Source organism: Enterococcus sp. AZ020 (assembly GCF_050499205.1).
GTDB classification, from domain to species: Bacteria; Bacillota; Bacilli; order Lactobacillales; family Enterococcaceae; genus Enterococcus_L; species Enterococcus_L dunnyi.
Map to the genome: position 1 here is coordinate 692058 of NZ_JBIPAT010000001.1, position 922746 is coordinate 1614803.

878 protein-coding genes, 27 tRNA genes, 3 rRNA genes, 12 pseudogenes, 4 riboswitches and 9 other annotated features (2 of these 933 running past the window's edge) are annotated in these 922746 nt (G+C 37.7%); of the genes and pseudogenes, 207 read left to right on the forward strand and 713 right to left on the reverse strand.

The genetic code is table 11. From position 1 onward, the window contains the following. From IGI58_RS03260 to IGI58_RS03285, 6 genes are all read right to left on the reverse strand, one after another. On the reverse strand, positions 1–23 hold the 5' portion of the coding sequence (locus tag IGI58_RS03260) for a DUF3284 domain-containing protein (protein WP_429954476.1). 391 nt of this gene lie to the left of the window's left edge; 23 of the gene's 414 nt are visible here — the first part of the coding sequence; the start codon lies at positions 21–23; its stop codon lies beyond the left edge, outside the window. After that, complete coding sequence (locus IGI58_RS03265; protein ID WP_087641073.1) at positions 23–220, reverse strand: DUF3188 domain-containing protein; 198 nt, start codon at positions 218–220, stop codon at positions 23–25. Before IGI58_RS03265 ends, IGI58_RS03260 begins: the two co-directional genes overlap by 1 nt. Before the next feature lie 21 nt (positions 221–241). Continuing rightward, the gene (locus IGI58_RS03270; protein WP_087641072.1) at positions 242–460 is read right to left on the reverse strand and encodes a hypothetical protein; all 219 of its coding nucleotides are present in this window, start codon (positions 458–460) and stop codon (positions 242–244) included. A gap of 81 nt (positions 461–541) precedes the next feature. Then, positions 542–1993 (reverse strand): PTS sugar transporter subunit IIC, encoded by a 1452-nt coding sequence (locus tag IGI58_RS03275; protein ID WP_087641071.1) that lies wholly within the window; start codon positions 1991–1993, stop codon positions 542–544. A gap of 127 nt (positions 1994–2120) precedes the next feature. Then, positions 2121–2441: a PTS lactose/cellobiose transporter subunit IIA gene (locus IGI58_RS03280; protein WP_087641070.1), complete on the reverse strand. Its 321-nt coding sequence runs from the start codon at positions 2439–2441 to the stop codon at positions 2121–2123. Positions 2442–2478: 37 nt separating this feature from the next. Next, on the reverse strand, positions 2479–2799 hold the full coding sequence (locus tag IGI58_RS03285; protein WP_069661642.1) for a PTS sugar transporter subunit IIB: 321 nt from the start codon (positions 2797–2799) through the stop codon (positions 2479–2481). 1062 nt (positions 2800–3861) lie between these two features. Between IGI58_RS03285 and IGI58_RS03290 the strand changes: the two genes are divergently transcribed. Then, entirely contained in the window at positions 3862–4506 is a 645-nt protein-coding gene (locus IGI58_RS03290) for a histidine phosphatase family protein (RefSeq protein WP_429954475.1), read from the forward strand. Between the two features lie 449 nt (positions 4507–4955). On the opposite strand, the gene IGI58_RS03295 is transcribed toward IGI58_RS03290, so the two are convergent. The 13 genes and pseudogenes from IGI58_RS03295 to sfsA form a co-directional block, all read right to left on the reverse strand. Then, a complete protein-coding gene (locus tag IGI58_RS03295) occupies positions 4956–5438 on the reverse strand; it encodes a tetratricopeptide repeat protein (protein ID WP_087641068.1) in 483 nt (160 codons plus the stop codon). A gap of 34 nt (positions 5439–5472) precedes the next feature. Then, positions 5473–5760, reverse strand: coding sequence for a YciI family protein (locus tag IGI58_RS03300; RefSeq protein WP_429955380.1), 288 nt, complete (start codon positions 5758–5760; stop codon positions 5473–5475). A 108-nt stretch (positions 5761–5868) separates the two neighbouring features. Next, positions 5869–6039, reverse strand: a pseudogene (locus IGI58_RS03305) (site-specific integrase); the annotation flags it as partial. Positions 6040–6379: 340 nt separating this feature from the next. Further along, on the reverse strand, positions 6380–7066 hold the full coding sequence (locus IGI58_RS03310; RefSeq protein ID WP_429954474.1) for a lysozyme: 687 nt from the start codon (positions 7064–7066) through the stop codon (positions 6380–6382). 21 nt (positions 7067–7087) lie between these two features. Then, positions 7088–7294 carry a hypothetical protein gene (locus IGI58_RS03315; RefSeq protein WP_087641066.1) on the reverse strand — a complete coding sequence of 69 codons (207 nt, stop codon included), beginning with the start codon at positions 7292–7294 and terminating at the stop codon, positions 7088–7090. Positions 7295–7443: 149 nt separating this feature from the next. Then, positions 7444–8070, reverse strand: a complete 627-nt coding sequence (locus tag IGI58_RS03320) for a hypothetical protein (RefSeq protein ID WP_429954473.1) — start codon at positions 8068–8070, stop codon at positions 7444–7446. Between the two features lie 590 nt (positions 8071–8660). Next, complete coding sequence (locus IGI58_RS03325) at positions 8661–9938, reverse strand: PTS sugar transporter subunit IIC (RefSeq protein ID WP_429954472.1); 1278 nt, start codon at positions 9936–9938, stop codon at positions 8661–8663. Positions 9939–10028: 90 nt separating this feature from the next. Then, on the reverse strand, positions 10029–10346 hold the full coding sequence (locus tag IGI58_RS03330) for a PTS lactose/cellobiose transporter subunit IIA (RefSeq protein WP_087641064.1): 318 nt from the start codon (positions 10344–10346) through the stop codon (positions 10029–10031). Between the two features lie 41 nt (positions 10347–10387). Then, positions 10388–10708 carry a PTS sugar transporter subunit IIB gene (locus tag IGI58_RS03335; protein WP_087641063.1) on the reverse strand — a complete coding sequence of 107 codons (321 nt, stop codon included), beginning with the start codon at positions 10706–10708 and terminating at the stop codon, positions 10388–10390. A gap of 151 nt (positions 10709–10859) precedes the next feature. Beyond that, complete coding sequence (locus IGI58_RS03340; RefSeq protein WP_429954471.1) at positions 10860–13574, reverse strand: sigma-54-dependent transcriptional regulator; 2715 nt, start codon at positions 13572–13574, stop codon at positions 10860–10862. A 33-nt stretch (positions 13575–13607) separates the two neighbouring features. Then, positions 13608–14876 carry a DEAD/DEAH box helicase gene (locus IGI58_RS03345; protein ID WP_429954470.1) on the reverse strand — a complete coding sequence of 423 codons (1269 nt, stop codon included), beginning with the start codon at positions 14874–14876 and terminating at the stop codon, positions 13608–13610. 26 nt (positions 14877–14902) lie between these two features. Continuing rightward, positions 14903–15904: a Gfo/Idh/MocA family protein gene (locus tag IGI58_RS03350; RefSeq protein ID WP_429954469.1), complete on the reverse strand. Its 1002-nt coding sequence runs from the start codon at positions 15902–15904 to the stop codon at positions 14903–14905. A gap of 8 nt (positions 15905–15912) precedes the next feature. Then, entirely contained in the window at positions 15913–16650 is a 738-nt protein-coding gene (gene sfsA / locus IGI58_RS03355) for a DNA/RNA nuclease SfsA (RefSeq protein ID WP_429955378.1), read from the reverse strand. Between the two features lie 173 nt (positions 16651–16823). On the opposite strand from sfsA, the gene IGI58_RS03360 reads away from it, so the two are divergent. Further along, a complete protein-coding gene (locus tag IGI58_RS03360; protein WP_429954468.1) occupies positions 16824–17213 on the forward strand; it encodes a DUF4828 domain-containing protein in 390 nt (129 codons plus the stop codon). A gap of 90 nt (positions 17214–17303) precedes the next feature. Here the strand turns inward: IGI58_RS03360 and IGI58_RS03365 are convergent, their stop codons facing one another. The 13 genes from IGI58_RS03365 to IGI58_RS03425 all read right to left on the reverse strand — a co-directional run bounded on the left by IGI58_RS03365 (position 17304) and on the right by IGI58_RS03425 (position 27722). Beyond that, complete coding sequence (locus tag IGI58_RS03365) at positions 17304–18176, reverse strand: hypothetical protein (protein WP_429954467.1); 873 nt, start codon at positions 18174–18176, stop codon at positions 17304–17306. Positions 18177–18347: 171 nt separating this feature from the next. Then, positions 18348–18659 (reverse strand): phosphoribosyl-ATP diphosphatase, encoded by a 312-nt coding sequence (gene hisE / locus IGI58_RS03370; RefSeq protein ID WP_429954466.1) that lies wholly within the window; start codon positions 18657–18659, stop codon positions 18348–18350. Between the two features lie 13 nt (positions 18660–18672). Continuing rightward, a complete protein-coding gene (hisI, locus tag IGI58_RS03375) occupies positions 18673–18978 on the reverse strand; it encodes a phosphoribosyl-AMP cyclohydrolase (protein WP_225533694.1) in 306 nt (101 codons plus the stop codon). Then, positions 18975–19730, reverse strand: coding sequence for an imidazole glycerol phosphate synthase subunit HisF (hisF, locus tag IGI58_RS03380; protein WP_429954465.1), 756 nt, complete (start codon positions 19728–19730; stop codon positions 18975–18977). Before hisF ends, hisI begins: the two co-directional genes overlap by 4 nt. Then, the gene (gene hisA / locus IGI58_RS03385) at positions 19720–20445 is read right to left on the reverse strand and encodes a 1-(5-phosphoribosyl)-5-[(5-phosphoribosylamino)methylideneamino]imidazole-4-carboxamide isomerase (RefSeq protein ID WP_429954464.1); all 726 of its coding nucleotides are present in this window, start codon (positions 20443–20445) and stop codon (positions 19720–19722) included. Before hisA ends, hisF begins: the two co-directional genes overlap by 11 nt. Then, entirely contained in the window at positions 20423–21049 is a 627-nt protein-coding gene (hisH, locus tag IGI58_RS03390; protein WP_429954463.1) for an imidazole glycerol phosphate synthase subunit HisH, read from the reverse strand. Before hisH ends, hisA begins: the two co-directional genes overlap by 23 nt. Then, a complete protein-coding gene (hisB, locus tag IGI58_RS03395; protein ID WP_429954462.1) occupies positions 21050–21634 on the reverse strand; it encodes an imidazoleglycerol-phosphate dehydratase HisB in 585 nt (194 codons plus the stop codon). 18 nt (positions 21635–21652) lie between these two features. Beyond that, on the reverse strand, positions 21653–22933 hold the full coding sequence (gene hisD, locus IGI58_RS03400; RefSeq protein WP_429954461.1) for a histidinol dehydrogenase: 1281 nt from the start codon (positions 22931–22933) through the stop codon (positions 21653–21655). 2 nt (positions 22934–22935) lie between these two features. Continuing rightward, entirely contained in the window at positions 22936–23574 is a 639-nt protein-coding gene (gene hisG, locus IGI58_RS03405; protein ID WP_429954460.1) for an ATP phosphoribosyltransferase, read from the reverse strand. Beyond that, the gene (gene hisZ, locus IGI58_RS03410) at positions 23567–24760 is read right to left on the reverse strand and encodes an ATP phosphoribosyltransferase regulatory subunit (protein ID WP_429954459.1); all 1194 of its coding nucleotides are present in this window, start codon (positions 24758–24760) and stop codon (positions 23567–23569) included. Before hisZ ends, hisG begins: the two co-directional genes overlap by 8 nt. A gap of 60 nt (positions 24761–24820) precedes the next feature. Then, positions 24821–25076, reverse strand: a binding site (T-box leader). A gap of 523 nt (positions 25077–25599) precedes the next feature. Continuing rightward, positions 25600–26400: a MerR family transcriptional regulator gene (locus tag IGI58_RS03415; RefSeq protein WP_429954458.1), complete on the reverse strand. Its 801-nt coding sequence runs from the start codon at positions 26398–26400 to the stop codon at positions 25600–25602. 91 nt (positions 26401–26491) lie between these two features. Further along, positions 26492–26959, reverse strand: a complete 468-nt coding sequence (locus tag IGI58_RS03420; RefSeq protein WP_429954457.1) for a hypothetical protein — start codon at positions 26957–26959, stop codon at positions 26492–26494. 112 nt (positions 26960–27071) lie between these two features. Continuing rightward, complete coding sequence (locus IGI58_RS03425; RefSeq protein ID WP_088269690.1) at positions 27072–27722, reverse strand: DUF4947 domain-containing protein; 651 nt, start codon at positions 27720–27722, stop codon at positions 27072–27074. Between the two features lie 222 nt (positions 27723–27944). Here IGI58_RS03425 and IGI58_RS03430 point away from each other — a divergent pair, with 222 nt between their 5' ends. Beyond that, the gene (locus IGI58_RS03430; RefSeq protein WP_087641045.1) at positions 27945–28682 is read left to right on the forward strand and encodes a TraX family protein; all 738 of its coding nucleotides are present in this window, start codon (positions 27945–27947) and stop codon (positions 28680–28682) included. Positions 28683–28763: 81 nt separating this feature from the next. Here the strand turns inward: IGI58_RS03430 and IGI58_RS03435 are convergent. From IGI58_RS03435 to IGI58_RS03450, 4 genes and pseudogenes are all read right to left on the reverse strand, one after another. Further along, positions 28764–30166, reverse strand: a pseudogene (locus IGI58_RS03435) (IS3 family transposase). A 79-nt stretch (positions 30167–30245) separates the two neighbouring features. Further along, entirely contained in the window at positions 30246–30608 is a 363-nt protein-coding gene (locus IGI58_RS03440; protein WP_087641044.1) for an MmcQ/YjbR family DNA-binding protein, read from the reverse strand. A 12-nt stretch (positions 30609–30620) separates the two neighbouring features. After that, a complete protein-coding gene (locus tag IGI58_RS03445; RefSeq protein ID WP_429954456.1) occupies positions 30621–30995 on the reverse strand; it encodes a VOC family protein in 375 nt (124 codons plus the stop codon). Beyond that, positions 30992–31840, reverse strand: a complete 849-nt coding sequence (locus tag IGI58_RS03450) for an AraC family transcriptional regulator (protein ID WP_429954455.1) — start codon at positions 31838–31840, stop codon at positions 30992–30994. Before IGI58_RS03450 ends, IGI58_RS03445 begins: the two co-directional genes overlap by 4 nt. 339 nt (positions 31841–32179) lie before the next feature. Between IGI58_RS03450 and IGI58_RS03455 the strand changes: the two genes are divergently transcribed. From IGI58_RS03455 to IGI58_RS03470, 4 genes are all read left to right on the forward strand, one after another. Beyond that, complete coding sequence (locus IGI58_RS03455) at positions 32180–32848, forward strand: metal-dependent transcriptional regulator (protein ID WP_087641041.1); 669 nt, start codon at positions 32180–32182, stop codon at positions 32846–32848. After that, entirely contained in the window at positions 32845–34362 is a 1518-nt protein-coding gene (gene zwf, locus IGI58_RS03460) for a glucose-6-phosphate dehydrogenase (RefSeq protein ID WP_429954454.1), read from the forward strand. The genes IGI58_RS03455 and zwf overlap by 4 nt, the downstream gene beginning before the upstream one ends. Before the next feature lie 17 nt (positions 34363–34379). After that, positions 34380–36584: a GH25 family lysozyme gene (locus IGI58_RS03465; RefSeq protein WP_429954453.1), complete on the forward strand. Its 2205-nt coding sequence runs from the start codon at positions 34380–34382 to the stop codon at positions 36582–36584. Positions 36585–36721: 137 nt separating this feature from the next. Then, complete coding sequence (locus tag IGI58_RS03470) at positions 36722–38026, forward strand: ISL3 family transposase (protein ID WP_429952441.1); 1305 nt, start codon at positions 36722–36724, stop codon at positions 38024–38026. 180 nt (positions 38027–38206) lie between these two features. Here IGI58_RS03470 and ileS read toward each other — a convergent pair whose 3' ends face one another. From ileS to IGI58_RS03555, 17 genes are all read right to left on the reverse strand, one after another. Next, positions 38207–40996 carry an isoleucine--tRNA ligase gene (gene ileS / locus IGI58_RS03475; protein WP_429954452.1) on the reverse strand — a complete coding sequence of 930 codons (2790 nt, stop codon included), beginning with the start codon at positions 40994–40996 and terminating at the stop codon, positions 38207–38209. A 248-nt stretch (positions 40997–41244) separates the two neighbouring features. Next, positions 41245–41467, reverse strand: a binding site (T-box leader). Continuing rightward, positions 41467–42183 carry a DivIVA domain-containing protein gene (locus IGI58_RS03480; protein WP_087641037.1) on the reverse strand — a complete coding sequence of 239 codons (717 nt, stop codon included), beginning with the start codon at positions 42181–42183 and terminating at the stop codon, positions 41467–41469. (Overlaps the previous feature by 1 nt.) Before the next feature lie 19 nt (positions 42184–42202). Beyond that, positions 42203–42985: an RNA-binding protein gene (locus IGI58_RS03485; RefSeq protein WP_429954451.1), complete on the reverse strand. Its 783-nt coding sequence runs from the start codon at positions 42983–42985 to the stop codon at positions 42203–42205. 22 nt (positions 42986–43007) lie between these two features. After that, positions 43008–43280: a YggT family protein gene (locus tag IGI58_RS03490; protein ID WP_176372861.1), complete on the reverse strand. Its 273-nt coding sequence runs from the start codon at positions 43278–43280 to the stop codon at positions 43008–43010. A 10-nt stretch (positions 43281–43290) separates the two neighbouring features. Beyond that, positions 43291–43899, reverse strand: coding sequence for a cell division protein SepF (locus IGI58_RS03495; RefSeq protein ID WP_087641034.1), 609 nt, complete (start codon positions 43897–43899; stop codon positions 43291–43293). A 13-nt stretch (positions 43900–43912) separates the two neighbouring features. Then, positions 43913–44590 carry a YggS family pyridoxal phosphate-dependent enzyme gene (locus tag IGI58_RS03500; protein WP_225533675.1) on the reverse strand — a complete coding sequence of 226 codons (678 nt, stop codon included), beginning with the start codon at positions 44588–44590 and terminating at the stop codon, positions 43913–43915. A 15-nt stretch (positions 44591–44605) separates the two neighbouring features. Beyond that, entirely contained in the window at positions 44606–45856 is a 1251-nt protein-coding gene (gene ftsZ, locus IGI58_RS03505; RefSeq protein ID WP_087641032.1) for a cell division protein FtsZ, read from the reverse strand. A 26-nt stretch (positions 45857–45882) separates the two neighbouring features. Beyond that, the gene (gene ftsA / locus IGI58_RS03510; RefSeq protein WP_429954450.1) at positions 45883–47205 is read right to left on the reverse strand and encodes a cell division protein FtsA; all 1323 of its coding nucleotides are present in this window, start codon (positions 47203–47205) and stop codon (positions 45883–45885) included. Positions 47206–47365: 160 nt separating this feature from the next. Beyond that, positions 47366–48322 carry a cell division protein FtsQ/DivIB gene (locus tag IGI58_RS03515; RefSeq protein ID WP_429954449.1) on the reverse strand — a complete coding sequence of 319 codons (957 nt, stop codon included), beginning with the start codon at positions 48320–48322 and terminating at the stop codon, positions 47366–47368. Positions 48323–48415: 93 nt separating this feature from the next. Beyond that, entirely contained in the window at positions 48416–49507 is a 1092-nt protein-coding gene (murG, locus tag IGI58_RS03520) for an undecaprenyldiphospho-muramoylpentapeptide beta-N-acetylglucosaminyltransferase (protein ID WP_429954448.1), read from the reverse strand. A gap of 7 nt (positions 49508–49514) precedes the next feature. Next, complete coding sequence (gene murD / locus IGI58_RS03525) at positions 49515–50885, reverse strand: UDP-N-acetylmuramoyl-L-alanine--D-glutamate ligase (RefSeq protein WP_429954447.1); 1371 nt, start codon at positions 50883–50885, stop codon at positions 49515–49517. A gap of 263 nt (positions 50886–51148) precedes the next feature. Continuing rightward, the gene (gene mraY, locus IGI58_RS03530) at positions 51149–52114 is read right to left on the reverse strand and encodes a phospho-N-acetylmuramoyl-pentapeptide-transferase (RefSeq protein ID WP_225533671.1); all 966 of its coding nucleotides are present in this window, start codon (positions 52112–52114) and stop codon (positions 51149–51151) included. Positions 52115–52168: 54 nt separating this feature from the next. Next, a complete protein-coding gene (locus IGI58_RS03535; RefSeq protein WP_087641026.1) occupies positions 52169–54043 on the reverse strand; it encodes a peptidoglycan D,D-transpeptidase FtsI family protein in 1875 nt (624 codons plus the stop codon). Continuing rightward, complete coding sequence (gene ftsL, locus IGI58_RS03540; RefSeq protein ID WP_087641025.1) at positions 54043–54444, reverse strand: cell division protein FtsL; 402 nt, start codon at positions 54442–54444, stop codon at positions 54043–54045. Before ftsL ends, IGI58_RS03535 begins: the two co-directional genes overlap by 1 nt. A gap of 16 nt (positions 54445–54460) precedes the next feature. Further along, positions 54461–55420: a 16S rRNA (cytosine(1402)-N(4))-methyltransferase RsmH gene (gene rsmH / locus IGI58_RS03545; protein ID WP_176372835.1), complete on the reverse strand. Its 960-nt coding sequence runs from the start codon at positions 55418–55420 to the stop codon at positions 54461–54463. A 13-nt stretch (positions 55421–55433) separates the two neighbouring features. Further along, entirely contained in the window at positions 55434–55865 is a 432-nt protein-coding gene (gene mraZ / locus IGI58_RS03550; RefSeq protein ID WP_010762855.1) for a division/cell wall cluster transcriptional repressor MraZ, read from the reverse strand. Between the two features lie 310 nt (positions 55866–56175). Further along, positions 56176–56547: a DUF3397 domain-containing protein gene (locus IGI58_RS03555; RefSeq protein WP_087641024.1), complete on the reverse strand. Its 372-nt coding sequence runs from the start codon at positions 56545–56547 to the stop codon at positions 56176–56178. A 184-nt stretch (positions 56548–56731) separates the two neighbouring features. Between IGI58_RS03555 and IGI58_RS03560 the strand changes: the two genes are divergently transcribed. Together IGI58_RS03560 and IGI58_RS03565 are read left to right on the forward strand one after the other, a co-directional pair. Next, on the forward strand, positions 56732–57688 hold the full coding sequence (locus IGI58_RS03560) for a magnesium transporter CorA family protein (RefSeq protein WP_429954446.1): 957 nt from the start codon (positions 56732–56734) through the stop codon (positions 57686–57688). A 71-nt stretch (positions 57689–57759) separates the two neighbouring features. Further along, positions 57760–57873 carry a DUF4044 domain-containing protein gene (locus IGI58_RS03565; RefSeq protein ID WP_087641022.1) on the forward strand — a complete coding sequence of 38 codons (114 nt, stop codon included), beginning with the start codon at positions 57760–57762 and terminating at the stop codon, positions 57871–57873. A 133-nt stretch (positions 57874–58006) separates the two neighbouring features. Here IGI58_RS03565 and recN read toward each other — a convergent pair whose 3' ends face one another. From recN to IGI58_RS03640, 15 genes are all read right to left on the reverse strand, one after another. Continuing rightward, the gene (recN, locus tag IGI58_RS03570) at positions 58007–59698 is read right to left on the reverse strand and encodes a DNA repair protein RecN (RefSeq protein WP_429954445.1); all 1692 of its coding nucleotides are present in this window, start codon (positions 59696–59698) and stop codon (positions 58007–58009) included. Positions 59699–59715: 17 nt separating this feature from the next. Then, entirely contained in the window at positions 59716–60165 is a 450-nt protein-coding gene (locus IGI58_RS03575) for an arginine repressor (protein ID WP_429954444.1), read from the reverse strand. Positions 60166–60374: 209 nt separating this feature from the next. Next, on the reverse strand, positions 60375–61190 hold the full coding sequence (locus IGI58_RS03580) for a TlyA family RNA methyltransferase (protein WP_429954443.1): 816 nt from the start codon (positions 61188–61190) through the stop codon (positions 60375–60377). Between the two features lie 13 nt (positions 61191–61203). Beyond that, on the reverse strand, positions 61204–62094 hold the full coding sequence (locus tag IGI58_RS03585; protein WP_429954442.1) for a polyprenyl synthetase family protein: 891 nt from the start codon (positions 62092–62094) through the stop codon (positions 61204–61206). After that, on the reverse strand, positions 62094–62333 hold the full coding sequence (locus IGI58_RS03590) for an exodeoxyribonuclease VII small subunit (protein ID WP_087641017.1): 240 nt from the start codon (positions 62331–62333) through the stop codon (positions 62094–62096). Before IGI58_RS03590 ends, IGI58_RS03585 begins: the two co-directional genes overlap by 1 nt. A 4-nt stretch (positions 62334–62337) precedes the next feature. Continuing rightward, complete coding sequence (gene xseA / locus IGI58_RS03595; protein WP_429954441.1) at positions 62338–63681, reverse strand: exodeoxyribonuclease VII large subunit; 1344 nt, start codon at positions 63679–63681, stop codon at positions 62338–62340. A 9-nt stretch (positions 63682–63690) separates the two neighbouring features. Then, entirely contained in the window at positions 63691–64536 is an 846-nt protein-coding gene (locus IGI58_RS03600) for a bifunctional methylenetetrahydrofolate dehydrogenase/methenyltetrahydrofolate cyclohydrolase (protein WP_429954440.1), read from the reverse strand. 271 nt (positions 64537–64807) lie between these two features. Continuing rightward, positions 64808–65302, reverse strand: a complete 495-nt coding sequence (locus IGI58_RS03605; protein WP_429954439.1) for a hypothetical protein — start codon at positions 65300–65302, stop codon at positions 64808–64810. Between the two features lie 178 nt (positions 65303–65480). Next, complete coding sequence (locus tag IGI58_RS03610) at positions 65481–65882, reverse strand: hypothetical protein (protein ID WP_429954438.1); 402 nt, start codon at positions 65880–65882, stop codon at positions 65481–65483. A gap of 284 nt (positions 65883–66166) precedes the next feature. Beyond that, positions 66167–66664 (reverse strand): hypothetical protein, encoded by a 498-nt coding sequence (locus tag IGI58_RS03615; protein WP_429954437.1) that lies wholly within the window; start codon positions 66662–66664, stop codon positions 66167–66169. A 1-nt stretch (position 66665) separates the two neighbouring features. Beyond that, positions 66666–73331: a hypothetical protein gene (locus IGI58_RS03620; protein ID WP_429954436.1), complete on the reverse strand. Its 6666-nt coding sequence runs from the start codon at positions 73329–73331 to the stop codon at positions 66666–66668. A 271-nt stretch (positions 73332–73602) separates the two neighbouring features. After that, positions 73603–74049, reverse strand: coding sequence for a transcription antitermination factor NusB (gene nusB, locus IGI58_RS03625; protein WP_087641014.1), 447 nt, complete (start codon positions 74047–74049; stop codon positions 73603–73605). After that, positions 74042–74467 carry an Asp23/Gls24 family envelope stress response protein gene (locus IGI58_RS03630; RefSeq protein WP_087641013.1) on the reverse strand — a complete coding sequence of 142 codons (426 nt, stop codon included), beginning with the start codon at positions 74465–74467 and terminating at the stop codon, positions 74042–74044. The genes nusB and IGI58_RS03630 overlap by 8 nt, the downstream gene beginning before the upstream one ends. A gap of 153 nt (positions 74468–74620) precedes the next feature. Next, on the reverse strand, positions 74621–75685 hold the full coding sequence (locus IGI58_RS03635; protein ID WP_429954435.1) for a M24 family metallopeptidase: 1065 nt from the start codon (positions 75683–75685) through the stop codon (positions 74621–74623). A 141-nt stretch (positions 75686–75826) separates the two neighbouring features. Then, the gene (locus tag IGI58_RS03640; RefSeq protein ID WP_429954434.1) at positions 75827–76885 is read right to left on the reverse strand and encodes an acyltransferase; all 1059 of its coding nucleotides are present in this window, start codon (positions 76883–76885) and stop codon (positions 75827–75829) included. Positions 76886–77102: 217 nt separating this feature from the next. Here IGI58_RS03640 and IGI58_RS03645 point away from each other — a divergent pair, with 217 nt between their 5' ends. Beyond that, complete coding sequence (locus IGI58_RS03645) at positions 77103–77915, forward strand: metallophosphoesterase (protein WP_429954433.1); 813 nt, start codon at positions 77103–77105, stop codon at positions 77913–77915. A 52-nt stretch (positions 77916–77967) separates the two neighbouring features. Here IGI58_RS03645 and IGI58_RS03650 read toward each other — a convergent pair whose 3' ends face one another. From IGI58_RS03650 to IGI58_RS03660, 3 genes are all read right to left on the reverse strand, one after another. Continuing rightward, positions 77968–78117 carry a hypothetical protein gene (locus IGI58_RS03650; protein ID WP_225533659.1) on the reverse strand — a complete coding sequence of 50 codons (150 nt, stop codon included), beginning with the start codon at positions 78115–78117 and terminating at the stop codon, positions 77968–77970. A gap of 163 nt (positions 78118–78280) precedes the next feature. Beyond that, a complete protein-coding gene (locus IGI58_RS03655; RefSeq protein ID WP_225533658.1) occupies positions 78281–78685 on the reverse strand; it encodes a pyridoxamine 5'-phosphate oxidase family protein in 405 nt (134 codons plus the stop codon). A gap of 121 nt (positions 78686–78806) precedes the next feature. Beyond that, on the reverse strand, positions 78807–79277 hold the full coding sequence (locus IGI58_RS03660) for a DUF2798 domain-containing protein (protein ID WP_429954432.1): 471 nt from the start codon (positions 79275–79277) through the stop codon (positions 78807–78809). Between the two features lie 182 nt (positions 79278–79459). Here IGI58_RS03660 and IGI58_RS03665 point away from each other — a divergent pair, with 182 nt between their 5' ends. After that, positions 79460–79825, forward strand: a complete 366-nt coding sequence (locus IGI58_RS03665) for a hypothetical protein (RefSeq protein WP_225533656.1) — start codon at positions 79460–79462, stop codon at positions 79823–79825. 465 nt (positions 79826–80290) lie between these two features. Further along, a complete protein-coding gene (locus IGI58_RS03670) occupies positions 80291–80938 on the forward strand; it encodes a TetR/AcrR family transcriptional regulator (RefSeq protein ID WP_429954431.1) in 648 nt (215 codons plus the stop codon). A 225-nt stretch (positions 80939–81163) separates the two neighbouring features. Here the strand turns inward: IGI58_RS03670 and IGI58_RS03675 are convergent, their stop codons facing one another. From IGI58_RS03675 to rplU, 11 genes are all read right to left on the reverse strand, one after another. Further along, a complete protein-coding gene (locus IGI58_RS03675; protein WP_429954430.1) occupies positions 81164–83638 on the reverse strand; it encodes a WxL domain-containing protein in 2475 nt (824 codons plus the stop codon). A 25-nt stretch (positions 83639–83663) separates the two neighbouring features. Continuing rightward, positions 83664–84668, reverse strand: a complete 1005-nt coding sequence (locus IGI58_RS03680; protein WP_429954429.1) for a WxL protein peptidoglycan domain-containing protein — start codon at positions 84666–84668, stop codon at positions 83664–83666. A 657-nt stretch (positions 84669–85325) separates the two neighbouring features. Beyond that, on the reverse strand, positions 85326–86147 hold the full coding sequence (locus IGI58_RS03685) for a hypothetical protein (protein ID WP_429954428.1): 822 nt from the start codon (positions 86145–86147) through the stop codon (positions 85326–85328). 386 nt (positions 86148–86533) lie between these two features. Continuing rightward, positions 86534–87307 (reverse strand): hypothetical protein, encoded by a 774-nt coding sequence (locus tag IGI58_RS03690; protein WP_429954427.1) that lies wholly within the window; start codon positions 87305–87307, stop codon positions 86534–86536. Between the two features lie 57 nt (positions 87308–87364). After that, positions 87365–87649 carry a hypothetical protein gene (locus IGI58_RS03695; RefSeq protein ID WP_429954426.1) on the reverse strand — a complete coding sequence of 95 codons (285 nt, stop codon included), beginning with the start codon at positions 87647–87649 and terminating at the stop codon, positions 87365–87367. Further along, on the reverse strand, positions 87650–89119 hold the full coding sequence (locus IGI58_RS03700) for a hypothetical protein (protein WP_429954425.1): 1470 nt from the start codon (positions 89117–89119) through the stop codon (positions 87650–87652). After that, complete coding sequence (locus IGI58_RS03705; protein WP_429954424.1) at positions 89109–89318, reverse strand: hypothetical protein; 210 nt, start codon at positions 89316–89318, stop codon at positions 89109–89111. Before IGI58_RS03705 ends, IGI58_RS03700 begins: the two co-directional genes overlap by 11 nt. A 172-nt stretch (positions 89319–89490) precedes the next feature. Further along, positions 89491–89781, reverse strand: a complete 291-nt coding sequence (locus IGI58_RS03710) for a TIGR04197 family type VII secretion effector (RefSeq protein WP_429954423.1) — start codon at positions 89779–89781, stop codon at positions 89491–89493. A 544-nt stretch (positions 89782–90325) separates the two neighbouring features. Continuing rightward, a complete protein-coding gene (rpmA, locus tag IGI58_RS03715; protein ID WP_010762831.1) occupies positions 90326–90613 on the reverse strand; it encodes a 50S ribosomal protein L27 in 288 nt (95 codons plus the stop codon). Between the two features lie 12 nt (positions 90614–90625). After that, positions 90626–90970 carry a ribosomal-processing cysteine protease Prp gene (locus IGI58_RS03720; protein WP_429954422.1) on the reverse strand — a complete coding sequence of 115 codons (345 nt, stop codon included), beginning with the start codon at positions 90968–90970 and terminating at the stop codon, positions 90626–90628. 34 nt (positions 90971–91004) lie between these two features. After that, the gene (rplU, locus tag IGI58_RS03725; RefSeq protein WP_069661579.1) at positions 91005–91313 is read right to left on the reverse strand and encodes a 50S ribosomal protein L21; all 309 of its coding nucleotides are present in this window, start codon (positions 91311–91313) and stop codon (positions 91005–91007) included. 19 nt (positions 91314–91332) lie between these two features. Then, positions 91333–91408: a sequence feature (ribosomal protein L21 leader region), on the reverse strand. A 169-nt stretch (positions 91409–91577) separates the two neighbouring features. Here rplU and IGI58_RS03730 point away from each other — a divergent pair. Continuing rightward, positions 91578–91651: transfer RNA gene (locus IGI58_RS03730), tRNA-Arg, on the forward strand. Positions 91652–91716: 65 nt separating this feature from the next. Here IGI58_RS03730 and IGI58_RS03735 read toward each other — a convergent pair. From IGI58_RS03735 to IGI58_RS03785, 11 genes are all read right to left on the reverse strand, one after another. Beyond that, positions 91717–92244 (reverse strand): hypothetical protein, encoded by a 528-nt coding sequence (locus IGI58_RS03735; RefSeq protein WP_429954421.1) that lies wholly within the window; start codon positions 92242–92244, stop codon positions 91717–91719. Continuing rightward, positions 92244–92564: a collagen-like protein gene (locus IGI58_RS03740; protein ID WP_429954420.1), complete on the reverse strand. Its 321-nt coding sequence runs from the start codon at positions 92562–92564 to the stop codon at positions 92244–92246. The genes IGI58_RS03735 and IGI58_RS03740 overlap by 1 nt, the downstream gene beginning before the upstream one ends. Next, entirely contained in the window at positions 92561–92791 is a 231-nt protein-coding gene (locus IGI58_RS03745; RefSeq protein ID WP_225533649.1) for a hypothetical protein, read from the reverse strand. The genes IGI58_RS03740 and IGI58_RS03745 overlap by 4 nt, the downstream gene beginning before the upstream one ends. Beyond that, a complete protein-coding gene (locus tag IGI58_RS03750; RefSeq protein WP_429954419.1) occupies positions 92791–93666 on the reverse strand; it encodes a phage baseplate upper protein in 876 nt (291 codons plus the stop codon). The genes IGI58_RS03745 and IGI58_RS03750 overlap by 1 nt, the downstream gene beginning before the upstream one ends. A gap of 25 nt (positions 93667–93691) precedes the next feature. Beyond that, positions 93692–96484 (reverse strand): phage tail tip lysozyme, encoded by a 2793-nt coding sequence (locus tag IGI58_RS03755; protein WP_429954418.1) that lies wholly within the window; start codon positions 96482–96484, stop codon positions 93692–93694. Continuing rightward, positions 96481–97248 (reverse strand): distal tail protein Dit, encoded by a 768-nt coding sequence (locus IGI58_RS03760; protein ID WP_429954417.1) that lies wholly within the window; start codon positions 97246–97248, stop codon positions 96481–96483. Before IGI58_RS03760 ends, IGI58_RS03755 begins: the two co-directional genes overlap by 4 nt. Positions 97249–97261: 13 nt before the next feature. Continuing rightward, the gene (locus IGI58_RS03765; RefSeq protein WP_429956313.1) at positions 97262–99634 is read right to left on the reverse strand and encodes a phage tail protein; all 2373 of its coding nucleotides are present in this window, start codon (positions 99632–99634) and stop codon (positions 97262–97264) included. A gap of 13 nt (positions 99635–99647) precedes the next feature. Next, entirely contained in the window at positions 99648–99947 is a 300-nt protein-coding gene (locus IGI58_RS03770; protein WP_225533645.1) for a hypothetical protein, read from the reverse strand. Positions 99948–100000: 53 nt separating this feature from the next. Next, positions 100001–100342, reverse strand: a complete 342-nt coding sequence (locus IGI58_RS03775; protein WP_088269735.1) for a tail assembly chaperone — start codon at positions 100340–100342, stop codon at positions 100001–100003. A 199-nt stretch (positions 100343–100541) separates the two neighbouring features. After that, positions 100542–101051 (reverse strand): phage major tail protein, TP901-1 family, encoded by a 510-nt coding sequence (locus tag IGI58_RS03780; RefSeq protein WP_087640993.1) that lies wholly within the window; start codon positions 101049–101051, stop codon positions 100542–100544. Between the two features lie 20 nt (positions 101052–101071). After that, on the reverse strand, positions 101072–101242 hold the full coding sequence (locus IGI58_RS03785) for a hypothetical protein (RefSeq protein WP_176372832.1): 171 nt from the start codon (positions 101240–101242) through the stop codon (positions 101072–101074). A gap of 223 nt (positions 101243–101465) precedes the next feature. Here IGI58_RS03785 and IGI58_RS03790 point away from each other — a divergent pair, with 223 nt between their 5' ends. The 3 genes from IGI58_RS03790 to IGI58_RS03800 are packed head-to-tail and all read left to right on the forward strand — an operon-like array spanning position 101466 to position 103261. Beyond that, positions 101466–101942 (forward strand): GNAT family N-acetyltransferase, encoded by a 477-nt coding sequence (locus IGI58_RS03790; protein ID WP_242585528.1) that lies wholly within the window; start codon positions 101466–101468, stop codon positions 101940–101942. An 18-nt stretch (positions 101943–101960) separates the two neighbouring features. After that, positions 101961–102482: a GNAT family N-acetyltransferase gene (locus tag IGI58_RS03795; RefSeq protein WP_429954415.1), complete on the forward strand. Its 522-nt coding sequence runs from the start codon at positions 101961–101963 to the stop codon at positions 102480–102482. 26 nt (positions 102483–102508) lie between these two features. Continuing rightward, positions 102509–103261, forward strand: a complete 753-nt coding sequence (locus IGI58_RS03800; RefSeq protein ID WP_087640991.1) for a MurR/RpiR family transcriptional regulator — start codon at positions 102509–102511, stop codon at positions 103259–103261. Between the two features lie 23 nt (positions 103262–103284). On the opposite strand, the gene IGI58_RS03805 is transcribed toward IGI58_RS03800, so the two are convergent. From IGI58_RS03805 to IGI58_RS03825, 5 genes are all read right to left on the reverse strand, one after another. Then, positions 103285–104604 carry a 6-phospho-beta-glucosidase gene (locus IGI58_RS03805; protein ID WP_225533641.1) on the reverse strand — a complete coding sequence of 440 codons (1320 nt, stop codon included), beginning with the start codon at positions 104602–104604 and terminating at the stop codon, positions 103285–103287. A 184-nt stretch (positions 104605–104788) separates the two neighbouring features. Beyond that, complete coding sequence (locus IGI58_RS03810; RefSeq protein ID WP_087640989.1) at positions 104789–105310, reverse strand: GNAT family N-acetyltransferase; 522 nt, start codon at positions 105308–105310, stop codon at positions 104789–104791. Next, the gene (gene tsaE, locus IGI58_RS03815; protein ID WP_429954414.1) at positions 105307–105780 is read right to left on the reverse strand and encodes a tRNA (adenosine(37)-N6)-threonylcarbamoyltransferase complex ATPase subunit type 1 TsaE; all 474 of its coding nucleotides are present in this window, start codon (positions 105778–105780) and stop codon (positions 105307–105309) included. The genes IGI58_RS03810 and tsaE overlap by 4 nt, the downstream gene beginning before the upstream one ends. Before the next feature lie 129 nt (positions 105781–105909). Then, complete coding sequence (pta, locus tag IGI58_RS03820; RefSeq protein WP_087640987.1) at positions 105910–106890, reverse strand: phosphate acetyltransferase; 981 nt, start codon at positions 106888–106890, stop codon at positions 105910–105912. A gap of 153 nt (positions 106891–107043) precedes the next feature. Continuing rightward, a complete protein-coding gene (locus IGI58_RS03825; RefSeq protein ID WP_429954413.1) occupies positions 107044–107727 on the reverse strand; it encodes a uracil-DNA glycosylase in 684 nt (227 codons plus the stop codon). 195 nt (positions 107728–107922) lie between these two features. Between IGI58_RS03825 and IGI58_RS03830 the strand changes: the two genes are divergently transcribed. Both IGI58_RS03830 and IGI58_RS03835 read left to right on the forward strand, forming a co-directional pair. Beyond that, positions 107923–108792 carry a Cof-type HAD-IIB family hydrolase gene (locus IGI58_RS03830; protein ID WP_429954412.1) on the forward strand — a complete coding sequence of 290 codons (870 nt, stop codon included), beginning with the start codon at positions 107923–107925 and terminating at the stop codon, positions 108790–108792. Positions 108793–108834: 42 nt separating this feature from the next. Beyond that, on the forward strand, positions 108835–109353 hold the full coding sequence (locus IGI58_RS03835) for an LURP-one-related/scramblase family protein (protein ID WP_429955375.1): 519 nt from the start codon (positions 108835–108837) through the stop codon (positions 109351–109353). A 29-nt stretch (positions 109354–109382) separates the two neighbouring features. Here IGI58_RS03835 and IGI58_RS03840 read toward each other — a convergent pair whose 3' ends face one another. The 3 genes from IGI58_RS03840 to IGI58_RS03850 all read right to left on the reverse strand — a co-directional run bounded on the left by IGI58_RS03840 (position 109383) and on the right by IGI58_RS03850 (position 112341). Further along, the gene (locus tag IGI58_RS03840; protein ID WP_087640983.1) at positions 109383–109952 is read right to left on the reverse strand and encodes a GNAT family N-acetyltransferase; all 570 of its coding nucleotides are present in this window, start codon (positions 109950–109952) and stop codon (positions 109383–109385) included. A 150-nt stretch (positions 109953–110102) separates the two neighbouring features. Next, positions 110103–111269: a 3D domain-containing protein gene (locus IGI58_RS03845; protein WP_429954411.1), complete on the reverse strand. Its 1167-nt coding sequence runs from the start codon at positions 111267–111269 to the stop codon at positions 110103–110105. A 226-nt stretch (positions 111270–111495) separates the two neighbouring features. Beyond that, positions 111496–112341: a putative ABC transporter permease gene (locus tag IGI58_RS03850; RefSeq protein WP_429954410.1), complete on the reverse strand. Its 846-nt coding sequence runs from the start codon at positions 112339–112341 to the stop codon at positions 111496–111498. 389 nt (positions 112342–112730) lie between these two features. Between IGI58_RS03850 and IGI58_RS03855 the strand changes: the two genes are divergently transcribed. Together IGI58_RS03855 and IGI58_RS03860 are read left to right on the forward strand one after the other, a co-directional pair. Continuing rightward, on the forward strand, positions 112731–114461 hold the full coding sequence (locus IGI58_RS03855; RefSeq protein ID WP_429954409.1) for an ABC transporter ATP-binding protein: 1731 nt from the start codon (positions 112731–112733) through the stop codon (positions 114459–114461). Next, a complete protein-coding gene (locus IGI58_RS03860) occupies positions 114451–116214 on the forward strand; it encodes an ABC transporter ATP-binding protein (RefSeq protein WP_429954408.1) in 1764 nt (587 codons plus the stop codon). Before IGI58_RS03855 ends, IGI58_RS03860 begins: the two co-directional genes overlap by 11 nt. 52 nt (positions 116215–116266) lie before the next feature. On the opposite strand, the gene IGI58_RS03865 is transcribed toward IGI58_RS03860, so the two are convergent. Together IGI58_RS03865 and mgsA are read right to left on the reverse strand one after the other, a co-directional pair. Beyond that, positions 116267–116812 (reverse strand): folate family ECF transporter S component, encoded by a 546-nt coding sequence (locus IGI58_RS03865; RefSeq protein ID WP_176372831.1) that lies wholly within the window; start codon positions 116810–116812, stop codon positions 116267–116269. Positions 116813–116839: 27 nt separating this feature from the next. After that, positions 116840–116967, reverse strand: a riboswitch (THF riboswitch). 63 nt (positions 116968–117030) lie between these two features. Next, the gene (mgsA, locus tag IGI58_RS03870) at positions 117031–117453 is read right to left on the reverse strand and encodes a methylglyoxal synthase (RefSeq protein ID WP_087640977.1); all 423 of its coding nucleotides are present in this window, start codon (positions 117451–117453) and stop codon (positions 117031–117033) included. Between the two features lie 186 nt (positions 117454–117639). On the opposite strand from mgsA, the gene IGI58_RS03875 reads away from it, so the two are divergent. Then, entirely contained in the window at positions 117640–118749 is a 1110-nt protein-coding gene (locus tag IGI58_RS03875; protein ID WP_429954407.1) for an ABC transporter ATP-binding protein, read from the forward strand. 75 nt (positions 118750–118824) lie between these two features. Here IGI58_RS03875 and IGI58_RS03880 read toward each other — a convergent pair whose 3' ends face one another. The 13 genes from IGI58_RS03880 to IGI58_RS03940 form a co-directional block, all read right to left on the reverse strand. Next, the gene (locus IGI58_RS03880) at positions 118825–119460 is read right to left on the reverse strand and encodes a hypothetical protein (RefSeq protein WP_429954406.1); all 636 of its coding nucleotides are present in this window, start codon (positions 119458–119460) and stop codon (positions 118825–118827) included. Positions 119461–119626: 166 nt separating this feature from the next. After that, the gene (locus IGI58_RS03885) at positions 119627–121291 is read right to left on the reverse strand and encodes a formate--tetrahydrofolate ligase (RefSeq protein WP_429954405.1); all 1665 of its coding nucleotides are present in this window, start codon (positions 121289–121291) and stop codon (positions 119627–119629) included. A gap of 31 nt (positions 121292–121322) precedes the next feature. After that, the gene (locus IGI58_RS03890; RefSeq protein WP_429954404.1) at positions 121323–122507 is read right to left on the reverse strand and encodes a M20 metallopeptidase family protein; all 1185 of its coding nucleotides are present in this window, start codon (positions 122505–122507) and stop codon (positions 121323–121325) included. Between the two features lie 149 nt (positions 122508–122656). Next, positions 122657–124039: a dihydrolipoyl dehydrogenase gene (lpdA, locus tag IGI58_RS03895; protein ID WP_429954403.1), complete on the reverse strand. Its 1383-nt coding sequence runs from the start codon at positions 124037–124039 to the stop codon at positions 122657–122659. 17 nt (positions 124040–124056) lie between these two features. Next, on the reverse strand, positions 124057–125496 hold the full coding sequence (gene gcvPB / locus IGI58_RS03900) for an aminomethyl-transferring glycine dehydrogenase subunit GcvPB (protein WP_429954402.1): 1440 nt from the start codon (positions 125494–125496) through the stop codon (positions 124057–124059). Continuing rightward, on the reverse strand, positions 125493–126809 hold the full coding sequence (gene gcvPA, locus IGI58_RS03905; protein ID WP_429954401.1) for an aminomethyl-transferring glycine dehydrogenase subunit GcvPA: 1317 nt from the start codon (positions 126807–126809) through the stop codon (positions 125493–125495). Before gcvPA ends, gcvPB begins: the two co-directional genes overlap by 4 nt. A 3-nt stretch (positions 126810–126812) precedes the next feature. Then, positions 126813–127196 carry a glycine cleavage system protein GcvH gene (gene gcvH / locus IGI58_RS03910; RefSeq protein WP_087640969.1) on the reverse strand — a complete coding sequence of 128 codons (384 nt, stop codon included), beginning with the start codon at positions 127194–127196 and terminating at the stop codon, positions 126813–126815. Positions 127197–127219: 23 nt separating this feature from the next. Next, on the reverse strand, positions 127220–128305 hold the full coding sequence (gcvT, locus tag IGI58_RS03915) for a glycine cleavage system aminomethyltransferase GcvT (RefSeq protein WP_429954400.1): 1086 nt from the start codon (positions 128303–128305) through the stop codon (positions 127220–127222). Between the two features lie 195 nt (positions 128306–128500). Next, positions 128501–128603, reverse strand: a riboswitch (glycine riboswitch). 112 nt (positions 128604–128715) lie between these two features. Next, positions 128716–129708, reverse strand: coding sequence for a linear amide C-N hydrolase (locus IGI58_RS03920; protein ID WP_429954399.1), 993 nt, complete (start codon positions 129706–129708; stop codon positions 128716–128718). 28 nt (positions 129709–129736) lie between these two features. Then, complete coding sequence (locus IGI58_RS03925) at positions 129737–130930, reverse strand: MFS transporter (RefSeq protein ID WP_087640966.1); 1194 nt, start codon at positions 130928–130930, stop codon at positions 129737–129739. Positions 130931–131121: 191 nt separating this feature from the next. Further along, positions 131122–132009 (reverse strand): 16S rRNA (adenine(1518)-N(6)/adenine(1519)-N(6))-dimethyltransferase RsmA, encoded by an 888-nt coding sequence (gene rsmA, locus IGI58_RS03930; protein ID WP_429954398.1) that lies wholly within the window; start codon positions 132007–132009, stop codon positions 131122–131124. A 30-nt stretch (positions 132010–132039) separates the two neighbouring features. After that, a complete protein-coding gene (gene rnmV / locus IGI58_RS03935) occupies positions 132040–132603 on the reverse strand; it encodes a ribonuclease M5 (RefSeq protein WP_429954397.1) in 564 nt (187 codons plus the stop codon). Continuing rightward, positions 132603–133370, reverse strand: a complete 768-nt coding sequence (locus IGI58_RS03940; RefSeq protein WP_429954396.1) for a TatD family hydrolase — start codon at positions 133368–133370, stop codon at positions 132603–132605. The genes rnmV and IGI58_RS03940 overlap by 1 nt, the downstream gene beginning before the upstream one ends. A 151-nt stretch (positions 133371–133521) precedes the next feature. On the opposite strand from IGI58_RS03940, the gene helD reads away from it, so the two are divergent. From helD to IGI58_RS03955, 3 genes are all read left to right on the forward strand, one after another. Next, on the forward strand, positions 133522–135690 hold the full coding sequence (helD, locus tag IGI58_RS03945) for an RNA polymerase recycling motor HelD (protein WP_429954395.1): 2169 nt from the start codon (positions 133522–133524) through the stop codon (positions 135688–135690). Positions 135691–135888: 198 nt separating this feature from the next. Next, positions 135889–136365, forward strand: a complete 477-nt coding sequence (locus IGI58_RS03950; RefSeq protein ID WP_429954394.1) for a DUF1203 domain-containing protein — start codon at positions 135889–135891, stop codon at positions 136363–136365. Between the two features lie 114 nt (positions 136366–136479). Beyond that, complete coding sequence (locus tag IGI58_RS03955) at positions 136480–137073, forward strand: hypothetical protein (RefSeq protein ID WP_225533620.1); 594 nt, start codon at positions 136480–136482, stop codon at positions 137071–137073. A gap of 55 nt (positions 137074–137128) precedes the next feature. On the opposite strand, the gene IGI58_RS03960 is transcribed toward IGI58_RS03955, so the two are convergent. The 9 genes from IGI58_RS03960 to sapR all read right to left on the reverse strand — a co-directional run bounded on the left by IGI58_RS03960 (position 137129) and on the right by sapR (position 147279). Then, positions 137129–137638 carry a GNAT family N-acetyltransferase gene (locus IGI58_RS03960; RefSeq protein ID WP_429954393.1) on the reverse strand — a complete coding sequence of 170 codons (510 nt, stop codon included), beginning with the start codon at positions 137636–137638 and terminating at the stop codon, positions 137129–137131. 17 nt (positions 137639–137655) lie between these two features. Then, entirely contained in the window at positions 137656–138015 is a 360-nt protein-coding gene (locus tag IGI58_RS03965) for an HIT family protein (RefSeq protein WP_225533618.1), read from the reverse strand. Between the two features lie 120 nt (positions 138016–138135). After that, on the reverse strand, positions 138136–140145 hold the full coding sequence (metG, locus tag IGI58_RS03970) for a methionine--tRNA ligase (RefSeq protein WP_087640957.1): 2010 nt from the start codon (positions 140143–140145) through the stop codon (positions 138136–138138). Positions 140146–140304: 159 nt separating this feature from the next. Next, positions 140305–141483 (reverse strand): NAD(P)-dependent malic enzyme, encoded by a 1179-nt coding sequence (locus IGI58_RS03975; RefSeq protein ID WP_429954392.1) that lies wholly within the window; start codon positions 141481–141483, stop codon positions 140305–140307. Positions 141484–141519: 36 nt separating this feature from the next. Beyond that, positions 141520–142890, reverse strand: coding sequence for a class II fumarate hydratase (gene fumC / locus IGI58_RS03980; protein WP_429954391.1), 1371 nt, complete (start codon positions 142888–142890; stop codon positions 141520–141522). Positions 142891–143073: 183 nt separating this feature from the next. Next, positions 143074–144462: an amino acid permease gene (locus IGI58_RS03985; RefSeq protein ID WP_225533614.1), complete on the reverse strand. Its 1389-nt coding sequence runs from the start codon at positions 144460–144462 to the stop codon at positions 143074–143076. A gap of 86 nt (positions 144463–144548) precedes the next feature. Continuing rightward, positions 144549–145412, reverse strand: a complete 864-nt coding sequence (locus tag IGI58_RS03990; protein ID WP_225533613.1) for a GRP family sugar transporter — start codon at positions 145410–145412, stop codon at positions 144549–144551. Positions 145413–145565: 153 nt separating this feature from the next. Continuing rightward, positions 145566–146591, reverse strand: coding sequence for a two-component system sensor histidine kinase SapS (sapS, locus tag IGI58_RS03995; RefSeq protein ID WP_087640952.1), 1026 nt, complete (start codon positions 146589–146591; stop codon positions 145566–145568). A 13-nt stretch (positions 146592–146604) separates the two neighbouring features. Further along, positions 146605–147279: a two-component system response regulator SapR gene (gene sapR, locus IGI58_RS04000; RefSeq protein ID WP_087640951.1), complete on the reverse strand. Its 675-nt coding sequence runs from the start codon at positions 147277–147279 to the stop codon at positions 146605–146607. A 233-nt stretch (positions 147280–147512) separates the two neighbouring features. Between sapR and IGI58_RS04005 the strand changes: the two genes are divergently transcribed. Then, positions 147513–148085 (forward strand): DUF1307 domain-containing protein, encoded by a 573-nt coding sequence (locus tag IGI58_RS04005; protein ID WP_429954390.1) that lies wholly within the window; start codon positions 147513–147515, stop codon positions 148083–148085. 353 nt (positions 148086–148438) lie between these two features. Here the strand turns inward: IGI58_RS04005 and IGI58_RS04010 are convergent, their stop codons facing one another. From IGI58_RS04010 to IGI58_RS04075, 14 genes are all read right to left on the reverse strand, one after another. Then, positions 148439–149233, reverse strand: coding sequence for a CPBP family intramembrane glutamic endopeptidase (locus IGI58_RS04010; RefSeq protein ID WP_429954388.1), 795 nt, complete (start codon positions 149231–149233; stop codon positions 148439–148441). A gap of 176 nt (positions 149234–149409) precedes the next feature. Further along, on the reverse strand, positions 149410–150243 hold the full coding sequence (locus IGI58_RS04015; protein ID WP_429954387.1) for a dihydrodipicolinate synthase family protein: 834 nt from the start codon (positions 150241–150243) through the stop codon (positions 149410–149412). A gap of 38 nt (positions 150244–150281) precedes the next feature. Continuing rightward, on the reverse strand, positions 150282–150440 hold the full coding sequence (locus tag IGI58_RS04020; protein WP_225533610.1) for a hypothetical protein: 159 nt from the start codon (positions 150438–150440) through the stop codon (positions 150282–150284). A 256-nt stretch (positions 150441–150696) separates the two neighbouring features. Further along, a complete protein-coding gene (locus IGI58_RS04025) occupies positions 150697–151095 on the reverse strand; it encodes a RidA family protein (protein WP_429954386.1) in 399 nt (132 codons plus the stop codon). A 96-nt stretch (positions 151096–151191) separates the two neighbouring features. Further along, complete coding sequence (locus IGI58_RS04030) at positions 151192–152040, reverse strand: DUF1266 domain-containing protein (RefSeq protein WP_429954385.1); 849 nt, start codon at positions 152038–152040, stop codon at positions 151192–151194. Positions 152041–152655: 615 nt separating this feature from the next. After that, complete coding sequence (locus tag IGI58_RS04035) at positions 152656–152853, reverse strand: hypothetical protein (RefSeq protein WP_429954384.1); 198 nt, start codon at positions 152851–152853, stop codon at positions 152656–152658. A 145-nt stretch (positions 152854–152998) separates the two neighbouring features. After that, positions 152999–154426: a sensor histidine kinase gene (locus tag IGI58_RS04040; RefSeq protein ID WP_429954383.1), complete on the reverse strand. Its 1428-nt coding sequence runs from the start codon at positions 154424–154426 to the stop codon at positions 152999–153001. Beyond that, complete coding sequence (locus tag IGI58_RS04045; protein WP_225533607.1) at positions 154423–155079, reverse strand: response regulator transcription factor; 657 nt, start codon at positions 155077–155079, stop codon at positions 154423–154425. Before IGI58_RS04045 ends, IGI58_RS04040 begins: the two co-directional genes overlap by 4 nt. 12 nt (positions 155080–155091) lie before the next feature. Continuing rightward, the gene (locus tag IGI58_RS04050) at positions 155092–156312 is read right to left on the reverse strand and encodes an ABC transporter permease (protein WP_429954382.1); all 1221 of its coding nucleotides are present in this window, start codon (positions 156310–156312) and stop codon (positions 155092–155094) included. Beyond that, positions 156312–157004 (reverse strand): ABC transporter ATP-binding protein, encoded by a 693-nt coding sequence (locus IGI58_RS04055; protein ID WP_429954381.1) that lies wholly within the window; start codon positions 157002–157004, stop codon positions 156312–156314. The genes IGI58_RS04050 and IGI58_RS04055 overlap by 1 nt, the downstream gene beginning before the upstream one ends. Next, the gene (locus IGI58_RS04060; protein WP_429954380.1) at positions 156991–158256 is read right to left on the reverse strand and encodes an efflux RND transporter periplasmic adaptor subunit; all 1266 of its coding nucleotides are present in this window, start codon (positions 158254–158256) and stop codon (positions 156991–156993) included. The genes IGI58_RS04055 and IGI58_RS04060 overlap by 14 nt, the downstream gene beginning before the upstream one ends. Positions 158257–158336: 80 nt before the next feature. After that, on the reverse strand, positions 158337–158591 hold the full coding sequence (locus IGI58_RS04065) for a hypothetical protein (RefSeq protein ID WP_429954379.1): 255 nt from the start codon (positions 158589–158591) through the stop codon (positions 158337–158339). Between the two features lie 781 nt (positions 158592–159372). After that, the gene (locus IGI58_RS04070; protein WP_429954378.1) at positions 159373–159504 is read right to left on the reverse strand and encodes a hypothetical protein; all 132 of its coding nucleotides are present in this window, start codon (positions 159502–159504) and stop codon (positions 159373–159375) included. Between the two features lie 239 nt (positions 159505–159743). Continuing rightward, positions 159744–160574 carry a LysR family transcriptional regulator gene (locus IGI58_RS04075; RefSeq protein ID WP_429954377.1) on the reverse strand — a complete coding sequence of 277 codons (831 nt, stop codon included), beginning with the start codon at positions 160572–160574 and terminating at the stop codon, positions 159744–159746. A gap of 106 nt (positions 160575–160680) precedes the next feature. On the opposite strand from IGI58_RS04075, the gene IGI58_RS04080 reads away from it, so the two are divergent. Then, entirely contained in the window at positions 160681–161721 is a 1041-nt protein-coding gene (locus IGI58_RS04080) for a YeiH family protein (protein WP_429954376.1), read from the forward strand. Positions 161722–161764: 43 nt separating this feature from the next. Here IGI58_RS04080 and psiE read toward each other — a convergent pair whose 3' ends face one another. Then, positions 161765–162208, reverse strand: coding sequence for a phosphate-starvation-inducible protein PsiE (gene psiE / locus IGI58_RS04085; RefSeq protein ID WP_087640935.1), 444 nt, complete (start codon positions 162206–162208; stop codon positions 161765–161767). 231 nt (positions 162209–162439) lie between these two features. On the opposite strand from psiE, the gene IGI58_RS04090 reads away from it, so the two are divergent. Next, the gene (locus IGI58_RS04090; protein WP_429954375.1) at positions 162440–163168 is read left to right on the forward strand and encodes a TraX family protein; all 729 of its coding nucleotides are present in this window, start codon (positions 162440–162442) and stop codon (positions 163166–163168) included. A 58-nt stretch (positions 163169–163226) separates the two neighbouring features. Here the strand turns inward: IGI58_RS04090 and IGI58_RS04095 are convergent, their stop codons facing one another. The 10 genes from IGI58_RS04095 to opp1B form a co-directional block, all read right to left on the reverse strand. Further along, on the reverse strand, positions 163227–163916 hold the full coding sequence (locus IGI58_RS04095; RefSeq protein WP_429954374.1) for a CPBP family intramembrane glutamic endopeptidase: 690 nt from the start codon (positions 163914–163916) through the stop codon (positions 163227–163229). Positions 163917–164240: 324 nt separating this feature from the next. Continuing rightward, positions 164241–164600, reverse strand: a complete 360-nt coding sequence (gene rplT / locus IGI58_RS04100; protein WP_087640932.1) for a 50S ribosomal protein L20 — start codon at positions 164598–164600, stop codon at positions 164241–164243. Positions 164601–164732: 132 nt separating this feature from the next. After that, positions 164733–164933 (reverse strand): 50S ribosomal protein L35, encoded by a 201-nt coding sequence (rpmI, locus tag IGI58_RS04105; RefSeq protein ID WP_069662903.1) that lies wholly within the window; start codon positions 164931–164933, stop codon positions 164733–164735. Positions 164934–165030: 97 nt separating this feature from the next. Next, the gene (gene infC / locus IGI58_RS04110; RefSeq protein WP_087640931.1) at positions 165031–165552 is read right to left on the reverse strand and encodes a translation initiation factor IF-3; all 522 of its coding nucleotides are present in this window, start codon (positions 165550–165552) and stop codon (positions 165031–165033) included. A 313-nt stretch (positions 165553–165865) separates the two neighbouring features. Next, complete coding sequence (locus IGI58_RS04115) at positions 165866–166666, reverse strand: Cof-type HAD-IIB family hydrolase (RefSeq protein WP_225533597.1); 801 nt, start codon at positions 166664–166666, stop codon at positions 165866–165868. Between the two features lie 353 nt (positions 166667–167019). Beyond that, complete coding sequence (locus IGI58_RS04120) at positions 167020–168132, reverse strand: RNA-guided endonuclease TnpB family protein (RefSeq protein WP_429954373.1); 1113 nt, start codon at positions 168130–168132, stop codon at positions 167020–167022. 426 nt (positions 168133–168558) lie between these two features. After that, positions 168559–169518: an ABC transporter ATP-binding protein gene (locus IGI58_RS04125; protein ID WP_087640928.1), complete on the reverse strand. Its 960-nt coding sequence runs from the start codon at positions 169516–169518 to the stop codon at positions 168559–168561. Continuing rightward, positions 169518–170579: an oligopeptide ABC transporter ATP-binding protein Opp1D gene (gene opp1D / locus IGI58_RS04130; RefSeq protein ID WP_429954372.1), complete on the reverse strand. Its 1062-nt coding sequence runs from the start codon at positions 170577–170579 to the stop codon at positions 169518–169520. Before opp1D ends, IGI58_RS04125 begins: the two co-directional genes overlap by 1 nt. A gap of 5 nt (positions 170580–170584) precedes the next feature. After that, positions 170585–171637: an oligopeptide ABC transporter permease gene (gene opp3C / locus IGI58_RS04135; RefSeq protein WP_087640926.1), complete on the reverse strand. Its 1053-nt coding sequence runs from the start codon at positions 171635–171637 to the stop codon at positions 170585–170587. Then, positions 171637–172578, reverse strand: coding sequence for an oligopeptide ABC transporter permease Opp1B (gene opp1B, locus IGI58_RS04140; RefSeq protein WP_087640925.1), 942 nt, complete (start codon positions 172576–172578; stop codon positions 171637–171639). Before opp1B ends, opp3C begins: the two co-directional genes overlap by 1 nt. 82 nt (positions 172579–172660) lie before the next feature. On the opposite strand from opp1B, the gene IGI58_RS04145 reads away from it, so the two are divergent. After that, complete coding sequence (locus IGI58_RS04145; protein ID WP_087640924.1) at positions 172661–173008, forward strand: DUF3899 domain-containing protein; 348 nt, start codon at positions 172661–172663, stop codon at positions 173006–173008. A gap of 306 nt (positions 173009–173314) precedes the next feature. Here IGI58_RS04145 and IGI58_RS04150 read toward each other — a convergent pair whose 3' ends face one another. Continuing rightward, on the reverse strand, positions 173315–174988 hold the full coding sequence (locus IGI58_RS04150) for a peptide ABC transporter substrate-binding protein (protein ID WP_429954371.1): 1674 nt from the start codon (positions 174986–174988) through the stop codon (positions 173315–173317). Between the two features lie 298 nt (positions 174989–175286). On the opposite strand from IGI58_RS04150, the gene IGI58_RS04155 reads away from it, so the two are divergent. Both IGI58_RS04155 and IGI58_RS04160 read left to right on the forward strand, forming a co-directional pair. Further along, the gene (locus tag IGI58_RS04155; RefSeq protein WP_087640922.1) at positions 175287–176351 is read left to right on the forward strand and encodes an FUSC family protein; all 1065 of its coding nucleotides are present in this window, start codon (positions 175287–175289) and stop codon (positions 176349–176351) included. A gap of 35 nt (positions 176352–176386) precedes the next feature. Next, positions 176387–177019 carry a pentapeptide repeat-containing protein gene (locus tag IGI58_RS04160; RefSeq protein WP_225533594.1) on the forward strand — a complete coding sequence of 211 codons (633 nt, stop codon included), beginning with the start codon at positions 176387–176389 and terminating at the stop codon, positions 177017–177019. 43 nt (positions 177020–177062) lie between these two features. Here the strand turns inward: IGI58_RS04160 and IGI58_RS04165 are convergent, their stop codons facing one another. Continuing rightward, positions 177063–177995, reverse strand: a complete 933-nt coding sequence (locus IGI58_RS04165; RefSeq protein ID WP_429954370.1) for an N-acetylmuramoyl-L-alanine amidase — start codon at positions 177993–177995, stop codon at positions 177063–177065. 638 nt (positions 177996–178633) lie between these two features. On the opposite strand from IGI58_RS04165, the gene IGI58_RS04170 reads away from it, so the two are divergent. The 6 genes from IGI58_RS04170 to fni are packed head-to-tail and all read left to right on the forward strand — an operon-like array spanning position 178634 to position 184306. Continuing rightward, positions 178634–178861, forward strand: coding sequence for a hypothetical protein (locus tag IGI58_RS04170; protein WP_087640919.1), 228 nt, complete (start codon positions 178634–178636; stop codon positions 178859–178861). Then, on the forward strand, positions 178861–180219 hold the full coding sequence (locus IGI58_RS04175) for a tripartite tricarboxylate transporter permease (RefSeq protein WP_429954369.1): 1359 nt from the start codon (positions 178861–178863) through the stop codon (positions 180217–180219). The genes IGI58_RS04170 and IGI58_RS04175 overlap by 1 nt, the downstream gene beginning before the upstream one ends. Before the next feature lie 17 nt (positions 180220–180236). Beyond that, the gene (mvk, locus tag IGI58_RS04180) at positions 180237–181181 is read left to right on the forward strand and encodes a mevalonate kinase (RefSeq protein WP_429954368.1); all 945 of its coding nucleotides are present in this window, start codon (positions 180237–180239) and stop codon (positions 181179–181181) included. Further along, entirely contained in the window at positions 181181–182179 is a 999-nt protein-coding gene (gene mvaD, locus IGI58_RS04185) for a diphosphomevalonate decarboxylase (RefSeq protein WP_429955373.1), read from the forward strand. The genes mvk and mvaD overlap by 1 nt, the downstream gene beginning before the upstream one ends. Then, complete coding sequence (locus IGI58_RS04190; RefSeq protein ID WP_429954367.1) at positions 182176–183273, forward strand: phosphomevalonate kinase; 1098 nt, start codon at positions 182176–182178, stop codon at positions 183271–183273. Before mvaD ends, IGI58_RS04190 begins: the two co-directional genes overlap by 4 nt. Further along, a complete protein-coding gene (gene fni, locus IGI58_RS04195) occupies positions 183257–184306 on the forward strand; it encodes a type 2 isopentenyl-diphosphate Delta-isomerase (protein ID WP_429954366.1) in 1050 nt (349 codons plus the stop codon). Before IGI58_RS04190 ends, fni begins: the two co-directional genes overlap by 17 nt. A 158-nt stretch (positions 184307–184464) precedes the next feature. Here fni and IGI58_RS04200 read toward each other — a convergent pair whose 3' ends face one another. Further along, positions 184465–185571 carry a YhgE/Pip domain-containing protein gene (locus tag IGI58_RS04200; protein WP_429954365.1) on the reverse strand — a complete coding sequence of 369 codons (1107 nt, stop codon included), beginning with the start codon at positions 185569–185571 and terminating at the stop codon, positions 184465–184467. A 100-nt stretch (positions 185572–185671) separates the two neighbouring features. Here IGI58_RS04200 and IGI58_RS04205 point away from each other — a divergent pair, with 100 nt between their 5' ends. After that, on the forward strand, positions 185672–186151 hold the full coding sequence (locus tag IGI58_RS04205; RefSeq protein ID WP_225533585.1) for an RrF2 family transcriptional regulator: 480 nt from the start codon (positions 185672–185674) through the stop codon (positions 186149–186151). An 81-nt stretch (positions 186152–186232) separates the two neighbouring features. Here the strand turns inward: IGI58_RS04205 and IGI58_RS04210 are convergent, their stop codons facing one another. The 5 genes from IGI58_RS04210 to adhE all read right to left on the reverse strand — a co-directional run bounded on the left by IGI58_RS04210 (position 186233) and on the right by adhE (position 192375). Beyond that, positions 186233–187102 (reverse strand): VOC family protein, encoded by an 870-nt coding sequence (locus IGI58_RS04210; protein ID WP_429954364.1) that lies wholly within the window; start codon positions 187100–187102, stop codon positions 186233–186235. 68 nt (positions 187103–187170) lie between these two features. Further along, complete coding sequence (locus IGI58_RS04215; protein ID WP_429956314.1) at positions 187171–187701, reverse strand: GNAT family N-acetyltransferase; 531 nt, start codon at positions 187699–187701, stop codon at positions 187171–187173. 24 nt (positions 187702–187725) lie between these two features. Further along, positions 187726–188901, reverse strand: a complete 1176-nt coding sequence (locus IGI58_RS04220) for an RtcB family protein (RefSeq protein WP_429954362.1) — start codon at positions 188899–188901, stop codon at positions 187726–187728. Positions 188902–189261: 360 nt separating this feature from the next. Beyond that, positions 189262–189690 (reverse strand): GNAT family N-acetyltransferase, encoded by a 429-nt coding sequence (locus tag IGI58_RS04225; RefSeq protein WP_429954361.1) that lies wholly within the window; start codon positions 189688–189690, stop codon positions 189262–189264. An 87-nt stretch (positions 189691–189777) separates the two neighbouring features. Further along, complete coding sequence (adhE, locus tag IGI58_RS04230) at positions 189778–192375, reverse strand: bifunctional acetaldehyde-CoA/alcohol dehydrogenase (RefSeq protein WP_429954360.1); 2598 nt, start codon at positions 192373–192375, stop codon at positions 189778–189780. Positions 192376–192671: 296 nt separating this feature from the next. Between adhE and IGI58_RS04235 the strand changes: the two genes are divergently transcribed. After that, positions 192672–194003 carry an IS1182 family transposase gene (locus IGI58_RS04235; protein ID WP_429952958.1) on the forward strand — a complete coding sequence of 444 codons (1332 nt, stop codon included), beginning with the start codon at positions 192672–192674 and terminating at the stop codon, positions 194001–194003. A 122-nt stretch (positions 194004–194125) separates the two neighbouring features. On the opposite strand, the gene IGI58_RS04240 is transcribed toward IGI58_RS04235, so the two are convergent. The 4 genes from IGI58_RS04240 to IGI58_RS04255 all read right to left on the reverse strand — a co-directional run bounded on the left by IGI58_RS04240 (position 194126) and on the right by IGI58_RS04255 (position 197379). Then, a complete protein-coding gene (locus IGI58_RS04240; protein ID WP_225550114.1) occupies positions 194126–194407 on the reverse strand; it encodes a post-transcriptional regulator in 282 nt (93 codons plus the stop codon). A gap of 95 nt (positions 194408–194502) precedes the next feature. Continuing rightward, positions 194503–194874, reverse strand: a complete 372-nt coding sequence (yajC, locus tag IGI58_RS04245) for a preprotein translocase subunit YajC (protein WP_429954359.1) — start codon at positions 194872–194874, stop codon at positions 194503–194505. A gap of 81 nt (positions 194875–194955) precedes the next feature. Continuing rightward, positions 194956–196101, reverse strand: a complete 1146-nt coding sequence (gene tgt / locus IGI58_RS04250) for a tRNA guanosine(34) transglycosylase Tgt (RefSeq protein WP_225533579.1) — start codon at positions 196099–196101, stop codon at positions 194956–194958. Positions 196102–196290: 189 nt separating this feature from the next. Then, a complete protein-coding gene (locus IGI58_RS04255; protein ID WP_429954358.1) occupies positions 196291–197379 on the reverse strand; it encodes an iron-containing alcohol dehydrogenase family protein in 1089 nt (362 codons plus the stop codon). Between the two features lie 220 nt (positions 197380–197599). On the opposite strand from IGI58_RS04255, the gene IGI58_RS04260 reads away from it, so the two are divergent. The 3 genes from IGI58_RS04260 (at position 197600) to IGI58_RS04270 (ending at position 201039) form a co-directional block, all read left to right on the forward strand. After that, the gene (locus IGI58_RS04260; protein ID WP_429954357.1) at positions 197600–199063 is read left to right on the forward strand and encodes an ABC transporter substrate-binding protein/permease; all 1464 of its coding nucleotides are present in this window, start codon (positions 197600–197602) and stop codon (positions 199061–199063) included. After that, positions 199056–199778 (forward strand): amino acid ABC transporter ATP-binding protein, encoded by a 723-nt coding sequence (locus IGI58_RS04265; protein WP_429954356.1) that lies wholly within the window; start codon positions 199056–199058, stop codon positions 199776–199778. The genes IGI58_RS04260 and IGI58_RS04265 overlap by 8 nt, the downstream gene beginning before the upstream one ends. A gap of 109 nt (positions 199779–199887) precedes the next feature. Next, positions 199888–201039: a pyridoxal phosphate-dependent aminotransferase gene (locus IGI58_RS04270; protein ID WP_429954355.1), complete on the forward strand. Its 1152-nt coding sequence runs from the start codon at positions 199888–199890 to the stop codon at positions 201037–201039. 57 nt (positions 201040–201096) lie between these two features. Here IGI58_RS04270 and IGI58_RS04275 read toward each other — a convergent pair whose 3' ends face one another. The 10 genes from IGI58_RS04275 to IGI58_RS04320 form a co-directional block, all read right to left on the reverse strand. Then, positions 201097–201798: a recombinase family protein gene (locus IGI58_RS04275; RefSeq protein ID WP_429954354.1), complete on the reverse strand. Its 702-nt coding sequence runs from the start codon at positions 201796–201798 to the stop codon at positions 201097–201099. Between the two features lie 307 nt (positions 201799–202105). Beyond that, positions 202106–204325 carry a MucBP domain-containing protein gene (locus tag IGI58_RS04280; protein WP_429954353.1) on the reverse strand — a complete coding sequence of 740 codons (2220 nt, stop codon included), beginning with the start codon at positions 204323–204325 and terminating at the stop codon, positions 202106–202108. A gap of 115 nt (positions 204326–204440) precedes the next feature. Continuing rightward, positions 204441–205061: a hypothetical protein gene (locus IGI58_RS04285; protein ID WP_429954352.1), complete on the reverse strand. Its 621-nt coding sequence runs from the start codon at positions 205059–205061 to the stop codon at positions 204441–204443. 11 nt (positions 205062–205072) lie between these two features. Continuing rightward, positions 205073–205915, reverse strand: a complete 843-nt coding sequence (locus IGI58_RS04290; RefSeq protein WP_429954351.1) for a BsaA family SipW-dependent biofilm matrix protein — start codon at positions 205913–205915, stop codon at positions 205073–205075. Positions 205916–205928: 13 nt separating this feature from the next. Beyond that, entirely contained in the window at positions 205929–206666 is a 738-nt protein-coding gene (locus IGI58_RS04295) for a cell wall protein (RefSeq protein ID WP_429954350.1), read from the reverse strand. A gap of 36 nt (positions 206667–206702) precedes the next feature. Next, positions 206703–207950: a hypothetical protein gene (locus IGI58_RS04300; protein WP_429954349.1), complete on the reverse strand. Its 1248-nt coding sequence runs from the start codon at positions 207948–207950 to the stop codon at positions 206703–206705. A gap of 68 nt (positions 207951–208018) precedes the next feature. Continuing rightward, positions 208019–208924: a signal peptidase I gene (locus tag IGI58_RS04305; protein WP_429954348.1), complete on the reverse strand. Its 906-nt coding sequence runs from the start codon at positions 208922–208924 to the stop codon at positions 208019–208021. Positions 208925–209339: 415 nt separating this feature from the next. Further along, positions 209340–210203: a methylenetetrahydrofolate reductase [NAD(P)H] gene (gene metF, locus IGI58_RS04310; RefSeq protein WP_087640894.1), complete on the reverse strand. Its 864-nt coding sequence runs from the start codon at positions 210201–210203 to the stop codon at positions 209340–209342. Continuing rightward, positions 210204–212468, reverse strand: coding sequence for a 5-methyltetrahydropteroyltriglutamate--homocysteine S-methyltransferase (gene metE / locus IGI58_RS04315; protein WP_225533569.1), 2265 nt, complete (start codon positions 212466–212468; stop codon positions 210204–210206). It lies immediately after the preceding gene. A 168-nt stretch (positions 212469–212636) separates the two neighbouring features. Next, the gene (locus tag IGI58_RS04320) at positions 212637–213362 is read right to left on the reverse strand and encodes an epoxyqueuosine reductase QueH (protein ID WP_429954347.1); all 726 of its coding nucleotides are present in this window, start codon (positions 213360–213362) and stop codon (positions 212637–212639) included. Between the two features lie 195 nt (positions 213363–213557). Between IGI58_RS04320 and IGI58_RS04325 the strand changes: the two genes are divergently transcribed. Beyond that, a complete protein-coding gene (locus IGI58_RS04325; protein ID WP_429954346.1) occupies positions 213558–214160 on the forward strand; it encodes a hypothetical protein in 603 nt (200 codons plus the stop codon). Between the two features lie 56 nt (positions 214161–214216). On the opposite strand, the gene IGI58_RS04330 is transcribed toward IGI58_RS04325, so the two are convergent. The 3 genes from IGI58_RS04330 to IGI58_RS04340 all read right to left on the reverse strand — a co-directional run bounded on the left by IGI58_RS04330 (position 214217) and on the right by IGI58_RS04340 (position 221289). After that, positions 214217–215506 (reverse strand): hemolysin family protein, encoded by a 1290-nt coding sequence (locus IGI58_RS04330; protein ID WP_429954345.1) that lies wholly within the window; start codon positions 215504–215506, stop codon positions 214217–214219. 114 nt (positions 215507–215620) lie between these two features. Then, entirely contained in the window at positions 215621–217567 is a 1947-nt protein-coding gene (locus IGI58_RS04335; protein ID WP_429955371.1) for a KUP/HAK/KT family potassium transporter, read from the reverse strand. 1085 nt (positions 217568–218652) lie between these two features. Continuing rightward, positions 218653–221289 carry a cation-translocating P-type ATPase gene (locus IGI58_RS04340; RefSeq protein WP_429954344.1) on the reverse strand — a complete coding sequence of 879 codons (2637 nt, stop codon included), beginning with the start codon at positions 221287–221289 and terminating at the stop codon, positions 218653–218655. Between the two features lie 680 nt (positions 221290–221969). Between IGI58_RS04340 and IGI58_RS04345 the strand changes: the two genes are divergently transcribed. Together IGI58_RS04345 and IGI58_RS04350 are read left to right on the forward strand one after the other, a co-directional pair. Further along, positions 221970–222224, forward strand: a complete 255-nt coding sequence (locus IGI58_RS04345) for a helix-turn-helix transcriptional regulator (RefSeq protein WP_086329112.1) — start codon at positions 221970–221972, stop codon at positions 222222–222224. Between the two features lie 19 nt (positions 222225–222243). After that, a complete protein-coding gene (locus IGI58_RS04350) occupies positions 222244–222576 on the forward strand; it encodes a hypothetical protein (RefSeq protein ID WP_429954343.1) in 333 nt (110 codons plus the stop codon). 40 nt (positions 222577–222616) lie between these two features. On the opposite strand, the gene IGI58_RS04355 is transcribed toward IGI58_RS04350, so the two are convergent. Together IGI58_RS04355 and lanM are read right to left on the reverse strand one after the other, a co-directional pair. Continuing rightward, positions 222617–222790 carry a hypothetical protein gene (locus IGI58_RS04355; protein WP_188634503.1) on the reverse strand — a complete coding sequence of 58 codons (174 nt, stop codon included), beginning with the start codon at positions 222788–222790 and terminating at the stop codon, positions 222617–222619. An 80-nt stretch (positions 222791–222870) separates the two neighbouring features. Then, on the reverse strand, positions 222871–225762 hold the full coding sequence (lanM, locus tag IGI58_RS04360; protein ID WP_429954342.1) for a type 2 lanthipeptide synthetase LanM: 2892 nt from the start codon (positions 225760–225762) through the stop codon (positions 222871–222873). A gap of 360 nt (positions 225763–226122) precedes the next feature. Between lanM and spxA the strand changes: the two genes are divergently transcribed. Beyond that, on the forward strand, positions 226123–226521 hold the full coding sequence (spxA, locus tag IGI58_RS04365) for a transcriptional regulator SpxA (RefSeq protein ID WP_087641539.1): 399 nt from the start codon (positions 226123–226125) through the stop codon (positions 226519–226521). Positions 226522–226597: 76 nt separating this feature from the next. On the opposite strand, the gene queA is transcribed toward spxA, so the two are convergent. The 7 genes from queA to IGI58_RS04400 form a co-directional block, all read right to left on the reverse strand. Continuing rightward, positions 226598–227629 (reverse strand): tRNA preQ1(34) S-adenosylmethionine ribosyltransferase-isomerase QueA, encoded by a 1032-nt coding sequence (gene queA / locus IGI58_RS04370; protein ID WP_087640886.1) that lies wholly within the window; start codon positions 227627–227629, stop codon positions 226598–226600. A gap of 776 nt (positions 227630–228405) precedes the next feature. After that, entirely contained in the window at positions 228406–228918 is a 513-nt protein-coding gene (locus IGI58_RS04375; RefSeq protein WP_429954341.1) for a hypothetical protein, read from the reverse strand. A 115-nt stretch (positions 228919–229033) separates the two neighbouring features. Then, on the reverse strand, positions 229034–230578 hold the full coding sequence (locus IGI58_RS04380) for a DUF4097 family beta strand repeat-containing protein (RefSeq protein ID WP_242585552.1): 1545 nt from the start codon (positions 230576–230578) through the stop codon (positions 229034–229036). A gap of 8 nt (positions 230579–230586) precedes the next feature. After that, positions 230587–230904 (reverse strand): PadR family transcriptional regulator, encoded by a 318-nt coding sequence (locus IGI58_RS04385; protein WP_429954340.1) that lies wholly within the window; start codon positions 230902–230904, stop codon positions 230587–230589. Between the two features lie 210 nt (positions 230905–231114). Continuing rightward, positions 231115–231672 (reverse strand): hypothetical protein, encoded by a 558-nt coding sequence (locus tag IGI58_RS04390; RefSeq protein ID WP_429954339.1) that lies wholly within the window; start codon positions 231670–231672, stop codon positions 231115–231117. Positions 231673–231709: 37 nt separating this feature from the next. Then, a complete protein-coding gene (locus IGI58_RS04395) occupies positions 231710–232399 on the reverse strand; it encodes a hypothetical protein (RefSeq protein ID WP_429954338.1) in 690 nt (229 codons plus the stop codon). Between the two features lie 18 nt (positions 232400–232417). Continuing rightward, the gene (locus IGI58_RS04400) at positions 232418–234403 is read right to left on the reverse strand and encodes a glycosyltransferase (protein WP_429954337.1); all 1986 of its coding nucleotides are present in this window, start codon (positions 234401–234403) and stop codon (positions 232418–232420) included. Between the two features lie 287 nt (positions 234404–234690). Between IGI58_RS04400 and IGI58_RS04405 the strand changes: the two genes are divergently transcribed. The 4 genes from IGI58_RS04405 to IGI58_RS04420 are packed head-to-tail and all read left to right on the forward strand — an operon-like array spanning position 234691 to position 238105. Next, a complete protein-coding gene (locus IGI58_RS04405; RefSeq protein ID WP_429954336.1) occupies positions 234691–235866 on the forward strand; it encodes a betaine/proline/choline family ABC transporter ATP-binding protein in 1176 nt (391 codons plus the stop codon). A 3-nt stretch (positions 235867–235869) separates the two neighbouring features. Continuing rightward, on the forward strand, positions 235870–236508 hold the full coding sequence (locus tag IGI58_RS04410; RefSeq protein WP_225533558.1) for an ABC transporter permease: 639 nt from the start codon (positions 235870–235872) through the stop codon (positions 236506–236508). After that, complete coding sequence (locus IGI58_RS04415) at positions 236505–237437, forward strand: osmoprotectant ABC transporter substrate-binding protein (RefSeq protein WP_225533557.1); 933 nt, start codon at positions 236505–236507, stop codon at positions 237435–237437. Before IGI58_RS04410 ends, IGI58_RS04415 begins: the two co-directional genes overlap by 4 nt. Beyond that, complete coding sequence (locus IGI58_RS04420) at positions 237437–238105, forward strand: ABC transporter permease (protein ID WP_069664689.1); 669 nt, start codon at positions 237437–237439, stop codon at positions 238103–238105. The genes IGI58_RS04415 and IGI58_RS04420 overlap by 1 nt, the downstream gene beginning before the upstream one ends. Before the next feature lie 50 nt (positions 238106–238155). Here IGI58_RS04420 and IGI58_RS04425 read toward each other — a convergent pair whose 3' ends face one another. The 7 genes from IGI58_RS04425 to IGI58_RS04455 all read right to left on the reverse strand — a co-directional run bounded on the left by IGI58_RS04425 (position 238156) and on the right by IGI58_RS04455 (position 248697). After that, positions 238156–239979, reverse strand: a complete 1824-nt coding sequence (locus tag IGI58_RS04425; RefSeq protein ID WP_429954335.1) for an APC family permease — start codon at positions 239977–239979, stop codon at positions 238156–238158. Between the two features lie 394 nt (positions 239980–240373). Next, entirely contained in the window at positions 240374–242038 is a 1665-nt protein-coding gene (locus IGI58_RS04430) for a MutS-related protein (protein ID WP_429954334.1), read from the reverse strand. Positions 242039–242169: 131 nt separating this feature from the next. Beyond that, positions 242170–242508 (reverse strand): hypothetical protein, encoded by a 339-nt coding sequence (locus tag IGI58_RS04435; protein WP_225533554.1) that lies wholly within the window; start codon positions 242506–242508, stop codon positions 242170–242172. A 144-nt stretch (positions 242509–242652) separates the two neighbouring features. Continuing rightward, positions 242653–243816 carry a cation diffusion facilitator family transporter gene (locus tag IGI58_RS04440; protein ID WP_429954333.1) on the reverse strand — a complete coding sequence of 388 codons (1164 nt, stop codon included), beginning with the start codon at positions 243814–243816 and terminating at the stop codon, positions 242653–242655. A gap of 233 nt (positions 243817–244049) precedes the next feature. Continuing rightward, positions 244050–246749, reverse strand: a complete 2700-nt coding sequence (locus tag IGI58_RS04445) for a YhgE/Pip family protein (RefSeq protein ID WP_429954332.1) — start codon at positions 246747–246749, stop codon at positions 244050–244052. A gap of 228 nt (positions 246750–246977) precedes the next feature. After that, positions 246978–247205 carry a hypothetical protein gene (locus IGI58_RS04450; protein WP_225533551.1) on the reverse strand — a complete coding sequence of 76 codons (228 nt, stop codon included), beginning with the start codon at positions 247203–247205 and terminating at the stop codon, positions 246978–246980. Between the two features lie 148 nt (positions 247206–247353). After that, positions 247354–248697, reverse strand: a complete 1344-nt coding sequence (locus IGI58_RS04455) for an FAD-dependent oxidoreductase (RefSeq protein WP_429954331.1) — start codon at positions 248695–248697, stop codon at positions 247354–247356. A gap of 189 nt (positions 248698–248886) precedes the next feature. On the opposite strand from IGI58_RS04455, the gene IGI58_RS04460 reads away from it, so the two are divergent. Next, positions 248887–250368: a helix-turn-helix domain-containing protein gene (locus tag IGI58_RS04460; protein ID WP_225533549.1), complete on the forward strand. Its 1482-nt coding sequence runs from the start codon at positions 248887–248889 to the stop codon at positions 250366–250368. A 219-nt stretch (positions 250369–250587) separates the two neighbouring features. Here the strand turns inward: IGI58_RS04460 and lepB (IGI58_RS04465) are convergent, their stop codons facing one another. The 35 genes from lepB (IGI58_RS04465) to udk form a co-directional block, all read right to left on the reverse strand. Further along, on the reverse strand, positions 250588–251445 hold the full coding sequence (gene lepB, locus IGI58_RS04465) for a signal peptidase I (RefSeq protein ID WP_429954330.1): 858 nt from the start codon (positions 251443–251445) through the stop codon (positions 250588–250590). A 168-nt stretch (positions 251446–251613) separates the two neighbouring features. Beyond that, positions 251614–252024, reverse strand: a complete 411-nt coding sequence (locus IGI58_RS04470) for a LysM peptidoglycan-binding domain-containing protein (protein WP_429954329.1) — start codon at positions 252022–252024, stop codon at positions 251614–251616. Positions 252025–252055: 31 nt separating this feature from the next. Continuing rightward, a complete protein-coding gene (locus IGI58_RS04475; RefSeq protein ID WP_225533546.1) occupies positions 252056–253411 on the reverse strand; it encodes a hypothetical protein in 1356 nt (451 codons plus the stop codon). 33 nt (positions 253412–253444) lie between these two features. After that, on the reverse strand, positions 253445–254146 hold the full coding sequence (locus IGI58_RS04480) for a hypothetical protein (protein WP_225533545.1): 702 nt from the start codon (positions 254144–254146) through the stop codon (positions 253445–253447). Between the two features lie 405 nt (positions 254147–254551). After that, positions 254552–254929 (reverse strand): type II toxin-antitoxin system PemK/MazF family toxin, encoded by a 378-nt coding sequence (locus tag IGI58_RS04485; protein WP_087640866.1) that lies wholly within the window; start codon positions 254927–254929, stop codon positions 254552–254554. A gap of 15 nt (positions 254930–254944) precedes the next feature. Next, positions 254945–256063, reverse strand: a complete 1119-nt coding sequence (gene alr, locus IGI58_RS04490; RefSeq protein ID WP_429954328.1) for an alanine racemase — start codon at positions 256061–256063, stop codon at positions 254945–254947. Between the two features lie 100 nt (positions 256064–256163). After that, positions 256164–256517 (reverse strand): holo-ACP synthase, encoded by a 354-nt coding sequence (acpS, locus tag IGI58_RS04495; RefSeq protein WP_087640864.1) that lies wholly within the window; start codon positions 256515–256517, stop codon positions 256164–256166. 192 nt (positions 256518–256709) lie between these two features. Then, positions 256710–258245, reverse strand: a complete 1536-nt coding sequence (gene cshA, locus IGI58_RS04500; protein ID WP_429954327.1) for a degradosome RNA helicase CshA — start codon at positions 258243–258245, stop codon at positions 256710–256712. A 331-nt stretch (positions 258246–258576) separates the two neighbouring features. Next, positions 258577–259944, reverse strand: coding sequence for a UDP-N-acetylmuramoyl-tripeptide--D-alanyl-D-alanine ligase (locus IGI58_RS04505; protein WP_429954326.1), 1368 nt, complete (start codon positions 259942–259944; stop codon positions 258577–258579). Positions 259945–260032: 88 nt separating this feature from the next. Then, positions 260033–261109, reverse strand: coding sequence for a D-alanine--D-alanine ligase (locus IGI58_RS04510; RefSeq protein WP_087640861.1), 1077 nt, complete (start codon positions 261107–261109; stop codon positions 260033–260035). Between the two features lie 156 nt (positions 261110–261265). Further along, a complete protein-coding gene (locus tag IGI58_RS04515; RefSeq protein WP_087640860.1) occupies positions 261266–261712 on the reverse strand; it encodes a YaiI/YqxD family protein in 447 nt (148 codons plus the stop codon). 18 nt (positions 261713–261730) lie between these two features. Continuing rightward, positions 261731–262741 (reverse strand): hypothetical protein, encoded by a 1011-nt coding sequence (locus IGI58_RS04520; RefSeq protein WP_087640859.1) that lies wholly within the window; start codon positions 262739–262741, stop codon positions 261731–261733. A 278-nt stretch (positions 262742–263019) separates the two neighbouring features. Beyond that, on the reverse strand, positions 263020–264030 hold the full coding sequence (locus tag IGI58_RS04525) for a sugar kinase (protein ID WP_429954325.1): 1011 nt from the start codon (positions 264028–264030) through the stop codon (positions 263020–263022). 242 nt (positions 264031–264272) lie between these two features. Continuing rightward, positions 264273–265016 (reverse strand): 2-dehydro-3-deoxy-phosphogluconate aldolase, encoded by a 744-nt coding sequence (dagF, locus tag IGI58_RS04530; protein WP_429954324.1) that lies wholly within the window; start codon positions 265014–265016, stop codon positions 264273–264275. Positions 265017–265045: 29 nt separating this feature from the next. After that, a complete protein-coding gene (locus tag IGI58_RS04535) occupies positions 265046–266140 on the reverse strand; it encodes a DgaE family pyridoxal phosphate-dependent ammonia lyase (RefSeq protein ID WP_429954323.1) in 1095 nt (364 codons plus the stop codon). Further along, a complete protein-coding gene (locus tag IGI58_RS04540) occupies positions 266130–267239 on the reverse strand; it encodes an amidohydrolase/deacetylase family metallohydrolase (protein WP_429954322.1) in 1110 nt (369 codons plus the stop codon). The genes IGI58_RS04535 and IGI58_RS04540 overlap by 11 nt, the downstream gene beginning before the upstream one ends. An 8-nt stretch (positions 267240–267247) precedes the next feature. Next, positions 267248–268336 carry a DUF871 domain-containing protein gene (locus IGI58_RS04545; RefSeq protein ID WP_087640854.1) on the reverse strand — a complete coding sequence of 363 codons (1089 nt, stop codon included), beginning with the start codon at positions 268334–268336 and terminating at the stop codon, positions 267248–267250. A gap of 34 nt (positions 268337–268370) precedes the next feature. Next, positions 268371–268643 carry a hypothetical protein gene (locus tag IGI58_RS04550; protein ID WP_225533537.1) on the reverse strand — a complete coding sequence of 91 codons (273 nt, stop codon included), beginning with the start codon at positions 268641–268643 and terminating at the stop codon, positions 268371–268373. Positions 268644–268697: 54 nt separating this feature from the next. Beyond that, the gene (locus IGI58_RS04555; protein WP_087640852.1) at positions 268698–270017 is read right to left on the reverse strand and encodes a PTS sugar transporter subunit IIC; all 1320 of its coding nucleotides are present in this window, start codon (positions 270015–270017) and stop codon (positions 268698–268700) included. A gap of 122 nt (positions 270018–270139) precedes the next feature. Next, the gene (locus IGI58_RS04560; RefSeq protein WP_087640851.1) at positions 270140–270811 is read right to left on the reverse strand and encodes a DUF4310 family protein; all 672 of its coding nucleotides are present in this window, start codon (positions 270809–270811) and stop codon (positions 270140–270142) included. Positions 270812–270838: 27 nt separating this feature from the next. Beyond that, positions 270839–271621, reverse strand: a complete 783-nt coding sequence (locus IGI58_RS04565; RefSeq protein WP_225533536.1) for a DUF4311 domain-containing protein — start codon at positions 271619–271621, stop codon at positions 270839–270841. Then, positions 271622–271996 carry a DUF4312 family protein gene (locus IGI58_RS04570; protein WP_225533535.1) on the reverse strand — a complete coding sequence of 125 codons (375 nt, stop codon included), beginning with the start codon at positions 271994–271996 and terminating at the stop codon, positions 271622–271624. It abuts the gene before it with no gap. Positions 271997–272040: 44 nt separating this feature from the next. Further along, positions 272041–272394 carry a glycine-rich SFCGS family protein gene (locus IGI58_RS04575; RefSeq protein WP_069664660.1) on the reverse strand — a complete coding sequence of 118 codons (354 nt, stop codon included), beginning with the start codon at positions 272392–272394 and terminating at the stop codon, positions 272041–272043. Between the two features lie 90 nt (positions 272395–272484). Further along, positions 272485–272823, reverse strand: coding sequence for a PRD domain-containing protein (locus IGI58_RS04580; RefSeq protein WP_087640848.1), 339 nt, complete (start codon positions 272821–272823; stop codon positions 272485–272487). A gap of 5 nt (positions 272824–272828) precedes the next feature. Continuing rightward, entirely contained in the window at positions 272829–274697 is a 1869-nt protein-coding gene (locus IGI58_RS04585) for a BglG family transcription antiterminator (protein ID WP_429955369.1), read from the reverse strand. A 527-nt stretch (positions 274698–275224) separates the two neighbouring features. Continuing rightward, positions 275225–276199 (reverse strand): Gfo/Idh/MocA family protein, encoded by a 975-nt coding sequence (locus tag IGI58_RS04590; RefSeq protein WP_429954321.1) that lies wholly within the window; start codon positions 276197–276199, stop codon positions 275225–275227. 226 nt (positions 276200–276425) lie between these two features. Beyond that, positions 276426–276767: a type II toxin-antitoxin system PemK/MazF family toxin gene (locus tag IGI58_RS04595; RefSeq protein ID WP_087640846.1), complete on the reverse strand. Its 342-nt coding sequence runs from the start codon at positions 276765–276767 to the stop codon at positions 276426–276428. 634 nt (positions 276768–277401) lie between these two features. Further along, positions 277402–278853, reverse strand: coding sequence for a PASTA domain-containing protein (locus IGI58_RS04600; RefSeq protein WP_429954320.1), 1452 nt, complete (start codon positions 278851–278853; stop codon positions 277402–277404). Next, complete coding sequence (locus tag IGI58_RS04605) at positions 278846–279520, reverse strand: ABC transporter ATP-binding protein (protein ID WP_225533531.1); 675 nt, start codon at positions 279518–279520, stop codon at positions 278846–278848. Before IGI58_RS04605 ends, IGI58_RS04600 begins: the two co-directional genes overlap by 8 nt. Before the next feature lie 12 nt (positions 279521–279532). Continuing rightward, a complete protein-coding gene (locus IGI58_RS04610) occupies positions 279533–281011 on the reverse strand; it encodes an FtsX-like permease family protein (protein WP_429954319.1) in 1479 nt (492 codons plus the stop codon). Positions 281012–281068: 57 nt separating this feature from the next. After that, positions 281069–281689 carry an ATP-binding cassette domain-containing protein gene (locus IGI58_RS04615; protein ID WP_429954318.1) on the reverse strand — a complete coding sequence of 207 codons (621 nt, stop codon included), beginning with the start codon at positions 281687–281689 and terminating at the stop codon, positions 281069–281071. A 53-nt stretch (positions 281690–281742) separates the two neighbouring features. Then, entirely contained in the window at positions 281743–283083 is a 1341-nt protein-coding gene (locus IGI58_RS04620; protein WP_429954316.1) for an ABC transporter permease, read from the reverse strand. Between the two features lie 57 nt (positions 283084–283140). Next, positions 283141–284232: a sensor histidine kinase gene (locus IGI58_RS04625; protein WP_429954315.1), complete on the reverse strand. Its 1092-nt coding sequence runs from the start codon at positions 284230–284232 to the stop codon at positions 283141–283143. Further along, entirely contained in the window at positions 284223–284891 is a 669-nt protein-coding gene (locus IGI58_RS04630; protein WP_225533526.1) for a response regulator transcription factor, read from the reverse strand. Before IGI58_RS04630 ends, IGI58_RS04625 begins: the two co-directional genes overlap by 10 nt. Positions 284892–285066: 175 nt before the next feature. Then, entirely contained in the window at positions 285067–285696 is a 630-nt protein-coding gene (gene udk, locus IGI58_RS04635; RefSeq protein ID WP_088269912.1) for a uridine kinase, read from the reverse strand. 146 nt (positions 285697–285842) lie between these two features. Here udk and IGI58_RS04640 point away from each other — a divergent pair, with 146 nt between their 5' ends. Beyond that, the gene (locus IGI58_RS04640) at positions 285843–286295 is read left to right on the forward strand and encodes a GNAT family N-acetyltransferase (RefSeq protein ID WP_429954314.1); all 453 of its coding nucleotides are present in this window, start codon (positions 285843–285845) and stop codon (positions 286293–286295) included. Between the two features lie 118 nt (positions 286296–286413). On the opposite strand, the gene IGI58_RS04645 is transcribed toward IGI58_RS04640, so the two are convergent. Continuing rightward, positions 286414–287100 carry a YjjG family noncanonical pyrimidine nucleotidase gene (locus tag IGI58_RS04645; RefSeq protein ID WP_429954313.1) on the reverse strand — a complete coding sequence of 229 codons (687 nt, stop codon included), beginning with the start codon at positions 287098–287100 and terminating at the stop codon, positions 286414–286416. Continuing rightward, the gene (locus IGI58_RS04650) at positions 287097–287846 is read right to left on the reverse strand and encodes a 16S rRNA pseudouridine(516) synthase (RefSeq protein ID WP_429954312.1); all 750 of its coding nucleotides are present in this window, start codon (positions 287844–287846) and stop codon (positions 287097–287099) included. Before IGI58_RS04650 ends, IGI58_RS04645 begins: the two co-directional genes overlap by 4 nt. 434 nt (positions 287847–288280) lie before the next feature. Here IGI58_RS04650 and IGI58_RS04655 point away from each other — a divergent pair, with 434 nt between their 5' ends. Next, positions 288281–288892, forward strand: a complete 612-nt coding sequence (locus tag IGI58_RS04655; protein ID WP_225533522.1) for a 50S ribosomal protein L25/general stress protein Ctc — start codon at positions 288281–288283, stop codon at positions 288890–288892. A gap of 289 nt (positions 288893–289181) precedes the next feature. Beyond that, a complete protein-coding gene (locus tag IGI58_RS04660) occupies positions 289182–289502 on the forward strand; it encodes a DUF960 domain-containing protein (protein ID WP_087640834.1) in 321 nt (106 codons plus the stop codon). Between the two features lie 57 nt (positions 289503–289559). Here IGI58_RS04660 and IGI58_RS04665 read toward each other — a convergent pair whose 3' ends face one another. The 6 genes from IGI58_RS04665 to IGI58_RS04690 all read right to left on the reverse strand — a co-directional run bounded on the left by IGI58_RS04665 (position 289560) and on the right by IGI58_RS04690 (position 293714). Further along, complete coding sequence (locus IGI58_RS04665; protein WP_087640833.1) at positions 289560–289808, reverse strand: GlsB/YeaQ/YmgE family stress response membrane protein; 249 nt, start codon at positions 289806–289808, stop codon at positions 289560–289562. 24 nt (positions 289809–289832) lie between these two features. After that, entirely contained in the window at positions 289833–290303 is a 471-nt protein-coding gene (locus IGI58_RS04670) for an Asp23/Gls24 family envelope stress response protein (protein WP_087640832.1), read from the reverse strand. Between the two features lie 31 nt (positions 290304–290334). Beyond that, complete coding sequence (locus IGI58_RS04675) at positions 290335–290487, reverse strand: DUF2273 domain-containing protein (RefSeq protein WP_429955366.1); 153 nt, start codon at positions 290485–290487, stop codon at positions 290335–290337. A gap of 76 nt (positions 290488–290563) precedes the next feature. Further along, positions 290564–291124, reverse strand: a complete 561-nt coding sequence (gene amaP, locus IGI58_RS04680) for an alkaline shock response membrane anchor protein AmaP (protein WP_429954311.1) — start codon at positions 291122–291124, stop codon at positions 290564–290566. Positions 291125–291329: 205 nt separating this feature from the next. Continuing rightward, entirely contained in the window at positions 291330–292970 is a 1641-nt protein-coding gene (locus tag IGI58_RS04685; RefSeq protein ID WP_429954310.1) for a peptide ABC transporter substrate-binding protein, read from the reverse strand. A 21-nt stretch (positions 292971–292991) separates the two neighbouring features. Further along, on the reverse strand, positions 292992–293714 hold the full coding sequence (locus IGI58_RS04690) for a gamma-glutamyl-gamma-aminobutyrate hydrolase family protein (protein ID WP_225533520.1): 723 nt from the start codon (positions 293712–293714) through the stop codon (positions 292992–292994). 252 nt (positions 293715–293966) lie between these two features. Further along, positions 293967–294194 (forward strand) — a binding site (T-box leader). 68 nt (positions 294195–294262) lie between these two features. After that, positions 294263–294505: a binding site (T-box leader), on the forward strand. A gap of 65 nt (positions 294506–294570) precedes the next feature. Here IGI58_RS04690 and IGI58_RS04695 point away from each other — a divergent pair. The 3 genes from IGI58_RS04695 to IGI58_RS04705 all read left to right on the forward strand — a co-directional run bounded on the left by IGI58_RS04695 (position 294571) and on the right by IGI58_RS04705 (position 297064). Continuing rightward, on the forward strand, positions 294571–295212 hold the full coding sequence (locus IGI58_RS04695) for an amino acid ABC transporter permease (protein ID WP_087640827.1): 642 nt from the start codon (positions 294571–294573) through the stop codon (positions 295210–295212). Between the two features lie 383 nt (positions 295213–295595). Then, positions 295596–296231, forward strand: a complete 636-nt coding sequence (locus IGI58_RS04700) for an amino acid ABC transporter ATP-binding protein (protein ID WP_087640826.1) — start codon at positions 295596–295598, stop codon at positions 296229–296231. Between the two features lie 14 nt (positions 296232–296245). Next, on the forward strand, positions 296246–297064 hold the full coding sequence (locus IGI58_RS04705; RefSeq protein WP_087640825.1) for an amino acid ABC transporter substrate-binding protein: 819 nt from the start codon (positions 296246–296248) through the stop codon (positions 297062–297064). A 143-nt stretch (positions 297065–297207) separates the two neighbouring features. Here IGI58_RS04705 and IGI58_RS04710 read toward each other — a convergent pair whose 3' ends face one another. The 11 genes from IGI58_RS04710 to IGI58_RS04760 all read right to left on the reverse strand — a co-directional run bounded on the left by IGI58_RS04710 (position 297208) and on the right by IGI58_RS04760 (position 312448). Continuing rightward, positions 297208–297513, reverse strand: a complete 306-nt coding sequence (locus IGI58_RS04710) for a rhodanese-like domain-containing protein (protein WP_429954309.1) — start codon at positions 297511–297513, stop codon at positions 297208–297210. Continuing rightward, a complete protein-coding gene (locus IGI58_RS04715; RefSeq protein ID WP_429954308.1) occupies positions 297497–297997 on the reverse strand; it encodes a GNAT family N-acetyltransferase in 501 nt (166 codons plus the stop codon). The genes IGI58_RS04710 and IGI58_RS04715 overlap by 17 nt, the downstream gene beginning before the upstream one ends. Before the next feature lie 240 nt (positions 297998–298237). Beyond that, positions 298238–299701, reverse strand: coding sequence for a glycoside hydrolase family 1 protein (locus tag IGI58_RS04720; protein WP_087642117.1), 1464 nt, complete (start codon positions 299699–299701; stop codon positions 298238–298240). A 294-nt stretch (positions 299702–299995) separates the two neighbouring features. Beyond that, positions 299996–300319, reverse strand: coding sequence for an LPXTG cell wall anchor domain-containing protein (locus IGI58_RS04725; RefSeq protein ID WP_429954307.1), 324 nt, complete (start codon positions 300317–300319; stop codon positions 299996–299998). A gap of 20 nt (positions 300320–300339) precedes the next feature. Then, complete coding sequence (locus IGI58_RS04730) at positions 300340–300996, reverse strand: hypothetical protein (protein WP_429954306.1); 657 nt, start codon at positions 300994–300996, stop codon at positions 300340–300342. A gap of 64 nt (positions 300997–301060) precedes the next feature. Further along, a complete protein-coding gene (locus tag IGI58_RS04735; protein WP_225534777.1) occupies positions 301061–301597 on the reverse strand; it encodes a hypothetical protein in 537 nt (178 codons plus the stop codon). A gap of 10 nt (positions 301598–301607) precedes the next feature. Further along, positions 301608–304262: a fibronectin type III domain-containing protein gene (locus IGI58_RS04740; RefSeq protein ID WP_429954305.1), complete on the reverse strand. Its 2655-nt coding sequence runs from the start codon at positions 304260–304262 to the stop codon at positions 301608–301610. 293 nt (positions 304263–304555) lie between these two features. Continuing rightward, a complete protein-coding gene (abc-f, locus tag IGI58_RS04745) occupies positions 304556–306151 on the reverse strand; it encodes a ribosomal protection-like ABC-F family protein (protein ID WP_429954304.1) in 1596 nt (531 codons plus the stop codon). 471 nt (positions 306152–306622) lie between these two features. Then, entirely contained in the window at positions 306623–307024 is a 402-nt protein-coding gene (gene fosX / locus IGI58_RS04750) for a FosX/FosE/FosI family fosfomycin resistance hydrolase (protein WP_429954303.1), read from the reverse strand. A gap of 78 nt (positions 307025–307102) precedes the next feature. Then, positions 307103–309616 (reverse strand): leucine--tRNA ligase, encoded by a 2514-nt coding sequence (gene leuS / locus IGI58_RS04755; protein WP_429954302.1) that lies wholly within the window; start codon positions 309614–309616, stop codon positions 307103–307105. 475 nt (positions 309617–310091) lie between these two features. Then, positions 310092–310342 (reverse strand) — a binding site (T-box leader). 51 nt (positions 310343–310393) lie between these two features. Further along, positions 310394–312448 (reverse strand): LysM peptidoglycan-binding domain-containing protein, encoded by a 2055-nt coding sequence (locus tag IGI58_RS04760; protein WP_429954301.1) that lies wholly within the window; start codon positions 312446–312448, stop codon positions 310394–310396. Between the two features lie 311 nt (positions 312449–312759). Here IGI58_RS04760 and IGI58_RS04765 point away from each other — a divergent pair, with 311 nt between their 5' ends. The 6 genes from IGI58_RS04765 to IGI58_RS04790 all read left to right on the forward strand — a co-directional run bounded on the left by IGI58_RS04765 (position 312760) and on the right by IGI58_RS04790 (position 317163). Next, entirely contained in the window at positions 312760–313413 is a 654-nt protein-coding gene (locus IGI58_RS04765; protein ID WP_429954300.1) for a DUF1700 domain-containing protein, read from the forward strand. A gap of 1 nt (position 313414) precedes the next feature. Beyond that, complete coding sequence (locus IGI58_RS04770; protein ID WP_225534770.1) at positions 313415–314446, forward strand: DUF4097 family beta strand repeat-containing protein; 1032 nt, start codon at positions 313415–313417, stop codon at positions 314444–314446. Between the two features lie 131 nt (positions 314447–314577). After that, the gene (locus IGI58_RS04775; RefSeq protein ID WP_429954299.1) at positions 314578–315228 is read left to right on the forward strand and encodes a phosphatase PAP2 family protein; all 651 of its coding nucleotides are present in this window, start codon (positions 314578–314580) and stop codon (positions 315226–315228) included. Positions 315229–315242: 14 nt separating this feature from the next. Next, complete coding sequence (locus tag IGI58_RS04780; RefSeq protein ID WP_429954298.1) at positions 315243–316211, forward strand: TIGR01212 family radical SAM protein; 969 nt, start codon at positions 315243–315245, stop codon at positions 316209–316211. Next, positions 316211–316774 (forward strand): class I SAM-dependent methyltransferase, encoded by a 564-nt coding sequence (locus tag IGI58_RS04785; RefSeq protein ID WP_429954297.1) that lies wholly within the window; start codon positions 316211–316213, stop codon positions 316772–316774. The genes IGI58_RS04780 and IGI58_RS04785 overlap by 1 nt, the downstream gene beginning before the upstream one ends. A 134-nt stretch (positions 316775–316908) precedes the next feature. Continuing rightward, positions 316909–317163 carry a YiaA/YiaB family inner membrane protein gene (locus IGI58_RS04790; RefSeq protein ID WP_087642309.1) on the forward strand — a complete coding sequence of 85 codons (255 nt, stop codon included), beginning with the start codon at positions 316909–316911 and terminating at the stop codon, positions 317161–317163. Between the two features lie 126 nt (positions 317164–317289). Here IGI58_RS04790 and IGI58_RS04795 read toward each other — a convergent pair whose 3' ends face one another. Both IGI58_RS04795 and IGI58_RS04800 read right to left on the reverse strand, forming a co-directional pair. Beyond that, complete coding sequence (locus IGI58_RS04795) at positions 317290–319059, reverse strand: ABC transporter ATP-binding protein (protein WP_429954296.1); 1770 nt, start codon at positions 319057–319059, stop codon at positions 317290–317292. Positions 319060–319061: 2 nt separating this feature from the next. Next, positions 319062–320762, reverse strand: coding sequence for an ABC transporter ATP-binding protein (locus tag IGI58_RS04800; RefSeq protein WP_429954295.1), 1701 nt, complete (start codon positions 320760–320762; stop codon positions 319062–319064). Positions 320763–320997: 235 nt separating this feature from the next. On the opposite strand from IGI58_RS04800, the gene IGI58_RS04805 reads away from it, so the two are divergent. Continuing rightward, entirely contained in the window at positions 320998–321645 is a 648-nt protein-coding gene (locus IGI58_RS04805) for a TetR family transcriptional regulator (RefSeq protein ID WP_225534765.1), read from the forward strand. A 46-nt stretch (positions 321646–321691) separates the two neighbouring features. Here the strand turns inward: IGI58_RS04805 and IGI58_RS04810 are convergent. The 14 genes and pseudogenes from IGI58_RS04810 to IGI58_RS04875 form a co-directional block, all read right to left on the reverse strand. Beyond that, a pseudogene (locus IGI58_RS04810) lies at positions 321692–323108 on the reverse strand (IS1182 family transposase). Positions 323109–323217: 109 nt separating this feature from the next. Further along, on the reverse strand, positions 323218–324018 hold the full coding sequence (locus tag IGI58_RS04815; RefSeq protein ID WP_429954294.1) for an alpha/beta hydrolase: 801 nt from the start codon (positions 324016–324018) through the stop codon (positions 323218–323220). 235 nt (positions 324019–324253) lie between these two features. After that, positions 324254–324886, reverse strand: a complete 633-nt coding sequence (locus IGI58_RS04820; protein ID WP_429954293.1) for a LysE family translocator — start codon at positions 324884–324886, stop codon at positions 324254–324256. A 126-nt stretch (positions 324887–325012) separates the two neighbouring features. Beyond that, on the reverse strand, positions 325013–326467 hold the full coding sequence (locus IGI58_RS04825) for an MDR family MFS transporter (protein ID WP_429954292.1): 1455 nt from the start codon (positions 326465–326467) through the stop codon (positions 325013–325015). 495 nt (positions 326468–326962) lie between these two features. Beyond that, positions 326963–327106 (reverse strand): hypothetical protein, encoded by a 144-nt coding sequence (locus tag IGI58_RS04830; protein ID WP_429954291.1) that lies wholly within the window; start codon positions 327104–327106, stop codon positions 326963–326965. A 38-nt stretch (positions 327107–327144) separates the two neighbouring features. Then, positions 327145–328332, reverse strand: a complete 1188-nt coding sequence (metK, locus tag IGI58_RS04835) for a methionine adenosyltransferase (RefSeq protein ID WP_429954290.1) — start codon at positions 328330–328332, stop codon at positions 327145–327147. Then, positions 328330–328446: riboswitch (SMK box riboswitch) on the reverse strand. Its footprint overlaps the gene before it by 3 nt. Positions 328447–328590: 144 nt before the next feature. Then, positions 328591–329352 carry a signal peptidase I gene (gene lepB / locus IGI58_RS04840; protein WP_429954289.1) on the reverse strand — a complete coding sequence of 254 codons (762 nt, stop codon included), beginning with the start codon at positions 329350–329352 and terminating at the stop codon, positions 328591–328593. Positions 329353–329371: 19 nt separating this feature from the next. After that, positions 329372–330040, reverse strand: a complete 669-nt coding sequence (locus tag IGI58_RS04845; RefSeq protein ID WP_429954288.1) for a hypothetical protein — start codon at positions 330038–330040, stop codon at positions 329372–329374. Between the two features lie 43 nt (positions 330041–330083). After that, positions 330084–331175: a DUF916 and DUF3324 domain-containing protein gene (locus IGI58_RS04850; RefSeq protein WP_429954287.1), complete on the reverse strand. Its 1092-nt coding sequence runs from the start codon at positions 331173–331175 to the stop codon at positions 330084–330086. Between the two features lie 94 nt (positions 331176–331269). After that, positions 331270–332067 carry a WxL domain-containing protein gene (locus IGI58_RS04855; RefSeq protein WP_429954286.1) on the reverse strand — a complete coding sequence of 266 codons (798 nt, stop codon included), beginning with the start codon at positions 332065–332067 and terminating at the stop codon, positions 331270–331272. 34 nt (positions 332068–332101) lie between these two features. After that, a complete protein-coding gene (locus IGI58_RS04860; RefSeq protein WP_429954285.1) occupies positions 332102–332908 on the reverse strand; it encodes a WxL domain-containing protein in 807 nt (268 codons plus the stop codon). After that, positions 332905–333249 (reverse strand): LPXTG cell wall anchor domain-containing protein, encoded by a 345-nt coding sequence (locus IGI58_RS04865; RefSeq protein ID WP_429954284.1) that lies wholly within the window; start codon positions 333247–333249, stop codon positions 332905–332907. Before IGI58_RS04865 ends, IGI58_RS04860 begins: the two co-directional genes overlap by 4 nt. A gap of 17 nt (positions 333250–333266) precedes the next feature. Beyond that, positions 333267–336692: an isopeptide-forming domain-containing fimbrial protein gene (locus IGI58_RS04870; RefSeq protein ID WP_429954283.1), complete on the reverse strand. Its 3426-nt coding sequence runs from the start codon at positions 336690–336692 to the stop codon at positions 333267–333269. Positions 336693–337020: 328 nt separating this feature from the next. Further along, positions 337021–337722, reverse strand: a complete 702-nt coding sequence (locus IGI58_RS04875) for a winged helix-turn-helix domain-containing protein (protein WP_242585598.1) — start codon at positions 337720–337722, stop codon at positions 337021–337023. A 352-nt stretch (positions 337723–338074) separates the two neighbouring features. Here IGI58_RS04875 and IGI58_RS04880 point away from each other — a divergent pair, with 352 nt between their 5' ends. Then, complete coding sequence (locus IGI58_RS04880; RefSeq protein ID WP_429954282.1) at positions 338075–338413, forward strand: hypothetical protein; 339 nt, start codon at positions 338075–338077, stop codon at positions 338411–338413. A gap of 136 nt (positions 338414–338549) precedes the next feature. Here the strand turns inward: IGI58_RS04880 and IGI58_RS04885 are convergent, their stop codons facing one another. Further along, positions 338550–338981 carry a hypothetical protein gene (locus IGI58_RS04885; protein WP_087642088.1) on the reverse strand — a complete coding sequence of 144 codons (432 nt, stop codon included), beginning with the start codon at positions 338979–338981 and terminating at the stop codon, positions 338550–338552. A gap of 279 nt (positions 338982–339260) precedes the next feature. Next, positions 339261–339959, reverse strand: coding sequence for a DUF1003 domain-containing protein (locus tag IGI58_RS04890; RefSeq protein WP_429955364.1), 699 nt, complete (start codon positions 339957–339959; stop codon positions 339261–339263). Between the two features lie 334 nt (positions 339960–340293). On the opposite strand from IGI58_RS04890, the gene IGI58_RS04895 reads away from it, so the two are divergent. After that, entirely contained in the window at positions 340294–341508 is a 1215-nt protein-coding gene (locus tag IGI58_RS04895) for an IS110 family transposase (protein ID WP_429952452.1), read from the forward strand. Between the two features lie 345 nt (positions 341509–341853). Here the strand turns inward: IGI58_RS04895 and IGI58_RS04900 are convergent, their stop codons facing one another. From IGI58_RS04900 to hslO, 40 genes are all read right to left on the reverse strand, one after another. Next, positions 341854–343488, reverse strand: coding sequence for a peptide ABC transporter substrate-binding protein (locus tag IGI58_RS04900; RefSeq protein ID WP_429954281.1), 1635 nt, complete (start codon positions 343486–343488; stop codon positions 341854–341856). A gap of 22 nt (positions 343489–343510) precedes the next feature. Then, the gene (locus IGI58_RS04905) at positions 343511–343828 is read right to left on the reverse strand and encodes a cupin domain-containing protein (RefSeq protein WP_162288339.1); all 318 of its coding nucleotides are present in this window, start codon (positions 343826–343828) and stop codon (positions 343511–343513) included. Between the two features lie 261 nt (positions 343829–344089). Next, positions 344090–344572 (reverse strand): nucleoside deaminase, encoded by a 483-nt coding sequence (locus IGI58_RS04910; RefSeq protein WP_087642085.1) that lies wholly within the window; start codon positions 344570–344572, stop codon positions 344090–344092. A 21-nt stretch (positions 344573–344593) separates the two neighbouring features. After that, positions 344594–345355 carry a tyrosine-protein phosphatase gene (locus tag IGI58_RS04915; protein ID WP_429954280.1) on the reverse strand — a complete coding sequence of 254 codons (762 nt, stop codon included), beginning with the start codon at positions 345353–345355 and terminating at the stop codon, positions 344594–344596. 130 nt (positions 345356–345485) lie between these two features. Next, the gene (locus IGI58_RS04920; RefSeq protein WP_087642083.1) at positions 345486–346301 is read right to left on the reverse strand and encodes a histidine phosphatase family protein; all 816 of its coding nucleotides are present in this window, start codon (positions 346299–346301) and stop codon (positions 345486–345488) included. 17 nt (positions 346302–346318) lie between these two features. Next, positions 346319–347752, reverse strand: coding sequence for a 6-phospho-beta-glucosidase (locus IGI58_RS04925; protein ID WP_429954279.1), 1434 nt, complete (start codon positions 347750–347752; stop codon positions 346319–346321). A 77-nt stretch (positions 347753–347829) separates the two neighbouring features. Beyond that, positions 347830–349731 (reverse strand): beta-glucoside-specific PTS transporter subunit IIABC, encoded by a 1902-nt coding sequence (locus tag IGI58_RS04930; RefSeq protein ID WP_087642081.1) that lies wholly within the window; start codon positions 349729–349731, stop codon positions 347830–347832. 131 nt (positions 349732–349862) lie between these two features. Beyond that, complete coding sequence (gene licT, locus IGI58_RS04935) at positions 349863–350705, reverse strand: BglG family transcription antiterminator LicT (RefSeq protein ID WP_429954278.1); 843 nt, start codon at positions 350703–350705, stop codon at positions 349863–349865. A gap of 257 nt (positions 350706–350962) precedes the next feature. Next, a tRNA-Glu gene (locus IGI58_RS04940) sits at positions 350963–351034 on the reverse strand. Between the two features lie 14 nt (positions 351035–351048). Next, positions 351049–351122 (reverse strand) — tRNA-Ile (locus IGI58_RS04945). A gap of 12 nt (positions 351123–351134) precedes the next feature. After that, positions 351135–351205: transfer RNA gene (locus IGI58_RS04950), tRNA-Gly, on the reverse strand. A gap of 17 nt (positions 351206–351222) precedes the next feature. Continuing rightward, positions 351223–351295, reverse strand: a tRNA-Phe gene (locus tag IGI58_RS04955). 20 nt (positions 351296–351315) lie between these two features. Then, positions 351316–351389 (reverse strand) — tRNA-Asp (locus IGI58_RS04960). A gap of 48 nt (positions 351390–351437) precedes the next feature. Then, positions 351438–351511, reverse strand: a tRNA-Met gene (locus tag IGI58_RS04965). 87 nt (positions 351512–351598) lie between these two features. Next, positions 351599–351688: transfer RNA gene (locus IGI58_RS04970), tRNA-Ser, on the reverse strand. 18 nt (positions 351689–351706) lie between these two features. Beyond that, positions 351707–351778, reverse strand: a tRNA-Glu gene (locus tag IGI58_RS04975). Positions 351779–351787: 9 nt separating this feature from the next. Continuing rightward, positions 351788–351875, reverse strand: a tRNA-Ser gene (locus IGI58_RS04980). An 18-nt stretch (positions 351876–351893) separates the two neighbouring features. Continuing rightward, positions 351894–351967: transfer RNA gene (locus IGI58_RS04985), tRNA-Ile, on the reverse strand. A 4-nt stretch (positions 351968–351971) separates the two neighbouring features. Further along, positions 351972–352042 (reverse strand) — tRNA-Gly (locus IGI58_RS04990). Between the two features lie 12 nt (positions 352043–352054). Continuing rightward, positions 352055–352128 (reverse strand) — tRNA-Asp (locus tag IGI58_RS04995). 48 nt (positions 352129–352176) lie between these two features. After that, positions 352177–352250: transfer RNA gene (locus IGI58_RS05000), tRNA-Met, on the reverse strand. A gap of 87 nt (positions 352251–352337) precedes the next feature. After that, positions 352338–352427 (reverse strand) — tRNA-Ser (locus tag IGI58_RS05005). Between the two features lie 24 nt (positions 352428–352451). Further along, positions 352452–352525, reverse strand: a tRNA-Ile gene (locus IGI58_RS05010). Between the two features lie 17 nt (positions 352526–352542). After that, a tRNA-Met gene (locus tag IGI58_RS05015) sits at positions 352543–352616 on the reverse strand. A 19-nt stretch (positions 352617–352635) separates the two neighbouring features. Beyond that, positions 352636–352708, reverse strand: a tRNA-Ala gene (locus tag IGI58_RS05020). A gap of 12 nt (positions 352709–352720) precedes the next feature. Beyond that, positions 352721–352794: transfer RNA gene (locus IGI58_RS05025), tRNA-Pro, on the reverse strand. 9 nt (positions 352795–352803) lie between these two features. Continuing rightward, positions 352804–352877 (reverse strand) — tRNA-Arg (locus IGI58_RS05030). A 30-nt stretch (positions 352878–352907) separates the two neighbouring features. Next, positions 352908–352993 (reverse strand) — tRNA-Leu (locus IGI58_RS05035). A gap of 14 nt (positions 352994–353007) precedes the next feature. After that, positions 353008–353079, reverse strand: a tRNA-Gly gene (locus IGI58_RS05040). 7 nt (positions 353080–353086) lie between these two features. After that, positions 353087–353159, reverse strand: a tRNA-Thr gene (locus IGI58_RS05045). A 35-nt stretch (positions 353160–353194) separates the two neighbouring features. Then, positions 353195–353276, reverse strand: a tRNA-Leu gene (locus tag IGI58_RS05050). A 12-nt stretch (positions 353277–353288) separates the two neighbouring features. Then, positions 353289–353361, reverse strand: a tRNA-Lys gene (locus IGI58_RS05055). Between the two features lie 6 nt (positions 353362–353367). Further along, positions 353368–353440: transfer RNA gene (locus IGI58_RS05060), tRNA-Val, on the reverse strand. A 15-nt stretch (positions 353441–353455) separates the two neighbouring features. Next, positions 353456–353571 (reverse strand): 5S ribosomal RNA (gene rrf / locus IGI58_RS05065). A gap of 94 nt (positions 353572–353665) precedes the next feature. Then, positions 353666–356577, reverse strand: a 23S ribosomal RNA gene (locus IGI58_RS05070). Positions 356578–356758: 181 nt separating this feature from the next. Then, positions 356759–356831 (reverse strand) — tRNA-Ala (locus IGI58_RS05075). Between the two features lie 82 nt (positions 356832–356913). Continuing rightward, positions 356914–358473, reverse strand: a 16S ribosomal RNA gene (locus tag IGI58_RS05080). Together the 16S, 23S and 5S rRNA genes with 26 tRNA genes alongside form the textbook arrangement of a ribosomal RNA operon. A gap of 596 nt (positions 358474–359069) precedes the next feature. Further along, complete coding sequence (gene lysS / locus IGI58_RS05085) at positions 359070–360566, reverse strand: lysine--tRNA ligase (RefSeq protein ID WP_225534738.1); 1497 nt, start codon at positions 360564–360566, stop codon at positions 359070–359072. Positions 360567–360660: 94 nt separating this feature from the next. Continuing rightward, positions 360661–361665: a tRNA dihydrouridine synthase DusB gene (dusB, locus tag IGI58_RS05090; RefSeq protein ID WP_429954277.1), complete on the reverse strand. Its 1005-nt coding sequence runs from the start codon at positions 361663–361665 to the stop codon at positions 360661–360663. Between the two features lie 12 nt (positions 361666–361677). Continuing rightward, positions 361678–362574, reverse strand: a complete 897-nt coding sequence (gene hslO, locus IGI58_RS05095; RefSeq protein WP_225534736.1) for an Hsp33 family molecular chaperone HslO — start codon at positions 362572–362574, stop codon at positions 361678–361680. A gap of 193 nt (positions 362575–362767) precedes the next feature. Here hslO and IGI58_RS05100 point away from each other — a divergent pair, with 193 nt between their 5' ends. The 3 genes from IGI58_RS05100 to IGI58_RS05110 all read left to right on the forward strand — a co-directional run bounded on the left by IGI58_RS05100 (position 362768) and on the right by IGI58_RS05110 (position 365156). Then, positions 362768–363115, forward strand: a complete 348-nt coding sequence (locus IGI58_RS05100; RefSeq protein WP_087642079.1) for a PadR family transcriptional regulator — start codon at positions 362768–362770, stop codon at positions 363113–363115. After that, positions 363099–363674 (forward strand): hypothetical protein, encoded by a 576-nt coding sequence (locus tag IGI58_RS05105; RefSeq protein ID WP_429954276.1) that lies wholly within the window; start codon positions 363099–363101, stop codon positions 363672–363674. The genes IGI58_RS05100 and IGI58_RS05105 overlap by 17 nt, the downstream gene beginning before the upstream one ends. Before the next feature lie 150 nt (positions 363675–363824). Continuing rightward, positions 363825–365156 (forward strand): IS1182 family transposase, encoded by a 1332-nt coding sequence (locus tag IGI58_RS05110; protein WP_429952958.1) that lies wholly within the window; start codon positions 363825–363827, stop codon positions 365154–365156. A gap of 144 nt (positions 365157–365300) precedes the next feature. Here IGI58_RS05110 and ftsH read toward each other — a convergent pair whose 3' ends face one another. The 9 genes from ftsH to pth all read right to left on the reverse strand — a co-directional run bounded on the left by ftsH (position 365301) and on the right by pth (position 376965). Further along, positions 365301–367460, reverse strand: a complete 2160-nt coding sequence (gene ftsH, locus IGI58_RS05115; protein WP_225534734.1) for an ATP-dependent zinc metalloprotease FtsH — start codon at positions 367458–367460, stop codon at positions 365301–365303. Between the two features lie 103 nt (positions 367461–367563). Continuing rightward, positions 367564–368109 (reverse strand): hypoxanthine phosphoribosyltransferase, encoded by a 546-nt coding sequence (hpt, locus tag IGI58_RS05120; RefSeq protein ID WP_087642042.1) that lies wholly within the window; start codon positions 368107–368109, stop codon positions 367564–367566. A gap of 61 nt (positions 368110–368170) precedes the next feature. Continuing rightward, positions 368171–369553, reverse strand: a complete 1383-nt coding sequence (tilS, locus tag IGI58_RS05125; RefSeq protein WP_429954275.1) for a tRNA lysidine(34) synthetase TilS — start codon at positions 369551–369553, stop codon at positions 368171–368173. 76 nt (positions 369554–369629) lie between these two features. Beyond that, positions 369630–370103 carry a S1 domain-containing RNA-binding protein gene (locus IGI58_RS05130; protein WP_429954274.1) on the reverse strand — a complete coding sequence of 158 codons (474 nt, stop codon included), beginning with the start codon at positions 370101–370103 and terminating at the stop codon, positions 369630–369632. 43 nt (positions 370104–370146) lie between these two features. After that, positions 370147–370614, reverse strand: coding sequence for an FtsB family cell division protein (locus IGI58_RS05135; RefSeq protein WP_088270004.1), 468 nt, complete (start codon positions 370612–370614; stop codon positions 370147–370149). 63 nt (positions 370615–370677) lie between these two features. Beyond that, complete coding sequence (locus IGI58_RS05140) at positions 370678–370953, reverse strand: RNA-binding S4 domain-containing protein (protein ID WP_087642038.1); 276 nt, start codon at positions 370951–370953, stop codon at positions 370678–370680. A 2-nt stretch (positions 370954–370955) separates the two neighbouring features. Beyond that, positions 370956–372542: a putative polysaccharide biosynthesis protein gene (locus IGI58_RS05145; protein WP_429954273.1), complete on the reverse strand. Its 1587-nt coding sequence runs from the start codon at positions 372540–372542 to the stop codon at positions 370956–370958. 296 nt (positions 372543–372838) lie between these two features. Continuing rightward, positions 372839–376372, reverse strand: a complete 3534-nt coding sequence (mfd, locus tag IGI58_RS05150) for a transcription-repair coupling factor (protein ID WP_429954272.1) — start codon at positions 376370–376372, stop codon at positions 372839–372841. 26 nt (positions 376373–376398) lie between these two features. Next, the gene (gene pth / locus IGI58_RS05155) at positions 376399–376965 is read right to left on the reverse strand and encodes an aminoacyl-tRNA hydrolase (protein ID WP_087642035.1); all 567 of its coding nucleotides are present in this window, start codon (positions 376963–376965) and stop codon (positions 376399–376401) included. A 374-nt stretch (positions 376966–377339) separates the two neighbouring features. Between pth and IGI58_RS05160 the strand changes: the two genes are divergently transcribed. Further along, entirely contained in the window at positions 377340–378320 is a 981-nt protein-coding gene (locus tag IGI58_RS05160; protein ID WP_087642034.1) for an L-lactate dehydrogenase, read from the forward strand. Positions 378321–378363: 43 nt separating this feature from the next. On the opposite strand, the gene IGI58_RS05165 is transcribed toward IGI58_RS05160, so the two are convergent. From IGI58_RS05165 to IGI58_RS05180, 4 genes are all read right to left on the reverse strand, one after another. Next, positions 378364–379860: an aldehyde dehydrogenase family protein gene (locus IGI58_RS05165; protein ID WP_429954271.1), complete on the reverse strand. Its 1497-nt coding sequence runs from the start codon at positions 379858–379860 to the stop codon at positions 378364–378366. A gap of 160 nt (positions 379861–380020) precedes the next feature. Then, entirely contained in the window at positions 380021–380539 is a 519-nt protein-coding gene (locus tag IGI58_RS05170; protein ID WP_429954270.1) for a transcription repressor NadR, read from the reverse strand. A 19-nt stretch (positions 380540–380558) separates the two neighbouring features. After that, positions 380559–381398, reverse strand: coding sequence for a chorismate mutase (locus IGI58_RS05175; RefSeq protein ID WP_429954269.1), 840 nt, complete (start codon positions 381396–381398; stop codon positions 380559–380561). Between the two features lie 17 nt (positions 381399–381415). Next, complete coding sequence (locus IGI58_RS05180) at positions 381416–382117, reverse strand: NAD-dependent protein deacylase (protein ID WP_429954268.1); 702 nt, start codon at positions 382115–382117, stop codon at positions 381416–381418. A 207-nt stretch (positions 382118–382324) separates the two neighbouring features. Between IGI58_RS05180 and IGI58_RS05185 the strand changes: the two genes are divergently transcribed. The 4 genes from IGI58_RS05185 (at position 382325) to IGI58_RS05200 (ending at position 388579) form a co-directional block, all read left to right on the forward strand. Beyond that, positions 382325–382624, forward strand: a complete 300-nt coding sequence (locus IGI58_RS05185) for a hypothetical protein (protein WP_087642030.1) — start codon at positions 382325–382327, stop codon at positions 382622–382624. Positions 382625–382872: 248 nt separating this feature from the next. Beyond that, a riboswitch (Lysine riboswitch) is annotated at positions 382873–383044 on the forward strand. Positions 383045–383214: 170 nt separating this feature from the next. Next, positions 383215–384804 (forward strand): ABC transporter permease subunit, encoded by a 1590-nt coding sequence (locus IGI58_RS05190; RefSeq protein WP_429954267.1) that lies wholly within the window; start codon positions 383215–383217, stop codon positions 384802–384804. A 129-nt stretch (positions 384805–384933) separates the two neighbouring features. Next, a complete protein-coding gene (locus IGI58_RS05195; RefSeq protein ID WP_429954266.1) occupies positions 384934–385677 on the forward strand; it encodes an amino acid ABC transporter ATP-binding protein in 744 nt (247 codons plus the stop codon). Positions 385678–385879: 202 nt separating this feature from the next. Then, complete coding sequence (locus IGI58_RS05200) at positions 385880–388579, forward strand: SpaA isopeptide-forming pilin-related protein (protein ID WP_429954265.1); 2700 nt, start codon at positions 385880–385882, stop codon at positions 388577–388579. A 57-nt stretch (positions 388580–388636) separates the two neighbouring features. On the opposite strand, the gene IGI58_RS05205 is transcribed toward IGI58_RS05200, so the two are convergent. The 4 genes from IGI58_RS05205 to IGI58_RS05220 form a co-directional block, all read right to left on the reverse strand. After that, positions 388637–389203, reverse strand: coding sequence for a TIGR00730 family Rossman fold protein (locus IGI58_RS05205; RefSeq protein WP_429954264.1), 567 nt, complete (start codon positions 389201–389203; stop codon positions 388637–388639). 57 nt (positions 389204–389260) lie between these two features. Continuing rightward, positions 389261–389890, reverse strand: coding sequence for a histidine phosphatase family protein (locus tag IGI58_RS05210; protein ID WP_429954263.1), 630 nt, complete (start codon positions 389888–389890; stop codon positions 389261–389263). An 84-nt stretch (positions 389891–389974) separates the two neighbouring features. Further along, positions 389975–391009, reverse strand: coding sequence for an ATP-binding protein (locus tag IGI58_RS05215; RefSeq protein ID WP_429954262.1), 1035 nt, complete (start codon positions 391007–391009; stop codon positions 389975–389977). Beyond that, entirely contained in the window at positions 390996–391676 is a 681-nt protein-coding gene (locus IGI58_RS05220) for a response regulator transcription factor (protein ID WP_429954261.1), read from the reverse strand. The genes IGI58_RS05215 and IGI58_RS05220 overlap by 14 nt, the downstream gene beginning before the upstream one ends. A 132-nt stretch (positions 391677–391808) precedes the next feature. On the opposite strand from IGI58_RS05220, the gene IGI58_RS05225 reads away from it, so the two are divergent. The 5 genes from IGI58_RS05225 (at position 391809) to IGI58_RS05245 (ending at position 398545) form a co-directional block, all read left to right on the forward strand. Further along, complete coding sequence (locus IGI58_RS05225; protein WP_429954260.1) at positions 391809–394172, forward strand: ATP-binding cassette domain-containing protein; 2364 nt, start codon at positions 391809–391811, stop codon at positions 394170–394172. A 175-nt stretch (positions 394173–394347) separates the two neighbouring features. Then, positions 394348–394674: a MazG-like family protein gene (locus tag IGI58_RS05230; protein WP_225534720.1), complete on the forward strand. Its 327-nt coding sequence runs from the start codon at positions 394348–394350 to the stop codon at positions 394672–394674. Between the two features lie 13 nt (positions 394675–394687). Beyond that, entirely contained in the window at positions 394688–395176 is a 489-nt protein-coding gene (locus tag IGI58_RS05235) for a GNAT family N-acetyltransferase (RefSeq protein WP_225534719.1), read from the forward strand. 116 nt (positions 395177–395292) lie between these two features. Beyond that, positions 395293–396645 (forward strand): branched-chain amino acid transport system II carrier protein, encoded by a 1353-nt coding sequence (gene brnQ / locus IGI58_RS05240; RefSeq protein WP_225534718.1) that lies wholly within the window; start codon positions 395293–395295, stop codon positions 396643–396645. A 391-nt stretch (positions 396646–397036) separates the two neighbouring features. Next, positions 397037–398545 carry a helix-turn-helix domain-containing protein gene (locus tag IGI58_RS05245; protein WP_429954259.1) on the forward strand — a complete coding sequence of 503 codons (1509 nt, stop codon included), beginning with the start codon at positions 397037–397039 and terminating at the stop codon, positions 398543–398545. A gap of 101 nt (positions 398546–398646) precedes the next feature. On the opposite strand, the gene truA is transcribed toward IGI58_RS05245, so the two are convergent. From truA to rpsL, 41 genes are all read right to left on the reverse strand, one after another. Then, on the reverse strand, positions 398647–399393 hold the full coding sequence (truA, locus tag IGI58_RS05250) for a tRNA pseudouridine(38-40) synthase TruA (RefSeq protein ID WP_429954258.1): 747 nt from the start codon (positions 399391–399393) through the stop codon (positions 398647–398649). Positions 399394–399412: 19 nt separating this feature from the next. Then, positions 399413–400210 (reverse strand): energy-coupling factor transporter transmembrane component T family protein, encoded by a 798-nt coding sequence (locus IGI58_RS05255; protein WP_429954257.1) that lies wholly within the window; start codon positions 400208–400210, stop codon positions 399413–399415. Continuing rightward, complete coding sequence (locus tag IGI58_RS05260; protein ID WP_429954256.1) at positions 400207–401073, reverse strand: energy-coupling factor ABC transporter ATP-binding protein; 867 nt, start codon at positions 401071–401073, stop codon at positions 400207–400209. The genes IGI58_RS05255 and IGI58_RS05260 overlap by 4 nt, the downstream gene beginning before the upstream one ends. Next, on the reverse strand, positions 401049–401888 hold the full coding sequence (locus tag IGI58_RS05265) for an energy-coupling factor ABC transporter ATP-binding protein (RefSeq protein WP_429954255.1): 840 nt from the start codon (positions 401886–401888) through the stop codon (positions 401049–401051). The genes IGI58_RS05260 and IGI58_RS05265 overlap by 25 nt, the downstream gene beginning before the upstream one ends. Positions 401889–402114: 226 nt before the next feature. Continuing rightward, complete coding sequence (locus tag IGI58_RS05270) at positions 402115–403290, reverse strand: M20 family metallopeptidase (protein ID WP_429954254.1); 1176 nt, start codon at positions 403288–403290, stop codon at positions 402115–402117. A 14-nt stretch (positions 403291–403304) separates the two neighbouring features. Beyond that, positions 403305–404516, reverse strand: a complete 1212-nt coding sequence (locus IGI58_RS05275; protein ID WP_429954253.1) for a hypothetical protein — start codon at positions 404514–404516, stop codon at positions 403305–403307. 283 nt (positions 404517–404799) lie between these two features. Then, entirely contained in the window at positions 404800–405183 is a 384-nt protein-coding gene (gene rplQ / locus IGI58_RS05280; protein WP_069662435.1) for a 50S ribosomal protein L17, read from the reverse strand. A 27-nt stretch (positions 405184–405210) separates the two neighbouring features. Beyond that, positions 405211–406149 (reverse strand): DNA-directed RNA polymerase subunit alpha, encoded by a 939-nt coding sequence (locus IGI58_RS05285; RefSeq protein WP_069662434.1) that lies wholly within the window; start codon positions 406147–406149, stop codon positions 405211–405213. An 80-nt stretch (positions 406150–406229) separates the two neighbouring features. After that, positions 406230–406619, reverse strand: a complete 390-nt coding sequence (rpsK, locus tag IGI58_RS05290; RefSeq protein ID WP_087642012.1) for a 30S ribosomal protein S11 — start codon at positions 406617–406619, stop codon at positions 406230–406232. 27 nt (positions 406620–406646) lie between these two features. Continuing rightward, a complete protein-coding gene (rpsM, locus tag IGI58_RS05295) occupies positions 406647–407012 on the reverse strand; it encodes a 30S ribosomal protein S13 (protein WP_069662432.1) in 366 nt (121 codons plus the stop codon). Between the two features lie 18 nt (positions 407013–407030). Next, the gene (rpmJ, locus tag IGI58_RS05300) at positions 407031–407147 is read right to left on the reverse strand and encodes a 50S ribosomal protein L36 (RefSeq protein WP_002288710.1); all 117 of its coding nucleotides are present in this window, start codon (positions 407145–407147) and stop codon (positions 407031–407033) included. A gap of 32 nt (positions 407148–407179) precedes the next feature. Continuing rightward, positions 407180–407398 (reverse strand): translation initiation factor IF-1, encoded by a 219-nt coding sequence (gene infA, locus IGI58_RS05305; protein ID WP_002356224.1) that lies wholly within the window; start codon positions 407396–407398, stop codon positions 407180–407182. Positions 407399–407591: 193 nt separating this feature from the next. Then, entirely contained in the window at positions 407592–408242 is a 651-nt protein-coding gene (locus IGI58_RS05310; RefSeq protein ID WP_087642011.1) for an adenylate kinase, read from the reverse strand. Positions 408243–408414: 172 nt separating this feature from the next. Then, the gene (gene secY, locus IGI58_RS05315) at positions 408415–409713 is read right to left on the reverse strand and encodes a preprotein translocase subunit SecY (RefSeq protein ID WP_087642010.1); all 1299 of its coding nucleotides are present in this window, start codon (positions 409711–409713) and stop codon (positions 408415–408417) included. Beyond that, positions 409713–410153 (reverse strand): 50S ribosomal protein L15, encoded by a 441-nt coding sequence (gene rplO / locus IGI58_RS05320; protein WP_069662429.1) that lies wholly within the window; start codon positions 410151–410153, stop codon positions 409713–409715. Before rplO ends, secY begins: the two co-directional genes overlap by 1 nt. 37 nt (positions 410154–410190) lie before the next feature. Further along, positions 410191–410370, reverse strand: coding sequence for a 50S ribosomal protein L30 (gene rpmD, locus IGI58_RS05325; protein ID WP_069635453.1), 180 nt, complete (start codon positions 410368–410370; stop codon positions 410191–410193). 13 nt (positions 410371–410383) lie between these two features. Next, positions 410384–410884, reverse strand: a complete 501-nt coding sequence (rpsE, locus tag IGI58_RS05330) for a 30S ribosomal protein S5 (protein ID WP_069635454.1) — start codon at positions 410882–410884, stop codon at positions 410384–410386. A gap of 20 nt (positions 410885–410904) precedes the next feature. Then, a complete protein-coding gene (gene rplR, locus IGI58_RS05335) occupies positions 410905–411261 on the reverse strand; it encodes a 50S ribosomal protein L18 (RefSeq protein ID WP_087642009.1) in 357 nt (118 codons plus the stop codon). A 165-nt stretch (positions 411262–411426) separates the two neighbouring features. After that, positions 411427–411963, reverse strand: a complete 537-nt coding sequence (gene rplF / locus IGI58_RS05340) for a 50S ribosomal protein L6 (protein ID WP_087642008.1) — start codon at positions 411961–411963, stop codon at positions 411427–411429. Between the two features lie 31 nt (positions 411964–411994). Further along, positions 411995–412393: a 30S ribosomal protein S8 gene (gene rpsH / locus IGI58_RS05345; protein ID WP_010770626.1), complete on the reverse strand. Its 399-nt coding sequence runs from the start codon at positions 412391–412393 to the stop codon at positions 411995–411997. 35 nt (positions 412394–412428) lie between these two features. Then, positions 412429–412614: a type Z 30S ribosomal protein S14 gene (locus tag IGI58_RS05350; protein WP_002356214.1), complete on the reverse strand. Its 186-nt coding sequence runs from the start codon at positions 412612–412614 to the stop codon at positions 412429–412431. Positions 412615–412632: 18 nt separating this feature from the next. Continuing rightward, complete coding sequence (rplE, locus tag IGI58_RS05355; protein WP_069635456.1) at positions 412633–413172, reverse strand: 50S ribosomal protein L5; 540 nt, start codon at positions 413170–413172, stop codon at positions 412633–412635. A 26-nt stretch (positions 413173–413198) separates the two neighbouring features. Beyond that, on the reverse strand, positions 413199–413507 hold the full coding sequence (gene rplX, locus IGI58_RS05360) for a 50S ribosomal protein L24 (protein ID WP_069635457.1): 309 nt from the start codon (positions 413505–413507) through the stop codon (positions 413199–413201). Between the two features lie 34 nt (positions 413508–413541). After that, positions 413542–413910: a 50S ribosomal protein L14 gene (rplN, locus tag IGI58_RS05365; protein WP_010766218.1), complete on the reverse strand. Its 369-nt coding sequence runs from the start codon at positions 413908–413910 to the stop codon at positions 413542–413544. Between the two features lie 58 nt (positions 413911–413968). After that, complete coding sequence (gene rpsQ, locus IGI58_RS05370; RefSeq protein ID WP_010761681.1) at positions 413969–414235, reverse strand: 30S ribosomal protein S17; 267 nt, start codon at positions 414233–414235, stop codon at positions 413969–413971. A 23-nt stretch (positions 414236–414258) separates the two neighbouring features. Continuing rightward, positions 414259–414447 (reverse strand): 50S ribosomal protein L29, encoded by a 189-nt coding sequence (gene rpmC, locus IGI58_RS05375; protein WP_010766220.1) that lies wholly within the window; start codon positions 414445–414447, stop codon positions 414259–414261. Further along, positions 414437–414871: a 50S ribosomal protein L16 gene (rplP, locus tag IGI58_RS05380; protein WP_002356208.1), complete on the reverse strand. Its 435-nt coding sequence runs from the start codon at positions 414869–414871 to the stop codon at positions 414437–414439. The genes rpmC and rplP overlap by 11 nt, the downstream gene beginning before the upstream one ends. Before the next feature lie 2 nt (positions 414872–414873). Further along, positions 414874–415530 (reverse strand): 30S ribosomal protein S3, encoded by a 657-nt coding sequence (rpsC, locus tag IGI58_RS05385; protein ID WP_087642007.1) that lies wholly within the window; start codon positions 415528–415530, stop codon positions 414874–414876. A gap of 209 nt (positions 415531–415739) precedes the next feature. Beyond that, positions 415740–416087 (reverse strand): 50S ribosomal protein L22, encoded by a 348-nt coding sequence (rplV, locus tag IGI58_RS05390; protein WP_069662425.1) that lies wholly within the window; start codon positions 416085–416087, stop codon positions 415740–415742. Positions 416088–416107: 20 nt separating this feature from the next. Next, positions 416108–416386, reverse strand: a complete 279-nt coding sequence (gene rpsS / locus IGI58_RS05395) for a 30S ribosomal protein S19 (protein WP_087642006.1) — start codon at positions 416384–416386, stop codon at positions 416108–416110. Between the two features lie 42 nt (positions 416387–416428). Then, the gene (rplB, locus tag IGI58_RS05400) at positions 416429–417259 is read right to left on the reverse strand and encodes a 50S ribosomal protein L2 (RefSeq protein WP_087642005.1); all 831 of its coding nucleotides are present in this window, start codon (positions 417257–417259) and stop codon (positions 416429–416431) included. 39 nt (positions 417260–417298) lie between these two features. Then, a complete protein-coding gene (locus IGI58_RS05405; protein ID WP_087642004.1) occupies positions 417299–417592 on the reverse strand; it encodes a 50S ribosomal protein L23 in 294 nt (97 codons plus the stop codon). Continuing rightward, entirely contained in the window at positions 417592–418215 is a 624-nt protein-coding gene (rplD, locus tag IGI58_RS05410) for a 50S ribosomal protein L4 (RefSeq protein WP_069662421.1), read from the reverse strand. The genes IGI58_RS05405 and rplD overlap by 1 nt, the downstream gene beginning before the upstream one ends. A 25-nt stretch (positions 418216–418240) precedes the next feature. Further along, positions 418241–418870 (reverse strand): 50S ribosomal protein L3, encoded by a 630-nt coding sequence (gene rplC / locus IGI58_RS05415; RefSeq protein ID WP_069662420.1) that lies wholly within the window; start codon positions 418868–418870, stop codon positions 418241–418243. A gap of 24 nt (positions 418871–418894) precedes the next feature. Next, the gene (gene rpsJ / locus IGI58_RS05420; RefSeq protein WP_002389727.1) at positions 418895–419203 is read right to left on the reverse strand and encodes a 30S ribosomal protein S10; all 309 of its coding nucleotides are present in this window, start codon (positions 419201–419203) and stop codon (positions 418895–418897) included. Positions 419204–419519: 316 nt separating this feature from the next. Further along, complete coding sequence (locus tag IGI58_RS05425) at positions 419520–420074, reverse strand: DUF2812 domain-containing protein (protein WP_429954252.1); 555 nt, start codon at positions 420072–420074, stop codon at positions 419520–419522. Then, entirely contained in the window at positions 420064–420390 is a 327-nt protein-coding gene (locus IGI58_RS05430) for a PadR family transcriptional regulator (RefSeq protein ID WP_225534709.1), read from the reverse strand. Before IGI58_RS05430 ends, IGI58_RS05425 begins: the two co-directional genes overlap by 11 nt. Before the next feature lie 171 nt (positions 420391–420561). After that, complete coding sequence (gene tuf, locus IGI58_RS05435; RefSeq protein WP_087642001.1) at positions 420562–421749, reverse strand: elongation factor Tu; 1188 nt, start codon at positions 421747–421749, stop codon at positions 420562–420564. Positions 421750–421887: 138 nt separating this feature from the next. Next, on the reverse strand, positions 421888–423972 hold the full coding sequence (gene fusA, locus IGI58_RS05440) for an elongation factor G (RefSeq protein WP_429954251.1): 2085 nt from the start codon (positions 423970–423972) through the stop codon (positions 421888–421890). An 81-nt stretch (positions 423973–424053) separates the two neighbouring features. After that, positions 424054–424524, reverse strand: coding sequence for a 30S ribosomal protein S7 (gene rpsG / locus IGI58_RS05445; protein WP_069662405.1), 471 nt, complete (start codon positions 424522–424524; stop codon positions 424054–424056). A 59-nt stretch (positions 424525–424583) separates the two neighbouring features. Continuing rightward, the gene (rpsL, locus tag IGI58_RS05450) at positions 424584–425003 is read right to left on the reverse strand and encodes a 30S ribosomal protein S12 (RefSeq protein WP_010761696.1); all 420 of its coding nucleotides are present in this window, start codon (positions 425001–425003) and stop codon (positions 424584–424586) included. A 343-nt stretch (positions 425004–425346) separates the two neighbouring features. Here rpsL and rpiA point away from each other — a divergent pair, with 343 nt between their 5' ends. The 3 genes from rpiA to IGI58_RS05465 all read left to right on the forward strand — a co-directional run bounded on the left by rpiA (position 425347) and on the right by IGI58_RS05465 (position 427620). Then, entirely contained in the window at positions 425347–426024 is a 678-nt protein-coding gene (gene rpiA, locus IGI58_RS05455) for a ribose-5-phosphate isomerase RpiA (protein ID WP_429954250.1), read from the forward strand. A gap of 133 nt (positions 426025–426157) precedes the next feature. Next, positions 426158–426742 (forward strand): recombinase family protein, encoded by a 585-nt coding sequence (locus tag IGI58_RS05460; protein ID WP_225534706.1) that lies wholly within the window; start codon positions 426158–426160, stop codon positions 426740–426742. Between the two features lie 191 nt (positions 426743–426933). Beyond that, positions 426934–427620, forward strand: a complete 687-nt coding sequence (locus tag IGI58_RS05465; RefSeq protein ID WP_429954249.1) for a 2,3-diphosphoglycerate-dependent phosphoglycerate mutase — start codon at positions 426934–426936, stop codon at positions 427618–427620. A 278-nt stretch (positions 427621–427898) separates the two neighbouring features. On the opposite strand, the gene IGI58_RS05470 is transcribed toward IGI58_RS05465, so the two are convergent. From IGI58_RS05470 to IGI58_RS05535, 14 genes are all read right to left on the reverse strand, one after another. Then, entirely contained in the window at positions 427899–429113 is a 1215-nt protein-coding gene (locus tag IGI58_RS05470; protein ID WP_429952452.1) for an IS110 family transposase, read from the reverse strand. Between the two features lie 270 nt (positions 429114–429383). Further along, positions 429384–429716, reverse strand: a complete 333-nt coding sequence (locus IGI58_RS05475; RefSeq protein WP_429954248.1) for a hypothetical protein — start codon at positions 429714–429716, stop codon at positions 429384–429386. Positions 429717–429741: 25 nt separating this feature from the next. Next, positions 429742–430932, reverse strand: a complete 1191-nt coding sequence (locus IGI58_RS05480) for an iron-containing alcohol dehydrogenase (protein WP_429954247.1) — start codon at positions 430930–430932, stop codon at positions 429742–429744. A gap of 86 nt (positions 430933–431018) precedes the next feature. Beyond that, positions 431019–431726 (reverse strand): purine-nucleoside phosphorylase, encoded by a 708-nt coding sequence (gene deoD / locus IGI58_RS05485; protein WP_429954246.1) that lies wholly within the window; start codon positions 431724–431726, stop codon positions 431019–431021. Positions 431727–431747: 21 nt separating this feature from the next. Beyond that, positions 431748–432566 carry a purine-nucleoside phosphorylase gene (locus IGI58_RS05490; RefSeq protein WP_429954245.1) on the reverse strand — a complete coding sequence of 273 codons (819 nt, stop codon included), beginning with the start codon at positions 432564–432566 and terminating at the stop codon, positions 431748–431750. Positions 432567–432576: 10 nt separating this feature from the next. Then, positions 432577–433743, reverse strand: coding sequence for a phosphopentomutase (deoB, locus tag IGI58_RS05495; protein ID WP_429954244.1), 1167 nt, complete (start codon positions 433741–433743; stop codon positions 432577–432579). A 234-nt stretch (positions 433744–433977) separates the two neighbouring features. Further along, positions 433978–434940 (reverse strand): ABC transporter permease, encoded by a 963-nt coding sequence (locus tag IGI58_RS05500; RefSeq protein ID WP_429954243.1) that lies wholly within the window; start codon positions 434938–434940, stop codon positions 433978–433980. Next, on the reverse strand, positions 434940–436073 hold the full coding sequence (locus IGI58_RS05505) for an ABC transporter permease (protein ID WP_429954242.1): 1134 nt from the start codon (positions 436071–436073) through the stop codon (positions 434940–434942). Before IGI58_RS05505 ends, IGI58_RS05500 begins: the two co-directional genes overlap by 1 nt. Continuing rightward, positions 436066–437631 (reverse strand): ABC transporter ATP-binding protein, encoded by a 1566-nt coding sequence (locus IGI58_RS05510; RefSeq protein ID WP_087641990.1) that lies wholly within the window; start codon positions 437629–437631, stop codon positions 436066–436068. Before IGI58_RS05510 ends, IGI58_RS05505 begins: the two co-directional genes overlap by 8 nt. Positions 437632–437816: 185 nt before the next feature. After that, a complete protein-coding gene (locus IGI58_RS05515; protein ID WP_087642076.1) occupies positions 437817–438923 on the reverse strand; it encodes a BMP family lipoprotein in 1107 nt (368 codons plus the stop codon). A 362-nt stretch (positions 438924–439285) separates the two neighbouring features. Further along, positions 439286–439681: a cytidine deaminase gene (locus IGI58_RS05520; RefSeq protein ID WP_429954241.1), complete on the reverse strand. Its 396-nt coding sequence runs from the start codon at positions 439679–439681 to the stop codon at positions 439286–439288. A gap of 24 nt (positions 439682–439705) precedes the next feature. Further along, entirely contained in the window at positions 439706–440368 is a 663-nt protein-coding gene (deoC, locus tag IGI58_RS05525; protein WP_087641988.1) for a deoxyribose-phosphate aldolase, read from the reverse strand. Between the two features lie 18 nt (positions 440369–440386). Further along, the gene (locus tag IGI58_RS05530) at positions 440387–441688 is read right to left on the reverse strand and encodes a pyrimidine-nucleoside phosphorylase (protein WP_429954240.1); all 1302 of its coding nucleotides are present in this window, start codon (positions 441686–441688) and stop codon (positions 440387–440389) included. Between the two features lie 123 nt (positions 441689–441811). Next, a complete protein-coding gene (locus tag IGI58_RS05535) occupies positions 441812–442840 on the reverse strand; it encodes a LacI family DNA-binding transcriptional regulator (RefSeq protein WP_087641986.1) in 1029 nt (342 codons plus the stop codon). Between the two features lie 331 nt (positions 442841–443171). On the opposite strand from IGI58_RS05535, the gene add reads away from it, so the two are divergent. Continuing rightward, entirely contained in the window at positions 443172–444194 is a 1023-nt protein-coding gene (gene add, locus IGI58_RS05540) for an adenosine deaminase (protein WP_429954239.1), read from the forward strand. 44 nt (positions 444195–444238) lie between these two features. On the opposite strand, the gene IGI58_RS05545 is transcribed toward add, so the two are convergent. From IGI58_RS05545 to IGI58_RS05565, 5 genes are all read right to left on the reverse strand, one after another. Beyond that, positions 444239–446974 carry an endo-beta-N-acetylglucosaminidase gene (locus tag IGI58_RS05545; RefSeq protein ID WP_429954238.1) on the reverse strand — a complete coding sequence of 912 codons (2736 nt, stop codon included), beginning with the start codon at positions 446972–446974 and terminating at the stop codon, positions 444239–444241. 253 nt (positions 446975–447227) lie between these two features. Next, positions 447228–448487: a family 20 glycosylhydrolase gene (locus IGI58_RS05550; protein WP_429954237.1), complete on the reverse strand. Its 1260-nt coding sequence runs from the start codon at positions 448485–448487 to the stop codon at positions 447228–447230. A gap of 2 nt (positions 448488–448489) precedes the next feature. Further along, positions 448490–449344: an ROK family protein gene (locus tag IGI58_RS05555; RefSeq protein WP_429954236.1), complete on the reverse strand. Its 855-nt coding sequence runs from the start codon at positions 449342–449344 to the stop codon at positions 448490–448492. A gap of 17 nt (positions 449345–449361) precedes the next feature. Continuing rightward, on the reverse strand, positions 449362–452049 hold the full coding sequence (locus tag IGI58_RS05560; protein ID WP_429954235.1) for an alpha-mannosidase: 2688 nt from the start codon (positions 452047–452049) through the stop codon (positions 449362–449364). A gap of 27 nt (positions 452050–452076) precedes the next feature. Then, on the reverse strand, positions 452077–453366 hold the full coding sequence (locus IGI58_RS05565) for a glycoside hydrolase family 125 protein (protein ID WP_429955360.1): 1290 nt from the start codon (positions 453364–453366) through the stop codon (positions 452077–452079). 159 nt (positions 453367–453525) lie between these two features. On the opposite strand from IGI58_RS05565, the gene IGI58_RS05570 reads away from it, so the two are divergent. Both IGI58_RS05570 and IGI58_RS05575 read left to right on the forward strand, forming a co-directional pair. Continuing rightward, the gene (locus tag IGI58_RS05570; protein ID WP_429954234.1) at positions 453526–454560 is read left to right on the forward strand and encodes a GntR family transcriptional regulator; all 1035 of its coding nucleotides are present in this window, start codon (positions 453526–453528) and stop codon (positions 454558–454560) included. A 3-nt stretch (positions 454561–454563) separates the two neighbouring features. Then, entirely contained in the window at positions 454564–456705 is a 2142-nt protein-coding gene (locus IGI58_RS05575) for a GH92 family glycosyl hydrolase (RefSeq protein ID WP_429954233.1), read from the forward strand. A 49-nt stretch (positions 456706–456754) separates the two neighbouring features. On the opposite strand, the gene IGI58_RS05580 is transcribed toward IGI58_RS05575, so the two are convergent. The 6 genes from IGI58_RS05580 to IGI58_RS05605 all read right to left on the reverse strand — a co-directional run bounded on the left by IGI58_RS05580 (position 456755) and on the right by IGI58_RS05605 (position 464264). After that, entirely contained in the window at positions 456755–458251 is a 1497-nt protein-coding gene (locus tag IGI58_RS05580; protein ID WP_087641978.1) for a response regulator transcription factor, read from the reverse strand. Continuing rightward, a complete protein-coding gene (locus IGI58_RS05585) occupies positions 458241–459974 on the reverse strand; it encodes a sensor histidine kinase (RefSeq protein ID WP_429954232.1) in 1734 nt (577 codons plus the stop codon). Before IGI58_RS05585 ends, IGI58_RS05580 begins: the two co-directional genes overlap by 11 nt. Beyond that, positions 459967–460581 (reverse strand): YesL family protein, encoded by a 615-nt coding sequence (locus tag IGI58_RS05590; RefSeq protein ID WP_087641976.1) that lies wholly within the window; start codon positions 460579–460581, stop codon positions 459967–459969. Before IGI58_RS05590 ends, IGI58_RS05585 begins: the two co-directional genes overlap by 8 nt. 167 nt (positions 460582–460748) lie before the next feature. After that, the gene (locus IGI58_RS05595) at positions 460749–462215 is read right to left on the reverse strand and encodes an ABC transporter substrate-binding protein (RefSeq protein WP_429954231.1); all 1467 of its coding nucleotides are present in this window, start codon (positions 462213–462215) and stop codon (positions 460749–460751) included. 165 nt (positions 462216–462380) lie between these two features. Next, positions 462381–463301: a carbohydrate ABC transporter permease gene (locus IGI58_RS05600; RefSeq protein WP_087641974.1), complete on the reverse strand. Its 921-nt coding sequence runs from the start codon at positions 463299–463301 to the stop codon at positions 462381–462383. A 15-nt stretch (positions 463302–463316) separates the two neighbouring features. After that, a complete protein-coding gene (locus IGI58_RS05605) occupies positions 463317–464264 on the reverse strand; it encodes an ABC transporter permease (RefSeq protein ID WP_087641973.1) in 948 nt (315 codons plus the stop codon). 171 nt (positions 464265–464435) lie between these two features. Between IGI58_RS05605 and IGI58_RS05610 the strand changes: the two genes are divergently transcribed. Next, positions 464436–464771 carry a RidA family protein gene (locus IGI58_RS05610; protein WP_429954230.1) on the forward strand — a complete coding sequence of 112 codons (336 nt, stop codon included), beginning with the start codon at positions 464436–464438 and terminating at the stop codon, positions 464769–464771. A 186-nt stretch (positions 464772–464957) separates the two neighbouring features. Here IGI58_RS05610 and IGI58_RS05615 read toward each other — a convergent pair whose 3' ends face one another. From IGI58_RS05615 to IGI58_RS05650, 8 genes are all read right to left on the reverse strand, one after another. Continuing rightward, a complete protein-coding gene (locus IGI58_RS05615; RefSeq protein ID WP_225534686.1) occupies positions 464958–465890 on the reverse strand; it encodes a D-ribose ABC transporter substrate-binding protein in 933 nt (310 codons plus the stop codon). 22 nt (positions 465891–465912) lie between these two features. Continuing rightward, positions 465913–466857 (reverse strand): ABC transporter permease, encoded by a 945-nt coding sequence (locus tag IGI58_RS05620; RefSeq protein WP_087641970.1) that lies wholly within the window; start codon positions 466855–466857, stop codon positions 465913–465915. A 2-nt stretch (positions 466858–466859) separates the two neighbouring features. Then, a complete protein-coding gene (locus IGI58_RS05625) occupies positions 466860–468341 on the reverse strand; it encodes a sugar ABC transporter ATP-binding protein (RefSeq protein ID WP_429954229.1) in 1482 nt (493 codons plus the stop codon). 20 nt (positions 468342–468361) lie between these two features. Then, positions 468362–468751: a D-ribose pyranase gene (gene rbsD, locus IGI58_RS05630; RefSeq protein WP_429954228.1), complete on the reverse strand. Its 390-nt coding sequence runs from the start codon at positions 468749–468751 to the stop codon at positions 468362–468364. Continuing rightward, a complete protein-coding gene (gene rbsK, locus IGI58_RS05635; RefSeq protein WP_429954226.1) occupies positions 468748–469629 on the reverse strand; it encodes a ribokinase in 882 nt (293 codons plus the stop codon). Before rbsK ends, rbsD begins: the two co-directional genes overlap by 4 nt. 79 nt (positions 469630–469708) lie before the next feature. Further along, positions 469709–470668, reverse strand: coding sequence for a LacI family DNA-binding transcriptional regulator (locus IGI58_RS05640; protein ID WP_429954225.1), 960 nt, complete (start codon positions 470666–470668; stop codon positions 469709–469711). Between the two features lie 138 nt (positions 470669–470806). Further along, positions 470807–471409, reverse strand: coding sequence for a class I SAM-dependent methyltransferase (locus IGI58_RS05645; RefSeq protein ID WP_429954224.1), 603 nt, complete (start codon positions 471407–471409; stop codon positions 470807–470809). A gap of 10 nt (positions 471410–471419) precedes the next feature. Continuing rightward, positions 471420–472010, reverse strand: coding sequence for an SGNH/GDSL hydrolase family protein (locus IGI58_RS05650; protein WP_429954223.1), 591 nt, complete (start codon positions 472008–472010; stop codon positions 471420–471422). Between the two features lie 250 nt (positions 472011–472260). Between IGI58_RS05650 and IGI58_RS05655 the strand changes: the two genes are divergently transcribed. From IGI58_RS05655 to IGI58_RS05675, 5 genes are all read left to right on the forward strand, one after another. After that, a complete protein-coding gene (locus IGI58_RS05655) occupies positions 472261–472929 on the forward strand; it encodes a YiiX/YebB-like N1pC/P60 family cysteine hydrolase (RefSeq protein ID WP_429954221.1) in 669 nt (222 codons plus the stop codon). 2 nt (positions 472930–472931) lie between these two features. After that, on the forward strand, positions 472932–474023 hold the full coding sequence (locus IGI58_RS05660) for a hypothetical protein (RefSeq protein ID WP_429954219.1): 1092 nt from the start codon (positions 472932–472934) through the stop codon (positions 474021–474023). Positions 474024–474128: 105 nt separating this feature from the next. Then, positions 474129–475052, forward strand: coding sequence for a type I pantothenate kinase (coaA, locus tag IGI58_RS05665; RefSeq protein WP_087641963.1), 924 nt, complete (start codon positions 474129–474131; stop codon positions 475050–475052). 401 nt (positions 475053–475453) lie between these two features. Continuing rightward, positions 475454–477010, forward strand: a complete 1557-nt coding sequence (gene guaA, locus IGI58_RS05670; RefSeq protein ID WP_429954217.1) for a glutamine-hydrolyzing GMP synthase — start codon at positions 475454–475456, stop codon at positions 477008–477010. A gap of 261 nt (positions 477011–477271) precedes the next feature. Continuing rightward, a complete protein-coding gene (locus tag IGI58_RS05675; protein ID WP_429954216.1) occupies positions 477272–477949 on the forward strand; it encodes a hypothetical protein in 678 nt (225 codons plus the stop codon). A 71-nt stretch (positions 477950–478020) separates the two neighbouring features. Here IGI58_RS05675 and IGI58_RS05680 read toward each other — a convergent pair whose 3' ends face one another. Beyond that, positions 478021–478917, reverse strand: a complete 897-nt coding sequence (locus IGI58_RS05680; RefSeq protein ID WP_429954215.1) for a protein kinase domain-containing protein — start codon at positions 478915–478917, stop codon at positions 478021–478023. A gap of 556 nt (positions 478918–479473) precedes the next feature. Continuing rightward, entirely contained in the window at positions 479474–479695 is a 222-nt protein-coding gene (locus IGI58_RS05685; RefSeq protein WP_429954214.1) for a helix-turn-helix domain-containing protein, read from the reverse strand. Between the two features lie 134 nt (positions 479696–479829). Between IGI58_RS05685 and IGI58_RS05690 the strand changes: the two genes are divergently transcribed. Next, positions 479830–480057 carry a hypothetical protein gene (locus IGI58_RS05690; RefSeq protein WP_429954213.1) on the forward strand — a complete coding sequence of 76 codons (228 nt, stop codon included), beginning with the start codon at positions 479830–479832 and terminating at the stop codon, positions 480055–480057. 235 nt (positions 480058–480292) lie between these two features. Here the strand turns inward: IGI58_RS05690 and IGI58_RS05695 are convergent, their stop codons facing one another. The 11 genes from IGI58_RS05695 to IGI58_RS05745 form a co-directional block, all read right to left on the reverse strand. Then, positions 480293–480598 (reverse strand): hypothetical protein, encoded by a 306-nt coding sequence (locus IGI58_RS05695; RefSeq protein WP_429954212.1) that lies wholly within the window; start codon positions 480596–480598, stop codon positions 480293–480295. 81 nt (positions 480599–480679) lie between these two features. After that, a complete protein-coding gene (locus tag IGI58_RS05700; RefSeq protein WP_429954211.1) occupies positions 480680–480961 on the reverse strand; it encodes a hypothetical protein in 282 nt (93 codons plus the stop codon). A 184-nt stretch (positions 480962–481145) separates the two neighbouring features. Next, the gene (locus tag IGI58_RS05705) at positions 481146–481652 is read right to left on the reverse strand and encodes a hypothetical protein (protein WP_429954210.1); all 507 of its coding nucleotides are present in this window, start codon (positions 481650–481652) and stop codon (positions 481146–481148) included. Positions 481653–481911: 259 nt separating this feature from the next. Next, a complete protein-coding gene (locus IGI58_RS05710; protein WP_429954209.1) occupies positions 481912–482328 on the reverse strand; it encodes a hypothetical protein in 417 nt (138 codons plus the stop codon). A gap of 91 nt (positions 482329–482419) precedes the next feature. Continuing rightward, positions 482420–482920, reverse strand: coding sequence for a hypothetical protein (locus IGI58_RS05715; RefSeq protein WP_429954208.1), 501 nt, complete (start codon positions 482918–482920; stop codon positions 482420–482422). A 354-nt stretch (positions 482921–483274) separates the two neighbouring features. Continuing rightward, complete coding sequence (locus IGI58_RS05720; protein ID WP_429954207.1) at positions 483275–483637, reverse strand: hypothetical protein; 363 nt, start codon at positions 483635–483637, stop codon at positions 483275–483277. Positions 483638–483650: 13 nt separating this feature from the next. Continuing rightward, entirely contained in the window at positions 483651–485033 is a 1383-nt protein-coding gene (locus tag IGI58_RS05725; protein ID WP_429954206.1) for a T7SS effector LXG polymorphic toxin, read from the reverse strand. Beyond that, positions 485020–485385 (reverse strand): hypothetical protein, encoded by a 366-nt coding sequence (locus tag IGI58_RS05730; RefSeq protein WP_429954205.1) that lies wholly within the window; start codon positions 485383–485385, stop codon positions 485020–485022. The genes IGI58_RS05725 and IGI58_RS05730 overlap by 14 nt, the downstream gene beginning before the upstream one ends. Positions 485386–485392: 7 nt before the next feature. After that, a complete protein-coding gene (locus tag IGI58_RS05735; RefSeq protein WP_429954204.1) occupies positions 485393–485659 on the reverse strand; it encodes a DUF3130 family protein in 267 nt (88 codons plus the stop codon). 486 nt (positions 485660–486145) lie between these two features. After that, positions 486146–486454 (reverse strand): hypothetical protein, encoded by a 309-nt coding sequence (locus IGI58_RS05740; protein WP_429954203.1) that lies wholly within the window; start codon positions 486452–486454, stop codon positions 486146–486148. 111 nt (positions 486455–486565) lie between these two features. Next, positions 486566–486889: a hypothetical protein gene (locus IGI58_RS05745; protein ID WP_429954202.1), complete on the reverse strand. Its 324-nt coding sequence runs from the start codon at positions 486887–486889 to the stop codon at positions 486566–486568. Positions 486890–487205: 316 nt separating this feature from the next. On the opposite strand from IGI58_RS05745, the gene IGI58_RS05750 reads away from it, so the two are divergent. The 6 genes from IGI58_RS05750 to IGI58_RS05775 all read left to right on the forward strand — a co-directional run bounded on the left by IGI58_RS05750 (position 487206) and on the right by IGI58_RS05775 (position 490961). Continuing rightward, positions 487206–487508: a WXG100 family type VII secretion target gene (locus IGI58_RS05750; protein ID WP_088270133.1), complete on the forward strand. Its 303-nt coding sequence runs from the start codon at positions 487206–487208 to the stop codon at positions 487506–487508. Between the two features lie 130 nt (positions 487509–487638). Then, positions 487639–488169 (forward strand): hypothetical protein, encoded by a 531-nt coding sequence (locus tag IGI58_RS05755; RefSeq protein ID WP_429954201.1) that lies wholly within the window; start codon positions 487639–487641, stop codon positions 488167–488169. Between the two features lie 325 nt (positions 488170–488494). After that, positions 488495–489031: a hypothetical protein gene (locus IGI58_RS05760; protein ID WP_429954200.1), complete on the forward strand. Its 537-nt coding sequence runs from the start codon at positions 488495–488497 to the stop codon at positions 489029–489031. A 15-nt stretch (positions 489032–489046) separates the two neighbouring features. Then, positions 489047–490348, forward strand: coding sequence for a hypothetical protein (locus tag IGI58_RS05765; RefSeq protein WP_429954199.1), 1302 nt, complete (start codon positions 489047–489049; stop codon positions 490346–490348). Between the two features lie 14 nt (positions 490349–490362). After that, complete coding sequence (locus IGI58_RS05770) at positions 490363–490701, forward strand: hypothetical protein (RefSeq protein ID WP_225534655.1); 339 nt, start codon at positions 490363–490365, stop codon at positions 490699–490701. Then, on the forward strand, positions 490701–490961 hold the full coding sequence (locus IGI58_RS05775; RefSeq protein WP_429954198.1) for a hypothetical protein: 261 nt from the start codon (positions 490701–490703) through the stop codon (positions 490959–490961). The genes IGI58_RS05770 and IGI58_RS05775 overlap by 1 nt, the downstream gene beginning before the upstream one ends. 110 nt (positions 490962–491071) lie before the next feature. On the opposite strand, the gene nfsA is transcribed toward IGI58_RS05775, so the two are convergent. From nfsA to IGI58_RS05820, 9 genes are all read right to left on the reverse strand, one after another. After that, positions 491072–491809 carry an oxygen-insensitive NADPH nitroreductase gene (gene nfsA / locus IGI58_RS05780; protein ID WP_429954196.1) on the reverse strand — a complete coding sequence of 246 codons (738 nt, stop codon included), beginning with the start codon at positions 491807–491809 and terminating at the stop codon, positions 491072–491074. 301 nt (positions 491810–492110) lie between these two features. Beyond that, entirely contained in the window at positions 492111–493619 is a 1509-nt protein-coding gene (locus tag IGI58_RS05785; RefSeq protein WP_225534644.1) for a DUF1846 domain-containing protein, read from the reverse strand. 348 nt (positions 493620–493967) lie between these two features. Next, on the reverse strand, positions 493968–494726 hold the full coding sequence (locus IGI58_RS05790; RefSeq protein WP_429954194.1) for a LytR/AlgR family response regulator transcription factor: 759 nt from the start codon (positions 494724–494726) through the stop codon (positions 493968–493970). Beyond that, positions 494723–496024: a sensor histidine kinase gene (locus tag IGI58_RS05795; protein WP_429954192.1), complete on the reverse strand. Its 1302-nt coding sequence runs from the start codon at positions 496022–496024 to the stop codon at positions 494723–494725. Before IGI58_RS05795 ends, IGI58_RS05790 begins: the two co-directional genes overlap by 4 nt. 114 nt (positions 496025–496138) lie before the next feature. Then, the gene (locus IGI58_RS05800; RefSeq protein ID WP_429954191.1) at positions 496139–496729 is read right to left on the reverse strand and encodes an accessory gene regulator AgrB; all 591 of its coding nucleotides are present in this window, start codon (positions 496727–496729) and stop codon (positions 496139–496141) included. A gap of 299 nt (positions 496730–497028) precedes the next feature. After that, positions 497029–497361: a LytTR family DNA-binding domain-containing protein gene (locus IGI58_RS05805; protein ID WP_429954190.1), complete on the reverse strand. Its 333-nt coding sequence runs from the start codon at positions 497359–497361 to the stop codon at positions 497029–497031. 20 nt (positions 497362–497381) lie between these two features. Continuing rightward, positions 497382–499289, reverse strand: a complete 1908-nt coding sequence (locus tag IGI58_RS05810; protein ID WP_429954188.1) for an ATP-binding cassette domain-containing protein — start codon at positions 499287–499289, stop codon at positions 497382–497384. A 10-nt stretch (positions 499290–499299) separates the two neighbouring features. Further along, positions 499300–501213, reverse strand: coding sequence for an ATP-binding cassette domain-containing protein (locus IGI58_RS05815; RefSeq protein WP_429954187.1), 1914 nt, complete (start codon positions 501211–501213; stop codon positions 499300–499302). 25 nt (positions 501214–501238) lie between these two features. Beyond that, the gene (locus IGI58_RS05820; protein WP_429954185.1) at positions 501239–502333 is read right to left on the reverse strand and encodes a hypothetical protein; all 1095 of its coding nucleotides are present in this window, start codon (positions 502331–502333) and stop codon (positions 501239–501241) included. A 247-nt stretch (positions 502334–502580) separates the two neighbouring features. Between IGI58_RS05820 and IGI58_RS05825 the strand changes: the two genes are divergently transcribed. Further along, positions 502581–503039: a hypothetical protein gene (locus tag IGI58_RS05825; RefSeq protein WP_429954183.1), complete on the forward strand. Its 459-nt coding sequence runs from the start codon at positions 502581–502583 to the stop codon at positions 503037–503039. Positions 503040–503598: 559 nt separating this feature from the next. Here the strand turns inward: IGI58_RS05825 and IGI58_RS05830 are convergent. From IGI58_RS05830 to IGI58_RS05850, 5 genes are all read right to left on the reverse strand, one after another. Continuing rightward, positions 503599–503934, reverse strand: coding sequence for a winged helix-turn-helix transcriptional regulator (locus IGI58_RS05830; protein ID WP_225534635.1), 336 nt, complete (start codon positions 503932–503934; stop codon positions 503599–503601). A 29-nt stretch (positions 503935–503963) separates the two neighbouring features. After that, positions 503964–504473, reverse strand: coding sequence for a YbhB/YbcL family Raf kinase inhibitor-like protein (locus tag IGI58_RS05835; protein ID WP_429954182.1), 510 nt, complete (start codon positions 504471–504473; stop codon positions 503964–503966). 231 nt (positions 504474–504704) lie between these two features. Beyond that, positions 504705–505973, reverse strand: a complete 1269-nt coding sequence (locus IGI58_RS05840; RefSeq protein ID WP_429954181.1) for a RidA family protein — start codon at positions 505971–505973, stop codon at positions 504705–504707. 345 nt (positions 505974–506318) lie between these two features. Beyond that, positions 506319–506633 carry a hypothetical protein gene (locus IGI58_RS05845; protein ID WP_429954179.1) on the reverse strand — a complete coding sequence of 105 codons (315 nt, stop codon included), beginning with the start codon at positions 506631–506633 and terminating at the stop codon, positions 506319–506321. Further along, on the reverse strand, positions 506590–506862 hold the full coding sequence (locus IGI58_RS05850; RefSeq protein WP_429954178.1) for a helix-turn-helix domain-containing protein: 273 nt from the start codon (positions 506860–506862) through the stop codon (positions 506590–506592). The genes IGI58_RS05845 and IGI58_RS05850 overlap by 44 nt, the downstream gene beginning before the upstream one ends. Positions 506863–507210: 348 nt before the next feature. Here IGI58_RS05850 and licT (IGI58_RS05855) point away from each other — a divergent pair, with 348 nt between their 5' ends. The 4 genes from licT (IGI58_RS05855) to IGI58_RS05870 all read left to right on the forward strand — a co-directional run bounded on the left by licT (IGI58_RS05855) (position 507211) and on the right by IGI58_RS05870 (position 512785). Then, complete coding sequence (gene licT / locus IGI58_RS05855) at positions 507211–508062, forward strand: BglG family transcription antiterminator LicT (RefSeq protein WP_429954177.1); 852 nt, start codon at positions 507211–507213, stop codon at positions 508060–508062. Positions 508063–508196: 134 nt separating this feature from the next. Beyond that, positions 508197–510095 carry a beta-glucoside-specific PTS transporter subunit IIABC gene (locus tag IGI58_RS05860; RefSeq protein WP_429954175.1) on the forward strand — a complete coding sequence of 633 codons (1899 nt, stop codon included), beginning with the start codon at positions 508197–508199 and terminating at the stop codon, positions 510093–510095. A gap of 99 nt (positions 510096–510194) precedes the next feature. Beyond that, complete coding sequence (locus tag IGI58_RS05865; RefSeq protein ID WP_429954174.1) at positions 510195–511622, forward strand: glycoside hydrolase family 1 protein; 1428 nt, start codon at positions 510195–510197, stop codon at positions 511620–511622. A gap of 170 nt (positions 511623–511792) precedes the next feature. Next, the gene (locus IGI58_RS05870; RefSeq protein ID WP_087641931.1) at positions 511793–512785 is read left to right on the forward strand and encodes a linear amide C-N hydrolase; all 993 of its coding nucleotides are present in this window, start codon (positions 511793–511795) and stop codon (positions 512783–512785) included. A gap of 246 nt (positions 512786–513031) precedes the next feature. Here the strand turns inward: IGI58_RS05870 and IGI58_RS05875 are convergent, their stop codons facing one another. Then, entirely contained in the window at positions 513032–513820 is a 789-nt protein-coding gene (locus IGI58_RS05875) for a LysR family transcriptional regulator (RefSeq protein ID WP_429954172.1), read from the reverse strand. A 117-nt stretch (positions 513821–513937) separates the two neighbouring features. On the opposite strand from IGI58_RS05875, the gene IGI58_RS05880 reads away from it, so the two are divergent. Further along, positions 513938–514453, forward strand: coding sequence for a DUF4865 family protein (locus IGI58_RS05880; protein WP_429954171.1), 516 nt, complete (start codon positions 513938–513940; stop codon positions 514451–514453). 85 nt (positions 514454–514538) lie between these two features. Here IGI58_RS05880 and IGI58_RS05885 read toward each other — a convergent pair whose 3' ends face one another. The 5 genes from IGI58_RS05885 to IGI58_RS05905 all read right to left on the reverse strand — a co-directional run bounded on the left by IGI58_RS05885 (position 514539) and on the right by IGI58_RS05905 (position 517485). Beyond that, entirely contained in the window at positions 514539–515108 is a 570-nt protein-coding gene (locus tag IGI58_RS05885) for a YdeI/OmpD-associated family protein (RefSeq protein ID WP_429954170.1), read from the reverse strand. Positions 515109–515128: 20 nt separating this feature from the next. Further along, positions 515129–516049, reverse strand: coding sequence for a helix-turn-helix transcriptional regulator (locus IGI58_RS05890; RefSeq protein ID WP_429954168.1), 921 nt, complete (start codon positions 516047–516049; stop codon positions 515129–515131). A 79-nt stretch (positions 516050–516128) separates the two neighbouring features. Next, a complete protein-coding gene (locus IGI58_RS05895; RefSeq protein ID WP_429954167.1) occupies positions 516129–516626 on the reverse strand; it encodes a DUF1456 family protein in 498 nt (165 codons plus the stop codon). 116 nt (positions 516627–516742) lie between these two features. Continuing rightward, the gene (locus tag IGI58_RS05900; RefSeq protein ID WP_429954165.1) at positions 516743–517021 is read right to left on the reverse strand and encodes a VOC family protein; all 279 of its coding nucleotides are present in this window, start codon (positions 517019–517021) and stop codon (positions 516743–516745) included. Positions 517022–517143: 122 nt separating this feature from the next. After that, positions 517144–517485: a hypothetical protein gene (locus tag IGI58_RS05905; protein WP_429954164.1), complete on the reverse strand. Its 342-nt coding sequence runs from the start codon at positions 517483–517485 to the stop codon at positions 517144–517146. A 131-nt stretch (positions 517486–517616) separates the two neighbouring features. On the opposite strand from IGI58_RS05905, the pseudogene IGI58_RS05910 reads away from it, so the two are divergent. Both IGI58_RS05910 and IGI58_RS05915 read left to right on the forward strand, forming a co-directional pair. Then, a pseudogene (locus IGI58_RS05910) lies at positions 517617–517925 on the forward strand (transposase); the annotation flags it as partial. Positions 517926–518056: 131 nt separating this feature from the next. Next, positions 518057–518569 carry a DUF6933 domain-containing protein gene (locus IGI58_RS05915; protein ID WP_429954162.1) on the forward strand — a complete coding sequence of 171 codons (513 nt, stop codon included), beginning with the start codon at positions 518057–518059 and terminating at the stop codon, positions 518567–518569. Between the two features lie 139 nt (positions 518570–518708). On the opposite strand, the gene IGI58_RS05920 is transcribed toward IGI58_RS05915, so the two are convergent. From IGI58_RS05920 to tnpA, 6 genes are all read right to left on the reverse strand, one after another. Continuing rightward, positions 518709–519047: a hypothetical protein gene (locus IGI58_RS05920; protein WP_429954161.1), complete on the reverse strand. Its 339-nt coding sequence runs from the start codon at positions 519045–519047 to the stop codon at positions 518709–518711. 4 nt (positions 519048–519051) lie between these two features. Continuing rightward, the gene (locus tag IGI58_RS05925) at positions 519052–520332 is read right to left on the reverse strand and encodes a hypothetical protein (RefSeq protein ID WP_429954159.1); all 1281 of its coding nucleotides are present in this window, start codon (positions 520330–520332) and stop codon (positions 519052–519054) included. 206 nt (positions 520333–520538) lie between these two features. Next, the gene (locus tag IGI58_RS05930; RefSeq protein ID WP_429954158.1) at positions 520539–520709 is read right to left on the reverse strand and encodes a hypothetical protein; all 171 of its coding nucleotides are present in this window, start codon (positions 520707–520709) and stop codon (positions 520539–520541) included. Then, a complete protein-coding gene (locus IGI58_RS05935) occupies positions 520706–520996 on the reverse strand; it encodes a TIGR04197 family type VII secretion effector (RefSeq protein ID WP_429954157.1) in 291 nt (96 codons plus the stop codon). The genes IGI58_RS05930 and IGI58_RS05935 overlap by 4 nt, the downstream gene beginning before the upstream one ends. A 59-nt stretch (positions 520997–521055) precedes the next feature. Next, the gene (locus IGI58_RS05940; protein WP_088271859.1) at positions 521056–521358 is read right to left on the reverse strand and encodes a WXG100 family type VII secretion target; all 303 of its coding nucleotides are present in this window, start codon (positions 521356–521358) and stop codon (positions 521056–521058) included. Positions 521359–521629: 271 nt separating this feature from the next. Then, on the reverse strand, positions 521630–522085 hold the full coding sequence (tnpA, locus tag IGI58_RS05945) for an IS200/IS605 family transposase (protein WP_429954156.1): 456 nt from the start codon (positions 522083–522085) through the stop codon (positions 521630–521632). 598 nt (positions 522086–522683) lie between these two features. Between tnpA and IGI58_RS05950 the strand changes: the two genes are divergently transcribed. Then, a protein-coding gene (locus IGI58_RS05950) for an IS3 family transposase (RefSeq protein WP_429954154.1) occupies positions 522684–523825 on the forward strand; the annotation gives its coding sequence in 2 pieces (ribosomal slippage) (positions 522684–522912 and positions 522912–523825; 1143 coding nt in all). A gap of 209 nt (positions 523826–524034) precedes the next feature. Here the strand turns inward: IGI58_RS05950 and IGI58_RS05955 are convergent. The 6 genes and pseudogenes from IGI58_RS05955 to lacD form a co-directional block, all read right to left on the reverse strand. After that, a pseudogene (locus IGI58_RS05955) lies at positions 524035–524272 on the reverse strand (helix-turn-helix domain-containing protein); the annotation flags it as partial. Positions 524273–524515: 243 nt separating this feature from the next. Further along, positions 524516–524974: a GNAT family N-acetyltransferase gene (locus IGI58_RS05960; RefSeq protein ID WP_429954152.1), complete on the reverse strand. Its 459-nt coding sequence runs from the start codon at positions 524972–524974 to the stop codon at positions 524516–524518. Positions 524975–525102: 128 nt separating this feature from the next. Further along, complete coding sequence (locus IGI58_RS05965) at positions 525103–526734, reverse strand: peptide ABC transporter substrate-binding protein (protein WP_429955358.1); 1632 nt, start codon at positions 526732–526734, stop codon at positions 525103–525105. A 30-nt stretch (positions 526735–526764) separates the two neighbouring features. After that, entirely contained in the window at positions 526765–527841 is a 1077-nt protein-coding gene (locus tag IGI58_RS05970) for a M42 family metallopeptidase (protein ID WP_429954150.1), read from the reverse strand. A gap of 33 nt (positions 527842–527874) precedes the next feature. Continuing rightward, a complete protein-coding gene (gene ald / locus IGI58_RS05975) occupies positions 527875–528987 on the reverse strand; it encodes an alanine dehydrogenase (RefSeq protein ID WP_225534612.1) in 1113 nt (370 codons plus the stop codon). 182 nt (positions 528988–529169) lie between these two features. Next, on the reverse strand, positions 529170–530159 hold the full coding sequence (lacD, locus tag IGI58_RS05980) for a tagatose-bisphosphate aldolase (RefSeq protein ID WP_429954148.1): 990 nt from the start codon (positions 530157–530159) through the stop codon (positions 529170–529172). Positions 530160–530349: 190 nt separating this feature from the next. Between lacD and IGI58_RS05985 the strand changes: the two genes are divergently transcribed. Both IGI58_RS05985 and IGI58_RS05990 read left to right on the forward strand, forming a co-directional pair. Beyond that, positions 530350–530640, forward strand: coding sequence for a hypothetical protein (locus IGI58_RS05985; protein ID WP_429954147.1), 291 nt, complete (start codon positions 530350–530352; stop codon positions 530638–530640). 18 nt (positions 530641–530658) lie between these two features. Then, positions 530659–531585, forward strand: coding sequence for a LacI family DNA-binding transcriptional regulator (locus tag IGI58_RS05990; protein WP_429954146.1), 927 nt, complete (start codon positions 530659–530661; stop codon positions 531583–531585). Positions 531586–531669: 84 nt separating this feature from the next. On the opposite strand, the gene IGI58_RS05995 is transcribed toward IGI58_RS05990, so the two are convergent. The 16 genes from IGI58_RS05995 to IGI58_RS06070 form a co-directional block, all read right to left on the reverse strand. Further along, on the reverse strand, positions 531670–532098 hold the full coding sequence (locus IGI58_RS05995; protein WP_429954145.1) for a GtrA family protein: 429 nt from the start codon (positions 532096–532098) through the stop codon (positions 531670–531672). A gap of 23 nt (positions 532099–532121) precedes the next feature. Beyond that, the gene (locus IGI58_RS06000; protein WP_429954143.1) at positions 532122–533600 is read right to left on the reverse strand and encodes an ArnT family glycosyltransferase; all 1479 of its coding nucleotides are present in this window, start codon (positions 533598–533600) and stop codon (positions 532122–532124) included. A 15-nt stretch (positions 533601–533615) separates the two neighbouring features. Beyond that, positions 533616–535172 carry an NAD(P)/FAD-dependent oxidoreductase gene (locus IGI58_RS06005; RefSeq protein ID WP_429954141.1) on the reverse strand — a complete coding sequence of 519 codons (1557 nt, stop codon included), beginning with the start codon at positions 535170–535172 and terminating at the stop codon, positions 533616–533618. 36 nt (positions 535173–535208) lie between these two features. Beyond that, positions 535209–535949, reverse strand: a complete 741-nt coding sequence (locus tag IGI58_RS06010; protein ID WP_429954140.1) for a hypothetical protein — start codon at positions 535947–535949, stop codon at positions 535209–535211. 10 nt (positions 535950–535959) lie between these two features. Continuing rightward, positions 535960–536910, reverse strand: coding sequence for a DUF5067 domain-containing protein (locus IGI58_RS06015; RefSeq protein WP_429954139.1), 951 nt, complete (start codon positions 536908–536910; stop codon positions 535960–535962). After that, entirely contained in the window at positions 536907–539537 is a 2631-nt protein-coding gene (locus IGI58_RS06020) for a YfhO family protein (RefSeq protein ID WP_429954138.1), read from the reverse strand. Before IGI58_RS06020 ends, IGI58_RS06015 begins: the two co-directional genes overlap by 4 nt. A gap of 27 nt (positions 539538–539564) precedes the next feature. Beyond that, entirely contained in the window at positions 539565–540284 is a 720-nt protein-coding gene (gene lepB / locus IGI58_RS06025; protein WP_429954137.1) for a signal peptidase I, read from the reverse strand. A 13-nt stretch (positions 540285–540297) separates the two neighbouring features. Continuing rightward, positions 540298–541056: a signal peptidase I gene (lepB, locus tag IGI58_RS06030; protein WP_429954136.1), complete on the reverse strand. Its 759-nt coding sequence runs from the start codon at positions 541054–541056 to the stop codon at positions 540298–540300. Between the two features lie 22 nt (positions 541057–541078). After that, positions 541079–541747: a hypothetical protein gene (locus IGI58_RS06035; RefSeq protein WP_429954135.1), complete on the reverse strand. Its 669-nt coding sequence runs from the start codon at positions 541745–541747 to the stop codon at positions 541079–541081. A 27-nt stretch (positions 541748–541774) separates the two neighbouring features. Then, positions 541775–542827: a DUF916 and DUF3324 domain-containing protein gene (locus IGI58_RS06040; protein ID WP_429954134.1), complete on the reverse strand. Its 1053-nt coding sequence runs from the start codon at positions 542825–542827 to the stop codon at positions 541775–541777. Between the two features lie 81 nt (positions 542828–542908). Beyond that, positions 542909–543685: a WxL domain-containing protein gene (locus IGI58_RS06045; protein ID WP_429954132.1), complete on the reverse strand. Its 777-nt coding sequence runs from the start codon at positions 543683–543685 to the stop codon at positions 542909–542911. Positions 543686–543717: 32 nt separating this feature from the next. Beyond that, the gene (locus tag IGI58_RS06050; protein WP_429954131.1) at positions 543718–544530 is read right to left on the reverse strand and encodes a WxL domain-containing protein; all 813 of its coding nucleotides are present in this window, start codon (positions 544528–544530) and stop codon (positions 543718–543720) included. Next, the gene (locus IGI58_RS06055) at positions 544530–544910 is read right to left on the reverse strand and encodes an LPXTG cell wall anchor domain-containing protein (RefSeq protein ID WP_429954129.1); all 381 of its coding nucleotides are present in this window, start codon (positions 544908–544910) and stop codon (positions 544530–544532) included. The genes IGI58_RS06050 and IGI58_RS06055 overlap by 1 nt, the downstream gene beginning before the upstream one ends. A gap of 17 nt (positions 544911–544927) precedes the next feature. After that, positions 544928–548395, reverse strand: coding sequence for a MucBP domain-containing protein (locus IGI58_RS06060; RefSeq protein ID WP_429956315.1), 3468 nt, complete (start codon positions 548393–548395; stop codon positions 544928–544930). Positions 548396–548439: 44 nt separating this feature from the next. Further along, positions 548440–549141: a DNA-binding response regulator gene (locus IGI58_RS06065; RefSeq protein WP_429954126.1), complete on the reverse strand. Its 702-nt coding sequence runs from the start codon at positions 549139–549141 to the stop codon at positions 548440–548442. Between the two features lie 274 nt (positions 549142–549415). Then, complete coding sequence (locus IGI58_RS06070; protein ID WP_429954125.1) at positions 549416–550534, reverse strand: tyrosine-type recombinase/integrase; 1119 nt, start codon at positions 550532–550534, stop codon at positions 549416–549418. Positions 550535–551034: 500 nt separating this feature from the next. On the opposite strand from IGI58_RS06070, the gene IGI58_RS06075 reads away from it, so the two are divergent. Next, the gene (locus tag IGI58_RS06075; RefSeq protein ID WP_429954124.1) at positions 551035–552555 is read left to right on the forward strand and encodes a helix-turn-helix domain-containing protein; all 1521 of its coding nucleotides are present in this window, start codon (positions 551035–551037) and stop codon (positions 552553–552555) included. A 613-nt stretch (positions 552556–553168) separates the two neighbouring features. On the opposite strand, the gene IGI58_RS06080 is transcribed toward IGI58_RS06075, so the two are convergent. After that, positions 553169–553894 (reverse strand): YebC/PmpR family DNA-binding transcriptional regulator, encoded by a 726-nt coding sequence (locus tag IGI58_RS06080; protein WP_429954123.1) that lies wholly within the window; start codon positions 553892–553894, stop codon positions 553169–553171. A 151-nt stretch (positions 553895–554045) separates the two neighbouring features. On the opposite strand from IGI58_RS06080, the gene IGI58_RS06085 reads away from it, so the two are divergent. The 3 genes from IGI58_RS06085 (at position 554046) to IGI58_RS06095 (ending at position 557701) form a co-directional block, all read left to right on the forward strand. Beyond that, positions 554046–554816 carry a MurR/RpiR family transcriptional regulator gene (locus IGI58_RS06085; protein ID WP_087641903.1) on the forward strand — a complete coding sequence of 257 codons (771 nt, stop codon included), beginning with the start codon at positions 554046–554048 and terminating at the stop codon, positions 554814–554816. A 129-nt stretch (positions 554817–554945) separates the two neighbouring features. Continuing rightward, positions 554946–556499: a maltose/glucose-specific PTS transporter subunit IIBC gene (gene malX / locus IGI58_RS06090; protein ID WP_087641902.1), complete on the forward strand. Its 1554-nt coding sequence runs from the start codon at positions 554946–554948 to the stop codon at positions 556497–556499. 11 nt (positions 556500–556510) lie between these two features. After that, a complete protein-coding gene (locus IGI58_RS06095; RefSeq protein WP_429954122.1) occupies positions 556511–557701 on the forward strand; it encodes a MalY/PatB family protein in 1191 nt (396 codons plus the stop codon). 198 nt (positions 557702–557899) lie between these two features. On the opposite strand, the gene IGI58_RS06100 is transcribed toward IGI58_RS06095, so the two are convergent. The 3 genes from IGI58_RS06100 to IGI58_RS06110 all read right to left on the reverse strand — a co-directional run bounded on the left by IGI58_RS06100 (position 557900) and on the right by IGI58_RS06110 (position 559386). Then, positions 557900–558109, reverse strand: coding sequence for a hypothetical protein (locus tag IGI58_RS06100; protein ID WP_429954120.1), 210 nt, complete (start codon positions 558107–558109; stop codon positions 557900–557902). Between the two features lie 29 nt (positions 558110–558138). Then, the gene (locus tag IGI58_RS06105) at positions 558139–558534 is read right to left on the reverse strand and encodes a YxeA family protein (protein WP_429954119.1); all 396 of its coding nucleotides are present in this window, start codon (positions 558532–558534) and stop codon (positions 558139–558141) included. Positions 558535–558879: 345 nt separating this feature from the next. After that, positions 558880–559386, reverse strand: coding sequence for a VanZ family protein (locus tag IGI58_RS06110; protein WP_429954118.1), 507 nt, complete (start codon positions 559384–559386; stop codon positions 558880–558882). A gap of 112 nt (positions 559387–559498) precedes the next feature. On the opposite strand from IGI58_RS06110, the gene IGI58_RS06115 reads away from it, so the two are divergent. Beyond that, entirely contained in the window at positions 559499–561295 is a 1797-nt protein-coding gene (locus tag IGI58_RS06115) for a M3 family oligoendopeptidase (protein ID WP_429954116.1), read from the forward strand. A gap of 259 nt (positions 561296–561554) precedes the next feature. Here the strand turns inward: IGI58_RS06115 and IGI58_RS06120 are convergent, their stop codons facing one another. The 6 genes from IGI58_RS06120 to rpsO all read right to left on the reverse strand — a co-directional run bounded on the left by IGI58_RS06120 (position 561555) and on the right by rpsO (position 568972). Then, positions 561555–562844, reverse strand: a complete 1290-nt coding sequence (locus tag IGI58_RS06120; protein WP_429954114.1) for a coiled-coil domain-containing protein — start codon at positions 562842–562844, stop codon at positions 561555–561557. Positions 562845–563242: 398 nt separating this feature from the next. Next, complete coding sequence (locus tag IGI58_RS06125) at positions 563243–564553, reverse strand: coiled-coil domain-containing protein (protein WP_225534584.1); 1311 nt, start codon at positions 564551–564553, stop codon at positions 563243–563245. Between the two features lie 177 nt (positions 564554–564730). Then, positions 564731–565240 carry a rod shape-determining protein MreD gene (mreD, locus tag IGI58_RS06130; RefSeq protein WP_088271702.1) on the reverse strand — a complete coding sequence of 170 codons (510 nt, stop codon included), beginning with the start codon at positions 565238–565240 and terminating at the stop codon, positions 564731–564733. 7 nt (positions 565241–565247) lie between these two features. Further along, positions 565248–566108, reverse strand: coding sequence for a rod shape-determining protein MreC (mreC, locus tag IGI58_RS06135; protein ID WP_225534583.1), 861 nt, complete (start codon positions 566106–566108; stop codon positions 565248–565250). Positions 566109–566291: 183 nt separating this feature from the next. Next, positions 566292–568406 (reverse strand): polyribonucleotide nucleotidyltransferase, encoded by a 2115-nt coding sequence (gene pnp, locus IGI58_RS06140; RefSeq protein WP_429954112.1) that lies wholly within the window; start codon positions 568404–568406, stop codon positions 566292–566294. Between the two features lie 296 nt (positions 568407–568702). After that, positions 568703–568972, reverse strand: a complete 270-nt coding sequence (rpsO, locus tag IGI58_RS06145; RefSeq protein ID WP_069663025.1) for a 30S ribosomal protein S15 — start codon at positions 568970–568972, stop codon at positions 568703–568705. 296 nt (positions 568973–569268) lie between these two features. Between rpsO and def (IGI58_RS06150) the strand changes: the two genes are divergently transcribed. Next, positions 569269–569832 carry a peptide deformylase gene (def, locus tag IGI58_RS06150; protein ID WP_087641889.1) on the forward strand — a complete coding sequence of 188 codons (564 nt, stop codon included), beginning with the start codon at positions 569269–569271 and terminating at the stop codon, positions 569830–569832. A 484-nt stretch (positions 569833–570316) separates the two neighbouring features. On the opposite strand, the gene IGI58_RS06155 is transcribed toward def (IGI58_RS06150), so the two are convergent. Both IGI58_RS06155 and IGI58_RS06160 read right to left on the reverse strand, forming a co-directional pair. Further along, on the reverse strand, positions 570317–570913 hold the full coding sequence (locus IGI58_RS06155; protein WP_429954110.1) for a CPBP family intramembrane glutamic endopeptidase: 597 nt from the start codon (positions 570911–570913) through the stop codon (positions 570317–570319). Between the two features lie 29 nt (positions 570914–570942). Then, on the reverse strand, positions 570943–571371 hold the full coding sequence (locus IGI58_RS06160; protein ID WP_429954108.1) for an LMxysn_1693 family intestinal colonization protein: 429 nt from the start codon (positions 571369–571371) through the stop codon (positions 570943–570945). Positions 571372–571577: 206 nt separating this feature from the next. On the opposite strand from IGI58_RS06160, the gene IGI58_RS06165 reads away from it, so the two are divergent. Continuing rightward, positions 571578–572105: a helix-turn-helix domain-containing protein gene (locus IGI58_RS06165; protein WP_429954107.1), complete on the forward strand. Its 528-nt coding sequence runs from the start codon at positions 571578–571580 to the stop codon at positions 572103–572105. On the opposite strand, the gene IGI58_RS06170 is transcribed toward IGI58_RS06165, so the two are convergent. The 4 genes from IGI58_RS06170 to IGI58_RS06185 form a co-directional block, all read right to left on the reverse strand. Further along, positions 572102–572569: a DUF5626 family protein gene (locus tag IGI58_RS06170; protein ID WP_429954105.1), complete on the reverse strand. Its 468-nt coding sequence runs from the start codon at positions 572567–572569 to the stop codon at positions 572102–572104. The two genes, IGI58_RS06165 and IGI58_RS06170, sit on opposite strands and share 4 nt — an antisense overlap. Positions 572570–572793: 224 nt before the next feature. Continuing rightward, positions 572794–573570: a Cof-type HAD-IIB family hydrolase gene (locus tag IGI58_RS06175; protein WP_087641884.1), complete on the reverse strand. Its 777-nt coding sequence runs from the start codon at positions 573568–573570 to the stop codon at positions 572794–572796. Positions 573571–573593: 23 nt separating this feature from the next. Continuing rightward, positions 573594–574241 carry a DNA alkylation repair protein gene (locus IGI58_RS06180; RefSeq protein WP_429954103.1) on the reverse strand — a complete coding sequence of 216 codons (648 nt, stop codon included), beginning with the start codon at positions 574239–574241 and terminating at the stop codon, positions 573594–573596. Between the two features lie 89 nt (positions 574242–574330). Beyond that, positions 574331–575128: a formate/nitrite transporter family protein gene (locus IGI58_RS06185; protein WP_429954102.1), complete on the reverse strand. Its 798-nt coding sequence runs from the start codon at positions 575126–575128 to the stop codon at positions 574331–574333. Positions 575129–575492: 364 nt separating this feature from the next. Between IGI58_RS06185 and IGI58_RS06190 the strand changes: the two genes are divergently transcribed. From IGI58_RS06190 to IGI58_RS06240, 11 genes are all read left to right on the forward strand, one after another. Further along, positions 575493–576818: a TPM domain-containing protein gene (locus tag IGI58_RS06190; protein ID WP_429955355.1), complete on the forward strand. Its 1326-nt coding sequence runs from the start codon at positions 575493–575495 to the stop codon at positions 576816–576818. A 273-nt stretch (positions 576819–577091) separates the two neighbouring features. Next, positions 577092–577703, forward strand: coding sequence for a 30S ribosomal protein S4 (gene rpsD / locus IGI58_RS06195; protein ID WP_225534576.1), 612 nt, complete (start codon positions 577092–577094; stop codon positions 577701–577703). An 834-nt stretch (positions 577704–578537) separates the two neighbouring features. Continuing rightward, positions 578538–578810 carry a TIGR04197 family type VII secretion effector gene (locus IGI58_RS06200; RefSeq protein WP_225534575.1) on the forward strand — a complete coding sequence of 91 codons (273 nt, stop codon included), beginning with the start codon at positions 578538–578540 and terminating at the stop codon, positions 578808–578810. A gap of 15 nt (positions 578811–578825) precedes the next feature. Continuing rightward, positions 578826–579191, forward strand: a complete 366-nt coding sequence (locus tag IGI58_RS06205; RefSeq protein ID WP_429954101.1) for a hypothetical protein — start codon at positions 578826–578828, stop codon at positions 579189–579191. Then, positions 579169–580659 carry a hypothetical protein gene (locus IGI58_RS06210; RefSeq protein ID WP_429954100.1) on the forward strand — a complete coding sequence of 497 codons (1491 nt, stop codon included), beginning with the start codon at positions 579169–579171 and terminating at the stop codon, positions 580657–580659. The genes IGI58_RS06205 and IGI58_RS06210 overlap by 23 nt, the downstream gene beginning before the upstream one ends. Before the next feature lie 19 nt (positions 580660–580678). Further along, the gene (locus tag IGI58_RS06215; RefSeq protein WP_429954098.1) at positions 580679–581038 is read left to right on the forward strand and encodes a hypothetical protein; all 360 of its coding nucleotides are present in this window, start codon (positions 580679–580681) and stop codon (positions 581036–581038) included. Further along, positions 581031–581591: an RNA 2'-phosphotransferase gene (locus tag IGI58_RS06220; protein ID WP_429954097.1), complete on the forward strand. Its 561-nt coding sequence runs from the start codon at positions 581031–581033 to the stop codon at positions 581589–581591. The genes IGI58_RS06215 and IGI58_RS06220 overlap by 8 nt, the downstream gene beginning before the upstream one ends. A gap of 177 nt (positions 581592–581768) precedes the next feature. Further along, on the forward strand, positions 581769–581954 hold the full coding sequence (locus IGI58_RS06225; protein WP_429954096.1) for a hypothetical protein: 186 nt from the start codon (positions 581769–581771) through the stop codon (positions 581952–581954). Positions 581955–582175: 221 nt separating this feature from the next. Beyond that, the gene (locus IGI58_RS06230) at positions 582176–582697 is read left to right on the forward strand and encodes a hypothetical protein (protein WP_429956316.1); all 522 of its coding nucleotides are present in this window, start codon (positions 582176–582178) and stop codon (positions 582695–582697) included. 19 nt (positions 582698–582716) lie between these two features. Further along, on the forward strand, positions 582717–583106 hold the full coding sequence (locus IGI58_RS06235; RefSeq protein WP_429954094.1) for a hypothetical protein: 390 nt from the start codon (positions 582717–582719) through the stop codon (positions 583104–583106). A 126-nt stretch (positions 583107–583232) separates the two neighbouring features. After that, the gene (locus IGI58_RS06240; protein ID WP_429954093.1) at positions 583233–583478 is read left to right on the forward strand and encodes a hypothetical protein; all 246 of its coding nucleotides are present in this window, start codon (positions 583233–583235) and stop codon (positions 583476–583478) included. Between the two features lie 307 nt (positions 583479–583785). Here IGI58_RS06240 and IGI58_RS06245 read toward each other — a convergent pair whose 3' ends face one another. Together IGI58_RS06245 and IGI58_RS06250 are read right to left on the reverse strand one after the other, a co-directional pair. Next, on the reverse strand, positions 583786–584454 hold the full coding sequence (locus IGI58_RS06245) for an ABC transporter ATP-binding protein (RefSeq protein ID WP_087641873.1): 669 nt from the start codon (positions 584452–584454) through the stop codon (positions 583786–583788). Between the two features lie 26 nt (positions 584455–584480). Beyond that, a complete protein-coding gene (locus IGI58_RS06250) occupies positions 584481–585566 on the reverse strand; it encodes an ABC transporter permease (protein ID WP_429954092.1) in 1086 nt (361 codons plus the stop codon). 192 nt (positions 585567–585758) lie between these two features. Between IGI58_RS06250 and lepB (IGI58_RS06255) the strand changes: the two genes are divergently transcribed. Continuing rightward, positions 585759–586304: a signal peptidase I gene (gene lepB / locus IGI58_RS06255; RefSeq protein ID WP_225534568.1), complete on the forward strand. Its 546-nt coding sequence runs from the start codon at positions 585759–585761 to the stop codon at positions 586302–586304. A gap of 60 nt (positions 586305–586364) precedes the next feature. On the opposite strand, the gene IGI58_RS06260 is transcribed toward lepB (IGI58_RS06255), so the two are convergent. The 12 genes from IGI58_RS06260 to IGI58_RS06315 form a co-directional block, all read right to left on the reverse strand. Further along, entirely contained in the window at positions 586365–586979 is a 615-nt protein-coding gene (locus IGI58_RS06260; RefSeq protein ID WP_429955353.1) for a YktB family protein, read from the reverse strand. Between the two features lie 17 nt (positions 586980–586996). Next, a complete protein-coding gene (locus IGI58_RS06265) occupies positions 586997–587581 on the reverse strand; it encodes a GNAT family N-acetyltransferase (protein ID WP_429954091.1) in 585 nt (194 codons plus the stop codon). Between the two features lie 91 nt (positions 587582–587672). After that, positions 587673–588185: an isoprenylcysteine carboxyl methyltransferase family protein gene (locus IGI58_RS06270; RefSeq protein ID WP_429954090.1), complete on the reverse strand. Its 513-nt coding sequence runs from the start codon at positions 588183–588185 to the stop codon at positions 587673–587675. Between the two features lie 90 nt (positions 588186–588275). Next, complete coding sequence (trpA, locus tag IGI58_RS06275) at positions 588276–589037, reverse strand: tryptophan synthase subunit alpha (protein ID WP_429954089.1); 762 nt, start codon at positions 589035–589037, stop codon at positions 588276–588278. Beyond that, positions 589034–590227 (reverse strand): tryptophan synthase subunit beta, encoded by a 1194-nt coding sequence (gene trpB, locus IGI58_RS06280; protein ID WP_429954088.1) that lies wholly within the window; start codon positions 590225–590227, stop codon positions 589034–589036. Before trpB ends, trpA begins: the two co-directional genes overlap by 4 nt. Continuing rightward, complete coding sequence (locus IGI58_RS06285) at positions 590220–590825, reverse strand: phosphoribosylanthranilate isomerase (RefSeq protein WP_429954086.1); 606 nt, start codon at positions 590823–590825, stop codon at positions 590220–590222. The genes trpB and IGI58_RS06285 overlap by 8 nt, the downstream gene beginning before the upstream one ends. Further along, positions 590822–591580, reverse strand: a complete 759-nt coding sequence (gene trpC / locus IGI58_RS06290; protein WP_429954085.1) for an indole-3-glycerol phosphate synthase TrpC — start codon at positions 591578–591580, stop codon at positions 590822–590824. The genes IGI58_RS06285 and trpC overlap by 4 nt, the downstream gene beginning before the upstream one ends. After that, positions 591581–592594, reverse strand: coding sequence for an anthranilate phosphoribosyltransferase (gene trpD / locus IGI58_RS06295; protein ID WP_429954084.1), 1014 nt, complete (start codon positions 592592–592594; stop codon positions 591581–591583). Next, a complete protein-coding gene (locus IGI58_RS06300) occupies positions 592591–593172 on the reverse strand; it encodes an anthranilate synthase component II (RefSeq protein WP_429954083.1) in 582 nt (193 codons plus the stop codon). Before IGI58_RS06300 ends, trpD begins: the two co-directional genes overlap by 4 nt. Then, complete coding sequence (gene trpE, locus IGI58_RS06305; RefSeq protein WP_429954082.1) at positions 593169–594533, reverse strand: anthranilate synthase component I; 1365 nt, start codon at positions 594531–594533, stop codon at positions 593169–593171. The genes IGI58_RS06300 and trpE overlap by 4 nt, the downstream gene beginning before the upstream one ends. A gap of 642 nt (positions 594534–595175) precedes the next feature. After that, positions 595176–595403, reverse strand: a binding site (T-box leader). 51 nt (positions 595404–595454) lie between these two features. Further along, entirely contained in the window at positions 595455–596696 is a 1242-nt protein-coding gene (gene pepT, locus IGI58_RS06310; protein WP_429954081.1) for a peptidase T, read from the reverse strand. Between the two features lie 10 nt (positions 596697–596706). Next, positions 596707–598353 carry a peptide ABC transporter substrate-binding protein gene (locus tag IGI58_RS06315; protein WP_429954079.1) on the reverse strand — a complete coding sequence of 549 codons (1647 nt, stop codon included), beginning with the start codon at positions 598351–598353 and terminating at the stop codon, positions 596707–596709. Between the two features lie 532 nt (positions 598354–598885). Then, positions 598886–599120, reverse strand: a binding site (T-box leader). Between the two features lie 246 nt (positions 599121–599366). On the opposite strand from IGI58_RS06315, the gene IGI58_RS06320 reads away from it, so the two are divergent. Further along, complete coding sequence (locus IGI58_RS06320) at positions 599367–600668, forward strand: MucBP domain-containing protein (protein WP_429954078.1); 1302 nt, start codon at positions 599367–599369, stop codon at positions 600666–600668. A 47-nt stretch (positions 600669–600715) separates the two neighbouring features. On the opposite strand, the gene IGI58_RS06325 is transcribed toward IGI58_RS06320, so the two are convergent. From IGI58_RS06325 to IGI58_RS06340, 4 genes are all read right to left on the reverse strand, one after another. Beyond that, positions 600716–601678 (reverse strand): siderophore ABC transporter substrate-binding protein, encoded by a 963-nt coding sequence (locus IGI58_RS06325; protein ID WP_429954077.1) that lies wholly within the window; start codon positions 601676–601678, stop codon positions 600716–600718. A gap of 200 nt (positions 601679–601878) precedes the next feature. Beyond that, positions 601879–602637 carry an ABC transporter ATP-binding protein gene (locus tag IGI58_RS06330; protein WP_087641855.1) on the reverse strand — a complete coding sequence of 253 codons (759 nt, stop codon included), beginning with the start codon at positions 602635–602637 and terminating at the stop codon, positions 601879–601881. Beyond that, entirely contained in the window at positions 602634–603602 is a 969-nt protein-coding gene (locus IGI58_RS06335) for an iron chelate uptake ABC transporter family permease subunit (protein WP_087641854.1), read from the reverse strand. The genes IGI58_RS06330 and IGI58_RS06335 overlap by 4 nt, the downstream gene beginning before the upstream one ends. Beyond that, complete coding sequence (locus IGI58_RS06340) at positions 603599–604546, reverse strand: ABC transporter permease (protein WP_087641853.1); 948 nt, start codon at positions 604544–604546, stop codon at positions 603599–603601. The genes IGI58_RS06335 and IGI58_RS06340 overlap by 4 nt, the downstream gene beginning before the upstream one ends. Positions 604547–604892: 346 nt before the next feature. Here IGI58_RS06340 and IGI58_RS06345 point away from each other — a divergent pair, with 346 nt between their 5' ends. After that, the gene (locus tag IGI58_RS06345; protein WP_087641852.1) at positions 604893–605339 is read left to right on the forward strand and encodes a YueI family protein; all 447 of its coding nucleotides are present in this window, start codon (positions 604893–604895) and stop codon (positions 605337–605339) included. Between the two features lie 18 nt (positions 605340–605357). Then, positions 605358–605765: a hypothetical protein gene (locus IGI58_RS06350; RefSeq protein WP_087641851.1), complete on the forward strand. Its 408-nt coding sequence runs from the start codon at positions 605358–605360 to the stop codon at positions 605763–605765. A gap of 152 nt (positions 605766–605917) precedes the next feature. Here IGI58_RS06350 and gshAB read toward each other — a convergent pair whose 3' ends face one another. Beyond that, a complete protein-coding gene (gene gshAB, locus IGI58_RS06355; RefSeq protein ID WP_429954076.1) occupies positions 605918–608185 on the reverse strand; it encodes a bifunctional glutamate--cysteine ligase GshA/glutathione synthetase GshB in 2268 nt (755 codons plus the stop codon). Positions 608186–608375: 190 nt separating this feature from the next. Here gshAB and IGI58_RS06360 point away from each other — a divergent pair, with 190 nt between their 5' ends. Both IGI58_RS06360 and IGI58_RS06365 read left to right on the forward strand, forming a co-directional pair. After that, positions 608376–608870, forward strand: a complete 495-nt coding sequence (locus IGI58_RS06360) for a cysteine hydrolase family protein (protein WP_225534552.1) — start codon at positions 608376–608378, stop codon at positions 608868–608870. A 186-nt stretch (positions 608871–609056) separates the two neighbouring features. Continuing rightward, positions 609057–609935, forward strand: a complete 879-nt coding sequence (locus IGI58_RS06365) for a YitT family protein (protein WP_087641848.1) — start codon at positions 609057–609059, stop codon at positions 609933–609935. Positions 609936–609977: 42 nt separating this feature from the next. Here IGI58_RS06365 and IGI58_RS06370 read toward each other — a convergent pair whose 3' ends face one another. Further along, positions 609978–610358: a winged helix-turn-helix transcriptional regulator gene (locus IGI58_RS06370; protein ID WP_087641847.1), complete on the reverse strand. Its 381-nt coding sequence runs from the start codon at positions 610356–610358 to the stop codon at positions 609978–609980. Positions 610359–610513: 155 nt separating this feature from the next. On the opposite strand from IGI58_RS06370, the gene IGI58_RS06375 reads away from it, so the two are divergent. Together IGI58_RS06375 and IGI58_RS06380 are read left to right on the forward strand one after the other, a co-directional pair. Then, complete coding sequence (locus tag IGI58_RS06375) at positions 610514–611356, forward strand: aldo/keto reductase (RefSeq protein ID WP_429954075.1); 843 nt, start codon at positions 610514–610516, stop codon at positions 611354–611356. 29 nt (positions 611357–611385) lie between these two features. Further along, entirely contained in the window at positions 611386–612180 is a 795-nt protein-coding gene (locus tag IGI58_RS06380) for an SDR family NAD(P)-dependent oxidoreductase (protein ID WP_225534548.1), read from the forward strand. A 56-nt stretch (positions 612181–612236) separates the two neighbouring features. Here the strand turns inward: IGI58_RS06380 and ftsY are convergent, their stop codons facing one another. Further along, positions 612237–613481: a signal recognition particle-docking protein FtsY gene (ftsY, locus tag IGI58_RS06385; RefSeq protein WP_429954074.1), complete on the reverse strand. Its 1245-nt coding sequence runs from the start codon at positions 613479–613481 to the stop codon at positions 612237–612239. Next, positions 613482–614309 carry a Cof-type HAD-IIB family hydrolase gene (locus IGI58_RS06390; protein WP_429954073.1) on the reverse strand — a complete coding sequence of 276 codons (828 nt, stop codon included), beginning with the start codon at positions 614307–614309 and terminating at the stop codon, positions 613482–613484. It abuts the gene before it with no gap. 271 nt (positions 614310–614580) lie between these two features. On the opposite strand from IGI58_RS06390, the gene IGI58_RS06395 reads away from it, so the two are divergent. Continuing rightward, positions 614581–615786 (forward strand): IS110 family transposase, encoded by a 1206-nt coding sequence (locus IGI58_RS06395; protein WP_429952432.1) that lies wholly within the window; start codon positions 614581–614583, stop codon positions 615784–615786. 575 nt (positions 615787–616361) lie between these two features. On the opposite strand, the gene smc is transcribed toward IGI58_RS06395, so the two are convergent. The 25 genes and pseudogenes from smc to IGI58_RS06520 form a co-directional block, all read right to left on the reverse strand. Next, entirely contained in the window at positions 616362–619940 is a 3579-nt protein-coding gene (smc, locus tag IGI58_RS06400) for a chromosome segregation protein SMC (RefSeq protein WP_429954072.1), read from the reverse strand. 23 nt (positions 619941–619963) lie between these two features. Further along, positions 619964–620656, reverse strand: coding sequence for a ribonuclease III (gene rnc, locus IGI58_RS06405; protein WP_087641841.1), 693 nt, complete (start codon positions 620654–620656; stop codon positions 619964–619966). Between the two features lie 248 nt (positions 620657–620904). Next, positions 620905–621306, reverse strand: coding sequence for a nucleoside-diphosphate kinase (gene ndk, locus IGI58_RS06410; RefSeq protein WP_225534544.1), 402 nt, complete (start codon positions 621304–621306; stop codon positions 620905–620907). 200 nt (positions 621307–621506) lie between these two features. Continuing rightward, positions 621507–623273, reverse strand: coding sequence for an oligopeptide ABC transporter substrate-binding protein (locus IGI58_RS06415; RefSeq protein WP_429954071.1), 1767 nt, complete (start codon positions 623271–623273; stop codon positions 621507–621509). Between the two features lie 27 nt (positions 623274–623300). Further along, entirely contained in the window at positions 623301–624203 is a 903-nt protein-coding gene (locus tag IGI58_RS06420) for an ABC transporter permease (RefSeq protein WP_429955351.1), read from the reverse strand. 43 nt (positions 624204–624246) lie between these two features. Continuing rightward, positions 624247–625209 carry an oligopeptide ABC transporter permease gene (gene opp4B, locus IGI58_RS06425; RefSeq protein ID WP_429954070.1) on the reverse strand — a complete coding sequence of 321 codons (963 nt, stop codon included), beginning with the start codon at positions 625207–625209 and terminating at the stop codon, positions 624247–624249. Next, positions 625209–626153, reverse strand: coding sequence for an ATP-binding cassette domain-containing protein (locus tag IGI58_RS06430; RefSeq protein WP_429954069.1), 945 nt, complete (start codon positions 626151–626153; stop codon positions 625209–625211). Before IGI58_RS06430 ends, opp4B begins: the two co-directional genes overlap by 1 nt. After that, positions 626153–627160 (reverse strand): ABC transporter ATP-binding protein, encoded by a 1008-nt coding sequence (locus tag IGI58_RS06435; RefSeq protein WP_429954068.1) that lies wholly within the window; start codon positions 627158–627160, stop codon positions 626153–626155. Before IGI58_RS06435 ends, IGI58_RS06430 begins: the two co-directional genes overlap by 1 nt. A gap of 203 nt (positions 627161–627363) precedes the next feature. Beyond that, the gene (acpP, locus tag IGI58_RS06440; protein WP_087641834.1) at positions 627364–627603 is read right to left on the reverse strand and encodes an acyl carrier protein; all 240 of its coding nucleotides are present in this window, start codon (positions 627601–627603) and stop codon (positions 627364–627366) included. A 142-nt stretch (positions 627604–627745) separates the two neighbouring features. Then, on the reverse strand, positions 627746–628744 hold the full coding sequence (gene plsX, locus IGI58_RS06445) for a phosphate acyltransferase PlsX (protein WP_429954067.1): 999 nt from the start codon (positions 628742–628744) through the stop codon (positions 627746–627748). A gap of 536 nt (positions 628745–629280) precedes the next feature. After that, positions 629281–631317, reverse strand: a complete 2037-nt coding sequence (gene recG, locus IGI58_RS06450) for an ATP-dependent DNA helicase RecG (protein WP_429954066.1) — start codon at positions 631315–631317, stop codon at positions 629281–629283. A 294-nt stretch (positions 631318–631611) separates the two neighbouring features. Continuing rightward, a complete protein-coding gene (locus IGI58_RS06455; protein ID WP_429954065.1) occupies positions 631612–633285 on the reverse strand; it encodes a DAK2 domain-containing protein in 1674 nt (557 codons plus the stop codon). A 67-nt stretch (positions 633286–633352) separates the two neighbouring features. Next, positions 633353–633715 (reverse strand): Asp23/Gls24 family envelope stress response protein, encoded by a 363-nt coding sequence (locus IGI58_RS06460; RefSeq protein WP_087641830.1) that lies wholly within the window; start codon positions 633713–633715, stop codon positions 633353–633355. A gap of 215 nt (positions 633716–633930) precedes the next feature. Further along, on the reverse strand, positions 633931–634659 hold the full coding sequence (locus tag IGI58_RS06465; protein ID WP_429954064.1) for a LytR/AlgR family response regulator transcription factor: 729 nt from the start codon (positions 634657–634659) through the stop codon (positions 633931–633933). Then, on the reverse strand, positions 634656–635978 hold the full coding sequence (locus tag IGI58_RS06470; protein WP_429956317.1) for a GHKL domain-containing protein: 1323 nt from the start codon (positions 635976–635978) through the stop codon (positions 634656–634658). The genes IGI58_RS06465 and IGI58_RS06470 overlap by 4 nt, the downstream gene beginning before the upstream one ends. A gap of 158 nt (positions 635979–636136) precedes the next feature. Continuing rightward, entirely contained in the window at positions 636137–636262 is a 126-nt protein-coding gene (locus tag IGI58_RS06475; RefSeq protein ID WP_207114598.1) for an AgrD family cyclic lactone autoinducer peptide, read from the reverse strand. After that, positions 636259–636855: pseudogene (locus IGI58_RS06480) on the reverse strand (accessory gene regulator B family protein). Before IGI58_RS06480 ends, IGI58_RS06475 begins: the two are co-directional and overlap by 4 nt. Positions 636856–637220: 365 nt before the next feature. Next, positions 637221–637661 carry a hypothetical protein gene (locus tag IGI58_RS06485; RefSeq protein WP_429956318.1) on the reverse strand — a complete coding sequence of 147 codons (441 nt, stop codon included), beginning with the start codon at positions 637659–637661 and terminating at the stop codon, positions 637221–637223. Beyond that, complete coding sequence (locus IGI58_RS06490; protein ID WP_429954060.1) at positions 637651–638883, reverse strand: ABC transporter permease; 1233 nt, start codon at positions 638881–638883, stop codon at positions 637651–637653. Before IGI58_RS06490 ends, IGI58_RS06485 begins: the two co-directional genes overlap by 11 nt. A 2-nt stretch (positions 638884–638885) precedes the next feature. Beyond that, positions 638886–639776, reverse strand: coding sequence for an ABC transporter ATP-binding protein (locus tag IGI58_RS06495; protein ID WP_087641824.1), 891 nt, complete (start codon positions 639774–639776; stop codon positions 638886–638888). Positions 639777–639794: 18 nt separating this feature from the next. Then, complete coding sequence (locus IGI58_RS06500) at positions 639795–640508, reverse strand: SDR family NAD(P)-dependent oxidoreductase (RefSeq protein WP_087641823.1); 714 nt, start codon at positions 640506–640508, stop codon at positions 639795–639797. A gap of 24 nt (positions 640509–640532) precedes the next feature. Beyond that, on the reverse strand, positions 640533–641456 hold the full coding sequence (locus tag IGI58_RS06505; RefSeq protein ID WP_429954059.1) for a hypothetical protein: 924 nt from the start codon (positions 641454–641456) through the stop codon (positions 640533–640535). Next, positions 641449–642684 (reverse strand): aminotransferase class III-fold pyridoxal phosphate-dependent enzyme, encoded by a 1236-nt coding sequence (locus IGI58_RS06510; RefSeq protein WP_429954058.1) that lies wholly within the window; start codon positions 642682–642684, stop codon positions 641449–641451. The genes IGI58_RS06505 and IGI58_RS06510 overlap by 8 nt, the downstream gene beginning before the upstream one ends. Beyond that, positions 642674–643435 carry a class I SAM-dependent methyltransferase gene (locus tag IGI58_RS06515; protein WP_429954057.1) on the reverse strand — a complete coding sequence of 254 codons (762 nt, stop codon included), beginning with the start codon at positions 643433–643435 and terminating at the stop codon, positions 642674–642676. The genes IGI58_RS06510 and IGI58_RS06515 overlap by 11 nt, the downstream gene beginning before the upstream one ends. Further along, entirely contained in the window at positions 643428–644627 is a 1200-nt protein-coding gene (locus tag IGI58_RS06520; protein ID WP_242585401.1) for a hypothetical protein, read from the reverse strand. Before IGI58_RS06520 ends, IGI58_RS06515 begins: the two co-directional genes overlap by 8 nt. Positions 644628–645266: 639 nt before the next feature. Between IGI58_RS06520 and IGI58_RS06525 the strand changes: the two genes are divergently transcribed. The 4 genes from IGI58_RS06525 (at position 645267) to rpmB (ending at position 646703) form a co-directional block, all read left to right on the forward strand. Beyond that, complete coding sequence (locus IGI58_RS06525) at positions 645267–645395, forward strand: hypothetical protein (protein ID WP_254909571.1); 129 nt, start codon at positions 645267–645269, stop codon at positions 645393–645395. A 166-nt stretch (positions 645396–645561) separates the two neighbouring features. Continuing rightward, positions 645562–645723 (forward strand): hypothetical protein, encoded by a 162-nt coding sequence (locus IGI58_RS06530; protein ID WP_176372882.1) that lies wholly within the window; start codon positions 645562–645564, stop codon positions 645721–645723. A gap of 141 nt (positions 645724–645864) precedes the next feature. After that, positions 645865–645996 (forward strand): hypothetical protein, encoded by a 132-nt coding sequence (locus IGI58_RS06535; protein WP_254909570.1) that lies wholly within the window; start codon positions 645865–645867, stop codon positions 645994–645996. A gap of 518 nt (positions 645997–646514) precedes the next feature. After that, entirely contained in the window at positions 646515–646703 is a 189-nt protein-coding gene (gene rpmB / locus IGI58_RS06540) for a 50S ribosomal protein L28 (protein WP_010761898.1), read from the forward strand. Positions 646704–646736: 33 nt separating this feature from the next. On the opposite strand, the gene IGI58_RS06545 is transcribed toward rpmB, so the two are convergent. Genes IGI58_RS06545 through rsgA form a run of 3 tightly spaced genes read right to left on the reverse strand, consistent with a single transcriptional unit; the run spans position 646737 to position 648975 of the window. Further along, positions 646737–647390, reverse strand: a complete 654-nt coding sequence (locus IGI58_RS06545) for a thiamine diphosphokinase (RefSeq protein WP_429954056.1) — start codon at positions 647388–647390, stop codon at positions 646737–646739. Next, positions 647390–648040 carry a ribulose-phosphate 3-epimerase gene (gene rpe, locus IGI58_RS06550; protein WP_429954055.1) on the reverse strand — a complete coding sequence of 217 codons (651 nt, stop codon included), beginning with the start codon at positions 648038–648040 and terminating at the stop codon, positions 647390–647392. The genes IGI58_RS06545 and rpe overlap by 1 nt, the downstream gene beginning before the upstream one ends. 38 nt (positions 648041–648078) lie before the next feature. After that, positions 648079–648975 (reverse strand): ribosome small subunit-dependent GTPase A, encoded by an 897-nt coding sequence (gene rsgA, locus IGI58_RS06555; protein ID WP_225534739.1) that lies wholly within the window; start codon positions 648973–648975, stop codon positions 648079–648081. A 181-nt stretch (positions 648976–649156) separates the two neighbouring features. Between rsgA and IGI58_RS06560 the strand changes: the two genes are divergently transcribed. Then, a complete protein-coding gene (locus tag IGI58_RS06560) occupies positions 649157–650140 on the forward strand; it encodes a choloylglycine hydrolase family protein (protein WP_429954054.1) in 984 nt (327 codons plus the stop codon). Between the two features lie 44 nt (positions 650141–650184). On the opposite strand, the gene pknB is transcribed toward IGI58_RS06560, so the two are convergent. From pknB to priA, 6 genes are all read right to left on the reverse strand, one after another. Beyond that, positions 650185–652362 carry a Stk1 family PASTA domain-containing Ser/Thr kinase gene (pknB, locus tag IGI58_RS06565; protein WP_429954053.1) on the reverse strand — a complete coding sequence of 726 codons (2178 nt, stop codon included), beginning with the start codon at positions 652360–652362 and terminating at the stop codon, positions 650185–650187. Then, positions 652359–653108, reverse strand: a complete 750-nt coding sequence (locus IGI58_RS06570) for a Stp1/IreP family PP2C-type Ser/Thr phosphatase (RefSeq protein WP_429954052.1) — start codon at positions 653106–653108, stop codon at positions 652359–652361. Before IGI58_RS06570 ends, pknB begins: the two co-directional genes overlap by 4 nt. Before the next feature lie 15 nt (positions 653109–653123). Beyond that, positions 653124–654488, reverse strand: a complete 1365-nt coding sequence (gene rsmB, locus IGI58_RS06575; RefSeq protein WP_429954051.1) for a 16S rRNA (cytosine(967)-C(5))-methyltransferase RsmB — start codon at positions 654486–654488, stop codon at positions 653124–653126. 5 nt (positions 654489–654493) lie between these two features. Beyond that, a complete protein-coding gene (fmt, locus tag IGI58_RS06580; protein WP_429954050.1) occupies positions 654494–655435 on the reverse strand; it encodes a methionyl-tRNA formyltransferase in 942 nt (313 codons plus the stop codon). After that, on the reverse strand, positions 655428–655922 hold the full coding sequence (def, locus tag IGI58_RS06585) for a peptide deformylase (RefSeq protein ID WP_087641813.1): 495 nt from the start codon (positions 655920–655922) through the stop codon (positions 655428–655430). Before def (IGI58_RS06585) ends, fmt begins: the two co-directional genes overlap by 8 nt. A gap of 88 nt (positions 655923–656010) precedes the next feature. Then, positions 656011–658443 (reverse strand): primosomal protein N', encoded by a 2433-nt coding sequence (gene priA / locus IGI58_RS06590; RefSeq protein WP_429954049.1) that lies wholly within the window; start codon positions 658441–658443, stop codon positions 656011–656013. Positions 658444–658778: 335 nt separating this feature from the next. Here priA and IGI58_RS06595 point away from each other — a divergent pair, with 335 nt between their 5' ends. Continuing rightward, complete coding sequence (locus IGI58_RS06595) at positions 658779–660110, forward strand: IS1182 family transposase (RefSeq protein WP_429952958.1); 1332 nt, start codon at positions 658779–658781, stop codon at positions 660108–660110. 144 nt (positions 660111–660254) lie between these two features. Here the strand turns inward: IGI58_RS06595 and IGI58_RS06600 are convergent, their stop codons facing one another. The 13 genes from IGI58_RS06600 to gmk form a co-directional block, all read right to left on the reverse strand. Then, complete coding sequence (locus IGI58_RS06600; protein ID WP_429954048.1) at positions 660255–661373, reverse strand: hypothetical protein; 1119 nt, start codon at positions 661371–661373, stop codon at positions 660255–660257. Continuing rightward, entirely contained in the window at positions 661366–661884 is a 519-nt protein-coding gene (locus tag IGI58_RS06605; protein WP_429954047.1) for an RNA polymerase sigma factor, read from the reverse strand. Before IGI58_RS06605 ends, IGI58_RS06600 begins: the two co-directional genes overlap by 8 nt. A gap of 200 nt (positions 661885–662084) precedes the next feature. Then, on the reverse strand, positions 662085–662777 hold the full coding sequence (locus IGI58_RS06610; RefSeq protein WP_429954046.1) for a winged helix-turn-helix domain-containing protein: 693 nt from the start codon (positions 662775–662777) through the stop codon (positions 662085–662087). Positions 662778–662820: 43 nt separating this feature from the next. Beyond that, positions 662821–663414, reverse strand: coding sequence for a signal peptidase I (lepB, locus tag IGI58_RS06615; RefSeq protein ID WP_429954045.1), 594 nt, complete (start codon positions 663412–663414; stop codon positions 662821–662823). 26 nt (positions 663415–663440) lie between these two features. Then, on the reverse strand, positions 663441–664106 hold the full coding sequence (locus IGI58_RS06620) for a hypothetical protein (protein ID WP_225534528.1): 666 nt from the start codon (positions 664104–664106) through the stop codon (positions 663441–663443). Positions 664107–664150: 44 nt separating this feature from the next. Next, positions 664151–665227, reverse strand: a complete 1077-nt coding sequence (locus tag IGI58_RS06625; protein ID WP_429954044.1) for a DUF916 and DUF3324 domain-containing protein — start codon at positions 665225–665227, stop codon at positions 664151–664153. Positions 665228–665371: 144 nt separating this feature from the next. After that, positions 665372–666145: a WxL domain-containing protein gene (locus tag IGI58_RS06630; protein WP_429954043.1), complete on the reverse strand. Its 774-nt coding sequence runs from the start codon at positions 666143–666145 to the stop codon at positions 665372–665374. 27 nt (positions 666146–666172) lie between these two features. Then, positions 666173–666964 (reverse strand): WxL domain-containing protein, encoded by a 792-nt coding sequence (locus IGI58_RS06635; protein WP_429954042.1) that lies wholly within the window; start codon positions 666962–666964, stop codon positions 666173–666175. A gap of 1 nt (position 666965) precedes the next feature. Continuing rightward, positions 666966–667295, reverse strand: coding sequence for an LPXTG cell wall anchor domain-containing protein (locus tag IGI58_RS06640; protein ID WP_225534525.1), 330 nt, complete (start codon positions 667293–667295; stop codon positions 666966–666968). Positions 667296–667311: 16 nt separating this feature from the next. Next, a complete protein-coding gene (locus IGI58_RS06645) occupies positions 667312–669771 on the reverse strand; it encodes a lectin-like domain-containing protein (RefSeq protein ID WP_429954041.1) in 2460 nt (819 codons plus the stop codon). A 319-nt stretch (positions 669772–670090) separates the two neighbouring features. Continuing rightward, positions 670091–671191, reverse strand: a complete 1101-nt coding sequence (locus IGI58_RS06650; protein WP_429954040.1) for a tyrosine-type recombinase/integrase — start codon at positions 671189–671191, stop codon at positions 670091–670093. A 519-nt stretch (positions 671192–671710) separates the two neighbouring features. After that, complete coding sequence (gene rpoZ, locus IGI58_RS06655) at positions 671711–672016, reverse strand: DNA-directed RNA polymerase subunit omega (RefSeq protein ID WP_176372880.1); 306 nt, start codon at positions 672014–672016, stop codon at positions 671711–671713. A gap of 4 nt (positions 672017–672020) precedes the next feature. Next, positions 672021–672635, reverse strand: a complete 615-nt coding sequence (gene gmk, locus IGI58_RS06660) for a guanylate kinase (protein WP_087641801.1) — start codon at positions 672633–672635, stop codon at positions 672021–672023. A gap of 359 nt (positions 672636–672994) precedes the next feature. On the opposite strand from gmk, the gene IGI58_RS06665 reads away from it, so the two are divergent. Further along, positions 672995–674440: a DUF1958 domain-containing protein gene (locus IGI58_RS06665; protein ID WP_429954039.1), complete on the forward strand. Its 1446-nt coding sequence runs from the start codon at positions 672995–672997 to the stop codon at positions 674438–674440. Between the two features lie 150 nt (positions 674441–674590). Here the strand turns inward: IGI58_RS06665 and IGI58_RS06670 are convergent, their stop codons facing one another. The 4 genes from IGI58_RS06670 to IGI58_RS06685 are packed head-to-tail and all read right to left on the reverse strand — an operon-like array spanning position 674591 to position 677752. Further along, a complete protein-coding gene (locus tag IGI58_RS06670; protein ID WP_225534521.1) occupies positions 674591–674878 on the reverse strand; it encodes a hypothetical protein in 288 nt (95 codons plus the stop codon). A gap of 57 nt (positions 674879–674935) precedes the next feature. After that, positions 674936–675820: a YicC/YloC family endoribonuclease gene (locus IGI58_RS06675; protein WP_429954038.1), complete on the reverse strand. Its 885-nt coding sequence runs from the start codon at positions 675818–675820 to the stop codon at positions 674936–674938. 16 nt (positions 675821–675836) lie between these two features. Further along, positions 675837–676055, reverse strand: coding sequence for a YdbC family protein (locus tag IGI58_RS06680; protein WP_087641797.1), 219 nt, complete (start codon positions 676053–676055; stop codon positions 675837–675839). After that, positions 676055–677752 carry a patatin-like phospholipase family protein gene (locus IGI58_RS06685; RefSeq protein ID WP_429954037.1) on the reverse strand — a complete coding sequence of 566 codons (1698 nt, stop codon included), beginning with the start codon at positions 677750–677752 and terminating at the stop codon, positions 676055–676057. Before IGI58_RS06685 ends, IGI58_RS06680 begins: the two co-directional genes overlap by 1 nt. A 502-nt stretch (positions 677753–678254) precedes the next feature. On the opposite strand from IGI58_RS06685, the gene IGI58_RS06690 reads away from it, so the two are divergent. Continuing rightward, on the forward strand, positions 678255–679685 hold the full coding sequence (locus tag IGI58_RS06690; RefSeq protein ID WP_429954036.1) for a DUF1958 domain-containing protein: 1431 nt from the start codon (positions 678255–678257) through the stop codon (positions 679683–679685). 557 nt (positions 679686–680242) lie between these two features. Here the strand turns inward: IGI58_RS06690 and IGI58_RS06695 are convergent. The 7 genes from IGI58_RS06695 to yfmF all read right to left on the reverse strand — a co-directional run bounded on the left by IGI58_RS06695 (position 680243) and on the right by yfmF (position 687222). Next, positions 680243–680857 carry a CPBP family intramembrane glutamic endopeptidase gene (locus tag IGI58_RS06695; protein WP_429954035.1) on the reverse strand — a complete coding sequence of 205 codons (615 nt, stop codon included), beginning with the start codon at positions 680855–680857 and terminating at the stop codon, positions 680243–680245. A 9-nt stretch (positions 680858–680866) separates the two neighbouring features. After that, positions 680867–681334, reverse strand: coding sequence for an LMxysn_1693 family intestinal colonization protein (locus IGI58_RS06700; RefSeq protein ID WP_429954034.1), 468 nt, complete (start codon positions 681332–681334; stop codon positions 680867–680869). Positions 681335–681696: 362 nt separating this feature from the next. Next, positions 681697–682362 (reverse strand): hypothetical protein, encoded by a 666-nt coding sequence (locus IGI58_RS06705; RefSeq protein WP_087641793.1) that lies wholly within the window; start codon positions 682360–682362, stop codon positions 681697–681699. A 264-nt stretch (positions 682363–682626) separates the two neighbouring features. After that, positions 682627–683205, reverse strand: a complete 579-nt coding sequence (pgsA, locus tag IGI58_RS06710) for a CDP-diacylglycerol--glycerol-3-phosphate 3-phosphatidyltransferase (RefSeq protein WP_429954033.1) — start codon at positions 683203–683205, stop codon at positions 682627–682629. A gap of 194 nt (positions 683206–683399) precedes the next feature. Then, positions 683400–684359: a helix-turn-helix domain-containing protein gene (locus IGI58_RS06715; RefSeq protein ID WP_429954032.1), complete on the reverse strand. Its 960-nt coding sequence runs from the start codon at positions 684357–684359 to the stop codon at positions 683400–683402. A gap of 309 nt (positions 684360–684668) precedes the next feature. Then, positions 684669–685961 (reverse strand): EF-P 5-aminopentanol modification-associated protein YfmH, encoded by a 1293-nt coding sequence (gene yfmH, locus IGI58_RS06720; RefSeq protein ID WP_429954031.1) that lies wholly within the window; start codon positions 685959–685961, stop codon positions 684669–684671. Beyond that, complete coding sequence (yfmF, locus tag IGI58_RS06725) at positions 685954–687222, reverse strand: EF-P 5-aminopentanol modification-associated protein YfmF (RefSeq protein ID WP_429955349.1); 1269 nt, start codon at positions 687220–687222, stop codon at positions 685954–685956. Before yfmF ends, yfmH begins: the two co-directional genes overlap by 8 nt. Before the next feature lie 205 nt (positions 687223–687427). Here yfmF and mscL point away from each other — a divergent pair, with 205 nt between their 5' ends. Next, positions 687428–687892, forward strand: a complete 465-nt coding sequence (mscL, locus tag IGI58_RS06730; protein WP_087641787.1) for a large conductance mechanosensitive channel protein MscL — start codon at positions 687428–687430, stop codon at positions 687890–687892. Between the two features lie 100 nt (positions 687893–687992). On the opposite strand, the gene IGI58_RS06735 is transcribed toward mscL, so the two are convergent. From IGI58_RS06735 to treR, 7 genes are all read right to left on the reverse strand, one after another. Continuing rightward, positions 687993–688307 (reverse strand): hypothetical protein, encoded by a 315-nt coding sequence (locus tag IGI58_RS06735; protein ID WP_429954030.1) that lies wholly within the window; start codon positions 688305–688307, stop codon positions 687993–687995. Positions 688308–688591: 284 nt separating this feature from the next. Next, the gene (locus tag IGI58_RS06740; RefSeq protein WP_429954029.1) at positions 688592–689359 is read right to left on the reverse strand and encodes a hypothetical protein; all 768 of its coding nucleotides are present in this window, start codon (positions 689357–689359) and stop codon (positions 688592–688594) included. Further along, positions 689349–689879: a sigma-70 family RNA polymerase sigma factor gene (locus IGI58_RS06745; protein WP_429955347.1), complete on the reverse strand. Its 531-nt coding sequence runs from the start codon at positions 689877–689879 to the stop codon at positions 689349–689351. Before IGI58_RS06745 ends, IGI58_RS06740 begins: the two co-directional genes overlap by 11 nt. A gap of 227 nt (positions 689880–690106) precedes the next feature. After that, positions 690107–690535, reverse strand: a complete 429-nt coding sequence (locus tag IGI58_RS06750; protein ID WP_429954028.1) for a GNAT family N-acetyltransferase — start codon at positions 690533–690535, stop codon at positions 690107–690109. A gap of 16 nt (positions 690536–690551) precedes the next feature. After that, the gene (locus IGI58_RS06755) at positions 690552–690989 is read right to left on the reverse strand and encodes a hypothetical protein (protein WP_429954027.1); all 438 of its coding nucleotides are present in this window, start codon (positions 690987–690989) and stop codon (positions 690552–690554) included. Positions 690990–691082: 93 nt separating this feature from the next. After that, positions 691083–691868, reverse strand: coding sequence for a sulfite exporter TauE/SafE family protein (locus IGI58_RS06760; RefSeq protein ID WP_429954026.1), 786 nt, complete (start codon positions 691866–691868; stop codon positions 691083–691085). A gap of 31 nt (positions 691869–691899) precedes the next feature. Continuing rightward, entirely contained in the window at positions 691900–692613 is a 714-nt protein-coding gene (gene treR, locus IGI58_RS06765) for a trehalose operon repressor (RefSeq protein WP_087641780.1), read from the reverse strand. A gap of 202 nt (positions 692614–692815) precedes the next feature. Here treR and IGI58_RS06770 point away from each other — a divergent pair, with 202 nt between their 5' ends. Both IGI58_RS06770 and pgmB read left to right on the forward strand, forming a co-directional pair. Beyond that, entirely contained in the window at positions 692816–695524 is a 2709-nt protein-coding gene (locus IGI58_RS06770; protein WP_429954025.1) for a glycoside hydrolase family 65 protein, read from the forward strand. A gap of 22 nt (positions 695525–695546) precedes the next feature. Continuing rightward, entirely contained in the window at positions 695547–696197 is a 651-nt protein-coding gene (gene pgmB, locus IGI58_RS06775) for a beta-phosphoglucomutase (RefSeq protein WP_429954024.1), read from the forward strand. A 108-nt stretch (positions 696198–696305) separates the two neighbouring features. Here the strand turns inward: pgmB and IGI58_RS06780 are convergent, their stop codons facing one another. The 10 genes from IGI58_RS06780 to IGI58_RS06825 form a co-directional block, all read right to left on the reverse strand. Then, positions 696306–696818: a GNAT family N-acetyltransferase gene (locus IGI58_RS06780; protein WP_087641777.1), complete on the reverse strand. Its 513-nt coding sequence runs from the start codon at positions 696816–696818 to the stop codon at positions 696306–696308. A 113-nt stretch (positions 696819–696931) separates the two neighbouring features. Next, on the reverse strand, positions 696932–697537 hold the full coding sequence (lepB, locus tag IGI58_RS06785; protein WP_429956319.1) for a signal peptidase I: 606 nt from the start codon (positions 697535–697537) through the stop codon (positions 696932–696934). A gap of 131 nt (positions 697538–697668) precedes the next feature. Further along, positions 697669–698340, reverse strand: a complete 672-nt coding sequence (locus IGI58_RS06790; protein ID WP_429954022.1) for a hypothetical protein — start codon at positions 698338–698340, stop codon at positions 697669–697671. A gap of 44 nt (positions 698341–698384) precedes the next feature. Beyond that, complete coding sequence (locus tag IGI58_RS06795) at positions 698385–699461, reverse strand: DUF916 and DUF3324 domain-containing protein (protein ID WP_225534984.1); 1077 nt, start codon at positions 699459–699461, stop codon at positions 698385–698387. Positions 699462–699604: 143 nt separating this feature from the next. After that, on the reverse strand, positions 699605–700447 hold the full coding sequence (locus IGI58_RS06800) for a WxL domain-containing protein (protein WP_429954021.1): 843 nt from the start codon (positions 700445–700447) through the stop codon (positions 699605–699607). Between the two features lie 38 nt (positions 700448–700485). Then, positions 700486–701289, reverse strand: coding sequence for a WxL domain-containing protein (locus IGI58_RS06805; protein WP_429954020.1), 804 nt, complete (start codon positions 701287–701289; stop codon positions 700486–700488). Continuing rightward, the gene (locus tag IGI58_RS06810) at positions 701289–701627 is read right to left on the reverse strand and encodes an LPXTG cell wall anchor domain-containing protein (RefSeq protein ID WP_429954019.1); all 339 of its coding nucleotides are present in this window, start codon (positions 701625–701627) and stop codon (positions 701289–701291) included. Before IGI58_RS06810 ends, IGI58_RS06805 begins: the two co-directional genes overlap by 1 nt. Positions 701628–701651: 24 nt before the next feature. Beyond that, entirely contained in the window at positions 701652–704048 is a 2397-nt protein-coding gene (locus IGI58_RS06815) for a hypothetical protein (protein ID WP_429954018.1), read from the reverse strand. Positions 704049–704102: 54 nt separating this feature from the next. Then, positions 704103–704813 carry a winged helix-turn-helix domain-containing protein gene (locus tag IGI58_RS06820; RefSeq protein ID WP_429954017.1) on the reverse strand — a complete coding sequence of 237 codons (711 nt, stop codon included), beginning with the start codon at positions 704811–704813 and terminating at the stop codon, positions 704103–704105. 392 nt (positions 704814–705205) lie between these two features. Next, a complete protein-coding gene (locus IGI58_RS06825) occupies positions 705206–706339 on the reverse strand; it encodes a tyrosine-type recombinase/integrase (protein WP_429954016.1) in 1134 nt (377 codons plus the stop codon). A 529-nt stretch (positions 706340–706868) separates the two neighbouring features. Here IGI58_RS06825 and IGI58_RS06830 point away from each other — a divergent pair. Then, the gene (locus IGI58_RS06830; protein WP_429954015.1) at positions 706869–708401 is read left to right on the forward strand and encodes a helix-turn-helix domain-containing protein; all 1533 of its coding nucleotides are present in this window, start codon (positions 706869–706871) and stop codon (positions 708399–708401) included. Between the two features lie 258 nt (positions 708402–708659). Beyond that, positions 708660–709484 (forward strand): VanW family protein, encoded by an 825-nt coding sequence (locus IGI58_RS06835; protein ID WP_429954014.1) that lies wholly within the window; start codon positions 708660–708662, stop codon positions 709482–709484. Positions 709485–709609: 125 nt separating this feature from the next. On the opposite strand, the pseudogene IGI58_RS06840 reads toward IGI58_RS06835, so the two are convergent. The 8 genes and pseudogenes from IGI58_RS06840 to IGI58_RS06875 form a co-directional block, all read right to left on the reverse strand. Next, positions 709610–709797, reverse strand: a pseudogene (locus IGI58_RS06840) (ClbS/DfsB family four-helix bundle protein); the annotation flags it as partial. A 241-nt stretch (positions 709798–710038) separates the two neighbouring features. Continuing rightward, positions 710039–710611, reverse strand: coding sequence for a hypothetical protein (locus IGI58_RS06845; RefSeq protein ID WP_087641766.1), 573 nt, complete (start codon positions 710609–710611; stop codon positions 710039–710041). 178 nt (positions 710612–710789) lie between these two features. Next, positions 710790–712064 carry an LPXTG cell wall anchor domain-containing protein gene (locus IGI58_RS06850; protein WP_429954013.1) on the reverse strand — a complete coding sequence of 425 codons (1275 nt, stop codon included), beginning with the start codon at positions 712062–712064 and terminating at the stop codon, positions 710790–710792. Positions 712065–712219: 155 nt separating this feature from the next. Beyond that, entirely contained in the window at positions 712220–713650 is a 1431-nt protein-coding gene (locus IGI58_RS06855) for an amidohydrolase (protein WP_429954012.1), read from the reverse strand. Positions 713651–713707: 57 nt separating this feature from the next. Beyond that, entirely contained in the window at positions 713708–714583 is an 876-nt protein-coding gene (gene sdaAA / locus IGI58_RS06860) for an L-serine ammonia-lyase, iron-sulfur-dependent, subunit alpha (RefSeq protein ID WP_429954011.1), read from the reverse strand. 19 nt (positions 714584–714602) lie between these two features. After that, complete coding sequence (gene sdaAB / locus IGI58_RS06865) at positions 714603–715265, reverse strand: L-serine ammonia-lyase, iron-sulfur-dependent subunit beta (RefSeq protein ID WP_225534996.1); 663 nt, start codon at positions 715263–715265, stop codon at positions 714603–714605. Next, entirely contained in the window at positions 715265–716464 is a 1200-nt protein-coding gene (locus tag IGI58_RS06870; protein WP_429954010.1) for an MFS transporter, read from the reverse strand. Before IGI58_RS06870 ends, sdaAB begins: the two co-directional genes overlap by 1 nt. Positions 716465–716641: 177 nt before the next feature. Further along, the gene (locus IGI58_RS06875) at positions 716642–718990 is read right to left on the reverse strand and encodes a helix-turn-helix domain-containing protein (RefSeq protein WP_429954009.1); all 2349 of its coding nucleotides are present in this window, start codon (positions 718988–718990) and stop codon (positions 716642–716644) included. 140 nt (positions 718991–719130) lie between these two features. Between IGI58_RS06875 and IGI58_RS06880 the strand changes: the two genes are divergently transcribed. From IGI58_RS06880 to celB, 3 genes are all read left to right on the forward strand, one after another. Further along, entirely contained in the window at positions 719131–719904 is a 774-nt protein-coding gene (locus IGI58_RS06880) for a DeoR family transcriptional regulator (protein ID WP_429954008.1), read from the forward strand. A gap of 178 nt (positions 719905–720082) precedes the next feature. Beyond that, the gene (locus tag IGI58_RS06885) at positions 720083–721471 is read left to right on the forward strand and encodes a glycoside hydrolase family 1 protein (protein ID WP_429954007.1); all 1389 of its coding nucleotides are present in this window, start codon (positions 720083–720085) and stop codon (positions 721469–721471) included. A 15-nt stretch (positions 721472–721486) separates the two neighbouring features. After that, a complete protein-coding gene (celB, locus tag IGI58_RS06890) occupies positions 721487–722833 on the forward strand; it encodes a PTS cellobiose transporter subunit IIC (protein ID WP_429954006.1) in 1347 nt (448 codons plus the stop codon). Positions 722834–723114: 281 nt separating this feature from the next. Here the strand turns inward: celB and IGI58_RS06895 are convergent, their stop codons facing one another. Further along, the gene (locus tag IGI58_RS06895) at positions 723115–724086 is read right to left on the reverse strand and encodes a ribose-phosphate diphosphokinase (RefSeq protein WP_087641755.1); all 972 of its coding nucleotides are present in this window, start codon (positions 724084–724086) and stop codon (positions 723115–723117) included. A 512-nt stretch (positions 724087–724598) separates the two neighbouring features. On the opposite strand from IGI58_RS06895, the gene IGI58_RS06900 reads away from it, so the two are divergent. Then, on the forward strand, positions 724599–728414 hold the full coding sequence (locus IGI58_RS06900; RefSeq protein WP_429954005.1) for a 5'-nucleotidase C-terminal domain-containing protein: 3816 nt from the start codon (positions 724599–724601) through the stop codon (positions 728412–728414). Positions 728415–728454: 40 nt separating this feature from the next. On the opposite strand, the gene glmU is transcribed toward IGI58_RS06900, so the two are convergent. Then, positions 728455–729831 (reverse strand): bifunctional UDP-N-acetylglucosamine diphosphorylase/glucosamine-1-phosphate N-acetyltransferase GlmU, encoded by a 1377-nt coding sequence (gene glmU, locus IGI58_RS06905; RefSeq protein ID WP_429954004.1) that lies wholly within the window; start codon positions 729829–729831, stop codon positions 728455–728457. A 491-nt stretch (positions 729832–730322) separates the two neighbouring features. Here glmU and IGI58_RS06910 point away from each other — a divergent pair, with 491 nt between their 5' ends. Together IGI58_RS06910 and IGI58_RS06915 are read left to right on the forward strand one after the other, a co-directional pair. Continuing rightward, complete coding sequence (locus IGI58_RS06910) at positions 730323–730970, forward strand: FusB/FusC family EF-G-binding protein (RefSeq protein WP_429954003.1); 648 nt, start codon at positions 730323–730325, stop codon at positions 730968–730970. Between the two features lie 290 nt (positions 730971–731260). Then, positions 731261–732736, forward strand: coding sequence for a glucosyltransferase domain-containing protein (locus tag IGI58_RS06915; RefSeq protein ID WP_429954002.1), 1476 nt, complete (start codon positions 731261–731263; stop codon positions 732734–732736). A gap of 123 nt (positions 732737–732859) precedes the next feature. On the opposite strand, the gene IGI58_RS06920 is transcribed toward IGI58_RS06915, so the two are convergent. The 10 genes from IGI58_RS06920 to IGI58_RS06965 all read right to left on the reverse strand — a co-directional run bounded on the left by IGI58_RS06920 (position 732860) and on the right by IGI58_RS06965 (position 744395). Further along, entirely contained in the window at positions 732860–733435 is a 576-nt protein-coding gene (locus tag IGI58_RS06920) for a PepSY domain-containing protein (RefSeq protein WP_429954001.1), read from the reverse strand. 169 nt (positions 733436–733604) lie between these two features. After that, on the reverse strand, positions 733605–734711 hold the full coding sequence (locus tag IGI58_RS06925) for an AI-2E family transporter (RefSeq protein ID WP_429954000.1): 1107 nt from the start codon (positions 734709–734711) through the stop codon (positions 733605–733607). A gap of 74 nt (positions 734712–734785) precedes the next feature. After that, on the reverse strand, positions 734786–735466 hold the full coding sequence (gene lepB, locus IGI58_RS06930; RefSeq protein WP_429953999.1) for a signal peptidase I: 681 nt from the start codon (positions 735464–735466) through the stop codon (positions 734786–734788). A gap of 15 nt (positions 735467–735481) precedes the next feature. Continuing rightward, positions 735482–736150 (reverse strand): hypothetical protein, encoded by a 669-nt coding sequence (locus IGI58_RS06935; RefSeq protein WP_429953998.1) that lies wholly within the window; start codon positions 736148–736150, stop codon positions 735482–735484. A 12-nt stretch (positions 736151–736162) separates the two neighbouring features. After that, positions 736163–737308 (reverse strand): DUF916 and DUF3324 domain-containing protein, encoded by a 1146-nt coding sequence (locus IGI58_RS06940; RefSeq protein WP_429953997.1) that lies wholly within the window; start codon positions 737306–737308, stop codon positions 736163–736165. A 202-nt stretch (positions 737309–737510) separates the two neighbouring features. Continuing rightward, positions 737511–738269, reverse strand: a complete 759-nt coding sequence (locus IGI58_RS06945; protein ID WP_087641744.1) for a WxL domain-containing protein — start codon at positions 738267–738269, stop codon at positions 737511–737513. Positions 738270–738339: 70 nt separating this feature from the next. Continuing rightward, positions 738340–739146 (reverse strand): WxL domain-containing protein, encoded by an 807-nt coding sequence (locus tag IGI58_RS06950; RefSeq protein ID WP_429953996.1) that lies wholly within the window; start codon positions 739144–739146, stop codon positions 738340–738342. Beyond that, positions 739147–739476 carry an LPXTG cell wall anchor domain-containing protein gene (locus IGI58_RS06955; RefSeq protein ID WP_429953995.1) on the reverse strand — a complete coding sequence of 110 codons (330 nt, stop codon included), beginning with the start codon at positions 739474–739476 and terminating at the stop codon, positions 739147–739149. A 17-nt stretch (positions 739477–739493) separates the two neighbouring features. Further along, positions 739494–743648, reverse strand: coding sequence for a pectate lyase-like adhesive domain-containing protein (locus tag IGI58_RS06960; protein WP_429953994.1), 4155 nt, complete (start codon positions 743646–743648; stop codon positions 739494–739496). Positions 743649–743672: 24 nt separating this feature from the next. Next, a complete protein-coding gene (locus IGI58_RS06965) occupies positions 743673–744395 on the reverse strand; it encodes a DNA-binding response regulator (protein WP_225535015.1) in 723 nt (240 codons plus the stop codon). A 287-nt stretch (positions 744396–744682) separates the two neighbouring features. Between IGI58_RS06965 and IGI58_RS06970 the strand changes: the two genes are divergently transcribed. Continuing rightward, on the forward strand, positions 744683–746110 hold the full coding sequence (locus IGI58_RS06970) for a helix-turn-helix domain-containing protein (RefSeq protein ID WP_429953993.1): 1428 nt from the start codon (positions 744683–744685) through the stop codon (positions 746108–746110). Between the two features lie 66 nt (positions 746111–746176). Here the strand turns inward: IGI58_RS06970 and IGI58_RS06975 are convergent. The 9 genes and pseudogenes from IGI58_RS06975 to IGI58_RS07015 all read right to left on the reverse strand — a co-directional run. Then, positions 746177–746296 (reverse strand): annotated as a pseudogene (locus tag IGI58_RS06975) (DUF3788 family protein); the annotation flags it as partial. Between the two features lie 17 nt (positions 746297–746313). Beyond that, positions 746314–746946, reverse strand: a complete 633-nt coding sequence (locus tag IGI58_RS06980) for a sugar O-acetyltransferase (RefSeq protein ID WP_429953992.1) — start codon at positions 746944–746946, stop codon at positions 746314–746316. Between the two features lie 124 nt (positions 746947–747070). Further along, positions 747071–747442, reverse strand: a complete 372-nt coding sequence (locus IGI58_RS06985; protein ID WP_225535017.1) for a pyridoxamine 5'-phosphate oxidase family protein — start codon at positions 747440–747442, stop codon at positions 747071–747073. A gap of 149 nt (positions 747443–747591) precedes the next feature. After that, a complete protein-coding gene (locus IGI58_RS06990; RefSeq protein WP_429953991.1) occupies positions 747592–748044 on the reverse strand; it encodes a nucleoside deaminase in 453 nt (150 codons plus the stop codon). A gap of 23 nt (positions 748045–748067) precedes the next feature. Next, on the reverse strand, positions 748068–748295 hold the full coding sequence (locus tag IGI58_RS06995) for a hypothetical protein (protein WP_429953990.1): 228 nt from the start codon (positions 748293–748295) through the stop codon (positions 748068–748070). A 260-nt stretch (positions 748296–748555) separates the two neighbouring features. Then, entirely contained in the window at positions 748556–748780 is a 225-nt protein-coding gene (locus IGI58_RS07000) for a hypothetical protein (RefSeq protein ID WP_429953989.1), read from the reverse strand. Positions 748781–748900: 120 nt separating this feature from the next. Next, on the reverse strand, positions 748901–749503 hold the full coding sequence (locus IGI58_RS07005; protein WP_429953988.1) for a hypothetical protein: 603 nt from the start codon (positions 749501–749503) through the stop codon (positions 748901–748903). 1397 nt (positions 749504–750900) lie between these two features. Beyond that, a complete protein-coding gene (locus IGI58_RS07010; RefSeq protein ID WP_429953987.1) occupies positions 750901–751428 on the reverse strand; it encodes a YcxB family protein in 528 nt (175 codons plus the stop codon). Positions 751429–751766: 338 nt separating this feature from the next. After that, positions 751767–752282, reverse strand: a complete 516-nt coding sequence (locus tag IGI58_RS07015) for a hypothetical protein (RefSeq protein ID WP_429953986.1) — start codon at positions 752280–752282, stop codon at positions 751767–751769. Between the two features lie 390 nt (positions 752283–752672). Here IGI58_RS07015 and IGI58_RS07020 point away from each other — a divergent pair, with 390 nt between their 5' ends. Together IGI58_RS07020 and IGI58_RS07025 are read left to right on the forward strand one after the other, a co-directional pair. Then, positions 752673–753488, forward strand: a complete 816-nt coding sequence (locus IGI58_RS07020; protein WP_429953985.1) for an AraC family ligand binding domain-containing protein — start codon at positions 752673–752675, stop codon at positions 753486–753488. A 16-nt stretch (positions 753489–753504) separates the two neighbouring features. Next, positions 753505–753924 carry a DUF2000 domain-containing protein gene (locus tag IGI58_RS07025; protein ID WP_429953984.1) on the forward strand — a complete coding sequence of 140 codons (420 nt, stop codon included), beginning with the start codon at positions 753505–753507 and terminating at the stop codon, positions 753922–753924. A 137-nt stretch (positions 753925–754061) separates the two neighbouring features. On the opposite strand, the gene IGI58_RS07030 is transcribed toward IGI58_RS07025, so the two are convergent. From IGI58_RS07030 to epsC, 15 genes are all read right to left on the reverse strand, one after another. Continuing rightward, positions 754062–755012, reverse strand: coding sequence for an alpha/beta hydrolase (locus IGI58_RS07030; protein WP_429953983.1), 951 nt, complete (start codon positions 755010–755012; stop codon positions 754062–754064). Between the two features lie 124 nt (positions 755013–755136). Beyond that, entirely contained in the window at positions 755137–756282 is a 1146-nt protein-coding gene (locus IGI58_RS07035; RefSeq protein ID WP_429953982.1) for an ArgE/DapE family deacylase, read from the reverse strand. 166 nt (positions 756283–756448) lie between these two features. Beyond that, positions 756449–757273, reverse strand: coding sequence for a pur operon repressor (gene purR / locus IGI58_RS07040; RefSeq protein WP_087641713.1), 825 nt, complete (start codon positions 757271–757273; stop codon positions 756449–756451). 237 nt (positions 757274–757510) lie between these two features. Further along, positions 757511–758341 (reverse strand): metal ABC transporter permease, encoded by an 831-nt coding sequence (locus IGI58_RS07045; protein WP_087642055.1) that lies wholly within the window; start codon positions 758339–758341, stop codon positions 757511–757513. Then, positions 758320–759000, reverse strand: a complete 681-nt coding sequence (locus tag IGI58_RS07050) for a metal ABC transporter ATP-binding protein (protein WP_087641712.1) — start codon at positions 758998–759000, stop codon at positions 758320–758322. The genes IGI58_RS07045 and IGI58_RS07050 overlap by 22 nt, the downstream gene beginning before the upstream one ends. 102 nt (positions 759001–759102) lie before the next feature. Next, complete coding sequence (locus IGI58_RS07055) at positions 759103–760065, reverse strand: metal ABC transporter solute-binding protein, Zn/Mn family (RefSeq protein ID WP_429953981.1); 963 nt, start codon at positions 760063–760065, stop codon at positions 759103–759105. Between the two features lie 149 nt (positions 760066–760214). Beyond that, positions 760215–761066 (reverse strand): 4-(cytidine 5'-diphospho)-2-C-methyl-D-erythritol kinase, encoded by an 852-nt coding sequence (gene ispE / locus IGI58_RS07060; protein WP_225535029.1) that lies wholly within the window; start codon positions 761064–761066, stop codon positions 760215–760217. A gap of 216 nt (positions 761067–761282) precedes the next feature. Next, a complete protein-coding gene (locus tag IGI58_RS07065; RefSeq protein WP_087641709.1) occupies positions 761283–761864 on the reverse strand; it encodes an ATP-dependent Clp protease proteolytic subunit in 582 nt (193 codons plus the stop codon). A gap of 191 nt (positions 761865–762055) precedes the next feature. Beyond that, the gene (locus IGI58_RS07070) at positions 762056–762301 is read right to left on the reverse strand and encodes a Veg family protein (RefSeq protein ID WP_069663217.1); all 246 of its coding nucleotides are present in this window, start codon (positions 762299–762301) and stop codon (positions 762056–762058) included. A 134-nt stretch (positions 762302–762435) separates the two neighbouring features. Next, positions 762436–762996, reverse strand: coding sequence for a sigma-70 family RNA polymerase sigma factor (locus IGI58_RS07075; protein ID WP_087641708.1), 561 nt, complete (start codon positions 762994–762996; stop codon positions 762436–762438). 90 nt (positions 762997–763086) lie between these two features. Further along, positions 763087–763617, reverse strand: a complete 531-nt coding sequence (locus tag IGI58_RS07080) for an NYN domain-containing protein (protein ID WP_087641707.1) — start codon at positions 763615–763617, stop codon at positions 763087–763089. A gap of 69 nt (positions 763618–763686) precedes the next feature. Then, on the reverse strand, positions 763687–764535 hold the full coding sequence (rlmB, locus tag IGI58_RS07085; RefSeq protein WP_429953980.1) for a 23S rRNA (guanosine(2251)-2'-O)-methyltransferase RlmB: 849 nt from the start codon (positions 764533–764535) through the stop codon (positions 763687–763689). Beyond that, complete coding sequence (locus IGI58_RS07090; protein ID WP_429953979.1) at positions 764519–764914, reverse strand: Mini-ribonuclease 3; 396 nt, start codon at positions 764912–764914, stop codon at positions 764519–764521. The genes rlmB and IGI58_RS07090 overlap by 17 nt, the downstream gene beginning before the upstream one ends. After that, the gene (cysS, locus tag IGI58_RS07095; protein ID WP_429953978.1) at positions 764911–766323 is read right to left on the reverse strand and encodes a cysteine--tRNA ligase; all 1413 of its coding nucleotides are present in this window, start codon (positions 766321–766323) and stop codon (positions 764911–764913) included. Before cysS ends, IGI58_RS07090 begins: the two co-directional genes overlap by 4 nt. Next, positions 766307–766855 carry a serine O-acetyltransferase EpsC gene (gene epsC, locus IGI58_RS07100; RefSeq protein ID WP_087641703.1) on the reverse strand — a complete coding sequence of 183 codons (549 nt, stop codon included), beginning with the start codon at positions 766853–766855 and terminating at the stop codon, positions 766307–766309. Before epsC ends, cysS begins: the two co-directional genes overlap by 17 nt. Positions 766856–766980: 125 nt before the next feature. Between epsC and IGI58_RS07105 the strand changes: the two genes are divergently transcribed. Beyond that, complete coding sequence (locus IGI58_RS07105) at positions 766981–767427, forward strand: hypothetical protein (protein ID WP_429953977.1); 447 nt, start codon at positions 766981–766983, stop codon at positions 767425–767427. Then, positions 767424–767624 (reverse strand) — a binding site (T-box leader). It overlaps the preceding gene by 4 nt. Before the next feature lies 1 nt (position 767625). On the opposite strand, the gene gltX is transcribed toward IGI58_RS07105, so the two are convergent. From gltX to IGI58_RS07140, 7 genes are all read right to left on the reverse strand, one after another. Next, on the reverse strand, positions 767626–769083 hold the full coding sequence (gltX, locus tag IGI58_RS07110; protein WP_225535032.1) for a glutamate--tRNA ligase: 1458 nt from the start codon (positions 769081–769083) through the stop codon (positions 767626–767628). 15 nt (positions 769084–769098) lie between these two features. Continuing rightward, complete coding sequence (gene ispF, locus IGI58_RS07115; protein WP_429953976.1) at positions 769099–769572, reverse strand: 2-C-methyl-D-erythritol 2,4-cyclodiphosphate synthase; 474 nt, start codon at positions 769570–769572, stop codon at positions 769099–769101. A gap of 9 nt (positions 769573–769581) precedes the next feature. Continuing rightward, the gene (gene ispD, locus IGI58_RS07120) at positions 769582–770307 is read right to left on the reverse strand and encodes a 2-C-methyl-D-erythritol 4-phosphate cytidylyltransferase (protein ID WP_429953975.1); all 726 of its coding nucleotides are present in this window, start codon (positions 770305–770307) and stop codon (positions 769582–769584) included. Continuing rightward, on the reverse strand, positions 770294–771436 hold the full coding sequence (locus tag IGI58_RS07125; protein ID WP_087641700.1) for a PIN/TRAM domain-containing protein: 1143 nt from the start codon (positions 771434–771436) through the stop codon (positions 770294–770296). Before IGI58_RS07125 ends, ispD begins: the two co-directional genes overlap by 14 nt. An 82-nt stretch (positions 771437–771518) precedes the next feature. Then, positions 771519–772889, reverse strand: a complete 1371-nt coding sequence (gene radA / locus IGI58_RS07130; protein ID WP_087641699.1) for a DNA repair protein RadA — start codon at positions 772887–772889, stop codon at positions 771519–771521. A gap of 123 nt (positions 772890–773012) precedes the next feature. Then, positions 773013–773492, reverse strand: coding sequence for a dUTP diphosphatase (locus tag IGI58_RS07135; RefSeq protein ID WP_087641698.1), 480 nt, complete (start codon positions 773490–773492; stop codon positions 773013–773015). Positions 773493–773603: 111 nt separating this feature from the next. Then, positions 773604–774989: a hypothetical protein gene (locus IGI58_RS07140; protein WP_429953974.1), complete on the reverse strand. Its 1386-nt coding sequence runs from the start codon at positions 774987–774989 to the stop codon at positions 773604–773606. Positions 774990–775285: 296 nt separating this feature from the next. Here IGI58_RS07140 and serC point away from each other — a divergent pair, with 296 nt between their 5' ends. From serC to hisJ, 6 genes are all read left to right on the forward strand, one after another. After that, positions 775286–776377: a 3-phosphoserine/phosphohydroxythreonine transaminase gene (serC, locus tag IGI58_RS07145; RefSeq protein WP_429953973.1), complete on the forward strand. Its 1092-nt coding sequence runs from the start codon at positions 775286–775288 to the stop codon at positions 776375–776377. Next, positions 776378–777565: a phosphoglycerate dehydrogenase gene (locus IGI58_RS07150; RefSeq protein WP_429953972.1), complete on the forward strand. Its 1188-nt coding sequence runs from the start codon at positions 776378–776380 to the stop codon at positions 777563–777565. Further along, complete coding sequence (locus tag IGI58_RS07155) at positions 777565–778803, forward strand: DUF1015 domain-containing protein (RefSeq protein ID WP_429953971.1); 1239 nt, start codon at positions 777565–777567, stop codon at positions 778801–778803. Before IGI58_RS07150 ends, IGI58_RS07155 begins: the two co-directional genes overlap by 1 nt. Positions 778804–778890: 87 nt before the next feature. After that, on the forward strand, positions 778891–779685 hold the full coding sequence (gene proB, locus IGI58_RS07160) for a glutamate 5-kinase (RefSeq protein WP_225535039.1): 795 nt from the start codon (positions 778891–778893) through the stop codon (positions 779683–779685). Positions 779686–779704: 19 nt separating this feature from the next. Next, positions 779705–780952 (forward strand): glutamate-5-semialdehyde dehydrogenase, encoded by a 1248-nt coding sequence (locus tag IGI58_RS07165; RefSeq protein ID WP_429953970.1) that lies wholly within the window; start codon positions 779705–779707, stop codon positions 780950–780952. A gap of 237 nt (positions 780953–781189) precedes the next feature. Beyond that, positions 781190–782017, forward strand: coding sequence for a histidinol-phosphatase HisJ (hisJ, locus tag IGI58_RS07170; protein WP_429953969.1), 828 nt, complete (start codon positions 781190–781192; stop codon positions 782015–782017). A 52-nt stretch (positions 782018–782069) separates the two neighbouring features. Here the strand turns inward: hisJ and IGI58_RS07175 are convergent, their stop codons facing one another. After that, positions 782070–782510 (reverse strand): MerR family transcriptional regulator, encoded by a 441-nt coding sequence (locus tag IGI58_RS07175; RefSeq protein ID WP_225535042.1) that lies wholly within the window; start codon positions 782508–782510, stop codon positions 782070–782072. A gap of 109 nt (positions 782511–782619) precedes the next feature. On the opposite strand from IGI58_RS07175, the gene IGI58_RS07180 reads away from it, so the two are divergent. Next, the gene (locus IGI58_RS07180) at positions 782620–783591 is read left to right on the forward strand and encodes an alpha/beta hydrolase (RefSeq protein ID WP_429953968.1); all 972 of its coding nucleotides are present in this window, start codon (positions 782620–782622) and stop codon (positions 783589–783591) included. A 111-nt stretch (positions 783592–783702) separates the two neighbouring features. On the opposite strand, the gene IGI58_RS07185 is transcribed toward IGI58_RS07180, so the two are convergent. Continuing rightward, entirely contained in the window at positions 783703–784179 is a 477-nt protein-coding gene (locus IGI58_RS07185) for a hypothetical protein (protein WP_429953967.1), read from the reverse strand. A 294-nt stretch (positions 784180–784473) separates the two neighbouring features. On the opposite strand from IGI58_RS07185, the gene IGI58_RS07190 reads away from it, so the two are divergent. Continuing rightward, positions 784474–787110 (forward strand): YfhO family protein, encoded by a 2637-nt coding sequence (locus IGI58_RS07190; RefSeq protein ID WP_429953966.1) that lies wholly within the window; start codon positions 784474–784476, stop codon positions 787108–787110. 513 nt (positions 787111–787623) lie between these two features. Here IGI58_RS07190 and IGI58_RS07195 read toward each other — a convergent pair. The 9 genes from IGI58_RS07195 to IGI58_RS07235 form a co-directional block, all read right to left on the reverse strand. Beyond that, positions 787624–787944, reverse strand: a complete 321-nt coding sequence (locus tag IGI58_RS07195) for a DUF4176 domain-containing protein (RefSeq protein ID WP_088270513.1) — start codon at positions 787942–787944, stop codon at positions 787624–787626. 1 nt (position 787945) lies between these two features. Further along, complete coding sequence (locus tag IGI58_RS07200) at positions 787946–788668, reverse strand: hypothetical protein (RefSeq protein ID WP_429953965.1); 723 nt, start codon at positions 788666–788668, stop codon at positions 787946–787948. Between the two features lie 72 nt (positions 788669–788740). After that, a complete protein-coding gene (locus IGI58_RS07205; protein ID WP_429953964.1) occupies positions 788741–788953 on the reverse strand; it encodes a hypothetical protein in 213 nt (70 codons plus the stop codon). A 6-nt stretch (positions 788954–788959) separates the two neighbouring features. Continuing rightward, the gene (locus IGI58_RS07210; RefSeq protein ID WP_429953963.1) at positions 788960–789493 is read right to left on the reverse strand and encodes a hypothetical protein; all 534 of its coding nucleotides are present in this window, start codon (positions 789491–789493) and stop codon (positions 788960–788962) included. Continuing rightward, entirely contained in the window at positions 789490–790734 is a 1245-nt protein-coding gene (locus IGI58_RS07215) for a T7SS effector LXG polymorphic toxin (RefSeq protein WP_429953962.1), read from the reverse strand. Before IGI58_RS07215 ends, IGI58_RS07210 begins: the two co-directional genes overlap by 4 nt. Then, positions 790725–791087, reverse strand: a complete 363-nt coding sequence (locus IGI58_RS07220; protein WP_429953961.1) for a hypothetical protein — start codon at positions 791085–791087, stop codon at positions 790725–790727. Before IGI58_RS07220 ends, IGI58_RS07215 begins: the two co-directional genes overlap by 10 nt. Before the next feature lie 11 nt (positions 791088–791098). Next, entirely contained in the window at positions 791099–791350 is a 252-nt protein-coding gene (locus IGI58_RS07225; RefSeq protein WP_429953960.1) for a hypothetical protein, read from the reverse strand. Positions 791351–791424: 74 nt separating this feature from the next. Continuing rightward, complete coding sequence (locus IGI58_RS07230; protein WP_088270508.1) at positions 791425–791727, reverse strand: WXG100 family type VII secretion target; 303 nt, start codon at positions 791725–791727, stop codon at positions 791425–791427. 252 nt (positions 791728–791979) lie between these two features. Further along, on the reverse strand, positions 791980–793503 hold the full coding sequence (locus IGI58_RS07235; protein ID WP_429953959.1) for a flavocytochrome c: 1524 nt from the start codon (positions 793501–793503) through the stop codon (positions 791980–791982). 469 nt (positions 793504–793972) lie between these two features. Here IGI58_RS07235 and IGI58_RS07240 point away from each other — a divergent pair, with 469 nt between their 5' ends. Then, positions 793973–794380, forward strand: a complete 408-nt coding sequence (locus IGI58_RS07240; RefSeq protein WP_429953958.1) for a MerR family transcriptional regulator — start codon at positions 793973–793975, stop codon at positions 794378–794380. Positions 794381–794482: 102 nt separating this feature from the next. Further along, positions 794483–794719 (forward strand): annotated as a pseudogene (locus tag IGI58_RS07245) (DUF4260 family protein); the annotation flags it as partial. 96 nt (positions 794720–794815) lie between these two features. Here IGI58_RS07245 and rihC read toward each other — a convergent pair. From rihC to dhaK, 7 genes are all read right to left on the reverse strand, one after another. Beyond that, positions 794816–795739, reverse strand: a complete 924-nt coding sequence (rihC, locus tag IGI58_RS07250) for a ribonucleoside hydrolase RihC (RefSeq protein ID WP_429953957.1) — start codon at positions 795737–795739, stop codon at positions 794816–794818. 133 nt (positions 795740–795872) lie between these two features. Then, entirely contained in the window at positions 795873–796208 is a 336-nt protein-coding gene (locus tag IGI58_RS07255) for a hypothetical protein (protein WP_242585487.1), read from the reverse strand. A gap of 156 nt (positions 796209–796364) precedes the next feature. Then, positions 796365–798956: a bifunctional lysylphosphatidylglycerol flippase/synthetase MprF gene (gene mprF, locus IGI58_RS07260; RefSeq protein ID WP_429953956.1), complete on the reverse strand. Its 2592-nt coding sequence runs from the start codon at positions 798954–798956 to the stop codon at positions 796365–796367. 205 nt (positions 798957–799161) lie between these two features. Then, a complete protein-coding gene (locus IGI58_RS07265) occupies positions 799162–800292 on the reverse strand; it encodes a glycerol dehydrogenase (protein ID WP_429953955.1) in 1131 nt (376 codons plus the stop codon). Positions 800293–800316: 24 nt separating this feature from the next. After that, entirely contained in the window at positions 800317–800685 is a 369-nt protein-coding gene (gene dhaM, locus IGI58_RS07270) for a dihydroxyacetone kinase phosphoryl donor subunit DhaM (RefSeq protein ID WP_087641670.1), read from the reverse strand. Continuing rightward, entirely contained in the window at positions 800678–801265 is a 588-nt protein-coding gene (gene dhaL / locus IGI58_RS07275; protein ID WP_429953954.1) for a dihydroxyacetone kinase subunit DhaL, read from the reverse strand. The genes dhaM and dhaL overlap by 8 nt, the downstream gene beginning before the upstream one ends. A 64-nt stretch (positions 801266–801329) precedes the next feature. Beyond that, entirely contained in the window at positions 801330–802313 is a 984-nt protein-coding gene (gene dhaK, locus IGI58_RS07280) for a dihydroxyacetone kinase subunit DhaK (protein ID WP_087641668.1), read from the reverse strand. Positions 802314–802525: 212 nt separating this feature from the next. On the opposite strand from dhaK, the gene IGI58_RS07285 reads away from it, so the two are divergent. After that, positions 802526–803518, forward strand: a complete 993-nt coding sequence (locus IGI58_RS07285; protein ID WP_429953953.1) for a dihydroxyacetone kinase subunit DhaK — start codon at positions 802526–802528, stop codon at positions 803516–803518. Positions 803519–803720: 202 nt separating this feature from the next. On the opposite strand, the gene dhaS is transcribed toward IGI58_RS07285, so the two are convergent. The 7 genes from dhaS to IGI58_RS07320 all read right to left on the reverse strand — a co-directional run bounded on the left by dhaS (position 803721) and on the right by IGI58_RS07320 (position 812901). After that, complete coding sequence (gene dhaS / locus IGI58_RS07290; protein ID WP_429953952.1) at positions 803721–804269, reverse strand: dihydroxyacetone kinase transcriptional activator DhaS; 549 nt, start codon at positions 804267–804269, stop codon at positions 803721–803723. Positions 804270–804375: 106 nt separating this feature from the next. Beyond that, positions 804376–805137: a hypothetical protein gene (locus IGI58_RS07295; RefSeq protein WP_429953951.1), complete on the reverse strand. Its 762-nt coding sequence runs from the start codon at positions 805135–805137 to the stop codon at positions 804376–804378. Positions 805138–805148: 11 nt separating this feature from the next. After that, positions 805149–806015, reverse strand: a complete 867-nt coding sequence (locus tag IGI58_RS07300) for an ATP-binding cassette domain-containing protein (RefSeq protein WP_429953950.1) — start codon at positions 806013–806015, stop codon at positions 805149–805151. Between the two features lie 144 nt (positions 806016–806159). Then, entirely contained in the window at positions 806160–807938 is a 1779-nt protein-coding gene (locus IGI58_RS07305; RefSeq protein ID WP_087641663.1) for an ABC1 kinase family protein, read from the reverse strand. Positions 807939–808264: 326 nt separating this feature from the next. Then, positions 808265–809479, reverse strand: coding sequence for an IS110 family transposase (locus tag IGI58_RS07310; RefSeq protein ID WP_429952452.1), 1215 nt, complete (start codon positions 809477–809479; stop codon positions 808265–808267). Between the two features lie 266 nt (positions 809480–809745). Next, positions 809746–811857 carry a hypothetical protein gene (locus IGI58_RS07315; RefSeq protein ID WP_429953949.1) on the reverse strand — a complete coding sequence of 704 codons (2112 nt, stop codon included), beginning with the start codon at positions 811855–811857 and terminating at the stop codon, positions 809746–809748. A gap of 465 nt (positions 811858–812322) precedes the next feature. Next, positions 812323–812901 (reverse strand): TMEM175 family protein, encoded by a 579-nt coding sequence (locus IGI58_RS07320; RefSeq protein WP_087641661.1) that lies wholly within the window; start codon positions 812899–812901, stop codon positions 812323–812325. A 159-nt stretch (positions 812902–813060) separates the two neighbouring features. On the opposite strand from IGI58_RS07320, the gene IGI58_RS07325 reads away from it, so the two are divergent. Continuing rightward, entirely contained in the window at positions 813061–813261 is a 201-nt protein-coding gene (locus IGI58_RS07325; protein WP_429953948.1) for a hypothetical protein, read from the forward strand. Positions 813262–813387: 126 nt separating this feature from the next. Here the strand turns inward: IGI58_RS07325 and IGI58_RS07330 are convergent, their stop codons facing one another. Both IGI58_RS07330 and IGI58_RS07335 read right to left on the reverse strand, forming a co-directional pair. Then, positions 813388–814167: an HNH endonuclease gene (locus IGI58_RS07330; protein ID WP_225535066.1), complete on the reverse strand. Its 780-nt coding sequence runs from the start codon at positions 814165–814167 to the stop codon at positions 813388–813390. A 201-nt stretch (positions 814168–814368) separates the two neighbouring features. Further along, on the reverse strand, positions 814369–814896 hold the full coding sequence (locus IGI58_RS07335) for an HdeD family acid-resistance protein (protein ID WP_087641658.1): 528 nt from the start codon (positions 814894–814896) through the stop codon (positions 814369–814371). A 335-nt stretch (positions 814897–815231) separates the two neighbouring features. Here IGI58_RS07335 and IGI58_RS07340 point away from each other — a divergent pair, with 335 nt between their 5' ends. After that, positions 815232–815561 carry a PadR family transcriptional regulator gene (locus IGI58_RS07340; RefSeq protein ID WP_225535067.1) on the forward strand — a complete coding sequence of 110 codons (330 nt, stop codon included), beginning with the start codon at positions 815232–815234 and terminating at the stop codon, positions 815559–815561. 3 nt (positions 815562–815564) lie between these two features. After that, positions 815565–816362 (forward strand): hypothetical protein, encoded by a 798-nt coding sequence (locus IGI58_RS07345; protein WP_429953947.1) that lies wholly within the window; start codon positions 815565–815567, stop codon positions 816360–816362. 178 nt (positions 816363–816540) lie between these two features. On the opposite strand, the gene IGI58_RS07350 is transcribed toward IGI58_RS07345, so the two are convergent. The 6 genes from IGI58_RS07350 to IGI58_RS07375 form a co-directional block, all read right to left on the reverse strand. Further along, entirely contained in the window at positions 816541–816927 is a 387-nt protein-coding gene (locus tag IGI58_RS07350) for a DUF956 family protein (protein WP_429953946.1), read from the reverse strand. A 137-nt stretch (positions 816928–817064) separates the two neighbouring features. After that, positions 817065–817976 (reverse strand): PTS system mannose/fructose/sorbose family transporter subunit IID, encoded by a 912-nt coding sequence (locus IGI58_RS07355; RefSeq protein WP_087641654.1) that lies wholly within the window; start codon positions 817974–817976, stop codon positions 817065–817067. Between the two features lie 21 nt (positions 817977–817997). Then, positions 817998–818816, reverse strand: a complete 819-nt coding sequence (locus tag IGI58_RS07360) for a PTS mannose/fructose/sorbose transporter subunit IIC (RefSeq protein ID WP_225535069.1) — start codon at positions 818814–818816, stop codon at positions 817998–818000. A gap of 33 nt (positions 818817–818849) precedes the next feature. Next, the gene (locus tag IGI58_RS07365) at positions 818850–819848 is read right to left on the reverse strand and encodes a mannose/fructose/sorbose PTS transporter subunit IIA (protein WP_087641652.1); all 999 of its coding nucleotides are present in this window, start codon (positions 819846–819848) and stop codon (positions 818850–818852) included. A gap of 263 nt (positions 819849–820111) precedes the next feature. Further along, the gene (locus IGI58_RS07370; protein WP_087641651.1) at positions 820112–820606 is read right to left on the reverse strand and encodes a mannose/fructose/sorbose PTS transporter subunit IIB; all 495 of its coding nucleotides are present in this window, start codon (positions 820604–820606) and stop codon (positions 820112–820114) included. Positions 820607–820866: 260 nt separating this feature from the next. Beyond that, on the reverse strand, positions 820867–823758 hold the full coding sequence (locus tag IGI58_RS07375; RefSeq protein ID WP_429953945.1) for a sigma 54-interacting transcriptional regulator: 2892 nt from the start codon (positions 823756–823758) through the stop codon (positions 820867–820869). 261 nt (positions 823759–824019) lie between these two features. Here IGI58_RS07375 and IGI58_RS07380 point away from each other — a divergent pair, with 261 nt between their 5' ends. Beyond that, entirely contained in the window at positions 824020–825651 is a 1632-nt protein-coding gene (locus IGI58_RS07380; protein WP_087642051.1) for an ABC-F family ATP-binding cassette domain-containing protein, read from the forward strand. A gap of 46 nt (positions 825652–825697) precedes the next feature. Here IGI58_RS07380 and IGI58_RS07385 read toward each other — a convergent pair whose 3' ends face one another. From IGI58_RS07385 to rpsF, 9 genes are all read right to left on the reverse strand, one after another. Beyond that, a complete protein-coding gene (locus tag IGI58_RS07385) occupies positions 825698–826540 on the reverse strand; it encodes a TPM domain-containing protein (RefSeq protein ID WP_429953944.1) in 843 nt (280 codons plus the stop codon). A gap of 215 nt (positions 826541–826755) precedes the next feature. Further along, positions 826756–827625 carry a DegV family protein gene (locus tag IGI58_RS07390; protein WP_225535072.1) on the reverse strand — a complete coding sequence of 290 codons (870 nt, stop codon included), beginning with the start codon at positions 827623–827625 and terminating at the stop codon, positions 826756–826758. 191 nt (positions 827626–827816) lie between these two features. Next, a complete protein-coding gene (locus IGI58_RS07395) occupies positions 827817–829109 on the reverse strand; it encodes an adenylosuccinate synthase (protein WP_087641647.1) in 1293 nt (430 codons plus the stop codon). A gap of 238 nt (positions 829110–829347) precedes the next feature. Further along, complete coding sequence (gene dnaB / locus IGI58_RS07400; RefSeq protein WP_069663267.1) at positions 829348–830718, reverse strand: replicative DNA helicase; 1371 nt, start codon at positions 830716–830718, stop codon at positions 829348–829350. A gap of 284 nt (positions 830719–831002) precedes the next feature. Next, positions 831003–831455: a 50S ribosomal protein L9 gene (rplI, locus tag IGI58_RS07405; RefSeq protein ID WP_087641646.1), complete on the reverse strand. Its 453-nt coding sequence runs from the start codon at positions 831453–831455 to the stop codon at positions 831003–831005. 36 nt (positions 831456–831491) lie between these two features. Further along, positions 831492–833468 (reverse strand): DHH family phosphoesterase, encoded by a 1977-nt coding sequence (locus IGI58_RS07410; RefSeq protein ID WP_429953943.1) that lies wholly within the window; start codon positions 833466–833468, stop codon positions 831492–831494. Positions 833469–833709: 241 nt separating this feature from the next. Continuing rightward, the gene (gene rpsR / locus IGI58_RS07415; protein ID WP_087641644.1) at positions 833710–833949 is read right to left on the reverse strand and encodes a 30S ribosomal protein S18; all 240 of its coding nucleotides are present in this window, start codon (positions 833947–833949) and stop codon (positions 833710–833712) included. A gap of 25 nt (positions 833950–833974) precedes the next feature. Next, positions 833975–834520 (reverse strand): single-stranded DNA-binding protein, encoded by a 546-nt coding sequence (ssb, locus tag IGI58_RS07420; protein ID WP_087641643.1) that lies wholly within the window; start codon positions 834518–834520, stop codon positions 833975–833977. A gap of 48 nt (positions 834521–834568) precedes the next feature. Next, positions 834569–834871 (reverse strand): 30S ribosomal protein S6, encoded by a 303-nt coding sequence (rpsF, locus tag IGI58_RS07425; protein ID WP_069663270.1) that lies wholly within the window; start codon positions 834869–834871, stop codon positions 834569–834571. Positions 834872–835185: 314 nt separating this feature from the next. On the opposite strand from rpsF, the gene IGI58_RS07430 reads away from it, so the two are divergent. Then, positions 835186–836712 carry an AMP-binding protein gene (locus tag IGI58_RS07430; protein ID WP_429953942.1) on the forward strand — a complete coding sequence of 509 codons (1527 nt, stop codon included), beginning with the start codon at positions 835186–835188 and terminating at the stop codon, positions 836710–836712. Between the two features lie 47 nt (positions 836713–836759). On the opposite strand, the gene menC is transcribed toward IGI58_RS07430, so the two are convergent. The 7 genes from menC to IGI58_RS07465 all read right to left on the reverse strand — a co-directional run bounded on the left by menC (position 836760) and on the right by IGI58_RS07465 (position 844737). Continuing rightward, a complete protein-coding gene (gene menC, locus IGI58_RS07435; protein WP_429953941.1) occupies positions 836760–837869 on the reverse strand; it encodes an o-succinylbenzoate synthase in 1110 nt (369 codons plus the stop codon). Next, on the reverse strand, positions 837859–838689 hold the full coding sequence (menH, locus tag IGI58_RS07440; protein ID WP_429953940.1) for a 2-succinyl-6-hydroxy-2,4-cyclohexadiene-1-carboxylate synthase: 831 nt from the start codon (positions 838687–838689) through the stop codon (positions 837859–837861). Before menH ends, menC begins: the two co-directional genes overlap by 11 nt. Then, positions 838686–840413: a 2-succinyl-5-enolpyruvyl-6-hydroxy-3-cyclohexene-1-carboxylic-acid synthase gene (gene menD / locus IGI58_RS07445; RefSeq protein WP_429953939.1), complete on the reverse strand. Its 1728-nt coding sequence runs from the start codon at positions 840411–840413 to the stop codon at positions 838686–838688. The genes menH and menD overlap by 4 nt, the downstream gene beginning before the upstream one ends. After that, positions 840397–841779 (reverse strand): isochorismate synthase, encoded by a 1383-nt coding sequence (locus IGI58_RS07450; RefSeq protein WP_429953938.1) that lies wholly within the window; start codon positions 841777–841779, stop codon positions 840397–840399. The genes menD and IGI58_RS07450 overlap by 17 nt, the downstream gene beginning before the upstream one ends. Further along, entirely contained in the window at positions 841776–843245 is a 1470-nt protein-coding gene (locus IGI58_RS07455) for an o-succinylbenzoate--CoA ligase (protein WP_429953937.1), read from the reverse strand. The genes IGI58_RS07450 and IGI58_RS07455 overlap by 4 nt, the downstream gene beginning before the upstream one ends. Before the next feature lie 12 nt (positions 843246–843257). After that, a complete protein-coding gene (gene menB / locus IGI58_RS07460; RefSeq protein WP_087641636.1) occupies positions 843258–844073 on the reverse strand; it encodes a 1,4-dihydroxy-2-naphthoyl-CoA synthase in 816 nt (271 codons plus the stop codon). Between the two features lie 295 nt (positions 844074–844368). After that, positions 844369–844737 carry a YccF domain-containing protein gene (locus tag IGI58_RS07465; RefSeq protein ID WP_225535080.1) on the reverse strand — a complete coding sequence of 123 codons (369 nt, stop codon included), beginning with the start codon at positions 844735–844737 and terminating at the stop codon, positions 844369–844371. 198 nt (positions 844738–844935) lie between these two features. On the opposite strand from IGI58_RS07465, the gene IGI58_RS07470 reads away from it, so the two are divergent. Together IGI58_RS07470 and IGI58_RS07475 are read left to right on the forward strand one after the other, a co-directional pair. Beyond that, complete coding sequence (locus tag IGI58_RS07470) at positions 844936–845280, forward strand: hypothetical protein (RefSeq protein ID WP_429953936.1); 345 nt, start codon at positions 844936–844938, stop codon at positions 845278–845280. Positions 845281–845314: 34 nt separating this feature from the next. Continuing rightward, positions 845315–845689 carry a PaaI family thioesterase gene (locus IGI58_RS07475; RefSeq protein ID WP_429953935.1) on the forward strand — a complete coding sequence of 125 codons (375 nt, stop codon included), beginning with the start codon at positions 845315–845317 and terminating at the stop codon, positions 845687–845689. Positions 845690–845714: 25 nt separating this feature from the next. Here IGI58_RS07475 and IGI58_RS07480 read toward each other — a convergent pair whose 3' ends face one another. From IGI58_RS07480 to dnaA, 7 genes are all read right to left on the reverse strand, one after another. Beyond that, positions 845715–846146 (reverse strand): hypothetical protein, encoded by a 432-nt coding sequence (locus tag IGI58_RS07480; RefSeq protein ID WP_087641632.1) that lies wholly within the window; start codon positions 846144–846146, stop codon positions 845715–845717. Positions 846147–846317: 171 nt separating this feature from the next. Next, on the reverse strand, positions 846318–848837 hold the full coding sequence (gene gyrA / locus IGI58_RS07485; RefSeq protein ID WP_429953934.1) for a DNA gyrase subunit A: 2520 nt from the start codon (positions 848835–848837) through the stop codon (positions 846318–846320). Between the two features lie 21 nt (positions 848838–848858). Further along, entirely contained in the window at positions 848859–850808 is a 1950-nt protein-coding gene (gene gyrB, locus IGI58_RS07490; RefSeq protein WP_087641630.1) for a DNA topoisomerase (ATP-hydrolyzing) subunit B, read from the reverse strand. Continuing rightward, positions 850805–851932, reverse strand: coding sequence for a DNA replication/repair protein RecF (gene recF, locus IGI58_RS07495; protein ID WP_429953933.1), 1128 nt, complete (start codon positions 851930–851932; stop codon positions 850805–850807). The genes gyrB and recF overlap by 4 nt, the downstream gene beginning before the upstream one ends. After that, positions 851919–852161 carry a S4 domain-containing protein YaaA gene (gene yaaA / locus IGI58_RS07500; protein ID WP_087642050.1) on the reverse strand — a complete coding sequence of 81 codons (243 nt, stop codon included), beginning with the start codon at positions 852159–852161 and terminating at the stop codon, positions 851919–851921. The genes recF and yaaA overlap by 14 nt, the downstream gene beginning before the upstream one ends. Before the next feature lie 468 nt (positions 852162–852629). Continuing rightward, on the reverse strand, positions 852630–853760 hold the full coding sequence (gene dnaN / locus IGI58_RS07505) for a DNA polymerase III subunit beta (RefSeq protein WP_087641628.1): 1131 nt from the start codon (positions 853758–853760) through the stop codon (positions 852630–852632). 200 nt (positions 853761–853960) lie between these two features. Then, positions 853961–855304 carry a chromosomal replication initiator protein DnaA gene (dnaA, locus tag IGI58_RS07510; protein ID WP_087641627.1) on the reverse strand — a complete coding sequence of 448 codons (1344 nt, stop codon included), beginning with the start codon at positions 855302–855304 and terminating at the stop codon, positions 853961–853963. A gap of 609 nt (positions 855305–855913) precedes the next feature. On the opposite strand from dnaA, the gene rpmH reads away from it, so the two are divergent. From rpmH to jag, 4 genes are all read left to right on the forward strand, one after another. Beyond that, the gene (gene rpmH / locus IGI58_RS07515; RefSeq protein WP_010762140.1) at positions 855914–856048 is read left to right on the forward strand and encodes a 50S ribosomal protein L34; all 135 of its coding nucleotides are present in this window, start codon (positions 855914–855916) and stop codon (positions 856046–856048) included. An 814-nt stretch (positions 856049–856862) separates the two neighbouring features. Then, on the forward strand, positions 856863–857201 hold the full coding sequence (rnpA, locus tag IGI58_RS07520) for a ribonuclease P protein component (protein ID WP_087642049.1): 339 nt from the start codon (positions 856863–856865) through the stop codon (positions 857199–857201). 15 nt (positions 857202–857216) lie between these two features. Continuing rightward, positions 857217–858044, forward strand: coding sequence for a YidC/Oxa1 family membrane protein insertase (locus IGI58_RS07525; protein ID WP_087641626.1), 828 nt, complete (start codon positions 857217–857219; stop codon positions 858042–858044). 15 nt (positions 858045–858059) lie between these two features. Next, on the forward strand, positions 858060–858833 hold the full coding sequence (gene jag, locus IGI58_RS07530; protein ID WP_225535085.1) for an RNA-binding cell elongation regulator Jag/EloR: 774 nt from the start codon (positions 858060–858062) through the stop codon (positions 858831–858833). A 223-nt stretch (positions 858834–859056) separates the two neighbouring features. On the opposite strand, the gene IGI58_RS07535 is transcribed toward jag, so the two are convergent. After that, the gene (locus tag IGI58_RS07535) at positions 859057–859398 is read right to left on the reverse strand and encodes a hypothetical protein (protein WP_087641624.1); all 342 of its coding nucleotides are present in this window, start codon (positions 859396–859398) and stop codon (positions 859057–859059) included. Positions 859399–859657: 259 nt separating this feature from the next. Between IGI58_RS07535 and mnmE the strand changes: the two genes are divergently transcribed. Together mnmE and mnmG are read left to right on the forward strand one after the other, a co-directional pair. After that, positions 859658–861055 carry a tRNA uridine-5-carboxymethylaminomethyl(34) synthesis GTPase MnmE gene (gene mnmE / locus IGI58_RS07540; RefSeq protein WP_429953932.1) on the forward strand — a complete coding sequence of 466 codons (1398 nt, stop codon included), beginning with the start codon at positions 859658–859660 and terminating at the stop codon, positions 861053–861055. A gap of 13 nt (positions 861056–861068) precedes the next feature. Beyond that, positions 861069–862967: a tRNA uridine-5-carboxymethylaminomethyl(34) synthesis enzyme MnmG gene (mnmG, locus tag IGI58_RS07545; RefSeq protein ID WP_429953931.1), complete on the forward strand. Its 1899-nt coding sequence runs from the start codon at positions 861069–861071 to the stop codon at positions 862965–862967. Between the two features lie 115 nt (positions 862968–863082). Here mnmG and IGI58_RS07550 read toward each other — a convergent pair whose 3' ends face one another. Continuing rightward, positions 863083–867384 carry an LPXTG cell wall anchor domain-containing protein gene (locus tag IGI58_RS07550; RefSeq protein ID WP_429953930.1) on the reverse strand — a complete coding sequence of 1434 codons (4302 nt, stop codon included), beginning with the start codon at positions 867382–867384 and terminating at the stop codon, positions 863083–863085. A gap of 695 nt (positions 867385–868079) precedes the next feature. Between IGI58_RS07550 and IGI58_RS07555 the strand changes: the two genes are divergently transcribed. From IGI58_RS07555 to IGI58_RS07565, 3 genes are all read left to right on the forward strand, one after another. Further along, entirely contained in the window at positions 868080–868838 is a 759-nt protein-coding gene (locus IGI58_RS07555) for a peptidoglycan amidohydrolase family protein (protein WP_429953929.1), read from the forward strand. A 396-nt stretch (positions 868839–869234) separates the two neighbouring features. Continuing rightward, positions 869235–870059 carry an isocitrate lyase/PEP mutase family protein gene (locus tag IGI58_RS07560; protein WP_429953928.1) on the forward strand — a complete coding sequence of 275 codons (825 nt, stop codon included), beginning with the start codon at positions 869235–869237 and terminating at the stop codon, positions 870057–870059. Positions 870060–870074: 15 nt separating this feature from the next. Next, a complete protein-coding gene (locus tag IGI58_RS07565; RefSeq protein ID WP_429953927.1) occupies positions 870075–871124 on the forward strand; it encodes a bifunctional transcriptional activator/DNA repair enzyme AdaA in 1050 nt (349 codons plus the stop codon). A gap of 49 nt (positions 871125–871173) precedes the next feature. On the opposite strand, the gene IGI58_RS07570 is transcribed toward IGI58_RS07565, so the two are convergent. After that, complete coding sequence (locus IGI58_RS07570; protein ID WP_429953926.1) at positions 871174–872793, reverse strand: TPM domain-containing protein; 1620 nt, start codon at positions 872791–872793, stop codon at positions 871174–871176. A 268-nt stretch (positions 872794–873061) separates the two neighbouring features. On the opposite strand from IGI58_RS07570, the gene IGI58_RS07575 reads away from it, so the two are divergent. The 3 genes from IGI58_RS07575 to IGI58_RS07585 are packed head-to-tail and all read left to right on the forward strand — an operon-like array spanning position 873062 to position 875425. After that, positions 873062–873646, forward strand: coding sequence for a Crp/Fnr family transcriptional regulator (locus IGI58_RS07575; protein WP_429953925.1), 585 nt, complete (start codon positions 873062–873064; stop codon positions 873644–873646). 60 nt (positions 873647–873706) lie between these two features. After that, entirely contained in the window at positions 873707–875236 is a 1530-nt protein-coding gene (gene hcp, locus IGI58_RS07580) for a hydroxylamine reductase (RefSeq protein WP_429953924.1), read from the forward strand. A 42-nt stretch (positions 875237–875278) separates the two neighbouring features. Next, positions 875279–875425 carry a helix-turn-helix domain-containing protein gene (locus IGI58_RS07585; protein WP_429955344.1) on the forward strand — a complete coding sequence of 49 codons (147 nt, stop codon included), beginning with the start codon at positions 875279–875281 and terminating at the stop codon, positions 875423–875425. Between the two features lie 163 nt (positions 875426–875588). Here IGI58_RS07585 and IGI58_RS07590 read toward each other — a convergent pair whose 3' ends face one another. From IGI58_RS07590 to IGI58_RS07635, 10 genes and pseudogenes are all read right to left on the reverse strand, one after another. Beyond that, complete coding sequence (locus tag IGI58_RS07590; protein ID WP_429953923.1) at positions 875589–876128, reverse strand: hypothetical protein; 540 nt, start codon at positions 876126–876128, stop codon at positions 875589–875591. A 202-nt stretch (positions 876129–876330) separates the two neighbouring features. Then, on the reverse strand, positions 876331–876684 hold the full coding sequence (locus IGI58_RS07595; protein ID WP_429953922.1) for a hypothetical protein: 354 nt from the start codon (positions 876682–876684) through the stop codon (positions 876331–876333). A 489-nt stretch (positions 876685–877173) separates the two neighbouring features. Further along, the gene (locus IGI58_RS07600) at positions 877174–877476 is read right to left on the reverse strand and encodes a hypothetical protein (RefSeq protein ID WP_429953921.1); all 303 of its coding nucleotides are present in this window, start codon (positions 877474–877476) and stop codon (positions 877174–877176) included. A 15-nt stretch (positions 877477–877491) separates the two neighbouring features. Further along, complete coding sequence (locus IGI58_RS07605) at positions 877492–878853, reverse strand: hypothetical protein (protein ID WP_429953920.1); 1362 nt, start codon at positions 878851–878853, stop codon at positions 877492–877494. Then, positions 878853–879191, reverse strand: a complete 339-nt coding sequence (locus IGI58_RS07610) for a hypothetical protein (RefSeq protein WP_429953919.1) — start codon at positions 879189–879191, stop codon at positions 878853–878855. The genes IGI58_RS07605 and IGI58_RS07610 overlap by 1 nt, the downstream gene beginning before the upstream one ends. Continuing rightward, complete coding sequence (locus IGI58_RS07615; RefSeq protein WP_429953918.1) at positions 879184–879864, reverse strand: DUF5081 family protein; 681 nt, start codon at positions 879862–879864, stop codon at positions 879184–879186. The genes IGI58_RS07610 and IGI58_RS07615 overlap by 8 nt, the downstream gene beginning before the upstream one ends. Before the next feature lie 2 nt (positions 879865–879866). Beyond that, positions 879867–880169 (reverse strand): WXG100 family type VII secretion target, encoded by a 303-nt coding sequence (locus tag IGI58_RS07620; RefSeq protein WP_429953917.1) that lies wholly within the window; start codon positions 880167–880169, stop codon positions 879867–879869. Beyond that, positions 880147–880554 carry a hypothetical protein gene (locus tag IGI58_RS07625; RefSeq protein ID WP_429953916.1) on the reverse strand — a complete coding sequence of 136 codons (408 nt, stop codon included), beginning with the start codon at positions 880552–880554 and terminating at the stop codon, positions 880147–880149. Before IGI58_RS07625 ends, IGI58_RS07620 begins: the two co-directional genes overlap by 23 nt. 71 nt (positions 880555–880625) lie before the next feature. After that, positions 880626–883109, reverse strand: a pseudogene (gene essC, locus IGI58_RS07630) (type VII secretion protein EssC); the annotation flags it as partial. 120 nt (positions 883110–883229) lie between these two features. Next, positions 883230–883529: a hypothetical protein gene (locus IGI58_RS07635; protein ID WP_429953915.1), complete on the reverse strand. Its 300-nt coding sequence runs from the start codon at positions 883527–883529 to the stop codon at positions 883230–883232. Positions 883530–883852: 323 nt separating this feature from the next. On the opposite strand from IGI58_RS07635, the gene IGI58_RS07640 reads away from it, so the two are divergent. Next, positions 883853–884062, forward strand: coding sequence for a helix-turn-helix domain-containing protein (locus IGI58_RS07640; RefSeq protein WP_429953914.1), 210 nt, complete (start codon positions 883853–883855; stop codon positions 884060–884062). A 446-nt stretch (positions 884063–884508) separates the two neighbouring features. Here the strand turns inward: IGI58_RS07640 and IGI58_RS07645 are convergent, their stop codons facing one another. The 22 genes and pseudogenes from IGI58_RS07645 to IGI58_RS07750 all read right to left on the reverse strand — a co-directional run bounded on the left by IGI58_RS07645 (position 884509) and on the right by IGI58_RS07750 (position 903171). Then, positions 884509–885120, reverse strand: a complete 612-nt coding sequence (locus IGI58_RS07645; RefSeq protein ID WP_429953913.1) for a membrane lipoprotein lipid attachment site-containing protein — start codon at positions 885118–885120, stop codon at positions 884509–884511. A 17-nt stretch (positions 885121–885137) separates the two neighbouring features. After that, positions 885138–885425, reverse strand: a complete 288-nt coding sequence (locus tag IGI58_RS07650) for an enhanced serine sensitivity protein SseB C-terminal domain-containing protein (protein ID WP_429953912.1) — start codon at positions 885423–885425, stop codon at positions 885138–885140. Between the two features lie 3 nt (positions 885426–885428). After that, positions 885429–885668, reverse strand: a pseudogene (locus IGI58_RS07655) (SseB family protein); the annotation flags it as partial. Between the two features lie 126 nt (positions 885669–885794). After that, positions 885795–886100, reverse strand: coding sequence for a hypothetical protein (locus IGI58_RS07660; RefSeq protein ID WP_087641610.1), 306 nt, complete (start codon positions 886098–886100; stop codon positions 885795–885797). Then, positions 886058–886432 carry a hypothetical protein gene (locus tag IGI58_RS07665; protein WP_429953910.1) on the reverse strand — a complete coding sequence of 125 codons (375 nt, stop codon included), beginning with the start codon at positions 886430–886432 and terminating at the stop codon, positions 886058–886060. The genes IGI58_RS07660 and IGI58_RS07665 overlap by 43 nt, the downstream gene beginning before the upstream one ends. A gap of 39 nt (positions 886433–886471) precedes the next feature. Beyond that, on the reverse strand, positions 886472–886783 hold the full coding sequence (locus tag IGI58_RS07670) for a hypothetical protein (protein WP_429953909.1): 312 nt from the start codon (positions 886781–886783) through the stop codon (positions 886472–886474). A gap of 247 nt (positions 886784–887030) precedes the next feature. After that, complete coding sequence (locus IGI58_RS07675; protein ID WP_429953908.1) at positions 887031–887504, reverse strand: hypothetical protein; 474 nt, start codon at positions 887502–887504, stop codon at positions 887031–887033. Positions 887505–887515: 11 nt separating this feature from the next. After that, entirely contained in the window at positions 887516–887767 is a 252-nt protein-coding gene (locus IGI58_RS07680) for a zincin-like metallopeptidase toxin domain-containing protein (protein ID WP_429953907.1), read from the reverse strand. 138 nt (positions 887768–887905) lie between these two features. Then, complete coding sequence (locus IGI58_RS07685) at positions 887906–888436, reverse strand: hypothetical protein (RefSeq protein WP_429953906.1); 531 nt, start codon at positions 888434–888436, stop codon at positions 887906–887908. Between the two features lie 4 nt (positions 888437–888440). Next, a complete protein-coding gene (locus IGI58_RS07690) occupies positions 888441–888755 on the reverse strand; it encodes a hypothetical protein (protein WP_429953905.1) in 315 nt (104 codons plus the stop codon). A gap of 9 nt (positions 888756–888764) precedes the next feature. Beyond that, positions 888765–890249, reverse strand: a complete 1485-nt coding sequence (locus IGI58_RS07695) for a hypothetical protein (protein WP_429953904.1) — start codon at positions 890247–890249, stop codon at positions 888765–888767. Between the two features lie 19 nt (positions 890250–890268). Continuing rightward, positions 890269–890565 carry a hypothetical protein gene (locus IGI58_RS07700; RefSeq protein WP_087641609.1) on the reverse strand — a complete coding sequence of 99 codons (297 nt, stop codon included), beginning with the start codon at positions 890563–890565 and terminating at the stop codon, positions 890269–890271. Positions 890566–890578: 13 nt separating this feature from the next. Continuing rightward, positions 890579–891289 (reverse strand): DUF5081 family protein, encoded by a 711-nt coding sequence (locus tag IGI58_RS07705; protein ID WP_429953903.1) that lies wholly within the window; start codon positions 891287–891289, stop codon positions 890579–890581. Further along, positions 891286–891591, reverse strand: a complete 306-nt coding sequence (locus tag IGI58_RS07710; RefSeq protein WP_087641607.1) for a hypothetical protein — start codon at positions 891589–891591, stop codon at positions 891286–891288. Before IGI58_RS07710 ends, IGI58_RS07705 begins: the two co-directional genes overlap by 4 nt. A gap of 3 nt (positions 891592–891594) precedes the next feature. Then, positions 891595–892005 (reverse strand): hypothetical protein, encoded by a 411-nt coding sequence (locus tag IGI58_RS07715; RefSeq protein WP_087641606.1) that lies wholly within the window; start codon positions 892003–892005, stop codon positions 891595–891597. Positions 892006–892026: 21 nt separating this feature from the next. Then, positions 892027–896547 (reverse strand): type VII secretion protein EssC, encoded by a 4521-nt coding sequence (essC, locus tag IGI58_RS07720; RefSeq protein ID WP_429953902.1) that lies wholly within the window; start codon positions 896545–896547, stop codon positions 892027–892029. Then, complete coding sequence (gene essB, locus IGI58_RS07725; protein ID WP_429953901.1) at positions 896548–897771, reverse strand: type VII secretion protein EssB; 1224 nt, start codon at positions 897769–897771, stop codon at positions 896548–896550. It lies immediately after the preceding gene. 3 nt (positions 897772–897774) lie between these two features. Next, a complete protein-coding gene (locus IGI58_RS07730) occupies positions 897775–898032 on the reverse strand; it encodes an EsaB/YukD family protein (protein ID WP_225535115.1) in 258 nt (85 codons plus the stop codon). Continuing rightward, positions 898022–898492: a type VII secretion protein EssA gene (gene essA, locus IGI58_RS07735; protein WP_087641602.1), complete on the reverse strand. Its 471-nt coding sequence runs from the start codon at positions 898490–898492 to the stop codon at positions 898022–898024. The genes IGI58_RS07730 and essA overlap by 11 nt, the downstream gene beginning before the upstream one ends. Next, positions 898489–901848, reverse strand: a complete 3360-nt coding sequence (esaA, locus tag IGI58_RS07740) for a type VII secretion protein EsaA (RefSeq protein WP_429953900.1) — start codon at positions 901846–901848, stop codon at positions 898489–898491. The genes essA and esaA overlap by 4 nt, the downstream gene beginning before the upstream one ends. Positions 901849–901918: 70 nt before the next feature. Continuing rightward, positions 901919–902221, reverse strand: coding sequence for a WXG100 family type VII secretion target (locus tag IGI58_RS07745; RefSeq protein ID WP_087641600.1), 303 nt, complete (start codon positions 902219–902221; stop codon positions 901919–901921). Positions 902222–902442: 221 nt separating this feature from the next. Next, positions 902443–903171, reverse strand: coding sequence for a LytR/AlgR family response regulator transcription factor (locus tag IGI58_RS07750; RefSeq protein WP_429953899.1), 729 nt, complete (start codon positions 903169–903171; stop codon positions 902443–902445). Positions 903172–903428: 257 nt separating this feature from the next. On the opposite strand from IGI58_RS07750, the gene IGI58_RS07755 reads away from it, so the two are divergent. Continuing rightward, positions 903429–904121: a GNAT family N-acetyltransferase gene (locus IGI58_RS07755; protein ID WP_429953898.1), complete on the forward strand. Its 693-nt coding sequence runs from the start codon at positions 903429–903431 to the stop codon at positions 904119–904121. 40 nt (positions 904122–904161) lie between these two features. Further along, a pseudogene (locus IGI58_RS07760) lies at positions 904162–904284 on the forward strand (DUF3788 family protein); the annotation flags it as partial. Positions 904285–904343: 59 nt separating this feature from the next. Here IGI58_RS07760 and IGI58_RS07765 read toward each other — a convergent pair. Beyond that, a complete protein-coding gene (locus IGI58_RS07765; protein WP_429953897.1) occupies positions 904344–905291 on the reverse strand; it encodes a 1-phosphofructokinase family hexose kinase in 948 nt (315 codons plus the stop codon). Between the two features lie 62 nt (positions 905292–905353). After that, positions 905354–906112 (reverse strand): DeoR/GlpR family DNA-binding transcription regulator, encoded by a 759-nt coding sequence (locus IGI58_RS07770; protein WP_429953896.1) that lies wholly within the window; start codon positions 906110–906112, stop codon positions 905354–905356. A 208-nt stretch (positions 906113–906320) separates the two neighbouring features. Between IGI58_RS07770 and IGI58_RS07775 the strand changes: the two genes are divergently transcribed. The 14 genes from IGI58_RS07775 to IGI58_RS07840 all read left to right on the forward strand — a co-directional run bounded on the left by IGI58_RS07775 (position 906321) and on the right by IGI58_RS07840 (position 920015). Beyond that, entirely contained in the window at positions 906321–906797 is a 477-nt protein-coding gene (locus tag IGI58_RS07775; RefSeq protein WP_429953895.1) for a PTS sugar transporter subunit IIA, read from the forward strand. Beyond that, positions 906790–907092 (forward strand): PTS sugar transporter subunit IIB, encoded by a 303-nt coding sequence (locus IGI58_RS07780; RefSeq protein ID WP_225535122.1) that lies wholly within the window; start codon positions 906790–906792, stop codon positions 907090–907092. The genes IGI58_RS07775 and IGI58_RS07780 overlap by 8 nt, the downstream gene beginning before the upstream one ends. A 135-nt stretch (positions 907093–907227) precedes the next feature. Beyond that, the gene (locus tag IGI58_RS07785; RefSeq protein WP_087641593.1) at positions 907228–908580 is read left to right on the forward strand and encodes a PTS galactitol transporter subunit IIC; all 1353 of its coding nucleotides are present in this window, start codon (positions 907228–907230) and stop codon (positions 908578–908580) included. 25 nt (positions 908581–908605) lie between these two features. Continuing rightward, entirely contained in the window at positions 908606–908866 is a 261-nt protein-coding gene (locus IGI58_RS07790; protein ID WP_225535124.1) for a hypothetical protein, read from the forward strand. A gap of 6 nt (positions 908867–908872) precedes the next feature. After that, positions 908873–909631, forward strand: coding sequence for a class II aldolase/adducin family protein (locus IGI58_RS07795; RefSeq protein WP_087641591.1), 759 nt, complete (start codon positions 908873–908875; stop codon positions 909629–909631). Positions 909632–909848: 217 nt separating this feature from the next. After that, on the forward strand, positions 909849–910565 hold the full coding sequence (gene rsmG / locus IGI58_RS07800) for a 16S rRNA (guanine(527)-N(7))-methyltransferase RsmG (RefSeq protein ID WP_429953894.1): 717 nt from the start codon (positions 909849–909851) through the stop codon (positions 910563–910565). Between the two features lie 15 nt (positions 910566–910580). Continuing rightward, positions 910581–911342 carry a ParA family protein gene (locus IGI58_RS07805; RefSeq protein ID WP_087641589.1) on the forward strand — a complete coding sequence of 254 codons (762 nt, stop codon included), beginning with the start codon at positions 910581–910583 and terminating at the stop codon, positions 911340–911342. Beyond that, positions 911335–912228: a ParB/RepB/Spo0J family partition protein gene (locus IGI58_RS07810; RefSeq protein ID WP_087641588.1), complete on the forward strand. Its 894-nt coding sequence runs from the start codon at positions 911335–911337 to the stop codon at positions 912226–912228. The genes IGI58_RS07805 and IGI58_RS07810 overlap by 8 nt, the downstream gene beginning before the upstream one ends. 860 nt (positions 912229–913088) lie before the next feature. Beyond that, positions 913089–913916 carry a helix-turn-helix domain-containing protein gene (locus tag IGI58_RS07815; RefSeq protein ID WP_087641587.1) on the forward strand — a complete coding sequence of 276 codons (828 nt, stop codon included), beginning with the start codon at positions 913089–913091 and terminating at the stop codon, positions 913914–913916. Positions 913917–913953: 37 nt separating this feature from the next. After that, entirely contained in the window at positions 913954–914727 is a 774-nt protein-coding gene (locus IGI58_RS07820; RefSeq protein ID WP_225535137.1) for a hypothetical protein, read from the forward strand. Between the two features lie 17 nt (positions 914728–914744). Beyond that, entirely contained in the window at positions 914745–915896 is a 1152-nt protein-coding gene (locus IGI58_RS07825; protein WP_429953893.1) for a hypothetical protein, read from the forward strand. A 196-nt stretch (positions 915897–916092) separates the two neighbouring features. Further along, positions 916093–917220, forward strand: a complete 1128-nt coding sequence (locus IGI58_RS07830; RefSeq protein WP_429953892.1) for a DUF916 and DUF3324 domain-containing protein — start codon at positions 916093–916095, stop codon at positions 917218–917220. Positions 917221–917344: 124 nt separating this feature from the next. After that, on the forward strand, positions 917345–918598 hold the full coding sequence (locus IGI58_RS07835; protein WP_429953891.1) for a hypothetical protein: 1254 nt from the start codon (positions 917345–917347) through the stop codon (positions 918596–918598). Between the two features lie 310 nt (positions 918599–918908). Further along, positions 918909–920015: a tyrosine-type recombinase/integrase gene (locus IGI58_RS07840; protein WP_429953890.1), complete on the forward strand. Its 1107-nt coding sequence runs from the start codon at positions 918909–918911 to the stop codon at positions 920013–920015. Positions 920016–920176: 161 nt separating this feature from the next. Here the strand turns inward: IGI58_RS07840 and IGI58_RS07845 are convergent, their stop codons facing one another. Continuing rightward, positions 920177–921688: a helix-turn-helix domain-containing protein gene (locus tag IGI58_RS07845; protein WP_429953889.1), complete on the reverse strand. Its 1512-nt coding sequence runs from the start codon at positions 921686–921688 to the stop codon at positions 920177–920179. A 381-nt stretch (positions 921689–922069) separates the two neighbouring features. Here IGI58_RS07845 and IGI58_RS07850 point away from each other — a divergent pair, with 381 nt between their 5' ends. Next, positions 922070–922258: a DUF951 domain-containing protein gene (locus IGI58_RS07850; RefSeq protein WP_087641580.1), complete on the forward strand. Its 189-nt coding sequence runs from the start codon at positions 922070–922072 to the stop codon at positions 922256–922258. Positions 922259–922268: 10 nt separating this feature from the next. Then, on the forward strand, positions 922269–922746 hold the 5' end (the start) of the coding sequence (ychF, locus tag IGI58_RS07855; protein ID WP_429953888.1) for a redox-regulated ATPase YchF. The gene runs 623 nt beyond the window's last position; only the first 478 of its 1101 coding nucleotides appear in the window; its start codon is at positions 922269–922271; its stop codon lies off the right edge, out of view.

Genomic DNA, 922746 nt, shown 5'->3' on the forward strand with positions numbered 1-922746 from the left:
TTTAATGTTTTTACGATTTCCATTATCGTTTCACCTCGTTGTTCTCTTTCTTATTTTGCTCTTCTTTCTTTTTTCCTTTAAAGAAAAAATATCCTCCGACTGCGACTAAGAAAATTCCTGTCGTCATACTTAACAAATCATACTTCATTGATGCAGGATTTAGCGCATATAAGATGATCAATGATCCAATACTGCATACAAATAAGCCATTTCTTACCATTTTACATCCATCCAATCTTTTTTAAACTGCTGCTGCTTGGAAGTATAAGACACTGCCCCAAGGCTGAGCTTTGATCAATTCTTTTGCTTTCTTGGCTGCTTCTTCTTTATCTCCAGTTACTTCAAATACTAGCTTGATCCCTTGCTTTTGACTAAATTTATAGGTGAAATCACCACCGTCATAGCTTTCTAATAATGCTTTGATTTCTTCTTGCTGCATTGCACTTGCGATTGTAATCATTTTAACCTCTCCCTTTTAAACAATGAAGCAGCTGCTTTCACTTTTATTAAGTGAAAGCAACATGCTATTTAATTTTTCTTCTTACAGATCTGTTGGTTCCATCTTATTCGCTGCAATAACGAATGGTGTCCAGATCAAGAATGTTACGACCATACACACAAGGGTAACTACTGGTGCACGCCAGTCTGCTCCTGTTGCTAAGAATGAAAGCAATAGCGGCGGTACAACCCATGTTACTTGTTGTGATACTGGTGCTACTAAACCAAAGTATGTTGCTAACCAGCCGATTGTAGTGGCTACTACTGGTGCAACCAAGAATGGTACAAACATGATCGCATTCAATACGATCGGTAAACCAAACATAATCGGTTCGTTGATATTGAAGATACCAGGTCCTAATGACAATTTACCTACAGTTAAGTAGTCCGCACGTTTAGAGAATAACAAGATCGCAATGATCAGAACGATCGTACCACCTGAACCTCCAAACCATGCAAATGCGTCAAATGAACCACGTACCCACATATATGCTTTTCCATCATCAATGGCTTTCAAGACCGCTGGTGTACCAGTTAAGCCTTTGTAGCCCTTTTGGAAAATATCGATATTGATCAATTGTGCTTGTCCCCAGATACCTTCTAATACTGGTGCCAATACGTTTGGCCCATGGATACCGAAGAACCAGAAAATTTGTACAAAGATCGTAACGATCAATACTGCACCGATCCCTTGAGATAAGCCCAAGAACGGTTCTGCAATATATTTTTGAACTAGATCGATGATCAATTGTCCATCTGTTAATTTACCTACGACAAAGTTAATAATTGCGATAACATATAATGCGATCGTTGCTGGTAAAATCGCAGCAAACGCTTTTGATACTGCCGGCGGTACTGAATCAGGCATTTTGATCGTGATATTCGCCAACATTAGTTTACAGAAAATGATAACAGAGATTGCACCCATGATCATTACTGTGAAGTATGCATTTCCATTTAAGTGATCAAGTTTCAACCAACCCCAGCCGCCTGCTGTTAAGCCTTCTGCTGTTGCTGACCAACCTGTATCGGCTGTTCCAGCATTGATCGTGTTCATCAATTCTTTAGGAACCGCTGTTTCTAATGTATTAGAATAAGCAAAGGCAATCCCTTGAATCAATGTAGCTAAACCAACGATACCTCCAGCTAAGTCATTTACTTTGTATGCTCTAGCTAAATTATAGCCCCAAGAAAAGGCAAAAATCAAACCAGCAATCGCCAAAGTCCCATTCCAAACAAATCCATTGATCCCAATAATGACGTTAATAACTGCGAAGAATCCTTTATCTGCAGCAAGATTCGCTGCATAGTCTGAGAAGAATTGCTGCGGCAGGTCACGAATGATCGCGTTGATCATTACGGCGATCGAGCCGGCCATTGTTGCTGGCATTGTACCGATAAAAGCATCACGTAACGCAACTAAGTGTTTTTGTGCACCGATTTTACCAGCTACCGGCAGAATGTACTTCTCCATCCAGGCTGTTAATCCATCCATTTTTTGTTCCTCCTATAAATAATATTTATTTAAAGAGTAAGCTACTCTTCAAACCCGTTTGACTGAAGTCCCGTTCAAAAAACTTCGTTGTCTACTTTCTCCCGTTCAAAAAAGAAAATAAAACAGTTTATTCGTTGTCCATACGACGATACAAATCGATGATCTCTTTCGCTAAATCTGTAAACGCAATCGATGTCATCAAGTGATCTTGACTATGAACCGTTAATAATGTGACTTGAATATGATTTCCTTGGGCTTCCTGCGTCAGCATTCCTGTTTGAGAATGATGGGCTTGCACCAATGATTCCTCTGCATCCGCAATTTTTTGATCTGCCAACTCAAAATTTCCAGCTTTCGCTGCGGCAATCGCTTCCATTGCATCGCTCTTAGCATTACCGCCATACATGATCAAGCCCATTACTGCTTCTAAATTTTGTTGATCTTCCACTTTTTGTTAACTCCGTTCATCGATTATTTTTTCTTGCTTATTTATCCATCAAAGCGATTGCTTGATCCAATACTTTTTCACCGTTCATCATACCGTAGTCTGACATATTGATCACATCTAATGGAATTCCTTTTGGTTCTAATTTTTGTTCAAATTGTGATTTCATGAAGCGTACTTGCGGGCCTAAAAGTAATACGTTTACATCCTTTGCTTCTAAGTTATTGTCTGCATCTGATGCTGATACAGCGAAGATATCTGCTTCCATCCCGCGATCTTCTGCCGCTTTTTGCATTTTTGTTACTAATAAGCTTGTGCTCATTCCTGCTGAACATACTAACATGATTGTTTTTTTAGCCATTTTCTGACACTCCTTCTAAGTTGTTTGTTGTACTTACACTTTTATATAAAGCAAAAAGCGTGCCAAAAATTGTATAGACCAAAACCAGTATTAGCAAGGTTTTGGTCTATACGTTTTGTGTACACACTAATATTTCTTGATTACACTGTATAAAATGTGTGCGTTTTCTTTGTTGATTCTATAGTGTTTAAAGCGATTTCTATATTTCTCATTCTTAGCAATTATTTATACTCTTTATTTACCTTTTTATTTGTTCTTCTGCTGCAGGAACCCAGCTGATATCATCTATCTCTATTATATAGGGACTGCAAAACACCTTTCCTAACGCTTCTTTTTTATAAAATTTACTTTTTTCTTTTTGCTAAGAAATGCTAAAATGAGAGAATCATAAAAATTTACAATTGCTTCAACTAAACTTTCCACGTAAATTACTCCTTCTCATCATTTTAGAGAAGATCTAAAACGATCTTCAGCTATTTTCTTTTTGCTTCCCTATAAACATTGTTTATTTTTATTTACTTAAACACATTGTCCTCTTTAATAATCGACATAGATACTGCATTATGTAATTTTTTCGTTTGCTTATTATAAGATAATTCAACATTGAATCTCTATACAAAGCCTTCGCATTTTTCATTATTAAGTCAAAACTATCCAGTATTGTTTTTATATCATAATTTTTAAAGTGATGATCAATTTTTTTAATTTACTGTCATACTTACAGTGTTAAGATTTGTAAATAAAAGTACTTTTTCTTCAGGAACATTTGATAATTATTCTATTATTAAGTCTTCGATTTTTAGAATAGGTATGCTACAAAATTTCTCTTCATGAACTGTGCTGCAATTGGTTCTAGCAAAAGAAATTTTTCCATCCAGTCTCATTGCCAAATCGAAAAACAAAAGGTCTATATTCTCTTTCTAACTATCTGCATCTCGCCGTTACGCTTTTACTTTAGCATTGTTTTGGGCGGGTGGGTTTGATACAATGTTAGTAATTTCTTGGTTCGACTATTGCCGATAAGGTGAAGCGATTACATAGGATTATTTTGGAGGATAAAACATGAATTCAACAGTTACTTTCTATATTACTCGACATGGTGAAACATTACTTAACCATTTACATAAAGCACAAGGCTGGGTAGATTCCCCATTGACTGAAAAAGGGATCCAAACAGCTTCACAATTAGGACAGCAACTGAAAAATGTCAAATTTTCGGCTGCATTTTCCAGTGATGCATCCAGAGCTTTAAATACTGGAAAAACCATATTAACTGCGCAGGGGCAAAATGAACTGCAAGTTATTACTGATAAAAGGCTCCGTGAGTGGTGTTTGGGCTGCTGGGAAGCAGAACATAATGATAAGTTTATTTCCAGTATGATGAATGAATTACAGATACAAAATGATTTTGCAGAACTTAATTTCCGTCTGCCGGAAGTTCATGAGATTATTTATAAATCCGACACAACAGGTATGGTTGAACCGTTTCATATGATTACGGATAGATTGGAAAGTTTTCTCAAAGATACAGGTGATCATTTTATTCACTTGAATAATCCGAGCATCCTGATCGTTACTCATGCTTTTACTATTAAAACATTGTTATATTTGTTTTCAAAAGAAATGTTGCGAAAAAAACCTAAAATCAAAAATGTCGATATTATTTCTATTAAATGGGATGGTAAAAGTTTTTCTCTCCTTACATGATAAGCATCATTCGCCTTTGCGGCTCAGGGCGATAATGCGAGTAACAAGTTCCTCAGGCAGGCACTTGTTACTGATGCTTTTTTAGATGCCCACATATTCTGCGCTGCTTCAGTCTAATTTTCAAAATCGATCACAATTACAGAAAAGTCTTCCATATACAAATACTTTCTAAAATCTTTATCCTTTAATTCAAAGGTTATGACGAAAGCAGCTGCGCCATTGCACTGCAATAACCAATAATTTCATAATATTTATCATTCTCTTCTATTTGTTTTCTTCCTAATGATAGTTTTTGGATCTCATTCATGTTGCTACCGATTCTTTTTAAGATTCTTAGTGATCTTTCTACATAAGTTACCATTTATTTCTTTAAGAAATCCAGTCATTTCAATACTAATCCTTTTTGTTAAAGCACTAACTTCTCTATACATATCTCAATAGAACTCTTCTCACCAAATTTTATCCAATTTATCTGAATAATACATTATTGCTTTTTGATAAACTCTAATCTCTTTATCTTCAGAGGTTGTGGCAATTAAGCGTAACAAAATTTCCATACCTTCTGAAAACTGATTCAAGTTGTATAACACCATTGAATAGAAAACTTTGAGCGCATTATTATTTGGAAACTTTTCTATCCCGCTCTTTAATGTTTTTGCAGCTAGATCATACTTGCCCAACGTTCTATATGTACTGCCTAGACCAAGAAATGCCCCTTCTAAATCGACACCATCTAAACCGTCCTTGATCGATTTTTCGTAATAATATACTGCCTCAGACTCTCTTTCTAAGATATCAAAACTCCAAGCAACCTGATAGTTTAAATAAGGATCATCATTTTCATTTTTTAATAGTTCCAACAACAACTGGTTAGATTTTTCTAGTTTACCTTCTTCCCTTAGCTGTAGAGCATCATTTATATTATTTTTCATTAGTTGTCATCCTTACTATCGTTTTTGACAATTTTTAATTTTTTAGGGTTAAATAATTAGTGTTCATTTTTGTAGGTATGAATTCTGTAATATCATATTTTGCAATCTTGTTTTGATAAAATGGATCTTCTTCAATTGCCTTATTAGCTTCCTCAATACTTTTAAACGTACCAATTATCATTCCGCCCGTTCTAGGATTTTTTCTACCTGAACAAATAAAATTTCCAGCAGAATAAAATTTTTCCAAATACTCATTATGAGCTTCTAAATACTTTTCTACCTCAGTTATTGCTTTTTGATAACTTAGATTCATAACATACATTTTAGTCATTTTCTTTTCTCTCCTTTAGTAACCCTTTTTGATACAAATTAAACTTTTAACAGCCCTGTCTCTCAAAGCAGATTGTTTCATCATTCTTTTTTATCCTTTTATTGTTAAAACGTCCGATAATTTTAATCGGCGCAGATCTGAAATTCGATAAGCAGTATTTATTCCAATCGAAAATAGCAGCACGTTTCGTTGGCCCATTTTTCCGGAGGATAAAATAGCTTTCATGGCATCGATCTGTTTTTTGTCTCGGAATGGTTCAACAATTTTCAAAAAAATCCCTCTTTTTCTAAATCTGACTTAACATCACTATAGCATTACTTAAGTCAGATATAAAGAAGTTATAAATGAAAGGCTTCTCTCGAACGTGAGTTGAGCCTTAGAGCTGTCTAGTTTTGTTGATTTTTGTAAATCTGACACAATCAGTTTCGTCAGATTTATTGTGGGTCAAATTTTTAAAAATTACTTCTTTCTTATGATCGTAATTTTTGATTGCCATAATAATTTGACCAATTTTGAACGATCCTTTTGAGTTTTGAGCAAAATTGTACATCAATATAAAGACCTTACCATATTTATGAATGATAAGGTCTTTATATTAATGATTAATTACTTATTTTACTAAAGGTCTAGTCGACACACTTCGTAATCTTGAAAACCACCCCACTGCTCGACGTACTGTGGGCATATCTTTTCCATAATTTGCCTTATAGATCGTATTAAGGATTCCCTTTTCGTCTGGGTGAGCAATACCTGTAATTCCTTTACCATCAAAATAGTAAACGGTTGGATCTCCTTCTACTTCAAAAAAGCATGGCGTATCGAAAAGCACATCTTTGCTTGGTTCAACAACTCCGCCTTCTTTCAAAAATAAAGCAACTTCATCGTTCCTACGATTGACCAACCCTTGTAAGATTTGTCCACCTGCATAAACATATTTTTTCATTTCATTTGCTGCCGCTTGCCACTGTCTACTGTTCAGATAAACTAGCAATTGTGACCCCACAAGAATCGCAGGTCCCAGATTAAAGTGAAAGCTTACTAGTGCATCAAATTGTCCTTGAGTTAATTGGACTGTCACATAATTAAAGATTCCAGCCGCATGTGACTTGATATCCTCATCCAAGAAAGTATTCGCCTGATTTTCAGTAATCGTCATTCCAGCATAAACCCCTTTAGTGTGACCATATCCAATAGTCCAGACTCCTATAGAATCTTGATAGGCTGTTAACTGGAGACCTTCCCATTTCTTGATTAAATTTCTACCATCTTGAGAAATCTTCATATTCTCATTTGCCATCATTTCACCTCCCGAATACGATTATTTTACAAGAGGGCGCGTTGACACGCTACGCAATCTTGAGAACCAACCGACAGCTCGACGTACTGTTGGCATATCTTTTCCATAATTCGCCTTATAGATTGTATTCAAAATTCCTTTTTCATCTGGATGAGCAATTCCTGTAATTCCTTTACCGTCAAAATAATAAAGAGTTGGATCTCCTTCTACTTCAAAAAAACATTTCATAATCATTTTCCTCCTATTTTTAATCAATTCTATAATAGAAATATCAGCGCTGTCATTTCTATAAACCTATTCTACTTGTAAATTACTGTCAAAACCTTTCGAAAAACTCCCACATTTCTTCTATTTAATTACTCAACCAAACTAACCTCTCATTTTACAATTGGACGTGTAGAAACGCTACGCAATCTTGAGAACCAACCTACAGCTCTTCGCACTGTAGGCATATCTTTCCCGTAATTTGCTTTATAAATTGTATTGAGAATTCCTTTTTCATCTGGGTGAGCAATCCCTGTAATTCCTTTGCCATCAAAATAATAAAGAGTTGGATCTCCTTCTACTTCAAAAAAGCATGGCATATCGAAAAGTTCTCCTGATGTTGAAATATTGCCATTTGAAATCCATTGGTCTAAATTTAAAATGTCTGTGATAGGATCTTCCCCCACATTTTTTTTAACAGGAAAACCTGCCCAGTTCGCTTGCCAACTATCAGAACCAATTTTTACCCAAACATGTCCATAGCCTCCGCCACCATTTCTATTGACTGCTATGTTTAGCGTACCAGAACCCACTTTTGCAATTCCTTGAGTAGTATACGTGCTAGGAATGTCTTTAGCATTACCTCGCGCCGCATAGGGATTCGGTGCTCCAACAAATTCAAGTACGTTTTTAATCAAACTTACACATTGACCATTTAATGCAGAATTGGACTTATCAACAGTTACTTTCCCAATAAGACTATCGAGAAAACTTCGTACCTCTCCAAGTGTTTTCGCCATATTTTACTACCTCCTAACATTTGTTTTTGTAAGATCTTACAGCGTTAGTATAGTAAATTTTTTTATGTTAAGACTATCCATTCTCTGTTAATACTCTCCCAAGTTGTGCTATAAAATTTTTGTAAAGGAAAAAAGTACGCGTCTTAATATGAAGAAAAAAGTATGAAATCATTACACATGGACTAAATGAAAAAGAAATAACTTTTAGACAACTCTTATTCAATGTCAAAAACCAATGTTTTTGGCATAGACATTTTTACACTTAGTCCTCACTTAAAGAAAACGATCCTTCCACATCTGCTTAAAAAACTGATTTCTCCTTATACTCATAACATTTTAGTCATGTTTTTTTCAAATAATAGTTTTATCCTATATTTACTAGTCCATTATTCAACATAAATAAAATATACACCCAATGTGTCTACAAAGCCACTGTATATAACGATACAGCAGCATTCAATAATCTAACCACACATCGATTTTCATTTTCAAAGTTCATTTTTTTATGAAATCAACATACATCCTATCGAATAGCTTTTACATCATACAAAAAACGCTCGATCATTTCTCAATGATCGAGCGTTTTTTACTTATTGCTTCGCTGCTTCTTCTTGTTCTTGTTTCAAGAATTGATCTGTTGCCACTTTAACAAATGGGATGTAGATCAAGACTGAGATCAATAAGTTGACTGCGGCTAAAACACCGCCGGCAATACTCTTCGTTGCCAAGAACCCGCCGATGATCGGTGGTGTTACCCAAGGTGGCATAAATGTCGCACCTGGCACTAGCCCGCTAGCTGTAGCAACATAAGCTGTTGTTACAAGAACCATTGGTGTGATGATAAATGGAATAAACATGATCGGATTTAATACGATCGGAAGTCCGAACATCACTGGCTCATTGATATTGAAAAGTCCTGGCGCTAAACTTAAGTTTGTGATGACTTTGTACGGTTTGTTTTTGCGCCCTACGATAAAGATTGCGATCAACAGACCTAATGTTGCGCCTGTTCCTCCTAAGTTTACAAATGAATCGAAGAAAGGTTTGTTAACGATATACGGAATTTTTTCGCCCGCTTCAAGTGCTTTGATGTTTGCATCGATCGCTGGTACATTGATCGTTTGCATCAGTGGATCGACCATGTTTGCACCATGTAAACCGAAGAACCATAAGAATGGTGTAATAAATGCCAACAATAATGCTGAAGGATAGCTATTTGCTAAGCCCATAAATGGTTTTTGAACTGCTTCGTAGAATGATACAACGATATTTTCAACGCCGAATCCGAAGAAAATAGATGTGATCAAGCTGAATAAACTGATCGTGATCATCGCTGGCAGTAATGCAGCAAATGATTTAGCCACTGCTGGTGGTACACCATCCGGCATTTTGATCACTAATTTTTCGTTTCCAACTAATCTTTGGAAGATTTCTCCTGAAATAAGTGCAATAACTAAAGCAATAAATAATCCTGTTGCATCCATACCGCTAAGTCCGCCAACTGCGAAGAACGAAGCAACAGATACAGTTCCGGCTGCGATGCCGTCTTTACCATAAGATTTTACTAAATTATAAGCAACTAAAAAGGCAATCAAAACTGAGAAAATAGCAAAGGTACCATTCCAGATATTTCCACCGAAGCTCTTCCAGATCGGTGCATCATTGACAAGCATTGGAAATAGCTTATCCATTAAGTCTGAAAATCCTGGAATCGGTAGGTTATTGATCAGCACTGCAAGTGCTCCTAAAATCATTAACGGCATCGTTACGACAAATGCGTCACGAATAGCCACTAGATGGCGTTGTGCCGCAATCACAGATGCTTTTGGCATGAAGTATTTTTCCATCCATTGAACAAATTTGTTCATTTTGTGTTTCCCCCTAAACAATATTTATCTAAAAAGCAAAATGCTTTTCAAATCGTGTTGACAACGTCCCGTTCAAAAACGTTGTTTTTCTTATTTGTTATCCATACGACGATATAAGTCGATGATTTCTTTTGCCAAGTCAGTGAAGGCAATCGATGTCATCAAGTGATCTTGGCTGTGAACTGTTAATAATGTAACTTCCATGTGGTTTCCTTGTGCTTCTTGTGTTAGCATGCCTGTTTGCGCGTGATGTGCTTGTACTAGAGATTCTTCTGCGTCCTTCACTTTTTGATCTGCTAATTCGAAGTCCCCAGCTTTGGCTGCTGCGATCGCTTCCATTGCATCGCTTTTAGCATTTCCACCGAACATGATCAAACCCATTACTGCTTCTAAATTTTGTTGTTCCATTTGTAAAACTCCTATCCACTTTTTATTTTTTGATTGACTGTTTATTTATCCATTAAAGAGATTGCTTGATCCAATACTTTTTCGCCGTTCATCATACCGTAGTCTGACATATTGATCACATCTAATGGAATTCCTTTTGGTTCTAATTTTTGTTCAAATTGTGATTTCATGAAACGAACTTGTGGACCTAATAATAAGACGTTTACATCTTTTGCTTCTAAGTTATTGTCTGCATCTGATGCTGATACAGCGAAGATATCTGCTTCCATTCCACGCTCTTCTGCTGCTTTTTGCATTTTTGTTACTAGTAAGCTCGTGCTCATTCCTGCTGAACATACTAACATGATTGTTTTTTTGGCCATTTCCTGACACTCCTTCATTTTTTTGTTTGGTGATACTTTTATATAAGCAAGAAGCGTGCCAAAATAAATAAGCAATCAAAACCCATTACTACAAAGGGATTTGACTGCTTATTTTTGTGTACACACTGTTATTTTTCATCATACACACTGCTTAATTGTGTGTGTATTCTGTTGTTGTTTTTATTTTATTTTCTAAAAACATTCTCGTTACATGAGCGACATCCGATTCCGTGAAAGAAACCCGATAGGCCTTTTCGATCACCATTAAATTTGTTCTGGTAACGTCTGCTTCCAAACGGTTCTTCTTCAAGAATGCCGCTAAGCCATCAAATTCTTTGGTCGGTTCTCCTTTTAAACTAGCATCCACTAGAAATGCTAAGTGGATCACGATTCCCGCGTCAACGCCCGGTTCTACAATAATATGCATATCCGTTTGGATTTGATGGACCGTTTTTTGCAGCATGACGATCAGCTTTTGTAGTGAGTCGACGGCTGTAATTGTTCCACTCAATGATTTCACGATTTTTTCTGTTGGAACCTCATCACCGGCAATACGTTTTAGCACGTTCAGCTTCTCATCGTCGAAAATATCGAAGGCTGAGAAAAAGGGAATATTTTGATATTCAACATCCACCGTTCCAGCAATTGCTTTGATCTCATATTCTTCCATCAAACCGTCAATATGTTTTTTAAAAGCTTCGCGTTCCAAAAACTGCATTTGAATGATCTCAACTTTATTTTCATCGATCACAGGTAAGATCCGTTGATATAATTTGGCTGCAACGCCCTCCCCAGTGAAGCACGTGACAACCACCGCTTTTTTGATTTCCTTTTGATTCTGCGGGCTTGTTCGGAATTGTTCTCTAATGATACTTTCAAAGGACATTTGGATATTTTGATAAATATCTTCCAAGCTTCTACCTACACTTGCCATTCGGATCGCTTCTAAAACGATCATCGTACTCGTCATCGTAATGGCTTTTGTACGAATCCCCGTTTCTTCGAAAATCAGATTTCCAAATGAATTCAGTGAACCCATGTCTGTCAAAAGCAGCATGCCATTCGCTAATTCTTCTCGATGCGATAAAACAAAGCTTTTGAGCTGTTCATACATCGTCTGAACTTCCATCGTCAATGGCATGTTCATCGCTACGCCCGTTTCCGTACCCAAAAGTTCCTGCGCTGTTTTCAGCATACTGGAAGCTGTTGAATCTCCATGCATCAATACGACTACACCCACATTATTGACATGGACTTTTTCTTTGTTGCCTAAATTGATCGATAAAAACATACTGATAAAACCGATTTCGTCAAAGGGAATCTCAATATTGTTATCTTCTTCAATAATTGCAGAAAGATCCATTGCGACTTGGAATTCCTTTTTCATGTTTTTGCGTACATTATTTAAATTGGGATGTACAATCACATGTCCTTCCCGCACACGCTCGATCGTGCTTTGTAAATGCAGTGCAAAGGCAAAACGTGCTTTTTCGTTATATGTACGCTCTAATCTTTTTTCAGCAATATCATACAAGCGGTCTGTCAATTTCCAAATATGCTCCGGCAATAATTCTTTGTGCACAGGATTTTGGGTCAATTCATCCACATAGGTTTGGAAATAGGCATCCATATCACTGGATATCAATTGCTCTAAGTCAACGTTTTCTAGTTCATTGGCTGACAGCTTTGCAACTTTTTCTTCGATTTCATTATAAACCTGCATATCACGTGCCGGATCTTGAGACCATACAACTTCGTTTGTACCAGGCTCAAATGAAAGATAATTACTTTTACTGTCTACAAATCGATCCAAGCGATCAGAAACTTCTTTGATTTTCAATAGTCCTTTTTGCACTTGCAGCGGCAAGTCACTTTTTCTAATTACTAAACTTTCTTCATTATGTGTTCGATAATGGAGAAAGGATTTGGCACAAACTAATTTCAAATCACGTTTTACCTGACCGATATTGCCTTCTGCATCATACAGCATGAATGCAAGGATCGCATCACGTTTGATATCGATTCGTTGATTTAAACGGTTAGCCTCCTGCTTGATAAACAAGGAAATGATTTCATACCGCTCATCAAGTGAACGAGCATCCAATGAAGGCAATGTGATCGCCATTGGAATTCGCCGATTGAACGTTGTTAGGAAGCTTTCGGAAGATTCTGTTGTCGCACCAATGATTTGTACCGACGCTTCATAAGTCTGCCCGCTTTCACCTAAAGGACGGTAAATTCCTTTATCGATAAAAGTAAATAGCATTTCCTGACCTTCAGGCGGCAAACGATGAATTTCATCAAGAAACAAAATACCGCCATCCGCTTCAGACATCAAGCCGGGACTATCTTCATTGGCGCCTGTATACGCACCTTTTTTCACTCCAAAAATATGTCCGAAAAGCAATTGAGGATTCTGTGCATAATCTGCACAGTTAAAGGACACAAATGGTGCATCCGGTGCTAAGGTTTTAGAATCGACTGCAAAATGATACATACATTCAGCAAATAGGGATTTCCCTGTCCCTGTTTCTCCAAAAATAATGGTGTGCAACCCGCGAGGCGGATATAAAATAGCGGCTTTGGCTTGCTGGATACTGACTTTCAATGAGTCGTTGGCTCCAACTAAATTGTCAAAGGTCACTTCACTGGAACTATCAACATGAACTTTTTCTTCTTCTGCGGCAATGGAATAGACAACCGGACGCCCGTCACTTTTGATGATCTTGCGTTCTTTGTACAACTCACTTAAATAACGACTAGCATTACTACGGTCGATCATCAATTCTTCAGCAACATCCGCTGCTGTCATCCCTTGTTTTTTCGACTCTAATACTGAAAGAATCTCATCTTTTCTAGATTTCATGGATATCCTCCTTAAATCAGGACCTTTACATCGTTACTCTTTTTGGCCTTGGGACGTTTTTCGTCTAGCCCCTTTATTTTTAGAATTTTTAGGTCTCTTTTTTACTTTCTCTTTTCGTTGTTCAGTTGGGACCTTTTTTATTTTTTCACTTGAAACAGCTCGTTCTTCAGTTAAACTTTTTTCTTTTCTTGTCAAATGCAGCGCACCTTCATAAAGAAAAATTTCTTGAGTGGTCAAGCCTATCTTCTTCAATATACGTTGGTAGTCTCTTTTCGTCGCGTCATTGACAAATGTGATCACAGTTCCAGAAGCCCCCATTCTACCTACTCGGCCAGCTCTGTGAATATAGCTTTCCTCAGATAATGGAACCTCTGTATTGATCACATAAGGCACTGCTTCAAAATCTAATCCTCTAGCAGCAATATCCGTCGTTAAAAGCATGACCGCTTTTTTACTGCTAAACTGGTCGATCGCCAATTTGCGCAATGCTTTATTTTGATCTGAAGCTAAACTGACGACTGAAAGTCCTTCGTAAACTAATTTTTCTTCTACAGCACCTAGATCAGCTACTTGATTAAAGAAAACCATGCCGCGAAAATCTGATGTATAAGACAAGCTTCTTAAATATGCGCTTTTCTTTCGCGGAGATAGGTTCATATAATAATGATTGACCGTTCCAGCAGAATGATCTTCATCCGTCACATCGATGATCGTCAGCTGCTCTGCTAGTTTCTGTGCTTCTTCATTTACTCGATCCGCTGTCGCAGAATAAAAGACAAGCTGAAAGTCGGTCGGAGCGCTAGTCAAAATCTGTTTCGTCAAATTCATTTCTTTTTCATGGAACAATTGATCGACTTCATCCATCACGATCGTTTTCAGTAGGTGGCTTTTGATTTTTTTAGCTTTGATCAACTCCAGCACACGTCCCGGTGTCCCTACTAAAATTTCTGGTTTCTTTTTTAGCTTTTCTACTTGGCGGCTAACGTTAGCACCGCCGATCAACAATTGTGTTTTTAGCTCAAGTAGTGATGCCCAGTCACGAACAACCTGACTGATTTGCATAGCCAGCTCTTGTGATGGTGCTAGAATCAGTAACTGACTCCCTTGTGCTTTTTCTACATTTAGAAGAAGAGGCAGTACATAGGCTAAGGTCTTTCCTGAGCCTGTGGGTGAAATCCCTAAAACGTTTTGCTTTTCTTTAAGCGGCTGAAAGCTTTTTGCCTGGATGATCGACGGCTCGCTAAAACCAGAAGCTTGCCAATGTTCTTGCCAAGCTTCTGGTGTATTCTTGATAAATGTCATAGTAATCCTTTCTTATTTAAAACGATTTATTCTTTATCCGCATCAAAAACAATGCCGGCACTTTTTCTTAAGGTTGTTAATACTTTATTGACATTGCGTGATAACTCCACCCATTCTTCGTAACGGGCACCCTGAACTGGATCATTAGGATTTTCGAGAACATCCGCAAAATCGTGTGCTTCTTCGATCATTGGATTTTCTTCTGTCGTAATCGAAATGATGTCACGTTCTTGGTGATTGCGGTCATGAAATTCTGCTTTACTGATTGCATTTACACTATCTAAAATCAACGTGCCGCCTTCAAAATAAATTTCAGAATCTAAAAAGGCATCTGCATTTTTACCCGTTTGCAGTGTTACATCAAATAGGTCATAGCGTAATATTGCCGTGCCCATACCATCGACGCCTGTCGGCAGCTTACGGGCAAAATAATGACTTTCATTTGGCATACCGAACCAACCGACTGCTGCATACACTAGGTAAACACCTAAATCAGCGATTGCTCCGCCAGAAAAATGTGGAGAAAAAATATTTGGTTCTTGTCCAGCTAACACTTGGTCGTAGCGGGAAGAATATTTCATATAGGTAAAGTTTGCACCCATGATTTGGTTTTTAAGTGGTAATAAGTCTGCGATTTTCTTAAAGCTTTTTTCATGAACATTTCGAGCAGCTTCAAAGAAAAATACCTTTTGTTGATTCGCTAATTCAATGATTTCAGCCATTTCTTCTGGTGTAGAAAAAGCTGGTTTTTCAACGATGACATTTTTCCCTGCCAAAATCCCTTGTTTCGCTTGTTCAAAATGTAGGGAATTAGGTGAAGCAATATATACAGTATCCATGTGTGCAATGCCAAAGAACGTTTTTAAATCAGTTGCATACTCTACATCGCCATATTCTGCACCAAATTTTTGTGCCGTTTCTAATTTGCGTGAATAAACCGCTGTTAAATCATAACGATTTGTTTCTAATGCTGCTTTGACAAATTGATGGCTTATCCAGTTTGTTCCAATAATACCTAAGTGAATCATCTTTACCCTCACCTTTCTGAATTTGGATCTTCAAACTTCTTCATTACATCAAATGGGACTTGATGTGCTACTGCTATTGTATCAGGTGTAACAAGACAATTGTAAGCAATGACGCTTAACCCTTGTTTTTGTCCTGATAAAATCATTTCCGCTAATGCTGGCTGCATCATTGTATGGATCGTTGCTTCCTGAATATTTTGAAACTGAACAACAAACAAAACATAACTTTGATACCCTTCTTTAAGTGCTTCGATCAGCTCTGTCACATGCTTTAGGCCACGGAGCGTCGGTGCATCAGGAAATGCACCGATTTTTTGATTTTCTAGCGTCATTCCTTTGACCTCAACAAACGCTTGATTGCCTGTATCTGTCTCTACTAGTATATCAAACTGTGAATGAGCGAAGCGTTTTTCTCTCTTGACAGAAGTGATCTTTCCTTTAAGTTCAGGCAAAACAATCGTACCGTCTAAAATTGCTTGACTTGCTAAAGCATTAGGAACCTGACTATCGATATTGAACCAAGCATCCTGTTTTTTTACTGCGATCAGATCGTACGCTGTTTTTCTTTTTGGCGACGGTTGATAAGATAAGGCAACTTCCACCTCTGGATAGAACAATTCCTTACATCGACCAGTGTTTTTCACATGAACGGTCACGATTTCACCAGTTGCCTGAATCCTGCAGGTGGCAATGAAACGATTTGGTCTATCTATAAAATGTGCTAAATGCACGTTTGGATATGTGATCATTGTAACACCCTCTCATCAAAACAATACCATATTTCGACTGAAAAATCATTGTCAAACTTTTCATTCAATTTTATGTGCCATGCGTTCATTAAGTTTTTTTATAGGAAAAGATTTTCCAATAGTCGGTTCTTGTGTTTCATGCTATGATTGAGCTAGAGGGGATTGATAGTATGAAAAAACACTGGTCATTATTTTTAGGCGCATCACTTATTACTGGAATCGCTGGCTCGTTGTTTTTGAAAAAGCAACAAGAAAAACAACAAACAGGTACTAGTATTCCTAATTTATATAAAAGTTATATCGGTAAATGGTGGTTCGTCAATAAACAAAAAGCAACACAGCATACGTTAAGTATCGAAGAGGACTTACAAATCAGCATCGATGGGAAAAATCTCGATCATAGCTTGATCGAATTAACAAGTAAGCGCTTAGTTGTGCAAGATGAATATGGGTATCATTTGATCGTCCAATGTATCAATGATGAACCTGTATCTTTGTATGATGAAGCGGATGATGCGACGTACGTTTTAGAGAAAATCACTACTTTAAATCAAGAATAACAAAAAAATTCTGATCTTATTCAGAATTTTTTTGTTAAAGATCGCTATTTACCTCTAAATTATTAACTAGAACATAAAAGAAGCCTGTACTCAAATCTCTTTTCTTATCATTTTTTGTACTTTCAAAAAAATACCAATCATTATAAAAAACACACCTATCAAGAGCCAAGGTGCAATAGAAAAAGATTTCTTTTTTTGTGCTGCTTTATTAGTATTTTTTTCATTTGAGACTTTGGAAACAATGTCAAACTCCACTTTCCCTGTCTTTAAAATATCACATGCATTCGCATAATTTCCTAAGCCGTCACTAGCTCTTAGATACATCTTTCCAAGCTCACCTTCTCGTTTTAAGTCAATGCTAAAGTTCCCTTCACTATCAACTACTGTTTCCTGATAATGGTAATCTTCCTGATCCGTATAGAATAATTCAATTCGACAAATATTCTCAAGCTTAGGCATTTCAACTTTTCCAAACAGTTTATTATTCTCTTTATCATGATTTACTTCTTTAAAAAAAATGGTTGGTACATCACTTTCAACTAAGTACGGAACATTTTTATAATGATAAATGATCCCTTCTTCGGAGGTAAAACACAGGTCAGCAAAGTATATTCCTGTTTTATTTGTATGAACTGGATTTTTTTCATAATACATGTCCCTTATTTTAATAGAATCACGATAATAAATCGTTTCCATAAAACCGCCATACTGATTTGTAGGACCGTCTACTACAAACTTTGAAAAATACATATAAGGTTCTTTTTCATAAGGATATTCTAAATAAATCTCGCCTTTGTTCTTTTTACTACGCGTTGTTTGCCCGTTTAATAATTGCTTTAAGGCATAATGGCTAGTTAGTTCAACCGATGGATCAAACGCAGAAAAAGAAATTGTTTCTGCATAACCTAAAGTTGGTATCATAATCGCAAACAACAGTACAACTACTATAATTATTTTTTTCATAAAAAAACTCCTTTTGTGTTACACCATCCGTAACGAAAATGTAACACAAAAGAAATATTATCGAAATCAAAAACAACGATTTTGTCATGTTCTTAATTCTTTTTTAATAAAGTAACAGGTTTAACTTTATTTATTTTGAATTGATGTATGTTTTCAAAAAAACTAAATGTATTAAAGATCCTCAATTACTTTACGTTCCGTTGTTTTGCTTAATTTGCCTTCTCTTTGCCTCAATTCTGCTTCAATAGCATCTAGAGAAATTTCCTTCTCCGCCAGTAAGACTAACATGTGATAAATCAAGTCTGAGGTTTCTGCAACTAATTCTGCTTGATCATTTTTTGCTGCAATGACTACCTCAGTTGCTTCTTCTCCAACTTTTTTAAGAATCTTATCTAGACCTTGATCAAATAAATAATTTGTATATGAGCCGGTTTTTGGTTCTTTTTTCCGTAATAGAATTTCTTCATATAATTGTTCGATCATCATTATGCTCCTTTCAAATAATTACATTATAAAAACAGCTATGAGCACCTGTATGACAAGCAGGTCCCGTCTGTTCTACAGTGATCAGTAATGTATCTTGATCGCAATCCAGTACAATTTCTTTGACCTTTTGCTGATTTCCGCTTGTTTCGCCTTTGTTCCAGAGCTTTTGCCGTGAACGAGAATAAAACCAAGTCTTTTTTGTCTCCAGCGTTTTTTGATAGCTCTCTTCATTCATATATGCCAGCATCAACACATCTTTGCTGCTTTCTTCTACAATGATCGCTGGTACTAATCCTTTAGAAAAATCTGGCTTCATCGGCGCACCTCCACTCCGTTGTCTCTTAGTGTTTCTTTCAAGGTTGGTATTTTGACCTCTCCATAATGAAAAATACTTGCAGCTAACGCTGCTGAAACCGTCGTCTCTTTAAAGACTTCTACAATATCTTCAGCATTTCCACAGCCGCCAGAAGCGATGACAGGAACATTGACCGCTGCACAAATCGCTTGATTTAAAGCAAGATCATATCCTTTTTTAGTACCATCGGCGTCCATACTTGTCAATAAAATTTCCCCTGCACCTAAAGCAACTGCCTTTTTAGCCCATTCTACTGCATCCAGCCCAGTATCTTCACGGCCGCCCTTTACAAAAACATGCCAGGAATCACCTGTTTTTTTCGCATCGATCGCCACTACGATACATTGGGAACCGAATTTTTCAGCACCTTCTTGAATCAAAGCAGGTCGACTGATAGCTGCCGAATTAAGAGATATTTTATCTGCACCTGCTTGTAGCAGCTGTTTCATCTCTGAAACAGAGCGAATACCTCCACCTACTGTCAAAGGAATAAATACTTCCGCTGCTGTTCTTTCAACAACCTCGACCATTGTTTTTCGTTCATCACTGGTCGCTGTAATATCCAAAAAAACAAGTTCATCTGCCCCTTGTTCGTTGTATGCTCTCGCAATATCAACGGGATCGCCCACATCCTTAAGATCTACAAAATTGATCCCTTTTACGACACGCCCTTCAGTCACATCCAAGCAAGGTATGATTCGTTTAGTCAGCACTATTTTCCACCTCCAGCATATCTGCTAATGTGATCGCCCCATTATAGAAAGCCTTCCCTACGATCGCCCCATAAAGGTCCAACTCTGCTAAATCAGTCAAATCTTTTTTACAACTAACACCGCCGGAAGCAATAAGCTTCATTTGCGGCACTACTTTTTTTAGTTCTTGGTAGTGTTCGATCGTTGGTCCTGTCAAGGTGCCATCTTTTGCGATGTCGGTGTAAATGATCGTCTGGACACCGATTGCAGCCATTTCTTTCGCTAATTGTAAGTAGTCTGTTTCACTGACATCCAGCCAGCCGCTGACTGCAACTCGCCCTTCTTTCGCATCGATCCCTACTGCAATTTTATCGCCATACTTTTCAACCGCTGATTTAACTAAGTCTGGATCAGTCAATGCAGCAGATCCGATGATCATTCGATCGATCCCTAGTGCTGCATACTCATCGATTTGCTTTAATGTCCGAATACCTCCGCCAACTTCAATTTTGATCCCTGTGCTTTCTTTCATCTGCTGAATCAATGAAGCATTTGCTGCCTGTCCCAATAATGCCCCGTCCAAATCCACGACGTGGATCATCTGGATACCAGCCTTGTGAAATTCATTGACTTGAGCTAATGGGTCTTCATTTACGATCGTTTTCTTTGAAAAATCTCCCTGGACTAACCGAACTGCTTTTCCTTCACGAATATCAATCGCTGGTAATACGTGCATCAATAATAACCTCCTTAAACCCTTGTAAAATGGTCAATCCTTCATCACTACTTTTTTCTGGATGAAACTGTGTGCCAAAAATATTTCCTTTTGAAATCATCGCAGGTACTTTGATCGAGTATTGTACAAACGCATCGATGACATCCGGTTCACAATCAGCATAATAAGAGTGAACAAAATAAACATATTTTCCATGTACTTCTTTTGTGAGTGGTGTGTCATTTGTCACGACCAATTCATTCCATCCCATATGCGGAACTGGCATTGCAGGATCTTCCGGCAGTCGCTCACAGATGCCTTCGATCAATCCCAAGCCTTCTGTAAACCCATTTTCCATACTGCCCTCCAATAATAGCTGCATCCCTAAGCATACGCCTAATATTGGTGTTCCTCGCTGAGCTGCTTCTTTGATCACTTCTACTAATCCGCGTTGTTTTAATTCTTTCATCGCTAAAGAAAAAGCACCCACACCAGGTAAAATCAGTCCTTCTGCAGCTAAAATTTCTTGTGGATCTGCAGAAATTTTATTTTCAAGTCCTACGTGATTTAAGGCTTTTTGAACATTTCGTGTATTTCCTGTATCGTAATCAATGATAATGATCATCTACAAAATTCCTTTCGTGGAGTTGACTCCCTGAATCTCCGGATTTTCTGTTATCGCTTCTCGTAATGCGCGACCCGTTGCTTTGAACAATGCTTCGATCTTATGGTGTGTATTTTTTCCATGTAGAATTTTTAAATGTAGATTCATTTGTGTATTGAAAGCCAGCGCTTGGAAAAATTCTTCAGTCAATTCTGTATCGAATGCGCCTAATTTAGGATTATCAAAGTCTGCATCAAATACTAAGAATGAACGGCCGCTCAAATCCAGTGAAGCCATTCCCAATGTTTCGTCCATCGGTACAAAGCTTGTTCCATAACGATTTATTCCTTTTTTATCTCCTAACGCATCCTTTATACACTGACCCAAAACAATTCCTACATCTTCTACCGTATGATGGCTGTCCACCTCCAAATCGCCATTCACGTTAACTTCTAAAGAGATCCTACTGTGACGAGCAAACAATGTCAGCATATGATCGAAAAAGCCAACACCAGTTTGAATAGTTACAGGTTCTTGCTGATCTAAATTCAACCTTAATTCGATCTTCGTTTCTGCAGTGCTTCTGTTTAATGCTGCTGTTCTCATATTCTTTCCTCCTTACCTTTATTCAAAACGATAATCAACGGCGCGAGCATGAGCTTCCAGGCCTTCTTTTCTAGCTAAAATAGTCACCGCATCTTTCGCATTTGCTAATGCCTCTTTTGTATAGTATGTCACCTGACTATATTTTACGAAATCGTAGACCCCTAAAGGCGAATAAAATTTTGCTGTACCGCTTGTTGGCAACACATGATTTGTACCAGAAAAATAGTCGCCCACAGGTTCACAGGCATAGGCACCTAAAAAGATGGAGCCGGCATTTTTTATTTCATGTAAGAAGCTCATCGGATCAGGAAGCTGAACTTCCAAATGCTCTGGAGCGATCTCGTTCATGACGGTAAACATTGCTTCGATTGTAGGAACGATAATAATTTGACCCTTATTTTCAATAGATTGCTCGGCAATTTTTCTACGTGGTAGTGTTTGTAATTGTTTATAAACTTCTTTTTCTACCTGATCTGCCAGTCGTTCAGAAGTCGTCACCAAGATCGCTCTCGCTAAGACATCGTGTTCTGCTTGAGAAAGTAGATCTGCTGCTATATACACTGGATTCGCTGTTTCATCTGCCAAAATTCCGATTTCTGAAGGCCCCGCGATCATATCGATACCGACTAAGCCAAATACTTGCTTTTTAGCAGTGGCTACGTAAATATTTCCAGGTCCAACGATTTTATCCACTTTAGAAATACTTTCCGTGCCATAAGCTAGTGCAGCTACGGCTTGTGCGCCGCCCACTTGAAACACTCGGTCAACTCCTGCAATTTTTGCTGCTGCTAAGATCACATCTGGAATACCCGAGCTTGTCGGCGGCGTGACCATGATGATTTCCTTTACTCCTGCGATCTTTGCCGGCAAGACATTCATCAATACAGAAGAAGGATATGCTGCTGTCCCGCCAGGCACATACACCCCTACCCGTTCTAAAGGTAAAACCAATTGTCCGCGTATCACACCTGACTTTTCACTGTCCATAAAATTAGACTGCTTTTGCTTTTCATGGTAACTGATGATATTTTCTTTAGCCTTTTTTAAGCTGTCGATCACTTCTTTTTCTACACGAATATAGCCTTGTTCGATCGTATCCTTACTAACCTCCAGCTCTGTTAGTTCGACGTGGTCGAATTGGTTGGAATAGCGTCTAAGTGCCTGATCCCCATATTGTGCAACTTCTTTAATGATTGTTTCAACTTGTGCTTCTACTTCCAGTGTATCATTTTGTACTTGCGTATGTTCACGTTGCAATGCTGTTAAAATTTCAGATGCTTCTCCTTTTAATCTTTTCATCCTCATCGCTCCTCTCTTTCAATAACCGCTTCCAGCTCTGTAAATAATTGAAAAATTGCTTGACGTTTTCGTTTTAACTTTGCTTTATTGACGATTACACGTGCAGAAACAGGGCAAATATCTTCAAAAATTTCCAACCCATTTTCCTTTAGTGTTGTCCCTGTTTCAACGATATCAACGATTGCATCTGCTAATCCTAAAACAGGCGCGATTTCGACAGAGCCTTCGATCTTGATGATTTCTACATCTTCGCCCTTCGCTCGAAAATGTTCAGAAGCAACAGTGGGATATTTTGTAGCGATCCGTTTTCTTTTATAATCATTCGGCTGATAGTCTGGTATCGAAGCGACTGAAAATTTGCACTTTCCGATCCCAAGATCCAGCATTTCATAATAACCAAAGGGATTTTCCAGCAAAACGTCTTTCCCGACGATCCCAATATCTGCCACACCATGACGAACATAGGTCGTCACGTCCGCTGCCTTCACTAATAAAAAAGTAAAGCGTCGATCAGGACTGTCGAAAATCAATTTCCGTTGTTTGTCCATCATAAATGAAATATCGATCCCCGCTTTTTCAAAAAGTGCCAGCGTTTGCTTCTCTAATCGTCCTTTGGTCAAGGCAATCGTTAGTTTAGTCATATTCATTCACCGCCTTTTTCGTCTGGATTCCCTGTTCATCGATTTCAATGATTTGCTTATAGTGCCATTTTTTCCCGTAGTTCAGTGCTTCTTCCAACGAGTCAAATAGAGATAATTGATACCCCGTATTTTCTTTGACTAAAGCCTCTGCCCACGGCAAGGAAGCTAGTGAACTATGAACTAATGTTGTTGGTTGATTCAAAGCAGCCAGTTCTCCGCATTGATACTGGATCGCTACTAAAGTATCTAAATTGATGCCCAAACCAACAGCCGGAATCATCTTCGAGCCAAATTGTTCAGCTAAATGATCATAACGACCGCCCCGCAAAAAGATATCTGCTGCAAGGTCTGCATAGCCACTGAATAAAACACCTGTATAATAATCCATCAATGCCACATGACCTAAATCAAGCGTCAATGACAAGTCTGGATATTGTCTGTTCATCACTGTTGTCAATTCTTCCAATTCCCCGATCACCTGCATGATCTCTGATTGCTTTGGCAATATCGTTCTTGCTTTCTCTATAACTTCTGTTGCTTCACCGAACAATTCTGGGATAGCACAGATAAACGCATCTAGTTTACTTGGATGTTTTGCCGTGAATCGTGATAGATCAGTCAAATTTTTATTTTCAAAACAGCTTTGTAAGTCACTTTTTTCTTTTGCGTTTAAATTTAATGACGAAACGATCAAACGAAAAATTTTGGCATGCCCTAACTCGATGTGAAAGTTGGGAATAGCCAATGTATTTAAGATGTCTACTGCACAAACCAAACACTCCACTTCTGCTTTCAACGAAGAATAACCGATCAATTCGATGCCTGCTTGTGTCAGCTCATTTTGTTCTCCTAACATTTCATCATTCGCTCTAAAAATTTTCCCGCTGTACGATAATTTCAATGGCGGCTGGATCCCGGCTGTAGCAATTACCCGACCGATCGGCTTAGTCATGTCAGGACGTAAAACTAACAATCGTCCATTTTTATCAAAAAAGCGGTAGCAGTCCTGCAGATTGCTGTCTTTATTCAAAAAAACTTCCTCAAACTCGATGATCGGTGTATCTACCCGTTGATAACCTCTATGTGTCACAACATCATTGACTTTTTTTTCTAATTGATAAGCACCATTAGCTTCTCGAAATAATTTATCTCTCGTTCCTGATGGTAAACTGCGGTTCCATTTCATTTTTTTCCCTCCTCAAAAGCTGTTTGTTAAATAAAAAAATCGTCCCCTTGGCAAATAAGCCAAGAGGACGAGAAATTTTCACGTGGTCCCACCTCAGATTCGTCTTTATCTCACGACAAAAACCTCTGTTAGTTCAATAACTAAAAAGCGATAACGGGCTCTCCGATTTTTCCTACTGATTCATAATAAATATCCGAATGATTTTTCAGAAAAACAACTGACAGGCGTGTTCAATGAGGAATCGCTATTTCCTTGCAGCATCCGGAAACTCTCTGAAACGAATCGATTCATTTACTATTCTGATCACCGTTTTTTCATTTGATTCTCATATATTTCTAAACAATTTATCACGAATTTCGAATTTAGTCAATAGTTATTTTGGGAAAATACAACTTCGCACTACAGGAAATCTTTTTAGCAAACATATCAGGTATACTAAACTTATTCGTAATAAAGGAGTTTTTTTATGACACCAGATATGTTGAATCACTTACTGAACGAGATCGAGGAACATCTGACAGCAGAAGAACTAGCAAAAAAGAGCGGTTACTCTGTTTACTATTGATTTGTGTCGCCTATTTTGAAGATCAAGAAAACAAAGATGAGACGTTTAAACGCTTGGCAGCAGCTAATCGGAACATGCTGACATTTATCATCCATCAGCAAAAGCTGATACAATCAATTTTTAAAGAAATCAGTCACTAAACAAACAAGGAGACCGAGACAAAACGAAGCATCAGTTTTGTTTCGGTCTTCAAAGCCGAATAGATAGTCAGAAAAAAGGCGCCCTTTCGAAATAACCACTTTTTCTTATCTTCTTTGCTTATTCATTATTTTTGTTAAAGCATCACCGGAAAATAAACATCCACAACATTTTTATCTGCCTCTGTCGTATTCGGATCTGTTTGATAAATCTCAAAAGGGGCTCCACCCATTTTATAGCCTTTTTCTTCAATCCATTTTACTAACTTACTGTAAACTGAATCTAATTCAGCATACGGACCGACATACGTAGAAAATGCGCATAAAGAAGAAGAAAGGATTTGAGTCTCTTTTGTCTGTTCAGCAACCGGAACTGCCAGTTCCATATCAGCATTTTCCGGATCAAAGTCCGGGCTATGATAGATCGTCATTGGCGGAGCTGTGGGTGTTAGTTTTTCTATCGTTATTTTCTCAAATAACTCAGCTAAGCATTGACCATATCCATTCACATTCATAGTCTTTCTGATCGAACGAATATTTCTCTCTGGTACCTCAGTTAATTTCACTTCGATTTTCTGTAAATAAGTCATTATTTTTTTCCCCTTTTCTAGTGTGTGCAGATCATTATCTAAACGATCAAGCAACAAGGAGTAATCCTGCATCTTACGGGTGATTTCTAGTTTCTTTTGATTGATCGTTTGCTGCAGCAACACTTGATCTTGTCCGCTATTCAATACTTGTTTGATTTCTTCTAAAGAAAACGTATATTCCTTTAGCCGTTTGATCAGCAGAATCGTCTCCAGCTGATCGACATCATAATAACGATAGCCACTGGCTACGTCTGTATAACTTGGTTTTAATAGATTGATTTCATCGTAATAACGCAATGCTTTTTTTGACACTTGGGAAACCTTTGAAAAATCACCAATCGATAGCATGGTTACCTCCTGATTTTTTATTTTTGCCTCGAGACATTCTTAGCATATAGCTTCCAGTAAGGGGAAGGTCAACTGTAAATCGTAAACTTTTTTACGTTGTCTTTTTGATCGTCACTACAGCATAATTCAATAATTCAAGCACACGTGAAAAAAACAATGCTTCAGCAAAAGGTTGGTCCTTTTTGAATACACTAGCAGCCTCTTTGAATCGGTGATCGATCGCTTTATATCTGGGAGAAGCAACTTGAAAGCTGCCTCGTTCTTCGAAAATCTGCTTATATTCTGATTCAAAATCAAGCAATTTCGCTACTTTTTTTAAATGTTCAGCTGAAATTTCTATCGTACTTTGAATAAGCTCTTCATTGGTCTCAGTGATTGAGTAGCTCTGTTTTTCAGCGATAAAATAAAGATCTCCATAGACGATCGGATAGCTCTTTTCACCGATATTGATTTGACCGTTTTCGATAAATAATTGCATGATTTTAAGGGTTGTTTGACTTTTTCTTTCTGCTGCAGCTGCTCCTATTGTTTGATACGTACACTGGATTTCGGGTCTCATCTTGCTTCCTTCTTTCCTCTTGATTTTTATTTATTCTAAAAAAGTTCTAAAAAACTGCAGGCAATTCAGTGCAATTTTTCAGAACAGGTAGTGTTGGATTATTCTTATATTTTTAAAGTGTCTCGATCTTTCCATTAAAGTGGATATAGTCTGTCATTGGTGTGATAAATTGAACACTGTCTTCCGACAGGTAAACATTTGGCTTATTTTGATCTTCATATACAAGTAATTCAAGTTCCATACTGAACGATGCGGCCAAAGATAAGTCTTTCGTTTGAAACATAAACGCTTTAGCTTGATTTTCAGTTAGCTTGCCTTCGTCAAATTGAGCTTTGATCAACTCCCACTCTCCGCCCTCAAGTCGCTCACTGATCACCGCTGTATCTGTAATGATTTGACTTGGCTCACCTAGTTTACTGATAACTTCAGCTTTCGTATATTGTGAATAATCCGGCACAAACGCGGAAATATTTCCATCACCTGACGATTCATAACTTACCTCTTCATCATCATCTTCCGGATTCGGAACAAATAGCGAGTCATTTAGCGCTTCATTGCCTTTTGTATTCTCTTTGCTGCTTTCCTTTGTACTTGAAGATTCTTTTTCTTTCGTACTGTACTTTGTTTCTTTGGTCGTGCTTCCAACCGTACTGCTTGAAATCGTTACTTCTTTTGTTGTATTCTCTGTTTCTATTTCTTTTTTGGGTCCGCAGCCGCTGATAAATAACAGCATCAACCCACAAACGACGATCGTCTTTTTCATTGTATATTCTCCTTTAATCCAATCAACCAACCTATATCAAGCTTATCATACCCTGCAATGAAAATAAACATCATTGAATGGCTGACATAGCTACTTACATTGCATTTACTTGCTCGTCTACGCACATTTTTGTAAGATAACTGTTCGTTAAATCCCACGCTAAAATGGATTATTTTTTTTATACTGGTAAACGTAATGAATAATTGATTTAGGAGAATAAAAATGAACGCAAACCAATTAAAACTATTTATGATGGGCTTGATGGTACTGGATCATCTAGCTCCATTACTACCTCCACAGTTTGTTGTCCCCTTCAATATATTGACGCGCTGTGTCGGTGTATTTTTCGGATTTATGGCTGTTGAAGGCTTCCATTACACTCGCAATCGAAAAAACTATCTGCTCCGCTTATACAGCTGGTCCTTTATCATGTTCGCAGGTAACACGCTACTGAACATGACGGTTTTGAAACAATCGATTTGGCAGCTCCATAACAATATTTTTCTGACCTTAGCGGTCGGTGTCAGCCTTTTATGGGCGATCGATTTTGCTATCCGCATCAAAGAACCGTTTTTTAGAATCTCTGCAAGTATACTGGCATTCATCTTACTCGCTATTTCTATAACTGGAATGGTTGAAGGCGGATTTGTTATTATTCCGTTTATGCTGATCAGTTATTTTTTCAGAACTCGTTCAAAGAAAAGAGATTTGGGGTATTTGATTTTTTCTGTCTGTCTATTGCTCATGGTGATCGTTGGTTTACCTGACTACTCGCTAGAAACAATCAAAATGACTTTAGAAACAAATCCGGAATTTCTATTTATCACTGTAATTCCGTTCATTCATTTGTATAATGGACAAAAAGGCAGCAATAGTCCATTCTTTAAATATCTTTTTTATGTTTTTTATCCAGCCCATTTATGGCTGATTGCCTTGATTGCTACAACAGTTCACCGTTAAAAAAGCAACACTACTGACGACTGATCTGTAGTGACCCCAAAAAGTTAGACTTTTTATAGAGTGGATTTTTCCACTCTATTTTTATGCAGTTTTTTGATTGTAGTGTCGAAATTCTACTGGGCTTTTCCAGTTAAGTTTTTCTTTGATTCGGTGATGGTTATAATAATAAATGTAGTTCTCAATTGCTTCTCTTAATTCATTTTGACTTTGATAGATTTTTCCATAGTACACTTCTTGTTTTAGGATGCTGAAGAAATTCTCCATAGGAGAATTATCTAAACAGGTTCCTTTTCGAGACATACTTTGAAAGATGTTGTTGTCCTTTAATGTTTGTATATAGGCATTCATTTGATAAGCCCATCCTTGATCAGAGTGGAAGGTGCGACGATAGGGACAATCATTTGTTTGAGAAATTGCTTCTTCTAGCCCTGCTATAACGGTTTTACCATTTGGTTGATTAGAAAGGCTGTAGCTTAGAATTTCACTGTTATACATATCCATGAACGGATCTAAATATAGTTTTTTCTGTCGAAGAATGCCCGAGCCATCTGTTTCATAGTATTTAAATTCAGTTGTATCCGTCGTGATTTTTTGATGAGGGACAGAGGTGTTGAATCGGCGATGAATCAAATTTTTAGCTACTTTCCCAACGGTTCCTTTATAAGAATTGTACTTCCTAGATTTCTTGGTAAATGCTTTGACTTGTAACTTTAACTTTTGAATCAATCGCTGCACTTTCTTTTTATTTACTTGATAGCCACGTCGTTTCAATTCCTGTGTCATTCTTCTATAGCCATAATGTTGATGTTCCTTACGAATCGCTTGAATTTCTTCTTCGATTGTTTGTGTTGATGTTGTTCTGTCGAGGCGTTTTTGCCAGTACATATAAGTGGCTTTTGGAAACCTTAGGGTTTCCAGAATGTCTTTTAATCGAAAGTATCCTCGGAGGCTGTGAATGATTCGCGCGATTCGTTCATTTTTTGTTCGTCCTCTAAACGCAGTCTCCTCAATTCTTTTAAATAGGCGTTCTCAATTTTTAACATTCTATTTTCTTTTTCTAGTTTCTCTACTTGAGATTGTTCACTTGATAATGGTTGGGGTTCATTTCGTTTCTTCTTAGACATGGTAGGTGGACGTCCTTTCTGTTTAGAGAGTCCATCTATACCAAGCTTCCGATACGTGTTAAGCCAATTCGCAATCAATGATGGATTGTTCATTTTTAGAAGATTGGCTACTTCTTGATAGGACAACTCTGTCGTTAAATACAACTCTAACGCATCTAGCTTAAATTGAACAGAGTAATTCTTACTTTTCCGACTACGAAGTAGTCCTTCTTCACCAAGTTCTTTATAGGCATTAATCCATTTGCTTATTTGAGAACTATTTTTAAACCCATACTTCTTTGCGAGAACCCGTATACCTCCTTGACCGGATAAGTAGTCATGAACAAGTTTAAGTTTAAATTCAAAACTGTATTTTGCCATACAAAAAAACCTCCAAAAGTTAGATTTCTAGGTCTAACTTTTGGGGGTCGGCTCAATCGGTCGAAAGCAGTGTTGCTTTTTACTTATATTTTTCCTGAACTTTTTTTGGTAATTTGCTTAAAACTAACGCATAAGATTGTTTTAAAAAGGATACCAGTTGCTCCTCTGTAAAGGAGGAATTTTCCAACTTAAACGAATTCCAATGAGTTTTATTCGCATAATAACCTGGAACGACATCTGAATATTGTTCCCGCAAAAGCTCATTTTCTTCAGGTAAGCCTTTAACTGTCATAACTAGCTCACCCTGATTATTTTGACCAAGCATGCAAAATCCTTTCTTCTCGATTTCAAAATAGTCACAATCCCAATCTTCACGATAATAAACGGAAGCTCCTGGCCATTTCTTAGCAGCTTCTTTTAAATAATCGATTCTTTCATCCATCCTAACTTCCTCCTACTCATTACAAAAAAGACTCAACAGGTTGCCGTCCACATCTTTGATGATCGCATAATATTGTCCCCAAAAAGCGTGCCAGGGTTCTTTAAATAATTCGTAGCCAAATCCTTTCATCTTATCACAGACTTGATCTACCTCTTTAGTAGATTCACATAGAAATGCCAACTCGATTTTATCTCCCACGTCTTTTGGCGGATAACCGTAAATTCCTGCGATCATCTTTTTTGTATTCAATGAAATTCTGATTCCTGCATGATCTAATTCAACATAGTCCGCCTGTTTATCTCCCACCGCTTGGAAACCTAGTCGTTCGTAAAATAGAATCGCATCCTCCATCGATTCTACGATGATTCCTACCATATCAAGTTTCATTTGACTTCACCTTCTCTTGTTTTTTCTTTAGTATAATCAAGTGTCATACTTTTGTCTTGTATTATTCCGACATGCTTGTTGATCTTCTGTGGTGTTAAACCGGTCATTTTTTTCATTTTCTTACTATAATGAGACTGATCGAAAAAAGCATATTTTTCTACCAAGTCCAGCTGTTTTATCTGAGGATTCATTAAGATCTCTTGATAAACCTTCTGAAAACGCAATACATCAAATACTTCATACGGAGTCAACCCAATTTTTTCTTTGAACAAACGTTGTAAGCTCCGTTCTGAAATCAGTGTATTAGCAAGAAGCATGTCATAGGATCTATAAGCAGAATAATCATGAATGAAGAGTGGGATCGGTGCAGAAATCTGTCTATCCACACGATTTAGCAACTTTAGGAAATGCTGATTCAATCCCAAGATCAGCTCAGCAACAGTTGTCTTTCCTGAAAGCTGAACTGCCAGTTCCTTAGCTAAAGCTTTTTCCACTTCTGCCAATGGTCTAAGCTGATTTTTCATTTCTTTGAATGAATGATTTATAAACGGATACATCCCTCCTAAATGAAAACGAATACCCAAATGAAGGAGTTCTTTTTCAGCATAGGAATAAAAAAAAGCAGTACTCGGACCGCAAAGTTCAATGGATAAAATCTCTAATGCCGGACTCAGTTGAATGATCAAGTCTGAACATAAATCTGGAATAATGCGAGCCGGTTCCTGATTTGCTCGAGTGTAGCTGTACCAGTAGGATTGAATATATGTACGCAAACGCAGATCAGGTTGAATCTCTTGATAATGGTTTGTCAACTCCTGCCAAACTTTAGGAACATATTCTGTCATACAACTGTCCTCCTTTGATCAAAACACTCGTGATCCCTTCTCACTATCGTTTGTTTCTATCATTATAACATCAATCTGATGAAGCTTAAATTTCTCTATTGCATTTATCTTAATCAAATTTTAATATTTCTCTACTGCATGGACTTCTTTCATTTTTGAGTAAGAAGAGATCATGTAGTAAAAAACATAGAAAACGTTACCATTTCTATGTTTTTTCTACTCATCTCTATTTTATAAACGAAACAGTCGTTTTTTTAAAGATTAACATATTATTAAATGGTCAAAAAAAGTTTTTTCTGATAAACTTATCGTGATGGCTTTTTTGAAAGGATGAAATATATGACCCCGAATCGTGAAGACTACCTAAAACTAATTTTTGAATTAGGCGGCGATGAAACGAAGATCAACAACAAACAAATTGTTTCAGGTCTGGATGTTTCCGCAGCATCTGTCAGCGAGATGATTTCAAAATTAGTAAAAGAACAGCTGGTCGAACATTCACCTTATCAAGGTGTTCAGCTCACAGAATCAGGACTGAAAAAAGCTAGTACACTGATTCGCAAGCATCGATTGTGGGAAGTGTTTTTAGTTGAACACTTAAATTATTCCTGGAATGAAGTTCACGATGATGCGGAAGTACTGGAGCACGTTACTTCTCAAACTTTGGCTAATCGCTTATCAGAGTATTTAAACCAGCCAAAATTTTGTCCCCATGGCGGAGTGATCCCGGAAGATGATCAGCCGGTCCATGAAGAAAAGCGTCAAACCTTGATCGACTATCCTGTTGGGACGACGATCCGAATCGCTCGTGTATTGGATGAAAAAGACCTATTAGACTACCTAGTCTCTATTGATCTGAATATCCACGAGGAATATCAGATAGATGAGATTGCTGCATATGAAGGACCTATCAGCATCAGTAATAAGCAAAAACAATTGGCGGTCAGCTACAAAGCTGCAAGTACGATTTTTGTTGATCCAATAAATGAAAGCGGGGAATTGAAATGACTGAAAAAATAGCATTATTCACAATTTTTGGCGGTACTGGAGATTTAGCGAAACGAAAACTATATCCTTCGTTATTCAGACTATACCGTAAAGGAAATCTAGCTGAGCACTTTGCTGTTATCGGTACGGCAAGAAGAGAATGGACAGATGATCACTATCGTGAGATCGTACGTGAAACAATCAAAGATCTAAATCCGACTGCAGAAGAAGCAGAAGCCTTTTCAAGCCACTTTTACTACCAATCTCACAATGTGAACGACTCAGAACATTATGACACATTAAAGAAATTGTCAGACAAGCTAAATGAGAAATACGAGCTAGGCGGAAACCATATCTACTACTTAGCAATGGCTCCTCAATTCTTCGGTACGATCGTTCAGCACCTGAAATCCCAAGAGATTTTAACGGAAACAGGCTTTGATCGTTTGATCATTGAAAAACCTTTTGGCTCTGATTATGAGTCTGCTTATCAGCTAAACGAAGAAATCCGTGCTGTTTTCCCTGAGAAAGATATTTTTAGAATCGATCACTATTTAGGAAAAGAAATGATCCAAAACATTTCTGCGATTCGTTTTGCCAATAATATTTTTGAATCTCAATGGAATAATCGCTACATCGATAATGTTCAGATCACTTTTGCTGAAGGGCTTGGTGTTGAAGATCGCGGCGGCTATTACGATCATAGCGGCGCACTGAAAGACATGGTGCAAAACCATATTTTACAAGTCGTTGCTTTGTTAGCGATGGAACCGCCTGTTGCCTTTTCAGAAGCTGAAATCAGATCAGAAAAAGTTAAAGCGCTGCAAGCGATTCGTCTGTATTCTGAAAAAGAAGCTTTGGAAAACTTTGTTCGCGGTCAATATGGTGCCGGCAAATTGGAAGATCAACACTTTGTTAGCTACCGTGAGGAACCAAACGTCGACGAAAATTCTCAAACAGAAACATTTGTTGCAGGTAAATTTTTGATCGACAACTTCCGTTGGTCAGGCGTTCCATTTTATATCCGCACAGGAAAACGTCTAACTGAAAAAGGGACACGCATCAATATCGTCTTTAAACAAGTTCCGATCAATGTCTTTAAAGATGACGTCGATCATTGCGGAGAGAAAACAGATCTACCGCCAAATGTTTTAACGATTTATATTCAACCGACAGAAGGGTTCTCCCTAACCTTGAACGGAAAAGAAATCGGTCAAGGATTCTCTACGACTCCTGTCAAGTTAGACTACCGTCATAGCGCAGAAACAACAGGAAATAGTCCTGAAGCTTACGAAAAACTATTATTGGATAGTTTAAATGGTGACGGCACAAACTTCTCTCATTGGGATGAAGTAGCTCAATCTTGGCGGATCGTTGATATCATACGTCAAGCTTGGGATAAAACATCGGTTGATTTCCCTAATTACGCAGCAGGTTCAATGGGGCCTGATGCTGCCTTTGACTTACTTGCTCGTGACAATTTTTCTTGGGAATGGCAACCGGACAACTGGTACCGCGAACGTGGCAAACTTTAATATTTATGGAGGAATAAATGAATAAACTAACGATCAAAATCCCGCTTTTTTGTACTGCTGCCCTTCTGACGCTCGGATTGAATACTCTTTCCTATGCTGAAGAAAGCACAACTGTCAGCAGCTCAGATATTGAAACAACAACAAGCAGCGTCCTTTCACCAACTCAAAATTCAACGGGTGAAAGCACAATGAATACAACTGAAGAGGAAACACAGTCAAGTACTACTACGTCTGAAGCAACCGAAGAAAGTACTGAAACACAAGCAGTAAATAGCTCTCTTTACTTCGATGACTATTTTTTACCATCGAATCGATCAGATTTAAATCCGACGATCCAAAGTCGCAGTATCACTCCAGCTCTTTCGATGGATGTCGTCAATGCAGGAGAGGCCAATCGACCAAGTTCACACTTTATCGATATTTCTTCTCATAACGGTTCGATCTCTGTAGCTAACTTTCAAAAGATGAAAAACTATGGAATCAAGGGCGTCGTCGTTAAGCTTACTGAAAGTACAAGCTATGTCAATCCCTATGCGCAAGAGCAGATCAATAACGCAACAGCGGCTGGTCTGAAAGTTTCTGCCTATCATTACGCCCATTATACATCCAGCGCGATTGCTTCTAGTGAAGCAAATTACTTTGCTTCGTTAGCGAATACCTTTAAATTACCTAAGTCGACTGTCATGGTCATCGACATCGAGGAAGGAAAAATGCTAAATGGCTCTCTAACGCCAAATACAACTAGTTTTGTAAATGTTTTAAAAGCCAATGGTTTTTCAAATATCATGTATTACATGAACCGAACTTATGCAACGAGCGGACATTTTTCTGTAAGTACCTTTGGTGCAAAAAATATGTGGGTTGCGCAATATCCTTATACGCCTACTGCTGGAATGAACTGGAATAATGAATTTTCTTCATGGCAGTGGTCTTCTCAATATTATATTCCTGGTATTGCCCATCCTTTTGATATTTCAATGGATTATACTGGGTATCTGGAGAATGGTGCTCAAGGAAAGTGGTTGAGTGCTAATCAATACGTGACGATCACTAAAAAGAATTACTCTATTTGGTCAAACTTCAACTTTAATTCAGCTTTGACAAACACAACGAATGTTTTCAATAAAACCTATAAGGTTACTGGAAAATACCAGCATATGAATGGTAGCACCTATTACTCTCTTTATGATAACAATGGAAACTGGAAAGGCTATGTCAATGCTGAAGCAACGACAAAAGCGAATGGTGCTCAAGGTCTGTGGTTAAGCGAAAACAAATACGTAACACTTACGAAAAAGTCACAAACGATTTGGGGCGATATCAACACTTTCTCTAGTAAAAAAGGTAGTACAAGCGATCACTATCAGAAAACCTTTAAAGTTTCTGGGAAGTACAACCATGCTAATGGGGCCGTTTACTACTCTCTCTATGATAATAATGGAAAATGGATCGGTTATATCAACTCAGATTTTGCAAGTTCTGCATCAGGACCTCAAGGAACTTGGTTAAGTGAAAATAAATATGTAACGTTTACTAAAAAGGGCCAAACAATCTGGGGCGACATCAACACCTTCTCCAGTAAAAAAGGGAACACAACGGATCTTTATCAAAAAACATACAAAGTCACTGGAAAATACAATCATATTGCAGGTGCCGTTTACTACTCCTTATATGATAATAACAACAAATGGGTCGGTTATATCAATGCCAATGGACCTACTGTCGCTCCTGGACCTCAAGGGACTTGGCTAAGCAATAATGACTATGTAACGATCACAAAGAAAAATACGACTCTTTGGGGGGATATCAATAATTTCTCTAGTAAAAAGGGAAACACAACTGATATCTACCAGCAAACTTTCCACGCTAAAGGAAAATACAATCATATCGCTAACGTTACCTACTACTCTCTTTATGATAATGATGGAAAGTGGATCGGTTATCTAAATTCAAGTGCAGCAACTGTTGCACCTGGTTCACAGGGCATTTGGATCAAGAATGACGAACAAGTAAAAATCAATAAGAAAGACTATACGATTTGGTCTGAAATTGATACATTTTCTGCTAAAAAAGGAAATACTACCGAGATATACGGTGAAACTTATCATGCCAAAGGAATCTACCATCACTTCTCTGGTGCTTCTTATTATTCTCTTTATGATAATACCAGCGGAAAATGGATTGGCTATTTAAATACAAATGCAACGATCGTTACTAAATAAACTAAAAAAGGGCTCTATACTTTCTGATGTTGGTGAGAAATCACTGGCATCTTTTTTAATGCAAAATAATAGAAAAGACACCCTGATATCCTTTAGAATGAAGTCGTCTAAAACCATTCAAAAAGGAGGAAATCAAGATGTCCTATACAAATCTTATCAAAAATACCTTAGATATTCTAGACTTAAATATCACTTTTAACGAAAACTGCTTAAAAAAAGAACGGGTCAAAGGAAGAATCTGTCAGGTCTTTTCTGGTACGCTCGATTATACTGCGCATATTTGTCCTCACTGTGATCAAGAAGAAAAGGAAGCAATTATCCGTTGGGGCTTTACAAGCTGTTTGATTTTACTCAACGATGTTTCGGAGTATCAAACGTATTTACGCTTGAAGAAACGTCGTTTCTTCTGTCATTCTTGTGACAGAACATTTGTTGCAGAAACGAGTCTTGTTGAAAAAGGGTGTTCGATTTCATCGAAGGTGAAGCTGTCCATTGCTGACCGCCTCCGAAACGTCACTTCTATGAGTCAAATTGCACGTCAAAAGAAGGTCTCTGTTTCCTCTGTTTACCGTGTCTTGAAACGATTTTATGAGCCAAAAAAAATCAATCGACTCACCTTACCGGAAGTTCTTTGTTTTGATGAATTCAAATCAGTGAAACAAGTCACGGCTTCGATGAGTTTCATCATGATGGATGGGCAAACCAAGCAGTTAATTGATGTTGTTGAAAATCGTCAGCTCCCTTTTCTAGAGCGTTATTTTTCACGATTTCCTTTGACTGTTCGTAAAACGGTTAAGTATATTGTTTGCGATATGTATGCTCCTTATTTTTCTCTCGTCAAAAAGTTATTCCCGATGGCTCAGATTATTCTTGATCGCTTTCATATTGTCCAACTCATCGGTCGAACCTTTTTAAAGCACCGCATTCAGAGAATGAACACCTTTCTTCATCAGGGAAATACAGAAGCGAAAAAATATCGACACTTGAAGAACTACTGGAAGCTTCTTCAAAAAAATCAATCGAAGCTTGATTTTGAAAAACGCCTTTGGCGTCCTTCTTTCCGCACCTATTTAACTGAAACAGAGATCGTTGATCGATTACTTGCGTATGATGACGAGTTGAAAAGTGGCCACACCTGTTATCAGGACTTTCTTTATGCTATACAGACAAGAGACTTTGATCGGTTTCATGCACTATTAGACGAAGATTTCCGCCGTCTTCCTCCCTACTATCAAAAGACTATTGGTACGTTTAAGAAGTACCAAAATGAAATTAAACATGCGCTAGAATTGTCTTATTCTAATGGACCATTAGAAGGTTTAAATAACCATATTAAAGTGTTGAAGAGAAATGCTTACGGGTTCCGTAACTTTTACAATTTCAAATTGAGAATTTCTTTGTGTTTTGGCACCATTCTTTTTCAAGAAAACAAAAAAACCTAGAGGAAATTTCCTCTAGGTTTCATATTCATCGATTTCATTCTTTGGATTTTCTTTACCAACATTAGTTGACAAAGAGCCTAAAAAAGGAACTAAAACGAAATGTCGTCGTTTTAGTTCCTTTTTTAAGGATCACCTATTGAAAATAGCTGGCTATTTTCAATAGGTGATTTAATTCTTTTCTTACTCTTCAAATCCTTCTGCTACTGCTTCAGGATAGTTTTCTTCCACAATGGTTGCACAACGGCCGCATAAATGAGGTAATTTTTCATCTACTCCTACATCCGTACGAACTGCACGACAACGATCACAAGTTTCACCTTCTGCTTTTTCCACAAGGATCGACATGTCTTCAAATTTCTCGACACCATCCGGCACCGTTGCAGCCTTATCAGCTACCTCAAAATCTGATACGATCAATAATTGAGCAATATCAGCATCTACAGCTGTTAATAACTCGCGGATTTGTTCATTAGGATAAACGGTTACCTTAGCCTCTAATGACTTACCGATCAATTTAGAATTCCGTGCTTCTTCTAACGCTTTTAAGATGTTATCTCTAAAGTCCATAAATGCTGCCCATAGATCCAAGAGCTCTTGCTGATTTGCAAATGTTTCATAACCAGGGAACTCAGCCAACTGAACATAGTCCTCTTCTTCTTTCAGGAAGCTCCAAATTTCTTCTGACGTATGCGGAATGATCGGTGTTAACAACTTAGTCAATGCCACAGCAGTTTGATAGAATACCGTCTGCATACAGCGACGTTGGTAATCATTTTCTGCTTCGATATAAACGACATCCTTCGCAAAATCTAAATAGAAGGCAGATAGATCCACTGTTAAGAAATTCATCACAGAACGATAGATTTGCATGAAGTTATACTTCTCATATCCTTTTTCACGAATTTCTTCAATTACTTGGTTTAAACGAACAACCATATATTTATCCACAGAACGTAATTCTTCATAAGGAACGGTATGTTCATTAGGTTGGAAATCACTCGTATTTGCCAATAAGAAGCGCATCGTGTTACGAATCTTACGATAAACCTCTGATACTTGATTCAAGATATCCATCGATACACGAACATCTGCTTCGTAATCCACACTACTTACCCACAGACGTAGAATATCTGCACCCATTTGCTTGATAACTTTATCTGGTAAGATCGTATTCCCTAATGATTTACTCATTTTACGTCCTTCACCATCTAGAGTGAAGCCTTGTGATAAAACAGCTTTATATGGTGCCACACCGTTGATAGCAACACTTGTCGTGATACTTGAGTTAAACCAGCCACGGTATTGATCAGAACCTTCTAAATACATATCTGCTGGGAATGACAATTCTGGACGTTGACGTAAAACAGCTTCATGAGAAGAGCCAGAATCAAACCAAACATCCATGATATCATTTTCTTTAGTAAACGTACCATTTGGTGAACCTGGATGCGTAAAGCCTTCCGGCAATAATTCTTTTGCTTCACGCTTGAACCAAATATTTGATCCATGCTCTGCAAATAAGTTTGCCACATGATCGATCGTTTCTGGTGTGATGATCGCTTCGCCATTTTCTGCATAAAAAATCGGTAACGGAACGCCCCATGCGCGTTGACGAGAAATCACCCAGTCCCCACGGTCACGGATCATATTGTATAAACGAGTTTTGCCCCATGGTAAGATCCAGTCGACTTTTTCAACTTCATCTAAAATGTTTTCACGGAACTTATCGATCGACGCAAACCACTGCGGCGTTGCACGATAGATAACTGGTTTTTTCGTACGCCAGTCATGTGGATAACTGTGTGTAAAGAAATCTAACTTTAATAACGCATCTTTTTCATCTAATAGTGCTGTGATCATTGGATTTGCTTTATCGTAGAAAATCCCTTCAAATCCAGGCGCTTCATCAGTAAACACCCCACGATTATCTACTGGTGAAAGAATATCTAAGTTGTATTTTTTGCTGACGATATAATCGTCTTCACCATGACCAGGTGCAGTATGAACTAAACCTGTACCTGCATCTAAGGTAACGTGATCCCCTAACATAACTAACGATGTACGGTCATAGAAAGGATGTTGAGCAGTCATATATTCCATGTCTTGTCCTGAAATAGTATCAAGGATTTCGACATCTTCCCAACCAATTGCTTCTTTGACTGTCTCTAAAAGATCTTTTGCTACTACATATTTTTTCCCGTAAGCTTTTACTACCACGTATTTATATGCTGGATTCACGGAGATTCCAAGATTCGCTGGAAGGGTCCATGGAGTCGTTGTCCAAATAACAAATGATGTATCTGTATCCAGCAATCCTTTACCATCAACGACTTTAAACGCAACATAGATCGATGGTGATTTGACATCTTTATATTCGATTTCTGCTTCTGCTAATGATGATTCACTTGAAGGTGACCAGTAAATCGGTTTTAGCCCTTTATAAATATACCCTTTTTCGGCCATTTTACCAAAAACACGAATTTCAGCAGCTTCATAAGATGGATCTAAAGTGATATAAGGATGATCCCAATCACCAGCTACACCTAAACGCTTGAAATCATTACGTTGTGTATCGACTTGCGAACGAGCATACTCTTCACATTTTTCACGATATTCGGCCAATGACATTTCTTTTCTTTTGATGCCTTTATTTGTCAATACCTGCTCGATCGGTAACCCATGAGTATCCCAGCCTGGAACATATGGTGAACGGAAGCCTGACATTGATTTCGAACGTACGATGATATCTTTACTGATTTTATTTAAAGAATGACCTAAATGGATATTCCCATTCGCATATGGAGGTCCATCATGAAGAATAAATGTCGGTTTGCCTTCATTTAATTTTTGACGCTTTTCATAAATTTTTTGTTCTTCCCAATCTTTTTGCCATTCGACTTCCCGATTTGGTAAATTTCCTCGCATTGGAAAAGCTGTTTTTCCCAATTGCAATGTTTCTTTCATTTTCATTTTTATTCCTCACTTTCTTTTGTTGCAGTTTGGTATATAGATTAAAGAGATGCAAGTTTACGCTTTCAGCTCTTTTTGTCAGTTGTATTTGTGCTTGAACAACCTTTTTTGGATTTTTGGCTTTTCACCTGGGCAGTTTGGTGATTCAGTACGAAGGACACTTCGCTCACTCTGCTCGCCAAGTACTTTTCAACATCTGCTCTGTCATAGCCAGTCGCAGTGTTGAAAAGCAAAAAAGTACCTTCATCCCTAGGGACGAAAGTACTCGTGTTACCACCCAAATTCAAAATAATCAATAGTCATGATTATCTCCTCTGTGATTGGTAACGAAATCACTCGTCAAGTTTTACTATATTCAAACTTGAGTAAAATAGAGGATCTTTTCAACACCAGGGTCTGTCAATCTTTCACTATCATTGACTCGCTAAAAGAATGGCTGTTGACTTTTCTGTTCTATTTCTTTACTAAAATTATTTAGGTTCTTTGTTTAAAAGGTCAAGCATTGCTTTTGGATCGATCGCTGCTTGCTCCAATGTAGGCTGTTCATCTACTACAGGTTCTGTAACAGTTCCTGATGCTGAAGCCTCATCCTCTTTATCTAGCTCTTCAGCAAGTACTTCCTTGATCACTGTGTGAGAGTCACTAACATAGCTTGAGAATGGTTTCAATAATTCATTCCATTCTTCACTCTTCACTTGTTCTAACTGTGTTTCAAGCATCAAGCTTAAACGTTGATGGAATACACGTGTTTTTTTCTTCAAGTCATCTGTCTCAGCAGCTAATTGACGCGCACGGTCAGTTGCATCTGTTAAAATTTCTTTGGCTTTTTCTTCTGCTGAAGCGACGAGATTTGTTGAACGTTTTTCTGCAGATGAAATCATTTCATTCGCTGTGTTTTCGGCAGAAGTAACAATAACTTCTGATTCTTTGTTTGCACTAGTTTTCACTTTATCTGCAGTATCTTGCGCTACAATAATCGATTGATTCAATGCATCTTTCAATTCATTGAAGTATTGCAATTTTTCTTCTGCATGTTTCAAAGATTTTTCAAGTTCACGGTTCTTTTGAAGCGCATCCTCATAGTCTTTCGTTACTTGATCTAAAAAATCATCGACGTCGTCTTGATTGTATCCTCTCATTTTTGTAGAGAAGTTTTTGTTTTGAATATCTAATGGAGTTAATGCCATATTCCTTCACCTCTTTGGATTATTTTCGTAAAACTCCCAATAACAAACGAAACTTGTCCTTTTTCGTCTTACCTTCTAGTTCTTGAATTTGAATCCGACCAAACCCTCTAATAGAGACGATATCCAATAAGTCTACTAAAAAATCCGGTCTAGTATTTTCCGTCCAATTCACTTTTACTTTACCAGACTCGATCAACTGTTTCGATCTCTGTCTAGATATATTATATACGCTGGAGATCAAATTATCCAGACGTAATGAGCTGATAGTTGTTCGTTCATGAGTCCAATCATCTTTTGGAAGAATCAATTCAGTGTATTTACGCGGCTCTACACGGACAGATATTTTTCCGATTTTTTCTACCTGAACAGACACAAAATTGGCGATTTCCTTAGCAAGAAAGACTTGCCAACGCTCTCCATCAGAAATGATATCCCCAAAATATTCACGCTTGATCCCGGTGTTTACAAGTGTACCCAATACTTTACCATGAGAAAGCGTTGAAAATTTTACTGGATAAACGATTTCAACTAATTCGATTTCAAAATCTTCTTGTTTCGGCTGATAATAATCAGGATAGATCAAACATCTTGTTCGTTCTGCTTGTTCATAGCCTCCATAAAACTGAAATTCAAGTTCACTATCTTGTCTAATCAGTGTTTCTAGAATATACGCTTGTCTAGGATCCAAAAAATCCGTTAGATAAGGAGCATACTGGCTTTCGACTTGTTCTAACCAATCACCCACAGAATCAATAAAAGGATGCTCATCTTTGCGGAAATGTTGGTATACATTTGCGTTCATAGATAGATCATCCTTTCTTATATTAATACAACAATGATTGTAAAATCTTGCCTAATCCGCCTGCAGCTAAATTCAGTACAATAATTGCTATCATTACATTAAAACCGATCATACCGATTCTTAAATTTAAACGATCGAATAAACTTAAATACGGCTCACAGATCCTTGCGATCAGGCGACCAAATGTAGATTCATATGCGCCCGGAAACCAAGATAATAATGCATAAATGATTAAAAGTCCTGAATAAATTTGAACAGCTTTATATAGTAAGTATATAAATAGAACGATACTAATGACCTCCTAACTAAAAATCAAACATTTGTTTCTTAGCTAAAGACTGTGCTGTTGCACTATCGATTTCAATGTTTGATGGTGTACATAGAAAAATTTCATCACCGACACGTTGAATGTCTCCATCCAATGCATAGACAGTTCCAGTTAAAAAATCAACGATCCGTCTAGCCTGATGCTCTTCTACTAAATGAAAATTAATCAACACAGCGTCACTAGCAATAATATGTTTAGCAATATTCATTGCTTCAGAATAAACACGCGGCTCAATAATTGTAATTTTGCCGGCTCTGCTTGAGCTATGTGCCTCTTGCGAACGTTTAGTATTTGAATTATTTGAACTACGCATGGAGACAACCTTTTTCTCATTAAATGCTGTTTCCTGACGGCTTTCCTTTTTATCTTGATGTGTCTCTGTTGAACGATAACGAGCAGATGGCTTCTCAGTTAAAGGCTCAGTTGGTCCAGCTGGTCTTTGTACCTGTGCTGATGTTTGTCGAACCGTCTGTCTAGGTCTTTCATTGACAACCTTTTGCTCTTCGTATTCATCATAATTATCATAATCATCTTCACCAGATAATCCAAAAAAGCTCGATAACGCATTTTTACTAAAAATTGACATAGATTCCCCTCCTTTACGCACCTCTAAATATTGCTGTTCCGATTCGTACAAAAGTTGCACCTTCTTCGATAGCAATTGGGAAGTCGTTACTCATTCCCATACTGAGCTCTGTACATGGTGCATGTGACAGATGCTGATTATTTATTGTTGACTGCACTCTTTTTAACTTAGAAAAAACATCATGAAGCTCTTGTTCAGAAGCATCCAACGGCGCCATAGTCATTAGCCCTATAACCTTTATCTTATCAAATGAAGCTAGTTGATGAATAAAATCAAGTACTTCATCTGATCGAAAACCGTGTTTACTTTCTTCACCAGTAATATTCACTTCAACAAAACAAGCAATTGGCTTCTCCGCTCGTTTTTGTATTTCTTCTGCTAATTTTAAGCTGTCTAACGCATGAAAATAATCTATCTCGTTGATTATTAATTTTACCTTCCTACGCTGTAAATTACCAATCAAATGCCACTTAATTGTTGAAAAATCGCTAAGTGCCATTTTTTTTTCGAGTAATTTATCTACTCGGTTCTCAGCCATATTCTCAATACCAAGTTCAGCAAGTTCCTTGGCACGATCACTTTCCACTGATTTAGTCACAGCGATCATGGTTACATCATCGACTGCTCGTGATGACTTTTGGCATGCCAGCTGAATTTTTTGATTTATTTGTTCTAAGTTTTCAGCCAGCATGATCAAAAATCGCTCCTATCTCTTTCTGCGGAAAAATGGTGGTGTGTTTAATTCATCGTCGTTATTTTGAGTTGGTTCATCGCGATGAAATGTTTCAAAGTCTTTCTTTTCAGCATTATCAAAAGCTGAATCATCAACTTTAGGTCTTACGTTTTGTTCACGACGGATATCCCAGTCACCAAATGCACTTGTCTCTTCTTGCGGTTGAGGTTGTGATGGTTTTGACTGTTCCATATCAAGCACAGGTGCTTGTTGAACGGTTTGGATTTGTGTTGGTCTATTTTGACGTGGTGATTTACGATCTTTTTTTGAAGGATCGATTCCAGTTGCAATAACTGTTACACGGATTTCATCACCTAGATCTTCATTAATCGATGTACCAAGAATGATATTGACATCCCCAGTTGCTGCACTTGTAACGATGTCAGAAGCATCTTGTGCTTCGAATAAAGTCATATCAAGGCCACCTGTAATATTTAATAGCACTTGCTCAGCACCATCAATAGATGTTTCTAATAACGGTGATGAGATAGCTTTTTTAGTTGCTTCAATGACACGGTCTTCACCGTTGGCAACACCGATTCCCATCAAGGCTGTTCCTTGATTTTCCATCACTGTTTTCACGTCAGCAAAGTCCAAGTTGACATAGCCTGGGGCTGTGATCAAATCAGAGATCCCTTGAACACCTTGGCGTAATACGTTATCTGCTTCACGGAATGCTTCAAGCATCGGTGTCTTTTTATCAACAACTTCTAATAGACGGTTGTTTGAGATGATCAATAAGGTATCGACGTTTTCTTTTAGAAGAGCGATCCCTTCTGCTGCAAAACGTCCACGTTTTGGTCCTTCAAAGCTAAATGGTCGTGTGACAACACCGACTGTTAAAGCTCCTAATTCTTTGGCGATCTTAGCAACAACAGGAGCAGCGCCTGTTCCTGTTCCGCCACCCATACCAGCAGTGATAAAAATCATGTCTGCTCCTTGTAGAGCATCTGAGATCACTTGTTCACTTTCTTCTGCAGCTTTTTGGCCAACTTCCGGTTGAGAACCTGCACCTAAACCGCGTGTATATTTAGGTCCAAGTTGAATCACTGTCTCGGCTTTTGAGTTTTTAAGAGCTTGTACATCTGTATTAGCAGCGATGAATTCTACGCCTTTGACGTTTTCTTCAATCATGCGGTTAACAGCATTGCCGCCGCCGCCGCCCACACCGATAACTTTGATGACAGCGCCATTGTTAATGTTATTATCTAAAGAAAATTCCATAGTATCGTTTCCTCCTGTTTTAGTTGTTAGTCAAAAATGTTTGAGAAGAAGTCTTTGATTTTACCAGTAACTTTTTCACCAGATTCATGGATTTCTGAATCATCGTAATCTTCCTGTACACTATCAGCGTATGTATCATATTGAACCTCTTGCTGAACGGAGACTGATGGTGAAGATTTTACTTTTTCACCAGGGATCGCGCCTTTAGCAATATGGTAAATATCGCTAAGCTGAGCTGAATATTCTACAATACTGATCACATTTGTAAACACTGGGTTACGTAAGCCCATATGATTAGGGACATACAATTTCACACTGGCATCGAAAATTTCTTGTGCTAGATCAACCACGCCTGGAAGACTTGCGCCGCCGCCAGTCAAAATGACACCGCCTGGTAATTCAAGTGCATCGATCTCATCTAATACTTCTTTTGATTTCTTGAAGATTTGTTCTACCCGAGCTTCGATGACTTCTGAAAGGTAACGTTCATCAACCTTGATAGGTTCTGACTTACCGATCACATCAACAGGAAATTCTTCACTGACAGACGTTCTTTCAGGATAAGCATCACCATAGTTGATCTTCAATGCTTCTGCATTGTTGAATGATGTGTTCAACACGATCGAAACATCTTTTGTGACGAATTCGCCGCCTTCTTGATTGACATGTGTGAATTTCAGTTGTTTATCATGCATTACAGAAGTCGTTGTTTGACCTCCGCCCATATCGATAACGATCGTACCGAAATCTTTTTCTCCATCTGAGAGAACTGTTTCAGTCAATGCTAACGGCATGATTACTAGTTCATTTACTGTTAAGCCAGCTTTTTCGACACATTTTCTTGTATTGTGGATAATTGTTTTTGGTCCAGTAAAGACCACGCCAAACATTTCTAAACGAACGCCGATCATTCCTCTAGGATCTTTGATCCCTTCAAATCCATCTACTGTGAATTCTTGAGGCAAGATTGCAACGATTTGACGTTCAGGAGGAGTTGAACGAACCAGAGCTGCCGATGCTACATTCCGTACATCTTCATCAGTGATTTCTTTTGACTCACTACTTACAGCGATCATTCCTTGGCAATTTTCCACTTCAAGTAAGTTTGCTGGTAACCCCACATTCACACTTTTAATTTGAATTCCCGCTTTTTCTTCTGCTTGTCTTACTGCTCTTTGAATTGCATTTACTGTTTTATCAATATCGACAATGATGCCTCGATTTAATCCATCAGATTTTGCATTACCTACGCCAATAATATTCATTTGACCTTCAATAAATTCAGCCACTACAACTTTTACTGATGTTGTACCAATATCAAGGCCTACATACATTCCTGTCTTTGCCATGAATGGGGTTCCTCCTCCTATTAATTCCAATATGCAACAGGATTAAAAAGTCCTGCTGACATATATATTTTTTATGAATACTCACTTCTTTCAATTTTACCATAAACAAGGGCTTTTTAGAAAGCAGATTCTACTATTTTTTCTTTTTATTTTCTTAATTTTATTCCAGCACCTCAGATGTTTCTTCCGTACTGTCTTCGGTCTCCCCATTATTAAAAGGATATGAGAAAATCCCGACCTCCATATCGATAATCCCAGGGTCCTCCATTTGGCTGGCTACCTTCCCGTAATACGCCATTTTCTGCTCTAATTGAGAAATATTTACGATCACTTCATTCGCATCTTTCATATGAAGATTGATCAATTCCTTATTTGCATTAGAAGGTGCGTAACGAATTTCAGAGATATTTTGCTTAGTCTCTTCTGGCAGCTTATTATAAGAATTTATTAAGTTTCGGATGATTTCCTGATCTTTAAAATTCTGAAAAACCGGCATTCCGCTGGCTGGCGCCTTCATTTCTTCTGGTAAAATCTTTCCATTTTCCAAAATAGGATGATATATCCCACCAACTGACTCCAACGCAACTACTTTATATTCTTCAATTTTGATGTTAAAAGAGTTGATACCACTCAATGAGATCGTTGCTTTTTTCACGCGCGGCAGTTGGCGTTTGATTTTTTCTTCGTAAATTTTTCTATCACCAAACTGTTCCCAAAGACTTGTGCCTTTTTCAAGCTTGGACTGTGTGATCACGCTTTGACTATCTACAGACTTATTTCCAGTGACACCGATATTGCCCAATTTACTCAACGGTGAAACAAAATAAAGTACAATCAGAATTGCAATCAGAAAAACAGACACGATCAATGTCAATCGACGATACAATCTCGTATTACGTACTTTTTTTATATTTGGTAAGCGGTCTGCAAAAGATTCGTAAGTTTTTTGCTGTTTTTCCTCAGGTTCAGAATCTTCTGATGGTATCTCCTCTATTGATTCTGCTTCTTTTTCATCCTCGCTCTCTTCCGTATCATCAGAAACTACAGAAGGACTCCAGCTTGGTTGATCTCCTTGTGTTTTTAAATATTCCAAGTTTTCTTTTTGCCATGGGGTCAACGATTGTTCATCGATCGACTCGACTGTTTCTTCCGATGAGTCTTTTGTTCCCCCTGGATCTTCTTTCTTCTTACTAATCTTTTACACCCCCCATCAAGTTATTTCTTTCACCACTGCGTATAAACGATCACTAGCATCCGGGATACCTTCTTTTTTAGAAGCCTGAGCCATTGCTTGATGGCGTTCATCATTCAACAAAATGGCATCGATCTCTGCAACTAATTTTTCACCAGTCAGCTCTTGATCAGTGATCATTTCAACTGCTCCTGATTTAACCAAACTTTGTGCATTTTTTGTTTGATGATCATTTGTTACATATGGACTTGGTACCAAGATCGCAGGTAAACCTAGAGCCGTAAATTCAGCTATGGACGTTGCTCCAGCTCTACCGACCATTAGATCGACCGCTGCCAGCACTTGAGTCATTTTATTAATATACGGCTGAATGCTTATGTTCGTCAATTTCTTTTCTGAAAGCTTTAATGTTTCTTTTAATTCTTTGTAATATCGCTCTCCGGAAGCATACAAAACCTGATATTCCTTTTCTTCGAATAAAGGAAACGCCTCAATAAATGCTTGATTGATTTTCAAAGCACCACGACTGCCGCCAAAAATGACCACTGTTCTTTTATCAGGACGCAGTCCAAACTCTTTTAAAACATCTGTTTTTTCAGTCATCACAACTTCTTGCGCACGAGGATTTCCGGTTAAAACAATTTTTTCTTTAGGAAAATATTCAGCCACATCTGGGAAACAGATAGCCACTTTTGTCGCATATCTACTTAAAAATTTATTTGTTATCCCCGGTATGCTGTTTTGCTCATGAATAATCGTAGGGATTTTCAATTGTTTCGCTGCATAAACGACAGAGCCTGAAACATACCCCCCAGTTCCGATTACGACATCCGGCTGAAACTCTTTAATGATTTTTTTAGCTTTTCCAATACTATTGAGGAAAAGATAAATCGTTTTAAAATTTTGCGGACTCAATGAGCGTCGAAATCCTTGTATCTCAATTGTTTTAAATGGAATATCATAGTTCGGAACGATTTGACTTTCTAATCCATTTTCTGTTCCTACATACATAAACTCTGTATTAGGTTCTAATGCTCTAACGTGATCAACAAAAGCCAATGCTGGATAAATATGTCCGCCTGTTCCGCCTCCGGTTATCAATATCTTCATAATTCTCTCACTTTTCTTTGTCTTTTAGCTGCTGCATCGCTTGAATAAACGCTTCTCCGCGTAATTCAAAGTTAGGATATTGATCCCAGCTAGCACATGCAGGCGATAATAGAATAGTATCATTTTTTTCGGAAAAATCATAGGCATCTTGTACAGCTGTCTGGACATTTTCAGTCAAGTGAATCTCTTTCACACCAGCTGCAAGAGCAGCTTGTTCCAATTTTCCTTTTGTTTCTCCGAATAAATAAATCGCTTTGACACCTTTTAATGAAGGAATCAGCTCATCAAACTCATTTCCTCGATCCAATCCGCCTGCTAACAAAATAAGTGTAGAGTGATCGAATCCACTTAAAGCCATTTCTGTCGCTAAAATATTGGTAGCTTTTGAATCATTGTAGAACTTGCGACTGGCTATTTCTCCGACATATTGCGTACGATGCGGAACTCCAGTAAATACCATCAGGGTCTGCTTAATCGCAGCTGTCGAAACATTTTTTAATTTTGCAACTGTAACTGCAGCAAGGGCATTCTCAATATTATGACTACCGGGAACGCCTAATTCTGCAGCATCCATGATATATTCATCTTTGTAGTAAATTTTCTCTTCTGAAAGATAGGCACCAGCAACTTTTTCTTTTGTTGAAAATGGAATGATCGTTGCTTTTGTTGTTTTACTCAATTCTTGTAATTCTTCCTGATTCCAATTTAACACAAGAAAATCTGTTTCTTGCATATTTTCCTGTAGTGCCCATTTCGCTTTGACATATTCTTCTCTTGATCCGTGATAATCGATGTGCGCTTCATAAATGTTCGTTATGACCGCAATGTGCGGACGAAATGTTTGAATCCCCATCAATTGAAAGCTTGATAATTCCATGACGATATCATCTACTTCTTTTGCCTCCTCAGCTACTTCGCTTGCAGGATACCCGATATTTCCAGCTAATCTAGCTGTACCATTAGTGCGTTCAGCATTTAAGAGTAATCCGATCATCGTTGTCGTTGTCGTTTTACCGTTCGTTCCGGTAATACCAATGATTGGACATTCAGCAATTTGATAAGCCAGTTCAACTTCTGTAATGATCGGCAACTTCATTTCCAACGCTTTTTCTACCAATGGGTTCGTGTACGGAATCCCTGGATTTTTGACGATCAAAGAAAAATCTTCATCTAATAATTCAATTGGATGTCCACCCGTAACAACACGAATACCCAAGGTTAATAAATCTTGGGCTTCCGGGTTTTGATCAAATTGTTTAAAATCATTCACTGTTACAAATGCACCTAGCTCATGAAGCAATTTCGCTGCACTAACACCGCTTTTTGCCAGCCCAAGAACAAGGACTTTTTTGTTTTCATAATCAGTAATTTTTTTCATAATCTATTCTCCTTATCTTAGAAAAGCTGAAAGAAGCGAGTAACTCTGTAGAAAATTAGCAATCTGAGATTGGAACGCTCTTCGTTCCAGTCGAAGATTATCTATTTTCCTAAGAGTTGCTTCTTGAAGCTAGACATTTAAAAGCTGAAAAAAGTGGGTAACTCTGTAGAAAATTAGCAATCTTTGATCGGAACACTCTTCGTTCCAGTCAAAGATCGTCTATTTTCTTAAAAGTTGCTTCTAGATACATCAATGAATAATCGTTAGAAAATGATCCACAGAGTAACTCCTGAACAAACTAACGCTGTAAGCCAAAAGACAATATCGATCTTCCATTCCGACCAACCGCACATTTCAAAGTGATGGTGGATCGGTGACATTTTAAAAATTCTTTTGCCAAATAATTTAAATGAAGTTACTTGTAAAATCACGCTTGCCGTCTCACAGACATAGACTAAACCAATCAATAACAATGTCCATTCTTGTCGTAAAATAATTGAAATTGCAGCAAGTAAACCGCCCAGTGCCAGTGAACCAACATCACCCATAAATATTTTAGCCGGCTTCTTATTATAAGGGAAGAAACCAAGCAAACCACCGATCACACTTAAACAGATGATCACTACATCAAACTGTTGTTGTTTCCAAGCAATGATAGCGTAAGTTCCAAATGAAATCGTTCCTAATCCAGCAACTAACCCATCGATTCCATCAGTTAGATTCACTGCATTCGAAAAACCAACCAGCCAAAAAATCACAAATACACCATAAAAAATGCCTAACGGCAACGTAGTGATTCCAAAAAGATCTAATGAATCCGGCAAGCCTTCTGAACGATAAACTGCATAAAAAACAACTCCACCGATAATTTGTCCAACTAATTTTTGACGTGAGTTCAAGCCCATATTTCTTTTTTTGAACACTTTGATGAAATCATCAAGAAAACCTAATAATCCATAAAGAACTAAAATAAACAAAATAATAAGTAAAGAAGGAGTGAACTCTTGTTTCCACAATCCCACTAATAGCGATGTGATAAAGCTAGCAACTAAGAAAACCAAACCGCCCATAGTCGGCGTGCCTGTTTTCACATTATGCCAAGTCGGTCCATCTTCTCGTGTTGTCTGACCTTGTTTTTTCATTTGAAAATATCCGATAAACACCGGCATCACTGCTACTGTAATAGCAAAGCTAAAGGCGATCGGGATAAAAATTTGCGTCCACTCCATGATATCTCTCCTAATTATTCCACTCTTTTTATGTTACCCAGCATTTTTAACTAATTATTTTGCAGTTTCAACTGTTCCCGTTGACTGACTATCTGCAGAATCCATCACAACTTTCATCAATGGATTGGCAATTTTTGCAAGTGCTTCTCTTGTGTATGTTTGAGGTTTTTTCATCGTTAGATATAAAATGTATTCCGGATTGTCTGCTGGAACCATTTCGACAACAGAATAGGTGTAATCTGTCAAACCAGCCATATAGCCATTATCACCAGTGATTTGAGCCGTTCCTGTTTTAGCAGCAACATGATAGCCCGGTACAGTATACACATCATAGGCAATTCCATACGTTGGATCTTCCACTGTATCTATCATATATGTCCGAATATCACTTGCCGCTTGAGGTGTAACAACTTGCTGTCCAACTTGTTGCGGCTGAGTGACCTTCTCATCACCTGTATTTTTATCTACGATTTTACTGATATATTGAGGCTTCAGCATCGAGCCATCGTTAGCAATAGCAGTAAAGGCCTGCATCATTTGAAAATTGGTCACATCGATTGCTTGTCCAAATGAAGACATCGCCTGATCGACCCAGTTATCTCCTGGAAGGCTTCCAGCAGATTCACCCGCTAAACCTGAATTTGTTGATTTACCAAACCCAAATTTTTCTAAGTAGGATTTCCACTTTTCGCCGCCCATACTTTGTTCTAACGTCAGCATCCCAACATTACTTGACCAAGAGATGGCCTGACGGAAAGTCAACGTACCGATCGCACCAAAATCATGATCGTTTACCGTACGGTCATCCAGCTTATAGCCGCCAGCCGGATAAGCAAACGTTGCATTTGGATTAAATTTTCCATCTTGAATCGCTGCTGCTGCAGTAAATAGTTTCATCGTAGAACCAGGTTCAAATTTATCCTCAACTAAAAGATTACGCCAAATAGCATCTTTGCCTAACCCTTCTTTAGTTTCAGGATTGAATGACGGCCGTTGTGACATAGCGATGATCTCACCAGTTTTAGCTTTCATCAGCATCGCAGTCATTTCTTCTGGTTTATATTCTTCTAAAACAGGATCCATGAGTGTTTCCAATTGACTTTGGATCCGCATATCTAATGTTGTGTAGATATCTTTTCCGTCAACTGCCTTTTTCTCACTAGCGATCGTTCCAGGGAGCGGATTACCATAGACATCTTTTTTATAATCGATTTTCCCGTCTGTTCCGCTTAAAATATCATTGTAAGATTCTTCCAAGCCCATTTTCCCAACTAGACCTTTAGCATCGTCGTCTGCATCTGCTGCATCTGTGTATCCAATAAAATGAGAGGCAAATACGCCATTAGGATAAATCCGAGCTGGATGTCCTTCAAAATAAAGACCAGCCAATTTTTTCTCTTTTAATTCATCTTCAATTTTTTGACGTGTCTCTAACGTGATATTTTTTCCTTTAGAACCGAATTCGACTTGGAATTTCACCGTACCGTCTTCGTTCACTCCCGCATTCAAATATTTTAATGCTTCCTCTTTGCTAAGCTCTGTGTTTCTATCTAAAATCTCAGCTAACGCATCAAAATCTTTCTTTTGTGCATAAAGTTTCTTGTTTTCTTCACCTAAATAAGTTTCAGACAAAATCGCGTAAACAGAATAGGATGTTGCATCTTCTGCGATCACTTCGCCATTACGATCTAAAATAGCTCCTCTTTTCGCTTTCACTACACGACTGCCTTGGTAAAGAGCAGCTGTTTTCTCAGGTAGCGAAACACCCGCTACTTTTCCTACAGCGACGATATACGTCAATCTAAAGGCAAATAAAAAGAACAATCCAATACTCGTAGCAAATAAAATAATGCCTACTTTTTTACGATTGTTCATTGGATTTAAGTTCTTCTTTTTGACAAAATTCTTTATTTTATTTTTCATACTCATTATTTCACGTTCCTTATGTTATCAAGGTTATCTGAAAGTCCTTTGCTCTTTGCAACATCCTTGATTCGATCTGCTTTTGATAATTCATTTTTTTGTTGTTCTAATTTCAAAGCAGACTCTTCTTTTTCTTGGATCGTCGCTTGCGTTTCAGTGATTTCATTCGTCATTTGTGTAATAGATGTACGTACTTGAATGGTGAGAACCGCTATACCAATAATCGCTACTAACAACAAAAAGCCGATGGTCTTTTCTAAGAGTGAGATATTTCTCAGCTTCCTTTTCGGAGATTGGGGTAGGTTTGGATTTTTTTGAATTTTTGGTTCATGTTCAACCTCTACGATTGGCTCATCCATTACTGGAACATCGTATTGAAAATCATCCAGTCTTTTTAACTCAGCCATCTCGGTACCCCTTCCTCTAATTGATTGATTTTGCCTTTTCGGCAATTCTTAGTTTTGCACTTCTTGAGCGATTATTTTCCGCCAATTCAGTCTCACCTGGTAAAATTGGCTTTCTTGTGATTACTTTTAGTTCTGGTTGAAACTCTTCCGGCACGACTGGGATTCCCGGAGGTAGATCTTGTATCGTGCTGTATTCTTTAAACATTGTTTTAACGATTCGGTCTTCTAAAGAGTGAAACGTGATCACACTGATTCGACCATTTTTATTTAATAAAGCAATTGCTTGCTCCAATGACTCTTCTACAACACTTAATTCATCATTCACAGCGATTCGGATCGCTTGAAAAATCCGTTTTGCAGGATGACCGCCTTTTCTTCTGGCTGGTGCCGGAATGGCTGTCTTGATGATTTCTACCAACTCACCAGTTGTCTTGATCGGTTCTTTTGCACGAACACGCTCAATTTCTCTGGCTACTTGTTTTGAAAATTTTTCTTCACCGTAACGGAAGAAAATTTTCACTAATTCATTATAACTATATTCATTAACTACATTATATGCAGATAATTCCGCTTCTTGATCCATCCTCATATCGAGAGGTGCATCTTGGTGATAGCTGAATCCTCGTTCGGCTTCATCCAACTGTGGTGAAGAAACACCTAAGTCGTATAAAATACCATCAACCTGATCGATTCCTTGTTCAGCCAATTTTTCTTTAAGATGTCGAAAATTCGACTTGATAAAAGTCACCATGCCTTTATCAACATATTGTTTTAATCGTTGTGCTGCAAAATCCAACGCATTTTGGTCTTGATCGAATGCGTACAAGTGACCTTGCTCACTCAATTTAGAAAGTAAATATTCGCTATGACCTGCGCCACCTAATGTACAATCGACATAGATGCCGTCTTCTTTCACTTGTAACCCGTCTACCGTCTCTTTTAATAAAACAGTATAATGCTGAAAGTCCTTCGTCATAATGCTCCTCTTCCTAAAAACCAAAATCAATCATTGTTTCTGCAATTTCATCAAAATTCTCTTCAGCTTCTGTAGAAAACTCTTGCCAGCGGGCTTCATCCCAAATCTCGATTCGATTTGAAACACCGATGATGACACAAGCTTTTTCTAAACTACCATGTGTTCTGAGCGCAGCAGGGATATTGATCCTACCTTGCTTATCGATCTCACATTCTGTTGCAGCCGAATAAAAAAAGCGGACAAATGTACGGGCATCCTTCTTAGCTAAAGGCATTTCTTTCAACTTTTCCTCTAGTTGTTCCCATTCGGACATTGGATAACCAAATAAACAGCCATCCATCCCTCTTGTGACTACAAATTTCTCGCCGAGTTGGTCGCGAAATTTAGCAGGTACGATGAGTCGGCCTTTGGCATCTATATTATGTTGAAATTCACCCATAAACATAGCCAATATTCCCCACTTTTCCACTTGATAGAAACAGTCTACCACATCCTACCACTTTCTACCACCAAAAACGTAGAATCTTCTTCCTTTTAATTGTTATTTAAAAGTTTTGTAATATTACAAAATGAAGGGAAGTTTTTCAAAAAACGCTCTCATTGTCTATAAAACAGTATTTAAAAGATCAAACCATACATTTCAGCCACTCTTCATTCTCATAAAATTATTACAAAAAATGTTAGTGGTGGAAAGTGGAGGGAAATGTTCATTTCCCCCACGCAAAGTCATACTGTTCATTTTCATCAAAAAAGATTTAAGCAAGATAATGAACAATATTCAACAGAATCAATAATGCATACAAAATCAAGCTTAAAAGAAAAACTAAACGCCAAAACATTTTGAAATATCTGCCGTATAAAATCTCTCCATAATAGTACGCTTGGAAAACAGCGACACAAATCCCCAAAAGTAGAACTGAAATGATCATATACGGAACGATGGATTGCCCATAACTATCTTTTGACAGCTCATTTAATCCTATGAATAAAAATGGAATTGAAATATCTGGTGCTTTTACTTTATAACGCTCCGTCAATGAGAACGTTGAGATAATAAAATTACACGCAAATAAAACAATTACTGGAAATACATACCAAAAAAGCATAATGACTGAAAACGACACCATTTCCTACACAATTCCTTTCGTAACACACTTAGTTAACTATACTTCATCTTCTTTACATTGATGTTTCATTTCGTTTAAAAATTCATGCCTAAATAATACTAAATTACAAGGGTTTTATTCCCCAAAAATAGGCGAACTCGATTATAATGGAGCTAACGAACTCTTGAAAGAATGAGGTGAGCTTTTGATCAACTATTTAACTTTGAAAGATGGACATTTTACCCCATCACATACGGACACGGAAGACACCATTTGGTTAGCCGTTGAACAACCGACCGAAGAGGAAGTCAATTATTTAACAACGACCTACGAGCTTCCTAAAGATTATATCACAGGAGTGCTGGATGATGATGAAAATTCTCGTTTTGAAGGTCTTCATCAAAACAAATTAGAAGAACCTGCGCTTATGCTGCTCCAATATCCACATGCAACGATCAGTCCCAGCGGCTATACACAGCTGGACACATTTCCTTTTGCTGTGATTTTGACAACGAGCGGAAAAGTGATCACTGTTATCAATAAATCAGCTGATTTTCTTCAAAAAGCACTATCTACAGCTCTACCTGATAGTACATTGCCGATTCAAGAATCACTGATTTTGTATTTATCCTGGCATATTTCAACCTATTATAATCGTTGTTTAAAAGATTTGATCCAAGAGACAAACAAATTAGAAGGAGAATTGAAGGTTTCTACTGAGAATAGCCAGCTTTATCAAATCATGGATATACAAAAAAGCCTAGTTTATTTTGAATCTGCGATCGATTCTAATTTGGAAGTACTGAATAAACTCTATACAGCTAGAATTTTCAGTGATCCCAGAGCACATCTGCCTCATCTTCATGATATTCTTGTAGAAACAAAACAAGCAGCTACAACGACGAAAATCCAGTTGAAACTTGTTGATAAAATCAGCGATACATTTTCAGCGATCGTTTCAAACAACCTGAATAATGTGATGAAAATACTTACTTCTCTTACGATCGTCTTGACGATCCCGACGATCATTGGCGGTGTATTTGGGATGAACGTTAAATTGCCCTTCGCCAATCGGGAGGATGCTTTTTTCTGGATTACTGTTGCAACTACCGCTACTTGTATTTTTGTCATTTACAGGCTAAAGAAACGGAACCTTTTGTAAAATTTCTTGTTGCTGATTTTATAAAAAGGTTGTACACTATAGAAAGCAAAGTATAAGGATGTGTATAATCAGTGAACAATAAAAAAACCAGTACCTTTTCTAAAGTCACTAAAATCGTTGTTTGGTTGATGCTGATTGCCATTGCCGGATCAACTATTTTGACGGCTATCATGAGCTTAGGATAATCGACAATATAAACAATTACGGAGACAAGTGACTAGAACCATTCGTGCTTGTCTCCCTTTTTTGATTTTGATAAAAAAACGCTTTGCTTGTCTATGAAAAAAAGACAAGCAAAGCGTTTTTACTTTCTCAGTTCTAATTGTTCCGTTCTTTTTCAGCCATGTTCAGTAGTTCTTTCGCATGTTCCATAGTAAGCTTCGTGATTTCACTACCTGAAAGCATGCGCGCTATTTCGTTCACACGCTCTTTTGGCTCTAAACGACGAACCTTCGTCTCTGTACGCTCGCCAATGATTTCTTTTTCGATAAAGTATTGATAATCAGCAACTGCGGCAACCTGAGGTAAATGCGTGATACACAAAACTTGAGAATCTTCAGAGATTTGATGGATTTTATCTGCGATCGCTTGAGCTACACGTCCACTAACTCCCGTATCGACTTCATCAAAAACAATGCTTGTGATTCCTTGTGATTTTGAAAAAATCGTTTTTAAAGCAAGCATCACACGAGATAGCTCACCTCCAGAAGCAACTCTGACCAATGGTTTTAGCGGTTCACCTGGATTTGTCGTAATATAAAATTCAACTTGATCCAGTCCTTCTTCTGTAAACTGCTCATCTGGGACCTCGGAAAAACGAATATCAAATTCTGTCCGCTCCATATATAATTCTTTTAATTCTTTTAAGATATTTTTTTCTAGTTTCTTCGCAACTTTTTTTCTTATCTCACGAAGCTTCAAGCCATTTTCGATCACTTGAGCCTTTTTTTCAACTAACAGACTTTCTAATTCACCTGTCCGTCCTTCAAGAAAATCTGCATCTGCCAGCTCGCGAGTGATCTCATGGTAATAGTCAAGGATCGATTCAATCGATTCTCCATATTTCCTTTTCATTTGACGAATCAATTCAAGGCGAGTCTCTACTTCATTCAACCGATTTTCATCTAGCTCTAAGCTATCAATATGTCGTGCCAAATCACCACTAGCTTCCTGCAATAGGTAATAACTATTTTGAACTGTTTCTGAGAGTGCTTTGTATTCAGAATCAAGGTTCTCAATAGAAGAAAGTTCATTCATCGCATACCCAATTTTATCTAGACTGCTGTCCCCTTCACCATTGATTGCTTCATGACTAGCTGCTAAAGCATCTGCAATTTTTTGAAAATTCCCAAGCTTGTTTCGTTCTTCCATCAGTTGCTCTTCTTCGCCTGCTACAAATTGAGCGGCTTCGATCTCATCACTTTGAAACTGCAGCATATCCATGCGTTGAGCAAATTCTTTTTCATTTTTCTGACGGCTTCGTACTTTCTTTTCGATCATACGATACTCAGAATAAATTTCCTCATACTGCTCTTTCATTTTCAATAATTCTTTATCACCGAAATCATCCAGCATCCCTAAATGCTTCTCACTTTGCATCAATTCCTGATGCTCATTTTGCCCATGGATATCTACTAAAAACTCACCCACTTTGCGTAAATTAGCTATATTGACGATACGTCCATTGACACGACAGACATTTTTTCCAGAAGTCGAAATATCACGTTGGATCACCAGCGAATCTTCATCTGTTTCAATGCCTAATTCTTCTAGTAAATTGATAAGCTCTTGGTTTTTCGGCATTGTAAAGAGACCTTCCAGCACACATTTCGATGCCCCTTGCCGAATGTAGTCACTTGATCCGCGACCACCAGTCAATAAGCCCATTGCATCAATAATAATCGACTTACCGGCACCTGTTTCACCTGTTAAAACGGTCATCCCCATTTGAAATTCCAGTTGTAAAGAAGAAATGATCGCAAAATTCTGTACAGAAAGCTCCTGTAGCATGTTCGTTCACCTCACGTTTAAATGTATTGGAAAAATTCAGCTTTTAAATACTCGGCATTTTTTTCAGTCCGCGCAATGATCAAAATGCTATCATCATCATTGATGGCAGCAAAAACGATTTCTTTGTACTGCTTTTCAATCAAATTTGACACTGCCGCAGCATTCCCTGGTATAGTACGCAAAATAACTTGCTTATCCATCTGATCGACAGAAATAAACGCATCTTTCAATAGTTTTTCTAATTTTACAGCAGTATCTTCGTGCGTTTGAACAGGAACACTGTAACGATATCCACCTTCTGTGGAAGGTACTTTGATCAGCTTCATTTCTTTAATATCACGAGAAATCGTTGCCTGAGTGACTTCGACCCCTTTTTCTTGTAGATAGGCTACAAAGTCTTCTTGCTTTTGAATATTTTTATCTGCTAATAAACGAGTAATCAGACGATGCCGATCTTTTTTCCTCATAATAATTGGCTCCTTTATAAATCCATTTCCATTTTATCATAGCGTATTTTCAGGCATTTTGAAAGTCTAAAAGCTACCTTCCTATTAGGAAAGACAACTGTTTTATACACTCTTCATACTATTCGGAAAAATAAACTAGCTCGTATAATAAAAATTACGGCTTAACTATTTAAGTTAAACCGTAATCGATCATAAAACGATATTTCCCATTATTTTTTTAATTCATGATGAGCTGCAGCAACTGTTTCACCTATATCGACTGAGCTATCAACGATACCTTCTCCTTCAACAGAAGTCAAATAGGCTAAAAATTCAATATTACCCTCACCGCCTGTAATTGGTGAATAATCTAATCCGCTGATCGTATACCCATGTTTTTGAGCGAAGGTCAGAATATCATTGAGAACAAGTTTGTGCGTCTCTGGTTCCCGTACGATTCCTTTTTTACCAACAAGCTCTTTCCCTGCCTCAAACTGTGGTTTGATCAACGCAACTACTTGACCGCCAGACTTTAGGATCGCATGTAGCGGCGGTAGAATCAGTTTAAGAGAAATAAATGAAACATCGATCGTCGCGATATCTGGTACCCCTTCATGAAAATCTTCTGGTGTACTGTAACGAAAATTTGTCCGTTCCATTACAACGACTCTTTCATCCTGTCGAATCTTCCAAGCAAGCTGATTATATCCTACATCTAAAGCATAACTTAAGCGAGCACCATTTTGTAAAGCAACATCGGTAAAGCCGCCTGTCGATGCACCGATATCCAGCATAGTCTGCTCCTTTACATCTATACCGAAAACGTTCAATGCTTTTTCTAATTTTAGCCCACCACGTGAAACATAAGGTAACGTTTGGCCTTTGACTTGAAGCGGAGTTTCCGCTGAAATTTTTTCGCCAGGTTTATCCAGTCGTTCATTTTTATCGTTATAAACTAAACCAGCCATCACCGCACGTTTGGCTTTTTCTCTTGTTTCAAATAATCCTTGATTAAACGCTAAACTATCTACGCGCTCTTTTTTCATAAGTGCCTTCTTTCTATGATAAATGCAGTTGATTTAAAAATTCTTGTAAGAATGCTGGTTGAAATTCACTGCTGATTTCTTTGACAGATCCTAAAGTTTTCGTTCCTAATGTTAGCTGTTCTGCTAGTGCAGCTTTTGCGCCTTCCAACCCAAGCAGACTTGGGTAAGTGCTTTTATTTAAGGCTTCATCACGTCCAACTTGCTTGCCTAACTCAGCTTCTGAGCTTGTCGCATCAAGTAGATCATCTTTGATCTGAAACGCTAACCCTAAATGCTTTGCAAAAATGCCTAATAAGTCAACGACTTCTTCTGGTTGTTCAGCTAGAATCCCGCCGGCTAAAAGAGCAAATTCGATCAACGCTCCTGTTTTCTTTTCGTGAACATTCGCTAGTTCAGCCAAAGTCAAAGAACGTTTTTCTCCTTGAAGATCCCCAGCCTGACCAGCAACCATTCCTTGTGTTCCGGCAGCCTTACTCAAAAGCTGGATCAAAAGTACCTTTTGATCTGACTGAATTCGACTAAGTGCCGCCAGTTGAAATGCGGCTGTCAATAAGCCATCCCCAGCCAAAATAGCATGAGCTTCGCCAAATACTTTATGATTCGTCGGCTTTCCACGACGTAGATCATCATCATCCATTGCAGGCAAATCATCATGAATCAACGAATACGTATGGATCATTTCCAAGGCCGCAGCAATTTGATAATCGTGTGTTTGTGGGTGACGATCGAATGAATGAAGTACAGCTAAAACTAAAAGTGGACGAAACCGTTTCCCTCCAGCACGAATCGAATATAGCATCGCTTCTTTCAATTGTTCGTTTGCTGTGTACTGATTGATAAAATCTTCCATTTCCTTTTCGATAAGCGGTAAACTTTGCTTGCGGAAACTGGTGAAATCTTCCATCAAGCTTCCCCGCTTTCTTCGAATGGAACTTCTTCATTATTTTCTGTCATCACTTTTGTTAAGGTCTTTTCAGCCTTTTGCAAGGTATCCTGACACTGTTTGCTCAATGCCATCCCTTCTTGAAAAGCCGCTAAAGCTTCTTCTAAAGGAACATCACCGCGTTCTAAACGCTGAACGATCTCTTCTAGTTCAGTCAATGATTCTTCAAATGTTTTTTCGATTGCTTTTTCTTTTGCCATACTACTACTCCTCTTCCGCTGGTAAAACTTTTTCTATCATGGTCTCTACGATACCATCGACATAATGGATCTGGATTTTTTCTTTTGGTTTTAGTTCAGTGACTGATTTGACCACTTGCTGCTCTTTTGTTGTATAACTATAGCCGCGTCCCATGATTTTTAATGGACTAAGCAGGTCTAGCTGTTGAATTGCAGAGCTGAACTGCTTTTGTTTATCTTTCATGTATTGTTCCATACGATTATGCAGGGATTCGTCTAAAAATTTTAACCGCTGCTGACCTTCTCTGATCTGGCTTTGAGGGCTTTGCTGTCTGAATTGCCCAATGATTTCTTGTGCTGTCCGTTGTTTTTGATGATACACAGTTTCCATCGATTGGATCAATCGCTGCGTAACTCGATCCAGCTTGATCGTTTGTCCTTCATATAACCGGTCAGGTTGTTTAAATACGTAAGAATTTTTCAAGCGTTGATATCGGTCTGTTTTTTGTTTCAATTGATATAAGAAGCTTTGTTCCAAACGTGTTTGGCGGTCTTTGATTTTCAACAATTCTTCATTTAAAACGGGAACCGCTAATTCTGCTGCAGCAGTCGGTGTAGCAGCACGAACATCCGCAACCATATCAGCGATCGTTACATCTGTTTCATGCCCGACGGAAGAAATGATCGGTGTTTTTGCCTCATAAATTGCTCTAGCCACACGTTCTTCATTAAACGGCCATAGATCCTCAATCGAACCACCACCACGACCAATGATCATTGTATCAAAAGTGCCCGATTCTTCCACTTTTTGAATGTTACGAACAATATCGTCTGCTGCTTGATCCCCTTGAACTAAGGTTGGAAACAGAACCAGCTGAGCAATCGGATATCTTCTTTTCACCGTTGTAATAATGTCTCGAATGACTGCTCCGCTAGGACTAGTGATCACAGCAATTCGTTTAGGATAGCGAGGCAGCATTTTTTTAGGCCCTTCAAACAAGCCTTCTTTTCCTAGTTTTTCACGTAATTCAGCAAGTGCCTGATACAGCGCACCAACGCCATCCGGCTCCATATGTTCAACATAAATTTGATAAGAGCCGCCATTTTCATATAAAGATATACGGCCAACAACTAGGACTTTCATTCCTTCTTTAGGCTGAAACTTCAGTTTCTGAAAGGCTGATTTAAACATAATTGCAGAAATTTTTGCACCATCATCTTTTAAGCTAAAATATTGATGGGCATTTGGCCGTAAGCGAAAGTTAGAAATTTCTCCTGTTAAATATACACGTTCCAAGTATGGATCAGCATCGAATTTGCGTTTTAAATATTTGGTTAAAGCTGTGACTGTTAAATATTGCTGTTCCATCTTCTCACCTTACTTTTGTTTTTTAGCGGCCTCGACTGTTTGATACATCAGCATCGTGATCGTCATTGGGCCAACACCTTTTGGTACAGGCGTGATATAGCTGGCGATCTCTGAGACTTCATCAAATTTCACATCACCGATCAGCTTCCCGTTTTCATCGCGGTTCATACCCACATCAATGACGACTGCACCAGGCTTCACGAACTCTTTTGTCACGAAATGGCCGCGGCCGATCGCAACAACAAGAATATCCGCTTCTCTAGCAACAGCTGGTAAATCTACTGTTCTAGAATGAGCGATCGTCACTGTCGCATTTTTCATCATCATCAATTGGGCCATCGGTTTACCAACGATATTACTCCGTCCGATCACCACAGCTCGCTTACCTTCAAGATCGATGTTATAGGCTTCAAACATTTTCATGATGCCGTATGGCGTACATGGAATCATTGTCGGCTCACCGATAAATAAGTGTCCCATGTTCATAGGATGAAAGCCATCAACATCTTTGTTTGGATCAACAGCAAGTAAGACTTTTTCTTCATCGATATGTTTCGGTAGCGGTAACTGAACTAAAATACCATGAAATTCGGGATCTTGATTGTAGCGTTCGATCACATCAAGTAACTCAGTTTCTGAAATCGTCTCTGGCAAACGTTCGATCTTTGAACGAATCCCGATTTTCGCTGCTGCTAAATCTTTGTTCTTCACATACGTTTGACTCGCTGGATTTTCACCGACCAACAACACGACTAAACCTGGTTTAATCCCTTTTTTTTCAAGTTCTGTCACTTCTTCTTTGATTTGCGCCTGCATCTTGTCCGCTAATTCACGACCGTTGATTAACTCTCCCATGAGATCACTCCTCTTTTTTTGTCTGTATTGTTTCATTTTAGCACAGATTGGAGACTCTTTACACTGTATAGTTGTTCTAATATTGGGTAGGACCCTTTGATAGGATGATACTTTATTTTCTATGTATTTTGAGGCTGAGACAAAAATGTCTAGCTCTGAGAAATAAGAAGGTGTTGCTTTTTTCTCACCGTTTATTCGAATTTAGAGAGCGAAACAAAACTGTTTTTTAGTTTTGTCCCACTCTCCTTCTGTTTTAGCACTCTATATTATTTTAAAGTAAATCCAATTCTTCTTTTTCCGTATAGGGCACGCCCATTTGATCCAATACTTCTTTTTTGTATAATTTTTTTTGATATTTATCATAGTGCGGGCTTATAAATGCTTCACCTTTTAATCGTTCAAAGACTGGAAACTCACCATTCTCCAGTAAGATCATATCACCTTCGAATTCTTTTAATAATTCTCCGATTACTTGGAAGAAGATCGGCATTCCCGCTTTAGCTCCACCCATATATTGAATATAGCTATTGTAATTAATTTTCACGCCTTCCTCTTCTTTTAAAAATTGATAATATTCTTCGTTAAATCGTTCGTTTGGATACATGCAAAAAAATATGAAGTATTCCGTACAAATTTCCAATGTTTCTTCATTCATACTCGGTAGTCCCAATTTATTCTTTTCAAAAATAAAACATAGAACATTATAGATTTTTTGCCATGTTTTTTTAGGTAATAATGTTGTATATAGATATAAGTTTGATTCCATACTTACCACGTCCATTTCCATATTATTTGTTTATCCTTTATCACTAGTATTTCAGTTAAACGTTCTAAATCTCCATTTGAATTCACTTTTCGTTGAATTATTTTTAAAATTTCACTTATATGTACTTGGTTCATCAGCTTGGCTTTATCTAAGCTGATAAACCTTTTGTTTTAGTATGTTAAAGTAAATCTAAGTCTTCTTTTTCTGTATAGGGAACGCCCAAATAGCTTAATGTTTCTGCTGAATAGAGTTCTTTTTGGTATTCTTTATAATGACCACTGATAAATATTTCACCATTTAACCGTTCAAAAACTGGAAATTCAAAATTTTCTAATAAAATCATATCTCCTTCAAATTCCTTTAACAGTTCTCCAATTACTTCGAAGAAAATTGGCATTCCATGTTCTATTTTTCTATTTATGAATTGAACATAGACATTATAATTGACTTTTATATCTTCCTCTTCTTCCAAAAACTGATAATATTCTTCATCTACTTTTTCATTTGGATCTTGACAAAGTAACGAAAAATAATAGGTTCCTATATTTAATGATTCTTCATCCATATTCGGTTCTTTCAATTTATTCCTTTTATATACTAAATATAGTACTTCATAAATTTTTAACCAAGTTATCCTAGGTTGCATAGTTGTATATAGATAGAAACTATATTCCATTTCACCACGTCCATTTCCAGATTATTTGTTTATCTTTTGTCACCAATATCTCAGTTAATCGTTTTAAGTCTCCATTTGGATTTGCTTTTCGCTGAATCATCCCTAGAATTTCATCTTTATGTATTCGGTTCATCAACTCAGATAGAGTTAAGCTGATGAACCTTAAGTTTTACTACTTTATGCCTTCTTTAAAGCAAATCCAACTCTTCTTTTTCTGTGTACGAAACACCTAAATAGCTTAATGTTTCTGCTGAATACAACTCTTTTTGGTATTCTTTGTAATGACCACTGATAAATACTTCACCATTTAACCGTTCAAAAACGGGGAATTCACCATTTTCCAATAAAATCATATCTCCTTCAAATTCTTTTAATAATTCTCCGATGACTTGAAAGAAAATTGGCATCCCTTTTTCAATCTTACGATTAAAAAAGGTAATATAAATATTATAATTGGTTTTTACTTTTTCTTCTTCTTCCAAAAACTGATAGTATTCTTCATCCACTAGTTCGTTCGGACCCATGAAAAAAAAGTTAAAATAAAAAGCTCCAATATTCAATGATTTTTCACCCATGGATGGCCTTGTTAAGTTATTTTCGTTGTACACTGTACACAATATTTCGTACACTTTCAACCAAGTTTCTCTGGATTGTATTGTTGTATATAAATATAGTCTACAATTCATCTCACCACGTCCATTTCCAAATTATTTTTTTATCCTTTGTCACTAATATCTCAGTTAAGCGTTTTAAATCTCCATTTGGGTTGGCTTTTCGCTGAATCATTCCTAAAATCTCATTGACTTTGTTTGTCGAATAGCCGTCTAAATTCAAGACAATTTTATCTGCTTGTCCTTTGGTTTTCCCCACAATCTCATTGACTAAATTTTTTGTATTATTCGTCGTCGGTGCGTAACAGTCAAACACTTTCCCTTCAATTTTAAAGTCTGGACTGCTTTCTGGTTTTATTCCATGTCCATTTCCTTCTGGATTATATTCTAGCATTTCAAGATCATATCCTTCATCAGCCAGATGATTTGCAGTGTCATTCTGCCTCTTTATTCCTTCTCCTGAACCTTCTTCATATTCCCCTCTAGGCTTTCCTCCTTTTTCTTTCGACGGTTTGATTCCTTTATCCTGCCAATTACTATAGTCTTGTCTAATTTGCGGCTTTTCAATTTCACCTGAAGAATTAGCGATCATCAGTCCAACTAAACCAGTCGCTCCAATCACTAATAAGACCGTTCCACCACTTACAGCTGTTGCTCCTGCTACAACGCCTACCTCTGCTAGTACTAGACCACTATAACTCCCTTGGATCGTCATGACTCCGACCGCTGCTGTTCCCGTTCCAATCGTAGGTCCTGCTAGTTGAACGACTTGATTTAATAAATTGCCTAGTCCATCAATTGTTTTTGATAAGTTTGACTTTATATCTTCCCAATTTTTTCTTTGAATAAGCGTTGTATAGATATTCGTCAGTTTTTGATCTAATTCGTCTTTTACATACACATAATACATCGTATATGCTCCAGTCAATCTATACGGAACAATGTCAATATCATCGCTTGACAAATCACCGATTCGTGTTTGATAGGCATAGTTTCCAAAGTCCTGAATCGTTTTCCCTTCGATTTTCAGATAATAGATATCTGGAACAAGTAATTTTGATAACTTCTCCGCTCCATCACTACTAACATATTCTTTCTTATTTCCATCATAAAGTGTGTACTTTATATTGGTTTCACTTGAAAAATTCATCTCACAATAGGTGGCTAACTCATCTTTTTTCAAATCTAGTTTATAAAAATCAACATCTCCAGGATGGTCAAGTCTTTGATTGTATAATTGATTCAATTTTATACTTTTGGCTGTATCAAAATTATCACCTACATCGTCAACACCTGATCTAAGTATATATTTTCCTTTCTCGTCTGCCAGTGTTCTTAATTTAAGATAATAGGTGCCTGGAATTAGTTTGCGTTTAAATACAAAATGACTATTCGATTGATCACTGATCTTGCGAATACCAGAATCATCATACAAGGTCGCTTGTAAACTGGTAATTTTACTATCACCAGATAGATAATACGTTCCAGCTTTAGAAATAGTCAATTTATAAAAATCAATATCACCAATATAGTCAAACTGTCCTGAAAAATCCTTATTCAAAACAAGAGCAGCGGCCGTTTTTGGCGTATCTCCAGCCTCATCTTTTGTATAGTCTATAGTAGTAGTTATATCAACTGTGTACTCTGCTTGTTTTACAGCAGAATCGGTGTTTTTTACCGCTAAATAGTAGGTGCCTGGATAAAATTTCCGCTTGATTTTATTTGAAGTTCCACTCACTATACTGCGGACACCTGAGTCATCATAAAGATAGTTATACATACTTGTCGTTTCACTTTTAACACTGATTTCGTATTCACCTAAATTAGTGATCGTGAATTTTAAATAATCGATGTCATTTTCATAATCTATCTTTCCTTTAAACGGCGTATTTATTTTTATCAGTCTAGCTTCTTTTGGTCCATTACCGGCATCATCTTTTGTATAATCATTGAGTATTTTTATTTGAATTTCATAATCCGCTTCTTTTATGGCAGAATCGGTGTTTTTCACTGCTAAATAATAGGTGCCTGGATAGAGTTTGCATTTGATTTTACCATAAGTGCCATTTACTAGATTTCTGACACCCGAGTCATCATACAGATAGCTGTACATTTTCGTTGTCCGGCTTTCCGTACTGATCTCGTATTCGCCTAAATTCGTAACCGTGAATTTGAGATAATCGATATCATCTGTGTAATTGATTTTTCCTTTAAATGGCGTTTTTATCTCGATTTGTTTCGCTGTATCTGGCGTATTTCCTATATCATCTTTGGTATAATCTTTGAGCGTTTTTATTTCAACCGTATAATCCGCTTCTTTTGTGCCAGAATCGGTGTTTTTCACTGCTAAATAGTAGGTGCCTGGATAGAGCTTGCGCTTGATTTTATCATAAGTGCCATTTACTAGATTTCTGACACCCGAGTCATCATACAGATAGCTGTACATTTTCGTTGTCCGGCTTTCCGTACTGATCTCGTATTCGCCTAAATTTGTGATCGTGAATTTTAAATAATCGATATCATCTGTGTAATTGATTTTTCCTTTAAATGGTGTTTTTATCTCGATTTGTTTCGCTGTATCTGGTGTATTCCCTACATCATCTTTGGTATAATCTTTGAGCGTTTTTATTTCAATCGTATAATCCGCTTCCTTTGTGCCAGAATCGGTGTTTTTCACTGCTAAATAATAGGCGCCTGGATAGAGCTTGCGCTTGATTTTATCATAAGTGCCATTTACTAGATTTCTGACACCAGAGTCATCATACAGATAGCTGTACATTTTCGTTGTCCGGCTTTCCGTACTGATCTCGTATTCGCCTAAATTTGTGACCGTGAATTTGACATAATCGATATCATCTGTGTAATCGATCTTTCCTTTAAATGGCGTTTTTATCTCGATTTGTTTCGCTGTATCCGGCGTATTCCCTACATCATCCTTAGTGTAGTCTTTGATTGTTGTTACTGCAATCGTATAATCCGCTTCTTTTGTGCTAGAATCGGTGTTTTTCACTGCTAAATAATAGGTGCCTGGATAGAGCTTGCGCTTGATTTTATCATAAGTGCCATTTACTAGATTTCTGACACCCGAGTCATCATACAGATAGCTGTACATTTTCGTTGTCCGGCTTTCCGTACTGATCTCGTATTCGCCTAAATTTGTGATCGTGAATTTTAAATAATCGATATCATCTGTGTAATTGATTTTTCCTTTAAATGGTGTTTTTATCTCGATTTGTTTCGCTGTATCTGGTGTATTCCCTACATCATCTTTAGTGTAGTCTATCAGCGTTTCTACGCTTAATGAATAAATTGGTGGTGCTTCTAGATATCTAACATAATGTGTGGAAACAAAATACGTCCCTGGCATACATTTTAGTTTCCCCACGCCAAGACTACTACTCGATAAAACTCGTTTTCCTGAATCATCATAAATCGTCAAATACGCCCCTTGAGAACCAGTAAATGTATATTCTCCAGCATTCTTTATTAGTATCTTCCAATAAAGTGGTGTGTCTTGTTCACCTATTATCGATTTCGTTTGATTTGGTTCAATTTGAGTAGCAGCATTTAATTTCAATTGAAACAAATCGTCTTCTTGTGAATCTATTTGTTTAATAGACACTGCATAGTTTCCTTTATCTGCTGAATTATATCCTCGCAAATAATGGTAATACGTCCCTTTGTTCAAGGTCGTTTTTTTGATGACTTCTTTTGTACCGTTCTGATATACTATTTCGTTCGTTCCTGAACTTCCATACAGACTATAATACAAAGGTATTTCACCTATTATCTTCACTTCATAGGTACCTGATGATGCAATGGTAAATTTCAGCCAATCCTTATCTTGCTCATAATCGATGGCACCTGTGTAGTTTAATCCTATAGGTGTTGCTCGTTCTATGAGATTTGCTTCTTTGTCATCATCTTGTCTATCTAATTGGGTAATATTTATTTCATATTTTCCCTTATCTTTTGAATTATATCCTCGCAAATAATGATAATACGTCCCTTTGTTCAAGGTCGTTTTTTTGATGATTTCTTTTGTACCGTTCTGATATACTATTTCGTTCGTTCCTGAACTTCCATACAGACTATAGTACAAAGGTATTTCGCCTGTAATCTTCACTTCATAGGTACCTGATGATGCAACAGTAAATTTCAACCAGTCTTTATCTTGCTCATAATCGATGGCACCTGTGTAGTTTAAATCTACAAGTGTTGCTCGTTCTATGAGATTTGCTTCTTTGTCATCATCTTGTCTATCTAATTGGGTAATATTTATTTCATATTTTCCCTTATCTTTTGAATTATAGCCTTGCAAATAATGATAATAGGTCCCTTTGTTCAAAGTCATTTTCTTAATGACTTCTTTTGTGCCATTCTGATATACTATTTCGTTCGTTCCTGAACTTCCATACAGCCTATAATACAACGGGATTTCACTTGTTACCTTCACTTCGTAGGTACCGGATGATACGATAGTAACTTTCAACCAATCCTTATCTTGCTCATAATCGATAGCACCAGTGTAGTTTAAATCTACAAGTGTTGCTCGTTCCAAAAAGTTCGCCTCTTTGTCATCATCGTGTTTATCTAATTGGGTGACACTTATTTCATATTTTCCTTTATCTTTTGAATTATAGCCTCCAAAATAATGATAATAGGTCCCTTTGTTCAAAGTCATTTTCTTAATGACTTCTTTTGTGCCATTCTGATATATTATTTCGTTCGTTCCTGAACTTCCATACAGCCTATAATAAAGCGGAATTTCACTTATTACCTTCACTTCGTAGGTACCGGATGATACGATAGTAACTTTCAACCAATCCTTATCTTGCTCATAATCGATAGCACCAGTGTAGTTTAAATCTACAAGTGTTGCTCGTTCCAAAAAGTTCGCCTCTTTGTCATCATCGTGTTTATCTAATTGGGTAACACTTATTTCATATTTTCCTTTATCTTTTGAATTATAGCCTCCCAAATAATGATAATAGGTTCCTTTGTTCAAAGTCATTTTCTTGATAACTTCTTTTGTGCCATTCTGATATATTATTTCGTTCGTTCCCGAGCTTCCATATAGTCTGTAATACAACGGGATTTCACTTATTACCTTCACTTCATAGGTACCTGATGATGTAATATTAAATTTCACCCAGTCTTTATCTTGCTCATAATCAATGCCGCCAGCATAGGTTAATCCTATAGATGTTGCCTTTTCTAGTTTATCACCTTCTTTATCATCTTCATGACTATCTAACTGAGTGACTTTTATCTCATATTTTCCTTTATTATTTAGATAGTATCGACCAAGACTATGATAATAGGTCCCTTTAGTTAATATTAATTTTTGCGTAAATTCCTTTGTAGCTTGTTTATTGATCAAAGAAAGTTCCCCTGAACTCCCGTACAGATTATAATATAAAGGACTCTCACTATTTACCTTAAGTTCATAAGTACCTGAAGAAGTGATGACAAATTTCAACCAATCCCTGTCACTGTCATAGTCAATCGCTCCAGTATAGTTTAAATCAACCAGAGTCGCTTCACTATAAGTGTTCCCCTCTTTATCTCCTTCTTGGCTTTCTAATTGAACTAGTTTCACATTGTAGATTCCCATAAATTTGAAATTTGGAGCTTTTAGTTTAAAGTAATAGGTACCTTTAGTTAGATCCTTTACAATCTTTTGATTTTTTATACTGGTGTCCCAAGCAATAGTAGTATCACCCGAGCTGCCGTAAAAACTAAAGTTTATCTCAATCGTGCTGCTTATATTGATTTCATATTTTCCAGTTTCTGGAACTTCAACTTTCAACCAATCTGTATCATCAGCAAAATCAATAGATCCTGAGTATTCCATATCAAATAATTTCGCGTCTTCGATCGTGTCCCCTTCATAATCTTTAATGATTGCTCTTTGGCTGCGTGAAGGGAGTGTTTCTTTTTCTGAACTATCAGTTTTTCCACTTTGCGGCTCTTGGTTTTCTATTGCTTTTGACTCTACTATGACCTCATCTTTTTTACCACTTTCCGTAGTACTCGACTCGAGAATCTGGCTACTAGTAGAACTTTCAGTGCTAATCTCAAGCTCAGCGGCTTCACTCATTGATTCTTGCAGATCTTCTGTTGTAAATTCAGTTTCAGTTGTTTTTCCCATCATATTTGCCTCATCAGATTGGAAAATATTGATTGTTTCAGTTGTTGGAAATTGGAAACTCAAATATTCATTTTTTACCGCTTCAAGCTGCTCTAATTTTATATATGGATCTGATAAACTATAGACATTCGTTCGGTGACGGACAAAAACAATTCCAGCTTTTTCAAATAATACTAATGGAGCCTCTGTTGTGGCTATATTCATAAAAGAATTTAGCCCTTGCGCAGTATTGCTTGTCTCTAATGAATATTCTTTAGAAACTGAATTCCAACGAACAAGCTGAAATACTTGATTACGAAAAAGAACTGGAAACAAAACATCTTCCCTTGATTCTTCTCCTTGAACGAATAATGTCACTGGCTCTGCAATCATCAATTCTTTTTCTATCAAGGTTTCATCTTGAAGCTCTGATAATAGCCATTCCTTTGACGGTTTCCCTACACTCGTTTCTCCCTTAGAAATCATTACTGTCTGTAATTTTAGCTGTTCATTGATAACCTCGACCGCCTGAACAACCGATGAAAGCTGTCCAGTTATCACAACCATTACCACTAACAATAGAATAACCTTAAATCCTCTTTTTTCCATTTATTCTCCTCCACTACTGAATTGATTAAAACACATCTTTTGTAATTAAAAACAAACAAAAGAGAATGCATTTAGTTCTTATAATAACATCAAATTATATAATGAACAAATCAATCCAGATCGTTGGAGCACTTATAAAATAACTAAAAAATCATTTCATGTTTTTAATAAAAAAAGACTAAGATTATTTCAATCTTAGTCCAAAAATCCATTTATATATTATTTAATTACTTTTTTAGCTTTAGAACATATGAATAGAAGGAAACTACCCTTACTCTTCAAGATCCTTCATCACATTTGACAGTACACCATTGACAAATTTTCTTGAGCGGTCATCACTGAATTTTTTGGTCAACTCAATTGCTTCATTCAACGCCACTGTATTAGGTACATCTCCGGCATAGATCATCTCAAAAATAGCCATGCGCAAAATGATCAAATCCATTTTGGCGATCCTATTGATCGTCCAATTCGTGCCTAAATGTTTCTTGATGACCTCATCTAATTCTGATTTACGGTCACAGACACCACCAACTAATAGATCTAGATAGGTCGGAACAAATTCTTCCCCATCTTCGCTGATGATATCACGGTTATCTAATTCTAAAGCATAATAAATCGCATCTTGTTTCGTCAAATCGATATTAAAATCCAAAGGAAATAAAGCTTGCAGTGCTTTTTCACGAATCTCATGACGAGTAAAGCTCGGCTTACTCATTTTCTCCCTCTTCCTCTGGGAATAATTCATCAAAATCCGGCTCAGGAAGCTTTTCAGGAACGACTGCCACCACATGGATATTTACTTCAACTAAATCGATATCAGTCATAAACAATACTTGCTGTTTCACACGATCCTGCATATCTAAAGCAACTTTCGGTACAGAGATCCCGTAATTCAAGTAGCAATAAATATCGACTTTCAAGCCTTCTTCTTCGGCTCTTAAATAAACACCTTTGCCGTGAGCAGCACGACCAAGGAATTCTGTTACATTATTAGCAAATGTTCCGCGCATGCCATATACGCCATCAACTTTAGAAGCTGCAATACCAATAATGACTTCGATCACTTCTGGTGCGATCACGATTTCACCTAAAGCATCTTTTGTATTAATCACTAGATTTTTTTCGTCAGTCATTTTTATCCTCCTCAATAGTCATGTTCGAGAAACTTTCTCTACGTTTTCAAGCTTTCGTCCATATACCTATCTAAGTTTACATTCACATCTAGTTTATCATTAAATGATCGTTTTCGCTACCAAAAAAAGAGGCAGGAAAACGTGTTCTACAAATTATAAAATAATCAATTCTTTCGGTGAATGTGTCAATACACGATTGCCATCTTTCGTGATCAGTAGATCATCTTCGATTCTGACACCGCCAAGTCCTGGTAAATAAATCCCAGGCTCATCTGTGATCACATTGCCTGCCACGAATTGTTTCTCTGCTCTAAAGGAAACATTGGGTCCTTCGTGGATCTCTAAACCAATTCCATGTCCTGTACTATGACCAAAAGCTTCTCCATAACCATAAGAAGCGATATGGTCACGAGCGATCGCATCTAGCTGAATACCAGTCAAGCCCGGTTTAGCTTCTTCTAGAACTTTCAATTGTGCTTCTAAAACGATTTGATAAATCTCTTTCAGCTTGCTATCAGGTTCCCCAATCGCAAAAGTCCGTGTCATATCAGAAACATAGCCTTGGTAATAGCAGCCAAAATCTAACGTGATCAAATCACCTTTTTCAATGATTTTTTCACTGGCAACACCATGTGGCATAGCCGAACGTACACCACTGGCAACGATCGTTTCAAACGAAACACCCGTCGCACCCAATGAACGCATATAAAAATCCAATTGATTGGCGATCTCAATTTCTGTCATCCCTGGTTTGATGACTGTCAAAATATGTTTAAAGCCAAGATCAGCAATGCTACATGCTTTCTCAATGATCGCAATCTCTTCTTCATCCTTCACTTCACGCAGTTCTTCGATCAAACCAGCTACTGGAACTAATTCACACGGTATGATTTCTTCCAGCACACTGTATTCAGCAAAGCTGACAAATAACTCTTCAAAAGCGATATTTTTCAATTGTTCTTTTTCGGCAATCGCAACAACCTCATCAAAGATCGGTCCTGCATTTTGAACGATTTCATAGCCTTGTGCTTGTGCTGCCGCTTGCTCTGTATAACGAAAATCCGTGACAAAAAACGCTTTGTCTAATGTGATCACTGCTAATCCTGTAGTTCCTGTGAAGTTTGTTAAATACCGTAGATTATACGAGCTGGTGATTAAAAATGCGTCTAGATTGTTTCCCTTCATCAATGCTCTTAATTTATTTACTCTGATCATCATTGCATTTCCTTCTTTCTTCATAACGTTCTCTTTAATTGTAGCAAATTTTCCTGTTATTTGTTACCTATTCGGATTAAATCATGAAGAACTTTTTTCTTTTAGTTTTATTTACGAAATCGTTCCCGTTTATTTTATTTTTTACTAAGCGATTTGCTCTTTATCTTTAATACTTTTAATCAATTGTTTGCATCCATCTACTAGTGCATTTGCTATTAGAGAAAATACTAGACAGACAACTGCTATACAAATTGAAATAACAGTAAACCGCACTAAAACATTACTCAATGAATTGAATTTTTGTAATAATGGAACATACAGATTATGAATAACAAAATCTGAAATCAAATAAGCAAAATAGATTTTTGAGCCTAAAAATAGACTGCTTTTTTCAATTAATTTAGAAGACACCCTCATTCGAGCCAACATAATAAATAAGGCTACTGACATCACACCATATTGAAAAGAGTCTGCTTTATTGTTCCACAATTCAAAGTCCATCATGTTATATCTTGACGTAATGATCATCAGAGCGGAAAGAACAACTGATCCCACATATATCAACGGAAGAAGGTAACTGCGATTTTTAAGTAGATCAAGGGTTCCTTTTTTGACATTGATAAAATAATGACCAAAAACAAAGTACAATAGATATGGACTAAACACAAATTTGAAAAAATCTGTTTCTGAAATATCAGCTCCTAAAAATCTCAGTAGATAAGGAAAAAACATGGACAAAAGAAACAGTACTAGAAAAAAGCTTCTATAATCTTTTTCATTAAAGGAATCCACCATTTTTTTTATAAATGGTAGAAATAGTAAGAAGCCCAAATATACATACATGTACCAGAGTGCATTACTGACCCGTCCATTTAAAAATAAAAGAATGAAGGTTTGATCTGTTCCTTTCAATTCAGGATCAAAATAAAAATACACTAGAGAAAACAACAGCAACGTCACCACAACACTGATAATCTTATTACGAAGTTCTTTTGAAGAATACTCTCTTCTTAACAATAAAGCACCTGACATCATCATAAAAAGTGGTACCGCCGGTTTAACGATCACCATTAATACAGCTGTCACATTCCACTCATACGAAAGATCTAATCCGTAGAATAAATAATGAAATACGTGATTAAAAACAACCATTAGAAAAGCAACGATTCTCATACATTCAAACGAAACATTTTTTTGTCTCAACCAACAACAACCCCTAACTCGAGTCGATCTCATAAATAAAACTAAAAGAAAAAAACACGAAATAAATCTTATTATATCATATTTTTTTACCCATTATGATTTTTCGGTTATAAAAAAATTAAAATTCTAATTTATTCTAAAGTTTTTAATCTAGCAGCTAGCTTTACTCTTTTTTAAGCTATTTTTGATAGAATTGTGTTAGAAAGTGAGGTTACGGATGAAGAAGCAAGCAATTTTTTTCATATTATTCTTTTTTTCGATCATCAGCATGGTCCTCTATGCTTTTTTTATAGAACCCAAACGAATCGTCACTCACAACTATACTCTTGGCGATAATCAAGGACAAAAACCACTGAAAGTTGTTCAACTTTCAGACATCCATATTCAAGAAAACTATCCAGTAGCCCAGCTTGAAAAAATTGTTACAAAGGTGAATCAGGAAAAGCCGGATATTATCTTATTTACTGGTGATCTATTTGATAACTATGCAAAGTACGGACCTGCAGAGGATGTCACAGCTGCCTTAAGTCGATTAACTGCACCTTTAGGAAAATTCGCCGTTTGGGGCAATCATGATTATGGTGGCGGCGCTGCTCGTGTTTATCCAGAGATATTAGCTGGAGCTGGTTTTCAATTACTGGAAAATTCAGGGATGAATATTGCTCTTGCAGATGGAAAGAGTGTTTTTATCAGTGGTTTAGATGATTCTTTATTAGGTAACTCGTCGATCGAAGAAGCTTTGAGCGAGCGTCAAAGTGAATACACGATTCTACTTAGTCATGAACCAGATGTAGCTGATCAACTAGTGAACCAAAATATACAGCTGATCCTATCCGGTCACAGTCATGGTGGACAAATCAACCTTCCATTCATAACCATCAAAAATATCATGGCAGAAAAATATTTTAGCGGATTCTACAATTTAACAAATGACACAACACTTTATGTCAATACAGGATTAGGGACAACAAAAATTCCCGCTCGGTTTAGAGTGCCACCAGAAATCGCTGTATTTGATCTGTATATTTAAAAAAAGATAGGACGAAATTCTAAGAATTTCGTCCTATCTTTTTCCTGTTTATTTATCTAGAAAATTCTTTGACTCGTCCACCAATTTTATCAGCAAATTTTTCTGCGAAGCGTTTATCAACAAAGACTCGTGCTTGATTTTTATCTCTTGTACGTTGTCCGTCTTTACTGATATATCCATGTAATACTTTTACAGCGTACATTGCCTTCCCTCCTCTGTGTTGCTTTTTTGATCATAGAATAACTATAGCTGAGAAACCTTAACGAAAGCATAAATTGGTTCGAATATTTTATGAAGAGTTATTAAGAAAAAAGAAAAAAGCCTTAAGCAAAAAATGCCTAGGCTTATTCCTTTTCATTGATTTGTTAAACAATGATATCTTTTGTTTTTTTATCCATATGGATTCTTGCTGTCCAAGTTTCAAATGTTACCAAGACAGGTGCTTGATGATTTAATTCTTTTTGATAATCAGACAACCTAGATGTGATCTCATCTTTAGAACCCACTTCTTCAACAGAAAATTTCCCTTTTAGCAGCAAACTTTCATGAGCAATTTCTTCATAGCAACAAACAGACCCATTGGGGTTACAACGAATATTTTTGACCGTTTCCCCTTCCCCATCCAAATAAAATTGTAATTTCAACAGTCCCTCTCTCCATAAGGGTGCGGATACGGTAATCACTGTTGGAAATTCCCTTTTATCGATGGTTGCAAGTAAAAATACCTTACTGGAATTTAGTAATCTCACAATTCGCTCATGTATCTCCATTTCTAAAGGCCTCCTTTTTTATCGCTATTCACTCAATTATAGCAACTATCTGCTATTTTTGAAAAGCTAAACCCTTTTGAAATGCGGTTGAGAGATTGATCGACTGTTTTTTTCGTGCTGATTACTTGACTGCTTCTTGTCGTAACCAATTAGCTTGTCGACTTTTCTTCAAAATCAAGCGGCATATAGGTCCAACGATCAGTAGTTGCAAAGGTAAAGCCATCACTAAATTTTGACTGAAAGCTCCTATATAGTTCCTAAAAAATTCTTCTGTAAAACCAGTTTGAATCACGACACCGTAAATGGACATGAAAAAGACCATTCCGAGCACCATACAGCTAGAAACAGCAACAACCATATGAAGCTGCTTTTCTCTATTGATTGGCAATGAAAAAGCGATTTTCTTTGCAGTATTTGCTACAACGAACACATCAACTAAAAAAGCCACTAGAAAACCGGGAATTAACCCACCCAATAGATGGCTCCATGACAATTGATCGTGCAACAGCAAATTATAAAGACTCATTGAAAAGACCATGGAAAAACAGACAATCGTTGTAAAAAATAAACTTTCTTTTTTTGTTTTCGGCATACATACACTCCTCTTTTTTTCATAACAGAGATTATGCTACCATAAAAAAATTTTTCTCGTAAGTTTTTTTATGAATATTTCATTTTTCAAACACTGAAATATAACTGCATAAGAATGTTCCTCATTTTTACAGATAGTTCTAGTTCCTCCCTTAGTGTTATAATGGTACACAGGAGAAAGGGTTGGAAATAATGAAAAAATATTTTAATAAAAAAAGAGTAATGATATTCTTATTTTTGGTCGTACTTGCTACACTATTAAGTGCTTATCTAAATGCAATCGGTTATAAAGGGATGCTTTACTTTCAAACTGTTTATGATCGAAATGGTCATAAAACTTACGGAAATTTTAGCCCTCGTACTGGCAGTTTTTTAGTAACAGGAAGTGTAATAGTATACCTATCAATAGTTTGGAGATCCTTTAATCGATATACAGAAAATTTATTCATTCGCCGTGTAATTGGAAGTTTATTAATCATTGGTATCACTATTTTTACAATTGGTGTAATCGATTTGGTGAATGCCTTTATATTCATTGTTAATCGTTAATTTATTTGATTACTTTTGTACCCTTAATCGGCAAGCTCTCTTCTCACGAGCTGATGAGAAAATGCATGGCATCTCAGTCGATTATCGTATTTTTTAGTAACTATAAAAAAATCCTATTTTTGTATAGATAGAGAATCATCTAAAATTTACACCAAGATCTCATTGTTGATCAGAAGATGTTTTACTCTATACGCTATCTTATTGTATTTTTTAGCTCATGGAGTAATTCCTTTTGGAAAAATTTTATACGTTCGTCGGAGCTTGTGTCTTCGATTTTGTTGATATAGTCATATTTTATCTTGTCTTCTAAAAACATAAAAAAAAATGGTCTAACAAGCAACACTGTATTAACAGCACTACTTTTTTCACTTCAATTGAGACAAAGTGACTAAACAAGAAAATATTTATTTCCTTAAGGTCACTTTGTTGTATAATAAAATAAATATACGCAAAGTGGAGGTTCATATGTCAAGTATCGATAAAACCAGAGAGTTGATTCTTAACAGTGCATTGGAACTGTTTATAGAAAAAGGCTATCATGAAACATCAACCAATGATATACGTATACGAGCTAATAACTTATCTCGTGGCGGTTTATATCATTATTTTCCAAGAAAAGAAGATATCTTAAATGCATTGCCAGAATATCTACTACCCTACAAAGCTAGTCTCGATAATTTAATGGAAAACACAGATTTAACTGCTATGGAAAAAATCCGCCTTTTACTGAAGGAAAACTACAAAGGCGTCATGAGTACTTCAAAAGGAGTGATGTTTTTAAAACTATTATCCGGTTCGGAATCTTTAAACTTCCTCTTTGATAATTTGAAAAGTAGTATCGTTCCTTTATATGAACAGTTGATCCGTATGGGAAATGAAGATGGCTCCATGAGTATCACAGAACCAGAGTACACAGCTGAATTTTTGGCCATCCTTTTAAATATCTGGTTTAACCCTTTATTTCTAAAAACAGTTGGTACTGAAGAGGAAATTGATGGACGTATCACCTTTTTGGAAAATACTACAAACTTTTTGGGATTATCACTTTTTGATGAAGAAATTCGTGAACTATGTAAGTCGCTCTGGCTGACATTATCTGAAATTGAAAGCTGATGTTTTTCGTAAATAAAATATCTATACCTATTTTATAGTGAGATAAACAAGTTTTTTTAATAGATATAGTCTATCTCCTTTTCATAGAATATCGATTTTTCTTACATACTTCGTAACTCACTTTGTAACTAGATCACTTTTGTTTAAAAAGCCACCTATTATAGGCGGCTTTTCTTTTACATTCTCCATCCAAATGATTTTTTAACCTATGCATTTAATGAATTATTATGGTCCGGCTGTTAAAGACCAATTTAGTTTTGCTTGGTATACTGAATTAAGCTCAGCATTCATTGTCTCTGGAAGGTTCAACTCGATATCAGAAAAATCATAATCAATTTGATAGACACCAGCTTCTTTAAATGTACCAAGAGAAACACTGGTATCGTTAGAAAAAATAGTTTGATCATCAATCTTACCTATTACTGCCAAGGATTCATTCTCTTGATTAAAATCGGTCACTTTTTTTACTATGCCATTTTTCAACGAAATACTGGTATTTGTTGACAAAGCGTTTAAACCAGATGTAAATTGACTCAAATTCAAACCTATCGTCCAGTTTCCTTGTACACTAGAATCTAATTTATAACGGATATAAGGCTTATAATCCGTCCGAGTATAAGATTCCGCATCTAATGTTTTCATTTGCGGATAAGGCGAAACTGTCACCGTACCAAATAAGAAATCCGGAATGTTGATTAAGGTATCATCTCCACTTTGATTGAGATTAGGTTCATCAGGATCATCGATTCGAACAAACTCTTCTGCTTTTAGTGTTTGATCCATATTTCCCGTCATTTCAATTTTAGCCTGTAAAACTTGATTAGCAACTCCTCTAGCGGTTGTTTTAAACTGAATTTCTATAAATTTGTTATCACCTGATGCAAGTGTTACTCCGTCTAACTGGATCCCATTTTGCCACTGTTCAGGTGTAACTATCAATGATTTGGTAGAACCATCAACCAACTTCACAACTAGTTGATCCGGCACTGATAAACCGTTAGACCACTGATTAACCTTTAGTTTTAAATCCGTCAGTACATTTTCTCCCGTATTTGTCAAACGACTGTTCCATTGAACTTGGCCATCATTGTCAACGATTTTAGGAGTCGCCACTAAACTAAGATCTGCTGAAGAAAGTCCTCTTTTATAGTAATATACAAGTTCTATATCTCTTGTCACATTTGCAACCGAAACAGATTCATTTGGAAGTTTTATTGTTCCAGGAGCATTTGAATAATTTTCCCAGCCGACATAGTGCCATGTATTACCATTATTATCCAAGACCTTATCTTGAGGTACAAAATTATATTCTTCACCAGAAACTACTTTATTTGTTGTACTAGGGTTGGACGTTATATCAAGTAGTTCCGAATGATCTTCATCATTCACCCATCGTTCGGTTATTTTATGTTCTGCTTTTTTATAGATATAGTGAACTTCAGTAGCACCCTTCATCGGCAATGAAACAGGTGTTGTTCTTTTCGTATTTGTTGCATCAGAACTCAATCTCCAGCCTTCATAAATCCAAGACACACCATTAGAATCTTTTTTAGGACTTTCAGGCGTAAAAAGGTATTCAGCATCTTTTTCTACAGATATCGTCTGATTCCAACTGCTGTCGATCGTGGCACCTTTTTCATCTACATATTTTTCAGTCAAATCAACAGCATTGATTTTCTTATAAACGATATGCACTTCATCTTTTTGCTCTTCAAATTCTGCACTGAAGGTGATTTTTGGTGGATAAGTCGTATCTATTTTAGCCTTATTATTTGCTCCTTTATACCACCCTTGGTACTTATAAACTTGCTTATCGATTGTATATGTTTCAGGAAGCTTGTCTCCATTTTCCATTGTATAAATGAACGGACTAGACGTTAATTCAGTTCTTTTACCATTAGTATAACCAGTAGGTGCGGTAATCGATGCACCAGTTTCATCTTCAAACATTTCTTTGATCCCTTTGTTATACGCGTATAACGTCATTCCTTCCCCATCAGTCCCATAATAATCGCCAGATGCTTTTACGCCTGCTGCATTTTCATTCACTGATATACGAGAATATCCTAAATAGGAAACTATTCTATTATTTGGGTCAATAGCTGTTCCCTTTGTCTGAATAAAAGTTCCATCTGCCTGCTCTTCCCACAAAGAGTCTATTAACATATAATTTGACCGCCTCCAGACAGAAAAATCATCACTGGTCGATCGCCAAGCACTAGACATGTCTTGAACGGTGCTATTGGAAAAAAATCCGTGTAAATCAGGAACGGGAGTTACTCCTGGAGGAACTTCTGTTGAAAAATATTTGACATAAGGAACAGGCGTTGTTATTTTCCAATCTGCCACTCCCTTTTGGTACCCTATTTGACGCATTGTCCTATACTCATTACCACTGCGGTCAAAGTAGAATATATTTGATTGTCCCTCTGTCCTGAAAGAAATCGGCTCATCATCTAGCAACTTCCTTGAGTTATTCGGTCCTTCCGGAATATAGCTGACGCGAATTTCTCTTCCTTCTAAAGCCAACTGCACGGGGAATGTTTCCCCTTTATGATCTAAAAATCGAACGTACGTATCTTTGACTGCTGGCAAATCTTTATCCTCATAGGGAAGCGTATAAGCCTGGCTTTTCATTGGTAAACAAAATAAACTTAACAGTAAAAACAACAATCCGATTATTTCCTTTGTTCTTTTCATCTTTCTCCCACTTTCTACAAATATCCTAATCAGTATTTCTTATTCTATAGATTTTTATAGCCAACAATCCTACACCAATGATCGGCATGATCAAATACCACCACTTAAAAGGAGAATCCTCCTTTTTATCAGCCATTGTTCCATTTTCTGTAATTGTTAATTTTTCAGACAAATCCCAAGTTTTATCACTTCCAAAAATAGTTCCTTCAAACAAATATGTACCATTTTTAATGTCTTTTTCTTCAAGCTCCATTTCAAATAAAAGGGTGCTATTTGGCGCAAATTTTACTTGATCCAGTTTTCTTTCAGAAATCAATTTTTTATGCCCTTCGGTATATAAATTCCCCTCTATACTCAAATCTCTAACAATTTCCGGATAAGGGTTTTGAATTTCTATTTGTAAAGCTCTTTTATTTTCAGAAGATACGATTCGAATTTGTCTTAAAATAATATCTGTTTCTCCATAGAAATCTACCTTTTCATCTTCAGTCAAAAGTAACGCAATAGTGTAGCTCAAAGCATTTTTGATTGCAACCCCCCCGCTAGTTTTCTCTGCATTATTTTTCTTTGAGATCGTTATTCCTCCCAAAAGAATCCCTTTAAATGATTTTTCAGGGATAGATAACTCAATTTCTGCATACTTTTCTGAATTTCCAGCAACGGTAATTTCATTTTTTTTAATCTTTGCAATATGAGAAAACTGAATATCTCCATTCTGATCAACTTCTTGTTTTTTTTCATCATAAACAAGAAGACCATTTTTGTTCGTTGTAGCTTGATTGATCATTATTAAAAAAGTCTGCTTAGTATCAGTATGATTACTTACTTTAACTTTTATTACCTGTCTTTTTTTCGGCTCGACCAATAATTGAAAGTAATTGGCTTGATCATCAATTTGGTTTTCCGGCAAAATTGCCTCTACATCAAAAGAGCCATATTCTTCATTTTCAACTGCAAATATTGTGCATTGAAAAAAAGATAAATATATAACAAAATATATCGCATAACGAATTATTCTTTTTACGGTCAATAAATCACATCCTTTCGATGATTTAAAAGCCTATTTTAAATAGAAAAATGCTTCCCTAACCAAAAACAGGCAGCCTGTCTGTTTGTGAAAATAGTACTATAAAAGAGAAGAAAAAACAATAGGAAATCGCATTTTTTTATTTAATTTCTATCTCAAATTGAAAATATTAACACGATTTTCACTCCTTAAATACAAAAAATCATAAATATATCTCATTTCAACATTGTAAATCTTACGATCAATCCCTTTTCTTAGAAGATAAGGACTTTTACGAGCAAGTATTTTTATCAATCATTTTGTTAATATTTAACACGTCTTTTATAAAAGTGAAAAAAATCACATTTGTTACTACTGTTTTTTGTCATAGCTAGCCCACCTAGAAACAAAAAAAAGCTCTACTCTTTGTTTGACAAAGAGTAGAGCGAATTAGTTCAAAAATTATTGAGCGACTGGATATAGAATTTCTAATATTTCAAAGCATATTAAACAATGTAATTACAATATTTATTAAGTGTTCTTTCACTTAATTAAATCACTAAGTATCATTAAACATTTTACTAATGGTATTCATTTTGGCATTCACTAAAATTCTCATTAGCGTGGGATGCTATACATAGAAATGCATTAAATCAGATTCAAAAATTGAATGATTGAACGTCACATTAAATTCTGTTTGATATATGTTTTTACTTGATTAACATTTTTTAATAAGTCATCATGTGGCATAAAATCAAAGCTAGCATAACTATCCACTATTGTTGCGTAATCTTTTTTACTAACTAATTCATATTGATTTATTGTATTAGGTTCCAATTTGACTAGTTGTAACCCTGTAGCACTATTATTTATCTCATTACCTTCAATATCTTTAATATATTGCGATGCATGATGCTCTGTATATTTCGGAATAAAAAATACATAATCATAATAGATATTATTCTTATAATCTATATATAGAATAAACATATCAAGGACGCTATTTTTAAATTCTCTAGCATTTCCTTTTATTGAATAATTAGCTTTAACTTCATTTACACTAGACACATTTAAATGCGTTAAAGTTTCTAACTCGTTATTATAAATATAAGCATAAACAGATTTTATGTTACCCTGACTTTTTGTTGGTTTTACTTTAAAATCAAACTTTATTTCTGTTGTGTTTTCTTTAACTTTAATGCTACTAGATTTAGATAAATCACCTATCTCTATCTGTGTATTGTAAACCAAATTTTGATTATTTTCAGTTAAGATTTTATTAGATTTAGAAATTTCTAACTGAGTATCACTAATTTGTTTTTGTGCTTTAGAAAGTTCCAACTGTTGTGAAGAAATTACTGTTGCAACCATTATATTAACCAATAATGAACTAACTGACGTACCAATAGCTATAAGTTCTTTATTTCTTAATAAAAAATTTCTAATTCCTCGTTTCTTCTCAATCTGCCATTTTATTTTTACGGCCATTTTGTTTTCGCTCACTAAATTCACCTCAATGTATAGGATCGCAACAAATCAGGGGAAATGTAATTCTAATTTAAAACACCTTATTTTAAACATTTTTTTGTGCAATCGATCTCTTAATAACTACTTTTATTCTGTCTTTTCATCTTGTCCTCTCTGAATATCTTTCATATGTTCATTTTCCCCAAAACTAAGAAATGTCACAAAGACAAGATAGGCTACCTCTAGAGCTGTAGACATTCTTTCTTATCTCTCCTTTTAGCTTATCGATAGATAGTTTTCTCTGTAAACCACACTTCATTAAATAAACTCCGCTATTTATTACACACCTTAAAAATTCTATTCGTCTTGTAGTCTAGCAATATGTTTTGCTAAACAAGGAATATATTGTCTTTTAGAAAATTTTATTTATTAATTCCGTTAGAAGAATACGGAATAATTTTTTCATTTTTTTCTAGATATTCAGAATAAGTTTTCTCAATGTCTGATCCAGGAGCTTTTTTGTTGTCCTCTATGCCTTCTTTTATTTGTAATAAAATACCTCTAGAATCTATTAAATATTGAACAAAATTTTGTAAAATAAGACTACCGTCTTCAATAATAAGCCAATCAACTTTATATTCACTGTTCAATATTTCTTCTTTCGTTACATTTTCTGTTAGCTTCTCAAGTTCAGCACTGCTTATTCGATCCTCTTTTCCTAAAGCGATATCTTGTTTTAGAATATCACTTCGGTTTTTCAGCCTATCTAGGCTTTCATCTACAGCCGATAGATATTTTGTATAGTAATAAATAAAACCTTGAGTATTATTCAAATTGACAGAATCTAACAGCGACAAATCAATGTTTTTTATAGCTGAAAAATTTGCACTTGCAGTATCATGCTCAATAGAATACTGTTCTAAAGTTTTAATCGGATCATTGTAATGCATAAGCTGATTGATCAATACCTCGTTTATAGCTAATGAATAATTCGTAGTCGTTAACAGTAATTGTTCAGCTTGCTTATTGTAATTTTCTTCAGATTTTAAAGATTTCTCGGCTACTTTTATTGAATAAGCTGAATTCCTCTTGCTACTTTCAAAAGTAGCAAGAGAAATTCCAATAGCTGTCATTGGTATTACATATTTTACGATTACTTTAATACTGTCTATGCTCCATATTTTCCATTGTCGCAATACGTCTCAATCCTCCTTACCTTGTTTTCTCTAAATGAATAGAAAAATTATACGATTTTATTCATCCGGCGTTATAGGTTTAAAGTTAGGAACGATTGTATTGATTTTCTTCGTCTCTTCAAAACTCATCACTTTTACATTTTCAGGTATCATCACCCTGCTTACATGGATCCCTCTGAGGCAATGATTACACCAAACTTGTTCATATCCTATTCTGTCGCTCAAATCACCAACATAGATATAGTCTATTTCACAATGTCCACAAGTTGGACATTTTAATTCATTAATTTTATCTGTATTGTCTTGAATACTAGCAGCTAATTTTATCCATTCTTTAAACATTTATTTCCCTCCATTTACGGATTTGTAATAATTCCACCAATCTTTTTCAGATCCCCACGCACCATTTTCAAACAATCTCAATGTTTCTGCATCATTCGCTGTACCAAAAGTTTTTACCTGATAGACATGTGTTCTTTCATGTCCAATTGTTTTAATTAGTGATTCTTTATTAGTGAAAGCATCCGGATACAATGTGATTGTCTTGCCGTCTGGTGAGGCATAACCACATATCCCACGACCTATTAAATCTGGATCACGTTCTATACGTATCTTAACCCCTTGTAAACCAATTCCTGACTCTTTCGCTACCTTTTTAACATTTTTTAAATCCATCACTTCGCCAAGACCTTTAAAAGCTCCCATATTTTGATTTTTTCTATATAAATTTAATGAATCATTACTGTTAATTTTTTTTGGTGCAGTATGAACTTTATTGACTTGAGAAAGTCCGGCCATCATCGCTAAATCATACAATCCTGATTTTTGCGCAAAGACATAGCCAGAAGAAATATAACCATTTAACTGCATCATTCCTTTAGACATCCCTGTGTATTTTTGTCCAGTGATATACGTTTCACCTCGACGTAATGCAGCATTTTCTAGATCCTGAATAGTTCGCCAATCTACAATACGATAATAGCTTGGGTCTAACTCCGCACCATGCTCTTCTAAAAAACGTTGTAATTCACTATTATCTAGTCTCTTTCCGTCTTTATCAATAAACCAACTGATTGTTACTTCTTTAGTGATTGGGTCTTCATAAGGCATTGCATAAATAGTGTAGCCTTTTAATTGTTTTAGATTATTGTTAAACGCTTCTTCTTTTTGTTTCTTACGTTTAATTTCTCTCGCCTTCCAGCGATCATTGATCGTTTTTGCCCAAGTCATGTTTAAACGGCTAATATCAAAGGTACCCGTTGCTGGATTCCATGCCTTACAGTCTTTCATTTGTGCTAGTCCATTATCAAATTCTTGCTGACATGCTTCACACTCTGAAAAAATACTAGCAGAAAGAGCATTATATGCATGAAACTTTTCTAATTTCTCTCGTCGTTTTTCGATCACATCGCACGCATTCATATAACGTCGTTCTAAATCCGGTCGAGGTGTTTTCGCTGTACTCATTTGTTGATCTAAGCTTTGTTTTAATCGTTCAAGTTGATTGATCTCTTCTAGTATCAGGTCTTCATCCGTATCGATTCCACTGACTGATCCTTGATACTCACTAAGAAAACGTTTATGAGCAGCTTCCATTGCTTCTCCTGTCATTATAGCAGATTGACATAATGGCGTGTATACCGTCAGAAAATAGCTTTTGGCACTGTCATAGGCTTTACTAGATAACGGCGCAGATAAAAAAGAATGAATGCTTTGTTGTAAGGAAGCGATTGCTTGACCTGCTTGGCTATTTAGTTGAGAAGCTTGTGAAGAGCGTGTTTGTGCTTCATGTACATAAAATTTAAGTCCCATGTTCGTCCTCCTTACTTTCTTTTAAGAAGGACTGTTGCTCTTGTAGAATGGCTTCTTCTTGATCCAATAATAGGCGTTCTTCTTTCTTTAATTGAAGGAGTTCTTCGTCCAATTCTAGTTGCGCATTTTTCGCAAGCCGTAAGCTATCCTCCCCACGTTCTTCGATAAAGGCTCGTTCCTCTGGTTCACAATTGGACAAAACAAAATGGTATATCGCTTGTTCTAGTTGCTGGAGCTCAAAAAAGGCTTCTTGCTGTTCCTCTACGCGCCGTTGCTCCTTTTTACTTGCGAGTTGATCGTCTTGTAACTGTTCAATCTTATCCGAAATTGCTGATTTTTCTGTTCAAAGGTTAGCTGCTTTTCTTGTTCCATTAAGAAAATCCTCCTGGAAGATTGAATTTTGTTAGTTGAACAATGTGCTGATCAATTCGATCAAACTCTTTTGCAACAGAATGAATACTATCTCCAGCAGAAACTACACTGGTAGAAAGGTCTTTTAGCCCTCGCTGAAACTCATTCATTGTTTTTACCGCGGAAGCATTACCTGCAACATTGGTATTTGAAGAGGATGCAGAAACACTAATACTATTTAAGATACTTGCAGATTGACTAAAAGATGCTGAAACACTCCCAGCTATGCTGGAATTACTGTTAATTGACATTGAAATCCTCCTTTAGATACTTTTTTTGAACATACAAATCGTCTATTTTTGCAGCTCTATAATTAAATATATCATACTTATAAACACAAAAAAATAAGCTTATGACACCAAATAATTATAAGCTTACTTTTTATTTTTACTCAATTTCTATTTTTTCGTTATATTTCACTAAACTCTCATTGGTATGTGGTGCATGTATTACATGGTTCTAAATATCATTATCTTCTTTATCAAAATTCAACAAAAAATGATATCTCACATCATAAACTACTCCTAGAACTTGTTTTCGTATAAATGATACCGTTGAGAATAGTAAGTATCCTATCGCTATAATGAAAGAAGCACAAGAACGGCTAGGACACGCAAGCCTAGAAATGACTAACTCAATTAAGCGAAAAACAAAATAATGCTGCTGCTGAAAAGCTGTCTCAATTTGCTAATTTTTAGTAGATAGCATTCAAAATGGCATTCAAGTGTTTGTTTATCCAAACAAAAAAAGCCCTACCCCTTACTACACAAGGGATAGAGCCGATTAGTTCAAAAATTATTGAGCCACTGGATAAACAGACACTTGTTTTTTGTCACGGCCTTTACGTTCGAAACGTACTACGCCATCAACTTTAGCAAATAAAGTGTCATCGCCACCAATACCTACGTTAGCTCCTGGATAAATTTTAGTTCCGCGTTGACGGTATAAAATTGATCCACCAGTAACAGTTTGGCCATCAGCACTCTTAGCGCCTAAGCGTTTAGATTCTGAATCACGTCCGTTGGAAGTAGAACCTCCACCTTTTTTATGGGCGAATAATTGTAAATTCATATTTAGTAACATCGTCTGCACCTCCTATTTTTTGTTTATGGTTTTGACTTGAATAAATTCAAGGTTTTCTTGCTCGACTGCTTGTAAACCTAACAAAAGGTTTTCCAAGAGAATTTGGGCAATATTGGTTTGTTCCTGATTCGCTTTTGAAATCATTTCAACATAAAGGTAGCCACCTTCAGCTTCATTGGTTTCAACGATCGGTTCAAAACCAGCTAAAGCATCGATACCATTGACCGTACTGATCGTTAATGCAGAAACTGCTGCACAAACGATGTCACTACCATAGGGTCCTGATTCAGCATGCCCGGTTACTTCAAAAGAAATGATCTGACCTGCATCATTTCGTTTAAAAGAACTTTTAATCATTGATAGGCCTTCTTTCCTATGCAACTTAAAAGAATTATGCGTTGATTGCTTCGATCACGACTTTTGTATATGGTTGACGGTGACCTTGTTTACGGTGAGTGTGTTTTTTAGGTTTGTATTTGAAAGTAACGACTTTCTTTTGTTTGCCGTGTTTTTCAACAGTTCCTTCGACAGTTGCACCTGCAACAGTTGGAGCTCCTACTTTCGTAGATTCGCCACCTACTAAGATAACTTCGTCAAAAACAACTTTTTCACCAGCTTCTACGTCTAATTTTTCAACGTAAATTGCTTGACCTACCTCAACTTTTACTTGTTTACCACCAGTTTTGATAATTGCGTACATGCTATACAGCACCTCCTTCTTCTAGACTTAGACTCGCCATCCCAAGTGATGAGGATCTCATGCTTAAGACTTGTTCTGTGCGGTTGTAGCTGTGGAGACCACAATTACAACAGTAATACTATATCAAAATAAGGTAAGAGAGTCAATGAAAACTTGAGTTTTCCGTTACTTTCTCTGCTTCTAAAAAAACTTTAGCGTTATTTCTAATTAATGATTGACTTTGTTTTACATGTTCATTATAATAAATTTTGTCGTGTTATTCATGCGCCAATAGCTCAGCTGGATAGAGCACTCGCCTTCTAAGCGAGCGGTCGGGAGTTCGAATCTCTCTTGGCGTATATAGTAAAAGCATAAAATGAACGTTTGATCGTTCCTTTTATGCTTTTTTTATATAAAAAACTAATTAGCTAGGAAATGCTTTTTCTGTATAATAAATGCCACACCCTTGAAAAGGATACCCAGTCGTCGGAATAGAGCCAGTTGTTAATAATCTAAAATTCCCTCCGGCAATATACAGGCTAGCAGGAAGCTGTTCACCACCTGTAGACGCAAAGGACATACCAAAACTCCCTGCACTGTGAGGTTCAAACCCCGTAGGTACTTTAGCAATATCCACCCACCTTACAGGTCCTGTTACTGTTAAATAGGATCCGACTATAACCATGTTTCCCATACGCCAAAGTCGTATATACCCACTTTTAATATTGGCATTAACAGTTGGGTCTAAAGTAATTTCCTCGTAAACCGTACCCTGATCAACCGCAACAGGAACATTGTTGATTTGAGGAACACTCGTAAAATTCTTCACCCCAGCAATATCTTCATCACCCGTTTTTTTCACCAATGTTTCATCTAGTCCATCAATCGCGCTTGTATGTGTCTTCGGATAAAGTAAATTCCCTTTTTCTTCTAATTGTACGATATCTGCCATTATACTGATCCCACCTTATTAAATGTTATTGTTGGTAATGTATCTAATTTTTTCTTATCTGCCGCACTCATCAACCCGTTTACTGTTTGAGTTGCAGCAGCAGTCGTTGTTGCATTTGTTCCAGCTGGTCCTTGAGGGCCAGTTGCTCCTTGTGCTCCTTTTTCGCCTTGAGGACCTTGTGCTCCTGTTAGTCCTTGCGGGCCTGCTGGACCCGTGTCTCCTTTTTCCCCTTTGATCGTTGTGATCCCTTCAACTGCACTTACATGCGTTTTTGGATAGACAACGACGCCATCGCTTTTTAATTCAACGATATCTGTCATACTGATCCCACCTTATCTATTGTGATTCCTGTTCCTTCAACGCCTAAATCTTTTGCTGTCAGTGTGATATCTCCTGTTTTACCATTGATAGAGGTCACACCTGTTCCTACATTTTCGATACTTTCAAATCCTAGAATCGCACTTACATGCGTTTCCGGAAACACTTGGCGTTTCACACCTGCTGTATCTGTTTCCATAACTTTTTTGATTTCCACTTCATTTGCCATTAAACGGAGCCCACCTTTCGTAAAAAGAATGTATCTTGTTTTTGACTGTCGATTTCAGCAATGACCAACGCTGAAGCTTCTTTTTTATGCGGCACTGTCCCTACTTTTGTCATACCATGGTTCAAGCTGAATTTATCATCACGAATCGTTCGTAAAATACCTGTTTCTCCGCTTTTCAACGTGAAATGAGATTGTTTTAGCTCTTCGATCAAATTCAGCAGATTCCCCGCTGCGTTCTCATCTAGAATGGTTTTAATAGAAGCAAACCACTCATCGAAGGCTGCTCTTTGAACAGCAGTCCACTGATCGAAACGCTCCTGATTTGACGTGATCCATCCTTGAAATTCCTTGATGATCCGCTGTAATTCTGCTTGTGCAACGAGATACCAGTCATCATAAATTTCCTGGCAGGTTTTCACCCATTCTGTAAAATAGCGTAAGATTTCTTCAAAGGTCCAAATATAATTACTGTCTTTGATTCCATCTTCGTAAATACTCTCTTTTACTTGATAAGCAAAATCTCTCGTTGAAAATTGCTGACGCCAGCTTAGATCCTTTTGGAGTTCTCTAAAGCTGAAGTAGGCTGTATTTTCTCCCACTGACTGCATATCATAATTGGTTAATGTATATTGAATTTTCCCTTTTTTTGCATCAATGATCTTAGTCACTTTCTGTTCAGATAGTCCTAAGCCGGCATGATGTCCTTGTTTCACGCAGAAAAAGGGAATTAAATTTGAAATGTCTTTTGGTTTGCCGTGTTCTGTGATCGTAACATCCAACACTTGAGTGCCCTCGTCGAACTGACGAATGACCATCGTTGGAATGTTGTCATTCGGTTGTGTGATGGATAAAAAAATTGGATAAACGATAGACATTCACTCACTCCTTTCTAAAAATCGATTATTTGGGCGGGATCACGATTGAGCTGATCTCACTCGATCCTACCCATGTACGTTCGTATTTCCCTACGACTTGTCCTAAGCCGATATTTTGTTCATAAGTTTGAAAACCACCATTACTGATTCCTCTAATCACGCCAGTATGTCCATAACTATAATCAACATTGAAGCCGCCAATGTTCCCACCACGTTTCCAGTTGATTATTGCTCCTACAACTAAGTCTTTATATTCTGGATTTTCAATCACATTCCAGCCTACAGCAGCCCAATTATATGCTCTACCGATATCTGCTGCTGCTTCTGTATTACCAATCACATGGCTTAAACCATATTGTGTACCAGCACCTAAGCCGCAACCTCCTAAAAAGCCTGAATATTCGGCGGAAACAGCGTAACACTGTCCATTACCTAAACGCTGCATAGATAGAGATTCTAAATGCGCTAAACCTGCTTCACCTGTAGATGCACCGGGTTTCAAATTTTTTAATTTATCATACCAGTATTGAGCCTGTTGGCCTCGAATCGGCTGATATGGATCTGCTGGATGTTCATATAGTGCGATAAAATAGTCTGCCGCTAATGTAACATTTGTCAGTTGAGTAAATTCTTTAAAAGAAATATAACCAATATCTGGACGTTGAGGGTTATAAAACCATTGGATATTATTCTCCATCTCCCATTGGATTCTTTGACATTGTGCATCCATTGTTCGATGGTCAAGTCCTCGTTCTGCACACCAGTCAACTAGTTTAGATTTAGGCGTCCACTGTGTAAGTCCATAGCCGCCTCCACCGCTTAATTCATCAATATCCGGCACAATTCCAGATTCACTTTGAATATTGCCTAACATCCCTGCAATAGATTGTTCTGTCCAGCCTTTTGATTTAAAGAATTGCCAAATTGTCCATGCATTTTTTTCTTGTTCTGTTGTAAGTTCTGGAGGTGTCCCGCCATTATTACCACCGCTACCATTACCGTTTCCAGTGATTTCTTTCCCATTCAAGAAGAGTTTTCCTTTTATGTGTAAATCACCTTCTAAAGTCAGTTTACCTGTAACGTGTAAATCGCCTTTATGCTTCCATTCTGCTCTAGAATTCAACTTAGGATCTTCCATTGTACTTTCTTTTGGAATTTGGATGACATAATTTGATATTCCATCCTTATCCTTACTTCCAGAGTTTAAAGAAAAAATAAATCCTGGTTGTTGAGTGACAGCAAAGCCATTTACAACGCCTTCACTCAAGGTTGCATTTATAGATCCAAGCCGCTTATTCGCTTTTTTATCACTAAAAATAATCGTTCCATTAAGAATTTTTATTTGGAAAGCATCGTCTAATGTTCGAAATTCACAACCTTCTATCAAACGTCCCCTGATTGTTCCTGCTTGAATAAAATCTGCATTGAATTTACCATCGATCGTCCACGCTGTTTTGAAATTATCTAAATTGAATTTGCCATCGATAAAACCGATACCTTCACTATTAGCTACTAAAAAATGATCACTTGCTTCAAGGGAATCTTTATTCATCCAAACCATCTGATACGGTTCTCGACTATCAGACTTTCCTGTTTCGATCCCGTTCATCAATTTGATCGATCCGCCTTTTGCTCCGCGAATAATATCATCTTGCCATTTAGAGATTTCTTCTGAATCATAAAATGTCATCTTTTTTTCTTCTAAGGAAGCAACATTTCCTTTTAAATCTGATGCGGCTTTTGACATACTTTTTGTGATATTATCTCCTAATCCAGCTTCCACTTTTCCTGTCAAACGATCGATTTTGACTTTAAAAATCCGTGTTTGATAATGGTAGTTGCGTTCATGATGATGGATCGTCACTGTGTTTCCGATCGCATCGCCGCCTAAGACTTCTGTTTTAAACTGTGTGAGCGGGCGAGAATAGTTCACAAGTGCCTCATAGGTTTGTTTTAGTAATTCTTTTGGCTCTTCAACTTCATCAAAAGTGATGACCTTTTCTCGTTTTCGCATTCCGCCATTTTTTAAAGGAATGCCGTATTGCTTCGTCATCTCAGGAAATTCTAGCCAGTTTTGGCCTTTTGGTTTGTCTAACGGATCGCCATTTGATTTTTTCCATTCGATCGTTGTAAATTCAGCACGTTTCCCTTTCCCATCACCGACATCTTCTCCGCGTCCACGGCCGATCAAGCTCGTATATACTTCGTTGCGATCTTGCTCTTTAACAATACTTAGTGCTTTATCACCATACGTAAAACGCTGATTGCTCTGTATACCGATTTCACGATAGACTTCTACCCATTTTTCAGTGATCCCAATACCGTCGATCTTATATTTAAACAGGATCTCACAGCCTTTAGTCTGTAGCTCTTTCAAAGAATCACGAATCGATAAATAGCTAAAGTCTACAGTTACTGAAGGGAGTCCACTATCTACGTGACCGATCTGCCATTCTGTCTCTTGTAATAACTTTTGAAGCGTTGATTTAATAGAAACATTTTTTACCGAAATATTTTTTATGACATATGAATCCAACTCATCCGGTGCAAAAGCGATACCTACAAATGAAAGAATATTTTCAGCTTCACTATCGACAACAATGCGGTACAAGCTGTAAAAGTCTTTACTTTCCTTTACAGCCATATAAGAGGCCCCTTTTAGTTCCTCATCATAAATTGTGGAAACATTCAAGGTATCATGGAGCAATTCTTCTTTATTGCTTGTGATCTCTTTTTCCTGAACAACCTCTACTAATTCCTTTTCATTTACGATCCGAAGAAGGTGTTGCTGTTCATCAAAAAAATAGACACTTGTCATAATTGCACCTCCCGATAAGCGATCGTCATTTGACCATTACTACATGTGATCGTTTGCCCTTCCTGAATAGTGAAATTTTCAAAATCACTTTCTAAGTCCAATAAAAAGGTTTGGTCGATTCCGTTCACAAATACTTTGCCTTTTAAGAAATCAAATACGACCTGATCATCAGCACTTAAGTTATAGCTGGTAATTTTTATTGTCTTATCTTCATTTTGAATCAACAGTGTGCCAAATTTGGCAATCGTCACAGTGATTTTTTCAGGTGTCACTGGATATGGTAAATAAGTTGTGATTTGGCTGTCAGTTGATAGCAAAAGCGAATACTTTTTGGGATCATTACAAAGTAGTTCAAAGCTTGCGATGATATTATTCGTATCGCCACGTACCTCATCTGTTGTGACATATTGACCGTAATAGTGGTAATCAAGCTCATCTTTAAAGCGCAGCTCGACATCCTTTTCCCGATAAAGCAGCTGCATCAAACGATGGTATTTTTTTTGCACATCCTGAGCATTTTTGCCCATCAACTGATAGGTGACTTTGATCGTTCTAGCAGGTAATTTTTGATTTAATTTGATACTTCCAACTTGTGTGTTCTGTGTTTCGATGTCCAGTGATAGCATTTCTCGGCCGGTAACAGCTAAGGTTCGATATCCTTCGATCATTTTTTCGATATAAACACCGTCATACATCATTGCAGAAGAAGGAAGGATCAACTCATCTTTATGACCTTTTTCTAGTGTGTCTTCAAAATAATACATCTCTTTCCTCCTTCTAAAATGCTAAATTGATTGCAGCATCTTGTCCCATTGCTTCAGAAATATCTGAGACAAAAGCTTTAAACTGCTGGTTGCCAAAGTTGATATTGAATGTTGCAGGTTGCTTTTCTTTTTGCTGTGTTTGTGTGCTGCTGGAATGAACAGATAATTGTTGAACCGTGTCGACTTGTTGATCTAAGCTGTCTAAACTTGGTAATATCACTTTAGAGGCTAAGTCATCCATCGGCTGATCGATCACATGAGCATTTCGTTCGATTCCGATAGCAAGACCAGCTGGGAGCATGGCTCCGATTTCATCACGCATCCAACGGGAAGGTGAGTGGATGTTGAAAATAGATTTAAATGTATCACCTATACTTTTACCAATTTTTTTAACTGCCTCCAATGCTGCTTTGGCCATACCACCAATCCCATCAATTAAACCTTGAATTAAATTTCCACCTGCGTCTCTTAAATCTGGTATAGCTTTTACAAATGTTTCAAGAAGCTTCAGCATGATTTGAGCCCCTGCAGTAATGATTTTCGGAATGCTTTTACCAATTCCTTGCACAAGTGCTAATATTAGACCAACAGCTGCTGATAGAATTTGAGGTAGATTTGCAAGTAGTCCTTCACAAAGCTTTCCAACAATTTCAACTGCTGCATCTAATAATTTCGGTAAATTTTCTGAGAGAGTTCGTACTAGGGTAGTCATTGCCTCTAAAGCAACTGGAATCAACTGAGGTAAAACTGAGGCAATCCCTTCTGCCAATTTCACAAGAATTTCAATTCCCTTATCGATGATTTTCGGAAGACTAGTCGTAATCTCACCAGTCAACGTATCAATAATCGATGTAATTGTATCAATTAGTTTAGCGGGATCTTGAAATAGACCATCGACCAGTGCCGATAGCAGCTCTAAGCCCATCAGAAGTAATTGAGGTGCAGCAGTTAACAAACTTGTCGCTAACGTTTCTATAATCAAAAGTGCTGAATTAATTAATGAAGGTAAATTAGCAATTACACCGTCAATCAATGTTTGTAAGAGCGACATCCCACTTTCAATAATCACTGGTAAATTTACCGAAATTGCTTCAGCTAAACCAGCAACTAGTTGTGTTCCAGAAGTAATTAGATCAGGAAGCTTATCAATGATTCCTTGAACAAAACCTGTGATAATTTCTGGACCTTTAGTTATAGCAGTTTGAATCATGCTGGAAATTTGTCCATTCATTTGTTCGTCCATCAGTGCAAAACCTGCAAGAAAGACTCCTAAAAGCGCTGTTGGCGCAATAGATTTCAATGCTAAGCCCATAACAGATGTTAGACCTTGAACCATTGAATTCATTGCCGTTATTCCAACAGTCGCCGAATTTTTGATTCCATTACCAATACCACCTAATGTACCGCCAATTACTTTAGCTGAGGTAGTAGAGTGCTTGCCAACAGCTAGCATTGATGAACCAAAATTTGAAATGTTTTCAACAATACCTTTTGAATTCCCAGCAACACTTTGAGAGAAATTAGAAAAGAATCCTGTTCCTTTACTAATTTGTTCATTCATCTTGCCAAATCCTTTATATACGCTTTTTATGCTCTCCAAATCAAAAGAAGTAAATAACTCTGTTACACGATCTTTTAAACTTTGGAAAACACTTTTTGATTTTTCCACTTCTATCGCTGGCTCTTTTATCGCGTTGGTCAATACATTCCCTAAATTCTCACTTATGGAAACTAGATTATTAATAGATGAATCAATTGAACTCAATGTGCTATTTATCGTACCACCAAATGAAGCAATCACAGACTGACTACTTGTAAAAGTTCCAGTGAATGCAGCCATATTCTGATTCATCAGTGAAAATTCTGTCGTCAAATTTTTTCCAGAATCGATCAATGTAGCAATACTAGTAGTATCAATAATCAATTCACTTTTTAAATTAGAAATAGTCGCTTGAACGGAACTAAAACTTTGTATTAAACTTTTGGTTTGAACGTCTAAAGAAACTAAACTGGTATCATCAATTGTTAAACTTCCTTGAAATGCTTGACTTAATAATCCATAATTTTTACTTATCAAACCTAATGATCGAATCATTTGTTGACTCTGTACAGATAGTTCTGAAAAGGTCGTACTAATAGCTGCTAATCCACTTTCGAAGCTAGCTAGATCATTTGCCACAATTGCTTGATTTAGTGCAGTTATCTGTTTTTTCATATCAGCAAAAGGTTTCGATAGCTTGTTACTTTTAGAAAGTGGTTTAATAAAATTATTAAGACGTTTTGTTGTTTTACTTAATTGTTTATCTAAACTTTTAGTCACTTTCGTCGATTTTTTAATCGACTGTATAAATTTTTTATTCGTTGTAGGTAGTATTTCTTTTGCCATTTTTTCCTCCTTTCTACGAATTAAAGTTTGCGATCCAATTCTGGAGTTTTTCTTTTTCTTGATTTTTCGGCAAGCTAGGGTCTTTTCCGAGGATTCGTTCCTCGGCTTTTTGATAATTGAAGAATTTCTCAAAGGTTCGATAGACAGGTCTTCCTTTTTTTGTTTGTCCAGCCATGACTGTTGCCCAGGCTTGTAAATGAATATTGTATTGCTGATCTAAGCTTTTTAATTGATAGGCCTTGATCCGCAACTCGTATTCAGGAATCGTCAATCGATCGATCTCATTGAGGTCTTCGATATTCAAATAACGCAAACAGTTGAGCTGCACTTGAGCGTAGCTTGCATCAAAATCATTTTCTTCCGAGTTTACAGTTCGGCTTCCTCCAGCATTTTGTTCACCATCATCGCTGTATATTCGGACTTTTTTAGTTCTTCAATGACCGCTTCAAATAAAGTTTGCGTACCATGTTCTTCCACATATGCTTCTAAATCCTTGATCTGGACTCTTGGTTTTTCTGTTAAATTGGCGATCAATAACGTTTCAAAAAGTGTGTCGACATCTGATAATAATAAATTCGAGATGATCGCCCCTACACCTAATTTCAATTTCATTCCGCCGCGTTCAACAGAATAACGTTGATTGACTTCTTTTAAAAAACCATATCCAAATTTAAAATTTACTAATTTATCGTTAATTGTAAGCTCCATGATTGTCCTCCTGTTTTTAAGAGTCCGGGACAAAACGAGAAAACAGTTTTGTTCTGGACTCTACTTCTTAATAAACGGTAGCCAAAAGTCAGGTTCTTCAGCAATTTCACAAAAAACGAGCAATACAAAAAGCGTATTGTCCTTTTTTACTCCAATTGTTCAAACCTAAACGACTTTTGTCTCATCCTCTTATCTATTGTTACTCAGCCGCTTCTACTTTGACTGTATCTTTAAATTCATAATCGCCGCCTTCAGTCGTATCAACGACTAATGAAGCGAATCCGTTTTTACCAGCGCCTTCGATGGCCCATTCTAATGAATATTCCACTTTGTTTTCAGCAGAATCTGTTTCTTCAAATGAGGTGAAAAAGCCTTCAAAATATTTAGCTTTGTATTTGCCTTCATTTGCACCTGTACCGATTTCTTTTGTATTGATGCGCCAAATTTGAACACGTTTGTTTTCATCCATTGCGCTTTCTAATTTGTCGATTTGTGTTGAACCGATTTTATAAAGTGTTGTTGCTGAAACCGTTGTTTCGGTCGCTCCTGGTGTGACTACGCTACCGTCTTTCGTTACAGTTGATTCACTTTCTTTTGATTTTGAATAGCCATTTTCTGTGCTATAAGCTAAGCCCCACGCTTGTTCATTTCCTTCGTCTTCGGCTAAACGAAAACGCCATACTACATCTACTCCACTTAATGCTGTCATTTATTCATTTCCTCCTTCAACTATTGCTGGTTTTCCAGCTCTTTTATACGGTGTTGCGATCGCTTTAATTGAGATGCAAGCTGATTCTTTTTACGCTGTTCTGCGTTTACCCTTTTTTGCAGCTTCTTGATAACTTTCAATTGTTTTTTTATCGCCTTATCCTGCTGCATCAAAGAAACATCTAGTTTCATCCTGCATCTCCTCTCATTTAACGTCTCGGGCGACTTGTGTTACTTGATGAACCTAGTATATAAAGAAATCACCAGTCTAAACTTCCGATTTTCTTTTAAAACAGTCCCAATTCTCTGTCACTTTTCTTTCAACAGTTGAATCCTTCCCTGATCATTTACGTTAAAAAGTGGGTTGAGTATGTTAAAATAGAAAAGAAATTAACAATAAAAGAGGAAGGGAAGAATGAACATGTTATTGAGCGAGTATAATGAAGAATTTTCAGCATTGATCCACCAATACCAATTAACTGAGGAACAACTTCGTTTTACAGGCACACCTGAAATGCCCTTAAAGATCGCTTTGACAAATCCTTTCATTCATCCGATCGTAGGAATCGAAAATGGACGCTTAACTAATTTTTTTGTATTAGACGAAAAGAAGGATGTCTCTTTATATACTGAAAATGAGCATGCGATTTTACTACGAACTTTTTCGACAGACTCCCGCTATCAAGGGCAAGGCTATGCAAAAAAAGTCTTGCAGCAATTACCAAAATTTACTCAAGAACTCTTTCCAGCAGCTGATGAGATCGTTCTTGCTGTAAATAAAGAAAATAGTGCAGCGCAAGCTCTTTATAAAAAATCTGGTTTTTTACCTATGGATAAGATTGTCGAAGGGATAGCAGGTCCGCAATATGTAATGACCTTGGGATTGCTTTAAAAGGAGGCTGAATCAACGATGAAAAAAATAATAGAAAATGAGCGGTTGTATTTAAGAGAACTTTCAGAAGATGACCTTGAAGATTTATGTGCCATTTTACAAGATGAAGAAACGATGTATGCGTATGAAGCCCCATTTACTGATGAAAAAGTGAGCGATTGGCTCAACTGGAACTTAGCCAGTTATCAAAAAAATCAATTTGGTTTATGGGCGATCGTTGATAAAAATGAAGAGAACTTTGTTGGTCAATGCGGCATTGTTTATTCAGAAGTGGAAGGAAAAAACTTACTAGAAATTGGTTATTTGTTAAACAAACGATATTGGCACAAAGGATATGCCAGTGAAGCTAGCGCCTTATGTTTAAACTATGCAAAAAATATCCTGCAGGCACAAAAAATTTGTTCGATCATTCGAGATACAAATAGTGCTTCTCAAAAGGTGGCTGAAAACAATGGTATGACCATTGTTCAGGAGTTTTATAAAGATTATTCTGGTCTGCCAGTGAAACATTATGTTTATAGCATTGATTTAGTGAAGTAAACTGTAAAAAGAAAGTGGTGAATTCTGTGCTTTTTTTAGATCACACGCCTGATTTAAGCCCAATCGATTTAGAAATTTACAAATATGTTGCTGCTCATATCGATGAGGTCGTCTATATGAGGATTCGGGAACTAGCGAAAGAGACCCACAGCAGTACAGCCAGTATTCTTCGTTTTTGTCGAAAATTTGGCTGTGATGGATTTTCTGAATTTAAAATCAAATTGAATCTTTATCGAAAAACCTTAGCCGAACCCATAACAACACATGCTGTTGATGAAACCTCGTTCACTAATTTTATACAGCGATCAACTGAAACGTTTTATCAAGAACGAATGCAGGCTGCTGTAAAATTACTTGCTGAAAAAGATCTGGTTCTATTTATTGGAACGGGTTCTTCAAAAATCATTGCTGAATATGGTGCATTGTACTTTTCTTCTATTTTTAGTATGGCTTTTCATATTGAAGACCCTATCAATCACCCAGTAAATTTTTTCAACAAAAGCATTGCAAAAAACGTCTGTGTTATTGCTCTTTCTGTCAGTGGTGAAAATGAAGCAATCATCAATTACTTAAATCATTTTCTTTCTAATGATTGTGCGATCATTTCGATCACAAATAGTGAAAAATCAACGATTGCCTCTTTATCTGATGTCAATATCCCATACTATATTTCGACAGAAAGAATCGGTGACAGTGATATCACCTCCCAAGTCCCTGCACTTTATACTGTAGAATACTTGGCTAAAGAAGTGCAAAAAAATAAACAAGCGAGCACCTAAGAGGCTGCTGCTTGTTTATTTTTTTATTTAAAGAAATTTGGTAAATAGGCTTTATGTGCTTCTAATAATTCATCCATTACTTCTTTGGCAACGTCTCCGCTTGTGATCAAGGGATTCATCGTGAATGCTTGTAATAACGTTCCATAATCTCCCGTTACTGCCGCTTCGATCGTTAATTCTTCCATAGATTTCATGACTTGCAGCAATCCTCGTTGCTTTGGTTCAAAGCTGCCAAAGTTATATGGAACAGGACCTTTTCCTGTGATCGTACATGTTACTTCAACTGCGCTTTCAGCTGGTAAATCCGTGATCGTTCCGTTATTTCTTGTGCTGACAGTCATTGTTGTACGTTTATCATTGTGGATCGAATTGATGATTTCACAAGCTGCATCACTATAGCGGGCACCACCGCGCTCTGCAAGTTGTTTTGGTTTGTAGTCTAAGTTTGGATCTTTGTATAATTCAAACAATTCATGCTCGATTTCTTTGACTTTTTCGGCACGCGTTCCATTGTTTTTAAAGTCTTCTAATTCTTCTGCTAACATTTTATCTGTATAGTAGTAATAGTTGTGGTACGGACAAGGAACCATGTGTAGATTTTCTACTTGTTCCCAAATCAAATTATTGTCTTTAATATTTGCTACGATCGATTTTGCATCGTCTTGACCATACATGATTTTGATCAGCTCATCTGTGCGGTCTTTTCCATTTTTATCTGTGATCGTATGCCAATGCAAATGATTGATTCCAGCAAATTGGAAGAATAGATCACGGTTTTCTTCTCCTAACAATGCTGCTTCTTCAAAAACGGCATTGACTGGAATATTACATAAACCAACGACTTTATCCCAATTACCATAACGTAAAACAGCTTCTGTGACCATTCCCGCTGGATTTGTAAAGTTGATCAACCAAGCATTCGGGCATAATTCTTTCATATCTTCAACGATATCTAAAATCACAGGGACGGTTCTCAACGCTTTAAAAATCCCGCCTGCACCATTCGTTTCTTGACCGATCATGCCATGACTTAAAGGAATTCGTTCATCTAAAATACGTGCATCCAATAGTCCTACGCGTAATTGTGTTGTAACAAAATCAGCATCTTTCAATGCTTCACGACGATCTAACGTTAAATGAACTTCGCAGTCGACACCGGCTGCTTTGACCATTCGTTTAGCCATTTCTCCGACGATTTCTAATTTTTCTTTTCCTGCTTCGATATCTACAAGCCATAATTCACGGACTGGTAATTCGTCGTAACGTTTAATAAATCCTTCAACTAATTCTGGTGTATAACTTGAACCTCCACCGATCGTTACAATTTTGATTCCTTTTGACATGACCTTCAGCTCCTTAGTAATTTATCTGCTTTCAGTATAGCGTTTCCATGAAAGACCGTATATAGAAATACAAGAATTCGTTACAGGAATACAAATAGGTAACTTGTGACATTGTAGTTACGCTGCGTAACAAAAAAAGCATCGAACAGCTGGATCACTCCTGTCCAATACTTTTTCTTCTTTTTTAATCGATCATCATACTCATCAAATGAACATCCAAAAATTCGCCCTCATCTGTTTTAGCTCCCCGCGGCATGATGGCTTCGGTAACAAAACCAATTTTTTCATAAACATGAACAGCGCGTTGATTCCGATGCTGTACGGTTAATTCCAGCCTTCGGATCACATCACTTTCCTTTGCCCAATCGATCAACTCTTCCATCATCAAACTGCCTAAACCAAAGCCCCAGTAATCTTTTAAGATACTGATACCGATTTCTCCGATGTGTTCCATGCGTTTTTTTGCTGATGCTTTCACTGAAGCTGTTCCGATTACTTTGTTATCAGCTAATGCGACCATCAAAACATTATTCTGAGAATCATAGAGATTCCCTAGATTTTCACTCATTTCTTCTATCGTCATCTCCAGTCCTTTTTCATCCATCACTAAAAAAGGCGTTTGGCTGCCAATAATTTTGAGAGCTCGTAAAATCTCTGCAGCATCAGTTGGAATTGCTTCTCGAATCGTAAATTCAACCTCTGTCATTCTTTTTCCTCCATTTTTTGCTGTATTCGTACTAAAAATAGTTCAGACCGTCGTCCGAACGCTTGAATCACAAGTTTTCTTTTTTCCAGATTTTCTGAATCTTTTTCAATTGTGATATCCAGATAATCGTCAGGCATAAATTCACCTAAGAGTTTTCCCCATTCAACAACAGATAAACCATCTCCTTCAAAATACTCCTCCAACCCTAAATCATCCGCGCCATCCTCAATACGGTAAACATCCATATGATATAACGGCAATCGTCCTTCACGATATTCACGAATGATCGTATAGGTAGGACTTTTGATCATCTGCTCTATCCCTAGCCCTAAAGCGATCCCTTTGGTCATCGTTGTTTTCCCTGCACCGAGATCTCCAGAAAGAATGATCGTGTCTCCTGCTCTTGCACTCAAACCAATGAGCTTAGCGATCTCTTCTGTTTCTTTAGGATCATTGATTAAAATCTCCACTTTTTTCACCTGCTTTTCTAACTCGTTGTTCTATCTTTCTATGTAGTGTAGTATACCGAATTATCCTAAAAAAAACTAGAGAGCTAAACAAAAACATCCCTCGTTTTGTTTAGCTCTCTAGTCATATAATTAATTCATCAATGATTGTGCTGCAGTGATGATCGATAGCTTGTAGATATCTTCTTCATTTGCACCACGAGATAAATCTGAAACAGGTTTGTTCAATCCTTGTAAGATTGGTCCGATCGCTTCAAAGTTACCTAAGCGCTGTGCAATTTTGTAGCCGATGTTTCCTGATTGTAATTCTGGGAAAACAAAGACTGTAGCTTGACCAGCAACTGGTGAATTTGGCGCTTTAAGTTGTGCTACAGAAGCAACATAAGAAGCATCAAATTGTAATTCTCCATCGATTTCCAATTCTGGTGCTAAGCTTTTGGCGATTTTAGTCGCTTCAACAACTTTATCAACCTCAGGTGCTTTTGCAGAACCTTTTGTAGAGAAGCTCATCATTGCAACTTTTGGATCGATATCGAATAATTCAGCAGTTTTTGCACTATCAACAGCGATCTCAGCAAGTTCTTGAGCTGTTGGATTTACATTGATCGCACAATCTGCAAAGATATATTTCTCTTGATCGCGTCCGCGAACCATGATCATTGCACCACTTGTACGGCTGATACCTGGTTTTGTTTTGATGATTTGTAATGCAGGGCGAACAGTATCACCTGTTGAGTGGACCGCTCCACTGACCATACCATCTGCAAGACCCATGTAAGTCAGCATTGTGCCGAAATAATTCACGTCTTTAAGAATCTTACGTGCATCTTCTTCTGTTACTTTACCGTTACGACGTTCAACAAACGATGCAACCATTTCTTCCCAGCCTTCATAATTATCAGGATCGATAATAGTGAAGTTTGATGTTTTGATTCCACGAGCATGTGCTGCTTCAACAATGTCTTCTTGCTTTCCGATCAAGATCGGTTCCATTAATTCTTCTGCTTTCAAACGTGCGGCAGCTCCCAAAATACGAGGATCTGTTGCCTCTGGGAAAACAATTTTGATATTGCGGCGAATGACTTTAAATTTTAAGCTATCGAATAATTCCACGATATACCCTCCAATGATTATTTATACAAACTTATCATACACCATTCTTAAAGAAAATAACAGTTATTTCTTGCTGTATTAGTGGAAAAAACACTGATTCTGATATCCTTTTCACAAACTAAGCCATCTGCACTATAACAGATGAGCCCTGTTTTATGACACTGTATCAGGCAACTGCCAGTTGATTGGCGTTTCTCCTAACTGTTCTAATGCTTGATTTGTTTTTGAAAATGGCTTTGAACCAAAGAAGCCACGATGAGCTGCTAAGGGACTTGGATGAGGCGATTTGATAATAATATGTTTATTGGTGTCGATCATCTTGATTTTTTCCTGTGCCGGTTTGCCCCATAAAATAAAGACAATTGGTTTTTCCCGCTCATTCAGCTTCTGGATGATTGCATCCGTCAAGTTTTCCCACCCTTGTCCACGATGAGAATAAGCTTGTCCATTTCGAACAGTCAATACAGTGTTTAATAGTAGAACTCCTTGCTTTGCCCAGCTTTCCAAAAAACCATGTGAGACTGGCGGATAGCCCAGATCATCTTGAAGTTCTTTGTAAATATTCATCAATGATGGCGGTGTTCTTACTCCAGGCTGTACTGAAAAACTTAGTCCATGTGCTTGATTTGGTCCATGATACGGATCCTGTCCTAATATCACAACTTTGACCTCTTCATACGGCGTGAGCTCAAGGGCTGAATAAATATGGTACATATCAGGATAAATGGTTTGGTGACTGTATTCTTGTTTCAAAAATTCACGCAGCTTTAGATAATAGTCTTTACTGAATTCATCCTTTAAAACATCTTGCCAGCTATTATGAATGATTTCTTTCATTAATACTTCTCCTTTAATATAATTCTTTTTTTGCTGTGATTATTCACTAAGTAAAACGTCTATTCTGCCAACTTTCTTTTACATGATTAGCATAGCGGATTTTATGGGATGTGACAAGAAAATTTTTTCTGCACTGAAATCATAAAAACATGGTAAACTATAGGTAAGTTAAATAAACGAGGTGTAGAAAAATTTATGATTAAATTGATTGCTTCAGACATGGACGGAACATTACTAGACTCAAAAATGGGCATTTCAAAGGACAATGCTTCAGCGATACGTGAGGCAGAACGTCTTGGGATCGAATTTATGGTCGCTACAGGCCGAGCCTATACAGAAGCCAAACCAGCACTGGACGAAGCTGGGATCGAATGTGCGATGATCACTTTGAATGGTGCAAAAGTCTTTGATAAAGCTGGAAACTCACTTTTTACAGCAGGAATCGAAAAGGGAACGACAGCTGAAATCATGGATATCCTAGATGCAAATAATGTATATTTTGAAGTTTCCACCAATAAAGGTATTTTTTCAGCACATCAAGAAAAAAGAATCGAAAATTTTGCCGCCCATATTGCAACGACCATGCCTCATTTGACCTATAAAGTGGCTATTGCGATGGCAGCAGCTCATCTATCTTTACTAGATGTCAATTATATCGAAGACATTCGTTCTCTGCTGGAGCAAGAGGATATAGAGATTTTAAAAATCATCGGTTTCAGTATGGAAGGACCAACCGTTTTAGGACCAACAAGTACTCAAATTAGACAGTTACCTGATCTGGTTGTTACCTCTTCTGCCCAAAACAATATCGAGGTCAATCATAAAAACGCACAAAAGGGCATTGCTGTTGCTCATGTAGCAAAAGACCGCGGTATCTCTGAAAAGGAAGTTATGACGATCGGTGATAATTTTAACGATGTCAGTATGCTTCAATGGGCCGATGTTAGTTTTGCCATGGGAAATGCAGAACTTGAAGTGAAAGATCACGCCAAATATGTCACATCGACCAACTTGGAAAATGGCGTTGGCGAAGCTATTTTAAGAGCAATCAGAGAAGACTTATAACGTTTCTCTCAGTCAGACAACAATGAAAAGAGGTGAGAGATGGTGTCTGAGTTTTTTATACAAGAACAACAACTAAGCAATATCACGAGAACACTTGTCAAAGATGAAGATGGTAAATCTCTTTACCTACTTGTCGGACGCTGGGGAACTCGAGGCGATGCCCTTTCATTATATGCAATGAGCGGGGAGCTTGTCGCAAGTATCAAACAAACCTCTTTTATGTTCGGTTCACGCTTTGAACTGTATAAAGGCTTTAAAAAAGTCGGTGTTTTACGAAAAATCCTAAACTTAAACGCTGACTTCTACTACATCCAGCACTTACATTGGACTGTCTCAGGTGATATAAAAAATCATCATTACTCCATCTATCAAATGAATCATAAAATCATGGAAATGAGTAAAGCAACTCTTTTTACTGGAGATTACTTCAGCTTGAACGTAGTTGATGATGACGATGCCCCTCTTTGTATTTGTATTGCTGCTGTTCTCGATTACTGGCTATATAATAAAAAAAAGAATAATGGGCGTAAACCAATTATGGGTCTGGGTACCTGTCAGTAGTTTGACACAACTAAAAAAATCAGCGATTTTTACTCGCTGATTTTTTTTTGCATATGATCATATACATGTCCGCTGATCATCATTTCTGCCACATCTTTAAATCCTTTACGGCTATATAATTTTTTCGCATTAGGATTTGCTTTATCTACACTCAATCCAATGATTTCTTTTCCATCTCGTTTAGCGATCTGCGGCAATGCATCTAATAATTTCGAGCCGATACCTAATCCACGATATTTTTCATTTACTGAAATTGAATCAAGGTACCATTCATTCGGTAATGTTTCAGGATCAACAAAAATCCTAATTTCTTCATCTAAATTATGTTTACGCAAAACCTTCTTCAAAGGTTCATCGATCACTGGTTCATCTTCATTCGGATAACCAAAGGCGATTCCCGCGACTTGTCCCTCATGCTCATACACTAAGCCTCGTTGATACCCATACCGATACGTTGGATCAGCTGAAGCTTCAGCTAAAACAGATAAAATGGTTTCCTCAGGAACAATGTCCAATAATGGCAATTCCATGTCTTTCAAAATAACTAAGATCAACGGAGCAATAGCTTTTCCGTCTTCTTTTGTTGCAAAACGAATCATTGTTATTCCTCTCTTTCTATAAAGCAGTGTACCATTTATGAAAAATTAATGCATTACATTCTATTGCTTTCTAATTTCTTTTAAATAATTACTTGTTTATTTAGTTTCATCTTAACAAAAAAAGACACTTCGAAAAGTGTCTTTACGTTCTTATTGAATCGTAACCTTTACATTGTTTCTACGTCCCCAGTTGATACATTGATCGACTGTTGGGAAATGGACATCAATGATATGACCGTTGATTGCACCACCAGTATCTCCGGCAACTGCAAAGCCATAACCTTCCACCTCAACAAATGATCCCAATGGAATCACACTTGGATCAACAGCAATTACATTACTATTTGAACGTAAGTCGATCCCAGTAGCCGTGATATAACCAGATCCAGCTTCTCTCCAAGAGTAAGCAGTTGACTGTACATAAAGTACATTGCCGCCTCCTGTATCGCCGCCTCCAGGGTTTGGATGTTCTTCCGATGGCTCAGATGGCGGTGTTACGACTGGCTGTTCTTCACTACTAGAGCTTGAACTGCTGCTTGTTGAATCAGAGGAGCTTGAAGATTCGCTGCTCGTACTTGACGACGCTGCTTCATTTGCTTTTCTCTGTGCTTCTTGAGCTGCTGCTTGCTTTTGGGCTGCTGCTGCTTTTTTCTCATCAGAAATACGTTTTTCTTCTGTTTGCTTTTGACTGGCGATCAACTGTAAAGCTGATTCATTATCCGCTAATTGCTCTTTTAAAGAAGCGACTTGCGCATCCATTGAAGAAGCTTCTTCCTGTAATTTCGCTTCGTTGGTTTGTAACTCTTCTTGCTTGCTCTTTACAGTTTCTTGAAGATCTTTCAATTTTTCTTTGTCTTTAGACAAACTCTCTATCTTATCTTGTTCAGCATTTTGTAAAGTAGTCATTGCAAATGCCTTATTGAAGAAATCTGAGATATTTTCGGCATCTAGCAATACTTGCCAAGTCCGATGCTCCCCGCTCAATTGGATATCTTTCATACGATTTCCAACGACTTCTTTCCGGCGTTCAATGCTTTGCTCTGTTATTGTGATTTCTGCTTCAGAATTTTTGATTGTTTCTTCAGCTTTTGAAATATCTACTTTAAGTTTTTCAATTTCAGCGTATTTTTTATTAACATCATTTAAAGCTGTATTGATATCTTTGCTAAGGGATTCTCCCACTTGTTCAGTCTGTGCTTCTTTTTCGTTCAGATCATCTAATGATTCTGCCAAAGCGCCGACTGGAAATCCCACATTCATAACTAAGATAGCAGCTAAAAACGGCATCAATTTTTTTACTTTCACTGAATCCAACACCTTTCCTAACTAAATCCAACTCTATTCATTATACTAATCAATCACGCCTTTATTATTTCAATACTGTTACAATTTGTTACATTTTAACGAAAATGTCGTTTTCACTGTAATATAACTACTGTAAATCCGTACTAATCTATCCATAAAATATAGACTGAAACCCACTTCTATCTAGCTTTTAGCATTAATTGAAACACAACTCTCTACTGTTATATTTAAACTAGCATTATTTCTTATTTTTTCTATTCTTATTGATAATTTCTTTTACTTCAAATGGATTTTTAATATTTTTCAATGTTAAATTAGGGTAATTTTTAATCCAACGCTTTTGATTGAAGCCAATATGTGAAACTAGCTCGTTGATTGACGGTGTATTTTTCAACTCTTCGATCAAAGAAATACGTTCATTTGACTTCGCTTTTTTTCGTTCAGTCAATTCTTCTGAAATAGATTCTTTCAGCTCAGAAAGATTTGAAGAAAACTCTGTTCTTTTTTCATTTAATTTAGCTGCCAATTCTTCTTTTCTTTCATCCACTGCTGTACTGAGTTGAGTAGTAACTTTTTTGAAAGCTTGCAAGTTGATAAGTGTATAGATCAAATCACTAGTGATCATTATCAATAAAATGATCGGCAGTACCAAACCAAAGTGTTTAGCCAAAAAGCCTTCAAATAGTAGTACTTTCGGGTGAATCACTCGCACGATCAAAACACAGCCGATCCCCCAAAACAGCGATACAGGCAAGGCTACACGACCATTTAGGTTCATTGGTACATCCTTATAGTCCCACCAAGACGCATGGAAAAGCTTTTCCAATCCATAACTCGTTAGATACTCTAAAATGGTTACTAGAATGGTTGATAAGATGTATAAAAGCACGATATTTTGTTTGAATGGATCTAAAAAATACAGCACACCTAAAATACCAAAACCATAAATAGGGCAATACGGACCGATCAAAAATCCTCGATAAACAAATTTTCCTGCTTTTAATGAGCAATAAACTGTTTCCCATAACCAACCAATAAATGCGTAAATAAAAAATAGTAAAACGACTTTAATAAATTCATCCATAGATGTTCTCCTTCTAATAGTTAGTACTTTCACAATCATTGTAACAAATAAGTACTGATTAAGGCGAGCAACTTTATTTGCTTTCCAGATTGATATAGAATAGAAGAGAAAATCTTTGTTTAGAAAGATGATAAGAAATACAGTAAAATTATGAGATATACTGATCCGTATGAGAAATACTACTTTTGCTGTGAAACACAGTGAATAAAGTGAACTGATGTTGAACAGTACAAGACTTTCGTAAGAAAGTGTTGATCATTTTTTACTCAGAGCTGAACGAACCTGTTCCGCTTTTGCTGTGAAACACAGTGAATGGAATGAACTGATGTTAAACAGTACAAGGTGTAGCGAAGCGGAATGTTGTTACTTATAACTTAAGGAGGAGTTCTATGTTAGGTTTACTTAGATTTGCTAAAAAATATCGAAAACAGGTCATCCTTGGGCCTTTTTTCAAATTTTTAGAAGCTTGTTTTGAACTGGTCTTGCCTTTGTTTATGGCTCGCTTGGTCGATCAGGGGATTCGAAATAATGATCAGGGTTATGTCTTGCAAATGGCCGGCTGGATGCTTTTGATGTCTATCATTGGTTTGATCTGTGTCATGATTTGTCAATATTATTCTTCGATTGCCTCGCAAGGCTTTGGCACAGAGTTGAGAAATGCGCTTATGAAAAAAATCAATCAGCTCTCTCACGCCGAACTGAATAGTTTCGGTACTGATACCTTGATTACACGCATGACTAACGATATCAATCAACTGCAGCTAGCATTAGCAATGTTGATACGTTTAGTTATTCGAGCTCCTTTTTTAAGTATCGGTTCTGTCATCATGGCTTTTTATATCAATGTTCAGATGGGGTTGATCTTTTTATTGATGCTCCCACTTTTTTGCATTATTCTTTATTTTATTATCAAAACAACTGTTCCATTATATAAGAAAGTTCAAGAAAAACTTGATTTATTAAATCGGCAAATCAGCCAAAACTTAAGCGGTGTTCGTGTAATTCGAGCTTTTTCTAGAAAGCAGACAGAAGAAAAACAGGTCAATAAAGTAACAGATGATCTTGCTTCCATCTATGTACGTGTTTCAAATATTTCCGCCTTATTGACGCCTGCGACCACTCTTGTCATGAATCTTGGTATATTAGCATTGCTTTATCTTGGCGGAATAAAGGTCGAGGTTGGCGGACTGCAGCAAGGAGAAGTACTGGCTTTGATCAACTATATGAATCAGATGCTGCTGGCATTGATCGTTGTCTCAAATTTAGTCATTATCTTTACACGAGCTTCTGCTTCTGCTTCAAGAGTCAATGAAGTATTAGCGATCACTCCCAGCATTCAAGAAAAAGTATCCAATGAAACTGACGGCCTTTCTTCACAAGGAATCGTCTTCGATCAGGTTTCATTCCGTTATCACCCTGATGCCGGCTTAGCTTTACAGAATATTAATCTGACGATCCCAAAAAATTCAATTTTGGGGATCACTGGACCAACAGGCGGCGGTAAAAGTACACTTACTCAACTGATTCCGCGATTCTATGATACAAGCGAAGGAAATGTCTATGTCGATAATCTAAATGTGCGCGACTGGTCTATAGAAAAACTACGCAAAAAAATTGCTCTTACACCTCAAACGGCAGTCTTATTTACTGGAACGATCCGTGAAAATCTCCAGTGGGGCAAGGAAAAGGCAACCGATGAAGAATGTTGGCAAGCTCTTGCTACGGCTCAATGTAAAGATTTTGTTGAAAATTTAAGCGAGGGTTTAGACACCCTAGTCTATGAAGGCGGAAAGAATTTTTCTGGTGGGCAAAAACAACGGCTGACGATTGCTCGGGCTTTGATTCGTAAACCAGATATTTTGATTCTAGATGACTCATTGAGTGCCTTAGATTACCAAACTGACCTAGATTTAAGAACTGCGTTAAAGAAAGACCTGCAAGAAACGACTCTGATCCTGATTTCTCAAAGAATCAGCTCTATTCAACAAGCAGATCAAATCCTAGTCTTAAATAGCGGTAAGCAAGTCGGATTAGGGACACACGAAGAGCTCCTGAATTCTTCTAAAGATTATCAAGAAATTGTCGCTTCACAAGAGGAGGAAAACGGCCATGATGACTAAAAAAAATTCAACTCGTTCTTTTAATCGTTTTCTCCCTTATTTACTAAACTATCCAAAAGAAATAACTGCTGCTACGATTTTAGGTATTTTAAGCGGACTAACGACTGTGTTGATGACTTATTATATGGGAAAATCGATCGACACTATGATAGGTTTAGGCAATGTGGATTTTCACAGATTGTTTTATTTACTTAGCTTGCTTGGCGGCATCTTGATCGTGACAGTCATCAGTCAATGGTTGATCCAGCGTTTAGGTAATCGCGTCGCTTATCTTTCTGTAGCTGAGCTTAGAAAAGATGCCTTTGCTCATCTGAATCGCCTGCCGCTCAACTACTATGATCAAAATTCACATGGCAATATCGTCAGCCGTTTTACGAATGACATGGATAATATTTCTGTTGCTTGCTCAGCTGTTTTTAACCAGCTATTCTCAGGAATTTCTGTTGTGATCATTGCCTTCTTTTTCATGTTGAAGCTTAGTCTCCTACTCACGATCGTTGTCCTTGTATCAACACCGATCATTTTTCTTGTTAATTGGCTAGTCGCAACCTCTTCACAAAAAAACTTTGCTGAGCAACAAAAAATAGTCGGAGAAATATCCGGATTTGTTTCTGAAATGGTTGGAAATCAAAAAATCGTCAAAGCCTTTCAACAAGAAAATGTTTCTCAGCAACGCTTTGAACAGCTCAATCAACATTTATATGTTCGAGGACAAAAAGCACAGTTTTCTTCTTCGTTAACAAACCCGCTTTCACGTTTTGTCGATCATTTGACTTACTTATCGATCGGTCTTGTTGGTGGATTGTTACTTTTGAATGGCAACCATACTGTAACCGTGGGTGTGATTTCAAGTTTTACGATCTATTCTAGTCAATTTTCAAAACCTTTTATTGAATTATCTGGTATTACCACTCAAATTCAAACGGCTCTAGCTGGACTGGATCGAACATTTGATATTATCAGCCAGCCTGAAGAAAAGCCCGATGGCGAACATGCTATTATTTTGACTAGCGCAGTAGGAAAAGTTGTTTTTGATCATGTTGATTTCTCCTATACTCCATCTAAACCACTGATCAAAAATTTTAATTTGGTCGCTAACCCAGGTGAAACGATTGCTATCGTAGGTAAAACCGGAGCAGGAAAATCCACCTTGGTAAATCTATTGATGCGGTTTTATGATGTAAATAGTGGATCGATTTTAATTGATGGACATCCAATCACACAAATAACGAGAGATAGTTTGCGGAAAAGTTTCGGTATGGTCTTGCAGGATACATGGCTATTTGACAGTACGATCCGTGATAATCTGACTTACGGCAATGCAGGCGCAACCGATGAAGAAATCGAGGAAGCCATGAAAAAAGCGTACATCTTTGATTTTGTCACACGTTTGCCACAAGGATTGGATACACTGATCGGTGCAAGCGGCATCAAGATTTCAGAAGGTCAAAGACAATTGATGACAATTGCGAGAACGATGATCAGCAACCCGCCTATGTTGATTCTTGATGAAGCCACTAGTTCAGTCGATACTTTGACAGAGAAAAAGATCCAGGACGCATTTTTGCAAATGATGACTGGTCGTACGAGCTTTGTTATCGCTCATAGATTATCAACAATCAAAAATGCAGATAAAATTTTAGTCATGGATCAAGGAGCAGTTGTTGAGATCGGTAGTCACGACGAACTGATCGAAAAAGAAGATGGTTATTATCATGCATTATACGAAGCTCAATTTAAGAATCAATTGTAATGAATAAAAACCCTTGATCTTTTCTGGGATGTAGAAAAGATCAAGGGTTTTTTTATTTAAAATTTGCTAATGATTTATTCAAAAGTTGTTTATATGGTACTTTATTGCCTAAATAGTAAGTAGCAACTACTTGAATCGGGAAGAAAATAATGTTCTTCAAAATTCTAGGAATCCACCAGGCAATATTTGATAGATTCACCCCATACATCAGTCCCAGCCACAATGGTGTTAAAAATAGATGAATGAGTACTGTTACAAGCAATGTTGCTGTAAAGACACGTTTCCAAGTCAGCTCCTTTTTATAATAGAAGAAACCGTAAATTGCTCCTGAAATAAACGCATTCAGTGTAAATCCAGGGAAATAAGGTCCCTTTGGAAACAGCATCATGCCAACTGTGTCAGCAACTGCACTGCCGATCCCTGTCCAAAATGGTCCAAACAAAATTCCCATCAATGATTCTGGAATAAATGTCAGACTGATCCGTAAAAATTGGGTCTCAAACGAAATAAACCGTGTGAAAACCACCATCAACGCGATCAATAAACTCATCAACGTAATGGTTCGTGCATCAATTCTTTTTTTCTTCAATACTAGCATCTCCTCTAAGAGCTGCTACACAAAATATGCAGCGAATGCGAAAACAAAACCGCGTATGATTAGAAAAGCCAGCTCGTGCTTCTTTTACCTCATACTTCGTCCGAAAGGCAACATCCCATCCTTTCAGCACTTGACGCTTTATTTCCTACTCTGTTTTTATTAGGCCGAAGCCTACTTGAAATATAGCATATTCCTTACATTACTGCAATCAATTTTGACTAAAAAGAAAGCGGTTTATTATCTGTTTCATGAACAACATTTCTAAAATCAGCAAAACCGGCTTGAAGTCCTCTTAATAAAATCTCTGCCGTACCGATATTTGTTGCTAAAGGAATCTCATACACATCACTTAATCTGATCAATGCTGTCACATCTGGTTCGTGCGGCTGAGCAGCCAAAGGATCTCTAAGAAAAATAACCATATCGAGCTTGTCCTCTGAAATCATTGCACCGATTTGCTGATCGCCGCCTAGAGGACCAGACTTGAATCGATGAACAGGCAGCCCAGTTGCTTCTGAGATTTTCAAACCCGTAGTTCCTGTAGCAAATAATTCATGTTCTTTCAATATAGGCTGATACGCCAAGGTCAATTTGACCATCAAATCTTTTTTACGGTCATGAGCAATCAATGCTATTTTCATTTTTATCCCCCGATTCTCTTCTTTTTACTATTATAGCAAAGTCTTTTACTAAAAAGTTAGAGGAATGATCACACGTTTTGTCATAATGACGAAAAAAAGCTTTTTTTCTTGTGCAACCTTCCGTTGAGTATGTACAGCGCTTTCATTTATACTACATTTATACTAAAAGAGAAAAGAGTGACGACGATGGTGGAAATGGCGTTAAAAAATGTCTATAAAAAATATGATAATGCAGAGAATTATTCTGTAACAGATTTTAACTTAGAGATAGCAGACCGTGAATTTATCGTTTTTGTTGGCCCATCCGGCTGTGGAAAATCAACAACCTTGCGTATGATCGCCGGTTTAGAAGATATCACAGAGGGCGAGCTTTCGATCGGAGATAGAGTCGTGAATGATGTTGCACCAAAAGACCGTGACATCGCGATGGTTTTCCAAAACTATGCACTATACCCTCATATGACTGTTTTTGACAATATGGCTTTCGGATTGAAGCTTCGTAAATACGACAAAGCAGAAATCAAAACACGGGTAGAAAATGCTGCCGAAATATTAGGTCTGACAGAATACTTAAAACGCAAACCCGCTGCCTTATCTGGTGGACAACGTCAACGTGTGGCATTAGGTCGTGCCATTGTACGTGATGCAAAAGTCTTCTTGATGGATGAACCTTTATCCAACTTGGATGCAAAACTGCGTGTTGCCATGCGTGCTGAGATCGCTAAACTACACCGCCGTCTGGAAACAACGACGATTTATGTTACACATGACCAAACAGAGGCAATGACGATGGCAGACCGAATCGTTATCATGAAAGATGGTTTTATTCAACAAATCGGAACGCCAAAAGAAGTTTATAATACACCTAGCAACATATTTGTTGCTGGCTTCATCGGTTCACCTGCAATGAATTTCTTTAAAGTTACATTGAACAATGGCGTGATCCGAGATGGCCATGGACTTGAATTAAAGATTCCAGAAGGAAAAAACAAATTACTCGTTGAAAAAGGCTATGAAGGAAAAGAAGTCATTTTCGGCATTCGACCTGAAGATATCCACAGTGAACAAGTTGCTTTAGACGCAATGACTGATGCAGTCGTTCGTTCCGAAGTCGTGGTTTCTGAACTTCTAGGTGCTGAAACAATGCTTTATACCAGACTGGGCGATACAGAATTTATTTCTAAAGTTGATGCGCGTGATTTCCACAAACCAGAAGAAATGGTTGATTTAGCCTTCAATATCAGTAAAGCACATTTCTTCGATCCTGAATCAGAACAAGTCATTAAGTTACCTTGATTTTGTGATCGTTAAAATAAGAGGATGAGGTAAAACTATTTTCTAGTTTTACCTCATCCTCTTATTTTTGTCTCCTCAACGCACTTGTACTTCTACTTCTTGGGGAAGAATTTGTTGTTTTTCTTTCTCCATTTTTCTAGCCTGACTAAAAATTGGAAGATCAAATTGTTTGCTTAAAGCATTCGCTACAAAATAAGCAATGTTGTAATCGATCAAGCTATGGATCAACCCGCCCAAACCCATCAATAAAAAGATGGAATACATGTACCCTTGTGTATAATAGGTTTCCGGCATATTGCCCATCGTATAAAAAACACTTACTACAGCTAATTCCGCTGCAGAATGTATTAAGCCGATCACTAAGTTGAATAATTGAAAACGTCCATTAAAGAAAACAACCTTTTGCTTTGATAAAACGATCGTTGGATGCTTCTGTAGATATAATGCACCTACTGTTGCAAATAACAAATGCGAAAGTGCCCGTAAAGCAATGATCGGCGTCGCAGAAAGGAAAAATCCAAAGCCTGTCCCCAAACTAACTGCGATTGCTACACCAGGTGAAAAAAACATTGCTAAGAAAAGCGGGACATGACTTGCTAAGGTAAATGAAGCGGGACCAATCGTGATTCTTGGCATAACCATCGGGATAATGATACCCATTGCTACTAGTAAGGCTGCGATCGTTAACTGTCTAACTGATTTTTTTTTCATTGTTCTAAGCTCCTTAAAGGTGTCTTGACACATAGAATGAGTTTATTTTACGTGAAAAAGCCCGAAGTGTCAAGACACATATGCTGAACAAAAAAACATTCATGATTTCATTAGATCGATCATGAATGTTTTTTTAAGTTTATGCACTTGATTATTTTTTCTTATTTTAGAAAAGCCCTACAATTTTCCCATCAGAATCAACATCGATTTTCTCATAAGCTGGTTTTTTCGGCAACCCGGGCATAGTCATGATAGTTCCCGTATAGGCAACGATAAATCCAGCTCCTGCGGATATTTTGATGTTACTGATAGTAACAGTAAAGTCTGTCGGCCGTCCTAATTTCGTTTGATCATCAGACAGCGAATACTGGGTTTTTGCCATACAAATCGGTAAATGACCGAATCCCAGTTTTTCTAATTTCGCAATTTCACGTTCGGCAAGTGGTTCATACTGCACACCTTTACCACCGTAAACTTTCTCTACAATCGCACTGATTTTCTCTTTGATCGAATACTCATCTGGATAGGTAAAAGAAAAATGATTTTCTTGGTCTGCTAAACGAACGACTTCGCGAGCTAGCTCTTCACCGCCTGCACCACCATTAGCCCAAACATCAGAAAGAACTACGTTTACCTCTCGTTTTTTACATTCTGCTTCAACTAAAGCTAATTCAGCATCTGTATCCGTCGGAAACTTATTGATCGCAACCACTGTTGGTAAGCCAAAAACAGTGGTTGTATTTTCGATATGCTTAAGTAAATTCGGCAAACCTTTTTCCAACGCATCGATGTCTTCTGTTCCCAGTTGATCTTTTGGCACGCCACCATGCATTTTCAATGCGCGAACTGTTGCGACTACAACGACTGCTGAAGGACGAATTCCTGATTTACGGCACTTGATGTCAATGAACTTTTCCGCACCTAGATCTGCACCGAATCCTCCTTCTGTCACAACATAATCTGCCAATTTTCTAGCTGTATTTGTTGCGATCACGCTATTACAGCCATGAGCAATATTGGCAAACGGACCGCCGTGGATCAACGCTGGATTGTTTTCTAACGTCTGAACCAGATTCGGTTTGATGGCATCTTTCAGTAAAGCGGTCATTGCTCCTTGTGCATTCAATTCTCTTACGGTGACTGGTTGATTATCATACGTATAACCAATGATAATATTTGCAAGATTTGTTTTTAGATCTTCAATATCATTCGATAAACATAGTACCGCCATGATTTCTGAAGCAACCGTGATCTCAAAACCATCTTCTCTAGGAACCCCATTCACACGTGCACCCAGCCCGTCAACAATATGTCTCAATTGACGATCATTCATATCTACTGCTCTTTTCCAAGTGATTCTGCGGTTGTCTATGCCCAGCTCATTGCCTTGAAAAATATGATTATCGATGATTGCCGCCAGTAAGTTATTTGCCGCTCCGATCGCATGGAAATCACCTGTAAAATGTAGATTGATGTCTTCCATCGGGATCACCTGAGCATAGCCGCCACCTGCAGCACCACCTTTGATCCCAAAAACAGGACCTAAAGAAGGTTCTCTCAATGCAATGATCGTCTCTTTGCCAATTCGATTCAACCCATCTCCTAAGCCAACGACAGTCGTTGTTTTTCCTTCGCCTGCTGGTGTTGGTGTGATTGCTGTAACTAAAATGACTTTTCCTTCTTTATTTTGGGAGATCTGATCAACATCGATCTTTGCCTTGTATTTTCCATATAATTCAAACTGATTTTCATTTAATCCAATCTTTTCAGCGATTTCTGTCACTGGTCGCATCGTTGCTTCTTGTGCGATTTCGATATCTGTTTTGACCATTTTGCCCCTCCATTTTTTGATTTGATTTCGTCTATTTTTTCAACCAGCTCACTGCTGTATCAAAATAGACTTTTGCTCCTTCTTTTAAAATCGACTCATCAAAAACGATGGCAGGATTATGCAAATTGATATTTTCTTCTGATGCGACTAAAAGAACCGTTGCTGTTGGAATCAATTGACTGATTTCGCCAAAATCCTCGCTTCCCATCAATGGTGTTGAGATAGGAATATCTACGATTCGTTCTGCGCCAAATGTTTCTGTCAGTGAGTCTTTGGTAAAGGCTGAAAGTTCAGGATCATTGACATTGGTGGTACATCCATTCGTAAAGACGACCTCTGCTTCTGCACGAAATGCTTTGGCAATATTTTCTGCGATCGCTACCATTCGTTCTTTGACCTGCACACGTACATCTTCTTTCAATGTTCTTAATGTGCCCTTCATCACAGTCGTTTCAGGAATGATATTCGAAGCTCCTGGTGTTCCTCCTGTAAATTCACCGATCGTCAATACAAATCGTTCTTCTGAGCCGATCTCTCTTGCAGAAAGCTCCTGTAAAGCAGTATAGATATGCACTGCTACATTGATTGGATCGATCGATGTTTCCGGTTGAGAACCATGACCGCCCCGTCCTTTGATATTGATCTCAAACCAGTCAGCACTTGCCATGAAGGTTCCCCCTGGCGTCGGCATGATTTGTCCGACTTTTAGCGTGCTGAAAGGAAAGACATGCATCATCATTCCTGCATCCACTTTAGGGTTTTCTAACACACCATTTTCGATACAAACTTTTGATCCTGAAAGAATCTCTTCTCCAGGCTGGAACAATAGTTTTACTTGCCCTTCAAGCTCATCTTCAAACTCTTTTAGGATTTTTGCGGCACCTAAGAGCATTGTTGTGTGCATATCATGCCCACAAGCATGCATATAGCCATTTTCAGATTTAAAAGACAAATCGGTCAGTTCCCTAATTGGCAAAGCATCCATATCTCCACGTAGTAAAAATGTTTTTCCCGGCTTTTTCCCAGCAACAACCGTAATTCCTGATTCCCCACACGATTGGGGATCATATCCATACTCTGTCAGTTTTTCTTTCACGAACGCAACGGTTTTAGGTAATTCCAGCCCAATCTCTGGGTTTTGATGCAAATGTCTTCTGATTTCGACCAGTTCTTCTTGTAATCCATCAGCAAATAATGTTTGTTTTTCTGTTAGCATTTATTTTTCTCCTTTTCTTTTGATCCGATGTGACTTTAACTGATATACATAGATCAATCGAGCGACGCATTGATCTTATCGTAAACAACCAAAAACAACAGATAAAACGTTAAACCTATCATACCAAACCGCTGCGTCATTTTTCCAGTCTATTTTTTTGGCATGGTGTGGATACTGTGCCCTGTTAAAAGCTCATAGGCTTCACCAACGCCTTCATTGTACGTTGGATGAGGATGAATGATCGTCGTCACTTGATCGATGGTCAAGCCATTTGCGATAGCTGTCGCAAACTCACTGATCATATCTGTCGCACGCTCACACATTAGATGAGCACCGATGATTTTATCACTTTGGGCTTCTGCGATGACTTTGATAAAACCTAAAGAAGAACCTGCAATGATCGTTTTTCCGTTGCCGGCCATCGGATATTTACCGAGTTTGATCGAAATTCCCTGTTCTTTTGCCTGTGCCTCTGTTATTCCGACTGAAGCGATCTCTGGCGTTGTATACACACAAGATGGAACTAAGTCCAAATCATAGACACCTGCCTTTTGATTCATTGCCATCACAGCATTCACTCCTTGAGCAGAAGCTAGATGTGCTAATTGCATACCGCGGCTGGCAACATCACCGATCGCATAAATGCCTTTAACAGATGTTTCAAAGGTTTCATTGACCCAAATCGCCTGTTTATCAAGCTCAACAGCAAAACCTTCGGCAAACAGTCCATCAAATGCAGCTTTACGACCTGTTGCGATCAGTACGGCGTCCCCTTCTGCACTCATTTCTTTGCCTTTTGAAGTGAATGTACAGGTCAATAGCTCATCTTTAGTGAGCGATGCAACACTGGATTTAGTAAAGATCTTGATTCCTTGCTTTTTCAGGATCAATGCTAATTTCTTGGAAATCTCACTATCAAAATTTGGTAAAAGCGTGTCAGCAGCCTCAATGATCGTCACATCACAGCCTAGATCATTAAAAATCGAAGCAAACTCGACACCGATCACACCTCCACCGATAATGACCAACTGCTTATATTGATTTGACTGAGCCAAAAGTTCATTACTCGTCAAAACACCAGGTAAATCACTTCCAGGTATAGGCGGAATCGCTGGTTTTGAGCCAGTTGCAATCAAGATCTTATCTGTTTCATAAGTTTCTCCTGAAACTCTGACTTTATCTTTTGCAATGATTTCGCCGCGTCCCATGATCAAGTCCACTTTGTTTGCCTTGACTAGTGCTTCGACTCCTTGAACCAATTGATCGACTACTTGCTCTTTTTTTTGATAGATACTATCCATGTCAAGAGTGATATTGTCGATGTGAATACCGATTTCCTCTGACTGCTTGATCGTTCTAACTGTCTCAGCAGAATGCAGCAAAGATTTCGTCGGGATACAGCCTCGATTCAAGCATGTCCCGCCAACTCTTTGCTCTTCAACAAGTGCTACTTTCATGTCCAACTGAGCAGCCTTGATTGCTGCTACATAGCCTCCAGGTCCTGCTCCAACAACAATTAAATCATACCTCACCCTTTTCACTCCCTTCCTTATTCTTTAGAAAAATCATAACGAACGATTGGATGCCGCGCCGCTCTCACTTCATCTACACGATGAATTTGAGCATGGAGCGGATAATTATGGAAGTCCTCTGGATTTTCATGCGCCGCTTCATACAATTGGCGGTAAACAGAGATGGCGTCATCGATCCGTTCTTTTGATTCTGTTTCAGGCGGCTCTACCATCAATGCTTCTGGTACCGTCAATGGGAAATACATGGTCGGCGGATACATTTTATGATCCAATATTCCTTTAGCAACATCTAAAGCTGTAACACCCGTTTCTTTTTTCAATCGATCTAAACTGATCACAAACTCATGCATACATGTATCGCCATATGGTACTTCAAATATATCTTTCAGTTCATGAAGCATGTAATTTGCATTTAAAACTGCTCCTTTAGATGCTGAGGAGATCCCTTCAGAGCCTAAGAATAGAATGTAAGTCAACGCACGTAAAAAGACAGAAAATTGACCATAAAAGCCTTTGACTTGTCCAATAGAATCTGCCGGTTCAGTAAAGACGATTTGTTCTCCTTGTTGAACTGGATAAAAATTGGGTAAAAATGATTTCAAAATATCTTTACAGCCTACCGCACCAGAGCCTGGTCCGCCACCGCCATGCGGTGTTGAGAATGTTTTATGCAAGTTTAAATGAATGATATCAAAGCCCATATCGCCCGGTCTGGCAACGCCCATGATCGCATTTAAATTTGCGCCGTCATAGTAATTTAAGCCGCCGGCATCATGAACGATTTCCGTGATTTGTAAAATATTTTTATCAAAAATACCAGCAGTATTCGGATTCGTCAGCATCAATCCAGCCGTATCTTCACCGACCGCTTCTTTCAATGCCTCTATATCCACACATCCATATTCATCTGACGGAATATTGACTGTGATCATACCAGTCATTGCCACACTAGCAGGATTTGTACCATGAGCAGAGTCAGGAACGATGATTTTATTTCGTTGGGGCTGACCATTTTTTTCATGGTAAGCTTTGATCATCAACAAGCTGGTAAATTCTCCGTGAGCTCCTGCAGCTGGTTGGAAAGTGATCGCATTCATCCCTGTGATTTCTTTCAACAGTCTTTCTGTCATAGTGAATACTTCTAAAGAGCCTTGCACTGTTCGTTCCGGCTGTAGCGGGTGGATATTGGCGAAAGCTGGGAATGCCGCCATTTCATCGTTGATTTTTGGATTGTATTTCATCGTACAAGAACCTAGCGGATAAAATCCATCGTTGATCCCAAAAGTCGCATTCGCCAGCTCAGTATAGTGACGGCTGATTTCAGGCTGCGGCAAAGATGGTAAATGTAATTCTTTTTCTCTTTTCATCGTTTCTGGCAATTCAACAACAGGCACATCACAAGAGGAAATCATTTCGTTATAATAGCCTTCAACACTTCGTTCAAAAATCAATTTCATGACTGGCATACCTCCTTCACTAGTGCTGCTACTTCATCCATCTGCTCTTTTGTATTCATTTCTGTCACACACCATAGCAACCCTTTTTCAGTAGGATAGCCACCCAAAATATCGTGTTCTTCTAATTTAGCAAGAACGAGGTCTTCTGAAACTGGTAGTGTAGTGACAAACTCATGGAAAAATGGCGCATTATTTGCCAGCTGAACGCCTGCTATTTTACTTAATCGATCTGCTAAATAATGCGCTTTACTGTAACATTGTGTAGCAACTTCCTGAATACCCTTGGCACCCATCGTGCTCATATAGGCTGCATTCGTCAATGCACACAAGGCTTGGTTGGAACAAATATTAGAAGCTGCTTTTTCTCTGCGGATATGCTGTTCTCTCGCTTGTAAAGTCAAAACAAAGGCGCGATCTCCAGCTTCATCTACTGTTTCACCCGCGATTCGACCAGGAAGTTTTCTGATCATTTTTTCTTTCGTCGCAATAAATCCGATATAAGGTCCGCCAAAAGCTAACGGCAAGCCAAACGGCTGTGAGTCGCCTACGGCAATATCTGCATTGACTTCTCCAGCTGATTTTAAAACTGTACTGGCAACAGGATTTACACTCATGATGAATTTTGCTTTTGCTTCATGAACTAACCCTTCGATTTCTTCCACTGCTTCGATACCGCCGTAATAATTCGGCTGTTGAACGATAAAACAGGCTGTTGTTTCATCTAAGGCTTCTTTTAAAGCGGCCAAATCTGTTAATCCATCCTTCTCGGGGATCATCACAAACTCGATATCTCTAGAGCTAAAATAAGTGATCGCTGTTTGAACGGTCATCGGATTGGTCGTCTCGGAGATCAAGACCTTCAGTCTTTTTTTCTCTAAGCACATATTGATTCCTTCTGCCGTCGCCGTTGCACCATCATAAACTGAAGCGTTTGTGGCATCCATCCCTGTGATTTCACAAATCATTGTTTGGTATTCAAAAATGGATTGCAGCAACCCCTGACTGATTTCCGGCTGATAGGGTGTATAAGATGTGACAAACTCTTCTTTAGCTGCGATTTGTTTGACGACAGCAGGGATATAATGGTTATAAGCGCCTGCTCCACGAAAGACTTTAGAGAATACTTTATTTTTCCGTCCCATATTCTCTATGATACTGCGTACTTCAAATTCTGATTTCCCAACAGGAATATCAAGTTTTTCTACCAGCATTTCCTTTGGGATCGATTGGTACAGTTCGTTCATTGAGTTGAGCCCGATTTTTTCCAGCATGTCTTTTTGCTGTTGCTCTGTTGATCCAAGATAATTTCCCATGAATTAAGCCTCCTCAGATTCTTCGCAGAATTTCTTATACTCCTCAGCTGTTAATAAATCTTCGACTTCCTTGATTTCTTCGACTTCGATCAGCCAAGAATCTAATGGCGCTGAATTGATCAATTCAGGGCTGTCTAAAAGTTCTTCGTTCACAGCAGACACAGTACCTGTCAATGGAGAATATGCTTCTGAAACAGCTTTAACTGACTCGATATCAGCAAAAGATTCTTCTTTAGTGACTTCGTCTCCTTCATCTGGAAGATCGATAAAGACGATGTCTCCTAATTGATCCTGTGCATAATCAGATAAACCGATTTTTACTTTGTCTCCTTCAAAAAGGACCCATTCATGTGATTTCGAAAACTTCAATTCTTCTACTTTTGCCATTCTAACCGTCTCCTCTAGTCAAATTATTTTTTTATAAATGGAATCTCTACAACTTCTGCAGCAATTTTCTTACCTCTAACTTCAACTTCGATCGATGAACCGATTTCTACAAGACCTTTATCCACAAGCGCCATGGCACAGGCTTTATTCACATAAGGACACATCGTTCCTGAGGTAGTTGTGCCGATTTCCTGTCCATTGAAATACACAGGTGCTCCTTCACGCACGATTCCCCGTTCAGTCAATATTAAACCAATTCGAGTGATTTTAGGCTCACCTTTTTCCTCTAAAGCTTTTTTTCCGATGAACGCTTCTTTTTTCATCTTCACCGCAAAGCTTAGATCTGTTTCAAATGGAGTGATTTCATCATTCATTTCATGTCCATAAAGCGGCATCCCTGCTTCTAAACGCAAGGTATCACGTGCACCTAGACCACAAGGAACAAGTCCAAATTTTTCGCCTGTCTCCAATAATAGATCCCATAATTTAACTCCATCTTCAGCAGAGCAATATAATTCATAGCCGAATTCTCCTGTGTAGCCCGTTCTGGATAAGAGGCAAGTGATTCCGCCAACATCGGCATGTTCAGTAAAGCTATAGTATTTTTTAGGGATATCCTTTTCAGTAGTCAGCTTTTCAATGATTTCTTTTGAATTAGGGCCCTGTAAAGCGATTTGAACGAATGAATCCGACTGATCTGAAAAATCAACTTCACCAAACAAATGCTGCTTCATCCAAGCAACATCTTTTTCTCTGTTCGCTGCATTGACTACAAGTAGATATTTATCCTCACTGCATTTATATACCAAAAGGTCATCGATGACTCCGCCATTTTCGTTACACATCAAGGTATAGCGGACCCGACCTATTTCTAAATTAGTAAAATCATTGGTTAAAACATATTGCAAATTCGCTAAAGCATCTTTTCCTTCATACACGACTTCTCCCATATGGGAAACATCAAATAGACCAACTTGGTTACGAACCGCCAAGTGCTCTTTGATCACGCCTGTTTTTGCATATTGTACAGGTAACATGTAGCCTGCGAAAGAAACCATCTTTCCGCCAGCTTTTACATGCACATCATATAAGGGTGTTTTTAGATCCATCTTCATACTCCTTTACTTTTTATTTTTTCCATCTGTTTTTCACACTGATTTTATTGACACCTCCATGCTGAAATAAGTATATAAAAACAGAGGAACAGGCACCTTAAAAAAGTGCCTGTTCCTCTGTACAAAACCTGAGAGATTCGTCTTCTCATCGAAGAGTTGCTCCTTCGGTGCCTATGCTTTCCAGAGTGATGTCCAATTACGGTCCGTTTACCTGAGATCTTCATAATAAAGGGTGCCCCAATTATTATTTATTCCTTCGGTGCTGTCAGTCAGTCTCTCCCGTAATTTTCTTCCATCAAATCTATTTTAACTTCTATGTTTTTAACGTTGAGATAAATAAACGAACGCCTATACTTAAAATTTACCATAGATCCATTTTTTATCCCAATCATTCTCCTTTTAGCTTAAAACTTTTTTGCCATTGTCTGATACGCATGTTTCATATTCAAAGTAAAATATTGCGGAATCGTTGCCTTCTCTAAATGTTCGTCTAAAGATAATGTTTGAATCATACGATTTTCATACAAATGAATATACATAACTTTTTTCTCGCAATCATAAGCGCTTGTATACTGTGTATACTGAACGTCTTTCTCCGAAGTCACTTTCACCACTCCTTTTGGAATATCAAAGCTGTTCAAAAGATGAAAGATTTGTTCGATCACCAGATCATCGCTTACTGGTGCTGTAAAATGCTTTAAATACGCTGCTCGGATAAAACGTGATTGCGGGGTATAATCTCCTGGCAAGCCACGCATGCCGGAACCTTTACCGTTAGAAAAAATGTGCAGATCTCCCATTTGAATATCACTTGCTATCTGATCACTAAGTCCAACATAATTTTGAAGATTGATTAAATGCCAGTCAAATTTAGGGCTATTTGTAAATACCCCAACTGGATTATCATACACTTCATAACCACCTTCGACGGAAGGTTCAACAACAACAGATGCACCCGTTCCATCTTGGAATACATAATGTTGAGGAATACCCAACTGATTGTCCACGATCGCGATTGCCGTATCTTGATTCACCCGCTCTTTGATTTCCTGAACAGAGGCATAATTCGTCAACGCATATGTCACAAATTCCGCGCCGGCTAGAGGAAGCTTGCCAGCTGAGCGAATCTTTTCTTCTTCAATATAACGATTATAATTGCCAAAATAAAAGGAACCGCCCATCAATCCTTTTTCGTTCACCCCATCTATCAACAACGGATTTTCAGCAAGTGCTACACCCATTGCAGCATAACGGGTCCTAAAACGATCAAGTGATACTTTTATTTCATAATCTTTGGGAATGATCGCTCCTTCATAATCCAACAAAAGATTGAATTCTTGCGTACGTCCCCAATAATGATTTCCTTCTTTTGATTCTACTGAAATTCCTGTACACATACCTTCACATCCTTTTATTTTTTCAAACTCACACTTTTCGTTGAACCATCAATGTGATGATTCCTGATACAACAAACGATACTGCAATAAAAATAAATGAACTAAAGAAATTGCCTTGAGACAATTGAATCAGAGCACCAATGATCGTTGGCGCAACGAATCCTCCTGAGACGCCTACTGCATTGATCGTTGCATATTTTGCAGATACTTCTTCCGACGGGAAAATCTTTAGGGGAATACTCATCAATGTCGCAAATGCCAAGCTGGCTGCTGCTACTGCCAAAGCCAAAAATAGCATACTTGCTATAAAGCTGCTAACAAGCGAAACAAAAATAGAAAAGACCCCACCGCTTATTGTAGCAACTAAAATCACATATTTTTCTTTTCCCATAAAGTACTTATTGACCATTACACCGCCCGCCATCGCCGCAACCATTGTGAACAATCCAATAACTGCTGACACGTAAGCTGTTTGAGTCAAAGCAAGTCCATGCGCTTCTACTAAATAAGTCGCCATCCAACCATTTAATCCATAGACAGCTGCATTGATGAAAAAAGCCGCAAAAATCATGACCCATACATTTCGGTCCTTCAATACTTCTTTAAAAGAAATCGATTGTTTATTCTGCAGCTGCTCTTTGACTCCGCCAAATTCTTTTGGAATCACAAAATACATCATGACCGCAATCAGCATCACTGCTACACCTAATAAGTAATAGGTTTTATGCCAGCCGACCATTACCAATAGCGGTGCGATCAACAACGGCCCAATGATCGAAGCAAAACCTGATGAAGCAATCATTGTCGATTGAGCCGGCCCACGTTTTTCTAAAGGTAGTTCTTGTGAAATAAATGTACTTACGGAAGACGGGTACCCAGAATGAGCGACCGCTCCAGTCATAAATCGAACCATAATTAGATATAATAATGAAAAACCAAAGCCGAATAAACAAAGAAAAATACCTACTAAAAATACAGAAGTGATCATCATTTTCCTAGTACCGATTTTATTCGATAAATACCCAAATGGAATTTGAAAAATCGTGTATCCTAGAAAGAAAGCACTTAAAATCAACCCTTTTTGCTGCGGATCAAAGCCTAAATCCGTTGCGATCGTTACCAGCGACATACCAATCGTCATCTTATCCACATAGATACAACTATAGCCTAAAAAAATAGCTGTAAGCATCCAAACAACATTTCTCGGTTCCTTTTTATCCACAAAATTCCTCCTTACTCAAAGAAAGCGCTTTCTTATATTATGCTCGTTATTTGTGAAATGTCAATAACTCAAAGCGAATTATTTTGCACAAAGTCACAATTAATTGGTTTTTATAACGCCCTTTATTGTTCAAAAAAGAGAGCCAAAAATAAAACAGAATCGCTTTATTTTTGATTCTCTTTAGTTATCGTCTAGAGTGCCCGATTTTTTTCTAACTGATTACTTAAGCGAGCAAATTCCTCTAAAGAAAGGGTTTCACCGCGACGTGACGGATCGATTTCCGCTTCGGTCAAACTTTTTGTCAGCCATTCTTTTGTCGTTTCATCTTTGCCGTACGAATGCGTCAAATTGTTCCATAATGTTTTACGACGTAGTTGGAATGACGCTTTAGTCAATTTAAAAAATTCTCTTTCGTTCGTGACATCTACAGCTGGTTTGTCACGTTTCGTTAATTTAATGATCGCTGAATCAACATTTGGCTGTGGGATAAAGACTGTTTTAGGTACAATAAACGCAATACTCGCTTCCATAAAATACTGCACAGCAATCGATAGAGAGCCATACGCCTTCGTACTAGGCTTAGCTGAAATTCGATCAGCTACCTCTTTTTGCATCATGACGATCATCTCACTAACCTCTAAATCAGATTCTAAAAAATGCATCATGATAGGTGTTGTAATGTAATAGGGCAGATTCGCTACGACTTTGATCGGCAGCTCTTCTTTAAACACATCTTTTGTCGTTGTGATCAAATCTGCTTTGAGCACATCTTTGTGAACAACAGTTACATTGCTATAAGGACTAAGTGTATCTTCTAATACTGGAATCAGGCGATCATCGATTTCAAAAGCTAAAACCTGAGCAGCGTTTTTTGCCAGTTGTTCTGTTAAAGCGCCAATTCCAGGGCCAACTTCTATTACATTTGTCTGTGTATCGATTCCAGCAGTTTCAACGATTTTACGTAAGATATTCGGTTCTGTTAAAAAATTTTGCCCTAAACTTTTTTTAAATGAAAAGCCGTGCTGCTTCAAGATTTCTTTCGTTCTTGAAGGAGTGGCGATTTCTTTATATTCTGTCACATTGATTCCTCCGATTTTTTACTTGCTGCTTTATATGATAGCATTCATGGCATCAGTAAGCTCTTTTTCTGTGATTCGAAACATTTTGAGACGCTTCGTTAGCTGTTTGCTATTCGTATAACCGATTCGTAGAGCATCCCCTAATTTTTCTCTACGTTCTTTTGCATGAGCTCCCGCTATTAAACCATATTCTATCAACATTTGTCGAGGGATCTCCTGATAATCATCTTCTTCATGAACAGGTGTCACGATCTTTTCTAAAGCTTCTACTATTGCTTCATCACTAGCATGTTCCACGCCTAAACTTGACCCGCGTTTTTTAGGTGCCGCCAAGCGTCTGGATAAAAAAGCATGTTTGGCATCTGGTACAACATCCATGATCGTTTTACGTATTTTTTCTCCTGAATAATCTGGATCTGTAAAAATGATCACACCTCTGGTTTCTTGTGCATGCTCGATTTGCTCCAAAATCTCTTCATTGATTGCTGAACCGATCGTTTCGATCGTATCTGCATCAACGACCTCCTGAATCCGTCTTGTGTCGTCTTTTCCTTCGACCACTATGATTTCTTCGATCCTGAGTTTTTCTGTCATTAGACTAACCTAAACAAGCGATGGGCATTATCGGTCGTATTTTTAGCAATTTCATCAAAAGACAACTCACGCAGTTCAGCTATTTTTTCGACGACAAAATGCGTATAACCTGGTTCATTTCTCTTGCCTCTATAAGGTACAGGTGCTAGATAAGGGGCATCAGTTTCGACTAATAAACGCTCAAGTGGAACCTCTTTTGCTACTTCTTGAACCTCTAAGGCTTTTTTGAACGTCACCACGCCGCTTAGCGAGATATGCATGCCCATATCTAAAAATTTCTTCATCCATTCAGGATCGCCGCTAAAACTATGCATGATTCCGCCGATATCGCGGATATCTTCTTCTTTCAAAATTTTATAGGTATCTTCCATTGCATCTCTTGTATGAATACTGATCGGCAAATTCATTTCTTTAGCTATCGCAATTTGACGTCTAAATACTCGATCCTGAACCTCTTTAGGATCTTCCATCCAATAATAATCTAAGCCGATTTCTCCAAGTGCCACTACTTTAGGTGTGGTCAAGCGTTCTTGTAGTTGTCTTTCAACTTCCGGCGTATAGCTCCCCGCTTCAGTCGGATGCCAACCAATGATACTTTGAATCTCTGGATATGTTTGACTTAGTTCTAGCGATTTCTTGATCGTTGCTGTATCAAAACCAACAACTGCCATCTCAGTAACTCCAAGTTCCTTGGCACGGGCAATCGTTTCAGGAATATCTTCATTAAATTGTTCTGCATTTAAATGGGTATGTGAATCAAATATCAAATAAATTCCTCCTCTGTCTTCTATACTTTATCATACTTTTTACAAAAGCTGAACGGACAGTATTTATTCTTTTCTAATTTTTATTATTGATTTGTTTCTCTAAATAGATTATACTATTCGGTTACACCATTTGATGTCAGGGGGAGTCGTTATGTCCAACGAAAAAACACAAGAAAACCAGCAGCTTCAGTCGATCTATACTGAATTACTGCAAGCAGAAAAAACGTATCAAAAAGCCATCCAAGAAGTCAACGCTGATGGGAAAAGTATCTTAGAACAATTTGGTGGTGATACGAAGCTAAATTTCGACAGCTATCTTGATAACCTTGATACCTTCTCCATGTTGGAAATGAAAAACAGAGAAATCGACCAACTCAATATCAAGAATGAAACGACCGCTAAGCAACTAGAAAAAGTCGAACGTTTACTCAAAGTGCCTTATTTTGGGAAAATCGATGTTACTTTTTTAGATGCTAGTGATGATCAGGACACCTTTTACATCGGGATGAATGATTTCACTAATTTAGAGGGCGAAACTCGTATTTATGATTGGCGTTCGCCGATTGCTTCACTTTTTTATAAGAACATTTTAGGAAAAAGCAGCTATACTGCTAATGGATCAGAAATCCCAGTTCATTTAAATCTGAAAAGGCAATTTATCATCGATAAAGATCAGCTGATCAACTTTTTTGATACAACACTTGCGATTCAAGATGATGTGCTGCTGCATTCTTTAGAGGCAGATTCTTCTCAATATATGAAAGATATCACAACAACGATCCAGCAAGAACAAAATGAGATCATTCGGGATGAACGCTCTCCTCTATTGGTAGTCGACGGTATCGCCGGTAGCGGGAAAACTTCTGCCATTATGCAGCGGATCGCTTATTTGCTTTATAATCATCGTTCTGAGATCACTGCAGATGATATTTTACTCTTATCGCCAAATTCAACTTTTATTGACTACATTTCACAAGTATTGCCTAATCTAGGTGAACGTAATCCAATGAATTTGACCTTACTGCAATTTCTCAAATTTACGTTTCAAGAGGAACAAACGATCGAAAATGAGATAGACTATTTCACGCGTATTACAGCTAGAGAAGTATCAAAACAACAGCAAATCATTCAAAAAAAGGAATTTGTTACCTTTATTCAGGACTATCATGATACAAATGCTATTCAGCCTTCATTATTCAAACCGATCATGTTTAAAAGTAAACCTTTGTTTTCCGCTAAAACGATTTTTGATTTGTATCAGCAAACCCCTGGCACTTTAACGATCAGAGATCGTATTTCTGCGACAAAGGAGAAACTAGCTAGCCAATGGAACCGTTACTTGATCAAGCAATCAAAATCGAAACAAATGATCGATCAAATGCAGGATTTGACTGAAGAAGAACAACTACGTTATTTCCATACCACCTTTTCTGATCAAGAAGAGCATCAATTGAGTGAATTTGCTTTGAAACGACTGCAGCAAAAGTACCGCACTGTTCAAAAAGCCATTGCTAACTTTTCCTGGTTCGATCAATGGCAGCTTTTTGAAACACTTTATAAAAGCTATACAACAACTGATTATGTTCGGGGAACTACAGCTTATACTGCTGATGAAATCGTGATTTTACTCTTGATCAAAGATACGTTCATCGAAGACATCACAAACCGTCAGATGGCTTTTATTCTTGTTGATGAGGTACAAGATTATACAGAAGCACAGCTACTTTTATTATTAAAGCTATTTCCTCAAGCCAGCTTTACTTTCGCAGGAGATGAGAACCAAGCGATTTTCAATACCTCGATCAGTTTTTCAGATTTGGAGCGTTTATTAAGCGGCTCTCGATCAGTATCAACACATCAGCTGCTGAATAGCTATCGTTCCAGCAAGGAAATCACGCGACTTTTTCAACGATTGGTCACAAACCATGAGTCACTGAATATTATACCTATCAGAAAAGATGGTGAAAAACCTGTCTTTATCCAATGCACGGATCATAAAGACTATCTAAAAGCACTGACTAAACTGTTAAGCACCTTAACAACAGATGAAACAATAGCGATCATCACAAAAACAGCTGCTGAAGCACAGCAATTAACAACCGAACTTTTGCTGGACCCAGAAGAAAAACAAGTGCAAATTCTCTCGATCGATATGGCTAAAGGGCTGGAATTCGATCATGTGATCATCCATGATCCATCCACACAACACTACGGAACTACGGATAGAGAGAAGAAGATTTTGTACACAGCTATTTCTCGTGGGATGAAACAAGTATTCCTTCCTTATATTGGAGAATTGGCAGAGTTACTGACAGATTAAACAATCAGCTTACTAAAATAACACAAGAATCATTAGAATCAATGCTAAAATCTAGAATAGTCTATATCCAATTTCATAATAAGACTATCTCTTTCTATGGTGGAGCAGGATAAGCAAATTTATTGTTCATTTTTCGAAAGAAGGAAGTATTTTTTTCATATATACTGCTACTATTCACTAGAAAGGACGGCAATAAATATGGAAAACAATTTTTTAATATCAGGATTGAAAAGAAAAGATTTTCTGGTATTAGATTCTTTGACAGCAGAAGAGTTAGAAGAACAACATATCAAAAAACAAATCGTTGATCGTTCTCCAGGATTCCCTTGTAGAATTACATTAAGAGAAGGTGCTGTCGGTGAAACCATTTATTTGTTGAATTATCAGCATCTAAAAAAACAATCGCCTTATGATGCAACTGGACCTATTTTTGTTATTGCAGGAACGGATGAGGCTGCCCTGGAGATCAACGAGATCCCTGCTATCATTTACAATCGATTCACATCTCTTCGTTGTTATGATTCGTCAGGCATGATGCTCGAGGCTTACCTCTATCAGCCAAAAACTTTGACAGCAAAAGACATCTGCCACATTTTAACAAACAAGAACATCTCATTTATCCATGTTCACTATGCTGCCAGAGGTTGTTACAGCGCTCGAATCGATCGGGTCTGATCGAAACATATTTACTAGTAAATTGAAAACAAGACTTTAGTCCGATGCATCTCTATTCCCTCCGCAGTAAACTGTAAATCAACCTGATTTTCAATTTTGATAGGAGGGAATCGATTGAATAATTTCTTTGAGCGTTCTGATTTTTTAAAATCAACGATTCAAAAAAATGTGACGATCCAAAGAAAACCACAAGGGAATACCGTTTGGCACTGGCTGCTTTTGATTCTGTTTGGTTTATTAGCATATGGCACGATGACACAGCAAATCTTTTTGATTGCTCTTTTTATGGCGATCGCAGCAATTGTTAAAGGACCTTTGATGATCTTATGGGGGACTATTTATTCTTTATTGGTCGCTTTTTTCCCACCATTGGGAATTGCTTTATCCGTGTTGTTTTTTCTGTTGAACTTAGGAACAGTTGTAAAAAGCTGGCGCATATCGTTGACTAGTGCATATTTCTATCTTGTTCCATTGATCGGTAGTATCGGTCGTACCATCCTTAAAAACGAACCGGACTATGCTGTCATGCTTTTCGTTATTATCAGTGTTTTAGGATTACATTTTCTGCTACACTGGCTTTACAAAAATAATAGTCTGAGCCGCACTCTCGCATGGTCGATCGTGAGTGTTCCCTATGCATTATTAGTAATGCTTTTACCTACAAGGTTTAAACGGATCAAGACAGCAAAGAAAACAATACGTCGATAAAAAATAGACATGAATAAAAACTTGAGCAATCATTTTTATTCATGTCTATTCATTTTTAAGAATTTATGTTGATTTGATATTTTTGAATCTTTTTATTTTCAACGGAATACTCCGCTAGTAAACAACCACCGTTTTTTTGTATCGTCTTTTGTGAAGCAAGGTTTGTTTTATCGCAAGTCAAAAGAACAGAAGAAAATCCTCTATCATCAAAACGTAGTAAAGCTTTCTGCAAGATCACAGAAGCATATCCTTTTCCTCTTTCAGATGGTGCTATGCCATAGCCTATATTCCCACCTATTTTCTGAAGCCCTTCTGTCAATTCATATCTTAATTGAACCGCTCCAACGAGCTTATCATCTACCTCTAAAAATAACGTATCGGCAGGCACAAAAGAATTATTTTTCTTCTGTCTATCTTTCGTTAATTTCTCTAACCAACGTTCAAACGTTAGACCATTCAGATTAGCTGACATTGGCGTGATCTTTATTTCTCCTGCATCTGACCATTCCTGAACAAAAGCCTGATATTTCAACTGATCTTCTATACCTAATTCTCTTAATTTCATATACCAACTACTCCTAACTAATAGGCTTGTTTTGAAGGAATCACTCCTCGTACTCCGCCCTTTGGCTCAAGCATATCTCCATGATAGCGAGGGATCAGATGGATATGACAATGTAATATACTTTGGCCCGCATCAACACCGCAATTGGCCCCGATGTTATAAGCGTCCGGCTGATATTTTTCGTCAAGCAACTGTTTGCCTTCTTGGAGAAGCTCGTCCATTGCTATTTTTTCTTCTATGGATAAATCAAAATAATCTACTTTATGTTTTTTAGGTATGATCAGCATATGACCTTTGTTTACCGGTGATGTATCATAAAAAGCGCCAGCCAGTTCATTTTCCAAAATAAAATTTATTTTGTTACAGAATACACACATGTCTGTCCCACCGTTCTAATTGTTTTTACTATTCAAAAAAACGACCTCAGCGTCCCCTTATTCAGTCATTTGACTGGATAAGGGTTCTGAGAATCATTCATTTTCGTTACATAACTATATTTATGCGATTCCTGCCCCATTCGGCATATCTTTTGGTGCATCGATGATTTGCAGCTTACCATCTGGCGATTCTGCTGAAAGAATCATTCCTTGACTGATTTGTCCCCGCATTTTTCTTGGTTTCAAGTTTGCAACGATCACAACCTTTTTACCGATCAAAGCACTTGGATCTGGATAAAATTCTGCCACACCAGAAAGGATTTGACGATCTTGTTCATCGCCGGCATCTAAGCGGAATTGTAAAAGCTTATCTGCACCCTTGACTTTTTTACAGTCGATCACTTCTGCTACTTTTAGTTCGACTTTATCAAAATCTTCATATTTGATTTGCTTTTCTTTGGTAGAAACCAGTTCTGTTTCTTCTGGATCCCATTTGATTTCTTCTGTCGTTGTTTGGGCATTTTGAGACATTTTCTTTTGAATGTAGATCACTTCTGTTTCGATCTCCAAACGAGGGAAGATCGGTGTTCCTTTAGCCACAACCTTGATCCCAGTCGGAAACTCTCCAAAGTGGATGTTTTCCATATTCATCGTCTCAGGATCTAAGCCTAACTGTTCGAAGATTTTCGCTGGCGTTTCCGTCATCACAGGCTGTAAAAGAATCGCAGCGATGCGTAGGCTTTCTGCTAAATGTACCATGACACTGTCCAGTTCATTTTTCTTTTCTTCATCTTTGGCTAAAACCCAAGGTTGTGTTTCATCGATATATTTGTTCGCTCTGGAAATCAATGTCCACACTTCGGAAATCGCTGTGTTGAACTCCATTTTTTCCATCGCTTCATGGTATTTTCCAATCACATTAGCTGCAGTTGTGGATAATTCGCTGTCAAATGGTGTCACTTTAGACGCATAAGTCGGTACTTGGCCTTCGCAGTATTTATTGATCATCGCAATCGTTCGATTTAACAAATTACCTAAGTCATTGGCTAAATCATAATTCAAACGAGAAACAAAGTCTTCCGGCGTAAAGACACCATCACTGCCAAATGGAATGGCACGTAATAAATAATAACGTAACGCATCCAAACCATAGCGCTCCACAAGCATTTCAGGATAAACCACATTGCCTTTTGATTTAGACATTTTACCGTCTTTCATCAATAACCAGCCATGACCAAAAATTTTCTTCGGTAACGGTAGATCAAGTGCCATCAACATGATCGGCCAGTAAATCGTATGGAAACGAACGATTTCTTTTCCGACCATATGAACATCTGCCGGCCAATATTTTTGGAATAAGCTATCATCTTCTGAACCATAGCCCAATGCTGTAATGTAGTTTGATAATGCATCGATCCAAACATAAACAACGTGCTTAGGATCTTTCGTTAGCGGTATTCCCCATGAAAATGTCGTACGTGAGACAGCCAAGTCTTCCAGACCTGGTTTGATAAAGTTATTGATCATTTCATTTTTACGGGATTCCGGCTGAATAAATTCCGGATGCTCATTATAGTACTCAAGTAAACGATCAGCATATTTACTCATACGGAAGAAATAAGATTCTTCTTTGACTAGTTCAACTTCGTGACCACTTGGCGCTTTACCGCCAATGACTTTGCCTTCTTCATCACGATATACTTCTGCTAACTGGGTTTCAGTAAAATACTCTTCATCAGAAACCGAATACCAGCCTTCGTATTCACCAAGATAAATATCTCCTTGTTCTAATAAACGATCAAAAATTTGCTGTACGGCTTTTTTATGGTAATCATCTGTGGTTCTAATAAATTTATCGTAGCTGATATCAAGGGTTTTCCATAATTTTTGAACATCTGCTGCCATTTTATCGACATATTCTTTCGGGGTAACACCTAACTCTGATGCTTTATTTTCAATTTTTTGTCCATGCTCATCCACACCTGTTAAGTAAAATACGTCAAAGCCCATCAGGCGTTTGTAACGGGCCATCGCATCACAGGCAATTGTTGTATATGAATTACCGATATGTAATTGTCCGCTTGGATAATAGATCGGGGTGGTGATATAAAATGTTTCTTTTTCTGACATACAGAAACATCCTCCTTTAGCATTCTCTTGAATTTACTCCTAAACAGTATACCATACTTGGCTTTATTGAACTAGAAATCCTTGTGTTTTCTCCATATAAAAAGCATCAGATCATTCTCTTTGGACAAAAATGACCTGATGCTTTTTACAAGAATTTTTTTATGAACGGATCACACCGTCTTTTACAGCTGCTTCAGCAACTTTTTTTATGATGATATCGACTAAATCCGGATTAAATGGTGATGGAATGATATAATCACTCGTCAGCTCCGATTCAGGAATAATTTCTGCAATCGCTTGAGCTGCTGCCAATTTCATATTCTCAGTTATCTTAGTTGCCTCTGCTATAAAAGCACCTTTGAACAATCCTGGAAAAGCCAGAACATTATTGATTTGGTTTGGATGATCAGAACGCCCCGTACCTACTACCGCAGCACCTGCTTCGATCGCATCCTGGTAATCGATCTCTGATTCCGGGTTTGCCATTGGAAACACGATCGCTCCTTTGTTCATTGATGCGACCATTTCTTTAGATACCAGTTTTGGTGCAGATACACCGATGAATACATCTGCCCCTACCATTGCCTCAGCCATCGTTCCTTGAAAATTTTCGGTATTTGTAATTTCAGCGATCTCTTTTTCCAGGAAGTCCAGCGATCGTTCTGAGTTTTTGCTTAAGGCCCCATCAATATTGAAAGCAATCATGTTCTTCACGCCAAAATGGTGAAGCATCTTGATGATCGCACTGCCGGCAGCACCTGTCCCGGAAATAACGACTTTGATCTCATCTACTTTTTTATGAACGATTTTCAGTGCATTGATTAGAGCCGCAATCGTTACGATCGCCGTGCCATGCTGGTCATCATGAAAGACCGGGATATCTAATTCTTCAATTAAAGCTCGTTCAATCTCAACACAGCGTGGAGCAGAAATATCTTCCAGATTGATCCCGCCAAACGTTGGCGCCATCGCTTTAATGATTTGAGTGATTTCTTTAGGATCTTTCGTGTCCAAACAAATCGGGATCGCATCGATATCTGCAAACTCTTTGAACAATAATGCTTTACCTTCCATAACAGGCAACGCAGCTTTTGGACCAATATCCCCTAACCCCAGCACCGCTGTTCCATCTGTCACTACTGCAACGGTATTCCCTTTCCAAGTGTAGTCGTAGATTTTGTCAGGCGTTTCATGAATTTGTTTGCAAGGCTCTGCTACGCCTGGTGTATAAGCTAGAGATAAGTCTTCCTTCGTTCTTACTTTTGCTTTCGAATGAATATCGATTTTTCCACGCCATTCTTCATGTGCTTTCAATGCTTTTTCATAAATCGTTGTCATTTATTTTTTCTCCTTTCAAATTCATACAAGTAAAAATTAAATATTGTTTCCTAACATTTGTTCTGGTCTCACCCATTGATCATATTCCATTTCTGTCAATAAACCTGTTGATAAAGCTGCTTGCTTTAATGTCATATTTTCTGTAAAAGCCTTTTTAGCAATTTTAGCACCATTATCATAACCAATATGTGGGTTCAAAGCAGTGACCAACATCAGTGACTGTTCGACATACTGATTCATTTTTTCCTGATTTGCCTGAATCCCGTTTAAACAATGCTCATTGAACGAACGTAAACCATCTGTTAGCAACTCAATACTTTGAATCAAATTATATGCTAATACCGGCATGTATACATTCAATTCAAAATTTCCCTGTGATGCACCGATACCGATCGTTGTATCATTCCCCATTACCTGAATGGCGATCATAGTCAACGCTTCGGCTTGTGTTGGATTGACTTTTCCCGGCATGATCGAACTTCCAGGCTCATTTGCAGGAATCGTGATTTCTCCCAGTCCACTTCTCGGACCGCTAGCCATCCAGCGGATATCATTTGCCATCTTCATGGCATTTGCCGCTAATGCCTTTAATGCACCAGAGGTAAATACTACAGCGTCCTTGTTTGCAAGCGCATGAAATTTATTTGAGTCAGCCGAAAACTGACTCTGTGTCTCTTCATTTAGGCTTGCAATAAAAAAATCGACATATTCTTTTGAAGCGTTCAACCCAGTACCAACTGCTGTTCCGCCAATCGCTAATTGTTTCAACTCAGTCAAACTTAGCTCGATCATTTGTTTAGTATGCTCAAAACCAGAACGCCACCCGCTGATCTCCTGTGCAAATGTGACTGGCGTTGCATCCTGTAAATGAGTACGACCGATCTTAATGACCTCTTCATTGGCATGCTCAAGTTTATTTAGCGTATCGATCGATCGATTCAACACAGGAAACAGTGTTCGTTCAATCAATAATACTGCAGTAATGTGCATAGCTGTCGGAAATACATCGTTTGAACTTTGAGACATATTCACATGATCATTGGGATGAACTTGGATGCCTTCTTTCTCACACAGATGGGCGATCACTTCGTTCACATTCATGTTTGTCTGCGTTCCGCTTCCTGTCTGCCAAAGCGACAATGGAAAGTGTTCATCAACTATTCCATCGATGATATGATCTGCTGCCTGCTGGATGGCCTGACCGATTGCTGTATCAAGCTTACCGGTGGCTTCGTTGGCTTTCGCGGCGTGCTTTTTAACTATAGCTAACGCTTGAATCAGAGACAGCGGCATTTTTTCAGCCCCGATACTAAAATTTTGACGGCTGCGTTGCGTTTGCGCTCCCCAAAGTGCCTTCTCCGGCACTCGAATTTCTCCCATAGAATCATTTTCGATCCGATAGCTCATGATACCTGATCCTCTCCTTTATCTATTCAGTTACTACAACTATACTGTAGTTCAGCCTTTTTTTACAATGAAATTTGTAACTTTTCATGCCTAAATGTTTCTATCGTTCGCCCTTTGACCACCTTTCGAAACAAAAATAGAGTAAAGCCAACTACTGTCATTTGCTTTACCCTATTTCTTTATCTATTTTTCTGTTTTATGTTCATTACTATGCGTATAGCCATACGTAAAGTAAATCGCTACGCCTAACACTAACGCAATAGCAAATGCTTTCCAAGTAGCCGCTTGTAGCTGCAACATCAGACCAATACTTACGATCACCAATAAAATAGGTAAAAACGGTACAAAAGGAATTTTAAATTCCCCCGGTTTAGGAGCACCGTCTGTTTTTCTTAAACGAATGATCCCGATCGCCATCACGATCAAATACATCAATGTCACGATATTCGTCAGCTCAGCCAACAATTCCATCGGCACCAATCCAGCAAATAGCATCGTACAAACACCAGCAACATATGTCGCATTTTTCGGCGTACGATTCTTTTCATCGATCTTGCTCATAAATTTCGGTAAAAGACCATCTTTACTGATCGCATAAATGATTCGAGCCAAACTGTACATCATCGAAATCGTCACAGTCAAAAGTGTTAAAATCGCACCAACCGAAATCACACCTGCAACACCATCCTGCTGTACAAAACGCATCGCAAATGCCACTGGATCTTTCACACCAAGGGCATCAAATGGCACGATCCCAGTTAAGATCAATGTGACGATCACATATAAAACTGCTGTGATCAAAATCGAGCCGATGATTCCTCTAGGGATATCCTTTTGCGGATTTTTAACCTCTTCTGCAGTCATACTCACCGCGTCAAAGCCTAAGAAAGCAAAGAAAACGACTGCGGCGCCGCTTATCACACCTGAAAAACCAAATGGCATGAACGGCTGCCAATTATCTGGTTTTACATAAAAAATTCCAACAACTAAAAATAAAGCAATAATACCAAATTTCACAAAAACCATGACATTATTTAAGCGTAAAGCGGTTTTAGCTTCTAAAGACACCCAGAACATCACTGCTAAAAGAACAAGCATCGCAACCAGATCGACATAAGTGCCGTTCGCTGGGTTGTATGCACCACTCAAAGCCTTAGGCAGATGAATCCCTAAACTGTTCAAAAATCCATGAACATAGCCTGACCAGCCGGAAGCAACAGACGAAACGGCCAAGAAAAATTCACAGATCACAAGCCAGCCTGTCATCCAGGCAATAAATTCGCCGAACACCACATACATATACGCATACGGCCCGCCAATCACCGGGATACGGGAAGCAAATTCAGCATAACATAACCCTGCTAAAATAATTGCACCTGCCGCTACTAAAAAAGATAAAGATAACGCCGGCCCAGCATCTCTTTGCGCTGCTACTCCTGTCACCACAAAAATTCCAGTTCCAACGATCGCACCGATTCCTAACATGATCAGATCCATCGTTTTTAAGTCTTTTTTCATTCCGCTAGGCTCAGTAGATAAATCCTTCAGTGCTTTTTTCCTAAATATCGACATTTCATTTCCTCCAATAAATTCAAGCAACCGCTTCACTTTGATAAATAATTGCATTTATTTCATAAAAATAAGCGTAAATCATTCATTTACGCTTTCATATACCCTAAAAGAATACCACCGACAATCACCAATAAGCAACCAAAAATCACATATCTCATTTCCTTCTTAGTTTTGCTTTCACCAAGAATGAAAATACCGCCTAATGTTGAAATGATAATGCCCATTTGAGAAAGAGAGAAACTGATAGCTAACCCGATTTGACGCATCGTCAAAAGCATGCAAATATTCCCTAGCCCCCATAAAAGTCCGCAGCTCATATTAAACCAAACATAGCGATCCACCTTGATTTTCTTGAATGCAAAGAAACTAGCACCAATCAACATACCAATACTTTGCGGCAAAATGATGCCCATTGGATCGAGCCCAAACGCATTGATAATGATCGTATAGGCACCATACCCTACTGTTGAAGCAATCAATGCACGAAAACCTTTGTTAAAATCAAGCATAGAATTTGTAGTCTTGACCGTGCTTTCATCGTCCTGACGAGCAGTCAAATACGCACCTAACACTAATAATCCTAACGCAAGAAAACCTAAAAGATAATCCCTGCTGCCATGCCACTCATGAAAAAATACTGCTCCGGCAATCGTATTGACGATCAGCTGCATTCCAGTAGAAACAGGCAATCCAACAGATACACCTAAATATTTCATTCCATGAAATTGCTGATTTTGTCCAACGCTCCAAAACAGACCAGACAAAATACCAATGAGGATCATTTGGGCTGTAATAGCCGGCTGAACAACAAAATAGATACCTAGTGAAAAGATCAATGCACCGATCGTCATTCCAAGTGTTTGCTGATTCGCACTGCCGCCGATCTTTCCACTGACTAAACCAATGCTGCCCCAGGCAAACATTGGAATCAACGCAATCAAAATATTCATAATAAACTCCTATTCAATAAAGTAGATATCTCAGTCTAACAATAAAAACGTTTCCGATACAACCATAATAGAGAAAAAAGTTCAAAAGAATTTCTCTCATTTTCCCAAAATCACAACAAAGAAGCCGAACGAATTCATCCGTTGGCTTCTTCTTTATCGTCTCTCTTTAAAATAACTCAAAAATGGAAAGAGCAATTTCATCGTTGTTCCTTCACCTTCTACAGATTCCACCGATAGTTGATGACCTAATTTATCCGCTAAACTCTTTGCCAAATATAAGCCTAAACCCGTGGAATGCTGCTCACTCGTTCGACCATTTTCACCCGTAAAGCCTTTGTCAAAAATCCGTCCCTGGTCTTCTTTAGGAATCCCAACACCCGTATCTTTTAGCTGTAACCAAGCGCCTTCTTTTGTACGTGAAAAAGTAACAGTGATATCTCCCCCAGCTGGCGTATATTTGATTGCATTGCTCACCAACTGCTTGAAGATAAACGCCACCCATTTTGCATCCGTCAACACGAGTTGATCTGTTCCTTCAATTGAAAAATGTAGATTCTTTTGAATGAAATAGCTTCCCTGTGTCCGAATGACAGATTGAACGATCTCCTTCAACGAATATTCCTGAATAAGATAATCTCTGGAAAAACTATCCAAACGGGCATAATAAAGTACCTGCTCCACATATTCATCGATCTTTGTCAGCTCATTTTCGACCAAGTAATATTTCTTCTCTGGAATGTCATCTTCCAGAGACTGTAAAATCAAGTTCACTGCAGCCAATGGTACTTTGATTTCATGTACCCATGAATCGATATAATCTTTTTGATCCTGCTGGTTATTGATCGCCTGCTGCATCACTTGTTGATGCTCGACCAATAACCCATTGATGTATTCTTGAACGAGCTTTTCTTCTGCCCTTGATGCCTCACTTAGATAATGCTGTAAAGAAGGCGGATGCTCTGTTGTATCCAGTGAGCGCCACCAACGTTTTTTTAATGAATAGTCGATCGTTAAAAAGAGCAGTAAAAATAAACCTTCTAATAAGACTAAATAACCAATGATCGAAAAATTCACCGCAGTATCTGGAGATAACCAAAGAATAAAACAGGTCAGTGCAATAAACGTCAGCCAGCCAACGAGTAAAAGCCAGTGATCCTTTAAATAATTACGAATCGTCATGCGTTTCTCCTATCTACGGTACAATGTATCCTTGGCCAACTTTGGTTTCGATGTAGCCTTCCAATCCAGCCTGTTCGATTTTCTTCCGTAAGCGATTGATATTGACTGTTAAAGTGTTGTCATCAACAAAACGTTCATCTTCCCATAACGCGCGCAGCAGCTTTTCTCTAGTCAATATTTTTCCATGCTTCTTCATCAAAATATAAAGCAAACGATACTCATTTTTACTTAGATCAATGATTTCACCATTGATCTCCATACTGCCATTATCCACATTCAAGGTGATGCCGTTATGAGACATGATCTCGCTGCCGACCTCAGAATAATTATACGATCTCCGTAACAAAGCATTGATCTTAGCAACCAAAACATCTAATTGAAATGGTTTTGTCACAAAATCATCAGCACCCATATTCATCGCCATGATCATATCCATATTCGTATTACGACTCGAAATAAAAATAATAGGTACTTTAGAAATTTCACGAATCTTTTGACACCAATAATAACCATCAAATACAGGTAAGTTGATATCCAGTAAAACCAACTGCGGATCTTCCTGCTGAAAGTCCTCTAAAACAGTATTAAAATTAGTCACTCCGAATGTATCAAACTGCCATTTTTGCAGCTCTTCACGAATCAAGTCGCGAATCGTCGTTTCATCTTCCACAATCATGATCTTTGCCATCCATTTTCCCTCCACTTGTTTCTTCTATTGTACCTTATCAGAAAATGTCCGTCATTTATATAGGACTTTTAGCCGAGATAAAAAAGATAAAATTAACAAATTCGTTTTTCTTTTATAAAATGCCTTAATGTAATTTTTGTCTATTTTTTTCGTACCGTTTTTCTACATCACATTATTAGCCCAGCTTTTTATGATAACCTGACTTACAGATACAGTGGAAAGGAGTATTTTATATGAAAAAGAAATTACACTATTCTCGTGTGCTATTTTTGACAGTAGTGACTGCAACGGTCACATTATCAGCCTGCACAGCAAATGAAGAATCAACGAAAGACAAGACAAAAAATTCGGAAGCATCATTAAAAATCAACTCTACGAGCAGTACATCAAAGGGTAAATCGTCACCCAGCTCAACAAAAAGTGAAGGAAAAACAGGAACCGTCACTTATACAGCCGAGCTGGGCAGTAAAGAAGATAAAATGGAAAAAAAAGTAACCTATGAAAATGGAAAAATAATTGCCGAAGAAACGACCGAAGCTATTCCTTACGCTGGGTTTGGTATCAAAGATAAAACAGAAGCCGAATCCTTGATTTCTCAGAAACAAAAAGAGCTGGAAAATGTTGAGGGGGTCAACTATTCCGTAGAGTATCAAGAAGAACGAGCCATCGAATCTTACAAAATAGATTTCACTAAGGTCGATCGGGAAAAAATAGGTTTTTTATCTGCACTCGCTGATCTTTCTACGATAGATGAAGTGGAAAAACTGTTGCTTGAGATGGGGTATAAAAAAATTGAAGAGCAATAATTGACCCCTTGAATCGGCAATATCGATCAACTTCTATAGCGTTCAACTTTTTTATCAAAGATAAAGGTTCCTCATACTTTAAACGTATGGGGAACCTTTGATTTTTAGAACAACTAGAATCTATAACATAAGTGTAATACTAAAAAGTGTAGGTGATCGTCATGAACGATTTACCAAAACGAACAGATAAAGCCAATTTCAAAAAAATATGTTGAAACTGTGATTCGTAAGTTGAATAATCATCCTAGAAATACTTAGGCTATAAAATGTCTTATGAGATATTTTATAACAAGCTATTATTTTAACAAAGTGAGATTACTAAATGGCTGCTGAAATTTTCCCAATATAAACTCCTATATCTGCGAATTAGTCATTTGAATTTCTTTACTTGGTCGCAAGCACCATAACGTATAAAGAAGAGGAACTAGACCATATATAATAAGTACATTAGACCACGAACTAACAGAGGCTAAATCTGATGTAGGTGTCCAAGGGGACAGGTTGTTCATAGAATGGAATAGAATAGAATAGAATAGAATAGCATAAAATATCGTACCTGTTCTCATTGACAGAACAGAAAAAACCAAGCCCATGAAGAATGTATAAACCACTTGTTGATTTACAGCCTCCAAAGAAGGAGCTATTGGCATCAATAAGTTTAAATAGTGTGTCGTACAAAATAGAAAAGAAGTACACAAGGCAATTATTAAAGGTTTCCATTTTGAATTAGGGAAAGAGCTATTAAACCCAATAGTACCAAATCCCCTATCCCTTATTTCTTCAAATAAACCAGCCCCTAATGCACTAGCAAAAGAAACGATGATAAGATAGACCGGTTGTCTAAAAACATCAGCAATTCCACCAATAAAATCAATTCCAAAAAGAATGAAAGGAACCACGAAAATCAAGATATTCTTCTTAGGCTTTGTGATTACTGGAGAGAAATTTATTTCGACACCAAATAAATTTTTAGTCAATCTAACAATAAAGATAGAAATTGCAGTTACGATCAAGAAATAAATTAATTCATAATAGGGTTTACTTTGTAAATTTGGTAGAGTATACAAGAGACTTAATGTAACTATTTTATAGAGTAAGAAAGTTCCCCACATTACAACAATAGTCCTAAAAAAATTTTTCCAATTCATAATCAAATCTCCTAATTCAGTAATTTTTTTATTATTTTTTCGTTCACCCACTGGCATTTTATCATAATAAGACTTAAAAAATGTGGGATATAAGAATGAATTCTTCAACAGGTTATAATCTACAAATCGAATATTGCACTTAATTAGACAATTCTAGAAGCATATTCGTATTTCTTTTAAAAACTTTGATTTCCTAGTGGACTTCTTGGCATCCCCATCTGTATGTGTTCTTTTTTTGATAGTTGAGCTTTCAAATAAGTTAATGGGCTATATTCGAATATTTTATTTATTTCACTTTCTAAATAGAAAGCTTCATCATTTCCGCTACACAGCGACTCAAACCATTGTTTAACTTCTAATGGATATAAATTACCCGAGATAGAAGAAAGTCTATTAAAACCTAAGGCGACTTTTTCTTTTAGTTTATTTTCGCCGCCTGCATAGAAATAAAAGTCTTCCGGCAATACTGATTTTAACTCAAGGATGCGATTTTCATCTCCTGCTTCCTTCAAGCCTATAACACGACATGTTTCCACTATGTTTAAAAAAGAAGCTGTTTCCAAATTGAAGCCAGTTCGCTTAGGGTTATTGTACAGAATCATTGGTTTTTCACAAGCAAACGAGATCGCTTCTACATACTTTACCGCTTCTGACTGTGTTGGTAAAATATACGGAGAAAATCCAACAAGGATACTCGAAATTTTTTCTTTGCTATCAACAGCTTTAGCTAAAGCCACTGCTTCCTTTTGGCGTATACTAGATAAGCCAAAAATAATTTCAACATCGCTCTCTATCCTATCCTCATTTTCAATCTCATTTAATAACGAGATTTTTTCTGCAAGAGTTAGGCTATGTTGTTCTCCTGTGGAGCCGCATACTAAAAATGACCGCACACCAATCGTTTGCAGATAAAGGATATGATCCAACGTTGCTCGTACATTCAGCGCTTCATCCTCATAAAAAGCAGTAGGCACCGCTACATGATAGCTATTTTTCAGTTCATCTGACATCTGTATCTCTCCTTTTCACCTAGAACTGGCTGATTCGTTCAATTCTTATTTTCTTCCTTTTTATACACAACTACTCCATATTTAGACATGATCAATAAAAATACAAAAGCTATTCCAACACCAATTATCCCATACAGGGCATCTTGTAAATCTGCAGTATTCATGAACCCCATGACTGTCTCACATAATACATTCAAAATACCAATAATTCCTAAAAATATAGCTATAAATCGAAAATACACACCCATCAATAACCATATATACCCTACACTCAAACTGATTATCAGACTAATAGAAAAATTCGATATATGCGAATAAAAATCAGTTGATAGGACACTAAAAAAAGAAATCGCCCAATTTTTCGACGTATATATTAATAAAGAAAATATGATCAATAAAAAGTAAAGAGTAGTTATCCAGAGCCTAGGCGTGTATTTCAAAACTGTCTCCTTTTTAGTCATTACGTTCATTAGAATTTTTATAAACAATGACCTCTATTTCAATATCCGCACCTAATGGTAATTCCAGAACAGCTACACATGTTCTGGCCGGAAAAGGTTCTTTAAACATCGTTTTATAAACCTCATTCATCGCCTCAAAATTTTTCATTTGTGTTAGATAGACATTGACTTTTACAACATCGTCTAAACTAACATTGGCCGTTTTCATCACTTCTTGTAAATTGACAAAACACTGTTTTGTTTGTTCTTCTATACTCCCGGTTTCTTCGATATAATTAGTACTATTTTTAGCAACTTGACCTGAGAAAAACAGATAATTACCAGCATCGATTGCATGCGAATACGGTCCTGAAACAGATACGTTGTTTCCTGTATAGCTTTTTCTTTTCATATAAATATTGCTCCCTCCAATTATTTTTGAGTACAAACTTTCTTTAAGTCTAACATAGCAATATAAAGTTGCTACACCGTTTGCATTTCTTCTAATTTACAGTGAACTTACAGGAAATTTTTGCCACATATTGATTTCTTTTTTAGATTTTTGCGGCATTGGATAATGCGTAAATTGGTTCGTAATTATCCTAACATATGTTTCTTGCGTTGAATCTCCAGACCACAAATACCGTCCTAATAAAAAAGAAAAAGCAACCTCTTCCCAATTATCGTAATTTTCTTTAAGCTGATGAGAGAACTTTTCTAAATAGTGCCAAGTTTCTTCTTCTGACAAATAACCCAAATTATAGCAAACTCGCGCCACATTAGCACCGCGAAGGGCGTCCCAAGCAAAGATTCCTTTGCAATTATAAATAGCATTTTCATCTATTGTTCGTAGCTCACCACTATCATTATATACCTGGATACCATTTGCAGCAGTAATCAACTGAGTAAGATGACTATCGACCACATACCTTGAATCTAATTGACGCAAAATACTGCTTAAATCTATTTCCTTTCGATGTCCAGAATCAAACAACCAGTCAAGTGTATCTATCGTTGTTTGATGATTAGTGATCGACCAGTCTCTTTTAAATACTTGTCTTCGAATCAATTTAAGAAATGGTTTTTCCAAATCAAAGCTTTTTAAACATATCATTGTCGGATATGGATCATGACTATAGATCGATGCTGCAGCTAAATATTTTTGCTTATCAGCTGGAGCCTCATAAGCTTTCACAAAAGAAGCTATTTTCTTATCCGTAACAAATTTATAATATAGCCAGTAAATGAAGACAATTCCAACCAATAATAAAAGGATCACTCCAACATAGCCTGCTAGACTTTCTCCATCAGTACGTGAAAACAATCTACTCAACAATCTACTTAATACCCTACTCATTCTATTAACTCCTATCTTTTTTCATTTTACTTCATTATCGCAATCAATTTCATCTATTTAATAACTAAAAAATCTTCTTTCTCCTCTCTCTTTTTTATTAACTATACAGAACCACATCATTAATTGGAAGAGTATTTTTTCATTTTTTTGTATAAACAGTTGGTTGTATAAAATCCTATAAAATCTCATTTCAAAGCTTTATCTATTCTTTTTTCACCAAAAATATTTCATCATATTTTTTCGTTTTTTATCAATCATCATTATTTATTTTGATAACTAAAACAAAAATATAGGAAATGAAATATAACACTACGAATTAAGAATTGATGCCTTTAAAAACGAAAAACATTAGAATTGATTTAATCATCGTCCTTTCTTATTTTGCGAATCGATTATTTCAAATCTTCCTATCGCTAAAAAAAAGACAAATGTATGATTCAACAGCAATAAATAGATGATCACTTTCTACAATATAATTTCTTTAATTTTTCTCATCACTATACCTTGTTTTCATTAGTATAAAAATATTATCGCCTGATATTTGGATAAACTGAACACAAAAAAAGAGCGAAACAAAACTAAAAATCAGTTTTGTTTTGCTCTCAAAATTTGATGCTATTGTTTGATTTTGTTTTTTGGCAATAAAAGACAGCCCAACAAACCACCGATTATTGCTGTAATGATGATACAAATGATTCGATCGATCCAAATATTAGTTGGAAACTTCTGAAAAAAGGCTAATACCCGATTCCCAACACTGATCGATAGATAGATGATAACTAGATAAGATATAACTTCTCTTGCACGACTCATTGCTGCCCCTTCTTTCTCTCAGTACATTTATACTAGCATACGGAAGGTGAGTAAACTACTTACAAAAGATCCCATAACCTTACATCTATGAAAGCTACATTTGAATCGTCATTGGACTTTCATAACAAACCTAAAAATATTTTTATTAGATGATGACTCTTTCTGTATCAAAATAAATCGAAAAGCACATTCGTGTACCTTCTAATTCTTTGAATGAAAAATTCCATCCTTGTTTATCCAAAATCTGCTTCACAATAAATAACCCTAAGCCTGATCCTCCAGTTTCTCGATTTCGACTAAAATCAGGACGATAAAACGGCTCGAAAATTTGGCTTAATTCAGCTTTAGACAAAACTTTCACTGCCTGATTTTCGATCACTAACGTATGCTGATCCAAAAATAAATCGATTTGACCGTTCACTTTCGTATAGCGAAAAGCATTACTCAAAAGATTATTGATCACCTTACCGATCTCATCTTTATTTCCTTCGATCAGACATTCTTCTAAATGCACAACTAACTCCACCTGATTGACTTCTGCAAGCAATCGATAAGTTTTAAGCTTATCCTCAATGACCTCTTTTAGGGAAAAAACTTCCTGATTCGTTTCCTCCAAAGAAAACATATCCAACTTTGAAACTGTCAAAACATTTTGGATCATGTCTGCTTGCTGCTGCAAAATCTCTTTACATACTGCTAGGTAATGCTCGCGATCCTTAAATTTTCCAACATTATAAATCATGCCGTCAATGATTCCCATCAATGAGGCGACCGGTGTTTTTAATTCATGTGAAGTCACGCGCATAAATTCAGCTTTAGAACGTTCGATTCCTTCTACTTTAGCAACTTCAGCTTTTAGGGCATCGATCGTCGTCAGCAGTGTTTGATCCAGCTGATTAATATCTTGAGCAAGTAAAGCCAGTTCATCTTTTCCTTTGATCTCACATTTGATCGTATGATCCAAACTTAACATTTGATTGGTCGCCATAGATATCTGCTTGATTCGCTTCGTTGAAAAACGACTATAAAAAAACGCCGCAATTCCGCCAATCAAAAAATCGATCACTAAAAGAAATGGATAAATCTGCAGCAATACTGCGCTAGCATCAGAGATCGGCTGCAGTGAGAATAGTCCTGTCAACAAATATTCCGTTCCATGTTCATCTTTGATTGTACTTATCAATTCTTTTCCTCTATCCAATTCTGATAATTCCACATTCATCACGTCTGAGGAATCTAAGATCTTCGTTTCTCCTTGATCGCCTAATCCAATACTAAGTGAATTACTTCCCTCTCCTAAATATGGATGAACGATCTTTCCATCTAGATCAGATAAAATCAGTGTGATTGCTTCTTGACCTTCAAATAATTGTTTATCTATCTTTCCTTTTATATCCTCTAAAGACTTCTGATTCAATTCGTCCGTGATCTTATTAAATTCTTTCTCTACTGCATTCAGTTTCGTGTACTCATAGTAAATCGGCATCACAAAATACAAAATCACTAATGAAACCGTCGTTACTGTAAAAATCACAGAAATCGAAAACAAGAAATTCTTCCACATGATTTTCATTTCAAGACCTCGATTTTATAGCCCATCCCTTTGATCGTTTGGATGGACAATAAAGGTAATTTCTTTCGCAAATTCTTCATATGGTTGTCTAATATTCTGCTATCTAAATAATCATCATAGCCCCATACTTGGTAAACTAATTGTTCACGGGTCACTAGATTACCTGCTCTTTTTGCTAAAACAGCTAAAATTTCATACTCTTTTTTCGTCAAGGAAATTTCTTTTTCTTCATAGGTCACTAGACAATCGTCAAGATCAATCAAATAGCCGTTGATCTCGATTTGTGTACTTGGTCTGCTCATTCTTAATACATTTTCTACACGTTTCATCAAAATGACTGGTGAAAAAGGCTTCACGATATAATCACTGATCAAATGATTGAAACTGACTAACTGAGTATATTCATCATCGATCGCTGTCAGCATGATGACTGGAACGTCTGATGTCTCACGAACTTTTTTTAAAATATCGACTCCGCTAATCGAAGGCAGCATGATATCCAGCAAAAGTAAATCAAAATGCTGCAATTCAAATTCCTCTAACGCCTCTTCCCCATCTTTTACAGAGACAACCTCATAGTTTTTTTCCATCAAAAATTCTGTAACAACTTGATTGATCATTTCATCATCTTCAACGACTAGAATTTTTACCATGTTTACAACTCCTTATTCAAAGCGTAATGCTTCGATTGGATCCAGCTTCGATGCTTTCATCGCCGGTAATAATCCAAAGATAATTCCAATTATACAACAAAACGCAAGACTGGCAACGACTGAAATAATTGAAACGATATACGGATATTCCAACACACGTGTTATTATAAAGCCACCTAATAAACCGATCAATACACCCAAAATTCCTCCAAGTAATGTAATGACCACTGCTTCTACAAGAAATTGTTTTAGAATGACTTTCCTTCTTGCTCCTAAAGCTTTTTTTACACCGATTTCTCGTGTTCGCTCCGTCACTGACACCAGCATGATATTCATTACTCCGATTCCGCCAACCAAAAGTGAAATGCTAGCGATCCCTGCTAAAAGAATAAAGTTGGATTGATTGAATTGTTCAAGGCTTTTCTGAAGTTCTTCCATATTCCTCACACCATAAACATAATCGGATTTGGGGATTTCTTTATTTAAGACTCCCGCAACTTTGCTCGCTGCAATTTGTAGTTTATCCGTATCTGTTGATTGAATGATTACTTTCGGTGCGATATCGATCTCTGAAAAAATCTTATAAGCCTGTTTTAATGGGATATATGCTTCTTTTTCAACAAAGCTATATGGACTATCACCCTCTTCTTCAGCTTTAAAAACACCTTTGACTTCAAATGGCACTCCTTTGACCTCTACATATTGCCCGATTCCATCTTGACCTTTAAATAGTTCCTCATACAAGGTTTGATCCAAATAAATAATTTGCTTATTTTCTTTAAAATCCTTTGAATCAAAACCTTCTCCTTTTAAGATTTTCAACCTTTTCAATTTATCGATATTTGGTGTTACAGCTGATACTTTGCTTTGAGCCTTGCTTGCCTGACGGTAAACATTCGCTTCCGTTTGATACGCTAATCCCGCATCGATCACGTCTGGAACCTGTCTCACTTTTTTTAGCTGTTCCTCACCGATTTCCGGTAAATAGCTTGGTTTTTGTTCTTCCTTTCCCGAACGAAGAGATGGATCGAATGAGCTTTTTTTATCATATTCTACTTCCATCGTGTTGTTACTGCCACCAATCATTTCCTTTTTCATATTTGCTGTATTGCCCTCGATGATACTAAAAATAGAGATGATCGCTGCAATACCGATGATCACACCAAGCATTGTCAAAATCGAACGCATTTTATGTGCCAATATGGATTGGATAGCAACGCCAATTTCCTCCATTACACCATCACCTCTTTTTGTTGTGAGGTGTCACTTGTGATATTGCCATCACGCAAAACGACCGTTCTTTCACATAGCTCGGCGATTTCTGGCTCATGAGTGATCAAGACGATCGTTTTTCCTTCCAAGTGAAACTTTTTAAATAGCTCCATAATCTGAACACTCGTTTTTGTATCTAATGCTCCGGTAGGTTCATCCCCTAAGATAAAACTTGGATCTGTCACTAATGCTCTGGCTATCGCTACACGTTGTTTCTGTCCACCGGATAGTTCCATTGGTTTGAACTCGCTTCTCTCCTTTAGACCAACCAAATCAAGCATTTTCAATGCACGTTCGCGCCGTTCCTGTTTGCTGACTTTACTGTAAGTCAACGGCAGCTCTACATTTTGACAGGCGGTCAATTTAGGCATTAAATTAAAATTTTGAAAAACAAAGCCGATTTTCTGATTTCTTAAATCGGCTAGCTCATTATCAGATAAAGTACTCACCTCTACATTTTCGATTTCATACTCGCCGCTTGTTGCTTTGTCTAAACAACCAATGATGTTCATCAACGTTGATTTGCCAGAACCAGATGGTCCCATAATAGCAACAAATTCTCCTTCATCTACTTCCAAGTCGATTCCTTTCAATACTGGAATTTCTGTTTGCCCTTGCCAGTAGGATTTTTTGATTTGTTTAAGGCTTAACATCTTCACCTACCTCCATTCCATCTTTCATGCCTGCTTTTGGTATTGCGATCTTATCCGTTTGCGCAAGCCCTTCATTGACTGACACTAAATTTTCACCGACTGGTGTTCCTTTGATTTCATGGCGTTTGATTTTATCGTTGTCTATTTTCCACACGTATTGCTTATCATCCTGTGAAAGGATATATTGTTTATTTAAAATAATTTTGCCGCTTTCAAATTCTTTCGGTAACACTTTTACATAGACATGAGAGCCAATAATCGGCATTTGATCCGTTTTGTCGATTAGGACTTTGTAAGGAAATTTAGATAAGTTGGGATCTTCGTCTTGTTTCTTGTCTTTTCCTGCTTCATCTGAGCTTAAATTAGCAACTTGAACGATTTTCCCCTGCCACTTCTTATCTTTATTTTTTCTATCGATCAATTCTACTGGTTGATTTAGTGACACTTTTTCTCTATCAAATTCATTGATATCGCCGTTGACAAACAAACTCGAGTCGTCAATGATTTCCATAAAGCTCTCTTCCCGTTGTTTTTCTTTCGATTGATTGATCAAATCCATATTCAATGATTTGATCGTACCAGCATTATCGGCAACGATCGTATCTGCTCCTAATCTTTCCTGTTCGTTGGTTTGCATAAATTGCGCTTTTTCCAATTCACTTTCTGCATTTTTCACTTCATTATCTCCCGTTAAGCCTTCTGTATATGCTTGATCGACTTCACCTTCCAGCGTTTTGATTTCACCTTTTAGTTCTTCTGTATTCTCTTTATTATAATCCGCCTTCGCTTTGTTCAATTGCGCTACCTTTTTATTATAGGTTTCCCATTTGATGCCCGCACTGCTTCTTGCTACTTCAACAGCTCTAGCTTTAGCTTCCGTATCCAGTTCAGCTTCTTTTGTTTTCATTTGCTGATCTGTTTGATAGGTAAATAGTGCTTGACCTTTTTCTACGCGATCCCCTTCTTTTACTAAAACTTCTTTGACTGTCCCTTTATCAGGGTCGATTTTTATTTTATTCGTATTATTCGCTGTCACTTTACCAGCTAAAGTCAAATCGCTCGCTTTACTTTCTTCAACTAAAGATTTGATGCTCTTCTCTTCCACTTTGTTTTCTGGATTAGAAGCATTTATATTTTTCTCCTCGGACGAGCTAAATGCATTTATCGCTATAAAAATAATTAATGCCGCTATCACGATTGCAAAACCTATCAGCAAAAGCTTTTTTCTATTTGTTTTTCCTGTTGCTCTCATATTTATTGTCTCCTTATTAAAAATGGTTTCAAGAGAAGCTGATTTTTCCCCTTGAAACCTTCTCATTTTTCTATTTCAGTTTATTCTGAATCTTCGTCTCCTTCGACAGCGTCTTCAAGGCCAACACCTTGTACTTTCATCCCATCTTTCATAGTGTATTCATCTCTCTCTTCACCATCAACAGTTACTTTTCTCTTACTTTGAACATTATCTTTGAAGTCCTGTTTTGATTGGTAGCCATCCTCTTCTTTCGTTTCTTTTTTGTTACAACCTGTCATTGCGCTCAAAGATAATGCAATAACCATCGCCAAAATTATTTTCGTTATTTTTTTCATATTAAATCTTTCCTTTCGATCCATTCATTTAGTTTGTATCTATTTGATAAAACTTATTATAGACAAGCCATCTGTAGTTCTTCTAAAGCCAATCTGTTTTTTATCTACTTTTTCTCTGAACAAAAAATAAGGATGAGACTAAATTGTTTATATCTGAAAGAGCTGCTTTTGCTTCGCTATTTACTCAGAATAAAAGCCCAAAACAAAACTAATTTTTAGTTTTGTTTTAGGCTTACCATAAATTCAAGTAAAAGGGTTAAATAGAAGCTATTCTTTCTTATTTTTCAGTAGCAAATACTTTTTAGGTTATAATTGGTCAAGAAATGTAGCTTCAAATAAATACTTCTAAACTACTTTTAATCAATGAAACACGCATAAAGGTATTTATTTTATTTTAATAGGTTGAGATAAATTACAGAAAAATCCGACAAATGTCTGATTTTTTTCCAACCCTTTATTGACCCTAAAAGGGTTTTCCTATAAAATGGAAAGTAGATAGAAACGAATAGAATAAAAAAAAAGCACTTCATAATTTAGCTACCAACTAAATCATGAAGCCCTGAACAGTCAGTGAACACCTGACCAATCAAGTTGCTTAAGCCAATAGTTATACATTGACATCTTCCATTTTACTCAATTTTGACAGAAATTTCTAGAGGTTTATACTAGTTTTTTCTGACTTAAAGATGTTTATGCTTATTTATTGACCTTACAACGATGTTGGATTTGTGTCCAACGTCGTTTTTTTTACGTATTCGTTTCTATCTCAGAGGACGTTGACTTACTTTTTGAGATCATCACATACATTCGTCAACCAATCATTGACAAATAAAAGCTGTTCCCAACCGGCTTTTTCCCATTCTCCTGGATGATTTGATTGAGTAAGTACCGTTCTTTTAAAGCTAATAGTCAAGTACTACTCCCAAGTATTCAATAAGAAAATACAACAAAATTAACTTCGTAACCTTTTTCAATACTTCCTTTTATATACGACACTCATTGTGTGTATTTTCTTTATTGGTGACTATTAGGGTTGGAAATAAGCCTGATCCGCTTATTTCCAACCTATTTTTTTAATGCTCATTAAATAAATATTTCGTCCTCTCCCTGTTCTATTTTATCATGTTGCTTGTCTAGAAAAAATAGTTTACATCAACTTAGATTTCTTTCGTCTTCAAAATAAGTGCTGATGAAGTGAATGATTTTTTGTAATTGGACAGATTCAATGCGATCGCGCTTGATCAAGTAAAATTTTCTTTGATATGCAGGGCCTAAGGAACGCCAATTGACAGTTTTAGTTATAGCTTTCTTTGATAAAATGGATTGTCCTATTCCTTTTTCTAAACATCGAACAATGATTTCATTATTTTTAACAATCATTTTTTGTGGATTCAGATCATTTTCTAAAAAATAACGCTCTGTATAATGATAAACACCAGAGCTCTCTTCCCGAATCAACCATAAGTCGCTTGATAGATCGCCAGCATGAACCAATTCATCACTCAAAATTTCCTGACGAATAGCAGTTTCCATGACTAACGGCTTCTCAATAAAACCAAAATGTGCCTGATGTTTTTCAATTTTGTCCAAAACAACTTCTGAATTATCCATCTCTAAAATAAATGAAACATCTGGAAAATGCTGTACTAGCTCTTTCATCACTTCTGGTAAATAGTAGACAGCAAATGTGTTTGAAGCAGTGATTTTACAAGTCTCTCTAGGGATCGATCGTGTTTTTAAGGCTTGTAAAAGATCTTCCCAATCATCCGTTAGATTCAGTAGATGATGGTATAAAATGTCAGCCTGTTTTGTCGCAGTCATTTCTTGCCGTCCACTTCGTATAAACAACACGACATCCAACTCTTCTTCTAGCTGCTTTACTTGATTAGAAACAGCTGGTTGAGAAATAAATAAGGTCTCTGCTGCTTTTGAAAAATTTTTTGTTTCGTAGACTGTGCGGAATGTCTTCAGTAATTTAAACATAGAATCCCCTTCCATTCATTTCTCTTATAGATATTATTCTAACTATTTATTTCTCAAATGCAACTTATTTCGCTATACTGAATACATAGATAAATGAAGAAAGAAGATGAATACCTTAGTGAAAACTACTAACTCTTATTTAACTCAAGCATTCACGATCCTGCCTGGACTGATCACCGCTTTTATTGTTGCTGTGATCAGTAAAGGAATCGCGATTTGGCTGCCAACTTTAGGTGCAGCGACGATTGCGATTTTACTAGGCATAGTGTTAGGGAATACGTGTTTAAAACATCCTATACTGGAGAAAGGAACAAAAATAGCAGAAGGAAAATTATTAGAATTTTCAGTTGTCCTGTTAGGTGCAACAGTGACTTTTCAGACAATTGCTCATATCGGGATAAAAGGCGGGATCTTTGTAGTGTTACAAATGGGACTAACGATCCTTGCTACTTATATTCTTGGAAAAAAATTATTGTTCTCGGATAACATGTCTTTATTGATGGCTGGGGGTAATGCAGTCTGCGGATCTTCTGCGATTGCATCGATTGCTCCTTCGATCCATGCAAAAGAAGAAGAAAAAGGACAAATCATCACATTAGTCAACTTGCTAGGTACTATCTTGATGCTGCTCTTACCTTTGATCGCTTCTATTCTATATGGTACTGATCTATTAGCAAAAAGCGCTCTAATCGGAGGAATTCTACAATCGGTTGGACAAGTAGTGGCTAGTGCAAGTATGATCAACGGAGAAGTGGTTGAATTTGCTATGTTGTTTAAGATCATGCGAATCATGTTGTTAGTGGTTGTTGTTTATCTTTTCGGAAAGTTTAAAGAACGGAAAGCGCCAATTGCAACAGCTGCCGAAACAACAGCTGTTGCTAAAAAAAAGGCTGGTCTGCCTTGGTATGTCGTTGGATTCGTCTTATTTTGTATTATTAATAGCTTGATCCAACTCCCTGCACAACTAAGCCAAACAGCTCATTTTTTTAGCGGCTGGTTTGAAATCACTGCTTTAGCCGCGATCGGATTACGTCTAGATTTTCAAAAATTCTTTAAAGAAGGCAAACGTTTCTTGATCTACGGACTTTCCGTTGGTGTCATTCAAGTTCTTTTAGCTATTGGACTGATTCGGTTATTCATCGCATAATCAAAGAAAAAGGCTGCTCAAATCAGTTATGAGCAACCTTTTTTTAGTCTTTTTCGTCTATTTTATTTGATTTGAATCCAGAATACGATTTATTTCCACTCAGATTAAGGACAAACAAAACGATCACTAATGCTAAAATCGAAATAGACAATAGTAATGTTTGAACTGCATCTCCGTGGATCACCATCAACTGGCGCAAAATTGCTGTGATACAAATCAAAATCAAATAACGGATCGGGATATGATGTCCTTCTTGAATATAACGAATCACCATCATGATAAACTCAAATAACATGAAAAATGCTACGACTTCCTGCATGACGACCGATAGATTTTTTGGTGTCATCGGTTTATTGATAAATGTACCAATATCGATCAGCTGACGGATCATAAATATCAAAATAAGAATGGCCAGCATTCCTAAAACAATATCCAGAACCACGTTAACGTATTTTTTCATTATTCCAAACCTTTGATCTTCTTTCATATTTTCCCCCTTTTAATTGATGCAGTAGATTCATTCGTAAAAATTTTTCACTACATTTCATTATAAAACTAATATATCATTTTTTTTACACGATGTAAAAATCTAAATCTGAAAAATGAGTACATTCCTTGATCGATAGTTACTTAGTCCTAGAAGAAAATGCAACTTAAGCCCCCGTTTTTTTTTTTATATCTATGATAAGGTTGATTATAGATATAGGAGGTAATTATTATGGAAAAAAGACTTACATCATTTCATCTAAAAGTGATTGCAATCATTGCTATGCTACTCAATCATATTGGGAGCGGTTTTAAATTGTACCAATATTCAAATGAACTCTTCTTTTTCACAGAATTGATTGGAAAACTCACATTTCCGATCATGGCTTATTTGTTAGTAGAGGGATTCCATTACACAAGGAACCTTAAAAAATATGCTCTACGATTGGCCGCTTTTTGGATTCTATCTATTTATCCATTCCATCTCTTATTTTATCCAACCCATCCTTTTGATACTTCTGAACTCGTGAATAATATTTTCTTCACACTTTTGATGGGTTTACTACTGATCATGTTCTATGATAAAACTAAAAATCTTTACCTGCATGTACTGCTGGTCATTGTATTTTCATTCGCCACTGTCATGTCCGACTGGAATTTGATTGGCGTATTGATCATTTTTGGTTTTTACCGTATAAAAAATGACAGCTTGAAGAAAATCATCCCACCCGTTTACGCAACCTTTTTCTTATTTTTATTGCTATTAGTTGCTCGAATGATGGCTCCGGACTCTGTTCCGTTATATGAGCTTGTGTCAACCTTAGGGATTCTTGGTACGATTCCGTTACTGATGAATTATAATGGGCAACGCGGATACTCTCCGAATTGGGTCAAGTGGGGATTTTATTTGTTCTATCCTCTTCATATGATCGTCTTGGTCTTAATAAGAATGATACTGTAAAAAAACTGGCACCTAATTTGGGAAATCGGGTGCCAGTTTTTTTTAGTCTCAATAATGATCAAACTAATCCAAATGCAATCATTATTGCGCCTAAAATATTATTTAAAAAGTGTATTGCTATACTAAGCTCCAAGCGTTTTGTTTTATGATAAACAACGGATAAAATCAACCCGATCAATCCATATATCAAGAAACTTACCAAATTAGTTGGACCATGTACCAACCCAAAAACAACAGAGCTTATTGCAATCCCAACTATTGGGTAGTCTTTCAGCCAGAAACCAATGATCCCTCCTCTGAAAACAATTTCTTCCATGATCGGCGCAGAGATACCGATCAATAGGATGATCAACAATGGATTTTCTCCCGTAAACATTGTTTGGATCGCCGCATCGTTGGCAGTAGAATTCGTTCCTTGAGCATTTAACAATAGTGTACCAACAATGGCAACGATTCGAGCCAAAACATAACCGCCAATGATGATGCCTATGTTTCTTCCCGTGAGAAAATCGAATTTAATTGTAAAAAAGCCTAATTTCTTTGCTAAAAAGACCAATAGCCAAATATTTCCGATTACCATCAAAATCAAGATGATCGATACCACTAATGATAAATTCGCTTCACCAGAAGCTTGAGAAACTCCTTTAGCAACACCAAAAACAGTCATACTGATTTGACTTAATAAAAATAACCCAATCACGATAAAGAATTTTTTCGTGTACATAAAAATTTTTTTCACAACATCCATATTTCCACTCTCCTTTTGAATAATAAAAACTATACCTTTTTATCATATCAAATAATAAGAGCAGAGTAAAATCAATAATGAAAACAATCTTATCCTTTAACATGGATTTTTACATAAATAGACCAATTATTTTGCAGAAACTCGTTTTACAAGCTTAACTAGCTGTAATCTTGTTCATGAATACAATAATACATTTTCACTTTTAAACCAACTTTCTCTTTATTTTTTTAATAATTCGATATTATTATGCCACCAAGGCACATCATTTAAAAAAATAATAAAAAAGTTCCCTTTCAATTAAGAAATGGGAACTTAAAAATAGTCTTATTTAGCTAAAGCGTCTTTTGCTTGGTCAGCTAATGCTGTAAATGCTGATGCATCGTTAACAGCCAAGTCAGCTAACATTTTGCGGTTAATATCAATCTCTGCCAATTTTAAACCGTGCATTAATTTAGAATAGCTCAAGCCATTCATACGAGCTGCTGCGTTGATACGCGCAATCCATAATTTACGGAAATCACGTTTTTTCTGACGACGATCTCTGTATGCATAACTATAAGATTTCATCACTTGTTCTTTTGCTGTTCTAAATAAAGTATGTTTTGATCCGTAATAGCCTTTCGCTAACTTAAGGATCTTTTTACGACGTTTACGGCTTACTACGCCACCTTTAACACGTGCCATGGTTAATTCCTCCTAATAAATATCTATTATCTCTATGAGTGTTTTCATTGCTAAGTTGTTACAAGAATTTCTTCAGCTTTCCTACATTCAGCAAGCTTTTTCAGTCCATGCTAATCGAGCTCTTTCAGCTTTTTATTTCATTCTTGCTAATTGTTGGCGAATACGTTTGAAATCGCCAGCTGATACCATTCCTGCTTTACGCAATTGACGGCGTTGTTTCTTTGTTTTACCGTGGAAACGGTGACTTGTAAACGCACGGAATCTCTTCAAACCGCCTTTACCAGTACGTTTGAAACGTTTTGCTGATCCGCGGTGAGTTTTTTGTTTTGGCATGACTAATTTTCCTCCTACATTTTCATTTTCGTCTACCGTTCAACTATTGAACGAGTATCCTCAAAATCTTTTGTTAACTAGTTATCAGCTTTTCAGCTTACTTGTCGTTTTTCGGTGCCAGCGTTAAGAACATGCTGCGTCCGTCCATTTTCGCTTTTTGTTCAACTGTAGCGATATCTGCAGTTTCTTCCGCTAAGCGATCAAGAACTTTCTGACCAATCTCTTTATGGGTAATGGCACGGCCTTTGAAACGGATCGAAGCTTTCACTTTGTCTCCTTTTTCCAAGAACTTGCGTGCATTACGAAGTTTTGTATTAAAGTCATTGACATCGATTGTCGGACTTAAACGAACTTCTTTTACGTTGATCACTTTTTGTTTCTTACGAGCTTCACGCTCTTTCTTTTGCGTTTCGAAACGGAATTTTCCATAATCCATAATTCGCGCAACAGGAGGTTTCGCAGTAGGTGCTACTAGAACTAAATCCAAATTGGCTGTTTCAGCGATTTTTAATGCTTCCACTTTTGTTTTAACACCTAATTGTTCACCGTCTTGTCCGATCAAACGTAACTCGCGTGCACGAATGCCGTCGTTCACCATCATATCCTTTGCTATGGTCATTCACCTCCAAGTTTTTTAAGAGAAAATCAGCGCTGAAACGTTGTTATTCCTTGACGTCCCTGTCATAAAAATGACAATAAAAAACAGGCTCTGTAAACAGATCCCGCGATTTTTCGGACTCATATCTTCTGATATAAGGAATCCTCTTATCAAGCCCAGTGACAATGTCAACTAAGGCGAGAAGCGGGTGCTTCTGCTTTCATTTCTCAACTTTAACAGTATAAACTATCCTACAGTATTTGTCAAACATCTATAAAAAAATTTTAAGGCAGTGTACAAATGTTTCTCTGTTTATACACTGCCTTAAAGACAACTACTTACTTAATAGTTCTTCAATCTTAACTAAAACACCACTTTCGTCATTCGATAGAATAATTTCATTAGCTGCAACCTTAATTTCAGGCTGAGCATTGCTCATTGCAAAACCATGTCCTACATGTTTTAGCATTTCCAAATCATTTCCACTATCACCGAAAGCGGCAATTTCATGATTTTTGATATCCCATAATTGCTGCAGCTGCATTAAACCATGCGCCTTATGGATCCCTGGAATAATCAAATCAACATCCTCATGCCCACTGGAAACAGGCGTCACTTTGTCTCCTAATACTTCATTCAGCTGTTTTAACACTCCCTTAACTTTCTCAGACGGAAAACTCAAGGCAAATTTAAACAGCGTATCCTCTTTTATATCGAATAAATTCGGTACCCTTTTTAAGCGATGATAATATTTACTGCCATATGCGACAAATTCATCCGGCTCCTGCTCACTGACATATGCACTATTTTTCCCACAAAGAATCGTATGTGCGCCCTCTACCTCAGATAAAATAGTAAGAACATCTTTTACACTATCCGGATGAAGCTCTCCGCAGAAAATTTCGTTTCCTTCGCTAATGACATAAGCACCATTTTCTGAAACAAAGGATAACTCATCTGCTATCGTTGGAAAAAAAGATTTTAGCTGATAATATTGATTTCCACTTGCGACTACAAAACGGACATTCTGCTGTTTCATTTTTTGATAGAGATAATCAAATTTTTCTCTATCATATTCTTTCTTGCTGTTCAAAAATGTCCCATCCATATCTACTGCAATCATTTTAATTGTCATTTATTATCTCCCTTTCTTGGATCGCCTGATATCCTCTCAAATCAAGTAGCATCGAACCCCAAAATACAAGCGCTTTCTATTTATTTATGCTGTGTCCGTCTAACTATTTCCTTCCACTATGATTGTACTACACTTTTACCTGCAAATTAAAAAAACTTCGCCAGACTTATTCAAAAGTTAAAAGAATAGGTCTAACAAAGTTCTACTTTTTATTTTTCATCAACTAATAATTAGTGAACTATTTCTATTGAATAGAAATTTCCTAGAAAAAGATAAATGATCGAATCATCGCTGTATCTACCTTATATTCCCTAGGCTAACCCTGTAGTCCCTACAGTTTTTGATAAATGTTTTTAATAGCTTAATCCTTTGTTCAAAACATGGATACTCGCTGCTGTTTCTGGATCAGAAGCTCCTTTTTGTTTGTCGATATCTTCAAGAAATATCTTACTTTGTTTTTTATTTTCTGAATGTTCAGAACATTCATTGCAAGCAGAAACCTTGATCAATCTTTTATTATACCAAGAAGCTTTATATTCTAATTTTGAAACAAACAATGCCCAAGATACATCTGAAATTCCTCGATGAAGTTTTCTATTTCTATAAACTTCTGTTTGATGAATATCTTCAATGCATATGACATCATATTTACGAACGATTTCCGTTGTAATTTTATTCAAAAAATCTGTTCGCTGATTCATTAATTTTTCCCGCATTTTAGCTACCTTCAATTTTTGTTTCTGATAGTTTTTTTGCTGGGATAGTTCTGTACCTTTTATTTTAGCAATTTCTTTACGCCTGACTAGTTTTCTTTCTTCCCGTGCAAGCCGCTGCTCGAATTCTCTGGTGTACTTATCATTATCGATACGTCTACCGTTTGATAGCACCGCAAATTCAGAGGTACCTAATGTGATCCCTATAGCAGAATAGGTTTTCTCTACTTCCGGAACTTCCTCTTCACAAAGGATCGAAATGAAATACTTATGACTAGGTGTTAAAGAAATCGTTGCTGACTTTATTTTTCCTTTTATCGGACGATGCATTTTCACTTTCATCGGCGTTTTTAATTTAGGAACCTTTATACATTTATCATCGATAATTTTGATCGTTCCATTTTGATTGTTGGTCGTATAAGATGAAACAGAATCTTTCTTTTGTTTCAACTTGGGGAAACCCACGCCTTTTTCTCTATGAAATTTTTTAAACGCTCGATCCAGATAAACTTGTGCATTCGCTAAGGCCAAACTATCTACTTCTTTTAAACAAGGATGCTCTTTTTTATATTGAGCAGGTGTCGGTAGTTTGACAGTAAGATCGGGATTTTCTTTCAATGCTTTATAAAGAGTGATCCGATCCTGCAGCAAAAGATTATACACAAGACGAACACAAGAAAAAGTTTTTTTTATAAACTCCTCTTGAGCTGAGGTAGGATAAAGCCGATACTTATAAGCCTTTAAAACCCTCATGAACATACCACCCTACCAATAAAAAGCTGATTGAGCCGGTTAGCTCTGACCGAAAATAGGAAAATACGACTGAGGCGCTCTTTGCCTCATTCTTATTTTATCTTTTTTCTGAAGAGCTGGCTCAAGAAGCTGGATTAGATAAAAAGCTGATTGAGGCGTTCAGCTTTTGAGTAAGTTAGGAAATGACTAAAAAGATGCTCTTTATCTTTTCAGGCATTTATCTACTTACCGAAAAAGTTACCTCAAAAAGCTGGATTAAATAAAAGCTGATCAAGCCGATTAGCTCTGACTGAAAAATAGAAAATATGACTGCTACTTTTTTGCCTCATTTTTATTTTATCTTTTTCAGAACAACTCACCACTTGTTAAAAATCCTAGCTAAGAAAAAAGTATTTTTTCTTAGCTAGTCTTTTCTTTACCAAATGCTTATCCTAGATTCGCTCTGGCTTTTTTCTCTTCAATTTTTTTACGATAGACATCCACTTCGTCTTCCGAGCAATATACGTAATGTTCAGGAGTGATTTCTCTCAATTTACGTTCTTTATTGTCTTCTGGCTGTGGTTTGTAAACGATACGTTTACGTGTGCGTTCATAATCTGGATCTGGTAATGGGATCGCTGATAATAAACTTTCTGTATACGGATGAACGCCAAAGTTATATACATCATCACTTGAGCCCATTTCCAATAATCTACCACTGTGCATCACACCGATTCTATCACTGATATGTTTTACCATTGATAGATCATGAGCGATAAACAGATACGTCAATCCAGCATCTTTTTGCAGATCCTGCAGCAAGTTAACGACCTGTGCCTGAATCGATACATCCAATGCCGAAATCGGCTCATCACAAATGATGAAACGAGGATTCACAGCTAATGCACGGGCAATTCCGATCCGTTGACGCTGACCACCTGAAAACTCATGCGGATAACGTGTGCCGTGACTTGGATCAAGTCCTACGACTTTTAAAAGCTCATTGACCTTCTCTTCACGCTCAGCAGGTGTACTGGCTAAATGATTAATGTCGATTCCTTCAGCAATGATGTCATTGACTTTCATTCTTGGATTCAGTGAAGCATAAGGATCCTGAAAGATCATTTGAACCTCGCGACGGAATTCCTGCATTGCTGATTTTGAATGAATTTTACTGATATCTTCCCCATCAAAAATGATTTCACCATCTGTTGGGTTATATAAGCGAATCACGCTACGACCAGTCGTTGATTTTCCACTACCGGATTCTCCAACTAAACCAAATGTTTCGCCTTCATAGATATGAAAACTAATATCGTCAACCGCTCTGACTTCATCAGGACGGCCCACGTTAAAGTATTGTTTCAAGCCTTTAACATCTAAAAGTACTTTTCTTTTTTCACTCATTACTTAACGCCTCCTGTTGCTGTCTTATGACGTTCAGCATAAATTGCCCAACGTCTAACGATTTCTGCTGGAGGTGTGATTTTTGGTGCTTGTGGCGCCAATAACCATGTCGCAGCTTTATGAGTTGGTGAAACTTCAAAATAAGGCGGCGCTTCTTCTGCATCGATTTTCATTGCGAACTCATTACGCGGATAAAAAGCATCTCCTTTTGGCGGATCCAATAAGTCAGGAGGTGAACCTGGAATCGCATATAGCTTATCTTCTGTTCCTTCCATCGTCGGCATTGAGCCAAGTAAGCCCCACGTATAAGGATGTTGAGGATTATAGAAAATTTCTTCTGATGTCCCAACTTCTACTAAACGTCCGCCATACATTACGGCTACACGATCAGCAACATTGGCAACGACCCCTAGATCATGGGTGATAAAAATGATTGATGTGCTGATTTTTTGTTGTAAGTCTTTTAATAATTCTAAAATTTGTGCTTGGATCGTTACATCCAATGCAGTTGTTGGTTCATCGGCAATCAGAACTTCTGGGTAACAAATCAAAGCGATCGCAATAACGATCCGTTGACGTTGTCCGCCTGAAAATTGGTGAGGATAGTTTTTCAAACGTTTTTCGGCATTTGGAATCCCTACTAATTTCAACAGTTCCAGTGCTTGCTCTAATCCTTCTTTTTTCGATACTTTATTATGCTTGATCAACGATTCAGCTACTTGTTTGCCAATCGGCATCGTCGGATCCAATGACGTCATCGGATCTTGGAAAATCATTGCGATTTCTTTTCCGCGAATCGCTTGCATTTGTTTTTCTGTTTTCTTAACGATATCTTCGCCTTTGAACAGGATTTCTCCATTATCAATGTTTGCATTACTACTCAACAAACGCATGATACTTCTAGTCGTTACTGATTTACCACTACCAGATTCTCCTACGATCGCAAGTGTTTCACCTTTGAACAATTCAAAGCTGACACCGCGAATAGCATTTACTTTTCCAGCAAACGTATCAAAAGAAATCTGTAGGTCTTTTACTTCTAATACTTTTTCCATAGTCATTCACTCTACTCTTTCATCTTAGGATCGAAGGCATCACGTAGACCATCAGCTAGTAAGTTGAAACAAATCATTACTATCGATAGTGTTACGGCAGGAATCCACATTAAATATGGAAGGAAACGGAACGTTTTATATCCTTCATTCAACAAGGTTCCAAGAGAAGCGGTCGGCGGTCTTAATCCTAAACCGATGAAACTTAGAAACGCTTCGAAGAAAATTGCCGACGGGATACTGAACATCATTTGGACGATGATCACGCTAGAAATATTCGGCAAAATATGTTTTACGGCAATCTTCAAACGAGATTCACCTAATGTTTGAGCGGCTAGTACAAATTCTTGGTCTTTCAGCTTCAAGGTCTGTGCCCGAACAATTCTGGCCATTGAAATCCAGTTAGTGATAACCATCGCCAAAACGATCGATAAGATACCTGGATCAAACACTGTCAGCATCAAGATCATTACAACTAAGTTAGGGATTCCTGAAAGAACTTCAAGAATACGCTGCATCACTGTATCGACACGTCCGCCTAATAATCCTGAAATCAAACCATACGTAACACCGATCGTGATATCAAGTAAAGCAGCAATAAAAGCGATCAATAACGAGATACGTGTTCCCATAAACAAACGGCTTAACACATCACGTCCTAATCCATCTGTTCCTAAATAGAAGTTCACATTATCTGGAACATTAGCTTGTGCATACTTATCAACCACTTGTCCAGCTACTGTAGCTGTCCCATTGAAGCCGTTGATGCTATCTAAAAATGGAATGCGTGGCGGTAAATTGATATATGCAACGTTTTGTTGAGTTGGATCATGTGGTGAAACCCAAATCGTAATAATTGAGATAAAGATAATGATCCCTAAAAAGATCAAGGAAACAACAGCAGCTTTATTCTTTTTCAAACGACGCCAAGAATCTTGCAAAAAGCTTAGTGACGGTGTTGCGATTCGTTCCCGCTCTTTTGTTGTTGAAGTATCTAAAGGCTGGAATTCACCAGCAGGAATATTTTTGATTTTATCTGGTACATTGTTTAAATCAACTGTTTGCATTAGCCACGGTCACCTCCTGAAACACGAATTCTTGGATCGATCAATCCATAAAGTAAGTCTACGACTAAAATAACAAATACTAGTAAAGCAGAATATAAAATCGTTACTGCCATGATCGTTGGATAATCATTTGTCATGATCGATTTTACAAACTGTTCCCCGATACCAGGGATCGCGAAGATATTTTCAACAACTAGAGACCCTGTCATCAAACCGACAGCTAAAGGTCCTAATAATGTGATCAATGGAATCAAACTATTTCTAAGTCCATGTCTAACAGCAACTTGCCAACGGCTCAAGCCTTTAGCACGTGCTAATTCTACATAATCACTATGTAATACCTCGACCATTTCCGTTCGAATAAACCTGGCGGAATCTGCCATTGGACTCATAGCTAGTGCAATAGTTGGAAGAATCGTGTAAGCAAAGCCATTCCACATTGCAATTGGCAACACTTTTAATTTCATTGCAAATACATACTGTAACAATACGGCAAAGACGAAGTTAGGAATCGAACGTCCTAAAATAGCCATTAACGTTGCCAATGTATCCACCCAAGTATTTTGGCGCATCGCAGCAATGATCCCTAAAAGAATCCCTACTAATGTACCGAAAATAATCGCTTGTCCACCTAATTGGACGGATGGTCCGATACGGCCTGCTAAAAGTTTTGCTACTGGTTGGTTTTTGAATTGGAATGAGATCCCAAAATCACCGACTAGCAGATTTTTTAAATAAATTCCATATTGAACGATGACTGGTTTATCTAAGCCAGATTGTTTATTCAACATAGCAATTGTTTCTGGACTAAGTTTTTCTTGGTTGGTATAAGGAGTACCTGGTAATAATTGCATCAAGAAAAATGTAATAGTCGCGATCAACCACAATGTGATGATCATAAAAAAGACCCGTTTAAGAAAATATTTTCCAAAACTGTTCAAGAATGACACCTCCGAGATTATTTTGACTTCATCAGCTTTTTTCGATAAAGTAAGGATAGAAAATTTAGATAAGGATGAGCACATGAATAAACTAAAATGGCCTCTCATAACTTCAGCGGTCTCAAGCATCGGTATTTTTACTTACCTATTAATAAAACAGTCATTGACTATCCGTTCCATATCAGATACCTTTTTCATCGTTTCTTTATTCTTTTTAATTATCGGATTGGCCCTTTGGGTCATGTCCTCAGAATTTTTTGATAATTTCCAACGTTTTATGAAAATGCATTTTCGTTTTAAAAAGAAAAATGAACCGAAAGAATTTATCCCACTTTCAGAAATCGGTAAAGCACATCAGCTTTACTGGCTTGAAACAGGCGGTATCTTACTGATCGTCTCTATTGTTTCTTTATTATTTTACTTTTTATAGACAAAGATAGCAAGAGTGAGGAAAATAATTTTCATTGATTCTTGCTCCTTGCTTTTAAATCAAGCTTCTATCGTAACAGGAACTCGATTTCATTAAAAACAAGCCGAGATTCACGAAAATTACAAGAACAGCTGCTAAAGGAACAGTCATGCTCGCGCAAAGAGTATTCGCACGAGCAATCACATCTGTTACTTTCAGCCTCAATGTTTCTTGTCAATTTTCGTGAATCTCTTCTTATTACAATTGGAGGCAGGCATTCAGTCCTGCCTCCATTTTTTGATAAACTCAGCTCAAATGTTTTCAGACTTATTCTGAAATGTATGTCCATTTGAAATCATATTGCGCACCAGCTGGGTGGAAGCCAACATCTTTGACTTTTTCAGCACGTAGATGTGCTTCTGCTTTTTGATAAAGCGGAATGACACCCATGTCGCCCATGATTGTTTTCTCTGCATTGACCATGTCATCCCAACGTTTTTCAGGATCGTTTGCATTGGTTGTAGCAGCAGATTTCACTAATTTATCATATTCAGGGTTGCTATAACGTCCACGGTTATATGGTACGCCTGTTTGGAATAGATCTAAGAAACTACTTGGATCTACATAGTCAGCTCCCCATCCACCGATAACAGCTTTAAAGTCTCCTTTGTTTGAACGATCCAAACGTACAGAGAATGGCACCGGACTAACAGTGACTTTCACGCCATCAAGTGCTTCTTCGATCGCACCTTGTACATATTCAACTGTTTTCTTAGATGAGTCAGCATCAGAAGATAAGATGTCCATTTCCAATGAATCGATCTTCAATTCTTTCTTCGCTTTTTCCCAATATTCTTTGGCTTTCTCTTTATCATATTCTAACTTGTCACCAGCGGCGGCTGTAAAATCTTCTTTTCCATCTGGATCTTTAGCCATATCAGCAGGTACAAGTCCTTTAGGTTCAACTGAGCCATCACCTAAGATATTATCTACTAATGATTTACGGTCGATTGAATAAGAAATTGCTTTTCTTAAGTTTTCGTTTCTATATGGTGAATTTTCATCGATTTGATTCAATTCCATATATTGTGTTGTCGCTTCTTTTTGAATAACTAATGCTGGATCATTAGCTGCTTGTTGTGCAAGCTCACCAGTCAAGATAACATCGTCTGCTTGACCGTCTTGGAATAAGTTATAAGAAGTTGGTGCTTCTTTTACAACATTTGTTTTCACTTCGTCTAACTTCACAGTGTCAGCATCCCAGTAATCTTTGTTTTTCTTGTAAGACCATTCAGTATCAGTACCTGGTCCGTCAAAGTCAGCTAAAACAAATGGTCCGTTATAAACAGCATTGTCGCTATTTGCAGCGTATTCTTTACCATATTTTTCCACAATATCTTTTCTTTGCGGGAAGAATGAAGGGAATGCTAATAGATAATCAAAGTATGGTGTTGCTTTTTCTAAAGTAACTTCTAATTCGTAGTCACCTACTGCTTTGATTCCTAGCTCACCTTTGTCTTTTTTACCTGCTGCGATATCTGCTCCGTTTTTAACAGACTCGAACAAGTAAGCATATTCTGAAGCCGTCGCTGGATCAACTGTACGTTGCCATCCATAAACATAGTCTTCTGCTTTTACAGGTTGACCGTCAGACCATTTCGCATCTTCGTTCAACTTGATTTTGTAAGTAATCCCATCTTCACTGACTTCAGCTTTTTCAGCCGCACCAGCTGGTTGTGGATTATTATCTAAATCCAAGCGATAAATTCCTTCATACACATTATTTAATGCTGTAAAACTGATCGTATCTGTTGCTAGTGATAAATCAGCACTTGGCATTTCTTGTAAAACGTTCACTCGGAATACTTGCTCTCCACTTGGTTTTCCACCAGTTGATGCAGCACTGCCTGAGTCGTCTGTTTTTCCACCATTGCCGCACGCAGCAAGTGATAAACTAAATAAAGTGATGAATCCAAAAGCAAATGACTTCTTTAACTTCATTCTTATTTCCTCCCTAGAAACCCTAAAGTATTTTCTGAAAAATCAGAATTTAATAATTATTTATTGTATCTGAGGTATAGTTTACAATTTTTAAATTAAAAAATCAAGAAAAATCTTATCTTCTCCTCATATTCGCATCATCAAATTATATTTACATTAGAAGAATAATCTTAGAAATAAAGTGAAAAAGCAATTGTCTTCTACTTAAATAGTGTGTTAGATTAATAGAGAGGATATATTTTTTTCAGAACTTCAGAGGTCTGAAAAATGATTATCTGAAGAGTATAGGAGGAATTAGATGGAGAGTTCATCTTTTTTTAAGGAGTTATTAGTAATTCACAAACCACAAAAAGCGCCCTTCCGCCTAGTTGGGGCTGGAATTTGTATGGCGATCCCATTATTTATTGGTTATTTCTCAAATAATTTATTGATTGGCAGTTTTGGTTCTCTAGGTATCTTTACTTTTCTTTATTATCAAACATTGCCTCTTAAGGATTTAATGATTCGTTTAAGTTCTGTAGGTAGTTTTTTACTTTTAGGAAATCTACTAGGAATGCTCAGTACACATATTCCATGGGTCATTCCAATCACGATTGCATCGATTGCTTTTTTAGCTAGGATCATTTTTAGATTGTATGCTATTGCCAAGCCAGGGGCTTTTTTTATTGTCATGGTTACTGCAATGGGCAGCGGAACAAAAATTCCGCTTGATAGGATACCGATCATGATGAGTTACGTGTTCTTGGGCGTGATGACTTCTTTGATAATCGCAGTTATCCTTTATTTTGTTGAAGGTCCTGTTGAAGCGGAGCCTGTAGAGAAGAAGATTTCTTTACAAGAACGGTTGTACACTGATCCTGCTGCGCTTTTAGATGCCTTGCATTATGCTGCAATTTTATTTTTAGCTACTTATATCAGTCAGTCCTTACAGCTGACCAATGCATACTGGATGATCGTTTCCTGTGCAGCTGTTTTACAGGGAGATAATCTACGCGCAATCATGCATCGAAATGTTCAGCGGATTTTCGGCACGATGGTCGGTCTGTTGATCGCAGCTTTACTGTTGAGTATTGCTTTTACAACGCTACAATCGATTTTATTGATCTGCTTTTTCTTTTTGACTGTCGAATTTTTTATTAAACGAAATTATGCGATCGCAAACTTTTTTACAACACCGATGTCGTTACTTTTAGCTAACTTGGCTCGGCATCAATATTTGGTCAGTCTTTTGAATTATCGTTTGATCGGAATTGTTTTAGGCAGTTTACTTGGGCTTTTAGGCGCTTACGTCTTGACGACCTGCTTACGATTTTATAACCGCGCTTATCAGTTAGATGAAAATTTAGATAAAGAAACAGAATAAGTCGATTCTGAATCCTATTTCCGGAGGTTAATCTCATGAAAATAAAAAAACCAACAGCTCCGATCTTACCACAGTTAACGCAAACAGAGTTTATTTCTTTAGATGATGAAATCATTATCGAAGGTTTGGCACTAAAAGAACAAGACCTTAGTTATCAGGATCTTCGTAATTTGGTTTTTAGAGAGTGTCATTTTGATAAATTGACAATGAATCGAAATCATCTAGAACGCTTTGAATGTAGTAATGTTATTTTTGAGCATTGTGATTTTTCGAATACGGAATGGCTCGGGGCAAGTTTCCATCAAGTTCATTTCCGCCGCTGTAAATTGACTGGGACTAACTTCGCAGAGAGTTATCTCCGCGATTGTACATTTGAAGATTGCTTAGCGGACTACGCCTCATTTAGTGCAACAAATCAAAAAGTCGTTCACTTCAATCAAACCAGCTTGAATGATACGGAGTTTGTCGAAGTTGTGTGGAACAATCTTTTATTTGAGGAATGTTCATTGACTGGCAGCAATTGGTTTCATACAAAATTGAAGGAACTCGATTTAAGAAAAAGTACATTTGAAAAAATTGCATTTTCTCAAGAGTTGATCAAGGGATTAAAGGTCACAACAGAGCAGGCAGTGATCATTGCTGCTGGATTAGGATTGAGCATAGAATAAAAAATAAGTAGGCTTCTCAAGATTGAGAAGCCTACTTATTTTTTCAGGCATTTTGCACCATTTGAAAATATTCAGTCAGCCCTTCGATCAATGCCTTTGCCACTTGCATTTGATAGTCATCCGTATTGAATATTTCTAAATCATAATCTGAATTCATATAGCCTAATTCTAGTAATAAGGCTGGTTGAGTATTTTCCCGTAAGACTTGATAATTCCCATAATCGATTCCACGATTTTGTAGTGGCAGAGTTTCAGATAATGACTGATTAACGGCTTCGGCCAAATCAGCATATGCTTCATAATAATAATACGTGGTCGTCCCAGTTGCTTCATTCATGTTTTCTGAAGAATCATAATGCAAACTGATAAAGATATCCGCTTCATTTTGTTGACTGACAGTACAAATATCAGCCAAATCCTCTGCTACGTCATCCTCTCGAGTCAAAATCACTGTACTGCCTTTTTCTTCCAGTGCCGTTTTGATCACCTCTGCCGTTTCTAACGTCACTTCTTTTTCGTAGATCAAACCATTATTACTGATCGCCCCCGTATCATCGCCGCCATGTCCCGGGTTTAAAACGATTGTCGCTCCTTCTAATGAACTAGGGATCTCTTGTTTTGTTCGGGTGATTATCTGACTAGCATTTTTAGAAACATAACCTTCATCACCAGCATTTGTAATTACTTGATACCATTGATTTTCTGTTGCTACTAGTTTTAACAATTCTCCACGATTGATCTCAGCAAGTTCAGTACTTTTTGTTGAAGCTTTGCTGTATAAAATTGCCTCTTTTGAGCCTACTTTCACTATCTCTTCCAAGCTTTCCTCCCCTTCTTCAAGTGACATCGCCAGAGTCTCCACTGATGTGTCTTCTACTGCTGACGGATAGCTTTTCAGTTCTTTTATCCTTTTTAAATAGCCTATTCCTAGTAATACGATGACTATTGATATGACACAGATCATTCGTTTCTTCATTTTTACTCTCCTGTCTTATATGTATGGGTTCCTTAATAAAAAGAGTAAAACTAAAAGCTTAAACCATCCTTAAATTGAAATGGGATGGTGTCGTTTCTAATTTTTTGTTTAAGATGGGTTCAAAAATTTTACTTCATAGGCTTTTTTGGTAAACTAATATAGGTTGAGAATAATTCTCAATTACTTAAAAGTATGGAAAAGCAAGGATGCATATTGATCGGACAAATTTTTGCTGGAAATCATATCGAAAATGTTTGAGCTGATGATGAACATACTAGGGGCCGAATAAAGTGTTGGTCATTTGCTGAGAATCACAACGAAAAGATTTGAGTTGAGGATGAACAGTACAAGACTTTCGCTAGAAAGTGTTGATCATTTATTTTATCTAGCTGCACAGGCTAGCTCTTCGGAAAAAAGATAAATAATGTGTGAGGCAAAAAGCACCTCAATCGATTTTTCCTATTTTCCTGTCAAGGCTGAGCGAGCCTGTTCCGCTTTTATCGTTATCTAGCTGCACAAATCAATCCTTAGGAAAATAGATAAATTGCCAGTGAGACAAAAAGCGTCTCAAAGTCAATTTCCTAATTTTCTACAGGATTAGACGATTTGTTCCGCTTTTATATCAAGGAGGAGATATCATGAAAAAGAATCTTATTGAACTCTGGGGCGACCTGGTCGATTTGAAAGATTTGATTTTGGCAATTGTAATTTGCAGTGTGACAACAATGGGGAGTTTCTTTTTAGCACCTGCAGGAGATACAACGAAGCAATTATTTTTTGGTTTAGGGGGAGCTGTTTTAGGGTTTGTTATCAGTACTGTTTTGATCAAACCGAAGCGAACCGTTATTGAGGAGGAAGAAAATTAATGGATGCAGGATTACTTTTTCAGATGCTTCTAGCCGTTTTAGGAGCAATTGTTTTATATACATTTATTGGGTTCGTTCCGGGAACGGACGAAACTTCTGTTTTGATGCCAGTTACTTTGGCTGTTGTTTTAGCAGGCGTAGAGCCGATAGTCGTACTGACCTTTTTCATTTCTGCGATCATCACATTGAATTTGATGAATGCGATCCCTACAGCTCTTGTCGGATTGCCTGGCGGTGTGATGTCGACACCAATGATCGAGCATGCCTTATATTTGAAAGAACGCGGGATGGCGGCAACTAGTATTAAAAAGATGGCTACAGGTTCGATCATCGGAACAGCTATCGCTATTCCAGTCAGCCTGCTTTTAGCAAATATTTTGGCGCCTTTTTCAGATTCGGTGAAAGAATATGCACCCTTATTATTTGTATTTGGTGCGATCTTTCTATCATTGATAGGAAAAAATAAATTATTGGCTTTGATCAGCATCATCCCTTTAGGACTTTTATTTCAAGGCTTGCGTTATCTTTATTGGGGAATTGGTGCCGTACCCCAAGAGAAAAATGTCACTGTTTCTTTCTTCTTAGGGATCACGATCGGACCATTGCTCGTTTCTTTATTAGGATTATTAAACAGACAGAGCCGAGAAGCATTACCGAGACATGATAAAAATGAGATTCGTTTGAATAAAGTCGATGAGCGGCAAACACTAGCCCATCCGCTTCAAACGATCACAAAAAAAGAAGCAGGAACAAGTGCTGTGGTTTCTTTACTTTCAAATTTTCTATTCTTTTTAAGTCCTGTCGGATTAACGATTCTATTTGGTGAAGCTGTAGCAAATAAGGAAAAAGACCCCGTAAAAAAAGCTAGCATGGCTATCACTTCTATGAGTGCATTGTCTCATGCAACCTATCTATCAGGGGTGATCATTCCCTTGATCGCTTTAGGGATTCCATTGTCTCCAGTCGCTGTAGGCCCCGCCAATGCTCTATTCAATGCGCCGCCCGTTTTTACTTTAGAGCATAATATTCATCATTTACTAAGCAAAGGTGAGTTTGTTTTTGCAATTGTATTTGCCGGTGTTTTAGCTTCGATCATCACGTACTTTATTGCAATGAGATATGCTCGTCAAATGACCGCATTCGTTTTGAAAAAGATCCCTCATGAAGCAATTCTTGGCCTATTTATAGGTTTTATTTTATTGCTGGCTTACATGGATGCTGGTTTGATCAATATTTTCGGTGTTTTACTGGTAGGGATCGTTTGTGGTACTCTTAATAAGATGGGCGTCAATTATGGCGTTCAATTCATGATCTTGTATGCCGCACCTTGGATCACTACACATTTAATTTTTAAATAGAAGGATAGTTGATTGGAATGAATAGAAAGAATTTAGGTCGCGGTCAAGCGACAGGCAAAATCATTTTGATGGGTGAACACGCTGTTGTATACGGTGAGCCTGCAATTGCTTTTCCTTTTGAGGAAACAGCTATTATGACTACAGTAGAGGCTGAAAAGGCGATGATATTGGATTGTCAATACTTTTACGGCAATCTAGCAGAAGTGCCTGCTCGCTTAAAAAGCGTTCAGAAAGTCATCTACCAAACATTAGCCGAATTAGGTCAAGAGGATACGACCTTAAAAGTAACCATCAACAGTACCATTCCTGCTGAACGAGGAATGGGCTCAAGCGCTGCAGTAGCTGTAGCGATCGTTAGAGGGTTATTCGATTATTTTAAAACCTCCTGTTCAAAGGAAACTCTGCTAAAACTAGTCGATGAAGCAGAAAAAATCGCACATGGCAATCCTAGTGGTATCGATGCAGCAGCTACTAGCGGAAGTGAACCGATCTTTTTCGTCAAAGGACAGCCGCTTGAGTTATTTCCGATGAATGTTTCTGATGCTTATTTGATCGTTGCAGATACTGGTATCAAAGGACAAACTAGAGAAGCTGTCAGTGATGTTGCTCATCTTTTTGAAGAAGATAAACAAACAACAGCAAAACACATTACTGAGCTAGGACGTTTGACTGTTCAAGCGAAACAAGCGATTTTAATGAACGATGTCCCACTTTTAGGGACCAGTATGAATCAGGCGCATGAACACTTAAAAGCATTGACCGTAAGCAACAAACAGCTAGATCATCTAGTCGATACAGCATTAAAAAATGACGCACTTGGTGCAAAATTAACTGGCGGCGGCCGCGGCGGCTGTTTGATTGCTTTAAGTGGATCGAAGGAACAAGCTAAAAAAATTGCAAATGCCCTGAAAAGTGCTGGGGCAAGTGCAGCATGGATTCAATCATTAGAGGTGAAAAAATAATGTATACGGGAAAAGCACGTGCCTATACTAATATTGCTCTGATCAAGTATTGGGGCAAAAAAGATGAGCAATTGATTTTACCAATGAATAATAGTTTATCACTGACCTTAGATGCCTTTTATACAGAAACCAGGGTGGCGTTCAACGAAAACCTAACGGAAGATCAGTTCTTTCTGGATGGAATGATACAAGAATCAAAACAGACAAAAAAAGTCACAGCTTTTTTAGATTTGATTCGTCAGACATATCAGGTAGAGTTATTTGCTAAAGTCGACAGTCAAAATTTTGTCCCCACCGCTGCTGGATTAGCTTCTTCTGCAAGTGGTTTAGCTGCTTTAGCAGGCGCATGTGCCCAAGCCCTGAATTTAAATCTTACTGATACAGACCTATCACGTCTAGCTCGGCGCGGCTCAGGATCGGCCTGCCGCAGTATTTTTGGCGGATTTTCAGAATGGCAAAAAGGCTCATCTGATCAAACATCCTTTGCAAGATCGATCGATGCAAACGGCTGGGAAGATGAACTTGCGATGCTTTTTGTCTTAGTGGATGATGGGGTTAAGGATATTTCCAGCCGTGACGGCATGAGACGTACCGTAGAAACCTCCAGCTTTTATTCTGGTTGGTTAGATTCGATCGAGGCGGATTTAAGGACTGCTAAGCAGGCTATTGCAGAAAAGGATTTTATAAAACTGGGGGAAGTCACCGAAGCAAACGGACTACGAATGCATGGTACGACCTTAGGAGCTGTTCCTCCGTTTACTTACTGGTCTCCTGAAAGTCTTAAAGTCATGCAGTTAGTTAGGGACATTCGAAAAAACGGTTTGCCTTGCTATTTTACAATGGATGCAGGTCCAAACGTCAAAATTTTAGTTGAAAAGAAACATCTCACAACATTAAAACATTTTTTAGCAGAACACTTTTCTAGTGAACAATTGATTTCAGCGTACGCTGGTCCTGGAATCACGCTGCTGTCTACGGAAGGATCTGAAAACTCATGATAGAAGTGTCTGCTCCCGGCAAGTTATTTATCGCTGGCGAATACGCGGTTGTTGAACCTGGACATCCGTCGATCATTGTTGCCGTCGATCAATTCGTGACTGTTACAGTACAAAAAGCAGAAAAAAACGGCAGTATTCAGTCAGCACAATACAGCTCTTTACCTGTACGTTGGACGAGGAGAAATGAAGAGCTTGTTCTAGATATTCGGGAAAATCCCTTTCATTATGTCCTGGCTGCTATTCGCTTAACAGAAAAATATGCACAAGAACAACAAAAGAAGCTTTCCTTTTATCATTTAAAAGTTACAAGTGAACTGGATAATTCTAACGGACGGAAATATGGCTTAGGCTCCAGCGGCGCGGTCACGGTCGCGACAGTGAAGGCGTTAGGACTTTTTTATGATTTGTCTTTGTCAGAAGAAGATATCTTCAAGCTTTCTGCTCTTGCTCATTTAGCCGTTCAGGGAAATGGCTCCTGCGGTGATATTGCTGCAAGCTGTTATGGCGGCTGGATCGCTTTTTCTACTTTTGATCACCAATGGGTCAATGAAGCTCTTCAACACAAAACAATAACAGAGCTTCTTGAAACAACTTGGCCAAAACTAAGGATTCAGCCTTTGACTGTTCCTAAAAAGCTACGCTTATTGATTGGCTGGACAGGTTCACCTGCTTCTACTTCTGATTTAGTAGATCAGGTTCATCAATCAAAAGACATGCAAGAAGCAGCATATAAGGACTTCTTAGTAAAAAGTAAGGATTGTGTAGAAACGATGATCACGGGATTTGAATCGGAGGATATTTCACTGATCCAAACACAAATCCGAGAAAACCGTGCCCTACTACAAAAGTTGACATCAATCACGGGAGTGACGATCGAAACCCCTGCGCTAAAAAAATTATGTGATCTCTCTGATGCTTATGGCGGTGCAGCTAAATCTTCTGGTGCTGGCGGTGGTGACTGCGGAATCGTCGTTTTCAAACAAAAAACAGGGATCTTGCCACTGATGAGTTCTTGGGAAAAAGAAGGGATCACTCCTTTACCGCTACATGTCTATTTTTACAGAAAGAAGGGAAAAGATGAATCGAAAAGATGAACATATGTCCTTAGCTAAGGCTTTTCATAAAGAAAAAAGCAATGATTTTGACCAGCTGCGTTTCGTCCACCATTCTTTTTCTGAAATTGCTTTGGATGAGGTCGACATCTCGACCTCATTTCTTGATTTTTCTTTTAAACAGCCATTTTATATCAATGCAATGACGGGCGGAAGTGATCGTGCAAAAGAAATCAATCAACAAATCGGGATCATTGCAAAGGAAACAGGATTGATGACCGCTACAGGCTCTGTCAATGCTGCTCTAAAAGATCCTGATCTAGCTGATACGTATAAAATCATGCGCAAAGAAAATCCAACTGGGATCATATTTGCGAACATCGGTGCAGGATTATCTTTAGAAGAAGCCAAAAAAGCAGTCGAGCTTTTTCATGCAGATGGTTTACAAATCCATGTCAATCTTCCGCAAGAGCTAGTTATGCCGGAAGGAGACCGTGATTTTCACGGTTGGTTAGATAATATTGAAGAAATCGTTGCTCATTTATCACTACCGGTGATTGTAAAAGAAGTTGGTTTTGGAATGAGCAGTGAAACGATCGAACAATTACTAAAACGCGGCGTGCAAGCAGTCGATATCAGTGGTCAAGGCGGAACCAGCTTTACTCAGATCGAAAACGCTCGTCGAAAAAAGAGAGAATTAGGCTTTCTAGAGGATTGGGGACAATCTACAGTGCTTTCTTTACTAGAATCCCAATCATTCCAGCAAGAGATAACGGTTCTAGCTTCTGGCGGTATCCGCCAATCGTTAGATATCATCAAGGCACTCAGTTTAGGCGCCAAAAGTGTTGGTGTCGCTGGAACGATCTTGGACCACTTGATGACACATGGTTTAGATAAAACCATCGAGTTAGTCAAACAGTGGGAAAGCGAACTTCGTATGCTTTATACTCTGCTTGGAAAAGCAACGACAGCCGAACTCGCCACAACAGATCTCATTTTTTCTAACGAAATCAGTCATTGGTGTGAAAGTCGTGGTATTCCTTACCAAACATTTGCCAAGAGAAGTCGTGATTAGATTTAACTTTAAGCTTTTAAAAAAATAAAATAGCAGATCGAACGTCCTCAAAGGAATTTCGATCTGCTATTTTTTTCGATCACTAGTTTCTTAAGTTGACCGTTTTTGCCTAAGACCTATTTCACGGGAAACTTTTTAAAGACCTTAAACAGATACGATCAACTATTGCTTTCTCCTGCTTTAGCTAGTCTTTTTTCATGATACCAATATGAAAAATAGATGATCATTTGACTCAATCCAAAGAACAAGATCAAAGCTAATGTTTCTGTTCCGATATTCGTGTTATTCAAACTAAGTAACTTTCTAAAGCCATCGACACTATATGTCATAGGAATATAGCGATGGATCGTTTGAAATACAGGTGAAGCTAAATAAATCGAATAGCTTCCGCCAGATGAGGAAGTTTGGAGCATCGTAATAACCAATACTAGTAAACTCCCGATCCCTGGAAACAGCTTATTAAATGACACGATAACACTGTAAAACGTTCCTGACGCAAGGAAAATGAATAACATAAATTCCTTCCAATAATTCGTATGAAGGTTTAAAATATTGAAGATAGCAAACGCTAAGAGTAAGCTTTGTCCAAATACGATCAGTAATGGATAGAGATATTGCTTACGCCAGTAACCAAAATAGCTCGTTGATTTTTTCTTAAAGATTCGCATAACGAATTGATTCAAAAAGATACTTCCAACAAAAAGCGTCAAAGATAAAATATACGGTGCCATGGCTTCTCCATTATTTTTGACCGGATAATATTCCTTATGGTTTAGTTGAATGATCTCACTGATTTGAGCTGGAACAGGTATTTTTTCTTGATTCAATTTTTGAATCATTGAACTAGATGTTTTATTATTTGCTTGTAACACAAATTTATCGATCGCACTTGAGATGATCTTCGCAGAAGAATAATTAAGTCCTTCTCCTGTCGTCAGGATGACTTCAGCAGAAGTTTGTTTCGCTGGAAATTCTGATATCTTATTCATAAACTCTTTCTCAAATTCAATCGTTGCATATACCTCTCCTTTTTTTAACTTTTCAACAGCCTTTTTATGGTCTGTTATTGTAAAATCAAAGAGTTCACTCTCTTTAAGAGCTGTATAAATGTCATTATTTTCTTGGTTATCTACTAAAGCAACTGGAAGTTTATCGATATTTCCATAAGGATCCATCATAGATTTGATAAATATAGTAGAATAGAGCATAGGAATCAATAAAATCAAAGTTAATGCTATTCCTGCAATCGTCAATTTTTTTTTCATATAATCACCTTTTCTAAAGATTCTGAATATCCGCGGATATTCAGAATCTAAAGATATCTTTTATTTGCCTATTTGTCAATCACCTGAAAGGAGTTTTTTTGTGAAACTTAACAATTCATTTATTCAATCCCTCGCTATTTTAGTCATGCTGGCAGAACTACCTGAAGGGAGTGCCTTAAAATCTCAAGAGATCAGTAAACGAATGGAAGTCTCTCCAACTTATCTATTAAAGATTGCTAAAAAGCTAAAAGATGCAGGCTTGATCAATTCAAGTGCTTCTAAAAATGGCGGATACACGATAAAAAAAGACATTCGTGAAATTAGTTTCTTAGAGGTATTTGAAGCTGTTGATGAAAATACGACATTTTTGGATAAACTGGATCTAAATCCGATCCATAATATGTTTCTGTCTGAAGCATTAGTGAAAGAAAAAGAACTAGTCGTAAAACAAATTTTGTTAGCTGCAGAAGCTGAATACAAACAAACATTAGCCAAACACTTTGTTGACGAAATCGCTCCTAAAGATCACACTGGGAAAACACTGGAAATCGATTGGAAACAAATAATCTCAGCAAACTAATCTAAAACTGCTCCTTTTACTGAAAATCATTCATCAGTAAAAGAAGCAGTTTCACTTTTTTAACACACCTGAGTACTAATACTAGTCTTTTTTTTCATAAGCTGCTCGTAACGCAGCTATATCGATTTTTTTCATTTTATACAATTCCTGCATAACCCGGTACGCACGATCCGGATCAGAATTATCAAATAATTTTTCCATATCACTCGTTACAGTCTGCCAACAGACACCATATTCATCTTCCATCCAGCCACAGGGCCACTCTTTTCCCTTAGCCGTTACTGCATCCCATAAACGATCGATTTCTTCTTGGTCCTTACAATAAACATAAAAAGATGTCGCCATAGTAAATGTAAAATCGTGATCGACTGCTCCACCATCCATTACTCGGAACGGCTGTCCATGCATCGTAAATAACGCTTGCGAAATCGTACCATCAGGATTTTTCTGAACGTATTCAACATTTCCATCTCCAAAGATACTGATCCATTGATTCATTGCCTCTTCCGCTTTTCCTGACCGCTCTTTCGTAAATAGAAAAGCTGGTGCAATCGATTGAGGCCTCCCAGCTAAAACCAACTGCCATGACACGCCGTATCTGTCAGCAACCCAGCCGAATTTAGGACTGAAAGGATATTCCCCATATTCCATCAATACGTTGCCTTCTTGACTTAACTTTTTCCACAACTGATCGATTTGTTCCTCTGTCTCACATTCTACATAAAAAGAAATCGCTGGCGTAAATTTAAATTCGGGCCCACCGTTCAACAAAATAAATTCTTGTCCTGCAAGAGATAACGAAATCGTTAAAATAGAGCCTTTCGGCTGATGTTCGCTGTCTACATAGTAATCTGTTTGCTTGATCATTCCTTGCTCAAACGCATCCACATAAAAATCTGCTGCTTCCTCCACTTTTCCATCGAACCATAAACACGGTGAAAATTTTGACATAGCCAATCTTCCTTTCATGAATCATCAGTGCTTTTATTCCTTTAGCTTGATTATATATGTCTCATTCATTAATTGGAAAAGGATTGCTTTTGCAAAATCATATCCCAATCCGTTCCTGCGTATTCAAAACCAAGACGGTCATACACCCTTTTGGCAGATATGTTGCCTGATGTTACCACAAGAAAAATATGTTTATACGTCGTATCTGTGAACGATGACAACACTTGCTCCATTAATTCATACGATAGCCCCGATCCTCTACTAGCAGGATCGACTGCTAGATAAATGATCAAAGGAATCTTCCTAAATAATGAAACAATGACACTACCCGTAATTTTTCCCAAAGACAAATGATAATAAGAATGTTCTTTTAAAATCGGTCCGTATTTTCCTTGAAAAAATTGATTTACCTCATTTTGCCATTGTTTTAAGTCTTCACCTTGATCATCGATCGTTCCTTTAAATGCGTTTAATAAATGGTCGGCCAATTTTCCTTTATCTGGTTCTCTACCTTTGACATCGTCCATTGCAATCAACTGTTTATTTTCACCTTGTGCTTCTCTACCAATTTTTTTCACCATGATTATTCTTCCATCCATGAGTACGCACCTACGCTTTCATATCTATCCTTTAAAATTATATAACGGTCGGATCACTTCTTGAACGTCCATCGTACTTGTAACATCTGCAAGTAATTGTTTCATTGGCTTGTATGCTTTTGGTGCTTCATCGATAGTTTTCTTCGATACAGAGGTCGTCCATACATTTTTCATTGCATGCTGATAACTTTCTAAGCTGATTTTAGCTTTTGCTTGTGAGCGGCTCAGCAGTCTGCCGGCACCATGCGGCCCTGATTGATTCCATTCTGGATTCCCCTTACCAATAGCTAAAATACTACCGTCTTTCATATTTAGAGGTACGATCATTTTCTCTCCTAATGTTGCTGAAGCTGCCCCTTTTCTTAACATTTTTGTGTCTAAATCAATATAATTATGAGGACAGTCAAACGATTCAATGACTGATTTTTTCCACTTCATTCCTTTGAGAATTATTTCAGCCATAAGCTTACGATTTAGCGCAGCGTATGCTTGAGCAATTTCCATATCATTCAAGTAGTTCGTTAAATCATTTCCTGTGACGTAAGATAATTCATATGGAATTTTTATTGCTTCACGCATAGCGATCAATTCGTCAGCTTTTTCAAGTTCACCCAGCTTTGTTGCCTGTGATGCGCTAATTTTCAATTCTTTTCGCTGTTGTGATAATTTTTGATAGCCAACTTCCTGATGATATTCAGCGATTTCTTTTCCTAGCACGCGACTGCCGCTATGGATGACTAAGTATAAGCCATCTTTTCCCTCATTGACTTCGATAAAATGGTTTCCGCTGCCTAATGTTCCCAAGCTTCTTAACGCCCAACCTTTATGGATCGGCGCATGGATGTCACCTAATTCAAATTCATAATAGCTTTTATCATGAGAATTCGACCCGCTTGGAATTCTTGTACGGATGATTCGATCTAATTTGTCAAAATTGGTTTTGATCGATTTCTTTAGTTTTACAACATAGAGTCCACAGCCGATATCAACTCCTACTAAATTTGGCACTACTTTATCTTGGATCGTCATTGTTGTGCCGATCACACAGCCTGAACCACTATGTGTATCCGGCATGATTCTGATCTGACTTTCTTTGGCAAACTCCTGATTACATAAAGATATGATCTGTCCAATCGTAGCATCGTCCAACATTTCTGTGTAGACCTGCGCTTCATTATATTTCCCTTTAATTGTTAACATTCTGATTCCTCGTTCTTTTATTTATTGGAATGCAAAATGCGGCCGCATTCCTTAGCCTGCTTGATTACTCTTTCCTTTTCCACTCATTGGATTCACCTCCAAAAAAATAAAAAAGACGAAGCTGTACGATCATCTACGATCTACAGCTCCGTCTATAAACTTCTATACAGAAATTTTATCTACTTAAAAGAGAACACCACAAAAGGCGTGCCCAGCTTTTTTTGACTGATACTTGTCGTTTTTGATCATTCGATGATTGATTGCTGTTTTTACAAATGCTTTCATGATGTTCTCTCCTTTCTTCACTTGATTGTTTAAATCGTATCATTTTAACCTTTGACTTGTCAATCTGATTTTTTGTCAAAATAACTTTCTGAAATTGATTTGCTTTTTGATTTCCTTGTATCCAACATGTCGGTAAAATCGATGTGCTTCCGTTCGTTCTATTCCTGAATTCAAACGCAGCCCTTGTGCTCCTTGCTCTTTTGCCCACTGTTCACTATGCTTCAATAATTCCTTACCGATTCCTTGATGTTGAAATGCTTCATCGACGGCTAACCCTAAAACATTCATCAAAACCGGTCCATATGTGCAGATATACTCACTTAGTTGAATATAGCCAACCACCTGATCATGGCTTTCTTTTACAAACAATTGATTGGTTGGTGATGAAAGTATATATGCCAATCGCTCTTTTGCTTCTTTTAAAGGATATTCATGCTGTAATGTCTGTGTATTCAATCGATTGATTGCCTGTATATCCGTTCTTTTTGCTACTCTGATCGTCATCGTTTTATCCTCCTCACTTTTTATTATTAGTATAACTGAATAAAAAAAAGAAGGATAACTTTTTCAAGTCATCCTTCCATTTTTTAATTATCCATTATATGCATCAATGATGATTTGTTTTAATTCACTGATCAATGGTTCTTTTGGATTAGCAGTCGTACATTGATCTTCGTATGCTAATTCAGCCATGTGGTCGACAGTAGAATCAAGGATTTCTTGTGTTACACCTTGTGCTTTAAGGTTCATGTCGATTCCAACTGCTATACCTAAATCGTACACTGCTTTAGCTAATGCATCAACTAATTCAGCAGTATTTTTACCTTTAAGACCTAAGAACTTCGCGATATCAGCGTAGTCTGTGTCTGCGCGGAAGTAGTCATATTTAGGGAACATTGCATGTTTTGAAGGATCTTTGGCATTGTAACGGATGATATGCGGTAATAAAATCGCATTTGTACGTCCGTGAGGAATACCATATTCTCCACCAATTTTATGTGCTACAGAGTGACAAATTCCTAAGAATGCATTGGCAAATGCCATACCAGCCATTGTAGAAGCGTTATGCATTTTTTCACGAGATTCCGCATCTGGGCGTTTCACAGAATTTTCTAAGTGATCGAAAACTAATTTGATCGCTTGTAAGCTTAATCCGCGAGTATAATCAGAAGCCATAACAGAAACATAAGATTCGATCGCATGTGTCAATACATCCATACCAGTATCCGCTGTAACAGAAGCTGGAACTGACATAACAAATTGAGGATCGACGATCGCTACATCTGGTGTCAATGCATAATCAGCTAATGGGTATTTTACATGTGTTTCGCTATCTGTGATAACCGCAAATGGTGTTACTTCTGAACCTGTACCTGATGTTGTTGGAATACATACAAACTGTGTTTTAACTGGTTTGTCGATTTTGTACGTACGTTTACGGATATCCAAGAATTTTTGTTTTGCTCCAAAGAATTCTGTATCTGGGTGCTCATAGAACATCCACATTCCTTTAGCTGCGTCCATTGCAGATCCGCCACCCAAAGCAATAATCGTATCAGGCTCAAAATCAACCATCACTTTTGTTCCAGCGTAAACTGTATTTGTTGATGGGTTTGGTTCTACAGCTGAGAAAACTTCGATTTGAACATCATTTTTACGTTTTTGTAATTCTTTACGAACTGTATCAGCATAACCGAATTGAACCATACCTGGATCACAAACGATCATAACACGTTCAACATTTTCCATTTTTTGTAGGTATTGTAATGAATTTTTTTCAAAGAAAATTTTTGGTGGTAATTTAAACCATTGCATATTATTTCTCCGTTTCGCTACAGTTTTGACGTTGATCAAGTTGACAGCAGATACGTTTTTAGAGACAGAATTTTTACCATATGATCCGCAACCTAATGTCAATGAAGGAATCATTTCGTTGTAGATATTTCCGATTCCGCCTTCAGCAGATGGAGAGTTTACCAAGATACGGCAAGCCTTCATGCGTAAACCGAATTTCACTTGTAAGTCTTCGTCTTCTGTATGGATCACAGCAGTATGTCCTAGGCCGCCTAATTCAAGCATTGCTTCACATAAGTCAAAGGCATGGTCTGTATTTTTCGCTTTCATCATTGCAAGAACTGGTGATAATTTTTCACGAGAAAGTGGGTACTCAGCACCTGCTCCTTCGATTTCTGCAACTAAGATTTTTGTTCCCTTTGGTACTTTGATCCCCGCTAGGTCAGCGATATGCTCAGCAGAGTAACCAACGATTGCAGGATTAACTGCATATTTTCCTTCGTTCATTACTGCATCTTCAAGTTTTTGTAATTCATTTGGTTTTACGAAGTACACTTGATGTGCTTCAAATTCAGCTTTAACAGCTGCATAAATCTCTTTATCTACGATCACAGCCTGTTCAGAAGCACAAATCATCCCATTATCGAATGATTTTGAAACGATCAAATCGTTTACTGCACGTTTGATTTTAGCTGATTTTTCAATATAAGAAGGAACATTACCAGGACCTACTCCTAATGCTGGTTTACCAGTTGAGTAAGCTGATTTCACCATACCTGCACCACCAGTGGCTAAAACGATGGCGATTCCCGGATGGTTCATCAAACCAGAAGTTGCTTCTAGTGATGGTTGTTCGATCCATTGTACACAGTTTTCAGGAGCACCTGCTTTGATTGCCGCATCACGAACGATGCGTGCTGCTTCAGCAGAACATTTTTGAGCGCTAGGGTGGAATGCAAAAACGATAGGATTACGTGTCTTAAGTGCGATCAAGGCTTTAAAAATTGTTGTTGATGTTGGATTTGTTGTTGGTGTTACCCCGCAAACCACACCGACAGGCTCAGCAATTTCGATCAAACCAGTTTGGTCATCTTTATTGATCACACCAACTGTTTTATCATGCTTGATGCTGTTCCAGATATATTCAGAGGCATACATGTTTTTGATTGCTTTGTCTTCATAAATTCCGCGGCCAGTTTCTTCAACAGCCATTTTTGCTAAAGGCATGTGTTGATCTAAAGCAGCCATTGCCATTTGATGCACAATATGGTCAACTTTTGCTTGATCAAAATCTTCCATTTCTTTTAAAGCAATATTTGCTTTTTTCGCTAGCTCATCGATCATCGCTGCTACATCAGTTGTTTGAGTCTCTTCTTTCTTGGTTGTTTTAGCCATTTTAAAATCCTCCTGAAAATTGAATCATGTATTTTTGTTTGTTAATCATTTCACATACACATCATACAACAATATTTTTTTCTTGTAAATAGTTTTTTGTGATTTTTTTCACATTTGTGCAAGTTTTTATCCACTCGATTTCAAGTAAGCGTTCTCTTTTAAAAGAAAATAAAAAGACCTATTCTATTTCTAGAATAAGTCTCAGACTGTAGACAAAGTCCTAAAAAAGGGATGACGTCTACAGTTTTTTCTTTTATACTTAACGTATGAAAACGTTTTAAAGGAGAGTGGGAAAAATGATGACAAAACACCCAATGAATGGCAGAGATCAGTACATGATGATTTCCTTGGAAGAACTTGTCCCAACAGATCACTTGATTCGAAAAGTAGATAAAGCAATCGATTTTACCTTCATTTATCCAATTGTTGAATCAACTTATTCGACCTTAGGTCGACCAAGTATTGATCCTGTGGTTTTAGTCAAAATCGTCTTCATTCAATATCTCTTTGGTATCCGTTCCATGCGTCAAACCATAAAAGAAATAGACACGAATGTCGCTTATCGTTGGTTTTTAGGCTACGATTTCAATGAAACCATTCCACATTTCTCTACCTTTGGAAAAAACTATGTTCGCCGCTTTCGAGAGACCACACTCTTTGAAGATATCTTTGCCTACATACTGGAACAAGCTGTCAAAGCTCGGATGGTTACGGAAGATGTTCTCTATATGGATTCTACTCATATCAAAGCCAATGCAAACAAGCACCATTTTACTAGAGAAATGACCCATATTGAAGCTAAGGCCTATCAATCAGAATTAGAGAAAGAAATTAACGAGGAACGCATCAAGGCAGGAAAGCGTCCTTTTATTTTCCCAACAGAAAGTGAGTTGAAAGAACGGAAAATAAGTAAAGTTGATCCTGAAAGTGGTTATTATGTAAAAGGGGAACGAGAGAAACAATTTGCTTATTCTGCTCATACAGCTTGTGATGAACACGGCTTTATTCTAGATGTTATTGTTACCCCCGGAAACCTTCATGACAGTCAAGTGGCTCCGAATTTAGTGAAAACCGTTTGTCACAAATTTCCCAAAGTACGTGCTGTTGCGGCAGATGCTGGGTATAAAACAGCTACTTTTGTAGAATTTCTCCGACGGAGAAATCTTCGCCCTGTTCTCCCTTATACAAGACCTCGTGGCGATCGAACGCTACTCCCTAAAAAACAATTTGTTTATGATGAATACTACGACTGTTACTTATGCCCAGAAAATAGAGTATTGTCTTTTTCCACCATTACTCGAGAAGGATATCGTGAGTATAAATCCAAAAGTTATATTTGCCAAAACTGTCCTCAATTAACGCAATGCACACGGAGTGAAAGCCACCAAAAGGTCATCACACGTCATGTTTGGAAAAAGGGCTTAGAAGAAGCGGAACATCTTCGACATACCGCGTTTAATCGAGAAACTTATGGCAAACGAAAAGAAACAATTGAGCGAGTTTTTGCGGATGCCAAAGAAAAACACGGAATGCGCTGGACAAAGTATCGAACCTTAGAAAAAGTCGCTGTCCATACGCGGCTGATTTTTGCTGCCATGAATTTGAAAAAGTTAGCCCTATGGGGCTAAAGAAAAGGGCGAGAACCTTTCTTTTTTTGCTCTTTTTTCAGAAATAAATAAAAAATACGTTCAGAATTTCTATTTCTAGAAACCTAAACGTATTTGTCTACAGTCTGAGACCTATTCTATTTCTAGAATAAGTCTTTTAAATCCTGCCAATCATTGATCGTCATTTTGCTTGTTTGTGCAATCAGTTGTTGATAATCAAAAAATTCATTTGGCTTAATATGTAAAATATCTTCTCGACACGCTTGAATCGATGCTGGTGCATTCTTTTTCCAACGATAAGAAACAAGATAGTGCATCAATTCTTTTTCGTCAACGGAAGAATAGCCAAGCTCTCGAAAAGACTGACACGTTGTTTTCAATTCTTTTTTCACCAAAAAACGCTGGCGCCAAGATAACTTTTCGATGACGCATCCCTTCTTTCTAAAGAATCAACTATGTAATATACCGAACAACACGATGGTCATTCTAGTTAGAAAGAAAAAATTCCAGCAAGCTGGAATTATTCTTTCGTGTCATCGTTGTCAGAAGTTTCTGTTGTTGTTGGTTCTTCAACAACTGTTTCTTCTTTTGCTTCGACTGCTGTAACATCACTATCGTTGACTACAGTCGTACCCGGTTTTACAGTTTTGATCGCCGCGCGATCAAATTCTAGTACGATTCCTTCGCAATCGATCAATACTGTTCTTTTTTCACTGTCAAATTCAGAAATCACACCGTGTAAGCCACCGATCGTAACCACTTCATCGCCCACTTTCATTGCATCTAAAAGTGTTTGACGCTCATTTTGTTGTTTCTTCTGGGAACGTGTCATGAAAAACATCATTCCTCCTAAAAGAATTAATGGTAAAATAAACGAAAGTCCTCCGCCCATTCTTATTCACCTCTCTATCATATAATCACTAGTTTACTGTAACAAAACTTCCTTTACAACACCAGTCTTTTGATCAAATTATTAGAAACTTTTCGCATTCTCTTTGTTGAATCCATATTCCTCAAAAAAGGCTTCACGAAATTCTAGTAAATTATCATCCATGATCGCTTGACGCACTTGTTTCATCACATTCAATAAGAAGTATAGATTGTGATACGATGTCAAACGAATACCGAAGGTTTCATCTGCTTTGATCAAATGACGAATATATGCACGCGTATAATTTTTACATGTATAGCAATCGCATTTTTCATCCAACGGACGGAAATCTCTGGCATACTGCGCATTTTTAACGACTAAACGGCCTTTCGAAGTCATACATGTACCATTTCTAGCAATCCGAGTCGGTAAAACACAGTCAAACATATCGATCCCGCGAATCACGCCATCGATCAATGAATCTGCTGTTCCTACACCCATCAAATATCTTGGCTTATTATCAGGGATCAAAGGAGTGGTGAAATCAAGCACTCGGTTCATTTCTGCTTTCGGTTCACCAACAGATAATCCGCCGATCGAATATCCTGGAAAGTCCATACTGATCAGGTCCTTCGCACTTTGACGACGTAAATCTTCAAAACCGGCCCCTTGAATGATCCCAAATAAACCTTGACGGTCTGGATGTGCATGAGCTTTCAAGCCGCGTTCTGCCCAGCGTGATGTCCGTTCGATCGATTTTTTCACATAATCATAGCTTTCATCAAACGGTGGACATTCATCAAAGCTCATCATGATATCTGAGCCTAAGTTGTTTTGAATGTTGATTGCTTTTTCTGGTGAAAGGAACAATTTTGAACCATTTAAATGGTGTCTAAAATGAACCCCTTCTTCAGTGATTTTACGCATATCACTCAACGAGAATACTTGAAAACCACCTGAATCGGTCAAAATCGGTTGATCCCAATTCATAAATTTATGTAAGCCGCCAGCTTCTGCGATCAAGTCATCACCTGGACGAAGCCATAAATGATAGGTGTTGCTTAAGATCACACCTGCACCCATTTCTTTTAAATCTTCTGGTGACATTGTTTTTACTGTCGCTAACGTTCCTACTGGCATAAACATCGGTGTTGGGAACGTTCCATGCGGCGTAATCAATTCGCCTAAACGAGCACCTGTATGTTTTTCTTTTTTTATTAAACGATAACGAATGGCTGGTTCCGTCATTCATTTCCCTACTTTCTTTTGTGGATTCACACTTTCTTCATCATACTTTTTTTTTAATGGCTTTGCAAGGTTTTACAGGCTTTCTTTAGCATATCCTTAGATAATCAAAAAGAGCTTTCGTCATCTCTTAACCTGTGATGACGAAAGCTCTTTTTTAATGAACGACGGAGACAAAAACAGCATACATTTCTATTTAGTACTCATTGCTGCTTCCAACTTGATCATAGCATCTTTCACTACCTCCGGAGTAATTGTTTCCTTCATATAATGAATCGTTTCATGCGGCTCAGCAGCACGTTCAGCTACACGTTGGTATTCTTCCTCTGTTAAAACCATATTCATCTCTTTTAATGAAATCGGCAATTGTAACTCACGGTAAAATGGAATCAACGTTTCGATCTCAGTCCATTTATCCTCGATCACTAGCTGAACAAACACGCCATAAGCAACCTTGTTCCCGTGTAATTGTTGGTGGCTTTCTGGTAAAATCGTCAACGCATCATGAATCGAATGTGCACCTGCCGTTCGACCATAATCATCACCAAAGCCGCCAACCATTCCGCCTAATAAAATATTGGTTTCCACAACGTTTAAAAAGGCTTGATTGATTTCTTGCTTTTGCATCGCCTCAAGAGCAGCCTGACTATCTGTCAACAACACTTCCCGACATTTTTGAGCGGCAAAAGCTGCCACCTGTATCTCTATCGATTGGACAGATAGCTGCGAGATCATCGCATCTGCTTCATACCATTTAGCCACTGTATCACCAATTCCTGCGATCATCAATTCGACCGGCGAATTCAGAATGACTTTCGGTTCGATCAAAACCAGCGCATTACTTTTAGCAAATACATCATAGCGAACCATTGAACCTTCTTTATCATAGATAACACTTAAGGGGGTATACGCTGCGCAAGTCGCAGCTAGCGTTGGTAAAATCAACACAGGAACTTCACATTGGTTCGCTACTGCTTTAGCCAAATCTGCAATTTTCCCGCCCCCGACAGCAATAATCCCTTCTAAATCATGTTGCTCAAACTGTTTTTTTAAGTCATTTGTTTTTTCATCTGTGCATTCACCACCATAATATACAAAAAATGCATCTATATTCATTAGTTCTGGAAAATACACTTTGGCAGCTTCCCATGAATTCTTGCCATGCAACACCATCACACGTTTAATATTTCTTCTATTTAAATGCGCCTCTAAGTCATCCCACGCACCGATCCGACATTCATATTCTTGTGGTGCTCCTCTTACTATCAACGATTGATTCATTCTTTCCGACCTTCCATTTTTCTTGATTTTTTATGCAAAAGTGAATTTTTATAAATTCTTTGGTTAAATCCACTTTTCCTTTCCCTTAATCTATGATATGATAAATCACATCCGAAAACAATAAATTTTTATACATTTATTTGATTTTTTCAGTATATTTATCAGAAATCAATCGAAGTATTGCTTACTTCCACTAATCTACTATAAAGGAGACAAAAAAATGAAACTACCAAAAAAAGTTTTAGCACTCATTATGCCAGTATTACTGGTACTCTTAACCTTTCTTCCTGCAACTACTAGTTTTGCTCAAGAGGAAGATCCTGTCTACGACAGCATTATGAAACGAGGCGAACTGATTGTCGGGCTATCTGCTGACTATGCACCGTATGAATTCCATGCAGACGTTGATGGCAAAGACCAGATCGTAGGGTTCGATATTTCTATCGCTCAAAAAATCGCTGATGATCTGGGGGTAAAATTAAAAATCGAAGAATTAGGTTTTGATGCCTTATTAGGTGCCTTGAAAACTGGAAAAATCGATTTGATCATTTCAGGTATGGCGCCAACACCCGAACGTCTAAAAGAAGTTAACTTCTCTCATCCTTACATGACTGTCCAGCAAAAAGTGGTTGTCAGAAAAGATGATAAAGATAGATTTCAATCGACAAATGATTTTGATGGTGTGAAAGTCGGCGTTCAAAAGCAAACGACGCAAGAAGAACTAGCAAAAACCGAATTAATTGGTTCTGTGCCGACTTCTTTGCAAAAGGTTCCTGATATCATCATGAACTTAAAGAATAAAAAAGTAGAGGCCGCTGTGTTAGAAGGCCCTGTAGCAGAAGCCTATGTGGATCGAGATACTAATTTAACTTTTGCAGATGTCACATTCGAACAAGGAAAAAAAGACGCAGCTGTCGCTATTCCAAAAAATGCACCAGTTTTAGAACAAAAAGTCAACGCTTCGATCCAAACAATCAATGACAATAACTTATTGGAAGGCTATAAAAAAGAAGCCGGAAAATTGATGTTTACAGATGATGAGAGTTTCCTTGGAAAATATGGCAAATTTTACATTAGCGGCGCTGGCTACACGATTTTCCTAGCCTTTATGGGTGTGTTATTCGGTGCGATCTTGGGTGGCTTGCTAGCACTAATGAAATTGTCTAAATCAAAAATTCTGCGCGGTATTGCAATTGCATATATCGAATATGTCCGTGGTACTCCTTTATTAGTACAAATTTTTATCGTTTACTTTGGTACTGGTGTATTAGGACTGGACTTATCGAAAATCGCAGCTGGTTGTATAGCCTTGGCCCTAAATAGTGGTGCCTATGTCGCTGAAATCGTTCGTGCAGGAATCAATGCTGTAAACAAAGGACAGTTAGAAGCCGCTCGTTCTCTTGGTATGAATCAGCCACAGGCCATGCGTTATATCATATTACCTCAAGCAATCAAAAATATCTTACCAGCACTTGGAAATGAATTTGTAACAGTTATCAAAGAATCTTCCGTTGTTTCAGTTATCGGTGTTTCTGAATTGATCTTCCAAGCCGGAAATGTACAAGGAGCCAGCTTCAAACCATTCTTGCCATATCTTGTTGTATCATTGATTTACTTTGTGTTGACCTTTACTATTTCCCGCCTATTAGGTGTTGCTGAAAGGAGAATGAGTACTAGTGATTAATATTAAAAATTTACACAAAACCTTTGGAAAAAATGAAGTCTTAAAGGGCATAGACTTAGATGTCAAAGCTGGAGAAGTGGTCGTGATCATCGGCCCATCTGGTAGCGGAAAAAGTACATTTCTTCGCTGTTTGAATTTACTGGAACAACCAACAGCCGGTGTGATCGAATTTGAAGGAAAAAACTTACTGGATAAAGATACGGATATTGATGCTTTGCGTCAAAAAATGGGCATGGTTTTTCAAAACTTCAATCTTTTCCCGCATAAAACTGTATTGGACAATCTAACGATCAGTCCGATCAAAGTCAAAAAAGAATCACCTACAGCGGCAAAAGAAAAAGCCCTAGCCCTATTAGAGCAGGTCGGCTTAAAAGATAAAAGCAGCAGTTATCCATCAAGTCTATCTGGTGGCCAACAACAGCGTGTAGCGATCGCCCGAGCTTTAGCGATGAACCCGGATGTAATGTTGTTCGATGAGCCTACATCTGCACTTGATCCAGAAATGGTTGGCGAAGTTTTATCTGTAATGAAAGCCTTAGCCGTCGAAGGAATGACTATGGTCGTTGTGACACATGAAATGGGCTTTGCCCGGGAAGTAGCAGATCGCGTGATTTTTATGGATGCTGGGATCGTTCAAGAAGAAGGAACTCCAGAAGAAATATTCGGACAACCAAAAAATCCAAGAACACAAGACTTTTTAAGAAAAGTACTATAATAGCGCAGAGGGCTGAGTAAATGATCATTCATTTACTTTGCCCTCTTTAACAATTAGCAAATTAGGAATAAAATAAATAAAGTAAGCATAACGTAACAGGAGGAAAAACATGGACATTTCAAACATTGCTCAACGTCACCAAACGCCAGCAGAAAATATTCTAATGGATATTGCTACTTTAGCAAAACAAGTACCAGATTTACTGGATCTATCAATTGGAGATCCCGATTTGATCACCGATGAAACGATCATCAACGCAGCATTCAACGATGCGAAAAAGGGCCATACAAAATATACTGCTTCAGGCGGTAGTCAAGAATTTCTCGAAGCTGTTTCAGCTTTCTATCAAAAACAGTACGGGTTATCCTTTGATACTTCACAAATTCGTGCTACAGTTGGTGCTTTACATGGGATGTATTTGACTTTACAAGTTCTGTTAGACCCTGATGATGAAGTAATTATTCACGAACCTTATTTCTCACCTTATAAAGATCAAGTGATCTTCGCAGGTGGAAAACCAGTGTTCATTCCTACTTATGAAGAAGATGGATTTCAAATCAACATCGAGGTCTTAAAAGCAGCGATCACTGACAAGACAAAAGCAATCATTATCAATTCGCCTAACAATCCAACGGGTGCTGTTTTTTCACCTGAAACCTTTAAAGCAATCGCAGAACTTGCGATCGAACATAATTTTTATATTCTTTCAGATGAAGTCTATGAAGCTTTTTGTTTTTATGATGAGTTTGTACCCATGGCTTCTTTTGCACCAGAACATACGATTACTTTCAGCAGCTTTTCAAAAGCTTTTGCTATGACAGGTTGGCGAATCGGCTATATGATCGCACCAGATTATATTAATGAAGCTGCTAAACTAATAAATGAAAGTATCACGTACTCAGCTCCAAGCCCATCGCAGCAAGCTGGGATTTATGCTCTTACTCATGCTGAGCAGTTGGTTCCTAAGGTAGTCTCTGTGTTTAAAGAACGTTTAGAGTATCTAGAGCAACGAATCGCTCAAATTCCTTTTCTATCTTTGCATCCAGTGAAAGGCAGCATGTACGCCTTCATCAATATTTCTAAAACAAATCTTACTTCTGTTCCTTTTGTTGAAAAAGTATTGAAAGAAACCAACGTCCTGATGATACCAGGGAAAGCATTTGGTGAAACTACTGGCGATGAGTATGTACGTTTGGCTGCTACTCAGGATATCAGCGTTTTAAAAGAGGCCTTTGACCGAATAGAAAAGATGTCCTTTTAACTTAAAAAGAGTTATCCCTTTCCAAAAAACACTGAAAAGGACAACTCTTTTTTATTTCTATTCACTATCTGACAAAGCATTATAAAGTATGATCATTGTCGTAATAATACAGACTACGATCTGGATCAATAGATTATCTGAAAAATTTTCAGTGAGTTTGATCGTGGTGATCGCCAAAAGGAAACAGATACTGAAAATTAGCGCTAGCTTCATTCGCTTGAGCCCTTGCTGAATTCGAAAAACAGTTTCAACAGGAATTCCCTTTTCTTTTGCAATTGCTCTTATTTTTCGCTTATTGACAAGTTTCCAAAAAATTTCTCGATAGAGCTTTTTAGCTTCTGACTTTCTGCTAAATACAGTATAACTTTCCCTGTTTTTTTCATTTTCTCGATTCATTTTGACACTAATTACTCTTGGATGCAATAAGCGATCATTTCCGGCAACCCAACTGAGTACTTGCTGCCACTCACGTAATGTCAGTTTTGGTGAGCTCAAAACAATTAGCTCCACCTGTAATTTCTCCAATTCGCTGAATAGTTTAAGTAGTACTTGATAGTCTCTCGATATTACCTCTAAAGAGAATATAACCAAACTATCTCCTGATTCTGAGTAATCCAATAATCGTTGCAGCTCGCTGTCAGCTTTCCATATCCACTCATAGCCTTGATCCATATCCAAAAAAATTTCGTCTACTTCATATGATTCCAAAATATCATATTGTTGATCTACTTTATGCCCATGAACATAACCTAATTTCATCTTCTTTACTTCCTCTGCTCACTTCTTTTTCGTAACGCAGATCGTCCCTTCTTTTTTGACACAAACTTGTGTGATATCTGCTCGACCTTATCCGTCAAGGCTGTAGTTTTTTGGATAATATACACAAGCAGTAAGCTGTGAATAAAAATGATGATTGACGATACAATCAATAGTATATACATGCCTATCCTCCCAAAATTGAGATTAAAAGTGATAGTTCAAGTTTTTTCTCCAGCAGCATTATTAGCTAGTGTGGATATCAATATCTTCTTTTAAACTACACCGAAACATACTGCACTAAATCTACCTACTTCATTTGGATCTCTCCTAATTTATTTCGTTGATAATCCCAATTATAAGGGACTGGCGAACGCCCTTTCTCAATAGAAGGTTCTACATAAATAGTTAACCAATAGCCAGTAGTTTCAGTAATATCTAAACGAATTTCACCATTTACCCGTATCCCACTATCATGAATACTGTTGTCTTTAGTGACTGTATAACCACTGTATGAATAATATTCAGGAGGAAATACCTTTACAGAAACTTGATGATGGGTTGCCTGCTTTGCAATGACCACACTTGTGTATGACACTTGTTCCTGCACTACTCCGGAATCAACGGCTACATTAAACAAATTACTTTTTTTATCTATGTATCCGTTATCTAGCTGTAAATATCCTTTTTTTGGTACAACAATTTCCTCCTGACTTGCTAGTACAACTTGTCTAAGATTCAATTGAATCAATTTATTGTAATAATAAGTGACTGTCATATTTTGAGTGACGCTATCAATCGAAACAGTTGTCTCATCTGTACTTGGTACAGCTTCTGCACGGTCGATCTGATAGCTATCTACAGCATAACCGTTCAGATTTTTGATCCGTTGAGTATAATGGTCTCCCTTGACTATATCTTTATACGTTTCCGGTTGAAGCTCTTTTCCTTCTGTATCTAGGTATCTTTCAGTGACTCTAGCCAATGGTATTAGATCTTTGAGCGGGATCGTCTTCACTCCACTAACATTATTTGCACGGTCAACAGTAACCACATGTAGATATTTATTATAATCAGCTAAACCATTGATACCGCTAATTATTCCTTTTGTATTGTATGTAACTAAATTTGCATCTTTTAAGGGATCATAGTCTACTGCACTTTTATCTGTTGTTCCTTGAGGTGCTACATAAATATCATAACGATCAGAAGCGATTCGACCAAATTCATCTTTGTATCCTATTACAGTAGTGTTTAAATTGGATGCTGCAGAATTATCGATCTTATAAAAATAACCAGCAATATTACTAGTGATGGTTTCTTTCACTACATCAGATTTTTTCAAGCCATCATCTCTTGTATCCGCTTCTACATACCACTGATACTCTTTTCCTACATCAGTACTATCGATTTCTATACTAAAATTCTCTATACTAGTATTTGGCATCGGAGCAGCAGTTGCTAGCTTAGGGGCCCGATCATCCTTTACTGTGTAATCTTGTGCTGTTGTTTCTAAAGATACTTGAGCTAAATTATATAAGGTATTCGCAATGATCTTGCGCTCATCCATCGTTGATTGACCATTACTATGTCCTGTTTGAATCATTCCTAAATTGTTGTTTGTAGCTAAATAAAAGGTGGCATCAGCGCTACCATCTCCAGGCTTATTCCAGTTATATGGTTCTTGAAATTCCAGCCATTTGATCGTACTGGAGCCAGGTAAAATCCCCTGTCCCCAAGTATGGGTCAAAGGTATCGTTAAGGTTAAATCATTTTGTAGTTCAAATGGATATTTCATCAAATAGCCATTGTTATTGATTTTTACAGATGTACTACCAAGTTGAAAAGATGATGCTTGTAGTTTGAACCCTAATTGACTGGCAAAACTATTAAAATTAGTATGCCCTCGATCATTCGGAGTGATCGTATCGTGTCCGAATAATACACCTCTACCGCTATCGATGTATGCTTGTGTTGCATTTTTTGCCGCGACTGAAATATCTACATGATTGTTATAATCCCATGAACCAAACATAATAACATCATATAAATACTCCCCTTTAGCATTTTTTAGATGGCTATCAGGATCCAACCCAAAAACCATTTGAGCAACATAACTTACCTGTATCAATCTATCTCCTTTTGAATTTTTTAGCCCTAAACTATCCATCCAGGTTTTTAGATTTCGTGCATCTACTGTATCTGGATAAATATTTAAAACTTTGATCGTTTTTCCGTAATTCATAGAACGAGCATTCCAAGTTACACCATCTTCTGATTGAAACAATTGATAACCCGACTGTTTTAATCCATTAACAGCGCCCCACTCTAAAAAAGAATAACTTTTTTTCTCAGTTCCATCCCAACGATTTTCAGCTTTTAAAGAAAATTCACCTTTATTGATGATCGTAAAAGCCCTTAAATTGCCTTGACTCACAAACAAATAACCTCCAACAACCAAAGCAAGCAACAATAAAAACAACCATTTTACTTTTATTTTCTGGTTCAAATTTTGCTCTCTTTTTTTCATATTCTCTCCTTTTGATCACTACTTATCAAATCAATGATTTCTCCATTAAAAACACTCATTTCATAAGTGCTGAGTATAAAGGCAATCATGGAATATACATCCCATGTGCCTATTTTTATTCAGCTTTAATAGCCAGCTGTTTGTCGATGTCCAGCAATTCCTTCTGAACAGGTACCGCTCCTTGCCACCAAGCATCACGATAGGAATATTTATTACAATCGATTGCTTCCACTTTTACCAATAAACTAACCTTCGCTCCATGGTATTCTGCTCCTAGACTACTTTTCAAAGTTACTTGCGTAAATAAATTCTTCGCCGCATGACTCACTCCAGGTTTTAAAATATCCATATAATAATAGTATCCATCTTCACCCAATCGCCACTGGCTAGTATTCACATCCAGCAATACCTCATCCCCGATTTTTGATGGTAAAAGTCTTCTCACACCTTCTTTTTCTATACTAATTTCCGGCTGCAGCAAAACACGTACAAATTGATCGAGTGTTCCTGTATTGGTGATATCGACTTTCTTTGCCACTGCTTTATTTGGTAAAATCGTTGTCGGTTCAGTAAACACTTCATCGATTTTTGTTTGCTGATTTCCGATCTGAAAACGATTCACTTTTTCTTCCTGCATCGTCATCGCAGCATAAACCGTGATTCCCCCCATTATTAAACACAGAACAAAAAACGGTAATAACCAGACAAAATAAATCGTTTGTTTTTGCTCTTTCATCTTAAGTCCTCCTAATGTACTTTATCACGGTACATAGCTTCCACATGCGAACCAGCAGGAATCTCCCAGTCCTCCAACAAAGATTTCGTACTGTCATGGCTGTCCATAATAGGGACCAGCTGATACAATGAGCCTTTATATTTATTCGGCAAATTCTTGTCCAAGCTCACATTCTGAATCAATTCTTTTGTTTTTTCCTTTGGTTTTAGCATTTCTGAATAATAGAAATACCCTTCTGAATAGTACCAATAATGTTTTCTCTCATTATTTGGCTGATTGTCCTTATCAAAAATATCCGGATTATTGAAATTGATCATCAAATATTTTAGACCATCGGCTGGTCGGTTTCCGTTGTAGATATATGCTGTGTTTGGTTTTGATTTATCCCCTTTGTAAACTTCGGCTACAGTATAATACTGACCAGCCTTAAGCTTATACGTACGGCCTTTTTCCCATGTCTCTGCATCATCTCCAGACATGTCTGTTCCACTCGATACAGCACTGATTTTTAATCCGCCATTTCCTGTACCATCAACCATATCTAGTTCAAAATGAGCAAGAAATTCATAAAGAGAGACTCGGACAAATGCAGGAAGCTGTCCGTCATTTTTGATAAGTAATCTTTTTTCTGTTACTGTACCTGGGCTCCACTGCAAATTTGGGGTAAATGATTCATCGATCACAACAGAAAATTGTTTACTATTAGGCTTATTTCGATTGATCCGGTCATCACTATATGTAATCCAAGAGTATGTAGTCCCTACGACAAGCAATAAGCTTAAAACAATAGAAAATAAGCCCCACAACAATTTATGTGTGTGAATAATTTTTAATAGACGTTTTCCTTTTTTCATTTGCAGCCCCCTTTCACGATCCTTTTTTACTTGGTTCTTCTTTATGCTTCTTCCATAGCAGAATGCTGATCAACACCAATAGTAATCCTGTTAAAATCTTATAAATCAAATTTCTGATTTCTTCCCCTGTCAGAGGAAACATCCCCTTAGACTGTTCTTTTTCCTTAGACACTGGCTCCTTACTTGTGGAAGTCAGTGTTTCGGGTTGATTTTTTGTGGCGACAAATGTCCAATGATAAAGTAATTGGCTTTCTTCTTTAAAATCAGCTGCTGTAAAATTTTTATCGACATCAAAACGAGCAGTTAAAATTTGATCTGTTCCATACTCACATGTTCCGATGATCAATGGCTGAACTGTCCAATCAAATTCTCCATTGCCTAATAAAGGTCCCTGATATAAAACCTTATCATCCAAGGTCAAAGTCAAAGTAATCAGCTGATTAAAATCGATAAGCCCTTTCGATGAGTCTGGCGTAACTAAAATTCCCAATTCAAATGGTTCTTTGATATCTAAACCGCGAATCGTAATTATTTTTTCATAACTTTCTCCCGGCAGAACATTTGGCAAATCGACATAATATTCTCCTTCCGAAGAAGCAGATATCCCCGTCTCATCGCCAATGATCAATCCTGGAGGAAGGGTTTGACTTGCAACAGCTAAAAGCGTTCCGCTATTAAAAGTGATCATAATGCTTACTAAGCTATATAAAACTAGACTCGGCAGACGTTTTTGTACCAGTAATTGCAGCATGATTTTTCCCCTTCCTAATTTATCCTTCTAAAAAAATTAACTTGCTGCTTGGCCTGCTAGATATTCAGTGATCGTTTTTGTCTCTGAACCATCTGCGCCTTGTAAACTCCAACCAGTCGTATCTGTCAAGGCTTCTTTTGTCGCTTGAATAGCCTCCATTTTTACGATCAAGTCATATGTTGCATTTGTATATTCCGTTCCTATTGCATTTGTAAATACTAATTTTTTCAACAAGTGCGGAGTTGTAGCACCTGAATTGATCGGGCTTGTGAAATAGAAATAGCCATCTTCTTTATTGTATGCCCACTTATTATTTGCTAAAGCTGTCGTTACAGTCATATCCGTCCCATATTCTATATGAATTCCGCTGATGCCCAAAGCTGCTTTATCTGCTTGAACACCTTTTTTATCTGATGAAGCTGTTGGAATTTGTTCAGCTGCTGTTGCAGGTGCCGCTGCTGGAATGCTCGTAAGACCCAAAGTTGTTGCTTTATAGTCATAATCTACATCGTATTTCTTTCCTGCACTCCCCAGTAGAGAGGCTTTTGCAGCAGTTGCTTCAGCTGATGCACCTTCTAGTGTAGATGCCGCCCAGTTGGCTACGTTATTACTGTAACCACCTTTATAAACAGAATACTCAGCTTTATTCATGACAAATTCCCAGTCTTCTGCTGATGAGCCGACCGTATTGCCGCTTTTCACAGAAATGTCTGTCGTCATTGCCTGAAATTTCCCAGAACTATACTCGAAAAATGCAGAATAGCTAAACGTAGTATTTTCATCGCCAGTCACAGGATCTTTTGTGACAGACCCTTTTGCATAGACTTTAACTCCAGTTGGTAAAGCCGCTCCTTGACTGTCTTTTACTTTTCCTGTCACATCTGTATAACCACTGCCGGCTGCTGTATACTTTTCACCGTCAAATTCTACAGGTACATCATCTGACATTGCTGGTGTAGCACTCTTTTTCCAACCTTCAGTCCGATTTGTCACTGCACCTTTTTCTGTTAGATAATTTAATACTTCTTCATAAGACACGCGCACAAAAACAGGCGTATTCCCAGAATTTGTCACTGCTACTTCTTTCGTTGCATCAGTTCCTGGTACGATCGGCTTTGGATTCCACAACTCTTCAACGCTGACACTACCGTCTTTGATTGCTGCAGTCTTCACACGGTTGATTCGTTGATCTTGAGAATTGATCCACGCAAAAGTACCTGCTCCTGCTGCCAATAATGCTAAAAGTGCAGCAGCTACCAACTTTTTCTTTTTGTTCTTTTTCATTTTTCTTTATCCTCCTAAAGATAATAATTTATATTCTCACGCCGCCATCAAAAGACGACGTGCTAATATCACTGTCCATATGCTGGATGTTTTGTTGTCTTTTTTCTTCTGATATATTCTTCTTTGGGTGAAAACAAATAGGCTTTCAATACTAAGAAAAATCCGTATAAAGAAAGAACACAGATCAGACATGCCCAAAATTCTTCCCGAATAAAATCTAAAAGATTACCGATTTTTGGAACTGCTACGATCACTTTACCTAATACACGATCTGCAGCTATCGGCGGATCATTACTTTTGTTAGCATCCCCCTTAGTGATCAAAAAATCACCTTTTTCACCATTCAGCTCATCTTTACGATCGACCATTCTGTGTGTCAAATAGCGGGAACCATCGCCAACAGCAAACGTCACGATGTCATCTTTCTTTACTTTTGTTCCATCTGTCATTTTGACGATCACGATATCCCCAGCATAAAAACCACCCTTTGGACCATTTTCTTGCGGGACCATCGAATTCGTCAACACTGTATAGAAACGATAGCCGAAAATCGAAGCTGTAGATTTTGAACTGAAGGAAAACATCACCGCCATCATAATAATTCCGATGGTTACTACGTAAAAAAATAAGTTGCTAAAAAAAGAAAAAATCATGATTGCTGGTTTTTTTTCAGTAACTTGGGGATCTTGTCTGTCATGACGCCTTCTCATCCTCTGATTTTGAAAAGGTTCTTCTTTACGAATTCGCTGACGCCTAGCAGCTTTATCTCTTCTTTCAAAGGAGGTGCCTTTTTTTCTATCCGTGTTTGGTTTTGATTTTCGTCTCGGTTTTATATCAGCTTCATCATATTTTCCAACCTTCGGACGTACCTGATCATAGTCTGTTCTATTCTGGGAACGACGCTTAGGACGCTGCTTTGTAGGTACTCTTTCACTAAAATTATCTAAATTTTTGGCAGACGTTCTCTTTGACATATTCTTCCCTCCCACTCATTACTTTTTCTACTACTACATAAGAAAAACTCTAACTAGATATCAATAAGGTTACCTAAATGTAATTATTTTTTACCACCTAAAAAAATGATACTACATGTTATTTTTTAAATCAATGGATTTTTGATTTTCCTTAAAAATCTATTTTATTAATGCTTGGAAAGTTATTAAAAATGCTTTTAAACACAACTAAATCTATTTTGTTATATATACATAAAAATAAAAAACAGAGTTTTAGTTATTTTAAAACAAACAAATAAATGTAATTTAACGTTATTTTAAAAATTGAAAAAGAGGCGATTACATATATAAATAAATTAATTTTATGAACAGAAAAAAACTGTATGGAATAACTTTGTTCAGTTATTCCATACAGTTCATTTTTTTCAGTATTTTTTTATGCTTCAAATAGACTACGCGTCGCTTCTCTGATTTTTTGTGCTACATAAGGATTATTCATCGTGTACAAGTGAATACCATCTGCACCCTGAGCAACCAAATCTACAATTTGATTAATTGCATAAGCAATGCCGGCATCTCTGATCGCTTCTGGGTTGTGTTCATAGCGCTCCATCATCTTCAAAAATTTTGTTGGCAGAGTCACATTCGACATTTTTACCATCCGTTCAATTTGCTTCTTATTTACGACAGGCATGATCCCTGCTTGAATCGGTATATCGATTCCTGCTATCTCACATTTTTCTTTAAAAGTATAAAAGTAGTGATTATCAAAGAATAATTGTGTGATCAGTTGATTCGTCCCCGCATCTACTTTTCGTTTCAAATTTTGAATATCTTCTACCGAACTCGCGGCATCACTATGCGTTTCAGGATAGCAGGCACCGATGATATTGAATTGTCCTTGTTCATGAATAAATGTAATGAGATCATTCGCATAAACAAAGTCTTTCTTAGGTTCTTTGTCAGGCAAAATATCCCCTCTCAATGCCAAAATATTCTCGACCTTCTTCTGTTTTAATTCATCCAAAATTGCGATGACCTCATTTTTAGAAAAATTGACAGCAGGTAAGTGAGCCACACTTGGCAAAAATTGTTCTTCTTGTATTTTTTGAGCAATATCTGCTGTACTTAAATTATTTCCTGTGCCGCCAGCGCCTAATGTAACACTGATAAAATCAGGCTGTTGTCCTTTTAAACGTTCTAACGTATGATAAATCGTCTCTACAGGAGCTGTTCTTCTTGGCGGAAATATTTCAAAAGAAAAAACGGTTTTTTCTTTAAACAAGGCATCTGTTCTCATTTAAATCCCTCCACGTACCTGTTTAGCTGCGAGAACTAAATTTTTCAAGCTTGCATGTGTTTCGGGCACTCCACGCGTTTTCAATCCACAGTCCGGATTGACCCAAACTTTTTCAACAGGCAACTTTTTTAAAATATTATGGATCGTCTTTTCTATTTCTTCGACTAAAGGCACTCGTGGTGAGTGGATATCATAAACACCAGGTCCCACTTGTGTTTGGAAATCAATAGCTTTCAAAGCATCTAAAATCGTTAAATTTGAACGAGAGGCTTCAAACGAAATCACATCTGCATCCATATTATCGATATCCCGAATAATATCCGCAAACTCGCTATAACACATATGTGTATGAATTTGAGTCGTTGGTTGGACTTTACTGTGCACTAAACGAAACGCCGGAATCGCCCAATCCAAATATTCAGAATGCCAGTCGGATTGACGCAACGGTAATTTTTCCCGTAAAGCTGCTTCATCGATCTGAATGATCTCGATCCCATTAGCTTCTAGATCCAAAACCTCTTCCTGAATAGCTAAAGCTAGCTGCAATGTCGACTCTTTCAAACTAATATCTTCTCGCGGAAATGACCAGTTCAAAATCGTTACAGGTCCTGTCAACATTCCTTTCATAGGCTTATCTGTCAAGCTTTGAGCATATTTAGAATATGAAACTGTCATTGGATTCGAACGTGACACATCCCCCCAGATGATCGGCGGCTTCACACAACGAGTGCCGTATGATTGTACCCATGCCTTTTCAGTAAACAAATAACCATCCAGACTCTCGCCAAAATACTCTACCATGTCATTTCGCTCAAACTCACCATGAACAAGAACATCTAAGCCAATTTCTTCTTGAAAGGCGACACATTCAGCAATTTTTTCTTGATTGAACGCAGTATATTCTGCTTCTGTGATCTCACCTTTTTTGAATTTAGCTCGATTTTGTTTTACCTCTTTGGTTTGCGGAAATGAACCAATAGTTGTCGTTGGTAAAATCGGCAGATTCAATTTGTCTTTTTGAATAGCCGCACGTTCTACCAAGACTGGCCGACGAACAAAATCATCCTCTGTCAAACGTTCGATTTTCTGTGCCAATTGTTCATTTTTAGTATAGCGTTCCTGTTTAAATAAGCTGATATTTTTTTCTAATAACGCTTGATTAAGATGCTTGTCTTCATTGATTTTCTTCACATTATTGATTTCAGCCAATTTCTCAACAGCAAAAGCAAAATGTTTCGTTACATCAACGCCCAAAGAAGTTTCATTTTTTAGTGTAAAAGGAACGTGCAGTAACGAACAAGACGTATTTAAAACAATCTCACCGGCTGATTGAAGCTTTTCGATCAGCGCTAACGATTTTTGATAGTCATTTGCCCAAATATTCTTCCCATTTATAATTCCTGCAAAAAGTAATTTATCTTTTGGAAAACCATATTTTTCCACTAATTCTAATGTTTTTCTTCCTTCAACAAAATCTAGACCGATCCCATCAAAAGGAAGATCAACTAATTCCTGATACACATCTCGAACGTCTCCAAAATATGTCTGAACTAAAATATTTAGATCGCCTTTTTCAGCAAGCAATGCTTGATACAATGTCTTAAACTGCTTGCTTTCTTCTTGTGTCAAATCTAAGACTAATGCTGGTTCATCGATCTGAAGCCATTCGCACTCTTCTTTGGATAACTCTGTAAATAATTGACTGTATGCTGAAATAGCTGCTTGATAAAAATCTTCGGCACCTTTTTGCCCGTGATAAGTAGCCAATTTTAATAATGTAAAAGGACCCAATATCGTTGGACGTGTCTTGATTCCTAGGGTTTTCGCCTCTTTAAAGGTATCGACTAGCGTACTGCCAACTAGCTGAAGTTCCGTTTCATCATCAATTTCCGGAACCATGTAATGATAATTGGTATTGAACCATTTCTTCATTGCTAATGCCGTTACATCACCAGCTTCACCTTGATACCCTCTTGCCAATGCAAAATATGTTTCAAGCGGTGACAACTCTAACTCTTTATATTTTTTCGGTACTAAATTCAGCAAGACTGCTGTATCCAATGTTGTATCGAAAAAAGAAAAATCACCACTGGGGATGAAATCGATTCCCTGATCGACCAAAAGCTGCCAATGCTTTTTCCGCAACTCTTTTCCCGTAGTCTCCAGTTCATCCGCTGTGATCTCTTTTCTAAAATACTTTTCTGTCGCAAATTTTAATTCCCGTAATTCCCCAACTCTGGGAAAGCCAATAATCGATGTTTTCATACATTTCCTCCTTCAAAAGGTATTTCAACTACTTTACCACGAGAAAGAAATATAGGATAACACTTATTTTCTATCATTTAATATAGTTTTTAGCTATATTAAAAAAATAAACAAAAAAATTACGCTGCTCTTCTTTGAGCTGCGTAATTCTCTCATCTGCCTTATTAGCTATTCCATTTGACCTTTTAAATATTCTCTTGCCTCTTTATTGACCATTTTAAGATCAACACCTTGCTTAGTTGCGGCAAATAGACAACCACAATAACATTGACGATAGACATCGTATTCTTTGCAAAGCTCGATCGAACGCTTATATCCATTATTCTTTTTAAAATCACTTGGTAGATAGTTTGTTGCATAAAATTTTTGAATATCGATCCCAATTTCATTGATCAATTGACTATTTTTCTTTGGTGACAAAGTCAGCGCACTGCCAAAATAATCATAGCCTAATTCTTGTGCCTTCTCAGCAACGATATCCAAGCGCATGTGAAAACAAGCAGAACAGCGTTTGCCACCTTCTGGTTCTTCAGACAAGTTATTTACTTTGACCATCTGCATGAAATCATTAGGTTCATAAGGGGCAGATAAAAAGTGAACATCATTATTCGTTCGTTCATTGAACGTTTCCACAAATTGTTTTTGAACGATTTCACGCCGCAAGTATTCTGCCCGAGGATGGATATTGGAATTTGCAAAATAAATCGTCACATCCGCGTATTTCGTTAAGTACTCAAGTGTATACGTACTGCAAGGTGCGCAACAGCTATGAAGTAAAATAGTTGGGCGAATCGCCCGTTTTTCCCAATCTGCAATCAGCTTTTGCAGGACACGATCATAATTGATCTTTTGATTTGGAGATAATTTTTCCGTTATTTCTGTTACGTTTATCACCTAAATCACCTCCAAGATTTGTTGTACGATACGTTCTATTTTACTTCTTCTATTCCTATTTATCTACTCTCTTAGCAAAAATGAATGCAATTACCTATACTCGATACAATAAATATAACAGTCTTTTTTATTACAATTGTATTGCAAAAACATTTCTTTAAAGTTACAATAGATATATCAAAAGGAGGTTACACAATGAAAAAATCAACATTACTTATGGCAACTCTACTATTAATAACGTTAAGCGCGTGCGGTGGGAAAAAGGAGAGCAAATCTGAACAACCAAAAACATCTACTCAAGTAGTGACAACGGATACTAAAGCCAAAACAGATGCTACAACAAAAACAGATGCTACAGTAACAATCGAGACTACCGACACAGTAGATGTGACTCCATCATCGGTTAACGAAGAAACCAACACTGAAACAAGCACTACTGCTGAAACTACTCCTAAAGATCCGCAAACGATTTACAATGCACTAATGGGCGAATGGCGTTCAACTGAAAATGACGCTAACGGGATACAATGGTCCGCTTCATTTTCAGGTGAAACTGCAAGCATAGCACCAATGTCAGGTGTAGGAGGTGCTTTTTCTATTAAATTAGCAGCTTTAAATTGGGACGAACAAAATCAAAGCCTACTCATCACAAATGAAGTGTATGACGCAGAAGGAAATCACGTTCCTGATAATGACTTCACATTGACTGTTCATGACATCGATTTAGAGAATTTCTCCCAAATGTCTGTTTCAGGCTCTTTCTTCGGTCCCTCTGATTTGACTTATCATAGAGCTTAATAGTTTAACAAAAAGAGTGAGACAAACGTCAAACAACAGTTTGTCTCACTCTTATTTTATTTTGTTACTTTAAAATAATCAATATGTGCATGCTCATAATCCATGACTTCAAAAGTAAATTCATTAAATACGAATCGATCCCCAACTGTAATTTGAGTATTTTTTTGTTCAACAATAAATCCTGCTAAGGTCGACATTTCAGACGTTTCAAATTCTGGTATTTTAACTTTGAAATAACGCTCAAAATCGTCCAGCGTGATTTTTCCTGAGATGATATACGTATTCTCTGACTCTTTTGCGATCAGAGCCGTTTCCAAATCCGTTTCATCACGAATATCTCCAACAAGTTCTTCTAAAATATCTTCGATCGTGACCATTCCAGTAGTTCCGCCATATTCATCTTTTAAAATCGCGATATGTTTTCCCTCTTTACGCATCATTGTCAACAAGGTTTTGATAGGTGTTGTCGCTAGAGCTACGATCGGTTCTTCGACTAGATCACAGACTTTTCTTTCTCCATCTACAAAAGATTCTCTGATCAATGTCGGCAAGGTAACATAGCCCAGTACCTGGTCTTTTGACTCTTCGATCACAGGATATCTTGTGTGTCCTCGTTTTAAAGAATGCTGTATCGCTTGTGTGACCGTTTCATCCGCCTCAAAAACTTCCATCGATGTCCGATCGACTTGAATTTCTTTTGCGAGGGTATCATCAAATTCAAAGACATTCTCCATATAATGATACTCTTCCTTTGTGAGCTCACCTTTTTTATAAGAATCGACTGCCACAAAAAGTAATTCCTCTTGAGTCAAGGTTTCTTCACCTTCTGAAACTAGTTTGATCCCTAATAATTTTCCTAATCCAGCTGCCGAATGATTTAACAGCCAAATAAATGGATACATGATTTTATAAAAATAATGCAGCGGTTTAACTATAGCTAAAACAACTTTTTCTGTTTGCGCAATGCTATAACTTTTAGGTAATAACTCACCTACTACAACATCAACATAAGTAACCAATGCAAAACCTAAAATAATAGAAACCGTTCTGCTCAATGCTGCACTGATCGGTAAGTTGCCGATCAAAGGATGTAGTAAAGCAGCTACAGAGCCTTCACCGACCCAACCAATGATCAATCCAGTCAAAGTGATCCCTAACTGACTTGCCGATAAATAAGCATCTAAATGATGTGTGACGTGGATCGCCAGTTCAGCATTTTTGACCCCATCTTTTTTTAATTGTTCCAATCTAGACATTCGAATCTTCACTAGAGCAAATTCACTTGCTACAAAAAAAGCAGTAACAGCGATCATTAAAAATAAAATAAAAAAATTAATTGCAAGCATTTCCTACACCTCGTTTTTCTTCTCTGTGCTCATTATACTTGTCTAATCCAAATTGTGCGAATAAGAGCAATCAAAAAAACTTCAGCCCGATCAACGGACTAAAGCTTTTTGACGTTATAACACAGGTTTTCTTTCTCTTAATCGTGTTTTACGTGTATCACCAATGATCAATGGTACAGACTCATATTTCACTTCACTATATTCCAGACCAAACCAGTTTTCCGGAGTGGTCGTCCATTTTTTGATTGCCAGCTTCAATTGCATGATTTGACGATCCCATTTTTTTAACTCAGTAACTTTTGAAAGCTCTTCCCGAATAATGATAAATTGGAAATCCCCTACCTCACGACCAGGAGTCAAGGAATATCTTTGTGGCTGTTTTGGTAAACGCCCGTCTTTCATCAAATCATGAACGATTTGGCGAATATAGATATTTACTTCTTGAGCCACATGGAAGCCTAGATACAATTGAACCTGAACGATAAAATCAGTTCCCATCATATCAACAGAATATTCTTTCGTAAAAGGATCGTCCGTTACTTCAACATTGACAAACCAATAAACATTTGCCCGTTTCGGCTGTTTATCTAAAATCGAATAAATAATTGGTCGGCCAATTTCTTCACCGATCAAATCAGGAGTCATGAAGACCACATTTGTTTGAGATTTTGGTACAGAAGTATCCTCTTTCAACATCCGCAATTGCTCCACATATTGCTTCAAAGGCACTGTATCTGATGTTTTCTCTTTGATGATATTGCCCCATTCCCAAATCGTCATCACACTAAGGATCAAAAGGGCGATCCCCACAGCAACGTAACCACCATGGAAGAATTTTGCAATACTCGACACAAAGAAAATCGATTCAATACTGCCGAAGAATAAAGTAATAAGATAAGCAATTCCGCGCGGTGCACCTTTTTGAAGAAGGTAGAACATAAGCAAAATAGTTGTCATCAGCATCGTTACTGTGATCGAAAGTCCATATGCGGCTTCCATATGTGTAGATGTTCTAAATGTTATTACGATCAATGAACAAATCAGCCATAACAGTGTATTCACAGCCGGAATATACATTTGACCGATATTCGCACCAGGATAAATGATTTTTAATCTTGGTAATAATTTTAATTTGATCGCTTCTGATACTAAAGTAAACGAACCTGAAATCAGAGCCTGTGAAGCAATGACTGCTGCGATCGTAGCAAACACAACTCCAAACAGCATCATGCTATTTGGCATCATTTGGAAAAATGGGTTCAAGTTTTCAATCGCTAAAATCGATGGATCATTTTTAGCACTTAAAATCCACGCAGCCTGACCTAAATAATTTAGTACTAAACAGACTTTGATGTACGGCCAGCTTGCACGTATATTATATTTTCCTACGTGACCTAAATCAGAGTACAATGCTTCTGCACCAGTTGTTGCAAGAAAGACATTCCCTAAAACAAAAATCCCCAGCTTATTTTCAGGGCTCATTAAAAGATGGATCGCATAATAGGGATTCAACGCCCGCAATACCGTCCAATCTTGTCCAAAATTGATCAGACCCATGATACCTAAAAAAGTAAACCAAGCAAACATGATTGGTCCAAATGCTTTACCAACAGCATCTGTCCCAAAGCGCTGCACTGAAAACAGCACAAGGATGATCACTAACGTAATGATCACAATAATATTTTGATCATTTCCGAAACGCTCGAAAAATATCGGAATACCACGTAATCCTTCTATTGCAGTCGTCACAGTCACAGCTGGAGTCAGGACACCATCTGCTAAAAGCGCAGCTCCTCCGATCATCGCCGGAATGATCAGATACTTCCCTTTTTTACGCACAAGCGTATATAAAGAAAAGATCCCTCCTTCACCATGGTTATCCGCATTCAAAGCAATCACAACATATTTGATCGTTGTTAAAATCGTCAGTGTCCAAAAAATCAATGACACCGCTCCAATAATAAAGTTCTCTGACACATTTTGAAGACCGCCATTATCTCCAACGATTGCTTTCATTACATAAAGCGGACTAGTTCCGATATCGCCATAAACGACCCCCATAGCCACTAAAAGACCAGCAGCGGTCAATTTCTGATGATGCGAAAACTTAGACTTCTCTCCCACAAGATTCTCCTCCTAAAATTAAAAGCTGAAAGAGCTCATTCAGTCTCGACTGAAAAATAGGGAATATTGAACGTGGTGCTTTTTACCACGAGCAATAGTCATCTTTTTTCCGAGAGACTAGCTCTTGAAGCTAGATGATGCAAAAGCTGAAAGAGCTCATTCAGTCTCGATCGAAAAATAGGGAATATTGGACGTGGTGCTTTTTGCCACGAGCAATAGTCATCTTTTTTCCGAGAGACTAGCTCTTGAAGCTAGATGATGCAAAAGCCGAAAGAGCTCATTCAGTCTCGACCGAAAAATAGGGACTATTGAACGTGGTGCTTTTTACCACAAGCAATAGTCATCTTTTTCCCGAGAGACTAGCTCTTGAAGCTAGATGATGCAAAAGCTGAAAGAGCTCATTCAGTCTCGACCGAAAAATAGGGACTATTGAACGTGGTGCTTTTTGCCACGAGCAATAGTCATCTTTTTTCCGAGAGACTAGCTCTTGAAGCTAGATGATGCAAAAGCTGTACAAGCTCGATCTGTCCCAAACGAAAAATAGGAAAATCTGAAAGTGATGTTTTTTATCACTGGCAGTTTTTATCTTTTTCCGAGGGAATAGCCTGTAAATCACAACGATACATCTTTCCAACCACTTTTTTTCAGATGTTTGTTCCCTTAAAAAGCAAAACAAGAGACCTAAGTGAAACGACACTTGGTCCTTACACTTAGGTCTCGCAATTTCATTCCTAGACCAGTGTTATTCACACTAGCTGTTGATCTAAGAACATAGTAAACTATGTCGCTACTCCCCTAAGATTTTTATTTGGTCAGCCAAATAAAAATAGTGGTTTTAATTTTTTATTTAATTAACAAAATCAATAAAAAAATAACTGATTTTGATAACAACTATAATACTCTCACACTATTTTAGCAAGTCTTTTTATATAAATATTTTTTATTCGTTTTTTCTACAAAAAAAGACCTAGAATATTGCCTTTGCTAAAGACAGTATTCCAAGCCATTTTATCCTCTTTTTTTTATTCTTCCTCTTCGTCTGAAGAATAATGGAATTTAATCATTTCATTCACAAAAATCGGCACGATAGAAAGACCAAAGACCAACAGCCAATGATTCATACCAATCGGCACTAAACCAAATAACTCTTGTGTAAATGGCAACAATGCGATCACTGTGGTAATAATCACAGCTAATACTGCCATTTCAAATAATGATTTGTTCGTTGCAAGTTTTACTCTAAAGATCGATTGAGTACTTCTGACATTGAATACATGTAAAATCGATGAGTAAGCTAAGATCAAGAAAGCCACCGTTTGGCCTACTTCATGGCTTGCATCAAAGAAATATGATACGGAATCAACATTTGCCCCTAAATAAAAACCAAAGAGTGTGATCACGGTGAAAACAAAGGCATTGATTCCGATTTTTTGCCATAAACCGCGCGCAAAAATCCCTTCATTTCTCGGAATTGGTGCTTCATCCATGATGCCAGCTTCAGCAGGTTCTTTCCCTAAAGCAAAACCTGGCAAGCCATCTGCAACTACGTTGACAAATAGTAGTTGTACCGCTGTGAACGGTGCACCCCAACCTAAAAGCATAGCAATCAATACAATAAAAATCTCTGAAATATTACAGCTCAGCAGAAAATTTACTGCTTTGCGGATATTTCTGTAAACTGCACGTCCTTGGGCTACTGCATCAACAATCGTAGCAAAGTTATCATCCGTTAAAATCATATCTGCTGCGCCTTGGGCTACGTCCGTTCCAGTGATCCCCATCGCACAACCAACATCGCTGGCCTTTAAAGCAGGGGCATCATTGACACCGTCTCCTGTCATTGCGACTACAGCTCCTGTCCGCTGCCATGATTTTACGATTCTAATCTTGTCTTCTGGTGTTACCCGTGCATAAACAGAAAGTGATTTTACTCGTTGATCCAGTTCTTCGTCAGACATTTGTTGTAACTCTGAACCAGTCAACGCTTCACTTTTGTCTTGTAAAATACCTAATTCTTTTGCAATTGCGCCAGCAGTCACCACGTGATCTCCTGTGATCATTACTGTTTTGATCCCCGCTTTTTTAGCTCTGGCAATTGCGCCTTTACTTTCAGGTCTCGGCGGATCGATCATCCCGATCAATCCTAATAGCCTTAAATTCTTCTCTAAGGCTTCAGAAGTAATTTCAGTAGGTTCTTCATCATATATCGCGTAACCAACAGCAATCACTCGTAAAGCCCTTTTTCCGAAACGATCATTAACTACAGCGGCCTGATCCAAATCACCAAAACGAAAACGGGTCAATAAGACATCAAAGGCTCCTTTGGTAACAGAAATATATTTTTTCCCCATTTTATGAACCGTCGTCATCATTTTGCGCTCTGAATCAAATGGAATTTCGCCAATTCTTGGGTATTTTTCTTCTAACTCAGCTTTTGTATGGTAGTTTTCTTCGACTGCACGCACAATTGCCGCCTCTGTTGGATTTCCTTGAATGACTAAATCGTCACCCTCTTTGTCCACGATCACATCCGTACAAAGAGCAGCCATTTTTAACACTTCCATCGCTTCATCTGTCATTGCGTCTTCTGTATCCGTCACTTCATCTCCACGAGACCAGACACGTCTGACACGCATTTTATTTTGGGTAAGCGTCCCTGTCTTATCCGAACAAATGACATTAGCGGTCCCGAGTGTTTCAACTGCTGGTAAACGGCGAATAATCGCATGTTTTTTCGCCATTTTCTGCACGCCAAAAGCCAGCGTCAATGTAACGATGACCATCAACGTTTCAGGTACAGCTGCGACTGCCAATGAAACAGCCGTCATAAACATTTCTAATAATGGTTCCCCTTGTAACTGTCCAATAATAAAAACAATCGCCGCGGCTCCTAGTGCAATCAGGCTGATTCGTTTTCCTAATTGATTTAAACGCTTTTGCAATGGTGTTTGTTGTGTCACATCGTCATTCAACAGACCCGCGATCTTACCCATTTCAGTTTGCATCCCTGTTGCTGTAACCACTGCTCTGCCTCGACCATTTGCAACTGTGCATCCTTTGAAGACCATGTTCAACTGATCTCCAAGTGGTGCATCCTTTTCTATTATGTATTCTGAATCTTTCTCGATCGGCTCACTTTCACCTGTCAGCGCTGATTCTTCCACTCTTAGTTGAGCCGTTTGAATCAAACGGGCATCTGCAGTGATCATCGCTCCTGATTCTAAAACAAGTATATCTCCTACGACAACAGCTTCTGCATCAATCGTTTCCACTTTGCCGTCACGTAAAACCGCACTACTTTGTTTATTCATGTTTTGAAGAGCTGCCAGTGATTTTTCTGCATTTCCTTCTTGAACGATCGCTAGTACTGCATTAATGATCACGATCGCAATAATCAGGATTCCCTCAAAGTAATCACCATGCTCAGTTGCGATCGCTGTATAAAACGAGATAGCTGCTGCAACTAACAAGATAATTGTTGTAAAATCTGATAAACTGTGGAAAAACTTTTTTAAAACGGAATCTTTCTTTGTTTCCTGAAACTTATTTGCGCCGTGTTCAGCTAATCGCTTTTTTACTTCTTGTTCCGTTAAACCTTGCTCTCTATTTGTATTTACCTCTTTAATAATTGTTTCGATAGGTTGTTTATATGCTTCCATCCTATCCCCCCATTCTTATTTTTTCCTTCTATTAATATAGTGGCTATATTCACTATAACATGTTTTTTTTTCAGACTTCAATAAATATGGGTAATTTTTCATTTTTCTTTCTAGCTTCCGCTACTATTTGACTAAATAATTTATAAAAAAAGAAGCTTTTTCGTTGAAAACGCTTACTTTTTATGTTACTATAATTATAGAAGGAAGGAGGACATATCAGTAGTATTGAAGAATTTCTCGAAGCGTGAAATGAGTAAACACAAAATTGTTAGCAGAGCACGATTCACCTTTCAACACCTATATGTGTAAAGTAAAAAATCATAAAAACATCTTTACAAATAGTGAATATGCATAAAAACACTGAAGATTCAGTCCCATTTAAAGAAAAGAATGCATAGAAAGATAGTTTGATTAAAAAAATATTTTTAAGAAATGTAGAAAATGTAATGAAGACAACATTTGGTTTATGAACAAGAAATTCAACTAATTACTTTGCATGTATAACTAGAAGTAAAAAAAATATAAATCAATACACTGATTCCTTCCGGAAACGAAAGCCAAGCTAGTCGAGAAGCTTGGCTTTTTTCTTTGCAAGATATTTGTAAGTGAAAGTAAGATATGGTATAGTGACTATGCGCTTTTTATTTGATACATAAATTAGACTATTGGAGGGATTTGCATTGCCAAAAAAGAAGAACTCATCCTTTGAGAGTTCCATTCACGTCTACAGAGCTATGAAACGCATGACCCAACAGGAACTTGCTGATAAAGTAGGAGTATCTAGACAAACTATCATTCAACTAGAAAGAAATAGGTACAATCCTTCCCTTTTATTGGCTCATGACATAGCAGATGTTTTTGAAGTGCCGATTGAACAGATCTTCACTTTCAAAAAATTAACAGACGACGAGCAAACAAGCGAAGAAACCGATTAACGGAAGGAAAGGATAAATTATGATCGAATCACTTAAATCTTTTTTTGATAACTTGCCTGTAAATCATTGGTCTAGCCTAGTAGTTGTTGTATTGTCTATTGTATTCATCGTGTACTCAGTTTACTTTTTCTTTAGCAAAGAAGGAAAAGATGAACGTGGAAAGAAAATTATTTCAACTGCAAGCTTTATTTCTTTCATTGTCACTTTGGTAATACTTTTCTCATTAAGCAACCTATTTTACGAAGTTGCATCATACAATGAACTAGCTTACTCATGGATTTTAAACTTTGCAGTACTAATTATATCTAGTGCCGAAGCAATTGGCATTATGATCTTGAAAAAGACAATCTAAAAAAGCTAACTAACGTTAGCTTTTTTTTCTTTACTAAATTTTATGGCCAACAAATTAGTCTTGACCAACCACCAACAGTATTTGCAACAATTGTTTCAGAGCGATCAATTGTATCTTCAGAATTTTTACTTCTTTCAAATGAAGCTCCAACAACCGCATCCACTTTTTTCGTATCTTTTGCTGTTTCCATTTTTTCAATAGATAATTTTCTCATGATATTTTTTCTCCCCCTTATCTTAATAATTTGATTATAAGATGTTCCACTAAATAAGTAAAGTTCTTTTTTCAGATTGTTTATTGGATAAATAATACTGACGGAACTTCATGTACGTTAAATATTCGCAATAATTGGTACCCAATTCCAGCTAAGCCACCAAATAGACTGATTGGATAACTTTCAGTATCAGTCTTCAAGTTGAAGCTCTTTTTGTTTAATAGCAAATTATTATCTGTATAATCTTCGACATTCCCAGCTGCTCCATGACACAAGCAATCATTTTGGAATGGTAGTCTCTTCATTTTTTCTATAGGAAAATCGATCTGAAGCATCTCACAAACATGCCTTATCCCTAATGAACCACGACACCATGAATCATTTTTTATATCCTCTATCGCTAATTTTTCTGTAAATTTTTCTTTATACCATAAAAGAATAGTTTCTGCTTTTTTATCTTGTAATACTCGACTTGCCTGATACACACCATACAAAACTCCAGCATATCCATGAGCAAAACTATTATCTGTCATTTCCTGACACGTCATTGAGTCCATATATTTTGCAAGCACTTGTTTAGCTAACGGGAGCTTCAGTGTTTGATAAATCGCTGCCAATACCGCAAGCAAACTACTTCTTCCATATATCCACTCACTTTGTTGATCATTTTGCGAATTTGAATTAAGTAGCAACACTTCCAGGCTGTCCTCTAAATATTGTCGATATTTTTCATCGCCAAGCAATCTATAGGCGTAAAAAGCTACGGTAAGACGCATTCCTTCAGAGAAAAAGGCGCTCTCATAAACTTCTTCAGTATCCTCAGAATCAAAAATCTCTTTTTCCAGCAAATCGATCACACATTGATACATTTTTTTAGGAACATAGTGATTAAGGTAAACAAAAAATAAATAGATGCCGCCGCTCCCCTCATAAAGATCTTTCCCTGGATAGGAAACGACTACGTCATGATCATCAGGGGGCAAAATAGATAACCAGTCTATCGTTTGCCTTTTTGTATCTATGGCAAATTGCTCAATTATTTTATCTCCAATATCTGCGGCTCTTTTTAGTAATGGCTCTTGAACAGCTGGATTCTTCTCTGGAATCTCAATTTTCTGTAAATCATATTCCAGCATCTCAAGACTTTCTTTCAATAAAAGATAGGAAAACTGGCTGGTTGTTTTGGTGATTTGTTCCATATGGGCCACAGTCTCTTCCAAAGGAGAATATTTTAGCATCTGTCGAAATTCTTGGCCATTTGCGTAAATACTCGTCGAAGAAGTATTCGCTGTGAAAAAAGGAATATCGTGCACTAACAATGACTCGACCTCAGTAGAAATAAGTGCTTTCGGCACGACCTTACTAGCCCAGACATTTTCGATCACCTTTTCTCGTTCGATGTAGTTGGACATACAATCTGTATGCAGCGTAAAATTCAATAAATTCCCATAATCCTGAGTATCTCTGTAAATCAGACGAATTTGTACCCCTGAAAAAAGTTCCTTAACTTTTTTTATGAAAACGGCTTTATTCTTAAGCAAAAGTGTGTTCATCTCTTTAAACGCCGACAGGATAACCTTCCGGTACTTATGATAATCCACTTCAATGCCATTTAGAGCTGGAATATTTTTAGCTGCTGGCATGTAGGCTTCTTCTAAATGGAACGCAATTTCACTTGAATACTCTTCTTTTAATCGACTGACTTTTTGAGGTAATTTTTGCTTCGTGCCTGATAATGCATCAAGTTCTACTTCCCGCTTCCACTGCTTTCTTTGTGGGATCAAGCCTGTTACAAGCACTGAGTTTTTTTCTATTCTTAATTGCCGAGTGTTTTTCTTTGTATGAAGTATCTCCGGACGAATTAGCGTTTCTACATCGATTAAAACTGGCTGATTTCCGTGTGCGATCACGTTTTCCATATGCAGATCCGTTGCACCTAACCAGTAAGTCAATGCCAATAATCTGCCGTACTGTTGATAAAACTCAACAACCTCATTTTCCTTTGTACATTCTTTATAACTGACCTTTTCCTCGATTGTAAAATCAGGCTGGACTAAACGCTGGACCTTGTAAAATGACGCTGTTTTGTCTATTTCTTCCACATAGGTCAACAGCTCATTAAACCGTTCACCGATCTTTAATTCTTTGAACTTAAATACTAAAGGAACGTCTCCTAATCGAAACTGGATCACTGTTTTTCCTCGTTCATGGCTATCCCCTTGCCCCACTAAAACTTCTGTCAATTTAAAGGGGGAGTCCACCTGAAAAAGTTTAATTAGCTGTTCTGCCGAATGGCTCAAAGAAGCAAGAAAAGTTTCAATCACCTCACAGGCAAATGTCAATCTGACAGCTAGAAGTCGAGCCAAGGTCGGATATTCTGCAAAAAACAAAAAAGTTCGTTCTTTATCCCCAAGAAATTCTTTAATATAGCTGACAAATTCCGCTTCTTTCGATTCTCCCTTTAGTTGATATTCCTCTATCATTTGATGAACATCCCATGCAAGCGTTTTTTGAGAAATAAAAAAGAATTCTTTTCTCAACTGGTCAACTAAATCACTGATCACTTCCTCTGTTATATGGATTTCTGAATATTTCTCAGTCAAGGTACGAATATGTTTTTCGTAAAAAGCTAAATGGAAACGTAACGCAGCACTTAAATTTAGTTCCTTAAGCGGGATTTCATCTGTAAATAACTGTTGATGCAATCGGAACCACTGACTCTTTTCGATTTCTGGTAGCAATTGTTTCGCCCGTTCTTCAGTAAAGGGGAGAAAAGCTCTACTAAACAGATGCTCATCGTAGGAATATTGCTTGAGCATTGTATTAAAATCAGCTGGTGTTAACAAGCTTTTCCTTCCCTGCCATTTCTTTAAGAACTGTTTTTCTTCTTCGCCATCTATCTTCAAATCTTTCCAGCATTGAATTCTTTCCGAAATCGTCGTCGCATAACTATACGTTATCTCTTCAATCATTTTTTTCTCTCCTTGATCGTATCATACCTTAATAATAATAAAAAAATAGTTAAAATACTATGCTAATTTTATTTTATCGAAGAGCTTGTTACTTTATTTCGAGTCAAATGGAACATTCTCTCCCGTTTTTCCCTCTCCTATCCTCAGTTTTAAAGATAACAGAATAAAAGTCCAAGATAACTTGTTAAAGCAACTGATTCCTATAAAAAATAACACTAAAATCAAGATATTTATTTATTTCTCTCTTTTGATAGAAATAATCAGCCATTTCGCAAGCATTTATTTTGTGAATTTTGTACTTTTAGTATATTATAGTTGTTAAGAGGTATGTACCAATATTTTCGAAAGGATATGAAATTTATGTTAAAACTCTATACGACAAATAGTTGCACATCATGTAGAAAAGCGAGAAAATGGCTGATCGACCATGAGATTCCATTTGAAGAAAAAAACTTTGGCACTACACCTATTACCTTAGATGAACTTAAAAATATATTAATTCTTACAGAAGAAGGAACTGAAGATATTATTTCGATTCGTTCCAAAATCTTCCAAAAATTAGCGATAGATATCAATGAATTACCTTTACACGAACTTTTAGAGCTAGTCAAAGATAATCCAGGTCTTTTACGTCGTCCAATCATGATCGATGAAAAAAGACTGCAAATTGGATTCAATGAAGATGAAATTCGTTGCTTCCTACCGAGATCCGTTCGTAAAAGAGAATTATCTCAAACATTACTACTAAGCGGCTTATAACTATTACTACCTCGAATACAAAAAAACTCATCAACTGCTTTCCTTAAAAGAACAAGCAGTCGATGAGTTTTTTATATTATTTCACGAACATTGCATCTCCAAAACTAAAGAAGCGATAGCGTTCATTTATAGCATGATGATAAGCAGCTAATGTCAAATCACGTCCAGCAAACGCACTGACCAGCATTACTAATGTGGACTTCGGTAAATGGAAGTTCGTTGAAAAAGCTTGAACGATCTTAAACTCATAACCTGGTGTGATAAAAATATCTGTCCAGCCACTGTCTGCTTTGATCTGTCCATCAAATTTTGTACCGATCGTTTCTAGCGTACGAATAGAGGTCGTTCCAACTGCAATAATTTTTCCACCCTGTTGCCGAACCTCATTCAACTGTTCTGCAGCCGTTTCTGTCAACCGATAAAATTCGCTGTGCATTTCATGTTCAGCGATATTTTCTACATTGACAGGACGAAATGTTCCTAGACCAACATGCAAGGTCAAATAGACTAGCTTTACACCCTTTGCCTGTATCTTCTGAAGTAATTCTTGTGTGAAGTGTAAACCAGCCGTAGGTGCAGCGGCAGAGCCGTTCTCTTTTGCATACACTGTTTGATATCGTTCTGGATCTTCTAAGCGTTCTTTGATATACGGCGGTAGAGGCATCTCTCCTAAGGATTCCAAAATCTCTAGGAAAATCCCATCATAAGTAAAATCAACGATTCGTCCGCCATGCTCCAGCTCTTCAACAACGGTCGCTTTCAAACGTCCATCACCAAAATGAATCTCAGTGCCTTTTTTAGCTCTTTTGGCGGGTTTGATCAATGTTTCCCAAGTATCTCCTTCTGTATTCGTTAAAAGAAGTACTTCTAAATGTCCGCCTGTATCAGGTTTTTCTCCATATAAACGTGCAGGCAGCACGCGTGTATCATTCATAACTAAAGCATCACCGGCATTCAATTCGTCAATGATGTCATGAAAATGTTTATCTTCTATTTCTTTTGTTTCACGGTTCAAAACTAAAAGTCGTGAGCTTGTCCGATCTTTCAGCGGTGTTTGAGCAATCAGTTCTTCTGGTAAATCAAAATCAAAATCTTCTGTACTAAGCATATTTGTCACTCTTTCTACTTGATTTGTCTTGGCTATTCTAACATTTTTTACTCTATCTGGCTATGAAGAAAGCAGCACACATAACAAAAACAGTAAGACTAGCTTTTCAGTACAGATGATCAAGTCTAACTTCTGCTCAGTAAACAAATGAAAATATGGACAGCTATAACCCCAGATGAGCTAAAAGTGATTCTACGACAATTCTCTTTTATTCATCTAAAAATGGCTATCCCTGTCCATATCATTGAATGATCAAAGATCAGTTGAATCGGATCGAACATTACCACCTAAACGTTGATCATCCGATTCAGGATATTCTTGATCCTTCATGAAAGTGTAAAATCAAGAACAGCTGATTACTTTAGGACTGTCGGCTTCAATCCTAAAGCATCCATCCTACAGATTTTACACTTTCCAGATAGAAACAAACGAAAAAAGGTGTTGGCAAACTACACCAACACCATTGCATGTTCAGTAAATAAGCATCACACAGCCACCTAGCTCTATATGAAGAAAATCCTAGATATTTTCCTCAAAATTGAGTAAAATGGAGAGTGTTGATGTTATACATCAACACGGGCAACTTGATTGGTCAGCCTTTTCTGACTTCTCAGGGCTTCATAAATCAGCGCCAACTGATTTATGAAGTGCCTTTTTTATTTTATTCGTTTCTATCTACTACTCATTTTAAAGAAAAACAATTTCATAGTCAACAAACTGTCAGAATAATTTCTATTTATTTCATTTTTTTCATTACCTTTATAATTTTTACCAACTTAAAAAGTGGATGTATCAAGAGAATCACAATAAGACCAAATGGACTCCTCAGATGGATCTGTTTTGCTCTGCTTTTTCATTTTTTTAAGTTCTGTTCCACTTTGCTTTTCTGTCTTTGTCTCATCGATCAAAAATCCCCAATGGTTCTTTTTCTTCGCCTGAATGATATCTGTGTAATCGATCATATTTCTTTTCAGCCATTTTTTACGATTTGTCTCATAGCCAAATTCAGTATGGAAAATTTCATCCTTCAGCAACACATATTTGGCCGAAGAATCCATTCCTGCTGCCATGCGATAAAGCAGGTCTGCTTCTTCAAAACATTGCTCTTCATTATAGATATCGCCTAAATGAACAAGCGCATTGAAACAATCATTGAATCGAATACCGCCATGTTTCATACTTCCTTCAATAACCAATTTAAAAAAATAGACTGCTTGCTTATAATCTTTAGCTTCCATAGCTTGTTCCCCATACTTAAACCACTTTTTGATTTTTCCTTTATTAAACATATGCTCTCCTTATGATACTCGTCTTTTTGCTTTATACATTAGAAAGTGGAATTAGACTAGACTCAATCTAACTCCACTTTCCCTATGTGTATATAAATAGTTATATTTCTTAGAGTTACTCTACTTTTTTCAAAATCTTGACATCACCAGTCTTTGACTGGACATCAATACTATATTTGCCAGAAGGTACTTTTGAAAAATCATTTTTTATTTCCCCTGTTCCTGTGCTCGCTGTGACTTTCACTGCTTGAGCAGGATCTTGAAGCCACTTAATAAAGCCGGAATGACTGGATACTTTGGCGTTTACTTTACTATCTTGAATCGAAATGATCGGTCCAGAAATATTTTCTATTTCTAGCTCTCCTTTATTCTCCTCTGAAACGATTTTGCCTTTTTCATTGCTCATCAGTAGATCACCTTTTGTTCTCTTAACAATGACCTGTCCATCTGTAGCCGTTGCTTTTAGTTTCTTTGTCTCAGTATCTTCCAAAATCATTCGACCCGAATGGTTGTTCAATACGATATTATCTGAGCGTAAGAATTTCAAAATAGACAGTCCACTGTTGCCGTCGATCGTCAAATCACCCAGCATTCCCGTAATAACAGTCTTTCCAGAGTCACTTTTCACCGCTAGATTCATTGCAGATTCTTCAATGATCACATCTCCAAAATCACTTTTCACATGACCTTCATCCGCGATAATATTCTTAGCATAGACATCTCCTGAAGTTAAATCCAAATCAAAATTTTTCGTCTGAATGTCCAGTAAGCGTAAATCTCCTTGACTTAGACCTAAGTGAAAATCATCGAGAATCGTTCCCTTTGGGATAAAAAACATCACTTCTGAACGCCCTGTTTTAGTAAATGTATCAAAGATATTCTCTTCATCAAGTGTCAAATCGACCTTGTTCTTATAAGAACCTTTTTCGATCTTTTGAATATCGCTTTCTTTAAATCTTCCCTTAACCATCAAACTTGGCTTTTCCGTGCTAGAAACCTCCACAGTTGTGATTTCGACATCTGCATCTGAATCAAAACTGAATGAAGCATTTTTACTAGAAGAAAGTTCGATCTCCTTATAATACTGTCTACCTGTATACATCAAACGATCTGTGAGAGAAAATACCAACAATACCCCTAGACCTAATACTAACGCTGCTGTAGAGAAGATATTTATCAACTTTTTCTTTTCAATGAACCAGCTCTTTACTACTTGAAGGATCAATGCTGCTGTTAAAAAACAAAGAACCAACGGAATACCAGCAAGATTTTTTTCTTCAAGCAGTTCTTTGATTATATAGATGAGAAAAAAAGAAAATTCTGCCACTAACAAAAGTAATATCAATGGTTTTAACACTTTAATCACCGTCTTTAATAACTTTTGCATTCTCTTTTTCTGTGTTTGAATAAAAACATCTTGAATCTCTTCCCGAGGAACAACAGATGTTTTCGCATTGATTGCAGCATCTAAACTTAGATCTGCGTAATAATCAGCCGCAATTTCCTGCGGTGAAGCAAGTCTAGCTACAACTTCGGCTTCTGTTTGTCCATCTTCCAAACACACAGCCAACTGCTCCAGTAGATCTTCTTTCAACTCATTGAATTCTTCTATATCTTCTTCAGCAAAAGCAGCTTTTAGCTGGTCTAAATATTCCTCCATCGTACTCACTAATCTGCCCTCCTCAACTCGTTTACTTTATCAACAAACTCGTCCCAATCATGTTCCAAAAGTGCCAAATATTCTTGTCCCTTATCTGTTATCTGATAATACTTTCTAGAAGGTCCATCGGGTGATTCTTTGGCATAAATAATGCAGTAGGACTCTTTGACTAACCGACGCAACACCGGATAAAGTGCCCCTTCAGTAATTGGTATAAATTGATTTACTCGTTGTGTTAATTCATAGCCGTAACGATCTTCCTTTTGGATAAAATGAAGTACACACATCTCTAAAGCACCTTTTTTAAACTGGCTTGAAGCCCTCATCGCTCAATCCCCTTATCACAGTTTTGATTGACAAATTACTGACCGTTCCTAATACTTCCTATAATATACATAAACTACGAGTAAACAATCATGACCAATTTTTGCACCTATTCTTTCTAAACAAAATGTACATTGAAACCGCCACATACGTTTTAACACAGCGGTATCTGTTACCTATTTTATTCATGGGACAACCTATTGTTCAGCTTACTAATAGTTACCACGGTTGTAATTCTTTTTCTCTTGAATGATACCTTGACGCTCTGCCGGTGTCAAATTAGGATTGCTCAACTGATTGCCCCATTCTCTATTCTTTTGCCCACGTTCTTGTCCGCTTGCTGAGGCTCCGGAAACAGCATCCGTTGCCGCCCCTGCTTCTTCTTGGACTTGAGCCGTTTCTTCTTGCTGATAAGCTTCGACTGGCTGTTCGGCGACAGTCTGTTGTTCAGCGACTTTAGCAGCTTCTTGAGCCTCACTTTCTGCTTTCTTTTCTTCTTCTGCTTTTTTAGCTGCCGCTTTCTTCGTCTCTTCTTCTTTTTGTTTCTGCGCTTTTTTTGCTTCCTGCTCTTTCAATTTTGTCTTGATCGAATTCTCGACACGCGCAATTTTTTTAGAAACAACTTCAGCTAACCGTTCTCTTTTTAAAGCAAATCGTTCTCTAACAGCTTCATCTTTTGAAAAAGCAGCCTCTGCTGTCGTACTGCCGATTTGGGTCGTACCTACACCGATCATTAAAAGAGCTATGCAAAATAATATAAATTTTTTCATTCTAACTTCTCCTTAATCAACATATTCTTTAGTATAGTTATCCTTGGAATGCATCAAGTAATTCATTAAAGCTTTTTTCTTCATCTTTGACCTTCCAATATTTCTTTTCCTTTTTATCTTGCTCCAGCTCTATATGAATCGTTTTAGATTTCGGCGCTGCTTTTAATTCTTTGAATGTCTTTTTTAGCGCTTCAAATTGGATTTGATTAAGGTCTTCATCTTTTAGTCCATTCAATTCTTTCAATAATTTATTCAGCTGCTTTTCATCGGTAAGCTTATCGATGTCATCTAATGTCTTGATTTGATCATATCCTTTGTTTTGTAGCCAACTAACTAATTCTTCATCTGTTTTCTTATCAACAACTTGATCGAATGTACTTTGATCCAGCCCTGTTATAGTCACCTCAGCCTCAGATTTTTTGCCTGACTCTTCCTTCATCTTGACAGAGAAGCTCGTTTCATTCTCTAGTTTTTGTTGATAAATTTCTACTAGTTCTTCAGCTTGAGTTTCTGATAAATCAAATAGTTCGGAAAAATCCTGAACTAAGTCACTTTGAGTGGGTGCATCTAAATCATAAAAGTACTTCTCCGCCTTTTCTTTGTCCTTACCATATATGACATTGTTAATGAAAGTTGTCGTCACGTCTTTGGGATCAGCATTCTTAGTACAACTTGTGAAAACAACAACTATCAAAATTAACATAATAATTATTCTTTGTTTTTTCATACGCCTAATTAGCTCCTTTTATAACAGTAACTGTTGATTTTTTTGTGCGTCTTTTTTGTTTTTAAAGATATATTTGAATAGCGTGTAAAATTTTACTCGAATCGACTGAATGTCTCCTACATGCTCTGCATCTGAATAAATCAGTCCTAACCATAAATAATGATTTTTACGGGAAAGTTTTTGGATTTTGAATGTGATCTCCACTTTTCCGTCCAAGTTTAAGATACGCGAACGAACCATTTTTACTTCTTTTATTTTTTCAAAAGAAAGCAGCCCTTCTTCTTGATTTAATAATTGGCTCAAATAAGGATCATTTTGTTCAACAGTGATAATGACACTTCGTTCACCTAAATAATTGATTTGGACAGGAATGATCTGTTCATCTTTGATCATTTCTCCTTGATGATCCACTGGGATACTCATCGGCAGACGCGGACGTTCATACGCGACACTGACTGCAACTACTAAACTGACAATGTTGTATATCAGCCAGTAAAGATTGATCGATAAAATACTTTGCCATTGTAGATGTTGAAAATCTAAATGAAAAATATAGTAGAACAATGTGAACAGATTGATACACAATAATAAAATCTGCATCTTACAATTGCGCCAATCAAAGTATCCTTTAGACCCTTGAACTCCTTTGATCGTTACGTGAAATTTCTTATTTTTCTTTGGACTAAATAAGGTTTCCTTCCAAACAGCCCAGGATACTTGGGGTGCTGTGACTAATTCATAAATGTTGCTTATGAAAGAATTATATTTTTTTCTTGCGACTGTTTTATACATCAAACTTCCAGATAAAAAGGCAGGCAGCCAAAACACGATCAATTGTGTTAATGTAGTTTTCAAGCTTGCAATATCAAAAACTAAATATAAAAATGGTGACATCAAATAAATCAATTTATACATACCGGAATACCAATACATCACACCATCTAAATAGAACCATTTTTGAATGAACGATAAATTTTTGAGTTTCTGCAACGTATATTTTTTGATTACTTGAACATTGCCGCGTCCCCAACGGTCACGCTGTTTTACGTAATCACCCAACGTTTCAGGAGAAAGGCCTGAAGCCAACGCTTCATTGACAAAAACTCCTTGCCAGCCATTATTTTGCAACAACAATCCTGTAGCCATATCTTCTGTGATCACACCGGTCGTAAAACCACCAATCGACTCTAACGCCTCCCGCTGAAATAATGCATTACTGCCCACATAAAGGACCGCATTGAAGCGATCTTTCCCTTCTTCTAAGCTACGCATAAAGAAATCTTGTTCATTATTGATCTCACTATCTAAATACAAATTGTGCTGGAAGATATCTGAATTGAAAAATGTTTGCGGCGTTTGAATAAAGCCAACTTTTTTGTCTGAAAAATAGCCTAATGTTCGCTGTAAAAATTCTCTTTTCGGCACCATATCTGCATCTTGTGTCACGATGATCTGTCCGCTCGTTTGTGTTAAAGCATAATTTAAATTTCCTGCTTTGGCATGCTCATGTGTAGGACGGGCGATAAATCCAATATGATGTTTTTCAGCTAACTTTTTCACGATCGAGCGATTCCCATCATCACATAAATAAATATTCAATCGTTCCTTCGGATAATCGATCGACAAACAGCCTACAACTGTTCTTTCCAAAATTTCGATGTTTTCATTATATGTTGCTACTAGAATATCTACTGTCGGCAATTTTTCTAAAGCATCAAGTGTCTTTTCTTTACGCTTATATGGCGTCCAAAATAAAAAGACTAGCGTAAAAGCCTGAACAAATCCCATAAATTCTGCTAGATATAATAGACTTCCAGCTATCATTTCTGAAATGCTGCCGCTTGGAATGGTATAAATCAAGCGCCAAGATAAATAAATCATCTGAATGATGACAAATCCTGCTAATACAAATTTCCGATACTGTTCATTTTTTTTGGAAATGAAATAAAATAAATATAAATAGCTCAAACTAAATACCAAATAACCTAACCCAAATTTTTCCATTCTGTTCTCCTTATTCATTCTATTATTCATAAAATAATAGTCGCTAGACAACAATATACTAAGGTTTCTAACTATTGTCAATAGAATAATAGTCAGAACTTTTTTTACTATATCAACCTCTTTCAATTGTTTTTTTATCCATAACAGTTTTTACAAAAAAACATCTGATTTGTCCTAATCAATGTTTTGTAGCATACTAGTAATATAGGAACATTTGTTATCTCAATGCAAAACAGCAAAGATCGATTGAAAAAAAGACTAAGAAAAAAGAATTTGGGGTGGGAAAGTTGATCGAATTTCAACATGTTTCAAAAATCTACAAAGGTGGTAAAATCGCTGTAGATGACGTCAATCTGTCGTTTGATAAAGGAGAATTTATTTGCTTTATCGGTACCAGCGGCAGCGGAAAAACAACATCGATGCGGATGATCAATCGAATGACGGATCCAACAAAAGGCAAAATCTTGATTAACGGTGAAGACATTCAAACGATCAATCCGGTAGAGTTAAGAAGAAAGATTGGGTATGTTATTCAAAACATCGGATTAATGCCGCATATGACGATCCGGGAAAATATTGTACTTGTACCAAAATTGCTGAAAGTTGATTTGGAAGAACGCAACAAAATTGCAGAGAAAATGATCGATTTGGTTGAGTTGCCTAGAGAAATGCTTGATCGTTATCCTAACGAATTATCCGGCGGACAACAACAACGGATCGGTGTTGTTAGAGCGTTAGCAGCGAATCAGGACATTATATTGATGGATGAGCCTTTTGGTGCTTTGGATCCGATCACAAGAGATTCTTTGCAGGATTTAGTGAAAGACCTACAAGAACGTTTAGGGAAAACCATTGTTTTTGTTACACATGATATGGATGAAGCACTGAAATTAGCCAATCGAATCGCCATTATGAGCGAAGGTAAAGTCATTCAGTTTGATACACCAGATAATATTTTACGCCATCCTGTCAATGAATTTGTTGAAGAGTTGATCGGTGAAGACCGATTGATCCAAGCAAAACCGGATATTACGACTGTGGGTGAAGTAATGCTGAACAATGCCATTACGATCACTCCGGAAAAATCACTTTCTGAAGCAATCAAGCTAATGAGAGAAAAACGGGTGGATACGCTATTAGTAGTTGACGGTACTGGTATTCTGAAAGGCTTCATCGATGTCGAAACCTTAGACCGCCGTCGGAATAAAGCAACCAGTGTTAGTGACATCATGAATCCAAAAGTTTTCTTTGTAAAAAAATCTTCTTTATTGCGGGATACTTTACAGCGCATTTTAAAACGCGGATTGAAATATGTTCCTGTTGTTGATGACCAGCAAAAAGTCGTTGGTATCTTAACAAGAGCTTCTCTCGTAGATATCGTATACGACGTTATCTGGGGCGAAGAAGAACATACAGATGAAACTGAAACAACAGATGTCACACAGCCGCAAGCGGAGGTGTAAAAAATGAATCAGTTTCTTTTAGAACGAGGAAATGAGCTTGTTACAAAAATCGGTGAGCATATTTTCATCTCTGGAATGGCTCTTGGTTTAGGGATTTTGCTTGCGGTTCCGATTGGGATTTTACTAACACGCACCAAAAGAACGGCCGCTATTATCATTGGTTTGACTAGTGCCTTACAAACGGTCCCATCTTTGGCTCTATTGGCACTGATGATCCCCATTTTCGGTGTCGGAAAAATTCCAGCGATCATCGCATTATTTATCTATTCATTGTTGCCGATTTTGAGAAATACCTATATTGGAATCAAAGAAGTTAGCTCTGATTATAAGGATGCCGCTAAAGGAATGGGCATGACAAATACACAGTCGATCTTCATGGTAGAACTGCCGATCGCCATGCCAACGATCATGGCTGGGATTCGCCTAGCTGCTGTTTATGTTATCGCTTGGGCAACCCTTGCTTCTTATATTGGTGCAGGCGGTCTAGGAGACTTTATTTTCAGTGGTTTGAATAACTATCAGCCTGATTTGATTTTTGCTGGTACGATTCCAGTAACGATTTTAGCTTTAGCTGCTGATTTATTATTGGGCTTATTAGAGAAGAAAATCACTCCTAAAGCGTTAAGGGAGGCAGACGAATGAAACACAAATTAAAATTATTCCTTGTCGTATGCTGCAGTGCGTTATTACTTTCTGGCTGCTCATTACCAGGATTGGCTTCTAACTCTGATGAAAATACAATTTCCATCACTGGAGGAATCACATCTGAGGCACAAATTTTGGCTAGTTTAGTTGCAGGGATGATCGAACATTATACAGATGAAAAGACAACGATCATCAATAATCTAGCAACCACAACGATCAATCACCAAGCGATGATCAATGGAGATGCCCAAATTTCGGCTGCTCGGTATACTGGGACCGATTTAACGACTACGTTAAATTTAGAACCGATCAAAGAACCTGAAAAAGCCTTCAATGTGGTACAGGCAGAATTTGAGAAAAGATACCAACAAAAATGGTTTAAATCCTACGGTTTCGCTAATACTTACGCTTTCATGGTCACACAGGAAACTGCTAAAAAATATAATTTAAAAACAATCAGTGACCTCAAAAAAGTAGGCGATCAATTGACGGCTGGTGTGGATACTTCCTGGATCGACCGAAAAGGTGACGGCTATAAAGGCTTTACAGAAACATATGGCTTTGACTTTAAACGGGTCTTCCCTATGCAGATCGGTCTGGTTTATGATGCGGTCGCCGCTAATAAAATGGATGTTGTTTTAGGCTACTCGACAGATGGACGGATCGGCAGCTATGATCTAGTTATTTTAGAAGATGATCTGCATTTCTTCCCACCTTATGATGCCTCTGCAGTAGCAACAGATGAAGTCTTGAAGAAACATCCGGAGCTGGAAAATATTCTAAATAAATTATCCGGAAAAATCTCTACAGAAACCATGCAAAAACTCAATTTCCAAGCAGATAATGATTTGATGGAACCTGAGACTGTAGCGGAGAACTTCTTGAAGGAACATCACTTCTTTGAATCTGAAGGAGGTGGAAATTAATGCAAAACTTACAAGATATGAATTTACTACAGCAGTTTCTCTATTACTTTGAGCAAAATGGCAGCTATGTGTTAAGTCAGTTCGTAAGACATTTTTTGATTTCCATTTATGGTGTTTTATTTGCAGCAATCGTGGGGATTCCCATCGGGATTTTCATTGCCCGCAGAAGAAAAATGGCCGGCTGGGTCGTTAGTATCGCTAACTTGATCCAAACAGTCCCTTCCCTTGCGATGTTGTCTATCTTGATGCTCGGACTTGGTTTAGGTGTGAACACCGTTATTGTCACCGTATTCTTGTATTCTCTGTTGCCGATCATCAAAAATACGTATACTGGTATGATCCAAGTGGACAGAAATATTTTAGATGTTGGGAAAGGAATGGGCATGACAAAATGGCAGCGGCTTTACATGGTTGAATTGCCGCTTTCAGTCTCAGTGATCATGGCTGGGATCCGCAATGCATTAGTTGTTGCGATCGGGATCACTGCCATCGGTGCTTTTGTCGGGGCAGGCGGTCTAGGCGACATCATTATCCGCGGAACCAATGCAACAGATGGTACAGCGATCATTCTTGTCGGCGCCTTGCCAACAGCTTTGATGGCGATCATTACTGACTGGGTACTGGGCATGATCGAGCGACGTCTTGATCCTGCAAGTAAACATTCATAGGCAATAAAAAAGCAGCTCTTCTGATTTTTGAGAAGAGCTGCTTTTTTGTTTTATTTTTTCAGTCGGTAACTGTACGTTGAAACGATCAGATTGTCCCGCAAAGCCAGACGAAGCCGTAAACGCAGACTGGTTTGGTTATGAAGAATATTTTGCCAGCGTTTATTTGGCACAAATTGCGGAATCAAGACAGTCGTCGTATAGTTGCGTTTAGCTGAATTCTTACTAACTAAATCAACGTAGCGCAAAATAGGATTCGTGATCGAACGGTAGGACGAATGGACGATCGAAAAACGAATATCTGGAAAGGACTTCTTAAATTCAGCTTCGATTTCTTTTTCTTTGGCTGGGTCTTCATCGATAGACACGTGCATCGCTACAACATAGTCTCCGATTGAACGGGCATAATTGATTGCTCCAACGTTTGCCTTTGTCGCATTTCCAACTAGAATGATCACCGTATTTCCATAATATTTTTGCTCATCCACTGTTTCTTCCAGACGTAGCTGTTCTGCTACATTTTTATAATGCGTATGAATGCTGTAAAAAATGAAAATCAAGACTGGCATAATAATGAAAAATGGCCAGATGTCGTTCAAACGATAGACAAATAAAATCACAATAATCGCATAAGAAATAAAGGCCCCAACAATATTAGCAGCAGACTTAGACAACCATTTCTTTGTCTCCTTACGCCACTTAAGTACCATTCCAGTTTGAGATAAGGCAAACGGAATAAACACACCGATTGAATACAGTGGAATCAAACGTTCTGTCGATCCTTGAAAAATCAGCAGGAGTACAACAGAACCCGCTGCCAAAGTCAAAATCCCATTAGAATAGCCTAAACGGTCGCCACGATCCATATACATATGCGGCATAAATTTATCTTTGGCTAAATTGTAAGCTAAAACTGGAAATGCCGAAAAACCAGTATTTGCAGCTACAGCTAAAATCAAAGCCGTTGCAAACTGTAAAATATAATACAAAATATTTTGACCAAAAACAGCTTGTCCGATTTGAGCCAGTACGGTCATTTCCGTTTTAGGAACAATGCCGTACCAATAGTTGATAAACGTGATCCCAACGAAGAAGAAGCCCAAGATCGTTGCCATCAAAGCCAGCGTACCAGCTGCATTTTTTGCTCTAGGCTTTTTAAAAAAAGGAACCGCATTGCTAATAGCTTCCACACCTGTCAATGAAGATGACCCAGAAGAAAACGCACGTAAAATCAATGCGATCGTAATACCTGGTACAACTGTCCCAGGTATCGCTGTTGCGTGCAGCGGAACTGTACCAGTCATGATTTTGAATAAACCAGCCACGATCAGCAATGTAATGACCGCAATAAAACTATAGACTGGAAACATCAAAAATCCGGCCGATTCTCGTAACCCTCGTAAATTCATCAGCATGATCAATAACACGATCCCGATCGAAATGATCACCTGATGTCCATACAATGCTGGTACGGCTGAAATGATCGCTTCTGCACCTGCAGATACAGAAACTGCTACGGTCAGCATATAATCCACTAATAAAGAACCACCAGCAATCAAGCCAGCATTTTTCCCTAAATTCTCACTGCTGACAACATAGGCTCCACCGCCATGGGGATAAGCATGAATGATTTGCCGATAAGATAGTGTCAATGAAATAAGTAAAATAATAACAAATGCAGCAATCGGTAACGAATACCAAATAGCGGCTGCCGATAAAGTAACTAGTACGACAACGATTTGTTCCGTACCATAAGCAATCGAAGATAATGCATCTGATGATAATAATGCTAAAGCTGCAAACCGACTTAATTTATGCTCATCATTCTCAGTAGATTTTAGCGGTTTTCCGATAAATAATCGCTTCAAGTAATCCATATTGTCTCCTCCTTTGCTTTCAATAAAAAGCCAAATAGTTTTTCTGAATCCTTTCAGAAAAGAGATATTTTTCTACAAACAATCACATATGCTACGCTCTTAAAACCTAATTGTCAATTATTATTTAGTAAAATTAATGATAGAAATAAGTAGTTTTCATTTATCTTTCTTTTATCCATTCTAACAAGAGTTGACTGGACAAAAAAATATTCCGCTTATGCACATTTCTGTGGCAAAATAAATAAGAAGATCGAAATAAAAATTGATTAAGTTCGAGCAATTTGATTTTTAGCGACCTTCTATTAAGAATAAAAAAAGAACGGAACAAAACCAAAAATCAGTTTTGTTTCGCTCTCTGAACGCGAACAGACATAAAAAATGAGTGCTCTTCTTTTCAACTTTCAAGTATTTTCCATGCGTGATGTTGGTCAAAATAGTTTGCTTCTTTTTTTGCAGTAGCTATTACAGTTTCGGGGTAATTCAGCACTTCTAATAATCGAATCGCATTTCTAGTACGTGCAGGTCCCTCTTTCAATAGATAATCAAACGTTACTCCATTTTTCCCAGTTACTTGTTCTTCAAAATGAACGTTGGCACAGGATTCTCTCAAAACTTCGGTCAGCTCAATATCATGAGTGGCAATGAAGGCTAGAGAAGGATAATCTTTCAACCAGTGCACCATACTTGATGATGCTGCGATACGCTCAATGGTATTCGTTCCTTTAAGTATTTCATCGATAAAACAAAAACAGGGTACATTCGTTTCAACCAGATCCAGTACACGCTTGACAGATTTGATCTCCGCTACAAAGTAGCTGTCTCCTTCAAAAATATCATCTTCTACTGCCATCGAGGTTAAAACATGTCCAAAGGGTAAACGAAAGGTCTTTGCTAATGCCGTATGAATCGTTAAAGATAAGATACAACTGATTGCTACACTTTTGACATACGTTGACTTCCCTGAAGCATTAGAGCCTGTCACAAGCGTATTTTTAGTCCATTCAACTTGATTCGGTACAGGTGTTTTCAAAAAAGGATGATAGACCTCTGTTCCACTTACACAAACGTCTTCACTAAAAACAGGTTGACTGGTATCAGGCATTAGTATTCGAAAATTCAATACAGCTGCTGCAACCTCTAATTCTCCTAATAAACGCCATAATTCTTTTGCCTGTTCTTCATGATCTGCTAATTTCTCCAAGACAAAGTTATAAGAAATGAACGGCAGCATAAAAATCATCGATAAATAGTCGAACAGCAACTCTGCTTCGCTATTTGACTTCATTCGAAAAGCAACTCCAAACTTTGTCATCGAGGCTAATGGCGTGAGCGTTCTTTTTATATCCTCTTGAAATGGGGTTTCAATCTTTGCTATCTTCTTGGCACAAGCAATCGTTTGAACCAAGTAACCCATACAAGCTAATTCCCGCTCCAATGTTTCCTTTTTTATTTGATAGTAAATGACATTGAAAAGAATTGAACCCAAAAGAATGACAATCGACAAGGTACTAGGCAATAAAATGAGCATTACCAATCCAACGAGTGGTAATAATCCTAAAAACAGATAAATTTTAGTATAAGGCAACTCTTGCTCTCTTGTTTCACTCAAATAACTTTCAACATGATTATTATCTTTTTTTCCAAGACAAGCAAATAAATACTGTATCTTTTCTCTAATTACAGGATTCTTTTTATAATAAGAAATCAAGACTTCTAAACGATCATGGCGATTTTTTGAAAAATCGAAATTTCTCAAACGCTGATACAAGGCTTCTGAACCAATACTAGAGTATGTTGCATTGATTTGTTCAAAAATAGTATAGCCATCCAAATCATACCAAGTAATATCATCGATCTCGCTATCAAATGTCTGATATTTCTTCGATTGCTGCCAAGCTTTCTTTAAGCTTTCTTCCTTATCGAAAAAACGGCTAGTAAAAAAAGTTCCCCACTTATTTTTTACCAATTTCTTTAGTTTTATTCGATTGATGAGCTCGATCAATCCAATCAATAAAATGACCAGCACGATAAACCCTACCACTATCAACTGCATTTCCATTTCCATGCCTCCTTCTTTCACTCATAGTATAAAGTGTTCCCTTCTTGTAAACAAGATGAATCACATACAGAATAAAAAAGAATAACCTGCAAGGAGCCTTCATAAGCACTCATTACAGATTATTTTTTTAGCTATATTTGGTAATATTCCTGATTCATACTTTCGTACTCATCTAAATGCCATTCCTGGTCAGCTGTTTCAACAACTGGTATTTCCTTTGACCGAAAAGCAGCAACTTTTTTAGGCGTATCAGCGTCTTCTGCCAGCATATGCGAAATCGTTTCATCCTGCATGCGAATCACATGCTTCAAGCGAACCTTTTCCAGTTTCAGCTCAGTGATCTCTTCCTGCTGTATCTCTTGCTTCTCAAATAGATTCTGCAGTACTTGCTTGTCTTTCACAATAACTAACGCTAGAACGGTGAGCATAACAATCAGAAAATACACGACAATCAACAAATTCATCTCCATTTTTAATTCCTCCTAACAATCCGTTCTTATGGTAACACGTTAGGGAGGCTTACTTTTCTCATTTTTTTAGTAGAAAAAGGCTATTATACATATTTTTTTGAGAAAATGATATATTAATATGATTTATATTTACAAAAATGATATTTAAAGTAAATATATATGGTCAAAGGTTACTTCTACAGGATAATCTCCAATATTACGATATACTTGCTCTTGGATTCTAATTTGCAATTCCTGATCTGTTGCTTTAAAATCGCTGGGAACAACTAGGTCAAATAAAATACGTGGTCTATCTCCATGATCGATCAAACGAATATCATGAGCCCTCAAATCACTATTGATGGACTTGATGATTTTTTTTATTTCCAGATGAACAAACTGTTGTCTTTGATCATGTAAATTCACAGGATCAATATGGCAAACCAGCTCAACACCTAACTGCTTCTTGAACTTTTGTTCGATTTCATCGATTTTTTCATGAGCCTGGGGTAAATCCCAACGATCATCGATTTCAATATGCACAGAAGCAAATGTCTTATTTGGCCCGTACTGATGGATCAACAAATCATGGTACCCTACGATATCTGTTACAGAAGACAAATATTCTTTCATTTGGTCGATCGCCTCTTGATTTGGTCTTAATCCCATCAACTCATTGATAAACTCTCGAATCAATTGCAAACCACTGAAAATAATATAACAAGCGATCAACAAACCTACGAAGCCATCGATTTTTAGTCCTGTGATTCCTTCCACTGATGCAGATACTAGTACAGCGATCGTTGTGAAAACATCATTCAAACTATCTTTCGCTGTCGCAACCAATGCATTCGAATCGATTTTTTTGGCGACTCTCTGATAAAAAACTCCCTGCCACACTTTAATAAGGATCGATAGCAGGAGAACTGCTAAAATCACTGGAGTGACTTTGATACTCTGGGGATCTCTGATTCGGTCGATCGACGTCATGAAAAATTGAAACCCAACAAAAGTGATCAGCAGTGAAACTAGCATACCACTGATATATTCAAAGCGCTCATGTCCATAGGGGTGTTCTTTATCTGCTGGTTTTCCTGAAATATAAAAACCAACGAGTGTCAGTACAGAGGAAACTGTATCAGATAAGTTGTTCATAGCGTCTGCCATGATCGATACGCTACCTGAAACTAAGCCGATCAATAATTTGCTCACAAAAAGCAGTAGATTCGATAATAGGCCCATGATGCCGGCAAAAATACCAAAAGCAGTTCTGATATCCGATTTTTTCTGTTGTTTCTTTTCAAAGCGTTCAATCAAAAAATTTATCATCACGATTCCTACCTTTTTTTTAGCGTATCTTGACACTATAAAATGATTTCTTCTATTTGTATAGTAAAATGCGGTTTTTTTTAGTGAGTTTTTATTGTTTAGAACGTCCCAAGTTGATTGCTTGGGCAACATGCCTTTTTTATTAGGCAACCCTTGAAAATACAATGCTCAACTCAATAGAAAAAGATCAAGAAAACTGCCCTAGAAGTTTACTTGATCTTTTTTCTGATTTTTTAATGGAAAATATGACTCTTATGGGAAATACTAGCCAATTTCTTGGTTTTTTCTTCTATATATGGATATAAAATGACTCCTGCTAAACAGAACACGATCGTGATACACACTAAAATAATGATCGCTTTCCAAGCATTTGGCCAATAGATTCCACCGGCGGACTCTCTCAATAGATTGACCGCATGCGTAAATGGTAATAACGGATTGATAAATTGGAAGAACTTCCCGGAAACTTGGATCGGATAATTCCCGCCGCCGCCGGATATAGAGAGCACAAGAATAATGATCGCGATCCCTTTCCCTACATTCCCAAACAGGGCGACTAATGCGTAAACCATCACCATGAATGTAAAAGCGATCAGTAATGCAAATAGCACACTGTAAAATGGCTGTCTCACATCCACACCAAGTAAGAAGTAATTTCCTAACGTTACGATCAACGCTTGCGCTAAGCCCATCACGATAAATGTCAGCATTCTTGCAGAAAATTGTTCTCGCTTAGAGTATTTACCACGATCTTTTTCATCTAAATAAAAATCTGTTGTAGCTATACTTGAGAACAGTACCGCTCCAACCCATAGACATAGCGCTGTATAAAATGGGGTACTGGCAGAACCATTATTGGCAATTGGATAAATTTGTTTTTCAGAGATTTCTACTGGTTTTGTGAAAAAGTCACTTTCGGCGTTTGCATCCAGTTTAAGCAGCTTGATCACTTCTCCAAGATCAACATCCTTTTCACCTTCTCTGATCGCTTCAGCAGCTTTATGAAGGCCTTTTTTGATGCTTGGCCAGTCATTTTTAACTAAATCATTCGCTTTATTCAAAGCAGCTTCTAAATCCGGCATTTTATCATTCACTGTTTTCAGTGTTCCAGTAATATCATCTCTGATTCCTGGATAATCATTTTGGATAAACGCCGCTGCCAATCCTAGCTTATCTTCAATGACCGGTAACTCATTATTATAAAGATCTGCACCTTTATTGATTCCATTGACGATCGTATCCATATGCCCGTTCAATAAAACATTCGCATCATGAACTTCCTGCTTGATAGCAGGTAATTCTGCCTGATATTTTTCTAAAATCCCTATAGCATTAGTGACCGTTGCTTCTGTTGAACGCAGTAATGCTGCAAAATCAACTTGTTTTGCTTGAGATAAAAGTCCTTGTGCTGTATGGATCGTATCAATCAATTTCGTTAAAATATCGTTGACGCTAGCACTCACGCCATCAACATCGATACTGCCAGCCAAACTACTAATATTATCTGCAGTTGCTCTAATTTCATTTAAAACGGCTTCTAATTCCTCAGCGGAAATAGCATCTGCATCAATACTATCAACACGAGCTTTTAGCCCTCCGATCAATGTACTTACACTCGTCAAATTATCGATGATCGGTTGTAGATCTTGGTTTCCAGCTGCCTGTTGAATATTCGTCAACATCACGATCAATTGATCGATCGCGGCTTGTTGTTTTCCTAAGCTATCCGAAAACTGAGCAAGTAGCTGTTTCAAGGCTGCACGTTCTTCCGGCGTCAATTCATTATCTGATAACAATTGTTCGATTTGTCCAGCGATCGCTGAAACATTTGAGCTGATCGTTTGGACAGAATCTAACGTTACCTTGATGCTGCTGGTGATGCTTGGTAACGCTTCTTGCAATTTTGAAGCACCCTCACTTGTAGTACTAGCCAGCTGATCTGCCTGATCACCTAATTTTTGAATATCTGGTAATGCCTGTTGCACACCTTGAATGATGATCAATCCTTGTTTCGCTTCTTCGATCCCTTCATTCATCGTTTGTTCTACAGAAGCAAAATCTTCATCGATCATTGCTAACTGCTTCCCTGCATTTTGGATTTCCGGGATTTTTTCTTGTAAAGTCAAGATCACTTTCGCCTGCTCTTTGATTGTTGGCATCTTAGCATTCAAATCAACTAGCTTCGCGCCTAAGGCATCCACTTCCGGTAAATATTCGACAAATTCATTGGCTTTTGCCAATTTTGTTTTTAGTTCAGGCATCTTTCCGTGTAAAGCAACAACTTCTTGTGTATATTTATCGATTTCTGCGATATTCGCATCTGTCGAAAGGATCATGTCTTTTACTTTCGTAATACTTACTAAATTTGAATCTAAATCATAACCGATTTCGTTGAAAACACGAACCAAAGTTTTACTGGCAGTTTCAGTGAACTGATCTGTGATTTGTGCTTGCAGCGAGGTGGCTCCCTTTTCTGCGATCTTCGGCGCGATCGCATTGATCTTTTCATTGATGGAATACTCTATTTTCGGCTTCGTGATTTCTCCAGTGGTAAAACTCAGTAAATCTTCTGAGAAGTCCTTAGGCAAATAAATACCTGCGTAATATTTCCCAGATTTTACTCCTTTATCCAGTTCCTTTTTTGAATCGACGAATTTCCAACCCAGCTGCTTGTTTTCATGAAGATTCTTTAGCACTTCCTCACCAATATTGACTTTTTTATCTTTAAAGGAGGCTGGTTGGTCATCACTATAGACAGCAATCGGTAATTCTCCAGTATTTGCATATGGATCCCATAAAGCTTTAATATTAAACCATGCATAAAGGGATGGAATAATCATCAGTGCAATAATCAATAATGTTGCGATCGGATTTTTAAAAATGCGCTGCCAATCTAATTTAAATAACTTCAATGTATTTTTTATATGTTTCATCCTGCTCACCCATTCTTTTTAATGACTGATATACTTTAGCATAAATTTTTTGCCCATAACAAATGAAAATTGCTGATTTTGTCTATTTCTACGACAAGTAGTTAAAATTGTCGTAGAGTTTTTTTCGTCCACTTTATCTCTTTGTTTTAAATAACGATGTTTTATCTCTTAACAGCTAAAAAGAGACAAACTCATCCAGTTGAATCAGCTTGTCTCTTTTTGCCGAGCTTATAATTTTGCTGAAAATTCTGACACTACTTTTTTTACTTCATTTACTGAATCTGGATCTAAATAAGACAATGCTCTAGGAACCACACTCATCAGATACATTTTATCAAGCTTATCTGTCGCTCTTCTTTCCATCAATTCCGCTAGCAAATGTTTCATGTCTTCTTTGTGATCATCTTTGGTACGATCCATTATGAAGTCATAAAATTTCTGTTCCTCTGCTTTCATTCGCGATGCCTCCTAGATTTTTTATTCTATTATAAGCTTAAATCCCTATAAGTAGAAGTAATTTGCCTTTATTGTAAAAAAACAACAGGAACAAAAAAGATTTCCTGCCGTTTTATGCGATAAATGACTGTTTTATTTACTATAGAAATTAGACTCCATATTTTTTGATCAAAAATTCATACGCTGCCTGACCGATAAATCCTAGAGGTTGATTGATCGCTGGATTGAAATAAAAGTCCATAGTGACTAATTCTTCCAATGTCGTTTCTTTGTCGATTGCCAAAGATAAGGTATTGATCGACTGTGTAATATCTTTTTCAGACATCAATTGTCCTCCGATCAATTTGTGCGTACTTTTCTCAATGACCAACTTCACATGAACCTCTTCTTGAATTTCAAGATAAGGCATCTGACAAGGCAATGTCACAAAAATGCTTTCAGCTTCGATTCCTTCAAAAACTGCTTCGTCTTCAGTCAAGCCAGTACTAGCAATGTAACACCCGAAAATTTTAGTTGCTGTGGTTCTTTGTGTCATATTGTAGTTCATCGTATGTCCTAACACATTCATCGCAGCGACGATCGCACTTCTTACAACATTATTCACTAAGGGAATAAATGATTTGCGGTAACTGTTTCTCACAGGATACGAGGTGACATCTCCGACCGCATAAATATTCGGATCACTGGTCTGCATCTGCTCATTTACTCGAACTGTGCCGTTGGTATTTAAATCTAAAAAATCTTTGACCAACGTGGTATCAGGTCGGGCATTCACTGCAACGATCACATAATTATTACGTATCTCTTTATTTGTTGTGTGTGTCACGAATAACTCTTTGTCTGTATCAGAAAAACCAAGAACACTTTCATTTAAATGCAAGTTAATACCTGAATCAATGATCTTTTTTTCAATAATAGATGAAATTTCTTTCCCAAGATAACGAAAAAGGACAGAATCTGCACTCTCGATCAAATGGATCTCTTTCCCTTGATCTTTTAACGCATCACACAACTCTACACCAATGTAGCCACCGCCAACGATCGAGATAGATTGTGCTTTTTCTAAGTTTGCTAATGCGTTCACTGAACTTGGATAACTTTTATACATAGTGACCTTGTCCTCACTAGGCAATGTCAGGTTTGTCGAAAATTGATTTGAACCTGTCGCCAGAATCAATTTATCGTAGCTCAATTCACTTTTTTGTCCATCTTGGCTTTCAAAAATGACTGTTTTTCTTTCAGGATCTAGCGCTGTTACAGCGGTATTAAGAAAAATATTGATTCCTTTTTCTTCTAATTCCTCTGAAGTAAGATATCTGACTTGATCTAGTTCATCGACCATGCCATTCATTTTTAAAATGATCCCACTTGAAATAAAGCTAATCTCAGTTCTTTTTTCTATCAAAAGAACTTCAGTACTAGGATCTAATCTTTTTAGTGCCAATGCTGCCTGAAGTCCGCCATGGGAAGCTCCAATAATTACTACTTTCACTAAAGCTCTTCTCCTTTCAATCACTTGTAACTATAATAATTGCATAAATATCAAAAAAAAAGAAGATCACGCTTCATTATATACAAAATTTTAGTTTTTTTAAATAATAATAAGTGATAAATTTCTTTTTATAAGTTGCGTATTGCCATTTTCATGTGAATCAAGTATCCTTAAAGTGAGGTGTCTATTATGCTAAAACGAGATTTTTTAGAAAAGCCTTTTGATTATATGAATGATATATTATTATTTTTATATAACAATCAAGGTGTTGCAACAAAAAACGAGCTAGTAAATGAATTTCAAATTAGCTTACCAACATTAAATGAATATCTTTCTTTCCTGCAAAGTTTTCTCGAAGAGAATAAAATAGATGATCAAGTGGAAATAACCTTACAAGGGGAAAATATTTCTTTAAAAAAACAAGCTACTTTTCCATTAAAGAAAGTTGTTGTTCTTTTTTTAGAAAAATCTATTAAATTTCAAATGATCAATCGATTATTCAATAAAGGTGAACTAACTTGTGACTATTTCCAGTTGAATTATGCGATCAGTTCCGCTACGTATTATCGGAAAATCACTGAGCTTAATGAGCTTTTAAAAGAATTCCGACTGCAAATCAAGCGTGGAAAATTGATTGGAGAAGAAAAACAAATTCGCTATTTCTTCTTTAACTTCTTTTGGTTTCTTTTTGAGGACAAATCCAGTTTAGAAAAAGAAACAGCAAATCAATATCTAGGCTTTGTCGATATTTTGAAAGAAGCCCTTAATTTGACGTTTGATCCAACTGAAGTGCTACAAATCAAGCTGTGGATGAAAATTTCTTTCCGCAGACTGACAACTGAGTACAATCCAGTTATTAGTCCGAACTATGATTATCCAGATCGGCCTCTATTTGAAGAAATCAACCTTTCCTTACATACATATATGAAAAAAATCGATCGTCCATATACTATCTATGAAGCATACATGTTCTATGACTTCTTTTGTTCCATGAATAACTTTTCTCCAAACTCTTCTTTTGCTTTTCGATTAGCAGAAAAACAGCGCAGAGAAAGTTCTTACTTGAACTACATGAATAAGGTGATTTTAAAATATTTAAAGCAACAAGGTTATTTATCCAGCTATGCGTCGTCTGCACGTTTGTTATATATTGAAAACTTATTGTTTCAACTGCACTCACAACTTTACTATTTTGATGGTTTCATTTTGCCATTCGATAGTTGGACGATCAAATCGATCGTCAATGCTCATCGGCATCCGTTTTCCGGCAATGAAGTCTTTGAACTGATGGATATTGCTACAAAGAAGTTCGATCAGGATGGTGAAAAAGGTAGTTACAAAAATAAATTTACTGAAATTCATTACACGATCATTTTAAATCATATCGCTGAATTGAATGAAGAAAAAATAGCAATAGGCGTATACCACTCATTGAATCCTTCCATAGGTGAATTGGTTATTCAGCATCTGACTAACGTCTTAGGCCACAAATATCCAATCAAAGCAGAAGCATTTAAAGAGGAAAGCCATTATGACATACTGCTTTCTAATATATATACCGAAGTAATCGCTGAAAAGCAGGAACTTGTCTATATTTTTTCAGATATCGGCAATAGTTATGATATGACAGAAATCGAAAAGCTAATTCTTAAACTGATCGATACGCGCTGATCGTTTACTTTATACACTACTCAATAGAAATTATAACAGAGAACGAAGTCTTCATGTTCTCTGTTTTCTTGTCGGGTACTAAATTAAATGAGAATATCTGATATCGATAAAAAAAAATCCAATTACTTTTCGTTTTAAATAACATTTTTTTAAATTTACAAAAGTGTAAAAATAAAAAAAGAACGGTAGACTTTAGTAGATCAAGTCTATCGTTCTTTTTTATTTTATCCAGCCGATATTGTTAAAGGGTGAAAATCTAAAAGAAACGACTCCTTCGATCGCGTTTCCATCAACTAGACCAAACGCTCGACTATCACTAGAATTGTTTCGATTATCACCTAAAACAAAATAGTGACCTGTCGGAATTTTGTTTAATTGAGACATTTGCTCTAAACTTTCATCTGAAATATTGACTTTGATCGTTCCATCTGGTAATTCACTGGCAGCAGACATTTCAGATTCTTTTGGTAACGTCTCAGCCTGATGGTTGATAAATAAGTCATTGCCTTCTGTCCAAACTAGATCTCCTGGCATTCCAATTACTCGTTTGACATACTGAAATTCACTTTTCACAGGTGGTTTGAAGGTGATGATCTCATATCTTTCTGGGATTTTGGTGCGACGAACGATCACACGATCTTTATCCATCAAGGTTGGCTTCATCGAATCACCGTCCACCATATGCGGAGATGTATTCAATATAAAAAAGAATACAAGCACTGCCACAAGTACGACAGGCAGCATAAATTTAATGATTTCGATTATATTCTCTTTTCTTTTTTTCTTTCTTCTTTTTTCGATTTCTTCTTTTGTTAATTTACGTTTTTTTCTTTTTTTGATTGGCGGTGCCACTATTTCAGTTGGATCACTTTGTCTTATTTTAGTATCTACAGCTTCTTTTTTTGGTTCCATTCTTGACTTTGTCTGTGGCTGTGGACGCTTCTTTTTTTGCTTAGATCGTTCTCTTGATTTATCGTCATTGTATTTACGGCGATTATTAGCCGGTCTTTTCTCTTTATTCATTTTTTGTTTTAATTGTTTTTGCAATCGACGAATGCGTCTTTTCAATTTGTTCATGATTCACCTCAATCGATACCGATTATACTCTTTACTAAGAATAACAGACTGTTGTCTATTTTTCCATATAAACCCAACTAACATTCTTTCATTCATTTTCGATGATCAAAAGTGGTAAAAAAATGGATGGAACAAAATGCTAAAAAGCTTTGCCCCATCCATAACATATTATCTACCGAATACTAATTCCTGACCTTCAATCAGGACACTGCTGCTAAGTTGATTTTCATTCATTAATGTTTGGATTGATAGACCTGAATCCTGAGCAATTTCCCACAGTGTCTGTCCACGTTTGACGACATATACTTCCGAATCCTGTACTTCACTAGCAGCAGTAGATTCTGCTGGAGGTTCCGTCGATACGGCAGTAGGCATCGGCGCTTCTACTTTCGTTTCTGATGAAGCTGTCTCTGGAACAGAAGCAGGCGTTACAGGCTGGCTATCTGCAGTAACTGGTGTACTTCCTCCTGGTGAGGCGCCTAAAATCAATGAACTAGATAAGAAGTAAATTGCAGTACTAAACAATAATGCTGAAAAAACCAACAGCAGTCGATAATTTTTAGTGTTATGTTTTTTCATATTGCTCTTCCCCTCACTTCATCTATATAGATTAGTTATTCGCTTTATCTAAACGTGATAATTTACTTAGACGTTCTTCTAATTCACGATAGATCGTCATCACTTCATTCTTAGACTCTTCTACTTCATTTGAAATGTTCTTCGCACGGTTACCGATGTTCAGCATTTCTAATTCAGCAGAGTTGATCATGTGTTTTGCTTCAACTTGTGCTTCATTGATGATTCTATTAGCTTCTTTCTTCGCAGAAACCATTACTTCACCGATTTCTTGTTGTGACTTCAAAGCTTCTTCTTGAAGTGATTGGTTTTTCAATAATAGATCATTGATTTGTTGTTTTGCTTGTAATAGCTCTGCAAGCTGATCACCTTTTACTTCGCCTGTTGCAGACATACTACGCATTGCTTCTAGTTCTGCATTTAATGTATCCAGTTCTTCTTCTTTTTCTTTGTAGTTACTTCTTAAAGTAGCTAACTCTGATTCAAATACATTCTTCTGGATAGAATATTTATCGTTCAATCCTTGGATTTGTCCTAGAGTTGCTTCTAATTCACTTTTATCTTTCAAGACTGTTTCTAATTCTTTTTTCAGCTCTTCAACACGGCTGTTATCAACAGAAGAATCATTCGTTACTGCTAAAGAAACTTCTTTGTCTTTCAACTCTTGATTTTCTTGTTGTAAACGACGCATTTCTTCTTGAAGATCAGCAAGTTTTTGTGTCAATTCTTGATTTTCTTTATCAGTAGTTTGAAGTTTTTCATTCAATGATTCTAATTCCATCTTCACCGTCTCCAATGCTTCTTGTTTTTCTCCGATTGTTCCTCGGGCAGCTAATTCTGTTTGTAATTGTTTGATTTCTTGTTCTTTTTCAATGATTTGTGTTTCTAATTCTGTTTCTTTTTCAAGTAATGCTGATTCTAGTTGAACGATACGTTCCTGACCTTTAGCATTCTCATCTTTCAGTTCACTGATCTGTGCGTTTAAACGGGCAATTTCTTCAGCCCCGTCAGATGCTTCATTTACATCTTCTAATTCCAAAAGTTCTGTTTCTTTTTGATTCAGCTGTGTTGCCAGTTCGTCATTTTGTTCTCTTAGTGTTTCTAACTCACTTTGACTAGTTTCAACTTTATGCACTAGTTGTTTGTTTTGTTGAGACAAGCGGAAGTTTTCTTCTTTGCTTTGTTCAAACTCATCTTCCTGCATTCTGTATTCTTCGATCAGCTCTCTCAAGCGCGTGATTTCTTGCTCTTGCTCAGTTATCAGACTGCTGTTTGCTGTCGTCCTAACTGTTGCTGGTTGCTGCTCTGGTTCCGAATTAAAGTCTACATCTTGTGCTAACTCTTCTTCAGAAACCTCATTGATTTTTTTTATTAAACGTCTTTTTGCCATGCGTGTACACCCCGTCTTTTATTTCTCTTACTCTTACTTGTCTAATGCGACTTTTTCTAAATTATCTTCTTTCGTATTTCTTGAATAAACAATAGATTGTTTTGATAGCTTGCTTGATTTGTCTCGATATGTAAAGGTGAAATCAATCATTGTGATCTCTTTTATTGGCTGTAATTCTTTGATAAAAGTTTCAACATTTTTCTCAGCTGTTTGGAAATCACTATAAGTTAGTACTGTTGAAAAAACTGCAATAGTCATTGTTTCTGTTTTTTGGCTAATCATGATCGCTACATTTGATTCTCCGAAAAAGGGTTGCCATTCTCTCATAAATTGAAGTTCATAGTTGTCTAATGTTTTTGCATCACGACTCTCTATGACTTTTTTCCAAGAAAACTCACCTAATTTCAGCGTATTTTCTTTATAGTTTTCGATCCCAGTGCCAGAAGTTCCACCTCTGGCATCTGAAATTTCTTCTATCTTAAATTCTAAGTCCTTATTATCTTTTCTCAAAGTATTTTGATTATACAAGATACCTAACAAGATTAAACAAAAAATAATTGCTGCGATCATTAAAAATAATAGTGACCGATTATTTTCCTGATGCTTATAAAAATTTATCTTGCGTTTCATTTTTGGACTATCAGAATCTAAACTTTCCAACTGAAAGCGTACATACAACTGATAACTGAAAAAAAGAAACAATAGTACTGTTAACACAAACATAAAAATCGTCATCAAATATAAACTCCTTCTATTCCTTAATAAAAAAACACTATATTTATCTATTTTTTTGAAAGTTACCCACTTTCTACCCAATTATACATAGTTTATTGTAACATTACGTCGCGTTATTGCCAACTTTTTTTTATAAACTCTGACAATTGTCAATAAAACAAGAACCTATCTAGAAAATTTTAGTGTTTTTTTATTAATTTAACAAAAGAAAAGCACTTGATTGGCTTCAAATGCTCTTTCTTCTTTCATTTTATTTATATTTTTGTTTACTATTGTGGATGAGCTTAAAATAACAGCTTGTTCTAATGAGTTTGACCTACGCTTTCTCCGGTGGCTCATCTAAGTATCTACTTTCAACAAATGTGACTTTTGTTTTATGTTTTCCTTTGAGAATGTCTGACATGCTCAGCGATATGTACCAAGATTTTCTTCTAGTTCTTCTTCATGAATTCCTACACTAACGCCCAATGCACGGTCAACAGAGTTCATGACTTCGATGCCTAAATGGCAAACTTTTTCTTTTAAACGTATTTTATCGATCGTACGTATTTGTTCTAATAAAATGACAGAATCTCTTTCAATCCCGGTTTCCTCAGAATTGATCCCTATATGTGTTGGTAATTTTGGCTTCGCCATTTTTGCCGTGATTGCTGCGACAATGATGGTCGGACTAAAATGATTACCTAAATTATTTTGTATGACTAGTACTGGACGTACTCCCCCTTGTTCTGATCCTACTACAGGGGATAAGTCTGCAAAATATATGTCACCCCTTTTGACCATTTGAAACCTCCTATTCTATTTGTACTCCCTTGGCAAGCGCTCAGAAAAAGTACATGCAACTTCATAATGGATCGTTTCTAATTTATCTGCCACCATCTGCATAGTAATCTCTTTCCCATGATCGTGCCCGATCAATGTCACTGTTGTTCCAACTGCAACTTGATTTGGTAATCTGATCATGCATTGATCCATACAAATTCTACCAACGATTTCACACGCTTCTCCTTCTACCAGTACTGAAAAGCCTGTTAAATGCCTCAACCAGCCATCTGCATAACCGATGGGGATCGTTCCGATCCATTCATTTTCAGTCGTGGTATACGTATTGCCATATCCAATGCCTTCTCCTGCTGGAAGTTCCTTGACCTGTATCAGCTCTGATATTAAGGATAATGCTGGTTTTAGTGGATAAACCTCTGTCAATTCATGACCAGAAGGATTTAATCCATATAGTCCAATCCCAAAACGAATCATGTTCCCTGTATGCTCAGGATGCCAAAATGCTGTAGCGCTATTGCTAGTATGAACATATCTTGGTAATTCATCTAAAACAGCTAGAACTTCTTTAAATCGCTGCTCCTGCTTTTGAAAGTAGCCAGTATCTTTCTCATCAGCTGTTGAAAAATGGGTAAATAACCCTTCCCACAGCATTCTTTTTTCAGACTTCACCACAGTTACTGCTTTTTGAACCATTTCTGGTGAAGTAAAGCCTATACGTCCCATTCCCGTATCTACTTTTATATGTATTTTCAATGGTGTCTTTGCTTGCAGATGAATCAACTGCTCTTTCGCCTGCTCTAACCATTCTTGGGTTGCCGCGGTAACTGAGAGGTCATACTTTAGCAGCAAGTCTATGTATGAAATATCTACAACTCCTAAAATAAGGATCGGTTCTGTAATACCAGCTTCACGTAATTCGATTGCTTCGTCTAAAACAGCTACACAAAATCCTGTCGCGCCACCTTCAATAGCAGCTTTTGCTGTCTGGATCGCACCATGACCGTATCCATTTGCTTTTACAACAGCGAATAATTCTGTGCTGCTGGGCATTCGCTTGATTTCATTACGAACGTTTTGCTTTATTGCTTGTGTGTCAATCACTAACTTGGTTGGACGATGCCATCCTACAACCATATGTATCCTTCTTTCTTTTATAGTCGAACAAAAAATAAAACAATGACGTTTTTATTTTCTTCTTTGTTAAGGCTATTTATTCAGTGGATGCTAAAAATATTTAGCTGGATTCTAATATTATCTGCGCCACTGCGCTAGTTTCCGTATGTGAAATAGATACAAATACCTGCCCATCATGTGGCGACTTCGTCACTTTAGGAGCGCCATTTTTTTCTTTCAAGATTTCGATATCTTGTAATCCGACTGCTCCAATGCCAGTCCCCCAAGCTTTGGAAAATGCTTCTTTACAAGCAAAACGACCCGCTAAAAATTCAACTTGTCGCTTATGAGGCAGTTCTTCAAAAAGAGCTTGTTCATTTTCAGTTAAAACTCTGTTCACAAAAGAAGACTTGCGTGTAATAATTTTTTCGATTCTTGAAAGTTCCACCATATCTATACCAATTCCTTTGATCATTCTTTCAAGCCCTCTTTTTATAATTTATAAATCACTCTTATTCTATCAAATTTTAGCAATTTTTCCACACAATAATTGAAAAATTAATAAAAAGATGCAACAAAGCTTAAACGCCTTGCTGCACCTGAACGAAATTTATTAAATGATTAAATAGAAATGGTTTATTTCTATTTTTCAGCTTTCGTAGTTTTATTATTTTGAATTGTCTCTAATAACAAAGCTGCGTTTTTTATCATTATGTCTTTTGACTGAACGGTTATCTTTATTTTTGTTGTAACCACCGTGATTACTGTTACCGCCGCCAGTACCTTTATTGTTTTTGTTGCCGCCGCGATATCCGCCATTTTTGTTACGGTTGCGATTATTACCGCCACCACGGCTATTTTTGTTGAAGCCTTTTTTAGTTGAAGGTAATGGGCGTTCTGGTGTGATTTTTACTGGTACAGCATCAGATGGGTCTTTAGAAATTGTTTTTAGTAATAATGCTGCCAAGTCTTCAGCAGAATATTTTTCTAAAAGATTTGCAGCTGATGGCAAGTAATTTTCCAAACCGTTTTCTTCTAGTTTTTCTTCAACAGTCTCGATCGCAGCACCTAGTTGCCCTTTGAAAGCTTCTTTTTCACTTGGCGGACGTAATGGTGTCATACGTTTTTTTGTTAAATCCTCAATGACATGTAAGTAGCCCATTTCGTTTGGTGTAACGAAAGTAACAGACATACCGCCTTTACCAGCACGACCTGTACGGCCGATACGGTGAACATAGCTTTCAGGATCTTGCGGAATATCGTAGTTGTAAACATGAGTCACACCAGAAATATCTAGGCCTCGAGCAGCCACATCTGTCGCAACTAGGATATCTAAACTACCATTTTTAAATGAACGCAATACGCTCATACGTTTTTGTTGAGACAAATCGCCATGAATACCTTCTGCTTTATAACCACGCGCCTCAAGCCCACGTGCCAATTCATCTACACGACGTTTTGTACGACCAAAAACAATGGTCAATTCTGGTGTTTGTACATCTAGTAAACGAGTCATGATATCAAATTTTTCAAAATCTTTTGAGCGTACATAGTATTGATCGATCAAATCAGCAGTCATTTCTTTTGCTTTGATTTTTACGTGCTCAGGTTGTTTCATGAATTTAACGCCGATATTTTTGATTGCAGGCGGCATTGTTGCTGAAAATAGCAGTGTTTGACGCTCAGATGGAATTTTAGAAATGATTTTTTCGATGTCTTCTAAAAAGCCCATGTTTAACATTTCATCTGCTTCATCTAAAACAAGTGTTTCAATTGTTTCTAATTTTAAGGTACGACGATTGATATGATCCAATAAACGTCCTGGTGTTCCGACAACGATATGCGGATTATCTTTCAGTCCACGAATCTGACGACCGATATCTGCTCCGCCATATACTGCCTGAACACGAATTTTTTTATCGCGACCTAAACGGAAAAGTTCTTCCTGTGTTTGAATTGCTAACTCACGTGTAGGAGCGATTACGATTCCTTGTAATACACGGTTTGATGTATCTATTTTTTGCAGCATCGGTAAACCAAAAGCAGCTGTCTTACCTGTTCCTGTTTGCGCTTGTCCAATAACGTCTTTTCCTTCGATTGCTAATGGGATCGTTTCTTCCTGGATGGGTGTTGCTTCTTCAAATCCTGAACGCTCGATTGCTGACAATAATTCTGGTGCTAAGCCTAGTTCTCTAAATTTCAAATGAGATCCTCCTAATAAATGTTTGTTTCAGAAGAAATACTTCTTCCTTTGTTACAGGTGATTTGACTTTCACTGATGGGAAAATGTTCCTCCGCTTTGTAGACCTTCAACATAGGTCTATTTTATTTTCTGATCAGTGTTACCGAAAAATCCACCTTATGAAGCCAATGGCACTAGAAAAGCCAAACGACGTCGTTCAGCTTTTTTAATCTTTATTATAAATAGAATTCCTTCTTAGTATAGAAGCGTATTCCATTACTTTACTTCGATCTTTCGGCAATAGGTTATTTTAGCATAGTTTTGCGTTTTCAGCAAGTTTTATGAAAGCTTGCTAACTTTTCATCAATTGTTCCACAACTTCATTTAAGCCCATACCATTACTTCCTTTTAAGACAACCATATCTTCAGCTTTTAGGATCGATTGCAGTGTATCGATCAAGCTGTCTTTTTCTTCCTTAGAAAAGTAATAGACTTTATTTTCAGGATAGTTTTTCTTCAACGCATTGTACAATGCCTTCATTTCAGTCCCATAAAGTAAAACTTCAGCAATTTCATTTGGATTTAAATGTTCACTGACAGAAGCATGCATCGCAGCGGAATCAGGACCTAATTCCAGCATATCTCCCAGAACTGCTACACGTTTTCCAGAAGTCGCCATTTGGCTGAAGCTATCTAAAACTAAATTCATCGCAGTTGGATTCGCGTTATAAACGTCACTCAATATTTCAACAGATTGTTGATTTTTCAACCATTCTGTTCGATTTTTCGTTAGCTTGAAGTTTGCTAAACCTGCTTGGATTTTTTCTTCTGCAAGACCGAACCACTGACCAATACTAATCGCGATCAGAGCGTTCCCAATATTATATTTACCTGGAACAGGTATCGTAAATAATGTATCGGAGCCTTTTATTTTAAATGTGCTTTGTTCTTTTTGTTCCGTGACGATTTCAGCCTGACAGTCGGCATCATGCCAACCAAAGGTCTTGATCGTCTGAGGCAATCCATTGATCAAAGGTAACAATAACGGCTCTTCAGCTGGTATCAACAATAAACCTGATTTATCTAAGCCTGCAGTGATTTCCATTTTTGCTTGGGCAATTCCAGCTCTTGAACCTAGATTCTCGATATGAGCTTCACCGATCATTGTGATCGCAGCAACTTCTGGCTGAGCTAATGTTGAGAGAAAATCAATTTCATGTGCATGATCCATACCCATTTCTAAAATCAGTTTTTCTGTTTCATCGGGCATATGTAAAATAGTATAAGGCAGACCGATGTCATTATTATAATTCCCCTGTGTTTTATACGTCTTGAATTGTTGAGATAAAACAGCTTCTGTCATATCTTTTGTTGTTGTCTTTCCATTGCTTCCAGTCACTGCAATTACTGTTGGTGTCATCTTCTTTAAGTAGTAAACAGCCAGATCCTGCATTGCCTTTAGCGTATCAGAAACCTTAAGAAAAGGTAATTCAACAGGTACATCATCTGCTCTACTCCAAAAAGCAGCCCCTGCTCCTTTTTCTACGGCACTTGAGATGAATGAGTGTCCATCATTCGCTCCTTTTAAAGGAACAAATAAATTCCCCGCTGTAATCAAACGACTATCAAATTCAAGTCCTGTCAATTCAAAATCTGCCCATTGCTTCCAATCATTTTCTGCCTTGACAGCTTCTGCTGCCTCCCAAAAAGTTAGTTTCATTGATTTTTTTCCTTCCTGCAATTGCTTTCTTCACTATAAAAGGGCTGAGATAAGACGTCCAACGTTTTACCCCCTCCCTTTAAAGTTATTATCTTTCGTAAAAGCTTTGTCTTTGCTTAAAGCGGTTCAAAGCTAACTGGATCAATTCTTCGATCAGATCGCTATATTTCAAGCCCATATTCTCCCACAATAGCGGGTACATACTAAATTCTGTGAATCCCGGCATTGTATTCAACTCATTCAAAAAGAGTTCATTTTTACTAGTCAAAAAGAAATCACATCGGCTTAAGCCGCTGCCGTCTAAGATCGTATAGGCCTTTTTAGCAAATTCTTGTGCTTTTTGATGAACTTCTTCTGGGACTTCAGCTGGAATCTGCATAGTGATTTGATTGTCGATATATTTTGAATTATAGTCATAAAAATCAACATCTTTCACGATTTCTCCCGGCAAGGTCGTCCGCACATCTTCATTTCCTAAAATCGCTACTTCGATTTCACGCGCTTCGATCCCTTGCTCAACGATCGCTCTAGAGTCATAGCGGTATGCTTCTTCCAAAGCATTTTGCAGTTCTTCACGATTTTCAGCTTTACTGATCCCTACACTTGATCCCATATTTGCCGGCTTCACAAAAACAGGATAAATCAATGAGCCTTCACATTGCTCAAAAACTTTTTTAGGATTTTCTTTCCAATTACTTTTCAATACTGGTACAAAAGGAACTTGCGGAATTCCAGCTGTTTGCAGTAGATATTTGGTCATGATCTTATCCATTGCATTAGCACTAGCCAAAACACCAGCGCCGACATACGGCATTCCTATCGTCTCTAAAAAACCTTGGATAGTTCCGTCTTCGCCATTCGGTCCATGAAGTACCGGGAAAACGATCGTATCTTCTTCTTTGATTTCGCAAGGCAGGATAACTTTCCCTGTGAACTCTCCCCATTTGTCTACTTCGCCACTGTCCGACCAAGTTAATTTCAAGACCTCTTCACTCTCTGGCTTTTCTGAAAGTAATGGTCCTTTGACCCACTCACCCGCTTTACTAATATAAACCAGTTGAACTTGATAGTAATTATAATAAATCGCATTTAAAACAGAATAGGCAGATAATATCGAAACATCGTGCTCTTCACTTCTCCCACCATATAGCAAAGTAATCTTCAAATGCTCTTCCTCCTAAAATTCTTCATATATTCATAGATTTAAAAAAACAGGCAAAACTGCTCTTTCATATTTTAGCATAAAACCCGCAACCCGAATAGAAACAAATAGCGAAATAAATAAAAATAAGACATTTTTTCTCAATGCCTTATTCATTCCTTAAACAACTTCTTCAAGCAATGTGATCAATTTTTGTCTAAATGCGTCTCGATCTATTTGAGTAAATGGTTTTGGCCCTTTCGTACGCCCGCCGCTTTTACGAACCTTTGCACTAAAGTAACGCTGTTCCAACAGCCCATCGATCGTCTCTGCTGTATATTCAGTGCCTCTTTGATGTAACACACGCACGCCTTTAGGTAAAACCAATGAAGCCAAACCATAATCTTGTGTCACTAATATATCTCCAGATTTGATCAATTGCACGATTTTGTAATCTGCTGCATCTGCTCCTTTATCAACGTATGTAAAAGAAACATTTTTTGGATATTCTTTTAATGAATAATGATCGATACTTGTCACAATCACAACCTCGATCTCATACATCTGCGCAACTGAAATGGCTGTATCTTTCACTGGTGAGCCATCACCATCAATAAAAATCTTCATGGACTTTCCTTCTTTTCATTAATTCAAATACCAGCTTGGATGACGTTTTAAGAAAGTAGCAACTTCAGCAAAAACAGCTTCTTTAACGATTTTATATAGTTCAGGGTTTCTGATTTTTTTCTTGACTGCCCCTGTATATCTTGGACGCTTCAAGCGAATCGATAATACTATATCAAAACGTTCAGGAAAATTTTCTGCAGTCAAATACTGCAGACGATTTGTTTCCTTCAAAAACTGATTAACTGCATCTACTGTTCCATCGATAAATCCATCTAAATGAGTCCCGCCGTCCGCAGGAAAATGGCCATTGACAAAGCTATCTTTGATACTTGTTGACCCATTTTTTGAAATGACTGCCTGAATCGTTACACCCTCACTGACTGTATTGATCGAAAGAGGTGTACTGCCTCGTGTGATACTGTCATCCTTTTGAAAAATATATTCTTCAAGACCTTTTTTATAGTGGAAATAATTTTTCTGTTTCTTCCCGTCTGTCAGAGAAATCGTCAAGCCGCTGTTTAGCATCGCTAACTCTTGACAGCGATTAAATAAAATAAAATAAGATAATTGCTTATCGCCGAAAAAAGTTTCCGCAGGGGTAAACGCCAGCTCGATCCGCTGTCCCTCATCCTCAGAAGGAATCAATGCTTTTTTGCTCAGTTCACCATTTTGATAGATCTGGATCGTACGCTTCCCTAATTTTTCCACACCAAACCCCAACTGCTCGGATAAGGCATTCACTACGGATAAAAATAGATAAGGCGGTGTATATTGTTCTTCCGGCTGTTTATTTAAAAGTAAGCCTTTCTTGCTGAAAAAAGAAAAGATAAATTGTTTTTCTGATAATTCAATAGATAGTTCAGCCTGCTGTATATCTACGGCTAACTGCAATAGATGATCTAAGACTTGCAATACCATACTTTCCAAACCAGTTGGACCAATTCCGCCAATGTACATACCTGGTCGTTTGCGAATACTATCTTTTAAAACATCATCGTTCAGAGCTTTCCAAATATTTTCATCGGTCATATCGATCTCCTCCTGTAGCCAGTTTTATTTTCATACGAACATGTCACGTCTCAACAGCACTCGCCTCCTAAGCATAACAATTTATCTGTTATCCGTAAATGGTTTCGCTATATTACTTTAGAGACTTATCATTTCTATCTTATTATAATGAAAAAAAGACTAGATTAAAAGAGCACCGTTCAGAACGAAATATCCGTTTTGAATGGTGCTCTAAAAATTTAATAAGTAGGAATGCAGTCCTTTACAAGAAAGGCTTCCTCTTATCCTCAAATACTTCACTAACGAATCAGATCGATCGTCGGATGCTCCATGATATGTTTTACTTGTTTTCGTGTGGTTAATGGCACATCTCCTTGAATCGTATGAGCTAAAACACCATTCGCTGTCGCAAACGCCACACTTTCCTCTAAAGACCAATTTTCAACAACACCAAGTAAAATACCAGCTGCATAACCGTCTCCAGCACCAATTCGATCTAAATTGATGATTTCTCTTGGTTTTGCTTGAACAACGATTTCAGAGTCAGCTAAAAATCCTGAAAGATAATGTTTGTCTCCTTCCCTTTGGCGGAAAGTTCCAGCAAAATGAGCAATGCCGTATTTAGCCATAAATTCATGAACGATCACTTCAAACTGTTGTGAAGGTGCTAGAGACTCCGTCAATTCCATTCCTAACAAATCGGTCAAATCACGTTGACTGCCGAAAACTAGATCACAATAAGGTAAAATTTTCTCATATTGTTCCCGCATAAATAAAACTCCATGCTCTTCATTCAAGCTAGGACGGAAGTTAAAATCAAAACAGACTTTTACTCCTTTTTCATGAGCCTTTTTAGCTAAATCAAAAGCTGCATTACGGGTTTCATCCGTCAAACTCAAGGCAATCCCACAAATATGCACTAAATCAATTTCTTCTAGAAACGAAGCAAAATCATAAGCCTCCGCATCACTTTTTCCAAATGAGCTGCTCCGCCGATTCTGATAAGTTACTTGTGTCGGCCTTATACCGAAACCCATCTCTGCAAAATAAGAACCAATATGATCGCCAAAGCTACCAATCCAGTGATCTTGAATCCCTAGTTGACGAATACTTGCTTTAGCCGCATCACCTAAACGATTATCCGGCAGATTTGTGATCAAACTTGTTTGACAGCCAAAATGAGCTAAGTTACTTAGAATATTGACACCTGTACCAGTAAAATCGAGACGTAACTCTTTTGTTTGTTCCAACATTAAATATTCGGGCGGTGTTAAACGCATCATCACTTCACCAAAAGCCGCTATTTTCATTCTGTTTTTGCCTACTTTCCAGCGTTATGAACTAAGACAGCACTCAATTTGAATCTCATCGTATGCCAAACTAAATGTTCAACATACGAAGATAAGATAAAAGTGCTTCACTCCGAGAAATAAGAAGGAGCTGTTTTTATTCACCGTTTATTTGGGTTTAAAGAGCGAATCAAAACTGATTTTTAGTTTTGACCCGCTCTCTTTCCATTTTTCGATCAGTGTCGAACAAGTTCATTGCGCGTTTATTTTTTCAACGTATTTTTCATCATGCTTAGTAAGATCTTCACATCTTCTGGTTTAGTGTCGCCTGTTTCTTTATCGATGATCGAGCTGTAAACGTGTGGAATAATTTTCTTAACACCTGCATCAACTGCGATCTGAACGATTTCTTCAAAGTTTTCTAAATCGATCCCGCCTGTAGGCTCTAAGTAAAAATCATATTTTGCACAGGCTTCTGCTACGGCTTTGTATTCTTCGATGTGTGCTAAACCTTTCATTGGGAAATATTTGATCGAGCTGCCGCCCATATCTTGAAGTAATTTGATCGCTGTTTCGATCGGTACTTCTCCTGCTGGTGCTTGTGAGCTTAGCGGGCCTGTTGCGATATTCACGATCCCAACTTTCCCTGTTGGAGACACTAAACCATTGACGATCGTGTCATTTTGACCTAATAAAGCACGAGAAGTGCCTACTCCTGTAAAAACTTGGTTGACGTGCTGTGGTTGTAATTCTGCTGAGATTCGGCTGACCATTTGGCTTTGATTTGGATCTCCTGCACCTAGACCAACGGATAAAGCGTTGTTTGTTTCAGCTGCATATTTTTTCATATCTTCGATCGCAGCTTCATCTGTCGGATAGTTTTTAGATAATACACCTAAGATCACGTGGCCGTCTGCAGCTTCATAGCATGCTTTGGCGTTTTCTACTGAGTTGGCTAATACATTCAAACAAATACGGTCTTCTAAATAATTTGGGGTTAATGACATGTTTAATTTCTCTCCTCTATATAAGTGATTTAGTTCATGATCTCTGTTAAACGAGTCACGATTTTTTTCATTTCTGTTTCGTTGACCGAACGAATATCGAATTCGATGATCCCATTGTTGGCTTGATATTCTCGGGTATAAATAGCGGGACTTTCCGCTTTTAACGCTTGGATGACTTCTTTTGCTGATTTAGCACCTGTCACTTTGATGCTTGCTCTGTAAATATCACGTCCTGCACCGTCTTGAACGACACTTGCTTTGATATGATCTATTTGATTCAAGGCTTCAATGAAAGGCGTTAGTCGGGCCTGCATCGACTCACCGGATTCACTGCCGTTTTTCACGTAATCTTCTACAGCTTGAGTGAAACCTAAGATATTGTCCTTACCGATCTTCATAGCACGACCAATGCCTTTGCCTTGCAGCCGCAGCCAGTCGATGTAGTCTTTTTTACCAATCACCAGACCAGCACTTGGTCCTTCAATGGCTTTAGCTCCGCTGTAGATCACTAGATCAGCGCCAGCTTCAATATACTTGAACAAGTCTTCCTCCGCCGCTGCATCAACGATCAACGGCAGTTTGTGTTTTTGTGCGACTGTTGCCGCTTCTTTTACGCTTAACATACTTTTTTGGACAGTGTGATGACTTTTAATGTATAAAATCGCCGCTGTCTGCTCCGTGATCATCATTTCAATATGCTCTGGTGTACACATATTGGCATAACCAGCTTCGACCACATGACCGCCGCCTTGTTCCACCATCACTTCGACAGGCGTACCATAATCGACATTATGTCCTTTGGGTAAAATGATTTCCCGTTTGGTCACTTTATCGGTATAAGGATGATACGCATGATACACAGAGCCTTCACCGATCAGCGCCGCCACACTTTGTGCGATTCCTGCAGAAGCAGAAGAAACGACCTGCGCATCTTCCACCTTCAATAGCTTAGCTAGATAAGCTCCTGTCTGGATACTCAGCTCACTCATTTCAAAAAAGTGTTCTCCACCGAAGCGTTGAGCAGCTATGACATTTTCGGAAACTTTTGACACACCCAGAATAGTCATTTTTCCGGATGCATTGATGACTTCTTTTAGATTGAATTTTTCATAGCTAATTGTCATAAACTGTGCCTCCAATGATTGTTTTTACTGGTGTGATCAATTCTTTTGCTTCTCGTGTGAAACCATTTGAATCAGTCAATATTTTTTGTCCTTCTTTAATCGTGAAAATCGTGATATCACCATCGTAGCCTTCTTTTAGATGACCTTTTGTATCAAAATGAAAATTTTTAGCTGGTACATCTGTGACTTTTTCAATGATCTCCGGCCACTCATAGCCTACGACACGTAATTTTTCCATCGTTGTGGCTAAATCATAGACAGGCCCATTTTCACGGTTACGAATATAAATATCAGTACTGATCGAAGATGCCTTCATCCCCTCTTTTAGCGCAGTTTCTGCTACATGGAAATTAAAGCTGTCTGTACCGTGACCAATATCAAAAACGACCCCTTTATCATAAGCAGCCCAGGCAAAATCTTTGATCTTATCACTTTCTTTGTCCAAAATGCCGTTTGGTTTGCCATTAAAGCAGTGAGTCAAAACATCCCCTTTAGTCATATGTGCTAAAATTTCATCTAATTCAGGCGGAGCAGAGCCAATATGCACCATCAACGGCAGACCATTATTCTCTTTTTGAATTTTTTTAGCCATCTCCAAAGGTGTGATCCCATTTTCACCAATCACGGTTTTACTCATTCTTGCTTTGATCCCTACCACAAAATCTGGTAATTCTGTCAGTGCCTTATGAACTAGTTCTTCTTTCACTTTGCTTAAATCAGCTAATTCATCTTGCTCAACAATGCCCCATTTTGAGATGTTGACCAAGGCATAGACATTGGTTTTCGCTTGTTTGGCAAGATCATAAAACTCATGAATATTTTCAGCGCCCGTCGTTCCGGCATCAATAACTGTCGTTACGCCTTTTTTCACACCGATTTCATCCGGGAAATCATAGTACAAGGTCATTTTTTCAAAGCAATGAACATGATCATCGATCCAGCCTGCGGATACATATGTTTGTCCGTCCAGTGCAATCTGTTCTTTACTGTCTGCTTCGATCCTTTCCGACACTTTTACTATTTTCCCGTCACTGATAGCTATTTCTATCGGATCACCATTGATCGTCAAGCCGTTTTTTATGATTAAGTCGTAACTCATTTTATCCCCTACTTTTCTATAAATCTAAATTTTGTCCAGGGTTTTACAAAATCCAATAACAACAATTCATCTTCTGTTATTTTCCCTACTTTATTTTTACGGTCATCGGTATGCGGCTGTAAAACAATCTGCAGTTCATTTTTGTATTTCCCAAACGCATCATTTCCGATGACAACATCACCGATTTGAAAGGCTTGTGTATTATCATGTGCTGGATTCGCTTCATTTTTGTATTTTTTACGTACCTCCGTTGAACGAACCACCTGGTCTGTGATATCGCCACGTCTAAAGTGCTGCTCAGTCAATGTAATCTCTTTTTCAACCGTACTAGCTTCTTTGGTAAATTCAATTGCCAATGCAAGCTGGTAGCGATTCAACTGACCTAATGCTTCTAATTCTTCATCAGATGCATACGCATTGCCGATGATCACATCATCGATCAATCCAGTAGCAAATAAGTGTTTTGCTTGTACTTCTACAGGTAAATGGCGGTGCATTTCCAGTGTTGGTAACCCATCATTTACATCCCAGGGACCAATGACTCCAGCTTGAGAATTGATGAAAGCAGCCGTCCGAATTCCCTGTTTTTTGAAACGAACACTACAACGCTCAAAGAAATCATAAGGCAATGCCGTTCCTTCCTGCGGATAAAAATTATGACACCCGTATAAAAACGGCACGTTTGCTTCATAAGTCAAAATATTGTCTAAGTAAGCGACATCGTTACTCATATTCAGCTCGATCGCTAAATCGAAAGGATTGTACGTCAATTTTGCTTCTTTATTTCCATCGAAACCTGCATCTAAACGAATCCCATCGGCACCTGTTTCAGCAAAGAAGGTCAGGTCATCGTAAGAAATCTCTAATTCATCAAAAATATTCGGTGCTACATCCAGAATCGTTTCATAGCCCAATCCTTTCGCATAACCAATCAATGATTTGAATTTTTCTTTCACGACTTCTTTTCCTTCGGTTACCTCCAGCATACTCATAAAAATGCGTGAAAATCCGCATTCGCTTGCCTTCTTCAAATAAGCTTTGTCCTTTTCTATATCGCTATGGTCTGGATAAACTGATACACCTAACGCTCGTTTCATTACTGTTTCCTCCGCTCTAAGTACTTGCTCCTGTTTAGTTTCTTACTTCCGATTTTTCATTTTTCTCTAATACCCCAGCGCCAAAAGTTCTGTAACGCCAAGAAATAAGCGAGCCGCATAAGATCGTCATCGATCCTACCACAAAGATCGGGGAGTGACTCATGATCCCTACTATGATCGCCAGTATAATCATTGCGATCGATACCGCACACAAAGGCAGTAATCTCAGCTTAAGAATCTTTTTAGGCAGCCAGTTTTTTTCGATCATTATTTGACTTGCAATGAAAAATACTATAAACCAAATCATCATAATTAAACACCGAAGAGGGTAGTTCCTTTACTACCCTCCCTCTCTTTTAGATTAAACAGCTTCTTTTGCTTTTTGCTCTGCTGCTAGTTCTTCTGCTTCTTTATCTAATTGTTGTTTTTCATATACTTTGAAGAACGGGTAGTAGATCGCCAAAGTAATCACGAAATTGACACAAACAAGCAGTGCTGCAGTAATGCTCCAGTTGGTACTCATCCAAGCCGCGATCGGGGCTGGAAAAGCAAATCCTAGACGTGCCATCATCATCGGCACTACATTACTGATCGTCAAGAAATAAGAAAGTGTCGTAGTCACTAATGGTGCTACGATAAATGGAATCCCTAGAATTGGATTCATCACGATCGGTGTTCCGAAAATGATCGGTTCATTGATATTGAAAATTCCCGGAAGGAAAGATAAACGACCTAAACTCTTCAAATATTTTGATTTTGAAAACATCATCAAAACAACTAATGCAAGTGTAGTCCCAGCTCCGCCGATCCAGATAAACCATTGTAAAAATTGTTCAGTGAAAATATTCGGTAAATTATTTGCGCTGACACCATTAGTAAAAGCATCCACATTTTCTGCGATAGACATATCCCAAAATGGACGAATGACAGGACCCATGATTGCCGGTCCGTGAATACCCAATACCCAGAAAAAGCAAATCAAGAAAACAGTTAGAAGTCCGCCGAATAAGCTATTACCAGCTAAGATTCCTTTCAGCGGCATCAAGATTGTACTTAAGAAGCCATTCAAATCAAAACCTAAAATGTGACGGATCACCCAGAATAACATTAAAATCACTGCACCTGGAATCAATGCAATAAATGAATTTGATACTTCTGGCGGAACACCTTCAGGCATTTTGATCGTAATATTTTTTACGATAAAGAAACGATAAATTTCGACAGAGATCAATGCTGTAACGATTGCGCCAAATAATGAAGCGGAGCCTAAGTTAGCCAAATTAATGTAGCGCCCTGCACTGATCACATCTGTCACATCTTCCATCACACGTGTTGGAGGAGCGGCTGTGACCAAAAACGCCATCAATGCAAGCAGCCCGCAGCTTAATGAGTCCAGCTTATAGCTTTTCGCTAATGCCGAAGCGATCCCAAATGTTGCATACAACGCTAAAATCCCCATCGTATATCTTGACGGAATATCCAATACTGGTAAATAAGGCGTGATAAACTTCGTATATGCCTCGATCGGAATATTTTGAAATACAGTAAAGAAAGACCCCACAATCGTTAATGGCATCGTTGCGATCAACCCTTTTCTGATCGCCACCATATGCCGCTGTGAACCAAACTTATTGGCAACAGGCATCAGATGCTGCTCCATCCATAACACAAAACCATTCATTTCTTTTGTCCTCCGTTCAAAAAATTAGTATAAAATAAATCAAAATTATTTCAAATTCATACTAACATAGTAACATTATAATGTAAACGGTTTTCAAAAGAAAAGTGCAACTTTATTTCTTTTTAGCTAGGTAAATCTACTGGGAATATTGCACCAAAGATCATAGCACCTAAAATTGCTCCACCGGCAATCGGTTTTTTCCATACGTAGAAAATCACCGCTCCGATAATCGAACCAATGCCGATTGGTGCTGATGCGCCACATGCACTGATAATGATCAAAGGCCCTAAGAAACGTCCAGAAGCATTTCCAGCCCCCATCATAACGTCTGCACCAAAGGTTGAATTAGACTGATTGATCGTAAACTTACGAATCATGATGATAATACCACCGATAATCAATCCAAGAACCATCCCGGTAAGTAATGACAAAGCAAAATTCTCAACAGGGGCGGTAATATTCATACTTAGTAAAATCGCAGGAACACCAATCCCAACTCCTGTTAAAATCGCACCGCCAATATCCAAGATCCCAACAAGTGAACCTTCTAAAATTCGTGCAAATAAGAAGCTAGCACCAAATGCCGCGGCAGCTCCATAAGAACCACCATCCATACCAGCTTTTAACATCGCAACGATCGCTACTTCATTAAACGCTCCTACGCCATGCTCGAAATACATATGCGTTCCAGCAAAAACACCCGCTGATAATAACCCAACTAAAATCGGAAATGACCAGTCAGCAAACCAAAAATTCTTTTTCTCTTCTAATCCTACGCCTACTGTTTCTTCCATTATATATCTCCTCTCCTTTGTCTTTTACTAATTGCCAACACTAAATACATCATGCATGTTTTGCAGCCAGCCCGGAATTTGTAAACGGAAGCTTTCGATCATCTGTAAATCAAAGCCTCGGAAGAAACCACTTAAGACAAATAATAAAATAACTGCTGCCATCATGCTTTTCGTTACTTTGTTCCAGCCGATTTCATCAACACCTTTACCGATCAAGATCCCTAAAACAACACCAGGAACTGCATTTCCCATGATCATTGTTGCTAGCCCTCCAAAAATCGTTGCCCAAAGTCCGGAACGTTTGCCGGCATCGATTGCAGCCAGCCAGAATAGCACTGGCATCACTGTATTGATCAATAGATTTGCGGCAGGCACCAAGACAGCCACCGCTGTCACTTGTAATGATTCCGGGATTGCTGAAGCTGTCGTGTTTAAAAATGCAACAACAACCATTCCGACAAGCGCACCGGAAATCCCCATTTTCTTAGGGTTATGCATTGTTTCAGCGACATTTTTATTTTTGACCAATAATGCCGCTGCTGCCCAGTTGGGAATAACACGGTGATCCACATCTTGTGTAAAAGCTCCCGCACCCACAGTTGATGCCCAAGCGTTGAAGAAGAAGCCTAATCCAAATGAAAAATGACTGGCCGCATCTCCTTCACAGGCATTCATTTCACCTAGGGTTCTAAATGCGCCTAAACCTTGTGTACTTGGTGCATGAAACATTCTCGCTGCGCCAGCACCTGCTGCAAAACCAACAATTCCTCCAATCAATAATGATTTGAGTAAAACAACTACCACATCCATTTAATTTGCCTCCTTATGCATTCTCTTATTTTTTCTAAAGGGAAGAGGAAGACCATTTGGGTCCGAAACTTTTTTTTCGATGAATGGAACAGTCTCCATTTCGATCAACGTAATTTCAACTGTAACATCAAGCAATACGCGATAATCTGCACGTGTTCTCGGCAAGAAGAAAAATAGAAAGCGTTCCGTAAAAGTTTCTTGCTCTGCTTTTAGGATAGTGATATCTAAAGGTTCGATACGTACGATCACATCATTTTTCTCTTTTAAGACTCGATTATGGATTTGATTGAGCGCATTGGCAAAAGCTAGATTTTTTTCCTTACCTGTTCCTTCAACTTGAATGACCTGCTTCTTTTTTATTGTTACTTGTTCCATCGGTACTTCCTCCCCTAACTTTTTGCTGTAAACAGCAGGTTGTATTAAGCGTTTTTCTTCATATAGGCTTCAACGATACGTTTGCCCAATTCTTCTTGATCCATGAAACCAAAGCCTAAAACTGTTTTTCCATCATTGATCGCTGTAACACCTTCATCGATCGAACGCATCCCATGGCGTTCCGGATATCCATATTTTGTCGCTGCAGTCAATGCTCCAGCGCCGCCGCTTCCGCAAAATGAAATGCCAAGATCCGCATTTTCCTGCTGCATCACATCACCTAAACGCATGTCTGCACCCATTCCAGGTACAACAACTGCTTTGCCGCCAGCTGCTTCCACTCCTTTTGCAACATTTTGGCCTTTTCCTAAACGATCTGCGATTACTACTGTTACCATAATTGATTCCTCCAATTTTTATGTTAATAACAAATAAACATCGTCCTTGTAAAATAAGAACGTCTTTATCTTGCTTACTTCCTTGGTTTCTTATGCCTCATTTTGCTTAGCAGATTCAAAATGGATGGATAATACATACATTTCGTCCTGCGGTAAATTACCAATATGCTGAACAACTTGATCAGCAATCTCCAACGCTTCATTTGATACCTCTTCAAACATCGCAGGATCGACACCCGTCATTTTTTCATTTGCTTTAGAGCGTTTGATCATTTCATTCACATGATTGATCAAGATCGTCCATTGTAAATCAGTTGGTTCAATCGCTTGTTTTTCCAACAACTCACTAATTTTTTCAAGTGAAGCGTCCAATTCGACCCTATATGGACTTTCCTCAATTATTTTTTTTGCATCATCCGTTCCCTTCATGCATGCTACTCCTCTCGTATATAATTCAATAAAGCAGTGATTTCTGCTTGATTAACCATTAAATCGTTTTTAGCAAAAATTTGTTCGATTTTTCCGACTAATTCCTGCTGTGCCAACAATGTTTCTTTCACTATATTCCCTTCATTCTCGTACTGACTATCAAAGGTAATACGATGGACCATCAACATCACATGAAGTAAAAATGCTTCTCTATATTCACAAGTCAGCTTTTCAGCAAAAGCTTTGAGCAATTCTTCATAAATGACATATATCCGCACTAAAATATCTCTGCTTTCCGCCTCTATTCCCTGTTTTTCTTTCACTTGATGACGTGGGATCAAACGAGGAACTTTTCCAGATTTAGTCTGCGTCAATATTTTATTGACTTCCTCTTGAATGCTATGGATATCCGCCTCTGTCGGTAATGGATTGACTTTGATAAAAGGACGATTCATGATCTCGATTGGGAAAATACTTAAAACGAGATCCGGATTTTTTTCCTCGATCACGTCTACAGCATTCAAAACAGAAGCAAACCCAGCGATTTCGACATTCGCCACTTCTTCTAATATTTTTTGTTCGATCAAGCTTGTCACACCAAGACCTGTTGAACAGACATAGACAATTCGGACAACATTGATTTCATGCTGATTTTTTTCATATGCTACTAAAAAATGCAGCGCAATGTATGCAATAAACGAGTCATTGATCAGTAATGCCGAACCGACAATATCACTTTGACTTGCAAGTTGGATCGCTGAAAACAGCTGCGGGTACTTAGCCTTGATGTCATCAACAAAAGGATTGTACTCATTGATGTAGAGGTGCTTTTTCGTTAAGCGTAAGGACAAATGAGCAAAAAGGTTTGTGAACAACTGCTGATCTCGGTAAAAAGGAAAATTGACTTCTTCTGACACATCTTTGATCAATTCCTCAGTCAAACCAACAATATCTTGCCGATTATTTGCTACAAAAACGTCACTGTAAACATAAAAATATTCATCTGCCAACAACGGTAATTCATAATGATCAAACACTTTTTTCATCAGTAAAAACGGCAACTCTTGTTTTTGCTGTAACACCTTTTGATTCGTGAGCAATTTGTAACCGCCCGCTGTATGATGCAGCTGCATACGTGATGCTGCGATTGCGACTCGCAATGTAATTGAAAGAATTTCAGCATAATTGAATTGATCGAATAAAGAAGGATCGATCAGATTCGTCATTTCTTTCAAAGCGACTTGGTAGATGCTTTGAAAAATCGTATGAACACCTACATGAACTTCCTGCATCTTTTTTTGCTGACCAGATTGAACAAAATAGCTCATGATTTGATAAATGTCATATTCTGTTATCTCTTTTTGTGTGATGTATTCCATCAATAAACGAATCTTACTTTCATCTCCGACAATCGAAAACCCTTGACGGCTTTGCCTATTCAGTACAAGCCCGTATGAAAGAACCAATTCTTCTACACGATCTAAATCACTAATGATCGTATTTCGACTCACCTGAATCTCCTCTGACAATTGTTGAGATGTCAGATGTGCGGGTGCTAATAATAAGCGAAAAATCAATTGATTGATTCTTAATTCTTGGTCTGGATAAGTCTCAAAACGTTCGACCTCAATGATTTCATTTTTCAACGTTAAACGTTCTGAATCTGGAATATCCAACCAAATCCCTTTGTTACGACGTGTATGTAGTTCAACCTTTTGTTCTTTAAACCACTCGCGAACATTGTCTAAATCATATTTGATCGACCGTACACTGACTTGAAAGGTATCTGCTAATTCTTTTGTCGTCACACTCTCTTCTAAGTCTAAAAGCATCAGTAAAATTTTTATTTCGCGTTTTGATAAGTGTAGAGACACTCTACTCACCAACTTTCTTTCCCTTACAATTGAACTATAGCTTGATTTTTATTGCCAAACAACACAAAAAAGTTGCACTTACACAAGTGCAACTTTCTTAATACTCTTATTTATTAAAAAAAAATCAACTTATTCTATTTGTTATTTTACCTCAGTAACCCAAAGTATTCTACTCAGAAATTCAAGTTTCATAAGCTTTTTCATTTAGTGCAACAGATAATAGCTTTTATTAAATACCGCTTGCACCAACAAGTGCAATACTCTTTTTAGCACAAATTAGATCATAAAAAAAAGAAGACCGAAGTCTTCTTTTTACACAGTATTTATAAACATAAATAGATAAAATCTTCTCCACAAAAATATTTATCCGACACGCCTACATCCGGTAGGTATGATTAAACATATGTGCCTCTGTGGATTGGTCAATCACTAGCCGTCAAAACGGAACAGCAAAGCTGTCTGATTGAGTCAACTCGTCGCATGAAGCTACTTTAACATAAATACTCTTTAAACGCAACAGAGATTCTTCAGCCAACCTGACCTTCTTTTAACCATTGCGTATACAGATTATCTACTAAAGTAACTGTCTGAAGGGTCATTTCCTTCGTCATTATCGGACTTTCAATCATCCCTTGGTTCAAACAGCTATTCACATGATCGATCTCAAATTCAAATTCACTTTCAAAATCAGCGGTTAACTTTTCCTGTTTGTCATTATTGTAATAAATCATCGCCTCACGTGCTTTCCAAAACTCAGGAATTTCGATTCTGCCTTTTTCACCATAAATCGTCATTTTGCTCGGAATATCTACTTTAACAGAAATAAAAATATTCCCTAATACTTGGTTTTGAAATTTTAAGCTCAAATTTGCTTGATCATCTGTTTGGCCTTTTTCAGCAGTTGCGTTTCCATAATACTCTGTAATCCCTTGTCCCAACAAAAACTGCATATACTGGATCGGATAACTGCCTGAGCCATGTAGCGCTCCACCACCTGCTGTCAAAGAATGGAACCATGAAATATGATCGACACTCGGATAGGTCGTTACAGACTGTAATAGCTGAATACGTCCAATTTTCTGCTGCTCGATTGCCTCTTTGACTTGCATAGTGACAGGTAGAAATACTGCTTTTTGAGCTTCCATCAAAAAACAACCATTCTTTTCTGCTAACTCAAAAAGTTCTGCTGCCTGTTTACTATCAAGCGTAAAAGGTTTCTCCACCAGCACGTGCTTACCATGCAGCAATGCTTGTTTCGCATTTTCATAATGGCCTTTATTATAGGTTGCTACATAAATAATATCGATCTCTTGATCCTGATACAATTCTTCATAACTTCCATAAGCTTTTGGAATAGCTAAGTCTGTTGCCATTTTTTTTGCTTTTGCCAAAGATCTTGAAGCAATCGCAGTTGCTTCACCTTGATGGCTTTTTCTGATTCCCTGAACAAAACGAGGCACAATTTGAGCTGTACTTAAAATCCCATAACGAATCGGTCTCATTCATCTCAACTCCTTTTCTCTACTATAGCTATTATTCACTATAATTTCAAAAAACCTCTATTTTATCACTTACAAAAAAACTGGAAGTACAGATAGTGAATGTCTCCCAGCCGATCGATTATTAACATTTTAAAGCATCGATACAGATTTCCCCAACAGTTTCCCAATATCGCTTATCTGCAAATAAAAAATGCCTATGTACAACTTACTTATGTATCACTTTTACTTATCGAATACCAATACTGATTTTCAACGCCTGATCGACCTTCAGCATATCATCATCCTGTAACTGACAAATTTTATGCAAAATTCGTTCTTTATCCAGCGTTCGGATTTGCTCTAGTAATACCAAAGACGGCGTCATCCGATCTTCATGCGGAATATCTACTTTCACCTGTGTCGGCTGCATTTTCTTATTCACATTCCTCGTGATCGGAGCAACAATCAATGTCGGACTAAATAGATTTCCCTTATTATTTTGGATAATCAATACAGGTCTTATCCCGCCTTGCTCTGAACCAATCACAGGTGAGAGATTCGCATAAAATATTTCTCCTCTTCGTATCATCGTAATTTATCACCCCTTATTCACAAAACACTATTTTTGTAAATTATATCATGCTTTTACATTGGAATTTTTCAATATTTTATGCTATTTACTAAAAACTTTGATAATCTCTATAAAAGGAAAATTTGATGAGAAAAACCTTTCAGATAGATGTTCTTCCAAAAAGATATTTTATTCAAATATACTTAACGAACTATAAATAAAATCGAATATAAAAAAGACATTCCGTTCATAAAAAAATGATTTTCTCTAAAAAAGAGAAACTTCCTTTTATATACATGAATTTACATAAATAAAAAATAACGTTTAAATATTATAGATATCAACTGTTACGTTTTCATTTTGATTTCATATAAATGATTTTCATATGCAAATAATACAAAATAATTTGTTTTTATTAATCATAAAAAAAGATGATATTTACTCCTCATTAAATTCTAATAAAAAAAGAGTGACTGGGTTATAACTCTACGAGTTATAACCCAGTCACTTCAAAAACAGATAAACGATGGAAACAGATGGAGGGCTTTCTTATTTCTTGATTCCCGAAATTGAACACTTCTGTTCCAACCTCCTAGAAACTTGATCATTCGATCTTCTATCCTAATTTTTTTCAATCGCTTTTATTCACCACTCAGCGTTCTTCCTTTTCTTCATCAGGTTCAGAATCTGCTCCAGATGAGTTATTCGCTTTAGGAGTAGCTGCTCCAGCCAAATTACCTAAACTAATATCAAGTCCAACAGTATATTCCAAAGGAACATACTGATTATATGCGCTCATCCCTACAACTGTTCCTTTAGGTTCAGCAGAATCTACATATCTCACAGTATATCGAATATTCGCTCCTTTAGATTGAAATTCTTCATAGAAATATTTTTGTAGATCTCCTTCGACCGTATTGTTCCTCAAATCTTTCAAGTAAGGCTGCCCCGATGAGTAATACACATCTACCTTTAAATCATCTTTACTAGTCAACGTTGTTCCAGCTTCAACACTTTGGGAAATCAGTTGACCATAAGGAACATTCGCGGTAAAAATCGTTTTCGCCTTGACAGTCAAGCCTTCTACAGCAGAACCAGCTTCTTCCTGTGTATATTCAGCAAAATTCGGTACCACATACCCTTTACCTAAAGAAACTGTGACAGTCATGCTGTCTTTTTTAGCTATCTTCTGATCTTTGGCAATACTTTGTGAGATAATACTTTCCGCCGGTATTTCTGCTGAACTAGCCTCCTCGTATGTCACCTTGATTTCATTGGTCTTCGCCCAGCTCTCAACTTCTGCTTTCGGCTTCTTGGTGAAATCAGGAACAGAAATATTCTTTTCAAACGTTTCTTTGCCTTTTGAATAATACATATTCGCTTTATCTTTACGTTTATAGTTTTCCTTCTTGACTTCTTTATTGACGATTTCAAAACGAATCGATTTGCCTTTTTCCAACGTCTCATTGTATTCGTCGATCAGAGAAATATTATCTGCATGATTCTTTTTGATCCATTGCTCTGCTTCTGATTTTTTCATCGTCATAAAATCAGGTAATGTCAATTTTTCTTCCGGATCTGCACCTAAACTAGCTGTGACTTTTAGCTCAGAGCCTTTTTTGATTTTGCTGCCTTTTTTTGATTTTTGTGTAATCACTTTATTCGTCTCGACATTCTTATCGTATTTCTGTTCGACATCGATCTTTACTTTATTTTCAGTTGCCCATGTTCGTGCTTCAGCTAAGTCTTTCCCAGAAAAATCTGGTACTTTAACATGCGTCATTTGATAATAAGTGAAATAGACAACGCCTAACAAAATGATTGCACCGATTCCAATCAGTATAAACTTTTTTTTGCGTTTTTGATGATACGTTGGATCGATCTGCGTTTCAGAATCCACCTGGCTTCTGCTCATAGTTGGAATGATCTCATCGGCCGCTTGAAAATCATTGGCTGGCTCCACAAATGTTTCTGCGGGCTTATCTACCACGTTACGCGGCAGCGGTTCTTGCTTTTGCAGTCGTTCTTCTTGTTTTGTCTGTTGCTTCTTCTCTTTAGTTTCCTTATAGCTGTCTTTATTGAAATTTGATAAAAAATCACTCATTCAACATCAACTCACCTTGCTTTAGAAAATAAGTTTTATCTGATTGATTCGCAATTTCATTCGAGTGGGTAACAACGATCACACATTTATTATGTGTTTCAGCTAGATCTTTGAAAATATCGACAATTTCCTGCTCCATTCCCTCATCCAAATTCCCGGTAGGTTCATCTGCAAGAATAATATCGACATTTGTTGCTAAAGCTCTGGCAATCGCCACACGTTGCTGCTCTCCACCTGACAGCTGCCCTACTAAACGATCCGCTTTACTTTTATTGATCCCGATATAATCCAATAAATTATACGCAACCTCACGATCATCCTTCGGCATATCATTATCTGTGATCGACATAGCAACTAAGACATTTTCTAAAGCAGTCAGATACGGCACTAAATTGTAGCTTTGAAAGATGATACTAATGTCATCTCTGCGGTATTTTTCCAAACCGATTTCCTTGATATTTTGCCCTTTATACAGCACTTCACCCGATTTAGGTTCATCTAATGCACTGATCAAAGAAAGAAAGGTCGTCTTTCCCGACCCTGATTGCCCTAAGATGGTGTAAAATTGCCCCTGCTCAAAATTGATCGATGTATCCTGTAAAATCATCCGACGTTTGTCCCCGTCCTGATAAAAATAGCTCACGTTTTTTGCTTGTAAAATTGTCATTCTGATTTCCTCCTACATCATGATTTTCTTTGGATTCAGCCTTAAAACATACGTCAAAGGTAAAACAGCAGAGAATAAAACTGTACTTAATCCGGCAATCAAAAATGTTATGATGTAGCTAAAAGAAAATCTCACTTCATAAGCTCCTGTCACTTCTTCACTTGTTAAACTCGGCAGATTAGTCGTTCCGCCCATCATCATCATACCATTCGTACTCGCGCTTTCAGTTTGTGAAAAAGCATCGCTGGCAACTAAGGATTCTGAAACCATTTTTCCAAGAAAATTCCCTGTTACTAAGGACAAACACATTGCAACGAGACTGATCAGCAATAATTCGATCAAAATCTGCTGCATCACCTTCATTCTACTTTCTCCTAAAGAAAGATAAATACCAAGCTCATGTTTACGATCACGTAAAAATAGAATGACCACTAAAGAAATGATCAATAACGTCGCACCGATCGCTAAAACAACCACGTAGCCGGAAATTTGCGACATCTTTTTGACTGTACCGCCAACTTGATCATATTGATCTGTTGAGGCATTCAATTTGTAGCCCTCAGGAATACTCGCTTTAGCTTCTTCTTTAAAGGCTTCTACATCTTCCGGAGATTTTAAGTTATACGTAGGCGTGATTTGAACAGTATCTTCAAATGTCGCCTCTGAGCCATCTGTATTTTTATAACGATCCGGCAATAACTCTTTCCCTTTGTCAAATTCAACTTTACTGATTGCTTTTACTGCATCATTTGGCATATATACTGTATTGAATTGTTCTGTTTCTAAAAATTGCTCATTTATTCCTTGCTTTTCTTTGTCATCTGACTTTTTCTTTTCCACACTGGCAGGTTCAAAAATACCAATGATCTCAACTGGATGATCTTGACTTCCGACCTCTTCCATTGACCCGTCAGCCTTATGATCAATTATAGAGCTATCTAAAACTACTTTATCACCGACATTAAATCCATTTTCTTCTGCGACTTTCTTTGAAATAATTGCAACGTCTTTTCCATTGTTGATTTCATCTTGCTTAAAGGTTCTACCTTCAACCAAGTTCACATTCTTATCTTTAAAATCCAATGGCTCTAATAAATTCGTCCCTTTAAGATTCAGCATATTCGACATATTACTGACTACACCAGAATTTTCCTGTTCATAGGTTTTGATTTTTTTTACGAACAACGTCGTTTTCACATTGTAATCAAAATCCTTGACGTATGTTGATTTTCCTAATTGTTTAATGGTTTCTTCTTTTAATGTACCTGGAGAAAACGACTGTCCTTCTTCCATCATTTTGTCAAAGTCCAATTCGACTGTGACCATCGCACCTAGATCATTTTTGATTTTCTTTTCTACATTTGCCGAAGATTGCTGGATCGCAATAGATCCCGCAATGACATTTCCTAAAATGAAAATAACAGCAAATAGAATAATCGATTTCCCTTTTCTTCTTGTTACACTACATAATGCCCGATTCCAATAATTCATACATTTTTCCTTCCCATCGTACAATCTCTTTATTGATCTGGGAAGAAAGGGGTCCTTTTACATCCCGTCAATTTCCGTATTGTCCTTGATAAATGATAGCTTCCCACCATTCAGCCCCCATAATTCATCTACATAAGCTGCAATTTTTTGCGATTGCGAACCAATGATGATGCACTTGTTTTCATTTTTTGCATATACACATAAATAAGCCATGATCGCCTCTAGAGAAAGCTCACTTAGCGTCTTTTCCGGAGCATCTAATAGAATGATTTCGGGATCATTCAACGTAGCTTTTGCTAAGGATACCTTTTGCTGATCTGCGGCAGACAGTTTTTTGATTTTTCTACTTGCTTGTTTCTCATTTATTCCCACTTCTTTTAGCCGTTTAAGAAACTGTTCTGTATCATTTCCTTGCCTCCAGGACAGTAGCTTGAACATCGTTAGTGCACTCGCATCAGAAAGTAGATTATATTGCTGAAAAACTGTGCCGACTTCTTTTCTACGATAACGATCTCGGTCTATTTTTTGAAAATTCTGATTCTTAAACAGAACATCACCGTTAGAAATTTTGCCGAATCCTGCTAAAAGAGCCAGTAGAGCTGTCTTTTCAGCATTATTTTCCCCTAAAATCCCATACACTTTTCCTGCTGAAAAATCCACTGTGATCCCTTTTAACATTGTCACTTTACTTTTTTTATGTGTATAAACTATATTTTTAAGAGAGAGAATCGTCACTCGTCTAAATTCCTTTCTAACAAAAACTCTATTGGGTCAAATTTAACGATCTTATAGCTGTCGATCAAAATAATGCTTATGATGAATAGACTGGTGATCACTAAGAGCAGTAGGAGAGCGCTCCCATTGATCTCAATTGGAACTGAGTTGATAGATGTCAAAGATTCATTGATCATCGCATTTGAAATCTGTTCAAAATCTCCAATCATATTTTTTTGACTATTCAACTGCCAATCTGCAATCGTTTGAACCGCAAAGACAACTGATCCAAAACTTACCGCAATACTCACCGCTGCCACGAAAAGCAATTCAACAAACCTACTCACTATCAATTCTCTATTTGCAATACCAGCATTTTTTAATAAATAGATTTCTGTTTGTGACTGTTTGAACCGCCTAGCTGAAAATAACGCAAGTCCTACTACTCCAAAAATCAAACTACCTAAAAATAGACTCCCCGACAAAATCTTCATGCTGTTTACTGGACTTAGCAACAACTTTTTATTCGTATCGTTGGTCATGAGATAGTAATTTTTCAGGCTATCCATACTTTTCATTTTTTTCAAGAATGTTTGACTGCTTTTTACATCTTTAAACTTATAAGAAGCTGTGATATAGCCTAATTGTTGGAAGTTTTTCATCCCTTCAACGGTATCCCAGTTGGTAAAAATATCATTTTCTTGAAATATCCCCCATCCAGAAGTCGTTGTTGTCCCAGCTCTCTTTTTTGACCGGTAAGTCCCTGCGATAGTCAACCGCTTCTTTTCTTTCTGACCATCAACTGTCGTCGATATCTGAATCGTATCACCAACCTGTAGATCATTTAATTCAGCCAAGTCATGACTGATCAAGCATTCATTCAAGCCAAGATTCACTGTTCCAGTGAAGACTTCCTGATTACGCTGAAAAAGTTCCTGTACAAGTCCTTCTTTATCCAAGCCCTGCATGATCCCCATGACTTCCTGTGTCATTTGATTTGCAGCACTATCAAAGGTTTCCATTTGGAGTTGCCCTTTTTCATCAAGGGGTTTTAAGTGTTCGAATGAGACTTGTATATTCCCGACTACCTTTGTTTGATCGATAGAATCTGATTGACCTAATTTAAGATATTCCTCTTTTGTTAGTTTTTCTTCATGCGCTGCATTTAAATCTGTCGGCAAAATCGTTACGATTGGTGTAAAATGCTGTGCGTATCCTTCTGCAAATTTCTTGGTTGAAGTAAAAATGAGTCCCGCTGATAAAGCTATAAAAATTAAAAACAGCAATAAACTTCCAATCAACATGTGCTGCCAGCAATGTCTTTTTACATTTAAAAGCGCATGTTTTAAGACGAGCATCTTCCTGCTCCACTCCTTTCTTGAACCTACTATAACAAATCGATTGTTAACTGAATGTTAACTTTGAGAAATTTGCGGAAATGACAGATAAAAAGTTGAGCCCTCATCTTTTTTACTATCCACATAAACAAATCCCTGACATAACTTACATACATGCGAAACAACTGATAAGCCGATTCCATAGCCATCCTGTTTTAATGCATTGATTCGAAAACGATGAGTAAAAATCGTATGTTGTCGCTCAAGTTCGATTCCTTTACCGCGATCTTTGATTTTGACTATGACACTGCCCTTTTTACAACTAACGACAACATCGATTGGTTTGCCTTCTCCATATTTGATAGCATTATCCACTAAATTTGAAACAGCTCTGTAGATCCAACGGTTTTTTCCTAAGATAAATGTTGATTCGGTTTCTTCAAACGTAAATGATAGTGCAGGATAACTTTTTTGATAAGCATCACAAACCTCTGCACAAATCAGCGATACATCTACCTGTTCACTAGAATGCTCTTCCACATTGTTGGACAAGGTCAACACATCGTCGATACTGTCCGTCAGACGATCTAAAATAGACAGATTTCCAGATTCATTTGCCTCCAACTCCAAATTCGCTCTTAAAATCGCGATCGCATTTTTTTGTTCATGCGTTAAATAGCTGCTCAGCCGTTTGTAATCATCCAGATTCCCATCAAGTTTGTCTTTCAATTGTTTAAAAGCGTGAGCAACAGCTTTATCTTCAACATTTTTTTCATTAAATTTTTCTAAAAACTGTAGATCATGAATGATCCGGACCATTTGTTTTGTATATATCCGCCGTAAAACCACCCATAAGGTTATCGTTAAAAGCAGTAATGCACATGAAACGAGTAAAATAATCAATGGTAAATACTTCAAAAACGAATTCATGTATATTTCATCCAATGTTTCTGTACTTACCATCTCTTCAGCTGCAAATTCGATGCTCTCAGCTGGTTGAAAATCTGTCAGTTGATTTGTTTTTACAACATAAACTGCCGAACCGATCGACTCCCCAATGTTAAGTGACTGCCAATTTGTTTTAAGCGCAAAAAAGCCGCCGCTGATAATTAAAATAATAAAAAAAGCAAAGGTAATGATCGTTAAACCGATTTTGAATGTTACTCGCATAATTGATATCCTTTCGCACGAATTGTTTTAAGCAAGTCTTTCCCTGAAGCTTGGGCAAGCTGCTTTTTTAGTCTAGCCATATGGACCCTCAAGACAGAAGAAAAAGGGTTAAAATTTTCATCATAAACGTGTTCAGCAATCTCCTCTGTTGAAACAACAGCCGGATGCTTTTGTGCAATGCATAAAAGAATATCGAATTCTTTCGGTTTTAAAGCAATTTCGTGCATCCCATAACTCGCACAGCGTTTAACAGGATCTATCATCAATTCATTGATCTTGATTTGCGGTGTTGCCCGTCCATGGAATCTTCGTACAACTGCCCGAATCCGCGCAGTCAATTCAAGCAACTCAAAGGGTTTTACTAAATAGTCATCTGCGCCAAAATCAAGACCTTTCGCTCGTTCCTCTATTTCATCTCTTGCAGTAATAATAATGATTGGACTATCGACGGCCTTTTCTCTCAAAAAATGTAAGATTGCCAATCCATCTTTATCTGGTAAATTTAAATCTAACAAAATAGCATCGTATGTATTTACATAAGCTTTTTCTTCTCCTTCTAGACCAGTAAAAGCCAGATCTACTAAAAATTTTTCTCGCTCTAATCCTTTTTGTACAGAGAAAGCTAACTCACGATTATCCTCAATAACCAAGACACGCATTCAATCACCCTTTCCAACTTTTCTTTTACATGTTGATAGATACCTCATACGATACTATAAGCTGGAACGCTTTGTCTATGTTCCTTTTTTGAAGTTTTTGTAAAATAACAAAAACACAAGTAGAAGCACTCGATTTTCTCAAGCGTTTTTACTTGTGTTTTTTATCAACTCTATTCTAGATTTCGTTTAAAATACTTGCAACTTTCGTAGTGATCAAATCGATCGCTACATGATTTTCTCCGCCTTCCGGCACAATAACATCTGCATAGCGTTTCGTCGGTTCAATAAATTGATGATACATTGGTTTGACGACGGTCAAGTATTGTTCAATAACGGAGTCCAGTGTTCTGCCCCGTTCTTCCATATCGCGCTTGATCCTGCGAATGATTCGAATATCATCGTCTGTATCCACGTACAATTTGATATCCATTAGGTCTCTCAAACGTTGGTCTTCCAAAATCAGAATCCCTTCTAAAATAATCACTTCTTTTGGTTCCTGAATCAAAACATCCGAGCTTCTTGTATGCGCAACATAATCATACACAGGTTTTTCAATGGTTTGATAAGCGATCAATTGTTTTAAATGTTCAATCAGTAAATCTGTATCAAACGCAAAAGGATGATCATAATTGGTCGTCAGTCTTTCTTCAAAACTTAAATGGCTCTGATCTTTATAATAAGAATCCTGCTCCAACATCATAATCGAATGATTCGGGAAATGATTAAAAATTGCTCGGCTCACGCTGGTTTTTCCACTACCAGATCCACCAGTTACACCAATCACGATTGGTTGATTATTTTTCATTCAGCGAAACCTCTCTCTTAACATAATAGTCATAATAACCTTTATCTATTATAATAGAAACAAGAGAGATTACCACAATTTTATGTACATTTTTTGATAAAATCATTTTAATTGAAAACAAATCAGCTTCTAAAAAGGAGGAAACCATGCTTATAAGAAAAGTGGAAACATTTACCCCTACTCACTTAGAATTACTTCTATCTGCTGATCCAAATAAAGAATTAGTCGAAGAATACATCAAACGCAGCTTTTGTTTTGAATCATTAGATGATGGTCACGTCACTGGCATTGTCGTTTTGCTTCCCACAAGACCAGAAACATTGGAGATCGTAAACATTGCTGTTTTAGAACAATTTCAAGGGCAAGGGATCGGTGAACAGTTGATTTCCTTTGCCCTTACTCAAGCAAAAGAGCATTCGTATAAAACAGTTGAGATTGGTACTGGCAGTACAAGTTTTGGTCAATTGTATCTTTATCAAAAATGCGGCTTTCGCATGACTGGTATCGACCGAGATTTTTTTATACGGCATTATGAGGAGGAAATTTTAGAAAATAAACTAGTTTTAAAAGACATGGTACGTTTGAGCATCGATGTTTAAACAAAGAAATGCGATAGCAGTTGCTTAGATCGGAACAATACGAAAAGTGTAGAACAAGACCTAAATTTAGGTTTTGTTCTACACTTTTGTTTACTGATATGTTATGGTTACATTCATTTTAATCCGCTAAAATCGTGAAGATATCATCCAGCTTACGGATCTCATATGTTGGCTGGATCACGCCATCTGTTGCTTGGTTCTCTGGATTGAGCCAAAGCGTTTGGATATCTGCTTTGTTTCCTCCTTGAATATCAGAGGCCAGAGAATCTCCAATGATCATTGTCTTTTCCCGATCAAAGTTTGGAATTCGATCAAATACATAATCAAAATATTCTTTCATCGGCTTTTGATACCCTACTTCTTCTGACACAAAAATATCATCGAAAAAAGGGGTCATCTGTGAATCTTTTAGTCGTTGATATTGGGTTTTAGCAACACCATTTGTTACAATATATAATTCATAATCTGGTCTTAAGCGAGAAATGATCTCTTTACTATTTCCTAGTAAATCATGTCCTTGACTCAAATGATAGCGATATTTTTCACCCATCTGTTTCCCATCGACTTTTTTCCCATATTGCTCAAATAATAGACTAAAACGAGTATCTATCACTGTTTTTTTATCCGTTTTACCTTGTTCAAATTCGCGCCAAAGTCGATGATTGATTTTTTTATAGGTTGTTTCGATTTCTTCTGTCAAAGGAATTTCTTCTTCTTGAAATAGAGCATGTAGTGCTTTTTTCTCTGTCAACTTAAAATCTAATAGCGTATCATCAACATCAAATAGTAGTGTTTTAAATTTCATTTTCTAGACTCTTTTCTTTTTTTATGAATAGTGAAATAAGGAAGTAGGCTCGTAAGCTCCTGTTGGTTCAACGGGCGATATTGTCCTAATGCTAATGTATCATCAAGGACTAACGGTCCCATTGTAATACGTTTTAAATACGTCACTTTTTTCCCGACAGACAAAAACATCTTCTTGACCTGATGAAATTTTCCCTCTGTGATATCCAGATAGGCTCGACTTTCATTTATTGTGGAAGTCAATATTATTAACTCAGCAGCTTTACATATTTCTCCGTCAGAAAATACGATTCCTTTTTCAAAGGCAACCTGATCAGCTTTCGTCAAGGGTTCATTTACGATGACTTCATAGCGTTTCAATACTTTTTTATGAGGCAGCAGCAACTGATACCCTAATTGACCATTATCTGTAATAAGCAACAGCCCTTCTGTATCACGATCCAGTCTACCTACTGGATATAATCCGCTTCTCTGATCATTTGGCTTGATCAAATCGATCACGGTTTGATGCTTAGCATCCTTTACGGCTGTGACGATTCCTTGAGGTTTATTCAGCATGTAATAAACGTGGGTCTGATTTTCTATCTTACGACTGCCCACAACGATTTCCTGCAATGAAGCATCTACATTCAGACTCTCATCTAAGATCGTTCGTCCATCTACGCAAACCTGCTTACTTTTGATCAAGGCTTTGACTCTTCTTTTGGAGCCTATTTTTTCCTGCTCTAATAGCTTATCTAAACGCATCTATTTTCCTCATTTCCCTTAATAGTTTAGTATACACAAGCTCGTTTGAAAAGGATAATGTTTTTTCGCTTCCCTTGACTTAACTTTAGATTAGGGTTATGGTTGATATAGAAAGTGAATAAGGTTTCTCAAAAACAGCGTAATGACCTGGGAGAGAATAAGGTATCATATGGAATTTTCCCTGGATGATTGTGCACAATTATTCGGGATTTTTTGTTTTTGCGGTACGTTTTGTAGAAGCTGCTTGTTCGTTTCATAGATGAACAGAAAACCTTAGCTACGTTTTAAGCTTTACATGTTTACACCTGTGTCAGCAAGACATTTATATTCCATCATGTTGCGTTTTGCAGATAACCAACTATGAATTCACTTGGTTTATCTAGCTTTGCGAGTCCATCTCGTTCAGCTTTTAAATTTAAGGAGGAATTTAGGTTATGTCAGTATCATTAGAAGTTAAAGAAAGAGCTGTCCGTCCACGTTCACTAAGAAATCAACTACGTCACTCTGGTCAAGTTCCTGCCGTCGTTTATGGATATGAGATCGAAAGTACTCCTATTTCCGTTGAAGAAAAAGAATTGACCAAAATTTTGCGTGATAATGGTGTCAATGCCGTGATCACAATGACTGTCGGGGGCAAAAAAATCAATACATTGATGTATAAAGCCCAATTAGATACCTTTACAGGCCAAATGAAACACGTTGAATTTTTGGCTGTAAATATGAAAGAAGCTACAGAAGTTGAAGCTGAAATAGTTTTAGTCGGCGAATCTGCCGGCGTTAAATCAGGCGGTGTTTTAGCACAAAACCTGTATAACGTTCTTGTTTCAGCAACTCCAGATAAATTACCAGAACGTGTTGAAGTCGACATCACAGACTTAGCGATCGGTGACGCAATTACCGTTGCTGATCTACCTAAGAATAATGATTACGACATCATCACGGAAGCAGAAGAACAAATTGCAGCTGTGGTAGAAGCTCAAGCAGCTGAAGAAGAAACTCCAGAAGAAGCAGCAGAACCTACTGTGATCGGTGAAAAAGAAGAATAATCAATAGAACAGAGTTGCTGAATTCTGATGAGTAACATCTGATTCTATCATCTATTTGAGTTTAGAGAGCGGGACAAAACTGAGTTTTAGTTTTTGTTCCGCCCTTTTTTGCGATATTTCTGAAGTATCTGGCCTTCGGGTACCATTTATTAAGAATTAAATGATGAAACAAAACTGTTTTCGTCAATTTCGAGCATGATAGTTGCTTTTTTTAGCAAACTTTCCGGAAGCTTGTTTTTCTGAAATAAGGTATACTGTTTGTATTAGATCGTTAAAGGAGGTCAAATAGATGGTTGAAACTTTTGATAAACAACGCAGACGTTATGCTTCTTTAGGGGTGGTCGAGCGTTTACCTGGTGCTTTGATCGATAGTATTTGGTTGATCATCGATATCGATTTGAAAGGTCTCGTACCGCTAACCAACATGTTATACTTTGATTTGATCGATAATGATGGAAAAGTGACGATTCATTTTTCACAGGAAATCAGTGATGTCCAAATGGCCATTGACTTACCTTTTCCTTACTCCGATGAATATCCCTCACAAGTCTTTGCTTTTGATGATGGGAATAAAGAAACGATTCTGCTACCTGCGGAAATGCTTGAATAAACACCTAAAAAAAGATGACCAGATAAGCAACTACTGCTCACCTGGTCGTCTCTTTTTTTACGCCATTCGTTTTACAATAAATGAATAAATCGCAATACAGATGACGGCGCCAATCAATGCTGAGATGATTGGGAATCCGCCAATAACGGGGCCGAAGCTACCTAATAATTTCGTTCCTACCCAGCTTCCGATAAAACCTACGATGATGTTTCCAATGACACCGCCTGGGACATCTCTACCTAAAATCGCTCCGGCGATCGCACCTAGTACACCACCGACGATCAATGACCAAATAAAGCTTAACATTTAGCTTCTCCTCCTCCGTTCACTTTATGCTAACGTACGTGAATTCGTTTCACTTTGATTATTTTCTTCTGCTGGTTCTTTTTTCTTGCCTTCAAATTTTTCCTTGTACTGTTCTTTCGTCATGACATCATCAACATTCATATTGAATTCGATCACATCTAAACCAGTCATGTTTTTTACTTCATCTGCTACTTTTTTAGTTGCAGTATCAAAGACTTCGGCGATATTTTTACCATATTCACCAATAACATCTAAATCGATCGCTACTTGTTTGGTTCCAACCTCAGCATTGATTCCTTTCGTCGGGTTGTTGCCGTTTGTAAATCTGTCAGTTAAGTTTGAAATGGCATTTCCGCTCAAGCCCAAAATTCCAGGAATTTCTGAAACAGCAATACCAGCGATTTTTTTCACAACCTGATCGTCGAATGTCAATTTTGTTTTGATGCCATTCTCATTGATTACTTCTGTGGTGCTTTCATTTGCTTTGTTATCCATTTTGTACTCAACCTTTCTTTATCATCTATTTTTACCTCTCAAAAAAAGCTTGGATCGTTGCTAAAATTGAGGAGATAGAGCGTTTTTCATCTTGCATCGTTCCAATCGATAAGCCGATTCCTGTAAAAAAGAATAGCACGAGCGTTTTCCAAAAACCGATCGTCATGAATAAAACAGCGATCACCAAGAAAAAACCTGTAAAAAACAATTAATTACGATAGGGTGCTAGTGCAAGCAATTTTTTCATGATCTTCTCTCCTTTAGATTACACGTGTACCTTTTTTATTGTCGACAAGTGTAGGATCATTCTTTTGCTTTTTAAAGACGATCTTTGTTTTGTTGACTTCGATGTTTGCCATTTGCTTAAAAGACAGTATCAGTTTTTCTCGAATTTGTTTACTCTTGCTCAAAAATGCTTCCTGTTCAAGATCAGATAGAATCACATCAATATTTGCCATTTCCGCTTTGGACAACTTAACTCTTACTTGGACCGTATCAGTCTTAACGATCTCTTTTACTGAAGAACGGGCGATCGCTTCCAACGTTTGCACTGGTAAATCGATTTGCCCCATCGTTTTAGGAATGTGTATGACCTTCTTAGTTACTGGTTTGAATACGATCAGTAAAAAAATCAGTCCTGTAAAAACCAATAGAACAAATAATAGTCCCTGATAAAAATACACAAGCCAATCAGACTGAAGCAATAAATTTTGGAAGAAGGTGCTCACAACGCCTAGATCGACAATCTGGGAATATAGACCAACGATTCCAAATATACCTGCTATCAATAATAGTGAGATGATTCCTTTCAGTAGCCGCATCGCTTTTCCCTCCGTCGTTGTGTTTACTTTTGCAAAAGTTTTTTCCTAATTCCTTATGTTTTATGGTAAACGCATCTTTCAACAATTACAAAAGATACGCACAAATCCTTTTTCAGCACTCTTTTCACAGGCTATAAAAAAGCGAAAATGAGTCCATGACAAAACTATTCTCTAGCTTTGTCATGGACTCATCTCAACTTTTCATTTATTCAACGTACGCTAAACGATAAGAAACAGTTCTTCCAAAAGGAAATACTTGAAGATCTTTCAATTTATCTGCTTTCAGATAACCAATCGCACCTTGATATAGCGGTAACACAGCTGCATCTTTTTCGATCAAGGTTTCTTCTAACTCTTTTAATTTATCCCAACGTTTTTCTGGTTCATTCGCTAAAGTGATTCTAGCGTCATTTAAGCCTTTATCATACTCTGGATTATCATAACCAGCTGTATTTAGTCCACTCTTCGAATCATAGAATTCTAAAAAGTTGATTGGATCTGCATAATCTGGTGTCCATGTACCAAAAACTAAATCGAAATTGCTCGCTGTTTGTAAGTCTAAACGATTTTGTAAAGGAACTGATTTCAATGTGATTTTTAGTCCTGGTAGATTTTGCTGCAGTTGTCCTTGAACATACTCGATCGTTTTCTTTGCAAGTGCGGAATCTGCGGAAAGTAATTCTAATTCGATTTGATCTTTGCCTAGTTCTTTTTTAGCAGTTTCCCAGCTTTTTTGTGCAGCTTTGACATCATAAGCTAAAAAGTCCCCATTTTCTTTACGGAAATCTTCTCCCGTTTCAGGATCTTTCGCAAAATCTTTTGGTACAAAACCATTGATAGCAGTCGATCCATCGCCTAAAATATCCTTAGCAAATGTTTCCTTATCGATCGCTTGCAAAATTGCTTTTCGGGCATTGACATTGCCCGTTACTTCTCGTTTATGGTTTGGACTTAAATAGCCGACCATCGCCTTTGGAACAAAGTTGGCTTGCGGTGAGTCTTTGTATTGTAAAGCATAAGTGTCTGCTAAAACAGTATAGTCTAAATCACCTGCGTCAAACAGATTTGTCCCTGTACCGATTTCTTTGACGACTTGAACGTTGATCGTATCAAGTTTGACATTTTCTTGATCCCAGTAATCTTTGTTTTTGGTTAATTTCCAGGTTTCTGTGTTGCCATCCCAGCCTGAAATTACGAACGGACCATTTCCGACAAAGTTATCTGCTGATGTACCATAAGCATCGCCTTTTTCTTTGACAAATTTTTCATTTTTAGGCATAAAAGGTGTTCCAACCAATACTTGAGACAAATAAGGGATCGGGTACTCTAATGTCATCTCCAAGGTCTGATCATCGACTGCTTTTACACCAAGCTCATCAACAGATGCCTGACCTTCACGGATTTTTCGACCATTTTTGAAGATATCCATCTGATTACTGCTGCTTGAACCAAAGCTTGGATCTACAACGTTTTTAAAAGCAGAGACAAAATCTCCAGCAACAACTGGATCTCCATTACTCCATTTTGTTTCTTTGAGTTTGAATGTATAAACCAACCCATCATCGCTCACTTTAGGCTCACTTGCAGCTACAGCAAGTTCTGGATCATCATTTTTATCCATTCTATAAAGCCCTTCAACTACTTGTCCGATCATATCAGAACTATACACATCTGTATAATGCGCACTATCCAAAGTAGATAGTTCGCCACCGGATGCTACTTGGATCACTTGTTCTGTATTACCTGCTTCTTTTTTTCCAGATGAGTCTGTTGCTCCATTATTCCTACCACAGGCTGTCAGCATCAAGGCAGCCAACAACACAACGACGCCTAACTTTTTCTTCATTATTCAAATCCTCCTCTATTTTTATAATTTTTTTACTACATATCGAAAAACAGCCATTTCTTGTTCTAAATGATCATAGGCAAAATCTGGATGCCACTGAACACCCAAAAAAGCAAAGCTCGGATCTTTACTTTCAACACCTTCAACAATACCATCTTCACTAAGTGCTGTAACTTTTAACGGATCAGCTATTTTTTTTACCGCTTGAAAATGAAAGGAATTGACTGTTGTTTCTTCACCATAGATTTTACGTAAAATACTGCGTTCTTTCGTTTGGATGCGATGGGTCGGTATTTGCCTTGCCACCGGTACCTGCATGTGAGCGATTTTTTTATCTGATACGTGACTGATATCTTGATACAAACTTCCACCTAACGCGACATTCATCAGCTGCAGGCCGCGGCAAACTGCAAAAATCGGCTTTTTTTGTCTAAGTGCTTCTTCGATCAAGGCTAGTTCAAATTGATCTCTTTCATCAGAAAGCCCCGCCTCTTTGAACTGAACACTCTCTCCATAAAGCTTAGGTGATACATTTTGTCCACCAGCTAGGATCAGTTTATCTATTTGACTAATATACTCTTTCGCTAGATCAGGAGCACCAACTGGTAACAAAAGCGGCAGTCCACCAGCATTTTGTACCGCTTTCACATATCCCTGAGGTGTATAGCTGATCGGCAAGTGATACAATGTCGCTCCTGCATCAGTCATTTCATTTGCCGCAATTCCTATGATCGCTCGTTTCACCCTGCCTCACCTCTCTATCATTTCCATTAATAATTGTACATAAGTGTATCAGATACATATAGGAAAGGATAGTAGGAATTACACAGGGGCGATAGTTTTTAACTATCACGATTCACTTACTTTTTGATAGAAAGTGTCTACTATAGTGTACCTCACTTTACGCTTTTCGTTAATTTTTATGCCTAGTTCACTCATTTTCAGAATTTTCTAAACAATATGTTGTTGACAATCTTGCCGGCTGGTGGTAAAGTTATAAAAACAAAGAACAGAAGAGTACCTTTATTAGTTCATTCAAGAGAGTCTTTGGCTGGTGGAAAAAGACAGGAAGATAAAGCGAACCACATCTGGGAGTTAACTTTTTGAACAACAAGTAGGAAAGTTCGGGTATGCCCGTTACAGCATTGAAGTCATTGACTTCTTGAGGTTATCGTTGTGAGACGATAATAAAAAAAGGTGGAACCACGATTTTACGTCCTTTGGCATCGATGCCAAAGGACTTTTTATTTTTTTAAGTAAACGGCCAACAAACAAGAACACAACGAATAAAATCAAAACATAGGATCAGAACAAGTACTCCTCGATCATTTCCTGACAGAGATTTCTTCATTTGCTGAAAGAAGAAACTGGAAACCGTTGACGAACACATCTGATTTGTCAGTTTCTGAATCAAGTAAGAAGCTGCGGTATTCTCCGTTATCAGAAAAGAGTTTTTAAACAGCATAAAACTCTATGAGGTCAATATTGTGAGATATTGATAAATTGAGGTGGAACCACGTATTTTCGTCCTCTTGGTACTTTTTACCAAGAGGATTTTTTTGTTTTACTTATTATATAGTCAAAAAATGGAGGAGTTATTATGGAGTATATTTTAGAAATCATGCCAGCCTTATTGGATGGCGCAGTAATGACATTGAAGGTTTTCATTTTCACTTTACTAGGGTCGATCCCTTTAGGTATCCTAGTTGCTTTTGCCTTACAAACGAACTTTAAGCCACTGCAATGGTTGATCAATATTTATATTTGGTTGATGCGGGGAACTCCTTTGCTGTTACAATTGATTTTCGTTTTTTATGGGCTTCCTTTGATCGGAATCGTTTTTGAACGATATGACGCAGCCTTATTTGCCTTTATTTTGAATTATGCTGCTTACTTTGCTGAAATATTTCGTGGAGGAATCCAGTCGATTCCAGAAGGACAATATGAAGCAGCCAAGGTCCTTCGTTTAACTAAATTTCAGACCGTTACCAAAATCATTTTGCCTCAGGTAGTTAAAGTCGTCTTACCTTCTATTGGTAATGAAGTCATCAATTTAGTCAAGGATACTTCATTGATCTACGTTCTTGGGTTAGGTGATCTACTGCGGGCCGGAAAAATCGCGATGAGCCGCGATGTCAGCTTACTGCCTTTGGTTCTAGTTGGAATCATCTATCTTTTGTTGACAGCTGTTTTAACATTAGCTTCGAAAAAATTAGAAAAACATTATCAGTATTATAAATAGAGTGGGCTGTTCTTATTATTATCAAGGCTTAGCGGTTTGTTCCGCTTTTGCTGAGAATCACAGCGAAAATAGTTGAGCTGATGATGAACAGTACAAGACTCTCAAAGAAAGTGTTGATCATTTGTATTATCCAGCTGCACAAATCAATCCTTGGGAAAATAGATAAATTGCCAGTGAGACAAAAAGCGTCTCAAAGTCAATTTCCTAATTTTCTACAGGATTAAGCGATTTGTTCCGCTTTTAATGCTATCCAGCTACATGAGTCAGTCTCTCGAGAAAAAGATAAAACCTGAATGAGGCAAAGAGCGCCTCATTCATGTTTTCCTTTTTTCTAGTCGAGACTAAGCGGACTCATTCCGCTTTTAAATCAAGGAGGAATTTCTATGCTACTTATTAAAAATTTAACGAAAAGTTTTGATGGTCGTAAGATCATCGATCAATTGAATTTAGAAATCAAAGATGGTGAGATTTTAACGATCGTCGGTCCTTCCGGCGGCGGGAAAACAACGTTGTTACGCTGTTTAGCCGGCTTGGAATCAATTGATTCTGGTGAATTGGTCATGGATGGTACAGCTTTTGATCCTGTTGCAATGGATAATGCAGATCAAGTTGTCGGCATCGTTTTTCAGGATTTCCAATTATTTCCCCATCTTTCTGTCTTAGAGAATATCACTTTGGCACCAATACTTTCATTAAAACAAACGAAAGAAGCAAGTAGCGCAGAAGCTATGGAGCTATTGACAAAATTTGGCTTAAGCGGCAAAGAAGACTTGTACCCTTATCAATTATCGGGCGGTCAAAAACAGCGCGTTGCGCTTGCCCGAGCGTTAGCAATGAAACCAAAGATATTAGGCTACGATGAACCAACAAGTGCACTTGATCCTGAGTTACGACAACAAGTAGAAGAGGTCATCTTAACGCTAAAAGAGCAAGGAATGACACAAATCGTCGTTACCCACGATATGACATTTGCTGAAAATATTGCAGATAATCTACTGAAAGTCACACCTGTTCAGTAGAAAGGAGAACTACTATGAAGAAAAAAAGACTGTTTACTATAATGACCATTGCTATACTTTTTATTCTGATGATTTCCGGCTGTGGAAGAAAAAAAACTGATGTTGATCAGTGGTCTCGCATCAATCATGAAAAACGAGTGATCGTCGGATTGGATGATTCTTTTGTTCCAATGGGATTTCAAAATAAAGCTGGAAAAATCATTGGTTTTGATGTTGATTTAGCTAGAGCTGTATTTGATCAATACGGCATTGAAGTTGATTTCCAACCGATCGACTGGTCCATGAAGGAAAACGAACTACAGAATCAAACAATCGATCTGATTTGGAATGGCTATTCTAAAAGTGCTGAACGGGAAGAAAAAGTCCTGTTCAGTGATGAATATATGAAAAATGAACAAGTCGTTGTTTCATTGAAAAAGAATCAAATCAATAGCTTTGCTGACATGGAAGGAAAAATCTTAGGTGCTCAAAATGGCTCTTCTGGTTATCATAGCTTTGAAGAACAGCCAAAAATCTTAAAAGATAAGGTCAAAGATCAAACGGCAATTTTATATGATGGCTTCAATGAAGCGTTTATGGATTTGAAATCCGGACGGATCGATGGACTTCTGATCGACCGAGTATACGCTAACTATTATCTTTCTCACGAGGATAACTTAGCAGATTATTCAATTATCAGTGGTGATTATGAAAGTGAGGCTTTTGCAGTTGGTTTGAGAAAATCAGATCAGATACTTGCTAAAAAAATCAATACCGCCTTTGAAGAGCTAAAAAAATCAGGCGAACTTGCAAAAATTTCTACAAAATGGTTTGGAGAAGACGTCACCAAATAAAAGAACGAGACAAAAGCAGCCCTTCTTATTTCTCAGAGCAGCTTTTGTCTCGCCATTTATCCGGATTCTTATTTTCAAGAAATCCTTATACAAGAACATACAAACGCTTTTCGATCTGTTCTTGTTTTACACTTCATTGCTTCTTAGACACTTGTTTCTCCATTCCAAACAGACATCCCTTCTGAAACTGAAATAACATTATATCCATAATTCTCAAGAAATGAACAAGCATGCTCTGAACGGACACCATGCTGACAAATAACATAATGTGGTTGTTCTCGATTGATTTCAGCCATTGTTTCCGGTAATGTTGACAGCGGAAAATTTTTGGCGATCGCGATATGATCTTCTGTAAATTCTTCTTCCTCACGGACATCGATAATTGATATCGGCTGATTTGTTGTAAGTTGGATCAATTCCTTTAATTCTTTATTAGATATTCTCTTCATTAGATTCCTCCTGCAGTTTTTTCATATACCAAACATCCATAACACTATGAGCAGAACCACTTAATGGTTTGTCTAATTTCTGGAATCCAAATGAACGATATAATCCATTCGCCTTATCCATTTTTATCATGGTTTCTAGATAACAGTGATCATAATATTCTTTTGCATAACTCAATGCTGTTTTCATCAATGCTTTCGCGATCCCCTGTCCTTGAGCTTCTGGTATCAAATAAAGCTTTTGAAGCTCACAAATCTTCTCATCAATGTTAAAAGGAGCGATACCACAACCGCCCAATATTTTTCCATCTTTTTCGGCTATCCAATAAGCAGCATGCGGCTGACGCGCATAATAGTGACTTAAATGGCTTAGTTCGCGATCAAAGTATGCCGTTCCCTCGATAGCTAGGTCAAAAGATTCAAGTATTTCTTTTATGATTTGTTCGATTGCTTTGTCGTCTTTTTCTAGAATTTCTCTGATGATCATGAATTTCACCTCATTAGCAGTATACCATTGTTCTTATCCACAACAAGTTATTCCTATTTTTTCTATGAATTTGATTAGAAATGCTAAAAAAAAGTGCCCAAAACAAAACTAATTTCAAGTTTTGTTTTAGACACTACTTCTTATTAATGACCTATGATCAAAAATCAGGTTCTAAGGCAATATAAAGCAACTCCTTGCCCCTAAGCAACTTATGCTTCATATCTTTTAAAGGTTTTATTCCTATTGCTCACCATTTGCAGCAATCAATTGTTTATACCAGTAAAACGACTGTTTTCTAGAACGATCTAACGTACCATTTCCCTCGTCGTCCATATCTACATAGATGAAGCCATAACGTTTTTTCATTTCACCTGTTCCTGCACTCACTAAATCAATACAGCCCCACGGTGTGTAACCGATCAAATCAACACCGTCCAATTCAATCGCATCTTTCATTGCAGCAATATGTTTACTGAAGTAATCAATACGATAATCATCTTGAATAGTCCCATCTGCTTCTATTTTATCAACAGCACCAAAGCCATTCTCAACTACAAACAAAGGTACGTTATAACGATCGTACAGCTTACATAAAGAAATGCGTAAACCTAACGGATCAACAGCCCAACCCCAATCAGATTCTTGTAAGTAAGGATTTTTAACAGCCGGCATTTGATTGCCGCCTACGTATTTCACTTCTTCTGGATTAGAAGCTGAAACAGTCGACATATAATAACTGAATCCAATATAATCAACCGTCCCCGCTTGGATGATCTCATCGTCACCCGCTTCTTTTTTGATGTCGATATTTTCCCGTTCGTATTCTTTTAACTTGTGTGCAGGATAATAGCCTTTGACTTGAACATCGATATAGAATTCCTGCTCACGATTAAATTGGATCGCTTCCATCACATCTTCTGGATTACAGCTCATTGGATAGCTCGGAATATAGGCAACCATCATCCCAATTTGAAAATCTGGATTGATCTCATGTCCCAATGTCACTGCTTTAGCGCTTGCTACAAATAAATGATGTGCCGCTTGATACTTGGCTTGTTTATCATTTTTATGGATACCGATTTGTGTCCAGCTGCGTAAAAAGTTGATCTCGTTGAATGTCATCCAGTATTTTACTTTATTTTTATAGCGCTTAAATAGTGTTTCACAGAAGAACAAGAAATAATCGATCACTTTACGACTTGACCAGCCATCCAGCTCATCAGCTAAATACATCGGAATATCGAAATGATTGATCGTTACAACTGGTTCGATCCCATATTTTAAGAGTTCATCAAATACCTTGTCATAAAAAGCAAGTCCTTCTTCATTAACTTCCATCGTACCTTTTGGACAAATTCTTGACCAAGCGATCGACAATCGGAAACACTTGAAGCCCATTTCAGCAAATAATGCGATATCTTCTTTATAATGATGGTAAAAATCAGTTGCCACATGACTTGGGTAATACTGCTCCGGATCTACATAACCGATCGCACCTTCTGGTAACGCTTGCTCTCTCGTACAAGTTTCGACCTTTCCTTCTTTGGTTTTATAAGTGATCATTCTTGGTTTTGTATGACTGCCCCCTGTGATCGCATCCAATGTACTTAGCTCTTTACCACCGGATAAGTAACCACCTTCATATTGATTTGCTGCTGTTGCGCCGCCCCATAAAAAATTTTTTGGAAATCCTGATTTACTCATTCGCCATTTCTCCTTACTTTTTTTCTTGTTTTGCTCTCTTTAGCCTAGCTGCAGTTTCTTTCATCCATCAAAAAATAAAAACCACAACATAGAAAAAATGACAACGTAAGTGTCTTCTTTGCTATATCGTGGTTATGCCCGAAAAATTCAGTTACATTCCATTGATTACATCAATCATAACATTACTGGAAAACGCTGTCAATCCTTGCTTCTTTCATCCATCTTCATTCAAAAAAGAGAAAAACCAGAAGAAACATTTCAGTTGATTCTTCTGGTTTTTCTCTATGCATTTAGTTAATCATGTTTTCTATGTGCTTCCCTTACCGATAGCAACAGGTAAATCGTTAATAGGAGAAAACCTACTGTTGCTAAGTTACTTGCCTTGTTACCTGTGTTGGGAAATTTTTTTAACGCTATGTGTGTTTGTTTTGGTTGTGCAAGCTCTTGTTGCACTTCTGGCTCTTTCGATGACTGTTCTATCTCTGTTTGCCTCTCACTGCCAACCGTTCCGCGAATTTGGATATCCGCTTCAGATGCTTGTGTCGGCAATGGAAAATTAAAGCTGCAGCCTATCAAAAGAATACATGTGACGATCGAAAGACTAAATTGTTTCATCATTCATCACGACCTTTAATTCCTTATGGTGTCACACCAAGTGTTGTCCCATCTTTTTGAATCGATGTGAATTTCAATGTCAATGTGTAATTTTCAGCCGTAGCCGTTTGATCCACATCCGCTGGTAAGTTATCTACCGTTGTACCTGTGTAATAGAATTTTGCTGAATTTGCGTATGCAGAAGCAGCATCCGTGTCGATATTCAGACGACCATCTTTGTTTGCCAATATCATCCAAACAGGTGAACTTGATAGATCAACAAGTGCTTTACTTGCAACTAAATTAGTAGCAGTAGGCGTATTAACTAACCCTGTACTCTTTGCATTGATCGTCAGTGTGTCTACATACGTTGGTGTTCCTGCAATTGTGTTCAGAGTCACAGCTACGCCGCGCCCAGAATTATTTACAATACTGTAATCCGCTGATTCGATGTTTTTATGCGCGCTAGCTGTTGTTGTGTGGAAAGCAGTTGCTGTGTCAACAGTGACGTTGATCCATTCATCAGAACCTTCTGGAATGTTTGTATCTGGATCTGTATTATCTAATTTACCGATCGTTCCGTTGATGATCACATCAGCTGAATTTTCTCCATCGATCATTTGTGCTAATGCTGTGTGTGTCAGACCAGTTACACTTAAACTTAGCATCGCTGCTGCTACTAATAAATTGGTTTTCTTCATATTGGTTTCTCCTTCTATGTGTGTGATAATTTATTTTTAACAGAATCCTCTGTTAAACTCGTGATTAATTGTTGATTTGGAGTGTGATTCCTGCTTGAACTTGTCCGCGCTTTTGCTTGGTTTTTGCATCGTAGATATCAAACGTCGCAGTTGCGGGATGGTCCCCTTTAGCTAATGTTTTATCAAGCTTTGCACTGGTTATTTCATAGCCAGGCTGAATAGCTCCTGATGAGTAAACTTGTTCACCGGTTTCATCTAAACGGATGACGACATTGATCGGATAGCCATTTTCAACTGGATTTTGAATGTAAAGACTACCTTCACTTTCCCCTGTTTCAAAGACTGCGACTGATTTGATGACCATGTTGAATTTACTTTCATCCACAGCTTTTTGTTCCGCTGCCTTGAGTTCTGCATCGGTCATTTTTTTTGCCCCTTTGCTATCAGGCAAATAATCTCCTGAAACGACTTGAACAGGTTCGGTTTTATTTGAAAAATAGTAATAGAGACCACCTGCTGTTGCCGCTAAAAGCAGCAGCAATAATAATAGCAGGATTCGTTTGTTCTTTTTCTTTTCATTCTTCTGGTTTTGTTGTTCCATAGATATCCTCTTATTCTTCATTTTTTTCGACTTTGAATGTCAATTTATATTGCGGAAATGACGCGGCACTATCAGGATTAAAATATTTTCCTTCTAACCTTAAGCTTTGGTGTTCATTAGGATTTAGTTCACCGATCGTTTGCGGCTGGCTCGCAAGTTGACTTGTTAAAAAATGGGTCGAAATCTGATTAGCTTCAACCAAAAGCTTCAATGCCAATTCTTCAGTTCCCTCAGTTCCTGAGAAATCACTTAAAAGCTGAAGCTGACTAGCGTCGGCATTTTCCTTCGTCAAATTAGTTAACGTGATTTTTGTCGGTGTGTTGCCTTTATTGACAACTGCATAATTCGGCGAAGTGATTTGCCCTTGTTGAGCTGTCCCAAGATCTTTGTTCCTCGTTTGAAAATTCATTTCGATCGGCACTTCCACATTGATGATCTCTGCTATGGTAGTAAATTGGGTCAACGGATCCAACGCCAAGATCACTTCTTCTCCAGAAAGACCAATAACACGTACTCGTACATAATAGGTCACTTCTGCTTTTAATCCTTTAAGTTTAGTTCTAAACAACTGATTTTTGTCTCCAGATAAATCGGCCAGTTGAACGTTCGTATCCTCTGCTGCAAATTCCTTATCAATACTATATTCTACTTGTACTTGTTGATAATTTCCGCCATAATACGCAGCTTGCCCGCCAACACCTGATTCTTCTCCTGAAGAGTAATCTGTCCAGTAGCCTGTATCACTTGACAGCACTCCTTCTATAACCGCTGATGTGGTTGTAACATTTGCTTCAAGGCTTTCCAATTGCGGCTTTGTAGTAACTAACACTGACTCTGAAAATTGACTTTGTCCTGCTTGATTGATCACAACCATTTGAGCCCAATAATTTGTATTCGGATTTAGCATTGTCGCTGTCACTTGATAAGCAGACTCAAGCATCGTATTTTGCTGATCATCAAAAGAGTCTAATGATAAAATATGCTTCGCTTTATCCGGTTGATTTAAATCTTCTATAGAGGTAAATAAATAAAATTTGACCTTAGACGCTGGGCTCCCATTGTTAAATGATGTCCCTTTTAGCGTAACGGATGTCGCCGTTTCATTCGCTGTTGTAAGCTTTAATTGGTCAGCCACATCGACAAATGCGCTAAAAACGATTTTTTGTGCGCCTTTTAACGCCGCAATTTCTTGAGTATCAAAAGGGTCCGGTGAGCTAGCTAGATTCGTAAAATTAGCTCCTTGCACACTCAAATCAGAGGCTTGTTTCAATATCTCGTGCGTCGGTGAAGTAGCTGTATTTGTTGTAAAAGTCTCAACCTTTTGTAAATAGTCACTAGTAAAACCTAAGTTCTTTACACCACTAGCTCCGTTTAGTCCAAGCGTTCCTGCACTAGTGCTGGAAAAAGCAACTTTCTTTGAGTGATCCATTGTCACAGCGAATGAGCTAGATGAACCTGTTGTAAAAATAGCCCCGCTGGCTACATCGATCGAGACTTCTGCATCTTTGCCGATTGCCATACCTCCTTTTGAAGTATTTAGGTTGATCGGCAGCGGTAAAATGAAATTGACCTTGGCATTTTCCTGAAATGAAAAATTGACTGGCTGTGTTTGTGATGAATAAAAAAATTGATTTCTTGTTCCGCCTGTTGCCAAAGTCACCTTATCCAGATTAAAAACAGCATTTTTCTCAACAATATAGCTTGGAGCAAGCGTCCCATAAGTCATATTGCTGTTTGTCTTAATATCCAGCTTGGCATTTTCTCTTACGACAATTTGCGAGGTATTCGCATGAGGATTTCCTGAAGCAGTTCCTGTCGACCAAATAAACGCACTTGTCTGATTCGATGAATGTTCAATAGTTGTTTGTCCATTCTCGATTTCTACATAATTGATCTCTGCCCATTCTTGGGAGTATGTACTCGTTCCTTTTTGATCGATCGTATTATTCCCTCTCATGATGACCGAACCGTTAGGGTTATAGATCATCTGTCCATTATTTGAATAGTAGGAAATAGAGTCATAGATAAGTGTGACATTTGTAGCAGAGCCAGTAACGATCCCATAATAACCAACCGCTCCTGAGCCATCAGGATTACCAAACTGCGTATTTCGAATCTCAATTACAGCATCTGCCTGATTAGTATAAAAGCCTTGAGCAGCTGTACCTGCTTTATTATAGGTGATCGTATACCCTGCTCCATCAATAATCGTTCCTGATTTCAATTGAAAAGCCGAAGTTCCCAAATTTAGATCATTCGTTAGACGAAATTTTAATTTTTGACTATCCTTCAAATACTCTGTTAGCGTTGTAGCTGAATCTACTAGCCAAAAACCATCTTTTGCCTGCACAGCAGCCCGAGAAATCTTTGTCTGATCCAATTCAACATCATCTGATGGAAATTCTTCTAAATTTTTGTCGTTTATTTCTTTATTTTCTACTTTATCTACAGGTAAATTTTCACTACTTTCTTCTGAATGCTCATCCAAATCAGGTTCAGCTGATTCAGAAGATAGTTCTGTCTGTTCCGAAGATTCAGCAGTTTCTTCCGTAATTATTTCTTCCTTATCTTGTATTGGTTCTGCCTCTAAAGCGTAGGACCAATCGCTTGGGAAAATCAGCAGAATCAAAAAATAAATCAAAACATGCGATACATTCTTTTTCACGATTGCCTCCTTTACTCTTGTAAAAAAACAAAACTATAACGAATCTACTATAACTATCATTGTATTGTAATTTCTAATTAATATCAATTTAATTTCGTTATTCTTTATTTTTTCTGAATAATTACATTTGTTTTTGATAAAACTTTAAGTTTAATCATCAAAACTTTTTATTATGTTTTTCTTTCTATTTTTATAACGATTCTCTTTTAGCTCAAAAAGTGGAAAAAAAAATTAAAAAGAAGAGATAAAGTGGGATTGCCTCCTCTTTATCTCTTGCCAATTCACTTTAAATATTAACTTAGGATTTCTATATAACTTCCTTCTATTTTTTTGATTCCTTTTTCCTCAATCACAAAAAATGTAGTAAACATTTTCTGGAGAAAAAAACGATCATGAGAAACGACAAGCAGCGTTCCTTTAAATAATTGTAAAATCTCTTCGATTTCTTCTCTAGTTTCAATATCTAAATGGTTCGTTGGCTCATCTAATACAAGAAAATTTACTTCGTTGTACATCAGCTTAGCCAATTCTAGGCGAATTTTTTCACCACCACTCAAAAAGCGAACCTGTTTCGTCACATCGTCTTTATAAAATGAATATTTAGACAGAATCTGGCGACTTTCTTGTTCCAATAGCGAACAGCTCTCACTAAAATGCTGGAGGATGGTCTGTTTTGTCTTTTGGTAGTCAATAACTTGAGATAAATAGCCGATTTTAAGATTTGTTCCATGTCTTATTTCGCCATCATCCGGCTTTTCCATGTCCAAGGCCAATTTGAGTAAAGTACTTTTACCAACACCATTTTCCCCAATAACAGCAGCACGTTCTTGCCAGAATAATGAGAAATCAAGCTGAGTAAATAAAGACTGATCACCATAACTTTTGCTGACACCTTTAAATAAAAGCACTTCTTTCCCTGAACGATCTGTTTCTTTGAAATTCTTCCCAATTTTGTTTGATTCTTCTTTTGGTTTAGGGATTGTTTGGATTTTTTCCAGCCGTTTTTCCAGCTGTTTTGCTTTTTTGAAAAACTTCTCGTTATCTCCTTCATGACCCCATTGTCGAAAACGGCGAATCGACTGTTTTAATTTTTTCACTTCTTTTTCCTGCTCATTAAAGTCCTTTCTCAACTTCTCGAGCTGTTCATCTTTTTGTTTTTTATAGGCTGAATAATTACCTTTATACTCAAGAATTCGTCCATCTTCCAACTCAATGACTCTTTGAACAACATTATCTAAAAAGAAACGGTCATGTGAAACGATCAGATATGCAGTCTTTTCGTAGGCTAGATATCCTTCCAACCACGAGATCCTTTGTGCATCAAGATGATTGGTCGGTTCATCCAATAAAACAAGCTCATTCTCCTGTAATAGAACTCTTGCTAATGCTACGATCGTTAATTCTCCACCACTCAAATCAGAAAGCTTTTTCTCTAAAAGATGAGCGATCATTAAACCATTTGCGATCATCGTTAAACGATTCTCCATTTCATAGCCGCCCGCTTGAGTGAATTCTTCTTGTTTTTGTCCGTATCGAGCTAAAATTTGTTCCAATTGACATTCTGGTTCAGTCATTTTCTGTTCTAAATAACTCAATTGCTGTTGAATCTCAAGTAAAGCAGAAAACGTTTCTAATAAATAATGCTTCACCTCTTGTTCTGTTGCTTCTGGAATTTGATTTAGGTAGCCGATCTTACTGTTTTTCTTACGGCTGACAGTTCCTAGATCTTGGGATTCGGTACCCGTGATTATTTTTAGTAGTGTTGACTTACCCGAACCATTACTGCCGATCAATCCAACTTTCTCTCCTTTGTCGATTTGCAGGTTCAGTGCTTCAAATAATGGAACACCACCGTAATTTTTAGTTATATTTTGTAATTGTATTAACATTTTTCCCTCTTTCTGCCATTCAGACAGATCAACAAAATGATTGCTTATGCTTTGAGGTTTGAATTTTCTATTTTTTAAACGGTATTCAAAAAATCAAAAAAGTCTCTAGATAGTCATTTTTTCTCCAAGCATTTACTTTTAAAGTAAGCAAAAAAGTTGAACAAAAATTGTTCAACCTTCACAGTCATCTACTATTGTAGGTGCTAATGCTTCTAACACCGACTTGTTATTTAATCATGAATACTCTTTAAGTAAATAAGTCTGAATGGTCTGTTTTATTCAATTGATTATCCTAAATTGGACACACTTGTGCCTTGGAATAAAAAATTGGAAATAATGACATGACAAAAAGCCAGATACATTAACATAAATGAATTACTTGCTGTTATTTTTGACATGTTGACCATCGTACTTATTCACCACCTTTTTAATCGATACATTGATTGTATCATGAAGTTCTTCAATGCGCACTTATTTTTTTTGGTACTGTTTTAAGCGTTCCTCTAATGTCCCCGTATGCAACTCAAACAGATGATTATCGAAATCGTAAAAATAAATGGAGTTAGCTTCTCCTTCGACACGCGTTCTACCTTTTCTTATTTCTAATCCCAATCGATCGATTCTTTCTAAATACAACTCATAATCTGCTTCTTCAATCTTAAAAGCGATATGATTGTATGTTTTTGTCGGCAGCGGTTCACCTTCCATAATTGCGATCCACAGATCTCCGATCAGGAAAAATTTTTCTCTAGCAATTGAAAATGTTGCTTCTCCACTGGAATAGACTTCTTTCGCACCAAAAATTTGTTCAAAAAACTGTGTTGCTTTTTCTAAATCATGGACAATGAATGTCATATGACTGATTACCTTCATTTCTATCCCTCCACTCCTATTTTAGTAATAAAAAAAGCCTTGTTAAACAAGACCTTTTTATTGATTTTACTCTATTACTCAATTCGCTACGATATTCACTAGCTTCTCAGGAACGACAATCACTTTACGAACTGTTTTTCCTTCAATAAATGATTGTATTTCTTCAGCCGCTAATGCTTTTTCTTCAAGCTCTTCTTTGCTCATTCCTCTAGGAACATTTAATTTTGCTCGAACTTTTCCATTAACTTGGAATACGACTTCAACTTCATCTTCAACTAAGGCTGCTTCATCATACGTTGGCCAAGGTGCATTCGTTAAGCTTTCTTCATTTCCTAAGATTGCCCAAAGTTCTTCACCGATATGAGGCGCAATTGGCGCTAAAAGTTGAACAAAACCTTCGATATACTCATAAGGCAATACATCAACTTTATTCGCTTCATTCACAAAAACCATCAATTGAGAAATAGCTGTGTTGAAATGCAGATTCTCCATATCTTCCGTAACTTTTTTCACTGTTTGGTTATAGACTTTTGTTAAGCGACCATCATTGACCGTTGTGATCCGATCACGCATCTTATCATCCTCATCAACGATCAAACGCCATACACGATCTAAGAATTTACGGCTGCCTTCTAATCCATTCTCGCTCCAAGCAATCGATGCATCTAAAGGCCCCATGAACATTTCATACATTCTAAGAGTATCCGCACCATATTTTTCAATGACATCGTCAGGATTTACCACATTTTTCAATGATTTACTCATTTTTGCCGGTGCTTCTTCCAGCTCTTCTCCTGTTTCGATGTTCACCCAAACATTATCCCGTTTTTCGACCATATTTGTAGGAACAAGAGCGCCACGGCTATCACGGAAGCTTTGGCCTAGAATCATTCCTTGGTTGTACAATTTTTGATAAGGCTCTTTAGTAGGCACTACTCCGATATCGTACAAGAATTTATGCCAGAAACGAGCATATAGTAGATGCAATACAGCATGTTCCGCTCCACCGATATAAATATCTACAGGCAACCAACGTTCCAATTTTTTATAATCAGCAAGTGCTTTTTTATTGTGCGGATCAACATAACGCAAATGGTACCATGAACTGCCGGCCCATTGCGGCATAGTATTGGTTTCCCGTTTACCTTTTTTACCTGTTTCCGGATCAACGACATTGACCCATTCAGTGATGTTAGCTAAAGGAGATTCTCCTGTACCACTTGGTTTGATGTCGTCTGTTTTTGGCAATCTTAGTGGTAATTCTTCTTCAGGTACAGTGGTTGTTGTGCCATCTTCCCAATGAATCACTGGGATTGGCTCACCCCAATAACGTTGACGTGAGAACAACCAGTCACGTAGACGGTAACTGATTTCTTTTTTCCCTACTTGATTTGCTTCCAGCCAGTCATTCATTTTAGCGATGGCTTCTTCTTTATTCAAACCATCTAAAAAGCCTGAGTTGATATGAGTACCATCTCCTGTGAATGCTGCTTCTGCAATATTTCCACCAGCTAATACTGGAATGATCTCGATACCAAATGTTTTAGCGAATTCATAGTCACGTTCATCATGTGCCGGAACAGCCATGATTGCTCCCGTTCCATATGAAGCCAGTACATAATCTGCGATCCAAATTGGGATTTTCGCACCATTAACTGGATTTACTGCATACGCACCTGTAAAGACGCCAGTTTTTTCTTTGGCCAAATCCGTTCGATTCAAGTCAGATTTTTTCGATGCAGCATCGATATAAGCTTCAACAGCTTCTTTTTGTTCTGGCGTAGTTATTTGTTTTACTAATGCTAACTCTGGAGCTAACACCGTATAGGTTGCACCGAATAATGTATCAGGCCTTGTTGTAAAAACAGTAAATTCTTCATTCGTTCCATCTACTTTAAAGGTAACATTCGCACCTTCTGAGCGACCGATCCAATTACGCTGCATATCCTTGATACTTTCCGGCCAGTCCACTAGTTCTAGATCATCTAACAAACGATCTGCATAAGCCGTTATTTTCAGCATCCATTGACGCATTGGTTTTCTAACGACGTCATATCCGCCGCGCTCACTTTTGCCATCGATAACTTCTTCGTTAGAAATAACTGTTCCAAGTTCAGGTACCCAGTTTACTGCAACTTCTGCTTCATAAGCTAAACCATGTTCATACAGCTTAGTAAAAATCCACTGTGTCCATTTATAATATTCCGGATCAGTCGTATTGATCTCACGATTCCAGTCGTAACTAAAACCTAATGAGTTGATTTGACGTTTAAAGGTTTCAATATTTTTCTTTGTGAATTCAGCTGGATCATTTCCTGTATCTAGCGCATATTGCTCTGCTGGTAAACCAAAAGCATCCCATCCCATTGGATGTAAAACGCTATATCCTTGGCTTCGTTTCATCCGAGATAAAATATCTGTAGCTGTATAGCCCTCTGGATGTCCTACGTGCAGTCCTTGACCTGATGGATATGGAAACATATCCAGTGCATAAAATTTCTTTTTGTTTGGATCATCGTGGGTGATAAAGCTATTGTTTTTCGCCCAATATTTTTGCCATTTTTTTTCAATCTTCTTGTGATCGTAACTCACGATGTTTTCTCCTCCTATTTATAAATAACTTTTTTATCCTTTTTTAACTGGTGGTCGTGCTTTTGTCCTTGAAAAATATGATTCGATCAGTCTGCAGAGCCAGATTGTAAAAGATTTGTGCTTCCCACATAATTTATTCTCTATCATCAGCTCTGATGTTGCCAATTTTTTTGGCTTTTGTTCCTCAGGTATGTAGCTCTTGAAATTTTCCTCTGATCGAAGTGCTGTGATTCACTAGTATGGTAACTTCGCTCCCTTTGGTCGCCAAGTATTGTGCATCATTGTCTTTGATAAGGTCGATTTTTTGGCTTTTGTTCCTCAGGTACGCAGTCTTTAACTTTTCCTCTGATCGAAGTGCTGTGATTCACTAGTACGGTAACTTCGCTCCCTTTGGTCGCCAAGTATTGTTCATCATCTACTCTGGCGAAGCCAGTCGCAGTGATTCACAACAAAAACGTCCCATAGGAAATATTTCCTATAGGACGTTTGATAAGCAACGTGGTACCACCTAAGTTCACTTGTATTATACAAGCCTCAAACGTTATAACGGCCGTCACCGATCTTACTTAATTAGGATGAAAAGAAATGACAGAGTTCTCCTGTACTTCTTTCATTTGTTCAGTAAAATAACTCAAAGGCGAGTTCAAAAGCTTCTGTACGTATTTTCACCAGCCATACGCTCTCTAAAACATGGTTCTTTCTACTATTCCTTTTCACTGTTTATGAATCAATTATGTGTTCTCATACTATCAAACTTCTACTAGAAATTCAATTGTTTTATTTAACTTTTAATTGCTGACCAATATAAATCACGTCACTGGATAAACCATTCAGCTGTTTGATTTTTTGAACACTTGTATTGTATTTTTGAGCAAGTCCCCATAAAGTATCGCCGCTTTTCACTTTATGCGCGCCTGCACTTTGGGTATTCCCTTGATTACTTGATGAAGAAGATGAGCTTGTTGAACTACCACCTTTTTTGACAATTAATTTTTGGCCTGGATAGATCATATCTCCGCTCAAATTATTCCACTGGCGCAGATTGGCAACACTCGTACCGTTTGCACTCGCTATCGCCCATAATGAATCACCAGATTTTACTGTGTAAGAACCAGTTGTTGAACCAGAGTTAGTACTTGAGTTACCTGAATTACTTGATGAGTTATTGTTGCTGCTGGCAGACCCAGAACCTTTTTTCACGATCAATTTTTGACCTGGGTAAATAATATCGCCACTTAAATTATTCCACTGACGTAAGTTTGCGATACTCACGCCATTTGAATTTGCGATTGCCCATAATGAGTCACCGGATTTTACTGTGTACGTGGAATTTGAAGTACCTGTGTTGCCAGAATTGTTTGAGTTGCCAGTGTTTCCTGTCGAACCATTATTCCCACTGTTCGTATTTCCAGAACCTTTTTTGACAATTAACTTTTGACCTGGATAAATCATATCGCCACTTAAATTATTCCATTGACGGATATTTGCAACACTTGTACCATTCGCATTTGCGATCGCCCACAGTGAATCACCAGATTTTACTGTATAGTACGTATTTGATGTGCTCGTGTTGCCGGAATTACCAGCATTGCCTGTCGAACCGCTATTACCGCCAGTATTTCCGCCACTTGTACTTCCAGAACCTTTTTTGACGATCAACTTTTGACCAACATAGATCATATCACTAGATAATCCATTCCAGCTTTTGATATTTGCGACAGATGTGCCATATTGAGCGGCTAAAGCCCAAAGACTGTCTCCAGATTTTACTGTATGAGTCACATTTTGACTGCTTGTATTTCCTGTGTTGCCGGCATTACCTGAACTTCCACCTGTGTTGCCGCCAGTATTTCCGTTATTATTGTTTCCGCCCGTATTGCCACCAGTTGCTGGTGTATCATACTGTGTCAAATTGTATGTCGTAATAATATTATTCAATTTTGTATTATAGCTTGGATCTGTTGCATAACGTCCTGTCAGCCATGCAGTGGCATCTCTGTATGAATTGGTATTACTTTTCCAGGCACCCGAATAATAATAAACGCCAGATTGAAATGACGTATTTTTCAGCACATAGGCATTATCGCTGAATGATTCTGAATAGGAAGGATATTTTCTAAATGCAGCATTCACCTGAACCCATTGTCCGTTATAGACTTCCCAAGTTTGCATCGTAACTGACTGTCCTTGATAGCTGCCTTTGATTCCAAACAGGTTATGATTTGGTGCAGCAGATAATGTGCTTCTGCCCCAATCACTTTCAAGAATCGCTTGAGCCATCATCACTGAAGCATACAAATCATTTGCTGAAGCTACAGAACGAGCATGTCCGGAAATTTCTGCAATAAACGCACTTGGACTAATACTTCTTGTCGTTGCTGCAAAAGAACGTAAAGATACTTCTGGTAGATCATCAGCCTCATCTGTAGAAGAATCAGTTGTTTCAGTCAGATCTTCTGTTGTTTCAGTTGTTTTTTCCTCAGTACCTTGAGTTGTTTCTGATGTATTTAATTCTGATGAATCTGTTGTTTCAGTCGTTTCTTCACTTGAAGATGTTTCCTGAGTGTCTTCTGTCATCGAATCGTTAGAGTCAGTCGTCGTTTGTGATTGAACGTCTCCTGTATGTGTAGGTGTCTCTGAGTAACTGATCTGAGCATTTGGTGTTTGTTCTTCCGTTGCTTCTGCAATTTTAGGTGCGGCAATCGGCGCGGCAATCGATGAAACAACGATTGCTGAGCTTAAGACAGTCGTACCTTTTTTCAACTGTTCGGCAGCAAGCTTGTTTTGTTCGGCTTTCCTCCGCTCTTTTCTCGATAGTTTGTACTTCTCCATAGTAAGTCCTCCGAATTTTCTAAAAAAGTATACCTTGAATTATAGTATACCCTTTTTCAGCTGAAAATAGAATATTTTTTTAATATATACTTCTCCGTCCGATCATTTAAATGTTCTTTTTTCCTTTCTTTTTTTGAGATCTTTTACTCATTTTATACCCTAATTTTTTTCTCTGCAAAATCTAGGTCTCAGGTCTGATATCCCTCTTTACCTTAGGCTGATTTTTTTCGCAAAGTCTTGTTATTGACTGCAAAAGAAATTATAGTGAAGAGGAAGTAATCCGATTGGTTAATAAAGTGAGGGGAAAAAGGATGAATAAAGAGCATTTTTTAATTGAATTAAAGATCTATTTGAAACCATTGACGGCACAACAGCAAGCCTTTATCTTAGAAAAATACGATAATATATTTGATGAGCGACTGGCTAATGGAGAAATGGAAGAAGAAATCGCCAAAGATCTAGGAAAGCCTAGAACGATCGCTGAAGAGATTTTAGAGGAATTTGATATCACTGTTCCTGAAAAACGATTGGAGCGTGACGGTTGGCAAGAAATTCCACCTGCAACAAGTTATGAGTATTATGAGGAAACAGCGGAGCATCCATATGATCAAGCCTATCAGTCATATGAGCGCCCAAAACATAATGGATTCGTCCGTTTTTGTCAGATATCTGGTGTTATTTTATTAAATTTTCTTTTAATGTTTTGGTTTATATTCAGCTTTGCTATGCTTCTCTTTTCTGGTTGGTTTGCAGCAATTCTTTTCTTGTTTTCTCCAATTCTAGGCGGGATTTCGATTTTTATCGGTTTGAATGATGCATCACTGTTCGAAATGTTTGTTAGTGTCTTTCTTTGCGGTGCAGGTATTATCGGTCTGCTGATCTTAGCGCCATTAACAAGATTTTTCGGCAAAGTATTAAAACGGTATATGCTATGGAATATACGTGTCTTAAGGGGAGATATATGATATGAAAAAGACTACTGCTTTTTTTCTAACGATTGGTGTAGTAACGATGATTATAGGTGGGATCGGCAGTGCAGTTTACTTTAGACGCGCTGAGCAATCCATGACGGATACAAAAAAAGAAAGTTATACTGTTAAGAAGAATGAAAATCTAAAAGAGATCCATTTGTCGCTTGCGGGAAATGCAGAATATTATATCAGTACTGAAAGCACAAATAAAGTTGTGATGAATACACGCAGCTATGCTCCTATTTCAATAAAAAGTGCGCTAAAGGTTGACGAGAAAAATGGACAGCTTCTCATTTCAGCTAATGGAAACAGGGATGAAAAGAAGCTGGGCAGCATGAAATTTGATTTTTTTAGTTTTGACAGAGGGTCATCTGTTTCTTTAACGATTCCAGACAATGCTGAACGAATTATCGTTGATGGCAAAGCTTCTGGTAGAATCAACCTTTCAGGAATCAACGCAAAGAATATCACTGTTAAAACTGATAATGCTGATGTTGATGCAAACAGTCTCAATACTGAGAAACTAGCTCTTGAGACAACAAATGGTTACTTAAATGTCTACACAGACGTTCATGCAGATAAAGCTACATTTAAGACAACTAACGGAGATATCAACCTCAATGATTTCGCTGCGTTGAATTGGTCTGCAATCACTACATCCGGCGATATATCTCTAGAATCAGTGAAAGGAACTTCGACTATTGAAACAATGAATGGTGATATCAATGCCAGTAATTTGAAAGGCGAAGCCACTATAAAAAATACAAATGGCAGCTTTGATCTATACGGATCAGACATTCCTAAACTGTTGAATGTTACGACCCAGCGAGGTGATATCAATCTGTACACAGACGAAATCCTTTATGATATTGCGATCCATTCAAAAACACAGTTAGGTGACAGCACGATCTTTGGTAAGGAGCGTTCATCATTTAAACGTGGAAAAGGGTCAAGAGTGTTTGATCTTCAATCGAATTCTGGTGATATTTCAATTGAAGGACCTGTTGATTCTGAGGACGATGAATAATCAAATAATTCGCTGAAGGCTGCTTTAGAGCTTAAAAAGTTCTAAAGCAGCCTTCATTTTTCTTGTTCTAAGCTGTGTTCTTAATTGTTTGATGTTATAATGAGCATTACGTATATGAGAAAGGATTTTTTATGAAAAACAAATTATATTATCAGTTTGCCGGCAGCTGCTTTTTAGTTGTCTTTATGTTTTTAGGCTATGTTGTTCGATTTTATCCGACATGGCTAAATGGATTCGACCAAACGATCACAGCTATTGTACGCGCTCCATATCCCTCAATGAATCAATTCTTTATTTGGTATACAAAATTTGCTGATCCGTTGACTGTTGGTATTTTAGCTTTGGCAATCGGATTTATTTTAGCTAGAGGGAAATATTATGCAGAAGCGCTTTGGCTTTTGATCAACACAGGAGGAGTGGCTGGAATTCTAAATCCGCTGATCAAGCTTGTCTTCATGCGCCCGCGTCCAACCTTAGATCATTTAGTATCAGAACACAGCTATAGCTTCCCCAGCGGTCATTCGACTGGAAGCATACTTCTTTACGGAACACTTATTTTTCTACTTCCTCAATTTATCAAGAACAAGAAGCTTTGTTTGATCTTGCAAATTCTGTTAGGAATCGGTATCTTATTGATTGGGATCAGCCGGATTTATGTTGGCGTTCATTTCCCGAGTGATGTGTTAGGCGGATTCTGTTTTGGTTTAGCTTGGTTATTGATGACGTACCCAATTTATCTAGAAAAGCGATTCGTTTGGCGTTTTAAAAATAAACAGCAATAGAAAGAAGAAAAGTTATGTCTGATTTTTTATATACAGAAGATCCAAATAAACGTTACCACACTTGGAATTATGCCTTGCGTCAGCAGTTTGGCGGAAAAATCTTTAAGGTTCCTTTAGACGGCGGCTTCGACTGTCCTAATCGTGATGGCACTGTTGCTAAAGGCGGTTGTACATTTTGCAGCGTTTCTGGTTCTGGTGACATGATCGTGGCTCCACAAGATCCTTTACCGATTCAATTTCAAAAAGAAATTCAAATGATGCATAAAAAATGGCCTCAAGTGGCACAATATATTGTTTATTTCCAAAATTTCACGAATACTCACGCACCTGTCGAAGTGATCCGCCATCGCTTTGAACAAGTGGTCAATGAAAAAGGTGTTGTTGGAATTTCGATCGGTACTCGTCCTGATTGTCTTCCTGATGATGTTGTAGATTATCTAGCAGAGTTAAATCAGCGTTATTATGTTTGGGTAGAGCTGGGTCTGCAGACCACTTACGAAGGAACTAGTACTATGATCAATCGTGCTCATGACTATCAGACCTATCTAGATGGCGTAGCAAAATTACGGAAACATAACATCCGTGTTTGCACACATTTGATCAATGGTTTGCCTGGAGAATCGATGGAAATGATGAAAGAAAATGTGCGACGAACGATTCTTGACTCAGACATTCAAGGCATTAAACTTCACTTGCTTCACTTAATGACAAATACACGGATGCTAAGAGACTACCATGAAGGCAGGCTTCAATTGATGAGCAGAGAGGACTATGTTTCTGTGATCTGCGACCAATTGGAAATGATCCCACCAGAAATCGTGATCCATCGGTTAACGGGAGATGCGCCTTCTGACTCTCTAGTTGGCCCGATGTGGAGCTTGAAAAAATGGGAAGTTTTGAATGCTATCGATGATGAAATGAAACAACGCGGTACTTTTCAGGGGAGTCACAACGTTCGTATAGAAAAAGAGGTGTATCATTAATGCTGCAAACAGCACTGCATTTTAGTCATACGTTGTTGAAAGAAGTCATTACGGAAGGAGATTCTGTGCTCGATGCTACAATGGGCAATGGTAATGACACAGCCTTCTTGGCAGAGCTTGTCGGAACAAAAGGAGATGTCTATGCTTTCGATGTTCAAGAACAAGCACTAACTGCCACCGCTAAAAAATTAGCTGATGCAAATTTGACAAAGCAAGTCCAACTGTTTCATCAAGGTCATGAAACGATTGAAACCGTACTTGCTAAAGAAACATTGATCACAGCAGCCATTTTCAATCTTGGCTATCTTCCCAAAAGTGATAAAACGATCATTACAACACCAAATACAACAAAGCAAGCACTAGATGCACTGCTTCCAAGGTTGATACCAAAGGGAAGGATCGTCTTAGTTGTTTATTATGGACATGATGGTGGAGAGGCTGAGTTAGAGTTAGTTCAGGAGTATTGCCAAAATTTGCCACAAGAACATTACAGTGTATTGACCTATCAATTCATCAATCAACGTAACAATCCACCAATTTTATTTTGTATTGAGAAAAAGTAGACCATCTATCTCAATATGATTTTCTGATCTGATATTGCTTTTAACATTTTATCTAGATTGCCTTTCCTTCCCTCCTATTCTTTGGTACAATTAATGTCTATCAAAAAAAATGGAGTGATTATTTGAATAATAATATGAAAAGGAAAGCTTACCGTAATACACCGGCTTTCGTGATGTTGGCATGGGGATCATTTTTATTCTTTGCGGTCCTTATTCTTGTTGGGTTGTACACATTAAAAGAACCATTGATGGTAAAAGGTTATTACTTGATGGGGTCAGTTGGATTGATTTCTTCATCCTTCACACTTTCTAAAGTAATCAGAGACAATCAAGAAGATGAAGAACGCTATAACAAAATGTTTAGAGTTCAAGATGATATTGAAGATTAAGACTATAGTCAACTAAAATCTTTAACTAGATATCTTCACATGATTCAAAAAATAAAGCCTGCCTGATTTTAGTCATTATGCTAAAATCAGGCAGGCTTTTTATCTATTTATTTCACGATCAAAATCTTATTCAAAAACAAATTGATTATGGTAAAGCTCTGCATAAAAACCATCTTGTTCTAATAGTTCACGATGATTTCCTTCTTCAATGACCTCACCATTTTTCAACACTACAATACGGTCAGCATTTAAAATTGTTTTCAATCGGTGCGCAATAACAAAGCTAGTTCTCCCTTTGATTGCTTCATCCATCGCTTTTTGGATTTTCGCTTCTGTCACAGTATCTACATTACTCGTTGCTTCATCCAGGATCAATAATGCCGGATCTGTGATGATCGTACGAGCGATACTGATCAATTGTTTTTGACCGGTACTAAAGACATTATTTTCTTCTGTTATTTCAGTATCATAGCCTTTTTCCAAAGCCATGATGAACTCATGGATATTCGCTTGCTTCGCTGCAGCAACGATCTCTTCATCCGTTGCCTCCGGTTTTCCGAACGCGATATTAGCTCGGATCGTACCAGAGAATAACACTGAATCTTGTAGAACGATTCCAACATGTGAACGTAAACTATCTAGATCGATTTCACGAATATCTGTGCCGTCAAAAGTAACCGACCCACTATCAACATCATAAAAACGATTCAACAAGTTCATGATCGTTGTCTTTCCTGAACCTGTCGGACCTACTAAAGCAACCATTTCACCTTTGCTTACATTGATGGAAACATTTTTTAAAATAGGAATCTCAGGATCGTACCCGAAATCAACCTGATTCAAAGCAACAGAATCACTAACGCCTGAAATTTCCTTGCCGTTTTTAGGATTGATTTCATCCGGCTCGTCAAACATTTCATTTAAGCGTCTTGCACCAGTGATCGCTAACTGGATCATGCTATATCCTGAAGATATTTGCATCAATGGTTGATAATATTGCTGAGAGTATTGAACGAAGGTAACTACTAAACCTAAAGCAACTGTCTTTTCCAAATCTCCATTCAATGCTAACCAACCGCCAAAGAAAATCACGATGGCTGTATTAACAAGGGACATTCCCTGCATCATCGGAAATAATAATCCTGAGTAAACTTGCCCTTTAAAGGTTGCTTTACGAACTGTCTCATTGTGCTCAAGAAAACCATCGATGGTTTCTTCTTGCAAACCGTTAGTGATGATCACACGTTGACCGCTGATTTTTTCATCCATATACCCATTTAACTTACCAACTTCATCTTGTTGAATATCGACATATTTACGCGCTTTGCTGATAACAACTACCGCAATCAAAATCGCAACAGGTGTAGAAGCGATCGTCGCCCAAGCAAGTTGAACGTTTTGGCGGAACATCATGATCAAAATCCCGACAAATAATGCCGCATTCGTCAAAACCTGCAATAACGCTTGATTCAAGCTATTTTGAATATTATCTAAATCACTGGTAAAACGACTTAAGATTTCGCCATCTTGATGGGAATCAAAAAAGCGGATCGTCAATTTTTCTAATTTATTGAATAAACCAATTCGCATGCGGTTCGTTGACTTTCCAACGACCTGCGTAAACAGAATACTGTAAATAAAATTTGTAGCACTAGTCAATACATAGAAAATCAATAGCTTCCAAATAATTTCGATAAACTTGCTTTTATCATCCGTTCCCTGCATCAAGGCTCCTACATAATTTGCCAGCTCTTGAATCGCTTCACCCACAAACTGCGGAGCTTTAACTTGCAAGTAAGTTGCTATGATGATCGTCACAAAAATAAAGAAGAAGGAGATCTTATAACGTTTTAAATAGTGAAAAAAGAATTTACTTGCTCTTACTAAATCAGTCATTCTTAATCCTCCTCCCCTTTTTGTGTTTCATAGATTTCTTGATAAATCGCATTTGTTTTAGCTAATTCTTCATGCGTTCCTTCGCCGACTAGCTGTCCTTTGTCTAATACTAAAATACGGTCAGCATGAACAACGGAAGAAATCTTTTGCGCGATTACAATTGTTGTCGTATCTTTTAAATCATTATCCAATGCTTCTCTGACCAAACGTTCAGAGCGAGCATCTAGTGCACTGGTACTATCATCCAAAATCAAAATCTTTGGCTCTCCGATGACACCTCGAGATATCGACAAGCGTTGCTTTTGCCCGCCGGAAAAATTATTGCTTCGCTCAGCGACAGGCGCTTCGTATTGTAATGCCAACTTTTCAATAAATTCTTTTGCCTGAGCAATTTCAGCTGCACGGGTCATGTCTGCCTCATCAGCATCTTTTTTCCCTTGACGTAAGTTTTGTGAAATCGTTCCAGAAAACAGGATCGCTTTTTGCAAGACAAAGGAAACCGTCTTACGAAGACTTTGTTCATTGACCTCTTTTAAATCCACACCGCCAACTTCAACGGTTCCCTCTGAAGGATCGAATAGTCGTGGAATCAATTGCGCTAATGTCGATTTACCAGCACCTGTTGCCCCAACGATTCCAATCATTTCACCTGGTTTGATCGAGAAAGAAACATCTTTCAACGTATCGGATTCATCTCCAGGATAACGGAAGCTAACATGGTCAAATACAACACTGCCATCCAACTCTTGTTCTGGTACTTCTTTATAAGTAAGTGCTGGTACAGTGTCCATGACTTCTTTGATCCGTTTGATCGAAACAGCTGCACGTGACGTCATCATCATCATCATCCCGCCGATAATGATCGCCATCATGATCTGCATCAAATAGCTCATAAATGAAGCAATACCGCCAATAACGGTCGGATCATCTTTCACAAGATCACTCACTAAAAAGATCGATCCAGCAACTGCTAAATTCGCAGCCAGCATAAATGACGGGATCATCACAGAAAATAGTGTACCGACGATCAAATTGTGTGTGGTCAGTTCATCACTGACTTTACTAAAACGGTCCAATTCATTTTTTTCCTGAACAAAAGATTTAACGACACGAATGCCTAGAAGGTTCTCTTTTGCTAACCCATTCACTTTGTCGATCAAGGTTTGAATGATCATAAAGTGTTTACCCATTTGAGAAAATGACAATGCAGTGATAATAAATACCGCTATAACTAGTAAAATAATGACCCACCACAATTGTGGTAATGTTGTCATCGCCAAAATAAAGCTGCCAATAAATAAAAACGGGATCCTGAACAATGATTGTAAAGCGATCATGATCACATTTTGAATCTGAGTCACATCATTCGTTAAACGAACAACTAAATTTCCAGCTGAAAATTCTTCGATATTTCCAAATGAAAAGGTTTGGATTTTACGAAAGGTCGCTTCACGAATATCCGCACTCACACCTTGAGCAACTTTAGCTGAAAAAATCGTGTTGAAAACACCTGCAACCAACCCTAACCCTGCAATACCGATCAGATATAATCCTAGTTCCTTAATTTGTCCTTTATCATCTTTTATAATTGCTTCTAACACTTGCTGTAATAGTTTGGGCTGCCACAACGCCGACATAACCATGATAATAACTGTAATCAAAGCTATGGAAACTTCCAACTTGTACTTTTTGACGTGTTCCATAATAATACTCACGTAATCCCCAACTTCCTTTATAAAACTAACCTAATCAATACATAGTCTACCTTTAAGTGTGCATTTAGTGTTATGATATGAAATAAGTAAATGAGCGAGACACGGGCACATCACTATATTCCTTTAATTTAACACTGTAAAATTAGGTTGCATACCAATGTACCATTTTTAGCAGTGGAATTCAAGGAGTTCGCTTAGATTTTTTAATAGAAGGATGAGAAAAATGGAGTCAAAATTATCAAAAGATAAGATCATTGAAGCTGCTTTTGAATTATTGGAGGAAGTCCCTGAAATAGACAAGCTTTCAATGCGCAAAGTAGCAAAAAAATTAGGTGTTCAAGCCCCTGCTATCTACTGGCATGTAGAAAATAAACAGGCTTTATTACAAAGTATGGCTGAGGAAATCGAAAATCATTTTGTTCCTCCTAAACCTCAAAAAAATTGGAAAGAAGCAATCTACGCTTACATGGAAAATTACTATGAGCTCTATCAACAATATCCTTGTGCTTTAGAAATAGAGATATTGACGATTCCATCTTATCCCAGTCGTTTAAAGAATTTAGATAGCATGTTGGGTATCCTCAAAGAAGCAGGTTTTTCTATTGAGCTTAGTTATATGACTGTGACTTCTATGCAGCATCTATTATTTGGTATGCTGCTAGATTCAACTGAAGAACAAAAATTATACAATAAAGTCATCGCAGGTGATGATTACTTAAAACGTCAGATCATCTTAATGAAGCAGTATGTTCAAGAGCAAGAATTGAACAATATCCGTGAAAGCATTGATTATCGACGAACTGAAAAACAAAAAGATTTCTTTATGAAAACGCTGCGTGTTTTTTTAAACGGACTAGATCCGTTGATTTAAAAAAAGCTTAGACAAAAGTCTAAGCTCAGACTGTAGACAAATACGTTCAACATTCAGAAAATAGAGTGTTGAGCGTATTTTTTATCTTAGTATCAAAATCAAAGTAAAAAAATAAAGGCATTCGCCTTTTTCTAGCCCCACAAGGCTAATTTCTTTAAGTTCATTGCAGCAAAAATCAGCCTCGTATGCACTGCGACTTTTTCCAAGGTTCGGTATTTTGTCCAGCGCATCCCGTGCTTCTCTTTTGCATCGGCAAACACTCTTTCAATAGTTTCTTTTCGTTTGCGGTATGTCTCTCGATTAAAGGACGTATGACGAAGATGTTCTGCATTTTCCAACCCAGCTTGCCAAATATGACGAGTCACTACTTTTTGATGATTTTGACTTCTTGTGCACTGCTTCAATTGCGGACAGTTCTGACAAATGTAAGATTTTGACTTATATTCACGGTATCCCTCTCGAGTAAGTGTAGAAAAATGTAAGGGGTGATTTTCAGGGCACAGGTAACAATCGTAGTATTCGTCATAGACAAATTGATTTTTGGCTAGTAACGTTCGATCACCTCTAGGTCGTGTATAAGGAAGAACAGGGTGAAGATTTCTCCGACGGAGAAATTCTATAAAAGTGGCAGTTTTATACCCAGCATCAGCAGCCACAGCGTATATCGCTGGAAATTTAGTACAGATAGAGGCAACTAAATCAGGAGCAATTTGACTATCATGACGGTTACCAGGAGTCACAATGACATCAAAAATGAATCCATGTTCATCACAACCAGTATGAGCAGAATAAGCAAATTGTTTCTCTCGTTCTCCTTTTACATAATATCCGCTCTCTGGGTCTACTTTACTTATTTTTCGTTCTTTCAGCTCACTTTCTGGCAGGAAAATAAAAGGACGCTTTCCTGCCTTGATGCGTTCCTCGTTAATTTCTTTCTCTAATTCTGATTGATAGGCCTTAGCTTCAATATGGGTCATTTCTCTAGTAAAATGGTGCTTGTTTGCATTGGCTTTGATATGAGTAGAATCCATATAGAGAACATCTTCCGTAACCATCCGAGCTTTGACAGCTTGTTCCAGTATGTAGGCAAAGATATCTTCAAAGAGTGTGGTCTCTCGAAAGCGGCGAACATAGTTTTTTCCAAAGGTAGAGAAATGTGGAATGGTTTCATTGAAATCGTAGCCTAAAAACCAACGATAAGCGACATTCGTGTCTATTTCTTTTATGGTTTGACGCATGGAACGGATACCAAAGAGATATTGAATGAAGACGATTTTGACTAAAACCACAGGATCAATACTTGGTCGACCTAAGGTCGAATAAGTTGATTCAACAATTGGATAAATGAAGGTAAAATCGATTGCTTTATCTACTTTTCGAATCAAGTGATCTGTTGGGACAAGTTCTTCCAAGGAAATCATCATGTACTGATCTCTGCCATTCATTGGGTGTTTTGTCATCATTTTTCCCACTCTCCTTTAAAACGTTTTCATACGTTAAGTATAAAAGAAAAAACTGTAGACGTCATCCCTTTTTTAGGACTTTGTCTACAGTCTGAGCTTAGACAAAAGTCTAAGCTTTTTTTTCAGATTCAATTGGCAACCAAGCCAATACTCGTTGGATCCATTGATCCCAGAAAATCCAGTCATGGTTTCCAGGTCCAGTTTCAAATGTGTGCTCAAGATCATGCTCACTCAATGCCTTAGCCATCATTTTATTTCCATATAAAAGTGGATCATCTTCTCCACAGCAAAGAAAAATTTTTGGTGCTTCTTTCTTATTTGCAACTAATTGTTTCAATAAAAACATTGGGTCATTGATAGATCCTTGCATTTCTTCTAACGGACCAAAAATACCTTCCCAATATTTTTTTCCTTTGAGTGCTAATAGATCTTCTGGTCGATCCGCAAGATTGACTGCTCCAGATAAGGACGCGACAGCGGCAAAATTTTCGGGTTTTGCCAGCCCTAATTTCAACGCACCATACCCGCCCATCGACAAACCTGCCGCGAAGGTCTTCTCTCTTTTCTTTGTTAACTGAGGAAATAGTTCATGACAAATTTTCGGTAATTCCTCAGAAATAAACGTCCAATAGTTCATATCATATGTCGTATCTGTGTACCAGCCTAAATCTGTGGACGGCATGATCACTGCCAAGCCTAGATCAGCTACGTAGCGCTCGATCGATGTACGTCGTTCCCAAACGCTATGATTTCCACCCATTCCATGTAGTAAATACAAAACTGGAACGTCAGATAAACTGCCTTTTGTTGCTGTTCCTATTTTTTTCTCTGTTTTCTGTGGTAAAACGATGTTTAATGATACTTCCATTTCCAATATATTGGAATAAACATTTGCTTGCAAAAAAGCCATCCAGCATCCCTCATTTTCATTTTCTTCTATTGTAGCACTATTTTTGATTAAATGAGAAGCAGCAACAAAAAATAAGGACCTAGCCAAATCTCTTTGACTAGGTCCGAGGGGAGGAGTTAACAATGAAAAAATGTTTGTTATAAGTTGTTTTGTGTTGGTATACATCTATCATACAAATCAATTATGACTTTTCTTTGTTCAATGTTTGCTTTCTTCAAGAGTTTTTTATAAAGAATCAATTATTAGTGGACGTAACTCTTAGTAAATTCAAGCCTAAGCCAATATAAATACATCCAGCAATTTTATTTGCCACTTTTTTCATATGATCATTTTTATTAAGCAGTCCTACAAAAAAAGAAGCACCGTAAGCAACTGCTAAACTCCAAATCGTGCTTGTACATACGAAAGTGATTCCTAAAATCAAAAATGGTAAAGAACCTGACTGAGCATTCGCATCCACATATTGAGGCAATAAAGAGAGAAAAAATAATGCTACTTTAGGATTCAATACATTTGTTAGCAACCCTTGTTTGTACACCTGCCAATCGGTTGTCGTTTGCTCTTCTTTTGTGTCTACTAACGATTCTTTTTTTAAGATCGAGGAAATGCCTAAATAGATCAAATAGCCAGCACCAAGCCACTTCATACTATTAAAAGCAATCGCCGAAGTCATCAAAATAGCTGACAATCCTATAGCAGCTAAAATAGTATGTACAAAAATCCCCGATGAAATACCAAAAACAGAAATGATTCCTTGCCGCTTACTGCCAAGCGTTGATCTACTCAAAATGTAAATCGTATCAGAACCTGGAATCAAATTTAATAAAATAGCTGAGATGATGAAGGCACCAAAATTAATAATTCCCATAAATGTATCACTCCTTTTGGACAGTATAACAAAAAATTTGCTACTTTATAAAGTAAAAAATAAGAGTCCAGAACAAAACTAAAAAAACAGTTTTTTCCTAAACTCTTATTCTTACTTTTACTTAAACTACTTTTTCTTCACAAGTGCATTCAAGACCATCGCGGCTATGATCAAGCCAATTCCTACAATATAAACATTATGAAGACCAGCATACAACATGCCACGTAATGGTTCCAATAATTCTGCTGAAATCGTATTCGCTGTATGAGGATTCACTAACTTATTCATCACATCAGGATCAACATCTAGCGAACTTTTAGCAAGCTCTGATGTCGTTACTGCATTGATGATCACACCAAAAATAGACACCATCAATGTTTGCCCAATTGTTCTAACAAGAGTATTGAATGAAGTTGCTACACCTACCTCAGAAGGATCCACGCTACTTTGAGCATTGACTGTCGTTGTAGTGATCGTAATCCCAAAACCGATCCCTAATACCGAAGAAATAGCAAAGAACCAGATAAATGAAATCGATACAGGAACCAATACTAAGAAAATACCACCTAGTAATGTGATCGTTAATCCGATCGTCAATACTTTTTTAGTCGTGTGTTTTTCCATCAATGAACTTGCAATAAACGAACCAACCATCCATAAAATCGACATCGGGGCTAAAACAAGCCCACCAAGACCTGCACTTTTACCTAAAACGCCCTGCATCCACATCGGAATATACACTTCTACTCCCATCAAAAATCCACTGATCAAAGCAGCTACGATATTTACAATAACAAACGTAGAATTTTTAAATAATTTTAGATCGATCACTGGATCTTTGGCTCTTTTTTCAACAAAAATGAAGCTAATAAAGAATAAAATAGACGCACCTAAACAAAGAAAGACGTTCAAACCAAAACCATTATCACCGATCAATTGAAAGCCCAATAGTAAGGTCAATAAGACCAGCATCAGCTGAACACTACCAAGTATGTCCATTGGTACTTTGTTTTGCTCTCTTTTTGGCTCCACTAAGAAGTAAGCGATCAAACCTAACAAGATAAGGCCGATCGGAACATTGATGAAGAAAATCCAATGCCAGCCGACGGTATCAACGATAAAACCACCAGCAAGCGGACCAAAAATACTGGCGATTCCCCAGGCAGCACTATTCAATCCCAACATTTTCGCTCGTTTATCAATAGAATAAATGTCTGCAAGAATCGTCAAAGCAACGGGCATGATCGCTCCTGCACCAATCCCCTGAATTGCTCTAGCAATGATCAATGTCAGCATGTTTTGAGCCAAACCACAAAGTGACGAACCAATAATAAAAATAATAATTCCTATCATAAAAATCGGTTTTCGACCAATTTTATCTGCTAATTTCCCATAAATCGGTGTTAACATAGCATTAGTTAACAAATAAATAGAAAAAACCCAATTCATGATTTCCATACCATGTAATGATCCTACGATCGTCGGCATCGCTGTTGAAACGATCGTGCCTTCGATCGCAGTCATAAAGGTTGCAACGAACACACTGATCGTTACAAGTTTGACGTTTGTTTCTCTTTTCATATATCTCCATCCTTTTATCTAAATAATGTTCATTCCCCTATTATGTGACAGTTAATTTTACTACTGCTTATGTAGCTTTATAAAACAATGTTTTTCCACTGTTTGTTAGATTAGCTATTCTTGCGATGTTGCTTATATAGCTAAACTAATAACTTGTGAATAAATATAGGTTCGATGTGGTTTTTGTGTTCTTTGCTTTTGTTTAAGCTACGGTCATCCTAAGGATCCCTTCGCTCTCATTGTTTCCAAGTACTGCCCAGCATCACTCTGGCTGTTTTAGTTAAATTACTGTTTGAACCCTTGAGTTTATTAGTTTTGTTCATGAGCCTTGTTTGTGATTCACTAGTTCTGGCTGCTTTAGTTGGGTTAACTGCTTGAAAGTTTAGGTTTATTAGGTTTGTTCCATGATTCTTGTTCGTGATTCACTAGTAAGGTGACTTCGCTCCCTTGGTCGCCAAGCACTGCTCGGTTTCTACTCTGGCTGCTTTAGTTGGGTTAACCGCTTGAAAGTTCAGGTTTATTAGGTTTGTTCCATGATTCTTGTTCGTGGTTCACTAGTAAGGTGACTTCGCTCCCGTTGGTCGCCAAGTACTGCTCAGCATCCGCTTTGGCAAAGCCAGTCGCGGTGGTTCGCAGCAAAACAGCGCCACTAATTTTCATTAGTAGCGCCGCCTCTGTTACTCACCTAAACTTGCTTTGATTGCTTCGACTTTGTCTGTCTGCTCCCAAGGTAGTTCGATATCTGTACGACCAAAATGACCATATGCTGCTGTTTGTTTGTAAATTGGACGGCGTAAATCAAGCATTTCAATGATTCCTGCCGGACGTAGATCAAAGTTTTCTCTTACTGCTTTGATCAATTTACTTTCTGGTACACTGCTGGTACCAAAGGTATTGATTGAAATTGACACCGGTTGTGCTACGCCGATTGCGTATGCTAGTTGAACTTCTGCTTTTTCTGCTAAACCAGCAGCAACAATATTTTTAGCAATGTAGCGAGCTGCATAGCTTGCTGAGCGATCGACTTTTGTTGCATCTTTTCCAGAAAAAGCACCGCCGCCGTGACGCGAATAACCGCCGTAAGTATCAACGATGATTTTCCGTCCAGTCAAGCCGGCATCTCCTTGAGGTCCGCCAATAACAAAGCGGCCTGTCGGATTGATAAAATATTTTGTTTCTTCATCTAATAATTCAGCTGGAATCACATGTTCGATCACGAGTGATTTCACATCATCTTGAATTTGCTCCAGCGTTGTATCTTCATCATGCTGTGTGCTGATCACTACAGTGTCCACACGCTGAGGTTTTCCCTCTTCATCATATTCTACTGTTACTTGTGATTTCGCGTCAGGTCGTAGGTAAGGTAATGTTTCTTCTTTACGTAACTCTGATAGACGGCGAACTAACTGATGACTCAATGAAATAGGTAAAGGCATCAACTCTGGTGTTTCGTTGACTGCAAAGCCAAACATCAGCCCTTGATCTCCAGCACCAATGTCATCTTTTGTATCTTTGTCTCCACGAGTTTCGAGCGCATCATCCACACCTTGAGCGATATCCGGTGATTGTTCATCAATGGCAACAAGAACTGCTACTGTATCTCCATCAAAACCGTATTTTGCTCGAGTATAGCCAATATCTTTTAATGTTTGTCGAACGATTTTTTGAATATCAACATAAGCTGTTGTCGATATTTCTCCAAAAACTAAAACCAAACCTGTTGTTACACTTGTTTCGCACGCGACACGTGCCTGTGGGTCCTGCTCTAAAATCGCATCCAATATCGCGTCACTTACTTGATCGGCCACTTTGTCCGGATGTCCTTCTGAAACGGACTCTGATGTAAATAAATGTCTCTCTGTCATAATGTATTCCCCCTAGTTATATTCGGTTACAAGGCATCTTTATTTAGGTGATCGAAGCATCACATATGCTCTCAACCAGCGCCAAATAAATCCTTTCGGGAACTTGTAACATTCCCAGTATAACAGATATCAAAAGAAAAAACTTGCTTTTTAACTGACTTTATTTTTTTATTCTTACTAAAAGCTATTCCTTCTTTTGCAAGTAATGTGTAATAAAAAACCTGAAATTCATGCGAACCTCAGGCAATTTTGGCTATTTTATTTTACGCGCTGAAATTTATGAAGCGGTAATACTCTCATTTCAACTTTTCCAATGATCTCTTTTTCATCCAATAACTGATAATAACGACTATCCGTTGCATAAGGACGATTGTCACCTAATACTAAATACTTACCTTCTGGAATTTTTGTTTCACCTGTTAATGAAAGAATTGAAAAGTCCTCTGTAAAGAGTCGTCCATTTTCTTGTGCTTGTTGTTGTTCATTCTGAATGAATGTTTCTTCTTTCGCCATTCCATCAATCGTTAATTGATCATTTTTATAAACAACCGTTTGACCAGGTAACCCAATCACTCTGCGGATATCCGTTTGCTTCGTACGCCCTCTTTGAATCGCGACAAGATCAAAAGTTTTGATTTTCGCTCTCTTGCTAACATAAACAGTTTCACCATCACGCAAAGTGGGAATCATCGAATATCCTTCTACCTTTACAAATGTAAAGAAGAAAAATGAGAGGACGAACAAAATTACTCCAGTCACAGCTAACGCACCAAAAAGTTCCATAAAAAATACAGTTATTTTCTTTTGCTTCTTCTTACGTTTTTTTAAATTTCTACGTTTTTTCGTATTTTTGCCCGGTCTTTTTCTTTTTTGGGCTTGAACAACTTCTTTAGGTACTGGTTTTTTACGTTTCTTTTTGTTCGTTGCCTTTTCCCGAAGCTCAGGTTTAGTTCGCTTTTCTAATTTATTTGATGGCTTAGGACGTCCTCTTTTTAATTTTCTATTTTTTTGTGATTCCATCCTAAATCACCTCAATTGACTACTTTTTATTTTGTAAGGCAGACTCATTGACTTTATATAGTTCAATAACCTTTTTTTCGTATTCTTGTACTTTTTTGATATCTTTGCGGTACTCCTCAACCAAAGTAGGATTATTGTAAAAACGTGTGTAATTGTTTGTCGCATTGGTTCCAAGTTCTTTCATGGAATTGTAGTAGCGGTTTAGAGTCAGTTGACCTTCTTCAGTGTTGACTGTACTGGCTTTTTTTGACCCAAAGCTACCCATTGCATTTGAAAGATAACGTAGATTTCCATCTGTTTTTGTTTGACTTTCAGAACCCTTGCCGGCTTTTTCTAATTCGCTATCAAAATCCTGCAGCAAATAGTATCCTTGTACGATCGAATCAGAATCTTCTGTTGTTAAGTTTGTTGATTGATAGTAAACAGCATACGCACCAGCTCCTGCAAATAAAACAGAACATAGTAGAAACAAGAACATCGTATTCCTCTGATTTTTTTTCTTAGCTAGCAACCTTTTCCGCATAAAATAGATTTTTTTTCTCTTTTTCTTATTTTTCGGTCGTTTTGTACTAATAGATTTCAATTTTCTTCTAGTCCCTAAGGTTAAAAACAGAAAAAGCACAAAGAACAAACCTGTGAGGATCGCTAATACTGACATACTTGCAAAAATCCAATCTAATGTAGTCATCGTCCTCTCCTCCTGTTCTCTTCTCTATTTTTTGTTCACTTGTCTATTTTTTGTTCACTTGTCTATTTTTACGTTGTTCATTTTTTCTCGTTTTTTCACTATTTTTTCTGATTGCTCGAATAATGAAAAAGACGATCAAGATAAGAGCAAAGATACCTACGGCAATTCCTACGATCAACACCCAATTGATTCCTTTTTCTTGAACTAAGCCAAGATCAGAACGGTTGAATTTGTCTGCTTCTTCATTGGTGATTTCAAAATCTTCTGTCCATTCCCATTTACGATCCCCAGAAGTAGCTAAAATATGTGCACGGTATTTGCCTGCTACCATTTTTTCGCCATCCATACTTGTTGGAAATGTCATATTAGAATTAGGCGCCATACGCATAGAAGCTTTTTTCGTTTCGTAAATAACTTCATCGTTTTTTTCTGACATGATTTGTGTTTCGATCGATAAATTATCTAAGAAATTTGCTTCCACATTAGATAAATCTGTGTAAACAACGTTACGATAGTTGGCTTGTCCTGCATAAACTTTGTTCAATTCTAAATTTGGTTGGACTTCTGTATCATTTTCAGTCAATACCATTGCAATAACGTAGGCGTATTTATTAACCACATTCGCCCCTTTTTGCTTTTCCTTATCTTCTTTGGTATCTGCTTTTTTCAGTTGGATCCCACCTACGATTTTACCATCAACAGAGGCTTGAGGCATAGCAATTGCTATATCGAGATTTTTTTCTGATTGAGCAGGAATCGTTACTTTTTCTGGTGCTTTTACGATATCCGTGAAGTCATACTTCAAAGAAGCATCTTTTTTTAGATTCGTTGGTCCATATTCGATCACACCGTTCATATTGGTTTTGGCACCATTTAAACTTACTTCTACAGTGATCTCTTGGTCTGTCGGATTTTTTAATACGATTTGAACCGTTTGTTTTTGATCCGGATTCATGCGTAAATCAAAATAACCGATATCTTGTTTTTGATTTTCTGGTTTTTTGATTTCATAAATGAATCCTGTAGCTCCTCCTGCATTCTTATCCCCTTCAGCATAAGTTATTTGAGAAAAACCGATGAAACTATTAAATGAAATAAAAATGATCAGTGCTATGTATTGTAATGTTTTTTTCATAGAAATTCCTTCTTTCCCTTTAAACATAAGATCACTGACCCCTTAAATAGGGATCAGTGTCTATTATTCAAAACGTTTTACTAATATGTGTTAATTAAGGTGCTACTGGAGCTGGAGTGTATTCGATTGACCAAGTAACATCAGCTTGGTAAGTTCCTGCTGAAATGCTTAATCCTGCTGGTACAGTAAGAACAACTGAATCACCTGCTAAACCAGTAGATACATCGTTACGAACGTTTGTAACATCTGCTGCAGATTGTCCAAATTCAGCAGTGTATGTTCCTAAACCAATTGCTCCAGTTGAAGCTGTGTTATCAAATACTTGTTGTGAACCGCCATCTTCAGTTAAAACAAGGTTTTTTGGTGTTGCAGTTGGCCAGTTAGCAACAGGCATATCTGAGTTTAACATTCCGTTAGAGTAAGCAATAGTTGCACCATTTAATAAGTTTGAACCATTTTTAAATTGTTGTGTTAAGTTTGCTCTGATTTCATATGTGTGGTCGTTTCCTGCACGTTTGTCTGTCCATTGTACGAAGTGTCCACGTGTAATATCGTTAGCAGAAGCATCTTTAGTTACTACAGCTGCAGCTTTGTAAGTTTGAGCTGTTGGTGATACACCAATTGTTTGCTCACCGAAGTCTAAGTTAGAAACAGCATCGATTGTGATTGGTCCGCCATTTGGGTTTACAGTGATTACTTCACCTGGATCGATTGTTTCACCTGGTTTTTCTGGGTCAGTTATTTCATTTGTTGAGTTGTCTTCTTTATAGATGATTGTACCTTTACCAGTAAGTGTTTTTGATTCTGTTTCAGCGAATGCTGCTGGTCCTACCAAAGCGCCTGCTGTCATTGTTGCTAATAGTGCTACTGAACTTAATGTTTTGAATTTCATGTGTGTTTCCTCCTAGTTTGTATGTGTGTGTGTTTTATGGTAACTCGGCTAATATCCAAGTTAACTCTGTTTGATATTGTACAGGATGGATCTTAACACCATCTGGTACGGATAAAAAGATTGCTTGATTTCCGTAGACTTCCTGATTCTCAAAATTCTGATCTAGGATCGGCTGATTTTTTTCATCAAGCTTAGGAAATAGAGTATTTGGTTGATCGTGGTTGTTCTCTTTTGAGGCACCAAACGAAATGATCCAAGTTCCTCTTCCTTGTCCTGTTTCAGCAGAAGCTACTGGAAATGTAGTTCCTTGTGCATTCAATTGAATGATATCTTTACTGATTTGGGGCGATTTTTCTTGCGTATAAGCAGTATTTGCCCACGTTTTATCAAACGACAGGACAGCCCCTTTCAGTTCTTTTTCACCATCTTCTTGAATCACATCATTTTTGAATTGATACTCTTGGCGAACTTGAAGTGTCCAGCCTAAACTCTCTGCTCTTGAATCTGTGATCTGCAGGAAGTTTCCTCTTGCAGATGGTCCATCATGAAATAATTGTGCATTTACATAAAAATTACGGTTTGTTTCAGTAATTTTATTACTACCAAAATTCAATGTGGGTGCAAAATCAAATCGAAGTAATCCATCTGTTGAAGGGCCTGGTCCCGGATCAACTGGTTTTTCCGGATTTTCCGGATCTACAGGAGTTTTAGGTACTTCCCCAGTATATTCAATCGTTCCTTTACCAGTAATTGTACCTTCTTCAGCCGATACAGAAAGCGCAGTGCCTTGGATCGTTAAAAACAGTAAACTGACAGTTAAAATCCAGATTTGTTTTTTCATCTGTCTGCCTCCGTTTCTTTTTTACGTTTCTTTAAGAAAAAGAAAACTGCTATGACGATCAACGCGACGCCGCTAAGTCCTATCGAGCCTTTGATTAATTCTCCTGTAGAAGGATATCTTCCAACTGGTTTTTCAACTTTAGGTTCGGAAGGAGTAGACGGTGTTGGTTTTGAAGGCTCTGTTGTTGGTTCTGTTGAGTCTTCGTAAAACGTGATAATACCATCTGTAACTACTTGCCCCCCATTTTGGTTTTCCGCTGCATACGTATCAGATACACTGATTCCGACAAGTGAAAACCCTATAATAGAAGATAACAAGATAGATACTATTTTTTTTCTCATACTTTTCTCTCCTATTATTATGGATTTACTGGGGGTGGACCTGCAACTAATTCCCAAACAATCGTCGCTTCATATTCCCCAGCTTCTACAGATTGACCAGATTCAACTTTCAATTTGAATCCATCTCCTTCTGGCGACCAAGTTCCACTAATGTTATATGGATCGTTATTTTCATTTTTACGTGAAGCAATGGCCTGTGAAGCACCCATTAATGTGATCTCTTTATTTTGATGCACATAACGGATCGCTCTTGGAATATATACACTCGGATCATCAACTTTGGCTAATTCTTTTTCTAAACGCGCATTCAATGTCCAAGTTTCCTGAACAGCACGTCCGTCTTTTACAACTAAATCGTCTCCTTCATAAGAAGGATTGTTGATTTTAGTTCCGCTAGTACTAAATTCAGTTTCTCCAAAATTGATTGTTTTTGGAGCCGAAACGAGTTCTAAAATACCAAAGATACTTCCACCTGGATTATCTACGTTTGCATCTTTTGTGAAAATATCATGCGCCCGCTCAGGATCATCTGCACCTTCAACGAAGGCTCCAGATTCTCTTGGAGAAAATCCAGTCGCTGTACCAATATTATTCACTGTTTTACCGACAGCAGATTGTTCAACTTCCGTCTTAAACGTTACGATCGCTGATTCTCCAGCTTTTAAATTCCCAGCTTTTACAGTTAACAAACGTGAATCAACATCATAAGTGTAATCCGTATCTTTTACAGCTTCTGTACCATTGATCGTGACATCGGCTGTAAGAGGGTCGAACGTTAAACCTGCAGGAATAGTATCAGTAATAGAAACATTATTCCAAACTGCGCCAGATCCAGCTTCTTTCCCATTAGTGGCTGTTAAAGTATATGTCAGAGTATCTCCAACCTGTGTGGTAGAGCCACCAGTAGACACTACTTTTTTATCCATCAATGGTTTATCTGGTATGACATCTTCCACTGTGTATTTCGTTGCAGCTTTAAATGTCGCATCACGATAAGTCATATCTGCTGCTGGATTGATATTACCAGTATCAGTATTCGTAGAAGGAGCTGCAGGAGTAAGTGTTTCAGTAATTTTTGCAGCGTTATCTTCTAAGAAGATTTGTATGACATCGCCTTTTTCTAAATAATGGGGTAGATTGTACGTCCATGTGCCATCATCATTTACAAGCCCAACCATCGATTGACGAACACCATTAATGTCAAGATAAATTTTTGCTTTTGGTTCCGCACCTTCACCAGTCAATTGCTTCATTCCGTTAGTAACTTTACCACCCGTTACAACTGCCGGTTCCGGCGGTGTGACATCGATAACCGTCGTTGCTTCATCTGGCTCTGAAATCCAAGGTCCTCTGACAGCATGTGCACTGATCTGTTTACCAGCAATATTGAATTTTGTATCAGTAAAAGGTGCAAGTCCTCCATCTAAAGTTGATGCAGTATGTGTTTCATTGTAAGTATCTGTATAGGTTACAGATGCTTGATCTTTAGAAGCATAAACTGGAATTAATTTGACATTTCCATTTTCATCAAATTCATCAGATGGTGTCATTCCTATCTTAACTTTTGCTTGATAAGTTTTGTCCGCATCTGTTACAGGCGTCCATTCCATTGTAGGTTTAGCATTCATTCCAGTGATTCTTCGATAATTTGTAAATCTGAATGGTTGTAGTCCAGGCTCAGAAGTTGTAATCACATTCGTACCAGTAGAGCTAAAGTTAGTAACTAAAGCATACGTTTCTTGTGATGGTCCAGCCATATCCTTACCGACATTCCATAGATCGATATCAGAATCGGTTATGTTAAATGTTTGCGTTGCCACAGCTGTCACTGCAATAGCTCTCCCGCTATTATTCCGGTTTCGTATATCATAGCCTTTAGGTGAGTTCAGTGTTAGAGAACGATTACTTCCTCCATTCAGTCCAACGACACCACCAGTTGTGTTTCCAACAATATATAAGCTCCCTGTTGGTTCAACAACGACTGACGCATCATTTGAAGAATATTGAAGAACTTCTCCTGTTCCACGACTCAGTAAGTTAACTACAGCATTTGCTTTTACCGTCATAACCCCAGGATTATCAAATCGTACAGAGTTTCCAGCCATATTTGCATTGTAAATTGAGTTTTCCCCAACTTCTAATTCTTTATAGTAGCTGAATACAGATGGGTATGTCGGATTATTTCCTCTATTTTGTAAGTAAACATAACTGCGTTTTCCCACAATATATTTTTGAGCGGCTCCAGTATCAGTCCCCGATGAGTTTTGTTCATACCAGACCAAAGACCAAGGAGATGTAGTATTCACACCATACCATTCAGTTCCATCTTCAATAATGACACTACCAGCGTAAAAGTTTTCAGAGGTTGTGTATAACGTCATTTTCCCATAGACAGTGATTTCACTTCTTGTTCCACGAATCAAACGAGCTACCTTTTCGCCATTAACTTCTTCAAAGCTGCGAATATCCCCAACTCTAAAATACCAATTTCTTGCATAGGTCGTTCCATTGTTTCCCATAATAAATGCCCAACTGTAAGTTCCTCCGTTATACCCAGCATCTGTTACACTTTGCTTGATAGACATATTATGCACATGGACAAAGCCGATTCCATCAGTTGGTGTATTAGCTAAGCGAAGTGTCTGATCATTTAAATCAAGTAAAAAACCACCACCATCAATTTCAATAGACTTAGATCTTTCACCTAAGTTACCAGCGGTTCCACTGACTGCTCTATTTGAAATATTTTGTGTCATCGTGATTTTAGTAACTGAATTGTCTTGATAAGCTAACTTGAAATCTGCCCAAGTTCCAACGGTTGCTTCATTTTGCAATGGATTGAATCCAAATCTTGTATTAGCAGCATCATTTGCCGCAGCCTTTTCTTCGGCTGTTGCAGGAACAGGTCCCACATTCTGCTCTGTTGTTGCATCAGCTGTTGGCGTTAAATCCAAGCTTTTTGCAACAATCTTATCAACTAATGTTGACTCATCGGCTGCAAATTCAACCTTAGTAGAACTCAACACTTCTTGAGCTACATTTAGTAATGTGATCTTTCCAGATTCACTCTGACCATCTTTATTAGCAAAGAAAGTTATTTGTACAGGCTTTTCACTCACTTTTGTAGTAATTCTTTTGATTTTAATATCATCTGTATCTTCTATTACTATATTCTTTTTATCTTCCTCCAGAACACCATTGTTTAAATCAGCAGCATCCAAATTGTCAAAACCTTCAAGCGAAAGCATCAACTCATCATCTATTGGTTCAGCAATAGTTATTTTAACTGGTATTTGACCAGCAGCATTTACCGTTTCTGTTTCAATAGAATACTTTTCTTCTGATGCCTTCATCGGAGTACTATTTTTTAATAAAAGAGTAGAGAAAATACTAACCAATAAGACTAATGCAATAGTAAGGTAAGACTTTTTTCCGATTTTCATATCTTTCAACTCCTCCCCAAAACATTTTTTGTGTGTCTGTCTTAATTGAACACACAATCTATTTCGATTTTTCTTGCCAAGTGTTTCATTTTTTGATACATTCACATTGCAGGGAAAATTGGCGCTGAATTTATGACTTGTTTCCGATTGAGAATGGCTGTTCTCAATTCGGATGTCATCAAAGGAGCACTGATTTTCTCTCTTTGTTTATGTGTTTACATCTGGCTAGAAAAAAAGAAACCAATTAAATTCGTTTTTTTATCACCGTCATCGTTCTCTTTAGAACAACCGCCATGACATTATTGTGTCCTCATGTTTTGAAGCTATGTTATAGGGCTAATTTGTAGCCTTTTGAACGAACTGTTTTAATATATACAGGGCGAGCAGCATCTGTTTCGATTTTCTGCCTTAAATGAAAAATCAGATTCGACACACGATATTGTTTATCGTTCCCTTCATTTTCCCAAACATTTTTATAGATTTCTTCATAAGATACAGCGACTCCCTGCTGTGTCTGCAAAAATTCAATCGCCTTGAATTCCAGCTTTGTCAGATTGATTTCTGTTCCATTCAATACAACACTATAGTTGCATGGTCTCAAATGAAAATCAGAACCGCTTGCTGATTTCGTAGATTGCTCTTTCCTATCTATAGATGCTCCATCTTTGTTCTTGCAACGATTCAATGTATTCGTCAAGAAAAGCTTGCTAACTTCAAAATCAAGCTCTTCATCCAATATCCCATCTGCTCCGAGTTGAAGATATACAATATGATTCATATTGTTCTTTCTATTAGAAATGACCCAAACAAATGGATTACTTTCTTTTTTTATCAAGATGATCAACTCGCAGATCATACCAATATTTTGCGAATGATTTTCTTCGATAATAATGCCATCATACTTATTCGCATTTTCAGCTGCTTCATCTTTCGAAATCAAATTTACATGTAATTGGGTATTTCTCAATGCTTCTATGTACTTCTCTTTATCGAGCTCATTAAATGAAACAAATCCTATGTCATACATCATGCTGCTCCCCTTTAAAGTATTCTGCCACACATCCATTTTTCTAATTTATATGTATTCTCTATTAAAAAAACGTGATATTCTAGATATAATATTGATATAATTCCTAAACTAAAATTAGTTTAATCTATTTCATTTGTTAAGTCTATGTTTTTTCGGTCTTTTTTTTATCATTTTTTTAATTAAAAACACAAAAAATTGAGAATTATGTGAAGTAAAATCGCTGTAAAGCCTGGCAATCAGTATAAAATTTAAATATATTTTAAAAGAAAAAAACTCAATAATAACACGAGGGATATAGAGAAACATTAAGTTTTACTAACTATGGTATAATCAATAGAATGAGGTGGACAAAATGAAGAGAATCAAGGATTTACAAGAGTTGGTGAGTTATTTCAGTGAGGATAAAACGTTTATTCATGATGGCTATTACCGTATTAGAATACTTGATAAAGAGACGATTGAACTAGCTTTCTTAGTTGCAGGACCTTGCGGGGATACTCTCGTGCATCCGCAAATCACAGTCACCTTAACAGAATCAAGTGCTCTAGCTATTAAAATGATAGATATGTACGTCACTCCACCATTGTTTTTGACGCGAGAAGAATCAAATAAACAAGAGATCGATCAAGAGCTTGACAAATTAATCGGAAAATTTCTTAATATAAAAAATAAAAATACCAAGATTTTCTAATTAATCTTGGTATTTTTTAATAATTTAATATAAATACTAAATGAAAATAATTCCAAACAAATTGAACTTCATTTTCATATAGCTAGTTCAAATCAATAAAATTTAATAATAAATACAGTGCTAAGACATTAAGTGATTACATTTTATGAACGCTATGTGCACTTTCAATTCCTCCACAAGCTTCCTTGCACGCTTGGTTGATCAACATAAATGCACTTTTTGCACGATGTAATCCACGTTTATATTTGACTTCATCGATCACTTCACACTTATCATTCAATGCTTCCAACCAAAAGTAAATCCCCTCTTTATAAATATCTAAGCCTTCCAACAAGATTTTTGTCGCTTCCTTTTCTCCATAGAAGACTAAATTTTTTCTAAAGCTTCCTTCTTCTATAAAGAAACGGTTCACATTGTTGCGACAAAATAAATAAGTATCTTTTCCTTTTCTGTTGATCGCTTGACTGCAGCTGTTCTCTTGAACTTCCTTAGCGATGGCATTAAAAATCTCATTGTAGACTTCAACTCTTTGCATTACTGACAAAATCATATCTGTATAACTAAACATAATGCTCTCTCCTCCCATTACTAAGCAGTAAAAAACACTGACTTGTATTTATTATAGTCTCCCTTAATCTTTTATATCAAGTAATATGCTATTAAAATGGATTTTTTTGTCATTTTTTTCATTCTTACACCTATTTTTTTTAAACTACAGCAACAAAAAAAGCCCATTTAGCCACATATATAGCGGTTTTCGAGCTTTTCTCTATTTTTTCCAATATTAAACAAAGTTATTTATATTATTTTCCAAAAATATAAATGTAATCGTTTGAATTACATTAGTTCATTCCTTCTTTTTATTCATTTCACTTACTTGCTCTTGCAATTCACTTAGTAATTCAATTTGAATATGCTGCATTTGAACCAAGTGCTGCCATTGGCTATTGATTAGATAATCCATTTTCTCATGCAGCAGATTGACTTCGATTTCAGCTTTTAGATTTACTTTATAGTCATTATTGGCCTGCTCACGATCTCTTGCTTCTTGACGATTTTGGCTCATCATAATCACTGGCGCTTGAATCGCAGCTAAACAAGACAATGCAAGATTCAATAAAATAAACGGATATCTATCAAAAGGTTTCCCCAATAGTTGCGTTGAATTAAGGATGATCCAAACGACTAAAACGATGATAAAAATGAAAATAAATGGCCAGCTGCCGCCAAATTTGGCAATAGCATCTGCTGTTTTTTGTCCAATAGTTAAATTTTTTTCTACAGTCGTATTCAGATTATTGGATATCGTTTCATTATTTTTAATTGTTTGAACAATGCTTTCATTTAGTTTTTCCATTATCATAGAATCACTTTTTATCATTATTTTCATATAATCCAAACGGTAATTCAATAATTCGTGAAAAAGTATATAGGAATCTTCTGTTAAATCTGGTCGTTGTTTCAAAATAAATTGTCGAATTTCTTCTTCGACGTTTTTTAGCTGCATTTCATTCACTTCGGTCTGCTTTTCATGGGTATGTCGCATCATATCCTCACACTCCTGATATTCTATAGCTCTATCATACAACGAGAATGAAGATTCAGATATTATTCTGCACTAAAAACATACTAAGATTAGAGGGTAAAGTCACCGACGGATGACTTTACCCTCTATTTCCTTTTTTAGGTCTATAGTAAAGAGTGAAAGGAAGATCGACCATGCTCTCTTGGACTTCGAGTCCCTACAAAAAAACGGTCTCCTTCACTGTCATTTTAAAATCTGTTTTAAGTATGTTGGGGCTTCGAGCTCGTGTTAAGGAAATTAGACATGAAATGAAACAGTGAAGTACCTTTCAAAAAAAAAGAAAGAAGATGAACGTATGACATATGTACTTGCATTAGATGTTTCGATGGGGAAAAGTTATCACGTGCTTTACGAAGATGAGCGTTGTCTCTCCGAGGGAGAGATTACTCATACCAAATTTGGCTTTGATTATTTGCTTCAAGAAATTCAACAGTTACCCGAACTGCCTAGTATCGTATTTGAATCGACCGGTATTTACTCAAGAGTGATTGAAACCTTTTGTCAAAATAATCACTTACTTTATTGTCTATTGAATCCTTTGGAAGCAAAAAAACAGCTGGATAGCGGTCTTCGTGTGCTTAAAACGGATAAACAAGACGCACATCGACTAGCACAAACTCACTGCCAGTATGAGCGGAAAATTAAGAAACTCCAACCTGATATTTATGAAGAATCCCATGATTTAGCTCGCTTTTATCAAGAGATAGAAGCAGAAATCAAGCGACTAAGAATGTACTTACACACGGCTCTTCAACTTAGTTTTCCGGAATTGGAACGCCTTTTTTCGAATCGATTGTCAAAATTATCATTGAATCTTATCGAGCTGTTCCCTCATCCAGAATGCTTAGCGGGATTTAGTCAAACTCAAATAAAAAATATTTTGAAAAAGAGCACAGACAAACGTCTTTCGGATAAAAAAGCCTTAGAAAAAGCGCAACAGCTCCTTTCATTGGCTTCTACTTCCTATCCAGCGACGACGAAAACGAGCATTCAAGTACAGAAAGTTCGTTATTACGCCCGCCAATTAAAAGAACTTCTTCACTCAAAAGAAACGGTGTCTAAGCAACTGATCGAACAAACAAGACCCTTACCAGAATTTGATCTTTACCGAAGTGTTCCGGGGATTGGTGAAGTATCTGCCGCATTAATTATTGGTGAAATTGGCGATATTCGCCGATTTGAAAATCATAAGAAAGTGAATGCGTTTGTTGGGATAGATACCCGTAGGTATCAATCTGGTAAATACCTAGCCCAAGACCATATCAATAAACGTGGCAACCCCAAGGCTCGAAAGCTCCTTTATTTTACCGTGAAAAATATGATTCGCCAGCAAGCTGCCGCGCCTAATCATATCGTGGATTACTATTATAAATTAAAAACGCAACCTTTATCCAAAAAGGATAAGGTTGCGACCGTAGCCTGCATGAACAAACTACTAAAGTGTCTCTATTCCATGATCAAGAATGAGACAAGGTACGACTATGCGCACACGGTCTCTATGGACCAATAAGACCAAGTCTTATATATTAATTATAGCACCCTGCTGGAAAAAAAACATACTCATCAGGGTTATTTATCGTGAACTTTTTTCTAAAATATTCCCTTCGTCTACAAACGATTAAAATATCTTTGATTATTTCTTTATTTTTCTCTTGACTAATCGTAGGAAAGAGAATGGGACAGAAGTGTTTAATCCCAAGAAATAAGAAAGAATTCTCAAAAATTGTTCTTCAAATTTTTGAGAATTCTGGCTTATTTCCGAAGGGATTGCTTCTGCTCCCACCGTTTATCTGGATTTCAAATGTCTAGGATATGACTTACAGAGTTATGTCTCAAACACTCTATCCTTAGATTTTTATTTTGTTTCTTTATAGACATTTTTTAGTGTCAATGGTGCAGCAAAAGTATGATAGCTCAGACCTTTGACCTGTGGATTTTGTAAAACAGATTGCTGATTTTGACTGATTATGATCATTCCAGCAGTTTCTTCGATTGCTTCCTTTTCGGCGGCAATCAATGTTTCCCAGCGTTTTTGTAATTCTGTGGCATATTTTTGTGAAGCGTCATCCAGCAATGCATCATACGTTGGATTTGAGTAATTACGGTCATTTCCGCTTCGTAACATATTTAGTGTAGAAATCGGATCTTGGTAGTCTGGTGTCCAATAAATCAGAAACATGTCATAATCACTTTCTCTACTCAAATTTAAAGCTGTTTCTGTTGGTAAAGCTGTAACATTGATCGTTAACCCAGAAAATAGTTTTTCTAAGCTTCCTTGTAAGCTTTCTCCCATTTTTTTATACGAACCATCATCCGTTACCATCAAGTCGATCGTGATGTTATCCCCTAGTTCTTTTTTAGCTTGCTCCCAATAACTAAGTGCTGCTTTTTCATCATAAGTCATCAAATCTCCGGCTTCTTCTCTAAAATCGACACCTGTTTCAGGATTGCTGACAAAACCTTCTGTCACTGCGCCATACAAAGGTTTTGATCCATCCGCAATAATATTATTGACCAGATTTTCTTTATCGATACCAAGTGACAGAGCTTTTCTTAGATTTTCATTTTTTAATGGGGTATCTTTCCCTTTTCGTTTTTGATTCAAACGAATATAATTCATTGTTGCTGTTGGATAAGAGTGATAATCTGGATTGCTTTGATTTTGTTTGGCTAATTCGCCTGTGATCGTTGCAACATCCAGCTGACCATCTTCAAATAAATTTAAAGCAGTCGATGCTTCTTTGATTACTTCATAATGAATACTATCCGATTTTACATTTTCATGATCCCAGTAGTTTTCATTTTTCTTTAGATCCCAGCTTAAATCTGTCTGTTTCCAGTTTTCAACAATAAACGGACCATTATACACAACGTTCTCACTAGTTGTGCCGTAATCTGTCCCTAATTCCTCTACAACCTTTTGATTTTGCGGGAAGAAAGTTGGAAAAGCTAAAACTGAGGTAAAGTATGGTTTTGCTTCTTTCAATTTGACCTCTAAAGTCTGATCATCGATTGCTTTGACTCCAAGTTCTTCAACAGGTTTTTTCCCATCAGAAATATCCTCTGCATTCAGGATCGTATCTTTAACTAAAAAACTATAAACATAACCATTTTTTGGATCGATCATCTTTTTCCAGGCATATTCAAAATCTTTCGCTGTTACAGGATCATCATTGCTCCATTTAGCATCTTCTCTTAACTCGATCGTATATGTTTTACCATCTTCAGATATTTCAGGCATCTCTTTAGCAGCTGCTGGAATCAATTGATCCTTATCATCCAAAGCATAAAGACCTTCAAATGCTGCTGTTTGCACAATAGCATCAGGAAAATCCAACATTACAGAAGTATCTAAGGTTGTCAGCTCAGAAGCCGACATCAACCGAAGCGGTGTCGGTTTTGCTGCATCTTCTTGTTTTGTTCCAGAACATCCTGAAATAATCGTCACCATCACAGTCATTCCAATAATTGATTGAATTATTTTTTTCATACATTTCTCCTTCATTACTTTTTTATGTGCGTTCAACTAACATCCAAACAACGACAGCAGGCTCATCTCCGTCATTATAATTGATATGTCCCTCTCCAGCTTCGATCAATTGTGCATCGCCTGGTTTTCCTACTAGATCTTGCCCATCTTCTAAGATCGTATGTGCTTTCCCTGATACCACATAAGAATATTCATCCTGCTCATGTCTAGCAAATCCTTCTAGAGGTCGTTTTTCTCCTGGTTGTAAAACGATCAAGCCCATTTGGACTTTGTCATTCGGCTGATTTTCTGTATCGAAAAAAATCGTCATTTCTTGGGGCAATGTCGGTTTAATGATCATTTCTTTTCCAGCTCCTTTTTTGGTTATTTTTTTATTATTACCTTAACGTTTAGATAAGTCAATGATATTTTAGAAAATTCTGATTTTTTAGATAATGATCGTAAAAAAAAGAACTGGGACATCATTCTATGAGCTATACCCCGGTTCTTTCAGCATCGAATAAACACTACTTCTATGCTAAGCTTCGATCAGATCATCTACCAAAATTATAAATACTAAAGCACCAAGAGCTGAACAATGCTGCTTCCACCTCTATAAAATTCAATCCCAATAGCCTTGGTGGACAGCAGCTGCTGCTGTCTCGATTTCTGGAAAAGGCCCAATGATTTGAATATCTTTTTGTCCATGTTTGATGATTTCTTCTGATGGTAAATCAAATGTTGGATTTTGCTCATTATCTCCCGTTAGCTCTAATAAGCGTTTTTCTGTCATTGCATAAACGATCGTGCCAATATTTCCCCAATAGATCGCTCCGGTACACATTGCACAGGGCTCTGCGGTTGTATACAACGTGCATTCCCATAAAAACTCTTTGCTGTAGTGCTGGGATGCCCTCGCCGCTAACGTTGTTTCAGCATGTCCGGTACAGATTTTTTCTGTGATCTCGATATTCTCCTGCTCCAAAAGAATGTTTCCTTCTTTGTCTGCTAGTAACGCACCAAATGGCGTGTTCCCATGTTCTCTAGCTGCTTGCGAAATTTCGATACAGCGATTCAACAGCTCAATGTGTTGCTTTTTAGTCATAGATACTCTCCTATCTAATTTTTATGCTAACAGAAAGCGGTGATTCAAGATTTCTATTGTTCCTTTATCTAAACCGATCGCTTGTTTCAAATAGGTAGAAATATCACCGTACTGAGCTTCTACAGTTTGATAAAAATTATCTAAATAACTGCTATCTACATTCAAGGCGACATGCAATGCTTCCAAATTTGCTTCCTCCAAATTTGTTTTTCTGGCTTGTTCTAAAATCATTGCATTTTCTTTCTTTCTTAACTCATTTGTCTTTAAATAATCTGTGTAAATCTCTTTTCTAGAGACGTTTAGTGTTTCTAGAACAAGTGCTGCGGCGATTCCTGTACGGTCTTTTCCTGCAAAACAATGGAATAAAATACTTTCTTGTTCCTGTAATGCTAAAATTTCTTCAAAAAATTTATTATAGCCTTTTTGAGAAGTCGTATTCAAAGCAATATCTCCATAGAGTTTTGCCATATAAGAAGCAGATTTCTCTGGAGAACCGATTTTAACAAAGTCTCCTATTGATGCGCCCTCATCTTGAATATCTTCTAAAATATCTATATGAATGTACTCAGACTTCGGAACAGACATATCTGGTCGTTCTTCTACTTCCAACTCACTTCTTAAATCGATGATTTTACCTAAATGATAATTTTTCTCTAAACGCTGTTCGTCTTCTTTCGTCAGACTGGATAATTCGCCTGATCTTAGAAATACATCTGTTTTAAGTTTCTTTCCTTCTTTATTTTTAATTCCACCAATGTCTCTAAAATTTGTAATAGTTACCATAATTACCCACCTTTTCCCTTTTTTCTTACTTTCATTATACACAAAAATTTATCTGGATTACCTTTTTCCCAGCATTTTATAGAAAATAAGGTTGAAACAATCGAAATAAATTGTTTCAACCTTATCCAAATTATTTTTCTCCAGCTTCAACGTAGCTTAGGTCATTGACTTTATCTAATGTATATTTTCCGTCTTTATATTTCACTGTACATACACTGGCATTTTTCAATCCACCTTCTGGGATTTTGAAGTCATCAAACAATGTATCTAATAAAGCAGAGATACTCAAACCATGAGAGGTGATCAAAACATTCCCACTACCTGGGTTCTTCATTTCTTTTTCTACGATATCTTCAACACCTGCTTTAAGTCTTGTCGTAATCGTTTCATAATCTTCTGCCGGCCAGTTGATTTTTGCTTCTTCTACATTTTTAGCGTCAAGTTTTGCGACACTGTTTGCAAATGATTCTGGTGTCATGTTTTTCATGAACTCTTCTAAGGTTACACCTTGGTCGTCAGCAATATCTTGCCACATTGTATGATTTAAATCGCCTTCGTACGTACCAAAGTTAAACTCTCTTAAACGCTCATCTGTAATTACTTTTAAATCAGACGATTTTTCATTTTCCTTAATGATTAGATTAGCAGTTTGAATGGCACGACCACTATCACTACTATAAGCATTTTGGAATTCAATATCTTTCAACCCAACTCCAGCTGCTGTTACAACTTCTTCACCAGCTTTTGTCAAGACTGCATCTGACCATCCTTGAACACGATCTGTTGTATTCAACATTGTTTTTCCGTGGCGAACGATATACAAAGTTAACTCTTCTGGCGTTTTTTTAGCATCCGAGGCGTCTTCTTTTGCTCCGCCATTACCACAACCTGCAACAACCAATACTCCTAACATCAACACACCTAATAGTTTAACAATTTTTTTCATTTTAACTCCTCCTTTTTTTATGCGTTCGTCAAATCTTCCCCATTTGTCGCAATGACTTTTTTATACCAGTCGAATGACTTTTTCTTCGAGCGTTTCAATGTACCATTTCCGTCATTGTCGCGATCGACATAGATGAATCCGTACCGTTTTTTCATTTCTCCTGTTCCAGCTGACACAAGGTCGATACAGCCCCACGTTGTATAACCAAGTAGATCGACACCATCTAACTCCACGGCATCTTTCATTGCTTGAATATGTGCCGCTAAATATTCGATGCGGTAATCGTCAGCCACATAGCCGTTTTCATCTGGTGTATCCACAGCACCTAAGCCGTTTTCCACGATGAATAATGGTTTTTGATAGCGGTCATACAAGTCATTCATTGTTACACGTAAGCCAAGCGGATCGATCTGCCAGCCCCATTCACTTGCTTCCAAGTAAGGATTTTTTACTGAAGCAAAGATATTGCCAGCTGTTTGTTCATTGACCGCTGGATCTGTTGATTGAACACGTGAAGAATAATAAGAGAAGGAAATGAAATCAACTGTATGCTCTTTCAATAATTCCAAATCGCCCTCTTCGATCGGTAATTCAATGCCTTCACGTTCTAATTCTTTCAGCGCATATGCTGGATATTCGCCACGAGATTGGACATCGATGAAGAAGAAGTTTTCACGGTCTGCTTTACGTGCTGCCCAAACATCTTCTGGTTTACATGTATACGCATAGTTGGTTCCAGCCGCTAACATACAGCCGACCTGGTTTTCTGGATCGACTTCATGGGCGATTTTGGTCGCCACAGCACTAGCTACCAACTCATGGTGAGCAGCCTGGTATTTGACTTGTTCCTTATTTTCTCCTTCTTCAAAATACAAGCCTGCGCCCATAAATGGTGCATGAAGGATCATGTTGATTTCATTGAAGGTCAACCAGTATTTCACTAAACCTTTGTAGCGATTGAAGATCACACGGCATAAGTTTTCGTAAAAACCAACCATTTCACGGCTGCGCCATGCTCCATATTTTTCGACTAAGTGCATTGGACAATCAAAATGGGTGATGGTTACCAATGGTTCGATGTTGTATTTACGGCATTCTTTGAAGAGATCTTCATAATATTTCAAGCCTTCTTCATTCGGTTCAGTCTCATCACCTAAAGGGAAAATCCGACTCCAGGCAATCGATAAACGATAGGTTTTAAAGCCCATTTCTGCAAACAAAGCAATATCTTCTTTGTAGCGGTGGTACATATCGATCGCGTTTTGTGCAGGATAAAAATGCTCATCATCAAACTCAAACATTTTCTTTTCACCAGTGATCACTGGAAAACGGTCGGGTCCGACAGGGGCTAGATCCACATTGGCTAAGCCTCGTCCGCCTTCATTATAGCCGCCTTCACATTGATTGGCCGCTGTAGCGCCGCCCCATAAAAAATCTTTTCTAAATGACATATCAAAATTCCTTTCTTCTTTTAAAACTTACGACAAGATGAAATCATTTTGTCGTAAGCTTCATTCCATTTTACTCTTTATGCTAAACCTGTGATCAAGGTATCATTAGATGTTACTTCTTGATCTTGTGTTTCGACGATATCTAAATAATCTCCGGTATTCGTAACGATTATTGGCGTCTCAACACTATAACCAGCTGCTTTGATTGCCTCCATATCAAATGTTACTAATACTTGGCCTTTCTTAACTTTATCTCCTTGAGCAACTTTAGCTTCAAATCCTTGTCCCTCTAACTGAACAGTATCCATACCAATATGGATCAATAATTCCATTCCTTGGTCTGAAATCAAGCCAATTGCATGTTTTGTTGGGAATAATGTCATGATCGTTCCATCAAATGGTGCACGGACAATTCCTTCAGTCGGTTCGATCAGTACACCTTTTCCTAAAGCGCCTTGTGCAAATGCTTGATCACTTGCTTTACTCAATGGTAAAACGCGTCCTTTCACAGGACTTAATACTGCTTCTTTCATTGCTTTTTGAGCTGGAGAATTTTCTTTTGTCTCTTCTACAACTGCTTCATCTTTCCAGAAGAAGAATGTTAGTAAGAAACCAATTGCAACAGCAATTCCAATTGCGATGAATGAATGAAGTACTCCACTAGCATCATCACCATTAATGAAGTTTAAAACACCAAAGATTCCTAAGCCGCCCATTGTATAAGATGTTACACCATTGATCATTAAGTAAAGACCACCTGCTGCAGCCCCGATCATTGAAAAGATGAATGGTGTCTTTTTAGGTAATGTGATCCCGTAAATCGCCGGTTCAGTTACACCGAAAATTCCTGAAATAATTGCTGGTGGACATAACGCTTTGATTTTTTTATCATTCAATTTGAAGAACATTGCCATAACTACAGCTGTTTGTGCAAAACTTGCCGCAAACGAACCAACTAATACTTGACTGAATCCTTCTTGCGTAATTTGCATGATTGCAAGTGGCACAACACTCCAGTGTAAACCAAAGATAACTAAGACTTGCCAGAAGAAACCTAAAATCAACCCATACAAAGCAGGTGAGAATTCCATCAATGAGCTGAAACCAGTGCTTAAAAGATCTGTCAGCATGCTGATGATTGGTCCAATTACTAAAAAGCCAATTGGTAACGCGATCAATAATACGAAAAACGGTACCAAGAATGTTTGGACAACTTCAGGAATGATTTTCTTAAAGAGTTTTTGAATTTGAGCAGCAAAAGCAACAATAAATATGATTGGTACAACACTACTTGTGTAACCAGCACCAACCCAAGGAATACCTAAAAATGTAGTATAAGCCGGTAATCCTAAAAGGCTGTATGGTGCTGCAGCACCTGCACCTGCCGTTGTTTCAAACGCAGTTTGCAATGCACTACCTTGAACGGATGGGTAGCAAAGAGCTGCTCCGATCACGATTCCGACCATCGGGTTCAAATTGAATTTTCTTCCCGCAGTATAACCTAGAATAACTGGCATGAAGAAAAAGATCGCATCGCCAATCCCATTTAACATGGTGTAAGTTCCAGATGTATTTGAGTATAATTTCAAGAAAACAAGTAAAGCGTTTAAACCTTTAACCATCCCAGCAGCAGCTAATGCACCAAGGAAGGGTTGGAAACAGCCGCTTAAAATATCGATCAAACGATTGAAAAGATTTCCTCCTGAAGATTCTTGTTCAGAATCTGAAGAAATACCGGCAATACTTAAAACGTCTTCGTAAACAGCTGGTACATGGTTCCCAATAACTACCTGATACTGTCCGCCGCTTTTCATGACTGTTACGACGCCATCCATATTTTTCAAAATATCGTCATTTGCTTTTCCTTCGTCTTTCAATTTAAAGCGCAGACGAGTGATACAGTGCGTCAAACTATTGATATTTTCTTTTCCACCTACATTGTCTACTATTTTCTGTGCTAAATCATAATATTTTCCCATTTTTTGTTCCTCCAAAGTTTAGTTTGTATTCAATACTTTTGAAGGTTTAGCCAACTTAATGTCACTACCCAAGGGATGTTGCTCGTTTCTACCCACCTTTCAATTTTTCTTTATTAAAAGATTTGATAATCTTATTCACTATTTGTTTGGACTACGCGTGCGATATGAATAATTAGATACATTTTTTCTTCTTTTGAAATTGTATAATGATAATTGGCCTTTAAGAAATCAGCAATCTTATTTACGCAGTTGTATGCATTTCGGTACTTCTTTTTTATTACTTCATATAATTCATCATCTTCTTCATCATGAAACTCTTTATGATTCAATAATCGATATGAAAAAAATTTTAAATGAGTGCTAAAACGATAAAAATAAACTGAATCTTCATTAAACGTAACTTTAAAATGATACTTAACAATATTTGTGATTTCCTGCATAATTTTGGTCAACTCATACACATTTCCAACTTCTTCATCCATCCCAGCATTGACAAGGTGTAATGCGATAAAACCCGCTTCATCTTCTGGCAGCTGCACATCAAACTTTTCCTTTACCATCTCTAAGGCCTTGTTTCCAATAAAAAACTCATCTGGGAAAAACCGTTTGATATCCCAAAGTAAAAAGTTTTTCACTTCGATTCCCTGTTTCACACGTTCTAACGCTGTATGAAGATGGTCAGTCAACGAAATAAAGATTGTATCATTCAATTTTCGACCAAGCTTAGTCTTTGCATACTTGATGACTTCATCCGACAATTGCATGACTTCTAGCGGCAATTCTCCTAATAACTCTTGAAACTTTAACGACGTATCTTGGTTAGCTAAACGAAAAACTTGATCTACTTGTTCTTCTGATATAGTGTCTCCAATTTTTCTTTTAAAAGCTATTCCTCGCCCCATAACAATTTGTTCCTGGTCATTTGCATCCAACGTGATTACAACATTATTATTCAAAATTTTTTGAATAATCATTTTTTCGCTCCCTTCTCACACAGTACCCCACTCCTTTAATAGTAAAAAAGAAAAACCCAACCTTTCCAAAAAAGAAGATACACTTCTACTTTAGAAAAATCAGGTTTAGCTTGTATTTAAACAATCACTATCCATTTATTTAGCTTTCTAGTACAAACCTAGGATACCCTATACAGAATAAAATGTCAACGTTTTCATAAAAATATTTAAAAGATAAAATAAAAAAGCATTTAGCAAAATACTAAATGCTTTCACTATGACCCGTACGGGAATCGAACCCGTGTTACCGCCGTGAAAGGGCGGTGTCTTAACCGCTTGACCAACGGGCCAGATAAAAATTTTATGGGCCTAAATGGACTCGAACCATCGACCTCACGCTTATCAGGCGTGCGCTCTAACCAGCTGAGCTATAGGCCCTTAAAGAAAAAAAGCGGGTGACGAGAATCGAACTCGCGACAACAGCTTGGAAGGCTGTGGTTTTACCACTAAACTACACCCGCATGTTTCTTCTTAAAAATGGCGCAAGACAGAATCGAACTGCCGACACACGGAGCTTCAATCCGTTGCTCTACCAACTGAGCTACTGCGCCAAAAGCTATAAAAAAGATAACGGTCTGGACGGGACTCGAACCCGCGACCTCCTGCGTGACAGGCAGGCATTCTAACCAGCTGAACTACCAAACCATCCGTTATTGTGTTACGTCACTAATAACTTTTTGCTTTTTCAAGCAATTGCGGGGGCAGGATTTGAACCTACGACCTTCGGGTTATGAGCCCGACGAGCTACCTGACTGCTCCACCCCGCGATAATATATAGCCGATATAGACTATAAAAAGGTGTTTCTCTTGGTGATCACTAGTAAGAATATTTCACTCACTATGGTCATCAATAAAGGAGGATAAGGGATTCGAACCCTTGCACGGTTTTACCCGCCTGACGGTTTTCAAGACCGTTCCCTTCAGCCGGACTTGGGTAATCCTCCGAAATATTAATATATACATGACCCGTACGGGAATCGAACCCGTGTTACCGCCGTGAAAGGGCGGTGTCTTAACCGCTTGACCAACGGGCCTACTTGGAACGGAGAAGGAGGGATTTGAACCCTCGCGCCGGTTTCCCGACCTACACCCTTAGCAGGGGCGCCTCTTCAGCCACTTGAGTACTTCCCCAAGTAAAATATTTATTAATGGGCCTAAATGGACTCGAACCATCGACCTCACGCTTATCAGGCGTGCGCTCTAACCAGCTGAGCTATAGGCCCATAAAGCGGGTGACGAGAATCGAACTCGCGACAACAGCTTGGAAGGCTGTGGTTTTACCACTAAACTACACCCGCAAAAAAAGATAACGGTCTGGACGGGACTCGAACCCGCGACCTCCTGCGTGACAGGCAGGCATTCTAACCAGCTGAACTACCAAACCATCCGTTATTGTGTTACGTCACTAATAACTTTTTGCTTTTTCAAGCAATTGCGGGGGCAGGATTTGAACCTACGACCTTCGGGTTATGAGCCCGACGAGCTACCTGACTGCTCCACCCCGCGATAATATATAGCCGATATAGACTATAAAAAGGTGTTTCTCTTGGTGATCACTAGTAAGAATATTTCACTCACTATGGTCATCAATAAAGGAGGATAAGGGATTCGAACCCTTGCACGGTTTTACCCGCCTGACGGTTTTCAAGACCGTTCCCTTCAGCCGGACTTGGGTAATCCTCCGAAATATTAATTAAGTCACTACAATGGACCTTGTAGGACTCGAACCTACGACCGGACGGTTATGAGCCGTCTGCTCTAACCAACTGAGCTAAAGGTCCTTGGCTCTAATAAGGTATCGCGGCGGAGGGGATCGAACCCCCGACCTCCCGGGTATGAACCGGACGCTCTAGCCAGCTGAGCTACACCGCGATGATAATAAATGTTACTATGGAGCCTAGCGGGATCGAACCGCTGACCTCCTGCGTGCAAAGCAGGCGCTCTCCCAGCTGAGCTAAGGCCCCACAAAAACAAAATCGGGAAGACAGGATTCGAACCTGCGACCCCTTGGTCCCAAACCAAGTGCTCTACCAAGCTGAGCTACTTCCCGTATTTCAAATGCACCCAAAGGGAGTCGAACCCCTAACCTTTTGATTCGTAGTCAAACACTCTATCCAGTTGAGCTATGGGTGCTAATGTCATCTCAAGCAAAGTTGTGATGAATGCCGAGGACCGGAATCGAACCGGTACGGTGATCACTCACCGCAGGATTTTAAGTCCTGTGCGTCTGCCAGTTCCGCCACCCCGGCGAATGAACAAGCTAAGCGGAAAACGGGGTTCGAACCCGCGACCCCCACCTTGGCAAGGTGGTGCTCTACCACTGAGCTATTTCCGCAGTTTGATGCCGGCTAAAGGACTTGAACCCTCGACCCTCTGATTACAAATCAGATGCTCTACCAACTGAGCTAAGCCGGCGTATTTCGCCAAGTTTATCAACGAGACTTAAAATATGCGGGTGAAGGGACTTGAACCCCCACGCCGTAAGGCGCTAGATCCTAAATCTAGTGCGTCTGCCAATTCCGCCACACCCGCAAAATATTTCTATGAGCCGTGCAGGGTTCGAACCTGCGACCCTCTGATTAAAAGTCAGATGCTCTACCAACTGAGCTAACGGCTCAAAAAATGGAGGTTAACGGGATCGAACCGCTGACCCCCTGCTTGTAAGGCAGGTGCTCTCCCAGCTGAGCTAAACCTCCAATACAACACGTTTAGCGCGGCGACGTCCTACTCTCACAAAGGGAAACCCTTCACTACAATCGGCGCTAAGAAGCTTAACTTCTGTGTTCGGCATGGGAACAGGTGTATCCTTCTCGCTATCGCCACCACACTGGGTGTTGTTGTATTCAATTGAGTGATGATTCACTCAAAACTGGATTGAAGCTTGTAATCAATGCTTACCAAGATCATTCATTTTATTTCTTTTGGTTAAGTCCTCGACCGATTAGTATTGGTCCGCTCCGTACATCACTGCACTTCCACTTCCAACCTATCTACCTCATCATCTCTGAGGGGTCTTACTTTCTTAAAGAAATGGGAAATCTCATCTTGAGGTGGGCTTCACACTTAGATGCTTTCAGCGTTTATCCCTTCCCTACATAGCTACCCAGCAATGCCCTTGGCAGAACAACTGGTACACCAGCGGTAAGTCCATCCCGGTCCTCTCGTACTAAGGACAGCTCCTCTCAAATTTCCAACGCCCGCGACGGATAGGGACCGAACTGTCTCACGACGTTCTGAACCCAGCTCGCGTGCCGCTTTAATGGGCGAACAGCCCAACCCTTGGGACCGACTACAGCCCCAGGATGCGACGAGCCGACATCGAGGTGCCAAACCTCCCCGTCGATGTGGACTCTTGGGGGAGATAAGCCTGTTATCCCCAGGGTAGCTTTTATCCGTTGAGCGATGGCCCTTCCATGCGGAACCACCGGATCACTAAGCCCGACTTTCGTCCCTGCTCGACTTGTAAGTCTCGCAGTCAAGCTCCCTTCTGCCTTTACACTCTGCGAATGATTTCCAACCATTCTGAGGGAACCTTTGGGCGCCTCCGTTACCTTTTAGGAGGCGACCGCCCCAGTCAAACTGCCCACCTGACACTGTCTCCCAGCCCGATTAGGGCTGCGGGTTAGAGGGTTCATAACACAAGGGTAGTATCCCACCAGCGCCTCCACCGAAACTAGCGTTCCGGTTTCATCGGCTCCTACCTATCCTGTACATGTGGTACAAACACTCAATATCAAGCTACAGTAAAGCTCCATGGGGTCTTTCCGTCCTGTCGCGGGTAACCTGCATCTTCACAGGTACTAAAATTTCACCGAGTCTCTCGTTGAGACAGTGCCCAAATCGTTACGCCTTTCGTGCGGGTCGGAACTTACCCGACAAGGAATTTCGCTACCTTAGGACCGTTATAGTTACGGCCGCCGTTTACTGGGGCTTCAATTCTGAGCTTCGCCGAAGCTAACCCATCCTCTTAACCTTCCAGCACCGGGCAGGCGTCAGCCCCTATACTTCATCTTTCGATTTTGCAGAGACCTGTGTTTTTGATAAACAGTCGCTTGGGCCTATTCACTGCGGCTGACCGAAGTCAGCACCCCTTCTCCCGAAGTTACGGGGTCATTTTGCCGAGTTCCTTAACGAGAGTTCGCTCGCTCACCTTAGGATACTCTCCTCGACTACCTGTGTCGGTTTACGGTACGGGCAGTTGTTTTCTCACTAGAAGCTTTTCTTGACAGTGTGACATCAGGAACTTCGGTACTATTATTTCCCTCCCCATCACAGCTTGTCCGTATAGAGTAAAGCATTTGACTCTACTCAAGACTTACTGCTTGGACATGCACTTCCAGTCGCATGCATTCCTTAGCCTCCTGCGTCCCTCCATTGTTCAAACAAAAACAACTGGTACAGGAATATCAACCTGTTGTCCATCGCCTACGCCTATCGGCCTCGGCTTAGGTCCCGACTAACCCTGGGCGGACGAGCCTTCCCCAGGAAACCTTAGTCATACGGTGGACGGGATTCTCACCCGTCTTTCGCTACTCATACCGGCATTCTCACTTCTAAACGCTCCAGCCGTCCTCACGATCGACCTTCAACGCCCTTAGAACGCTCTCCTACCATCACACCAGAGGTGTGATCCACAGCTTCGGTAAACTATTTAGCCCCGGTACATTTTCGGCGCAGGGTCACTCGACTAGTGAGCTATTACGCACTCTTTAAATGGTGGCTGCTTCTAAGCCAACATCCTAGTTGTCTGTGCAACCCCACATCCTTTTCCACTTAATAGTTATTTTGGGACCTTAGCTGGTGGTCTGGGCTGTTTCCCTTTCGACTACGGATCTTATCACTCGCAGTCTGACTGCCGAATATGAATGAATGGCATTCGGAGTTTATCTGAATTCGGTAACCCGAGATGGGCCCCTAGTCCAAACAGTGCTCTACCTCCATCATTCTCAACTTCGACGCTAGCCCTAAAGCTATTTCGGAGAGAACCAGCTATCTCCAAGTTCGTTTGGAATTTCTCCGCTACCCACAGCTCATCCCCGCACTTTTCAACGTACGTGGGTTCGGTCCTCCAGTGCGTTTTACCACACCTTCAACCTGGCCATGGGTAGATCACATGGTTTCGGGTCTACGACTACATACTCATTCGCCCTATTCAGACTCGCTTTCGCTGCGGCTCCGGCTCTTCACCTTAACCTCGCATGCAATCGTAACTCGCCGGTTCATTCTACAAAAGGCACGCTCTCACCCATTAACGGGCTCGAACTTGTTGTAGGCACACGGTTTCAGGATCTATTTCACTCCCCTTCCGGGGTGCTTTTCACCTTTCCCTCACGGTACTGGTTCACTATCGGTCATTAGGGAGTATTTAGCCTTACGGGATGGTCCCCGCGGATTCCGACGGAATTTCTCGTGTTCCGCCGTACTCAGGATCCTCCTAGGTGCTGTCACAATTTCGTCTACGGGGCTATTACCCACTTTGGCGGACCTTTCCAAGTCCTTCGACTATCCTGACAGACTACCATATCGGAGTCCTACAACCCCAACAAGCAAGCTTGTTGGTTTGGGCTCTTCCCGTTTCGCTCGCCGCTACTCAGGGAATCGAATTTTCTTTCTCTTCCTGCAGGTACTTAGATGTTTCAGTTCTCTGCGTCTACCTCTAACCAGCTATGTATTCACTGGAAAGTAACATCCTATAAAAGATGCTGGGTTCCCCCATTCGGAAATCTCTGGATCATAGCTCACTTACAGCTCCCCAAAGCATATCGGTGTTAGTCCCGTCCTTCATCGGCTCCTAATGCCAAGGCATCCACCGTGCGCCCTTATTCACTTAACCTTGTCAACCTTGCGGTTGGGTCTTGACTACTTCTTCTAGCGATAGAAGGTTGGTCAATAAAATAAGCTTCGAACAATTAATTAATTAACTCTTCAACGCGGTGTTCTCGGTTTGTTTTGATTACTTTTTTTACTTCAATATCCAGTTTTCAATGAACAATCTAGTAACCATTGGTTACTAATGGAGCCTAGCGGGATCGAACCGCTGACCTCCTGCGTGCAAAGCAGGCGCTCTCCCAGCTGAGCTAAGGCCCCATTAAAGCTATACAATTGAGAGTAGACCTCTCAAAACTGAACAAAATGTTGACGAACCGTGTAGTTCCGTAATATTCCTTAGAAAGGAGGTGATCCAGCCGCACCTTCCGATACGGCTACCTTGTTACGACTTCACCCCAATCATCTATCCCACCTTAGGCGGCTGGCTCCAAAAGGTTACCTCACCGACTTCGGGTGTTACAAACTTTCGTGGTGTGACGGGCGGTGTGTACAAGGCCCGGGAACGTATTCACCGCGGCGTGCTGATCCGCGATTACTAGCGATTCCGGCTTCATGTAGGCGAGTTGCAGCCTACAATCCGAACTGAGAGAAGCTTTAAGAGATTTGCATGACCTCGCGGCCTAGCGACTCGTTGTACTTCCCATTGTAGCACGTGTGTAGCCCAGGTCATAAGGGGCATGATGATTTGACGTCATCCCCACCTTCCTCCGGTTTGTCACCGGCAGTCTCGCTAGAGTGCCCAACTGAATGATGGCAACTAACAATAAGGGTTGCGCTCGTTGCGGGACTTAACCCAACATCTCACGACACGAGCTGACGACAACCATGCACCACCTGTCACTTTGTCCCCGAAGGGAAAGCTCTATCTCTAGAGTGGTCAAAGGATGTCAAGACCTGGTAAGGTTCTTCGCGTTGCTTCGAATTAAACCACATGCTCCACCGCTTGTGCGGGCCCCCGTCAATTCCTTTGAGTTTCAACCTTGCGGTCGTACTCCCCAGGCGGAGTGCTTAATGCGTTTGCTGCAGCACTGAAGGGCGGAAACCCTCCAACACTTAGCACTCATCGTTTACGGCGTGGACTACCAGGGTATCTAATCCTGTTTGCTCCCCACGCTTTCGAGCCTCAGCGTCAGTTACAGACCAGAGAGTCGCCTTCGCCACTGGTGTTCCTCCATATATCTACGCATTTCACCGCTACACATGGAATTCCACTCTCCTCTTCTGCACTCAAGTCTCCCAGTTTCCAATGACCCTCCCCGGTTGAGCCGGGGGCTTTCACATCAGACTTAAGAAACCGCCTGCGCTCGCTTTACGCCCAATAAATCCGGACAACGCTTGCCACCTACGTATTACCGCGGCTGCTGGCACGTAGTTAGCCGTGGCTTTCTGGTTAGATACCGTCAAGGTAAGAGCAGTTACTCTCCTACTTGTTCTTCTCTAACAACAGAGTTTTACGATCCGAAAACCTTCTTCACTCACGCGGCGTTGCTCGGTCAGACTTTCGTCCATTGCCGAAGATTCCCTACTGCTGCCTCCCGTAGGAGTCTGGGCCGTGTCTCAGTCCCAGTGTGGCCGATCACCCTCTCAGGTCGGCTATGCATCATGGCCTTGGTGAGCCGTTACCTCACCAACTAGCTAATGCACCGCGGGTCCATCCATCAGTGACACCCGAAAGCGTCTTTCAAATCAACACCATGCGGTGTCGACTGTTATGCGGTATTAGCACCTGTTTCCAAGTGTTATCCCCCTCTGATGGGCAGGTTACCCACGTGTTACTCACCCGTCCGCCACTCCTCTTTTCAAGTGAGTGCAAGCACTCGGTAGAAAAGAAGCGTTCGACTTGCATGTATTAGGCACGCCGCCAGCGTTCGTCCTGAGCCAGGATCAAACTCTCATAATAAAAGTTGAACACGATCTTACGATCGTTAAGCTCATTTGTTTGCTAGCATATTGCTTCGCTTGTTAAAAATTGTTGTTTGTTTTCACCGTTGTGAAAACAACCTACACATTTGGTTTGTCTTACTTTGTTCAGTTTTCAAAGGTCTACGTTGTTACCTCGCAGCAACTTTTATATCATAACAAATCTTCGATTTGATGTCAACACTTTTAAAAAAAAGTTTCAAAGTTTTTTCTGCTTGGCGTTGTCGTTTGTTCCAGCGACAACTTCATTAGTTTATCAGGTTGTTTGTTATTTGTCAACAACTTTCTTCCTGATTTTTCAAGTTTTTTCAAAACTTGATTTGTTATTCTATTTCAGTCGTTTCAGCGATTTTGTTGCTCGCCTTGCGACATGTAATAATATACCAAGTTTCGGCGCGCAGGTCAATCAAAAATTGCATTTTTTTTGAAGTTTTTTTCGTTACCGATTGTTTTATTCCTTTTGTTCTTTATCGTTCGTTTTCTAACCTCTTGAAAATGGATTTTGACTGTTTTCCAGCCTGTTTCTTTACAAATAATAAAACTGTCTATCGACTATGATAGACAGTTAAACTGTATTTATCTCATTGTTGGGAATAGTAATACATCACGAATCGATTGCGCATCTGTTAAAAGCATTACTAAACGATCGATTCCAATGCCTAAACCACCGGTCGGCGGTAATCCATACTCTAACGCTTCAATAAAGTCTTCGTCTACACCATGAGCTTCATCGTTTCCTTGCTCACGTTCTTTCTCTTGTCCTTCGAAACGTTCACGCTGATCGATCGGATCATTCAACTCAGTGAACGCATTTGCGAATTCTTTTCCTACTATAAATAATTCAAAGCGGTCAGTGAATCGTCCATCTTCTGGATTTTTCTTCGCTAATGGAGAAACTTCAACTGGATGTCCATAAACAAATGTTGGCTGTTGCAGCGTTTCTTCCACAAATGTTTCGAAGAATTCATTTAAAATGTGCCCTACTGCCATATTATCATTGATTTCTACGTTATGCTTTTTAGCCAAATCACGTGCTTGTTCAACTGACATTTCTTGCCAGAAGTCTACACCTGTCTGTTCCTTAATGGCATCAACCATATGAACACGTTTGAATTCAGAACCTAAATCTACTTGTTTCCCATCATAGGTAATAGTCGATGTACCTAATACTTTTTCAGCGGCATTACGAATGATCCCTTCTGTTAGATCCATTACATCTTTATAATCTGTATATGCTGTATAAGCCTCTAACATTGTAAACTCAGGATTATGCGTTGTATCGATTCCTTCATTACGGAAAACACGGCCGATTTCATAGACTTTTTCCATACCACCTACGATCAGACGTTTTAAATGTAATTCCAGAGCAATTCGTAAATATAGATCCATATCCAAAGCATTATGATGAGTGATAAACGGTCTTGCAGTTGCTCCACCGGCATCATTGTGTAAAACAGGCGTTTCCACTTCTACATAGCCATTGCTGTCTAAGTAGCGACGAATTTCACTAATGATTTGACTACGCTTCATGAAACGATCAAAACTATCTTTGTTACTGATCAAATCAAGGTAACGTTGACGGTAACGTTGTTCGATATTCGTCAAGCCATGATATTTATCAGGTAATGGGCGTAATGCTTTAGTTAGTAGGACGATCGTTTTCGCCTTAACAGTCACTTCTCCCGTATCAGTTTTCATGATTTGTCCAGTGACACCAAAGAAATCTCCAAGGTCAGCGTGCTTGAATAGCTCATACGCTTCATCCCCTACTTGGTCTTTACGCACGTAGATTTGGATTTGGCCTTCGCGGTCTTGTAAGTGAGCAAATCCAGCCTTACCTTTTCCACGCTTTGTCATCATACGACCAGCAACACTTGCTGATAAGTCCAGTTCATTTAATTCTTCTTTTGAGTTTTGGTCATATTGTTCATGTAACTCACTTGAATTATGTGTACGGTCAAAACGTTTACCAAAGGGATCGATCCCTTCTTCACGTAAGTTTTCCATTTTTTCACGACGCACAAGCATTTGATCATTTAGATCGTCTAAGTGCGCTTGTTGTTCATCTGCCACTTTATTTCCTCCATTCTGAAATCACATACCATTATAATGCCACACTAAAACAAAAAAAAGCAAGCTGAACTTTGGATTCTGCCTGCTTTTTTTATTAGATTGTTTCCATTGTCTCTTTTTCTGCATATTTTTCTGCTTTTTCTACAAATGCATCTAACAAATCGATCATATCCTGCTGTGTCTCCGCTTGATTGATCGCAGCTTTTACTTTCGCTGCACGAGGGATTCCTTTTAAATAGTAGGCAGCGTGCTGACGAAATTCTCTTGTGGCAATACTTTCCCCTTTTAGGTCTACCAAACGTGTTAAATGAAGTTTCGCTGTTTCGATTTTTTCAAAGGGACTTGGCTCAGGTATCAATACACCTGTTTCAAGATATTCTTTCGTACGTTGGATCATCCAAGGATTGCCTAAAGCTGCTCTGCCGATCATCACACCATCAGCACCCACATATTCGATCATTCGTTTTGCATCTTCCGGGGTTTTAACATCACCATTGCCCATAAAAGGAATCGTTAGATGACGTTTCACTTCTTTCAGCACTTCCCAGTTGGCTTTCCCTTCGTACATTTGTACGCGAGTTCGTCCATGCATTGCGATAGCAGAAGCCCCTGCTTTTTCAGCAGCTAGTGCATTCTCTACAGCAAATAAGTGCTCATCATCCCAGCCGGTCCGCATTTTAACTGTTACAGGCACAGAAACTGCTGAAGAAACGGCTTCAACCATTTCATAAACTTTATTTGGATCTAACAGCCATTTTGCACCTGCTTCAGCTTTGATGACTTTGTTGACTGGACAGCCCATATTGATATCGATGATCGCAGCTTTCGTATTTTCCTCAACAAATTTTGCTGCTTCAACAAGATTTTCTTTATTGCCGCCGAAAATCTGAACACTCAATGGGTATTCTCGCTCATCGATATAAAGCATCTCTAATGTCTTTTTATTTCTGTGCTGGATTCCTTTATCACTGATCATTTCACAAACAACTAATCCAGCACCAAATTCTTTCACAGTTACACGAAAAGCTGCATTGCTGATGCCTGCCATTGGTGCAACAACAACTCGATTGGGTATCTCAATATCGCCTATTTTCCACATCAAGCTTTCCCCCTATTTATTTCGAGTATTTTTGATTGCTTCATCCCTCAACGCAATCAAGTCTTCTTCACTATAATGGTACTTATTCCCGCAGAACTGACAAACTGCTTCTGCTCCATGATCTTCTTCGATCATAGCATTGATTTCATCAAGCCCTACAGCAATAATTGCTGTTCCAAACTTTTCTTTTGAGCAGTTACATTTGAATTGAACGGGCATTTTTTCTAAAATTTCGATCTCGTCTTTCCCTAATAGACGTTCTAAAATCCCTTCTGGAGATTCACCTTCATCGATCAAACGAGAAATCATCGGCACTTCCTGCAGACGTTGTTCAATAAAATCGATTGTTTTTTCATCTGCTCCCGGCATCACCTGAATCATAAAGCCACCAGCAGCTCTAACGTGTTCATCCGTATCAACTAAAACACTTAGACCGATGGCTGAGGGAATTTGTTCTGAAACAGCCATAAAATAAGTAAAGTCTTCGCCGATTTCGCCAGAAACGATCGGTGTTTGACCTGAGAAAGTTTCTTTCAAGCCTAAATCTTTGATCACAGTAAAGACACCTTCTGTCCCCACTGCTCCGCGAACATCGATTTTTCCGCTTTCATTAAGTGTTAAGCTGACATGCGGGTTCTTGATATAGCCTTTGGTATTTCCACTGCCGTCACTATCAACAACAATGCTTCCTGCCGGACCATTCCCTTGAACTTTGACCGTCAACTTATCGTCACCTTTTAACGTTGCACCTAATAAGAGTGCCCCAACCATCGTTCTGCCTAATGCCGCAGTGGATGAGCTCCATGTATCATGACGTTCTTGTGCTTCTGAAATTGTATTTGTTGCGCAAACAGCATAAGCGCGAATCGATCCTTCATAACATAATGCTTTTACTAAGTAATCTTCCATTTTATTTACCTCTTCTCACTTGAGACTTTATCTGACTCATTATCAGATAATACTAGGATTTCACTATTTTTTCAACTAAAGAATTTTGACAGGCTGCTTAATGATTGACAGTTTCAGGTACCTTGCGTTATTATGTACCTGTACTTAGTAATACATTGTACCTAGAAGAGTATGCATGAACGGAAGTGATCAAATGGATAAGTTAAGTGAGATGCTAAAAGGTATTTTAGAGGGCATGATGCTTCAAATCATGAGCGAAAATGAAGTCTATGGATACGAAATCGTTCGAAGATTGACAGCCATGGGATTTGCCGGAATGACAGAAGGAACGGTCTATACAATACTTTTGAGACTCGAACGCAATAAAATGGTTACTGTAACAAAAAAGCCATCTGAGCTGGGACCTCCTAGAAAATTTTATACGCTAAATGATAATGGAAAACAAGAACTCGCTGATTTTTGGGAACGATGGCAATTTTTATCAGATCGAGTGACAACCTTGAAAAACGGAAGGAGCAACCAACATGACCATCAATCATGAGACACAACAAAAAATCAAACAATTTGCTAAAGAGCAATCAACACTTTATTTGGACGATGCTGAAATGACTTATATGGAAAAATTACGTCGCAAAGCTGGCAAAGGCCGTGAAAAAATTGGTACAAAAATATCTAGATTCAAAAATACCTCTGATAAAAGCCGTGAAATGCAAGATGATATGATCCTATATATGAATGACTATATCAGCGATTTGATCGCTAATGGAATGAGCGAAGAGGAAGCATTTGAAAAAGCCAGTGATGCTCTTCGTTTTTCAAGTCAAACAGATCAATCCGATGAACTTCAGGAACGTTTTGCTCAATATTACGCAGCGATCGATCCTGCCGATCATGAAATAATTGGGTTATTTTATGGAGGCTTTGCTGTATTGGGTTTAACGATCGGAGCATTGGTCGGCTTCTTAGCTAGCGGAGGCGTAACGGAATTTATGCATACAGGCTGGATCTACACATTGATTGGCATCTTAGCTGGTGTCTTGATCGGAACTGGATTCGGTTTGATCGCTAATGCTATTTTGACCCCAAAATCCAAAATATAGACTTGATCGTTACAAATAAACAATAAAAAGCGGTGTAGTATTCGTACTACACCGCTCAGACTGTAGACAAAGTCCTAAAAAAGGGATGACGTCTACAGTTTTTTCTTTTATACTTAACGTATGAAAACGTTTTAAAGGAGAGTGGGAAAAATGATGACAAAACACCCAATGAATGGCAGAGATCAGTACATGATGATTTCCTTGGAAGAACTTGTCCCAACAGATCACTTGATTCGAAAAGTAGATAAAGCAATCGATTTTACCTTCATTTATCCAATTGTTGAATCAACTTATTCGACCTTAGGTCGACCAAGTATTGATCCTGTGGTTTTAGTCAAAATCGTCTTCATTCAATATCTCTTTGGTATCCGTTCCATGCGTCAAACCATAAAAGAAATAGACACGAATGTCGCTTATCGTTGGTTTTTAGGCTACGATTTCAATGAAACCATTCCACATTTCTCTACCTTTGGAAAAAACTATGTTCGCCGCTTTCGAGAGACCACACTCTTTGAAGATATCTTTGCCTACATACTGGAACAAGCTGTCAAAGCTCGGATGGTTACGGAAGATGTTCTCTATATGGATTCTACTCATATCAAAGCCAATGCAAACAAGCACCATTTTACTAGAGAAATGACCCATATTGAAGCTAAGGCCTATCAATCAGAATTAGAGAAAGAAATTAACGAGGAACGCATCAAGGCAGGAAAGCGTCCTTTTATTTTCCCAACAGAAAGTGAGTTGAAAGAACGGAAAATAAGTAAAGTTGATCCTGAAAGTGGTTATTATGTAAAAGGGGAACGAGAGAAACAATTTGCTTATTCTGCTCATACAGCTTGTGATGAACACGGCTTTATTCTAGATGTTATTGTTACCCCCGGAAACCTTCATGACAGTCAAGTGGCTCCGAATTTAGTGAAAACCGTTTGTCACAAATTTCCCAAAGTACGTGCTGTTGCGGCAGATGCTGGGTATAAAACAGCTACTTTTGTAGAATTTCTCCGACGGAGAAATCTTCGCCCTGTTCTCCCTTATACAAGACCTCGTGGCGATCGAACGCTACTCCCTAAAAAACAATTTGTTTATGATGAATACTACGACTGTTACTTATGCCCAGAAAATAGAGTATTGTCTTTTTCCACCATTACTCGAGAAGGATATCGTGAGTATAAATCCAAAAGTTATATTTGCCAAAACTGTCCTCAATTAACGCAATGCACACGGAGTGAAAGCCACCAAAAGGTCATCACACGTCATGTTTGGAAAAAGGGCTTAGAAGAAGCGGAACATCTTCGACATACCGCGTTTAATCGAGAAACTTATGGCAAACGAAAAGAAACAATTGAGCGAGTTTTTGCGGATGCCAAAGAAAAACACGGAATGCGCTGGACAAAGTATCGAACCTTAGAAAAAGTCGCTGTCCATACGCGGCTGATTTTTGCTGCCATGAATTTGAAAAAGTTAGCCCTATGGGGCTAAAGAAAAGGGCGAGAACCTTTCTTTTTTTGCTCTTTTTTCAGAAATAAATAAAAAATACGTTCAGAATTTCTATTTCTAGAAACCTAAACGTATTTGTCTACAGTCTGAGCGGTGTAGTATTCGTACTACACCGCTTTTTATTGTTTATTTGTAACGATCTTCAAAGTTATTGCGATCATATTCAGAATCATCTTTTTTGTCTTCATCTTTTGTTTCAGACTGGACAGTTTCTTCTGTTTTTTCACTGTTCGTTTTTACTTCTTCTGCTTCGTCGTGCAATTCTTTTTTCGCATCTTCAAAGTCTTGTTTTTCTTCAGCTTGTTTTTGTGCGTCTTTTTCTTCTAACGCACGTTTTGCTTCTTCAAATGTTTGGGCCTTTTCACTTGGGAATTGGCTATCGATAACATCTTGAGGCATAACACCGTCTTCAAACAATGACTTGATGCTGCGCGCATCTAATGTTTCAAATTCAAGTAATTTTTCTGCGATCAGTTTGTGTTGAGCACGATGTGCTTCGATGATTTCATGCGCTTTATCATGAGCTTCCATCAAGATACGGCGTACTTCTTGATCGATTTCAAATGCTACTTGTTCAGAGTAAGCTTTAGTTTGACCATAATCACGGCCAACAAAGACTTGATGGTTTCCTTCATATTGAACAGGACCTAATTTGTCGCTCATCCCATATTCAGTGACCATACTGCGCGCAATTCCTGTTGCTTGTTCAAAGTCATTTGATGCACCAGTTGATTGAACACCGAAGATGATTTCTTCTGCTGTACGTCCGCCAAGTAAGCCAACGATTTGTTCAAACATATCTTCTTTAGTCATCAAGAATTGATCTTCTTTTGGTAAAGCGATCATATATCCGCCAGCACGTCCGCGCGGGATGATCGTTACTTTGTGAACGATACGGGCACGGCTTAGAACTAAACCAACGATCGTATGTCCCGCTTCATGATATGCAACCATTTCACGTTCTTTCTTGTTGATCACGCGATCTTTCTTCGCTGGTCCGGCAATCACGCGGTCTTCTGCTTCATCCACATCGGACGCATCGATTTTCTTTTTATTACGACGAGCTGCAACCAAAGCGGCTTCGTTTAAGACATTTTCTAGATCAGCACCAGCAAAGCCTGGTGTTTGTTGTGCAACAACTTTTAAGTCAACATCATCAGCCAACGGTTTGTTACGAGCATGAACTTTAAGGATCGCTTCACGGCCTTTCACATCTGGACGACCAACTAAAATTTGACGGTCAAAACGACCTGGACGTAATAACGCCGGGTCTAAGACATCTGAACGGTTCGTTGCAGCAATGACGATCACGCCTTCATTCCCATCAAAACCATCCATTTCAACTAGCAACTGATTCAAGGTTTGTTCACGTTCATCGTGTCCGCCGCCCATACCAGCACCACGTTGACGACCAACGGCATCGATCTCATCGATAAAGATGATCGCTGGCGCATTTTTCTTCGCTGTTTCAAACAAGTCACGAACACGGCTCGCACCGACACCGACAAACATTTCGACGAAGTCTGAACCAGAGATTGAGTAAAATGGTACGCCAGCTTCACCTGCTACGGCTTTAGCAAGTAATGTTTTACCTGTTCCTGGAGGTCCCTCTAAAAGAACACCCGCTGGGATACGTGCTCCTAATTCAACGAAGCGTCTTGGATCTTTTAAGAACTCGACTACTTCAACTAATTCTTGTTTTTCTTCTTCGGCTCCGGCTACGTCAGAGAAACGCACACGGTTCGCTTTTTTGTCTGCTTCTTTGGCTTTTGATTTACCAAAGTTCATGACACGGCCGCCGCCACCGCCACCGCCGCCTTGTTGACCCATCATCATATAGAATAAGAAGATGAATAACACGATCGGTAAGAAGCTAAATAGGATCGACAACCAAGCACCGCTTGTTGACTGTTCTTTTACTGTTAATTTTACATTATTGTCTTTCGCCATTTCTTGAATCCCTGATAAGGTGATGTCACTTGGCAGGACAATCGTTGTAAATGATTTTGTTGAAACCTCTGTCGATCCCCATAACGAAAGACCACCAGTATTTTTGATTTCTTGTTTGTCTTTATACTGACCAACGATCTTGTACACGCCATTTGTTGGCTGGATCGTCATTTCCTTGATTTTCCCTTTTTCTAATTGGGTATTAAAGGTTGAGTATTCAATATCCGGCGACTGTTGATTGCTATTTCCAAAGATGAAATATACAACCATGACCATCGCTAAAATAAGCAATACATAGTATAGGCCATTTTTCATGCCGCTATTTTTTTTATTCATGCCTGTCCTCCTTTGAACAACTGCTCGTAATTCTTGTGTTTACGGTTTATTTTTTATCAATTCTGACCATTACATTGTAACATAACTATTTCCAAGAGAGATATTAATTTGATTCGTAGATTTCTGGTTTCAAGACCCCTACATAAGGTAGGTTCCGATAAGCTTCTGCATAGTCTAAACCATAACCGACAACGAATTCATTCGGTACATCAAAGCCAACGTAATCTGCTACGATATCTACAACACGGCCTTCTGGTTTATCTAATAATGTAACGATTTTTACAGAAGCTGCTTTTCTATATTTAAATAGATCTACTAAATAAGCTAATGTTCGGCCACTATCGATGATATCTTCAACGATCAGGATATCCCGACCTTCAACATTTGTGTCCAGATCTTTGACGATTTTCACTTCACCGGATGATACCGTTGCATTACCGTAGCTTGACACGTCCATAAAATCCATTTCCAAATGTGTATCGATGCAGCGTGTAATATCAGCCATAAAAGGAATGGCACCTTTTAAAATACCGATCACTAAAGGATTCTTGCCTTTGTAATCTTCTGTCAGCTGTTTTCCAAGTTCAGCTGATTTTTCAAGGATTTGTTCTTGTGAAATCAAAACTTGCTTAATATCTTTCTCTAGCATAGTGCTCTCCTTTTCCTTGTAGGTTATTATCCCTTATTTCATCGTTCGTATTTATTGATTTTTACTCCTTTGTTTTATAAAGGAGTCTGTAGAGTATTTTATCAGTTTCTTTAGGAATACTCAAATGCGAATTTGCAAATTTAGGCATCCAGATGATCTCTCCTGTACTCGAGAGAATCAGCCACGTTTTTTCCCTAATAGAATTAGGGATTTTTTGATCGATAAATAGCCGTTTGACTCGTTTCGTTAATTTGGGTGTCAATGCGATTCGATCCCCTTCTTTCCTGTGCCGAATAGATAGCGGTAAGAGGACCTCACTGCTGATCGTCAAGGAAAGTTCCTGCCAGTTTCTAATTTTTTCAGGTTGTTCAGCATCGGCTCCAATTTGTTCTAAGCATATCCATTCATTCTCAGAAAGAAACAATTGCTCGCCTATGTTTAAAGAAAATACTTCTTTTTCTAAAGGCAATGTTTTTTTTCTCAAATAAGCAATATCATACTCCTTGATCATTTGCCAATCCTGCTCTAAGTCGGCCGTCATCTGAGGCTTTGAATCATTTACCAGTGCTAAAAGCTGTTGCACTTGTTTCTGGCTGACTTTGATTTTTTGGGATACCAAAGTTTGCTGAAGGAATTGTTGGATGAAAAAAAATTGAACGCTTTTTTCTTCCTGTTTTAGCTCTTGCAATTGAATTTGCCAGCCTTCTTGTGTTTCTGACACCCAGCTTTGATACTTAGGCAAAATCACTGATTGGATCAATTCATCCGCATAGCTGATTTGTGTACTAAAGTCACTCATACGTTGTAAAAACTGTTGGTTTTCTTTTTTCAATAGTGGGATAACACTGTGTCTCATCCGATTACGCACATACTCATCACTCAGATTCGTGCTATCTTCAAAATAGGTAATTTTTTTCTGTTCAGCAAATCGCTCTATTTGTTCTTTCGAAAATAGTAGCAACGGACGGATCAATTGCCCTTCTCCAAACGTTTGCTGAAAACGAATGCCTACTAAATTTGCCAACGCACTACCTCGGGTCAGCTTCATCACGATCGTTTCAGCCTGATCGTCTTTGTGGTGCGCTGTAAATAGTTTTGAATAATCGTTTTTTTTCATAAGCTCTGTAAAAAAGGCATAACGGAATTGTCGAGCTCGTGCTTCCGTATTTCGGGATTTATCAACAGCTTCCCACTTCTTACTATAGTAAGGCAGTCCTTGCGTTTGGCAATATTGCTGCAGATAGTCTGACTCTTTAGCTGATTCCGATCGTAACTGATGATTCACATGCGCTATTGCTAGATGAAAGCCATCTTTTTCAGCTGATCGCTGCATCAAATGCATTAGTACCATGGAATCAACTCCTCCAGAGACAGCTAGAAGAATTCGTTCCCCCGGTCGCCAATATCGATTCTTTTTGCAATAGCGGTAAAATTCCTGAAACATTCACTCACTCCCAGTTTCTCTCACTAAAGTTAGCTAAAACAGAAAAGCCGAGCTCTCGCTCAGCTTCGATTGTCTATTAGTTACGGCGACCGCCACGTCCGCCACGTTTACCTTCTGTATTACGTTTCAATGAAGACAAACGGTCATCACTATCTTTTAAAAATGAACTCATCAATGAATCAAAATCTTGTTTTGAATTTGTTGGCTGTGCTCTTGTAAATTGTTTTTTAGGCGCTGGACGTTGTCCACGGTCACGATTTCCTTGATGTTCATGGTTATCACGACGTTGAAATTCACGCTTTTGTTCTACTCGTTGTTCTTGTGCTTTACGAATGGACAAGCCGACTTTGCCGTCATCACCAACCGAAGTAACTTTGACTGTCACTTCATCTCCTACCGTTAAGACATCATGGATGTCTTTAACGAACCCATTTGATACTTCACTAATGTGGACCAACCCTGTTTTCCCTTCACCTAAATCGATAAAGGCACCAAAATTTGTGATACCTGACACTTTCCCTGGCAACTTAGCTCCTACTTCAATTGACATAAAAAAAATGTTCCTCCTATTATTTACCCTATTATATCTGCAGTTATTCTCCTGATTGTTTCTCAGAGGAATGAGACTGTGATTGACTTTCTTCTGCTGATGATTTTTGTTCTGCATTCGAGCTAGTTGTTCCGCCTAACTCTGGGATATTGTAGATTTGTTCGCCTTCTTTTGAAACGTAAAAACGACTGCGTGCTAGCTTCGCTACGTAATCTTCATCTCTTAACAGCGCGACATCTTGTTCTAAACGTTTAAGCTTCTTGTCTGCTTCTTTCGATTCAGCTACAGCTTCAACATGTTGTTTCTTAAAGGTATTGAGCTGTTGGTAATCTTTCATCAGCTGAAACCCTGAAACGAGAAAAATCACAAATGCTACGAGAAAAACAACCGCTAAACGTCGGCGTCTGAAAATCAACTGTTTATGCTGTTTTTGAAACTCGGCATACTGCTCTTTTGTATACTCATTATCTAATGCAGCAACTTTCTCCGTGTCTTTTTTCTTTTTTCCCATGTTTTCCGCTCCACTCGTTTTTTGGTTTGTCTGCTATATTATACCAACATCTAAGATGCTTGTCTAATCTAAATTATCACTATTTTCTACTCTTTTTTCGGAAATAATTTGGTACATCTTCTCAGCATCTTCTTTTTTTGTTGAATCACGAAGCTCAAGAACCTCAACTTCTAGTATTTTATTTCCAAATTGGATCTTGATTTGATCACCGATTTTCACATTACTGGACGATTTTGCAAGAACACCATTGATTTGAATCCGACCTTTATCCGCAACTTCTTTTGCCACGGGTCTTCTTTTGATGATACGTGAAACTTTTAAAAATTTATCTAAACGCATAACTATTCCCTCTTCATTCTTAATATTTTCGATCCAAACGGCAATGTCAGCCATTCACGGATCGTGAATAATTTTATTTTGATGATAATGAAAATAAACGAGCCTCCGCCGATCAAAACACCTAAAATCGTGACAACTAACGCTTGACCACGATGTCCGATCATTCCTAGAAGAATCGCAACTACAGCCTGATAGCATAGCAAGATGATCGTCATTCCACCTAAACTAATCAACAGCTTTTTAAGAAAACGTCCTTCGCCCGCAAATTGGTTAATTTCCTTTTCTGAAAAAAGAACCAACAATAACAATGTAGTCATCAGCCCCACAATAGTCGATAGACTCGCTCCAGCAGTTCCCCATAGATAAATCAAGGGATGTGAAGAAAATGCCTTCACTAACAAACCTGCAAAAGCAGCTAACAGCGCTGTTTTGAACTGATTTTTACTTTGAAAAATACTTTGATAGGCTTGGATCACTGCCATGAATGCAATCGAATAAACATAGATGCCCAAAACTCCATTTCCCTGATAATCCTTAAACAGTGCATAATTCATATAAGGAAGCAATAATGCTAACCCGACTGAAGCTGCCGCTGCAATGGCTGTAGTCAATCGCAAAAAAATCTTCGCAGCCTGTAAAAAGCGCCCTTGTTCTTCATTGATAAAATACTTCGTCAGTGCCGGTAGAAAACTAGAACTCAAGGCTAAAGCAACGACCAAGCCTAATTGTACTAAAGGCTGTCCCCGATCATAGACGCCCTTATCGATTTTTGCTGCTGAATCACTTAGCCCTGAGACAACCAGCGCATTTTTTACGACAAATGAATCAATCAATTGAAACAAAATCAAAAAAGCACTGTACAATGACACGATACCGCCTTCTAACAACAGCCGTCCAAATAATTTTCTTGACTCTTTTGAGAAAGACCATTGCGTCAGATAAGCTGAGCTGCCTACCCGTATTTTCTGGTCATAATACCAAAGAATCACAGCGGCAACGATCCCGCCAAAAAGTGCACCCGCCATTGCGATCGTACCGGTTTGATAAATCGACCAACCGAAACTGCTAAATGAATAAGCAGCGATCAAAATCACGCCTACTCGAACAATTTGCTCCGCTACTTGAGAAACAGCACTCGGAATCATTAATAGATGTCCTTGAAAGTTGCCGCGGTAAAAGGATAGTATCGGCACTAGTAAAAAAGTAAAAGAAACGACCCGAATCAAGGAAGCCAGCTTAGGATCTCCCATCATATAGGCAATTTCGTCACTACCTAAAAAGAAAAAGCCCCAGCAGGACACTGCGATCACAAAAACAAAAGGAAACAGCTGCTGTAACACCTTCTTTTGACCACTGATCTGCGGCTGCTCTGCTACTACTTTCGAAATAAACTGTGGCAACCCAGACAGCGCTAACGTCATCGCGATTCCATAAATCGGATAAACCTGCTGGTAAACATAAAACCCTTCATCACCAACTAAATTTTGAAAAGGCACACGATAAACGGCGCTCAGTACCTTAGCAATAAACGATGCCGCTGTCAAAACAACGGCCCCCTGCATCATCGACCGCATCTCCTTATGTGCCATAACTTTACCTCCAATCTAAAAGCTGAACAGACCGATTAGCTCTCGAACAAATTAGGAAATTTTGACGAAGATGTTCTTTATCTTTGTCAAAATTTATCTATTTGTTTCTAGAGCTGGTCTGAGAAGCTGGATACGCCTAAAAGCTGAACAAGCTCGATTGATCTTGACTGAAAAATAGGAAAAATGACTTGGCGATACTTTTTATCGCCATGAATTTTTATCTTTTTTCCGAGAGATCAGCTTGTGGAGCTGGATAAGTCTAAAAGCCGAACCCGTTCCATCGTTCTCAGCTATTTTCACTCAGCCTCCACTGCACTTGTTTTGTATTTTTCTTGTCTTAAAGCAGTTGTAAACGATGCTACTTCTTGCAGCCATGCTGCTTCTTTCATATCTCTCGGCACTTTCAGCCTGATCGTCATCTTTTCATTGTCTACAGCTAAATCTGCTTTTAGCTGTGTTTCAGATAACGCTTCAAAAATCTGTTCTACACTATAGGTCTTTGTTCCGACTTTACTTAAAGTGAATACAATCTCTTGTTTACGCTTGCGAATCGTTTCAAGCAATGCACGATCGCCATCCATTTTTATTTGTCCAGTCGTCAATAAATGCGCCACCTCATCAGGATATTCACCAAATCGGTCAAGAAGATCTGCTTCCAATTCATCGTACATATCCATATTTTCCAACTGGCGGATTCGTTTGTAAATTTCGATTTTTTGACGTTCGTCTGAGATATAGGATGTCGGTAAATAGGCATCGATACCCAGATCGATTTCCACTGTTGTCTTTTGATCCTGAATATTTTTTCCTTGCTTACGGGCAACAGCTTCTGACAGCATTTGTGAGTACATGTCAAAACCGACCGAGTCGATAAAGCCATGTTGTTGTGCGCCAAGTAAGTTCCCAGCCCCTCGAATCGACAAATCGCGCATTGCGATTTTAAATCCTGAACCTAACTCCGTAAAGTCTTTGATCGCTTCTAAGCGCTTTTCACTGACTTCATTTAGAATTTTTTGCTGTTCATACATAAAATAAGCATACGCCACACGATTACTACGGCCAACTCGGCCACGTAATTGATACAACGTCGACAAGCCCATATAATCTGCATTTTCAACGAATAATGTATTGGCATTAGGGATATCTACCCCGGTTTCAATGATCGTTGTTGTGACCAGAACATCATATTGCCGCTCGATAAAATCGAACAAAGTATTCTCCAGCTGAACTTCGGTCATCTGGCCATGGGCATAAGCAATTCTTGCTTCTGGAACCAGCGCTTGGATTTCCTCGACTTTTTGTTCGATCGTATCTACGCGGTTATATAGATAAAATACTTGACCGTCTCTTGCCATTTCCCGCTCAATGGCTTCTCTGATCGCCCCTGGATTGCTTTCCATCACATAAGTCTGGATCGGATAGCGGTTTTCAGGTGGTGTTTCGATGACAGAAAGGTCCCGAACGCCCAACATAGACATATGCAAAGTACGAGGGATCGGTGTAGCTGTTAGGGTCAATACATCGACCTGCGCCCGTAATTGTTTTAGCCGCTCTTTGTGTTTGACCCCAAACCGCTGCTCTTCATCGATCACTAATAATCCCAGATCACTAAAATTCACATCCTGTGAAAGCAATCGATGCGTTCCAACAACGATATCCACTTGCCCATGCTTGATTTTTTCAATGGTTTCATTTTGCTGCTTCTTCGTTCTGAAGCGGCTGAGCAGCCCAACTTCAACTGGGAATCCTTCAAAACGATCCAGCATTGTTTCATAATGCTGTTGTGCTAAAATAGTCGTCGGCACTAAAAAGGCGACTTGTTTATTATTATTGATTGCTTTGAATGCCGCTCTTAAAGCCACCTCTGTTTTTCCATAACCAACATCTCCCACTAATAAGCGATCCATCGGGCGTGACCGTTCCATATCATGTTTGATTTCTGCCGTACTACGAAGCTGATCATCTGTTTCACTATATGGAAAAGCATCTTCAAATTCTTTCTGGTAAGCATCATCTGGTGGAAAAGCATAGCCTTTTTCAGATTCTCTGGATGCATAAAGCTGAATCAGATCATCCGCGATATCTTCGATTTTTGAAGAAACCTTGCGCTTGGTTTTACCCCATTCGCTGCCGCCTAGTTTATTTACTTTAGGTGACTTTGCTTCTGAAGCAACGAATTTTTGAATCAAATTCAGTTGCGTGACTGGTATAAAAAGCTTGTCATCATTTTGGTATAGAATCGTAATGTAGTCTTGATGGACACCGTCGACTTCTAATGTCTGCATACCGATGTACTTACCGATCCCATGATTTGCATGAACGACATAGTCACCGTTTTTTAAATCACTATAGCTTTTTAAGCGTTCCGCATTAGAAACCGTTTGGCGGCGCGCTCTTTTTTTCGTAGTTGTATGGAAGATTTCTTTTTCTGTGATTGCGACGATTTTTTCAACAGGTAATTCAAACCCAGTTTGCAATGCGCCTTCAACGATTTGAATTTTTCCTTCAAGCAATTTATTCGGTGAAGCTGTGACACTCGAGATATCAAAATCCCGAAACAGCTCTTCCACTTTTTGACTGCGTTCTTTCGTAGGCACAAAAACAATGACCGTCTGATCTTGTTTTTGCCAACGATCCATTTCAGTTTTCAATAAAGGCATTTGTCCGAAAAACTGCTGCATCGAACGATACTGAAAATTATGGATCGCTTGGAAGCGAAGATTCCCCATTCCTTTTTGAAACAGCGAAAAGAAAGTTGCTGAAAAGGACATTTTGCGAATTTGTTCGTGGAAATCTACACCAAAAGTTTGTTCTGGAAAAACACGCATTTCTTCCAATTTAAGAACGTGCCATTCATTTTCTTCTCGAATGATTTCACGTTCTGCTTCTAAAATACGTGCATAATCATCAACAAAAATCAAACTGTCTTCAGACAAATAATCCAATAATGTAGTTTTTTCTTCATATAAGAAATCTGTATAATAATGAGCAGTCTCTGTAGGGATCCCTTGACTCCAAGAAGTTGCCAACTGACCAAAATAATCGGTTAAAAAACCTCTTTCTGTTGCTTCTTTGGCAACCGCAACTCTTTTTTCTAAAGCCTTACTCAACTGCTTTTCTCCATAAGCTAAGTCTTTTTGAGAGAAAATCATATCTGTCATTGGGGACAATGTAACAGATTCGATCGCTCCAACTGAGCGCTGAGTGTCAGCTTCAAACTGACGAAGCGAATCGATTTCAATATCAAATAATTCCGCTCGAACAGGATATTCTGCATTCAATGGATAGACATCTACGATACTGCCGCGAATACTAAAATCTCCCGGCTTTCCAACTAAAGACTGCCGCTCATACCCCATCAGGACTAACTGCTGCGCTAATGTGTCCAGCTCGATCTCGCCGCCGATTTCCCAATGCAGCTGAGCTTGTTCCCAGGTCTGTTTGCTAGGCAAGTATTTCCTTAATCCTGCCACCGGAACCACAATGATCCCAGCTTTTTCTGTCAATAAGAAATTAAGAGCAGCCACTCGTTCTGCTCTCGCTTCTGGCGATGAAAAAGCCATCTCAGCGGATAACACTTCATCTACTGGAAACAAATAGACTTCTTCATCCGATAATACATTACGAAAATCTTCCACCAACTGGTTGCCGTAATAAAGATTAGGAACCGCAACGACGATTTTTTTCTTTTTTTGTTTAAATGCGCTAGTCATGATCAGTGTTTTAGCAGAACCCGCTAACCCTGTGATTAGTTGACGGTTGCTTCCTGCTAATTGTTGCTGCCATTCCTGAACCAGTGGACTTGAACCGATTCGTTCGATGATATTCACGTCAGGCGACCTCCTTCTTCTATAATTTATTTGCCGTTAAAATGATTCATTGTATCAACAAATGTATGCCCTTCGCTGGCATAGATCGCTGCATCCGCTGCAGTTTTCACAGCTAATAAAATCTCTTCGTGCTGCTCTTTAGGAAAGCCGCTCAACACATGATGTACGACCGGAGTATTTCCAAGCGGGCGACCGATCCCTACCTTGATTCTTGGAAACACATTTGTCCCTAGATGAGCAATCAAACTTTTTATTCCATTATGCCCACCGGCCCCGCCTTTTTCGCGCAATCGAATTTTGCCGACTGCTAAATCTAAATCATCATAAATAACGATCAGCTCTTCATCAGCCACGCCGTAATAAGTCATCAACGGACCTACTGAACGACCTGATTCATTCATGAAGGTCAGAGGTTTGACCAGCATGATTTTCTCCGTGCCGATAAAAAACTGCGCAATATCTGCTTCAAACTGGCTTTTATTAAAAGTTGCATTGTAACGATGTGCAATTTCATCTATCGTTATAAAGCCAATATTATGTTTTGTTTCTTGATACTTACTTCCTGGATTACCTAACCCAACGATCATTTTCATTATCTATTTCTCCTTCATTTTAAAAGGACTAAAAGAGAACGTTCTTCACAAATTTCTCTTTCCTCATTTTTATATTGTTCAACACAAAATACCCAGGCAGGAAAATCTTCTGCCCAGTTTTTTTACAATTATACCATAAAACAGCCTACAGCCTACCTTTTTAAATGTTTAAAAAATTCGTAAGAGAGCGCTCTTTCTTTTTACATGAAAAAAACTTTTAAAAACATAAATAGTGAAATACCGCACATGAAAGAGTTTTCTTATGAAACACCCTTAAAAACTGTATTAATAAATACAAACAAAAAACGTGACAAACATCACAAACGGTGGTATTATCAACGTGTTAAAACAATTAACAGAAAGGAATGGTACACATGACTGCAGCAGCAGGAAATAAAGATCATCAAAAAGTAATTTTAGTTGGAGATGGCGCTGTCGGATCTAGTTACGCATTTGCCTTAGTCACACAAAACATTGCACAAGAAGTTGGAATTATAGATATAGATACAAAGAAAACTGAAGGAGATGCTGCTGATTTATCTCACGCCTTGGCATTTACTTCTCCTAAGAAAATTTATGCCGCTACTTATGACGATTGTCATGACGCTGACCTTGTTGTATTAACTGCAGGTGCTGCTCAAAAACCTGGCGAAACAAGAATCGATCTAGTCCACAAAAACTTAAAAATCAATAAACAAATCGTGACATCGATCGTTGATTCTGGTTTTAGCGGAATTTTCTTAGTTGCCGCAAACCCAGTTGATATTTTAACTTATTCTACATGGAAATTCTCAGGATTTCCAAAAGAACGCGTTATTGGTTCTGGGACCTCTTTAGACTCTGCACGTTTCCGTCAAGCAATCGCTGAATTAGTCGATGTTGATGCCCGTAATGTCCATGCTTACATTTTAGGAGAACACGGGGATACTGAATTTCCAGTTTGGTCTCATGCGAATGTCGCTGGTCTACAAATTTATGAATGGGTCAAAAATAATCCTGATACGGATGAAGAAGCTATGGTCAACTTATTCTTCAATGTACGGGACGCTGCTTATTCGATCATCGAGAAAAAAGGTGCAACATTCTACGGGATCGCTGCTGCTTTAGCTCGTATCACAAAAGCGATCTTAGATGATGAAGATTCTGTTTTCCCACTTTCTGTTTACTTAGATGGTGAATATGGACAAAACGATATTTATATCGGTGCACCAGCAGTCATCAACCGCCAAGGAATCAAACAAGTCATTGAAATCCCATTGACAGATTCTGAAATGGATCGGATGAACGCTTCCGCAAATGCATTAAAAGACGTGATCAAATCTGCATTTGAAAAATTCGAAGCTGAAAATAATTAATTCAAAAAACATCGCAGTGAGTAAAACTGCGATGTTTTTTTGTTTAATTATATAACCCATCCGGCTCTTCTTTTGTCACAATGTAAATATTTTTCATTTGGGTATACGCATCCAGCATCGATTTGTGTGTTTCACGACCGATCCCAGATTTCTTATAGCCGCCAAATGGGGCACCTGCTGGTAATTGATTATACGTATTGACCCACATCCGACCTGTTCTCACTTTGCGGGCAACACGAATCGCTGTATTGATATTTTGAGAGAATACAGCACCACCAAGACCATAATCTGATTGATTGGCCAATGCGATGACTTCCTCTTCTGTTTTGAATTTCATCACTGTAGCAACAGGACCAAAAATTTCCTCTTGCGCAATACACATAGTATTATCTGCATCTGCTAATAAAGTTGGTGCTAAAAACGCACCTTTATCTAATCCATTCTCAGTAATCTTATAGCCGCCTGTAACCAACTTCGCGCCTTCTTTAGTCCCGATTTCTACATACTCTAAAATCCCTTTTAATTGTTTTTCATTGATTTGAGCACCCATTTGAACGCCGTCTTCCCATGGCAAACCGACTTTGATCGTTTCAAATTTTTCTTTTAGCGCAGCTACAAATCGATCGTAAATTCCTTCTTGGACAAAGACACGAGAACCAGCGCAGCATACCTGACCCTGATTGAACAAGATCCCTAATTGAACACCTTCTAAGGCCCGCTCCCAATTCGCATCATCAAAGATGATATTGGCTGATTTACCACCCAGCTCAAGCGTTGCCGGAATCAACTTTTCAGCCGCCGCTTTTGCTACAGTATAGCCAACCTCTGTCGAGCCTGTAAACGCCAACTTATCAAAGCCTTCATGCTCGAGCATGTAGTTTCCAGAATCCGACCCACGACCTGTGATTAAATTGACCACCCCTTTCGGCAATACTTTATCGAGCAGTTTAAATAATTCCAACAAACTTAAGGAAGTTGTGGAAGAAGGATGGATAACGACTGTATTTCCTGCTGCAAGTGCTGGTGCTAGTTTCCAAGCGCCCATCAACAACGGGAAATTCCAAGGAATGATCTGCCCTACTACACCGATTGGCTCTTTAATGACCAGTGATAATGTATCTGCATCAAAATCTTTCACAGTACCTTCTTCACCACGGATCACCCCAGCAAAATAGCGAAAATGATCCGCTGTCGCCGGAACATCGATCGTCATTGTTTCGCGAAGGGGTTTCCCATTATCTAACGTTTCAACTAATGCTAAGTGCTCTTTATTTTCATCGATTAAATCAGCAATTTCCAACAACAAGTGACTGCGAGTCGCGACATCGACATCTTTCCATGTTTTGAATGCTTCTTGCGCCGCTGCGACTGCCTGATCAACATCTGCATGAGTGGCGTCAACAAAATCAGCTAGCTTTTCACCATTACTTGGATTATAACTAGAGATTGTTTGACTACCTGAGCCTTTCGTCCATTTACCGTCAATATACAGCTGATACGCTTCATCTACCGTGTTACGAACATCAATTGGTCTACTCAATTTAAAATCACTCCTTATTTTAGATAGCGCTTACACAACATTATATATCTAAAATTTTAAAAGTAAATAGCATTTATAAATTTTTTTCGACTTTATCTAAAAAATAATCGGTCTACCTAAAAAAAAGACAGTCTCAACTTAGACCATCTTTTTTTACTCGCTAATTTTCATATAAGATTCCTTTTTCGGACAATGCTTCTTTGATTCGCACCAGCATTTCTTCGTCCGCACAATGAATCGTGTGCAAATGAACACCTTCTGTCAACTCTGATAACAATGACGCATTACTGTTCTCATACATTTCTATGAATGACTGAACTTCTTTTTCTGTACGAATATGCAAACCGCCTGTCAGCTCACCGTAAATAGGATGCTCAACCACCACATCAACGATTTCTCCACCACATGCGACAATGATCGATAATTCTTCTGCCGTTTTTTCTGGAGCATGCTGGCAAGCGATTTTGCGCCAAATTCCTTTTCTATCTTGGGTTGTTTCAAGCAAATACCCGCGCGCAGTCGCAATGATTTCTTGCCCTGCCGCTCTCAAGAGGGCGACATCGCCAACAATAATTTGGCGACTGACATTTAAATCTTTTGCAAAACGGCTGGCGCTCACTGGTTTTTCTGCTGTCATTAAGGTCTGTAAAATCAGTTCCCGCCTTTTGATCCCGTCCATTTATTTCCCTCCTGCTACCTTAGTCCAACTGTTGTTGCTGAAAATGCTTTGACGCATCCATGATTCCTTGATAGGTTTCTGTCATTACTTCTTTATAGGTGTCGTTTGTCACGTAACCAGCAATTTTTTCTAGTACTTCTTTTTCTCTAGAAGGATCAAGAATTTCTTTGCCCGCAGTTTTTTTGATTTCTGCAATCGATGTCACTGCATCCATCCGTTCTTCTAACAGCGCAACGATCTTTTTATCAAGTGCATCGATTTTATTTCGTTGATCGGCTAATGATGTGTTCTTTTCTTCTATATCAATTTCTTTGAGGACTTTTGCTGGATTGCCGCCAATCACGCAATTTGCTGGGAATGATTTGGTCACGACCGAACCTGCGGCAACAACCACATTATCACCTAAAGTTACTCCCGGTGTAATCACAACACCTCCGCCCAACCAGACGTTATTACCTAAAGTGATCGGTTTTCCAAACTCTAACCCGCTATTTCTTTTTACAGGATGCAGTGGATGAGTCGCAGTGTATAATTGAGCGTTCGGTCCAAACATGCAGTTATCACCAATCGTGATCGGGCAAACATCTAGGAAAATGCTATTGAAATTGGCATAGAAATTTTTCCCTACGTGAATATTGAAACCATAATCAAAATTGATCGTAGGCTCAATGTAACTGCCTGTACCCGTAGAACCAAATGTTTCCTCCACTAATTGCCGGCGGATCAAGCGGTCTTCTTCATTGTTGATCAGTTTCATTTGTTCTCTAGCGAAATTTCTAGCCGTGATCAATTCCGGATCTGCAGAAAAATAAAGCTCACCATCGATCATTTTTTGACGTTCTGTTTTGATTTCTTCCATTGTAAAACTCCTTTATTTTATATATTTTCAAAAATACTTTCTGCTTCTTCATTTAAAAAATAAGCATGTCTTTTCAGCTGAATCGTCGTTTGATTGATAACTAAAACAACTGCTTCTTCTGATGCATAATGAATCAAATCGCAAAAGGGATGCACTTGAAAACTTGTTCCAACAATCACGATTAGATCTGACTGTTCAACAGCTTTAATAGCTGTTGCAATTGCTTGTTGATCCAAGCCTTCTTCATATAAAACGATCCCCGGACGAAGCTGCCCACCGCACGTTAGATGCCGATCAGAGGTTAAATACTCTTCTACCGAGACTTTTTGTCCACAGTCTCGACAATAGCAGTCGTATAAATTGCCATGAAAATCAACAAGATTCTGGCTGCCAGCTGCTCGGTGCAAGCCATCAATATTTTGAGAAATGACCCAAGTTTCTTTTGTCTTTTCTAAAGCTGCGATTTTTGAATGGATCATGTTCGGTTGTGCATTTGGATGATACAAGGTCTGGATAAAATGATAAAATTTTTGCGGTTCCTCTATTAAGCAAGTCGCACTCAATAAATATTCAGGCTGCTCAATCCCTTGATAAACACCTGATAAAGAACGATAATCCGGTATCCCTGATGGTGTAGAAATACCTGCCCCCGTCAAAAAAGTAATCTTTTTCCCTTCTTTGATCAATTGCAGTGCTTGCTTTTGGTCGATCGTTTCCATTCCCTCATCTCCTAATGAGTTTATTATAACGTAAACGACCGGAAAATAGAAAATAATCAAAAAAACAATTGCTTTTCATTTTCTACCACATATTCATTCATACCTTGAAAATAAGCAATGAAAATGTTTGGTTTTTCACCATCTTTTCATGACAAACAAAATAGAACGTGATAGAATACTCTATGTATAAAAGTGAGGTGAAACTTCGTGGTAGCATTTATTATTTATTGGGCAGCTATTTTAGTTTGCATCGCCTGGGGCGTTTTAAGTTTATGGTTCTCTATCTTCTATCTTTCTCGTAAAGAAAATGGAAACCTATGGGCTTTCGCATTCTTTAATGTTCTTGCTGGTATTGTTTTAGCTATTGTTTTAGTCATTTACAAAACGTGGGATTTCGATATTACAACTTATTCAAGCTTGATTTACACAATTTTAGCTTCATATGGTGTCTTAACAGTCCTACAAGCTATTTTAGGCCGCGAACCGAAAGAAGCAGTAAAAGCTTAATTTTATTCATGGAATAACAAAAAGATGTGGGAATGTTTTCGATTCTAGCATCTTTTTTTGTTGTTTTCATTTGAGTGTCTCCTTTTTGTTCTCGCTTTCTATAGAATCCAAAGTGCGGGAATCTTCTGATTCTTTCATCATTCGCTTATGATATGGACTACTTTATTAATCCTTTCGGTTAAACATTGACTTTTTCGAGTAAATAACATACACTATATACTCGAATCTAATAATTAAATAGTACCTCAGTTTGAGGTAGAGGTTGCGGTTTTTATTAAGCTTTCTGAGTGAGAGGACACGTTGAAGGAAGTCTAGGAAAAATCGCCGAAATGTATAACAGCCTCCCTGTTATATGTTGGGACGTAAGTCAATAACTTGCGGACTGTCTTAGTAGTGATGCTAAGTTGCGCTATGTTTTTGTTGAGAGTACCTGACGATACTAGGCAGCCGTGCATTTGCGCGGCTGTCTTTTTTGTTTTGAGCAGGAGCATTTTTTACTTGACCAAAGTGGAATTACCGTTCTTCTGTCACTTTTCAACTTAAAATGAAGACAAAAGAAATACAACGAGATACAAGAAAGGAAGACACACATGAACAAAAAATCATTTTCACTGGGGCTGTTATTCGCACTTATCTTAAGTTTTTTCTTTGCACCAGTAATTACTCAAGCACAAGGAGAAGCTAACGGCGAATTCCGCGTTGGTATGGAAGCAGGCTATGCACCTTTTAATTGGTCGCAAAAAACAGATGCCAATGGCGCCGTTCCGATTCAAGGAAATTCTTCTTATGCTGGCGGTTATGATGTCCAGATCGCCAGAAAAATCGCTGATGGACTTGGCAAAAAATTAGTCATTGTTCAAACAAAATGGGACGGCTTAGCTCCTGCTCTGCAATCTGGAAAAATCGATGCGATCGTTGCCGGAATGAGCCCGACTGCTGAACGTCGAAAAGAAATCGACTTTACGGATCCCTATTATGAATCTCAATTAGTTGTCGTTGTTCAGAAAAAAGGCAATTACGCTGATGCCAAAAACTTAAAGGATTTAACGGGTGCTAAGATCACTGCTCAATTGAACACTTTCCACTATAGTGTCATCGATCAAATTCCTGGTGTAAATAAACAGCAGGCGATGGATAACTTCTCTGCTATGAGAACGGCACTAGCTTCCGGCATGATCGACGGTTATGTCAGCGAACGTCCTGAAGGTGTGACTGCTACAAGTGTCAACAAAGACTTGAAAATGCTGGAATTCTCAAAAGAGAACGGCTTCCAAACAAACCCTGAGGATGTTCAAATCGCTGTTGGTATGCGTAAACAAGATCCTGAAATCGCAAAAGTCAATCAAATTTTATCAGATATTTCATCAGACGAACGGACAAAAATCATGGATCAAGCTGTTAAGGATCAACCTGCTGCGGCATCAAGTGATAGTGAAAAAGCAGGCATTTTAACAGATTTCAAAACGATTTGGAGCCAATATGGCGGAATGTTTTTACGTGGAGCCGGCTTGACGTTGTTTATCGCTTTGATCGGTACAGTCATCGGTACAGCTTTAGGTTTATTGATCGGTGTTGTGCGGACGATTCCAGAATCAGAAAATAAAGTTGCCCGCCTTTTCCAAAAGATCGGCAACGCACTGCTTTCGATCTATATTGAAGTATTCCGTGGTACGCCTATGATGGTACAAGCAATGGTCATTTTCTATGGTTTAGCTTTAGCCTTTGGTATTTCTTTAGATCGAACAATCGCAGCCTTGTTCATCGTTTCGATCAACACAGGTGCTTATATGTCAGAAATCGTTCGTGGCGGTATTTTCGCTGTCGATCAAGGACAGTTCGAAGCTGCTCAAGCTATCGGCATGACACATGGGCAAACTATGCGTAAAGTAGTTGTTCCTCAAGTATTACGAAATATCTTACCTGCTACAGGGAATGAGTTTGTGATCAACATCAAAGATACAGCCGTATTAAGTGTCATTGGAGTAGCTGACTTATTCTTCCAAGGAAATTCGGCTTCAGGCGCAAACTTCCAATTTTTCCAAACATTTACGATCGTCGGGATCATGTATTTGATCATGACTTATGCGATCACGCGTGTACTACGCTTTGTTGAGAAAAAAATGGATGGACCGTCTGCTTATGTCAAACTTGAAGATGTAGAAAATGTAAAAGAAAGCTAGAGAGCTGCTCAAGTCAGCTTTTCGGAAAAAAGCTAAAAATAGTGTGAGGCAAAAGTGCCTCAACCCATTTTTCCTACTTTCTGGCAAGGCTAAACGGCTTGTTCCGCTCTTATTTTAAGGAGGAATATCATGAGTACAATTATTGAAGTTGAGCATTTACGAAAAAGCTTCGGCGAAAATGAAGTGTTAAAAGATATCAATGTAACAGTCAACAAAGGAGAAGTCGTAACGATCATCGGGTCTTCTGGTTCGGGAAAATCAACCTTATTGCGTTGCATCAATCTATTAGAAAAGCCTACTGGCGGAAAAATCATTTATAACAATGAAAACGTGCTTGAACGCGGGTATAATTTACCAAAATATCGAACACATTTAGGCATGGTTTTTCAATCATTCAATTTATTCAACAACATGAATGTATTAGAAAACTGTACATCTGGGCAGACCACTGTCTTAAAACGGGAGAAAGAAGAGGCTCGTAAAATTGCGATGGAAAACCTTGAAAAAGTTGGTATGGGTCGTTTCATCGATGCCAAACCATCACAGCTTTCCGGTGGTCAAAAGCAGCGTGTAGCAATTGCCCGTGCCTTATCGATGAATCCTGATGTGATGCTATTCGATGAGCCGACCTCTGCATTGGATCCTGAAATGGTCGGAGAAGTTTTAAAAACAATGAAGGATCTTGCTCATACTGGTTTGACAATGATCATCGTGACGCACGAAATGGCCTTTGCCAAAGAAGTTTCTGACCGTGTTATTTTTATGGATAAAGGTGTCATCGCAGAAGAAGGAACTGCTGAAGATATTTTTGTCCACCCAAAAGAGGAACGAACAAAAGAATTTTTACACCGTATTTTATCACAAAATCAATGATCTACTATTCGTGATTGATCAAGACATTGCCTCAGCTGAAGAACGATAGCTGAGGCAATGTTTTTTTATTTTTTAGATAACTATGCATTTTTGTCTAATAAAATTAGATTTGCGACCCTTATTTTTTTACAACTTTTGTAATTGCCTATACAATGGATGTGAGATGAAACAATCTACAGATCAGTGAAATGAGGCGTCTATTATGAAAAAGACACAGTTAAGATCCGCAACTATTTTTAGTATGTTTTTACTTATGATCATGCAGCTAATCCTTCCAATCCAAGGAATTGCTCAAGAAATCGACAATCAAGAAACAAAGATCGAGCTAAATGATGTCCAGATCGATCCAGATAACGAAACAAATCAAGTATCTGCACATCTCTATTTAGCGAAACAAGTTGGGGATGTCTCCGATCAAGTCATTTCATTTTCGAACGATTTAGTATTTCCAGATAATGAGGCGATCCCGCTAACAGACAAACAGAACCAAACGATAGGCTCTGCCGTTCTTAAAAACAATACGCTTCAATTTACTATTTCCTCTACCTATCAAGGAGAATTTCAGCTTACAGTAAATGCTCCTGCTGAAAATATTTTACCAGATACGTATCTATCTATAAGTAGTCCTGATTTTTCAAAAAAAGTGCTCTTACCGACAACGACCGCACTTGAAAATGAACAATTGCAAGTAGAACCGCAAGCTGATCTGCCACTTCCCTACGCACTCTTTCCGCAGCCAGAAACGATTGATTTCAGTTATAATACAGACGCTTCCGGCAACTATCTAACCAATAACGATCAGGGACAAAGTGGCATTAATACATTAAATTATGCTTATGGCCAGACCAGTGAAGCTGATTTTGATGACGAAAACTATGTAAATTACAATAATGAAGCCTACGTGAAAAAAACAGTGAAAGAGGTAGCTGGAAAACAAGGATTATTTGATGTCACATTGGATGTCAAAGGAAATGAATATCCAAACCCGATCGATTTAGTCTTAGTGATCGACTATTCTTCAACCATGAATGGACAGAAATTAGAAAACACGATCGACGGGGTAGAAGAATTTTTAGAGCAAATCGATCATGCATTAGTAGCCGATAAAGTTCACGTGGGCATCGTTGCTTACAACAGAGATGCTTATGTCCAGCCTTTAACAAATAATACAGAAGAACTGATCGATTTTTTAGAAGATACAAGCAAAAGCCATTCTGGTACATTTATACAAAAAGGGCTGATTGCCGCTAAAGATCTACTGGATAACTCAACAACACCTAATGTACAGAAAAAAATTATTGTCCATATCGGTGACGGTAGTGCAAATCGAGCGTATTTCCCCGCTGAAAATGCGACTGAGTATACAAATGATGGACAGATCACTCCTTACAATGGATTTAAAGCTGCAACTTATTACCGTGATTTCGCAACTGATTCACCTTTGTATTATACAAGCAATACTTCAACTGTTGAAGGTGATCCCGATAATGCCACTTTAACCTCAGCAAAAGAAATTGCTAATTTAACGTTAGGTACCGCTGTCGATTTGAAACTAAATAATTATGATCTTTACTCCATTGGTGTAGCACCTAGTGACCGTGGAGAATATGTCGATAAAAATATTGCCAGCAGTGAAGCCAAATATGTTCCCATAGATGAAGATCTAGCTGAGTTAGGTGATGCCTTAGGAACGGTTGCTACCAAAGTAGATCGAACCATCATGAACGGAACGATCCAGGACCCGATGGGTGAGCAAATCATTCTACAAAAGAGTGGACCTGAATTTTCCTCTGCTGATTATTCATTGAAGAGCAATAGAAAAGTTAGTACTGGCGTTTGGGTGGATGCACCAAATTTATTGGATAAGGTCGCTGTCAGTGAAAACGATGGTCAGCTGACGCTTTCAGGGCTCTATCTGGGTACAGATGAACGCTTGACGTTCACTTATCAAATCAGGATCGATACAGAATCCTCTGCCTTTATTCCAGAACATTGGTATTTAGCGAATGGGCGAACTACATTAGATCCGATCAGTACAAATAACTTATTGGACTTCCCGGTCCCTTCTGTTAAAGCACCTGGAACAAAAGTGCTGATCGAAAAAAATTGGCTAGACAATAATGATTCTTTAGGGCTACGGCCAAATGTTATTTCATTTGTTTTAAAACGAACGACCGTAACAGGTAACGCCTGGCAGGAAAGTCAGCCTATTCTATTGAGCCCTTCTAAACAAAATGCTGATCAATGGCAAACTGAGCTTGACTCGATCATACCTAAAAACGAGACGAGCGCTGTCGCTTTAGCTGCATTCAATAATCGTGGTGAAGACTTCAACTATTCTGCAACTGAAGTCGCTGTCGATCCAAACTATACAGGAACATCTGAAATAAAAGACGGTAAAATCGTCTTGACCAATACGCTAAACAACACTATGAATCTCACTTTTAAAAAGGTCGATGAGCAAGATCAGCCATTAAAAGGCGTCCGATTCAAACTTCTAGATAATAAAGGGCAACAAATCGGTGATATTCAAACATCTGATGAAAATGGTCAAGTGTCATTTACTCAACTAAGAGAAGGTAACTATCAATTAGTGGAAATCGAACCGTTAGCAGGATATCAGCCAATCGAACCTATCCAGTTGACCATTGAGCCAAATTCACATGGTGAACTTATTGTGACAAGTCCTGAGAATTGGACCTATAAAGTGGTCAATAAAAAGATAACCGATACGACGACGAGTTCAAGTGAGAATAAACCAACAACTGAAAATAAACCAACATCAGCTGGACAAATTCCTAAAGCCGGTGAACGCGTACAGTCTTGGCTGTTGATTATTGGAGTTATTCTTATCAGCATTACGGGCATCCTATATTATAAAAATAAACGTAGCCAACCATAATAATTAAAAGGCTTCTCACACCAATACGGACAGTATTTGGAATGAGAAGCCTTTTGATTACTTGTATGAGCGAACAACGGGCGGCGTATAATTCTCAATAAACTGCCCAATCTCCGCTAGATCATCTGAAAAGAAGATTTTTTCTCGATCTGCTTTTGTTAAAAAATCTTCCTCGACCATCTTATCAAAGAAAGCGGCCAGTAGATCATAATAGCCATTTACATTGAAAAAAATGCAGGGATTCTGATGTTCCCCAACTCTTCCCCATGAAACAACTTCAGATATTTCTTCTAATGTCCCTGGTCCTCCTGGCAATGCTAGATAGCAATCAGCTAAATCGATCATCTGTCGTTTTCTCTCATGCATATCTTGCACAATATGCATTTCACTAAGCTGTTGATGAGCCAGCTCACGATCCAATAAAAATGTTGGCATAACACCCACGGCTTCTCCACCAACAGAAAGTACCTCATCTGCCAATATTCCCATCAAACCGACATTTCCGCCTCCGTACACAAGACCATACCCTTGCAGGCCCATCCATTGACCCAATTCTTTTGTTCGTTCTTCATAAATCGATTTGTTCCCTACACTAGCTCCACAATACACAGCCATCTTTTTCATAAAATCTTCACCTGCTCCAATTGACTTTTTATTTCATCTTTTTTACACGCATTCCATCTATGCTTCTTCGATTTTCGTTTGATAGGAAATATCATTGAATGTCCTGAAACGGTATTGATCTGTTTTTTCAATAATTGTAATGCTTGTGTTTGCTAACGGACCGCCTTCGCGCCAATTCGCTTTTGGCTTGCCAATCAATGAATTGATCAATGTGATCAGTAAAACGCCATGAGCCACGATCAAAATCGTTCCATCAGGAAATTCTTCACTTAATTTTTCAATCGTCTCAGTCGATCGTGACACTAATGAGTCGATCGTTTCACCGCCAAAGTTTGATGGATCATATAGATCAGGACGTTGACGTAAATATGACGTCTGCTCATCTGTATGATCGATCTCTGCTCCTTCACGTTTGCCAAATTTGATTTCTCTCAATTTATCATGATAGCGGAGGGTCAAACCATCCAAATACTTATTTTCCTTTAAGATATAATTTGCCGTATCCATCGCTCGTTTTTGTGTACTGACTGCTGCCAAATCAAAACGAACATCACTCAAATAACGTCCTGCTTGAATTGCCTGCTCGATGCCGATCGGTAATAATGGTGAATCGATTTCTCCACCTTGAAACCGTAAACTCAAATTAAGTTCTGTTTTTCCATGTCTGACAAAATAAAAGGTTGTCATTATTCTTCCCTCCATTTATTTTTCACTGCTCATTTATCATACTACAAAAAGTAGCTAGTGCGCTTATGTTTATAAATGATTATTCTACTTAGTTGGTAAAATCGTTATAAATGTAGCACCTTCATATTCTTTAGATTTTACATTGATTTTCCCGCTATGCAATTGAACGATTCGAGCTGCGATGGTTAGACCTAAGCCATTTCCCATCGTATGATGGGAGGCATCACCTTGATAAAACTTATCAAATACATGCCTGCGCTCATAATCACTCATCCCCACTCCGTTATCCTTTACGATTACCTTGATATCACTGCCAAAAGCATAACAGCTAATAGAGATCACTCCATTTTGTTCGGAATACTTGATCGCATTTTTGATCAAGTTCAGCCAAAGTTGTGTCAGTAGTTCCTCATCAGCAACAATAGACATATGAGTCAATTCTAAAGACCAGTCGATATTTTTTTCTTCCCAAAGCTCTTGCAAGAGTAATATACACATGCGCAGCTGCTCATCCAGATAAAACGCTGTTTTTTTCAGTGTCAACTGTTGCTGATTTTCTATTTTTGACAGCAATAAGATGTTCATCGATAGATTACTTAAACGTTCAGTTTCTTCTAAAATAACAGCGACACTTTCTTGTCTTTCTATCTCTGATAAATCAGGATTATTCAGCTGCTTAGCAAATCCGCGGATCGAAACCATTGGTGTCTTGAACTCATGAGAAAAATTAGTGATGAAATCATTATGAACCGTATCAACATTTTTCAATTCTGAAGCCATCGAATTAAAACTATCGATCAAGGCACTCAACTCATTATTTACCGTTGTATTTTCCACATAGATATCAAAATTTCCCTTAGCAATTTCCTCTGTCCCTTTTACTAAATCATTGATCGGCTTTAAAATGCGTTTACTAACGATCATCGAAATAATCGTCCCGATAATGACACAGGAAAACAAAGTGATCCCTAAACGCAGCATTGGATAGCCCGAAAACGACTTGATTATGCCGATTTTCATGAATAGTAAAAAAATCAACCCAGAGATCAAGCTTGTCGAAACCAAAATCAGAAAGATCGTCCAAACAAACTGAATATTTAGCGATTTACGTCTCCTCATGTTTCACCGCCTTATAGCCTAATCCTCGAATAGTCACAAGAGTAAAATCAGGATTATCAGCTGTTTTTTCCCGTAACCGCTTGATATGAACATCGATCGTTCTCTCATCAGCCATGCTATCGATTCCCCAAATATCGTCTAATAATTGTTGTCGTGTAAAAATTTTGTTTGGATAAGACAATAACTTATACAGCAACTGAAATTCTTTTTTCGGTAATTCTTGATAATGCTGATCTGATCGGATCGATAAGCTATTTTTATCGATCGTCGTATTACCTAAATGAATTTTTGCTTCTACTTCGCCATTACTCCTTCTCAACAAAGCTTTGATCCGCAGCAAAAATTCCTCTTCATCGATCGGCTTTACCAAATAATCATCTGTGCCAGAAATAAACCCTTGACGACGATCGATCGGCAGCCCTTTAGCAGTGACCATCATGATCGGCAATTGCGTATCTATTGTTCTAATTTTTTCCGCCGTTTGATATCCATCGAGCTGAGGCATCATTATATCTAAAACTAATAAATCGATTGGCTGTTTCTTTAAAAGCGCTAATGCTTCAACCCCATTTTGAGCTTGAAGTGTCTGATAACCACTTTGGTTTAAGATCGTCACCAATAATTTACGAATATTCTTATCATCTTCTACAACTAAAATCGTAATCATACTTTAGCTTCCTTCATCTCTTTTGTCACTAACTATAGCATAGATTGGAAAGGTATTGGAAATTTTTCATTTGTTCATACTGAGTACATAATTCTTTGATAAACTGAATAAGAATAGGAAGGAGCAGACACGATGTTACAAGTAAAAAATGTGAAAAAAAGCTATACGACCGGCGAATTTACCCAAGTCGCTTTAAATGGGGTAGACATCAATTTTAGAGAAAATGAATTTGTCGCAATCCTTGGACAAAGCGGATCAGGAAAAACCACGCTATTGAATATCATTGGCGGGTTGGATCAATACGACAGCGGTGATTTGATCATCAATGGCAAGTCTACTAAAAATTTTAAAGACGGAGATTGGGATGCCTACCGTAATAATAGCGTTGGCTTTGTTTTTCAAAGTTATAATCTAATCACTCATCTAAGTATTTTAGATAATGTCGAGATGGGGATGACTCTTAGCGGTGTGTCAGCAGATGAGAAAAAGAAACGTGCTGTAGAAGTGTTAGAACGTGTTGGATTGAAAGACCACCTGCATAAAAAGCCCAATCAATTATCCGGCGGTCAAATGCAGCGTGTGGCGATCGCTCGTGCGTTAGCCAACGATCCGGATATCATCTTAGCAGATGAGCCTACAGGAGCCTTAGATACAACGACCAGCGAACAGATCATGGATTTGATCAAAGAGATCGCAGATGACAAATTGGTGATCATGGTTACCCATAATCCTGAGTTAGCTGAACAATATGCAGATAGGATCGTCAATTTCAGAGATGGACATGTATTGCATGACTCAAATCCTTATTTGGAAGCAGAAGACAGTAGTCATTATGAATTGAAAAAAACAAGCATGAGCTTTTTGACTGCCTTAAAGCTTTCAGGAAAAAATATCGCTACTAAAAAATGGCGAACAGGATTGACCGCTTTTGCAGCAAGTATCGGAATCATTGGTATTGCCTTGATCTTAAGCCTGTCCAACGGTTTTCAAAAGCAAATCGATGCTTTTCAAAGTGATGCTTTAGCTGAATTTCCAATCATTGTTTCTCAGCAAGCTGTCAATATGGATGAAGAATCTTTAAGCGAGATGCGGGCAGAAGGTCCTCTGACTAAAAAAGATTTTGTCAAATCGAATGAAGTTTATCTGTATAACCCAGAAGAGAATAGTGTGACACATAAAAATAATATCAATCAAGAATACTTGGATTATTTGAATAAAATCGATGCTGATTCAGTCCGTAGTATCGGCTATACTCGGGTCGTAGGGATGAACTTGCTTCGAAAAGTCGATGATACTGTCTCACCTGTTTCTTTTTCGACTAGCTCATCAGGAACTAGCGGAAGTCAAAGTAGCAGCAGTACTGGTGCAGGAATGACCAGTATGAATGGCGTTGGGCTTTCATCTTATCCAGCACCATTCAAAAAAGGAGAAGAGTCCTATCTTGAAAAAAACTATGATGTTTTAGCAGGTGCTTATCCTAAATCAGATACTGAAATGGTTCTTGTTGTCGATAATAAAAACCGAATCGATGAAAACTCAATGAAAAATCTTGGCTTTGATATAGAAAATATCGACTCGATCAAATTCGATGATATTGTAGGAACTGAACTAAAACTAATCGATAATGATCAATACTATGAAAAAACCAACTTAGGAAATTTCGTTCCTAAAAATAATTATGCAGAAATGTATGATAACGCTGGAATGACACTGAAAATTTCAGCAGTCGTCCGTCAAAAAGAAGATGTGCAAGTAGCAATGTTAGGTCAAGGAATCGCCTACAGTGACACACTTGTTGAAGAGATCATCAATAGAGAAAAAGATTCTGACATCGTCAAAGCACAAAAAGAGACAGATATGAATGTCATGACGATGGAAAAATTTGATTCAGATGGCAAGCAAAACTTCATTGCCTATCTTGGCGGAGATGCTTCACCAATGATGGTTTATATTTATCCAAAAGACTTTGATACAAAAGACCAAATAGTTGATTACTTGGATAAATACAATGATGGCAAAGACAATAAAGATAAAGTTGTTTATACCGACTTAGCCAGCACGGTAACTGAAATGACCGGCGGGATCATGAATGGAATCACTCTTGTCTTAGTTGCTTTTGCTTCTATCTCACTGATCGTTTCGTTGATTATGGTAGGGATCATCACTTACATTTCGGTTCTAGAACGTACAAAAGAAATTGGGGTATTAAGAGCTTTAGGTGCTAGAAAGAAAGACATCACTCGTGTCTTCAACGCTGAAACCTTGATCATCGGTGCATGCTCTGGTTTATTAGGTATCATCATTGCTTATGCGTTGACATTCCCTGTAAATCAAGTTATTGAAAATATGACCAGCCTAACTAATGTGGCACAATTAAATCCGATCCATGCCTTATTATTAGTCGCAATCAGTATCATCTTGACCTTGATCGGTGGAGCTATCCCTGCTAGAATGGCAGCGAAAAAAGATCCTGTAGAAGCATTAAGATCAGAATAAAAGAGAACGAGGTCGGGACAGGAGCATTCAGCTTATTTCCGCAGGAATTACTTCTGTTCTCTCCGTTTATTCGTTTTTAAAGAGACTTGGTTGTAATTCGTAGAATTATGGCCTAGCCTCTTTTTATTTTTTATGTATGATATGCTACTATGGTAAAAAAGAACGGAGGTTGAAAATGGAACTTAAAGAGTATCAACAATGGATCAGTGATTTTTACAAGCAACGCGGCTGGTATGATCTTGAGCCATTTATTCGCGTCGGCTTTTTAGCAGAGGAAACAGGAGAAGTTGCTCGCGCTGTCCGCGCATTAGAGATCGGACGTGATCGTCCTGACGAACCAGATAAAGCAACGGAAGAATGTATTCAAGAATTGACTGAAGAATTAGGGGATGTGCTTGATAACATTTTTATTTTAGCGGATAAATATGATATTCGCTTAGAAAACATTTTAACGTCACACAGAAAAAAATTAGAGGCTCGTTTCAATACTATCAATCAATGAAAGAAGGTCGCTTATGTCAGAAGAAATCATTGTTCGCCCAGTTGAAGAAGCTGACTTTCCTCTGCTGCTTGAAATAGAAAATAGAATTTGGACAAATGAAAATTCGCCCGTACTTCACTATTATGCATCTGTAGAAGAATACAAAGAAAAGGTCTCTGATCGTAGGATTTTTGTTGCAGCTGATGCTCAGAAGGTTCATGGCTTCATTGATGTTCATCATCCTACGCCATTACTTGCACATAAAAAACAGTGGATGCTGGGAATCGGCGTTCATCCTCAAAGTCAATCTTTAGGCATCGGCAAAAAATTATTAGATCATGTAAAAAAAGCTGGTAAAAAAGAGCACATCCATAAACTTTCGCTGCGCGTCATGGGTGCCAATTCTAGAGCGATCCAATTCTATCGAAAAAACGGGTTTATTCAGGAAGGTCTATTCAAAGATGAATTTTTCATTGATGGTCAATTTTGTGATGACTATCAATTTGCCTTTTTTATCGACTAATCTCATTATTCCCTAATTTTAAAACCGCTATCTTAGCGGTTTTCTTTATATTCGCTTGCTGTACTTCAGGTATTCTGTTATTTTTATTAAGGACAAAATATTAGGAGTGTGAAAGTGTGACAAAGAAATTATCGTGGCGTGAATACCTTTATGTAGGGTCTATGCTATTTGGGTTGTTTTTCGGAGCAGGAAATCTGATTTTCCCTGTTCATATGGGGCAAGAAGCAGGGGCAAATATTTTTCTTGCCAATCTTGGCTTTTTGATCACAGGTATCGGTTTGCCTTTTCTAGGTGTCATTGCAATAGGTATTTCTAAAAGCAATGGTGTTTTTGATTTGGCCACTCGAGTAAATAGACGATATGCCGTTGGATTTACTGTACTGCTCTATCTGACGATCGGACCTTTTTTTGCTTTACCTCGTTTAGCAACAACTTCATTTGAAATTGGACTGGCTCCTTTTGTTTCTACCAACCAACAAAAAATATTTTTAGCGATTTTTTCAGCGATTTTCTTTTTGATTGCTTGGGCTTTCTCGCGTAAACCATCAAAACTATTAGATTATGTAGGCAAATTTTTAAATCCCTTATTTCTATTTTTATTAGCTATTTTACTTTTATTTGCCTTTTTGAATCCTTTAGGTAGTATTTCATCTGCTGAAATCGGCAGTGCCTATACAGAAAATCCTTTTTTTAAAGGCTTCACTGAGGGCTACAATACACTGGATGCACTCGCTTCTTTAGCCTTTGGGATCATTATTGTTTCAACGATCAAAGGAATGGGTGTTGAAAAGCCGAATGACATAGCAAAAGACACGATCAAATCTGGTGCGGTCAGTATTATTTTGATGGGAATTATCTATACCCTATTATCTTACATGGGAACGATGAGCTTAGGTGGATTTCCACTTAGTGAAAATGGCGGCATCGCATTAGCTCAAATCGCCAACCATTATTTGGGGAATTTAGGGAGTATTCTACTTGCCTTTATCGTTATACTAGCTTGCTTAAAGACAGCGATCGGTCTGATCACTGCCTTCTCTGAAACGTTTGCTGAGCTTTTTCCAAAAAGATCGTATGCATTCTATATTGCAGCTGCTAGTATTTTACCTTGCTTATTCGCAAATGTCGGCTTAACAAATATCATTCAGTTTTCAATTCCTGTCCTGATGTTTATCTATCCTTTAGCTATGACCTTGATGCTTTTGGTTATTCTCAGCCCTTTGTTCCGTCATCGCCAAGAGGTGTATCAGACAACGACTTACGTTACTTTGTTGGCTGCTTTATTAGATGCTTTAAATAGTGCTCCTGATTCCTTTAAAAATCTTGGTTTTGTGACTGCGATTTTAGATGCAGCAAATGCTTATCTTCCATTATTTACGATCGGAATGGGCTGGGTAGTTCCCGCAATCCTTGGGTTTATTATCGGTATTTTCTGGACGATGATCAAGAAAACACCGTTAGCTGAATAAAAACATAAGTCTAAAGTATAGCTCTTTGAGTTATATTTTAGACTTTTTCATTTTGGATAAAAATAGGACAAAACCATACTTGTACTCTCATTCCTTATTTAAAGAGCGACAATATCTACTTGGATCAGTTAAAACTATTTTTAAGATTGGTAAAATACTGAAATCGCTCTACAACAAAAGAACCCTCTTTCCATTTTTTGATAACTTATCTTTTTGACTTCTTAATGCTTTATTTTCCAGAAATATCGTTCATTTGTTTTTATCTTTTGTTCATATTTCCGCGAAAGCTCAGCTTTTTGTTAAGGATGCATCACTAAGTGTTTCAGCTCCATCGTCTTAGCTGACAAGTCTACCCTAAATACAGTAGAATAAGGGCAAGGAAGTGATAAACATGCTTTATGAAGAATTGATGATGGATTCAGGTGTATTGACAAAGTTTGAGCTTTTCAAACGAATCACACAAATCAATCAGCCTGATATCTCAATTACTCAATTATCGGAAGAAAAATCATTGAATTATCAACAAACTTTTATCATCTTAAATGAAATCAATAATGATTTATTGAAAATAACGAAAACACACCCTTCTATTTTAAAAAAAGCTGGTAAAATCGATAGTACAAAATTACTCGTCACGATTGACGAATATCGCTACTTTTTATTAAAAAAGTCCGTACCATTTCAATTCATCCTGTATTTTTTAAATCATGAAGAACCTAGTATAGATGACTTTTGTCAACGTTATTTCGTCAGCCGTTCTACCGTTTCCAGAAAGATGCTGCCGTTAAAGAAGCATGTAAAACAATTCAACTTACGCTTTGGTTATACTGAAGCAAATTTGATTGGCGATGAACGTGCTGTTCGAGTAGCTCTTTTTAATGCGCTTTGGTTAGGAACGAGAGGTACAGCATGGCCCTTTGAGAGTGTGGCTTTTGAAGACGCTGAGCGTTTAGCTGGCGCTTATGCTGAATACTTTCCTTTGTCTAGAACATATCTCGGTGCCAAAGAACTGACCTATTTTGCCGCAATTTTTCTGTGCCGGACACGGAAAAAGTTTTTTGTTCCTTATGATAGTCGCTATGACTTTTTGATGATGGACAATCCTTATTATGATTTTGAGCGTTTAAATAAAGAACTTGGTGCAGAGCAAACTCTTTCATTTGAACAAAGTAAAGGGGAGAGCAGTTTCATTTTCTTTCTGGCCCACTATGCTCCTTTTTATACGCTGGATGATGATCCTTCATTATTTCAAACACTCCATGATTTTTCAACTCGACCGAATCTCGTGTACGATATCGTCTCTGAATTTCTAGACTACGCGAAACACAACATCTTTAAAAATGAACCTGAAGCACTGGATAATTCCATCATCATTGGTAATTTATTGAATGTGATGTTTGCCTTTTATACCCTACGTCAACCTTTCCCTAATCTGGAAAAACTTGTTGAAGCTCCTAAAACACGCAGTAAAGCGGATCAATTCCTGGAAACAAAAATTCACTTATTTTTTGAAGAAAAGTCTCAGGAAAAAGGGAGCAAATTCATTTACACGATCAAAAAACCGCTTGTTAATGCCTTTAAAAACATTTTACTGCCGATCTATGATAAACCAAAACACGCTGAACATTTAAAAGTGGGTGTGGCATTTGAGCATAATTTTCTTTTGGTCAGTAAGATCTATCAGTTCCTGAATGATCTAGGTTTTGTTGATGCAGCCCCTTACAAAGAAGAATTGAACGACGAGTATGACCTCGTTATCAGCTCTTCTCTATTACCTAGAAAAAAGACACCTGATTTACCTCTTTATTTCTGGGATCTTTCGTATAAGGAAGAAGAGTTAGCTGATTTGTATCGTGTTTTACAGCAGTTGTTTGAGCAAAAAAATATTGTAGAAGATTGATCTTTCTTTTATTCTGAAGAAAAGAGCCTGACTTTTGACCATCCTTTATAACAATAAAAGTCCCGAACAAAACTAGAAAACTGTTTTGTTCAGGACTTTTATTATTCATATTTTACTTCCATTAAATATAAGCCTTCCGGATTTGCTGTTGGTCCAGCAAAATTTCGATCCTTTGCAGCCAATATTTGCGGGATCGTTGTTTCATCAATGCGTCCTGATCCCATCTTAAGCAATGTACCAACTAAAATACGGATCATTTTATATAAGAAACCATCTCCGCGAAATGTAAAAATCAATTCATTTTCTGCTTCATTTACTTCAAGCTTCGCCTCATAAATCGTTCGAACTTTATCTTCGATTTCCGTACCTGAGGCACAAAATGAGGTAAAATCATGCGTTCCTAATAAATCAGGTAACGCTCGACGTATTTTATTTACATCGACCGGATACATAAAATGAGTTGCATAAAATCGCTTAAACGGACTTCTTGGTTTGCCAATATCTACACGGAAGCAATAGGTTTTTTCTACGACATGATAACGTGCATGAAAATCCTCCGGCACGATTTCTATGCTTTTCACCGCAATATCTTTCGGTGTTTGTGTATCCAATGCATAACGCATTTTTTCTAAATCACGTGTTTGATCATAATCAAAATGAATGACTTGACCTTCGGCATGGACTCCAGCATCTGTCCGACCTGAACCAAAAATCGTGATCGTTTTGCCATTGTTTATTCTTCGCAATGTGTTTTCAAATTCTCCTTGGACGGTTCGTTTATCTGGTTGAATCTGAAATCCATTAAAATTTGTTCCATCATAAGCAATCACTGCTTTGTAACGCGGCATTTCTTTTCCACCTTTACTTCTAACTTCTGATAAAAATCAAGACTGCTGTTAAGACCCCAAAAGCCAGCATTACAATGGTATCATTCAAATGCCAATGTAAAATCCGATATTTTGTCCGTCCTTCTCCACCTTGATAGCCTCTTGCTTCCATTGCCGTAGCTAAATCTTCTGCTCGATTAAAGCTGCTGACAAATAATGGAATCAATAAAGGTACGATTGCCTTCATCTTTTGAATCAAGCTTCCTTCACCGAAGTCGACTCCTCTGGCACGTTGGGCGTTCATGATTTTTTCTGTTTCATCCATCAATGTCGGTACAAATCGCAAAGCAATCGACAACATCAATGATACTTCATGAACAGGAAAACGAACTACTTTTAACGGACGCAGTAGATATTCGATCGCGTCTGATAAATCAAGCGGCGGTGTCGTCAATGTCAATAAGGTCGACATGAAAATGATCAGCACAAAGCGGCAAAAAATGAATAAGCCATTGATCACACCAAACTCAGTGACGGTGAAAATTCCCCATTTGAAGTAAACTTCTCCTCCTTGGGTAAACAACATCTGCAATGCCACAGTAAAGAGAATCAGCCAAATCAGTGGTTTGATACCACGAATAAAGAAGCGAATATTGACTTTCGATAAAAAGATCGCAAACAGCGTAAATACAGCTAATACTGTGTACGTCTGCCAATTATTCGCCAAGAAGATGATCCCAATAAAATAAAAGCTGGCAATCAGTTTCGCCCTTGGGTCCATTGTGTGTATAAATGAATCCCCCGGAATGTAGCGTCCAAAAATCAATTTATTCATCACAGGTCAACACCTGCCTTCAACTCTTCTAACAAATCATCTGCTAATGCCTCTGCTGTTAAAGGTAACGTGTCAAATGACATTCCTTTAGCTATCAGCTTTTCTGCGAAACTAGCAGCTGTAGGTACACCTAATTGTTTTTCCTTCAGCCAGTCGATATCTTCAAATACACTTTGCGGAGTCCCATCTTTAACGATTTTCCCCTTTTCAAGAACGAGCACATGGTCTGCATAATTAGCTACATCATCCATTAAATGAGTGACTAAAACGATCGTCATCCCACGTTCTTCATGTAGCTTTTGGAACATTCCCATCATTTCTTTACGCCCTTGAGGATCTAAACCAGCTGTGGGTTCATCTAAAACCAGAATTTCAGGCTCCATCGCTAAAACCCCGGCAATTGCGACACGACGCATTTGACCGCCAGAAAGTTCAAATGGTGAACGCTCTAAATAGCTTTCATCCAGACCAACAAGCGTCAGCATTTCTTTTGCTAATCGTTTTCCTTCTTCGTCGCTCACACCAAAATTTTTAGGGCCAAAAGCGATGTCCCTTTCAACAGTTTCTTCAAACAATTGTGCTTCTGGAAATTGAAAAACAATGCCGACTTTTTTACGGATAGGTTTTAAATTTTTATTATTCGTTTCAGGTAATATCGTCCGATCACCGATCATCACTTTCCCTTTTGTTGGCTTAACAAGTGCATTTAAATGCTGAAGCAACGTCGATTTCCCACTACCTGTATGCCCAACGATCGCTGTGTATGAGCCTTCTTTTATCGTAAGATTCAAATCAAATAAAGCACGTTGTTCAAATGGTGTATTTGGCTGGTACGTAAAATCTACTTGTTCAAAACGGATGTCCATAGCCAGTCCACCATCCTTTCTTCAGTCAAATATTCATCAGGTACAGCAACGCCACGATCTTTTAAAGCAATTTTCAATTTTTCCGGAAATGGTAAATCAAGACCCATTTGGACTAACTCCGTTCCTGCAGAAAAAATATCAGCAGGAGTTCCTTCTTTGACTAGCTTCCCTTGCTTCATGACCAAGATTCTATTCGCATTAGCGGCTTCATCAATATCATGAGTAATCGAAATAACGGTTAGATTGCTTGCTTCTTTGATTTTTTTGATCGTCGAGATCACTTCTTCCCGACCTTCCGGATCAAGCATACTAGTTGCCTCATCCAAGATAATAATATCTGGACGCAAAGCAACAACGCCCGCAATTGCTACACGTTGTTTTTGACCGCCAGATAAACGAGCTGGTTCACGAGTGGCGAAGGAATCCATCCGCACCTTCTCAAGAGCATCCTTCACTCTGATCACCATTTCCTCACGCGGAATCCCTTGATTTTCCAAACCAAAGGCTACATCATCTTCTACTGTCGAGCCAACAAACTGGTTGTCAGGATTTTGGAAAACCATCCCCACCATTCGTCTGATTTCCCATACATTGTCCTCGTTCAATTCTTTACCACCAACTGAAATACTGCCCGCTTCCGGCAATAACAGTCCATTGATCGTTTTGGCCAACGTAGATTTTCCTGAACCATTATGCCCAATAATTGCTATCCACTCACCTTGTTGGATGGAAAAAGATACATCATTCAAAGCGGGAGAAGCCTCTTCTGGTTGATAGCTAAATTCAATATTTTTTAATTCAATTATCGGTTGCATCGCGTACTCCCTCAATTATTTAGTCTTACTAACACTAACAAAAAATCAGTGCTTTTTCAATCAAATCTTCTTTTATTTACGCTATTTTCTATTATAACAAAAGAAGCTGCAATATGGGAATTCTAATCTGTCAAGACAGGAATATTTATGTATTTTTTTGTCTCGTAAGCAAAAAAGATTGAAACATCTAGCAAAATGGTTTCAATCTTTCTGATTCATTATATTCTCAAGAATTCTGCTGCAAGTATTCAAATGCATACTGTGCATAAAGCTCCGCACCGATCGCCATTGCATTCTCATCTACATTGAAACGCCCATGATGATGTGCCCATTGCGTATCCTTTTCGGGATTTCCACAGCCTACCAGAGCAAAACAACCAGGAGTACGCTCCGTGAAATAACTAAAGTCTTCACCACCAGTAGTTGGCGGCTCTTGGATCAATGCTTGCTCGCCAAAGTTTTCTTTGATCACGGCTTGAGCAAAGAGAGCGTCTTTTTCATCATTGATCACCGGTAGTGTGCCATGATCATAAACAAGGTCGGCAGTACCGCCATACATCGCTGCTGTCTGCTCTGCAAAGCGTCTTAACGCATTCTCTACACGATCACGAGTCTCAATGCTAAAACAGCGTACAGTCCCTTCTAAGCGTGCATTTTCAGCAATCACATTAAAACGAGTTCCGACATCCATTTTTCCTACCGTCACAACAACAGGATCTAGCGGATTTGTCTCTCTTGAAACAACTGACTGCACATTCATCACAAAGGAAGAAGCAATCAACGCTGCATCTACACATGCATCCGGCATAGCACCATGACCACCCCGACCTTTAAAATCGACGGAAAAAATATCAGCCGAAGCAAACGACGAGCCCACCACACAAGAGGCTATTCCTGAAAGCATCTGTGACCAGATATGGATGCCGAATACATTATCTACATTATCAACAGCCCCTTGTTCAACCATTGCTTTCGCTCCTTGAGCATTTTCCTCTGATGGTTGAAAAATAAAGCGAACAGTCCCCTTTATCTCTGACTGAACCTCTTTCAATGCTTTTGCTGCTGTTAAGAGCATTGCAGTATGCGCATCATGTCCACAGGCATGCATTTTTCCTTCTTCTAATGATTTATATGGCAATTCATCATTCAGCTCCTGAACTGGTAATGCATCCATATCAGCTCTTAAGGCAACCGTTTTACCAGCTTTCCCACCAACAAGCTCTGCAATGATCCCTGTTGGTTCGGTTTTACGATAAGGAATACCAAGTTGATCGAGTACTTCAGCAACCTTATCAGTCGTTCTAAATTCTTCAAATTGCAATTCTGGATGTTGATGGAGATCTCTTCTAAACTCAATCATTGTAGGTGTATATTTTCCAATCAACGCTTTTAACTGTTCCATACTATCATTCACTCCTATAAGCTTAATAAAATACTTGAAAAAATTCCTGCTAAAATCACAGAAACAATCGTCACTGTGATGAAACCTGCTACTAACATCGGCGGCATCATATGACGCGTCAACGCTTCTATTTCCTTTTCATCTTCTGTTAGCGACTGGATGACTTCGTTAGTAATAATATAGTCTGCCGGAAATCCGTAAAGTGCTGTTAAAGACACTGCAAAGGCCATTTCTTTACTAACACCTAATATCTTACCCACAATTGCAGAAAAAAGATACATACCCGCTACACCAATAATAATGATTCCTACCATCGGTAAAAGCAGCTCTTCCAACATTTCAGGTGTTGCCTTTTTTAAGCCATCAAAAATAAAGAGCATCAATCCTAAAATAGCAAAACCAAAGCTATTTGCTTGTTTCAAAGGCTGCTTTTCTAAAAAGCCTAAAGTAGAAGCGATAACACCAAAAAATAGACAGAGAACAAAAGGGCTGATCGAAACAAAGGAACTGCACCAAACAGATACATAGTATGCAGCCAAAGCCACACAAGCCAAGCGAAAAATACGTGAAAAATCTGTATGATATTTTTTAGGGACTTTTTTGAATAATTTAGGAATCGTTTCATCCTCTATAATAGTGTCTTTTAAAGAACTTTTCTTTTGCTCATTTAGCGGCTGCCATTGTCCATTACGATATTTTTCGAGCATTCGCTTTCCTTCCTTCTTTAACATGATGGAGGTTAAAGGATAGCCAGCGAAGCCCTGCATCACATAAATCAGAATAGCTAATACTGATAATGAGGTCAATCCAGCGGTCTGCGCTGCCTCAGACATAATCAAAGATGAAACTACTCCTCCTACTAATGGCGGAACTGCTACTAAAACTGTTTCTAAATCAAATATAAAAGAACCGACAGTCAATAACAAGACAACGATTCCCGTGATTCCTGATAAGGTGATCACGATCGTTTTCCATTGATTGCCCAGTTCCTTGATCGATAATAGTGTGCCCATATTCGTAATCAATAAATACATCAATAATGTTGCTACTACAGGTGGGATCCCCGCAATTTCAACAATATTTTTTGGAAAAAATGTCCAATACCCTACAACAAATAGCACAGCACACACGAAAACTGATGAAACCCAAGCTTTTGTTTTACTTGAAATGATATCACCAATATATAAAATACCCATTACTAATGTAAAAGCCGTCATTTGCGCCATATTATTCCCCTTTCTCACATTATTTTTCAGAAAATTCTGATTAAACAAAGTATACTAAAAATAACACTTATGCGCAATAAGATGACAAAAAATACTATTTAGTTTTATAAACACAAAAAAACCCCAAGAAAGTTCCTAGGGCAAAAAAATACACCTTATACTATGATGAGTGCTTCTCTGCTGAATATGCATTCAGCAGAGAAAGCGTTGAGCTAGACTAGGAGTCGCCTCCAACATCATAACACTCTAAAAGAATCATCTATAAAGTGACGGTATAGTTTGATTATTTAACAAATTCAATAATTACCATTGGCGCTGCATCTCCGCGTCTTGGTTCTGTCTTCAAGATACGAGTGTAACCACCTTGACGTTCAGCATAACGAGGTGCTAAATCATTGAATAGTTTTTGTAAAGCTGATTCAACAACAATAGCTTCGTTTTCTTCACGTACGCTGGCAACTTCATTGCGTACAAATGTCGCTGCTTGACGACGAGCATGAAGATCTCCACGTTTGCCTAATGTAATCATTTTTTCTGTAGTTGAACGAATTTCTTTCGCACGAGCTTCAGTTGTAACGATACGTTCGTTGATAATTAAATCAGTAGTTAAGTCACGCAACATTGCCTTACGTTGGCTTGATGTGCGTCCTAATTTACGATAACCCACGTTGGTTTTCCTCCTTCGTAAAAAGTATTAATCGTCTTTACGTAAGCCTAAACCTAAATCATGCAATTTCAGTTTAACCTCTTCAAGAGATTTACGACCTAAATTACGTACTTTGATCATTTCTGGTTCAGATTTATTTGTAAGTTCTTGTACAGTGTTGATACCTGCACGTTTTAGACAGTTGTATGAACGAACAGACAAGTCTAGTTCTTCGATGGTCATTTCCAACATTTTTTCTTTTTGTGTTTCTTCTTTTTCAACCATGATTTCAGCATTTTTTGCTTCGTCAGTAAGGTTTACAAAGATGTCTAAATGCTCAGTCATGATCTTAGCAGCTAAGCTAAGAGCTTCTTGAGGAATGATTGAACCATCAGTCCATATTTCCATTGTTAATTTGTCGAAGTCATCACGACGACCAACACGAGTGTTTTCTACTTGGTAGTTCACACGGCGAACTGGCGTATAGATGGAATCAACAGGGAGCACACCGATCGGCATATCTTCCTTTTTGTTTTCGTCTGCTTGAACATAGCCACGACCAGGTTTCACTGTTAAGCGAGCGTGGAAAGTAGCTCCTTCAGAGACACTACAGATAACTAAATCTTTATTCAAGATCTCAACATCGCTGTCAACGATAATATCGCCAGCAGTTACTGTAGCAGGTCCTGTAATATCGATCTCAAGGGTTTTCTCTTCTTCTGCATAAAGCTTCAAAGCTAGACCTTTGATATTCAAAATGATTTGCGTTACGTCTTCTCTAACACCTTTAATTGTAGAAAATTCATGCAGCACTCCATCGATTTGAATATTGGTAATAGCAGCTCCTGGTAAAGAAGATAATAAAATACGACGTAGAGAATTACCTAAAGTAGTCCCGTAACCTCTTTCCAGCGGTTCAACGACGAACTTGCCATAATCTCTATTTTCATCAATTTTTTCGATTCTTGGTTTTTCAAATTCAATCATTCTTATCTATACCCCTTTCAAAACGAAAAGTGTCTTGTTCAATGACGTTCTTGATTCAAACTCAGAATGAGTGGCACTCATTAAACACGACGGCGTTTTGGAGGGCGGCATCCATTATGAGGAACTGGAGTCACGTCACGAATTGCAGTCACTTCTAAACCTGTTGCTTGCAATGAACGAATCGCTGCTTCACGTCCAGAACCTGGTCCTTTAACTGTTACATCAACAGTTTTAAGTCCGTGTTCTTGTGCTGCTTTAGTTGCAGCTTCTGCGGCCATTTGAGCTGCAAACGGTGTTGATTTTTTGCTTCCTTTAAAACCTAATGATCCTGCTGATGACCATGCTAACGCATTTCCATGAGTATCAGTAATCATTACAATTGTATTATTGAATGTAGAGTGGATATGTGCAATCCCAGATTCTATATTCTTTTTCACACGGCGTTTACGACTAACTTTTTTTGCTGCCATGAAGATCTAACCTCCTTCACTTAGGAATTATTTTTTCTTGCCTGCTACAGTACGAGCTGGGCCTTTACGAGTACGTGCATTATTTTTCGTGTTTTGTCCACGAGTTGGTAATCCACGACGATGACGAATTCCACGGTAAGAACCGATTTCCATCAAACGTTTGATGTTCAAGTTCACTTCACGACGAAGATCCCCTTCAACTTTTAACTTATCAATTTCCGCACGGATCGCATCTGTTTGTTCGTTTGTTAAGTCACGAACGCGAATATCTTCAGATACACCAACGTTTGCTAATACTTGTTTAGCTGTAGTGTTTCCAATACCATAAATATAAGTAAGAGAAATTACTACACGTTTATCACGAGGGATGTCTACTCCTGCAATACGAGCCATTCTACGTTACACCTCCTATTATCCTTGACGTTGTTTATGTTTTGGATTTGCTGGGCAAATGACCATAACACGTCCTTTACGGCGAATTACTTTACAATGTTCACACATTGGTTTTACTGATGGTCTTACTTTCATGATAATACCTCCCTGAATTTTACGGAGTACAATTATTTAAAGCGATAAGTGATTCGACCACGAGTTAAATCATAAGGAGATAACTCTACAGTCACTTTATCTCCAGGCAAAATTCGAATATAGTGCATACGGATTTTACCGGAAACAGTAGCAAGAACTTGGTGTCCATTTTCTAGTTCAACTTTAAACATTGCATTCGGCAAAGTTTCGACGACTGTACCTTCGACTTCAATCATATCTTCTTTAGCCACGCACAGTACCTCCTTGTACTTGTTTCGCATTTTCACACGATAAAATGGCGGAAACTTCAGCTCCCACCTAGAATTTTCAATTAAACTTCCACAAAAAGGTAGAAGTCGGACTGATACATTCTATCATAATTTATTCTATTTGGCAAGAGAATCTGAATCATACACAAATGGTAAGCTTGTGGCAATTCAAGTACTATCTTTTTTCAATGATTTCTTTCACTTCAGAAAAAACAGTATCGATCTCGCGATTCCCATCTATTGTGTGCAGTACGTTTTTAGCTTTATAAAAATCTAAAATCGGTGCACTGCTTTTGATGTTGACAGCCAGACGGTTTTTGACCGTTTCAGGCTTATCATCTTCTCTTTGATAAAAATCATGTCCGCCGCAACGATCACATGTTCCTTCCACTGCTGGAGGATTGAAAATTTTATGATAAGTTGCTCCGCATGTACGGCAGATAAAACGGCCGGCCAAGCGATCAACCAACACATCTTCTTCTACATGGATGTCGATGACTGCATCGATTTTTTTATTTAATTCTTGTAACATTTTATCTAATGCTTCTGCCTGATCCAGCGTCCGTGGAAAACCATCTAATAAAAAGCCTTTATCAGTATCTGGTTCAGCCAAACGTTCTTTGACGATACCGTTTGTAACATCGTCTGGAACCAAAGCACCTTTATCGATATAAGATTTCGCTTCTAAGCCAAGAGCAGTTTCGTTTTTCATTGCGGCACGGAACATATCTCCAGTAGAAATATGCGGAATACCGTAAGTATCAACGATTTTCTCTGCTTGAGTTCCTTTGCCTGCTCCAGGCAATCCCATTAAAATGAGGTTCATTTCTTTTCCTCCTAATTTTAAAGGCTGGCTTATGAAGCTAGCCTATGGTGAGAATCAAGGTCGAGACGGAAGTGCTTCATTTCAAGAAACAACGTTACTTCCAAGAAAGCTACTTCTGTCACGCCACTTAAGGTAGAGAGAAAAACTTGCGTCTTGTCTCAGTACATGATTCTTACTTATTGATAAAGCCAACATATTGACGTTTCAACATTAAACCTTCTAATTGTTTCGCTGTCTCTAATGCAACACCTATCACAATCAGTAAGCTAGTTCCCCCAAGACCGATAGATTGCGGTAATTGCCAGACCATTTGAGCAATGATCGGTAATAATGCAACTAATCCTAGGAAAATAGAACCGACAACACTTAGTCTCATTAACATTCCAGAGATATATTCTTCTGTCCCTTTACCTGGTCGTACGCTTGGAATATAACTTCCTTGCTTTTGTAAGTTCTCCGCTAATTTCTCAGGGTTTACTTGAACAAAGGCATAGAAGAAAGTGAAAGCAACGATCAGTACAGTATAAATAATCGCACCTGGAACGGTATTGTAACTAAAAATTTGTGTCATAATATCATACCAGCCTTCGCCAGAATAATTTTTAGAAAACGCCTGTAAAACAGCGTTTGGTGTCGCAATCAATGAACTTGCAAAGATAACTGGAATAACACCAGCAGCATTTACTTTTAACGGTAAATAACTACTTGTTGGTGCACCAGAGACACGTTTTGTATATTGGATCGGAATTTTGCGTTCTGCTTGTTGGAAGAAGGTCACTAATGTAACCACGATTAAAATCGCAATAATTAAAATCACAATAAAAATCACAGACTGCCAAATTCTAGAAGATTCGATATTGATAAAGTAATCTTCAATGATTTCTTTGATCCCTGCTGGGACTCTTGAAATGATCCCTGCAAAAATGATCATCGAAACGCCATTGCCGATTCCTTTTTCAGTAATTTGTTCTCCTAACCAAGTAACAAACATCGTACCACCAGTTAAAATCACAGCGATCGTTACAAAAGTTCCGATGCTAGGATTTTTTACGATCCCAACTGAACTTAATTGGTTGAAACCAGCAGTGATCCCCATTGACTGAGCGATCCCCAAGACGATCGTTAAATATCTTGTTGCCTGATTCAACTTCTTACGTCCAACTTCACCTTGTTTTGACCATTCTACAAATTTCGGTATGATATCCATTTGTAAGAGTTGAATAATGATAGATGCTGTAATGTACGGTGAAACCCCCATCGAAAAGATCGAGAAGTTTTGCATCGCACTACCGCTGACCATATTCAGCATGTTTAAAAATGGTAAATTGCTTAAGTCTTGCAATCCTTTTGCATTTACGCCAGGTACTGTAATATGAGCACCTAAACGAAATACAAAAAGAATGAATACAGTAAACAAAATTTTTGATCTAATGTCTTTGACTTTAAAAGCATCTTTTAACAGTTTAAACATTAGATCACCTCGATTGATCCACCAGCTGCAACAATTGCTTCCTCTGCTGCTTTAGAGAATTTAGCTGCTTTCACAGTTAATTTTTTAGTTAATTCACCGTTAGCAAGAACTTTGATCCCAGCTTTTTCGTTTTTAACGATTCCAGCTTCGATCAGTCCTGCAGGTGTAACTTCAGTTCCATCTTCGAAACGATTTAAGACATCTAAGTTGATGACTGCGTAATCTTTACGGTTGATGTTCGTGAAGCCGCGTTTTGGTAAACGACGGAATAATGGAGTTTGACCCCCTTCAAATCCTAAACGTACACCGCCGCCTGAACGAGCTTTTTGCCCTTTTTGTCCGCGACCGGCTGTTTTACCATTACCAGATGAAGTACCACGTCCAACACGGTTACGTACTTGGCGTGAACCTTCAGCAGGTTTCAATTCATGAAGTTTCATTGGTTTGGCACCTCCTTAAACAATGTACTATTGTAAATTAAACTTCTTCAACGTCCACTAAGTGTGAAACAGTGTTGATCATACCTTTGATTGCTTCATTCGCAGGTTTCACAACAGAGCTGTTTACTTTTCCTAAACCTAATGCTTTAACTGTATCTTTTTGGTTTTGAGGACGTCCGATCACGCTGCGTTTTAATGTAACTTTTAATTCAGCCATTCTTATGTCCTCCTTATCCTAAAATTTCTTCTACAGATTTACCGCGAAGTGCTGCCACTTCTTCGGCACGTTTTAATTGTTTCAACCCTTCAACTGTTGCGCGAACAACGTTGATCGGTGTGTTTGAACCTAATGATTTTGATGTAATATCTGCTACACCAGCTAATTCCAATACGGCACGAACTGGTCCACCAGCGGCTACCCCAGAACCTTCTACTGCAGGTTTCATAAGGATACGGCCACCACCAAATACCCCAATCACTTCGTGAGGGATAGTCGAACCAACCATAGGCACTTCAACTAAGTTTTTCTTCGCGTCTTCAATTGCTTTACGGATCGCTTCTGGTACTTCTTGTGCTTTACCAGTACCAAAACCAACGTGTCCGTTTTTATCTCCCACAACAACTAAAGCAGCAAAACGTAGACGACGTCCACCTTTAACAACTTTTGTTACACGGTTGATCGCAACTACGCGGTCTTCTAATTCCAAGTGTTTTGGATCAATATAAACCATGAATGGTGTTCCTCCTTCTCCTAAAATTCTAGTCCATTTTCACGTGCTGCTTCAGCTAAAGCTTGCACACGGCCATGGTAAAGGTATCCACCACGGTCAAAGACTACTACTTTGATGTCTTTTGCAGCGGCACGTTCAGCAATTAATTTACCAACAGCTGCAGCTGTTTCTGTTTTGTTTCCACCTGAAATTTCTTTATCTAAGGCAGAGGCACTTGCTAGCGTTACACCCGCTACGTCATCAATGATTTGCGCGTAGATGTTTTTGTTAGAACGAAAAACGTTCAAGCGTGGGCACTCAGCAGTACCAGAGATTTTGTTACGTACACGGCGATGTCTCTTTTGACGTGTTTTGTTTTTATCTGGTTTTGTAATCACAATTGTCACCTCTTTAATTTTATTGGACCACCATTTCAGGCAATCAACGAGTTGCGGAAAATAGAAGCTGTGACACAAGTAAAATCTCTTTTAATGAAGGCAAGCTTCATCAAAACAGCTTTTTCTTGTTGCTCGCTTCTAAGCGATTTCCCTATACATCTCTTATTATTTACCAGTTTTACCTTCTTTACGGCGTACGAATTCACCAACATAGCGGATTCCTTTGCCTTTATAAGGTTCTGGAGGACGAACGCCACGGATGTTCGCTGCTAATTCACCAACGTGTTCTTTGTTAGCGCCTTTAACAACTACTTGTGTGTTCGAAGGTACTTCTACAGTTACACCAGCTGGTGGTGTGATTTCTACTGGATGAGAGTACCCAACGTTAAGAACTAATTTAGTCCCTTGCATTTGAGCACGGTACCCAACCCCGATAAGTTCAAGTCCTTTTTCAAAACCTGTACTTACACCAACGACCATGTTATTGAAGTTGGCACGAGTTGTTCCGTGGATTGTTTTCATTTCTTTGCTATCGTTTGGACGAGTGAAAGTTACTACGTTTCCATCGATATTCATTGTGATATCAGCAGAAAATTCACGAGTCAATTCACCTTTAGGTCCTTTTACAGTAATGTTGTTTCCTTCTTGTTTGACTTCTACGCCAGCAGGAAGTTCAACGATTTTATTACCAATACGGCTCACTTAGAGACACCTCCTTGTGTGTTTTTTTAAATTACCATACGTAGGCGATTACTTCGCCGCCGATGTTTTTAGCTCTCGCTTCTTTATCAGTGATAACACCTTCAGAAGTTGAGATGATCGCGATTCCTAGACCGTTTAATACTTTAGGCACTTCGTCAGATTTGACATAAGCACGTAAACCTGGTTTAGAAATACGTTTTAAGTTAGTGATAACACGCTCTTCGTTTTTACCATATTTAAGGAAAACACGGATCACGCCTTGTTTGTCATCTTCGATATATTCTACATCGCGTACGAAACCTTCACGTTTCAGGATCTCAGCGATATCACGTTTGATTTTTGATGCAGGCACTTCTAAGCTTTCATGTTTAACCATGTTAGCGTTACGAATGCGAGTTAGAAAATCTGCAATTGGATCTGTCATGACCATTGAACTATTTACCTCCTTTATGCGAGTTTACTTGTTTACCAGCTAGCTTTCTTCACGCCGGGAATTTGACCTTTATAGGCAAGTTCGCGGAAGCAAATACGGCAAAGATGAAATTTACGATAAACTGAATGTGGACGTCCGCAACGTTCACAACGAGTATAAGCTTGTGTTGAATGTTTAGCCGGGCGTTTGTTTTTAGCAATCATTGATTTTTTAGCCACGTAGTTCGCCTCCTTATTTTATTTTTGGAATGGCATACCTAATTGTGCTAACAACTCACGAGATTCTTCATCTGTGTTTGCTGTTGTTACAATAACGATGTCCATGCCGCGTACTTTATCTACTAAATCATAATCAACTTCTGGGAAGATCAATTGTTCTTTAATACCTAAAGTGTAGTTACCACGTCCATCAAAGGCTTTTTTGCTTACACCGTGGAAGTCACGTACACGAGGTAGAGAAACAGATACTAATTTATCTAAAAATTCGTACATTCTTTCACCACGTAAAGTAACTTTCGCACCGATCGGCATACCTTCACGAAGACGGAAACCAGCGATTGATTTCTTAGCTTTTGTGATCAATGGTTTTTGACCTGTGATCAACGCTAATTCTTCAACAGCTTTATCTAAGTTTTTTGCGTTTGATACAGCATCGCCCACACCCATGTTGATAACGATTTTATCAACTTTTGGTGTTTGCATAACTGAACTATAATTAAATTTTTCCACTAATGCTGGAGTAATTTCTTTAATATATTTTTCTTTCAGGCGGTTCATTTAGTAAGCCCCTCCTTCCTTTTAATCTATTTATCTAAGACTTCACCGGTTTTTTTAGAAACACGGACTTTTTTACCATCGACTTCTTTATAACCTACACGACCAGCTACTCCTGTACCGTCAATTACCATCACGTTAGATACATGAATCGGCGCTTCGACTTCCAAGATGCCGCCTTGCGGTGCTGCTTGGTTAGGTTTTTGGTGTTTTTTCATGATGTTGACACCTTCAACGATGACTTTGTCTTTTTTAGGAAACGCTGCTAATACAACGCCTTCTTTATTTTTGTCTTTACCAGTGATAACTTTTACTTTATCGCCTTTTTTAACAAACATTATAGTTTCGCACCTCCTTTGATACGCGTCCTGATTATAATACTTCTGGTGCTAGAGAAACGATCTTCATGAAGTTGTTTTCACGTAATTCACGTGCAACAGGACCGAAGATACGAGTTCCACGCGGGCTCTTATCGTCACGGATAATCACCGCAGCATTTTCATCAAATTTAATGTAAGAACCGTCTGTACGACGAGCTCCTGATTTTGTACGAACGATAACGGCTTTTACTACTTCACCTTTTTTAACAACTCCACCTGGCGTTGCTTGTTTGACCGTAGCAACAATCACGTCACCAATATTAGCAGTTTTACGTCCAGAACCACCTAGTACTTTAATCGTTAAGATTTCACGAGCACCTGAGTTGTCTGCAACTTTTAATCGGCTTTCTTGTTGGATCACGATGTGTATCCCCCTTTCAGATTTTATGTTTCAATCTATATAGGAAAATCTCGTTTTATTAGATAATAACTGCTTCTTCGACTACCTCTAGTAAACGGAAACGTTTTGTAGCTGATAATGGACGAGTTTCCATGATTCTTACGATGTCTCCAACTTTTGCAGTGTTGTTTTCATCATGAGCTTTGTATTTTTTAGAATATTTCATGCGTTTACCGTAAATAGGGTGGTTTTTCTTCGTTTCTACGACAACAGTGATAGTTTTATCCATTTTGTCTGAAACAACACGACCTTGGTAAACTTTGCGTTGATTTCTTTCTTCAGTCATACGCGTTTGGCCTCCTTCCACTATTAGTTAGCTTGTTCACGCAATACTGTTTTGATGCGTGCAATCGATTGACGTACTTCTTTAATACGTGCAGTGTTTTCTAATTGACCTGTTGCTAGTTGGAATCTAAGATTAAACAATTCTTCTTTGAATTGCTTTTCTTTTTCAAGCATTTCGGCAGTGGTTAATTCTCTGATTTCTTTAACCTTCATTCGATTCACCACCCATTTCCTCACGTTTTACAATCTTAGTTTTGACCGGTAATTTGTGGGATGCAAGACGAAGTGCTTCACGAGCTACTTCTTCAGGTACGCCTGCGATTTCAAACATGATCTTGCCACGTTTTACTGGAGAAACCCAGCCTTCAGGAGCCCCTTTACCTTTACCCATACGAACACCGATAGCTTTACTTGTGTATGATTTGTGAGGGAAAATTTTAATCCATACTTTCCCGCCACGTTTCATATAACGAGTCATAGCGATACGGGCAGCTTCGATTTGACGGTTAGTAATCCAGTGAGATTCAGTTGCTTGTAAACCCCATTCTCCAAATGCTACTTCTTTTCCGCCTTTGGCTTCACCGCGCATTTTACCTCTAAATTCACGACGGTGTTTTACACGTTTAGGTACTAACATGATTATTTCCCTCCTTTCTCAGTGTTTTTTTTCGTTGGAAGAATTTCTCCACGGTAAATCCACACTTTAACTCCTAATTTTCCGTAAGTTGTGTCTGCTTCTTCCCATGCGTAATCAATATCTGCACGCAAAGTATGAAGTGGAACTGTACCTTCAGAGTAACCTTCTGAACGAGCGATATCAGCACCGTTTAAACGACCTGATACTTGTGTTTTGATCCCTTGAGCGCCTGAACGCATTGTACGTTGGATCGCTTGTTTTTGTGCACGACGGAATGCTACACGGTTTTCTAATTGACGTGCAATTCCCTCGCCGACTAATTTTGCATCTAAATCTGGTTTTTTGATTTCAACGATGTTGATGTGAACTCGTTTACCAGTTAATTTGTTCAATTCTTTTCTTAGGTTTTCGACTTCAGATCCGCCTTTACCGATAACCATACCTGGCTTAGCTGTGTGGATTGAAATGTTTACGCGATTTGCAGCACGCTCGATCTCAATTGTAGACACAGCAGCATCAGCAAGTTTTGATGCGATAAATTTACGGATTCTTAAATCTTCGTGTAAGAATTCAGCATACTCTTTTTCAGCATACCATTTTGCATCCCAGTCGCGGATGATGCCTACACGCATTCCAATTGGATGTACTTTTTGACCCACTGATTGTCCCTCCTCTTAATTGGTGACACTTGCTTCTTTCAAACAAGTTTCTTTTTGAGGTTCGGTAGCCATTGCTGCAACACACAGTGACTGCTTCGCAGAACTGATGTGGCACAGTACAAGGTGACTGTAAGGAACGTTGCTCCTAGAAAGTCACTTCACTTTAGGCTCCTCCTCTTATCTAGTAATATCTGTTTTTTTGAAACAGATTATTTTTCTGATACAACTACAGTGATATGACTTGTACGTTTGTTGATTGGTGATGCTGAACCTTTAGCACGTGGACGGAAACGTTTCATTGTTGGTCCTTCGTTAACGAAAGCTTCAGATACTACTAAGTTCTCAACATCTAAGTCAAAGTTGTTTTCAGCGTTAGCAACTGCTGACATTAAAACTTTTTCAATAACTCCAGCCGCTTTGTTCGGTGTGAACTTCAAAATTGAAATTGCGTCTGCAACGCTTTTCCCTCTAACAAGATCAATTACTAAACGTGATTTACGAGGAGAAACGCGAACTGTTTTAGCAGTCGCTTTAGCTGATGTGATTTGTTCTGCCATTTGGATATCCTCCCCTCAAATTAGCGTCTTGTTTTTTTATCGTCGGCTCCGTGGCCACGATAAGTTCTAGTCGGTGCAAATTCACCTAATTTATGTCCTACCATATCTTCTTGGATGTATACTGGAACGTGTTTACGTCCATCATATACAGCAATTGTAAATCCAACAAATTGTGGAAAAATTGTAGAGCGGCGAGACCAAGTTTTGATTACTTTTTTCTTTTCAGCGCCTTGTTGAGCTTCGACTTTCTTCATTAGATGATCATCAGCGAAAGGCCCTTTTTTCAAACTACGACCCATGGTGAACCTCCTCTCAAAATGTACGACACATGGTCAAAAAAATTATTTAGTACGACGACGAACGATAAGTTTGTCTGATTTAGCTTTTTTGTTACGAGTTTTCAAGCCGATAGCTGGTTGACCCCAAGGTGATACTGGAGCTTTACGTCCGATCGGTTGTTTACCTTCACCACCACCGTGTGGGTGATCGTTCGGGTTCATTACGCTACCACGAACTGTTGGGCGTTTACGCATCCAACGAGAACGGCCGGCTTTACCAATGTTGATTAATTCGTGTTGTTCGTTACCTACAGAACCGACAGTTGCACGGCATGTAGCTAAGATCATACGAACTTCACCAGAGTTCAAACGGATCAATACGTATTTGCCTTCTTTACCAAGTACTTGAGCACTTGTTCCAGCAGAACGGATCAATTGACCGCCTTTACCAGGTTTCATTTCAATGTTGTGGACAACAGTACCTACTGGAATGTTTTCCAATGGCAATGCGTTCCCTACTTTAATATCTGCTTCTGGACCTGAAACTAGGCGCATGCCTACTTCTAATCCTTTTGGTGCTAAGATGTATGCTTTTACTCCATCTTCGTAATGTACTAACGCGATGTTAGCAGAACGGTTTGGATCATACTCGATTGTTTTAACAACCGCTACGACGTTGTCTTTATTACGTTTGAAATCGATCAAACGGTATTGACGTTTGTGACCGCCACCTTGGTGACGAACCGTGATACGACCATTGTTGTTACGGCCGGCATGGTTTTTTAATGGCGCCAACAAAGATTTCTCTGGTGTTGAAGTCGTGATTTCAGCGAAATCAGACGTTGTCATATTACGACGGCCATTTGTGGTAGGTTTGTACTTTTTAATCGCCACGTCTTTTTCCCTCCCATTTAATAATTAAACATGGACTGCTTATTCAGCAGCATCGAAAATTTGAATTTCTTTTGAATCGTCTGTTAATGTCACAACTGCTTTGCGACGTTTTTTCGTATATCCTGCATATTTACCCATGCGTTTGAATTTAGGACGCACGTTGATGATATTTACGTTTTTCACTTTAACACCGTCAAAAGCTGCTTCTACAGCTTGTTTTACTAATGTTTTGTTTGCGCGAGTGTCCACTTCGAAAGTGTATTTCTTTTCGTCCATAGCAAGCATGGATTTTTCAGTGATCACTGGGCGTTTGATTACGTCTAGTAAGTTCATTATGCAAGCACCTCCTCAATTTGAGTAAGAGCAGTTTGTGTTGCCAATACTTTAGTATTAGAAACGATATCTAAAACACTTACGTTATCAGAAGTTACTACAGAAACGTTTGGAAGATTACGAGCAGATAATGCTGCAAAATCGTTTCCTGCTTCTAGAACAACTAATACTTTCGCATCGATAGATAAGTTTGTAAGAACTTGTTTGAATTCTTTTGTTTTCGGTGCGTCAAAGCTTAATGCATCAACAGCAACCAAGTTGTTTTCAGCAACTTTATCTGACAATACAGATTTCATTGCTAAACGACGAACTTTTTTAGGAAGTTTGTAGCTGTAAGAACGTGGTGTTGGTCCGAAAACTACGCCACCTCCACGCCATTGTGGTGAACGGATTGAACCTTGACGAGCACGACCAGTTCCTTTTTGACGCCATGGTTTACGGCCGCCGCCACGAACTTCTCCGCGGTGTTTAACTGAGTGTGTTCCTTGTCTTAATGAAGCACGTTGCATGATGATCGCATCGTAGACAACTGATTCATTAGGTTCGATTCCGAAAATTTCTTCGTTTAAAGTGATTTCACCATTTTGAGTTCCATCTTGTTTGAATAATGCTACATTCGGCATTCCTTAGTTCCTCCTTTCCCTACGCTTATTTAGCTTTCACAGCTGATTTGATTGTGATTAATGATTTTTTCGCTCCAGGAATGTTTCCTTTGATCAAGATTACATTTCTTTCAGCGTCCACTTTAACAATTTCAAGATTTTGAATTGTTACGCGGTTACCACCCATACGGCCGGCAAGTTTTTTATTTTTAAATACACGGTTAGGTGCTACTGGACCCATTGACCCAGGACGACGGTGGTAACGAGATCCGTGACTCATAGGTCCGCGGCTTTGTCCGTGACGTTTGATAACGCCTTGGAATCCTTTACCTTTTGTTGTTCCTGTAACATCAATAATGTCTCCTGCTTGGAAAACATCTACCTTAATTTCTGTTCCTACTTCGTATTCTCCCAGCTCAACATTTTTGAATTCCTTAATGAAGCGCTTAGGAGCCGTGTTTGCTTTTGCAACATGACCTTTCGCAGGTTTGTTTGATAAAACTTCACGTTTGTCTTGGTAACCAACTTGGATAGCTTCGTATCCGTCAGTCTCAACAGTTTTTACTTGTAAAACTACGTTTGGCGTAGCTTCTACTACTGTTACTGGAATTAATTCACCAGACTCAGTAAAGATTTGTGTCATTCCCACTTTTTTCCCTAAGATTCCTTTGGTCATGAGTACACCTCCATCATCTTAATTTTATAGTTTGATTTCAATATTTACACCAGATGGTAAGTCAAGCTTCATTAAAGCATCAACTGTTTTTGGTGTTGGGTTCACAATGTCGATTAGACGTTTGTGAGTACGCATTTCGAATTGTTCGCGAGAATCTTTGTATTTATGAGTCGCACGAATAACTGTGTAAAGTGAGCGTTCTGTTGGTAATGGAATCGGACCTGATACGTCAGCTCCAGTTCTTTTTGCTGTTTCCACAATTTTATCCGCTGATTGATCTAAAATACGGTGTTCATACGCTTTTAAACGGATACGAATCTTTTGTTTTGCCATCTTGTTCCCTCCTTCGCCTATTTTGAAAGTAGACATAGCTCCACGAAAATTTTTCCGTCACGCTCGTTCGTGGCAAAGCGTCCGGGCGTGTCGCAACCTCTCGTTTCTTAGCCGGTAGATCAAAACCTTGATTTACCAGTGCTTTTCACACTTCTGTAAACAGCACCTTTGTAATTATATTACAGAAACGCAGCAATAGCAAGGCTTTTTTTCATTATTTTCATATTATTTTCTTGGTTTTCATAACAGAAAAAATCTATGATACTTTAACAGTCAACAAGCTTTTTTGTTCCCTGCCAAAATATCATAGATTCTCTTATAGTTGTTCTTCTTTTTCAATGATCTTATTAAGTTTCCACATATTTTTTAATTGAATCCCTGCGCTTATAACCATGACAATAGCTATTAAAGCTACCATGATCGTCAAAACAAGAGAACTGTCTATCGCTTTAGTCGAAACTACTGTTAGAAGATAGATCAAAGGAAAGATCAAAAACAGTGATAAGCCAGCTTGGAATTTAGCGACTTTCTTTGCCATTTCCGCACGTGAAGGTCCGTCATTAAATATGACATTTTCACTTTCCACCTCGGATCTCGATTTTCTAAAGTAATACCAATTCCCAAATTTGTAAAAGTATTCCCAGCCGCAATCTTCGAATAGCTGTACATAGGATTCTGTTCCACTTTTCTCTGAATTAAAATCCAACTGATAAACATAGTCTTCTGATTCACATCGTTCAAATATATAGGTAGATAAAGGTAATTTTAGCTCAACCATCTTCCAACCGTTTCTATGCTGTTCTTCTAAAAATCGTTCTTCTTCTAAATAATCTGCCAACTCAAAACGTCTTCTTACTTTTTTAGTTTCCATCTAATTTCTCCTCAATACTATTTTTATATAATCGTTCGATCCGCTTGATTTCATGCTGTAAAACTTCTTCACCGAGCGCTGTGATCAAATAGCTTTTCCGCCGTTCCTCTTCCTTAGTTACTTTTATCAATCCATCTTTTTCCATTTTACTCAAACTACCATACATCGTTCCTGCACTGATGATGATTTCTTGTTCCGTCAATTGTTTTACATGCTGAATGATGCTATAACCATGTCTTTCTTCTCTGAGTGAAAACAAAATATAAAACCCTGTTTCAGTCATCGGTATGTATATCCTTCTCAGCTTCTCATCCATCTTAAAATTTCTCCTTATATCGCACCTCGTTATATCGTAACACAATATTATATCGAAGCTCGATATATGTCAAGCATTTTTTATACACAAAAAAGCCGAAGGGAAATCCCTTCGGCTTACGTCCGAGTACCCCAGCTTCTCACACTGGTTATTACTATATTTAAGTCTTAATTATTTAACGATTTCAGAAACAACGCCTGAACCAACAGTACGTCCGCCTTCACGAATAGAGAAACGAGTTCCGTCTTCGATAGCGATTGGGTGGATTAATTCAACGTCCATTGCAACGTTATCACCAGGCATTACCATTTCAGTACCTTCTGGTAATTCAACTACACCAGTTACGTCAGTTGTACGGAAGTAGAACTGAGGACGGTAGTTAGTGAAGAATGGAGTGTGACGTCCGCCTTCTTCTTTTGATAAAACATAAACTTCAGCTTTAAATTTTGTATGTGGAGTGATTGAAGCAGGTTTTGCCAATACTTGTCCACGTTCGATATCTTCACGTGCAACACCACGTAATAAAGCACCGATGTTATCGCCAGCTTCAGCGTAGTCTAATAATTTACGGAACATTTCAACACCTGTAACAGTTGTTTTAGATGTTTCTTCTTTGATACCTACGATTTCAACTTCGTCACCAACGCGAACTTCTCCACGTTCAACACGACCAGTTGCAACAGTACCACGACCAGTGATTGAGAATACATCCTCAACTGGCATCATGAATGGTTTGTCAGTATCACGAGTTGGAGTTGGGATATACTCATCAACTGCAGCCATTAATTCCATGATTTTTTCTTCGTATGAAGCGTCGCCTTCTAAAGCTTTCAAAGCAGAACCTGCGATAACTGGAGTGTCATCACCTGGGAAGTCATATTCAGATAATAGATCACGAACTTCCATTTCTACTAATTCTAATAATTCTTCGTCATCGACCATATCCATTTTGTTTAAGAAAACAACGATGTATGGTACACCAACGTTACGTGATAACAAGATGTGCTCACGAGTTTGAGGCATAGGACCATCAGCAGCAGATACTACTAAGATAGCTCCGTCCATTTGTGCAGCACCAGTGATCATGTTTTTAACGTAGTCCGCGTGTCCTGGGCAGTCCACGTGAGCATAGTGACGAGCATCAGTTTCATACTCGATGTGAGAAGTGTTGATTGTGATACCACGTTCTTTTTCTTCAGGAGCGTTATCGATATCAGCATAGTTTTGAGCTTCACCGCCACCGTGTTTAGCTAACACAGTTGCAATTGCAGCAGTTAATGTAGTTTTACCATGGTCAACGTGTCCAATAGTACCAATGTTTACATGGGGTTTAGAACGGTCAAATTTTTCTTTAGCCATTTTAAATGTTCCTCCTAAAATATATGAATTTTATTTTATTTGATAGATAGTTCAACTACCTGATCATCTTTACTTATTTTACCCGAAATCTTCAGAAAATCCTAGTCATAAATAAATCTACGACCTATTTCTTAACTATTAAGCGTTGCCGCCATTTTTCTTGATGATTTCTTCTTGTACAGATTTTGGTACATCTTCATAGTGGTCAAAGACCATCATGAATGTTCCACGACCTTGAGTTGCTGAACGTAATGTTGTGGCATAACCAAACATTTCAGCCAACGGTACCATTGCGTTAACGATTTGTGAGTTACCGTGTGCTTCCATTCCTTCAACACGTCCGCGACGGCTTGTAACGTGTCCCATGATATCACCTAAGTAATCTTCTGGTACAGTGATCGTTACTTTCATCATCGGTTCTAAGATAACTGGGTTCGCTTTTTTAGCTGCCGCACGTAGAGCCATAGATGCTGCTACACGAAAGGCAGTTTCATTCGAATCGACATCATGGTAAGAACCATCATAAAGTTTCGCTTTGATATCCACTAATGGATAGCCAGCAAGAACCCCGTTGTTCATCGCTTCTGACAAGCCTTTTTCAACTGCTGGGATGTATTCACGAGGAACCACACCACCAACAATCGCGTTTTCAAATTCAAAGCCTTTACCTTCTTCGTTTGGAGTAAATTCAACCCATACGTGACCGTATTGTCCTTTACCACCAGACTGACGTACAAACTTACCTTCTGCTTGAGTTAACGGAGCACGGAAAGTTTCACGATAAGATACTTGCGGTGCACCAACGTTAGCTTCAACCTTGAACTCACGTCTCATACGGTCAACTAATACGTCTAAGTGCAACTCACCCATACCAGAGATAACTGTTTCACCAGTTTCAACGTTTGTTTCAACGCGGAATGATGGATCTTCTTCTGCAAGTTTTTGCAAAGCAACACCCATTTTATCTTGGTCGGCTTTTGATTTAGGTTCAACAGCTACTTGGATAACCGGTTCTGGGAACTCGATCGATTCAAGGATAACTGGTGAATCTATCGCACATAAAGTATCACCAGTTGTTGTATCTTTCAATCCAACAGCAGCAGCGATATCTCCTGAATACACTGTATCGATTTCTTTACGTGTATTCGCGTGCATTTGTAAAATACGTCCGATACGTTCTTTTTTGTCTTTAGAAGCGTTCAATACGTATGAACCACTTTCAAGGACACCAGAATATACACGGAAGAATGTTAGACGACCTACGAATGGGTCAGTCATAACTTTAAATGCTAATGATGCAAATGGAGCTTCGTCATCAGCAGGACGAGTTGTTTCTTCGTCTGTTTTCACATCGATACCTTTGATTGCTTCGATATCAAGTGGTGAAGGTAAGTAGTCAAGAACTGCATCAAGCATTAATTGAACACCTTTGTTCTTAAATGCAGATCCAGCCATAACTGGGAAAAATTCAACGTTGATCGTTGCTTTACGGATACCCGCTTTAAGTTCATCGATCGTGATTTCTTCACCTTCAAGATATTTCATCATTAGGTCTTCGTCAGTTTCAGCAACTGCTTCAACTAATTTTTCACGCCATTCAACTGCTTGATCCATATATTCTTCTGGAATTTCAGTTTCTTGAATGTCAGTACCTAAGTCATTTGTATAAATTTCAGCTTTCATCGTGATCAAATCAATGATCCCAGTGAAGCTGTCTTCTGAACCGATTGGTAATTGGATCGGATGTGCATTTGCTTGTAAACGATCATGTAATGAGTTTACAGAGTATAAGAAATCCGCACCGATTTTATCCATTTTGTTACAGAAAACAACACGCGGAACTCTATATTCAGTTGCTTGACGCCAAACTGTTTCAGTTTGAGGTTCCACACCTGATTGTGAATCAAGAACGGTTACCGCACCATCTAATACACGTAGTGAACGTTGTACTTCAATAGTGAAATCCACGTGTCCTGGTGTGTCGATGATGTTTACTCGGTATCCTTTCCACTCTGCAGTCGTTGCAGCAGATGTGATCGTGATACCACGTTCTTGTTCTTGTTCCATCCAGTCCATCTGTGAAGCACCTTCGTGTGTTTCACCGATTTTATGGATTTTACCAGTGTAATAAAGGATACGCTCAGTTGTTGTTGTTTTACCAGCATCAACGTGGGCCATGATTCCGATATTACGAGTTTTTTCTAACGAAAATTCTCTTGCCATTCTAGGGTGTTCTCCTCTCTTTATTTAAATCAATTATACATAACTTCATGCTGCGGTCCTAAGCCGCAGGCACAGAGGATCTTACCAACGATAGTGTGCGAACGCACGGTTAGCATCAGCCATTTTATGTGTGTCTTCACGTTTTTTAACAGAAGCACCAGTGTTATTGGCTGCATCCATGATTTCTTTCGCTAGACGTTGTTCCATTGTGTGCTCTCCACGCAAACGAGCGTAGTTAACAACCCAACGAAGACCTAAAGTTGTACGACGTTCTGGACGAACTTCAACCGGCACTTGATAGTTAGAACCACCGACACGGCGAGCTTTAACTTCTAGGACAGGCATAACGTTTTTCATTGCTTGTTCGAAAACTTCCAATGGATCGTTACCTGTAGATTCTTTGATGATATCAAATGAATTATAGATGATATTAGCAGCAATCCCGCGTTTACCGTCAACCATTACACGGTTGATCAAGCGAGTTACTAATTTTGAGTTATAAATTGGATCTGGTAAAACATCACGTTTTGCAACAGGACCTTTACGAGGCATCCGTAACTCCTCCTTCCGAAAATTCTTTATTTTATATAATACCTTTAGTGATTGTCGAATTATTTAGCTGCTTTAGGCATTTTAGTACCATATTTAGAGCGGCTTTGTTTACGATCAGTAACGCCGGCTGTATCAAGCGCACCACGTACGATATGATAACGTACCCCTGGTAAGTCTTTTACACGTCCACCACGTAGTAAAACCACGCTATGTTCTTGTAAGTTGTGACCGATCCCTGGGATATAAGCTGTTACTTCGATTAAGTTAGACAAACGAACACGGGCATATTTACGTAAAGCTGAGTTCGGTTTTTTAGGTGTCATCGTTCCCACACGAGTACAAACCCCACGCTTTTGTGGTGAGTTTACGTTCGTTTGAGATTTCTTGAAGCTATTATATCCTTTGTTCAACGCTGGTGAATTAGATTTTTCCACCTTTGATTTACGAGGTTTACGTACTAATTGATTAATTGTAGGCATTCCTTGTTTCCTCCTTCCTCATTTCGCATCTAGTCCCACACATCCAGGTGGTTCTTTTTTAGCGATAAAAAATAATGCAATCTATGCACTCTTTATCAAATATGCTTTGATAGACAGTCAGCACGTCTCTGTTGAGAGACCTGTAGATAAAGCACCTTCGCTAGGATATCACGATATACTTGCTCTGTCAACCTTTTGTATTACTTTTTTCGTTAAAGTAATCACGTTTTCTTTTCTTCACTTTTATAATAGAAGAAAAGAAAGATTTTTACTAATCTTTCTATCTTTTTTCGGGGTTTAACGGTACAATGTTTTTGATTATCCGAAAGGGGCGAAATAGCTGATGAATCTTAAGCAAATGGCAGGAATCGAAGCAGCAAAATATGTAGAAGACGGTATGATCGTAGGATTAGGTACGGGATCTACTGCAAAGTTTATGGTTGACGAAGTCGGACGGCGAATCAAAGAAGAAGGGTTGTCGATCACAGGCGTAACGACTTCTAAAGAAACAGAACGTCAAGCGCAGAGTTTAGGGATCCCTTTAAAGAGTATCGATGATGTCCCTTATGTCGATTTGACCATCGACGGAGCAGATGAGATCAGTGCTGATTTCCAAGGAACTAAAGGCGGCGGAGCTGCACTTTTATTTGAAAAGATCGTTGCAACCTATTCAAAAAAATGCATTTGGATCGTTGACGAATCAAAAATGGTGGAGAAATTAGGAAAGTTCCCATTACCAGTAGAAGTTGTTCCCTATGGCAGTCAACAATTGCTTCACTTATTTGAGAAGAAAGGCTATTCACCTGTTTTACGTACAGCAGCTGATGATAGCACCGTTATCACAGATGGCGGGCATTACATCATCGATCTTCATCTACAGAAAATCGAAGATCCGATTGCTCTAGGTACTTACTTGGATCAGCTTGTTGGAGTTGTTGAACACGGATTGTTCCTTGATGTTGTGACAACAGTCATTATTGGCGGCGAAAACGGTCCAAAAACAATTGAGGTATCACGCTAAAAATTCTTTGAAACCGATTTGAAAACAACACAAAAAGATTAAAAAAAGATAAAAAAACAACTATCATTTCATTCGTTTATATGCTACATTTTTAATAGATTATATTTACTATTTAAATGAGAAAGGACGAACGATGAAATTAATTGGTTATGCACGAACAACGATTATTGACAATGATTTAGATGCCCAGATCAACACCTTGACTAAGTTCGGTTGTGACGAGATCCATCATGAATCTTTTGACGTTATTGATGAAAAGCAATTGACCTCTGAATTAGAAACGGTCTTGAGTAAACTACAGCCAGACGACACTCTTGTCATTTGCTCTTTAAACCGTTTAGGTCGCTCTACTCGTCAATTAACTGAACTTACACAAGAATTCAAAGGTTCTGGTATCCACTTAGTCAGCTTGGATGACGAAATCGATACACGTGAACCTATGGGTGAAATCTATTTCAAAATGATGAACAGCTTGGCACACATGGAATGCAACCTGATCAAAGAACGGACACTTGTTGGCCTAAACAACGCGCGTAAAAAAGGCAAGATCGGCGGTCGCCCTAAAATAGATGGCCGAACAGTTAAACGTATTCGGCATTTGTATCATGAAAAGCGCGAAACGATTCAATTCATTGCCTCAAAATGCAATGTTTCGATCGGCACTTGCTATAAATACATTAATTTATCGGAGAATGAAGCAGCAAAGCTCTCTCAATAAACAAATTAGACGGAAATAGGAAGTTTTTTCTTATCTCCGTCTAGTTTTTTCTTTATATCCAGTAATAGATAACCGATCCTGCTCATTTCCATTCACTTTTGCCAATTTACAATGGAAATCTATTTTAAAACGGTGTACAATAGAAAAGGAAATGAAAGTTTCAGAAACTACAACTCAAAGGAGAGCTATACATGCCAAAATTAGTTTTTTCTCGTCATGGACTTAGTGAATGGAATGCATTGAACCAATTTACAGGTTGGGTAGATGTGGACTTAGCACCTGAAGGAATCGAAGAAGCCAAAGAAGGCGGACGCAAAATCAAAGAAGCTGGAATCGAATTCGATATTGCTTTCACTTCAGTTTTAACTCGCGCAATCAAAACATGTAACTTGATCTTGGAAAACTCAGATCAATTATGGGTACCACAAGTAAAATCTTGGCGCTTAAACGAACGTCATTATGGTAAATTACAAGGTTTGAATAAAAAAGAAACTGCTGAAAAATATGGAGATGACCAAGTACACATTTGGCGTCGTTCTTACGACACTCTTCCTCCACTATTGGAAACAACAGATCCAGGTTCTGCAGCAAACGATCGTCGTTATGCTACGTTAGACAAACGCGATGTACCAGGCGGAGAAAACTTAAAAGTAACCTTGGAACGCGCGTTACCTTTCTGGCAAGATGAAATTGCTCCTGCTTTATTAGATAACAAAACTGTTTTAGTTGCAGCACACGGTAACTCACTACGTGCCTTAGCTAAACATATCGAAGGTATTTCAGACGAAGATATCATGGATCTTGAAATCCCAACAGGTCAACCACTTGTTTATGAATTAAACGATGACCTAACAGTCGCTAAAAAATACTACTTGTAAAAAGTAGAGGCTGAGACAAAAGCAGCTCCTTCTTATTTTCGGAGGAGCTGTTTTTTCCTGCCGTTTAATCACGTGTAGAGAGCGAAACAAAACTGATTTTTAGTTTTGTCCCGCTCTCTTTCCTACGATTAGTCAAGAGAAAAATAAAGAAATAATCAAAGATATTTTAATCGTTTGTAGACGAAGGGAATATTTTAGAAAAAAGTTCACGATAAATAACCCTGATGAGTATGTTTTTTTTCCAGCAGGGTGCTATAATTAATATATAAGACTTGGTCTTATTGGTCCATAGAGACCGTGTGCGCATAGTCGTACCTTGTCTCATTCTTGATCATGGAATAGAGACACTTTAGTAGTTTGTTCATGCAGGCTACGGTCGCAACCTTATCCTTTTTGGATAAAGGTTGCGTTTTTAATTTATAATAGTAATCCACGATATGATTAGGCGCGGCAGCTTGCTGGCGAATCATATTTTTCACGGTAAAATAAAGGAGCTTTCGAGCCTTGGGGTTGCCACGTTTATTGATATGGTCTTGGGCTAGGTATTTACCAGATTGATACCTACGGGTATCTATCCCAACAAACGCATTCACTTTCTTATGATTCTCAAATCGGCGAATATCGCCAATTTCACCAATAATTAATGCGGCAGATACTTCACCAATCCCCGGAACACTTCGGTAAAGATCAAATTCTGGTAAGGGTCTTGTTTGTTCGATCAGTTGCTTAGACACCGTTTCTTTTGAGTGAAGAAGTTCTTTTAATTGGCGGGCGTAATAACGAACTTTCTGTACTTGAATGCTCGTTTTCGTCGTCGCTGGATAGGAAGTAGAAGCCAATGAAAGGAGCTGTTGCGCTTTTTCTAAGGCTTTTTTATCCGAAAGACGTTTGTCTGTGCTCTTTTTCAAAATATTTTTTATTTGAGTTTGACTAAATCCCGCTAAGCATTCTGGATGAGGGAACAGCTCGATAAGATTCAATGATAATTTTGACAATCGATTCGAAAAAAGGCGTTCCAATTCCGGAAAACTAAGTTGAAGAGCCGTGTGTAAGTACATTCTTAGTCGCTTGATTTCTGCTTCTATCTCTTGATAAAAGCGAGCTAAATCATGGGATTCTTCATAAATATCAGGTTGGAGTTTCTTAATTTTCCGCTCATACTGGCAGTGAGTTTGTGCTAGTCGATGTGCGTCTTGTTTATCCGTTTTAAGCACACGAAGACCGCTATCCAGCTGTTTTTTTGCTTCCAAAGGATTCAATAGACAATAAAGTAAGTGATTATTTTGACAAAAGGTTTCAATCACTCTTGAGTAAATACCGGTCGATTCAAATACGATACTAGGCAGTTCGGGTAACTGTTGAATTTCTTGAAGCAAATAATCAAAGCCAAATTTGGTATGAGTAATCTCTCCTTCGGAGAGACAACGCTCATCTTCGTAAAGCACGTGATAACTTTTCCCCATCGAAACATCTAATGCAAGTACATATGTCATACGTTCATCTTCTTTCTTTTTTTTTGAAAGGTACTTCACTGTTTCATTTCATGTCTAATTTCCTTAACACGAGCTCGAAGCCCCAACATACTTAAAACAGATTTTAAAATGACAGTGAAGGAGACCGTTTTTTTGTAGGGACTCGAAGTCCAAGAGAGCATGGTCGATCTTCCTTTCACTCTTTACTATAGACCTAAAAAAGGAAATAGAGGGTAAAGTCATCCGTCGGTGACTTTACCCTCTAATCTTAGTATGTTTTTATTGTCTCATTCAGCTCAATTGATTCTTCAACTTTGTCAACCACTCTTCTATTTGTTCCCTCTGGGTAACAAATTCAAAGTCAGACATGTTGTAATGCACATAATATTGCCCTTCAACATAACGCACCATAATAGATGATCTAACATCCTCTTCTAACGCATCGGTTTGCTTCACTTCACTATAAAATATCCAACTGGTTGCGTGAACTTTTTGAGAAGATTCCAAATCCAGATGAATAATTTTGGTGAGTTTATCAATCAATTCTGCTTGCTCAAGTGTTGAAAAATAACCATACCACAATGTGCGGTTTTCCGAATAGGTTTCATCAAATAGTTGTTTCACACTCTCTCCTCCTATATCGTAAACATTAGATAAAAGTAGACTCTGTTAAGCACGCTTGATAAATCACTTCAACATCCTTTTCAGCCAAAGGAACAAAGGCGTCTGTTTTGATCGTACTATGCTCCACTGCCTGTTTGGCCATTTCAGAAAACTTCTCAGATTCGATCCCTACTTCCGGCAAGGTCATCGGAATACCACAGGCTTTAAAATAGTCATATGTCGCTTGAATCCCTTGCTTGGCCGCTGTCATTTTATCTGCTTCCGTGATATCCCAGACATTCTTCGCAAACTGCGCGAACTTGTCTACTGTTTGTTCAGACAATACATAGGCCATCCAGCGCGGTGTCAAAATAGCCAAACCAATGCCATGCGTAATGTCGTAAAACGCACTTAATTCATGTTCCATCGCATGGCAAGACCAAACGCCGTGTTTTCCGCCGCGTGTCAATCCATTCAAAGCTAAACTGCTCGCCCACATTAAATTAGCACGGGAATCATAATTATTCGGTTCCTTTAAAGCGATCGGACAATGTTTGATCACTGAACGCATCAAGCCTTCCGAAACAAAATCTTGGACATCCGTTCCTTCTGTCACATTGAAATAACTTTCAAACAAATGACTTAAAATATCTGCAGAACCCGCTGCCGTTTGATAAGCAGGAACCGTAAACGTATTTGCCGGGTCAAGGAAGGAAACTTTCGGCATCATCGCCGGACCGCCAACACCGAGTTTTTGATTCGTCGCCATGTTAGAAATCACCGCACCAGCATTCATTTCACTTCCTGTAGCTGCAAGTGTTAAAATCGTCACGATCGGCAATGCTTCTCCTTGATAGCCTCTTCTACCTAAAACGATCTCCCACGGATCTTCTTCACTGAAGAAACCTGCGGCAATCACTTTGGAGCAATCGATCGTCGAACCGCCGCCCACAGCCAAAATCACATCTACGTGATGTTCGCGGCACAAAGCAACACCCTTACGAACCGTTTCGATTCGGGGATTCGGCTCTACACCGCTTAACTCAACGATTGTATTTCCATTTGCATTTAGTAAGTCCGTCACTTGATCATATAATCCATTTTTCTTGATACTGCCGCCGCCATAAACGAATAGCACATTTTTTCCATACGTATCTAAAACACCAGTCAGTTCAGTTTCAAGACGATCTTGACCAAAACGAATATCTGTTGGTACATAAAAACGAAAATTATCCATTTTTCTTCCTCCATTCATTTCTATATCTCTATAATAGAATAGCAAAAAAGAGATTGAAAGTAACTCATTTCAACCTCTTATCCGTTTTAGCTATAAAGTGCTGTCTCCAATCCTACTTCAATCATATCATTGAATGTCGTTTGACGTTCTTCAGCGGTTGTCTCTTCTCCAGTCACTAAACTATCACTAACAGTCATGATCGCTAAAGCCTGCACATCAAATTTAGCCGCTAAATAATACAACGCCGCCGCTTCCATTTCAATAGCAAGAACTCCTAATTTTCCAAGTTTAAAGACTTCGTCCATACTTTCTTTGTAAAATACGTCATCAGACAATACATTACCCACATGAGTTGTAAAGCCTTTGTCTTTTGCCACTGTATATGATTTTAACAGCATATCAAAACTTGCAATTTGCGGAAAATCATATTTAGGAAAATCATTGCGGATCATTGATGAGGGTGTTGCCGCTGCTTGAGCAATCACTAAATCTCTAATTTTGACTTTCTCAGAAATCGAACCGCATGTTCCTACACGAATCAATTTTTTCACACCGTAAGAATTGATCAATTCATGGGCGTAAATCGTAGCAGAAGGCATCCCCATTCCAGTTCCCTGAACAGAAACGCGTTCTCCTTTGTAAATTCCTGTATAGCCCAGCATTCCTCTTACTTGGTTATAACAAACTGGATTTTCTAAAAAGGTTTCCGCAATGTATTTTGCACGCAACGGATCTCCTGGTAATAAAATTTTATCTGCGATCTCACCTGTTTTTGCCTCGATATGAACACTCATTTTTTCACTCCTCCTATTTTTTTATAGAGCTGCTAAGCTCGCTTTGACCAACTCTTTGAACTGCCCTTTAACACGTTCTGTCGTCTCTACAACCTCTGCATGGTTCAATGTGCTTTGCATCCCAGCCGCTAAGTTTGTAATACAAGAAATTCCTAACACGTTCAATCCGCTATGAGCTGCTACGATAACCTCTGATACTGTAGACATCCCAACTGCGTCTGCTCCCATTGTACGAGCCATCCGAATTTCAGCAGGCGTTTCATAAGTTGGACCCGAAAAGCCCATATAAACACCTTCTTGCAGCGGAACATTTTGTTCTTTCGCTACTTTCCTTACTGTTTCAGCATAGCTCGGCGTATAAGCATGACTCATGTCTGGGAAACGCGGTCCCATATCATCATCATTTTCACCGATCAATGGATTATCACCAGTAAAATTGATATGGTCTGTGATCAACATCAAATTGCCAGGTGTGAAGCTTTCATTTACACCGCCAGCAGCGTTTGTCACGATTATTGAATGCGCGCCGATTGCCGCCATCATTCTTACAGGATAAGTAACTGTCTGCATTGAATGCCCTTCATAATAATGAAAACGACCTTGTAATGCCAAAACCTTTTTACCAGAAAGAGTCCCATAAACTAGCTTCCCAGCATGTCCTACAACTGCAGATACAGCAAAGTGAGGGACTTCTGAAAATGGAATTGCAATTGCGTTTTCGATTTCATCTGCTAACTCACCTAATCCAGAACCAAGAATCAAGCCAAAGTCTACTTGGCCGATCCCTTTTTCTTTTAAAAAAACAGTTGTTTCTGTCAACATTTCACTTAGTTTCGTCATCGTCTCTCTCCTATACTAATTTGTCTAAGAAGCTTGCGCCGTTTTCAGTTTTCGGAACACCAAAGTTTTCAGCGATCGTCGCTGAGATATCGGCATAATGTCCTTGTGTTAGACTGCCTTGACCGTTCATTTTTTTGCTGTAAACCAATAGTGGAACGTATTCTCTTGTATGATCGGTTCCTGGGAAAGTCGGATCATTGCCGTGGTCAGCGGTGATCATCAATAAGTCATCATCTGTCATTGCATCAATGATTTCAGGCAAACGTAAATCAAATGCTTCGATTGCATGAGCATACCCTACAACATCACGACGATGACCATACAACGCATCAAAGTCAACTAAATTTGTAAAGCTCAGACCATCAAAATCCTTTTTCATTACATTCAACAATTGATCCACACCGTCCATATTGCTTTTCGTACGAACAGAATCAGTGATTCCTTGCCCATTGAAGATATCATTGATTTTCCCTACTGCAATCACATCTTTACCGTTGTCTTTCAATGAGTCTAACACTGTATGACCAAATGGATCTAAAGCATAATCATGACGATTACTTGTTCTTGTAAAGTTGCCAGGCTCGCCAATATATGGACGAGCGATGATCCGGCCGATCATATACGGTTCGTCCTTGGTGATTTCACGGACATATTCGCAAATACGATACAATTCTTCCAATGGGATGATTTCTTCGTGTGCAGCAATTTGCAGCACTGGATCCGCTGAAGTGTAGACGATCAGATCACCGGTTTCCATTTGATGTTTACCATAATCATCGATAACAGCTGTACCACTATAAGGTTTGTTACAGACGATTTTGCGTCCTGAAAATTCTTCAATTTGTTTTAACAGTTCCTCTGGAAATCCGTCCGGGAAAACGCGGAAAGGCTTTTGAATGTTCAACCCCATGATTTCCCAATGTCCTGTCATTGTATCTTTACCGACAGAAACTTCTTCTAATTTTGTTGCGTATCCTTTATGATCAGCGACTGCTTCTACATTATGAAGAGGGGCAATCGTTCCTAACCCTAGATTTTCTAAATTAGGAATCGTCAAGCCTGCTTCTTTTGCAATATGCCCTAACGTATCACTGCCGACATCTCCAAATTTCTCAGCATCCGGCGCTTCTCCGATCCCTACTGAATCCATTACGATTAAATGTACACGTTTAAACATAACCATCCTTCTTTCTTTTATTTGGTTTGAAAACTTTACCTACTTATTTTGTAAAATGAGCATAATAATTATTTATAAAAAGGGCCGGGAAAAAGCGTTGTGAAAAAAGCAGCTCCTTCGGAAATAAGCTGAGCCTCACAAAAATTTAACAAGCAATTTCCGTGATTTTCTTCTTATTTCTCGGAGCTAAACGCTTTTTTACAACCTCCGCAACCCCGCCCTTTTATACTTAATTTATTTTGATTTGATGTAGTTTTTCCCAATTGCTTTTGGTCCAGATGCTTTTCCTAAGAAAACAACTAGTACGATGATCGTCAATACATACGGCGCAGCTTGTAAATAAACCGCCGGAATCGAAGAAATCACTGGTAAGTTTGAACCGGCAATACTGATGTTTTGCGCAAAACCGAAGAATAAGGCTGCACCCATCGCACCTAATGGATTCCATTTACCAAAAATCATCGCTGCCATTGAAATAAATCCTTGTCCGGCAATCGTTGTGACTGCAAAACGTCCAGCAATCGTTTGAGCAAAAACTGCTCCGCCGATACCACCTAAAAACCCAGAAATCAGTACACCTGAATAACGCATCAGGTAAACATTGATCCCAAGTGTATCTGCCGCTTGAGGATTTTCACCTACTGCACGCAGACGTAACCCAAAACGCGTTTTGAACAGCACGAACCAAGATAAGATCGCCACTAAAATGGCCACAAATGCAGGCAACGTGGTTTGTTTAAAGAATAAATCACCTAAAATCGGAATATCTTTCAAAATTGGAAACGAAAAATAACCAAATGACTCTGTAATCGTATCTGTTTGACCTTTTCCGTAAATCACTTTGATCAAGAAAATCCCTAAAGCAGGCGCCATTAAATTGACTACTGTTCCGCTGATGATATGATCTGCTCTTAAATTGATCGTCGCAACTGCATGAAGCAACGAGAACAACATCCCAACTACTCCACCGACTAAACAAGCTAGCCAAGGCGTTGCCGCACCAAAGGTCTCAGCGAACGTCAAGTTGAAGACGACTGAACTGAAGGCCCCCATGACCATGATCCCTTCAAGACCTACGTTTACAATACCACTTCGCTCAGAGAACGTTCCGCCCAAAGCCGTAAAGACCAGAGGAGTGGAATAAACCAACGTTTGTGTAATAATCGGCGCTAGTACAGCGATTAATGCAATATTCATTAGATTTTTCCTCCTTCTTGACTTGTTTGGTCTGATTTTCCGTCTAATTCTTCAACGATCGCTACTTCTTTTTTACTACCTGAAGCTTTCGCTAAGACAAAACGGATAAGGTAGCTGATTGCGACAAAGAAGATGATCGCTGCGATCACTACATCGACTAATTCGATCGGAACACCGGCACGTAACGGCATACCTTGACCGCCAAGCTTCAGTACACTGAAAAGGATCGCGGACAGGAATATTCCGACTGAGCTGCCTGCTCCTAATAGAGAGATCGCCATTCCGTCAAATCCAATACTCAATGAAGACCCTTGAACAAAGAAGTTGCCAAATGTTCCTAATCCAAGAACCACACCGCCAAGACCGGCTAATGTCCCTGAGATCACCATCGACATCACGATCGTTCGTTTGCTGCTCATCCCTGCATACTCTGAAGCAAAAGGATTCAATCCTACCGAACGGATCTCATACCCCAAAGTCGTTTTCTTCATTAAAAACCAAATCAAGACTAAGAAAATAAGTGCCATAAAAATCCCGATATTCAAACGTGAACCACTACTTATCTCTTTCAAAAACTCTGTACGTAAGCTTGCATTTTCTCCAATTACTTTCGTTACACCTTTGTTGCTCATGTAGTCTTTTGACATCACGTTATTCACGATATGTGTACTTGTATAAAGGAAAACATAGTTTAACATGATCGTAACGATTACTTCACTTGTACCAAAGAAAGCTCGTAATAAACCAGGAATCGCTGCTGCTAAAGCACCCGCTAAGGCACCTGCTAATACAGCAACAGGCAATACCATAAAACGTGGTGCATCCGGCATCGCCAACGCTACCCAGATACTTGTTACCCAGCCACACAGCGCTTGCCCTGAAAGACCGATATTAAAGAAGCCAGCAGAATTCGCCACCGCGAATCCTAAAGCTGTAAAAATCAATGGTGCTGCTGTCACAAAAATTTCACCGATACTTTTCGGACTTTGGAAAGCAGTTTTAAGCATCGCTTGATATCCAGCAATTGGATCTTGACCAGAAATAAGCATAATAATTGCACCAAGTATAAAGCCCATCAGTACCGATAATATAGGCACTAAAATATTCCGTATTTTTTCTGATCGATTATTCAACTGCCTCACCTGCCTTTTGATTCAATTCGGCTCTAGCTTCTTCTAATGAATAACCTGCCATCAAGAGCCCTAATTCATTTTCACTTGTTTCTTTTGGATCGACGATCCCAACGATCTTCCCTGAATGAATAACAGCGATCCGATCAGAAACATTTAAAATTTCATCCAGCTCAAAACTCACAACTAATACTGCTTTATCTTTATCCCGTTGTTCGATCAAACGTTTGTGGATGTATTCGATAGCGCCCACATCCAAACCACGAGTTGGCTGTGAAACAATCAGTAAATCTGGATCACGATCGATCTCACGAGCAATGATCGCTTTTTGCTGATTCCCACCTGATAATGCTTTAGCCGGTACCAATTCATTTACAGTCCGTACATCATATTCTTCTATCAGGCGACGTGCATAGGAATTGATTTGATTATAATTCAAAACGCCATTGTTGCTTAATGGTTTTTTATAGTAGGTTTGCAATGCGATATTTTCAGCCAGTGTCATATCTAAAATCAAGCCATATTTATGGCGGTCTTCCGGCACATGGCCCACTCCTGCTTCGGTGATCGTACGAGGATTTTTATTCGTGATCGTTTCACCTTTAAGTTCGACTGAACCACTTTCTGCCTTGCGTAAGCCAGTCAGCGCTTGGATCAATTCCGTTTGACCATTACCATCGATCCCCGCAATCCCAACGACTTCGCCAGCACGTACATCTAAGCTAAGACCTTTAACAGCATCCAATCCGCGGCTTTCTTTTACTACCAAATCTTTGATCGAAAGAACAACTTCTTTTGGTTCCGCCGGTTTTTTTTCTGTTTTAAACGAAACAGAACGTCCCACCATCATATCTGCCAGCTGTTGAGAAGAAACATCCTTCACATTAACTGTATCGATACTTTGTCCACGGCGAATAACCGTACAACGATCCGCTACTTTTTTGATTTCATCTAACTTATGCGTGATCAAAATAATTGATTTACCTTCTTGAACTAATCCCTGCATGATCTCGATCAGTTCGTCGATTTCTTGAGGTGTTAAAACAGCGGTCGGTTCATCAAAAATCAATACATCTGCTCCACGATACAACGTTTTCAAAATTTCTACACGCTGCTGCGCACCAACAGAGATGTCTCGAATATATGCTCCTGGATCTACGGACAAACCATATTGTTCCGAAACACGTTTGATTTCTGCTGTTGCTTTTTTACGGTCTAATATCCCCGCATTCGTCGGCTCACTTCCGAGCACAATATTTTCTGTTACTGTAAAAGCATCTACCAACATAAAGTGTTGATGAACCATTCCGATTCCCAAACGATTTGCTGCCGTCGGTCCATTGATCGTTACTTTTGAACCATTCATAAATATTTCACCTGAGGTTGGTTCCAACAAACCTGATAAAATATTCATCAAGGTCGATTTACCTGCACCATTTTCTCCAAGCAATGCGTGAATTTCTCCTGGCCGAACAGTTAAGTTGATATTATCATTGGCCTTAAACGTTCCGAATTGCTTAGTGATATTGCGCATCTCAATTACATAGTTTTCCTGAGCCACATTTTTCACTTCCTAACGATTTAATCACTTACACTTACATCATCTATTGATACGGTACTTCCAAAATTAAAGTAGCTTTTAGGCTCTTAAAGAAAGAAAATGAGTTGTCTGATCATTCGTTTTCTTTCTTTAAAGGCTTAATAAAACCTTAGCGCTGCTACGAACGCAGCGCTAAGCAAAAAATTCTATTCTTTTACATCTTTTGGTACTTCTGGAACAGTGATTTTTTCATCGATGATTTCTTCTTTTGCTTTATCGACCGCTTTTTGTGCTTCATCTGATAAGTAACCTTTTGTCAAATCAACACCGCCGTCTTTCAAACCGTAAACTAAGTGTTCGCCGCCAGGGAATTTATCTTCTAACGCACGGTTAGAAATATCTTGAACAGCCGCACCTACACCTTTAAGTGTTGATGTTAAAGTGAAGTTATCTTCTTTACCATCTTTTGTTTTGTATTTACCTTCTTTGTCTTGGTCACTATCTACACCGATAACCCAAACTTTATCTTTTGAACCCGTTTCATTTAAATCTTTTGCTTCTTGGAAGACCCCTTGGCCTGTACCGCCTGAAGCGTGGAAGATGATGTCAGCGCCTTTTTGGTACATAGAAGCTGCTAATGCTTTTCCTTTAGCAGGATCACCAAATGAAGCGGCGTATTCGATCTCAACTTTGATATCTTTGTTTAATTCTTTCGCTGTATCGATCACACCTTGGTGGAAACCAGCTTCAAAACGGTCGATAACCGCGCCTTCTTCACCACCGATGAATCCTACAGTGTTTGTTTTTGTTGTATGAGCGGCTGCTACACCCGCTAAATAAGAAGCTTCTTGGTCTTTAAATGTTGCAGAAACGACATTGTCCTTGCCTTCAATGACACTATCAATGATACCGAATTGTGTATCTGGATTTGCATCTGCTGCTGTACTGATAGAATCAGCTAATAGGTAACCGATCCCAAAGACTGTTTTAAATCCGTTAGAAACTGCTGTATCGATGTTTGTTACGTATTCAGAAGCGTCGTTTGACTGGATGTAATCAAAACCGTCTGCTCCTTTTTTAAGGTCATGTTCTTTCCCCCAAGCTTGTAATCCTTCCCAAGCTGATTGGTTGAATGAACGGTCATCTACACCACCGATATCTGTTACGATCACTACGCTGTGATCTGCGTCGCCGCCTGCAGAATTTCCGCCTGTTGAATCTGTTCCATCTTTTTTACCGCCGCCACAAGCTGCTAATGCCACTGTTAATGCTAGTGCAGTCAAGCCAAAACCAAATAATTTCGCTTTTTTCATTTCTGTAAAGCCCCCTAATAATAGTTTTATATTTTCAACAGCCGAATGACTGAATGAAACAAGATAATAATGTAACAACTCTCTTTGTTCGTCTTGTACTTTTCAACTTCAAATCACTACGTTCTTTGTGTTGCATGAACCGCTTAGACCTCGAACAAATTAGGAAAATGTTAGAAAGAGGTTTTTTATCTTGCTAGCATTTTGTCTATTTGTTGAGAAGTTTGGTTCATGTAGCTAGATCTCACGAAAAGCGAAATGATCCGCTTAGACCTCGAACAAATTTGGAAAATGATAGAAAGATGTGTTTTATCTTGCTAGCATTTTATCTATTTGTTGAGAGGTTTGGTTCATGTAGCTAGATCTTATAGATCTTTTTCAGTAAATGCATAAGGCAACAGCTCAGAAACTGTTGTTTCTTTTGTTACCCCGTGTTCACCAACTAGCGTCACTGGCATATCAGGCGCACAAAATTCAGCCATGACTTGACGGCACGCTCCGCATGGAGAAATTGGTTCCGGAGTATTTCCAGCAATCACTAAATGTTGGAAAACACGCTCGCCTTCTGAAACGGCTTTAAAGATTGCTGTTCGTTCTGCACAGTTAGTCAAGCCATACGACGCATTTTCGATATTAACGCCTTGATAGGTTTGACCTGCTTCAGTTACTAAGCACGCACCTACCGGAAAGTGTGAATAGGGTACATATGCTTTTGTCAGCGCCTCATCAGCGATCGCCAACCATTCTTTTTTTGCTGTCATTTGTCCGCCACTTTCTTCTTTAGATTAATAGCCTGCTCCAGTTGCACCTTCCATGATCGCCACACCGGCACTTGTCCCAATGCGTGTTGCACCAGCTTCGATCATTGCAGTAGCTTCTGCTTCATTATGGATACCGCCGGAAGCTTTGACCCCCATATCTGGTCCAACTGTTTCACGCATCAATTTAACATCCGCTACAGTCGCTCCGCCTGTTGAAAAGCCTGTCGATGTTTTGACGAAATCAGCGCCCGCTTCTTTTGCTAATTCACATGCTTTGACTTTTTCTTCATCTGTTAGTAATGCTGTCTCGATGATCACTTTCACTAAAGCCTTATCTTTGGCTGCATCTACGACTGCTTGGATATCTTTCAATACTTTTTTGTATTGTTTTGATTTCAAAGCACCGATATTGATCACCATGTCGACTTCTGTTGCGCCGTTATTGATGGCATCTGCCGCTTCATACGCTTTTACTTCTGAAGTGTTCGCTCCTAAAGGAAAGCCGATCACTGTACAAACATCTACAGAGGTTCCAGCTAAACGTTCCTTAGCAAAAGCGACCCAGCTTGGGTTGATACATACAGAGAAAAATTCATACTTTTTCGCTTCTTCAATGATTTGCAGCACTGCCTCTTCTGTCGCATCTGCTTTTAAAATAGTGTGGTCAATCATTTGATTTAATTCCATTATTTTTATACACATCCTTTATGCTGTTATTATATCATGGATCAGCTCAGGTTCAGTACCAGAACTGCCAATTTCGATATTTTTATATAAAAGTTCTTTCACATGATCGATCGATTCAGTATTGGCGTAAATCGTAAGCAGCGCTTCGCCTTCTGTAACAGGCATCCCAACTTTTTTATGGAGTTTGATCCCTACTGCATGATCGATCGAATCTTCTTTTGTTGCTCGACCTGCACCTAAGAGCATTGCTGCAATTCCAATTTCATTAGCTACGATTTTTTGAACTGTTCCGCTTACTTTTGCCGGCAGTTCGATTTCATACTGAGCAGTCAACAGACTTTCAGGATGATCGATCACACTATCATCGCCGCCTTGATTTTTGATCATTTCACGGAATTTAGCCAGTGCCTTTCCTGATTCCAATGCTTCTTTCAGCATTGCGCGCGCTTCGTCCAAAGTCTCTGCTTTTTTCGCCAGCACAACCATTTGACTTCCTAAGATGTAGCACATTTCCAGCAAGTCTTCTGGGCCATTTCCTTGCAATGTTTCGATTGCTTCGACCACTTCAAGGCTATTGCCGATGGCTTCACCTAGAGGCTGAGACATATCTGAGATGACCGCCATCGTTTGACGATTCGCAAGATGACCGATACGTACCATTGTTTTCGCTAAACGGCGGGCTTGATCGATATTTTTCATGAAGGCACCTTCACCAGTTGTTACATCTAAAACGATCGCATCTGCTCCCGCTGCGATTTTCTTACTCATGATCGAGCTCGCGATCAATGGGATCGAATCAACAGTCGCTGTCACATCACGCAACGCATATAATTTTTTATCTGCGGGTGCCAGATCTCCTGATTGTCCTATGACTGCTACATGGCTTTCATTGACTAAGCGAATAAAATCTTCATCTGGTAACTCCACATGAAAACCTGGAATTGCTTCTAATTTATCGATCGTTCCTCCAGTATAACCAAGTCCTCGTCCAGACATTTTTGCTACACTGACACCTACACTTGCTACCAAAGGTGCTAAGATCAACGTTGTCGTATCGCCTACGCCGCCAGTAGAGTGCTTGTCCACTTTGATTCCTTGGATAGATGATAAATCAATCATTTCACCTGAATTTGCCATCGCAAGTGTCAAAGTCGTGATCTCTTCATCCGTCATATCTTTGTAAAAAATAGCCATCAAAAGTGCACTCATTTGATAATCCGGAATATCACCACTTGTATATCCAGAAACAATAAATTGGATTTCTTCTTCTGTCAGTACCTGTCCATCACGTTTTTTTTCGATCAAATCGACCATTCTCATGCTTTTTTTCCTCCGAACTAATCCCCAAGGATGTATTATACACTAAATTTATTCAGGTTAAAACCTTTTAGTAAAACAGTTTACTAACGCTTCCATTTTTTGAAAACGCTTATAACACGAACATTAAATCAAATCAACCGACTTGTCAATCGATTTCGTACTATTTCTTAAAATAAATGTTGTTTCAAAAGTTTTGTTCGGAATTTTTTTCTCGGGATGGTCGATCGACTCCACCAAAAACTGAGCGGCATAAAAACCAATATCAAAGCTTGGTTGATAAACCGTCGTCAATCCAGGAACTAAATATTCAGAAATTTCCAAGCCATCAAAACCAATTACTGAAATATCTTCCGGTATTTTTTTTCCGCATTCTTCAATCGCTTGATATGCGCCCATCGCCATCTCGTCATTCCCACAAAAAATCGCTGTGATTTTTTCATTTTTCAACACTTTTTTTGCCGCTTCATAACCTCCACCTAAATTCAGGTCTCCATTCGCCATGTATTCATCTCTCAGCGGAATTCCATGGTCTTTTAGTGCATGCTGATACGCCGTGATCCTCTCTGTCAACTGATAATACCCGTCATTTTCCTTCAACATCCCGATATGTCTATGACCTTGCTTGATCAAAGAAGAAACCGCCTGGTAAGCGCCCTCATATTCTTTCACGATCAAACGTCCGCTTTCTCTAGGATTGATTCCGCGGTCGACTAATATTACGGGAACCTTGCGTTTGCTTTTGTTTCGTAAAATATGGTTTGCCGGCAGTAAATTAGGTGTTGCAAAAATGATGCCATCAACAGAACGGTGGACAAGTTCTGTCACGTATTGCGTTGCCTTATCTTCATCATGTTTGGAATTGCATAATAAAATCATGTATCCCAGAGAATTAAGATAGGTCTCCACACCTTCGATCACTTTTGCAAAGAAAAAATCAGTGACATCCGGCACTACCATACCGATCGTCTTTGAGTGGCGAGTAATGATATTCGAAGCAAAATAATCCGGCTTATAATCATACTCTTCCACAACTTCTAATACTTTTTTTCTCGTTTGTTCACTGAATCGGCTGCCTTTATTATTGATGATCTGAGAAACAGTGGTCACTGAAACGCCTGCCATATCCGCAATTTCCTTAATGGTCAACTTCATTATTCATTCTCCCTTTAGTCACATGCCTACCAACCATGTCAACGTTTTCAAAAAAACTTACTGAATGAGTTCAGTGTATCAGAAATTTCAGCAATAGAATAGTTTAAACAATAAAAAGAACTCTTGCGCTCATCGCTCCTCTTCTTTTCTTTTATTCAAATCATGGTATTTCAAACGGCTGTATGTGCGGATTTCTTTTATTTTCTATGTAGATATAAGTTCTCTTTTATTTCTTAGTAAAAATCTTTTTTTCTTATCTTGACATAGCTCATTGAGCATGTTAAAGTCTTCAAAATACTTATTGGAGCAATAGTTATGAAAGGATGATCATGTGAAGCGCGCACTTGTCAAAAATTTACCTAAAATAGAATTGCATTGCCATTTAGACGGTTCGATCAGACCAGCTACCTTACAAAAAATTGCAGCACAGCAAGGAATTTCACTACCAGCATCTGAAAACGAGCTCAAAGAACTTCTAGTTGCACCAGAAGATTGCCAAGATTTAAATGAGTACTTGCAGCGCTTTGACCTTGTATTAAGTTGTCTTCAGACAGAAAATGCCTTACAGCAAGCAGCTTTTGATTTAATCAGCCAAGCGTCTGAGGAGAATATTCAGTATATCGAAGTGCGTTTCGCCCCCTCTTTGCATACAGAAAAAGGCCTTTCTTTAGCCCAAATCGTAACCGCTGTGTTAGCAGGTTTGAATCAAGGACAAGAACTATTCGGCGTGAAAAGCAATGCGTTGTTGTGCGGCATGCGGCATGAAGAGCTGGATGAAATCGAACAGATCGTTCTTTTAGCAGAAGAGTATAAACGTTCTGGTGTTGCAGGTTTCGACCTTGCCGGCAATGAAATCGATTTTCCCCCCTATGTTTTTGAAGAAACGCTAAGACTTGTTGAACGATCAAACATCCCTCTGACTCTACACGCAGGTGAATGCGGCTGCGGAAAAAATGTAGCAGATGCTGTCTATCTGGGTGCCAAACGAATTGGTCATGGCATCGCAGTAAAAGATACACCCGAATACTTTGGACTGCTTCAAGAACAAGGAACATTGATCGAAATGTGCCCAACGAGTAATTTTCAAACGAAAACAGTGACTTCTTTAGACGATTATCCATTTCAGCAGTTTTTAGATGCTGGTATCAATGTTTGCATCAATACCGATAATCGCACCGTTTCTGCCACCACATTAACTGACGAATTTATGAAACTGCATGAATGGTATGGCATTACTTACAATGATATGGAACAGCTGAACCATAACGCTGTCACTGGTGCTTTTCTTCCAGAAGCAGAAAAACAACTGCTTCATGACCGATTATCAATTGACTACTTTGAACTGATCAACTGAAAAACACGGTGGAGTCAAGGATTCCGCCGTGTTTTTTAGTTGATTTAATTCGTTTGTACGACCCCTGTTTGATTCACTCCGATGATTTGCCAATCATAGATTCTGGCAGTTTTACCATTTTGTTCAGCTTTTTCAAGACTCAGTTTGACATAGCGGGCCTCGACTAGACGAATCGCATCTTTACTTACGTCAGCTCGGTTTCCACGCATTTGAACAACTGGTGTCCATGTTTGTTTATCATTACTGATCAGGATATCATAGTCTTTTGTATTCCATTCCGAACTTTCTCCACCAGCTCCCGCATGAGACAACTCAAATCCGGCAATTGTTTTGACTGCGCCTAAATCAGCGATCATCCATGGTTTGTCACTGCTATTATCACACCATTTTGTGCTTAGGTCGCCATCTAAAGCATAGCGGTAACTTTCACGTTCATTGGTGTAACCAGATCCTTCTGTCGCACTTGTCGTCGGCAAGATCGAAAGATTTTCACTTGTGATGCCGCTTCCTTGATCATAGACATAAATATAATCTTCAATAACGACTTCCGTCTCACCTGCTGAATTGAATGCTGTCGCTTTGACTGTATAGCTTCCTGCTTTCGCAAATGTTACCGTTGCTTCTTGCCCAGAGATCATCTCAGGATCACTGCCAGATATTTCCCAATTTACTGTTTCTGTTGATTTAGAGACTGCAGCTGATAATGTTACTGGTTCACCGACAGCAACTAACGTTTTACTTGCGTTGATCGCGATTTCAGGTTTTTTCAGTGCTTCAAATGTGTAGACCGCTGAGGCTGATCTCTTACGGTCTTCCCGACCATAAAAATCAACTGGAACGACCTGATAAACAGATGTTTCTGATATGCGTTCCTGATTTAACAGCGTATAAGACGTATTCGCTGTCTCTCCTTCAAATTGTAGTTGGCCTTCGACTTCACGATATATTCGATAGGACGCAGTATTCTTTCCTTTCGTTTGCCAGCTGATATTGACGTTTTCAGTTAGGTCATCAACAATACTTTTTCCTGGGAAAGCTACCTTGTCTATTTTGCTGACTGGTGTTGTTTTTTCTTTTCCTAATCTGAGTTGACCTAAATAAATTTCTGCTGATGCCGTATTGGTATTTTTCAAGTCCAAACCGATCGATGTGATCGTCTTACCTGCAACTGATTTTAGCGAATAGCTCGTTTGAATCCAGCCGTTTTCTAGATTTTTCTGCTCACCATTCAGTACAGTTGGAGTTTCTTTTCCTTTCATTTCCAATACGAGTCCTGTTTCGTCTGCACCTTTCGTCACAACACTCACCGTATCAGAAGCTGAAGGTTTGACTTGTGCTGCGTATAAATTGATACGAGTTGCTTGATTCTCAGTCATTTGACCGGATAATTTGATTGAAGAACCGCCATTATAGGCATCTTCATAACTAATATCCGCACTCAAGTGATTCCCTGCTTCATTATCGATGACCCAGCGGTAGGTCGGCATGACATCTTGAATACTGCGGTTATTAAAGGTTCCTTCTTTGACCTTTGTACCGTTTAAATAAAATGCATCCCCATTTCCTACATTAAAATTCGTCAAGAATGGAAATTGTGTAACTGGCGATTTCTCGACATAATACCGAGAAACTCCTTGCCATTCATTTTTACCACTAGTAACGGCTCTAGGATCACCTTGGGGATTGATCCAAAGCAGCTGTTCGTTTTTCCAGTAACGTTCGATATCGTATTGTCCACCATCTCTCAGTGTCCAGTCAGGACAGTAAAGTCCTAAAGAAACAGTTGGTTTTCCATCGGCATCTAAAATACTGCTTGGCTTTCTACCTGTATTTACGCCATTTGCCTGCACATCGATTCCAGCAAACAAATCGTAGGGATCACGTTTCAGCTGAAGTGCTTTTTCCTTAGAAGAAGCTAGTTCACGCCAACGAAAATCAATAAACATATTATCAGAAACACGTTTTTTCCCTTCTTGGAAATAGCCTTGATTCGTTTCATTCAACGCGCCTTGCCACACGACATTGCCGCTTGGAATCATCGAATCGTACCAAATAATCTGTTGATTTTTAGTTTTTTTAGCCTGTAAATAGCTTAAACATTCTTTCATCTGACTAGCCGTTTGTGCATCGACATTTGTTTCCTGATTGATAAACCAACCATCAAAGCCGTACGCTGCTGACATTTCTAAAAGCTTATCTGCCATTGGAAAGCGACCTTTAGAATCTTTTTGCACGAATTGCTCTACCCATTCACTTTTTCCACCGTAAGCTTCCGGCGGGAAAAAAACTGTCCCGATCACCGGCACGCCATTTCGATGAGCTGAATCTGTCACATCACCACTTGGCGGTACAATGATCCCTTCACCAGAAGAACCAGCCCAAGCAACCAAAGTATCTACATATTGCCAGTTCGTAAAGTTATAAACAGCTTTATCCGCATCCCCTTGCGCCGGCGTTCCTTTTGTGTGTCGATTGACGATCGCAATCGATAAAACTTTCGCGTCTGTACTTTGATCCTCATTCATTTTCTTTCCTTTTACGCGAGATGCTAAAGGAACTTTCGATACATTGAAAGGCGCATCGGGGTCTGTTTTGGCACTCCAATTTAGTAATGTTTCCGGAAATAAGGCTGTTGCTTGGGGAGAATGCTCGTTGATTGGTATCCCACTATTTCCAACTGACTCTGCATGAGCCGGCAAGTCGAGTCCGATAGACCCGACTGCTGCCCCCAATGTAAGTATCGAGCAATAAAACAACTGTTTCCATTTTTTTCTTTTCACTGAATGAACCTCCTTCATTATTCGCCTAAATGCAGCATCATTCATTCTTCCACAAAATGTTAGCGCTTTCCATCCGGTTTATAAATAGAAAAATTATAGGTTTTCGTTTAAAAACTATAGGTCATACTTTCGCTAATGAGCATTCTGATCCGAGAGGTAAGATGGATCTGCTTTCCTCTCGTCGTTTATTCGCGTTTTAAAGAGCGGGACAAAACTAAAACCAGTTTTGTTCCGCTCTCCTATCATACTTCCCTTATTGATAAAAATGTTCTGAAAAGGCAGCCATCAATTGGACTACCTCTAAAAAAATCGTTTCTTCTTCTTTCGCTTCCGGTTTATCACACCAGATCGCTAACGCAGCTCCTTTGATCTGTTCTTGATGTTCCGTCTTGACTTTTTGTTCAGATGCAAATAGATCCGGCTGCCATTTCTCTTTGATTTTTTGTGCTGTTGGATAAGAATAACCAGCATTTTCTCCTAGCACATAATAGAGATAATTATCATTAAAATTGATGACGGAGTAGTCTTTATCTAGAAACGTCTGAACGGGTGCCATTTCCTTTTGCCATCTTGTCCAATACGTAATTTCCAGCTCTTCGCTTAATGTACTTGTCCTATTTTTTCTAAAGAAAGCATCATTCCAAACTCTCGGAATAAAACCAGCTTGTCTGACAAGCGCTGCAACCGAATTGACATACCCTTCGAATTTCTCTTGTCCCCGATCAGCCAAAGCTGGATAACATTCGAAATGATCAAAATCAGCAAATTCATCTGCCCCAATATGAAAGTAGCGACAGCCAGTAAAAAGCGCCATATATTCCTGATAAAGCGAAAAGGTAAAAGCTACGGCTGCCTCATTCGTCACATCCATCGCCGACGAAACAGAAGATATCCCCCGTGACGTCAGCTCTTTTAATTGCCATTCTGGATGCTCTTTGAGTATATGTGTCATATGTCCCGGTGTATCTAAGTCTGGAATAATTTCGATCGATAATTCAGCGGCATCCTCTATCAACTTGTGCACTTCTTTTTGCGACAAAGTCTTTTTGGAATTGAGTTCAGGATATTTTTTTGATTCGATCCCCAAACCTGTATCCTCGGAAAAATGCAGCTGCAGATAATTAAAGCCAAACAATGCCATTTCTTCCAACAGCCGCCTTAAAAAGTTCGGGGTAAAGTACTTCCTGCCGATATCCAGCATGATGATACGCTCGGATATCTTTGGTATTTTTGACCCGCATTCACATTCTTTTCCCAATCTAAGCGATCTTGCTACATACATCAGACCTTGAAATGCTCCGTTCTCATTATCAGCACTAAGCAATAGCGGTGCAACAGACTCAATTGAAAACAACGCTGACGATCCAGAAGAACGTTTCATTACAACCTTAGCCTCTTCGCTATCAGAAACAAACCGAACCTTTTTCCCCAACAATCGCTCATACAGCTCACTTATTTGTTTTCTCGATAGACAAAATGCTGCATCCAGAAAAATAGACAACTCTGAGTCCATCTTTACGCACCTTCTTTAGCTAAAAGTAGACAACCGATCGTTCCGCTATTATCTCCTAATCCACAGCCGACAATATAATCATCAGGCAATGAGACATAACCACCTAGCTGCTCTTCCAATGATTGGCGGATTTTCTCTAAAAGATGCGTTTGCTTCATGACCCCGCCGCCTAAAATAATTTTTTCTGGCGATAAGATCAATGTATAATTCATCAATGCCTGAGCAAGATAAAAAGCTTCAAGTTCCCAAACCGCGTGATCCGCTGCTACTAACTGTCCTTTGACTCCTGTTCTTTTTTCGATCGCTGGACCTGCTGCCAATCCTTCAAGGCAATGGTCATGATAAGGACAAATACTTTCAAAAGAATCCTCTGGATGCCGTGTTACTGAGATATGTCCCATCTCAGGATGACTGAACCCATGTAAAATAGATCCTTGAACTACAGCACCGCCGCCAACACCGGTTCCCACAGTCAAATAAAGACAGTTTTGAGTATTTCGCCCAGCCCCTAAATGCATTTCTCCATAAGCCGCGGCATTGACATCTGTCGTCCAAGCAATCGGCAGAGCATATCGCGCCTTCAATAAACCTAAAAGATCGATGTTTCTCCAGCCATTTTTAGGCGTTGACGTGATATACCCATAGGTTTCAGATTGTTCATTGACATCGATCGGACCGAATGAGCCAACACCTAATCCCTTAAGTTCATATCGATCAAAAAAATCAAAGACTTGAGCCAACGTTTCTTCCGGTAACGTTGTTGGTATACTGATCCGTTCAATAATCGATAACTCCTCATCCGCTACAGCGCAAACAAATTTTGTTCCACCAGCTTCGATCGATCCATAATAGCTCATGTTTTCCTCTCCTTTTCTCATCTACGAAACCCGATCGTTCGAATTTCATATGGACTTAACTCTTCACCTAACGATTCTGATTGCTTTTCTTCAAGTAAATTCAGCTTCTCTACTGTATTCGGCTGTTTTTTTACTTGCACTTCTGCCGCTTGATCACTCATATTGAAGCCGCGAACCACTAAATACTGATCGTCTTCACTATTTTTGACCGCTGTAACAGCAAATGTCGAGCCTGCTACCGTTACATACTGATCTTCAGCCTTTAATTGACCTGAATGACGAGTCGTCTGCTTCAAACTAAACGGAATTTGTGCACTATACGCCCGCTGATAGGTTTCGTAGCGCTCAGAGGCTGCACCATGAAAATCCAATCCATATTGGAACGCAAACTCTCCGTGACATTGCGCCTCTGGTGTTGGGAAATAGCCCCAATCCCCCATTTCGCCGACAGCTCTTACTAACGTCAATGCGATCGTATTTTTTTCCGGCAAGACTTCATATTCATTTAATCCATAATTTGAAACAGTCATTCCCCGCATTTCATCATGAATATTGACAAAAGCATGTTGATGCTGTGGATTGGTCGGATTTTCCCAGCTCTTACTTACTTGGTTCGGTCTTGTAACCACCTCATAAATACTATCGGCTTCATGCGTCTCAGCTTCGATCTCTGTTGGAAATAGTACACGTAAACGATGATCATCCATTTGATTATCGATCGTTGTTTCAAAGGATAAACGAGAAGAATCTTTCGTCATCGTTACAAGCGTTGTGATCGTGAGTGATTTCAGCTTCGTTGAGCGCTTCGCTTTTCGATAACGGAAATCGACTACTGCTCTTTGCTCTTGTAAAAGCCACTCTTCTGCCGCTTCTGGAATCATCATCTGCTGAACGATTTTCACTTGTGCGATAAATGACTCATCTTTCACGACTGCAATTTCTGCTGAGAACTCATTCGATAGAATCGGCGTTGTTCCTTCCGGCTGTTTGAAGATATACTCATTCCCGATATCTCCAGTATCTTCAAAAGTAAGCAAATCATGATAGGTTTTTCCAGTCGCTCGATCCTGAACGTTTATCGTACCATTCTCATTGAATTTCACCTCTAAAAGATCATTTTCCAAAACTACAGGTGTCTCACTTTTGACCATCGAAGTAGCTGGTTGCAGCTGTTCCTGTATTTCTTGCAACGCAAATGTTTCCCATGAAAATGCTGGCAAATCAGAGAGCAGCATTTTTACTTCAACATATTTTGCCATGTATGGAACTCTAAAACGATCTTTCGGCAAGTCATATCCAAAGCAAACTTCTGGCGCAGAAATGCTTGCGGGGATTTTTTTACCTTGTCCATCGATCACCTCAAAATTTGGTGTCTCGCTTTCATTTAATTCCTGCCATAGTTCATGAGGAACGCCTTCTTTAAATGGTTTTCTTTCAAGCTCGATTCTTACATTGACGATATCTGATTTTACATAACCAGATGTATTAAAAACAACAAAAGGATAACTGTTTTCCGGAAACCTGTCTGTCTGCACCTCACTTACAAGCTGTTCTAGCGATTCATTCGCCAAGTAGTTGCCGACTTCATCCGCTTTTTCAAATCTCGTGATCATTTCTCGGTGAACCTCATCTGCTGAACACCCGCAAATACTATCGTGAGGATGATTTTGCAATAATAATTTCCAGGCATAATCTAGCTGATCATGTGGATAGCTGCCTGTTAGATCATACGCCATAGCCGCCAATGGCTCGGTAACATTCTCTAGCTGTCGCTCTACTTTTGTATTCCATTGTTTCAAATATACTCTGGCAGATGCGGTATTAGCTAAGGTAAACCAGCCGTCAGTTTCTTGACTTGTCAATTCCCCATGAACGGTTCCAACATGTTCTGGAAGATCCTGACGAACTGCTTGTAAATATTCATCAAAATTAGAATGAACAAATTCATATTCCGGGAATAATTCATTCGCCAACGCAATCGCTTTAGTCACATCTTTTTGAACAGGTTGATGATCCACACCATTCATCATCAATAAATGGTTTGTTGAAGCAAATTTTTCAGCTTCCGCTAATTTTTGTGTCCAAAAAGTTACCGCTTCTTCTTTAGTCGCTGGAATTTCATTGCCGTTGCTGTACCAGTTTGCAAACAGGAGTCCTAAAATATTTGTCCCGTCTGGTCCTTGCCACCACATTTCAGAATACTGAGAGGTGTAATTTTCATCATCCAGCACCTCATTATTGAAGCCCACTGGTTTGACACCTCGACCAAAAGCCGCTGTTTCTAACCCAGCCTGTTTCATCATTTGCGGGGTCTGTCCCATATTACCGAATGTGTCAGGGAAATAGCCTAGATTCACTGGAGCGCCCCATTTTTCACTTTCCTTTTTACCGATCAGCATATTCCGGACATTTGATTCAGAGCTGATCAAGAAATCATCTTGTAAAATGTAAAATGGTCCTATTTTTAGTTTTCCAGCAGTAATCGCTCGTTGAACATCCTTTTTGCGTTCTGGACGAACTTGTAAATAATCGTCCAATATAATGGTCTGTCCATCAAGATGAAAACTATTGAATGCTGGATCTGTTTCAATTAGCTCTAAGACATCATCCATCAATTCGACTAAGCGCATATGATGCTGCTCATACGGCATGTACCATTCACGATCCCAATGAGAATGGGAAACGATGTAAACTTTTTTCTTCATGTTATTGCTCCTTCTCTCGTCCATTTTTTAACGTGCCACACGAATCTCAAAATAATCCATCACTAATTCACAGAACATCATGTTCGCCCAGGAGAACCATTCCCGCGTATAGTTTTCGGGATCGTCTACATCAAAGCCTTCATGCATCAAATGAGTTCCTGCATCATTTGCAACTAGCGAATCAAGAATTCGTTTTTTCTCAGCTTTATCGCTTGTTGTCATTCCTTCCATCGCTAAAGCAATCGGCCACACATAATTTTCCGGTGTATGAGAGCTGCCGATTCCTTTCGCGTATTTGCCCTCATAAAAATAGGGATTCTCTTGGCTTAAAAGAGTAGCTCTTGTCTCTTGATATATCAAATCTGTTTCATCTACATACCCTAAATATGGTGCTGCCAGTAAGTTAGGAATATTACTATCATCCATGATCGTATTATTGCCCAAACCGTCAACCTCATAGGCAAAAACTTGCTTTCCTTGCTGATTCTTGGTTAGCCCGTAGGCTTTGATCCCTGTATCGATTTCTTTTTTTAATTTTGCCGCTTGATCAACTATTTCCTGATCCGATAACACCGTAGAAAAAATCTCTTCTATATAGCCTAAAATCACAACTGCAAACATATTCGACGGTACTAAATAACCGTAACGACAAGCATCATCACTTGGTCGAAACCCAGACCACGTCATCCCAGTTGGACCAACATCTGATCCACGACCAGCGTTCGGCAATGTATCCTCCGATCGTGTCGTGTCTCTTTCAAAGGTATAGGATGAATCTTGATGATCTTGTTCTGTTTTAAACACAGTCAAAATCTTTTTCACGCCGTCGATAAATGATCGATCAAACTGCTTTGTATAACCTGTATTTTTATATAATAAATAGGCCAGCTGAACAGGATAACACAGAGAATCGATTTCATATTTACGTTCCCAAATCCAAGGGTTCATCGTTGTTTTGTCCGTTTGATGCCCTGCACTATTTGCCGTTTCGTTAAAAGCATTTGCATATGGATCGATGTTGATATATCTAAATTGTCGCTGAACAAGTCCACAAATCATGTCGGCAAGTTCTGGATCTTCTTTCGCGATCACTAAATACGGACGAACTTGCGCCGTTGAGTCACGCAGCCACATTGCTGGAATATCACCAGTCAATAGAAAAGTTGTTCCATCCTCTTGCTTTTTGACAGTTGTCGTCAACGTATTCGCAAATGCAGCATTAAAATTCTCCGCCCAATCGGCGTGCTCTTCACCGCATAATTTAGTAATCGTTTCCATAAATGTCCGTACGGACTCGGGAATTTTTTTATCCACTATCAATAACCTCCAATATTTGATATATCATTTCACAACGAAAGTATATGACATCGATAGTCTTTTGTCTACTCTTTTTTTATTTTTCTTTGAATTGACGTTCTTTTCCCACTATGATAAACTACTCTTAATGATATATCATTCCACATTAGGAGAGCTATTATGACTAAACCTTTATATAAAAAAATCATCGATGATCTGTTACAGGCAATCGCTTCTGGAAAATTGCCCGAACATGCACAGCTTCCGACAGAAAAAGAGCTTTCTCAAACGTACCAAGTTAGCCGGATCACATCCAAGCGGGCATTGACTGAATTAGAAAACCAAGGGTTGATATACCGTATTCAAGGAAAAGGCAGCTATGTTCAAACACAACGACCAAAGAAAAAGAAGGTCGCGCGTATTTTATTTTTGATCCCTTTCTTAAATGACTTATCTTTAGGAAATTTCAATGAAGGACTAGCGCCAGTTACGAGTGAGCATCAATACGAAGTGATCATGTCATCCGCAGAATTTTTGATCAACAAACAAGCGGAAGATATTATGGCTGATTTTGACGGTATGATTTATTATGCCCATAATACAGAAGATTTCTTAGATACTTTATTTGAGTTATCGATCCAGCAGTTCCCTGTCATTATTTTAGACAAAAAAATCCATGATTTGCCTTATCCAACGATTCAGTCAGACAACTTTTCTGGTGGGGAAATGGCAACAAATTATTTAGCAACACATGGCCATCAGCGAATTGCGTATATTTTCGGTGAATCAACATTGCCTCAATCTGTGCGCCAGCGGTATTTAGGTTATATCCATGCAACAAAAGAACATCATTTATCATTTCATACAGCACTATCGGATAAAGCAGCGATTTCAAGTGAAAGAACTTTAGAGTATGTAATAGAAAACGAGATCACAGGTGTTGTTTGCGAAAATGATTTAGTCGCGATTTCATTAATGAATCAGGCGAAACGAGCAAATATCAGCATCCCTGCCCAACTTTCTGTCGTTGGCTTCGATAATATCCAAGCAGCCGCTTTGGTCGATCCTTCACTGACGACGATTGCTCAAGATTTCAAAGGCATGGGACAATTGGCGGGAACGTTGCTGATAGAATGGATCGAGCAACAAGTAATACCAACAGACCAACAGATTCCTGTAAAACAAATCATCAGACATTCGACAAAGGAGATTTAATACATGAACCCACACTCGATCGATACAAGACATGGTACCGATAATCAACATTCATTTTCAAATGGCAACTGTCTGCCTTATACAGGCATTCCTTTTGGGATGAATTATTTTGCTCCTCAAACCAACGGCGACAACGGTAGTTGGTGGTTTAATCCGCGAGACCAAATCTTTCAAGGCTTTCGCTTGACGCACCAGCCAAGCCCTTGGATGGGCGATTTTAGCTACTTTGTTCTTTTGCCATATAACGGTTCGTTGAAGGAAGAAACGCTTTTTCATGCGCAGTCTTCTTACCGACCGGATGAAAGCGCTTTTAAACCTAGTTACCTAGAAATCACTGAACAGCGTTATCAACTGACGACACGGTTGATTCCTAGTATGTACGGCGGTGTTTTAACTGCTCGCTACACGCAACCAGAAGCAAAATTACTTCTCTCACTACCTGGTAAGTACCACCTTCGAATCGAAGACGCTCACACTGTTTCAGGCTCGATCATCAATTATGCTGGTTGTGAAGATGCTGATTTTACCTTTTACTTTACGCTACACTTTAAAGAACCCTTGTTAAAGGAAACTTGGTTAGAAAAGTCAGGTGACAACAATGTCGTTCCCTTTTCTTTTGGTGATATTGAGGAACAGATCGTACAATTCGGAACCTCTTTTATCAGCGGTTCACAAGCTAAACTGAATTTATCTAGAGAAGCACATTGGCAGCCTGAAGATTATCTCGCTCATTCTAACGCTCAATGGAAAGATTACCTTAGTAGAATCGAGATTCAAGATCGAAATGCTGAACGGTATTCAACGTTTTATCATAACTTGTATCGAGCATTTCTTTTTCCCCAAACCTTCTACGAAAAAGATGAAAATGATCAAGCTATTCACTACGATACGTTAGCAAAACAAGTGAAACAAGGTGTTCTCTATACCAACAATGGTTTTTGGGATACGTATAAAACTGTTTATCCACTGTACTCACTGATTGCACAGGACAAATATGAAGAAATGCTGGAAGGATTTTTAACAAGCTATCGCGAGAGTGGTTATTTGCCTAAATGGTTATCACCCGACGAAAGAGGGTTGATGCCTGGTACATTGATCGATGCAGTGATTGCTGATGCAGCTGTAAAAAATATTCGCCCTGATTTAATGCCCGAATTTTTAGAAGCCATGCTCAAAGGAGCAACCACTCAAAGTAAACATTCGAACTACGGTCGGCAAGGAACCGATGATTATTTAAAGTATGGTTATGTGCCGGCAAATTATCATGAATCAGTCAATCATACGCTTGATTACTGTTACAGCGACTTCTGTATTTCTCAAGTAGCGAAACAGCTGAACGACACGGCTACTGCTGAACATTATCAAAAACAAGCAAAGAATTTCTTGACTATCTTTGATCCAAAAACGGGATTCATGAGAGCCAAGCAAACAGATGGACAGTTTAAAGAACCATTTAATTGTTATAGCTGGGGAGAAGATTATGCTGAAGGTAGTTCATGGCAAAGCAGCTTCGCTGTTTACCATGACTTCAAAGGGCTGATCGAGGCTTTCGGCGGGCCAGAAAAGTTCCAACAAAAGTTGATCGACCTTTGCAATCAAAAGCCTACTTTTGATGTCTCTGGTTACGGCTTTGAGATCCATGAAATGAGCGAGATGGCTGCCATTGATTTTGGGCAGCTGGCTATCTCAAATCAGCCAAGTTTCCATTTCTCTTATTTATTCAGTTACCTAGGTAAACCTGAGTTTGCTCAGCCACTGATAAAACAACTGATGACCCAAACTTTTAACGACAGTTTCACAGGATATCCAGGTGACGAAGATAACGGTAGCATGGCTAGCTGGTACATTTTCAGTTCTTTAGGAATGTATCCCGTATGTCCCGGCTCTGGGGAATATGTGATCGGAATGCCTCTATTTGATAAAGCGACTCTTCATTTATCTAATGGCAAATCCGTCACGATCACTGCAGACCCAAATCAAGAGCAGCATCAATTTGTCGATCATATCCATTTCAACGACACACCATATGATGCTCTATTCTTCAAACACGAAGATCTATTAAGTGGAGCAAAGATCGATTTTTCACTTGGAACTGTTCCTAGACCTAAATCTTATACAGCTGAACAACTGCCATTTAGCATATAAAATAAAAACAGGAACAACCTGTCGATGTACGATAAGGTTGTTCCTGTTTTTATTCATCACCGACAGAATGATAATGGTGCTTGTATTTTTCTCTAAATTCTTTAGGTGTCAAATCGTTCATCTTTTTAAACATTTGAGAGAAATACGTACTATTATTAAAACCGATTTGATCTGCGATTTCATTGACATTGTCATCTGTATATAATAATAGATTTTGAGCTTTTTTCATTCGGTACTGGTTCAAATATTGGGAGAAACTTTTTTTCGTTTCTTTTTTGAACAATTGCCCTAGATACATAACGTTCAGGTGAAGAGATTGAGCAACTGATTTCAAGCTTAAATCACTGGCGTAATCCATCCGAATTTTATCGATCACGTTTTGGACATTTTCAGAATAATCATAAGCAGTTTTTTCTTTTGTGATTTCCTTGATCGTAGATGTCAAAATGCCACATAGTTTATCTACATTCGAGGATCGGTTGATATCATCTAGTATTTGTCGGTATTCTTCTTCATCTAGGTGATTGAACCGCCGATAGATATCCATAAACAGCATAAAAGTAATATGTCTAACATCTTCAGGCCGAGCACCTATCTTTTGTGTTTTTGCAAAGATGTCTGTGATCGTCTCCTCGATCGTCGGAAAGTCTCCAACCATCAATGTTTTGTTAAAATTGATGATATCTGCTGACAAATCAAAATCATCTGAAAACACAGCATATAAAATATTGCTCCCGCTTCTTTCATAGAACTTATAACGCTGCAAGGTTTGATTTGCCTTTTCAAAACTATCTGGAACATCTTCCCAATCGGAAACCGTCTCACCCACACTTAATACCCAATCCTTCTCATCTTGTTCCTGCAATGGATTCGTTAAAAGGAGTTGATTCAACAGGTATTTATTTCCTTTGAAAATATGTATCACTAAGCTTTTATCGCCCAAGTTCCGTGAGAAAAACAGCGTTTGCTGTTGTTGTTTCAGCCATTCACTCAGTACGTTCTTTTTTTCTCTAGAAACTTCAAAAATCAGAACAGTCCAGTCTGATTTATCCGATAGATCAACAAGCTGGCTGAATGCCTCATAATTTCCTGTTTCTAATTCATCATTGACCCATTGAGACAACAAAACTTCACTGTACATTCCTTCTCTTGTTTCTTGTCTATTACGGGTATCCAAACGATCTTTTGCCTTTCTAACACTTTTTAACAACTCAGATTTATCTACAGGTTTCATCAGATAATTGATAGCCCCCAACTGTAACCCGCCTTTTAGAAAGTCAAACTTCTGATAACCAGACAAAATCATGAATTCAAATTGTCGCGCTTCTTTTTGGGCCGCATCAATGAACTCTAACCCAGTCATCTCCGGCATAGTGATGTCCGTGATCACTAGATCGATCTCCTCAGATTCCATCAAAGTCAATGCTTCTTTTGCATTTCTTGCGGTCGCTCTGATCGCGAATCCTTCTTCTTCCCAAGAGATGATCTTTTTTAAGCCATTGACGATCATATATTCATCATCGACCAATAAAACATTATAGCTCATCTTTTTGCTCCTTTTCGAACGATAATATAATAGTCAGTCCGCTGGGTTCATTTGATACCACTTGCATTAGGAATGTCGGACTAAAATAGGCACGAAGCCGCTCATTGACATTTTGCAGACCGATCGAATCATGCAGCTCAATCGTTTGCTGCTTTAGTTTTTCTTGGATCACAGACAGCTTCTGATCAGAAATCCCCTTGCCGTTATCACGAATCATGATCTCTACACGTTTTCCAACTACTCTTGCTTTCACACTGATTGCATTATCATTGCGAGAAAAATCAATGCCGTGGACAAAATAATTCTCAATCAGAGGCTGAATTGAAAACTTAGGTAACACTAATCCTCTAAGCGCATCATCGATTTCAAAGTGATAGGCGATACGGTCAGGATATCTCATTTGATAAAGATAAACATATTTTTCGCAGAAGCTTAGCTCCTTTTCTAACGTTGTTGTTTTGGCTTGGTCTGTATTATTTCTTAATAATGTTGAAAACGCGTAAACAACATCTGCTAACTCTTCACTACCTTCACTTAACGCGTACATTCGGATATACTCCAGTGTGTTATATAAAAAATGAGGACTAATTTGAGATTGTAACGCTCTCATATGAGCATCCTGCTGCTTGATCTCTAATTTATATATATCTGCAATATATTGCTCGATATTATCCAGCATCGTATTGATTCCATTAGAGAGTTCTTTTAATTCAAACTGCGTCATTTTCTCGTCGATCCGTGTATTTAAATCCCCTTGTGTGACTAGTGCCATCGAATCCATGATTATATCTACTTGTTGAGAATACTTCGTAAAGGTTCGATAAAGTAAATATAATAAAATCAGAATCAGGACGCCGCCGCCAACCATTAAAATACGCAAATCGCTCAGCACAGCTTTCACGATCTTCTCCTTGGAAATAGTCACTAGGATATTAAATCCTCCGACCGTTTCTAAGTGCTCTAGTAGATTTTTTTCCATTAACGATTGAATCGGGAGCTCTGAAGTTTCTTTCATACGCTTTTGGATCAGTTCTTGATCCATTTGTTTAGTCACTTCAGTATAAGTCAATAACTGGTACCCTGTTTCTGAAAAAATATAGGCGGATAGTCCATCATAGGTTGTTAAATGCATCAAACTACTTAACATATCTTGTTTGGAAAATTCCACATAAAAGCTTCCAAACACCTCTAATGTCACAGGATGGATCATTGGATACGACAAGTAGAATTTGTCTTCAAGATCAGGCGTCCCTTCTTCTTTCATCCCACCTTTGTTGTCATTAGTAGACAAATAGTACCCTTCATAGTTATTCAAAACCATGATGATCGATTCAATATTTTCATATGTCGTATAAAAATTTTTGACCTGACTAGGCAAAAATAAATAGTTCCCTGTTTTTAGCTGTTCATCATAGGTGTAATTTAAATACTCAGGAATATCAGACCCCATGTAGCGGTTCAAACTATTGATCTTGTCTTGATTATCTGTCAATCCATTCAGCATAGTCTTGCCTTGTAAATTTTTGTCATTGATCGACCGACTGAGCAGATCGACTGCCTCTTGTGTCGTTGCTTTTCCTCTTCCCATCGCCTGCCAATAGGTATTCATCCCTATACTGACCATACCGACTAAAATCAACGAGGCAAGAATCAATGCATAGTTTTTTAGCAGCCGGTTCAATAACGTCTTTTTATAGATGGACAGAGGAAATCTTTTACGCATAGCCCTCCAAACGCTGATCGATCGTTTGACGCCATGATCTAGTCGCTGTAAAACTCCAAATTTGAATCATGGAAAATGTAGCAAAGAGAAATAACCCTTTATACTTCCATGTGATCAAAAAAATCAAGCCGACACCAATAGCTATCTTTAAAAGATTCATAAAGCTAGAGAGCGTTGAAATAACAGCCAGCTTTATCAAATTGATCAAATCGATTTCGTAATAGCTATCTAATAATAACGTATATTGAAATGCAACCAAGCTATAGATCATTCCGAAAACCAAAATAAAATCGATCACCAAGAAAAGGAGTCCTTGAATTTGTACCGATAAAAATAGATTGTATCCCAAAATAAGCAAGAGTATGCCTACCCCATAAAAAAGTAGATTCCCTCTAATCATATTTTCTTTAAAGCTTTGCCAGCCTTCTTTCAGCGTAATGTCTTTATAATTAAATTCATGACGGATGAATAGTTCATTCACCGTCTTAAGTGCTGGGCCTACTCCTGCAATCAGTAATCCGCAGCAGCTGAATAACCAAAAAAACAGATTCAATTTCACAATCACCCAAATTTTGATGAATAACGTTTCTAATGCTTTACCGACCATTTCCTCCGTCCTTTCTAGTTCTCTTCTCTTATAATAAATAACTCATGCAGATATGCCAACTAAAACACTACTTCATAAATAAGATACGCATTATTTATCCTATTCATTTTTAAAAGAACCAAGTAAAAACGACAAATCATCGAAATCACTTGGCTCTCCAGCTCGCTCTATTTTTTCAAGAACTCATCATATTGTTTTTGCATTTCTGTTTGTACTTTTTCATATCCTGCATTGTCCAAAGCTTCTTTCAATTTAGGGATCGTCACTTCTGGATCAACGGTTCCTGTGTTTAAGCCATCCAGATATTGACTCATGACATTAGCGATATTACTTAATTCTGTTTTTACACTTGACGTTACAAAATTAAAGCCTAAAATTGGGGAAGTTTCTGCTTTTGCGATCGATTCATCACGTTCTTTGATCATGTCATCTGTGATCGTATCTTGCGTATAAAGGATCTTATTGTTTCCTGTATTCCAAGCAGCTAGATGCGTATTTGGTTTGTATCCATCCAGCAATTTGATTTTGTCTTCTTTCCCTGAGATTTTCTCCCAAGCTTCGCCTTCGATCCCCCAGACCAATCCATTTAATAATTCCGGATCGCTATTCAGTTGTCCCAAGACTTCAACTGCTTTTTCTTTATTTTTAGATGTATTTGAAACAACGAAATTAGCCATTTGTGCTTGAGCCGTAGATTTCAATGGTGTCGTGAAAGCTTTAGAAACTAACTCTTGGCCTGCAGCATTCGTCAAAATCGTATCACCATAATCATAAGGGCCTTGCGTTTCTTGACGAACAAACCAAGTATTGCCTTCTAATGGAAACTCTGTGTTACTTGTAGCTGCATCTGATGGGATGTAGCCAGCTTGGTACCATTTATGCATCGTTTTCAATGACTCTACAAACTCTTTATTGTCATATTGGTTGATGATTTTATCAGAATCGCCATTTAGGTCTACAGCAAACGGATATTCGTTTCCGATCGGAAAGTCGAAGTCACCTTGTACTTTGAACCCTTGACCAATCGCAAAAGCTGCAACATTCGGCTCTTTTTCATGGAAAGCTTTCAAGACATCCTCCGTATCCTGATAGGTTTTGATATCGTCGATCGACAGATCGTATTTATCTAAATACTGCTTATTGAACGTTAGTACTTGCTGAGAATAGACATTTCCATTTACCGGAAACGCATACAATTTGCCATCAACTAAATTCCCTTGGATATAAGCTTCATCCAGTTGATCATACGCGTCTTTCGCAAATTTAGGTGCAAGTTCAGTTAAATCTGCAAATGCTCCTTTTTGTGCATTCGGCACATAGTTATCAGCAAAAGCAATATCATAATTTTCGCCTGATGATACAATTACGCTCATTTTCTTTTTGTAGTCACCCCAGCCGATATACTGAATATTTAGCTTCACGCCTGTCTTTTCTTCTAAGCGCTTATTCGCCACTTCCATCAATTCATCGTAATTATCAGGCTTGTCACCGATCTGATACATCAAAAGCGTATTTTCATCTGACTTATTACTGCTGCCAGCTGTTTTTTCTTTACTTCCGCCACCACATGCTGTCAAAGTTCCTAAAAGAACCACTGCTATTCCTGCACTTGCGACTTTTTTCCAGTTCTTCATTTCTATTCCTCCTAAATTTATGATCGACACTTATTAAAAACAGAGACGTTTCACTATCTGCGTGAAGCTCTTTTTCTCTCTCTACTGATTCAACTCAAAAACAGTCTATATTTACACCATTTATAAGTCTACTGAATCTCTTTTTCCTTCAGTAGACTTATTGGATTACTCTTTCACTCCACCGATCGTCAATCCTTTTACAAAATACTTTTGGAAAAATGGATAACTTATCGCGATCGGCAGTGTAGAAATCACGACGATCGCCATTCGAGCAGATTCACCTGGGATCGCCGCCATCCCGCCAGATAATTGGCTGCTAGCGCCAGCATTTTGAGTCAGATACTGAATGTTATTTTGAATCTTCATCAATAAATACTGCAGTGGAACTAAACTATCTTTTTGAATATACAATAGTGCATTGAACCAATCATTCCAATACCCTAAAGCTGCAAACAAACTAATCGTCGCAATGCCAGGAACGGCTAATGGTAGAACGATCTGCACAAAAATCCGCAACTCAGATGCGCCATCGATCCGCGCTGATTCAATGATCGAATCTGACACAGACCGTTTGAAAAATGTGCGCATCACGATAATGTTAAACGGACTAACGGCCATTGGCAAGATCAATGCCCAAATCGTATCTTTCAACTGCAATAAATTCGTCATAACCAAGTAATTAGCTACCATCCCCGGAGAAAACAACATCGTAATCAAACAAAATACGGTAAAAAAACGACGGAAGGGAAAGTTCGATCTAGAGATCACATACGCATATAATGACGTTGCTGTACTATTGATCAGTGTTCCTAAAACAGTGACTAACAATGTTACCATCAATGCTTGAATGATTTTATCATTCATTTGACCAAACAAATACGTATAGCCAAACACGCTGAAATCTTGTGGCCAAAAACTATACCCATTGGCTGCCAAGGCTGTTTCACTACTGAATGAGATCGCCACCACAAACAAAAACGGCAAGATACACGAGAGAGCAAAAACAGCGATCAATAGATTAAAGAATAGATTGACCGGCTTATTAAATGAACGAATTTCTACTTTTGACACGGGCTTTTTCTTCAATGTTTTCACTCCTTCTTAGAATAATGCCGATTCGTTGTCAAAACGACGAACGATTCCGTTGGTGATCATCAATAAAGCAAATCCAACTGTGGATTGATATAAACCAGCAGCTGCTGTCATCCCGATATCACCCGTGGCAGTCAATCCATTGAAGATATACGTATCTAAAACAGAAGTTACTTCATATAAAGCACCTGAATTTCTAGGAACATTATAGAACAACCCAAAATCGGCTCTAAAAATATTCCCTACAGCTAAAATCGTCATGATCGTCATCAGCGGTAATAATTGGGGAATCGTTACATTTTTGATCTGCTGCCATTTGCTGGCTCCATCGACCATCGCAGCTTCATAATAGGTTGGATCGATGCCCATAACAGAAGCAAAATAAATAATACTGTTATAGCCGATCCCTTTCCATGTACCAATAAAGACTAAAATAAACGGCCAGTATTTTGCTTCGCTATACCAGTTGATCGGTGTTCCTCCCTGGCTTGAAATCCACTGATTGAAAATCCCTTTATCTGGGCTCAAAAAGGCATAAACAAAATACCCGATAATGACCCACGATAAGAAATACGGCAACAGTGACATCGTTTGATACACTTTCACCAAGCGCTTATTCCGAAGCTCGCTCATCACGATTGCAAAAAATACAGAAATGACAAGGTTCAAAGTAATAAAGGTCACGTTGTACAACACTGTATTTTTCGTAATCAAAAAGGCATCATTGGAAGAAAATAAAAACTTGAAGTTCTCCCAGCCAACCCATGGACTTTCTTTCAAACTTGCAATAAAACCATCTGGGGAAATATGAAAATCCTTAAAGGCTACGACATTGGTCAAAACTGGAATATAAAAAAAGAAGATCATCCAGACCATCGCCGGAACAGCCATTAGGATCAATGCCTTATACCGCCAAATATTTGAAAAGAAAAGCGCACGCTTTGACTTTCTTTTCATCTGCTCAACTCCTTTCTTCAACTTATTCACAACGAAATTATAGCGCTTTCAACTAAAAATAAGAATAAACAAAATATAGTTATTCCTATAAAAAATATAGATACCTCTTTTCCGCAAAAATCCTTTCCGATTGTGTTATACTCAAAAAAACTTGAAAAGAGGGATTCACTGATGGCTATCTATCAAAACACAAAAATAGCAGGAAGCAAAAGCTTGTATATTTCTGGTCAAACGCCAAGTAAAGACGGCTTCACTCCTGAAACGATCTCAGAACAAATAGACATAGTTTTAGAAAAGATCCATGCTGCATTGGAAGAAAATGGATTGACTGTAGAAGAATTAGTAAAAATCACGATTTACCTTACTCATGTTGATTATCTATCAGGAGCTAGAGAAAAACTTGCTGCTTTTGTCGGCAGTTCAAAACCAACAGCGACGCTCGTCATTGTTGCCGGCCTGATCGATCCAGCTTTTAAAGTCGAAATCGATGGAATTGCAGCCTTCTAATTATTTCACAAAAAAGATTGGGGCGTAACTCTGCGAGTTACGCCCCAATCCCTTTAAAAATGACTAGATACTAGAAACGAAAGCAACTACTAGATCACATCAATTTTTAGTATCAAAGATGCTAAAAATCGATGCACTTAGTCCCCAAAGTTGAACACTTCATCTCAACCTTTGTTTCAGTTTTGTTTATTTTGCTTTCATCAATTCTAATGGTGAGTCAATTTTACTTTCAACTTCTTTCCCTTCAAAATGATCATACGCTGCCTGTAAGGCCAATTTACCCATTTCGACTGGTTGTTGTGCAACTGTTGCCCCCATCGTTCCAGCTTCGACTGCTTTGATTCCATCCTCATTTCCATCAAATCCTACAACTAAGACATCTTTTTTCCCTGCTGCCTTGAGCGCTTCGACTGCCCCAAGAGCCATTTCATCATTTTGTGCAAAAACAGCTTTGATATCCGAATTAGATTGTAGAATGTTCTCCATCACACTCAAGCCTTTCGCACGGTCAAAGTCTGCTGACTGACTTTGTACGACATCCAGATCATTCTTTGCGATATTCTCAAATCCTTTTCCACGCTCACGTGTCGCAGAAGCACCGGGAGTTCCTTCAAGTTGAACTACTTTTGCGCCTTTACCAACTTTTTCGATGATGAAATCAGCGGCCATTTCCCCGCCTTTCACATTATCAGAAGCAACTAATGTCAAAATTTCTCCGCCATCAGAACTTCTGTCTAATGCGATCACTGGAATATTCGCCTCATTTGCTGCTTCAACAGCTGGTTGAATCGCAGAAGAATCTACTGGATTGACTAAAATCACATCTACCTTTTGCTGGATCAGGTCATCGATATCATTACTTTGTTTAGAGGCATCATTTTGTGCATCTGAGATGATCGTTTTCGTTTTGTTTTCATCTGCCAATGTGGTGATCCCATCTTTGACTGAAACAAAAAACGGATTATTCAATGTGGAAATACTTACACCGACTTTTAGATCTGCCGCTTTTTTCTCCTCTGTTTTCGTATCTCCTTTTGACTCATTGTCTCCTAAAGTTGCTGCTCCACACCCTGATAAAAGTAACACCGCGGCCATCATCGAAATAAACAGTTTTTTCATGTTGTTTCTCTCCCTTATTTGATTATTTATTTTGTTTTCTATCCAGTAACACTGCAATAATAATGACTAATCCTTTGACGATTTGTTGATAAAAACTCGAAACACCTAATAAATTCAATCCATTATTGATCGTTCCGATGATCAGCGCACCAATCAATGTGCCAAACAAACGTCCTTTTCCGCCAGACAAACTCGTTCCGCCTAATACAACTGCTGCAATTGCATCCATCTCATACGCCTGTCCTGCCGTTGGCTGAGCTGAATTTAAGCGGGACGTTAAAATGATCCCTGAAATAGAGGCCATCAAACCAGAGATCGTATAGATGATCATTTGGACACGATCCGTTTTAACTCCTGCGATTTCTGCCGCTTTCAAATTCCCTCCGACAGCATACGTCTTTTTACCAAATGCGGTTTTGTGCAGAAGAACATATAATAATAGAAAGAAAATCAGCATAACGAAAATTGGAAATGGAACGCCGAATAGATAGCCTTTTCCCATAAACTGAAAAATGAAGCTGTCGCCGATCCCTGTAATTGGGTTACCATCTGTATAAACAAGTGTTGCTCCACGATAAATCGTCATCGTTGCCAAGGTTGCAATAAAAGGGGCCATTTTTCCCTTTGTGATCAAAAGACCATTGATCAGTCCCAAAAATGCGCCTAAAACCATTCCTACCAGCATCGCCAATATAGGAGAAATGCCATTTGCGATCAGCCCGGCTGTCAGTGCCCCAGATAAAGCAAGTGTTGAGCCAACAGACAGATCAATACCGCCAGTCAAAATAACAAAGCTCATTCCAAAGGCAATCAAAGCATTGATGGACACCTGACGCAGTAGATTCAGCAGATTATTCGGTGTAATAAAGCTTGGATTCAATACGGTCACAACGATCACTAAAGCAATCAAAGCTAACAACGGACCTAAAGAACCGAGAGCAAATTTTTTCTTTTTCGTATTTTCCATGATCAGTTTCCTCCTGTAGCTAAGTTCATAATTTTTTCTTGTGAGGCATCAGCTTTCACTACTTCGCCTGCAATCTGTCCTTCTCTGACTACAACGATTCGATCACTTACACTCATCACTTCCGGTAAATCACTTGAGATCATGATGATCGCAACACCGCGCTCTGCCAGCTCATTCATCAAAAGATAAATTTCCCTTTTGGCGCCCACATCTACACCTCTCGTTGGTTCATCCAAAATCAAGACTTGCGGACCAATACCGATCCACTTCGCTAGAACAACTTTCTGTTGATTTCCACCAGATAAACTGCTGGCTGGGACCTCCTTATTTTCAGCCTTGACTGTTAACCGTTTCAATAATAGCTCTACAAAATCGTCGATCGTTTTTTGCTCCAGTAACCCGCGTTTACTAAATTCATCCACCGATGGCAATAAAATATTGTCTTCTAAACTAAATTCAAGGATCAGCCCTTCATCTTTTCGGTTTTCAGTGAGGAACCCAATTCCCTTTTTTATCGCCTCTGAAGGCTTATGGATAGTGATTTTCTCCCCATTTAGCAGAATTTCTCCTGAGTCATACGTATCGATCCCGAAAATTCCCCGCATGATCTCTGTTCTGCCGGAGCCCATCAGCCCTGAAAAGCCAAGAATCTCTCCTTCTTTCACAGAAAAAGATATATTTTGAAACACTCCTTTTGAGCTTAAATTTCTAACTTCAAATTTGACTTCGCCGATCGGATTATTTTTTTCAGGATAAAAATCACCGATATCACGACCAACCATATCATGGACGATTTGATTCACGTCGACTTCTGAAATTTGATATAAGCTTACAGATATTCCATCACGCATCACAGTGATCCGATCGCACAAAGCAAAAATTTCTTCCATTCGATGTGAAATGTAAACAATTGCAACACCTTTGTCTTTCAACCCGCGAATGATTTTGAATAAGTTATCGATCTCCGTTTCTGAAAGTGCCGCGGTCGGTTCATCCATGATCAGAACTTTTCCATTTGTCATCAATGATTTGGCGATTTCCAGCATTTGTTGCTGACCAACAGACAGCGTATCGACCTGAGCATCCAGTGATAAAGAAATATGCAGTTCATCAAATATTTTCAGCGCTTCTGCCGCCATTTTTTTCGTATCCAACAAACCAAATTTCGTCTTTAACTCTCTATTCAGATACATATTTTCCAAAACTGTCATGTTAGAAAACGTATTCATTTCTTGGTGAATAAATGTGATCCCAAATTCCTCTGCTTCTTTTGCGTTTTTAAAGTATCGTTCCGTACCATCGATATAAATTTTCCCCGCATCACGCTTATGCAATCCCGTCAGAATATTCATCAACGTGGATTTTCCTGCACCATTTTCGCCCATCAAGGCATGGATTTCACCTGATTTCAGTTCAAAATCCACCCCTTCCAGCACCTTATTTGTTCCAAAACTTTTGCTGATCGCTACCATTTTCACTTCCATGAGACTGCTCCTCTCACTTTCTAAAAGATTACAGCGGACTGTAAAATCACATTTGCATATGGTGTATCTTCTCCCGTACGAATGATCACCTTCACATCATTGCTCAATTGTTTAAACTCTTCATGAGAAACATACGCAATAGAAGGAAGAACGCCTTTTATTTTTTCATGAAGTTCAGTATTATTTTCCTTGATTTCACTCGCTACTATTGCCTTTTCTACCGCAACTTCTGCTAGAATCAGCTCTAAAACGGAGTAAAAAGAAGGGATGCCTTGTTTCAAGGAAATATCGATTTCTTTGATATGTTCCGGTACAGGCAAGCCGCAATCACCAATGATGATCCGGTCTGTATGTCTTAGATCATCAACTACTTTTGCGATCTCTGAATTTAAAATCCCACGTTTTTTCATACAGTTGCCGCCACCTTCTCATATGCTGGAATCCCGCTTTGCGCGCCTTTTGTTTGAATCGCGATCGCTGATGCGGCATTTCCAAGTGCCAAACTTTTTTCAATCGATAAGCCTTCTAAAATTCCTTTAACGAAATAGCCATTAAATGTATCTCCAGCTCCGGTCGTGTCCACAACAGTGTCTACCTTTTTAGCTGGGACAGTGATTTGTTTTTCTCCATCAAAGAAGACAGCACCTTGATCCCCAAGGGTGATGACCAGCTTGTTCGGATAATTGCGGAGCATTTCTTCTTGACTTTGATCTGGAAATAATAACAATGCCTCATGTTCATTCGGCGTTAAATACGTGACTTTATCCAAGTACCTTTTAGGAATTTCTTTTGCCGGTGCCGGATTGTATAACACAGCGATCTGACGCTCAGAGCAAAATTCGATCAAATATTCGATCGTTTCCATTGGCATTTCATTTTGCAAGACGATCATATCCATTTGTTCTAGTTTTTCACGATAAGACTGAACGACCTCGACTGAAATCAAATCATTTGCACCTGGTACAATAATGATTCGATTATCACCATCCTTGATTTGAATATGCGCTGAGCCGCTCTCAACATTATCATAGGTTTGGATCATCTCTGTGTTGATACTGTTGTTTTTCAAATTATCGATCAGCGACCGTCCAAAAGAATCGTTGCCAACAGCTCCCAGCATAAATACATCTAGTTCTGATCGACTTAATGCGATCGCCTGATTCGCTCCTTTACCGCCAAAAAATGTCTGAAATGCCTCACCAACAACTGTTTCGCCTTGGTTCGGGATTATATTGGTTGTTACGACAAAATCCATTGATATACTACCTATTACTGCTACTTTCTTCATTTTCTCATCTCCATCCAGAATGTGTAACCGGTTACCTATGACCATACATTAACATCTTTCGATGAAAATGTAAACCCTTTCAGCGTAAACTTTCTCCTTTTTGTAGCGAGACTGGTAAAATTGTTTCACTCTTTCGCTGCTCTTCACCCGTTAAAAGATCGACCATCAACATCGCTGCCGTCTCTCCAATATCATAAACCGGCTGCTTGATCGTCGTTAATTTTGGGTAGGTCATATCAGCAAAAGGAATCCCGTCATACCCCATGATTTGTAGATCTTCTGGGATGTTCAATCCTCTTTGCTGTGCTTTTTGCATGATCTTCAGTGCAAGATAATCATTTGAAGCGATCACCGTATCAACGCCTTGATACTTTTCAAAAAACGTCTCTGAAATTTTATCGACCTCATCTACATTGAACGAACTCGTTTCAAACACTTCATAGGAAAATTTTTCTGCTTCCAATGTATCCGTCAAGCCCTTTAATCGTTTTCTAGCACTTTCAAAAGATAAGCTACCAGTAATGATCAATAGCTTTTTGAATACTGTCTTTAAAATCTCTGTCCCAATAATTTGTCCGCCCAAGTAATCATCCGGCAGCACTTTTGTAAAATTTCCTTCATAGACACGGTCGATCCCAACTACAGAGATCCCTTCGATTGGATCGATCGGCAATGCGGTAATGATTCCACTCACATTATTTTGAATGAAGGTCGTAATATACTGCTGCAGCTGTTCTTCTGAATCTGAGGTATTTGCCAAGAGCATCATATAGCCATTTTTGATCAATGTCTCCTCGATTCCTTTGGCTAAAAGCGGAAAATAAGGATTGGCAATATCCGGTAAAAGTACGCCGATGATTTTTGATTTTTTCTGAAATAAGGAGCGAGCTACTTCATTTGGGACATAATTCAATTCTTCGATCGCTTCAGCGATTTTTTCTCCTGTTTCACTTCTTACATAGCCATTTTTATTGATATATCTGGAAACGCTCGCGACAGATACGCCAGCTCTTTTTGCTACATCTTTGATCGTCACCATTGAAACGCACTCCTGTCTTTTGATCTTATAGGTTTATTTTAGAGGAATGGGGCATAAAAAGATAGTCGCAGCAGACGTCTTTTTTGACTGCAAAAAAAAGACAGACCATTGATCGTCTGCCTTTACATGTCGATTAGATTATTCTTTGACACTTTTCAAAATATAATACCCTTTATCCTTTGTCACGATTTCTACATTCCCGAATACATCCAGCATTTTCTTTTCAGCACTGGGTGCACCTTGTTTTTTCTGGATCACGACAGTCAGCGTACCGCCTGTGACAAGAAGCGGATGCGCTTCGCTCAAAATCTCATGAACGACTTTTTTTCCTGCTCGGATCGGTGGATTGCTAATGATCGCAGCATACTGTTTTTCGTGCAGATCCGCATAAATGTTCGATGGATGAATATCTACATTTTCCACCTGATTTTTCTTAGCATTCTCTTGTGCCAATGCAATCGCTCGTTGATTGACATCGATCATTTCGACCATTCTTCCGCTCAATGAAGCAAGGGGCAACCCAATCGGACCATAGCCGCAGCCAACATCCAGCAAACGACCTTCTGGCAATTCTTCCCAATCAAACGCATCGATCAACACCCGAGAACCAAAGTCAACGGTATTGCGAGAAAAAACGCCACTGTCTGTCAAAAACTGAAATTTCTTTCCTCTTAATTCAAAAGACCACTGCTCTAAATCATGAGCAAGATCCGGGTTTTCTGTATAATAATGATTCGCCATTTTCTTCTTCCTAACTATTTTCTTTTGTCATCAGTCTACCTTTTATTTCCCGAACAATCAAGGCAGCTAAAAAGTCGTAGCCTGTTCTAGAAAAATGCAGCCCATCTGCTTGTAAAAACTCATCTGTACCGGGGTAAACGACCATTGCTTGATACATGTCGATCACAGGAAGCTGATATTTTTCTCCAATGACTTTTACTCGTTCCACATATGTCCGAATCCGGTCATCATCTCTTGTTGGTTTGCGGCCGCAATCGACATAAGGCGGCGTTAATAAAATTACTTTTTCTGCACCGACTTTTTGGATCATCGTTTCAATATTTTCCGCATACTTTTCTAACGGTACCAAATTATCACTATTCGTATCATTAGCGCCAAAGAAAATAGTGACCATATCAGGCTGCTCAGCCAGTACGTCTTTTTCTAAACGTTTCATCGCATCCTCAGTTGTATTTCCTGGAAATCCTGCGTTGACGATCTGAATATCTTCTAACTGCTGCGCGGCTAGATCCTCCGTGATCAGATTTTGTAAAATTGGCGTGATCGCCTCTTCTCCGTAGCCTGCTGTGATACTATCACCAAATAGAACTAGTTTTTTCATTTCTCAGTCTCCTTCCAAGACTTTTTTCTCTATTTATCATATCATTGAACAAGCTATTTTGCCGAGTCAAAGAATTATTCCAGCGTAGTCCCAATTAAAAAGAAAGCACAAAGAATTTTATTTATAACAAAATAAATATTAAAAATAACTAAATGAGTTGAAATAATAAAAGCATTGTTATATAATCAACTTCAACTAATTCGTGATTAGTAAAAAATATACTAGGTGGTTAAGATATGAAAAAAAGAAATTGGTTATTTGTTGGTACTGTTATGCTTTCTACACACATTTTTCTGCTACACAGGTCCTTGCTGTTGAAGAGTCGGAAATCAGTACAACTTTAGAAGTAAATAATTTAAATGATTTAAATTCGATTTTTCCAGAAAATGAACAATGGGAAGAAGAGATGAAAAATGAAGCAAATACCGCTCCAGTTGAAATAGATCCAAAGGCTGTTGGACGTGCTAGAGCAGGTTCATGGTCATGGCGCGATGGTGTCATTTGTATAACAGATTCATATACTTCTAGTCCTCTTTTTAATAACGGTCATGCGGGAATCATGGGTGCTAGTCGCTGGTATACAACAGTTGAAGCTAACCCTAATGACGGCGTACAATTTAAAAGCGGTGACTGGCCTTCTCGTTTTGGTGGTCAAGTATGGCAAGTAGGAGTGAAAAGTACGTCAGTTGCACAAGATAAAAAAGCTGCCTTATGGGCAGAAAAACAGGTGGGAAAAAAATACAATAACAATTTTTTGAATAGGGGTACCAGAAGTACTTTCTATTGCTCTCAGCTAGTTTGGGCAGCATATAAAGACACAGCTAACGTCGACTTAGACACATGGCGCTATGCATCTGCTGTACATCCATTTGAACTTCACCAAACAGATAAAACAACTTTGATTTATAGGAAGAAATAAATATGAATAAAAATGTTTTAAGAAAAATGGGGCTAACCTTCCTATTTTTCTTACTTATGCTTGGCGGATGCCAAAAGAATACTGCTCTAAAAACAAAAGAGTACGATCTAGCTATTATTGACTCAAGAAATATCACAACTTTTCTTGAAAAAGACAGTAAACTAGAAAAAGTGGAACAACTTAAACGAACAGATGGTAATCTAAATTTTTGGCGCAATAATTTTTGGAAAATGGATGATTATTACTATACAAAAACCTCTGAAAATCCCAAACTTGAAGTTTCTTTAGCAAAAATTGGTAGTGATTTATCTATTGACCTTGTCAAAGCCGAAGGAAATGATGCTTACACTTCAAATGTGGACGGGGAATTTTTCTATACTAGCGCCTGTTTTAGCGATCGAACAGAATTTTATAAGTATGACAAGAACTTGAAACTTAAACAAAAAAAAGAACTCCGTAAAAAAGAAAGTGTCCTAACTAATCAATTGATCCCTTTAGAAGATTACCTCTATGTTTTATGTGGTTATACTAATCCTGACGATGGATCGAGTAAAAATATGTTAGTAAAAATGTCGAAGGAATTTGAAGTGGTTGAAGAAACAGATTTAGGTGATGAAGCAAGTGCATATCTAAGAATGGTTCACTTTCAAAATAAACTTTATATTACAGAAGCCAATGCCAGCGTGGGGGCAAATGGAGAACCGGGAGAAGCAAATCGAGTGCTTGTGTATGATCTAACAACAAAAAATAAAGAGTATCTCACTTTGACTTATCCTTATCCGATGGAAATATATGTAGATGAGCCAAACGAAAACCTAATCATACGTCACTATGAGCTATATGTAAAAAGCTATACATGGACAGTTTTTAACTTGAAAGACCAAACAGAATCGTTCATTCATTTTCCTGAATATGAAAAATTGGAACAAGAAAAACATATAAACCCTCCATTTTTCACTCAGGATAGTGGTTATTACTATTTTATGTTCGATGATCAACTCACCAAATATGATCCTAAAACAAATACACCTATCAAATTAGACTTATCAGCCTATGACTTTGAGGATACAAGTGCTTTGATTATGAATAAATAAGAATACACAATAAAACTCTACTTTAAATACTTAGTAGGGTTTTGTTGTTTTATGAAAGATGCTATAATGAGCAAGGAACGAAATGTTGGCTTTGGTGGAGGAATTATGGACGATAAAATGAATTACTACCCCATTTCCAGAGAGGAATGGCAAGGCTTCTATCATAATGGTAAAGCACCGTTGACAGAAGAAGAACTAGAAAACATCAAAGGCTTCAATGACCAGATCTCACTGCAGGACGTGCAAGATATTTATGTCCCATTGACGCATTTGATTCATTTATATATGAAGGAATTCGAGTCTTTGACTGTCAGCAAAGGGTTGTTTTTGCATGAGTATGTCCCTGTTCCGCCATTTATCATCGGCATTGCAGGTAGCGTAGCTGTCGGGAAAAGTACCACGGCACGTCTCTTACAGACGATTTTAGCTAGAACCTTCAAACGCCGCAATGTCCAGCTGATCACAACGGATGGCTTTTTGTATCCGAATAAAGTCCTTGAGGAAAAAGGCATCATGGACCGTAAAGGTTTTCCTGAAAGCTATGATATGGAAAAGCTGATCGATTTTTTGAACCAAGTCAAAAACGGACAGGACGAAATCAAAGCACCGCTCTACTCTCATAGTGTCTATGATATTATCGAAGGCGAGTATGAAGTGATCCAGCAGCCGGATATTTTGATCGTTGAAGGAATCAACACGCTTCAACTGCCAGCCAATCAACAGATTTATGTCAGCGACTTCTTTGACTTTTCAGTCTTTATCGATGCTGATCCGAAACTGATCGAAAAGTGGTACTTAGAACGCTTCGGCGCTTTACTAGATACAGCCTTTCTTGAACCGGATAACTACTATTATCAATATGCGATCGGCGACCGTGACGAAGCCTTTGCGATGGCGAAGGAAGTCTGGAAAAATGTCAATTTGAAAAACCTGGAGGAATATATCTTGCCAACACGAGGCAGAGCGGATATTATACTTCATAAGACTGAAAATCATATCATTGATAAGATCTTTATGCGGAAGTACTAAGAAAAGTGGAATGAAGCGTTTAATCCACATGAAACCGAGTAGGTACCTTTCTACATCAACTCATTTCATTCATTGTGTGTCAAGGCAATTATGAATCTGAAAGTGGAATGCTTTTTGTTCCAGTTGAAGATTATCTATTTTCCTTGCGGATTGCTTCATGGAGCTAGATCACAAAGCAATACTTAACTTGATTCTAAAGGGGTCAGAATTTTCCTAACGGAAAATTCTCCATAAACGGTGTAAAAAAAGCAGGTTTCTTGCTTTGAAACACAAAGAGCCTAGCGATTTGATGTTGAAAAGTACAAGACGCAGCATTTGCGTGTTGTTCCTTCTTGGATCGAACCTAAACGCTTTTTTACAACCTCTTTTTAGATAAATCTAAATGGATAGGGGTAATAAATGTGACCAATGTTGCCGATTTGACAACTGTCGAAAAAATTATTGTTTTAGACTTTGGTAGTCAGTATAACCAATTGATTACTCGACGTATTCGTGAGTTTGGCGTGTTCTCAGAACTTTTGAGCCACCGAATCACAGCGGATGAAATTCGCGAAATGGCTCCTAAGGGAATTATTTTCTCTGGTGGACCTAATAGTGTGTATGACGAAAATGCCTTCCAGATCGATCCTGAAATTTATGAGCTGGGGATTCCAATTTTAGGGATTTGCTACGGTATGCAATTGATGATGCATAATCTAGGCGGAAAAGTTGAACCTGCCGGCAACCGTGAATATGGTAAATCAGAGCTTTCTCTTTTGATTCCTGATTCACCGATCTTCAAAGGAACGCCTGAAAAACAAATCGCTTGGATGAGTCATGGCGACTTAGTTGCCGCTATTCCTGATAGCTTTGAAACGGTTGGGACTAGTTCAGATTGTCCTTTTGCTGCAGTACAAGATACAGCTCGTAATCTTTACGGTGTGCAGTTCCACCCAGAAGTTCGTCATTCTGAATATGGGAACGATTTATTGCGTCACTTTACCTTTGATATTTGTCATTGTGAAGGCGACTGGACAATGGACAACTTCATCGATATGCAAATCAACAACATCCGTGAACAAGTCGGCGATAAAAAAGTCCTTCTTGGCCTTTCAGGCGGCGTGGATTCAAGCGTTGTTGGGGTACTTTTACAAAAAGCAATCGGTGATCAATTGACATGTATCTTTGTGGATCATGGTTTATTACGTAAAGGCGAAGCAGAACAAGTAATGGATAGTTTAGCTGGTAAATTTGGCTTGAACATTATTAAAGTAGATGCGAAAAAACGTTTCTTAGATAAATTAACTGGCGTATCTGATCCAGAAGAAAAACGTAAAATCATTGGAAATGAATTTGTTTATGTCTTCGATGATGAAGCAACAAAACTTGACGGTATCGACTTCTTAGCACAAGGTACCCTTTATACAGATATCGTAGAAAGCGGCACTGAAACAGCGCAAACGATCAAATCTCACCATAACGTGGGCGGATTGCCGGAAGATATGCAATTTGAATTGATCGAACCGTTGAATACGTTGTTTAAAGATGAAGTTCGTGCATTAGGAATCGAATTAGGCATGCCGGAAGCGCTAGTTTGGCGCCAACCATTCCCTGGCCCTGGTTTAGGGATTCGTGTGCTTGGTGAAATTACGGAAGAAAAATTAGAAATCGTGCGTGATTCTGATGCGATTTTACGTGAAGAGATCGCCAATGCTGGTTTAGATCGTGATATTTGGCAGTACTTTACTGTGTTACCTGGCATCCGTAGTGTGGGTGTGATGGGTGACGGCCGTACGTATGATTATACGGTTGGGATTCGCGCCGTGACTTCAATTGATGGGATGACGGCTGATTTTGCGAGAATTCCTTGGGATGTGTTGCAGAAGATTTCTGTGCGGATCGTGAATGAAGTGGCTCATGTAAATCGCATTGTTTATGATATTACGAGTAAGCCGCCTGCTACTGTTGAGTGGGAATAGCCTGAAATCAAAAGGTTCAATAGAATCAAGGGTTTGCAAGGCGTTTGTAGAGGTATAAAACAGCTTAAAAATGGGTTAGTTCGGGTTAAGTGTCCCCGAACTGTCCCTTTAAAAAGGATTTAATTTATAGTTAAGATTCTTCTTTTAGTATGTAGCTATCCTAAGTCTTTTCAACTAATGAACTAGAATTTAAAAATAACTTTTCAATTTATCATATTGTCATTCTGTGATAAAATTACTGTTTGAAAGGAGAGAGTTAATATGTTCTCGACTGAATTAGAATTACAAAATTCATTCCACAATCATTTACAAAAAAGAATCACCACAAATGAGAGTATTATTGATGAGTTTAATGCTCGATTTGGGAATGTTGACATAGTGAAAGTTACAAATAATAGTGATTACACTTTCAACAATGACCAAGCAAACATATTAGCTGAATTTAGATATGCTAGAATAGTTTCTCTCCTACACAACAAAGCTATTAGAACCATTGATTATATAGTAAAAACAAGTGGTTATGATTACAATACCGTGAAATATATTTTAAAAAAACTTGTTTTTTTTGATATTGTATACGAAATAAATAATGGGAGATATTTAATTCATGATAACTTTTCATTTCCATTTTTAGAATTCACTTCTTATGAAGCGAAATTACATGACTGGAAGAAAGCTATCATACAAGCAAATAATAATAAAAATTTCTCCACATATTCATATGTAGTTTTTCCAGATGAAACTGCAAAAAAACTTGCAACAAACAAAAATGACTATTTTAAATACAATAACATTGGCTTAATAGGGGTAACAAAAGAGGGATACAAAACTTATATTAATGTGAAGAAAAAAGTAATACCTTTAAAAAAGAATGCTACTTTAATTTCTAGTATAGCAAAATTTATGCTACTTGCTGAAAAACAAAAACTTATTATTTAAAAGAGCAAAAGAATTACAGTTTACTAACTGTTTCTTCTTTTGCTCTTTTATCAGTGAAAAAAATATAACCATTACAAGAAATTATTTTTTTTCACTGAATTTATAGCTTCTTTGTATTGAGCAATGTGATCTGAATTAATATTGAATGTATTGTTTGGTAAATTATTGAATTCAGTTACATTTTTTTTAGCCGTTTCTAGCAGTTCTAATATCATTTCTATTTTCTCAGAAACATCTGGTAACATATCTATTAATTTAACATATCTATCCATTGATTCGAATTTGAATGTCCAAGTATAATTAGATTGTATTTCCTTTTGTTCAGGAGCCCAGTATCTAGGAGTTCCCATCGCCATACCTGTTCTCGTTAAAGTTTCATCTTCTGCTGATTTTGCTAGCCCTGGATCAATAAAATTCACTTTATTACCTTCAATAATAATATTATTTGGTTTTATATCTCTATGCACATAAGTAGTGTTCCACATAAGTTTGACTAGCTCTAATGATTCTTTTAAAAAAAAAGCAATTTCAGATAAAGAGTTAGTTGTAGAATAGTATCTTGAATCATTCATTGGTACACCTTTTACTGCTTCTTCAAAGTAATATTTGTAAATATGCTTTCCAACTTTGTACTCCTGTATCTCATCACAAATAATTAGTTTTGGGAAAATTGGGCATTTTTTAGCTGCGCTCACTTCTCGAAAAATATATGTATTTAAGAATCTTATCTCTTCATTCTTTTGTAACATTAATTCTTCCATATCAGCAACACTAGAGTATTCAATTTGATTGATAGTTTCATAGGGCGTAACGTTATAAATTTTTAATATCATTGTTTCAGACTCACAAACAATTCCAAATACAGCTTTTTGACCACTTTTTGGAAATTTTTTTATTTCCATGTAGTTAATTCCATGTGTATTTAAAATCCATTCCAAGTCAGTTCCATTAATTAATCTTACTTCCACTGTTATTATCCTCCAAACTTCACTAAATTATTCATCCAAATCGTTAAATCATCATTTATTTAACAAGCAATCTATCAAATCAATTTTATTATACCAACTACAATAAGATAAAGATACCTTCCTCAATGGAATTTATCATTAAATTCATGGTGTTTTTTTCATAATTAATGTTATCAACACGCATAGATTAAAAAGACTTATCAGTAAAAAATGATAAGTCTTTTTAATCTATGTTCACTATTTATATTTTATCTACCATTAACGACATAAACAAATGATAAATAATTAGCAAAATTCCCTACTCATTACCTATGCTCGTTTATACTTTTTCTTCCTTGTATATCGCCTCGCAAGAATAATTCAGTAGTCCCGTATTCGCTGTTTCATAAATTACTTTTAAACATTCGTTCTAAGACGATAAAGTTATTAAATATAGTATTTATTACCCTCGACATTAATGCATCAGCATTTCATTTTTCCTCATTATTGAAAGAACATCATTACATCTACTCTTCATCACCATCATACATTATAAAAGCCTATAATCCAGATAAATTTATTCAATATTCTTTAGTTGAATAATCTCACCAACATCATCAATATCTAAAGCTTCTGCAATTCTAATTAAATGATTGATTTGTATTCTTTGTCTTTTACCATTAGCTAGTTCACTCAATCTTGCTACTTCAATATCAGATAGCCTAGAAAGTTCGCTTAAAGAAATATTATGCTTACTTATCAAATCGTGAATTTTTATTTCCAATATTTTTTCTTTCATAAAAAACTCTCCTTCTATTGCTTATATAGGCATGATAATATATAATAAGCACAAGACCTTTGCTGATATAGGCAAAAGTAAAAATATTGATACTGTTAGCGAATGAGAAAAAAATACAAATTAGGAGGTTCAACATGGCTCACCCAGTAAAAATGATCACCTATCAAGATCTACATAAACTAAATCATTCAATCCAACTATTAAAGAACTGGCACGAAACAATCAGTTCACTAAAAAACAACACCCAAAACCAGTTTATTCCCGATAACCTCTTTTATGAGCATGAGCGAATACTAAAGACATTAACTCAAGAAACACAAAAACTTAAAACCAAAGAAAAACTGAAAAACATTTTGCTTTAAACTCCTAGCAGCAAATAGGATTTTAAAGTTCATCAGTATTAGCCAAACTAATATTGATGAACGATAGATTAAAGCAAGTAGTTGGATAACTGGCTACTTGTTTTTTTGTTTACACGTCAGCAGTAGAATGAGAGTATTCATAATAATTAAACCGATTATTCTTTTTTCTCTAATAACCAGTTCAACGCAAAAAAGCCTAGAGGAAATCCCCTAGACCTAACCACTACTAAATGAATTAGATTTTTATCTCATTCTCTATTGCATATTCTTCTTTAAGTGCTTCTTGTAGATACTTTGTTATTTGATTAAACTCATAAAGAAATAATTCTTTTTCTATATCCGAGTTAAACCCAATGTACTTGAAACTAGTATCTGTATCAATAAATAGATTATTATATTTTTCCTGCAAAGAAACTAATTTTTCATCTAATCCTTTGTCTTCCACTAACTCTTTAGGTATATCATTATATAGAAGCTGCTCATCTTCATATATCCACGTAGGAAAACATTTATAATCTAGATATAGTTTTATTTTTTTCATTGCTGTACTCCTAAAATAAATAGTACCTTGCTTACAACCTATTGATTCATTTCTGAATAATTTGAGTCTTGCTTTTCTATTTCAAATATCCACTACATTCAAATTTTTTTCTCGTGCATATTCATTTATTTTTGTAATTAGTTCATCTTTGTATATGCATTCTACAAATGGAATTTCACGCTGATTATTTATTTCATATTCTGGAAAAACCAAGAAATTCAATCGATCCAGTTTCTTTATAATATACTCGTTTCCTTCAAACTCGCCACTTCTAATTTCATAAGAACTAATAAATTCAATTATTGCTTCGTATAGCTCTTGCTCGTTTATTTCGGCTTGCAAGAATTTTTCTATTATACTCATTATTGATTCTCCCCTCCTTTATTAATACGAGGAAAAGGTACCAATTCTTTTCGTCTTTAAAAACTCATATCTAAGCCTTACCAAGTTTATCTTTTCCTACCCATTCGCTTCTTTAGACTACACTTTTCTATACTTCTTTAGTATTCTATCCCATTCCTCTAAACACTCAGGTTAAAATAGAAGCCTATCGTTTTATTTTTTCTAATAGTATCTCTAATTCTTTCATTAATTCATTGTTTTCAGTATTTAAATTCTTTAGTTCTGCTACATATTGTTCTACTTTAAGAATTAATTCTTTTTGGAAATCTTGAAGATTGATCAAACTTTCCCAAACGGTACTTTTTTCATTCAATTCTATGTCAGCTTCTACTGAAAGACTTCCTTCTGGCTTATCAGCACGTACTTCACTAATTTGAAGGTTCTCTTCACTTTTCACTAATTTTATCCATACTTCTGGAGTTTCTACATCACTAATATAAACCTTATCATTACTTTTAATTAATAGGATAGCTTGAATAAAATTACTGAACCAATCATAGATATTCATTGATAAAATATCCAAATCAATATCTTCTCTATACTCTCCGTAACATTCATTGTTTATTTTAACCAGAAAATATCCATATTCCCCTTTTAAGTTATCATCTTCTTCAATAAAAGAAGTAAAGATTTTAAATTTGATTTCGATCATTGTAGCTCACCTTTACTTTCTAAAATCATTTACCGTTAGCTTCTGACTTCCAAATACTGTATCTAAAATCCCATCGTTTTTGACAATGCTTATTTTCCTCTGGTTATTTCATAGTCCTCTCTACCAATCATATAACGTATTTTTTGAGTTAATTGACTATCAAATAGATATTGTTACAACAAAACGGTATTAGCTTTTATTCGCTCATACCGTTTTACCAATAATATTTTATTTTTTCAATAACCCCGTTTTATCTCATCTAACTATTTAAATTTATTTCGTCTACATTATTTTGCGTAGACATCTGAATCAATCCATTAGCAAATTGCTCTATAAGACCAATTTCACTGTATAGATAAAAACAACATCTATGTTTTCGTTCATCGTTATCGTCTATTTCCATGTCTACTTCTATTTCTATTTTTCCAGTTGCATCTGCTGGAGAAAAATTTAGCGAAAAGGCTGGTGTGAAATCTCCTTCTTTTTTCCCAAACTCTACATAACAACTATCCTTAAAATTAAAAGAAAATTCCTTAATTCTGTTTCCAATAATTTCTAAGTCTGTATTCTCAATGTAGCATAGTTGATAAGCTGAAATATATTTCGATTTAGCAGTAACTTTTATTTCTAATAAATTAGAATCTTCCCAATTTTTTTCTATTTTAATATTGCTCATATTTTCTCCATTGGATCATGGTTAGTTAAAATCTTTTTACGACATCTATTAGTATCTATAGTTTTACTCTCTCTACTGACAGAATACTTTTTTATCTTACTTTCCCTGAATCTAAAGAAAACGTTGTATTATCTCCATCACTACATTCAATACTGATAGAATCATTTCCCTCTAAATAATAATCTTCAATTGTATCTCTAAATCCTATTTTCCATAAAAAAGAACCATCGTTTTTATAAACAAATATATCAAACTCGCAAACGTATATAATATAGTTTGAATCAGAATCTATTAATATATCATATAATAATGAAGATAGTTTTTCTTCAAACCGCACAGATTTAGTAGTATAGTCTATACACGCAAAAATACTATTTATCCCTAAAAATATCTTATTTGACTGAGTTAGTAATTTTATTTGTGGTTCCAAACCAATATCATAATAAATAAATCCTACCTCAGATAAATTGTTACTAAATTTTATAAACTTGTTACTTTCAGATACTTCTTCACTAAATAAGAAAGAACCCTTACTCAAGTTTTTTTCTAATTCAATTGCTGACTCATAATACTCTATTTTCCAAGAATCCATTTATTTCCCACCTTTAACAATTATTGTTAGTAATCTGTCTCCATCCCAAACAGATTCTATTTTTACGCCCCCACTTAGACCTTTTAAAAAACTTTCTCTTACAGTAGTTATATAATTTACAGTTGGCAGACCTGGTAACTCTTTAGCCACATAGCTTCTTGTTTCTGTTTTTAAAATATTGGAATAATCATTAATAACATCCTTTAAATGATTATTTCAGTTGTACTTTGTTAAAGTCTTTTATACCAACTTTTATGTATTTAAATTAACTTTTAACTCAAAAAAGTCTAACAAAAATACTTTTAGACTTTTTTGAGTTGAATAATATTTTAGGGAAGGGAAAAAACTACTATCTTAATAAATGTCAATTCTTGAAATATCAACTTCCACATAATCATTTTTGTCAATGTCCTTAGGTATATCGCCATCAGATATATCTATTTTAAGCTCTCCTATTTGTAAAATCTCACTGTCCTTATCTACAAGTTTCCCTTGAATAGAGTAGCTACCATTTTTTTCATCTATTACGTATTCCTCATTGAAGTTTTTCACGATATTTCTAACATTAAATCCATAAAGAATATCTGAAAATGCGTCACCTTCTGAAAGAGTACAATCACTACAAAAACATTCAATGGAATACGTACCATCTGAAAGTAAAATATCTGCCTCTTTTGAATCTATATCTATCCAATTTACTTTTTTTACAATAATCATTATATATATCCTCCTATGGTTTTAAACCCAAGCTAGGTGCTTTTTTAGCAAGCTCTTTTACAGATTTCAAATGTAACGTTGTTATATTACCAGTTGTCCTATCTAATCCTACAAAAGCATATTTGGCACTGCCTTCACCACTAATAAGTTTGATATATCCGTTCATTTCGGGAACAAATTGCCCTTCATTAATTACATGATTTGCATCACTTAAATAATCAGCTATAGTGTAATTTTTTTTGTTTAAAGCCTGCTTCATTTCAGAACTATGTTTTGAAAAATGAATCTCTAATTTCTCAGAACTTCCAAAATTAATTCCAACCTTCCCTACATCCTTCCCTCTATCAACAGTCTTAACAACTCCTGCTGACTTCTCAAACTCTTTCAACGTTTCCCACTCTTTAGCAGTCAACTTGATCGCATCCAGCGTATAATCACCATTTCTAAGCAACTTTGCTGACTTCAAAATATCCTTCACTCGATCAATCGGTAGCACTGCAAGCAACAAGAAAACACCAGAAGATGAGCGCTGCATCGTCGTTGAATCTTTCGCAAGCAGGATCTCAATATCATCAATATTGGTAAGGATTTTAAAAATCTCTGGTCCATATTCTTTAAATAATTCAATATTATGAACACGAAACAGTTCATGTAACTCTTTTGTTCTTTGAACATCTAATTTCCCATTGCGATAAATCTGGTATTCGACGCCATTCGATAATTCTTTGATGACCACATCAATTCGGTCTTTGGGTTGGGCTTTGTTAAAGTCCTTTAGTGCTTTATACCATTTTTGATTTTTAAAATCAATGGTTTTATAGCCATCTTTCCCACCTGAAAAATTCCCGGCACTTCCTAGGAAGGCTAATCCTTCGGCAATCGAAGCAATAACTGTTTGTACGTCTGAGAAATCACTCCCATGCGCTGCTTCAAAGGCGCTATATTTTTCGAGAATTTCAATTTTCTTAGCGGTTCCTAACATACTTTGTTTATTAAAAAATTGATTAACAAACGGTACGTCTTCAAAGGCTTTTGCCAAAGCTTCCATGATCACATCATTTTCTGCTTGTAACCGACGTAACTCAGCTTTTAGGCCTTCCATTTTGGCGGTATCTAAATCATTTTCTGCTGGTCCAACTTCTGAGGTAAAAGCGCTCAAATAAGAGGTGATCGCATCATCAAGAGTATTTAAGGCATTGCCTACCGTCGTTGATACTTCTGAATAGGCATCAAAATAACTTTTAGTAGAATCCCACCCTGTACCAGATAATTTCCCTGCACTTTGAAACGCTTGTTGCGCCTCTTTAAAGGAATTTAGTTGATTTAATACTGTTAAGCGTAGCGTTTGAACTTCACTGGCAATGTTTTGCCATTCCGTATATCTAAATTTGGGCATCTTCCTCCTCCTTTTGTGCTTGTTTTTTTTGTAGCCATAGGAGGTCGTCTTCTGCTTGGATTTTTTTACGTTCTGTTTCACTGACTAATTCAGTTAACTCTTCTTTGCCCGCATCAAAGGTTCGGAATGCTGCTGTTCGTTCATCTTCCAGCATTTCTAGATCTATCCTAGCTGAACGTTCTGCTTCTGTTCCTTTACTGTAATAGAGAAATTCTTCTAATATCGCTGCTTGTTGTTGGTAAATACGTTGTAGATCATTGAGTAGAAAATCACTTTCGGCATCTTTTTTCTTTAACTCTATTTTTCGTTTTTCATAGTCTTCGATTTTTACTTGTAGTTGTTTTTCTTCCATAAAGCACCTACTTTACTGCATTTTTTTCAGCCTGTTTGATGGCTTGATGTATTTTTTCTAAGTTTCCAATGTCTTTAGACGCGTTGCTTTTAAACATTGATACGATAGAACTTAGAGAAGAAACACTACTTTTCATTCCGCTAACGGCACTACTTTCAGAAAAGCTCATGTTGCTTGCTTGTTTTGGTTTGAATGACAATGATGAGAGACTGCTTGTAAATTTATTTGTTAGAGTATTTACCGTAGCTGCATCGGTACTGATTTTACCTGACATATGAACATCTCCTTTACTAAATTTGATGATACTAGTACAATTCCATTGTTTTACCCCAATTAAACTCCATATGTAGACACTTATTTTTCAGTTAAATAACCAACCATCAAAAACATAATGTAATTTAAGGATAACACAATGGAAGACGGGGATCTTTTCAATTTATTTCATCTGAGCATCATTTTTTGATAAATTAGACTGAAGTTTTGGAAGATTGTTACATTGTGAATTGGGTCAATGAAGATAATCTAAGTAAAGGCATCGACAAAGTAGATTTTGATGGGAATATAAAGATTATTGAAGCTGAAGTTCAATAGCTCTTCCTCCACGTGATCGGAAATATATCCACTAAAAATAAAAAAACAGATCCCTTTAGTTATTAGGGTCTGTTTTAAAAATTAAAGGTGATCCATAGTGAACAATTACTCGATCAGATTTACACTTTTATTCATTACTGATCAATAAACGATCCTATCAAAATAAAAGCTATCTACGTTCTAATTCATTTTCAACCTCTTTCGTTTTACTTTCTATAAGCGTATCTAGATATTCAACAAAAACCGACTTATTATCAGCAGTAATCTTTCCGTCCATAAAGTTTTTTAGACTCGTCACTTCATTCCATGAATTAGAATTATTCAATGTTCTTAAACAATTTTTTAGATATCTTGTTGGCATGTCACTAATAGAAATATGTTTCCCCTCAGAGTTGATCCAAAAACCATCCTCTGCAGCGACAAATGGTACACTGCTATTTTCAATAATATTATTTCTAAACACTTCTTCGTAAATCATACTTTTCTTCCTTCCTTTTATATAATTATCTAGGTCACTATTCCTTCATCCATGAGTATATTGTACTTGTCCCATATTTCTTATTTTTATATTCATAATGAATCGTTACCTTTATTTCTTTTTCCTTATCTGTGAGAGTCGATTCGTTAAGTCCAATTCATTCCCTTCACCACTCAAAATATTTGTTGTAAAGGCCGTAAGACCATGAGTCTCATCAACTAATACCCATTTTTTGTTTTTCTTTATTGAAAATTCAGTTTCAGAGTCAAAAACCGTTATATTACCATCAGTATTATTTTTGATCAATAGTTTCATCTCCTTGAATTCCAACGTAATGAATGCCTTTTCATTTTCAATATTTTTATCTACACTGCTAGCTTTTGAACAACCGACCATCGATATCAATAGTACCCCTATCAAACAAAATTTTTTCATCGGTATTCCTTTCTTTTCATAAAAAATTATATCACAATAAAAATATTTTATACACCACTTAAAAAATATTTATAACTTTAAGAAAAAAATTCAGTATAACAAAATCTCAGAAAGCTGACCAATAGTAATTGTAATGAATACTAATTAACAACGTGTAGAAATATTCCTTGTCATATAATGATAAACAAAACGAACAAAAAGACTTGTTTTATCATAAATATCACTATCCACCTAATTTTTTGATAAAAATAATTTTCTTATTGTGATAAACTAATAGAGAAATAACCATAAACAAAAAGTAAAGGAGAGAACACACATGGCGGGAGATCGCATTAAATTATCACCACAAGAACTACGTACGTCTGCTACAAAATATACAGACGGTTCTAACCAAGTAAATGACATTTTACAAAAATTGCAAACGGAGCAAGACACGATTCAAGGAAACTGGGAAGGGTCAGGATTTGATAGCTTTAATGATCAATTCACAGCCTTAAAACCAAAAGTGAGTGAGTTTGCGGAACTATTAGAACAAATCAACAAGCAATTAAATGAAGTAGCCCAAATCATGGAAGAAACGGATCAAAATATTTCTTCTGCGATCGGTCGTGGACTATAAACAATTTTGAGAGATCAGGAGCGTTTGTCTTCTGGTCTTTTTCTAATAAACCGTTGTCAGTGCCTGTATAGTAGTGGATAAATATGGCAAATCCTAATCAAAAAATATCCTTAAGTTCGGTGGTGAAGAATTGAAAAAGAAACTGGGATTTATTTTAGGAATCATTTTACTTATCGCTTTTTTTGTAGTAGGAAAAAAATATATGGATAAGAAAGCGGTAGAGAAAAGCTATCAAGATGGGGTTGAACTGGTACAAAATTATGTAACAGATTATTTAGTAAAAAATTATGAAGGTATTGAAAAAATTGAGTGGCAAGGCGTTGGTGTTGAATGGCGTAGTTCTCCTACTTTAGGTGCATCTATTTTGGGAAACTATGTGGACAGTGATGCCAAAGTATTCATCTCTAAAAATGATTATTTTCTTATGACATTTCGTCTAAATGATAAAGCAGAGTATAAAGATAATTCAAAAAAATATTTCTTAAAAGCGTCCCTAAGTGCCAATAATATAGATTCTACACTAGCGATGGAAATACGTAATACCACCAGACGGTTGACAGCAGAAGAAAAACTTATTTTCCAAAATATTAAAAAGTCTAATTCTGGAAGTCCACACGTTCAAATTACTTACAATACAGCAATTCATGAATTGAGTTATTAAAAGAGGTGAAAATTTTATGAACAATGAAATTACAATAGAAGTTTTAGCAAGAGCCATTGACGCAACCCAAAAGACTGTTCAATCTAATAATAATGATGATGAAATCTAGTTAGAAATTGGAGATGGACAACAGAACTACCAGGGTCAGCGACAAAAACACTCAACTAAATACAGTCGTTTATGTTGAAACCAGTGTACATAATTAGGACAGAAGAAAATAAGTTACATAGACAGTGAAAAAGAAAACGTACGAAAAAAATTGCTATATGTTGTTCATATTGTTATTCTTACATAAGAATAGAGCATTAATTTAGGTGGTGAAGTAGTGAAAAAGAAATGGATTTTAGCAACAATACTAGGAATGATCGTACTCATTATTTTATGTATCGGAGGAAAAAAATATATGGATAAAAAAGCGGTAGAGAAGAGTTATCAAGACGGTATCGAACTGATACAAAATTATGTAACAGATTATTTAGTCAAAAATTATGAAGGCATTGAAAAAATTGAGTGGCAAGGGGTTGGCGTCGAATGGCGTAGTTCTCCTACTTTAGGTGCCTCTATTTTAGGAAATTATGTGAATAGTTATGTAAAAGTATTTGTTTCTGATAAAACGTACTTCACGATAGAATATCGATTAAATGATGAAACTGAATACAATAATGACTTACAAAAATATGTATTAGACGATTATTTGAACTCTAGTAATATAGATTCCGATATCAAAATGGAGATAGAAAATACTACTAGAAAAATGAAAGTAGCTGATAAGGTACTTTTTAAAAAGATAAAGAAAAAAAAATCTGGGAGTCCAAATGCTCAAGTTATTTACAACTTGGAAGTTCATGAGCTGACATATTAATAGAGGAGGATGTCTATGAGTAATGAAACTACAACAGAGATTCTAGCTAAATCAATTGATATCACAAAAGAAACTGTTCAAAAAAAGAATATCGGTGATAATATAAAATTAGAATTAGGAAAGGAAAAGAAATATTACCAAATCCTAAACAAAGCCGCCAGCGACAAAGACAACCAGCTAAACGCAATGGCTATCGCACCAATCGTCAATGGGAAACCTGATTACAATAACGTAGCTGTCGTTTATGCCGGCACTAATACATGGGAAGATACAGGAAAATGGGGGTTTACCACTGCTGGAGGTGCATTGACAGGCGGGCTTTCTGGAGAATACAACGATGCACAAGCGTTCTTAAAAGAAACCTACGACAAAGTAGCCAAACACAACGGAACGATTACCGATGTTGCTGGCTTTAGCCAATCTGGTGGCTACATGATGAAAATGGCTGGCGAACATGGGAAAGAAATGGGCTTTCAGACAACAAGTTTTGATGATTGGGGACGTGATCAGTTCGGAACGCTCACAGATGATCAACTGAAATGGCTGAAAAATAATCCTGACCTGTTGACGCGTTACCAAAATGATTCCTGGGCTGATTGGTCAGGCCGTGATCACAATTATGGAAATGTTTCATCTATTTCAGGAATTGGTGAACATAACACCCTAGCTAAATACTTTGATGGAGATACATTGAATCTAGATCGTTTAGCGAAAGATGGTATTTTTGCACCTGGCATGACCAAAGCACAAGTAGAACTAGCCGCTAAAAACTGGGCAAAGAAAAATGGTGATGGAAAATTTTGGACAGGTGATGATGCCGAAGCGAAAGCCCGTGTAAAAGAGTACTTAAAGTTATATGGTACTTATCGAATCGCTGATCTTGAGGACTTAAAAAACCTAAGAAAAAAATTAAAGAAAAGCGGCGGCGGTTTATCGAAAAATGAAGAAATTTATTTAGATAACAGTGAAGCTTTATTCGCTGTAACAACTGCTTCACAAACCATGAAGGATGGCTTGTTTGAAGTCATAACGATCTATCAAGAGGCTATGATCGAGGCTAAACAGGTTTGGTCTGAAGGACTTCAACATGCACGTTCGATCGGAACAGAATTGAATGAATCAGAAATCACAGAAGCACTGGCTTCGGTTGGGGCAACTGAGTCCAGTATCGTAACTGAACCTACGACTTTCTATAAAGAACAGATAGCGAAAGCTAAACAGTTAGGTGAAAGTTTTGATAGCCTTGTTTCTGAAATCAAGGCGGGGATCGATAAACTTGTTCAAAGTGACAAAGAGTTATCTAGTCAACTTTTCTAGAAAGGAGTATTCAGTTGGATCAGCAAGAGCGATTAAAAACAGAGTATCTAAAGAAAAAACGTCAATTTGAAGAAAAAGAAGATGATATTCTTTTTCAAAGAGACCAAGGAATACGTGATTTAGAAGAAGTTGCAGACATGACACACTATTATTTAAAAGACTACGTTCCAGATCAAGCATTTATTATACAAGCTGTACATAAGTTAGACAGGCTAAAAGATGAGGTTTATGAAGCCGCACAATATGACCGAAAACAAATCGAACGAGAGATAGAAGACTTAGATGAGACCTATTATCGTGAGATTCGTATATTATCTGATCAGGAATTAGCAAAGAAAGAGAGTGATTCTTGATGTTAGATGATGTAAAAAAAGATCTTAAAAAGAAGGCACAGAAAGCCGCGATCGCTTCAGCAGTTGGTCAATCCATGACCCAGAAAAAACAAACGAACCAACAAAAAGCAAAACAAGATGGAGAAACCAAGCTGGCTTCGCTGAAAACAAATATGGCGAGTGTCTCTGAAAGTATGGGAAATTCTGTCAAAGGAGAATTCGGTAAAAAAGTAAAAGAGACCTTCAAAAAACAAAGTGAAAACTTAGATAAGTTTTCCTAGCAATCTTTAGATATGAACCAAAAAAATGCCAAAAACAGCACCCTCGATAAATCAAGGTTGCTGTTTTTAGTTTATAAGCTGAATAATTGATTTTGGCTTTTTTCTTATAATCAGTTTAGTTGAAAACCCTGTTCTTTCAAAAAGGCCGCAATTTCTGGTCGTCTAATTTCTTCAAAAAAGGCAACATTGCTTTCTGACCAAGAGGTTTGTTTTTGATTACTTTCTCTAGAACTATAATATTCCTTCGATACTTTTTCATATTCTTTTAAATCAGCGAATTGTTCGTGAGGATAGTAATTTTCGCTAATTTGATTTTTTTCTAATAATCTTGGTTTAACTTTATTTTTACTAGCAGGAACGCCGACTGTTAGTCCAAATAATGGAAAAGTATACTTAGGCAACTTCAACAATTCGGACACTTTTCGGACATCATTACGAATTCCTCCGATGTAACAAATACCTAAATTTATTGACTCTGCAGCCAAAGCCATATTTTGTGCTGCAATCGATGTATCGACAATGCTTACAATCAAAGACTCCATATTGGTCAATCCGTCTAATTTTTTATTATTTTCAATGAGTAGCCTTGATTGTCTATATAAATCAGCGACAAATACATAAAAAGTTCCTGTATTTTTTACATACGGAGCACTTCCAGTAATGTCAGCTAGTTCTTCCCTCAGCGTTTTATCGGTAATTTCTATAATTGAAAATGCTTGGACAAAATGAGAAGAAGAAGCACTGCGCGCCGCAGTCAATAAAGCTTTTCTGGTTTCTGGTGACAACGGAATATCTTTGAAATCTCTGACAGAAACATGTGTCGTCATTTTTTTTATATAATCATTCATTGATCTTACCTCCTTGATATGACCTTAGTATACAACTCATTTATACTGGGCACAATACTGTCTAAAAAGGAGCCTGCTATAGAAAAAAGCAGTTTCCATGAAGCTAATCAGATACACTATACTTTGCTGCGGCTAATTTGTAGCTGACTATAGTATAACTTAGGCATTTAAACAAAATATTCTAACTCTAAAAAGAAGGAAAGAAAACAAACTAACCACCTATAGTAAAAATGGCTAGCTCGCTATTATAGTTAAAATCGATTATTACATTTTTTAATTTTCTTCCTTAAGCTATTTCACTCTAAATATAATACAAATTCTCTGACGGATAAACCGCATCGCTCGTGATATCCAAACCTAACTCTCGCAGGGTTTGCTCATCATTTTTGCTCAACATCACTGTTGAATGAGCCTGTACGCCGTTCAACTCTGATAATTTATCATAAGCTAATTGTGCTGTTGGGTTAGTCACGGCACTGATTGCTAAGGCAATCAAAATTTCATTCGCTTTTAAAGCAGTAATCTTGCTATGCAAGTCTTTGCGTTTCATTGTTTGGATCGTTTCCAGAATGACAGGCGATAGTAATAAAATTTCATCCGAAATATTCGCTAGCATCTTGATTGAATTTAAAATAGCTGATGAACAGGAATCCATCAAATTGCTTGTTCTTCCGGTAACGATACGACCATCCGCAAGTTCAAAGGCAATGACTGCCGGTGTATCATTACTTTGGGTTTGTTCTCTTAATTGTTCTGAGTACTCTCTAGCAGGAAGGACTGCCTTGCGGTCCTCTTTTTTCAACTCGACTTCTTCCATGATCAATTTGATGCGATTGACTGTTTCTTCATCGATCAAGCCTTTTTTAAAATCACATTCTGTGGCAAAGCAACGACGAATGATCTCTTGTTTAGAGGCTTCTTTCACGACTTCATCATCAATGATACCAAAGCCGACACGATTCACGCCCATATCTGTTGGCGATTGATAGATCGATTCTTCCCCAGTGATTTTCTCAATGATTCGTTTGATCACAGGGAACGTTTCGATATCGCGATTATAGTTGACTGCCACTTGCTGGTATTTATCGAAGTGGAAAGAATCGATCATATTGACATCTTTTAAATCGACGGTCGCAGCTTCATAAGCAATGTTTAACGGATGCTTCAACGGGACATTCCATACAGGGAAGGTTTCAAATTTTGAGTAACCAGCCGTTTTGCCATTACGGCTTTCATGGTACAGTTGATTCAGACAAGTGGCTAATTTTCCACTGCCAGGTCCTGGGGCTGTGACGACCACGATGGGTTTAGTTGTCGGAATGTACTCATTTTTCCCAAATCCTTCTTCGCTGACGATTTTTTCAAGATTTGATGGATAATCTTCAATTGCTGAATGTTTATAGACCTTGATGTCTCTTCTTTCCAGCTTGTTGATAAACATTTTTGTGGAAGGTTGTCCACTGTAGCGTGTGATCACAACACTATTGACAGCTAAGCCATATTCTTTCAATTCATCGATTTGGCGTAAAATATCCATATCGTATGTGATCCCATAATCCCCACGAATCTTATTCCGCTCGATATCACCTGCATAAACACAAATCAAAATCTCCGCCTGATCTTTTAATTTTTGCAGCAGCTTGATTTTCGCATCCGCATCAAATCCTGGTAACACACGTTTCGCATGCATATCACCAATCAGCTTACCACCGAATTCCAAGTATAACTTGTCATAGTGATCGACTCTTTCAAGAATATACTTTGACTGCTCTTCAATATACTTTTGTGGATCAAACCCCAATTTCTTCACGTAAGAACCCTCCGATATTTTTATACTGCCATCTATTATAAACTTATTTATGAATGATTACGATATAAAACATTATTTTTTTAGATCGATCATGATTCGTATTTATCTATTTTTTGGTAATCAAGCAAGTTCCCTTGTTTTTTCTTGTTCAATATACTATTTTATATCACTCACATAATTTTTTTTGCTGCGAATGGATGAACAGATACAAAAGTAGTCTATAATCAAACAAATAAAACGTTGCTGTTTGATCCATTCCAACTTTGGACGTCCCTAACAGTAACGCTATTTTTTCACAGTTATCTCCAATATCAAACAAAAAATAGGACGCATAATCCCTCAATATTGTCATTCTTTTCGCTGTATCACTCGAACTTCTTCTAATTTATGCACCAATACCTTTACCTTGTTTCTAGCAACCATACACTGCTCTTCTGCATCAAAAGACACCATTTTGTTTGCTCTATCCACTGACTGAACATTTGCTACATTAAGGACATAAGAACGATGGCAACGGTAAAAGCGCTGATCCATTGCTTCAATTTCCTGCAGATTAGCATAAAATTCAGTATGTTTTTTTTTAGTGATCAGTCGTATTTTATGCGTGATCTCTGTTGTTTCAAAAAATAGAATATCTGCAAAAGGAACTTGAAAATCAGAATGTTGATTTTTAAAAACGAACGCATCGGAAGCAACCAACTCATTTTTATTAGTAAAGGCAATTTGTAAACATTCCTCTATTCGTTTAGAAAATTCTTCTTCGTTAAATCCTTTATCAATAAAATCTAAGGCTGTTAATTTATATTTGAAGGTGATCGGTAAAAATTCAGAGTGAGTAGAGACAAAAATCAACTGACCAAAAGGGTCCAGTTGTCTGATTTGCTTCGCTAATTTCAATCCTGCTTGCTGTTCTCCTTTTATTTCAATATCTAAAAAATAAATATTGGCACTAACCTGGCTGTTCTCGATTTCTGTCAGTAGTTCTTTCGGCTTAGAGGTAGCGATAAGCTTTACGTAAGACCAAAGATTCTGCTTAGCCAAGCGCTCAATCATTCTTTTTAAGTACTGCTGCTGAAATAAGTCATCCTCCAGTATAAAAATATTCATCCTGTTATCCCTTCCTTCTGAATAGATAATGTTTGAGTAAAATGATTGGCTTGAAATTCTGTTTCCAATGAAGCATTTGGATAGTTCGCTAAGATATCTTTGACGATTGCCAAGCCTAGTCCTCGTTTTGAACCTTTTGTTGAGTATCCTTTAGAAAAGATTTTCCGCTTATCAATTGCTCCTTCTTGTGTGGAATTATTGATAATGATGATCTGCTTCGTTTGTTCTTGAATCAATCCAATCGTTAATTGCTTCGTTTCTGTATCACCAGCAGCCTCAATTGCATTGTCTAGAAAAATTGAAAGAATACGGATAAAATCTAATGTATTTATGTAAACTTCTTCTATCTCATTTAGAATCTCCACATTCACTGTCAAGCCTTCTTGAAGTGCAGTCAACAACTTAGCCGAAATGATCCCCTTCACTGCTGGAATTTTGATTTTACTTAGCTGTATCAGATCGTATTTATTATTTTGCAGTGATCGATTTACCTCACTTAAAACCTCTGTATAGATTTCTTTTATCTGCTCCATATCATTTTCTTCGATCCCAATTTTTAAGCTGGCAATAATATTGACATAGTCATGACGGATATTACGAATCTCTCCATAAAGTTCTTCGATTTGTGTCGTATATTGTGTTAAATCATTTAGCTGCGTTTCCTTTAGTTCTTCAAGTTGCTCTTTTTGGAGTAATTGTGTTTTCATATTTAAGTAAAACAACAGAACAAGAATAATAACAAAAAAAGCAATTGTCTTTAGGATATTTAGTAATTCGATCTCCTGCATTCTTAATTCAAAAAAGTAACCGCTAAACTGAAATGTACACAATAAAAAAAGCAGGACATTCACATTGAGCAGAATTTTTTTATTGACCCGCTCGTAATTTTCTACTAAAAAATCAAAATTGGTTTCAAAAACGCGTAGCATCAGCCTATTGATAAAAAAAGGAGTCAATTGCAGCAATAGAGTAATTGTGAGATTTGTTGAAAAAAGTCGATCGATCAACAACTGAGTAAGACTTCCAATTACAGTTAAAGTTGTCACACTATAAATACTATAAAAAGCTGCTAGATTCTTTTTCTGCTTTAAACGATGGTGCATGCCTAAAAAATAAAAATACAAAATGATCACTACATAGAAAAAATAGCTCATGAACGATAAAACCATGATAGTCAATACAACAAGGAGAATAATTTCTTTGTACGATAGCTTGATTTTACTGACTTGTTGATAAATTAGCGTAAGTGACGATAGCTGAACGACTAGTAACAGCAAATGTGTTAGTGAGGTGATCATTTTGCTTTCTCTTTGGTTTCTATAACTGGATAAGTCGGTTCATAGAAAAAAAAGGGACAGACATAGGTTGTATTCAACAAATATTTCTTTATCAATTTTTGGATACGCTTATTTTTAATCATTCTTTTGACCTCTTTTCATTAGTTGATAAAAGTATGGGTGAATCGTTATCGCTTCAATGCTTAAGCCTAATAGAATCAAAATCTGTAAATCTGCGGATGTACTTAAATAGGCAACAATCAATAAGACAGTGGTTACCGCCATAGCTTGCCATCTTAACTTTCTGAGCTGAAACCTGTCAGTGATCGTTTTTTTCTCAGTGCCTGCCGGAGCATATTTCCAAATAATTGCTAATAAAGCAATCACAAACAGCATAAACACTGGACTTTCGATATTGAGTGGTAATGACTGTACAATTTTTGGAAGAAAAACAAAACCCACGACTGAAATAACCGTACACCCAATAGATGACTGTGCATGCCAACCACCAGCAAACATGCGGATAAAAAAATAAGAAAGATGAACGATGACTGTTGTGGAAATATTCTGAAAAATCAATGCAAAAAAATAAATCGTCATTACCTTCTCCAAATTGATCAACAAAACCTCTAAATTATACACTGCATAGGCCAATTCCTCAGGCGACAAAAATTGATGACTTTTCAATTTCTTTTCGAGAAGAAATAATGATAGTGTATGATGCATGCTTCTCCCTCCTTTTGATAATTAAATTATACAAAAGAAAGGAAATCTTTTAGTAATTATATACCCTAAACGGTTCGATTTCCACCTTAAAAAGCTTTTTTTATAACAAAAGTCCCGAAAAACATTACTATTTTTTTATTTATGGCTAGAACAGAAGTGACTACTTCCGAAGTAATTGCTTCTGTTCCCTCTGTTTATTTGGTTACGAAAAACTTAGGACATCACTCTGTAGATTTCTCCATATAACAGATGAATCACTGTTATTCAGTTGTTCTCGATTCATCTGTTACTACTCTCTTTTATGAATATTCCAACCAAAAAAGCCGCATATTTTGATAAACTCGTCTAGAAATATTACATGTTTCTTTGGGATTTTCAAAAAATTGGACTTCTCTTTTCTTTTTATCGATCCCCTTGATTGCTTTAGGATTGACTAGCGTTGTCCGGTGGCATCTAATTAATGTAGGGTATTCTACTTCTAATTTATCCAATGAGCTGTATATATAGTAACTGTTTTTCAAAGCCACCACTTTTAACTTATGCGAATTTTCTGTTGTTTGGATATAAAGAAGCTCATTAAACGGAACCCAAATCGTTTCTTTCTGGTTATCAACTAATACACCTTGAACCATTGATGATCCTCCTTTCTCTATTACTCAAAACGCAATGCCTCTAAAGGAACTTTTTTACTTGCAGATCTTGCTGGGAAATAGGCTGCCAACACGCCAATAGCAATACTAAAGACTAACAAAATAAAGATAATCGCTAAATCAAAACTAAAGAAATGGAACTTGATTCCTTCAACTGCATGTTCAATCACTGTATTTAAGGCTTGAGAAATGCCCAATGCAGAAATTAAACCTAGCGTTCCACCTGCCAATCCAATCAATCCACCTTCAACAAGAAACAATCGTTGAACATTAATCGGGGTTGCCCCTAATGCTTTCATAATGCCGATTTCTTTGGTTCGTTCTGCAACACTGATATACAAAACAACACAAATCAATAATGTGGAAACGATCAATGAAATGGAGGAGAGTACAATCAATATACTTCTGGCAATGTTTAAATAATTTTTCATCGAAGCCAATGTGTTATCGTCGGAAGAATAGTTCATTTCATTTACTTGCTTTATTAATGTATCTACGTTATTTAGGTTTTGAGGAACAATTGTAAAATAATTCGTCAAATTCTTGGTTGCTTCTTCCCCTTGCATTAATTGTTCGGCACTAACATAGGACATTTCTACATTAGCCTGATGCTGATCTTCATTCTTAAAAATTCCCGTGACTGTAAATTCAGTACTTTTCACAGGATAAACTGCTGTTGTGTCAGCTGTGATTAATTGTGTCTTCACTATCAATTTTTTATTTAGCGCATCTGTCGGTTGCGTAAAAAGTTGTTTTGCTACGGATTTTGAAAGGGCAATCTCATCTGCATTCAATGGCGCTTTCCCCCAATCGACATAGTTTTCAGCAATCCCCTCTTCTTTAGGTGCAATATTGATTGCCTCTGCTTGAAATTGCTTTCCATCATAGTCTAATTGAGCACGGAAACGATTTGTCTCATAAACAAGAGCTACATCGTCAAGTCTTGCTAATTTCTGTCGGTCAGAAACAGGAGATAATTGCTTATCTTCACTTGAAACAACTAATGTATTTTCCCCCACTCTATCTGAAGCAATAGAATTCATTTGCTTGGTTAATCCAGCTACTAAAAACGTAATCATCAAAATGCCAAAGATCCCAACAGACGCACCTAATGCCGTAATAAAGGTTCGAGCTTTTCGCTTTTTCATATTGCTGCATGCCAGCTTAAGTGTAGAAAGAAGCGAAAAATCACGAATAGAAGAATTGTTTGTTTTTTGATTATGAACAGTTGTCACTTTTGACTGTTTGATTTCTTCAATTCTTCCATCTTTTAAATGGATCATTTGATCAGCAAGAGAGCGATATTTTTCTGAATGAGTAATAACGACAACTGTTTTCCCCAGCTCTTCACTGATCTCTTTTAGAACAGTCATTACTTCATCTGAATTTTTGCTATCTAAAGCACCTGTCGGCTCATCTGCTAATATTACTTCCGGGTCATTAGCTAACGCCCGTGCAATTGCGATACGCTGTTTTTGCCCACCGCTTAATTCTCCAGGTCTGTGTCGGCTATACTCTTCCATGTGAACCTTTTCTAAAAGAGCTCGGGCTTTTTCTCGTCTTTTTTTCTTTTCTACTCCGGCTAACATCAAACTGATTTCGACATTTTCTAATGCAGTCAGGTGATCCAAGAGATTGAAGGATTGAAAAATAAATCCTACATTCTTTTTTCGGAACTCTGCCCATTCTTTCTCTGAATATCTGGAAACATCTACTTCATCATAATAGATTTGGCCGCCGCTCGCTTGGTCGATTCCACCAATAATATTCAGCAAGGTCGACTTGCCGCTACCTGATTTTCCTATAATATAAGTTAACCCAGTAGTGATATCAAAAGATATATCTTTTAAAACTGTTACATTTTCATCCTTCAGTTGATAGCTTTTAGTTATATTTTTTATATAGATCATTTTCTCACCTCTACGGATTATTTAAAACTGAAACAATCGATGCTTTAGCAGCTTTTCTTGCAGGAACAAAAGAAACAATCATGCCTAAAATAACACTGAAAATCAACATACTAATAATCGTTCCGCCGTTAAAATCAAGTAGTGCTGTCGTAAAGTTCAGTTTGCTTTTTAATACATGATTTGCACCTACGCCGATCACTAAACTCAAGACCACTCCTGCACATCCACCTAATAAGCTAATCATCGCTCCTTCAGTTACAAAGAGACGTCGGATATCACTTCTAGCTGCACCGATCGATTTCAATATACCAATTTCTTTTCTACGTTCAATAACACTGACATAGATGACAATAGCAATCATGATAGCTGCTACAACTAATGAAATACCGGCTACTAAGCCTAAGAAGACAAAAAGAATCGTGATATATTGTTTTCCCATCTCTGTATCTTCATCTGGTGTGACTGAAATATAGCCTTCTTTTTTTAGTGTTTTATTAGCCTTTTCGCTATCTGCCGTTGTATCAAAAAGTAAAATCATACCTGTTGCTTGATTTTTTGTTAAAGGAGAATCGTTCACCAACGATTCAGCTAATGGATGAGATACGTATGCCAAATTCAATAAGTCGACAATTTTCTTTCGAGTCACACCTGAGATCGTTACCTTTCTTTGAGAAGTCGGCATCATTTCACTTTTTGAAACCAACTGCGTAACTAACTCGATTTCTTTTCCTAAAGCCTTTTCTGCGCTGCCAAAAAATTGATCTGCAGTCTCTTCTGGGATCACTATCTCTGCGTTTTTCGTAGGCATTTGTCCAGATTTTAAAATCGTCTCATTATAAAGAGAGCTATTCTTTTTATCTAATGCTGTATACAAACTCATGCTTTTAACATTTTCCCCACTTTTCAAACTTGCCGAAAAAACATAATCTGTTATTGCTTCTTTGACTCCTGGTTGTTTTGACAACTTTTCTTTGTTTTCCTCCGAAAGTAATTTATAGCCTGTCTTATTGACCATCAATAATTTATTGGTTTGATAGATGCTGAATTCATTTTCGATATAGTTATTCATTCCCAGACTAAAAAAAGCAATCAATAATACAGACATAATCCCTACTGAAGCACCCATAGCTGTCAGAAATGTTCTACTCTTTTTGCTATTGATATTGCGGAAGGCCATTTTGACAACTGCCGCTAGACTTAATCGTTTTTGCAGCAATTTCTTTTTCGTTAGTTGCATAGGTGGCTCAGAATCAGCCTTTGACCCTTGTATGATTTCTCCATCTGCTAGTTCAATAACTTGATCTGCAAGTTCCATGTAGTCTTGTGAATGGGTAACAATGATGACCAGCTTTCCCTGCTCTGAGATTTCTTTAAAAAGATGCATTACTTTATCTGCATTTTCTGAATCTAATGCTCCTGTCGGCTCATCTGCTAAAAGTACTTCCGGGTCATTTGCTAAGGAACGAGCAATTGCGACCCGTTGTTTTTGCCCACCGCTTAATTGGTTGGGAAAATAGTTTCTTTTATCCCACATATCTACTTTTTCCAATAATTCTTCGGCTTTAGCTATTTGCTCTTTTTCAGAATATTTTCCAAGCATCAAACTTAGTTTGACATTTTCTAAAATAGTTAAATGATCGATCAGATTGTATTGTTGAAAAACGATTCCTAATCTACTTTGTCGAACAGCCGCCCATTTTTTTTCGCTAAGCATCGCTGTATCTTCTCCAAATAGAAAATACTCTCCTTGATCGATTTTATCTAGACCGCCAATAATATTTAGCAAAGTCGATTTACCACTACCTGACTCTCCGATCAGATAAACGAGACCCGGCTTATTTAAGCTTAAATGGATATCTTTTAGCACAGGTACAGTTTTTTTATTTAATTTATAATTTTTAAAGACGGATCTAAACTTAATCATTGATACATTCACTTCTTTCTACTGTTTAATTTTCTCTACGTACTTTTACGATCATTTTGAATAAATAAAAAATCATTGCAAATCCGAGAATGCCTTGGAAAATGCTTAATCCTGTGGATAGGGCATTCCCACTTTCAAGCTTGATTCGAGAAATCCCAAGGATCATGCTAATGATCATCACAGACATGATCGAAAGATTCATAATGCCGTAAAACTTGATCAGTCCCGCTTTACTTTCTTCATATTTATTGAATAAAACATTATTTTTCTTGCCTAGGGCTAATTTGATCGATTTGTCATATAGGTTGGGAATGTTCAATAGTGTTGAAAAAATCCAATAACCATCTAGCTTTGTGATGGGCAAAAGATTCGATAGCATCATCAGCAAATTCCATCCGATAAATGTATTTAGTAAAGTGTTTGCTCCATTGATATTAACGGATACAATGACGGCTACAGCTGTAATGATCAACTGAACAAAAACACCAGCTAGTAAAGTTGCCAGCGTTTTTCTTTTTTCATTGAATTCCCTAATACCACTAACATCACAAAATAATGCTGGTGACCCGCAGATGAACAGAAAGCCAATTTCTTTCACTTTTCCACCGTGATATTTGCAAACTAATCCATGGCCTAATTCGTGGCAAAAGACTGTCAAAATCGTTCCTACATATAGTAAAAAGAGGTTTTTCGCTGTTATTTCAAAAGCCATGTTAGTGAAAATGATAGTGGAGTGTAAGGCAAGCAAAGCAACACCCGCTAGACAAATCACACTAACTACTGTAATGAGCATTCGATTGATGGTATTACTTTTTAGTACATGGTCAACAACCCATTGAAAGTATTTATCCGGATCGAATAATTTGATCCTATAATAGAGCAGATTCTTTTTCTCTTCTTTTTTCTCCCCTAATACACCCAACTTCTCTAAAGATTCAATGAAACGTTCTATTTCAGCTTCTGAAACGTCATATCGTTCTGAGATTTCTTCCAAAGAGTGACCCGCCTGTAGTTCTGTTAAAACCTTCCCCTCGGAAAGGCCTAAGCGAAAATACTGATCTTCTTTTAGTACAACATAATGATCTTCTTTTTCTGTTATTTGTAAATCTGTCATTTCCATTTTTTCGTCCTCCTATGTTTTTGATACTCTTACTTTATCGAATCTAGTGAGCGAATAAATCCGTGTTTCATAAACGGTAATCTTTCCGCCGTGAATGGTTCATTTTAAGCAGTTCACGATAGAAAGCTCACTGTTCAAAGAATAAAACGTATTTCCAGAATGAATTCACGTATAGTTATTGGTGTAGCAAGGATAACAAGTTCTAACTCGAAAAGATAAACCTAGAATTGAAAGGAAGAGCATTCATATGGAGATCAATGAATACATCTGCTTATACTTGATTACCTATGTCAAAGAGTCAAAAATCATGACAGAAGCTCTGGAAGAGATAACAAAAGAAGAAACAGATACGGCTCGTTTATGTATGAAAGAAAAGCGTTCATTCACTCAATTAGCGGCGAAAGATTCTTTAAGTATCTATTTCATTTATATTCCGGATGTTGAAACGTTCTTACGTTTCAATAAAGAGTTTTTGACTAGTGATAGACAGCCTCCCTTACACTTTATTGTTATCTGTTCGGAAATAACACATGAGCTCATGACTTTAAGTTACAAGTATAAAATAAGAGCATTAGCTTTTATTGACTCTGCAAACTCTACGTATACTTGTAAACGAGAAATCAAAGAGTGTATCGATTATGTTAGGACGATCCAAACACATTTAGAAAAAAGGAGGGAAATGTATTATGACTTTAGTTCAAATTGAAAAATATGAAACAGTAGCAGCTCCAGGGTTCTGGGCAAACGTTGTTGATTTCTGTCATGGTTTTATCGATGGTTTCAGAGGCTAATCCGTCTCGTTCATTATTCTAAAAAGGAGGACAAAACAATGATGCTAACTCAAGTTGAAAAATTCGAAACAGTAGCGGCTCCAGGATTTTGGGCAAACGTGGCAGATTTTTGCCATGGTTTCATCGATGGATTTAGACGTTAATCACTTATTTTGATTCATTAAAAAGGAGGAACTCACATGACATTAAAACAAATTGAAAAATATGAAGAAGTTGCAGCTCCAGGCATTTGGTACAATATTGGCTACGCTGTAGGATCGTTTGTTGGATCTTTCTTCTAGTCATCTTTGCAATTATTTCAAGAGATCTTTAGAAAGGAGAATATAATCATGACTTTATCTCGTATTGAAAAATATGAAGAAGTTGCAGCACCGGGTATTTGGTACAATATTGGCTATGCTGTAGGATCGTTTGTTGGATCTTTCTTCTAAAAACACATAAAAAGAGCTGGCTTAAATCGCCAACTCTTTTTGCTTATTTTTCACAACTATCTTTCCCTGTAAACGACAATCCAATGTTTTGCAGTATCGTCAATGCTTTCAGTAATTCCAAACCGAGTTCATCACTCAAACAATATTCTACTTTTAGCGGATAACCTTGAAATTCAGTTTTAGCAACAAAGCCGCATTCGATCAATTCAGCTAATTGTTGCAGTAGCATTTTTTCACTGACATTTTCAATATCTCTATGCAGCTGTGACAAACTTGTCGGCCCTAAACGTAAACGCCAGAGAATGATCGTTTTCCATTTTCCTCGCAGCATATCTGTAACGACTTCGATCGGACAAATATAGTCTTCACGTATTTTCATCTTTATCTGCTCCCTCCACTAAAACAGAGCTAGTCAAGTTTTCTATATTTTCCTTCAAGTGTGGCACTTGCTAAAATATGCTCTTTGATTTTGTGATTCCATTCATTCAGCATAAAGCCATTTTCGATATCTAAAAGAGCGTCTAATGCAAAGACAGTCAAGGTATAGACATGATCTTGATCAGGTGGAGTCATTCCGCCATACATTGATGTCAGCTTTTTCTCTTTTCCACCTACAAATTGACTATGCCAACTATTGACACCTTGGACAAAATCTACTGCATCAATACTCTCGTTTTCTTTGACTTCCTTTTTTGTCAGATTTGCGATCGTCCAGTGAATCCAAGGAAAACCATTTGTCACAGCAAAGGCATCTACATCGTATAAAATCGCCGCAAAAGAAACTGTATCTTCCGGTGCATCTTCAATTTTAAAGGGAATCGAGTAAGTTGGCATATCCCCCTGCTCCACACTTGGACTATTTCCTCCAAAAATATCTAAAAAGTAACCATCTTTAAGTCCTTTACTACTGATCTTCATATTCACACGACTCCTTTTGATTTACTATTTTTTCATTGTAGAGGATAATCAGTACTTTGTATATTACTTACTTTTTAGTAAGTATATTATATTTTCTCTTCAACTATCCTCTGATTCAACATGAGATTTATTCCGTACAATAGTATAAACCCGTGAGCTTACTGTATAAAAGTCTTCACGGGTTTATCTATATAAATCATTGTTATTATAGTAAGCATCTTACTCTAAGGTTCAAACGATCGGCGGTGTTCCTTCCGCATTTCCAGCAATAGCATCGATCTGAATCAACGCACCTGTTGGCAACTCAGTTACACCGATCACTTTTCTTGCTGGAGTACCTTTTGAGAAGAAAGTTTTATACACTTCATCTACGGCATTCATATCTTCTAAATCTTTAACGAAAATATTCACTTTGACCATGTCCTCCAGTGTATGATCCACACTTTCAATAATCGCTTTGATGTTCTCTAAGCATTGTTTCGTTTGCTCTTTTATTCCACCTGTTACAAGAGTATTGGTTTTTGGATCGATCGGTAATTGTGCGGACAAATGATTGTAATGTGAAAAGGCGACCGTTTGTGTTGAGAAGGGGCACTTCGGTGCTTTGTCAGTATTATTTGCTTCTATAATAAGCCCATGTCGATCCTCGATTGCTTGAGGCGGCGTTCCATCACCATGTGAAACTACAGCTTCGATTTGAACCTCAGCCCCCATTGGTAAATCAGCAGCTGCAATCACTGTTCGTGCAGGAAGATAGGCTACGGAGCGCGCAATAGCCGAATCAGGGAAAAAGGTAGCATAAACTTTATTTACGGCTTCCATTTTCGATAAGTCTTTCAAGTAAATATTGATTTTAACGATATCATCAAATGGAACATCGATGCTTTCCAGGATAGCTTTGATATTTTTCAAGCATTGACCTGTTTGTTTTTTCACACAACCAGCAACGACTCTCCCAGTTTTTGGATCGATCGGCAGTTGAGCGGATAGATTATTATAATGAGAAAATGCAACTCTTTGACTTGCTAACGGATCGACCGGTGCATTGGCTGTCTCATTTGTAAGCTTAATTAAATCACCAGCTTGCGGTGCATTCGGGATCGTTCCTTCTCCATTTGAAACAAGTGCTTCGATTTGTACCAATGCGTTTTGTGGTAAGTCGGCAACTGCAACGACTGTTTTTGACGGATGATAGCTTTTAAAAAAAGATGCATAGACTTCATCTACTGCATCACAGTCTTGTATGTTTTTGACAAAAATAGTGACCCTGACGATATCACTCATTCTATGATCGATACTCTCAACGATCGACTGGATATTTTTAAAACACTGCTCAGCTTGTTTGCTGATTCCGCCAGATACTAGCTTACCGGATTCGGGATCGATTGGTAACTGCGCAGATAGATTGTTGTAGTGAGAAAAAGCAACCGACTGTGCTGCAAGGGCATTTTGCGGTGCATTCTCTGTATTTCTTGCTAGTACTGCATTTTCATTGCTCATTGTTTCATTCCTCTTTTCTTTTAGATACATTTAAACGAAAATAGTCTGTCTCCAAACATTTTTGTTAACGCTTTCAAAATAAGCATTAACAATAAATCAGAGCTTGATCACTTTCATTTTCCTGCTTTTATAAAATCATGACAAATTGATAAAAATCATATCACTCATTTTAGTCTACAATAATAGCGCTAACATTTCAATAAGGGATTCCTAAATTTATTTTTCTTTGTGTAGAAAAGATATGCATTTGCCTTTATCATCTCAACTATGCTCTCAAAAAACTATGCTGCAAAACGTGTTAAGCTAGCAGCATAGTTTTCTTTCTCTAACAGATCTTCTCAAGTATTATTTTTTTAATATATGGTTCAGTGTTATCTGTGCATATTCATTGGATTTGAGAACACGGATTTCACCATGATATAGTTTCTTTAATCGGTCTAAGAATCTTTCGGCCGCCGGAGTCACAAGAATAAACTCTACTTGAACGTTTGAAAGTAGACTTTCTAATTCCTTAAAGGTCACAGCACGCCAGTCATACTGAGGATATTTTTGTGCTAAATTCGCAAGAAAGTCTCTCGTTCCATAGTCTTGTGCCTCCATCCCCCAAGTCGTATCTTCAGATGGTTTGTAGTTTTGTACTAGTAACAATGCTTTTTTCATTGCTGTCCCCCCCCATTTCCTTTTTACTTCCCGTATTTTTAATTAATTGATCCAGTGTAATGTCAAGTTTTTGACTAAGCTGAACGAGGTACTCGATACTTGGCATACTTTTATCCAACTCCCATTTAGAAATCGTTTGTCTTGATACGTGTAATTTCTCCGCTAACTCTGCTTGAGTCATATGCTTTATTTTTCGATAGGCTTGAATGTTGGCCCCAATAGTTATCATCTCGTCCCCTCCTGTTCTAACCATAGCGTTTTTTGATCCATAAGAAAAGAAGAACCCTTATTTTCTTGTCACTTTTTCGTTGCTAAAAGCAATTTTTGAAAAGCAACGTATCGTTGCCTGAGATTCCTCCAGCTTTTTAGACAAAATAAAGCAGTTCATGTTCAGAATGTATGAAACTTATTTTCTTCTAATCATTTCCTTAAACAAACCATTGACAGCGCTTTCTCTATGCTGTATATTTGCATTGTAAGTAGGATAGTGATTATTAAGTTAAGCTAAACCTAAACAATGCTTGAAAAGGGCTTGTTTAGGTTTTTTCTATTTCATAGGAGTAAGGGGGATACTGCTTTGGAAATTCTAAAAATTCTGAATAATAATGTTGTCATCGTCACAAACGAAGAATATGAAGAAGTTATTTTGATGGGTAATGGACTGGGTTTTCAGATGAAGGCCGGTGCACAAGTAAATGAAGAAAAAGTTGAAAAAGTATTCAAATTAGAAAATCAAGTGGAACCAGAGCAGATCGAAAAAGTTTTCTCTGAAATTCCAGAAGAAATCATCAGTATCTCCTACGAAATTGTTTCCTATGCGACTCGAACATTAGATAAAAAACTAAATGAGATCGCTTTTATCGCTATTGCCGATCATCTCCATTCCGCAATCCAGCGTGAAAAAAATAATATTCAGGTAAAAAATTTCTTGTTATGGGACATTAAACGCTTTTTCCCGAACGAGCTAAAAATCGCTCGAAAAGCGATCCAGATCGTCAATCAAAAACTAGCAGTCAACTTGACTGATGATGAAGCTGGCTTTTTAGCACTTCATATCACCAATGCCGGCATCGACAACAGTCATGAAGATGCAGTCAGTTTAACACAGTTGATCGAAGAAATTTTAACGGTGATCAAATACACATTAAAAATCAACTTTGTTGAAAATGATATTTACTTCCAACGATTTATCACCCATCTCAAATTTTTCTCAGAGCGGGTCTTAAAAAATAATGCATTGGAAAAAGAAGAAAATCAAGTCGAAAATGAGCTATTTCTACTCGTGACTAACCAATATCCTGAAGCTTTTGAGGTAACAAAAAAAGTCGCAGAACTTCTTAAAACAAGACGCAATTATACCATTTCAAAAGATGAACAAGTTTACATTACGATTCACCTTGCGCGAATTATTGAAAAAACCAGAGATTAAGAGACATTTCTCTTAAGATAAATAATTTAAAGAAAAGGAGCATCGGAAATCCCCGTCTTTGGAAAGGACATGGATCGTGACATTCAGTTGGCGAGACCTCTAAATTAAACAAAAAAACATTTGGAGGAAAGAAAATGGGCAAATATGAAGAATTAGCAAAAAATATTGTAAAAGAAGTTGGCGGAAAAGAAAATGTCAACTCACTGACAAATTGTATCACTCGTCTACGTTTCAAATTAAAAGACGAAAGTAAAGCAAATACGGAAGTATTGAAAAACATGGACGGCGTTGTAACAGTTATGCAGGCTGGCGGACAATATCAAGTCGTGATCGGAAACCACGTCCCAGATGTACGCAAAGATGTTGACGCAGTCCTAGGTGTTTTAGAACCTGTTGCAGATGATGGACCTAAAGGCAATTTATTTGATCGATTCGTCGATATGATTTCCGCTATTTTCCAACCAATTTTAGCGCCACTGTCTGCAGCCGGTATGTTAAAAGGGGTTAATGCCATTTTAATTTTCGCGTTAGGAACTGGCTTTGCGGAGTCGTCAACATCAGCTATTTTTAATGCAATGGGTGACGGATTATTCACATTCTTACCAATCTTTATTGGTTACACAGCAATGAAAAAATTTGGCGGCTCACCCTTCCTTGGGATGTTAATCGCATCAAGTCTAGTCTATCCTGGATTTTTAGAAGGTGCAGCTACTGCTCAATTTGCAGAAGCGGGTGGGCTTAATTTCTTTGGTATTCCATTCTCTATTCCGCCTGCTGGTTATGGTTCTACGGTTATGCCGATTATTGCGGCGGCGGCTTTTGCTGCCTTTTTAGAAAAGCAATTAAGAAAAGTTATTCCTGACGTTATTAAGTTGTTTATTGTTCCATTTTTAACAGCGCTTGTAACGATTCCATTAACATTCTTAGTTATCGGACCAGTCATGAATACTGTTTCTGATGCTTTAGGAAATGGCTTACTTTCTATTCAAAGTTTCAGCCCAATTTTATTTGGTGCAATTCTTGGTTTCTCTTGGCAAATTCTTGTTATGTTCGGTCTACATTGGGCACTTATTCCATTTGCCATTATTGCGTTATCTCAAGGTGATCCAACATCATTATTAACACCATCAGGTAGTGTGAGTTTTGCTCAAACTGGTGCAGTATTAGCGGTCATGTTGAAAACTAAAAATGCGAAATTAAAAGAATTATCAATCCCTGCTTTTATTTCAGGTATCTTCGGTGTAACTGAACCGGCTATTTACGGTATCACTTTACCTAGAAAAAAACCTTTTTGGGCATCTTGTATTGTTGGAGGGGTTACCGGTGCCATCGCTATGGGATTAGGTATGCAAGGCTATCAAATGGGCGGCTTAGGAATATTCCGCTATCCAAGCTCTATCTCGCCAGATGGCGATGTTAAGTTTGCGATTTACGCAATGATTTTAGATGCGTGTGCTCTAGCAGCTGGTTTTGCAATAGCTTGGGCTTTAGGATTCAAAGACGACGAACCAACTGTTCAATTATCAAAAGAAGAAGCAAAATTAGCTGCAACTGGTCAAAAAAAGAAATTAGGTAAAGATGAAGTATTTTCACCACTTGAAGGAAAAGTATTGCCATTAAGCGAAGCAAGAGATGCTGCCTTTTCTGAAGGTATCATGGGCAAAGGGGTAGTTATCGAACCTGCCCGCGGTGAAATCGTTGCCCCATTTGATGGAACGATCATGACTCTATTCCCGACAAAACATGCCATTGGTTTGATATCAGATAACGGAACTGAAGTCTTGATCCATATTGGGATCGACACGGTTCAGCTTGAAGGCGAAGGCTTTGAATCTTTCGTAGAACAAAATGCAACTGTTAAAAAAGGAGACAAATTAGTCACATTTGATATTGAAGCAATCGAAGCTGCTGGTTACAGCACACAGGTGCCGATTATCATAACCAACACACCTGATTACGCAGATGTGATCCCGACTTCCGAAACAGCTGTGAAACAAGGAGATATTCTCATTACAGCAGTCATTTCGAACTAGCAGTGCTTTAAATGAAATTGTGGGAAATGAATAAACTCATCCTCCCACAATTTTTCTTTTCAACTAAAATACATTTAACCAACGAAGGAGCAGACATTCATGACATTTCCAAAAAATTTTCTATGGGGCGGCGCAACAGCTGCTAATCAATGTGAAGGAGCCTGGAATGTAGATGGAAAAGGTGACTCCATCAACGATCACAATCGGGCTGGAAGCAGAACCGCAGGAACCCGCAGAACATTTGATCTGACGATCGATACAGAAAAATATTATTATCCGAGTCATACTGGAATCGATTTTTATCACCATTATAAAGAAGACATTGCTTTATTCGCTGAAATGGGCTTCAAAGTATACCGTTTATCGATTGCCTGGACACGGATTTTCCCAAATGGCGATGAGGAAACACCCAATGAAGCTGGATTACAATTTTATGATGATGTTTTCGATGAACTTGCAAAATATGGCATTGAGCCGCTGGTAACGATTTCCCACTTTGAACTACCGTTTCATTTAGGTAAAGAATATGATGGCTTTTTAGATAAACGCACGATCGGTTTTTATGAACGCTATGCAACGACTTTGTTCAATCGCTATAAAGATAAAGTGAAATACTGGCTGACCTTCAATGAAATCAATTTTGGTACAATGGAACATGGGTTACGGATCAGCGGTCTATTCAATCGGGAATATACAGAAACAGAACAGTATCAAGCGCTGCATAATGTCTTTCTAGCATCTGCTAAAGCAGTAAGCGCTGGACATAAAATCAATCCAGACTTTAAAATCGGCTGTATGCTGGCTTACATCACTATGTATCCCAAAACCTGCCGCCCTGAAGATGTACTGAAAACACAACAAATCAATGACAAATTCAATTATTTCTGTGGTGATGTGCAAGTAAAAGGAAAATATCCTTACTTTATGAAACGCTACTTTGAAAAAAACAATATCCAAGTAGAGATCACTGAAGAAGATCAGCAGATCCTTCAAGCTGGAACTGTCGATTACTATACATTTAGTTATTACATGACAACTTGTATCGCTGACGACTTAGATCAGCGTGATGACAAATCCGGCGGGAATCTTTTCGGAGGTGTCTCAAACGAATATTTACCAAGCAGCGACTGGGGTTGGCAGATCGATCCCATCGGATTACGCTATACACTAAATCAAATTTATTCTCGCTATGAGATTCCTTTGATGGTAGTGGAAAATGGTCTTGGCGCTTTCGATGAAGTAGAAGCAGATGGTTCGATCAATGATGATTATCGAATCGATTATTTCAAACAGCATATCATCGAAATGGATAAGGCGATCGAAGATGGTGTAGACTTGATCGGCTATACGCCGTGGGGCTGTATCGATTTGATCAGTGCGGGAACTGGAGAAATGAGCAAGCGTTATGGATTTATTTACGTTGATCGTGACGATGAAGGAAACGGCACTTTAACGAGAAGTCGTAAAAACTCTTTCTATTGGTACAAACAAGTAATTGAATCAAACGGCGAAAACCTTTCTAATTAACGAAAAAATTGAATAACTAAAAAAAACTGTAAAATCATTTAGCCTTTCTAATAGATTTTACAGTTTTTAGTTTAATAAATGCTTAATACTATGGTCTTTTGTTTGTCTCTGTCATAAAAGTACGTTAAAATTTTAAAAAGAGAACATTTATAAAAGAGGGAGAGATTTCCATGTGTACAAGTATCACGATGACGACTGATGAGCAAGATGTTTTATTGGCTCGAACAATGGATTTTGGTGTAGTTTTAGAAGCAGAGCCAACATTTATTCCTAGAAAAAAGTTTGTTTTTAATAATGATGACAGTGATAATCATAAAAATGACTATGCCTTCGTAGGAATGGCGCGACAAGAAAATGACGCCTTCATCTTCGCGGATGGTTTAAATGAAAAAGGCTTGTCTTGTGCAACTCTTTATTTTTCAGGTTATGCCGACTATAACGATCAAGCACATGATAAAACATATCCCTTAGCCCCACATGATGTTGTTCCATTTTTACTCTCTTCTTGCGCAACAGTTCGAGAAGCTGCAGAAGTGATGGAAAATGCCCAAATTGAAAACATTCCATTAGACTTTCTTGAGACTGTTTTACCTCTTCATTGGGTCGTTACTGATGCCTCAGGTCAAAGCATCGTGATCGAATATATTGATGAAATCCTGCAAATCCATGATAATACAGTCGGTGTGATGACCAACAGCCCGGACTATCTATGGCATGTGACAAATCTTAGAAACTATATCGGTCTTTCAACGACTCAAAAAACAGAATTTCAATTGCAAAATATCATCATGAGACCTTTCGGTGAAGGCGCTGGTTCTTTCGGCCTTCCAGGTGATTTTACATCACCCTCACGGTTTATTCGGGCAGCCTTTCTGAAATCTTGTTTACAAGAGGTCGAATCAGAAGTAGACGCAGTAACTGCTGCATTCCATGTTCTTTCCAACGTGAGTGTTCCAAAAGGGCTCGTACAAACAACAGATTCTTATGATTATACCCAATATACATCGATCATGATGAATAGTTCATTGAAATATTACTATAAAACATACAATAACCAACGTATTCGCTGTATTGATCTAACCGCTGAAGACTTCGATGCGCCAAACGGAAAAATCTGGTCAAGTTCAGATACTGAAGATATTTTATATCGCAATAAAAAATAATCGTAGGAAAGTGACTGGGACAAAACTTTGCGAGTCAAATCCCGGACACACGTACTCCGGATAAACGGTGAGCGCAGAAGCAATCCCACTACGTTGCACTCCGATCTCATCAAATGCTAAGGGCTAAAGCCCTAAGCTTTGAAGGTCGGAAATAAGAAAGAATTCACAAAAATTTGCAAAACAATTTTCGTGAATTCTTTCTTATTTTTCGGGATTAAACACTTCTGTCTCAACCTTTTTTTCTGTCTATAAAAGTTTAAACCCTTTATTTAACGGCATTTCTTGCGTAGTATACACGTAAATCATGCCTTGTTTCTGCACTTGGTTCGGTAATACTTGGAGCTTTTCATTCGAATCCACTAGTTTTTTCGGTAAAATCGCAGCTGCTTTATTCGTTTCAAGCATCGTTACCATAATATCCAAGGTATCGATTTCAATAACAGAGGCTTCTATTTGGTTCTGTTTTTTCAGGATCTCCAAGGTCGCGTTTCTATATGGGCAATCTTTTTCTCTGCTAATAAGAATTTTATTTTCAAACAGTTCCGTATTATTCCTCTTCGCTTGCGTCCATACTAACTTTTCTTTGATTCTCTGAACTTCCTTTAGTTTCTGATTGTTTATCTTTTTATTTAATAGTATGAAATCGATCACACCTGCTTTTAATTTTTGAACCAAATCAGCCGTTGGTTTCGTAAAAATCGAGAGGCTCTCATCAAAAATATAGCACTGTAAATAATTCTGAGTGATCACTTGTGTGCCGCCGACTCGTACTTGTCTTTTGTCCAAGCAAAAGGCTTCTTCCATTTCTGAAATCGTTGCTAAAATTCGTGTCGTATAGTCCAAAAATCGTTCACCATCTTCAGTCAACGCCATCCCGCGGTTTGTCCTATGAAACAATTTTCTTCCCAGCTGATTCTCCAAGCGAACCATTCTTTTGCTCACTGTTGATTGCACATAATTCAGCTTTTCTGCTGCTTTGATCGTTGATTTTAATTGCGCAACTTCGTTAAAGATTTTAAGGTCATTTGTCTCCATGATATCCCCCATCCATATGTCTATTCCAATATGGAATAACCATGATGCTATTTTACCATTATACACTTAGGGTTTCCCTTTGTATAATGAACTCACACAGAAAGGACGTGCAGATCTATGAATGCTATGCAATATAAAATCACCTTACCAAACGATTACGATATGAAGATCATCAGGCAAAGAATCACCGACAATGGTCACAAAACAGATCACTTTCCTGGCTTATTATTTAAAGCCTACCTGATCATCGATACACCAACCAAAAAGGAATACGCTCCTTTTTATATTTGGAATGACGCTAAGGGAATGAATCAGTTTATTTTTGAGGGATTCTACGATAATATTTTAGCTTCATTTGGCTGGCAGCACATCGCTGTCGCTGTTCCACTTAAAATCGAACGATCAGCAATGTTTGCTCAAGCCGCATATGTAGTTGAAATTGAGCATCCGATTCAACCAGCAGAACACATGACAACGCCAGACTTTTCTCTCAAAGCTACGGATTGCTTAGGAAAAGTTCTGGTGTATAACCCAGATAAATGGAGGTATGTTGAATTTTATTTCTTTGCACAGGCTCCAGAAGACTTCACAGATAGCAGGACAGTTTATGAACTGCTTCATCTATCGGAGTAACATGTCCGTAGAAAAAGCAGTTCTTCTATTCGACAATTAGACGCTCTTTTGCATAACTGTTGAATGGCAGTTTAATTCAAACACTTTATTCCAACAAACGGCCATCATCATGCCAGGCACCATACATCTTGTTCGCTCGAGTATTTTCGATCAACTTTGTTAAACGCTTCTCAAATATTTCCGGCTGTACTTCTTTGTACCCTTGAAGCGTGTCGATCCGAATACGGCGATACAATTCCGGGAAAGCCAAAAAATTCTGATAGACGATCGCCTCTTCTTTTAAACGCATTTCAACTTCTTCATCGATTTTAAACGAAGCAGGAGCCATGTCCGGCAAAACTTTTCGTCCTTGTTCCGTCATCTGGCCCAAACGTTCCAGACGGCGGACCCTTTCTTTATTTAATTCGGTCCACGAACTTTTAGGCCCTCTAGGTGACAAACGCTGAGCTGTTTGAGTCTCAGATGCTTTCTTTTTGATCCCGTCGATCCAGCCGAAGCATGATGCTTCCTCTACCGCATCTAAATACTGGATTTTATTGGGTTCAGGTTTGACACTTACGATCACCCAGCAATATTTTTGAGTGGTGCTATTTTCTTGCAGCCACACCCTTAACTCTTGTCTCGTTGTCACTGGTAATAGATTATCGATCTCCATTGGTATCACTTCCTCCTAACTCAATCATCGTAGGTTTGCGCCAACTTAGCGATTTCCTGTTGATGTAGTAATCGTAATTCTTTGGGTGCAATCACCTTCACCCCATGACCAAACATCAATAAAAATGGCAGAATCGTTTTTTGTTGATTGGCATATATACTCACTTCTATATGTGTATCTACTATTTGGATTTCAGCTTCTGTATAATAATCATATAACTTCCCTAGATCTTCTTTTGGAAACTGTAATCGAATAGCACTGCCTGGATGTTCTTTTTGCTTTTCTCTTGAAGAAGCAACTAAAGTAAACAGCTCTTTTTGAAGAACCAACTGCCGAATTCGAGTGATTTTAAAATACCTGAATGCCTCTCGTTTTTCACAAAAAGAATAGACATACCAACTACCATTATTCAATATCACTTCATAAGGATGAATGAGCCGCTTCGTGTGTTCTCCTTTATTGTCTATATAATCGACCAATAATTTCTGTTTGTTTTTCAGAGCCAAATTGATTTGATTGATTTTTTGTTTCGTCTCAAGCTCGATTTCTGGACGGTGCATAGTTGGAGATTCAAAGGAAAAATGCGGTATTATTTTATCCGTATTCGCTGTTTTTTGAACCAGTTCGATTTTTTCTTTGATCGTCGTTTGCTGATCAAAAATCCCAAATAGACCTTCTTTGACATCCAAGGCTTCTAAGATCGCTTGCTTTTCTTCACCGCTGTAGGTATATGTCCGCAGCTTAAATGACTCCATCAATGAAAAACCGCCGTTGCGACCCGAATGAGAAATAATAGGAAAACCAGCTAGCTCGATCGTTTCAATATCTCTGAAAATCGTTCGCTTTGTTACGCTAAAACGCTCTGCCAGTTGAGCCGTTGAAATACGTTCATTTTCTAACAGCAATACGATGATCGCTAAGATTCGTTCGATCTTTTTCATCGTGTCCTCCTCACATTAACTATTGTAGAAAAAAAGATAAAACCAGCTGTTGATGACCAGTTCTATCCTTAATACTTTATTATAAATCACGATACTTGATCGCCAAACCTTTTAGGAAATTTCTAGCATAACGGTCTTTACATTCTTTATAGTTTCGGTGCCCTTCTTTTCTGAGGATCGCACTCAATTCACTATCAGAAGCGTAAACTCCAGCCAAACGCAAAACATCCAGCATATCATCACTGGTCAATGCCAAAGCGATTTTGACTTTTTTCAGCATCACATTATTCACATTACGCTGACTCGAAATCAAAAATGACGGTTTAGGTGCAACGCCATTTTTAACAGGCGGTGTTCCTCTTTTGAATGTGATCAATCCATTCAAGAAAATTTCTAGTGTACGATCATCACAAACAGCATCCCGCGGCAGATCATCCGCTTCCTCTTGCTTCGTTAGCAGCACACGTAGCTCCTCTTTTGTAACATCAAGACCGCCTAATTTAAAAATCTTGATCATATCTGTATCTTTGATATCTAATGCATAGCGCAGTCGAATCAGTATATCATTATTATTCATGCTGTCCCTCCAGAAACTGTTTCTTCGTCTCTTTAGTATAAAGGTTTCTTTTGGAGAATGCATTAATTTGTTTAGGATTTTAGCTGGATTTTTTAATACTTGATACTCACCTAACACTACCCATGATAAACAGCCTCGATATTGTACCCATCTGGATCAAAAATAAAGGCTGCATAGTAACTAACACCATAGTCTGGTCTGTCCCCCGGTTTACCGTTATCTGTTCCTCCCGCTTTTAAAGCTGTCTCATAAAATTCATTGACTTCTTCCTGTGAAACTGCGCTAAAGGCAATATGAAACAGTCTAGGTTCTCCTTCTGTCAGCCAAAAGCTTCCTCCAGGATCTCCACTAGCGATGTCCTTTTCACCGAAGCTTACTGATTTACCAAAATCCAACTTAATTTCGCTTCCTAAAATATTTATTGTTTTAAGTTTTGATAGTCAGGATGCATTATCCAATGCTTTTTTTCTGTTCAGGAGAAAGCTTTTTAATTTTACGCTCTACATCTTTTGGAATCTCAATTTCTACTCAAATACTCGTGTTTCAGTTTCATATATTCTTCATATGCTTCATCTATTTTTTCTCTGCATACTTTTTCCCATAGAGAAGTTAAGTATTCTCTTTTTTCTACTGAATTTTCTATGGCTGAATCGATATCCATTTCTCCACCAAATCCGATTGAATCTTCCACTCCATGTACAAAGCCATTTTTTCCAACATAGGCTACTTCATGCTCTACAATTGTAACTCCTTTGCTCGAGTCAATAAGATTCTTAAACTTCGCACCTTGTTCCAAATCTTGATTCAAATCTACGTCGTCTTCTAAAAAAAGTTCTATCATAATATGTTCCATTTTCATTGTATAGTTCACCCTTATTTTTTATAATTATGTTTTGTTGTTACATCAGTAATTTTGATATTTCCATTGCTATCTCTTTCGTAGGTTATTCTTCCTTGCCCTAGACCTTTACCTACACCTTTTAAATCAATCGCTCTTTCAAAGCAGAATGTAAAAAGAAGCTTTTAGAGGAAAAAACAGGTTCGATTTACCGGAAACGAAAAATCGATGTCGAACCAGTGTTTGGTCATCTGAAGGCTCATTTGGCGTTCCATCGTTTCCACTTGCGAGGGAAAGAAGGAGCGAAAATTGACATTGGCTTGGCACTCATGGCGTTAAATTTAAGAAAAATAGGGAAATATATGGAGAGAAAGGCATCTATAAAAGAAAAAATAAGTTTAAAAATTACTACTCATTTTGAATTGAAAATTTTGTTGTTTTCAATAATGTATTATACATAAAAACACTTTGTTCTGTGCTTAATTTAAATTCCAAAAACGAATGTTTTTGGTATACGTTCAATTTGTACTTTAAACCATTTCCTCAGTGTATGTTATACTGTACTCATGATAAACGTTAAAGGAGTTTACTTATGATCATTGTCCCCACAAAAAAATCATTACCACTTTTCAGCGAATTTCCAATTTCTACTAATATATCAAGTTCAACGGAACGTTCCTTTTTTTCTTGGCATGCTAATTATTTTACTTTAGACAGGAAGAAAATTTTAGTCTTAGTTAATGACCTGTCTTTTTCTCCAATCGTTTTAGCTGATATTAATGCTAAAAATAAAAAACAACTATCCATTTATATAAAGGAAGGAATTGAACATGTTTTTAGCTATAGTACAGACAAACCTTATCTGATCAAAAAATATTTTTTAAAGGCCGGTAGAATGGAAATTTCTTATGCCTATAACCGTTCAATTAGTGGGATTAACAACAACATGATTCAAATGTTGAAATGTTCCCCTGAAGATATTGATTTAGATTCTCGACTGCAAACTTCTGTAATGGAATTTCTTGCTAAAACTCCTTACCGTAGTATGACTCCGGAATACTCTTTTAGCATTGACGTTGTAAAAAGAGAGTTAGATAAGCTATAGATTTTCTAATTCTCTTTTTGGGCAACTCTATTGAACTTTCCCTCTAACGAAAAAGTATCATGATTTTCATCATGATACTTTTCGTGCTTTTAAAGTCGGACAATAGTCCTCTATCTACTGTAACCTAAAATGATTAATTTTAACTATTACTAATGAAATCTATTCCATTTATTAACGCATTATCAATTTCTTGCTTGGTAGTAGTGTCATTATCATACCAGCTATATACAATTTTTGCCCTACCATCTTCAATAGCTGCCACTTCAAAGGAAACAAATCTATACGGTGCAAAATCAGGTTGTTCTACTACTAGTTCAGCCATGACTTCATCGTTTTCAAAGCTTACTACTAACCCAGTCTCCTCATCACGTATAACAGATATACTAATGTTTTTCTGTTCTATATTCTCTTTATTTTCATCAATCCATTTAGCAATAAACAGTTTTACGCTTTGATACAATTTTTGTTTATCATCCATACGGTTATTTCTCCCCTAACTTTTTAATATTAAGTGCATCAGGCATTTCTGTAATTGGTGGTAGACCTTTCTTCTGATTCAATCTATCAATTAACGACCCTGGACCAGGTATTTGCCCCCAATTTTTGTTTCCAGCTGGATATATTGATTTAGAATTTACATCAAATTCTGTATATAATGATCCTTTTGGTGCAGCTGGAAATGCTTCTTTACTTGGTGGAGTAGCAACATAAGTCCGATTCCCGTTTGGAGACATCTGCACTTTTCCACTTTCTTTCATCTTGTTATATTCAATGTCTGACATCCAACGACCTACCGTAGTAGTATTTGGATTTCTAGTAACCGGTTCAACTTTTTTTATGTTATTGTAATAACCCATATCTGAAGCTTTTTGACCAGCATAAGCTCCACCAACTAAACCAATTAAGTCTGACATTGTTCCTGCATGTCCTGCATACTGAAACTGCCATTTTTCTTTATCAGTTAGTGGTTTGCCTGTGTGTGGATTCAATCCTAATGCTGCGAATTTTATATACTTCTGATAGACCAGTTCCGGTGGATCTGAAACTTGTACAAGATCCGCTTCTGTTAGTCCATGATCAGCCAACATATTGGCTTTACCAGTAGATCCATTTTTCAGCTTTTCTTGTCTCATTTTTTCCCGTTGTTCCCAGCGTGTGGTGATTGGTTTCGCCCAAGACATATTTAATCTCCCCAAATCAAAAGTCCCTGAAGCTGAGTTCCATGCTTTACACTCTTTTACTTGAGCAAGACCAGCATTAAATTCCCGTTGACATGCCTGATACTCTGAAAAAATACTAGCTGATCGGCCATTGTACGCATGAAATTTTGCTAGTTTCTCTCTACGCTGTGTGATCACATCGCACGCATTCATATACCGACGTTCTAAATCTGGGCGTGGTGTTTTGGCTGTACTCATTTGTTGATCAAGATCCCGTTTCAAGTCCTCGAATCGGTTGATCTCTTCTAAAATCAAATCTTCATCTGTATCGATTCCACTGACTGATCCTTGATAATCGCTAAGAAACTTCTTATGTGCGCTTTCTAGCGCTTCTCCTGTCATTATAGCAGATTGACACAAAGGCGTGTATGCAACCATAAAATAGTTCTTTGCTGAATCATACGCTTTACTGGACAGCGGTGCGGATAAGAACAATTGAATACTACTTTGTAAAGAAGCGATAGCCTGACCTGCTTGTCCGTTTAATTGTGCTGCTTGTGAGGAACGTGCTTGTGCTTCGCTCACATAGAATTTAAGCCCCATTTGTCCCCTCCTCCTGTTGTTTCCAAAAAGCTCGTTGTTCATTGTTTAGTTGATCTTCTTGATCATTTAAACTATGCTTCTCTTTTTCCAGCTGAAGAAGTTGCTCCTCAAACTCTTGTTGGGCTTTCTTCGCTAAGTATAAACTATCGTCTCCTCTTTCCTGAAGAAACGATCGTTCACCTGATTCACAGTTATTTAAGACGAAATTATATGCTGCCTGCTCTTTCTGTTGCAGCTGAAAAAATGCTTCTTGTTGTTCTTCTACATAACGCTGCTCCTTTTTTTATGGCCAACTGATCCTCTTGAAGTTGCTCCAGCTGTACCCTGAACTGATAGGTTTGTTGTTCTAGTGCCTGTTGCTTTTGGATCTCGTTCATCGCAAACCTCCCGGAAGGTTAAATTTTGTTAGCTGTGCAATGTTTTGATCAACCTTGTCAAATTCTTTAGCAATCGAATGAATATTATTACCGGCAGATACGATACTGTTCGATAAACCTTTAAGTCCTTGCTGAAAATCATTGATTGACTGCATCGCTGGTGTATTACCGGCCACATTGGTACTTGACGACGTAGCTGAAACACTAATACTATTTAATGCACTGGCAGATTGGCTAAACGAAGCAGACACAGCACCGGCAATACTAGTATTGCTTGAAATAGACATGTACTTTCCTCCCTAACAAAAAAGACCGGAGACGAACGCCCCAGGTCTCCCCAATTTTTTTATAGTCCGCGACCGATCGCAGAAGAAATATTTTGATCTGTCTCTTCCATGATTTGGGCCACTTCGTTTAACTGCTTGTTGATCTGTTCCAACAGTTCCGCAAATTCACTCACTTTTGGCTTTAACGCAGCGAATTGATCATTAAAGCTGTCAAACCCTGAACCTTCCCAATTCCCTTGAATCGTGTCTTGTTCTGATTGAAGCTTTTGTAGAATATCATTTACCTGATTTGATCCATCCGTATATTTTGTTGCGGACGTGCGTAGTTCTTGTGGCGATAATTTAATACGGTCTCCTGCCATTTTATTCATCTCTCCTTTTGATTTTGATTGAATACGTTTCTTTATCATTTTAACACAAAAAGCTGACTATTTTTCTCAAATTATTGATTGACTGTGATTATTTCTGAAAGAAAATTCCTCTTTTGGCTACTTTTCTATGTAAGTAAATATCCACCCGTGTGAACGGGTGGCTTTTTAACACCCCTATAAGGGGTCACTACACGCAAAAGCCCCTTATAGGGGCCCATTAAAAAGACCACCAACCGCTTCCAAGTCTTCTTTTTATTTTACTTTATTTCTTAAAAGGGTCTTTGTACTCAACTTTAGTCAAACTATCTCGTACTCGATCATCGGCTTCTTGTTCTCGAATATATTTCTCAATCGTCTTTTGATTCAATCCAACAGTGCTAACATAATAGCCCTTTGCCCAAAATGTTCGATTCCCATAATTGTATTTCAAGTTTGCATGCCTTTCATGAATGAGTACAGCACTCCGACCTTTTAAATAGCCCATAAAACTTGAAATACTTATTTTCGGTGGTACTTTTACTAACATGTGAATATGATCTGGCATTGCATGAGCTTCCAGTATCTCTACTTCCTTTATCTCACATAATTTCCTCAAAATCGCTCCAATATCTTTTCTCAACTGTCCATAAATTGCTTTTCTTCTGTATTTTGGGGTAAATACTATGTGATACTTACAATTCCAACGTGTATATGATAAACTTTTATCGTCATTAGACATAAAAAACCTCCTTTCGCTTAGAATTTGGTTGGTAGCCAATTATTAGTATAGCGAAAGGAGATTTTTAACGCTGAAGCTTCCGTTTCCGCACACGTAGAACGTGTGGTTTTCTTATGGCATTAAATAAATATGAAGAGACACTGTGATAGAAAAAATCACAGTGTCTCTTCATGCTTTTAAAGTCAGACATTCGTCTTAATCCTAGTATATACTGCATTTTACTTATACTCAAATGTCCTACTCAGATATGATTATCTTTCACGTAAAATAAGACAGATTAATGATGTGGCGGAAAGTTCCGCTATCTTCATTCTATATGATTTACAGTTGGTCTACAAGCAAAAGAAGACAAGCTTGTTTAACTTTTCTTAGCGGCCCACCGAAAATGCCGGTCTTTTTATTTTTGAAAAAGAATAGCTTTGTTGCTTCAAGTGACTATATCGCAATACGCGAGTATGAAATTTACTATCCTTTATTAAACACTATTGTTTGTGATAGTCGACCGCTTCCTTTATAACATCATAAATGATCTGATGTTAGGATGAATTCATGGACACGATTTGGTAGAATTAACTACTAAAAAAAGGACGTGTCCTAGATGACAAAGAACAAGAAAAAATTGGATGAAGATTTTAAGAAGATGATCCTAGATTTATACCAGTCTGGCCAGTCAGTCGAAAAATTAGCCGAGCAATATGGTGTAGCTTCCCAAACAATCTATCGATGGAAGAAACTTTATACAAAGAACGAAGAGACCGGCATGACCGAAGCAGAAGTTCTGGCAATGAAAAAGGAAATGGCTCGCATGCAGGAGGAAAATACCATCCTAAAAAAGGCTTTAACCATATTCGCTCAAAAGTAAAAACTAGCGATATCTTCGAATTTATTCAATCAAATACCAACGATCATGATGTAAAACAGATGTGTGCAGTTTTGGAAGCGCCCAAATCCAGTTATTATGACTGGGTGAAAAAGAAGCCTTTCAAGCATCAATCAGAAAATGAACGCCTAAGCCGCTTGATTTCAGGAATCTACTTTGAAAACAAGGGGATCTATGGTGCACCCAAAATCCATAAAGTTCTTGTTGGTCGGGGGGAGACGCTCTCTCTAAAACGGGTCCAAAAGTTAATGCGGAAGCTAGGTCTACGCTCAATCACCATGAAGAAATACAAACCAGGCAAACAAGCAAACGTTCGATCTGAAGGGCGAAAAAATTTGTTAAACCAAGATTTTACCACTACGTCAATCAACCAAAAATGGGTAACGGATATCACTTACATTCAGACACTAAAAGACGGATGGACCTACCTTTCCACCATCCAAGATCTTCATACAAAGAAAATTATCGGGTGGAAATTTGGCAAGAAGATGACCAAAAAATTGGTGATTGAAACCCTTGACCATGCGTGTTTAAATCACCGACCTTCAGAGAACTTAATTCTCCACTCAGATTTAGGTTCTCAGTACACCAGCGAAGCCTATGAAGCAAAACTGAAAGAATTAAACATCCAGCATTCCTTCAGCCGAAAAGGTTGCCCATACGATAACGCTGGTATTGAATCGTTTCACGCATCAATTAAGAAGGAAGATGTGTATCCGTCAAAAGCATATGAAAATTTTGAAGTCGCTCATTTAGCTCTATTTCAGTATATTGAAGGATTTTACAATCGCAAGCGACTCCACAGCAGTATTGATTATTTAACACCAAATCAGATGGAGGAGTTGGCCCTACAAGCATAGGTAATGTCAGCCACCTACATTTTTTGACGAGAATTCCACAGGGGTATTCCTTCATCGCTTCGATCAGCGGTCAAACGATTTTGGTTTGATGGCTGGTCGAAACGATGAGATGCTTACCCGCCGGAATCTCGAAAAAAATTCTCCCAAATTGTGTCCGAGGTATTGACTCAAATCCAATCCCAACAGCTAATAGACTAAAACAAGTTAGAAGGGGATTGATCCAAGATTCTCTTTCTTCCGCATTTCTGCTTGTTCTTATGATACGATTTTTGTGCTAGAGAAGGCGAATTGGCTCTAAATTTTGTAGTATTCCTTTTAAGTTCCCTCATAACAGCTGAAGGACTTCTTTTGATCAACCGTCCAATTCTACGGATAGTAAAACCAAAACTATGATACAAAAAAAATCATTTCCCGCTCACGTATCGTAAGGCGTGAGTACGAAGTCATAGCTGAATACCTCCTAGTCGATATAATTCATCAACACCATTATAACAGGCTTTTCCACCTTCAATTTATAGTGTCAAACTTAAATTATACATTCTAGAATCTTTTTTTTCGTAATATTTCTTGCTGAAATCAAAAAACAGCTCGAATAGTGACAGTTGTCATGGGGTCAAGCTGTTTTTATTTTCTTTCATTACATGATTATTTTGTCGTTGTCTCTCAATACTTGTTTGTCAGTCACTGGTGTTACTTTAGCTTTCTAACCATCGTAATATCTGTTTCCAAATACCCCAACTTTTTATAAAGTTGATACGCCGACTGATTATGCGCAAAAACATGTAAGCCAATTTCTTCTAACCCATGTCTTTGTCCCCATTCTTCGATCAAAAGCAGCGTTTGCTTGCCATATCCTTTCCCTCGATACTCAGCATTGATCAGAAAATCATAAATAAATCCTTTTTGTTCAGTGACATTTATCCAAATAACACCGATATCTTCTGTTGATTCAGGAATGAATATTGAGAAGAGATAATTGTCTTTTGTATCTGGTCCGTCTGGAAGTAAGTCCGTAAAGCTTTTTTCTGCTAAACTGATTGCTTCTGATTCAGCCCAAGTCCCCGCCTTGATTTTATCTTTTGCGTATTCTGAAATTGCTACGTTTAGATATTCCTTAAATATAGCTTGACTCATTTTTTCTAATTTCATATTGTACTCCTCTTCCTTAAAAGCTGTTATTCTTTCTGACGATCGATTGAAAAATCATTTCTTCTATAAAAACAGACCAAAAAACGCCAGCTGTCACGTTTTTCGGTCTGTTTTCTTTTCGTAGATCCTTATTTCACTGAAACATTTTTGTAGTACGGTGCACCAATTGCACGATAGACTAAACCTTCTACTCGATCATTCACTAAGAAAGCTTCTGATGCTTGGTATAATGGCGTTACTGGTGAATTTTCCATCAATACTTTTTGCGCATCTAATAACGTATCCCAGCGTTTTTCGTTCTCTGTGGCGTAAGTTGTTGCTGATTCTTGCAGTAATTTGTCAAATTCTTCGTTGCTGAATTTACCGTAGTTTTGCTCGCCGCCAGTTCTGAATAATTGTAAGAAGTCATACGGGTCCGCATAAGTTGCTGCCCATCCTGCTAATACAACATCAAAATCACCGCTGCTCATTTGGTCTAAACGGTTTTTGAACGGTACACTTGAGATCGTTACTTTCAAACCACTTAAGTTTTCAGTCAACAATCCTTGGATATATTCAGATAATTTTTTCGCTGAATCCGTATCCGATGTCAATAATGTAATAGAGGCAGAATCAATGCCTAACTCTTTCTTGGCATCTTCCCAAAGTTTTTTACCACCTTCGACATCTGTCTTCATCAAGGTACCCGCTTCTTCAGCAAAGTCTTTCCCTGTTTCTTGGTTTGCAATTCCTTTAGGAACAAATGCTTCGATCGCCATTGAGCCATCTTTTAGGATATTTTTCGCGATTTGGTCGGAATCGATCAATTTTGTAATAGCATTTCTAGCATTCTTATTCGCAAATACTTTATTTTCAGTGTTGTACTGTAAGTATGAAGTCGATGGGTAAATACGAGTGACTAATTCTGGATTGTCTTTTTCTTGATCTACATATTCACCTTTGATCGGTGCAATATCTGTTTCGCCTGCTTTGAATAAGTTCACGTTTGTACCGATTTCTTTACTTACTTGAACGTTGACTTCATCTAATTTGACTTTGTCTGCTTCACGGTATTTATCATTTTTAATATAGTTCCATGTGATGCTAGTGCCATCCCAATCTGCTAATGTGAATGGGCCATTATAGATCATATTGTCACTATTGGTTCCATAATCTTTTCCTTTTTCTTCAACAAACTTTTCATTCAGTGGATAGAATGTTGGTTTGGCTAAAAGAGAAGATAAATATGGAATCGGATATTCTAAGTTGATTTCCAGTGTATAATCATCTAGGGCTTTTACACCTAAATCAGACGCTGGTTTTTCTCCTTTAGAAATTGCTGTGTAGTTTTCAAATCCGTCAAACAGATACGCATACTCTGAACCTGTTTTTGGATCGACTGTACGTTTCCATGAGTAAACAAAATCATTCGCTGTTACAGGCTCACCGTTACTCCATTTTGCATCTTCGCGTAACTTGATCGTATATGTTTTTCCGTCATTTGTTGGTTCTACCACTTCTTCAGCGATTGCAGGAGCTGAAGTACTATCGTCTGCAAACTCATATAAGCCTTCCATCACTTGGCTGATAGCAGAAAAACTGACCACATCTGTTGCTTGAGAGATGTCCATTGTTGGTAACTCAGCGCTTTCCAACACTTTTAAGACTTGTTTTTTATCATCTGCTGCATCTTCTTTTTTACTTCCTGAACCGCAAGCTGCTAATGCCAAAACCAATGCGCTGGCAGCTACTGTTGTCAGTGCCCACTTTTTCATGTTCATCATTGTTTTCCCCCTATTTTCTATTTATAATCAAAAGCTGTCGATCATGGCTTGATCTAGATCATTGACGATCGCGACTGCTAATTGATAAGCTGCTTGGTAATCCTGATAGGCCACATATCCGTAATGTGTATGTGCATAACGGACAGGTACGCCGATCACGATTGCCGGCACGCCTTTATTTGTCAGATTGATGATCGCACCGTTTGTACCGCCGCCTTTTCGAACAGAACTTTGCATCGGCAGTCCATATTTTTCAGCAGTTTCTTTGGCAAAGCGTTGGAAGCGTGGATTCGTTATCATCGATACATCAAAATTTCTAAGCATTGGACCGCGCTTCAGCCCAGATTGAATCATATATTCTTCTGAAAAAGTATCATCTGCCGGACAGCCTTCAAAAACGATCGCTAAATCCGGCTGAACATTATTCATCGCAACCGTTGCTCCACGTTCGCCGACTTCTTCTTGAGCAGTCATTGTTCCGATCAGGTTGAAAGGTGACTCCTTTTTAGAAAGCTCCTGCAATGTTTCCAACAAACAGGCACAGCCGATACGGCAATCAAATGCCTTTCCGATCATTACATCGGTGCTCTCTAAATACTCAAAAGTAACGTCCGGGATCACAGGATCGCCGATCGCGATATTTAATTTTTCTGTTACTTCTTCCGCGCTGATACAGCCGACATCGATCACCATATCATCGATCGTTTGTGTCTCTTTACGCTCTGCATCGGTCATAAAATGCGGTGGTTTACTAGCAATGATCCCTGGAACCTCGCTGCCATCTGCTGTCTTGATCCGTACTCGATGTGCAGGGATCGTGTTTGGTACCCAACCGCCTAGCGGTAAAAAGCGCAGCGTGCCATTCGGTTTGATCGCTTGCACGATAAAGCCGACTTCATCACTATGAGCATCAAACAAAATAGTTGGTCGATCCGCTTTTTGTTCGCCGACCTTCATATACACATTACGAATATGATCTTCTTCTACTTGTGCAAAAGGCGCTGAAAATTCTTTAGCAATCGCTACAACATCATCTTCAAAGCCTGACACACCTGAAGCATTGGATAATTTTTCTATTAAATCTAACGATTCTTGCTTTGTCACTTACACGATTCTCCTCTCAACTTCTTCGATTTATTATAAAACAGATTCCACTGATGTATACGTTAAATCTAAATCTGCGGCAACCGCGGGATTTGTCAATGCACCATTCAATGTATTGACACCAACTAAAAGTGCTGGATTTTGCTCGATTGCTTGTGCAAATCCTTTATTCGCTAACTCTAAAACATATTGCAGAGTAGCGTTCGCTAAAGCAAATGTCGCTGTTTGCGGAACAGCTCCCGGCATATTTGCTACGGCATAATGGATCACGCCGTGTTTTGTATATGTTGGATGTTCATGTGTTGTGACTGCATCGATCGTTTCGAAAATTCCGCCTTGATCGATCGCAATATCGATGATCACAGAATGTTCCGGCATTGATGCCACCATTTCTTCTGTGACTAATACAGGCGCTTTATGTCCTGGAAGCAATACGGCACCGATCACAAGATCTGCTTGTTTTACTTCTTCTTGAATATTGAAGTGGTTTGATACAAGTGTCTTCACGGCACCAGCAAACTGATTATCGATTTCCTGAAGTCTCTTGATATTTACATCAAGAATCGTGACATCTGCACCTAAGCCTAATGCGATCTTTGCTGCGTTACAGCCTGAAATACCGCCACCGATGATCGTTACCTTCCCTTTTTTTACGCCCGGTACGCCGCCAAGTAAAATCCCTTTTCCTTCTGGCACCTTTTCTAAAAATTGAGCACCGATTTGTGTCGCTAAGCGTCCAGCGATTTCACTCATTGGAGCCAATAATGGCAATTCTCCGTTCGCCAACTGAACACTTTCATAGGCAATCGTTTTCACTTTACGCTTCATTAATTCCTCAGCTAATGGTTTATTCGCTGCTAAATGAAGGTACGTAAATAATGTTAGATCTTCTCTTAAATATGGATATTCTTCTTCTAATGGTTCTTTTACTTTCAACACTAATTCTTGAGCCCAAGCTTCTTCTGCTGTCTTAACAATGGTCGCTCCTACTGCTGCATACTCTTCATCATGAATCGACGCTCCAAGTCCAGCGTTGGTTTCAACATAAACAGTATGCCCATGTTTGATCAGGTCTAAAACGCCGGCTGCCGGCAATGCCACCCGATTCTCACCATTTTTTATTTCTTTCGGTATCCCAATATTCATCACTCAAGCTCCTCTCTTGTTCTTCCTATTACTTTTTAGTCCACTTAATGATTATAATTTAATGAAAGTTTATCTGCAATACGTAGAAAAAAAGATTTATTTTCTCTTTAAACTTTCATCTGATCGCTAATAAAAAAAGTGACAAAAAGCTAGATAAGCTCTTTGCCATTTTTTATCGATCATCAGCCCACTTCCACTTTAGAACGCCATGAGGTTCCGCAATCATCTACGATTTCATTGAGCGTCTCGATATTAGCTTTACCTTGAGTGGCAAACCAATCTCGACCTGCGTCTTCTCCTTTTGACGCAAATGGTTTCACCCCTTCACGCCAAGTAGCTCTGCCGCATAAGACACCACTAAATTTTGAGCCAGCTTCCTTTGCAAATTTTAATGTTTCCTGGAATAATTCTGTCGAAACCCCAGCACTCAAAAAGATAAACGGCAACTCTGTCAATTCACTTTGTTTTTTAAAATAAGCCAGTGCTTCTTTACGGCTATAGACAACTTCATTTTCAGTGAATCCTTCAACATATTTCATATTTACAGGCACTTCCATTTTTAGTACATCAATATGATATTGCGGTTTAGAAAATTCGACCATCGACTCCAATACTTTATGTGGTTTTATTCGGGCAAAAGCTGCTGATCCGGCATCTAAGACTTCTGTATCATACGTAACGATCTCCACAAAAAACGGAATATCTTCTCCCAAGCATTCACTACCAAGTCGTTCCACAAAGACATGCTTTAAATGATTGATCGCTCTAGGTTCATCAGGATCATAATAGAGTAAAAACTTGATCGCATCTGCGCTAGCTTCTTTCAAACGTGAAACGGACCAATCTTCCAATAGATCCGGCATCCTTCCTGGAGTGGACGCATCATAACCAGTTTTTTCATACGCTAAAAGTAATCCGCAAGATTTATCACGTACCTTTGTTGCTGGCAATCCATAATCCGGGTCTAACAGTATCGCAGATGAATAAGGAGTCAATTCTTCTGAAGCAACTTTTTTGAAATCAATGATTTCTTCTCCTGTTGCTGTTGTAGCAGCGTCTGAAATCATTTTTTTTAGCGATCCCCGCTGATCGATCGCCAACGCTTCAATTAAACCTTTTTCATTTGACAGACGGTTCAGAGCATCCATTTTTGCCTGGCTGATTTTGATCATAGTAGCAGCTCCTTTAAGTATTTTTGAGGAAATTCCTCTCTTACTTTGAGTATACTCTCTCGTATTTATTAAGACAAAAAGAAACACTTTTCCTATGAAAATGCTATCCATTTATTTTTTCGACGATTTGCCTTGACCTGATACGCGTTTCATACTTTATAGTTTAAAAAAAGACAGGAGGCGTTTATTTATGATCAATGCAATGCTTGAATTAACGGATCAGTTAGGGATGGATTATTACTTTGTTTCTCTCGAATTTAAAGAAGGGAAGCTTTTCGTTCGCAGTTTGAATAATTATTGCAAACCGATCAGTAAAACAGTAGAATTAACGGAAATAGAAGGGCTATCTATAGAAGAATCTGATGGATTGGGATACATTTGCTTTGATTTTGATGATGAGCATTACCATTTTGTCGACTATGGGAATCGGGTTCTAGCATTCTTTAAGAGCCTTTTGTTCTCTACTTCACTTCATCTATAGCCTTGAAAGGAGCCGCTCATGACGACTATTCGTGATATCGCTAAATTATCCGGCTATTCTGTTTCTACCGTTTCCAGAGTATTGAATAACCATCCTTACGTGACAGAAGAAAAGCGTAAAAAAATTTTAAGCATCATGGAAGAGCTAGACTATATTCCGAATATAAAGGCCAGAAATTTAAGTAGGGGGCATTCAAAGCATATTGCCGTAATGATTCCATTTTCTGATCATCCTTATACAGATAAAATCGTCAGCGGCATTTTAAAAGCTGCCTTCAAATCTGGATATAAGGTCACGTTATTGCCGACAAATTATGATTTAACGATTGAAACGCGTTATTTAGATGAGTTGGCTGCCAAAGCCTGGGATGGGATGATCATTACTTCAAAAAAAAGTTCATTTGATATCATTTCTAAGTATTTAAAATATGCACCGATCGTTTGTTGTGAAGATACAGGAGACTATCCGATTTCTTGTGTTTCGATCGATCGGGGAAAGTCTTACCATGATTTGTTTACACTGTTGATAAAACAAGGGTATAAAAAAATAGGATTGACTGTTGGCCGTCCAGAAAAAGACAGTGCTAGTACAGCGATCGTATTGGAAGCCTATCGAAAAATAATTGGATCAGCAGACTCTTCATTGATTTTTAGAGATTGTCGGACTTATGAAGATGGGATCAAAGCTGGTGAGTACTTTTCAAAAGTTGAAGATCTTGAAGTGATCGTTACAAATGGCGATGATGTTGCTGCGGGGATCTTGCAGAAGCTATCGTTGGATAAAGTGAATGTGATTGGCGCAGAAAATCTTTTGTCTAGTCAGTTGTTGAAATTTCCGACTGTGGATCATCATTTGGATCTTTGTGGGGAGAAGGCGTTTGGGCTGTTGTTTGAAAAAGGTGTACAAGTAAAAAGAATCCCTTCCACCTTTATTGACCACTTTTAGTCTCTATCATAATAAAAAGTATCGGAGTAAAGGCTTGCTACATAGCTCAAGCTTTTACTCCGATAGTTTTTATTGAAAGATTAGTTAGCACTCTTTTTCTTTTCCAAAAACGACTATTTTACTTAGCAGATAGTTTACCACGACAACGACAATTCCCAAAATCACTTTTGCTGTAAATGGATAGACCTTGCCTAAATCAATCATCAGCCACATACCTACTATTTCGACCCCTAAAGAAAATAGTCGTGCAAAAAGAAACGAAATAAATTCACGTACTAAAAAGGTGATCTCTTTCTGATAGCTATGAAAAACAAAAATTTTATTCGTAACAAAAGCGAAAAAAACTCCCGTTATCCAAGCAATAACCGTTGAACTTGCCCATGTAAAGGCAAACTGCTCATTAAAAAGATAGAATGCAGCTAAATTAATTCCAGTGGTTACTACACCAAAAAACAAGTACAAGCAAGTCTCTTTAGTAAAAACAAGTTTAATGATTCGTTGCGCTGGACCCATTATTCACCCTCCAATCTAATGACTTAAGCATAAAAAAGAGCTGCTGCACAACAAAAAATCAAAATGATTCCGCAAATCATTCTATAGATTATTTTCACAGCTACTGACTGATTTTGTCGTACATATAATTCATTCATTCCGATTCCTAAATAGAAAATACTTACAATAATGGCTGGAACAACATACCGAGCATCCATCGTACATCGAAATGGGTACGCAACATTAAAACCAATAAAGGAAAGAATCTGTACAAGCCAAATACCAAAGAAACCAAAGCGCGCCAACGGATGAACAGCTCGTCCATTTTTTAAGACATAAACCATCGATCCTAATGAAAGTAGAGCTAATAAGACTGCGCTTATTAACAAAATAATAGCAACCGCATGAGAACGCTGCTCTACTGCGCTTTCACCAAATATAGATGTTTTAACCAAAAACGACCACAAATTATTATCCTGATTAACTACTGCGTAAGGAGTTCTCACCCATTCTCCAAAAGAAAATGGTAAAAAGCGTTCCGTCCAGCCAACATCTCCATTATATAAAAATGGTACAACGTTTCTATCTAGCAACACAACGTAATTGAATGATTGCTTGTATAATATCCAGTTACGAATGGGATACCACAATCCCAAAGGAAAACAGATAAGTCCAAATAAAACAAATTGTTTCACTAAGTGGGTAAGCTGATTTTTGTCTCGTGCTTGGATCTGTTTGATCAATACTGCTAAAAATACAGGTCCTGTAAATAACGCAACCATTCCTCCCGAAACCTTCGTCATCATACTGCACCCTATCCAAATAGCTATCAAAGTAATCTTTCCATAGCTTGGGTGATTATACCAACGAATCGTTGCCAAAATCGACAAGCAGAAAAAGAAAATCATGCTCATATCATTATTAACGCTTCCAGCCAATACAATAAACGTAGGATGAAATGATAATAAAATCATGACCCATAAGGTAGTTTTTTTCGTTAAACGTAGTTCACTGCATATTCGATAAAAAACAACTAGTAATGCACAAGAAAAAAATGCGGGGACTATTTTAATAACATCATAAGAGCTCTCTTCCCAAACTGAACTCACACTCTTAGTAATCGTCGCAACTACCGCTGATAACATATGATGCAGTGGTGGTTGATAGAATTGCCCACTATTGTCTTTTGGAAAATGTCCTGTCATTAACGATTTCACGTATTCTAAATGCCCATAATCTCCAAAAAAATACACATCGTGTGCACGAACAAAAAACCAAGTATAAGACATATAGCCCAAGCGAAGGATCATTCCTCCAATCATCACAGCAAAAATCATATGTGTCAGCTTTAATTTTTCTTGCAGGAAAATGACAAGTGCTGCAACTACTGCCAGTAAGATCAACATAATATTATAGATCTGCTGAAATTGCTCTCCCACCAAAAAACCATGAAGACTAATGTATGAAATGATCGTGATCATTAAAATCAAGGGATACATCAGTAAGCTCTTTTTTGTTGTCATCATTTTGCCCCGTTTCTATCCTTTTTTCTCATGATAGTTTTCTTCCGTGTTTACCTGCCAGATAGAACTTTTATCATTATTCCCAACCTTTAAGCACTCTACTGCTTTGATCGCTGTCAACATTGAGTGGTCCATATTATTGTAGCGATGCTGCCCATTTCTTCCAATGCAATATAAATTAGTGAATGTATCCAAATATTCTCTCACTTGATCAAAAGACTCATAACTTCCATGATAAGAAGGATATGCTTTTTTCACACGGACATGAGTAGCATCCTGAATAGCATCTCTTTTAATAATCCCTATTTTCACTAACTCTTCTGTAGCAAATGCAATAAATTCTTCACTTGAACGACTCCATAATTCGTCACCCTCATTGCAAAAATACTCTAACCCTATCCAGATAGTATTCTCTGGATCATTGACCATATAAGGAGACCAATTATTAAAAATTTGTAAGCGTCCAATTTTCACATCACGTTCTTGAATATAGATCCAACAATCAGGTACGATGTTATTGACTGTTTTAATATCCGTTTTATTTTCTATCTCCAGTTTATCTACCAAAAGTCCCACGGTAATGAAATCACGATAGGGTAATTCATGCGCAATTTTTTTTACTTCTACTGGCACATCGTTCATGCCGTCAACTAAGTCTTTTACGGGCATAGTTGAAAAGAAATGCTCTGCATCTATGGTATATTCACCATTTTCATCTTCTACAACAACACCTTCAACACTATCTTCATTAGTTAAAATGCGCTTTACTTTCGTATTCATTTTCAGCGTAGCTCCTAGTTGCTGTACATCCTCAGCTAAGCTTTCCCACAGTTGACCTGGTCCTTTTTTGGGATAATAAAAACGATTGATCAGTGACGTTTCCACTTCTTGATCAGACTGTTCCTTTTTAAATGCTCTACGCCACATATCCTTCCATACTTCTGAAAGAGATAAGCCTTTGATTCTTTGTGCTCCCCAATCTGCAGATAATTCTTTAGGATTTTTTCCCCAAACTTTTTCTGTATAATCTTCAAAGAACATTTCATACAATGGCTGACCAAAACGGTTCACCATGAAATCTTCTAGTGATTTTTCCTCCCGTTTAACTACCATCGACTTCAGATAACCTGTTCCTGCTCGAACAGTATTTTTGAATCCCATATTGATAAATGTTTCAGGACTTCCTGAAATTGGATAATCAAAGAATTTACGAAGATAAAAAATTCTGGACACACGATCCCGCATCAGCATCACTCGTTCTTCTAGTTCTGGATCTGGTCCTTCTGTTGGATACGTTTTGACTCTTTCGAGTATACGATCATCTGAAGCTGGAGCGCCTTGCAGTGGCATAATGTCATTCCACATCTGCATGATTTGTTCATTTTTTGAGAAAAATCGATGCCCACCAATATCCATACGGTTTCCATTATGTCTGACTGTCCGTGCGATCCCGCCTATTTCTCCACTTTCTTCTAAAATTATCGGCTCAATATCCGTTTCTTTTAACAGTTGCCAGGCAGCAGTTAAACCTGCTGGTCCTGCACCAATAATAATGGCTTTTTCCTTGAGCATATGTTCTCCCTCTTATTTAAGTTTTCATTTTTGTGACTAGCGTCGATAATCTTCCGTACCTGCAAAGATTTTTTCTGGTTTTCCCTCAGCGTTATACAGTACTTGTAGATACTTTCCAAAAGTTCTTTCTTCTTTTGCAGTTTTAATATCTGAATAAATGACTACAGATTTTTTTGATAGTTTACTTGGATCTGCTGTTTCTTTTTTAAAGGCTTCCATCTCTTTAGATAAATCTTTGATTTCAAAAATTTCTCCTAATCGTTGAATTAGATTTTCAAGTGTTTCCTCAGTAAGCACGCTTGATTCTCCGGAAGCAGTCAAAATAGTAATATCTTGGCTAGCGATTTTTACCTTTTTCAATTCATCCATATATAAGTATGTTGTTCTAATTTGTGAATTTGCTACGTTTACGCCTTCTTTATCAGTAAATCTTAGTTTATTTATAAATTGAAGTTGTTTACCATCTGCAAGAACATTAAATCCTTCATCAAACTTCACGCCTTCTTTTTCACTTAAAATATCCTTAGTCACCTTGATTGACTCATCAAAAGATGGTAGCAACTTCAAGTTAAACTTTTTATTGATCGTTTCACTTACCTCTGCCTCAGTAATTGGGTAATCGTATTCTCCAAGCTGTTTCTCTCTATCTCCCCACCAGACAAATGCCTTCTGATCTTTTTTCAAAGGGGTATCTGCTGTTGATTTTGGTTGGTTACTACAAGCACTTAAGGTTAGCAACAGTGCCAAACCAACGATGATCATCATCTTTTTTTTCATGCTAACTCTCCTATTCTGTTAATTGGATGGATAGTGGTTCTTTATTAGGAAATTCCGTTGAATCAAATACAATCTGAATCGTTTTTTCTGTATCCGATAGTGGATATATTAGCGCGCCTTCAACAGAGGAACCTTTAGCTAAATTTCTGTTTCCAGCACCAACTAAATACTCTAAGGACTCATCTGACATAGGTATTTCATCTATGTTTCTCAGTTGTTGATCCCCTTGAGAAACAACCATGTATTTCTTCCAATGTTCTGAAGGGATTAACTCTTTCGCACTTTTGTTTTTGTACACATATCTCAATACCATATAATTTTGATTTTCAATTTTCTCAATATTGTACTTACTCACAGTAATTGCTAACTGTTCATTTTCTACTTTGTTGGCCAACTTATTTTCAGTAGTACTCTCCTGTGTCTCTTGAATTTCATCAACCTTTTCAGTCAATGTTTCTATAGATTCTTTTAAACTACTTCTTCTCTTATCACTAGAATTGTCCATCTGACTATAGCAATTTAATTGAAGAACGCCACGTTCCGTTGCAACAAAATAGATATCTAGCCAAGAATCTTTTTCTTGGTAATCAACCACAAAGGTATATCGAACAGCTGGCTTTCCCTGTACCTCGATCAACTCTTTATCACTTTTTTTCACTTCATAAAACTTTTTCAGATAGCTTACTGCTTCTTTTTCCAACTCGACTTGATTGCTTAGATTCTTTTTGTCTGCACGGACAAATAACGTAGAGTTACTTTTTCTATCTACTGCACCAAAAATGGCTGTTTTGTTCAGCTGATCTTCAGGTTTTTCTTCCACTTCCCAGTTTTTGGGTAAACGGATGGAATACTCACTTCCGTTAAACGAAAAGTCATCCGTTTTTTTTTGAAGTGAAAAGCTTTGGCATCCTGTTAAAAGTACAAGTACTAACAGTAATCCTAATACCTTTTTGTTCTTCATTTCCTACTCTCTCCTTGTTGGATAGTTAGTCCGTTTTTCTGTTTTTTTCTTTGAATAATATAAACAAAAAGAATGAATAGTAGGATACAACCTACAAAAAGACTAGCACCAATAGCAAATCCTTGCGGAAGGTAAACAAACTGAATCTCATGTTGTCCTTTAGGTATTTTTAAAGATAAGAACGCATCTTTAAAAGTAGTGATTTCTACTTTTTCGCCATCTATATATGCCTTCCAGCCTTTGTCGTAAGGAATCGTTGTCAGTAATACTTGATCTTCATCTAAAGAGACTTCCGCATTTGCTTGACGGCCATCAACAGTAAAATCAATCGCTTTTTCTTGCATTTTTTTCGTTTCTTCAGCAAATTTTTCAGTATTTAAGAACACTGCCTCTGGTCGATAAATCGTTATATTTTGCGGTCCATTGATAAAATCAACGGAGACTTCTACTGATGTCGTCTCTTCATAGTAGCCTAAATCATAATACTGACCTGTGTCTGTGAGTCCGCTTGCTCGTTTATTTCCATCAATGGAGAAATGAACATTTACTTTTCCGTAAGTAGCTAAATCTAACGGAACCAAACTTAAATACCCCTGACTTTTAGCTGGAACTGTAACCAAAAACTTTAAGCTTCGTTTATAGCCTGCTTCCGCCTCTCCCAGATCAATCGTATCTCTATTTTCTGTTATTTCTACATTATCGGATTCAATAATCGGTGCATCTCCAAATGAAAAATACGTTTCACTCGTTTCAGTTAAATGATTAAACAGTTCAGTTTGATTTTTGACTGCATCTTTTTTATAAATCCCTTTGTCTGTCATCACGCCTAAAGGCAATGCATACTGATTTTCGTAAAGGGTGAAATCTCCACTTTTTCCAACTTTTTTGTAGCCAAATTTATTGAAGCCTTTATCACTGCTGATGTTATATTTCATTCCTAATAATGTATCTGCCAACAATGTATTATTGGAGTAATCAATAATCAGGTTCGTTCCCAACGAACGAAAACCAAGCGAGTTTAGATACTGAGATGAGTGGCGATTTCGAATAGAAGAAAACATTTTGACCCCATGGTACCCATACTTAAAACTTTCATTTATCGTCGTTGTATTTAAGTTCTCCATGCGATAGAATGTATCATTCTCACTTTCTGTTTGAGCGACTAGCTTTTCAATATCCTTTTGCCCATCTGTATAGTAATCACGGCTAACATAGCCCCAATCACTATTTATTCCAAGGATCATCATATACGAATTGAATGCTGTTTCGCCTAGCATGAACACAAATAACATCAGCATTACAGCTTTTTGCATTTTCGGCTTATGATAGTACACTAGCCAAATTGCCAAATATATCACAAGTAAAGCGATAGTTATGATCAATGATTCTGTACTGATAATGCCGTAACGTTTTTTGTTTGACACTAATAAAAATAGGATGAATACAGCTACCACCGTTAAAACTATGTTCGTAAATCGATTGATTTCTTCTTTTGATACTACTTCTAACCCATAGCCAGCTAATAAAATCATTAAGAATGAAATCAAAAAGCTGAATCTAAATAAAAACATGTAAGGAGCATGCATGCCATGCCAAAGTAGATTTAGCGGATAAATATAAACGCTTGCCATCAAAAAAAGTAATAATATTCCATAAAGTACTTTATTTTTTAAAGGGATCTGCTTTGAGACAAAATAGTAAATACAAAAGATCAATGGGATCAAGCCAATATAGATAAAAGGCATACTCTGATATTGACTAGTATCATAGACTCCCACTAAACTTTTAGCTACAAAGTCCCATGCTCCTGTGTCCACTGTAAGCCATTTGTCAAATGTGTTTAAACCTTCTCCATTTGTTGCTAAGTCGATGATAGTTGGCAGAATAGTCACCATTGATGCCCCACCAGCAAGAAATGATGTAATCAAATATGGAATAACACTGTTTTTATACCTTTTAGGATCGGTAAACAATCGTGCTATAAAATATAAAAATGAAAACACACCGACCATGAAGGCCATATAGAAATTTGACAAGAACAACGCCAAATAGCTGATGAAAAGAAGCACCGGCTTTTGTTTATCCATTAAACGGTGGACACCCAAGATGATCAGCGGAAGATAAACAAATGTGTCTAACCACATAATTACCTCTGAATAGCCTACAGCATAAGACATCAAAGCATAAGCAACACTTAAGCTGACTGTTAACCATCGATTCAATTTATATGTATTGTGTGCAAAAACCCAAAATGAAAGTCCCATGGCACCAAACTTGATCAACGTTAAAAAGTATAATGCGTCTGGAATATTGCCAGAGCTGAATAGCCCCACTAATGGTGTAAAAATACCATTTAAGTAATAGGCAGCAAGTGCCCAATAATTTAATCCTAATGAGCCCGACCAAGTATAAAAAATACTTTGTTTACCTTCTAATACATTTTTAAAACTAGCATGAAATACCGAATACTGTGAATAAGAGTCAGAAGCCATAATAGATAGGCTACTTCCCGGATAAATTCCTCTCAGATAATAGACAACTGTCATTATCAGTATTGGTAAACAAACACTCAATAGTATCGCTACGGAGTTCTTCTTTATAAACTCTTTTATCGCTACTTTCTTCATTAAATAAAATCCTACTTTCTTTGATTTCTACTGAACGATCCCCATTGTATTAAATGGATAATATCGAAAACGGACAACCCCCTCTATTTGAGCTGTGTCCACCAGTCCAAATGAACGGCTATCTGTAGAATGATTTCGATTATCTCCTTGTACAAAATAGGTCTTAGCTGGAATTTCTCGAAGTTGAGAGAGCTCCTTTGCAACAGTTGGCTCGAGATTGATTTTTAAAGTATTATCAGGAAGTTCCTTTGCTTGGTCTGGAAATTCAGGGGTCAAACCATAGGCACCTTCTTTAGGGAGTAAAAATAGATTACTTCCTCTCACCCATATGTAATCTCCCGGCATCCCGATAATTCGTTTGACATACGATTCTTTTTTATTTTCTTTTGGTGCAAAAGTCACGATATCGTAACGGGAATAGTCATTGGTTTTTCGGATCAAGATTCGATCTTTATTTTGGAACGTCGGCTCCATAGATTCTCCATCTACACGATGTACTGTAGTTGTTGAAAATAGTGCCACACATATACATACCGCAATCAGTAACCAGATTGTTTCCTTTGAAAAAATAGATTCCCTCATTTTTTCTGCTAATGACTTGTCATTTTTTACTCTTTTTCTAGGTTTGAATTGACTTTGATTTTTATGTCTTTTTCTGCTTGCTGTCTTCTTATGCGGTACTACGTTTCTATGATTTTTACTAGTAATAGCCGTGCTTTTTTTAGGTAGTGCTCTATTTTTTTTCATTCGCTTTTTCCTTCTAAAACTGTCTCATATCGTAAAACGGAAACACTCTGGCCTTTACAACGCCGATAATATCTTTTCTATCGATAAATCCATAGTCACGGCTATCTGTTGAAAAGGCTCGATTATCTCCTAAAACAAAATACTTATCCTTCGGTACACTCCCAACCTCTAAAAGTTGATCTAAGGTGAAATCTGACGTAATCGGCTCTCTTGTAACTTCATCAAATCTCGTAGAAATAAATCGTTCTGCTTTCAAGGTATCATCAATATATAATTCGCCATTTTTGTATTCTACTCTTTCATTCGGCAGTGCAATAATTCGACGAATACTCTTTTCTCCATTTTGAGGATTTTTGAAATAGACTAAATTAAAACGTTTTATTGCACTCCATTTATTTACAAACAAACGGTCAGTGTCATTTATGGTAGGAGTCATGGAATACCCTTGCGCTTTAGGTAAAGAAAAAGTGGCTACACTCACGATAAAAAATAAAAGGAGCGAGACACTCATGGTTACAATTATTTCCGTTATAAATCGTTTTAACTTTTTTCTTTTTTTGCGTTTGCTACTCTTCTTTTTAGGTGGATATTCTCTTTTAGAAGCTACGAACTTTGCATTTTTTGAGGTATTTTTTTTTTGACTATTTCTATTTTTCTGCGTGTTTTTTTTCCCATTTCGTTTCTTTTTTTGATTACTATTCTTTTTTGAGGATAGAGAAACTTTTTTATTTGGTTGATTTTTTTTCCTAGTTCTTCTTTTTTCCTCGCTCACATAGCTCACCCCAATCTTCAAGCTATTGTTTTTTCTTTAATGCGTCCTCATTAATGTTAAATCGTTTAAATACTTCTGCTTGCGTTTCCTGAGATTTCTTTATATCTTCCATGTAATTTGCATATGCGTCTTCATCTTGAAGATTTTCTATTTTTTGTGAATACAAATTCGTTCCTAATTCTTTTAATCTTGTAAAATGTCTATTAAGTAGTACTTGTCCATCTTCTTTTAATGCGCTAGAGGCTTTCGTGTAACCATAAGTTGTCATCTTAGCTGCCATTTGTCGAAGATTCTTTAGTGATTTTTGAGGGTTATCATTTTGCTTTATATTTTCTAGTTGCTTAGCTGTCTCTTGCAACGCATAGTACCCTTGGACAATGGCTTCTGAATCTTTTCCCTGCAAATGATTTTGTTGGTAATAGCGAGAATAAGATGCTCCACCTACAGCGATACCTGCAAAAAGAAACAGTATGATTCCCCAAGTCAATTGTTTCCTTATGCTCTGCTCAAGACTGCGCTTCGCACGAATAAATCGTTTCCGTTTCTTCTTGTTTTTTGGCGGTCGTCTTTTCTTATAGAACTTCAGTTTTTTAGTATTTCTTATAGAATTAAATAACAATACTAAACTGAAAAACATAAAGAGAAGGGCTCCCGATATCAGTGAAACGAATGACCAATCTAAAACACTCATTTCTCTAATCCTCCTCCTTCTCTAAAATTAGTTTCTTTTCTTCTTCGCGTTTTTTTTGCTTTTCTTTTTCTTCTTATTTTTATTTAAAATCAAACGTACAATGACAAAGATCACTATAATAACCGCAATAGCTCCGCCTACGATCATCGCAATCAATTTCCAATTGATTCCTTGTTCCTGTGTTAGCTCAACATCTTGATCATTGTATTTATCTGCTTCCTCATCAGTAATGGTAAACTCTTGATCCCATTCCCATTTTTTATCTTTCGTACTGGCAACAACATGCGCTGAATAGTCTCCAGGCAACATTTTTTCACCATTCATTGATACTGGAAAATCCACCATGCTATTAGGTGCTACACGCATTCCAGCTTTTCTTGTATCATACAGTACTGTTTCAGAACCTTTTTGAGAAATTTGAACATCCATCGTCAAATCTTCTAAATAGGCAGCTTCTACATTAGAAAAGTTCACAAAGACACTGTTCCTATAGTTGTTTAAACCTGCATAAACTTTATTTAGCTCTAAATTAGGTTCAACCACTTTATCAGTTTCTGTTAATAACATTCCAATGGCGTATGCATATTCATTGATCACACCTTTTTGCTTAGCACGTTCCTTTTCATCAACTTTATCTTTTAACTCAATACCACCTGAAATCACACCATCGTAAGAAGAATCAGGCATCGTGATCTCTAGCTCTAAGGGCACTGTACTTTTAGCTGGGATTTTAATTGACTCTGGCGCCTTTACGATATCCGCAAAGTTGTATTTCATCGACTTATCTATATCGATTTCTACTGGACCATACTCGATAACACCATTGCCATTCGTCTTAGCGCTGTTTAGTGAAACAACTGCCTCAACTTCGTTATCATTTTCATTTGTCAAATCAATCGTAACTTTCTGTTTTTGGCCTGGCGCCATTCGTAAATCAAAGTAGCCAACTTCTTGATTGATTTGGTTTTCAGGCTTCTTTGTTTCATATGTAAATCCGATTGCATACGCATTAGAGCTAAACCCTGTTAGTCCGATTATGTATAAAAATGTAATTAAAAATAGCTTTTTCCAATTTTTCATCGATCGTTGCCTCATTTCCTATTTTCATAACATACGTTCACTGACCTTTTCAGTCAGTGAACGTAAAAAGTAATTTTTCTTTTATCTAACGTCAGCTAATGTCCATGTGATTGTTGCTGTATAATCACCAGATACGATTACTGGGTTATCAGCTTTAGGAACTGCCAATGTTACCGCTTGGTCTGCTCCACCAGCAGCACCGTTTTTACTTACTTCACCAAAGTTGATTTCATGTTGTCCGAAACCTTTTGTTCCAGTAGCTACAACATCATTAGAGATGAATTTTGTACTTGTTCCATCTGTTTTCAAAACTTGGCTTGCTGCTAATACGTCTGGTGACTCACCACCTGCATGAGTATTCATCCACATGTTGCTATAAGTGATTTGAGTTCCAGCTAGCTCTTTAGTAGTTCCTTCCGTGAATTTTGTTGATTTTGCTGATAAGTTGTACGTACGTGCATTCTCACGTCCATCATAGAAAGCTACAAAGTTTTGGATATCTTTTGTTGTAGCTGGCGCTGCTGGGTTGTAAGCTGAACCATTTGCTTCATACAAAGAGGCATTAAATGATTCATCGGCTGTTAGTACTGAGTGAGTTCTGAATTCTAATGGAGTTACTGCAATAATCCCAAATTCACCTGGATCTGTCATAGGTAATGTAGAATTACTTGTGATTACAACTCCTGAACTAGTACTACCTGGATCTGTTAGTGTTTTAGTGCCAGTATCTTTTGTAAAACCGATATGACCTTTTCCTTCTAATGAATGTTCTACCGCTTTCGTTGTGTTTGGAATCGCAACTGCAACTCCTACTGTTGCTAATAAAGCTGCTCCGCATAATTTGTGTGTTAATTTCATTTGTATTTCCTCCTAATTTGTGTGTATCTAATTTATGGTAACTCAGCTAATACCCAAGTTAACACCGTAGTGTAAGTACCCGAACTTATTTTCGTTGCTTTCGGGATAGACAACTGTAATGCACTGTTTTCATTTACTTGTTTGTTTCCAAACGTAGGATCTAACATTGGCTGACCTGTGCGATCAATCTTTGGTGTTAAAGTATTGGTCATGCCTATTGGATTTTCTGCAGAAGCACCAAACGAGATCGACCATACCCCATGTCCTTTTCCTGATTCAGCTGTTGCTAAATTATATGTCTCACCAATATTATTTAATTGAATAACTTCCTTTGAAACCAAAGGAGCTAGATCTTTATCTATTGTAGAATTTGCCCACGATTTATCAAATGAGAGAACTGAACCAATCAACTCGCTGTTTGCTGCTTCCAAATTTTGAAATTGTGTCTCTTGACGTAATTGGAGTGTCCAGCCATAAGCTGAGTCTCTTACATCCGTCACTTGAACAAAATTACCACGAGCAGTTGTTTCATCGTGGAACAACTGAGCATTTACAGGGTAACTGGTTGCCTTATCTGTAATTTTGTTCACAGAAAAATTCAGCTGCGGTACAAAGTCGATACGCAGTTTCCCTTTCGTACTCGGGCTAGGACCTGGATCTACGATCAAGGATGGGTTTTCGGGATCCTGAATACCTTCTAAATCTCCACCACCACTATCACTGGTAAATCCGATGTGCCCCGTTCCAGTTCCACTTTCATCAGCAAGTGAAGACTGTGCATTTCCTGCCAGAAAGACCGTACTAAATGATAAAAAGATCACGGTATTAAATAGTACTTTTTTCATCATTCAGCCTCCTTCTTTCTTTTTTTCAAAACAAAGAAGATAATGCCTACGGCAATCAGCACAATTCCACTAATGGACAAACTCTTTTGAACTAGTTCTCCTGTAGATGGGTACTTCCCTACAGGTTTTTCTATCCTAGTCCCTGAATCATCTCCGCTAGTTTTTGGATAACTAGTACTTGAATCAATTGTTGGTTCTGTGGTTGGCTCTGTAGTTGGTTCTGTAGTTGAACCTGTGGTTTCATCATAAAACGTGATTTCACCATTTGTTTGAACCGCGCCGCCTTCTGCATTTGCTTGAATAGATACTATAAACATTCCACAGACTATCACCACTAAAAAGGAGGATAACAGCAGATAGCTTATTCTATTTTGTTTCATCACTATTTCCTCCTTTGTTAATAGGCATCTGATAATGTATATTCAATAACTGCCTGATAGTCTTTCATGGATCTGCGCTGTTCCCGTGGTAACCTGAAAATGAATCCATTATTTTTATTTTCCCACTCTAGTTGACTAATATTGTATTGCCCAGTTTTCAGAGTCGTCGGCTTATAAATACTCTTAGACAAGTTCAAGCCTAATGGTTTCTCCTGATTATCCATCTTATAATACAATGAATCTGTCAATACATCAGAAGTATCATCTAATGCAGTCATTTCTTTAGTAACTTTTGCGTACAACGTCCAACCAGCTATTGGTGCACGAGTATCCGAAACTACCAACGGTGTTTGAGGGTCGTAATCAGGTTTTGATGCCTCTACTTCTCCAAAAATCTGTGTATTGTGTATACCAAAATCAAGCATGTCAGGAACTGATACTAGTTTCAGTGCTCCTTTAAATTTAAAGTAAACTGTCGCATCCGTTTGCGGAACCTTATAAGGATTAGCAGGACTTTCTGTTAAAACATATGATTTCTGCAAGTCTTCAATAACTTTTGCTACATCAGGTATAGCAGCAATATCAAGTTCCTCACCTGAAAGCTGTGTCTTAGTGATCGATCCTTTCAGATCATCCCCACCTTCATCTACAAATTTAATCGTTAATGTGATATTTTTAGGCACCTTTTTGTAGTAAAGCGTGACTGTTTTAACCACATTTTCGGTAAATTCAACTGTAGTCAAATCTGTCGGATCTGATTTAGTAAATGTGTAATCTGTAAATGTTGTTTTTTCAATAGTGGGTTTGGTTCCTACTGGTCCAACCAACTCTTTCGTCGTTTGAATTTCTGTTAATGTATCTTCATCAACGTATCTTACATTTACTGTAGATTTATTTCTGGTATAGTAGAGTTTCACCGTTTGTTCCGCATCTGTATATTTTATCGTTGATAAATTAATAGATGACGAATCATAAGTGTAGCCTGAAATTGTTTTTGGTGTAATGGCAGGATCAGGTGATGTTCCAACTTGTCCCGTTCTCTCTTCTGTTGCTTGGCCAGATATAAGTTGATTTTCACTTTTGTCCCAATATTCGATTTTTATTTTTCCATTTTTGATTGAGTAAAACAGGTATACATCGGTATCTGTTCCAAATACTGGAGTAGTTGGATTCTGGAATACAAACTGATACCCTTCGCCGACAACACCAGCATCTAATTGGGCAGTCGTTGGTGATGCTCCATTTGTTCCTTCAATTTCTACCGGTGGAATAATATCTGTCCCATTGGAACTCAATTTGTAGTGCACCTTCATTTTGCTGACTTTAGGATTTTCTGTGTAGAACAGCTTCACCGTTTTATTCGTACTACCGAATGTCATACCAGCTAATGGTTCTGAGTCTGAGTCTACATACGTGTACCCATTAATTGCTGTTGGCGTAATATTAGCTAACTTACCAATGTCTCCGGTCAGTGGCTTATCTGGTTGACTCGAAATCTTTCCGCCATTTTTGATCCAGTGCTCAACCGTAATCGTACTTTGCGTTGGCGCTTCTTTCGCATATAGTTTATATACGTTTTTACTCGCATCGAAACTAACAGTTAATGAAGCTGCATTTAGCGCGTCACTGTTTGTGAAATCAAGCGCACCATAAGCTGCGTCACCCATTGCATCTTTTACAGCGTTTTTCAAATCAAGTTGTGATAAGACTGTGCCATATTTTTTAGATGCTAGCTGACTACTTTTCAGTGAATAAGCTGTTCCGCCATAGTTTTCATACGTATTACTTACAATCGTATTTCCCTCTTTTAGCGTATAGTTACTTGCTACTGCTTCAGAACCTGTACCGTTGTAAGTGTAAAGTTCTACAGCTGCGTCAGATATTGGAGCATATAGGTTTGGTGAAGCGTTGTATGTTCCAGGTGCGCTATTTACAGTAATACTTGCAGCGTTATAGACTGGAACTTTATCGCCCATTTCATAACTAATATAATTATTGTTTGCTGCCGTTACATCAAATGTCGACATTCCTCCACTAGTTGCACCATGAAACTTCAATTCTGTCGTAGTCATTGAATCTTCCAAAGCATATTGTCCGCCAAATGTATCAGGCACAAAATTGAACTGATTTGTAGCTAAGGTAGTATTCCATGACACAGCTGTACTAAGCTCAGTCCATGGGTAGAAAGTTCTAGATCCTAATAAACCTATACCTTTGTAATCCAATGCTCCACCAATAACTCGCGTTGGACTGACATTCAAATCTAGAATTCTTTTTGTAAGTGTATCAGGGTCGTGCGCATTTGTACTATTTACTTCAATATGTCTCCAGCCTTTAGCAACTCGAGCAGGAGTAAATATCTCTTCAACCATCGGATCATAATTCGGAGCATTGTCTCTTTTGAAACTTACTTGAATGAACACAGGTGATAGATTCGTGCGAGATCTGATGCCTGCACTATCTTCAAAATCATCTAAGCTCTCTAAAAAGGCTTGCTTCTGAGCTGCTGAGCTAAATTCATAATTTGAATAGATAATTATCGTAGGTCGTACATATCCCTTAGCACCATATGAGTAAGCTCCATGATTGGTCGTTCCATCAAACAATCCAGTAAGATGTTTTACGTAACTTGCTAAGTCAGAACCATAACTGGATTGGTACCTATCTCCCATGGGATTCGTCATTCCAAACCAAGTTGCTAAATCGCTAGAACCAGCAGCAGCAGACGGCCCATTAAAATTGGTTGTTGTTCTTCCCTGATCCTGTATCTGCAAGTAACCACCATACGTATATCCACGATAGAAACTTTGAACGTTCATCCCTTGATAAGGCAATCCTGCCATTCTCATTGCCTCATATTGACCTAGTACCAAAGAATCCTTAACATACGATAACGCGCCATTTCCAGTAAGCTGTGATGCAGTCATATTACCAATAGAAGTAGACATCGTCCCTACATAATCTGTTAACTGTGCCGTAGAAACGAAGGCATTTGGAACATATCCGCTCTCTATATCCCCCATAATTTGAGCCAAATTATATTCTAGTTGGTCATCTGGATAATCATTCAACGCAATATTCCTTGCACTATACGTACCAGAATCATACAACTCCAACCCTCGTACCGTTTGAATCAACTGTTGTCTCGCCAATTCAGAACTAACACCTATTTCTGTGGAAACTGTCGCATAGTAGACCTTATCTAACGCTGCTAACGAACCTTCCTGCCATGTTCTATTTTCTTTATATGGCCGTGAGGCATCTGATCCTTTTAAGGGTGTCAAAAATTTGTTTACAGAATCTCTAGCTTCAGCAAGTGTTGGAGCTGTCCATGTTTTGTAATTAGAAGTTGTGATATCCGCTGCCGCTTTAACAGGTGTTCGCTTTGCAGTTAATCCATATTGAAGAACACCAAAGATCATCACAATACTCATCAGAAGTGAAAAACCTATTTTGAATCGTTTCATTCTAACATTCCTTTTCATATTATTTTCACCCCCTTTCACCTTTTATCGTTTTTTTAAAGGAGTTACTCACAAATCATGTAACCGACAGAGCGTACTGTTTTGATATGATTTGGATTAAGTGAATACTCTTCCAGCTTTTCCCTAATATGAAAAACAACGTTTGATACACGATATTTTTCATTATTGTAGGGTTTGCCCCAAACTTTTCTATATAACTCTTCATATGAAAAGGCAATACCTGGATTACTTAATAGTAGCTTGAACAATTTATATTCTGTTCTAGTAAGTGGTACTTCTTCACCTAAAGAAACAAAGCTTAGATTCTTTTCATTTAATTCTGCTGCCAGATCTTTCCCTTCTGTCACTTTCTCTTCTTCTATTGATTGGACTTCATACTTCTTTTTTCTATTTAAAGCATTCTGCACAATTAATTGCAGTTCTTTAGGTGAACATTCTGTACTGATATTTCCATCTGCTCCCAATTGTAAGTAGACAACACGTTTCTTTTCATCATGTCTTTGTGATACAACCCAAACAAATGCCTCAGAAATCATCTTGACTTCAATGATTATTTGACAAATCTCTGTAACTGCCGAATCAACATTATCTGTAAAAATCAATATTGCATCTTTTTTTTCAAGGTCATTGGACATATTTTCCGGATCTATGTTGAAAGCTTTAAAAGAGTCAAAGCCACCCTCTTCTATGTACGAATTGATTTCTTCTTCCGAAAGTCCAGTGTTGATAATTCCTATGTTATACATATTTTCCTCCTAATTATTTTGATTTCCTTCCATGCATCGAGCGATCGTTTAGATGACACTTCCTTTCTGTTGATTTACGATACGTATATTTGGCATTAATTTGTTGAACAACTTATAATGGTTTTCGTAACCACAGAATCTTTTTTCTCATATTTCATTTCTTATTTCTGATACAAATAAGAAACAGGTGTTTTTTCACCACGTATAGCATAGCTTTAGAAAATTCGTGACCACATTGGTGACGGCTTATTTGTGCAAAAAATGAAATGCTCAGCTATTGAGCATTCAAAAATAAGTGATCGATCGTAGCAATCGCAGCTTGGCGATTTTCTAGCAATGAATCGGTATACGTATCTAGTGTCAGTTTTGTTGAATGATGTCCCAGTATTTGACTCAGACTGGCAATGTCTACGCCTTGTTCTAAACAACGTGTGGCAAATGTGTGCCGCAATGTATGGAAGCGAATATCTGATAGACCTAAAGTATTCGTAATTTTTTTGAAGCGGTAATTGATCGTTCTAGGTTCTGCTAATCCTCCATTACATGAAATAACATATGCCGTTGATGCCTCGTTCTTTTTGTTTAACAGGTAGTTAGATAAGTTAGCTGCTAAGGGAATCACGCGTTCGGAATTGTTTGACTTAGGGGTTCCAGCAACTATTTCAGTTTTCGATAAAGCGGTATGTTCATTGGTGATTCGTGTAATGGTTCGCCTGACATGAATGACATTTTTTTCAAAATCGATATCTTCCCATTTCAATCCACTGATCTCTCCAATCCTCATTCCTGAATATAATGCTAATAAAATAGGAGAACATTCCGTTTCCTTTAGTGCCAGTAGTTCGATCCTCCGTTGATCAGATAAAGAAAGTGCGGTGATTTTTTTTGTCGTCGTTTTAGGTAAAATCACATTTTTACAAGGATTTTCGTGCAGATAATTTTGCTTAACAGCGACATTCAGTGCATTTTTTAATATGTTGAAGACATTTCTGATCGTTCCAGAAGCAAATTGTTCCTTCGCCAGTCGATACACCAGATTTTGTATCTCTTCTTGTTTGATTTTTTGGAGTCTGATAGAACCGATTGCCGGCAGAATATGGCGTTTGATCAAGCGAACGTAGTTAGAATAGGTTGTCGGTTTGACCGTATATTTCATGGTTGTCATCATCCAATTTCCGATGAATTGTTCAATTGTTCCTCTGTAACTAGTGATGGTATAGTCTGTCGTGAGGTACTTTGCCTTCACTACTGTTAGTTTTTCTTTCACTTCAGAATACTGTCTTCCATATATGTAGCCATACACAATTTTATTTTGAGGCGTCCGTTCTTTGATGTATCGTCCTTCCCAACGCCCATCCTTACGTTTATAAATATTTTCTCCCTTTTTTACCATAGCTGATCTGTCCTTTCCTAAGAATTTCAAAAATAGCAACAATTTTTTTGACGATTTTTTTGACGGCGGAAGTTTTTTCACACATGATATTTAAAGGTTTTTTCAAAAAAATTAAATATATATGTTTCATTTATCTCAAAAATTTTGAACTTTTCCAAAAAAAATGAGATAAAATACTATTGACTTTAAAACTTAGCTCAGTTAACATGAATCTACGATTAATTTACAAATAAAAAAGAAGATTTTCTTCTAATAAATCGATTTTATTTAAATCTTATTTGTATCAGAAATAAGAAATAAACATTTATTATTCGTTTTTCGTTAAATTAAATTTATCACGATTCTCTACTACGAAATATCCATAAACCGCATTATCAAAATCCGTTTTATGACACAAAAGCGTCTATCTTCCTTTGAGATAGGTGATTTTTTCAGTTCATATTTGTTGAGAAAAATATGATTCTAGCTTATTATGTCAGCAATGAAAGCGAGGGATATTCATGCTTAACTTCGATATTTTCGATGCAGACACGGGAAAAAAATTACGGCTACTTTATTTGCTCTACAAAAAAGAAGAGTGGTATTCTATCGACGAGTTAGTATTTGATAGTCAGTTAGAACGAAAATCTGTCCTAAAGTATATAAAGGACTTAGCAGATGATTTATTAAAAATCGAATCTGCACATGTTCCTATACAAATAAATTTTTCAAAGGGTAGAGGGGTACGATTTATAGGAGGGCAACTAGGGTACCTTGAAGCGATTCCAGTTATTTCAGAACAATCGATCTCGTTATCTTTAATGAAGGAATTATTTTTTCAGCCAAACTTATCGTTAGATTACTTTTTACAGAAATATTTTGTCAGTGAAAGTACGATTCGAAGGAAGGTTACACATTTCAACAGTATTATTAAAAAATACGAATTGAAAATTAAATCAGTGAATCGAGAGTTAAGTATCGAAGGAAGTGAAATACAATTTCGCTATCTCAGCTACATCGTATTTTGGAACGTTTATCGTGGAATGTCTTGGCCATTTCCAACTATTGACCAGCAGAAGATTCTGACTTTCATTGAAACAGAAATGAGAACTTATTCTTATCTTAAAGACGTCTCTGCTGCAAACTGGAGTTATATGATTGCAATCAACCTCTATCGTTATAACCAAAAAAAAGAAGTAACCGAAGAAGATTTGCCAGACTTTTCCCATCAATTGAATCAAGAAGCTCTTACAAAAGCTGGAATACATGATTCGATCCTGACATCTATTCAGCAAAATTTTCATGTATCTATTTCAGAAGCAGACTTCCTTTGCTTATTGTTTCAAATGAGATCTGGATTTCTTTTGATTCCAGTCGTTTCAAAACGTCTGCTGGCCGTTCATGAATCCTTGAATACTCCTGTACATCAGATGTATCAGTTGTATTTAGATGTACTCCAACCAGACTTATCTTCCGCTGATGAACAAACAAAAATTGCTTACCACAGTGTGCTTTATGTAGGATTTTTGACTGATCTCTTATTTCCAAATTTCACAACGACATTATCAGGCTATGACTATACTAGATATTTAAAGCAAAACTATCCGTTCTTACGGTCTGCCATGGTCAATAAATTTCAGGAACTACAAAAACGCGCGGTTGGTACTGGCGTAACCTTTAAAAACGAAGGTATGCTTGTCGCTCGTTTTTGTGAAGCACATGCTCTTATTGAAAGTCCAACTAAGTTTTCACCACCAGTCTATATACAAATGGAAACAGATTTACCTATAATCATGGAAAAAATCATCGCACAACAAATGGAGTCATTTTTGCAGCCTTTTTATAATATTTCTTTTGTACAACACACTGCTTCGCCTGATGAAGTGACGATCGATTTGATCATCGCATCTACAACCTCTCCATTACTGAAAAAACGTGCACGAAACACTCCTGTTGTCTATATCAATCCTAGCTTTAGCACAAAAGACCTCTTCAATATCATTACTGTTATTGAAAATGAAGTTGAAGCAAGAAAGCCTTAAAAAGTTTTAATAGGTAGTATATAATCAATATCCTTTAAAGTAACTTTGTATGAGATCTTTTCAACAGATATAGCTTATTTTGATGATCTGGCCTCCTTTTCTAATCTATCCTTTAAAATACGATCGTTATTTATAAATAGATTGTAGTGGCTCACTCTCTATTAATCCACCACAAAAATGGGAAAAAAGTTTAATGAAATTGGTTTAAATCTCTTTGATGTGTTGATAACATGGAGATTTTCTGTAATCTAACAGTCCTTTTTTCATTTTAAAAGTGATATTTTCATTAAAATGAATTAAATAATACACGACTTTCGCTCAATCTACGATTGAATGAGTAAGAGAAATGCACCTACTATGAGCGTTTATCTATCTTTCGCTAGTTGGTATCGAGGTCACGTTCATCTGCTAAATCCTTTTATCGCTTGAATTCCCTTGGCCGCCTTATTCTAAAGAATCAGCGATACCTTACGCCGTCTCTTTAAATGAGTCGGCTATTTATTTAACGCTCACAAACAATAATCACTACAAAAAAACACTTACAGATTTAGCTCACTAAATCTGTAAGTGCTTTTTATATTCTTTAACTCTGAAATAATTCAGCAAATTTCTCCTACTCACCAGCAGAAGTAAACACTTCTGAAACATCGTCATCTTCTTCTAGCTTATCAACAAGCACTTGGAGTTGCTCCTGCTGCTCTTTAGATAAACTGGTCTCCGTTTGCGGAATCATCGTCAACTCTGCTTGTGCTAACGTAAATCCATTTGTTTCCAGCGCATCACGAACAGAAACAAAATCTTCTGGTGCTGTATATATTTCAAATACTTCATCTGACGTTTCCAAATCGTCAGCGCCAGCTTCAAGGACTTGTTCAAACATTCCTTCTTCATCGATCGACAATCCCTCACGCTCGATTGCAATATAGCCTTTACGGTCAAACATATAACTAACAGATCCTGTCTCCCCTAAAGAACCACCATTTCTTGTGAATGCGACACGCACATTCGTCGCTGTTCGATTTCGATTATCGGTCAATGCATAAACTAAAATCGCTGTGCCACCAGGACCATATCCTTCATAAGTAATTTCATCATAATGCTCATTATCTCCAGAGCTACTAGCCTTTTTCAAGGCTCGATCGATATTGTCATTCGGCATATTAGCCGCCTTTGCCTTGTCCATCACCAAACGTAATGCTGCATTCGTTGCAGGATCTGGTCCGCCAGCTTTAGCTGCAACATAGATTTCCCTTGAAAGCTTTTGAAAAATCTTTCCTCTCTTTGCATCCTGCGCATTTTTTCGACCTTGAATATTTTTCCATTTACTATGACCCGCCATGAAAATTCCTCCCTGTCATTCTTTCCTTCTATTGTACTATTGTTCCTAATTGTTGCAACCTTTCTATCATTTCACTCACCATAGCAGTAGAACGCTTCCTTTGTTATACTAAAAGCAAATAAACTAGCCTTTAATGAAAAGAGGAACGTCAATGAACATCCTACTAAAAAAATTTCAAAAGAAGCAAGCACTGCTAAGTCCTTTGGAACAACAAGTTTTGGCATATATCATTGAACATCCAGATGAGATCACACAAAGTCGGATCAATGATATTGCGGAAAAAATCTATGTTTCAACAGCTACGATCAGTCGTACTAGCCAAGCTTTAGGTTACTCGGGTTTTCAGGAAATGAAATATGCTCTGATTCGTCATATGGAAGATGAGCAGCGTCAAATCTATCATCCCTCAAAAGACCTGACACAACTAACAGCTCGTGTCCAATTTGAACTTGACCAAACCCTAAAAGCTATAGAAGAAGATTCCTTGGAAACGGGTGCTAAATTACTAGCAGAAGGACAGCGTGTGGAATTTTTTGGTGTAGGCAGCTCGTTTTCTTGCTGTTTTGAGGCTGCTAGAAAGCTGACTTTTGCTGGTAGAATCGCGGATGCGCGAGAAGATTGGGATGAGCTGAGGATCGTCGCAAATCATTTAACAGCTAAGGATACCGCCGTTCTTGTCAGTTACAGTGGTGAAACGATGCTGGCACTTGAATATGCAGCACTTCTCAAAGAAAACAATGTACCGATCATTGCTGTCATTGGAACTAAAAATAGTCCTTTAGAACAGCTTGCGTCTATCGTCTTTCATGTAGAAGTGACTAATGGCTACTATGGAGAGATAGATATGAGTTCCCGGATTCCTATGCATGTAATATTGGAACTTTTGATTCTCCGCTATATCGAATCCTATGCCGAAAAATGAATCCTCTTACTTTATATGTAAGCTCTTACAACATTTGTGTAAGCGCTTGTTTATATACTCCCTTCCACGTAAACTGAGTGCAAGAAAAACAAAATTTATCCATCTTTTTACTACGAAAGGAGAAACAGAATGAAAAAGAAATTTAGTTTTTGGGAATTCTTCCAGGGGATCGGTAAAACATTTATGCTGCCCGTTGCATTATTGGCTTTTATGGGATTGATCTTAGGGATCGGCAGTTCGTTTTCCAGTCCTTCAACTCTTGAATTACTGCCATTTTTAGATCAGCCGTGGCTGCAGGTTGCCTTCCGTTTTATGTCAACGGTCGGTGGTTTTGCTTTTACGTATTTGCCCTTATTATTTGCGATGGCGATCCCTTTAGGACTAGCCCGCAGTGAAAAAGGGGTTGCTGCTTTTTCTGGACTAGTCGGCTATGTAGTTATGAACTTATCCATCAATTTTTACCTGACTGAAACAGGAAAACTAGCAGATGCAGATCATTTGCGTGAAGCAGGTCAGGGAATGGTTTTAGGAATGCAGTCCGTCGAAATGGGGGTATTAGGCGGAATTATTGTTGGGATCATCGTTTATTTACTTCATAATAAGTTTTATACGATTCAATTACCAGATGCTTTCGCCTTTTTCGGCGGCGCACGATTTATTCCGATCATTACTTCGCTTGTGATGTCTATCGTTGGGGTACTGATCCCAATTATTTGGCCGATTTTTGCTCTTGGTATCAATAGTGTGGGGTTTGCGATTCAAAAAGCAGGTATTTTTGGTCCATTTTTATTCGGTGCTGGCGAGCGTTTGCTTTTACCGTTTGGCTTACATCACATCTTAGTTTCAATGATTCGTTTTACCGAAGCCGGTGGGACTCAAATCGTCGATGGACAGAGTGTTTCCGGTGCGCTGAATATTTTCTACGCTCAGCTTCAAAGCGGTTCACCGATCAGTCCAGCAGCTACAGCCTTCTTATCTCAAGGAAAAATGCCGACCTTCATGTTCGGCTTACCAGCAGCAGCCTTGGCAATGTATCGAACTGCGCTGCCTGAAAATCGTCATAAGATCAAAGGTTTATTGATTTCCGGTGTGATTGCAACCTTCGTTACAGGGATCACTGAACCGATCGAGTTTCTTTTCTTATTTATTGCACCTGTTTTATATGGTTTCCACGTCATCATGACGGGTTTAGGTTTTATGCTCATGGCTTTACTTCAAGTTGTGATCGGTAATACTGACGGCGGCGTTTTAGACTTTTTGATTTTCGGTGTTTTACAAGGAACGTATACAAAATGGTATCTCGTTCTGATCGTCGGTGCCTTATGGTTTGCCGTTTACTACTTTGTTTTCAAATTTGCGATTCAAAAATTCAATTTGAAGACACCCGGACGTGAACTGTCGACAGAAGATGTGACTGAAAAAGAACGAAGCTATACGAAAAGCGGAAAATACGACGGTCCTCTGATTCTTGATGCTCTAGGCGGAAGTGCCAATATCGTCTCCTTGGATAATTGTATCACCCGTTTACGTTTAGTTGTGGATGATATGACTGCGGTCGATGAGCAAGAACTGAAAGATCTAGGTGCGTTAGGAGTTATCAAATTAGATAGTAATAATCTTCAGGTCATCATTGGTACACAGGTCGCTACTGTCAAAAATGAACTGGAAAACTTAATGGAGTAGGAAGGTCACATATGATAGATACAATAGATTTTGATACGATAATAGATAGAAAAGGAACTTTTTGCACACAATGGGATTATGTCGCTGACCGTTTTGGTGAAGCCGATTTACTGCCGTTCACTGTATCAGACACTGATTTTGCAGTACCGAAGGAAATCATCACTTCCCTGCAAAAGCGCATCAGCCATCCTATATTCGGCTATACGCGCTGGAATCACAAAGTATTCAAGGATAGTATTCAAAACTGGTACCGCTCACGCTTTGACTATACATTCGATGAGGATTGGCTCGTATACAGTCCATCTGTCATCTATTCGATCTCTAAGCTGATCGAATTAAAGTCAGCGCCAGATGAGCAAGTGTTGATCCAGACACCCGCTTATGACGCTTTTTTCAAAGTGATCAAAGCTCAAGATCGAATTGTCCTTGAAACAAAGCTTCACTATGAAAACCAGCAATACACGATTGATTTTATTGATTTAGAAAATAAATTGAAGCAGCCTGACTGTACTATTTTCCTTTTGTGCAGTCCTCACAACCCTACTGGACGAGTTTGGACAAAGGAAGAGCTTAGCCAAATGATTCAGTTATGTCAAAAGTATGGGGTCTTCCTGATTTCTGACGAAATCCATATGGACATCTTACGTAAAGGAGAACAGCATTCTCCCATATTCAAGTGGGCAGCTGACTCACAACAGATCGCCCTTTGTACATCAGCAAGCAAAACCTTTAACACACCAGGGTTGATTGCTTCATATTTGATGATTCCAGATATGGACCTACGAGAACAATTTATACACATCTTAAAAAATCGAGATGGACTTTCTTCTACAAGTATTTTAGGTTTGGACAGCACTATAACAGCCTACGATCACTGCCATGATTGGCTTGACCAGTTAAATCAGTATCTTGATAAAAATATTCTACTGTCCAAAAAATTTATTCAAGAGCGACTGCCGGAATTAACAGTGGTAGATGCTCAGGCAACTTATTTACTTTGGATCGATTGTTCTAAGCTTCCCTTTACAATGGAACAACTGCAATCCGCTCTGATCCATCAGGGAAAAGTAGCGATCATGGATGGATCGACTTACGGTGAAACCGAAAAAAAATTCTTACGCTTGAATATTGGCTGCTCCAAAGAAAAACTACTTGATGGTCTTAAACGGCTTAAAGTAAGTATTGACTATTTAAAACAATAAAATAGAGACCGAAACAAAAGTGATTTTTACTTTTGTTTCGGTCTCTAAAACGTGAGAATCAATAGAAGCAGAAGCAACTACTACGCTATGCTCCGCTCTCCTCAGCTAACAAAGACAGTTTCACTACTATTCAAAGAAAAAAGTAAAGCTAATATAATTCTAAGTGCTAAGAGTTGAACACTTTTGTCTCAGTCTCGATTATTTGACAACCAAACGAATAGTTTCTCCACGCAGAGAAAATTCCTCTCCATCTTTACAAACGATCGTACATTCTTCTTGTTCACCTGAAAGTAGTTGAATATTGATTCTGCCAGTTTCTGGAAAAATACGGTAGGCCAACATTTTTAGGCCTGTAATTGTCGCTGTATCTCTCAGCTTATTTTTATTAATGATCAATTGTTCCATCATTCATCACCCCTTGCTGCTGATAATCATCATTATAGCAGTGAAATGATTTTCTGAGGGATTTCTTGCTCGTCGATCTCTTCCCAAGTCTGAATACTCTGTCCTTTTGTCGTCACTCTCAAAAATCTCTTGGGTGTAAGTGGTCGTCCAAAGGAAGTATAGGACAACTTACGTGTATGACCATTTTTATCAAAACAAGTCTGAATATATGTGAAATTATCTATTTTGCTCACTGCATCTGGAAATTTATACGCATATTTATCTGTTGTTTTTACATATAAAGTCTCAGTCTGAACTAAAGGATTGAGCTGATCTATAAGAGCGGCTGCATCTGATGTATTATTGTATGTGTATAAACGAAAACCAAAAGCACTGACAAGCAGCAATACAGCGAGGCTCATTATTTTCTTGATAAGCTTTTTTATCATCTTGATCAAAATCCTTCTTGGTTCATTTTCTGTCTACTTTATAATACCCTTTCTATCCTTATTTTCCATCAAACCTAAGACTGATATCTAAAAAGAGTACTTACTGTTGGCATTACCTTCTATTGAAAATAGACATTTATCCTGAAATAATTGATCTCCAGTTATTGCCTTAACATCGATTAGTGGTTATTTCCTTGTTAGTAAACATGGCTCATCACTAAAATCTTACTAATCAATAAGTCTTTTGTTCTTTCTAAATCAAAAAAAGCATATTTATAAAATAAATACACTTTTCTTCAATAAAACAAATATATTTTAATTCTAACTTGTTCAGCACTGTGATGATCACCGCTTTTTAGATAAACGTTTGATTCCAAGAACGATCAAACATAAAAATACCGCACTCAACGCACCAAAGGAATCCAGCATGACATCTTGAAACAACGGGCTGCGCCCTCCTGTGAGCATCTGGTGATATTCATCTAGCCCAGCATAGCCTGTTGCAGCCAACCAAGAAACCACCCCCACTAGAAGCGGCTGTTTTAACTTCATATTCAACCCAATAAACCAGCTTCCACCCAACAAAAAGTATGTCCCAAAATGTGCGCTTTTGCGAATAAAGAATTCAATAAATTTAGCATAGCCCATCGCTTTGATACTAACTTCACTGCCCGCATAGCTAAATGAAATTCCTTTTAATTGTGCTGCGAACGGCTTGCTGCTCAATACATTATCTAATAGCCCAACCTGAGATTGCTGTTCATAAGTCTGTGATGAGCTAAAAAACAAGATAGCCATGATCAGAAATGCAAAAGCTATGTATAAATTGCTATTTTTTAATTGTTTTTTCAAAATATCTCCTCTTTTCTTCTATTATATAGCTCTATTTCCCTAACATAACGAATCATCAACTCTTTTTCTTATGCTATACTATAGGAGTAATTTAAAGAAAGAAGGGACGTTTATGACATATTCACTAATTTGGGATTTAGATAGTATTTTCCCAGGAGGTAGCCAATCGACTCAATTAGAGCAACGAATGCTTGAGCTGCAGAATCAAAGCAACGACTACCATCAATTGATTGACCGTTGGGAACCGGAAAAAGATACTAACTATCAAGAATTGAAACAAATTTTATCATTACAAGGCATTATCTCAGATGGTTTTGGACAATGCAATAGTTTTATCAATGCACTTTTATCCGCTGATACTTCAGATAAAAAAGCAAAAACACTTTCAGGTGACCTTTATGCTTTATTGCCAGCTATCCAATTAGCTGAAACGATCTTTACAAAAAAATTAACAGAAATTTCAGAAGATGTTTGGACGACACTTCTTTCTTCTTCTGAATTTGAAGCAATTGCTTTTCGCTTGAATGAGATTCGCCGAGATGGAAAAAAATTACTTTCTGAACAAGAAGAACACATCATCAATACTTTATCACTCGATGGACTTAACGCTTGGAGCAGCCATTACGATACGATCGTTGCAAGCATTGCTATCCCGTTCAAAGAAACAGTTCTTTCAGCTGGACAAGCATTTAATCGTATGATGAGTGATCCTGACAAAGCAGTTCGAGAAGAGCTATTCACTGCATGGGAAAAAGCTTGGAAAGAAAAAGCTCCTTTGCTAGCCGATACATTGAATCATTTAGATGGTTTTCGCTTGAGTCAGTACAATTTGCATGGTGTAACTGATTTTCTTGAAGAACCTCTAAATTATAATCGTATGCAAAAAGAAACCTTGGATGTTATGTGGGCAACGATCCAGAAAAATAAACAGCCTTTCATTGATTATTTAACACGCAAAGCTCAACTATTCGGCAAAGAAAAAATGGACTGGCAAGATCAGGATGCACCGATCATTCTAGGCGACTCTAAAGAAAAATCATTTAGCTTTGACGAAGCCGCTGAATTTATTTTGAAAAACTTTGAAACATTTAGTCCTAAAATGGCTCAATTCTCTAAGACCGCGTTTGAGAAAAGCTGGATCGAAGCAGAAGACAGGCCCGGCAAACGTCCTGGCGGCTATTGTACCGAGCTACCTGAAACAAAAGAATCCAGAATATTTATGACCTTTGGCAATTCGATCAATGAAGTTGCTACTTTAGCTCATGAATTAGGCCATGCTTTTCATAGCAGTGTCATGTGGGATCTTCCTACACTTGATCGAGAATACGCAATGAATGTAGCTGAAACGGCAAGTACCTTTGCTGAACTGATCGTAGCAGATGCAACACTAAAAGAAGCTGAAACACCAGAAGAAAAAATTAATTTGCTAGATACAAAAATGCAAAATGCCATTGCAATGTTCATGAATATCCATGCCCGTTTTATTTTTGAAACAAACTTCTACGAAGCACGAAAAGGAGGATTGCTAAGTGAAGATGACATCACAGAACTAATGCTTGACGCACAAAAACAAAGTTATCAAAATAGTCTCGGTACTTACCATCCACATTTTTGGGCAAGTAAACTGCACTTCTTTATCGATGATGTACCGTTTTATAATTTTCCTTATACTTTCGGCTACCTATTCAGCATGGGTATTTATGCTTATGCGAATCAGCAAGGTAGTGACTTTGAAGATCAATATATTGCATTATTACGTGATACTGCATCTATGACATCAGAGGATCTAGCTAAGAAACATCTCGGCGTTGATTTGACTAAACCTGATTTCTGGCAAGCAGGAATCGACCAAGTCATCAAAGATGTAAATGAGTTTATGGCATTAACTGAGCCATACGTCAATAAATAAAAAAATACCCTCTTTTAATTAACGATTAAAGGAGGGTGAGACAGAAGTGTTCAACCCCGAGAAATAAGAAGGAATTCACGGAAATTGATCTTCAAATTTTTGTGAATTTCAGCTTATTTCCGAAGGGGTTACTTCTGTTCTCACCGTCTATTCGTTTTTTAAAGGGACTGGGTTGTAACTCATAGAGTTATGTCCCAGTCCCTTTTTATAAAAAAGAATCAGACAACTGTCTGATTCTTAAATAGTTAAGTTTATGTGATTACATACGTACTGCAAAGCTTGGTGTGAATGAACCAACGTTACTGTATTCAACGCCTGTACTTTCGTTACCAGCATGGATATAACCGCCGCCACCTGTAGCGATCGCTACGTGGTAAGAAGCACCTGGGCTACCCCAGAAATATAAATCTCCTGCTTGAGCTTCACCTACAGAAATACGTGTACCAGCACTTTCTTGTGCTCCAGTGTAGCCACCAACGTTACGGCCACTTGATTGCATAAATGCATAATAGACAAGTCCTGAACAGTCAAAGCTGTTTGGTCCTTTAGCACCCCATACATATGGTTTACCAACTTGTGCTGCTGCTACTGAAATTGCAGAGCCGCCAGTTGAGTTTGGTAATTCAGGTTCAACTGGTTTTTCTGGTTCTACCGGATCTGGTGTTGTTGGTTCTGGCGTTACAGTTCCGCCACCGTTACCATTATCTGTGCTTGGTGTTGTTTGATTTTCTGTTGAACCTGTTGTAGATTGTTCAGTTGATGACGCTGTTGTAGTGCTTGGCGCTGTTTCTTTTGCTGCAGCTGCTTCTTCTGCTGCTTTCTTCGCATTCGCTGCTACTACTTTTTCTTGTTCAGCAATACGTGCACGTTCTGCGATCGCATCTGCTTTTTCTTTTTCTAAGCCAGCTTTTTGGTCTTCAGCTGTTGCTCTTTCTGCAGCTAAAGTTGTTTGTAGTACGTTCAACTCAGCTTCAGCTTTTACTAAATCACCTTTTTGAGCTTCAAGAGCTACTTGGTTATCTTGCAAATCTTGTAATTTTTGTTCATTTTCAGTTTTCTTTGTTTCAACGGCTTTTTTATCTTCTTGTTGTTGCTTCACTAAGTCGTTGTTTGCATTAACGATCGTAGACATCGCTGTGACACGAGTGATCGCATCTGAAACTGATTTTGCATTTAAGATCGCATCCATGTAGCTTGTGCTGTTTCCATTAACTTGTACGTCACGTGCTTGGTTTTGGATCGCTTTTTCACGCTTTTCGATGCGTTTTGTCAATTGAGTGATTTCTTTTTCTAATTTTGTAGATGTACTTCTTAATTTGCCTTGTTCAGCAATTAAAGTTTGTGCTTTTTCATTAATAGAAGCCACTTCGTTTTGTACAGACGCTAATTGATTTTGAGCATCAGCTTCTTGAGATTTTAATCCGCTAATTGTTTGGTCTTTTTGTTGAATCTTTGAATCCACTTCATCTGCATTAGAAATTGCTGGTAATGCTACAGCTGAAAGGGTTAATGAGCAAATCATTAGTAATGGTAATAAGCTTTTCTTCACTATTCATTCCTCCGAAATTTTACTTATAATATAATCTTCATCGTATGAGTATTTTACATTCTTTTATTAACAACGAAATCATTGTATCATAGTCACATGTCATACATATAATAATAATGTTACAGGAGTATTTCATTTTTGAAAGGCACGTATAACAAATGAAAACACATTGTTTTAGCTCCTGAAACGGCTGTAGAATAACATTTCTGGTCATTTCCTAATAATGTCTTTTTTATTTAGAGAATCCTTCAAAATATCAGCAATTATTTCAGGGGGCTCTATCAACAAAAAAGGATGATCATCAAGAGTTAAAACCTACAGTTTCTACTCTATTATAATGTCCTTTCTTCAAAAAAAATCCCAGAGAAGGTTTTCTCTGGGATTCAGCATTTACTTATTTAGCCTGGAAAGCGCCATACGACAGCTCTAAAGTTTGCAGCGTACGGACTTGGTGTCCAGCCTGTCGTTGTTGAAACATATCCAGAACCTGCCGGATTGTTTGACTCAACGATTTGAACTTGGTCTCCTTTGACTCCTACTACTAGGACTGTATGAACACCATCTAGCCATGAATCAGGACTAAGCGCGTTTTCATATTGGACAACGTCACCTACCTGAACATCAGACCAAGAAACTTGAACCGCACCAGATTGCGTATATCCGCTATGAGGACCACCTGGTGTAAATCTGATTCCAGCAGCATTCAGCCAGTTTTGAACAGCAACGATACATTCACCGCTTTGTCCCCAACCAGTCGGATTTGTTTGACCCACTGAGCTCAAAGCAATTTGTGCTGCTTTTTTCTTCGCTTCTGATACTTTACCGCTACCGATACTATTTGTATTACCTGTTGGCGTTTCAGAAACTGGAGTGGATGGTGCAGTGGTTGTTCCATTGCTCTCTACAACATTGGTTTTAACAAGACCGGGGTTCGCTGCTTGTGCTTCCGCTAACTTAACAGCTGCTTCTGCCTCTGCTTTTCTTTGTGCTTCTTGTTCTTTGGCTATTCTTGCTTGTTCTTGCTCTAATTTTTTCTGAGCGGCTGCTTTTTGTTCAACGTATTCTGATTTTTTATTTTCTTCTGTCGTACGTTGCGCTTCCAACTCATTTTTAGCGATTTCTTGTTCTAATTTTAGCGTATCTAAAGATGCCTGTTTTGCATTCAACTCTTTAGTCGATGTTTCTAAAACAGAAATTTGAGTTTCAACCTTTTTAGATTTCTTCTCAACATCTTCTTTATCATTTGTTTGTTGTTCTAATAAATCGTTATTTGCATTGACCAATGTCGTGATACCTTGAACACGGCTGATCGCATCTCCGATAGATTCTGAGTTTAGGATCACATCAAAATAACTAGTGCTAGATCCGCTGACCTGAACATCACGTGCTTGATTACGCATTTGAACTTCTCTTTTTTGAATACGAACATTCAAATCAGAGATTTCGTTATATAATTTTGTGATCTCGTTTTTAAGGGTCTTTTTCTTAGCTGTCAGTTCATCGATCTTTGTCGCCGTTTCTAACATATCTGACTCGATCTCTGCTAACTTAGCTGCTGCCTGTGATTCTTTTGTTTTTAGGTCATTGATGATGTTATCTTGTTGTTCGATCTTTGTATCATAATCGTCGGCAACTGCTGCAAGTGGTAAAGCAACTGTTGTAAGAGTGACTGAACAAACCATCAATGCTGATAATAGACTTTTTTTCACGTTTTAATTCCTCCGGTATGTGCTGGACTCGTTTATATAAATCAAAATTATTTTTAATTAGTCAATGGCATTATTGTATCATAGCTGTATGACATGCAGATAAAAGAGATATTACAAAATTGTTTCATGACCGTAAGACCATCTTGCTTTATTATTAACAGTGCCAATAAAAAGCGACTATTCATTAGCAAATAGTCGTTTTAATGGATATGAAAGTAAAACAAATAGCAGCATGTTAAAAATCAATGTTGGCCCTAACACTTTTGTGACAAATAAAATCGGTGCTACTTTTGATATTGAAAAAATAACCTGCAGACCAACTGCTATTAATTCATACGCTGTCACAAAAATGATCATCCCAAAAAATGCAGTCAATAAATTTGTATGTACCACACGTTGAAAACGGAACATCATCATGACTGTTGCAGCTAAGGCCACTGTATAAATTCCGATGATACCCAAATAATAGCTATCGCAAACTAAACCCAAAACCAACGAAGTGATCAATAAATAACGTTTAGATAAATTTGGTACGGCCATTAGAAAAGCCAACAATAAAATATGAGCACTAGGAAAATAAATGTTGTCCATTAAATTTTCAACGCCATGCGTCAACTGTCCATCGATCAGCATCAGTAAAAAGAAAACTACAGGCGCGTAGTATTTCACATTTTCTTTTTTGATCATCTGCATGTTACTCCCCCGCTCCTGCTAATCTCTTAATGATCGTAACCACAGGCATATTATACATTTCAGCATAAGGTTTTACATATACTTCCCGATCCAATCCATAGCTGTCCGGTTTCACTTTTTCGACTACACCGACTGGTAGATTAGCTGGAGAATTTTGACCTAAACCTGATGTTTGGACAACATCTCCTTCTTTAATATCCAAGTCTCCTACGATCTGGCTAACGATCAAGGTGTTTTCTTTATCATCGTACGTTTTCAAAAGACCATATGAGTCGCCGTTTGCTGAATTGATCTGAACAGGAAAATGATTTGAATTTTGATTTTTTGAAGTCAATAATTCTACCTTCGAAGTAGCTGCACTAACTTCGATGACACGGCCGATCAATCCTTTTTGAGATAATACAGCCATATTAGGTTCAATTCCATCTTTTGATCCCCGATCAACGATCAAAATATCCTGCCACATATCAGGTGTCCGTGTGACAACTGTAGCTGTTACTCTTTCATAGTTGCCTAACGTTTCATTTAGCCCTAGCTCTTTTTTCAGTGCTTCATTTTCTTTCTTCAAGTTATCATTTTGAATCGACAATTCACCGTAACTATCGATTCTTTCTTTCAAGCGTTCGTTCTCATCATACGTGTTGAAAAGAGTGCTGATTGATGAAATTCCGCCACCAATTGCTTTCGCGGGAAAAGAGATTACTTTATCAATAAATCCTACACTATCATTCACAGCAGATTGACCTAAATTTGTTTTCCCTTTATTTGCTCGGTTGGCAGCGGTCAAACTGATGATCGTTACTACGATGATCACAACAATCAACGTAATGATTATATTTTTATTTGGATTAAACTTTTTCACATCGACACCTCGAATAATCTTTAGACTGATAGCAATAATTTTACCACTAAATTCAGACAAACAAAAGAGCTGTGGTACGACTTTACACTTTTTTACTAAATATCTCTTGCTTTAGACAAAAAAAACAGAGCAGGCATAAGCCTCACTCTGCTTTGATCATTGTTTTATTGTTTGTCGATTTGTTTATTTTTCTTTTTTCTCTTCGTTTAGCAATGCTTTACGTGACACGTTCACACGGCCTTGTTTGTCGATCTCAGTTACTTTAACGAGTACTTCATCACCAAGTTTAACAACATCTTCGACATTGTTTACACGTTCATTCGCTAATTGAGAAATATGGATCAAGCCATCTTTTCCTTTGATCAGGTTAACAAAAGCGCCGAATTTTTCAACACGAACTACTTTACCTAAGTAAACTTGTCCAACTTCAACTTCTTTCGTTAATTCTTCGATGATTTTGATCGCTTTTTTGATCATGTCTGCATCAGCAGAAGCAATGCTTACATTACCTTCTTGATCGATATCGATTTTGACTCCTGTTTCGTCGATGATGCCATTGATCGTTTCTCCACCTTTACCGATCACATCCTTGATTTTAGCAGGAGCGATTTGGATCATTTCGATCTTAGGCGCATATTGGCTTAATTCTGGACGTGGTGCAGCTAAAGTAGAAGTCAACTCTGCTAAGATTTCCATGCGAGCTTTTTTCGCTTGAGTCAAAGCTTCTGTTAAGATTTGTTCAGTGATTCCTTGGATCTTGATGTCCATTTGTAGAGCTGTGATTCCTTTTTCGGTACCGGCTACTTTAAAGTCCATATCACCAAGGTGATCTTCTAATCCTTGAATATCGGTTAAAATCGTATAGTTTTCGCCATCGCTGACAAGTCCCATCGCAATACCGGCAACAGGCGCTTTGATCGGCACACCTGCATCCATCAATGCTAAGATTCCTGCACAAATACTTGCTTGAGAAGAGGAACCATTTGATTCTAATACTTCTGAAACGACACGGATCATATATGGGAAATCTGCTTCATCAGGAATAACTTGCGCCATCGCACGTTCTCCTAAAGCTCCATGACCGATTTCACGACGACCAGGTGAACCTGCACGTCCTGTTGAACCAACAGAGAATTGCGGGAAGTTATAATGATGAATGAAACGTTTACTGTCCTCTACACCTAATCCATCAATGATTTGGTGTTCACCAAGCGGCGCCAAGGTTACAACAGACAATGCTTGTGTTTGTCCACGAGTGAATAAGCCCGAACCATGAACACGCGGTAAAATACCGACTTCTGAAGCCAGTGGACGAATTTCGTCTAATTTACGACCGTCAGGACGGATTTTATCGATCGTGATCAATTCACGTACAACATCTTTTTCAAGATCTTCTGCGATTTGCTTCACTTCTTTAGCGATTTGATCCTCATCGTCATGACCTGCAAATTTCTCTGCATACGCTTCTTTGACTTGATCTTTGATCGCATCGATATTGACTTCACGCGCTAATTTTTCTTCTGTCATTACGGCTTCTTTCATTGTACCGTAATACGCATCGAAGATTTCTTTTTTTAATTCTGGATTTACTTGTAACAGCTTGATTTCCATTTTTTCTTTGCCGACAGCAGCAACGATTTCTTCTTGGAAAGCCACTAATTCTTTGATTGCGTCAAAACCGAACAGCAAAGCTCCTAACATATCTTCTTCTGATACTTCTTTTGCGCCGCTTTCAACCATATTGATTGCTTTTTTCGTACCGGCAACTGTTAATTCGATATCTGTTTTTTCCGCTTGTTCCACTGTTGGATTCAAGATATATTCGCCATCTACACGACCCACATCAACACCTGCGATCGGTCCGTCAAATGGAATATCCGAAATCGCTAAAGCAAGAGACGAACCAAACATTGCCGCCATTTCAGGGGTGCAATCTTGATCTACACTCATTACTGTATTCGTGATTTGTACTTCATTACGGAATCCTTCTGCAAACATTGGACGAATTGGACGGTCGATCAAACGAGCAGTTAACGTTGCACGTTCACTTGGACGTCCTTCACGCTTGATAAAGCCGCCAGGGATTTTACCTACGGCATACATTTTCTCTTCATAGTTGACTGTTAATGGGAAAAAGTCAAAGTCTCTTGCGTCTTTCGAAGCAACTGCTGCAGTTAAGACAACAGTGTCGCCATAGCGAACTAAAACAGCACCATTCGCTTGTTTAGCTAATTGACCAATCTCGACTTGTAGCGGTCGTCCGCCCCATGTTGTTTTGAATACTTGTTTTTCTGACATGTATCGATTCTCCTTTATTCTTTGGAAAAGTCAGACAGCTACTAAACAAATGAAAAGATTCAAAAATTTGAGTCCTTTTATTTGGTTAGTAGATTTATGTAACCTTTCCAAAGATCCGATTATTTTAGTATTTTCAAGGATACTGAACCTTTTTAAATAGACTAAAAAGCCAAAAATGGCGAGTCAGAAGCAACTCTTTTGAAAATAAAATGAACTACACAAGAATTTGTAAAAATTTTCGTGAATTCCTTCCTAATTTCTCAGAGTTAGGCGCTTCTGGCTCAGCCTCTCAATGATTAACGACGTAATCCTAAGCGTTGGATCAATTCGCGGTAACGTTGGATGTCAGTTTTACGTAAGTAAGCTAACAAGTTACGACGGTGTCCAATTTTTTTCATTAGTCCACGGTAAGAATGATGATCTTTTTTGTGAACACGTGCATGTTCGTTAAGGTGGTTGATATCAGCAGTCAATACAGCGATTTGTACTTCTGGTGAACCAGTATCTCCTTCATGACGAGCATACTCTTTAATGATTTCGTTTTTCTTTTCTTTAGACATTGCCATGTTTTTCACCTCTTCTTTAAGTAGTCATCTCACTACTGAGTAATGCGTTGGTGATTCGCACAACCAAGTAAAAGACGGTATGTTTCCATACAGTGATACTTTACAGGATATAAGGTCAAAATGCAAGACTAAGCTGATGTCCACTAGTGTTTTTTCAGCAATTTATCCCATTTATCAGCATTTTGTGATAAACTAGATAAGCAAATAAATAGATGAAGCTAATCAAACAGCAGGATAAACCAAATAGGTCTGTCTTTGCTTTTAGACTTTTAAATAATCGAAGGAGGAATTATCCCATGATCACCATGGAGGATATTATCCGTGAAGGAAACCCCACACTTAGAGAAGTGGCAAAAGAAGTGTCTGTGCCGCTAACTGACGAGGATATCAAACTCGGCGAAGATATGATGGAATTTTTAAAAAACAGCCAAGATCCTGTGAAAGCAGAAGAACTGGCTTTACGCGGCGGCGTAGGTCTTGCTGCACCTCAATTAGATATTTCAAAACGTATCATCGCAGTCCATGTACCAAGCAATGATCTAGAAAATCCTGAACCAACCTTGAGCGCTGTAATGTACAACCCTAAAATTTTGAGCCATTCTGTTCAGGATGCTTGCTTAGGTGAAGGCGAAGGCTGTTTATCTGTAGACCGCGAAGTCCCAGGTTATGTGGTACGTCATAACAAAATCACGCTTTCTTATACAGACATCACAGGAGAAAAACAAAAAATACGTTTAAAAAATTACGAAGCGATCGTCGTTCAACACGAGATCGATCATTTAAACGGTGTGATGTTTTATGATCATATCAACCAGCAAAACCCATTTGCTTTGAAAGATGGCGTGTTGGTGATTGAGTAAGAGCTTGACAAATATACAACTTTAGAGAACAATTCCTTAGCGAAAAAACCAACGATCAGTCAAATTGATTGATCGTTGGTTTTTTTATATAAAATCTTTTCTATTTTATCCATCTTACTAAATTATCTTATAAGACTTTTAGTTATTTATCTTTCTTTAATACTATATAGTAAAGTATACCCAATTATAAATCCTATTACACCAGATAGTTCATAGTTTAGAAAATAAGATAATGAAAGGTTGTTATCTCTTATTAAAACAATTAACCTAACCAAAACGTAGACTGTTATAACAACCAAATAGTTTTTTCTATCTTGTTTATACATTTAAATGATCCCCCACTAGAAAAAAGCTATTTTTTCTGAATTTATGAACTGAATCATAGTTGCCGACTTGCTTAGTTCGTTTAGAATCAGAATATGTTTTTACATGTTCTTCTACGCAAAATGATGCAACGAATCTAAAAATTTCTAAACTCAAATGGTTAGTTACTTATGAGTAATGGAGTAATAAAAATCATAAAATTGAAAAAAGAATGAGCTAAAATACTATACCAAATATTTTTTCCAACTATATAAAATATACTTAAAATAATTCCTAGTACTAAAAATGGAATTAAAAATATAAGATTATAATTTGCAGCTGCTGCATGATTTAATGCAAATATTATACTAGATATTGAAGCCATAACTATTTTTAAATATCTAAGATCAGAATTAATAAAACAATATCGATAAGCTATTTCTTCTATGAATGGTCCTAAAAAAATACTTTCTACAAAAAATAATATCTTCCAATCATACCTTGCAAAAACGACTTCTGTATTTAATATAATAGCTATTATTATGTATGTAAACAGCATTACCACGAACGTAATTAACACAGTGTAAGCAGCTCTTCTCAACTTTACTATTTTTAAACTTTCAATTAACTCTTTTTTAAAGAACAAAATCGCTAACAAAACAAAAATTATTTTCTGAACGGATAGATAAGTTGGATCAAAATTATTCCAGCTAGTTCCTATAGCTGGAATAATTTGTGTTACTAAAAAATAAATGGAAAGATATATAATTTTAAGCATTAATCAGTTCACTCTTTTCATTGTTTAAGTTATGCTGGCACATAATCTGTATATGATGTATTGGAAGTTACCGTTTTAGTATCAACATATTTATTATCTACTTTTCTATAACGTTTATAAGTAACTGTGATTTTCGCTTCTTGTCTATACTTTTTGAATTTACCACTCTCAGAATAAGTATGACCCAATTTTATTTTGACTGGTCCCGCTTGAGTAGTTATCTCAATAGTTGACTTTCTAGATGTAGTATAGTTCCCTAAGAACGTTCTCTTACCTTTTTTTATAGTATAACTTTGCGTTTTTGCCCATGTACGAGATTGAACCTGAGCAGTATCCTCAATTACATAATAATATTCGTCATTATCATTGATCATTTCATTTGCTTCAGAAGTTGCTCCCAATGCTACGCTACCAAATAATACACCACTAAACAAGATACTTACCAAAATCTTTTTCATAAATAAAACCTTCTTTCTTTTTGATATGCCATTATCATTGCATGAGAAAGTTATTTTTAGTAAGCACCTATTAGTTTACAGCATGACAACACTCAGTTGCTTTATCAGTTGCAACCAATCGTTGTCATAATATAATCCAACAATTGGTAGTTTTTCCATTCAAAATGTCGTATGATTAAGTATGGAAATTTAAAGGGGGAAGTCTATTGGTTTTAGCTGATCGATTACGTGCACATAAAGAAAATAAAGGTCTTTCACAAGCGGCTGTGGCAACTAAATTGAATATTTCTCGTCAATCAGTTTCCAAATGGGAGACTGGAAAAGGTTATCCGGACATTGATAATCTAGTGTTACTTAGCAAAATTTATGAAGTTTCAATTGACGAACTCGTCCAAGAAAATAAAGTATTGAAGAAAAAAATTGAAGAGAATAACCAAACGATAGACGAGCATCGAAAAAAGTTAGACTGGATTCATCACCCAGGGCTTGACGAAAAAGATGAAGGGTTGCTACTACTGATTGCCGTCATTGGTTTGTCCATAGCTGCCCCATTAGGTTTATTTATTGCCCCAATAATTATAAAACGGAATAAAAAAAGCAACACATTTTACATGTTAATTAACATTGTAAGTGTGTGCTGCATTCTAATTAATTTGTATTTTATGTTCATTATGGTTGGCGACTATCTTTTATGGGATCAAAAAATTGAAGTAAACTATACACCTGATCCTTAAGTTAAAACTGAAATATTTAATCTAGAACCATTTATTTTTGCTCGAAGATTGATTGTTGCCGTAGAGGTACCCACTTTTCGCTTTAAATAGTACGTTGCTTGTTTTGTATTGTCGATTCGCAAGGATTTGCTAGTAAATGAACCGGATATAGCAACCGCTTTTGCGTTTTTTGCAGTAGTAATTGAATTGTTTTTTATAGTTACCTGATAACTAGCTCTCCAAGAACCTTTTCTTTCAGTAGAAACAGTATACGTACTGTTTCCTAATGCCTTAGAAATAGATGGTTCTTTTTCTATCGTGATAATTAATTCTTCTCCTTCTTCTGTAATAATACTCGAAATTTGTTTTTCTGTAGTACGTAATGGATAAGTAATGGATGCTGGATTTTCTTCTGCGTAACCAACAGCTCCCTTACTAACAAGACTTAAAAATACTACTATACCTAAAATAAATACCTTTTTCATAATGATCACTCCTTTTTTGTAATTTAACCGTATAAAAAAGGAGATAGAAAAGGAAGCACCGTTCAGTTTACAGCGTGTCAACTTATAGTTGCACATTAATAATAACAAAGATATCAAGGCGTCCACTGCTTAATTTAGATTGGCACATACAAAAAACTGTAAATGATGTCCTTTTAAGAACGTCATTTACAGTTTCAGCTATCCGCTATATAAATAACTTTACTCTAAATCGCCTTTAACTCTTTCAACGCTTTCCAAATCCCATCATTATCATTGGTATCTGTCACAAACTTCGCTTCTTTTTGGATATGCGGCAACGCATTTCCCATTGCTACTCCGATCCCTGCTTCTCTTAGCATTTCTCGGTCGTTTTCGCCATCACCAAACGTAATGATATTTTCCCGCTCGATACCTACACGATCAGCTAAATTCAATAATGTGGCAGACTTCGAGCCATTTTTCGGAACGATATCTACACTTTGAGGATGCCAGCGAACAAAGCGAAACTTAGAAAATTCATTGTCAAATACGCCTTCATACGATTCATCATAAAAAGCCAAGCCTTGGTATACATCGTTTTCCTTATGGAAATCTCCATCATATTCAGGAGCTGCAAAATCAATAGAGCCCATTGCTTCCGCCATTTGTAGCTGACGGTGATGATTATTTTTTTTCACATCGTCTAAGCCGACATACGCCAAACCGATCTCTCTTTTTTCCAATTCAGATGAAAAACGCTGTAGCTCTTCTTCATCCAATAAATTTTGATAATACTGCTCATGATCTAAAAATGCAGCAGCACCATTACAAAGAACATAGTTTGAAAAACCTAAGTCTAAAATAATATCCTGCGCCATAAAACGACTACGTCCTGTAGCAACAGTCACCAGATGACCTTGCTGTCTAAGTAGTGCTAATGCTTCTCTTGTACTTTCCAGTGGTTGTTTGTCGCTTCCCAGTAATGTTCCATCGATATCAAATGCAAAAAGTTTTCTTTTCATGGCGTATTATTTTCGCTCGCTTTCTATGATTTTGGCAAATACTTGCTGCCTTCTCTAACTGCTAATGGACTTAGTTCCATCGTCGTGATCAGTTCTTGGACCCATTGAGGGTCTGTTTTACTATGCTGGCGCAATGACCAGCCGATCGCTTTTTGAATAAAGAACTCATCTGTAGTTTTATCATAAATAATCGCTTTTTTCAACAGCTCGGTGTCCGTTCTGTCTTTATACAATAACTGCAAATTGATTGCTATCCGTCGATGCCAGAAGTCTTTTTCTCCAAAAAAAGCGTCAAATAATCGAGGCATTTCTTCAAAATGACTCGCCCCCCATAAGGCAAAAAATTTACGCCAAGCATCCACGCTGTCCCACCAAGCTTTTTCAATGACTAGTGGTTTGAACTGTAATACTTCCTCAAGGCTCAAACGCTTCACATTTACCGTTGCTAGATCGATCGCAACATATTGATATTCCCGTTCAGGTTTCTCATAATAAACATTCACCAGCTCAAAAAGGTCTGCAAACGGCAGTTTTTTACTGGCTTTTAAAAGCTCTTTTTCCATTGCCGCACGTGTTGGTGCAGGGACACCTGCAAAGGGGAATAAATTTTTCATGTAAGCAGCCATTTGTTGCGACTTCTCTTCATTTTTAGTAAAAATAATTTCGTCCACACGTTTACTCCTTTGACTTTTCTTCCATCTTAAAACAATTTACGCCTAACAGCAAAAAAGAGTGGGGAAAAAATCCCGCACTCTACTTTTTAATCTACATATGTTGTGTCCGCATTGTTCAACCATGCATAGCCTAAGCCCATCACTAAGCCGCCGCCGATAAAGTTACCGATCAGAGCAAAGAACAGATTGTGCGCAACACTGCCGACAGTCATCGCGGCCATTGTTCCGTGTGAAGCAAAATAAGCTAAGCTAAACGCAGGGAAATTGGCGATAACGTGCTCATAGCCTAAGAAAGCGAAAATGAAGATGATGAAAATGATCGCAGCGACTTTACCCGCGTCATCCTTCATACGCATACTTACTAAAACAGCTGTATTTACAACGATATTGGCAAAAATGGCTTCAACCAAAATCTGGATCGTCGTCTTGTTCAACTTACCAGCGATCGATGTAAAAAAGAAGCTATCTGGCGCTAGGTCTTGATAAGGTACCGTCAACGAAATCAAGTAACCGAATAATACCCCACCAACTAAATTAAAGAAAATACAGGTAAACAAAATTTTTGCAGCAAAGGAGAAATTGATTTTTTTACGATAAACGCCGACGGTCATATACAACATATTTGACGTACCTAACTCAGCATTCATATAAAGAATCATCACAAGTGACCAACTGAACATAAAGGCATACAACATTTTGCCAAGTCCATGTGCGATATCCTCACCTTTCATCGCAATAGCGAATGCCACAGCTGTTCCTAGCGTTAAAAACATACAAGCAAGCATGGCACGAAAAGCATAGCGTAAGAAACTACTTTGGAATAAGTTCATTTTTTTATTGATTGATTTATCGATCTGCTCAAATAACGGCGATACAGGTTTCATCTTGTTTCTCCTTTTCATATTGTTTTCATTTTATATTTTCAAAAACATCCTTTACTATTTTAAAGACCTCTACGCATTTTGTCTAGTGCTTTTTCATACAAAGTAACACTTTTTTCTATTATAAGCAAAACAAGTGATAAAGTACGTCGATCCTCTACTCCTTTTCATTCTTTCTCGCTACTTTCCTTTCTTTTTATGAAAAAACAATGAGAAAATCCTTCCGAAGACCGATGAGAATTTGCATTTTACTGGTAAAATAGAACTAAGTTATCTATTGAACAAGAGACATCGGGTTGTTTTATAAAAAATAGATAAGCTTTGAAAAAAGATTTTGCCAAACTATGGGGAAAGTAAGGTGAACGCAATGACAAAACAAGGACAGAACACAAATGTGAAGAAATTAAATCAACGAATCGAAAACCAGTATAAATCCATGCGAGCAACAAACAACGTATTCTCAGTCATTCTCTTGGTTGTCTTAATGATTTTTGTAGGTCTTTTCAGTCTATTTTTCTCAGCGAGCGCTAGCTATAACGAAAAAATGACTGCTTTTGATCAAGAGCTCAATACTCTTCAAGAAGAAAAAGCTGCGATCGAATCTGGAAAAATCGTCACAGCTGAGAAATCCTTTGACACGATTTTACAAGAAAATTTGGCGAACTTAAAAGAGTACCCTCAATCAGAAAATAATTATACGATTTCTATTGAAGGAACGAACAGTCAAATCACACTCAACAAAAACAATATTTTTGTTTCAGACAATGCAAATATGCTAAATAAAGAAACGAAACAGAAGATCTATGAGCTAAACAAACAATTAGCTGCCAGTACCAACGGAGCACAATTAGAAGTCATCACTATCCCTGAATTACCACGCGGGGAAGATATCGAATCTTACGCCAATAAATTATTCAATCAACTGGGGATCGGCGATAAAAATGAAAATAACGGTATTTTATATCTGATTGCCTTGGATGACCGCGAATTTCGTTTAGAAGTTGGTTACGGATTAGAAGGATTGATCCCTGATGGAACCGCTGATTCGATCATCAATGATGACGATGTCGTTGATGCATTTAAAGATGAAAAATATGACCAAGCAGTCAACCAAGTGCTCGATCAAGTATTTCCTCTAATGAATACCAAAACTGCTTTAGTCGATTCTAAAATCAATCAAGTCGAGAGTCAAAAAAGTGCTACTATATGGGGCCGTTGGGGATTAGGGTTCTTTCTATTTTTTGCTTTATTGACGAATTTGATCCTAGTGATCCGGAGTCTTTCTGCAGGAAAAGCTTTAAAACAAACTTACGGCGACTATCAAAACCGAATTTCAGGCTTCACAAATGAAGATGCAGCAACACAACTCGCTGAAATGAAACAAACAAACTTCTACCACCTGATGTTAAGCGGCAGTTCGTTGATCGCTTCAAAAAGAAAATTACGCCGTTCGATCGCTCAAGGTCGCTTATTGAAGCATCCTTCAGCACAAAGAAAAGCGTTTGGACGGGTCTTGATCGGTGATACCCTTTATTCAGGAGACGGGTATGTATTAACCACAACTTACCTTACGTCTAACTATAATTCTGCCAACTGGTCTGACAGCAGTAATGGGTCTGACGGCGGTGGTTCGTCTTGGGGGTCATTCGGTGGCGGTTCATCTGGTGGAGGCGGTGCCTCAGGCGGGTGGTAATTACTTGGACTTATGCAAGAAAAAGCTTGAGTTATCCACTATTCTGAGGTATACTAACCTTTGTGTAAAATAAGCAGCAGAAAAATAATAGACTCGTCAACAGTTCATTGCCTTATTGTTGAGCTTTCCAGACTAAAATGTTTGATCAGCTTTTCAGGTTCGACTGCGTAACCGCGGCTGCAAAGGTGAAGGTTGAAGAATGAACTGCACGATTATGAATTTTTCAGAAGATTATTTTACTCCAAAAAACTTATTTTATTGGAGGAATTTTGAATGTCACGTTATACAGGACCATCATGGAAAATCTCTCGTCGTCTAGGTATCTCTCTATCAGGAACTGGTAAAGAACTAGCACGCCGCCCATACAAACCAGGACAACACGGACCAAACAGCCGTGGTAAAGTTTCTGAATATGGTATGCAATTAACTGAAAAACAAAAATTACGTCATATGTACGGCATGAACGAACGTCAATTCGTTAACTTGTTCGTTAAAGCAAGCAAAATCAAAGAAGGTAAACACGGGGTTAACTTCATGATCTTACTAGAACAACGTTTAGATAATGTTGTTTACCGTTTAGGTCTTGCAACTACTCGTCGTCAAGCACGTCAATTAGTAAACCACGGTCACATCACTGTAGATGGCAAACGTGTAGATATCCCTTCTTACCACGTTGAAGTTGGTCAAGTGATCTCTGTTCGTGAAAAATCTCAAAACGTTGTAACAATCAAAGACGCTGTTGAATCAACAGTTGGACGTCCAGCATTTGTAAGCTTTGACGCTGAAAAATTAGAAGGTAGCTTCACTCGTTTACCAGAACGTGATGAATTATACCTTGATATCGACGAAGCACTTGTCGTTGAATACTACAACCAAAAACTTTAAGATTCACTTCTTGGGAATCTTTGGACGCAAGTCAAAAAGAAACGACCGAAAATCTTTTACGATTTTCAGTCGTTTTTTCTTTGCATAATAAAAATATAAAACCTACTTTAAGTGATAATTATGTTTAAAAAGCATTGACTTTGGTTTGTCATTAAGGGTAGAATTGAGGCAGATAGAACGAATAAAATCTAGCATTGCTAGACAAAATAAAAAGGCACTCTGCAGGAAGATTGGCGTCGACCTACAGAGCCTTATACAATCAGCACTACCTGATCGTACAAGTTGCCCTAGTCAATTTTCATTGACTGTATTTATTTTACTCAATTTTCGTGTAAATTACTAGTTTTTTTTACACTTGTCTTGAGTTTTTAAATAACAGATCGATGCTTATTTATTGAACTTTTGCACGGTATCAGCAGGTGGCTGATACCGTGTTTTTTCGTTCTATCGGTCAAGCAAGGAAACAGTCGCGCCGAAAGAGTGAACAGCAAATAGCTCTTTTGGTGTAAAGAGGTCGAGAAAAAAGTGTCAAGTTCCATTCCCGAAAGAGACACATCCTTCTCACCTTTTATTAAAGGCAGTGAAAGCTGCTCTGACAACGACAAGTTGCCCTAGTCGATGCGTACAAATAAAAAAATTATTCATTACCCAATTTTTCCTGAATCGACTGTTCCCTTGCTTGATTTTCGATCAAATACAAGTTTAACATAAACTATTTTTAAACATATTTCAAGATTGCTAATACTTGTTTTTGCATAAAATAAATTAACATTTTGTAGATTCAATAATACGAAGTATGCTATTCTGAATTAAATAACGAAAAGAGGGATCAAAATGATCGAATTGAATGAAGCAGAAGCCCAGAAACAAGCTACCCAAATCGGGCTGGCGAATGATCGCTTGACACTGTCAAAAACAGTGACCTTTTCTTCAGGCACGACGGTTCCTGGCAACGCGATGGCTGAAAGTACCTTTCAACAGCTGAAGAAAAACCCAGCAACGATCCAACAACTGCTCAATCGAGATGTAGCTTCCATCCAAACTGCCGTAGCCGCATTTAAACGAGCGGATCAACAGGCGAAGCAACTATTTACACGACGACCGTAACAAAGGAGAGAAGGAATGACCCAAAAGGAGTTACAAGAAAAACGCAGAGAAAATGAAGAAAGACAAGAGGAAACCCGTACGTTCAAAACGTTGTTGGAACGAAGCATGAGCGAGACAGAACACTTATTTGCCAGAGAACGTCACCATAACGACCAAGTTCTCACTTACTTTCATCGACAGGAAGAAGTCCACTTTTTTGAAGATATCACAGAAGAATCACGTTTAGCCGAACGCCGTTTCCTAGATGCGATGACAGACGGACAAGAAACATTACACAAAGAAAACCGTCGTCTGGAAGATGAAAGCGACCTTCTTTACGAAGCAGAGCTTCAGCAGCTGAGAAAGGAGGATGAGCGTGATGGTCAAAATGATCATTGGTGAAGTCCAAACCCAGACCGAAGAGATCAAAGCCTTCGGCCAATCCTACAGTCAAGCACTCGAGGCCGTTTCAACTGCTACGCAAGGAATACAATTAGCAGTCGGGCTGAGTGGCGCTGGCATGGAGTCGATCAAAGGCTATCTCTCCATCGTTTATCCAGCACTTTGCAAAGCAGCGATCATGCACAGTGAGGCAGTTGTACAGGCGAATGAACGATATGTGCAAGGTTACCTCTCAACATGTGGCAGTGAAGATTTAGATTCCGAAGAATTACAAGCGCAAATCGATGAAGCCAATGCGCTAATTCAAGGATTCCAAAGCTCGAGAGAAAACTACGCCCAACAAAAAAGAGGCTTATCAGACGAAAAAGAGCAGCTGCTAGGTGCAGTCTTTCAAGCGGCAATCGCCAGTATGGATGCCGGTATCACACGAAACCAAGCGAAAAAAGCAAAGATACAAGAAAAATTAGATACCTTCCTTGATTTTTGCGGACAGTCCACTAGTTATTTTGCTAGTATAAATGATACCGGATCGTTGGTGGCTAAAGGCATGCAAGCACTGGGCGTTAGCGAGAAAGGACATGTGGGGCCTGGTGCTTGGAACGGAAAAGGCTTCTCCTTAGCCGATCGAACCTGGATCAATGATGTGAACAAAAATTGGACGGAGCGCGAAAAAGCGATCGAAGTCAAAGATAGAAAAATACTTGATGGCTGCACGATCATCCACATCATCGATGCCGATCGTAGTGTAGATATGTATATGTTTGAAAAAAACGGCCGACGATATCCAATAAGCGAGCAGGATTTGTCCGATAATTTAAGAAAGCTCATCAAAAAATACAACTTAGATGTGGTAGAATTAAGTCCGACAGAAATGGATCGCCGAGTGACCGAATTTCAAAAAAGCGGAAAAGATTATTTCAGTGGCGCGACAGTCAATATGTTTGGTTTTCAAAGATTGAACCATGCTCAAGGTGTTGTGAATGATCTGAAAGATTCCGGATTTTGGGACGCCGCGTGGGGTGTTGGTCTGACAGTGGCTGCGGTGAGGAATGCGCAGACAGCTGGTAAGAAGTCTGGTGGATTTGGAAAGAATATTGACAATGTTCCCCCTTCGAAAATCAGGTTCAGTCAAACTTCTGTAAATGGTTCAGATGAAATTATTGCTAGCATGAAAGGAAATGGTTGGAAAGGTGACCCAATTGATGTTGTGAGAATGCCTGATGGTAGTTTGACGACTCTTGATAACACAAGAGTTGCAGCAGCTAGAGAGGTTGGAATAAACGTTCAAGCCAATGTTAGAAGCTATGATACACCTTTATCTGATCAAGCCACAATAGATAGATTTACGACAAAAAAAGGAGTTCCCAAAACATGGGGAGAAGCTATAGAGTTACGAGTTGGAAAACAGAAAGCTGATTTTAGAAATAACAATCCAATGGGGTCGTTTGATTTAGAAAAAATGAAATAGAAAGAATGTGCATATAGTTATGAAGAAATTTTATATTGAAGAAGATGTATTTATATACCCTGAAGCCTATAACAAATTAATTGAATTAAACTTAGTAGATTTTGATGTGTGGTATTTAATTGAGTCAGGTCAAGCAAGTAGAAGGTACCATGACTTGAAAGAAAGGTATCCTAATAGAAAGTTAATACCCTTTGCAAGAAGAGACGATAATGACGATATAGCTTGTTTTGAGATTGGAAAAGAAAATAGAGTTCAATTAATTCATGATTTCACTACGGAAGGTTTTGAACAAAGAGGCGAATTTGAGGATTTATGGGAGTGGGTAGAATCTGCTGTTAAAACAATGATTGAATATAATCGGGAGGAAGAAATTGTCTAATGAAATAAATTATACAAAATTGAGTAAAGAAGTTTCTTATGCATTACGCCATGCTCCATGGGAATATGAGTTAGAGCTGGATAAAAAAGGTTGGGTGCCAATTGACCAATTATTACAAGCATTACGTCAGTCAACTGAATGGCAAAATGTAGAATTTGATGATTTAAAAGTAATGATTGAAAAATCAGAAAAAAAGAGGCATGAAATCAAAAAGGATAGTATTCGAGCATTGTATGGACACTCTGTTCCAATGAAAATAGTAAAAGAAGAAGCTATTCCTCCTAAATTTCTGTATCATGGAACTGCACATGATTTTTTATCTGAAATTGAAAAAAATGGTTTATCTCCAATGTCCAGACAATATGTTCATTTATCTGAAGATATAGAGACAGCTGTTTTAGTAGGGAAAAGAAAAGAGAAAAATCCGATTATTTTAGTGATTAATACAGAAAATGCTAGAGCAAAAGGAACAAAGTTCTATTTGGGAAATGAAAAAGTTTGGTTAGCAGATAGTATTCCATCAGAATTTATAGAGTTATTTAAAACAAAATAAAATGGCACTTTACTATCTGATTAGCATCGCATAGTAACGCCTTGAACAGTATGCATAAACTCACTAATCAAGTTACCGATAGCTAATAAAAAGCTATCTGTATATCGAGCAACACATCCAAGAACTTTCCACTCTCAATCAGGATTATCTCTAAAACAAAAATAAAGGATAAAGAAAATGGAATTAAATGAGTCTCAAGCTATGCAAGCAATGATAATTTTTTTAGATCAATATTATGAACAAGTACAATCTGACGATATTGCCGTTTTATTGGGGAGTTTAACATTGTTAGAAGATGGGAAACCTGTAGATTCAGCTATGTGGGATGAATGGCTAGAATCAATAAAAAAAGTAAAGTCTTGACTAATAAGATTTAATCTTATTACTTAAATTATAACAGTCAACTAATATTATCAGAATTTATTGTTCAAAATTTCTCAATATTTTTTTGAATATTCATTTAAAAAACTAGTCTGTTAAATTGTAAACTTTTGAAAAGATATCAGTTTATACTTCTGATATCTTTTTGGTTACTATAAACAGCACCTAAAGGGCTTTATGAGTACACACATAGTAAATACGATATGTATAGTAGTGCGACAGTCAATATGCCTGGTTTTCAAAGATTGAACCATGCTCAAGGTGTTGTGAATGATCTGAAAGATTCCGGATTTTGGGATGCCGCGTGGGGTGTCGGGCTGACAGTGGCTGCGGTGAGGAATGCGCAGACAGCTGGTAAAAAGTCTGGTGGGACTAATAATCTTCTGAACCCTAGTCTACTAGACGAACTTTCTAAAAGCAGTGTAAAGTATAATCCAAACAATGTGGTCATGGTTGGAAAAAATTCTTCAAACAAATTACTTTGGCTCGAGAAAGGAAATAACAAAGCAGGATTAAAACATATTCTTAATGGACATGTAAAAGATTTCAGTGCCAAAGGCATTCAAGATATTCCTAACTTTTTACATGATACTTTAAAAGCAAATCCTATAAAACAAGGAACAGGACCTAAAGGACCATATTCAGTTTATATTATTGATGGACAAAAATATACTTTAGCTTATGGAAATAATGGGTTTGTTATTTCATTTTATCCAAGTAAATAATTAACCAAGGAGGACATTCATGTATAGACTACTTTCAATAGAGGAATCAGCTGCTACGAGAAATTTAGAATTGAAAAATTTGAAGACTGGTACAATTGAATGGTGTTTCGATGATTCAGCTGTAACCAGTTCTAAAAATTTTGATTTTATGGAAATCAATGAAGCGTATAATTGTAGAATTTATCTTTTAGGTGAACTGAATGATACTGGCGAGAATTTAAAATATATTAAAGATGTAGTAATTGGGAATAGAGATTTATCAGAAGTTGTGAATGAAGAAGGAGATGTGTACTATATTAACAGAATTCCTGGAAGCGAGTTTAGCAGTATAGGGAAAATGTTGAATTACAACTACACTAGAAAAGATATTGTTCAAGTAAATAATATCGTTCATTCGGACTTCAAATAGACAATATTTTTTGAGATAAATAAAAAAAGGTACTTTAACACAAAAATGATAATAGATTGAACAAGCATAATTAGTAAAGCCTAACCCCACCAATCAATTCGCACATACTTTGAAAGGAGACACAACATGTTTATTTTCCCCCAATTTTTACTGCAGCAAGTAGGGATATTTTCAGGTTACATTTTTAACATAGCAATTTCACTGTTTTGCTTATACATGGCAATAACAAGTAGCTCTGAGGGAGACTATGAATCTTTTTTTGTTGGTTTGATAGCCGGTATACTATTCTCTACGTGGACAATCTATTTGATTCGATCAGGATATTTGGAACATAAAAAACAAGAAGAACAAGAAGAACAAAAAAAGAACTAGTGCGAAAAAGTGAATCCACGTTCTGTCTGAAGCCAGACTAGCAATTCTCTACTCACTAACATAACTATTTTCTAAAAGGGACTGGGACATAACTCTACGAGTTACGCCCCAGTCCTTTTTAAAACGAATAAACGGTGAAAGCAGAAGTAACTCCTTCGGAAATAAGCTGACATTGCTGTAGAACACAACGAAGAATGAGTTGATGCCTTCTCGTCAAAGACTCGTCGCAGATAAACAGTGTCGCACAGTACCTACTTGGTTCTCGGAGTTGAACACTTCTTTCCCATCCTCTTTTCTACCTATCCGTCTATTGCTTCGTAAGCACGCCATCTTTCATCACGAAGACGTCGTCACAATATTCGATCAACCGCTGGTCATGAGTTACCATGATCGTGGCTTTGTTTTTTTCTTTGGTTTCTCTAGCCAAGATCTTGACTACTTCAAACGCCCGCTCGGAGTCTAAACTAGCTGTTGGCTCATCTGCTAAAATGATCGAAGGATCATTGTACAGCGCTCTAGCAATTGCTACACGCTGACGTTCTCCTCCAGAAATTTCATCAGGATACTTGCGTTTTAATTTCTCTATCCCCAGCTGTGTTAATAACTCATTCACTTTAGCGGTATCTGTTTTTACCTTTTTTACTTTATCCACTAAACGAAGTTGCTTTTCCACAGTTAAAAACGGTACTAAATTTGATGCCTGTAGAATAAAACCGATTTCGTCAAAACGAATCTTGGCTCTCTTCTTTTCGTTTTCCTGACTGAAAGCGGCATTATTGATTTTAACTTCACCACTTGTTGGCGTTTGAAGCCCACCTGCAAGGGTCAAAAATGTACTTTTTCCGGAGCCACTCGGACCGATCACTGCTACAAATTTCCCTTTTTCCACAGAAAAGTTGGTTTCTTTTAATGCTTCAATCATTGTATCTCCATCAAGAAATTTTTTATCCACAGCTGAAAACTCAATTGCGTTCATCTTCGTCACCTACTTCTTTTTTATTATCAACCAATTGCTTTTAATGGATCGATCTTCACGATCGTCCGTACAGAAAATAATGCCCCTAAAACAGCAATCACCAGCATTGCCCCGCCGATCACTAAGAAAAACAGCCAATTACTTTGAAACGGTACTGCCGTCGGTAAAACAAACGAAGTTCCTACTGTTCCTAATAAGCCCAAACTTATTCCTAATACAGCTAATACAAAGGTTTGAACGATGACCGAAATTGAAATGTATTTTCCAGAGATCCCTTGTGCTTTCATGATGCCGAAAATCGTTGCTTTTTGCATCGTCAGTACATAAATAAATATCCCTATGACGATCGCCGCGATCACGATCAAAAAGCCGATCATAAATCCAAAAGTCAAAACCTGAGCATTATAACCTGGAAGCTTATTGATAAATGTTTGAATGCCATAGCTTTTCAAATCATTACTAGCTAAATCAACATTCTTCATCGCACCTTCTTTTGCACGAACGACGATTGCATTGATTCGAGCATTCTCTGTCGTATCAACTTTCTCAAAACGGATTTCTTGAAACGTATTGATCGAAACGTACAAAACTGGTGCCACATTGAATTTTGCATTCTCTGTAAACCCGACGATTTTAAGCTTCTTCTCATTACCGGCAAGTTTGATCGTATCTCCCAATTTGAACCCATTCTCTTCCTTCAAGCTATTATTTACGACAGTTTCATCATCAGTATCGAAGGCTCTTCCTTCGACAATATCAGGCATCAGAAATTCATCTTTATTGATGCCAAAGAAACTAGCATTGACTTTTTCAGCTCCTTTTTTATCCAGCTGGATGACTGCCGCTGTTTGCCCCAAAGCTGCCTTTTCTTTGGCGGTCACATCATCCAATGACTTCAATGGAATCATCGACATATTGATATTTGTATTGGATTCATCAGACAAAACGATCCCATCTGCCTGCCATTTATCCACGGCTGTACGATTGTCTTGTGCCAAACCATAGGCAAGCCCTGTTAAGAAAAAAACTAAATAAGAAATTAAAAACATAACGCTGATGATCAAGGCATACCGTAATTTTGATCGTGTAATTTCATTCCATGCTAAAAACATTTTATCCTCCTCCTTATCGATCGATAAGTTTTGTAAAAATTATAGCAAATTTTGACTTACACAACAAAAAATCTGCTTGAATAAAAATACCTCTCCTTGTATTTGATTATTTTTCCTCCTTAAGTCTTGTTTTCTTCCCCTATTTTCTTTGATATACTAAATTCATAACTATACGTAAAGAGAGGCGTTATAATGAAGAAAAAGCATCCTCATTTATACACAGTGATTCAGCTAGCTGTTGCCGTGGCATTCGTTGTGTTTCTTAGAAATGTCGTTTTGACACCGGTAGAGGTCATAGGTATATCTATGGAGCCTACTTATCATGAATCTGATCGTTTATGGCAAAGTTCGCTGATCAAGCCCCAGCGCTTTGACAATGCGACTTTCCCTAGTCCTCGAAACGGAAAAAGGATCGTCAAACGAATTATTGGACTTCCAGGAGATACGGTACGCGTCGAAAATGACCAGCTTTACATTAATGACAAAGCTTATGATGAGCCTTATTTAGATGAAGCAAAAGCGAAATTGACGGATGGGGAGCCTTATACAAAAGATTTCTCTCTAAGCACGATTGACGTTGGTGCTGAAAAAGTGGTTCCTGACGGACATTTTTTTGTTCTTGGGGATAACCGAAGACGCGCAGATGATAGCCGTTATTTTGGCTTTGTTGATCAAAAAGATATCTATGGAGTCGTTTATTTCCGTTACTATCCTTTAAATAAGATCGGCTTACAATAATCGACAAAAAACATTGAAGCAAGAGGAATGATTCCTCTTGCTTCAATGTTTTTTATTTTTTTACTGATGTTTTTTAGCTAATCGATATAGCGGCAGCAATGCTTCATAGGTTTGCAGCATATATTCACGTGACTTGTCTGGGTCATTCAGTAAAGAATCTGTTTTTTCAATGATTCGCCCAATTTGAAATTCCCCTTTTTTCACATCTCTAAAACGAATCAGGATTTTTTCTAAATCTGCTTCTTTTAGCAACTCGATTTTGGGCTGAGTATGATCGATCGATATATAGAAATCATCCGGTAATTGCTCAAACAGTTTTTGGTTGTCTAAAAAGGCCTGCGCAATTTCTTTTTCGTTCTTAGGGTTGTCGATCAAAGATAGCCACATGAATAGATAGTCCGGCCAAATGCCTAATTGGAAATGAGCGTCCATTTTATAGCCGCGTTTTTTTTGGCTCAATGCAGACCATGTATTTTCTGGCGGGTAAACTGTTCTACGTCGATGCTGGGCGATATGAACAAAAAACTCTGTTTCCAGCTGTTCTCCTAATTTTGCTGCAAAATAATCATCCAGTTCTTGAAATTTTGGTTGGATCGAAGCCCGAATGCCCTCCATTCTTGCATCTAATCCTTCTATTGTGAACACGTCAAAATCTTTTTCAGTAAACATCAACATTGCCGTCATTTCTCCTCTTACTTGTTCTTTATTTTCTCTTGCAGCTGTTGCCATTCTTCGACCATAATTCCGCGCAAAACATCGGTCACGACCTTGCCCTTCCACATCCGGGCGTTAGGAACCGTACCTTCAATTTTCATCCCGATCTTTTCCATCACACGTCCTGATTTTGGGTTATCGATATCATGGACTGCACAAATTCGGATCAGCTTGAGCTCTTCAAAACCAAGACGCAGCAATTCATTGGCCGCTTCTGGCACATAGCCCTTGCCCCAGAATTTTTTATTCAGCGTATAGCCAATTTCACCATTATTGTGCTTCTCTTCTACCCGCAGATCGATCGTCCCGATAAACCGACCCGTTTCTTTTAAGGCTATGCCATATTTTCCTAAAGGAGCACAGACAAAATAGTTCGCAATACTTTTTTTGGTGTCTTTGAGCGATTGATGGATCGGGAAAACATAAGTGACAGTCTCCTCATCAGAGGCGTACTCATACATCTCTATAGCATCATCCAATGTCACTGGTCGTAAAATCAAGCGCTCTGTTTCCAATCGTTGGTTCTGGGCAAAAATCAAATTACGATTGATCACTAATTCCATATTGTCACCTGCTTTTTATACTACTTTACAGAAAGACGAAACGCCATGCAAGTTAATTTTGAACAAAGTAAAAAATAGTCGTTGATGATACTCAGACTTCCTCTTTAAATTGCTTATTCACTTCATTTTCTTCTCTGATTCTCAACATAAGGATAACCATGTAAATAGGTAAACCGATGATCCCTGTCAGCCAAGCATGAAAAAATAGTATTATCCCTATCAATTCAGGAATTATATTAAGAAAATAATTTGGGTGTTCGATCTTTTTGAACAACCAATGATCAACATACACGTGATCACTCGCAACCATCAGTTTCACCGTCCAAAACTTATCCAACAAGTGAATGATATAAACTAAAACACTATATGAAAGGCCGATCAATAACAGTCCTATCATACTAACTGTGTCTAAGCTGACCTTTCTCACGATTCCCTCAAAAAAGGCAGAAAAGTAAATGATCGTATGAACGATCACCAATAGAAAAGAAACTTTTGCTCCGTACTCTCTTCCGCCATTCGCTAAAATTGCTTTTTCATTTTTGATTGAATACCTCAAAAAAAGTAACCTAATGCTTGCAAATATTAAAAAAAACAAATAAATCATAGTATACCGCTCCTCTGTGTTTAAATATCAACATTCCTATTTTAGAACATATCAGAACGATTAACAATACTTTGAAAACACAAAAACAATCTAAATGACAGATTTAACAAACAATTCTATTTCTTTTGTTTTTCCTTCATTCAGTAATTGAACGATTTTACTGCCTACGATCACGCCAGCACAATTTTGTCTAAATCGCTCAACGTGCTCTTTGGAAGAAATACCGAATCCAGCGAGAACCGGTTTATCACTGATACTTTGAATATAAGCTAAATGCTCATCTAAAGAAGTTTGATACTCTCGTCCTGTACCAGTTACGCCGTTAACCGCTACTGCATAAATAAATCCTTCTCCCGCTTCCACTAATTCGACGATTCGTTCTTTAGGCGTCGTCAATGCCACCAACGGAATCAATGCAACATCGCTGTCTTTTAAAAGCGGGGTCAATAATCCTTGATGCTCAAATGGCAAATCTGGAATAATCACTCCTTTGACATTCGTTTCCTGTAATTCTTGAATGAATTTTTCCAGTCCAAAATAAAAAATGGGGTTGAAATAAGTCATCAAAATCAAAGGAGTAGTGGTCTTGATTTTTTTTAATTGTGCAATGATTTTTTCTAGAGAGACATTTTTTTGCAGTGCCTGTAAACCAGCAGCTTGAATAACTGGCCCATCTGCCACTGGGTCTGAAAATGGAATCCCTAATTCAATTGCGCTGGCACCCGCCTCAGAAAGCAAAGAAATTTCACTCTCCAATTGATCCAAACCTTGTGCGCCCGCCATGATATACGGAACAAAAATCGTTTCACCGTTTTGTTGTTTTGTTTTTAAATGCTTGGTCAATGTTTTCATTTGTTATCCTCCTGTTCGAATAATGCTTTGATCTGCTGCACATCTTTGTCCCCACGCCCTGAAAGACATACGATGATTTGTTTCTCTTTCCCAAGCTCTTTTGCTACCTTCACCGCATGACTGATTGCATGAGCGCTTTCTAAAGCGGGAATGATTCCTTCTGTTTGGCATAATAGCTCAAAAGCTTCCAGTGCTTCCTGATCGGTGGCAGATGCATAGGTCGCTCGCTCGATTTCATTCAAATGGCAATGCTCCGGTCCTAAGCCAGGATAATCTAACCCGGCAGAAATCGAAAAAGCCTCTAAAATTTGCCCATTTCCATCCTGAAGCAGTTTCATCATCGCGCCATGCAATACACCCGTTTTTCCTTTATTGATCGAAGCCGCATGTGATTCCGTCTCCAAGCCTAAACCCGCAGCCTCTACTCCGATCAATGCAACATCATCATTGATAAATGGATAGAAAATCCCCATCGCATTACTTCCGCCGCCTACACAAGCAATAACTGCATCAGGTAATTTTTGTTCTGCTTCTAAAATCTGACGCCTAGCTTCGATCCCAATAATACTTTGATAATCACGAACGATCTCAGGAAATGGGTGCGGTCCTAAGACCGAGCCCATCACATAATGAGTGTCCTCGACATTCGCAACCCAGAATCGCAAGGCTTCATTCACGGCATCTTTTAACGTCTCACTACCAGAGGTCACACTTACCACTTTGGCACCTAATAACTCCATCCTAAAAACATTCAATGATTGACGAGCAACATCCACTGCCCCCATAAAAACGGTACATTCCATCCCAAATAATGCAGCAACGGTTGCAGTCGCTACACCATGCTGACCAGCACCAGTCTCTGCAACGACTTTGTTTTTACCCATTTTTTTGGCTAATAAAATTTGGCCGATCGTATTATTGATTTTATGCGCTCCTGTATGGTTCAAGTCTTCTCTTTTTAAATAAATCTTCGCTCCGCCGATTTTGTCAGTTAATCGCTCAGCAAAATAAAGCGGGTTTTCTCTTCCAACGTACTGTTTTAGATAGTAATTTAATTCCTTTTGAAATTCTTCATCTTTTTTTGATGCCTCATAGACTTCTTCTAATTCCTTCACTGCATACATTAAGGTTTCGGGGATAAACTGTCCGCCAAATTCTCCATAAAATCCTTTATTTGGTTGATTATACATCGTATTCCTCCTTGGCCTTTTTCAAAAAGGCTCTTATTTTTTTTAGGTCTTTGACCCCATTTGTTTCAACTCCGCTGGAAACATCTACCGCATAAGGGGAAAAACGTTCTTTTGCTTCCTGTACGTTTTCAATCGTCAATCCGCCAGCAATAATTATTTTTTTATCTATTAGTTGATCTAGATCAAGCTTTTTCCAGTCGAATACTTGTCCATTTCCGCCAACAAATTTTTGCGGTGGGGCATCGAAAAGTAAATAATTGGTCGTTACCGCTTGAATCATTTTGATATGTTCATCGCTATTGACCGTGATCGCCTGAATCACCGGTACAGAATAATGCTCTGTTGCCATCATGCCGTGAATTTGAATCATATCCAGCTTCGCCTGCTGGATGATCTCTTCTGCTTCCTGATAATTTGGCGCAACCATCACGCCGACCTTTTTGACTGTTTTCGGGACGTCTTTCGTGATTTCTCTGACGAGATCTGGACTGATTTTTCGTTTGCTTTCAGCAAAAACAAAACCAAGATAATCTGCGCCATTTTTGACTGCTGTATCTACCTGTTCTTTTGTCTGCAATCCGCAAATTTTTGCTTTCATCGCTTCACTTGCAACTCCTTAACTTTTGACTTAGGATCATTTTGACGCATCAATCCTTCACCAACAAGAACTGCTTGATAATGATCTTTTACTAAAGCAACCTCTTTATCACTTGAAAATCCTGATTCACTGATATAAACGGCGTCTGTCTGTTGTTTTTTGCCCAATTTTTGACTGACTTCAATAGAAACATCGAACGTTTTTAGATTACGATTATTGACCCCAATCAAAACTGCACCTAAAGCTTCAGCAATCGCCTGTTCCTGCTCATCGTGCACTTCAACCAATACTTCTAGACCCAATGCTAATGCCTGATTATATAGAAACTCAAGCTTAGTCTGAGATAATGCGGAAACGATCAGTAAAACAATCGTTGCTCCTGCATTTCGTGCGCGAATCAGCTGTTTTTCATCGATGATAAAATCTTTACACAATACCGGAACAGCAACCTCAGCTGCAACATTTCGTAAATCTTCGATCGAGCCTTTAAAAAACGATTCATCCGTCAGCACCGAAATCGCTGTGACACCAGCCTGTTCATACGCTTTAGCTTGTTCAAGAATATCGACGGTTAGATTGATTGCCCCTTTAGAAGGAGACGCACGTTTGACTTCGCCGATAATATGCATTTTTTCCGGCTGCTTCTTTACTCGTTCATAGAATGAAACAGTTTGACGCAGCGGTTGAAGTTTTTCCTTAGACATTTGCGCCACTTCTTGATTTTTCTCAGTAAGAATCTTATCTAAAAAATCCATCTATGCTACCTCCTGCTGTGCGCGGATCAATTGCTGTAATTTATCAAATGCTGCACCGCTGGCAACGCAGTCTTTCGCCAAAGAAATACCCTCTTTTACTGTCCCAACTTTTCCATTACTAAAAAATCCTAATCCTGCATTCAATAAAACTGTATCTAAATAAGGACTGGCTTGATTTTTTAAGATAGATAGCAGAATTTCCGTATTTTTTTCTGCATTGCCTCCGCGAACAGCCTCCAGCGGCAAACGAGTATAGCCAAATTCTTCGGGGCTGATTTCATGCATAGAAATTCTATCATTTTCCAGTAAAGCAAAATGCGTTGTTCCTGCTAATGAGGCCTCATCCATCCCTCCTGATCCATTGACCACGACCGCCCGCTTGCGCCCCAAACCGCCCAATGTTTTAGCCGTCTCTTCCAATAAATCTCGGCGATAAGTTCCCATCAATTGAGAATCTAAATGAACAGGGTTTGTCAACGGGCCAATCAAATTCAAAATGGTCGGAGTCCCTAATTCCTTTCGAACATTCATCACATATTTCATGTTAGGATGCATGTGGGGCGCAAAAAGAAAGGCCAGACCAACCTCGTTGAGTAGTATGCTTAGTTTAGTGGGAGAAAGCGTCAGATCCAGTCCCAAGCATTCAAAAATGTCTGCACTGCCTGACTTGCTAGAAATACTTCGATTCCCGTGTTTTGCTACTGTTATTCCACCTGCAGCTAGTACAAATGCAGCTGTCGTACTAATATTGAAACTCCCAGACTGATCTCCACCTGTACCACAGTTATCCATGACATTTTCTTGTTGACATGGGATCATCACAGCTTTGCTTTGAATGGTTTCAGCAATTCCCGCCATTTCCTCTGCTGTTTCACCTTTGATCTTCAATGCGGTTAAAAAAGCAGCGATCTGGCTATCCGTCATTTCTCCTTCAAACATTTTTTCAGCGACTTGTTGCGCTTCTTGACGTGTTAAATGTTCCCTTCTGAATACTTTCTCAAATAATTGCTTCATATTTTTTGTTCCTCCATTAGTTGAATAAAATTTTGAATCATTTCTTTACCAACAGGTGTTCCAATTGATTCTGGATGAAACTGCAAACCAAAAACTGGATAGTTCCGATGCTCGATCGCCATAATTTCCTGATCATCTAAAGCCGTTGCAGAAATATCAAACTCCTGTGGCAATGTACTTGGATCGATCACTAAAGAGTGATAACGCATTACTGGCAGTTCAGATGGCATGCCTTTAAAAAGACGGCTGTTTGGTGCAGTTTGGATCATCGATTGCTTGCCATGACGAATTTCTTCAGCTAAAGCTACTCGAGCACCAAATACTTCTCCAATCGTTTGATGCCCTAAACAGATCCCTAACATCGGTTTTTCTTGATGAAAGTCTTGGATCACTTGTTTTACTTGGCCTGTTTCAGCAGGTGTTCCTGGTCCAGGAGAAATGACGATACTCGAAGCCTCTTTTGCCAAATCAACTAATTGCTTGTCGTCATTTCTCACAACCATAACTTCTCTAGATTCTCCTAATAAATGAGCTAAATTGTATGTAAATGAATCATAATTGTCGATCAATAAAATCATTGGCTCACCTCCAATAGTGCCTTAGCCTTTTGCAACGTCTCCTCATATTCTTTTGCCGGATCTGAGTCATGAACGATCCCCGCTCCTGCCTGTACATATGCAATTCCTTTATGAATGACCATCGTACGAATCGCGATCGCAAAATCTGCTTGATCATTTTTAGATAAATAACCAACTGCACCAGCATAAATATTTCTTTTGACCGGCTCTAATTCATAAATGCGCTGCATTGCTCTGATCTTGGGTGCTCCGCTGACTGTCCCTGCCGGTAAGGTCACTTTTAAGGCGTCCATAGCAGATAATTCTGCTTTTAACCTGCCTGTAACGACAGAAACGATATGCATCACAAAGCGATATTTTTCCACCGTCATATAGACCGGCACTTCTACTGAACCAATCTCACTGACTCTTCCAACATCGTTCCTCCCTAGATCGATCAGCATCAAATGCTCTGCCCGCTCTTTTTCATCATTGATAAGTTCCTTCTCTAAAACCGCATCCTGTTCAATCGTCTTTCCTCTTTTTCGGGTGCCCGCAATCGGATTCGTCGTGACGATCCCATCTTTCACACTAACTAAACTTTCTGGAGATGAACCAACGACGTACGTCTCTCCAAAATCTAAGAAATACAAGTACATAGACGGATTCGTCACACGTAATCGACGGTAATAATCAAATGGCTCTCCCTTGAACTCAGCTTTTAAGCGCTGTGAAGGAACCATCTGAAATAAATCCCCCTGTCTGATGTACTCTTTTACCTTACTGACTACCTGTTTAAAACTTTCTTTTGTAAAATTACTTTGATAATTCAGCGGTGTTAACTGGATATCTTTTTGTTCTGCTTCACTTGGTATTTGAAGCTCATCCTTTTTTTGTTGGAGCGCCTGTTCTAGTTCCTTTACAGAGCGATTCGAGTAGGTATTCGCTTCAACAAGAGAAATCTTTTCACCCACATGATCAAAAATCAAATAAGAATCAAATAGGTAAAAATGGATATCAGGAATAGCCATTTCATCCAAAGGCAGCTCTCCTAGGTCTTCATAGCAAGCAACTACATCATAGCCAACATAGCCGATCGCTCCACCCTGAAATGGTAGATCTGCTGCAATTTCTTCGTTTTTTAAAACATACTTCTCAATTTCTTTTAGCGGCTCATGTGTAGTGATCGTTTTGCCAGCGATAGTCAATTGCTTTTCTGTGTACGTGATCTCAGTTACTGCATCCCAAGCGATGATCGAATAGCGACCTTTGCTCTTGTCTCTTGGAATGCTTTCCAAAAGGCATTTGTTTTTTCCTTTGATTCGTAGAAATGCTGATACTGCTGTTAAATAATCTGCCTGAATTTCTTTGATCAATTGCATCTATTTCCCTCTTTTCTATTTTTGATAAAACAAAAAGCCCTCACAAAACAGACGTAACTCTGTCTTGTGAGGGCGAATAATAGTATCCACGGTACCACCTCATTGGAAATCGATTCTTTTTTAAACTTGAGAGATTTAGTACTTACACCGACGGCAGTGAGTGGTTGCTAACTTCATTGCTTTTAGTTCCCAAGTATTGTTCACTAGCTGCTCTGGCTTAAGTCCAACGCTCTTTTTAGTTTTACGTTAGTTGTTTTCTAAGCCTCTTGCGTTTGGTAATTCATACTTTGGGTACTTCGCTCACTTTGTTTGCCAAGTATTGTTCAACATCTGCTCTGGCTTAGCTCCAACGCTCTTTTTAGTTTTTCGTTAGTTGTTTTCTAAGCCTCTTGCGTTTGGTAATTCATACTTCGGGTACTTCGCTCACTTCGTTCGCCAAGTATTGTTCAACATCTGCTCTGACTTAGCTCCAACGCTCTTTTTAGTTTTTCGTTAGTTGTTTTCTAAGCCTCTTGCATTTGGTGATTCATACTTCGGGTACTTCGCTCACTTCGTTCGCCAAGTATTGTTCATCATCTACTCTGGCTTAGCCAATCGTAGTGATTCACAACAAAAAGCCCTCAAACCACAAGGTATCTGTGGTTTGAGGGCGAATGATCACGGTGCCACCTCAAGTTTGAAAGAAATTCTTTCCTCTTATCAGTCGTCTATCAACGACCTTACTCTATAACGGGAGTTCCCGAAAATGCCTACTACTTGTTCAACATTTTGCTCGAAAGTCCATTCGCAACACATCCCCTGCTGATTCTCACCGCCACCAGCTCTCTGAAAAGTTTCTGTGTTGTTACTCCTCTTTCTCAAAGCTTTGCTATTGAGGATAATCATATTAGAAAACTCTAATATTGTCAACTATTTTTTATATTATTTTTCATTTTGTCTGCGAATCGTGTTTTCTTTAATGATTTCGACGATCGTTTTGGCTGCTTTTTCCATGGCTTCTAATGTGATGAATTCATATTGTCCATGAAAATTTTCGCCGCCTGTGAAGAGATTAGGTGTAGGAATGCCCATAAATGAGATTTTTGATCCGTCCGTTCCGCCTCGGAAAGGTTGAATGTCTGGTTCGATCCCTAAATTTTCCATTGCAGTTACAGCTAATTCTACCGAAGTCATATCTTTTTCGATGACTTCTTTCATATTGTAATATTGATCGACGAATTCAATAGTCAATCTTTTTTTATCAAATGACTCATTTAGTTTAGTCACATGATCCAATAAAACTTCCTTACGCTGATTGAATAAGTTTTTGTCATGATCGCGAATAATATAAGTCAATTCAGCATAATCTATACTACCGTTGAATTTCGTCAATAAATAAAACCCTTCATGTCCGCGTGTTTTTTCTGGAACTTCTTCTTTTGGTAACAACGCATCCAATTGTTCACCTATCTTAATTGCATTGACCATCGTACCATAGGCTGTCCCTGGATGAACACTTGTCCCTTCGATCGTGATCACCGCTTGCGCAGCGTTGAAGGTTTCATATTCAAAACATCCTACTCGACCGCTGTCCACTGTATAGGCAAAAGCTGCCGGAAAATTCGCCGCATCAAAACGGTCCGCACCGCGGCCGATTTCTTCATCCGGTCCAAATGCAAGCAGTACTTTTCCGTGAGGAATTTCTGGGTGAGCTAATAAATACTCAACTGCATCTAAAATTTCAACGATCCCCGCCTTGTCATCAGCTCCTAATAAAGTCGTTCCATCTGTTGTGATCAACGTCTGACCGGTATATTCTTTTAAATTAGGAAATTCTTCAACTTCCATAGTGATCGACTGCTGTTCATTTAAGATAACCGATTTTCCATCATACTCTTTAAAAATCTTTGGCTGAATGTTCTCTGCATTGTAATCTGCCGTATCTAAATGCGCAATAAAACCGATCGTTGGAATATCTTCGGTGATCGTAGCTGGCAGTACCGCTGTCAGAAAACCATTTTTATCATTATAATGAATATCAGAAAGACCGATCTCGATCAATTCTTTTTCGATGATTCTAGCTAGTTCCACTTGTCCCAAAGCCGTTGGTACTGTTTGACTTGCTGCATCAGAACGTGTATTGACTTTTACATAACGGATAAAACGATCTAATAAGTTCTCCATTTCGCTCTCCTTACTCTTCTAAAAAGGCTGTTCTAAGATTGAAATGATCCCCGTATAAATGATAACTGATTCCTTTGATTTTAGGATTGATCAAATAGTTTGATGCACTTTGATACAGCGGCACTTGTGCTGCATCTTGATCTAAGAGAATATCTTCTGCGTTTTTATAGTCGTCGAATTGTTTTTCCGGATCATTCGCATGTGTTGTTTTTGCTTCGGTTACCAGTTTGTCGTAGTCTTTATTTTCATAGCCGCCGTAATTGTATGAAGATGTCCCGTCATATAGATTAAAATATGAATCTAAATCACTGCTGCCAGCGATCCAACCAGATAAAGATAATTCATATTTTTTATTTTTTCTAGATTCAAGTACATTGTTCTTAGGCTGTGCGTTGATCGTGATTTCCAAGCCTTTCAGATTTTCCTGTAATTGACTTTGGACATACTCAGAGAGTTTTTTCCCGTTGTCATCATCTGATACTAAAATCGATAATTTCACTTTATCGCCTAGATCTGCTTGTGCTTTTTTCCATTCTTCTTGTGCTTTTTCAACATCATACACTAAGTGGTCTCCACTAAATTCCCGGAAGTCTTTTGAAGTATCCGGATTCTTGTAAAGATTTCTTGGAATCAAGCCATTTAGCGGTTTTGAGCCATCATTTAATACGCTTTTTGCTAAAGCTTCTTTATCGATTGCCTGAGCAATTGCTTTACGCAAATGAACATTTGCCGGCGCAGTACCTTCTTGTTTATTGAAATCTAAGAAATAATTTGCTACATCAGAATGAGTCACATACCCTGCATCATCTTGATATTGAGCAACATATTGTCCGCTGATACGAGTTAAATCCAACTCACCTGATTGATATAAATTGATGCCTGTATTTTCTTCTTTGATCGTATTGACTTTGATTTCTTCCAAGCTCACTTTGTCTGCTTCATAATATTCTGGATTTTTCTTCAAAGTCCATGTATCAGATGAGGCATCCCAATCAGTCAAAATAAATGGTCCACTGTAGATCAAATGATCGCTGTCTTGTGCGTACTCTTTTCCTTGTTTTTCAACGTATTCTTTGTTTTGAGGTGCTAGCCAGCCGATTGAAACAACGGTCAAAAATGAAGGCTGCGCTTGTTCCAGTTCAACAACAAATTCTTTATCACTAGGTGCAGAAATCCCCATCTCATCAACTAATTTTTCACCATTGCGGATTGCTTTACTGTTTTTTACGTTATCTAATAAGTATGCATTTGGTCCGATCGTTTCAGGTGTGACTAGCTTTTTCCATGAGTAAAGAAAATCTTGTGCAGTGATCGGTTCACCATTGCTCCATTTGATATTGTCTTTCAGTGTAAATTTATATGTTAAGCCATCTTCACTGATATCGACTTTTTCAGCTAAGCCAGGAATCGGTGTACTGTCATCGTCAAAGCGATACAAGCCTTCAAATAAGTGTTGGACGATCGTAAAGGTATTTTTATCCATTGTTTGTGTCGTATCTAATGTAGATAACGGCGCCGGTGAACTGATTTCGATTTTTTGAGTTGTTGCCAAGCCTTCCGTTTCTGTTTTAGTCGTCTCTTTTTTATCATTTCCTCCGCAGGCTGTTAGTAATAAGCTTGCAAATACCGCACTTGCGATAAGTAATTTCTTTTTCATTCTAGTTCCCCCTTCAATAATTTCATACATTAGCTACTCCTACCATTCATTGTGAATATTGAGTGTTGTGAGCAAAAGCTACTTCTTTGTCTTTGGTGCATTCATCTGATGGACTTTGATCCTTGAACTTTAACGCTCACTTGTTGATAGCTATTCTAGCTGCTCAATGTTCCATCCTTACTTGCTGAATACTGTTCATCGTCTGCTCTGTTGGAGCTAGACACAATGATTCAATTCTTAGAGCTTTAGCTCTTAGAATTTGATACGATTGAAACTCAGTATAGTGATTCACTAGTTTGGTCACTTCGCTCGGCTACGCTCGCCAAGTACTGTTCATCATCTGCTTTGGCGTAGCCAGTTACAGTCCTTCAATTTTTAGAACTTTAGCTCTTAGAATTTGATGCGATCGAAACGTAGTATAGTGATTCACTAGTTTGGTCACTTCGCTCGGCTACGCTCGCCAAGTACTGTTCATCATCTGCTTTGGCGTAGCCAGTCGCAGTGATTCACGGCAAAAAGCCCTCATCCTCTAAAAAAGGACGAGAGCTGTAAACTTTCGCGGTACCACCTTCAATTGGTTTAATGATAAACCCACTCATTCAGTACAATCATACTGAGGCGCTATAACAGGCGCACCTGAATTGGTTTTAACGTGTTCAACCAATTTGCTCAAAGGCCATTTTCTTCTCCATCGTCACTATCTCTTTCCACCAGCCGAGACTCTCTTTAAGTTATCTAGAAAATACTTTCCTCATCTTCACATTTATTTTTAATAGATAATGTATTACAAGGATTGTAGCATAAAAAAAGAGAGCGAGTCAATAGTCATTTCGATTCATTCTAAATTATGTACACGTTCTAAAATAATGTATTCAAAACATGAAAAAGGCACTGTTTAAAGCTATTCCAACTGGGTTTATCTTCTCATTTTATGAAGACAGACGTTAAAGGAACTGGTACACTATAAGTTAAAGAGTTGTTAATGTTTTGTTGGATTAAAAGGAGGAAAGAATTTGAAAAAGAAGAACCGTATGACTAAATTACTTTTAGCATTGCTGCTAACACCTGCTTTGCTGAATGCACATTTTGTTTTTGCTGAAGAAGGAACAGACACACAGCAAGAACAAACAGCCATTGACGAAACCCTTATGGCTGATGAAGAAAAAATATCAGAAACACCTTTGAATACTACTGAAGAAAACATTTTAGAGACAACACCAAGCGGATCGGCCGAACAATTGCTTGAACCCGAAGCTAACCTTTCTGATTCAGAAAATACTTTTACAGAAAATTCGGCTGCAGATGAAACGAATGCTGAAGTGACTGTAATTATTTCTTTAGAAGATCAACGATCCGGTACTACACAAAACATTTCTTTCAGCGGCTCAGTCAATACTACTCAAGTTTTCTCATTGCCCGTGACTGTGGCAGCAGATGATATTGTGACTAGCTCATCTGATATGGCAGTTCCTATCACCGATGCTTCTGGTCAGCTCAGTGTTCAAGTGACGTTTCCGGCTTCTGCAACAGGGATCCATTCATTGTCCATTGTGATCAGCAAACCTGTCACGATAACTTTTGGGAGTGTCAACATCAAACATCTTGATGATTTTGGCAATCTGCTCACTCAATTCGATCTTTTTGTTGCTGGATTTGTTGGCGACAGCTACAACACGATGCCGATCACAGTTCCAGGTTATTTTTTAACTGCTACACCAGAAAATGCAACAGGTACGATCACGGCGACTCCACAAACTGTTATCTATCAATATGATCGTGTTCAGACGACTGTAAATATCGTTTGTGTAGATGAAAACGGTACGACCTTAGGAACGCCTGTTTCACAACCTGGGAAATTTAACGATTCTTTTACTATTGATGCACCAGTAATTGCTGGCTATGAATTTCTAGGCTTCTCTTTATCTGCTAAACAAACAACAGCAACTTCTATCGAAGGGATCTATGGTTTAGAAGATCAATATTTCACAGCAACTTATAGAAAGATCACCAGCACTACAGATCCTTCAGAAGGTATAACTACTACCGTACCTGGCACTCTTCCTGTAGTGAAAACTACGCAAACAAGTAGTCGGAAAAAGGACAATGCATCTTCGCCAAGCGTTATCCAAGTAACAACAAATAAACAAATGAATACACTCTTACCACCTCTAATTCAGAAAAAGAGCTACACACAGGCACAGCTACCTAAAACAGGTGAAAGGAAAATGTCAAACTCGTTGACTGTAATTGGTTTTGGTTTGCTTGGTGTTGTTTATTTTACAAAGAAAAAGAGAGAAAATGAATTTACTATTTAATAAAAAAGCAGATGATCCTTCATTACAAAGGTTCACCTGCTTTATTTTTATTTCAATGCTTTTGCAACATCTTCAATCATCAAACGAGTAGATTCAAGTCCGCCGCCGCTTAAATACCAAACATCCGGCTGCAATGAAACGACTTTATCATTTTTTCCAGCATTTGTTTGTTTTACTAATTCATTATCCGCTACATTATCATTTGTGTCATCTCCGCCAATTGCTTTCGTACGATCAACTACAAATAAAATATCCGGATTTTTTTCTAAGACATATTCATAAGAGACACTTTGACCATGAGTAGAGGCTTCGATCGTATCATCTGCTTGCTTGAAACCAAATGTATCATGCACGATGCCAAAACGAGAACCTGTACCATAGGCAGATAGTTGCCCTTCATTTACTAAAACAACTAATGCTTTTTTATCACTTGCTTCGGCTTCTTCTTTTACATCAGCGATTTCTTTCTCTAAATCAGCGATTTTTGTTTTCGCTTCCTCTTTCTTATCAAAAATCTCAGCAAGTGTTTCAATATTTTTCTTAGTAGAATTCCATGTGTCTTTCGCATCTACTGCTAAATAGATAGTTGGCGCAATTTTTTCAAGCTTATCTTGGAAATCTTGCTGACGACCAGAAATGATGATCAAATCTGGTTTTAATTGATTGATCTTTTCTAAATCTGGTTCTTTGATCCCGCCAGCTGATTCAACTTTTTTATAGTCAGCTAAATATTCTGGTAAATTTTTGGTCGGTGCTCCGACAACTGTATCGCCAACACCTAAAGCATCCAGTGTGTCTAATGAACCATTATCAAAAACAACGACCTTTTTAGGATTTTTCGGTACTTCAACAGAACCATTTGAATCTTCTACCGTAATCGTCGTTTCTTCTGTATTTAATTCTTTTGCTGCTGAACCATCTGTCGCATTGTTACTACTATTTCCGCAAGCACCTAACGTTAGTAAGGCGATCATTGATACTGCTGCAACTGCTAAAAATTTCTTCTTCATTCTATTTCCCCCAATTATATTTATATTGATTTTTTAATTAAATTATTTGATCAAGAGCTGGACAACGTACTCAGCTTTTCTTTATTCCAGCTTCTTACGTTAGCTCTTTCGACAAATAGATAAAATCGTTTCAAAGGCATAGAACACCTTTGAACGTTTTTCCTTATTTGCTCGAGAGCTGAGCAACGTATTCAGCTTTTCTAGCTAAAATACATGCAAAAGCGTTTGCCTTCAATTTCGCATATTCGGATATTCATATCATAAAGTTTGTTCAACGTTTCAGACTGGATCACTTCATCCGTCGTGCCGTGAGTGAATAATCGACCGTCTTTCATGGCTACGATTTCATCTGCATAGCTAGCGGCAAAATTGATATCATGAAGTACGATGACCACTGTTTTACCAAATTCATCTACTAGGCGACGTAATGTCTGCATCATTTGAACCGCAAAATTCATGTCCAGATTGTTCAATGGCTCATCCAGCAAAATATAATCTGTGTCTTGTGCTAAAACCATGGCAATATAGACACGCTGTAATTGGCCGCCGGACAACGTATCGATCAACTCATCTGCCAAATCAAGCAACCCCAGATTTTTCATGGCTTCTTCAACTTTTTCATGATCTTCTTTTTTCAGACGCCCCTTACTATATGGAAAACGACCAAAATTAACTAATTCCCTGACTGTGATCTTCAAATTGATGCCATTCGTTTGTTTCAGGATCGATAATTTTTTAGATAATTCACTTTGCTTCCACGTTTTGACTTCGTTATGATCTAAATAGATTTCACCAGTATCTTTAGGAATCAAGCGGCTCATCATTGAAAGTAAAGTACTTTTTCCAGCTCCGTTTGGTCCAATAAAAGCGGTCAGTTTTTGTTCTGTGATCGGCAACTGAACCTCTGAGACAACAATCTTTTCACCATATCTTTTTGACACATTTTTGATTTCGATCATCCGCGCTGCTTCCTTTCACTAATTATTTTCCCGACAAAATACAACCCGCCGCCAAACTCGATCACAATACTTAACGTCGTGTTCAGCTGAAAAACCTGTTCTACTAGAAATTGACCAAAAACAAGTAATAAGATCGACAATAAGCTGCCGCCTAAAAACAAATCACGATGACGATAAGTGCCCATCAATTGATAACTCATATTTGCTACAATAAAACCTAAAAATGTCACAGGTCCAACCAATGCTGTTGACAAACCGATCAATCCGCTGATCACCGTTAATAAGATAAATTGAAACCTTGGCACATCCACACCTAAACTGGTTGCCTGGTCATTTCCCAGATGTAACACGTCTAGAGTAGCACTTTTCATCCAAAGAAATCCGACCAACAATGTAATCAAGACCCCTGCGATCATTAAATGCTGACTATTCACATTGCCAAAACTGGCAAACAGTTTTCCTTGAAGTAGATCATATTCATTTGGATCCATCACTACCTGCAAAAAAGTACTGATACTATTGAAAAACGTGCCTAAGATGATCCCAATCATCAATAGTAAAAATAGATCATTGCTGCCTTTTCGTAACAAGAAGCGCGACAATACTATACTAGCTGCGACCATCAACAAGACATTGATCAAAAAAGTCCCAATCGTTTCTTTCCCTAAAAGCTGCTGTCCACCTAAAATAAAAAACAATAAGGTTTGAATGAATACATATAACGAATCCAATCCTAAAATATTTGGTGTTAAGAAATGATTTTGGGTCATGGTTTGAAAACTGATGGTTGAAAAAGCTGCGGCTACGCCGACAAAAATAAATGCTAGTAGTTTTTTTCCTCTAAGCTCTAACGCAAACGCCCAATTTCCATACGTTTTATAGGATAAATACAGCGTACAAACGAGCAAAACAGCCAAAAGCAAAACTATGATTTTGGCCGCTGATGAATGGAAGAATTTTTTCATGCTGTTTTCCTCCTCATCAATAAAGCAATAAATATAAAGCTGCCTAACACGCCGACAACAACACTAACAGGCACTTCATAAGGCGCAATCACCACACGTGCTAACACATCACAGGCTAATAGGAAAATACTGCCACCCACCGCTGTGATCGCCAGTGTATTTTTCATATGGTCCCCATATCTCATTGAAACAAGATTTGGAACGATGACGCCTAGAAAGGGAATATTTCCGACCATGATCAGCACAACTGCACTAGATAAAGCGACGATCCCTAAACCAAACAGCTGAATGCGCTGATAATTTATCCCTAAGTTGGTTGCCATGTCTTCACCCATTCCAACTACTGTAAATCGGTAGGCAAATAAATAAGTGACGACCAGTAAAGGTATCGTCAGATACAATAGTTCATAATTTCCTTTCATCACTGTGGAGAAATTCCCCTGCAGCCAAGAAGACATATTTTGAACCAGCTGAAACTGATACGCAAAAAAAGTAGCGATCGAACCAATGATATTTCCAAACATCACGCCGATCAAAGGAATCATCACTTGATTTTTTGCCGGTAAAAAACGCGTTAAATAGATAAACGTCAGTGTCCCGCCAAAAGCAAAGAGAAACGCAATAAACGAGCGAAATAACAATGGTGCACTTGGGAAAAAGACCATAACGACCAAAATACCTAAACGCGCGCTGTCCATCGTACCTGCCGTACTTGGAGAAACAAATTTATTTTGTGTCAAATGCTGCATGATCAAACCAGAAATACTGATCGTACTGCCAGCGATCACTAAGCTGATCGTTCGTGGTATCCTTGTTGTCAACAATACCAACTGTTGCTGTGCATCCCATTGAAAGAATTGAGCCAGAGAAATATCTTTGACCCCAACAAAAATAGACGACACGATCAAAATAAGCAGGAGAACAAATAACCCCAATTTTTTCATAAACTCTCTCCATTTTTTCTAAATAAAAAACCACGATGGTGTTTTACAATTTTTCTATCGAGCTAACTTTGCATACTAACTTCTCGAAAAAAGTTGGCTCCTGTCTATGGCAAAAGCATACACATTCACGACCCCCTATTTTTCTGTCGAAGTTGAACGAGTATGCTCAGCTTTTCTAATTGAGAATGATTTTCATTCTTATTTACTAGTCTATGCGAAATTCGTGAGAAAAGCAACACTTTTTTGCTCTTTCAACTTCTTTAAACAACGAATAAAATCAGTGCTTTCAAGTGTTCTGTGCTATAATTTGTTTAAGACTACTGAATGAAAGCAGGTTCGATAATCTATGGCTCAAGATGACTTACAAAAACATTTAGACAATGCAATGTATGGCACCCCGCAGCTAAAACCAGAGGAACAGCGAAAGTATATGGGGACTTTTCGAGAACGCTGTTACCTAACAATGACCATCACTCAAATGAAAGATCCAATCAACAAAGAGCACTTTTTGAATGAAGCTGAGCAACATCCGGATACTTCTGTTCTTTTAAATGGCGCTATGGATATTGCTTTACAATCAAGTTATATCAAATCGATCAATGAAAGAAATATTCCCTTCACGGTGGTCAATGATTCTGTCACGAATACACCCGATTCACTAGGATTGATTTTGGCTGCAAAAGAAGCAGTCAATGTAGAAACGATCGATATCACAAAAAAATACCCTAAAGAAACAGCTTCTGACGAAAAGTCATCTGCGAAAAAAGGGTTTTGGCATAATTTATTCAATTAATGAAAGGAGTTCTTTGAAATGATCGAACAACAGTTACTAAAACAAGATTTAGCAAATGCTCTGACTGCTCATATTACCTTACTTAGAGAAGTCGAACAAATCGAAGAGGATCATATGGATGCATTTACTTTTATGATGAGAAGTTTTGGTTTTATGTTGGAACATGCCCCCAAAGTCATGCTTGAAGACGATGAGGAGGAACTGCACTATATGATGTTTCAATATTACAGTTTGCTGACTGAACTTAAATATAACCTGATTCTGAATTATCCTTATGCCCGATTGCTGGGGAAAAATTTAATTGATGTCATCGCCGTTTTTCCGACAACCTATGAACGTGAAATGAAGCAATGGTGGGAAAACAAGACTGGATTGGCAGTCGAAGAAACCAAACAAACCATCGCGATCAAGGAATTGGAATACTAAATAGTGCTAACTAAAACGGAAAAAAGAGAGGATGGGACAGAAGTGTCAAGCTTATTTCCGAAGGAGTTGCTTCTGTTTCCACCGTTTATTAAGATTTAGAGTGCGGGACAAAACTGATTTTTAGTTTTGTCCCGCACTCCCTTTTTTTCTTTTTAAAACACTTCTGGATACAATAATTTCAAAACGTCCATCGTCAAATGACGTCCTTGTCCTGCATGAGGATAGGTATGCATATGCATCGCCGGATTAAAATTAGCTTCAATGATCCCGTAAGTCTGATTATCTTTGCTGCCTTTGATCGTTTTGTCTGGAATGATCAAATCGATCCCGCAGATTTTTGCTCCCAAGGCTTTCACTGCTTCAATCGCAATTTGTTTATAACTCTCGTCAAAATCATCCGTTACATCGATCGAATCGCCGCCTGTACTGATATTTGAATTCTCACGTAAATAGACGACTTGATCTTTTTCAGGCACCGATGTCACTAACAAGTTCTGTTCCTTCAACATCAATCGCTCAACATCTCCCAGCTGAATGATCTCCAATGGCGAACGGTGATGCGTCCCTCTTAAAGGATTCAAATTTTTCTCAGCTACTAACGCTTCGACCGACCGAACGCCATCACCTACCACATTAGCTGGAACACGTAATAAGATCGCCCGCACTTGGTCATCGATCACAAAGAAACGATATTCTGTTCCCGGTAGAAACTCTTCGATCAAAACAGCAGAATCCTCTTTAAAAGCCAATTTCAGTGCTTCGCTGTAATCAGCTAAAGAAGCACCTTCTTTGAAAATCGTGATCCCTAAACCATAATTGGTCGTTTTAGGTTTGATGACGAATGCTTTTTCAGAGTATTTCATGTACGCCTGTTCTGCTTGCTCTAAATTATCAAATTCATCTCCAGCAGGAACATTGAAGCCAACTTCTGCTAAGACTTTTTTCGTTACCGTCTTATTCTCCATGATCAGTGGTACGATATAGCTATCTTTACTAGTCATATTGGCATTTTTGACATATTCTACGTGACCTTCATGGGTCAACTTCAAAAATTGTTCCTGTTCATCTAGAATCTGAACCTCTATCCCTTTTTGAATAACATCAAATAAGAAGAGTTGCGTAGATAATTCCATATTCCTAAATCCCGCTAACTGATAGGGTCTTTCATAAACCATTCCCTGATACTCTTTCCCAAAAACGATTCCTAATTCATGATTCGAATTACTCTCGATGATCGTCCACATTTTTCCTGCGATCGTCAAATCAGGAGTCCTCAACTGTCCTCTGTGGATCTCAAGGACTTTTTTGAATTTGAACAACCCTAAAGTTTCGATCATTTCATCCATCTCTGCAAAGATCCGATCGCCTTCTGCTACCAAGTTTACTTGGGCAAATGGATGACCTAAAGCAACCTGTTCATTCAACAAATCACCGGTTGCTACCCAGTCATTTGGTGTTTCTTTTTCATCCGTCCAAAGCAGATACAGCATAAACAAATGAATGAACTCCAAAGATTCTTCTTCGATTCCTAAAGGAGCAAACGGGTTCAAGTCTAAATTTCTTAATTCGATATAACGAATACCGGTTTTAGGTAAATCAGACATTTGCTTGCCGCCACGTAATCGAACCGCCGAATAGAACTCTTTTTCCTCTGATAAAATGCCATTTTCCACCATTCGATGAATGTCGTCGATATAGCTTTGAAGCGATTCATAGGAAACTTTGACATTTTCCTTATTTTTATAGCCGAATGCACTATTGCGGATACTTCTGACTGGCTCTTTTGGACGATCTTCCTTCTCTGTAAAATAGCCCTTTTCACTAACTGGCGACGCGCCAAATAAGTAAGTGATCAACCAACGATAACGTAAATAATTACGTGAAACCTTCATGTATAAAATATTTTTGAAATCTTCGATCGTCTCATATTCTGTTTGCACAGCAAATAATTGTTGAACTAATTCAATCGCATATTCGAAATTAAAGTGAATCCCGCTGACCATTTGTTTCCGTTTGCCATATTCTCGCGCTAAATAGCGTCGATAAAGGATTCCTTCAAATTGCTCTAACTTGGCAATTTTGATCTCCTCATCTTTTTCAGGTAATTTTGGCGGCATACTTAACGGCCATAGCATTTCTGATTTATTCATAGACCGCAGTGCAACATCATGGATCGCTGCTAAATAACGCAGCATTTCATTGATCGAATTTGCTACTGGCGTAATCAACTCTACCTGTGTTTCACTAAAATCTGTCTGAATATATGGATGATAGGAACGATTTCCTAAAATTGCTGGATGATCAGTCTTTGCTAACGCACCATCAAATGTCGTACGTTGACTTTCTTTTTCTAAACCAAAGCGTGCCTCTGCCGTATATGGACGGACACTTTTTTGTTGTAATAACTCTTTAAATTTCATTTTGTCGCCTTTCTTCCCCGTTATTATTCATCACTACTCATTATATAAAAAAAGAGCGGTAAAAAGAATATTTACGCTTAATTTTGTCAAAAAGAACATGATTGCCTTATCTATCGGCGAAATTTACTACTTTCACCATCAAAAAAATCATTGTATACTAGAAAAAATAAATTGAAATGAGGAACTATCAATGACTAATCGAGCCTTGATCGTAATTGACTTGCAAAATGGTCTTGAACAAACTGGTAATGGTTTGTTTCAGTTAAATGATGTATTGACTGGTGTCAATCAACGAATTTACGCATACCGCAAGCAGCAACTGCCAATCATCTTTATCCAACACGAGGATGAGGAACTGATTCCACAAAGTCACAATTGGCAATTATTTGAACAGTTAGACGCTCGCCCTGAAGATTATTATATTGGAAAAACACATGCTAATTCCTTTTTTAAAACCGTTCTTAAACAACAGCTTGATGAGCTTGCTGTAACTGAGCTTGAGTTTTGCGGTGCTCAGACAGAGTATTGTGTAGATACAACTATTCGAATGGCTCATGGGTTAGGCTACACAAATTTCATGAAAAAAGGGCTTAGCACCACCCTAAATAATGAATTGCTTGGAGCCAAAACGATCATCCAGCACCATGAGCAATTATGGAATAAACGCTTTTTGACTTTTATTTAATGCATTTCGTTCATTTCTACTTGGTTCCATTTTACCATAACTATAGGCTGAAAAATTAAAATTATCTCATGATATCTCTTAGCCATTCATGATAGTATAGCTAAGGGATATTTATTGAGCGATTGAACAGCTTCATCCTTTCACTCTCTCAGTTTCAAGATTTTTAACTATGGAGGAATGTATAAAATGAAATTTACGAAAAGACAGATTCAAGATGCACTATATGTGACGATCGGTTCTTTTGTTTTGGCGGTTTCAATCAATTCCGTACTGCTGCCAAACAAAATCGTTGCAGGAGGCGCAAATGGAATCAGCGTTGTGATCAACCACCTTTTCGGTATCAGCCCGGCACTTGTCTTATATGCAATCAACCTGCCACTGTTAGTGCTTTGTTTTTTATTATTAGGTAAAGATGTGGGGATCAAAACGATTTATGGGAGTCTGATTTATCCGTTTTTCGTTGGAATCACTGCTAATTTTCCTGTGCTGACGCATAATATTTTTCTAGCAACGCTATTCGGCGGGATTTTGACTGGTGTTGGTTTGGGATTGGAATTTAGAGGCAATGCTTCAACTGGCGGAACTGCAATTATTTCTCAAATCGTGAATAAATATTTTAAAATTTCTTTAGGCGTGTCGATTTTATTTGTTGATGGTTTGGTGATTTTATCTGCTTTATATGTTTTTAGTACAGATACTGTTTTATTCTCATTGATCTGTCTTTATATTATCGGGCGTGTTGTTGATATGGTCCAAGTTGGATTTGTTCGTTCGAAAAATGTGCTGATCATCTCACCAAAATATGCAGAAATCAAAGAAAAAATCCTGATCGGTATGGATAAAGGGATGACACTCATTCCAATCGAAGGCGGCTACCAACAAACTAAAAGCATGCTGATGATGACTGTGATCAGTGAAAAAGACTTTAACCGTATCAAAGAAGGCGTACTTGAAATCGATGAAGAAGCCTTTATTGTTTCCATGAATGCAAGTGAAGTGTTTGGACGCGGTTTTAGTTTGAAAAAAATTGCTGAAGAATATGGAATTGAAACAAATAATTTATAGTAAAAAAACAGATGTGTGTCTTTGTTGACACACATCTGTTTTTTATTTAAATTTATCACAATTCAAGCTGATCGCTTCACCATTATCGATCAAATGCTCTGCATGCTTTTCGCCCCATGAACAAAGTAAATCAAGGATTTCACCTAATGATTCGCCGTACTCACTCAAGCTATATTCTACTTTAGGCGGGATTTGGTTATAGACCTTGCGATCGATGATATTATCTTGCTCTAATTCACGTAATTGCTGTGTCAGCATTTTTTGTGAGATCTTAGGGATCGCCCGAAGCAATTCGCTTGTCCTCATGACTTGATGTCTTAAATTACAAAGAATGATCGGTTTCCATTTTCCTCCAATCACATCTACAGTAACTTCTACGCCAATGTTGTATTCTTTTTCGACGATAGTTTGTACGTTTTCCATCAGCAACGCATCCTTTCGCTCTTTATTAAAACAGAAAAACATTGATAAATCAATTAGTTACTTTTAGGCGTGTATAAAACTTTAAAGTACGTACTATTCAAACAGAACGATTGCTGATACGATAGTTTTATTCTAAAAGCGAGAGGAAGATTCAAATGATTCATTCATTAACAGATACAGTTTTATTAAATAATGGCGTAAAAATGCCTGGTTTTGGCTTAGGTGTGTTTCAAGTAAGCAACGAGGACACGATTTTTTCTGTTCAAAAAGCCATCGAAGCAGGTTATATCAGCATTGATACTGCACAAATCTATGGCAACGAAGAAGGTGTTGGGGAAGGGATTCGCCGCGGCTTAGCAGCTACTGGAAAAAAACGCGAAGACTTATTCATCACGACTAAAATTTGGAATCACCAATTAGACTACGATCCAACGATTACCGCATTCAACGAAAGCCTGCTAAAATTAGGGTTAGATTATGTAGACTTGTATTTGATCCACTGGCCTGGAAATAATGAGTATCTAACTTCTTGGAAAGCGATGGAAGAGCTATATATCGCTGGAAAGATCAAAGCAATCGGCGTTAGTAATTTTGAGATCCATCATTTGGAAACCTTGCTTGAAACAGCTAAAGTTACTCCTGTATTAAACCAAGTTGAGCTTCATCCAAGAATGGCTCAAAAAGAAATGCGCAGCTTTTTACAAGAAAAAGGGATCGCAATCGAAGCATGGTCTCCATTGATGCAAGGACAACTATTACAAGAGCCAACGATTTTGACTCTTGCAGAAAAATATCATAAATCAGCTGCTCAAATCATTTTAAGATGGCATGTGCAAAATGAGATCATCGTCATTCCTAAATCGATCAAAGAAGAGCGTATCGCCAGTAATGCAGATCTGTTTGATTTTGAATTATCGACAGAGGATTTAGCATTGATCGACCAGCTGGATAACGGTACTCGAGTAGGACCGCATCCGGATACTTTCTTTTTTGAATAGTATGTAATAAAGACAAAGGAGGAAATCATATGGAAATGGGCATCGCAGGTAAAAAAGCCTTGATCACCGGATCTACGAAAGGGATCGGTAAAGCGATCGCTTTAGAATTGGCAAAAGAAGGCGCGGATGTACTGATCAACGGCCGTAAGGAGCAAGAAGTACAGCAACTAGTCAAGGAAATAAAAGAAAACTACCCGGAAACGTCACCGCAGGCAGCAACTGGGGATATTGTCGATCCGAAACAACGTGAAACATTATTTTCACAATTTCCTAAAGTCGATATTCTTATCAATAATATGGGGATTTTTCAACCAATGGCTTATGAAGATATCGATGATGCGACATGGGAACGTTTCTTTCGAACCAATGTGCTAGCTGCAAATGATCTAGTTAAATTCTACTTACCAACTATGCTTGAAGAAAACTTCGGCAGAGTGATTTTTATTGCTAGTGAAGAAGCTATCATGCCTTCAGGCGAAATGCCGCAATACAGTATGACCAAAACAATGCAGCTTTCTTTAGCTAAAAGTTTGTCCAAACTCACAAAAGGTACTTTGGTCACCGTTAACACGATCATGCCTGGTTCAACAATGACTGAAGGTGTTCGTGATATGATCGAAGAAATGTATCCTGATCCTGAATTATCTTTAGAAGAAAAAGAGCGATTATTTATGATCAATAATCGGCCGCTCTCACAAATCCAACGCTTGATCGATCCAACAGAAATCGGTCGTTTGGCGGCTTTTGTCAGCAGTCCTTACGCCTCTGCTTTTAGCGGAGCGGCGATTCGTATGGATGGCGGTATGGTACCAACCATCTTTTAAAAAAATAACCGTTACATCGACTTTTGTTTCAGTCGGTGTAACGGTTATTTTTATGACTAGTCTTCTTCTTTCAATAAACCTTTAAATAGCCCTACAGCAAAGTCATTCGCATCAAATGGTTCTAAATCATTGATTCCTTCTCCTAAACCAACTAATTTAACTGGCAAATGCAGTTCATTTCTGATTGCTAAAACGATCCCGCCTTTGGCCGTACCATCTAACTTAGTAAGAACCAAGCCGGTCACATCCGTCGTCTCTTTGAATTGCTTCGCTTGAGACATGGCATTTTGTCCCGTTGTCGCATCGACAACAAGTAATACCTCATGCGGTGCATCAGGAATTTCACGCTGGATCACCCGTTTGATTTTTTCTAATTCATTCATTAAATTGACTTTGTTTTGCAGACGGCCGGCCGTATCAACCAATAAGATGTCTGCATTCTCTGCTTTTGCTCGCTCTACTGCATCAAAGACGACCGCTGCCGGGTCACCGCCAGCATTGCCGCGAACAACCTCTACACCAGCACGTTCGCCCCAGACAACTAATTGATCGATCGCACCTGCTCTAAACGTATCCGCTGCTGCCATCAACACTTTCTTCCCGTCTTGCTTGAATTCGTGGGCCAATTTACCAATGCTGGTTGTTTTTCCAACTCCATTTACACCCACAAAAAGCATAACAGTCAATCCATCAGTTTGGATATTCAACGCGTTGTTTTCTTCGACACCTTCTGCTTCATACAGATCGACCATTTTTTCGATGATCGTATTTTGAATCGCAGCTGGTTTCTTCGCATTACGTAACTTCACTTCTTGACGCAACTGGTCCGTGATCTTGATCGCTGTATCAAAGCCAACATCGGCACCAATCAAGGTTTCTTCTAGCTCTTCAAAAAAGTCTTCATCAACGGAACGAAAATTAGCAAATAATTCATTTAAACGTTCGCCAAAAGTTTTTCGAGTTTTCTCCAGCCCTTTTTCATACTTTTCCTGTACAATGATCTCTTCCTGAATTTCTTCAGCTGCTTCTGGTTCAGCGACCTCTTCCGGCAGTACTTCATCTGTCATAGGCTTTGGTTCTAATTCAATTTCAAGTTCTGGTTCTACTACTGAATCGACATCTATTTCTGCTTCTAGTTCTGGCTCAGATTGCTCTGATAAAGAATCAACATCAGTTTCTTCTGGGGCAGAAACTTCAGAGCCGGCTTCTGCTTCTTCTAATGCCTCATCTGTTTCGATTTCAGCCGGTTTCGTTTCTTTTTCATTCATAAAAGCTTTTTTTATTTTGTCAAAAAATCCCACTTAGTTTCCTCCTTTCAATGGTTCTAAAACAAATTTTTCCACTGCTTTAGCCACGCCATCATTATCATTTGTATCTGTGATCACATCTGCTAATTCTTTTACACGAGGAACCGCATTTTCCATAGCAACACCTAGGCCTGCATATTCGATCATCGGCAAATCATTCTCCTCATCACCGATCGTCATGATCTCTTCTTGCTCGATAGCTAAATCTTTAGCTAATAAAGAAATACCGTACGCTTTTGTGATTCCTTTCGGCATGAATTCTAATAAATTACTTCTCGTTTTGATGACTTCGTATTTATCATAGAATTCACTAGGAATTTTCTTGATTTGTTCGTCCAGATAATCCTCATCGATTGCTACGACCGCTTTGTTGTATATGCGCTCAGCTGTCAAATCAACCAATTCAACAGGTTCGAAGGTCAATAGATTATTTAGCTGACTGTATAAGGAAGTGTATTCTTTAGAAACTGGTAATTGAAGAACTATTCCATCAGATAGAATATCCAAAGGGACATTCAGAGTTTCAGCTAATCCATGCAGAACGTGAATATCTTCAAGCGGCATTGGATTTTTTTCAATGATTTCACCCGTATCATTTTTTTGGACCAGCCCACCATTGAATGTAATACTATAATCACCATTATCACGCAGATCCAATGTTTCAAGATACCCTTCTATCGCAGCTAATGGACGACCTGTACAAAGAACGACCTTAACCCCTGCTGCCTTTGCTTGTGCTAAAACAGCTTTATTCCTAGATGAAATTTCCTTCTTACTATCTAATAACGTCCCATCCAAATCAATGGCAACCAATTTAATCAAATAAAAACCTCCTCGTATAATAAAGTTATCAGATTTATTCTGATATTTTGTTTTCATCCCCGTTGGGGTATGATTATTTCGTACAGATAGAGGGCATAGTTTTTCCTCCTTGAAGCTTTGTCTTCCTAATTAAGACTGATGCCTCTTCTCTACGGACTGTATATGAATGAGCTGGATAGAACCGTGTTTCTGAATCTCTCACGAGGCTATATCGTCCCTAGAGTTTGAGGAAAACCTTATCTGTAAACTCTTGTTGAAAGGTGTTGATTGTATGTTCTTTATCGGTATTGATATTGGAAAACGAAACCACGAAGCAGCTCTACTTGATGAACAAGGGAAACTACTTGGAAAAACACTTCGCTTTGCCAATTCTAAACGCGGGAGTGAACAGCTCCTACAATTTATTAATCAGTATGAACTATTGCCTGATACTACTATGATTGGAATGGAAGCAACTGGTCATTATTGGTTATCGATTTATTCATTTCTACATCGATTGGGATTTCATGTAACAGCTTTTAATCCGATTCAATCCGATTCTCTTCGAAATTTCTATATCCGTAAAACCAAAACGGATACCGTGGATTCAGTCTTAATTGCACAAGTAATGCGTATGGACTTACCTGACCCAACCCAACTGCCTAAAGAAGAAATTTTTCAATTAAAACAGTTGGAACGGTTTCGTTACAGCGTTGTTGATAATATGTCGGACTTGAAACGGAAAGTTATTGCTTGTTTGGATCAAGTGTTTCCAGAATATAATCAGCTTTTTTCCGATATGTTCGGAAAATCTTCTACACAGTTATTACTTCAATCTCCTTTGCCAGAGGATTTGGTAGAAATTGACTCCGATAAATTAATCCAACTGCTGAATCAAGCGAGTAATGGTCGCCTAGGGCGATCCAAAGCGGAACAAAAAGTGAATCAGCTAAAAGGTATCGCAGAGTCTTCTTTCGGTATTAGCATTGCGACAGATGTTTTCAAGCTTCAAATTCAATTACTTTTAGAACAGATTCAATTATTTGAAAAACAAATTCATCAGCTTGAAGATGAAATGGTTCGGATTGTTGAAAAACAAGAAAATTTCCTCACGACTATTACAGGAATTGGTCCAATAACTGCCGCAGTTATCATAGGGGAAGTGGGCGATATTCATCGATTTGAACGCCCAAATCAATTGCTTGCTTTCGCAGGACTAGATGCCTCTGTCCATCAGTCTGGTGATTTTACAGGTACCCAAAATCATCTGTCAAAACGAGGCTCCCCCTATTTACGCCGAGCTATTTGGCAAGCAGCTTTTATTGCTTCTCAAAAAGATCCTGCTTTATCCGCTTATTACCAAGGTCTTAGAACTCGGGGGAAATCCCACGGAACAGCTATTGGAGCCGTTTGTCGTAAGCTTGTGAACATTATTTTCGCTATTTGGACAACGGATAAACCTTATGAAGTTCGTTTAACTTCTGAAACTGAAGCCTAGAAAATTTTAAACTATATGCTAGGCTTATTTGTCGTGCACTACAGTTGCACAACAAATAACTAAAAAAAATACTCGTTTTTACTTGACCTTTTCATAGCTGGCTTAATTTAAAAGCGGAACAGGCTCTTCAAGCTCTGACAGAAAAATAGGAAAAATCGATTGAGACGTTTTTTGTCTCACTCTATTTTTATCTTTTTTCCGAAGAGCTAGCCTGTGTAGCTGGACAATTTAAAAGCGGAACAAATCGTCTAATCCTGTAGAAAATTAGGAAATTGACTTTGAGACGCTCTTTGTCTCACTGGCAATTTATCTATTTTCCTAAGGATTGATTTGTGTAGCTGGATAAGATAACGGGGCAACACTTTCCTTCGAAACTCTTGTACTGTTCAACATCAGTTCATTTCATGCTCTGTGTCTCTCAGCAAAAGCGGAATAAGCCGTTTAGTCTCGACTAAAATACAGCAAAAATAAAATATAATCCTCTTTACCACAATTTATTTTTATCTTTTTCCCAAAAAACTGTCTTGTGCAGTTCATCAATGATACTCCTTACAAAAAGCAGATCCTATTCTACATCAGCTTTCCGCCACGATCGCTCCGCCTTCTTTGACTTCTTCCAATCGAACCGAAACAATTTTAGACACACCTGATTCCTGCATCGTAACCCCGTACAGTACATCAGCAGCCTCCATCGTTCCTTTACGGTGCGTGACAACGATGAACTGAGTATCGTCTTCAAACTCACTTAAGTAGTGACCAAATCGTGAAACATTCGCATCATCCAACGCCGCTTCCACCTCGTCAAGGACACAAAACGGTACTGGACGTACACGGATGATCGAGAACAACAAGGCAATTGCCGTTAAAGCGCGTTCTCCACCTGAAAGTAAACTTAAATTCTGCAGCTTCTTGCCTGGCGGCTGCGCTTCGATTTCAACACCTGTATTCAGCAAATCATTAGGATCTGTCAAAATCAACTCTGCCCGACCACCGCCGAACATATTTGGAAATACGACTTTGAATTGTGCACGAATCGCTTCAAATACTTCACTAAAGCGCGTCTTAACTTCTTCGTCCATCTCACTCATCGTTTCAAATAATTGATCTTTAGCATCCAGCAAATCATCTCGCTGTGAGACTAAGAATTCATGACGTTCATTGACTTGCTCATACTGTTCGATCGCATTCAGATTGACTGGTCCTAAACGTTCGATCTCTCGTTTCAATCGTTTTACTTCGATTTTAGCCTGATCCTGCTCCATCGTCAGTTCATAATCTTCAAAGGCGCGTTCAAAAGTTAAGCTATATTCTTCCTGCAAATATTGCAGAGAATTATCCAATTTGATTTCAGAACGGTTCTTCTCGACTTCGATCTTTGTTTGTTCGGTCAATAGATGCTGTTGTAGTTTATTTTCTTCAGCTAAACTAGTATCGATTTGATTGACCTGCTCTTGCAGTTGCTGACGATTCATTTTAGCTGTTTGAATGCTGTTTTGCAGCTGTTCTCTTTTTTCAGCTAACTGTTTCATTTGAATCGCTAAGCTTTCCTCGGTGACCTGGTGATCCGTCGAGTTGTCATTCAATTGCTGTAATTGTTGCCGTAAAGCTGTTTCTCGTGCTAAAAATTCATCTAGCTGTGCTTGTTTCTCTGATAGTTGTTCATTCAAATGAGCAAGCTGCTCCGCCGCAACTGCCTGATCAGCCTGAATCTGATTGTATCGTTCAAATGCCTCTGCCCGTAAAGTTTCCATCTGGCTCGCTTCTTGATCGACCTGCTTCATTTCCTGATCTAAGCTGTTTCTCTGTTGATCAAGTTTTTGCTGTTGTTCCGTCAATTCTTCTTTTTTCGCTTGATATTCCGTTAAAAATTGATGCAGCTCTCGTGCTTCAAATTCAAAAAGACGCTGTTCTTTTGTTAAACGAGTGATCGTTTCTTCCTGATTGGTCAATTTATTTTGAAGTTCCTGCTGTTTCAAACGGCTGATTTCGCCCGTTGAACGCAATTGCTCAAGCTCTTCATTCAACTGCTTGACTTCATCTGTCAGCTGCTGCACTTCTTTCTCAGTCGCTGCCAGCTGTTTTTCCACACGTTCCATTTGTTCAGTCAACGTTTGAAGCTCTTGTGTTTGAGAAAACAGACTCCCTTGATTGCCGCGCTTATTTGCACCACCGGTCATTGAACCGCCGGAGTTCATGACATCTCCTTCTAAAGAAACCACGCGATATTGATAATTGACCGCTTTTGCTAGCTGATTGGCGCTTTCGAGATTTTCCGCTAATAAAGTCACGCCCAAAAGATTTTGGATAACGTTGCTGACTTCATCGGAAAAACGAACCACTTCACTCGCAATTCCTAAAAACCCTGTTACATTACCAACACGGTCACGAACAGCACTGGAGACACTTCTAGGCTTGATCGTCGTTAATGGTAAAAAGGTGGCACGGCCGCTATGCTGCTGCTTTAAAAATGTAATTCCAGCACGGCCAGCTTTCTCCGTTTCAACCACGACATGCTGTGCCGCACCTCCTAAAGCTGTTTCGATCGCAACTGTATATTCTTTTGGAACATCGACCAATTCTGCTACAGCACCAACGATTCCTGTCAATTGCTCTTTATGTTTTAAAACTGCACGAACACCTTGATAAAAACCAGAGTAATTTTCTTGGATTTCCTGCAAGCTTTTTTGACGTGCTTTGGCTTGTTGGACTTGATTCATTGCTTGATACATTTGTTTTTGTTTAGCTGCCAGCTGACCTTGCTTTTGATCCAGCTGATGTTTCAGCTGAGTATATTGCTCTCTTTGCTCCGTTAGTGATTGTTCTGAAGCCGCTAAATCGGCAGTCACTTGTTCTTTGTCAGCTAACGCTTCCGCCATTTGTTTTTCCAGCGCTTCATGCTTTTGGATCGATTGCTGATTTTTAGCTGTTTCCTGCTGATATTGGCGTTCTAAATATTTCAAATCATTCGTTGTATTTGCTTGTTCCTGCATCACTTCAACATATTGACTACGCAGTTCTTCCAGTAATTCTTTTGACGATTTGCTATATTTTTCAACTTCCAGCTCTGAAGCTTTGATCGCTTCAACGAATGCTTCACGTTGAGCTTTTTTTTCTGCTACTTTATTTTGCAGCTCCTGCACTTCTTCACGATAACGAGTGATTTTTTCAGCATTTTCTTCTAAAGATTGCTGATATTCACTTGTTGTCTGCAACGTGTGTTTTGAGCGTTCGACTAAAACGTCTTTTTGTCCTTCTGTTTGCTTCAATGCTTCTGTGATTTGCAGCAATTGCTGCTGCTCTTGTTCGATCTGTTCATCCAACTTATTGCGTTTCCCTCTAAGTTGGAACAACTCATCTTCTGAATCACGGATTTTTTTACTTGCTGCATTTAGCTTACTTTCGATTTCCGTCAATTCTGCTGTTTTGACTTCCCACACAGCCTTGGCCGACTCGATTTCTGTGACGGTCAAGCTTACATCGATTTCGGTCAATGTCTCTTTCAGCTTTAAAAACTCCTTCGCCGCTTCGCTTTGGGCAGCTAGAGGAGTCAGTTGGTCTTCTAATTCGTAAATGATATCTTGAACACGGCTTAGATTATCTTCTGTTTCAAATAATTTCTGCTCGGCTTTTTTCTTACGCTGCTTGTATTTCAACACACCCGCTGCTTCTTCAAAAATACCGCGGCGGTCCTCTGGTTTACTATTAAAAATCGCTTCGACTTTCCCTTGAGAGATAATTGAGAATGACTCTTTCCCTAATCCAGAGTCCATAAATAAATCATGAATATCTTTTAAGCGGCAGGCTTGTTTGTTGATGAAAAAATCACTCTCACCTGTCCGGCGAAACCGACGTGTTACACTGATTTCAGTAAAATCCAATGGTAAAAAATGATCACTATTATCCAATACAACCGTTACTTCAGCTATATTCAATGCTTTACGACCTTCTGATCCGGCAAAAATAATATCCGGCATCTTTCCGCCGCGAAGACTTTTTGCCGATTGTTCGCCTAAAACCCAGCGGATCGCTTCGGTGATGTTGCTTTTTCCACTGCCGTTTGGACCTACGACAGCAGTCACTCCATTTTCAAATTCTATAACGGTTCGATCCGCAAAGGATTTAAACCCTGCGATCTCAATTCGTTTTAAATACACGAATAATACGGCTCCTTCCAAGCTTACTCAGGATGTTTTTTCAGCGCTCGTTCAGCGGCATCCTGTTCTGCTAATTTCTTCGACTTTCCTTGTCCCGTTCCAATCAATTTTCCATCGACATACACTTCGATCGAAAAAATCCGATCATGTGCGGGCCCTTCTTCATTGACTAAACGATAGTCGATCGTTACATCTCCTTGACGTTGTAATACTTCTTGTAGATGTGTTTTATGATCCATCTCATGTGAAAAAGCACCAGCATCGATTTTTGGGAAAATCACTTCAGCAATAAATTTCTTCGCTGCGCCAACTTTTTGATCTAAGTATAATGCACCTAAAAAGGCTTCAAATAGATCACATAACAAGGCAGGACGTTGACGGCCGCCAGAATTTTCTTCTCCTTTTCCTAAAAGGATATATTGGTCGAAATGACATTCTTTTGCAAATTTCGATAAACTGTCTTCACGAACGATCGCTGCACGCATTTTCGTCAATTTGCCTTCCGGCATTTCTGGAAATTGCTGATACAAATATTGAGAGACTAATAGCTCCAATACTGCATCTCCTAAAAACTCTAATCGTTCATTGTCAGACAACTTTAAATAGCGATGCTCATTCACATAGGATGAATGCGTAAAAGCTTGTTCTAATAGGTTGACATCATGGAAAACAATGCCGTAACGTTCTTTTAGTTCGGTAGTTAACTGATTGTCCATTTTCTACATTCCTTTAAGTTTATTTACAACCTTCTCTATTATACTTTTTTTTCCAGTATTTTTAAATGGTTAGGGGAGATTTGCCGTAAATTCACACAAGGATTCATCAGATTCGAATGGTTTTTTCATCATTTTTTGGTTTCAAACAGCTTTTCTGGCATTTTTACGATAAAACATTCTGCCTCTCTTCTAGATAAAAAGAAACAGCGTGATAGGACCATCTAATCCTATCACGCTTTGTAGTCTAGCTAGCTGCCAAAAAACCGATTGATTTCGATCCGAGCTGCTTCCGGGGAATCTGAAGCATGGATGATGTTATGATAGCTATTATTACCATAATCTCCACGAATCGTCCCAGGTGCAGCTTCCAAACAATTGGTCGCTCCAATCATCTTTCTAACTGTCTTTATGACTGAATCCCCCTCTAGGATGAGGTAGACCACTTCAGAAGATGTCATATACGTTATCATATCTTCAAAGAAGTCAAATTTTTTCACATGGGCATAATGTTCCTCTGCTAAATCCCGAGTCATTATTCCCACTTTCAGTTGGCGGATAATCAACTGCTTTCTTTCAAAGCGCTGCAGGATTTCTCCCACTAATTTACGCTTCACTCCGTCCGGCTTGATAATGATCAATGTTTGTTCCATTCAACTTCCCTCCAAATAGTTACAACGCGATAATGAAAACGCTTAACAAAGAGATTACCACCACTCTTGGAATCTGTCTAGTATATAAGTAACAAAAAAGAGTAGAGGTTTGTTTGGAATAACTAGTACAAACGACTGAAAGAAGAACTGACTCGTTTCATCAGTTTTTCTTTCAGTCATTTTAATGATCTATCAGAACTTTACTGCAATTTATCCGCAGTCAACTCAAGTTTCGACCAATCCATTTTTTCACTGCTTAAAACTAGATTTTTCACACGATTACTTACTGGCATAATTGTGTAATAATTTGTTGTAGGGATAACAAAGGCTTCTTTTTTAGCATATTCTTGCCAATCATAGAACGCTTTTTTCCGTTCTTCCTCATCAAACGTTTTATCTGATTCCAGCGCTTTAAGCAACTTATCATTTTCCTCAGAAGCAAATCGAGTATAGTTAAACTCGGAATTTCTGCCATACAAACCTGTAGGAGCTGGATCGAGACCTGTCACCCACGCTGCATTATAGACATCGATTTCAGGGTCATCTTCTTGCAATTTTTTGTAAAAGGCCTGGGAATCCATTAGACGGCCGCCTGACAATTCAACTTTCAACCCGATTTTTTCCCATTCTTGAATCATGTAATCAGCTAGAGCTTGAGAAATCTCTTCATTTTTCCGACAAGCAAAATTAATAACCAGCTTTTCACCTTTTGGATCTTCACGAATACCATCATCATCCGTATCTTTATACCCAGCTTCGTCTAGTAATTCCTTGGCTTTTTCATGATCATACGTGTACCCTTTTTGATCCGGATTATGAACACTAGCGAAAAATGAAATAATCAAAGAGTTCGTTGTATCTCTCAATCCATGGTAAAATTTATCCGCTATTGCTTCTGTATTGATTGCATAGCCCATCGCCTGACGTAAATTTTTATTGGCCATTTTAGCATTTTCGTCATATGCAACAGCTGATTTTTCAGCATCCCATTTTCCCATTTTAAACCCTAAATACGTATATGCATTTTGGAGCTCTCCTAGTATTTGGTAACCATCTAAGTCTTTATACGTATCATAGCTATCTACTGGCATATCTTCTACTAAATCATACTCTTTAGACTTCATACTTTCGACTATGCTAGCCGTTGGTACGATCGTCTTAACAATTTTATCGATTTTAGGTTTGCCCCCATAATAATGTTCATTTGCTACAAAGGTAGCAGATTCACCTGAAACAAACTTATTCAGTTTAAAAGCACCTAATGTTACTGGATTTTTCCGTACTGGATCGCTTGTTTCCATATCTTTGACTGCAATCCCTTCAAATACGTGTTTAGGAGTAGCATTATTCCAAAGAACACCCCCAGCAAGCTTAATCGCTGGGTTCATTTCTGTATACGTGATTTCTACCGTACGTTCATCTACAGCTTTAATCCCAGAAATCTTATCCGTCTTTCCTTCATGATACTCTTTCATTCCAACGATTGTTTCCATCTTACTACCGTAACGGACGCCAGAATAATCTTTATGACCGATAATTTCGTATGGGAAAATCACATCATCCGTCGTTACAGCCTGACCGTCACTCCACTTAAGATCTTCACGTAAAATGATCCGTGCCTTTTTGTTGTCAACATCGATTTCAAAATCAGCTGGTCCGCCTTCAACCAATTTTCCTTCATCATCATATTTGATCAATGATTCAAAGGCGCCTTTCATGATTGTTGTATCCAAGCTATTTGAAGAAAAATTACTATCAAAAATACCAGGAAATTGTGTATCCGCAGCAATCGCTATTTTTAGTGTCCCTCCAGCTATGCCCTCATCTTCATTTTTTACTTCCTTAGCAAATTTCAATTCTTCTTTAGCTGTTTCTTTCTCTTCTTTCTTTCCTCCGCTGCCACATGCCGCCAGTCCTAATGATAGAACCAACAATAATGAGGCACACCCAATTAATTTCTTTTTCATACAATTTCCTCCTATTTTTCATTTTAGTTACCCTAAACGCTGTTTTGCATCAGCTGCTCGTTTGAACGCTTGCCCCACATAATTTATACTTAGCATCAATACTAAAATCAGGATTGATGCTGGCAACCAAACCCATTGTTTATTAACTAACACATCTCCACTACTTGCAAAACTAATCAACGTTCCAAGACTAGGAACATTCGCAGGTAGCCCAAATCCTAAAAATGTCAGTGTCGTTTCAATACCAATATTACCGGCAAAATTCATCGTCAGATTCGTAATAATCAACGAGCTTAAATTAGGCATAATTTCACGAAACATGATTTTGAAATCACTTGTTCCCATCGTTTTAGATGCATTTACATAATCTCGACGGCCTTCAGATAGTGTTTTACTTCTAAATAGACGAGCCTTGGCAACCCAGTAAAAAGCGCTCATTACGGCAATAAACGACCAGACATTGTACTTTGGAATAATCGTTATGAAAACGATAATGATCATCATCATTGGCAAAATCATTGTAAAATCAATGATTCGCATAATGATATTGTCAACCTTACCACTGTAATACCCTGAAATAATACCGATTCCCACACCAATAACCGAGGTGATAATCGTAATGGCAAATCCAATGACAATAGAATTTCTTGCCCCTATTAGTAATTGTCCTAAAACGTCTCGTCCACCTTCGTCCGCGCCCAAAAAGAAGGTTTCTCCCGGCGGCGTGTATTTCTCAAAAATATCGACCATCATTACCTTATTTTGATCGACTACAAGAGCACCTATAAATGTTACTGCGATAATAATGACTAAAATACCTAATGAAAAAAGAGCTAATTTATCTTTTTTAAACTCTCTCGCAATCATTTTCAATCCCAAAGCGGGTTCACTTACCTCTGGAGATAGCTGGGCTTCTACAATTTCTTCCATGGATTCATTATTCATCATCGTTCTCTATTCTCCTTTCATTGACTCACTGCACTCTGATCCTTGGATCGATGGTGCTCATGATAATATCGGATATAAGTGTTCCAAAGAGTGTCGCAAGTCCATAAATCAAAATAAGTGCTGTCACCACACTGTAATCCCTCTGAACAATCGATGTGATAAATAAATTTCCCATACCAGGAAAACCAAAAATACGTTCAATAACGACTGAGCCACCTAATAAACCAGTGATTTCATAACCTGCCATTGAGGCAATCGGTAATGATGCATTTCTAAAAATATGACGTGTAAATATTTTATTGGTGGGTACCCCTTTCGCTCGAGCTGTTCGCACAAAATCACTCGATTTCAAATCAATCACTTCACTACGCAGATACTGAATTGTAACGGCGGTCGCTAACAAAGCAGAAGTAATAGCTGGTAAGATCAAATGATAAAAGCGACTCCAAAAATACGCAAGTGTTCCAGGTTCTACATCAGGAGACACTGATCCAAGCGTTGGAAACCAACCAAGCCGATAACCGAAGAAAAAGAGAAGTACGAGAGCAAACACAAAACTTGGTATGGCAAAGCTAAAAAAATTATAAACAACGACAGCTTTATCAAATTTAGAATTTTGGTAGCGTCCCGAAAGAACACCTAAAGGCAAAGCGATTGCATACGTTAAGATCACTGTTAGTAAAGAAAGCCAAACTGTATTCATCGCTCGTTCACTAATCAAATTAGCTACAGGTATTTTGTATTGATAACTCGCACCGAAATCACCTTGAAACGCATTACCTAACCATCGAAAATATTGAACATACCAAGGATCATACAGACCGGCTTTTTCTCGCAACAGCTCAATTTGTGCTGGATCAGTTCCCGGCTGGATCAAACCCGAAAACGGATCGCCCGGCATCATTTTAGCAAGAACAAAAATCAAGACACTCAAAATCAAGATTTGAGGAATCATGAAAAGTATTCGTCGTAAAATTGTTTTCCACATTACTCTGCACCTCCATCTTTTAACGCCACTTGGTGTGTTGGACTGATTTTACGTAAATCATAAACACGGCCGTTTTCATCATAATATTCACTTTGACGAGCGATATATTCCTGTTCTACTTTGCGACGCTCCGCCTTGTGCGCTTCTCGATGTGCAACATCGATTTTAGGAATTGCAGACAGTAATCGCTTGGTGTAAATATGCTTTGGATCATTATAAATGTCTTCACGGGTACCGATTTCTACAAATCGGCCTTTATACATGATCGCAATATTGTCACACATATGTTTTACAACACCTAAGTCATGAGAGATAAACAAATAACTCAGCCCGTATTCTTCCTGAATATTTTTCATGAAATTCAATACCTGCGCTTGAACAGATAAATCTAATGCTGAAACTGGTTCATCCGCAATGATCAATTTGGGATTAGTCGCAACCGCACGCGCTACTCCCAGACGCTGTCTTTGACCGCCTGAAAATTCGTGCGGATATTTATATAATGCGTCTTCAGGTATTCCAACGATATCTAGTAATCCTTTGACTTTCTTTTTCTCTTCTTGATCACTTAAACGTTCAAAATTTCTGATTGGCTCTGAAATAATATCCAAAACTCGTTTCTTAGGATTTAAACTGGACATTGAATCCTGAAAGATCATTTGGACATCTTTGTTATATTTCATTGCTTTTCGTGTTCTCGCCTGTGTTACTTCCTTATTTTGATAAAGGATACTGCCGCTAGTGATTTTCTCCAAACCGATAATTGCTTTACCTGTTGTGGATTTTCCTGAACCAGATTCTCCAACCAAACCATAAGTCTTGCCTTTTTCGATAATAAAATCGACACCATCAACTGCTAAAACATGATCTGTCACCCGATTAAAGAAGCCGCTGCGAATAGGATAGTGAACTTTCAGATCTTTGATTTGAATAATTTCCGCCATTACATTTCCTCCTGTTCATCTCTAAATTTAAAATGCTGATAACAGGTGCAACGAACGAAATGATTTTCTTCAACCTCATGCAAAACAGGGGTTTCTTCATGCGCATCTTCCGGTATCCAAGGAATTCTGGAAGCAAAGCGACAACCTGTCCGCGGTAGTTTACTTAACGAAGGAACAACCCCTTCGATCACATGTAATTGACTATTTTCTGAATTTTCTTGTGGGATCGACTGTAGTAGTGAGCGAGTGTATGGGTGCTTTGGATTGTCAAATAGCTCTTTTGCAGAAGCCACTTCTACAAATTGTCCTGCATACATCACCGCAACTTTGTCCGCCATCTCCGCTACGACACCTAAGTCATGTGTAATCAAAATAATGCCAGAACCTGTTTCTTCTTGTAAATCTTTCAGAAGATCTAAAATTTGAGCCTGAATCGTCACATCTAATGCAGTTGTCGGCTCATCTGCAATAATGATTGCAGGTTTACATGCAATCGCGATTGCAATGATCACACGTTGACGCATACCGCCAGAAAGCTCATGAGGATATTGCTTTCCTACTCGCTCAGGATTAGGTATTCCAACCTGCACAAGCAATTCAAGCACTCGCGCTTGTTTTTGCTCTGCAGTCATATCCGTATGATATGTCAGACTCTCCTTGATTTGATCTTCGATCCGCATCAAAGGATTAAGTGCAGATAACGGATCTTGGAAAATCATGCCAATGTCATTTCCACGAATTTTGTTGTATAACTGCTCATTAAAGGTCGTCAAATTTAAATCTTTATACAGAATCTCTCCACTGACACGAGTATTATTCGCATCATGCAGCCCCATAATCGTTGTAGCTAAGGTGCTTTTCCCGCAGCCTGATTCACCGACGATCGCTAAAATTTCATTTGTCCCTAACTCAAATGACACATCATCCACTGCATCATAATATTCATCCTTTAAACGAAAACCAGTATGCAGATGCTGAACGTCTAATAGTTGATTTTCCTTACTCACATGTGTACACCCCTCTATATTTCATACTTTAAAATACCGATCAATAACATATGAAAGATTTTTTTAATCTTCCTGTAATCTTTTTAATCAATTGTATATAACTCTTAGTAGAAATGCAACATTTTGGTTAAAATAAGTAGTTCCACGACAAAAAAGAGAAGCAAAACGATTGATCGTCTTGCTTCTCTTTCATTTTTTAGTTCTTATAAGTGATTCATAATATAATCTACAGCGGCACCAACTGTTTCAATTTGCTCTGCGTCTTCATCTGAAATTTCTGTACCAAATTCATCTTCAAGCTCTAAAACAAATTCCATTACACTAATCGAATCTGCATTCAAGTCATCTTTAATGTTTAATTGATCTGTCACTTTTTCAGCTTCAATATCAAAGTGGTTTGAGATAATCTTCGCTACTTTTTCCAATACTTCTTCACGAGTCAACTGTGTTCACCTCCACTGTTTTTGAACAACGTTTTGCTTTTAGTGTTAAACGCTATGATACATTGTACTCACAAATGATCGATTTGTCCATCTTTTTTTGCAACTTTATTACAGAATGGTTGCATTCTGGTTGCGAACCCTCTTATTCTTTTGTTTCATAATAGCTTACAAGCTGCGGTACAACCTCTGTTTTCAGCATTGTATGAATTTGACGGATCGTATAACGAACTGCTTCCGGTCCGGTCGATCCATGCGTTTTGATGACGGGTGCTTTCAATCCGAAAAGTACTGCACCGCCATGTTTTGAATAGTCCATTTCACTTTTCATCCCACGCAAAGCATTCTTTAAGAGCAGTGCGCCCATTTTTCCTTTAACACCTTCAGCTAAAATAGACGTTTTCAACAAGCTCATCATGTTTAGTGCTGTTCCTTCGATCGATTTGAGCACCGCATTCCCTGTGAAACCATCAGTAACAACAACATCCGCAGCCCCACTCAATAAATCACGTGCTTCGACGTTGCCAATAAAATTGATCCCTTCTTCTTCTGAAAGCAACTCAAATGCCTTTTTCGTTAGCTCACTGCCTTTTGTGGCTTCTGTTCCATTGTTTAAAAGAGCTACACGGGGATTTTTCACATTTCTTACTTTTTCGGCATAAAAAGAGCCCAAAACTGCGTATTGTACTAAATGCTCCGGCTTATTATCAGCATTCGCTCCTAAATCCAGCATATCAAAGCCGCCATCCGCCTGACCCATTACAGGCAAGGTCGACATCAACCCAGGACGCTCAACATTTTTGATCCGTCCGACAATAAATAATCCCGCAGCTAGAAGTGCTCCTGTATTCCCTGCAGAAAAAATCGCATCTGCTTCACCATTTTTTACTGCCTGAGCAGCCAAAACCATCGATGCTGTTTTCTTTCGACGAATCGCCTTGACCGGTTCATCATCGCTACTGATTTTTTCATCCGTATGAACGATCGTGATATTCTTTTCATCTGTTACATATTTTTTAATTTCAGTTTCTTTCCCATAAAGTAAAAACTCAACATCAGGAAAATCCTGTTTAGCCAGCATAACACCTTCAACAATAGCCTGAGGTGCATGATCGCCTCCCATTGCGTCAACAGCAATCTTCATAAAATAGTCCCTCCTAGATAAGTACAGTAAGTAGTATAACATATAGAAAAGCGGAACAAAGCGTTTTACTCTCTTGAAAATTAGGAATCTGACACTGAAACGCTCTCTGTTTCATTGACAGATTATCTATTTTCCTTGAGAGTTGCTTTGTGTAGCTAGATCAAGAAAAGCGAAATGAGCCCGCTTAGTCTCGAAAGAAAAATAGAAAATGATGATTGAGACGTTCTTTGTCTCACTCCTCATTTATCTTTTTTCCGAGAGACTGGCTCATACAGCTGGATCACGAAAAGCGGAACGAGCCGCTTAGACCTTGAACAAATTAGGAAAATGATGGAAAGATGCTTTTTATCTTTTCAAAATTTTATCTATTTGTTGAAAGGTCTGGCTCGTGTAGCTAGATCACGAAAAGCAGTACAAGCCCATTTAGTCCTTAAACAAATTAAGAAAAAGACAAAAAGAAGCTCTCCATCTTTTCCTATTTTTTCTATCTATTGAAAAATCTGGTTTATTCCATTCAGCTCATTTATCAAAAAATCCTAATCAAAAAACTGTTGCTCCGCTTCATGAGGTTTGATTTTCTCAGCCGCTCCACGATACTCCGGCAGCAGCCACCACTGTTCTTTTTTCCAAATCGCACTTGCTTCCTGCCGTGCTACTTCCAGAATATTGAAATCTGTGACAATATCACCGACGGCAAATTGCGGAATCCCAGATTGTCTCGCACCGAATACTTCTCCCGGACCACGCAATTCTAAATCTTTTTCACTTAATACAAAACCATTATTCGTTTCCGTCATGATTTTCATTCGCTCAACGCCCATTTCATTCTTAGGATTGGCGACTAAAATACAGTAGGATGCATCCGAGCCACGACCAACACGACCACGCAGCTGATGCAGCTGCGCTAAACCAAAACGATCTGCGTCCATGATCAACATGACCGTAGCATTTGGGACATTGACGCCGACTTCGATTACTGTCGTGGAAACGAGAATCTGCAGATTATTCTCTTTGAACTCCTGCATGATCTCATCTTTTTCTTGGTTCTTCATTTTCCCATGAAGCAAGCCAACTTGATAGTCAGGATTGAAAAAAGCAGACATGTGTTCAAAAATCTCTGTTGCATTCTTGACGTCCAGTGCCTCAGATTCTTCGATCAAAGGACAAATGACATATGCTTGATGACCGCGCGCGAGTTCTTTTTGCATCCATTCCAATACCGTATCTAACTGTGGCGGGCGGATCCAACGTGTTTCGATCGGGATTCGTCCAGCAGGCATTTCATCGATGATCGACACATCCATTTCCCCAAAAGCTGTGATAGCCAACGTTCTAGGGATAGGTGTCGCTGTCATAAATAGAACATCCGGCTTCAATCCCTTTTCTCTAAGTATCCGCCGTTGATTTACACCAAAACGATGCTGCTCATCTGTGATCACTAGTCCTAAACGATGAAAAATAACATCTTCTTGAATCAATGCATGTGTGCCAATGATGATGTCGATTTCTCCTGATGCCAGTTGTGCTAAAATGTCACGTCGTTCCTTTGTTTTCGTCGAACCTGTCAATAAAGCTGTACGTACCTCCAAAGGATCGTATAGTTGTTGGAGACTTTCCATATGCTGCTGAGCTAAAATTTCGGTCGGCACCATCAGTGCGCCTTGAAAACCAGCTGTCATTGTTGCATACAAAGCAATCGCCGCAACGACTGTTTTCCCGCTTCCTACATCTCCTTGAAGCAAACGCTGCATATGGTTGGCACTCATCAAGTCTCGGCAAATCTCATTTGTCACTTTCTTTTGTGCCGCAGTCAATTCAAATGGTAATTTTTTTGTAAATTCCTTTAAACGTTCAACATCATATTGAATACTTAACCCGTTCTTCTCTGCTTTCTCCTGCCGTTTCAACCCTTGCATTTTTAACTGAAAGAAGAAAAACTCTTCAAAAACGACTCGACGCTTAGCTTGATGACTTTCCTCTGGATCACGCGGAAAATGCATCGCAAAAATCGCTTCTTTTCTTGAAATCAGGCGATATTTTTCTAACAATTCTTCTGGTAAAATTTCCTGGATCAGTTCTCCATAGCTATCAAAACCAGCACGAATAAGCTGGATCAAACTGCTTTGCCGGACCTTTTTGTTCACATGATAAATCGGCGCAAAATCTTCCCCTTCATTTTTCGCAGCTAAGATCTTCATGCCATTCAATGACTTTCTTTTTGCATCCCATTTTCCATAGACTGCAATCTCTTCTGACATTACGATTTTGTCTTTTAAGTATGGCTGATTAAAAAAGGAAACATTGATCACCGCATGGTCCTGCATCATCCGGAACATCAGTCGGCTCTTTTTGTACCCATATCGGCTAACAACAGGTTCAGAAACAACGAGGCCTTTAAGCGTCACTTTTTCTTGATCCTGAATGTCATTTAACTCTTTTTCCTGAATGTCTTCATAGCGAAAAGGATAGTAAGTCAGCAGATCTTCGATCGTTTGGATCCCCAGCTCTTTCAAATTCTCGGCACGCTTTGGTCCTACACCCGATAAGACACTGATGTCATCTGATAAATCCACTTACGCCCCTCCTCTCATCTTTAAAATACGAAATTTTTCTTCATTGATATTAATATAGCATTTTTATTCCTGTAAAAAAAGGGACTGAGACATAACTCTACGAGTTACAACCCAGTCCCTTTAAAATGAATGAATGACGGAAGCAGACGTAACTACTTCGCTGCGCTTCGATCATATCAGCTAACGCATCCAGCTTCACTATTGTTCAAACAACAAAGTGAAACGAACAAAATTCTAAGTGCTAAAGCACTACGAGTCGAACATTTCTGTCCCGTCTTCTTATAGATTTCTTGATTATTCAGCTGAAAACAAGTATGGATAAACCGGCTGTCCGCCTTCGTGAAGTTCTGTTTCCAAATCTTCAAATTCAACAGTCAACGCTTCTGCAAATTGCTCAGCTTCCTTCATTGTTCCGCCTTCACCGACAATGATCGTGACGATTTCAGTATCTTCGTCGATCATACATTTTAGCGTATCCAATGAAGCTTTAGCCATATCTGGCTCGGAAACGACGATTTTTCCATCGATCATTCCTAGGTAGTCATCTTTTTTGATCTCAACGTTATCGATCGTTGTATCACGTACAGCTGTCGTAACTTGACCACTGACAACACTTTCGATCATTTCTGTCATCGTTGCTTTATTCTCTTCAAGAGATTGTTGATCATTGAAAGCAAGCATCGCTGTCATTCCTTGAGAAATTGTCTTCGTAGGGACAACGGCTACAGGAATATCAGCTACTTCAGCTGCCTGATCGGCTGCCATGAAGATATTTTTATTATTTGGTAAAATAATCACTTGATCAGCATTGACTTCTTTCACTGCTTTCAAGATATCTTCTGTACTTGGGTTCATTGTTTGACCACCGCTGATGATGTAGCTTGCTCCAAGGCTGCGGAATAATTCCTGAACGCCTTCTCCAGCTGCGATCGCAATTACCGCATAAGGAACACGTGCTTTTGGCGCAGCTGCAGCTTGTGCATCATGCTCAACCAATGTTTCATGTTGTAAACGCATATTATCAACTTTGATTTTAACTAATGATCCGAATTTTTGTCCGTAGTTCATAACTTCACCAGGATGTTCTGTATGAACATGAACTTTGATGATTTCATCGTCGTTGACAACCAGTAAAGAATCGCCTAGTTCGTTCAGGTAATTTCTGAATGTGTCATAGTCGAAATCACTATCTACAGTTGGACCTTCACCGATTTGTACCATGATCTCTGTACAATAACCAAACTTGATATCTTCTGTGGCAACGTGTCCACTAACCCCACGATGATGTTCAGCATTGACCATTTCATCCATTTCGCCTGGTGTTGGTTCATATACTTCTGTAGCTAAAAAGTTACCAGATAATGCTTCTAAAAAGCCTTCATAGATAAATAGTAACCCTTGACCTCCACTGTCTACAACACCCACTTCTTTTAACACAGGTAAAAGATCTGGTGTTTTAGCTAACGCGCGTTTAGCACCTTTAACAACAGCTTCCATCACTTCAATACAATCATCTGTTTCTTTTGCCTTACGTTCACCTGAACGGGCAGCTTCACGAGAAACAGTCAAAATTGTTCCTTCTACAGGTTTCATTACAGCTTTATAAGCAGTTTCTACTCCATGAGTAAACGCTGCGGCTAAGTCTTGTGCATTCAGCGTAACAACGTCTGGAATTTGTTTAGAAAAACCACGGAATAATTGCGATAAAATAACCCCAGAGTTTCCTCTAGCGCCCATCAATAATCCTTTTGAAAGGACTGTTGTTAGTTCTCCAACTTTTTCAGAACGAGAATCTGCTACAGCTTTTGCTCCACTTGTCATGGATAAATTCATATTTGTTCCTGTATCACCATCCGGCACAGGGAAAACATTCAATGAGTTGACATACTCTGCATTGACATGCAGACGACTCGCACCAGCCTGAACCATTTCTTGGAACTGACTTGCACTGATTTCTGTTACATTCACCTAAAAATCCTCCTTTAGATTGCTGCTAATAGACGAAAAGTATTTCTTCTATTTAACAGTCGGCTGCCTAGTCAGGCAACACACGAACACCTTGTACAAAAACGTTGACAGAATTAGCAGTGACACCAAGTAATGTCTCAAGGTTGTATTTGACTTTTTCTTGTACATTTCGAGAAACTTCTGAAATCTTTGTTCCATAACTTACGATTGTATATACGTCGACCGCTACGCCATTTTCTTCTTGACGTACGACTACACCTTTAGAGAAATTCTCTTTGCGCAAAATGCCATTTAAATTATCTTTGATTTGGTTTTTACTAGCCATCCCGACGATTCCGTAGATATCTGTCGCAGCTCCGCCAACTACAGTAGCGATAACCTCATTGGTAATCTCAATGGTGCCTGCTGGTGTTTTTATTTTTACAGCCATTGATGAAAGCCTCCTTAAAGAGCATAATTGCCCTATTTTCTTCTATAATATTTTAACATAGCAACCTCTCAATGAAAAGGAAGTTAATTAGAATATTATAGAGTGTCTCACCATATTCGCCAATATTTGTATAATTTACATTGTTTACGGTAAATTGTCAATTACACAAAAAATACAAGAACTGACTCTACTCATCAGATCTTGTATTTACATTTTTATAAATTTTTCATTGCTCTCACGGACACTAAACATTCTTCACCATTACTCATCTTGACGATCCGCTCACTTTTTATAACTTTATTGATATGATTCCGATTGATCAAATAGGATTTATGACAGCGGTAAAAGTCGGTACATTGTTCTTCGATATCTTTTAAAGAACCATAAAATTCAATCTCTCCATTTTCCAAATGGAGAACGATTTTATGAGAGGCAGAAGAAGATTCAAAAAAAATGATTTCTCCCATATCCACAGAACGAATCGTGTCACCATCCTTGAGCTTAAATAATCTTTTTTGGTTGCCTCGCTCATTAGTCACCCGTTCGTGGGCTAATTGGATATTTTCACAAATTTTTCGCTGAAGATCATCTTTATTATCCTTGATGATGTAATCCATAGCCTCGACTTTATACGTAAAAGTCAGATATGATAGTTCCCCATGCGTAGTAACAAAAACAATTTTGCCTAAATCGTCATACTTTCTGATTTCAGCTGCTAGTGTTAATCCTGACATCTCATGCTGTAGATCAACATCCAAAAAATACAGACCGATGATCTTAGGATTACTTTTGACAAACTCGATTACTTCTAAGGGATTCCCTGTAGAAAATGCCAATTCCATATCCAGACTTTCCATCATTATATAATTTTTGACATACATCTCAATCGTTTGGCGTTGCCGCCAGTCATCCTCACAAATAATAACAGATATCACTTTACTCACACCCTTTCACTATGTTCTATTGTTAATTTTTGTGTAAACATTCCATCACTGATGGACGTAGCCAGCCGAACATTTTTCAAGGTTCGAATCAGCTCTTGAACATTGCTCAATCCCTCTCCTCTGCCGGCACCTTTTAGTGAAAATCCTCTTTGCTTGAGTATATGAAACTTAGGTAAATCTGATCTACAAGAATTTTGGATGATGATATGAACAGCCGATACATCTTTGTAGACTGCCACTGCAAGCTTACCTTCACCTAAAAATTCAAGTTCTTCTATAGAATTATCTAAAAAGATACCTAAGATTCTAACTAAGGAAATTGAGTCGATCGATAATTCTTCTATGATTCCATTCACTTCCAGCTGTGTATCAATTCCTTTTTCCTGCATTGAAATCAATTTAGAGGCAAGGATACTTTTTACTTCTCTAACTCTGATATTCCCGATCGCTTCCAGCTTGAAATCATTTTGATCAATAAGTGTCGAAGTCTTTTTTATTTTGTTAAAATAGTAATCACTAAGACCTTCATAATCCCTGTCTACAATAAAATCTTCTAACGAATTCAGTATATTTTTATAATCATGTCGAAATTTCCGGATTTCCTTGTATTGATTTTCCATTACCTCCATGTACCGTTGATTTTCTAAATATTCTCTTTCTTTTTGTTGCGTATCATATTTATTTTTCAGTGAGCTGATATACATAAAAAAAGAGACCAATGAAGCGGCTAAATATAATAGGAAGAAGATCAAATTGACGGTTACGATTTCATTATTATTTCCTAGATAAACACCGAAAAAAATACTCACATAGTATATGATCATCGTGACTATTCCAATCACATGAATCAACGGAGCACTTTCGTTAATGACAGGAAATTTTTCTCCTAGCCTTTTTGCCTCTTTAGCAATCATGAATGTGATGACTACAGACAGCAACAAGCTAAGCACTACTTGTATAAACATATTTAAATTCCCAGAAGAGCTCATTTCTGTACCGAATATATTTTTTCTTATAATTGATACACAATGATCACTTATAACTGAAATAATAACTACATAAGAATTCACACCTAGCACCTGAATAAGATTTTTAGAAATAAAATGGTAGCCTAAGATCGTTATACAAAAAAACATAAATATGATGCCGTAAACACCTAGAATAGAGAATACTTTTCCATTCAGGATAGTAACAATTACTAAGCTTAGGATTTCAGAAAAACTAATCTTTTTATTAAGCATCAGTAATTTGAAGTTTATGTAGTTAAAAATCACCTGTAACATCGCCATAACATTACTTATAATAAAGATGAATTCCAATACATTAGAGCCTCCTTACATTTCTATTAGTAAAAAAATTATATACTCTAATAAACTGTAAAGCAAGTATTCTTCAAAAATCAAAGAGAGCCTGAAACAAAACTAAACATCAGTTTGTTCCAGACTCTAATTCCGAATAAATATGTCTCGGCCTTTTTTTAGTTCGATTCACTTTCTTTGATCAAAAGGTCAGGAACTTCAGGCTCGTCATAAAAGAAACTACAACACATTGCAATATTCATTGTTCCATAATTTCTAAAAAACCTTACCAAAAATGCTTTCATAATTTATCTACTCCTTTAAATTTATTTGGTATAACATACATACTGGCAAAAAACATCCCTAAAACAATCAAATTTTCAGTTAGTGCAGATGCTGTAATCAAATATAGACCATTCAGCACGCCCCAACTGACTATAGATTTAACTCGCAACGCCTTCTTCCGATTCGATTTTGATAATTTGTTTTTGTCGGTAACACCTGGAGAGAATTTTAGCAATACGACTAGCGATAGTAGTCGTATGTAAAATAATAGATAGGTAGGAATCAAGATCCCACTTTGGCAGAGCACTGGTAACCCTACAAATTAAAGCAAGCTGCTTGATACACATCCTAAACTCGTCTTCGCATGTTTCCCATAGGAAAAAGTTCTTATCAAAAGAAAACTTGCGTGAAAAATAGAAGTAGCAATAGCGACCTTAAAAAGGAGAGCCGCCGTATATACAATCAAGAACTTTGTTATATTGATAACAAACGCTTCTAATCCTAACTTGCATTTTAGAAAATCGATTTGATCCATTTCTTCTTTAATGATCAAGTTCAATATTCTTTGACTCACTGTTCGTTCAATATTCCATAAATTCCATATATTCGCCATATCCTCTCCTCCTTCGATACTATAATTTTATCAAGTGTTGATCACGACAAACGTTTTTTGCCTAAATTAGCTTAAACAGATCATAATTGTCAGAATATTCTTTCTTGTTCGCCTAAACGTTTATTTATTTTACTCAAGTGTCGACAGACTAAAATGCTTTGATTTTTAAACCCCAAATGAGAATGACACACAATGCTTCGATTTTTGTAGAGGCTACCTAAAATCTGAAAAAACACTATAAAAAAAAGCTGTTTCTTCAGCAATTTCCTAAAAACCGCGCAATGCATAAAACACATTGAGCAGTTTTTAGTTTAATTACTCAGATCCAAACGATTTTTATTACACTTTATTTTCCCCTGAGAATACTAATAGCCTAAATCTGTTTCAAGCATTCGCACAATCCTCATTCCTTCTAGCGTAGTTACAGGAATTTTCTCCCTTTTGACCTCTCGGTAACTTTGTCCGAAGAATGTCAATATATTTTGAATTTCCTCTACATATTTGTCTACAGCAATAGAGGCTAGGTCTTTTTTCAAGAACATCACATATGTTTTACTGGTATCTAATAGTCGGTGTTCTTTATCAAAAACCAAAATATTATTGGAATATGGGTCTTTTTTATAGAGACGATCTTCTAATAATAAAAATATTTGCCAGGTATTTTTTTCAACAGCTTTCTGCTTCATTTCATCTAGACATTTAAAAATAGCATAAAACAAGACTTCTTCTCCATTGGCTGTTTGAATCATTTCTAACGTCTTATAGGGAATGATCGCGACTGGCTTTTTTTTATAGTTATCGGGCATAATACTTTCCTGATTTAAACGCTCTTTTGAATACATTGGTAAGTTTATCTCCGCTATAGATAAATACTCCGCCTTGATAAACACTTTTTCCTAGAAGCGCTAAAATCACAGTAAATGCTATATTGATGCCCATTGCCAGAATGAATGCATTTAGAGATGCATCTCCAAGCATATACCGAGCATACATTACGATTGGTGATAAAAACGGCACATATGATGAAATGATAATGGCTTGGTTACTTCCAGATCCTGTCGCCAGAATAACTACCATAAACAAAGCAATGAATAAAGGGATGATCAAGATATACATCAATTGCTGAACCTCTTGAACAGATGAAACCACTGAACCTAGAATAGCCGCGGCAACAGAATAAATCAAATAGCCTAGAACAAAGCAAACAATAGCTAAAATGATTGCTTGACTGTTCTTGCCTTCATTCAAGAATTTAAACAGTCCTGTACTATCCCCAAAGATTTTATAGGATGCATAGGCAGCAGCCCCGACCGATGCTGCCTGGGTCATTCCCACCAAACCTATGCCAATGATTTTACCTGTTAAATGCTGAACGGGCGTAATCGTTGTTAATAAAATTTCCATTACTCTTGAACTTTTCTCTACTGCGATATCTTGTGCGACCATAGTAGAAAAAAGCATAACCGCAATGTATAGAATAAATCCTACAATATAGACTAACAATAAAGTCTGCCCAGAGTCATCTTGGTTTCCAGCTAAGGATTCTAAGGATAAACTTGTACTTTCATTCAGAAATTGCTGCTGTGTATCATCAAGATTTAATCGATATAGTTTAATTGATTGATTAACGGCAGTTACAATGCTTTGCAGTTGTTCAGAAATATTATGTTGAAGGGCTCCCTCGTAATAAATTTTCCCTTGATATAGGCCCGCGTTGTTCTTCTCAAGTTTTAAAATAGTTTTACTCTCTGTCTCCTTCAGTTCTTTCTTAGCGTCTGCTAAGCTTTGTCCACCGTTGACAAAGTTCAACTCGGCTCCTTTACCGATTTCTTTCAATGTCGTAACGATTTCTTTGTCATTTGAGGCAACAAGTATGGTCTCTTTACTCGGTTCAGCTCTTTTAAAAATCCCTTCATAATTCATGCCAAAAAATGTGCCCAGCACCAAAACCAACAGCATGACAATGAATACTTTTGATGTGACTTTTTGTTTGTATGTTTCTAAAATGATCGTTAGCGTATTTTTCATTTTTACTCACCTACTCTTTCTAGAAAAATATCGTTTAATGACACAGGCTCAATTCTGAATTGTTGAATATTTTCAGATTGAAAAATAAATTTCTGAATTTTTTTTGCACTAAATTCATCTTGTGCATAAAATGAAACAACATTATTTTTTTCTTTATAAGAAGCTATTTCAAATTCTCGTTTGAGTGCCTCTCTTTCAAAATCAGCCTGCACAATGACTTTTCTCTTATCTGTTCCATTCTTGATCTCCTGTAAATTTCCTTTTAACAGAACTTCTCCCTTTTTGATCATACAAATATTTTCACAGATTTCCTCTACATTCGCCATTTGATGGGAACTAAAAATAATCGTTGAGCCTTTTTCTTTTAAAAAGAGAATGGCTTCTTTTAATTGATTCGCATTGATTGGGTCTAAACCAGAAAATGGTTCATCTAAAATAACTAATTCTGGACTGTGGATGATCGAAGCGATGAATTGAATTTTTTGCTGGTTTCCTTTTGATAACTCGCTGATTTTCCGGTCGATGTTCTCTTTTATATCAAAAAAATCAAGCCAAAACGCTATGCTTTTTTCGATTCCTCTTTTATTCATTTTATGAAGTTTGCCAAAGAAGGTCAGTTGCTGTTTTACCGTTCTTTTAGGATATAGTCCACGCTCTTCTGGAAGATACCCGACTTTTGCGGCATCGAAACGGTCGATTTTACGGCCCTTCCATGTAATTTCTCCTGAATCAGGTGTGTAAATTCCCAAAATATGTCGAAAAATAGTTGTTTTTCCGGCTCCATTCGCTCCTAAAAAGCCGTAAATTTCTCCTTCTGGAATAGTTAAATCGACTCCTTTTATAATGTCTCGCTCATTCATTCTTTTTTTTAGTTTTTTGATTTCTAAACTCATCTTTTCTTCCTCCTTCTTTTAAACAATCGTATAACCGTAATCTACAATGATGTTTTGCCCTCTAATAGCTTTACTGCGGTCCGATAGTAGAAAATCGATGGTTCCCACAACGTCTTCTAGCTGAACAAATTTTTTCAATGGTATTTTCTTTAATAATTTTTTTCCTTCAAAAGATTCTGTCAACAGCTGTTTATTACTCTGATTCAAAATATAGGACGGCGAAACGACGTTCACCTTGATATCTTTTTCTTTATCCTTTTCAAAATCCAAAGTCAAATTTTTAGCTAATTGAATCAATGCTGCTTTAGATGGTCCATAATCGATCCTCTGTTCATGTCCAACAACACCATTTTGAGAACCGATCAAAACGATCGCCACTTGCTCTTTAAACAACGGATAAAATTCTTTGATCATGAATACAATGGATTTTAGATTCACAGAAAATGTATGATCCCACATTTCTTCATCAATACTATAGAAACTTTGAATCGGGTTAATCCCTACTGAAAATAACAAGCCATCCAATTTGACCCTTTCTTGTTCAAGCGCTTGTTTTATTTTACGAATGCTTTTTAGATCGGTTACATCTGCAACAAATTCCTTTTTCATAAAATCTGTACAGATAGTATTTTTTACTTTATCGATTCCCCAAAAATGATAGTTGTCTTTATTTTCTTCTATATAGGATTGACCTAAATAGCCGGCAGATCCGATAACCAATAAATTTTTCATACTTCGGCTCCTTTCTTTCTTCGTTTAGAGAAACAACTGTACCAACTGTATCACTCCCGTTAGAATGATATAGAAAATAACACTAACATTCACTAAAGACAACAGAATTTCTGATCGTTTGATGTCCTTCTTTTCTCTTTTGAGCCAAGATTTAAACGAGCTCATATAGTCCTGAGAATCAATTAGCAGATTAATGATCCAATAACCATCTGTCTTTATAAAAGGAACCAGATTGATCAAAATATTCAAGACATTCAAAAAAAACAACAAAGTTAATATGCGTGAAGAAACACAGAGCATCAGTAAACAGATGATTCCACTGATCATCAGCTGAATTTGCACACCGGCCAGCATGATTTTCAGCTGTTTTTTCTTTGACAGCTGATCCATAAAATTTACATTCGTATAAAACATGAATAAGAAAAAATATCTTAATAAAAAGCCAAAGCGAAACTGATCCGAACGAATATATTTCTGATAATAATAATAATGTCCGAGCTCATGGATCATCGTGATCATCAATTGACTGATATACACGATCACCAACACTTTCCAATCGATTCGTTCCATCTCTGTAAAATAGTCCGCGAGTCCTCTTTGAAAAAATAGCGGTAAAAGAAGAATACCTAGTCCGGTCAAGATCAATCGGATCGTTGTTACAGCGGGTGCATCCATAAATTTTAAAAATACTGAAAAAAATGTTTTAGAAATAGAAAAACCTTTCAATTTGAACTCTAGTAATTTTCTTTTTCCTGCACCAAAAATGAATTTATCAATAGCAGGATCATTTGTATTATTTCCCGGCTCATACTCTCTTAAATAGTCAATCATTTCACTTGTCGATTGGACCATTCGTTCATTGTTTGTATTAAAGATATATACCTCTTCGTCACATTCTATATAGTCAAAAAGAACTTGCTCAACCTTTAAATGACGCACATCAAGCATACGATTTCACCGCCTTAGCTATACGTTTTAAAATCTGCTGCATCTTTTTATGATCTGTATAAAATGATGGCATCAGCGTAAGCCCATTATCTTCCACAGAATTGAAATATTGATAACACAATATTCCAGCCTGCTCTAATGACTGCATGATCAAAGACAGCGCTTGTGGATCATCTATCGGCACTGCAAACATACAGCCGATTCCTCTAACAGAGATGCCATTAAAGCTCATTTCAGCTAAAATAAGTTCATTTAGTTTTTGGATATTTTTAGCAATCTCTGCTTCATGCTGCTGATAGTAACATAACGTTTCATGTGCACTGATCACACCAAGCAAGTTACCATTTTGTGTAGAAAAATGCTCTGGCTCTTCTTTTTTCAATTTACACACAATGTCATTAGACACCAAGACCGCACCAAATGGTAATATCCCATTATTGATTCCTTTACTGAGATTTATCATATCTGGTTTAAAATCTAAATAGTGAAAATAAAATGGTTTCCCAGTCCGATAAAAGCCCGTTGCTACTTCATCAAAAATCACTGTGATCATATATTTTTGGAGTAATCTTCCCAGTTTATTCAAAAAACGAATCGAAGACATTTTTACTCCTGCAGAACCTAAGATAGGTTCAATGATCATTGCACCGTACTCCCGATGATGCTGTTCAATATGTTCAAAAAAGGCTTTCTCTTCTAGATCATTCTCTGGTAATTTCATAAATTCCATATTACTCAATTTAGGCGAATAAACTTCTGTTACTTCTTGATCTAATCCGCTGATTGACATGCCGCCCCAAAAAGTCCCATGATATCCTTGAGAAAAAGCTAATGTTTTTTTCTTTCCTTTGTTGATTTGTCGCGATAATTTTAATGTTAATTCTGTGCACTCAGAGCCGCTATTTGTATAAATGATTTGTGGATATGTTCCTTCTTTATCAACAAATGTGGAAAGTCCCACCGCATATTCTTGATAAAGCGGATGATGAAAGGAATGGATATCCAAGTAGGTTAACTTTTTTAATAGCTGATCTGTGAATCGTCGGCTGATTGCTGCATGCAATTCCTTTTTATAGCCTAAATTGACATTCCATAAACCACTTCTTAAATCTACAAATCTCTTTTGTTCTCCGTCAAATACATACTCCTCTTCTGCTCGTACAATAGTGATTTTATTGTCGTTGACGGTTGTAATATCGCCCATTGGGACTAGATAATCATACCTCATTTTTTTGCACCTCCATCATGACGTAATCAGGTCGATTTTTTATGATGTTTGCCATACAGCCAACCTCTTCACTTAAGCGCTTGATTTGATCGATGGTATAGATATTTTTTACTGAGTATCCTAGTTTTTTACTGCCGTCAGCTGTTTTCGTGTAAATATTATAGATAAACTTTTTCCCTTGAACAAAGTTTCCAGACATAAATAACTGATTTTTGATTTTATCGATAGAAACCGCTCCGTCTAACTTATCGATCTGATTTGGATTGATGAAGTCAAAGATGATCTTGCCATCACTAGCTAACACTTTTTTTGCTTCATATAAAAAATTTGTAAAGCATTGCTCATCAAACAATGAAACAGATGTGGCCGGAATAATAATGTAACGATACTTTGAAACATGATCGAACTGGGCCACATTTTCAATGCCTCCAACATACACACGGGATTTTTCTTCTTCACTCAAAAATGCCAGCATTGCCTGTTCTGGTTCGATCCCGTAGATATCGATTCCCCTCTGCAGCAAGGGCTTCATGACACGACCATTTCCTGTTCCTATTTCCAATACTCGATCACCTTTAGAAAAAATAGTTAAATAGTATTCAATATCTCCACTTATGGATTCATGCGCCACTGCTTCATAGTATTCTGCAAATTCAGCTTCTTTATAGATATTATCTGTAATATCTATTTGGTTTTTATTTTTCAACTTCTCTTTAAATGTTCCGAAAAAGACAGTCTCCTCTTTATACACTGAGCATCAACTCCTTTTGTTCTTCAATTACTGTATCTGTGATTTCTCCATTTTTACTTTTAGCTAGTTCAATGCATTCTTTGATTTGAGCTTCGAAGATTTCTACAAATAACTGATTGACCTCAAACGTTCGATTACTAGGTACGTGTAGCGCAAAGTAAGTATCGCTTGCAGAAAAAACTATCCATTCACTCGGGTAATTCTCTAGCTGGATGGAATCAAATCGATGTTTATTGAATGGCGTAATAAATGTTAGATGCATATCTTCCAATGATTTAGCGATGCTTACTAATAATGGATAAACTTCATAAAGTCCGTTCTTTTTATTTTTATGACTCAATCTACTGTTTGCTAATTCAATTTCTGAAAATGTAGAGTTAATTAGAGACGATAACTTGCTCGTTCTTTGATAATCTAAGTAGATTCCATCAGTATAGATAAATAGCCTGCGTTCTAATCCGAGTGACAGCATTTGAGCATAATCAATGATTCCATTTTTCCGTTCTTGCCAAGCGATAGTTCCATTTTCCTGAAAATTTTCTAATTGCTTTAGTAACTCTTTTTCGGAACATTCTTCTAATTCACTTTCTTTGCTAAAGGTTTGCAAAGAATCTTTAAATGTAATAATACTTGGGATTTCACTGCTCCAATCTTTTTCCAATTCGTCGATATACAATCCATGATTGATTGCGCAATTGAGATACACTGATGAATGAAGATGCTCTACATCCGACAATTGTTCAAAGTAAATATGTTTAATTATATTTTTTCTAAATATTCTCGGATAGATTCCTGTAAAGAGTGCCATTAAACCATTTTTTAAAATTAGTTCCGATGAATCACTTTTCTTTTCGTAATTCTGTAGTTTGGTTCGATCAACGTATTGATCCGCAAAGTTGCCTCCATCTTCTATAGAAATAGAATGAAATCTAGTTGACTCACTGAATGTGTTCAAAAAAGAAATGATTTTAGGTACTCGTTTTGACTTAGAAAAGTTGACAAAGATATAGTCCGTGTACTCTTGAAACTCTGTATATTCTAATAAGTCCAAAAAAGTGTTTGTATCAAAATCATACGTATCAAGACTCAATTCTTCTATAGAAACATCTTCTTTCACAATATCTGACAGTGCTGCATCTTCAACATTTCTTAAAACATGATTACTTTCTTCTACTAAGGTTATTCCAATCATTTCGACCACTCCTTTTATTTAACTGACCTAATTATAGCGACGCAATATGCGCTATTGACATTTTCTCTTAAGTCCTTAAATTTTTGTCCGCACTGTTTTTTCAGACGTTCATGAATGCTTAAACGTATAAGAAAGATCAATTTCAAACGAATAAGGGAAGGAAAAATGAGTTAAAGAAAAAGAAGAAATTATTCTCCAATTCCTCCTATACTTTAAGTGTGCACAACAAAAAAATATTTAGGAAAAGAGGAAACAAGATGAACAAGATTGAATTTAAAGAAACAGAAAGCAAAGTAGTAAATGGTTTTTGGCAAGGTGTGGGCGTTGGAATTGGTATTGGTGTCGTTGTCGCATTGACATAGGAGGAAAAACAGATGAACAAAATCAAGTTTGAAGAAACAAATAGTAAGGTATTGAATGGTTTTTGGCAGGGTGTTGCTGGTGGAACAGTCGTTGGAGTAGTGATTGGTTCTATCGTTGTTTTAACTTAATAGATAGCCGCATTAATTGATCAGGAGGTGAGTCAACATGAGATGGATTTTTCCTATTTCAATTATCGTTCCGCCAATTTGGCGGTTTTAAAAAGGAAACACGCTGTCATCAGCAAAAAAATTCACATTATAATAGGAGTATCTTAAAATGACAAACATTCACTTTAAAGAGATTACTACAAAAACACTTAATGGCGATGGACTACTCTTATGGGGCGGTTTATCCGGACTCGGACTAGGTTTTGCTACTGGAGCAGCTATAGCGATATTGACCTAATAGCCAATGAAGAAAAGAGGAACGATATGTATTTTAAAGAAAAGGAACTGAAACGATTGACGAGTAATTATGGAGATTACCTTGGGATTTACTTAACAGCTCTAGGTGTAGGTTTTGGCATTGGCATAGCACTTACGTAACCATAAAAGAGGGAGGTTTTCTAGCAATGAATCGAAAAGAAATAAATTTTGTCAGTCTATTTCTACTTCTTTTAGGAATTGGCGTACTTCTTATCAGCCTATTGGAACATCGGATCATTTTCGTTTGCTCTGGAATCATGCTTCTCTCTTTAAGTATCGCAATCAGGTCTTATTTACTCAAAAAATAAAGAGGCTACATTAGAAAGGAGCAAAACATTATGAAATGGGCTATATATCCTATTTCCATCATTCCGCCAATTTGGTTTTGGAAATTCTAAGCATTTTCTATATAAAACATTACAATTAATAGGTGAAAGGAAGGTATAGTGATGAAATTAATCAAATTTGTAGAGGTAGATCAAAAAACATTGAATTCACACGGCACTGATTTTTGGACTGGTGTTGGGATTGGTGCTGGCGTTATTGCAGCTGGTGCCGGCTTAGCCGTTGTGTTGACTTAATCGATTAGGAGGAAACATATATGAAAGCAATCAAAATGACTGAATGTACCGTTAAAAATCTAAATTGCGGCTGGTGTATGGGTGCTGGAGCACTTGTTGGAGCTGGCGCAGCTGTTGGGGTCGCAATCATTGTCACGTAAAGATGAAGAAAAAAGAAAGAGGGCGTTCACTATGGACCAAAAATATATTCCTGTAATAATTGGCATATTATTTCTACTTATAGCAGCAACGATTTTTGTTAAACCAATAGCAATAAAAGTGATACTGGCTATTATTACAGTTGTTCTTAGCGGCTATTTTTGCTCTTCATGTTTATCGATCGGATCTATAAAAAAATAGTATAGCCTAAAAAAAACAGTGATCCAGCTTAGATCACTGTTTTTTTATACTTAAACTTATTTTCTTTTTTTGTTACAGACCAAAAAATACGCTTGCCAAAATCTACTTTCTATGATAAATTAAGTTAGTATGAGCTGAAAACTATCGCTCCGAGATCAAAGCAAAGGAGGAAACTAAAAATGGCAAAAGTATGTTACTTTACTGGTCGTAAGACAAGCAGCGGCAATAACCGCTCACATGCAATGAACGCTACTAAACGTACTGTTAAACCTAACTTGCAAAAAGTTCGTGTATTGATAGACGGTAAACCTAAAAAAGTTTGGGTGTCAACTCGTGCTTTGAAATCTGGTAAAATCGAGCGTGTTTAATAGAAAATAATGCAAAAAGCTGAACGTTTCCGTTCAGCTTTTTTTATTTAAATCTCTGCTTTGAATCACAGCGATCATCCCTGAATCAAATGAAAACGATGCGCGGTTACCTACAAACTCATTACTGGCATAGGATGTCGGTATCGGAACATCCACATGATCCAAAGTATATTTGCTTTCTGTCAAGGTTAAGTTGTTGACTGGTGTCAGACAACAATAAGCGAGGTACGTCATTCCAACTTCTTTTGCGATCGAATAGCTTCCAGGACCGTAATACGTAATACTGTTTTGCCGATCCTTCAACTGAATTTGTGAAGCAAACGCTTGAAATTCCGGCTCTAACGGCAACCAAAGATTTGAAAGAAAATGATCCGCTCTGCCGCCTGTCGCACCAATGATCGTTATTTCCGCTTCAGGAAATTTTTCAAACGCCCTCATCAACGCTAGCTGAGTATCTGTAAAATCCTTTTCAGCTTGTGCCTGCTCGATTTCTCTTACTTCTTTTTTTACACGTTCAAACTCTTCCTGCCTCAACGAATCGAAATCGCCCACAGCTAAATCAAGTTTCCAGCCACGTTCTAAGCTATACAAACTACCACGATCGATCCCTATGATAAAATCAAACTGCTCGATCGAAAACTGCGGCCATTCTTTCGGCGAGCCGCCAGCCACAAGTAGTATATTCATCAGTCCAAGACAGCTCTCAATGCTGCAATTCTATCTTTAGGACTTTCAGAGTTATAAATATATGATCCCGCAACAAAAACGTTAGCGCCTGCTTCTTTGCAGCGTCTCGCTGTTTCCGGCTCGATTCCGCCATCGACTTCAATATCATACGTATAGCCTTTTGTATCTTTCCATTCTTTTAGCTGGGCAATTTTGTCTAATGAACTTTCAATAAAGCTTTGACCACCAAATCCTGGGTTTACTGTCATGATCAATACTTGATCTACTAAGTCCAACACATATTCAATCGCTGATAATGGTGTTCCTGGATTAATAACGACTCCAGCTTTTACACCTGATGCTTTGATCATTTGGACAGCACGATGAATATGAGGTGTAGATTCTTGATGAACCGTGATGATATCTGCACCCGCTTTAGCGAATTCTTCAATATAATTTTCTGGTTGAACGATCATTAAATGAACATCCAACGGTAATTTCGTAGTTGGACGGATCGCAGAAACTACATTTGGGCCTAAAGTGATATTGGGAACAAATTGCCCATCCATCACATCAACATGGATATAGTCCGCTCCTAATTTTTCAACCAATTGAATATCTCTTTCCAAATTTGCAAAATCCGCGCTTAAAATCGATGGTGCTAATTTCATAAAAAAATCCTCCCTCATGTTCTGATTACGTGATTTGGTTATTTCTTTTTGTACATTGGTTTGCGATTCTCGATCTCTGATAAAAACTGGAGATAATTATCATAACGTGTCTGCGCGATCTCACCAGTTTCCACGAGCGCTTTTACCTCACAGCCTGGTTCTTTTCGATGCATGCATTCACGAAACTTACATAAATGTGCCGCTTTGACAAATTCAGGAAATTGCTTTGGCAGCTCGGTTGTTTCCATTTCTAAAAAGTCAATTGAACTAAATCCTGGAGTATCGGCAACTAAACCATCAAACAATGGTAAAAGTTCTACATGGCGCGTCGTATGCTTTCCTCGCCCTAACGCTTCGGAAATTTCATTCGTTGCTAATTGCAGATCTGGAGAAATTTTGTTCAGTAATGTTGATTTTCCGGCACCAGACTGTCCCATAAATACAGTCAGTCGTTCTGGGAAAAACTGCTCCAATTCACGAACGGCTTCTTCATCTCCTGTACTTGTTGCTGCAATCACTGAGTAAAGCTCACCATATACTTGTTGAATGTCTGCTACCTTGACTGCCTCATCACCAGTAAGCAAGTCGATTTTCGTTAAATAGATGATCGGTGTGATTTCCTTCTCCTCAAGCGTCACCAAAAAACGATCCAGCAAATTGTATGAAAAATTCGGTTCTACCATACTCATAACGATGACACCTTGATCCACATTTGCAACAGGCGGACGTACCAATTCATTGTGTCTGGGAAAGACTTCCAATAAATACCCGTCTATTAAACTATCGCTTTCAAACATCACCTCATCACCGACTAATGGTGTGATTTTACGGTTCCGAAAGTTGCCGCGTGCTCTTGTTTGATATGTCTGACCGTCAGCATAAATGTAATAAAATCCGCTTAATGCTTTTCTTATTTGACCTTTCAGAAATGCCACCTCCTTAGTTTTTGTTGGTTTCATTTTACCACATTCCCAAAAGTTATTGAACTTCTTCTCATATCGATATCATTCATTACTCAAGAATGGTTTCTTTTTACTTTTTAAGAGTTTGTAGACATATTATATCTATGATTCGTTGTATAATTGTTTTATTATCAATTAGCTTGGAGGAAAACATATGTGCACAAGTTTAACTTTTGAATCAACACAAAAAAATCATTTCTTGGCTAGAACGATGGATTTTGGTTTTGAACTTGACGGAAGACCGATCGCCATGCCTAGAAATCATGCTTGGACAACTCATTTCGGACAAAAACAGCAGTCACCATACGGATTTGTCGGTACTGGCCGTAAATTGGAAGAGTATTTCTTTGCTGATGGTGTGAATGAAAAAGGGCTTTCCATTGCTGAGCTTTATTTTTTAGATGAAGCAAAATACGTGCCTGAACCTGTAGAGAACAAACTAAATCTTGCTCCTCACGAATTCATTCTTTGGGTTCTTGGCGAAATCGCAACGATCGACGAGCTAAAACAACGTATAGATGAAATCGTACTTGTGAATGCACCTGTCTCGCTTTTAGGGATCACCGTTCCGTTGCACTTTATCATTACCGATCGAACAGGAAAATCAGTTGTCGTAGAAACAAATAGCGGAACGATCGAGATCAAAGATAACCCGATCGGCGTAATGACAAATAGTCCTGAATTTGAATGGCACTTGAAAAATTTGAATAATTACATTTTTATCAAACCAACAAATAACCCAGCGACTTCTATTGACGGCTATGAGCTTAAACCTTTTGGACAAGGCTCCGGCACTTTTGGTTTACCAGGAGGATATACCTCACCTGAACGATTCGCCCGAACTGTTTATACACGTCATTTAACTGAAAAAGGCCAAACAACGGGAGATGCTGTTAATGCCGTTTTCCACATTTTAGATAATGTCACGATTCCAAAAGGCGTCAATATCAAAAATGATGGATCTGTTGATTATACTCAATATCGAGCGATTATGGATGTTGATGATCTTGTTTACTACTTGAATCCTTATAGTACCCAAGATGTATTTTCAGTTACCTTGACTGAAGAGCTTTTGACAGCAAGCGAGCCTACGGAATTTGGTATCGAAGCTACATTTAAGGCAACTTCTTTAAATTAAAAAAATGAAGCAATCTCTTTTCAGAGGATTGCTTCATTTTTATTTTAGCTATTTTCGTCGCTTATAGTTTCATAATTCACAGTAACTGTTTCACCTTTTTTTAGTGTTCCGCCAGATCCTGGTGATGTGCTGATTGCTTTTCCTTTTACTGCATCTCCAGAGCCAATTGCGTAAACAAAGCCACTGCTTTCGATCTTCGCTTTAGCCTCAGCAGCAGTCAAACCACTGACATCTGGTACCGTCCCGTTTCCACGACCGGAACTTACACGTAGAATAACTTTATCGCTTTTAGTATCAAACGAAGCTCCTGACTTAGGTTCTTGCGAAATAACAACGCCTTCTTCTACTGTATCGCTTGCTTCGTCGACTTGTTCATACTTGATTCCAAGTGCGACTAAATCAGCCACCACATTATTGTAAGAACGTCCTTCGTAATTACCTAAAGAAATTTTACTTGATTCAGAGGAGCTTGTTTGCGTCGTTTTATCCGGTCCAGAGCTGACCACTAAGGTGATTTTGCCTTTTTTCGGATTAAATGGATTACCTGGTGCTGGATTTTGTTCCATAACAAAACCTTTTTCTACTGTATCACTAGCCTTATCCACACGTGTGATCTGATTTGATTTGATGCCGTAGCTCAACAGTTCTGCCACAGCACTATCATAACTGTAGCCTAGACTTGCATAGTCTGCCAGATAAACATCTTCCGGTCCTTCGCTAACAACTAATGTCACTTCATCTGTTTTCGGATCGACTTCTTCACCAGCTTCTGGCGATTGACTGATAACTTCATCCTCATCTGCATCAGTATCTGTCTCTCTAGTGATCTTGATTTGGTTTTCTTTGAACCCTTGTTCACCTAGCTTTTCGATAGCATCTTTATAACTATCGCCTGTCACGTCAACTAGCTTGATTTTCTTATTTCCAGAGCTGATATAGAGCTCGACTTCTCGATTTTTCTTGACTGTAGAATCCATCTCAGGATTTGTTTTGACCACTTTTCCTTCTTCGATATCATCACTTTGTATTTGCTTCGATTCTGATTTAACTTTCAGACCAGCATCTTTTAAAATCGTTCTAGCCTGAGCTTCTGTTTTACCTGATACATCTGGAATTTTGACTTCACTACTTCCTTGACTGGCTAGATACACAACTCCACCAATCAATAAAGCTAGGAGAAAAATGACAAATACAATGATTCGATTTCGTTTTCTTTTCTTCTTTTTCACTTGTGCTTCTGCTTCTTGCTGCTCGATTTCTTCATGTTCATTGCGTTCTTCTGGAGGTGTCTCCATCGCAGCAAATGCTGAAGGCATGCTCATTTCATCAGTGATCGGCGTTAAGATCTTTGTTTCGCCAATCAAACCACTAGGTTCCCACTTTGGTTCGTACAGACGATTTGCCGCAAGTACCGTATATAGATCTCGGGACATTTCTTCCGCAGTTTTATAACGATCTGCTGGATCTTTTGCTGTTGCATGCAACACCACATTTTCTAATGATTGCGGTATATTTGGGTCGACCATTTTAACAGAAGGGATTTCTTCTTGAAAATGTTTTAACGCAATCGTCACAGCTGATTCTCCATCAAAAGGGACATTTCCAGTCAGCATTTCATATAAGATGATCCCAACTGCATACACATCGGATTGGTTTGTCGCCATACTACCTCTGGCTTGTTCAGGTGACAAATAATGAACAGAGCCCAGCATCGTGTTTGTCTGTGTGATCGATGTTTCAGTCAAAGCAATGGCAATCCCAAAATCGGTGATTTTCACTACGCCACTTTCATCCATCAAAATATTTTGCGGCTTTAAATCTCTATGAATGATCCGATGTTCGTGAGCCAGAGAAACTGCTGATAAAATTTGCTCCATGATATCTACGATTTTTGCATATGGAATCGGATATTGTGTCTGGATATATCGCTTTAAATCCATTCCTTTGACATATTCCATGACTAAGTATTGAAGCCCATCTTCTTCACCAACGTCATACACACTGACGATATTCGGATGAACCAATTCGGTAGCTGCTAAAGCTTCTCTTTGGAAACGGCGAATCGCTGCCTGATCGTTTTGGAAGTCAAAACGCAGTACTTTGATTGCGACATCACGATCCAAAATCAAATCATGGGCTAAAAAAACATTCGCCATTCCGCCACTACCGATATTGCCAATAATGTGATATCGACCATTTAATTTTCTGCCGATTTCGATCATTGGTTTGCCTCCTTCTGTTCGTCAAAATGGATTACCAAAACGGTAATATTATCCGCTCCGCCTGCTTCATTGGCTTGAGTGATCAACGTTGACACTTTTTCTTTTAGTGGTTTATCTGAAAGTATGATCGCTAATATATCCTCTTCAGAAACCATATTCGTCAACCCATCTGAACACAATAAAATATAATCATCCGGCACCCAAAGATGATTCGTTACATCTACTTCGACAGTCCCCGGCATGCCTAACGAGCGGGTCAAAACATTTTTCCGCGGATGATTGGCTGCCATTTCACGGGTAATTTCACCAGATTTTACCAATTCGTTCACTAATGAATGATCTTCTGTCAGCTGAACCAACTGCTCATTACGTATTAAATAGGCACGGCTATCGCCAATATTCGCCAGTACAAAGGATTGTTCCATCAACACTGCGCTGACGATCGTTGTCCCCATCCCTAAATATTCTGGTTGGGACTGTCCTTTTTGATAGATCCGCTCGTTTTCATCTTGAATTTCTTTGATCAGCCACTGTGCTGCTTTTTCTGATGTTTCAATTTGACTTTCCTGCCAGCGTGCCCCTAGATTATTCACTGCCATTTGGCTAGCAACATCACCCGCTTGATGACCGCCCATTCCATCAGCCAAAATCGCTAAAGCTAGACCCGTCTGATTCTCAAATAGACCAGCATAATCCTGATTCGTATTTCGTCTCCGTCCGACATCTGTTTGAAAATTGATTTCCACTCTGCTTCACCTCGTTTAACAAACTTTCTGCATACAACAAATAAAAAAGCCATCTGTTCCTAATTGATGCGGGTATAATGTCAGCATTTGATCTTTAACAGCAGTCTGTACAAGGTCATTGGCTTTCACATCGATTTTTTTAAATTCAGGGTGCTTCTCTAAAAATGCTGCAACAACTTCTTGATTTTCTTCTTTGGCAATCGTACAAGTGCTATAGACCATTATACCCCATTGTTTCAATGTTGGGGCAACACTTTCCAGAATTTCCAGTTGGATTTTTGGCAGTTGTTCAAAATCTTGTGCTGATTTATGGTACTTGATATCCGGCTTTCTGCGCATCAAGCCTAACCCAGAACAAGGTGCATCGACTAAAATTCGATCAAAATAGTCAGCAGGAAATTCTTCGCCAACCTTACGTGCATCTAGTTTTTCAGTGTCTACTACCTCTTTCACATGAAGACGTTCTGCATTTTGTTTGATCAATTTTATTTTATGATCATGAATATCTAATGATTTTACACGTCCACCTTGCTTAGAGTCTAAAAAGGTAGCAATATGAGTCGTTTTTCCTCCCGGCGCTGCACAAGCATCCAGCACAACATGATTTTTTTCGATTTGCATCGCTGGTGCCACCAACATTGAACTTTCGTCCTGAATGGTCAGCTGTCCAGCGCCAAATAGATAGCTGCCGGCTAAAAAACCTTTGTCCGCTACCACACCATAAGGCGAAACCCGACTGGCTGAAGCTTCGATATGATCACGTTTCAACTCATCTAATGCCTCTTCAACGCTGATTTCATTTGTATCAACACGGCCGCTGACATGGCTTTTTTCAAACAGAGATAAGCCCAACGTTCTTGTTTCCTCCACGCCCAATTGCTTGATCAGTTTTTCTGTCAGCCATTGCGGCATACTGATCTCGACCGACAAGCGTTTGATAGGATCTTGGATTTTTTCTAAGCTCGGCGCACCTTCACGTTGAAATGCTCGCAATACACCATTGACAAATTTACCGATGCCGCTATTTCCACGATGTTTCCCAATTTCGACAGCCTCATTGATGATCGCATGATCGGGTATTTTATCTAGAAAAACGAGTTGATATACGGACAAACTAAGCAAATTCTTGACCCAACTATCGACCTTTTTAGGGTTTTGAATAAAAGGTGTTAAATAGTATTCTAATAATAATTTGCGGCTGATCGTGCCGTAAACAAGCTCTGTAAATAAACGACTGTCTTTTTCTCCTAACGCAGAGCTATTGATCATTTCATTTAATAATAGATTGGAGTACGCTCCTCCATTATCCACACGTTCGATGGTTCTCAATGCCACATAACGTACGGAGTTCTTCACTCGTGCTGGTATTTTTTTACCCATTCTGATCAGCCCACCTTATCTGCTTCTGCTACTGTTTGACCTACGCCATTCAAGAAATCTTGAACAGAGAGTTTTCCTTTACCAGAGGGCTGAAGGACATTCACAGAAAGCACTGTGCCTTGACCACAAGCGATCCATAGCTCTTTTTTACTACGTTTGACCAACGTTCCAGGAGCAGCTTTTGTCGTCTCCGTTAAAGGTGTAACAGCCCAAATTTTCCAATTGCTCTCTTTATACGTAGTGAAAGCTGTCGGCCAAGGACGCATGCCACGCACTTGATTATCTACTTGTTCAGCTGTTTTATTCCAGTCGATCCGTTCTTGCTCTCTTGTGATATTTGGTGAGAAAGTCACCTGATCTTCTGCCTGAGGGATCGGCGTGATTTGGTTGTTTAAGAGTTTTGGTAACGTGTCCAGCAATAATTCTTTGCCTATAACACTTAAACGTTCAAACATTGTACCAACATCATCTGATTTAGTGATCGGAATAGCTTTTTGCGAAAGGATGTCCCCTGCATCCATTTTTTTGACCATTTCCATGATCGTCACGCCTGTTTCTTTTTCTCCTTCAATAATAGAATAGTGAACAGGTGCTCCGCCACGGTATTTAGGCAGTAAAGATGCATGAACATTGATCGCACCAAATTTAGGTGCTTGTAGAATCTTTTCTGGTAAAAACTGTCCAAAGGCAGCTGTGACAATCAAATCCGGTGCCAGTTCGATGATTTTCTCCATCTCAGCAGATCCTGAGATTTTTTCCGGCTGTAAGACAAGCAATCCATGCTTGACTGCAGCTTCTTTGACTGGTGTTGGCGTGATCACTTTTTTCCGTCCTACTGGTCGATCAGGCTGTGTCACGACTGCTTGGATCTCATAGCCATTTTCGATCAAGCCTTCTAAAATAGGGACTGAAAACGCTGGTGTTCCCATAAATATAAGTTTAGTCATCTAAATGTTCCTCCATATATGCATCTAAATCTTCCGGTTTGATCGGTTCAATGATCTTATCGATAAATAATTCTCCGTTTAAATGATCGATTTCATGCTGAAAAGCTCTAGCCAAATAACCATAGGCAGTAACTTCGATCTCATCTCCTTCACGATCGAAATACCGAACCGTGACTTCTTCTGCCCGCTCAACCGTTCCATAGGTGCCCGGAATGCTTAAGCAGCCTTCAACATCGACATCCGTTCCTTTACTTTCAATGATTTCAGGATTGATCAATTCAAACAACCCCGTTTCCTCGTCGACTTCGATCACTGCAAGTTGAATATTTTTACCGATTTGCGGCGCTGCCAGACCAATTCCGTCATGAGCAATCATTGTTTCATACATATTTTCTAAAATAGTGATGGTTTCATCCGTGATCATAGTGACCGGCATTGCTTTTTGCATCAAACGTTCATTGGGATGTATCACAATAGGATAGCGCATAAAAATTCCTTTCTATTTGACTGACTTCATTTTTGTACTCAGTCTTTTTCTTTTGATTAACAGTTAGCTTTTGAAGCCCTAGACAACATCAGATAAAATTCATCGGTTCTGCATCGATCGATAGTTTCAGTCCATGTGCTGTAGCCTTTTGAGTATCTGTCAGTATTTTCTTTAATATATTCTGTAAATTAGGCTCATGCTTATATTTGATGATCACTTGATAGAAGTAACGATTATTGATCCGCATGATAGCATTTGGCGTTGGCCCCAATAAGATACTCTGGTCAGATAATCCTGCCTTTAATTCCTTGACGATTTCAAACATCTGCTTTGCTGCTTGATTTTCCTCTGGATGACTAGCTGTGATTTGGACGGTAAAATAAAAGGGCGGATAGTCGCCGCGATGACGAACATACATCTCTTTTTGATAAAAGTCTTCATAATCTTGTGCTTTAGCCAGCTGAATTGCATAATGTTCTGGATTAAAAGACTGAATGATCACTTCACCTGGTTTTTCAGCTCGGCCTGCTCGACCACTGACTTGAGTCAATAGCTGAAACGTTCGCTCACTGGAACGAAAGTCGGGAAGATTCAATGCAGTATCAGCATTCAATACACCGACCAACGTAACATTCGGAAAATCCAGTCCTTTAGCGATCATTTGAGTTCCTAATAAGATGTCTGCTTCATGGTTGCCAAATGCTGTTAAAATTTTCTCATGGGCGCCTTTACGTCGAGTTGTATCGACATCCATTCGTAAAATTCGACTTTCCGGAAATAACTGCTTCAATTCTTCTTCTACCTTTTGCGTCCCAGTTCCATAGTAACGAATCTTATCTCCGTCACAATTTGGACAGCGGTGTGGAATCCGTTCTTCATGACCACAATAATGGCACTTCATTGTTTTCGTATCCATGTGCAAAGTCAATGAAATATCACAATTTGGACAAGGTAAAACATACCCGCAATCACGGCACATCACAAAAGAAGAATACCCTCGGCGATTCAACAATAGAACACTTTGTTCCTTTTTAGCCATACGATCCCGTAGCTTTTCTTGAAGCGCTAATGAAAAGGAAGAGGTGTTTTTCCTTTGTACTTCTTCTCTCATATCTACGACTTCGATCGTCGGCAGGGATGCGGTCTGGTTTGCTCTCTTCGTTAGGACCAAACGCTCATAGACATTTTTTTGTGCCCGTGCTCGAGACTCTAAGGACGGTGTCGCACTTCCCAAAACCACTGGACAATGATGATACTCTCCACGCCAAATTGCTAAATCACGCGCATGATATCGCGGCGTTTCTTCCTGCTTATAACTAGCTTCATGTTCTTCATCAATAATAATGACACCAACATTTTCTAATGGTGAAAAAATAGCTGAACGTACACCTACTACTACTTGCGCTTCACCGCGTTCGATTTTACGCCATTCATCATATTTTTCCCCTTGAGATAACGCACTGTGCATCACTGCCACTTGATCACCAAAGCGGCTCTTGAAGCGTTGGACCATCTGTGGCGTCAGCGAAATTTCCGGTACAAGCATCATTGCTGTTTTTCCTTGATGTAAAGCTTCTGCAATGATTTGTAGATAGACTTCTGTTTTACCACTTCCAGTAATTCCTTCCAACAAGTAGGTCTTACTTGTTCCCTGATTCATCGAACCCAATACTTGATCAACTGCGATCTTTTGTTCTTCATTCAATGATAATGCCATTGTTTGTTCAAAGGTATGATCTGCAAATGGATCACGATACGCTTCGGTTTCAACAAAAATCAACCAACCTCGTTTTGCTCCATCATTTAACACAGCTGTACTAAAACCCAATTCTTTCATTTCTTTGACGGTCGTTAGCTGTTCTGTGCCCAACTGCTGTAAATAATTGATCAGCTGTTCTTTTTTTTGTGAACCTTTTCTAAGCGACATTCGCGCTTCTTCCAGCTGTTCAAAGCTCTTGATCGCTCGGATCTGCCGAATCGTTTTGACTTTGTTTCTAGTATTGACTTCATAACGAATATCGACTTTCTGCTGCTTTCTAAGCTGCATCAGCTGAGGTAAAATATTGCGTGCTTGTGCATCTTCCCAAGCGATTTCATCTAATCCATAGAATAGTTCATCCTGCAGCGTTTCTTCTAGTTCGTCAGTCAAATATATGTATTTTCGGTAATCTGCTCTCATCACACTAGGTAACATCGTTTGCAGGCAGGTGATTTTAAAAGCGAATGTCTTTTCCTTCATATAGTCTGCTAAGGCTAATAACTCTGTATTTAGCACGGGTTTTAAATCTAATACAGAAAGGATTTCCTTCCATTGAAATGTTTGCTTCGCTATTTCAGCTTCAGAAACGGTTCTGATTTCTAGAACAAACCCTTGCAAATGGCGATTTCCATTGCCAAAAGGAACTGCCACCCGCATTCCTACCGAAAGTTGTTCTTCTAAGTCTAAAGGAATCAAATAAGTAAACGGTTGATCCGTCTGCATCGTTGGAACATCAACAATGACCTGCGCCGTTTTTCTCATGTCCATTCCTCCTTTTATTCTTGTCAGTTGATTCTCTGTTTTCGCTTTTCTTTGCTTATTGTACTAAAGAATCCTTGATTTGTCTTGCTCCTCTGATTTCTATTGCAAAAAATTAACAGATAATAATGGAATATGTGTATACATAATCATGTAAAGAGGGTATCTGAGTAGTCCTGAACATTGCAACTGATCGATACATCACTTAAATCAAAAAAGTTCTGAATCATAATGGTTCAGAACTCAGACTGTAGACAAAGTCCTAAAAAAGGGATGACGTCTACAGTTTTTTCTTTTATACTTAACGTATGAAAACGTTTTAAAGGAGAGTGGGAAAAATGATGACAAAACACCCAATGAATGGCAGAGATCAGTACATGATGATTTCCTTGGAAGAACTTGTCCCAACAGATCACTTGATTCGAAAAGTAGATAAAGCAATCGATTTTACCTTCATTTATCCAATTGTTGAATCAACTTATTCGACCTTAGGTCGACCAAGTATTGATCCTGTGGTTTTAGTCAAAATCGTCTTCATTCAATATCTCTTTGGTATCCGTTCCATGCGTCAAACCATAAAAGAAATAGACACGAATGTCGCTTATCGTTGGTTTTTAGGCTACGATTTCAATGAAACCATTCCACATTTCTCTACCTTTGGAAAAAACTATGTTCGCCGCTTTCGAGAGACCACACTCTTTGAAGATATCTTTGCCTACATACTGGAACAAGCTGTCAAAGCTCGGATGGTTACGGAAGATGTTCTCTATATGGATTCTACTCATATCAAAGCCAATGCAAACAAGCACCATTTTACTAGAGAAATGACCCATATTGAAGCTAAGGCCTATCAATCAGAATTAGAGAAAGAAATTAACGAGGAACGCATCAAGGCAGGAAAGCGTCCTTTTATTTTCCCAACAGAAAGTGAGTTGAAAGAACGGAAAATAAGTAAAGTTGATCCTGAAAGTGGTTATTATGTAAAAGGGGAACGAGAGAAACAATTTGCTTATTCTGCTCATACAGCTTGTGATGAACACGGCTTTATTCTAGATGTTATTGTTACCCCCGGAAACCTTCATGACAGTCAAGTGGCTCCGAATTTAGTGAAAACCGTTTGTCACAAATTTCCCAAAGTACGTGCTGTTGCGGCAGATGCTGGGTATAAAACAGCTACTTTTGTAGAATTTCTCCGACGGAGAAATCTTCGCCCTGTTCTCCCTTATACAAGACCTCGTGGCGATCGAACGCTACTCCCTAAAAAACAATTTGTTTATGATGAATACTACGACTGTTACTTATGCCCAGAAAATAGAGTATTGTCTTTTTCCACCATTACTCGAGAAGGATATCGTGAGTATAAATCCAAAAGTTATATTTGCCAAAACTGTCCTCAATTAACGCAATGCACACGGAGTGAAAGCCACCAAAAGGTCATCACACGTCATGTTTGGAAAAAGGGCTTAGAAGAAGCGGAACATCTTCGACATACCGCGTTTAATCGAGAAACTTATGGCAAACGAAAAGAAACAATTGAGCGAGTTTTTGCGGATGCCAAAGAAAAACACGGAATGCGCTGGACAAAGTATCGAACCTTAGAAAAAGTCGCTGTCCATACGCGGCTGATTTTTGCTGCCATGAATTTGAAAAAGTTAGCCCTATGGGGCTAAAGAAAAGGGCGAGAACCTTTCTTTTTTTGCTCTTTTTTCAGAAATAAATAAAAAATACGTTCAGAATTTCTATTTCTAGAAACCTAAACGTATTTGTCTACAGTCTGAGTTCTGAATCATAATGGTTCAGAACTTTTTATTTCTCTATTTAGGCGGTCCCGCTTCATTTTGAAGATCAAAACGACCAATTTCTTCCAGTGCTTCGCCGGTAAAATCATCTACTTTATTTAACTGAATTGTGTAGACCGATGTTGTATCCAGTGCACTGAAATCAAAGGAAATACTTATCTCACCTTTTTCAAGATTTATTACGGTTCCAAGTGATTGGTTCTCGCTTTCAATGCCATCCTTGTACAACGTAACGCCAGGAAAACTCCCCTCACTCATTGGAGCAACAAATTTCACAGATGTTTGCAGCGCATCATTTTTCACTCTTATATCCGTGATATTATCAACATTTGTAATGTTGGTTTTAGCTGTTTGCGTCAATGGCTTATAGTCAATAGTGAACACCCAATCACCTTCATATGCCAAAGCTGGAGCTATGCTAAATGACTGCATATTTTCTGGGTCAGCGGTAGCTTCAAGAAATGCTTGATCCAGTTCTTCCGCATCCGTCCACCATAATTTATAAATATGAAGAGACAGTTTAGCATTATCTGGAATATCTTCTCTATCAAGTGTTACAACAACTGAACCGTAAAAAGTATCTCCCTCCACACGAAAAGTAGAACTATACATTCCACCACCGCGTATGTCTTCTGTATTTCCTTCAGTAAAAAGACCGATATCGATATCTTGGGCATTTACAGACATTTTTTTGAATTTTCGATCGGGAGAACTTTGTTTTTGTAGTAACTCTTTTAATTTCTCATCGTCCAATTCAAATTGATAATCAAAAGCAAATTTCTTCTTCGTTGAGACAAATTTTGTCAGCTTGATTTCTCTGCCGTTAGAAACGCTTGTTAGATCCAGTTGTGTCGGAATCTGATTGCTTTCTACTATTTCAACGCCAGAATCTTTGCTGATTCCAAAGACTTGCTCGATTGCTGCACCAACAGGCGTTTTCGTTATGATGAACAACAACGCGAGCGCTGCAAGTGCGATTGAAATGATGATTTTATACATATAGCTTATTTTGATTTTTTTATCTTGTTTTATCTTATTATTTAAAATAGCTGTTCGACTATGTGTCAGTTTTTCCATAACTTCTTTTGGAATTTCTTTTTCGTTTTTAAGTGTAGCAATTATTTTTTTATCCATTGTTTTCCTCCTCCAATAGATTTTTTAATTTCACTCTGCCACGCATCAGTCTTGTTTTCACTGTGTTCGTTGACATTTTTAATTGTTCTGAGATTTCTTTGATGCTAAAACCTGCGTAATAGTATAAAACAAGCGGGATTCTATAGTTCTCTGATAATGCATTCAATTCTTGGGTTAAATCAGGTATTTCACAATCGACTATTCCGTTTTGTACATGCTTTTCTTCGAATTCGATTCCTTTGACTCTCTTTTTTAAAATATCTTTCGCACTGTTGACCATAATTCGAAAGATCCACGTGTTAAATGCAGCTTCGTTTTTTAAATTTGTAATTTTCTGCCAAGCACGAATTTCAGTTTCCTGTAAACAATCAGCAACATCTTCATCATTTAACAACAGCTTATAAGCTGTATTATATAAAACAACTTGGTACATCTCGCAAAGCTGTACAAAGGCGTGCGCATCACCTTTCTTTGCTTTTTTGACCAGCTTGATTTGCAAATCTTTTTCCATTTTTCTCCTCCCTTACACCTATTAGACGACAACTTTGTCCTAAAGGTTTCAAAATAGTTTATTTTTCTTCATTATTTTTGATCAGGTCTTCTAAGCTTCTAAGCTTCTAAACTTTACAATAGAATAGAAAAATTTTCATCCTTTCTGGAAAATAAAAAAGTTTGAACACATTCCTTTCGGTATGTTCAAACTTTTTTTATTCAATCAAACGTCAAAATGTAGCCTTTTGAACGGACTGTTCGAATTGGCTTGGACGTTCCTGTCTCAGCTTCGAATTTCTTTCGTATATGAAAAATCAAATTACTGATGCGATATAGCTTCCGGTGTTCACTTTCTGGATCTCCCCAGATTGCATTATAAATTTCTTCATAGGTAACTGTTTCACCCATATTCTGTACTAAAAGATCCATCGCTTTATATTCAAGGTTCGTTAATTGAACCTCTTCATTATCATTGACGATGACACTTCTATTTTTAATATTTAAAACAAGCCCATCATTACTCGTTTCAGCTGATTCTTTTTCTCTTATTTTTTGCGGATGATTTTTTTTGCGCCGTAAAGCATTGGACACGATCAAGGTCCATTCTTCTAAACTTATATTTTCTGTCATCACACCGTCCGCGCCAAGTCTTAAATACACCATTCGATTCATTTCATTTTGCGTCTTTGACCAAATCCAGATCAACGAACCTGTTTCTTTGTTTAACTGCAGTAATCGAGCGCAAGTTGCTCCAACTTGTTCCAGCGTGTTTTCTAGCAAAATGAGCAGATCAAAAATAGTCTCTTTATCCAAAACTGCTTGATGCAGTTCCCAATCATTCGGCAGTTGCGCCTGTAGCTGCGCCCATTCTGCCGCATCGCCTTCAAAGTTTACCACACCAATACGATACATACTTTCTCCTCCCATAGAAAAAATTCACATTTACTTGATACCTTTATCGGTAGCTTCTGATTTGATAAAACGGCCACCAGCGCAATTCAACTGTTCCTATGATCTTCTTTTTATCAACAACTCCATAATAGCGGCTATCTGTTGCATATCCACGATTATCACCGAGAACAAGATAGTGATCATTCGGAATGGTCCCATCATCCGTTTTGAGAATATCAGTTGAATCAAAATCTTTTGTGATCACTTCATCAGCTAATTTTGCTTGAGCCAATGACTTTTGTAAAAAACGTTCTACTACTAGTCGATCATTTATATACAGATCATCATTGGTGTAACGCACCTGTTCTCCCGGCAAGCCAATGATTCGCCGAATGGCTGTGCCATTTCCATCCGGCTGCTTAAAATAAATCAAGGAAAAACGCCGCAGTTTACCTAAACGATTGACATAAACACGATCTCCTTCCCTTAGACTACTCATCATTCCATACCCAACATTTTCAGGTAAGGAAAATACAAATCGTGAAAGCAATAGTCCGATCAAAATGACGATCAAAAAAGTGATCGCTACTTCTCTTCCAAGTTCTTTGTGCTTCTGACGTTTACGATTTTTCTTATGAATTATTCTTTTTCTATTCATTTCAGCCACAGCCATTTCTTAAAACACTATTTCTTTTGCTCAAGTGCCGATTCGTTGACGTTAAAATAAACAAAAATCTTTTTTTGAGTCGCTTGAACTTTTTTGATATCTGCTACATAGTCATCATAAATTGTTTTTTCTTGTAAGCTTTCAGCAGATTGATTATTCAAATTCAATCCCAACTCTTTCATTTGAGAATAATAGCGATTTAACAGCTTTTGTCCTTCTAAAGTAAGTCGTGGATCTGCGTAACGAACACCAAAGCCGGATAATTTAGCAGCCAGTTCCCGTAAATTTTTACTTGTCTTTTCTTTATTCGTCGTTTCTTTTACTGCTGCCAGCTGCTGCTCTGTTTTATTTAATAAAAAATACCCTTCTACAATCCCATCAGAATCTCGATCACTTAAATTTGTTGCTTGGTGATAACGGGAAAATACAGTCCCTCCCGCTAAAAGCCCTCCTAACATGAAAAGGATCAGACCTGACCGAAGTCGTTTTTTCCGTCTTTTGCGTAATTTAAATATCTTCTTTTTAAGAAACTTCCTTTTTTTCTTGCTTTTAGGTCTACGTTGTTCTAACTGCTTGATTTTTTTTCGTATAAAGAAACTAGAGACAAAAAAGGCACTAGCGAAAATCATACAGAGGATAGCTGTCGAAAGTATCCCAATAAATAGCCCATCCAGTATCGTCATGTTTCTATCCTCCAATATTCAACAAAATCAAAGAACTGTTTGGGTCATTCTGCTCTTTTTTTTCTTGGTTTCATTCCTTTGCGCCTTTTCTTCGCCTTTTTTTTCTTCCGATTTAAGAAATGCACCACAAAGAAGATCCCCAAAACCATGCTTAATGCACCAGCTACCAAAATTAAGATCAACGGCCAGTTCACACGACTTTCCTGCAGTAAACTCACATCTTCTTGGTTGAACTTATCTGCTTCTTCATCTGTGATCGTAAATTCTTGCTCCCATTCCCAGCTACCATCATTGTCTGTTGTGACCAATACATGTGCCCGATAATCACCAGCTACCATTTTTTCCCCATTCATCAAGACAGGGAAATTGATTTGAGAATTCGGAGCCATCCGCATTTTGTTTTGTTTGGTGTCATATAAGACTTCATCTGAACCTTTTGCCATAATTTGAACATCAACTGTCATGTTATCGATATACGCCGGCTGAGTGTTGGAGTAATTGATGAATACAGCATTGCGGTAGTTCTGCTGTTCTGCAAAAACTTTATTTAATTGCAGCGATGGTTTTATTGCTATGTCTGTTTCCGTTAAGATCATTCCAACCAAATAACCATACTCATTTTTGATCATCGCTTCTTGATCCTCTGTTTGTCCCTTTTGTATCATATAAATACCACCAGAAATCACACCATCAAACTGAGTTGCCGGCATTTTGATCGTCAGTGGATAATCCACACTTTGCTTTGCAGGAATCTTGACCGTTGTATCTCCTTTGACTAAATCAGCAAAATCATATTTCAGTGATTTGTCCTTTTCCAATTTCGACGGTCCGTATTCGATGACTCCGTTTGTATTTGTTTTGGCACTATTCAATGAAACATTTACAGTGATCTCTTTATCAGAACTATTATTCATTTTGATTATGACTGTTTGTTCCTGATCGGGTGTCATCCGTAAATCGAAATAACCGACTTCTTTATTATGTTGGTTTTCTGGCTGAATTACTTTGTAAGTGAAGCTGCTGCCGTCATCGTCTGATGCCTGAGCAATAATAGATAAAAAGCCACTATTGATCCCTATGTATAGAATAACGATCAGCCACATTGAAAAAAATTTTTTCATTACTACTGCCCTTTCCTCTCAAAGAGAATCAGGGTTCGGACAGAAGTAATCAACTTCCGTCCACCCTTTTTTCAGGCATCTAAGGACAAAACATAAGTGTATTTGTATTCGTCGCCTTATTCTCTTCATAAAATTTGACTCGATTTATCTTGCGTCTGCGATCGTCCAAGTGATCGTTGAAGAATAACCACTGTTTGTTGATAACTTGTTCCCTGCTGAAGGAACCCATAATTTTACAGAGTCTCCTGCAGTATTATCAGCTACATCACCGAATTGAAGAATAAATTGACCAAATCCTTTATCTGCTGCATCTTGTGTGACAAAGGTCGTCGGTGTTGTACCATCTGTTTCAACCGTTTGAGTTGCTGGAACTCCTGCAGCATTTACTTGATTTTGATCTGCACCATTGACCAATTTGATATTATTGAATTTTAATTGAGCAGATTTCAATTCGTTTTTATCCGTATTCGTAAAGGTCGTCGCTTTAGCAGTCAATGTGTGTTTATTTGGTTGATTATCTGCACGTGTATCTTTAAATTGAACGAAGTTAGGACTAGCTACTTTCACGCCGTCTTTGTATTCTACTTCAGCAGCAGCGGCTGTATATTCCCAACCATTTCCTGTCGCTGGTGTTACTTTATTATTTCCGAAGTTTAAATCAGTCACTGCGATCACTTTTAACGGCCCTTTAGCAGGGTTTACCGGTGGGTTAACGATTGGATTTTCAGGATCGACTGGTTTCGTTGGGTCTGTTGGATCGATTGGTTTATCCTCTCCATCATCTTCGCTGAAGTTGATCGTTCCTTTACCGCTCCATTCCAATGGATTCTCAGCAGCAGATGCTCCTGTTGGGAATGCTGCAGCTGCTCCGAATGCTGCGACTAAAGCTGCAGCGCACAATTTGTGTGTGAATTTCATGTGTGTTTCCTCCTAGAATTGTTTGATTTATGGTAGCTCGGATAAAATCCAAGTTAACACCGTTTGATAGTTGCCAGGCTCTTTTGCTCCTTTTGCAGGAATGAATAAAGAGACGGCTTGATTCTCATAAATTGGTTGATTATTAAATGCTGGATCCAGTATTGGATTATTTTTTTCATCCAGTTTAGGTCTCAGTGTATCTGCCCGATTTTTATCGTTCGACACAGATGCGCCGAAAATGATCGACCACGTTCCTTCACCCTTTTGCGGTTTCGCTTCAGCCAAATTGTATGTTTCTCCAATATTTAACAGGCGAATGACTTCTTTAGAAACAGTCGGTGCTGTTGCTGGATCATTCAGTGAATTCGACCAAGATTGGTCAAACGATAAGACTGCACCTTTCAGCTTTTGATTTTTCGCTGATTGATTCTGAAATTGTGTCTCCTGTTTGATCTGTAGTGCCCAACCTGTACTCTTGTCTCTAAAATCCGATACTTGAATGAAATTTCCGCGTGCACCTGTATCATCTTTAAAAAGTTGTGCATGGCCATAGTATGTTTGATCAGTATCACTAATTTCCGCTTCTCCAAAATTTATTTGCGGAACAAAGTCAAAACGCAGTTGGCGATCCGTACTGGGACTATCACCAGGATCAGCGGGATTTCCGGGATTTTCTGGATCCATCACTTGTTTAGGATGTTTCCCAGTGAATTGAACTGTCGCATCGCCAGAATAGGAGGTTGCCGTTGCCGCAGTATCTAACGGCTTCAACAACAGGCTGACTATCGATAAAGCCAACAATAAACCTGCTTTTTTCATGCTAGTCTCCTCTCCTTTCGGCATTCCCTTTTAAGAAAAGCAACGACAGCGTGACAATCAAGACGATTCCTCCGCTAACGAGTAAACTGATCGTTACTAAATCCCCTGTTTGCGGCAGGCGACCTACTGGTTTTTCTTTCGATGTCAGCGGTTCATTTGATGAATCACTCGTTTGGCTTGACGTTGTTTTAGCCTTACGCAGAACAACACCAGCATTCGTTTGTACTTGTCCACCCTCCTCAACAGCCCAAGCTTCATTGATCGTTCCAAAAGATAGGGCAAGAAAAATGATGGGGAGTAGGACGAACTGAATCTTATTTATTTGCTTCATCACAATCTCTCCTCCATCAATATGCTTCTTCGATCTGCCAAGTAAGAGTCGTTTCATAGTTACCAGTTTGTTTGATAGAGCCTATCGGTGCGTTAAAGCGTAATCCTTGTTTATTCGGTCCCCAGGTCTCTTCGCTGATATCATATTTTCCAGAAGCTTGATGCTTGGAACGAAAGACTTCCTGAGCCTCTGTAGAGATCACCTTTTCTGCATCCGCCGTTTGGTAACTCAACGCATTCGGAAGTCGTTGTTGCTCATTTCCTGTAAGACTAAAATCCTGCGATTGTTTTAAGGTTATTTTCCATGTACCTAACGTTGAGCGGTTGTCCCAGATCACTAAGTGTTGATCGTAGATTGGATCCGTAAATTTTTTATTTTGCCCACTTACTTTTTGATCGCCAAAATCGATCGTATTCGGTGCTGACTCGATAAATAACGTTCCTTTAAAGGTATATTTCCGTGACACTCCTTCTGGTAAAATCAATAGATTCTTCTCATCAGATGGTGATGTATCTTTGACATAATTTAATGCTTTTACAGCATTCAGCTTTTCCAAAAGTTCCTGATTTTTTGTTAAATCGATTTGTTCTGATACATTTGCTTCAAATGAAAAATCTTCAATGATCGGCTGGTCATTTTCGTCAACAAAGCTGATTTTAACGGTGGCAAAGCTTTGTATCACCGTAACATTCAATGGCTTTTCTACTTTCTCTACACCAGTACCGTAAAATGCGGTGATTGGATATACTCCTGGACCTGCTAAGGCGGGCGGTTTGGGCAACGTGCCCAGTGAAAGCGTCAATTGAGTGCTGTCTAATTCATTTGCTTCTACACCATTGTATTGCCAAAGCTTGAGTGCTCCTCTTTGATGAATAAGCGTCTCTAGATCTTGTTGTGTTTTCGGATACTCTTTCGTAGTTACACTGAGATCTTTTCCTTGAATAATATACTTATTGCTTTTGACCGTTGTTTGATCTTCTATAAAGAGTGGGATCGTTATATCACGAGCGTTTCCCTTTTCGTCTGTAAGCGTCAGTATAAAACTGCTGGGACCAACAGCGCTAACTATCTTTTCAATATCCTGTCCTGTTTTTAAACGAATATCGATATTTTCCTTAGAGCTATAATCATCCTGATAATCCCAAAAGAACGGATCATACTCTTTCGCTTCAATGATTGCTTGTGTATCTCCGCGTTCAATAAACGTTAGCTTCCCTAGACCAACCGGCGCTTCAGCATCATAGGTTATCTCGTAGGAAGCTACTTTATCAGAAATAAAATTTTTCGCTTTTGTTTGAGAAGCAACCACTAATTTTTGATCTGTTGTAACATTGGTATCCTTTATTTTAAACTGAATATCCACAGTTGCATCCGTCTCAGACAAGTCCTTAGAAAGTGGAATTTGGAGCTCATTATTTAGATAGATTGGCGTAACAGGTACACCATTTAACAGAAATGTTCCTTGTTGATATAATTGATTTGGTGCTAATGTAAATTTATATACTGGCTGAAACATATTCTGTTTCCCACCTGCATATCTTCCTGTGTAATGAACAGTGACCTCTGAATCTTGTGTAATCGATTGAATCTCTTGTCCAGCGTTATTTTCAAATGTCATATTTTCATTATACTGGACTAATCCTGGGACTGATTTAAAAGCAATAACCGCTTTCTCATAGCTACCACCAGTAGAACCGGTAAACCCCCAGTAAACATTATCTGCACCAAAAATATCCTTAGAAATAGCCACTGTAACAGGATCCATATCCCCAAATGTATAGGTTAGATACCCAACGTCAGTCGAATTCCATTTTGTCCACTTGATATTTAGTAGTCGCCATTTTGCATCTCCAAGCTTAAATGTTGGATATTGCAGCCCTAAATGTTTAATAATTGGAAAGCTGCCATTTCGGTCATAAGAGCTAGTCTGATCTGGAAAAGCATAGGCTATATGACCTTTGCCCGCATTTGAAAGAACATCGGAGTCATAATAATCACCTGATATTGCGATTCCTCCGTTATAATAGGTATCAAACTCTATAGCAAAACTCTTTTTGATTTGTTTTCCATCTAATGCACTACTCGTTGGATTGATTGCTCCTGCATAAACAGCAAGACCTCCTCCTGTCTGACCAGTGAAATTGGCTATTACATTTGGGTCATTATGCATGACAAACGCCATTCCATCTGCATTACCATCAAGATAGACATACATCTCTGATTCAAAATCTTTTGATAACTCCATTTTATTGGCTTCTGTTGAAAAGATGCTGCCGATTTGCCGAGCCTTCTTATCTGTAATCACTACATTATTTCCTTCAACATAGCTATTCGCGCCTTTTGGTGTGACAAAAATCTGATCTAGAGGTATACTTTGAGGCGCATCAACATAGCCTAAAGCTTCTGCTTTTAATGGCACACATAAAATTCCTGCAACTATAGCCACAAAGGCAGCTTTTTTGATTTTCTCTAACACTTTTCATTTTCACCTCCTTTCTATAAAAGGTGGTTCCAATTTTGTACATAACAAATAAACCTCCTTTAATCAGAATAATTGACTTCAATAAGTGTCTTTGATTAAATAAATAAAAGATTCTTATTTTTAAATCAAACGAGAAATGTAGTGAACCATTCTTGATCTGCAGGCATTCATTGATCAATTTGACGACGATTTTGACGGCGTAGAAAAATATATTCCAATATACTATGTGAGTTGCTTCATTACATTCAGGCCTTTAAATAACAAATGTTATTTAAAGGCCTGAATAAATCTACTTTGACAAAAAACACCCAATCTAGAGCACTGCTAATTTATCGATTGCCGCTCGTTGTTCTTCAAAAAAGGAATTGGTATACGTATCCAAGGTTAGTTTTATTGATGAATGACCTAATAAAGAACTGATCGCTGCATTGTTTACCCCCAATTCGACACACCGAGTCGCAAATGTATGGCGTAACGCATGGAAGGGTACATTTAATAAGCCTATTCTTTTTTTTATTTGTTCAAACCTATAACTAACCGTTCTTGGTTCAACAGAACCTTGACTGCTTGTTACAACAAATTCAGAAGTAGATCGTTCTTTACATTTCAATAATGCTGTTTTAACTTTGAGCGATAACGGGATCAATCGATCGGCGTTCATTGTTTTTGGTACTGTCTCGATGATTTTTGTACGCATTTCTGATGATTTCGGCATAGCAATCCGCTGTTTCGTCCGTTGAACGTGAATCACTGACTCTTCAAAATCGATATCTGACCATTTTAATGCACAGATTTCACCGATCCTCATCCCTGTTTCTAATGCCAATAAAACTGGTAATCCTTTTTCTGACTTCATGCTTTCAGCCTCTACCGCTTTTTGCTGTTTACGTGTCAAAGCATGAACTGTTTTCTTTTGGCTTTTAGGCAGTATTGTCCGTTCACAAGGGTTTAAATAGATATAGCCGCGTTCTTTGGCAGCTTCCAAGCAACTTTTTAAAATTCGAAAAACAATCTGAATGGAACTTGCAGATAGTGAGCTAGAGAGCTGATTTACTAATTTGTCCATATCGAACGGTGTCACTTTTTCTAGTGGACGATGTCCTAACATGGGGAAAATATGTATCTGAAGATTATTGCTATAGCTAGCATATGTGCTCTCTTTTAATCTAGGCGTCATGATATCATTTAGCCAAATATTCGCCCAATCACCGAGGGTTCCGCGAAATTTTTTAGAAGAACCTAAATAAAACACAGTTGTCTGCGCTTTTTTCTCAATCAACTGTTCTTTAACTAAGCGGTAGGAACGTGCGTAAATATAGCCATAATGAATCGAGCCGTCTTCTTTACGCCCTTTAGGATAGCGGCCTTCCCAACGTCCATCTTTCCTTTTATAAATATTCTCACCTTTAGCCATAATGATCATGCCCTTTCATAAAATAGTGACGGCGGATTTGACGGCGGGAAAAAATACTCGCTCCAGAACTGAAAAACCGCCCATTTTATCATTTTTTTAATAAAAATCGTAAAAAAATGATAAAATAATTGATTACTTTCTCTCTTTAAGCTATTGATTTATTTTTAACAAAGCCATACAATGTACTTAGCTTTTGATTATTTATTCTCAAATAAAAATGTTTCTCGTTTGATTTAAAAACAAGAAATATTTTATTTTTTTACAAAAAAAATTTAACTCATTATTCTTATCTAACGAATATGCTATGAATTCTCTTTTTTAAATCTAAAAGCAAACCCACAACAATGATTATATAACAAAAAATAATAAATAAAATATCGTTCCCTGTCGTTTCATGTCAACTTACAAAAATGATAGATGCAGATATGCTTAAAAATAAAAAAACGAAGAATGAAAATCATAAAAAGATTTTCATTCTTCGTTTTTTAATCTTGAAACTTATTTTTAAGTTTAGGTATATTAAAGACTTTTCTCTTCGCGAATGCGGTTTTCAAGTTCCTTTTGTTCTTGCTCATGTCTCATTTTTTGTTCTTCTTTTGCTAGACGCATTCTTTCACGCTTCTCTTCTGGTCTAGGATCATTGATCACTGTTGCTGCATCGATTTCTTCAAGTGCTTGTCCAACGCTTTTCACTGATTCAAAGCTTTCCAGTGTTGGCTGTGCTCCTTCGTCTAATTCGTGCGCACGTTTACTCGCTAAGATCACTAGTGAGTATTTTGATGGTACTTCTTTCAATAATGAGTCAATAGATGGTTTTAACATCATGAGGCTACATCTCCTTCAACATTTTAATATATTTGCCAATTACTCGATCAACACGAAAATGTTCACTCGCAATAATTTCCTTGATTCGTTTTACAGCTTTGGGTACTTCGTCATTTACAACCGCATAATCATATAATGCCATCATTTCGATTTCTTCACGAGCAACACGCATGCGCTCTTCGATCACATCATGAGCATCTGTCCCACGTCCGACGATTCGTGATTTTAGTTCTGCTAAATCTGGCGGCGTTAGAAAAATAAAGACACCATCCGGCACTTTCTCTTTGACCTGCTCAGCTCCTTGAACCTCGATTTCTAAAAAGACATCTTTTCCTTCATCCAGCGTTTGATTGACGTAAGATAGCGGTGTCCCGTAGTAATTCCCTACATATTGGGCATACTCCAGCATCTCACCTGCTTCGATCATCGCTTCAAATTCCTCTTTCGTTCGGAAATAGTAGTCGACACCTTCCACTTCTCCTTCCCGCATTTGACGGGTCGTCATAGAAACTGAATACTGAAAATCATTCTCTTCACTATCAAAAATTGCTTTACGTACGGTGCCCTTCCCCACTCCAGAAGGTCCTGATAGTACAATTAATAATCCACGCTCTGACATGATGACTTCCTTTCATTAAAAACTATACAAACTCTGTTCATATAGCTAGACAATTTAGCATTATACTAGCAAATGCCAGCAATTAATAAAGTATTAGTTCTATAATGCACTTTTTTCCCATAATTTTCAAGACTTTATGATTAAGGTTTGCTAAGAAAAAGATATTTTTCCTCATATAGACAATTTCTCTGCACTAGATAAAAAAACATAGATTGATTAAAAATTTTTAAATGACTTTCTAAATTCTCAAAAAAAGTATGCATGAACCCCATTTTTCTAGTAAAATGAATATAATATGCATTGAAACAACAGAATAACCCACCTTTATTATATAACAAAAATAAGAAAGGAATTACACCATGCTTACGCCCAAAAAACAATTACCTCTAATCATTTTTTTCTCATTGCTTCTTTGCTTTTTGATTGGAACTTTCCAGCAAACAGTGGAAGCTGTCACTAACGAAACAGATTTCACAGAAAATCCTAAATATCCTATCAAGGACGGCTATCGGCCAAAAGCCTCGATCGTTATCGACGCCGGCTCTGGACAAATCTTATGGGAAGATCAGCCTGATTTATCTTGGAGTCCGGCAAGTATCGCGAAAGTCATGACCATGTTCTTAGCATTTGAAGCAATGGAACAAGGTAAATTCTCACTAGATACCACTGTCACAGCTACAGAAAAATATGTAAATATTTCTCAGCTTTACGCTTTGAGCAACAATAAAATTTCTTTAGGCGTTGAATATCCTGTTCGAGATTTGCTGACCATGATCGCTGTTCCTTCTTCAAATGTCGCAACATTGATGCTGGCAAATCTAGTAGCTGATGGTGATGAAACAAGCTTCATTCATCGAATGAATGAAAAGGCAGCTGAGTTAGGTATGGAGAATACGACTTATTTTAACTGTAGCGGCGCACAAATCAGTGCTTTTGACGGGTATTACCAAGCAACTGGAATCGATCCTGATGGCGATAACAAATCAACTGCACGTGATTTGGCTATTTTAGCTTATCATCTAATCAAAAAGTATCCCGATGTACTGCAGTTTACAAGCAAACCTGTAGTCACAACGATGGAAAATACACCCTACGAAGAAACGTTTGAGACCTATAATTATTCTTTACCAGGTGCTAAATATAGCTATGAAGGAGTCGACGGGCTGAAGACCGGTTCAAGTCCAACTGGCGGCTTCAACTATATTGCTACCGCAAAAAAAGGAGAGATTCGTCTCATTGAAGTTATTTTAGGAGTTGGTGATTGGTCGGATCAAGAAGGAGAATATGAACGTCACATTGCTGGAAATGCCATTTTAGATAATACCTTTTCTGCTTACGAGTATAAAAAATTGCTGAACAAGGGTCCGAATACAGTCAATCAAAAAGAGATCACTTTGGAGCAGGACTTTTACGGTTTCGTAAAAAAAGGAACCGAACCTCACTTCATCACAGAAAATGGTGCCCTGAGCCTTGCAAGCGAATTGGGACAAGTTTCTCCAAAACTACCCGTTCAAACTGTCAGCTACCAAGAAAAACAAACAGCTGTTCAAGAAAAGACTAAGAAACAGCAGAAACAAAAGAAAACCTCCCTCTTCCCGTTTGAGAAAGATAAAATCCACTATTGGATCAGCGTCAGTATGACCTTTTTAGGGGTGCTATTCTTTGTGTTTTCCCGCTTATGTAGAAAACGTGTTTCGGGATCACGGCGGGGTAGTCGTACAGTAGGTACGTTTATGACTCGTTCATTCGTCATTTTCGGCTTTCTCTTTATCATTGGCGCTGTCAGCGTTTGGTTCTTTTTATAGACTGGAAAATCCAGAGAAAAAGTGGATCGGGCTCTTCTTATGTTGCCGTATGTCCTTTTGACCATTTTATCTCTTGAGATCATTAGAAAAAGCACTCCGAATCTAGTTACTAGATTCGGAGTGCTTTTCTTATAGGATTTTTTTTATGCCTTAAAAGCCCATATTTGACAATGTGTTCACAACACCCATGATCTCGTCATGGCGTTTGATTTGTTTGTCTACAGGTCCTTCGACTTCCTCTACATCGATCCGAACAACAAAACGACGATTCAATGATACGAAAGTATCTTCATTGATTCGAATATTCAGTATCTCATCTGTAAACGACTCACAAGCATCCTGCCAGACATCAAACGTGTCTTTTTCTGATATAATTTCTCTTTTTACAACAGACTTCCCACTTAATTCATGGAAAGTAACATCATAGTAATTCGACATACACTTTCACCTCTTCTTCATTATACTGCTAATTGGCTTAATCACCAAAAATTTATCTTATTCGATATTTTGAATTTGTTCACGAATTTTCTCTAGGATCGTCTTCATCTGAACCACAATGTTCTTGATCTCGATCGGGCTTGATTTCGAACCGATCGTATTGACTTCACGGTTCATTTCCTGGATCAGAAAATCCAGCTCTCGACCAACAGGCTCTTCCTGCAATAATAGTGTCTGCATTTTGTCGATATGGATCATTAAGCGATCCAGCTCCTCATGGATATCCCCTTTTTCAAGAAGAATCGCCAGTTCAGTCAATAGACGGTTTTCATCGACTTGAGCACCTAGCCAATCATTTAAGCGGGCTTCAAACTTTTCTCGATAGTCTTTTTCGTAGACATCGACAAATCCAGTCAATTCTTTGACTAACTTGATAAATTCCTGCCCATAACCAGTCAGTATTTGCTGAATTTGTTGTCCTTCCTGCAGTCGACTAGCATCGACCTTCTCAACTGCTTGTTTCACGACCTCTAAGACAAGTGCGCCGAACGCTTCGTCAGCCTCCTGTTTTTCTGTCACTTCAACATAATCAGGATTGTTTAGCAGCTGTTCAATACTTCTACCAGGTTCAAAAATCGCTTTTGGGTATGCAGCAGATAACTCCTGTTCAATTTCACCTAACAGCTGATGAATCAGTTTCCAATGAACTTGTACCTCTTGATTACTACTACCTGTTTGCTTGATAGTGATATACGCTTCTACTCTACCGCGCTGTAATGTTTGCTTCATCAATTGACGAATCGCCATTTCATGCGGATTGAGTTCTTTAGGCATCCGCAATTGGATATCTAAAAAGCGTTGATTGACGCTCTTGATCTCTACATCGATTTGATAGCGATCATTTAAGAATGTTTCTTTTCCGAAACCAGTCATACTTTTCATTGACAGGGTGTCCTTCCTACATAGATTTTATTGCATTAGATAGGGCTTCAAACTCCTCGTTGGTCAAGGTGATGCCTTTTCCCATCTTCTCATGACCCGCAGACCAATCTCTTAAATCAAATTTTGGCGGGCGTCCGTTCCAGCTGACCAAATTCAACTCTTTACGCCAACCTTTTTGATTTTCAGATAGTACGGCGATTTCTTCTACGATTTCATATGAAAATTCTTGTGCCATTATTTACCACTCCTTGTTTGAATAAATTCGATCATCAATAATTGTAATACTTGAACAGGCAGTTTATCCACTAAAGTTGCTAACCATTGTGCTTTTTCCTGTTCATTTGACGCAAGTAAACTGGTCAGTGCGGCTAATTGCTGCTTCTCAGATAATAAAAAATAATCATCATAATACTTTTTCAGCCACTCTTGTACTGAAATCATACCGATCGTCTCAACTAAATCAGTCTTCATTTCTTTTTTCTGCTGTAAAATTCCGATCATTTCTTCGATCGTATAAAGCTTGGCCGCAGAGATCCCCTGATTTTTTGCTAACAACTCCACTAATACTAACCCAATATTTTCAGTGAACACCCTGTCTTTATAAACTTTACGCATTTTCTTACAGATCTTATTTTTTTGTTCAACTGACAGCCATAATTTCAGCTGATAGGTCTCTTTGATATACGTAAAAAACTGTTGCTGAAACTGTATTAGGCTATCGAATGTCTCATCAAAAGTATACCAATGACCTTTATACTTTTTCCCGATTATTTTCATCGTTTCCAAATAGCCCAGCTTAATATTCTGAACAGAGCGTGCACCATCAAATAAAAGCACTGCCCCCATTGACCAAGGTGTCTGTAAAGTCAGACAGGTGATTTCATCTCGAATTTTTACAGGCTTCGTGATACCTGGCCCCTTGACATCGACAATGATACATTCTGTTGCCCCATGTTCGATAGCAACATCCACTGGAATATTGTTGCGGTACCCCCCATCAACATAGTATTTATCTGCTATTTCGGCCGCGGTCATGGCTGGGAAAAAGGAGGCTGATGCTAAAAGCCAATTTTGCCATTTGGATTGTTGCTTCCCGTTAAATCGGATCACTTTTTCCTGAAAGTTCGGCAGCTCTGTGGTCACTAAATAAAAATCAGTACTCACCTGCTGCATTTTTTCCGCAGAAAAAGTATCCCGGATCAATTCTTGTAAGGGTTTTGTAGACACTCCTTTTGTTTGAATCGCATTTATCGTGAAGGCTCCTACCTGACTAAGCACACCACCAAATGTATCATTAGTGGTTTTATTGACAGGAAAAGCTAAAATCTTTTTAGTGTCAATTTCTTCCCACATCTTTTTAGCCGCTTCAAAATCCCCTTGTAGGATCAACGCTCCATTTAATGCCCCGACAGAGGTTCCAGTAATAAGTTCGATCGGTATCTCTAATTCTTTCATCGCTTGCCAAACACCGATCTGATATGCCCCTCTAGCACCGCCGCCACCTAACACTAAGCTTGTATGATAGTCCAGCGCCTTACTAAAACGATTCTCTTCTATCTCTTTATACCCATGCATTAAAAAGAGCTCTTTTAAATGAAGTGTGAGATGATGTGGAAAATGAAAGCTGACTGATCCCTGAAACGTCCGTTTGAATAAGTGCTCGATCACTGTGAAAATAGACGACCACCCTGTTTTTGCCGTTTCCTGAAGCAGCAGTAAATTGGTTACCCTCTCTGATTCAGTCATTATAAATAGATAGGGAACTTTCCCGGCATAAGCAACATAAGCATGTCCAGTATTCTTACGCACACTTCTAGTAAATACTTCTCTTGCTGAAGAATGTGTCTCAAATAAAGGGAACAATTGGCGACTTTCAGCTACCTGAGCGGCAAAGTTATGCCATTCAGATGCAACCATCGTTTCAATTCTCATCAACAGCACCTCCATCTCTTTAAAGTATACCAAACTTAACTGGAAATTACTTTTTTCGAGGAATCGTTCGTTAAAGTACCTATAGCAAAAAAAGAGAGAAGGAGCTTAGTTTCCTGCAATCATTACTTTTTATTAAAAATCGCCTAAAAACGTATCTCTTTCATTCATTTTCACGTAAAATGAAAATAGTTACTTTTATAATATTTTACATATTGTTGGTAAGAAAGAGAATTTTGTGGGCATAATAAAGAGTGATTTCGCACATAAATTAGTGATGTTTTATATTGAAAAAAATAGAATCGATTGTCTGCACGATTATGTTGTCCTTTTTCTAAAAAAAAATTTATTTTCGGACAACAAGAAGTAAAATCTGTTACAATACATTTTTGAACACACATAATTTAGAAAAAAGAAAATTCAGGCTCCAATTAGAATGACATTTAAAAATATTCGGTCGCTTTTAGCTGAACCGGATGAATAACAAAGGATGTTTATATTTATTATGAAGAAAAAAACAATTTTATTAAGGATAAGCACTCTGCTTTTAGTCTTTGGTTACGCTGCAAGTATTTTTGCTGCTGTAGATGCTTATGCGCAAGAAGATATATTGACGATCACCCAAAATGCTGGCTACGAAACAAGCGATTATTATAAGCCTAAAGCCTCCATTGTGATCGAAGCTCATACGGGACAGGTTTTATGGGAAGATAATCCTGATCTTGCTTGGAACCCTGCCAGTATCGCTAAATTGATGTCTGCTTATCTTGTTTTTGAAGCAATCGCACAAGGAAAATTCACTTTAGATACGACGGTCAAAGCAACAGACAGTGATCAGGCGATTTCACAAATCTATGAACTGAGCAATAATAATATTGTCTCTGGCGTCGATTATCCTGTTCGCGATTTACTTTATGCTGTAATGGTACAATCCTCAAATGTTGCCACGGTGATGCTCGCAAATCTGGTCACAGCAAATGACGAAGCAAAATTCATCCATATGATGAACGATAAAGCAAAAGAGCTAGGTATGACTAAATCGACGTTTTATAACTGCAGCGGTGCTGACACAGCTTCATTCAATGGCTATTACAATCCCGCTGGCATCGATCAAAATGCAGACAATGTTTCAACTGCGCGTGATTTGGCGATTTTAAGCTATCACTTGTTGAAGGAATATCCGGAAACAGTAACATATACAAGCCCCACCCAAATCACGATCATGGAAAACACACCTTACGCTGAAGTGCTGGAAAATCATAACTACTCTTTACTGGGACTTGCTTACGGTTACGAAGGCGCAGATGGCTTAAAAACTGGATCAAGCCCAACTGGGGGCTTCAACTATGCAGCAACTGCTGTCCGTGGTGAAACACGTCTGATCGAAGTGATCCTCGGTGTCGGTGACTGGGAAGATCAAAACGGCGAACTCCAACGTCATGCCTTTGGTAATGCCATTTTTGACCGTGCTTTTTCAACTTATGAATATAAGCAGCTGCTAGCTAAAGGAGAGCAAACCATTGATCAGGAGGACGTTATCTTGACACAAGACCTCTATGGTGTGATCCAAAAAGAAACACAGCCGAATTTTGCCTTGTCTGCCAATCAAGTGACTTTTGATAATGGGCTTAGCCAAGTATCTTCTACAATTTCTGCCCCAAGTGTTGAATTCCAGTATGCTAAAAAATTAAAAGCTTTACAACATTCAACCTTTTTTAAAAATGCGAACCAAAAGAATGGACTATCGACTTTCTTCGTAAATGGTTTGTTGATTATTTTAGGCTTACTATTCATGGCTTTATCAAAATTATTTAAAAAGGAACCTGCCGCAGGAAGTGCTAAAAAATTCAATCCTTTATTGATCTTAGGCGTTCTTTTAGCTCTTGTAGGAGTTGGTCTAAGTATTTATACATTGGTTGTTGGACCTTGGCTTTAAATGATAGAAAATGCAAAACGCAGTTGCTTTTTATGGCAGCTGCGTTTTGCATTTTTAAAATCAGACAATAATCTTAAAGCCACTATCACTAAAAGTTATTAATTTCAACTCTTAGTTATCTCCTCACTTTGATTGAGCTATTCTTATCAAAGAGACCTTATTTTGCTCTCAATTTGTTCTATCTAGAAATGCTCTTTACAAAATTTTTTATTCTCATCATTCCACAAAAATGATACATCTTTCATGTCAATCTCTTTTACTGTAATATTTTTACAAACTATTTCCTATGGTATTAAAAAATCACACCATAATTAAAGTATAGTGAATATTATTTAACTAGCAAAAACGAATGTTTTTGGAAAAGATATTTTTATAGACAAAATAGGATAGATAAATCCTTTATCCTAAACTTTTATTTTAATCAACTCTATTGAACTCTCTCTTAACAAAAAAGCACCATGATTTTCATCATGATACTTCCCGTGCTTTAAAGTCGGATACTCGTCATAATCTACATTTGATTTCCATTCAAAATTAACGCTAAGAAACTACAAGTATCAGTTTAAAGTAAAAATATAAGCATAAACAAAAATTAAAAAGTTATATAATGAATGAGAAAATATATTGTACCATATATTTTTTTTGTGGATATAAACATAACCTAAAAATAAGCTTGAAACAAATACTGGAATAAGTGAAATTAAATTATAATTTACACTTGCTAAATGACCAGTTGAAAATAAAATGCTTGATAAAATAATACATAAAAATTGAACACTCATCTTTCCTTTCAAATTTATAAAGCAGTACCTATATACAAGCTCTTCTATGAAAGGAATAATTATACTTGATTGTAAAATTCCTAAGAATCCGTAAGAATAGTATCGAATTATAACTGGCTTAAACAGTAACATTGCATATGAAATATCTATTAAATACATTATAAAGGTTATTCCTATCACAAATCCAAACGCTTTTTTAGTGCGAGCATTTTTTAATCCCTTAAGTAAATCTTGTTTAAAAAATAAAAAAACTAACACTGCTAAAAATAAATTCTGAAAAAGGACAATATTATTATCAAAAATATCCCAACTTGCTCCTACGGCTGGGATAAATTTTTTTATAACTAGATATATCGCAATATAGATTATCTTGTACATCTGTATATTCATCAGCTTCTCTTAAATTCTTACGTAATCAGTGTATGAAGTATTTGAAGTTACCGTCTTAGTATCAACATATTTGTTATCAACTTTTCTATATCTCTTGTACGTTACTGTAATAGTACAATTCTGTTTATATTTTTTAAATTTTCCACTTTCAGAGTATTCATTTTTCAAGTTCACAACTACTGGGCCAGCAGTAACTTTTACACCTATTGTGGATTTTCTGTTTGTAGTATATGTACCTAAGTATGTTCTACTACCATTTTTGATTTTATAGCTCTGTGTTTTTGCCCATGTTCTAGACTGAATACCTGAATTGTCATCAATAACATAATAAAATTCATCATCCTCAGGCAGTAAACCTACTGCTATTTCATTAATAATTTCTGATTCAACAGCTTCTGTGATAAGTCCATTTCCTAAGACCCCAAATAAAAAACCACTACAAACAATACTAAAAATTAATTTTTTCAAACAAAGCACTTCCTTTCATTAATTTATTTTCAATAACAATAACATAAAACACCCCTTTAGTAAACTTTATTTTCCTAATTGAATACTAATAAATTCAATAGACAATCAATACAAATTGATCCCTTACATTTATTGGAAGTTTTGACATCATTTCTTTCTCGCCTTTTTTAAAACGCTATTAATATGTTGAATAAAAAAACTGTAGACATCATCCCTTTTTCGGGACTTTGTCTACAGTCTGACGCGGTTACTTTTTATGGCAACTACATTTTTTCTCTTCGTCAAGATGACTTAACGAACAGTTACTTTTTATTATATTCACACAAATTCGGGTAAGAAAGTTGAAATTTAGTAAGTCTGTTTAAAAGATATTATTTGTTTTTCTTCAATTGTTTGATTTCTTTTTCGATTGCATCGATTTGTTTACCTAATGCTTTTTGCTCGTTTTTATCACGAGAAACTTTTTTCTTGTTTACTAATTCTTGTTTTTCTTGGATCAATGCTGCGATTTTTGCTGCATTATCTTCTACAGGTGTAGATGGTGTTGTTGAACTTCCAGTTGAACTACCTGTTGAGCTGCCATTTTTCAAGGCTTGGATTTCACGTTCGATTTCACCGATGCGAATTCCTAGTGCTTGTTGTTCTTGCCAGTTCGTGCTGATTTTTTTCTTGTTGATCAATTCTTGTTTTTCTTGGATCAATGCGTTGATTTTTGCTGCTGTATCATTAGCAGGTGTAGATGGTGTTGTTGTGCTTCCAGTTGAACCACCTGTTGAACTGCCATTTTTCAAGGCTTGGATCTCACGTTCGATTTCGCCTAGACGGATACCCAAAGCTTTTTGTTCTAAACTATTTCTGCTAACTTTTTTCTTATTGATCACTTCTTGTTTTTCTTGGATCAATGCGTTGATTTTTGCAGTTGTATCTGCAGATTGAACTGAAGCCGCATGTGCTTGAGTTGTTACAGCTGTAAATCCTGCTCCTCCAATTGATAACGCTACCCCAGCAACTAGTAAACCTTTTACAAATTTGTTCATTATTGATTCCTCCAATTTATTTTTCGTTCGAATACTACTGTTCATAAAATAATAGTTCCGATACACAGATTATAACCACTCTTTTTAGAAAAGTAAACTATTATTTTATAAATAATAGTCAAAAGTTTTTCGAAAAATGCTCTAACTATTGATATATATACATTTTAGAGCTAAAAATATTTTTTATAAAAAAGAAAAAACCAGCTTTTCCGCTCAAAAAAGAGCAAAAAGTCTGGTTTTTCATTCTGGTTTATCTTTACTTTTTTACATTGATCCTTTAAAAACATCTGCATTTTTTACGAAATAATCAACACCTGAATAGATCGTAAAGATCAAACAGATGTATAGCATGATTAAATCAACTGGCAAGCGAATAGCTGTAAATGGAATATTGTTGATCAATAATAGAATGATCGCCACCATTTGCGTCGCTGTTTTGATTTTACCAGGCCAGGCTGCGGCCATCACTTCGCCGCCTTCAACCAACAATAGACGTAAGCCAGTAACTGCTAACTCTCTACAAACAATGATCGCAACGACCCAGGCTGGTGCTTTTTGCTGTGCAACCAACACGATAAAAGCTGTCATCACTAACATTTTATCAGCCAATGGATCTGCAAACTTACCAAAGTTTGTTACTAACCCACGTGAACGAGCAATTTTTCCATCTAGCCAATCTGTGATACTAGCAACTGCAAAAATCACAGCACCAACCAGCTGAGTGATCGCTAACGATGCTCCTCCAAAAGTAATCGTGCCCCAATCCATCGGAACACTAACAACAATAATAAAAATCGGAATCATAAAAATTCTAAGAACAGTTAATTTATTTGGTAAATTCAATGCTTATTGCCCCTCTCTTTTCCTACTCATTTTACGGTATCTAATGACGACTGTCACGAAAAAAGTCATTTCATAAATAACTTATCTATTCTCTCCGTCATCGATTTCAATAAATGAGCGAGAAAACATCTACGATGAGCTTTAGCTCTTCTGTAAATTCTTCCCGCTCATTCTATTGAACCAGCCTGCTTTTATTATGCTGGCGGTGTTTGTTGAACTTGTTCTGATGATTGTGACGATTGCTGTGTTTGTGCATACTCAAGGCTCATGTTGATATTTCTAGGGCCAATGCCTGTATTATTCGGATTGAATACAGCAGCTTGTCCATCTACTTTAAATTCCATGTACTCAGAAGCACCCAAACTGATCGTAAACTGAGTGGTTCCCTCTGGAATCTCTACAGATTGTGTTTGGCCTGGCTGAACTGTTTGTTGGAAGAAATAGCCATTGTCATTATTTTCAGCTGTTGGGATATATACACCAACCCAGCAAGGAGCTGTAATTGCTGAAAAATCAAGTTTAGTCGGTGTTGCAGCATTTGTCGCACTCATATTTACAGTTGTACCCGATTCACCCAAAAAGCTGACTACGGTCGGTTCTTTAGGTTCTGACGAACTAGAACTAGTTGTAGAAGATGATTCTGTCGTACTTGAAACAGGTGCCTGACTTGACTCAGTGCTAGAATCAGACGAAGATTCTCTGATTATCGCAGTATCCGGCTTTTGAATGATTGGATTTGCCTGACGGTCCTGCCAGGTAATGTAAAAAACAACAACTGCGATCGCTAGACCGATCAAAGAAAAAATAATTGCCGGCAAACTACGTGTAAAGCGTTTAAATGAGCTTTCTTCATCATACATCTGCGTACGTGACTCATCAAGCGTCTCATACTGAATCGATGAGTCCGCTGCTGCTTCTTCCGTTTTTCCATCATAAACTTCAACTAATTCATTTCCGTCTAAACCAACTGCACTAGCATATTGGCGAATGAACGCACGCACGTAAAAAGTGCCCGGCATTGAGTCAAAGTCATTTTCTTCAATTGCTATCAAATAGCGTTTTTGTGTTTTTGTAATTTGCTGCAGCTCGTCTAAAGACATATTGCGCTGAAGCCTTGCATCTCTTAATTTTTTTCCTATATTTACGCTGGCCACTCGTCCATCTTCTCCAGTCTCTCTAATTTATCGATCGTTTCTTTTGGTATTGGTGAAGGGGTTGCTTGGTCCACATTCACTCTTTTTATATCGTTTCGATTTGTCTTATTGACTTTTAGTAGTAAATCGCTTAGTGAAATAGTCACATTTTTCGATTATTCAACTCTTTTAAGAATACCACAAAAAAATACTGATGAGGATAACATTTTTGAAAGTTTTTAACGAAATATCGGACTTTTTTTGTTTAAGATAGAAATATTTCGACTCCTAGTTTCTAGTACGAGGAAATCACTTCTGCTCACTCTTTCATTATTTCTTTGGGTGCATATAAAACCGGCTCAAGCCTTTTTGATCAATGAATTTTTCAGCCAGCTCTTTTATATCAGATAATTGAATGCTTTCAATAACTTCAGGTGTATCGAACAATGTCGTTTCTCCATAAAGTGATTGTGAAAATTGATTGGCAATATACTCAAGTGAATTTAGCGATTGGAAATACTTACCGATCATTTTTTTCTTCAATAAAGAAAGATTTTCTTCTGTCAATTCCTCACTTTGAGCAACAGTTAACAGAATTTCTTCAATCCGCTCTGCCAATTGCTCAGGATAATCACTATCGCCGCCAAAATCAGCAAAATGGAAACTTCGATCTAAGCTAAATTCGTAACCAAAGCTGTCGTCTAAAAGACCTTCATTATACAAAGTCAAATAGTTTTGAGACGTGTTTCCGAATAATAATTGCAGCAATAAATTCGCTGTTAGTTTGTATTTCAGTAACGCTTTGCCCTCTACAGGTACCTCATCCAGTCCTTTTAGCCCAACAATCACTTTTGAACGACTGATCGGCATTTCGATCGAACTTTCCTTTAGGATATCTTCTGCTGTTTCTTTTGGAAAGTGACGTCTGATCGGTACTGCTTGCGCAAATGTTTTTTCTGCTTGATTCTCGCGAATAAAGGTCATCATTTCTTCCGGTTCCATTTTACCAACGACAAATAACGACATGTTACTTGGATGATAAAATGTGTTATAGCAAGTATAAAGATCCTCCGCAGTAATTTCATCGATGCTTTCAACAGTCCCGGCGATATCGATATGCAGCGGGTGTTTAGGGTATAAGTTACCTAATATGCCGAAAAATAAGCGCCAGTTTGAGTCATCCAAATACATTTGGATTTCCTGACCGATGATGCCTTTTTCTTTTTCGACCGTTTCTTCTGTAAAATAAGGCTCCTGAACAAAATCAAGTAATGTCTTCAAGTTCAGTTCCACTTGATCTGTCGTTGAAAAAAGATAGCTGGTTTTCGTAAAGCTCGTAAAAGCATTGGCAGATGCACCTTGACGGCCAAATTGTTGGAACACATCGCCGTCTTCTTTTTCAAACATTTTATGTTCAAGAAAATGAGCGATCCCATCAGGAACTTTGACAAAATTTTCTTGCCCAAGCGGTACAAATTCATTGTCGATCGATCCGTAATTTGTTGTGAATAAACCATACGTCTTATTATAGTCTTGTTTCGGAAGTAGATAGACTGTTAGCCCATTTTCTAAGACTTCTGTATAAAGAACTTCGTTGATTTGAGGGTATTCTTTTTTATGCATCCGTTTTTTCTCCTTCCAAAAAGAAAATAGCTTGCAGCTGGATTCGCTTAGCCACTCGTTGTACATCTGCTAACGTCACAGCTTCCATGCGACGGATCCATTCGTCGTCTTCTAAACGTAAATGAGGGATCAAATCATCCAGATACTCCGTTTCCAAGACAGCTCCAGCGTTGTCTAAAGAAAGTAAATATTGGTTTTTCAGCATCGCTTTCGTTTGTTTGATTTCAAGCTCAGTCACATTTCCTTGACGAATATTTTCTAATTCCTGTGCGATCAAGTGCAGTACTTGATTCCGGTTTTTACCATCGATCCCTGTTTGGACACTTAAAAAACCACGAAATGTATCGATACTGCTTGAGGCATAATAGGCAAGATTTTCTTTTTCACGTACATTCATAAATAGCTTGGAATGTGGAAAGCCTCCAAAAACACCATTAAAAATCTGCAAAGCAAAATAATTTTCGTCCCCATAAAAAATATCCGTGTGATAGCCTAAATTTAGTTTAGACTGTGCTACTTTTTCTTGTTCTGACCGTTCTTCGATCACATTTCTAGAGGGTTGTGTATAGAAAACATCTGCTTTACCAGCACTACGATCTTCAAAAGGTAACACTTTGAAAAGAGCGGCAACCGTTGTTTCATCCACATCTCCCAAAACAAAAATATCGACTTGATCTTCCTTGAGCATTTGCTCGTGATATGCTGCGAGACTTTCAGCCGTTTCGTTTTCTAAATCAGAACGAGTACCAAAACTCGGGATTCTTTGATCCGCTGATTGGCTAAAATAAAGGTTTTGCAGTGCTAAAGAAGAATAGACTTGTTTATCTTCTGAAACACTTTCATAATAGGCAAGCAAATTTTCTTTTTCCCGCTGAAACGTTTCAGCTTCAAATTTACCATCAATGATATTTGGGTAGAAGATGATTTCTTTGATAAAATCAACTGCATCTTCTAAAACATGCGTATTTTCTAAATAACGATCATTCACAAAATTCATTGAAACATTCAGCCAGTGCAGATTGCCTTTTTTGTTGACGTTGATTCCAAAGCTGGCTCCGTATAATTCTGCTAACTTACCGCTTAATTTTACCTGATCAGGATAATTCAGGCTATTTGTTTCTAATAAACTAGATAAAAGTGTTCGTTTAGTGATTGTTTCTTTATTTAAACGCGTATTGAAACGAACCAAAATACGTACCGTTTTATATTTTTCTGTTGGGACAACATGTAAGTTGACTCCTTGTGCTAATGCAATCGGCATCTTGTCAGCTCCTCTTTGTTTTTTCATCATAATAAAGCCCAGCATGAAATACAATCATCTGGCTGTTTTTAAACCTTTTTTTAAGATTTTCCGCATCTATTCAATTATAGCACAGCTCTGTAGTGTTTCCTTGATGTAAGAGTCTTTCATTTCAAAATTTTTCATTTTTTCTGTATACTGGATTTGAGAAAGGGAGGATGATCTTATGATCAAAGAATTTAAAGAATTTATTATGCGCGGCAGTGTCCTTGATTTAGCTGTTGGGGTCGTGATCGGTTCTGCTTTTACTGCCATCGTCACAAAAGTCGTTGATGGGTTGATCACACCTCTAGTTAGTCTGGTTTTTGTCATGACTACAGGTAAACAAAGTGCTGATGATGCATTAGGTGCTTTAGTCTTTTCAGTCAAGGGTGTACCTTTTAAAATCGGTGATGTGATCAGTGCTATTATTACCTTTTTAATTACTGCGTTTGTATTATTCCTAATCGTGAAAGCTGCGAATCGAATGAAGAAAAAACCAGAGGCTGAAGCAGATAAGACAGAAGAGATCCTGCTTACGAGTGAAGATTACCTTGAGCAGATCCGTGATTTACTAGCTGCACAAAATGCTGAAAAAACATCGGGTTCTAGTAAAGAATCACCAACGAGCAATGAATCATTAAATACCTAAAAAAAATTGGCAGATACTTTGCTGACCTCTAAAGAGTTAAATCAAACCTTTAACTTTTTAGAGGTCTTTTTGTATGTCGTAAATCATTTTTGAAACTCACTCAACTCATAAAGCCTTTCTTTGAAATAAATCTGTTACTACTCACCATTAAAGAAACTATTTTTTCCCTAGGACCATTTATCCAATCATCATCACTATAAAATTTTTCTTGAGATCGTTCCAACTGTTCTAAGCTATCAAATTCTCTTATTAGACAATAGGAATCTACATCGTGTAACGATTTTCCACAATATATTATTTTAAGCCCTTTACGTTTATGCAATGGAGCGCTCTCTTCGGTCATAATCTTATGAAATTCATGTCCTGTATTTTCCTTCAGTTTGTAAATCAATATTTCTTGCACTTTATTCTCCATATGTAAACCTACCTTTATATTTTTTTATGATCGTTTTTAGAAAATCTCGAATAAGTTCCCAACACTGAATATAAGCTCTCTTCCACTCTTGAATCACTACGATCGAATCAGTTACTATTATAGTAAATTAAGGCTACTACCATTAGCAAGAAGAACATTGGCTCCAATTATGCAAATCATTTTAAGAATAATGGGATTTCCTTTGGTGACCTTTTTTAAAACTGCAACTTGTTTTAATATTGGAGCCAAAATTCGTGTGATTTCTTTTAGAAGAGAATAAATTGTTAGTGAGACATTACCTCAACAGGTTGCATGATCACTTGTCTTTCCTTCTTATGATCATATTCGTCCTTTGGAAACATCACAAGAAATCCATCTACTATACTTAATTCCATATAGCCTTTATCTGATTCAGAAGAAGAATTAACAAATACTATTTGTTGTTCTAATACATTTCCCTCTAGTTTGTATTTAATTTTATCAGGCTTTTTATAGTCGTTTATCGGTTCACCTTTATCATTAGAATAGATTTTGTCCGCTTCGAGAGTTTCTTGACCTGTTTGTACATTAAGATACGATAAACTAATCTCATTTCGATAAAATCTATGAACAATGACCTCTGATTCGACTACATCCATTTGAAGTTCACCTGATTCAGAAGGCAACAAAGGGACCCATGCGTAATCCATTAATAATTTTTGAGTAATTTCAGTATTTTTTTCTAGTTTGACCGGTTTGATCATTTTATATTCTTCACTGTTGCCGTTATACTCAATCTTTTTAGGCGTTGTCTCACTGGTCTCTCCATACTTTTCTTTTGTTTGCTTTGCCCCAAATATAGCTTCGATTGCATTGGTTACTGGGGAACTAAACATTATAATGACCGCGAGGCACATTACTGTAACTAACTTAACTACAAATAGATATCTTATTTTTTTTCGTTTGCGCTTTCCGAGGGACACTCCTTTTTCTATAGCATTGTAGGTACTCTCTTTTGGAACATCTATACTAGAATTAATTTTTGTTATTAGATTTTTAGTATCATTTTTCAAAATAATCTCCTCCTAATATTTGTTTTAATTTTTGCTTGCCTCTAGATAGATTTGTTTTTACTGTTCCAGATGGAATTTCTAGAATATTACTTATTTCTTGAATCGTAAAATCTTGATAGTAATAGAGTTGCAAGACATCTGCATACTTTCGTTCAATTTTATTGAAGGAATCATTTAAATCTATCTCTTGTTCTATTTCGTTACTATAATCAATATCCGCTACCAGTGACGTCTCATCTTCTATTACTATTTTTTTAGTTTTACTTCTCATTTTATACGCCGTTCTGATCAATATTCGAATATACCAAGTATAAAAATATTGATCATGTTTAAGCTTTCGTAATCCTTGATAGGCTATGGAAGTAGTTTCTTGAATAATATCTAGAATCTCAAATTCAGACTCAGCATAATGATAAGCAGTCCGATAAATGTATTCATATTGATCTTTTAAAAGTTTCTCGAACGCGTTATCATCTCCCTTTTTCGCTTTTTTTACTAATTCCAAAATCTCAGTTGTCATTTTTACCACGGTTTTTGCTCCTTTCATAATATTAGTGCAAAAAAGTGCGATAAAAGTTTCAATTCATTTCTGGTTATTGCTAATTAAATGGAATAATTTTGACTCAGCTAGCTTATATCTACTGTCAATGCATAAAGTGATTAGGATAAGGGCATAAAAAAATAGAGTGGTCAGCCCACTCTAAAAATTCTAACTGTTTGAAGTTTCTATAGATTCCATCGGCATTTTTATTTCCTCATCTTCACATGAGGAATATCATCTTCCAAATAAACCTCTGAAACTTCTTTGAAGCCAAATCCACCATAAAAACCGGTCAGATGCGCCTGAGCCCCAATAATGATCGGTTTCTCTGGATATCTTTCTGAAATCACGTTTAGTGTGTTCTCTAAAAGAAGATTTCCTAACCCATGCTTTCGATAATTATGATCGATCAGCACTCTACCAAAAGATACCGTCTCACCATTATCGATGATTCGTGTATAACCAACGATATCCTTCTCTTCCTGCAACCACGTATGCAGTGCATGCTCATCGATATCATCGATCTCTTGATACGGACAATTCTGCTCGACCACAAAAACTGCAGTCCGCAACTTAGCAATCTCAAAGAACTCTTTTGTCGTCAGCTCTGAAAAATCCTTTACGTGATACTTCATCTCTTAGCCCCTTGCTTTATTCATTCATTTTTAGTGATCCTGAACCTGAGCGATACATGATCTTCACGCTTTCACTGTCCATCGATGGATACAAAAAGTCTACCAAAACGATATTCCCTTTTGTTTTAGACTCTTTTCCTAATTGAATCAACGTACCTTCTTCTGTTTGTTTAGAATCTAATGTATACACGTAACCTTCTTTTTCTCTTAAATACTCGATATACTTTTGTAATTCTTTTTCACTGATACTGCCTGCTTTATACGTCAGTGTTGTCATTCGTACTTTATTTTTCACTTCGCTATTTGTACCAACGATTTTTTTCTCTCCGATCACTGAGTAAACAGATGGAACCTTATCATCATTCACTTCAATATTTTCGGCTGTATTGGATGCACATCCCACTAATAAAAATACCAAACCAGCCCACAGTATAACCTTAATAATTTTTTTCATTTCAATCCTCCTTTTTTTATCTAAAATAATTATAGCATAAATAGAAAAAACACCTAAAACCTTCTGCTGAAAAGCTTTAACTGTTTTTCTTCCTTAGATAAATAAGCGAACCCCATTCCAAACATTCAACAGTAACACAAGCAAAATCACTACTTGATAGATCTGAGTCACTCGTTCAGAGGAGACTTTTCCACTGATCAGTGCTCCTATAAAACCACCAATGACTGCCGCAGGAATCACATAAAGCAATAAGCTCAAATCAAAACGTCCGAAACCACTTCCTTGTGCGATCGTCATTAACTTCGCAGCTTGTGAAAAGAAAATGGTAATGATCGAATAAACAGTCGCTTCTTTGATCGGTATACCAAAGCATAACATCAACAGAGCAACATTGATCGGTCCTCCGCCAATCCCTAATAATGTAGAAATAAATCCTAAAAACACTCCAGTTATCACATACCAAAAAGAGTGGGTCAACTGCAGCGTCCGTTCCTTACCAAATTTGGTGTAAATGAAGGCAAACAGCAACGTCATGATCGTTAAAACAATCTGGATCAGCTGCACATATTTCTCATCCGAGAACCACTTAAGTAAAAATTCGAAGCTGCTATTTCCAGCAATGCCGCCAATAACGGATCCCAAAGAAACAAGTAGAGCAATCTGAACGCGTAACGTCAATCCATTCTTTAATTGTCTTAATGTCGAAACGATCGACATGGTGAAGACTGCGACACTAGAATAAAATGAGATTGCCGCTAAAGTGTGAAAATGAAAAGCATCTAATACCGGCTTGATGATCACACCGCCACCCATACCAGAAATAGCCCCAACTGTATTCGCGAATATAATCACGAGAAAATAGATAATCCCTACATACAAATCGTGTCATCCCCTAGCTATCCATACCTTTTTAAGCTTTTCTTCGTCTAGCAAAATCAACAAACTTAAACTTATCTAATCTATGCCTAGATTCAGTGTACTCAAAGCAACGAGTATCTTCCAAACTGACCACACTACGGACGACGACAATATATGTGTCCTCATTTAAGTCCATCAAACGCTGATCATTTTCTGTCACTGCTTCAACTGTAATCTCTTTTTGAGCATAACTAATCTCTAAGCCCAGATCATTTTCAAAATAATCATAAATCGAATCTGCTGCACGTTCTTCCGGAAGCTCTGCAATGATTTCTTTTAAAAGATAATCAATATCGATGATCACAACTTCTCCGTCGATTTCCCGCTGCCGCACCAAGCGCCAGACAGCTGCATCTTTTTTCCAGCCCGTTAAGCGTGCCAAAGCGTCATCAACTTTTTCTTCTTTCAATTCGACTACTTTTGTCACACTATGTATTTGTTGCGCCTTTTGTAACTCTTTATAACTGATCACTCCGGAAATCGGAAAATCAAACTTTCTTACATTCAATACGATAGAGCCCTTGCCCTGTTTCTTTTGGATATACCCTGCATTGATCAAGAGGTTCAATGCTTTGCGGATCGTCTCTCTTGAAACAGAATAGTGTTCAACTAATTGATTCTCACTTGGTAATAGTGTTCCCGGTGGATAATCCCCCTCTAAAATACCTTTTTCCAATTCTAAAAATATATCATGAAATTTGTTCACTTTCAGCCCTCCAACCTAGGATACTCAATTAAAATGATAGCATATTCCACCTTAAAAAAATAGCATCTGCCGTAACTAAGCCTTTTATTTTAGGCAGTTCTTTTCTATTATCACACTTGTATTTACAAGCGTTTCATACTATAATGAACACAACACTAACATGTCTATACAAGTTAAGAAAACTCTTTAAGGAGCGACAACTATGAACTTTCTACTTTTCACCTTCACTAGAAGCAACTTGACCGTTCAGGAAAAACAAATGGACCTGCTTATATCGGAGCATACACTGCCACTTACATCAATGAACTTTCCTCAATCATTTGAGTCGCTAGCACTGCAGATCAAAGAAAAATACCCAACGATCATTGGTGCTGTTTGTAATGGATTGTCTGCGGAATTTTATGCTGCACACCCTCAGCTTTCTCCTTTAAACGCAGGAGCTGAAGCTATCATCAAACTTTTATCCGAAACATTGAACATCCCTGTGTTGACCGCTGAAGAATCAGCTGCAGCAGATGATTTAGAACAGGCATTCAAAGAAAAAAAAGAACAGCTATGCTGGAATTTAGATTATTTTGGTTATACTCCAGGTAAAGAAGAGTATTCTGTAGAATCTTTATTGACGATCGGAAATGGTTTTATGGGGTTACGCGGGACAACTCCAGAAATGAGCTTGTCAAAAGACCACTATCCTGCAACCTATATTGCTGGACTTTATAATGAAGAAAAATCAGAAGTTGCAGGTCAAATCGTTGAAAATGAAGACTTTGTCAACACACCAAATAACCAGTATATCAGTGTTCAGATTGAAGGTTCAAACGAGTGGCTAACTTTAGAACATTCAAAACTAAACGCTCTGCATAGAAACTTAAACTTAAAAAATGGGTTGTTCACTGCTCATATGCTTATTGAAGATTCACAGCAGCATCAGCTAGAAATTACAGCTTTAAAGATCGTCAATATGGCAAAAATGAACAATTACAGTATCAAGTACATGATCAAACCGATCAATTTCTCTAAGAAGATCACTGTTAAAACTATGACTGATGGTTCTGTCTATAATTTTAACGTTGAGCGCTATCGTAATTTAACAGCAAAACATTTTCATATCACTGAATTAGCTGCTGATCAGAACAAAACAAGTATCACGGTCCAAACGAATCAATCTAAAATCGATGTTCGGCAAACTTCAGCTATCATGGGTGATTTCTTTGCTGCCAACGAAGTTACAAATACAGTGAACGAAGAAACGATCGAACAAACAATGACTTTTTATGCTGAACAAGATGTGCAATATACCCTTGAAAAGCATGTTCAAGTAACTACATCGATCGCTGAACAAAGCTTCAAACGACCATGTCCATTGGCAACTTCCTTTGATATTGAATTTGCTGAAAGTACAAAAGCTTGGAAATCATTATGGGAAAAATCTGATATTCAAATATCTGGCGATTTAATGTCGCAAAAATTACTAAGGATCCATACCTATCATCTTCTAGTTTCTGCTTCTCCTTTTAGTAACAATGAACTAGATGTTTCAGTAACTGCCCGCGGCTTGCATGGTGAAGCATACCGTGGTCATATCTTCTGGGATGAAATTTTTATTTTGCCGTTTTATATTCTTCATTTCCCACAAACAGCGAAACAGTTGTTGATGTATCGGTATAATCGCTTAGGGAAGGCAAAAGAAAATGCGATCGAAAGTAATTATGAAGGCGCCATGTTCCCTTGGCAGTCTGGACTTGACGGCAGTGAAGATACACAAAAGCTTCATTTGAATCCTCTAAATGGCGAATGGGGTGAAGATCATAGTATTTTGCAGCGACATGTGTCACTAGCGATTGCTTATAATGTCTGGATCTATTGGAATAACACAGGTGATGATCGATTTATCAAGGAATATGGTGCAGAAATGTTACTGGAAATTGCGAATTTCTGGCGCAGTGCAGCGACATTCAATAAAGAAACAGGGCGTTATTTCATCGATAAAGTCATGGGTCCTGATGAATTTCATGAAGCCTATCCTGACAGTACTGAAAGCGGCCTAAAAAACAATGCTTACACCAATTTGATGGTTGTCTGGTTATTTGAAGAGGTCGAAACGATTCTTTCATTATTAAATACGCAAGAACAAGCGAAATTATTTAATAAAACAGGAATCACACAAGAAAATCTAGAAAAAATGAAAGATATCCGTAAACACTTGGGGATCGAAATAAATGAAGATGGGATCATCGCGCAATATGAAGGCTATTTTGATTTAAAAGAAATCGATTGGGAACAAGCAAAAGCAACTTACGGTAATATTTACCGAATGGATCGTATTCTAAAAGCAGAAGGACAGTCACCGGATGATTATAAAGTTGCGAAACAAGCGGATACGTTGATGCTGTTTTACAATCTAAATAAGGAAAAAATCGATGAAATCTTAGATGAATTAGGCTATGAGCTTCCTGCCGATTATCTAGAGAAAAATCTTTTATACTATTTAAACAGAACATCTCATGGTTCTACTCTTTCAAGAATCGTACATGCCCAGCTCGCAGAAGAGGTCAAGTTCCATGATCTCTCATGGAAACTATATCAAGAAGCCTTATACTCGGATTATCAAGATATTCAAGGCGGAACAACTGCTGAAGGTATTCATACTGGTGTGATGGCTGCAACGATCTATGTCACATTGACTACGTACGCTGGAATCGATATCAAGAAAGAACAGCTTTCCATCAAACCAAATCTGCCTGAACACTGGACAGAGATGACCTTTAATCTGTCCCGCAAAGGCATCGATTATCAATTGACTGTGAACAAAACAGCCGTTCAAGTCACAGCGTCTAGAGATACTGTACTGACAATAAATGACCAACCCTATCCGTTACACGGAAAAGAAACTCAAACGATCAACTATTAATCAATATGACTGGAGAATGTTCATGAAAAAAGGATTTGTTTTTGATTTAGATGGCGTCATCACTGATACCGCCAAATTCCACTATATCGCGTGGAAAGAATTAGCTGAAAGTTTAGGCATTACGATCGACGAAGTATTCAATGAATCTTTAAAAGGCATCAGCCGAATGGATTCTTTAGATAAGATTCTGGCTTATGGTCAAAAAGAAAATGACTATTCTCCAGCAGAAAAAGAAGCTTTAGCTAAACAGAAAAACGATGAGTATGTAAAATTATTGGCTGATCTGTCTGCTGCTGATCTTTTGCCCGGCGTCCATGATTTTCTGATGGATGCCAAAGCTCACCATATCCCTTGTGCGATCGCTTCAGCTTCAAAAAACGCACCCATGATTTTAGAAAAACTGGGGGTTCTAGACTTTTTTGGTCATATCGTCGATCCTGAATCGTTAAAAAAAGGGAAACCTGATCCAGAGATATTCGTAAAAGCCGCACAAAGTATCGCTGTTGCACCTGAAGATGCAATTGGTTTTGAAGATGCACAAGCGGGAATCGAAGGCATCAAAGCTGCTGGCATGTATGCTGTAGGAATTTCGGCAACAGAAACGCTAGCCGGTGCAGATTTACAAGTTGCTTCGATGACTGAATTAAGTGTTGAACAACTTATCGAGCGTTAAGTATTCATTAAAGTCAAAATAAAACCAGTCGATGCTACACGCGTCAACTGGTTTTTTATTTTATCCATCTCTCGACTCTGATTCATTCTGTTTTCTCTACAGAACGACTTAGAGGTTCTTTTTCATGATCAAATCGATCTGTTCATCTGTGCCCATAAAGAAAGAATGCTGCCCAGCTTGTACAAAACCCATTTTTTCATAAAATGCAAGTGCTGGAACGTTCTTCTCCCATACACCTAGCCAAAGAACCTCTTTTTTCAATTCTTTCGCTCTAGAAATAGCTTTTTCATATAGCCTTTTTCCTAAACCAAGTCGCTTAAACTGAACATCGACATAGATACGCTCGATTTCCATTCCATTATCAGCGATCGGCTCTGTTTGTGCCTCACCTACATTCAGTTTTAAGTAACCTGCCAATCGATCATTGGTGTATATAAAATAAAATTCTGATTCTTTCGCCGCTAGTTCTTTGGATAATTTTTCATTAGAATACGCATTTATCAGGTATTCATTCAGATCATGAGGGTCATTATCTTTCGCAAATGTATCTGAAAATGTTTGGATACTGATTTGCTTTAATTGTTCTAAGTCACCTGTTCCGATTTTCTTGATTTCTATCATGATACATGCTCCTTCAGAAGTTTGTCATACAATAAGATACTATTCTCTAGTGTAACAATAACTTCTTATCTTATCAATTTCAATGGCATTATCACGCTGAAAAACATGTGCGATCAATAAACTTGAAAATCTTCCAATGGCAGGACTTTCATTTTCACTACGCCAACGATCATCTGAACATCCACTAATCCATAGTGACGGCTATCTGTGGCATAGGAACGATTATCTCCCAGCAAAAGATATTTCCCTTTCGGAATCATTTGCTGAGAGATCATATCAGCAATCGTAAAATCTTCGGTGAAATTCATCCCGTTTCGTTGACTTTCATTGACCTCATCGACAATGAACTTTTCATCTATCTTTTGCCCATCTACATAGAGATGATCCTCCCTATATTCTATTATCTCACCTGGAAGTCCGATCACTCTACGAATCTGCGTTGTATTTCCTTTTTTAAAAAGAACTAGATCAAACCGTTTGAGCTCTTTGGTCTTGTTGACGATCACAACGTCATCATTACGCAGAGTTGGGGACATGCCATAGCCTGTGATCGTTGAAAATTGGATAAAAAAAGAGACACCTAAAGGAATCAGCACACTTGCACCAGCAATTGCCAATAAAAGATCTTGAAGTAGCTGCAATCTTTTTTTCCGTTGTCTCTTTTTCTTCTTTTCTTCCAGCAAACGTTTTTTAGTGGGTTTAGTTGACTGTGTCTTCATTGTTTTTTTTGATTTTGAACGATGTTTCTTTCTTTTCTTCGACTTTCTCCATGGAAACGAAGTACTTAAGCTTGTGATTATCGACGTTTTGTTCCGCTTCTTCCTCTTTTTCTTCATCTTCAATCAACCCATTATTTTTCTTCTTTCAACGTAGCTTCATCAACTTTATAATATTTAAATACAGGTTGTTCATAATTTTGTTCAATTTTCTTGATGCTTGCAATATACTCTTCTGATAGTGCAGGATCTTCAAAGAAATTTTTGTATTTCATATTGGCGTTTTGTCCAAGTTCCATGATTGCTTTATAGTAGCGGTTTAGCGCAAGCTGTCCTTCTTTTGTATTCACTTCACTTGCTTTTTTTGTGCCATAACTTGCCATGGATCTAGACAAATATTGGATATTCTGATTGATCTTGTCCTGATCATCTCCTTGAGTTTTTGCTAATTCTACTTGATCATTAAAATCTCGTAGAAGATAATATGCTTTAACGATCGAGTCAGAATCGGTTCCTGTAAGGTTCATCGATTGATAGTATTTCACATAAAAAGAGCCGCCTGCCATGATTCCGCTCATTATGACTAGTGCAATAAATCGTATCAAAGCGCCTTTTCTAGCTTTTTGTAATCTACGTCTTCTTATCGCGAATTTTTTACGCTTTTTGGGATTCTTGATCTTTTTACTAGGAAGTTTTTTTAAGTTTCGTGAATAGGCAATCATCCGCAAAAGAGAATAGATAGCAAAAATAATTAATAAAATCGTAGTGGCTATCCCGCCTATAAATATCCATTCTAGGATTGTCACATGATCCCCTCTATTCTACCTGTCTATGTTTTTTATTTATCTGATTACTGCTTGCTTTTTTTGTTGACCTTTTTATTTTTCTTTCTTGAGCTTTTTTTCTTTTTACGTAGGCTATAGATCAGTAAGAATAATACAACAATGACTGCTAATACGCCGCCCACGATCGCAGCAATTATTTTCCAGTCGATCCCTTTTTCTTGGACTAAACCAACATCTCGTTCATTGAATTTCCCAGCTTCTTCTTTTGTGATCTTAAAATCTTTCGTCCATTCCTTTTTGTATCCTTCAGAGCTGGCTAAAATTTTCGCTGTATACTCACCTGGAATCATCTCTTCCCCGTTCATACTTACAGGAAATTCTAAAAACGTATTTGGCGCCATACGCATTTCTTCTTTTTTCGCTTCATATAAAACAGTTTCACTGCCCTTTTTAGTCACTTGTACTTCAACCATCAGATCATTCACATAATCAGCCACAACATTGGATAAATTAACGAAAATCGTATTACGATAATTGGATTGTCCTGCACTGACACTATTGAGTTTCAACTCTTTTTCTAGTTTTTTATCTGTTTCTGTAAGAACCATCGCGATCGCATAGGCATATTTATTAATCACGATCGAACCGCTTGCTTTTCTTTCTTTTTCTGAATCTTGTTTGATCATATAAATACCGCCCAAAATCACACCATCAAAGCTTGTTTCAGGCATTTTGATCTTCATTTCATAATCAATGGTCTTACCAGCTGGCACTTCAACCGTCTTTTCACCTGTTACGATATCTTCAAAAGGGAATTTTAGCGACGCGTCATTTTTTATCTCAACTGGACTATATTCGATCACGCCATTACGATTGGTTTTTGCACCAGTTAACGCGATATCTACTTTAATATCTTCATCACTTGGGTTCGTCAGCGTCATCGATACTGTCTGCTCTTGTCCTGGAGACATTTTCAACTTATAATAACCTGTTTCTTCTATTTGATTTTCTGGATAATTGATAGAATAGGAAAATCCTGCCCCATTTGCTTCTTCTGCTGCAAAGACTTTTGCTGTAGAAAAATTGAGCATGATCAGCAAACCTAAAATGATTCCTGTTATATATTTGGCTAATTGTTTCATCAGAATACCTCTGGCTTTCCATAATATTTAAAAAGTGGTCCTGGATACATGTATCCAGTCCCTATGTAAAATAGGCAAACCGGCGCAAGTGATCCGGTCTGCCTAAAAGACAACCTAAAGTTGCAGTGCTAAATGAATAATAATTATTGAGCAACCATTGTCCAAGTAACTTTAGCAACGTAATCCCCAGTTGGTGCAGAAGCTGCTACCGCTGCTGGAACAGTCAATTTAACAGATGATCCTGTTGTATCTAATGTATTTTCAATACCGTCAACACCAACAAAACCAGCACTTTGTCCGTATTCTGCAAAATATTCACCTTTACCAGCTCCAGCGTCTGCTGTAGCAACAACAACTGCTGATGCTGCTGGGTCTTCAGTCAATTGGAATACTGTAGCGCCCATTTTCGGCATAGTGCCTAATTGTGCAGTGTTGTAATTTAAAATACCGTTTGAATAGTCGATCGTTGCACCAACTAATTTATTTGAACCGTTAGCAAATTGTTCTGTCATTTTAGCTTGGATTTGGTAGCCATTTCCACCATCACGCAAGTCTGCCCATTGAACATATTGACCACGTAAACGTTCGTCGTTCATATCAGCAGTCAGTTTTCCACCTGTAATAACTGGATTGCCTAATGCATCTTTTTCAGCTCCGTAGATTTTAACTGGCTGTGAAAATTTTTCAACTGTTGCTGATTGTCTAGAGAAAGTACCAAAGTTTAAGTTAGATACAGCTTGGATGCCGTAAGGACCTTTGTTTGGTTGAGTAGTGATTTCTCCACCACCACCATCTGTAATAGGTTCTGTTGGTTTTTCCGGGTCTTTTGTATCTGTTCCGCCGCCGACTTCCCCTTCTGTAACTGTTACTTTACCAGTTGAGTCTAATTCTGTTGCATCGTCTGCCGCAAAAGCTTGCGTGCTCCCTAGCGTTGATAATCCGATAACTGCTACTAATGAAGCAGCGCATAATCTTGTAAATTTCATTTCTTGTTCCTCCTAGTTTCTTTTTGTGTTTTTTTCATCTATTGAGGTATCTCGGATAAAATCCAAGTTAACTCCGTTTGGTATTGGACCGGATAGATTTTCGTCGAATCCGGTATGCTCAGACTGATTGCTGAGTTTCGGTAAGCTTGCTTTTGATAGGTTTCATCAATCAGCGCTTTTCCAGCTGCATCGGTTTCTGGTGTGAGTGTGTTTGCTTGCGCTTTTTCAATACCTGATGAGCCGAATTCTATCGTCCATGTGCCTGTTCCACCGCCGGCATCTGCTCTGGCAACTTGATAGGCTTGTCCGATTTCATTGATCGCAATCGTATCTCTTGTCACGGTCGGTGCAATACTTGCGCCAAATGAATTGGCCCAACCTTTATCCAAAGAGAGGACTGCTCCTGTAAGTTGTTGGTTCTCTTTATCTTGAATCACTGAATTCGTAAATTGAGTGGTTTGTTTCACTTGTAAGGTCCAGCCATAAGCATCATCTCGTTCATCCGTGATTTGGATATAGCTGCCTCGTGCTGGTGTATCATCCTTAAATAATTGTGCCCTTGCATTATACGTTCTGTTTTTCCCCGTAATTTTGGCACGCCCGAAGTCTAGCGATGACGCATAATCGATCCGCAGTGTTCCTTCTGTAGAAGGCCCTTCTCCTGGATCAACATCTGTTCCTGGGTTTTCTGGATCAACTGGCTTAGTCGTACCGCTTCCTTCTACAGTCACTTTACCTATCTGATCTAGTGCATCTGCTTCTGAGGCAAATGCTATTTCAGACACAGCAAGGCTGCTTAAAGTCATAAGAAGAATCAAACTTAGCTTATTCTTTTTATTCATTACTGTGCCTCCTTCTTTTGTCGTTTCTTATAAAGAAAGACAAGAAGAATCAACAGCAGCAATCCGCCGCCGATCAACCCATAATTTTTAACGAGCTCACCTGTGCTAGGCAGCTTTCCAACTGGCTTAGCTACAGCTTTTTCAGAAGTCACTGGTTCAGAAGAGCTTTGCTGCGGAGGCTGCGACTCTGATGAACTAGTTTCTGTTTCATAAAAGGTGATTTTACCTTCTGTAATGACTTGTCCGCCGATACCAGATTCGGCAAATGCCGTACTAGTGCTGAACAGTACCCCGACAAAAAGAACGGAGAAGATTGCGAATAAAACATTTTTTCTCATTTTCAAAGTTACTCCATCCTTTCGTTATGGGCCTGCTTCAAGAGACCAAGTGATTTCTCCTTGATACTCGCCTGTTTTCTGTGCATCCGCTCCAGTGACTGCAAGTTTGACTCCATCACCATCTGTGTTCCATTCTTGACTGATGTTGTAGTCTCCGCCTTTATCCTTTTTGAAGACTGTTTCCGCACTGGTTTCGCTCAGCTCAATATCATTGTCGCCGTATTGATAATGGATCGCATTTTTTAAAATATTCGTATCACCTACACGAGTCATTGGTTTCGTCACACGTGCTTTCACATCCCAAGAGGATTTTTTAGTTGAGCTTCGTGTGTCGCGAACCGTTAAATCTTTCCCCGTGAGCGTTGGATTTTTTACATGTACATCTAATGCGGTAAATTGAATCGTACCGAAATCGATCATATCCGGTGCAGAGGCAAGGTAAACGATACCGCTATAATGATACTGAACAGTCATGTTAGAAGTGACCGTTATATTTCCTTCATTCGCTGGGCGTTGGGTGATTTTATAGCCATCATTTTCTAATGCAGCTAAAACAGCTTTGACGTCATCATTTTTAGTTAAATCAATCACTGTTCCGGTAAGTGTATCGATCGTGATGGTTTTACTTTCATTGACGATGCCATCTTCATCGATGAACTCAATGGTGAGAATTGAATTTGTTTCACCTACTGTGATCGGTACTTTGATTTCTTTTGATACGCCTTGAGCTGTCGTGATCACTACGATGACTTCTGTTACGTCTCCTGTTTTAGAACCAGATGTGATTGCTCCTGTTTCTTTATACTTGATAGAAGTGATTTCATCTAATGGTGAATCCGTATCTACTCGTAAGTTCTTGACCAGATCTGTAGGATCAGGATAGACTGTTTTGATGTCGATGTTTGGATCGACGGTCAAATCTGGGACAGGATCGGCATCAGGAATCCCTTCGTATTTGATCAGTGACATACTTTCTTCCGTAATATCTGATTTAGCTTCCGTTGTTTTTCCATTGAAAGTAGTTGTTAATGTTACTGTTGGTGTGGATGTTCCTAAACTATCCGATAAGAAACTGTTTTTCCCCATTTCAAGATGTAAATACCCATCTGTTGGATCATAACCATAGTCACTAAACACAAAATCAGCGTTTGGTTTCGCAACGACTTGATAGCGAATGTTTTTTCCATCAAATTCATCACTCGTTGAGTCTTTTGCTTTGATTTGCCATTTTTGATCTGAAACTTTGACTGGCGCTTCAAATAAATCAGACAAGTCGACTGTTTCATCTTCGTGTAAAACAGGTTTAACAGATTCAATGTCATAGCCTTTTGGTACATTGATTTCCATTACATAGGAATCTGAACGGTATTCTTTTGGATTGAATGCATTTAATGAATCGACACTGAATTTCAGTTTCGTGTAGTCTGCTTCCGTATGAGTCGCATCATTTCTTTCACCGATGACTAGTGGAATCCCAGCTTTATAGCGTATTAGGTCGTTCTCGCCTAATGGCCATACAAAATCAATCGTACCGGAACCTGTTGTACGCCGCCATTCAGATGTATTCCAACTTTGGGTCATTATACTACTATTATTGATAAATCTACCTAAAGAGGTATGTGACTCAGCAATAGTAGCGCTAGCATCCCTTGTTCCAGAAATTTGAAGATCATTATCAGTGTCAAAACGTCCCCATAAACTAGAATCATTTCTGACATACAAATCATTCATTTTAGCTTCAAAAGGAGTTACTATTTTCGCTGCATTAATTCTGTTATACATCCATAGTCCTGAAACTAATGCTGGTTCTACTGTATCTGAATAAGTAAACTCCCAAGAGTAGTCATATTCAACGTCACTTGTAAGCATTAAATTGTTAAATCTGAATCCTAAGAAAAATGAATGTCCTTTTGTTGATGGATATCCAGTTACATTTGGAAAATCAGCGTCATAGATACTATAACTTGGTGCAAAAAAGTAGAACGGAGTGCCAGACTTTCCTCTTTTTCCAATAATTGTAAATTTCACATCGATATTCTTTCCTTTATAAGTACCTGCATTTTTTACTTTTATCCAATATTCTTTACCCACATCCGCAGCACGTCCATAGATTGCATTATATGCTACTAAAGTTTTGCCGCCGCTAGTATTATAATTTATGGCCTCCAGTGTTGAACTCGCTTCATAGCTTGTCTCTGGATTGAGTCTAAGTTGCAAAGAGTCCTCATAACTGAATTCCACCGGATTAAGCGGATCAATTATCGTCACGCCTGGTGTATCAAGTAGCGATGTATATCCATTGCTTTCCATATACGCTGGTGTTAAATCAGCTGCATACCCTTTTTCCGGACGAATCCCCACTAAAACAGCCAGTAATGTCAGACTTGAAAGGATAAACAGTAACATTTTTCTTTTTTTCATTGTCTCACCTCCTTTCAATTGGCTCAGATAAATGTGGATTTTATAGGTAGATACTTAGTCTAAATGCATTTTATAGCCGATACCGTGTGCGGTCTGAATGTATTTATCTGCCGGATAGCCATTCCTATCTAACTTTTCTCTTAAACGGAAAACGACATTAGCAACTCTTGGCTTTTGATCGTTGTAGGCTTTTTTCCAGACCGATTGGTAGATTTCCTGATGGGTGAATGGTTTGCCTATATCACTTTGTAATAAAGATAGTAGCTTATATTCAATACGAGTCAGGTTAACTTTACGCTCAAGCTCAGAAATCGGCTCTAATCGATTGACCATTGGACTATCTTTATAAAACGTAGGTGTACGTCGTTCAAATTCGATCAATCCAGATGATTTATCTGCGCGATATTTCATTTCATTTTGAATGATCAGCTGTACTTCCTTCGCTTGAGATTCTTCTCCGATATTCAAATTCGCCCCTAATTGTAAATAAACTAATCGATTGACCATATCTGTTTCTTTTTGGTAGATCACTATGTATGCATTCGTTATTTCCCGAATTTTAATGATTGTTGAGCATGTAGTACTCATTGAAAAAGTTGAAGAATCACTAAGCATAAACACTACATCTATGTCCGAAAGTTCTTGTGTAAGATTTTTTATATCTAATCTTAAAATCTTACAGTCAAGTCCACCAAGAAACTTAGCGGAAAGTTCTTCGATCTCTTCTTCTGAGTATGTCTGATTTAGTACACCGATTTGATGCATCTTTCTTCCTCCTCTGCTATTCAAAATAGGGTCAAACTAACTTATCTCACTGACCTTTTCAGTCGAATCATTTGTTTCTTTAATTTGATTCCTTTATACTTATTTTTGTACCTTTTGATAAAATTATTAAAAAGGCTCATTTTATAAAATCTAAAATAAAAAAGAAATAATGCGTATCGTTTTTCTGAAAGTAAGCGATATAAATATTAGAATTTTAACTTTTTATTTCGTATTACTATTACTAATAAGTAGAAAACACGGAATTCATTGATAAATAACTATTTACCAGAAATTTTGACTACAGTGTTGACGGCTAATGGAAATAAAAAAAAGAAAACTTCGATCGTTTTCCTTTTTTTATTTCCTAGTTTATTCAGCTGAAATCCTGCGAATTATTTTTGAGATAATAAATTGTCTACTTTTTGCATTTCCTTTTCTCTTTGTTCAAATAACGAGTCTGCATATGTGTCCAACGTCAATTTGATCGACTGGTGCCCCAAGATTCTGCTTAAGCTGGCAATATCCATGCCTTGTTCTAAGCAACGAGTAGCAAAGGTATGACGAAGGGAATGGAAATGAATAGCTGAAAAGCTGGTCGAATCAATCATTTTTTTAAATCGATAATTGATTACTCTCGGTTCTGCAAAACTGTTTTTACTTCTAACAATATAAGGGCTAGTCGCGTGTGCTCTTCTTGCTAGTAAATAGTTTTTTAAATTTTTAGCAAGAGGAATGATCCGTTTGGATTGTGCTGTTTTAGGTGATCCTGCAATCAATTCTGTTTTAGCTTTGGTGCTATTCTCGTCTATGACACGAGTGATCGTTCGATTGACTCGAAGCAAATTTTGTTCAAAATCGATATCCTGCCATTGTAGACCGCTGATTTCTCCGATCCGCAATCCTGAATAAAGGGCTAAAATAACTGGTGAACACTCTGGATCTTTGAAGGCTAAAGCCTCGAGCTCTTGTTGCTCTTTTAAGCTTAGCGCATGAACGGCTGGTCGGGTTTGTTTAGGTAGTTGAACGAAATTACTGGGGTTGTTGATAAGATATTTTTGCTTGATTGCTTCATCAAAGGATTGTTTGACTAAATTCATTACTAGCCGAATCGTTCCAGCAGATAAACCTTGCATTATCAGGAGATCCACAAAGTATTGAATGGTTTCTTCTTTGATTTCTTGTATGTATTTTTCTCCTAAATGAGGAATGATATAACGCTTGGTCAATCGAAAATAGTTGGTATAGGTCGTAGGTTTCACTTTACGTTTGACCGTGATCGATAACCAGTTTCCAAGCCATGTTTCGTAAGTACCTTGATAGTGGCTAAAATCATAGGAGGTGTGTAATCTTTTTGCTTTTAACACTGTCAGCTTGTCTTTAACATCTGTGTATTTCTTTCCATATACATATCCGTATATAATTTTTTTATCAGGTGTCCGCTGCTTCACATAGCGACCTTCCCAACGCCCATCTTTACGCTTGTAAATGTTCTCCCCTTTTTTTACGATCGTAATCAGTCCTTTCACTTTTGACGGTTTTTTTGACGGCTATCAAAAACTAGATATAAATCGCTTAAAATCGTCAAAATAATTTATTAATTTTTATATTTAGAGACAAAAATTAATATTAAATAAAAAAAAGTCGTTGACATCCACATTTTTTTTATATAATATTAATGCGAACTAACATTTATCAAAAAAAATAAGCTACTTCTTATTAGTAATAGTAATAAGAAGATAGCAACTCGTTTCAGCTGAAACTGTTTCTCATAATTTATCATTTTTATATCTTTTTCGCTAGTTTATTTTTGCAATATAAAATTACAAAAATAATTTTATACTCTAAAGAATATATATATAATAGAAACTACAATTTAATCACTGCACTCTACATTTATCTATGTTTAAAAGCATATTTTAGACAAATAAAAAGAACTTGGGACACGTTGATTTGAGCGTATCCCAAGTTCTTTTTTGAAATGACCTATCGATAGATTATTTTTAGCAAGTTCCTTATAATACATATGCATGTATTTCTATAAGGGGGATCTGTACGATGTACGAATTTTTTGACCGTGAAACTAGAACGATGCTGACATTATTACGGACTTTGTATCTTGAAGAGCATTGGTGTTCAACAGAAGAGTTGATGGAGCGGACTGAATTAGACAGAAGAACGGTATTAAAATATCTAAAATTGCTGCAAGAAACTGCTCAAAATCATGAGCATAAAGGATTGATCGATACAAAAAAAGGGGCCGGACATAAGTTTGTTGGAACAAAAATAGAGTATCGAACGCTAACATTCCAGCTCATTACATTGTCGGTGCCTTTTTCGTTTATTTCTGACCTTTATTTTCTAAAAAATATTGATATTGTAAGTTTTTGTGAAAAACATTTTATCAGCGAATCCGTAGTAAAAAAAATCATCACTGACCTAAACAGTTTTTTTTTACCTTATCACATTCAATTAGTCGTAAAAAAAGGAGTTGTAACTGTAACTGGCGAGGAAGTTTCCATTCGCTATTTTGCTTATCTATTTTTCTGGGGCTTATTTAGAGGAATCACTTGGCCTTTCGATTCAGTTATTTCAGAGAGAGAAGCAGATGAATTTCTAAAAAAGCAATTTCCAAGCTGGACTCTTATAAAAAAAGTCTCACGTTCGCAATTTACTTTTATCTTTGCTATCAATATCAGCCGTATCAAAACCGGACATTCCTTATCTTATGAACAATTGCCTCCTTTTACAAAAGATTTGAATCGAGAGGTTTTCTTCTCTACCACTAGTCAAGTTGATTTTAAAACACTGCATTCCGAATTCAATCTGCTTTTTGATATACCAGAAGCCGAAGTAGATTATTTCATATTAGTAGCTCAAACCCGTGTTCAAATGTACCTATTAAACAACTTTCTGAGTAAAGCCCTTGATTTTCACAGGAACAATCAAACAGTGACTTTTGACATATTCAATTTGATCAGTGAACAATTTTCAGTAAAAACAAAAATTACTGATACAGAGACGCTCAATATCATCACCAGCTTGATCCTGTCTACTTGTTTAGCTGTCATTCTCTTTCCTAATTTTGACACAACGATCACTAATTATGATTATAACAACTACCTCTATAATACTTATCCATTTTTAAAAGAAGAAATGAAAAAAAAATTGAATAAGATAAACGAATCAGTAGAGTTATCGTATCTTTCTAATCATTCTTTATTGGTCCCCAGATTATGTGAGTTGTATTGTTTAGTTGGACACCCAACTGACTTTAATCCCGAAATCGTGATAAAAATGGAAACAGATCTACCCGTTGTTATGGAAAAGATCCTTTCAAATCAATTACATTCTACCTTATCACCTTTTTTCAGGACATCCTTTTTATCACCAATAATACCAAATGAAAAGATTACACCCGATCTGATCATCGCTTCAACTAAGATTCACGGAATAGAAAACTCAGAGATTTTTGTTAGTTATATCAATCCATCCTTTAATACAAAGGACATAAAAATAATTGTAGATAAAATCAATTTGATCAATACTATAAAAGTAAAACAAGAACAATACTCTAATCACTTAGAGTAGATAAGAAAGCTAGGCTGATCTAATAAATGCATGCTTGAGAAATTGCTATATACGTTATTTCTCAGGCTTTTTCTTATGAATAAGCCAAACAAAGATACTGAGGAAGTTAACAGAGAAAAAGGTTATTCGGATAGAAGGATCGCTCTCATCACACCTATCGCACAATTCTTAAGATATTCTAAAACATTTCATTTTCATTTCTAAACAAAAACATTTATGTTACGATATTATTACAAAAAAAGAATTGGAGTTATGAAAATGAAAAGGAAACTGTTTAGCGAACTATCACCATTGACTTACGAGATATCGATCCAAAAGAATATTCTGCAGAGAAAGCTGCAAGACTTTATTGTCGCAGAGCCGCTTGCTCAAACAAAGCAGCATGCGCTGTTACCTGTATCCGTTTACAAACATACCTCACTCATCCGTAGAAAGTTAGGGAATACAGACCTGACTTTACAGGAAAATAAAGCTATCAACCTTCGGATTGCTGCACCTAAGGTATCGAATATTCTGATCAGGCCAAACGAAACATTCTCTTTTTGGCATCTTGTTGGTAGATGCTCAGAAAGTAAGGGGTATAAAAATGGTGTGACCATTTTTAACGATACCGTTCGTCCTGGTCTTGGCGGCGGTCTTTGTCAATTTACAAATTTGATCCATTGGATCGTACTTCATTCACCACTTGAAATCACGGAGCACCATCATCACGATGGGCTGGACCTTTTTCCAGATTACGGTCGTAAAATCCCTTTTGGAACAGGAACATCGATCGTTTATAATTATCTAGATTACCGTTTTAAAAATAACACTGAAAATACTTATCAGCTCGTGATTTCTGTCAGTGATACTCACCTTAACGGCGAGCTTCGCTCAGATAATGAACAAGCATATAGTTATCATATACATGCTGAAAATGAATACTTTTCAAGAGAAAATGGAGACGTTTTCCGAAATGGGCAAATTTTCAGAAAATGCATTGATAAACGTACTGGAAATGTATTGGAGAAAAGGTTGATCAAGAATAATCATGCTCGTGTGATGTACGACACGTCAAATCTGACTATAATAGAAACAAATTGATTGAACGAATAGAATCATTCAAACAGAGCAGATACCTAAAAAAACGGTCTTTGCTCTGTTTTGGTTCACTATTTAAGCACTGCTAGCTTTTTCCACTTTCTGATTTTCGTTCGAAAGTTAGTAAATCAAGCTACTGTATTGATGTGTACCCATTTATAAACTGGCCACCGACCTTTGTTGTTGCCCACTTTCTCTGCCCTGGTTCAAATAATTCTTCGTTCGAGAGTATTTCTAACCTAGTGCATAGTTCATCTACGCTGTTTTTCAGTAACTGCCTCTGCTCGATCAATGTATAGTTTCCATAGGTTTCATATGGTAGAAAAAAAGGACAACACGTTCGAACGATGCCATCAATTTACCGATCGAAACAAAATTTATGCATCCAAAAACTGACTGTCTTATCGGCAAACGGTCACTTCTTATTATCAAGAAAATGAGCTCTGGGAAACATTATTTTCAACGATTCAAAAAGAAGATTTTGCTGAACTAGGTCCTTCTATCGCTGTCTTTCATAATAAAAAAAGTGAGCCAATACAGTAAAATCTGTCTGTTATTCAGACGATTCGCTGTTTTTGGATCACTTTTTTTTGACGATCGATCATATATAGCATTGGCTGACTATAAACATACACATAATCGTATTGTCTTTTTTTTCGTTTCCGATAGATATGTGTCGCCAATTGCTCAATACTTTGCTCATCATTGCCAAAGACAAAAATAAAAAGATTATTCTCCTTATAAATCGTATAATTACCACTTTGCAGCTTTTTCACTTTATTATCATAGGCTTCGATCAAATTAAACAAGGAATGCCAGTTTGCAATCGAAATACCAACTTTTTTCTGATTATTATCCGGCAGCGGCAATTCTACACGTAAAATACCTGTTCCGTATTTTTTCTTGATCACTTCTAAAATTTGTCGATCATCGTGAACACTGATGTCATCTAGCTGCAATACCTTTAATACGCTCTCTTTTAACGATTGTGTCACTTCTATACCGATATCTTTTGCTGGATTTTGAATATCAGGCTTATCCAACAGACGTGCATCACGATACTTGTCCGGCTCTGCTTTTTGAAGAATGTCTAGTGCTTTTCGTTCATCAGGACGTTCCATCGGTTCCATGTATTCACTCCTTGCGTTGACTTGATATAGATACGATATACTAAACTGAGAAATAACGCAATGTAAAATCAAGCCGCTCAAGGCTATGTCTTCTGTGCCCAAAACTTGAGATGAGTACAGTCTATGATAAAGCAAAAAGCCTGCACACCAATAACTGCAAGCTTTTTGCCATCTGATTTTATTGATTTGTAAGAGATTTCTTAGACCAGCCAGCTAATGTTAGAATCAGTAACATCAGCCCTACTGCTAAAATCCAACTTTGTTGGCTTGCTTCATTCGTTGCCGGCAATTGCTTGCCTGTAGGTTTTGTCGTTCCAGCTGGCTTCGTAGAACTGATTGTCCCATCAGTAATCGTAACCTTGACTACCTGAGCAAGTTCTTGGATGGCAAACTCATAGCCTGGATATTTTTCTGACAGCTGCTTCATCGTTTCCCTTGACCAAGTATACGTATAAGTAAATTCCGTCGTTCCAGCTTTTAGTGCTTTCCAATTGCCGTCTTTATCGATTTCGATGATCGACGGATCTTTGATTGAGAATGTAAACGAACCTGTCGGATTTTCCATGCCTTCGATTGGTTTGACTTTTAGCTGTCCTATATCTCCGACTTTGCCTTCGATAGAAGCAATATCAAGCATCGGTGTAATATTCATTGTACCCACAGGTGTTACTTCCGCTTTGATTACTGTAGCAATCGAATTGGCTCGTAATATACTTCCAGGATTTTTATCTTGGATCGCCTTGTATGATTCATCGGAAAGTTTATAGTCTAAAACAAATTCTGTTGTTCCAGCTTTTAATGCTGTCCATTTTCCGTTTGCATCTACAGAAATAATATCTTTGTGCTCATCCTTGATGTACGCTGTAAATGTCCCTTTAAGGTCACTGACACCGCCCATTGGTTCTACTGTAAATTGTCCAGTGTCTCCAATTTTAGCTTTGATTGCACTTACATTATATTTAGGCGTTATCCCTACTATCTTTTCTTCTGCTACTGTTACAGGTACTTCCTTGGCAATTGATTTTTGAGCTAACTCATGCTCTGGAAATTTCTCCTGAATCTTTTTCAAGGAATCCTTTGACCATTCAAAGTCGATTGTGGCTTTAGTAGTACCCGCTTTCAGTCCTTGCCAAATTCCTTTTTCATTGATAGAAAGAACGCTAGGATCTGCTACTGTGACTTTAAAGGTTCCTTTGAGATCTTTGATCCTTTCTACTGGTTTCACTTCAATACTTCCTTTTTCACCGACAGTTGTTTTGATGGTTGAGACAGTAAATTCTGGTGTAATGTCCAACACTTTAGCTTGTTTCTCTGTTTGTACAGTACTTTCAGAACTTGTTGTCATTAGCGTTTCTGTAGAAGAACTAGCTTCTTCTGCGAATGAACGACTTACAAACGACAGTGACACAGTGCAAAACAACAATCCCAACATCAAACATTTTTTATTGATCATTTTACTCCTCCTTAAATTCTCATTATTGAATCCAAGTCAATCGTAGCAAATTTCTAACATTCAGGCAATCTTAATTTTAGCTAATATGAGTTGGAAGCATAAAAAAGCAAGAAATAAGACGCGTGTATGCTTATCTCTTGCTTTGTTTTAATATTTTATTTTGGCATTACATCTGCTGGTATAGCTGATTGATATTTTTGACCACCAACCGTTACTTGATGTTCTGCTTTTGCTTTTTCAACTAATTCAGGATTCGTCAATAAATCGTATGCTGTTGTAGCGATCGTTTTACCAGCGGCTAACAACCCTTTATGAGCTACAGACGACTTTCCATTTGCGACCCATTGCCATGAATGAGGCGGTGTTCCTTGCGGCTCACAGCCGATCAAGACTTGGGCTGTCGGACAAACCCAGCTGACATCCCCGACATCTGTCGAGCCTGATGTTGCATTTGAAAAGGCCAATGGTCCAATTTGATCTAAAACTGGTAGTGTGCCTAAGCGTTGGATTTCTTCTTCGCTTGCTGTTGGATTCATTTGACGAGCTCGTGTGATCAACCCAGCTTTAGTAGCATCGTCTAGGCTATCATAATATCTTTGGCTATATTCTTGATCTTCTTTCGTTAAGTTCAGATCGCCGAATTCTTTTAGATTTTCATACATTGCCGTTGTCATTTCTTGGTTTGGCAAGTAGTTGGCACAGGCAGAATCAAAAACGATCTCTAGTTCTGTTTCTGTCATCAATGCTGCACCTTCTGCGATTTTATTGACACGTTTATAAATCGCTTCAGCCTGATCCAATTTTGGTGCGCGGATAAAATAATAGAGGCTTGCTGTTGGTTGAACTACATTTGCTGATTCACCGCCAGCATCCATGAATGCATAATGGACACGCCCTTCATCAATGATATGCTCACGTAAAAATTGGACGCCGATATTCATCAATTCTGCAGCATCTAATGCACTGCGTCCTTGTTCTGGTGCTGCGGCGGCATGTGCCGATCTTCCTTTAAAATTATAATAAATTTGATAGACTGCTAAGCTGCTCAACCCCCAAGCCATACTTGTATCCATCGGATGCCAAGCCAATGCAACATCTAAACAATCAAACACACCGTCTCTAGCCATGAATGCTTTTCCATAACCACTTTCTTCTGCTGGACACCCAAATAATTTGATCGTTCCAGTTAATTCTTCCTGCTCCATCAAATCCTTGATACCGACCGCTCCTGCCAAAGCGCCGGTTCCCAATAAATTATGTCCACAGCCATGACCATTGCCGCCCTCATGTTCTGCTTTTTGTTCGCCAAGATCTGCAACCTGACTCAAATTTCCTAAAGCATCATATTCCGCTAAAATACCGATAACAGGATTTCCGCTGCCATAAGTCGCGACAAACGAGTGTTCCATATTCGCAAGACCTGTTTCAACTGCAAATCCTTCTTTTTCTAAAATTTCTAAAAATGGTTTCACTGATTCAGCCGTCGCAAATCTTGTCTCCGGTGTTCCCCAAATTTGATCCGCGGCAGCGGTAAATTGTTCTTTTTTCGCATCGATCAGTTCTGTGATTTTTTGTTTTGCATCCATCATATTCTTCCTTTCTTTTTTTAAATCAACATTTTTTTTACCCTAACAAAAACTCCTTTAACGTTCAATCCCAAATAACTCTTTTGCGATTCGCTTACCCGTTTTGGTCCCAGCTAATCCGCCGATCCCAGTTTCCCGAATATCTGCCGGCATACTGCGGCCCACACGATACATTGTTTCTACCACTTCATCTGCTGGAATCTCACTTTCAACGCCTGCTAGCGCCATCTCTGCCGCACTGATTGCATTCGAGGTGCCTCCTGCATTTCGTTTGATACATGGAATTTCCACCAGTCCTGCAACAGGATCACAGGCCAAACCGATCAGATTATTCAACGCGATTGCAAAGGCATGGCTTGCTTGTTCCGGCGTACCTCCTGCCATTTCAACTAAGGCTGCCGCTGCCATTCCTGAAGCCGAACCGATTTCTGCCTGACAGCCGCCTTCAGCTCCTGAAATCATGGCGTTATTAGCTGTAACGAAACCAAACGCTGCTGCAGTGAATAAAAATTCCAGTTGTGTTTCTTGACTCGCCTGCAGTTTTTCTCTAAAAGCTAACAGCACACCAGGAACGACCCCTGCAGAACCGGCTGTCGGCGTTGCACAGATCATCCCCATTGCTGCATTGACTTCATTCGTCGCCACTGCATAGCACAGGGCTTTAACAAAGGTAGTATCTGTCAACACTGTTTCGCTATCTAAATAGGCTTGTAGTCTTTTTGCATCATAACCAGTTAAACCTGAATGAGAGCGTACCCCTTGAATCCCTTTAGCCGCAGCTGCTTCCATCGTTTCCAAATTCAAAGTCATCTGATTCATGATCTCTGTCCGGCTGCGTCCGGAGGTTCTGATCTCCTGTGCGATCATGATTTCTGCGATCTTACACTGATTTTTTTTTGCTAGTTGTACTAATTCTTCAATCGATCCAAACAAAAAATTCACGTCCTCTAATTTAGCCGGTCGTCGGCATTACTGCTGTGATGCCCGGTATTTCTTTGATTTTTGCTACTAATTTTTGACTAATGTCACTGACCGTTTCTACAAAAAAGACAGTCTCTTGATTCAACTGCTGAACTTTTACAAATTCAGGGCTTTCCAAAGCATTTTCAACACAAGGAATTGCTGTGTTTGGCTGATCCGCAGTAAGAACCAATCCGTTCCCCTGTTCTTGGTTCAAAATGGTGGAATGGTGGTTGATTTCTGTCAATTGAATGCTGCCACCGCCAATCGAAATGGCTGTTAAATTTAACTTCTCCTGCTCATCGATCAATTCTAAATTGACAGTATTTGAATGTTCCGTTTCTTTCGTACTGACAAGGAATTCAATTTTTACTCCCTGTTCTTCCGCGATCTCGATCGCGTCTGGAATCCGTTCATCATGTGTTTCAAACCCAAGAACACCAGCGACGATCGCAACTGCCGTTCCATGTCCTTTATAGGTTTCTGCAAAAGATCCGAAAAACGTCACGATCAATTTTTGAGGCGTATGCTTATAAAGTTCCCTTGCCATATTACCGATCCTGACTGCTCCTGCTGTATGTGAACTAGAAGGTCCGACCATGATCGGACCTATGATATCAAAGGCACTTTTATATTTAAATTTTCTCTCTGACATTATGCTTCTTTTTTCACTCCTAGTACGCAAAGTCCGCAAAGTAAGCTAGCTGCTGCCATAAAGCCGAAAGCTAATGTAAACGAACCGCCTGCAGCTTTGATCAATTGACCTAAAATCATTGGTGCCAAAAAGCCGCCTAGTGTTCCTCCGGTATTGATGATCCCGATAGAAGAACCAATGATCGACTGATCCATGATTTTGTGCGGCCATGTAAAGATTGCTGTAAAAGCGCTGACTGAAACCATGCTGACTGCGATCAAACAAATCATGGATAAGACTAGATTATTCGAAGCAACAAAAGCAGCAACTAAAATCGCAGCTAAAACAGTAGCGCTAATGATAAAGATACGTTCTTTTCCTAAGAAAAGTTTTGATAAAAGAGCCCCAGCAAACATTGTTGCTGCTGTTTGGAATACGGCATTCACTGCTAGTAAATAACCGATCGTTTTAATATCGATCGCAAATTTTTGTGCTAAATAGCTTGGCAGCCAAGACATGTTTCCATAAAGCAGGAAATTCAGCAAGAGCATCGCTACAAATAAAACCAAAACATTTCTGTTAGTGATCACCTGACTAAATGTAATTGCCGGTTTATCCTTTGCTCCATTTTTTGCACTGGCTACTTGATTAGGTACAAAAAGTCCTACTAAAACTAAAGCGACAGCGAACAATGTACCTAACGCCAAATATCCGTAACGCCAGTTAGCATTGATCAAGTTTGTCCCTAAAGTAAAGGCTAAAATCCCGCCGATCCCAGACGTAGAAAGAATCAAAGACTGTACAAAGGTTCTACGTTCCTGTGGAAAATTATCAGCAATCGATTTAGAACAGCTTGGTGGATAACCGCCATGACCGATCCCCGCAAAAAAGCGGATGACCATAAACAACATCAAACTACTGACTGAACCGAATGCGAATGAAAAAATTGAAATAATTGCTAGTGACAGCATCAATACTTTTTTTGCCCCGATTTTATCTGCTAACCAACCACCTGGAATTTGCATCAACGAATAACCAAGGAAGAAGAATGACATGATCATCCCTGTTTGTCCTGCGTCTAAATTAAACTGCTTGGTGATCGGTAAGACAGCGGTAGAAATCATACTCTTATCCATATAAATCATCGAATAACCCGCCATCAAAGCGAAAATCAGCCCAACACCACTTTTACTTGTTGTTTTTTCAGCTTGTGTTTCCATTTTTTTCCTCCATTACTAAAATATAAGAAAACGTTTTCTATGCATTCATTATATAAAAGCCTCAGCATATAGAAATTACTTTAATTGCTCGATACAAGGTCAATATTATTGATTTTTTGATAAAGAATAAAAAAAGAGCAAAAATAGCAATGCTACTTTTGCTCTTCGTCTTTATTCTCAGTACAATGGCTGCAATAAATATAGTTGGCAAGCATTCAACGTCAGCGTTGCCTCCAACTGATAGCCAGTGTTGGTAATCGATTCTTTCTTCAATTCAAACTTTGGGGCAATTTTCTGCTCTAAATAGCTTTGCAGCTCCCTGTCTAATTCAGCTTGACCACCAATTCTGATCCAGTCATTATAAATTCCGCCATGATCTTTGTCCAACACATATTCTCTGATCAAATAATTCCCCTGCGGCAATCCATCCAACTGAATCAACAGCTTTTTCGTTTGGTATCTCACTTGAAAGGTATCCACCGAATAAAGTGGATCTAAATAGCTAGAATTGTAGAGCAACAATTGATATTGTCCCTGATTTTGAGTCAGCATGTACCCAGAACCACTCGCTACTACCTCACCTTTCAAATGATTTAAGAATCGAAGTGAAAAGAACAGTGGACGACGCAGTCCTTCATAAAAAAAGACAGATAAGCTACTATCTTCCCGTACATAAGTCTGCCGCTCCTTCACTTTAATATTCAGCCAAAAAGCAATCCCCGTTACTTCTTTAGATAATTCAAGGATCGATTCTAGAATCAGAGCCGAGCGGAAAAAGGTTCCTGAAAAGGTGTTGCCTTCACCAACTAGCGTATTCCAATCCGTTAAAAATAACTCCGGCTCCCAAGTAGATGCCTCCTGATTTTTTCCTTGTGCATAAGTTGAAACCACTGACTTTACACGTGCAAGCAGTTCCTGCTGATAGTCTTTAAAATGCAGTGCGTGCTCGTCTTTTATTGCTTCTGTTGCATACGGATCTGCATGAAAGCTAATAAAATCAGGTAAACAACGCTGCTTACTTTGCTCCTCAACAAATGCCTGATATTGTTGATATTCTTTTTCTGCTAACGAACGCAAGGACATCAAGCCAATCTTGACTGAGGGAATCAGCTGCTTCAATTTGCGGTAAAAATAGTGATAGCCCCATCGATTCTCTTCACTCCACTGACCACTGTCTTTTGGAAACGACCACTGAACATACCATTGCCCCACTTCTTCACGACCATAACGATTCAAAAAATGCCGTATGATTTTGATTTGTTTATCACACCAGAGCTGAACTTCTTTTTTATCCGTATAGTCCTCTGGCAAAAATAATTGGATCATTGGCTTCAACTGAATCTTGATCAAAAAATCAAACCACTGGTTATTTAAAATATACTCAGATACCAACAGGACATCATTTTCAAAATTGGTTTCTTCACAAAAGCCTTCAAATTGAACAAAATCAAAAGCTAACTCTTCTCGTAAAATACACAGCTCTCTTTGAACACCTCTGGCTAGACCCTCACTAGCTGGACCGATCTTGATGATTTTTTTACTAGCTTGATAGGCTGATTCCGGCGTATCTGTCACCGTCAATTCCAGTTTTTGTTCGATTGTCGCATTTTCATCTTCGATATCTTTTTCGACTAGGTATTTTGCCAACTCCTGCAATGCCGCAGCACCAGTGATTTCTTGGTAATCTTCTGGTTCTATGGTTTGATCCTCTTGAGTTTTTGCTAAAGAATATTTTTTTCGGTAGCTTGCCGGCGTTACTCCATGTTGTTTTTTAAACACTTGATGAAAGTGTTTAGGATTTGAAAAGCCGCTATCCATAGCAATTTTGATCACCGAGTTTTTTGTTGAGACTAAGGCCTCCGTCGCATGCATCAAGCGAATTTGATTCAAATAATCTGTAAAGGTCATTCCTACCTGCTTTTTGAACAAACGAGACAAGTGATAATAAGACATTCCACTGTTTTCAGCAAGTGACTCTAGAGAAATCGGCTGATCATATTCTTTTTGAATTTGTTCCAGCACTTCATTTATTCTGTCATCAGTTGTCTCTTGCTTAAGCTGAGGAAGTAGATTTCGATCTTTTTTAAACGTCTTCACCAAATAATTTAATACACTGAATAGATGCTGATACACTTCAAGCTCATTTTCGCCGCTTTTCTTAAAATAGGCAGCCATCAAATGAGCCAGCAAGGCCCGTAGCTTATTAAACTCCTCCTTACTTTTGTCTTCTGAGCTTGAACAATCGATATACGGCAGCCAATTTTCTTTAAAATTAGCAGTCAGTGGTTTTCTGGAAATACGTAAATATAGCAGGAGGTTTTTGTCAGAGCTCTTCACCTGATACTGATGAAGCGGATTGATCACTAATAGATCATCTGACTCTAGTCTATATTCCTTTTCTCCGGTGGTTACTGTCATACTTCCGCTCAGCATAAGAAACAGTGTTAAATCTTCACTCATTCGAGCCGGTACATCACTCACTTTCATTAGTGATAGATGAAATGGACGTTGGTTATCTTCTCCCATGATCTTGACCTTCCTTATTCGCTCTAGTTTATTGAACAAAATATATCATCAAACGGAAGGGGAAACAAGTTGTCCTTTTTTTACTATATTGTCTATACTAGGAGTACTTAAAAAATAATCGTACGTATAAGGAGGAAGTCATGAAAATCAGTCAAGGAGATATTTTCAGAAGGCGGGAGCAATTGATCGATTATTTACAGCAAAAAGAACAAGCTTCAGTCATTGAATTAGCTGAATATTTTAATGTTTCAGCGGTTACGATCAGAAGAGATTTGCTCTTTTTGGAAAAGAAAAAAATGATCGAACGTTTTTATGGCGGGGTGAAATTGGTTCCTGTATCGCAACAAAAAATCGACCACACACTTGAAAAAAGTCATTTTCCAGTCACTGCGTTCATCGATAAATTATCACCATTTTTAACTGATCGGCTGCAGCTCTTTGTTGGTGCTGGACTATTTTCCACCGAGATCATCCATGCGCTATCTTATTTCGACATCCTTATTCTAACAAACGATGCATCGGCGATTTCTATCTCTCATCCAAATAAAAGAGCCCTGATTTCCATTTGTGGGGGTGAATTAGAAAAAAATACCCATGCACTTGTAGGCGATTTTGCTACCTACGCATTCACGAAAGTCGAAGCAGATCTTTGTATCATTGAAGCAGCTGGTTTCAATACTCATGAGGTCACGACAAATACATTGAATGAATCATTTGTTTATCGCACAATGCTCCAGCATACGAACGGACCTAAAATCGTTTATACTCCTGCTGGCAATCTCGAAACCGTCGGATCGTTTATGATCGATCGAACCTTTCTATTTAGTCATCTTTACACGGATGCATCGATTCCAGAGGCTATATTGAACAACTACATGACACACTCGATCGCCATTGACGTCTTAACTGAATAAAAAAGGTATACTAAAGAAGCTTGTTTTCTTATGACATTAGATTCCTTTTGAAACTCTTGAACTGTTCATAAAAATACTTTCATGAACAGTTCTTTTGATTGCATTGAATTCCCTGGACCAATCGCTTATTCTAAGTTCAAAGAAAACGCTTTACAAAAATAATAGATTGGAGACACTTATGACTACATTTCCTAAAAATTTCCTATGGGGCGCATCGATTTCCGCCCATCAAACAGAAGGTGCTTATAAAAGCGACGGCAAAGGCCTAAGCGTGCAAGACACACGCCAAAGAGATAATCATGATATTGCTGACTTTACGGTCGCAGTTGACCATTACCATCATTTTAAAGAAGATATTCGTTTATTAGCCGAAATGGGCATCAAAGTTTTTCGTTTTTCAATTGCCTGGACACGAATTTTTCCTGAAGGTCGAGGCGAGGTCAATGATTTAGGATTGCAGCATTATAACGATGTGATCGATGAGTTACTAAAATACGGGATCCAGCCTTACATTACCTTGAACCATTTTGATTTGCCCCAAGCATTAGAAGATGAAGGTGGCTGGAGCGTTAGAAGTACCGTCGATGCGTTCGTCCGTTACGCAGAAACAGTTTTTGAAGCTTATGGTGATCGAGCAAAGCACTGGCTGACGATCAACGAGCCGAACATCATGCTGCTAGTCGATAAAAAAATCTTAGGGAAAGAGATTCCTCTACAAGAAAAATATCAGCAGTTTCACCATTTGATGATTGCAGAAAAATATGCATTCAAACGTTGCCACGAGCTGATCGAAGATGGGAAAATCGGACCAGTACCGAACATCTCACTTGTTTATCCAGCGACTAGTAAGCCAATGGACAACCAAGCAGCACTTTATTTCAACAGCGTCAGAAATTGGGCGTATCTCGATTTTTCTTGCTTCGGCCGCTACAATGCCGTATTCAAAGATTATCTGAACCGTAATGACGTATCGATTTCTTTTGCACCTGAAGATCAAGAATTGATGGAAAATCACTTCCCTGATTTTGTGGCGATGAACTTTTATACGACAGTTACCGTAGAAAAACCAACAGAAAGAGATGGCATGGCTAACGGCATCAGCGATCAGCAAAGTGAAGATATCATGGAGTGGGGCTTTTATAAAGGCTTTACTAATCCTTATTTGAAGAAAAATGAGTTCAACTGGACGATCGATCCGGACGGGTTGAAGACAACTTTACAGACATTGTATGACCGCTATCATTTGCCCATCATCATTACTGAAAACGGCTTAGGCGCCAAAGATGAACTTACAGAAAACGGTAAAATCCACGATGCCTACCGAATCAACTACTTACAGCAACATATCGAACAATGCGGCTCAGCGATCGAAGCTGGTGTAGAACTGATTGGCTATAGCCCTTGGTCAGCGATCGATTTGGTGAGCGTACACGAAGGAATCAGCAAACGATACGGCTTTATTTATGTCGATCGTACAGAACATGATGCAAAAGAAATGACTCGCTACAAAAAAGACAGTTTCTACTGGTATCAAACGTTGATCGAGACAAACCAACTGCCCTCATAAGGAAAGGAGAAAAAAATGAATAAAGTATTTACCTTCTTGGAGACTAAACTAATGCCGCCGTTGAATAAAGTTGCAAACTTGCGCTTTATTCGAGCAATCATGCAAGCCGGGATCATTACAGTGCCATTTACAATTGTCGGATCGATCTTCTTGATCATTAATAATTTACCTCAGATCATTCCGCCATTAGCACCATTTTTTGAGAACACGATCCTGAAATTCGCACCGATTTACAGCGTGGCAACAACCATGTCGATTGGTTCGATCGCTATTTTTTATTGTTTGGCCACTGCCTATTATTTAACAGACATTTATCGTAAGGAAGAAAATGATGGTTTGAGCAGTTTTGTCGGTGCAATTTTAGGGTTGTTCGCATTTTTGATGACGATCGTTCAAACAGATATCGTCGATGGCAGCGCACAGCTCATACAAAATCAAAGTGAAACGGCCATTACGTACAATGGGGTCGCACTTGGCGGCTGGGTCACTCGTTTTGGCGGAGTCGGCATTTTCATCGGGATCATCACTGCTGTCATCGCTACTCAAATTTACCGCTTATGTGTAAAGAAAAATATCACGATTCGGATGCCGGAAGGCGTTCCAGATGGTGTCAGTAAAGCTTTTGCATCACTGATTCCAGCTATTTTCATTGCTTTTGTCATGTTGTTTATCAATACGATTCTAGCTGTTTTCCACACTGATTTGCATGGGTTACTTTCAAAACCCTTTGAATTCGTAAAAGAGTTGACTGGTTCTTGGCTGGGGATCATCGTGATCATGTTATTGATCCATTTATTATGGGCAGTCGGCGTTCATGGGACGGCTGTCATTAAAAACAGCTTCATCAATCCGATTTTACTTGTTGCTTTAACGGAAAATATCGATGGCGGGTCTAATATTTTCGCTGGAGATTTCGTGAATATGTATATTTTTATTGGCGGCGCTGGAAGTACCTTAGGATTAGTTTTGTTGATGATTTTTGCGGCAAAATCAGATCAACTGAAGGTTTTAGGCAAAGCGGCTGTTTTACCTGGCCTGTTCAATATCAATGAACCAGTGATTTTTGGGGCACCGATCGTCTATAATCCTTACTTGATCATTCCGTTTATCGTGACACCTTTGATCAATGTTACGATCGCTTATTTTGCCACTTCTTGGGGATTGGTCAATAAAGTCATTACTGGGATTCCTTGGATCTCACCTGTGGGGATCGGGGCGTTCTTGGGAACTGGCGGCGATTTTCGTGCGGTGCTGATCGGGTTTATTAACCTAGCCGTGTCGATTATTTGCTATTACCCCTTCTTTAAAATGTATGATGGAAAATTGTATGCGGAACAGACAGCTATCGTTGAAAAAGACTAAATCAGTGTAGTTCATATTTTCGATTGATTTGATATAAATTTAAATGTTTTGTTTTCTTAGTTTAAATGCTTATAAAAGTGTTTAATTCCTACAAATTAAGAAGAAATTCACGAAAATCGCCAAGCAGCACAGTAAATTTACGAACTGATGATGATCGATATCTAATTGGTGTTCTTTAAATTTTTATGAATTTCTTCTTACTGATGTAAATAAATACAATAAAAAAGCTACTTTTCTTCTACAAATTATCTGTAGAAAAAAAGTAGCTTTTGTTAGTTAGTCTAACGATGTTTCGTTTCAAACAATGGACTTACTGGTTTATTTTCATGAATACGTTTGATTGCATCACCAATCAATTCACCAACGCTGACTTCATCGATTTTCTCGATTTTACGGTCATCTGATAAGTAAATCGAATCTGTTACCACTAAACGTTCAATAGCAGAATCTTCGATACGCTGTAAGGCTGGACCAGATAATACTGGGTGTGTACAAGACGCATACACTTCCTTCGCTCCTGCTTCTTTCAAAGCGTTCGCTGCTAGTGAGATAGTACCAGCTGTATCGATCATGTCATCGATCAAGACACATGTTTTCCCTTCAACGTGACCAATAATATTCATCACCTCAGCAACATTTGCTTTCGGGCGGCGTTTATCAATGATCGCGATCGGTGATTTCAAGTACTCAGCTAACTTACGGGCACGAGTCACACCACCATGGTCAGGTGAAACGACAACCACATCATCGCCTTTGATGTCACGTTCTAAGAAGTAATCTGCAATTAATGGCGCACCCATTAAATGATCCACTGGGATATCGAAAAATCCTTGGATTTGAACCGCATGTAAATCTAGTGTCAACATTCTTGTTGCTCCAGCTTTTTCAAGCATGTTTGCAACAAGTTTAGCTGTGATCGGTTCACGAGCACGAGCTTTACGGTCTTGACGTGCGTAGCCATAATACGGCATAACCACGTTGATTGTTTTTGCACTTGCGCGTTTCAATGCATCGATCATGATCAATAATTCCATTAGGTTATCATTGACAGGACTACTTGTTGATTGGATGATGTAGACATGTGAACCACGAATACTTTCTTCGATATTCACTTGAATTTCACCATCGCTGAATTGATTTACAGAACATTTTCCTAATTCGACACCAACAGCTTCTGCAATTTTTTCTGCTAAAGGACGATTCGAGTTAAGAGAGAAGATTTTCAATCTTGGATCAAAATAATGTTTTGACATGGGGACCTCCGCTTTCTTTTACTGAACAATAGTTTCCTTATAAATAGTAGTCACTTTTCTGAAATAAATCAAGTGATTTTAAAGGATTCCTCAAAATTAAGAAGATTTTCTAATAAAAGCAGAACTTAAGTCGTTAGAAAAAAATACCCAAAATATAAATATGTTAAATTTGCCATTTTCTTTTGAACTTTTATAGGATTTTCTAATGACAGCACTTAAAATATATATTACTATTTAGATGAGTCCCAAAAATGAAAGCGCATTATATTTATGGGGCGTTTTTTATTATTTATATTTTTGCTGAGAATCACAGTGACAAGAATTGAACTGATGATGAACAGTACAAGCTATTTAGTTGAAAGTATCGACCATTTGTCATTATTTAGCTGTACAAATCAATCCTTATAAAAATAGACGAATGATCAATCAGATTAAAGGCGTCTCAATTCTCATTTTCTACTTTTCTACAGGATCAACCGATTTGTTCCGCTTTAAATTTAAGGAGGAATTTTGTGAAGAAGTCTGTTTTGAAGAAAGTTCATCTAGGGTTACAGGTATTAATGGTTTCCGCATTGCTTGTAAGTACGAGTGCTCCAACCGTACTGGCAATTGAAAACACTTTAACTAATGATACGGGGACGACAGAAACTGCAACAACTGAAAAGCCTACTGTATCAAACGCTACTCAAAGCGAACCACTTGCAGAGCAACAAACAGCAGATGTTGCTGAAACTTTACAACGATTAACTATTTTGGGGACTTCGGATGTCCATGGGCAATTATGGAACTGGTCATATGAAGATGACAAGCAAACACCTGTTGGTCTTTCTCAAGTCAGTTCAGTCGTAGCTAATGTCCGCTCAGAAAATCCTAACGGCACGATCCTGATCGATAATGGGGATATCAATCAGGGAACGATCTTGACTGATGATCTGTATAACAAAGCACCACTGATCGATCGGCCAAATCCAATGATCAAAGCAATGAACTACATGAATTATGATGCAATGGTTTTGGGGAACCACGAATTCAATTTTGGGTTAGATTTGATCAAGAAACTGAATAACGAAGCAAATTTCCCTATTTTGTCTGCCAATACGTATGTTAAAGAGACGAATAACCGCTTTGTCGGCGGAACCATGAAAAAAGATATTGATTTAGATGGCGATGGTACGAAAGATTTAACTGTCGGCATCATCGGTTTGACCACCCCGCAAATTCCTTTGTGGGACGGTGCTAAAGTCGATAGTCTTTATTTCAAACCTCTAAAAGATGAGGCAGAGAAAGCCGTTGCTGAATTACAGGATGACACCGATGTCATTATTGCATCGATCCATGCAGGTCGTGAAAATTCCGACCCGACAGCTGCTGCTGATCAGGTAATCAATAATGTTGCTGGAATCGATGCGTATATTTTAGGGCATGACCATCGCTCATTCGCAGAAAAAATCCAAGGACCAAATAGCCTAGTTCCTGTCGGCGGACCCAAAGATACAGGAACTGAACTTGTTCGGATCGACCTTGACCTAACAAAAACAGAAGACAAATGGCACGTTGCCAATAGTACTGCTGCAATCGTCGATACAAAAACAGTCGCTGCAGATGAAACGCTCAAAGAACAAACAAAAGAATACCACGAAACTACAAGAGCATTTATTTCTGAAAAAATAGGAACAGCTACAGCAGACTTTTTACCGCCGGAAGAAGTTAAGGGAATCCCAGAAGCTCAATTACGCCCAACAGCAATGATTTCGTTGATCAACAACGTTCAACGAAAAGCCACAGGTGCACAATTAGCTGCCTCTGCATTGTTCAAAGCTGACAGTAAACTAAACGCTGGCGATATTTCTTATTCAAATATTTTTGATATTTATAAATATCCGAATACATTGGTCAGCGCGAATATCACTGGAGCAAATCTGCTAACATTCATGGAGAAACAAGCAGATTACTACAATACTCCTGAACCAGATGATTTGACGATCAGTTTCAACTCAAATATTCGCGTCTACAATTATGACATCATCTCTGGTGTTTCGTATAAAATCGATATTTCCAAACCAAGCGGTGAAAGAATCATCGATCCAACGATCGATGGTCAGCCGATCGATCCAAATGCAAAATACACAATGGCAATGAATAATTACCGCTATGAGGGTCTGCTGGCACAAGGCTTGATAACAGAAGAACCTCTCGTATCGACAGACCCGGAAACATTACGAGGGTTGATCGCTGATTATATTCGAGAAAAGCAAACACTTGATCCAGAAGAAGAAATCGAAGAAAACTGGGAAATCATCGGATACAACTTTGATAAAAAATGGCGCGACCTTGCTGTTCAATTAGTCAACGATGGTATTTTGCACACTGAACCTGCTACCGATGGACGCACACCAAATGTCAAACCGATCACGAAGCAAGATGTAGTAAACGCTGGTTATGAACCAACTTCGATCACGATCATGCATACCAATGATGTCCATGGTCGTTTAGAAGGCAATGGTAAAGACGTTTTAGGTATGGCTCGTTTGAAAACTTACAAAGAACAGATTCAGCCTGATTTGCTTTTGGATGTTGGTGATGTGTTCCAAGGATTGCCGATCTCTAATTTCTCAAAAGGCATGGACATGGCTAAAATCATGAATGAAGTCGGCTACGATGCGATGGCTGTCGGAAATCATGAGTTTGATTTCGGTTTTGACACAGCAATGGCCTACAAAGATGTCTTAGACTTTCCGATCCTTTCCAATAATACATTCAAAGATGGTAAACTAGCCTTTGACCCGTACAAAATTATTGAAAAGAACGGTAAAAACTACGCTGTCATCGGTGTTACTACTCCAGAAACAGCAACTAAAACACATCCTAATAATGTTGTGGGTGTAACATTTGCTGATCCGATCGTAGAAACAAAAAAAGCGATCAAAGAAATCAACGAATCTGGAAAAACGATCGATGCTTATGTCGTGATCGGTCATTTAGGCATAGATGAAACAACACCGCATGAATGGCGCGGAGATACTTTGGCTGAAAGTCTAAGTAAAGAGTTTACTGATTTGAACATCACGGTTTTAGACGGTCACTCTCATACTGCAGTCGATGGTGGTAAACGCTTCGGTAATGTGATTTATACTCAAACTGGAAACTATTTAAACAATGTTGGGCTAGTAGATGTCGACTTAGTTGATCATAGTAAAAAGACAGCTTCTTTGACCGCTGCAGAAACTTTAGCAGAGTTGCCGGAAAATCCTGCAGTCAAAGCATTAGTTGATGAAGCTAAAGCGAACTTTGAAGAATGGGGCGCTAAAGTCGTTATTGAAAATAATCCTTATCAGTTTAATGGTGAACGTGATAATGTACGAACTAGAGAGACCAATTTAGGAAACTTGATCGGTGATGCTATGCTTGATTATGGTCAGGAAGGCTTTAACCATCAAACTGATTTTGCAGTAACGAATGGCGGTGGTATTCGTGCTAATATCGAACCAGGAAAAGTAACATTAGGTGACGTGATCGCTGTATTGCCATTTGGAAATAGCATTTCTCAAATAAAAGTAACCGGCGCACAGGTGAAGGATATGTTTGAGTTGTCTCTTCGTTCTATGGCGCAAAAAGATGAGAATGGAACAATCATTCTTGATGAATACAATCAGCCAAAACTAGGAGCAAACGGCGGCTTCCTACATGTTTCAAGTACAATCCGTGTATATTATGATTCAACTAAAAAGGGTTCATTGTTGCCAGCAGATGAAGGAAATGGCACTGATAAGACCATCGTAGGAGAGCGTGTCCTTCGTGTGGAAGTACAAGACCGAAAAACAGGAGAATTCGCACCTATAGATGAAGGGGCAACTTATTACATGGCGACCAACGACTTTTTAGCAGCCGGTGGAGATGGCTATGATATGCTTGGTGGCGAACGTGAAGAAGGACCTTCGTTAGATACTGTTTTGATCGATTATTTAAAACAAGCATCCAACTTGCGATTGTTTAATGCTGCGACAAATATCGATCTCGCTCAATATAAGGAAGCTTTCCCAGGTGAACGAATCGTTTCGATTTCAGAAGCTGATTTCAACGAAAAGTTCAAACCAGAACCAACTCCTGAACCAAAACCTGAGCCCAAACCAAAACCGATTCCTAATCCAAATCCAAAAGATCCAGAAAAAGAAAAAGCTCCGGATAAAGAAAAAACACCTGACAAGAAAACTGCTGACTATCCAAAAATGGGTGAAAAAGTGGCAGCTTATGGAAGTTTAGGTGTGATACTCATTGGACTTTCTGGTTATGGTGTTTATGAATATAACCGAAAACGTCAAGCAAGTTAAAAAAAGAGAAGTGCTGTTATTATACAGCACTTCTCTTTTTTTATTCATTCATATAAGGAAGCTTTTTCGCATACCCTGCTTTATTTTCTTGTCTCGCTCTAGCAATGGCTAAATCGTATTCCTTTATATCTTCTGTAATCGTCGAACCTGCTGCGATCACTGTGTTTGCCTCAATTTGAACAGGTGCGATCAAGTTGGTTGCCGAGCCGATAAAGGCATGATCGCCAACCGTAGTGCGATGTTTATTTTTCCCATCGTAATTCACAAAGACAACACCACAGCCAACGTTGATATCTTTCCCTAAATCTGCATCACCTACGTAGGTCAAATGCCCCACTTTGGTATGCTCTGCAATCGTTGCATTTTTCACTTCTACAAAATTGCCGACATGAACATGTTCACCGATCTCAGCTTTCGGACGAAGATGAGCAAATGGACCGACATCTGCATTTTTACGTACAATACTTTCTTCAACAACTGATTGCGTGATCTTAACATTGTCTTCAATGATACTATCAACGATCTGAGAATGTGCCCCAATGAAACAATCCTCACCAATGACTGTTTTTCCTTTTACATGAACACCAGCTTCTATCACTGTATCAGAACCGATCACAGCACCTTCATCGATATACGTTGTATCAGGATCGACAAATGTCACTCCATTCATCATATGCATCTTATTCAAGCGTTGGTACATGATTTTATTAGCCAAAGCTAAAGCCACGCGGTCATTGATTCCCATCGCTTCTTCAAAGTCAGACATTTGATAAGCCGCGATCGCTTTACCTTCTTTTTTCAGAATTTCAATAATATCTGTTAAATAGTATTCCCCTTGCGCATTGTTCGTATTGATTTTAGATAGAGCATTGAACAGCGCTTCATTGTCAAAACAAAACGTCCCTGTATTGATTTCCTGAACACGCGCTTCTTGTTCCGTAGCGTCTTTTTGCTCGACGATTTTTTCAACGATCCCAACATGATCACGAATAATACGTCCATAGCCTGTTGGATCTTCTGCATGAGCAGTTAAAATCGTTGCGCTGGCATTTTTTCCTTGATGATAGTCAAAAAGATTCGTCAATGTTTCAGCGGTCAAGAGAGGTGTATCCCCTGTAATGACTAACGTTGTCCCTGTTTTTCCTGCTAAAAGTGACTCAGCTTGTAATACAGCATGTCCTGTTCCTAATTGTTCTTCTTGTAAAGCATATTGGCTACGCTCACCTAAATGGCTTTTGATTGCTTCAGCCCCATGTCCAACGATCGTTACGACTTCACTTGGATTCGTTTTTTCTACTTGATCCATAATGTGTTCCACCATTGGCTTACCTGCGACAGGATGTAATACTTTGTATAGTTTTGATTTCATACGCGTTCCCTTACCGGCAGCGAGGATGATGACATATCTGTTTTCCAATTGCTTCACTCCTAAAAGTTGTTTTATGTTCATTTCATTACTTCAATCTTCATTCGAATCATGTTTTAGTTTAGCCTACTCCTCGTTCTTTTTCAACTGAACCAATTTGTTTTTTACTATACCAATTAGGCGAAAGTGCGTTATAATAGGTTAAAATTTGTAAAAACTGCTGAATAGCTTGTTCCGTTTTTGCTGAGAATCACAGGGAAAAACTAAGCTGGATAATCCAGTTGCTCAAATCAATCCTTAGGAAAATAGATAATTGTCAGTGAGACAGAAAACGTCTCAATGTCAATTTCCTAATTTTCTACAGGATTAAGCGATTTGTTCCGCTTTTATTTTAAGGGGGTGATAATATGATACTAATTCAAACACGCGTATCTCAATCAAAAGCCCAGTCTTGTTGCTGCATATAAAGTACTTTGGTTGGTTTAAGGATCTCCTTTGACACGAAGTACTTTATCACTTGACTGATAGAGAGGAAATCCATCATGACTAAAAAAATACAACCATATCAATTTAATTTTATAAGAAAACAAGCGAATATTTTACTGCAGGCTCATTTATCTGTAAATGATAAAAATACAGTAAAAACACTCCAAGCCATCGTTCTTGAAAAAATCAATGAACAATTTGGTGAAGACCAAGAAGAATTTCAACCACTGCTGGATGGTTTTTTAGACGCTGCAACTTCAAAGCCAAAACTTGATCAATTTTTAGAAGGTCTTAAAGAAGCTATTCTGCCGTTTTCACCGCCATCAAAACAGCAATTGACAAAGCTATTCAAAAAAACAAAGAAATTAAAAATCCCTGAATGGGATGAATTAGATCTTAGAGACTATACTTTTTATAGCTGGAATGACAGCGGCAAGCAGCAAAAATTTATTGTTGCTTCGATCGACGGAAAATTCGTAGGCGTCCAAGGAAGTATTTCACCGACTGTCCAAAAGGGAATCTGCCCGATCTGCCATGAAACATCTGAAGTTTCACTTTTCATGTCTAAAGTAAAAGAGTCTGGTGATGGCATGTACACGAAACGTGGAAACTATATCTGTTACGACAGTGACAAATGTAACCACAATATTGAACGAAGAGAAGAATTGGAAGCATTCGTTCAGAACGTGCTGTTTACAAAATAATTCTGATATTCATAAAGGAGGCTGAGACAAAAGTGATTAGCTCCGAGAAATAAGAAGGAATTCACGAAAATTGTTTTTCAAATTTTTGTGAATTTCGGCTTATTTCCGAAGGTGCTGCTTTTTTCTCGCCGTTTATTCAGATTTAAAGACCGAAACAAAACTGATTTTTAGTTGTGTTTTGGTCTCTTTATTTATATTCTAACCATTCTATTCTATTTTAAATCCTCTTTCGTTCAGTTATACTTAATTCTAACGAGTATAGCAATAGGAATGAAAGAGGGTTTTTAGGTATGTCAGAATCATTCTCTGCACTAACTGACTGGTGCAAGAAAAACAAAACACTCCTGCTTATGACAGTGATTATCTATCAAGCAGTGACAGTGGCAATTGGAATCGTCAATTTCCCATATATGGATGACACCGTTCGTCAGCGCGTTGGCAACACAGATTTCGCCAGCACCTATTCAAGATGGGGCAGTGAACTAGCTTCTTGGTTCGTGCAGGGAAGTCGTCATTTAACAGATATGGGGCTTTTCACGCACATTTTGACTGGATTCATATTGACAGTCGCCAGTGTTATCGTCGTTTTCACCTTGAATAATAAAAAATTAAGTGCTCTCTCTTTGATCGTTTCTACGTTGATCGGATTGAATCCTTGGTTTTTGCAAAGCATCAGTTTTAGATTCGATAGCCCTTATATGGCATTGAGTATTCTATTTTCTGTCCTGCCGTTCCTTTGGTGGGAAAGTAAGGCTCGGATCTTTTTTATTCTATCAGCATTCAGTATTTTCATGATGTGCAACACGTATCAAGCTTCTTCAGGTATCTATATTGTTATGGTCTTAGCACTTTCCTTAAAAACATTATTGGCTGGCGGAAAAATAGGTCCAGTGCTAAAGAAGAGCCTCTTATCAGCAGGAGCGTACATCGTTGCTATGATCGCGTATTTGATCGAAACAAAATTCAACCCTGATTTGGCAAACCGCGGAGGTAACGTTGCGATTGCTGCTTTCAAAGATATCCCCAAAACTTTGGTTGCTAACATATCCATGTATCTGCACAGCATCATCGATCAAAGTACAAAAGTTTGGATGATTTTATTCGTTCTTTTGATTGTACTATTCATTGTAGTGAGCTTTGTTCAGGCTAAAAAGCGGTCGTTAAGCCTTCTGTTTATCGGTCTTTATCTGGTCTTAGGAGCCATTTTAAGTTACGGTGTATTTTTGATTTTCCCAGAAAAATTAGCACTTGCTGCACCTCGATATGCTTACGGCTTTAGTGTTTTCACAGCGATCACTTTGATTCTGCTTTTAGATCATAAACTGTCTCCACAATGGAAAAATATGGCAATAAAAGGAACGATCAGCTTATTCTGCTATTATTTACTATCCTTTCCATTTGTTTATGCTTCGGCGTTACACTATCAAAAAGACGCCTTTGTACGTCAAAGTATGATGCTGGCGATATCATTAAAAAATCTAGTTATAGCAGATACGAAACAAGTGTATGCAACAATGTTGTTTAAAGACTCACCTGTTTTTAACAACACGAAACAGAATTATCCTATTTTACAAGAAATGGTTCCACCCAATTCAGCCATCTTCTTTCCTAATCAGGTAGTATTCAAAACCTATACAGGCATGGATATAATGATCGAATCGTTTGATTTTGCTACCTTTGATAAAGAACATAGTGAGTTGAAATCTTCTGACTACTATTATGATATTTACGAAAAAGATAACCAGCTTTACGTCTTAGTAAAATAGTTAAAGAGTGCAGGACAAAACTAATAATCAGTTTTGTTTCGCACTCTTTAACGTAATAAACGATAGATAACAGGCAGATTCTTCAATAACTTCCCCAAAAGTCGAACCTGATCGACAGTTATCTCAATCTTGCTCTTGTTCTAAAACATCGCCAGTTTGAGCATTGATCTTCACCGTATTTTCTGACAATAGACCTGTTTTGATCGTGATCTCCCAGTAAGTCGTTGCTAATTCTTTCTCCAATGACCACTCGATCGCTTCCCCATCTTTCACTGTTCCTTCAGCTATTTCAGTCGCTTCTTCCAGTGAAATGAGATCTTTCAGATCCAAAGCATTATCTTCTCCTTGATCGTCACGATCGACCTTTTCTTCACGCTCTTTTGTTACTTCGCCTGAATCTGCATCCACTCGAATATCAAATTCTTTCGTTCCCTCAATCCCTTGTATTTTATAAGAATATGATCCAAGAGAATCTTCTAAATCAATTGAAGTGATGGCTGCATTTGGATAGATTTCTTCAAACGCTGCGATTGCATCCGGCAAACTGATTTTGATCGTTTCCAATCGAGTCCCTGCATCAGACCTTGTTTCATTCTTCGTTTCCGTATTGCTGGTTCCTGTAGTTGTTCCACTGTTATTCGCGCATGCTCCTAAAGTTAACAGCATTAGTGTCATAGAAATAATAATTTTTTTGTTCATCGTTTTTCACCCTTTCGTAGATGTCAAAATTTTTTATTTAGCATTTTAGGCTTATTTACAATCTCAAATTTCCAAGCCAGCTTATTCGCCACACCTCCCTTAAATAACCAACTTATCGGTTATTTTAAAGTTCAGAACTGTTCCCGTATACTATTTGGGATTTTCTTATTTAATTTTTTCGAAAATGATAAATATTTGAATAGGTCCGTCTTTTCTGTCTTTGTCGAAAGTGAATGAATGTTTGCGTCATTCCACGAAGGATCGTATAGACTGGCAGTGCCACAATCATTCCGATCAAACCTAAGAGATTTCCAACAATTAATAAGAGAAATACAGCAATAATTGGATGAATCTGACTCACTTTATTCATCACAATTGGAGAGACCAAATACGATTCGCCAAATTGAATCGCTGTTATCAACAAAATGAGTAACAATGCCGTTTTCAGATCTTGGCTCAAAGCGTATAAAAGTGCTGGAATCACACCAATAAACGGACCAAAATAAGGAATAATATCCATCAATCCACAAATCAGCCCTAATAAAAGAGCATTTGGTAAACCTAGGACTTTAAAGGCCAGATAACTACTAACACCTACATAAGCACAGATCATCATTTTTCCGCTGATATATGTTGATGCGGCATTATGGAAATCCAGACACCAATCCTTGACTAACTGCCTATAATCGGGTGGCACCAGTGTCTTTAATTTACCCGGAATTTTTTCACCATCTTTAAACATATAGACCAATAACAACGGAATCGTGAAAATAATGATGGCGGAATGAGAAATAACTTCTAATATACCGCTCAAACTCGCTCTCGCACCAGAAACTACTTGAATAATAACTCTTCCCATTTGGTTTAGATCTAAGGTCTCCAGTATAGGTGCTACTCTTTCTTCTAACACAGAACCTTCAACCAATTGGCTAATGGAGTAAATAATCGTTGGGATCTGAGCCACAAGTTTACTTATTTCCGTAATGATTATCGGTAAAACAACTTGGATCACAAAGAAAATTACCGTTAAAATCAGCAACAGAATCAAAAAAACGGATAAATTTCTTCGTTTAATGATTCGTTCTAGTTGTTTAAAAATTGGTAAGAACATATAAAAGATGAACACTGAAATCAAAATAGGCAGTAAAATACTTGACAAAATGGCCTCCAATGGCCGAAAAATGAACGCTACTTTAGAAAAAATAAAAATCGTTGTTCCTAGTAAGCTTAAGACGATCAGTGAAGCAACGATCTTCGATGTTTTTAAAAACTCCATTTGTACTTCCTCTCAAAATCATCTATGTAGATAATTTTAAACATTAATATATTCCCTTTATTTATCTTGCTTTATTAAAATGCCTGCAGATTGATAAGCGGCAAAAGACGAATAGTGACTTTTCCAACCACATTTTCAGCAGAAATCAAGCCGTACACTCGACTATCAGCAGCATACGGTCGATTATCCCCAAGCACTAAGTAATAGCCATCTGGAATTGTCTTTGTCGAAGTTAAGTCTCCACTCATAAAGTCTTCCGTGAAATTCTTCCCATTAGCCTGACTTTCATTGATTTCTTCTACTATAAATTTCTCATCTACTCGCTGATCATCAACATACAAGGTATCTCCTTCATAAGTAATTTTTTCCCCTGATAAACCGATGACCCGCCGAACTTGAATATTATTTTTTTTGTTAACAAATGCAACCAAATCGAAACGCTTGAGCTCTGCCCTTTTTTTGACTACCAAAACATCTTCATCTCTCAAAGTAGAGATCATGCTAAATCCATGAACTTTCGTCACTTTGAAAAAGAATGAACTGATTACTACCGCTAATATAATTGTCAAAAAAGAGGCAAGAATTACATCACGTAGCATCCGTTTTCTTTTTAGTGCTTTCTTTTTTTTTACAGATATCTTTGACTTCTGCTTTCGTTTAGCAGAGACACCTAAATCTTGTATTTTCTTTCTGGTAGGTGGTTTTACCGTTTCTTGTTTTTTTTGTTTATTTCCTTCGCTGATTCTTTTTTTCATCGCACACAACTCAAATCATTTTTCTTCTGAAAATGCGTTTTCGTTTACCTTGTAATAGTCAAATGCCGCCCGTTCATACTCTTGTGCTTTTGCAATATCCTTCAAAAATTCTTCCACTAATGTAGGATTGTTATAAAAATTTTTCGTTTGCGTGCTGGCATTCATTCCTAGTTGCTTTGTGGCATTGTAATAACGATTCAACACTAGCTGTCCTTCTTGGGAATTGACCGTACTAGCCTTTTTGCTTCCATAACTAGCCATCGCCGTAGCAAGATATCGAATGTTTTGCTGTAATTTTTCTTCTTCATCTCCTTGATCTCTGGCCAAAATCAACTGCTCTTCAAAATCTCGAAGTAAATAGTAGCCTTTAACCACCGAATCAGAATCATCTGCAGTCAAATTCATTGCTTGGTAATATGAAAGATAGCCAGAAGCACCAGAAAACGCTACACTTACGATCATTAAGAAAATCATCAGCTTCAAGCTACGATTTTTATTTTTTTGAAGAAGTTTTCTTTGTCCAACAATTTTCTTATTTTTCTTTTTATTTTTTAATTTTTTCCTCGGTAAACTATTCATTTTTTTCTTCTGGCTAATATATTGGAACAAAAAGAGGATACTGCCGAGGAGAGAAAGAATTGCTGCTGCAACTCCTCCTACAAATATAATTTCTAAAATAGACATGTACCTCAGCCCCTATTCATCTAGTGGTCGTTTTTTCCCTTTAGTTCCGTTCGCTTTTTTCTTTTTTCGTGCTAGTTTTTCTGCTTGTTCTTTCTTTTGCTGCTTTTTACGTAGAAATACGATCAATCCGTAAACTACTCCACCTAATGCTAAAACAGCACCAACGATCATTACGATCAACTGCCAGTTAAAGCCTTTTTCCTGTACTAAACCGACATCCCGTTCATTAAATTTATCTGCGTCTTCCTGTGTGATCTCAAATTCTTCTTTCCACGCCCACTTTTGATCACCGGAGGTCACTAAAATATTGGCCACATAAGTACCTGAAACCATTCTCTCCCCGTTCATACTAATCGGAAATTGGATAAAGGAATTTGGCGCCATGCGCATTGCCGTTTGTTTACGTTCATATAAAACAGCTTCATTCCCCTTTGCATTGATTTGTGTCTCTACTGTCATATCATTTAAGAATGCTGGGATTACATTCGAAAAATCCACGAAAATCGCATTTCGGTAGTTGTTTTGTCCGGCAAATACTTTATTCAGCTTCAAGTCTGGCGTCAGGTCCTGATCCGATTCTTGAAGTAAAAGACCAATGATATAGGCGTATTGATTAATAATTCGAGAGCCGCCTTCATTAGACACATTTCCATCCTGGTCAGCTTTCATCAGCTGGATTCCTCCAGCAATCACACCTTTTGTTCCTGTTTCAGGCATCTTGATCTTGATTTCAACTGTTTTTGTTTCACCAGCTGCTAAGTCAACTGTTTCTGGACCTGAAACAATATCTTCAAAATCGAACTGTAAAGAAGCATCATTTTCTATTTCCGAATCACCATATTCGATCACACCATTTTGATTAGTAACAGCGCCATTCAAACCAATATTGACCGTAATTTTTTCAGCACTAGGATTCGATAAGGTGAGCGTAATCGTTTGTTCCTGTCCTTTATTCATCTTTAATTTGTAATAACCAATATTATCTTCCATTTGATTTTCTGGAAAATTAAGGCTATAGGTAAAGCCTGTAGCGCCGGCAATATCATCTGCTGCTTCACTACTGTCATCTGCATAAACCGAACGACTAAAAAGAACACTCGGCAAAAACGTCAACATGATCAATAAAACAATTCCTATTACTCTTACTCTTTTTTTCATCTCTATAACCTCATGTCTTTTTATTTTTTCTATGTATATTACTATTGATTCGAATCATAATCCCGAATAAACGGTGAGAAAAAAGCAGCTCCCTCGGAAATAAGCTGAAATTCACAAAAATTTGAAAAGCAATTTTCGTGAATTTCTTCTTATTTCTCGGAGCTAAACGCTTTTGTCTCAGCCTCTTTAGGAAAAGCTGATATTATTGAGCAGCTACGACTTTCCAAGTCACTTTAGCTGTATATGTGTCAACAGCCATGTTTGATGCTGTTGCTGCTGGAACAGTTAATTTAACAGAGTTTCCTTCTGTAGCATCTGTACTGTTACCAAAAGCCATGATATAACGTCCTTTTCCTTCTTGTGCTGCTTGATTTGCAGTCACAATTGTTTGAGCACCACCATTTTCAGTCAATTGGAAAGCTGGTGTTAGATTTGAAGGAATTGCATTTGTGTTATCGCCTTGCGCTGCTACAAATCCATTACTGAAATCAATAGTAGAACCGCTTAATGCGTTTGAGCTAGCCCCCGTAAATTGTTGTGTCATTTCAGCAGTTACAGTGTAGCCAAATGTTCCCCCAGCACGGATATCACGCCATTGCACATAAGCACCACGTGTTGCTGCTTCTGGGCCTTCACCGAAGCTTGCTGCTGTTGCATAAGCTGTTACTTCGTTTGCTGAAGTTTTGATTGTGCCAAAGTCTAAGTTAGAAGTTCTTTCAATCATCAATGGTCCTAAATCTGGGTTTACAGTTTCGCCTGGTTCTGGATTAACAGGTGGTAAAACCACATCTGGATTTTCTGGATCGACAACGCCTGGGCTTTCTTCGTCGCCACCTTCTTCAACTTTTACAGTTCCAGTTGATTCTAATTCTGTTGGAGCTGCCATTGCTGCTGTCGGCGCTAAAGCACCTAGTGTTAGTGCAGCTACGATCGCTGCTGATGATAGTGTTGTTAATTTCATTTGTATTTCCTCCTGTATGTTTCTATATAATTTATTTGATAACCTGGACGAATCCAGAAATATCACATGGTTAAGGTAACTCGGCTAAAATCCAAGTCAGTTCTGTTGCATATTGTACTGGGTAGATTTTTGTTGCATTCGGAATAGCCAATCGAACAGCAGAATTGCTATAAGCCGGCTTTCCAGAAAAATCATCGATCAGCGCATTGCCCGATGAATCTACCACTGGAAGTAATGTTGTCTCCATATTGTTGCTATTTGTTTCAGAAGCGCCAAACGCAATCGTCCAGACACCACGGCCACTGCCTGGTGAAGCTGTTGCTAAGTCATAGGCTGTGCCGATTGAGTTTAAAGCAATCGTTTCCCGGGTAACCGTAGGTGATTCACTTGTTCCACTACTATTTGCCCAGCCTTTATCTAGAGATAAAACGGCACCGTTCAACTCTTGCTCATTGGCATTTTGAATCACTGTATTTCTAAACTGATGATTCTGTTTGACTTGTAAGGTCCAGCCAGTTGAATTGGCACGCTGATCAGTGATTTGGATATAGCTGCCTCTCGGACCAGTCTCACTTCGAAATTGTTGTGCTAATGCATGATAGGTGCGGTTTGTACCTGAAATTTTAGCTTTGCCAAAATCAAGCGACGACACATAATCAATACGTAGAGGCCCTTCTGTGGACGGACCTTCACCAGGATCAACGACTTCTTCAGGATTTTCCGGGTCTATCGAATTTGATATTGCACTGCCTTCAACAGTTACTGTTCCTGGTTGTGTGATAGAACTATTTGTCGCTTGAGCAGATGAACTAAAAAACGTTAAGCTTGTCAACACAATGATCATGCTAGTAATGATTTTAAATTTCTGTTTCTTCATCTATTTCTCCTCCTTTACTCGTTTGCGTACTAAGAGTAAAAGAAGGAAGAGCACGAGCAGACCTATTCCGACAAAACTAAGGTTACGGATAAGTTCTCCTGTACTTGGAAGCTTGCCAACTGGTTTTACGACGACCTCAGACTCTTGTTCAGTGGATGACCCTACTTCTGGTAAATTTTCACTCGGTTCGAGAGAATCTTCATAAAACGAGATCTTTCCCCCCGTAGTTACTTGTCCGCCAGCTCCTTCTGTTCCATAAACAGTCGAAGGTACTATGGCTAGGCTGATCAGCAAAATCAAAGAGCTGAGTAAAATAATCCATTTGTTCATTCTCATTTTCTCTCCTCTTATGGCTGTCCAGCCATTACTTTCCAAGTGATCACACCAACATAGTTTCCTGTGTGGACATTATCTGATGATTCAATTTGCAGTTTTACACCGTCTGTGCCGGTTTGTGATCCCCAGCTATTACTGATATCAATACTTCCAGCAGAGCCGTCAGCATTTAGAAAGACTGTTTGTGCATTCGTATCTAAAATCGTTTCTTTTCCTCGATACACGTAACGCAAAGCATTAACCAACTCTTGTCCTTCTGTATTTCTCATTGGGGTCGATAGTGACGCTGTCAGTGTCCAGCCATTTGCTGTATCTGCTCTTGTATCAGTAACGATCAACGGCTGGTCGATCGATGGATCATCCACACGTTTTGTTGTTGCATTGTAAGTAAGTGAACCAAAATCTAAAGCATTCGGTGCTGACGCTAAACTCAAGATACCTTGTAGTTTGTATCTGACCGTTACTTCTGTATTATTGATCACTACCTCCGTCTCATTGTCAGGACGTTCGGCGATTTCATATCCTGCACTTTCTAAATCAGTTAATTGTTTTGTCACACGCTCTTCTTTAGTCAAATCGATTTTATCTCCAACCTGACTGTCGATCGTGATCGTATAGCCAGGAAGTACTTGACCGAGTTCATTGATAAATTCGACCGTCAATACAGCATCTACATCGACTACTGTCACTTTGATCGTGCCAGTAATATCTTGTGCTAAGCCAGAATCTGCAGCTTTAACTGTTAATGTGACTGTATATTCTTTAGGCTGGATATTAGCGATGTCATTTAACCCGCCAAAATCAGTGACTGTGACCAACTGACTTAAATCTGTTCGTACTCCTCCAGAAAGCATAAATGCTTCTGCCTTAGAGTTCTCCAGAATATAGGTAATCAATTCCGGTTCAGATAGGTCACGAATATCGACGTATGATGCTTCGAAATCTGACCCAGAAACACCAGCACCCTCATCGTATACGATCAAAGTTGAATCAACTACTGTCGTATTAGGATCAGCTTGCCCATCAGCATTGACCGCACGATCTGAAACTTTGATTTTGACTGTATGTTCTCCAGGTGTCTGTGCAGCTTGCGCGGCAGTCTCAGGATCGTCATAAGCAAAATCAAATCCTGTATTAATTGGACTGGTATCTGCCACATCCTTGATCATATCTTTTGGATCAGGTAATCCATCATTTAAAGAAATGTAATAAGTCACTCCTGACGCAGTTGGCGGTGTTTTATCAAGAACCGTTTGTGTCACTTCTTCTGCCTTCAAACTAGCAAAACCGTAAGCATGAATAACAGATCCTGCTGTAAAATAATTTCCAGAAGGAACGGTGATCGACCAGTCTCCGTTAGCATTAGACTGCGTTGTAAAGTTGTTTCTAAATTCTATTGGCGTCGTCGTATCCTCTACTGGTGAAACCACATTATCTGTAGATGGATCCAATGCAGGTGAAATAGAATTATCAACAGGTACATCCCATAGACGAATATAAGCATTTGGGATTGCATAACCATGAACAGTTATTGAACTTGAATCTCCATGATTATCTGTAGCCACACTATGAATGGCAATATTTGGATCAGGAACTCTCGTAAAAAGAACTCGCTGTGCTTGTGTTGTAAAATTCTGATTGAAATTATTCAATATTGCACTGGTCATAGCATTGGACAGAGTGATTGTCGGCTGTGCATTTCCCCCATAAGTAAGACGCATATTACTCATTGGTTCATATTGAAAATCTGATCCACTATCATCTGCAGAACCATTCATGTTGCCATAATTCCATTGATAAACATTTTGGACAGATACGTCCAAAATTCCTCCGGAGGAAATCAATCCGCTACTTGCATTATTAGTCCCTGTTAGAGTTCTATGCTTTTGTAAATTTACTCTAACTGCGTCGCTAAATTGGAATTTCGTTGTTGTTGCTGTTCCTCCCATATATATAAGGTTCTGAACATAACTCGTACTATCACTTTGAACATCTAATGAACCTTTTGCATTAATCGTAAATGTAGATGCTGCATTGGCATGAATTAAATTCGTATTAGAGGCTCCCATGTTTTCACCTTTCACATTTAATGAGCCATCAATCGAAATTGTTCCACCGCTCATCCAAATCGGCGTTTGAGAAGTTCCCGTTCCCGTCCCAGGATTTGTATTACCAGTACCGTTATATGCGGTTGTCAAAACATTCAACATAGCGCCTTCTTTTACTGTTAAAATAGACGTTGTTCCTTGAAGATTAATCACTGTTCCATTGGTCGCGTGGTTATTAATCATGTTTACTGTTGAATTTTTACCAACAGTCAATGCAGCAGAATTTCGTAAAGTTACGTTTGTATTACCGCCTTCTGCCGTAGTCACTGCATTGCCACGTTCAAATGTTACTTGTGCACCTTCTCCTACATCAAAGTTTCCGCCATTTATATCTAAAACATTACTTCCCCGTGATGATAGATAGAACTTGGCATTATCTAAAACTTTGGCAGATGATACACTCAATGAGGATTGGCGTTCATTGTTTACCGACCAGGTTCGTATTGTATCGCCATTTTTACCAATCGACGTATACGTAGCTTGCTGCTCTAAATGAGTGTCTCCATCAATATATAACTCTGTCGTACCAGCTTCCATAAATTGAGAACCATATCCCTGATAGTCCTTCAGCGTCATCTTACCGCCTGAATCATAAATCAACGCTCCCCAATAGTTTCCATGATAAACATTCATATTATTGAAGCTGATGTCCCACGAACGCCCACCATTATTATTTGCAGAAACAAAGTGATGCACGATCGCACCAAAATCCAGTGTATAGCCATTGCCCTCTACAACTACTTTTCTTGCTGTACCAGCAATGTCAAAATAGTTATGCACCATTCCACCACTCGTATTTGCCCGCGTCGTACTTCTAAATATTTGTTGAGAAGCACCTTCAGATGGACTAAATGCAAAATAACTTGTAGCAAATGTACCTGCTGTAGTAAATAAATCTGCTGTAATTTCAATGTTTGGTACATTATAGTCATGAAGTGCGACTAAATAACCAAGCATTGTCTCAACTTGACGAGTGTGGGTGGCTTCACTGCCAAAATTTATTTGAGTATTTGTTCTTGCCGCACCCGTCAATCCATTCGTTGTCGCACTAGCTGCTGTATGAGAGGATTTATAGATTGGTCCCGAAAAGTTTTTCGATATGACATCAATATTTACAAAATCAAAAATCCAAAAACCTTGAGAACTGCCTGTAGTAGAGGCATTCAGTAATCCTATTGCTAAATTTCCAAAGTCAAAGGTATGACCATTTCCGTTAATTGTGATACTACGGGAACTCGCAGCCTTATTAATATAGAAATATACATTCTCTGCACTAGCCATATCCACAGTATCTGTGCTAAATAGACCATCGTAATTTTGTAAAACACCTGACAATCTAATATCATTCTGTAATGAAATCGTCGTGATAGACGTATTCGCTAAAGCTTCAACAAAACTTTGCCAATCTGTGATTTCAGCTGTGTTCTCAGCATTTGGGCTAACTGAAACTTCGTCTGCTAAGGGTTTGATTCCCTCAAGTGCTTTTATTTCCGATGATTCCTCGACAGAAATTTTCAACTCTTGTCGTTTCGCCGAATCTATAGTGTCACTCAATTCAAATGTATATTCACCACTAGCATCTGCGGTAAGCATCAATCGTACATTTTCTTGTTCTACATCCATTGAAATAGTCAATACTCGTTTGGTTTCATTCCAACTAAAAACTGGCAGTTCACTTTCTTTTTCTTCTTGAAGCATATTCTCTTCAGCTTCAATATCAAAAGTTATACCTTGCGGAATGAATAGATTTAGTTCTCTTTTGATTTCTGCTGGAACTTGTTCTATTGCATCTGACTTTTCTTCAACAGTCGATTGAGGTATCTCTAACTCTGTCTTTTGCCCAAGTTCCTCCATATCTCGTGTATCAGAAATATCTAAATGGAAAGCTTGATTTTCACTAATCTTTTCTTCTACCAACGTAAGAGAAAGAGGCTCTTTAGCAAATAGCTTAGTCGCTGAAAAATAAACTTGTCCAAATACAGCCAAACAAAGAATTGAAACTGTAAGGATGTTGATATACATCAATCGTTTTTTTCTTGTTTTATTCATTTCATTCATTTTCCCTCCTTGTATCTTAAATTTTTAGCTATTATACGCGACCACCTCCTTTAAAAGATTCGTATCTTTATTTGAATCAAGTAGATATCCAACCGAACGAACCGTGCGTAAAATCTTTGGGTCAGCACCGCCTTGCTTTAACTTATTTCTTATATGAAAAGCCACATTTGCTATACGATAGGTTTTTATAGAATTATCCACTTCTTCCTTCCCTCCCCAAACATAATCTGAAATTTCTTCATATGTAAATGCCTGATTGACTCTGCTCGCTAACAAAGACACCATTCGATACTCCAAACGTGTAAGGCTCACCTCTGACTTATTCGGTAGTTTCATGCTACAATTTAAGGAGTTCAATTCGAGCTCATTGCTGGCCTTTGATTCACCTATGTTTTTTTCGTCTGTTCTGTGAATCAATTTTAATGTGTTCTCAATGATGACAAACATTTCATCATCCGATATATTTCTGCCAAGATTACCTAACACACCTAATTCAAGGTTGATTTTCTTACTGATTTCATTGTCAGTCTTTGACTTTACCCATATCGGTAAAAGTGATTGTCTTTTGATCGATAGAATCAATTCAAGGACTTGATTTTGATTTTCCTCTGAGCTGTAAATCAATACGCCGTGCATCGTATCTAATTGCGCCAATAATTGTTGTTCATCAGAAAAGTGAAAGTCACATATTTTAATAGAAGTTGGTATGAAATAGTCTTTAGTATTAAAAATTGCCAAATTATACATAATTTGATTTCTCCTTTCTTTTGTTTGTGCACAAAAAATATATTATATTCCCCTTTTTTACACAAACTAGGTTTGTCTAGCCAAAGGACAAATCAAAAAGAACAAAAACAGCCGATTCGAACCAAAAACTCGTCTTTTTTTAATTATTATTTAATTTAAATATATTTTTTTAATAAAAATATGAGAATTTTCTTTATGTTTTTTCTTCAATAGGAGAAATTTTAGATAAAATCTGCCTTACTTTTTTTGTTATGATTCTAGAATATTATGATTTTGGAGGAAATAATATGAATGAAATAGGTTATAAATTATTATTAGACACATCAACTAAACGAAAAATTACTATTTTAAATTTATTATTGGAATCGGAATTACCTATTCTAATTTCTGAATTAGCTGAAATATGTGAAGTTTCTCAAAAAACCTTAAGAAGGGATATTCAAGCCTTAAGTAAGCTGTTTCCAGATTCATTGATTTTAGAAAACTCTTCACTGATTCTAAATATCTCGACAGATATGAATCCGATTTTGAGTTATATCGAAGAAGAGGTGAAAAATAATATTTTATTTTCTATCGTGGAAGATACTTTCTATGGCCGTAGTGAAACGATCGATTACTTATCAGAAAAGTTCTTCATCGCTGAATCTACTCTTCGTAAATATTTATCTGTTTTAAAAGAGGTATTAGAGGATTTTGATTTGACCCTGAATCTTTCACCAATCGAAATACTTGGAGATGAAGTCAATGCTCGTTACTTTTATTTCCATTTTTTTGAACAAGTGGCAGAATACAATCAACGTTCTTATTTAAAAAGTAGGCATATGGACTTGTATGCGATATTGAGAAGTCTACTCCATAATTATGGCTTGATCCTTAATGTTGACTATCATCGATTCGTCCGCTGGATGACCGTCAGTGAACAAAGAATACGGCAGCAAAAGTTAGTCTATCTAGATGCAAAAATTTTAGATAAATATCGCTATAGTGATACATTTATTATGTTGAAAGCAGCAGCGAAAAAATCATTACGTCCAGATTCTTACAACTTGATTACGGACTCTGAAATCGTGTTTGCATTTCTGATTTCCTTAGACACGATCGTTTATGATGAGAAAAGCCACTTTTTGCCAAATAGCTTTTTACAGGCAACAGAGGATTTCGAGCACTTAGTCACTAAATTTTTCCAACATTCCGGTTTAAGTTACCCCTTAAATGTTGAACTAAAAGCAATCATCAAGGCCTTTCTGGTGAATGAAAAAGCATTACAGGAGCTTTCTCCTTTATTTCAAAAAAATGATTCTAAATTCAAAGCCTTGATGGAAAAAAAATACCCAAAAACAATCGAAACTTGGACGACCATTCTTAAAGATAATCATGATTTCTTATATAAAGAAGATTTAGCGATCAGCTTAGCTTCCTTAACTGAAGCGAAAGTCAATCGCAGCAGTAAAATCCTTTTTGCTTTGAGCGGAACTTCTGCTGAAACGGCTTATTATAAATATTTGGCGCATAAATATGTACCGAAGACAGCGGAATTGGCTTTCGTATTCAACCAGCCGATCGACAATAATTTAATCGAACGGCTGGATATCGATGTCTGTATTTGTAATTTTCCTTTGCCTTCATCGGATATTGGCTGCACCTTCTTTAAATTTTCCAGTGTGCCTTTAGATCGGGAATGGGAAATCTTAGCTAAAAAGCTGACCACTATCTAAGGTATTTTCTACAGCTAAAAGGGACTGGGACATAACTCTACGAGTTACGCCCCAGTCCCTTTTAAAACGAATAAACGGTGGAAGCAGAAGTAACTCCTTCGGAAATAAGCTGAAATTCACAAAAATTTGAAGAACAATTTTCGTAAATTCCCTCTTATTTCTCGGAGTTGAACACTTCTGTCCCATCCTCTTTCTGATTCTATCTATTGATTACTATCATTCAAACGATGGATCTCTGCCAAATCCTCCTCATCAAATGGTCGATCTTTATAATAAAAGGCACGATCTCTACTATTGATTTCCCGCAACACTTTACACGGATTCCCAACAGCAACTGAATTAGCGGGGATATCTTTTGTTACAATACTACCTGCACCGATCACACTATTTTCACCGATCGTCACGCCAGGACAAATGGTTGTATTCGCTCCGATCCAACAGTTATCTTCAATAGTAACTGGATCTGCATACATCAATCTCCGATGATCTGGATGAATCGGGTGTCCGACCGTAGCAATCGTTACTTCCGGTCCAAACGCTACTTTATTTCCAATAGTAATTTTCCCATCATCAATAAATGTACACCCCATATTCAAATAGCACTCTTCACCTAACTGAATATTGTAGCCGTAACAAAAATAAAATGGTGGTTCGATCCATGCATTGACTTTTGTCCCAAAAATGTCATCCAAAAGTTGAAAACGTTCTTCTAATTTTTCAGGTGACAGCTGGTTAAACTGCCTCATCTTCTTTTTGGCCTGCATCCGTTCCTCCGGCAAGTTTTCACAGTTATCTAAAAACAATTTTCCAGCAAGAATTCTTTCTCTCATCCTCATAAAAAACGTCCTCCCTTATGTACCCATTCTTTAGTATGCGCTATCATTTCCATTAAATACGTGTTCATCTACTAAAAAAGGAAGCAAAAGAAAACTTCTGCTCCACTTTAACAATTGTTTTCAATTAGATTGTCTGCTTGACCAAGCTAGGGTGAACGACCATCACCTGTCTTAAAAATGGGAATTCGCTGACCATTTGATCAAACTCATCACCTGAATCAAGAAATTCCGTTGTTCCTTCAATATAAAAACCAGCACCAGCACCGATCGTGCCTTGAACCTCTCTGGAAGCTAGTGTTATTTTGATTTGATTATTTATTGCTAAATCTGCTTGTGTTGAATGCATGCCAGCCATTGGCAGTAAAATTCTATCATCTTCTGTCAGTTTCAAATAACTATTCCACGTATTCGTCACATGCGCATCATTATTCGCCCATGTCGTCAAAGAAACGGGGCCTTCATGTGCTAAAACCTCTTTAAATTTTTCATTGAACATACCTTTTCCTCCTATTTATATATCGATAAAAAAATAAGAATAAACCATTATCCTAAGAGTACCACAAAACGTTGATTTTAAAAGGCGAACAAAAAGTAAAGTAATCAATAATACATGATAAATGATCTTCTCTTTAAACAAAATAACTGCTAATTAGTATGACGTAAAAAATAGCCTTTAATATCTTCCAGCATGAAATCCTTAATTAAGGTAACCTCCTGTATTCGAGCGCCTTTTTGCAAAACCTCTTCACAAGAAATAAATGACCAGTTCTCTTCATTGCCGCGATATTTAGGATTATTTGCATAGACAACTCCTGTGACTCCTGACCAGATAATTGCTGAACTACAGAGTGGACAAGGTTCAAAAGTAGAATAAAGCCAGTAATCTTGAGGGAGTTTATCTACGTTTAACTTAGCACAAGCCTCCCTTATCGCATTGATTTCGGCATGTGCAGTCGGATCATGGATTGCGGTCACTGTTGTCTCACCCTGTGCTATGATATTCATTTTTTCATCAATAACTGCTGCGGTAATCGAATGGTTTGTCCATTGATTGTGGATCAACTGTGTCATTATTTTTTCATTGGGATGTTCAGACATGCTTTCATCACACTCCTATACTTTTACTGCTTATCTTTACGAATTTCTTCTGCAGCATGCTCATGGTATGCTGTTCCCATTAAGTAATAATACATATCCGTATTCTTTTCAGTCTGCGGCATGTTCTTCAAACAATCTTTCGCATAATTTTGAATTTCTTCGACACTAATTTCTAATTTGTCTAATAGTAATTCGTTTAAAAATTTGACACTTAACAATTCCATTTCTAGCTCTCGAATTTTTTCGTCCATCTCTATCGCCTCTTTCCATGTAGTTAAAGCCTCATATAGTATTGTAACGGTTTACATTTTTTAGTCACTATTGTCAAATTTCCTATAAATACCTTTTCCGTATAGATCATAGACCCATTACTAAAAGCTGGTTTAATCTTGTTTAGCATACTTGTCATCTTTCATTTCTAATCATTTTTGATACAATTGTTTGATTTATATCATATCAAAAGGGTTTCTATCAGAAACTACTTCCTGTACTATTATCAACGGATCTGAAATCAATTCGTTTTTTCGTCTTCAGGATAAGTAACAGCAATCTCAAAATTTTCCCCAGCAAAACTTTTTATTGCTTCAATATCTTCCCCTAACGAACATAAAAAGAAATGACAATATTCTCCTTGATCAACAACTTTCAAAAATGTGCTTAAGTTCCCCCTAGTATTCTTTGTTTCTTCAACTCCAGTGATTAATTCATATTCATAAAATTCTTGTTTGTGTTTCATTGGGACAGCACCATACCACGTTCTCGAAATCATTCTTTCTTCAATTGATAATCCTTTTTGATAAATGTTTGAGTATATCGTAGCTGTTACTTTTGAGAACATATCGTTTGTTCATTCAGTCTAATTTTCCCAAATGTTTATTTCTTCTAAAGGATAACTTGTTAAATCACTTTCTTCTGACGGAGTTCCTTCTAATACAATCATCAATTTCCCGTCATATTTATAATACAAATAGTAAAATACATCTCTATAAGTACCATCAATTGTTGGTTTATTCACTTTAATTTTTGTTTTAAGTTTAATATCTACAAGTTCGTTTTTTCTAGAATCAAGAACTCTATATGTTTGTTCATTATCTTCAACAATAATTTCATACTCCAATTTATTACCGAAAAGATCATGAAACTTATCTTCAGTAAAACCTTGTCTTGGTTGGTTCTCTACACCAGTAGAATTTCCTTCATACCAAGATTTTCCATTTAGCAATGTCTTTGTAATTTTAGGGTATTTGGCTTCCTCAGAAATTGTAGTTGCTTGTGAACTTTGAGTTGTTCCTATTGAATCTTTTTTTATCGAACTTGATAATGAGCTTTCTTCTTTTTTATAAGTGCTATTATTAGTGACTGAATGCTTAGTTGAATCTACAGAAACGATTGATTGATTACTAGCACAGCTCGCTAATAGCGTAACTGAAACTAAAACAAAACAAAAAATTTTTTTCATCTTTCTTCACACTTCTTTCTCATCCTTTTTGACAATTAATGATTGTTACTATGAGTGAAACTCTTTAATAGAAATCTTTATCTCTAGATGTATTTTATGAATTAAATTCTCCTCATGTTGTCTATTATCCATTGAACTCCCCTATGACTCAACAAGTTTCGTTATATTGGTAGCTTATTTTTGTTGTACCTCTTGATACACCTTAATTCCATTTAGATTTTTTTAATTCAAGCATCCTAGATTCTACATCACACCAATTGATATCATATTCTTCTTTGTAAAACAGAATGATATCCCATATTGTAAGATCACTAAGTCTTTCTTAAGATTTCCCGCTATTTTATTGCCATCTGTAATAGTGACATAGGTCTCTTGAATGGAAATTTTTTTTACTAAATCAAAATGGATCAATCAACTTTGCTGTTTTTTCATAACTTGGGTGAGGAAGGGTTTCTATCCACCATTTTACAGTCGTCATTGCATTTACAGCGAATAATTTAGCATAAAAAGAAATCATGTCGCTATCAAAAATGAATATTTTTGGTGTTCTCAAATAGTTTTCAACCTGATATTCTATTGAGTCTTGCATAACTGTATATGGAGAAAAAGAAATATTTTCAATTGACTCAAAGCCGAAATAACCTCTTTTTGTTTAACGATATAAATCTATCAGTTAAGAACTTACACCATTGTATCATCTGAAACAGTGGAATTATATTTCAATATTTATTGGAAACGTCATATAAAAAGTTTTAGCAGGCTAGGAATTGGGGCTGAAAAGGTGTATTTGTCATTTCAGACTTCAGATACTTTTAGTAGAAAAGTTATAGCAATTGTAAAATACCCAGATCAATCAAACCCAATCGAATTAGATAAGAGATACATGGTTAATCAAGATTTTAAAGATGACATGTTTGATTTCCCTATGGAGGAAATTCTTAATGTTGAGTCAGTTTTTTTAACGGAAAAACTTGAATTAAGGAGCCTTGATTGATTCTTTTGAAAATTGACAAAACTACTTCATTCACTTAACATTAAATATGAGAGATCGATCTTTTACATCAAAAACGAACGTTTTCGATAATTCATCTACTCAATGAATACAATTAGAATAATCCTGTCTTAGAAAGAGCTTCTATGAAAGTGGGGAATAGTTATGGACACGTTTAAAAATTTCATGTTTGGTCTCACTAGTCTAGTCGGAGGCATTTGTATTTTTGGCGGTGGAGTTTTGTTTGCTTTCATGTTCGTCCTTCTTTTCATTTCTTGTGTTGTACTAGAGGCTGTAACTAATCGTAGTAAAAGACATATGACTAAATCATGATCTGTTCCTCCATTAATTAATGGAGGATTTTTTATTTATATATCTAAAATCGAATGTTTTTAGCATAATTTATTTACATGTGCTTCTCAAACCACTCACTATCTCTTTGACTAATATATTCTCTTGGTATTAAAGTACCTTCATAGTTTTTAAAAAATATATAATAGTAAAAATCATCAACATCAACAAATTTGATATCTTTTTCTTTATAAATTCTTTTTCTGTCTTCGTTCTCTATAACTATTTGAGTCTCATCAACACTTAAATATACTTTCCTTGCTGTTTCATCATCTTCATAATACATTTTTTTAAAGTCTTTTCTTGCTTTCTTTTTATAAAATTTCCACCATAAACTCCTTAAATTGGATTTATAATTCATCAAGCCAAAAATGATAAGACCAATAAAGAAAAAAATGATTCCTACAAATTTTTCTTTATTCACACTATATTCTATTACTGGTAAGATTATAGTCAAAATAAAAAAACAAAATATATTCCATCGTTTTATTGAATCATTAATTGATGGATTAATCTGTTTCCTTACTTGATAAGCAAAAAAATTCATATTATCCTCTAGACTTATTTCATAATAAATTTTCATAACTCCTCCAAGAATTTACACTTTTTCTTCTAAAAAACCATATCTTAATTTTGTAAAACGTGTATTACATTAATTAAATTGAAATCCAATATTTTGGGTGACTCCCCATTGAAGAGAAAAAGATTCATTGCTACCGATTCGTTTTTTCTTCAAAATTTAGTATAAAAAGCACTTGATTTATGTTAAACAAAATAGGAAAGAGAAGTTCTCTATCCTAGATTTTTATTTTCAGCAATTCTATTGAATATCTGAGATCCTTATCATAGTTACACTCTCACAATATTCAACTGCCTATACTCTATCGGGGAAAAAACTATCCACTATCATTTGTATAAACCTTAAACAAACAATTGAATCGCCATAAATTTTTCCAAAACAACTACTACACTTCTTATTTCAGAGCTCTCAGAGCTGCTATTTTGATTTTCTCCTTTTTTATGTTGTTTATTAGCAAACATTTCAGCTTCTTCTCTAAGATCATTGGTGATTTCTAGTGACTGATTTCTATCCATTTCTTCAGCAATATATTGAACATAATCATACGCTTCATAAGGTACCTCAGAAGTATCATTTTCTTTTTGATATTTCTCTACATAATAAATATACTCATTCACTTCTTGTTCTGTCATTGCTCGGTTGATCTGAGTTGGCGCATTTGGATCATCTTTAAAGTCTTCTTTTTCCTCTTCCGTCATCTCCCTGTAGAGATTAGGATGCATCAGTTCACCCGTGCCATTTAAAACATGATCTTTCATGGAATCAAAACTTGCTGCATTAACTTCGACTTCAAAAATTAGAACGCCCATACAAATCAATCCAAAACTTATGATCAGTTTATACCAATTTTTTCTCATTACTCTTCTCCTATCTCTCATATCATTCTACGTATTTTGAATCTTGAAGCTGCCAATTTCCTGTAACAAAATCATATACAACTATTGATTGATCATCTTCTCACTCATGACCATTTTTATACAGCCTTATAGCTATCCTATTCGTTCTTTTTGGATCGATTTTAGAGTTGGTTGTAAGGATCGTTACTCCGTTTAATACCGTTGTCCGACTCGCATTCTTTCTACTGACAAGCATATCAGATTTTTCATTCGATTGTTAGTAATTTTTACATAATGTGTATAAATGACTATGGGTACCCCTGTCGTATTAGAAAATTTATTTTTTCATCAATATTATTCTATAATTTTAGCTTTGGCTTATGCTATTCTTGATCTACAAAGGAGAACGCTATGCTAGAAAACAGACAAATCGTTTATAACTCACAACTAGAAATCGAAGCGCTAGTCTTTGATGGTATCCAGCAAAAATTTCCAAATCATTTCCATGACTACTATGTGATTGGTTATATTGAAAAAGGCAGCAGAAAACTATCTTGTAAGAATAAAGAATATATTCTTAAAGAAGGAGATTTCATTTTCTTTAATCCGTATGATAACCATGAATGTGAATCCATAGATGGTAAACCACTGATCTATCGAAACCTGCATATTCGCCCTGAGATCATGGAAAAACATGTGCACGCACGACTATCATTAACCAAAAATCCGATTTTTACTGTAACTGTTCCTGAAACAACACAAGAAAATCAACTGTTTTTACAATTACACGAACGGCTGATGAATGAACGGGCAAATGATACTTTTGAAATCGAAGAATTATTTACCTTGCTGTTGAATGATCTACTATCAAATTTTTCAAGTCATGAAGAATCAAAACATCCGACCATTCCACACAAAATCAATGAAACAAAAGAATTCATTGAAGAAAACTATGCACAAAAGCTTTCACTTGCTGAATTGAGTGTATTCGCAGAAACGAATCAATATACATTCATTCGGCTATTTACAAAATACTTTGGTTTGACCCCTTTTCAATACCTGATCACGACTCGGATCAATCAGGCCAAACGATTATTAAAAAGTGACATTTCCATCACTGAAATCGCTATGGAAACTGGTTTTAGTGATCAAAGTCATTTTACCCGAGTATTCAAAGCGCAAATCGGTGTTACACCAAAAATGTATCAAAAAATTTTTATTGCTTAAAGAAAGGATGTACATAATGGTACCAGAACAAAAATGTGTGATGCTCATTGATGAAGCATTGCCTATAGGCTTGATTGCCAACACGACCGCTATATTAGGCGCAACTTTAGGAAAAGAATTTCCCGCTGGTATAGGCGCTGCTGTTTATGACTCTAATGATCAAAAACATCTCGGAATCGTTAATTATCCGATTCCTATTTTGAAATCCTCTGAAGAGTCACTTAGCACTCTTAGAACAGTTTTAAATGATGAGCGTTATTCAAGTTTGACTGTCATCGGTTTTTCTAATATTGCTCAAACCTGCGGCTCCTATGAACTATATACCGAGAATATGAAAAATACAGCTCCGGAACAGATCCATTATTATGGCTTATGTCTATATGGAAGTAAAAAGTTAGTGAATAAATTGACTGGTAGTTTGCCTTTATTGCGTTAAAACACTCTAAAAGAGGTTTGCTATAGCTGTTGATAAAAAATTAGAAGTAAACAGCTTCTTTGATACTACACAAAAAAAGCTGCACTATCTGATCTTAAAACGTCAGATAGTACAGTTCTTTTTTTATTATCAAGCTTTTATTTTGAATTACGTTTATTGATCCAATCCGTCGATACATCCATCGCTGCTCGAGTCGCATTGCTTTGATCCATCGAATTGACCATAACAAAGTCATGAATCATTCCTTGGAATCTAATTTGTGTGACATCAACACCTGCTTCACGTAAATGGCGGGCATACTCTTCTCCTTCATCTCTCAATACGTCTGCTTCACCATTTAAAATCATTGCAGCAGGCAAGCCTTCAAGATCCTCTTTTGTCGCTTGCAATGGAGAAATCGTTTTGATCGTAGCGTCTTGTCCTTCTGGTAGATAGTTGTCCCAGAACCATTTCATTCCATCTTTTGCCAAGAAATAATTTTCGGCAAATTGATTGTATGATCCTGAATCAAAGGAATGATTTGTCACTGGATAGTACAATAATTGTTGGCTGATTTTAGGACCTTTACGATCTTTTGCCAACATCGTTAAGACAGTTGCCATATTTCCGCCGACACTGTCTCCTGAAATCGTCAAGCGACTAGTATCGTATTCGTCATTAGCATCATCAACTAGTTTTAATAACGTTGCATAACATTGTTCGATCGCTACTGGATATTTTGCTTCTGGTGAACGATCATATTCTGGAACGAACACAATAGAATTTGTTCTAACAGCTAATTCTCGAACTAACTTATCATGTGTATGTGCACTGCCTAATACCCAGCCTGCACCATGAACATAAAGGATCACTGGGAGTTTTCCTGTTGCTTCTTTTGGTTTTACGGTGCGTACATTGATCGTACCGTGATCACCTAGATCCCATTGCTGATCGTTGATGTCAGCTTCAAGTTTTTCCACTGGTGAACTTTGGACCTCTTCAAGTAAATCGCGTGCATCATTAACTGGGAGCTGATAGATAAATGGTTCTTTTGCATTTGCCTCACTGAATTCAAGTGCTGATTGTTCTAAAGAAATTCTTTTTACCATACTGCTACCTTCTTTCCAATGTTATAGCCTCATGTTAAGCCCATATTCCAACTAGTTCAAATAGTACGCTTTATTAAAAAAATACAAGCAGAATTTAATAGAATTCTGCTTGTATTTTAAGCTATTATGCTAAATAGACCATAGCCATTTCTTTATAGATATCGATCATTTCCAAATAATTATCAATATCGACATATTCATCGACTTGATGGGGTGTTTCATTGCCCGGACCAAAAATAATCACAGGAAATGCTTGCTTCCCTTTTGTAAATTCTGCTGCATCTGTGGTTCCAGACACACCGACCATCGGAATATCTACATTTACTTGCCTTTTAGCTACTTGCTGCGCAATTTTAGCAATATCCGAGTTCTTTTCACTTTTCACCGAAATTTTATTGGCTTCGATCGTTAGCGTTAACCGATAATTTTCTTTTTGATTCAACTCATCGATCAGCTCATTCATTTTTTTGATGACTAGATCATTATCATACCCTGGAATCGTTCTGATATTTCCTTCCAGACTCGCTTCACTTGGGATACTGTTGATTTGTTCCCCGCCAGAAATCATCGTCACATTATAAATGAAGTCACCTAACACTTCATCAGTGTGTGTTTCACTGCGGAATAATTCATTGGCTCTTGTATAGAAATCATTCAAATGATCGATTGCATTCACGCCTAATTGCGGCATAGAACTGTGGGCATTTTTCCCTAGAGAAGAAACTTTAAAATTGATCGATCCTTTATGTGCATAAACGATTCCGGCATATCCTGAAGGTTCACCGATGACCATAGAAGTCACATCATCAACATATCCTTCTTTGGTCAGCTGTTCAGCACCAAGCTCGCCTACTTCTTCACCGACTGTGGCCAATAAGCGTAAACGACCATTAAAGTCAGCTGCTTCTTCTTTCAACTCGATCATAGCAATTGCCATAGCTGCCAAACCACTCTTCATATCGCAAGTGCCGCGTCCAAATAGCTTCCCATCACGAATTTCTGGTTTAAATGGATCTGACGTCCAGTCTGCAGCATTTCCAGCTGAAACAACGTCCATATGTCCTGAAAAAGCCAAGACCTTCTCACTTTTTTGATTGCCGATTTCAACAATCAAATTATCACGATCCTTATCATATTCTAAAAATGAAGAATCGATCCCATGCTTTTTAAATAGCTTGCTTAAATACTCTGCAACTTCCTTTTCATTACCGTTGACTGATTTGATTGCAACAAGGTCTTTTAAAATTTGAATCTTTTCTTGTTTTTCCATTGTGTATGCCTTCTTTCATTAGATACATCCAAGGTTCTTCATTATGTGTGGAAAAAGGTTGGATATTCCATTTCACACATCTACTATACACCTATTTAAGATTTTTGTTAAATTAAAAAAGGCTTTACTAAGTACCATTTGTACTTGAGTAAAACCAAAGTCAAAGCTATTTTTCTTCGTCAAAATAATTCCCAGGAACTACATTGATCGTCTTCGTTTGAGTGTCTACATCTTTCACATACAACAATGAAGTGTAATCTTCGATTGCCCGTTGACCATTGAATTTTGATTCTGCAAAAACAGTGATGCCAACAAGTTCAGCTTCAAACTCTTCGATCAAGCTCTTCATTCCGTTGACTGTTCCGCCGCCTTTCATGAAATCATCCACAACCAAGACTCTAGAACCGCGTTTCAAGCTGCGTTTTGATAATTCCATTTTTTCGATCCGCTCAGAAGAACCAGAAACATAATTCACACTAACCGTTGATCCTTCAGTGATTTTTGAATCGCGTCGCACGATTACAAAAGGTACATTTAAATAGTAGGAAACTGCTTGAGCGATCGGTACACCTTTAGTCGCTACAGTCATTACTGCATCTACCTGCTCATCTAAATACTTGGAAGCAATGATTCGTCCAACCTGACGCAATAATTCCGGCTGTCCCAATAAATCAGAAAGATAGACATATCCTCCCGGCAGCAAGCGATCCTGTTCTGACAAGCGATCACACAAAGATAAAACCAATTCCTTAGACTCTTCAAATGGGATTTCAGGAATAAACTGAACGCCTCCAGCAGCGCCTGGAATCGTTTCAAGAATCCCTGTTCCACGCTCTTTAAATGTTTTTTTGATAATTGCCAAATCTTCACTGATCGATGACTTTGCTGACTTGTAGCGTTGCGCAAAATAAGTCAATGAAACCAATGTATGTGGATGCTCTAACAAATACTGCGTCATATCGATCAAACGCTCACTTCTCCGAATTTTCAAATCCGTCACTCCTTTTTCTTTTTATAGATCTATTCGTCATGCTCTTTATGAGTATACCTGCTTAAAATTTAATGGTACGTCCTTTCAATCTATCGTTCCCTATTATAAGGTGTTTGATGAAAAAATTCGAGCATTTTTTAAAAAAAATGAAAAATAGTTCGCAATTTAGAAAACAAAAAAGAAGATAGGAGAAAAAACTTTCGTTTTTCCTCCTATCTTCACTAAAATAAGTTGTAATCAACCGCGGCTCATCTTCTTATTTCGCTGTATCGTCACGATGATCTTTTTGAATACACTGACCAAAATAAACAATCCAATAAAAATCAATGTGATGCTGGCACTTGGCGGTGTCTCTAAATAATAAGAACCCGTCAATCCTGTTAACATGCCAATCAATCCCATGATCACACTAATGATGATCACTGTATTAAACCCTTTACCGATCCGCATACCGATCGCAGCCGGCAATACCATGATCGCTGAAATCAACAACGCTCCAGCAATCGGAATCATCACTGCGATCGCAACCCCTGTGATCACATTGAACAACATCGACATCCAATGGATCGGAAGACCATCGACATGCGCTGTATCTTCATCAAATGTCAGTACATACATTGGTCGTTTGAATAAACAAAATAAGACCACTAAAACAACAAATAAAACTGCTAAAATAATGACCTGCTGCCAAGTGATCGTCACGATCGAACCAAATAAATAGGACTGGATGCTGGCTGCAGAATTACCGCCGCTCAAATTCATCAGCACAAGCGCTAATGCCAGACCTCCTGACATCAAAATAGCAATCGAGATTTCAGAATATGTGCTATAGATCATGCGTAGATATTCCAAGATCACTGCTGCGATGATCACGACAACCAATGTCATGATATCCGGGTTCCAATTCAGGAAGAATCCTAAAGCAACTCCTGCTAATGATACATGAGATAGTGTATCTGCCATCAACGATTGTCTTCTGATCACAAGAAATACCCCCAGCATTGGAGCTATCACTGAAATGAAGGTCGCCGCTAAAAAGGCTTTTCTCATGAACTCATATGAAAGCATCTCCACTGTGAATCCTCCTTCCGAACCAAACGAATTTGTCGATCCGCATATGATTTTATATCTTCATGGTCATGAGTGATCATCAAGATCGCTTTGCCATGATCGTGCGCATTATGCCTTAACAGGCGATAAAACTCGTTTCTGGACGTTTCATCCATTCCTGTTGTTGGTTCATCTAAAATAAATAAGTCCGGATCTGTCGCAAAAATACGAGCTAAACTGATTCGTTGCTTTTGTCCGCCAGAAAGTTCCCCGATCCGTTTATGACGCATTTCCCACATACCGACAGCTTTTAATGCTTTTTCCACATGCTGATGATCCCGTTTAGTCAATGGCTTGAACCAGCGACCACGCGGAAAACGACCTGATCGGACCAATTCGATCACCGTACTTGGAAAACCCGCATTAAATGAGGCCACTTGCTGAGGAATATAACCAATACTCAGCTTTTCCCCTTCACTATTTTCTTTAGAAATCGTGATCGTCCCTTTAGTTGGTTTCAACAGTCCTAAGCTACTCTTGATCAATGTCGATTTTGCTGCGCCGTTTTCTCCAGTCAAAATCACAAATTCACCTGGATCGACATGATAAGATACACCTTCTAGGACTGGCTCATCATCATAATAAAATGTGAGATCTTTAACTTCTAGATAATGCATGATCTTGCTCCTTTTTTGAGGTTGGAGCAGAAGTATCCATAAGAAGAAACTACTTCTGCTGCCACCGTTCATTTGTACTCAATAGACTAGATGGTATCTCATCTATTTAATGCTTTTTTTCAAGGCTTCAAGATTGGCTTTCATAACAGAAATATAATCTTCCCCTTGTTCTTGTTCTTTTTTCGTGATACTTTCCAATGGATTAAGTACTGAAAGTTCCACACCTGTTTCTCTAGATAATGTTTCCGCTACTTTTGATGAAGCTGAGGATTCAAAGTAGATGACAGCAACATCATGTTCTTTGATGTATTTTTTTAATTCAGCTAAACGACTTGGTGAAGGCTCTTGATCTGGAGAAATTCCTGCAATTGATTCTTGTGTTAAACCATATTGTTTTGCCAAATAACCAAAAGCAGCATGCTGAGTCACGAATGTTTTGTTTTTTGCATCAGCAAAAGCCTCTGTATACTCTTTATCAAGAGCAGCAAGTTTTTTTAGATACTCTTTTGTATTTTGTTCAAATGTTGCCTTTTGCTCTGGATATTTTTTGATCAATGCATCTCGGATGGTTTCAACTTGCTTTTGAGCCAATACAGGATCCAGCCATACATGAGGGTCTAATTCGTGATCATGATCGTGTCCTTCATGATCTGATTCTTCTTCCTCATGGTCATGTGCCGCACCTTCCATTAAATCGATAGAACCAGCAGCTTCAACAACAGCTACTTTTTTTTGATCGACATTTTCTAAGACAGCTTCGACCCATGTTTCTAGTTCATGACTATTATAAATAAACGCATCTGCATCCGTTATTTTAGCAATATCCTTAGCACTTGGTTCATAATCGTGTGGCTCTGTTCCTGCCGGGATCAATAATTGAACGTCACCAGCATCCCCCACAACATTTTTTGCAAAATCGTACATTGGATAAAAAGTTGTGACAACTTTTATTTTACCATCTTTTGCTGCTTTATCAGTTTCTTTTGTTTGTCCGCATGCAGTCAATGTCGTAACTGCCGCTATCAAAAGAATTCCTGCCATATATAGCCATTTATTTTTTCTCATTTCGTATCCCCATTTCGATTTATCTTATTTAAATCGTAATATTTACGATTTGGTAGCAAGAACTAATTTAACAGAAGGAAAGAGGTACGTCAAGAGAAAATAGTAAAGTTAAAAAAATCTGTAACCGATAGTGGCTACAGATTTTTTCTCTATTTCAACGTCCTCACAAGATAAACCTCATCACAAAAGCCTTTTAAGCCATTGTAAATTCGCTGAGCACGCGTTTTTTTCTCACATAGAGCAAAAACGGTCGGTCCGCTGCCGCTCATCAGTGCTGCATCTGCCCCATAATTGATCATTCGATCTTTGATTTGCTGAATGACTGGATGTCGTTTGATCGTCACACCTTCTAAAGCATTACCGATTTTTTCAGTCATCAATTGATAATCGTCTGTTTCCACTGCCTGTCTGATCCCAGCAATATCAGGATGTTGAATACTGTTGAAAGACAAGCTGCCAAAAATCGAACTTGTCGAGACACTCATCCTTGGCTTTACTAAAACAACCCAACATTGAGGCATCGAAGGTAAAAACTCGATTTTTTCTCCCCGACCTGTAACAAAAGCTGTCCCGCCATGAATACAATAAGGAACATCTGAACCGATCTGACTACCTAGTTCAGCTAATTTTTCCAACGATAGATCCAGATTCCACAATCGATTCAACCCACGAAGTGTCGCTGCACAATCGCTGCTGCCGCCAGCTAAACCTGCAGCAACTGGGATTCTTTTTTCTATTGTGATTCTGACCCCTTGCGTCAAATTAAACGTTTTCTTCAACAGCTCTGCTGCTTGATAGACATGATTTCTTCTATCTACAGGCAAAAAAGAACTGTCTGTTTCGATCACGATCTTATTTTCCGGCAGCTCTTCAAATAGCAGTCGATCTGCTAAATCCACACTAGCCATGATCATCTCTAATTCATGATAACCATCTTTTCTTTTATAGAGAGCATCCAACCCCAAATTGATTTTTGCGGGTGCTTTTTCTATGATTTCCATTATTTTCACCTATCTAACTCTGTTCCTTCAACCAACTTCACAATCTTTTAAATTCTAACATATGTTGTTTGAGATGTATAGATTTGTAGAAAAGTATTCAATTTTCCTCAGAAAATACACCCTTTCTTCTATACAAATAAAAAACCTAAAACAACCAAACTGAGGTTATCTTAGGTTTCATTACAGATAGATAGTCAAATTATGACATTTTCACTTTTACTTGATTTCACTTCTATTTTTAATAATTTTATTTACGATCCCATATTCTAGAGCCTCTTCAGCGCTCAACCAATAATCTCTAGCAGTATCATTTCTCACTTGTTCAATATCTTTACCAGTTTCTTTGGAAATCAGTTGGTTGATTTTTTCTCTTGTACGGATAATTTCCTTAGCAGTAATTTCCATATCACTGGACTGACCTTGTGCGCCACCTGAAGGTTCATGAATCATAAAACGGGTATTAGGAAGACAATAGCGTCGTTCCTTTTCGCTGGATAAATAAATAAGTGCTCCAGCACTGACCACCCAGCCTGAACCTATGATATTTACTTTTGGTTTGATAAAATTGATCATATCAAAAATCAGATAGCCTGAATCAACATGACCTCCATTACTACTAATAAACAAATTGATCGGTTCATCATTGATTGACTCTAATAATAGCAGCTGATTACAAACTTCCTTCGCCATCTGCTCATTTATTTCTCCAGAAATGATCACGGTTCTCGTTCCAATCATTTTTTCAGTCAATACATCTTGTTGTTTTGTTTCTTGCTTGGTGTTTTCTTGCTCATTCATCGCATATCCTCCTTTTTTACCTACCACAATACTACCATAATTCTCTTTACTTATCATAAGTATTACGGAAAAAGAGAGGAGATATCACTCTTTGAGCGATATCTCCTCTCTTTAAATTCCAGATAAACGATGGTAAAAAAGTAATGATTGCTTGAAGTTAAGCACTTCTGTCTATCTTCTTTGAACTATTTTTAGACAGCTTCACTAACAAACTCAATTTCGACTGTGCGAGTCAGCACATCAGAGTAACTATAAGAAACTCGTTCGAATGAGTTTTCATCTGGATCTAAATCTACAACGAAGACAGATGGATACGTTTCTGTCAAAATACCTTTACGTTCAGTTTGACGCTTTCTGCCGGTCTGAGCAACTAATGTGATTTTGCTGCCGATACGACATTCTAAATCTTTCTTAATTGACGCTAAAGTTGTTGGCATTGCATTCACCTCAAACTCCATTATAACACATACAGATAAAAATTTCAAGTTTACCATAGCAGAAAATGAAATGCAACTAATTCTATCTTATTTTTGATAATTATTTCATGTGAATTTTTCTATAAATTCTCATTTTAATCATAAATAATTGATTTCAATTTCTTTTTTGCTCGATCATAAGCACTTCTGACTGTGACTTCGCGGCTTGCAGTTGCCTTTGCGATTTCTCCGATCTCTTTACCATTCATAAATTCCTGAAACGTCGTTCGTTCAAACGGTGACAGTATCTGAGGTAATTCTTCCAGCTTTTCTCTGATGATCATCTGTTCCAATGCATCTGCAGCTTCAACGCTTGCATAATCAAAAAAAGATTCTCCCTGACTTTCCATTTTTTGATCTAACGAAATGGATTGCACATCTACAGTCCGTTTCACTGCACATTGTTTTCGTACAAGACTACGAATATGATTTTCAAAGTTCGACTTGAAAAATTTCCCGATCGAAACGCTATAGGTTTCTTCATATTTTTCCAAAGAACGGTAAAAAATGATCCGCCCTTCCTGAAGCCAGTCTTCTTTGTCAAAATCTTTCAAGTAATACTTTTTTCGAAAGTTGTATACGAGCGGATGATACTTTCGATACAACCGATCAAACGCTATTCCATCTCCTTTTAAAATGTGTTCATACTTATCCATTCCCTTTTCTCCTCCCAAACATTTCTTTTGCGTAAAATGTTTGGAAAAATCGTACCATTAACCCCAAAAAAGATAGAAGCGAACAAGTGTTTAATCTTTCTTTTTAGACAATTCATCCATTTTTTCGGACAATTTTGACAATTGCTCCAAATTCCAAGGAGAATTTCTACGAAAATCTTGAAAATGGATATCTGTTGCATGAATCGCTATCGTACGCTCAGATTTTTTTACGCTTTTATACAACTCATTTGCAGAGGTTCGTAAAGCACCCTTAGAAAAGACTAACCATTGCTCTGCCAAATCACTTGTTGCTACGGTGACTTGAGTTAAACGATCATTTTTTTCTCCTGCGATTCGTTCAATGTAGCTATCGGCCGTTTCATCTTCTTTAGTGAAAATAACTGTTAATCGATACTTTTTATAGGTTTGCTGGATTCCTGGAACCAGCTGAGCATCAAAGACAACAATCACTTCTAGATCTTCGTATTTTGCATAATTAGAGAGACGATGCAGCAAAGCTTCTCTAGCATCTTCTAGTTTGTTTTGATTCTTCAATTTCACTAGCTCAGGCCAAGCACCGATCATATTATAGCCATCAACGATGAGTAATTGCTTTTTCATCTTTTATTTTCACCTTCTTTATCATTAGAATAGACGGCCGAAACAATTTTTTTCAGCGCTTGATATAATTTATAACGGATTACGTCCTCGATACACTTCATACATCAATAATCCCGCAGCAACTCCCGCATTTAAACTTTGTACATGTCCAGTCATCGGGATCGTCAATAGCTCGTCTACTTCTTTATGCAATCCCTGACTCATCCCACGACCTTCATTGCCAATGATCAATGCAATCGCTCCTTGAGTATTCCACTGGCGGTAGTCCATGCCTTTCATATCTGTGCCAAAAATCCAAAAATCATGCTCTTTTAAAGTTGCGATACTTTGCGCTAAATTCGTCACACGAGCAACTGGAATATATTCTACAGCGCCTGTTGATGCTTTGGTCACGACTGGCGTGATACCGACTGCCCGATGTTTCGGGATGATAATCCCATCCACTCCTGTTGCATCAGCTGTTCTTAAAATAGAGCCGAAATTATGCGGATCTTCCAAACTATCCAAAATCAAGAAAAATGGCGTCTCTGTCTTTTCTTTCGTCTTTGTTATCAAATCATCCAGCGTCAAATATTCATAGGCTGTGATCGCTAATACGATCCCCTGATGCACACCATGATCTGTCAATGTATCTAATTTTTGTTTAGGTACCCATTTTACTGGTACTGCATGTTCTTTTGCCAGTATTTTAAGCTGCTCGACTTTTTCACCTTTGCTGTCTTCTTGAAGGAACAATTTGTTGCCGCGTCCTTGCTGAATCGCTTCGATCGTCGCATGGTTTCCGAAAACAAAATTATCTTCAACGGCTTCTTCAGTTGGTTTACGGTCTTTTTTGACGGCTTCTTTTTTAAATGACGGCTTTCTTTTTTGTTTGCTGTCTTTGAATGAACGTTTTTTATCATTACGCATCTTTTTCACCTACTTTTTTGATACACCAGTCGATCAATTCTTCCAAGCGTTCTGTTTGTTTTGTTAAATGAAGATACCCCATCAATGACTCAAAGCCTGTAGCTATACGATATGTTGTGATATCTGCATTTTTTGCTGAGGTATGGCTTTTAGCATTACGCCCTCGTTTATACATTGTTTCTTCTGTTTCATTCAAAAGCTTTTCTTCCAGCATCGCCTGAATCAAAAAAGCCTGTGCTTTAGCTGATACATAATGTGTCGCCATCCGGTGCAGCGTATTGGGTTTTGTTTGGCCTTGCTCTACTAAATAATCTCGAATGTAGATTTCATAGATTGCATCGCCTACATAAGCCAGCGCTAAACCATTCAATTGTGTATAATCTCTCATTCACTTCTTCTCCATCTAGTCCCCTGGGCAGTATCTTCCAAGGTTATTCCTTTATCCTTCAGTAAATCACGAATCTCATCACTGCGGGCAAAATCACGGTTCTTACGTGCCTGATTCCGTTCTTCGATCAATTGATCGATATCGTCATCCAGCAGTTCATTTGAGAGGAAATAAATCCCAAAAATACTCAGCCATTGTGTAAACTGATCTAGCGCCTTCTCTGTAACTATTTCTGATACAGTTTCTTGTTCGCTATATTGGTTCAGCCATTTTGAGAGCTCATAAACCACAGTGATCCCATTTGCTGCATTGAAATCGTCATCCATCTCTGTTGTAAAACGAATTTCCAGCTCAGCCAATTCCTGTAAGCGACGTTCGTCTTCGTCTAATCGCGGAGCTGCATTTTCTTTTCTGAAGGACAAATTCTCAAATGCATTTTTCAGTTTCTGAAGGTTGACACCAGCTTCTTTGATCGTTGCCTCACTGTAGCGGATCGGACGGCGATATTGTGTCGTCGCCATAAAGAAACGCAGGATTTGCGGATCGATCTGTTTTGCTAGTTCATGCACTGTTACAAAATTTCCCAGCGACTTACTCATTTTTTCATCATCTTCGCCAATTGTTACATAGCCATTATGCATCCAATAATTAGCAAATGTCTGCCCTGTTTTTGCTTCACTTTGAGCAATTTCATTTTCATGGTGAGGAAATTCTAAATCTTGACCACCGCCATGGATATCAATTGTATCACCTAAATGCTTCGTTGCCATTACAGAACACTCGATATGCCAACCAGGGCGTCCTGCTCCCCATGGTGAATCCCAAGAAATCTCGCCTTCTTTAGCACCTTTCCATAAAGCAAAATCCAATGGATCTTCTTTTAATTCTTGTTCTACTCCTGTACGCTGACTGGCTCCGACTTCAAGTTCATCGATCGATTGGTGGCTAAGTTTTCCATAACCATCAAATTTACGTGTTCGATAATAAACATCGCCCTTTGATTCATACGCATACCCTTTGTCGATCAACGCTTGGATAAACATCAGGATATCCGGCATATGATCCATCACCCGAGGATGGCTAGTTGCTGGCTGCACATTTAACACTTGTGTATCTTCTTCAAATGCCTGAATAAACCGATCTGCCACTTCCGGCGCTGTTATTCCTAATTCATTCGCCGCACGAATGATCTTATCATCGACATCGGTAAAATTGGAAACATAGTTCACTTCATAGCCACGGTATTCTAAATAACGTCTAATCGTGTCGAATGCGATCGTACTTCGGGCATTGCCAATGTGGATATAATTATAAACTGTTGGTCCGCAGACATACATCCGGACTTTGCCTTCTTCTATTGGTTGAAAGGTTTCTTTTTCCCTGGTTAATGTATTATAAATTTGAATCATCGTTCTCCTCCATTCTCTTTCCTTTGATCCTAACGACTTTCGCCGGTACTCCTACTGCAGTCGCATCATCAGGGATGTCAGTCAATACAACCGCTGCTGCACCGATTTTTGCCCGTTCCCCGATTGTGACAGGCCCCAGAATCTGTGCATGTGCGTGGATCATTGCCCCTTTTTTGACTGTCGGATGACGCTTCCCTGTATCTTTTCCTGTACCACCTAAGGTAACGCCATGAAACAATACAACATCTTCCTCAATTTCCGCTGTTTGACCGATCACAATACCCATACCATGATCAATAAAAACTCCTGATGCAATCCTTGCTCCCGGATGAATCTCTATCCCCGTTAAAAAACGCCAAAACTGTGCGTGGATTTTTGCCAGCAAATACAGCCGATGCCGATAAAGAAAATGTGAAAAACGATGCCAAAACAATGCATGCAGCCCTGGATAGGTAAGCAATGCTTCCAATGTTGAACGTGCTGCAGGATCATTTTTTTTGATTGCTTCAACCGCTTTTTTTAACCAACCCATAACTTTTACTCCTTTCCTTGATTTTCATACTATCTATTTTATTATTTAAGTTTTTTTATAATCAATTGATTTAGATATAATCATTGAGTTATGCTATAAATAATCTTTTAATTCAGGGGGTTCTTATGAGCAAATCAATTATTTCTAACTTTCGTTTATTGATTATTCTACTGGTTATTTTGATAGTAAACACGTTCACTTCACTTGTTGTCTTTCGTTTAGCTATTTATTACTTTTCTGATAACCTGTTTTTTGTTACATGGGTTAACATTAGTTTAATTTTGGATCTTCTACAACTATTATTACTAATAAAACCTTGTATTTTTCATGGAAAATTAACTATAACACGTAATAACTATACTAAATCAGAACTGATATCTGCATCAAAAATAAAAAACTACTCCTTTTTATTTATCACTCTCTTAATTCAACTATTGCCTGCAATTTATATTATTGCAGACAAAGATGATGCACCCGGTCTGATCCTTATCTTTTCTCTTTCAGGAATTCTCATGGCAATATTAGCTACTTTAAACAAAAAAGCGTCTTTTAAACGAAAATCATTCGTTTAAAAGACGCTTTTGCGTGGTTCCACTTTTTTTCGCAGGTCTCCCTGCCTCAAAACAGATAACGGTTGTTGGCCGTTTTCAGCTACTTGTCGCTGAAACTATTCAAAGATGCATTTCAAAAAGAGCTGACAACTGTTCTCACCATCCACAGTCTCTCTAAAGACACGCGCTTTTTTACTTCTTCTTCTCAATATATTTTGATTATAAAACTTTGTTTAAGTGGTCTAACGCTTTTTCTTTTCCTAAAAGCTCAATTGTATCTCCTAGTTCAGGACCGTGCATTTGGCCTGAAACTGCTACACGAATCGGCATGAATAAATTTTTACCTTTGACACCTGTTTCTTTTTGAACAGCTTTGATACCAGCTTTAATATTCTCAACATTTACAACATCCATTGCTTCCAGTTGCGCTTTGAATGCTGCTAGTACTGTCGGTACTGTTTCTCCTGCCAAGACTTCTTTAGCGGCTTCATCTAATACTGGATGCTCATTGAAGAATAAGTTTGATACTTCAACGATTTCAGCAGCATAACTCATTTGTGGCTGGTATAGACTAACAACTTTTTTCAGCCATTCAATTTTTTCTGCACTTGGATCGGCTTCAATACGTCCATCTGCTACTAAATAAGGAATACACATAGCTGTAAGTGTATCAAGATCCAATTGTTTCATGTATTGGTTATTGACCCATTCAAGTTTCTTACCATCAAAAGCAGCTGGTGATTTACTTAAACGTTCTGGATCGAAAATTTTGATCAATTCTTCTTGTGAGAAGATCTCATCTTCGCCAACAGGTGACCAGCCTAATAATGCAGTAAAGTTGAACATTGCTTCTGGTAAGTAGCCAAGCTCACGATACTGTTCAATAAATTGTAAAATCGATTCATCACGTTTGCTCAATTTTTTACCTGTTTCAGAATTGATGATCAATGTCATATGTCCAAATTCAGGAGCTGTCCACCCAAAGGCTTCATAAACCATTAATTGTTTTGGTGTATTCGCGATATGGTCATCTCCGCGTAAAACATGTGTGATTTTCATCATATGATCATCAACAGCTACAGCAAAATTGTACGTCGGCATGCCATCGCGTTTTTGAATAACGAAATCGCCGCCGATATTATCTGATTCAAAAACAATTTCACCTTTGACCATATCGTTAAATGTATAAGACGTATTTCTTGGTACACGGAAACGAATAACTGGTGTAAGTCCTTGCGCTTCTTTTTCCGCTTGCTCAGAAGGTGTTAGGTCTGCACATTTACCAGAGTAATGAGGCATTTCCCCACGGGCACGTTGCGCTTCTCTTTCCGCTTCTAATTCTTCTTCTGTACAGTAGCATTTATACGCACGATTGCTGACTAATAATTGATCGATCAACGGTTGATAAATTTCGCCGCGTTCTGATTGGCGGTATGGTCCGTACTCACCAGGTTTTTCGGGAGACTCATCCCAATCCATCCCTAGCCACGCCAAGTTTTCTAATTGGCTTTTTTCGCCGTCTTCAATATTTCTTTTTTGATCAGTATCTTCAATACGGATGATAAAATCGCCATCATTGTGACGAGCAAATAAATAATTGAATAGTGCTGTTCTTGCATTTCCGATGTGTAAATGTCCCGTTGGACTTGGTGCGTAGCGTACACGTACTTTTGACATTGTGCATTCCTCTTTCTATTTTTCAAGTAAAGCGACCGCGATCGCTCCCATACCTTCTTCATGACCAATAAAGCCCATTTTTTCCATTGTTGTTGCTTTTAAATTGATTTGATTTGTTTCAATCTGGCAGGCAGCAACAATATTTTCTTTCATTTTATCTAAATGTGGCTTCATTTTTGGTTGTTCAGCTAAAATTGTACAATCAATATTGCCAATAGTAAAGCCAGTAGCTAAAACTTTTTGATTTGCCTCTCGCAGCAGCTTGATCGAATCCGCATCTTTAAACTCTGGATCTGTATCTGGAAATAAATGACCAATATCTCCTAAGCCAGCAGCACCTAAGATCGCATCCGTTATTGCATGTAATAAAACGTCTGCATCAGAGTGTCCTAATAAGCCTTTTTCAAATGGCAGTTCGACACCGCCGATAATCAATTTGCGTCCTTCTACTAATTGATGGACATCAAATCCCTGTCCAATTCGTATCATTTTTTTCACCTAACTTCTTTTTCTTTTCACGATAGCTTCACCGATCAACATATCTTCTGGTGTAGTAAGCTTAATGTTTTCATAGCTTCCCAATACCATAGAAACAGGCAGGCTACTATATTTTTCGATCAACGAAGCATCATCCGTCCCTAAATATTGCTCTTTTTCCGCTTGTTCATGAACGGCCACTAAATCAGTCCCATAAAAAGCCTGTGGTGTCTGTATTTGCCATAATGTTTCACGTGGAACCGTTTCTTGAACAAATCCATCAACAACACGCTTGATCGTATCTTTAACTGGAACACCTAAAATTGCAGCTCTGGTTTCAACAACCTTGCGATGGAGTGCTTTTAACTGTGCCAAAGTAACAAAGGGTCTAGCGCCATCATGGACCATCACGATATTCTCTGGGTCGATCAACATCTTTAGTCCGTTATGGACGCTGTACTGACGCTCACAACCGCCTGGTACGATCGTTACAGGACAATGTTTTTTCTTGGTTTCTTTTTTGACCATAGCCGTTAATAAATCCTGCTCATCTTCTTGCGTCACTAAAATAATGTGCTTACAAGCTGGATCATTTAAAAAAGTTTCTAACGAATAGGAAATGACAGGCTTGCCGATTAGATGCAGTAAAATTTTATTACGACTTGCTCCCATTCTCTTACCTTGCCCTGCCGCCAATAAAATGACTTCGTAATCCAGCGTTTTGTCTCTCGATTTAGCTCTTTTCATGGGCTTTGTTTTCTTCTCTACTATCATCGATTCCTCTGCCGGAATGTGCTGGTTTTGCGAAAATCATCCGACCGGCAGCCGTTTGCAATGCACTTGTTACAACTACTTGGATATGTTCATTCATATAATGCTGTCCATCTTCCACGACTACCATTGTACCGTCATCTAAATACGCAACGCCTTGTTGGCGCTCTGTTCCGGCTTTTACGACCATAACATTCATCGTCTCACCTGGAATTACCACTGGTTTGACTGCATTAGCTAAGGCATTGATGTTCAAAACAGGGACATTTTGAAATTCAGAGACTTTATTCAAGTTATAATCATTCGTTACAACAACACCATCTAATAGTTTTGCCAATTTGATCAGCTTACTATCGACCTCAGAAATATCTTCAAAATCACCATCGTACATTTCAACAGAAATGCCATCTTCTTTTTGTAAAGCATTTAAAATATCCAGTCCACGACGTCCGCGCACGCGTTTCAAGCTATCACCAGAATCGGCAATATACTGCAATTCATATAAAACAAAGTTAGGAATCAAAATAACCCCTTCTAAAAAGCCTGTTTTAGCAATATCGTAAATTCTACCGTCAATAATGACACTTGTATCCAAAATCTTATACTTATGGAAACGATCTTCCACTTTGCGCTCTAAAACTTCCCCATCATTTTCATTCTGCAGTTTCTTTTGTTTCGGAGTAAAAATCTTGCGCCATTCATCGATCCGCGTAGTTCCCATCCGAAAACCAAGATATCCAAAAATGATCATGACTAAGATCGGCAGCACGCTATTCACAAAAGGAATATTTAAATTGTACATCGGAATCGAGATGATCGCTCCAATGATCAGTCCGATGATCACACCGACACTACCAAATAAAAGATAAGTCAAGCTCAATTCATTCAATGCTGCTTCTATTTTTTTGACACCTGATACAATATACTTCGCTAACCCTAACGATAAAATAAAGAAAATAAGTGCACCAATCAAACTGTTAGTAAAGTTATTGTTCAGCCATGTATTATCCGCTTGCTGCGCCATTTCCCAAGCCATCGGTAATAACGAAATACCCAGACTTGCGCCAACGACGATCATCAGCAGCGTGACGACACGTTTTTGCATAGATCCATCCTCCAATATAGTCTTATTTAAAGAATACAGGCAGCCTCCGTCTAAATAGATAAACCGAGCGCTACCTTATACTCTATTGAAATACTTTTCTTAATGTTTCACCGATCGTAGCCACACCGACGATTTCGATGCCTTCAGGCGGTGTCCAGCCGCCTAAATTATTTTTTGGTAAATAGATTTTAGTAAAGCCCAGCTTTTGCGCCTCACGCACACGCTGTTCAATACTATTTACACGACGAATTTCACCTGTCAAACCAATTTCACCAATAAAACACTCTGTCGGCTTTGTGCCATTTTCTTTATAACTTGAAGCAATACTGACGGCAACAGCTAAATCGATCGCTGGTTCATTGATTTTCACACCGCCGGCAGCTTTCAAATACGCATCTTGATTTTGTAATAATAGTCCTGCCCGCTTTTCCAAAACAGCCATGATCAATGACACTCGATTGAAATCTAACCCTGTCGTCGTTCGTTTGGCATTTCCAAACATCGTTGGAGTAACTAGCGCTTGAACTTCAACTAAGATCGGTCGTGTTCCTTCCATCGCTACGACGATCGCAGAGCCTGTCGCATCAGCTAAACGCTCTTCCAAGAAAACCTGGGAAGGATTGGCGACCTCTTCCAGCCCGTGTTCTCTCATCTCAAATATTCCGATTTCGTTTGTAGAACCGAAACGATTTTTAACGGCTCTTAAAATTCTAAATGTATGATGCTTATCTCCTTCGAAATACAAGACCGTATCAACCATATGCTCCAACATTCGAGGACCGGCAATCGAACCTTCTTTCGTCACGTGACCTACGATAAAAATAGCGATACCGTTGGTTTTTGCTAGCTTTAAAAGTTCTGCTGTCGTTTCTCTCACTTGACTGACACTGCCGGCGACACTGGTCACATCCGGCTGTGTCATCGTCTGAATAGAATCAATGATCACATAATCTGGTTCTAATTTTTCAATTGCTCTTGAAATTTCATTCATATCAGTTTCTGCATATAAATAAAACTCTGTATCAATCGCACTTAAACGCTCTGCCCGCATTTTGATCTGCTCAGCACTCTCTTCTCCAGAGACATACAGCACTTTCCCGCCGCTTTCAGCGAGTTGCTGAGAAACCTGTAGAAGTAACGTGGATTTACCGATTCCCGGATCGCCGCCAATCAAAACTAATGACCCTGGAACAACTCCGCCGCCTAACACACGATTCAACTCCATCAATTTCGTTTTGACTCTCGGTTCTTTTTTAGGAACGACCTCAGCTAATCGCTGCGGCTGTGTCTTTTTACCTGTCAAGCTTACTCGAGCTCTGCGGTCTGTTGTATCCTGAATGACTTCTTCCGTCATTGTATTCCATTGTCCGCAGTTCGGACAACGTCCTAAATATTTTGGGGAGATATATCCGCAAGTTTGACATTCAAATTGAACTTTTGCTTTTTTTGCCATCTGTCTATCTCCTCGTTTGTTCTATTCCTTTATTTTATCATACAATAGGTACCTTATACTAAGACTAGCCACCAAAAAGTTGATCGAAAAAGGAGTACTCATGATTGTTATATATCCACTGATCTAATTTTTACCGGAAGAACCAAATCCGCCAGTTCTTTCTTTGTCTACATTATCGATATCCGCCAATAGAAATGGTTTAAATATTCCTTGTCCGATCCGTTCACCTTTTTCGATCACCATATCTTCATAGCCAAAATTAATAAACTGGAACATGATATGTCCTTCATTACCTTCATTATTATAATAATCGCGGTCGATCACACCAACACCATTGGCCAGCATCAAAAAGCGTTTCAGCGGATTAGAGGAACGACTCACTAACTCTAAATACTCATCTTCTGCCATGTAAGCTTTGATCCCAGTTTTCACCAAAACAGGTTTTGGAGCAGTTCCTTGTGCTTGTAACTTCCAAATGCTTGGTACTACTACTTGTTCTGCTGCTTCAAAATCATAGCCAGCAGCGCCTTTTGTTGCACGCTCCGGAAGTGATATCCCTTGATCTTTATAGCTAGAAATAATTTCAAATCCTCGTTGTTTCATTAAAAAGCTCCTCTACTTGTAAACTATTTTTATTTTACCATATTCCCCATGCACCTAGGCTAGTTTTATAACATCTTTAATATTCTCACATGCTTTTTTACTGTTTTCACATCATTCAAGATGATTTTGTTCTATTTTTGTACCTGAATTGTCTTTGATTACAATAAATCCAATGCTCAAAAAGAACAGCATGAGACCGATCAAGCTAATGACATGCACTGTTTCAACAAGATGAACAGCAGCCAAACTTGCCGTGCGATGTCCCGTGATTTGCAGTACTGTTTTTACTGGCAGCTCCTCTTGTCTAGCCAATATCCACATCAAACTCATCATCAACAGTTGATGTGTCACACTTCCTTTCGTTTGTGTACTGTATTTTGTGATGATCCGCTGATCTTGAGGCAGCATTTCATCTTGATAATAATTTCGATTCAAAAATGCACCTGTTGCATTGATCGTACAACTCAACAGAAAAATCCCTACTGGAAATAGCGTTGAAGATAAAAGAAACATCAACGACACTATATAGCTGCCTAAATGAACGATTTTTGGATCGACTGTAGAAAACAGACGGTACAAAAGTTTGATAAAAGCAGCTGCACCAATGATACCCAAAACATAGGGCAAATATAAATTTACTAATAAGCCGTTTGCTCCTAAGCGTAAAGCTACGTAAAGCGTCCCAAATAGCATCAAGAAATTCATACACATTCCATTAGCAAACGTCAACAGATTCAGCCATAACGGTAGTTTCCAAGCCTTTCTTTGACGATTCAAGTACCATGCGGCAATCGCGAACAACACTGAAAAACCAATGATCCCAATATCTAAAAGCTGAGAATCAAAAAGTAAGCGTGCTGAGCGAATGAATAACAATAGAATAAAAAAGCTGATGAATAAAAAGAACTCTTTGACTGAAATGACTTGTTGGTCCACCTCATTAAAATCAATTTCATAATCAGGATAATGTCTCACTGCATAATAAGCAGATGCATAAAGTAAAACATACTCACCTAGAACTAAAGAAGTCCGCCATTCTTTAGTCAGCGTCAATGAAGCAACGATACCGCCTAAAATCAATAAAATAAACACATATTTCCGAGCGATCGGTGTCGAATGCCCTTGATACTTCTCATGATAATTGACTGTTGTATTAGCGGCTGGAAGCCAAGAAGCACTAAGCCCAATCAGTACAGCTGCCAGCAAATAAGCCGGGAAATAAATCTGTCCTAGAACACCAATGAAACAGCCTATCCCACCAATTAAAATAGAAATGATCAAAACATTAAAACTCGTCAGTGCCAACTTAAAGCTTTTCAATAGAAAAATTCCTGTCATCCGAAATGTATAAAATAGGACAAAGGGCAATGCCTTCTCCCACGTTAGTCCATCATTCAAATTCAAAAATAGAAAATAAGGGATAATAATAAGTGTATTTGCTAAAATAAATGGCGCTACTTGTACAGCACTAAGCGCGATTTCTTTTAATTTCGTCATGTTGCGTTCTCCTTTAAAACTGTTTGTATGTAGGTAGTCTACCACGTTCATCAGAAAAGTAAAATCAATGACGGAGCAAATTTACTCAGCTACTGATAGATACGTAAAAATAGAAGGTTTTCATTTTACTTTGACAGAAATTTTGGCTTTTTTTACTCCTTTTGAAAATATTTGTGAAAAAAATATCGAAACTTACTTTTTAATCTTTTTTTAATTTAAGCTTTCTGTTATAATGGTTTTCACATTTACTATACATAATAGTGAATGAAAGAGCATATTAAAGGAGAGATAGATGTATGAAAACTGTTTATAATTTTTCAGCTGGTCCCGCCGTTCTACCAAAAAGTGTTTTGGAAAAAGCCCAATCCGAATTGGTGAACTATGAAAACAGCGGCATGTCCGTAATGGAGTTGAGTCATCGTTCCTCCCTTTTTGAAGCCATTATTGAAGATGCTGAAACTTTACTCAGAGAATTGATGAATATTCCTGATAATTATAAAGTACTATTCTTGCAAGGTGGTGCTAGTACACAATTTACGATGGTTCCTTTAAACCTTGCGCAAAACAAGAAGGCCTTGTACGTCAATACAGGATCTTGGGCGAAAAAAGCGATCAGCGAGGCTAAGAAGATCGACAATGTAGCCGTTGAAGTGATCGCTTCTAGTGAAGACCAAAATTTCACTTATATCCCTGAAATCCGTAGAGAAGATATCCCGCAAGATGCTGCTTATGTGCACATCACAACGAATAATACGATTGAAGGAACAACGATTTATGATTTACCAGATACTGGTGATGTTCCTCTTGTTGCCGACATGTCATCAAATATTTTATCTATCGATTACAATGTAGCTGATTTTGGCTTGATTTACGCTGGTGCACAAAAAAATATTGGTCCAGCTGGTCTGACAGTTGTGATCGTTCGTGAAGATCTGATCGGTCAGGCAGATGTCTTAAGCGCTATGTTAGATTATGATATTCATGCGAAAAATGGTTCTATGTACAATACACCGCCAACCTATAGTATTTATATGGCAAAACTAGTCTTCGAATGGATCAAAGCACAAGGCGGAGTTAGCGAAATGGAGAAACAAAATAAGGAAAAAGCCGCACTTTTATATGACGAGATCGAGGCATCTAGCCTATTTTCTTCTCCAGTTGTTAAAAAGGACCGCTCGATCAATAACATCCCATTTGTGACTGGAGACGAAGTTCTTGATAAAAAGTTCAATCAAGAAGCTTTGACATCTGGATTTGAAAACCTCAAAGGACATCGTTCTGTCGGCGGTATGCGCGCTAGTCTTTATAACGCATTTCCCAAAGCAGGTGTTGAGGCCCTAGTTACATTCATGAAAAAATTTGAAGCAGAAAATGGAGGAACGAACTAAATGTATGATATTAAAACATTCAATGCCATTGCTCCAGTTGGGCTAGCCCGTTTTGATGAGCAAAACTTTACGATAAATCAAACTGAAACTCCTGCTGGTATCATCCTGCGTAGTCAAAAACTTCATGATTATGACTTTCCAGACTCTGTGCTAGCAGTTGCTCGAGCAGGTGCAGGCACTAACAACGTCCCTGTTAAACAATGTACAGAAGACGGAATCGTTGTCTTTAACACACCTGGCGCCAATGCTAATGCGGTAAAAGAGTTGGTCATCGCCTGCTTATTATTATCTGTCCGCCCGATCCTAAAAGGGGCAAACTGGGTCCAAACCTTAACAGGAGCAGATGCTGAAGAACAAGCGGAGGCTCAAAAAAAGCAATTTGCTGGAACTGAGCTTGAAGGGAAAAAATTAGGTGTGATCGGGTTAGGTGCCATTGGTGCCATGGTCGCTAATGACGCTTATCGTTTGGGGATGGAAGTAACAGGCTTTGATCCTTTCGTTTCTGTTGATACCGCGTGGAGTATTTCTCGACGAGTCAAACGAGCGCAAAGTATGGAAGAAGTATTAAAAACCTGTGATTTTATTACTATTCATGTTCCGTTATCAGAAAATACCCATCATTTGATTGGCAAAGAACAATTGAAGCAAATGAAAAAGACAGCCGTTCTTTTAAACTTTGCTCGTGGTGAGTTAGTTGAAACAGCTGCGGTTCTTGATGCTATCGATCAAGGAGAAATCAGTAATTTTGTCACTGATTTCGCAGACGAACGTTTATTGAACAACGAAAACATTTTAGTTTTACCTCACTTAGGCGCTTCAACAGAAGAAGCAGAAGTTAATTGTGCTAAAATGGCGGCGCGAACATTGAAGAAATTTTTGGAAACAGGCAACATCAAACGTTCTGTCAACTTCCCAACGGTAGAAATGAGCTTCAATTCACCTTATCGTTTAACGATCATTCATAGAAATGTGCCAAATATGCTTGGTCAAATTTCAACCAGCATCGCTACATTAGATATCAATATCGACAATATGATCAATCGCAGCCGTGATGATTATGCATACACCATTCTTGATATTGCTGAAACAGATGAAGAAAAAATTGCAGCCACGGCCGCAAAAATCCAGTCATCAGAAAACATCATTCGTGTCAGAACTATCAAAAATACTGAGGCGGTGAGTTATTAATGGTCATGATCCATCCATTCAAAGGGATTCGTCCTTCGGAAAAATTTAGCGCGCAAATCGCTACGCTGCCTTATGATGTTCTAAGCTCTCAAGAGGCAAGAGAACTGGGAAAAAACAATCCCTATTCTTATCTACACATTGATAAAGCTGAAATCGATTTGCCTGAAAGTTTGTCTCCTTATGATGATCAAGTCTATGCAAAAGCTGCCGACAACTTACAAGCCTTTTTACAAAAACAATGGCTTATACAAGATGATCAGCCACTCTTCTATCTTTATGAATTAACCATGAATGGTCGAGCACAAACAGGGCTTGTCGCTTCTACAGCAATCGCTGATTACACCGATGGAAAAATCAAAAAACATGAATTTACACGACCAGAAAAAGAGGTCGATCGCATCCGTCATATCGAAGCTTGTGATGCAAACACCAGCCCGATTTTTCTAACCTATCGCCGTAATCAAACGATTCAAGAATTGATGGACTTCTGGAAAAAAACACAAACACCAGTCTATGATTTTACTGGCTTCCACGATGTTATTCATCGAGTATGGCTGATCAATGATACCCATGTGATCGAGCAACTAGAAACAGCATTTGCTCAAGAAGTTCCTGCATTATATATTGCTGATGGTCACCATCGGACAGAGTCCGCAGTCAAAGTAGGACAAAAGAAAAAAGAAACACAACCTAACGCACCTGAAACAGCAGAGTTCAACTATTTTTTATCAGTGATTTTTCCAAAAGAAGAACTCGAGATTCTAGACTACAATCGAATTTTGAACGTTCCTATCGAAGCTGATTTCTTTACGCGTTTAGAAAAGATATTCACTGTAGAAAAAGTTGAAACAGGTAAACCTGAGCAACCAAAAACATTTGGCATGTATATAGCTGGACAATGGTATCAATTAACAGCTAAAAACAGCATCTTGTCAGACGATCCAGTAGATGGATTAGATGTTTCTCTACTTCAAAATCACGTATTCGCCGATATTTTCGGGATTCAGGACATCCGAACAGATAAACGAATCGATTTTGTTGGAGGCATTCGCGGAATGAAGGAATTGGAACAAGCGGTAGATAGTGGTGAATGGACAGTTGCTTTTTCAGTTTATCCGACAACGATGGATGACTTGCTGACTGTGGCAGATGTTGGAAAAATCATGCCGCCAAAATCAACTTGGTTTGAACCAAAATTATTAAGCGGATTATTTGTTCATGATTTAGAGACAAAATGAGCAGAAAGCTGTAAAATAGAATTAATTTAGATGTTGAGACAAGACGAACTGTTTTGTCTCTTCATTAGTATCTATGTGAGGTCAATCATGCGAAAACAATTAAAAGAAGCAAAACGAATCGTGATCAAAGTCGGAACAAGTACCTTGATCTATCCGAATGGAAATATCAATTTAAGTGCCATCGACCAACTGGCGTTTACCTTGACTGATTTACAGAATCAAGGGAAAGAAATCATCTTGGTTTCCTCTGGTGCCATCGGGGTCGGCTTAAATAAATTAAATATGGACAAGCGTCCTCCAACCATCCCAGAACAACAAGCGGTGGCTGCTGTAGGACAGGCTGAGCTGATGAACATTTACAACCAACGTTTTTTAACGTATAGTCAGCAAATTGCTCAATTATTATTGACACGAGATGTCATTGAATTTCCAGAAAGCCGTCAAAATGTGATCAATACGATGGAACAATTGCTTAAAATGAACATCATTCCGGTCATCAACGAAAATGACACTGTAGCAATCGATGAACTAGATCATTTAACTAAATTCGGAGATAATGACCAGCTTTCAGCTATCGTAGCACAACTCATTCAAGCAGATGCCCTGATCATGTTATCAGATATCGATGGTTTCTTTTCTGACAATCCAAATACAAACAAAGAAGCCACACTTTTTTCAGAGATCAACGAAATCAACGAGGAACTTCTAGAATTGGCAGGCGGTAAAGGCAGCCGTTTTGGTACCGGAGGCATGTACAGTAAATTGAAAGCTGCTGAACGAATCCTTGAACACAATGGTGCGATGATTTTAGCAAATGGCAAACAGCCCAAAATAATTTTTGATATTTTAGACGGCGAAATGATCGGCACACTATTTATTTAGTTTGAAAGGAGATTGCTTTATGACTGACCTAAATATATTAGGAAAACAAGCAAAAGAAACAGCTTATCAGCTCAGCTTGATGGACACAAAAGTAAAAAATGAATTATTGCTGCATATGGCGGATGAACTAGAAAAAAATACTGACATCATTTTGACTGAAAATCAAAAAGATTTACTTCAAGCCAAAGATAACGGTATCACCGATACCATGTTGGATCGCTTACGTTTGACTAGTGATCGGATCAAAGAAATGGCAGAAGGCATTCGCCAAGTTGCCACTTTACCTGACCCGATCGGAGAAGTCGAGAAAATGTGGAAAAATGAAGATGGCCTGATAATCGGAAAGCAACGGGTTCCCTTGGGCGTTATCGGAATCATCTATGAATCTCGGCCAAATGTCACAACAGATGCTGCCAGTCTATGCTTTAAAACGGGTAATGCCGTTATTTTGCGTGGAGGTAAAGAAGCGTTCCACTCAAATAAAATTCTAGTCGAAGTATTACAACATGCGCTAAAACAAAAAAATGCTTCTCCTTTTGCGATCCAATTTGTTGATGATACTTCTCGTGAGACAGCACAGCAATTGATGAAGTTAAATGACTATCTTGACGTGTTGATTCCTCGCGGCGGTGCCAACCTGATCAAAACTGTCTTAACAACAGCTACTGTTCCCGTGATCGAAACTGGTACAGGGAACTGCCATGTTTATATCGACAAAGATGCGCAACTAAAAATGGCAACAGATATCATCGTCAATGCCAAATGTCAGCGCCCTTCTGTTTGTAATGCTGCAGAAACGTTGTTGATCCATCAGGATATCGCTGCTGAATTTTTACCAGTGATCGAAAAAGCGCTAGCTGAATATGAGGTTGAACTACGTGCGGATGAACGAGCAGGAGAGATTTTTTCCCGTTCCATCCCTGCAACGGAAGCCGATTGGGAAACAGAGTTCAATGACTACATCTTAGCTGTCAAAGTCGTAGATTCTTTAGAAGAAGCCATCCAGCATATCAATCATTACAATACAAAACATTCTGAAAGTATTGTTAGTGATAATTATTTTGCGACACAGCAATTTTTGAAGCAAGTGGATGCTGCTGCAGTCTACGCAAATGCCTCAACTCGTTTTACAGATGGCTTTGTTTTCGGCTTTGGTGCAGAAATCGGGATCAGCACTCAAAAGCTACACGCTAGAGGACCAATGGGCTTAGCTGAGTTGACCTCTACTAAATATATCGTTTATGGCGATGGTCAATATCGCAAGTAAGGATTTACGCATATCTGAGTAAGAAAAGAGTGCCAGACAAACCTAAACATCTATTTTGTTTTGCACTCTAATTCCGAATAAATGGTGAGAAAAAAGCAACTACTACGCTTCGGTCACATCAGCTAACACATAAAATTTCAAGTGATGATCACTACGTTTGGAAGGCTTCTTATTTCTCGAATCTAAACGATTTTGTCTCAACCTCTTATTTAACAAATGATCAAGGAGGATTTTTTCATGAAACGAGATGGACATACGCATACTGAATTTTGCCCTCATGGCAATGTCGAGGACACAGAACTGTTGATTCGCAAAGCTATCCAATTGGGATTCAAAGAATATAGCATCACTGAACATGCTCCTTTGCCTCCAAGCGTACAGGAAAAAGCATCTGGAGATCCTTTAGTGTGGACAACTGCTTCAATGGCTCTTAACGATGTGGATAACTATTTTAAGAAGATGAATTTATTGAAGAAAAAATATGCCTCTGATATTCTTATCCACATTGGTTTTGAACTAGATTATTTTTCTGATTATCAGGACTGGACAAAGGATTTTTTAACAGAGTATGGTCCCCTAACAGATGACGGTGTTTTATCTGTTCACTTTCTTGAAGGCAAGAGTGGGCTGCGCGGAATCGACTATTCTTTCGAAGAATATAGAGATGGTATTGTAGAACACTCGGGCAGCTTTGAACAGGCGCAAACTCTTTATTATCAAACAGTTTTAGCCTCCTTAGAAGCAGATTTAGGACAATGGAAGCCTACGCGTTTAGGACATATCTCTCTATGCCAAAAATTCCAAAATTTCTTTGATGAAGCAACGGACTATTCTTTAGAAAACCAAGCACTTGTCCACACCCTTTTGACCCGAGTGAAGCAAGAAAATTACAGCCTTGATTTAAACACTGCGGGATTTTATAAACAAGGTTATCAACAGAGTTATCCACAGGTGTGGATAATTAAAAAAGCCCTTGAACTAGGTATTCCTTTGGTTTACGGATCTGATACCCATGCTTTAACAGATATAGGTCGTAGTTATTCCGATGTGGAAAACTTTCTTTAAAAAGTAAACAGCATTTTCTGTTTCCATACAGAAAATGCTGTTTTTAATTTGATTAGATAGCATGTGCACTATCATAATGTTCTTGAATTTCTTCAGGTAATTGATCCGGCAGCATTGTTGCTATACGCATTTCATCTCCATCTTCAATAGCTATATCATAATACCAGCATTTGTATTTAAGCATATCTAATACTTTTTCTAATTTTTCTATTTCATTTTCAACTACTACACGCTGCTTCTCAAACAGCTCTTTCCGTTGGGCATACGTTTGACTGCCTTGAGTACTCCAATCCATGAATTTTTTGATATCTTTTATTTCTAAACCTGATTTTTTTAAGCATTCAATGACCCTTAATGCTTCTATTTCATTTTCTGAAAACCGCCTTGCACCAGACACTCTTTGCATATTAGGGAATAGACCTTCTTTATCATAGTATCGTAACGTCGATATTGGTAAATGAAACATTTCTGACACCTGTCCGATCGTAAACATCATTTTTCCTCCTTTTTTCATTTTCTCCCTTGACCTAAAGTCAAGTTTAGGTTTTATCATTTTAATATACAGAAAAATCACTGTCAAATACAGTCAAAGGAGAAATGATATGATGGAACATTTAACAATGACACAAAGCTGGGACAAAGTTTTTCCAAAAAGTGATATGGTCGATCACCGAAAAGTAACTTTCCATACGCGATATGGATTAACCTTGGCTGCAGATCTTTACGAGCCCAAAAACTCCACTGGTAAATTAGCTGCGATCGCTGTTGCTGGACCGTTTGGAGCAGTTAAGGAGCAATCATCAGGATTATACGCACAAACAATGGCTGAAAAAGGGTTTTTGACCCTTGCGTTTGATCCGTCTTTTACAGGTGAAAGTAGTGGTCAGCCCCGCTACGTTGCTTCTCCTGATATCAACACAGAAGACTTTCAAGCAGCAGTCGATTTTCTTTTTACACTAGACCATGTCGATCCGGAAAAAATCGGTATCCTTGGAATCTGCGGCTGGGGCGGTATGGCATTGAATGCAGCTACCATCGACACACGAATCAAAGCGACTGTTACCTCGACAATGTACGATATGTCCCGTGTAAATGCCAATGGCTACTTTGATGCGATGAATGAAGATGCCCGATATGATCTACGTAAAAATTTAAATGCACAACGAATAATAGATTACAAAAATGGATCTTATGCAAGAGCCGGCGGCGTGATCGATCCGCTACCTGAAGATGCGCCATACTTTGTCAAAGACTATCATGACTATTATAAAACTGCTCGCGGCTATCACGAACGATCCCTAAACTCAACGGACGGCTGGAACATTACTTCATCGCTTTCTTTTATGAACATGCCTCTTTTGCAGTATAGTAATGAAATTCGTAGTGCTGTTTTAATGATTCATGGTGAAAAGGCCCATTCTCTCTATTTCAGTCAAGATGCGTTTAAACGATTAACTGGTAAAAACAAAGAATTGCTGATTCTACCAAATGCATCCCACACAGACTTGTATGACCAGTTGGAGATCATTCCATTTGAGAAAATTTCAGCTTTTTTTGAGAAGCACTTTGATTAAACGTTTATAAAAAATGATAAAAGAGGAAGATATTACTCTGCAAGTTTTATCTCCCTCTCTTTATTCTATTTAGGTATTCCTTTCACAACAACTAGCTCCTAAAGACGATCTTTAGTTGCCTTTCTTTATAGCCAAATACTTTTCACGTGCTTCTTTTGATTCTTCTTTCATCGTTGGATAAGCTTTTTTTATATCATTTGCGGTAATGAAAAAGAAAATAATGGCTATAACTTCAATCGGAAAGACTGTTAATCCAATTAATATTAAAGATGCATCACCTGTTCCACCCATTGCAAGTTCTAACATCATTACGATCGCCAAGATAAGACCAACTATTTCTGCAACATACATCAATATCGGTGCGATATACTTTTTTTTGGATACCAACTTTAATTTACTTACGCCAACATGAGCCAAAATAGTAAACGCAAGTATGATCGTGCCTACCGATTTTATATTTATTCCTAAAAAAGATAACATGAATACTACTATGATAATTAGAGGGATCGAAATATAATAACCGTATATTTGATAAGGTCTCATTTTCTCTTTCATCTCTTGCTTTGCATTCCTCAACTCTTCCTTCAATGTTTCTAGCTCCTTTGATTTTATTAGGATCAATCATTTAATCCTGCCTTTTAGTATAGAATTCTTTAAGCTATTATTTTATCATATAAAAAACAGTTGTTCTTATCTATTTATTAGAGAAAATCCTAATTTTTTGACATTAATTATTTTTAATAGTTAGGAGATTTTCTGCTACAGTTAGACAAAGCACTAACAAACGTTTAAATTTTTTTAGTTTTTCTACCTCAAGCAATCAATTTTTCTAGGGATATGCTACACTATAGTTAGTCTATTTATTACGTTGTGAGGTCGATTATGAAGAAAAAAATTCGTGCATTTACCAAAGAAAACTGGCCATATATGACCGCCAGCTTTTTCATTCCTTTTTTTGTAATGGTCATTGTTTATTTAAGTCTTGGTATCTATCCAGGGAGCAGCCGCAGTGTGATGGCGAGTGACTCCTTTTCACAATTTTCTAATTTTCATGCAAGCTTCAATAATGTTCTTCATGGAAAACAAAGTATTTTTTATACATGGAATGCTTCTCTGGGTCTAAATTATCTTTCTTTGATTTCTTATTACCTTGGCGGACTTTTTACACCGCTTGTATTACTTTTTAAAAATCAAAATATTCCTGATGCACTCTATCTGATTACCTTACTAAAAATTGGATCAGCGGGTCTGTCTTTTTGGGTCTTTGCAAGAAATACCTATAAGATGCCAAAATGGGGCCATGTCATGCTTAGTGTCCCTTATGCACTGATGTCATTTGCCACTGCTCATTCTGAGATCATCATGTGGCTGGATGCCTTTACCTATTTACCGTTGGTCGTATTGGGGATTCATCGATTGATGGATAAACAAAAACCAACTTTGTTATTCGTCAGCTATTTGCTATTGTTCATCTCTAATTTTTACATGGGCTTTATGATCGGGGTCTTTTCATTCCTTTATTTCATTGCTCGGACATTGACCAATTGGACGCTATACAAAAAAAGGATCGTTTCTTATGGGCTGACCTCTTTACTAGCAGGCGGCGCATCGATGATTTTAGTCCTACCAGCTGTCCTTGATTTAAGAGCAAATGGGGAAACTTTGTCTCAAGTAACTCAATTCAAAACAGAAGCAACTGCTTTTTGGGATATTGTCATGAAAAATATGATCGGTGTCTATGACACGACTAAATATGGCTCGATCCCTTTCATTTATATTGGTTTACTTCCGTTGATTTTCTGTGTCTTTTATTTTGTCACAAAAGAAATTCCTTGGAAAAATAAAGTGCTGTTTGGTAGTTTATTCGTTATTTTGATCGCTAGTTTTTACATTACACCACTGAATTTATTTTGGCATGGGATGCATGCGCCGAATATGTTTTTATTCCGCTACAGCTTCTTATTCTCTTTTCTGGTGGTGCTTCTAGCTGGATATGGCTTTGAGAAATTCAAACAGGATGATTTAGGTTTGCTGGCAGGAACGACGATTATTTTGATCGCTATCTTTGCTTTAGCAGAAGGCACAAAAAGCGCAACGAGCTATGACTATATTCCGATCACTACGTTTATCTTGACGGTCGTATTTTTACTTTTATATTTAGCTGGGATCGTTTTTTACCAATTGAAAAAAATTCCGATGAACTACCTCATCATCTTATTACTATTATTGGTATCAACCGAAGCATTTATCAATACAAATGCCATGTTAAACGGTATTTTGGAGGATTGGAACTATGCTTCCCGCAGCTTGTATAGTGAGCCGTATCCGTCACTCAAGCAGCTAGTCGATAAAACAAAAAAAGACAATGATTCCTTCTATCGTCTGGAAAACCTGAACCCTGTTTCATCGAATGATAGTATCAATTACGGCTATAGTGGTGTCAGCCTGTTTTCTTCAATAAGAAATCGTCATTCCTCTTCTTATTTGAATGACCTAGGTTTTAGAGCAAGGGGAACTGCGCTGAATATTCGTTATCCGAACAACACACTATTGATGGATTCATTAGTCGGGATCAAATACAACATTTCTGAAAGTGATCCTTTGAAATTCGGCTTTTCCCCAACGGATAAAGCTGGAAAATTCTCATTATATGAAAATAGCAATGCACTGCCTTTAGGCTTTTTAGCAGACAAAGACATTTATTCTGTAAAACAGCCAGCCAATGACAATTTAAGTAGTCAAACTAATTTATTCAACGCATTGGCTGACCAGAAACAAAACTATTTTACATTTTATCAACCAACGATCCTCAATAAAAACAATGTGAAGATCGAACAAAATGGAACATCTGTGACTTACCGAGAGGTTCAAAATAACGTCGCTAAAGATATTACATGGACGGTCGATGTACCAGCAAACACACAAGCATACCTTAGCTTGTTCCCGACAGACTTTGCTCAGCTTGAAAGCTCAACAGCAACTATGTCGGTGAATGGGACAAGTCAAAAATCACAAATCAACATTACTGGACAATACTATAATCTAGGATATTATGACACTCCTACAACGGTCACATTCACGGTCAGCTTCTACGGTACAACAGCCGTGAGCTTTATGGAGCCAAAAGTGGTTGGAATGGATACCAAGGCCTTTGAACAATCTGTTCAGGCGATCCAGGATAAAGGTGCTGATCTATCTGCTAAAGGCCGTAAAGCAACTGGAACGGTCACCGCAGATAAAGACCAAGTGCTTTTAACAACGATTCCATATGATAAAGGCTGGAAGGCTTATGTCGATGGCAAAAAAGTTCCTGTAAAAGCATTTAAAAAAGCCTTTGTAAGTATTCCTGTAACAAAAGGTGAACACACGATCAAATTCGTTTATTTGCCGGAAGGCTTTATCCTTGGTACAGTTTTATTCGTTACCTGTATTGGTGGTTTTGTATTTTATGTACGCGTGATCAATAAGCCTAAGCTAGCTTTGGTCAAACCTCGGAAACGGAAACGTAAGAGAAAATAAAAAAATGAAAATAATCAACTAACAGCTCCTTCCTGTCATATTTAGAGATGACAAGAAGGAGCTGTTAGTTGATTACTTATTGAGCTTCTTCTCCAAGTAACATTGAACTAACTTAGTTCGTTCTACTTATTTGCGCTGATCATTAAGCCATATACCCGTTCACAAAGTGGTCAATTACTTATACTCAGATGTGGTTTTATTTATCACTATTTTTATTTCATCTTAAACGATATTTCTCTCGTAAATTACTCTTTCACTTTTCCATGTCTCATAACAATCTGTTAACCGCTTTATATACGTTGGAATGCATTCAGGTGAAGCCTCTGAAAAAGTCAGAGCATCATCTTCCGCTGCAACTGCCTCTGGATCATTTAAAAATTGTTCTTCCAGTTCTTTTTCACATCTTTACGTACATGAGGATAATACAGTACAGGATTTATTTTTACGTTCATTCTTGGTTGTTTATTTTCCATAAGCGCTCTCCTTAGGCTGATCTAAATCGAGAACATAATTCTATTTATCAATAATTTCCGAAACTCGCCCTTTGGAGATATGTGTATTTTTTTCTCTCCATTCTTTTAACGCAGAAAGAACTCTCTCTTCATTTTCTCCTACGAATCCCTCATACAAAACATCGCTTATGTCTTCTTGATTGAAGTATGCAAATTCTTCCATGCTTACTAATCCTGTTAATTGATTAATAGCCGCATAGTCCATGTAACATTTTTCTTCATTAATATTTACTATTGGTTGTCTAGCTATTATCATTAGAGGAATAATCCCTTCATTTAAATAAACTACACTACCTATCGGTAATAAATTTTGATCTTTCATATTATTTCTCCATTCTCGTTATTAAGTATTCAACCTTTTTTTTGTTTAAAATAGTGTTCCCGTTGAAAAAAAGTAAAAGCGCAATGACTGTTATCAATATAGCAAATAATCTTTCTTGAACCAAAAATGGAAGTATTATCGTTACAAATACTATTATCCCTATTAGAAATATTAGTGGCAAAATATTTTTAATGGGAACTTTTTTTTCTAGAGAAACATTTATTTCATATCCTTTCCCAACTAGATCTAAATCTCCATTACAAAATTTCTCTACGTTGGATAAGAATCGTTGTTTTCTATATTTTGATATCAGATAAAAAATTAGACTAAAAATTGTCCAAAAAATCATAAGATTAAAGATACCAGTTAATATGTTTGGAGGAAAATTAGTTTCTCCAAATATCCAAGATTTCTCGATACTATGCCTCAGAATTGCACTTAATACTATCCCTATAGAAATACCGATAAAATTTCGTTCGGATTTTTTTTTCATTGCAATCTTCATTTCGTCTTTAGAAATAATTTTATCTCTAAGACCTACATTTGACTTATAAATTTCACGTTTAATTTTATGCTTACCAAAACCGATTAAACCTGAATTTTGTCTTATCAAATATTCCTCATTATCTTGAGTTAGTAGTAACACCCATCCTAACACTACTTTTTTGTCATCAAAAGAGAGATTAAACAGTTCCCCTTTTTCAATTTTTGAATTATCTGTCATTAAAAACTCCTTCAAAAAAACACTAAAAACATAGCAGCGATAGTTTGTTTTAATATTACTTCACCATTTAGATTATTCTTCATCTTTTTCTATATTTACTATATATGTGACTTCTCTATCTGCAGTAATTTTCCCATTAAATAATGTTAGTATCAAAAGAATCGTTGTAAATATTAACATTAACCTTTCTTGAACTAAAAATGGAATGATAATGGTCAACACAATCAAAAATAGTTTCATTCCTAATAAAATGACTGTAGCTTTCAATACATGAATTATTTTCATACTACTTCACCACCATTTTAATATATTCTGTGTAATTTGTAAGGGACTATCTGCATATCCTTTACCAATTTCTACTAATTCTATTTCTAAATTTTGAATTTCTTTTTCGAATTTCTTCTTACGATAATAAAAAATCACCTTCAAACTTAGGATTAGCAGAATCCAAAAAAATATAAGATTAGTAATACCTGTTATATAATTTATTGGAAGATTGCTTTCCCCCCATAACCAATTCAATGGTATCACACCTCTTAAAATGGCTCCAATAGGAATTGCTAATCCAATTCCTAAATAACTTGTTCCTGTTTTTTTATGAGTTTGTTTTATAATTTCTTCACTTGAAACTGAATATTTTTTTAGTGATTTACTCGCTTTGTATATGTTTCTATTAAACTTAAATAACTTGAAACCAAATAAAAAAAAGTTTTGTCTTACTAAATACTCTTCGCCATCATTATCTACTAATAGCCACCATCCACGAACAATTTTTTTATTATCAAAAGAAATATTAAAAACTGTTCCTTGAATACTTATTTTCATGCAAATACCCCACTAAAAAGATTATTCACTCCGTTAGATATATTATTCCATCCTGAAACTACAGCTCGTCCTACATTATCCTCAAAATCTTTTACCCCTTTGAAATTATCACGCAACCAATCATTTCCAATACCTATAACTACTCCAGTTGCAATTGTCACACCAATCCCTGCACCGATTGGCGTAGCACCTAAAATAGCAACTCCAACTCCTGTAGCAATGCCCGTTGTAATTTCTTTTCCCCAAGCTTCTTCTGCCGAATCACCTTGCCATAAGTCGATTCCCACACCAATAAAAGTACCGCCAACTTCAGTTAGTGCTTTTCCAAAATATTTACTAACACCTTTAGCAGTATTTTCAATAGATTCTCTTGCAGCTGCAGTGGCTCCTGGAACTTGTCCTAAAATTCGTCCATCAGGCATAGTTATTGAATATCTATTCGACCAAATGGAACTAGATAGTTTTTCTCCGTATTTTGCACCAGCCTTACCTAGATTTTTTTCAATTTGATCTCCCGCAAATTCAGTTGCTGTTCCTTGAAGAACCGCGATAATATTCCCATAATCGGCCTGTTTATTTTGTAACGAGGTAAACCAACTTTTATCTGTTCCTTCTGGAAGCTTATATGACCCATCACTATTAATCGTAGTATTACTTAATACCAAACAACCTTGCATAGCAATATTCATATTGTTCAAGCTATTACTAAATAAACCACTTGTCTCAGAAGAAAATTGCCGTAGTTTTTCTAACTTTTCTTGTAACTCTTGAATATCCTGTTCATATTCAGTTGCCATACGATTTAACGATGCTTCAACGTTTAGTAGCGCATCTAATATTTTTGCGACAGGATTATTTCTAGAAAGACTTCTAGCCACAGATGCAGATGCTTCTACAGAAGCCTTCATCGCTTTCTTTGTAGCAATCTGTCGTGTCAATTTGTCTTCATCTAAATTTCCTTCACTAGCTACTTTTCCATCGGCATTTGTATATGTTTGTAGCTCTTGTTCAACTTCATCAAGTGCTGAAGTAACTTTACTGATCGTTGGCAAAATTAGATCACTAAATAATCCCTTACCGGCGGTATAAGCGGCTCCGGAGAGGGTTTTCCCATCCACAGCTGCTATCACTTTCTGACTACCAGATTTTAACTGTTCAGATGCTTCTTTTCCACTCTGTAAGTTCTTTTTTAAGGCAGCTATTAACTGCGCTGACTCTGAGCTAGAATAAATTAATCCCAAGGAATTTCACTCCTTTTTTTGTAAAGTTGTTCTGTCTCTTCCTCAAGTGTTTTCCGCTGATCGTGATACCCTTCAAGCAATTGATTTTCTATTTCTTGTAATTGTCGTTTAAAAAAATGTTCTTGATCTTCGTTTTTTTGTATCATGCGATACCTTTCTGAAGAACCATCCTGATGATCTTCTTCTAAGATCATTGCTAATGATCGATATCCTCTGTGTAACTCCTCATTTAAATTATGTAAACTATCTTCTATTTTGCGTTGGTCATGACTAAGATCATCAATACTATTTTCTTTTTCAAGAATCAAACGATTATAAGTTGCTCTCTCTTGTTCATTTTTATTTTTTCCCATGATAGAACTCCTCAAAATTTAATCTTACTATCTTCAATTGCGATGATCTCAGCTATTTTGGGAAACGTTTGACTTTGTTCCTTCACGCATTCAATGAGCTGTGATAAATTAGAAATTAACTGGTTACTGATTTCAGCGCCTTGTGTCATGCTATTAATATTACTTCTGCTTAATGTTACTTGTTGTCCGCCGGAAATCGAAACTGCACTGACACCCGCTACTGCTCCTGCAGCAGCTCCTATATCTGAAGCTATATTTGCCATATGAAAGCCACCTTTATCTAAATTATAATTGATTGAAAAGACCTAGAAACAAAACACTCCAATTCCTCTCATTTTTATAGTCCACGACCAATCGCAGAAGAAATATTTTGATCTGTTTCTTCCATGATTTGAGCAACTTCGTTTAATTGTTTATTGATCTGTTCTAAAAGCTCTGCAAACTCGCCTACTTTTGGCTTTAATGCAGCAAATTGATCATTGAAACTATCAAAACCTGAACCCTCCCAGTTTCCTTGAATCGTATCTTGTTCTGATTGTAATTTTTGTAAAATGTCATTTACTTGGTTAGAACCATCTGTATATTTTGTTGCAGAAGTTCTCAGTTCTTGTGGGGATAATTTAATTCTATCGCCTGCCATTTTGTTCATCTCTCCTTTTGAATTTTTATTGAATACGTTTTTTTATAATTTTAACACAAAAAGATGATTATTTTTCTCAAATTATTTATTCAAGTATGGTTATTTATGAGAGAAACTTACCCTTTTAGCTATTCTCCTATGTAAACATATATGAAAAATCACTATGATTTCTTCCGTCTAGCCGCAAACAAAAAAGAGCTGGTTTGATTACCAGCTCTTTTCATTACAACAATTATTTTGTTTAATCTAGTTTTATTTAGTATCTTCAGCAAATTTCGCTGATTGTGTACCTGCTTGACGTCCAAACACTATAATATCTGCAACAGCATTCCCGCCAATTCTATTTTGCCCATGAATTCCACCAGTAACTTCACCAGCAGCATATAATCCATTGATCACAGAACCATCTTCTTTTTCGACTTGCGTATCTGTATTGATTTTCACGCCACCCATCGTATGATGGATCCCTGGTGCAATTTTAATTGCATAAAATGGCCCTTTTGTTAAATCATAATCCATTGCTGTTTTACGTTCAAATGCAGTATCAGATTGACTTTCTACTGACTTGTTCCATGTATTCACTGTATTTTCTAAAGTCTTAGCATCTACATCGATTTTTCCAGCTAATTCCTCAATTGTTTTGCCTTCAACGACTACGCCTTGCTCTTTATAAAAATCAACTTGTTTTGCACGTTTTGCCAATTCTGAGTCAAATATCAAATAAGCATAGTGCTCTGGAAGAGCAGTGATTGCAGCAGAAACATTATCACGTGTCTCAAGTTCATTGTAGAAACGCTCGCCTTGCTGATTTACAAGAATAGCACCTTCACCACGTACTGTTTCGCTAATAAGCATACCTGTTTCTTGAACAACGGTTGGATGTACTTGAATTTGCTCCATATCAACAACTGCGCCGCCAAGCGCCTCGATCATTTTGATACCGTCTCCTGTGCTTCCTTCTGAATTCGTGCTGACATATCCTTTTAAATCTGGACGATATTTTTCGATCATTTCTTCATTGGCACCAAAACCACCTGTTGTCACAACAACTGCTTTTCCTGAGATGACTTTCTCTTCCCCATTCACTTTAGCAGTTACTCCGTTCACTTGACCGTTCTTTTCGTTTATTTTTACCACATCAGTGTTTACAAATAAAGGTATCTCTTTTTCGTGAATATTTTTAATCAAGCCATCTACTAAATAAGTGCCGACTGCGCCTCCATCATGTGGTCTGTGGATACGCTTCTGACTGGCACCGCCACTATAACTAATGTTGTCTAGAGTAATTCCCATAGAATCCAGCCAATCAATAGCAGAAGCAGAATGATCTACTAAATAATGTAGTAGCTCTTGATCATTAGTGCCTTTTCCACCTTTTAACGTATCATCAAAAAATGATTGATTACTATCTTCGATTTTTTGTTCTTTTTGAAATTTTGTCTCTGAAGCATTCATTCCGCCTGAAGACTTCAGTGTATTGCCGCCTGCAACTGGTAATTTTTCAAGAATGACTGGATTCATACCAGCATCTTTTGCAGACAACGCTGCTGCCATACCCGCACCACCAGCGCCGACAATAACAACATCATATTCGTCTTTTAATTTTGATGGGTCTGTGTATTCTTGTGCAGAAGCACCTGAATTCGCTTCAATAGAACTTCCTGTGCTCTTTTCTGTGCTTGATTTACTTGTTGAAGAACTATCTCCTCCACATGCACTCAATGCTAGAACCATTGTTAACCCCACAAAAACAGATTTCATTTTGTTTTTTTTCATGATTATCCTCCTAAATCAATTACAGCTATTCACTTGAGAAATAGTGAACAAGTACTTTTAAAATAAAGTATCTCTTTTTTACTCAATACTGTTTATCAAATAAAAAATTTGTTCATCATTTCACTATTTATATTAAGTCATTTAATAACATAAATCAATGCTTTTATCACAAAAATAAGATCATTCTAAGCGATTAAAAATCTCTTAGAAAGTTAAATTTCATCAAAAGAAAACTATTTCAATCTACTTTATAAATCAATCGAAAAACAAACTAAAATTTTTATTTTATATGTATAAAATATGAAAGTGTGTCCTTAGACCGTCCTCTTCTTAATAAGAATTAGTGATTCAATGAACTATTAGTGCACATCATTTCACTATTCTTAAATCTTTAGAAACTATTTTCCCATTGACATTCTAGTTCACTTCAATGTTATCATTTTGGCATAGGAGAACAGGAGATCTTTATATGAAAATAAGTGAACTATCCAAACTTACAGGGGTTAAGAAAGAAACCATAAGATACTACGAGTCTATTGGTTTACTTACGCCTGATCGAAATACAAACGGCTATAGAAAGTATACAGAACAAGAATTAAAAGATCTTAGCTTCATTTTAAAGCTCAAACGTTTATCGATTCCATTGAATGAAGTAAAGATGCTGATGGATATAAAACGTCAGAATACAAGTATCGCATGTAAGGAAGAAACCCTGTACTTTTTAGAGCAATACATCAAAATAAGCCAGGATATATTAGCATTTTTAACAAAATCCATCGATATTTTAGTTGATATCAAACACATTGTTGGTAAAAATAACCCGAATGAAGAAAATGAAATCATTCAACGCTTAGCATTATTTGAGGAGGAATTCTAAATGAAGCTTATTCTAAAACTTGAATCTATCTACCTCCTTCTCATTGCTTTATTCTTCTACTTTTCTGTCTTTAAATTTAGCTGAGGAACTCTCTTCGTTTTTCTATTTGTACCTGATCTATCGATGATTGGGTATCTCTTGAGTGATCGAACGGGCGCGTATATCTACAATATTATTCACAATTTAGTATTACCAGCGATTCTGCTTGCACTAGGTCTTTTTTTCGATTCTTCATTTTTATTGATGTCATCGTCAATCCTTTTCATTCATATTTTTATGGATCGTTCCTTAGGCTACGGGTTGAAGTATTTAGATAGCTTTCACCACACTCATTTATAATGAATACATTAAAAAGTCCGAGAAAAACTAGAAAACAGTTTTTCTCGGACTCTAATTCTTAAAAAACGGTGCTAAAAGTCAGGTGCTTCTCTTTCCTTAAATGCATTTCCCTATCGCATCAAAAAACCATTGTTTAAACTGACCACTATCTAAATCCACACAAACACGGCAATTCGCAGTTTTTCCTAAATAACCATTCAAATCAACCAATGTCGCACCAGCAGTCAGTGCACCTTGTGTTTCAACCGCCACATAGGTCTCTCGCACGTCAAACATTTCTGGTGCTAGTAAATAGGCAATCGCACAGCCATCATACATATGCAGCCCAACATCCAAGTTACCGCTGCGGTAGCTTTGAAACAGCTGATCGATCATCTCTCCTGTCTTATTCATCTTCTTAAGCTTCTTGCAGTCTGCAGCTGAGATCAATGCTTTTTCACCAACATCTAAACCAACCATCGTCAAAGGTAAACCACTCTCAAAAACAATTTTAGCTGCTTCTGGGTCTGCTGCGATATTAAACTCCGAAAGAACACCAGTATTTCCTCTCGCTAAAGAGCCGCCCATCAAGACAAGCTCCTCGATTCTTTCAGAACATTCCGGGTACATTCGAAGCAGCAACGCGATATTCGTCAATGGTCCAATTGCCACGATCGTCGTCTTTTCTTTTGTTTCCATCAAAGTCTTATACATATCGATCACTGCATGATTTTTCGTCAGCAGTTCATATTTAGATTCTGTAAATTCGTAACCATCCATCCCTGTACTCCCGTGAATTTCACTCGCATCGATCGCATCGCGAAGTAACGGACGGCCTGATCCGATCGCCACTGGAATCTCTTTATCCCAAAACGCCAACAGCTTCAGTAAATTTTTGGTCACCTTGTCTACACTGACGTTTCCTGAAACCGTTGTAAATAATTTTACATCCAACCTTTCATCAAATAATGCAGTTGCAATCGCGACTGCATCGTCGATTCCTGGATCTGTGTCGATAATTATTTTTCTTTTTTTATTCACTCTACCTTGTCCTTCCTTTAGACCTTAGCGTCATCAAGCTCTTCTCCCAAATGACCTTAACTTAGCCAAAGCACTCCTTTTTGTATAAAAAACAGGAAACAAAAACATATCTGCCTCCCATCTCTTTCTATTTTTAATAATCCAATTGTTTTAAATGTAATAAAAATGTATCTGCCTTTAGATGTTTGATCGTATATAAACGTTCAATCTGTCGGCGGAGTTTTTTATCTTCTTTCGCAGCTGGATCAAACGCTTCCAATAGCTTACTGATCCCATATTCAAATAACACACCGCTGCCGCCACTGCCAATAGCAAAGCCGATCGATTCCGTGTCATTTAGCTGACCTTTTTTTATTTCTGCCACTGTTTTGGTAAAATCACCTTCAACGATTATTTCATCGATTTTCTTATCTAATGCGGCAATTAATTCCGCCTTTGTGCATACCTTTACTTGCTCTATGATCATCATAAAAAACCTCCTTTTTTAATTATTATACGCTATTCTATCATTTTTACTAGTCGTACTTAAGACTGAAAATAAAAAAATTTCTCCGATTTCTGTCTTTTATTCGGTACAAAAAAAGCCAAAGACATAACTTATTAAAAGCTGTCCTCGACTTTTCTATTATGAAATGATCATTGCTTCTTCGACAAGGGAAACTCTTTCACCCTTCCCACGCTCGACCAACAACGCTAATTGGATACACGCAAAGAGTACATTGCTTTGCTTAGAGTATGCATAATATCTTGCTTCCCAATGGCTGACATAGCGTTCTTTTTCTTGTCTTGTATCTTTAAAACCATATACCTGATCACCATATTTATAAAAAATATTGACCAAACGTTCTTCTAAAAATGAATATTTTGTTTCTCCCACATTTGAAAGCGGTGCTGTACCTAAATCGATGATTTGGTAGCCCTGTTTCTGATACTCTGAAATGAAATGGGTCAAGATAAAGTCAGTTAGATGCTCAGGTGCCTCGTTAGAAAAACGTAAAAGATCATAAGAAACCTTATATTTTGGCTGGATCGGTTTCGCTGTAATAAAACCAACAACCTCATGATGTGCATTTCTTACGATACCCACATCACTCAATGACAAATACTCTCGATCAAAACTGCCGCCGACAAAGTTCCGTTCTCGTTGACTGCCCAACCATTCTTCAGAAACGTCGGCCAACGCTTGAAACAACTCCTCAGATACTGGATCATGATACATCGTGAATGTATAACCCAAATTAGACAAATGCTGTAATTCCATGCTGTTCGTTGCCAAAGAGGTCGGAATCAAGTCAGAAGAAGAGAAGTCAACCAGACCTTCTTCCCCTACCTTCATAAAATTATAGCCTAAATCATGTAAAATCATCGTGTATTTCTCACCAATTCGATAAAAGGCTGCCTGATAGCCAAGTAAATCCGCTGCATCCATAAATGACAGCGTAGCCTCTGCCCATTTTTGCTCATTACCGATCGGATCGCCTAAAATGAAACATTTATTCGCCTTTATTTGATAGGCGAACAAAACTTCATCCTGGTTGTTTTCTTGATAGTAAAAGTATTCATAGTTTTTTAAATAAAGGAGATGACTGCCTTCTGTACCGCCATATTTACGAATCAGCTGGGTCAACCGTTCTTCCTGAAAAGGTTCGCCCAAACGCATAGACGTATCTGCTAAATATTGATACAACGTAATCAAACCGATCATTGATATCCCCAACCCGATAAGTCCTGAAAACCAAACGTCGTCTGATGGAAACAATAAAAACATATGCGGCAACGGACCAGTCTTATCTGGGTGAGAGCTATAATATCCTGCGACTGCATAAATAATAAAGAGAAAACTGAACAACACTCCATCTAAAACTAATGCGCCCCAAGAATAAACAAATTTTTCTCGATAAAATTCCTTTCTTGCCAAAAATACAGCGGAAAGAATCACAAGGTAAACCAAGATCAGCTGCCATGAAGCTGTTCTCGAAATCGTATTGACGATCCCAAAGATCAAAAGACCGATCGTTGGTCCGTAAGCCTTTTTCACCTTCATCGAAATCCCTCGAGCTAGTCCCAGCAACAAAAAGCCAATCAGCATATTAAATGTTTGATCTAAGAAATCAAACGAAAATGGCAATAAAAATTTAAATAGTCTGCTGACATTCGATAGATTCGTAACTGTGGACAGTAAGACCATCATGATCCCAGCAAAATAAAGAGCAGCCACTAAAATAAAATGTGCCACTTTTTGTGAAAAGACCTGTGGTAAATTATCAAGGAAGCGATTGATTTTCACACCTGTTTGATGGACAAATAAAAGAATTCCCGTGATGAATGGCAATACATAATAAAATAAACGATAAAAAATCAGCCAAACAACCGCTGTCGATTGACTCACGCCAAGTTGGGAAAGCCCTAAAATCATCAATACATCAAATGTTCCCATACCACCTGGCACCATCGTCAGCATCCCTATCAAGGTCGCAATCACAAACATTGGGTATACAGAAATCAATGAAACTTTGACCTGCATCAGTGCCCCAACACTCAAAAAAACGAACATCGCACCTAGCCATTGACCTAATGAAGCACCAAATAAGAGAAAAATGCCTCTTGGAAAAAAATCCTTAAATAATGTATATTTCTTTAATTGAGTAAAGAAAAATAATGCTGGTGCAATCAAGCTTCCTGCAAGCAGCCACACCCAATATTCTCGAAACAAGCTGTCTGGACGTATAAAAAAAACATCAATAAATGCAATAAACGATAAAATCGATAAACCAGAAATCATGAATAATGCTACTTTAGAAACCGTAGCAACAACTTTTTTTCGAGACGCATCTTTTCCATAAAAATTAGCCCGAAGCGTTGCGCCAACAACTCCGCCGAAACCCGCCAGATTATTGATCGTATTTGTGACCCATGCAGAAACAAACCACTCCCAGCGATTCATTTTCGGTTTTCCTTGCTCCTCAAGCACACTGACAACGACTAGATCATAAAGTAGCATCGGCAGTACTCCGATCATCCCAACTAAGATCATCCCTAGTAGACGAAACCGATTTTGCTGTCCCATCGTCTGAAACACATCTTGCCATGTCATTCCCTGTACGATATGAGTAACTTGGTTCGCAACAAAAATCAAAACCGAACCAAGAAAAATCAATTTCAATAATAAACTATGCTCCTTCATCCAATGAAGTAGCTGATTGAATCTCCTTTTCATTGATTCACCGCCTTTCTAAATAAGTGTCCACAAAAAGTTTTCTTTTATATGTTAGCGCATAACCGTTTATTTTTCCACTTTCGTTCTAAAATCTCATGATTTTCTACAAAAAAAGAGTAGGTAACAGCTTTTACTCATAAAAAAGAGGCTTCACAAAAATTGGCATACCAATTTTTGTGAAGCCTCTCTTAGCCTTAATTATTATTTATTTTGCTGTTTTATATTCAGCACCGATCTTGTCTGCAACAATGATTGCTGCCTTTACTTGTTCAACAGAAATCGGAAATGGCATCGAATGAATGGATTCTTCTGGAATACATGATTTTTCTGCCACCTCTGTCAATTCAGCATCTGTAATTTCTTTTACACCTAAATCTGCTAAACAAACAGGCAAACCAATAGATAAGGCGAAGTCCAACACTTCATATAATTCTGCTTTTGGTGCGTTTTCCAATACTAACTGACAAATCGTGCTAAATGCAACTTTTTCCCCATGTGTGGCACCATGAGCATCATGCAAAATCGTCAAACCATCATGAATTGCATGGATTGCTGCTAATCCAGCACTTTCAAAGCCTAAACCTGAAAGTAAGATATTCGCTTCAATAATGTTTTCCAATGCTGGAGTCACCACGTTATTGTCTGATGCTTCTTTGGCTTTCAACCCATCTTCTAAAATCGTTTCATAGCATAATTTTGCTAAAGCCAACGCAGTATTTGTTCCTTTAGCAGGCGGACAAACCCCTTCACGAGCGCCGCACGGCAAACCTGCATTGACATTGGAATAAGAATTATGTGTTGCTCTTGCTTCAAAATAAGTAGATAACGCATCTCCCATACCAGAAACCAAGAAACGTGTCGGTGCATTTGCGATCACCACTGTATCGATCAAGACCACACTTGGACTTTGAACAAAATAAGCATAATCATCAAATTGTCCATCTTCTGTATAAAGAACAGCAGAGTGACTTGTTGGTGCGTCTGTTGCAACGATTGTCGGAACAATGATCAAATTGTGGCCTTCAGCCACACATTTTGCCGTATCGATCGCCTTACCGCCACCCAAGCCGATCACACAGTCACACTCATTTTCGGCAGCTACTTTTTGTAAACGAGCAACCTCCACTCGTGAAGCTTCACCATGGAAATTACTTTCTACAAAAGATACATTGAATGTTTCCGCTGTTTTATCCAGCTTATCTTTGACTCGTTTCACATCTTCTGGATGAGCGATCAATAACGCTTTTTTACCGAATGTTGTAACAAAATATCCTAAATTCAACAACTCATCTTCACCTTGAACATACTTTGTGGGGCTAATAAATGCTTTTCTCATGATTCTAAAACTCCTATCCTCAACTTATTTTATTTTTAAGGGCACTAACTGCTCCTCAATAGCCTCTAGCGGTGTATCTACTTGTAATAAAGCGGCAGCTGTATACGCACTTTCCACCAAAGCAGTATCAAATAACAATACTTCTTTTTCTGTCATGTCGATGGCCATCTCCAAATTCATTTTGGCACTGCCCAAATCGTAAAAAGCTAAGAGCTGCTGTGCTGGATTTTCTTCAAACGCTGCCATGATCCTTTCAAAGGATGTTCCTACTTCTCCCTGATCTAAGCCAGCTGCCACAGTGATCGGAACGTCTTTAGCGACTTCTTTGATCAAACGGTCCACACCTTCTCCAATTTCCTTTACATGTGAAACAATCACGATACCACTAGTCATTAAAAACACCTGCTTCCATTAATGATTCAAAGAAATAAAGACTCGACATCGCGCCTGGATCAATATGACCGACAGAACGCTCCCCTACATAAGAAGCACGTCCTTTTGTTGCTACGATATCTTTGGTTTTATCTACAGCTGACTGTAAATCTTCCAATGTTACATTTCCTGATCGTACAGCTTCGATCGCAGGCGCCCATAAATCAAGCATTGTTTTTTCACCAGGTTGGCTATTGCCGCGTTTTTCGATCCCAGCTAAACCTGCTTCTAAAATAGGCAGTGCTTCAGAAGTTGTTGCAGAAGCTTTTGCCATCTCCATCATAGCCGTTCCATAGAGCGGACCAGAAGCTCCTCCGACTTTACTGATCAACGCCATTGCAGTCAATTTGAATACATCTTGGATCGTTTCAGGAGCTTTACTTTGAAGACTCTCACTGACAGCTTCCATTCCCCGCGACATATTATTCCCATGATCTCCATCACCGATAGGCGTATCAAGCTCACTCAAATAGTCTTTATTTTTATCGATTTTGTCTTTAAATAGCTGTAAAGCTGTCTTTAAATTTTCAACTGTAAACATAGAATGACCTCCTTGATTTATAAGTAATAACGTTTCGCTTCACTACATCTTGTACTGTTCTACATCACCAAGCAACTGTATCTACTTCTTCTTTCAAAGCTTCGATCCATTCATCTTCAACTTTCAATAACGTAACAGAAAGTCCCGCCATTTCTAATGAAGTCATATAGTTTCCAACTTTTGAAAAGGCAACTTCAACGCCATCTGTCTCTAATAAACGCATTGCATCAGCATAAAAAATGTATTGCTCCATCAATGGTGTACTACCTAATCCATTCACTAGAATTGCAAAACGATCGCCTGCTTTCCAGCCAAAAGCTGTTTTCAGTTTAGAAATCAATTCTTGTGCCATTTCTTTCGAGGGTTTGATTTTTTCACGTTTATAACCGGGTTCACCATGGATACCTACACCAAATTCGATCTCATCATCAGCTAAAACAAAGCCTGGTTTTCCTACTTCCGGTACAGTTGCACCTGTTAATGCCACACCGATCGTTTTTAAATTTTCGACAACTTTTTCACCAAGTGTTACTAGTTCTTCTACGGAAGCGCCGTTACGGGCTGCCGCACCCAATATTTTATGCACCAAAATCGTTCCGGCTACCCCGCGTTTGCCCTGTGTATACGTACTGTCTTCTACTGCGATATCATCATCTACAACGACTGTACCGACCTTGATCCCTTCCATTTCTGCCAAATCTTTTGCCATATCGAAATTCATGATGTCACCAGAATAATTTTTTACGACCATTACAACTCCTTGCCCTTGGTCGATTGCCTTGATTCCTTCAAAAATTTGATCTGGTGTGGGTGAAGTAAATACTTGTCCGCATACCGCTGCCTGCAGCATTCCAGAACCAACAAATCCAGCATGAGCTGGCTCATGACCACTCCCACCGCCGCTGATCAATGCAACCTGCTTTTGAATTTCCTTTTGCTTCAAAACAAATGTGTCTGGTACTTGCTGAATATTCTCTTGATGTGCACGAACAAAGCCTTGTACCATTTCTGGAACGACGTTTTGTGCTTGATTGATGATTTTCTTCATAGTATGTTCCTCCTATTTTGTTGATTCTAACGAAACTAGTAACCGACATCCACTTTTTGTATACGTTTACAATACTCGCATATCCAAAAACTTGCAACGGACAATACACAAAATGTGTCCGCTTTCATTTTATTCTTTATCAATTTGATAGTTTTCAATGCAGACTCAGCGTATAATAGAAACAGACTATATCAATAAAGGAGCGACTGCTCATGAAACAACTGATCAACACCAGCGGGCAAATAAGACAGCAATTACTCGCGGGATTAACATATACTTATAATGACAAGCTAAATTGGCAGCCGGAAACTGGCATCATCACCAAAAAAATCATCAATGAACAAAAAGTTGTATTGATCAGCGGTGGTGGCTGCGGACATGAGCCAGCTCATGTCGGCTATATTGGCGATAACATGTTGGATTGTGCCGTTATGGGACCAATTTTTGAGCCTCCAAGCAGTTCAGAAATCCTTCAAGCAATTGAGCAGACGTATAATGGACGCGGAACGTTATTGATCATCAAGAATTTTGAAAAAGATGTAAAATGCTTCCTTGAAGCGGAACAGCTGGCAAAAGAAAAAGGATTGCATATTTCTCATGTCATTGTAGATGACGATTGTTCCATCGAAAGCGGGACCTTTGAAAAAAGGCGTCGGGGAGTGGCTGGTACTGTTTTTGTCCATAAGATCCTAGGAGCGGCTGCAGCAGAAGGGAAAACACTTGGTGAGCTGCAAACACTAGGAGAAACATTGATTCCTTTGATCAAAACACTTGGTGTGGCTTTTTCACCGGCTTCACCGATCGGGATCATCCCGCAACAATATACATTAGCGGAGGACGAAATGTACTTTGGTATCGGTATCCACGGAGAGCCAGGCTATCGCATCGAAAAAATGCAGTCCTCGGAGCGGATCGCAATAGAACTCGTCAATAAGTTAACGCAGCAATATACAAAAAGTGAATTGAAAAATACCGCTGTTTTAGTTAACGGACTAGGCGGCACGCCACTACTTGAACTGGGCATCTTCATGAACGATGTCCAGCAATTATTAGAAATCGAAGACATTCCTGTGACCTATAAGCAAATAGGTAACTTTTTGACTGCGTATAATACAAATGGTCTGTCGCTCACACTTCTGAACCTAAAAGATGATCAGTGGCTAAATTACTTAAAATTGCCGACAGATGCTTTTGGCTGGAAATAAAGAAAGAGAGCGAAACAAAACTAAAAGTCAGTTTTGTTTCGCTTCCTAAATCTGAATAAACGGCGAGAAAAAAGTAGCTACTACGCTGCACTTCGATCACATCAGCTAAAGCATACAGTTTCACTATTGTTCAAAGAACTAAGCAAAGCTAGCAAATCCCCCGTACTAAAGCACTAAGAGTTGAACACTTCTACTCTAACCACTATTCTTTTTCATCAAAGCCCATCAAAAATGCGATCCTCATTTGCTTCGCAAATTGTTCCGAACTAACTGGACAGCCTCCAATGAGCCATTTTGTCGTCATCGAAACAAAAGCTGTCGCATAAAAGTCTTCTAAAAACAATTGTTCCTGATGCGCTCTCTCTTTTTCAGTACCAGCTTTAACGATCAGAACTTGTCTGATCAGTGATTTCAAATGCTGTGTATAGTATTCCTGAAACGAATTTTGCCCATCAAACTGCAAAATTTTTCTATAAAACAATTGATTTTCTTCAAAATAGACAAACAGATTTTCTAGGATGGTCTGCCAGCCTTCATAAGCCAAATTATCTTCGATTTTTTCAATTGCTTCTTGTTGAAAAATCCAGTCTGCCAATTCATATTTATCTTGAAAATGATCATAAAATGTTTGCCGTCTCATCTTACTTTCCTGCATGATTTTCGCAATCGTGACTTTTTCAAATCCGATTTCTCCAACCAGCTTTTTAAAGACCTTAGCAATTTTCTTCTTTGTAATCAATGATCCTGTCATCTATCTGCACCTTTAATCACTTTAGTGTTTTCATTGTACCAGTAATTTGCGATTTATAACATCTATGTACTAAAAAAGCTGAGGATCACTCCCCAGCTCAAGGTTCTTATAAATTTTGTTTTTCTAATGTTCTTAATGAAATATAGCCAAAGACCACAATTGAAATGACCATTAAAAGTAATTGAAGGATATAACTTCCAGTCACACTAAAATTAAAAGCAAAGCCGATCGAGCTCAATAGCCCTGTAACAAAAGTGTTAATTATGTTGAATCCGATGAATAATAGGAACGATAGGTTCTTTCCTTTCATGATGATACAAGCTGTCGCAATGATCATCAGCATATTCAAGTAGCTCAACAAGCCAGAAAAAATCAATTTCCCTAAGTTTAGATCGGTATAATAAAACATTGAATTGATTCCTTCAACAAAGCTATCCCAGCCATCCAGCTGAACGATTTTTACTAAAAATAGAATCATCGGAATCAATGCGATCAGTATCATCAATGCAATCGTACAAACAAAAATCGCACCAATTTTTGCAAAGAATAATTTTCTTCTATTTACGCCAGAAGCGACCATCATCGCCATGACATTGTTCTTATAATCCATTGAAATCATATGGAATGGATAAACGTAAGCAAAAATGACATTTCCCAGAATAACAATAAAGCCGACAACTCCCATTGTTGCAAGCAAAGTTGCCGCAGCACCAGATTCATAGTAATAATCTGTGAAGACCGACGTAGCACTCAATGCAAATAAGGTCAAAATAATGTTCAACACCCCGATCACTCCAGCTGTGATCAAAAAGCTTTTATCCCGTAAAAATTTAAATAACTCCATTTTAAAAATCAGTTTCCCAGTCATGTTCACCCCTCCTAATTCAATTTCTCATCTAAAATTTTCACTTTAGATAATTCAGAAATTTCAATCGATTCCTCTGCTAAACGCTGCTTGATCTCAGCCCAACGTTCATCAGAAATGTCCAGTTTCACGCCGCCCTCTTCGTCTACTTGATAATAATAATTCGCTTCATCCAAGAACTCTTTCAGACGATCATTATTTGTTGTGTCGACACGGCGAATTTGTTTTTCTTTTTCAGCATTGATATCGATCGTTTCAGCGATACGACCGCGATCGATCACGTAAACAATATCACATAATGCTTCCAAATCATTCTGAACATGACTGGAAATAACTAGGGTCAACCCTTGTTCTGTCAACTGTTTCAAATATTTCTTAAACCATTTTACTGTATCGATATCTAATCCGCGGAAAGGCTCATCTAAAATCAAGACTTCCGGTGTATGCATCAACGCAATCAATAAAATCAGTTTTTTCTGCATGCCATACGAATAACTTTTTACCTTTTGATCTAATACAGCAAATAAATCCAGCTCTCTAGCTAAATCCTTTGCTTTTTCCTGATCAAAACTTCCGCGCAAGCCAGAAAAATACTCAATATTGAACCAACCTGTACGATTCGTATAAACAGACATTCCGTCTAATACGATCCCAACATTCAGTAATACTTCATTGTGCTGTTTAACAGACGTTTCATCGATCAAAATATTGCCTTGATAATTCGAGATGATATTTGTCATACATTTAAACAATGTCGTTTTACCTGCACCATTATGACCAACTAAGCCATAAGAAGTACCCTTTTCAAAGTCTAATGAACGGATATTCAATACTTCTACACGACCATAGCGCATAACTAGATCTCTTACTTTAATTTCCATAGTAAACTCCTTTTATTTTTTGTTTTCCCTTTTTTTCAATTTCAATCCCCTAATAATAGAAAAAAATGAACAATATTAGTGTATCATGTTTTTTATTCTAGAGGGAGATTATTTAAAAAGGAGACCATTTTCATCATGATCCCTTTACTTTTTCTTACGTTTTCTCAAAATATCGACTGCCAAAAATAAAATCGCAAACAGCGCGATCCCATAGCCGATCATGCCCAAAATAGAAACGAAATTACTCGTAACACTTTGGTTGAACTCAACCAGCATGGATGACCCTATGATCAGTGCCGCTAAAATCAACCCAATAACTAAGCGATTGATCATCCCTTCAATTCTATCCAATAATTCATTTTGTTTCTTGAGTTCCAAATTGATTTTTGTTTTTCCTTTAGCAAAATCATCTAGTACATCTAATGTTCTCGACGGGATTTTCGGAGCAGCTTTAGCTGAATAAAGCAGATCTAATCCTGCTCGCTTCAATTCAAATGACCAATCGATTTTTTCAGTAAAATATTTTTTGGCAAACGGCGTTGCGATTTCTACTAATGAAATTTCAGGATCCAGCTCGCGAATCATTCCTTCAAAAGTTGCCACTGCTTTGACTAGCATGGTTACTTCCTGTGGGACCTGTAAATTATTTTGATGACAGATCGCTATGATTTGAAAAAACAACGTTTGTAAATTGATATCGCCAATACTAACACCATAATTATCCTCTAAAAGTGGTGTTAATTGTTCGAAAAATACTTCTTCATCCATCGGTCCGACTTGTTTACATAATCGCAAAATTGCCTGACCGATTACCTTAGCGTTATTTCCATATAAGCTATCCATCACTGCAGTCAATTTATGGATCATCTCTTTATCCAGTCTGCCCATCATGCCAAAATCCAAGAAGACTAGACGATACGGAGGTAACTCTTGGTCTTTTGTATACTCAAACATAAACTGATTAGAACCAAGCTTTTTTTCAAGATGCTGATTCTTCACTTGTGCAAACTCTTTCTTTCCTTCTTCTGAGAATGGGAGCATCTGAACAAAAATATTGCCTGGATGAGGATCTGCATGGAAAAAACCATCCTCAAAAACTTGCTTCACAAAATTTTTGACCAGCGTATCACCAAAATACTTTTTCATTTTTTGATGCTCTTGCTGCTGCTCATCAGTCTCATTTACTTCATCCTTCACAAAACGTTTGATACTCTTTCCTTCCATAAACTCCATCACCAAAACTTTTGATGTAGAGTACTCCTCATAAATCAACGGTGAACGAACAATCTGCCAACCGTTGTTCTTTTCATAAAATTCTTTCCCATTTGCTGCTTCTTTTAATGAATCCAACTCATTTTCAAGAGATGTTTTGATTTCTAGAAAGATTTCTTTTGGATCGACTACACTAGCTTCTGGGATGTATTTGATCAACGGCAGTGCCTTTTCAAATAAAGATAAATCCAATGTAATCGCTTCTTTGATTCCTGGGTGCTGTACTTTCACTGCTACGATTCGACCATCAGGCAACATGGCCTTATGGGTTTGTCCCATAGATGCTGAGGCAAACGGCTGCTCTTCAAATTTAGTAAAAATATCGGTCAGGGGTAATCCTGTCTCAGCTTCAATAACTTCTTTTACCAAAGAAAAATCATCTGTTTTAACATTATCTTGTAATTTTTTCAGCTCATCAATATATGCGGGTGTAAGAATATCCGTCCGTACAGATAGCATTTGTCCGATTTTAATAAATGTTGGTCCTAAAGCTTCCAATGCTTCTCTAACTTTTTCAGGCTTCTCTTGTTTTGATAAATTTCCCAGTACATTATAAGCTAAAAAAACCTGCATGATTTCTTTAAAACGCGCACTTTTACTTTTATCCTTTTGTGTGTGAGCAGCTTTCGATACTGTTGAAGATTCTGTCATCGTCCTCTCCCCCTTTTCTTAATAGTAATCGTTATAAGAAATTAGAGCAACTCGAAACATAGACCAAGAGGGAGGTTGGGATAAAAGTCGAGCAGGTTCGAGCAATTATCTATTATGGTTAAAAATGCGGGACAAAACCTAAAGATCAGTTTTGTCCCGCACTCTATTTCCTACGATTAGTCAAGAGAAAAATAAAGAAATAATCAAAGATATTTTAATCGTTTGTAGACGAAGGGAATATTTTAGAAAAAAGTTCACGATAAATAACCCTGATGAGTATGTTTTTTTTCCAGCAGGGTGCTATAATTAATATATAAGACTTGGTCTTATTGGTCCATAGAGACCGTGTGCGCATAGTCGTACCTTGTCTCATTCTTGATCATGGAATAGAGACACTTTAGTAGTTTGTTCATGCAGGCTACGGTCGCAACCTTATCCTTTTTGGATAAAGGTTGCGTTTTTAATTTATAATAGTAATCCACGATATGATTAGGCGCGGCAGCTTGCTGGCGAATCATATTTTTCACGGTAAAATAAAGGAGCTTTCGAGCCTTGGGGTTGCCACGTTTATTGATATGGTCTTGGGCTAGGTATTTACCAGATTGATACCTACGGGTATCTATCCCAACAAACGCATTCACTTTCTTATGATTTTCAAATCGGCGAATATCGCCAATTTCACCAATAATTAATGCGGCAGATACTTCACCAATCCCCGGAACACTTCGGTAAAGATCAAATTCTGGTAAGGGTCTTGTTTGTTCGATCAGTTGCTTAGACACCGTTTCTTTTGAGTGAAGAAGTTCTTTTAATTGGCGGGCGTAATAACGAACTTTCTGTACTTGAATGCTCGTTTTCGTCGTCGCTGGATAGGAAGTAGAAGCCAATGAAAGGAGCTGTTGCGCTTTTTCTAAGGCTTTTTTATCCGAAAGACGTTTGTCTGTGCTCTTTTTCAAAATATTTTTTATTTGAGTTTGACTAAATCCCGCTAAGCATTCTGGATGAGGGAACAGCTCGATAAGATTCAATGATAATTTTGACAATCGATTCGAAAAAAGGCGTTCCAATTCCGGAAAACTAAGTTGAAGAGCCGTGTGTAAGTACATTCTTAGTCGCTTGATTTCTGCTTCTATCTCTTGATAAAAGCGAGCTAAATCATGGGATTCTTCATAAATATCAGGTTGGAGTTTCTTAATTTTCCGCTCATACTGGCAGTGAGTTTGTGCTAGTCGATGTGCGTCTTGTTTATCCGTTTTAAGCACACGAAGACCGCTATCCAGCTGTTTTTTTGCTTCCAAAGGATTCAATAGACAATAAAGTAAGTGATTATTTTGACAAAAGGTTTCAATCACTCTTGAGTAAATACCGGTCGATTCAAATACGATACTAGGCAGTTCGGGTAACTGTTGAATTTCTTGAAGCAAATAATCAAAGCCAAATTTGGTATGAGTAATCTCTCCCTCGGAGAGACAACGCTCATCTTCGTAAAGCACGTGATAACTTTTCCCCATCGAAACATCTAATGCAAGTACATATGTCATACGTTCATCTTCTTTCTTTTTTTTTGAAAGGTACTTCACTGTTTCATTTCATGTCTAATTTCCTTAACACGAGCTCGAAGCCCCAACATACTTAAAACAGATTTTAAAATGACAGTGAAGGAGACCGTTTTTTTGTAGGGACTCGAAGTCCAAGAGAGCATGGTCGATCTTCCTTTCACTCTTTACTATAGACCTAAAAAAGGAAATAGAGGGTAAAGTCATCCGTCGGTGACTTTACCCTCTAATCTTAGTATGTTTTTTTCATTTTACATGCTCTCTTGTCTTGCAATATACGTCTCTAAATATTCACTTAAAAGCTTATAGCCTTCCATTTTTTGTTCAACTTCTTTGGGACAATAGATCCATTTACCCATGACTTTTCGTTTTCTAGATAGAACTTCGACCTCTTCTAAAAAATCAGCCAAGTCATCGACCAGTTGCTGGCAGCTCAGTTCATTGCCGAGTAAAATATCCTTCTTCTCTTTTTCATAGACTGTTCCCCATAAATATGGCAACACTTCGATTTGACGAATATTTGCGTAAAAATCATCTTTCGCCATCATCCCCTTATGCCCTACACTTCGACCTTTTTGGAAATAGGTATGAATATCCCATTCTAGTTTTTTCAACCGACGTAGAGAAGGTCCTTGTTGATCCTGATAATTCTCTTTACTTTGTTCGTAGCCTTCTGCGACTGTCCAAGATCTGCTAGATTCTGAGATCGGATGCTTTTCAGACACACGATCCAGCATTTCCTCAATTGCCAGTGTGACTGTTGGGCGCTCTTCGATCATATCGGTTGTCGGTCTTGGTCTACTTGCTTGTAAGAAAGACTCTTTTGTTGGAAAGCCTCTATTAGCAGTTGAACTATTTGACGCTTTCGGTGGAGCTGGTGGACCAACGAACGTATTATTGGTGCTTGTGTCGACCGGCTTTGACGGTACTTCTACTTTTACTGGCGCCTTTTCAATCACAGGTGGAGCTTGGCGGATTTTTTGCTCTAATTCTGCGATTTTCTGATGCGCCTTGATCAATTGAACGTCTACTTTTCCAACCGTTTGAGTCAATCGTTTGATTTCAGTGGCATTTGATTTTAATTGTTCCTGATCCTTTTGATGCTGTTCCGCCATTTTTTTAGCATGATCACTTTTCGTTAGTTTAGCATGAGGAATCTTTCTTTTCTCTTTACTTACATTGACTAGCTCAGATTCGACCGCTTGAAGTTTCGCAGTCAACTGCTCGATCACTTGATTCAATTTGATTGTTTCAGAAGCAGTTTCTTGTATTTGACCATGATCTTTTTCGATCCTTGCCAAAGCTTCAGAATCTGGCTTAGCATTCAAAACATTTGACTCCATCGTACTCAACTTATCATCTATTTTTTGGAGCTGATGGGCAATAGCTGTCACTTCGTTACTAGTTGATGCAACTTTTTCTGCTAACTGATTTCGTTCATGATCCACTTTTTTTGCTGTAGAAAAACTTAATTTTGGATGTTTCTTTTGTTTTTCCAATGACTGATCGATTTTCGATATTTTTTGATCCGAGTCATTTAACCTTTGTCCTAATAAATCGATTCGTTTGAGCGCCTCTTCTAAACGTTCTTCGACCGTTGGACCGGACTCACCTTCAGATGAACCAAACATGATTTTAAATTTCGGCGGTGTTTTAGGTTTAGGCAAAGATTCTAGCTTTTGATTTACCTCTGTTTTGAATACTGAAAATTCATCTACTAACTTAGTCAGTGTCTGCTCCAAGCTCTTTATTTGTTGCGCGTTAGCAGCTTCCTGTGCTTCTTTGGCAGCTACTTTACTTTGGATGACCTTTACGACAGGAGGTGTTTTCTTATTTTTGACTTCCTGCACTTCTTTGTATATATCATTTAGATTATCGCTAAATTGATTCATCATTTCTGTCAAAAGTAGTACTTCACTGTTGGTTTCCTGCAGTCCTTTGACCATTTCTAACGGTACCGCTTCAGAAAATGCTGTTGTATGCTCTAGGCTTAGTTCTGGTACTTCTAAACCGCTGATCCATGTCCGCAGATCACTTATTTGCAGCTTGCTCAGTGGATGTGCTAGAGCTAAAAGCAACGTGATATAGACAGCTTTTTGTGTTACTCGAACATATAGATTTTTAACTACACTATCTTCAAATTCATGATTGAATTGTTCTGGTAAATCCGTCAAAAGTGCTTCAAATTGCTCTGGCTGATCATAATCCTCCGATAGCTCAAACTTTCTTAATAAATAAACAGAGTACTGGCTTAAAACATCATCTGAATAAAGCTCTTCCCCAAGTCTACTTTCTTCTATTTCTTTTCGGAAAAAAACTTTTTTATTTCCCGTTGTTTTATTTGTCTGGATTCCTTTTTCCATATGTACTAACGGCTCCTTTTTTTGCTAATTCCTTACTTCATAATGAACATTCCTTTTTATAACCAGTGAAGGTTCGGAACAGAATTTTGAATTTGCAACGATCAATCATCTACTTGTTTTCTTTTAATATCCTAAACTGACATGCTGATAATTGCTGAAAACGTTGTAGTCGTTATTGATATTTTCGTCTTACTCCTACCATTTTTCTAATTCTATGTTTAATACGTCCTTTTTTACACAATCATTTCTAATTTTACCTTAAAATACACCTGTTTTGTTTTCATAAAATGTTTAATACATCTAAAAAAATGAGAATATACTTTTTTTATAACAAAAATAGAGAGTGAAACAAAACTAAAAATCCGTTTTGTTTCACTCTCTGAATCCGAATAAACGACGAGACAAAAGTATCTCCTTTGGAAATAAGTACTTTTATCTCAAACCCCTATCAATTCTACAATTTATTCATTCTTTGTATTTATTTTCAATGCGGCGATCAGGAATGATCCACATAATCAAGCTACTAATATTTAAAACCAAGACAAAGTATGGATGAATCAACCAGCCAAGAGCCAATCCTAAGAGATTTAAAAAAATCGTGATGTACGATTTATTATAGCGCTGGAACAGCTCTCTTAAAGTAGATTCTTTACCGTTTGCTCGTATCAATTCTTTCGTCAATATCAAATAGGCACAATTGGCGATCAACGTCACAATGCCATAGGTCAATTGTGGGACTAAGCTGTCAATGAAATCACCGACCCAGGCTGTTGCAAAAGGCACCAATGTTAATGTAAAAATGAAAAAGTTATTTGCCCACAGCACTCTGCCATTGATTTTATGAACTAGTTGAAACATATGATGATGATTATTCCAATAAATCGCCAGCATCACAAAACTGACAACATAGATAAAAAGCTTCTTCTCGATCCCAACCAATCCAGCTAAAGTATCTGTTGTTGGCTGGTGTAACTCTAATACTAAGATCGTCATGACGATAGCGATCACTGCATCTGTAAATGCTTCAAGCCTCGATTTTGACATGTATTCCACTCCTTGTATCGTACATCCTTTTAGACAAATGCTATGCGTTCACCCGCCTTGCGCCTGAGAGAAAATCAGACCCAAGATGGATTCCTTCTCTTGAGATTCTTGCTATACTTTATTCATAGAGAACGAGAGAAAAAAATGGAGGTTTTACTAATGAGACAACAATCAATGATAATGAATATTTTAATGGTCATCGGATTATTTTTCGTAGGGAGTTTTATTTTAAGTATTGTACTAGGAATTGTCGGAAGCTTATTATGGTTTGCAATCAAGATCATGATTCCCCTAGCAATCGCTGTGTGGCTAGTCCGCATGATCTCAGGTCCTTCAAATAACCGCCGTAGATACTATTGATCCTATTTTTTTAAAAATCGAAGAGCGGGACAAAACTAAAAAATTAGTTTTATCTCCTCTTCTTCCCCATAAATCGACAGGAACAGAAGCATCTTTCTCCTAAGGAGGTGCTTTTGCTCCTGCTTTTTATTTTACATACATTTTTTCCCGATACATCTGCAACTGTACTTGTTTGATCTGTTCAATTGCCTGAACAGCATAATCAACCCCACTATGATAGTCTTTATGGACTTGTTTTGAGACAGTCAATAAATTCGTTTCATGGTCGCTTCCGCCATCTGCTACAAACACTAGATGATGAATTTCCATCTGTTGATTGCTAGCAGGTATCCTAACACCCAACCGATTCGTTACAGCGAGATCTTCTCCAGTCACTCGACAATAAAAGCGATCTCGGCTTGCAATTCTATAAGGGAGTGTTGAAATTCCCCGCTTGAAGAAGGTTGCTTTTCCATAATTCCGACTACATCGATCTGAGCAAAAAGAGGTACGCCGCCCTTCTAATGCTTGAGCGCACCACTTACATCTTGTTTTATCTTCTCTGAAATCAATTGTTTCAAATCCAAGTGTTTCACCAAATGCTTTTTCGTATTCATACAGACTTAACCAACGTCTTGTATAGGTGTTACTTTTTTCTTCCAAACGCAGTTGACTACCTTTAGCCTTATAAATGTACTTGTCCGGAATCTCCTCTACCAGCTGCTTGATTTCTTCTTTTCTTTTAACGGAAAATCCAGCATAATCATTCTTCGGCAATTCTCCTACACCGAATTGCCCGATCGTCTGACATTTAAAGCAAATATAAAATTGACCAGCTTCATCCTTTTCTTCTGAAAAAAGCAATTCTACTTTTCTAGAACATTTGGGACAATACGCCTGCGGAAGTTTAAATCGCTGATACACCATGCTATTCTCAATTCCTTTTTGTTTTTCCCCATTATAACCTATTTTCTATAAAAAGAGAGTCTGGATCAAAACTAGAAAATAATTTTGTCCCAGACTTTACTTCTTAATAAATATTGGTAAAAAAAATCAGGTTCTTCACGAATTTTGCAACAGATGTCACTTTAATTACTCGAACCTAAACGACTTTTGTCTCAGCTTCTACTATCTAAATGCATAGACAATATGAGTGATTCCATAAAGCATAAAATAAAAACCGACTAAAAAGCTCAATGTAAGTGCAGAGGTTAACGGATCCATCAATAGCATAAATCCTAAAATGATCCCTAATACATTAATGATCAGCGTAAACCAGAAATAACCTGTGCTCACAGATTTTGCCAAATCTAATGCAAACAAACCAAAAACTGAATCAGCAATAAACCAAATCGCAAAAACAAATGGTAACACTGCTATCCCAATATTCAAATTGAAGAATAAGTAAATACCGATTATAATATCGATCACACCTAAAATGATTGGTCCGTACGCTTTATATCCGGTCAATTCTTTTAGTCTGTTACGAACAAAAATCTCGAAAATCCCTTTGATGATCGCAAAAAATGCAAAAACCATTACGATTGCAATCAAATTTCCTGCTGGATCTTGAAAAGATATCAACGCAGTCAAAACAAAGAGGATACCCAAAACCAATGATCCCCAATCAATGCCATTTCTTCTTGTTTCATTCATTACGTTCCACTTCCTCATTTGTTATTTTATTTTACAATTTTATGGTACTCCTAAGAAATATATTCGTCAAAAGATAACCCCTGTAATATTTTTAAAAAAAAACGGGTCAAGAAGTTTTTTTTGAATATTTGTTAAGATCACTTTTATTATAAAGAATTTTGTATTTAAATCTTACTCCGGTTACTACTAAAACGAGCCTATCCATACCATGATAAGAACACCATTCTCTTTACTTCAAGCGATAATCAAAAATAAAAACTCGCTATATTGCTTTACAACATAGTGAGATTTTTGGTATATTGTATTGCAAGATACATGTAAAAGGAGGAAATCATTTGGACACTAGTCAAATGCTCAAAGGATTACTAGAAGGTTGCATACTGAAGATCATTCAAAAGAAAACCGTTTATGGCTATGAAATGCTTACTTTATTGTCCGATTATGGTCTAACGATGGTCAGTGAAGGCAGCATCTATCCTATTTTACTCAAACTGCAAAAGCAGCAACTTATCAATGGGGAAATGCGTCCATCATCTGAAGGGCCCAAAAGAAAATACTATTTCTTAACCCAAGCTGGTGAGGACTATTTACTAGAATTTGAAGAGCACTGGAAGCAATTATCTTCGGCCGTGAATAACATTATAGAACAAGAAAATGAGGGATAAACAATGACGACAAAAGAACTGATCAAGGAAAACAATCGATTGAGAAAACAACTAACAGACGAAAATAAAAAGTACTACGAAGACTTGCTCCTTTATATCCGCATCAATGGACACAAACAAGAGCAGGCAACGGAAGAAACACTTTTGGAAATTCTTCAGGATATTCTTGACGCACAAAAAAATGGGCGTTCTGCACAAGCTTTCTTCGGGAAAAATCCTAAAGAAATCAGTGATGAAATACTCACTGCCTTGCCGAATGAAACAAAGATCAGTACTGCTAGATCCATCAGTTTCGTGTTGATCTTACTACTGCAATATAACTTATTTTCAATCTTATTAGAGCCTGTCGTCACATTGAGCTTCTTTAAAACAGCATTGCCGCTCTTGTTGATTGTTTGTGTGATCATATTATTACTGGTATCACTCAAGCGCGGTAGATTTTCTAAAAAATCCGGCTGGACATTTGCTTTATTTGCTTTCATCTGCTGGCTAGGAACTTTGTTGATTCCTATTATTGATACCGCTATGGGCGGGATCGGCAAAACACTAGTGCTTTCTCATCAGACATTTGCGTTGATTTTACTAGTCCTTTCAGGCATCATTCTTTTAAGCACTTTTTTGAAAAAAGAGGGATGGATAGATGCACTGCCTACATTGATTCTGGCCGTCTTAGAAGGTATGGTTTTGATTGGTTTAGTTGATCCTGCTACTTTATCTGAGGGTAGTAGACTGCTTTTCTCTACAATGATTTTACTTATCGTTGTTGGCCTTCCGGTCCTTCAGATTTATAAAGATGAGTAAAAAAAGAGCCTGTAGCAAAACGTTTTTTTAGTTTTGTTATAGGCTCTAATTTCGAATAGACGGCGAGAAAAAAGCAGCTACTTCGTCACGCTTCGATCACATTAGCTAAAGCACTAAGAGTTGAAGGCTTCGAAAATAGACATTTTTTTCTCAGTTTCCTTTTTACTGATAAATGATCTTATCCATTATCTTTTTTCTTTTTCCCGATCGATTTAAATGCTCGCTTCATAACATCAAAGAAACCAAGCGATTGTACCATGTGATCCGGTGACACATAAGTCTGCATTTCACGTAGTGCTTTTTTCGGTTGCTTTGATGAAAAGGTAAAAGTGCCGTTTTGTTTTGTCTGAATCGCATACCGAGGAATCCATTTTCCTTTGAACATCACCGAAGCAATCACATAGTCGACTTCTTCCCAGGGAATTTGAATATATTTACGAGTATCACGAGCATTGTAAAATTCAAATCCCTTGTCTCCGATCATAATTTTTCCATAATCTGTCAATCCAGTAAAAGCAGTCGCATCTGTTATAAAATCAACTTTTGTATTCAGTGATTGAACCATCTTACCTACCTCGTTTCCTCTGTATCTTTTGTTACTCCATTATATGTTTTTTTTAAAGATTAAGCTATGTAAATGGTGCCTAGGGTAAAACGATGCATTCGTTTTATCCTAAGCACCAACGAAAATGTTTTTTTAGATTATAACAAGCCAATATAGTGGCCAGCTACGCCGACTACGAACAAACCAAGAATGATGATGATTGGAGAAACTTTTTTCTTCAATAACCACATACATAAGAATGTAAGTAACAATGCAGCCAAACCAGGAATCAATTGATCCAAGTTATCTTGAAGTGTTGTAACCTTATTAGCTGACAGAGCCATTCCACTATTTACTTGTTCAAATGCGCTCTTGATTCCTTCACCACCAGCAGGAAGTTTATCCCACTCGATATAGGCACCTTTATCTAACTTAACTGTAGAAACGATCGGCAGGAATTTGATCGATACCCACCGCTGTACTAAGGCTGCCAGAACGAACATCCCTAGGATCGAAGCACCTTTTGTCACGTCTTGTAATAATCCGCCTGAAAGGTCTTCTGTGATTTTTGAACCAGCTTTGTAGCCGAATTCTTGTGTATACCACATGAATGCCCAACGAATCAAGTTCCATGCAACGAAGAAAATGATCGGACCTAAGATACTACCACCCATTGCAAGTGATGCACCTAGAGCACCTAACATCGGACGAACAGTAAACCAGAAGACTGGATCACCAACACCGGCCAATGGTCCCATCATCCCAACTTTAACCCCTTGGATCGCTACATCATCAACAGGAGCGCCATTGGCACGTTCTTCTTCAAGAGCCAACGTTACACCAAGGATCGGTGAAGCAATATATGGGTGAGTGTTGAAGAATTCTAAGTGACGTTTCAACGCCGCTGAACGATCTTCTTTTGTTTTATATAATTTCTTGATCGCTGGGATCATTGAGAATGCCCAACCACCATTTTGCATACGCTCATAGTTCCAAGAACCCTGAATGAATGTAGAGCGCCATGCAACGGCTAAACGATCTTTTTTAGTTAATTCAATTTTTTCTGCCATTTCTCTTCTCCTCCTTCAGGATTAATAATCATTTAGAATATCGCCAAGCGGGTCACCAGTATTGCTTCCGCCGCCGCCATTTGAAGAACCGCCCATTTTAGAAAGGTTCAAGTAGATCAAGGCTAAAGCGACACCTAAAGCTCCTAATGCGATCAACGTTAATTGAGAAATCGCAGCTACGACAAAACCGATAACGAAGAATGGCCAAACTTCTTTTGTTGCCATCATGTTGATTACTAATGCATAACCTACGGCAACGACCATTCCACCACCGATAGCCATACCATCAGTCAACCATGCTGGCATTGATTCCAATGCACCTTGTACAGATTCTGCTGGAATGAATAAAAGTGCGCCTGCTGGAATCGCAATACGAACCCCTTGCATACATACTGCTAAAATATGCAATGCTTCGATTTGTCTAATGTTGCCTTTTTCTGCTGCTGAATCCATCATGTGAACGATCGGTACAGCTAATGTACGAACAATCATTGTTAAGAAAAGACCTGCTACTGCAAGTGGTACAGCGATAGCGATCGATGATGATACAGCATCTTTTACAGAAATACTTTGTGCGCCTAGTGCTTTAACTAAAATAATTGCTGATGCTACCGATGCTAATGCTGCATCCGGCGCTACGGCTGCTCCGATATTTGCCCATCCAAGCGCGATCATTTGTAATGTTCCGCCTAAGATGATCCCTGCTTCCAAATGACCAGTAACTAAACCGATCAACGTACATGCCACTAACGGTTGATGGAATTGAAATTCATCTAGAATCCCTTCCATACCAGCTAGAAAGGCAACAAAAATTACTAAAATAATTGATATAATAGACATGATAAGCCTCCTATTTTTCATTTAAGATTTGTGTTATTTTGCGTGTGCCTCAGCTAATTCGTGTTTTGCTTTTTTAAGGATTTCATCCATGTTTGCTTGAGAATCATTTGGCACTTTACGAACATCAAACTTGATGCCTTTTGCTTCTAATTTTTCAAACGCTTCAACATCTTCTTGTCCCATTGACAATACTTTGCTTACTACGACTTTCCCAACTGAGTGCGCCATTGAGCCAACATTGACTTCTTTGATATCTACGCCGCCGTCTACGACTTTGACCACATCTTCTGGATTTTCAAATAGTAATAATGCTTTTGTATTGCCAAAACGTGGATCTTTTGAAATCTCGATCATTTTACTGATTGGGATAACGTTTGCTTTAACCCCTGGAGGAGCTGCTTGTTCGATCAATTTTTTACGAAGATCGTCTTTCGATACTGCATCTGAAACAACGATGATTCGATTTGGCAACACTGATTTCGTCCAGGCAGTCGCAACTTGTCCATGTAGTAAACGAGAATCCACACGTGCTAAAACAAATTTGATTTTGCCATCGCCGACTACTGTTCCTTCAGGCAATGCGCCTTTCGGCTGTGCATCCTCAACTGCTGCTTTAGGTGCTTCAGCTGGCTCTAATTCTTCCGGTTTGATTCTCACGCCTTCTTTAGCTGTTTCAAGAATGTGTGCTGCAATTTCATGCGCAGAGTTCATTGAGAAACGAGAAGCATATGCCTCGATCAACATTGGTAAATTCAAGCCGCTAACGATCGCCCATTTGTCTTTATGCTCTTCAAAAAGACTGTTTGCCTGGTTAAACGGTGTTCCTCCCCATAGATCGACTAAAAATAATACTTCGTCTTCCTCATCAAACGTTGCAATTGCTTGAGTTAGCTTTGCTTTTAAATCATCTGGGCCTTCGCTAGGCATCAACACAACTGCTTGTACTTTTTCCTGTTCGCCAAAAATCATGGAACCGGATTGTAAAATGCCTTGAGCAAATTCGCCATGGCTAGCAAGAATAATTCCTACCATAATTTGATACCTCCTGTATTTTTTTCAATGACATCATCACTAAACTTCCTTTTAATAAACAACCATTAGAAAAGATATAAACTAAAAAATGCATGAAGTGATTGTTTATTTCATGTTTCAGCAGTGACTATGTTCCATATCCTTTAGTTATAAAAAACCTATCTCCTTTTCTTCTCTATATAACCACCTCTTTCAATGATTTTTGGACTCGTACCTACATTTGGCTTCTAGTCTGCTTCTATTTATCTATAGAATCTGAAAAATCAAACAAGCTGTTCCTTTTTCAGTAATTCCATCAAATTCACTTGGCTGTCAGCAACCACTTTGCGAATCTCTAATTCAATTCCCTGATCATGCAAATATTTGAACGCTGCAATGTCTTGCTCATCGACTGCAACTGCATTGGAAATCATTCGTTTACCGCTCGTGAAGCTCATACCACCGATATTCACTGAATCGAACACGACATTGCCCTTTACTACCCGCTGAACATCTTCTGGATTGGTGAACAGTAACATGACTTTCAATCCCTCAAACCGTTCATCGCCAAAGATCTCGATCATCTTTTCAACCGTAATGACATTGACTTTTACGCCTGGAGGAGCAGCCTGTACAAGTAACGCTTTTCTTAGTGTATCGTGTGCTACCGCATCACTGATGACTAAGATACGTTCTACATTGGTGCTTTTTGTCCAAACTGTAGCTACTTGCCCATGTATCAGGCGATCATCGATGCGTACTAAACGAATATCCATCATTCATTGTTCTCCTTCTTGCATTTTCGATTCTTTTCCACGAAATGTCTTTTTAAACAATCTTTAGTAATAAAATACTATGCTCTTTCATTTATTACCAAAATAACGACTAGCAAAAATCGATTATTTCCAAAAAATGTTTACTTGGCAATCATATATAACTACTCACTCTATATTAAGCAAGTTTCGTGCCAATTTTAGTGTATTGCCTAAAAAAACCAAAAACTAAGGATTTATTTAAGAAAATACACAAAGAGGATACACTAAAATAGTGTATCCTCTTTGTGTATTGAGTCTAGTGTATTTTTTTCGCCTTGCAGCTGATTTTGCTGTGTATTTTTGATCAATTGAATAATATAATAGATTTCTTCCAATGGTAATTCCAACTGAAAGGTTTGCTTTAGAAATAGTGCAGCTTTCGCTACTACTTCATAACTTGGTTCAGAGATAATATGATTCAATTCATCTTCAGTCAACGAAAGAGTTTCATGCTGCAGTACGCGCTCCAGCATTCCCGCTAGATGCATGATCAGATTCACATAGAATGTGTAATCCAGTTTCAAAGACAATTTCGTCCGAATGATATCAGCAAACTGCCATAGCGGATCGATCACTTTTTTGGGATTGATAAACGTAAAGCTTTCTTCCATATAATCTAGACAAGCTTGTCGTGCTGTCTGTTCATTCATTTCCTGTTGTTCCAAAGAGATTTCACTTTCCAGCAATAAACTCTCAATGATCGTTTCAGCCTCTCCAGAAAAAAAGTTTTCCATTGAAATAAACGGTGCAGAAATTTTAGGATCGATGATCCCCGTTGTCGCAATAACATGATATTTTTCCTGAATGATCACTAACTGCTCTCTCATATCCACAACGGATAAGGGCAATACTTCAAAATCCATTCCTAATTGCGGCGAAACTGCTGATTCGATCATTTCCTTCATTCGCTTAGCTGTTCCTTCACCTGAAGCACAAATAGCAATGATCACTCGTTTTTTCCATGATAGCGCCTGTTCATTTTTTCTTTCTTGCTGAATACCAGCGTACCCTTGGAAGTTTTTCAATGATTCATATAGTGTATCTAATTGTGTATCGATCAATGAAGTTTTTCTTGCTGTTTCTAAAACGATCGGTGTTGTCACCATATCGACCGTTCGAACATCGATTCCTGTCTGACGGGTTATTTCGTCCGAAAATGTTGCTAGAGACCCCATATCTACTAAAAGAATCACACCGCTATCTTCATTGACCTCTTTTACCACATTGATAATCTGACGCAATGCTTCTTTTGGCTGCATTTCAAGCGGCATATCCACTGCTCTTAAGTTATCGACATTCAACAATTGAGAGACCACTTGAACCATACTGGTTGCTGTGCTCTTTCCATGAGCTGCTACTACAATACCGATTCGTCCAGCATCTTTATTTTCTCGCAGTGAAATCAATAAGACTGCTAAATAGTAAGTTTCAAAATCCGGAATATTCATTTGGTAGCTATTTGCGATAATTCGCTTGATTTCCTGAGCTGTCTCAAATTCTAACGGATAATCCAGTACCATATTCCGAATGTTTTCATTCAACTGATGTTGTCGTTCTTCACCGTTTTGGATACGTTTTAAGAACGAGCTGATATGTAGACTCATCGCATAAATAAAGTTAGATTGGAAATTATAATTCAGCTTCTGCTGCGCAAAGGCATAGATTTCTTTTGTCACATCAATGATCCGTTGATCAACGATTTCTGCTAATTTATTTTCTGTATCAAACGTAAACCCATGATCTTTGTAAAAGGATTTTAAATGGACATTGATATCTGTCGTGATAAAGTTGTTGATGGCTTCTTGCTCAAGCCCATCTGCTTTCAATAATGCTGCTTTATCTCCAATGATTTCATACAGATTATACGGCAACTCATAAGAATCTGATTGAATCGTTACCAAAGGTTCATTCGGTGTCACGATCATTTGCGGTTCTAAATATTTTGATAACTCCGCTAACAAATCACGATTGCTTGCTAGTTGCATCATGCCTTCTTTGATACTGTCAGTCAGCTCGTCGATCGTGATCACTAACTCGTCTTGCTCAATATGATTCAAAAAACCTCTTGCAGTCACTAGCTGAACATTGGACTTCAACTGACCTACATTTCCGTAAGAGACACTACCGATCAAAGCTTTGACCACATCTTCTGATAAAGAAATCGTCCGATGAATTCGAGAAGCTTCCATCGAAATCATTACTCGAAGCAGATCGATCTTTTCCTTTGCCGGCCGATCAATAAAATTGGGTAGTTGAATAATGATCGGAATTCTGCGGACAAATGTATTCAACAAGGAAGAGGTAGGATTTTCAGTTGTAGCACAAATGATTCTGACATCTGCATGCCGATTTTTGACCGTCTCCCCTAGTCGTGAGTATATTCCATGATCCATGAAATAAAAGACCATTTCCTGTCCTTCCGGCGGCAAACGATGCACCTCGTCCAAAAATAAGATACCTCCATCTGCTTCATGGATGATTCCTTCTTTTGCTTTATTAGCTCCTGTAAATGCTCCTTCTGCATAACCAAATAAGTGTGACATCAATAATTCTGGGTTGTGCGCATAGTCTGCACAGTTAAAAACAACTAATTTCTTAGATGAGTCAATGACATGATTCAGTAAGGCGAATTGAAACATCGCATGAGCAAAGTAGGTTTTTCCAGATCCTGTTGGACCTGTGATCAAACAATTTAAGCCCTTTGGTGGATATAAAATAGCCGCTTTTGCCTGCTCTACAGGTGTTCTCATACTCCCTGTAGAACCAATCATCGCTTTGAAAATATCTTCACCGACAAACGTTTTAGTTGATTGCTGTTGTGCCACTGTTTCCTGTTCTTCCATCAAACTACGTTCACGATAGCTTTTCACAGGTTTAGACAGTGGCTGATATTTAAAAACAGCTTTATCTACATATTTAACTGGGCGTCCATCCGTTTTTTCCAATAACCCTTCTCTCACAAGCTGATTCAAATCTTTGCTGGCATTGGTTCTTTGTATATCTAGAGCATTTGAAACATCGCCTGTTGTCACACCGCTCCCTAAAGAAACATCATTTGGCATCAAATGTTCGGTCTGCTCTTTTACATATTGATAGATTCGATCGATCCGTTTCATTTTACACTCTCCTTTTTACACTCAAAGCCCCAAAACGATACACTAATTTTATGTGTATCATACAGTGTATCATAAAAAAAGTACACTAATAACCCTTTGAGTTGAATGTTCCACATGAAACACTGAAACTTTAGAAAATTTCTCCATTTGAATAAAAAGTACAGAGGATTTCTGAAAAAGTCTGAAATTCCTTGAAAAATCTAGGTTTCCTCGCTATAATGCAGAGAGGTTTAACTATTATATATGAAGCGAGGAAATCTATTGATTACTGTAAATGATGTAAGTTTGTTATTTTCTGACCGCAAACTTTTTGACGATGTAAATATTAAATTCACGCCTGGTAACTGTTATGGATTGATTGGTGCGAATGGCGCTGGAAAATCAACATTTTTAAAAATCTTATCTGGTGAAATCCAACCAACAACTGGAACGATCACATTGGGACCCGATGAACGTATGGCTACACTGAAACAAAACCACTTTGATTATGAAGATAATACTGTTTTAGAAACTGTTATCATGGGACATAAACGCCTTTATGAAGTGATGAAAGAAAAAGATGCGATCTATATGAAAGAAGATTTTTCTGATGAAGATGGAATCAAAGCTGCTGAACTTGAAGGTGAATTTGCTGAGCTTGATGGTTGGGAAGCTGAACCTGAAGCAGCTGTTTTACTTCAAGGATTAAACATTCCTGATCAACTTCATGACCAAAAAATGAGTGAACTGACTGCGGGTCAAAAAGTGAAAGTATTACTTGCTCAATCACTTTTTGGTAAACCTGATGTACTACTTTTAGATGAGCCGACAAATGGATTGGACACACGTTCGATCAGCTGGCTTGAAGAATTCTTGATCAACTTTGAAAACACCGTTATCGTTGTTTCCCATGACCGTCACTTCTTGAATAAAGTATGTACACACATGGCTGACCTTGATTTTGGAAAAATCAAATTATACGTTGGTAACTATGACTTTTGGTTGGAATCAAGCCAATTGGCAGCTAAGTTGCAAGCAAACGCAAATGCGAAAAAAGAAGAACAAATCAAAGAATTACAAGACTTTATCGCTCGTTTCAGCGCAAATGCATCAAAATCAAAACAAGCAACTTCTCGTAAAAAAATGTTGGATAAAATCACATTAGATGACATCCAGCCTTCTTCACGTCGTTACCCATTTGTTGGCTTCACACCTGAAAGAGAAATTGGTAATGATTTGCTGCATGTAGAAAATGTTTCTGTTACGATCGATGGCAAGAAGATTTTAGATAATATCTCATTTTCTTTAAGTAATGTTGATAAAGTAGCTTTCATTGCAGACAATGATATCGTCACAACGACACTTTTCAAAGTGATCATGGGTGAAATCACACCAGATACTGGTACTGTACGTTGGGGTGTTACAACCTCTCAAGCTTATCTGCCAAAAGACAACAGTAAAGATTTTGATACAGATTTGACGATCTTAGATTGGTTACGTCAATTTGCCAGCAAAGAAGAAGATGACAATACATTCTTACGCGGCTTCCTAGGTAGAATGCTCTTTTCTGGTGAAGATGTATTGAAATCAGTCAACGTTCTTTCCGGTGGTGAAAAAGTTCGTGTGATGCTGTCTAAATTGATGCTATCAAAAGCCAATGTTCTTGTTTTAGATGATCCGACAAATCACTTGGATCTAGAATCGATCACTGCTTTGAATGATGGCTTGATGGCTTTTACTGGCGCCATTTTATTCGCTTCTCATGACCACCAATTTATTCAAACATTAGCAAACCGCATCATCGCTGTTTCTGACAAAGGTGTTGTGGATCGTGCAGATACAACATATGATGAGTTCTTAGAAAATAAAGATGTCCAAAAACAATTGGATCAGCTATTTTCTAGTGAATACTAACAAAAAAGATCAAACGCTGAAAAACTGCGTTTGATCTTTTTTTTTGTTAAATACTCGCTCCACCTCCGCCAGAGCTTCCTCCGCCTCCGGAAAAACCGCCACCAGAACTAGAACCTCCTCCGCCTCCCCATGAGCCGCCAGAAGAAGAACCGCCTCCCCAAGAACTGCCACTGCCGCCATCTCCTTTGCCGAAAATAGCTGACAATATCCAAATTGGAACCATCAACAATAGGACAAAAAGAAATTCACCGTCACCTGAATCCCAATTGCTTGAAGAAGTATAAATTACGTCATCATCTTCATTCTCATAAAATCCATCTAACTCAGTTTGACTCAACGCATGTTCATCAGTTGGATAGCCATAATCTTGATCGATCAAAGTTGCTACTGCATTAAATACATATCGTAACCCTTCATTGATCAGTACAGGATCTGAAGATTTTAATTTGTCTTTTTGACTGACTAAGATATTCATGGCCGTACTATCTGTAATCACATCTTCCAAACCATAGCCAACTTCGATCCTCACATTACGATCGCCATCATTTAAAGCATATAAAATCAAGATCCCGTTATCATGCTCTTTATTTCCAATTTTCCATTTGTCAAAAAGTTCTGGCGCATAACTATCAATACTATCGCCATTTGTTGATTCAATCGTTGCAAGAACGACTTGAGGATTCTCTGGTTGTTCTTTATAAAACTCACCTTTATTGTTAATAAGCTGCTTTGTATCTTCTGCCAAGATATTCAATTGATCTAAATAGAAATCTGTCGGTGCTTCAGGTAAGTTTTCCCCTTGACCATACGCTGTTATCGGTAATGCAATACTCCAAAATAAGAGTAAAAAAAATAATCCTCTATTCGTTATTTTTTTGATCTTTTTCATTGTGATTAACCCCTTTTTTGATTTAGCTCCTTACTTCCCTTCAACGCAACAACCCTTTTAGTAAGGAGCTAAATATAATGTGTAACGTAACAATATTGTAATATTAAAGAAATATGTTTGTAATCAGACTTTAGTCCTATTTTTAAGTATGATATAAAAAAGATGAAGCAAAATAAACGATTTTCCTGCTTCATCTTTTAACATTAAATAATTAATTATATTCTTTTTTTACCTCTAGAAAATACTGCTATACAGCCATTTCCTGTGTGGCTTGTAATTGTCGGACCTAATGGATGCAGGCGAATTTCTTTCACTTGAACCTGCGCTTCGATCAATGCTTTGACTTTTTCTGCACTCTCTAAATCCCCAGCATAAGCAATAAATAACCTTTGATTGATTGGATCGATCATTCCTTGAACCGTCTCATCAGCAAGTTTCTTCAACGCTTTCCCACGTCCGCGAACTTTTCCAATATTTTGCAGCTTGCCTTGTGCATCTACTACAATAATCGGTTTAACATTCATCAATCCGCCAATTGCTGCAGCTGCTTTGGAAATTCTGCCGCCACGCTCCAAATGTTTTAAATCATCTACCGTCACCCAAGAATGGACTGTCATTTTATTTTCTGACAACCATAATAAAATTTCTTCTAAGGAATGCCCAGCTTGTTTCAAGTCGATCACTTCGCTGACTAAAAGTCCTTCACCTAAACTGGCAGCTTTTGTATCGATCACATAGATTTCTGCTTCTTCAAACTCTTCCTTTAAAATTTCCACAGCCTGTTTGGCACTTTGATAAGAACCACTTAAGCCGGACGAAAAAGCTAAATATAAAATTGGCACTTGTTTTTCTACAAATGGACGGAAAAATTCAATATAGCGACCAACATTTACTTGAGAAGTTGTTGGCATACCACCCGTTTTTATCTCTTGCAAAAACCAGTCATAGTCGAATGTTTTCCCCAAATCATCCACTAATTCTTTCCCGTTCAACTGGATCGTCATACTGATAAAATCAACATCATTTGCTTCTAAATATGTATATGGTAAATCACAACATGAATCTGTCATTATCTTAAAAGTCATCTTTGATATCCCCCTAACTGTTTTTCTATTTTAACATATATTTAAAAGATACTCATGCTTTATTCAGGGAAGTTTTTTACTGAAAATGAACAAAAAAGAAACCGGGACATAACTCTACAAGTTACAACCCAGTCTCTTTAAAAGCAAATAAACGGTGGAAACAAAAGTGTCCAACTTCTTATCCTGTTTGATTAAATTTGAGCCCAAACACTTTCTAAAACGTTTGTTTGATTACGGTCTGGTCCAACAGAGAATGTTGAAATACGAACGCCTACTAATTCAGAGATACGGTGCACATAATTTCTGGCATTTGCTGGTAGATCAGCCAATGTTTTACAGCCGGTGATATCTTCTGTCCAACCTGGTAATTCTTCATAAACTGGTTTACAACGGCTTAATTCTTTCAAGCTGGCAGGATAGTGATAAATCAATTCACCGTCCAGCTCATATGCTGTACAAATTTTTACAGTGTCTAAACCACTTAATACATCGATTGAGTTTAATGATAGATTGGTGATACCTGAAACGCGTTTAGAGTGACGCATTACCACTGTATCAAACCAGCCAACACGCCGCGGACGTCCAGTTGTTGTTCCGTATTCTTTTCCGACTTTACGAATCGTTTCTCCTGTTTCATCAAACAATTCTGTTGGGAATGGACCATCGCCCACACGTGATGTATAAGCTTTACATACACCAACGACTTTATTGATTTTTGAAGGACCGACACCGCTACCGATCGTCACGCCTCCAGCAACTGGGTTTGATGATGTCACAAATGGATACGTTCCTTGATCGATATCAAGCATAACACCTTGTGCACCTTCAAATAAGACACGTTTGCCTGCATCTAATGCATCATTTAAGATAACAGATGTATCTGTCACATATTGTTTGATTTGCTGACCATATTCATAATACTCTTCGAAGATTTCTTCAAATGAAATCGGTTCGCTATCGAACATTTTTACAAATTGACGATTCTTTTCTTCTAAATTGATTTTCAAACGCTCTTCAAAAATTTCTTTATCTAATAAGTCTGCCACGCGAATACCAACACGTGCTGCTTTATCCATATAAGCTGGACCGATTCCTTTGATCGTTGTACCGATCTTATTTTCACCTTTAGCATCTTCTTGTAATTGATCTAGTTTGATGTGGTAAGGTAAAATGACATGTGCACGATCAGAAATACGTAAATTATCTGTTGTTACATTGTTCTCTTTTAAATAAGCAAGCTCTTTTACTAATGATTTAGGATTAACGACTACGCCGTTTCCTATCACACTGATTTTTTCTTTGTAAAAGATACCTGAAGGAATCAAGTGTAGTTTATAAGTAACACCATCAAATTTAATGGTATGACCTGCATTATCTCCGCCTTGATAACGTGCAATGACTTCAGCATTCTCACTTAAAAAATCCGTGATCTTCCCTTTTCCTTCATCGCCCCACTGCGTTCCGACTACTACAACTGATGACATTCGAACACCTCGTTCTAAATTATTTTATCCTGATTCATTGTACCAGTAAAACGCAACGCTTTCAACAAAAAATCGAATATTATTATTTCAAAAAAACAAAAACGAAGCAAAACACGAACATTATTTTTTATACTAAAAAACATTCATTAAAAAAACGAAAATTCAAAACTTAACTGCCCTTTAACAAATAAAAAATAAGCTACCCATAAAGATCATGGACAACTTATTTAACTACACTTTAAAACTCTTCTCTCGGTGATAGCGACGAGAATTTATTATATTCTTTAATAAATAACAGTTCAACTGTTCCCCGCGCACCACTACGGTTTTTCTCAATGATAACTTCGATCACATTATCGATTTCCGGTGGTTCATGATCGCCATCTTCGCCGCCTTCACCACGCTCATAATAGTCATCACGATAAAGGAAAGCAACGATATCAGCATCCTGCTCGATCGAACCAGATTCACGAATATCACTCAATACTGGTCGTTTATCTTGCCGTTGCTCTACACCACGAGATAGCTGTGACAAGGCAATCACAGGAACTTTCAGCTCTTTTGCTAATTTCTTCAACTGACGAGAAATTTCAGAAACCTCTTGTTGTCGACTTTCACGTCCCGTTCCTTCAATCAGCTGCAAATAGTCGATCAGGATCAGACCTAAATTGCCTCTTTCCTGCGCCAGTTTCCGGCATTTTGCACGAATCTCTGTAATTTTGATCCCTGGTGTATCGTCAATAAAAATTTGAGCTCTGGATAAGCTACCCATTGCAATGATCAAGTTTTGCCACTCTTCCTCAGATAATTGACCCGTTCGCAAGTGACCAGCTTCGATCGAACCTTCTGCACAAAGCATCCGATTGACCAAAGATTCCGCCCCCATCTCCAAACTGAAAATAGCAACTGAACGATCTGTTTTGGTCCCGATGTTTTGAGCGATATTCAAAGCAAACGCTGTTTTCCCCACGGCCGGACGAGCAGCTAAAATAATCAATTCTTCTGCTTGAAGCCCTGCAGTCATCTTATCTAACGCTGGATAACCTGTCGGTAACCCCGTGATTTCTTCGTCATTTTGATACAGTTGATCGATGTTGGCAATCGATGTATTCAATACATCTGCAATCGATAAGAAGCCGCTTCTGTTTCGTTTTTCCGATACTTCTAGGATACTACGTTCAGCATCATCTAAGATCGTCTCGACATCTTCACCTTGTTCGAATCCTTTTGTTACGATCTCAGTAGCGGTCGAAATCAAATTGCGTAGTAATGATTTTTGTTCGACGATTTTAGCATAGTAAACGATATTTGCTGCAGTCGGTACGGCTAGTGCTAAATCTGATAAATAGCTTAAACCGCCAACATCCTCCAACAAATTCTCTTGTTCCAGACGATCCTTGATGGTAATGACATCAATTGCTTCATTCCGATCATTTAACGTGAGCATAGTTTGAAAAATCAATTGATGATTACGGCGATAAAAATCTTTTGGTTCTATGTACTCTAATGCATCGATAATAACCTCAGCATCTAAAAAAACCGACCCTAAAACAGCCTGCTCTGCTTCCATGCTATGTGGCGGTACTCTATCTTGCCATACTTCACTCATTTTTTTCTCTCCTATTTTTCTTTCACTAGAAACGATCGATCTTTACAGATACGATTAGTTTCACAACTCTCACTATATATTCATTCTGTCCAGTCTTTCTATTTTAACAATAATTGACTTAAATGTACACTGAGAATCACAGGTGCAGGCTTTTCATAAAAAGAAAAATAAGTGTTGCTCAAAAGTAAGAATCTCTTTTGAACAACACTCTAAAAGTACGTGCATAGTGAAACAAAATCAATTTTAGAAAAGCTAAGATATCTTTTAGTTTTCTTTTTTTAAGACTATTCTTCTACTACGTGTACTTTGATTTTTGCCGTTACTTCATGATGAAGTTTTACTGGAACTTTCGTATAACCTAGCGCACGAATCGGTTGAGACAACTCGATCTTACGTTTATCTAATTTCACCTTATATTGCTTGTTTAAGGCCTCTGCAATTTGTTTTGAGGGAATTGATCCAAAAAGCCTTCCATCCTCTCCAGCCTTTGCTTTAAGCTCTACAACAGTCTCTTCTTTTTCTAGAAACTCCTGCATTTTTTTTGCTTCTGCTAAAACTTCTGCTTCGTGTTTATCCTGAGCTTTTTTCTGCCCTGCAAGAGCACTGATACTCCCTTTATTCGCTTCTTGAGCATAGCCGTTTTTAATCAGGAAATTTTGAGCATAACCTGTTGGAACTTCTTTTACGTCGCCTTTTTTTCCTTTGCCTTTAACGTCTTGCAAAAAAATAACTTTCATACTATTTTTCCTCCTCATTTTAAAAGCACGATCAGCTTATGGCGCTGAATCATACATTACATTGATATTTTGGTGTATCACTCTTAATAGCTGCTCTTTGACCTCAGCCACTGTTACATTAGGTAATTGTACCGCAGCGTTAGTGAAATGACCACCTCCGCCAAGATTTTCCATGATCAGTTGGACATTTATCGACCCATTACTTCTAGCACTAATCCCTATCTGCTTATCTGTACGTTTCGTGATCACAAAAGCTGCATTGATCCCAACCATTGATAATAAAGTATCTGCTGTTTTTGCAGCTGTCACACTATCATACTCTTTTTCTTCACTTCCAGTAACGATCACAGTATCAGATGTCACATACTCACTCTGAGCAATCAAGCTGTTCATTTCTAAATAACTGGTCAAATCTGAGCTTAATAAGTATTGTACTAAAGATGAATCCGCACTACAAGTTCTCAAATAACTTGCTACATCAAAGGTTCGAGAAGTTGTCCGTACACTAAAGCTTTTCGTATCAACAACAATTCCCGCAAGCAGCAATGTAGCTTCAAATTTGTCTAATCGTCTTTTTGAATTACTTTGGTATTCGATCAATTCTGTTACTAATTCTGAAGCAGAAGAAGCAGAAGATTCAATATAAGAAAGCAAAGGTTTTACAGGAAACTCATCACCACGACGATGATGATCGATAATAACGACTTTCTCAAATTGTTCATACAAATCTTGTGAGATAGATAGTGAAGGCTTATGGTAATCAACCATGATCAACAAACTGCTATCCGTTTTCTTTTTCATCGCTTCTTTTGGCGTAATGATTTGTTCTGCCAAATCCGGATACTTTTGTAATTCACTCATGACTCTTTCGACATCAGGAATGCTTTCATTTTTATCTAATACGATCCAAGCGTGTCTATCATGGAATTTTGCTAAACGCGCCATACCAAATGCTGATCCTATAGCATCCATATCAGGATACTTATGCCCCATGATATAAACATCTGAGGACTCTGATAAGATTCCTTGGATAGCTGTACTCATTGCCCTCGAACGAACACGTGTTCTTTTCGCAACAGAAGCTGTTCTACCACCATAAAAAATCGGTTTAGCATCATCTTTCGCTTCTTTTACTACCACTTGATCGCCGCCTCTAACTAAAGCAGTGTCTAAATTCGTTTGTGCCGTATTTCCAGTTTGATTCAAGGTTTCTCCACCATAGGAAATCCCCATACTTAATGTAACTGAACTTTCTCGAGTACTTGATTCTTTTCTGATTTTATCTAATATCTGAAACTTTTCATCCATCATTTTTTGTACATCTTCAAGCTGTGCGATGAAAAAATATCGTTCGGCATTTAGTCTTTTATAGAAGACCTGATACTGATCCATCCAATCAGAAATCATTGTTGTAATGAAACTGTTCAAATACGAGATTTCTTTATCATCCAAATTATCTGTTATATCATCATAATTATCTACAGAAACAATTCCTATAGCTGTTTGCATACCCATTTTCTCTTGATACAAGTTACTTTCTTTTGTAATATCTTTAAACGTTATTGTATTTTGAGTAGTATCTATATTGAAACGATAGACATGTTCACCTACTTTGAAAATATCTTTACCTTTATCAGCAAGTGACAGATAATTTTGGATCAGTTCTGGACTGAGCAATGATTGCCCATCTTTTTTGAAGATGTCTTCTGCAAAAGGATTTAACCACTTGGCTTCCTTAGTATCATGATCATAATTGATGATACCCACAGACACTTCATTAAAAGCATAATCTAATGATTTTTCAGCTATTCTGCTAGCGGCTCTAATCTTTTCCGTATTTGATATCTCTATTCGCCTAATTAGATAAATAATTCTATTTATCAAAAAAAGATTAAGCACTAATAATGCTAAAATAGATATGTATTTATTAGGTATAAAGAAGAGAATTAGAACTTCTAACAAAAAAAGAACGAATGCAAAACCTAACAGTTGTTTCATTCCAATTTTTCTCATTTAAGGACTCCCCCATCCTTCAAGCATACCGCTATTTTAGCATAAAAATGGAATTTCTGCGAACTCCATAATGTTTCACGTGAAACATTCCATAGATATCATAGCTGCCTTATTCAAATCATAACTAGTATTATTTTTTCAATTTTAGTTTGTACATTTAAGGTTACTTTCATGTAAAAAGAATAATTTAAAATTAAAAAAAGACCAAAGAAAATTAATTCTTTGATCTTTGTTTTCTATATTATTGCTCTTCACCAACGAATGGTAATAAGCCCATGATACGTGCACGTTTAATCGCGATTGTTAATTTACGTTGATTTTTAGCACCAGTACCTGTTACACGACGTGGCAAAATTTTTCCACGTTCAGAAATGAATTTTTTTAGTAATTCAACATCTTTGTAATCGATATATTCAATATGGTTTGCTGCAATATAGTCAACTTTACGACGTTTACGTCCGCCTCTTCTTTGTTGTGCCATTCTTATTCCCTCCTATCAAATTCGTTTAGAATGGTAAATCATCATCTGAAATGTCAATAGTCGATCCTGTTCCACCGAATGGATCAGCATCTCTATCAAAATCAGGCATACCGTTATTGCTAGACTGAGAGGATGATTGATTAAAATTGTTTTGTCCTGAAAAATTATTATTCTGTGATGGTTGGAAACTTCCGCCGCCGGAATTGTACGACGGTGCTGATCCTTCTTGTGTTTGTCTTTGCTCTGATGCAGAACGAGACTCTAACAACTGGAAATTTTCACAAACAACTTCAGTCACGTATACACGCTGACCTTGCTGATTTTCATAATTTCTAGTTTGAATACGACCTGTTACACCTAACAATGTACCTTTACGCGCATAGTTTGCCATTGTTTCAGCGGGTTTACGCCAAATCACACAGTTAATAAAATCTGCTTCACGATTTCCACTTTGATTCGTAAAGTTACGATTTACTGCTAAAGTAAATGTCGCAACAGCTGAACCACTAGAAGTATATCGTAAATCTGGATCTTTTGTTAGTCTTCCAACTAATACAACGTTGTTAATCATTTAAACATCTCCTTTCGTCAAATGAATGTTTCACGTGAAACATTCTTATTATGCTTCTTCCTTGATAATCATATGACGGATAATATCGTCATTGATCTTAGCAAGACGATCAAATTCATTGATTGCTCCTGCAGTTGATGGAGAAGATACTTTAACGATATGATAGATGCCTTCACGGAATCCGTTCATTTCATATGCTAAGCGGCGTTTTTCCCAATCTTTTGATTCGATAACTTCTGCTCCGTTATCTTTTAAAATTGTGTCGAAACGTTCTACTAAAGCAGTTTTTGCTTCTTCATCAATGTTCGGACGAATGATGTACATAATTTCATAATTCGTAGCTTGACTCATTGATTTTCACCTCCCTATGGACTTCAAGGCTCTTAGTTTGCTAAGAGCAAGGAGAGCGATCTAAAAAAATAGACTACTCACAATATTTTATTATACACCTAAAATCCAATCAAATCAAGTATCCTTCATAACTTTTGACTGTTTTTTCCTCAAGCTATTTCCTCTTTTAGCTTTCACTATTAATATACGTTAAATCAGTGTCTTTTTGTTTTTTTCTTATTTATTCAGGTTATTTATTTTTCATGGTATACTGTCCTTGTTCGTTATTACACAAGCGATAAAAATATTTATGTAGTTTGAAAGGATGCTGTAAATTGAACCAACTGTTAGAGTACCAACCACTTAATTTGTATACAAATTATCGTGATGCTGCCTGTAAAAACCCTACTACTGCAATTATTCATGATGAACCCCTACCCGCTTTTCCAGAACTAGGTACAAGTTATACGTACGAGCTAAGTCATAATGCCATTTTAAATCGTGCGTATCAATTAGCAAGCCTAGGTGTTAAAGCTGAGGATAAAATCATTATCTTTAAAAGTTCCAAATTCGATACGTATTTACTAGCGGTTGCAGCTTCTTATTTAGGTGCTGTTCCAGCAATGATCTCTTATCACTTTCCAGCAGAAACAATCGAAGTCTTTGTTGATCGTTTAGATGATCCTTTTATTTTATTTGATGATGAAACAGCTGAAAAAGTGAAAAGCGTGAAAAACAGTTCTTCCAGCAAACAGATCTCTATTGAGAGACTTTTACAAGCATCTACTGAAAAAGTTCCTCAAGTCGAACTTCCTAAAGATATGATTGCCTATATGACACATACGTCTGGAACAACAGGTATCCCAAAATTGATTTGTCATTCAGCAAATTCTATGGGATGGCGTACAAAATGGCAAAAAACAATTTTTACTAAAATCGCAGAGAAAAAACTGGTTGGATTCCATATTTCACCTGTACATTCACGTTTTAATATCGGTGTCTCTTCATTAATGGCAATGGGTTTTCCAATGATGCCCTTGTCCATATCCAACAGTGATTCTGTTGCTGCAATGCTCTTAAAACATCAACCTATTGCTCTTGAAACTCATCCAAATAACTTCGTTCAGTGGACTTCATTAGCGAAAAGAGCACCTGAGGTTTTCGGCAGTGTGCGCTACTATCACTCTACATTTGATGCAATCAATAATGCGACTATGGCCAGCTTCTTAAAAGCATCAGAAAAAAACGAACCTGTTTTCCTACAAGTCTATGGACAAAGCGAATGTGGGCCGATGATCTTAAAAGCTCATACTCTAGAATCACTAAAAACATCTGATGCTCGCGACATGGGTGTTGGTTTAGAAGGGTTGACTGAGGCTAGAATTGCAGATAAAGACGGCAATGTTCTGCCTAAAATGACAGATGGACATATTCAGTTTCTATCTAAGGGACGTGCGCTTACTTATTACAAAGAAGATGAGCGATTCCAAGCAACGGTTTTTGGTCCTTGGTGGGATAGTGGTGATTATGGCTTTATGGATGAACAAGGTCATCTGCATCTGAAAGATCGTCAGGTTGATTTGATTGAAAAAATCGATAGTAATCTAGCGATCGAAGATCATTTACTAGATGCACTCGATTTCCTTCAAGAAGTGATCATTGTTCGTGCAAAAGATAATTCTCCTCAACCGATTTTAGCTGTTGATCCAAAGCAAGAAATGAACTGGGATGCTTGGTGGGAACAAGTCAATGACTTGCCACGCTTAAACGAACCGATCATTATGGCTTGGGACGAAATTCCCCGCACAGCAACGATGAAAGTCCAACGATTACAGATTGAAAAAACGTTGAAAGAACAATAAATGATAAAAAGAGACTCACAGACATTTTTTCCTTGTCTGTGAGTCTTTCAATCTGTGTAGATAGTTTCATATTTCCCATACTTCAAAAGATGTTCAGGAGATAGCGACACGCCAATTCCCGATCCTGTTGGCACTGAAAGCTTGCCATTAGTTAGAACGAAAGGCTTTGATATTATGTCTTCGTAATAGTACCGATCAGAAGCTGAAATATCTCCAGGGAAAGTAAATGTGCTTTGTGAAGCAAACTGCAGATTCAATGCTCTACCCACACCTGATTCAAACATTCCGCCCAACCACACAAGCAGGTCATGTTTTTCACAAAAATCAACGATTTTTAATGCTTCAGTGATTCCACCGACTCTAGGGATTTTCAAATTGATACTTCGGCAGCTCCCTAAAGCGAAAGCTAATTCACAATCTTTGATCGATCGGATATTTTCATCTAAACAGATCTTTGTCTTCATTACTTTTTGCAATTGTGCATGATCTAAAAAATCATCAGCAGCAAAAGGTTGCTCCAGCATCGCCAAATTATAGGCGTCCAGCTTTTTCAAATGAGAAAGATCATCGATAGTATACGCAGAATTAGCATCAACCATTAGTGGTAACTCAGGAAACTTTTCTCGAATCGAAGCAATTGGTTTCAAGTCATAGCCAGGACGTATTTTCAACTTAACTCTTTGATATCCTTGATCCACATAAGCTGTAATTTGCTTTAATAATTCAGATATATCAGGTTGAATGCCTACACTAACGCCGACAGGAATTTGTGTTCTTGTTGCAGAAAAAGACGTTTGGAGACTTTTTCCATTACGTTTGGCATATAAATCCCAAACGGCAGTTTCTATACTGGATTTTGCCATTTGATTGCCTTTTACTTCTTGAAATAGCAAAGAAATCTCTCTTGGATCATCGATTTCTCGATCGATCAACAAAGGAATCAAGTGCTTTTCTATGATGATACGTGCTGTTGCAATCGTTTCTTCAATATAATCTGGCTGCTCAAATGCTACGAGCTCCCCAATCCCCTGATTACCTAATTCATCAGTGATCAATATAATATCAAAGGCTTTTTCTGTTAGTCGGCCGTAACTTGTTTCAAAAGGAATACGTAAAGGGAGACGAATGCGATAACGATCGATACGCTTAATCTTCATCTGCAGCTCCTCCTTCTAAAAATCCATAAACGACTTCTTCAAATTGATGCGGTTTTTCTAAGTGAACACAATGTCCCGCATGTTCGACCGTTTCAATGATGAACGTTGGCTGTATTTGTTTCATTTCCTCAGCAATCCGCCGAAATTTATGATCTAATTCTCCGACAATCAATAACACAGGAATGTTTATATCGACTAATTCTGTCCAATAACTTTTTTGTATGCCTGTTCCCATAAACCACAAACTACACGCTAAACCAAATGGTTGTTGTGCTAATCGTTCCTCACGAACTGCAACCTGTAACTGATCAGGTAAACTTCTTTGTGTATCAAAAAGAGGCAGTGCTTCCCACTTCATCACAAAATCTTTAATTGGTGAAGTTAAGGTCCAGGAAGCTAAACGCTCATCCGATAATTGACGTCTTGTTCGTTCTGATCGACTTTTTAAGCCCGGAGAACCGCTCTCTAAGATCAGTTGCTGAACTTTATGAGGAAATAGATAGTAGAACCCTAAAGCTGCTCTAGCCCCCATAGAATAGCCTAATAATGAAAACACTGAAATACCCAGCTTTTCAGTTAGTAAAGCTAAATCTTGACACAACGAGTCTAACTGATAACGGTAAGGATGCACATGACTAGAGGATCGACCGTGTCCAATTAAATCGATCACTAAAATATTAAAATCAGATTTCCCCTGAAAGACTGGCGCAAAGGTTTGTCCACTACCTGTAAAGCCATGCAGACAGACTAAAGTGGGACACCCTTTTTTATAAGATAACCATTCATAATAGTAATCTACACCATTAATTTCTATATTCATCTGTCTTGCTCCAATTTTTCCTTTAGCACGTTCATTATTTGTTCCTGTAAACGAACATTCTCTTCACGATACCCAATGATTTCGATTAGTTGAAATTTCGGCTCTGTTTTTGTCTGCTCTAATAATAAATCCAGCTGTTCTAAAGTTTCAGCTTTTGTATATTCAGCACCATATAACTTTGCAACAAGGGAAAAATCTAAATCAATTGGTGTGCCAAAAATCGGTTCAAAATCCTCTTTCTCCAGTTCTTTTTGAGAAAGGAAAGAAAAAATACCGCCACCATTATTATTCAACAATATGATCGTTAAAGGTAAATGATATCTTTGGGCTAATAATAATCCATTCATATCATGATACAGGGCCAGATCACCAATCAGCAAAATATTTTGGCGTTTAGGGTTCGTCGCACACATACCTAAAGCTGTCGAAACGATTCCATCGATTCCATTGATCCCGCGATTCCCAAATAGATGATAGCTAGTATTTTCTACAGCAGCAAACCGATCGATAAAACGAATGGCGTTACTGTTTGAAACGAATAATTGACCGTCAGCCATCATTTGTTTATGAACTAAAAGGCTCGCAGAAGTTTCGTTGAGCTGGTTCATTTCAGCTAAATCTTCCAATGTTTGTTCGGTTATTTTTTGCCATTGAATCCATTGAGCAGTCCACGATCCTGATGTTTTTACTGTGATATTTTCTTTAACTGCTTGAAGAAATGGCTGTTCTTGGACTTGAATCGCAACTTGTGTTTGCTTTAATTGATCCTGCCATTCACCAGTCTCATCTACAAAATAGATGGTCGTTTCTGTTTTCTCAAGTGATCGAAGCCAAAACATCGTATTTTTTGAAATCGGCAGCATACCAAAACGAACAACGACTTCTGGTCGATGAATCATAGTTACTTCTTGAATAAATAAATCCGCACAACTCATGATCAGTGTGCTGTCAAGACCACAAGAGGTAATATTCGTCAGCGGATCACTAATGATAGGCCAGTTTAATGCCTCTGCTAATTCAACAAATAAACGTGCTTCTTTAGGTGTGTGACTTCCCCCAACAACTAGCACACCTTTTTTACCTTGCCAAGCATTGATACACTGAATCAATTGCTCTTCTGTCAGCTGCGGCTTTCCTGTAATGATTTCTGTTTGCCGTTTCGTTTTTAATGAGGCAGACAAATCTGGCAACAAAGGTTCTCTTAAGGGGAAATTTAAGTGTACAGGTCCTTTGGGCATTTGGGAAGCTGTATCTGTCGAGCGCATTCCTTGCCAATAAGCGTAGTCCAGCATTTCTTTTGTTCCTTCCGGAATAGCCATTTCTACAAATAATTTAACATGATTTTGGAATAATTGAAGCTGATCCATAGATTGCGGTGCACCTATTTGTCGTAATTCATGTGGGCGATCCGTCGTTAAAATGATCAATGGAACGTGACTCGCTTTAGCTTCACAGATTGCTGGATAATAATTTGCAGCTGCTGTTCCTGAAGTACACAACAAGGCAACTGGTTTATTATTTGCTTTACTTAATCCAAGTGCAAAAAAAGCTGCCGAACGCTCATCGACTTCAACAAATGTCTCTATCTTTTCTTGTCGATGCAGCAATAAAGCTAAAGGAGTGGATCTAGATCCAGGACTAATCACTGCCTGACTGACGCCACTACTAATCATTCCTTCGACAAAGGAGTATAAATATCGTGTCATATCAATTTGATTTGTCATTGATCTTCCCTCCTATTCCTCTTAACATTGGTTGAAATTTGATTTTGGTTTCTTCTCTTTCCTGCTCTGCTTGTGAATCCTTTACGATCCCACAGCCAGCATATAAATAGCCAGTATCGCCCGAAAAAACTGCCGAACGTATACCAACGGCAAATTCACCAATATCTTCCTTGATCGCAACCCAACCGATCGGTGCACCGTATAGACCTCTATCTAACTTTTCATGCTGTCTTAACCATTCCAAAGCCAATTCTTTTGGTTCCCCACCTAATGCTGGTGTTGGATGAAGGTGTTTCAATCCTTTTAAAAAACGATACTCTTTTTGTCGTTTTCCCTCAATTGGTAGATGTAGATGCTGAATGTCCCGATTTTTTAATAGCTTAGGCGCCTGAGGTAAAATTGAAACACCTGTCATCTGCTCTACTTCTCTAGTAATTCGATCAACAACAATTTTATGTTCTTGTCGATTTTTCATATCGTTCAGTAAATAATTACCCAATTCTTCATCTTCAGCAGCAGTTGTTCCACGTGAAACAGAACCAGCGATGCTTGCTGTCGAAAAAGCTGTGCCAGTTGCCTTCAGCAACCGTTCCGGAGTTGCACCAATAAAGAGTTGATCAGCTGATTCCAGCACAAAAAAATAAGTATTCGTCTGCTGTTCCTGCAGATTTCTCAAAATATATTCTGCTTGAAAAGAGTCATTCGTTTTTACTTTCATTCGTCTAGCCAAAACAACCTTTTCTAATGGTCCAGACTGTTTTAATTGTTCCACTGTTTGGTCGACCAAATTCATCCATTCAGAAACAGCTACTTCTTCTGTAACAATTTCTTGAAAAGTTGTGTTTGTTTTCACTTGTTTCTGCATTATCTCTTCTATCTGCTCATTTAGAGCATGCCATTTATATTCTAATTCTGCTAGACTTTCAGCACTAAAATTGATCGTCAAATATCTTTGTTCATTTTTTTGAGAAAACAGGAATGTTGGTAAATAAAACAATCCCCGATCCATCTCACCCCACTCATTTTGTTCTATCGAGTAATGGTCAAATGCAAAGCCGCCAACTAACATTGCACCTGCCCCGCTGATCATTTCATTTTGATAAACCAAGTCATGTTCTTTTAATAGAAAAGCATCAACATTATTAAAAGAAGCCTGATCCTCTACTAATACTTGTTCTTTCCCAAATCCTACAAGTATCAGTTCTTGTTCTGGCGTTTGCCAATAGAATCTAGTACCTTTGAAATATTTTTGTCCCTTCTCAAAATAAGTACGCAAAGATTCTGTATGTTCATTTATTTTTTTGATCCAGCTAAATTGACGATAGCCGTTCACATATGCTTCTTTTAATTCATTAGGAATGCTCATTTGCTTAAAAAAGCCTCCCTTTCTTCTGTTGTTAAACGATGTTTCGCAAGTTTTCCACTCGCAGTTCTAGGCAAACAATTACATAGATAGAGTCGTTTTGGACATTTATATTTCGCTAAGTGCTGCTTCGCAAATTCATTGATTTTTTCAATCGTAATCGTTGGGTCACCAACAATATAAGCAACTGGAACAGCTCCCCATTTTTGATCTGACTCACCGATCACAGCAACTTCTTTCACGCCTGGAAATTCTTGCAGAATATGTTCAATTTCTGTAGGATAAATATTCTCTCCGCCAGAAATGATCAGTTCACTTAAACGACTCACTAAATAAAGGTACCCTTCATTATCCAAATACCCCATATCTCCTGTTTTAAACCAACCGTCTACCGTCCATTTTTCTGTTTGCCACTGCTCGCCATTCAAATAATTTCGAATCACATTTTTCCCTTTTAAAAGGATTTCACCAACGCTATTCACTGGTGCTTGTTTTCCATTTTCAGCTATAATTTTGATTTGCATATCTTTTAACGGTTTTCCTGCTGAGCCGATTTTTTTAGAAGCATCCTCGAAGCTTAATGCAACCACTTGAGAACATGTTTCAGTCATCCCATAAGATTGGATCACAGGAATTTTGTTTCGTTCGCATTGTTCTAATGTAGCTGGAGCAATAGGTCCGCCACCCAAAAGCATTGCTTTAAATGCTTTACTGTATCCCGCTTTAGGGTAATACTCCAGTAGCTCTCTCAGCATCACAGCCACAACGGAAATCACTGTTCCTCGACCTTCAGTCAAATCTTTGGTTATATTTTTAGCATCAAATTTACTATACAAGCGAAAGCTGCACCCCAGAACCAATTGACGAATCACGATCGATAGTCCGCTAATATGAAATAGTGGTACTGGACAAAGCCAACAATCAGCTGCGGTAATCCCCATATTCTCTTGTGTGCCCAAAGCACTGGCAAGATGGTTGCTAAAACGCTGAACGACCCCTTTAGGTTTCCCTGTTGTACCGGATGTATACATGATCGAAGCTGGCATTTCGAGCTGATAATTTAGTTCCATTTGTTTTTGATTAAGAACCGAAACATCTCCACGTTTCATTTCAAGGATGTTCACTTGGTTCAAGTCTGCAACTACTGATAAATATTCAGTTGCCGTAATCACTATTTTTACTTTGGCATCTGTCAATTGATATTGAAGTTCTTGAAGGCTTAAATGCGTATTCAAAAAAACGATCTCTTTACCTAATTCCCATAATGCTAGAATCGAAAAATACATCTCTTTTGAATTTCGGCTAAAAAGAGCAATACGTTTCTCTGTTTGCGGAATATTTGCAGAGTATTCAGCTACCCATTTTTGAACTTCTTCTGCTACTTCAAAAAATGACCATACTTCATCCTGCCAGTAAAAAGCAGGATGATCCGGTCGTTCATTTACTTGTTTTTGAAGCCAACTACTCATTTTTCTCACCCTTTATGGAAACTTAGGAAATTGATCGAAATCAGGATCACGTTTTTCTTTGAAGGAATCGCGTCCTTCTTTTGCTTCATCCATTGTATAGTAAAGTAACGTCGCGTCTCCAGCTAATTGCTGAATACCTGCAAGACCATCTGTATCTGCATTCAAAGAGGCTTTGATCATACGCAGCGCCAACGGACTTTTCTTCAACATTTCATGCGCCCAATCCATCGTGACATCTTCTACTTGGTCCAACGGAGCAATTGTATTGATCCAGCCCATATCTAATGCTTCTTCAGCAGAATATTGTTTACATAAGAACCAAACTTCTTTCGCCTTTTTATGACCGATCACACGTGCCAAATAACCAGAACCATAACCGCCGTCAAAACTACCGACATTCGGGCCTGTTTGACCAAATTTTGCATTGTCTGCAGCAATCGTCAAATCACAAACTAGCTGTAGGACATTACCACCACCGATAGAATATCCTTTGACCATCGCAATAACGGGTTTAGGGATCACACGAATCAAACGCTGTAAATCTAACACATTCAAACGCGGCACACTGTCTTCACCGACATAACCGCCATGTCCACGAACTTTTTGATCTCCACCAGAGCAAAAAGCTTTATCTCCAGCTCCTGTCAAAATAATCACACCAATATCTTGTCTATCTCGACTGATATTGAATGCATCGATCATTTCCATCACTGTTTTTGGAGTAAATGCATTGTGTACATGAGGACGATTGATCGTGATCTTCGCCACTTTACCTTCTTGTTCAAATAAAATTTCATCATATTCCTTGATTGGTGTCCAGTTTCTCATGGGGAAACCTCCTTATAATTTTAAAAGCGGAACAGGCTCTTCCAGCTCTGACTGAAAAATAGGAAAACATGACTGAGACGATTTTTGTCTCATTCAGGTTTTATCTTTTTTCCGAAGAGCTAGCCTGTGCAGCTAAGTAAGTTTTCAATGCTTCTATTATACACAAATATATAAATTTTAGAATGCTAGACGGTTCAACATAAGATAGATCAGCTCTATATAAATGTATTAGAAAAGAATGAAAACCATTTATTGGTTTCCATTCTTTTTTGACTTCTAAATTCATATTTATGATCTATCTTGTTGCAACCACCTGAGCACCAAACGGCATCAATGCTAGCTTTGCTAACTTGAATGATTGCATCCCAAATGGGATCCCAATAATCGTCACACATAAAATGATCCCACTAATACAATGTCCGACAGCTAGCCAAAAACCACTGAAAATCAACCATAAGATATTTACTAAAAACGATACACTACTTGTGCTGTAGACAACATCTTTCCCAAATGGCCAAAAGCTCAAGCCTGCTAATTTGAAGCATTGTAAGCCTATCGGTATCCCCACGATTGTGATACACCAAAGAATTCCAGCTAAAAGCCAGGTCACTCCACCAATGAATCCACCAAAAATAAACCAGATAATATTTCCTAAACATCCCATATCCTATTCCTCTTCTCTTATTATTCGTTATAAACTACACAATCAGATTATACTAAAAAATACACATAATTTCTTAACTTTATTTAGTCAATCTTGGATACAACAACTCATATGAACTTCCTTGTTCTTGTCGTTCATCCAAAACTCCGTTATCATTGATAGTAATAGCTTCAAGAAAATAGAAATAGGAGTGATTATTTGTACCGAGCGGTTGTTGTTTATCAGAGTACGCCTATGTTTGGGAGAAATAAACTTCCTGATGGAAATATTTTAGGAATGTTTAAGCAGAATAAATTGGTCAAAGAATTAAATAGAGAATTACAAAAAAGTGCTGCGCCATGGACAGTTGTCCTTGATGACTCCATCGCAGATATCCACCAAATTTCTCAAAATGCAGAGGCTATTCTCTGTGTCCCTGGCTTACAAAAACAATTTGATAGTGGAGATTATCCTAAAGAACGGATCTTTTATTTTGACTCTCTGGACTATTACAATGTAATAGTAACGTCAGCAATTGCTTTTCTCGAAACAATCCATTCGTAATTGATTACTAGTTTTTTAGAAAGGGCGGAGATACATGAATTTATTGGAGCATCTGCAAATACATACGAAAGAATTAACAAAAGAAAAAGTTACCTTAACGATGAATGTCGCATCTTTCCATAAACAGCCCTATGGAATTGTCCATGGGGGCATCAATGCTGTATTGATCGAAACAGCTTGTAGTCTGGGGGCGAATGAACAATTCTCTAATGAAAATGCTTATGCTGTCGGTGTTGATCTTCAAGTCAATCATTTAAAAAGTGTACTAGACGGAACATTGACTGTCGTTGCTAAACCAAATCATATTGGTGGTTCATTGCAAGTTTGGGAAGGAAAAATTTTTAATGAGTCGAAAGAGTTGATTAGTGTAGGACGTTGTACGCTAATAAAACGGATATCTAAACAGTAAAAAGACGCTGAAATAAGCGTCTTTTTTATATGATCTCTCCAGTAATGATCTTTAATTTCATAAACAAGGAAGAAAGAACTGCTAATTCTCCTTGGTCTACATCAGAATATCTTTGCTCTATAACCTGTTCTCTTTCTTTTTTTACTAAAGAACGCATCATGCTGAGCTCTTCGATCGTTAAATTGGATAAATAAGCATGATTTGGTTCAGAATAAGCTTTCGCTTCGATCTCAAAAGATGTCGGATTTCTTTTTAAACTCGTTCTTACTTGAAATCCGTTGGTAAAGGTGATCAACTCTACATAAAAATATTCAGAAAAGGTGATTGGTCTGCGCTCCAGCACAGTTGTCTTATCGCCGAATATTTCAAGTATATTTTCGATGAAGTTGGATAATGCAGTGCCTATATTTAATTGCTTTGAAAAAGTTTTAGTTAATAGTAATTTTTCTTGAATCATCTCTTCACCTCACACTTATTCTTATTTTTTATTATAAACACACTTTTAACTAAAACAAAAGAAATATAATTTAGTTTTTTTAGAAATAATAAGTAATAATAAAAAAACACAACGATCCTCTCTTTTAGAGAAAATAGTTGTGTTTTTTTATTGTTTAATTCATTCAGTTTCTTATTCTTCTGTAGACGTATCTGTTTCTGTTGTTTCAGTTTCAACTACTGTTGTTTCAGCATTTTCGACTTCTTCAACGATTTCATCCGGCTCAGGTTCAACCACTGCCATCGTTACAACTTTTGCATCTTCTTCCATTCTCATCAAGCGAACACCAAGGGTTGCTCTACCAGTTTGAGAGACAGAATCGACATTGAATCGAATGATAACACCTTTATTAGTGATCACTAGAATATCTTCATCTCCGCGAACAGTTGTAAGTCCAGCTAATGGTCCATTTTTGGCTGTGATATTAGCTGTCTTGATTCCTTTACCGCCACGGCCTTTTACAGGGTACTCAGAGGCTTTTGTCCGCTTACCGTAACCATTTTCCGTCAACACAAGAACTTCCGTGTCAGCATCCAATAAAGAGGCTCCTACAACGTAATCATCTTCTCTCAGACGAATACCGCGAACACCTGATGCTGTACGGCCCATATCCCGGACAGCTGTTTCAGCAAAAGTAACAGAATAACCATTATGCGTACCGATGATCATATTTTGTTCTCCGTTAGTTAAGACAACATTGACTAACTCATCATCTTCTTTCAAACCGATCGCGATCAGACCATTACTTCTGATATTTGAAAAGGCTGTTACAGCTGTACGCTTAACAGTTCCTTTACGTGTAGTAAAGAACAGATAATGTCCGTCTTCCGCTTTGCCTTCAACTGCGATGATCGCTTGGATCTTCTCACTAGAGTCAATACCAAGCATATTGATCACAGGGATACCTTTGGCTGTTCTACCGTATTCAGGAATTTCATAGCCTTTCGCACGGTAAACTTTCCCATTATTCGTGAAGAATAATAACGTATCGTGTGTTGAACATGACACTAGATTTTTCACAAAATCATCATCATGGACACCCATGCCCTGAACACCACGACCTCCACGGCGTTGTGCTCTGAATTCACTGTTTGCTACACGCTTGATATAGCCGTTATTGGTTAATGTGATCACGACCTCTTCTTCTTCGATCAAGTCTTCATCTTCTAAACTCAAGACTTCACCAACTAAAAGTTCAGTACGACGAGCATCTCCATATTTATCACGGATATCGCCTAATTCAGTTTTGATGATTTCGATAACACGTTCTGGACGAGCTAAAATATCATTCATATCAGCGATAAATTTCAGTAACTCTTGATATTCATTTTCGACTTTATCACGCTGCAAGCCAGTTAAACTACGTAAACGCATGTCTAAAATTGCTTGAGCCTGACGATCAGAAAATTCAAAGCGCTCGATCAATGATGCTTTTGCTTCATCATCTGCTCTAGAATTTCGGATGATCGAAATGATTTCATCGATATGATCTAAGGCAATACGTAAACCTTCTAAGATATGTGCACGTGCTTCTGCTTTTTTCTTATCAAATTCAGTACGGCGAGTAATTACTTCTTGTTGATGCTCTACATAATTCTCAAGAATTTGTTTTAAGCTTAGGATTTTTGGCACACCTTTTTCAATTGCCAACATATTAAAACCAAATGATGTTTGTAATGACGTCATCTTGTAAAGATTGTTTAAAATAACAGAGGCACTGACATCACGACGGACATCAATAACGATCCGCATTCCTTCACGAGAGGATTCATCACGTAAGTCTGTGATTCCTTCGATCCGTTTTTCACGATGCAGCTCTGAAATTCGTTCGATCAATTTGGCTTTGTTGACCATATAAGGCAACTCTGATACCAAAATACGTTCTTTCCCATTAGGCATCTCTGTAATATCTACTTTTGCACGAACTGTGATCGATCCCCGACCAGTCTCATACGCACGACGAATGCCCGATTTGCCCATAACTAAACCGCCAGTTGGAAAATCCGGTCCAGGCAATACTTCCATCAGTTCATTGGTTGTAATCTCTGGATTGTCCATCAACAAATTAGTCGCTTCAATGACTTCAGCTAAGTTGTGCGGTGGAATATTTGTCGCCATCCCAACAGCGATCCCAGTCGTTCCGTTGACCAAAAGGTTAGGGAAACGGGCTGGCAATACATCCGGCTCTTGTTCAGAATCATCATAGTTCCCATGGAAATCAACAGTATCTTTATTGATATCACGCAGCATCTCCAACGCGATTTTACTCATTCTAGCTTCGGTATAACGCATCGCCGCGGCACCATCACCATCGACAGAACCAAAGTTTCCGTGCCCATCGACCAGCATACTGCGGTAACTAAACGGCTGAGCCATACGAACCATCGCTTCATAAATCGATGAGTCACCATGCGGGTGATACTTACCCATTACATCCCCAACAACACGGGCAGATTTCTTATGTGGCTTATCAGGTGTTACACCTAACTCATTCATTCCATACAAAATACGGCGGTGGACAGGTTTCAACCCGTCACGTACATCCGGCAATGCCCGAGCTACGATAACACTCATCGCATAATCAATGAAGGATTCTTTCATTTCACTGGTCAGATTGACGTCTTGAATGTTTTCTTTCACTTCTTCACTCATGAACTTATCTCCTTCTTATCACTAAATATCTAAGTTTTTCACGTAATGAGCGTTTTCTTCAATAAACGCACGGCGCGGTTCTACACGATCTCCCATCAACATTTCAAAAATCCGATCTGCTTCGATCGCATCATCGACACTGACACGTGACATTAATCGTCTTTCAGGATCCATCGTTGTTTCCCATAACTGATGATCATCCATTTCTCCAAGACCTTTATAACGCTGAACACTTGGTTTTGGACTTGCTGGTAATGATTCTAAGACTCTTGCAAGCTCTTCTTCTGCATGTTTACCAGGTTGAACGTAGGTAATGTTTTTTCCTTGTTTTACCCCATATAATGGCGGTTGAGCAATATAAACGTAACCTGCTTCAACCACAGGACGCATGAAACGGTAGAATAATGTCAACAATAAGGTACGAATATGTGCACCATCGACATCGGCATCTGTCATGATCACTAATTTATGGTAACGAGCTTTTGATACATCAAAATCAGCACCAAATCCTGTCCCCATCGCTGTAAATAATGAACGAATTTCTTCATTAGCTAAAATTTTATCCATGCTGGCTTTTTCAACATTCAGGATTTTCCCACGAATCGGTAAGATCGCTTGAAATTCACGGCTACGTCCTTGTTTAGCAGAACCGCCGGCTGAATCTCCTTCGACGATAAAAATTTCGCATTTTTCAGGATCTTTACTTGAACAGTCTGCTAATTTACCAGGCAGATTGCTGATTTCAAGCGCACCTTTACGACGAGTGACTTCACGAGCTCTTTTAGCTGCCAAACGTGCTTTGGAAGCTAATAAGCCTTTTTCGACGATTTGTTTACCAACTGTAGGGTTTTCCATCAAGAACTTTGTGAAATACTCTGAGAATAAACGGTCAGTAACTGTACGTACTTCCGAATTTCCCAGTTTTGTTTTTGTTTGCCCTTCAAACTGAGGTTCCGGATGCTTGATCGAAATAACAGCAGTCAATCCTTCACGAACATCTTCCCCTGTTAGGTTTTCATCATTTTCTTTCATGATTTTCTGTTTACGGGCGTAATCATTGATCACACGGGTCAAGGACGTTTTAAAACCAGACTCATGCGTTCCGCCTTCATACGTATGGATGTTGTTTGCAAAGCTCAAGATATTTGAATGATAACCATCTGTATACTGCATAGAAACTTCTACAGTAATATCTTGTTGTTCTCCTTCAATAAAGATCGGTTCAGGAAATAGAACATCTTTGTTGGCATTCAAATGTTCAACATAACTCTTGATCCCGCCTTCATAGTGATACTCTTTCAAAACAGGTGTTTCTTCACGTTTATCTTCGATCGAGATTTTTAAACCACGATTCAAGAAAGCCAATTCTCTCACACGTGTAGCTAATTTATCAAAATTAAATGTTGTTGTTTCAGTAAAAATTTCAGGATCTGGTACAAAATGGACAGTAGTTCCATGACGATCTGTTTCTTCGATCACTTTCAGGTCATCGACAACTGCTCCGCGATGAAACTCTTGATAATGAACTTTTCCATCTTTATACACTTTTACATCCAAAGTTGTTGAAAGTGCATTAACAACGGAGGAACCAACCCCATGCAGTCCGCCGGATACTTTATATCCGCCGCCGCCGAATTTACCTCCGGCATGAAGTACAGTAAAGACTGTCTCAACGGCAGGACGTCCTGTTTTTGCTTGGATATCAACTGGAATTCCCCGACCATCATCGACCACTGTGATACTGTTATCAGGTTCAATGATCACTTGAATACTTGTCGCAAAACCTGCTAAGGCCTCATCGATCGAATTATCCACGATCTCCCAAACTAAGTGATGTAACCCTTCTGAGCTAGTTGATCCGATGTACATCCCTGGACGCTTACGAACCGCTTCTAGACCTTCTAATACCTGAATCTGACTGGCATCATATTCCTGGGCGCGTTCTTTCATGTTTTTTTCTTCTTCTGTCATATAGATGCTTCCCTCTCTATCTCTCCCTGATGAACATAAAATATATCCGGCTCAACAGTTAATTTATTGTTTAAATGGTCCAAACATGTAGTGGTTAAAAATGTCTGAACCTTTCCTTCAATCGTTTCTAGTAGGTGTAATTGCCGTTCATTGTCTAATTCACTCATGACGTCATCCAATAACAGAACAGGATATTCTCCTGTTTCTGAATACATTAAATCAATTTCTGCAAGCTTCACACTTAACGCAGTCGTTCTTTGCTGTCCTTGTGATCCATAAGTCTGAACATTTTGACCATTCACATTAAAAATCAGATCATCCCGATGAGGACCTAGAAAAGTATTAGCTTTGAACAATTCACGTTTACGATTTTCGTTCACGCTTTGCAGTAATTGTTTTTGCAGTTCTTCTAGTGAAAAATTTTCTTTATCTATTGGAATACTTGAAAAATACTCGATCGACAGCTCTTCTTTTTCATGGCTGATTTTTTTGTGCAGCAAATTCGCCCAGTGTTCCAGTTTTTTGATGAACTCCAAACGGGCAAATAAGACTTTGCCGCCAAATTCCGCCAGCTGTTCTGTCAGAATATCTAAATAAACAAGGTCTGATTGTTTTTTCTCAGCTAATTGCTTCAAATATTGATTCCGCTGCTTCAAAACAGATTGATACTGGACCAGATCATATAAATAAATCGGATTGACCTGTCCCAATTCCATATCGATGAATTTACGTCGCAGCTGAGGTGAGCCTTTCACAAGAGACAAATCCTCCGGCGCAAATAAGATCACATTCAGCTGACCTATGTATGAACTTAGACGTTTTTGCTCAATATGATTGACTTTCGTCTTACGTCCTTTCGTCGAAATAATGATCTCAAGCGGAATCGTTCCAGTCTTTTTCTCGATGACACCGCTGATTTTTGCCGAATCGGAATCCCAGTGGATCAGCTCTTTTTCGTTGCTGGTTCTGTGGCTGCGAGTCATCGCCAGCACATAAATACTTTCCAGCAAGTTGGTTTTGCCTTGTGCATTTTCTCCTAGGAAAATATTCAAGGTTTTAGGGAAATCCAGCGTCAGCCCATCATAATTACGGTAGTGCTGCACTGCGATTTCATTCAGTCTCATCCGCTGCCTCGCCTTTTTTCACCATAAAAAAAGTACCTTCTTCAGGTATCTCGATCATCATACCAGCATATAATTTTCTGCCGCGGCGATTCTCTAATTCCCCATCTACGAATACACTATTCTCAGCTAGGTACCATTTTGCTTGGCCACCGCTGCTTATCACGTCGACTTCTTTTAAGACTTGCCCCAGTGTCATGTAATCAGTTTCTAAAACGAGTGTCTTTTTCAACATGCATCCCTCTTTTTTATTTTCACTTTCACTCTAATATTATACTCTTTTTTTAGTGATAAAACAAATTTATCCGTCTAATTTTCATTCTAAGCAATTTTGAATATAATCGATAAAAAATATTCCAAGGAATAAAAAACTCTTAAAATGCATTTTAAGAAGGTATTTAAAGTTGAAAGGGCTGAAAGTTTTACAACCGATTTTACATTTTTATGAAAAGAATGAGCGAAAATCAATCGAATCAAAAAATCCACGCAATGAATAAGATGACAATTTCATTTCGTGGGTTTTATGGTCCTTATTTATGAACTATAGACTGTCGATTATTGGCTGCAATGGATATATAAACAATGAGGCATCTATGAATTTTTCTGGATGACTTACACCAAATCAGACTTTTAAAGACTATAAAAAAGCTGCTACATGCATTAAAAACATGTAGCAGCTTTTTATATTTATATCTAATTCTTAATTCGTACGAACAGGTGTAATCAACTGAATAAAATCTAAATCAGTTTCTGTTGGTTCCAATGTAAATGGACGAATCGCTGAGATAAATTTCACAGTAATGCTCATATCTCCAAATGCACGTAGTGCATCTTTCATATAATCTGGATTGAATGAAATTTCTAAAGGATCTCCTGACACTTTTTCATAGCTCAATGGCTCTTCTACTTTACCGATTTCTGGAGAATTTCCGTAAAGAACAACAGAATCTGAAGCAATGGCTAAACGAACGATATTGTTACGGCCTTCATGTGAAAGTAAAGAGGCACGATCGATCGCTGACAATAATTCCGGTACATAAAAATCGATTTCTGTATTGAAGCTTGTTGGGATCAAACGATTGGTATCAGGATAATTTCCTTCCAATAAACGAGAATAGAAATACATATTTTGTGTTTTGAACAGCACTTGATTTTCCATGATGCTGATTTCTACCATTTCTTCTTCATTTGTAAATGAACGAGAAAGTTCAGTTAAGCTTTTTCCTGGAATAACAATATTGAAATCTTCTGCCGCTTGTTCGATCGGAATCACACGTTGACTTAAACGGTGAGAATCTGTCGCAACAGCTAATAATTTTTGATTTTCTAAAATAAAATGAACGCCTGTCAAAATTGGACGGCTTTCATGTAGTGATACCGCAAAACCTGTTTCATTGATGATTTTTGTCAACAGGTGGACAGGTAATTGAATTTGATTTTTTGCATCGATGACTGGAAGGTGTGGATAATTTTCAGCATCCAAACCATTGACAGTAAAGTCAGCTTTACCAGAAGTGATCGCTACTTGGTTGTTTTCTAATACTTCAAGTGTAAACATATCCTCAGGTAATTTACGGATGATCTCACCAAAGAAACGAGCTTGCAGCACAATGCTTCCTGTAGACTCTATCGTCATTTGAGCTTTTTCGTCGTCTTGGCTTAAAAAGCTTTCAATAGAAATATCTGCATTACTACCAGTCAATGATAGACCTTCATCTGTTAATACGATTTTTACCCCAGTTAAAATAGGGATCGTTGTTTTAGAAGAAATGGCTCTTTGAACGGTTTGTAGTTCTTGTAAAAATGTATTTCTCTTTACAGTTACTTTCATAATGATTAAACTCCTTTTTCTTTGATTTTAAAATAGAAAAACTCTGTCGCGGAATCTTTGTATTTATATATAAATAAATAATAAAAGTAGTAGGTCTTGTTAATTCTGTGGAAAACTAGATAAACAGAATAGAATCAGAGTTTTCCACCTGTGTATAACTTGTGGAAAACTTTTTCTGTTTTCTTATTTTTATCCACAACCTATGAATTGAGCAGGTTTTTGATTTCAGCGACTTCTTTTTGAATGGTGGGGTCTTTTTCCAATAATTGTTGGATTTTTTCATGCGCATGGATCACAGTCGTATGGTCTTTTCCACCGAACTCAGCACCGATTTTAGGTAAAGAGTTGTCCGTCATTTCTCTAGAGAGGTACATCGAGATTTGTCTAGGGACAACGATCGATTTCACACGTTTTTTCCCTTTTAAGTCCTTCAGCTGAATATGGTAATATTTTGCAACTTCTTCCTGAATTTGGAGAATGGACAAATGATTTTGACTACCGACCGATTTTAGTGACTTCAGTGCATCAGCAGCTAAGCTTGTAGAAATATCTTCTCCATTGATCGTAGCATAAGCCTGTACACGCACCAAAGCTCCTTCAAGTTCACGAATATTGGAATCGATTTGACCAGCAATGTAGCTTAGCGTGTCATCTGGGATCTCTAAGCGTTCTGCATCTGCTTTTTTTCTGAGGATCGCAATTCGGGTTTCCAAATCAGGTGGCGTGATATCGACAGATAAGCCCCAGGCAAAGCGGGAAACTAAACGTTCCGGCAGTTTAGGAATATCATTTGGTGGTCGGTCACTTGTTAGAACGATTTGTTTATTCTCATTATAGAGATCATTGAAAGTATGGAAAAATTCTTCCAGAGTCGCTTCCTTCTCTGCTAAAAATTGAATATCATCGACAAGCAACAAATCAACATTCCGGTATTCTTTTCTAAATTGCTCTGAATTTTTCGTTTGGATCGAGTTGATAAACTCATTCGTAAATGTTTCACTGCTGACATACTTTACTTTAGCATCTGGTCGGTTTTGCAGCATTTGATGACCGATCGCATGCATCAAGTGAGTTTTACCTAAACCAACACCGCCATAGAAAAACAGTGGATTGTAGATGGAACCGGGATCTTCTGCAACAACTAAAGCAGCTGCGTGAGCCATTTGATTGCCCTTTCCGATAACAAATGTGTCAAAGGAATATTTAGGGTTCAACAAGGCTTTTTTGCTATGCTCAGAAATCTTTTCAGGAGCTGGAGCTTCCTTTTTTTCTTCTTGGATCATTATGGCTTCTTTTTCATCGGTCACAACAAAATGAGGCATTACTTCAGCGCCAGTTAATTTAAAACCAGTTTCAACGATTTTTGCAGCTAAGTTTTTTTCCCAATAGTCTCTATGAACGGCAGAAGGAACTTCCAACCATAATTGATTGTTTTCCAGCTTTAATGGTTGAGCTGTTTTGATCCAAGCATCAAAGCTTGGGGCAGATAAAACAGATTGGTAAGTATTCTCAAGATCTTTCCAGAAACTTTCCATATCGGGCATATAGCGACCTCCTTAAATTAAAAATGTTCAGCCGTGACTGAAAATAGACTAGTCAGCCTACTCTATCCTTTTTCAAAGATGAGCTGATCAAGTGAAATAAGTTGATATCTTATTTTCTATATAAAAGAGCAGCACAAATACAAATAGATAAGCAAATAGAATTTTATCATTTTTTTCGAACTTTTTCCACAGGCAAATTGTGAATTGTGGAAAATAAATCAACAGATGTCTAAAAAATTATCCACAGATAGAAAATAGACTGTGGATTTCTACTTGTTATTTTATTTATCCACAATACATTCTGTAAAACAAACGTGGAAATATCAGCGTTTTAGAGAAGTTATGCACAGACGGAAAATTAAATGTGCATAACTTTTAAACATCCTGTTTTTTTGTGTAAAAGTGGCGTATAAACGAAAAATAAATCAAGCGTTAGAAAAAAACTATCCACAGTCTATTCGGAAGAATCAGCATTTTGTGGATAACTTATTGTCGTTCATAAGAAAAATATTCCTGAAAATTTATTGACAAATCTACCCAATACTAGGTATACTATCAAAGTATGTCTATGTATTGATGGATAGTTACAATTTCAGGAGGTGGAACAAGATGAAAAGAACATATCAACCAAACAAACGTAAACGTCAAAAAGTTCACGGTTTCCGTAAACGTATGAGCACAAAAAATGGTCGCAATGTATTAGCGAGCAGACGTCGTAAAGGTAGAAAAGTTATTTCAGCATAATATATGTTGATTTTGAATAACAAACCAAACGAACTTTAAGAACCCTTTATTATCTTCACAAAGTATATGTGAAAATAATAAAGGGTTCTTTTGTTGTGAATCACTGCGACTGGCTTCGCCAGAGCAGATGATGAACAATACTTGGCGACCAAAGGGAGCGAAGTGTCCTTACTAGTAAATCACCAAACGCTTAACACTAAAACAAGCAATAAACGATATCAGCTAAATAAAAAAACTTCACAATCAATTTCTAAGAGCTAAAACTCTAAGAATTGAAGGACTGCACTAGTGAAACGTTAAACGCTTAAATAAGCAAAGGACATCAGCCAAACAACAAAATAGTACTTCCATATAGTTTCGATCGCATCAATTTCTAAGAGCTAAAGCACCAAGAATCGAAGGACTGAGAATGGCTTTGCCGGAGTCAGTGATAAACAGTATTTAGCAATTTAAGGAAGCGAAGTATCCTAAATAGCTTTTTATCATTTTTTCCCCTGAATTTAGCTTCCTACTCTTTGAAAGGTCATAATTAATGAAAGAAACCAAAAAATGACATTTAAAAATAATGTTGTCGATTATAATCATCAGATATAGACATCAAAAAGCAAGACAAACATAAATCAACAAAATACTGTTTATTTTCCCCCGATATTTACAAGAAATCAAGTGAAAAAAAAGCGAATAAATGATAATATATTGAATTAGAGTCATGACATTCAAAATCTCTGGATATTTTCCTTTAAATTTGAAAAAAAATGACGGAACTATGCTATTATTGTATGTGAGTAAAAAAGAAAGAAACAAAGGGATGCAGATGAAAAAATCCTATAGAGTAAAAAAAGAAAAAGAATTTCAAGCCGTCTTTCAGCACAAACAATCCTGTGCCAATCGAAGGTTTGTTGTCTATGTTTTGGAAAAACCAGAACAAAAACATTTTCGTGTGGGAATTTCTGTCGGAAAAAAAATCGGCAACGCAGTTGTTCGAAATGCAGTCAAGCGTAAAATCCGCACGTCGATCTACCAATTAAAAGAGTCGATCGAGCCAACTTGTGATTTTATCATCATTGCCCGACCAGGAGTGGATGCATTGACTTCTGAAGAAATCCATCGCAACATCACGCATGTATTGAAACTTGCAAAAATTTTGAAATAAGAGAGGAACAGTTTTGTGAAGAAGTATAAACGTTTATTATTGATGGCAGGTCTAATTTCCCTGATTTTTGTCTTATCTGCCTGCGGCACAGCGCCAATTAATGCTGATAGTACCGGGATTTGGGACCGCTATATTGTCTATTATTTTGCTGAAGCAATCAAGTTTTTATCCATTTCAGCAAATACAGGTATCGGGATCATCCTATTTACCTTAGTGATTCGGATCATCCTATTACCATTGATGCATTTCCAAACAAAAAGCATGCGTAAGACGCAAGAATTACAACCGAAACTAAAAGCGCTGCAAAAACAATATTCTTCAAAAGATCCGGAAACACAACGTCTATTCCGTGAAGAACAACAAAAATTATATGCAGAAAATAATGTCAATCCATACGCTGGCTGTTTACCTCTATTGATTCAAATGCCGATCATGATGGCGCTATATCAATCGATTTCTCGAGTACCAGAGTTGAAGCAAGGAAGCTTCATGTGGTTGAATTTGGGTAAACCTGACCCGTATTTGATTTTACCGATTCTAGCTGCAGTCTTCACATTTGCCAGCACATATTTGACAAGTATGAGTCAAGTTGAATCAAATGCCTCATTAAAAATCATGAGCTTTGCGATGCCAGTAATGATTTTTGTTATGGGGATGAATTTAGCCAGTGGATTATCTCTTTACTGGGTGATCTCTAACGCGTTCCAAGTAGGGCAAACATTATTGATCAATAATCCATTCAAGATCCGTAGAGAACGTGCGGAGGCTGAGCGACAAGTCAAAGAACGTGAAAGAGCATTGAAAAAAGCAATGAATCCTAAGAAAAAAAATAAGAAGAAATAAAAGGAGGGTTTCCAGGTGCCGGTTTATGAGGGAAACACAATCGAAGAAGCAACAACTAAGGGCTTACACGCACTGAATTTGACAAGAGAAGACGTAGAGATCAACGTGATCTCTGATGCCAAAAAAGGATTTTTAGGCTTTGGTAAAAAGCTTGCCCAAGTTTCGATCGAACCTACTGTCAGTGAACAAATCGCAGAAGCAGTAGAAGAAGTTGTCGAAGAGATCATTGTAACAGATGAAGAGGTAAAAGTGGAAGAAGCAGCTGAAGAGTTGCTAGCGGCTAAAGCTTCTGATTCTTCTGAACCGAAACTTTTGGAAAACCTCGAAGATGAGGAAGCAATTACTGAATTGGCCTTGTACTTAACGAATATTTCAAAAGAATTGAATGCTCCAGCATTAGTTCGTTTAGAACGTAATGAAGGGATCTTGGTCTTCCATTTGGATACAGAAAAACAAGGAATCTTGATCGGTAAGCATGGGCGTGTTCTTAATGCATTACAGTATTTAGCACAAGTTTTTGTTCATCGTGTTGCTGCAAATAAATTATCCGTTGTTGTGAATGTTGGCGATTATCGTGAAAAACGCCAAGCGATTTTACAACGACTAGCAGAAAGAACTGCTGAAAAAGTCAAACAAACAGGCCGACCAGTCTTTTTAGAGCCAATGCCTGCGTTTGAACGAAAACAAATTCATTTCACACTAAGCAAAGATGATCAGATCCAAACCCATTCAGAAGGCGATGAACCTTATCGTTACTTAGTTGTGGAACCTGCAAAAAAACACTTTTAAGAAGAGCAAATGACCCTTTAAAAAAACTTTTTTTAAAGGGTCATTTATTGTTTTAAATGCTATTTTTATCAAAAAAATACATTGACAAATATTATCAAACAAAGTATATTTTAAACGAAATCATTCTTATCAACGTACAAAATACGATGATAAAGTAGTTGAAGCATTCGTGCTTCTTCCAGCCTGATTCTTTTTGGATCAGGTTTTTTTATTTGTGAAAAAATCAACCGATCGTTGTTTGTGTGAATTGGATCACTGTTCCATAGGCAAAAATCTCTACGACCCATTTTCCTTGATATTCAACATATTTTTCTTCAAAATGACAGTTGATAACGGCATCTGCCTGATACTCGAATGCGATTTCCTTTAATTGCCGATAAACGCCGCTGAATACTTCATTTGCGTTTACTTCTGATGAAAATAAATCCGTTTCGATTCGATCTGTCGCAAAAACGATATCCCGAACAATATATTTTTTATTGACGTTTCCAGTAGATAATGTGATACTGCTTAAACGGTTTTCTAACTCTTCTACGGTAAACTCATCTTTTCTTCCTTTTCTCATGATTGGAACCTCCATTCTTCTATATATTTATTTTAATAATAAAGAAGCAGAAATGCAAAATTAAAAGCAACTTTTCATAAAGAAATAATCTTGCGAAAAAAATAAAATTATGCTATCCTATGTCAAGAAATGAATAGGTATTGATGCAGTGAAAGTGCTAGATCCAACCTGAAAAAATAAGGGTGGAGTGGGCGCTTTTTTTGTAGTCTAAAATAGAAATATACATAAAATGATTTATTTTTTAGAAAGGAAGACAATCATGCAACAAATAACACTAGAATTTGATACGATCGCTGCGATTTCAACGCCTCCAGGTGAAGGCGCGATCAGTATTGTTCGTTTAAGTGGTGAAGATGCGATCACGATCGCAGATAAAGTTTATCGCTCAGGAAAGAAACAGCTATTAGATGTACCAACGCATACGATTCATTATGGTCATATCATCGATCCTAAAGATCAACATTTATTGGATGAAGTCATGGTTTCTGTGATGCGGGCGCCAAAAACCTTCACGCGGGAAGATGTAGTTGAGATCAACTGTCATGGCGGTATCGTCGTAGTCAATCAGTTGCTTCAATTATTATTGAGAGAAGGTGCGCGTTTAGCTGAGCCTGGTGAATTTACTAAACGAGCATTTTTAAATGGTCGGATGGACTTATCACAGGCAGAAGCAGTCATGGATTTGATCCGGGCGAAAACAGATAAAGCAATGCATGTTGCTTTGGATCAGCTGGATGGGAATTTATCGTCGTTGATCCGTTCCTTGCGTCAGGAAATTTTAGAAACATTAGCTCAAGTGGAAGTAAACATTGACTATCCGGAATATGATGATGTGGAAGAGTTGACTACAAAATTATTATTAGAAAAAGCTGGTTTTGTCAAAGGTCAGATAGAAGCACTGTTAACGACAGCTAAACAAGGGAAAATCTTACGCGAAGGCCTGAGCACAGCTATTATTGGTCGACCAAATGTTGGTAAATCAAGCTTGCTGAATCACTTATTACGGGAAGAAAAAGCGATCGTAACTGATATCGCTGGAACCACACGTGATGTGATCGAAGAGTATGTAAATGTTCGTGGCGTACCATTGAAGCTGATCGATACGGCTGGTATTCGTGAAACAGAAGATATTGTGGAGCGGATCGGGGTAGAACGCAGTCGTAAAGCATTGGCTGAATCTGATTTGATTTTACTTGTGTTGAATCAAAGTGAAGCATTGACAGAAGAAGACAAACAATTACTCGAAGCAACAGAAGGATTAAAACGAATCATCTTATTAAACAAAATGGATCTACCAGCTGTATTAGACAAAGAAGCTTTAGCGCAGCTAGTGAACGATGAAGAAATCTTGCCAGTGTCTGTCTTATCAAATACAGGGATGGATGCTTTAGAGCTGAAAATCGCAGATTTATTTTTTGGCGGACAAACAGCAGAAAAGGACGCTACGTACGTTTCCAATACCCGCCATATCGCGTTGCTTGATCAAGCAGCAATTGCATTGGACGAAGTGATCCGCGGGATTGAAGCGGGGATGCCGGTCGACCTTGTGCAAATGGACATGACCCGCTGCTGGGACTTTTTAGGTGAAATCGTCGGTGACAGTGTTCAAGATGAACTGATCACCCAATTATTCAGTCAATTTTGTTTAGGAAAATAGAGAGGAAGAGTCGATGAATCAATTTAAAGCAGAATCTTATGATGTAATCGTTGTTGGCGCAGGACATGCCGGTTCAGAAGCCGCTTTAGCATCTGCACGGATGGGGAGTAAAACTTTACTTCTAACGATCAATTTAGATATGGTGGCATTCATGCCGTGTAATCCATCAGTCGGCGGACCAGCCAAAGGGGTGGTAGTTAGAGAAATCGATGCTCTAGGCGGCGAAATGGGCCGTAATATAGACAAAACATACATCCAAATGCGGATGCTGAACACAGGAAAAGGACCGGCCGTTCGCGCCTTGCGCGCCCAAGCGGACAAACATGCTTACGCGACAGAAATGAAACATACGATCGAAAACACAGAGAACCTAACCTTGCGTCAAGGCATCGTAGAAAAGCTGATCGTAGAAGATGGTATCTGTCAAGGCGTTGTGACAACAACGGGTGCAGAATATCATAGTAAAGCTGTGATCATCACTGCCGGAACTGCGTTGCGCGGTGAAATCATTATCGGCGAACTGAAGTATTCTTCTGGCCCCAATAATTCACTACCGTCAATTGGCTTAGCGGATCATTTAAAAGAATTAGGACTAGAAATGGATCGTTTCAAAACTGGAACACCACCGCGTGTCAAAGCAAGTACGATCGATTATTCTGTGACAGAAGAACAGCCTGGCGATGAAAAGCCGAATCATTTTAGCTTTAGTACTCCTGACAGTGCCTACAACCTAGAGCAACGTTCATGCTGGCTGACGTATACAAATGAAGGAACCCATGAAATCATTCAGGCGAACTTGCATCGGGCACCGATGTTTACAGGGATCGTAGAAGGAGTAGGAGCTCGTTACTGTCCGTCGATCGAAGATAAAATCGTTCGTTTTGCTGATAAATCTCGTCACCAACTATTCTTGGAGCCAGAGGGATTGAATACAGAAGAAGTCTATGTACAAGGTTTGTCTACTTCTTTACCGGAAGATGTTCAAACAGAAATGCTGCATTCGGTTGCTGGTTTAGAAAAAGCAGAGATGATGCGAACGGGTTATGCAATCGAATATGATGTGGTCGTACCCCATCAATTACGTCCAACATTAGAAACAAAAATCATCGAAAATCTCTTTACAGCAGGACAAACCAATGGAACTAGCGGCTATGAAGAAGCCGCTGGGCAAGGCTTGATCGCCGGTATCAATGCTGCTTTAAAAGTGCAAGAAAAAGAACCGTTTGTCATGAAGCGCAGCGATGGTTATATCGGCGTAATGATCGATGATTTGGTAACTAAAGGCACCAATGAACCTTACCGATTATTGACTTCTAGAGCGGAATATCGATTGATTTTACGTCATGATAATGCTGATTTGCGTTTAACAGAACAAGGTCATGCGATCGGGTTAGTGAAAGAAGAGCAGTATACAGCTTATTTAGAAAAGAAAAAAGCAGTGGAAGCAGAAATTGCTCGTCTAAGTTCTGTCAGAGTGAAGCCTACAGCCGACGTACAAGCGTTTTTAGAAGCGAAAGGCTCAGTCCCACTGAAAGATGGTGTTCTAGCGAGCGACTTCTTAAAACGCCCGGAAATGAGCTATTATGAAGTGACGCAATTTATTCCGGCAGCTGAAGAAAAACTAGACGAAAAAGTGATTGAACAAGTTGAGATCCAACTAAAATACGAAGGCTATATCAAAAAAGCATTAGAAAAAGTCGATAAACTAAAACGGATGGAAGCCAAACGTATTCCAGAAAATATCGACTATGAAGCAATCAACGGCTTAGCAACAGAAGCCAAACAAAAACTGCAAAAAATCCAACCAGAAACGATAGCTCAAGCGAGCCGAATCAGCGGGGTAAACCCAGCTGATATTTCGATATTGATGGTGTATATCGAACAAGGGAAGATAGCAAAGGTTAAGCCTTAAATTAATTGACTTAATGAGTAAAAAATTTAAATAAAGATATTATTGACCGAAAAACACAAGCCCAGCGAGGTATTCCTCACTGGGCTTGTGTTCTTATAATTTAATTACATGAGATTTATTTCTCGTGTTTGCCTTTTCTTCTCTTCCAAAATAAAAGTGATCCGGCAGCTCCTGCCATGAAAACACCCATGCTTTGAGCAGCAGTAGAAGTCTCTGTTCCCGTATTTGGTAATTTTCTTTGAGAGCGAGTATTTGGCAAAGTAGTGGCTCCTGTACGAGCAACAGCTCTTGTTGTTGTCACAGTAGTAGTCACTGGATCTTTTGGTTTTTCTGTAGGTTTTACCAATGATAATGGTGCTGTTGGCACGGCACTTGCGATAGGTGCTTCTGCCATTTTTGGATCAGTTGGATCAGTTAAATCAATGACCTTTTCAACTGGTTTCGTTGCTTCATCAACAGTTTCTGGTGCTGTTAAATTTGGCGTAGATGGAGCAGTTACTTCAGGTGCTTTTTCCATCTCTTTAGGTTTTTCTAAAGGATCAACCTCTGTAACATCCTCTAAGTCATCTATTTCAAGTGGAGCATCAGGAGAAGTACTTTCTGTTGCTTCTTCCGTTTCCTTCTCTATATCTGTGATCGTTTCAACACCATCAATATCTTCAACTGATTGTAGTGGTTCTGATGGTGTTTTTGTTGTTAGTTCAATCAATTCAACATCAGTAACTCCAATCAGTTCTTTTGTAGATACTGGTGTCGGTTCTTTCGAAAGATTTTCAGGTTCAGTTACTGGTGTAACGTTCAATGGCTCAGATAATTCAGCTACAGGTTTAATCGGTGCTTCCGGCATATCAGGTACTGGTGGGATATCCGGTGCTGTGATTTCGTAGATTTCCAATGGAGTTAGACTAGTTGTAACTGTTTCCATAGTAAATTCTGGAAATGCTATAACAATATCTGGATTTTGACCTATAATAACGCCACTGTATTGTCCACTTTGTCTAAAATTAGTCTTTATCCAATCATAAATAGATATTGAATGTCCAGGGATCTGAGGTAGTGGCGTGTTTTGTAAACTTTTTATATTTTCTGCAGCAATAGTGGTAGTTAGAGCAATCATACTATCGATCGAGCTAGGGATAGGATCACCCCAAAAATAAATTTGTACTGAGCTATTTGTTTGTTTATTGAAGGTCTCGACAGCTTGTTTTAAGTTGGATTGTGCCTCAGTCCATGAAGCTGACACTCCTTTTAGATAATTTCCATAAGTAGCAAAGTTTTCTACTTGTTTGTTTACAGCTGTTATATAGGCTTCAACGAAAGTATTCCATTCATCTGCAGTGGTCATTTTTTGTAAATTTTCAGATGTATATTCTGGTGAAATCGGCGTGAAATCTTGCGTATTTAGCGAATTAAAAATAGGCTGCCACGTATTTGTATAATCGTCATTTTTATCGCCATCATTTCCAATGCTCCATCCAGCTGTATAAGCATCAAATGCAGTTTGATAATCGGAATAAGCTAGATAATATTGCTGATAAATTTTAGCCATCGCAACATTTTTCTCCATAACCTTTTTTGCTTCATCAATAAAATCTGTTAATTCTGTTTTAAATGCAACAGGATTATAAACAACATCCAATTTAATATCTGGCGCTATTGAACTAAGGTTATACGCATCATTTTTCGCTTGATAGTCTTCAATGATCGGCCAAGAATCCGCTAAGGCTGCTTCAAGTGCTGCTCCTGCCGCATCATATCTAGCTTGCCACGTTGCTAGAGCATCTGGTATACCAGTTAGATTATCCTGCGTGATTTGATCTGTTGGGAATGTATCAAGAACGTTATTCATTTCAGTGATCGCATCATTGATCGTTGTTTGAGCAGTGACTGCATTTTTATAGGCTTCTAATGCATCCTCATATGGTTTGGCTGCTGTTTTGAAGTCTTCTTTGGCAAGATCATATTTCTCTTTTAGTTGGTTATAGGCATTCAGAGTTTCTGTATATTGCCCTTGAAGAGAGTCTAAATTGCCTGCTGCAGTCTTGTATGTTTCATCTGCTTTTTTCCATGCGGCATTTGCAGCTATATATTTAGTATCCAAGACACCATATTCTGTTTTCAACGTTTCAAAAGTAGCTGCTATAGCCTCAAATTCGTCTACGGTCGCTTGATGTTCTGTTTCATGTGCCGCTTGCTTTTGCTTCAGCGTTTCAAATAATGCTGATGCTTTAGTAAAGTTTGCTGAAGTATTATCATATTGTTCTTTAACACCAACGTAATACGCCGCTAGAGCATCATATTCATTTTTACGTTCTTGATAAGTCTGTACTACTTTACTGATTGCGGCTTGTGTAGCAACGTAACTTTCTTTTGCTAATGTATATTGTCCATCTACAGTATCAAATTGATTTTTTACCTCTAAATAGACAGCTCTTGTATCGTCAAATTGTGTTTCTAAAGCAGTAAATTGGTCTTGAGTAGTCGCTAATGTCTTACCTAAATCAGTAAAGGTTGTTTCAACTTGTGAAAGCTCATCCTTTAATGTTGTCAATTGAATTTTTAAGTCTTGTTGTATCAATAGTAAACGATCATACTCAGCACGAGCTTTTTCAAATTTTTGATTTGTCTCGTCATAAGAGGTTAACGCTGTATTGTATTCTTTTTCGATTTTGGTATAAGCATCCAAACCACTTGTAAAGTCAGCTAAAACATCATCATAAGAAGCTTTGGCTTTTGCATATAAGTCATTGACTGCTTGAACGTCTGAAAGAGCTTTTTGATAATCTGCTTCTGTTTCAGTATAAACTTGCATGACTTGTGTGTAGCTTGTGCTGATCGTGTTATAGTCTGATTCCAGCTTTTGATAATCCGTTTTTGCTTGATCACGTTGTACAACAAGTGCGTCGTATTGTTTTTTGATCGTGTCATAAGAAGTAGCAATCGTCTGATAATCAGCAGCTACTTTGTCATACGCAGTTTGGGTCTCATTAAATTGAGTAGTTAGTTGATCTGACTGAGCTTTAACCGCTTGATATTTGGCATTTACGTCATTGTAAAGCGCATTATTTTCATTGAATGCTGAAAGAGCAGTGGCATATTCAACAGAGCCTTCTTCATATTGTGCCATAAGTGCTTCAGCAGCTGTCCGTTTTTCTTCATATGAAATTAGACTAGTTGTATAATCTGCGAGTTGTCTGTCATAAGCGGATTTTTGTTGATCATAGGTTGTTTTTTCCGCTTCATAAGTAGCTGTTTTTTGATCATAGATCAGTTTCTCTGCTTCATAAGCGCTTCTTTCAGTTTCATATTGAGTTGCTAAACCAGCTAATTGATCAGATAACGTATTGTAATTTGTCAAAGCAGCTTCATAGGCTTGTTTTGTCGTATTATAGTTCTCTTTGATCGCATCATAAGACACCAGCTTACTTTCATAATTAGCGATAGCTGTGTTAAGTTCTGCTGAACGTGTTTCATACGTTTCTTTTTCCGTTAAATAACTATCTTTTGCTGTATTGTAGTTATTTAATAGTAGATTGTAATCACTGAGAGCTTGATCATAGGTAGCTTTTACACTAGTGTATGCTGTTTTTGCTGTTTCTAGTTCAACTTTCAATGTGTCATAAGAGTTAGCAGCAGTATTGAAAGCAGCAGCATTCAAATTATAAGCATTTTTTACTGTTGTGTATGTGCCCAATGCAGTTTCATAATTACCTTTTTGTGTATTATAATCTGCGAGTTGAGATGTATAAGCTTTTTTGGCTTCATTATATGCTACTTGAATTTCTTCATAAGCGAGTGCAGCTTTTTCATAATTTAGTCGTTTTGCTTCATAGTCTTCACGAACTAATTCATAAGCCGCTCTTTTATCCTCAGCGTCAGCATTTAATTCCTCATAGCTCGCCAAAGCAGCTAGATAGTCATCCTGCATAGTTGTAAATTGTTCTTTTGTTGACTCATAAGCGGCTTTTTCTTCTTCGTAAGCAAGTCTGATACCTTCATATTCGTCGGCTTGCTGTTCAAATTCCGTTTTATTTGCTTCATAATTGGCTCTATTTACTTCATATGCTTTTTTTGTTTCTTCAAATACCAACAACTTATCTTCGTAAGGTTTTTTCAGATTGTCCAGATCTGTTTTTAGGTCAGTCGCTTCAGTATATGCATCATCTGCGGCTTTCTTTGCATTATTATACTCGCTTAGCGCAAGGTCATAATTGTTTTTTACGGTTTGATAATCCGATTTTGCTTGTTCATAGTCCTGCAATGTAGTTATATAATCTCGTTGTAATGCTGACTGTGTCGATTGGCTGACCTGATCAATTGTCGTAGCCAGTGTTTGCACAGGTGTTGATGCACCAATAAGTAATGTACTTGAGTACAATAAAAACTTAAAGGTTCCCTTTCTCCATGAATAATTCATTAAATCTTACCTTCCTTTTACTATTTTTCATTTTTCACTGCATGATTCTGCAGTAAAGCAATACCCTCGTTAAGCCATTTATATTTGCATAAATGTAATTATACAATAATGCTAAGTAAGTTATTTATCATGTTTTTCTTTGAATTTATAATTTTTTGAGAGGTAACAGGAACATTCATTTTATTAATAACAGTTAGTTTTATTATTTAGAAATTTAAAAAAAGTGCAGATGTTTTTTTTTCAAAAATAAAGCCATTATGTTAGTGGGATTTTTTTGTTTTCTGAACATCCAACTACTTATTTAAAACTAATCAAAATATAACGTTGATATAAAAATATTATTTATAAATAAAATCTAATTTTCATGTAAATGTAGCTAAAAAATCAATACTTTTAGAATATGTTGGGTAAAAAAATATTCAATAAATGACAAACTTTAAGTAGGGAATTGAAGTTTATGGACTGGAGGATCGGTGAAAAATAGGCTAAGCGTTGAACGATCTATGTCAGCTTGCATGCTAATTTTTTGTTTCATGTGAAACATTTTAATTGCAGGAAAATAGGATTTTACTGTTATGTAATCAAGCTGGGAGAAAGCTAACAGAAAGTAGACAGTCGAAGAGGGAGTAAAACGAGTAAACTAAGTAAGAAATCAAGAATTATGAAGATAACGGATAGAAAAGGAGTTGAAGCTAATGACCAAGCTTGAAAAAATGATTCAATGGATGTCTGAACGTCAAGGAAAAGTTTCATATTCAATGACAGCAAGGTTAGGACCAAATAGTTATGATTGTTCTAGTGCAGTCTATTTTTCTTTAATAGCTGGAGGATTTTTAGCTAGTGGAACAATGGGGAATACAGATACACTTTTTTCTCATTTAGAAAAAGCAGGCTGGACAATGGTACAAGCGGATAGTACAGGTAATTACCCAGCGAAACGAGGAGATATATTCATTTGGGGAAATCGAGGTGCTTCTGGCGGTGCAGCTGGACATACTGGAATATTTATTGATGATTTGGATTCGATCATTCATTGCAATTATGGATATGATGGTATCACAGTAAATAATCATGATACGATCTGGTATCTGAATGGCTGCCCAGAAATGACTATTTATCGGTATAGTCAAGGAGACAGTTCTCCGCCAATTCCAGCTGTCCCAGCACCAAAACCAACACCGCAGCAAGGAGAGGGAAAATTACTCGTAAAGTCCGGTACCTTTTATCCAGACAGACGCTTAGCAGTGAGTAAAGACACCGATCCTGATGATGTTGTGAGTCCAGCACTTGCCTATTATTTACCCGGATCACCGATCCACTATGATCGATATACACATAGTAATGGCTATGTCTGGATCAGTTATTTAGATCGTGGAGGCAATCGACGGTATATTGCTGTCGGTCCGAATGATGGTCGAATCGATACTACATGGGGGAAAGGATTTTTCAATTAAGTTGAAAGGCATCCTTTGATCTAAGTGATATTTTAAACAGGTAACTGGATAGAAACGAAGTAATCACCGTATTTTTGAGGAATTTCAGACTTTATCCTCATAATCGTAAAAAATAAACCATTTTTTGAACACAAAATCGTCACAATTTGGCGTTATTATATATTCATACCAAACAAACAACCCTAACAAAACACTTTTTCATTTTTTAACTCCTTTTGCCCGCTCTCCCCCAAAGAGCGGGTTTCTTTTTGTTGTTCATAGATAACACTGATAAACTCCTCAATAACGCTAACTTAAAAATACTCCAAAGAAAAAAATTGATGTTCATTTTTCGAAAGAACGTTTCATAAAATAGCAGTAAACTATTCCTATAAGATGAAGGGGGGATTTACTCACATGAAAACAAAGGTTGAACAATTTCGAGACGCACATAAGAAAGACAAGCCACTGATTTTGCTAAATATTTGGAATGTAGAAAGTGCAAAGGCATTAAGCGAGGTAGGAATCAAGTTGCTTCCGACGGGTAGCTACGCGATATCGGATTTTTATAGTTATCAAGATGGCGAAAATATTCCATTAACTGAGCTTTTAAACTATGTGAGCGAAATGGATACAAAAAATAATTTTGTTACAGTAGATATCGAATCTGGATATGGAACTAGTCCAACTGATTTGAATTCTACGATTGAGCAAGTTGTTGCAAGTGGAGCAATCGGCATCAATATTGAAGATAAAATACCAAATACGACGTCTCTATTTTCTGTAAAAACCCAGAAAGACCGGTTATTATCGATCAAAAACAAACTTATTGAGATGAATAAGGATCTATTCATCAATGTTCGAACAGATATATATTTTGTAGGTGATATCATTCAAAACAATCAGGATGAACAGCTGCTGAAACAAACGATCGAACGGATCAACAGCTATGAAAAAACTGGAATTGATGGTATTTTTATACCAGGTTTAAAAAATAAAGAACATATCAAAAGAATCGTACAAGAAACAAGGCTACCGATCAATTTAATGCTGGATATTCAAGCGGATAGGTTAGAAGATTATCTTGATTTAGGTATTTCAAGAATCAGTTATGGTCCATCACTTTATTTTCTTTATAATGAGCAATCAAAGGATAGTTTAGTTGATTTTTATAGATCACTGTTAAAAGAGTTTATTCCTTATGAAGAACAAGGAAAAATCGAGTTGTTTAGACAAGGATAGAAAGGAGACGCCAAAATGATCAGCGAAAAGGAACAAAAACGCTACTATAAAGCCTTATTAGCGAAGGACTCTACATATGATGGGATTTTCTTTGTCGGGATCAAAACGACGGGTATTTTTTGCCATGCGACCTGTCCAGCCAGAAAACCGAAATATGAAAACTGTACCTTCTATGAAACGGCAGAAGAAGCATTGCTTTCGGGGTTCCGTCCGTGCAAACGTTGTAAACCACTGTACTTTCCAAGAGAGATCCCGCCGTTAGTGCAGAAAATGGTCGAGCTGGTCGAGGAAAATCCGGAAAAACGCTGGAAAGATCAAGACTTTGCCGATTTGGGGATTCATTCAATGACGGCTAGAAGGCAATTTAAAAAAGTTTACGGTATGACGTTTGTTCAATATGCACGTTCAAGAAGGATGGGGATCGCATTGAAATCGATCAAAGAAGGGGAAAAAACAATCGATACACAACTAGATATGGGGTATGATTCGCCGAGTGGCTTTTATGATGCATTTTCAAAAATCATGGGCAGCAATCCCAAAAAATCAAAAGAAATCAAAAGCTTATCTGCAGATTGGATCGATACGATTTTAGGACCAATGATGAGCATTGCAGATGATGACTATTTATATTTATTGGAATTTGTTGACCGTCGCGGTCTAGAAAGAGAAATTGAGCGGCTACGGAATCGAATGAATGCATCGATCGTTCCTGGAAAAACGAAAATCAATGAGCAGATCAAGGAAGAATTAGCGCTCTATTTCGATAAGCAGCTGGATGAATTTAAGACACCGTATTTATGCATAGGTTCTGATTTTCAAAAGAGTGTTTGGCAAGCTTTGACCGAAATCGAGCGTGGTAAAACGTCATCGTATAAAGAGCTGGCTAACGCCATCGGCAATCCAAACGGCATGCGTGCGGTAGGAAATGCGAATGGTGCGAATCAACTGGCGATCATCATTCCTTGCCATCGAGTGATCCAGACAGATGGCAACTTAGGCGGCTATGGCGGCGGGATCGAACGAAAAAAATGGTTGTTGAAGCATGAAAAAGAATATAGTGACTAAAAAAAGAGTATTGCTCACTGAAAAAAAGTGAAGCAGTACTCTTTTTTTATTACCAACCGCCGGAAAATCCTCCTCCGCCAGATGAACCGCCACCACCAGAAGAACCTGAACCTCCACTGCTACTGCCGGAAGAGCCTCCGGAACTGCTGCTTCGATAGCTGGAAATGGTAAAGCTTTGCAGTGTATGATAGTTTGAGAAGCCTAATCCAGGAGATTTTCCTAAAAATAGACAAGCATCTAAATCTTTTATGGCTTTAGGGTAGTAGCTCGATTCGATTTTTTTGAAATCACGCTCCCCCTTTTTAAAAGCTGAAGGCAATTCCTTCTCAAACCCATTTGCATTTTTCATGAAATTCTCTGCGCTAGTATCTTGATCTTTCAATAAGTGATAGGAAATCAATAAAATCAGTAACCGTTCTTTTTGCTTCGTATAGCTAGTCTTTGAAATACGCTGTTGTACATACGTTTGAACGATCGCTTTTGTTTCCTTAAAAGCAATGCGTGCTTGAACGATTTTGTGTAACGTAGTCAAGTAGTCTTCATTTGATTGTTTTAATTGCTCAAGTAATGCTGTCTGAGCTTGCGGCAACTTTTGAGGATCGGTAAGAAAATCACCTAAATTTTGATAAAACGCGTCATAATAAGGCTCACTGATCGTTAAACAGCACTCATAATAGGTCAGCTGATTCGCTGTCGTTAAGTGATGCGTTTTATAGTTGCCGATTTCTATTGCATAATCGATAACGGTACTTTTAAAATAGATTCGTGCTAAATAACGCAGCAGTGGTTTATTTTTTCCGAAATAGGCAAATAACAGAGCGTTAAAAGAAGCTTCGTCTTTCATTAAAGCCAGCACTGATTTTTCAATCAATGACGCTTTGCCGATATGGTGCACTTTTGTATGACGGATCGGATCAAACAGCCTTTTTTTGATTAGGCGCGTATATAAAGCACTTCGTAAAAAAGCAAAGCCAATGATGCTTCCAATGGCGAGCACCACTAAAAAGACGAAATGATCCATAATAAAACCGAGAACGATCTCGAAATAATAAGCAAAATTCTTTTTCAGCGCTGTAGCTTGATAGGTATAAGAATCATCATTTTCAGTCTGATCAAGTTCTGCAACTTCCTTTTTAGATGCATCATAATTGCCATAGCGACTATTGATCGTACCGATGATGTTCGTGCTGATAATACTTAGCCCCTGATTATAGTCTTCTTCGCGAAATAATTGCTCCACACTGGCAGGGACGATCGCACGCTTCATACTATCCGTAATGACATCTTCTACGCCATAACCGACCTCCAAGCGGTATTTCCGATCCTGTACAGCGATCACAAATAAAAAGCCATTATCCAGCTCCTTGTCACCGATGCCTAATTTTTGAAACGTTTTATTCGCATAAGATTCGATCGTTTCATTTCGCGGCAGCTTTTGAATCGTTTGTAAAACGAATTGCGGACTGCCTGGCAGCTGCTTAAATGTTTCCTCATTCGCTCGGATGATCTGTTCTTTGGTTTGCTGACTCAATAGGTTTGCCTGATCATCGACAAAAAAGCTTTCCGCAGAAGAAACAGCTGGCTGCCAGAAGAAGAAAAGAGCAAGACCTGTGAAAATCAGGAGCCTTTTTAAGGTAACGTTTGATCTGATTGTGTGTGTGTTGTTCATAGGATTTCCTCGTGTGTTTATTTGATTTGTTTTTCTTTCTTAATACATATATTACCATATCATTTTTTTGATTGAGTACAAATCCAAAAAAATTCAGGAAATAGGGCGTGTCTATGCCTCTTTATTCATACACTCTATTGATTATTTTCGTTTAGTATCAATGCGGCTATTTTGACATAAAATTATTTCATATCATAACTATTAACGGACAATTTTAATCATTTTTCGTAAAAATGTGTGCTACTATTATGGAAAAGGAAGTGATTATTTGATCTGTGCATTAGATAATTTAAGCCCAAAAGAATTGAAACTGATAAAAAAGCATGCAGTAGAACGTATCTTTAGTGAAAATGAAACAATTTTTGACATTGGTGACAAACCAGAATTTTTGTATCTTTTATTAAAAGGGGAGGTGTATATCTGCGATACTTCGTTAGAAGGGCACCGCACAATTGTAACGATCATTTCAGAAATCAATGATTGTTTTGGAGAAGTCTATTTATATAATGAAATGCCATATACATATTACGCAGTCGCTGCGAAAGAAGCAAAAATCATGTGTATCCCCAAACAATATCTGGTACAGTTTCCACAATTTTCATATAACATGAATAAAATATTAGCGAGCAAAGCATTTAAACTTTCACAAAAGCTACAACTATTGTTGAAAGATAGCTTACAGGATAAAATTTTAGAATATCTGGAGAAGCATCAAAGTGTCGAATTAAAACGTTATGAGTTAGCTGACTATTTAGGTGTCAGTCGACCTGCATTGTCAAAAGCAATCTATCAAATGGTAGACAAAGAGCTGATTGAAATTGGGGAACATGGAAAATTAATCTTAAAACGGTAATCTAGATTACCGTTTTTTGTTGTTTTAAAGCCTATTATAAATCTAAAAAGGAGTATACATATGGAGAACATGTTCTGTTTTCAATGTCAGGAAACGTTCAATAACACAGGATGCATCAAACAAGGAGTATGCGGAAAGAGTCCAGAAGTGTCCAATTTACAAGACGGGCTGATAAGAGCAAGTCAATACGCATCTGACGACCCAACGCATGCAATGCAAATACAAGTGATGGAAAATTTATTTATGACCATCACGAATGCTAACTTTTCAAAACAAGATATTGAAAAAGCTATTTCAAAAACCTATACTGGAAAACCAGTCGCTACTTTAGTGCAAGAAGGAAGTTTTCAATATTCAGAAAATGAAGATCTACGTTCGTTAAGAGCTCTTGTCCTATTTGGACTGAAGGGAATGAGTGCTTACTTGCATCATGCATATGTATTAGGCTTTGAAGATCAGGCGATTTTTGATTTTCTAACGAATACGTTATATGAAATACTAGAACAAAAAACGATGGAAGAATATTTAGCACTCATCAATCAAGTAGGCGAATTTGGTGTCAAAGCGATGGCGCTATTAGATCATGCTAATACAAAAACATATGGTCACCCTCATATAACAGAAGTAGAGCTGGGCGTGGGCGATCGTCCCGGTATTTTAGTTTCTGGTCATGATCTACATGATTTAGAAGAACTGCTGGATCAAAGCGAAGGGAAAGGCATCGATATTTATACACATAGTGAGATGCTGCCTGCTCATTACTATCCTAAATTTCAAGCATACGAGCATTTTAAAGGAAACTATGGAGGTGCTTGGTGGAAGCAAAGGGAAGAATTTGACAGCTTCAATGGTCCGATTTTAATGACGACAAATTGCATTGTACCAGTTAAAGCTGCGTACAAAAATCGTATTTATACAACTGGAGTCGTTGGCTATGATGGTGTGCAGCACATTGATTCTGTAGAAGGGAAAAAGGATTTTTCGGCTATGATCGACCAAGCATTGACCTGTACAAAGCCTGTTGAAATTGAAACTGGAAGTATCATAGGCGGCTTTGCCCATAATCAAGTATTTGCGTTGAAGGATCAAATTGTTGCTGCTGTAAGAGCAGGTAAAATTAAAAAATTTGTTGTCATGGCAGGCTGTGATGGCCGTCAAATGACGCGTTCATACTACACAGAATTTGCAGAAGAGTTACCAAAAGATACGGTCATTTTGACAGCTGGTTGTGCAAAATATCGCTACATCAAATTAGGATTAGGAGATATCGATGGTATTCCTAGGGTATTAGATGCAGGACAATGTAATGACGCCTATTCTTTAGCACTGATTGCATTAAAATTACAGGAAGTGTTTGAATTAGCAAATATCAACGATTTGCCTATTGTATATAATATTGCTTGGTATGAACAAAAAGCGGTCATTGTTCTGCTAGCTCTTCTACATCTGGGGATTAAAAATATCCACTTAGGTCCTACCTTGCCAGGATATATGACAGAAACAGTTATTGATTACTTAGTGGAGACGTTTGATCTGGCGCCTATGACGAATGTGAGTGATGATTTAGAAATATTTGGTTTAGAAGCTTAATTCGTGTGTTTTTAGTATAGATAGATAAGGAATCACTAAGACATAGTTAAGAAAAGAGATAGGAATAGGGACAGCGACTTTAGCAAAGTTTCAGCAAATGAAAAAGTGTCGATGGATGTTATTGAGAGGATTTGTGTGGCTCTTGATTGTCAGCCGGGGGATATTATGGAGTTTGTTTCGGTGGAATAAAGATACAGCTACTTCAATGTGATTGTTGAATCAAATTGTAACTTCTATTTACAATATTTAATTAGTTCATAAATAAAACAGAAATGGTATACTAATCCAAGTAAAATCTAGTTAGTATACCATTTTTTTCCAGTAATTTTATATTTATAAAGTAAGGTGTGAATTAATAAGCTAAGTCTTCTTTATCTAAAATACCAGTATCCTGATTCAACTTGAAATTGAATCTATTTCTACCATATTTATCTTCTTGGTTTTTATTTCCTTCACACACAATTGCGATATAATCAGGGAATTCTTGAAAATATAACATTTCAAAATCAATTGGTTTTTCCACTTCATACAAATATTCCCCATCTAAGTCTAATGCAATGACGTCCCTTTTTGACTTGTTTAACATAATTAAAAGTAAATTTTTTAAAGGGAAATACCCAACTTGAATTAATTCGTCAAATTTGAGATGATTAGAAATTTCATGATGCATCCAATTAATTTCACCCGTTTCAAAATTGTAATTCATTACGGTATTTCCATCTAAATCAAAATAGAGAACGCCTTGTTTAATAAAATTTTGCTCAGTTTCTGCATAAATAAGTTTAGTTTTCTCGTTATATGATGCAAAGAATATGTCACTTAGTTCTATCTTATTTGTACATCTACCACAGTTCCAAGAAATTATTTTGCTGCTGTAAGTCAAATTTTTCAAAACGCTCACACCCCATGAAATAATACATTGATAAGAAATATTCACAATAAGAAAAGAACTCTATATTAAATTAGTTTAACATAAATGAGTAAACTTCTTTTTCGTAAAAAATATAAAGGAATATTATATGTGATAAATACACTCAGATTGTAAACATCCTTTTTTTGAACTTTGTATACAATTTAATCTAATAATTTATTTTTTAGTTATTTTCAGATAGATTTTTTTCTGCTAAAGGAAGCAATACTTTTAATTCGTCTTCTGTAAATAAATCTTTATTATCTAGAACTTGGATTAATAGCTCTGGAAATTTCCTTATAAAGTCTTTCACATTCTCCTTTTCTTCATACTCATTGTTTTTAACAGGCCACATACCTGTTTCAGCAAAAATCATTACTTCGTATGCATCTTGAGAAGATTTAAAAGCTTTGTCTGCAAGTTCTTTTGTTATCGGGTAGGAAGCTATCTGATCAAATGGACCTTGGGGCCATTCTATCGTATAATTGTTTTCCTTTTTTACAATTGCAAATCCATCACCTGGGTATATTTCTTCCATAAAGTTTTCACCTTTCTTTATTTAAATACATTCGTTACAGTATATCCACCAAGAACCCAATAACCTTAACTTTCAAGACAATACATTTCACTCAATTCACATAATACCAGCTCATTAGAATCCGTGCACTTTGAATTCTGATCCAAATAATTAATATAAATCATTTAAGATTTTATATATGCTTTTATTTTATACTAGATTGGTCAAAAGAATGAGTAATCTTTTAAATACATTACTAGTTGCTTCTAAAATTCTACCTATTCGTAAAATTGTTAGAGTTTTAGAAGCTATACTCAGGAACTAGAGATTTCCATAAAAATCTTAGGTGAATCTTTTTTGATAAATTAACTTCTCTGATTAATAGTTTAATAAGAATTTTTTTCAATTAATTGAAGAGATTTTGAAATTGTTTGTAAGTTCATCACTACGCGGATTGAATTCAATATTCTGTCACTAAGAAAGGCAACGTAATATCATACTAATTTTTTATTAATTTGTATTTAAAATATCCCATGTTATGTCTTTGGCTTTATCGATAGGCTCATTTATTAATATCCTTTTATCATAATCATTATCCCAAATATAAAATTCTCCTAAACCTCCTCTAGGTGGATATAAAGAATCATTAAGTTTTCGTATTTCTTCTAAATAATCGATATCATTACATTTATCCAATTTATCCAAAATTAATTTGATAGTTGATATTTGGGGGTTGTTAGAAGCGTCTCCGTAGAGAATCAAGCTCTCCAGTAGAACCTGATATTGTGTTTTTAAAATGCTGATTTTATCCATATTCATTAACCTCTTTTATTTTAATTTAGATTCACTAACAATTTTCACACCTTTAATTTTCCATGGTTCAGACACAAAAATTTGTGTTTGATCTAACCCTCCAGAATAAAGCCCGTCCTGTAATCCTACTGGACCTTCATAATATACTGTACCTTTTGGAATTTTAACTTTGTACACTGCATTGACTGTAGATTGACCTTCCAAAACACCTGTCTTGGGATTAATCCATTGTGGCTTTACTGCAGTATCAATACGGACCTTCGCAACCGATTCTGGTGGTTGTGATGTAAACCATTGTCCAAATCCATTTTTTTCATTACCAGGAACGGTAAGCCCACCGCTCTCCCCACCTCTATATAGATAAAATTCTTCTGTAGCGACATTTCGATTATATCTGCCGCCGTAAAAATTTTTAATAGGCTTCCCGCGCATATCAGCTAACGGACCAGGATTATCGAAGCTATTATACTGATAATTGTAAATGTCATCATATTTAGAAATTACTCTGGGATTTTTACTGCCTTTAAAGGGATTTGTAACTTTACCCTTCAAGAAACTATTATAAGCTGTAAGCCCAGCAAAAGCTAGGTTCATTGCACCAAATATGCCAGATAACACTCTTTCTTCACTTGTTAATTTTTTCCCTGTCAAAAGGCTATTTCCAGTCGAAGCTCCCCAAATTCCTTCCAGCGCACCTACACCAGACATACCAAAAGAAATAATTGGACCAATTACAGGAATACTTGTGACTGCAACTGTTAAGGCAAATGCTGCCGAGCCTTTAGCTAAAGCTTCCAAAAATGAATCATAATTATAACTGGCAAGATTCATGACCATCATTTGATAATCATCATAGGTGAAATCATCACCGATTTGATTTTTGAATTCGATATATTCACGCTTTAATTGTTTTCCTAATGGAGTAGAAGGCTCGAGTAAATCTTTTAAGGTTACCACACCAGCATTTCCAGTCGTAAAATCACCAGATTTTGCTAAAGATCCGGTGGCAGCTGTGCTATAGCTTTTGATGTCTACATTGCTCATCGCACCTAAGAAAGAATCTAACTTCGCATTGAAAGGGAGATCAATGTCATTTCTAATAGCTGAGGGAGCATTTTTAGAATATTTGTGTAAGATTTCTGTCAATGCAGGGAAAGAACCTACCTGATATTTACCAACAGACGCTGTATCAAAAACAGAAGTAATCTCACCGTCTACATCTAATCTACTGATGGTGTCTTCTGCATCAGTAATGATATCAAAGCTATCTTGAATCAGTGTAGCGATAGAATCTGCCGCACCACCTCCAGCATTTAAACCAGCAATTGCACTAACATCCTGTTGCCAATCTGCTTGAACACAGTTTACTTTGCTCATTAATAAATCGTCCCTCCTTTCGCTTTCTGACTATTGTTCTTACTATTTAAAGCATTTTGAGCAACTTTACTCGCAATATAATTATCCGTATCTTTAAATTCATTAGCAGTGAAGTCTATCAATGAAGCCATACGTGCATAATGTTGGACTAAATCGCTGATTTTTAGAAACGCCATAGGATAGATTGCAAATTTATCCAATGCCATACCAGATTCGTAAAAACCTGTTTGTTGGAGCTCTGTTGCGGCTGTTACGGCTTCGTCTAATATAGATTCCGTTGCACGAAGTAATGTAGCTAGATCAGACATTTCGTCTGCGCTGACTTGTGTTTTAGTCAAACCAACCTCTTCCTTTCTCATAGGCGATACCTAATGTATCAACCACTCGTTTATTTAATAGCTCCTGACTAGTGTGATAAATTTTCTTCGTCGCTACGTCTATTTCAACTAATTGGTCATTTTTTACAAAGAATAACCATTCTTTTACGTTTTTGATTTTATCTTCTTGGACTGTTATTTCTCCAACAGAAAGAATCTGAGACTCGACGGCATCTATTAAAGCATCTTTTTCTTTATGATTGATTATTTCATCATGAACTACTTTTTTGATCCCAGTTTCTCCTCTTAAAAGTTCGTTTGTTAAATAGACTTCCTCTAAAAATTGTTGTCTTGTGAATTGTGTGAATAGATAACTATCATCACTTTTTATAATGCCAAGGCCTTTATCATCATAGAAGGTCATAAAACAACTATTGACGAAAATATATTTTTTATTTGTACTGTATAATTCCAAAAAACGAATAACATCAGCGCCATGCTTAGTCAAATTAGTATCTGAATCAATGATGCTTTTTTCCTTTAGTAACTTTTCCGCTTTTTTACTAGATTCAGTTGGAGTAAAAGAACAGTCTTGAATTTCAGGACATCCAACTAATAAGCGTTTATCTATTGATTGAAGCAAAATAAATAATTCTTCAGGTGTGAAACTTTCTTTTGTTTTTATTGTCGTCATAATTAAAGTCCTTTAACAGCTTGAACTTCGCCAGAAGCTTCAAAATTTTTAATACTTTTTTTCAAATCTTTCAAAACTTTCTCATGCTTTTTCAAGTTTTTTTCAATATCTTTATGATATTTAACTACGATATCTAAATAAGCTGCACAAGAATCTTTGGCTTCACCCGACCAAACAGCGCCTCCGTGCAATTTGTTGTTGACAAATTGGGCTTTTTGTAATGCTTCACCGACTTTTTCTTGAATTAGAGTAGCTTTTGTTATTGCATCAGCTAATTTGGCATCATCTATTTTTACGTCGCTCACGTTCTTCATCCTCTCTTCGTTTCTTTTCGGCTCGTACTGCATCGTTATACTCTTTCTCTCTTTGTTTTTCAGCTTCGTATTTTTCAGCGTATTCTTGAGCTACTTGACTAGCTCTTTGTTGAGCCTGCGACAAACTTTCATGGTTTTGCTTTACCTTATTAATGTAAGACTGTAAGTTTGCAGCGATTGATTTTGCTGAAGTTACATAGTGTTTAGAAGGTAAATCACTAGCTGACATCTCAGGGGCTTGCGACTTGTAATTTTTTAATATAGTCGACGCGCTCTTTGATTTTTTCTGGTGGTTAGACAGAAGTGATTTTAGTTCTGTAGCCAACTGTTTATAATTATCTCGCTGTGCTCTATAAAATTCAGTTTGAAATGCCATGGTAAAACTCCTTGTTTTTATTTGTGAGAGGAACTAAAATAATAAACTTTAGTTCCCCAAGTCATGTTTTATTAGCGACAACATTTCATCTTATAATAAACGTTGTTTGTGTAGAAATAAGCTTCATCTACTTCAAGTAAAGGTTCATTTGCTTGATATGGTTTCTCAAACAATGTTTGATCGGCTTTTCGTAATCCTAAAATTGCTTGTTTTGTATTGGTCTTTATATACTTTGGAATTGCTTCGTAGCCAGTTAAGAAATTCAAATATGAATACATTACCAAGTGAATGCCGACTTTTGGTGCACGTTCATAGATAGAAATAAATTCATCATCTTTAATTCCTGAATCCTTAACGAAATTCGCCATATTATCAATCAATATGACCCACGAATCTGTATTTCCATTTTCTTGTCTACGGTCAATTTCGCCTAATAACATTTCTGCAAATTGTCCTACTTGTTCCCCAGATACATAGGTCGAGATTCTTTCTTGGTGCTGATTTAATCCGCCTTCAGTATCAATAGTCAATAATTTGACATCATCCATTTGAGCTACAGTAAAAATCATTTGCTTTTGTAATAATGTCAATGATTCTTCCCGATCACTAAAAGCAACCAAGTGTTTCATTTTGGATAAATCAACCGGTACAGCTTCTACTTCTTCGTAATCCACACCCAAAGGAATTAATTGATTGCCCATTGCGTACTGAACTGATCTTTTCCGTTTAAAGCTTTCAAAATCAAGAATTTCCGGTACCATCGGAATCGGTTCTGGTCTTGCCCCAGTCCAATGTTGATCCATCTGCGCCACTTCTTCTTGGATCGCTTCAATAATTTGCAGTGTATCTTCACCCTCAGCTGGTAACGCAGTCTGGAACAACTCTGGTTCTTCCAACTTGATCAATCCACGCCCAGGCAAGTCATCGATCGTTAAGGTTGTCCGTCCAACGATCGCTCTAGGCTCAGAATCATCGATCATCTTCAACACAATCTGTGTCTTGATATTACTTGATAGAGTCATCCGCATTGAATTTTGGCGACCAGCAGATAATAGTAGGTGAATCCCGATCCCAGCACCTTCACGAGCAACTTGAGTAATGACTTTCTCAAGAATTTCCTCAAACTTGGCACCTTTCATGCCTTCAAATCCATCTAACAAGATAAGAATGATCGGTTCTTCCTTACCACTCGCACGTTCATACATTTCCAAACTAGCGACAGAATACTCACTCAATAATTTCTTCCGACGTTTCAATTCATCATTGATCCGACGAGCAAATTTCTCGATTTTCTCTTCTTCATCAATACTCATCGTATCAGCTACATGCGGTAATTTCTTTAATGGAAGTAATCCGTTTGTTCCGAAATCAAGCAAGTATACATTTAGTCTTTCCGGATTATGCACACGAGCCAAGTCCATGACCACCGTCTGCATAAACGTACTCTTTCCATATCCTGGACTACTAAAGACCGTCATATGCCCTTCTTGCGTCATATTCAAGCGTAAGGTTTCCTGCGCCTGCATACTCGGCACATCCACCACACCCAAAACAGGTTCAAGCGGCTGTTTCTCTGTCTGCCATTCTTCTTTAAAGTTTATAGGATGCAAAGCAGTCGCAATGATCCGCTCTTCCAATGGCGGTAACCAAGGACGAGGAAGAGGTGTGATATTCTCACGTTCCGCTACTTCGTGGATCCCATCAATGATCGCATCTAATTCGGTTGGAATCTGTTTCACGTCATCCGCATTTTCTAACCCACTTAAATCTTCACTTAAAATTTCATACTGACCGAGATCATTTACAAGGTAAATCGTGTGATCTTCGATTTGTTGTTCATCTTTGTCCGGTTGATAATCCGCCCCACTCCATGCACTTTGGAACAATTCATAAATCTCATTGTTTCCGACTTGTAGATACGCACGACCAGCTTGAGTGATCTCTGCGGCATCGGGTGTTTTCAGCATTTCCATACTGTCGGCACGATCCGCCACTTTCAAGGCAAGCTTGAATTTCGAGTTACTCCAGATTTGGTCATTCACGACACCGCTTGGTTTTTGCGTTGCCAAGATCAAGTGGATCCCTAGGGAACGTCCGATACGGGCAGTGGAGACAAGCTCTTTCATAAATTCCGGTTGTTCTGCTTTTAACTCGGCGAACTCATCCGAAATCAGGAAGAGGTGAGGCATTGGTTCGTCTACATCGCCGTTTTTGTATAATTTTTGGTACTGATTGATATGGTTGACATTATTCTCTGAGAAAAGGCGCTGACGACGTTTTAGCTCGGCATTGATGGAAATCAAGGCACGCATACTTTGAGCGCCGTCCAAGTTGGTGATACTGCCCAGTAAGTGCGGCAGATTCCGGAATAGGTTCGCCATTCCTCCACCTTTGTAGTCGATCAGTAGGAACGCGACATCATATGGGTGGAAGTTCACCGCTAAACTCAAGATATAGCTCTGCACGATCTCTGATTTCCCTGAACCAGTGGTACCGGCGACAAGGCCATGGGGACCGTGGGCTTTTTCATGGAGGTTCAGATAAACGATGTCGTCTGTCTACTTAAAGGTAATCTCTTTAAATTTAACATAAAGATACAATAATATTTAGCTTAAAAAGAAAAGAGTAAAAAGTACTAATAAATAGTAATTTTTTACTCTGTGAATCATTACGTATTAAATTTTTTCTTTCTGCCTTAATTCATCAATTTGTTTCTTTATCTTTGGTAGTGTCTGTGAAAAGTCGTTATGAAATGAAGAGAAGATTTGGGAACAAGCATAATAATCACTGGCAATCTTTTTCTTATTGACTGGTCGCTGTTTGTCGCTAAAAAAGTCATTTAGTAGATTTAAAGCATTTTGCCAAGAGTTGAGTTGTTCTAAAAGATCGTGTAGTGAGTAAATATCTTGATGGCTGATGCTCTTGATTGGTTGTTTTTTGTCGTTTTTAAGATTTACTGATTGTATTTTATTCATGGTGATTCTCCTTCAAATTTTTTTGGAGAATTTCTTAAATGTATGATATACTCAACTTGTCTGGGGTAGAGTTTTTAATTTAAGAAATTCATTTCTTGTTTATTAAAGCTCTGCTTCTTTTTGTTTGATCTCCGACCTCCTTTTTATTCGTGAAAAAGAATTTAATATTCGCTTTAATGAATATATAGTATCATAAATAGAATGTTTAGACAATGGTTTTATTCTGATTTAGGAATTATTTATTCGTATAAACGAACATTTTGTATTGACTATAGAATATCAACAATCTATACTAAGGTCATAATTAGTAGGAGGTAAAGCAAATGCCAATTATATATAATCGTTTATGGAAACTATTGATTGATAAGGGAATGACTAAGACACAATTAAGAAAAGAGATAGGGATAGGAACAGCGACTCTGGCAAAAATTTCAGCTAATGAAAAAGTGTCGATGGATGTTATTGAGAGGATTTGTGTGGCTCTTGATTGTCAGCCGGGGGATATTATGGAGTTTGTTTCGGGAGAAAATTAATCTAAAGAGAAAGACACCATATTTTAAAAGGTGTCTTTCTCTTTTTTAAATTTCTTTAAATAAGTATAAGTTGTAAATATAACACATATATAAGAAATTATTAATAAAATACCTATTAAATCTATTTCCACTGATTGGCTATACTTTTTGATATTATATGAACCTAAACAAATGGTTGATAGTAATAGAACCCACGCTTTCCAATGTTTTGGATTTTTTCCTTGAGAGTTTAATAAATAGAGACTAAAGATACATTGCAAAACTATGACTATTAAATATAAATATATGTTCATTGATACATTATGGTATATGATTGAGCTGTGTTTGGTAATTATCGTCTTTACAAAAATATATATAGTAGTTAAAACTTGAAAAAATATAGTATATTTTATTGTTTTTTCTAGATAGTATCCTTTAATAGGATCAATAAACAATTTTTTGCCTCCTTAATTGATTTCTGTAGTGCCATCTTTGTAATGGATGGTCATATTACTAACTTCTATATTACTCATATCTTCACCTGAGTATACTGTTTTTTTGTTAGTTAGGTTTACATTTTTAGCCCCTAAGAAGATAGGAACCACAGTTTTTGAAGGGATAGATTCTGAACTGATCTCTTTGTAGCTGTAGGGAAAATTACCCTCGTTTTCTCCCCCTATAGTTGTCAGATCTAAATCATAGTTAAAAGAGATGTCTTCAATCTCTCTGTCAGTATTATTAACAAGATACATTAATGTGATAAATATATTTTCATCCGAATTATAGATTCCACCATATAAAACAGTCGGTACAGGGGAGTCATGTATATCTAATTCTTTTTTATCAAATAAATATTTTTCCATATTCTTTGAATCTTTTACAAGAGATGCATCATATACTTTTGGTATTAAAAAACTATATTCTTCTAGATTTATTTTTTTGATATTTTCAGTCATATTGTCCTCTTTTTTTTGATATTTTTCTACAAAACTATCCCATGTAGTATCAGTAGTGTCTTTATCATTTTGACATGCAGTCAATATAAATAGCCCGCTTAGTAACAAAATTACTTTTTTCATGAAAGCCCTCCAAATTGTTAAAACGCAAAATCTTTAGTTGTTTCCGTTTTAAAATCTTGATCTTCAATTTTTCCATTTAATTTTCCTGTAATCCCCATGCCTCCTTCTACACTAATTTCTTGTTTATGTTTATCAAAATCTGCACTTGCACCTGCTTTAGCACCTGCACCTAAATTTCCGTTGATAGTAATATTTTTATCAGTTTTAAAGTATTTTATTAATGAGTTTACCATTTTTGATGGGTATTCTTTTGGTTCTCCAATTATTACTTCGTTATTGTTTGAAGAGTTTAATTTTTCTATCAAGTCTGCGTTCAGAACAATGTTCTGTTGGTCTGGGTTTATAGCTATCCCAGTACATTCTAATTTCGCATATAGGTTGCACCATTGTTCAAAAGATATAGGTGTTGGATGAACATTATTGTCTTGACTGAATAAGGTTAATAAGTCTATTGTTGTAAAAAGTGGTAAAAATATTTCATTTTTTTCATTTTTTATTTGAAGAAAACTAATTTTTGAACTATTTCCCCTAGAAGTATTTTCAAAAATAGCACAGTATAGATTTGTTTTTTTAGTTCTTCAAAAAAATTTTTTTTTAAATTTCTAAAGTAGCTTGCTCTGATTTGATTAATTCCATATACTTCAAGATATTCTTATTTTCTGATTCAGTCATAGTTAAGTCCTTTTTCTCATTAATTTATTGTACGTATCTTTAAAATTCAATAACCTAATTCCTAACTCATCTGAATAATCCCAAGTATCTGCTATGAAGTGAGGATAAGAAGCTATAATTTTTTTAGTTTCTTGATTTTCGATAGAATTAATCATTGAGCTAATTTCTGAGTAAATTAGTTCTAATTGTTTTTTCTGAACGGCATCAGATATATTAAGTCTTTGGTCTAGTTCATTTAACAACCTCTTGCCTTCATTTTTTAGTCTTACTTGATCTGCACTAAATTGTCTAGATTCGGAATATACCATTGTTTTGCTCCCCCTATAAATCGTGCTCCTTCTTCGAACTGTGGACCTACAGTACCAGCTATAAATTGTGTTCCTTCTTTTACTTGGAATTGAGCAATGCCTTCCATTGAATTCCAATTTGCTGGTAATGCTAAATTTTCTCTATTAATAGCATCAGTAAATGTTTCAAATAGATAACGACCTTTTGGTTGAGCTCCTCCACCATAGAATCTTAACCCATAAGTGTCTGGTCCTGCTGTTTCTAATGTTATAGTTCCAGGCTTAAAGGAATCTAAAACCTGTTTTCTAAATTCTCTTGGGACATTATTTTCTTTCAAATAAGGATCAGGCATCTCATTTAGGAGTGCTTGTGCAGTTTGAAGATTCTTAGCTTAGGTCATAATATTTTTGTAATTACTTCTACCACTATTCTGCATCATCTTAACAACATGTTCCATTTTCGAAGATGATGAACCAGTTACCATGTTGATGTTATTACTAAATGAGCGTAGACCTCTCACACCACCAAACACACCTAGAGCTCCAGCGCCAAATCGGAACAAACGCTCACCAGTGCCAAGTTCACGCCCGCTTAATAAATCCTTCTCAACTGCGGCATTAAGCATTTCATAGCCACCAAATGCAGCGCCTAAAACCATACCTGCTGGTGGAAAAACGAATCCAACGATTACTGTCGTTGCCAAAGCGGCCATATTGAACCAAAATTCTTTTTTATGCTGTTTATCGGATATTGATTCATACTCAAAGGCACCGGAGTAAAGAGCAGCTTTTTGGTAATCCGCGTAAGATAAGTCTTTTGTGCTAGGATTATTTGTAGTAGTTGCCCTTCAGAAAAAAAGCCAAGTGAATTTTTTCTTCACTAGACTTAAATTTTATTATACATTAGCTAATCTACTTATTAATTGAGGAATAGCTTGTATGATAAAGTAGTTACTCTTCTTCAGGTTCGTCTTCATTCATAATATATTCAATGTCTTCATCAGTAAATTCATTACCCTCATATACAGGATGACCATTTGGGCCAAGCATACCCATTACTTTCTTGTCTCTATCGGATACGATAAGTGTATAGTCATCCATAAGAAATGGATTTTCAGGTAAGTCTACGGTGACCCTCCAAGCTGGGCGAACATCATCATTGTCATGATTATTTGGATATATCTTAAATGTATATGCTTCATCAAAAAATAAATTGTCTACCACTTCATTGACTGTTCCATTCAGTTTTTCTGGATCAGTGAAAGTTTTTTTATGATACTCTTTTGCAATTTGTATTGCTTGTTCTGGAGTTAAAGTCGGTTCTATTGTTATTTCGTTAATTTTTCTGTAGTGTATTGGAAATTCTTCAGTAGTTTTTTTTATTAGTTGTTCTAATTCTTCCGTTGTTCTTTTATGACTTTCCATCAAGACACCTCCTATTTGAATTTGAGTCTTAGGTGTTCTATATATTCTATGGAATGAATAATCGAGCGATCATCAAACAAGTGTTGATTTTTCATTATTTGTTCAAAAACATATTCTTCTCTTTGTAGAGTACTTAATTTAGTATAGGCATCTTGTCCAATATCTAACCATTGTCCAGCATGAAACCCTTCGTGATGTAGCGCTATTTGAGTTGGGTTCTTTGGAAGAATTATTTCTCCAGTAATGAGATTTTTTAATCGCACAATTTACTTATTATCTTATTTTATAACGATGCTATCTAGTAAAATATTATTGCTTATTTTGCAACGTTCCCCTTTTAGAATAGTAATCTATATGTAAAAACGATACCAGTCAATAAAACTGATATCGTTTTTATTCGATTATTTACTATCGATGAAATTTAAAGTTACATTTTCATTTTTTAATAAAGTTGGAATAGTAATTTTGTTAAAAACACTATCTTCATCAAAGGAATTAGCATAAATTGATACCAAACCTGTCGCTGCTTCAGCAAATCTTGTTTCCAAATTAAGCCATAGTTCTTTAGCAACATCTTTTTCTATATCACTATCTGGATCAAACAAGTCCAAATTTAAAAATTCTTGGCCACCAGAGGTGGATTCAAGTGAACCTTCCTCATATTCATTTTCAGAGAGGCTTACTAATTCCAACTTTATGGAACTTGGAACGAATGTAATATCTCTGTTCCAATCTATTTGAGCTAAAGTTTCTTTTATTTTTGTTATTGGAATGTTATCAAAATTATGTTCAGATGGGATATTTATAATATCAGGCTTATCAACTCGCTGTTCTATAGGCAATACTAGTTTTTTTGTTTCGTTCGATATACTGATAAATGACCAACCCATTTTTACAGATAGTTGTACATCATCGATTATCATTTTTATCATTTTTTCACTTCCAATCTAGTAAGGGTATTTCTAAGGATTGAGGTTTTTCTTCTATGATACCTGATTCAGTAACATATATATGTTTATTTAGGTCTTTCAACATTGAGTAATTAATTCTTCTGTAAACTTCTAATTTTTGTTTTGCAGTCAATTTTAGTTGTTGAGTATTCTTTTTATCTTGGACAGATAGTATAGTAGTCCAACAAACTTCATCTCTAAAATCTGCAACATTACAGTAAACAATGCAAGATGGATCTTCATAGATTAAATTTTTATTTTCACTAGATTTTCTCATTATTTTAAAGTTTTCTTTGCTCATTATCTATCATCACCTTATATTTATATGAGATACATTTGGATTACTTCTAAGTTGAGGAAGTTCTGTCGACCAAAAAATAGTTTTTGGTTTAATAGTATCAGGTACATTTTTTGTAAAAGCAGTCACTGCACCGCTTGCTCCATCTGCATATCTAGAAGAAAGATTAGACCAAATCTGACTTGCTTCTGCTTCAGTTAAACCATATTGTTGATATACATTAGTTCCATCAGCAAGTTTGTCAAATAATTTCAAATCATCCATCCATTTACCTCCAGGAGTTCTTTCCAAAGTTAATTTGGTTACTCCTTTATTTTTTAGTAGTTGATCTGCATAATTTTCCGCCATTTGCCTAGCTGTAACTGTTTCTAATTCACCAGTAACATTGTTATAGTATTGGGTTCTCCCTGCATAAAAAATTGATTTATTTTTTCCAGTTGAGACATCTAATTTATTTGATTGTTCTAACAAAAACTCTGCTTTTTTTCTAGGATCTTTTATTGAATCTAATTGTTTGGATAAACTTGTTAACGAATTTTTAGCTTGGCTAGTGATACTCTTATAATTACTTCTACCACTATTCTGCATCATCTTAACAACATGTTCCATTTTCGAAGATGATGAACCAGTTACCATGTTGATGTTATTACTAAATGAGCGTAGACCTCTCACGCCACCAAACACACCTAGAGCCCCAGTACCAATTCGAAATACACGTTCTCCCGTGCCAAGTTTACGCCCACTTAAAAGATCTTTTCCAACTATCCCGTTAAGCACTTCATAGCCACCAAATGCAGCGCCTAAAACCATACCTGCTGGTGGAAAAACGAATCCAACGATTACAGTTGTTGCCAAAGCGGCCATATTGAACCAAAATTCTTTTTTATGTTGCTTGTCGGATATTGATTCATACTCAAATGCCCCAGAGTAAAGAGCGGCTTTTTGGTAGTCCGCGTAAGATAGGTCTTTTGCACCAGGATTGTTTTTTAAATAGTTTTCCCACTCATCTACCATTGCTTTACCGACGGGATTATCGCCATTTAAAATGTCTTCAAGGTTTATTTTATCCTTTTTGACTTCGTACGTCATGTTAGTGCCCATTGCGTAGGCAGTTCTGGTTTCTTTGATTCCTAATGTATTAGAGACAGAGTACTCTGTGATGTCTAAATCTCTTACAGCCACCACATAGGCATCCATTTTTTCATAAAAGGGATCATCGATTTCACTCGCTAAGATATTATTGACTTTGCCTGTGAAGTCTTTTAAGACTTTTAGTTTTTCACCAATTTCCTGATATTGACTGCTACGATCAGTGTGACTAAAACTGATAATACCATCTTCATCATAAGTTGAGATATTATCTTCTGCTTTTTCTAAATTTTTAGAAACATCTTTTAGTTCTTCATGGACACCTTTGCCCCAACCTGAACCAATTAAATTTCCTAAATCACGCCCCATTTTTTCCCAACTACTTTGAGTATACTTTACATCTGCCATCATTTCACCTCTTTTTTACTTATTTTTGAGCGGCTTGTATCCCATTAGAAATGTTTTTATCTGCTTCGCTCATTTGTTGCCAAGTCAAGGCTGTTATTTGTAACAGGCGGCCATAATGTTCAGCTACAGAAGCATATTTTTGAGGAATATCTTTTAATTTGCTTACCGCATTTTTGGCTTGTCCTTCTTTATAAAAATTTAGATTTCCTATTTTTTGTGCTTCTTTACAGGCTTCCTCAATAGTTTGAAGAATGTCCATTAAATCTGTGCCAAAATCTTCAATTTCACTAATATCTATATCTATTTTTTCTGCCATAACAATCCCTCTTTTATTTTTCTTCAGTTTCTTGCGGATAAGGAATTTCTAAACTATCAAAAAGTTCCTTCATTAACCAGTATTGACTTACTCGATAATAGGCTTCTTCTTCAACGTTCACTGTGCAAAGCTTATCTTCTTCCATGAAGTAGAGCCATTGTGCAAATTCAGTATCTGTTTGAACTGTTTCAGTGTCAAAAACCGCAAGAGAAAGAACATTTTCTTCAATTTCTTCTTCTAGAATGGATCTTCTTTCCCGATTTCTTAATTTTTTCAATGTAAATTCTTTTTCATCGGCTAATGGCTCACGTTGGACGATTGCTACTGAATCGAATAAGTCTTTTAAAACAAGAATTTTGTCCATTACTTTTATTTGGTAATACGATTGATTTTCAATTTCTGTAAGTACAATGAGCTCATCCGGTTCACTTTCGCTAAAGGCAATCATTAAGTTGTTTATTTGCACATATTTTCTAGAAGCTGCATATTCTTGTATAGCTTTTATAACGAAGAAGCCACCATCAGAAATGTGGCCTTCTTCGTTTAAAATCCCTTTTTCTTGTATAGCTTCTTTGGCTGCATCTAAATAATGTGGGTCAGTGATTGCATAGACACTTTTGTCTGGTAATCCAAAGATAGTATCATTTCCTGTAGCTTCAGCCATCAAGTATAATTCATATAAGTGAAATACATCATTTCTTGTTCCTTTTACTTCTGTCATCATAAGCTTTTCACCTTCGATACTTCTGCATGACTCTCATAGCCAGAAATCCCTGTTGGAATTTTTTTCAAAGCTTCAGTTTGTTTTTTACTCGCTTTGTGCATGTCAGAGTGATATTTTTGGACAATACTTAGGTAAGCTACAAAAGAATCTTTTGCTTCACCATCCCAATTAGAACCTTGAACTTTACTTAATAAGCTTTTTGCTTTGGCATTAGAATCTCCCAGTAAACGGGTTAAGGTCGTAGCAGAGCTTATAGCAGTATTTACTTCGCTTTCAGTGATATCTAATTTTGATAATCCCATTGATTAAGCACGCTCCCTTTCTTTCTTAGCCTTTTCAGCCTTTTCTTTTGCTTCCCGTATTTTTGCTTCTCTAGCTATACGTTCTTGTTCTATTTCTTGATTTACTTTATTGATATAATAATTTTTTCGTGTTTCTGCTTGATTTTTTGCAGTTGTGAGACTAACACTTTTTGCCTCTTCCTGACTAATATACTTACTTAATTTTTCAGTTAGTTCTTCTCTCTTAGGATCAAAGTGATTAGAGGGGATCTTAGAGTTAGAAAAGTTTGAGACAGTTCCTTTGTAAGCAGAGAAAATCTCTTTGGCATTTTTCATATGCTTATCATGGTCGCGGATTCTCTTTTCTAGCTTGTCACATAAATGTTCATATTGATTAGCTTTTCTTTCACTTTCTCTTGTTACAAACCAATACATACAGTTACTCCTTTCGTTTCTTTATCTTCCCAATGATACTTTTATTTTTTCAGCGAAATCATTTTCTACAAAGTATCCTTCTGTATCATCAAGTTGTGGTTCGCGATAACCTAAGTTAGATGCTTTTAATAAGTTTTGATCAGCCACTTTTCCTAGAACAATTCCTTTATTAATTGTTTTTAGTAATTTACTAGCATCATCATATCCTGAAATTCCATTAAATAATGAACCGAATAGAAGATAAATTCCCATTTTAGGTCCATCTTGTAATAGTTTTACAAATGCTACTTCCATTTCTCTAGGCATATCTGTTAGCACATAAGGAATATTTGGCATTACTAAAATGAATGGGGTGATTTTTGTTAAATATTCCTTCATATTGGCAACTTCACCATCTTCTTTCATATCTTCAAAATCGTCTTCTCGATCCTCCATAAGTTCAATAAGTTTTTGGAAGATTTCAGGATACTCTGAATGATTTGAGCTATAATGAGTTGCTCCGCCACGATAATTAGCAAAGTTTTCTTCTTGGTCATCAAAAATAGCGTATTGATAATGACCAGAATCAACAATAAAGTTTTGAATACTTGTTAAACAATAAAGTAAACGTTCTGGTTTAGGTGCAAAAACAGCTAATTGATTCAAGCTAGGGATAGATTTTGCAACAGGTTCAACAGCTTCAAATTCTAAACCGAGTGGAATTTGTTTGTGTTCTAGTAATTCTTGAACTTGTTTTCTTTGTCTAAACTCTTCAAAATACAAGACTTCCGGTACCATCGGAATCGGTTCTGGTCTTGCCCCAGTCCAATGTTGATCCATCTGCGCCACTTCTTCTTGGATCGCTTCAATAATTTGAAGTGTATCTTCTCCTTCAGCTGGCAAGGCAGTCTGGAACAACTCCGGTTCTTCCAACTTGATCAACCCACGTCCAGGCAAGTCATCGATCGTTAATGTCGTCCGTCCAACGATGGCTCTAGGCTCAGAATCATCGATCATCTTCAACACGATTTGTGTCTTGATATTACTTGAAAGGGTCATGCGCATAGAATTTTGACGACCGGCAGAAAGAAGTAGGTGAAGCCCAATCCCAGCACCCTCACGGGCAACCTGAGTAATGACTTTTTCAAGAATTTCCTCAAACTTCGCACCCTTCATGCCTTCAAATCCATCCAACAAGATAAGAATGATCGGCTCTTCCTTCCCACTCGCACGTTCATACATTTCCAAACTAGCGACAGAATACTCACTCAACAATTTCTTCCGACGTTTCAATTCATCATTGATCCGACGAGCAAATTTCTCGATTTTCTCTTCTTCATCAATACTCATCGTATCGGCTACATGCGGCAATTTCTTAAGAGGTAACAGTCCATTCGTTCCAAAATCCAATAGATAAACATTCAAACGTTCTGGATTATGCACACGCGCCAAGTCCATGACCACCGTCTGCATAAACGTACTCTTTCCATATCCAGGACTACTAAAGACCGTCATATGACCTTCTTGCGTCATATTCAAGCGTAAGGTTTCCTGCGCCTGCATACTCGGCACATCCACCACACCCAAAACAGGTTCAAGCGGCTGTTTCTCTGTCTGCCATTCTTCTTTAAAGTTTATAGGATGCAAAGCAGTCGCAATGATCCGCTCTTCCAATGGCGGTAACCAAGGACGAGGAAGAGGTGTGATATTCTCACGTTCCGCTACTTCGTGGATCCCATCAATGATCGCATCTAATTCGGTTGGAATCTGTTTCACGTCATCCGCATTTTCTAACCCACTTAAATCTTCACTTAAAATTTCATACTGACCGAGATCATTTACAAGGTAAATCGTGTGATCTTCGATTTGTTGTTCATCTTTGTCCGGTTGATAATCCGCCCCACTCCATGCACTTTGGAACAATTCATAAATCTCATTGTTTCCGACTTGTAGATACGCACGACCAGCTTGAGTGATCTCTGCGGCATCGGGTGTTTTCAGCATTTCCATACTGTCGGCACGATCCGCCACTTTCAAGGCAAGCTTGAATTTCGAGTTACTCCAGATTTGGTCATTCACGACACCGCTTGGTTTTTGCGTTGCCAAGATCAAGTGGATCCCTAGGGAACGTCCGATACGGGCAGTGGAGACAAGCTCTTTCATAAATTCCGGTTGTTCTGCTTTTAACTCGGCGAACTCATCCGAAATCAGGAAGAGGTGAGGCATTGGTTCGTCTACATCGCCGTTTTTGTATAATTTTTGGTACTGATTGATATGGTTGACATTATTCTCTGAGAAAAGGCGCTGACGGCGTTTTAGCTCGGCATTGATGGAAATCAAGGCACGCATACTTTGAGCGCCGTCCAAGTTGGTGATACTGCCCAGTAAGTGCGGCAGATTCCGGAATAGGTTCGCCATTCCTCCACCTTTGTAGTCGATCAGTAGGAACGCGACATCATATGGGTGGAAGTTCACCGCTAAACTCAAGATATAGCTCTGCACGATCTCTGATTTACCAGAACCAGTGGTACCAGCAACAAGACCATGGGGACCGTGAGCTTTTTCATGGAGGTTCAGATAAACGATATCGTCTTTTCCACGTAAACCAAGCGGCACTGCCAAGGTTTTATGCGGAGAGTGTTCTGCCCAACGTTGGGTCACGTTAAATTCATCAAAGGTTTCGATGCCGTACATTTCTAGGAATGTCACAGCTTCTGGAATACTTGATTTTAGATTTTGTAAGTGATTCAATGGCGCCAATAATCTAGGCAATTGTTCCTTATCAAAATCAGCAGGGAAGTGATCTAGCTGGAAGTGTGTATTTTTCAACTGACCTTCTTCCAGTAACAGGACTCCGGTATTACGGTCACGGATATCGATGACCGTTTTGATATTATCGGATAAGCTGCTCATCACATCTTCCACAAAAATCACGCTACAGCCAAGTTCGCTTGGATCTTCATTGAAGAATTCCATGATGACATGATCTAAAATCAATTTTTCATCGGTGATCATGACCACATAGTGAGGAGAGAAGATAGTACTGTCCCGACTATTGCGGTTTTCTTCCATCGAGTTTTTACGGTTTTTCAAGATTTGATTTAAACTATTCAACACTTGATCCCGACTACGTTGGTTATACACAAACCCGCGGACATTCACGTCCTGCATTTTGGCATGCGGCATCCAGCGCATCCATTCCCATTGCGCTTTTTCCGCTTCGGGGAAGATCGAGATAAACTGTAGATCATGGTAACTATGAAACACAGATAGTTGGTTGACTAATAAATGTAATTGCTCTAACACTAAGCTTCTTGGTCCAATATAGCCGACAGGGCCATGCGTTAAATTGGCTAAAACGGGCATATCGGTTAGCTCTAAGCTTTTCGTGTATAACTCGTAGCCACTTTTTTCTAGATCATCTGTTTCTTTTCCGCGTTCTTTGTTTGAATACGAAATATCGCTGGATGATTGAACATTTCCTAAGCCTAAACGGTAGAAAAGAAAATCAAAGTGCAGCGGTGTTTTTTCATAGATACGTGGGCTGTAGGTTTTTGTCATATCCAATAGTTCAGAAACACTTGGATAATGATACAGTTGTCCTTGTTTTTGCTCTTGATTGATCTGGTGCAGCTCGACAGACTTGTCGATCAAATATTTTTTATAGCTGATTTCACGATCGATCAGGCTTTGTTTGTGTTCTTTGCGGCTCTTGAAATAGTTAGTGATCGAAAAGATGATCGTAATCAAGGTTGTTGCTGCACTGGCTAAGACGAATAATCCGTTGGGACGGAAGAAAGCCATTGCCACTGTTACGATCAGCATCACAACTGGCGGTAAAATCGTTTTGATCAGTTGATCCTTTGGTGCATCTTTGGGATCACTTGGTGCATTGATCATGATTTTTTCTTCCGGCTCACGATAAATGATCCGCGGCGAACGGTGGAAATCAGGATAGTCCTCGTAAACATCGTAACGTGATGTGTAGATTTCGCATAGATCAGATTTGATGATCGTGCCTTCTGTGGCATGGATCTCATGCGTAAAGAATTTCAGCGTATGATGAAGGAAAGAAATTTCATCGCCTTTTTCTAGTAAATACTCTGTTTCAGTAAATAATCGATTGTTGATCATTAATTCGCCGGATAAAACAGTCAAGAGCCACTGATCCTCCTGCTTTTTCAAGATAGCAGATAAGGGATGCGTCAGATGATCATTTGCTAATTCTAACGTTGCACCTCTATCTGTGCTTAGGATCAATTCTTTTTTATCCAGTAAGTCAAAAATGTGTAATTTCGTCACTGGTGTCAAAATCACAGTGACTGGCTGTTCGTCTGATAATGAGAAGGTCACAGGTGTATTCAACGGCAAAACGTGTTCCTGACCTTGAGTCGTCAACACCCAATCATCTTGCTTTTCAATCGTTAACGTATCTGTTTCTGACAATACGGGTACGTGTAAAGCGGCTTGGTTATCTGGACCGATCGTTTGGGCTTTTTCGTCGTCCAAGATCAATTGGTAACGATAGCCGTGAAGGTAGAGGATGGCTTGTATCTTTTGCATCTAGTTGCCCTCCTGCGCCGTTGATCCTTGTGTTTGTTCAGCTTCTGCAGCGTTCACACTTTCATCACGTTTTTCTTTGTATTTTTTGTAGTCGTCTTCCAGTTTACTGATCGTTTCTTCTTTTTCTGTTCCGGACATTTTCGTGTCTTTTCTCACTTGCTCGATTTTTTGCGTGATACCGTAAAGGATCAAATCAGAATCTTCTAAGTTTTTCGCTACATCTAAGGCTTCGTCAAGATTTCCGCGGCCGTTTTCGATCCAGTAATCTAAATAGGTTTCATCTGAACGCAAGGTTACATTGTTTAAGATCACTTTTTTCTGTTGTTCTTGTAAAGCTTCTCCTTGCACGAAGCTGTATGCTAATTCATATTTTTGCGTAAAAGGGATGCTGGCTGTTTTCACTGGATCTAATGTTGTGATCACTGCTTCATAGTCATTTTTCAAGAAAGCTGTATCTGTGTTTTGCATGCGATCTAAGAAAGGAAGACGGAAAAAGAGCAGGTAAGCTAAAGGGATCACTAAAACAACCGCTAAAACAGTCATCCAGATCGATAATTGTTTCATGACTTGGAATTTCGCTTTGCTGACTTTTTTAGTCGTCTTTTTCATCCGTTCTACGGTGTGATCATAATTTTCCACTAGGTATTGTCTGATTTCTTCGAAGCTTTCTTTTTTGATGATCGTTTGGATAAACTCAGAGCCTTTTTTGATTTCTAATTGTCCTTCGTAAAGCTTTGAGAAGTCCTGATTTTTTTCAAACAGGGCGATGATCAAGCTTTTGTATTGTCTCAATAGTAGGGCATGATCAGTAACTTTCGGCGGCATTTTTCCAGCTAAGCCACGGTAAGCGACTTTAGGTAAAAGGTTGTAATCGAATAAAATATTCTCTGGGTGGATAAAGAACGTCAGAGGTAAATCTAATAATTGCTCGATCGCTGCCATGTTCGCCATTGCACGCAGTTTTTCTTCTTTGGTTGCGGCTTTCAGTTCAGCGAAGGTCAAATGTTCTTTTGGCAGTTCATAAGTAAAGGTAACAGCATCTTCTTCCCATTGGATTGCAGTGTCCATCAATAGGGGATGTGAGACTTTCAATAAGGCTAAGTCTTTTTCTTCATTGACCTGAACTTCAGACTTTCTTAAGGTAAGTGTCCAGTTTTCTGCTGTTTTCTTGAATGTGTATGTTTGCTTTTCGATAATTAGTTCTAAGTCTTTCATCGTTTCCATCATTTACTCTCCCAACACTTCAATTATGTCTCCGTTTGTAATCGGATAATCTTTTAACTTCTTTTCTTCATCTAGTAAAAGTCCTTTATTCAAGACTTTGATCTGGTATTTTTTAATGTCTTTGTCTTTGTTGAATATTTGGTTCAATTCACGGATAAAACGGTAGACTGTGATATTGTTCGGAATACGTAGATCTACTGTTTTGTCTTTGTCTTGTTGGTATAAAAGGGTGATATTGATATGTTCTTGATTATCTGCCATTTTGCTGACCTCTTTTTCTACTGTGATACAACACTAATGTCACGACAGTGACTAATAATAAGCCTAAAACCAAAGGAAGCAGCTTAGCGCCGGAAGAAACTGCCTCAACAGTTTCTTCTTTTTTCGCCGCTGCATAATCGACATCATTACCTGCAAATAGCTGGGTGTGATCGTATTCTTTGGTTTTCGGTACTTTGGTCAAGAAGAATTGTGCTTCATCTTCCTGTCGTTGTTTTTCCTCGACTTTTTTTGCATTTGCTACTTTGTCGATCATTTCGCTGTCAAAAAGTCGATCTTCAGCGATAAAGCTTTGCGCTTTCCCGTTGTCGATCTGATCTTGATTCAAGCGATCAGTTTTTAAATCTAAGTTATTATCTAGTAAGGTTTCTTTTGCGTAAGAGGTGCTAGTAAATGAAAAGAGGCCGATTACAAGTAAAAGTAAGATCGTCAATTTCTTCATTTTTTCGCCACTTCCTTTAGTTTCCTTCTTGGTTTCCAAATAAAAATATTGAATGCCGCAAGAGCTGCAATTGCTAATAGATATAAAATGATCTGTACAACATTCAGTGCATTATTCGCTAAGATATCTGCTAAGTTGTTTTCTCCGATCGATAGTGGGTTGATAGAACGAATCATATCGACCATTGGATTATTGCCTTTCGTTTTTCCGATCGCATTCGTCACGAATACGTAACTAATGAATAAGAATAAGCTGAAGGCAAAACCAGCGATATGGAATTGTTTTAATGCATAATGGTTGAGCAGTGAGAAAATCAGCATGAATAAGACGACCATCATGACCCAAACGATTTGAGATTCTTTCACGATGCCTAATTCACTGACACTTAAGATTCCTAACACAACGCCAATGCCAACTGCACTTGCACTAAGAACAATGGTTTCCATAATGTTATCTTTGAACCATAGCTGTTCCCGCTTGAATTTGTCTTTGACCTTTCTGATTACAGGCTGTGTCGCAAATAGATAAGCAATAAATAGACTCAAGGTATACATGATCAAGATCCAAGTGAATGGTTCATTTACTTCAGTGGTTTTGATCGTTGCTTCTGCTTTTCCGTTGACTGGGTTTGCGATAAACTGCAGCAACGTATTGTTTGGAACACCGTCTTTTTGCGCATTGCTCAAGACCTTGATAAAGGCCGAAACAAAATCATTGTTGTTTGCCAGCTCTTCATTCAAATTCGCCATGATCACATCTGCATTTGAAGACAGCTCTTCTCCATTTTTCTGAGCGTTGTTGACTTCCTGATCGAATGATGTAAAGACAGATTTTACGCCTTCGGCTTCTTTGACGTTCATTTCAGAAGCTGCTTTAACCAATTCTGCTTGTGATTTAACAGAAGATAGCATTGACTCAACAGCTGAAATCTCTGTATCTGTTTCCATGTTGTCAGACGCCACTTTTGTTTGTCCTTCATTTGCTTCTGACATTGTTTTTCTTAATCCTTCGATATTACTGATTTGTGATTGGACATTTTCATTCAACGACATTGTGCTTGCTTGGATATCTTGCAGCTTCTCACCGATTTTCTCTGATTGTCGATCGATGTCTGCAGCCTGCAGTTTCAAAGAATTCAGTTTTTCGTGCTGATCTTTGTAGTGTCCAGTAGCAAAAGTCCCATTCAATACTTGTTTAAACATATCGGTCATATTTAGATCAAGTAAGTTGTTGAAGATATCAAATGGGTATTTATCGAATTCTCGTAATTCAGCGTTGACAGTATCATACAATTCAATTGTTTTACCTAACTGTTCGGAATATTTTCTATTTGCATATTGATATCTTTCCGTTAAAAATGCAGATAAATCAATTGGTTGCTCCCAAGTTACTGTATATTCTCCAGCTGCAGCACGGGCGGTGTAGGTTTCAATTTGAGGAGCTGACTCTTGTTCTGTCATTTCCCCAGTTTCTTTTTCGGTAGACTGTGTTGTTTCTTCCGTAGAGCTTTCTTCTGTTGTTGTTTCTTCGGTCGTTAAGCCTTCAGCAGGACCAGTGATTACATCCACAGAAGGTAGTGAACGAGTAGTTTCTGTTTTTACAACTGGATCTGCAGGGATGACTTTTTTGACTGTGATCGGGATCACTGGAGCGCCAGCAGTTTCGTCAAAGTCAGATGTAAATGTATAGGTGAAGCGCATTGGCGTACCTGTGGTAGGTAAGACAGTTCCTGAACTAATCACTTGGTTATTATTGTTGTTAATAAGGGTGATCGTCGATGGAATCTCACCAAAAGTAATACTGCCGTCCGTTCTGTAATTTTCAGTATTGATCACAAATCGTTGTTCTTTAATTAAGGCGTCTTCTCTTGCTTTAACCAAACGTTCATACGTTGATTTTAAATCTTGATGATATCGGCTGTTACTGATCGTTTCACTATCGACTTTCCATTCTAATTCTGCAATTGCAGGATTATCTGGATATTGATTATTTATTGTTTGAATTTTTTGATTGATCTTGTCTATATTTTCCAGCATTCCATAATTACCGTAGATACTTGATCGAATATCTTCGATTGCAGGTCCGTCGGTATATGGCAAGTAGCCGTATAGGAAAACTTGGTTAAATTCATTGATATCCCGTGTATCCTGTTTAAAAGGTAAACTATCGAGACGGTCTTGCATTTTTTTCAAGTATGTTGCATTAAAGTTGGCAACATTTGAAAGCTGTGAGCTATCATAATCCATTTTGGATAATACTTGTCCAAAGGTTACTTTAGATGCTTCGGTAGGATCATATATTCTAAATTGTTTAAAGAACTCTTCACTATAAGTATCGAAGTATTTATCTTCGATGCCTTCCAATTCTGTGATCTGTTTTTCTACATTTTCTTTAGAGGCTAAAAGCTGTTCATTAAGCTCATTCATTTGCTGGATATAGCGTCCGTTGCCGTTATCTGATGCAACAAAATCCTCCTGTAGGGATTGATTCAGACTTTCAAGCATGCTGTACATCGCATTTGTTTCAGAGCTTAAAAGATTATCATCCATACTTGTTAAGATCGAAACAAAATCTTCATATGTCAGCTTTCCTTCTGCACGCTGTTTCATTAATTGTTCTAGCAAGGTTGAAAATTCTTGATGACCATCAAGAAGTGTTTCAGGATTTTTCATAGCATCGATCAATGCTGTTGTCAGCAAATCGTTTGCTTGTAAGGCACTTTGTGATTGCGAAGTGATCGCAGGTAAGTAATCTTTAAAATTCAACGTTGGCTGATATAAAATATTTTGAAAATCATTGACAGAATCTGTTTGATTTTTATATACTTTTTCGATGTTCTGCTGTGCGGTAAATAAGTTATCTAAAATACTGACCACGTAAAGATCCACTAGTTGCTGATTCAAGTCGTTCACGATTTTTCTCCCAACACTTCTTGATTCATTTTCTAGTGTGGCATTGCCATTTGCATTGATCTTATAGTTGACTTGTACTTTTTCTGGTGATGGACTGTCTAGTTCCAATAATTTACTTGAAAAATTGCTTGGAATCGTTACGAGTAGATTATAAGTGCCGTTTTTTAGACCATTTTCTGCGATTCCTCGGCTAACAGTAAACCAGTTATAAGTAACATCTTTTTCGATTTTTTTAACATAATCTGCTCCCAGATTGTAGTCTATGTTATTTCGATTGACACCAGCATCTTCATTTACGAGTGCAATGTTTAAGCGTGTATCTTCTTCTTCGTCTTTTTTTGCAGAAATATCGGTAAAATCGCGATTCATAAAAATCAGCATAATCAGCAGTATGACAACCATCCAAACAGATTTCAAAATGTAATAAAGTTTTTTACTGTTCATCTCTCATTCTCCTAAATAAAAGAGGAACAGCGAGGAGCAAGTGCCCTCCCTATTCCTCAGTATGTGTTTCTTATAAACCTCTTCCGATAGCTGAAGAGATATTTTGGTCTGTTTCTTCCATGATTTGAGCCACTTCGTTCAATTGCTTGTTGATTTGTTCCAACAACTCAGCGAATTCACTTACTTTTGGTTTTAATGCAGTAAATTGATCATTGAAGCTGTCAAAACCTGAACCTTCCCAGTTTCCTTGGATTGTATCTTGTTCTGATTGTAATTTTTGTAAAATGTCATTTACTTGGTTAGAACCGTCTGTATATTTTGTTGCAGAAGTTCTTAGTTCTTGTGGGGATAATTTAATTCTATCGCCTGCCATTTTTCATTCCTCCAATTTATTTACTCGTAAGTATCTTTGTTAAAGACACCTATCTTTGACAATTTTATCATAAATAAAATTAGAAAAAAGCCAAATGTAATAAAAGGTAATTTTGATGTAATAAATAGCTCTGATAAAGTTTTTTTATCAGAGCTTTTGGGTCTTTATATCTATATAATTGAATTTTAGTCGTAACTGTAAGTAATAAATTAGAGAGGAGGTCATGGAATTCTGGAAAAGTGTGAGTACTTTATTTTTAACTCATCTTTAAATTTTCTACTGATGGGCACAGAAAGCTTTGTGTTTTGTAGAACACCATCTTTATAATGTTTGATAAAGGCTTCATTTTTTACGATTTCAACGATATAGTTTAAATTGATGACATAGCTGCCATGGGTCCGGACAAATGTATCGGCGTTGAGTTTTTCTGAAATTTCTGACATGGTTAGATATGTTTTATAAACCTTGTTGGCTGTGTGGATATAAGCGATACGACCGCTTTTAGATATATATATGATTTCATTTAATGTTAGAAAAATCGTTTTTCTGCCGAATGAAAAATCAAAGTAGGTGTTTTGTTTATTTAGATAGTCCTTTGCGCGATCCATCGTTATTGCTAACTGGTCTTTGCAGATCGGTTTAAGTAAGTAGTCAAATGTTTGAACTTTGAATACTTCAGGCATATGTATGGTATCATTTGAAATAAAAATTATAAGAGCGTGTAAATCTAGCTGCCGTATTTGCTGAGCAAGTTCGATACCGCTCATCTCTGCCATCTCGATCGTAATAAAGTAAATGCTGTATTTTACATCCATGCTGTCGAGATGTTTCAGTAGCTTAGTTCCGCTGCTGAAAAAATCAAACTCATAATTTAGGAGTCGATTTTGGTTTAAATAGGTCTCTACTTTTCCGATTTCGATAGGATCATCATCACACAATGCAATTTTCAAAAGGGCCTCACCTCTTTAGTTTAGCTTTTTTTAAACTGTCTTTGTTTTATTCACCAATTATTTATCTTTTTTTACATTTGAAAATAAGTTTCGAGCCAATGGTACCACTTATATTTATCATATCATAAATCTTGAAACATAATAATCTAGTTTTGGAAGATTATGAGCAGTTTTTGCAAAAAATAGGAAAAATTAGGGATTTAATAGGAAAATGTGAGTTACTTTTTTCCAGAGAATAGAACAAAGGAGGAATTTGAATGAAAAATCACTATGATCAACCTATTGGAAACCCAGTGAATGGCTGGGTGACTAGAGAAATGCCGATAAAGAAAACGCTTGAGGGGAGATACTGCTATTTGGAGCGTATTATTCCAGAAAAACATTTTGAAGATCTATATGAAGTGTATGGGCCTAAAAGTGCTACTGAAAATTGGACGTATTTGCCGTTAGACAAATTTGAAGATCCAGCTGATTTTTCTGCATATTTAGAGACTGTCAGTCGATCTAAGGATCCGTTGCACTATGCAGTCATTGACAAAATGACTCAAAAAGCGCTTGGTACACTAGCGTTGATGCGGACCAATCCAGAACAAGGGACAATCGAGGTTGGTTTTGTGATTTATTCAGATCGATTAAAAAAGACGCGTATTGCAACAGAAGCGCAATATCTTGCTGCAAGTTACGCAATAGGCGAGTTAGGTTATCGACGCTATGAATGGAAATGTGATGCACTGAATGAGCCATCTAAAAAATCGGCTTTACGATTGGGCTTTGTGTTTGAAGGTGTTTTTCGTCAAGCATTGATTTATAAAGGAAGAAATAGAGATACGGCTTGGTTTTCCATCATTGATAGTGAATGGCCTGAAGTTAAAAGAAGGCTGGAATCTTGGCTTGACCCAGAGAATTTTACTCAAGACGGAAAGCAGAAAAAAAGTTTATGGATGTGTTGAAACAATAATGAAGATCGGGTGAAAATGTTTGATCTCAAAAATGAGGATGGGACAGAAGTGTTCAACTCCGAGAAATAAGAGGAAATTCACGAAAATTGTTCTTCAAATTTTTGTGAATTTCAGCTTATTTCCGAAGGAGTTACTTCTGCTTCCACCGTTTATTTGTTTTAAAAAGGACTGGGTCGTAGCTCGTAGAGTTATGGCCCAGTCCCATTTCGTAGTCTAGTTACGCTGGATTTCATGTAAAATGATCTTTTTTTTAAGCCGCGCGACATTTTCTTTGGTGACATAACCTACAGCTTGCTCTAATGCATTGCTCATACCGCAAGCCATACCGTATTTTAATGTTTCTTCAATAGATAAGCCTTGATCTAAAGCGAACGCAATACCACCGACTGTAGCATCACCAGAGCCTGTAGGATTGATCGTCTCGATTTTTGGTATTTGGATGTCAAAAAGCCGCTCGTGAAATTTTGCTACAGCCCCTTCACGACCACAAGAAACAAGGATAAATGGAACGCTTTTTAATAGAGAATGATCAAGGTAAGAAAAAACGTCTTGCTTATTTTGTAAGGTAACACCTAATAAATCACCAAATTCATGAATGTTTGGCTTGATAAAGTAAGGCTTAGCGGAACCCTCAAGTACATTTTGCAGCTGCTGTCCTGAAATATCTGCCAAAATTTTTGTATCAGCACTAAGTTGTTGTAAATAATGTTCATAAAGATGTTCATTTTTAGTATTGGCTGATCCGCAAAAAGCGATGATCGGTTCTTTTTTTTGTTTTTTTATAAATGTGATCACTAAGTCCAAAACCCGTTGACTTGTTTCCTCTGAGATTTCTGGTCCTAGTTCCACGATTTCTGTTTGATTGTTTTCTTGATCCATTATTGTAACGGCATTACGTGACTCCCCTGCGATCGGGAAAAAATGTGTAGCGAAAAACGGTTCTTGCTCAAGACAAGAGCGGATGAATTCACCATTGATTCCTGCTAAAACACCTACAGCGGTCACCTCTGCCCCTAAAATGGCTGCTGTCCTGCCGGCATTGATGCCCTTTCCCCCAACTACTTTGACAGGATTACCGCAACGGTTCATCTCTCCTAAAATAAACGTATCTGTGAAATAAATTGAGTCAAGTGATGGATTGAGTGTCACTGTTAAAATCATTTGTTGTTCTCCCTTCAACTTCCAGGTCAGCTGGGCTTTTGAAAGAAGAACACAAACCCGAGCTACCTTTTTTTGTTCAACAATTTGCCATAAGATTGATAGAAATTAAATGTTTGTTCATCGATTTGGTCGTCAGTGATCACATAGTCAAGGTCAGAAAGCTTATAAAATGTATACACATCGCTGACATTGAATTTTGTACTATCGGCAACGACGACTTTTTTCTTCGCATTTTTGAATGCTGCCCGCTGGACGCCGCCTTCTAAGTAATTCGATGTTGTTACATTATTGTTGTAGATGCCATTCGTTGCAGCAAAAGCGATATCGATATTGAGCGTATCAAATGTTTGTTCTGCATGTTCTCCGATAAATTCCTCTGTGATCGGTGTAAAATCTCCCCCTGTTAAAAGAATTCGATAATCTGTATGCTCGATGACATAATTGAATGCCAACAGACTATTCGTAACGATCATTAAATGTTGTTTTTTGATGAATGGCAACGCATATAAGATAGTTGTCCCTGCACCTAGAAAAACGACCTGATGATCTTGGATCAAAGAATTCATGATTTTACCGATATACTCTTTTTGTTCGATATGTAGATTGATTTTCTCATGAGTTGCCAGTTCTTTGTCTTTGCGATCGATTTTTTGTGCACCGCCGTATAGACGAACCAACTGATTAGAGTCGCTTAACTCATTGATATCTCTGCGTATCGTCATTTCTGACACAGCGAGTTTTTCAGCAATATCAGAAACAGTCATAAAGGTGTTTTCTTCCAGTAATTCTAAAATATGCGCATGGCGCTCTCTTTTTAACATAATATATGCTCCTTTTTGTTCGGAAATGTTTATCTATTACATTTTAAACGTAAAATGAACAAAAAACAATCAAAAGAAAGCGTTGACAAACCTTTATACAAGTTGTATTCTTTTTGTATAAACAAAGTTTAACATAATTTTACAAAGTTGAACATAAAAAGTTTACAAAGTAAAAATATTTTTGTTAATCATGAGAAGGAGGAAAGTTATGGAAACGAAGATGATGTTTCAACAAGACTTGATCGATTTACAATTAACAGTACGGGATGAAGACGAGTTGTTTGAAATCATTGCAGAACGTTTACAACAGAAAGGCTATGTGAATGGAGGGTATTTATCAGGTATTAAGACTCGGGAAAAAGGGTTTCCGACAGGTCTGATCACTGAACACCTTAATATCGCATTGCCGCACTCGGACACAGAATATATTGAAAGGCCTTTCATATATATTGTTAGAACAACAAAGCCGATCAAGGTCAAACAAATGGGGGATAATCAGGAAATGGAGGTGAGAGATTTATTTTTCTTAGGAATCAAAGAACCTACAAAACAGGTTGGCTTACTGCAGGAATTGATGCTCTTATTTCAAAATTATGAATTTGTCTCTGAATTAAAGCAAGCAACGAAGGAAAACGATGTATTCAATTTATTTATGAAACAATGGGAGGAAGTAAAAAATGGCTAGAAAATTGATTGTAGCATGCGGTAGTGGAGTAGCAACAAGTACGACGGTTGCAGAGAAAATCAAAAGCAAACTGGAAGCTGATAATATCGATTATCCTGTGGAAGCAGTAGATTATAAATCGATCTTACAGGAATTACCAAGTGCAAGTATTTATGTTTACATTGCAAAGCCAGATGATGAAGTGCTTCAAGCAGCGGAAAAACTAGGAATTTCTGTATATGCAGGCGTACCGTTTTTAACAGGAATGGGCGTAGATGAAATCTATGAAGGAATTGTCAACGACACGAGGAAATAAAAAAACGCGTTCAGGTTCGTCACAACCTGAACGCATATAGATAGGGAGAAAAAAAGTTACGCTTCATCTCTCCATCTAAAATAAAACTATGTAGTAATCATACCAAAAAAATAAAAAGATAGGTAGGTAGAGGAGATGGAAATTTTTCAATCTGTGATTGATTATATATTGAATCTTGGATCAGCGATTTTTGTCCCATTGATTATTTTGATCATCGGACTGATTGCTCGGATGCCGTTGAAAAAAGCATTTATGTCAGCTATTACATTAGGTGTGGCGTTCACAGGGATGAGCATGGTCATCGGCTTTATGTCGGATGCGGTAAGTCCAGCGTCAGAAGCGATGGCCAAAAATACAGGAATCAACTTGCCAGCACTTGATTTAGGTTGGACAGGTGCGGCGAGTATCACATGGTCTTGGTCTTATGCGTTTGTCTTTTTCGCTGTAGTGTTAGGTGTCAACTTCATCATGCTTTTATTGAACTGGACGAAAACATTGAACGTCGATATGTGGAATGTTTGGGGGAAAGCATTGACTGCATATCTAGTCTATTTTATCAGTGGTTCGTTGATTGCTGGGTTTGCAGCAGCAATTATTCAAGTTGTTTTAGAGCTGAAAATGGGCGATATGTTCCAACGTCACATTCAAGATTTAACAGGGATCCCATTAGTTACGGTAACGCACTTAATGAATATTTCCGCAGTGTTGATGCTGCCAGTGAATATTGTGATGGATAAGATCCCATTCTTCAATAAAAAAGCAGACACAACGGCACTAAAAGCTAAAATCGGGATTTTTTCTGAAAATAGCGTGATGGGCTTTATCATCGGGGTATTACTTGGATTTGGTGCTGCGTACGGACTGTCAGGTTCATTGAATTTAGGAATCCAGATCGCTACAGCTATGGCGTTATTCCCAATGATCAGTAAAATGTTCATGCAGTCTTTATCACCATTAGCAGATGCGATGTCTGAAATGATGAAGAAACGGTTTAAAGATCGTGAAGTGTATATTGGTTTAGACTGGCCGGTATTAGCTGGACGTTCAGAGATTTGGGTGACAGCTATCATCTTAGTTCCTGTATTCATTGGTTATGCCATGATTTTACCTGGCAATCAAGTATTGCCTTTAGCAGGGATCATCAACTACTCGATTGCTGTAGGTGGTTTGCTTTTGACGGGCGGTAATTTGTATCGAATGATCACATTAGGTCTGATCTATACACCACTTTATTTATATGGCGCCACTTATTTAGCACCTGTATTGACTGGTTTAGCGAAAAAAACTGGAGCAGTCGATTTAAAAGGCGGCAGCATTACGTGGTCATCGATCGAAGGGCCTGAATTTAGAATTTTATTCGCAGAAGCGGCGAATTTGAATATTGTCGCAATCGTTGGCTTTATCATTTTTATCGCAATGTTTGTTTGGCTGTATAAATACATGTCGAAAGAACCTGTGCCGAGTGCACGCTATGAAGAGACAAAATAAGAATGCTTAGAGAGGGTAGAGAATAATGAATGAAAAAGGAAAATGGTTCACGCTGTTGTTTGTAGATATACTACTTTTTATCATTGCGATGGCTACAAATATTATTCCTATCTACTTTTTAGTCATCCTACTTTCATTTTTTATCTATAAAGATGGCAATGCTGTTCTTTTTAAAGAATATGATGAACGAAAAAAGCAAAAATATGAAGAATATAAACTCATACAAGATGCGGCGAAAGAAACGATCCGCACTGGAAAACTATTAAAAAAGAAAAGGGAGCTGTAATCGATTATGGCAGATGGAAGAATTTTATTTGAGCGTGAAAGAGAAGATATGGCAAAAATCGTTCAACTGATTTTTGAACGTAAAAATACCAATGTTGCTGGAGGAAATTTTTCGTTTAAAACCACTGACAAAACAGGGAAAGAATATATCATCATGACGCCAACTATGATGTCACAAGCTTACTTAGGACATCTTTCAGCTTCACAAATTTTAGTAGTCGAACCACATACAAGAAAAGTGATTGCTGGTGAAGGCGGATTGACACGGGAAATCAATATGCATGAAGCGGTATATGACGCTAATCCTGATATTAAAGCAGTTCTTCATGCACATGCGCCAAATAGCATGTTTTGGGCAACGAGTGGGTTAGATATGCCGAACCTGACAGAAGCGACTCAAAAGGTTGAATACATTGAAGTTTTAGAATTTGAACCAAACTGTTCTGAAGAATTGGCGGAAATCGTCAGCAATCATATTAAGACGATGCCTAGAAAACAATTGCCGCATGAATTTTTATTGGACAGTCATGGAGTGTTGATCACTACAGGTGGAGACACTGGAATCGAAGCGATCCATTCAGCTTTAGCCGTTTTAGATACAGTAGAATGGAATGCAGAAATTGCTTATAAACAGACGATCTTTCAAAAATTAGGCATTTTGGATGGTTACTATTCTAAAGGTGTCAAAATTGGTACGATCGATGATTTAATAAATGGAGAACCGATCTATAATACAATTATCAAAGCAACCGCCGGCGGCGATTGATTGAGTAAAGCAGCTGGGTTATGACTCTTTTGAGTTTTGACCTAGCTGTTTTTGTTTGACTGAAAGTAAGTGAAAATTTCCTACATATAATAGAAAGAACAATTTTATTAGAACTCTTATAAAACTTGCTAAAAACATTGCAAGAAATCCCTATTTGCGTTAAAGTAAGAAAAGACAATTGTGAAACATTTTCTGTTTCACACAAGGAAGGAATCTTATGACACCTGAAGAATTTAAACAATTATTGAGCAAGAAAGAAATCCAGCTGTCAGAGCAGCAGATGGCGCAATTTGCCCGTTATTTCGAGTTGCTTGTCGAGTGGAATGAAAAGATGAATCTGACTGCGATCACTGATAAACAAGAAGTGTATTTAAAGCATTTTTATGATTCTGTTTCGTTGGCATTTTTTGAAGATTTTTCAACGAACAAGACAATCTGTGATGTTGGTGCAGGTGCTGGTTTCCCTAGTATTCCGCTAAAGATCGTTTTTCCTTCATTGAAGGTAACGATCGTAGATTCGTTGAATAAACGAATCACTTTTTTAACAGAATTAGTCAACGAACTTGGGTTGGAAGAGGTTTCGTTATATCATGATCGCGCGGAATCATTTGGACAAAAAGCAGAGTTTCGCGGCGCATTCGATTATGTGACGGCACGTGCGGTCGCTCGATTGAATGTCTTAAGTGAATTATGCTTGCCATTAGTAAAAAAAGAGGGTTTTTTCTTAGCATTGAAAGCAGCAAAAAGTGAAGAAGAGATCACCGAGGCAAAACCTGCGATCGCTATTTTAGGCGGCAAGTTTCAAGAAGAAGTATCCTTTGAATTACCAGTCACAAATGATGAACGTCATATCGTAGTCATTCAAAAGAAAAAAGAAACACCTAAAAAATATCCGAGAAAATCAGGATTACCAAATAAACAACCGATCAAATAAGATGGAGGGACACAAATGGCACGAATAATTTCTGTAGCGAATCAAAAAGGCGGAGTTGGTAAGACGACGACCACTGTGAATCTGGGTGCTAGTTTGGCCTATTATGGAAAAAAAGTCTTACTGATCGATATCGATGCTCAGGGAAATGCAACGAGTGGGATTGGTGTACGTAAACCAGATGTTGCCACAGACGTTTATGATGTATTAGTAAACGAAGAACCGATCAAAGACGTGATCCAGCAAACGTCTAGAGAGAATCTAGACATCGTTCCAGCGACGATCCAGCTTGCAGGAGCAGAAATCGAGCTGACGTCAATGATGGCTCGGGAAACGAGATTAAAAGCAGCGATTGCAGAGGTCAGTGATCATTATGATTTTATTTTGATCGATTGCCCGCCTTCATTAGGTCACCTGACGATCAACGCTTTCACAGCGAGCGATTCGATTTTGATTCCTGTCCAGTGTGAGTATTATGCGTTAGAGGGATTGAGCCAACTATTGAATACAATTCGCTTGGTTCAAAAACATTTTAATCCTGATTTGCGTATAGAAGGCGTATTATTGACGATGTATGATGCTAGAACAAATCTTGGTGCAGAAGTCGTTGAAGAAGTCCGTAAGTATTTCCGTGAAAAAGTTTACGATACGATCATTCCTCGTAATGTCCGTTTATCAGAAGCACCAAGTCATGGCCTGTCGATTATTGATTATGACCCTCGTTCACGTGGTGCCGAAGTGTACCAAGCACTAGCAAAGGAAGTGTTGGATAATGAGTAAAGGAAAAGGTTTAGGAAGAGGTATTGATGCATTGTTTCAAGATTTCGCCAGCTTAGAAGATGTCGATGTACAAAAAGAAGAAGTCATTGAGATCCCGCTAAACGAATTACGGCCAAATCCCTACCAGCCAAGAAAAACATTTGACGAAGCTTCCTTACAAGAGTTGGCAAATTCGATCCAACAATCTGGGGTTTTTCAGCCGATCATCGTCAGAAAATCAGCAGTTAAAGGGTATGAGATCATTGCAGGTGAAAGACGTTTTCGTGCATCAAAATTAGCAGAAAAAGAAACGATTCCTGCAATCGTTCGTGAGTTTGATGAAGAAGCAATGATGCAAGTTGCTGTTTTAGAGAACCTACAGCGTGAAGATTTAAACCCATTAGAAGAAGCAGAAGCTTACGATATGTTGATGAAAAATTTAAAATTGACACAAGTCGAAGTAGCGGAGCGTTTAGGGAAGAGCCGTCCCTATATTGCAAACTACCTACGTTTATTAACGTTGCCTGCACCAGTGAAAGAACTGGTGCAAAGTGAAACTCTCTCAATGGGACAAGCAAGAACATTATTGGGATTGAAAGATAAAGATCAGATAATGACTTTAGCTAAAAGAGTGGTCGAAGAAAATCTAACGGTTCGTCAATTAGAACAAATCGTCAATGATTTAAATGAAAACCAAGGCAAAAAAATAATCAAAAAAGATAAAAAACTCCAAAAAGAAAAACCATACTACATTCGTGAAAGTGAAGATCGCTTGATGGATAAATTCGGTACGACGGTTGCTATTCAAGAAAAAGAAGGCAAAGGAAAAATCGAAATCGAGTATCTTTCACAATCAGATTTAGCAAGAATTTTAGATATCTTAGAAATTCATTTTGATGAAGAATAAAGTATCAATAAATAAGAGAGTGACATAAAACTACTTAGTTTTATGTCACTCTCTTTTATAATATATTTCTTGAAAAAGTATTATGTATATATCAATTTATAAATAATCGATATAAAATCCAGTTTATTTATAAATAACAAATTTTTTCTTGTTCTTATATAAAATAAGAAAAATTTATAATTGTTTAAATTAAACTATATTGTAGTTCTTATAAATAGATACTGTATTAATTGCTTACGTTTCAAGTATACAATAACTAATTTAGGCGTGTCAATGAGGAATAAAAAAATAACAATATATTTAATTAAATGATATTCATCGATAGATTATATGTTTTAATCATAATGATTGTGCTATTTAAGTGGAGACTAGTAATCCTAGAATAGTATAAGACAAGACAGCTTATAGTAAGGGATCGTTATTTTCAAATAAACAGTAATTAATATTAAAATCCCTTATTTTTATTCGCCGTCAAATAAACCGTCAAATAAATAGAGTTAAGTTATTAAAGTCAAAAATGATTGGAAAAGTGTATGAAGCACTTTTTTTATTTTCAATCATCAACATGGATTTATTTTATTAAAATGCTCTTTTTTTAAATATTAAACTTATTACTATATTTAAATTGACCGTCATCTAGCCGTCATCAGTTTTTTAAAAGTGCTGCATTCCAAGTAATAATACTCCTTTTTTCTTATTTTATATAAGAATAGGAAATTCCTATAATTCAATTTTTGCAGTTTATAGTGATCTATGTATAGGCTTGCCAGCAAGGTTGGTTGAATTTTCTCTAAGGAATTTTTTTAACATGAATGGTTGGTATTTTACTATATACAAAATTATGAGGGGGACTTTCTATTATGAGGAAAAAAATTATTATATTGACCGACACACTTAGTGCTAACGGATTATTACAAAATAGTTTGTTGAATATGGATTATGAAATTATGGTTTCAAAAGATATATTGACTCGGCCAAAAGATAAAGAGTTTTATTTTTTACAAAATTTCGATCTGATTATTTATCAGCAATCTATGTATAGTGGATTAAAAGAATCATTTTTGGATAACTTAGTACTGCTTAATAAGCCGATCGTTGTTTTGACTTTTGAATCGGAACAGGCGAATGAATCCAAATATGCTGATAATGCGGAGGTAACTTTTGTTCGTTATCCGATCTCCGTTACGGATTTAGCTAGTAAGTTGGCAGAAATTTTTGAAGAAACAGCAGTGCGTGCAGGGCAAACCAATCAAGAAAGAACGATAGATGTTTTTTCAGGTAATGAGAGTATGTCGCAGCATTCATCATCATTTTCAGCTGTAGCGAAAATGAAAAAGACACATACATTCCAGCTTAAAGACCGGACATTGATCATTGATAACTGGCTGATTCCATTAACTAAAAAGGAGCATCAAGTTTTAGAACACTTTATCAAATCTGATCAACGAGTCTTTTCAAGTCAGGCATTATGCGAAGCGATTTGGACAAATGCGAAGCAAAAAAATAAACAAGCGTTATTAAGTAATTTGATCAACCGTATCAAACAAAAAATAATGGAAAAAACCTCTATTTTTGAACCATTCATTTTAAATAAAAAAGGAATTGGTTATTACCTAAATCAAGATTTTACACTTTTGAATGACCAGCATGACGAAAAAATAAAAGAATTACTGACAGGCGCATTGTAAGAAATAGGAAGTAAGAAGGGGAGCGATATAGTTGGCTATGTTTAAGAAAAAAAAACAAAAATATGATGATGACTATGAAGAATACTATGATGATTATGAAGAATATGATGATTATGACGAGTACGATGATGATGATTTCGAAGAGGAAGAATACGAACCTCCTAAGAAGAGTCGTCCAGAAGCATCAAATAAGAGAGAGCGTTTAGAAAGTTCTATGAGAAAGCAGGAACAAGAATTAAAAGAAGAGCAGGCCGCCATAGTTGAACATTTAACGAATGAGAATCAGCAATTCCAAAAGGAAGTTCAGCGTCAAAAGACAATGGCAGAACGCCTAAAAGCGGAAGTAGAAAATAAGCAGCAGGAGATCGATCAGCTGACCTTACGATTGACCAGCTCGTCCCAATCTAAAGACAGAGTGCATGCGCTTGAAGATCAACTAAGACAGGCAGAAGATGCAAGGGTACAAGCCGAAGAACAACTATTAGAAGAACGTGCTAATAACAGCGAACTTGAACGGCAATTACGTCAACAGGATTCAATGAAGACTCAGATTGCAGAAGTTTTGATGGAAGCAAAAGAAAAAGCACAGCAAATTATCGAGCGGGCAACAATTGAAGCTGATAGAACAGTTGAAGCAGCAAGACATGAGACTAAGAAAGCTGTTTCAGAAGCTTCGATCGAGTTGAAAAAGATCAATCAAGAGGCTGCAAACTATCATACTCGTATCCTTCGTCTTCAAAGTGAAACAAGTGTGCTGATGGAAGATCTACTGAATAAATCAGAACGCTTAGCTGATCAGTCGCTAGAGTAAGGGAAGGAGAATAAGAAGTGGTTTATCAAAATATTATAGTTGATATTTATCAAGCTGCTTCTCCGGCAGTAGGCGAGCGTCTTTTTGACGATGATATGTTGCGGGATATTTATTATATCTGTGAAGAGATTTTTCAAAAAAGAAATCTAGGAATTCCCTACCCTAAAGAAGAAGTAGAAGAATATTTTGAGGAATTCCATACAATTATTTCTTTTTTCAAACATGTTGAGATCACGTTGGATTTTGTGGATCTTGATTGGTCGGCATTGTTGGACGAGCTTATTCATACATTTCCTCAGATTGCCTGGATAGGAGGATCGAAGGAAAAGGAAGACAATCGAGTCATTTACTACATTGATTTTGTTCCTATTGCATATCGTGAAGTAGACTTTCCTTTTATGGTCAATTTACTGCAGTCTTTAGAACAGCAGCTATTAGTTGAAAGTGATGACGTATTAGAGCTGTTTATCGAGGAAATCGAACGATTAGTGTCTAAATTTGTCAAACCGCTTCAAACTGTTGAAATTGATTCCAAACCTAAACCTAAGTCTAAGCCAAAAGTAGAGGGTGTAGAAAATAATATAAAAGAGGCCAATATAAATTACGTCCTAAAAATGGAAGAAGCAGTAAGCAGGGAACGTTATGCAAAAGAGCGCATGCGTTTGGCAAACCAAAAGTTGGAAGTCGTTATTGATCAGATGGAGAGACAAAATTTATCCAGAGCAATCAAAGAACTAAGTAAGCCTAACAATAATGAAAATGAAGACTGGGATCAAATCCTAAAAATCGATTTAAGGGAATATTCAAAGTTGATGCAAAAAGCTAAGTTTTTAGAGCAGTCATGGATGATGAATAAGGAACTGGTCACAAAATCAGAAAAGATGACAATATCTGATAATCGGTTGACGTATGAAAGGGAACAAGTTCGTAGTTTTAAAGATTCCGTTTCAGCGAATGAAATCTATTTGATTCTAGATGAATGTAAAATGATTGAGTCGCGTGTGAAAATCAAGAAAAAATCTTGGTTTAGACAACCCCATGTCCGAATCATGAGGATGGATTACGATAGTATTTTAAATAAAGCAGCTTATTTTGACCTTATTCAGGGAGAAAACTTTCTATTAGAGCAAATCATCCTGAATGAGGAGCCGGTTATGGATATAGAGTAAAAATAGAGTGGGAATAGTCGGCTTTTCCCATTCTTAGTACATAGTTTATTAAATGTTTGCTAGAGATATAAGTCAGTGTATCGAAAAGATTATAGTGACTGTAAAAAAATTTTTCTGTTGAAGAAGCAGAGGCCTTTACGCATCAGTTCTTCTTTGCTACAGGGAATTCAATCCGCTGTATAAGGGGTTTAAATAAATGTCAATTAAACAAAAGAAAATTCGTGTGCTCCTCCTGAAAATCAGTTTTTTTCTAGGTATTTGTTTTACTATATTGTCAGTTGAAGCCAGCTTTGCGGTGTCTGTCAAACCGATTTTACCGAAAAATCAATCTGATACTGGGGTGACCTACTATGATCTGAGAATGAACCCGGGGCAGGAGCAGGAGTTAAAATTGGAAGTGTCCAATCCCTCTGATATAGAACAGGAAATAACAATAGAACTCAATGATGCAACAACGAATTTATCAGGAGAAATAGACTATTCTGATCGTTCAGGTCAAGTATCAAGGGATAAAAGTTTAGTTGTTTCCTTCAAAGACATTGCTCAAGTAGAGTCCAGGGCGATAGTTCCAGCTCATGAAAAAAGAATAATAATCGTTCAGCTAAAAATGCCTCCAGAGCAGTTTGACGGTATGATTTTAGGCGGGATCAAGATCAGTTCAATTGATTCGAGCCAGTCTCAACTGAATGATCAAAGTAGAAAAAAATCCTATATTGTCGCTGTAAAACTAACTGAAACAGATGTACCTGTTATGGCGAATTTAAATTTGCTGCGGGTACTTCCGAAAAAAGTTGATGGAAGACAAACGATACAGGCAACAGTCCAAAACGATCAGGCAATAAATGTAGAAGAGCTTGAATATACAGCAACAATTACTGAAGAAGGCTCTGATCAAGTTTTGTATCAAGTGGCGCAATCCAATTATCGAATGGCCCCTAATTCAAGCACAACTTTTATTATAGCGGATGAGAATGACGCTTTGACGTCTGCGGGAAGATACTTGCTCCAGTTGACGGTCAAATCTAAAGACACAGGTCAAGAATGGAAATGGAATAAGGGGTTTGAGTTAGCTAAAGAAACCGAAAACTATCAGAAAAATTCTAAACATCTGATGATTTATATAGTGATTTGTTCTATTACGCTGGCTTTTTTGCTTATTGTTTTAATAGCGCTGATACTTTTAAGGAGAAGAAGACAGAGGCAATATGAAGCAGAGCTGTATCAGAAGAAAAAAAAGCGAAAGCGTCGAAAAAAAAATCAGCAAAATAAAAAAAGAAATCCTGAAAATAAACAACAAAAAATAAAGAAAAATAAAAGACGGTAAGCACCAGCGGATCTGCGAAGATAGCACTAGAGTAAATCAGACTAGAGCGCTATACAGGATTATCTATAAGGGATGATGGCGTGAAACTAGATTGGCAGCATAACAATTCGAGGAGTTTGAGGACATGAATGAGACCGGACAAAATCTCCAAAGACATGGGAAAAAAATCATCAAAAAGTACATTCTTCATCAAAAAGTAAATCCAAGACTTTTAGGAGTAGAAATATATAATAAAAAGCTAAAAACATCGCATGAGGCTTATCTTTCTTGCAAATTAGTTTTTAAGAAAGATATCGACTCATTGATGGAACTGGAACAAATAGCAATGAAAGTCCAAAAGACTTGGGTAGAAGAAAATGATGAGCTGATCATTAAGAGGATCAATATTTTTACGTCGCCAGCGTATATTGTTTTGACTTTTACGATCGGCTTCTTTGAATCTGAGCATGTGAGACAGCTCCCATTTTTTAGAAGTTGTGTACAAGAGTTAATTGAATCATATAAAGTAGTGCTAAAACAAGAGCGAGAGACTGAATATAAGAGAAAAGAAGAAAAAATATATAACGTATTAGAAAAGTTCAATCAGCTAACCGAAAAAATGGAAGCTATAGAACATAGACTTGAAAAAAATGAAGAGATTGTGCTGGATTCTGGTGAATTACTAAAAAATGAACTGACTAAAGTAAGTCAAACATTGAAAGAACAAATACAACCTAATGACTATGCGATGTCTCCTAAGACTCATACATTGGAGAAATCAGTATCTAAACATAAAGAGCCCCGATTTGAGGTTGGAGAGATAACGCCACTAAAAGAAACAGAAAAAGATGAGAGTGTATCTCAAAGTAGCCGCCGCTATACTTTAGTTCGTTCAAATCAACATTCTAAAAAAAGAGTATTAAAAAAGCAATTAAAGGTTCAGGGAGTGTCGGAGAACAAGGAGCGTGAAAGTGAACCAGTACTGCCCGAACGAACTGTTCGTCCAAAATATATCTCTAAAAATGAGCAGGAAGTCATAAAGTATTTTGAAAACAATGTGCCCTCAAATAAAAGAAAAATGGTACCAAAAAAACAATTTTTAGATCTAAAGATGAAAGTCGAATTTATAGATTATTTGTGGATGTTACTGGAGTTAGAGGGCGAAGATGAGATCATGATCGCTAATGAAATAAGTTGTAGAAAGCTCATAGAAGAATTAGGTCCATTCATGGAAAGAGTCGATAAAATTGCAGGGAGCCTCTCGATTTTTAATTATTGGGTATATTGTCCACAAGAAGTATTGATCAAATTAGAAGGATACGCAGCATTGAAAGAGTTACTGAGTAGCTCTTTGAAACGGATCAATGATAAAGCAGTAGTTAATAATATAAAAAAGTAATCTCTTGGTGTGAATAAAAACGGGATATGCGTGGAAAAAATAATCGTTTCTATAGCAAAAAAATCTTGAATGCTACTTCCAAAAATTCTTATTTCTACCAAAAAAATTGAAACTAAAAAAAGTCAAATTAATTCATAATTAGTTAATAAAAACAAACGTATTGTAATTGTTTGGAGTTGGGGGAATAGGAAATGGATAAAGGAGATCGTCAAAAAACATTTTTTGATAATAAAATGACATATTTTTTCGCGATTTGCAGTGATTTCATTTTCTTGAATTAACAAATTTAACTTTAGAAAGGATCTTAGTTATGGCAAGAAGAGGAGAGAACATCTATAAGAGAAAAGATGGCCGTTGGGAAGGCCGATACATAAAAGGTAGACGAGAGAATGGAAAGATTTATTACGGGTATATTTATGGGTACAAATATGCCGAAGTTAAACAGCAATTGATATTGATGAAATATGAAAAGCAGACAACTAATCATAAGAACTTGCGTCAGTACGATGGTCAGTTACTTGATTGGACAAATTATTGGTTGGAAACATTTGTACAACCAAAGGTCAAAGGAAGTACATATGCCAGCTATAAAAATAAAATGGAAGTCCATATCCTATCAAGAATAGGCACCATCAAATTACAAAAAATGACACAATCAGATATTGAAAAATTACTTAATGACATGAGAAAAACGCTGAAAGCCAGCTCTATCAGGTCTATTTTTTCTGTTTTTAAAACATGCATCAGCAAGGCAGTTTCATTGAATTTGCTTACAGATAATCCGTGTAGAGGTATCGAATTGCCCAAATCTGAAAGAAAAACAGTTCAAGCACTATCGGTTACAGATCAGAATAGACTGATTAAGGAAGTCGATACAAATCAAAAGTTCTTCTCTATCATTTTAGCATTGCAAACAGGTTTGAGGATTGGGGAGATTTGCGGATTGAAATGGGAAGATATTGACTTTGAGAATAATACTTTGGGAGTGAATCGAACAATATTAAGAATCCCGAAAAATGATGCAGGTGTAAGAAAGACTGAGATTGTCGAAATAACACCTAAAAGTCAAAATTCTTCTCGAAGAATTCCTATTTCCGATTCATTGAGAACAAAATTATTGGAACTTCATAAAGTTTCCACTAGTGATTACGTTATCTCTAATAAACATAAGGCATTAGAACCGCGTACAGTCGCGTATCGCTTTCAAGTTGTACGTAAAAAAATTGGACTGGAAAAGTTTTCTTTCCATTCTTTGCGTCACACATTTGCCACTCGTTGTTTAGAAGCTGGTGGAAATATTGCTACTATCAGCTCTTTATTAGGGCACTCGTCAACAAAAATGACACTAGATTGCTATACGAACTCGTTTTTATCAGAAGAACGTCAATTGGTAGAAAAGCTTAAATTTGTTAGTTAGTATGACGAATCAGATCATAGAAAAGTTAAGGTATTATGCCGCGAGTGCCGGCTCAATCACTTGAAAGCTATAATAGTCGCTAGATGCCATTTGCTTTTCGGTTTATAAAAATCAAATCTCAGGCTGAAATACTTCAGTCCCAGCCTTTTGATTTTCTGTCGTTAGCAATGGGAGGAATAGATTTTATAAAGTAATTCAGCAAGATCGATCTTATCCATGTTTTCATTATAATTGGTGATGAAGAAAAAATGACGTCCTTGTTTTTTGAGAGTAGGCCAGTCGATATTACTGATTACAAGATCGTAAGGCTTATCGGTCACAAGTGGTTCAGCTTGAGCAAAGGTTGTTAATTCAGCATAATTGATCCACCATTTAGTAAATTGTTTTTTAAACAATAGATTGCCTTCAATAAATACACCAACAGTCACTTTGGCTTTGATCCATTCTTCATAAAGATTCAAGATATAAACATACTTTAATATTAAAAAACGGGTATCGGATTCATTTTCAAAAAGTGTAGGGTATTTTTTTTTCATATAATCAATAAATGCATAAATAATGGTAAAACGATGATTCTCTTCATGACTAGAAAGGTGTGACTCCCAATAGTAATTGATGTGACCTTTAAAAATCAAATGACGATAGGCGATCGAACTGAGATGATAATTTAGCATAGAACGATGCCGTTTAGTTAGTCGAGTATCGGGATAAGCTAGCTCCATAAAATCTAAAAATTCATTATTTAAGGTTAGGATGAAAAGATTACTCTTTTTTTCAATAATATCCAGTTCTTTTAAACAATATGAGTGAGTTGGAATGATTTCTTCTCCTAGTAAAAAGAGGATCAATAGGATGGTTTCGTTAGGAAGCATCTTAAAAGAATAATAAACTAAAAAAGATGTCAGAACTTTGTCGATTTTTCTAAAAAGAGTAGAGGTTTTTAGTATACGGATAAAACGTTTTTGATTATGATACCCAGTTTTATTGCTAAAAAATGGTAATTGATCGTTATAGTCCGAGATTCCTTTTTGTGCATTCCTTCTTTTTAATAAACTTAGGTAAATAATTAGTTTTCTTTTGGAAAGAAAGGATAAAGGAGAACCAAGAATCGTTTGGATTTTATTTACTGTGTCGTAGATTCTAGGATCGATATCATGAATTTTTAACGGCTGTTTTAAATCAGTGATAAGAAGTAAAGAAATGTAAAAAAAGCGAATCTGCAATTCTGATCCTAAAAGATAGCCATTTTGGATAGACAAGTCAAACTCTTTTAGTAGATTGTTTAACTCGTTTATTTTTCGAAAATAAGTTGAATGACTGATTCCGATTTTTTCACATAATGGGATAGGATCAATCGTTCCGCACAGCAGCAGTTTTTTTAAGATTTGATATTTTGGTGCATGTGTAATTAGTTTATTAAATAAAGTATGTATCGAATATTCTGGTTTTGTTTGAAATCGAACCGTATGTTTTATAACATCAATTGAAAAACCATTATTGGAATTTTTTGCATGAGTCATTAAGTTTTCAAGTAATTTTGACAAAAGATAGTCTCCGATTTTTAGATGTGTCAACAGCTCCTTCTTTGTTGCAGATCCCCCATTATTGATTATGTATATGAGCAAATCAATTTGATAGGCCTCCATTTTTTCTAATAAATCAAATTTTTCCACAATAAAACTCCTTTTTATACCAACTAAGAACAAATATTTTTGAAAAATTATAAAAAATGTTATATTTTGATTATTTTTTTATCATTATCCAATATAAATAGATAAAGTTCAATCCTGTTTTGTCTAATATCTTCATTCGTTTTGAATTTGATTATTTGATCGATCTCCTAATAAGGATATTTCCAGTTGTGGATTTTCCTTTTTAAGATTCGGATTTTTTTGATTTATATAGTAGAGATAGAGTATAATGAGTGATGTTGTGTAAAAAGAAACTATTGAGAAAAAACATTTTGCTAGTGATTCAAAAAAATGTTATTGTTAGCTTAGGAAATCGTGTCTTTTTGACTATCAAGCGTTCAATGTAGGAGGTATTTTAAGAACATGTATGATCTTGGGGATATCGTTGAAATGAAAAAGCCACATGCTTGTCAGGCGAATCGTTGGGAGATCATCCGAATGGGCGCCGACATTAAAATAAAATGTACGAACTGCGGTCATATCGTTATGATGACACGTCGGGATTTTGAAAAGAAAATGAAGAAAATTTTGGAAAAAAATGATAAAGGATAGTGAATGATCAATGGCATTAACAGCTGGAATCGTGGGTTTGCCTAACGTAGGGAAATCAACTCTTTTTAACGCAATCACAAAAGCAGGAGCAGAAGCGGCAAATTATCCGTTTGCGACGATCGACCCAAACGTTGGGATGGTGGAAGTACCAGATGATCGCCTGTTGCGGTTAACAGAATTAGTAAAGCCTAAAAAAACTGTACCAACTACTTTTGAATTTACAGATATCGCTGGTATCGTAAAAGGTGCAAGTAAAGGTGAAGGATTGGGCAATCAATTTTTAAGTCATATTCGTCAAGTAGATGCAATTTGTCATGTTGTTCGTTGTTTTGATGATGACAATATCACCCACGTTGAAGGACGTGTTGATCCGCTGGCAGATATCGATACAATCAATCTAGAGTTAGTTTTAGCGGATTTGGATTCTATCAATAAACGTTACACACGTGTGGCCAAAATAGCAAAAACAAAGGATAAAGATGCAGTTG

What these genes read in the sequence shown, in the direction of transcription:
- IGI58_RS03265 (WP_087641073.1), bottom strand. Translation starts at nt 220, where the DNA reads ATGGTAAGAAATGGCTTATTTGTATGCAGTATTGGATCATTGATCATC.
- IGI58_RS03270 (WP_087641072.1), bottom strand. Translation starts at nt 460, where the DNA reads ATGATTACAATCGCAAGTGCAATGCAGCAAGAAGAAATCAAAGCATTA.
- IGI58_RS03275 (WP_087641071.1), bottom strand. Translation starts at nt 1,993, where the DNA reads ATGGATGGATTAACAGCCTGGATGGAGAAGTACATTCTGCCGGTAGCT.
- IGI58_RS03285 (WP_069661642.1), bottom strand. Translation starts at nt 2,799, where the DNA reads ATGGCTAAAAAAACAATCATGTTAGTATGTTCAGCAGGAATGAGCACA.
- IGI58_RS03290 (WP_429954475.1), top strand. Translation starts at nt 3,862, where the DNA reads ATGAATTCAACAGTTACTTTCTATATTACTCGACATGGTGAAACATTA.
- IGI58_RS03295 (WP_087641068.1), bottom strand. Translation starts at nt 5,438, where the DNA reads ATGAAAAATAATATAAATGATGCTCTACAGCTAAGGGAAGAAGGTAAA.
- IGI58_RS03300 (WP_429955380.1), bottom strand. Translation starts at nt 5,760, where the DNA reads ATGTATGTTATGAATCTAAGTTATCAAAAAGCAATAACTGAGGTAGAA.
- IGI58_RS03310 (WP_429954474.1), bottom strand. Translation starts at nt 7,066, where the DNA reads ATGGCAAATGAGAATATGAAGATTTCTCAAGATGGTAGAAATTTAATC.
- IGI58_RS03315 (WP_087641066.1), bottom strand. Translation starts at nt 7,294, where the DNA reads ATGAAATGTTTTTTTGAAGTAGAAGGAGATCCAACTCTTTATTATTTT.
- IGI58_RS03320 (WP_429954473.1), bottom strand. Translation starts at nt 8,070, where the DNA reads ATGGCGAAAACACTTGGAGAGGTACGAAGTTTTCTCGATAGTCTTATT.
- IGI58_RS03325 (WP_429954472.1), bottom strand. Translation starts at nt 9,938, where the DNA reads ATGAACAAATTTGTTCAATGGATGGAAAAATACTTCATGCCAAAAGCA.
- IGI58_RS03330 (WP_087641064.1), bottom strand. Translation starts at nt 10,346, where the DNA reads ATGGAACAACAAAATTTAGAAGCAGTAATGGGTTTGATCATGTTCGGT.
- IGI58_RS03335 (WP_087641063.1), bottom strand. Translation starts at nt 10,708, where the DNA reads ATGGCCAAAAAAACAATCATGTTAGTATGTTCAGCAGGAATGAGCACG.
- IGI58_RS03340 (WP_429954471.1), bottom strand. Translation starts at nt 13,574, where the DNA reads ATGAAATCTAGAAAAGATGAGATTCTTTCAGTATTAGAGTCGAAAAAA.
- IGI58_RS03345 (WP_429954470.1), bottom strand. Translation starts at nt 14,876, where the DNA reads ATGACATTTATCAAGAATACACCAGAAGCTTGGCAAGAACATTGGCAA.
- IGI58_RS03350 (WP_429954469.1), bottom strand. Translation starts at nt 15,904, where the DNA reads ATGATTCACTTAGGTATTATTGGAACAAACTGGATAAGCCATCAATTT.
- IGI58_RS03360 (WP_429954468.1), top strand. Translation starts at nt 16,824, where the DNA reads ATGAAAAAACACTGGTCATTATTTTTAGGCGCATCACTTATTACTGGA.
- IGI58_RS03365 (WP_429954467.1), bottom strand. Translation starts at nt 18,176, where the DNA reads ATGAAAAAAATAATTATAGTAGTTGTACTGTTGTTTGCGATTATGATA.
- hisE (WP_429954466.1), bottom strand. Translation starts at nt 18,659, where the DNA reads ATGATCGAACAATTATATGAAGAAATTCTATTACGGAAAAAAGAACCA.
- hisI (WP_225533694.1), bottom strand. Translation starts at nt 18,978, where the DNA reads ATGAAGCCAGATTTTTCTAAAGGATTAGTACCAGCGATCATTGTAGAA.
- hisA (WP_429954464.1), bottom strand. Translation starts at nt 20,445, where the DNA reads ATGCACGTATTACCAGCGATTGATATTCGTGAAGGAAAAGCAGTTCGG.
- hisH (WP_429954463.1), bottom strand. Translation starts at nt 21,049, where the DNA reads ATGATCATTATCATTGATTACGATACAGGAAATACACGAAATGTTCAA.
- hisB (WP_429954462.1), bottom strand. Translation starts at nt 21,634, where the DNA reads ATGAGAACAGCAGCATTAAACAGAAGCACTGCAGAAACGAAGATCGAA.
- hisD (WP_429954461.1), bottom strand. Translation starts at nt 22,933, where the DNA reads ATGAAAAGATTAAAAGGAGAAGCATCTGAAATTTTAACAGCATTGCAA.
- hisG (WP_429954460.1), bottom strand. Translation starts at nt 23,574, where the DNA reads ATGACTAAACTAACGATTGCCTTGACCAAAGGACGATTAGAGAAGCAA.
- hisZ (WP_429954459.1), bottom strand. Translation starts at nt 24,760, where the DNA reads ATGAAATGGAACCGCAGTTTACCATCAGGAACGAGAGATAAATTATTT.
- IGI58_RS03415 (WP_429954458.1), bottom strand. Translation starts at nt 26,400, where the DNA reads ATGCTATCGATTGGTGATTTTTCAAAGGTTTCCCAAGTGTCAAAAAAA.
- IGI58_RS03420 (WP_429954457.1), bottom strand. Translation starts at nt 26,959, where the DNA reads ATGAGACCCGAAATCCAGTGTACGTATCAAACAATAGGAGCAGCTGCA.
- IGI58_RS03425 (WP_088269690.1), bottom strand. Translation starts at nt 27,722, where the DNA reads ATGAAAAAGACGATCGTCGTTTGTGGGTTGATGCTGTTATTTATCAGC.
- IGI58_RS03430 (WP_087641045.1), top strand. Translation starts at nt 27,945, where the DNA reads ATGAACGCAAACCAATTAAAACTATTTATGATGGGCTTGATGGTACTG.
- IGI58_RS03440 (WP_087641044.1), bottom strand. Translation starts at nt 30,608, where the DNA reads ATGGATGAAAGAATCGATTATTTAAAAGAAGCTGCTAAGAAATGGCCA.
- IGI58_RS03445 (WP_429954456.1), bottom strand. Translation starts at nt 30,995, where the DNA reads ATGAAACTTGATATGGTAGGAATCATCGTAGAATCGATGGAGGATGCG.
- IGI58_RS03450 (WP_429954455.1), bottom strand. Translation starts at nt 31,840, where the DNA reads ATGACAGAATATGTTCCTAAAGTTTGGCAGGAGTTGACAAACCATTAT.
- IGI58_RS03455 (WP_087641041.1), top strand. Translation starts at nt 32,180, where the DNA reads ATGACCCCGAATCGTGAAGACTACCTAAAACTAATTTTTGAATTAGGC.
- zwf (WP_429954454.1), top strand. Translation starts at nt 32,845, where the DNA reads ATGACTGAAAAAATAGCATTATTCACAATTTTTGGCGGTACTGGAGAT.
- IGI58_RS03465 (WP_429954453.1), top strand. Translation starts at nt 34,380, where the DNA reads ATGAATAAACTAACGATCAAAATCCCGCTTTTTTGTACTGCTGCCCTT.
- IGI58_RS03470 (WP_429952441.1), top strand. Translation starts at nt 36,722, where the DNA reads ATGTCCTATACAAATCTTATCAAAAATACCTTAGATATTCTAGACTTA.
- ileS (WP_429954452.1), bottom strand. Translation starts at nt 40,996, where the DNA reads ATGAAAATGAAAGAAACATTGCAATTGGGAAAAACAGCTTTTCCAATG.
- IGI58_RS03480 (WP_087641037.1), bottom strand. Translation starts at nt 42,183, where the DNA reads ATGGCATTAACTCCATTAGATATTCAAAACAAAAACTTCTCTACAAAA.
- IGI58_RS03485 (WP_429954451.1), bottom strand. Translation starts at nt 42,985, where the DNA reads ATGAACGCAAATGTATACCAACATTTCCGCAAAGATGAGCATCCTTTT.
- IGI58_RS03495 (WP_087641034.1), bottom strand. Translation starts at nt 43,899, where the DNA reads ATGTCAATTTTTAGTAAAAATGCGTTATCGAGCTTTTTTGGATTATCT.
- IGI58_RS03500 (WP_225533675.1), bottom strand. Translation starts at nt 44,590, where the DNA reads ATGCTGGCTGAAAACTTAGAACAAATAAATCAAAAAATTCAGCTGGCA.
- ftsZ (WP_087641032.1), bottom strand. Translation starts at nt 45,856, where the DNA reads ATGGAATTTTCTTTAGATAATAACATTAACAATGGCGCTGTCATCAAA.
- ftsA (WP_429954450.1), bottom strand. Translation starts at nt 47,205, where the DNA reads ATGGCAAAGACAGGAATGTATGTAGGCCTTGATATTGGTACAACATCA.
- murG (WP_429954448.1), bottom strand. Translation starts at nt 49,507, where the DNA reads ATGAAGATATTGATAACCGGAGGCGGAACAGGCGGACATATTTATCCA.
- murD (WP_429954447.1), bottom strand. Translation starts at nt 50,885, where the DNA reads ATGAAAAAAATTACTGATTATGAAAACAAAAAAGTCCTTGTTCTTGGG.
- mraY (WP_225533671.1), bottom strand. Translation starts at nt 52,114, where the DNA reads ATGGAGTGGACGCAAATTTTTATCCCGATCGCCTTTAGCTTTGCTATT.
- IGI58_RS03535 (WP_087641026.1), bottom strand. Translation starts at nt 54,043, where the DNA reads ATGAGTATGAAAAATAAAATAAAGAATTTTGTCAAAAAGAAGAACTTA.
- ftsL (WP_087641025.1), bottom strand. Translation starts at nt 54,444, where the DNA reads ATGGCTGAGTTAAAAAGACTGGATGATTTTCAATACGATGTTCCAGTA.
- rsmH (WP_176372835.1), bottom strand. Translation starts at nt 55,420, where the DNA reads ATGACGAAGGACTTTCAGCATTATACTGTTTTATTAAAAGAGACGGTA.
- mraZ (WP_010762855.1), bottom strand. Translation starts at nt 55,865, where the DNA reads ATGTTTATGGGTGAATTTCAACATAATATAGATGCCAAAGGCCGACTC.
- IGI58_RS03555 (WP_087641024.1), bottom strand. Translation starts at nt 56,547, where the DNA reads ATGGTGTCGTTTTCAGTCATTATGCTTTTTTGGTATGTATTTCCAGTA.
- recN (WP_429954445.1), bottom strand. Translation starts at nt 59,698, where the DNA reads ATGCTACAGGAGCTTTCTGTACAGAATTTTGCGATCATTTCTTCTTTA.
- IGI58_RS03575 (WP_429954444.1), bottom strand. Translation starts at nt 60,165, where the DNA reads ATGAGGAAAAAAGATCGGCATCGTCTGATTACTCGTTTATTAGCAGAT.
- IGI58_RS03580 (WP_429954443.1), bottom strand. Translation starts at nt 61,190, where the DNA reads ATGAAAAAAGAGCGCGTAGATAGTTTAGCGTTTAATCAAGGATTATTT.
- IGI58_RS03585 (WP_429954442.1), bottom strand. Translation starts at nt 62,094, where the DNA reads ATGGAAGATTTCACCAGTTTCCGCAAGCAAAGTTTACCGCTTATCGAA.
- IGI58_RS03590 (WP_087641017.1), bottom strand. Translation starts at nt 62,333, where the DNA reads ATGGCAAAAGAAAAAGCAATCGAAAAAACATTTGAAGAATCATTGACT.
- xseA (WP_429954441.1), bottom strand. Translation starts at nt 63,681, where the DNA reads ATGGAACAGCAATATTTAACAGTCACAGCTTTAACCAAATATTTAAAA.
- IGI58_RS03600 (WP_429954440.1), bottom strand. Translation starts at nt 64,536, where the DNA reads ATGGGAGAGTTAATCAACGGTCGTGAATTAGCGGACAAGATGCAGGCG.
- IGI58_RS03605 (WP_429954439.1), bottom strand. Translation starts at nt 65,302, where the DNA reads ATGGAATCAAACTTATATCTATATACAACATTATTACCTAAAAAAACA.
- IGI58_RS03615 (WP_429954437.1), bottom strand. Translation starts at nt 66,664, where the DNA reads ATGAATTGTAGACTATATTTATATACAACAATACAATCCAGAGAAACT.
- IGI58_RS03620 (WP_429954436.1), bottom strand. Translation starts at nt 73,331, where the DNA reads ATGGAAAAAAGAGGATTTAAGGTTATTCTATTGTTAGTGGTAATGGTT.
- nusB (WP_087641014.1), bottom strand. Translation starts at nt 74,049, where the DNA reads ATGAGTAAGCCGAGCTTTACTCGTCATGAGATTCGTGAAAAAGCACTG.
- IGI58_RS03630 (WP_087641013.1), bottom strand. Translation starts at nt 74,467, where the DNA reads ATGACTGACGAAAAAAATCTAGTGATTAATACAAAAGATGCTTTAGGT.
- IGI58_RS03635 (WP_429954435.1), bottom strand. Translation starts at nt 75,685, where the DNA reads ATGATGATCAGAGTAAATAAATTAAGAGCATTGATGAAGGGAAACAAT.
- IGI58_RS03645 (WP_429954433.1), top strand. Translation starts at nt 77,103, where the DNA reads ATGAAGAAGCAAGCAATTTTTTTCATATTATTCTTTTTTTCGATCATC.
- IGI58_RS03650 (WP_225533659.1), bottom strand. Translation starts at nt 78,117, where the DNA reads ATGTACGCTGTAAAAGTATTACATGGATATATCAGTAAAGACGGACAA.
- IGI58_RS03655 (WP_225533658.1), bottom strand. Translation starts at nt 78,685, where the DNA reads ATGGAGATACATGAGCGAATTGTGAGATTACTAAATTCCAGTAAGGTA.
- IGI58_RS03660 (WP_429954432.1), bottom strand. Translation starts at nt 79,277, where the DNA reads ATGCCGAAAACAAAAAAAGAAAGTTTATTTTTTACAACGATTGTCTGT.
- IGI58_RS03670 (WP_429954431.1), top strand. Translation starts at nt 80,291, where the DNA reads ATGTCAAGTATCGATAAAACCAGAGAGTTGATTCTTAACAGTGCATTG.
- IGI58_RS03675 (WP_429954430.1), bottom strand. Translation starts at nt 83,638, where the DNA reads ATGAAAAGAACAAAGGAAATAATCGGATTGTTGTTTTTACTGTTAAGT.
- IGI58_RS03695 (WP_429954426.1), bottom strand. Translation starts at nt 87,649, where the DNA reads ATGTTTAAAGAATGGATAAAATTAGCTGCTAGTATTCAAGACAATACA.
- IGI58_RS03700 (WP_429954425.1), bottom strand. Translation starts at nt 89,119, where the DNA reads ATGGGACTTAAATTTTATGTACATGAAGCACAAACACGCTCTTCACAA.
- IGI58_RS03710 (WP_429954423.1), bottom strand. Translation starts at nt 89,781, where the DNA reads ATGTCAATTAACAGTAATTCCAGCATAGCTGGGAGTGTTTCAGCATCT.
- rpmA (WP_010762831.1), bottom strand. Translation starts at nt 90,613, where the DNA reads ATGTTACTAAATATGAATTTACAATTATTCGCCCATAAAAAAGGTGGA.
- IGI58_RS03720 (WP_429954422.1), bottom strand. Translation starts at nt 90,970, where the DNA reads ATGATTAAAAGTTCTTTTAAACGAAATGATGCAGGTCAGATCATTTCT.
- rplU (WP_069661579.1), bottom strand. Translation starts at nt 91,313, where the DNA reads ATGTACGCAATTATCAAAACTGGTGGTAAACAAGTAAAAGTTGAGGTA.
- IGI58_RS03735 (WP_429954421.1), bottom strand. Translation starts at nt 92,244, where the DNA reads ATGGCAGATATCGTACAATTAGAAGAAAAAGGGAATTTACTTTATCCG.
- IGI58_RS03740 (WP_429954420.1), bottom strand. Translation starts at nt 92,564, where the DNA reads ATGACAGATATCGTTGAATTAAAAAGCGATGGCGTCGTTGTCTATCCA.
- IGI58_RS03745 (WP_225533649.1), bottom strand. Translation starts at nt 92,791, where the DNA reads ATGGCAAATGAAGTGGAAATCAAAAAAGTTATGGAAACAGATACAGCA.
- IGI58_RS03750 (WP_429954419.1), bottom strand. Translation starts at nt 93,666, where the DNA reads ATGTCTATCGTTTATCCAATTTTTTTATCCATCACACAACCGAATGAC.
- IGI58_RS03755 (WP_429954418.1), bottom strand. Translation starts at nt 96,484, where the DNA reads ATGACAAGTGTCTATTTTTTTGATGAACAGCAACACCTTCTTCGGATC.
- IGI58_RS03760 (WP_429954417.1), bottom strand. Translation starts at nt 97,248, where the DNA reads ATGTATTATTTTGAAGACACACTAGAAAAAGGTCATAAAGATGAGTTG.
- IGI58_RS03765 (WP_429956313.1), bottom strand. Translation starts at nt 99,634, where the DNA reads ATGGCAAAAGAAATACTACCTACAACGAATAAAAAATTTATACAGTCG.
- IGI58_RS03775 (WP_088269735.1), bottom strand. Translation starts at nt 100,342, where the DNA reads ATGGAGCTTACAATTAACGATAAATTAGTAAATTTTAAATTTGGATAT.
- IGI58_RS03780 (WP_087640993.1), bottom strand. Translation starts at nt 101,051, where the DNA reads ATGACAGCATTAAGTGGAGTAGATGTAGTATGGCGTTTTCGTTTAGCC.
- IGI58_RS03785 (WP_176372832.1), bottom strand. Translation starts at nt 101,242, where the DNA reads ATGAAACTAGATGTTTCTTTGATGCAGCAGGATAAGGCGATAAAAAAA.
- IGI58_RS03790 (WP_242585528.1), top strand. Translation starts at nt 101,466, where the DNA reads ATGAACATGTTATTGAGCGAGTATAATGAAGAATTTTCAGCATTGATC.
- IGI58_RS03795 (WP_429954415.1), top strand. Translation starts at nt 101,961, where the DNA reads ATGAAAAAAATAATAGAAAATGAGCGGTTGTATTTAAGAGAACTTTCA.
- IGI58_RS03805 (WP_225533641.1), bottom strand. Translation starts at nt 104,604, where the DNA reads ATGTCAAAAGGAATCAAAATTGTAACGATCGGTGGAGGTTCAAGTTAT.
- IGI58_RS03810 (WP_087640989.1), bottom strand. Translation starts at nt 105,310, where the DNA reads ATGACAGAGGTTGAATTTACGATTCGAGAAGCAATTCCAACTGATGCT.
- IGI58_RS03825 (WP_429954413.1), bottom strand. Translation starts at nt 107,727, where the DNA reads ATGAAAGAAATCATTCATAATAGCTGGCAAGATGTTTTAAAGGATGAA.
- IGI58_RS03830 (WP_429954412.1), top strand. Translation starts at nt 107,923, where the DNA reads ATGATTAAATTGATTGCTTCAGACATGGACGGAACATTACTAGACTCA.
- IGI58_RS03840 (WP_087640983.1), bottom strand. Translation starts at nt 109,952, where the DNA reads ATGATTCGTTTTGCAACAAAAGAAGACGGAAAAGCTATTGCTCCGTTG.
- IGI58_RS03850 (WP_429954410.1), bottom strand. Translation starts at nt 112,341, where the DNA reads ATGGATGAATTTATTAAAGTCGTTTTACTATTTTTTATTTACGCATTT.
- IGI58_RS03855 (WP_429954409.1), top strand. Translation starts at nt 112,731, where the DNA reads ATGTTAGGTTTACTTAGATTTGCTAAAAAATATCGAAAACAGGTCATC.
- IGI58_RS03860 (WP_429954408.1), top strand. Translation starts at nt 114,451, where the DNA reads ATGATGACTAAAAAAAATTCAACTCGTTCTTTTAATCGTTTTCTCCCT.
- IGI58_RS03865 (WP_176372831.1), bottom strand. Translation starts at nt 116,812, where the DNA reads ATGCTAGTATTGAAGAAAAAAAGAATTGATGCACGAACCATTACGTTG.
- mgsA (WP_087640977.1), bottom strand. Translation starts at nt 117,453, where the DNA reads ATGAAAATAGCATTGATTGCTCATGACCGTAAAAAAGATTTGATGGTC.
- IGI58_RS03875 (WP_429954407.1), top strand. Translation starts at nt 117,640, where the DNA reads ATGGTGGAAATGGCGTTAAAAAATGTCTATAAAAAATATGATAATGCA.
- IGI58_RS03880 (WP_429954406.1), bottom strand. Translation starts at nt 119,460, where the DNA reads ATGAAAAAAAAATCAGTTAGACAGTTAACGATCGCAGCCTTACTAGTA.
- IGI58_RS03885 (WP_429954405.1), bottom strand. Translation starts at nt 121,291, where the DNA reads ATGGTCAAAACAGATATCGAAATCGCACAAGAAGCAACGATGCGACCA.
- IGI58_RS03890 (WP_429954404.1), bottom strand. Translation starts at nt 122,507, where the DNA reads ATGCTAACAGAAAAACAAACATTATTTGCTGATGGATTACAAGAAGAA.
- gcvPB (WP_429954402.1), bottom strand. Translation starts at nt 125,496, where the DNA reads ATGAAATTGATTTTTGAACGAAGTGTTGAAGGCTATTATAACGAAATG.
- gcvPA (WP_429954401.1), bottom strand. Translation starts at nt 126,809, where the DNA reads ATGGGAAATTATCTTGGATCAACAGAGCAACAGCAAAAAGACATGCTG.
- gcvH (WP_087640969.1), bottom strand. Translation starts at nt 127,196, where the DNA reads ATGGCAAAAGTAGAAGAATTGAAGTTTTCGAAATCACATGAATGGGTC.
- gcvT (WP_429954400.1), bottom strand. Translation starts at nt 128,305, where the DNA reads ATGGATCTAAAAACACCCTTATATGATGTGCATGTAAAAGCTGGCGGA.
- IGI58_RS03920 (WP_429954399.1), bottom strand. Translation starts at nt 129,708, where the DNA reads ATGTGTACAGGAATTTCAGTAGAATCAAAAGAAGGAAATCATTATTGG.
- rnmV (WP_429954397.1), bottom strand. Translation starts at nt 132,603, where the DNA reads ATGACAGAAAAACTCAGGATCGAAGAAATCATAGTGGTCGAAGGAAAA.
- helD (WP_429954395.1), top strand. Translation starts at nt 133,522, where the DNA reads ATGTCCAACGAAAAAACACAAGAAAACCAGCAGCTTCAGTCGATCTAT.
- IGI58_RS03950 (WP_429954394.1), top strand. Translation starts at nt 135,889, where the DNA reads ATGGAAAACAATTTTTTAATATCAGGATTGAAAAGAAAAGATTTTCTG.
- IGI58_RS03960 (WP_429954393.1), bottom strand. Translation starts at nt 137,638, where the DNA reads ATGAAATTAAGAGAATTAGGTATAGAAGATCAGTTGAAATATCAGGCT.
- IGI58_RS03965 (WP_225533618.1), bottom strand. Translation starts at nt 138,015, where the DNA reads ATGTGTGTATTCTGTAACAAAATAAATTTTATTTTGGAAAATGAACTG.
- metG (WP_087640957.1), bottom strand. Translation starts at nt 140,145, where the DNA reads ATGTCAGAAAAAGAAACATTTTATATCACCACCCCGATCTATTATCCA.
- IGI58_RS03975 (WP_429954392.1), bottom strand. Translation starts at nt 141,483, where the DNA reads ATGACAACGATTTATGAAAAAGCATTGAAAGCACATGAAGAATGGCGT.
- fumC (WP_429954391.1), bottom strand. Translation starts at nt 142,890, where the DNA reads ATGAGCTATCGGATCGAAAATGATTCTATGGGAGAAATTCGAGTGCCG.
- IGI58_RS03985 (WP_225533614.1), bottom strand. Translation starts at nt 144,462, where the DNA reads ATGTCGATATTTAGGAAAAAAGCACTGAAGGATTTATCTACTGAGCCT.
- IGI58_RS03990 (WP_225533613.1), bottom strand. Translation starts at nt 145,412, where the DNA reads ATGAATATTTTGATTGCGTTGATTCCAATGTTTGCCTGGGGCAGCATT.
- sapS (WP_087640952.1), bottom strand. Translation starts at nt 146,591, where the DNA reads ATGACGATTCGTAATTATTTAAAGGATCACTGGCTTTTACTCGTTGGC.
- sapR (WP_087640951.1), bottom strand. Translation starts at nt 147,279, where the DNA reads ATGGCAAAGATCATGATTGTGGAAGATGAAACGACGATTCGCGACTTG.
- IGI58_RS04005 (WP_429954390.1), top strand. Translation starts at nt 147,513, where the DNA reads ATGAAAAAGAAATTACACTATTCTCGTGTGCTATTTTTGACAGTAGTG.
- IGI58_RS04010 (WP_429954388.1), bottom strand. Translation starts at nt 149,233, where the DNA reads ATGAATTGGAAAAATTTTTTTAGGACTATTGTTGTAATGTGGGGAACT.
- IGI58_RS04015 (WP_429954387.1), bottom strand. Translation starts at nt 150,243, where the DNA reads ATGTCAGATGAACTGAAAAATAGCTATCATGTAGCGGTGCCTACTGCT.
- IGI58_RS04025 (WP_429954386.1), bottom strand. Translation starts at nt 151,095, where the DNA reads ATGAAAAGAAAAAGCTATACAGGAAACAACGTATCTGTTTCAGGACCG.
- IGI58_RS04030 (WP_429954385.1), bottom strand. Translation starts at nt 152,040, where the DNA reads ATGAGTAGGGTATTAAGTAGATTGTTGAGTAGATTGTTTTCACGTACT.
- IGI58_RS04035 (WP_429954384.1), bottom strand. Translation starts at nt 152,853, where the DNA reads ATGAGTCGTGCAAGAGAAGTTATATCTTATCTAGTTATCATCTATCTA.
- IGI58_RS04040 (WP_429954383.1), bottom strand. Translation starts at nt 154,426, where the DNA reads ATGAAAATCATGTGGAAGAATTTCTTGTTTTCGATTTCTGTGATTTTT.
- IGI58_RS04045 (WP_225533607.1), bottom strand. Translation starts at nt 155,079, where the DNA reads ATGGTAAAAATTCTAGTCGTTGAAGATGATGAAATGATCAATCAAGTT.
- IGI58_RS04050 (WP_429954382.1), bottom strand. Translation starts at nt 156,312, where the DNA reads ATGGAGGAAATTGGCGTTGCTATCCAATCCATATTGGCACATAAAATG.
- IGI58_RS04055 (WP_429954381.1), bottom strand. Translation starts at nt 157,004, where the DNA reads ATGTTAAGCCTTAAACAAATCAAAAAATCCTACTGGCAAGGGCAAACA.
- IGI58_RS04060 (WP_429954380.1), bottom strand. Translation starts at nt 158,256, where the DNA reads ATGAGAGCAACAGGAAAAACAAATAGAAAAAAGCTTTTGCTGATAGGT.
- IGI58_RS04065 (WP_429954379.1), bottom strand. Translation starts at nt 158,591, where the DNA reads ATGAAAAAAATAACGAAAATAATTTTGGCGATGGTTATTGCATTATCT.
- IGI58_RS04075 (WP_429954377.1), bottom strand. Translation starts at nt 160,574, where the DNA reads ATGTTTAAATTACTGAAGACATTCCGCACAGTCTACGAAACAAAAAAT.
- IGI58_RS04080 (WP_429954376.1), top strand. Translation starts at nt 160,681, where the DNA reads ATGAATACCTTAGTGAAAACTACTAACTCTTATTTAACTCAAGCATTC.
- psiE (WP_087640935.1), bottom strand. Translation starts at nt 162,208, where the DNA reads ATGAAAGAAGATCAAAGGTTTGGAATAATGAAAAAATACGTTAACGTG.
- IGI58_RS04090 (WP_429954375.1), top strand. Translation starts at nt 162,440, where the DNA reads ATGGAAAAAAGACTTACATCATTTCATCTAAAAGTGATTGCAATCATT.
- IGI58_RS04095 (WP_429954374.1), bottom strand. Translation starts at nt 163,916, where the DNA reads ATGGATGTTGTGAAAAAAATTTTTATGTACACGAAAAAATTCTTTATC.
- rplT (WP_087640932.1), bottom strand. Translation starts at nt 164,600, where the DNA reads ATGGCACGTGTTAAAGGTGGCGTAGTAAGCCGTAAACGTCGTAAAAAG.
- rpmI (WP_069662903.1), bottom strand. Translation starts at nt 164,933, where the DNA reads ATGCCAAAACAAAAAACTCACCGCGGATCAGCAAAACGTTTCAAACGT.
- infC (WP_087640931.1), bottom strand. Translation starts at nt 165,552, where the DNA reads ATGACCATAGCAAAGGATATGATGGTGAACGACGGCATTCGTGCACGC.
- IGI58_RS04115 (WP_225533597.1), bottom strand. Translation starts at nt 166,666, where the DNA reads ATGACAATTAAAATGATTGCAGTAGATATGGATGGGACATTTTTGAAC.
- IGI58_RS04120 (WP_429954373.1), bottom strand. Translation starts at nt 168,132, where the DNA reads ATGAGGGTTTTAAAGGCTTATAAGTATCGGCTTTATCCTACCTCAGCT.
- IGI58_RS04125 (WP_087640928.1), bottom strand. Translation starts at nt 169,518, where the DNA reads ATGAGTGAAAAAAGAAAAGTACTTTTAGATGTTAAAGGCTTGAAACAA.
- opp1D (WP_429954372.1), bottom strand. Translation starts at nt 170,579, where the DNA reads ATGACTATGGAAAAAGTATTAGAAGTAAAAGACCTACAGATTTCTTTT.
- opp3C (WP_087640926.1), bottom strand. Translation starts at nt 171,637, where the DNA reads ATGCAAACAGTTGATTTAAACAATGTACCAGATAAAATCAAAAATATT.
- IGI58_RS04145 (WP_087640924.1), top strand. Translation starts at nt 172,661, where the DNA reads ATGAATAAACTAAAATGGCCTCTCATAACTTCAGCGGTCTCAAGCATC.
- IGI58_RS04150 (WP_429954371.1), bottom strand. Translation starts at nt 174,988, where the DNA reads ATGAAGTTAAAGAAGTCATTTGCTTTTGGATTCATCACTTTATTTAGT.
- IGI58_RS04155 (WP_087640922.1), top strand. Translation starts at nt 175,287, where the DNA reads ATGGAGAGTTCATCTTTTTTTAAGGAGTTATTAGTAATTCACAAACCA.
- IGI58_RS04160 (WP_225533594.1), top strand. Translation starts at nt 176,387, where the DNA reads ATGAAAATAAAAAAACCAACAGCTCCGATCTTACCACAGTTAACGCAA.
- IGI58_RS04165 (WP_429954370.1), bottom strand. Translation starts at nt 177,995, where the DNA reads ATGAAGAAACGAATGATCTGTGTCATATCAATAGTCATCGTATTACTA.
- IGI58_RS04170 (WP_087640919.1), top strand. Translation starts at nt 178,634, where the DNA reads ATGAAAAAGAATCTTATTGAACTCTGGGGCGACCTGGTCGATTTGAAA.
- IGI58_RS04175 (WP_429954369.1), top strand. Translation starts at nt 178,861, where the DNA reads ATGGATGCAGGATTACTTTTTCAGATGCTTCTAGCCGTTTTAGGAGCA.
- mvk (WP_429954368.1), top strand. Translation starts at nt 180,237, where the DNA reads ATGAATAGAAAGAATTTAGGTCGCGGTCAAGCGACAGGCAAAATCATT.
- mvaD (WP_429955373.1), top strand. Translation starts at nt 181,181, where the DNA reads ATGTATACGGGAAAAGCACGTGCCTATACTAATATTGCTCTGATCAAG.
- IGI58_RS04190 (WP_429954367.1), top strand. Translation starts at nt 182,176, where the DNA reads ATGATAGAAGTGTCTGCTCCCGGCAAGTTATTTATCGCTGGCGAATAC.
- fni (WP_429954366.1), top strand. Translation starts at nt 183,257, where the DNA reads ATGAATCGAAAAGATGAACATATGTCCTTAGCTAAGGCTTTTCATAAA.
- IGI58_RS04200 (WP_429954365.1), bottom strand. Translation starts at nt 185,571, where the DNA reads ATGAAAAAAAAATTGACGATTGCAGGAATAGCATTAACTTTGATTTTA.
- IGI58_RS04210 (WP_429954364.1), bottom strand. Translation starts at nt 187,102, where the DNA reads ATGTCAAAATTTTCACCGTGTTTATGGTTCGATGGAAAAGTGGAGGAA.
- IGI58_RS04215 (WP_429956314.1), bottom strand. Translation starts at nt 187,701, where the DNA reads ATGGATGGAAGAATAATCATGGTGAAAAAAATTGGTAGAGAAGCACAA.
- IGI58_RS04220 (WP_429954362.1), bottom strand. Translation starts at nt 188,901, where the DNA reads ATGTTAACAATTAAAGGGAAATATAATGAAGCGCAGGTCTACACAGAA.
- IGI58_RS04225 (WP_429954361.1), bottom strand. Translation starts at nt 189,690, where the DNA reads ATGACGATCAGAGTAGCAAAAAGAACGGATATACAGGCAATCAATCGA.
- adhE (WP_429954360.1), bottom strand. Translation starts at nt 192,375, where the DNA reads ATGGCTAAAACAACCAAGAAAGAAGAGACTCAAACAACTGATGTAGCA.
- IGI58_RS04235 (WP_429952958.1), top strand. Translation starts at nt 192,672, where the DNA reads ATGATGACAAAACACCCAATGAATGGCAGAGATCAGTACATGATGATT.
- yajC (WP_429954359.1), bottom strand. Translation starts at nt 194,874, where the DNA reads ATGGGCGGAGGACTTTCGTTTATTTTACCATTAATTCTTTTAGGAGGA.
- tgt (WP_225533579.1), bottom strand. Translation starts at nt 196,101, where the DNA reads ATGACGGAACCAGCCATTCGTTATCGTTTAATAAAAAAAGAAAAACAT.
- IGI58_RS04255 (WP_429954358.1), bottom strand. Translation starts at nt 197,379, where the DNA reads ATGAATCAATCGTTGATAGTAAGAGGAGCACCACAAGAATATGAATGT.
- IGI58_RS04260 (WP_429954357.1), top strand. Translation starts at nt 197,600, where the DNA reads ATGAAACTACCAAAAAAAGTTTTAGCACTCATTATGCCAGTATTACTG.
- IGI58_RS04270 (WP_429954355.1), top strand. Translation starts at nt 199,888, where the DNA reads ATGGACATTTCAAACATTGCTCAACGTCACCAAACGCCAGCAGAAAAT.
- IGI58_RS04275 (WP_429954354.1), bottom strand. Translation starts at nt 201,798, where the DNA reads ATGAAATTAGGTTATGTTCATGGGCATAAAGTAGATCAACAATATGAT.
- IGI58_RS04280 (WP_429954353.1), bottom strand. Translation starts at nt 204,325, where the DNA reads ATGAAAAAAAGAGAGCAAAATTTGAACCAGAAAATAAAAGTAAAATGG.
- IGI58_RS04285 (WP_429954352.1), bottom strand. Translation starts at nt 205,061, where the DNA reads ATGAAAGAGCAAAAACAAACGATTTATTTTGTCTGGTTATTACCGTTT.
- IGI58_RS04290 (WP_429954351.1), bottom strand. Translation starts at nt 205,915, where the DNA reads ATGAAAAAAGGAAAACGTCTATTAAAAATTATTCACACACATAAATTG.
- IGI58_RS04295 (WP_429954350.1), bottom strand. Translation starts at nt 206,666, where the DNA reads ATGCTGCAATTACTGGTACAAAAACGTCTGCCGAGTCTAGTTTTATAT.
- IGI58_RS04300 (WP_429954349.1), bottom strand. Translation starts at nt 207,950, where the DNA reads ATGAAAAAGAACAAAAAGAAAAAGTTGGTAGCTGCTGCACTTTTAGCA.
- IGI58_RS04305 (WP_429954348.1), bottom strand. Translation starts at nt 208,924, where the DNA reads ATGTCAAAGAGAACGTCTGCCAAAAATTTAGATAATTTTAGTGAAAGA.
- metF (WP_087640894.1), bottom strand. Translation starts at nt 210,203, where the DNA reads ATGAGAACAGATGCCTTGTTTAAAGAAAAAACCGTTTTTTCTTTTGAA.
- metE (WP_225533569.1), bottom strand. Translation starts at nt 212,468, where the DNA reads ATGAAAACATCGATTATTGGCTTTCCCAGAGTTGGGGAATTACGGGAA.
- IGI58_RS04325 (WP_429954346.1), top strand. Translation starts at nt 213,558, where the DNA reads ATGAAAAAATCAACATTACTTATGGCAACTCTACTATTAATAACGTTA.
- IGI58_RS04330 (WP_429954345.1), bottom strand. Translation starts at nt 215,506, where the DNA reads ATGCTTGCAATTAATTTTTTTATTTTATTTTTAATGATCGCTGTTACT.
- IGI58_RS04335 (WP_429955371.1), bottom strand. Translation starts at nt 217,567, where the DNA reads ATGGGGGTCGTTTATGGCGATATCGGAACTAGTCCGCTTTATGTAATG.
- IGI58_RS04340 (WP_429954344.1), bottom strand. Translation starts at nt 221,289, where the DNA reads ATGGAAGCATATAAACAACCTATCGAAACAATTATTAAAGAGGTAAAT.
- IGI58_RS04350 (WP_429954343.1), top strand. Translation starts at nt 222,244, where the DNA reads ATGATCGAATCACTTAAATCTTTTTTTGATAACTTGCCTGTAAATCAT.
- IGI58_RS04355 (WP_188634503.1), bottom strand. Translation starts at nt 222,790, where the DNA reads ATGAGAAAATTATCTATTGAAAAAATGGAAACAGCAAAAGATACGAAA.
- lanM (WP_429954342.1), bottom strand. Translation starts at nt 225,762, where the DNA reads ATGATTGAAGAGATAACGTATAGTTATGCGACGACGATTTCGGAAAGA.
- spxA (WP_087641539.1), top strand. Translation starts at nt 226,123, where the DNA reads ATGTTAAAACTCTATACGACAAATAGTTGCACATCATGTAGAAAAGCG.
- queA (WP_087640886.1), bottom strand. Translation starts at nt 227,629, where the DNA reads ATGCTTAGTACAGAAGATTTTGATTTTGATTTACCAGAAGAACTGATT.
- IGI58_RS04375 (WP_429954341.1), bottom strand. Translation starts at nt 228,918, where the DNA reads ATGTTTAATAAAGGAAAAATCAAAAAGTGGTTTAAGTATGGGGAACAA.
- IGI58_RS04380 (WP_242585552.1), bottom strand. Translation starts at nt 230,578, where the DNA reads ATGGAGGAATATTTAGACCAGCTAAAAGCTGCTTTTGCTGAAGAAGAT.
- IGI58_RS04385 (WP_429954340.1), bottom strand. Translation starts at nt 230,904, where the DNA reads ATGAGGGCTTCAAGCCAGTTTAAAAAAGGTGCTTTAGAGATGTGTGTA.
- IGI58_RS04390 (WP_429954339.1), bottom strand. Translation starts at nt 231,672, where the DNA reads ATGAAAAAATTTATATTATTTTGCATAGCTCTTTTAATGATCGGTGTA.
- IGI58_RS04395 (WP_429954338.1), bottom strand. Translation starts at nt 232,399, where the DNA reads ATGAAAAAACAAAGAATAATTATTATGTTAATTTTGATAGTTGTTGTT.
- IGI58_RS04400 (WP_429954337.1), bottom strand. Translation starts at nt 234,403, where the DNA reads ATGGAAAAATTTGGGTTAGGTTATTTGGTATTTAGTTTGAGCTATTTA.
- IGI58_RS04410 (WP_225533558.1), top strand. Translation starts at nt 235,870, where the DNA reads ATGAATCAGTTTCTTTTAGAACGAGGAAATGAGCTTGTTACAAAAATC.
- IGI58_RS04415 (WP_225533557.1), top strand. Translation starts at nt 236,505, where the DNA reads ATGAAACACAAATTAAAATTATTCCTTGTCGTATGCTGCAGTGCGTTA.
- IGI58_RS04420 (WP_069664689.1), top strand. Translation starts at nt 237,437, where the DNA reads ATGCAAAACTTACAAGATATGAATTTACTACAGCAGTTTCTCTATTAC.
- IGI58_RS04425 (WP_429954335.1), bottom strand. Translation starts at nt 239,979, where the DNA reads ATGGATTACTTGAAGCGATTATTTATCGGAAAACCGCTAAAATCTACT.
- IGI58_RS04430 (WP_429954334.1), bottom strand. Translation starts at nt 242,038, where the DNA reads ATGGAAATGCAGTTGATAGTGGTAGGGTTTATCGTGCTGGTCATTTTA.
- IGI58_RS04435 (WP_225533554.1), bottom strand. Translation starts at nt 242,508, where the DNA reads ATGGAGATGAATTTGTTGATTGTCGTGTATTTTCTGATTGTTATGCTC.
- IGI58_RS04440 (WP_429954333.1), bottom strand. Translation starts at nt 243,816, where the DNA reads ATGATAAATTTTTTGATTGAACGCTTTGAAAAGAAACAACAGAAAAAA.
- IGI58_RS04445 (WP_429954332.1), bottom strand. Translation starts at nt 246,749, where the DNA reads ATGAAACATATAAAAAATACATTGAAGTTATTTAAATTAGATTGGCAG.
- IGI58_RS04450 (WP_225533551.1), bottom strand. Translation starts at nt 247,205, where the DNA reads ATGAAAGCAGAGGAACAGAAATTTTATGACTTCATAATGGATCGTACC.
- IGI58_RS04460 (WP_225533549.1), top strand. Translation starts at nt 248,887, where the DNA reads ATGCTAAAACGAGATTTTTTAGAAAAGCCTTTTGATTATATGAATGAT.
- lepB (WP_429954330.1), bottom strand. Translation starts at nt 251,445, where the DNA reads ATGAACAAATTGAAAAGACGCATTCGTCGATTGCAAAAACAATTAAAA.
- IGI58_RS04470 (WP_429954329.1), bottom strand. Translation starts at nt 252,024, where the DNA reads ATGAAAAAACATAACACTAAAAATTATCGACTGCTGTTGGTTTTTTCA.
- IGI58_RS04475 (WP_225533546.1), bottom strand. Translation starts at nt 253,411, where the DNA reads ATGGCAAAAAGACGTTTAATAAAAAAAATCAATGAGGTTTCTGAAGAA.
- IGI58_RS04480 (WP_225533545.1), bottom strand. Translation starts at nt 254,146, where the DNA reads ATGACGATTTTTATGTTTGTGTTAACAGTACTATTGTTTCTTTTTTTC.
- IGI58_RS04485 (WP_087640866.1), bottom strand. Translation starts at nt 254,929, where the DNA reads ATGGTCAAAAGGGGTGACATATATTTTGCAGACTTATCCCCTGTAGTA.
- alr (WP_429954328.1), bottom strand. Translation starts at nt 256,063, where the DNA reads ATGGTTGTAGGATGGCATCGTCCAACCAAGTTAGTGATTGACACACAA.
- acpS (WP_087640864.1), bottom strand. Translation starts at nt 256,517, where the DNA reads ATGATCAAAGGAATTGGTATAGATATGGTGGAACTTTCAAGAATCGAA.
- IGI58_RS04505 (WP_429954326.1), bottom strand. Translation starts at nt 259,944, where the DNA reads ATGAAACTAACTTTTTGGGAGGCAGCAGAAGCTGTCAAGGCAGAAAAT.
- IGI58_RS04515 (WP_087640860.1), bottom strand. Translation starts at nt 261,712, where the DNA reads ATGAAGATTTTTATTGATGGTGATGGCTCACCAGTGAAAGATACAGCC.
- IGI58_RS04520 (WP_087640859.1), bottom strand. Translation starts at nt 262,741, where the DNA reads ATGACCGATGAAAATATTTGGAAAGCTCTGAACGATGATGTTTTAAAA.
- IGI58_RS04525 (WP_429954325.1), bottom strand. Translation starts at nt 264,030, where the DNA reads ATGAAAATAGCGGCTTTTGGTGAAGTGATGATGCGTTTAACACCGCCC.
- dagF (WP_429954324.1), bottom strand. Translation starts at nt 265,016, where the DNA reads ATGTCATTAACCCCAAATTATTTAGAAGACCGTATTTGTTTGAATGTA.
- IGI58_RS04535 (WP_429954323.1), bottom strand. Translation starts at nt 266,140, where the DNA reads ATGACAATTAGCTATGAAAAATTCAATCTAAAAGAAGTCATCAATGCA.
- IGI58_RS04540 (WP_429954322.1), bottom strand. Translation starts at nt 267,239, where the DNA reads ATGAGTTACGACTTAATCATAAAAAACGGCTTGACGATCAATGGTGAT.
- IGI58_RS04545 (WP_087640854.1), bottom strand. Translation starts at nt 268,336, where the DNA reads ATGAAACGAGCGTTAGGTGTATCAGTTTATCCAGACCATAGCGATATA.
- IGI58_RS04550 (WP_225533537.1), bottom strand. Translation starts at nt 268,643, where the DNA reads ATGATTTGGTTTATAGTATTTTTCATTGCAAGTCAAATAATGATCGAA.
- IGI58_RS04555 (WP_087640852.1), bottom strand. Translation starts at nt 270,017, where the DNA reads ATGAATGGTTTTGTGTTATGGATGGAGCAGCATCTGATGCCTGTTGCC.
- IGI58_RS04560 (WP_087640851.1), bottom strand. Translation starts at nt 270,811, where the DNA reads ATGGAAGAAACAGTAGGCGTAGGATTAGAAGAGAAAAAGAATTTTTGG.
- IGI58_RS04565 (WP_225533536.1), bottom strand. Translation starts at nt 271,621, where the DNA reads ATGGATGTGGTAGTTGTTTTACTCAAATCATTATTGATTGGAGGAATT.
- IGI58_RS04570 (WP_225533535.1), bottom strand. Translation starts at nt 271,996, where the DNA reads ATGGAACAAGTAACAATAAAAAAGAAGCAGGTCATTCAAGTTGAAGGA.
- IGI58_RS04575 (WP_069664660.1), bottom strand. Translation starts at nt 272,394, where the DNA reads ATGGTAACAGTAGTAATCGCAGATCGTTTAGGAAAAGGCCAAAATGTT.
- IGI58_RS04580 (WP_087640848.1), bottom strand. Translation starts at nt 272,823, where the DNA reads ATGAAGGGAACGGATGATGCAAAAAAAATAATTGAGGAAAGTCCATAT.
- IGI58_RS04590 (WP_429954321.1), bottom strand. Translation starts at nt 276,199, where the DNA reads ATGAGACCGATTCGTTATGGGATTTTAAGTACAGCTCAAATTGTGCCT.
- IGI58_RS04595 (WP_087640846.1), bottom strand. Translation starts at nt 276,767, where the DNA reads ATGATACGAAGAGGAGAAATATTTTATGCGAATCTCTCACCTGTGATT.
- IGI58_RS04600 (WP_429954320.1), bottom strand. Translation starts at nt 278,853, where the DNA reads ATGAGTGATTTTTTATCAAATTTCAATAAAGACAGCTATAAGGAAACT.
- IGI58_RS04605 (WP_225533531.1), bottom strand. Translation starts at nt 279,520, where the DNA reads ATGACAATTTTACAAGCAAAAAACGTGAGCTATTTTTATCAGGACGGG.
- IGI58_RS04610 (WP_429954319.1), bottom strand. Translation starts at nt 281,011, where the DNA reads ATGAATTATTGGAATCGGGCATTATGTAGTGTAACAAGAAGAAAAGGG.
- IGI58_RS04615 (WP_429954318.1), bottom strand. Translation starts at nt 281,689, where the DNA reads ATGTTAAAAGGGATCACAGTGGATTTTTCAGCAGGAAAAGTGTATGGG.
- IGI58_RS04620 (WP_429954316.1), bottom strand. Translation starts at nt 283,083, where the DNA reads ATGCTCGTCTTAAAACATGCGCTTTTAAATGTAAAAAGACATTGCTGG.
- IGI58_RS04625 (WP_429954315.1), bottom strand. Translation starts at nt 284,232, where the DNA reads ATGCGAGTAACATTCAAAATCGGTTTAACGATCATTACCTTTGCTTTT.
- IGI58_RS04630 (WP_225533526.1), bottom strand. Translation starts at nt 284,891, where the DNA reads ATGCGTGTCTTGGTTATTGAGGATAATCGTGAGTTAGCTTTCTCTGTA.
- udk (WP_088269912.1), bottom strand. Translation starts at nt 285,696, where the DNA reads ATGAAAAATAATCAACCAATCGTGATTGGTGTAACTGGTGGATCTGGT.
- IGI58_RS04640 (WP_429954314.1), top strand. Translation starts at nt 285,843, where the DNA reads ATGCTTATAAGAAAAGTGGAAACATTTACCCCTACTCACTTAGAATTA.
- IGI58_RS04645 (WP_429954313.1), bottom strand. Translation starts at nt 287,100, where the DNA reads ATGAAATTTAAAACACTACTATTTGATGTTGATGATACGCTATTAGAT.
- IGI58_RS04650 (WP_429954312.1), bottom strand. Translation starts at nt 287,846, where the DNA reads ATGCGTTTAGATAAGCTATTAGAGCAGGAAAAAATAGGCTCCAAAAGA.
- IGI58_RS04655 (WP_225533522.1), top strand. Translation starts at nt 288,281, where the DNA reads ATGTCAGTATCATTAGAAGTTAAAGAAAGAGCTGTCCGTCCACGTTCA.
- IGI58_RS04660 (WP_087640834.1), top strand. Translation starts at nt 289,182, where the DNA reads ATGGTTGAAACTTTTGATAAACAACGCAGACGTTATGCTTCTTTAGGG.
- IGI58_RS04665 (WP_087640833.1), bottom strand. Translation starts at nt 289,808, where the DNA reads ATGTTAAGCTTTATTTGGTCATTGATCGTCGGTGGTGTACTAGGTGCG.
- IGI58_RS04670 (WP_087640832.1), bottom strand. Translation starts at nt 290,303, where the DNA reads ATGGATAACAAAGCAAATGAAAGCACCACAGAAGTAATCAATGAGAAT.
- amaP (WP_429954311.1), bottom strand. Translation starts at nt 291,124, where the DNA reads ATGCGGCTACTGAAAGGAATCATCTCACTATTATTGATAGCAGGTATA.
- IGI58_RS04685 (WP_429954310.1), bottom strand. Translation starts at nt 292,970, where the DNA reads ATGAAGAAAAAGTTAGGCGTCGTTGTGTTGTTGGCTGCCTTGATGCTG.
- IGI58_RS04695 (WP_087640827.1), top strand. Translation starts at nt 294,571, where the DNA reads ATGGAGTATATTTTAGAAATCATGCCAGCCTTATTGGATGGCGCAGTA.
- IGI58_RS04700 (WP_087640826.1), top strand. Translation starts at nt 295,596, where the DNA reads ATGCTACTTATTAAAAATTTAACGAAAAGTTTTGATGGTCGTAAGATC.
- IGI58_RS04705 (WP_087640825.1), top strand. Translation starts at nt 296,246, where the DNA reads ATGAAGAAAAAAAGACTGTTTACTATAATGACCATTGCTATACTTTTT.
- IGI58_RS04710 (WP_429954309.1), bottom strand. Translation starts at nt 297,513, where the DNA reads ATGAAGAGAATATCTAATAAAGAATTAAAGGAATTGATCCAACTTACA.
- IGI58_RS04715 (WP_429954308.1), bottom strand. Translation starts at nt 297,997, where the DNA reads ATGATCATCAGAGAAATTCTAGAAAAAGACGACAAAGCAATCGAACAA.
- IGI58_RS04720 (WP_087642117.1), bottom strand. Translation starts at nt 299,701, where the DNA reads ATGAGTAAATCAGGATTTCCAAAAAATTTTTTATGGGGCGGCGCAACA.
- IGI58_RS04725 (WP_429954307.1), bottom strand. Translation starts at nt 300,319, where the DNA reads ATGATGAAACAATTTAGTCTTTCGATCGTCACATGTATTCTTTTGATA.
- IGI58_RS04730 (WP_429954306.1), bottom strand. Translation starts at nt 300,996, where the DNA reads ATGAAGAAAACCAATTTATTAGTAGCAGCAGCGATGCTAAGTTTAAGT.
- IGI58_RS04735 (WP_225534777.1), bottom strand. Translation starts at nt 301,597, where the DNA reads ATGGAACAACAAAACCAGAAGAATGAAAAGAAAAAGAACAAACGAATC.
- abc-f (WP_429954304.1), bottom strand. Translation starts at nt 306,151, where the DNA reads ATGTTAATACAATTACAAAATATAACTAAAAATTACGGTGGTGTTCCA.
- fosX (WP_429954303.1), bottom strand. Translation starts at nt 307,024, where the DNA reads ATGAAGGTAATCAGTCATATGACATTCATTGTCCATGATTTAGAAAAA.
- IGI58_RS04760 (WP_429954301.1), bottom strand. Translation starts at nt 312,448, where the DNA reads ATGGAGAAGTACAAACTATCGAGAAAAGAGCGGAGGAAAGCCGAACAA.
- IGI58_RS04765 (WP_429954300.1), top strand. Translation starts at nt 312,760, where the DNA reads ATGAATAAAGAGCATTTTTTAATTGAATTAAAGATCTATTTGAAACCA.
- IGI58_RS04770 (WP_225534770.1), top strand. Translation starts at nt 313,415, where the DNA reads ATGAAAAAGACTACTGCTTTTTTTCTAACGATTGGTGTAGTAACGATG.
- IGI58_RS04775 (WP_429954299.1), top strand. Translation starts at nt 314,578, where the DNA reads ATGAAAAACAAATTATATTATCAGTTTGCCGGCAGCTGCTTTTTAGTT.
- IGI58_RS04780 (WP_429954298.1), top strand. Translation starts at nt 315,243, where the DNA reads ATGTCTGATTTTTTATATACAGAAGATCCAAATAAACGTTACCACACT.
- IGI58_RS04785 (WP_429954297.1), top strand. Translation starts at nt 316,211, where the DNA reads ATGCTGCAAACAGCACTGCATTTTAGTCATACGTTGTTGAAAGAAGTC.
- IGI58_RS04790 (WP_087642309.1), top strand. Translation starts at nt 316,909, where the DNA reads ATGAAAAGGAAAGCTTACCGTAATACACCGGCTTTCGTGATGTTGGCA.
- IGI58_RS04795 (WP_429954296.1), bottom strand. Translation starts at nt 319,059, where the DNA reads ATGACTGATTTAGTAAGAGCAAGTAAATTCTTTTTTCACTATTTAAAA.
- IGI58_RS04800 (WP_429954295.1), bottom strand. Translation starts at nt 320,762, where the DNA reads ATGGAACACGTCAAAAAGTACAAGTTGGAAGTTTCCATAGCTTTGATT.
- IGI58_RS04805 (WP_225534765.1), top strand. Translation starts at nt 320,998, where the DNA reads ATGGAGTCAAAATTATCAAAAGATAAGATCATTGAAGCTGCTTTTGAA.
- IGI58_RS04815 (WP_429954294.1), bottom strand. Translation starts at nt 324,018, where the DNA reads ATGGCTTTTTTGCAAGCAAATGTTTATTCCAATATATTGGAAATGGAA.
- IGI58_RS04820 (WP_429954293.1), bottom strand. Translation starts at nt 324,886, where the DNA reads ATGGGAATTATTAATTTTGGTGCCTTCATCATCTCAGCTATTTTATTA.
- IGI58_RS04825 (WP_429954292.1), bottom strand. Translation starts at nt 326,467, where the DNA reads ATGAAAAGAGAAACAAACGTCAAACTTGTAACGATCAGTGTGTTCGTT.
- metK (WP_429954290.1), bottom strand. Translation starts at nt 328,332, where the DNA reads ATGACAGAGAGACATTTATTTACATCAGAGTCCGTTTCAGAAGGACAT.
- lepB (WP_429954289.1), bottom strand. Translation starts at nt 329,352, where the DNA reads ATGGAATCACAAAAAAATAGAAAATTAAAAAGAGGACGTCCTAAGCCA.
- IGI58_RS04845 (WP_429954288.1), bottom strand. Translation starts at nt 330,040, where the DNA reads ATGACTACATTAGATTGGATTTTTGCAAGTATGTCAGTATTAGCGATC.
- IGI58_RS04850 (WP_429954287.1), bottom strand. Translation starts at nt 331,175, where the DNA reads ATGAAAAAAACATTACAATACATAGCACTGATCATTTTTATTTCATTT.
- IGI58_RS04855 (WP_429954286.1), bottom strand. Translation starts at nt 332,067, where the DNA reads ATGAAATTCAAAACATTAAGTTCAGTAGCACTATTAGCAACAATGACA.
- IGI58_RS04860 (WP_429954285.1), bottom strand. Translation starts at nt 332,908, where the DNA reads ATGAAAAAACAAATCTGGATTTTAACTGTCAGTTTACTGTTTTTAACG.
- IGI58_RS04865 (WP_429954284.1), bottom strand. Translation starts at nt 333,249, where the DNA reads ATGAGAAAAAAAATAGTATCTATCTTGTTATCTTCTATTATAGGGTTT.
- IGI58_RS04870 (WP_429954283.1), bottom strand. Translation starts at nt 336,692, where the DNA reads ATGAAAATCGGAAAAAAGTCTTACCTTACTATTGCATTAGTCTTATTG.
- IGI58_RS04875 (WP_242585598.1), bottom strand. Translation starts at nt 337,722, where the DNA reads ATGATGTATGACATAGGATTTGTTTCATTTAATGAGCTCGATAAAGAG.
- IGI58_RS04880 (WP_429954282.1), top strand. Translation starts at nt 338,075, where the DNA reads ATGAAGAGAATCAAGGATTTACAAGAGTTGGTGAGTTATTTCAGTGAG.
- IGI58_RS04885 (WP_087642088.1), bottom strand. Translation starts at nt 338,981, where the DNA reads ATGTTTAGTTATACAGATATGATTTTGTCAGTAATGCAAAGAGTTGAA.
- IGI58_RS04890 (WP_429955364.1), bottom strand. Translation starts at nt 339,959, where the DNA reads ATGCGACATACCCATGAAAAGCAGACCGAAGTGAATGAAATGCAGCTA.
- IGI58_RS04895 (WP_429952452.1), top strand. Translation starts at nt 340,294, where the DNA reads ATGACATATGTACTTGCATTAGATGTTTCGATGGGGAAAAGTTATCAC.
- IGI58_RS04900 (WP_429954281.1), bottom strand. Translation starts at nt 343,488, where the DNA reads ATGAAAAAAATAATTCAATCAATTATTGGAATGACTGTGATGGTGACG.
- IGI58_RS04905 (WP_162288339.1), bottom strand. Translation starts at nt 343,828, where the DNA reads ATGATCATTAAACCGACATTGCCCCAAGAAATGACGATTTTTTTCGAT.
- IGI58_RS04910 (WP_087642085.1), bottom strand. Translation starts at nt 344,572, where the DNA reads ATGACTAAAAAGCAACACATTGAGCTGTTGAATCGCTGTATCGAAATT.
- IGI58_RS04915 (WP_429954280.1), bottom strand. Translation starts at nt 345,355, where the DNA reads ATGGTAACTATTACAAATTTTAGAGACATTGGTGGAATTAAAAATAAA.
- IGI58_RS04920 (WP_087642083.1), bottom strand. Translation starts at nt 346,301, where the DNA reads ATGAAAAAAATTGTTAAACTATTAGGTGTGTTGATGTTAGGAGTATTG.
- IGI58_RS04925 (WP_429954279.1), bottom strand. Translation starts at nt 347,752, where the DNA reads ATGTCATTTAGAAAAGATTTTTTATGGGGCGGCGCTACAGCGGCCAAT.
- IGI58_RS04930 (WP_087642081.1), bottom strand. Translation starts at nt 349,731, where the DNA reads ATGGGAAAATATTATGATTTAGCACAGAAAATAGTAGACAATGTAGGT.
- licT (WP_429954278.1), bottom strand. Translation starts at nt 350,705, where the DNA reads ATGATTATTCAAAAAATTTTGAATAATAATGTTGTAATCACGTTGGAT.
- dusB (WP_429954277.1), bottom strand. Translation starts at nt 361,665, where the DNA reads ATGTGGAAAATAGGCGATATTGAGATACCCAATCGAGTTGTTGTTGCA.
- hslO (WP_225534736.1), bottom strand. Translation starts at nt 362,574, where the DNA reads ATGGAAGATTACTTAGTAAAAGCATTATGTTATGAAGGATCGATTCGC.
- IGI58_RS05100 (WP_087642079.1), top strand. Translation starts at nt 362,768, where the DNA reads ATGGATAAGTTAAGTGAGATGCTAAAAGGTATTTTAGAGGGCATGATG.
- IGI58_RS05105 (WP_429954276.1), top strand. Translation starts at nt 363,099, where the DNA reads ATGACCATCAATCATGAGACACAACAAAAAATCAAACAATTTGCTAAA.
- IGI58_RS05110 (WP_429952958.1), top strand. Translation starts at nt 363,825, where the DNA reads ATGATGACAAAACACCCAATGAATGGCAGAGATCAGTACATGATGATT.
- ftsH (WP_225534734.1), bottom strand. Translation starts at nt 367,460, where the DNA reads ATGAATAAAAAAAATAGCGGCATGAAAAATGGCCTATACTATGTATTG.
- hpt (WP_087642042.1), bottom strand. Translation starts at nt 368,109, where the DNA reads ATGCTAGAGAAAGATATTAAGCAAGTTTTGATTTCACAAGAACAAATC.
- tilS (WP_429954275.1), bottom strand. Translation starts at nt 369,553, where the DNA reads ATGTTTCAGGAATTTTACCGCTATTGCAAAAAGAATCGATATTGGCGA.
- IGI58_RS05130 (WP_429954274.1), bottom strand. Translation starts at nt 370,103, where the DNA reads ATGTCAATTGAAGTAGGAGCTAAGTTGCCAGGGAAAGTGTCAGGTATC.
- IGI58_RS05135 (WP_088270004.1), bottom strand. Translation starts at nt 370,614, where the DNA reads ATGGGAAAAAAGAAAAAAGACACGGAGAAAGTTGCTGCATTAGATAAT.
- IGI58_RS05140 (WP_087642038.1), bottom strand. Translation starts at nt 370,953, where the DNA reads ATGCGTTTAGATAAATTTTTAAAAGTTTCACGTATCATCAAAAGAAGA.
- IGI58_RS05145 (WP_429954273.1), bottom strand. Translation starts at nt 372,542, where the DNA reads ATGGCACATAAGGAGATGCGGTCGATGATGCAGGGGGCCGTTGTTTTG.
- pth (WP_087642035.1), bottom strand. Translation starts at nt 376,965, where the DNA reads ATGAAAATGATCGTTGGGTTAGGTAATCCAGGAAGTAAGTATCAAGAA.
- IGI58_RS05160 (WP_087642034.1), top strand. Translation starts at nt 377,340, where the DNA reads ATGACTGCAGCAGCAGGAAATAAAGATCATCAAAAAGTAATTTTAGTT.
- IGI58_RS05170 (WP_429954270.1), bottom strand. Translation starts at nt 380,539, where the DNA reads ATGGACGGGATCAAAAGGCGGGAACTGATTTTACAGACCTTAATGACA.
- IGI58_RS05175 (WP_429954269.1), bottom strand. Translation starts at nt 381,398, where the DNA reads ATGGAAGAAATCAAAACAGAACGTCAAAAAATGATCGATGGTGAGCTT.
- IGI58_RS05180 (WP_429954268.1), bottom strand. Translation starts at nt 382,117, where the DNA reads ATGGAAACGATCGACCAAAAGCAAGCACTGCAATTGATCAAAGAAGGG.
- IGI58_RS05190 (WP_429954267.1), top strand. Translation starts at nt 383,215, where the DNA reads ATGAACAAAAAATCATTTTCACTGGGGCTGTTATTCGCACTTATCTTA.
- IGI58_RS05195 (WP_429954266.1), top strand. Translation starts at nt 384,934, where the DNA reads ATGAGTACAATTATTGAAGTTGAGCATTTACGAAAAAGCTTCGGCGAA.
- IGI58_RS05200 (WP_429954265.1), top strand. Translation starts at nt 385,880, where the DNA reads ATGAAAAAGACACAGTTAAGATCCGCAACTATTTTTAGTATGTTTTTA.
- IGI58_RS05205 (WP_429954264.1), bottom strand. Translation starts at nt 389,203, where the DNA reads ATGAAAAAGATGGCTGTGTATTGTGGAGCTAGTGTAGGGAACAAATCG.
- IGI58_RS05210 (WP_429954263.1), bottom strand. Translation starts at nt 389,890, where the DNA reads ATGACAACCTTTTATTTTGTCAGACATGGAAAAACAGAACTTAATTTG.
- IGI58_RS05215 (WP_429954262.1), bottom strand. Translation starts at nt 391,009, where the DNA reads ATGAGGAGACGTAAATCGCTAAATATTCAGTTTGTTTGGACGATCTTT.
- IGI58_RS05220 (WP_429954261.1), bottom strand. Translation starts at nt 391,676, where the DNA reads ATGATTACGATTTTAGTTGTAGAAGATGATAAGAATATTCGTAAATTA.
- IGI58_RS05225 (WP_429954260.1), top strand. Translation starts at nt 391,809, where the DNA reads ATGTTACAAGTAAAAAATGTGAAAAAAAGCTATACGACCGGCGAATTT.
- IGI58_RS05230 (WP_225534720.1), top strand. Translation starts at nt 394,348, where the DNA reads ATGGAACTTAAAGAGTATCAACAATGGATCAGTGATTTTTACAAGCAA.
- IGI58_RS05235 (WP_225534719.1), top strand. Translation starts at nt 394,688, where the DNA reads ATGTCAGAAGAAATCATTGTTCGCCCAGTTGAAGAAGCTGACTTTCCT.
- IGI58_RS05245 (WP_429954259.1), top strand. Translation starts at nt 397,037, where the DNA reads ATGCTTTATGAAGAATTGATGATGGATTCAGGTGTATTGACAAAGTTT.
- truA (WP_429954258.1), bottom strand. Translation starts at nt 399,393, where the DNA reads ATGCCGCGTTACAAAGCAGTGATTGCTTATGATGGAACAAATTTTAAT.
- IGI58_RS05260 (WP_429954256.1), bottom strand. Translation starts at nt 401,073, where the DNA reads ATGGACATCCGTTTTGAACAAGTAGATTTTACGTACCAGCCAAATACA.
- IGI58_RS05265 (WP_429954255.1), bottom strand. Translation starts at nt 401,888, where the DNA reads ATGCAACCGATAATTGAATTAAAAAATATTGAATTTAGCTATCAACCA.
- IGI58_RS05270 (WP_429954254.1), bottom strand. Translation starts at nt 403,290, where the DNA reads ATGGAACAGTTAAAAGCGTTGATTGGAAAATATACACCTACAATGATT.
- IGI58_RS05275 (WP_429954253.1), bottom strand. Translation starts at nt 404,516, where the DNA reads ATGGCGCAAATGACGGCTTTTACATTAGTAATGGGTATTTTATATATT.
- IGI58_RS05285 (WP_069662434.1), bottom strand. Translation starts at nt 406,149, where the DNA reads ATGATTGAATTTGAAAAACCAAGAATCGAAAAAATTGATGAAAATAGA.
- rpsK (WP_087642012.1), bottom strand. Translation starts at nt 406,619, where the DNA reads ATGGCAGCAAAAAAAGTTAGTCGTAAACGCCGTGTGAAAAAGAATATA.
- rpsM (WP_069662432.1), bottom strand. Translation starts at nt 407,012, where the DNA reads ATGGCTCGTATTGCAGGAGTAGACATCCCTCGTGATAAACGTGTAGTA.
- rpmJ (WP_002288710.1), bottom strand. Translation starts at nt 407,147, where the DNA reads ATGAAAGTAAGACCATCAGTAAAACCAATGTGTGAACATTGTAAAGTA.
- IGI58_RS05310 (WP_087642011.1), bottom strand. Translation starts at nt 408,242, where the DNA reads ATGAACCTCATTTTAATGGGATTGCCTGGAGCAGGCAAAGGAACTCAA.
- secY (WP_087642010.1), bottom strand. Translation starts at nt 409,713, where the DNA reads ATGTTTAAACTGTTAAAAGATGCTTTTAAAGTCAAAGACATTAGATCA.
- rplO (WP_069662429.1), bottom strand. Translation starts at nt 410,153, where the DNA reads ATGAAACTTCATGAATTGAAACCTGCTGAAGGTTCACGCCAAGTACGT.
- rpmD (WP_069635453.1), bottom strand. Translation starts at nt 410,370, where the DNA reads ATGGCTGAATTAAAAGTTACATTAAAACGCAGCGTGATCGGACGTCCT.
- rpsE (WP_069635454.1), bottom strand. Translation starts at nt 410,884, where the DNA reads ATGGTTTATATTGATCCAAAACACTTGGAATTAGAAGACCGCGTAGTT.
- rpsH (WP_010770626.1), bottom strand. Translation starts at nt 412,393, where the DNA reads ATGGTCATGACAGATCCAATTGCAGATTTTCTAACTCGCATTCGTAAC.
- rplE (WP_069635456.1), bottom strand. Translation starts at nt 413,172, where the DNA reads ATGAACCGCCTGAAAGAAAAATATATTAAAGAAATTACTCCAGCATTA.
- rplX (WP_069635457.1), bottom strand. Translation starts at nt 413,507, where the DNA reads ATGTTTGTTAAAAAAGGCGATAAAGTAAAAGTTATCACTGGTAAAGAC.
- rpsQ (WP_010761681.1), bottom strand. Translation starts at nt 414,235, where the DNA reads ATGACTGAAGAAAGAAATCAACGCAAAGTTTACCAAGGTCGTGTTGTT.
- rpmC (WP_010766220.1), bottom strand. Translation starts at nt 414,447, where the DNA reads ATGAAGGTTAAAGAAATCAGAGAATTAACCACTGCCGAAATGCTTGAA.
- rplP (WP_002356208.1), bottom strand. Translation starts at nt 414,871, where the DNA reads ATGTTAGTACCTAAACGTGTAAAACACCGTCGTGAATTTAGAGGTAAA.
- rplV (WP_069662425.1), bottom strand. Translation starts at nt 416,087, where the DNA reads ATGGCAGAACAAATCACATCAGCTAAAGCGACTGCTAAAACAGTTCGC.
- rpsS (WP_087642006.1), bottom strand. Translation starts at nt 416,386, where the DNA reads ATGGGTCGTAGTTTGAAAAAAGGGCCTTTCGCTGATGATCATCTAATG.
- IGI58_RS05405 (WP_087642004.1), bottom strand. Translation starts at nt 417,592, where the DNA reads ATGAACTTACTAGACGTAATCAAACGCCCAGTGATCACTGAAAAATCC.
- rplD (WP_069662421.1), bottom strand. Translation starts at nt 418,215, where the DNA reads ATGCCGAATGTAGCATTATTCAAACAAGATGGAACTCAAAATGGTGAA.
- rplC (WP_069662420.1), bottom strand. Translation starts at nt 418,870, where the DNA reads ATGACCAAAGGAATCTTAGGGAAAAAAGTGGGAATGACACAAATCTTT.
- rpsJ (WP_002389727.1), bottom strand. Translation starts at nt 419,203, where the DNA reads ATGGCAAAACAAAAGATTCGTATCCGTTTAAAAGCGTATGAACACCGT.
- IGI58_RS05425 (WP_429954252.1), bottom strand. Translation starts at nt 420,074, where the DNA reads ATGGAAACTAAAAAAGTAAGAAGACGTTTTGAGTTGGCAGATTATTTA.
- IGI58_RS05430 (WP_225534709.1), bottom strand. Translation starts at nt 420,390, where the DNA reads ATGGATGAGAAGCTGAGAAGGATATACATACCGATGACTGAAACAGGG.
- tuf (WP_087642001.1), bottom strand. Translation starts at nt 421,749, where the DNA reads ATGGCTAAAGAAAAATTTGACCGTTCTAAACCCCATGTAAACATTGGT.
- fusA (WP_429954251.1), bottom strand. Translation starts at nt 423,972, where the DNA reads ATGGCAAGAGAATTTTCGTTAGAAAAAACTCGTAATATCGGAATCATG.
- rpsG (WP_069662405.1), bottom strand. Translation starts at nt 424,524, where the DNA reads ATGCCTCGTAAAGGTCCTGTTGCAAAACGTGATGTTTTACCAGATCCA.
- rpsL (WP_010761696.1), bottom strand. Translation starts at nt 425,003, where the DNA reads ATGCCTACAATTAATCAATTAGTACGTAAACCTCGTAAATCAAAGGTG.
- rpiA (WP_429954250.1), top strand. Translation starts at nt 425,347, where the DNA reads ATGAATCTTAAGCAAATGGCAGGAATCGAAGCAGCAAAATATGTAGAA.
- IGI58_RS05460 (WP_225534706.1), top strand. Translation starts at nt 426,158, where the DNA reads ATGAAATTAATTGGTTATGCACGAACAACGATTATTGACAATGATTTA.
- IGI58_RS05465 (WP_429954249.1), top strand. Translation starts at nt 426,934, where the DNA reads ATGCCAAAATTAGTTTTTTCTCGTCATGGACTTAGTGAATGGAATGCA.
- IGI58_RS05470 (WP_429952452.1), bottom strand. Translation starts at nt 429,113, where the DNA reads ATGACATATGTACTTGCATTAGATGTTTCGATGGGGAAAAGTTATCAC.
- IGI58_RS05480 (WP_429954247.1), bottom strand. Translation starts at nt 430,932, where the DNA reads ATGGATAATTTTCGTTTTTATGTACCAACAGATATTCGTTTTGGTCAA.
- deoD (WP_429954246.1), bottom strand. Translation starts at nt 431,726, where the DNA reads ATGAGTGTTCATATCGAGGCAAAAACAGGTGAGATCGCAGATAAAATT.
- IGI58_RS05490 (WP_429954245.1), bottom strand. Translation starts at nt 432,566, where the DNA reads ATGACGAAACTAAGTGAAATGTTGACAGAAACAACTGTTTTTTTAAAA.
- deoB (WP_429954244.1), bottom strand. Translation starts at nt 433,743, where the DNA reads ATGTTTAAACGTGTACATTTAATCGTAATGGATTCAGTAGGGATCGGA.
- IGI58_RS05500 (WP_429954243.1), bottom strand. Translation starts at nt 434,940, where the DNA reads ATGAATATTGCATTAATCGCTGTACTAGCGCCGATTATTACACAAACG.
- IGI58_RS05515 (WP_087642076.1), bottom strand. Translation starts at nt 438,923, where the DNA reads ATGAAAAAAGCGAAATTATTTGGTTTTGGCTTGACTGCACTAGCATTA.
- IGI58_RS05520 (WP_429954241.1), bottom strand. Translation starts at nt 439,681, where the DNA reads ATGACAGCAAAAAAAGAATGGTTGGCGATCGCTGATGAGGCGCTGACA.
- deoC (WP_087641988.1), bottom strand. Translation starts at nt 440,368, where the DNA reads ATGGAATTAAATCAAATGATTGACCACACTATTTTAAAAGCAGATGCG.
- IGI58_RS05530 (WP_429954240.1), bottom strand. Translation starts at nt 441,688, where the DNA reads ATGAGAATGGTCGATTTGATCGAAAAAAAACGTGATGGACAGGTACTG.
- IGI58_RS05535 (WP_087641986.1), bottom strand. Translation starts at nt 442,840, where the DNA reads ATGAAGTTGACCATTAAGGAAATTGCGGATATGGCAGGCGTTTCAGTG.
- IGI58_RS05550 (WP_429954237.1), bottom strand. Translation starts at nt 448,487, where the DNA reads ATGGACTCAGAGTTGTCTATTTTTCTGGATGCAGCATTTTGTCTATCG.
- IGI58_RS05555 (WP_429954236.1), bottom strand. Translation starts at nt 449,344, where the DNA reads ATGAGCTATTATGGATCGATCGAAGCTGGTGGAACAAAATTTGTTTGC.
- IGI58_RS05560 (WP_429954235.1), bottom strand. Translation starts at nt 452,049, where the DNA reads ATGAAGAAAAAAGTTTACATCGTTTCCCATTCTCATTGGGATCGTGAA.
- IGI58_RS05570 (WP_429954234.1), top strand. Translation starts at nt 453,526, where the DNA reads ATGACTAAACCTTTATATAAAAAAATCATCGATGATCTGTTACAGGCA.
- IGI58_RS05575 (WP_429954233.1), top strand. Translation starts at nt 454,564, where the DNA reads ATGAACCCACACTCGATCGATACAAGACATGGTACCGATAATCAACAT.
- IGI58_RS05580 (WP_087641978.1), bottom strand. Translation starts at nt 458,251, where the DNA reads ATGAGCTATAATGTTTTATTGGTCGATGATGAATATATGATCGTCAAT.
- IGI58_RS05585 (WP_429954232.1), bottom strand. Translation starts at nt 459,974, where the DNA reads ATGCGTAAAAGATTTCCTCTGTCCATCTATAAAAAGACGTTATTGAAC.
- IGI58_RS05590 (WP_087641976.1), bottom strand. Translation starts at nt 460,581, where the DNA reads ATGGTCGGTAAAGCATTAGAAACGTTATTCATCAAAATTTGGGTGATT.
- IGI58_RS05595 (WP_429954231.1), bottom strand. Translation starts at nt 462,215, where the DNA reads ATGAAGAACTGGAAAAAAGTCGCAAGTGCAGGAATAGCAGTGGTTCTT.
- IGI58_RS05605 (WP_087641973.1), bottom strand. Translation starts at nt 464,264, where the DNA reads ATGAAAAGAAAGTCAAAGCGTGCGCTTTTCTTTTCAAATATTTGGCGG.
- IGI58_RS05610 (WP_429954230.1), top strand. Translation starts at nt 464,436, where the DNA reads ATGGCTATCTATCAAAACACAAAAATAGCAGGAAGCAAAAGCTTGTAT.
- IGI58_RS05615 (WP_225534686.1), bottom strand. Translation starts at nt 465,890, where the DNA reads ATGAAAAAACTGTTTATTTCGATGATGGCCGCGGTGTTACTTTTATCA.
- IGI58_RS05620 (WP_087641970.1), bottom strand. Translation starts at nt 466,857, where the DNA reads ATGGAAAATACGAAAAAGAAAAAATTTGCTCTCGGTTCTTTAGGTCCG.
- IGI58_RS05625 (WP_429954229.1), bottom strand. Translation starts at nt 468,341, where the DNA reads ATGGAAGTGAAAATGGTAGCGATCAGCAAAAGTTTTGGAACAAATAAG.
- rbsD (WP_429954228.1), bottom strand. Translation starts at nt 468,751, where the DNA reads ATGAAAAAACGTGGGATTTTAAATTCAGAGATCGCAAAAGTAGTTGAT.
- rbsK (WP_429954226.1), bottom strand. Translation starts at nt 469,629, where the DNA reads ATGAAGAAAGTAGCAGTAATAGGTAGTATATCAATGGATTTTGTCGTA.
- IGI58_RS05640 (WP_429954225.1), bottom strand. Translation starts at nt 470,668, where the DNA reads ATGGTGACGATCAAAGATGTAGCAAAAAGAGCTGGCGTATCTGTCGCG.
- IGI58_RS05645 (WP_429954224.1), bottom strand. Translation starts at nt 471,409, where the DNA reads ATGGCGAATCATTATTATACAGAAAACCCGGATCTTGCTCATGATTTA.
- IGI58_RS05650 (WP_429954223.1), bottom strand. Translation starts at nt 472,010, where the DNA reads ATGAAAAAACTAGTTCTATTTGGTGATAGTATCACAGCAGGCTACGGA.
- IGI58_RS05660 (WP_429954219.1), top strand. Translation starts at nt 472,932, where the DNA reads ATGAATAAAAATGTTTTAAGAAAAATGGGGCTAACCTTCCTATTTTTC.
- coaA (WP_087641963.1), top strand. Translation starts at nt 474,129, where the DNA reads ATGGACGATAAAATGAATTACTACCCCATTTCCAGAGAGGAATGGCAA.
- IGI58_RS05675 (WP_429954216.1), top strand. Translation starts at nt 477,272, where the DNA reads ATGTTCTCGACTGAATTAGAATTACAAAATTCATTCCACAATCATTTA.
- IGI58_RS05685 (WP_429954214.1), bottom strand. Translation starts at nt 479,695, where the DNA reads ATGAAAGAAAAAATATTGGAAATAAAAATTCACGATTTGATAAGTAAG.
- IGI58_RS05690 (WP_429954213.1), top strand. Translation starts at nt 479,830, where the DNA reads ATGGCTCACCCAGTAAAAATGATCACCTATCAAGATCTACATAAACTA.
- IGI58_RS05695 (WP_429954212.1), bottom strand. Translation starts at nt 480,598, where the DNA reads ATGAAAAAAATAAAACTATATCTAGATTATAAATGTTTTCCTACGTGG.
- IGI58_RS05700 (WP_429954211.1), bottom strand. Translation starts at nt 480,961, where the DNA reads ATGAGTATAATAGAAAAATTCTTGCAAGCCGAAATAAACGAGCAAGAG.
- IGI58_RS05705 (WP_429954210.1), bottom strand. Translation starts at nt 481,652, where the DNA reads ATGATCGAAATCAAATTTAAAATCTTTACTTCTTTTATTGAAGAAGAT.
- IGI58_RS05710 (WP_429954209.1), bottom strand. Translation starts at nt 482,328, where the DNA reads ATGAGCAATATTAAAATAGAAAAAAATTGGGAAGATTCTAATTTATTA.
- IGI58_RS05715 (WP_429954208.1), bottom strand. Translation starts at nt 482,920, where the DNA reads ATGGATTCTTGGAAAATAGAGTATTATGAGTCAGCAATTGAATTAGAA.
- IGI58_RS05720 (WP_429954207.1), bottom strand. Translation starts at nt 483,637, where the DNA reads ATGATTATTGTAAAAAAAGTAAATTGGATAGATATAGATTCAAAAGAG.
- IGI58_RS05725 (WP_429954206.1), bottom strand. Translation starts at nt 485,033, where the DNA reads ATGCCCAAATTTAGATATACGGAATGGCAAAACATTGCCAGTGAAGTT.
- IGI58_RS05730 (WP_429954205.1), bottom strand. Translation starts at nt 485,385, where the DNA reads ATGGAAGAAAAACAACTACAAGTAAAAATCGAAGACTATGAAAAACGA.
- IGI58_RS05735 (WP_429954204.1), bottom strand. Translation starts at nt 485,659, where the DNA reads ATGTCAGGTAAAATCAGTACCGATGCAGCTACGGTAAATACTCTAACA.
- IGI58_RS05740 (WP_429954203.1), bottom strand. Translation starts at nt 486,454, where the DNA reads ATGATTTACGAAGAAGTGTTTAGAAATAATATTATTGAAAATAGCAGT.
- IGI58_RS05745 (WP_429954202.1), bottom strand. Translation starts at nt 486,889, where the DNA reads ATGAAAAAATTTTGTTTGATAGGGGTACTATTGATATCGATGGTCGGT.
- IGI58_RS05750 (WP_088270133.1), top strand. Translation starts at nt 487,206, where the DNA reads ATGGCGGGAGATCGCATTAAATTATCACCACAAGAACTACGTACGTCT.
- IGI58_RS05765 (WP_429954199.1), top strand. Translation starts at nt 489,047, where the DNA reads ATGAGTAATGAAACTACAACAGAGATTCTAGCTAAATCAATTGATATC.
- IGI58_RS05775 (WP_429954198.1), top strand. Translation starts at nt 490,701, where the DNA reads ATGTTAGATGATGTAAAAAAAGATCTTAAAAAGAAGGCACAGAAAGCC.
- nfsA (WP_429954196.1), bottom strand. Translation starts at nt 491,809, where the DNA reads ATGAATGATTATATAAAAAAAATGACGACACATGTTTCTGTCAGAGAT.
- IGI58_RS05790 (WP_429954194.1), bottom strand. Translation starts at nt 494,726, where the DNA reads ATGAATATTTTTATACTGGAGGATGACTTATTTCAGCAGCAGTACTTA.
- IGI58_RS05795 (WP_429954192.1), bottom strand. Translation starts at nt 496,024, where the DNA reads ATGATCACCTCACTAACACATTTGCTGTTACTAGTCGTTCAGCTATCG.
- IGI58_RS05800 (WP_429954191.1), bottom strand. Translation starts at nt 496,729, where the DNA reads ATGCATCATACACTATCATTATTTCTTCTCGAAAAGAAATTGAAAAGT.
- IGI58_RS05805 (WP_429954190.1), bottom strand. Translation starts at nt 497,361, where the DNA reads ATGGTTCAAGGTGTATTAGTTGATAACCAGAAAGAAACGATTTGGGTT.
- IGI58_RS05810 (WP_429954188.1), bottom strand. Translation starts at nt 499,289, where the DNA reads ATGATCTATATAAAAAATATAACTAAAAGCTATCAACTGAAGGATGAA.
- IGI58_RS05815 (WP_429954187.1), bottom strand. Translation starts at nt 501,213, where the DNA reads ATGATTAAGTTTAGATCCGTCTTTAAAAATTATAAATTAAATAAAAAA.
- IGI58_RS05820 (WP_429954185.1), bottom strand. Translation starts at nt 502,333, where the DNA reads ATGGAAATGACAGATTTACAAATAACAGAAAAAGAAGATCATTATGTT.
- IGI58_RS05825 (WP_429954183.1), top strand. Translation starts at nt 502,581, where the DNA reads ATGGAGATCAATGAATACATCTGCTTATACTTGATTACCTATGTCAAA.
- IGI58_RS05830 (WP_225534635.1), bottom strand. Translation starts at nt 503,934, where the DNA reads ATGAAAATACGTGAAGACTATATTTGTCCGATCGAAGTCGTTACAGAT.
- IGI58_RS05835 (WP_429954182.1), bottom strand. Translation starts at nt 504,473, where the DNA reads ATGAAGATCAGTAGTAAAGGACTTAAAGATGGTTACTTTTTAGATATT.
- IGI58_RS05840 (WP_429954181.1), bottom strand. Translation starts at nt 505,973, where the DNA reads ATGAGCAATGAAAATGCAGTACTAGCAAGAAATACAGAGAATGCACCG.
- IGI58_RS05845 (WP_429954179.1), bottom strand. Translation starts at nt 506,633, where the DNA reads ATGAAAAAAGCATTGTTACTAGTACAAAACTACAAACCATCTGAAGAT.
- IGI58_RS05850 (WP_429954178.1), bottom strand. Translation starts at nt 506,862, where the DNA reads ATGATAACTATTGGGGCCAACATTCAAGCCTATCGAAAAATAAAGCAT.
- IGI58_RS05860 (WP_429954175.1), top strand. Translation starts at nt 508,197, where the DNA reads ATGGGCAAATATGAAGAATTAGCAAAAAATATTGTAAAAGAAGTTGGC.
- IGI58_RS05865 (WP_429954174.1), top strand. Translation starts at nt 510,195, where the DNA reads ATGACATTTCCAAAAAATTTTCTATGGGGCGGCGCAACAGCTGCTAAT.
- IGI58_RS05870 (WP_087641931.1), top strand. Translation starts at nt 511,793, where the DNA reads ATGTGTACAAGTATCACGATGACGACTGATGAGCAAGATGTTTTATTG.
- IGI58_RS05875 (WP_429954172.1), bottom strand. Translation starts at nt 513,820, where the DNA reads ATGGAGACAAATGACCTTAAAATCTTTAACGAAGTTGCGCAATTAAAA.
- IGI58_RS05880 (WP_429954171.1), top strand. Translation starts at nt 513,938, where the DNA reads ATGAATGCTATGCAATATAAAATCACCTTACCAAACGATTACGATATG.
- IGI58_RS05885 (WP_429954170.1), bottom strand. Translation starts at nt 515,108, where the DNA reads ATGGAGATCGATAATCTATTACCAGTGACAACGAGACAAGAGTTAAGG.
- IGI58_RS05890 (WP_429954168.1), bottom strand. Translation starts at nt 516,049, where the DNA reads ATGAAAAAGATCGAACGAATCTTAGCGATCATCGTATTGCTGTTAGAA.
- IGI58_RS05895 (WP_429954167.1), bottom strand. Translation starts at nt 516,626, where the DNA reads ATGAATAATAATGATATACTGATTCGACTGCGCTATGCATTAGATATC.
- IGI58_RS05905 (WP_429954164.1), bottom strand. Translation starts at nt 517,485, where the DNA reads ATGAAAATGGAACATATTATGATAGAACTTTTTTTAGAAGACGACGTA.
- IGI58_RS05915 (WP_429954162.1), top strand. Translation starts at nt 518,057, where the DNA reads ATGATCATTGTCCCCACAAAAAAATCATTACCACTTTTCAGCGAATTT.
- IGI58_RS05920 (WP_429954161.1), bottom strand. Translation starts at nt 519,047, where the DNA reads ATGGATGATAAACAAAAATTGTATCAAAGCGTAAAACTGTTTATTGCT.
- IGI58_RS05925 (WP_429954159.1), bottom strand. Translation starts at nt 520,332, where the DNA reads ATGGGGCTTAAATTCTATGTGAGCGAAGCACAAGCACGTTCCTCACAA.
- IGI58_RS05930 (WP_429954158.1), bottom strand. Translation starts at nt 520,709, where the DNA reads ATGAACGAGATCCAAAAGCAACAGGCACTAGAACAACAAACCTATCAG.
- IGI58_RS05935 (WP_429954157.1), bottom strand. Translation starts at nt 520,996, where the DNA reads ATGTCTATTTCAAGCAATACTAGTATTGCCGGTGCTGTGTCTGCTTCG.
- IGI58_RS05940 (WP_088271859.1), bottom strand. Translation starts at nt 521,358, where the DNA reads ATGGCAGGAGACCGTATTAAATTATCGCCACAAGAACTACGCACGTCC.
- tnpA (WP_429954156.1), bottom strand. Translation starts at nt 522,085, where the DNA reads ATGTCTAATGACGATAAAAGTTTATCATATACACGTTGGAATTGTAAG.
- IGI58_RS05960 (WP_429954152.1), bottom strand. Translation starts at nt 524,974, where the DNA reads ATGAAATTAGAAAAAATGAGTCAAGCTATATTTAAGGAATATCTAAAC.
- IGI58_RS05965 (WP_429955358.1), bottom strand. Translation starts at nt 526,734, where the DNA reads ATGAACATGAAAAAGTGGGCACTGACAACAGTAGCTGCCAGCGCATTG.
- ald (WP_225534612.1), bottom strand. Translation starts at nt 528,987, where the DNA reads ATGAATATTGGGATACCGAAAGAAATAAAAAATGGTGAGAATCGGGTG.
- lacD (WP_429954148.1), bottom strand. Translation starts at nt 530,159, where the DNA reads ATGATCAAAATCAGCCAGGCAAAAATGGATGCTCTGAACCGTCTGTCA.
- IGI58_RS05985 (WP_429954147.1), top strand. Translation starts at nt 530,350, where the DNA reads ATGATCAATGCAATGCTTGAATTAACGGATCAGTTAGGGATGGATTAT.
- IGI58_RS05990 (WP_429954146.1), top strand. Translation starts at nt 530,659, where the DNA reads ATGACGACTATTCGTGATATCGCTAAATTATCCGGCTATTCTGTTTCT.
- IGI58_RS05995 (WP_429954145.1), bottom strand. Translation starts at nt 532,098, where the DNA reads ATGGGTCCAGCGCAACGAATCATTAAACTTGTTTTTACTAAAGAGACT.
- IGI58_RS06000 (WP_429954143.1), bottom strand. Translation starts at nt 533,600, where the DNA reads ATGACAACAAAAAAGAGCTTACTGATGTATCCCTTGATTTTAATGATC.
- IGI58_RS06005 (WP_429954141.1), bottom strand. Translation starts at nt 535,172, where the DNA reads ATGCTCAAGGAAAAAGCCATTATTATTGGTGCAGGACCAGCAGGTTTA.
- IGI58_RS06010 (WP_429954140.1), bottom strand. Translation starts at nt 535,949, where the DNA reads ATGAAAAAAAAGATGATGATCATCGTTGGTTTGGCACTGTTGCTAACC.
- IGI58_RS06015 (WP_429954139.1), bottom strand. Translation starts at nt 536,910, where the DNA reads ATGAAGAACAAAAAGGTATTAGGATTACTGTTAGTACTTGTACTTTTA.
- IGI58_RS06020 (WP_429954138.1), bottom strand. Translation starts at nt 539,537, where the DNA reads ATGAAGAAAGTAGCGATAAAAGAGTTTATAAAGAAGAACTCCGTAGCG.
- lepB (WP_429954137.1), bottom strand. Translation starts at nt 540,284, where the DNA reads ATGAAAAAAAATAGAGCACTACCTAAAAAAAGCACGGCTATTACTAGT.
- IGI58_RS06035 (WP_429954135.1), bottom strand. Translation starts at nt 541,747, where the DNA reads ATGAGTGTTTTAGATTGGTCATTCGTTTCACTGATATCGGGAGCCCTT.
- IGI58_RS06040 (WP_429954134.1), bottom strand. Translation starts at nt 542,827, where the DNA reads ATGAAAAATTGGAAAAAGCTATTTTTAATTACATTTTTATACATAATC.
- IGI58_RS06045 (WP_429954132.1), bottom strand. Translation starts at nt 543,685, where the DNA reads ATGAAATTAACACACAAATTATGCGGAGCAGCTTTATTAGCAACAGTA.
- IGI58_RS06050 (WP_429954131.1), bottom strand. Translation starts at nt 544,530, where the DNA reads ATGAAAAAAGTACTATTTAATACCGTGATCTTTTTATCATTTAGTACG.
- IGI58_RS06055 (WP_429954129.1), bottom strand. Translation starts at nt 544,910, where the DNA reads ATGAAACAAAATAGAATAAGCTATCTGCTGTTATCCTCCTTTTTAGTG.
- IGI58_RS06060 (WP_429956315.1), bottom strand. Translation starts at nt 548,395, where the DNA reads ATGAAAAGGAATGTTAGAATGAAACGATTCAAAATAGGTTTTTCACTT.
- IGI58_RS06065 (WP_429954126.1), bottom strand. Translation starts at nt 549,141, where the DNA reads ATGTATAACATAGGAATTATCAACACTGGACTTTCGGAAGAAGAAATC.
- IGI58_RS06070 (WP_429954125.1), bottom strand. Translation starts at nt 550,534, where the DNA reads ATGGTAAAAAAGGGAGAAAATATTTATAAACGTAAGGATGGGCGTTGG.
- IGI58_RS06075 (WP_429954124.1), top strand. Translation starts at nt 551,035, where the DNA reads ATGCTTAACTTCGATATTTTCGATGCAGACACGGGAAAAAAATTACGG.
- IGI58_RS06080 (WP_429954123.1), bottom strand. Translation starts at nt 553,894, where the DNA reads ATGGCGGGTCATAGTAAATGGAAAAATATTCAAGGTCGAAAAAATGCG.
- IGI58_RS06085 (WP_087641903.1), top strand. Translation starts at nt 554,046, where the DNA reads ATGAACATCCTACTAAAAAAATTTCAAAAGAAGCAAGCACTGCTAAGT.
- malX (WP_087641902.1), top strand. Translation starts at nt 554,946, where the DNA reads ATGAAAAAGAAATTTAGTTTTTGGGAATTCTTCCAGGGGATCGGTAAA.
- IGI58_RS06095 (WP_429954122.1), top strand. Translation starts at nt 556,511, where the DNA reads ATGATAGATACAATAGATTTTGATACGATAATAGATAGAAAAGGAACT.
- IGI58_RS06100 (WP_429954120.1), bottom strand. Translation starts at nt 558,109, where the DNA reads ATGATGGAACAATTGATCATTAATAAAAATAAGCTGAGAGATACAGCG.
- IGI58_RS06105 (WP_429954119.1), bottom strand. Translation starts at nt 558,534, where the DNA reads ATGATAAAAAAGCTTATCAAGAAAATAATGAGCCTCGCTGTATTGCTG.
- IGI58_RS06115 (WP_429954116.1), top strand. Translation starts at nt 559,499, where the DNA reads ATGACATATTCACTAATTTGGGATTTAGATAGTATTTTCCCAGGAGGT.
- mreD (WP_088271702.1), bottom strand. Translation starts at nt 565,240, where the DNA reads ATGATCAAAAAAGAAAATGTGAAATACTACGCGCCTGTAGTTTTCTTT.
- pnp (WP_429954112.1), bottom strand. Translation starts at nt 568,406, where the DNA reads ATGTCAGAAAAACAAGTATTCAAAACAACATGGGGCGGACGACCGCTA.
- rpsO (WP_069663025.1), bottom strand. Translation starts at nt 568,972, where the DNA reads ATGGCAATGTCTAAAGAAAAGAAAAACGAAATCATTAAAGAGTATGCT.
- def (WP_087641889.1), top strand. Translation starts at nt 569,269, where the DNA reads ATGATCACCATGGAGGATATTATCCGTGAAGGAAACCCCACACTTAGA.
- IGI58_RS06155 (WP_429954110.1), bottom strand. Translation starts at nt 570,913, where the DNA reads ATGCTTAAAATTATATATCTTTCCATTTATTTTTTAGTAACACAAATT.
- IGI58_RS06160 (WP_429954108.1), bottom strand. Translation starts at nt 571,371, where the DNA reads ATGAAAAAGATTTTGGTAAGTATCTTGTTTAGTGGTGTATTATTTGGT.
- IGI58_RS06170 (WP_429954105.1), bottom strand. Translation starts at nt 572,569, where the DNA reads ATGAAAAAGGTATTTATTTTAGGTATAGTAGTATTTTTAAGTCTTGTT.
- IGI58_RS06175 (WP_087641884.1), bottom strand. Translation starts at nt 573,570, where the DNA reads ATGAAAAGAAAACTTTTTGCATTTGATATCGATGGAACATTACTGGGA.
- IGI58_RS06185 (WP_429954102.1), bottom strand. Translation starts at nt 575,128, where the DNA reads ATGAAACCTGTATCGCCGTTATTTGAGCAGATCGATAAATCAATCAAT.
- IGI58_RS06190 (WP_429955355.1), top strand. Translation starts at nt 575,493, where the DNA reads ATGACAAAACAAGGACAGAACACAAATGTGAAGAAATTAAATCAACGA.
- rpsD (WP_225534576.1), top strand. Translation starts at nt 577,092, where the DNA reads ATGTCACGTTATACAGGACCATCATGGAAAATCTCTCGTCGTCTAGGT.
- IGI58_RS06200 (WP_225534575.1), top strand. Translation starts at nt 578,538, where the DNA reads ATGATCGAATTGAATGAAGCAGAAGCCCAGAAACAAGCTACCCAAATC.
- IGI58_RS06205 (WP_429954101.1), top strand. Translation starts at nt 578,826, where the DNA reads ATGACCCAAAAGGAGTTACAAGAAAAACGCAGAGAAAATGAAGAAAGA.
- IGI58_RS06210 (WP_429954100.1), top strand. Translation starts at nt 579,169, where the DNA reads ATGGTCAAAATGATCATTGGTGAAGTCCAAACCCAGACCGAAGAGATC.
- IGI58_RS06215 (WP_429954098.1), top strand. Translation starts at nt 580,679, where the DNA reads ATGAAGAAATTTTATATTGAAGAAGATGTATTTATATACCCTGAAGCC.
- IGI58_RS06225 (WP_429954096.1), top strand. Translation starts at nt 581,769, where the DNA reads ATGGAATTAAATGAGTCTCAAGCTATGCAAGCAATGATAATTTTTTTA.
- IGI58_RS06230 (WP_429956316.1), top strand. Translation starts at nt 582,176, where the DNA reads ATGTATAGTAGTGCGACAGTCAATATGCCTGGTTTTCAAAGATTGAAC.
- IGI58_RS06235 (WP_429954094.1), top strand. Translation starts at nt 582,717, where the DNA reads ATGTATAGACTACTTTCAATAGAGGAATCAGCTGCTACGAGAAATTTA.
- IGI58_RS06240 (WP_429954093.1), top strand. Translation starts at nt 583,233, where the DNA reads ATGTTTATTTTCCCCCAATTTTTACTGCAGCAAGTAGGGATATTTTCA.
- IGI58_RS06245 (WP_087641873.1), bottom strand. Translation starts at nt 584,454, where the DNA reads ATGAACGCAATTGAGTTTTCAGCTGTGGATAAAAAATTTCTTGATGGA.
- IGI58_RS06250 (WP_429954092.1), bottom strand. Translation starts at nt 585,566, where the DNA reads ATGTTTTTAGCATGGAATGAAATTACACGATCAAAATTACGGTATGCC.
- lepB (WP_225534568.1), top strand. Translation starts at nt 585,759, where the DNA reads ATGAAGAAAAAGCATCCTCATTTATACACAGTGATTCAGCTAGCTGTT.
- IGI58_RS06260 (WP_429955353.1), bottom strand. Translation starts at nt 586,979, where the DNA reads ATGTTGATGTTTACTGAAAAAGATTTTGACGTGTTCACAATAGAAGGA.
- IGI58_RS06265 (WP_429954091.1), bottom strand. Translation starts at nt 587,581, where the DNA reads ATGGAATTAGTGATCAATCGTAATTTGATTTTTGCCCAGAACCAACGA.
- IGI58_RS06270 (WP_429954090.1), bottom strand. Translation starts at nt 588,185, where the DNA reads ATGATTTATTTGTTTTTTTTAATATTTGCAAGCATTAGGTTACTTTTT.
- trpA (WP_429954089.1), bottom strand. Translation starts at nt 589,037, where the DNA reads ATGAAAACATTGACCAAGCATTTAAAAACAAAACAACAAAACGGTGAA.
- trpB (WP_429954088.1), bottom strand. Translation starts at nt 590,227, where the DNA reads ATGTATAATCAACCAAATAAAGGATTTTATGGAGAATTTGGCGGACAG.
- IGI58_RS06285 (WP_429954086.1), bottom strand. Translation starts at nt 590,825, where the DNA reads ATGAAAGCAAAAATTTGCGGATTGCAGACAAAAGAACAGGTAGATACA.
- trpC (WP_429954085.1), bottom strand. Translation starts at nt 591,580, where the DNA reads ATGGATTTTTTAGATAAGATTCTTACTGAGAAAAATCAAGAAGTGGCG.
- trpD (WP_429954084.1), bottom strand. Translation starts at nt 592,594, where the DNA reads ATGAAGCAATTATTTGAGAAAGTATTCAGAAGGGAACATTTAACACGT.
- IGI58_RS06300 (WP_429954083.1), bottom strand. Translation starts at nt 593,172, where the DNA reads ATGATTTTATTGATCGACAATTATGATTCATTTACATACAATTTAGCT.
- trpE (WP_429954082.1), bottom strand. Translation starts at nt 594,533, where the DNA reads ATGCAATTGATCAAAGAAATTCAGGCAGATTATTTAACAGCAGTATCA.
- pepT (WP_429954081.1), bottom strand. Translation starts at nt 596,696, where the DNA reads ATGGAGAACTTATTAGATCGTTTTATCCGTTATGTAAAAGTCAATACA.
- IGI58_RS06315 (WP_429954079.1), bottom strand. Translation starts at nt 598,353, where the DNA reads ATGAAAAAGAAATTACTTATCGCAAGTGCGGTATTTGCAAGCTTATTA.
- IGI58_RS06325 (WP_429954077.1), bottom strand. Translation starts at nt 601,678, where the DNA reads ATGAAGAAGAAATTTTTAGCAGTTGCAGCAGTATCAATGATCGCCTTA.
- IGI58_RS06330 (WP_087641855.1), bottom strand. Translation starts at nt 602,637, where the DNA reads ATGATCGAAATCAAAAATGTGTCAAAAAGATATGGTGAAAAGATTGTT.
- IGI58_RS06335 (WP_087641854.1), bottom strand. Translation starts at nt 603,602, where the DNA reads ATGAAAAAATTCTTCCATTCATCAGCGGCCAAAATCATAGTTTTGCTT.
- IGI58_RS06340 (WP_087641853.1), bottom strand. Translation starts at nt 604,546, where the DNA reads ATGAAAAAATTGGGGTTATTTGTTCTCCTGCTTATTTTGATCGTGTCG.
- IGI58_RS06345 (WP_087641852.1), top strand. Translation starts at nt 604,893, where the DNA reads ATGGCTCAAGATGACTTACAAAAACATTTAGACAATGCAATGTATGGC.
- IGI58_RS06350 (WP_087641851.1), top strand. Translation starts at nt 605,358, where the DNA reads ATGATCGAACAACAGTTACTAAAACAAGATTTAGCAAATGCTCTGACT.
- gshAB (WP_429954076.1), bottom strand. Translation starts at nt 608,185, where the DNA reads ATGAAATTTAAAGAGTTATTACAACAAAAAAGTGTCCGTCCATATACG.
- IGI58_RS06360 (WP_225534552.1), top strand. Translation starts at nt 608,376, where the DNA reads ATGACTAATCGAGCCTTGATCGTAATTGACTTGCAAAATGGTCTTGAA.
- IGI58_RS06365 (WP_087641848.1), top strand. Translation starts at nt 609,057, where the DNA reads ATGAAATTTACGAAAAGACAGATTCAAGATGCACTATATGTGACGATC.
- IGI58_RS06370 (WP_087641847.1), bottom strand. Translation starts at nt 610,358, where the DNA reads ATGGAAAACGTACAAACTATCGTCGAAAAAGAATACAACATTGGCGTA.
- IGI58_RS06375 (WP_429954075.1), top strand. Translation starts at nt 610,514, where the DNA reads ATGATTCATTCATTAACAGATACAGTTTTATTAAATAATGGCGTAAAA.
- IGI58_RS06380 (WP_225534548.1), top strand. Translation starts at nt 611,386, where the DNA reads ATGGAAATGGGCATCGCAGGTAAAAAAGCCTTGATCACCGGATCTACG.
- IGI58_RS06395 (WP_429952432.1), top strand. Translation starts at nt 614,581, where the DNA reads ATGTTCTTTATCGGTATTGATATTGGAAAACGAAACCACGAAGCAGCT.
- rnc (WP_087641841.1), bottom strand. Translation starts at nt 620,656, where the DNA reads ATGGACAATCAGTTAACTACCGAACTAAAAGAACGTTACGGCATTGTT.
- ndk (WP_225534544.1), bottom strand. Translation starts at nt 621,306, where the DNA reads ATGGAACAAACATTGATCATTATCAAGCCGGACGGAGTGAAGCGTAAA.
- IGI58_RS06415 (WP_429954071.1), bottom strand. Translation starts at nt 623,273, where the DNA reads ATGAAAAAGAAATTAATTGGGTGTGCCTCATTATTGTTGGTTCTATCA.
- IGI58_RS06420 (WP_429955351.1), bottom strand. Translation starts at nt 624,203, where the DNA reads ATGGAAGAAATTGTAGAAGCCCAGCTATCTCCAGAGGTAAGTGAACCC.
- opp4B (WP_429954070.1), bottom strand. Translation starts at nt 625,209, where the DNA reads ATGTGGAAAACAATTTTACGACGAATACTTTTCATGATTCCTCAAATC.
- IGI58_RS06430 (WP_429954069.1), bottom strand. Translation starts at nt 626,153, where the DNA reads ATGGCGGAAATTATTCAAATCAAAGATCTGAAAGTTCACTATCCTATT.
- plsX (WP_429954067.1), bottom strand. Translation starts at nt 628,744, where the DNA reads ATGAAGATTGCTGTTGACGCAATGGGAGGCGATCATGCACCTCAGGCT.
- IGI58_RS06460 (WP_087641830.1), bottom strand. Translation starts at nt 633,715, where the DNA reads ATGGCTGTAAAAATAAAAACACCAGCAGGCACCATTGAGATTACCAAT.
- IGI58_RS06475 (WP_207114598.1), bottom strand. Translation starts at nt 636,262, where the DNA reads ATGAAAGCATTTTTGGTAAGGTTTTTTAGAAATTATGGAACAATGAAT.
- IGI58_RS06485 (WP_429956318.1), bottom strand. Translation starts at nt 637,661, where the DNA reads ATGCCCGATAACTATAAAAAAAAGCCAGTCGCGATCATTCCCTATAAG.
- IGI58_RS06490 (WP_429954060.1), bottom strand. Translation starts at nt 638,883, where the DNA reads ATGAAAAATACGCTAACGATCATTTTAGAAACATACAAACAAAAAGTC.
- IGI58_RS06495 (WP_087641824.1), bottom strand. Translation starts at nt 639,776, where the DNA reads ATGAGTTTAGAAATCAAAAAACTAAAAAAAAGAATGAATGAGCGAGAC.
- IGI58_RS06500 (WP_087641823.1), bottom strand. Translation starts at nt 640,508, where the DNA reads ATGAAAAATTTATTGGTTATCGGATCTGCCGGCTATTTAGGTCAATCC.
- IGI58_RS06505 (WP_429954059.1), bottom strand. Translation starts at nt 641,456, where the DNA reads ATGCTTGATGTGCGTCATTTAAAGGTTGAGCAAGTTCTTTTTGACTAT.
- IGI58_RS06510 (WP_429954058.1), bottom strand. Translation starts at nt 642,684, where the DNA reads ATGAGGTATGATTATCTAGTCCCAATGGGCGATATTACAACCGTCAAC.
- IGI58_RS06520 (WP_242585401.1), bottom strand. Translation starts at nt 644,627, where the DNA reads ATGATTGGAATAACCTTAGTAGAAGAAAGTAATCATGTTTTAAGAAAT.
- IGI58_RS06525 (WP_254909571.1), top strand. Translation starts at nt 645,267, where the DNA reads ATGACAAACATTCACTTTAAAGAGATTACTACAAAAACACTTAATGGC.
- IGI58_RS06530 (WP_176372882.1), top strand. Translation starts at nt 645,562, where the DNA reads ATGAATCGAAAAGAAATAAATTTTGTCAGTCTATTTCTACTTCTTTTA.
- IGI58_RS06535 (WP_254909570.1), top strand. Translation starts at nt 645,865, where the DNA reads ATGAAATTAATCAAATTTGTAGAGGTAGATCAAAAAACATTGAATTCA.
- rpmB (WP_010761898.1), top strand. Translation starts at nt 646,515, where the DNA reads ATGGCAAAAGTATGTTACTTTACTGGTCGTAAGACAAGCAGCGGCAAT.
- IGI58_RS06545 (WP_429954056.1), bottom strand. Translation starts at nt 647,390, where the DNA reads ATGAATATACTACTTGTGGCTGGCGGCTCGCCGAAAGAATGGCCGCAG.
- rpe (WP_429954055.1), bottom strand. Translation starts at nt 648,040, where the DNA reads ATGAAATTAGCACCATCGATTTTAAGCGCGGATTTTGCAAATTTGGAA.
- IGI58_RS06560 (WP_429954054.1), top strand. Translation starts at nt 649,157, where the DNA reads ATGTGCACAAGTTTAACTTTTGAATCAACACAAAAAAATCATTTCTTG.
- pknB (WP_429954053.1), bottom strand. Translation starts at nt 652,362, where the DNA reads ATGATCGAAATCGGCAGAAAATTAAATGGTCGATATCACATTATTGGC.
- rsmB (WP_429954051.1), bottom strand. Translation starts at nt 654,488, where the DNA reads ATGGGTAAAAAAATACCAGCACGAGTGAAGAACTCCGTACGTTATGTG.
- fmt (WP_429954050.1), bottom strand. Translation starts at nt 655,435, where the DNA reads ATGACTAAACTTATATTTATGGGAACACCAGCGTTTTCAGTCCCTATT.
- def (WP_087641813.1), bottom strand. Translation starts at nt 655,922, where the DNA reads ATGCGCTATCCTATTGTGATACATCCCAATGAACGTTTGATGCAAAAA.
- priA (WP_429954049.1), bottom strand. Translation starts at nt 658,443, where the DNA reads ATGAGAAAAACGGCGCAGGTCATTGTTGATGTTCCAACGATGCAGACG.
- IGI58_RS06595 (WP_429952958.1), top strand. Translation starts at nt 658,779, where the DNA reads ATGATGACAAAACACCCAATGAATGGCAGAGATCAGTACATGATGATT.
- IGI58_RS06600 (WP_429954048.1), bottom strand. Translation starts at nt 661,373, where the DNA reads ATGGATAAAAAAATAATTGCTACACTTAAAAACGAAAAAGAAATTCCA.
- IGI58_RS06605 (WP_429954047.1), bottom strand. Translation starts at nt 661,884, where the DNA reads ATGGAAAAAGATTTGCAAATCAAGCTGGTCAAAAAAGCAAAGAAAGGT.
- IGI58_RS06610 (WP_429954046.1), bottom strand. Translation starts at nt 662,777, where the DNA reads ATGTATCGTATTGGTGTGGTAAACTTTGAAGGCGATGCGGCAGAATGG.
- lepB (WP_429954045.1), bottom strand. Translation starts at nt 663,414, where the DNA reads ATGAATAGAAAAAGAATAATTCATAAGAAAAATCGTAAACGTCAGAAG.
- IGI58_RS06620 (WP_225534528.1), bottom strand. Translation starts at nt 664,106, where the DNA reads ATGACGATACTGGATGGGCTATTTATTGGGATACTTTCGACAGCTATC.
- IGI58_RS06625 (WP_429954044.1), bottom strand. Translation starts at nt 665,227, where the DNA reads ATGAAAAAATTTTTTTCAATGTGGCTGATCGTTATTCTATACATAGGG.
- IGI58_RS06630 (WP_429954043.1), bottom strand. Translation starts at nt 666,145, where the DNA reads ATGAAATTCACACACAAATTGTGCGCTGCAGCTTTAGTCGCAGCATTC.
- IGI58_RS06635 (WP_429954042.1), bottom strand. Translation starts at nt 666,964, where the DNA reads ATGAAAAAAGCAGGTTTATTGTTGGCTTTATCGATAGTCAGCCTGTTG.
- IGI58_RS06640 (WP_225534525.1), bottom strand. Translation starts at nt 667,295, where the DNA reads ATGAAGCAAATAAATAAGATTCAGTTCGTCCTACTCCCCATCATTTTT.
- IGI58_RS06650 (WP_429954040.1), bottom strand. Translation starts at nt 671,191, where the DNA reads ATGGCTAAAGGTGAGAATATTTATAAAAGGAAAGATGGACGTTGGGAA.
- rpoZ (WP_176372880.1), bottom strand. Translation starts at nt 672,016, where the DNA reads ATGATGTTAAAACCATCTATTGACTCATTATTGAAAGAAGTACCATCA.
- gmk (WP_087641801.1), bottom strand. Translation starts at nt 672,635, where the DNA reads ATGTCAGAGCGTGGATTATTAATTGTACTATCAGGACCTTCTGGAGTG.
- IGI58_RS06665 (WP_429954039.1), top strand. Translation starts at nt 672,995, where the DNA reads ATGCTTACGCCCAAAAAACAATTACCTCTAATCATTTTTTTCTCATTG.
- IGI58_RS06670 (WP_225534521.1), bottom strand. Translation starts at nt 674,878, where the DNA reads ATGTCGAATTACTATGATGTTACTTTCCATGAATTAAGTGGGAAGTCT.
- IGI58_RS06675 (WP_429954038.1), bottom strand. Translation starts at nt 675,820, where the DNA reads ATGAAAAGTATGACTGGTTTCGGAAAAGAAACATTCTTAAATGATCGC.
- IGI58_RS06680 (WP_087641797.1), bottom strand. Translation starts at nt 676,055, where the DNA reads ATGGCACAAGAATTTTCATATGAAATCGTAGAAGAAATCGCCGTACTA.
- IGI58_RS06685 (WP_429954037.1), bottom strand. Translation starts at nt 677,752, where the DNA reads ATGAGAATTGAAACGATGGTTGCATCTGAATGGCATAACTTTGCCGCT.
- IGI58_RS06690 (WP_429954036.1), top strand. Translation starts at nt 678,255, where the DNA reads ATGAAGAAAAAAACAATTTTATTAAGGATAAGCACTCTGCTTTTAGTC.
- IGI58_RS06695 (WP_429954035.1), bottom strand. Translation starts at nt 680,857, where the DNA reads ATGAATATACAGATGTACAAGATAATCTATATTGCGATATATCTAGTT.
- IGI58_RS06705 (WP_087641793.1), bottom strand. Translation starts at nt 682,362, where the DNA reads ATGAACAAATTTGTAAAAGGTTTACTAGTTGCTGGGGTAGCGTTATCA.
- yfmH (WP_429954031.1), bottom strand. Translation starts at nt 685,961, where the DNA reads ATGCATAAAAAAGAATACCCTCAAATCAACGAAGTTCTTTATACAGAA.
- yfmF (WP_429955349.1), bottom strand. Translation starts at nt 687,222, where the DNA reads ATGCCGATTGCATTAGCACAAGGAGTCAACTTACATGTTGTCCCAACA.
- mscL (WP_087641787.1), top strand. Translation starts at nt 687,428, where the DNA reads ATGATCAAAGAATTTAAAGAATTTATTATGCGCGGCAGTGTCCTTGAT.
- IGI58_RS06735 (WP_429954030.1), bottom strand. Translation starts at nt 688,307, where the DNA reads ATGGAGAATAAAGTGCAAGAAATATTGATTTACAAACTGAAGGAAAAT.
- IGI58_RS06745 (WP_429955347.1), bottom strand. Translation starts at nt 689,879, where the DNA reads ATGACAACTGAGATTTTGGAATTAGTAAAAAAAGCGAAAAAGGGAGAT.
- IGI58_RS06750 (WP_429954028.1), bottom strand. Translation starts at nt 690,535, where the DNA reads ATGAAGTATCACGTAAAGGATTTTTCAGAGCTGACGACAAAAGAGTTC.
- IGI58_RS06755 (WP_429954027.1), bottom strand. Translation starts at nt 690,989, where the DNA reads ATGAAAAAAATTATTAAGGTTATACTGTGGGCTGGTTTGGTATTTTTA.
- IGI58_RS06770 (WP_429954025.1), top strand. Translation starts at nt 692,816, where the DNA reads ATGAACTTTCTACTTTTCACCTTCACTAGAAGCAACTTGACCGTTCAG.
- pgmB (WP_429954024.1), top strand. Translation starts at nt 695,547, where the DNA reads ATGAAAAAAGGATTTGTTTTTGATTTAGATGGCGTCATCACTGATACC.
- IGI58_RS06780 (WP_087641777.1), bottom strand. Translation starts at nt 696,818, where the DNA reads ATGATAGAAATCAAGAAAATCGGAACAGGTGACTTAGAACAATTAAAG.
- lepB (WP_429956319.1), bottom strand. Translation starts at nt 697,537, where the DNA reads ATGAAGACACAGTCAACTAAACCCACTAAAAAACGTTTGCTGGAAGAA.
- IGI58_RS06795 (WP_225534984.1), bottom strand. Translation starts at nt 699,461, where the DNA reads ATGAAACAATTAGCCAAATATATAACAGGAATCATTTTAGGTTTGCTG.
- IGI58_RS06800 (WP_429954021.1), bottom strand. Translation starts at nt 700,447, where the DNA reads ATGAAATTTACAAGATTATGCGCTGCTTCATTAGTAGCAGTTATCGGA.
- IGI58_RS06805 (WP_429954020.1), bottom strand. Translation starts at nt 701,289, where the DNA reads ATGAATAAAAAGAATAAGCTAAGTTTGATTCTTCTTATGACTTTAAGC.
- IGI58_RS06810 (WP_429954019.1), bottom strand. Translation starts at nt 701,627, where the DNA reads ATGAGAAAAAATGTTTTATTCGCAATCTTCTCCGTTCTTTTTGTCGGG.
- IGI58_RS06815 (WP_429954018.1), bottom strand. Translation starts at nt 704,048, where the DNA reads ATGAAAAAAAGAAAAATGTTACTGTTTATCCTTTCAAGTCTGACATTA.
- IGI58_RS06820 (WP_429954017.1), bottom strand. Translation starts at nt 704,813, where the DNA reads ATGCATCAAATCGGTGTACTAAATCAGACATACTCAGAAGAAGAGATC.
- IGI58_RS06830 (WP_429954015.1), top strand. Translation starts at nt 706,869, where the DNA reads ATGTACGAATTTTTTGACCGTGAAACTAGAACGATGCTGACATTATTA.
- IGI58_RS06835 (WP_429954014.1), top strand. Translation starts at nt 708,660, where the DNA reads ATGAAAAGGAAACTGTTTAGCGAACTATCACCATTGACTTACGAGATA.
- IGI58_RS06845 (WP_087641766.1), bottom strand. Translation starts at nt 710,611, where the DNA reads ATGGAACCGATGGAACGTCCTGATGAACGAAAAGCACTAGACATTCTT.
- IGI58_RS06850 (WP_429954013.1), bottom strand. Translation starts at nt 712,064, where the DNA reads ATGATCAATAAAAAATGTTTGATGTTGGGATTGTTGTTTTGCACTGTG.
- IGI58_RS06855 (WP_429954012.1), bottom strand. Translation starts at nt 713,650, where the DNA reads ATGGATGCAAAACAAAAAATCACAGAACTGATCGATGCGAAAAAAGAA.
- sdaAB (WP_225534996.1), bottom strand. Translation starts at nt 715,265, where the DNA reads ATGTCAGAGAGAAAATTTAAATATAAAAGTGCCTTTGATATCATAGGT.
- IGI58_RS06870 (WP_429954010.1), bottom strand. Translation starts at nt 716,464, where the DNA reads ATGGAAACACAAGCTGAAAAAACAACAAGTAAAAGTGGTGTTGGGCTG.
- IGI58_RS06875 (WP_429954009.1), bottom strand. Translation starts at nt 718,990, where the DNA reads ATGGGAGAAGATAACCAACGTCCATTTCATCTATCACTAATGAAAGTG.
- IGI58_RS06880 (WP_429954008.1), top strand. Translation starts at nt 719,131, where the DNA reads ATGAAAATCAGTCAAGGAGATATTTTCAGAAGGCGGGAGCAATTGATC.
- IGI58_RS06885 (WP_429954007.1), top strand. Translation starts at nt 720,083, where the DNA reads ATGACTACATTTCCTAAAAATTTCCTATGGGGCGCATCGATTTCCGCC.
- celB (WP_429954006.1), top strand. Translation starts at nt 721,487, where the DNA reads ATGAATAAAGTATTTACCTTCTTGGAGACTAAACTAATGCCGCCGTTG.
- IGI58_RS06895 (WP_087641755.1), bottom strand. Translation starts at nt 724,086, where the DNA reads ATGTCAAAACATTATTTTGATCCAAGATTGAAAATCTTCTCTCTTAAC.
- IGI58_RS06910 (WP_429954003.1), top strand. Translation starts at nt 730,323, where the DNA reads ATGACTAAAAAAATACAACCATATCAATTTAATTTTATAAGAAAACAA.
- IGI58_RS06915 (WP_429954002.1), top strand. Translation starts at nt 731,261, where the DNA reads ATGTCAGAATCATTCTCTGCACTAACTGACTGGTGCAAGAAAAACAAA.
- IGI58_RS06920 (WP_429954001.1), bottom strand. Translation starts at nt 733,435, where the DNA reads ATGAACAAAAAAATTATTATTTCTATGACACTAATGCTGTTAACTTTA.
- IGI58_RS06925 (WP_429954000.1), bottom strand. Translation starts at nt 734,711, where the DNA reads ATGGAGTTTTTAAAAACATCGAAGATCGTTGCTTCACTGATCGTCTTA.
- lepB (WP_429953999.1), bottom strand. Translation starts at nt 735,466, where the DNA reads ATGAAAAAAAGAATCAGCGAAGGAAATAAACAAAAAAAACAAGAAACG.
- IGI58_RS06935 (WP_429953998.1), bottom strand. Translation starts at nt 736,150, where the DNA reads ATGTCTATTTTAGAAATTATATTTGTAGGAGGAGTTGCAGCAGCAATT.
- IGI58_RS06940 (WP_429953997.1), bottom strand. Translation starts at nt 737,308, where the DNA reads ATGAAAAAAAGAGTAAGAGTAATAGGAATTGTTTTATTGATCATGTTG.
- IGI58_RS06945 (WP_087641744.1), bottom strand. Translation starts at nt 738,269, where the DNA reads ATGAAATTAACAACACTATCATCAGCAGCGATCGTAGCTGCACTAACA.
- IGI58_RS06950 (WP_429953996.1), bottom strand. Translation starts at nt 739,146, where the DNA reads ATGAAGAAACAGAAATTTAAAATCATTACTAGCATGATCATTGTGTTG.
- IGI58_RS06955 (WP_429953995.1), bottom strand. Translation starts at nt 739,476, where the DNA reads ATGAACAAATGGATTATTTTACTCAGCTCTTTGATTTTGCTGATCAGC.
- IGI58_RS06960 (WP_429953994.1), bottom strand. Translation starts at nt 743,648, where the DNA reads ATGAATGAAATGAATAAAACAAGAAAAAAACGATTGATGTATATCAAC.
- IGI58_RS06965 (WP_225535015.1), bottom strand. Translation starts at nt 744,395, where the DNA reads ATGTATAATTTGGCAATTTTTAATACTAAAGACTATTTCATACCAACT.
- IGI58_RS06970 (WP_429953993.1), top strand. Translation starts at nt 744,683, where the DNA reads ATGAATGAAATAGGTTATAAATTATTATTAGACACATCAACTAAACGA.
- IGI58_RS06980 (WP_429953992.1), bottom strand. Translation starts at nt 746,946, where the DNA reads ATGAGGATGAGAGAAAGAATTCTTGCTGGAAAATTGTTTTTAGATAAC.
- IGI58_RS06985 (WP_225535017.1), bottom strand. Translation starts at nt 747,442, where the DNA reads ATGTTCAATGAAAAATTTAAAGAGGTTTTAGCACATGAAGGCCCCGTT.
- IGI58_RS06990 (WP_429953991.1), bottom strand. Translation starts at nt 748,044, where the DNA reads ATGTCTGAACATCCCAATGAAAAAATAATGACACAGTTGATCCACAAT.
- IGI58_RS06995 (WP_429953990.1), bottom strand. Translation starts at nt 748,295, where the DNA reads ATGGACGAAAAAATTCGAGAGCTAGAAATGGAATTGTTAAGTGTCAAA.
- IGI58_RS07000 (WP_429953989.1), bottom strand. Translation starts at nt 748,780, where the DNA reads ATGAAACACAAACAAGAATTTTATGAATATGAATTAATCACTGGAGTT.
- IGI58_RS07005 (WP_429953988.1), bottom strand. Translation starts at nt 749,503, where the DNA reads ATGAAAAAAATTTTTTGTTTTGTTTTAGTTTCAGTTACGCTATTAGCG.
- IGI58_RS07010 (WP_429953987.1), bottom strand. Translation starts at nt 751,428, where the DNA reads ATGAAAATTTATTATGAAATAAGTCTAGAGGATAATATGAATTTTTTT.
- IGI58_RS07015 (WP_429953986.1), bottom strand. Translation starts at nt 752,282, where the DNA reads ATGAGAAAAAATTGGTATAAACTGATCATAAGTTTTGGATTGATTTGT.
- IGI58_RS07020 (WP_429953985.1), top strand. Translation starts at nt 752,673, where the DNA reads ATGCTAGAAAACAGACAAATCGTTTATAACTCACAACTAGAAATCGAA.
- IGI58_RS07025 (WP_429953984.1), top strand. Translation starts at nt 753,505, where the DNA reads ATGGTACCAGAACAAAAATGTGTGATGCTCATTGATGAAGCATTGCCT.
- IGI58_RS07030 (WP_429953983.1), bottom strand. Translation starts at nt 755,012, where the DNA reads ATGGTAAAAAGAATTTCTTTAGAACAATCAGCACTTGAATTCAGTGAG.
- IGI58_RS07035 (WP_429953982.1), bottom strand. Translation starts at nt 756,282, where the DNA reads ATGGAAAAACAAGAAAAGATTCAAATTTTAAAAGACCTTGTTGCAATC.
- IGI58_RS07045 (WP_087642055.1), bottom strand. Translation starts at nt 758,341, where the DNA reads ATGCTTTCATATGAGTTCATGAGAAAAGCCTTTTTAGCGGCGACCTTC.
- IGI58_RS07050 (WP_087641712.1), bottom strand. Translation starts at nt 759,000, where the DNA reads ATGCATTATCTAGAAGTTAAAGATCTCACATTTTATTATGATGATGAG.
- IGI58_RS07055 (WP_429953981.1), bottom strand. Translation starts at nt 760,065, where the DNA reads ATGAGAAAAAATAAATGGCTATATATGGCAGGAATTCTTTTGATAGCG.
- ispE (WP_225535029.1), bottom strand. Translation starts at nt 761,066, where the DNA reads ATGGAAATCATAGAAAAAGCACCCGCAAAAATCAATTTGGGGTTGGAT.
- IGI58_RS07065 (WP_087641709.1), bottom strand. Translation starts at nt 761,864, where the DNA reads ATGAATGAGCAAGAAAACACCAAGCAAGAAACAAAACAACAAGATGTA.
- IGI58_RS07070 (WP_069663217.1), bottom strand. Translation starts at nt 762,301, where the DNA reads ATGCCAACAACTTTAGCGTCAATTAAGAAAGATTTAGAATGTCGTATC.
- IGI58_RS07075 (WP_087641708.1), bottom strand. Translation starts at nt 762,996, where the DNA reads ATGGATAAGTATGAACACATTTTAAAAGGAGATGGAATAGCGTTTGAT.
- IGI58_RS07080 (WP_087641707.1), bottom strand. Translation starts at nt 763,617, where the DNA reads ATGAAAAAGCAATTACTCATCGTTGATGGCTATAATATGATCGGTGCT.
- IGI58_RS07090 (WP_429953979.1), bottom strand. Translation starts at nt 764,914, where the DNA reads ATGAGAGATTATACACAATTGAATGGTTTAGCGCTGGCTTATGTAGGC.
- cysS (WP_429953978.1), bottom strand. Translation starts at nt 766,323, where the DNA reads ATGATTCAAATTTATAATACATTAACCAGGGAAAAAGAAACCTTTCAA.
- epsC (WP_087641703.1), bottom strand. Translation starts at nt 766,855, where the DNA reads ATGGGTTGGTTAAAAAAAGCGGTTGAAGCAATCAAAAAAAATGATCCT.
- IGI58_RS07105 (WP_429953977.1), top strand. Translation starts at nt 766,981, where the DNA reads ATGAGCAAATCAATTATTTCTAACTTTCGTTTATTGATTATTCTACTG.
- gltX (WP_225535032.1), bottom strand. Translation starts at nt 769,083, where the DNA reads ATGTCAAAAGTACGTGTACGCTACGCACCAAGTCCAACGGGACATTTA.
- ispF (WP_429953976.1), bottom strand. Translation starts at nt 769,572, where the DNA reads ATGATACGAATTGGACAGGGATTTGATGTCCATCAATTAGTAGAAGGA.
- ispD (WP_429953975.1), bottom strand. Translation starts at nt 770,307, where the DNA reads ATGAAAAGAGCTAAATCGAGAGACAAAACGCTGGATTACGAAGTCATT.
- IGI58_RS07125 (WP_087641700.1), bottom strand. Translation starts at nt 771,436, where the DNA reads ATGCAAAAACGTGTCGTCACGCTGCTGATGATCGTCGTTGGCGCAAGT.
- radA (WP_087641699.1), bottom strand. Translation starts at nt 772,889, where the DNA reads ATGGCAAAAAAAGCAAAAGTTCAATTTGAATGTCAAACTTGCGGATAT.
- IGI58_RS07135 (WP_087641698.1), bottom strand. Translation starts at nt 773,492, where the DNA reads ATGAAACAACGAGGATTTGAAATTATTTCTAGCTATAAAGATCAAGGG.
- IGI58_RS07140 (WP_429953974.1), bottom strand. Translation starts at nt 774,989, where the DNA reads ATGACGAAATTAAAAGAAATCGCGCTTAGTGCTGTACAAGTAGCGCCA.
- serC (WP_429953973.1), top strand. Translation starts at nt 775,286, where the DNA reads ATGAAAACTGTTTATAATTTTTCAGCTGGTCCCGCCGTTCTACCAAAA.
- IGI58_RS07150 (WP_429953972.1), top strand. Translation starts at nt 776,378, where the DNA reads ATGTATGATATTAAAACATTCAATGCCATTGCTCCAGTTGGGCTAGCC.
- IGI58_RS07155 (WP_429953971.1), top strand. Translation starts at nt 777,565, where the DNA reads ATGGTCATGATCCATCCATTCAAAGGGATTCGTCCTTCGGAAAAATTT.
- proB (WP_225535039.1), top strand. Translation starts at nt 778,891, where the DNA reads ATGCGAAAACAATTAAAAGAAGCAAAACGAATCGTGATCAAAGTCGGA.
- IGI58_RS07165 (WP_429953970.1), top strand. Translation starts at nt 779,705, where the DNA reads ATGACTGACCTAAATATATTAGGAAAACAAGCAAAAGAAACAGCTTAT.
- hisJ (WP_429953969.1), top strand. Translation starts at nt 781,190, where the DNA reads ATGAAACGAGATGGACATACGCATACTGAATTTTGCCCTCATGGCAAT.
- IGI58_RS07175 (WP_225535042.1), bottom strand. Translation starts at nt 782,510, where the DNA reads ATGTTTACGATCGGACAGGTGTCAGAAATGTTTCATTTACCAATATCG.
- IGI58_RS07180 (WP_429953968.1), top strand. Translation starts at nt 782,620, where the DNA reads ATGATGGAACATTTAACAATGACACAAAGCTGGGACAAAGTTTTTCCA.
- IGI58_RS07190 (WP_429953966.1), top strand. Translation starts at nt 784,474, where the DNA reads ATGAAGAAAAAAATTCGTGCATTTACCAAAGAAAACTGGCCATATATG.
- IGI58_RS07195 (WP_088270513.1), bottom strand. Translation starts at nt 787,944, where the DNA reads ATGAAAGATCAAAATTTATTACCGATAGGTAGTGTAGTTTATTTAAAT.
- IGI58_RS07200 (WP_429953965.1), bottom strand. Translation starts at nt 788,668, where the DNA reads ATGACAGATAATTCAAAAATTGAAAAAGGGGAACTGTTTAATCTCTCT.
- IGI58_RS07205 (WP_429953964.1), bottom strand. Translation starts at nt 788,953, where the DNA reads ATGAAAATAATTCATGTATTGAAAGCTACAGTCATTTTATTAGGAATG.
- IGI58_RS07210 (WP_429953963.1), bottom strand. Translation starts at nt 789,493, where the DNA reads ATGAAAATAAGTATTCAAGGAACAGTTTTTAATATTTCTTTTGATAAT.
- IGI58_RS07220 (WP_429953961.1), bottom strand. Translation starts at nt 791,087, where the DNA reads ATGGGAAAAAATAAAAATGAACAAGAGAGAGCAACTTATAATCGTTTG.
- IGI58_RS07225 (WP_429953960.1), bottom strand. Translation starts at nt 791,350, where the DNA reads ATGGCAAATATAGCTTCAGATATAGGAGCTGCTGCAGGAGCAGTAGCG.
- IGI58_RS07230 (WP_088270508.1), bottom strand. Translation starts at nt 791,727, where the DNA reads ATGGCAGGCGATAGAATTAAATTATCCCCACAAGAACTGAGAACTTCT.
- IGI58_RS07235 (WP_429953959.1), bottom strand. Translation starts at nt 793,503, where the DNA reads ATGAAAAAAAACAAAATGAAATCTGTTTTTGTGGGGTTAACAATGGTT.
- IGI58_RS07240 (WP_429953958.1), top strand. Translation starts at nt 793,973, where the DNA reads ATGAAAATAAGTGAACTATCCAAACTTACAGGGGTTAAGAAAGAAACC.
- IGI58_RS07255 (WP_242585487.1), bottom strand. Translation starts at nt 796,208, where the DNA reads ATGATGATCATAGAGCAAGTAAAGGTATGCACAAAGGCGGAATTAATT.
- mprF (WP_429953956.1), bottom strand. Translation starts at nt 798,956, where the DNA reads ATGAAAAGGAGATTCAATCAGCTACTTCATTGGATGAAGGAGCATAGT.
- IGI58_RS07265 (WP_429953955.1), bottom strand. Translation starts at nt 800,292, where the DNA reads ATGAGAAAAGCATTTATTAGCCCCACAAAGTATGTTCAAGGTGAAGAT.
- dhaM (WP_087641670.1), bottom strand. Translation starts at nt 800,685, where the DNA reads ATGACTAGTGGTATCGTGATTGTTTCACATGTAAAGGAAATTGGAGAA.
- dhaL (WP_429953954.1), bottom strand. Translation starts at nt 801,265, where the DNA reads ATGTTTACAGTTGAAAATTTAAAGACAGCTTTACAGCTATTTAAAGAC.
- dhaK (WP_087641668.1), bottom strand. Translation starts at nt 802,313, where the DNA reads ATGAAGAAAATCATCAATCAAGCACAAAACGTCGTTCCAGAAATGGTA.
- IGI58_RS07285 (WP_429953953.1), top strand. Translation starts at nt 802,526, where the DNA reads ATGAAACAACTGATCAACACCAGCGGGCAAATAAGACAGCAATTACTC.
- dhaS (WP_429953952.1), bottom strand. Translation starts at nt 804,269, where the DNA reads ATGACAGGATCATTGATTACAAAGAAGAAAATTGCTAAGGTCTTTAAA.
- IGI58_RS07295 (WP_429953951.1), bottom strand. Translation starts at nt 805,137, where the DNA reads ATGACTGGGAAACTGATTTTTAAAATGGAGTTATTTAAATTTTTACGG.
- IGI58_RS07300 (WP_429953950.1), bottom strand. Translation starts at nt 806,015, where the DNA reads ATGGAAATTAAAGTAAGAGATCTAGTTATGCGCTATGGTCGTGTAGAA.
- IGI58_RS07305 (WP_087641663.1), bottom strand. Translation starts at nt 807,938, where the DNA reads ATGACAGAATCTTCAACAGTATCGAAAGCTGCTCACACACAAAAGGAT.
- IGI58_RS07310 (WP_429952452.1), bottom strand. Translation starts at nt 809,479, where the DNA reads ATGACATATGTACTTGCATTAGATGTTTCGATGGGGAAAAGTTATCAC.
- IGI58_RS07315 (WP_429953949.1), bottom strand. Translation starts at nt 811,857, where the DNA reads ATGGAAAAAGGAATCCAGACAAATAAAACAACGGGAAATAAAAAAGTT.
- IGI58_RS07320 (WP_087641661.1), bottom strand. Translation starts at nt 812,901, where the DNA reads ATGTCAAAATCGAGGCTTGAAGCATTTACAGATGCAGTGATCGCTATC.
- IGI58_RS07325 (WP_429953948.1), top strand. Translation starts at nt 813,061, where the DNA reads ATGAGACAACAATCAATGATAATGAATATTTTAATGGTCATCGGATTA.
- IGI58_RS07330 (WP_225535066.1), bottom strand. Translation starts at nt 814,167, where the DNA reads ATGGTGTATCAGCGATTTAAACTTCCGCAGGCGTATTGTCCCAAATGT.
- IGI58_RS07335 (WP_087641658.1), bottom strand. Translation starts at nt 814,896, where the DNA reads ATGAATGAAACAAGAAGAAATGGCATTGATTGGGGATCATTGGTTTTG.
- IGI58_RS07345 (WP_429953947.1), top strand. Translation starts at nt 815,565, where the DNA reads ATGACGACAAAAGAACTGATCAAGGAAAACAATCGATTGAGAAAACAA.
- IGI58_RS07350 (WP_429953946.1), bottom strand. Translation starts at nt 816,927, where the DNA reads ATGGTTCAATCACTGAATACAAAAGTTGATTTTATAACAGATGCGACT.
- IGI58_RS07355 (WP_087641654.1), bottom strand. Translation starts at nt 817,976, where the DNA reads ATGGCAGAAAAAATTGAATTAACTAAAAAAGATCGTTTAGCCGTTGCA.
- IGI58_RS07360 (WP_225535069.1), bottom strand. Translation starts at nt 818,816, where the DNA reads ATGTCTATTATATCAATTATTTTAGTAATTTTTGTTGCCTTTCTAGCT.
- IGI58_RS07365 (WP_087641652.1), bottom strand. Translation starts at nt 819,848, where the DNA reads ATGGTAGGAATTATTCTTGCTAGCCATGGCGAATTTGCTCAAGGCATT.
- IGI58_RS07370 (WP_087641651.1), bottom strand. Translation starts at nt 820,606, where the DNA reads ATGATGGATATTCGTTTAGTACGCATCGATGATCGCCTGATACATGGG.
- IGI58_RS07375 (WP_429953945.1), bottom strand. Translation starts at nt 823,758, where the DNA reads ATGAAACGGATCGATCGAATCTATCAATATGTAAAAGAGCAGACCGAA.
- IGI58_RS07385 (WP_429953944.1), bottom strand. Translation starts at nt 826,540, where the DNA reads ATGAAAAAGATCAAAAAAATAACGAATAGAGGATTATTTTTTTTACTC.
- IGI58_RS07390 (WP_225535072.1), bottom strand. Translation starts at nt 827,625, where the DNA reads ATGACTTTTAAGATAATGACAGATTCATGTTGTGATTTACCATATACA.
- IGI58_RS07395 (WP_087641647.1), bottom strand. Translation starts at nt 829,109, where the DNA reads ATGTCATCAGTTGTAGTAGTCGGAACGCAGTGGGGCGATGAAGGAAAA.
- dnaB (WP_069663267.1), bottom strand. Translation starts at nt 830,718, where the DNA reads ATGAGTGAAGTATGGCAAGATAGAGTACCGCCACATAGCATGGAAGCA.
- rplI (WP_087641646.1), bottom strand. Translation starts at nt 831,455, where the DNA reads ATGAAAGTTATTTTTTTGCAAGACGTTAAAGGCAAAGGAAAAAAAGGC.
- IGI58_RS07410 (WP_429953943.1), bottom strand. Translation starts at nt 833,468, where the DNA reads ATGAGAAAAATTGGAATGAAACAACTGTTAGGTTTTGCATTCGTTCTT.
- rpsR (WP_087641644.1), bottom strand. Translation starts at nt 833,949, where the DNA reads ATGGCACAACAAAGAAGAGGCGGACGTAAACGTCGTAAAGTTGACTAT.
- ssb (WP_087641643.1), bottom strand. Translation starts at nt 834,520, where the DNA reads ATGATTAACAACGTTGTATTAGTTGGAAGACTAACAAAAGATCCAGAT.
- rpsF (WP_069663270.1), bottom strand. Translation starts at nt 834,871, where the DNA reads ATGAGTCAAGCTACGAATTATGAAATTATGTACATCATTCGTCCGAAC.
- menC (WP_429953941.1), bottom strand. Translation starts at nt 837,869, where the DNA reads ATGAAGATTAAGCGTATCGATCGTTATCGCATTCGTCTCCCTTTACGT.
- menH (WP_429953940.1), bottom strand. Translation starts at nt 838,689, where the DNA reads ATGAATATAGAAATTAATGGTGTAGATTACTATTATGAATGGTTATCT.
- menD (WP_429953939.1), bottom strand. Translation starts at nt 840,413, where the DNA reads ATGACAAATCAAATTGATATGACACGATATTTATACTCCTTTGTCGAA.
- IGI58_RS07450 (WP_429953938.1), bottom strand. Translation starts at nt 841,779, where the DNA reads ATGAGCATTCCTAATGAATTAAAAGAAGCATATGTGAACGGCTATCGT.
- IGI58_RS07455 (WP_429953937.1), bottom strand. Translation starts at nt 843,245, where the DNA reads ATGAGTAGTTGGCTTCAAAAACAAGTAAATGAACGACCGGATCATCCT.
- menB (WP_087641636.1), bottom strand. Translation starts at nt 844,073, where the DNA reads ATGAGAAACTGGACACCAATCAAGGAATATGATGAAATTTTATTTGAA.
- IGI58_RS07465 (WP_225535080.1), bottom strand. Translation starts at nt 844,737, where the DNA reads ATGGGATGTTTAGGAAATATTATCTGGTTTATTTTTGGTGGATTCATT.
- IGI58_RS07475 (WP_429953935.1), top strand. Translation starts at nt 845,315, where the DNA reads ATGAATTTATTGGAGCATCTGCAAATACATACGAAAGAATTAACAAAA.
- IGI58_RS07480 (WP_087641632.1), bottom strand. Translation starts at nt 846,146, where the DNA reads ATGATTCAAGAAAAATTACTATTAACTAAAACTTTTTCAAAGCAATTA.
- gyrA (WP_429953934.1), bottom strand. Translation starts at nt 848,837, where the DNA reads ATGAGTGAAGAAGTGAAAGAAAACATTCAAGACGTCAATCTGACCAGT.
- gyrB (WP_087641630.1), bottom strand. Translation starts at nt 850,808, where the DNA reads ATGACAGAAGAAGAAAAAAACATGAAAGAACGCGCCCAGGAATATGAT.
- recF (WP_429953933.1), bottom strand. Translation starts at nt 851,932, where the DNA reads ATGAGACTGAATGAAATCGCAGTGCAGCACTACCGTAATTATGATGGG.
- dnaN (WP_087641628.1), bottom strand. Translation starts at nt 853,760, where the DNA reads ATGAAAGTAACTGTAAAGAGAAATACATTTTTACAAGAACTACAAACC.
- dnaA (WP_087641627.1), bottom strand. Translation starts at nt 855,304, where the DNA reads ATGCCCGATATGGAAAGTTTCTGGAAAGATCTTGAGAATACTTACCAA.
- rpmH (WP_010762140.1), top strand. Translation starts at nt 855,914, where the DNA reads ATGAAAAGAACATATCAACCAAACAAACGTAAACGTCAAAAAGTTCAC.
- rnpA (WP_087642049.1), top strand. Translation starts at nt 856,863, where the DNA reads ATGAAAAAATCCTATAGAGTAAAAAAAGAAAAAGAATTTCAAGCCGTC.
- IGI58_RS07535 (WP_087641624.1), bottom strand. Translation starts at nt 859,398, where the DNA reads ATGAGAAAAGGAAGAAAAGATGAGTTTACCGTAGAAGAGTTAGAAAAC.
- mnmE (WP_429953932.1), top strand. Translation starts at nt 859,658, where the DNA reads ATGCAACAAATAACACTAGAATTTGATACGATCGCTGCGATTTCAACG.
- mnmG (WP_429953931.1), top strand. Translation starts at nt 861,069, where the DNA reads ATGAATCAATTTAAAGCAGAATCTTATGATGTAATCGTTGTTGGCGCA.
- IGI58_RS07550 (WP_429953930.1), bottom strand. Translation starts at nt 867,384, where the DNA reads ATGAATTATTCATGGAGAAAGGGAACCTTTAAGTTTTTATTGTACTCA.
- IGI58_RS07555 (WP_429953929.1), top strand. Translation starts at nt 868,080, where the DNA reads ATGACCAAGCTTGAAAAAATGATTCAATGGATGTCTGAACGTCAAGGA.
- IGI58_RS07560 (WP_429953928.1), top strand. Translation starts at nt 869,235, where the DNA reads ATGAAAACAAAGGTTGAACAATTTCGAGACGCACATAAGAAAGACAAG.
- IGI58_RS07565 (WP_429953927.1), top strand. Translation starts at nt 870,075, where the DNA reads ATGATCAGCGAAAAGGAACAAAAACGCTACTATAAAGCCTTATTAGCG.
- IGI58_RS07570 (WP_429953926.1), bottom strand. Translation starts at nt 872,793, where the DNA reads ATGAACAACACACACACAATCAGATCAAACGTTACCTTAAAAAGGCTC.
- hcp (WP_429953924.1), top strand. Translation starts at nt 873,707, where the DNA reads ATGGAGAACATGTTCTGTTTTCAATGTCAGGAAACGTTCAATAACACA.
- IGI58_RS07595 (WP_429953922.1), bottom strand. Translation starts at nt 876,684, where the DNA reads ATGGAAGAAATATACCCAGGTGATGGATTTGCAATTGTAAAAAAGGAA.
- IGI58_RS07600 (WP_429953921.1), bottom strand. Translation starts at nt 877,476, where the DNA reads ATGGATAAAATCAGCATTTTAAAAACACAATATCAGGTTCTACTGGAG.
- IGI58_RS07605 (WP_429953920.1), bottom strand. Translation starts at nt 878,853, where the DNA reads ATGAGCAAAGTAAACTGTGTTCAAGCAGATTGGCAACAGGATGTTAGT.
- IGI58_RS07615 (WP_429953918.1), bottom strand. Translation starts at nt 879,864, where the DNA reads ATGACGACAATAAAAACAAAAGAAAGTTTCACACCTGAAGAATTATTT.
- IGI58_RS07625 (WP_429953916.1), bottom strand. Translation starts at nt 880,554, where the DNA reads ATGGCATTTCAAACTGAATTTTATAGAGCACAGCGAGATAATTATAAA.
- IGI58_RS07635 (WP_429953915.1), bottom strand. Translation starts at nt 883,529, where the DNA reads ATGAATAAAATACAATCAGTAAATCTTAAAAACGACAAAAAACAACCA.
- IGI58_RS07640 (WP_429953914.1), top strand. Translation starts at nt 883,853, where the DNA reads ATGCCAATTATATATAATCGTTTATGGAAACTATTGATTGATAAGGGA.
- IGI58_RS07645 (WP_429953913.1), bottom strand. Translation starts at nt 885,120, where the DNA reads ATGAAAAAAGTAATTTTGTTACTAAGCGGGCTATTTATATTGACTGCA.
- IGI58_RS07660 (WP_087641610.1), bottom strand. Translation starts at nt 886,100, where the DNA reads ATGGTATATTCCGAATCTAGACAATTTAGTGCAGATCAAGTAAGACTA.
- IGI58_RS07665 (WP_429953910.1), bottom strand. Translation starts at nt 886,432, where the DNA reads ATGCCTGATCCTTATTTGAAAGAAAATAATGTCCCAAGAGAATTTAGA.
- IGI58_RS07675 (WP_429953908.1), bottom strand. Translation starts at nt 887,504, where the DNA reads ATGGAAAGTCATAAAAGAACAACGGAAGAATTAGAACAACTAATAAAA.
- IGI58_RS07685 (WP_429953906.1), bottom strand. Translation starts at nt 888,436, where the DNA reads ATGATAAAAATGATAATCGATGATGTACAACTATCTGTAAAAATGGGT.
- IGI58_RS07690 (WP_429953905.1), bottom strand. Translation starts at nt 888,755, where the DNA reads ATGAGCAAAGAAAACTTTAAAATAATGAGAAAATCTAGTGAAAATAAA.
- IGI58_RS07695 (WP_429953904.1), bottom strand. Translation starts at nt 890,249, where the DNA reads ATGGCAGATGTAAAGTATACTCAAAGTAGTTGGGAAAAAATGGGGCGT.
- IGI58_RS07700 (WP_087641609.1), bottom strand. Translation starts at nt 890,565, where the DNA reads ATGGCAGAAAAAATAGATATAGATATTAGTGAAATTGAAGATTTTGGC.
- IGI58_RS07705 (WP_429953903.1), bottom strand. Translation starts at nt 891,289, where the DNA reads ATGATGACAGAAGTAAAAGGAACAAGAAATGATGTATTTCACTTATAT.
- IGI58_RS07710 (WP_087641607.1), bottom strand. Translation starts at nt 891,591, where the DNA reads ATGGGATTATCAAAATTAGATATCACTGAAAGCGAAGTAAATACTGCT.
- IGI58_RS07715 (WP_087641606.1), bottom strand. Translation starts at nt 892,005, where the DNA reads ATGTATTGGTTTGTAACAAGAGAAAGTGAAAGAAAAGCTAATCAATAT.
- essC (WP_429953902.1), bottom strand. Translation starts at nt 896,547, where the DNA reads ATGCAAAAGATACAAGCCATCCTCTACCTTCACGGCTATCGTTACCAA.
- essB (WP_429953901.1), bottom strand. Translation starts at nt 897,771, where the DNA reads ATGGAAACGATGAAAGACTTAGAACTAATTATCGAAAAGCAAACATAC.
- IGI58_RS07730 (WP_225535115.1), bottom strand. Translation starts at nt 898,032, where the DNA reads ATGGCAGATAATCAAGAACATATCAATATCACCCTTTTATACCAACAA.
- essA (WP_087641602.1), bottom strand. Translation starts at nt 898,492, where the DNA reads ATGAAGAAATTGACGATCTTACTTTTACTTGTAATCGGCCTCTTTTCA.
- esaA (WP_429953900.1), bottom strand. Translation starts at nt 901,848, where the DNA reads ATGAACAGTAAAAAACTTTATTACATTTTGAAATCTGTTTGGATGGTT.
- IGI58_RS07745 (WP_087641600.1), bottom strand. Translation starts at nt 902,221, where the DNA reads ATGGCAGGCGATAGAATTAAATTATCCCCACAAGAACTAAGAACTTCT.
- IGI58_RS07755 (WP_429953898.1), top strand. Translation starts at nt 903,429, where the DNA reads ATGAAAAATCACTATGATCAACCTATTGGAAACCCAGTGAATGGCTGG.
- IGI58_RS07765 (WP_429953897.1), bottom strand. Translation starts at nt 905,291, where the DNA reads ATGATTTTAACAGTGACACTCAATCCATCACTTGACTCAATTTATTTC.
- IGI58_RS07770 (WP_429953896.1), bottom strand. Translation starts at nt 906,112, where the DNA reads ATGTTAAAAAGAGAGCGCCATGCGCATATTTTAGAATTACTGGAAGAA.
- IGI58_RS07775 (WP_429953895.1), top strand. Translation starts at nt 906,321, where the DNA reads ATGGAAACGAAGATGATGTTTCAACAAGACTTGATCGATTTACAATTA.
- IGI58_RS07780 (WP_225535122.1), top strand. Translation starts at nt 906,790, where the DNA reads ATGGCTAGAAAATTGATTGTAGCATGCGGTAGTGGAGTAGCAACAAGT.
- IGI58_RS07785 (WP_087641593.1), top strand. Translation starts at nt 907,228, where the DNA reads ATGGAAATTTTTCAATCTGTGATTGATTATATATTGAATCTTGGATCA.
- IGI58_RS07790 (WP_225535124.1), top strand. Translation starts at nt 908,606, where the DNA reads ATGAATGAAAAAGGAAAATGGTTCACGCTGTTGTTTGTAGATATACTA.
- IGI58_RS07795 (WP_087641591.1), top strand. Translation starts at nt 908,873, where the DNA reads ATGGCAGATGGAAGAATTTTATTTGAGCGTGAAAGAGAAGATATGGCA.
- rsmG (WP_429953894.1), top strand. Translation starts at nt 909,849, where the DNA reads ATGACACCTGAAGAATTTAAACAATTATTGAGCAAGAAAGAAATCCAG.
- IGI58_RS07805 (WP_087641589.1), top strand. Translation starts at nt 910,581, where the DNA reads ATGGCACGAATAATTTCTGTAGCGAATCAAAAAGGCGGAGTTGGTAAG.
- IGI58_RS07810 (WP_087641588.1), top strand. Translation starts at nt 911,335, where the DNA reads ATGAGTAAAGGAAAAGGTTTAGGAAGAGGTATTGATGCATTGTTTCAA.
- IGI58_RS07815 (WP_087641587.1), top strand. Translation starts at nt 913,089, where the DNA reads ATGAGGAAAAAAATTATTATATTGACCGACACACTTAGTGCTAACGGA.
- IGI58_RS07820 (WP_225535137.1), top strand. Translation starts at nt 913,954, where the DNA reads ATGTTTAAGAAAAAAAAACAAAAATATGATGATGACTATGAAGAATAC.
- IGI58_RS07830 (WP_429953892.1), top strand. Translation starts at nt 916,093, where the DNA reads ATGTCAATTAAACAAAAGAAAATTCGTGTGCTCCTCCTGAAAATCAGT.
- IGI58_RS07835 (WP_429953891.1), top strand. Translation starts at nt 917,345, where the DNA reads ATGAATGAGACCGGACAAAATCTCCAAAGACATGGGAAAAAAATCATC.
- IGI58_RS07840 (WP_429953890.1), top strand. Translation starts at nt 918,909, where the DNA reads ATGGCAAGAAGAGGAGAGAACATCTATAAGAGAAAAGATGGCCGTTGG.
- IGI58_RS07850 (WP_087641580.1), top strand. Translation starts at nt 922,070, where the DNA reads ATGTATGATCTTGGGGATATCGTTGAAATGAAAAAGCCACATGCTTGT.